The sequence below is a fragment of the Lentzea cavernae genome, assembly GCF_014653695.1.
Taxonomy (GTDB): Bacteria; Actinomycetota; Actinomycetes; order Mycobacteriales; family Pseudonocardiaceae; genus Lentzea; species Lentzea cavernae.
This window is the reverse complement of record NZ_BNAR01000002.1, coordinates 172,120-890,006: the sequence shown is the minus strand read 5'-3', so window position 1 is coordinate 890,006 and position 717,887 is coordinate 172,120. Positions and strand designations below refer to the sequence as shown.

Below are 717,887 nucleotides of genomic sequence, written 5' to 3'. Positions count from 1 at the left end.
CGGCTGCTACCGGCGACCTCGGGTGCGCTGAGTGCGGGCTTCTGCTGAGGCTTGCTCGACACGAATCTGGGTTCGTGAGCGTGCCTCGGCTGCTACCGGCGACCTCGGGTGCGCTGAGTGCGGGCTTCCGCTCAGCCCTGCTCGACACGAATCCGGGCTCGTCAGCGTGCCTCGGCTGCCATCGGCGACCTCGGGTGCGCTGAGTGCGGGCTTCCGCTCAGTCTTGCTCGACACGAATCCGGGTTCGTCAGCGTGCGTCGGCAGTCACCAGCAACCTCAGGTGCGCTCTCAACCACGTCGCCGGGGCCGGGCCGTCCGCGAAGGCCGTCACGTGGGCCGCCGCCGTGCGCAAGCCCGCGTTGTGCAGGTGGGCGCCGACCTCGCGCGTGCGGGCCAGCAGACTGTCCGTCAGGTGGTCCAGGCCGCGGTGCGCGGCCTCGGCCAGGACCGTGAGGCCGCTGTCCACCACCGCGCTCAGCGGGTCGGACGAGGTGGCGCCCGGCGACAGGGGTTGTGGCGCCGTGCCGGTCGCCAGGTCTGGCACCACCACTCCCGCGGAGGTGTGGACGGCCAGCGGGTCCACCAGCAGCGTGCCCCGGTGGCGGCGGATGCTGCCGGTGATGGTCGTCGGGGTCGCGCGCAGTGCCGCTGTCAGAGCGTCGAGGGAGTGTGGGGCGGCGGCTCGGTGCGTTGCCTCCAGGAGGCACGTCGTGCCGTTGGGGGCGTGGAGGGTCGCGGTGAGGCGTTGTGCGGCGGGGTCGTAGGCGAGGTCGGTGACCTCGGTGACTCGGAGCACGCGGACCAGTTCCGCCTCGACCCTCGCCCTGACCTGGCGTGGCGGTAGGGCCGCCAGGTGTGCGGCGGCGGCGTCGTAGTCGTCGACCACCAAGGCCTGCGGCAGGTGGTCCCAGGCCGTGCCGACCGGGGTCAGCGACGTCTTGGCCACCCTGCTCGTCTTCAGCGTCACGGCGCGGCTCGCGCTGCGCGTTGCCGATTCGGACACGACGTTCGACGCGGCGAGGCGCTGGCCGGTGCGCAGGGGAGTGTCGCGTTGCACCAGCACGACGTCGCCCGAGGCGAAGTAGACGTCGACCGCGTTCTCCGCGCGCAGGCGCGCGCCCAGCGCGGTCAGCCTCACCCGCTTCAGGGGTGTTTCCGCGGGTTCGTCCGGGCCGAGGATCTCGGCCCGGGGGCCCGTGGCGGTGGTGCGGGCGTGCAGTTCGGTCAGCAGGGCGGCGAACCGTTCGGCCTCGTAGTCGGCGCTGCGCCTGCGGTACGCGGACAGGTGCGCGAGCAGGTCGGTGATCACGGCGGCGGGCCAGTGCAGGCGTTGCGCGGTCAGGTCGCGGTGCAGGCGTTGCCACGCCACGTCGAGCACCTCGCTCGCGTTCGTGGTGCCGTCCAGCAGGAGTTGGTCGAGGAGGTCGGTGACCGCCGTCAGATCCGTTGCCGTGGTGGGAGATCCGCCGACGTCGACCGTGTCGGTGCCCGCTGTGTCGGCCTCGCGGAACGCCCACACCGCGAGCGCCGTCGCCTCGTCCTTGTTCACCGCGTCCGTGTGGACGTAGGACAGGTCGCCGGGCACGAGGAACGTGACGGTGCAGGTCGGGAGTTCCGCCTGTGCCGTCAGGTCGTCCGCTGTCGGGCGGCGGAGCTTGGCGCGGTAGCCGGCCTGGAACGCCCTGCGGGCGCGGCGCAGCGTGCGTTCGCCCATCAACGCCACCAGGTCGTCGTCCGTCACGGCGCCCGGCGACCACAGGTCGGCGGGCGCGCTCGCCTCCTGGGTGCGCTGGTAGGCGAGGACCAGGGCGATGCGGTGCCGGCAGACGCCCGCCGCGCCGCAACTGCACTGCGCGGCTTCGAGCGTGATGCCGGGCGGCAGCGTGGTCGTGGTGCCGTCCGGGAACTTGCCCTGGACGGCACCGGACGGATCGGTGTCGAGCGCCGGGACGACCCCCGCGTCGAGCTCCTTGACGGCACGTTTCACCAGACCGCGGTTGGCCAGCGCCGCGAGCGCGTCCGGGGTCAGTGCCATCAGGTCGGGTCTGGTCACTTGAGCTTCTCCGCAACGAATTCCGCGAGCTGGCCGGGGGTCATCGCGCCGACGTGGGCGCCGACGTTCGCGAGGCGCTGGCCCAGAGCCCTGTCGTAGTCCGGGTTCGCCTCGTCGTCGAGCGCCGCGAGGCACAGCACGTGGGTGCCCTGCTCGCACAGCCCCTTGACCGTGCGGACCAGGCGCTCCTCGCTGCCGCCCTCGTAGAAGTCGCTGATGATCGCGACGATCGACCGGCGCGGGCTGTCCACGAGCTCGGCCCCGTACACCACGGCCTTGGCGATGTCCGTGCCGCCGCCGAGCTGCACCTTCATCAGCAGCTCGACCGGGTCCGTCACGTCCGAGGTCAGGTCGACCACGTTGGTGTCGAACGCGACGAGGTGCGTCCGCAGCCCTGGCAGCCCCCACAGGCACGCCGCCGTGACGGCCGAGTGGATCACCGAGCTGGTCATCGACCCCGACTGGTCGACCAGCAGGATCACCTGCCACTGCTCCAGGTTCCGCTTGGTGCGCGAGACGAACTTCGGGTGCTCGATCGCGAGCTTGCGCTCCTCCGGCTGGTAGCGCTGGAGGTTCGCCTTGATCGTGGAGCGGAAGTCGAAGTTGCGGGAGTTCTTGTGGATGCTCGGCCGCCGCGACCTCGTGCCGCTGAACGCCGTGCGCACCTCCGTCTTCAGCTTCTCCATCAACTGCCTCACGACCGCTTCGACGATCTTGCGCGCCATCGCGAGCACGGCCGGGTTCATCAGGTGCTTGGTCCGCAGCACCGCGCGCAGCAGCGCCGGGTTCGGCTCGATCCGTTGCAGCACATCGGGATCGGTGACGATGTCGGTGATCTCGTAGCGTTCGACCGCGTCGCGCTCCAGCCGTTCGATCGTCTCCTTCGGGAAGAGGGTGTGGACCTCGTCCAGCCAGTCGACAGTTTGCAGCACCGAGTCCTCGCTGCCGCCCTTGCGCACGCCACGTTCGGCCAGTTCGGGATCACGCCCGTAGAGCCACTCCAGCGCCACGTCCCGGCGGGCCGCGTCGCCCTGCAGGCCTCCCGTGCAGCGCGACGCCGGTTCACCGAGGATCAGCCGCCAGCGTTCCAGGTCCGTCATGCCAGCCCGCCCTTCACCAGCAACGCGTCCACGCGCTTCTCGATCGCCATCGCCTCCGCCACCGCCACCGGGTCGACGGTGAGCCGGGTGACGTTCCTCGTGCTGCCCTCGACACCGCGGTGGGCGAGCACCGTCGCCGCGATGGTCTCCCGCTCCCTGGGCGGGAAGTAGCTGAACGCGAGCCGCAAAGCGGGCAACGCCACCAGGAACTCGTCCTCGTCCATCGCGCTGACCAGCTCGTCCAGCACGCCGACGAGGTCGGGGCTCGCCAGCACCTCCTCCCGCGCCACCGCGAACAACCCGGCGAGCCAGTCGCCGAGCGCCTCGATGGTGCGGACCTTGCGCACGTCCGGCTTGGAGCCCAGCGCCCACGCGAGTCCGAGTGCCGCTCCGCGCAGGTCCGGTGGAGCCTGCACGTCGTTGCTCACGCGCGTCGCGACGCCCGTGACGTCCACGACGTCCAGCGACAGCGCGGACTTCGCGTGCAGCACCGCGTCCCTGGCCGCCGCCATCGCCTTGAGCCGGTTCGGATCGGCCGGCGCCGGTCCGCCGTGCAGGCCCTCGACCAGCCACAGCACGCGCGCGGTGCCGACGTCGATCACGGAGCCGAGCAGCGGGTCCCTCCTGGTGCCGAACAACCTGTCGTGCCGCCACAGCCCGAGCACTCCGCTCAGGACCTTGCCCAGCGCCGCCAGGTCACCTGTGTCCTTCACGCCCTCGTTCAGCGACTGCTTGACCCTGCCGGACAACGTCGAGATCCCGCACAGCACCGCGTCGAACAGGATCCCGGCCAGTTCCTCGAGCTGGGCGTGCCGCGAGCGGCGTTCCAGGACCGCCCCGGCCGCCTCCTCGAGCGTGGCGCCGTTCTCGGCGGCCTCGATCAACGCCGCGAGCCGTTCCTCGACCGGCCGGAGCGTCCACTGCTCGTCCAGGCGCGGCTGGGCCCCCTCGGTCGGGCCGCTCGTGCGCGTGAAGCCGGGGATCCGCAGCACCCGCAGGCGGTGCAGGATCCTGCTGCGCCCCAGCGCTTCCGCGTCCGTGAGGTCGAGAGCGACCTTGCCCTCCTGGTCGAGACCGTGCGTTCGCAACAGCTCCTGCACGGCGTTGACCAGAGGCGGCGCCGGCGTGCCGGGGTGCAGCCTGCCGACCTTGTCGCCGCGCAACGCCCCGAGCATCTCGGCCAACGCCGGGTGCGCGCCGGGCTGCAGCGTGCCGCGCCGCGTCCACGGGGGAGGCTGCGTCAGGTCCTCGGAGATCAACGCGCTGGTCAGCCCGTCGAGCACGTCCGTGCGCGCCAGGTTCTCGTGACCGCGCAACCGGGCCAGCGCACCGGCCTGGGTGTGCGCGGCGATGAGGTCGGCCGTCGACACCGGTTGCTGCCGCTCGCGCAGCCGCGTGGCCACCGACTCGACCAGCCAGTCCGCCGCGCGCTGGGCCCCGTTCTCCCAGACCTGCTGGTAGTAGCCGGGTGACGGCATGCCCGACTGGTAGCCGGTGAACGCGTCCAGCCGTGCGTGCGAATACGGCACGAGATAGCTCGCACCCCTTTCGCGTTCGGGCACCTCCGGCCACTCGGTGCCGCCGTCGAGCTTCGCCTTGAGCGCCGCGGTGTGGAAGCCACCGGTGATCACGACGACCGGCCTGTCGCCGGCGTCGGCCACCGCCGCCCGCACCCAGCGCGCCATGTACTCCTCGCGCGCCGAGTCGCCCTCGTCCGCGTCCGCCGTGCCGCGCAGCAGGTCGAAGTACTCGGCCATGCCGACCGGGTCGGTCTCGCACTCGAAGAGGTGGTCCCACAGCACGTCGACGTTGTCCACGGAGAACTCCACACACAACCGGTCGACGACCTCGGTGTAGCGCAGCTCCGCGTCGGCGTACCGGTTGCTCACGTCGCGGAACGCCTCGTGCCACGCCGGGAGGTCGATGAACCTGACCTCGGCGCCGCACCGGCGTGCCTCGATGATCGCCACCCACTCCGGCGAGTAGTCGCAGAACGGCGACCACGACGCGTGCTGGTCGGAGTAGCTGAACAACGCGACGGGCAGCTCGTGCCCCAGCAGCAGCTCGTCGATGCGCTCGTTGAAGTCGGCGGGACCTTCGACGAGCACGTACGCGGGCTGTTGCTCCTCGATCGTGGCGGCGACCAGCCGGGCACAGGCGGGACTGTGGTGCCGGACGCCGACGAACACGGCCCCCATCAGCCGGGCAGCAGGTGACGGGCGCGGTGCAGCTCCTGCCACTGCGCGCCCTTGCGCCGCGCCGCGTGCTGCTCCAGGTACCGCCGCAGCCGCGCCAGGTCCTCCGCGTTGTCCTTCGCCGCCGTGCCCGCCAGGCACTCCACGACGTCCGCGGCCGAACCGACCTCACCGCGCAGGAACCAGCCCCGCAGCCCGACGGCGTGCGCCACCGACACCGCCTCGGCCGTGCTCATCACGGTCGTGAGCCTGTCGCTGCCCTCGCGCAGGTCGCGGAACGTGCGCACGAGCACCTCCAGCACGTCGCGCCTCGGCGCGAGCTCCACACCGGAGCGCTCCAGCAGCTTCGCCGCCTCCTGCTCGACCAGCGCGAGCTCGGTGTCGAAGTCCGCGATCGGGAAGACCGTCTCGAAGTTGAACCGCCGCTTGAGCGCGGCGCTCATCTCGTTGACACCCCTGTCCCGCGTGTTCGCCGTGGCGATCACGTTGAACCCGTCCTGCGCGAACACCATGCCGTCCGGGCCGTTGAGCTCACCGATCGCCATCACGCGGTCGGACAGCATCGACAGCATGCAGTCCTGGACCTCGAGCGGGCAGCGGGTGATCTCCTCGAACCGCACGATCTTGCCCTCGGCCATGCCGCGCAGCATCGGCGCCGGCACGAGCGAGCGCGGCGACGGGCCCTCCGCGACCAGCAGCGCGTAGTTCCACGAGTACTTGATCTGGTCCTCGGTCGTCGCCGCGCCGCCCTGGATGGTCAGCGTCGACTCACCGCACACCGCCGCCGCGATCAGCTCGGACAGCAGCGACTTCGCCGTGCCCGGCTCACCGACGAGCATCAGGCCGCGGCTCGTCGCGAGCGTCACCAGCGCCCTGTCCACGAGGGACGGATCTCCCACGAACTTCTTGCTGATGCCGCTCTTCTCGTCGCCCACCACGAACTTGCGCGCGGAGGCGAGGCTCAGCGCCCAGCCCGGCGGCTTGGGCGCGGTGTCGGCGTCGCGGAGCCGGGCGAGCTCGTCGGCGTAGCGGACCTCGGCGGGAGGGCGCTGCATCGTCTGGGTGCTGGTCATGACTGCAGGGACTCCAGTTCGGAGAGGAGCTCGGAGACGGTGGTCGGGTCGATGTCGTAGGTGGCGGGCGCGTCCTTCGGCGCGGACCACGTGCCGTGGCCGCTGCGCGAGAACCACACGTCGCTGAAGGCGACCTCGGGGAAGACGTCCATGGCGCCCACCGCGATGCCGGGCTCGAGCGAGGCGACCAGCGCGCCGCCGTCCGGGAACGGCCGGGTGATCCAGCACTCGACGCCCGCGTCCTGCGGCTCGCCGCGCACCCAGCCCTTCTTGGTCAGGCCGAGGATCTTGCCGATCGGGTACGGCGTGGTGCAGAACTTCTTGAGCCGGGGCAGGAGCTCCTCGGCGGAGGCGAGCAGGTGGACCGGGCGGCCCAGCTGCGGGAAGGGCTGGAGGATCTCGTAGTCGGCGAACACCTCGCCCCAGGCCGCCGCCGTGTCCTGCAGGGCGACCGCGTGCGCCACCCGGACCGCGGCGTCGCCGGGCAACGTGAACTCGTCGTCGTTCTCGTCGGCGAGGGTGCGGTCCTCGGCCAGGCGGAAGGACGCGCCGTCGTCGGTGATCCAGACCAGGCGGCGGACCAGGTGCCACAGCAGCGGGTGCGCCGCGAGGACCGTCAGGAACTCCTCGGCGCTCCACGTGCGCTGGTCGACCATGGCGCGTTCCAGCCGCTGGATCTGGTCGGACGCGATCGTGCGGACGTCCTTCTTCAACGCCGTGAACCGCTTGTGCTCCAGCGGGGCCTTGTCCTGGTCGTCTTTCGCGCCGGGCTTCGGGAGGTCCTTGCGGCGCTTGCCGTCGGGGTCGAGCACGAACGGCTTGAGCTGTTCGTCGAAGCCGACGGTGAACTGCCGCTGGCCGTAGTCGATGGTCAGGGTCGCGGCGTCGTCGAGGCCCAGGCGCGGGACCAGCCGGTCCGACAGCTGGTCGCGGGACAGGCCGAGCTCGGCCGCGATCTGGGCGACCTTCTCCTGGGCCTTGGCCTTGAGACCCTTGAACGACACCTTCTCGGCGATGCTGTTGAGGTGCGACAGGGCGACCTCGGTGCCGATGTCGGCGAGGACGTCCAGACCGGACACCGCCCTGGCGTGCTGGCTCTCGCCCGGCCACCTGCGCACCAGAGGGGACAGCGCGCGGACCGTCGAGTCGTTGCCGAACCAGCCCAGCGCGCTGAGCGCCCAGCTCTCCTTCGACGGCGCGCCGGCCTCCTGCCACGCCTCGAAGACCGCCCACGCGAACTCCGCCAGCGACTCCCCGTCGAGTGCCTCGCGGACGATCGGCAACCCGGCGTAGAGCTCGCCCGGCTTGGACAGCGCGGCCGTCATCAGCAGGTGCGCGGCGACCGGGGCGGGCAGGGCGTGCTTGCGGTCGAGCAGCAGGACCTGGGGCAGCAGGCGGGTGTCCGCCCACACACCGATCGCCGGCAGCTTCGCGGGCAGCACGTCGACCGGGTCGACCGACAGCACGAGGTCGATCGCGGCCTCGGCACCGCACTCCCGGGCGAGCGCCGGCACGTCGACGCCGAGGGTGGTGTGCAGGTGCCGCAGCGCCGCCTCGGCGTTGCGGCGGGGAACGCCCGCCTTGCCCGCGGCCGCCGGGATGAGGAGACGGGCGGCCTGTTCGCGGTGCCGCGCGAGCCATTCGAGGCCCCAGCGCCGGGGCTGCTTGGTGCGGGCGAACCAGTCGGCCATCTGCACGGCCACCTCGACAGTGGCGAACGGCAGCAGCACGAGCCCGGCCGTCGCCGGGGCCGACTGGACCTGCCGGACCAGTGCCGGCGCGGCGTCGGTGCCGAACCGGGCCGCGATGTTCTTGCCCCACTCCTCGACGCCGTAGCTGTAGTTCGGCTGCCAGTCCGCGAGCAGGTGCCGCACCTCGTCGTCGGGGGCGAGGAGGAACAGGTCGTTGTCGTAGTAGCCGACGGTGCCGGCCTCGTAGTCCTTGAGGAGCTTGCGCCAGTCGTGGTGGTCCTGCTTCCACCCCTCGCCGGATTCGAGCCATTCCTCGCGCTCACCGGGCTGCCAGTGGACCGCCGGTTCCGGCACCGGGAGATCCGCCAGGACCACGGGCTTCACCGCCTTCTTGCGGTTCAGCCACGGCGGCGAGGCCAGCAACGGCGGCAACTGCTCCGCGCTCGCGTCCGGCAGGATCACCAGGCCGGACTCGGCGAGTACCGCGGCGACCTCGTCGGGCACCGTGATCTCCGGGTTCGAGAGCAGGTGGGCGTGCAGCAGCCGACGCGCGCTCTCGCTCGACGACACCCGCTCGGCCAGCAACCGCGCCGCCCTCCTGGGGAACGCCGTCATCGCGGTCACCGCGGCGGACCGCACGTACTTCTGGTCCAGCCGGTCGAGCAGGATCGTGAACGCCTCGTCGGTCGGCAACGCCGCCAGCACGTTCAACGCCTGCTTGCGACCGCCCGTCCGCTGGTAGTAGCTGTCGGAGTCGAGTTCCACCGCGAGCAGCGGCGCGACCGCCGGACCCAGCGCGTACACCGCCGTGTAGAGCACGAACGCCGAGGTCGTGAGCGATTCGTCGGCCTTCTTGAAGTCCTCGAGGCCGCGGGCGCTGCTCGGCAGCATCCACCACCGGCTGGACGTGTAGGCCTTCTCGCAGACCTCGGTGAACCAGTCCACCCGCTCCGGCACCAGGTAGGACCGGACCTGCTGCTCGTTCTTCTCCCTGCCGAGCTCCTCCAGCACGGCTTCGGCGGCCGCACGCTCCTCCTCGCCCGCGACGGCGATCGCGTACCGGACGACCGTGAGCATCTGGCCCTCCGGATCCCCGATCGCCACCTGGAACCTGCCGTCGGAGGGCTGGAGGCAGACGCCGGTCCACTTGCCGCGCTTCTGGTCCCACTGGTCGGCGAACGAGACGTTCGTGACCTTGACGACCGCCGCGGCGGCGAAGGCGAGGCCGTGGTCGGCGATCCAGGCGTGCACCGCGGGCGCGCCTGGCCTCGTGATGGCCGCGATCGACGCCGCGCCTACGGGGTTCGCCTGGCCGGCCAGGTGGGCGCGGGCCGCCGTCACCAGCTCTGCCTTGGACCACTTGGCCGTGAGGGCGCCTTCGATCTTCTCCGCCTGCTCGGTGATCTGCCGGCGTGCCTGGTCGGCTTTGGCGGGGTCGAGGGTGAACTCGGGTGCCGGGGTGATTCCGCGCTGTCGGACCGCGTCTCGCAGCCAGGCCTTGGGCAGCACCCAGGTGTCCTCGTCGAGGACGGTCGTGGGTGCCGGGGCTGCGGGCGCGGTGGCGGTGCTGGACGGCTGGCCGGTGTCGGGCAGGGCGTTCGCGGGGTGGCCCGTGGTGGCGCCGGGTGAAGCGGTCGTGGGTGCGGAGGCTGCGGGGGCGGTGCCGGGTGGCTGCGCGGCCGCGGGGGCGGTGGTGGTGCCGGGTGGTTGCGCGGTGGCGGTGGCGGGTGGCTGCGCGGCCGCGGGTTGCCCGATGGTGGTGCCGGGTGGCTGCGCGGCCGCGGGTTGCCCGATGGTGGTGCCGGGTGGCTGCGAGGGGGCGGTGCCGGGTGGCTGTGCGGCTGCGGATTGCCCGATGGTGGTGCCCGACAGGGCGTTCGCGGAATGGTCGGTGCCGGGTTGCTGGGTGGCAGGCGTGGCGGACCCGTTGGCCGCTGAGGGGGCGCTGGTGGCTGAGGCCGCGAGGGGCTGGCCAGCGGTGCCTTGTGGGCTGTAGCCCTTCTTCTCCTTCTCCGACACCAGTTTGGTGACGTGTGCGGTGGCCGCCTCGGCGGAGGCCAGCTCCTTGGTTTGGGTCTGGCCGGTGGTGCCCAGCCGTCCGAACCGGACGGTCACCGTCGCGCCGTCCTGCTCGATCTCCCAGAACTTCGCGGAGCCGTCCGCGACGAGTTCCCACCTGCGCACTGCGTTACCTCCTGGGGCCGTACAAAGGAGTTGATGTCCACGGACGTTACTCAGGGGGTCTGACAATTCTTCGCAGTCGGGGCGAAGAGCGGGTCAGCCCCCTGAGTTCCGGTGCTACTGGCGCAGTGACTCCAGTTCGGACAGCACCTCGGAGGCCGTGATCGCGTCGGTGGTGAGAGCGTTCGCCGCGTTGCGCTGGGGGGACCAGTAGCCGTGGCCGTCGGCGGAGAACCAGAGTTCGGTGAACTTGACCTCCGGGAAGACGTCGATGGCGCCCACGGCGATGCCGGGGTCGAGCGAGGCGACGAGGGCGCCGCCGGTCGGCAGGGGGCGGGTGATCCAGCACTCGACGCCGCCGTCCTGGGGTTCGCCGCGGATCCAGCCCTTCTTGGTGAGGCTGAGGATCTTGCCGATCGGGTGGTCGACGCCGCAGTGCTCCTTCAGGTGGGGCAGGAGGTCCTCGCCCCGGGGCACGAGGTGCAGCGGGCGGCCCAGCTGCGGGAACGGCTGGAGGATCTCGTAGTCGGCGAAGACCTCGCCCCAGGCCTCGAGCTCGTCCTGGATGTCGACCGGGTGTGCCACGCGGACCGTGGCGTCGGCGGGGAGGGTGAACTCGTCGTCGCCGGAGTCGGCGAGGGTGCGGTCTTCCGCCAATCGGAAGGAGTCGGCGTCACCGGTGATCCAGACGAGGCGGCGGACGATGTGCCACAGCAGGGGGTGGCCGGCCAGGACCGCGTGGAACTCGTCGGCGGTCCAGGTGCGCTGGTCGACCATGGCGCGTTCGAGGCGGTGGATCTGGTCGGAGGCGACGGTGCGGACGTCCTTCTTCAGGGCCGTGAACCGCTTGTGCTCCAGTGGTGCGAGGTCCTGGTCGTCCTTGGCACCGGGCTTCGGGAGGTCCTTGCGGCGCTTGCCGTCGGGGTCGAGGACGAAGGGCTTGAGCTGTTCGTCGAAGCCGACGGTGAACTGGCGCTGGCCGTAGTCGATGGTCAGGGTCGCGGCGTCGTCGAGACCCAGGCGCGGCACCAGCCTGTCCGCGAGCTGGTCACGGGACAGGCCCAGTTCCTCGGCGATCTGGGCGACCTTCTCCTGCGCCTTGGTCTTGAGGCCCTTGAACTTCACCTTCTCGGCGATGCTGTTGAGGTGCGACAGGGCGACCTCGGTGCCGATGTCGGCGAGCACGTCGAGCCCCGTCACCGCCCTCGCGTGCTGGCTCTCGCCCGGCCAGACCCGGATCAACGGCGACAGCGCCCGGACCGTCGAGTCGTCGCCGAGCCAGCCCAGCGCGTTGAGCGCCCAGCCCTCCTTCGACGGTGCGCCGACCTCCTGCCAGCGTTGGAAGACCGCCCACGCGAACTCCGCCAGCGAGGCCCTGTCGAGTGCCTCGCGGGCGATCGGCAGACCGGCGTAGACGTCGCCCGGCTTGGACAGCGCGACCGTCATCAGCAGGTGACGCGCGGCCTCGGGGGACAGGCCCTGCTTGCGGTCGTGCAGCAGGACCTGCGGCAGCAGGCGGGTGTCCGCCCACTCGCCGATCACCGGCAGCTTGGCGGGCAGCACGTCGACCGGGTCGACGGCCAGGAAGGACTCCAGGGCGGCCGCCGCGGCCGGGCCGGGAGCGACCGCCACCACGTCCACCCCGAGGGCGTGCAGGTGGCGGATCGCCGTCTCGGCGTTGCGGCGTTCGGCACCGGGCTTGCCCAGGGCGGCGGGGATGAGCAGACGTGCCGCGGTCTCGCGGTGCCGGGCGAGCCACGCCAGCGCCGTCTTGCGCACCTGCTTGAGCCGCACGAGCCAGTCGGCCATCAACGCGGCCACCTCGGGCGTGGCGAACGGCAGGACGATCACCGCCGTGGCCGAGGTGCGCTCCACGATGCGCAGCAGCGGGGGCAACGCGTCGAAGCCGAACTTCGCGGCCAGCCGCTTGCCGGCCGACTCGGCGCTCCAGCCCAGGTTGGGCTGCCAGTCCGCCAGCAGGTGCCGCACCTCGTCCGCGGGTGCCCCGACGAGCAGGTCGGCCATGCGGTAGCCGATCCGGCCGGCGTTGTACTCCGCCAGCCAGTGCTCCCAGGTCTTGTGGCGGTGGGTGTCCCAGTGGCCGTCCTTCAGCCACTCCTCCCGCTCGCCCGGCAGCCACACGAGGGACGGGCCGGGCACCGGGAGGTCCGGCACCACGACGGGCTTCACCGGCTTCTTGCGCTGCAACCACGGCGGCGAGGCCAGCACCGTCGGCAACGCCTCCGCTGGCGCCTCCGGCAGTGCCACGGACTCGACCTCGACGAAACCGTCAGGCGCCTCGAGGTGCGGGTAGGTCTTCAGGTGCACGCTGAGCAGCTGGCGCAGTTCGGCGTTGCGACCGGAGCGTTCGCCCAGCAGCCGGGCCGCCCGCGCAGGGAACGCCGCCATCATCGACAGCACGGTCGGACGCACGTACTTCGTCTCGATGCGGTCGAGCGCGATGGTGAACGCCTCGTCGGTGGGCAGCACCGCGAGCACCTTCAGCACCTGCTTGCGACGGTCCGCTTGCTGGTACTTGTGGTCGAGCGCGGCCGCGAGCAACGGCGCGATCGCCGGACCGAGCACGTAGAGCGACGTGTGCAGGATGGCGCTGTTGTTGGACACCGAGGATGACACGGGCCCGAAGTCCTCGAAGCGGGTGGCACTGCAGGGCAGGAGCCACCACCGGCTGTTCGAGTTGGTCTGGCTCGCGTCCTGGAACCAGTCGGCCCGGCCCGGCAGCACGAACGCCCGCACCATCTTCGCGTTGGACTCGTCGAGCTCGCCCATCCTGCTCAGCACGGCTTCCGCGGCTTCGACCTCGGTGTCGTCCGCGACCGCCAGCGCGTACCGGATCGTCCTGAGCATCCTGCCCTCGGCGGTGTCGAGGTTGGTGTGGAAGTAACCGCCGCGGGAGGTCAGGCGTTCGTTGCCGTAGGTGCGCTGCTGCGACAGCCACTCGCGCGCGCAGAGCACCCTGGTGTACTCGACCGCGGCCTCCGTCGCGAACACCACGCCCTGGTCGGCGATCCAGGCGTGCGCGGACTGCTCGGCGCCGTCGATGATCGCCGCGACCGCCGCCGCCCCGACCAGGTTCGGCCGGCCTGCGAGGTGCTCACGTGTGGCCTGGACGAGGTCGGGGTCCGAGGCCGGTTCGGACAGGATCTGTTCGATCCGGGTGTCCCGCTGCGTGTCGACTCGGCTCCTTGCCTCTTCCGCCTGGCCGGGGTCGACGGTGAACTCCGGGGCCGGGGTGAAGCCGCGCTGGCGGACCACGTCGCGCAGCCAGGCCTTCGGCATGACCCAGGTGTCCTCGTCGGCGGGGACGGGCTTCGGGGAGGTGGGCGGCGCGAGGGCGGCGGTGGGAGGCGTCGCAGGTGTGCCGGAGGGGGAGGGGAGTTGGTCGGTAGACGAGGCGGTGGCGGGGGTGGTGTGAGAGCTGGTGGGTGCGGTGGGCGAGGCGGCGGTCTGGTCTGCGGCGAGGGGTGAGCCAGGTGAGCTGGTGGCGGTGGTGTGGGAGGCGGTGGTGGACGCGGCGGTCTGGTCTGCGGCGGTGGGTGAGCCGGGTGAGCTGCCGGCGGCGTCAATGGCTTGGTGGGTGGGGAGGTCCGCAGCCGACGAGGTCGTGGCGGTGGAGCTCGTCGCGCCGGGCGAGGTGGTTGCCGGTGTGGTGGGCGCGGCGGTGGCTGCGGTCAGCGTGGTGGCGCCGGTGAGCGTGGTGGCGCCGGTGAGCGTGGTGGCGCCGGTGAGCGCCGGGTCACTGTTGGGCGCTGAGTCGTCGGTGGGTGCCGGGGCGCTGTCAGGAGCTGGGGCGCCGTTGGGAGTTGAGGGTTGGGCAGCGGCAGCGGCTGGTGTTGCGGTGGCCGGGCGGTAGCCCTTCTTCTCCTTTTCCGACACCAGCTTCGCCACGTGCGCTGCCGCTGCCTCGGGGGTGGCCAGGTCCTTGGTCTGGGTTTGGCCGTGCGTGTCGAGCCGTCCGAAGCGGACGGTGACGGCGGTGCCGTCCTGGTCGATCTCCCAGAACTTCGCCGCGCTGCCCGAGACGAGCTCCCACCTGCGCACTGACTGCTCCCTGCTGTGTGGTCCGAGGCCTTGCCTGTGACGTGCCGAGCCGGTCTGACGTTGGTCGTCGACCAACCGTTCCCGTGTTACGCGTGCAGTGATTCGAGTTCGGAGAGGAGTTCGGAGGCGGTGATGGCGTCCACTTCGAACGTGGTGGGGCTGCCGCCCCTCGGGGCGCCCCAGGCGCCGTGGCCGGTGGGGTCGAACCACAGGTCGCTGAACTTCATCTCCGGCTCCATGTCGATCATTCCCACGACGATGCCGGGGTCCAGCGCGGCGACCAGGGCGCCGCCGGAGGGCAGGGGGCGCGTCATCCACGGCTCGACGCCGTTGTCCTGGGGCTGGCAGCGTGCCCAGCCGTGCTTGGTGAGGCCCAGGACCTTGCCCACCGGGATGGCCCTGTCGAGGTACTTCTCCAGCTGGGGGATGGTGTCGCCCGGCGTGAAGGCGTGGGTGGGGCGGCCCAGCTGCGGGAACGGTTGCAGGATCTCGTAGTCCGCGAACACCTCGCCCCAGGCCGGCAGGGAGTCGATCAGGTCGATCGGGTGTGCCACGCGGACCTTCGCGTCGGCGGGCAGGGTGATCTCGTCGTCGGAGGCGTTCGCCAGGGTGCGGTCCTCGGCCAGGCGGAAGGTCAGGCCGGTGTCGGTGATCCACACCAGGCGGCGGACCAGGTGCCACAGCAGGGGATGGGCGGCCAGGACCGCGTGGAACTCCTCGGTGGTCCAGGTGCGCTGGTCGACCATCGAGCGCTCCAGGCGGTGGATCTGGTCGGAGGCGACGGTGCGGACGTCCTTCTTCAGGCCCGCGAAACGCTTGTGCTCCGCTGGTGCGAGCTCCTGGTCGTCGCGAGCTCCTGGCTTGGGCAGGTCCTTGCGGCGCTTGCCGTCCGGGTCGACGACGTACGGTTTGAGCTGCTCGTCGAAGCCGACGGTGAACTGGCGGGGGCCGTAGTCGATCACGAGGCTCGCGTCCTCGTCGAGGCCGAGCCGGGGCACCAGGCGGTCGGACAGCTGGTCGCGGCTCAGGCCGAGCGCCGCCGCGATGGCGGACACCTTCTCCTGCGCCTTGACCTTGAGGCCCTTGAATTTGACCCGTTCCGCGATGCTGTTCAGGTTCATCAGCGCCGCCTCGGTGCCGATCTCGGCGAGCACGTCGAGGCCCGCCACGGCGCGGGCGTGCTGGCTCTCGCCCGGCCAGGAGCGGATCAACGGGGCCAGGCGGCGCACCGTCTCGTCGTCGCCGAACCAGCCGAGCGCGGGCAGGACCCAGCCGTCCTTCGACGGTGCGCCCGCGTCCTGCCAGCGGCCGAACACGGCCCAGGCGAACTCCGCCAGCGACGCGCGGTCGCACGCCTCGACGGCGAGAGGCAGGCCGGGGTAGACGGCGTCCTGTTTGGACAGCGCGGCCGTCGTCAGGAGGTTCTTCGCGGCACCCGCGGGCAGCGCGCCGGAACCGTCGGCCAGCACCACCTGGGGCAGCACGGTGAGATCGGCCCACGCGCCGATCGCGGGCAGCTTCGCGGGGAGGACGTCGAGCGGGTCGATCTCGATGAGCGCGCGGACGGCCCCGCCCGCCTCGGCGCTGTGCTCGGAGGCGAGAGCGATGACGTCGACGCCGGACTCGAGGTGGAGGTGGCGCAGCGCGGACTCGGCGTTGCGGCGCGCGGGACCCGCCGGGCCGAGCGCGACCGGCAGCAGGAGGCGGGCCGCTGCCTCGCGGTGACGCGACAGCCAGGAGAGAGCGAACGCGCGGGCGGTCTTGAGGCGCACGAACCAGTCCGCCATCAGCGCGGCGACCTCGGGGGAGGCGTACGGGAGCAGCACGACACCGGAGATCTGCGGGTTGCTCGCCGCCAGCCGCAGCATCGCGGGCAGGGCGTCCGCGCCGAACCGGGCCGCGATGCGCTTGCCCCAGCCCTCGCTGCCCCAGGTGTCACCGGGCGTCCAGACGGCGAGCAGCGGGCGGGCGAGATCCTCGGGACCGGACACGAACAGCCTGTGGTCGTGGTGGCGGGAGCCGCCGGAGCGGATCTCGTCGGCCATCGCCGGCCAGTTCCCCGCACCGGCCCTCGACCACCAGCCGGTCAGCTCGGCCCACTCCTCCCGCTCGCCCGGCAGCCACGTGAGGTGGGCGGCGGGCACCGGGACGTCGCCCAGGACCACGGACTTCGGCTGCGGACGGCGGTGCGTCCACGGCGGCTCGGCCAGCACCGGCGGGAGTGCGCTCGCCGGTGCTTCGGGCAGCGACTCGACCAGGGAGGCGAGCCCGTCCGGAACAGCGAGGCCGGGGTGCTTGAGCAGGTGGACGCGCAACAGGTCGCGGACGTCGGCGTCGGTGGCGGCGCGCGGCGCCATCAACCGGACGGCTCGCGCGGGGAACGCCTGCATCGCCGACCACAGCGGCGGACGCACGAACCGCTCCTGCAGGCGGTTGAGCAGCATGAGGAACGCCTCGTCGGTCGGCAGGGCCGCCAGCACCTCGAGCGCCAGCCTCCGGTGCTCCCCGCCCCACTCGGCCTTCGCGCGCAGCTCGGCGTCGAGCACCGGTGCGAGCGCGGGACCGAGCAGGTGCAACGCCGTGTAGACGGCCGTCTGCGACCAGATCAGGTGGCCGTACCTCAGCCGGCCCAGCTGCTCCGCGGTGCTCGCCGAGCTGTGCACCATCCAGTACGCGCTCGACGTCGAGTTCGCCTCCTCGAACCAGTCGTGCCGCGTCGGGGCGAGGAAGGCGCGCGCCACCTGGCCGAACCAGGTCGTGCCGACCTTCTCCAACTCGGTGAGGGCCGCCTCGTAGGTCGCGTCGTCCGCCGCCGCCAGCGCGGTGCGGACGTCGATCAGCGCACGGCCTTCCGCGCTCTCCTGCGAGCTGTGGTGCGGCAGGTACACGACCAGCTTGCCGTAGCTGTGGGCCACTGTCGCGTGGTGCGCGGCGGCCGCGGCGGCGAACGGCAGCCCGAAGTCCTCGATCCACCAGTGCGCGGGCGACGTGCCGTGCTCGAACCCGAGCAGTCTCGCGAGCACGGCGGCGCCGAGCGGGTCGGGCCGGCCCTCGCGGTGGTCGCGCAAAGCCCGCACCAGGCCCTGGTCGTGCTCCGGTGACGTCAGCGCCTCGTCGATCTCCGCGGCCTGCGCGGCGACCTGCTCGCGGAACCTCCGCGCCGACGCCGAGTCGACCACGAACTCCGGCAGGGGCGTGACATCGCGCCTGCGCATAGCCTGCGCCAGCCACTCGGCCGGCATGGTCCAGGTCTCCTCGTCCGGCGCGGGAGCCTCCACCGCCGGCTCGGGTGCCGGGGACGCCACCGGCTCGGGTGCGGCGCTCGCGACGGCACCGGCGTCGACGCTGCGGTAGCCCTTCTTCTCCTTCTCCGCCACCAGCTTGGCGACGTGCGCCTGCGCGGCGGCCTCGGAGGGCAGCTCCTTGTTCTGGGTCTGCCCGGCCGCGCCCACCCGTCCGAATCGGACGGTCACCGCGGCGCCACTGCGGGTGATCTCCCAGAACTTCGCCGAGCTACCGGAGACGAGCTCCCACCTGCCTGCCACGAAACCCCCTGAGTCCGACCTGGAGCTGATGTCCACGGACGGTACCCAGGGGGTCCGACAGTTTTAGTCGATCAAGTGAAATAGCTGGTCAGAGCTTCCACCACACTGCGGTGTCCGGCGGGAGCAGCAGGAGCCCGTCCCGCACCCCGTAGTACGACGACGCCAGCAGCACCGAGCCCGGGTCCGGCAGCTCCACGACCGCCTCGGACAGGTTCACCGCGCAGGCGACCCCGTCCCGCTCGAACCACAGCACACCGGCCGGTCCGTCGATCCACGTGAGACCCGCGCCGGCCGCCGGGTGCTCGCGCCGGACGCGCAAAGCGTTGCGGTAGAAGGACAGCATCGAGTCCTGGTCACCCGTCTGCGTCTCCACGCTGAGCTTCGCCCAGTCCGCGGGCTGCGGCAGCCACGACCCACCCGTGCCGAACCCGAGCGACGGCCCGGAAGCGGCCCACGGCAACGGCACGCGGCACCCGTCGCGGCCGCGTTCGGTGTGGCCCGACCGCTCCCACATCGGGTCCTGCAGCACCTCGTCCGGCAGGTCCAGCACCTCGGGCAGCCCGAGCTCCTCACCCTGGTACAGGTACACCGAGCCCGGCAGCGCGAGCATCAACGCCAGCGCGGCGCGCGCACGGCGCACACCGGTCTCACCGCCGCCGTACCGCGTCACGTGCCGTTGCACGTCATGGTTCGACAGCACCCAAGTAGTAGGCGCCCCAACGGGTTCGACAGCAGCCAGCGACGAGTCGATGACCGACCGCAACGCCTCGAAGTCCCACTCCGCCGTCAGGTAGTGGAAGTTGAACGCCTGGTGCATCTCGTCCGCGCGCAGGTACATCGCCGTGCGCTCGGCAGAAGGCGTCCACGCCTCCGCCACGAGCACGCGCTCGCCGTCGTACGAGTCGACGACCTCACGCCACTCGCGGTGGATCTCGTGCACGCCGTCCTGGTCGAAGAACGGCAACGGGTCCGTGCCCAGCAGCTTGAGCTGGTCCGCGTGCCCGATGTCGGGCAGTCCCGGCGCCTTGACCATCCCGTGCGCCACGTCCACCCGGAACCCGTCGACGCCCAGGTCCAGCCAGAACCGCAGCACGTCGCGGAACTCCGCGCGCACCTCGGGCAGCTCCCAGTTCAGGTCCGGCTGCTCCGGCGCGAACAGGTGCAGGTACCACGACCCGTCGGCCACCCGCGTCCACGCGGGCCCGCCGAAGACCGACTCCCAGTCGTTCGGCGGCTGGTCGCCGACGCCTTCGCGGAAGATGTACCGCTCACGGCCACGTCCGGCCAGCGCCTCCTGGAACCACGCGTGCTGGTCGGAGCTGTGGTTCGGCACGATGTCGACGATCACCCGGATACCGAGCGTGTGTGCGTCGTCCACCAACGCGCGCACGTCGTCCAAGTCGCCGAACTGCGGGTCGACCGCGCGGTAGTCCGCCACGTCGTAGCCGCCGTCGGCCATCGGCGAGGCGTAGAACGGCGTGATCCAGACCGCGTCCACGCCCAGGTCGCGCAGGTGGGGCAGGCGCGAGCGGATGCCGGGCAGGTCGCCGACGCCGTCGCCGTTCGAGTCGGCGAAGCTGCGCACGTAGACCTGGTAGATGACGGCGTGGCGCCACCAGTCCTGGGACATGTCCATGCCTTCCGGGTGGGGTGTGTCAGCGGTCCAGGAAAGACGTTGCAAAAGTTTTCCGCAAGTCCGCTTAAGGATTCTTAAAGAAAGCGAACTATTTCTGCAAACTTTTTCAAGTCAGAATAATGCGTTGCAAGTCCGCCACGCCGTCCGTCAGAGTGGTTCTCAACGAACCGGGGAAGGGAGCCAGCCGTGATGCAACACATGCGCCGTCAGCACGTCTGGTGCTCCTCGGCATGAGCTGACCTCATGTCTCCGGGGAGCCGTCCCGTCGCACCGAGCGACGAGGCGGCTTTTTTGATGCCCGTTGGTCCAATTGGCACGGACACCGCGCTCTGAACGCGGAGATCGAGGTTCGAGTCCTCGACGGGCAGCCGTGACCGAAGCCGAAGCAGTCGAGGCGCCAGGTCGTGGTCCTGGTCGAAGCCGGTGCGAGTCCGGTCGGTCACCCCAGCGCGCGGGATCCGGCGATCACCTGGGCCTCATGAGCCCGGGGTGCCTGGTGCGACACCAGGACGCGCGATGAGCAGGGCGAGGAAGGCGTCGTGCAGGACACCGTTGGTGGCCAGCACGACGTCCTCCTCGACCACCGTCACGCGTCCGCCCGCCTCCTCCACGAGCACCGGCAGGCACGCCAGGTCGAACTCGTCCAGTCCGGCGCCCGCCGCGACCACCGCGTCCACCCGGCCGGTGATCAGGTCCAGCACCGGCGTGGAGCCGTCCACGATCACGCATTGCTCCAGAGCCGGTTTCTTCTTGCCGTGCAAACACACGCGCGCACCTTCGACACTGTCCGTTGAGGACACACGAGCGGTTTCCTCTCGCTCGTCCCGGAAAACGCGGCAGCCCATGCCACGTCCCGCCGCCATCGTGATGCCCAGCGACGGCATGACGGAGACGGCCAGCGCCCCTTCCAGCGCCAGGTCGACCGAGTACGTCGGCCGTCCGGCCACGAAGTCGGCGGTGCCGCTGATCGGGTCGACCAGCCACCGGCGTCCCGAGGTTCCTCTGCGCTCAGGACGTTCCTCGCCCACGACCCCGTCGTCGGGCACCGCCTCCGCGAGCAGCCGGCGCACCAGGTCCTCGACCTCGAGATCGGTCGAGGTGACCTGCCTGCCGTCCTCCTTCAGCCACACGTCGGGAGTGCCTGCGGCGAGCACTCGTTCCGCTGCCCGGCAGGCGATCCGCAACGCCAGCCGCATGTCGGTCCACATGGTCGCGAAGCCTGGCCCAGGCGTCGGCGGGACGTAACTGATGTAGCGTTGTGCTACATGATCGAGTTCCTGCTCGGCGAGTCCGACCTGGTGGACGTGCGGTTCGCCGTCTCGCCGCTCAGCAATCTGACGCTCAGCCTGCGCGTGCTGAAGAACCCGGCCAAATATCCGCTGCACGTGCCGTGGGTGCGCCAGATCCGTGATGTCGACACGGAGGTCTTGCTGGCGCTGTCGACCGACCGCGGCTGGACGCCGGACTTCCTGAGCCCCCGCCCGCTGACGCCGTTCACGCGGATCGAGGACGAGTTCGCGGCGCTGCGGAAGATCTCCACCGCCACGATGCGACGTGACTTCCGTGCGGTGTTCGGCGACGTGCCCGCGGTGCTGCGCGACCGTCGCAGGGTCCTCGACGCGGTGGAGTCGTACTGGCACGCGGCTCTGGCCGGGCACTGGGACCGGATGCGCGCGGTGCTGGAGGCCGACATCGCCCATCGCGGCCGCGCCATGGCCCAGCACGGTCTGGCGGCGATGTTCTCGGGGATCTCCGAACGGATCACCTTTGCCGGCGCCGTCGTTCAGGTGCGCATCGACGGAGCGCGGCCGCGACGCCTGGAGGCCGGGGGACAGGGGCTCACCCTGGTGCCCAGCGTGTTCGCCCGGCGCACGGCCGTGCCGGTCGACCCCGCCGCGGCGCCGTTGCTGATCTACTCCGCCCGTGGCGCCGGCACGGTGTGGGAGGCCGGGCGCTGCCGTGGGCCCGAAGCGCTCGCCGGTGTCCTCGGTCAGGTGCGGGCGGACCTGCTCGCCGAGTTGGCGCAACCTCGGTCGTCCACCGACATCGCGCGACGCACGGGCGTCACGACATCAGCGGTGAACCAGCACCTGAGGGCGTTGCGTGACGCCGGTCTGCTGGCCTCGCAACGACACGGCCGCAGCGTCGTCTACGCGCGCACAGAACTCGGCGACGCCCTCGTTTCCCACTCCGTGGAACGGGGAAGCGACGCCACCGCTCCGTCGTTCGCAAGTACATGAGCTTCGCTGAGGACTGGCAGACCTGGAAGACGGAGCGCGAGACCACCCTGGCCGACCCCTATGGGTGGCTGGCGCTGGTTTCGCTCGATTGGCTCGAGACGTCCCCACGCGCCTATGACGGACTACCGGGCGAGTGGTGGCAAGACGACGACGCGGCCTACTGGCGCAACGACGGGGAGACCAAGCGGTTCGAACTCGTCCAGAGCGGTGGCGGCGAACGCGTCGTGGCAGGTGACGTCGAGATCGAGATCGCCCGGCGCGGCGGGTACCTGATCCGCGTGCACGACCCGAAGGCACCGGTGCTGCGGGACTTCAAGGGCGTGCCAGCGTACGACCCGCAGGAACAGTGGGTGCTGGAGGGCGAGTACGAGCCGTTCGACGCGCCCGTCCCCACGACCGTTGGTGCCGTGGTCGAGGGGCTTAGCCACGTGTACGAGGCTCCGGGCCGTGTGCGGTTCACGCACAACGGCGCCGAGCACACGCTGACGGCGTTCAACGGCCGCAACGGCGGGCTGAGCATCCTGTTCACCGACGAGACCAGCGGCGTCACGACCTACGCGGCCAACCGGCAGATCGCCGCCACCCCGCGCGACGGCAAGGTCGTGCTCGACTTCAACCGCGCGACGAACCTGCCGTGCGCGTTCACCGACTTCGCCACCTGCCCGCTGCCGCCCGCGGGCAACCACCTGGCGTTCGGCGTCGAGGCGGGGGAGAAGACGCCGTACGAGCGCGGCTAGGAGCCGCCGGGCGGGGGGTGGAGCCGTGGGCGCGGTCAGACGCGCCCACGGCTTCCCCGCGCTAGCTCTCGCACCCGACGCCGTCTCCGTTGCTGTCCAGCTTGTAGACGTCGGGGCCGATCACGCGGATCGGGCCTCGGACGTACTCAGGTCCGTTTCCGCTGCCGCCGGCGCAGTCGACGTCCGTGGCGATAGGCACGCACGGGCTGTAGCTCGCGTGGCAGTTCGATTGCGGAGCGGGTTGGGGATTCGGCTGCGGGTTGGGCTGCGGCTGAGGTTGCGGCTTCGGCTGCGCGACCGCCGCAGGCGCGGTGGTCGTTGTTGTCGTGGTGGTGGTGGTGGTGGTCGTCGTGGTCGACGTCGTCGTGCTGGTCGTCGTCGGTGCCACGGTCGTAGTCGTAGTAGTGGGCGCAACGGTGGTCGTCGAGAGCTGCGCCGCCGCGTTGTTCACGTCGGCCGGGCCCTTGACGGCCGCGCCGATGACGCCCATCACGACGAAGAACCCGAACAGGGCGGCCGCGCTGATCGCCACCGGCGCCGCCCACGACCTGCGCGCCGGAATGACGGGCACGACGGCGCCGCGGGGGACCTCGCGCGGCATCCGCAGCGAGATCTGCAGCAGCCCGTTGGCGCCGCGCTGGACGAACGCCGCGCACCCGGTCGCACCACCGCCGGACTCCACGTGCATCAGCACGGGCGCATACCGTTGCGACATCAGGAAAGTCAGCTCACCCACGCGGTAGCCGTCGAGGCGCACCTCGATGCCGCGGTGACCCCGGTACTTGCCGGCGGCGATCGCGCACCACGTCAGGCTCACGGCGACGTTGCGCGTGACGCCGTCCGGGACGGAGTAGCGCGCCAGCACGTCCTGGTGGTGCTGCTCGCCGGTGACGGTCACCGTCACCTCGCCGGGAACCATCACCAGACCGGATGCCGAGTTCTCGATCACTGTCGCAACTCCCTCGGGTGAGTACCTACGCGGTCACCATCGAGAAGTCGCACCGGGTGTTACCGACAGTGCGTGAAGGTTGTGCCGAACGAGTGAAACCTCGGCCTGATCCGTCACGGACGGCCGATGACCACCGATGAAGGTCTTTCAGGCGCTGGAACGCACCACGAGCGAGGTGGGCAACAGCAGCGACGGCGGCAGCCCCGCCTCGCCCGCCAGCTCCGCGAGCAGCCGCCACGTCATCGTGCGCCCGAGCTCCTCGACGTCCTGCCGGATCGTCGTCAGCGGCGGCGTGGCGGTCGAGGCGAACACCGAGTCGTCGAACCCGACGACCGCCACGTCCTCGGGCACGCGCTTGCCCTGCGCGTGCAGCACCTGCAACGCGCCGAGGGCCATGATGTCCGCGGCGACGAACACCGCGTCGAGGTCGGGGGCCTTGCGCAGCAACGATTCCATGGCTCGCGCGCCGCTCTCGGGCGTGAAGTCGCCGTGCGCCACGAGGGTCGCGGGGAGCTTGGCCTCGCTGAGGCCGCGCCGGAAGCCGCTGAGCCTGTCCGCGCCCACGGCCATGTCCTTCGGGCCGGCCACGGTCGCGATCCGCTTGCGCCCCAACGACGCCAGGTGCCGTGCGGCCTCCAGGGCGCCGGTGAAGTTGTCGGCGTCGACGAACGGGACCGTGGCACCGAGCGGCCGGCCGCCGGAGACGACCGGCAGGCCGATCTCGGCGAGCATCGGCACCAGAGGGTCCTCGCCGTGCAGGCTCACCAGCAGCGCGCCGTCGACGTGGCCGCTGCTCAGGTACGTCACGAGGTCGTCGGTGTCGGAGGGCTGGCTCATCATCAGCAACAGCTGCATGTGGCGGCCGGCCAGTTCGGCGTGGACGCCGCGCAGCACGCCCGCGAAGAACGGGTCGGACAGCACGCGGCCGGTGGGCTCCGAGACGACCAGGGCGATGGCGTTGGCGCGGTTGCCGGCCAGTGCGCGGGCGGCCTGGTTGGGGGAGTAGCCCAGCTGTGCGATTGCGGCGTGCACGGCCTCGCGGGCCTTGGCGCTGACGTACTGCTCGTCGTTGATGACGCGCGAGACGGTCGACTTCGACACCCCGGCGACCCGCGCGACCTCTTCGATCCGGGGGCCGGGACGTCGCTTCGCCGTCTCGGTCATGCGGTCATCCTAGGCTGCCTGGCCGGACCATGATCTGCTCAGGGCCATCTTCGTTCCCCCTCTTCACGGCGGCGAGCGTCAAGTTTCCAAGATCGTCCGCACAAATTCCGCACAGCACCCCCGAGTTCTGGCACCATGCCCCCCGAGGAGGGCTAGTGCGGTATCGGCTTCTTGGGCCGCTGCAGATTTGGCGTGGGGGCGTGGAACTGCGGCTGGGCGGGCCCCGGCAAAGGGCACTGCTCGCGGCGTTGGCGGTGCATGCCAACGAGACGGTCAGTTTTGAACACTTGAGCGAAGCGGTGTGGGAATCTCCACCCGCTGCTCCCGAATCGAACATCCGGACTTATGTCGCGGCCTTGCGCAAGCTCGTGCTGGACGACCTCGTCACCGTTCCCGGCGGGTACCGGCTCAAGGTGCCGGGCGGGGACGTCGACGTCGTGGTCTTCGAGGAGCTGTGCGCGGCGGGCGACGACGCGCTGAAACAGGGTGATCACCGGACGGCGGTCGCGAGGTACGAGGAAGCCCTGCAGTTGTGGCGTGGCCCGGCGCTCGACGGCCTCACCGTGGGGCCGCGGCTCGAAGCCGAGCTCACGCTGCTGCAGGAACGGCGGCTCACCGTCGCCGAGCAGCACGCGCGGCTGTCGATCGAGCTGGGCCAGGGCGAGCGGCTGATCGCCGAACTGCGGCGGCTCACCAAGCAGTTCCCGCTCCGGGAACAGCTGTGGCTGCAGCTCATGCACGCGCTGCAGCGGGCGAACCGGCCCGCCGAGGCGTTGCAGGCGTTCGAGGAAGTGCGCGTGCTTTTGGCCGACGAACTGGGCACCGACCCGGGAAGCGACCTGCGGGACATGCACGCGCGGCTGCTGCGCGGGGACGAGCCGCGGCTCGCCCTGAACACGCTGCCCCGCGACGTCGCGGACTTCACCGGCCGCGCCGCCGAGATCGAGAGGCTGACGAGGGCGGTCACCGGCAAGGCCGCCGTCGTGATCTCCGCGATCGACGGCATGCCGGGCGTCGGCAAGACGACGCTCGCCGTGCACCTGGCGCACCGCCTGGAGTATCCGGACGGTCAGCTGTTCATCGACCTGCACGCGCACACCGCGGGCCGTGCGCCCGTGGAACCGACAGACGCGCTCGACGTGCTGTTGCGCGCGCTCGGCCTGGAAGAGATCCCGGTCAGCCTGGACGAACGGGCCGCGATGTGGCGGGCCGAGCTGTCGCGGCGCCGGTTGCTGGTCGTGCTCGACAACGCGGTGAGCGCCGACCAGGTCCGGCCGTTGCTGCCGGGCGTGCCGGGCTCGCTGGTGCTGGTCACCTCACGGGCGCGGCTGGTCGAGCTGGAGGGCACGTCGACGCTCACGCTGGACGTGCTGTCCGAGGCGGAGGCGCTGCAGCTGTTCGCCACGATCGTCGGCGACGACCGCGGCACCGACGAGGCGGCCCGCGAGGTCGTCGCGCTGTGCGGGCGGCTGCCGCTGGCCGTGCGCCTGGCCGCCGGACGGCTCCGCAGCCGTCCCACCTGGACCACCGCCCACCTCGCGACGCGGCTGCGCGAGGGACGATTATCCGAGCTGGACGCGGTCTTCGCGTTGTCGTTCGGCCAGCTCCCCACCGGTCACCAGCGGCTCTTCGGCCTGCTGGGCCTGCACCACGGCACCGACTTCGACGTCGACCAGGCGGCGGCGCTCGGTGAGCTCGACCTGCTGGAGTGCGACGGGATGCTCGAAGACCTCGTCGACGTGCACCTGCTGGAGGCGACGACCCTCGGCCGGTACCGGATGCACGACCTGTTGCGGCAGTACGCGCAGTCCAAGGTGGACAGTTCCCGCGAGCCGCTGACCAGGCTGCTCGACCACTTCCTGGACACGGCGAACCAGGCGACGAGGCTGATGTCGCCCGCCGCGCGCAAGTACGAGGTCGACATCACCTACCGGCCTGCCTCCCGGTTGGTCCTGCGCGACTACGACCACGCGGTCGAGTGGCTGGAGACCGAACGCCAGACGCTCGTCGCCGCCGTGGCGCTGTCACTCGACGGCGACTGGCGCACACACACGTGGCAACTCGCACGCGCGTTGACGTTCTTCTGCATGGTGCGCGGCCACACGCGTGACTGGGCGACCATCAACGAACTGGCGTTGGAGGCGGCGAAGGACGAGCCGGTCGCGCTCGCGATCACCACGAAGAACTACGCGATGGTGTTCTGGCAGACCGCGCAGTACCCGAGGGCCATCCACTACAACGAGCGCGCGATCGAGATGCTCCGCGAACTGGGCGACCTGCAGGGCGTCGCGGGCACGCTGAACAACCTCTCACTGGTCTACCGGACCCTCGGCCGTCACGCCGAGGCCGCTGAACTGCTGGAACAGGCCATCACCGTGGCGCGGCAGCTCGGCGACCGGCACCTCGAGTCGCAGGCGATGAGCAACGTCAGCAACATCTACAGCGCGCTCGGCCGGTACGACGAGGCGCTGCAGGCGTGCACGTCGGCACTGGCGTTGATGCGCGAGATGGGCAGCCGCCGCGACGAGGCGGACACCCAGAGCGCGCTCGGCATGATCCTGCACGCCATGGGCAGGCACGACGAGGCCCTGGAGGCGCTGGAGTCGGCGTTGGCGGCCGTGCGCGCGATCGGTGACGTCACGACGGAGACCGTGGTGCTCAACTACCTCGGTGAGGTGCTGACCGCCGCCGGACGTCCCGCCGACGCCATCGCGCCGTTGCGCGAGGCGTTGGAACTGGCCGAACGGATCGACGACAGGCGTGAGGCGGCGAACGCGCACAAGCACCTCGCCCGCGCCGTCACGGATCCTGCCGAGGCCGCACGCCACCAGAGGGAAGCGGACGAGAGGTTCGCGGCGCTAGGCGCCGACTGAGCGCGGGCCCGGCCTCCCGCCGGGCAGCACCGCGCCGCGCGGAAGCCCGTCCCGCAGCAACGGCAACAGCCGCGGGTGCTTGCTCATGAGCACCGCGGCTGTGCCGTTGCGCTGCTGGGTCCTGCGGCAGAAGTGGGGCGACAACGGCACCCCGAGGTACGCCTCGGCGCGGGGCCCGTAGACGACCGCGCTGCCGAGCCCGCACCACGCCGCCGCGACCGCCTGCCCGTCCGCCCAGACGTAGCCCTCGACGTACACGCCGCCGTTGAGCCGGCTCGCCTCGCTCGAGGCGTCGCTGAACGTCACCTGCGGCTGCAGGCGGGTCAGGTCGTCGGCCGACCACCACCCGCCGAGGTCGAGCACCAGCCCCTCCACGCTCGCGTGCGCCCATTCCGAGTCGTCGACGAGCGTGCGGAACGGCGCCTCGAGCCGCGTCAACGCCTCCGTGAGCTCCTCCACCCGCCCATGGTGCGGTGCCCGGGCCGATCCCGCTGTCCGAAGTGGACTCAGCCCTGGGACTCGACGATGGTGATCGGGATGCTGACCTCCACCGGTCCCGCCACCCCGGTGATGACCCCGTCCCCGGCCTTGTTGCCTGCCTGCAGCCGTGCGCGGAACGTGACCGTCTGACCGGGGGCGAGCGTCTGGCCGCCCTCGCACGTGACGGTGCCCTTGCCGGCGGGGCAGCCGATGAAGCCCACCGAGGTCTTGCCAGCCCCGACCGTCTTGATCTTGTCGGGCATGCTCAGCGTCAGCGTCGGGACGGTGGTGGGCTCGTCGCCGTTGTTGGTGATGCTGATGTTCATCTCGTTCGCCGGGCCGTCGGTGGTCATGGCGATGCCGTCGGGCGCGGAACCGGACAGCTCGGCCTCGCTCGCGGGCACGACGGTGTTGTTCGTGGTCGTCGCCGGCCGGTTGGCGCCGCTCGTGCCCTGTGCGGCCGTGCCCGCCGAGGTGCCCTTGGTCGGTGCGGCGCTCGCGCTCTGCGCGGCGCCGGACTCGGTGGGCGCGGCCTGTTCCGAGACGACCGTGCTGGTCGGCGCGGCGCCGATGACCGTGGTGACGGGTCCGCTGTCCGACGTGACGACGCCCGACGTGACGACCACGACGACCGCCGCGGCCGAGGCGGCGACGCCCATCCACGAGGCCGCGCTGAGGGTGACCACGGCGCCCTTGGTCGCCGTCGCGGCGGCGGCCAGGTATCCGGCGGTGCCCGTGCCGAGCACGATGGGGGCGACGAGACCGCGCAGCGCGCCGTTCACGTCCGAGAGCTCGCTGGCGAGCTTGCGGCATTCGGCGCAGTTGTCCATGTGCTCGTCGATGTGGACGGCGTCGCGACCCTTGAGGCCGCCGCGCGTCCAGGCGCCGAGCTTCGTCACGGTGGGGCGGCAGGTGTCCGCCGGTTCCTGGTTGACGTGCGCCTGCAAGAACGCCTTGCGAAGGCCCTCGCGCGCACGGAACGCCATCGCGGAGACGCCGTTCGGGGTCAGGCCGAGCAGTGGTGCGATCTCGCCCGGTGACTGTCCCTCGATCGCGGTGTGCCACAGCACTGTCTGCCACCGTTCGGGCAGCGTCGCGAACGCCGTCGCCGCCAGCGTCTGGTCCAGGTCCTCGACCGCCTTGTCGCGGAACGGCACGCTGGTCGCCTTGGTGGCGCCGGGAACCTCCTCGATGTCACCGGCCAGTTCGACCCGCTTCTCCTTGCGGGTGCGGTCGTACGCCGCGTGCCGCACCGCCGTCAGCAGGTACGGCCGGAACGACGCGCCCGGACCGCCACCGGCGCGCAGCGCGGCGAGGACCTTGGCGAACGCCTCCGACACCAGGTCGTCGGCGTCCGAGGACGACGAGGACAGCTGCATCGCGAGGATGGTCGCCGAGCGCACGTGACGTTCGTAGAGCTTGCCGTACTCCTCGACCCTGCCGTCTCTGACGGCATCGATGAGGTCGGCATCCGACGGCGGTCGTCCACGCTGCCCGATCAAAGAAAGCCGCCTTAACGTGATGCCCTGTACTGATACGCGGACCCTATCGACATGACTCAACGCGAACAATCCACGCATACGAACCCGATGTATTAAAGGGGTTCAGGGCCCTCGCAAGTCTTGACCAACTCAGGCCAGATGGCCCTAGCGCCCGCTCGTCTTTTCCTGGACGAGCGTCCAAACCTACCTGGTCCCGGCGCGCTCCGCGGCCGCAAAGGAACCAACTTCCGCTGGACCAACGGCACGCACCCCGGTGTGAAGGCAGGACAAACGTGCTGGACAGGCCTTCGGGTGACCCGACGACCTGGCGGATCGGCCGGGGCGTTCGGTCGAATGAACGGTGCCGGGGTCCTGGAGTTCGCGGTACGCCCCGATTTCGCCCAGAAAGTTGTCCAGTTGAAATCTTCGCCGGCGGCACGACGACAGCGATGAACGTCCCACCTGTCGCACTCGGTTCCGCCGATTGGTCGATGGTCTATAAAGGACTGAATTCGGCTGATCCGCCGCACGGCGGAAGTGAGTAGCCGTACTCATGACAGCCGTGGTGTGGCGCAGGACTCTCAAAGCATGACGTCTTCCGCGCCCTCGCACACGCCGACGACCGCTGCCTTCTACGTGCAGGCGGTCCTCTCGTTCGGGCTCTCGCTGACCGCCGTCGGCCTCGGAGTCGTGTTCCTGCCCGTCGACGGGTGGGTGCGCGCGTTCCTGGGGATCGCGATGCTCTACGCGATCACCTCGGCGTTCACCCTCGCCAAGGTGATCAGGGACCGGCAGGAGGACACCTCCATCTCGAGCCGGGTCGACAGAGCCCGGCTCGACAAGCTGCTGACGGACCACGACCCGTTCAAGATCGACGCGGCCTGACCTCAGGGGTGGCCGTGCCACAGCCGCCACGCGCGCGGGCTCGCCGGTTCGTGGTGGCTGTCGGCCTCCCCGAACCGCAATCGCACCCGTGCGCCGCCGAGCCGTCCGCGCTCGAGGTGGATGGTCCCGCCGGTCGCTTCCGCCGCCGCCCGCGCGATGTCGAGCCCCAGCCCGGTCGACCCGGCTCCGCTGCTGCCGCGGTGCAACGCCGAGGACGGGTCGGCGACGCCGGTGCCGCCGTCCTCGACCACCAGGGTGACCCACCCGGCGTGCCGCACCACCGACACCCCGACCGGTGCGGCGGGAGGCGTGTGCCGGAAGACGTTCTCCAGCAACGTGTCCACCACCGCGCCCAGGGCGTCCGGCGCCAGCGGCACCCAGCAGGGCTCACCGACGTCGATCTCGCACAACCGGCCCTGGTCGGCGGCGTGGGCAGACCAGAACGCCATCCGCGACTCCACGACCGCCGTCACGTCGCACGTGCCGGCCGCCTCGCCCTCGGTGGGCTGCAACGACTGGATGATCCGGTCGACGTCGTGGCCCAGCGTGCTGACGGCGCTGCGAATGCGGTCCGCGACGGGCCCGGACCCCACCGCGTCGGCGTCCAGCCGCAGGGCCGCCAGCGGGGTCCGCAACCGGTGCGAGACGTCCGCGATCATCTCCCGTTCCTTCGCGAGCAGCTGCGAGGTCCGCGACGAGGCCTCGTCGATCGACTCCGCCAGCGCCTCCAGCTCGCGCGGCCCGCGCAGCCGCACCCTCCGCCCGACCGACGACGACAGGTCCCGCAGCGCCGCCAGCACCGGTGTGAAGGGCCTGTGCCCCCACCACACCGCCACTCCCAGCGCCACCAGGGCGATCCCGGTCACCAGCAACACCGCGAGGAACGGGAACGGCACCGCCGCGGGCACCACGGAGACCACGGCGCCGCCAGCGGAAGCCACCGGCGTGCCACCGCCGGCGCCGAGCCGGGTGCCGTCCTCGAGCACGACCGACAACCGCCCCTCCGCACCGGCGGCCGTGCGCGCGATCGTCCCGCGGACCGCGTCGGGATCCGAGGACACCGCCAGCACACCGGCGACCACGGCGGCGTCCCGCCGGTCGGCCGCGGCGGCGGTGGACGCCGCGTGCGAGTGGAGCAGAAACCCGGCGGTGGCCACGAAAACCACGGCGACCAGCCCGGCGGCGAGCAGCAGAGCGCGGGTGATGACCGCCCTCATTCGGGCGCCGCCAGCTTGAACCCGACGCCCCGGACCGTGTGCAGGTAACGGGGATGGGCCGCCGTCTCGCCGAGCTTGCGCCGCAACCACGACGCGTGGACGTCGATCGTCTTGTCATCACCGACGTACGGATTGCCCCACACGGCCTGGATGAGCTCACGCCGCGAGATCACCCGCCCCGGCCGTTGCGCGAGATAGGTCAGCATGTCGAACTCCCGCCTGCTCAGCGCGAGAGCGGTGTCGCCGAGCGTGGCCGCCCGCTGGGCGAGGTCGATGCGGAGTTCGCCCAGGGCGACGAGGTCGGCGGAACCGGCCGGGCCGGCGGTGCCGGTGCGGCGCAGCAGCGCGTTGATCCGCGCGGCCAGGTGCTCGGCCGAGAACGGCTTCACGATGTAGTCGTCCGCGCCCGCGTTCAACGTGCTCACGACCGAGCTCTCGGCACCGCGCGCCGTCGCCACGATGACCGGCACGTTGCTCACCCCGCGCAGCATCCGCAGCGCCGCGACGCCGTCCAGGTCCGGCAGCCCGAGGTCGAGGATGATCAGGTCGAGCTCCGAGGTGCCCGCCTCGCGCAACGCGGCCACGGCGGTGCCGACGGCCTGCACGACGTGCCCGAGGTCGGTCAGCGCGTGCACGAGCGCCGCCTGGACCACCGGGTCGTCCTCGACCACCAGCACCTTCGACATGCACGCAGCGTAAGCAGCGAACCCGTCGATTGGGAGAGGTGTCGCGCGCTTATCTCGATCGTGCTTCGTCCTTAAATCTCCCTTAGGACTGACGGCCCTACGGTCTGCAGTCACACCGAACCGGGGAGTGGGCGTGGCAGAAGTCGTTCTGACGGGACTGGGCAAGGCCTACGGTGACGGCACCCGTGCCGTCACCGACCTCAACCTGGAGATCCGCGACGGCGAGTTCCTGGTGCTCGTGGGCCCGTCGGGCTGCGGCAAGACGACGGCGCTGCGCATGATCGCCGGGCTCGAGCAGATCACCGGGGGCACGATCCACATCGGCGAGAAGGTCGTCAACGACGTGCCGTCCCGTGACCGCGACGTGGCGATGGTGTTCCAGTCGTACGCGCTCTACCCGCACCTGAACGTGTTCGACAACATCGCGTTCGGCCTCACGTTGCGCAAGCTCCCGAAGACCGAGATCGACCACCGCGTGCGCGAGGTCGCCGAGGTGCTCGAACTGACCGAGCACCTCGGCCGCTTGCCGCGCAACCTCTCCGGCGGGCAACGCCAGCGCGTCGCCATGGGCCGGGCGATCGTGCGGGCGCCGCAGGCGTTCCTGATGGACGAGCCGCTGTCCAACCTGGACGCCAAGCTGCGCGTGCAGATGCGGGCGCAGATCGCGCGGATCCAGCGCGAGATCGGCGTGACGACCGTGTACGTCACGCACGACCAGACCGAGGCCATGACGCTCGGGGACCGCGTCGCCGTGATGCGCCGCGGTCTGCTGCAGCAGGTCGGTCCGCCGCAGGAGCTCTACGACCGGCCGGTCAACCTGTTCGTCGCGGGCTTCATCGGCTCGCCGGGCATGAACCTCGTGTCCGCGAAGCTCAGCACGGACTCCGACGGCCGGTACTGGGTCTCGCTGGGCTCCGACGCGTTGCTGCTGCCGGAGTCCGTGCTGCACCAACGTCCCCAGCTCCAGCAGTACGTCGGTGGTGACGTCGTGGTCGGCATCCGGCCGGAGGACATGGAGGACACGGCCCTCGCCGACGCCCGCGAGGGCGAGATCCTCCACTCCGTCGCCGACCTGGTCGAAGCCATGGGGTCGGACGTGCTCGTGCACTTCCCGGTCGACGTCCCGCCCGTCGTCACCGACGACACCCGCGAACTGGCGAAGGACGCCGGCACCGACGACCTGCCCGGCGTGAAGGGCAAGGGGACCGTCCTCGTCGGACGGTTCAGCCCGCGCACCCGCATCTACGAAGGACAACCCGTCGCCGCCTGGGTGGACACCTCCCGGCTGCACTTCTTCGACCCGGCCACCGGGTCCTCGATCTGGAAGTAGGAGAGCTTCAATGGGGAAGCAATGGATCGCGCTGCTCGCACTCACCGCCGCCGCGTGTTCCGGTGGTGCGGCCGGAACCGGGACTTCTGAGGACCTGAAGGGCCAGACCGTCGAGGTCGTCGGGCCCTGGACCGGCGACGAGCAGAAGAACTTCGAGCAGGTGCTGAAGGTCTTCACGGACAAGACGGGCGCCGAGGTCAAGTACACACCCGCCGGTGACGAGCTGCCGACGGTGGTGCAGACCAGAATCTCGGGTGGCACACCACCGAACGTCGCGCTCATCGCCCAGCCCGGCCTCGTCGCGCAGTTCGCCAAAGCCGGCGCTTTGAAGCCCGTGAACGCCGACGTCGAGAAGGCCGTCACCGACCACAACGCCGCGGTGTGGAAGCAGCTCGGCAGCGTCGACGGCAAGCTCTACGGCTTCACCTTCAAGACGGCCAACAAGTCCGCGTTCTGGTACAGCGAGAAGGCCTTCCAGCAGGTCGGCGCGACGCCGCCGAAGACGTGGGACGACCTGATCTCCACCAGCAAGGCCATCTCCGAGACCGGGCTCGCGCCGGTGTCGGTCGGCGGCGCGGACGGCTGGACGCTGACCGACTGGTTCGAGAACGTTTACCTGCGCACCGCGGGCCCCGACAACTACGACAAGCTCGCGAAGCACGAGATCCCGTGGACCGACCCGACCGTGCGCAAGGCGCTGGAGGAGCTGGCGAAGCTCTGGGGCGACCCGACCCTGATCGCGGGCGGTGCGCTGCAGACCGAGTTCCCGAAGTCGGTGATCAACGTCTTCGGCGAGCCCTCCACCGCCGCCATGGTGTTCGAGGCGGACTTCGTCGCGAGCATCATCACCACCAACACCAAGGCGAAGGTCGGCCAGGACGCCAAGTTCTTCCCGTTCCCGTCGGTCGCGGGCAGCAAGGACGCCGTCGTCGCCGGTGGTGACATGGCCGTGCAGTTCAAGGACGACAAGGCGACCACCGAGCTGATGAAGTTCCTGGCCTCGCCGGAGTCCGGCAAGGTGTGGGCCGAGCTGGGCGGGTTCCTCTCGCCCAACAAGGACATCCCGGAGACCGCCTACCCCGACGTCGTGACGCAGGACCTCGCCCAGCGGATCGTGGACGCGGGCGACAACGTCCGGTTCGACATGTCCGACCTCGCGCCGGCCGCGTTCGGCGGCACGAAGGGCGCGGGGGAGTGGAAGGACCTGCAGGACTTCCTGGCCGACCCGAAGAACGTCGACGGGATCATGGCTCGGCTGGAGGCCAATGCGGCGAAGGCTTACGGAAAATGAGGCTTCGACCGAGCGTGGACGCCGCGCCGGGGCGCTCGCCCCGGCAGGCGATCCCGTTCCTGCTCCCCGCACTGGTGGTGCTCGCGGCACTGGTGCTGTACCCGCTGGTGTTCTCGCTGATCCGCAGCTTCTTCGACGCCTCGGGTGAGAAGTTCGTCGGCCTGGGCAACTACGTCGAGACGTTCACCGACCCGCGCACGCTGATCGCCTTCCGCAACAACGTGATCTGGGTGGTGGTCGCCCCGGCGGCCGTCACCGGCATCGGCCTGATCCTCGCCGTGCTGACCGAACGCATCAGGTGGGCGACGGCGTTCCGGCTCGTGCTGTTCATGCCCATGGCGATCTCGTTGTTCGCCTCGGGCATCATCTTCCGGCTCGTGTACGAGGAGGCGCCGAACCAGGGCGTCGTGAACGCGGCCCTGGTCGGCGTCCACGACATCTTCAGCCCGGCCTCGCAGTACCCCGGCGCGCGACCGCGTGACGGTTACGCCGCGACGGAAGCGGGCTTCACGGCGATCAGGCCGTCGAGGGCGGGCGACACGATCACGGTGCCGCTCATCGGCCATCCGCCGCAGGACGTGCCCCCGCAAGCGCTTCCGGCCTCCCCGCCGACCGCCGGCGCGGGGGAACTGCGGGGCGTGCTCTGGCTCGACGTGTCCATCGGTGGCAGGGCGGGCGCGGTCGACCCGACCGAACGCGGCCTGCCCGGCGTCGCCGTGGAGGCCGTCCGGGACGGGAAGGTCGTCGCCCGCACCACGACCGGCGACGACGGCAGGTTCACGTTCCCGGACCTCGGTGCGGGCGACGTGACCGTGCGGCTGCCCCCGGAGAACTTCGCGCTGCCGTTCCGCGGGCTGACCTGGCTCGGGCCGTCGTTCATCACCCCGGTGATCATCTCGTCCTGGATCTGGATCATGACCGGGTTCGCGATCACGTTCATCGCCGCGGGCCTCTCCGCGATCCCGCGCGACGCGCTGGAGGCAGCGAGGGTCGACGGCGCGACGGAGTGGCAGGTGTTCAAGCGCGTCACCGTCCCGCTGCTCTCGCCGGTGCTGCTGGTGGTGTTCGTGACACTCGTGATCAACGTGCTGAAGATCTTCGAGCTGGTGTTCGTCATCGCGCCGGGCTCTGTGCAGTCCGAGGCCAACGTGCTGGCCCTGCAGATGTGGCAGGTGTCCTTCGGCACGGGCGGCGACCAGGGGGCGGGCAGCGCGCTAGCGGTGATCCTGTTCCTGCTGGTAGCCCCGGCGATGCTGTTCAACATCCGCCGATTCCGACGGGAGCGGTCGTGACTGCTGTAGCCGACGAGGTCCGCATCGACGTGCCGGTCTCGGGCACACCGAAGCGGGGCGTGCTGACGAGGGCCGTCTCCCGGCTGGGCAACGGTGTCGTGCAGGTGGTGCTCGCCCTGGTGGCGGTGTTCTGGCTGGTGCCGGTGTTCGGCCTGCTGATCGCGTCGTTGCGCGACGAGTCGGCCAACACCGCGAGCGGCTGGTGGACCGTGTTCACCAGACCGGCCGAGCTGACGCTGGAGAACTACGCCGACCTGGTCGCGAACCAGGCGGTGTGGCAGTCGTTCCTCAACACCTTCTACATCGCCGTCCCCGCAACGGTTCTGGTCGTCGTGATGGCGTCGCTGGCCTCGTACGCGCTGGCGTGGATCGAGTTCCCCGGCCGCGAGACGCTGACGGTCGTCGTGGTCGGGCTGCTGGTCATGCCGATCCAGGTGGCGCTGATCCCGGTGGCGAAGCTGTTCGGCGCGCTCGGCCTGTTCGGCACGATCACCGGCGTGGTGCTGTTCCATGTCGCGTTCGGCCTGCCGTTCGCCATCTTCCTGCTGCGCAACTTCTTCACCGGCATCCCGCGCGACCTGATCGAGGCCGCGCGGATGGACGGGGCGACGGAGTGGGTGATCTTCAAGCGGGTGATTCTGCCGGTGGCGAAGCCGGCGATCGCCTCCCTGACGATCTTCCAGTTCCTCTGGGTGTGGAACGACCTGCTGGTGGCGCTGGTGTTCGCGGACCAGGACTCGGCGCCGATCACGGTGGCGCTGCGGGCCCAGCTGCGGCAGTTCGGCACGAACATCGACATGTTGTCGACCGGTGCGTTCCTGTCGATGATCGTGCCGCTGGGTGTGTTCCTGGTGTTCCAGAAGTACTTCGTGCAGGGGGTGCTGGCGGGCTCGACGAAGTGAGGCCGCGGGGTCAGCGACGTCTGCGGTTGATCGCGTTGCGCACGAGCAGCGTCAGCATCAGCAGCCCGAAGCCGATGCTGATGCCGCTCAACGCCACGATGATCGGCGGCTCGTCGAGGCCCGGCGGCGGGGTGACGGTCGTGACCAGTTCCCTGGGGTGCGGCGGTTGGTAACCGGGGGACTCCGCGGGCAGCACGGCGGTCAGCGCGGCCACGGGGTTCACCATGCCGAAGCCGGTCTTGTGGTCCCTGCCGGACACGTTGCCGGGGTGCAGCGCGGTGGCCGTGAGCCGGTTCATCACCTGGCGCGCCTTGAGGTCCGGGAACCGCTCGCGCACCAGTGCGGTGATGCCCGCGACGTACGGGGCGGCGAAACTCGTCCCCTGGATCTTCTGCACGCCCTCGGCCTTCACGTTCGCGTTGGTCAGGCCGGTGCCCTTGGGGTCGACGGAGATGATCTCCTCGCCCGGCGCCGCGATGCTGACCCACGGGCCCCAGACGCTGAAGCCCGACACCGCGCCGGAGCGCGCGATCGACGCCACCGAAAGCACGTCGTCGGCGAACCACGCGGGCGAGGAGACCGAGTTGACGTTCGCCGGGTCGAGGTTGTTGTTCTGCATCGGACAGCCGGCCTTGGCGTCGAGGTTGCCCGCGGCGGTCACGACGACGGAGTTCTTGACGTCGACCGCGTATCGGATCGAGGCCTGCAGTGCCCGGTCGTCCGCGCTGAAGTCCTTGGGGGTGTTGCAGTTCGTCAGCGAGATGTTGATGACGCCCGCGCCCTGGTCCGCGGCACGCACTACGGCCTGCGCCAGCGTCGAGACCTTGCCGGCGGACGCGCGCTTCTCCCTGGTGGCGTCGCCCTTGAACTCGAAGCGGTCGCTGGTCTGGCGGATCGCGAGGATCGTCGCTCCCGGTGCGGCGCCGACGAAGTCGCCCTCGGTCCTGGCCGCCGCCGCGACGCCCGCCACCTCGGTGCCGTGGCCGTCGCAGTCGTCCGCGCCGTTCTTGTTGCCGCTGACGTACTCGCCGGCGGGCACGACCCGGCCGGCGAAGCGCGGGTTGCGCGGGTCGACGCCCGTGTCGATGATCGCGATCTTGACGCCCTTGCCGGTCGCGAACCGGTGCGCCTGCTCCAGGTTCAGGTGCACCTGGCCCCAGGGCATGTGCTCGATCAGCTCGTTCTTGGTGTCGGACCCGACGCAGCCCTTGGCGGTCGGCTCGTACGGGACGTCCGGCGCGCCCGTGTCCCGCGGCGGCGGGGTGCCGGGCGGCAGGGCCGGCGGCACCGAGTTCGGCAGCACCTCCGCGGCGGGCGGCGGTTGCGCGGAAGCGGGTGGAAGCGCTCCCGCGAGGAGCATTGTCGTGATGGCCGCCGTTGCCGAGGCACGGCGGAACCCTCTGGTAACGATCTTCACCTGTGACCCCCCGGTCCACACCCACCGACCCCCGATCGGTGGGGTCAGAGTGGACCACAGGAAGGCTTGAAACCGCAAAGGTTGTTGTGCCTCAACCTGAAGCGGATTTCAGGTGGTCGGCGTCGCGGAGGAACGCGTCGAGCTCGGCGGTCGCCGGCCCGGTGGCCGGACCGGGCCGGGTGACGGCCACGGCCGCGGCCGCGTTGGCTCGCCGTGCCGCCTCGAACGGGGGCAGACCGGCCGCGAGTGCCGAGGCCAGCACCCCGGCGTGCGCGTCACCGGCGCCGTTCGTGTCGACCGCGTGCACCGGGAAACCCGGTACCCGCAGCGGTTGCACGCCGATCGGCTCGCCGGCGAGCCAGCAGCCCACCGCGCCGTCGCGGACCACGACGAAACCACCGGGGCGGACGCGCGGGACGAGGGCGGCCGCGGCGGCGGCCGGGTCCCCGGCGCCGGTCATGATCGCCGCTTCCCGCGCGTTGGCGCTGAGCACGTCGGTGCGCCGCAACGTCGTGCCGAGCACCGCCGGGTCGAGCGAGCCGACCAGCGGCGACGGGTCGGTGATCACCCTGGTGCCGGCGGGCAGGCCGGGCAGCCAGTCCGCGAGCGCCGCCGCGTTGACCGGGTGGGCCAGGCTGTAGCCGGACACGTGGACCAGGTCGTGCCCGGTGACCGGCACGCGGTCGAGGTCCTCGCGGGTGAGCCGGCCTTCCGCGCCGACCGTCGTGACGAACGTGCGTTCGGCGGTCGCGTCGACCAGGGCGACGCAGTAGCCGCTGTCCACTTCGGACAGTCCGCTTTGGATCACGAGTGCGCCGCTCTCGTCCAGTGCCGCGCGCACGATGTCGCCCATCGGCCCGGTGCCGTACTGCCCGGCGAACACCACGGGCAGTCCCGTTCGCTGCGCAGCGACGAGCGTGTTGAGCCCACCGCCCGCGGTCATCCGCGAGGCTGAGGCGATGATGTCGCCGCCGGGTTCGGGGAGCCGGTCCACGGTCATCACGATGTCGACGATCACGTTGCCGGTCGAGATCAGCCGGGCGGAGTCAGTCACGGGCACCGCCCAGGGCGAGGTAGCCGGCCGCAGCGACGACGAACGTGACGATCCAGCCGATCGAGCTGAAACCGTTGGCGAGCAACAGGTAGCCGATGACGAGGGCGACGGCCCAGGCCGAGGTCGCACGCCACTCCACGCCGCCGCGGTACCAGTAGGCGCCGCCGCGGGTCATGTCGAGCAGGCCCGCCGGGTCGTAGTGGCGGCGCTTGATCATGTCGACCAGGAAGACGCCGAGCCAGGCCGTGATCGGGATGGCGAGCAGGGAGATGAAGCTGATGAACGGGCCGTAGAAGTTGTCGGCCACCAGCATGAAGTAGATCGCGCCGAGGAACGTGACGGTCACGTCGAGCGCGACCGCGTACACCCGCGGCACCCGCACGCCCAGGGTGAGCGTCGTCAGCCCGGCCGAGTAGACCGACAGGTGGTTGGACAGCAGCAGCCCGCCGAACGCCGCGATCAGGTACGGCACCGCCATCCACGACGGCAGCAGTTCGCGGATCGCCGCCACCGGGTCCGACGCCGAGGCGAGGGAGTCGTCGCCCGCCGTGAGCAGGGCGCCGAGGCCGATCAGCAGCACCAGCGGGATCCCGGCGCCGGCCGCGCTCGCGCTGATCAGGCGGCCCGCCCGGACGCTCGTCTTCTGGTAGCGGGCCATGTCCGCGCCCGCGTTGGCCCAGCCGATGCCCGTGCCACCCGCGATCACGCCGATTCCCGCCAGCACGGCGGTGAACGGGCCCGCGGGCATCGCCGCGACGGCGCTCCAGTCCACAGTGGCCACGAGCACGGCGCCCACGACCACGTTCAGGGCACCGAAGATCCACGTCGCCCACTTCTGGATGACCAGGATCGCCGCGTGGCCGAGGCCGGAGACCAGCAGCGTGCACAGCTCGAACACCAGGATGGCGACGATCGTGAGCACCGGCACCGACTTGGCGTCCGTCGCCGTGCCGAAGGCGATGGTGAACAGCGACAGCAGCACGAACGCGCCGGTGGTGGTGTTGACCGTCTCCCAGCCGAGCCGCGAGGCCAGCGCGACCAGGGTCGGCCCGGCGTTGCCGCGGGTGCCGAAGACCGCGCGGGACAACGTCATGCTCGGCGCGCCGCCTCGCCGTCCGGCCACCGACACGACACCGACCACCGCGAACGATCCCGCCGCGCCGACCGCGGCGACGACGAGCGCCTGCCAGATGTTGAGGAACTGGAACGCGACCAGGGTGGCGCCCAGCGGCAGGCCGAGGATGGAGATGTTGGCCGCGAACCACACCCAGAACAGCTGCAGGGGGTTGCCGTTGCGGTCGGCGGTGGGCACGGGCTCGATGCCGCGCTGTTCGACGGCGCTCAGAGCGCCGCGGGTGGCTGTGGACATGACGGTCTCCAGACGACGGTGACGGAAACGCTGGGCTTTACGGCCTTCCTCGGAGGGCGAGCAGCTTGGTGACGAGCGGGGCGAGCGCGAGGTCGTTGACCTTCTCGACGGTGGCGATCGCGTCGGTCGGCCAGACCGAACCGCCGTGAGTCGCGCCGAGGACCGCTCCCGCCATGGCGGCGATGGTGTCGGTGTCGCCACCGAGGCCCGCGGCCTGGCAGAGCGCGTCCCACGGGTCGTCGGCCAGCGCCGCCAGCGCCAGCGCGGCGACCACCGACTCCTGTGCGGCCACGGACGTGCCGACGACGTCGATCAGCGCCGTCTCCCGGTCAGCGGGGCGGAGGGACGCGAGGTGGGGGAGCGCCCACCGCAGGCGTGCCGCGATCGACCCGCCCGCCACCCAGTACCCGCGCCGCCCGCCCTCGTCGGCCGCGGCGATGGCGACCTCGACGGCTTCGGGCAGGCTCGCCCCGCCCACACCCGCGCTCACCGCGGCACCGACGGCGGCCGCGGCGGCGATGCCGAGCCCCGTGTTGTGCGTGGGCGCGCTGGTGCGCGCGACGACGTCCACAAAGGACTTCAAGTCCGAGGCGTCGGCGGCTATTCCGACCGGGGTGATGCGCATGGCGGCGCCGTTCGTGGCACCGGTCCTGCCCGCCTCGTCCGCCGGGACGCCGGCCTCCAGCCGGGCCAGCGCCGCTTTCGTGGACGGTCCGAGCAGGTCGAGCGACCCGCGTTCGCGCATCCGGGTCTCCCAGGCCAGCAGCCGCCGAGCCAGCTCGACCGGGTCGACCACGCCGTCGCCCTCGACCAGCAGTTCGGCGAGCAGCACGGCCTGCTCGGTGTCGTCGGTGATCGACCCGGCGGCCATCCCGGCGGCGATGCGCTGCCGCGGCCCGGCGTCGAGGAGCCCGGTGATCGGTCCGTGGTCGGCGAGGATCTCGGCGCGGGACATCGACTGGGTCGGCATGCCCAGCGCGTCACCCAGTGCCAGCCCGCGGAAGGCCGCCAGCGCGCGGTCGGAGGTGCTCATCGGCTCAGCCCCCGAAGCTCACGTGCAGGCGGAACCGGGTGGGGTCGAGCCAGCTCACGACCTTCTCGACGAAGTTGCCGTCCGCGTCGCGCGCGATCCGGGTCGTGTGCAGGAACATCTCGCCCGGCTCGCGCCCGAGCAGGCGTGCGTCGGACTCGCCGAGCGCGGCGACCGCGATCCACTGATCTCCGCGAGCGGGGACCAGCCCGGCGGCCGTCATCGTCTCGGCCAGCGAGTCGTCGGTGAGCCCGTCCTCGGGAACCCGTGCGATCGGGCCGAGCGCGGGCACCCGGCTGCGTTCCAGCGACACCGCGGTGCCGTCGCCGACGAGCCGGCGGATCCGGTCCAGCGCCAGGAACTCCATGGAGCCCGCGCCCACCGTGGCCGCCAGGTCGGGGTCGACCACGCGTTCCATCCGGACGACCTCGGCGCGGGTGTGGATGCCGGTCATCGCGAGAGCGAGGCCCCAGCTCGGCGACTCGTTCAGCTCCCGGCCGTCGAAGGTGACGAACGACCCGACGCCGGTCTGCGTCTCGATCAGGTTGTCCCTGGCGAGGCCCTCCAGCGCGCCGCGGATGGTGCTGCGGCTGACGGAGAACCGCCGCGCCAGCTCGTTCTCGCCCGGCAGCAACGACCCGGCCGGGTGCTCGCCCGATCTGATCGCCTCGCGCAGCCGGTCAGCGACCTCCTGCCGCTTGAGCGACGATCGAGCGCGAGCGGCACCGGCCTCGTTGTCCATACAGCGAACGTACCTGTCTGGTACCTGTACGGTCAATGACTCGATGTGCCCGCCTGCGGTCAGGCACCCGAACGGCGGCTGTACGGTGACTGATTTTCCGCAGATAGTGCATTCTTTGTCGGACTGGACGGCCGAGTCACCTCGAATCCATGGGGGCATCAGGTGTGGCGGGTTCGCACGGTTCCGGTGCGAAGGCGACGAGACCGGTGAACCGCGCGCCCCGTGATCCGTCGCGCACGGTTCGATTGCTCACCAACGTTTTCGCGTGGCTGGGCGGCGCCGCACTGGTCGGCAACCTGCTCCTGGCCGGAGACGGGGTCGTTCGGTCAGCCCTGGCCGCGGTGGTCGTGCTCGTGCTGGGCTCGTGGTGGCTGCGGCCGCGGGGCGACGGCTGGCTGGTCGCGGTCGTCGAAGGGGTCGCCACGGCCGGCGCGGTGATGGTCCTGCCCGCCGCACAGCCCGTGCTCGCGTTCCTGTTCGGCGCGACGACGCGGCGTGCGTTGCACGGCGGTCCCGGGCGGTACCCGGTGAAGTCGCTCGTGGGCCTGGGCGGCTACGTGGTCGGGCTATGCCTGTCGTTGTCCCGGACCGACCAGGTCGACCCGGACGTGGTGATGGCCGCGGTCATGCCGTTGCTGGGCCTGGTGATCGGGACGTTCGCCCTGCACGAGACCGTCCGCGCGGCCGGCGCGGAGCAGGCCGCCCGCCGGACCGTGGGGGCGTTGCTCGAGGCGACCCCGGTGGGCCTGGCCCTGCTCGACGAGCGGGGGACTCCCCGGCTGCACAACCTCCGCGCCCGCGAGATGTTCGGCTGGGACGGCGGCAACGCCGCAGGGAGCACGGTGCCGTGCCCGCACGGCGCCGGGATCACCGGCTGCCGCGACGGGTGCGCGTCCGCGGAGGACCCGGTCGAGGTGGAGCCGCGCAACGGCCTGGTGCTCTCCGTCCACACCGCTCCGGTCGAGCAGGACACCGGGCCCGACCACGTGGTGGTCGCCGCCGTGGACGTCAGCGGACGCCGGCGGTGGGAGGAGGCGTTGCGCGACAGGGCGGAGCGCGACGAGCTGACCGGGCTGGCCAGCCGGGCGCACTTCCTGCACCTCGTGCGGGAGGCCATGGCCGTCGATCCCGTCGTCGGGCTTCTCGTCGTGGACCTGGACAGGTTCAAGGACGTCAACGACGCCGACGGTCACGAAGTGGGCGACCGGTACCTCAAGGCCGCGGCCGCCCGCATGCGTTCCGCGCTGCCCGCCCGTGCGGTCGCGGGACGGCTTGGCGGCGACGAGTTCGCCGTGCTCGCTCCCGGCTTCGGCGTGCGGGACACCGTGCGACTCGCGAAGTCCGTGCTGCGGAGCCTGAACGACACCGCGGAGCCGTTCGCGGCGAGCGTCGGCGCCGCGGTGTCGCAGGCCGGTGTGGACGCCGCCGACCTGCTCAGGGACGCGGACACCGCGATGTACGTCGCGAAGCGGGACGGCGGGAACCAGGTCCGCCAGTTCCGGCAGGAGATGGGGGAGGAGGCGCTCGCCCGGCAACGCGACAGGGCCGACCTGCGCACCGCGATCGAGGACGACCAGCTCGTCGTGCACTACCAGCCGATCGTCGACCTCGCGACGAGCGCGGTGACCGGCGCCGAGGCACTGGTCCGGTGGCAGCGTCCTGGCGAGGGACTGCTGGGACCCGACGCGTTCATCGGCCTGGCCGAGGAGACCGGCCTCATCGTGCCGCTCGGCCAGAAGGTGCTCGAAGCCGCGTGCGGCCAGGCCGTGCGCTGGAAAGCCGAAGGGCGTTCCCTGGGGGTGACGGTGAACGTCTCCACGCGCGAGCTCGCGACCCCGGGCTTCCTGCAGCGGCTGGAGCGGGTCATCACCACCGCGGGGCTGACGCCGAGCCGGTTGACCGTCGAGGTGACCGAGAGCGTGTGGGCCGACGAGCCGGCGATGCGGAGCCTGGTGGCCGTGCGGGAGGCGGGGATCCGCGTGGCGCTGGACGACTTCGGCACCGGCTACTCCTCGCTGAGCTACCTGCAGCGCTACCCGTTCGACGTCGTGAAGATCGACCGCTCGTTCACCGGGGCACTCGGCAGGAACGGCCGCACCGAGGGCGTGATCCGGTGCATCATCGCCCTGGCCGAGGTCCTGGGCGCGAAGACGGTCGCCGAAGGGGTCGAGACGCCGGACCAGGCGGACTGGCTCCGCGACGCCGGGTGCTCGTACGCGCAGGGGTACCTCTTCGGGAAGCCGGCGGACGCGGCCGAGTGGAACGCGCGGTCGTCCACCGGCTGGTGACCCGCGCCGGTCAGATGATCATCTGTCTCCGCTCCTGACCAGCATCGGCTCGATGTCGAGGTCGGTCTGCAGCAGCCCGTAGGTCTTCATCAGGGTGGCGACCCGCTGCAGCCGGGTGGCGTCCAGGGAGGTCGGGAACTGGCCGAGGTTCACGAGCTTGGACGTGTCCCTGTCCACACCGGCGTATTCCGGGAGAAGGGCCTGGACCGTGGCGCGGTCCGAGGCGTCGCGCTGTCCCTTGGCCATCGCGCGCTGGAATGCCGCCACCGTTCTGGGGTTCTGCTCGACGAACTTGCCGGTCGTGCCGTACCCCGCGATGGGGATGCCGCTCGTGGGACCGGAGGCCGCGTCGAGGATCGCGATCTGACCGGAGTTGCGTTGCGCCCTGGTGATGAACGGCTCGCTCATGAACCCGGCGTCGACGACGTTCCGCTCGATCGCCGCCTCCATGTCGGGCATGGGCATCGCCTTGAGCGTGACCTTCTTCGGATCGATGTTGTTGGCTTCCAGCACTGCTTTCGTGGTCAGTTCGGAAATGTTGTTGAGGGTGTTGATCGCGATGGTCTTGCCCACCAGATCCGTCAGTGACCTGATCGATCCGTTCCCCTTGACGAGGATCAGGAACATCCCGGGCTTCGCCTGGTAGGCATCGGAGATCAGCTTGATCCCGCCCACGTCCTTCGCGGTCTCGTCGGACTGCGCGGCGATGAACGAGACCCAGTTGCCGAAGGTGATGTCCAGGCTGCCCTTGATCAGGCCGGGGATCGCGGCGGCGCCACCCTGCACGACGACGGTCTCGACCTCGAGGCCCTCTTTCTCGAAGTAACCGTTCTTCGTCGCGATGTGCAACGGCGCCACGTCGACGACCGGCAGCACGCCCACCTTGATCCTGATCTTCTCGACCTCCGGGGGCGATGAGGTCGCCAGAGGTTGTTCGCCTTCCATGAAACCGCAACCGGAAACCGCCGCGAGCACGGCGGCAGCGGACAGGAGACCTGCGATCCGGCGCCTAGCAGCCATCTGAATTCTCCCGGTGAAATGGAATAGGTGCTCTCAGTGGAGATTCTGGGCGCGTCGAACGGGCGAATGACTTCCGCCATTCGACGTTGTGGTGATCTCTGAATCGAAGATTCATTTCTCGTTTCGCGGCCATCTTTGCACGAGCGTCAAGATGGTTGATCCGAGTGAATTGAATGGCGTTTCTTCCGTTGGGTGGAACCTCTCTTGTCGCGCGATCGGCCGCTCTGGTAGCCGCCCTGAGAGAGCGCTCCCAAGACTTCAGGCCGCGTGCAGCAGTTGTTCAACGTCCAGCCCGGCTGGAATTGGCAGGCTGTCCGCATACCGCAGAGCCGCCAGGGAGCAGGACGACATGGCAGAGAACCCCGCACTGGGCCGCCGCACGCTGTTGCAGGCGGTTTTCGCGGCACCGGCAGCAGCCGCGCTGGCGGGAACGCCTGCCGCCCAGGCATCACCCGAGGCGGCTCCGCCCGCAGACGGCGCGCGGTTCACGATCGCCGTGCTGCCCGACACGCAGTACCTGCTGGACGAGGGCGGCTCTGACCCCGAACCCGTGCGGGAGGCGTTGCGCGCCCTCGCGAAACGGCGCCGTGAAGCGAACATCGTCTTCATGGCGCACCTCGGTGACGTGACGGAGCACGGCACCGAACGCGAGATGCGGCTCGCCGACCAGGTCTTCGGCGCCATCGGCAACCAGGTGCCCTACAGCGTGCTGGCCGGCAACCACGACGTGTCCGGCGACGACCAGCGCGGCCCCACGCCGTACTCGCGCACCTTCGGCCCTGAGCGGTTCGCCGGGATGAAGACGTTCGGCGGCTTCGCGCCCGACGGCTACAACAGCTTCCACGTCATCACCGCGGGCGGCCGTCGGTGGCTGCTGCTGGCGCTGGACTGGCGCGTGTCGGACAAGGGGGTCCAGTGGGCGCAGAAGGTGCTCGACGAGCACCGCGCGCTGCCCACGATCCTCACCACCCACGACCTCGTCGGCGGCTCGCCGCAGGCCGCGTTGTCCGAGCACGGGAAACGCCTGTGGGACAACCTGATCCGGCGCAACGACCAGATCTTCCTCACGCTCAACGGCCACTACTGGCCGTCCGGCCGGGTCACGCTCACCAACGACCACGGCAACCCGGTGCACCTGCACATCACGAACTACCAGGAGCGCTACTACGGCGGCGCGGGCATGGTCCGCTTCTACTCGTTCGACCTGGCCCGCAACGTGATCGACGTCGAGACCTTCTCGCCGTGGCTGCTGAACCGCCGCACCACCCTGCCGGAAGCCGAGACGGCCGAGATCAGCGGCGAGGCCGACAGGTTCACCGTCGAGATCGACTTCCGCGAGCGCTTCGCCGGCTTCGCCCCGCCCGCGGTGCCCGACCCCCGGCCGGCCCGCGCGGTGCTGGTGCGGGGCACGGCCGCGTACTGGCGGTTCGACCAGGAAGGCCTCTCCGCCGCGACGCCCGGTCCCGTGCCGCCCGGCACCGTCGCGCGCGACCTGACCGGCAACGGCAACGACCTCACCGTCCACCACCTGAACGCGAGCGCACCGGACGTCCTGACGTGGTCGCGCGAGCACCACGACGCCCAGCCCGCCCACGCCAGCCTCGACTTCGCCGGTGGCAAGGGACCGGACCGGGGCGCGATCCTGCGCACCTCGCCCAGCGCGCCGCTCAACAGCAAGAAGTTCGAGTCCGGCTACACCATCGAGACGTTCCTCAAGCTCCCGAGCCCGTTCGCCGGCGACCACGCCTTCATGGGCGTGCTGAGCTGGGAGGGCCGCGCGGGCGACGCGGGCAAGCACAGCGGGTGGTCCGACGACGAGCCGACGTGCAGCCTCAACGTCTCCGGCGAGCGCTTCCTCCAGTTCGTCGTCTACCCGGTCCCGGTCGACGCCGACCCCACCTCCTGGAGCCACGCGATCCCGGTCGGCCGCTGGACCCACGTGGCCGTCGTCAACGACGGGCGCCGCACCACGATGTACGTCGACGGCGCGAAGATCGCCCGCAACGCCGCCGAGGACTCGCGCGGCATCACCACGCAGGGCAGGCCGTTCGTCATCGGCGCCACCCAGTTCGCCCTGCGCTATGGCCAGGGCTTCTACGGCGCCATCGGTGACACGCGGATCGTCGGCAGGGCACTGCGTCCGAACGAGTTCCTCACCGCGCTCCGCTGACAGGGGACTATGGTCTCTGCCATACTCCAGACTCAGGTGAGGAGGAGTGGTGGTCGAACAGGGCAGGCGGCGCACCAAGCAGCGCATGCTGGACAGCGCTGTGCTGTTGCTGCGCGAACGCGGCGCGGCCGGTGTCACGGTCGACGCGGTGCTGGCCCACAGCGGCGCCCCGCGCGGCTCCGTCTACCACCACTTCCCCGGCGGCCGGAACGAGATGGTGCTCGGCGCCGTCCGCCAGGCGGGCGACTACATCTCGGCGATGGTCAGCGAGGCGGCGGCCGACGGTGACGTGCGGGTGATGGTCGAACGGCTCGTCGCGTTCTGGAAGCGCTCGCTGACCAGGACCGACTACCGGGCGGGCTGTCCCGCCGCGGCGATGGCGATGGACAGCCGGGACGTTCCCGACGCCGCCGATCTCGTGCGGGACATCTTCGTCCGGTGGCAGTACGGGATCGCGGAGGCGTTGTCCGGCAACGGCTTCGAGTCGTCACGCGCGCAACGGCTGGCGACGGTGGTCGTGTCCGCGATCGAGGGCGCGATCATCCTCTGCCGCGCGCACCGCGACCTCGGGCCGCTCGACGACGTGCTCGCCGAGATCGCACCCCTGCTGGAGCGACGAGACTAGGAGCCGACCGTGTGGAAGCCCAGTGCCTGCATCCTCTGCGAGTGCAACTGCGGGATCGAGGTCCTCGTCGGCGACGACGGCAGGTCGTTCGACAAGATCCGCGGTGACAAGCTCCACCCCGCGTCCGCCGGCTACACCTGCAACAAGGCGTTGCGGCTCGGCCTGCACCAGAACGGCGACACCGGCCGGATCACGCACCCGTTGCGCCGCAAGCAGGACGGCACGTTCGAGGAGATCGGCTGGGACACCGCGATCAGCGAGATCGCGGCCAGGCTGGGCGAGGTCCGCGACGCGTTCGGCGGGGAGACGATCTTCTACTACGGCGGCGGAGGCCAGGGCAACCACCTCGGCGGCGCGTACTCGCCCGCCACCCTCGCCGCCTTCGGCGCGCGGTACCGCTCGTCGGCGCTCGCACAGGAGAAGACCGGCGAGTTCTGGGTGAGCGCCCGCATGCTCGGCAACATGACCCGCGCGGACTTCGAGCATTGCGAGGTCGCGCTGTTCGTCGGCAAGAACCCCTACCAGTCGCACGGTTTCCCGCGCGCCCGGTCGGTGCTGAAGGAGATCGCCAAGGACCCCGCCCGGTCGATGGTCGTGATCGACCCCGTGCGGACGGAGACGGCGGAGCTCGCCGACTTCCACCTGCAGGTCAGGCCCGGCACCGACCTCTACCTGCTGACCGCGCTGGCCGCGGTGCTCGTGCAGGAGGACCTTGTCGCCGCGGACTGGCTCGCCGCGCACGCGGACGGCCTCGACGCCGTCACCGCCGTCCTGCGGCAGGTGCCGGTGGCCGAGTACTGCGCCGTGGCCGACGTGGACGAGACGCTGGTCCGCGCGGTCGCCACCCGGATCGCCGCCGCGGACTCCGTCGCCGTGTTCGAGGACCTGGGCGTCCAGATGAACCGCGACTCCACGCTGGTGAGCTACGTCGAGAAGCTGGTCTGGCTGCTCACCGGCAACTTCGGCAAGCGGGGCGCCCAGTACGTGCCCTCCAGCCTGGTGCCGATCGGCCGCGACCGCGGGCACGCCGGCGACGAGGGCCCGCGCAGCCCCGTCGCCGGCGCACGGATCATCAGCGGCCTCGTGCCGTGCAACGTGATCGCGGAGGAGATCCTCACCGACCACCCGGCCCGCTACCGCGCGATGCTGGTCGAGAGCGCCAATCCGGCGCACTCGCTGGCCGACTCGGCGCGGATGCGGGAAGCGCTCGCGGCACTGGAGCTCGTCGTCGTCATCGACGTCGCCATGACCGAGACCGCGCGCCTGGCCGACTACGTGCTGCCCGCGCCCACGCAGTTCGAGAAGTTCGAGGCCACGTTCTTCAACTTCGACTTCCCGCGCAACGTCTTCCACCTGCGGCACCCGGTCGTGGCGGCACCGGACGGCGTGCTGTCCGAACCGGAGATCCACGCCCGTCTGGTCGAGGCGTCCGGCGCGCTCACCGAGGCCGACTACGCACCGCTGCGCACGGCGGCGGCCACCGGACGCGCCGAGTTCGCCCAGGCGTTCCTCGGCGCGCTCGCGGATCCGGTGAAGCGGCGGCTCGCGCCCGTCCTGCTGTACCGCACGCTCGGCCCGACACTGCCGCACGACGCCTCGGCGGCCGCGGTGCTGTGGATGGCCGCGCACGAGTGCGCCCGCAAGAACCCGGCCGGTGTCGAGAAAGCCGGGTACGGCACCGGTCTCGCGGCGGGGGAGAGGCTCTTCGAGGCCATCGTCGACGGCGCGCACGGCGTGCACATCACCGACGACGAACAGGACGCGTCCTGGCAGCGCGTGCCCAGGGGCCGGATCAACCTGGACGTGCCGGAACTGCTCGCCGCGGTCGCCGCGCTGGGCGCCAGGCCCGTGCCGAGCCAGGACGAGGACTGGCCGTTCGTGCTGTCCGCGGGCGAACGACGGGCCTTCACCGCCAACACGATCATGCGCGACCCCACCTGGCGCCGCCGCGACCAGGAGGGCCGCCTGCGCATCAGCGTCACCGACGCGCTGAAGCTCGGCGTCACCACGGGCGACCAGGTCCGGCTCACCACCCGTCGCGGCAGCGCGGAGGTCACCGTGGACACCACCGAGACCATGCGCTCCGGCCACATCTCGCTGCCCAACGGCTTCGGGCTCACCGTGCGGGAACGCACCGGCGTCGCCCCCAACGAGCTCACCGCCGCCGAGGACCGCGACGAGTGGGCGGGAACCCCGTGGCACAAGCACGTGCCGGCCCGCCTCGAACCGCTCGGATGAGGTCTACCTTGTCGGGATGAGTCGCGCGCCCAGGAGACGGTCGATCGTGGTGGCGAAGCTCGAGGCCGGCCGCGGCGGCAGCGCGCAGGCGGCCATCCTCGCCGAACTGCGGCGGTGCCTGCTGGACGGGGTGCCGCCGGGCAGCGCCATCCCGCTCGACGAGGTGGCCGTGGTGTTCGGCGTGAGCCGGATCCCCGTGCGGGAGGCGCTCAAGACGTTGATCGGCGAAGGTCTCGTCGAGCACCGGCCCAACTTCGGCTACACGGTCGCGAAACTGACCCCCGAGGAGCTGCACGAGTTGTACGTGGTGCGCGGTGTGCTCGAAGCCGCCGCGCTGGGGGCGGCGGTCTCCCGTGCGCGCCCCGAGCACGACGAACAGGCCCGCGCCGCGCACACCGCCCTGGCCGACGCGCAGGCGGCCGGCGACGTGCGGGCGTACCACCGCGAGAGCCGCCGGTTCCACCTCGCCCTGGTCCGGCCGAGCGGCATGAACCGGCTGCTGGACATGTTCGAGTCGGCCTGGAACCTCACCGAACCGTTGCAGCCCATGGCACACGTGCCCGACGAGGAACGCACGGCCCTGCACGCCGACCACGAGGGCATGCTCGCCGCGTTCGTGGCACGCGACCCCGCCGCACTGGTCGACGCCGCCCGGACCCACCACGAGCGGCTGCGCACGTCGCTGGCGGCCGTGCCGAGGGACACCGGCCTGTTCGCGGACGGGGAAGATATACGTTTCCCGTAGCAACCGGGAAACAACTCCTCCCTACGGTGGCGTCACCCCACCAGGCAGGAGTGCGGCGATGACGACGACAGCGACGAACACGGAGACCAAGCCCGCCTACGACCCGAGGCTGACCAACGCCGATCTGGCGCCGTTGGAGAAGCAGACCTGGGGCTCCTACAACATCTTCGCGTTCTGGATGTCGGACGTGCACAGCGTCGGCGGGTACGTCACCGCGGGCAGCCTCTTCCTGCTGGGCCTGAGCGGCTGGCAGGTGCTGGTGGCCCTGCTGGCGGGCATCGGCATCGTGTACTTCTTCTGCAACCTGGTCGCGAAACCCAGCCAGCAGACCGGTGTGCCGTACCCGGTGATCTGCCGCAGCGTGTTCGGGGTGCTCGGGGCGAACGTGCCCGCCATCATCCGCGGGCTGATCGCGGTGGCGTGGTACGGCATCCAGACCTACCTGGCGTCCGCCGCCCTGGACGTGGTGCTGCTCAAGCTCTTCCCGTCGCTGCTGCCGTACGCGGACGTGCAGCAGCACGGTCTCCTGGGACTGTCGGCGCTGGGGTGGGCGTCGTTCACCGTGCTGTGGTTGCTGCAGGCGGCCGTGTTCTGGACCGGAATGGAGACGATCAGGCGGTTCATCGACTTCTGCGGTCCCGCCGTGTACGTGGTGATGTTCCTGCTCGCCGGCTACCTGATCGCCCGCGCGGGCTGGGGCGCGATCGACTTCAACCTCGGCGACGTGAAGCACACGGGCTGGGCGTCGCTGCCGGTGATGTTCGGCGCCATCGCACTGGTGGTGTCGTACTTCTCCGGACCGATGCTCAACTTCGGCGACTTCTCCCGCTACGGCAAGTCGTTCGCGGCGGTCAAGCGCGGCAACCTGCTCGGCCTGCCGGTCAACTTCCTCGTGTTCGCCGTGCTGGTCGTCGTCACCGCGTCCCTCACCGTGCCGGTGTTCGGCGAGCTGCTGACCGATCCTGTCGCGACGGTCGCGCGGATCGACAGCACGTTCGCGATCGTGCTGGGAGCGTTGACGTTCAGCATCGCCACGGTCGGCATCAACATCGTCGCCAACTTCATCTCGCCCGCGTTCGACTTCTCCAACGTCAACCCGCGCCGCATCAGCTGGCGCGCGGGCGGAATGATCGCCGCGGTCGGGTCGGTGCTGATCACGCCGTGGAACCTCTACCACAACCCGGCCGTCATCCACTACACGCTGGAGACGCTGGGCGCGTTCATCGGTCCGCTCTTCGGCGTCTTGATCGCCGGGCACTACGTGGTGGCGCGCCAGCGGGTCGAGGTCGACGACCTGTTCACCATGTCGCCCACCGGGAAGTACTGGTACCGCAAGGGGTACAACCCGAAGGCGATCGTCTCGACGGTGGCGGCCTCGCTCGTGGCGATGGTGCCGGTCCTGGTTCCCGCCCTGTCGGCCGCCGCCCCGTACAGCTGGTTCGTCGGCATGGCACTCGGCTTCGTGCTGTTCTTCCTGCTGTCCCGGGGAGACCGGTGAGGATCCACGTCGTCAACCCCAACACCAGCGAGGCCATGACCGAGACGATCCGCCGCGCCGCCGCGGCGGTCGCCGGACCGGGCGTGGAAGTGCTGACCACCTGCCCGTCGATGGGCCCGGCGTCGATCGAGAGCCACTACGACGAGGCGCTCAGCGTGCCAGGCCTGCTGGCCGAGATCGCGTCGGCGCCCGCGGACGGCCACGTGATCGCCTGCTTCGGCGATCCGGGCCTGGACGCCGCCCGCGAGCTCGCGGACGGCCCCGTGATCGGCATCGCGGAGGCGGCGATGCGCACCGCGGCGTGCCTGGGCCGGGGGTTCAGCGTCGTCACGACACTGGACCGCACCTGCGGCCGGGCCTGGGACCTCGCCCACCGCTACGGCATGGCGGGGTTATGCCGGGGCGTGTCGGCCTGCGACGTGCCGGTGCTGGAGGTGGAGGCCGCGGTGGACGCCGTCGTCGCCGCGTGCCGGACAGCGGTGGTGGCGGACCGCTCGGACGTCGTGGTGCTCGGGTGCGCCGGCATGACCGCACAGCGCGCGGAGATCGAACGGCGGGTCGGTGTTCCCGTGGTGGACGGTGTGCAGGCGGCGGTGCTGCAGGTGGAGTCGTTGGTGCGCATGGGTTTGCGGACGAGCGCGGTGGGGGAGTTCGCCTCGCCGCCGCCGAAGCCCTACGCAGGCGTGCTGGAGGCGTTCGGGGCATCCCCGGTCCGGCATCGTGCCGGCCGGATCCGCTGATCAAGAATCCAGCTGACGGGTGAACGGGTGGTCCGCGCCGAGCACCCAGCGCCTCAGCCAGAACGGGGTGAGCTGCGGCGGGCGTCACCGTGCTGGACAACTGTTTCCGTTGCAGGTGCACGTCGTTCAGTGGAGCGATGCTGCTCGCCAACGGGAAGCCGCAGTTCTTTTGATGATCGTCATCGCCGAGGCCGGTCGTCTTCGCCGATGGTTCCGAGAGCTAGTCTGCTCGCGTGAGCTCTCTCGAGGACGTGGCCGAGCGCGACGGCTGGCGCTGCTGGGTGTGCGACGAACCGGTCGACCCCGGCATGTCGGTGAACGACCCGCGGGGTCCCAGCGTCGACAGCCGGACCGCCGACCGGAAGGCCAAGGTCGCCGAGCGGCTCGCGCACCGCGGGTGCAACACCCGCAAGGGCGCGGTCAAGGTGGTCATCGCCTGGCCGGACCGCCTGCACGTGGCCGAGCCCGCGCCTCTGATCACCGTCGCCGGGCGGCTGGAACGCAAGGGGGGCCGCGAGATGGTGGCCCGCTGCCCGACCCGGCAGGACGCCCAGGAGACGGCGGACTGGCTGCAGGACCGGTTCTCCAGGCTGGTGCCGGGTCTGCCCGTGACCGCGAGCGTCGAGGCGGGCGGCGGTCAGTTCCTCGTCGTCCTGGCCACCGGCCGCCGCTGACCCGGATCACCGGGAGCGCAGCGCCGCCCCCAGTTGCGCCGCCGTGACGCGCACCGCGGGTGTGTCGTAGCGGTCGCACTCGGCCAGTGCCCGCACCCTGAGTTCGCGGGCCTGCGCCGGATCGCCCGCCGCGTCGGCGAGTTCGGCGAGCCGGGCCATGATCTCGACCCGGTGGTCGGACAGCCGGGCCTCGCCCAGGGCCGCCCGCAGTTGCTCGCGCGCCTCGCCGAACCTGCCCGCGTCCATCAGCACCAGGCCGCGGTTGTGCTGCACGCGGGCGGTGCCCGCGGTGTTGGAGTGCTTGCGGAACAACGTCTCCGCCTCGTCGAGGAGGTCCTGGGCGGCGGTCACCTGGCCCGCGGCCGCCAGGGTCGTCGCCAGGCGGATCAGGATCATCGACAGCAGTTCGTCGTCGCCGCCCGCCTCGCGGTGCTGGTCGACACCGCGTTGCTGCACCTCGACGGCCTCGGTGAGATCGCCGGCGGTGTGCAGCATCAGGCCCAGCAGGGAGAGCGCGAGGTTCTCGCCGATCCGGTACCCCGCCCGCTCGAACAGGGCGACCGAACGGCGGCCGAGTTCCACCGCCTTCTGCGCTTCGCCGAGCCGCCGCCGGATCGCTGAGCCGTAGTAGTAGGTCCAGGCCTCGGTGATGGTGTCGTCGATCTGGATCGCCGCGGCCTTTTCGTGCACAGCCAGCGCTTCGTGCGGTCGGCCGCACAACGCGTACAGCGCCCACGAGAGGTAGTTCAACTGCTCGGCGGCGTCCTTGGCGTTGCCCAGTTCACCGGCCGCATCGGCTCCGGCGGAGAACACCTCACGCCACAGTTCGCCGACGCCGTGCATGTCCGAGTACCAGTGCATGGCTTGTGCCAGAACGAGAACGTGCTCGTGCTCGCCGGCCTCGGCCGCCGCTTTCAGAGCCTCGCGCCAGTTCTCGAGCTCCAGCTCCAGCCACCTGGCGGCGGACTCCTTGTCGTGCACCGGACCCAGTCGTTCGGCGGGCACGTCGTGGTCGAAGAAGAGCGCTGCCCTGGTGGCGACGTCGAGGAGCCGGTGCCGCAAACGCGTGCGTGCTTCCTGGACGGCCGCTGGGTCGTCGTCGAGTTCCAGGCGTTCGGCGGCGAAGACGTGCAACAGGTCGTGGCGCGTGTAGCGGCCGGGGATCTCGCTGATGCCGAGCAGGCTCGCGTCGGCCAGCTCCTCCAACGCCTCCTCGGCGTCCGGGGTGAGCACGGCGGCCAGGACCGAGCTGATGCCGGGGCCCGGTACCAGGGCGAGCCTGCGGAACAGGGTGGCGGCGCCGGGACCGAGCTGGTGGTAGGAGATCTCGAACGCCGCCCGCACCTGCAGGTCGCCCGCCCGCAGCACGGACAGGCGGCGCCGCTCGTCCTCCAGCTGCCCGGCGAGGTGGCTGATCGTCCACTGTGGCCTGCTCGTCAGCCGGTTGCCCGCGATGAGCAACGCCAGCGGCATGCCCCCGCACAGCTCGGCGACCCGCAGCGCCGCTTCCGGTTCGGCGTCGATCCGACCAGGACCCGTCACGGCGCGGAGCAGTTCGACGGACCGGCCGAGCGGCAACAACTCCAGCGCGAGGCGGTGGCGGGCGTCGAGGCCGGTCAGGATCCGGCGGCTGGTCAGCAGGACGAGCGTGCCGGGGCTGGAGGCGAGCAGCGGACGCACCTGGGCCTCGTTCGCCGCGTTGTCCAGCACCAGCAACACGGTCCGGTCGCGCAGCTGCGAGCGGTACAGCGACAGCCTGTCGTCCGGGTCGGCGGGGATCTGGCGTTCGTCCACGCCGAACGAGCGCAGCAACCGGTGGGCCGCCCTGTCCGGGGTCAGCGGCTCGGGGTCGGTGCCGCGCAGGTCGAGGAACACGCAGCCGTCGGCGAACCGCGCGCCCAGCCGGTGACCCGCCTCGACGGCGAGGGCGGTCTTGCCGGAGCCGGGCGCGCCGTGGACCACCGCGATCTGCAGCCGCGAGGACGCCGAGGCGTCCGCGGCGAACCCGTCCAGGAGCTGCTTCTCGCCCTCCCTGCCGGTGAGCTCGATCAGCACCGGCGGCAGCGACGAGGACGCGACGGCGAACGGCGCCTCGGGCCGTTGCTGGACCGCGACGACCCGGCTGGCGCGGGCCAGTGCCGTGAACTCCGCGGCCTCGTCGTCCCGCAGGTCCAGGCCGGTGACGAGCAGTTGCACGGTGCGGAACTGCGGGCTGAGCGTGCGGCCGCGTTCCATGTCGCTGATCGCGCGTGTGCTCAGACCGGTGCGCTCGGCGAGTTCTTCCTGCGTCAGCGGAACACGGGACCGGTAGAAGCGGAGGAAGTCCCCGAACGCCGTCGTGCCCACCGCCCGCCCCCCGAAGTCTCAGCGCATTATGCGTTGGGAAGGACGCGTGTGCTTGATCGTCGTTGCGGGCGGGAGCGCGTCTGCAGCGGTACGTCGAGCTGGGACAGGGTGCTCGGTGAACCCGGCGCTCACGTCGTGATGGACACTCTCACCGGCCAGAACCGCAGTCGCAGGAGGAACCGGTGATCGAACAGCGCGTCCTGAGGTTCGCGCCTCTGGTGTTGTGCCTGTCGCTCGCCGCCTACGCCGCGACGGCGAACTGGGGCATGATCGACCTGAAGGTGTACTGGAGCCTCGCCCCGAACGTGCTGACCGACGAGCTCTACTCGATCGACATGCCGTTCACGGCGGACTTCCCGCTGCCGTTCACCTACCCGCCGTTCGCGGCTGCGGTGTTCCTGCCGCTGTCGGCGTTGCCGTGGACCGCCGCGCGGGTCGTCTGGCAGGTGTTGTCGCTGGTCTGCCTGTGGTGGCTGGTGCGCACGGCGCTGAAGGCGCTGGCGGGGGACGTGCGGTACGACGAGCGCCGTGCTCTGCTGTGGACGGCGATCGCGCTGTGGTTCGAACCCGTGCGCAAGACGCTCGACTTCGGGCAGATCAACCTCGTCCTGGTCGCCGGGGTGTTCGCGGCGATGCTCGCGGTCCGGCAGGTGGTGGCGGGCCTCGGTGTCGGCGTCGCCGCCGGGACGAAGCTGACGCCGGCGATCTCCGGGCTGTACTTCCTCGTCACCGGCAGGTGGAAGGCCGCGCTGTGGTCGATCGCGGGCTTCGCGGTCACCGTGGCGCTGGGATTCCTCGTGTCGGCGGGGGACTCGTGGCGCTACTGGTTCGAGCTGCTCGGCGCGGCGGACCGGGTCGGGCCGGTGGGGTCGGTGATCAACCAGTCGTTGCGCGGCGCGTTGTCGCGGTCGCTCGGGTACGACGTCGAGATGTCCTGGCCGTGGCTGCTCGCGGTGGCGGTGTCCGCGGGGCTGACGTGGTTCGCGTTGCGGGCGGCGGTGCGTGCCGGGGACGCGCCGGCCGCCGTGGTCACCGTGCAGTTCTTCGGGTTGCTGGTCTCGCCGATCTCGTGGAGCCACCACTGGCTGTGGGTGATCCCGCTGGTGTTGTGGCTCGTCCACTCGCGGCGCAACCTGGTGCTCGCCGGGGTGTGGGTGGTCGCGGTCTGCTCGGACGTCATCACGGTCCTCATCGACCTGCAGCCGTCCATCTGGGAGATCCCGAGGCCGTGGCCGCTCGCGGTGCTCGGCTGGATCTACCCCGCGCTGGCGCTGGTCACGCTGGGGGTGATCGGGTGGTCGTGCAGGTCGGTCAGGTCCCACTCCGGCAACGGGTCCGCGAACGTCCGCCAGGTGCCCGGCCCCGCCGCGAGCTCGTAGTCGGTGAGCAGCGCGGGATCCAGGCGCCGCGCGGGCTCCGTCACGTCGAGGTCCACCCCGATGAACACCAGTTCCTGGCGGCCGAGAGGCTCGTCGAGCAGCTGACCGGGTTCGATGACCAGGTTCGGGCCCGCCTGCGACCACACGGCCAGCACGTCCGGCCGGGAGGCGATGTGGCAGAAACCCTTGCTGCGCAACACGCCCTCCCAGTCGCTCAACGCCTCCGCGAGCCGGGCCGGGTGGAACGGCCGTGACGCGCGGTAGGTGACGGACCGGATGCCGTACTCCTCGGTCTCCGGGGTGTGCCCGCCGGCCAGCTCCTGGGCCCAGCCCGGCGACTGCGAGGCGGCGACGGGGTCGTAGCGGCCGGTGTCGAGCACGTCCGACAGCTCCACGACCCCCCGGCGCGCGTGCAGCAGACGGGCGGACGGGTTGAGTCGTCGCAGCAGGGCGTCGAGGGCCGCGAGTTCCGGGGCGGTGACGAGGTCGGTCTTGTTCACCACGAGCACGGTCGCGAACTCCACCTGGTCCACGAGCAGGTCCGAGATCGAGCGCTCGTCGCCCTCGGCGGCCTCCAGGTCCCGTGCGTGCAGGCGGTCGCCGGTGGTCAGTTCGCGCAGGAAGCCCGCCGCGTCCACCACGGTCACCATCGTGTCGAGCCGCGCGAGGTCGGACAGGCTCGTGCCGTCGGAGAACGTCCAGTCGAACGTCGCGGCCACCGGCATCGGCTCGGAGATGCCCGTCGACTCGACCAGGATCGTGTCGAACCGGCCCGAGCGCGCCAGTTCGCCGACGCTGTCGAGCAGGTCCTCCCGCAACGTGCAGCAGATGCAGCCGTTGGTGAGCTCGACGAGGCGTTCGGTGGAGCGGTCGACCAGGGCCGCGTCGATGTTGACCTCGCTCATGTCGTTCACGACCACCGCCACCCGGCGGCCGGAGCGGTTGGCGAGCACGTGGTTGAGCAGTGTCGTCTTGCCGGCGCCGAGGAAGCCGGACAGCACGGTCACGGGGGTGCGCATCAGAGTTCCATCTCCTCGTGCCAGTCGGCGAACGGATCGGCGAAGTCGAGCTCGGTGATCAGCCCCAGCTCCTCGTCGGTGACCAGGGCCGAGCGCAGGGCCGCGCTGATCTCCGCCGCGTCGGCGGACGTCGTGATCACCACGACCTCCTGGTCGCGGTCGCCCTCCCACGGCCCGAGGTTGCCCACGCGCAGCCCGCCGCCCGCGGACTCGAGCCACAGCGCCGCGTCGGGCTGGCTCGCCACCCACACCCGGCCGCGCACCCGCACCACGCCGTCGAGCAGCACGTCGATGCAGTCGTGCAGGCGCATGGGGTGGAACGGGCGCCGGTCGGTGAAGTGGACGACGGACACGCCGTGCGCCGGCTCCAGCGACGGCCGCCCGAACAGCAACGACCCGAAACCGTCGTCGATCAGGCCGCGCCGCGAGGTGTCCGGGATCGCCGCGAGCAGGGCGACGACGTCCAGCGCGTCCAGCCGCTGACGGGGCGCGCCGGGGGAGAGGCGGTCCAGCACGGCGGTGAGCACCGGGCCGGCCGGGCCCGTCAGCACCAGCGCGTCAGCGAACTCCGCCTGCCCGACCACGACCTGGGCGACGGTCCGCTCGTCACCCTCGGCCGCGCGCATGCCCCGGTCGGCGAGCGAGTCGGTGCCCGTGGCGTCGTCGAGCCAGGTGGCGCTGTCGACGACCGTGACGACGGCCTCGACCTCCACCGCCGTCTCGCTCAGCGCGAAGCACACGGCCTCCGGTTCGAGCATCGGGTCCAGTTGCACGATCACGCGCCCATCCAGCCCCTCCAGCAACGGGATCAGGTCGAGCCGCAACGTGCACGACACACAGCCGTGCGCGAGCTCCAGCACCGTGAGCCGGCCGTCCGCCCAGCGCCGCACCACCCCGTCGGCCAGGCTGCTCAGATCGTGTCTGACCAGCGACGACTCCGGTGACGCCCGCCAGAGCTCGTCGGCCACGTCGTGGTGGGTGAACCCGGCTACCAATACGACCCGTGCTGCCATGGTCGTGAAGCGTACATGACAACGATTATCGTTTTAGATCGGACGTCCGCCAGGAGGCATGACATGATCGAAGGATGCAGGTCGAGTTCTGGGCTGACGTCATCTGCCCGTGGTGCTACATCGGCAAGGTGCGCTTCGACAAGGCGCTCGCCGGGTTCGAGCACCGCGCCGAGATCACCGTGGTGCACCGCGCGTTCGAGCTGGATCCCACGAGAACAGGCGTCGAGTCCGTGCAGGACATGCTTGCCGCCAAGTTCGGCCCCCGCGCCGCCGAGATGGAAGAGTCCGTCGCCGGGCTCGCGCGCGACGAGGGCCTCGAGTACCGCCTGGACCGCGAGGTCGGCAACACGTTCGACGTGCACCGGCTGCTGCACCTGGCGGGGGAGAAGGGCGTTCAGCACCAGGTCCTCGACGCGGTGTTGCAGGCCAACTTCGGGCAGGCGCGGTCGCTGTTCACGCCCGAGTCGTTGTCCGAGATCACCACCGAGGCGGGGCTCGACGCCGCCGACGTGAAGTCCGTCCTCGAAGACCCGGCCGCGTACGCGGCCGAGGTGCGCGCCGACGAGCAGCGCGCCCGCGACATCGGTGTGTCCGGCGTGCCGTTCGTGGTGCTCGCCGGACGGCTGGCCGTGTCCGGCGCCCAGCCCACCGAGTTGTTCGAGCGAGCGCTGGCGCAGGCCTGGGAGGCGTGAGATGGAAGAGCAGCTGCTGAAGGTCGAGACGGACAAGCGCGACACCGCCGTCGTGCTCCGCGCTGAGGGGGAGGTCGACTCGTACACGGCGGAGCTGCTGCGCGACGAGCTCTCCGAGGCGTTCGGCGAGGGTCTTCCCATCGTGCTGGACGTGAGCGGCGTCGAGTTCTTCGCGTCCGCCGGTCTCTCCGTGCTCGTGGAGTTCCACCTGCGCGGCGAGGAGCGCGGCACGCCGTTCCGGCTCGTGTCGCCCAGGGGCAGCGTGCTGCGGGCCCTGAAGGCCACCACCCTGACCGAGACGCTCGAGCTGTACCTGGACGTGGACGCGGCGCTGGATGCCTGACCTGCCGTCCCGCCCGTTGCCCGACGGCTTCGTGCTGGACCGCACCAAGGTCGTCGCCGCGCTCGCCGCGGGCCTCGTCAGCGGCCTCGCCGTCGCGCTGACCGGCCACGGCGAGTTCGGCCTGCTGGTCGGCTGGGACGTCGCCACGCTCGTGTACCTCGTGCGGGCGTGGCTGGTCATCTGGCCGATGGACGCCGAGGAGACCGCCCGGCACGCCGTGCGCAACGACCCCACCCGCCGCGTCGCCGAGGTCGTGCTGATCGTGGCCGCCTTGGCGAGCCTGGTGTCCGTGGGGTTCGTGCTGGCCCGTGCCGCGCACACCACCGGAGGGTCCGAACTGCTGCGCGTCGGGCTCGGTGTGTTGTCCGTGGTGCTGTCGTGGGCGGTCGTGCACACGATCTTCACGCTGCGGTACGCCCGGTTGTACTACTACGGGGCGGACGGCGGGATCGACTTCAACCAGCCCGAGCCGCCCGACTACGGCGACTTCGCGTACGTGGCGTTCAGCATCGGGATGACGTTCCAGGTGTCCGACACGAGTCTGTCGGGGCGTGAGATGCGCCGGACGGCCTTGAAGCACGCCCTGCTGTCGTACCTGTTCGGCACCGGGGTGCTGGCGACAACGATCAACCTGGTCGCGAGCATCAGCAGTCAGTGACTCGGGTGCCCCGCGATGAGCAGCACCGCGTCGAGCAACCGCCACGGGTCGTGTTCGCCTGCGCAGGCAGGATGTGAGCGCTGATCAGCCGTCTGACGGCGGCAGGCGTCCTGACGAACGACTACCTGGGGGTAGCGGTGTTCGAAGCGTTCAAGATCCGTGATTTCAGGCTGCTCTGGACCGGCCGGACGGTGAGCCTGCTGGGCTCCTGGCTGCTGGTGATCGCCATCCCGGCCCACGTCCACGCGCTCACGGGTTCGTTGCTCGCGACCGGCCTCACGCTCGTGGCCGAGTGCCTGCCACCGCTGCTGCTGGGCCCGATCGCGGGCGTGCTGACCGACCGCTGGGACCGCCGGCGCGTGATGGTCGCCGCGGACCTGTTCCGCGCCACCGCCGTCGCGTTGATGGTGTTCGCCACGGCGGAGCACTCGCTGTGGCTGGTCTACGCGGCGCTGGTCGCGGAGAGCACCGGCGCCGTGTTGTTCCGCCCGGCCGCGCAGGCGCACCTGCCGGTCGTCGTCGGCACGGGCAGTGCTCTGAGCAGCGCGAACTCGCTGAACGCGTTCACCGACGGCACGGTCCGCCTCGTCGCGCCACCGCTCGGGGCGGCCGTTCTGACGTTCGCCGGGTTCCAGGCGCTCATCTGGATCGACGTCGCCAGCTACCTCGTCTCGGCGGCCGCGATCGCGCTGACGACCCGTCGCGGCGGGGTGGTGAAGGGCGAGCGGGCCGACCTCGCCGACGGGTGGAGGGTGTTGCGGGGCCTGCCGATCGCGGTGGTGCTGCTGCCGTTGACCGCGGTGTTCCTGGCGGCCAACGCCTCGCTCAGCGCGTTGCTCGTGCCGTTCGGGATCGAGCGGCTCGGTGGCAGCGAGCAGATCGGGCTCGTGGTGTCGGCACTCGGCGCCGGGTTCCTGCTGGGGGCGGTGCTGATCCGCCGGCTGGTCGACCGGGTGCAGCCGCGGTACCTGCTCGCGGCGAGCCAGTCGGCGGCCGCCGTGGCGTTCTTCGTGCTCTTCAGTTCTACGTCGTTGGTCGTCGCGTTGCCCGCCGGCGTGGCGATCGGTGTGTTCGGTTCGATGACGCTCGTGACGCCGCAAACGGTGCTGCAGCGGGAGGTTCCGAACGAGGCGCTCGGGCGGATCGGCGCGGTGTTCCTGTCGGCGGAGGCGTTGGCGACGTTGATCGGCGCCCTCGCCGGGCCGCTGCTCGCGCAAACGGTGTCGTTGCGCGTCGCCGTCGTGGTCGCCTGTGTCGTCACCGCGGGCGGCGCGCTGGCGGGACTCGTGGTGACGCCCCTGCTGGCGCCGGGCAGAATGGGCGCGTGCCGGACAAGCTGACCGTCGACCTGCACCCGATCTTCCGCAGCGACCAGGACATCGCGCAGGCCGTCCGCGCCACGCTGTTCCGCGCGGCCGGGCAGCGGGTGCCGCTCGTGGAGATCATCACGGGCAAGGGGTCGGGCACGCTCAGGAGCCGGGTGCTCGCGATGTTGAAGCAGCCGCACGTGAAGAAGCTCTACCGGCGCGTGGAAGTCGCTCCCGGCAACGACGGGATGGTGCTCGTGCACCTGCGGTAGGGCTCAGCGCTGGCTGGTGCGCCGCATGACGCGGTCGAGCAGCTCGCTCTCCTCGCGGGTCTCCTCGTCGGACGAGGTGAGGGCGAGCAGGAAGATGATGACCACGCTGACGCCGGCGCCGCCGATGATCAACGACGTGATCAGCTCCTGCGAGTTTCCGACCACAATGGACGCACTGTGGTCGTGCGCCATCGTCATGGCGTACATGCCCGTGTAGTGCATGCCGGTGACGGCGACGCCCATCACGAGCGCGGCGCCGCCGACCGCGAGGGGGCCGGTGACCTTGCGCGTGAACCACAGCGCGACGGTCGAGGCGACCACGGCGATCACGACCGAGAGCGCCACGATGGCGAGGTTGTAGCTGACGTCGGCGTTGATCACGATCGCGGACATGCCGGTGTAGTGCATCGCGGCCACGCCGAGGCCCGTGACGACCCCGCCCGCGGCGAGCAGCCGGAAGCGCGTGTCCCCGTTGACGCCGTAGCGCCGGACGATGAACAGTCCGATCGCGACGACCACGATCGCGACGACCATGCTCAGCAACGTGATCGGGATGTCGTAGGAGACGTTCGACCCCATCCACGTGCCGAGCATCGCGGTGAAGTGCATGCCCCAGATCCCGAGGCCGCCGATCGACACGGCGGCGACGGCGATCCACCAGTTCCGTGTCGTCCTGTTCGCGTTCCGTGCCCGCTCCGCGGCCAGGAGGCCCAAAGTGGAACCGAGAACCGCGACGACGTAGGCCGCGATCGGTGTGGCCGTGCCCATCTCCATGAGCGAGATGAAAACATTTCAAATCTATGTGGCACAAGGCCGTTGGGAATAAAGGGTTTCACTAACACGAACCGCGATCGGGCGAGCACACCCCGTGCGTGGAAGGCACACTCTGCGTCCGTCCACTTGGGATCAAGTTCTGAATCGAGGTCCCGGCTGTCGCGAAGACGGAGTTCGATGCAAGCCCTAGTTCACGGTCTGGACACCTAGACGCGGCCGGGCGAGCATCCGCTGCGCGCGCGGGAAGTCGCGGAGTTGCGCCGAGAGGAGGTCCAGGGTGGGCTCCAGCACCTGTGCCGGCACCCCGCGGGCGTTGAGCACGTCACCGGTCCAGGAGAGGAAGTCCCGGAACAACGAGTCGTCGTCCACGTACAGCGCGGTCGCGAGGTACTCGACGATGTGCGCCAGGTCCTCGGCCGTGTGGTGCCGCTGCTCGTCGCTGTAGGAGTCCATGGCGGGCACCCGGTCCTCGAGACCGCGGTACACCGACCGCACGAGGTCGCGGGCGCTGCGCGTCACCAGGGTGTACTCCTGGTCGGCGAGGTGCGGCAGGTCGTCGACCGGCTGGTGGGGCGGGCTCGGCGCGGGCAGCGTCTGCGACAGCAGCATGTCCGCGGCGGACCGGGCGTCGGCGGCCCACGCGTTCGCGCCGAACCGCCGCGCGTACACGCCGTCCGGGCCGAACGCGGCGCCGCCGACCATCACGGGCACGCCCGTCGCCTGGCACGCCGTCATCGTGGAGTGCGCCGCCGGCAGCCGGGTGGCGATCGAGCTCGACAGCGCCACCACGTCCGGGCCGGTGCGGTGCAGGTACGTGATGAGGTGCGGGGTGGGCACCTGCGCGCCCAGGTAGTCGACGGCGAAACCGCGCAGCGCCAGCACCTCCGCCAGCAACCGCGCGGGCAGCGCGTGCCACTCGCCGTCCACGCACGCCACCGTCACGCGTCCGTGCTCGGCCTTGCGCCGGGGCCGGTCGAGCGACAACGCGGTGACCGCGCGGTCGTTGATCGCGGTGATCGCGTGCTCCTGCGCCACGCTGATCCGGTTCGCGGCCCACTCCCCGCCGACCCGCTTCTGGACCGCGCCGACCACGTCGAGCAGCACGGTCTCGTGGCCGTGCTCGCGGGCGGCGCCGAGCACCACGTCGGTCGCGCGGTGCTCGTCGCCGTCGAGCGCGGCGGCCCACAGGGCGTCGACCACGTCCGCGACCGGGTTCACGAAGGCCTCCTCCGCGGGGCGGCGATCGCGAGCACGGCCATGTCGTCGTGCTCGCCGCCGCCGACCCACTGCGAGGCGAGCATGTGCACGTGTTCGACCAGCGCCTCGGCCGGCATGCCGCCGCAGGCCGCCAGGGCGCGGTGCAGGCGTTCCTCGCCGAACTCCTCGTCGCCCAGCGGGCCGCCGTTGGCCTCGGTGATGCCGTCGGTGTAGAGCAGGCACGAGTCGCCGGGAGCCAGCACGACCTCGTCGGTCGCGGTCTTGATCCGGGGCAGGATGCCGACGAGCGTGCCCTTCGTCCTGGCCACCTCGACCTCGCCGTTGGCCCGGATGATCAACGGAGGCAGGTGCCCGCCCGAGGTCAGCCGCACGTGCAGGCCTTCGTCCACGGGACGGACGGTGCCGACGACCGTGGTGATGAAGCGCGACTCGTCCGTCGTGAGCAGCGCCTGGTTGAGGGCGTGCAGCATCTTCTCGTGGTCGGTCACGACCTGCAGGAGCGCGTGCACGGCCGTGCGGACCTTGCCGGTCTGCGCCGCCGCGTCGAGGCCCTTGCCGCAGACGTCGCCGAGCACGACGAACAGCTGGTCGTCCGGCAGCTCGTGCACGTCGTAGAAGTCGCCGCCGACGCGTTCGGTGTCGCCGGACGCGCGGTAGCGCCCGGCCAGCTCGACGTGCTCGTAGCGGCGCAGGACGGGCGGCAGCAGGTCGCGGGTCAGCCGGTCGGTGATCACGGCCTGCTGGGTGAACAGGCTCGCCGCCGAGATGGCCACGCCCGCACGGGACGCGAACAGCCGCGCGAAGGCCTCCTCGTCCTCGGTGAACTGCTCGTCGCGCCGCATGAGGATCAACGCTCCGGCCGGCACGCCGTGGCCGGGCAGGGGCGTCACGACGATCGACACCACGCCGGCGGCGAGCCACTCGGGCGCCGCGGCCGGGTCGATCCACCGCGACGGCACCGGCGGGAACCCGCGCAGCGCCTCGCTCAGGCCGATGACCTCTTCGACGTCGACGTGCTGCCGTTCGTAGGTCGGCGCCTCACCGCGGCGGCAGCGGGTCATGGGGTGCCCGTCACCGGAGGGCGGCGCGATGACCAGGACCTCGTCGGCGAGGTGCGCGGCGGCCAGTTCGGCCACGACGTTCATGCACCGCTCGGGGTTGAGCGACGTCATCAGGGCGCTCGACATCTGGGCCAGCAGCCCGGCCCGTTCCCGCTCGAGCAGCAGGTCCGTCTCGTCGAGCAGCCACCACGTGACGGAGCCGTCCTCGTTGTCGACCCGGTGGGCTGCGTAGCTGCGGTCTGCGACGTGCACGGACTCGCCGTGCCGCCATTCCGGCGGCAAGGCTTGTTCGGGGAAGAGCGTTTTGGCCGCGTCGTTCATGCCGTGCACCGCACCGACGGCGTCGACGACCAGCGCGGGGCACGGGGAACGCAACCAGCTGGATACCGTGACCACGTTCGAAGTGTGTCATCCGAACCCGATCAAGAACAACGTTTGAACCCCGTGAGCAGTGGGTACGCGCTCCTCAGAGGACGATCAGAGGGTCACCCATCCGGTGATGCCCGCCACTGTGCTCCCGCCGACCCAGATCTCCCCGTCCGCCTGGGAGAGGTGGATTCGCCCTCGTCTGCCGAGCGCGGTGCCCTGGGCCGCGACGTACTGCTCCCGGGCGATTCCGGCGGGGATCAGCCACTGGGCGATCGCGGCGTTGAGGCTGCCCGTCACGGGGTCCTCCTCGTACCGGCTGCCCTCGAACACGAAGGCGCGCACCTCGAAGGCGGCGTCACCGCCTTCCGGGTGCGGCCCGACCGCACCGATTCCGGTGAACTCGCCGAACCGCTGGTAGTCGGGCCGCAGGGCCAGCACGGCCTCGGCGGAACGCAGCAGCACCGCCGCCCAGCCCGGTCCGTTGTCGGCCCACTGCGTGCCCACGATCTCGTCCGGCGCGATCCCCAGCGCCGCCGCCAGGGCCTCCGGGTTCCCGACCGGGCCACCGCGCAGCAGGGGAGGGGCGGCGAACGCGAGCCGCGAGCCGTCCCGGCGCACCTCCACCAGTCCGGCGCCGCACTCCTGGGCCAGCCGGTCCGGGTCGCGCGGGGTGCCTCCGGCGGTCAGCCACGCGTGGGCGGACCCGAGCGTCGGGTGGCCCGCGAACGGAAGCTCGCGGCTGACCGTGAAGATCCGCACCCGGTAGTCGGCGGCGGGGTCGGACGGCGGGAGGAGGAATGTCGTCTCGGCGAGGTTCGTCCAGTTCGCGAACGCCGCCATCTGCTCCGTGGTGAGGCCTTCCGCGTCGTGCACGACCGCGAGCGCGTTGCCCTTCATGAACTCGTCGGTGAAAACGTCGACCTGGCTGAACGTCCGCATGGTGTCAATGGTGCCGTCCGACGTCTGGTCACCGCACGAGATGGCGGCGTCACACGTGGTGCGGGCCATTTACCGGCTTTTACCGTTGATCGCACGTCCTGCCTGCAATGACGGAGGCGAACACATGCGATTGAGGAACGTGCTCCTGGCGCTCGCGGCGGCCAGTGGCCTGGCCGCGGCTTCCCTGTCGATCTCGCTGGCGGCGGTCCCGCCACCGCAGTCTGGCCCGCTCACCAAGTACAACGTCACCGGCACCTACGTCAGCGGGTTGTCGTCCGGTGGCTTCATGGCGAACCAGCTCCACGTCGCGTACTCGGGCCTGTTCCAGGGCGCGGGCATCTTCTCCGCCGGCGCCTACGACTGCGCGCAGAACAACCTGAACACCGCCCTGCTCGCGTGCATGGACACGATCCAGGCCCGCAAGACCCCCGCCGAACTGGAACAGCTGACCCGCACGCGTGCGGCGGCGGGCACCGTCGACCCGCCGGCGAACCTGTCCGGTGACCCGGTGTGGCTCTTCCACGGCACCGCCGACGACACGGTCGACCGCGTGGTCAACGACGACCTCGCCACCTACTACCGCGACTTCGGCGCCAGGGTCGTCTACAACAACAGCAGTGCCGCCGGGCACGCGTGGGTCAGCCCGATCGGCCCAAACGCCTGCGGAGCCACGTCGTCGCCGTACGTCAACAAGTGCGGTACGGCCGACCCGGTGCGCGAGATGCTGGGACACCTGTTCGGTCAGGTGAACCCGGCCGCCTCCACGTTGTCCGGCAAGCTCGTCCAGTTCGACCAGAACACCTACGCGCCCGGCGGCAACGCGACGTCGATCAGCATGGGACGCGAGGGTTTCGCGTACGTGCCCAGGGTGTGCGAGACCGGGCCGTGCAAGCTGATGGTGACGTTGCACGGGTGCTACCAGTACTTCGGCCTGGTCGGCAACGCGTTGATGGACAAGGCCTACCTCAACGAGTACGCCGACACCAACAACATGATCGTGCTCTACCCGCAGGCCACCACGATGACCGGAAACCCGCGCGGCTGCTGGGACTGGTGGGGCTACCAGGCGCCGCAGTACGCGCTCAAGACCGGCCCGCAGATGGCCGCCGTGGTGAACATGGTGAAGGCGCTGAGCAACGGTGGCCCCACGACCACGACCACGACGACGACCACCACGACGACCACGACCACGCCGCCTCCTGCGTGCGTGACCGCCAGCAACTACGCCCACACCGTCGCCGGACGGGCTTACGCCAACCTCGGCCAGACCTACGCGCTGGGCTCCAACCAGGCGCTCGGTCTGTGGAACACCTTCACCACCAGCACCCTCAAGCAGACCGCGCCGAACTACTGGGTGAGGTGCTGAGAGGGCGGGGAACCGAGCTGCAGGACGAGCCGGAGCGCGGGTTCTGCGTGGAAGCCGGGGGTCAGCACCTGCTGCAGCAGCAGCCCCCGGAGCGCGGCGATCGTGACCGTGACGCGCAGAGCCGCCTCCTGCTCGGAAGCGCCATCACGCCGCGCCACCTCCGTCAGCAGCGACCCCAGGTCGTCCAGGGACGCGGTGAAGTCCTCGAACGCCTCCGGCTCCTGAGCCGCGATCCCGGCCACGAGGAAGAAACCCCGCACCCGCGCGATCCGCCCCGGATCCGTGTAGAGCTCCCAGACCCTCTCGACGAGCTCCGCGAAACCGGCGGTGGCGGACTCCCTGGTCAGGGTGTCGTTGTCCTGCGCGCGCTGGGCCACGAGCATCGCCGCCAGCACGCCCTCGTGCGATCCGAAGTGGTAGCGCAGCAACGCGTGACTCGTCCCGGCCCGCGCCGCGATCTCGCGCAGGGACGTGCTCCGGGGCGGCAGCTCCTCGCCGAAGGAGCTCATCAATCGCGCGAGCAATCTGTCGCGAGCTGTTGACTTGAGCATCTCAGTAGTTTTCCATTGGATAAATCGGCCGGGTGGTCGGGTCAGCGCTCGAGGGTAGTCAGCGGGAGTCTCCTTGACGGACGTGTGGTTTGCCGGCGGGCTGGTCGCGGATGGTTCCGGCGGCGAGCCGTCGGCGGTCGACGTCCGCGTGACGGACGACGTCATCACGGCGATCGGCAGCGCTCCGGCGGGCGCGAGGACCGTGGACCTGGACGGCAGGCTCCTGACGCCGGGCCTCATCGACGCCCACGTGCACCTGGGCCTCTCCAGCCCGATCAGGGCCCAGTTCGGCTTCCAGCTGTCGGTGGCCGAGATCGCCGCCGACATCTTCGCGACCGCGGGCCACGCCCTGGACGCGGGCTTCACGACGGTGCGCGACGTGGGCGGCGTCGACGGCGGCGTCGTGGACGTGATCGCGAAGGGCAAGGTCCGCGGGCCCCGCGTGCTGAGCTGCGGCCCCGTCCAGTGCCAGACCGGCGGGCACGGCTACTACGGAGCCGAGTGGGAGCCGACCGAACTGTGGCCCGAGCACCACGTGCCCGGGCTCTGCGCCCTGTCCCTCATGTCCGGCAACGCCGACGAGCTGCGGCGCAACGTCCGCGAGTCGTTCCGCCGGGGCGCGACCTTCCTCAAGCTGTGCGTCACCGGCGGTGTGGTCGGGCGGCACGACAACCTGTCCGACACCCAGTTCACGGTCGAGGAGATCGCCGTCGCCGTGGAGGAAGCAGCGGCGCGCGGCACCTACGTGACGGTGCACGCGCACAACAACGCGGGCATCCGCAACGCCGTGCGGGCCGGAGCCCGGTGCGTGGAGCACGGCACCGACATCGACGAGCCGACCGCGGCCCTGATGCGCGAGCACGACGTCGCGCTGGTGCCCACGTTCGCCGTGGTCGACCAGATCCTGGGCGGCGAGAGCATGGACCTGGACCCGGCGACGAAGGATCGCGTCGCCGGGGTCCGCGACCGGATGGCGTCCGCGCTGAGGACCGCCCGCGCGGCGGGCCTGCGGATCGGCCTGGGCTCGGACCTCATCGGACCCCACCAGCGGCGCAGGGGAGAGGAACTCCGCCTGCGCTCCGAGCTGGAGTCGCCCATGCAGGCCCTGGTGGCCGCGACCCGCGTCAACGCGGACATCCTCGGCCTCGGCGAGACCGTGGGCCAGATCCGGGCCGGCATGCGGGCCGACCTGGTCGCCTGGCAGAGCAACCCCCTGAAGGACGCCAAGGCGTTCGCCGACCCCCAGATGGCCGCCCTCGTGGTCAAGGGCGGTCTTACCGTGAAGGACATTCGATGAGCACCATGTTGCACGGCTGCCTGCCGGACACCGAGTACCTGGAGGTCACGGCGCGGTCCGGGCATCGTTACGGCGTCTGGGTCACCACGCCTCCCGGTTACGCCGAGTCGAGCGAGTCGATGCCGCTGATCTACGTGTTGGACGGCAACTGGACCGTGGGGTTCACGGCGCCGCTCGTCGTGACGCAGGCGGACCCGTACCTGTCCGTCGCGCCGTACGTCCAGGTGAGCGTCGGTTACGCGGGCGCGGAGGCGGCGAACTGGTCAGAGCTGCGCAACCGCGATCTCGTGCCACCGGGGGAACCGGTGAGCGACGAGGTGAAGGCGGCCCTGGCGACGGCCCGCGACGCGGGCACCCTCACCCAGGAGCACATGGACGCCTTCCTCGCGGAGCTCGCGGACAGCCACGCGGACGTGTTCCTCGACTTCCTCACGAACGAGCTGCACCCCTTGCTGCGGGAGCGTTTCCGCGTGAGCGACACGGGTCACGGCCTCTTCGGCTACTCCTACGGCGGTCTGTTCGCCCTCTACGCGTGGCTCCGCGAAACGTCCCTGTTCGCCACGATCGGTGCCGGCAGCCCCGGCGTCACGGGTCCCGCCAGTCAGGTCTTCGAGTTGTTGCGCGCGTTCCCGGAACACGCCGAGGACTCGGCCGCTCCGCTGCTGCACATCACCCTGAACGAAGCCGAGACGCTGGGCGAGATCGCCGTCTACCGCGCACTCGCGCGCAACGTGCTGGCGGTGGTCGAGGAGCTGCACGCCAAGGGGTGGGCGCCGAACGTGTCCCGCGCGATGCTCCAGGGAACGCACGTCACGGGCGTGCAGGCGTCCTTCCTCAGCTACCTCAAGGCCTGCCACACGCGGTGAGTCCTCCTCGGCCGGCACGACGCTCGCGCATCTGACCGCGAACGGCCAGACTTCCTTCGACGCGAAGGGGGTGCGGCGGTGCGGCCTGACCGGGAGCGGCTCGCGCACGACTGGTGGCTCCTGCTGGTGGCACAGGCGATCAGCACCACCGGCACCCAGATCACGGTGGTGCTCCTGCCCGCCGTCGCGATCCTGGCCTTCGGGGCCGGCATCGGCTCGGCGACCCTGCTGCTCGTGGCGGAGTTCCTGCCGGCGGCGCTGCTGGGCCCGTTCGGAGGAGTGCTCATCGACCGCGCGCGGCTGCGTTCCGTGCTCGTGTCCATGGACTTCGTCCGCGCGTGCGCGCTCCTCGCCGCGGCCGCGGCGATCGCGTCGGGTCTGCAGTCGATCTGGGTCCTGTACGTCCTCGCGGCCGTGCTCGGCGTCGCGTCGGCGGTGTTCGACTCCGCCGCGGAGACCGCGATCCCCGCACTGGTGCCCGCGCCGCGCCTCGAGAAGGCCAACGCCACCCGCTCCGGCCTGCTCAACCTGGTCCGCATCGCGGGACCCGGGTTGGGCGGCCTGGTCGTCGCCGTGGTGGCCGCCCCACTCGCGCTCCTGCTCAACGCCGCCGCCTTCGTGGTCTCGGCCGCCGTCATCGCCGCCGCGAAGGCGCCCGCGTTGCGCACCCGCGCACAGGGCGAGGCGGGCAAGCCCGTGCACCACCAGCTCCGCGACGCCCTGCGTTGCCTGCGCGAGGACCTGGTGCTCCGCCGCAGCCTCCTCGGCACCGCGACCCTGAACCTCGCCGGCAGCGGGATCGGCGCACTCTTCTTCGTCTACGCCTACCAGCAACTCCTGCTGCGGCCCGGTCAGGTCGGCGTGACCATGTCCGCGTTCAGCCTCGGCGCCGTGCTCGGCGCCGCGGGATCGGCGTGGGCGGCCCGCAGACTCGGCGCGGGGCTCGCGTGCGCGGTGTGCGCGTCGGTGGCGGCCGGCGCGCTGTTCCTGATCCCCGCCGCCTCGCTGGGCAGACCGTTCGAACTCCTGCTCACGTACCAGTTCGTCTTCGGCGCGGCGGCCACCGCGTGGGCCACGATCCTGCTCTCGTTGCGGCAACGGCGAACCAAGCCCGCGATGCTCGGCAGGGTGAGCGCCCTGGTGAACGCCGTGACGGTGGCGACCGTCCCGCTCGGCGCGGTCGCCGGCACGGTCCTGGCCGAGGTGGCCGGCCTGACACCGGCGATGCTGGTGCTCGCCCTCGTCGCCGCCGTCACGCCGTTGTTCTACTGGACCGGCGGCTTCCGCACCGCCGGGCGCGAGGTGATCGCGTGACGGGCGCCGACTGGCTCGCCTCCCTGGCCGCCGAGGACGTCGTGCTGGGCAGGGTGAGCACGGCGGAACGCGTGGCGGACTTCGTCAGGACGCGCGTCATGGAGGGCGACCTCCTGCCGGGCACCCGCCTGTCGGAGGAAGTGCTCCGCACGGCGCTCGGCGTCTCGCGCAACACTCTGCGGGAGGCGTTCAGACTCCTCACGCGCGAACGGCTTCTGGTGCACGAGCACAGCAGAGGCGTCTTCGTGCGCACACCGGGCGAGGCGGACGTCGTGGACCTCTACGCCGCGCGACGCGTGATCGAGAGCGGCGCCCTGAACGCGTGGCCCACAGCGCCGGAGGACAAACGGCAGAAGGTGCGCGACGCCGTGCGGTTCCAGAAGGAGTCCGCGGAGGCGGAGCGCTGGAACGACGTCGCCACCGGCAACATGAGGTTCCACCAGGCCATCACCGGCCTTGTAGGCAGCGCCCGCCTTGACGAGGAGGTGCAGCGGCTGCTCGCCGAGCTGCGCCTGATGTTCCTGCACATGGGCGACCCGCGCGAGTTCCACGAGAACTACGTGCTGCTCAACCGCGAGATCCTCGCGCTCGCCGACGACGGCGAGGTGGCCGCGGCCGGCGAGGCGCTGCGGAAGTACTTCGACGTGGCCGAACACCACCTGCTGACGCGGATGCGGTCACACGGCTAGCGAGCGCAGTAGCTGCTCCCACGTGCGTTGACCAGCGCGATCGGTTCGCGGAAGAGCAACCTGAACGCTTTCGGCGCGAGTTGACAACTACGGGGTGGAAAGGGAAGCAGAACCCGAGGAGCTCCATGTCGTCAGACGCTGAACTGATCGGCAGATCACTGCGCGGGGACACCGACGCCTTCGTGGAAGTGGTCAGCCGTCACGAGAGCGCGATCGGCGGCTACCTCGCGCGCAGGGTGGGGCGTCAGACCGCCGAGGACGTGCTCGGTGACGTGTGGGTGGCGGCGTACGCCTCCCGTGCGAGCTACGACAGGTCGTACCCCGGGGCCCGGCCCTGGCTGTACGGCGTCGCGCTGAACAGGCTGCGACAGCACTGGCGGTCCGAGCCGGCGGAGGACCCGGCACCGGACGTGGCGCGCATGGCGAGCGGATGGGATCCCTGGCCCGCGGTGGACACCCGCGTGGACGCGCAGGCATCGCTGCGCACGGCACTGGCACGGCTCAGACCGGAGGAGCGGGAGGTGCTGAGCCTGGTCGCCTGGGAGGACCTGACCGTCGCCGAGGCCGGACGGGTGCTCGACATCCCCGCCGGCACGGCCCGCCGCCTGTTGCACCAGGCGCGCAAGTCGCTGCGCGAGGCGCCCGAGGTGGCCGCGCTGCTGCAGGTACCGACAACGTGAAAGAACAACCCATGGATGAGATGGACCTGATGAAGAAGCTGCGTGACGTGCCTTCCCCCGGCCCCGAAGCCTACGACGACGCTCGCGCGGCGCTGCGGACGGCGATGGCGGAGCCGGTGGCCGCGGTCGTGCGCCCGAAGCGCTGGTTCTCCTGGCCGAAGGCCGGCGTCGCCGCACTGGGCGCCGCGGCCGTCGCGACGGCGGTGGTGATGGGCACGACGGGCGGCAGTGTTCCCCCGCCCGCCCCTCCCGCCGCGGCACCGCAGGCGGTCGAGTCCCCGCTCGTGAAGCTGGCCTCCGAGGTCAAGGCGGCGGCGGTGACCGGTGACTCGTCGCTGATCGTCCGCACGAACCTCGCACCGGACAAGTCCCAGTACATCTGGTACACCGTCTACACCGACAAGGGCCAGACCTTCCACGGCGACTCGCCGAAGACCCTCGCGCAGGCGGCCGCCAAGGGTTCCGACCTGTCCACGGACTACGACCGCAGGCTGATGGGGGCCGCCCGCCTCGCCGCGACCGGTGATCTGGAACAGGCCAGGAACGCGATGGTCAACGGCGCGGGCTGTTGCTGGGCGCTCGGGGGGAGCCCGGCCGAACAGGAGAAGTCCTGGGCGGAGGGGCAGGAGAAGAGGGCCGAGGTCTTCCGCATGAAGGGCATGGAGGTGCCTCCCGCCAAGCCGCGCCCGACGGGCAAGGAGCTCGAGGACGGCATCAACAACACCCTGTGGAGCAACACGACCTACGCGCTGTTCATCGGCGCCGCCAACCCCGACATCCGCGCGGGATCGCTGAAGCTGCTGTCGACGATCAAGGACGTGACCATCGACAGGGCCGACTTCGAGGGCAGGCCCGTGATGAAGCTCGCGGCGGGACCCGCGGTGAGCAAGGGCGAGGGGTCGCACGTGGTGACGGTCGACGCCGAGACCGCCCTGCCGATCCGCTCCGAGGTCGTTCCGCTCCAGGGCCCGCAGGACCCGCACTCGGTGGCGAACTACAAGTCGTCCCGCGTGAACCTGGCGGACATCGCGACGGGCAAGATCTGATCAACACTCCTAAGAGGACCCTCCCGGTCCTCTTAGGAGTTCGTGAACTTCTGCGCTCCCACCACGTTCAGCAGTGCGAGGGCCTCCGCGTCACGTGATCCGGGCGGCGCGCTGTAGAGCACGAGGTGCTGGTCGTGGTCCGTGAGCGCGAGCGAGTCGCAGTCGACGGTGATCTCGCCGACGAGCGGGTGCCGGAACGTCTTCGTCAGCGTCGGCGCCGCCTGCACGTCGTGCCGTTCCCAGAGCCGGGCGAAGTCGGCGCTGCCCTCCCGCAGTTCATCGACCAGGCCGGAGATCACCGGGTCGGACGGGTAGCGCGCGAGGGCGGCCCGCAGGTGCATGACGACGTGGTGCCGGAACTCGGCCACGTCCGACACCCCGTACATCGACCCCGCGGGCTCGAGGAACGCGCGGCGCGCGAGGTTGCGGTCCTGCGGGGCGAGTTCGCGGAAGTCCTCCATCAACGCCGCCGCGAGGTCGTTGCACGCCAGCACCTCGAAGGCCGCCGACGTCACGAAACCGGCGGTCTGCGGCAGCCGGTCGAGCAGCACGAGGATGCTCGGCCGGACGTCGCGCCGGTGCCGTCCCGTGCGGCTCGGCGCGGTGCCCGCGAGGACGTGCAGGTGGTCGGACTCGGCGTCGGTGAGCCGCAGCGCGCTCGCGATGCCGGCCAGGACCTCGGCCGACGGCCGCGGCGCCCGGCCCTGCTCGAGGCGGATGTAGTACTCGGTGGAGATGTGCGCGAGGACCGCCACCTCCTCGCGGCGCAGCCCGGACGTCCGGCGGCGCGGACCCGCGGGCAGGCCGACGTCCTCCGGCAGGAGCCGCTCGCGCCGGCTGCGGAGGAACGTGCCCAGCTGCTGCTTGTCCATACCCCGAGTATGCGCGGTGGGCGGCCGCTCATCCTGGTACAGCCTGTGCCTGCCTCAGGTCCGCGGCGAGATCGACGCTGGTGCCATGACGAACAACAACACCGGCCTCCTCGCCGGCAAGGTCGTGCTGGTCACCGGTGCGAGCCGCGGCATCGGCGAGGCCGCGGCCAGGCTCTTCGCCCAGGAGGGCGCGTCGGTCGTGCTCGCCGCCCGCAGCGCCGACGCCCTGGACCGCGTGGTCACCGAGATCCGCTCCGAGGGCGGCACCGCCGATGCCGTCACCGTCGACCTGGCCGACCGCGCCAGCATCCGCGCCGCCGTCGACAGGGTCGAGGAGCTGCACGGACGACTGGACGGCGCCTTCAACAACGGTGCCGTCGTGCAGCAGCCCGGCCCGCTGCACGAGACGAGCGAGGACGAGATCGACGAGCAGTTCCAGGTGAACTTCCGCGGCCACTGGACCGCCATGAACGCCGAAGCCGCTCTCATGCGCCGCGGCGGAGGCGGCGCGATCGTGAACACGTCGAGCATCGGCAGCCGCCGCGCCAACCCGGTGCTCCCCGCGTACGGCGCGATGAAGCGCGCGCTCAACAGCATCACCGAGAGCGCCGCCGTCACGTGGGGCCGGGAAGGCATCCGCGTCAACGGGATCACGCCCGGCGGCACCGCGACGGACATGATCGACCAGTGGGAGGCGGCGACCCCCGGCGTGACCGCGCACATCACCTCGACGAGCCCGTTGGGGCGCATGGCCGAACCGCGCGAGGTCGCGGAGGTGGCGGCCTGGCTGCTCAGCGACAGGGCGTCCATGGTGAACGGCGCGATCGTGCCGGTCGACGGCGGCGCGGGCGCCTGAAACGGCCCGGGCGGGTGCGGGCCGTGGCTACGATCCCGCCATGGTCCGCACCAGTCCGCCGCGTCCGGCCGACGTCGCCCGGCACCTGCCCGGCCTGGCACCGCTGGCCCGCACCGCGGTGCGGCTGCACCCCAGGCCGGGCGCGCCGTCCGCGGCGGACAGCTCGGTCGGGGGTCCGCTGCTGTGGCCCGCGGGGGAGCCGTGGCCGGCCTGCGAGAAGCACTCGGGCCCGTTGACGGGCGCCGGAATGCCGGAAGTGGTGGCGCGGCGGCGGATCCTGACGGAGGCGTGGGCCCGTCCGCGCGCTCAGGGCGTGAACCTCCTGACGCCGGAGGAGAAAGCGGTCGTCGACCGGGTGGACGAGGGCACGCTGATCGAGCACGACGGCCCGCTGCCGATGGTGCCGGTGGCGCAGCTGTACGCGCGGGACGTCCCCGGCCTGCCCTGCCCGGACGGAGCGGACCTGCTGCAGGTGCTGTGGTGCCCCTGGGACCACGAGGACGAGTGCTACGCGCCGAGCACCGTGCTGCGGTGGCGGGTAGCGGCGGAGGTGACCGGTCCGCTGGCCGAACCGCCGTCGCCCGCCGCGGTCGAGGAGCACTACGTGCCGCAGCCGTGCGTGGTGCACCCTGAGGAGGTCACGGAGTACCCGGCTCCGCACTGCCTGCCGGAGGAGCTTGCGGCGCAGGTGCACGAGTGGGAGGAACGGGAAGGGCAGCGGTACCAGTACGACCTGTCCGTGGCGGCCGGCTGGAAGACCGGCGGCCACGGGCCGTGGAGCTTCTCCGACCCGTGGCCCATGTCGTGCCCCGACTGCGGCGCGGACGTCGAACCGCTGCTCACCGTCGCCAGTTCCGAGTGGGACGGCGGCAGGAGCTGGCAGCCGCTCGAGGACGCCGGCGCCGCCGGTCCGCCGTACCCGGCCGCGCACGAGCCGACGATGGTGATGATCGGCCGCGGCTACAACCTCCAGCTCTACACGTGCACGGTGTCTCCCGCGCACCGGCACGTCACGAACATGCAGTGATCTGGCTGATCGACGCGAGGACGACCTGCTGCGCCGCGCGGACCGTGGCGGGCAGCGAGGCCGGGTCTCGGCTGACCCGGTCGATGCCCGCGCGCATCGCGCCCGACAGCAGTTCGACGGTCAGCCGCACGTCCTCCACGTCGCGGAACTCGCCGCGGGTGATGCCGTCGCGGACGACGTTCTCCACCTCGGCCACGAGCGCGGTGAACGGGTTCTCCGGCCCTTCCGGCAGGTCGGCGACCAGCGAACCGGCGTTCGGCAGGAACATGAGCCTCAAGGCGTGGTTCGTGGACGCCGACAGGATCACCTCGACGATCTCCCGCATCCGGTCCGCGGCAGACTCCTGGGAACGCGCGGCGATCGCGCCCACCTGCTCGGCCAGCGGGCGGCTGGCCCGGCGGGCGAGCTCCAGGACCAGCGTGCGCTTGTCCTTGGCGTAGTTGTAGAGCGTGTTGCGCGCGAGTCCTGCCTGCGCCGCGATGTGGCCCATGGTGATCGAGTCGTAGTCGCGTTCGAGGAGCAGGTGCCGCAGCGCCTCGGTGAGGTCGGCCCACACCATCTCGTGGTGCTCCTCGATGGTGGCGGCGCGAATCCGCGGCATCTGGACGGTCTCCTCGGTCCTCGGCACCTACCCCGCGACGACGGCCGGCAGGCGCGGTGCGTTCTCCTGGTGGATCGCGGTCAGCTTGACACGCGTGAGCCGCCAGCCGTGCGGGGTGCGGACCGCCTCGTTGTCGTAGAAGCCGACCACCAGCCAGCACCCGGCGGCGGCCTCGTCCGGCAGCCAGTGCTCGGCGCGCACGTGGGCGTGGATCGTCGCGGTGTCCCCGCTGATGCGGACGACGTGGCCGGTGATGGCGTGGTGCGTCGCCTTGAACGGCCCGAAGCTGGTGCGGAGGACCTCGACGTAGTCGTCCAGCGGAACCGTCATCGGCGGCATGCCCGTCACGGACTCGAAGTCGAGTGTCAGTTCGTCGGTGAAGACCTCGCGCGGCAACGCGTCGAACTCCTTCAAGTCCGCGATGTCGGCGTAGTGGCTCATCAGTTCGACTAGCTCGGCGCGATCGTCCATGGTCGTTCTCCTCCGAGGTTTTACGACAACCTGTCGCAAACGATACGACAGGTTGTCGTGAACGACAACGTCAGAAGTTCGACGTGATCGCCGCCACGAGGTCGTCGGTGATCGTGCTGGGATCCGCGGCCTCGTACGCGCCGCCCGCCGTGGCCTCGGCGATCTTCCTGAGCTCCTCGCGACCCCTGGCGTCCGCGTCGGACCCGAAGCCGTAGGCGATCGTGAACACCCGGACCGGCTCGGCCTGGGCCGTGACCTCGATGCGGGCCAGCAACCGCGTGAGGTCGAGGCCGGTGTCCTTCTGGTTGCTGCCGTCGGAGAGCACGACGACGGCGTTGATGGCCTTCGCGTCCAGCTGCTGCCGCATGGTGGCGACGGCCTGGTCGACGGTGTCGAACAGGCCCGTCCTGCCTCCGGCCGGCAGTTCCCTGATCTTGGCCGCGACCTCCTGGCGCCGGACCTCGTCCAGCGGGCCGACGGCGTGCAGCTCGCAGTGGTCGTCGCGGCAGCCGGGGCCGGTGCCGGCGAAGCCCGCGACGGAGAAGTTCCACAGGCCGAGCCGGTCGGAGCCGGTGAACCCGCTGACGATCTCGTCGCGGTACTTCTTGATCAGCTCGAGCTTGGACGGGCAGTACCGGGTGACGGGGTCCCGCCGCGGCCACTCCGGGTCGCAGATCTGCTTCTCGACCAGCGTGTCGGTCACGCCGTCGGCCATCGAGCCGGACGTGTCGACGACGAGCAGGACGTTCGCGGGCTTGCGCACGGCGCTCCACGCGGTCAGCACCTTGCTCAGCGTCCGCGCGGACGGGGCCTTCACCTCCCTCACCGCGAAGTCCGGTGAGACGCCGTTGTCGTCGGTGGCGAGCGCGCCCGACCTGTGCGAGGGGTCGCGGAAACCCAGTTCCCCGAAGCGCTCCTGCACCTGCGCGGAACGCAGGTGGCGGAAGAAGTCCTCGGTCACGTCCCGCTTCGCCTTCGGCGTGTCCGGCCACAGGAGCTCGGTGTACGGGTGGTCGTGGAAGATCGTCCCTTCCTTCGGGTACATCGCGACCAGCTTGGTGCCGGGCGCGGACTCCCGGGGCCCTTCTGGCGACAGCGCACCGGTCGGGTAACCCTCGTTGTAGGCCAGCATGGAGCTCTCGTCGACGGTGAGCGCGGAAACGTAGGAGAGCGCTTGCCCGTGGCGTTCGGCGGTGCGCAGGTTGCGCAGGAAGTGCAGGGTCGTCTCGCCGTAGTGCACGATCGACTGCTCGATGCGCTGAACGGACTTCTGCGCGCCGACGTCGTCGACGTCGCCGTCGTCGAGCGGCCCGGACGAATCGGTGTCGGCGCGGAACGCGTGAAAGGCGCCGATGGTCGCGTTCAGACCCGAGGTCGAGTAGTTGGGGTTCGTCTTCCCGAGCCGGAAGGCGCCCCAGTCCTTGCCGTAGCGCCCCCACCCCCGCTCGTCGGTCGCGAGGTCCGCGAGCGTCGCCCAGCCGACCTCCCTGGTGCCCGGCCAGCCCAGCGCCTCCGCCATGGGCTTGGGCATGGCGATCACCAGCGGCGTCGTCACGACCGGCCCGCGGGCCTTCTCCGGCAACGCGGCGAGGGCGTTCGAGTTGGGCGCCGCGCGGTGGCGTGCGATGTCCAGCCATTCGCTGGACGCCGGGGACCAGACGTCGGGACGCGGGCCGTCCGACTCGGTCCAGCCGCGCGCCAGCGTGTTCGCGGCGGTGCCGGAGTTCAGCTCGGTGATCTGGACCCCCACGCAGCGCCCGTCGGCGGAACGGGTGCCGTAACCGCGGGCGAACTCCTCGAACAGCTCGCTCTTGTCGGCGGACACTCCCACGTGGACGGTCGTGTCCGGCGTCGTCGAGCACGTCGGCAGCGCCACCGGGGGCACGGTGCCGTCGCGGCTGGGAACGACGATCGGCACCACGGTGAACGCCAGCACCGCGACGACCGCCGCCAGCGCGGTCCACCGCGTCCTGACCTGGCGCCAGAACGGGACCGGGGCCTTCTCCTGCGCGCTCGTCATCGCCGCGCTGAGCTCCGCCGCCCGTTCGCGGACCTCTGCGGGCGCACCGCCGGAGAACGGCGCGCACACCTCGATGATCTCGCTCAGCGACGGGCGTGCTGCCGGGTCCTTGGCGAGACAACGCCGCAGCAGGCCGGTGAGAGCGCTGTCCCACCCCGCCAGCCCGCTCAGGTCCGGGTCCTCCTCCTCGATCCGGCGCGGGGTGCGGGCCGGGTCGTTGCCGAACGGGGGCGTGCCCGTCGCCGCGTGCACCAGCAGCGCCCCCAACGAGAACACGTCACTCGCGGGGGTGACCGCCTCGGTGCCGCGGGCCTGTTCCGGCGACATGAACGCGACGGTCCCGATGGCGCCGTGCCGCGTGAGGTCGGCGTCCTCCCGGTTCTTCGCGATGCCGAGGTCGATGATCCACAGGTCGTCGGCGCCCAGCAGCACGTTGGCGGGCTTGAGATCGCGGTGCACGAGCCCCTTGTCGTGGATCAGCCGGAGCTTCTCCGCGACCGAGACCGCCAGCCACGCCACCGCGGCGGGACGCCACGGACTGCTCCGGGAAACCAGCTCCTGCAGGGGCCTGCTGGGCAGGTACTCGGTCGCGAACCACGGCTGCTCCGCGTCGGTGTCGGAGTCGAGCAGCGTGGGGAACTCCCCGCCCGCCGCCTTGCCGACGTCCTCGACGGACCGGACCTCCCGCCGGAACCTCTCGCGGCTCACCGCGTCCTCGGCGATGTCGGCGCCCATCACCTTGACGACGACGAGCTGGCCGAGCCGTCCGCTCGCACCGAGGAAGACGTTGCCCGTCGCACCGGACCCCACCCTGCCGAGCAGGGTGTACTCGCCGATCGTGCGTGGATCGGAGGCCCGCAACGGGTCCAGCTCCAGCGCGTCGAGCAGCTCCTCCGCCCCGGGAGAGGGCCTCGGCAACACGAACCACAGACTCGTCAGGGCGACCAGGGCGCTGATGACGCTGCCCCACTTGTCGGCGCGCTCGAGTCCTTGCAGGGCGAGGAAGACGACCAGCGACACGGCGGCAACGGCGAACACGGCGCCGGCCACCACCCGGCGCTTCAGCAAGTCGCGCAAGAAGACCATCCCACCTGGGTCCTGGGCGGCGTTGACGCGATCTGCACGACTCCGCTGCGTTCGTTCGGTCCGAGCTGACCAGGGAGTACATCGCGTGGCCGCTTCCGCTGTGTTACAGCGCACACGTGGGGTGGAATGCGTGGTGCAGTCCACTGTGGAGGCGACTTCGGCGTGGCTCTGAGAAGATCGAACGATGAGTCTGCGGTTCGTCCTCGCCATGCCGGGTAGCGACAGCACCTCCGAGTTGTCGGCGGAATGAGCACCGGGACGCGGAGTTCGACCGTGGCCGGGCGGGTCCGGCTGGGCGCGGTGCTGTGGGTGCTGGTCGCGCAGTACTTCCTGATGCTGTTCGTGGTGCAGTCGCGGTGGGAGGTCCCGCACAGCTGGCTGCGCAACGCGATCAGCGACCTGGGCGCGGCCACCTGCTTCCGGTCGGCCGACGTCGACCGCTGGGTGTGCTCACCGTGGCACGTCGCCGCCGGGGTGTCCTGGACGGTCGCGGGGCTGTGCCTGGCGGCGGGCGCCCTGCTGGTCAGACCGTTGTTCCCGGACGTGCGGACGGCACGCGCCGGGCTCGCGCTGCTCGTGGTCACCGGTCTGGCGCTGGTCGTCGTCGGCCTGAACCCCGAGGACACCAGGGCCGCCCTGCACGTCGTGGGCGCGGTCGTCGCCATCCCGGTGGGCGAGGTGGCGATGTTGCTGACAGGCCTCGCGTTGGCGCGCACCGAGCGCTGGCGCCTCCTCGGCTGTGTCGGCGTCGTTGGCGCGGTCGTGGCGGCGGTGGCCCTCGTGCTGATGGTGGCCCAGGTCGGTGGTCCCGGCCTGTTCGGTTTGTGGGAACGCATCGCCGCGTTCCCGGTGCTGCTGTGGGCGGTCGTCTGCGGCCTGGTGTTGCCGGCGGGCAGGCGGCGTCGCCTACGCGAGTCCGGTCGCCTGAGCGCCTGAGGTGTGCACCCGCGCGGGCAGTTGGACGCGCAGCACCCAGCGGTCCAGTTCGGGCCGGGCGGTGAAGGTGCCGTCGACGGCGACCACCCGCTGGCGCAGGCCGGGCAGGCCGATGCCGGTGCTCGGCGCGGCCGGACGCGGGCCGATCGGGTTGTGGACCTCCAGCGTGACGCGGTCGCTGTCGACGGCGATCCGGACGACGGCCTCGCGGGGCTCGGCGTGCTTGGCGACGTTGGTCAGCGCCTCGCGGAGCACGTCCCGCAGGACGATGCGCTGCGTGGCCGACACGTGGCCGACGGCGCCGGTCACGTCGAGGTCGATGCTCATGCCGGCGTCGCGGTAGGTGGCGACGAGCCGGTCGACCTCGTCGTGCCGGAACGGCAGGGGCGCGCCGCCGCCCCGGTACATCAGCGCCAGCGCCTCGCGCAGCGCGTCCATGCCCGCGCGGCCGGTCTCCTCCGCGAGCCGCAGCGCCTCGACCGCCTCACCGGGGGAGGAGGTGAGGTTCATCCTCGCCCCGGAGAGGTGCAGCAGCACGACGGTGAAGCTGTGTCCGACGAGGTCGTGCAGGTCGCGGGCGATGCGCTGCCGTTCCGCCGCGAGCACGCCCTTCGCCAGTTCGGACTGCGTGCGTTCGAGCTGCCTGATCAGCGACTGCTGTTCGCCGACGAGCCTGCCGAGCACCCAGCCGAGCAGCAGGCCCGCCGACCACAGCCAGGCCCCCATGTGCTGGTACCAGGGGTTCGTGCCCAGTGCCCACACGAAGAACGGGGACACCAGGCACAGGACCATCGCGACGGTGTCGGCCCGACCCCGGCCACCGGCCGCGGCGATCGCCAGCGCGAGGATCACCACCATCGTCGCGGTCTGCGTCACGACCAGCGCGTCGCCGACGACGGTCGGGACCGTCACCCACGCGAGCAGCAGCCAGCCCGGCATCGTGCGCCAGAAGATCCGCACGATCAGCGCCGGGGTCATCACCGCCGCGAGGACCCAGCCCCAGCCGTCGGCGTAGGCGAAGTTGAGCACCTCGAACCCGGTCCCGAGTACGGCCGCGCGCAGGACGAAGGAGTCTCGGTCGCGCGGGATCAGGAACATCCGCCGATGCTAATGGCGTGACGGCTCAGCGGTGCTGGTGCCCGGTGACGTGCCCGACCTGTTCGCCCTCGCGCAGCACGACGAACTGGCCCATCATGCCCTCGTCCTCGTGCAGCATCAGGTGGCAGTGGTACATGTACGGCACGTCGGGGTCGGTGAAGTCGCTGAACTTCATGGCCAGCCGGTACTTCCTGTCCGGGTCCAGCTGCACGGTGTCCTTCCAGCCGCCCAGGTGCGGCGGCGGTTGCCGCCCGTCGACGTCGAGGACCTGGAACTGGACGTCGTGCACGTGGAAGTTGTGCATGTAACCGTTGGTGTTCACCACTTCCCAGACCTCGGTGCTGCCGACGCGGACGCCGAAGTCGATGCGGTTCATGTCCATCGTGGCGCCGTTGATGGTGCGGCTGTTCAGCTCGAACGACCGCGTCTGCGCGATCTCGGTGGAGGCCAGGTCCGGTGCGGTGCCCAGGTTCTGCGGGACCTCGGTCTCGTCGCGCAGGTCGCCGCCCGCGCGGAACCGCACGAGGTCGAGCCGGTCGGACGACCCGCCCAGCCGGTCGTTGAAGCCCGATCCCGAGGGGTACGACCGGAGGTCGACGGTCTCGCCCGGCGAGAACGCCACGACGACCTCGGCGCGTTCGCCGGAGGAGAGCTGCAGCCGGGTGGTCTCCCAGGGCTTCGGCAGCAGACCGCCGTCGGTGCCGATCAGCTGGAACGGCCGGTCGTCGGAGAAGCCGAAGTTGTACAGGCGGGCGTTGGAGGCGTTGAGCAGTCGCAACCTGACCAGGCGCGTGCTCACGTCCACGTACGGGCCGCGGGTGCCGTTGACGAGGATCTCGTCGCCGACGACGCCACCGGTGCTCATGAGCGGGACGGCCTCGTCGAACTGGTTGTCCCCGTCGAACGCGCGGTCCTGCACGATCATCGGCAGGTCGTCCACGCCGTACTCGCCGGGCAGGTCCAGGCCCGCGGTGCGCTCGTCGTCGAGCACGACCATGCCGGACACCCCGCGGTACACGTGGTTCGCGGTCTTGCCGTGCAGGTGCGGGTGGTACCACAGGGTCGCGGCCTGCTGGCTGACGGTCCACTTCGGACGCCAGGTCGCGCCGGGCTCCACGGTCTGGTGCGGCCCGCCGTCCATGTCGGCGGGCAGGTGCATGCCGTGCCAGTGCAGCGAGGTCGCCTCGCTCAGGCCGTTGCGGACGTTGAACGCGACCTTCTCGCCCTTCTTCGCACGGATCGTCGGGCCGAGGAACGACCCGTTCACGCCCCACGTCCTCGTGGCCGGGCCGTCGAGGAACCTGGTCTCGCCCGCCTGGATGCCGAGGTCGAACGTGCGGGTGCCGTCGGCGTCCGTTGTGGACGGTGCGAGCGGGGGGACCGCCATCTTCGCGGCGAAGTCGACGTCGCCGGCGGTGTCGAGCCGCGCCAGGTAGTAGAAGACGCCGAACGCGCCCGCGGCGACCAGTACCACCGCGGTGGTGCCGAGCGCGGTCCACCTCGCCCAGCGGCGCTTCGGCCGTTGTGCTGAATCCATGGCTGGAAGCTAGTGATCACGGCCGCCCGAGTCCTCGGAGCGAGGTCCCGTTCCTGGCTCCTACCGCAGGAGGAGACGAAGGCTCTTCTCCTACCGCGGTAGGAGAAACGTGTCGATCGGCGGTGTCGCCTAGACTTCGTGCATGTCTCGTGCCGGACGATCCGCGTGATCCGCGTGCTGCTGGTCGACGACCAGCCGATGGTGCGGGCGGGGCTCGGCCTGGTGCTGCGCAGCCAGCCGGACATCCAGGTCGCGGGCGAACGTGACGACGGCAGCCACATCGTGAGCGCCGTGCAGCAGTGCGAGCCCGACGTGGTGTGCATGGACGTCCGCATGCCCGGCACCGACGGCGTCGAGGCGACGAGGGCGCTGCGCGCGGCGGGCGGCCCGCCGGTGTGCGTCCTCACGACGTTCAGCGACGACGACGTGCTGTGGGCGGCGGTCGACGCCGGGGCGGCGGGCTTCGAGCTGAAGTCGTCGACCCCGGAGAACCTGATCGAGGCCGTGCGCACCGTGGCGTCCGGCGGCACCTGGATCGACGGCACGCTGCTCGGGCCGATCCTCGACTCCTACCGCCGCCTCGCGCGCCCCGGCCACCGTCCCGCCCGGCTCGCGGCCCTCACCGACCGCGAGCTGGAGGTGTTGCGGCTGATGGCCCGCGGCGCCTCCAACCGGGAGATCGCCGCGCACCTCAGCGTCGCGGAGACCACGGTGAAGACGCACGTGGGCACGGTGTTCTCGAAGCTCGGCGCCCGCGATCGCGCCGCGGCCATCGTGTTCGCCTACGACTCGGGGTTCGTGCGGCCCGGCGGCTGAGGTGGCTCGGCTGTTGTTCGTGGTGTCGTCGGCGACGGTGAAGAAGCACGTGGGCACGGTGTTCTCGAAGCACGGCGGCCACCCCGCGGCCATCGTGTACGCCTACGACTCGGGCTTCGTCCGGCCCGGCGGCTGAGCTCACCCGTCCTTCGCGGTCGTCACCTCGACCACGGTGACGCGCACCCCCGCGGCCCGGATCGCCGCCACCGCCGCGGGATCGGCGGACAGGTCGGTGATGACGTCGTGCACGTCGTGGATGTCGGCGATGCGCGCGAGGGTGGCCTTGCCGAGCTTGCTGCCGTCGGCCATCACGATCACGCGCTGGGCGCGGGCCAGCATCGCGCGGTTGGTGCGCGCCTCGTTCTCGTCGTGCGTGGTGATGCCCGCGGAGGCGTCGATGCCGTCGACACCGATGAACGCGGTGCCGATGCTGATCGACGCCAGCACGTGCTCCGCCCACGGCCCCACCAGTTCGTAGGAACGCGGTCTCGCCACGCCGCCGACCACGACGAGTTTGTGCCGCGGGTGCATCGCCATCTCCATCGCGATGTTCAGCGCGTTCGTCACCACGGTCAGGTCGGCTCTGCCGGGCAGTCCCTTCGCGAGCTCCGTCGTGGTGGAACCTCCTGTCAGGGCGATGACGTGCGGCCCTGACGGCAGCAGGCGGACGGCCTCGCGCACGATGGCCCGTTTCGCGTCACGGGAGCGGCCTCCGCGGTACCGCACCGGCACCTCGTCGATGGCGCCGTGCGGTTTGGCTCCTCCGTGGGTCCTGATGAGCAGCCGTTGCTCCTCCAGCTGAGCCAGGTCGCGGCGCAGGGTGGCGGACGAGACGCCGAGGCGCGTGCCGAGTTCACCGACCTGCAGAGAACCGTTTTCCCGGAGCGCCCGGAGTATTTCGGACATGCGCTCGGCCCGCGTGGTGAGCCTTTTCCGCGTGCGGCCCTGGGGTGCGGAGGAATCCGTGGGATCGGCCATGCAGCGGAGCCTACGACAGTTCATCGCGGTGAGCGATTGTTCACCCGGATGATCGTCCTGAACTGGGAGGACACGGCGAAACGCTCACTCCGTTTGTTCATTTGAGCGCCGAACCTTGCCCCTCGCGCAGCGGCGGAAGTACGAATGCACCACTCGGGGAAAGCGCACCGGAATGCGTTTCGAAGTGCGCCGGTAATCGGAAGGCATCACATGACTGTGACTGGGCTCGGCGACAGCTGGACCGCGCGGGAGATCTGGCAGCAACCCACCACCTGGACGGCGGTGGCGGACGTGGTCGGGCACGTCAGGCCGCAGATCGAGGAGCTCCTCAGCGCGGCGTTGTTCGAGGCGAGTCCCCGGATCGTGCTGACCGGCGCCGGCACCTCGGCGTTCATCGGCGAGGTCGTGGCACCCGCTCTCGCACGGCACCTCGGCAGGCAGGTGGAGGCGATCGCCACCACGGAGATCGTCGCCGACCCGCGTGCGGTGGTCGTGGACGGGCGACCGGTGCTGCTGGTCTCGTTCGCGCGCAGCGGCAACAGCCCTGAATCGCTGGCCGCGGCAGAACTCCTGCACCGGCTCACGCCCGTGCGGCACCTCGTGATCACCTGCGACCCGCAGGGGCGGCTGGCCCAGCGGTGGTCCGGCGCCGAGAACGCCGTCGTGGTCGCACTGCCGGACGAGGTGAACGACCGCAGCTTCGCGATGACGTCGTCGTTCACCGGCATGGCACTGGCGGTGTTGCTGGCGTTCGGCCTCCACGTCGACGTGGAAGCGCTGGCGCGGGCGGGAACCGCTGTTCTCGGCGAGGCGGCGGACCGGGCGGCCGCGATCGCCGGTGGCAAGCCGGATCGCCTGGTGTACCTGGGTTCCGGGCCGTTGCGGGGACTGGCCAGGGAGGCCGCGCTCAAGTCCCTCGAGCTGACCCGCGGTCAGGTGGTCGGGATCGCCGAGTCGTCGCTGGGCTTCCGGCACGGCCCGAAGTCGGTGCTGGACGACCGCACGACCGCCGTCGTCTTCCTCTCCCCGGACGCGTATGCGCGCGCCTACGACGTGGACATCGCGCGGGAACTGGTGCTGGCACTCGGTCCTGAACGCGTGGTCGTGGTGGGAGAGGCGGACTCCGCCGAGTGCGGGGGAGCGCAGGTGTGGCCCGTGCCGGCCCTCGGGGATCCGTCCGCGTGGGCGCTGGTCGCCGTGATCGCGGCCCAGACCACGGCACTGGCCTGCTCGCTCGCGCTGGACCTGACGCCGGACAACCCGTTCCCCGGCGGCGAGGTGAACCGGGTGGTGCAGGGCGTGGTCATCCACGAGTTCCCAGAGGGAGTGAGCTGAGATGTTCCTCGGTGTCGACGGCGGGGGTACCAAGACGGCGTTCTGCCTGGTCGATCTCGACGGCGGGGTCGTGGCTGAGGCGCGCACCGCGAGCGTGTACTACCTCAGCGAGGGGATGCAGATCGTGGAACCCCTGCTGCGCCAGGGGATCAGCGAGGTCTGCGGCATCGCGGGCATCGCGGTGCAGGGCATCACCTACTCGTTCTTCGGGCTCCCCGCCTACGGGGAGATCAGCTCCGACGTGCCGGTGCTCGACGCGCTGCCCGCGAAGATCCTCGGCACCGCGGACTACCGGTGCGGCAACGACATGATCTGCGGCTGGGCCGGTTCGCTCGGCGCGGTCGACGGCATCAACGTCGTCGCGGGCACCGGCTCGATCGCCTACGGCGAGAACGCGGGCCGGCAGTGGCGCGGCGGTGGCTGGAGCGAGTTGTTCGGCGACGAGGGCTCGGGTTACTGGGTCGCGATCAACGGCCTCAACGCGTTCAGCCGCATGGTCGACGGACGGCTGCCGGCCGGGCCGCTCGTCGCCGAGATGCGTGCCGCGCTGGGCCTCGCCGCCGACTTCGACGCCATCGACGTCGTGGTGAACCAGTGGCACGGTGACCGCGGCAAGATCGCGAACCTGAGCAAGGTCGTCGTCCGGGCGGCCGACGCGGGGGACGCGGTCGCGGCGAACGTCCTCCGGCGAGCGGGGCAGGAGCTCGCGCTCCTCGTCGACGTCGGCCGCGGGGCACTGGAATTCGAGGCTTCACAACAGGTTCCGGTGTCGTACTCCGGCGGCATGTTCGGCTCGGCGCACGTGCTCACGGCGTTCCGCGAGTCGCTCACCCACGACTTCGACCTGCGCGCACCACTGCTGGAACCGCACGTCGGCGCCGCACTCCACGCGGCACGCCTGCACGGACATCCCCTGCGGGCAGAGCACATCCACACACCCGCAGCGCTCTCCCTCTGAGGAGCCGAAATGACCGGATCCGGCGTGTCCCCCTCCCTCCGCTCGAACAGCTGGATCCCGTACGCGGGACTGCTGGTGCTGTTCTGGGGCGTGTGGGGAGCCTTCTCCGCCCTGCCCACCAAGCTCTACTCCTACCCCGACCCGATGATCTACGTCGTGTGGGCGCTGACGATGATCATCCCCGCATGGGTCTCGTTGCGCGGCAAGAGGTTCGACCGCGGCCGCACCGCCGCCGGGTACGGCCTGCTGATCGGGCTCACCGGAGCAGGCGGCCAGCTGCTGCTGTTCAAGGCGCTCACCATCGGACCCGCGTACGTCATCTTCCCGATCGTCGCGCTGTCCCCGGCGATCACCGTCCTGATGGCCTTCGGCCTGCTGCGCGAACGGCTCGGCGCCCTGTCGTGGACGGGTGTGGTGCTCGCGCTCGTGGCCGTCGTGCTCTTCTCCGTCTCCACCGGGGAGTCCGGTGACAACGGGTGGTTCTACCTGCTGCTCGCGGTGCTGGTGTGCGTGGCCTGGGGCGTGCAGGCGTTCTACATGCGCAAGGCGGCGGTGGCCGGTGTCGACGACGCGTCGACGTTCGGCTGGATGACGATCAGCGGCCTCGTCCTGATCCCGGTGGCGCTGCTGATGATGGGCGGCCTGCCGCTGGACTTCCCGTGGCAGGCTCCCGCCCTCACGGCGGGAACGCAGATCCTGAACGCCGTCGGCGCGCTGTTCCTCGTGATGGCCATGAGCCGAGGCAAGGCCTCGATCGTCGCGCCTGTCACGAACGCGCTGGCGCCCGTGCTCACCATCGTGCTCTCGCTGCTCGTGTTCGGCGCGCAGCCCAGCGTGTTCCAGGTGACGGGCATCGTGCTGGCGCTGGCCGGCTCGACGCTGATGGTCTACCGCGCCGAGAAGAGCAGCGAAGCGGTTCCGACGTGACGGACCGGATCATCACCGTCACGCTCAACCCCGCCATCGACGTGACGTACCGGGTGGACGCCCTGCGCGTCGGCGAGACCGTGCGGGTGCCGGAGGTGCGGTCGCGGTCCGGTGGCAAGGGAGTGAACGTCGCGGCCGTGGTCAACGCGCTGGGAGGCACCAGTCTCGCGCTCGCGCTGACCACGACCGCGGCACCGGACGAGTTCCGCTCCGGCCTCGAGGAGCTGAGGATCACCCACCGGCTCGTGCCCGCGCTCGCCTCGGTGCGGCGGACGGTGGCGGTCGTCGCCGGTGACGGCACCACGACCATGTTGCAGGAGAACGGTTCTCCGGCCTGCGAGGGCGCGGAGGCGGCGATCACCGCCGCGTTGCGCGACGAGCTCGAAAGCGGAGCGGGCGCGGTGGTCGTCTCCGGCAGCGTGCCCCGGGGCCTCGACCCGGCCGTGCCCGCCCGCCTGGCGAGGCTGTGCGCCCGGTTCCGGGTGCCGGTCATCACCGACGTGTCCGGGCCGGCTCTCCGCGCCGCCGCGGACAGCGGAGCGGTGCTGATGCCCAACCAGGACGAGCTGGCGGACCTCACCGGTGGCGGACGGACCGTCAGCGACCTGGTGTCCGGGGGAGCACCCGCCGTCGTGGCGACGGCGGGTGCCGGCGGCGCGACGGCCATGACCGCACACGGCACCTGGCAGGCCCGTCCGGCGGAGGTGGTCACCGGCAACCCGACCGGCGCCGGGGACGCGGCCGCCGCCGCACTGGCACTGCACCTCGCGGCGACGCGGGCCGTCGACTGGTCCGCCGCGCTCGCCGACGTGGTGGCCACGTCCGCGAGCGCGGTGCTGCGGCCGGTGGCGGGCGAGATCGACCTGGCGGCCAGAGCCCGCTGGATTCCACTGACGACGGTGAAGGAGATGCGATGAACTGGACGACGTTGCTCAGCGGCCTGCGGGCGGAACGACGCGCGGTGGGGGCGTTCAACGCGATCCTGATCGAGCACGCGGAGGCCATCGTGGCCGGCGCGGAACGCAGCGGGCTGCCGGTGATCCTGCAGATCTCGCAGAACGCCGTGCGCTACCACGGTTCCCTGGCGCCGTTCGCGCTCGCGTGCCTGCGGCTCGCCGAGGACGCGGCCGTGCCCGTGCTCGTCCACCTCGACCACGTGGAGGACGAGGACCTGATCCGCGAGGGACTCGACCTGGGCATCAGGTCGGTCATGTTCGACGCGGCCAAGCTGAGCTACGCCGAGAACGTCGAGAGGACGCGGGCCGTCGTCGAGCGCTGCCACGCCGGTGGAGCGCTCGTCGAGGCCGAACTCGGTGAGGTCGGCGGCAAGGACGGCGCGCACGCACCCGGTGTGCGCACCGATCCCGCCGAGGCCGCGGCGTTCGTCGCGGCGACCGGTGTCGACTCGCTCGCCGTGGCGGTCGGGTCGTCGCACGCCATGGCGGACCGGAGCGCGGTGCTCGACGAGGCCCTCATCGCGGCGCTCGCGAAGTCGGTTCCCGTGCCGCTGGTGCTGCACGGCTCGTCCGGTGTGCCGGACGACGGACTGCGCGGAGCCGTGGGTGCGGGCATCGTCAAGGTCAACGTCGGCACGCGGCTGAACCAGGTGCTGACCGAGGCGGTCCGCGCGGTGCTCGACGAGCGGGAGCTCCTCACCGACCCGCGCCGCTACCTCGCTCCCGGCCGGGACGCCGTGCGCGACGAGGTGGCCCGGCTGCTCACCGTGCTGGCGAACGCGGACTCACGAAGCGTTGCCGCCCGGCCGTGACAGCGCCGCCGACGCCAGCAACGAGAGCTTGCCGGCGTGCTCCGAGCCCGCCTCGGGGTGGTAGACGACCAGCATGACGCCCTCCGTGCCGGCGACGAGGTACTTCTCCCGGTTGAGCGTGATCTCACCGAGCTGCGGGTGGACGAATCGGACGGTGCCGCTCATCCGCGGGCGGACGTCGTGGCGTGCCCAGAGCTTCTGGAACAACGGGCTCGCCAGCGTGAGCTCACCGACGAGCTCGATGAACCGCGGGTCGTCGGTGCCGGTGCCGACGGCCTGCCGGAATCCCGCGATCAGGTAGGCCGCGGCCGTCTCCCAGTCCTGGAACATCTCCTGCTCCTCCGGGTCGAGGAACACGTCCCGCAGCCGGTTGGCGCCCGCGGTCAGCCGGGGCGAGAGGGCCGTCGCCAACGGGTTCGCGGCGAGCACGTCGAGGTAGCGGCCCTCGACGAACGCCGGGAATGGCAGCATCGCCAGGAGTTTGGCCGTGCCGGCGGGAACGGTCTCCCGTCGCGCGCGACGGCGTCTGCGGGGTTTGTCGGCGGCGAGTCCGAACAGGTACTCGCGCATGTCGTCGTCCAGGTGCAGCACTGCGGCGAGGGATTCGAGGACCTGCAACGAGGGATGGCGGTCGCGCCCGCGTTCGAGCCGCAGGTAGTAGTCGGCGCTGATGCCCGCGAGCATCGCCACCTCCTCGCGGCGCAGCCCGGGAACCCGCCGCACCCCGTGCACGGGGATGCCCGCGTGCTCGGGCGTGACGAGCTCGCGCCGGGCCCGCAGGAACGCGCCGAGCAGGTTCGGATCGTCGGTCATGCCCCCACCGTAGGGCGGCGGGGCGGGCGCTGAGGGGTCCTGTCACTCCCCAGGCTGACGAGGGCTCTGGCTGGTGCGCACGTCCGGGCGAAACATCGTCCTCGTCAGCACCAACCCGCACGTGACGAGGGAAAGTGATCGAGATGCCGAACGTTCTGGTGACCGGGGGCTCGGGCTTCATCGCAGGCCACGTCGTGCTGCAGCTGCTTGCGGAGGGCCACCGGGTCCGGACCACCGTCCGCTCGCTGGACAAGGAGAACACCGTCCGCGCCGTGCTCGCCGACGCGGGCCTCGCCGACGACTCGGCGCTGAGCTTCGTGGCCGCCGACCTGACCGCGGACGAGGGCTGGGCCGAGGCCGTCGCCGGCTGCGAGTACGTGATGCACGTGGCCTCGCCCGTGCACCTGCAGAAGGTCGGGAACGACGACGACGTCATCGTTCCCGCACGGGACGGCACCCTGCGCGTGCTGCGTGCTGCCCGTGACGCGGGTGTGCGGCGGGTGGTGCTCACGTCGGCGTTCCACGCGGTGGGGTTCGGACATCCGCACTCGCACGGGACGTTCACCGAAGAGGACTGGACCGTCCTCGACGGACCGGGTGTCGACGCCTACGGCAAGAGCAAGACCCTGGCCGAACGCGCCGCGTGGGACTTCGTCGCCGCGCGGGGACGCGGGATGGAGCTGGTCGCGATGCTGCCGGTGGCGGTCATGGGCCCGGTGATGGGCGAGGCGGTCTCCGGCTCGAACCACGTGGTGCGGCGCATCCTCGACGGCGACATGCCCGGCTACCCGAACATGTGGATGCCGATCGTGGACGTCCGCGACGTCGCCACCGCGCACGTCCTCGCCATGACCGCGCCCGAGGCGGCCGGCCGGCGCATCCTCGTCGCAAGTGGACAGTCGATCGCGTTGAAGGAGGTCGGCGCGCTGCTGAAGGCGAACCTCGGCGGCGCGGCGAAGCACGTCCCCACGCGGACGTTGCCCGACTTCGTGGTCAGGCTCGCCGCTCGCTTCAACCCCGAGTTCCGTTCCGTGGCCGCCGACCTCGGGTTCGTGAAGGACGTGTCCACGGTGCAGGCGCGCCGCCTGCTGGGCTGGCAGCCCCGCCCGGCGCGGGACGCCGTTGTCGCGGCCGGGCGGAGCATGGTCGAGAAGGCGCTCGTCAAAGGCCTTCGGTGATCAGGCTCGCGGCCCGTTCCGCGATCGCGATCACGGTCGCGTAGGTGTTGGACGACGGGATCCGCGGGATCACCGAGGCGTCCGCGATCCGCAGGCCCTCGACGCCGTGCACGCGGAGATCGTGGTCCACCACCGACATCTCGTCCACGCCCAGCTTGCACGTGCCGACGTAGTGGTAGTACGGCGCCGCCGTCGCCCGGATGTAGGCCTCGCCGCCCGTCTCGGCCTCCTCGCCACGCCACGGCGTGAGGGCGTTCGCCGCGCCGATCTCGCGCACCAGCCGCAGTCCGTTCACCATCGCGGTCATGTCCCGCTCATCGGTGAGATAGCGCGGAGCCAGCGCGACTCCCCCGTCGGACAGGCGGAGTCGTCCGCGGCTGTGCGGGGTCATCAGCGAGAGCACGATGAGGTAGGAGTCTTCGCCCGTCGGGGACAGGGTGGTCTGCAGGTCCGCGGCGTCCAGTCCGGGATCGCTGCGCAGCAGCCCGAGCACCTCGACGTTGTTGTACGAGCTCGCCGGCACCGGTCGTGCGCTGCTGTACATCACGTAGGAGAGGGGGTGGTCGTGCAGGTTCTCGCCGACACCGGGCAGGTCCGCGACGACGGCGACGCCCCTGTCGCGCAGGTGGCCTGCCGGTCCGAGCCCGCTGAGCATCATGAGCTGAGCGGTGCCGACCGTGCCCGCGCACAGCACCACCTCGGGGGCTTCGGCGCGGATCTGTTGCCCGCCAACGGTGTACTCGACGCCGGTGGCCCGGTGTCCGTCGAGCACCACGCGCTGGACCACCGCGTCCGTGACCACGTCGAGGTTGGGCTGTGAGCGCAGGTAGACGTCGGCGGCGCTCTGCCTGGCCCCGGCGACGATGTTCAGGTCGACCCAGCCGGCGCCCTCCTCCAGGCCTCCGCTGATGTCCGTCGCGAGCCGGTGCCCCGCCTCGGCGGCCGCGTCCAGGAACGCCGCCGCCGTCGGGTGCTGCTGCTCGGCAGGGGCGACCTGCAGCGGGCCGCCGACGCCGCGCAGGGCCGGGTCGCGGGCAGGAGCGTGTTCGCTGCGCCGGAAGAACGGCAGCAGGTCGTCGAACTCCCAGCCCTTGCCCCAGTCGTAGCTGCTCCGGTGGCCGCGGGCGAAGATCATCCCGTTGATGCTGGACGAGCCGCCCAGCGCTTTTCCGCGCGGCCAGGCGAGAGTCCTGCCCAGCTCCGGTTCCGGCAGGGTGGTGTCCTGCCAGTCCGCTTCGGAGCCGAGCAGCGACATCCACCTGTTCGGCGCCGTGGTCGGCGGGGACGCGCTGCCCGCCTCCAGCACCAGCACGCGGACGTTCGCGTTCTCGGCCAGGCGCGCGGCGACCACGCACCCCGCGCTGCCACCACCGACCACGATGCAGTCGTACTCGCTCACGTTCAGGAGACCTCTGGGATCAGTAGGTGCCGCAGGTCCGTCGCGTACTTGCGGATGAGGGATCGGGACAGGTGGGGGATGCCGCCCGGGCCGAGGCCGGCTTTCCGGACGGCCTCGCGGAAGCGGTCCGACGGCACGTCCGAACCGGGAACCGCCGGTTCCTGCTCCCGGAAGCCGTGCAGCAGCGGGAGGATCGAATGCTGCCGCCGGGACTCGGGCAGGGAGCGCAGGGCGGCTTCGACGCGGACGAGCCAGTCGCCGTGGTCCGCGACGCGCTCGATGCCGTGGCCGTCCTCGACGAGCCAGTCGACGACCGTGTCGAGCGAGATCCCGTCGTCGTGCGGGTTGACCAGGCTGAAGGTCCGGTACCCGGAGGTGCCCGGCCCCAGCGCGACGACTGACGCCGCGGTGAAGTCGACGGGCAGGCCGTCGTAGTGGGCCCGCTCGCCGCGGTAGAAGGATCGCGGGGCCACGCCCGTCGCGAGGAGGCTGAACACCAAGCGGCTGAACATGTCCTGCGCGTTCAGCTGCCCGGCGAACCTGCTGTGCGCCAGGATCATGGAGGAGCGGAACACCGTCACCGGCAGGCCGCACAACTCGTGCGCCTCCCGCAGCAGCACCTCTCCCGCCCACTTGCTCGTCGTGTAGCCGCTCGCGTACCCGTCGTCGACGGGCTGGACCGGCAGCGCGGTGCGCACGTCGGAGTCCTCGTCGAGGGGCTGCCCCTCGTGCGAACGGGACACCGCCACGCTGGAGATGCAGGTGATCGGCTTCAGGCGGGCGGTCAGGGCGAGGCGGACGACCTCCGCGGTGCCGAGGACGTTGGCGTCGAACAGGTGCCGGTAGGGCAGCACGTGGTTCACCGAGGCCCCGGCGTGGACGATCAGGTCCACCTCGCCGGTCAGCCGTTCCCACGTCGTCTCGTCCAGGCCCAGTCCCGGCTCGGCGATGTCTCCCGCCAGCACCTCCAGGTGCTCCGCGGCCAGCTTCTCGAAGGTGCGCGTCAGGTCGGGGTCTTCGCTGCCGAACGCGTCGGTCAGGCGCTGCCTCGCGGCCTCCAGGTCCTCGCCGCGGACCACGACGATCAGCCTGCCGCCGGCCGGAGCCAGCCGCTGCAACCATTCCAGGGTGAGGAAGCGGCCCAGGTATCCGCTCGCCCCGGTCAGCAGGACGTGGCGGGGCTCCCCGGACGGGAGGGGGAGGTGGCGGGCACCGTCCAGGGTCTGCGCGTCGATGAACCGGTCGAGGGTGAGGTCACCGGCACGCACCTCGGAGGCGTTTTCGCCGTGCACGGAAGCGAAAGCGGGCCGTGCCGTCGTGGCCGAGCGCTTGGCCTCGACGTGGGCGGCCAGCTGCCGCAGGTCGTGCGCGGGGCTGACGATGACGTCGACCGGGACCCGGACGCCGAAGGTGTCGTGCAGCAGGTTCGACAGCGACACCGCGGACAGCGAGTCGCCGCCCAGGTCGCGGAAGTGCGCGGACGGGCTCACCTCGGCCGTCGAGTCCGCCAGCAACGCCCGCACGGCCCGTTGGACGGTCTCCAGCACCGGCTGATCACGGCCGGTGCGGCTCAGGTCGAGCAGCTCCTGGGCCTCGCGGGCCGCGATGTCGGCGTACAACTGCTCGAGGCGTTCGCCGTACCGCTGCACGAGCTTGGGCCACAACAACTTCCGCTGGTCCGACAGCAGGCCGTTGGCCTGGCTGAACGGCTCGGTCTCGACCAGCAGGCCACGGGGGATCTCGTACGACTTCAGGCCCGTGTCCTTCGCGATCTGCCGGAACGACTCGGTCAGCAGATCTCCCAGGCGCTCTTCCCCGTGCCGTTCCAGGGCGTCCTCGGTGGGCACGACGACGGCGAGCAGGTAGGAGCGCTCGCTGTTGCCGTAGACGAAGATCTGCCTCACCAGCGGGCCGGCGGCGAAGATGGACTCCAACCGGGCGACGGCCACGAACTCGCCCTGGGACAGCTTGAGAACGCTCTTGAGGCGGTCGATGACGGCGATGCGGCGCGGACCGAGTTCCGCGACGATGTCGCCGGTCTTGTAGAAACCGTCCTCGTCGAAGAGCGCCGCCGTCAGCTCGGGTTGCTTGTAATAACCGGGAATCCCGCCCGACCTCACCCGCAGCTCGCCGCGCGGGTGCGGGGAATCGGTGCGGAAGTAGCCGAGCTCGGGCACGTCGGCCAGCTTGTAGTCGAGCACGGGCGGGTTCGTCAGGGTGCCGTTGACGGCGATGCCCGGGATCTCCGTGGAGCCGTACAGGTCGTACAGCGGAACGCCGAGCAGCGACTCGACGAACTCGGTGAGCGCGGCCGACAGCGGCGCGGAGCCGCAGGTGGCCCAGGAGACGCGCCCTCCGAGGACGTCCTCGCGCAGACGTGCGAGGACCTCGGCCGGGTCGGCGCCGGACCGGTCGAGTTCGCTCCGGTAGCGCTGGTGGAGCATCTCGCACACGCGCGGCACCAGCGACAGCTCGGTGGGCCGCACGAGAGCGATGTCGTCGAAGAACGTCGAGAGGTCGCTGCTGGCGGTGAAGCAGACGGTGCCACCGCGTGCCAGCGTGTTCGTCAGCGTGAAGTGGCCGGCGATGTGGCTCAGCGGCGTGTAGTGGACGATGACCAGGCCCCCCTCCGGGGTCCTGCTCGCACGGTCCTCCCACGTCACCGCGGCCAGCCGCTCGGTGTAGATCGCGCCCTTGGGCGTCCCGGTGCTCCCCGAGGTGTACACGAGCATCGCCAGCGGATCTTCGTCGTCGGCGGGAACGTGCGGCGGCGCCTCGGGCCGGGTGGAGCCGAGAACCTCCTGCAGCGCAACGACCTCCACGTCCCGCGCGGCCAGAGCGGTGCGGGCGGCGGCGAACCGCTCCGCGTGGTCGTCGGCGCGCGGGTCGTGGTCGAACACCACCAGCCGCCGGACCGAGGGAGCGTGCAGGACCAGTTCGGTCGCCACGTCCAGGCGCTCGGTGCTCGCGGCGACGAGGACCGGCTCGGTCTCCGCCACGATGGACGCCAGCGTCTCGACCGAAGCGCCGCTCTGCAGCGGAACGTTGACGGCGCCCAGCTGGATGCACGCCAACGTCAGCGTCGCGTGGTCCCGGCTCGCGAAGCCGATGAGGGCGACCCGGTCACCCGCGACCACAGGACGCCGCGGGTGGTGGTGCCACTCGCTCGCCACGGCGCGGATGCGGCTCCACAGCTCCCGGTAGGTGGTCGTCTCGTAGCGGGGCGACAGCCGGGCCGACACGCGGCCCGTCCGGGCGTCCCGCACGAACTCCCTCGCGCGCTCGCCGACCGCGGGCCGTTCCCCGTAGCGCTCGAAGACGTCCGCCATCACCTGCGCAAGTCGCAATGTCATCTCCGCGGAAATGGGAACGTCACCGAAATCGCGACACTAGCAGCAGCCGGTCGGGCCGTCACGCGGTCCGGAACGCGATTGGGCTTTTTGATAAGCATCATTGCGGCGACCGGCCGTCCTTGATAGGGATTTCAGGAGGACTCCGGCAATCAAGGACGTATCCATGGACCGCGATTCCGCCCTTTTGGAACTCGACGACGCGTTCGTGCAGGACCCCTACTCGGTGTACGCGAAGCTCAACGCGGAAGGCTCGGCGCACCGGGTGCGGATGCCTCCCGGCGTCCCGCTCGTCGGCGGGCTCCCGGTCTGGGTGATCACCGGGTACGACGCCGTGCGGTCGGCGCTGGCGGACCCCCGGCTGAGCACCGACCTGAACAGGATCGACGGGCTCTTCGCGCAGAAGGAACCGGACCGCGGCAAGCGCGGCGGGTTCTCCTCGATCATCGCCAGCCACATGCTGCACAGGGACCAGCCCGACCACACCAGGTTGCGCAAGCTCGTGAGCAAGGCCTTCACCGGCCGCGCCATCGCGGCGCTCCGGCCGGAGGTCCAGAGGATCACCGACGGCCTGGTCGCCGCCCTCGCCGACCGGGACGACGACGTGGTGGACCTGCTGGACGCCTTCGCGTTCCCCCTGCCGATCCGGGTGATCTGCCTGCTGCTCGGCGTCCCGGTCGAGGAGCAGGAGAACTTCAAGTCCTGGTCCGCGGCACTGGTCTCCGGCAACTCCCCGGAGGAGGCCACCGCCGCCGCGTCCGCCGTGGCGGAGTACCTCTTCGAGCTGATCGAACGCAAGCGCGGCGGGACCGGTGACGACCTGCTCACCGCCCTGGTCGCGGCGCGCGACGTCGACGACCGGCTGACCGAGACCGAACTGGTCTCGACCGCGTACCTGCTGTTCGTCGCCGGGTTCGAGACCACCCTCAACGCCCTGGGCAACGGCACTCTGCACCTGATGGGGAACCTGGAGCAGTGGGAGGCGCTGCGCGAGGACCGCACCCTCCTGCCCGGCGCGGTCGAGGAGTTCCTGCGGCTGGAGAGCCCGCTCAAGCACGCGACCTTCCGCTGCGCGCGGGAGTCGCTGACCGTCGGTGACACCGAGATCCCGGCAGGCGACTTCGTGCTGCTGGCGATCGCCTCCGCCAACCGCGACCCGGAGCGCTTCGCCGAACCGCACGAGCTGGACGTCCGCCGGCCCGCCGCGGGCCACCTGGCCTTCGGGCACGGCATCCACCACTGCCTCGGGGCGCCGCTGGCGCGCGTGGAGGTGCAGATGGCGTTCAACGCCCTGCTCGACGCGTTCCCCGCCATGAGGCTCGCCGCCGATCCCGGGGACCTGCGGTGGCGCAACAGCACGATCATTCGCGGGCTCGATTCACTGCCGGTGCGGCTGAACCACCGTTAGACGATTTCCCCCATCTCCGGAAAAGGTGCGGCTGACCAATGCGCATATGCGGAATCAAGGCATCCCACGACGGCGGCGTCGCCGTCATCGAGGACGGTCGTCTTCTCTTCAGCTACGAGATCGAGAAGCTGGGGAACGGTGAGCGGTACAGCTCTCTCGGAAACCTGGAACGCGTGACCGAGATCCTCGCCGCGGAGGGCCTGACCCCCGCCGACATCGACCAGTTCGTGGTCGACGGCTGGTACACGCGGGACGCCGAGGGCGAGATCGCCGTCGGTGTGCACTCCGGCGGCGAGCCGGTCCAGCTCCGGGTCGCGCCGTACCTCGAGACCCCCGGCGACGACGGCCCGTTGCAGCGCCACACCTTCAGCGGTCACGGCCTCGGCGACTACGCCGGCTACACCCACGTCGCCAACCACCTCATCGGCACGTACTGCTCGAGCCCGTTCGCCGCGCGGGGCGAGGACGCGTTCGTCCTGGTGTGGGACGGCCTCATCACGCCCCGCCTCTACCTGGTGCGGGCCGCGACCCGCGAGGTGACCCTCGTCGAGGACCTGATGCCCGTGTTCGGCGGCAGCTTCGCGGCCTTCTGCGCGCGGTTCGAGCCGTACCTGCGCCCGTACGACGACATGACGTCGGACAAGGCGATCCGCCACCACCTCTCCGTCGCGGGCAAGGCGATGGCCTACGCGGCCAAGGGCAGGGTCGTGACCGCCGCCTTCGCCGTCTTCGACGACCTCATGTCCGAGCTGCGCGACATCACCGTCGACAAGGTGGGCGTGCTGGGGGACAAGGTCGCCGCGAACCGGGACGAGCTGCTGCCGGGCCTGTCCAACGCGGACCTCATCGCGAGCTACCAGGCCTACCTCGGCCTCAACCTGCTGGAGCGGCTCACCTCGGCGGTGCGCAGCCGCTTCCCGGAGGGCGAGCACAACCTGGTGATGGGCGGCGGCTGCGCGCTGAACATCAAGTGGAACACCGCGATCCGCGCCAGCGGGGTGTTCCGGGACGTCTTCATCCCGCCCTTCCCCAACGACGCGGGCGCGGCCATCGGGACGGCGGCCTGTGAGATGTTCCGGCAGGGCCGCATCGCGCTCGACTGGAGCGTCTACAGTGGACCGAAGATCACCGTCGGCACGCTTCCGGACGGGTGGAGCGCGCGACCGTGCGACGAGCGGCAGCTGGCCGCCCTCCTGCACGCCGAGGACGAACCGGTGGTCGTCCTGTCCGGCCGGGCGGAGCTGGGCCCGCGCGCCCTGGGCAACCGCAGCATCATCGCGCCCGCGACCAGCACCCGGATGAAGGACCGGCTCAACGACGTCAAGAACCGGGCGTCGTACCGGCCCGTCGCGCCCATCTGCCTGGAGGAGCGCGCGCAGGAGGTCTTCGACCCCGGCACGCCCGACCCCTACATGATCTTCGAGCACCGCATGCGGCCCGGCTGGGCGGAGCGCGTCCCGGCGGTCGTCCACCTCGACGGCACCGCCAGGCTCCAGACCATCAAGTCCACTCAGGACACCGCCACCGTGCGGATCCTCACCGCCTACGCGGAGATCAGCGGAGTTCCCGTGCTGTGCAACACCAGCGCGAACCTGGAGGGACGCGGCTTCTTCCCCGACGTCGAGTCGGCCGCCAGGTGGGGCGGCACGAAGTACGTCTGGTCGGAGGGCACGCTCTACACGAACCCGGCGTGATCGCCTGCCTGCCCGGTCACCGGAGCAGTTCGGTGACCAGGCAGGCCAGTTCGAGCGCCTGGGTCGCGTTGAGCCGCGGATCGCACGCCGACTCGTAGTGTCGGTGCAGGTCGTCGAGACCCACTCCGCCGCCGACGCACTCGGTCACGTCCTCACCGGTCAGCTCGACGTGCAGGCCGCCGGGGTGGGTGCCGAGCGCCCTGTGCACCTCGACGAAGCCGGTGAGCTCGTCGAAGACGTCGCCGAACCGCCGCGTCTTGTACCCGCTCGGCGCGGTGAAGGTGTTGCCGTGCATGGGATCGCTCACCCAGATCACCGGCGAACCTGACGCGTCGACCTTCTCCACGAGCTCCGGCAGCAGGTCCCGGACGCGCTCGGCCCCCATGCGCACGACGAACGTCAGCCTGCCCGGCCGTCGTTCGGGGTCGAGGCGCTCGATCAGCGCCAGCGCGTGCTCGGGTGTGGTGGACGGGCCCAGCTTCACCGCGACGGGGTTGTCGATGGTCGCGAAGTAGGCGACGTGGGCTCCGTCGAGGTCCCTGGTGCGGTCGCCGATCCACAGCAGGTGCCCGCTGCCCGCGTAACGCCTGCCGGAGCGCCGGTCGGGGCGGGTCAGCGCTTCCTCGTAGTCGAGCAACAGGCCCTCGTGGCTCGTGAACACCTCGGCGCCGCTCGCGCGCAGAACGTCCACCGTGTACCTGGAAGCGTCGTACACGCGCCGCAGCCGGACGGGATCGGGCAGCCGTTCGGTCGGGGTGAAGCCGGTGCCGTTCACCGCGTCGCCCCGGTACACGGGCAGCGTGCGCCCGTCGACGGTCTCGGTCGGCGACGACCTGGGTTTGGCGTACTGGCCCGCGATGCGGCCCACGGTGGTCACCGGGAGTCCCGTGCCGGCCGCGAGGACCACGGACATCTGCCGCAGCAGCCGGAGTGTGCTCCGGATCGCCCGCGCCGAGACCTTGTCGAGGCGTTCCGCGCAGTCACCGCCCTGCAGCAGCAACGCCCGGCCTTGCGCGACCCCGGCGAGGCGGGAGGTGAGCGCGTCGCACTCCCGGGGCGTGACCACCGGGGGACGCCCCGCCAGCTCGGCGACCACCTCGCCGAGACGGGCCCGGTCGGGCCACTGCGGCTGCTGGCGGGCGACGAGCGTGCGCCAGTCGGGGACGAGGCCGACCGCGCCGCTCATGTCCGGACGAGGTCGTGGTCGATGCCGAGGTCGTCCAGCAGCAGCTGCAACGGCCCGGTGTCCCGCTTCGGCACGGGCCGCGCCGCCGCCTGCTCGCGCAGCTGGTCGACGCCGACCTCGAAGCCGCCCTGGGCCGCGACCGCGACCCACGGCTCCAGGTCGGCGGAGCGGAACGCGGTGAGGCCGGAGATGAGCGCCTCGCGGAACATCCGCTGCTGCCCGCTGTCGAGGTTGCGGTACAGCGAGCCGCACAACTCGCGGAACACCACCGCGTGACCGCTCTCGTCGCGCCGGTGCATGTCAGTGGTGATCCGGTTCATCGGCTGGATGTCGTGGGCGGTGGAGAGCGTGGAGAGGAACCCGCTGATCGTCGTCTCGGCCGCCAGGGAGAACGCGATGTCGACGACGTCCCGGTCGAACCCGGACAGCCCGGCGCGTGCCGCCGCCCGTCCCTGGACGACCGACCACACGTCCGGCGCGAACCGCACGTCCGCCATGTCCCGCCGCCGTCGCGTCACGCCGACGGCGTTGTGGCACATGAGGATGTGGTAGTGCTCGTCGATGATCGTCTGGTGCAGCGCGTCGACGGCGACGTCGTCGCGGCGGACGGGGATCCGCTCCTGGAGCATCAACCGGCACGCGGGCAGGATGATCTCGTCCTCGATGGCCGCGGTCTTGGCGTTGTAGGCGATCCAGGCCGCCGACAGGATCCGCCGGCGCGCGTCCCGGTCGAGCTTCTCCGCTCCCGGCAACGACAGCACCGGGACGAGGTGCTCGGGGAAGTCCGGCAGGTCCGCGTCGAAGTGCCCGTCCAGGTCGAGCTCGTCCTTCTTGACCGCGACCCGCCTGCCCCAGCGCCGGGTCAGCTGGACGAGCAGGTCGCGCTCGTACTCCTCACGTGCCGCGGTGCCGGGCATCGGGACGACCTCCTTCAGGTGAACAGGGCGGGGACGACGGGAACGGCGAGCGACTCGAGGCGCTCCTGCCACAGCTCGGCCGTCGCCGCGTCCCGTGCGACGAACCGGCCCAGCCCCTCGGTGACCGGACGGATGCCGTGCAGGGCGTTCACCGTCCACACAGGAGCGTCTGCCAGCTCCGCCGGGGTGGCGAACTCCTCGACGAGCGGCTGCCCGGTCAGTTCGGTGAGCAGGGCACGGGTGACCCCGGGCAGCAGGGTCGGCCCGGCCGGGGGAGCGCACAGCGCGTCGCCGCGCCACCAGACGACGCTCGTCGTGGATCCTTCGCGCACGTGTCCTTCCGGCGAGAGCAGCAGCGCCTCGTCGGCTCCCGCCGCGACCGCGGCGGAGCGCAGGGCGGTCAGGTGGTCGAGGTCGACGCCCTTGACGGCGGGCACACTCCGGCGGTCGAGGCCCGAGTTCCACAACCGGACGGTCCTGGTGCGCGGGGGAGCGGGACGCAGCCACAGCCTCAGCCGCGTCCGGTGCCCGGTCTCCACGAGCTCGACGCGGGGAAACCACCGGCCCCGCGCGGGAAGCGACTCGGCGACGGCGGCCAGAAATCCGTTCGTCCCGGAGCCGGAGAACCGGGAGCAGGCGTCGCCGAAGCGCCGGGCGTGCCGGTCGAGCCCCCGCACCCGTCCCTCGTCGACGAGCCACGAGTCGACGACCCGCACCAGCCCGGTCGTGTCGGACGGCGACCACCCGTCGCCGTCCCACCACAGGCGGATCCCGCTGTCGCTCATCGCGGGGAGCCGCCCGCGTCCGACACCGCGGGAGCACGCCAGGCGCGCAGCGACGCCGCCGCCTTGAGCAGCATCTCCTCGTACTCGTCCTGGGCGTCGGAGTCGAGGACGATCGCCCCGCCGGCACCGATGCTCAACCGGTCGCCGACGCGGACCGCCGTGCGGATCACGATGTTCAGGTCGGTGCCGCCGGACAGCCCGAAGTAGCCGAGGGTGCCGGAGTACACGCCCCTGGCCTCCGTCTCCAGGCCGTCGATGATCTCCATGGTGCGCAGCTTCGGCGCCCCGGTCATCGAGCCGCCGGGGAAGCACTGCCGCACGCAGTCCATCGCGCTGACGCCGTCCTTGAGCCGGCCGTGGACCGTGGAGACCAGCTGGTGCACTGTCTGGTAGCTCTCGACGGCCAGGTACGGGTCGACGTCGATGCTGCCCACCTCGCACACCCGGCCGAGGTCGTTGCGCAGCAGGTCGACGATCATCAGGTTCTCGGCCTGCGTCTTGGCGCTCGACGCGAGGGTGGCGGCGATCTCCGCGTCCCGCACGGGATCGGCGTCGCGCGGGGCGGTGCCCTTGATCGGCTTGCTGGTGACCGTGCGGTCGGGCTCGACGCGCAGGAAGCGTTCCGGCGACGAGCAGAAGACCGAGACGTCGCCCATGCGCACCAGCGCGGCGTACGGCGCCGGGTTGGCCCGGCGCAGCCGCCGGTAGAACGACGTGTCGTCGTCGTGGAAGGGCAGGTGCAGCTTGTTGGTCAGGCAGATCTCGTAGCTCTCGCCCAGTCGCAGCTGCCGCTGGCACTCCGCGATGTCCGCCAGGTACTGCTCCCGGTCGCGGACGAGGAGCTCCTCGGCGTCAGGAGGAGCGCACGGTTCGCCGGGCGGCTCGTCGCCGGACGGGAGCAGTCCGGAGAGGACGGTCGCCGTGCGGTCCACCCACTCCTGGGCGTCGCGCCGGGTCGCGTCGTCGTGCACGGCGACGAGGTAGGTCAGCCCCTCCTGGTGGTCGATCGCGACGATCCGGTCGGCGAACATCCAGGCGGCGTCCGGGGTTTCGGCGCTGTGGCGTGCCGTGGCGCCGCATTCCGCCTTCAGCTCGTACCCGAAGTAGCCGACGTACCCGCCGGTCAGGTTGAACGGCAGGGTCGTCTCCGGGATCCGCCGCTCGCGCAGCCGCCGTTCCAGGAAGTCGAACACGCTGCCGGGGACGTCACGGACACCGCCGGCGTCGCGCACCTCCACCGCGCCGCTGCCGGTGCGGTAGGTGACGACCTCGCTGAGCGGCCCGGACGTGTCGCCCAGGAACGAGAACCTCGACAGCCCCTCCTCGACCCGGCTGCTGTCGAGCCAGAAGCAGTAGGGGTTGTCGTCGAACAGCTCCAGGAAGACGGACTCGGCGTCGGCGGTGGTCGGGACGACGGTGCTGACGAGGCCCAGCTCCCCGGACCCGCGGGCCCGGCGGGTCAGCTCGGCGAAGTTCCGCAGGATCTCCCTGCCGTAGCCGGAGGCGACCGACTCGGGGTGGAACTGCACGCCCCATTGCGGAAGATCCCTGTGCCGCAACGCCATCAGCACGCCGTCGTCCGCCCACGCGATCGGGACGAGCTCGGCCGGCAGGGGTTCCTGCACGCTGAGCGAGTGGTACCGCACCGCGACGAACTCGCGTGGCACCCCGGCGAACAGCGGATCACCGTCGTGGGAGACCTTGGCGAGGTGCCCGTGCCGGGGTTCGGGCGCGGCGGACACGGTCGCGCCCGCCAGGTGCCCGATGATCTGGTGGCCGAGGCAGACTCCCAGCACCGGCAGGGTGGTGCGGCGCAGCAGCTCTCCGACGAGGCCGATGTCGCGGGAGTTCTGCGGCCGGCCGGGACCGGGGGAGACGACGACGTTGTCGAAGTCCTCCAGCCGCAGGTCGAGCAGCGCCGGGTCGTCGTTGACCACGACCGTCGGCTCCTCGCCGTTGATCTCGGCGATCAGCTGGAACAGGTTGAAGGTGTACGAGTCGTAGTTGTCCACCAGGAGTGTGCGCGTCATGGGCCGGCCAAGGTCTTCCGGAGAGTCTGGACGTCACCCGGCTCCAGGGTGATCCCGAAGATCTCCTCGGGAGCCGACAGCACCTCGTCCTCGCCGAGCTCGCGGAACGTCGCGGGCTCGCCCGGCCGGATCTCGGCGAGAACGTTGCCCGCGAGCAGGTGCCGCACCTCGGGCCGCGTGCGCTGCAGGATCATCCGGTGGTTGAACGGTGAGCGCGGGTGCGTGAGGCAGAAGTGGTTGAGGAGCTCGAAGTCCGACGGGTACCGCACGTCCGCGGTGAAGCCGTAGAGCTCCGCAGGGCCCTCCGGCCGCAGGAACCGCAGCACGTGCTCCCCGGTCGGCTCGCGCAGGAGGTCGAACGAGAAGTCGCCGTCCAGCCGCGCGTTCTCCGCGAACAGGATCGGCTCGTGCAGCCCGTGGGCGCCGAAACTCACGTCGTGGAGCCAGCGTTCGCCGTCCAGCTCCACCAGCAGGGCCACGTGCAGCGCCGGCCCGAACTTGTCGCCCGTGCGGATCCGCGTCCGGCCGGCGAAGGCCGTGAACGTGAACCCGATGCGGTCCAGCACGGCCGCCATCAGCACGACCTGTTCCAGGCACCAGCCGCCACGGCCCTGCCGCACGATCTTGTCCTGGACGCTGTCCACGTCCAGCGGCACCGCCGTGCGCCCGAGGAGCGCGTCGAGGTTGTCGAACGCGATCGCGCCGACGTGCGCGGTGTGCAGGCGCCGCAACGTGGAGAGGTCCGGCGCGACCTCGCCCTGGAAGCCCACGCGGGTCAGGTAGGCGTCCAGGTCGACCGCGTCTCCGCGCCACATCGAGCCGCTCATGTGAGCTGCCCGGCGACGACGGCGGCGAGGACGATCCAGCCGTAGTAGGTGTTCGCGACGAACGCGTCCCAGCACGCCTTCGGATCGTCCAGGTCCACCCGGAACAGCAGGTAGGCCAGGTAGAGCGCGGCGAGCACGACGACCACGTAGAACGCCCACCCGATCGGCGTCAGCGAGCCGGCCCACAGCACTCCGGCGGCGCTGAGCACGAGGAAGAGCGACAGCCACGCCTTGGTGGCGTCGCCGAAGAGCAGGGCGGAGGACCGGACACCGATCTTCCGGTCGTACTCCTTGTCCTGGTGGGAGTAGATCGCGTCGTGGATCAGGGTCCAGAACGCGCCTCCGGCGTACAGGCCGTACACCGCGGGCGGGTAGTCGGCGTTCCCGGTCGACGCCGTCCAGCCGACGAACACGTAGGTGCTCATCACCAGCCCGAGGAACGCCGAGGGCCAGACGAAGAAGCGCTTCATGAACGGGTACGCGACGATCAACGGGTAGGTGGCCAGGGCGACCAGGACCGTCTCCAGGTTCGCCACGGCGAGCACCAGCAGTGCCACCAGGGCCTGTGCCGACGCCCACAGGATCGCGTTGCGGACGCTGACCGTCCCCGAGGCGACCGGACGCGACACCGTGCGCGCGACGCGGGCGTCGATCTCCTTGTCGATCACGTCGTTGACCGCGCAGGCGAAACCGCGGATCAGCACGGCGGCGACGGCGACGGCCGCCACCGCGAGCAGGTCCGGCCGTTCGCCGGACGCGAGGACGACCGCCCAGAGCGCCGGGAGCAGGTAGAGGACGTACCCGGTCGGCCTGTCCAGTCGCATCAGCAGCAGGTACGAGCGGATCGAGTCCGGGCTCTTCGTGACGACGCCCGCGGATATCTTGTGCAGCATCAGTTCCCCATCACCAGGTCACCGGGAGTTCGACCAAACCGCCGATCAACGTGTCGTGGCGCAGCCCCAGCTCGTCCACGCCGGCGGCCAGGCGCAGGCCCGGGAACCGCGCGGTGAGCTGGGTGAGCACCACCTGCAGTTGCATCCGCGCCAGCGCCGCGCCCACGCAGTTGTAGGCGCCGTGGCCGAACGCGAGGCTCGCTGAGGTGTCGCGGGTGACGTCCACCCGGCCGGGGTCGGGGAAGACCGTCTCGTCGTGGTTGGCCGCGATGACGTTGAGCATCACGAAGTCGCCGGCCCGGATGGTGACCCCACCGATCTCGAAGTCCGTCACCGCGAACCGGGGCATGCCGCCGTTGTGCGGGTTCGGCATCGACCTGCGCAGGGTCTCCTCGACGGCGCCGGGCACGAGGGCCGGGTCGTCGTGCAACGCCTGCCACTGCCCGGGCTCGTCCAGCAACAGCACCACGCAGGTGCCGATCCGGGCGACCGTGGTCTCGTAGCCACCGAACAGCAACAACGCCGTCAGTCCGAGGACCTCGTCGTCCTCGATCCCCTCGGTCGCGCAGATCCTGGAGATCGCGTCGTCACCGGGGTCGAGCCGCTTGTCCGCCACGAGTTGCTTGCAGTAGCCGAACAACCCGCCCAGCCCCTGCTTGGCGCGCACCGGGTCCGAGGTGGTCGCGGCGGCCTGGATCCACTCGCCGAACCGGCCGGCGTCCTGCTGGGGTACACCCAGCCATTCGCACAGCACCAGCACCGGCAACGCCGTCGCCACCGCCTCGCGCAGGTCCACCGGCGGTCGCCGGGCAGCGAGTTCGTCCAGCAGTTGCGCGGACAGCTTTTCGACGTGGGGCCGCAGCTCCTGCATGCGTTCCGGCGAGAAATGGGGCTCCAGCAACGCGCGCAGCCGCCCGTGGTCGGTGGCGAAGCCGTCCAGCAGGCTCGCGAGCAGTGCCGCGCCGCCGTCCTTCGCCGCCTGCGGATCGGGGTTCGAGCGGCTGAGCCGGTCGTCGTCGAGCAACTGCCGCACCTCGGCGTGCCCCGTGACGAGCCACGCCTCGGCGCCCGCGGGAGTGCGCACCCGGTGGACCGCGCCCTGGGACTGGAGCTCGCGCATCCCTGGCGCGAGGTGCAGCACGTTCTCCTGCTCGAGAGGCAGTTGAACCGGGGTACTCACTGACGACCTCCGGGAGTCACGGGTCATGCCGTGCGGTTGACGATGCGGTCGAACAGGGCGGTCAGTTCCGCTGTCGCGGCGGGGGACAGCCCGGCTCGGCCGAGGTGCTCCAGTGCCGACTCGAGGTGGCCGCGCGACCGCCGCTCGGCCTCGTCGCGTCCGCCGCACTCCTCGACGAGGCCGGCCATCTCCGCCAGGTGCGCGTCCGCGGCGTCGTCGGCGTGCCACAGCTCGCGCAGCCGCTCGCTGACCGGGAACGCCGCCAGCACGGGGAAGGACGGGTTGCGCCGCCCGATGTCGCCCCGGACGGGCTTGCCGGTCACCGCGGGGTCGCCCCAGATGTCCTCGACGTCGTTGGAGATCTGGAAGGCGAGGCCCAGGTGCCTGCCCGCACCGCGCAGTGCTGTCAGGACGTGCTCCGGTTTGCCGGCCCGCAGCGCGGGGGTCACCAGTGCGCACTGCAGCAGCGCGGAGGTCTTCTCCTCCACGATCCGTTCGTACTGCGCGATCCCCGCGTCCGGACCCAGCCGGACGGTGAGTTCGCGGGACTGGCCCGCGAGCACCAGGCGGAGGGCTTCGGTGAACGCGCTGGAGATCTCCGCGCGGCCGGGGCCGGGGTCGTCGACGACCATCTGCACGGCGAGCGCCTGCAACGCGTCCCCGGCCAGGATCGCCAGACCGGCGCCGAACACCTTCCACGCCGCCGGCCGGCCGCGGCGGAGGTCGTCCGCGTCGATGATGTCGTCGTGGATCAGGGTCGAGTTGTGCAGCAGCTCGAGCGCGGCCGCCTGGGTGCGGACGTCCTCCGGCGCCAGGCCTGCTCCCTGCGCCACCGCCGTCATGAGGCCGGCGCGGGTCAGCTTGCCGCTCGCCGCACCGCTCGGGTCACCGTGCTCGTCGGTGAAGCCGAGGTGGTAGGAGCAGATCCGGGCCAGGGTGGGCTCCAGCGCGCAGACCCGCTGCCGCACGACGGGCAGCACGGCCGACCGCACCGCGCCCGGCGACAGCAGTGCGGTGGGCGAGGTGCCGAGTGTGCTCATCGGGATTCTCCTCCGGCGCTCGCGAATCGAATACCGAAATAACGCCACTGGGTCTCGAGTGGTGCTCGGGAATGCGAGCAGCAGTTCGATCAGCATCCTGAACGACCTTCTCCGGCCGTGTCAACGACGCACGAGCGCACTTGTTCGACTTTAGGAAAAACCCCAGTCCCGGCGGCGCAATGCCCGGATTGGACTATTCTGCTGATTGGTGACTGCCGGGCAGCACCACGTGCACGCGCCGTTCACTGGATGCTGGAGAGGTGAAATGGCTGTAACTGCCGATTCCGGGAAATTGCGCGAAGGCAGGCCGTTCGACCCGTACGGCGAACATCGCGACGACCCTTACTCATTCCTGGCCGGCGTCGTGGACGCGGAGCCGGTGTTCTACGCGCCTTTGCTCGACGCGTGGTGCGTCACCCGCCGCGAGGACATGGTCGCCGTGCTGAAGGACGACCGGAGCTTCTCGGCGCGCGACCACAACCCCCGTCCCAAGGTCGCGCTGCCCGAGGACGTGAGCCAGATGTTCCGCACCTGGCGCGGCGCCGGCGCGGTGGCCGTCGGCTCGCTCGACCCGCCCGAGCACTCCCGGATCAGGGACCTGCTCAACGCCGGGTTCACGCCGGCCAGGGTCAGGGCGTTCGAACCCACGATGCGCGCTATCGCCACCGCCCTCGCCGATCGCGTCGCCGTGGCGGAGGAGTTCGACTTCATCGCGGCGTTCGCCGTGCCTTACGCCCTCGAGGTGATGTGCCGGCGCCTCGGCGTCCCCGACGAGTACCTCGAACGCTGCCGCCTGTGGTCCGAGCAGCGCATCGAGCTCATGATGTTGCAGCAGGACACCGATCCCGACCTGCTGCGCGAACACGCCCGCGGGCTGATGGAGTTCGGCGCGTTCGCACGGTCGCTCGCACAGGAGCGGCTGGCCTCACCGCAGGACGACCTGATCAGCGAGCTGCTGCACGACGGCAGGGCCGGCCAGACGCTCACCGCCGCCGAGGTCGCCGTCCAGATCCCCACCCTGATCTTCGCGGGGCACATGACGTGCGCCGAGGCGCTCGGCACGATCGTCTTCCAGCAGCTGCGCTCGTCCGGCGGCTGGGCCGAGGTCGTCGACGGGACGGTCGCCACGCGCGACCTCGTCGAGGAGGGTCTGCGGTTCGACAGCCCGCTGGCCGGCATGTACCGGACCGCGACGCGCGACGTGGTGGTCGGCGGCGTCCACCTGGCCGAGGGCAGCCGGTTGCTCCTGCTGTACGGCGCGGCGGGCCGGGACGACCGCGCCCACGCGTGCCCGGCCGCGTTCAGCCCGGGCAACCGGTCCGCCACGCACCTCGCGTTCGGGCACGGCATCCACTTCTGCCTCGGGGCCGGGTTCGCCCGCGCGGAGCTGGAGGTCGCGGTGCAGGCCCTCGCGACCAGGATGCCCGGTCTGACCCTCGCACCGGGGGAGCCGCCACGTCACCGGCCGGTGTTCCCGCTGCGGGCGCTGACCGAGCTGCGCGTGCGGCGGTGAGAACGACCTCGGCCTGCGCCACGGTGTGGCGCAGGCCGAGGACTTCGTGGCGGCAGCCGTCACCCGCGGACGGCGCTCAGGTAGAGGTAGCCCTGCTCGGGGGTGACCGCGGACAGCCGCATGAAGGCGAGCAGCGAGGTGGCCTGTTCCTCACCGACCAGCGCGACCAGCTCGTCGCGCCTGGTCTCCACCGCGTCGGCCATGACCGCGAGGGTGCGGCAGGAGTTGGCGCTGATGTCGCGGATCTCCACGTCGACGAAACCGTTGGCGGCCAGCGACTCCCGGTATTCGTCGATGGTGCCCAGCGACTTCACCGCGTAGTTCTCGCAGACGTGGTCGAGGACCTTGCGCCCCTCGGGGCTGACCGGGCCGCGCTCGATGACGTCGGCGATGGTGATGCGGCCGCCGGGGCGCACGACGCGGGCGATCTCGGAGAGCACCCGGCCGCGATCCGGCATGTGCCACATCGACTCGAACGCCCAGGCGGCGTCGAACGAGGCGTCGGGGAAGGACATGTCCATCGCGTCCGTGAACTGGAAGGTCGCCTTGTCCGCGAGCCCGGCCCCGGCGGCGAGCTCGTTGGCCTGCGCCACCTGGACGTGGCTGACGGAGATGCCCACCACGTCCACACCGGTGGTGCGGACGAGCCGCAGCGCCGGATGGCCGATGCCGCAGCCGACGTCCAGCACGCGCTGGCCGGCCTCCACGGCGAGACCGGAGATCATCATGTCGGTCAGGCGGTCCGTGGCGACCTCGATGGAGCTGTCGTCGGCGTCGTCCTCCCAGTACCCGTAGTGGTAGTTGGGGCCCCACGCGGCACCGTAGATCTGACCGATCCCGTCGTACACGTCGGCGACGTCGCTGGGAGCGGGGGACTGGTCGAGCGTCATGGAGGAATTCCGTTCTTCGAAGGTGAATAGGCCGGCACATGCGCAGGCGCTCGACTGGGAAATCCCAGCCGAGCGCCTGCGTCATGTCATTTCTTCTCGAAGCGCAGGAAACCCAGCTGCAAGCCGCCCGCCTGCCATTCGAGGCCCTGGGCCTGGTTCGCCAGCAGGGAGATCCTCAACCGCCTGCGCTCCACCGGCGACAGGCCGCTGTCGCCGTCCAGCACCGCTTTCGTCCAGGCGGCGCTCTCCTCCCAGAACGGGAGGGTCTGCGCCGTGGCGTCGACTTCGTCGACCAGCTCGAAACCCGCGGCCTCCGCCGCGTCCGCGTACTCCCGCACCGTGGCCGGTTTCGTGTAGAAGTACTCGGCCCACACGTCGGCCCCGCGAGGACGGGTGATGAACACCTCCTCGACGCACACGCTCGCACCGGGGCGGAGCACGTGGGACAGGCGCTCGAACCACCGAGGGCGGTTGAAGTAGCCGCTGCTCTCGATCGCGACCGCCGCGTCGTAGGGGCCGTCGTCCACGGTGAGGCTGTTCGCGTCGCAGACCAGCGTCCGGACCTTCCCGTCCAGGCCGCACTCCCGCGCGAACCCCTCGACCACCGGCGCGTGTTCGGGCGCGTTGGTGACCGCCGTGACCTCGGCGCCGAATTCCTGCGCCCAGAACAGCGAACCCCCGCCGAGGCCGCAGCCGACGTCCAGGACCTTCCCCGACAGCCGGTGTTCCGCGTCCCAGATCTTGGCCGCGTACCGCAGCAGGCCTTCCTGGTGCAGCCGGATGCTGCCGCGAATGGTGTCGGCGTCGCCGCCGGACGGTGGCGCTTCGGAGGAGGGGTAGTACCCGACGTGGTAGTGAATCCTGGGGCCGGGCCCGTATTTGCGCACCAGCTTCGCTGTTTTGTCGTCGTAGTACTGGCCGACCACCCTTACCTCATCCTGAGGGTCCAGCGCTGCCAGAGGTGAACTTGAAATGTTGGACACGGTCACTTCTCCAGGGCTCGGATGCCGACGAGTGCGGTGAACGGCCTGCTGTGGTCGTCGCGTGTGCCCGTCATGATTTGACTGGGATTCGAAACGCGGCGCCGACTCGAAATCGAGTGGCAGCTTTCGGATTCCATCCTGGAGGGGCGCCCCTGGTCGTGTCAACGACGGGGCGTGAGCACGTTCGACTTTAGGAAAAACCCCAAAGAAGATCGGGTAAAGGCTGGAATGCACTATTCTCCGGATAGGTGGTTGCCGTGTGCACCACCAAAGCCGTGTCGGAGTCCGGCTATCAGGCCGGCACCCCGATGGCGGACGACAACTCCCGAGACCAGGCGTTCCGAAGTGGACGTCGTGGCGCGGAACGGAGTGCGAATGAGTGGCGCAAAGCAGGTCCTGCTCGCCGAGCCGCGGAGTTTGTGCGCCGGTGTGCGCCGGGCGATCGCCATCATCGACCTCGCGCTGGAACAGCACGGCGCGCCGATCTACGTCCGCAAGGAGATCGTGCACAACCACTACGTGGTGCGCGGGTTCCAGGAGCGCGGAGTCGTGTTCGTCGACTCCGAGCAGGAGGTGCCCGAAGGCGCGGTCTGCGTCTTCTCCGCGCACGGCGTCTCCCCGCAGGTGCGGCAGAACGCGGACGCGCGCGGGCTGGACGTGCTCGACGCGACCTGCCCCCTGGTGGCCAAGGTGCACCAGGAGGCCCGCCGGTTCGCCCGGGACGGCCGGACGCTGCTGCTGGTCGGGCACGCCGATCACGAGGAGGTCGAGGGCACCTTCGGGCACGCCCCCGACCAGACGATCATCATCGAGACCGCGGCGGACGTGGAGGCGCTGGACCTGCCGTCCGACGCGCCGGTCGCCTACCTCACCCAGACCACGCTCTCGGTGGACGAGACCGAGGACGTCATCGCCGCGCTCCGGCGCAGGTTCACCGACCTGCGCGGGCCCGCCACCGACGACATCTGCTACGCCAGCCAGAACCGCCAGGACGGCATCAGGGCCGTCGTGGACCGGTGCGACCTGGTGCTGGTGGTCGGTTCGGCCAACTCCAGCAACTCGATCCGGATGGTCGAGGTCGCGCGCAGGCTCGGCGGGAGGGCGGAGCTGGTGCCGGACGTGACCCACCTCGACCCCGCGTGGCTGGACGGCGTGGACACGGTCGGCGTGAGCGCGGGAGCGAGCGCGCCGGAGGTCCTCGTCGACGAACTGGTGGACCGGCTCGCCTCGCTCGGGTACGGGGACGTGGCCGTGCACCGGGTGGCGATCGAGGACGTCGTGTTCTCCCCGCCCGCACGACTCACCGGCGTGCCGGACGCGCCGTCACCGAGCTGACCTGGCGAACCCCGTGAGGAGCACTGTTCGACATGGCGCTGCTGGACACCGTGCGCGACCCGGCGCGGTTGCGTGAGCTGACCGCGGGGGAGCTCCGCGACCTCGCGGGCGAGATCCGCGCGTTCCTGGTCGAACGGGTCTCCGCCGCCGGCGGGCACCTCGGGCCCAACCTCGGCGTGGTGGAGCTGACCATCGCGCTGCACACCGTCTTCGAGTCACCGCGGGACCGGTTGCTGTGGGACACCGGGCACCAGTCCTACGTGCACAAGATCCTCACGGGCCGCCAGACCGGGTTCGACCGGCTGCGCCGCTCCGGCGGGGTGTCCGGGTACCCGAGCCGGGAGGAGTCCGAGCACGACCTGGTGGAGAACTCCCACGCGTCGACCGCACTGTCCTATGCGGACGGTCTGGCGCGGGCGGACGCCCACCTCGGCCGCCGGGACCGGGCGACCGTCGCGGTCATCGGCGACGGCGCGATGACCGGCGGCATGGCCTGGGAGGCGCTCAACAACATCGCGGGCGGGCCGGACCGGCCGCTCGTCATCGTCCTCAACGACAACCGGCGTTCCTACGCGCCCACGGTCGGCGGACTGGCCGAGCACCTGACCGACCTGCGCGACGGGCACGGGCCCGGCGTGTTCGAACAGCTCGGGCTCGGCTACCTCGGCCCCGTCGACGGGCACGACATCGCCGCCGTCCAAGCCTCCCTGCGCGAGGCGGTCGCGCTGGACGGACCGGTCGTGGTGCACGTGATCACGGCCAAGGGCAAGGGGTTCCGGCACACCGAGGCCAACGACCTCGACCTCGGCCACGCCGTCAAACCGATGGACCCGCACACCGGGCAGGCGCTGAAGGCCTCACCGCCGTCGTTCACGTCGGTGTTCGGCGAGAAGCTGGTCGAACTGGCCGAGCAGCGCGACGACCTCGTGGCGATCACGGCCGCGATGACCGAACCGACCGGGCTCCTGCCGCTGCAGCGGCGCTTCCCGCACCGGGTGATCGACGTCGGCATCGCCGAGCAGCACGCGGTGACGATGGCCGCCGGGTTGTCCATGGGCGGGGTGCACCCGGTGGTGGCCATCTACTCCACGTTCGTCAACCGCGCGCTCGACCAGCTGCTCATGGACGTCGCGCTGCACCGCCGCCCGGTCACGTTCGTCCTCGACCGGTCCGGCGTGACCGGCGACGACGGGCCGAGCCACAACGGCATGTGGGACCTGTCGGTGCTGCAGGTGGTGCCGGGGCTGCGGATCGCGGCGCCGCGCGACGGCACCCGGTTGGCCGAGCTGCTCGCCGAGGCCGTGGCGTGGCAGGAGGGTCCGACGCTGCTGCGGTTCCCGAAGGGGCCGGCCGGTGACGACATCCCCGCGACCGCCACGTTCAACGGGATCGACGTGCTGCGCCGCACCGGCTCGATGGACGTGCTGATCGTCGCCGTCGGCGCGCTGGCCGGACTCGCACTCACCGTCGCGGAAGGCGTTCTCGCCCAAGGCATCGGCGTGACGGTGGTGGACCCCAGGTGGGTCACACCGGTCAACCCGGCGCTGGCGGACATGGCCCGCCGCCACCGGCTCGCGATCACGGTCGAGGACAACAGCCGCGCGGGCGGCGCCGGTTCCGCGATCGCGCAGACGTTGCGGGACAACGACGTGCACACGCCGTTGCGCGAGTTCGGCATCCCGCGGCGGTTCCTGCGCCACGGGTCCAGGGCCGAGGTGCTCGCCGCCTGCGGGCTGACCGCGCAGGACATCACCAGGGCCGTGGCGGAACTGCTGACCGGCCTCGACACCGCGCAGCCGGGCATCGACGACCTCGGCCCCTGGCCGGTGCGCACTGGGGAGGAACGATGACGACCGTCGCGCTGGGAATGCCCGTGCCGCGCAAGGAAGAACTCTCGGTGGCCACCCGCAGGAGCTCGCGGAAGATCATGGTCGGCCCGGTGCCGGTCGGCGGTGACGCGCCGGTGTCGGTGCAGTCGATGACCACGACGCTCACCGCGGACGTCGACGCCACCCTGCAGCAGATCGCCGAGCTCACCGCGGCCGGCTGCGAGATCGTGCGGGTCGCCGTGCCCTCGGCGGACGACGCGGCCGCGTTGCCGGTCATCGCCCGCAAGTCGCAGATCCCGGTGATCGCCGACATCCACTTCCAGCCGAAGTACGTCTTCGCCGCGATCGACGCCGGGTGCGCCGCGGTGCGGGTCAACCCCGGCAACATCCGCCAGTTCGACGACCAGGTCGGCGCGATCGCCCGTGCCGCCGGGGACGCGGGCGTGCCGATCAGGATCGGGGTGAACGCCGGGTCGCTCGACAAGCGGTTGCTGGACAAGCACGGCGGCGTCACCCCGGAGGCGCTGGTGGAGTCGGCGTTGTGGGAGTGCTCGCTGTTCGAGGAGCACGGCTACACCGACCTGAAGATCTCGGTGAAGCACCACGACCCGGTGGTGATGATCGAGGCGTACCGCGCGCTCGCCGCCCGGTGCGACTACCCGCTGCACCTCGGAGTGACCGAGGCGGGGCCCCGCTTCCAGGGCACGATCAAGTCCGCGGTGGCGTTCGGCGCGCTGCTGGCGGAGGGCATCGGCGACACCATCAGGGTGTCGCTGTCCGCACCGCCGGTCGAGGAGGTGAAGGTGGGCAACCAGATCCTGGAGTCGCTCGGACTGCGGCCACGGGGGCTCGACATCGTGTCGTGCCCGTCCTGCGGCCGCGCCCAGGTCGACGTGCACACCCTCGCCGAACGGGTCACCGCGGCACTGGAGGGGTTCCCGGTGCCGTTGCGGGTGGCGGTGATGGGCTGCGTCGTCAACGGACCGGGTGAGGCCCGCGAAGCCGACCTCGGTGTCGCCGCCGGCAACGGCAAGGGTCAGATCTTCGTCAGGGGCGAGGTGATCCGCACGGTGCCGGAGTCGCAGATCGTCGAGACGCTCCTGGCCGAGGCGGCTCGCATCGCCGAGGAGATGGGTGTGGACGTTGAGGCGTGACATGCGGTTCGCGCGGGAGAACGCGAACCGCACGCCGCGGACCATCGCGCGTCAATCCACGGTTTCGCACGCGACACGCGGTGGCCACGAATCCTTTCGCAGGATTTCGAGGACGTACGCCCTCGACACCAGCGCGACCCGGTTCGGCGCCTGCAGCTTGTCGGACATGACCCGGACGTGATAATCGATGGTCTTCGAGCTGAGGTACAGCTCTCTCGACAACCGCCCGCTGGAGAAACCGGCCGCGACTCCCTCCAGGATCCTCGCCTGGATGGAACTGAGCATCCAGCAGCCGGCCGTTTCGCATTCGGCGGAGTTCGATCTCGGACGTGTCTGACCGGACAGCACCTGACCGAATCCGTGCTTTCGGGCACAGCCCGGGTGGTGTTCGCACTTCTGCGGGTCGTTCTGCCGGTTGTCCATGACACCCATCCATTCCTGTGAAGCAGGCCAGGTCAGGACCGCAATAGGCTTTACGGGGGAGGAGACTCAGTTTTGTGTCCACAGAGGAACAGTCGCGGGGGACGACGGTGACAACGTTGATGCGTGACGCGGTGGCGGCCGAGGCCGTGATCGAGGCGCTGCACGATGACCTGAGCGGGCTGCCTGCCGGAGCACGGCTGGACGCCGTGCTGTGCCTGCTGGAGGCGGCCCGGCTGATGGTGCGGGGCCTCGACCGGCCGTCCGGCGAGCTCGGCGCCGACGACCTCGACCGCCTCCGCGCGACCATGCGCGCGGCGTCGCTCTCGGTGCGCAGCTACCTGTGGCAGGCCGGTGACCGCGATCCGGCCGCCCGGCGGTGACGGCCTCACGACGCCGCCGGACGTGCGCCTTCTGCCGGCACCCGCACCGCCGTCGCACCGCGCAGGTCGGGCAGGAAGGTCATGGCGATCGCCGCACAGGCCATGAAGCCCGCGCACACCAGCAGACCGCCGCCGAATCCCGTTCCGGTGGCCAGCACGCCCAGGGTGAGCGGCGCGAACGCGGACACGCCGCGCGCGATGTTGTAGCAGAACCCGGCGCCGGTCGTCCGCACCCTGGTCGGGAACAGCTCGCCCAGGTACACGCCGAAGATGCCGGCGTAGGCCGCGAAGAAGGCGAACAGCGGGCCCAGCCACAGCAACGCCGTGCGGTCGGCGGCGACCACGTACAGCGGCAGGGTCAGCGCCACCCCCGCCAGCGACAGCACCAGCGCGTTCTTGTGGCCGATCCGGTCGGCGATCAGGCCGAAGACGTTGTAGCCGAAGAACATCCCGAGGTTGAGCACCGTCAGGAACACCGCGACCGTCGCGGCCGGAACGCCCTTGTCGGCCTGCAGGTAGGTCGGCAGCCACGTGGACGCGCCCCAGGCCCCGAACATCGCGAACCCGGCCACGACCGCGCCGAGCACGGTGCGCCTGCGCAGTTCCGGGGCGAAGATCTCCGACACCTTCACCGGCGTCGTCTTCTGCCGGGCCCACTCGGCCGACTCGCGGAAGAACACCCCGACGATGACCAGCGGGATCACCACGCCCACCCCGCCGAGGAAGAACAGCAGGCGCCAGTTCGGCAGCAGCGCGCCCGACATCAGCGCGGCGACCACCCCGCCGATCGGGAACGAGCTGAGCACGAACGCGACCGCCCGGCCCCGTTGCGCGGCGGGCCAGGTCTCGATGACGTAGGCCGACGCCACGCCCCAGACCCCGCCGAGACCCATGCCCGCGAGGAAGCGCAGCACCACGAACAGCGTGAAGCTCGGCACCACCAGGATCAACGCGGTGAACAGGCCGAACACCGCGAGCGAGAGCATCAGCGCCCGCTTGCGGCCGTAGTTGTCGGCGAGCCAGCCGACGGTCACGCTGCTCACCCCGATGCCGAGCAGGGTCGCGGTGGCGAGCAGACCGCCCTGCGTGGTCGTGAGCCCGAGGTCTGCCCGGATCACGGGCAGGGCGAACGACAGGAGCAGGATCTCCAGCGCGTCGAACATGTAGGCGACGAACGAGCCGAAGAGCACAACCCACCGGTTGGATCCACTCAAGCGAACCAGTCCATTCAGTCGTCGGAGTTCTTCACGGCGATGCGCGCCTATCGGCACAAGTGCGCGATCGAGCAAAAGCCGGTCCGATTTCCGCCCGGTTCGCGGTCGTCGCGAATGCCACCGAGTTCCGCCGCCCAGGGGCCTGACCGTCCAGAAAGGACGAAAAGGCGCCGTTGTCCCTGGAAGATTGACAATTCATGACTGGGCACGACGCTACGAAAGACTTCACGTCCGGGTCAACATCGGACTCCGGATCGTCCTTAAGACTGTGGTCCCGTCACGCGCTGGGCCGGTCGAACTGAGACATCGGTGCCGAATGGTACGGCCCAATTGAGATGTATCGCACGGAAATCTTCGGTGAATGAGCCGGTTCACCCGGGGTCAGACCGGAATTTAAACACACTCACAGCAACTCGGGCACGTTCCGGGCACCGCCGAGTTCAGAACGGATGATTGAGCGCGCCCGCGAGCTCCGAACGGCGCAGGACACCAAGTTTCCTGTAGGAGTTCGTCAGGTGCTTCTCCACGGCCCTGATGCTCACCGAGAGCGCGTGCGCTATGTCCTGGTTCGACCGGCCCGTCACCGCGAGCGCGACCACCTTCCGCTCGGTGCGGGTGAGAGCGGCCCGGCGCACCTCGCCGCGCAGGTGGGTGCCGGCCTGCCGCACCAGCCGCTGGTCGCCGCACTCGGCGGCGATGTCGTGGCACCGCCGCAGGTGCCGGGCGGCGGTCTGCTCGTACTGCTCCCGCAGGCGCAGCCCCAGCGCCAGGTGGGTGCGCGCCAGCTCCAGCCGGTCGGCCGAGGCGGAGAGGACGTCCTCGGCCGCGTGCAACAGGTTCACGCCGCCGACTCCCTCCGTCAGGCCTCCGAGCACGCGCAGGGTCCGGCCGACGCCGGCGGGCGCACCCCATTCGACAGCGCGTTCGTGGTCCTCCTCGGCGAGGATCCTGGCCGCACAGGTGTTCTCGAGCTGCCGGTGCAGCCCGGCCGCCGTGGTGCGCCACGGGAAGAGCACGACGTTCCGCCAGCCCAGCCGGTCGAGCTGATGGCCCGCGTCCGTGAGAAAGCGCAGGCCGTCCCGCACATCGCCGCGGGCGACGGCGTCCGCGCCCCGCAGCACGTCGACCACGGCCGCGGTGCAGGGGTCGTCCGCCTCGGCCGGGAGGCTCGACAGCAGGAGTCCGGACAGCTCCTCGTCCTGTGCCTTGAGCGCCACCACGGCCAGGGCGAGCACCGCGTCCGGGCCGACCGGTGCGCGTTCGTCCGCCAGCGCGGTCTTCGCCAGGAGCCTCGCTTCGGCGACCTCGCCCAGGTGCACGGCCACGAGAGCCCTGCTCACCCGGAGCGACGCCTGGTCTTCCGCCGCCAGCGTCCAGGTGGCGGCTCGCAGTGGAGAATCGGCCGCGCACAAGGTCTTCACGAGCAGTTGTGCCATCTCGTCGGCCTGCCCGGCGCTAGGCGGCACGTGGTCGAGGAGACGATCTGCCAGTGCCGCCACGTCTTTCGCGGACGTGCGCGCCACCAGTGCCGCCGAGTGCGACAACACCGTGAGGAGTTCTCGTTGCGCCGCACCGGTGTTCTCGAGTTCTCCCAGCCGTGTGGTGGCGTCGATGAGCTCGCTGAGGTCCGCGTGCCCGGCGTAGCGCATCCGCGCCTCGATCCGCAGCGCCAGGTCGTGGTCGCCGAGGCGGCGAACCTCCTGCTCGACGTCGCCGAAGACGTCCCGGACCAGCGGCAGGGTCGTGCCCGCCGCCGTGACGGGCAACCGGAGCACGGCTGCGGCACGCTCACGGGGCGTCTCGAGCAGCTGGAGCGCGTAGGAGATGTGGTGCAGGGCCAGCGAACCGTCCGTCGTGCACTCCGCCACGGCGAGTTCGACCAGTGCCGCGGCCCGCCTCGGTCCCGGCTCCGCCACGGCTCTGCGCAGGTAGGTCAGCGCTGCCGGCTGCTGTCCGCGTCGCAGAGCGGTGTCCGCGGCGGTTCGGAGGACCTCGACCGCCCACTCGGGGAGGGCAGATCGGGTCGCCACGAGGTGTTCGGCCACGTGCCCGGCAGGACAGCCCCGATCGTGCAGCAGCACGGCGGCCGCCGCGTGACCGGCGTCGTGTTCGAGCGCCGTCATCGTGGCCAGAACGGCATCCTGCACCACCGGATCGAGGAGATCCTGTTGCGCTGTAACAAGTCCGAGTGCACGAAGGGTCCGGACCGCCGTACCGGCCGTGGCGTCGTCGAGCCCGGTCAGTGCGGTGATGAGGCCGATCTCGGCCTGGTCACCGAGCACGGCCATCGCCTGGGCGACACCCCGCACCGGTCCGGGCTGCCGGCGCAGGCACTCCACGACCCGGCGCTGCGACCACCCCGCCGACGGCAAGCACACGACGGTGCCGGGTGGTGTGATGCCGGAACCCGGCGCGCCGTCCCGGACGGCGGCCACCACCAGGGCGCGTTCGGCGACGTCGGCCAGCCAGCGCACGGACGAGTCGTCCGCCCACTGGAGGTCGTCCACCACGATGACGACGAAGCCGGCCGGGACGGGCCGGAGCTGGTCGGCCACACCGAGGTCCCAGTCCCGTTCGGCGTATGCCCCGCTCGCGCGCAGCACGACCGCCCCGGCGCCGTCCGCCTGGACGGCCAGCGCCCGCAGCAACGCCGACTTCCCCGCGCCCATCGGTCCCCGGACCGTCACGAACGTCCCCGTGCCGGAAGCCGCCGACCGCAGGGCCTGCGTCAGGTGGTCCATTCCGGGGCCGTGCGGCGCTTCGGTCACTCGTCAGCTCCGGCCAGGGGCAGGCCGGGCGAGGAGACGGGGGAACAACCCCGCCGAGAACTCCCCGGCGGCACTGCCCGAAGGCATGGCGCGCACCAGGTCCGCGAGCTTCCGGGTCTCCCGCAGGAAGCCGGGAGCACCCCACCTCACGGCCAGGTCGCAGGTCTCGGCGATCAGGGCGTCGGCCCGCGCGACCTCGCCCGCGGCCCGCCACCCCATCGCCGCGAGGAACCGCCAGGGCAGCACGGACGGGTTGACGATCCCGTGGTCCCGCAGGCACCGGCCGCACTCGACGAACGTCACGGCCGCCGTCGCGGGTTCCGTGACCAGCGCGACCAACCCTCCGGCGAACAGCCGCCAGGCGTACGTCAAGCCCTGTGCGGCGTCGATCGGTTCGCGGACCAGCGCGGCGCGGGCGTCGTCCACCAGCCCGGCCGCGAGCAGCAGCACCACTTCCAGCGCGAGGTGCCGGGCGCTGAACAGGGGAGTCCGGCAGCCGCGCGGCAGTTCCGCCTCCGCGCGGGCCAGGTCCTCCGCCGCCTCGACGACCCGTCCCTGCCGCAACCTCACCGAGCAGCGCAGCAGCATCGCCTCGGCGACGGCGACCCGGGAGCCGCACCGGCGGCCGTCCACCAGAACGGCGTCGACGGCGGCCAGCGCCTTGTCGTGCTCGGCGGCCCAGGACAGCACGTCGGCCGCCGCGAGGCGAGGTGTCAGCGGACCGCGCACGGCGAGAGCAGAGGTCGCCAGCGCCACCGCGTCACCGCTTCCGGCACAGGCCAGACGCCACGCGGCCACTCCCCGGCACACCGGGTCCGCGGGCGGGTCCGGGAGTGACGGCACAACGGGAACACCGAGTTCGCCGGGTTCCCCCGCGACGCTCACGACGTACCAGTAGAGGCCTTTGAGCGCTTCCCGTTCGGACTCGGTCAGGTCCGGGTGCGCGAGCGCGATCTCGATGGCCCGCCGGGACACCCCGGACCGTTCGCGGCAGGCCAGCACGTCCGCCGCACGCAGACGCGGGCCGGACATCGCCGGGCCGGTCGTGTGCAGGACCTCGACCAGGCGCCGGTCCGCGGCTTCCGGTGCGTGGTCGAGTTCGCACTGCGCGAGCTGGATCAGGACGTCCGCGCGCGTCGCCTCGTCCGCGGTTTCGCCGAGCGCCCGGATGAGCAACCGGGCTGCCTCCACGGTTCTTCCCGCGTCGGCCAGCACCCGAGCCTGCCGCTGGAGCACCAGCCGGGCCCACGTCGCGCCGACGGGGGGTGCCTCGGCCAGGATCGTGCTCATCCGCTCGAAACCGAGCGCGGCCTGATGGCCGAGCAGTACCGCTTCGGACCGCAGATCGGCACGCTGGTCCCCGCTCATCGCACCGAGCACGGCACGGGCCACGCCATCGGTCAGCCTCGGCTCATCGGCCGTGACCAGTCCTAGTCCGCGCAACCTCGTCATCGCCCGGTCGGCGTGCACGCCGTCCAGGCCCGCGAGCCCACGCACCAGGGACCGCTCGAACTGCCCGCCGCACACCGCCATCGCACGCAGCAACCTGACGTCCTGCTCGGACATCACGTGCAGCGTTCGCGCGATCCGGTCCTCGTCCGGGGCGGGCGGGGGCAGGGCGACGACGTACCAGGGCGGCGTGGTGACCGAGTCGTCCTCGGCGAGCGCGTCCTCCGCCGCCGTGCCGAGTCCAGTGGTGGCCAGGACCACCGCCACCGGGGCCCGGTGGATCCTGCGCAGCAGGGCGCGAAGCCATCTGATCGAGCTCTCGTCCATCCACTGCGCGTCGTCCAGGACGAGCACCAGGGGAGCGGCGTCCAGGAGAACACGGCACAGCTCCGCCGTCGGACGGTCCGGGTCCGCTCCCAGATCGGCCATCACCTGAGCGAGCACGGTACTGTCCACATCGGACTCGAATGCCGAGGCGCGGACGGCGATCAGGCGCGTTCCGCCGCTCACGTGATCGGCGATCCGCTTCAGCGCCGCGGTGCGGCCGGACTCCGGCGGCCCGGTCACCTCGAACACCGCTCCGCTGTCACGACACAGGCTGCCGGCGAGCTCGGTGACAAGTTGGTGTTCGCTGATCCTCTTGCTCACGCGGAACCACGGGCCTGCGGAAGCCGGTCGGTGGTCACGCCCGCGAGACTATTTGCTCCCATATGAGACGAAACCTGCGCAAATGGGTGGAGTCGTGCCAAATCAGGCCCACGGGCACCGCCCGGTGGCGGACAACGCCCCCGGCAACCCGCTGCGGCCCCGCACGCCGAGCCGGCGGTAGGCGTTGGTCAGGTGCTTCTCCACGACCCGCACACCGACCCGCATGAAGTCCGCGATCTCCTGGTTCGACCGGCCTGCCAACGCGAGTTCCACAACGCGTTGCTGCGCACCCGTCAAACCGGATCCGTGCCCCGCGACCGGTTCCGCCCGTGCGACCAGCGGCCTCTCGCCGCACTCGACGGCCACCACCGAGGACCGCGCCACGTGGTGGCGGTCCGCCGTGCGGACGCCGACCTGCCACAGCGCCCTGGCCAGTGCGAACCGGTTGGCCGACCCCTCGAGAACGCCCACGGCCTCCCGCAACGTCCTGACGCCGGCGTTCCCCTCGGTCATCGACCCCAGGTGGCACAACGCCGTGCCAATGCCGGCCGCCGAACCCCACTCCACCGCGAGCGCGTGTTGGTGCACTGCAAGCTCCTGCGCCGCCGCGACATCCCCCAGACGCCACAGGGTCCGGGCCGCCTCCGCACGCCACGGGTGCAGCACGGGGTTGCGCCAGCCGAGCTCCTCGAGCTGAGCGCCGGCGTCCCTCAGGTGGGCGAGCCCGGCCTGGAGGTCCACGGCCGCCACGCCGCACAGCATCGCGTGCGCGACCGACAGTGCCGGGTCGTGCGCCTGCTCCTTGACCAGCGGGACCAACCGGCCGACGAGGTGGTCGTCGCGGGTCTGCACGGCGATCGAGGCGAGCACCACCAGCACCTCGGAGGCGAGTCCGCGAGTGGCGAGGACGTTCACGGCGATGTCCCGGGCCGCGGTGGTCCGGCCGCGGTGCAGCAGCACCAACGCCTGCTCGGCCTCGATGAAGACCTGCTCCGCAGTGGCGTTCGCGGCAAGCGCCCGCTCCATCGCGTTGTGCAGCCAGGAAGACACGGCGTCCACCGAATCGGCCGCGCACAACGTGCTCACCAGGGTTGCGATCGGCGTGTGGACGTGATCCGGTCGGGGTGGTGCGTGGGCCAGCAACCGCTGCGCGACCGCCGCGACTTCCTCGGCACGCCACGCGGAAGCGGTTGTCGCACAGTGCAACCGGACCGCCAGCAGTTCACGCCCCGCGCTCGTCGCCGGAAAGGTCTCGTCCGGGCGCGCGCCCACCCGGTCGGCACACCTCACCGGCGTCCTGCATTCGGCGTGGTGCGCCCGTGCCTCGACCCGCAGGGCGAGATCACCCAGGACCTCGTCGTGCGGCCGCGCACCCCGCAACTCGTCCTCGACGCTCCGGAGAAGTTCCCGCGCCTCGGCCAGGCCTCCCGGCACGATCCTCGCCGCGATCGCGGCTCGTTCTCCGGTGCTGGTCACCATCCGCGCCGCGTCGGACAGGTGCGCCGCGGCAGCAGCACGATCGACACCCCGTTGCGCGGCGGCCAGTTCGACGAGCAGCGCCGCCCGCCTCGGCCCGGCCTCGGGGTGGTCGAACAACGCGCGGCGGAGGTACTCCACCGCGACCAGCGGCGCCCCGCGCTCGATCGCCGACACGGCCGCCGTGCGCAGGACCTCGACGGCCCACAGCCCCTGGGCGACCGTGATGGCCAGCAGCAGACGGGCCACGACCTCGGCGGGCCTGCCCGCGTCGTGCAGCAGGCGAACGGCCTTGCCCTGCAACCGAACCCGCTCCGCGGGAGACATCGTTTCCTCGACCGCCTCCCGCACGACGCGGTGGACGAACCGCGGGGGTGACCGGTCGACGAGACCGAGCCCGTCCGCCGCTCGCAGCGCGGTCGCGCACCCGACCTCGTCGACCTCCGCGAGCTGGGCGATCACCCCGGCGTCCGAGTCGCCCAGAACCGCCATCGCGTTCAGGACCGCACGCACCCACGGTGGCTGCGCGCGCAGACAGCTGACGAGTTTCCGCCGCGAACCCTCCGCCAGCTGTGGTCGTTGCAACGCAACGACATGGGCGGCCTGGCGAACGACCTGTTCCACGAGCGGCGTACCGGACCCCACGTCGCCATCGCGCACGCAGACCACCATCACCACCGGGATCCGGTCCAGCCGGCCGGCCAAGCGCGCGAGCACGCGCAACGACTCCTCGTCCGCCCACTGCAGGTCGTCGACCGCGACCAAGGCCGGCCCGGCCAACACCTCGTGCAGGCCACCCGTCCGCGCCATGCCGGAGAGCTCCTCGCCGGTCAGCTGACGCTCCACGGCGAACGGGAAGTCCTGCTCCTGCAAGGCCCCGGTGGCCCGCAGCACCCGGAAGCCCAGGCTCTTCGCCACCCGCCTCGCGTCTTTCATCGTGGTCGAGCGGCCACAGCCCAACGGTCCGCGAAGCACGACGAGCGAGCCCGTACCGGACCGTGCGAGGCGGAGTGCCGTCGCGACGACGTCGAGTGCCGTCATGCCGAGGCGGCGCGAAGACCGGTGTCGAGCGTGGCCGGCAGGTCCGTGCGCAGCTCGACACCGAGCTTCCGGTACACATTGGACAGATGGCTCTCGACGGTGCGGACCGTCACGAACAGCTCCTCGGCGATCTCGCGGTTGGTGGCACCGGCCGCCGCGAGCTCCGCGACCCGCCGCTCCCGTCCGCTCAGCGCGTCCGACGGTCGCGCGCCCAGTCTCGGCATGCGCCCACCGGCCAGGACGAGCAGGTTCCTCGCCTCCGCGGCCGCCGCACGATCTCCCAGGCGGATCGCCAGGGTGACCGCCGTCCGCAGGTGTTCGCGGGCCCCTTTGAAGTCACCGTGCGACAACCGCGACTCGCCCAGCAGGCGCACCGCGCGCACGTGCAGCGGCCGTGCGGAGGACTCGGCCAGTTCCGCCACCGCGGTGCCCAGCAACTCCTCCGCGACCGCCCCGGTGGCCGCGACCCCGCCGGCCATGAGGCTGAGCCCCCTCGCTTCGAGGGTGTCCCACCGCCGGGCGCGCTCGGCCCCGAACTCGGCGAGTCCCACGGCCTCCTCGCGCCGGTCCAGGCGCACCAGCAGGCAGACGGCGTCCAGCCACCACGGTGCCCACACGGGGTTGAGCACGCCCGCGGACGTCAGCTGCCGCCCGCAGTCGAGCAGGAGGTCCAGCGCACCGGTGAGATCACCACGAGCCCGGCGGACAGCCGCCTTCATGACCATCACCGGTCCGTACGTCCAGCCGAACCGCGGCTCTCCCACCCGCTCCAGGTGGTCCTCGGCGCCGGCGACGTCACCGCGCTTGAGCAGGATCGACGCCATCGCCACGCGGGGAAGTTCGTCCTCCACCGGCGTCACCGCCCGTTCGGCGACCTCCAACGCGGTCCGGGCGTCGGCATGGGCCTGCGCGAGAGCACCGGCGTGGTCGAGCAGGCCCGCCCTCGTCGCCAGCGCCAGCGCGTGGACGTCGAGCGCGTCGTCCGCGCCGGTCGTGGTGATCAGCCTGTCCAGGGCCGCCATCGCCTCGGCCGGTTCCCCGCACAGCCCCAGCACCGCCGCGGCGGCGAGCGCGGGCCCGGCGTGCACCGCGGGCCCGGGAACGAGACTCCGCCGCGCCAGGTCGACCGCCGACCGGACGCACTCACCGGCGAGCATCTCGGCCTGAGCGGCCACACCGGAGACCAACCGCCCCGCCGCCGTGTCCGGAACCCGGTGGGGCGAGAGCCGATAGCGCGTGAGCAGTTCCGCGGTGCCGGCCCGTTCTCCCAGTCCCACGGCCAGCAGCACCGCGTGCACCTGGGGCATCAGGTCGCTGCCGACCGGTGAGTTCTCACCCTCGTCCAAGATTGCGGCGAGCCGGTCGAACGCGGCCTCCGACCACGTGGCCGCGACCGCCATCAACCCCACGCGGCACAGGATCCGCACCTTCGCGCCGGTGTCCGCCATCTGGTCGACGACCTCGGTCAGCCGGGGCAGCGCCGCGGCGGGCCCCATCACGACCAGCACGTCCGCCAGCTCCAGCAAGGTGGCCGGATCGCCCGGCAACTGGTCGAGAACCCGAGTCAGACACCGTTCGGCCGCCTCGAGGTCTCCTCGCCGGACGGCGGCCGCCGCCGCGTCCCGCAGGACGCGGACCATCCAGGCCTCGGGCAGTGCGGGCAGTCCCATGAGCTGCCCGGCGACCTCCTCGGCCGGGCGTCCCTCGTCGTGGAGCACCGTCGCGGCCCGCCGGCGCAGTTCCGTCAGCTTCGTGGCCGGCACAGCGGACAGGACGACGTCGGCGATGTCCTCGTGCCGGAACGCCAGTTCCTTCGGAGCGAGCACTTCCTCGCGGCGCAACGCTCCCACCGCGGTCGTCACCAACGGCTCGGGCAGCTGGAGAAACCGGCCCACCGTCCGGACGTCGGCGGGACCGAGCACGGCGATCGCCTGCGCCACCTCGTGTCCCGGCTCCTCGAGCGAGCACCCGGCGACCACCTGCCGCCCCAGTTCCCGGACGCGCTGCACGCCGCTCTCGTCCGGACGCACGCCGTGCCCGCGCAACGAGGTCAGCAAGGTGTGCAACCCCAACGGGTTCCCGCCCGTGATCACCCCGCACGCCTCGGCGAACACCGGGTCGGGCCTGCGACCGAGAGCCCGCTCGACCACGGCCGCGACGTCCGGTGCGGGCAGCGGCGTGAGGTCGATCGTCGTCGACGGCCCGATGCCGGCCATGTCCGCGAACAGCAGGTCGGCGTCCTCGGCGACACCGGGCTGCCACGCCAGGACGACCACCAGCGGCAGCTCGGCGGACCTGCGCAGCAGGAAGCCGATCCACCGCAGAGTCCGCGCGTCGCAGGCGTTCGCGTCGTCGAGCACGACGACCAGCGGCCGGTCCGCCATCATCCCCACCGCGACCCGGTACAACTCGCAGAACACGGCGTACTCGTCCGCTCGCCCGGTGGTGTCCACGGCCGCGGCGTGCCCGAACAGCTCGCGCACCGACCCGTACTCCTCGACCCGGGCACGGCCGGTCGCGCAGAGCACCGTCACGTCGCAGGAGCCGAGCTCCCGCCGAACCGCGGCCAGCAGGCCGCTCTTGCCGATTCCCCGCGGACCGCGGACCAGGGCCAGGTGCGCACCCTCGGCACGGCTGGTCGCCGCCAGGCGGACGAGGTTCTCGCACTCCACCTTCCGGCCGGCCAGGTCCGTCACTGTCGCTCCTCGATCACCACGAGCCCGAGCAGGGGAGGGAATCGTCACGATTCGCGTTCGATCGGCAGCCTTCCGTAACCGAGACGGGTGACGCAACCTCGCGCATCTCAACAGCTGGGGTGGCGTTTGGGCGACTGATATGTAATATCCAATATATTAGTTGCTCGAGGGTCACCTCGAGATCGACCCGCTCCGGCCACGCCGGCGCGGCACGTGAAAGGACGAACCTCATGACCGGCGCTGGGCAGGAGATCAAGAACGTCGTGCTGGTGCACGGCGCGTTCGCGGACGGTTCGGGGTGGCGGGGCGTGCACGACGACCTGACGGCACAGGGCTACCGGGTCTCGGTCGTGCAGAACCCGCTCACCTCCCTGGAGGACGACGTCGCGGCGACCACCCGCGTGCTCGACCGGCAGGACGGCCCGGCGATCCTCGTCGGCCACTCGTGGGGCGGCACGGTCATCACCGAGGCCGGGGTGCACCCGAAGGTCGCCGGGCTGGTCTACGTGTCGGCGCTGGCACCCGACGCGGGCGAGACGACCTCGCAGCAGTACGAGGGATTCGCCCCGACACCCGACTTCGTCATCGACGTCGGTGAGGACGGCTACGGCTTCCTCAACGGTGACAAGTTCAAGGCCGGCTTCGCGGCGGACGCCGCCGATGCCGACGCCGCGTTCCTCCGCGACACGCAGTTGCCCATCAACATGGCGGTCTTCGCGACACCGGTGAAGAACGCGGCGTGGCGCGACAAGCCGAGCTGGGCCGTCATCGCGACCGACGACAAGGCTTTCGACCAGGCGATGTTGCAGCACATGGCCGAGCGCATCGGTGCGGAGATCACCACCGTCCCGGCGAGCCACGCCGTGTACGTGACGCAGCCCGCCGTCGTCGCCGGCGTCATCGTCACCGCCGCGAAGAACGCCACCGCCTGACCCGCTCACCCCGGGCCGGTTCGCACGCCGCGAGCCGGCCCCGAGTTCCGGAGTGTGACCGCATGCCCGTCACGCCGTTCCAGGTGGCGCTGTGGATCGAGCTCCTCGCCGCGGGACTGGGCGGCCTGCAGGGCGCCCTGTTCGCGGCGGGGGAGCGGCACCGCCGCATCGACGTGCTCGGCGTCGTCGTCATCGGCCTCGCCGTCTCCCTCGGCGGCAGCCTGTTGCGCGACATCGTGCTCAACCAGCCGCCCGTGGTGCTCTGGAAGAACTCGTACCTGCTCGTGGCCGGCGCCTCGGCCGTGCTCGGCATGGCGCTGCAACCGCTCCTCGCGCGGGCCGGCTGGCTGATCACCGGGCTCGACGCGGTCGTCATGGGGCTGTTCGGCGCCATCGGGGCGTCCAAGGCGCTGTCGCTCGGCGCCGGCGAGGCCGGGGCTGTGGTGGCCGGCGTCATCGGAGCGATCGGCGGCGGCATGCTGCGTGACGTGGTCCTGAGCCTGCCGATCTCCTTCCTGCAGGTCGGCACCCTGTACGCGGTCGCGGCCGGAGCCGGGGCGGGGACGCTCGTCGTGCTCGCCGAGTTCGGCACGCCGATCCCGATCGCGGGTGTCGTCTGCGTGGTCGTGACCACGACCCTGCGGCTGGTCGCGATCCGCTTCGGCTGGACCTTCCCCGAGCAGCGCGCGCTGAGATCCCGCAGGACCTGAAATCGGCACGCCCCATCGCCGGACCTGTTCCGGCGCCGGGGTTCTGCTTCGCCGCCGCCGTTCCGCATGCCAGAACGCAGTGCTTCGCCCGCGCCCGTGCGCAATCACATACTCCGGCCCGGCTGGTCGCTCTTCCCACCCCCCGACCTCGTCGGCGGAGCGCACCCGCTCACCACCAGGAACCGCGGAGGCGGTCGGCACAGAGCGAGGGTCGTCAATGGCACACAGCGCAGAACAGCACGACACACCGTTACCGGAGAAGGTCGTCCCGGCGCGAGGGCGCGTCCCCCTCATCGCAACAACCATCGTGACCGGGTTCACCGCCGCTGCCGTCACGTTCATGCTCTCGCCCCTGCTCCCCGTGCTGCTGCGCGACTTCCAGCTCACGGTCGGGGACGTCGCCTGGGTCTTCACGCTGCTGCTGATCGGCAGTGGCGTCAGCACGATCCTGTTGCCGCGCTTGGCGGACGTGCTGGGCGACCGCGTCGCGACGACGCTCGGCGCCGTGTTCCTCGCGATCGGCACGGCGATCCCGGGAGCCGTCCACACGTACCCGGCGCTGCTGGTCGGCGCGTCGGTGATGGGCGTCGGCGCGGCGACCGGTCAGCTCGGCGTCGGCGTGCTGCGCCGCCACCTCCCCGGCGAGTCGGTCAGGACGGCGGTGGTCGTCACCCAGTTCGCGCAGGCCAGCGGTGCGGGTGTCGGTCTCGTCGCCGGCGGTGTCGCCCTCAGTCACATCTCCATGCAGCAGTTCTTCCTCGCGGCGATGTGCTGCTACCTCGTCGTGGCCGTGCTGGCCTGGACGGTCGTCCCGCCGAGCCCGCGAGACCGCACGGCCGTCTTCGGCGTCGGCAACGTCGTCGGCCTCGTGGCGTGGATGGTGCTCCTGCTCTACGGCATCAACGCGGCCGGGTCGGACGGCCTCACCTCGTTCAAGGCCATCGGTTTCGTCGTCGCGGGCCTCGTCGGCGCGGCCATCTGGGCCACCCGCGAGAAGCGGTCGAAGGCACCGGTGTTCGACCTCGCCCTGCTGCGTTCGGGGACGGTCGCGAGGACCATGCTGGCGGGCTTGACGATCGGCATGGCCATCCAGTCGGTCACCTTCCTCATCCCGTTCTACGTGCAGACACCGCCGGCCGCCGGCTACGGCCTCGGGTACGACGCGCTGCACACCGGTCTGATCCTCCTGCCGTACTCGGTGGTCGGCGCCGTGGCCGGCATCGCGGGCGGGGTGATCGCGGCGCGCACCCGGCCGCTCGTGGTCGCCGGGATCGGCGCGGTCTGCCACGCGGTCGCGGCGCTGTGGCTGATCACGAGCATCCCGAACGCCTCGGCCACCTCGTTCTTCGTGGCGGCCTGCGTCTACGGCGTCGGCAGCGGCATGGTCGGAGTCGGCTTGTTCGCGTCGATGCAGAGCTGCGTCCCGCAGAGCCTGACGGGCATGGGGACGAGCATGGTCGGGATCATCGTCACCATCTCCGGAGCACTGGGACCGGCGATCTACTCGACCATCCTGCAGTCGAAGAGCCTCGCCGGCGCTTCCGGTGTCCCCGCCGAGGACCGCTACCAGATCTGCCTGCTCGTCGCGCTCGCCTGCGACGTCGTCGTGGCGGCCATCTGCCTGACGGCACGCCGCAGGCAGCAGGGCTGACGACTGTCCACAATGGCGGGCCGGGTGCGACAGCGCCCGGCCCGCCCGGATGTTTCGGGCGTGTTCCGCACAACGGCACGGCGCGCTCGTCCGATCCGCCACAGCCGCGCAGAGTTGGCGCATGAACAGAGTTGACCAGGTGACCACCGTCGCGGGCAGGGCGATCGACGCCGCGGTCGCGCGGCTGGCGGACGCCGAGAGGACAAGGGTGCCGTGCGCGCCGGTGCGCGACCTGATCGGTCCGGACGACCTCGATGCCGCCTACCGGGTCCAGGCGGCGATCGGTGCGCGCCGGGTCGGTGACGGCGCACGCGTCGTCGGCCGCAAGATCGGCCTCACCGTCGGGAAACGGCCTTGCTCCGGCGTGCTGTACGACGACATGGCGTTCATCGGCGGCGACACCGTACCCGCCGATCTCGTGCTCCAGCCGAGGGTCGGGGCCGGAATCGCCTTCGTGCTCGGCAAAGACCTCGCCGACGGACCACTCGACCCCGAGCAGGTTCGCGAGGCGATCGCCTACGGGGTCGCCGCCCTCGAGGTGTGCGGCAGTCGCATCGGGGACTGGGACCTCAGCCCGGCCGACGCGGTCGCCGACAACGCGTCCGCGGGCGCCTTCGTCACAGGACCTCGTCGTGTGGCGCTGCGGGACTTCGACCCGGAGCAGGTCGAGATGTCTTTGTACGTCAACGAGATCTCGATCGGCGGCGTGGAGTGTGCGGGCGATCCCCTCGACGCGATCGCCGTACTCGCTCAGACCTCCCGCGAGTACGGCACTCCCTTGCGTGCCGGCGAAGTCGTGCTGGCAGGAGCGGCCGGGCCGATGCGTCCTGTCGCGCCTGGCGACGTCGTCGTCGCACATCTGTCCGGACTGGGCGCGGTCAAGGCGTACATCGGCCGGCGGTCATGACGCCTTCTCGGCGCGGCCCGGCAGCAGCAGCGCGGGGATGACGGCCAGCACGGTCAGCGCGATCGGCAACCATGACAGCGTGGCGAACGCGTCCGCCAACGAGGGCGAGAGCTGGGCACGCGCGGCGTCGTCCAGCTCTGCCAAGGCGTCGACGCCGCGCCCGCCGGTGATCCCGTCGACCTGGTGCTGCAGCAGGACCGCGACGACGGCGGTCCCCAGGGCGCCCGCCACGTACTGGTTGATGCTCATGAGCGTCGAGGCACCGGGGATGTCCGCGCTGCGCAACGTCAGGTAGCTGGCCGTCGTCAGGGGAGTGGAGGCGGCGCCGACACCGACGCCGCGGACGAACCAGCACGCCGCCAGCCACACGTCGCTCGTGTCCGGTCCGATGAACGCCATCGGCAGGACGCCCAGGAACACCATCGCCAGGCCGCACAAGGCAAGCGCGCGTGCGCCGAACCTCTCCATGACACATCCGGCGAACAGCAGCACGAGCATGGCGCCGAACGCCGACGGCGCCACGAGCAGCGCCGACTCCAGCGCGCTGGCACCACGTGCGAACTGGAAGTACAGCTGGATCAGGAAGAGCACGGCGTTGGTGCCGGCCAGGTAGAGGAACAACGACGACCCGGCGGCGCGGAACGCCCGGTTCTTCCACAGCCGCAGGTCGAGCAACGGGTGTTCCGCCCGCAGCGCGTGGAACACGAACCCGCAGAGCAGCGCGACGCCGAGTCCGCTGCCGACGACCACCGGAGCGGTCACCGCGCCCGTGCTGCCGAAGTCCGTGATGCCGTACACCAGCAGCGCGAGACCGGGTGGCAGCAGACACAGGCCGACTACGTCGAGCCGCCGAGACTCACCGGGGCCGCCGCGGTCGAGCACCACCACGGCGAGGGCGAGGGCGATCGCACCGACCGGCAGGTTGACGATGAAGATCCACCGCCACGAGAACGACGACAGGATCAGCCCGCCGAGGATCGGCCCCAGCAGCGGACCGAGCATCGCCGGGATGCCGACGATCGACATGACCCGGCCCAGGCGGGCGGGCCCGGCGTGGCGCGCGAGGATCGACTGACCGGTGGGCAGCAGCATTCCGCCGCCCAGCCCCTGGACGACCCGCGCGGCGATGAGCAGCGGCATCGAGTCGGCGAGCCCGCACAGCAGCGAGCCGACGAGGAACATCGACATCGACGCGATCCACGACCGCTTCAGGCCGAACCGGTCGTTCGCCCACCGCGTCAGCGGCACGACGCCGGCGAGCGCCAGCAGGTACGCGGTGCTCACCCACTGCACGGCCGACAACGACGTGTCGAAGCTGCGGACCAGCGACGGCACCGCGACGTGGACGATGGTCGTGTCGAAGATGACGACCAGCGAGCCGAGGACGGTCACGCACGCGACCAGGCTCATCTGGCGGTCGAACACCCTGGGGCGCGGCTTGGTGGAGGTCGAGCTCACCGGTGGACAACTCCTCCTGGTCGTCGGACGACACCGCCGACAGCGGCAGGGGGAGTCTGCTTCGCGGGGTTCGTCCGGCGCCGCTGAGTCGTTCCGGCAGGCAGAAAGCCGGCGGTGATCTCACACCGGGCGCGCCGCGACCTCAGCGGGGAGCGAGGCCGTCGATCAACAGCTCCATCGTCCTGAGGGCGCCCGCGCGGCGCACGTCAGGCCGGCCCTCGCGGAAGTCCACCGCGAACGTGAGACCGGTGACCAGGGCGACGAGCTCGTCGGCGGTGAGGTCGCCGCGGATCCCGCCCGCTCGTTGCGCCGGCTGCAGGAGACGCGCGACGACCGGCACCACCTGCGCCCGGCCCCACTGCGCGTTGGCGCTCGGATCGGTCTCCTGCAGGCCCTGCGACAACAGGACGGTCAGCACCCGGTGCGACTCGATGCTGAAATCGATGAACTCGTGCAGCCACAGCAGCAGCGCGTCCATCGGCTCGTGCCCCGAGCTCAGTTCGGGCGCACGTTCGAGCACCGTCAGCATCCGCGAGCGGTACACGGTCTCGAACAGGTGCATGCGGCTGGGGAAGTGCCGGTACAGCGTCGCCGGCGCCACCCCGGCGCGCTTGGCGACCTCGTCCAGCGAGACGGCCGGGCCCTGCTCCTCGACCAGGGCGCGCGCGGCCGTGACGATGCGGTCGATGCTGCGACGCGCGTCGGCCCGCAACGGGCGTTCCGGCGCGGCGGTGCGGAGATCGTCCGACAACTCCTCGTTCCTTCCCTCTTGCGCGGTGACCACGGCCAACTTAGTGTAGCCGCCTAAATGAGAGTACGACTCCGACTTAGAGAGCGGCTGTCTGGACAAGGCTCGAACCACCTCCCGGTGCGGGACTGCGGAAAGAAGCGTCAACGTGGACGAACAACGGCAAGGAGTGGTGCCCGGCGGACGCGAGACGTCCGCGGGCAAGGGCGACACGTCCGTCGGCAAGGGACTGTGCGTGCTGGACGCGCTGGCCACGTCACGGGCACCGCTCGGCGTCTCGGAGATCGCCCACCGCACCGGCATGGCCAAATCGACCATCCACCGCCTGCTGGTGACGATGATCTCGCACGGGTACGTGGCGAAGGTCGAGGACAGGTACTCGCTGGCCGACCGCGTGTTCGAGGTCGGCAACCGGGTCCAGGTCGGTGAGGTCGAGAACCTGCGCGAGTCGGCGGCGCCGTACCTCGCGGAGCTGTTCGCCCTGACCCGCCAGACCGTCCACCTGGGAGTCCTGAGCGGATCGGACGTCCTGTACGTGGACAAGGTCGCGGGAACGAACAGCCCGCGCGTGACGACACGCGTCGGCGGGCGTCGTCCGGCGTACGCCACTGGTCTGGGAAAAGCCCTTCTCGCGTTCGCGAGTCCTCCGGTCGTGAAGCAGACACTGGCCGGATCGTTCAAACGCTTCACGGCGTACACCGTCGCCGACGCGCAACGGATGACGCAGTCGCTGGTGCGCGTGCGGGAAACCGGTCTGGCGACGGACTACGAGGAGTCCTTCCTCGGGGTCGCGTGCCTGGCGGCACCGGTCTGGAACGCGGACACGACCCGTGCGGTCGCGTCGATCTCGTTGTCCTGCAGCGTTTCCGGCCGGTCTCCGTCGCGGTACAGGACTGCTCTGAACGACATCGCGCGACAGCTCTCGGGTGCATTCCGCCTCGCGGAACGCAAAGCTTGAGTTCGCGCCACAGCGTTGCAGGATAAGGGAATCACCGCCAGGTGCGCCCGCTCGGGCCGTGCGGGACTCAACTCGAGGAGCATCCAACGTGGGGTACATCAAAGCGCTCGGCTACATCGGGATCGGGGCGGCGGACCTCGACGCGTGGAGCGAGTTCGCCTCCGGCGTTCTCGGCCTGCAGGTCACCCGCGGTCGTGACGACCATGACGTCGAGACCCTCTTCCTGCGCATGGACGAGCGCCACCACCGCATCGCGGTGCGGGCCGGCGACGACGAGCTCACCTACGTGGGCTGGGAGGTGCGCGACGAGGAGGACTTCGTCGCGCAGGTGGCCGACCTGGAACGGCAGGGCGTCGCGGTGAAGGAGGACGCCGACCTGGCCTCGTTGCGCGGTGTCCGCCGGCTCGCGCGCTTCGCCGACCCCGCGGGCTTCCAGCTGGAGCTGTTCTTCGGCGCCGGAGTCCTCTCCAGCCCGTTCGTGTCGCCGACGGGCGTGCGGTTCGTGACCACCGACCCGGCCGGCAACGACCTCGGCGTCGGGCACGTCGTGCTGCAGTCGGCGAACACGGACGAGATGATCGACTTCTACCTCAACGTCCTGGGCTTCAAGGTCAGCGACTACATCACCATGAAGCAGCACGGCATCTCGCTCACCTTCACGCACGTCAACCCGCGCCACCACTCCCTGGCGTTCGGTCCCGCGCGGCCGGGCAGCAAGCCCGAGCTCAACCACTTCATGCTGGAGGTCGACACCCTCGACGGCGTGGGCCGCGCGCTGGACCGCGTGCGGGAGAAGAAGATCTCGCTGACCGCGGCGCTCGGGCGGCACACGAACGACGGGATGCTCTCGTTCTACATGGAGTCGCCGTCCGGCATCGGCGTCGAGTACGGCACCGAGGGCAAGCTCATCAACGACGAGACCTGGACCGTCATCGACTGGGACGCGGCACAGCTCTGGGGCCACGACCGCTCGCACACCCACTGACTTCCGGCTCGACCACAGGAGAACCCCATGACCGACGTCCCCAGGGCAGTGGACCGACTCGACGACCTCGTCTCCCTCGACACCGGCGAGATCGACCGGACCATCTTCAGCGACCAGGAGATCTTCGACCTGGAGATGAAGAACATCTTCGGCCGTGCCTGGCTGTTCCTCTGCCACGACACGCAGATCCCGAAGCGGGGCGACTTCTTCGAGGCGCCGATGGGGTCGGACAACGTGCTCGTCGTGCGCCAGCGCGACGGGAGCATCCGCGCTTTCCTCAACACCTGTTCGCACAGGGGCAACGCGGTCTGCCGCGCCGAGGAGGGCAACGTGCGCAACTTCATGTGCACGTACCACGGCTGGACGTTCGGCCTCGACGGTGAGCTGGTCGGCGTGCCCGGCAAGTCCATCTTCTACAAGGACAAGCTCGACCTGTCGAAGCACCCGCTGCGCAAGGTCGCGCAGCTGGACACCTACCGCGGCTTCGTGTTCGCCACGTTCGACGAGACCGCTCCGCCGCTGGAGGACTACCTGGGCGCCACAGGGCGTCTCGGTCTCGACATGATCGCGGAACGCGGCGACATGGAGGCCGTCCCCGGTGTGCAGAAGTTCACCGTGCACACCAACTGGAAGTTCACCGTCGACAACGTGTTCGACTACTACCACCCGCAGATCACGCACATGTCTGCGTTCTCGGTGGGCCTGATCCCCGCCCCGCCGGACGACTTCGTCGAAGGCGGGGCGAAGTCCGACACGGGCGCCAACCTCGAAGTCCCCTTCCTGCCCACCGACCTGCACAACTTCGTCGTAGTGGGGGAGTACGGGCACGCCATCTCCGGCCCGGACCAGGAGTCCCTCGAGGTGACCGCCGGCACCGAACCGTTCGCGTGGCGCCACAAGCCCGAGGTCGAGGCCCGGCTGGGACGTCACGGCGGCCGCGTGGCTGGCCACCCGCACATCTTCCCCTCCACGTGGGTCACGACGAACGCGCAGCTGAGCCTCCGGGTCCCGCGCAGCCCTGACGTCACCGAGATCTGGTGGTTCTCCTTCAGGGACAGGAACAGCTCAGCGGACGAGCAGGCCGCGTCGCTCGACTCGCAGATCCACTTCTTCGGGCCCGCGGGCATGCTGGAGCAGGAGGACGGCGAGAACTGGGCGCAGTCGACGTTGCAGACCAAGGGCCTCAAGAGCCGGGAGATCCCCCAGCTGCTGAAGATGGGCCTGGGCACGTCGGAGGTCGTCAAGGAGGACGGTCTGGCCTTCATGGACGCGCCGATCAACGAGCACGCCCAGCTGTGGACCTACCACGCGTGGCGCGAATGGCTGCGGAACCCGAGCTGGGAGGAGCTGCGCGAGCGCACGATCCCCAGGGATCGCTACTAGGCCGAGGTGGAACCAATGACGATCGAAGCCACCACGAAGTCCACAGTGGACGCGATGGTCCTGCAGCACGAGGTCGAGCAGTTCCTCTACCACGAGGCAGCCCTGCTCGACAGCCACAGCTATGACGAGTGGGTCGACCTCTTCACGGCCGACGCCCACTACTTCATGCCCCTGCGGCGGACCATGACCCGGCGTCAGCTCCACCTGGAGTTCACGAAACCCGGTGAGATGGCGTACTTCGACGAGGACAAGAACTGGCTGGAGATCCGCGCGAAGAAGTTCGCCACGGGAACCTCCTGGGCCGAGGACCCGCCGTCGAGGACCCGCCACCTGATCACCAACGTCCGGATCGTCGAGGACGACGGCGACGAACTGGCCGTGCACAGCAACTTCCTGCTGTACCGCACGCGGCTGAAGAACGACGTCGACCAGTGGGTCGGCCGCCGCGAGGACCGGCTGCGCCGCGTCGGCACCGGCCTGGCCATTGTCAAGCGGTTCATCTACCTCGACCAGACCGTGCTGCAGTCCGGGAACCTCAGCACGTTCTTCTGACCCGCGCCCGTTTCTAACGAAGGTTTCGGCAACATGTCCTGGATTCGCGCCTGTTCCGCCGACGAGCTCGACGACGGCGATGCGCTTCAGCTTCCGACCGACCCGCCCGTCGCGGTCTTCAAGGCGGACGGGGAGTTCTACGCGCTCGACGACACCTGCACGCACGGCCTGTCGTCGCTGGCGGACGGGTACGTCGACGGCGCCCAGGTCGAATGCGCGTGGCACCTGGCCAAGTTCGACCTCAGGACGGGCGCCGCGCTGTCGCTCCCGGCGACGAAACCGCTGTGCACGTACCGGGTGAGGGTCGACGGCGGCGACGTCTCGGTCGAAGTCCCCGACCGGGTGTGAGGGCGGCCGATGCACAGGTCCAGTTGCGTGATCGTCGGTGCGAGCGCCGCGGGCATCTCCGCGGCCCTGGCACTGCGCCGGCTCGACTACCGGGGCACGATCACCGTCGTCGACGGTGATCCCCACCCGCCCTACGAACGTCCGCCGCTGTCCAAGGCCCTGCTCGACGACACGACCGGCGGACTGGTGCCCATCGTGCCGTGGTCGACCTACGCCGACCTGGAGATCGACCTGCGCCTGGGCGAGCGGGTGACCGCGATCGACCCCGGCGCGCTCAAGGTGCACCTGGGCGGCGGCGAACAGCTCGACGTCGACCGCCTGGTGCTCGCCACCGGTGTCACCGCAAGGCATCTGGCCCTTCCGCACGCCGACGCCGACAACGTGCTGACGTTGCGCGACGCCACCGACGCGGCCCGGCTGAGCGCACAACTCGCCCGGGGTGGCCCGCTCGTCATCATCGGCGCGGGCTTCATCGGCCTGGAACTGGCGGCGGTCGCACGTCAGCGCGGCATCGACGTCACGGTGGTCGAAGCGCAGCCCCGGCCGCTCGCGAACATCGTCGGCCCCGAGGTGGCGAGCCTCGTCGTCGACCTTCACCGCGGACACGGCGTGCGCCTGATCACCGGCGCCACCGTCGAGCGCTTCGCCGCCACCGGCTCGACCGTCGAGCAGGTCGTCCTCTCGACCGGACACCGCCTCGACACCGCGACCGTCGTCGTCGGCATCGGCGTGCAACCCCGCACCGAACTCGGCACGTCGGCCCGCGTGGACGTCGACCACTGGGGCTTCCCGGTGAACGAGTTCGGCCAGACGAGCCGCGCCTGGATCTTCGCGGCCGGCGACGTCGCGAGCCAGGCACACCCCCACCTCGCCACGCGCGGACGCCTCGAACACTGGGACACAGCACAACGCCACGGCGCCGCCGTCGGTTCCACCGTCGCCGGAGAACCCGTCCGCTACAAGGAAGCCCCGTACGCGTGGTCCGACCAGTACGACGCCACGCTGCAGATCATCGGCCGCCCCCGCGGCACCGACCAGGTCGTGATCCGCGAAGGCGCGACACCACAACGCTTCCTGGCCTTCTGGCTGCGCGACGGCCGCCTGGCAGCCGCCGCCGGCATGGACGCGTCCCGCGAGATCGGCATCGCCCGCCGCCTGGTCGCCTCCACCGTGCTCGTGGACAACGCCGTGCTCGCCGACGCCGCCACCGACCTGCGCGCCCTGCTGAAGCCCCACCGCCCCCGTTCGCCCGAACAACTCGCCGGCTGACCCCGGCACACCCGAAAGGCATCCGCAGTGACCACCGCGACCACGGACATCAGCAACGAGTCGACCTACCGCCTGATCGACACCGCCGACTACCGGATCCAGATCAACGAGGCAGGACAGGGACATCCCCTCCTGCTGATCCACGGCACCGGCCCCGGCGCCACCGGCTGGTCGAACTTCGAGCCCAACATCCGCGCCCTGTCCTCGTCGTTCCACTGCATCGCCGTCACGATGCCCGGCTGGGGCGACTCCTGCGAGCAGAGCGTGGCAACCGGCCGCGACCAAGGCCGCGCGACACTGCAGCTGATGGACACGCTCGGCATCGACCGGGCCGCCATCATCGGCAACTCCATGGGCGGCGGCATCGGCACCATCATCGCCACCGAACACCGCGAACGCGTCTCGCACCTCGTGACCATGGGCGCGGGCATCTGGGGCGTCAACGTCATGACCCCCAGCGGCCTCTCCGAAGGCATCCAGCTCATCTTCGACACCTACGAGGACCCGTCACCGGAGAACTTCCAGAAACTCGTGCGCGTCATGTGCTTCGACCCGTCCTTCGCCACCCGCGAACTGGCCGAACAACGCTCCCGCAACGCCCTAGCCACACCAGAACACCTCAAGAACTGGCTCGAGGTCATGCGCTCGGGCCTGGGCGCCACCGGCTTCGCCGAGGCCAGCCAGAAGATGGCCCACTCCGACGTCCCGACGCTGATCATCCACGGCCGCGACGACCGCACCGTCCACTTCGAACTCAGCATGCGCGCCCACGCCGTCATCCCGGACTCCCGCCTGCTGATGTTCAACCGCTGCGGCCACTGGGCCCAGCTGGAACACGCCGACGAGTTCAACACCACGGTCAAGCACTTCCTGGAAACCCGCTGATGCCCCGCCTGGCGGGCCTGTCGGCCCTGGTGACAGGCGGCGGCTCCGGCCTGGGCCGCGCCATCGTGGACCGCTACATAACCGAAGGCGCCACCGTAACGGTCCTCGAACGCTCCTCCGCCAAGCTCGACGACCTCGTCACCACCCACGGCGACCGAGTCCGAGCCGTCCAGGGCGACGTGACGTCCACCAGTGACAACGCTTTGGCAGTCAGCACCGCCGTGAAGGCGTTCGGCGGCCTCGACACCTTCGTCGGCAACGCCGGCCTCTGGGACTTCGGCCGCGAACTGCTCTCCATGACCCCGCCAGAGCTGGACCACGCCTTCGACGAACTCTTCGCCGTCAACGTCAAGGGCTACCTCATCGGCGCACGAGCCGCCGCGGAAGCCGTCACCGCCCGCCGCGGCTCCATGATCTTCACCCTCTCCAACGCCGCCCTCTACCCGCGCGGCGGAGGCGTCCTCTACACCGCCTCGAAGCGAGCCGCGGCCGGTCTGGTGTCCCAGCTCGCCTACGAGCTCGCCCCTCACGTCCGGGTCAACGGTGTCGCCCCCGGAGGCATGGCGACCGATCTGCGCGGCCCTCGGTCCATGGCGCTGGACGACACGGCGATCACCGACGTGCTGGCCGATGCGGATTCCCTGAGCAGGTACTCCGCGCTCGACTTCACCCCGCGGGCGGAGGACTACGTGGACTCGTACGTCCTGCTCGCGGCCCGCAGGGAGTCGAGAACGGTGACGGGCGCGGTCTTCGACATCAGCGCCGTGGGCACGCCACGACGCCCGGACCTCCCGGTCTGAGGGCCGTCAGGCCTGGTCGGCCCACCACTTCTGGCCGGTCTCACCCAACGACGAGATCGGGTCGTAGTAGGGATAACGGCGGTTCAACGCCTCCGGGTCCTCAAGCTCAATCCCGGTCCGATAGTTCTTGGTCCAGTACGAGATCCCAAGCTCCCGGTCATAATCCTCAATCTGATGCACCCACCGCTTCCCGACGTACGGCACATCGCACACGATCCGAGGAGTCGCATACCCGGGCAGATAGCCCATGATCGCGTGCTGCAGCTCCTGCGCCTCCCACACCGACACCCGCCAGTGCTCGGCGTTGGGGATCATGTCGCACATGTAGAAGTAGTACGGCAGGATGTTCGCTTCCCCTTGCAGGGCAAAGCAAAGGTCCAGCAGGTCGTCCGGCGTCGCGTTGACGCCCTTCATCAGCACGCCCTGGTTGCGCACGTCGCGCACGCCGACCTCGAGGGCCGTGCGGGCGGCCTCGGCGACGAGGGGCGTCACGGACTGGGCGTGGTTGACGTGCGTGTGGATCGCGAGGTTGACGCCACGGCGGGAGGCGGTGCGGGCCACGCGCTCGAGGCCCTCGACGACGCGCGGCTGGAGCCAGTGCTGCGGCAGCCCCGCCAAGGCCTTGGTGGCCAGGCGGACGTCGCGGACCGTGTCGATGTCGAGCAGGCGCATGAGGAACGACTCGAGCTGCGGCCACGGCACGTTCGCCACGTCGCCGCCGGACACGACGACGTCGCGGACGCCGGGGGTCTTCTTGAGGTACTCGATCATCTGGTCCTGGCGGTCGACCGGCTTGAGCGAGAGCTTGTGCTTGTCGATCAGCGGGGTGGAGTTGCCGACGAGGTCCATGCGGGTGCAGTGGCCGCAGTACTGCGGGCACGTGGACACCATCTCGGCGAGGACCTTGGTGGGGTAGCGGTGGGTCAGGCCTTCGACGACCCACATCTCGGCCTCGTGCAGCGAGTCGCGCTGGGAGTGCGGGTGCGACGGCCACCGGGGGTCGCGGTCGGAGGAGACCGGCAGCATGTAGCGGCGGACCGGGTCGGCCAGGAAGGCCTCGGTGAAGGCGTCCGGGGTCAGGTCCGCGTCGACCGCCATGGTGTTGAACATCTGCGGCGGGATCAGCATCGACATCGTCGCGAAGGCGTCCATGTCCTTGGCGAGGTCGTCGTAGAACCTGTCGGTCAGCAGGTCGCCCGCGACCTTGCGGAGCTGCTTCACGTTCTTCACGCAGTTGACCCGCTGCCACTGCGCGTCGCGCCACTGCGCCTCGGTCACGTGGGACCAGCCGGGGAAGCGGCGCCAGTCCGGTTCGACCAGCTCCCGGCGGACGTACGTGTACGGCTGGCGGTCCAGCCGCTCCAGCGCCGTGGTGGCGTCGTGCAGCGCGGTCATCCGTACTCCTCAGCGTCGAGGTCGCGTGAAGATATCCTGTCATACCGCTAGGCTGCCGTAAATATTTCAGCTCAAGGCCTGGTCGTGGGGTGGTCGGGAGCAAACGGGCGCCACTGTGCGTTGAACGGGCATGCCCCTTCTCGCGCTGCTGCTGCTCGGCTTCTTCGCCGAGATCGCGGTCCTCATCGCCGTCGGCAACGCCATCGGCGGGCTCTGGGTGATCGCCCTGCTCCTGCTCAGCACCCTCGTCGGGTTGTCACTGGTGCGCCGCCAGGGCGCGCAGACGATGGCCGCGTTCCGCGAGTCGGTGTTCCAGCGTCAGGAACCGCACCAGGAGATGGCGGACGGCGTGCTGATCGCGGCGGCCGGCGCGTTGATCATGGTGCCGGGCTTCCTCAGCGACGCGGCCGCGTTGTTCCTGCTCTTCCCGCCGACGCGCAAGCTCGTGAGCCGCCGCATCGCGCGCAAGGCGGAGGCGGCGGCGCTCAAGTTCGAGCACGAACGCCGCTTCGGTGCCGGTCAGGTCGTCGAGGGGCAGATCATCGACGTCGACACCGACCCGGTCGTCATCACGGAGCGGCGCGAGCTCAGGTGATCCGCGCGTACCGGCCCGCCGACCTGGACGCGTTGTACGACATCTGCCTCGACACGGGCAACGGTGGCCTGGGCGCGCGCCACCTGTTCGAGGACCCGCGGCTGCTCGGCCACGCCTACGTCGGCCCGTACGTGGCGTTCGAGCCCGACCTCGTGTTCGTGGCGGAGGACGACGAAGGCGTCTGCGGCTACGCGCTCGCGACGTCCGACACGGAGGCGTTCGAGGACCGCTGCGACCGCGACTGGTGGCCTGACCTGCGCGCCCGCTACCCGTTGACGCCGAACGCGAACCGGGTCGTGCAGCTGATCCACGCGCCTACTCGCGTCGACTCCATGCTGATCAAGGACTATCCGGCGCACCTGCACGCGAACCTGCTGCCGCGCGCGAAGGGCAAGGGGTTCGGCGGAACGCTCGTGCGCGCCGTGCTCGAACGCCTGGAGAAGGGCGTCCACGTGCACGTGCGGCACCACAACACACACGCGATCGGCTTCTGGGAGCACCTCGGCTTCCGCGTGATCGACTCCGCCGACAAGCTGGTCCTCGGACTGCGCCTCTGACCGATGTCGTTCCGGTTCTGATCGCTGTCCGCATCCCGCCTCAGGCATCCGGGTCGACTCCGGTGATTCCCCACCTCAGTCGCCGCAGCGCTTCTTGGTCATGCACGGACTCCTTGAACTGAACGAGGTTCAGTTGACGCAGCATCACCAGTTCCACAGGTAGCCGATCGGCTCCCGGAAGCAGCACCGGGACCAGCGGAATGCCGTCTGTGGCGCACCGTTCGACGAACGCCCTGATCTCCAGTCGCTGCCACCTGCCGGTCCCGCCCTCGCCCAAGAAGACCACTGCTGTGCGGGTGGAGTGAATTGCCTCCTCGATCGCGTCTTGTACCCAAGTGCCGGGGCGGACGCGTTCGATGTCGATCCACGGTTTGATGCCCTGGTCTCGCAGGGCGGTACACACGGCGAGAACCGCGGGCAGGTCGGCCGAGTTGTACGCGAGGAAGACGTCGAAGGGCTTGTGCTCGTCGGTGGGGGCACTCTCCGGCTTCCGCCTGGGACGTGGAATCTGCGTTGTCTCCATCGGGACTCTCCTGCTCTCGTGGAGGGCTTTCCCAGAGTCAACCAGCCGGTGATGCCTGAGGAGGAGAGCTGACGGAAAGGCCGCATGAGGCCACGCAGCAAACATCTAAAAACCACACGATCCAACACGAATCCTGTCGCATGTCTCGATCGGGAATAATCTTCGGGTTTTCCTGTGGCGCCAGGCAAGTTTCGTCAAGGACAAGTGATGGACAAACTCGTGGGTAACATTTGGTTTTCCCATACGATCCCGTACACGTGCTACGCCGGTTGGTTCAACTGCGAGGAGTGTGTTGAGTGCCGGAGGAGTACCCGCTTGAACTGGATCAAGTATCGACCCCCCAGGACTTCGGCGCGGCCCTGACCAGGTTAAGACATTGGGCCGGTCTTTCCATTCGAGAACTCGCGAAAGAGTCCGGGGTCGCGTCCGGCACCTTGGGCAGCTATTCGTCGGGTCGTCACCTGCCTCGCGATGCGAATGTTCTGCGCGATGTTCTGCGTGCGTGTGGTGTCGAAGATCCTCTGCCGGTCAGGCAATGGGTCGACTGCCTGCTGCGCGTACGGGCCCCACTCGGAAAACCGTCGCGGTCGGGAACACCTCCTTATCGCGGCCTCGACGCGTTCGAGCTCGAGGACCGGGAATGGTTCTTCGGCAGAACCGCGCTCACTGACCGGTTGGTGATGACCACGACCGATCCGGACACGACAGGGCCGGTTGTGGTGGTCGGGCCGTCGGGCTCCGGCAAGTCCTCGCTGATGCGGGCCGGCGTTGCCGGACGGCTCGCGAACTCCGAGCCTGGTTGGCAACTTGCTTTGCTGAAGCCTGGGCCTGATCCGATGGCGGCGCTGGCGGAGCAGGTCGCGTTGCTGAGCGATGAGACCGACCCGCTGACAGAGCGGAGTGATCTTCCTCTGCTCATCGCCGCGGTGCTGGAGCAACGACAAGCCTCTGTGCTCGTACTCGTCGACCAACTGGAGGAACTGTTCACGCACGACATCGACGCGGCCGGGCGAAGCGAGTTCGTGGCAGCCTTGCACTCGATCTCCGCGATCACGTCCGGCAGTCACCGCGTACAGGTGCTGGCGTCGCTGCGGTCGGACTTCTACGACGCCGCGTTGCAGCTTCCGCAACTGCGGGAGTCGTTGCAGGCGCGTCAAGTGCTCGTCGGCGCAATGACTCAGGGCGAGCTGCAGACGGCCATCACGGGACCTGCCGCCAAGGCGGGAGTGACAATCGATGGCGGGCTGGTCCACCTGATCCTGCGCGACCTCGCGCCGTCACACGGCATGTCCGGGCACGGCGCTGGCGCTTTACCGATGCTGTCCTACGCCCTCCTGGCGACCTGGAAGCGCAGCAGCTCCAAGAGGATGACGGTTCAGAACTACGTCGACGCCGGAGGCATCAACGGCGCAATCGCCCACTCAGCCGAAGCCGTCTTCTCCGAACTGATGCACTACGAGCAGGGAATCGCCCGGCAGCAGTTCGTGCGTCTGGTGCACGTGAGCTATGACGCTCCGGACACACGACGACGAGTGCGGCTGAGCGAGTTGGTGGGTGGAGAAGATGAGTCGTTGCACGGGCGTAGAAAGGCCGTCCTACGACGATATGTCGATGCTCGCCTCGTCACGGCGGACTTCGACTTCGTGGAGATCAGTCACGAGGCACTGTTGTCGGCATGGCCGCGACTCCGGAAGTGGATCGACGAGGACCGTGCGGGCCATCGTATTCGTGCTTCTCTGACCACCGATACGACCCGCTGGCATGACGCCGATGAGGACCCCGGAATGCTCTACCGGGGCCAACGACTCGCCACCGCTCTGGAGTGGCGGGACTCGGCCGGTGCCGAACATCGACTGAGTGGGCTGGAACTGCGTTTTCTCGAACACTGCACGGCGGCGGCTGACGCAGAGCGTTTCCGGGAACGGCGAAACAACAGGGTGTTGCGGGTCCTCGTCTCGGTGCTGACCGTGCTGGCACTGGTTGCCGCCGGTGCCGCCACGTGGTCGTTTGTCGAAAGGGCACGCGCGAACCATGCTCGTGAACTGGCTGTGTCACGCCAGATCGCCGGCACTGCGGACAGGTTGCGGGAGACCGACCCGGCGCTCGCCGCACAACTCGCGGTGGCAGCCCTGCGCGTCGCACCGACGGTGGAGGCCAGGTCGGCACTGGTCACCGCAACCACCATCCCGATCGGTACGAGGCTGCCCCGCCCGAGCGGCGGCAAGCAGTCGATGGCGGTGAGTCCGGACGGAACGCTGCTCGCTGCGGCCGGGGCGACGAACATCGACGCGGACCTGCTCCTGTGGGACCTCGGGACCGCAGGCACGAACCGCGCAGCGCCGAACCCGCTGAAAGGACACAGCAGCGGGATCTACGCCGTCACCTTCTCGCCGGACGGGCAGCTCGTGGCGACAGCGTCCGACGACCGCACTGTGCGTTTGTGGGACGTGCGCGACCGGCAGCGACCCGTGCAACTCGGCGTACCACTTGTGGGCCCCTCGGACCGACTTCTCTCGGTCGAGTTCTCTCCCGACGGCCGCATGCTCGCCGCGGGAACGCGCAATGCCGAGCTGTGGATGTGGGACGTGACGGACCGTGAACAGGTGAGTCGACTGGCCGGGCCTGTGCGTGTCGGAGGTGAGGCACTGCAGTCCGTGGCGTTCCACCCGACCTCGCCGCTGCTCGCGGTTGCCGACGCCAAAAGAGCCGTGCACCTGTGGCGGGTCGAGGGGGGCCTGCTCGGCGACCGCCTGCCTTCGATCCCTTTACCCACCAAGGTGAACGTAGTCGCCTTCCGTCCGAGCACAGGCGAGCTGGTCGCGGGTGGCAACGACGCGATACTGCGGTTCTGGGACGTGTCGGCCCCGGAGAGCCCCCGTCCAGCGGCCGAACCACTGGCCGTGGCCGCTGGGTGGATCAACGCGGTGGCTTTTGACGGGGACGTCGTGGCAGTCGCGAGTGCAGATCACAAGGTGCACGCGTGGGATCTCGCGACGCGAACCGAGTTGGTCGTCCTGCCTCACCCCGAACCGATGACGGGGGTGGCGTTGCGCGGCAAGCACACGCTCATCACCAGCGGCGCGGACGGTGTGGCACGGGTCTGGCCCTTTCCGTCCCCTTCGATTCCCGGTTCGGGCAGGAAGACGACTGGTGTCACCTTCGACGGCAAGGGGAGGATGATCGCCGACGCGGGTGTCGACGTGAGGTTCTGGGACCTCGGAGCAGGGAGGACCCCGTCTCGGCTTGCAGGTCCGCTTCCACTTCCACCTGGCGTCACCGCGATGGCGGGGCTGGCCGAGATCGACGATGACAGCACCTTGTTCGCGTCGAGCGCCCGCGACACCTTCGACGTCTGGCTCTGGGACATCCGCGATCCAGCGAAGCCTCGCTTGCAGCCTCAGCCGTTGAGGGCCCACACCGCGTTGGTGGAGGCGGTCGTCTTCAGCCCCACCCGCCGACTGCTGGCAACCGGTGGCGACGACGGCAGGATCGCGCTGTGGGACGTAGCGGACCCCTCGAACCCACGCCGTCATGCCCTGCTCGAGCCCAATGCACGGAACGTCTTCACCATCGTGTTCAGTCCCGATGGCGGCACGATTGCCGCAGCGACCCAGTCTGGCCGCTTGCTGAGGTGGGATGTCAGCAACCCTGACGCACCTCGTGAGCTGGAACCCGTGGTCGTGTCGTCGGACTACCTCTACTCAGTCGACTACACCTCCGATTCGTCGTTGATGGCCGCTGGCACGGCCACGGGGGCCGTCCAGCTCTACTCGGTGGACGGACAGCAACGGATGGCCAAGCTTGGTGAGCCGATCACCGGCCCGGACGGCTACGTGCACAGCGTCGCTTTCAGCCCGGACAACAGGACGCTCGCCGCTGGCACGAGCACCGGCCAGGTGTGGTTGTGGGACATCACAGACCGCACCGCGCCGACGGTGACCGCACTGGTGCAGGGAGCCACGGAGGGCACGTGGAAGGTGACCTTCAGCCCTGACGGCCGGTCGCTCGCCACGGTGCTGGGCAATGTGACCGCTGTGCTCGATCCGGACCCCGACCGAGTGGTGCGGACCATCTGCGAATCGGCCGGTCTGCTGATCACGCGCGAGGAATGGCGCAAGCACGTCCCCGGCGAGGAGTACCGGGCCATTTGCTGATGCGTGTGGGGTTGTGTGGTTATTCGCCACTCGGTCCCGCACGCCCGCTGCTCCCAGTTCACTGTGCTCAGCACACGATCGGCAGTTGAGGAGAACTTGGTGTTCGAATGTGTGAAAGTCGAGGTGGAGACATTGCGCATCGGTGTGTCCGCAGCTCGCGAGGTGAGCGAGACGATCGTCAAAGCAGGCGAGCTGACCGATTTTGGTGATGCCGCCATGCGCGCGCTGGAGGGCTCGACCACGGCCAGGTACGCGGCGGGCTTCGAAGACCTCGTGCACGAACAGCTCACCCAGTGCTCCAAAGACTTCGCCGAGTATCAGGAGAAGTTGTCTGCCACCGCCGACGAGTACGAGCGCGTGGACCAGGACCAGGCCGATGCGCTGCGGCGCGCGGGGAGTGGCAAATGATCACCTTCGCGAAGGTACGAGAGTGGGACGCCAGTGCGCTGGACGAGATGCTAACCCGACTGGACCGGAGCGCCGGCCAGATCATGGCGAAGGCTGACGACTTCCGCCGCGCGCAACCGTTCGACTCCTGGGAGGCCAGGAGTGCGGAACCGGCGGCCGCGAAAGCACGTGAGCTGGTGCGGAGACTCGAAGACGCCGAGGAGGCGATGGTCGAGATCCGCAGGTCGCTGGCGGAAGCGAAGTGCCGCGTTCTGAAACTGCATTGCCAGGTCCGCAACGTGGAGAGCCTGGCCGCCTCGAAGGGACTTCGCATCCTGGACGACGGCAAACCGGTGCCGAAGGGGGATCTTTCGGGCTTCATCGACCTCATCAAGGGAGGGACGTTCTTCGCCTACTGGGAGGTAGAAGGGGAGGTGAACAAGATTCTGGAGGAAGCACTGGACATCGACGCTGATACGAGCAGGCAGTTCGGCCGTGCGGCGGCGGCACTCCGCGGCAACACGTTCGACGAAACGCTGCTCCGCGACTTCCGCGTCTCCGAGGACACCAGGACGCCTGGGTGGCAAGGCGTGCTATGGAATCTCTTGCCAGTGTCCGATCTGAACCATGCCGAGTCGGAACTCTTCTTCGATCTCACCCGCGCGGAGAGGGTCGTTGTCGGGTGGGTCAAGTTCCACTCTGAGCAGGTCGCGATTGACCGGTTCGCCGACGAGGGCGGTGACGGCGAGTACTACGATTACTACGAGGGCGGTGCCGTCCCGGACGACAGGACTGACGCGTTCCGGCACGCTTTCGCGAGTGCGATGTTGACGCAGTACATCGGTCCCGAGTTCGCCGAGAAGTTCACCACGGCGCACGAGCAGAGCGGCGGCAACTCAGCGACCGCGCACGCGATGGACCTGCACAACAACGCGGTGGGGAGGGCGATTGCGGAAAGCGCGCCGACTGCGACGGCCGATCAGCTCGCCAACCTCGTGTCCGAAGCCGTGTGGCGGGGCGACCTCTCGGTCGTCTCGGAGGCCGGTGACCTGGTCCGGTCAGACCATTCGATCTCGAGGCCGGACGCACCTGGAGTGGAACGCCCTCACCAGGTGTGGTGAGCTCAGCCGAGGAGGTCCTTCATCAAGAGGTCGAAGTCGAGGACCTCGCGCCCGGCCGGCACCGCCGCGTAGGTCGAGTCGAGGAACCGCTGCAGCACGGTCGCCGACAGGTGGAACACCGCGTGCGAGTCCTCGGTCAGCAGCTCCAGCACGAGCACGTCGCCGTCGCCCGGCCGCAGCCGCACGTCGCCGAGCCCGGTGGGGGCCAGCAGACCGTCCGCCAGCAGCTCGCGGCCGACGAGCCAGACCGACTCCTGGTCGCGCGCCTGGAACCGCAGGGTGACGGCGTGCGGATCGTCTGATCGGTACTGGAGGTCGACGTTCATGGGCTCGACCGTGCCGTCCGGCCGGATGAACTCAACGACGGTGGCAGTGCCGAGCCTGGTCTCGTTGAACATCGCCGTTCCTCCTCCGCGGTGAGGGTGCTTCCCTCTACACGGCTCCTGGTTCGGAACGGTTCAACGCTTCCCGGGAGAACCTTTTGGGTACCTGGAAGCGCATGACCGTTTACGGCATCCATGCGTCACATGAGCAGATCCATCCGTCCGGTCTGTTGGCCGCCGTGCGCAGGGCCGAGGAGGCCGGGTTCAGCGCCGCGATGAGCTCCGACCACTTCTCACCCTGGAGCGAGCGCCAGGGCCAGTCGGGGTTCGCCTGGTCCTGGCTCGGCGCGGCGCTTCAGGCCACCGAACTGCCGTTCGGCGTGGTCACGGCGCCGGGCCAGCGCTACCACCCGGCGATCACGGCCCAGGCGATCGGCACGCTGGCCTCGATGTACCCCGGCCGGTTCTGGGCCGCGCTCGGCACCGGCGAGGCCAGCAACGAGCACATCACCGGCGACGGCTGGCCGCGCAAGGACGTCCGCACGGCGAGGTTGCGCGAGTGCGTCGACGTGATCCGCGCGCTCCTCAGTGGTGAGGAGGTCAGCCACGACGGCCTCGTCACGGTCGACCGCGCGAAGCTGTGGACGTTGCCGGACGAGGTGCCGCTGCTGATCGGCGCCGCGGTGAGCCCGGCGACCGCGCGGTGGTGTGCCGAGTGGGCCGACGGGCTGATCACCGTCAACGCGCCGCCCGAGCGGTTGCGCGAGGTCGCGGGCGCCTACCGGGACGCGGGCGGCAAGGGCAAGCTGCACCTGCAGATGCACCTGAGCTGGGCCGAGGACGAGGACACGGCCATCGGGATCGCGCACGAGCAGTGGCGCAGCAACGTGTTCCCGCCGCCCGTGTGCTGGGACCTCGAGATGGCCGAGCACTTCGACGTCGTCTCCGAGCACGTCGCACCGGCGGAGGTCGCCAAGGTCGTCGACGTGTCCACCGACCTCAAGTGGTACGCCGAACGGCTGCACGAGTACGCGTCGCTGGGCTTCGAGGAGATCTACCTCCACCACGTCGGCCAGGACCTGAACGCGTTCATCGACGCGTTCGGCGAGCACGTCCTGCCGGAGGTGACCGCGTGATCCGCACGTCCGACGTCTGGTGGAAGAACGCCGTCCTCTACTGCCTGGACGTGGAGACGTTCTCCGAGGAGGGCTTCCGCGGCGCCACAGAACGCCTCGACCACCTCCACGCGTTAGGCGTCACGTGTGTGTGGCTGATGCCGTTCTACCCGACCGCGGAACGCGACGACGGCTACGACATCACCGACTTCTACTCCGTCGACCCGCGTCTGGGATCGGCGGGAGACTTCGTCGAGTTCGTGCGCGCCGCACGAGACCGTGGCATGCGTGTGATCGCCGACCTCGTCGTCAACCACACCTCGGACCAGCACCCGTGGTTCCACGACCCGGAGAAGCGCGACTGGTACGTCTGGGCGGACGAGCCCCAGGAGGACGGACCGCAGGGCATCACGTTCCCGGACAAGGAGAACAGCCTCTGGGAGTACTCGGAGGAGGTCGGCAAGTACTACCTGCACCGCTTCTACAAGCACCAGCCCGACCTCAACGTCACCAACCCCGAGGTGCGCGACGAGATCGCCCGCATCATGGGTTTCTGGATGGAACTGGGCCTGAGCGGCTTCCGCGTGGACGCCGTGCCGTTCCTGCTCGAGCGCAACGACCCGATGGACGCTGCTTCGCTGCCCGACCCGCACGACTACCTCACCGACCTGCGCGCGTTCCTCAACCGCCGCGACGGTGAGGCCGTGCTGCTGGGCGAGGTGAACCTGCCGTACAAGGACACGATGGCCTTCTACGGCCAGGGCGTCGGTGACGAGCTGACCATGTGCTTCGACTTCGTCGGCATGCAGGCCATGTACCTGGCGTTGGCCAGGAAGTCGAGCGGCCCGCTGGCCAAGGCCCTGCAGGAACGCCCGGAGCCGCCGCGCGACGGCCACTGGGCCACGTTCGTCCGCAACCACGACGAGCTGACCCTGGACAAGCTGCCGACCGACGAACGGCAGGAGGTCTTCGACGCCTTTGGGCCCGACCCGGACATGCAGCTCTACGGACGCGGCCTGCGCCGGCGGCTGCCGGGCATGCTCGACGGCGACCAGCGCCGGATCCGCATGGTCTACAGCCTGCTGTTCAGCCTGCCGGGCACACCGGTGCTGTTCTACGGCGAGGAGATCGGCCTGGAGGAGGACCTGTCGCTGGAGGGCAGGCTCGCGGTCCGCGTGCCGATGGACTGGGACGCGGCGGGGGAGCAACGCCACGACCCCGATTCGTTGCTGACGTGGATGCGGCGGCTGGTCGAGTGCTACCGGGAGTGCCCGGAACTGGCCTGGGGCAGCGTCCAGGTGCTCGACGTCGGCGACCCGACAGTCTTCGCCCACCGCGCCGACTGCGACGGTCGCTCGGTGATCGTCGTGCACAACTTCACGGACAAGGAGGTCACGGTGCGGGTCCCCGCCGAAGGGGTGCTCACGGACGTGATGACGGGTCGTGACCTGAAGCCGGCGAAGATCGGCGCCAAGGTGGACCTCGCGCCCTACGACTGCCGGTGGTACCGCCTGAACGCACAGTGATACTTGCGCAGTCTTTACGCTTCACGTGAAGATATCTTCGAGACAGCGTCGTCGACCGAAGGATTTTCGCGTGAGCGCGTACGGACTGCACCGCGTCATCGAGCCCGCCGGCGTCCTGCCGCAGCAGGCCTGGCGGCTCGACGCGGACCCCGTGCCCGCCGCCGACGAGGTGGTCGTCGCGGTCGAGCGGCTCAACCTCGACGCGGCCTCGTTCCGGCAGCTCAGGGAGCAACACGGCAGCGGCGCGGCGGTCCGGCAGGCCGTGCTGGACATCGTCGCCGAGCGCGGCAAGATGCAGAACCCGGTCACCGGCTCAGGCGGCATGCTGCTCGGCACCGTGCTCGAGGTCGGGCCGGAGTCGCCGCTCGGGCTCAAGGCCGGCGACCGGATCGCGACGCTGGTCAGCCTCACGCTCACGCCGTTGAAGATCAACGACGGCCTGCAGGACTGGGACGGCGAGGACGAGCAGGTGCCGTGCCGGGGGACCGCGGTGCTGTTCGGGCGGTCCATCGCGGCCGTGCTGCCGGACGACATGCCGAACGAGCTGGCACTGTCCGTGCTCGACGTGTGTGGCGCACCGGCGCTGACCGACCGTGTGGTGCGCAAGCATCCTGGTGGGTCCGTGCTGGTGCTCGGCGGTGGCGGCAAGTCCGGGTCGCTCTCTCTCGCGGCTGCGCGTCAGGCCGGTGCGTCGCGCCTCGTCGCGTTGGTGCCGACGGAACGTGAGGCCGCGCAGGTCCGTGAAGCGGGTCTCGCGGACGAGGTCGTGATCGCGGACGCACGCAATCCGGTGGCTGTGGCGGAGGCCGTGGGCAAGCAGGTCGACGTCACGGTCGTGTGCGTGGACGTGCCGGGGTGCGAGCACGGCGCCATCCTCGCGACCGCGGACGGCGGCACGGTGATCTTCTTCTCGATGGCCACCTCGTTCAGCGCGGCCGCCCTCGGTGCGGAGGGCCTCGCGGCGGACGTGGAGATGCTCGTCGGCAACGGCTATGTGCCTGGTCACGCCCAGTTCGCGTTGGACCTGGTCCGGACGCGGGCGGGTGTGCGGGCCCTGTTCGAACAACGGCAGACTGCGTGACGTGAGTACGCAACTTTTGGTCGGCGGCCGCATCTACGCACCGGATGCGACGGCGATGGCCGTCACGGACGGTGTCGTCGTGTGGATCGGACAGGACTCGGTCGGGCACGCGCTGCACCCGGACGCCGAGGTCATCACCCTCGACGGCGCGTTCGTCGCGCCCGCGTTCGTCGACGCGCACGTGCACGCCACGTCTGCGGGCCTGCTCCTGACCGGCCTCGACCTGACGAAGACGTCCTCCGCGGAGGCACTGCTGCAGCAAGTCCGCGACGCCGAAGGGCCTCTCGTGTGGGGTCACGGGTGGGACGAGACGCGCTGGGAGGACAACCGCCCGCCGACGCGCGCCGAGATCGACGAGGCCGCGCGGGGCAAGACGGTCTACCTGTCGCGCATCGACGTGCACTCGGCCCTGGTGTCCTCGGACCTGGTCACCGACGAGGCCCACGCCGCCGACGGCTACTCCGAGGACGGTCCTCTCTCGCGTGCCGCACACCACCACGTGCGCGGCACGGCGAAAGCCGCCATCACGCCCGAACAGCGCGAGGCCGCCCAACTGGCGTTCCTGCGCCACGCCGCGTCGATGGGCATCGCGTCCGTCCACGAGTGCGCCGGCCCGGACATCTCCGGCGAGGACGACCTGCGCGAGCTCCTGGCACGAGACGAAGGCCCGGAGGTCGTCGCCTACTGGGGCGCCCACGAGCTGCCGTCGGTTCCGGTGCGCGGACTCGCCGGCGACCACTTCGTCGACGGCGCGATCGGCTCCCGCACGGCCGCGCTGGCCGAGCCCTACGCCGACGCCGAGACGTCCGGCGCTCTCTACCTGGACGGACGGCAGATCGCCGAGCACCTGGTCAAGTGCACCGAACTGGGGGTGCAGGCGGGGTTCCACGTCATCGGCGACGCGGGCATGGCCGCCGTGGTCGAGGGCTTCGAGATCGCGGAGAAGGCGCTCGGCACCCCCGAACTCGCCTCCGCCCGCCACCGCCTCGAACACGTCGAGATGGTGTCGCAGGCGCAGGCGGAGAAACTGGCCGGGTGGGGCGTCATCGCCTCCGTCCAGCCGCTGTTCGACGCCGAGTGGGGCGGCCCGGCCGGCATGTACGTCCAGCGGCTCGGGGCTGAGCGCGGAGTGGGGCTCAACCCCTTTTCGAGGCTGGCCGCCGCGGGCGTGGTGCTCGCGTTCGGCTCGGACACCCCGGTGACCGCCATCGACCCTTGGGCCGCGGTCAAGGCCGCCGTGCACCACAAGACCGACGGCCACGGCGTCTCGCCGCGTGCCGCCTTCACCGCCCACACCCGTGGCGGCTGGCGTGCGGCGGGCGTGGACGACGGCCTGACCGGCACCCTGCAACCCGGCGCGCCCGCGACGTACGCGGTGTGGGAGACCGGCGACCTGGTCGTCGCCGGCAGTGACGCGCGGGTGCAGCGCTGGTCGACCGACCCGCGTTCGGGCGTGCCCGGACTGCCCGACCTCACCGGCCCGGCACCCGTCTGCGTGCGGACCGTCCTGAACGGCCGGACGATTTACGAGAGGAAGTGACAGATGGCGTTGCTCGGCCTCGACCCCAAGGTGGTCGCCACCGCGCGCACGCTCGCGGCGCGGGCGGCCGAACCGGTGGTGTCCCTCGCGAAGGCGCACACCACCGTCGCCGTCGAGCGCGCCACACTCCGGCTCGCGGGCATCACCGGCGCGGACTCCACGCACCGCGCCGGTGACGTGCCGTGGGTCAACCGCGTGATCGACACGGTCCGCGAGCAGTGCGGTCTGGAGCACGGCGTGGTGCTGCCGGCGTTCCACGCGTTGCGCGAGAACGACATCGGCTCCCTCACCGAACTCGCGGAAGCCACGGCTGCGGGCCAGGTCCAGTTCAAGATCCCGACCGGCAAGGACCTGACCGCCGCGCGCAAGGCGTCCACGTCGGCGGTGTCCAAGGGCCTCAGGACCGTCGACCGCAACCGGGTCCAGCGCGACAAGCTCGTCGCCAAGTGGGGCGACCCCGCGCAACGCCCGTGGATCTACCTCATCGTCGCGACCGGCGACATCGACGAGGACGTGGTCCAGGCCCAGAACGCGGCCCGCGCGGGCGCCGACGTCATCGCGGTGATCCGCTCGACCGGCCAGAGCCTCCTGGACTACGTGCCGGAAGGCGCCACGCACCACGGGTTCGCGGGCACGTACGCCACGCAGGAGAACTTCCGGATCATGCGCGCGGCCCTCGACGACGTGTCGAAGGAGGTCGGCCGGTACGTGCGGCTGACCAACTACGCGTCCGGCCTGTGCATGCCGGAGATCGCCGTGCTGGCAGGACTCCAGCGCCTCGACATGATGCTGAACGACTCGATGTACGGGATCCTCTTCCGCGACATCAACCCGATCCGCACGTTCGTCGACCAGCGCTTCTCGCGGCAGGTCCACGCCCGCGCGGGCATCATCATCAACACCGGCGAGGACAACTACCTCACCACCGCGGACGCCGTCGACGCCGCGCACACGGTCACCGTCAGCCAGCTCCTCAACGAGCACTTCGCGCACGAGGCGGGACTGCCCGACCCCCTGCTGGGCCTCGGCCACGCCTTCGAGATCAACCCGAAGGTGCCCGACTCGTTCCGCCTCGAGCTCGCGCACGCCCTGCTGGCCCGCGAACTGTTCCCGGACGCGCCGCTGAAGTGGATGCCGCCGACCAAGCACATGACCGGCGACGTCTTCGACGGCTACCTGCTGGACGGCTTCTTCAACCTCGCGGGTGTCCTCACCGGACAGTCCATCCTGCTCGTCGGCATGATGACCGAGGCCGTCGTGACGCCGTTCCTGTCGGACCGCGACCTGGCTCTCAAGAACGTCCGGTACGTGCTGAACGCCGCGGGCAGCCTCGCCGAGGACTTCCGGCCCGCGCCGGACGGTCTCATCGTCAAGCGCGCGCACCAGGTGCTCGGTGAGGCCGTGGACCTGTTGGAGCGCATCGTCGACGACGGTCTGCTCAACGCGATCGCCGACGGCACGTTCGGTCTGATGAAGCGCCCGGCGGACAAGGGCAAGGGCGCGGACGGGGTGGTCGAGAAGGCACCCGAGTACTTCAACCCGGCTTCGGAGATGCTGGAGGCTGCGCAGTGAGCGACACCAAGAGGTACGTGCGGCCGTACGGCGACACCACGGGCGACGGCATGATCCAGACGTCGTTCACGCTGCCGATTCCCTGCGGCCCCAAGGCGGACGGCGCGGCGCTGCAGCTCGCGAACAAGATGGGCATGGACCCCGCGATGGTGGTCCACTCGAACCCCATCGGCGACGACTTCACGTTCTTCGTCGTCTACGGCTCGGTGAAGCACCTCGTGGACCTCGACGAGGTCAAGGTCGTCGAGCGCGAGTACCCGCTGCTGACCCCGGCCGAGGTCAACACGGCGCTCAAGAAGACGTTGCGGCGCAAGCTGGTCGTGGTCGGCGGGTGCATCGGCACGGACGCGCACACCGTCGGCATCGACGCGATCCTGAACATCAAGGGCTTCGCGGGCGAGAAGGGCCTCGAGTACTACCGGGAGCTGAAGGTCGTGAACCTCGGCGCCCAGGTGAGCGTGCCCGAGCTCGTCCGGTCCGCGCGCACCGAGAAGGCCGACGCGGTGCTGATCTCCCAGGTCGTGACGCAGCGGGACGCGCACATCCTGAACACGCAGGAGATGTCGGCGGCCTTCCGCGAGGCGATGGGGGACCGGCGGCCGTTGCTGGTGGCGGGCGGTCCGCGATTCGATCCGCTGATGGCGGGCGAGTTGGGGGTTGATCGGGTTTTCTCCCGGGGTACCACGCCGGGTGAGGTCGCGAGCTACTTGGTGCACGCGATGCAGGCGAAGAAGGGGGTCGCCGCGTGAGCGGGGCTTTGGTCGAAGGTTTTTCCGTGACGCACCGGCGTTACGTGCCGCATTCGCACGCGCACTACGGCGGCAATCTGGTCGACGGGGCCTACGGGCTCGGCATGTTCGGGGACGTCGCGACCGAGTTGCTGATCCACACGGACTCCGACGAGGGGTTGTTCGCGGGGTACAGCTCCGTCGAGTTCGCGGCGCCGATCCAGGCGGGCGACGTCGTGGAGGCCTCCGCGACGCTGGTGCGCATCGGGAAGCGGTCGCGCGAGATCGAGTTCGAGGCGCGGGTCGTGTGCCGTTCGGCGCCCGAACGCGGACCTTCGGCGGCCGACGTACTGGCTGAGCCGATCGTCGTAACGCGCGCCCGCGGCACGGTCGTCGCGCCGAAAGCCGCTGAATAACCCCAGAATTTAGTCCGAACCGGATGGCGTCCTGCTTCGAATCCCCGCCGTGGGAAGGGAGCAGGACAATGCCAAGTAACAACGAACAGCGATTACGCCGGGGTGCGATCGCCGCGGCCGTGGTCGCGGTGGCCGCGGCGATACCGGCGGCGCAGGCCTCCAGCCACCGCGAGGCGCCGCTCATCGCGGCGGACCCGGCGGTCGACAACACCGACGTGTACGCCTTCACCAGTCCCGACAAGCCCGACACCGTCACGCTCGTCGCGAACTGGTTCGGGCTGCAGGAACCCAACGGTGGCCCCAACTACTACCCCTGGGCGACGGACGCGCGGTACGACCTCAACATCGACTCGGACGGCGACGCGGTGCCGGACAAGACGTTCCGGGTCACGTTCAGCACGGACGACCGGCGGGGCAAGGCGAACACCTTCCTCTACAACAACGGTCCGGTCACGTCGATCAACGACGACAACCTGTTGTTCCGCCAGAACTACACCCTGGAGCTCGTCGAACCGGGCAAGACCACCCAGCTCGTGAAGGGCGGCCGCGCGGCGCCGTCGAACACCGGCCCCGCGTCGTTCCCGGACTTCCGCACCATCCGCGACCAGGCCACGACGAAGATCCCCGGTGGCGGCCAGGTCTACGTCGGACCGTCCGAGGACTCGTTCTTCCTCGACCTGCGCGTGTTCGACCTCCTGTACGGCGGGAACCTGAAGGAGGTCAACCAGGACACCCTGATGGGGTACAACGTCAACACCATCGCCATCCAGGTGCCCAAGACGATGCTCGCGCTCAAGGGCGACCCGAAGCGCAACCCGGTGATCGGCGTCTGGAGCGACACCGAGCGCCGCACGCTGAAGCTCGACCCCGGCAAGGCGACCCCGCAGGGCGGCTTCGTGCAGGTGTCGAGGCTCGGCAACCCGCTGGTCAACGAGGTGGTGTCGTCCGCGCCGCTCAAGGACGCGTTCAACGGCCTCGAACCCGTCGGGGACGCGAAGGTGCAGGCGTTGCTGGACCGGGTGAACGACCCGGAACTGGCCCGGCTGATCCAGACGATCTACGGCATCCCCGCGCCGAAGACACCGCGCGCCGATCTCGTGGAGATCTTCCTGACCGGCATCACCACCAAGGCGGGCGGCCCGATCAAGGCCGATCTCAACTCGCAGCTGAACAACGCCGACGTGAACCCGAAGAGGTTCCAGCCCGCGGAGATGTTGCGGCTCAACATGTCCACGCCGGTGACGCGAGACCCGAACCGGCTCGGCGTGCTCGGCGGTGACCTCCAGGGGTTCCCGAACGGGCGCCGGCTCACCGACGACGTCGTCGACATCGAGATCCAGGCCGTGGTCGGAGCGGCGCTGACCGGCAAGCTCGTGCCGGCGCTCGCCAAGGGCGACCGGGTGAACGGCAACGACGTCCGCTTCGGTGACCGCTTCCCGTACGTCGGACTGCCGAGCAACCAGGCCGTCAACTCCCGCTAGCCAAAGGGTGCCTCCCATGTGGAAAACACTTCCGCTGCTGGCTGCCCTCTTATCGGTCGCCGCCTGTGCCTCCCCGCAGGCGGCGACCCCCGCCGCCACGCAGACCTCCTCCTTGCAGCGCAACGCAGAGTCGTTGCAGGCCAAGCTCCGCCGCACTCCGCAGGACGCCGCCGCCTGGGCCCAGCTCGGGGCGACGCACGTCGAGCTCGCCCGCGTCACGTCCGACCCCCAGCACCACCCCCGTGCAGAGAAGGCGCTGATAGAGTCGTTGCGGCTCAAGCCGGAGGGCAACGGTGAGGCGTTCATCGGCCGTGGAGCGCTCTCGAACGCCCGCCACGACTTCTCCGCCGCCCGTGACTGGGCACAGCGCGCGGTCTCGGTGCTGCCGGACTCCGCCGCCGCCCAGGGCGTGCTGGTCGACGCGCTGACGCAGCTCGGCGATGACGCTGGTGCTTCCGTTGCGTTGCAACGCATGCTGGACCTGCGCCCCGGCGTTGCCTCGTTCACCCGCGCCGCCTACCACTTCGAGCTGCACGGCCGTCTGGACGAGGCCCGCGTGGCCCTGGAACGCGCGCTGGAATCCGCTTCTTCGCCGGACGAGGCCGAGTTCTGCCGCCTGCACCTCGACGAGCTGGCCGGCCGGGAGAGGCCGATCGAGACCTACCGCGAGCTGGTGTCGAAGGTGCCGTCTCCCGAGCACCTCGTGAAGTACGGCAAGGCCCTGGACAAGGCGGGCAAGCCCGCCGAGGCTCGGGCGCAGTACGACCTGGCGTTGCAGCAGCTGCGCGCGCTGGGCGGCGACGACCTCACCGCGGCGTTGATCGCGGCTGATCACGGTGATCCCGCCGAGGCGTTGCGATTCGCGGAAAAGGAATGGGCGAAGCGGCAGAGCGTTTTCACGGCCGATGCTCTCGCCTGGGCCCTGCACGTCAACAAGCGTTCGGCCGAGGCGTTGCCGTACTCGGACAGGGCGGTGGCGCTGGGCTGGCGTGATCCCGAGGTCCTGCGGCACCGCGAGGCGATCCTGGGGAGCCTGCGATGAGAGTCCTCGTGCTGGTGCTGTTCGGAATGCTGCTGATGGGCGGGGTGGCGCAGGCGCACCCCCTGAGCAACCTCAGCGTGAACCACTACGACGGTCTGCGGGTGTTCGCGGACCGGATCGAGCTGCGGTCCGTTGTGGACAGCGCGGAGATCCCGACCCTGCAGGACAGGGAGTTCGTCGACGCGCGCAAGCGCTGCGCGGAACGTGCGAAGTCGTTGAACGCGATGGCCGACGAGCAGGAGATCCGGTTCGAGGTGCGCGACGCCGACGTCGTGCGCCCGCCGGGCGAGGCCGGCCTCCCGACGATGCGCCTGACGTGCGAGTACACCGCGCCGCTGCCGTCACGCGGCGAGGTCGAGGTGACGTTCAGCGACTCGTACCTCAAGGACAAGCCCGGCTGGCGCGAGATCACCGTCGTCGGTGTCGACGTCGCGGTGTCCGGCGCGCCCGCCGAGACGGTGAGCGACGAACTGCGCGCCTACCCGGACGACCTGCTGTCGTCGCCGCTGGACGTCCGGGCGGTGCGGTTCCTGGCACAACCAGGTGAGGGGTCCGCCGTGACCGCCGCACCCGGAGTCCTAGGTGAAGCCACGAAGGCGGCCGTCGGACTGGTGGGTGATCTCACCCCGGTGGTCGGTGTCGGTGCGGTCCTGCTGTCTCTGGTGCTGGGCGCGTCCCACGCGGCGCTGCCCGGCCACGGCAAGACCGTGATGGCCGCCTACCTGGCGGGTTCTCGTGGAACCCGCCGCGACGCATTCCTCGTGGGCGCCACGGTCACCATCACCCACACGGCGGGGGTCTTGGTGCTGGGGCTGCTGCTCAGCGCGTCCAGCGCGATCGCGGGCGAGTCGGTGTTGCGCTGGCTCGGCATCGCGAGCGGTCTGCTGGTGGCGGTGATCGGAGGAGTGCTGCTCCGCTCGGCGGTGCGGTCGCGTGGCCGGAAGCGTGCCCGAGAAGGACACGAGTTCGGCCACGGACATGGTCATGGGCACGGTCATGGACACGGCCACGGACATGGCCATGCGCACCGCCGGGCGGGGCTCGTCGGCATGGGGGTGGCGGGCGGACTGGTGCCGTCCCCCTCCGCCCTGGTGGTGCTGCTCGGCGCCATCGCGCTCGGCCGCACCTGGTTCGGCGTGGTGCTGGTGCTCGCCTACGGCCTCGGCATGGCGGCGACGCTGACCGCCGCCGGCCTGCTGCTCGTCTCGCTGCGGGACCGCTTCGGGCCGCGCCTGGCCCGCTTCCGCAGGTTCACGGACTTCACGCCGCTCGGCACCGCGGCGCTGGTGATGGCAGTCGGAATCGGTCTGGCCACGCGTGCGCTGGCCGGTTGATCAAGGAGAAGGATCATGAAAAAGCTCATCGTGCTGGCTGCCCTGGCCCTGGCCGCGTGCAGCACCGGAGGCACCCCCGCCGCCCAGTTCGACGACGAACGGCAGGCCGACGTCTCCTGCATGAAGCACCAGGAGCAGACCCCGGAGGAGGCGTACTTCGACGAGGGCAACTGGGACACCGTCGTCTCGCTGTCGATCCTGCGCTACTACACCTCGAACGGCACAAAGCCCTACTGCGACGGCAAAACCGCGACCGAGGCCGACCAGGGCTGGCGCAGCCTCTACGTGCGGATGGGAGCCGAGAAGAACAATCTGCGCTGAATCGACCGCAACCTCAGCCCCGTTCTCCCGTTGGTCAATACAGAAGTAGCTACATGTCGGGGAGGACGGGAAGCAGTGAAGATCGACCACCAGGGGGAGACGCCTCCGTACGAGCAGGTGCGCGTGCACTACGCGCACGCCATCTCGAACCGAGAACTGCCCGTGGGAGCGAAGCTGCCCACGGTGCGCGCCCTGGCGAAAGACCTGGGTCTGGCGGTGAACACGGTGGCGCGCGCCTACCGCGAGCTGGAGGAGGCCGGCCTCGTCGAGACCAGAGGCCGGGCCGGCACCGTGGTCAGCGCGAACGGTGACAGCAACCGCGAGCGGGTGCGTGCGGCGGCGGCGCAGTACGCGGCCATGTCCGCGGAGCTGGGCCTCTCGACCCAGGAGGCCATGGAGATCGTCCGCGCGGCCCTGCGACCGTAGTCACCCGGTCGGGTGGAATGCGGTTTCCGGAACCGTGGCGTTCCACTCACCCGGGGTCACCGGGCAGCGGGACCCGCCGGCGGATCGGTTCTGCCGGGCTCGTGCCCGTTCGTGCCGCACCGGGTCTCGCTGCCCGCTCCGGTGCCGGGTGTGCCGCTCCGGCCTGCCGCGACCGTCTCCCGGCGGCCGAACGGGCGTGTCAACCCACCGTTCGGCGATCCCTGGTCAACTCCGCGTGGGCGTCGCGCCACACAGCGCGCACAACCCCGTCGACCAGCGCATTCATCACCCGTTCGCGCTCTTCTCACGCGTCCGCGCGGAGCTAGGCTGCCCCGTGGACCGTGAGTAACTGACTCGTCAGTCAATCTAGGAGTGCGCGATGGGGCGGACCGTCCGCGACGGCCTGCGGCTCACGGCCGAACAGCAGCAGCTCGTCGAGTTGGCGAGGGCGTTCGCCGCCGACGAGATCCGCCCGCGGGCGCGTGCCGTCGACGAGGCCGACACCGAGTCGCCGCTCGACGTGTGGGAGAAGGCGTCCGCGCTCGGGCTGACCTCGTTCATGCTCCCCGAGAAGACCGGCGGCGGGGGAGCAGACCTGCTGACCCAGGCGCTGATCCAGCAGGAGCTGTGCCACGGCGACATCGGCATCGGCAACCTGGTCACGTCCAACGGCTTCTTCAGCGCCCCGGTCGAGCAACTCGGCACCCCCGAGCAGCAGGAGCTGTTCCTCGGCCCGCTGACGACCGTGCGGCCGCCGCTCACCGCCGTCGCCGTGACGGAGCCCGGCAGCGGCTCGGACGCGGCGAGCATCCGGACGTCGGCGCGGCGCGAGGGCGACGAGTACGTCCTCAAAGGACAGAAGACTTGGATCTCCAACGCGCCCTACGCGGAGATGTTCGTGATCTTCGCGACCGTGGACCCACGACTGAGGTCGCGCGGTGTCACGGCTTTCGTCGTGCCGCGGGACACGCCCGGTCTCGTGGTGGGGCCGCCGTTCCGGAAGATGGGCCAGCGCGCGATCGTCAACGCCGAGGTGTTCCTCGACGACGTGCGCGTGCCGGTCGGGAGCCGGCTGGGCGGCGAAGGGCAGGGGTTCGCGGGCCTGATGCGGACGTTCGACGCCTCACGAATCCTCATCGGCGCCGCCACGACCGGGCTCGCGCGCGCCGCCCTGGACTTCGCGACCGAGTACGCGGCCGGCCGCGAGCAGTTCGGCGTGCCGATCAACCGGCACCAGGCCGTGGCGTTCCGGCTCGCCGACATGGCCACCCGCGTCGACACCTCGCACCTGCTGACCGTGCGCGCGGCGACGCTGTACGACGAGGGCCACGCCGTGGCGCAGGAGTCGGCGATGGCGAAGCTCGTCGGGTCCGAGAACGCCATGTGGTGCACGCACGCGGCCGTGCAGACGCTGGGCGGCTACGGCTACTCCCGCGACTACCCCGTCGAACGGTGGATGCGCGACGCCAAGCTCGAGGAGATCGAGGAAGGCACCTCGGACATCCAGCGCCTCGTCATCTCCCGCGGCCTGGGTGCGAGATGATCTTCTCCGACCCCGCGTCCGTCGCCGTGGTGGGCGCCAGCGACGACCCGTCCAAGTGGGGCCACTGGCTCGCTCGCGGCGCTCTCACCGGCGACGGCCGCCGTGCCGTGCACCTGGTGAACCACGGCGGCAAAGCCGTTCTGGGCCGCCCCACCGTGCGCTCGCTGTCCGAACTGGACGAAGCCCCCGAACTGGTCGTGCTCGCCGTGCCCGCCGCCCACGTGCCGGCCGTGGTGGACGAGGCACTCGCCGTCGGCGTGCGCGGCTTCGTCGGCATTACCGCCGGGATCGACGAGCGGGTGATCCGCCGGATTCGCGAGGCGGGCGCGCGCCTGCTCGGCCCGAACTGCCTGGGAGTGTTCGACGCGGCGACGTCGTTGCACCTCGCCTGGGGGAAGTTCCAGGCCGGCTCGCTGGGCGTCGTGTCGCAGAGCGGGCAGGTCGGCCTGGAGATCGCCGGACTCGCGGCCTCCTCGGGCATCGGCGTCTCGCGGTTCGTCTCGGTCGGCAACCAGGCGGACGTGACGGCCGCGGAAGCGTTGCTGGACCTCGTCTCCCACGACCTGACCACCGTCGTCGGCGTCTACCTGGAGAGCTTCGGCCCCGGAACCGTCGCGGCCATGTCCGCACTGCGCGCGGCAGGCAAACCCGTGGTGCTCCTGACCGTCGGCTCGTCCGTCGCCGCCCAGGAGGCGGCCCGCACGCACACAGGCGCTCTGACGTCCTCTTTGGACGTCGTGGACGCGGCCTGCCGACGGGTGGGCGCGGTCAGGGTGCCGACACCCGCCGCGCTGGTCGACCTCGCGGCGGTGCTGAACTCCGGCGTGCCGCGCGGGGCCAGGGTCGGGGTCGTCTCCGACTCGGGCGGCCAGGGCGCGATCGCCGTGGACCTGGCGGTGGCGGCCGGGCTGACGGTACCAAGACTGTCCTCAGTGGACGGTCTTCCCGCAGGTGCCTCGAAGCGCAACCCGATCGACCTCGCCGGCGCGGGGGAACAGGACCTGGCGAACTACGCCCGCGCGGTCGAGGTCCTCGCGAACGGTGGCGAGGTCGACACGGTCGTGCTGTCCGGGTACTTCGGCTGCTACGGCGCCGACACGCCCTCGCTGGAGTCCGCGGAAGTCGCTGTCGCCGACCAGATCTGTTCGCTGGCACGAAGATCCGGGGTCACCGTCGTCGTGCACAGCATGCGAGACGACTCCGCCGCGGTACGTTCTCTACGGGCAGGCGGCGTGCCCGTGCACCTCACGATCGAACGCGCGGTGGCCGCGCTGGGACACGCGAGCCGGCTGGCCAAATCCTCACTCGACGTGGTTCCACGAGCGGCGAAGGCCACGCCGTTCCAGCCCGGTTATCTGGCGGCCCGCGAACTCCTCGACTTCGTCGACTTTCCCAAGGCCCACGCCGTCACCACCGCCGCCGAGGTGGAGAAGACAGCGCTGAAGGGCCCGTTCGCCCTCAAGGCGGACTGGCTGGCCCACAAGAGCGAGCACGGCGCCGTGAAGACGAACGTCACCGACCCCGCGGTGGCGTTCGAGGAGATGCGGGAGCGCCTCGGCCCCGGCACGTACGTCCTCGAAGAGATGGACACCCGCGAGCACACCGTGGAGCTGATCATCGGCGCCAGGCGCGACCACTCGTTCGGCCCGGTCGTCCTCGTCGGCGCGGGCGGTGTCCACGCGGAGCTGTTCCGCGACACCGTCGTCGAACTGGCTCCCGTCACCCCCGACGCGGCCCGCGACATGCTGGCACGGCTCGTCTCCGCGCCGCTCCTGTCGGGCTGGCGCGGCGCTCCCGCGGCCGACGTGACGGCGCTGGTCGAGGTGATCGCCCAGGTCTCCGAGACGCTGGCGGCCAGGCCCGACCTCGCCGAGATCGAGCTCAACCCCGTGCGCGTGGGGCCCGACGGGGTGCTGGCCGTCGACGCGCTGGTGATTCCGGGAATGACAAGCGCGCAGTTGGCGTTGTCTGCTACAGTCCGTTCGTAACCGGCGGTGCGCCCCAGAGCGCACGTAAGTTCCGATCCAGCTGCTGGACCATCCGAGATCCGCAGCGAAGACCCCCAGTTTCCCAGACTGGCGGACTCTGATCAGCGCTCTCCTCCGGCACGGCCACGGCCGAAGCCAGGAGTCGACGAGGCGCATCTCAAGCAACCCTCCCGAAAGGACAGACCCGATGCAGATCGGTGTACTCGACATACGCAACCACAAGGCATTTCTCGTTGACGGGACGCAGGTTCCGCAGGCGCTGGTCCGGCAGCACGACCTCCGGCGCGGCGACCAGATCAGCGGTGAGGCCGAGAACGACAGGCTCGTCAGCGTCGACACGGTCAACGGGCGCAAGCCGCACAACAGGCCGAAGTTCGAAGAACTGACCCCGTTGTACCCCAACGAAAGGCTCCGGCTGGAGCACGACCCGGACGAGTTGACGAGCCGGGCGATAGACCTGGTCATGCCGGTCGGCAAGGGGCAGCGGGCGCTCGTCGTGGCGCCGCCCAAGGCCGGTAAGACCATTGTGCTGCAACAGATCGCGCAGGCGATCGCCAAGAACAACCCCGAGGTCCACCTCATGGTCGCGCTCGTCGGCGAACGGCCGGAGGAGGTGACCGACATGCGCACCACCATTCCCGGCGAGATGTTCACCTCCACGTTCGACGAGCACCCCGGTGAGCACATCCGCGTGGCGGAGCTCGCGGTCGAGAGGGCCAAGCGGCTCGTGGAGGACGGGCAGGACGTGGTGATCCTGCTCGACTCGCTGACGCGGCTGGGGCGGGCCTACAACCTCGCGCAGCCCAACGGCGGGCGCATCCTCAGCGGTGGCATCGACGCCAGGGCGTTGACGCCGCCGAAGCAGTTCCTGGGGGCCGCTCGCAACATCGAGGGCGGTGGCAGTCTCACGATCTTCGCCACGGCGCTCGTGGAGACCGGGTCGCTGGCCGACACGGCGATCTTCGAGGAGCTCAAGAGCACGGGCAACGCCGAGTTGAAGCTCGACCGCAAGGCCGCGCAGCGGCGGATCTACCCCGCGATCGACCTGCAGCAGTCCAGCACCCGCAAGGCGGAACTGCTGGTGTCCCAGCAGGAGATGGTCATCACGGACGCGTTGCGCCGGGCCATGGCCGACCGTGAGATCGACGTGGTGGTCGAAGGGTTGCGCAAGACGCGGAGCAACGCCGAGTTCCTGCTCCAGATGTCGAAGTGATTAACTGATCGATGAGCTTTCTCGAGGTCACGTGGACCGACCCGGCGACGGGGGCGCGTGGTCACCTGGTCATCGATCGCCTGGTGCGCGGGGTCAGCAGCGGGGGACTGCGCATGCGCGCGGGCTGCACGCTCGACGAGGTCCGCGGGCTGGCCGAGGGCATGACGGCCAAAGAGGCACTCAACTACGAGCCCGGAGCGCGGTACGTTCCGCTCGGCGGGGCCAAGGGCGGCATCGACTTCGACCCCTACGACCCGCGGGCGAAGGAAGTCCTCACCGCCTACCTGTACGCCATGTCGCCCTACATCGAACGCTTCTGGACGATGGGCGAGGACCTGGGGCTGCGGCAGGCCACCATCGACGAGGCCATCGAGAAGATCGGTCTCCAGTCGTCCATCCAGGCCGTCTATCCGTTGCTGGACAACGAAGAACATGCGAAGAAACGCCTCGCGGAGGCCTTCAGGACCACTGTCGACGGCGTGAGCCTCGACGAGTTGGTCGGCGGCTACGGAGTCGCCGAGGCCGCGCTCGCGGGAATCGAGCACCTGAAGCTGAGCAACCCCACCGCGTTCGTGCAGGGCTTCGGCTCCATGGGCGGTGCCACGGCCCGTTATCTCGCCCGCGCCGGGGTGAAGGTCGTCGGGCTCGCGGACGTCCACGGCGTGGTCGCCAACCCCGACGGACTGGACGTGGAAACCCTTCTGCTGTCACGGGATTCGCACGGCGCCATCGACCGGACGAGGCTGCGCCCGCAAGACCGGCAACTCGACCGCGACACGTGGCTCGACGTCGAGGCGGACGTCCTGGTTCCGGCCGCGACGAGCTACGCCATCCACGCCGGCAACGCCCACGCCGTCAAGGCGAAGCTGGTCGTCGAGGCCGCCAACATGCCCATCTCGGCCGACGCGAGCATCGCCGCGTTGGTCATCCCGGACGTCATCGCCAACTCCGCCACGAACTCCTGGTGGTGGTGGACCCTGTTCGGCGACGTCGAACCGACGGCCGAGTCGGCGTTCGCGAAGATCAGCACGACCATGCGCCGCCTCGTGGCGAAGGTCGTCGACCAACCCTCACCGCGCAAAGCCGCACAAGAACTCGCCGCAGCGGCACTCGAACAGATCGACGAGCGGTTCTAGAATCGCCGTCATGCCAGGCCTGGAGAACACCAGCACGATCGAGGCCCGTCCCGATCAGGTCTGGGCGGTGGTCGCCGACGTTGAACGCTGGCCGGAGCGAATCCCGACGGTCGACTCGGTGCAACGCCTCGACCCCGGACCGCTGGCCGTCGGCTCGCGGACCAGGCTCAAGCAGCCGAAGCTCTCCGAGGCGGTGTGGACGGTCACCGAGCTCACCGAGGGCGTCTCCTACACGTGGGAGTCGAAGGCGCCCGGTGTCACCGTCGTCGCCACGCACGTCGTGGAACCGCACCCGAGCGGCACGAAGCTCACGCTCTCGCTGACCGTCAGGGGACCGCTCGCCGGCCTCGGCTGGCTGCTCACGCGCAAGATGACCGAGCAGTACGTGGCGACCGAGGCCGCCTCGATCAAGAAGGTCGCGGAGGGTTCCTAGGTGCTGTCCTGCACGTTCGTTCGGTGAGAGGCGCGGGCGAGCGACCCGGAGACGGTGCCGCCGCCACGCCCTCATACCGGGCGTATTCGGGCGTTGCGGCGGCACCGTCTCCGGGGCCCTCGGCCGCCACTGTCGCCCAACGAACGTGCAGGACAGCGCCTAGAGCGGGCCGAGCAACCACGCCCCCGGCCCGTCCGGGTCCTCTGAGAAGTAGTACGCCCGCCACGCGGCCAGCAGGTCCTCGGTGCCGATCAGGCCGTCGCCGTCGTGGTCGAGCCGCGCGTGCACGGCCCGTGCGTCCGCCTCGGTCACGTGCATCAGCGCCTGCGACCACCGCACGTGCTCGTCCACGCCGAGGAAGCCGTCGCCGTCGTGGTCGGCGACGGCCAGCAGCGCGTCGAGGTAGGGCACGTAGACGTCGTCGAACGCCTCGGGGCGGCCGAGCAGGCCGCGCACGAACGCCGACCTGTACTCGCTCAGGCTGATGCGCTCGTCGTCGTTCGTGTCCGTCATGGCGGCGAGGTGACCCCACACGCCGAGCAGCTGCTCGTGCAGCCGCTTGGCGCGCAGGTCGTCGTCGGTGAGGCCGAACGCCGAGGTCAGGCGGGTGCTGGCCAGTTCGAAGTCCGAGCGCTCGACGAACCCGTCCCGGTCGCTGTCGTAGGTCTCGAACCTTCGGGTCAGCCTGCGGTCCAGGAACGCCGTGATCTTCATGCCTCCTGTGTACCCCGTCAGCGCTTCTTGCGACGTGCCGGGGCGCCCACGTAGTCCGCGAGGTGTTCGCCGGTCAGGGTGGAGCGGTCGGCGACGAGGTCGGCGGGCGTGCCCTCGAACACGACCTTGCCGCCGTCGTGACCGGCGCCGGGACCGAGGTCGATGATCCAGTCGGCGTGCGCCATCACGGCCTGGTGGTGCTCGATCACGATCACCGACTTGCCCGAGTCGACCAGCCGGTCGAGCAGGCCGAGGAGCTGTTCGACGTCGGCGAGGTGCAGGCCGGTCGTGGGCTCGTCCAGGACGTAGACGCCGCCCTTGTCCGCCATGTGCGTGGCCAGCTTCAGGCGCTGCCGCTCACCGCCGGACAGGGTCGTCAGCGGCTGGCCCAGCGACAGGTAGCCGAGGCCGACGTCGGCCAGGCGCGCCAGGATCGCGTGCGCGGCGGGGGTCTTCGCGTCACCCGAGCCGAAGAACTCCACGGCCTCGGACACCGGCATCGCGAGGACCTCGGAGATGTCGCGGCCGCCGAACTTGAACTCCAGCACCGCCTGGTCGAACCGCTTGCCCTCGCAGACGTCGCACGGGGACTCGATCGTCGCCATGATGCCGAGGTCGGTGAACACCACGCCGGCGCCGTTGCAGTTCGGGCAGGCGCCCTCGGAGTTCGCGCTGAACAGCGCGGGCTTCACGCCGTTGGCCTTGGCGAACGCCTTGCGGATCGGCTCCAGCAGCCCGGTGTAGGTCGCGGGGTTGGAGCGGCGCGACCCCTTGATCGGCGTCTGGTCGACCACGATCGCGCCCGAGTCGCGCGGCAGCGACCGGTGGATCAGCGACGACTTGCCCGACCCGGCCACACCCGTGACGACGGTCAGCACCCCGAGCGGGATGTCGACGTCGACGTCGCGCAGGTTGTTCGTGGACGCCCCGCGGATCTCGAGGACGCCGGTCCTCTCCCGCACCGACGGCTTGAGCGACGAGCGGTCGTCCAGGTGGCGGCCGGTCACGGTGTCCGACTTGCGCAGCCCCTCGAGGGTCCCCTCGAAGCAGATCGTGCCGCCGTTGCGGCCGGCGCCGGGACCGAGGTCGACGACGTGGTCGGCGATCGCGATCGTCTCGGGCTTGTGTTCGACGACGAGGACCGTGTTCCCCTTGTCCCGCAGGCGGAGCAGCAGGTTGTTCATCCGCTCGATGTCGTGCGGGTGCAGGCCGATCGTCGGCTCGTCGAACACGTAGGTGACGTCGGTCAGCGCCGACCCGAGGTGGCGGATCATCTTGACGCGCTGCGCCTCACCGCCGGACAGCGTGCCCGCGGGCCGGTTCAGCGACAGGTAGCCGAGACCGATCTCCACGAACGAGTCCAGCGTGTGCGCGAGCTTGTCGATCAGCGGCGCGACGGACTTGTCCTTCACCCCGCGGATCCAGTCCGCGAGGTCCGTGATCTGCATGTCGCACAGGTCGGCGATCGAGACGCCCTGGATCTTGGACGACCGCGCCGCCTCGGTCAGCCGGGTGCCGCCGCAGTCCGGGCAGGTGCCGAACGTCGCCGCGCGGTCCACGAACGCGCGGATGTGCGGCTGCAGCGCCTCGCGGTCCTTGGACAGCATGGACTTCTGCAGCTTCGGGATCAGGCCCTCGTAGGTCAGGTTGATGCCGTTGACCTTGATCTTGACCGGGTCCCGGTAGAGGAAGTCGTGCAGTTCCTTCTTGGTGTACTTGCGGATCGGCTTCTCGGGGTCGATGAACCCGGACTGCGTGAACGTCTGCACGGTCCACTGGTTGTCGACGTTGTAACCGGGCACCTTGATCGCGCCCTCGACGATCGACTTCGACTCGTCGTAGACCTCGGTGAGGTCGATGTCGGAGACCTTCCCGCGACCTTCGCACCGGGGGCACATGCCGCCGGTGACGGAGAACTCGCGGCGCTCCTTCACCTTCTGGCCGGCCTTCTCGATCGTCACGGCACCCGCGCCGGAGATCGAGGCCACGTTGAACGAGAACGCCTGCGGGCCGCCGATGTGCGGCGCGCCGAGGCGGCTGAACAGGATGCGCAGCATCGCGTTCACGTCGGTCGCGGTGCCGACGGTCGAACGCGGGTCGGCGCCCATCCGCTGCTGGTCGACCAGGATCGCCGTGGTGATGCCCTCGAGGAGGTACACCTCGGGCCGCGGCAGCGTCGGCATGAAGCCCTGGAGGAACGCGCTGTAGGTCTCGTTGATCAGCCGCTGCGACTCCGCGGCGATCGTGCCGAACACCAGTGAGCTCTTGCCGGACCCGGAGACTCCGGTGAAGACCGTCAGACGGCGCTTCGGGATCTCGACGTCGACGTCGCGCAGGTTGTTCACGCGTGCGCCCTGCACGCGGATCAGATCGTGGGTGTCGGCATCGTGCGCCGCCGCTGTCCTGGTCATGGCGCAAAACTAGCTCGGAGACCGGGCTCCTGCCTTCTTGATTCGTGATTACCTAGCCACGAATTCGGTAGTGGTAGGTGCACACCTCACGGAACCCCGTCCGCTCGTAGAGCCTGAACGCCGTGGTGTTCGCCTTCTCCATCTGCAAGTACATGTGGTTCACCTCGCGCGCGGCCGCCCACGAGGCCAGTGCGGCGAGCACGGTCCGTGCGGCGCCCTGCCCACGTGCGTGCGGGAGTGTCGCCATGCCGAACACGCCCGCCCAGCCCTGCTCGGCCACCGCGCGTCCCACGGCGACGACCTGCCCATCCACCTCGGCGTGCGCGTAGGCGGACGGGTGCTCGACGCGGCTGAGCAGGTCGCGTTCGGCACTGACGTCCCGCGTGGTCACCTCCTGCCAGGCCGCCAGCCACGCGTCGGTGGGCCGGGCCGTCACCTCGCCCGCGTCCGCCTGGGACTGGCGCAGCACCTCGGAGGTCGAGGCGATCTGCAGGGACATGTCGTGACCCCGCGCGTACCCCCTGTCGTCGAGCGCCCGGTCCAGGTCCTCCGCGCACACGCCGGGCGTGATCTGGAACTTCACCCCGGCCCCGCGCTCGGCGCAGAACTCCTCGGCCCTCGCCACCCGGTCCTCGCGGTCGTGCGGCAGCACCGCGCTCACCCACCACGCGTCGCCGGGGGAGTGGCGCAGCCACCAGCCGCCCGCCTCCTCGACGTGCGCGGCGGGCTGGGCCCGTGCCGCGTGCTCCTGCAGCGTCTTCAGCAGCACGTCAGTCCAACGACCCCAGCAGCCAGTTGCCGGCCTCGGCGGGGTCCTCGGAGAAGTAGAACTCCCGGATCGCCGCCAGCAGGGCCTGTGTGGACAGCAGTCCGTCCTCGTCGGACAGCAGGTCGTGGATGCCCCGGGCGTCGCGTTCCGAGAGGCCCATCAACGCGCCGGTCCACTTCGCGTGCTCCTCGACCGTGAGCTTGCCGTCGTCGTCGCCGTCCGCGACCGCCATCACCGCGTCGAGGAACGGCACGTAGCCCTTGTCGAACGACTCCGGCGTCTCCAGCAACCCGTTCGCGAACGCCGTCTTGTACTCCTCGACGCTGATCCGGCCGTCGCCGTCCTGGTCGGTGACCGACACCAGGTGCTCCCACAACCCGATCAGCTGCTCGTGGAACCGGACGGCCTTCGGGTCGTCCGCCGCCAGCCCGAACGCCTTCGTGGTGCGCTCGCCCGCCTGTGTGAAGTCCCGCCGCTCGATGAACCCGTCGCCGTCGGTGTCGTAGGTGCGGAACCGGCGGGCCAGCTTGCGTTCCAGGAAGGCGGTGATTTCCATGAGGCCCTTCTACCTCATTCGGCTGCGAAACAACACGTCCGTTTCCACACAGTGAATGGATCTTCAGGCTCAGCGGCGCCCCAGGCCGGACAACGCGCTGGCGACGACCACCATCCCGATCATCCCGACGATCGCCGCCACCCCGCCGACCGCCGGTTTCGACACCTGCTGGACGTGCGCGACGGGTCGCGGGGGCTCCGGTTGCGCCGGGCTCGGCGCCGGCGGTTCGGGCGCTCCCGGTTCGGGTGCCGGTGGTTCGGGCGGGAGCGGGGCGCTGAAGGACTCGATCCGGACGACCGCGCTCTCGCTGACCGCTCCGGCGGCACCCGCGCCGGACACCGTCAGCCGGGAGTTCTGCGGGGCGGTGACCTCGCAGGTGTAGGTGACTCGCTCGCGGGGCTCGAGCACCGGGAACGTCCTGCGGCACGCGGCGGGCTCGCCCTCGACGCGGACGTCGGTGATCGGCAGGTCCGACGGGTTGCCGACCGTGACCGTGACGGTCACCCGTTCACCGTCCCCAGCGCGGTCCTTCGACCAGACCGCGCTGATCGTCAGTCGCGGGTAGACCACCTTGACCTGCACGGATGCCGACGCCTCGACCTTGCCGCCGAGCTTGTCGGCCGCGCTCACCGTGGAGGTGAGCGCACCGCTCTCGTCGCCGGCGGGGGCGGAGCACCCGACCGCGGCCGTGGCGCCGGGGTCGAGCTGGCCCTGCATGGGGTCGCATCCCCCGGCCGCGCGAGCGGCCAGGCCGAACAGCGGCGTGTCACCGGTGTTCGTGACCGTCGTCGTGAACTTGACGGCCTGGCCGGGGAGCGCGGTCATCTGTTCGGTCGTGGTGGCCGCGCGCAACGCCGGGTGCAGCACGTCGACGGTCGACGCCTTCTGCGTCGCGAGCGGATCGCCCGCGAGACTGGTGCCGCTCACCGCGACGGTGGCGGGGTAGTCGTCGTCGGCCGCCGTGGACGTGCATGTGCGCGTTGCCGTCGCACGGGAAGCGATCGTGCCGACCTGCTGGCCGCACACGGTCACGTCCGCGGCCGGTGCGTCACCGACGTTGGTGACGGTGGCGGTCTGGGTGACGGTGTCCTTGGGGTGTGCGGCGGGGTTTTCCGGCGTGACGGCGAGCGTGAGTTCGGGCAGCGGGAACGACCACGTGATGCTCTGCACCAGGAACGCGTCGTCCGCTCTCTTGAAGCCCAGCTCGGCGCTCTTGGTGCCAGGCTTGAGAACGTCCTCGCCGATGGTCACCGTGCGCGCGTCGACGCTCATGTTGTTGGGATGCGCGGCACCCTGTGCGGAAGACACGAACGCGTTGCGCCCGCCGATCGACGTTCCGTTGACCAGCATCTGGTCGCCGTCCGTGGCCCAGTCGCCCTCGTAGGCGGTGAAGCCCACGCGGACGACCCCGCCGGTGGGGTGCGTCGGTGCGATCGGTGTGCTGAACACCGGCTTCTGCGTGGGGAGGCGGACGTGGCCGCCGTGCACCGCGATGTGGCGCTTCGCGGGCGCCGCCGCGGTGGCGTTCGGGAACTTCCACACGACCGTCAGCGACCAGCCGCCGAAGCAGTCGAACCCTTGCGGCGCCCAGACGTTGGCGACCGTGACGGTGCCGCTCGTGAGCGCGCGAGTCACGTCGGCCTCGGCGCTGTAGAACGCGGTGTCGGTGTGGGAGAGTTCGCCCGGCGCGTCGGCGACGAACTTCCCGGGTTCGACGCGTGTGCCGTTGAAGATGACCGGGTCACGTGGCGTGCCCGGCGGGTTCTCGGCGTCGTGGCAGGTGGCGCTGCCCGCCCAGCCGAGCTTGGCGTAGGCGACGGTGGCGCCGGCCGGGATGGTGAGCTCGGCGCTGGAGGAGGTGAACGTCGCCGGGTCGTCGTCGACGTCGTTCCAGGACATGCGGTGGCCGTTGTTCAGCGCGGACGGGCCGCTGCCCTTGTGGTTCAACGCGTCCACACAGGACTGCGGCGGGTACTTGGGGTGGTGTCCCGCCTGCGCGGGCGTCGGGCAGGTCAGGACGGAGTTGCCGACGACCGTGACGTCCCCGTACACCGCCTCGTCGAACTGCGTGCGCCACACCTCGGCCGCGGCGACGGGTCCGGGGGTGAACAGCGGAACCAGCAGCAGGACGGCGATGAGGATCGGTGCACGCATGCCACGCCTTCCGGTCGGGTCGGCGCACAGGTTGGCACGCTTCGGTGCGCTTGTCACCGCCCGTTGATCACCGCGTCCTCACTCTCCGTCGAGGACTGCGCGAGTCGGTTTCCCTGTTCGTGTCAAGGGGTTGTGCGAGGGAGATCCGATGTGGACTCCCTGTGCGCCGGATTACCCCGCCGTTGGTCTTGACGGGCGCACAAGAGTGCCGGGAAGCGTGGTGTTGGTGGTCAAACGGTGTCGGCTGTGGGGAGATGGAGGCCATGTGGACCGGGCTAGTCATCGTTCTCGCGGCAGTGGTCGTGACCGTCGTCGCCTGCATCCTGTTCGGGCGCTCCCGTGCCCACGAGCAGGCCGACGACAGGGACGCGGACTCGCGCGGCTTCCTCGGTGCGGTGGTCAGCGGCCTGTTCATCGTCGCGCTGGCGTTCTACGTGGTGATCGTCTGGGAGGAGAGCGGCGCGGCCGAGGACAACGCCTCACGCGAGGCCGCCGCCGTCGCCGACGTCTACTGGCAGACCGCGGTCATGCCGCAGCCCCAGCGAGATCATCTCCGCTCGCTGCTGACCGAGTACCCGAAACTGGTGGCGGACAAGGAATGGCCCCGGCTGGCGGTCGGCGAGTCCGACGACGCGACGACCGCGACCCTGAACTCGCTGCACTCGGAGGTCCTGTCGCTGCCCTCGTCCCCGGACCAGGTGAAGAGCGCGCGCGAGCGTTCCCTGGAACGGATGCGCGAGATCACCGACCTGCGGCGCGACCGGCTCGACTCCGCGAGCGGGCTGGACAACACCGGCGAGATCATGCTGATCGGGACGATCGCGGGTGCCGTGGCGATGATCGTGTTCCCGTTGATGATCGGGTTCACGTCGCGGAGGCGGCACCTCCTGCAGATGAGCCTCACCTCGGCCGTGCTGGCTCTCGTGTGCGTGTTGTGCGCGGGGATGACGCAGCCGTTCGACGGGTGGTTCCGGGTGGAGCCGGAATCGTTCACGAGTCTCACGGAGGAGATGGCCGGCATCCCCGTGGACGAGAACCGCTGAAGGATTCGTCCCCTGACGCGGAAACGGCCGCCCACCGGGGAAGTGGGCGGCCGTTCCTGCCACGACTCAGTAGTCGCGGCTGGGCATGATGACCCAAAGAACGATGTAGACGACGAACTGCGGTCCGGGCAGAAGGCAGGACAGCAGGAACAGAAGGCGCACGGTGCCCGCCTTCATCCCCCAGCGCTGGGCGAGCCCCGCGCAGACACCCGCGATCATCCGGTTGGTCCTGGGCCTGCTCAAAGCAACTGTCGTGGTCATGAACCAAGGATGCCCAAAATCGGTCGTTCCTAGCATCGGGACCAACCCTGATATGTCCCGGATGAGCGACGTCACCCGATTCCAGGGGCGTTCATCGCAACAGATGGGGGCTATCCGACGTTGGCGGTCGAGAGCTGGTCGACGAACCGCAGGCAGATGACGCGCATCGTGTCGACCGTCATGGCCTTCGAGCCCGCCAGCACCTGCAAGGCGAGGCCGTCGAGCATGCTGACCATCATGTTCGCGAGCTCGAGCGGGTCGCCGGACGTCGTGATGTCGCCGGAGGCCTGGCCGTCGCGGAAGATGCTCGCCACGATGTCGCGCCACTCGCCGTAGAAGCGCTCGTTGAGCTCCTGCAGTTCGGGGTTGCGGATGGCCTCGACCCAGAGCTCGGCCCAGACCTTCCACGCCTCGACGGTCTCGGCGCCCTCGGGCAGGTACGACTCGACCACCATGCGCAGGCGCGAGAGCGGGGGCTCGTCGGACTCGAGGATCCAGCGGCGGCGCGTCACCGAGACCTGGAAGCAGTGCTCGAAGGCCGCGTCGGTGAGTTCGCGCTTGGTCTCGAAGTAGTAGTGGACCGTACCGCCGGAGACGCCCGCGTCCTTGGCGACGTCGGACACCCGGAGGTGGCGGAAGCCCTCTGCCGCGATGACCTTGCAGGTGGACGCGAGGATCTGCGCCTTGCGTTCGGCTTCCACGCTTGGACGGGGCATCCGTCACCTCCTGATTTGGACCGAACCTTACCGAAAGGGGGAACGAAGACGGCGCTCGTTGACCTTTTCCGGACGTTCCAGTGGAGATGGCCGTCGGAATCGAGATAACGGCTGTCGTCGGTGTGGAACCACCATTCCGCCGTTTCGCTCAATGGCCATTCGCCCCAACAGCCCTCCCGTGCGAACGGGCCGCGCACTTCGACTCGGCGACCACGGCGAGCCGGCACGCGCCCGCGCCGCTGCTCCGAGGCCTCGTACGCTGATCGGGTGGTCGCACCCCCCATCGCGCCGGAATCGCCGGAATCGCCCGCCCGCAGGCGGAAGGTGAGCACTCCGGTGCTGCTGCGCATCGCACTCGCCCTCGCCGGCGGTGTGCTCGTCTACCTGAGCTTCCCGCCGCGTCCGCTGTGGTTCCTGGCGCCGGTCGGGTTCGCGCTGCTCGCGTATGTGATCCATGGCAGGCGTGCGCGCGCCGGCTTCGGGTACGGGCTGCTGTTCGGGCTCGGGTTCATGGTGCCGCTGTTGCGGTGGACCGGTGAGTTCGTCGGGCTGATCGCGTGGCTGCCGCTCGCGCTGGCCTGCGCCCTGATGATCTCGATCGGCACGGCCGCGATGGCGTTCGCGTCGCGCGTGCCGGGCTGGCCGCTGTGGGCGGCGTGCCTGTGGGTCGCGGACGAGGCCCTGCGCGGGGTGTTCCCGTTCGGCGGCTTCACCTGGGGCAAGATCGCGTTCGGGCAGCCGGAGGGCTGGTTCCTGCCGCTCGCGTCGCTGGGCGGGGCGCCGCTGGTGACGTTCGCGGTCGTGCTGACCGGGTTCGGGCTGTTCTGGCTCCTCAAGAACTGGAAGCTCGCCGCGCCGCTGGTCGTCATGCCGCTGGGGGTGGGCCTGGTGGTGCCGGTGGGGGTGGACGCGTCCGCCGGGACCGCCACCGTCGCCGCGATCCAGGGCAACGTGCCGCGCGCGGGCCTCGACTTCAACTCGCAGCGCCGCGCCGTGCTCGACAACCACGTGAAGAGGACGGAGGAACTGGCCGCCGACGTGGCCGCGGGCAAGGTGAAGCAGCCCGACGTCGTGATCTGGCCGGAGAACTCGTCCGACATCGACCCCTTCCGCAACCCCGACGCCGCCGCGCTGATCGACCGGGCCGCGAAAGCGGTCAAGGCGCCGATCGCGGTGGGCGCCGTCGTGGTCGACAAGGGTGACGGGCTGCCGCGCAACCAGGTGGTGCTCTGGGACCCGGAGAAGGGGGCCACGGACACCTACACGAAGCGCAAGCTGCAGCCGTTCGGCGAGACGATGCCGATGCGGTCGTTCTTCCGGCTGTTCGCCTCCGAGGTCGACCGCGCGGGCGTGTTCCAGCCCGGAACCGACCCCGAGGGTTTCGTCATGGGGCCCGCGAAGGTCGCGATTGACACGTGTTACGAAGTGGCGTTCGACTCAGTGGTCCGCGACTCCGTGACGGCCGGGGCGACGCTCATCGCGATCCCGACGAACAACGCCACGTTCGGGTACACGGAGATGACCTACCAGCAGCTTTCCATGTCCCGCGTGAGGGCGGTGGAGCACGGGCGGGCGGTCGTCGTGGCCGCCACGTCCGGGGTGAGCGCGATCGTCGAACCTGACGGTTCCGTCACACAAAAGACTGGGCTTTTCGAGCCAGGTGCCCTGGTCGCGACACTGCCGCTGCGGTCACAGACTACGCTGGCGACTTGGCTAGGAGCCTGGCCCGAGTGGGTGATTGCCGCTGCGGGCCTCGCGGCGTTGGCGCTGGGCTTCACCCGACGACGGAAGGACTCGAATGGCGCAGCAGCCTGACCAGGAACTCGGGCAGGTGCTGGTGGTGATCCCGACCTACAACGAGCGGGACAACATCGGAAAGATCGTCAAGAGGCTGCACACGGCACTGCCGGACGTGCACGTCCTCGTGGTCGACGACGGCAGCCCCGATGGCACCGGCCAGCTCGCCGACGAGATGGCGGCCGCCGACGACCGGGTCCACGTGATGCACCGCACCGAGAAGGCCGGTCTGGGCGCCGCGTACGTCGCGGGCTTCCAGTGGGCGCTGGAGCGCGACTACGGCGTCATCTGCGAGATGGACGCCGACGGCTCGCACGCCCCGGAGCAGCTGCACCGCCTCCTCGACGCGCTGCCGAAGGCCGACCTGGTCCTGGGCTCGCGCTGGGTGCCGGGCGGTGAGGTCGTGAACTGGCCCGCGCAGCGCAAGTTCCTGTCGCTGGGCGGCTCGCTGTACTCGCGGCTCGCGCTGGGCGCGAACGTCCGCGACATGACGGGCGGCTACCGGGCGTTCCGCGCGGACACGCTGCGCAAGCTGAACCTCGCCTCGGTCGCGTCGGCCGGCTACTGCTTCCAGATCGACCTGCTGTGGCGGACGCTCGAGCTGGGCTTCCGGGTCCGCGAGGTGCCGATCACGTTCCTCGAGCGCGAGTTCGGCGAGTCGAAGATGAGCGGCAACATCGTGCGCGAGGCGCTGATCCGCGTGACGAAGTGGGGCCTGCGCCGCCGCGGCAACCAGGTCAAGGCACTGCTCACCGGCAAGAAGAAGTAAGCGCGGTTCGCGTGTCCGGCGGTTGCGAGCGCGACCGCCGGACCGCACTGTTGCACGCATGGGCCTCGCGGACCGGATGATCCGCCTGCTCTGGGCGGTCGGCGGCGAGGACGTGGCGTCCCGCGTCCTGAGTGCGCACTGGCGGCTGTTGCCGTCGGACGACCCGCTGGGGCGGGCGTTGCGATCACGCCTGGTGGAGGCGTTGCGGGCCGAGCTGCCCGGTCACGACGCGCAGATCCGCGAGGCCGTGCTGGTCGACGAGCTCACCCTGCTGAACCCGGCCGACCGGGCCAGGCCCAGCCGGGCGGCGGTGCTCGGGATCGTGCGTGCTTTGCCCGGCTCCCGAACGGGTAACACCCCTGCATGACGCTGGTATCCGAACGGCACCCCGTCCGCGCTCTCGGGCTGTTCGCCGGGGCGGTCCTGGTGACCGCCGTGGTGGGGTCGTTGTTCTCCGTGTCCGCGGGATCGACCTACGCGGCGCTGGAGCAGCCTTCCTGGGCACCGCCCTCCTGGCTGTTCGGGCCGGTGTGGACGACGCTGTACGTGATGATCGCCGTCTCCGGGTGGCTGGCCTGGCGGGCCGGCGCCACGCGGGGTGAGCTGGCGCTGTTCGGCGGGCAGCTCGTGCTGAACGCGGCGTGGACGCCCCTGTTCTTCGGGCTCGGCTGGTTCTGGGTGGCCTTCGCCGAGATCGTCGTCCTCTGGCTGGCCGTCGCCGCCGTGATCGTCGTGTTCTGGCGGCGCAGCGCGGTCGCCGGGGCGCTCCTGCTGCCCTACCTGGCGTGGGTGAGCTTCGCGGGAGCCCTCAACCTGTCGATCGCGCTGCTCAATTGACGGGGGAGTCGCTGCGAGCCCGTTCGACCGCGGTCGTGGCGATGCCGAGCACGATCATCCCGGCGCCGAGACCGAGGTGCAGGAAGTTGTCGGCCGTGTTGACGGGCAGGAAGTTCGCGGCCGTGTGCTCGCCGATCGCCGAGCCGTAGACCCACAGGAACACGTAGATGCCGCCGCCTGCCATCAGGAACGCGCGGGCGGACTGCGGCTTCTTCGCGGCGAGCAGGCCGAGCACGCCGAACAGCAGGTGCACGAGGTTGTGCAGGACCGACACGGCGAAGAGGCCGAACAGGAGAGCGCCCGAGTGGCCGGCGAAGCTCAGCTCGTCGTAGTGCGCGGTGATGCCGGGGATGAAGCCGAGCACACCGACGAGCAGGAACGCCGCGCCGACCGCTGAGGCCGCTGCTTGAACTGGTCGCATGCGGGTGGCTACCCGGCGACGGCCGGAATGAACTCCCGCAGCACCTCCATGCCGGTCATCGCGGGGGCCCCGGCCGGTTCCGGGCCGAGCACGCGGGCCAGGACCGGGCCGAGGACCTCGCGGAAGAAGCGGTCGGCGTGCTCCTTCGAGTCCCACACGGCGATGATCCGGAAGTCGCCGTCGGCCTGGCACGCGTAGCGGGCGCGCAGGCCCTCCGGGGCGGTCGCGCCCATGACCGCGTCGAGCTGGTCGAGGGAGCGGGTGGGCGGGGTCGCGATGGTGAGCCACATGGGGTCCTCCTTCAGGTCGTTGATCTGAAGGTAGGGAGTTCGCGCTGGTCAGCCATCCGCCGGAGTACTCGGTGCGGTACTCATCCACGCCGCGATCTGGCTGCGGGTGCTGAAGCCGAGCTTCGTGAGGATGTGCTGGACGTGGTTCTGGGCGGTCCGCTCGGAGATCACCAGCCGCCGGGCGATCTGCCGGTTGGTCATGCCCTCGGTGACGAGCGAGGCGACCTCGTGCTCGCGGCTGCTCAGCTCGGTCGTGGTGAACGCGGTCATGCCCAGTGCGCGGATGGCGCGGTCGGCGGCGCGCTGCACGGCGTCGGCGTCGCGGCCGAGCGCGCGCAACGCCGCCGCGAGGTGCCAGCGGGCCTCGGCGGCGAACGCGGCCGCGCCGGCGCGGGAGGCCTCGTCGACGGCGGCGGTGAGGTCGGTGACGGCCTGCTCGTGCTCGCCGAGCGCCAGGTGACCGCGGCCCAGCGCGAGGGTCACCGGCCCCATGTACGCGACGCCGTTGCCCGCCGCGTGCTCACCCCGGAACTCCGCGAGCCGGGGCAGGACCGCCCCCAGGTCGTCGGCGAGACCCAGCCCCGACGTCACCAGGACGGCGTCGACCAGGCCGGGCAGCACGAAGAACGCGGGCAGGTCCCACTCCGCTACGGGCCCGCAACGGCGGTAGAACTCCAGCGCCTCGTCGCGGAAACCCGCCCGCAGCAACAGGAACGCCCGCGTCAGCTTCGCCATCAGCCGGAAGCGCGGCGGTGGGTCGTGGAAGTGACGGGCCAGCGCGAGCCCGTCCTCCGTGACGCCGAGATGGCAGGAGAGCCCGCACTGCAGGGCGAAATAGGCGCCCGACGCGGGTTCGCGCTCGATCACCCGCATGCGGTCGTAGGCCCTGCGGCCCACCTCCCGGGCCTCGGCGAACCGGCCCTGCGCCTGCGCGAGGCACGCCGTCACGACGCCGAGGTGCCACAACGGGACCTGGCCCCCGACACGTTCGCAGGCGAGCCGCAACGCGGGCAGTTCCTCCTGCGCGGCAGCGAGTTCACCGCTCTCTACCAACGCGTGGACGCGCCACAACGAACCCCACATCGCACCGCGCGGGCTGTGCGTGCGGTGGGCGAGGTCGATCATCTCGGTGGCGAGCCCGAGGCGTTCGGCACGGCCGGCCGGTCCCGGACACGCCTCCTGCCTGGCGTGCAACGCCTCGGCGAGCGCCCGGTCGTCGCCACGGGCCAGTTCGAGGGCCTCACGGCTGAGCGCGTCGAGCCGGTGCTGTTCGCCGCGGTAGAACGCGAGATGGCTGCGCTGGGCCAGCAGCCGTGCCCGCGTCGCACGGCTGACGTCGAGGAGAAGAGCGTTGTCGCACAACGGGGTCGCGATCGCGTTGACACCCGCGCCGGGAGCGGCTTCGAGCACCAGGGCGGCCTCGGCGCTCTGCTCGGGCGACTCGGCCAGCTCGGCGGCGCGCTGGGCGGCCTGGACGCACCCCGCGAGGTCCCCCGCGAAGTACGCCGCCTTGCCGAGTGCCACCTGGATCTCGTTGCCGTCCCTCGTCTCCGCGGCCGCGCGGTAGAGGCGCACGCCTTCCTCGTAGGCGAGCCCGGCCACCGCGTCCTGGGCCGCCCGGATGGTCCACGTGAGAGCTTCTTCCGTTGCCCCGCAAGCTTTCCAGTGCCGGGCAACGTCGGCGTAGCGCGTGCTGCCCGTCATGGCCTCGGCGATGCGGCGGTGCACCGCACGCCGTTCGGCGGGGGAGAGCGCGGCCTCGACGGCGTCCCTGGTCAGCGCGTGCACGAACCGGTGCCCGGTCGCGTCGATCAACGTCGTGGCCTCGTCCAGCGCGCTGATCGGCACTCCGGACGCACGGGCGGCGAGGTCGAGGTCGAAGTCGCGGCCGATCAGCGCCGCCGTCCTGACGAGCTCGCGTGCGTCGGGGGAGAGCCGGGCGAGGCGTGCGGTGACGATGTCGCGAACGCTGCGCGGCGGCTGGTCGGCACGCCACGTGCCGTCCTCGACCGCGCGGGCGATCTCCGTGACGAACAACGGGTTCCCGCTGGTCAGCTCCGTGATCGTGGCCGCGTGCCCGGCCCCCACCAGCTCCGCGACCTCGTCCGCGGACAACCCGTGCAGGTCGATCCGGTCGGCCGAGCGCATGAGGTCCGCGACCGCCGGGCACGGATCGCGGAAGGTGGCGAACAGCAGCACCGTCCGCAGGTGCGTGGCGAGGTGGGCGAGGACCAGCAACGACGCCTCGTCGGCCCAGTGGACGTCCTCGACGACGATCACCAGCCCCTCGCGGTCCAGCGCCGCCGCGACCGCGTCGAACACCCGGAACCTGTCCTGCGGCACCTCCGCGTCGTGCGCCAGCACGACGTCGGGATCCGTGCCGGCCGCCTTCAGCACCTGCCGCCACGGCCAGAACGCCGGCGCCCCGGCCGTCTCGACGCAGTGCCCCCACACGACCTCCCGGCCGAGCGCGAGCGCGTGCCCGGCCAGCTCCTGGGCCAGCCGCGTCTTGCCGATGCCCGGCTCACCGCCGCAGAGCACCAGCCGCCCGGTCTCCGCCGCCAGCCACGTCCGCACCGCGGCGAGCTCACGGCCGCGCCCCACGACCTTCACGTCCGGGTATCGCTCGGGCGCCCGGCCCCGTTTCTCGTGAATGCCCCGGTAAATGGCTGGCGAGGCCCGGCGGGATGCGGGAAGGTGGGCCCATGCGCAGCTATCCGCCCAGCTCAGGCTCTCCGTCGTGACGCCGTAAGGCCTCGTCGACGCGGAGAGCCGCCCGCCCGTGCACACGGGTCAGGGCGGCTTTTTCGTGCGCTTGAAATGTGTTCGAACAATGGTGGAGAAGGGGCTGTGGAGCCCCGCCCGTCTGTAAAACGGGAGCCCTCGCGCAGAGTCGGTTCGACTCCGACCTCCACCACGTCTTCCAATAGCGCTAACGCGGCTGTGTCGTGCCGCGACGTAGGTGCAGCAGATGTCGAGATCGATCGAATCGAGTGGCGAACATGCCTCGTGACGCTGAGCTGGACCGTCTGAAGGCTGCACTTGACCAGGCAGGGGAGCACAGGGAGTCCGCGCGCCAGGACCAGGACGCCGCCTGGCAACGTCGGGAACAGGCCAAGGAGGCGATGAACCGCATGCACTCCTTGAGAGAAACGGCCAACAAAGCCCAGCAGGAGGCCTGGGATCGACAGGCAGCGCTGCGCGAGGCCATGAACCGGGCGTACGAGGCGATGCAGGTCGCACGGGACGTGCAGCAGGCGGCTTGGGAAAGCTATCAAGGTGTTCGGTCTGGCCACAGCTCGCGCATCGACCACTTGAAGAGCAGGGAGGACGCCGCTCACCAGAACATGCTTGCCGCTTTCGATCGCGCCACGGACGCGCATAACGCGAGGGACGGCGCGTCGGCGAGGAGGTGGGCAGATGAAGGGCACGGGTATAAAGCTGAACGCGAAGCGTGCAAAGCGGAGCGACGCGGGCTTCTCGACGTCAGCAGTGATGCCAAGGCCGGATGGGAACGGACGAGACCGGCATACCAACACGCCAAAGACGAGTTCCAACGAGCGCGCAACCTCTTCGACAATGCCAAGGCCGAGCGCGAGCGGGCGCAGACTCAGCAGCGGAACGCGAAAGACGCCTTCGATCGAGCTAGAGAAGCGTTCCTGGCGGCCAGGAACGAACACGACCGGCTTAGTGTCGGGTACAAGGCGGCCAAACGTTCGTTCATCGTGGCGCACGATCGCTACAAGGACCGCAAGACCGAGCTGAGGGCGATCAAAGAAGATGCTTTGAGCATCGCGGCGATCCCGGTGCAGTATCGCGACACGGCCGTGGTGCGGCACAACCCCGACGGGAGCGTCGACGTGTTCTTCGGCGGGCTGGTGGAGGGCGACGGCCACTTCCACGGTCACTACCACTTCGAGGCGTCGGGTGAGATCACCTATCGCCGGGACCCGTTCCAAGATCATGGACCGCAGAACTTCCGAGGTGAGAAGTACATGCCGGACCAGGACACCTCCGAGCGACGTCAGACTGAGCGCTACAAGGAGTACAAGAGGCGCTTCGACGTCGACTGGTAATCGATCTCCCACCACCGTTGCGCCACCGGGGTGAACCCCGGCAACGCCTCCCTCCCGCCCCGCGACTTACGGGCGGAGGAAGGGGAAGACATGTCCATCGACGTTCAGCAGCCCCGGCCGCAGGGTCTGGTCGGGAGCCACGTCCACATCGCCGGTACCGCCGGCGGCGCGTTCGAGGCGCAGTTCGGCTACCGGGTCCACGAGGGCCACGACGAGGTGACCGGCGGGTTCACCGCCGGTGACGGGGTCGGCGGCCACGGCCAGTTCCAGGTGCGGGTCGACGTGTCGGGTGCCTCGTTCGCGCTCGACCGGCTCTTCGTCGAGGTGTTCTGGGTGTCGCCGGAGGACGGCGCCGAGCTCGACAAGGTGATCGTGCCGGTCGTGTACGGGCCTCGGATCGTGCCCGGCTACCGGGCCTACCAGGAGTACGAGATCAAGTCCGGCGACACGTTGTGGTCGATCGCCACCCAGTTCTACGGCTCCGGCAACCTCTACACGCGGCTGGTGCGGGCGAACCCGCACGTCATCACGAATCCCAACGTGATCACACCGGGGGCCGTGATCAGGGTTCCGCAGTCCTGATCCCCGTGCGCCGGCCGGGGGAGTCCCGGCCGGTCTGTGCCGCCTGGTGACTGCGGAGTTACCGCTCGTTGCCGCCGCTGTGATCGGATGGTCCCGGTGGCAGCGAGCGCGGTGGTGAGTTGGGACACGGACTCAAGTGAAGCTGTGCCGGGGACCTGGCGCCTTGTTGGTTTCATACAAAGCACGCTGCTCAACTCGTTCCGATCTAGCGGTTTTGCTACCGAGTAGTAGACGAGAGTGTGTACATCGATTGGGCGGCGTGTGCCGCTGAGGTCGTCATGTCCGCGAGGAGCCAAGTCGTTGTTCAGTCGTGTAGCGATCGTCAACCGCGGGGAAGCCGCAATGCGGCTGATCCACGCCGTCCGTGAGCTCGCCGCCGAGTCAGGGGAACGGATCGAGACCGTCGCCCTGTACACCGATGTCGACAAGTCGGCGCCCTTCGTGAGAGAGGCCGACCTCGCCTACAACCTCGGCCTGGCGGCTGACCGTCCTTACCTCAACCTCGAGGTGCTGGAGACCGCCCTCGTCGAGACGAAGGCCGACGCCGCGTGGGTCGGGTGGGGCTTCGTCGCCGAGATCCCCGAGTTCGCCGAGCTGTGCGAGAAGGTCGGCGTCACGTTCGTCGGCCCGTCCGCCGAGGCCATGCGCAAGCTCGGTGACAAGATCGGCTCCAAGCTGATCGCCGAGGAGGTCGGCGTCCCCGTCGCGCCGTGGTCGCGCGGCGCCGTCGACAACCTCGAGCACGCCCTGAAGGTGGCCGAGGAGGTCACCTACCCGCTGATGCTCAAGGCGACCGCCGGTGGTGGCGGCCGGGGCATCCGCAAGATCACCTCTCCCGCCGAGATGGAGGAGAACTTCGAGCGCACCAGCCTGGAGGCCGCGCGCGCGTTCGGCTCCGGCGTGATGTTCCTGGAGCGCCTCGTCACCGGCGCCCGGCACGTCGAGGTGCAGGTCATCGCCGACGGCCAGGGCACGGCGTGGGCGCTCGGCGTCCGCGACTGCTCGGTGCAGCGGCGCAACCAGAAGATCATCGAGGAGTCGGCGTCGTGCGTGCTGGAGCCGCACCAGGTCGACGAGCTGAAGTCCTCGGCCGAGCGGCTCGCGAACGCGGTGGGCTACCGCGGCGCGTGCACCGTCGAGTTCCTCTACCACCCCGGTGAGAAGCTCTTCGCGTTCCTCGAGGTCAACACCCGCCTGCAGGTCGAGCACCCGATCACCGAGATCACCACGAGCTTCGACCTGGTCAAGGCGCAGCTGCACGTCGCAGGTGGCGGCAAGCTGGAGGGCTCCAAGCCCGTCGAACAGGGCCACGCCGTCGAGGCCCGCCTGAACGCCGAGGACCCGGACCGCGACTTCGCGCCGTGCCCCGGCACGATCGTCCGTCTGGAGCTCCCCGCCGGTCCCGGCATCCGCGTCGACACCGGTGTGGCCGAGGGCTCGCAGATCCCCGCCGACTTCGACTCGATGATCGCGAAGATCATCGCGTACGGCCGCACCCGCGACGAGGCGCTGGGCAAGCTGCGCCGCGCCATGGCCGAGACGACCGTCATCATCGAGGGCGGCACGACCAACAAGAGCTTCGTGCTCGACCTGCTCGACGAGCCCGCCGTGATCGACGGCTCGTGCGACACCTCGTGGATCGACCGCGTCCGCGCCGAGGGCGGCCTGATCTCGCACCGCCACTCCGCGATCGCGCTGGCCGCGGCCGGCATCGAGGTCTACGAGGACGAGGAACAGCTCAACCGCGCCCAGCTGCTGGTGTCCGCCCGGGGCGGTCAGCCGCGCACGAACCACGAGGGCGCGAGCAAGCTGGAGTTCGTCCTGCGCGGCCAGCCGTACGTGGTGAACGTGGCCCGCACCGGTTCGGCCAAGTACCGCGTGGGCGTCTCCGCGGCTGACTCGGACGTCGTGCTGACCGGTGACGTCGACGTCGAGCGGTTCGACCACCACGTCGGCCAGATCACCGTCAACGGCACGCGGTTCCGCGTCGTCACCGGCACGCACGGCCCGGTCCACCAGGTCGAGGTCGACGGCGTCACCCACCGCGTCACCCGCGACGAGGGCGGCGTCCTGCGCTCGCCGATGCCCGCGCTCGTCGTCGCGACCCCGCTGGCGGTCGGAGCGGAGGTCGAGGCCGGTGCCCCGGGTGCTGCGGGCGCCGTTCCGCGCCCGGCTGCGGGAGCTCAACGTCGTCGTCGGCACGCAGGTGCCCGCCGGCGGTGCGTTGCTGAAGCTGGAGGAGATCGAGGACGCGGAAGGCGCCGTCGAGGAGCAGAAGTCCGAGTCGTCGGTCGAGCTGGAGCTGCCCGAACCGCGCACGGACGTCCGGCCGGAGGAGCTCGCCGCCCGCGGTCTCGACGACCTGCGCGCGTTGCTGCTGGGCTTCGACACCACCGCCGGCGAGACCGCGCGAGTGCTCTCGAACTACATGGGCGCGCGCGAGGAGCTGCAGGAGCGGCCGCTGGTCGCCGAGGCCGAGCTGCTCAGCATCTTCGCCGACGTGTGCGACCTCTCCCGCAACCGTCCCGCCGGTGAGGACACCAAGCCGGAGAACCACATCCACTCGCCGCGCGAGCACTTCCACACCTACCTCAAGACGCTGGACGCGGACCGCGCGGCGCTGCCGGAGGGCTTCCGTGCCCGCCTGCAGAGCGTGATCGGCCACTACGGCATCACCGAGCTCGACCGCACGCCGGAGCTGGAGCAGGCGGTCTTCCGCGTGTTCGTGGCGCTGCGCCGCGGTGTGTTCGACGCGGTCGTCGCGACGACCCTGCTGCGCCAGTGGGTGCAGGAGGCGCCGCCCGTCGAGTCCGAGCGGGTGCGGGTCGGCCTGGTGCTCGAGCACATCGTCGCCGCGACGCAGGTCCGCTACCCGGCGGTCGCCGACCTGGCCCGCAGCGTGGTGTTCGCCTGGTTCGCGCAGCCGCTGGTGCGCCGCAACCGCGCCCGCGTGCACAGCGAGGTCCGCAAGCACCTGATCCACCTCGACACCCAGCCCCAGGCCGCCGACCGCGAGGAGCGCATCGCGGCCATGGTGGCGTCGGCCGAACCGCTGGTGCGCCTGCTCGGCCAGCGCATCGGCAAGCCCGGCGCGGACAACACCCCGCTGCTGGAGGTGCTGGCCCGCCGTTACTACACCAAGAAGGCGCTGGAGAACCCGCGCGTGAACGGCGCGTTCTTCCTCGCGGAGAACGAGCCGGAGCAGACCCGTCTCATCTCGACCGCGGTGGAGTTCCCGTCGCTGGCGGACGCGATCGGCGACGTCGCCGAGCACGGCGGCGGCAGCGCCGTCGTCGCGGACCTCTACGTCAACTGGCCCGACGGTCCGTCCGACCAGGACGAGATGGCAGCCGGCCTCGGTGCTGCCCTGGCCGCGCACCAGCTGCCGCCGACGATCACCCGCATCACCACCACGGTGGCGGGCCGCCGCGGCGAGTCGATGCACCACCACTTCACGTTCCGCCCGTCGTCCGGCGGGTTCGCGGAGGAGAGGCTGGTGCGCGGGCTCCACCCGCGCATCGCCGAACGCATGCAGCTGGAGCGGTTGCGGGAGTTCGACCTCACGCGCCTGCCCTCCGTGGACGAGGACGTGTACCTGTTCCGCGCCGTGGCCAAGGCGAACAAGTCCGACGAGCGCCTGGTCGCGCTGGGCCAGGTCCGCGACCTGACGCCGTTGCGCGACGACGAGGGCCGGATCGCGGCCCTGCCCGCCGCCGAGGACGTGCTCGCCACGTGCCTGGACGGCATCCGCAGGGCCCGCGCCCAGGCCGGTGGCCGCACCCGCCTCGCCACCAACCGCGTGGTGCTCTACGCGTGGCCGCCGACCGAGCTCGGCTCGAAGGACCTGGACGCGATCGGTCAGCGCGTGCTGCCGACGACCGCCGGCCTGGACCTGGAAGAGGTCCTGTTCCTGGCGCGCCGCCGCGACCCGGTCTCCGGTGAGCTCACCGACATCGGCGTGCGGATCGCCCAGGACGCGGGTTCCGGCGTGCGGTTCTCGTTCGTGCAGCCGCCGACCGAGCCGATCCAGCCCCTGGACGACTACCGCCAGAACGTCCTGCGCGCGCAGTCCCGCGGCACGATCTACCCGTACGAGCTGGTCGACATGCTCGTCGGCGACGGCGGTTCCTTCGTGGAGCACGACGTCGTCGAGGGCGCGCTGGTGCCCGTCGACCGCCCGCGCGGCGGCAACAAGGCGGGCATCGTGGTCGGCGTGGTGACCACGCCGACGCCCGCGTACCCCGAGGGCATGAAGCGCGTGGTGCTGCTCGGCGACCCGACCAAGTCGCTGGGCGCGCTGGCCGAGCCCGAGTGCTCGCGGGTGATCCACGCCATCGACCTGGCCGAGTCGCTGTCCGTTCCGCTGGAGTGGTTCTCGCTCTCGTCCGGCGCGAAGATCTCGATGAGCTCCGGTGTCGAGAACATGGACTGGGTCGCGGCCGCGCTGAAGCGGATCGTCGAGTTCACCCAGGACGGCGGCGAGATCAACGTCGTCGTCAACGGCATCAACGTCGGCGCCCAGCCGTACTGGAACGCCGAGGCCACGATGCTCATGCACACCAAGGGCATCCTGGTCATGACGCCGGACTCGGCGATGGTACTGACCGGCAAGCAGGCTCTCGACTTCTCCGGCGGCGTCTCGGCGGAGGACAACTACGGCATCGGCGGCTACGACCGCGTCATGGGCCCGAACGGCCAGGCGCAGTACTGGGCCCCGGACCTGCGGTCGGCGTTCGACGTGCTGCTGGCGCACTACGAGCACAGCTACATCGCGCCGGGCGAGTCCGGTCCGCGCCGGGTGTCCACTTCGGACCCCTCGTCGCGTGACGTGTCGTCGTACCCGCACATCGTCGGCGACAGCCCGTTCACCACGGTCGGCGAGATCTTCTCGGTCGAGTCGAACCCGGACCGCAAGAAGCCGTTCGACATCCGCACCGTCATGCGCGCCCTGTCCGACCAGGACCACGAGGTCCTGGAGCGCTGGGCGGGCATGGCCGACGCCGACACCGCCGTCGTCCAGGACGTGCACCTCGGCGGCATCCCGGTGACGCTGCTGGGCGTCGAGTCGCGCGGCGTCGCCCGCACCGGCTTCCCGCCCACCGACGGCCCGGACACCTACACCGCCGGCACGTTGTTCCCGAAGTCGTCGAAGAAGGCGGCCCGCGCCATCAACGCGGCCTCCGGCAACCGCCCCCTGGTGGTGCTGGCGAACCTGTCCGGCTTCGACGGCTCCCCGGAGTCCATGCGGGAACTGCAACTCGAGTACGGCGCCGAGATCGGCCGCGCGATCGTCAACTTCCGCGGCCCGATCGTCTTCACCGTGATCTCGCGCTACCACGGCGGCGCGTTCGTGGTCTTCTCCAAGGCGCTGAACCCGTCCATGACGGTCCTCGCCGTCGAGGGCTCCTACGCCTCGGTCATCGGCGGCGCGCCCGCCGCGGCCGTGGTGTTCGCCCGCGAGGTCGACGGCCGCACGGCCAACGACCCGCGCGTGAAGAAGCTGGAGTCGGCGGTGGCCGAGGCCTCTGGTGCGGAGCGCGCCGCTCTGACCGCGGAGCTGGCGTCCACCCGTCAGGCGGTGCGGACGGAGAAGCTGAACGAGATGGCCGCCGAGTTCGACCGGGTGCACAGCGTGCAGCGCGCGGTGGAGGTCGGGGCGGTCGACGCGATCATCTCGGCTGCGGAGCTGCGGCCGGCGATCATCAAGGCGATCGAGGCGGGCCTGAAGGAGTAGCGGCCCTTAGGATCAGGCCCGGTCGTCTTCGGACGGCCGGGCCTTTTCTCTCCGGGGGATCTTGATGGGTGACATTTCCGGTCCAGGTGGGACTGTCGTGAACTCGGCACTCGCCGAGCTTCTCGAGCACCGCTCCGACTACGACTACCTCCCGATCCTCGGTGCCGTCGCCGACCACGGGGTCTTCATCCCGTTGGCGGCCAACGGTTCCGTGATGTTCGGCGCGGGACCGCACCTGCCCTGCTTCGCCAGCGAGGAGAGTTGCCGCGAGTGGATGCCGGAGGCGGAGGCCTCCGTGTTCTGCGACGCCCTGGGGCTGATGGACGTCTACGAGCTGACCGACGTCGTGACAATGGGGTTCCCCTCGCCGGAAGGCGTCGGCGGCATACCGGTCCCACTGCTGCACCGCGTGCTGCGGGAACGCGGCTCGGACACGTTGGGCGAGCGGTTGCTGCCTCGCCCGTCCGCGCACGCGCTGGCCGGGGCGCTCCGCGAGGCGGTGGGGCGGCGGATCGAGGAGTTCCCCGCGGTCAAGGTCGTCTGGGTGTCGGACGGACGGTTGGCCGATGCCGGTGAGGTGCACCTGATGGTGCACGTCGCGGTGGACGAGCCGATGCCGTCGCCGTCGGCGGACGCGTTGCTGGACGTGCTGGCCGGGGACGTGGTGCGCCGCGACGGTGATCCTCGGGTCGTGGCGTTCTCGGTGAACACCACGACCGACGCCGACATCGTGACGTGGCTGGAAGGCATGGGGCTGGACTCGGTGCGAGCGCCGGAGCGGCCGGCGAAGCGGTGGTGGCACCGCTCCTGATCATTCGTTCGACACCCCGAACGGGATGTGTACGCACGGCACCGAGTCCACGAGGTGCTGTCGTTGGTCGTCAAAGAAGATGTGAGGTTTGAGCACGTCCAGCACCTTGCGCTTCTCGATGCCACCCAGGAAGAACGCGTCGTCCACCGCCGTGATGCCCCACTCGTTGAGGCTGTTCAACGCACGTTCGTGTGCGGGAGCATTGCGTGCGGTGACGATCGCGACGCGCAGACGAAGTTCGTAGTTGAGATCCGTCATCCGACGCGCCTCCTCGACGGACCGGATCTTGTTGATGTTGAGCATGAAGTTGAGCAGAGGGCCTGGGTGGTGAGGGGTGACCGCGTTCGCGGTCTCGTATTCCTGGAACGCGGGAAGGCCGGCGCTGCCGTAGACCTTCTCGGAGTCGTCGTCGGCAAGCACTCCGTCGAAGTCGAAGGCGATTCGGAGCTCGTCGCCGTCGTCGTCTCTGAAAGCAGACTTGAGCACATGTCCTGCCGGTAGGCCGGCGGCAACGGCGTTGTTCACGTCATTCTTGTCCGCGGACAGGAACAGCGACATGTTGAGCGCCGTCATGTAGTCATACGGCGAGATCCCCTGTTTGAAGATCGCTCTCGAGATCGGGAGCTTGTGGTGGGCGATTGAACGCATGACGCGTATACCGGTGTCGGGTGAGTTGCGGGACAGGACGATGACCTCGACCAGCGGGTTATGGGCATCGCCCAAGTCGTTGAGTGAGAGCAACCTGCGGATGAACGGGAAGGCGACACCAGGCTTCAGAGGCTTGTCGCGTCTCTGTCGTTGGTGTCTTCGGTATGCTTCAAGGCCCTCGTGTTTGAAGACGGTGTCGGACTTCTTGAGGTTGAACAGCGCGCTAGACGCGATGCCGACCACCAATCGATCACTGAGTTCGTAGGCCATGTGGATGTATCGCCTGCGGCCGTTCAGTCGTTTCGGGTTCCATGATCAGCCCGATCGACTTCGTTCGACACCCCGAACGGCACGTGCACACAAGGCACCGTCGAGATCAGGTGCCCGCGCTGGTCGTCGAAGAAGACGTGCGGCTTCAACACGTCCAGAATCGGCCCCTTCTTCAACCCTCCCAAGAAGAACGCGTCGTTCACGGTCAACCCCCAAGCCTTGAGGCTGTTGACAGCGCGCTCGTGCGCGGGCGCGGACCGCGCGGTCACCACCGACACCCGCACGCGATCCTCGGCGTGGCGCTGGATCCGGTTGATCCCGGCGAGGAAGTTCCGCAGCGGCCCGGGATCCAGCGGCGTGACGACGTTCGTGGCCTCGTGCCGCTGGAACTGGTCGAGCCCGCCGCTCTGGTAGATCCGCTCGGACGCGTCGTCGGCCAGCACCCCGTCGAAGTCGAACGCGATCCGCAACGCGGGATCGTCGTCGTCCTGGAACGACGACGTGAGCACCTGGCCCGCGGGCATGCCGGCCAGAGTCGCCTTGCGGACGTCGTCCTCGTTGGCGGACAAGAACAACGACATGTTCAACGCGGGCATGAACTCGTGCGGGGCGCGGCCCTCGGTGAAGATCGCGCGCGTGATCGCGAGGCCGTGGTGCGCGGCGGAGCGGAGGATGCGCAGGCCCGTGTCGGGGGAGTTGCGCGACAGCACGATCACCTCGACCAACGGCCCGAGCGCGTTGAGGCCCAGCAGACGGCGGAGGAACGGGAACGCGACGCCCGGTGCGAACGGGTCGTCCAGGTGGGCTTCCTGGTAGGCGCGGTAGGCCTGTTCGCCCTCGGCGGTGAAGACGGCGTCGGACGCGGACAGGTCGAACAGAGCGCTCGACGCGACACCTACGACCAGCAGGTTCTCCAGGCTGGGGGCCACGACGGTGATCGTAGCCGCCGGTTCTGGTACGGTCGTACCAATGTACTGGGTTGTGCTGGTGGCCTCCGGGGTGCTGGAGGCGGTGTGGGCCACGGCGCTCGCCGCGTCGAACGGGTTCCGGCGGCCGTGGCCGGTGGTGGTGTGGGCCGTGGCGATGACGGTGAGCCTCGTCGGGCTCGCGTGGGCGATGCAGGGGATCGCCGTCGGCACGGCGTATGCGGTGTGGGTCGGCGTGGGAGCCGTGCTCACGGTGCTCGTCGCGGTGCTGCGCGGTGAGGAGAAGCTCGGTGTGGCCAGGGCGTTGCTGCTCGTCGCGTTGATCGGCTGCGTCGCGGGCCTGAAGGTGGTGAGCTGATGTACTGGGCCGTGTTGCTGGGAAGCGCCGTGCTCGAGGCGGTGTGGGCGACGGCGTTGTCCCAGGGGGCCTACGTGGTCTTCCTGATCGCCGCGACGCTGAGCATGGTCGGCCTTTCCTTCGGCATGAAACGCATTCCCGTTGGGACCGCGTACGCCGTGTGGGTCGGCATCGGCGCCGCCCTGACGGTGGCGTGGGCGATGATCACCGGCGAGGAGTCGGTCTCCGCGTGGAAGATCGTGTTCCTCACCGGGATCATCGCCTGCGTCATCGGCCTGAAGTTCTTGAAATCAGGCGTTGATGGTCCACCGCTGGTTGGCGGTTCCGGCGCAGTCCCAGAGCTGGAGCCTGGTGCCGTCGGCGGAACTGTTGCCGGTGGCGTCGAGACAACGTCCTGACGCCGCGTTGCGGAGCTGGCCGTTGGCCTCCGCGGTCCACTGCTGGTTGCCCGAACCCGTGCAGTCCCACAGCTGCGTCACGGCGCCGTTGGCGGTGCCGGACGCGTCGAGGCACTTGCCCAAGGCGCGCAACGTGTTGCCGTTGCGGGTCCACTGCTGTGCGTTGGTGCCGTTGCACGCGTAGAGCTGCACCGCGGAGCCGTTGGCGGAGTTCGCCGCGGCCACGTCGACGCACTTGCCGCCGAAACCGGTGATGGTGCCGCCGGTCGGAGGCTGGGGGTTGCCGTTGCCGGCGGTCTCCCAGATGGCGTTGAGCAGGCTGGTGCTGCCGGTCGTGTCCTGGGAGAGCTCCCAGTTCATGATGCCGCCCGCGTTGGCCAGCGCCCACTGCGTCTTGCGACGGATCGTCGGAAGACCGTTGTAGGAGTTGCCGTTGTAGCTGTCGCGGTTGGCGTTGGCCGGGTCCTGCGCGACGAGGTCGCGGTAGGAGATGTACGTCGGCCGGCTGTAGAACGGCACACCGAGAACGGCCTTGCTGGCCGGCAGTCCGCGGTTCTTCCAGAAGTTGACCGACGCGATCGACCAGTCGTAGTTCGCGTGCGGGCTGCCACCGTCGTAGGCCATGATGTTGAGCCAGTCGACGATGCCGAACACCGCGGGCTGCACGCCGTTCGCCGTGCCGCCCTCGCTCACCACCGCGGCGGTGAGCAGCTTGCCGCGGCTGTGCAGCTGGTCGCCCAGCTGGCGCATCAGCAGCGTGTAGTTGTCGCCCTCGACGCCCGGATCCGGGTACTCCCAGTCCATGTCGACGCCGTCGAGGTTGTACTGGTTGACGAGGTTGATCAGTGCGTTGACGAACGTCGTGCGGCCGTTGGCGCTGGCCGCGAGGATCTCGAAGTTGTCGTCGTTGCCGTCGTTCCAGCCGCCGACCGCGATCGAGACCTTGACGCCGTTCTGGTGGCCGAGGCTCACCAGCTGCTGCAGCTTGCCGGGGTCCGGCAGGCCCTGGAGCGTGCCGTTGGAGTTCGGCAGCACGAACGAGTAGTTGATGTGCGTGAGCTTGTTGTAGGGAAGCGAGCTGACGTTGCCGGCCCAGGACGGCATGTAGCCGACGCTCTTGAACCCGGCGGGGTAGGCGGCCTGCGCGGCAGGCGCCATGACTGTCAATGTCGCCGCGGCGGCGGCCAGCGCTAGGCCGGCGGCACCGAGGCGTGAGCGGAATGAACGCATTGCAGGGGGAGGCCTTCCACTTCGTCGAGCGCCCACGGCGGACGTTAGTGGTCTAGACCGGTTGCGGGAAGATCGACTGGGTACCGGAACTGGTTCCGGTCTACCTGCGGGAACATCACCGCAGGTAGGAGGCCCCGTTCACATCCATGATCGTGCCGCTGGCCCACGTGGCGTGCTCCGAGGCCAGCCAGGCGACCGCCGCGGCGACCTCCTCCGGCTCCGCCACGCGCCCGAACGGGCTCTGCGCCCTGATCGCGCCACCGGCCGGTCCGGCGAGCAGATCGGTGACCATCTCGGTCCGCACGAACCCCGGCGCGACGCCCGCGACGGCGATGCCCTGCGGCGCCAGGGACTGCGCGAGCGACTGGGTCATCGCGTGCAGGCCCGCCTTGGCCGCGCCGTACGCGGGGGCGTCCGGCTCACCCCGGAAGGCGCCCCGCGAGCCGACGTTGACGATGCGGCCGCCCCCGGTCATGTGCCGGACCGCGTGCCAGGCGAGGTCAGCCGGGCCGAACAGGTTGAGCTCGATGGTGCGGCGCCAGGCCTGCTGCCACTCGTCGAACCCGGTCGTGGCGATCGGGTGGTGGAAGTAGATGCCCGCGTTGTTCACCAGGACGTCGAGACCGCCGAGCTTCTCGACGGTCTCGCCGACGACCTGTTCGGCCTGGTTCGCGCCGAGGTCACCCTGGACCGTGACGTGCCCGTCACCGGGGAGGCGTTCCGCCACCTCTCGTGCCTCGTCCGCGCCGGAGCGGTAGTGGACGGCGACCTGGTGGCCGCCCTCCGCGAGGGCGTGGGCGATGGCGGCGCCGATGCCGCGGGAGGCTCCGGTGACGAGTGCGCGTCGAGTCATGCGTCGATCATCCCTGACTGTTGATCAGCCACTTCCCGTTCTGCTGCACGAACGTGAACGTGGGCGTCTCGGTCATGGCGACGTTCGACCCCTGCATGTACTGCAGCGTCACGGTCACGGCGTTGTCGCCCTGCGGCACGAAGTTCGACAGCTGCACCGAGGTGTAACCGCGCCAGAACGTCTGGTAGCCGTCGTAGGTCAGCCCTCGCCCGGCCTTGAACTGGTCGGTGAGCAGGGACCAGCCGGTCTGCAGGTCGCCGGGGATGAGCGCGTAGTAGGCGGTGATCGCCTCCGTCGCGTTCTTCGGACCGGCGGGGGGCTGCGGGGTGTCGCTGGGGGTGCTCGCGGGCGGGTTCGTCTCGGAGTTCACCGGGGGCTGGGTCTGGCTGCTCGCCGGCGCCGACGCGGGCGGCTGGTTCTCGCTCGTCGTCGGCTGGTTCGACGCGGAGCTGGAGCCGGTCTGGCCGCCGGGCGGCGTCTGGGCGTTCTGCTTGTCGCCCTTGGGCCACAACAGGAACGAGCCGACGCCCACGGCGATCACGAGCAGCACGATCGCGATGGGGACCCACGGGAACTTCCGGCGGTTCTCGTCGGGTTCCGCCGGGGGTGCGGGTGGGGTGGCGACAGGGGGTGCAGGAGCCTGCGCGGGAGCCACGACGGTCGGGCGGACGGCGGGTTCGGCCGCCTTCTGCTCGGGAACCGTGGCCGGTGCCGGAGTCTCCTGCTCGGGGACCGCGGGCGGTGCGGCCTCTGGTGCCTTCTGCTCCGGGGCGGGCTCCACGACCGGTTCCGGGGTCGGCTCGGGCGCGGCTTCCGGCTCTGCCACGGGCTTCGCGGGCGGAGCGGTCAGACCGGCCGCCTCCACGGCGGCGGCGCCGGCGACCAGTCCCGCCGCGGCGGCGGCAGCGTCCTTCTTCGCCTTCTCCTCCGGCTGGGCCTCGACCGGGAGCTTCACGGTCGACGGGATGACCACGGTCGCGGCGGCGGCCTGAGGCGTCTCGTTCACGACGGAGGCCAAGAGGTGGACGGCCTCCTCCATGCTCGGACGGCGCTCGGGATCGGTCGCGAGCAGCCGGAACAGCACGGGGGACAGCAGGGGGCCGGCGTTGGCCGGGGGCATGATCGAACCGCCGGCGACGCGGTGCAGCATCGCGAGGTGGTTGTCCGCGGTGCCGAACGGCGGACCGCCCTCGACGGCGTTGTAGAGCGTGGCGCCGAGCGAGAAGACGTCGGAGGGCAGCCCGGCGTCCTCGCCGCGAGCGACCTCGGGGGAGAAGAAGGCGGGCGTGCCGACGGTGCCGGTCGCGGTGGCGGTGCCGTCGTCGGTGGCGCGGGAGATGCCGAAGTCGGTGATCTTGACTTCCTGGTCGCCGATCAGGACGTTGCCGGGCTTCACGTCGCGGTGCTGGATGCCGTGGCGGTGCGCGGCGGCCAGCGCGGCGGCGGTGTAGCACCCGATGCGGGCGACCTCGCGGGGAGGCAGCGTGCCCTGTTCGGTGATCACGGCGGCGAGGCTGCGGGAGGGGAGGTACTCCATGATCAGCCAGGGGCGGCCGTCCTCCTCCACCACGTCGTAGACGCGGATGGCGTTGGGGTGCTCCAGGCGGGCGGCGAGCCGGGCCTCGCGCATGGCCCTCGCCTTCGCGCGGTCCACCCTGGCGTCGTCGAGGCCGTCGAGCGCGAGCAGCTCCTTGGCGGCGACCACGCGGTGCAGCTGCTCGTCGTAGGCCTGCCAGACGACTCCCATCGCCCCTTGGCCGACCTTCTGCTTCAACTGGTAGCGGCTTCCGATCAGCCTGCTGCTCTCCTCCACGCGGGTGCTCCCGTCCCCTCTCGTCACTCACAAGTGTGACGGTTGCCGCGTTCGTCGTTGACTGTAACCCCGCTTGGGGGTACACATGGGGTTATGCCGAAAATCAACGTGTACCTGCCCGACGAGCTCGCGGACTCCGTGAAGGACATGAACATTCCCGTCTCGGCGATCTGCCAGAGAGCGCTCGAAGGCTCGGTCAAACGGATCGCCGCGATCAGGGCGCTCACCGTGCAGGACCTCGAACGCGACAACTTCTCGCAGGTGACCGATCGCGCGTGGAAGGCGCTGCGGATCGCCGCGGAGGTCTCCCATGGCACTGGGCTCGGCACCGCGCACCTGCTGGCCGGGATCGTCGCGGAGGGCGGCAACCTGGCGCTGGACGTGCTGCGCGCGCTCGACGTCGACCCGGGAAAACTGCCTTCGTTCGCCCCGTCCGACGGCGGCAGGCAGTTCGCTGACGACGGGGCCGCCGCGCTGGAGCTCGCCGTCGTGGAGGCCATCGCCCTGGGGCACAACTACGTCGGCTGCGAGCACCTGCTGCTCGGCGTCGTCGCCGAACCGAACGGCGCGGGCGGCGAGACGCTGCGCGAGCTGGGCGTGGAGATCAAGGGCGCGCGCCGCGCGGTCCAGACGGCGCTCGCGGGCATCATCCACCTCCAGAAGCAGCAGGAGGCCGCCCCGGACGCGGCGAAGGTCCTCGAAATGATCATGACTCGGCTGGCGCGGCTGGAGCAGCACGCGGGTATCGGCTGACGAGCTCCGCGCCGATGCGCGCCAGGTGGTCCTGCACCTCCGGCGACTCGACGGTGACGAGGCCGCCCCATCCGGCGACGTTGCGGGCGATGTCGAGCGGCCGCGGCGCCGTCAGCTCCACCCTCGTGTGCTCGCCCTGCTCTCCGACGACGGTGCAGTGGCGTCCGTGCTGGTGCTGGAAGACCTCCAAGAACCTGGTGGGCACGAGCACGGTCGCCGACGTCTCCGACCGCTTCGCCTCGACGGCCGTGACGACCTGGTCCCACGCTCCCGCCAGTTCGAAGTCCGCGGGCCGGGAGGCCGGGGCGCCGGTGAGGGAGACGCCGAGGACGCGGTCCAGCCGGAACGTGCGCTGCCCGTCGGAGGTGCCGGCGATGAAGTACCAGGTGCCGTCCTTGTCCACGAGTCCCCACGGGTCGACCTCGCGGCCTTTCGGCGCCTCGCCGCGCTTCTGGTAGGTCAGCCGGACCCGCACCTGCTCGACCACGGCTCTCTGCAGCTGTGCCACCAGTGCGGGCCTGTCCCTGGTGTCCTCGCCCCACCCGGCCGTGTCGACGATCGTCGCGTCCGCGGCCGCCTCCGCACCGGCGCGGAAGGTCTGCGGCAGCGCCCGCACGAGCTTGCGCAGCGCGGACTTGATCTCCGGTGCGACGGACGCCGCCGGTCCCGCGATCAGGAACAACGCCTGGGCCTCGGCCGAGGTGAGTCCGCTGAGGTCGGTGCGGGCGCCGCCCACGAGCGACCAGCCGCCGCCCCTGCCGGGCTGGGGGTACACGGGCACCCCCGCGGCGGACAGCGCTTCGAGGTCGCGGCGGGCGGTGGCGTTGGAGACCTCGAGCTCCGCGGCCAGTTCTTTCGCGGTCACCCGGCCACGTGCCTGCATCAGCAGCAAGGTGGCGACGAGACGGTCTGCGCGCATGTCTCCAGGTTTCCGCTGAAAGTGCTCACTGGATGAGCACTTTACGGCCGAAGCTGAAACGACACCGACCAAAAAATTTCTGGAGGCAGCCGTGTTGCGAGGAATGTCGACCGTGTCCTACTTCGCCGACGACCTGACCGAGGCCCGTGCCTGGTACGCGCGGTTCCTCGGGGTCGAGGCGTACTTCGAGCGGAGCACCCCGGACGGCGTGCTCGCGTACGTCGAGTTCCGCCTCGGCGACTACCAGGCCGAACTGGGCCTCGTGCAGCGCCGGTTCGAGGTGACGCCGTCCGACGGACCGGCCGGGCAGATCCTGTACTGGGCCGTGGACGACCTCGAGGCGACGCTGGCGAGGCTGCTGGAGCTGGGCGCCAAGACCCACGACGAACCGCGGGTGCGCGGCGAGGGGTTCGTGACGGCGTCGGTGGTCGACCCGTTCGGCAACATCCTCGGCGTCATGACCAACGTCCACTACATGGCCGTCGCGGAGCAGAACCGCCCGCCTATCCTGCCGGGATGACGACGAGGCTCGCCATCACCGGCCACCGCGGGCTCACCGCCGAGGTGGAGGCGGAGGTCGACCGGATGATCCGCGCCGCCGTGTCGGACGGTCGGGCGGCGGACGGTCCCGTGGCGGGGGTGTCGTGCCTGGCCGACGGCGCCGACGCGGTCTTCGCGCAGGCCGTGCTGGACGCGGGAGGGTCGCTCGTCGCGGTGCTGCCGGCCTCCGAGTACCGCGAGACGTTGCCCGAGGACTACCGGCCCGTCTACGACACCCTGCTCGCACGGGCGGGCAGGGTCGTGCGACTGCCGTTCGTCACGCCGGACCCGCACGCCTACATGGAGGCGGGCAAGCGGATGGTCGACGAGTCCGACGCGCTGCTCGCCGTCTGGGACGGGCTGCCCGGGCGCGGACCCGGTGGGACGGCGGACGTCGTGGCATACGCGCGGTCGAGGGGCGTTCCGGTCACGGTGCTGTGGCCCGAGGGCGCCGTCCGCTGAACTCTCTCCGTTGAACACTGCGGGTCGTGCGGGTGTGCGGCGGTCGTAGGCTGATCTTCTGGTCCTGGTTCGAGACGGGAACGTGCCGTCCGCCTGGTTTTGGGGGAGCTTGTGAAGACGATCGAACTGCCCGACGGAGCCGTCGTCACGGGGCGTGGCCTGCGCGACGGCAAGCTCGTGGAACCACAACCCGACTACGGGGTGTACCTGCAGCCCCGGCCGGTTGACGTGCCGTGGCCGCACGACTGGATCGACTGGCCGGACTTCCGGCTGCCGCGTGACCACGACGCAGCGATCGCGCTGATCCGCTCGCTGCACGCCCGAGCGCTGTCCGGCGAGAAGGTGGAGGTGGCGTGCAGCGGTGGCATCGGCCGGACCGGGACCGTGATCTCGTGCCTGGCCGTGCTGGCGGGCGTTCCGGCGGCTGACGCCGTGGCGTGGACGCGCGCGAACTACCACCGCCGCGCCGTCGAGACGCCGTGGCAGAAGCGCTGGGTGCGGAACTTCCCCGGTTAGGAGTCGAGCTCGACCACGGTGCGCTTGTGCACCAAGTCGACGACCTCCGGCGGCACCGAGTCGCCGGCCGCGAGCAACCGGGGCAGCAACGCGGCCTCCGTGGTGACGGCGCGGAAGAAGAGCTCGACCGTGACGTCGTGGGCGGGCCGGTGCACGACGGTGATCTCGTCACCGGGTCCGGCCAGGCCGGCTTCGAGCACGCGGAAGTAGGCGCCCGGCCGGGCCTGCCGCGTGAACCGCTTGACCCAGCCGCGTTGCCCGAGGAACTCGGCGAACGTGCGGCACGGGATGCGCGGCCCGGTGACCTCCAGCAGCGCCGTGCCGATCCGCCAGTGCTCGCCGACGAGGGCGTTCGTGTGGTCGATGCCCTGCGTGGTCAGGTTCTCGCCGAACTGGCCGTTGTGCAGGGGGACGTCCAGCTCGGACTGCCACCAGTCGAGGTCCTCGCGGGCGTAGCCGTACACGGCCTGGTACTCGCCCCCGTGCACGGTCAGGTCGGCGATCGAGTCACCCGCGACCCCGCTGCCCGCCGAACCCTTGGGCCCCACCGGGCTGATCCGCAGCGGCCCGTCCACCGGCCGCTTGTCGATGCCGGTGGAGCCCGCACGGGTGTGGTCGGCGGGGACCGCCCGCTGGGCGACGTTCAGCGAGAGCACGACAGGCATGCGCCCGAGGCTATTGGGCGACGGCGCGGGCGTCGATCGAATTGACGTAGTCCTCGTACATGCTCACCTTGTGCGTGATCAGGTCCATGCACTCCTGCAACTGCGCCATCTGCTGGCGGACGCGTTCCTGGTGCTCCTTCAGGATGTCCAGGCGCTGCGGCTCGTTGCCGTCGCCCTGGCGGACCAGGTCGGTGTAGCGGCGGATCTCCGGCACGGGCATCCCGGACATGCGCAGCATGATGCACATCCGCAGCCAGGCGAGGTCCTGTTCCGTGTACACGCGGCGGCCGCCCGGTCCTCTGTGGACCTGGTGCGCGAGGATGCCCTCCTTCTCGTAGAACCGCAGCGCGTGAACGCTCAGCCCGGTGCGTTCCGCGACCTGTCCGATGCTCAGACCCATGTGCCCGAGCATAGGTGCCCGCTCCCGCCTCGACCTGGATCTCGACCCGATGGCGCAGGTGGGCGTCCTGCAACGCGCACGGCCTCGTCCACCACGCCGTGCGGTTCGGCCGGGGGCTTGTCGCGGCCCTTCTCGTCGTCACGCGGCCGGTGCAGGCGTGGAAACGCGTGTGGTACCAGGCACCCGCGGCGCTGGCGGTGATGACCACGAGGCCGGAGAACGTTCTTGACCTAGAGTCGGCTCTACTTCGTAGGTTCTGCCGCATGAACATGCGCTATCGCGTACTCGGGGGAACCGGCATCGAGGTCAGCCACCACTGCCTCGGCGCCATGATGTTCGGCTCCGTCGCCAACAACGACCACGAAGAGGGCGTGCGGATCATCCACCGCGCCCTGGACGCGGGCATCAACTTCGTCGACACCGCCGACATGTACTCGGCGGGCGACTCGGAGGAGATCGTCGGCAAGGCTTTGAAGGGTCGTCGCGACGACGTCGTGCTGGCCACGAAGGTGCACTTCCCGTTGAGCGAAGGGCGAAACCGCAGCGGCAACTCGCGGCGGTACGTCGTGCGGGCCGTCGAGGACAGCCTGCGGCGGCTCGGCACCGACTGGATCGACGTCTACCAGGTGCACCGGCCGGACTACCGGACCGACGTCGAGGAGACGCTGTCCGTGCTCACGGATCTGGTGCGGGAGGGGAAGATCCGCGCGTTCGGGTGTTCGACGTTCCCGGCGGAGGAGATCGTCGAGGCCTACCACGTGTCGTTGACCCGCGGGCTGATGCGGTTCCGGACCGAGCAGCCGCCGTACTCGTTGCTGGCGCGGGGGATCGAACGGTCGGTGCTGCCCACGGCGCAGCGCCTCGGGATGGGCGTGCTGGTGTGGAGTCCGCTGGCCAGCGGGTTCCTGTCGGGCAAGCACCGGGCGGGGGCCTCGGCCGAGGCGTTCCGGGCGACGCTGACCCCGGACCGGTTCGACGAGTCGTTGCCGGGCAACGCGGCGAAGTTCGAGGCCGTGGAGCAGTTCGCGAAGCTCGCCGACGAGATGGGGGTGTCGCTGCCCGCGCTGGCGATCGCGTTCGCGACGACGCATCCGGCGGTGACCTCGGCGATCACCGGGCCGCGCACGATGGAGCAGCTGGAGTCGTTGCTGGAGGGCGCTTCCCTGGTGTTGACCGACGACGTGCTGGACCGCGTCGACGAGATCGTGCCGCCCGGCACCGACACCTACGACGTGTCCGGTGGCTGGAAGCCCGCGGCGCTGCTGGAGGTCCACCAGCGACGCAGGCCGCTCGACCAGCGTTAGCGGTGTGGCTCAGCCCGGACGGTCGGAGCCACAACGCCACCTCACCACTGCTGCGTGGTCAGGCCGGTGCCGAGGTAGATCTGGTCGAACCCGTTGCCGTCGTTGTCGTCGGTGTAGACGACGGTGACGCGGCCCCACGGGTCGACTCCCACGGCGGGCTCGTCCTGCCTGCCGGTGGCGTTCGAGACCGTGAGCTGCCGTTCGGGACGGCCCGTGGTGGTGCCGTCGGGGTTGTAGGCGCTGGTGTGGACGTCCTGCGCCTCCGCCGTGGTCACCGCGACGCCGAGCTGGTCGTCGATGCCGATCTGCGGGTCGGCGCCGGTCGTCGCCGCCACGGCACCCCGTGAGGTCCCGGCCGCGGTGAACGACTGGACGCGGACGCCCGACTGCTCCCAGGCGATCGCGAAGTCGCCGTTGAAGTTGGCCGCCACGGCGGGGCGTTTTCCCTGCCCCGTCGTGGTCTGCGCCTGCTTCACGCCACCGGCCGGGGTGACGATCTTGCGGGCGACGTTCGCGTCCGCCTCCCACACCACGACCGCGTTGCCCGCCGCGCCCATCGCGACCTGGGGCTTGGCGTGGGTGCCGCCGGCGTTGTTGACCTGCGCCTCGTAGGACTTGGAGCTGATGGACGCGAACATGCTCACCCGCGCGGTGGGCGGGTTGGTGCCCTGCTTGTCCTCCCACGTGACCGCGAAGCCGCCGGAGTCCGGATCCGCCGCCACGCTCGGGAAGTACTGCTGGCCGTCCGAGTTGGCGTTGGCCGTGCCGGAGCCCGACACGGTCCCGGTCGCGCTGACCGCGCGGACCGCGATGTTGTAGTAGCCGTTGCCGTCCGGGTCCTCCGACCACACGACGACGGCGCTGCCGTCCTCCCGCACCGAGACGTCGGGCTGCCAGTGGCGCCAGGTGCCGGTGCCGCCGGTGGACAGCTTCTTCTCGTAGACCGGGGTTCCCTCCTTGTAGAGGCGGATCCAGACGTCGGAGTGGATCGGGTCCTCGGGTGCGGTGGTGTCGCGGTCGTCCTCCCACACGACGGCCGTGTACCCGTTGCGGGAGGCCGAGACGGACGCGTTGTCCTGGTCGCCGGTCGAGTCGCTGTTGACCGTGGACCACGTCATCGGGGCGGGTGCCAGCAGGAGGCTCGCGATCAGCAGTGTCTTCACGGCGCCTGCAATCCGGGGTTCGCGGCCTCGACGACGTAGCTGCCGACGGTCTTGACCGGGTAGTCGCGCACGGTGACCTTGTCGACGGCGCGGAAGTCGACGTTCATCTGCGTTTGCGTCGTGCGGGTCTTCACGTAGCCGCGCAGGTTCTTGAAGTACTTCACGTGCGGGTTCAGCGTCGGGTTGAGGCTGTTGTCGGCCGCGTTGCCGTCACCGCCGGAGGTGATCGACGTGGTGACGAGTTCGGTGCCGATGATCCGGTTCTGCGTTCCGTAGTTCTGCATGAGGTTCGCGCCCCAGCTGCGGTGCACGTCGCCGGTGAGCACCACGGTTCCCTTGTTGCCGTTGGTGTCCCAGGCGTTCTGGATGCGCGTGCGGTTGGCGGTGTAGCCGTCCCACGCGTCCATGCTCTTGGACCCGTCCGCGGCGGCGAGCCGTTGCGCGAAGAACACCTGCTGGCCGAGGAAGTCCCACGTGCCGAGCTTCTGCCGCAGGCCGTCGACCAGCCACGTCTCCTGCGACGTGCCGGTGAGCGTGCGCGCGGGGTCGTCGGCGGCGGGGCAGACCTTGGTGCCGTCACCGCACGCCTGGTCGTTGCGGTACTGGCGGGTGTCGAGCATGTGGAACGTGGCGAGGCTGCCCCAGCGGACCCTGCGGTGCAGCAGCATGTTCTGGGCTGTCGGCGCCTGGGCGCTCCTGAGCGGCATGTGCTCGTAGTAGGCCTTGTAGGCGGCGGCGCGGCGGGCCGTGAAGTCACCGGCCGGGCTGCTGTCGTTGCGGACGAGGTTCGCGTAGTTGTTCTCGACCTCGTGGTCGTCCCAGACGACGAGCCAGGGCGCGACGGCGTGCGCGGCCTGCAGGTCAGGGTCGGCCTTGTACTGGGCGTGGCGGACGCGGTAGTTCGCGAGCGTGCTGATCTCGGTCGCCGGGGCGAACTTGCGGATCTTCGTGGTGGTCGCGGCGCCCTCGTAGATGTAGTCGCCGAGGTGCAGGATCAGGTCGGGGTGCTCGTCGGCCATCCGGCGGTAGGCCGTGAAGTAGCCCTCCTCGTAGTGCGCGCACGAGGCGAAGAGCATGGTGAGCTCGGGCTGGGTGCCGACGGCCGGTGCGGTGAGGGCGCGGCCGACGGGGGAGATGTGACCGCCGGTGCGGAAGCGGTACCAGTACTCGCGTCCCGGCTCCAGGCCGGTGAGCGTGACGTGCACGGAGTGGGCGCTCGCCTGGGTGGCGGTGAACGTGCCGGTGCGGGCGACGTTCGTGAAGCGCTCGTCGGTGGAGACCTGCCATTCGACGGCGGTGCTGGTGTTCGGCATGCCGCCGAGACCGTCGGCGTTGAGGGGGTTGGGGGCGAGGCGGGTCCAGATCACGAACCCGTCGGCTGCTGGTTCGCCGGACGCGACACCCAGGGTGAAGGGGTAGCCGATCGCGTTGGCCAGTGCGGGGAGGAGCACTCCGGCGCTCGCTCCCGCGAGGCCGCCCACGATGAAGGTACGTCTCCGTAACGTGGTCATGAGACGCACAGTTACCGGACGCGGGTAAAGGCCCGCCTAATTGAGTGTGGCTTCAAAGTGGTCTCCCACCAAGCGAAAGCGGCGCGGTCGTCGGTGTGGATGTCGAACGCGTCGGCGAGCAGCTCCGCGGCGCTGAGCGGGAGGCCGGTGTCGCGGACGGCGCGGTAGAGCAGGGCGACGTGGTCGCGGGACCAGGTTTCGAGGCGCAGACCGGGTAATCGCTCGGCCTCGCAGCAGGGCTGGGCGCACACGACGACGTCGAACCACTCGTCGTCGTGGTCGTTGAAAGCGACAGTGACGCCGAACCGGTCGGGCCGCAGCGCGGTGACCCTGCTGCGGCGGGTCTCGTGGTGCAGGTCGTGGGGCAGTGCGGCGAGCCGCCGGGCGGCGTGGCGGTCGGGGCCGGTGATCACGACCGGGTCGTGGTGGGCGCCGTTGTCGAGCACCACGACGTCCCACGTGCTGCGGGTGAGTCTGAGCGCGGTGGCGAGGCCGGAGACGCCGGCTCCCACGACGAGTGCTGTGGCCATGACCAGCCCCTTCCCCTAGGATTGAGGCTAGCGAACGTTCAGAAATTTCTGAAGACAGGGTGACTGTGACGGGCGAGACAGAGCGCAGGGAAGCCGCCGAGCACCTGGCGCTCACGCTGGTCGGCGCCGGGATGCAGCGGATGGGGGCGCGGGCGCTCGCGGCGTTCCTGTTCGCCGAGAAGGACACGCTGACCGCGGGCGATCTTGCCGACGAACTGGGTGTGAGCGCGGGATCGGTGTCCGGCGCGGTCAAGATGGTCGCGCAGATGGGCCTGATCGAGCGGATCCACGTCGCGGGCAGCCGGCGCGAGCACTTCCGGATGCGCGCCAACGCCTGGACGACGCTCTACTCGCGGCAGCACTCCGTGGTCGACGACGTGCTGCGCGCCGTGGAGAAGGGCGTCGACGCGGTCGGGCCCGGCCGTGCACACGACCGGCTCGAGTACATGCGGGACTTCTACACGTTCCTGCTCAACGAGGCGCCGATGCTGGTGGAGCGCTTCGAGCGGCAGCGTCGTGGAGGACCCCGTTCATGATCAGGTCGAGCATCCGCCTGGCCTGATCCGGGTCGCCGTTCTGCGCGACGCCGATCAGCAGTGCCATCAGGTCCATGGGCTCCGTGCGCGCGTTGAGCGGGGTGAGCAGGCTCTGGACGGCCTCGGTCATCTTCGCGCGGCTGTGCTCGAACGGGTTCAGGCCCATCGCGATCACGGCCTGCAACGCGTCCTTGAGGTCGCGTTTCGTGGCGGCGTAGGCGATGAAGCGGTCCATCCACTCCCGCAGCGCCGCCTCGGGCTCGTGGGTCTTCAGCAGTTCGGGCGCCGCGTCGCAGAGCTTCTCCAGCTCCGTGCGGTAGACGGCCTCGATCAACGCCTCGCGGGTGGGGAAGTGGCGGTACAGCGTGCCGATCCCGACGCCCGCCTTCTTGGCGATGGCGCCGAGCGTCACGTCCTTCTCGTGGGTGAACGCGTCGAGCGCCACCTCGATCAGCAGCCCTCGGTTCCGGACCGCGTCTGCACGCACTTCATCACTCCTATGGGGTACGTCACTTGCCAACCGGAGGCTCCTCCGCTTACGGTGGAACCCGAACCGGAGGCACCTCCGTTTCAGTGTACGACAGAGGTTGGGGAAATCAGATGAGCGAGCGCATCACCACCCCGTTCGGGTTCGAGAGCACGGCTCTCGAGGTCGTCGAGGGCGTCGACCTGTCCGGCCGTCGCGCCGTGGTCACCGGTGGGGCGTCGGGCATCGGCGTCGAGACCGTGCGGGCGCTGGCCGCCGCGGGCGCCGAGGTCACCATCGCGGCGCGCGACGTCGAGGCGGGCCGCAGGGTCGCCGCCGAGGTGTCCGCGTCGACCGGCAACGACAGGATCTCGGTCGCTCCGCTGGAGCTGACCTCGCAGGAGTCGGTCAAGGCCTTCACCGCCGCGTGGGACGGGCCGCTGCACCTGCTGATCAACAACGCGGGTGTCATGGCCGCCCCGCTGACGCGCACGGCGGAGGGCTGGGAGCTCCAGTTCGCCACGAACCACTTCGGCCACTTCACGCTGACGCTGGGCCTGTTCGCCGCGCTGCGCGCCGAGGGCGCCCGCGTCGTCAACGTCAGCTCCGCCGGCCACCTGGCGAGCCCCGTGGTGTTCGACGACATCCACTTCGAGCGCCGCGAGTACGACCGCTGGCAGGCGTACGGCCAGTCGAAGACGGCGAACGTACTGTTCGGCGTGGAGGCGGGCCGCCGCTGGTCCGGCGAGGGCGTCACGATGAACGCGCTGATGCCGGGCGGCATCCTGACGGCGCTGCAGCGCCACATCACCCCGGAGGAGCTGGCGGAGCGGCGCCGCCTGCGCAGCGGCTCGAGCCCGTTGCGGCTCAAGACCCCGGAACAGGGCGCGGCCACCACGCTGGTGCTCGCCGTGTCCCCCTTGGTGGAGGGCCGTTCGGGCCTCTACTTCGAAGACTGCGAGGAGGCACTCCCGCACGCCGAGGGCATGTCCAACGGCCTGGCCGCCCACGCGGCCGACCCCGAGGCCGCCGCCCAGCTGTGGAAGGTCTCCGAGGAAACGCTGAAGGTGCAGGCATGATCACCACAGGATTCGGCTTCGACACAACGGCTCTCGACGTGGTCGAGGGCGTCGACCTCAAGGGTCGCCGCGCCGTCGTCACCGGCGGCGCCTCCGGCATCGGCGTCGAGACCGTCCGGGCGCTGGCCGCCGCGGGCGCCGAGGTCACCATCGCGGCCCGCGACATCGACGCCGCCCAGCGCGTGGCGGCATCACTGACCAGGTCCACCGGCAACAAGCGGATCTCGGTGGCCCACCTCGACCTCGCCTCCCAGCCGTCGGTGAGGGCCTTCGCCCGCAACTGGGACGGCCCACTGCACCTGCTGATCAACAACGCGGGCGTCATGGCCACCCCGTTCACCCGCACCCCGGAGGGCTGGGAACTCCAGTTCGCCACGAACCACCTGGGCCACTTCGCCCTCACCCTCGGCCTCTTCAACTCGCTGCGAGCCGAAGGCGCCCGAGTCGTGAACGTCAGCTCCTCCGCACACCTCATGAGCGACGTCGTCTTCGACGACATCCACTACGCCCACCGCGCCTACGACCGCTGGCAGGCCTACGGCCAATCCAAAACAGCCAACATCCTCTTCGGCGTGGAAGCCGGCCGCCGCTGGTCCTCCGAGGGCATCACCATGAACGCCCTCATGCCCGGCAGCATCGCCACCAACCTCCAACGCCACCTGACCACACAAGAACTACAAGACCGCATCCGCCAAAGCGGCGCCACCGCCACCCGCCGCGTGAAAACCCCGGAACAAGGCGCCGCCACCACCCTCCTCCTAGCCACCTCACCGCAGCTGGCCGGCCTCTCCGGCAAGTACTTCGAAGACTGCAACGAGGCACCCCCAGCCCCCGCCGGCACCCACCTCCGCGGCGTAGCCCCCTACGCCCAATCCCCGGAGTCGGCGGCTCACCTGTGGAAGGCCTCCGAGGAAACCCTCTGGTCCCTCAAAGCAGCCTGACCCTCCAGGCCAGGACAGCGGGTCCCGCAGGAAGGCGCCGGCGACGCGCCTTCCGGCGTCGGCGCGGTGGGCTCAACGGACGGTGTGGCCGTGGCGGCAATGCGTGCCCCACGGCCACACCGTCGCGATGCGTTAGTCACCAGCGCACCCGCGACGCGTCCACGCGCCGCGGGTGCGGCGCACGCTTCGCTCGCGATCATTTTCTGACTCGCGTTCCGCGCGTTCGGGCATGCGCCGCAGTTCCGCGCCTCGGACGCGTTCTGCGTCGGCGCCTCCAGCTTCGATCTCGATCTGGGTCCCGACCTGACACGGCTCCAACGTGCCTCCGAACCCAACCCCGGTCCCGGGTTCAACTTCAGTCTCGACCCCAGCCCCGGTCCCAACTGACGCAGCCCTGGCCGGTCTGGCCTTTCGGGCACTCGCTCCTCTTCCCCGCCTTCGCCTCCGCGCCGCATTCCTCGTTCTCGCCTGTCGCCCCACCGCCTAGAGGTCTGGACCATTTCGTGCTTCAATGACTGTGGGTCGCCGCCTGTAAGCGAAAGGTGAGCGAATGTCTGCCCGCACGTTCCCAAGGGCACTGACAGCCCTGCTTCTGCTCCTGAGCACCCTCCTCGTCCCACACACCGCCCAAGCCGCCGACACCTGCGCGCTGAAACCCCGCCCGGCGGGCAAGGTCCTGCACGGGTACTGGGAGAACTGGGACGGCGCGTCGAACGGGGTGCACCCGCCGTTCGGCTGGACGCCGATCACCGACGGCCGCATCAAGCAGCACGGCTACAACGTCATCAACGCGGCGTTTCCCGTGATCCGGTCGGACGGCACGGTGCTGTGGGAGGACGGCATGGATGCCGGGGTGAAGGTCGCGACGCCCGCTGAGATGTGTGCTGCCAAGGCGAACGGGGCCACGATCCTGTTGTCGATCGGGGGTGCGGCGGCGGGGATCGACCTGAGTTCGGCGGCGGTGGCGAACCGGTTCGTCGCGACCGTGGTACCGATCCTGAAGAAGTACAACTTCGACGGGATCGACATCGACATCGAGACCGGGCTGGTGGGGAGTGGAAACATCGCGCAGTTGTCGGCGTCGCAGGCCAATCTGATCCGCATCATCGACGGCGTGCTGGCGGCGATGCCGGCGGGGTTCGGGCTCACGATGGCGCCGGAGACCGCGTACGTGACGGGTGGCAGTGTCGTGTACGGCTCGATCTGGGGTGCGTACTTGCCGATCATCAAGAAGTACGCGGACAACGGTCGGTTGTGGTGGCTGAACATGCAGTACTACAACGGGTCGATGTACGGCTGCGCCGGTGACAGCTACCAGGCCGGGACGGTGCAGGGGTTCGTGGCGCAGACGCAGTGCCTGGACAAGGGGCTGGTCGTGCAGGGCACCACGATCAAGGTGCCCTACGACAAGCAGGTTCCCGGGCTGCCCGCGCAGCCGGGGGCCGGCGGCGGTTACATGAACCCGACCCTCGTGGGGCAGGCGTGGAACAGTTTCGGCGGCCAGCTCAAGGGGTTGATGACCTGGTCGATCAACTGGGACGGCTCGAAGGGCTGGACGTTCGGTGACAAGGTGAAGTCGTTGCAGGGGCGTTAGAGCACGATGGTGTTCTGGCCGGCGGCGATGCGCCAGCCGTCGTCCTCTTTGGACAGGACGTAGAGCGGTGAGCCCTCGTTCTGGTCGGTGATCAAGGTGCCGTCGGGGCGGACCGGGCGCTGGCGGATCTTCACGGCCGCCACGTCGGGCCTGATGAACAGGACGTCGGCCACCTCGTACGTGGCGGTCGCCTCCTTCGCCGCGCCGGGCAGGACCTGGCGGGTGAAGGAGGCGATCTCGTCGCGGCCGGTGAGTCGTTTGCCGTGTGCGGTAGTCCAGATGGCGTCGGCGCGGAACAGTGAGATGAACTCCTCGGCGAGTTCGTTCTGCTGTGAGTGCTGGACGGTGGCGACGAGCTCTTCGATGTCAGCGATGTCGGTCATGTCGAAGATCGTCGTACCTCGACCGAACTGGAGGTCAAGTCACTTGCGGGGTGGGACCCGGGACTCGTAGGAAGCCGGTCGGTACCACGGATTGAAGTAGCAGCCGGTGCCGTACTTCTTGTCGTGGCTGGGGCAGGCCGCCGCGACGAGGAACGGATTGGAGCGCAGGCCCCACTTCTCCCAGGCCTCCAACGACTGCATGGCCGCGGCGTACTCGGAGTCGCTGAACGCGCTGTGCGTGGCCTCGGTCGTGAAGGTCTGCACGAGGTTGTACGCGCGCCCGGCCTTGGTCACGACGTCCCGGTAGGCCGACTCGTGCTCGACGAACGCGGTGGGGTCGCCGATCGCGTGCACCGACAGCACCGGGATGTCGATCTTGCCGGTCAGGTCGCTGTCGTAGGCGAGTTGGGCGCGGGCCTGGGGGTCGGCGGCGAAGCGGGCGACGCCGGCGTTCAAAGCGGCGTCGTCGTGCGAGCCCTTGTACACGACACCGGTGTTGCTGAACGGGTTCTTGTCGCCCAGCCGGTTGTGGACGATGTCCCGGAACGTGAACGTCGCGAAGTTCAGGTGCGAGTTCAGGGTCTCCTCGGGGATCTTCGTGACGGTGAGGATGTCCGTGAGCTTCTGCTGTTGCGAAGGCGTGCGGTTTCCTGCGGTGCCAAGACATTCCTCGATGCGGCCGCGCAGTCCGGCGGTCGTCATGGTGGAGTCGGCGCGCAGGCCCTGCCACAGCGGGTACTGCACCTCGGACGGCCGGGGGTGGTTGCCGCAGTAGTACTGGTAGACCACGCGCAGGTCGACGCGGTAGTCGTAGCCGCGCGAACCGCCCGCCATCACGCCGCTCGTGAGCAGCGCCGCGTCATACCCCTTGTACAGCTCGATGGTCTTGGCCGCGACGTTGCCGCCCCACGACTGGCCGTGGATGAAGACCTTGCGCGGCTTGAGCATCGCGCTGACCATCCTGCGCAGGTTGTCGGTGTCCTCGGCCGCCATCCGCGTGCCGTACCCGCCACGCCGGTAGGAGGTGCCCGCCCACGCATAGCCCTCCTTGACCATGACGGACCACCGGTTCAGGTCGTCGCGCGTGCGCTCCGGCGTGGGGTCGCCGAGGTCGGGCCCGCCGTGCGAGTGCACGACCAGAGTCTTGTTCCACTTCTTCGGCACGGCGATCGTGTAATACGCGCCGTTGGCGTCCCGGCCCTCGTAGCAGGTGGTGCCGGCGGGGACGTTCTCCGGGCACGGCGCGGTCGGGGGCAGGTGCACCGGAGACGTGAGACTCGCGGTGAGTGCGAATGCCAGCAGGACGTTCATGGCGGAATCGTGAGTCCGGCTCGAGAAGTGGTCCAGTTCACTCGCACAAACTTGGGATTTACCTGACGTTACGAGCGCGTCACGCGGCGGAAGCGCGCGCTGTTCAGCACGTGGCGCGCCCACGCGTGGTCGGCTGGGTCGTCGTGCACGCACGTCACGACGAGCATCTCGCCGAACCGCGCGACGTGGCCGTGGAACTCGTGCCGCGTCTCACCGTCCGAACTGGTCGTGAGCCACAACGCGTGCCGCAGCTCAACGCCCTCGCGGACGACGAACTGCTGGTCCGCGGGCACGGTCGGTGCGCCCTCCAGCGCCATCTCGAGGAACTTGTCCGCGGGCGTGCCCATGGCGCGGCGGACGTCCACGAACACCGCGCGGCCGGGGCCGGCGAACCGCAGGCCCTCCTCGAGCACGTACGGGGTGAGGCCCGCGGTGCGTTCGATGCTCCACGTGCCGGGCAGCTTCTGCCGGATCGAGATCGGCAGTTCGATCAGGTACCCGCTGAGCACCTCGTCGCGGTCCCACACCGTGCCGAGCAACGGATGCTCGACGTACTCGGGCAGGCCGTCGGGCTCGCGGACCTCGGCGACGACCTCGGTGCCGCGCAGGCCGTCCCACGGCTTGATGTCGTGCGCGAACGTGCCGGTGAACCGCAGCGAGGCGTAGCCGGGGCCGTCCCACACCTCGGCCGCGTGCCGGGCGGCCTCCGGAGCGACCCGCATCCAGGCGCCGAACCACAGTTCCAGGTCGCAGGTCAGCTCGACGGGCAGCACGCACCGGACGTAGGAGGCGTCGGCGGTCAGCAGGACGTTGCCGCCGGCCTCCAGGACCGGGTTCCGCACTCCGGGAGGTAGTCCCAGGTCGAGGTCGACGGCCCCGGAGTCGTCGATCTCGCCACCGCAGCAGTCGCAGGCCGTCACCCGGTGAACCGGACGCTGTTGAGCACGTGCTGCGCCCACGAGCGGTCCGCCGGGTAGCGGTGCACGCAGCGCACGGAGATCATCGTGCCGGGACGGACGACGTGTCCGTGGAACACCTGCTCCTCGTGGCCGTCGATCACCTCGCTGAGCCAGAACACGTGCCGCAGCTCGGGGCCGTCGTGCGAGACGGAGTGCTCGGCGCTCGCCGGGAAGCCGTCGAGGACCGCGCCCAGGAAGTCGCTCACGCTGCCGCCGGTGAGGTCGGCGTAGACGTCGAGCTCCACCCGGCGGTCGGGGCTCGTGAACCTGACGGTGCGGCCGTCGACCGTGCAGCGCATGCCCTCGGTGCGTTCGACGGACCAGACCTCGCCGAGGGTCTCGCGGACGGGGATCGGCAACGGGTGCCGGATGCGGCACAGCACCTCGTCGCGGTCCCATTCCCGCTCCAGCAACGGGTGCGAGGTGAAGTACGGCAGCTCGTCGGTGTTGAGCACCGTCGCCTCCACGGCCACCCCGAGCACGTCCCACGGCTTGATGACGTTCGCGAACCTGCCGGAGATCCGCAGGTTCGCGTACTGCTCGTCGTTGTCCCACACGGCGTGGGCGTACATGGCGTCGACCTTGGAGATCTGCGTCCACGCGCCGAACACGATCTCGGTTCCGCCGGTCAGCCGAACCGGGAGCAGACAACGGATGTAGGAGTCGCCGTCCGGACCGACGAGCAACCCGCCTGTCGGCGCACCCAGTCTCTCGCCGGGTACGCCGAGCAGTTGCTCCGGTCGGTTCAACCGGTAGTCGATGCGGTCCGTAGACGTGATCTCGGCTCCGCAGCATCCGCATTGGACGGTCATGCGCAGAGATGTTAGAGCTCTCCGTCCTGCAACAGTCGAGAGCGCACCAGAAAGCGCACTCCCAGTGGTGCCTCCAGCGAGAAACCGCTCCCACGACCGGGCACGACGTCGATCGTGAGGTGCGTGTGGCTCCAGTATTCGAACTGAGACGCGGACATCCACACCGGCACGACGAACGAGTCCACGGCCAGGTCGCCCAGGTGCACGTCGGACGCGCCCGTGCGGAACTCTCCGAGGGGGTAGCACATGGGGGCCGAGCCGTCGCAGCAGCCGCCGGACTGGTGGAACATCAGGTCGCCGTGGTCAGCCCTGAGGCCGCGGAGGACGTCCGCGGCCTCGGGGGTCAGTGCGACGCGGGGCATCAGAAGAAGCCCTGGGCGTTCTGCGAGTAGCTGACGAGCAGGTTCTTGGTCTGCTGGTAGTGGTCGAGCATCATGCGGTGGTTCTCGCGGCCGATGCCGGACTGCTTGTAGCCGCCGAACGCCGCGTGCGCCGGGTAGGCGTGGTAGTTGTTCACCCACACGCGGCCCGCCTGGATGTCGCGGCCGGCGCGGTAGGCGACGGAGCCGTCGCGCGACCACACGCCCGCGCCGAGGCCGTACAGGGTGTCGTTGGCGGTCTTCATGGCGTCGTCGTAGTCGTTGAACCGGGCCACGGAGACGACCGGGCCGAAGATCTCCTCCTGGAAGATCCGCATTTTGTTGTCGCCCTCGAACACCGTCGGCGTCACGTAGTAGCCGCCCGACAGCTCGCCGCCGAGGTCCGCGCGCTCGCCGCCGGTCAGGACGCGGGCGCCCTCCTGCTTGCCGATGTCGATGTAGGACAGGATCTTCTCGAGCTGGTCGTTGGACGCCTGCGCGCCGATCATCGTCTCGGTGTCGAGCGGGTGGCCCTGCTTGATGGCGCGGGTCCGTTCGACGGCGTCGGTCATGAACTGGTCGTAGATCTCGCTCTGCACCAGCGCCCGCGACGGGCAGGTGCAGACCTCGCCCTGGTTCAGCGCGAACATCGTGAAGCCCTCGAGAGCCTTGTCGTAGAAGGCGTCCCGCTGCGCGGCCACGTCGTTGAAGAACACGTTCGGCGACTTGCCGCCGAGCTCCAGGGTCACCGGGATGATGTTCTCGCTGGCGTACTGCATGATCAACCGGCCGGTGGTCGTCTCGCCGGTGAACGCCACCTTCGCCACGCGGCGCGAGGACGCGAGGGGCTTGCCCGCCTCGACGCCGAAGCCGTTGACGACGTTCAGCACGCCGGGCGGCAGCAGGTCGGCGATCAGCTCCATGAAGACGTGGATCGACGCCGGGGTCTGCTCGGCGGGCTTGAGCACCACGGCGTTGCCCGCCGCGAGCGCCGGGGCGAGCTTCCACGTGGCCATGAGCAGCGGGAAGTTCCACGGGATGATCTGGCCGACGACGCCCAGCGGCTCCTGGAAGTGGTAGGCGACCAGGTCCTCGTCGATCTGCGAGATGCCGCCCTCCTGGGCGCGGATCACGCCCGCGAAGTAGCGGAAGTGGTCGATCGCGAGCGGCAGGTCGGCGGCGAGCGTCTCGCGGACCGCCTTGCCGTTGTCCCACGTCTCCGCGATCGCGAGCTTCTCGAGGTTCGCCTCCATGCGGTCGGCGATCTTGTTCAGCACGTTCGCGCGCTCGGCGACCGAGGTCTTGCCCCACGCGCGGGCGGCGCCGTGGGCCGCGTCCAGCGCTCGTTCGACGTCCTCGGCGGTGCCGCGGGCGATCTCGGTGAAGTCCTCACCGGTCACCGGGGTCGGGTTGGCGAAGTACTGGCCCTTGGCGGGCGGCACGTACTCGCCTCCGATGAAGTGGTCGTACCGGTCGCGGAACGTGACCACGCTGTCCGGCTGTCCTGGAGCCGCGTACTTCGCCATGGGGCTTGCCTCCCGCGTCGTTGCGAACAGGCGGCGAACGTAGGTCCGGCAACGTTTCACCCACGTTGCATCCGATCGGAGTACTCGCAGGGTTGCCGCTGCGGTGGTGCGGACTGCATCCTGGACCGATGGACCCCGTCGAGCTGGGTGCCGCGCGTCCGGTGATCTTCGAGTCGTGGCGGCGCTCCCTTGCCGCGCGCGTCGACCCGGACAGGCACGAGGCGCCGGTCGTCTACGAGCGCGACGAGGTCGCGGACCTGCGGGACGCCCACCCGCTGGCGGCCACCGTGCCGCTGCTCACGCACACGCTGTCGATGGACGACACGATCATGATCGTCACCGACGCCCGCGGCCACATCCTCTGGTGCGAGGGCGACCGCCAGATCCGGCACAAGGCCGAACGCGTCCACCTCACCGAGGGGTCGCGCTGGAGCGAGGACGTCATCGGCACGAACGCGATGGGCACGGCCCTGGTGACCGGCAGGCCCGTCACCGTCCACTCCCGCGAGCACCTCGTGCGCACCTACCACGGCTGGACGTGCGCGGCGAGCCCGATCCACGACCCCCACACGGGGGTGCTGCTGGGGGTCGTCGACGTCAGCGGGCCGTTGAAGACGATGCACCCGGCGGTCGCGCAGCTCGTGTCCGCCGCCGCCCAGCTCGCCACGCACCACCTGCAGCGGTTCGCGCCGCGGCAGCACGTCCTGACGCTGAACTTCCTCGGCGGACTGCAGGCCGGCCTCGACGGCCGGCCGCTGTCGCTCACGTTGCGCAACGCGGAGGTGCTGACGGCGCTCGCCCTGCACCCCAAGGGTCTGACGGCCGAGCAGCTCGCGTTGTTGCTCTATGGTGAACGCGGGAACCCGACCACGGTCCGCGCGGAGCTGCACAGGCTGCGCGCGCAGCTCGGTGCTGTCCTGTTGACGAGGCCTTACAGGCTGGACGCGGTGGTGCGCGGCGACTTCCTGGACGTGCGCACGGCACTGCGGTCCGGCGACGCGGGCGGGGCCACCCGGCACTACAGCGGTGATCTGCTGCCCCGGTCGGACGCCCCGGTGATCCGCGAGGAGCGGGTCGACCTCGCCGCCGCGGTCCGCAAGGGCGTGCTGGAGCGGGGAGATCTCGACGCGCTGCTGTCGTTCGCGGACAGCGGGGACGACGCCGAGGTGCTCGAACGCCTGCAGGTGCTGCTCCCGGCCGCGGACCCTCGTCACGCTCTCGTCTCCTCGCGCCTGCGAAGGGCGCTGGAATAGGCTTTCCCGCAAGGGGAGGGCAAAAAGTGAAGCAGTGCATCAACTGCATGACCCGGTTGCCGCGCAAGGAGGTCACCGAGGTCGCGTGGTGTGCTTTGTGCTCGGCGTGCCTGCGGGTCGTGGCGGACCAGATGAAGCTGGTGCACGACCGGCCCGGCGGCGCGGACGTGCAGATCCGGCAGTGCGGCTGGTGCGGTGTCGCGCGCTCGTGCGGTGCCGGCATGCGCACGAGGTGCCTGGTGTGCCTGGACGACAGGTCGGTGCCCGACCCGGCGGTGCAGGGCAACGCCCAGCGGCTCGAACTCGACGGGACGTGGCGGGAGAACTCGGAGTTCCTCGCCGCGACGACCGTGAAGCTCCGCCTGGCCAAGTACTTCCGGCCCGGCTGGACCGTGCTCGCGACGGATGTGCACGGGTTGCCGTGGACCGGGTACCGGTGGCTCACGAAGTCGCACGGCACGTGGGGCCGCAACGACGAGACAGGGGAAGTGCAGCGGCTCAAGCGCCTGCGCGGCGAGACGACGCTGCTCTACCTCGTGCGGTACGGCAAGGTGCTCCAGTTCGGGCGGGGCACCGAGGACAGGGTGAGGGCGCACGTCTCGCAGGGCGCGGTGCCGGTCCTCGTGCTGTCCGCGCCGAGCCAGCAGGTCGTGGTCGCGCGGGACAGGCTCAAGCGCGCCCACCGCGGCGAGATGGTGTCGCAGCGGACGCCGGTCGACCTCTTCGAGGCGCTGCCGGACGGTCTCGACGTCACCGATCGGTTTCTGCCGAGTTGATCGGTCCGCCGCCGGGTAGCCCAGCACCGTGGACGACGTCGTGGTGGTGGGGCAGATCGCGCGGGACCTGGTCCTCGTCGTGGACGAGGTGCCGGGCTCCGGCGGCACGGCACCCGTGCGGGAGCGCAGGGAGATGCTCGGCGGCAAGGGCGCGAACATCGCGGTCGGCCTCGCCCAGCTGGGCGCGCCGGTCGCGCTCGTCGGTGTGGTCGGGGACGACGAGGCGGGCGCACGGCTGATCGCGCGGGCCGGAGCGGACGGCATCTCCACCGATGGTGTGGTTTCGCGGCCGGACTGCCGGAGCGGGCTGATCGTGAACGTCGTGGCCGACGGCTGGCGCTACCTCGAGGACCTCCCCGACGGCGTGCTGCTGCGCGAGGACGACCTGCCGATGGACCTCATCGCGCGTGCGGGCGCCGTGGTGGTGCAGCTGCAGCAACGGCCGGAGGTCGCCCTCAAGGCGGCACGGGCCGCGTCCGGGCGTGTGGTGCTCGACGGCGTCCCCGAACGGCTGCGAGACGAACTGCTGGCGTGTGCCGACGTCCTGCGCGCCGACCACCAGGAAGCCGAGCTGCTGATCGGGCGCGAGATCGCGAGCGCGGACGACGCGCTGGAGGCCGCCCGCGAGCTGAAGGACCTCGAGCTCGTCGCGTTCGCCGTGAACGACGTGGGCAACGTGTTCGTCTGGGACGGGGGAGAGCTGGTGGTGCCCCTGGGAGACGCCGAGGTGGTCGACACGACCGGCGGCGGTGACGCGTTCGTCGCGGCCCTGACGTTCGCCCTCACGCGCGGGGACGGCCCCGAGGCGGCGGCCAGGCTCGCCGTCGAGGCCTCCGGGGCCACGGTCACGCGTCCCGGAGGACGACCGAACCTCACTGGACTGTGATCAGGCGAGTTATCGTTGGAGCACGTCCGCTGAGGGGAGGGGTCCGCGTGCGAGTGATCGCCGTCGTGCTGTTGCTGCTGCTCTCAGCCGTGCCCGCGCACGCCGCGACAGGCACGTACCTGCGCTTCGGGCACTTCTCGAAGGACCAGGCACGGGTCGACGCCGTCCTCGACGGCGTCAAGCTCGGCACCCTCGACTACGCCGACCTCGACGACTACCGCCGGGTCGAGCCGGGGGAGCACGTCGTCGAGTTCCGCATGGCCGAGCCGGGGAGCCCGCTGCTGCGGTCGCTGACGGTGCGGGCGGCCTCGGGCAACGCGTACACGGTCGTCGACGTCGCGTCCTCGATGAGGGTGCTGGAGGACGACGTCAGCCTGCCGGCGAACGGCCAGGCAAGGCTGCGGGTGATCAACGGCGGCGACGCCGAGATGGACCTGGTGCGCGGCGGCGTGTCCGTGCACCGCGCCGTGCAGGCGAACTCCACGACCGGCTACATCGCGCTGGCGCCCGGCTCGGACGTGCTGGAGATCCTGCAGCGCGGCAAGGACTCGACGCGGCTCGAGGCCACCGTCGAACCGGGTGCCGTCTACTCGCTGCTGGTCAGCGCGCGGCGGATCGAGCTGCGGACCGACGCGAAGGGCGCCGACGTCGTGCCCGGCGGCGGTCAGGAGACCGGGTTCGGCGGCATGGCGGGCGGCTGGGACTGGCTCACCGCCATGGTGATCATGCTCATCGTGGGCGTCGCCATGTACTCGGTGCGCGGCCGGCTGTTCCGGTTCGGCTGATGGCCAAGGCCAAGCTCCTGATGGGAGCGGCGATCGTCGTCACGCTGATCTACGTGGTCAAGGGGCCCGGCGCGGACGAGGCACCGGAACCGGTGACGGTGCTGATCCCGTCGATCGGCGTCGACACCTCGCTGGAGGCGCTGGAGGTCGACTCCGCCGGGGCGCTGGAGGCGCCGACGCGCGCGGACAGGGCCGGGTGGTTCGCCAAGGGCGTCACGCCCGGCGACGCCGGTCCGGCGATGATCGCGGGGCACGTCGACTCGAAGACCGGGCCGGGGGTGTTCTTCCGGCTGCCCGAGCTGCAGCCGGGTGCCGAGGTGCTGGTCGAGCGCGAGGACGGCAGCAAGCTCACGTTCGTCGTGAGCAGCACGCACACGACCGAGAAGGCCGCGTTCCCGACCGCCGCCGTGTACGGGCCGACGCCGTTGTCGGAGTTGCGCCTGGTGACGTGCGGGGGCGAGTTCGACCGGGTCGCGGGCAGTTACCGGAACAACGTCATCGTGGAAGCGGTGCTGAAAGTCTGACGGTCTCGTCCGCCCACCTCGTGAGCAGCGTGGAATCGTGCGAGATCGCGAGCACGCCCGCGCCGGAGTCGCGCTGGTAGGAGCGGATCACGCCGACCAGGGCGGCCGTCGTGGAGGCGTCCAGCATCGTCGTCATCTCGTCGCAGATCAGGTAGCGCGGGTTCAGCGCGAGCGCGCGGGCGAGGCAGGCGCGTTGCAGCTGGCCGTCGCTGACCTCGTGCGGGCGGCGGCCCAGCAGGTCGTCGGTGAGCATCACGAGCTCCGCGAGCTCGTCGACGCGGTCCTGACCCCCCAGCGGCTCCGCGATGGCCTGGCGGAGGGTGAAGCGCGGGTCGACCGACAGCCTGGGCTGCTGGAAGAGCACGCCGATCTTCGTGCGCTGCGAGGCCTTGAACCGGAACCCGGTGACCGTCTCGCGGTCGATCTCCACGGTCCCGGCGAACGGCTTGTGCAGCAACGCGAGCACGCGGGCCAAAGTGGACTTGCCGGACCCGCTCGGCCCGGCGAGGCCGACCGTCCGTCCTGGCTGGACGGTGAGGCTGACGCCGGTGATCACCGGGGCGCTGTAGCCGGCGGTGACGTCCTTCGCGGTCAGCACGGCAGGTGGCACGCGACGGCGTGCGGGTCGTCGGTCAGCACGGGGCGGTCCTCGCAGATCGCGGTGGCCTGCTCGCAGCGCGGGGCGAACGCGCAGCCCGCGGGCAGGTGGGTGAGCAGGGGCGGCTGGCCGGGGACCGGGAGGAAGTCGCGTTCCGGCAGCGCGTTGGCCAGGCCGCGGGCGTAGGGGTGCTTCGCGTTGTCGAGCACCTGGTGGGCCGGGCCGACCTCGACGATCCGCCCCGCGTACATCACCGCGATCCGATCGGCGACCTTGTGCGCCGCCGCCAGGTCGTGCGTGATCAGCAGGACGGCGTGCCCGTCGTCGACCAGCCTGCGGAACTCGTCCAGCAGCCCGTCGACGAGGTCGCGGTCGAGGCCGGTGGTCGGTTCGTCGGCGATCAGCAGGGGAGGGTTGCCGACGAGCGCCAGCGCGTTCGCGACGCGCTGGGCCATGCCGCCGGACAGCTCGTGCGGGTAGCGGTCCAGGTGCTCGGGCAGCAGACCGGCTCGTTCGGCGGCCTCGCCCGCGTCGCCGCCGAGGACCTTCGCGGCCTCTTCGAGCTGGGAACGCGCGGTGCGGACGGGCGTGAGGTGGCTCGCGGGGCTCTGCGGGATGAGGCCGATCTTGCGGCCGCGGATCGTGGTCGCGAGCTCGTGGTCGGTCGCCGCGAGCAGGTCCACGTCACCGAGCCGCGCGCTGCCCGACGTCTCCGCGTTGCCGGGCAGGAACCCGAGCAACGCCGAAGCCAGCACGGTCTTGCCGCAGCCGCTCTCGCCGACCAGCGCCACGCACTCGCCGGGCCGGATGCGCAGCGACACGTCGTTCACGGCCTCGACGGTCGCGCCCTTGAGCGCGAACCGCACCGACACCCGGTCGATCTCCAGGTTCACCACGTCAACTCCGTGCGCCGCTTGGGGTTCAACCGGTCCCTCCACACGCCGCTGATGCCGGACACCGCGAGCGTCGTGATGACGAGCATCAGCCCGGGCGCCAGCGACATCCACCAGCCGCCGATCAGCAACGAGCGCTGGGCGTCGTTGATCATGTTGCCGATGCTGGCCGCGTGCGGCGGAAGACCGAGGCCCAGGAACGACAACGCCGTCTCGTGCCACACCGCGTGCGGCACCATCAGGGTGGTGGCGAGCAGGACCTGCGGGGCGACGTTCGGCAGCAGGTGCCGGGTCATCACCTGCAGGCGCGAGGCCCCGCCGACGATCGCCGCGTCGATGAACGGCCTGGTGCGCAACGACAGCACCTCCGACCGCACGATCCGGGCGGCGGTGAGCCAGTGCGTCAGGGCGATCGAGATGATCACGGCGGACAGGCTCGGCCGCAGGATCGCGACGATCACGATGCCCAGCAGCAGGTGCGGCACCGAGGCGATCGCGTCGACCACGCGCATCATGATCCGGTCGAACCAGCCGCCGATCGACCCGGCCAGCGCACCGACCGCCGTGCCCGCGACCGCCGAGATCACTGCGGCGACCACACCGACCGTGAGCGACACCCTCAACGCGTAGACGCAGCGCAGCAGCACGTCACGGCCGAGTTCGTCGGTGCCGAACAGGTGCGCGGCGGACGGTGGCTGGTTCGCGATCGCGAGGTCGACGTACTGCTCGTTCAGTTCGACGAACAGCGGCACGACCAGGACGACGAGCGCGACGACGCCGAGGACGACCGCGGACGGCAGGAGCCGCCACTTCGGTGAGCGCGGCGGGCTCGCGGCGGTGAGGCGGCTGCGCGGGGCAGGACGCCAGGTCAGGTCAGCCATCGAGCGCCACCCTCGGGTCGGCCAGCGCGTACAGGACGTCGGCCAGCAGGTTGCCCACCAGCACCACGCCGGTCGCCATCACGGTCAGCGCGCCCAGCAGCGCGAAGTCGACGTTCAGCGCGGCCTCCACGGTCGCCCGCGCGATGCCGGGCCACGAGAACACCGTCTCCACCAGCAACGCGCCGGTGATCAGTTCCGGCAGCCGGGCGCCGAGCAGGGTCAGGAACGGCAGCAGCGAGGTGCGCAGCGCGTGCCCGGACACGACGACGTGGTCCGGCAGCCCGCGGGCCCGCGCGCCGATCACGTGGTCCTGGGTGAACGACTCGAGGAGGTTCTGCCGCACGAACAGCACGAACCACGGCGCCTGCGAGATCGCCAGCACCGCCACGGGCAGCACCATGTGCGCGGCCACCCCGCCCACCGACACCGGGTCGGAGCCCGTGGTCACACCGCCGCCGGGGAGCCATTGCAGCTGCAGCGCGAAGACGTAGAGCACGGCGAGCCCGAGCCAGAAGACCGGCGCGGCCTCCAGCGCGTAGCAGCTGCCGGTGATCGAGCGGTCGAGCCACGACCCCTGCCGCCACGCGGCCAGGGTGCCCAGCAGCAGGCCGAGCACCAGCGCCAGCGTGAAGCCGACCGAGACCAGCAGCACCGTCCACCCGAGACGGTCGCCGATCACCGCGGACACGGGCTGCTGCAACGACAACGAGTCGCCGAGGTCGCCCGTGACCGCGTGCGTCAGCCAGGCCCAGTACTGCGCGACGACGGGTTCGTCGACACCCCAGTTCGCGCGCAGCTGGGCGACGCGTTCCGGCGAGGCGCCGATGATCCGCACGCCGAAGTAGCGTTCCACCGGGTCGAACGGCGATGCCTTGGCCAGCACGAACAGGGCGAAGCTGACCACGAGCAGCACGGGGACCGCGAACGCGAGCCGGCGCAGCGCGAGCCGGCCGATCGCCTTGCCCCGCGTCACGACTTGGGGGTCCAGCGCTCGAGGTTCCACCACACCGCGTGCACGAGGCCGTGGTCGTGCGGCTCGACCTGGGTCTCTTGGCCGTTCCACTTGTCGCGCATGACGTAGGTGTGGTCGAGGAAGACGAGGAACGCCCAGCCGGGATCGGCCGAGTAGGCCTTCTGGAACTCGTCGTAGGCCTTCTTGCGGGCCACCGGGTCGAGGCTGCGGCGCGCGGTGTCGAGCGCGGTGTCCACGGTGGAGTTCTTGTACAGCGTCATGTTCACGTAGCCGTCCTGGCCCGCGTAGCGCGAGTGCAGCAACGTGTAGGCGGCCGTGTCCGGGTCGTACGGGTCGCCGCCGCCCCACACCGCCGCGGCCTCCTTGCGGCGCTGCAGCATGATCTCGAACGTCGTGGCCTCGACCGGCGCGTCGATGCCGAGCTTCGCGATGTCGGAGGCCGTGGCGAGGGCCAGTTCCTTGCGCAGCACGTCCGGCGCGGGGTAGAGCACGGGCAGCTTCGCGGGCTGGCCGTCCTTGGCGCGCTTGCCGTCCGCGCCCTTGCGCCAGCCCGCCTCGTCGAGCAGCTTCTCGGCCTCGGCGACGTCGTGGCGGAACGCGGAACCCTCGTCGTACCAGTCCTTCAGGTACGGCGAGATCGGCGTGGAGGCGGGCTTGCCGGAACCCGCCAGCACGGCGTCGATCATGGCCTGGCGGTTGATGCCGAGGTTGATCGCGCGCCGGACCTGCGGCGTCGAGGTGAACGGCAGTTCGGACGGGATGCCGAGGCCGCGGTAGTCGGCGGACGGGTTCTGCACGATCTTGTAGCCGGACTTGTCCCTGTAGGTCTGCGCGAGCTTGGGCGGCAGCACCGTGCCGTCGAACTCACCGGCGGCCATGCGGGTCGCGCGGGCGTTGTCGTCGGGCACGAAGACCACGGTCACGGACTTGATCGCGGGCGCGCCGCCCCAGTGCTTCTCGTTGGCCTTCAACACCATCCGGTCGCCCTTGCGCCACGTCTCGACCGTGTACGGGCCGGTGCCGACGGGCGCGGTGTTGAACGGCGCGCTGTTGATGTCCGCGTCCTTGAGCTTCGCGGCGGGCACGATGCCGAGCGCGAGCTGCTGCGCGAACGGGGCGTAGGGGTAGGAGAGCGTGAACTCGACGGTGGCCGTGTCCTTCGCCACGACGTCGGTCAGTGCGTCGAACCGGGAGGCGATCGTGGAGTTCACCTTCTTGTCCACCACGGACTTGTAGGTGAACACGACGTCGTCCGCGGTGAGCGGGGTGCCGTCGGAGAACGTGATGTCCTTGCGCAGCTTGGCGGTCCACGTCAGGCCGTCCGCGGACGCCGTCGGCAGCTCGGTGGCCAGCGCGGGCTTGAGCGCCAGGGAGGCGTCCCGCGCGACCAGGCCGTCGAAGATCTTCGCGGCACCGTCGGGCGCGTAACCGAGGACCGGGTTGAGGTTCTCCGGTTCGCTGCCCGCGCCGATGACGATCGACGTCGCCGGTGCGGTGGTGGAGCCGTCGGGTGACGTGCACCCCGCCAGCAGAACGAGGGCCAGCAGAGCAGCGCGCCGCATCCAGTTCCTCCCCAGGTGTCCGTGTTGCCTGGTGCAGCTAACAGCAAGCATCTTGCAATAGGCAAGAGTGTGCATCAGTGCGCACGAGCCGGACTCATGCCAGCATCAAGGGCATGACCAACGGAGTGCACACTCACGAGCACAGCCACGGTGACACGACTCATACGCATGCCCATGGGGAGCATGCGCACGAGCACGTTGAGCACGAACACACCCACACACACGACGGCGAGACGCACTCACACGCGCACGTGCACGACGCGGGCCATGTCGAGGAGCACTCGCACTCGCATTAGTGCGATTCGCGGGTGACGTCGCTACCGCTGGAGCCGACCAGGAAGTCCAGGTCGGCTCCGGTGTCGGCGCCGAGCACGTGGTCGACGTAGAGCCGTTCCCAGCCGCGTTTCGGCGCCGCGAACGCCGCCGTCGTCGCCGCGTTCGGCGTCCGTGACAGGAAGTCCGGCGCCTCCACGTCGATCCGGCGGTTCTCCACGTCGAGCACGACGACGTCGCCCGTGCGGACCAGTCCGAGTGGTCCACCCGCCGCCGCCTCCGGTGCCACGTGCAGCACGACGGTGCCGTACGCGGTGCCGCTCATGCGCCCGTCGCAGATGCGGACCATGTCGCGCACGCCCTGTTCCAGCAGCTTCTTCGGCAACGGCATGTTCGACACCTCCGGCATGCCCGGATAGCCGCGCGGGCCGCAGCCGCGCAGCACCAGCACGGAGTCCGCGTCCACGTCGAGGTCCGGGTCGTCGACGCGGGCGTGGAAGTCCTCGATGCTGTCGAACACCACGGCCCTGCCCCGGTGCTGCAGCAGGTGCGCCGACGCCGCCGCCGGTTTGATCAAAGCTCCTGATGGCGCCAAGTTGCCGCGCAGCACCGCGATCCCGCCCTCGGCGATGATCGGCTCGGTCCGGCTCCTGATCACCTCCGGGTCCCAGATCGGCGCGTCGTCGAGGTGCTCGACCAGCGGCCGGCCCGTGACCGTGATCCCGTCGGGGTCGAGCAGGTCGCGCACCTCCCGCAGCACGGCGAGGAGCCCGCCCGCGCGGTGGAAGTCCTCCATCAGGAACCGGCCCGCCGGTTGGAGGTCCACGAGCAGCGGCACGCCCGAGCCGACGCGGTCGAAGTCGTCGAGGGTGAGGTCGACGCCCAGGCGGCCGGCGATCGCGAGCAGGTGCACCACGGCGTTGGTGGACCCGCCTATCGCCGCCAGCGCCACGATCGCGTTGTGGAAACTGGCCTTGGTGAGGAACGTGCTGGGCCTGCGGTCCTCCTCGACCAGCTCCACGACCAGCCGCCCGGTGCCGTGCGCGGCCTCCAGCAGCCTGCTGTCCGGCGCCGGGGTGCCCGCGACACCGGGCACGACGGTGCCCAGTGCCTCCGCGACCAGCGCCATCGTCGAGGCGGTGCCCATGGTGTTGCAGTGGCCGCGGCTGCGGATCATCGCCGACTCGGAGCGCAGGAACGCCTCCTGCGACAACGTGCCCGCGCGCACCTCCTCGGACAGCCGCCACACGTCGGTCCCGCACCCCAGGGGAACGCCGCGGAACGTGCCGGTCAGCATCGGCCCGCCCGGCACCACGACCGCGGGGACGTCGACGGACGCGGCGGCCATCAGCAACGCCGGGATCGTCTTGTCGCACCCGCCGAGCAGCACCACGCCGTCCACGGGGTTCGCGCGCAGCATCTCCTCCGCGGCCATCGCCGCCATGTTGCGCCACAGCATTGCGGTGGGGCGGACGTTCGTCTCGCCGAGCGACACCACGGGCAGGTTGAGCGGGATGCCGCCCGCCTCGTACACGCCGTTGGAGACCGACTTCGCCACGTCGTCGAGGTGCGCGTTGCACGGCGTGAGGTCGGAGGCGGAGTTCGCGATGGCGATCTGCGGCCTGCGGAAGGCGTCGTCCGGGGTGCCGCGCCGCATCCAGGCGCGGTGGATGTAGGCGTTGCGGTCGTCACCGGCGTACCACTGCGCGCTGCGTAGTCCCACTGAACGCCTCCTCGCGGTCACCCCGACGATAACTACATCGGCAGGTCCGGCGGCAGTTGCAACGCGATGGTGATCAGCGAGTGCACCCGGTTCGCGATCACCGTCAGCAGCCCGTGCATCTCCGGGGACGCGGCGTCGGCGGCCTCCTGGAGCGTGCGCAGGTCCATGTCGATCTGCCCGAGCACCGCCGCGGTGTCGGCGGGACCGGCCGCGAACGCCCGAGCGATGTCCTCCAGGGGAAGACCGTGGACCTCCAGGCGTTGTACGAGGTGGATGCGCTCCACGTCGTCGGCGCGGTAGAGGCGGTAGTTGCTCGCGGTGCGCTGGGCGGGGCTGATCAGGCCCAGCGTCGTGTAGTAGTCGACGGTGCGGATGCTCACGCCGGCGCGGGCGGCGAGCTCGCCGATCTTCAGCAGTGCTTCGGACAAAGCGATGACCTCCCGTCACCGAGAACCATACAGTGCTACGTGCTACTGTTGGAAACATGCCTGAAGAAGCCGATGTAGACGGCTGTAGTACTGGGCCGGGTGCGCCTTGTTGATCGCATCCGGCTTGCTCGCCATCGTGGTGCTGACGGTGGCCACGGGGTATTTCGTCGCGCAGGAGTTCGCCTACATGGCGGTCGACCGCGGCCGCCTGCAGCAGATGGCGGAGGGCGGCTCGAAGGCCGCCGACCGCGCGTACCGCGTGACGCAGAAGCTCTCGTTCATGCTGTCCGGTGCCCAGTTCGGCATCACGGTGACGGCGCTGCTCGTGGGATACGTGGCCGAGCCGCTGCTCGGCGCCGGCCTCGGCATCCCCGGCTCCATGGTGATCGCGCTCGGGTTCGCGACGTTCGTGCAGATGGTGCTCGGTGAGCTGCTGCCGAAGAACCTCGCGATCGCCCGGCCCGAACAGCTGGCGCTGGCGCTGAGCGCGTCCACCCTCGTGTACCTCAAGATCGCGGGTCCGCTGATCCGGTTGTTCGACGCGGCCGCGAACCGGTTGCTGCGCGCGATCGGCATCGAGCCCGTCGAGGAGCTGCCCCAGGGCGCCACGCCCGAGGACTTCCGGCAGATCGTCGAGGAGGCGGGGGAGCAGGGTCACCTGGACCCCGAGCTCACGCGGCTGCTGGAGCACGGCATCGGGTTCCGCGAGCTCGTCGCCGAGCAGGCGATGACGCCCCGCGTGAACGTCCACACCGTGCGGTTCGACGAGCCCGCCTCGCGCGTGGTCTCGTTGCTGGACACCGGGAACTCGCGTTTCCCGGTGGTCGGCGACGACCTCGACGACCTGCGCGGCGTGGTCGGGCTGGCCGAGGTGCTGACCCTGGAACCGGAGCAGCGGTCCTCGACGGAGATCGAGAAGATCGCCTCGCCCGCGCTCGTGGTCCCCGGGACGCTGCCGCTGCCCGCCGTGCTCGAGAGGCTGCGGACCGAACGCCGCCAGCTCGCCTGCGTGGTCGACGAGTTCGGCGGGTTCGCCGGCGTGATCTCGCTGGAGGACCTGGCCGAGGAGCTCGTCGGCGACATCCACGACGAGGACGACCTGGTCGAGGACACGATCGCGCCCCTGGGCGAGCACCGCTGGCAGGTCCCCGGCCGGATGCGCCTCGACGAGGTCGAGGACGTGACCGGTGTCGAGCTGCCCGAGGACGACGCCTACGACACCGTGTCGGGCCTGGTGCTGCACCAGCTCGGCCGCGTGCCGGAGGTCGGCGACGAGGTCGTGCTCGAAGGCGTGACGCTGCTGGTGACGGCGGTGGCGCGCAACGTGCCGGAGTCCGTCGAGATCAACGTGCTGGAGGCGGCCCGATGACGAGCATCCTCATCTCCGTCGTGCTGCTGGCACTGAACGGCTTCTTCGTGGCCGCCGAGTTCGCGTTGATCGCGGCGAAGCGGCACCGCCTGGAGCAGGCCGCCGAGACGTCACGGGCGGCGCGTGCCGCCGTGGCGGGCGTGCGCGAGCTGTCGCTGATGCTCGCGGGTGCCCAGCTCGGCATCACGCTGTGCACGCTCGGCCTGGGCGCGCTGGCCAAGCCGGCCGTCGCGGACCTGCTGTCGCCGGTGCTCGAGTGGACCGGCCTGCCGGAGGCGTTCGCCTACGGCATCGCGTTCACGATCAGCCTGGTGCTGGTGGTGTTCCTGCACATGGTCGTCGGCGAGATGGCGCCCAAGTCGTGGGCCATCGCGCACCCCGAGCGGTCCGCGCTGATCCTCGCGCTGCCGTTCCGCGCGTTCGCCCGCTCGGTCCGCTGGCTCCTCAGCGGACTGAACTCGACGACGAACGGCCTGCTGCGCCTGATGAAGGTCGAGCCGCAGGACGAGCTGGCGCAGGCGCACCGGCCGGACGACCTGCGGATGCTGCTGCGCCAGTCCGCCGAGCACGGCCTCATCCCCGAGGCCCAGCAACGGCTGCTGACGAGGATGCTGCAGGTCCAGCGCACCACCGTGAGCGAGGTGATGGTGCCGATCGCGGAGACGTCGACGGTCACCGACGCCGTCACGGCGCGCGAGGTCGAGCAGCGCAGCCTCCAGTGTGGACGGTCGCGCTTCCCCGTCACCGACTCGCGCGGGCAGTACGTGGGTCTCGTGCACATCCGCGAGGCCATGCGCGCCACCGCCCGCGGCGAGGAACCGACGGCGGGCGAGCTGATGGGCCCGGTGCTGACGCTGCCCGCGTCGATGCCGGTGGCCCAGGCCGTGACGGCGATGCGCGACGAACGCGCGCAGCTGGCCCTCGTCGGAGACGGTGATGTTGTTGGTATCGCGACGCTCGAGGACCTCCTCGAAGAGCTGATCGGCGACTTCGAGGACGAAACAGACACCCGTCCGGTCGGCGTCCGCTGACCGGAGTTTCCCAGGGAGGAAACACACATGTTCAAGCGGATGCTCAGCGCCTTCGGCGTCGGCGGCCCGTCGGTCGACACCGTGCTGGACTCGCCGCACGCCTCGCCCGGCCAGCTCGTCACCGGACAGGTGCGCATCCAGGGCGGCAGCGCGGACGCCGAGATCGGCCAGGTCGTGCTGTCGCTCGTCACCCGCGTCGAGGTCGAGCACGGTGACCACGAGTACGGCGGCGTGTCGGAGTTCCAGCGGGTCGTCGTGCAGCAGGGCGTGCGGGTCGCGGCGGGCCAGTTGCTCGCGATCCCGTTCCAGCTGCCGATCCCGTGGGAGACCCCGCTCACCGCGGTCGGCGGTGGCCAGCTGCCCGGCATGACCGTGGGCGTGCGGACCGAGCTCGTGATCGCGGGCGCGCCGGACAAGGGCGACCTCGACCCCGTGCTGGTCCACCCGCTGCCGTCGCAGGACGCGGTGCTCAACGCCTTCGGGCAGCTCGGTTTCTCGTTCCGCAGCGCGGACGTCGAGGCGGGCCGCCTGCACGGCGTGCCGCAGGAGCTGGGTTTCTACCAGGAGATCGAGTTCTTCCCGCCCGCTCAGTTCGGCGGCCGCATCCAGCAGGTCGAGCTGACGTTCGTGGCCACCCCGCACGAGCTCTTCGTGATCCTCGAGGCAGACAAGCGCGGCGGGATGTTCTCGTCGGGCGGTGACGCGTTCGGCCACTTCCGGCTGTCGCACCAGGAGGCGCAGTCAGCCGACTGGGCGTCGTCCATCAACGGATGGCTGTCCCAGGTGGCGGAGCGCAGCGGTGGCATGTTCGGGCAGCAGGGTCAGTACGGCCAGCACGGGCACTACGACCAGCACGGGCACTACGACCAGCACGGGCACCACAGCGGGCACCACGGCCGTGGCGGCATGGGCATGGGCACGGTCGTCGCGGCCGGTGCCGCCGGTGTCGTCGGCGGCATGGTCGTCGGCGAGATGATGGACGACGCGTTCGAGGACTTCGGCGGCGAGGACGAGTAGGGACTGCCGAGCCCCACGACCTGAGAGGAATCGTTGATGGAGTGGATGACGAGCCCGGAGCTGTGGGTCGCGTTCGCGACGCTGCTCCTGCTCGAGATCGTGCTCGGCATCGACAACGTCGTGTTCATCTCGATCCTGGCCGGGCGCCTGCCGGAGGAACAGCGGCGCCGGGCCCAGGTCGTGGGCCTCTCGCTGGCCCTCGTCACGCGCCTGCTGCTGCTCGCGTCGCTGGCGTGGGTGATCGGGCTGACGGCGCCGTTGTTCACGGTGCTGGGCCAGGAGATATCCGGGCGAGATCTGATCCTGTTGCTGGGCGGTCTCTTCCTGCTCGGCAAGGCGACCTTCGAGATCCACGAACAACTCGAGGGCTCCGACCACGCCAAGGAGCGCAAGGCGGTCTCGTTCGCCAGCGTGATCGCCCAGATCCTGGTGCTGGACATCGTCTTCTCGCTCGACTCGGTGATCACCGCGGTCGGCATGGTCGACGAGCTCGGCATCATGATCTCGGCCGTGGTCGTCGCGATGATCGTGATGCTGGTGTCGGCCAAGGCGATCTCGGAGTTCGTGAACCGCCACCCGACGGTGAAGATGCTCGCGCTGTCGTTCCTGCTGCTGATCGGTGGCAGCCTGATCGCCGAGGGCTTCGACCAGCACATCCCGAAGGGGTACGTGTACGGGCCGATCGCGTTCTCGGTGTTCGTGGAGTTCCTGAACCTGCGGATGCGGGCGAAGCGGACGTCGAAGCCGGTGGCGCTGCACGGCACGTACGTGAAGAACGCCGACTAGCTCGGTCCTGCAAGACGCGAAGACGCGCACGGCCTCGAACTGGCCGTGCGCGTCTTCGCTTTCAGAGCAGCACTTCGGACACGGTGAAGCCGGTGTCGCACTCAGGACAGGTCGCCTGACCGAAGACGTACCGGAACGTGTGCGCCACTTTCTCCTTGCCGTGCGCGGTGGCGGTCTCCCAGACGCGGCGGCCCAACCCCTCCAGTGCCGCGGGATCGGCGGGCCGCAGCGGCCGTTCCCCGCCCTCCTCTGTGCGGCTGACGCCCTCGTCCACGACGACGAACATCGGGGTGTCGCACTCGGGGCACTCGACCTCGTACTCCTGGTCGGTCATGCCCCAGGACAGGACGTCGGCCTGGTCCAGCACGCCTTCGAGCACCAGAACGCTTTCCAGCACGTAGGTGTAGGCGTCCTCGTCGGTATCGGGCAGCACCGCGTTCGCGGTCTTCGACAGCCGGGTGATGGAGGCCGCGTGCTCCGCGCGGACCTCGTCGTCGCCCCCGTCGGCGAGGATGCCGGCCGCGAGCAGGACGGCGTCGACGTTGGCCATGTCCGCGAGGTGGGGGAGCGCCGCGTAGCTGGCGGGGTAGCTGGTTCCCTGGTGGCACAAGGCGCTCCAGAGCTCGGTCCACGCCTCCCGGTCGTTCGCGGCGGCTCGGGCGAGGAGACCGGGGACGTCCTCGGCGGTGCCGTAGGCGTGGTGCAGAACAGACCAGTCCGTCATGCCCGTGATCAGATCACAGGCATGACGGACTGTTGTCGTGGAACGGGATCAGCCGACCGCGACCGGCTCCTGCCTGTCCTTCTTCTCGATGTCGTCGAGCGCGGTGCCCTCGACGTCGAGTTCCGGCAGCCAGCGCAGGAACTTCGGCAGCCACCAGGCGCGCTCGCCGAGCAGGGCGAGTGCGGCGGGCACGAGCACCATGCGGACCACGAACGCGTCCACGAAGATGCCGATGGCCAGGGCGAACGCGATCGACTTCACGGTCGGCTCGCCGGCCGGGACGAAGCCCGCGAACACCGAGAACATGATCAGCGCGGCGGCGATGACGACCGGGGCCGCCTGGCGGAAACCCGTGGTGATGGCCTCGATCGGCTTGGCGCCGCGGTGGTGCGCCTCGTGCATCCGGGACACCAGGAAGATCTGGTAGTCCATGGCGAGTCCGAACAGGATGCCGATCACCAGGATCGGGGTGAGGCTGATCAGCGGGCCGGTGCCGTCGAGGTTGACCGCGTCGGCGAGCCAGCCCCACTGGAACACCGCGACCGTGGCGCCGAGCGACGAGCCGATGGTCAGCAGGAAGCCGAGCACGCCCACGAGCGGCACGAGCAGCGAGCGGAACACCAGGATCAGCAGCACCAGCGCGAGGCCGACGACGACCGCGAGGTAGATCGGCAGGGCCTTGTCGAGCGAGGTGGCCACGTCGACGCTCACCGCGGTGGCACCGGTGACGTAGGCTTCTCCACCCTCCACATCGGACAGTTCGGCGCGCAGGTCGGCGACGAGCTTCTCGGTCTCGACGGTGTCGGGGCCGGACTTCGGGATCACGGTGACGAGAGCGGACTTGCCGTCCTGGCTCGGCTGCGCCGGGGTGACCAGGGCGACGTCGGACAGCTTCGTGATCGGCTCGGAGGCCTTGGTGGCCGTCGCGGCGGCGCCGTCACCCTCGAACAGGACGATGATCGGGCCGTTGAAGCCCTCGCCGAAGCCCTTCGCGAGGATCTGGTCCGCGCGCTCCTGCGTGGAGTTGGCCGGCGGCTTCTGGATGAGCGTGGTGTCCATGGACGCCACCGGGATCGAGACGATGCCGAGCGCCACGACCGAGAGCAGCAGCGCGGCGACGCGGTTGCGGGTGACCGCGCCGGCCCAGCCGCGGACGACACCGCGGTCCTTGGGCTCGGAGGCCTCGGCGGCGCGCTCCTTGCGGGTCAGCACGCGGCGGCCGAGCATGCTCAGCACCGCGGGCACCAGCGTGATGGCGATCAGGACCGCGACGACGATCGTGGCGGCGGCCGAGACGCCCATCTGCGTGAGGAACGGGATGCCCGCGATCGCGAGGCCCACCAGCGCGATCACCACGGTCAGACCCGCGGTGACGACGGCGGAACCGGCGGTGCCGACGGCGGTCGCGACGGCGTGGCCGACGTCCGAGCCGCGGCGCAGCTCTTGCCGGTAGCGGTTGATGATGAACAACGCGTAGTCGATGCCGACCGCGAGTCCCAGCATCGAGGCGAGGATCGGCGTGGTCGACTGCAGGTCCATGAACCCGGTGGCGATCGTGATGCCGAGTGCGCCGATGCCGACGCCGATGGCGGCGCTGAGCAGGTTCATGCCGGCCGTCACGAGCGAGCCGTAGGTCAGCGCGAGCACGACCAGCGCCAGCACGACACCGATGACCTCGGTGATGCCGCCGATGTGCGGGATCTCCTGCATCGCGGTGCCGCTGACCTCGACGGTCAGTCCGGCCGCACGGGCCTTGTCGACGGCCTTGAGCAGGTCCGCGCGCTGCTCGTCGGTGACCTCGCCGGGCTTCACGTCGTAGGTGACGGTGCTGTAGCCGACGTTGAGGTCCTGGTTGACGCTCGGCGCGGCGGGGTCGAGCGGGTTCGTCGCCGACCGCACGCCCTTCAGCCCGGACGCGTCCGCCACCAGGTCGGTGATCGCCTTGACGTTCTGCGGCAGCTTCTGGCCGTCCGGCGCCTGCAGGACGACCCTGGCCGTCGCGGTCTCGCCGGAGCCGAACGTCTTCTGGATGCGCTCCAGGGCGGTGGTCGACTCCTGCCCGGGGATGGACATCGAGTTCGACGTCTCACCGCCGAGGGTGAACGCGCCGGCACCGGCGCCGATCAGCACGAGAAGCCAGATCAGGACGACGGGGAGACGGCGCCGGTGAGCGCCCATTCCCAGTTTGTAGAGCAGTTTCGCCATGATTGTCAGGCCTCCTGGTGCCCGAGTGCGTCGTAACAGGTAGCGAGGATCAAGGGACGCCACAGCGTCTTGTCACCCTGCTGGTTGGCCAGAAGGGTGAGCACGGCCATGGCGCTCAGCGCGCCGACTATCCGGATGGCGCGAGGGAGTTCGGTGGTGGGGTCGATCACGAACATCTCGTTCAGCAACAGCTCGTCCTGCGCCTGCTGCGGGTCCTCTCCCGGCGCGGTCATCGACCGGAACAGCAGTGCGACCATGCCGGGCCGGTCGAGCGCGTAGTCGGTGAGCAGCTCCAGCGACCGCCGCTCTCGTGCGGGGCCCGCCGGGATGTCCTTGACCAGGTCGAGGACGTGCTGGGTGATCACGCGGCTCTGTGCCCACGCCGCTTCGAAGAGAGCGTCCTTGCTCGGGAAGTGGTGCAGGAGACCCGCCTTCGACAGGCCGACGGCGTCCGCGAGGGACTTCAACGAGGTCTGCTCGAAGCCGTGTCGCGCGAAGAGCGCGGCGGCGGCGTCGAGGATGTCCTCGTCGACCGCAGTCCTGGGCTGTCGTGGCATGCAGGCGACTTTACGGCGTTCACCAACCGATTCGGTAGGTTTACCGACCGAAACGGTCGGTGGCGTTCGTCACCACAAAGGGTGAGTGATCAGGTTTGAAGCTGCCGTTGAGGTGACCGGTGGTCACGCAGTGTTGACCGGTGCGATGACCCAAGAGGAGGTCGTCACCGTTGACGAGTTCCGCGTCAGCGCGCCCCTCTGAACGCGCTGCTGTGAGAATGGGCGGATGTTCGTCTTCGACGCGGAGCTGTGGATCTGGGACGCCCGCCGCACCGAGACCTGGACCTTCGTGACGCTCCCCGAGGACGTCTCGGACCAGATCCGCGACATCGCCACGCCCGGCCGGGGTTTCGGCGCGGTGAAGGTCAGGGCGGGCGTCGGTGCCAGCACGTGGTCGACGTCGGTGTTCCCGGACAAGCAGTCCGGTTGTTACGTGCTGCCGGTCAAGGCCGCCGTGCGCAAGAAGAACGACGTGGGGCCGGGCGATGTCGTCGAGGTGACGGTCGAGGTGCTCTAGCGGGTCCAGTCGATGTCGGCGTAGATGGCGGCGTGGTCGCTGGCCGCGTGCACCTCGCCGGTCAGGGTTTCGTAGATGTCCCAGCGGTCGCGGGTCCGCGGGCCGCGCCACACGCCCTTGCGGAAGACGCCGCCGCCGGTGGCCTTCGCGAACAGCGGGGGCGTCAGCAGGACGTAGTCGATCTTGCCCTTCTCGTTGACGCCGCGGTAGGTGCCGAGGCGGTGGTTCCAGTCGAAGTTCTCGTGCTCGCTGATGTCCCGCAGGCCCGTGCGCTGGAAGAGCGGGCGCAGGCACTCGCTGTCCGCGGTGTCGTTGAGGTCGCCGACGACGGCGATGTGCTCGTGGCCCTCGTCGCGCAGCCGGTTCACGATGCGGGAGATGCGGACGGCCTGGCGGAACCGGCGGCGGGCGCCGAGCGGGTCGCCGGGGGAGCCGTAACCCTTGGACTTCAGGTGGTTCACCAGCACGACGAGTTCGGGGCCGGCGGGTGTGCGGACGTGGTACTCGGCGCAGTCGCGGGAGAAGACGACGCCTGAGGTGTCCCGCGCGTACACGTGCGTGCGGATGGTGATGACCTGGTGGGCGTCGCGGGTCAGCAGGCCGACGTTGATGCCGCGCTCGTCGTTGCCGTCGATGAGGTGGACCTCCTCGTACGGGGTCCAGCCGACGTGCTTGAGCATCGAGGCGGAGAACATGTGCAGCAGTTCGCGCGACTCGGCCTCGACGACGCCGAGGACCTGCGCGCCGACGTCGCGCATCACCTGGGCGGTGTGGCGCGTGGCGAGCTCGCTGATGGGTTCGGTGGTGAGCTCGACCCAGCCGACCCAGGACTCTCGACCGCTTGCCACGACTGAGGTTTCGCCGGTGCGGTGGCGCGCGAGGAACCGGCCGCGGATGCGCCGCAGGATCGCGTACCTGCTCCGGTCACTCCTGAGCAACTCGAGCGTCGTCAGGTGTTCCGCGAGTTCTTCCTTGACTTCCGGCGTGTAGGTCTCGGAGGCGATGAGTTCGTTGAAACGGGCGTGGGCGGCCAGGATCGGAGCCGCGTGCTTGGTGGCGTTGCGGCCCATCACTTTGGGGCGCTCGAACATGTTCTCCACGTTGAACGACCCGATTCGGGTGGTGCTCACACCCTCCAGGGTCGCATGTGGAGGAACGTGTCCGCCCTGGTCCGCTCGGGTGATGTTTCACTGGGCCGTTGGGGCACAACCACTTGCGGCCACTAGACCCGGCTGAGCTGCCGGCCGCTCTCGATCAGCTCATCGGTGAACGAGTCGAGCGCCTGGGCGAAGTCGCGCTGGTCCGGCTCGTGCCAGTCCCGCAACTGGTCGAGCAGCCAGCGCCGCCACGCCCGCACGAGCTCGGTGAACACCTCCGCGCCCCGGTCGGTGAACCGGTAGCCGTCGTCGCCGAACGCCAGGTGTCCCGACCGCACGAGGGCCTGCGCGGTCGGTTCGAAGATGCCGCCGGGCACCTTCGTCATCTCCGCGATCTCGGCGAGCGTGGCGACCCCGTCGTCCGTCGACGCGCGGTACACGCGGCCGAGCAGCCAGGCCTGTTCCAACGGCAGGTCGACCCCGGAACGCCGCAGCACGGCCGATCCCGGGTCCTCGGAGGACTTCGCGACCACCGTGGAGACCAGCTTGCGCAGCTCGTCGTAGGAGTTCGACGGCGGCGCGGCGAAGCTCTCGCCCACACCGTTGTTGCCGGCCGCGGCGGCACGGGAGGTGTCCCGCAGCTGGACCTGCGGCAGGAAGAGCGCGACCAGCAACGCGACCAGGCCGATCGGGGCGGCGATCAGGAACATCATCTGCACGGTCTCGGCGTACCCGGCGACGACCGGCGCCCTCAGCGCGTCCGGCAGCGCGTGGACGGCGGCGGGGCTCGCGATGGCGCGCGGGTCGACGCCCGGCGGGACGACGAGGTGCTTCGGCAGCTGGTTCGCGTAGATCGTGCCGAACATCGCGACGCCGAACGAGCTGCCCATCGTGCGCAGGAAGCTGATGCCGGACGTGGCGACACCGAGGTCGGCGTAGTTCGTGGTGCTCTGCACGACGATCACCGGCACCTGCATCACCAGGCCGATGCCCGCGCCCAGCACCACCATGAACGCGCCCATCTCCCAGTAGCTGGTCGAGGCGTCCAGCAGGGACAGCAGGAACAGGCCGGCGGTGAGGCCGACCGAGCCGGCGATGGGGAAGATCCGGTACTTGCCGGTGCGACTGATCGTGTTGCCGGTCAGCAGCGCCGTGGACATCAGCCCGGCGATCAGCGGCAGCATCCACAGCCCGGACGCCGTGGCCGACTCGCCGCGCACGTACTGCAGGTAGATCGGCAGGTACGTGATGCCGCCGAGCATCGCGAACCCGACGACGAAGCTGAGGATGCCCGACACCGTGAACACCCTGCTGCGGAACAACCTCATCGGCAGCATCGGCTCGGCCGCGCGCTGCTCCACGAACACGAACGCGACGAGGAGCACGACCGACCCGGCCGCCATCCACAGGATCGTCGGCGACGTCCACGCGTACTCGGTGCCGCCCCAGCTCGTGACCAGCGTCAGCCCGGTGGCCGCCAGGGCGATCAGCGCGATGCCGGCGTAGTCGATCTTCGGGCGGCCCTCGGTCCTGATCGTGGGCAGCGCCGCGATCGCGACCAGCACCACCGCGATGCCGAGCGGGATGTTCACGTAGAACGCCCACCGCCAGCTCAGGTGGTCGACGAACAGCCCGCCGAGCAACGGCCCCGCGACCGTCGCGACGCCGAACACCGCGCCCGCGAAGCCCTGGAACTTGCCGCGTTCCTTCAACGGCACGACGTCCGCGATGATCGCCGTCGAGGTGACCATCAACCCGCCCGCGCCCAGACCCTGGACCGCGCGGAACGCGATGAGCGTGCCCATCGACTCCGACCAGCCCGCGAAGAACGACCCGACCAGGAACAGCGCGACGCTGACGAGGAACGTCTTCTTGCGCCCGTAGAGGTCGCCGAACTTGCCGATCAGCACCGTCATGATCGTCTCGGCGAGCAGGTACGAGGTCACCACCCACGACAGGTGCGCGCCGCCGCCCAGATCAGCCACCATCGTGGGCAGCGCGGTGGACACGATGGTCTGGTCGAGCGCGGCCAGCAGCATGGCGAGCAGCACGGCCGCGACGACCAGGTTCCGCCTGCGGGTGTCGATCATCTCGGGCACGCTGGGGATGATCGCGCAGGTTGGACGACCTCGCAGGGGGAGGAACTCGATGGGGGCAGGGGCCGCGCTGGTGGTGTTCGGCGACGTGCGGGCGGCGGTCCGCGCGGGCGGCGTGCCGGACCGGTCGGCGGCGGAGGCGGTGATCCGCGCGTTGCGGCCCGGCTGCGCGATCGAGCCGGTCGCGGACGGCTCGCTGGCGGACGACATCCTCCCCGGCGAGGGGTTCGCGTACGTGGCGGTGCTGCCGGAGGCCACGATCGTGTGCGACCGGGAACTGGCGACCGTGCCGGTGGCGGAGCAGGTGCTGGAGCACGCCGGGGATCGTCCGCTGGCCGTGTTCGCCCAGCACCCGGTGGCGGGCGGGCTGGCCTTCGCGCAGTGGGCGGCGGACGGCGCGCTGCTTCGTTCGCACCACGCCGAATCGCCTGAGCAGCACGAACTGGCGGACGCGGTCGCGGTGGAGATGTTCGGGTTCACCGCGCAGAGCCCGCCCGGCCTCGTGGTGCACGGCTTCCGGTGGAGGCGCTCGGAGCAGCCACGGCTTCGTGCCACCACCGCGAGCGCCGAACGGTCGTTGATCCCGCAACCCGACTAGGGTCGGGGACGTTCAGCCGAAGGAGGCCGTCTTGATCTTCATCACCGCCAAGTTCCGCGTCCTGCCCGAGCACGCGCAAGCGTGGCCCGAGATCAGCAGGACCTTCACCGAGGCCACCCGCGCCGAGCCCGGCTGCCTGTGGTTCGACTGGTCGCGCAGCCTCGACGACCCGAACGAGTACGTGCTGGTCGAGGCGTTCCGGGACGGGGACGCGGGCGGGGCGCACGTGCAGTCCGAGCACTTCAAGAACGCCCAGGCGGAACTGCCTCAGTACCTCGCCGAGACACCGCGCATCGTCAGCCAGAACGTGGACCAGGACGACTGGTCGCGGCTCGGCGAGATGGAGGTTGCGCCACGCGGGTGAGCCTTGCCCGGATCGTTTGGCGCACGTGGTTCCTCCGCCAGAGGATGGCCCGATGGACGCCTTCGTGGAGTTGTCCGCCGAGCTGACCGGGTTCTCGGCGGAGGAGCTGACGTCGACCGGACTGGTCGAGCAGTACCGCGCGCTGGCCGACGGCGCGTCCGAGGCCGAGATCATCCAGCTCTGGTACACCGGCGTGTGGCGCGGGGTGATCCCGACCGAGCGCGCCTACGCCGAAGGCCTGGCGTGGAAGGCGATCGGGGTGTCCCCGCCGGGCTCGGCGGCACCGGGCTTCGGCAGCTGGGAGCAGAGACCGCGAAGAAGCGCCCGGTGAGGGCGGTGGTCGTCGGCGCGGGGTTCGCCGGCTCGCTCGTCGCGAAGGTGCTGGGGGACAACGGGTTCCGCGTGCTCGTGCTGGAGGCGGGCGCGGAGCCGAACGAGGACGCGGTCAGCAGGTTCCGCACGGCGCTCGTCAAGTCGCCGCTCAAGCCCTACCGCAGGACCGCCGCCGCGCCGTCGAGCGACTACCTGATCAACACCGGGCCGTACGCGTACTCGAGCCCGTACCTGCGCATGAACGGTGGCACGGGCACCGCCTGGACGGGGATCACGCCCCGGATGCGCCCCGACGACTTCCACGCCGCCGACGTCGGCCGCGGCCGCAACTGGCCGTGGGGCTACGACGTCCTGGAGCCCTACTACCGCGCGGCGGAGTGGGAGATCGGGATCGCGGCCGACGCCGACGAGCAGCGGCAGCACCTGCCCGTCGCGGACGGCTACCGCTATCCCATGCACGCCCTGCCCCGCACGTACCTCGACCACGCCGTGGCGTCCGTTGTGGACGGTGCCCTGGTCGACGGCCACGAGCTGCTCGTCGTCGGCACACCGCAGGCGCGCAACGGGATTCCGGTGCCGGGCTACCGGCTCGACGGGCAGCGGTGCGCCGGCTTCGCGAGCTGCGTGCCGATCTGCCCGGAGAACGCCAAGTACACCCCGCACCGCACGCAGAAGCAGTGGTCCGCCACCGTCGAACTGCGGACCCGCTGCGTGGTGAACCGCGTGCACGCCGACGAGTCCGGACGCGTCACTAAGGTCAGCTACCAGCGCTACGAGGACGACACGTCCGGCAGGCACACGCGGCACTCGGAGGAGGCGGACGTGGTGGTCCTCGCCGCGCACGCCATCGAGAACGCCAAGCTGCTGCTCATGTCCAGGCTCGCGAACAGCAGCGACCAGGTCGGCCGCAACCTGATGGACCACCCCGCGCTGCTGACGTGGGCGCTGATGCCCCAGGCCGTCGGCCCGTTCCGCGGCCCCGGCTCGACCACGGGCATCGAGGCGTTCCGCGGCGGTCCCGACCGTGCCAGGAGGGCGCCGTTCCGCATCGAGATCGGCAACTGGGGCTGGGGCTGGGCGGCCGGCAGCCCCGACTCCGACACGGCGGAGTTCGTCGCGGCTGGCCTGCGCGGGCAGGCGCTGCGGGAAGCGGTCGGGGACAGGGTGAGCAGGCAGTTCGCGCTCCAGTTCGAGATCGAGCAGGAGGCCGACCCGGAGAACCGCGTGACGCTCGCGGCGGACCTCGACCCGCTGGGCAACCCTCGCCCGTCGATCCACTACGGACTGTCCGACTACGTGAAGGACGGCCTGCTGGCCGCGAAACGCGCCTCGGACGGGATCTTCGAACTGCTCGGCGCCGACGACCACACGTCGTACAAGCCGGACGAGGAGCGGTACTTCGAGCACGACGGCGAACCGCTCAGGTACTGGGGCGCCGGGCACAGCGGCGGCACCCACGTCATGGGCACCTCCCCGCGCGACTCGGTCGTCGACCAGTGGCAACGCTGCTGGGACCACCCGAACCTGTACGCGGTGGGGTGCGGCAGCATGCCGTCGCTCGGCACGTCGAATCCGTCGCTGACGATGGCCGCGCTGGCCCTGCGCACCGCCGAGCACCTCGTGTCACGCGCACGCTGAAGGGAGTTCCGCGCAGAATGTCGAAAGCTCCGCGACGTCGATCGACGCAGGGGTGGCGGCGGACGACGCCGCCAGCCGACAACGAGGAGAGAACATGCGTTTCATGCTCATGCACCGCGTCGCGGAGGACGATCCGGCGTCGTGGGAGCCGAACGCCGAGCTCATCGAGCGGATGAACGCGTTCATGGAGAAGCTGAACGCGTCCGGCGTCGTGCTCGGCGCGGAGGGCGTGGTGAAGGAGGGCGCGGTCGTGCGCAGGCGCGGTGCGGCGGTCAAGTCGGTCGACGGGCCGTTCACCGAGGCCAAGGAGATCGTCGGCGGGTTCCTGCTGATCAGCGCGAAGGACCTCGCGGAGGCCACGGCCGTCGCCGAGGAGTACGTCACGTGCTTCGCCGGCGTCGAGGAGATGTCGATCGAGGTGCGGCGGGTCACCGAGTTCGAGGACATCGAGCCCTACCTGACCAAGTAGCGCAGTTCGGCGCATGGTGCACCGGGGCACGTCCACGTCCAGGCGACGAGGACGTGCCCCGGTGCTTCAGCGGGCCAGGCGGTCCAGCAGTTCGCCGAGCAACGCGCTCTCGCCCGGGGTGAGGTCACCGGGGTCGCTGCCGACCAGCGCGCGCAACGTGAGCGCGGCGCTCGCGCGGGTGGCCGGGCCGTTGGCCGTCGGAGTGTGCAGAACACCGGCCAGCGCGGCCTCGCGAACGCGCTCCGACAGCCCGAAGTCCGGCTCCGGCTGGCTGATCAGGGTCAGCGTGATGCCGACGTTGGCGGCGAGAACCTGTTCGGCCGCGTCGCCGGTCGGCACCTTCAGCAGGCCCAGGGCGGCGGCCTCGGTGAACCGCTCGCGCAACGCCGCGTGCGCGGGAGCCGTGACGGCACAGGGCTTTCCCGGCTCGGCGCGACCGTAGAGCAGCCCGTAGAACGACGGGTGCTCCAGTCCGAACCGCACGTGCCTGTCCCAGCCCTCGCGCAGGTCGCCGAGCGGGTCGCCGGAGCTCTCGACCGCCGTGTACTGGGTGAAGCCGTGGTTCGCGACGGCGTCGATCAGGCCCTGCTTGCTGCCGAAGTGGTGGTACAGCGTCGGGGCCTGCACCCCGGCGCGTTCGCACACGGCCCTCGTGGACACCGTGCCGCCGGCCTCCAGCAACTCCGCCGCGGCGAGCAGGAGCCGATCCCGTGCGTTCTGCATGGTTGCTATGTTAGCTCATGTAGCGCTACATTCATCGCTATAGCGCTACAACAGCGACTATAGCGAGAGGAGAAGTCCATGAGGACCTGGTTCATCACCGGTGGGACGCCCGGAGGGTTCGGCCTGGTTTACGCCGAGGCTGCGCTGGAGCAGGGCGATCAGGTGGTGGTGACCGCGCGCCGGCCCGCTGAACTGCGGGAATGGGCCGAACCGCACGGCGACCGCGTGCTGGTCCTCCCGCTCGACGTCACCGATGCCGAACAGGTGCGCGCGGCGGTCAGGACGGCGGAGGAGCGGTTCGGCGGCATCGACGTGCTCGTCAACAACGCGGGCCGCGGGTGGTTCGGCTCGGTCGAGGGGGCCACCTACGAGATGGTCCGCCGCACGTTCGACCTGAACCTGTTCGCGGTGGTCGACGTGATCCGCGCGGTGCTGCCGGGCATGCGGGCGCGCGGCGACGGCTGGATCGTGAACATGTCATCGGTGGCGGGCCTCGTCAGCGCGCAGGGGTTCGGCTACTACTCGGCGGCGAAGTTCGCGCTCGAGGGACTGTCGGAGACGCTGCGGCAGGAGGTGGAGCCGTTCGGCGTGCGCGTGCTCGTCGTGGAGCCGGGAGCGTTCCGCACCAAGGCCTTCGCCAGTTTCCAGGACGAGCCCGTCAACGAGGCAGTCGACGCCTACGTGCCGATGGTCGAGAGCGTCAAGGCGGCGTTCGTGGACCACGACGGCAAGCAGGCGGGTGACCCCGAACGCGGGGTTCAGGCGGTGATCAGCGCGATGAACGCACCTGCTCCGCCGCACCGGATCGTGCTCGGCAACTCCGGCTACGACGTCGTCGTCGCGATGCACGAGAACGCTCTGGTGGAGCTGCGCGAGAACGAGAAGCTCTCGCGCAGCGCGGACTTCTAGCTCGAAGCCCCACCGGCGGCGAGGCGCATCAGGTCGGAGTCGAGGTCGATCGTCAGCTCCGTGCCGCCCGCGCTGCCGTACTCGTGCTGGTAGCTGCCCCACGACTCGTCGCGCACGGTCTTCTCGAAGCCCGAGGTCATGAGCGCCACGAGTTCGAGGGCGGCGCGGTCGATGCGCTTGTTCAGCCCGTTGTCCTGCCAGTCCTCGGTCGAGGCGAAGAGCGCCGTCGGCACCACCACGGTCCGCAGGTAGGCGAACAGCCCGCGCATCTGGTCGTCGACCACGAGCGCGTGCCTCGCGGTGCCTGCGGTGGCCGCGAGCACGACGGGCTTCGCGATCAGCAGGTCGTTGTCGAGGATCTGGAAGAACGACGTGAACAGCCCGCTCGCGCCCGCCTTGTAGACGGGGGTGCTGGCGACGATCGCGTCCGCGTGCTGCAAGGTCGCGATCGCCTTCTGCAGCTTGGGCCCGATGTGGTTGGACACCAACGCGTTCGCGATCTCGGAGGCGAGCTCGCGCAGTTCGATCACGCTCGTGCCGACGGTCTGCGCCCGCTTGCCGGCAAGGGTGGTGACGCGTCCGGCGACGCGGTCGGCGAGCAGCCGGGTGGACGACGGGTCGCTGGTGCCTGCGGACACCACCACCAGCTGGAAGTTCTGGCCCATTACTCCTCGCTCTGGCTGAGCTTGCCGGTGATCGCGGCGAGCTGGTCGAGTTCTTCGGGTGTCAGCACGCTCAAGGCGCGTGTGACGCTGCGTGCGTGCGGACGGCCGATCTGGCGCTGGGTGTCCCGGCCCGCGGGGGTGAGCGACAGGCGCACACCCCTGCGGTCACCGGGATCGGGGCACCGCTCGACGAGGCCTCGGTCGACCAGGCGCTCGACCATGCGGGACAACGCGGGCTGGCTCAGCAGCACGTGGCGGTTCAGCTCAGTCATCCTGAGTGGACCGTCGCACTTGGACAGCTGGTACAGCACGTCGTACTCCCGCATGGTCAGGTCGCCCCAGACGTCCTCCGCGTTGAACTGCTTCATCAACACGGAGTACGCCTTCATGAGTGACTCCCACGCCTCGTTGGCTCCGGTCACCGCACGTCCTGGTAGGGCGAGCCACCCGTGACGTTGTCACCCCGGTTGGCGTTCGGCCTGGGCTGGCGAGCCGGTCCGTCGCCGTACTTGTCCTTGACGCGTCCCGCGTGCGTCGGCGGCTTGGCGGTCTCCGGGTCCTGCCGCGCCTCCATCTCCTTGCGCAGCACCGGGACGACCTCCTCGCCCAGCAGGTCGAGCTGGTTGAGCACCATCTTGAGCGGCAGACCGGCGTGGTCCATCAGGAACATCTGGCGCTGGTAGTCGCCGAAGTGCTCGCGGAAGGTCAGCGTCTTGTCGATGACCTCCTGCGGGCTGCCGACCGACAGCGGCGTCTGCTCCATGAAGTCCTCCATCCGCGGCCCGTGGCCGTAGACGGGGGCCTCGTTGAAGTACGGGCGGAACTCGTTCAGCGCGTCCTGCGACCGCTTCGCGATGTAGGCCTGACCGCCGAGACCGACGATGGCCTGCTTCTCCGTGCCGTGGCCGTAGTGCGCGTACCGCTGGCGGTAGAACTTGATCAGCCGCATGTAGTGCTCTTTCGGCCAGAAGATGTTGTTCGCGAAGAAGCCGTCACCGTAGAAGGCGGCCTGCTCGGCGATCTCCGGCGTGCGGATCGACCCGTGCCACACGAACGGCGGCAGGTCGTCCAGCGGACGCGGGGTGCTGGTGAAGCCCTGCAGCGGCGTGCGGAACTTGCCTTCCCAGTCGACGACGTCCTCGCGCCACAACCGGTGCAGCAGGTTGTAGTTCTCGAGCGCCAGCGGCAGGCTCTGCCGGATGTCGGCGCCGAACCACGGGTAGACCGGCGCGGTGTTGCCGCGGCCCAGCATCAGGTCCATGCGGCCCTTCGACAGGTGCTGCAGCATCGCGTACTCCTCGGCGATGCGCACCGGGTCGTTCGTCGTGATCAGCGTCGTCGCGGTGCTGACGATCAGGTTTTGCGTCTTCGCCGCGATGTGGCTGAGCAGCGTCGACGGCGCGGACGAGAAGAACGGCGGGTTGTGGTGCTCGCCGATCGCGAACACGTCGAGCCCGACCTCTTCGGCCTTCTCCGCGATCCGCACGATCGCGTCGATGCGCTCGGCCTCGCTCGGGGTCTCGCCGCTCACCGGGTCCCTGGTGATGTCGCTCACCGAGAAGATTCCGAACTGCACGGCACCCGCCTCCTTCAAACTTAGTGACTAATGCGTTTGCATCTACTCTAACGCGTGGGGGCCCGGACTATTCCCACTACCCTGATCTCATGTCGCTGGGCGTGGGGGACGCCGGCTTCGGCTACGGCGGAGTCCCCGTTTTCGCAGGTCTGTCGTTCGCCGCCGGTTCCGGTGAGGCCGTCGCCGTCGTGGGCGCGAACGGCGCGGGCAAGTCGACGCTGCTGAAGTGCCTGGTCGGAGCCGAGGTGCTGGACTCCGGCACCGTGCTGTTCGAGGGCGCGCCGCTGGACGAGTCGTCGGGTGCGTTCCGGGCCGCCGTCGCGTCGCTGCTGGACGACGCCGACTACTTCCCCGACGTGTCCGTCGTGGAGCACCTGAGGCTGCTGGCCTGGTTGCACTCGTCCTCCGAGGACGTCGAGGCGGTGCTCGCGGAGGTCGGGCTGACCGCAGTGGCGGACCAGCTGCCCCCGACGCTGTCCTCGGGCCAGCGTCACCGGCTCGGTCTGGCGTTGTGCTTCGTGCGGCCGCGCTCGGTGCTGGTCCTGGACGAGCCCGAGCAGCGCCTCGACGTGGCAGGGCGGTCGTGGCTGCGCGACCGGCTGCTGGCGGAGAAGGCGGCCGGGGTCGCCGTGGTGTTCGCGTCGCACGACCACGAGCTCGTGGAGGCGGTGGCGTGCCGGACCGTCGTGCTGTGACCGCGCTCGCCGTCGCCCGCCGGGTGCGCCCTCCGGTGCCGTGGCGGTTGCGGATCACGCGGCTGTACGCCCCGTTCGTCAACTTCTCGATCGTCGGCCTGGTCGGCTACGGCTGGGTGCACGCCGGACTGACCAGGACCCCTCACGCCGGGGGCGCGTGGACCGCGCTCTGGCTGTCGGTGCTGGGCGCCGCCGTGCTGATGAAGGTGGTGCTGGCGGCCGGACCGGTCTTCGCGGGTCCGGACCGGATGTTCTGGGTGCTGAGCTCACCCGCGCCGCGTGCGGCCCTGTTGCGGCCCCGGTTCCTCGTGCTGCTCGCGGTGGGTGCGGCGGTGGGCGCCTGCTGGCCCGCTGTCGTGTCCGGGATCGTGGGGGCCGTGGTCCCGCCGCTGGTCGCCGTGGGGATCGGGTCCGGCTGCGGGGTGGCCGTGGTCGCCGGCGCCGTGGCGTTGCAACGGGTCCGGGTGGCGCCGCAGGGCTGGTTGAGCGGGCTGGCCGGCCTGGCGGTGGTGGCGCTGCTGGTGCCGCCGGGCTGGTTCGGACCGCAGGTGGACGGCGGACCCGGTGCGGTCGGCGCCGCCTGGGTGCTCGCGATCGGACTTGCGGTCCTCGCGGCTGCCTCGCTGCGGCACCTGCGGCGGTCCGACCTGGCGGCGGGCGGCGCGCTGGCGGGCGTGGCGCGGGTGTCGGTGAGCTGGTTCGACCTCGCCCTGCTCGGCGCGGTCGTGGCCGAACGCCGCGCACGCACCCTCGGACGTGTGAAGTCGGTGCGGTTGAGGGGTTCCCGGCTCGTCGTTCTGGCCTGGACCGACGCGCTCCGGCTGCGCCGCACGCCCAACGCCGCACTCGTCTGGGCCGCGTTGCTCCCCGCCCCGGCCCTGGTGTCGCTGAGCTGGGAGGGCGCTGTCGTTCCCGCCGTGCACCTCGTGGCCGCGTTCCTGGCCACCGACCGGCTCGCCGCAGGCCTGAAGTTCGTCTGCCGCTCGCCCGCGATGCGCCGGGCGCTGGGCCTGCCGGACCGGCAGCTGAGGCTGGCGCACCTCGTGTTCCCCGCGGCGGGCGCCGTCGTGTGGTGCGGTGTCACCGCGGCGTTCACCCCGCATGTGTCCGTGCTCAACGCCCTGATCTCGGCGGTGGGCGCGGTGGCCGTCACATATCGGATCGCCACGCGACCACCGATCGACTACGGTGCCGCGATCATCGACTTCGGCGTGCTGGGGCCGACGCCGCTCGGCCTGATCGCGCAGTTCAGTCGCGGACCGGTGCTGCTCGCGGTGCTCGCCGTGGTGCAGATGTCGCTCTAAACGCTGCGCAGCACCGACACGACGATGCCGAGGATGACGGCCTTGTCGCCGTCGATCACGGGGTAGGCCTCGTTGCGCGGCTCGAGGAACACGTGCCCGCCCTTGCGCTGGTACACCTTGACGGTCGCCTCCTCCTCGATCATCGCGGCGACGATCTGCCCGTTGTACGCCTCGTGCGTCTGCCGCACGACGACCGTGTCGCCGTCGCAGATCGCGGCGTCGATCATCGAGTCGCCGCGCACGCGCAGCGCGAACACGTTGCTGCCGCGGCCGACGAGGCCGCGCGGCAGGTGCAGCACCTCGTCCACGTGCTCGACGGCGGAGATCGGAGCGCCGGCGGCGATGTCGCCGACCACGGGCACCGAGATCGAGTCCGCCGAGGCGTGACCCGGTGCCACGGGGGCGCCGCTGAGGAAGACCCGCACGTCCATCGGACGCGTCACCGAGCCGCCGCGCTTGAGGAAACCCTTGTCCTCCAACGCCGACAGGTGCTTCGACACGCTGGAGGACGACCTCAGGCCGACGGCCTCGCCGATCTCGCGGGTGCTGGGGGAGTAGCCGTGCTCGACGACCCAGTCACGAATGGCGACCAGGATCCTCTGCTGGCGTTCCGGCAGCACGGTCGTGTCGAGTTCGAGATCGTCGTAGGCGGTCATCGGTCGATAGTAGTAATTCCCTTGCCAGACACGATCGGGTGGTCGTTCGATCATGAGATGACCTCTGCCTGGTTAGGAGAACTCGTGCGGCTGCGCGGCGTCGAACCGGAGGACTGGGAGGCCTTCCACCGGTTCGACGAGAACACGGACGACATGCGCCGCATGGACCGGATCCACCCGCCGCGATCCGCTGCCGCCCAACGGGAGTGGGCGCAGAAGACGGCGGTGAAGGAGCAGGACGACAGGCTGCTGCTCGCCGTCGAGTCGCTGGCCGACGGCGCGGTGGCCGGGATGGTGACGACCAGCGAGACCGACCACCGCGCGGGCCGGTTCCTGTACGGGGTCGCGATCGGCACCGCCCACAAAGGACGCGGCTACGCGACGGAGGCGGTGCGGCTGCTGCTGGGCTTCATGTTCGGCGAGCGGCGGTTCCACAAGTGCGAGGCGAGCGTGTGGGGGTTCAACGACGCCTCGATCGCGTTGCACCGCAAGCTCGGCTTCACCGAGGAGGGCAGGCTGCGCGACCACGAGTTCTTCGCCGGACGCCACCACGACGTGGTGCTGTTCGGGATGACGGCCGCGGAGTTCGCGGCCCGGCACCCCTTCCCGCGCGAGATCTGACCGGGTCCCCGACGATGTGGCGGTGAGCACACGGCGGGAACGCTCCCGGTGGCTGCGTCCAGGTAGGTCTGTGCGAACCCAAGCGGCGCCGGTGGCGCTGACACCAGAAGTGGCGGCGGCCGTGCTGGACGAGGCCGCGCTGCTGGAGCTCTACGAGTCGACGGCGGAGCGGCTGCACCGCTACGTCGCGAGGCGGGTCGGTCCCGACACCGCGCAGGACGTGGTCTCCGAGTCGTTCCTCGTGCTGTGGGACCAGCGCGCCGGGCAGCCCTATGACGCCGATTCGGTGCGTGCGTGGCTCTACGGCGTGGCGACGAACCTGCTGCGCGGCCACGTTCGCGCCGAGGAACGCAAGCTGCGGGCGTGGAGCAAGGAACACGCGGCCCGCACCGACGAGGCCGACATCGGCGACCGGGTGAGCGCGGCGACTGACGCCGGTGTGCTCGCCGGACAGCTCACCGCGTGGCTCGCCGAGCTGCGGATCGAGGAACGCGAAGTGCTCCTGCTGCACGCCTGGGCGGACTTCAGCCCGGCGGAGATCGCGACGGCGCTCGACGTGCCCGTCGCCACCGTCCGCACCAGGTTGCACTGCGGCCGCGCCCGGCTGCGCACCCGTCTCGCCGCCACCGCCCACGACTTCACCGAGGACAGCCATGTCTGAGCCGACCCAGCCCGAGACCCTCGACCGAGTGCTCGACGCCGCCCTCTCGCGTGCCGGCGACGAGCCCGTCCGCTTCGACGTCGCCGCCGGCAAGGCCGCCCTGGCCGCGTCGCTGAAGGACCGCGCCGCCCATCCGGTCGCGGTCGGGCACCGGCCGCGCCGCCGCACCCGCTGGCTCGCCGCCGCGGCCGCCGTCGCTGTGCTGACCGGTGCCGCGCTCGCCGCGTCGACCTTCGACGGTGGCGGCTCCTCGGCCACCGCCGCCGAGGAGCTGGTCAAGGCCGCCGACCTCGCCTCCCGCGTGGTCGAACGTCCCGTCGGGCCCGGCCAGTTCCGCTACGTGCGCAGCCGCTACGAGGGCATCTCCGTGGAGCTCGGGTCGGGGGAGGCGTCGAGCACCGACCTGACCCAGGAGGAGTGGATCCCCGCCGACCGCCGAGGAGAGTGGCTGTTCCGGAACAAGATCAACTCGGTGGAGTGGCTGAAGGGGCACGAGGGGTCCGGCCGGCCGGAGCCCGGCACGTCGTTCAAGGACGGCCAGGAGTTCCGCGGCGACTGCGGCAACTACTCCTACTTCGCCGCGGGACAGCCGGACCGGTGCACGGACGCCAAGTTCTCCAACCCCACGCCGGAGTTCATCGCGGCGCTGCCGAAGGACCCGGCGGCCCTGCTGGCGAAGCTCAAGGACGCCGGTCAGTCCGGGGACTCGGGCGCGCTCGTGGAGGCGGGTGCAGCACTGAACTCGGGGCAGTACCCGGCCGAGGTGCGCGCGACCCTCTTCCGCGCCATCGCCCTGCTGCCCGGGCTGGTCGTCACCGACAAGAGGGCCAACCTCGACGGCAAGGAGGGCGTCGCGCTCGGCCTGAAGCACTTCGACGACTTCAAGGAGATCATCATCGACCCGGGCAACGGTGACTACATCGGCAGCCGGGCGACCGTCGCCGAGGACCTGCCCGCGGATCGGGGCGGCCTCGAGAAGGGGACCGTCCGCACCTCGTCGGCGGTGACGACCAAGGTCGTCGACTCGCTGGGCGCCCGGTAGACCTTCTTCCGCCGATTCGGGGCGCGGGAGAGACATGCAACCCTGGGGTTGCGCATCCTCGGGGGGATGTGCAACTCTGGGGTTGCACTTATTGGCGGACCTGGGAGTTGTCGTGAGCGTGGACCGGATCGAACGCGAGACCGTGATCGAAGCACCGCTTCAGCGGGTCTGGCAGCTGGTGACCGAGCCGGGGTTCTGGGTGGCCTCGCAGCCGTCCGGCACCGCGGTCGAGGGGGAGACCACCCTCTGCAGGAACGAGGAGTACGGCGACTTCCCGGTGCGGGTCGAGACCGTGACGCCGCAGACCTACGTGTCCTACCGCTGGGCCAGCGCGTTCGAGGGGCAGGAGCTGGGCGCGGACAACACGACGCTGGTCGAGTTCACCCTCGCGCCCGAGGGGTCCGCGACCCGGCTGAAGGTGGTGGAGAGCGGGTTCTCGCGGCTCGCGGGCTCGGACGAGCTGCGCGCGAAGGCGCACCGCGACAACACGGGCGGCTGGCCCGAGGTGCTCGACGCGTTCGCGAAGAGGGCCGAGAGCTGAGTGGCACCCCGCCGGCGTTCCGCGCCACGCCACTAGGTTGAGCGCGTGCCCAACTCAGCCGACCGCGGCCGCCGCACCCGTGAGCAACTGATCGACGCCGCCGCCGCGCTGGTGGGCGAGGTCGGCTGGGGTGCGGTGACCACGCGGCTGGTCGCGGAACGGGCGGGCGTCAACGCGGCGCTCGTGCACTACCACTTCTCGTCGGTGTCCGACCTGCTGTCGACCGCGGCGTTGCGGTTCGCCGCCCGGATGCTCGCCGAGTCGGCGGAGGCGGTGCGGTCGGTGCCGCCGGCCGAGGGCGTCGAGCGGATCTTCGAGGACCTGTCCCGCTTCACCGGCGCGGCCCCCGAGTCGTTGCTGCTGGCCGAGGCGTTCCTGGCCGCGCACCGGCTGCCGGAGCTGCGCGCCGGGCTGTCGGCGCTGGTCGCGGACTTCCGCGCGCACATCGCCGGGTGGCTGCGGGACTCGGGCGTTCAGGACGCCGACGCGGTGGCGTTGTTGCTGGGCGCGGCCATCGACGGGCTGGTGCTGCACCGCGCGCTGGACCCGTCAGTCGACTTCCGCGCGGTCGCGGGCCCGTTCCGGCGCCTCGTCGCGGGCTGACCAGCGGGGCTCGCCACCGGCCTCGGCGAACGCGGTCAGCGCCTCGACCAGTCCGTGCCGCAGGTGCTCCGGCATGCGCGCGACGATCGTGCTGATCTCCACGCGGCGGCGGGCCATCACCTCCGTCACGACCCGGCTGCCCTCTTCGCTCGCCACGACCACGACCTCGCGTTTCGTGACGGGGTTCGGCGCGCGGTCGACCATGCCGGACGTGATCAGCCGGTCGATCATGCGCTTGGCCGTGGACGGGTTGACCTCCAGGAGGTCGGCGAGCGCGGTGAGGCTCATCGGGCCGCGGCTGTCGAGCAGCACGACCATCCTGAGCTGCGGCAGCGTGAGCGTCTCCTCGACGGCCGCGAGCGACCGCGCCGACACGGCTACCAGCAGGCGGGACGCGGTGAGGACCGCGTCGGTCAGGTCGTCGACATCGCTCACTCCCCAGTTCTACAGGGCCCGCCTTCGGTAACGAAACGATAAACATTGCAGTGTGCAACGGTCGGTGCGTCGGGGTCTGTCCGTACCTCTCGGCATGCGGATACTCCTCGTGGCGATGCTTGCGTTGTTGGCCGGAGCGCCACCCGCGCTCGCGCAACAGGACCTGGGGCCCGACTACGTGCAGACCCAGTTCGGGCCGATGGGTCCGGCGGGACGCGACCTGCTGCAGAAGGTGGCGCTCGCGGGGCTGTGGGAGGGACCTGCCGGGCGGATGGGGCTCGAGAAGTCGTCGAACCCCCTGGTGCAGGAGGCCGGGCGGCACCTCATCGAGGGCCACGCCGACCTGGACCGGCGGACCGTCGAGCTCGCCCGCACGTTCGGCGTGCAGCTGCCCACGCAGCCCAACGAGGCGCAGCAGGGGTGGCTGGACGAGATGCAGGCCGCGCCCGCGCGCAGTCCCGAGTTCGACCGCGTGTTCGCGAACCGGCTGCGGGCGGCGCACGGCGTGGTCTACAAGTTCCTGGCCTCCGTGCGGACCGGGACGCGCAACACCGCGATCCGCGACTACGCCAAGGTCTGCATGGACACCGTGCTCGACCACATGACCGTGCTCGAGGCCACCAAGGTCGTCGACTTCGGCGACACCGAGGCGATTCCGCTGGCCCTCGTCGCGCAGCCGTCCTCGATCGCGCCCACCACTCCTGCCGCTGTGCCGCAGCCGAATGCCCAGTACGCGCAGCCGCGGCAGCAGGAGGAAGGCCTCTCCGACGGAGCCGTCGGGCTGGGCGTGCTCGCCCTGGTCGTGGCCGGTCTGTGGTTCTGGACCAGCGGGCGGAGCAGCAGGAAGATGCACCCGTAGTGCTAGGTTGGGCATATGCCCAAGTCGAATGCCCAACATCGTGCGGTGGTCGTCGGAGCGGGAATCGCCGGACTCGCGTCCGCGTGGTGGCTGGAGCGCGCCGGGTGGGACGTCCTGGTCGTGGAGAAGGCGCCGTCGTTCCGCGAGGGCGGCTACATGATCGACTTCTTCGGGCCGGGCCACGAGGTGGCGCGGCGGATGGGCCTGCTGCCGGCGTTGGAACGGCGGCGGGCGCCGATCTCGTCGGTGACCAGCGTGGACTCGCGTGGCCAGCGGCGCGGTGAGATCTCCACCGCCGCCTACGAAGCGGTCGCGGACGGGGTGATCAGCCTGTTGCGCGGAGACCTGGCTTCCGCGATCCGCGACGACGTGAGGGCGCCGATCCGGTACGGCACCGCGGTGTCCGCTGTCGATGACGGCCTGGTGACGTTCTCGGACGGCTCTTCCGGCGAGTTCGACCTGGTCGTGGGTGCCGACGGCGTGCACTCGCGGGTGCGGGAGCTGGTGTTCGGACCGCCGGAGTCGTTCGTGCGGTACCTGGGGCACCACACGGCGGCGTTCACCGTGCGGGACGCCGCGTTGAGCGCCCGGATCGGGTACCGGTACCAACTGCTGACCGTGCCCGGGCGGATGATCGGCTGCTACGCCGTGCGGGGCGGTTCGACGGCCGCGCTGATGCTCCACCGGTCCGATTCCGCGGAGCTGCCCTCCGACCCGGCGGCCGCCTTGCGCGCACGGTTCGGCGACCTCGGCTGGGTGGCGCCGTCGTTGCTCTCCGTTGTGCCGGAGGACGTCTACTACGACGAGGTGTCCCAAGTGGACATGGTGGTGTGGCATCGCGGCAAGGTGGTCCTCGTCGGTGACGCGTGCGGTGCCGTCTCGCTGTTCGCCGGTCACGGGGCATCGCTCGCGATGACGGGCGCCCACGTGCTGGTGGAGGAGATCTCGGCGGGCTTCGACGGTGCTTTCGCCCGCTACCAGACGCGGATGAAGCCCGCCGTCGAGCACACCCAGGAGTTCGGGCGGCGGTTCATCGGCTGGATGGCGCCTGCGTCGGCGTGGCGGATCTCCTTGCGCGACATGATGTTCCGGCTCTCGGGGCTACCGGTCGTGCGCAACCTGATCCGCTCCTCGGTCGCGCCGGACGTCGACGGGGTGCTCACGAGTCAGCGGGCGTCGTAGGTCTCGCGGTTCACGAGCACCTCGGCGATGTGGTCCTCCGCCCACCGGCACAGCGCGAGCAGCGGCTCGTGCAACGTGAAGCCGAGCTCCGTCAGCTCGTACTCGACCCGCGGCGGCACCTCCGCGAACACGTGCCGCGTGACGAGCCCGTCGCGTTCGAGGTCCCGCAACGTCTCGGTCAGCACCTTGCCGCTGATGCCGTCGAGCCGCGCCCTGAGGTCGCCGAACCGCAGGCGCTCGTTGCCCAGAACCGACACCGCCATGGCCGTCCACTTGTTCGCGATGCGCGCCAGGCTCGTGCGGGACGGGCAGGTGGCGGCGAGCACGCTCCAGTCCGGCATGGTCTGTGACATGGCGCACTTCCGTCCATTGGTTACGTTGAGGTAATTGGTTACTTTTCGTGAGCATAGGTCAACCGCAACAAAAAGGAGAGACCTATGACCACCCCGCTCGCCGTCGTCACCACCTACTTCGACGCCCTGGAGGCCGGTGACCTCGCCACCGTCGCCGACCAGTTCGCGGACGACGTCGTGTGGCACCAGCCGGGGGACAACCAGTTCTCGGGCGTGCACCGCGGCAGCGACGCCGTCGGAGCGATGCTCGGCGGGATGATGGCCGTGTCGGAGGGCACCTTCTCGTTGAAGCGCAACGCCCCGTTGCTGGTGAACGGGGAGCTCGTCGCGGCGTCGGTTCGCTGGACGGCGAAGCGGTCCGGCGCCGAGATGGACGGGACCGGTGTCGACCTCATGCGCGTCGTGGACGGCGAGGTCGTCGAGGTGTGGCTGTTCACGGCCGACCCGGCGCAGGAGGACACGTTCTGGGGGCGGAGCTAACGAAACGGCATGTCTGCCACCCACAGGTAGCGGGTACCGACAGACTGTGGGCGTGGAACGGGATCGCAGGTGGACGGACAAGGGTGAGGCGATCGGGCACGGCGTGAGCTGGCTCGCGCGGTGGAGTCTCCGGACGGCGCTGGCCGTGCTGGGCTTCTGGATGCTCTTCTGGCTGATCGGCAAGCTCTGGGTGGTCGTGATGCCCGTGCTGCTGGGGCTGCTGATCACGACGGTGCTGTGGCCGCCGGCGCGGTGGATGATGTCGAAGGGCATGAACGCGGCGCTGTCGGCGACGATCGTGCTGGTCGTGGGCCTCGGCGTGCTCGGAGGTGTCATCGCGGCGATCTCGTCGTCGATCGCCTCCGGTGTGCCGGAGATCGCGCAGAGCGCGCAGAAGGCCGTCACGCAGCTGCAGGACTGGGCGTCCGGGCCGCCGTTCAACCTGAAGGGCAGTGACCTCGACCGCCTCATCTCGCAGGGCGTCGAGCAGCTCAAGTCGAGCATCGGGTCGATCGCGGGCGGGCTGCTGACCGGGGCGGGCGCGGTGACGTCCGGCCTGGTGACCGGGTTGGTGGCGCTGCTGCTGGCCTTCTTCTTCGTCAAGGACGGCATGCGGTTCACGCCGTGGCTGCGCGGCGTCATCGGTGAGCGCGCCGGCGTGCACGTGACGACGGTGCTGGAGCGGGTCTGGGCCACGCTCGGCAGCTTCATCCGCAGCCAGGCGGTCGTGTCGCTGATCGACGCGATCTTCATCGGCGCCGGTCTGCTCATCCTCGGCGTGCCGCTCGCGATCCCGCTCGCCGCGCTGACGTTCCTCGGCGGCTTCATCCCGATCATCGGCGCGTTCATCGCCGGCGCGCTGGCCGTGCTGGTCGCGCTCGTCAGCAACGGCCTGACCACGGCCATCATCATGCTGATCATCGTGATCGTCGTGCAGCAGGTCGAGGGCAACGTGCTGCAGCCCATCCTGCAGTCGCGCAGCCTGCGCCTGCACGCGGCGGTCGTGCTGCTCGTCGTCACCGCGGGCACCTCGCTCTACGGCATCGCGGGCGCCTTCTTCTCCGTGCCGGTCGCCGCGGCCGTGGCCGTCGTGGTCCGCTACCTGGGCGAAGTCATCGAGGCGAGGTCCGTAATGGATACGTCACATCCTGCCGGGGATGAACCGGCAGAGACCGAGCGTTCTCCTGAGTGAACACCGAGAAGAGGAGCGTCACAGTGACGGAGAAGGCAGTTCTCGCGGGCGGCTGTTTCTGGGGCATGCAGGACCTGTTCCGCCGCCACCCCGGAGTCGTCTCCACCCGCGTCGGCTACACCGGTGACCCCAGCACGCCGAACGCCACCTACCGGCGCCACGGCAACCACGCCGAGGCCATCGAGATCACGTTCGACCCGGAGAAGCTCAGCTACCGGCAGATCCTGGAGTTCTTCTTCCAGATCCACGACCCGTCGACCCGCAACCGCCAGGGCAACGACATCGGCGCCGGCTACCGCTCGGCGATCTTCTACACCGACGACTCCCAGAAGCAGGTCGCGGAGGAGACGATCGCGGCCGTCGACGCCTCGGGCAAGTGGCCGGGCAAGGTCGTCACCGAGGTCACCCAGGAGTCCGACTTCTGGCTGGCCGAGCCGGAGCACCAGGACTACCTGGAGCGCTACCCCAACGGCTACACGTGCCACTACGTGCGGCCGGAGTGGCAGCTCGGCGAGCGTTGATCGAGATCGTCGCGCTGCACGTCTCACCCGTGCACGCCTTCGAGGGCCGTCCGTCGGACGGCCCTCGTCCCGATCCCGGGCCCGTCTCCCGCGACCACGTCGTCGTCCGGGCCGGTCTCGGCATCGTCGGCGACCGCTACTTCAACCACCCCGCGCACCGCAACGCCGCGGTCACGTTCATCGCGGCCGAGTCGCTCGACCCGTGGCCGGTGGACCCTCTGCTGGCACGCCGGAACGTGGTGGTGCGCGGGTTCGACGTGGACGCGCTGACGCGCGGGACCGTGTTCAGCCTGGACAGCGGTGACGGGCCGGTGCGGTTCGAGGTGCACCGGCCGGCGAACCCCTGCGCGTGGATGGACCAGGTGATCGCTCCGGGTGCCTTCAAGGCGTTGCGGGGCAAGGGCGGTGTCCGCTGCGTGCCGCTGGACGACGGGGTGCTGCGCACAGGTGAATCCGCCGCGGCCATGGTGGACGCATGAAGCGGTTGCGCCGCAAGCCAACGATCATCACGGCGGTAGGCCTCACTCTGACACTGGCGGCCGCGCTCTCCCTGTGGAAGGTCAGCAGCGCCCGCACGTTCCAGTTCTTCGGTGACCTGGTCGACCGGGTGGAGACCAACGAGAAGGTCGTCGCCCTGACCTTCGACGACGGTCCCGACCCCGCCGGCGCCCAGCAGGTCCTGGACGTGCTGGCAGCCGAGAACGTCCCGGCCACGTTCTTCCTCATGGGCCGCGACCTCGCGAAGCACCCCGACCTCGGCCGGCAGATCGCGCGGGCCGGGCACGAGATCGGCAACCACACCTACACCCACCAGCGCATGGTCGGCGTCCTGCCGGGCACGGTGGCGAAGGAGATCGAGGACACCGACGCCGAGATCCGCAAGACCGGCTACAGCGGTGACATCCACTTCCGCCCGCCCCACGGCAAGAAGCTCTTCGCCCTGCCGCACTACCTGCGGCAGCACGGCCGCACCACGGTCATGTGGGACGTGGAACCGGACTCCGAGGGCACGCCTGCCGCGCAGGAGATCGCGCAGCAGACCCTGAAGCGGACCAAGCCGGGTTCGATCATCCTGCTCCACCCCATGTACGGGGCGCGGGAGCAGACCCGGCAGGCGCTCGAGCCCGTCATCACCGGGCTCAAGGAGCGCGGTTACCGGTTCCTCACCGTGTCCGCGCTCCTCGACAGGCGCTAGATCAGGTCGGCCAGCTCCACCCGGCGCAGGAACTCGCCGCGCACCCGGTCCGCCACCGCGTTCACGACCTCGGCGCCGTCCTGCGAGGGGTCGACGTGCACGCGGAACGGCGGCTTGGCGGCACCGACCACGTCCACGATCGCGTCCGCCACGGCCCCGGCGTCCGCCCACGACGGCTCCAGCTCGGCGAGGCGCTCACCGACCTGGTCCATCAGACCGGGGTAGAGCTCCTCGTACTCCTGGGCCCGCGAGGTGTCGGCGGGGGTGCCGCTGTGCGCGAAGTGGTTGGTGCCCCTGGTGAACGCGCCCGGCACGACGATCGTGGTCTCGACGCCGAAGCGCAGCAGCTCGGCGCGGTAGGACACGGCGACGGCGTCCATCGCCGCCTTGGCCGCGAAGTACGGGGCGAGGTACGGGGGAGTGCCGCCGCGCGTCGAGCTGGAGCCCACCCACACGACGTGGCCGGAGCGCTGTCCGCGCAGGTGCGGCAGGGCGGCGCGGTTCACGCGCTGGGTGCCCAGCACGTTGACGTCGTACAGGTCCGCGTACTGCTGCGGGGTGAAGGCCTCGGCCGGGCCGGTGACCATGTGGCCCGCGTTGTGGACGACCACGTCCAGCCGGCCCTGCTCCGCGATGATCGACGCGATCGCGGCGTCCGCGGACTCCTGCGACTGCACGTCCAGTTCGACGGCGTGCACGTCGGCGGTGTTCCCGGTGCCGAACGCCTCCAGCTCGGCGACGGCGGAAGCGTTGCGGCCCGTGGTGTTCCGCATGCCGGCGTAGACCGTGTGACCGGCGAGACCCAGCCTGCGCACGGCGAGCGCGCCGAACCCGCTGGACGCTCCGGTGACGACGATGACCCTGCCCATCAGATGATGCCTCCGTTCGCACGAATGGTCTGGCCGTTGATCCAGCGGGCCGGGCCCGCCAGGAAGGAGATGACCTCGGCGATGTCGTCGGTGGCGCCCAGGCGCTCCAGCGGCGGCTGCTTCGCGAGGGTGTCGATCGTCGCCTGGTCCTTGCCGTCGAGGAACAGCTCGGTGGCGGTGGGGCCGGGGGCGACGGTGTTCACGGTGATGTCGCGGCCGCGCAGCTCGCGCGCCAGGATCAGCGTCAGCGCCTCGACGCCGCCCTTCGACATGGCGTAGGCGCCGTACTGGGGGAAGCGCAGGCCCACCACGGACGACGAGACGTTGATGATCGCGCCGCCGTTCCGGACGGTGCGCGCGGCCTGCTGGCTCACGACGAACGTGCCGCGGGCGTTGGTGCGCATGATCTTGTCGAAGACCTCGAGCTCCATGTCCGCGACGGTGCCGAGCGGCATGATGCCGGCGGAGTTCACGACGACGTCGACGCCGCCGAACGTCTCCGCGGCCAGCGCGAACGCGGCCGCGACGGCCTCCTCGTCGCCGACGTCGGCCTGGGTGGCGACCGCCTGGCCACCGTCGGCCTTGATCTTCTCGACGGCCTCGTCGGCAGCGGCCTTGTTGCCGGCGTACACGATGACGACGGCCGTTCCGTCGGCGGCGAGGCGCTCGGCGGCGGCCCGCCCGATGCCCCTGGATCCGCCGGTGACGATCGCAACGCGAGTCATGTCAGTACTCCCCACTGGTGTTTCCGTCGTTACCTCAACGAACGTATCACTGATATCGAATCGACGCTACCTTGGACGTGTTATCGTCGCTACATGGACACGAGGGAGCGTCTGGTGAGGGCCGCGGCCGACCTGCTCGTCGAGGGTGGCAAGGAAGCGGTCTCCACGCGCGCGGTCGCCACGGCCGCAGGGGTGCAGGCGCCGACGCTCTACCGGCTGTTCGGCGACAAGGACGGGCTGCTCGACGCCGTCGCGGCGCACGGCTTCGCCGGCTACCTCGAGTCGAAGCAGGCGATGGGCGCCACCGGCGACCCCGTGGACGACCTGCGGCGCGGGTGGGACCTGCACATCGGCTTCGGCTTGGCGCGGCCCGCGTTCTACCTGCTTATGTACGGCGAGGCGCGCAAGCGCGAGGCGCGGCTGGAGGCGGACGCGATGCTCCGCGGGATCATCGGCCGCATCGCGTCGGCGGGCCGGTTGACGGTCCCGGTGGAGCAGGCGGCGCAGTTCGTGCACGCGGCCGGCCTGGGCGTGGTGCTGGCGCTGATCGCGACGCCGGAGCAGGACCGCGACCTGGGGCTGATCAGCTTCACGCGCGAGAACGTCATCGGGGCGATCACGACGGACGCCTCACCGGAGCAGTCGACGGACATCCCGAGCCGGGCGATCGCGCTGCGGGCCGCACTGGAAGAGGACCCGCCCCAGATGCTCTCGCACGCGGAACGGGTCCTCCTGGCCGAATGGCTCGACCGAGTCGCCCGATAGCTAGGCGCTGTCCTGCAAGTCTCGTCGGGCGACAGCGGCGGACGAGGGCCCCGGAGACGGCACCGCCGCCACGCCCGAATACGCCCGGTATGAGGGCGTGGCGGCGGCACCGCCTCCGGGACTCTCGCCCGCGTCTCTCACCTGACGAACTTGCAGGACAGCCCCTAGGCGTTCGGGTCGAACGCGATCCCGGCGGGCTTCGCGCTGTTCAGGTTGTGGTTGAACGCGCTGTCCTTGATCCCGAGGGACGCGCTGCCGAAGTTGGCGTTCACGAGCTTGTCGCGCACGCCGGCCGGGAACCGGTTCCAGCTGACCAGGTCGGGGTACTGGTAGACCCCGTAGTGGTTCTCCGCCTGCTCGCCCGCGCCCGCCAGCCGGAAGCAGTGCGTGCTGGCGCCGTCCTTGTGGTAGATGATCTTCGGGTGGGTGCCTTCCCACTGCACGTTGGCACGCGGGTGGGTCTTGTACTTGCCGTGCTCCGAGGTCGAGACGTACTGGGCGACGTCGTTCTGCACCCAGACGACCACGTGCTCGATGTCGTGGCGGTGGCCGCAGCAGTCCAGGAACGGGACGGCCTGGTCCTTCTCGAAGTACAGGTCGTACAGGTAGGCGCACCAGCCGTTGTTGCACTTGGAACGGCTGTAGGAGTTGGTGTTGTCCAGGTCCGCCTTGTCGTGGCAGTCGCCCCACAGCTGGCCCGAGTTCTTCAGGCCGGGCGCGATGTCACCGTTCGGCGAGATCGCGGGCGTGGGGTAGCAGCCGTCGCCGTCGTAGTCGAACGCCGGCTGCCACTTGCCGTCGGCCTCCTCGTAGTTGGCGGGGATGGCCTGGGGCGGTGCGGCGAACGCGACACCGGGGACGAGCGCGGTGATCAGCAGGGCACCGGCGAGCGCGGACAGGAGTCTCTTCATCGACTTCAGCCTCCGGGGAGCAGGGGAGCGGAGAGGCCTTGCCAGGCAGAAGGTGGTACATGAACGGCGTTCACGTCTAGGTGCTTCGCCAAATCTTTGCCGTACCGGGAATTTCACAACCCCGGGACGGAATCGATCACGTCCCGGGGTCGCGCCGTCATCAGCCCAGCTCTGACCGCATGCGGGAGGCCGCGGCGACCATGTTCCGCAACGCCGGCTCCACCTCGGCGTAACCGCGAGTTTTGAGCCCGCAGTCGGGGTTGATCCACAAACGTTCACCTGGCACCGCGCGCACCGCCTCGGTGATCAGCGCGACGACGTCGTCCTCGCCCGGCACCAGCGGCGAGTGGATGTCGTAGACGCCGGGACCGATGCCGCGCGGGAACTCCAGCCCCTCGAGGATCTCCATCTTGGACCGCGCCGCCTCGATGGTCGTGACGTCGGCGTCGAGGTCGGAGATCGCGCCGATCACCTCGCCGAACTCCGAGTAGCACAGGTGGGTGTGCACCTGGGTGCCCGTCGTGGCGCCCGCGGTGGCGAGCCGGAACGCGCCGACCGACCACTCCAGGTACGCCGGCTGGTCCTTCCCGCGCAACGGGAGCAGCTCGCGCAACGCCGGTTCGTCGACCTGGATCACGCGGATCCCGGCGGCCTCCAGGTCGCGGATCTCGTCCCGCAGCGCCAGCGCCACCTGGGCCGCGGTGTCGGCCAGCGGCTGGTCGTCGCGCACGAACGACCACGCGAGGATCGTCACCGGACCGGTCAGCATGCCCTTGACCGGCTTGGTCGTCAGCGACTGCGCGTAGGTGCTCCACGGCACCGTCATCGGCTCGGGACGGGAGACGTCGCCGTGAACGACCGGAGGCCGCACGCACCGCGACCCGTACGACTGCACCCACCCGAACTCCGTGCAGGCGAAGCCTTCCAGGTGTTCGGCGAAGTACTGGACCATGTCGTTGCGCTCCGGCTCGCCGTGCACCAGCACGTCCAGGCCGATGTCCTCCTGCAGGTCGATCACGCGCGCGATCTCGTCCCGCATCCGCGCCGCGTACTCGGCCTCGCCGATCTCACCGCGGCGGACCGCCGCCCGAGCCCTGCGGATGTCACCGGTCTGCGGGAACGAGCCGATCGTCGTGGTCGCGAGCGGCGGCAGCCCCAGCCGGGCCTGCTGGGCCGCGGCACGCTCCTCGTAGGGCGCGCGAACCCGGTGCTCCGGCCGCAACGACGCGATGCGCGCCCGCACGTGGTCGTCCCGGCGCGGCCGAGGCGTCTCGTGCCGCGCGTCGCCGGGCAGTTCCCCGTCGCGCAAGGCCTTGCCCAGCACCACGATCTCGCGCACCTTCTGCCGCGCGAACGCCAGCCGCGCCCGCACGTCCGGCTCGAGGTTCTCGGCCTCGAGGTCGTACGGCACGTGCAGCAGCGTGGAGGACGACGACACGACGACCTCGCCCGCCGACCCCAGCAGCGACGCCGCCTTGGCCAGCGCCGCCCGCAGATCGGTGCGCCACACGTTGCGCCCGTCCACCAGGCCGGCGACCAGGACCTTGTCGCGCAACGCGGGGACCGCGACCGACGTGTCCGGCGCGCTGACGAGGTCGATGCCGATGGCCTCGACCGGCGACTCAGCCAGGACCGGCAGCGCCTCGCCCAGGTCGCCGTAGTAACCGGTGACGAGCAGCTTCGGCCGTCCGGGCAGGCCACCCAGCACGCGGTAGGCGCGCCGCAGGGCGCCGAGCTCGGCGGACGTGCGGTCGGCGGTGAACGCGGGTTCGTCGAGCTGCACCCACTCCACACCCTCGGCGTGCAGGCGGCCGAGCAGTGCGGCGTAGGCCTCCAGCAGGCTGTCGAGCAGCGTGATCGGGTCGAACCCCGGGGTGGTGCCCTTGGCCAGCAGCAGGTACGTCACCGGCCCGAGCAGCACGGGCCGCGTCGTGATGCCGAGCTCGCGGGCCTCGCGGTACTCGGCGACCGGCTTGTCACCGGCCAGCCGGAACTCCGTGCCGGGGCCCAGTTCCGGCACCAGGTAGTGGTAGTTCGTGTCGAACCACTTCGTCAGCTCCAGGGCCGCGGCCCCGCCACGCCCGCGCGCCGCCGCGAAGTACGTGTCCAGTTCGGACAGACCCAGGTCGCGGAACCGCTGGGGGATCGCACCGAACAGCGCCGAGGTGTCGAGCACGTGGTCGTAGAACGAGAACGTGTTGGAGGGCACCGAGTCCAGCTCGGACAGCTCGGCCCACGTCCGCGCCCTGAGGTCCCCGGCGGCCTCCCGCAGTGCCGCCTCGTCGATCGTGCCGGCCCAGTACTGCTCGACCGCGCGCTTCAGCTCGCGCTTCGGCCCGATGCGGGGGTAACCGAAAACAGTGCTGCCAATGGTCACAAGCTCTCTCCTCGCGAGCGTGCGGAAGCACCGGAGACACGCGAGCAGGGGGCAGCACGAGGCCCGCCCGTCAGCCCGCCCGAGAGGCTCCGGAGCACCGCGCACCGGATGGCGCGCGCACCTGCGGCAGGTCTTCGGACTCGTGGGCGCCGGCCTCGCTCCTACCGGCCGTCGCTTCCCGGATCTGGATCCAGTGCGTATGACGGCTTTCGTTCCCACTCACCGCTGCGGGGCAGTCCCGGAATCGCACCGGGTTCCCTTTTGCTCCACCTGGGCGAACCCGGGTGAACCGCTGGCGTCGCCGAGCCTAGCAAGGTTCCCGCGACCGCGGTCGGCGTCTCACTCGCGGGCCGAGCCGACCTTCCAGTAGCCGCTGAACATGATCGCCTTGCGGTCCACCCCGCGGTCCTTGGTCAGGTGTCGCCGCACCCCGGTCGCGAGCGCCGACTCGCCGCACGCCCACGCGTAGTCCACAGTGGACAGTACCTTGTCCTGGATGGCCTTCAGCACGGCGGAACCGGGCTCGGCGTCGCCGCGGTACACCCACTCCACGTCGAGGTTGATCCTGTAGGACTCGTCCGGCACCTCGACGAACACGTGCAGCGGCCGCGTCTCCACCTCGAGGATCGCGGCGAGCGCCGGCAGTGCGGTCTCGTCGGCCGCGAGCAGCACCGAACCCTCGGCGGGCGGGCGGTAGGCCGAGCCGCCCGCGCGGAACCCGGCCTTGTCGCCCGCGAGGGCGCGGCGGGCCCAGCGCGTGCCGGGGCCCGCGTCGCCGTGCACCACGAAGTCGACGTCGATCTCGGCCACCTCGGGCCGGTGCGCGCGGATCGTGTACCAGCGCAGGTCCGGCCTCGTGTCCTCGGGCATCTCGCGCAACGACGTGCGCACGTTGATGCGGTCGTCGGGCGGCATGACGAGCTCGCGCCCGGTCGCCACCAGCAGGCCGAAGTACTCGTCGGGCCCGGTCACCTCGAACGAGGCGAACTCCGGCGCGTGGAACGTGATGCGCCGCATGTGCTCGCCGAGCTCCGTCACCGCCGTGACGGTCATGACGAACTGGTCGAAGACCTCGCGGCGGTTCGCGGGGGCCATCATCATCTCGGCGGCCTTCGTGGCGGCCTTGACGGTGAACCTCTCGAAGGCGGAGTAGCGCGACATGCCAGCAAAGTACACCTTTGGTTAGGCTTACCTAAACCCTCGGGCGAAATCGAGATCAGTACCGCAGACTGCGGACATGTTCCCCAGGACCGCGCAACAGCAGTGGTGGTTCGCAGAGCCCGCCGGCAAGAACCGCAGCCAGGCCATCGGCCTGAGGCTCGCCATCGCCTACCACCAACGCGACGCCGAGGCCGTCGAACGACTGCTGCCCGACGCCGAGGACGAGGTCCGGCTGGTCATGGGCGCCCTGGAGAACGGCCTGCTCGCGCTCAACCAGCTCTACCCGCCCGCCCCGCCGGACGAGGTGTGGGAGCGCGTCACCCCGATCATCGACGCCGCCGCGCCCAAGGGCGTCGCACCCCGCACGCGCGCGCTGCTCGCCGCGATGTCGCACGCCGGGCTCGGCGAGGTCGACGAACGCAAGGAGGAGGACCCGTACGTGGGCGCGCACCTGTTCGCCGCCATCACGGCGATGCGTGCGCACGAGCGCGAGGGCGGTGTTCAGCGGATGCGGGAGAAGGCTGACGAGCTCGACCCGGCCTAGCCTGCGGGTGTTCGAGACGCTCCACCTGCGGCGATGCGGTTGAGGCGCAGCTAACACAGACCCGGACGTGCATGCTCATACATTGTCGTGCATAATTCTCAACGTGTCCAAGGTGCTCACTTCACTTCCGGCCGGCGAACGCGTCGGCATCGCCTTCTCCGGTGGTCTCGACACCTCCGTCGCGGTCGCGTGGATGCGTGAGAAGGGCGCTGTGCCCTGCACGTACACCGCGGACATCGGCCAGTACGACGAGCCCGAGATCGACACGGTCCCGAGCCGCGCCGGCACGTACGGTGCCGAGATCGCGCGGCTGGTCGACTGCCGGTCCGCGCTCGTCGAGGAAGGTCTCGCGGCGCTGGCCTGCGGGGCGTTCCACATCCGGTCCGGTGGCCGCGCCTACTTCAACACGACCCCGCTCGGGCGGGCCGTCACGGGCACCATGCTCGTGCGCGCCATGCTCGACGACGACGTGCAGATCTGGGGTGACGGCTCCACCTACAAGGGCAACGACATCGAGCGGTTCTACCGCTACGGGCTGCTCGCGAACCCGTCGCTGCGGATCTACAAGCCGTGGCTCGACGCCGCGTTCGTGACGGAGCTCGGTGGCCGCAAGGAGATGTCCGAGTGGCTGCTCGAGCGTGACCTGCCGTACCGGTCGAGCGTCGAGAAGGCGTACTCGACGGACGCGAACATCTGGGGCGCGACGCACGAGGCGAAGTCGCTCGAGCTGCTCAACGAGGGCATCGAGATCGTCGAGCCGATCATGGGCGTCAAGTTCTGGGACCCGTCGGTCGAGATCGCGACCGAGGACGTCACCATCGGCTTCGACCAGGGCCGTCCGGTCACCATCAACGGCAAGGAGTTCGGCGACGCCGTCGACCTCGTGCTGGAGGCGAACGCCATCGGCGGCCGCCACGGGCTCGGCATGTCGGACCAGATCGAGAACCGCATCATCGAGGCCAAGAGCCGCGGCATCTACGAGGCGCCCGGCATGGCGTTGCTCTTCATCGCCTACGACCGCCTCGTGAACGCGATCCACAACGAGGACACCGTCGCGGCGTACCACAACGAGGGCCGCAAGCTCGGCCGGCTGCTGTACGAGGGCCGCTGGCTCGACCCGCAGTCGCTGATGCTGCGCGAGTCGCTGCAGCGCTGGGTCGGCGCCGCGGTCACCGGCGAGGTCACGCTGCGGCTGCGCAGGGGCGACGACTACTCGATCCTCGACACGTCCGGCCCGGCGTTCAGCTACCACCCGGACAAGCTGTCGATGGAGCGCACCGAGGACTCGGCGTTCGGCCCCGTCGACCGCATCGGCCAGCTGACCATGCGCAACCTCGACATCGCGGACTCGCGCGCCAAGCTGGAGCTCTTCGCGGGCCTCGGCATGGTCGGCAACCGGCAGTCGGCGCTCATCTCGGCGCAGCCGGAGACCACCCAGCTGATCGGCGAGGTGCCGGACGGCGGCGCGGAGGCCATCGCCTCGCGCGGTGAGGTCTCGGAGGCCGACGAGCTGCTCGACGCGGCGGCCATGGAGTTCGGCACGGACTAGTGGTGGCATGACACAGGGCCCGGCGGAGACATCACTCCGCCGGGCCCTGTCGCATCAGCTATCAGTTGTGCCGCATCAGGTCTGTGTACATCAGGTCTGTCGCCTCAGGTTTGGGGCCACATCGAGTAGATGACGTTGTCCTCGTCGGCGCACACGACCTGCGGCATGATCCCCTCGGGGACCTGGTTGCACGACATGGGCCCGATCTCGATCGCGGGCGACCCGGTGTTCGGCTGGGAGCGCTGGGCGTAGTAGTCGAACAGCACGGCACCGGCCTGGTCGCAGTTCAACCTCCCCGACGGGGTCTCCACCACGACGGCCAGCATCGGCTTGCCGAGCGCCCCGGTGAAGGGCTTCTCGCAGTACTGCGAGGGCATGCCCTCGTACTGGTCCGGGGCCACCCCGTTCAGCGCGGTGCTCTTGCTCGCCGCCGTGGTGGTGGTCGGCGCCTGCGTCGTCTCCTGCGTCTGCGACTGCTGCTGCGTCGTCTCGGGCGTGCCCGTCGACGAACCGGACCCGGTGACCGGCGAGGAGCACCCGGCCGCGAGAACGGCGACGAGCACAGGGGTGATCAAGGACCTCATGCCCGCGAGGTCGTCGCCGGACCCGCCGGTGTTACCTCTTTCGAGTGAGAGCGGCCACGCCGGCCAGCACCACGAGCAGAACGCCCGCGAACCACGTCATCACCGCGGTCGGTGCGAGGAACCGCGTCGCCAGTCCGATCGACAGCGACGGCACGCTCAGCCCCAGGTAGGCGATGAAGAACAGGCCCGCCAGCGCCTCGCCGCGCTTCTCCGGCGCCGCCATCGCGCTCACCGCCCCGATCGACGCCTTGAACTGCACGCCCGCGCCGATACCGGCGATCGCGCCGCCGGCGAGGAACACCGGGAAGCTCGTCGCGTGCATCCCGGCGACGACCAGCAGCACGCCGATCGCCTGCCCGCCCAGGCCGATCCCGCGCCGGACGGCCGGGGAGAGCCCGCCCGTCACGGTCTGGGCCAGTGCCGCTCCACCGAAGACGATGAAGACCACGAGCCCGGCCAGCAGCCGCGACGGGTGGTGCAGTTCGCCCGCCACGAAGCCCGGCGAGACGGAGGTGAACACGCCGAACACCGCGAACGAGGCGAACGCTCCGATGGCCGCGGCGAAGTAACCCGCGCGGTCGCCGTGGCCGGCGCTGATCCGCTGCGGACGGTACGGGACCCGGGACCGCACAACGGTTTCCGGCGTCAGCGCGACCGCGGCGATGCTCACCGCGAGCAGGACGGCCAGCACGACGTACGGGGTGCTCAGCGGCGAGGACACGTACTGCGCGAGCACGCCCGCGACCAGCGCGCCGACGCCGAGACCGCCGATGTTCGCGGCGGTCGACACGATCTCGAACCGGCGCGGGGACGCTCCCGGACGGTGCCGGGAGTGCAGGTCGAAGAGGTACGCGGTGGCGGTCGCGGCGATCATGCCGACGCCCAGGCCGTTGACCACGCGGGCGACGACCAGCACCGGCAGCGAGGTGCTGGTCAGGAACAGAAGCGCGGAGACGATCTCCAGTCCCAGCGCGGGGATCAGGACGGCCTTGCGGCCGGCCCAGTCGGAGACGTGGCCGGCCAGGACCAGGCTGACCACCACGCCCACGGCGAAGGCGGCGAACACGACGGTGATCGCGAACGTGGAGAGGCCCTCGCGGGCGACGTAGAGCGGGAAGAGCGGGGCGGGCACGGTCGAGTAGGCCATCGCGATCAGGAACGTCGCGGCCACGGCCCAGAAGCCACGGCCGTGGGACTTGCTGACAGCGGGGCGTTCGGTGACCGGTGAGTCGAGGAGCACGGACATGCCCCCACCTTGCGCGCGCGGATGCATCACGTCCAACGAGAGTTGGAGCTGACGATCATCAGTTTCTGAGATACTCGCTGGTGTGGACCTCCGTCAGCTGGAGTACTTCGTCGCGGTCGCCGAGGAGGGCAGCTTCACGCGTGCCGCCGCCCGCGTGCACGTCGTCCAGTCCGCCGTGTCGGCCGCGATCAAGACCCTCGAACGCGAGCTGGGCGCCACCCTGCTCGACCGCAACTCGAAGCGCGTCCTGCTGACCGACGCGGGGCAGGCGCTGCTGCCCAAGGCACAGGCGGTCCTGGACGCCGCCACCGAGGCGAAGGATGTCGTGGCACAGGTGAAGGGCGGCCTGACGGGCACGGTCCGGGTCGGCACGCTGACCGCCATGACGCTGATCGACCTGCCGGCGCTCCTCGGCGAGTTCCACCGCCGCCACCCCGGCGTGCTGGTGCGCACGAACGCGGCCACCGCGGGCTCGGTCGGGCTCGTCGAACAGCTGCTGGACCGCAGGCTCGACCTCTCGTTCGTCTCGCTGCCGGGCGAGGTGCCGGACGGGATCGTCCTCGACGAGCTCACGCACTCGGTCATGGACCTGGTCGTGCCGCACGACCACCCGCTGGCCGCCAGGACGGAGGTGTCCATCGGAGAGCTCGCCGGCATGGACTTCATCGACTCACCGCTGGGCTACGGCAACCGCGCCGTGGCCGACCGGGCGTTCGCGGCCAATGCCATCCCGCGGCGCGTGACCCTGGAGATGTCCGACATCTTCACCGGCGTCGACTACGTGCGGCACGGCCTCGGCGTCGCGTTGCTCCCGAGCTACGTGCTCCGTGCCACGGAGGACGTGGCCACGCTGCGGGTGACCGGAGCGGACCTGCGGTGGCCGATCGGGCTGGCCCGACCGGCCGACCGCGCTCCGAGCGCCGCGACCAGGGCGTTGATCGCGGTGGTGCACGAGGTGCTCAAGCGGTGACGCAGGTGAAGCTCGACGCGCTGTCCGGATCGCCCGTGCGGTACCGGGGCCACGCCGGGTACTCGCACAGCGGACGTGTGCGGTCGTGTGTCAGATCGGTCACGACCGGCTGCACGGGTGACGGTCCATTCGAGACCCAGCGTTCGAGTGCCGAGAGCGAGTCCCACCCGGCGGCGAACGCGGGGGCGCCGAAGTTGGCGTGGTTGGCGCCCGGCACCAGGTAGTAACGCAGGAAGTCGCGCGTCGCCTGGGGTCCCAGGAGGTCGCGAACGCGTTCGTAGTAGTCGTTCGTCGAACGATGTGAGACCAGCTCGTCCGCGTTGCCGTGCAGCAGGATCAGCTTGCCGCCGGAGCGCGCGAACGGCCTGAGGTCGACGTTGTTGCGGTCCTGGATGGTCGACAGCTGGCTGATCCGGTCGAGCCACCTGCCGGGCCGCCGGGGATCGAGGTCGAGGGAGTTGAAGGCGGGGTCGCGGGTCAGGAAGTGCTTCACCCACTGGTCCCAGTACTGCATGCCGTAGCCGCTCGTCGCCGGCATCGGGTTGGCCGGCGCGGTCGTGCCGAACCCGAGGAACGGGGTCCGCATGTCCGCACCCGACAGGAACGGGAAGCCGGGGTACTGGGTCTCGCCGCTCGCGACCCGGTACGGCCACCGGAACGGCGTCGACATCGCCGTCACGGCCCCGACCTGGGCGTCCGACAGGCAGGTGGGGCCCGTGTCCGCGCCATCGGGGCAGCGCAGGACACGGGGGTCGAAGTGGCAGCCGCGCTGGTTCGAGACCACCCGGTCCGCGACGCCGTCCAGCCCGTCGCACGCGGCGATCACGCTGTCGTACACCAACGTCTGCTTCGCGGGGCCGGGGAACGCGCCGGGACGGGCCAGGACCTGCGTCAGGTGCCCGAGGTGCAGCACCTCGGCGAGGTTGTTCCACGCGGGGTAGCCCGAGATCACGCCGTCGAACGCGTGCGGCCACCGTTGCACGACGATGAGCGCTTCACGGCCGCCCGTCGAACCGCCTGCGAAGAACGTTCCGGCGGGGCGTTTGCCGTAGGCGCGCTGGATGAGGAACAGGCTCGCGTCGTGCGTCTTCTTCAGCGCGTCACCGGCGGCGAAGTTCCGCACCGCTTCGTCGTTCACGCCGAACGAGCCGTCCAGCGACGGAAGGGCCACCGGTCCCTGCTGGTGGCCGGAGTCGCTGGCGAACACCGCGTACCGCCGTGCCAAGGGCGCGAGGGCATCCGCGGCGGCGAACGGCACGTTCCCCGTGAGCGCCGGGATCGTGCCGTTGTAGCCGCCGCCACCGAACATCATCGCCTTGTGGTTCCACCCGTGCGGCAAGGCGATCCGCATCTTGATGGCGGGCGCCGACCGGTCGACCGGGTGCAGGTCGGCGTCGACCTGGCAGTGCTCGATCGTCTGTCCACTCACGACAGTGCTTGTCACGGCGGCCGCCGTGACGCGGCCACCCCGGGTGGGCAGGCTGAGGGCGGTGGCGGGGATCTGCAGCTGGTTCAGGGAGGCGCACGCCGGCACGGTTCTGGGCGGAGTCGTCGCGAGGGCGGGATCGACGCCGAGCAGCAGGACCGAGGTCGCCAGTACGACGAGTGTCTTCACCACGGACTCCTTTCAGCGGTAGAGGTGCGTGCCGGGAACGGCCTGCGGGTCCTGGCGGACCTCGGCCGGGTTCGTCTCGGGCAGGAACCACGCGCTGACGAAGGTGATCAGGCCCATGGCCGTGATGTAGAGGGCGACCGGCCAGGTGCTGCCGGTCTTCGCGATCAGCGCCGTCATGAGGAACGGCGTGCCGCCGCTGATGATGATCGCGGAGAGCTGGTAGGACAGCGACGCGCCGGAGTACCGGACGTTGGGCGCGAACAGCTCACCGAGGAAGCTCGCGATCGGGCCGTAGGTGAGGCACTGGAAGGTGAAGCCCACCACCACGGCGACGAAGATCAGCGGTAGCGACGCGGTGTTCACGAGCCCGAAGTACGGGAAGCCCCACAAGGCGACGCCCAGGCCGCCGACGAGGATCAGCGGCCGGCGTCCGATCCGGTCGGAGACGTGACCGGCCCAGGGCAGCACCGCGAGCATCGCCACGGAACCGAGCAGCACGACGGCGAGCAGCCCGTTGCGGTCGAGCTTCAACGACGTGGTGCCGTAGTTCAGCAGGCCGGCGATGCTGACGTAGAAGAGGCTGTTGGTGGCCGAGAGGATGCCGCAGGCGAGCAGGATCGTGCCCCACCTGGTCCGGATGACGTGGGCGAGCGGGGCCCTGACCACGGCGCGCTCGGGCCGGGCGACCTCGGTCTGCAGCTCGCGGAACTCCGGCGTGTCCTCCACCTTGGACTGGATGTAGAGGACGACGGCGAACATCACGATGCTGACCAGGAACGGGATCCGCCAGCCCCAGCTGAGGAACGCGTCGTTCGGCATCAGGCCGCTGGCGGCCACGAAGATCAGGTTCGAGATGATCACGGCGACGAAGACGCTGGTCTGCCCGAACGTCCCGGCGAACCCGCGCCGCTTCGGGCTCGCGGACTCCGTCAGCAGCAACATGATCCCGCCCCACTGGCCGCCCGCCGCGAGTCCCTGCAGGAACCGCAGCGTCACCAGCAGGATCGGGGCGAGCGCGCCGACCGACGACGCGCTGGGCAGGCAGCCGATCAGGAACGTCGCGGCGCCCATGAGCGCGAGGCACGTGACGACGACCGGCTTGCGCCCGTACTTGTCACCGAAGTGCCCGGCGAGCACCCCGCCGACCGGGCGCGCCACGAAGCCCGCCCAGAACGTGCTGAACGCCAGCAGGGTCCCGGTCAGCGCCGAGGACTGCGGGAAGAAGACCTTCGGGAACACCAGCGCGGCCGCGGTGCCGTAGAGGAAGAAGTCGTACCACTCGATCGAGCTCCCGATCAGCCCCACGGTCAGCAGCTTGCGGAAACCACGGCGCCGGGTCGCCTCCGTTGCGGAGTGCGCGGACTGTTCTTCGGGCTGGGCCAGAGGGGTTGCCATACATGCCGCCTTCGTCGATGAACCGGCAGGTGATGGCGGCCAATGCTAGGGCGGCGACACCGTCTGGTTGAGGTCCGGATCACACACCTCTCGCCTCGGTTCGGTAGGGCATTCCTCCACCGATTGGTGCGCAAGAATGACGCCGTGACCATCGACCCGAGCGAGTCGCACGAACTCGTCCGCCGGCAGCGCGAACTGGCGTCGTTGTACGCCACGGCCAAGTCGCTCACGGCCCTCGGCGAACTGGACGACGTGCTGCAGTCGATCGTGCGCCACGCCCACGACCTGATGGGCACGGACTTCACCTACCTCTCGCTGGTCGCGGACGGCAGGCTCTCGGCCCGCGCGGCGGAGGGGACGATCTCGGCGGCGTTCCTGAGCGCGACCATCCCGGCCGGTGTGGGGCTCGGCGGCAAGGTGCTGGCCACCCGCCGCCCGCAGTGGGTGCGCAACTACGCCGCCTCGACCCTCATCGACCACGACGCCGGCTTCGACCAGCTGGTCGGCACCGAGGACCTGGTCGCGCTGCTCGGTGTGCCGCTGGTGATCCGGGACGAGGTGGTGGGCGCGCTGTTCGCCGCGTACCGCTCCGAGCGGTCGTTCCACGCGGGGGAGATCGCGCTGCTGAGCGCGTTCGCCGACCACGCCGCGGTCGCCCTCGACAACGCGCGCCTCTACGAGGAGAGCCGCACCGCGTTGCAGGACCTGCAGGTCGCGTACCGCAGGATCGAGGAGCACGTGGCCGTCGTGGAACGGGCGCAGGCCATCCACGAGGCGCTGACCGGGGTGGTGCTGGAGGGCGGGACACCGGACGACGTCGCGCAGCTCCTCGCCGAGCAGCTCGGCGGCACGGTCGCGCTGCTCGACGCGGCCGGCCACCGCTCCGGCCGCGTCACGACCTCGGTCGACGACGGGATCGCCCGCAGCGTGGCCCCGATCCGGACCGGCGACAGCCACCTCGGCGCGCTGCAGTGGAGCAGGGAGGCGGTCACCGGCGTCTCGGACGCCATGGACCTGCGCACGCTCGAACGCGCCACGCACATCCTGGGGTTGCTGATCCTCAAGGAGAGGGCCGTCGCCGAGGCCAGCGAACGGCTGAGCGGAGAGCTGCTGACGGAGCTGATGGTCAGCGGGATCGGGCCCGCCCAGCGCACCCGCACCCGAGCCCGCGGCATCGACGCCGACAGGCTGAACCTCGTCCTCGTCGCGGACTGCGCCGCGGTGTCCTCCACCGACCTCGCACGGCACCTGCACGAGATCGCCAGGGACCGCGCAGGGTTGGCCGGCGAACACCTCGGCAAGGCCACGATGATCGTGCACAGCACCGACGACGACCGGACCGTCGAGGAGGTCCACCGGCGGCTCCGGCGCGCGCTGGGCGGCCCTGTCGCCGTCGTGGGGGAGCGGGCGGTCGGCCACGACTGGGCCCGCGCCCACTCGCTGGCGAGCCGCTGCGGCGCGGTCGTGCGGGCTCTGGGGCACACCGACAAGGGCGTGACGACAGGCCGGTACGCCCTGTACGCGATGATCTTCGACACCGAACGGGTCCGCGAGCTCGACCGCTTCCTCGACACCTCCGTGGGGCCGTTGGTCGACTACGACCAGCGACGCGGGACCGATCTCGTCGGCACGTTGAGCGCCTACTACGACCACCGCGCGAACGTCGCGGCGACCGCACGCGCGTTGCACGTGCACGTCAACACGTTGCTCAAGCGGCTCGATCGCGTCAGCGACGTCCTCGGTGCCGACTGGCGCACCGAGAACGACCTGGAGCTGCAGCTCGGACTGCAGCTGTTCCGGTTGCGCGCCTCAGGCTGAGTCGCGCAGGGCGCTCTTGGACAGCTTGCCGGTGCCCGTCTTGGGCAACGCGGTCCTGAAGACGACCTCGTCGGGCAGCCACCACTTCGCGACTGACGGCGTGATGTGCTCCAGGAGCTCGTCGCCGGTGGCCGCGCTGCCGTCGCGCAGCACGACGTAGGCCACGGGGCGTTCGCCCCACTTCGGGTCCGGGCGGGCGATCACGGCGACCTCGACGACGTCGGGGTGCGAGGTGAGGGCGCTCTCCAGCTCGACCGAGGAGATCCACTCGCCGCCGGACTTGATCAGGTCCTTCATCCTGTCGACGAGCCGGATGTAGCCGTCGGCGTCGATCGTGGCGAGGTCGCCGGTCCGCAGCCAGCCGTCGTCGGTGAAGCTCTCGGCCGAGTCCACCTGGAAGTACCCGCCCGCCACCCAGGGGCCCGCGACCTGCAACTCGCCGATCGCCGTGCCGTCGCGGGGCAGTTCCTGACCCGTCTCGACGTCGGCGATGCGCAGGTTCACGAGCGGCAGCGGCTGGCCCTGGGCCGCGCGCACCGCCGTCTGCTCGGCCCCGGTCGCGTCCCGGTGCTGGGTGCGGGTGCCGCCGATCGTCCCGACAGGACTGATCTCCGTCATGCCCCAGGAGTGGGTGATGGGCACGCCGAGCGCGACCCGGTAGGTCTCGGACAGCGCGGGGGCGATCACCGAGCCGCCGCCGAGCAGGAACCGCGTGGCGCCCAGGTCGTGGAAGGAGAGCTGCGGGACCAGGCTCGTCCACACCGTCGGCACGGCACCGGCGACGGTGACCCGTTCGGTCTCCATCAACCGCAGCAGGTGCGTCGGATCCGACGACGGTCCGGGCAGGACCAGCGAGGCGCCCGTCATCATCGCGCCGTAGGGCAGGCCCCAGGCGTTGGCGTGGAACATGGGCACGATCGGCATCACGACGTCGCTCTCGCTCAGGCCGATGAACCCGGCCGCGAGCGTGCCCAGGCAGTGCAGGATCGTCGAGCGGTGGCTGTACACCACGCCCTTGGGCGGCCCGGTCGTGCCGGAGGTGTAGCAGAGCCCGGAGGCCAGGTTCTCGTCCGCGAGCGTGAACGAGTCCTCGAACGAGCCCGCGAACGGGTCGGCCGCCGCGACCAGGTCGTCGTAGTGCAGGACGCGGGGGTCGGCCGGGATCGGCTCGTCGCTGTCGTCGGGCAGCACGACCCAGTGCCGCACCTTCGGCATCCGCTCGGCGCTGGGCCAGATCCGCGGCAGCAGCGCGCGGTCGACGAACACCACGTCGTCCTCGGCGTGGTTGACGATGTACTCGAGGTGCTCCGCCGAGAGCCGGATGTTGATGGAGTGCAGCACCCGCTTCGTGATCGGCACCGCGAGGTAGAGCTCCAGGTGCCGCCGGGTGTTGGTCGCGAACGTGGCGACCCGCGCGCCGGCGGGGACACCGAGCGAGTCGAGCGCTGTGGCGAGGCGCCTGCTCTGCCCGGCCACGTCGGCGTACGTGACCCTCTCGACGCCGGCCGTCACGACCTGCTTGTGCGCGTACAGCCGCTCGGCCCGCTCCAGAACGTGCGCGAGGGTGAGCGGCCGGGGTTGCATCAGCCCGTCCATGGGAAGTGACCCTAAGTGAGCTCCCGGGCGTGGAAGAGGGGTGAAACTTCCACTCATCCTCCTGTCGTGGCAGCGACTTCTCACACCACGCGATAGGCCTCGCAGGCCAGCGTGATCAGGTCGGTCAGGTGCTGCGGCGGCTGGTCCTTCCACCACGCGAGCCACACGGCGATCGGCGGCGCGTCTGCCACGGCCCGGTACGCCACGCCGGGACGGGGGTTCAGGCTCGCCGTCGCCTCCGACGTCATGCCGACGGCCTGCCCGGCGGCGATCAGCGTCAGCCACTCGTCGACGCTGCCGGTGTTGCGGACGACGGCCGGTGCCTTGCCCGGCTGCCAGAGGTCCAAAGTGGTCGTTCCGGTGCGGTCGTCCACCGCCAGCGAGTACCGGGCGAGGTCGGCCAGCTTGAGCGAACGCTTGCGCGCCAGCGGGTTGTCCGTCGCGACCACGCCGTAGCGGCGTTCGGTGCCGAGCAGGGCCGTCTCGAACCGCGAGTCGTCGAGTGCCCTGCGCACGACGGCGACGTCGGCGGTGCCCTCGGCGAGCCCGGCCGTCAGCGAGTTGGACTGGACGAACACCAGCGGCAGGCCGGGATGCGCGGCCGCCCAGGCCTTCTGCACGCGCCGGGTGTGCTTGCCCAGCGCCGCCCAGGCGTAGCCGATGCGCAGCTCCGTCAACGACTGCGAGGCGATCCGGTGCAGGTGCGCGACCTCGTCCAGCACCCGGCGCGCGCCTTCGAGGACCTGCGTCCCGGCGGCGGTGAGCGCCACGTGCCGAGTGGACCGTTGCAGCAACCGCACACCCAGCGCCGCTTCCAGCGCGGCGACCGACCGGGACACCGACGCCTGGGTGAGGCCGAGTTCCCTTGCCGCGTCGGTGAACGTGCCGGCGTCCACCACGGCCACGAACGCCCGCACGTGCCGCAGATCCATGCGTCCAGCGTATAGGTGACGCGGCTGATGCATTTCCCGCATCGATCAGGCGGGCGCAGGCTGGGGGCATGAAGAGCCTCGGTGGATTCGCCACGATGACCGCCAGCGCGGCCAGCAGCCAGTTCGGCGCCGCGGTGGGCGCGCACGCGTTCGCGTCGATCGGCCCCGCCGGGGTCGTGGCCGTCCGCCAGTTCGTCGCCGCCGCGGTGTTGCTGCCGGTCGCCCGCCCGGACCCGCGAAGATTCACCTGGGCGCAGTGGTGGCCGACGATCGCGCTCGGTCTGGTGTTCGCGACCATGAACCTGAGCCTCTACACCGCGGTCGACCGGATCGGGCTGGGTCTCGCGGTCACGCTGGAGGTCCTCGGGCCGCTGTGCGTCGCGCTGGCGGGCTCGCGCACCCGGCTCGACTTCCTGTTCGTGCTGGTCGCGGCCGTCGGCGTGTACGTGCTGGTGCTGCCGGGGCCCTCCAGCGACTGGCTCGGCATCGGCGCCGGTCTCCTCGCGGCGGCGAGCTGGGCCGCGTACATCCTGCTCAACCGCCTGGTCGGGCAACGGCTGCCCGGCCTGCAGGCACCGGCGGCGGCGACGAGCGTGTCCGCGCTGCTCTACGTGCCGGTCGCGGTGTTCCTCGTGGTCAACGGCCAGCTGACCGGAGTCGCGATCCTGTACGCGGTCGCGGCCGGCGTCTTCTGCAGCGTCGTGCCCTACGCGGCGGACGTGATCGCGTTGCGGAAGGTGCCCGCGCGGCTCTTCGGGCTGGTGTGCAGCGTCCACCCGGTGCTCGCCGCCCTGGCCGGTCTGCTCCTGCTGGGGGAGACGCTCGAACTCCACCATTGGGCTGGAATCTTGCTCGTCGTCACCGCCAACGCACTCGCGGTGACTTGCTCTCAGTGGTCTGGATCACCTACCGTCGACCCTGAAATGTGAATCCAATTCACTTAGCGGGGTGTTCATGCGGACGAAAGTCTTGACGGTGGTCGCCGCACTCGTCGGTGCGGCGCTGGTCAGCGGCCCGTTCGCGTGGGCGGAACCCGAGCCGTACCTGGTGGGCCGGGGCATCTCCGACGTCACCGGCCCCGCCGCCGAGAACGGCATGATGGGCTACTCGAAGTTCGACCAGAAGACGACGGGCATCCACCAGCGGCTGCGGTCGCGGGCCTACGTCGTGGTCGACCGCACGACGAACAAGCGCGTCGCGTACGTCAACGCCGACCTCGCCATGATCTTCCGCGCGGTCCAGGAGGGCGTGCTCACCAAGCTGCAGGCCAAGTACGGCAGCACCTACACGCGCGACAACCTGCTGCTGTCCGCCACGCACACCCACAGCGGGCCCGGCGGCCAGTCCCACAACCTCGCCTACAACCTGTCGATCCTCGGCCTGCAGCCGCAGGCGCTCGCGGCCGTGGTCGACGGCATCACCGAGTCGGTCGTCGAGGCGCACGAGGACGTGAAGCCCGGCTCGATCAGCCTCGGCGTCGGCGAACTCACGAACGCGTCGGTCAACCGCTCCCGCGTGGCGTTCGACCGCAACCCGGACAAGGGCTTCTTCCCCGCCGGCATCGACCCGCAGCTCACCGTCCTGAAGTTCCGGCAGTCGGGCGACGACGTCGGCGCGATCAGCTGGTTCGCCACGCACAACACGTCGATCACCAACGCCAACACCCTGATCAGCCCGGACAACAAGGGTTACGCGGCCTACCAGTGGGAGCACGACGACGAGGGCGTGCGGTACCTCGACAACACCGCGGGCTTCGTGGCGGCGTTCCCGAACACCAACGCGGGCGACATGTCGCCGAACCTCAACCTGAAGCCCGGCTCCGGCCCCACGGAGAACGAGTTCGAGAACGCCCGCATCATCGGCGAGCGCCAGAACCGCAAGGCGCAGGAGATCTACAACGGGCCCTTGGCGGCGGTGTCGGGCGGCGTCGACTCGCGCATGCGGTTCGTGGACATGTCGGCCGTGCAGGTCGAGGGCCGCTACACCGACACCGGCCAGCCCGGCACCACCTGCTCCGGTGTCGTCGGCGCGTCGACGATCGCGGGCAGCATCGAGGACGGCCCGGCCATCCCCGGCTTCTCCGAGGGCATGCAGTCGCCGTGGAAGAAGCTCTTCGAGCCGCTGCAGATGGAGGTCCCGCAGTGGTTGCGGGACTGCCAGTTCCCCAAGGCCTCCCTGGTGCCGACGGGCCTGATCGGCGCCACGCCCAACGTCGTGCCGCTGCAGATCGTCCGCATCGGCCAGCTGCACCTCGTCGCGGTGCCCGGCGAGGTCACGATCACCGCGGGCCTGCGCATCCGCAAGGCCGTGGCGGCCGAAGCCGGTGTGCCCGTGCGGAACGTGCTGATCCAGGGCTACGCCAACGACTACAGCCAGTACGTCACCACGCCGGAGGAGTACGACTCCCAGCAGTACGAGGGCGGCTCGACCCTGTTCGGCCGCAACACGACCCCGGCCTACCAGCAGGAGTTCGCCAAGCTCGCGGCGTCGATGAAGGCCGGCACCTCCCTGCCCGCCGGCCCGATCCCGGGCAAGCCGCCGTTCACCGAGATCAACCTGCAGACCGGTGTCGTGCTCGACGACAAGCCCGCCGACAAGAAGTACGGCGACGTCCTGATCGCACCCAAGGCGTCCTACGGCCGCGGCGAGACCGTCACGTCCGTGTTCGTCACCGGCCACCCGAAGAACAACCTGCACCGCAACCACACGTTCCTCGAGGTGCAGCGTCAGGTGAACGGCCAGTGGGTGCGCGTGGCCGACGACGGCGACTGGTCGACGCGCTACAAGTGGGAACGGGTCGGGATCGCGTTCTCCAACGCCACGATCACCTGGCAGATCCCGGCGGACACCCCCGCCGGCACCTACCGGGTCGTGCACCACGGGGACGAGAAGAGCGGCTGGACGGGCAAGATCAGCGGCTTCACCGGTGCGACGGCGGGCTTCACCGTCGGCTAGCGGGTGTGGACGACGGCCCCTGCCCGTTCGGGTGGGGCCGTCGTTATTCCCGGGGGCGGTGAGGTCGTGATTACATTGTGCACGATTTAATCGCGCACTAGCTTTATGGCACCACCCCGGAACGCCAGGAGGAAGCCATGAAGCGCCCCGTACTCGAACCCGCCGCCGCCGAGTTCGCCGCCGCGACCGCCCAGCGGCCGTTCCTGTTCGAGATCGCTCCCGAAGAGGGCCGCAAGGCCGTCGACGAGGTGCAGTCGGGGGAGATCGACAAGCCCGGGGTCGACGAGCAGTGGGTCGAGCTGGACGGCTTCAAGGTCCGCGTGGTCAAGCCCGCCGGCGCCACCGGTGACCTCCCGGTCGTCCTCTACATCCACGGCGCGGGCTGGGTGTTCGGCAACGCCCACACCCACGACCGCCTGGTCCGCGAACTCGCCGTCGGCACCGGTGCGGCCGTCGTCTTCCCCGACTACTCGCTCTCGCCCGAGGCCCGCTACCCGGTCGCGATCGACCAGAACTACGCCACCGCGCGGTGGATCCAGAGCGAAGGCGCCTCCTACGGGCTGGACGCGACGCGCGTCGCGGTGGCGGGTGACTCGGTCGGCGGCAACATGGCGGCGGCGTTGACGTTGCAGGCCAAGGAGCGCGGCGACATCGCGCTCAAGGCCCAGGTGCTCTTCTACCCGGTGACCGACGCGTCCTTCGACACCGACTCGTACCTGCAGTTCGCCGAGGGCTACTTCCTGCGCCGCGACGGCATGCAGTGGTTCTGGGACCAGTACACGACCAACCCGGTCGAGCGCGCCGAGATCACCGCGTCCCCGTTGCGCGCCAGCACGGAACAGCTCGAAGGCCTGCCCCAGGCGCTCGTCATCACCGCCGAGGCGGACGTCCTGCGCGACGAGGGCGAGGCCTACGCCGACAAGCTGCGCGCCGCCGGCGTGCCCGTCACCGCTGTCCGGTACGCGGGTGTGATCCACGACTTCGTGATGCTGAACGCGTTGCGCGGCACGCATGCCGCCGAGGCCGCGATCAACCAGGCCGTGGCGTTCCTCCGCGAGGCCCTGAAGAACTAGCCGCGCTGGGTCCTCGTGACGTGGAACGGCGTGCCCTGCTGGCACGTGGTCATCGCACCGGGATCAGCCCGCCCGCTCACCTCCACCACGGCGCCGGCCACCGCGATCGCGGGGTCGGCGCCGAGCAGCAGGTACTGCTCACCCGGCGTGCTGAGGAGCGTGCACCCGGACTCGACACCGGCGGACACCGTGCCCCGCACCGTCTTCAGGGTCGGGTCGAGCGCACGGGACGGCGTGGGCAAGGTGGGCGGGGGAGCCGACGTCGGCGGCAGTGCCGAAACGCTCGGCGAGACGCTGCTCGGCGGGGGCGTGGCCGTGACGATCGACGACGTTTCGGTGGCCGACGAGCTTGACGCTGGAACCTCCGCGGGCGGAACTTGGCCGCACGAAGCCAGGACCACGCACAGCAGCACGGCCGCTAACCGGCGCATGTCACGTCACCTCCGGTGGACCACGGCGACCGGGCACGGCGCGTGGTGGAGCACAGCGTGGCTTACCGAGCCCAGGATTGCACGCTTCACGGCGCCACGGCCGTGACTTCCCACGGCGACGAGAGCAGCGCCGTCGGCCGCGCGGAGCAGTGCTCGGGCGGGAGCGTCGAAGGCGACCTCGTGGGAGACGTGCACGTCCGGCCACCGGGCGGCGTGCGGGGCGAGCTGTTCGTCGAGCAGCTTCAGCAGGTCCGCGCGCACGTGGTCGACGTCGGGTTCGGGTAGTTCGGCCCAGCCGGCGTCGTTGAACGCGTGGATGGCGAGGAGTTCGCGGCCGTGGCGGGCGGCGAACTCGAAGGCGAACGCGATGGCGTCCGTGGAGGTGTCGGAGCCGTCGACGCCGACGACCACGCGGCCCTCCAGCGGGCCGGAGCGGGTCACGACCACAGGACGTCCGCAGGTCGACACCAGTTCGAGGGCGGTGGAGCCCAGGACCATCTCGGCGATGCCGGTGCGGCCCGACGAGCCGAGCACGAGGACGTCGCCGTCCTCGGCGGCGAGGACGTCCACCGGGCGGCCCAGGCGCACGTGCGTGGTCACGTCGAGGTCCGGCCAGCTCGCCTTGATCTCCGCGGCGAGTCCGGCGAGGTGGTCCTCGGCGGCCTGGGACATCGTCTCCTCGGAGACGAACTCCGGCACCGGGACCGTCATCGGCGTGAACACAGGTTCCGGAAGAGGAGCCCGCACGGCCTGAACGACCTGCAACGACGCACCGGACCGGGAAGCCTCCTCGGCGCCCCAGAGCACCGCGCGCCGCGCCAGGTCGGAACCGTCGAAACCCACCACCACCGTGGACATGAGAAACCACCTCCGACCGGGGCATACCCGATCGGAGGTGGTTTCAAGAGTGATCCAGAACTAGTTGATGACGAACTGCGAACCCGGCTCGACGGTGATGTTGCCGTCCCTCGAGTTGGTGATCGTGACGTTCGTCAGCCGCGCCGACCCGCGGGCCTGGGCCATCGCGAGGATGCCCGAGCCGTTGTTGGACTTGTCGATGCGGACGTTGGTGATCTGCACGTCCGGCATGCCGCTGCCGCCGCCCTTGAACTGGATGCCGTCGTAGGTGGAGTCCAGGATCTCGGTGTCGCGGATGACGACGCCGGGGATGGGCAGGTTCTGCGAGAACAGCGTGATGGCGCCGAACTCCTGCGCCTCACCCCAGAACGCGCCGCCCGTGCGGTGCAGGGCGTTGTTGGCGAGCGTCGTCGTCCCGCCGAACGGCAGCGGGTCGTGGTCGGTCGCCAGCATGATGCCCGGGTAGTTGGCGGTGTCGGAGATGATGTTGTTCTCCGCGCGGTTGTTCGAGCCGCCGTAGATCGCGATCCCGTTGGCGCGCCAGGGGAGTGCGATCGTGTTGTTGAGGAACGCGTTGCCGCTGCCGGTGTCCACGTTCTGGTCCTTCACGTACTTCGACGACCACACGGCCAGCGCGTCGTCGCCCGTGGTGCGGAACGACGAGTTGAACACCGTGGAGTTGCGCGTGCCGTTGGCGAAGTTGATGCCGTCGGCGTAGGTGTTGCGGATGCGCATGCCGCTGAACAGCAGGCCGTCGCCGGGGTTCCAGCGGTCGGGCAGGTTGGTGTAGTCGCGGCCGACCCAGGCACCGACGTTGGCGTGCTCGATCCACACGTTGGTGATCTTGGTGTTCTTGCCGAACCGGCCGGTGAGGCCGACACCGCCCTCGGCGTTGCCGTCACCGCCGCGGATCCGGCCGGAACCGAAGATCGCGAAGTCGGACAGCTGCGTGTTGTCGTCGATGTCGAAGCCGAAGTTGCCCTCGTGCGGGTGGTTGATCGTGCCGGCGTCCTGCGGCTGCGTGAGCGAGAACAGCTGCGAGTGCCACATGCCCGCGCCGCGGACCGTGACGTTGCGGATGCCCACCTGGTTGTACTGACCGGAGTTGAACAGCGTCAGGATCTTCTTCTCCTGGCGGAACCTGCCCTCCGGGATCCAGACGCAGGGGATCTCCCCGTTCTGGTCGGCCGTCACGGCGCGCTGCAACGCGTCCGCGTCGTCGGTCTGGTCGTTCGGCGTGGCGCCGTACTGCGTGATCGAGACGCAGTCCGCCGGCTTCGAGGCCGCCGGGGCGACCTGCTCCAGGTCGACCAGGTCGATGACGTAGAACTGCGCGTTGTCACCGGAGTCGCGCTGCAGCTTGAACTTCGTGCCGGCCGGGTAGCTGTTCGCCAGCAGCTGCGAGGTCTCGTCGAACAGCCTGCGGGCGTCGCCGCCCGGACGGTTCGTGAGGCCCTCGGGGTCGTCGGTGGTGCCGTAGAGCCAGCTGTGGCGCGACGACAGGGTCAGCTTCTGCACGAACTGGTCGTTCGCGTAGAGGCTGATCGTCGCGTCCTGGCCGCCGCCCGCGGCGGCGTCCGGGACCGAGTTGCGCACGACGATCGAGTTCGTGCTGACCGTCGAGGTGATCTCCACGAACTGGCCCTGCGCGTCGAGGCGCACCGACTTGCGGCCCGAGGACTCGGACCCGAAGTTGGTGTGCCCGAACGTGCGCTCCGCGTCGGCCTGCACCAGCGTGCCCTGGTAGCGGCCCGCCTCCGCCTCGTAGGTGGTGAACGGCGTCGAAGCGCCGCGTCCGACCACAATGGACTGGGTCGCGGTGTTGTTGTTCTCGTTGGTCTCCGCCACCACGTTGGTCGCGTCGGCCGTGGCGGTCGCCGTGGCGCCACCGTTCGCGGCGGTCCAGGAACCGACGTTGACGGTGACGGTCTGACCGGCGTTGATCGCACCCGTGCTGGCGTTCAGCGTGCTGCCGCCGACGGACACGCGGGTCACCGAGGCGCCCGCCGCCGACGTGCCGCGGTTGTTGACCTGTACGGCGAACGTCACCTGCTGGCCCGCCGCCGGGGACGACGGGTTCGGCGTGACGCCGGTGATCTGCAGGTCCGGTCCCGGAGCCTGGCCGACGACCAGGGCGGAGCCGGAGGTGAAGGTGTTGTTGCCCTCGTTGGTCTCCGCGACCTGGTTGGCCGGGTCCACGGTGGCCGCGGCCGCGTAGGAACCTGCGCCCCGGCGGCCAGCGTCGACCGTGACGGTGGCGGTGGCGTTGGGAGCGAGCGCGCCCACCTGGGCCGAACCGGCGACGGTGCCGCCGAGCGTGGCGTTCAGGGTCGTCGCGCCGGACGCCACGGTGCCGCCGTTGCGCACGGTGGCGGTGAGCCTGATCGTGTCGGCCTCGCTCGGGTTCTGAGGCGTCCACGTCAGGTTCGTGACGGTCAGGTCGGGAGCGGGGGCGGAGGCGCCGAACACCTGGAACTCGGCGACCTGGCCGCCGGGCGCGCCGGTGTTCGAGTAGAAGTGCAGGCGCACGTCCGACGCGCGGCCGGACACCGGGATCGTGACGGTGTTGCCGGTGGCCGGGTCGAACCGGTAGTCGGCGCGGGCCTTCAGCGTGCCGAACGCGGACGCGCTCGCCTCACGGCCGAGCACCTCGAAGTTCTGCGTGCGCGCGCCCCAGGCGGAGTCCGGGTTGAGCTTCACGACGACGGAGGTGACGTCGGCGTTCGAGCCCAGCTTCGCGGTCAGGTGACCGGGAAGGCCGCTGGACTCCCAGTAGGACGCGGTGTTGCCGTCGACCGCGTTGCCCGGCACGAAGTTGTGCACGTGCCCGGACTCCTCGACCGGCTTGCCGGCGGCGAGGTTGTCACCGGGAGGCGGGTCGACGACGCCGCCGGACTCGCCGTGCACCTCGAACTCGCTGAGCTGGGCCGCGGACCAGCCGGTGTTCGCGGTGACCGTCACCCGCACGTACCGGGTGCTGGTCGCCGTGAAGTCCAGCGTCACCGTGTTGTTCGATCCGGGCGAGAGCACCCGTGCGCTGGAGCCCGCCAGGTCGCTGAACTGCGACCCGTTGGAACTCCCTTGCACGGCAAGCGTTTGCGAGCGCTGCTCCCAGTTCGAGGGCAGGCGCAGCACGACCTTGCTGACGCTCTTCGCGGCGCCGAGGTCGGCCTGCAGCCACTGGGGGAACGAGTTGTTCGTGCTCTCCCAGTAGCTGCCCTGGTTGCCGTCACCGGCGTTGCCGGCGCCGTAGGGACCGTTGCTGCTGGACGCGGTCAGGGTCGCGGACAGCCTGGCGACCGCGGCTCCCGCCGCGGGGGTCAATCCGAACAGTGCGAGTGCGCTGACCAACGCAGCGCTCACCGCACGCCTCATGAGCGTGGATTTCATGTGATCGTCCTTCGCGGCAGGGGTATCAGTTGTTGATGTTGATCTTGAAGGTGGACGTCGTGTTCTTGATGTCCTGGAAGTTGTTGCTGAACCTGAGGCCGTTGAACGTGACCTCGCCGACCGCCGGGCCCTGGTTCGCCTCCGGCATCTCGTTGGCCCACAACCCGAACCCGGACTTGGCGTCGAAGGCGTCGCCGCTCTTGCGCGCACCCGAGATGCTCACGTTGGACAGCACCGTGTCCTGGAAGACGTTCTCGGCCGCACCGTTGTACTTGGTCTGGAACATGATTCCGCTGTACGTCGGATCGATGATCTCGACGTCGCTCACCCGGATCCCGGTGTACTTCTTGGACGCGGAGAACATCCAGATCGCGCCGAACGTCTGCGCGCCCCAGAAGTGGCCGCCGGAGCGCACCAGGGTGAGGCCGCTGAACGTCGTCGGCTCCGGCCCGAAGTCCTCCATCGGGTACCCGAAGTCGAGCGAGCTGATCGTCACGGCGGAGTAGGTGAGCGTGTCCGCCACGTAGATGTTGCGGAACGTGTTGAGCTTGCCGCCGTAGACCGCGAGACCGGCCGCGCGCCACGGGGTCGTCACCGAGAGGTTCTCGAAGACGTTGTTCTGCTGGCCGCTTCCGCCGCCGTCGGTGGCGGCGAACAGCGCGAACGCGTCGTCACCGGTCGAGCGGGCCTCGATGTTCGCGACCCGGTTGCCCGCCGACCCGTTGGTCAGGTTGAGGCCGTCCGCGTACATGTCGCGGATGCGGCTGTCCCTGATGACGTTGTTGTCGACGTTGTTGCCCCAGAACAGGCACATCATGTGCTCGACCCAGATGTTCTCGATGGTCATGTTCTGGACGCCGGCGAAGTCGAACACCTTGCCGGGTCCGTTGATGCGCGCGGTGTAGTTGCCGAACACCGCGAACCCGCTGAACGTCGAGCCGCTCGCGGACGACGGCGCGGAGAAGCCGATGTCGGTGTTCTCCTGCCCGAGCGGGGCCTGGAACCGGGTGAACCAGGGACCCGCGCCGACGACCCGGACCGCCTTGCCGTAGACCTGGAACTTCTGCGCCGTCTGGTAGGTGCCCGCGGGCAGGTAGACGCCGATCAGGGCGCCGGTCGTGTCCATCCGGACGCGGTCGAGCGCGTTCTGCACGTCCTGGTGGGTGAACCCGGCGGGCACGGCGTACTTCGCCGCGTCGGGGTTGCCGGCGGCCGTCACCTGTTCGAAGTTCACGAAGTCGATCGCGTAGTTCGTGGTGTTGGCCGCGTCCTTCTGCAGCTTGATCTTCGTGCCCGCCGGGAACGTCGAGTTGAGCATCACGTTCGCCTCGTCGTAGATGTGGCGCGGCCCGCCCGCTCCCGGCGAGTTGCCCGGCTCGGCCTCGTTGCCGTACTGCCACATGTACTTCGACGTCAGGTCGATGGCCTTGTGGAACTGGCCGTTGACGTAGACGTTGAGGTTCGAGGTGATGCCGCCACCACCGGAGCTGTCCGGGATGGAGAACCGGGTGACGAGGGTGTTGGTGGGGCCCGCCGTGGTGAACTCGACGGACTGGCCGGTGCCGTTCAGCGTGACCGCGCGGCGGCCGGACGCCTCACCGGCGAGGTCGCCGATCGTCCTGTTCGGACTGAGGACCTGCGCGCCGCCGCCGGCGGTCGCGTCCTCGGCTTCGACGTGCTGCCACGGGACGCTGGCGCCGCGGCCGATGAACAGCGACTGCTCGCTGGTGTTGTTGCCCTGCTTGGCGGGGATCTCGTTGCCGTCGTTGGCGATCACCGTGCGCACGGTGTACCGGCCGTTGGCGGCGGGCCACGTGCCGAGGTTGACCGCGGCGGTGGTGGCACCGGCGTTGATCGTGCCGTTGTGGCTGCCGGTCAGCGTCCGGATGGTCTGGCCGCTGCTGTTCAGGATCGTGACGGTGATGCCGTGGGCGCCGGCCGCGCTCGCGATGCTGCCCTGGTTCTTGAGTGCGACGCTGAACGTGGTGCTCTGGCCGTTGCCCGGGTTGCTCGGCGACCAGGACGGCACGGCGACCAGGTCGGAGCTCGGGACCGGCGTCACGACGAGCCGGTCGGGGTGGACGCGGGCGTTGTTGGTCTCGTTCTGCTCCGCCACCTTCTTGGTCTCGTCGACCTTGGCGGTGTACTCGTAGGAACCCTCCGGACGAGCGGAGACCGTCGTGCCCACGTTCGCCTGCGCACCCGCTGCGAGCGCGCCGACCTGTGCCGTGCCGACCGCGGTGGCGCCGAGGAAGAACGTCACGTCGGTGGCTCCCGACGAGGCGCTACCGGCGTTGCGGACGGTGGCGTTCAGCGTGATCTGGTCGGTCTCGACGGGGGCCGACGGCGTGAACGACGTCGCGGTGACGGTGAGGTCGGGGTTCGGGGCAGGGGTGCCGAACACCTGGATCTCCGCCACCTGGGCGCCGGGCGCGCCGGTGTTGGACGTGAACCGGAGCTGCACGTCGGCGACGCGGGCCGAGGCGTTGATCGTGATCGTGTTGCCGCTGGACGGGTCGAAGCGGTAGTCGCGGCCGGCGACGAGGCTCGTGAAGCCGGTGGCGTTCTGCTCGCGGCCGAGGACCTCGACGTTCTGCGTGCGGGCGCCCCAGGCGGGGTCGGGGTTGAGCTTGACCGCCACGGAGGCGACGTCCGCGTTCGATCCCAATTGGACGGTCAGCGTGCCGGGGAACCCGTTCGACTCCCAGTAGCTGGCGAGGTTCCCGTCGTTCGCGTTGGCGGCGACGAAGTTGTGCACGTTGTTGTTCGCCGTGACGGGCTTGCCCTGCGCCAGGTTCGTGCCGGTGGCGCCCTCGCGTGTCACGGTGTTGCTGGCGGGGGACTGGTTGCCGGCCGCGTCCTTCGCGACGACGTGGTAGCTCACGCGCAGGCCGTCGGGCTGGCTGTCGGTGTGGGTCGTGCCGGTGACCGTGGTGCGCAGGGTGCCGTTGGCGTAGACGTCGTAGCCGGTGACGCCGACGTTGTCGGTGCTCGCGTTCCACGTCAGCCGGATCTGCCCGGCCTGCGGCTGGGTGAAGGCCAGGTTGGCGGGCGCGCTCGGGGCCTGCGAGTCACCGCCCGTGGGGCCCTGCACCTCGAACTCGCTGATCTGACCCGCCGGCCAGCCGGTGTTCGCGGTGATCCGCAGCCGGACGTACCGCGTGGTGGCCGCGGTGAAGTCGATGGCGACGGTGCTGCCGCTCGCCGGGTTGAAGTCGTACCCCCTGCTCGCCACGAGGTCCGAGAAGTTCTGCCCGTCCGTGCTGCCCTGGACCGCGAGGGTCTGGGTGCGGGCGCCCCACCCGCCGGTCGGGGTCTTCAGCACGACGCGGTCGGCCTTCAGCGCGGCGCCGAGGTCGGCCTGGATCCATTGCGGGAACGCGTTGTTCGCGCTCTCCCAGTAGGTGCTCTGGTTGCCGTCTCCGGCGTTGCCCGGGCCGTAGTTCTGGCTGACGCTGCTTGCGCTGTAGGTGGCCTGCAGCAGGGCGCTCGCGGCGGCTTCGTGGACCTCGAGCTTGGCCGTGGTCTTCGTGGCGCGGACGTGCCGGACGAGCGTCGGGTCGACCGTGAAGGTGAGCTTGCCGTTCTTGAACTCGTGCGGCTGTTCCGCGACCAGCGTCGACCAGCCTCTGCCGTCGAGGCTCGTCTGCACGGCGAAGGTCTCCGTGCCGTTTCTGGGCGAGGACAACGTGATCCGGTCGATCTTGGTCTGCTCGGACAGGTCGAGGCTGACCGGTGCCGCCTGTGCCGCGGGGGAGATCGTCAGGGTGGCCGCGACGGTGACCAGAGCTGTCAGAGGGGCTAGCAGGGAGCGAGCGCGTGTCGTCGGTGACATGGCGGGCTTGGCCCTTCTCGGTGGGGACGCGAGGGGGGTGTGGCGCGCCTCACCGTAGAAGTGTCCAGCAGATTACCGCAATATCTCGACGTGATTGCGCAAATTTGCGACATAGCGCTCTGAACAGGAAAGACGAGCGCTGCTTGCTGTGTCCGACCAGTGTCTCAGGGTGCACAAGGCCGATCACCAGCAGCTGGACAGACGGGGTTGATGGAGGTTCGGACCCGAACCTGCTCGAAAAATTGATTTGGTGGCGATGCGGGCGCTTGCGCTGACTTGCGACTGCGTTGCGGCCGTTGCGTAAGGTTTGCGCAAGTTTCAGAGCGTCGCGAACAGTTTTCTGGCTCGGTTCAGCAGATCCAGCCTGTGCTCACGCTTCCGCAGCGAGTGCCCCTCGCCGGGGTAGACGACGAGTTCAGAGTGCGGCACTGCGCCGTGCAGGAGTTCGGCTTGCTCCACCGGCACGTTGGTGTCGTCCGCCCCGTGCACGATCAACATCGGCGTGGAGATCCGGTCCGCGTAGGTGAGCGGGCTGTGTTCCGCGCTGTCGCCCAGGGCCGCCTCGAACGCGCCCCACTCGCCGGTGGCGATCAGCCGGGGCCAGTCGGAGATGCCCGCGCCGACCAGCGCCGCCTTGAACCTGCTCGTGCGCGTCGTCGCCCAGGCGGCCATGAACCCGCCGTGGCTCCAGCCGGCGATGCCGAGCCGGTTCTCGTCCGCGACCCCCTGCCCGACGAGCAGGTCGATGCCCGCCTCGACGTCGTGCCACTCCTCCTGGCCCACCCTCTTCGCGACGGCCGCGGCGAACTCGTGGCCGCGGCCCTGCCCGCCCCGGGAGTTGGGCAGGAAGGTCGCGATCCCCTGGTGCGCGAACCATTGCGCCGACGGCACCCAGTGCAGCTGCAGGTCGTCCGTCCAGCGGTCGTAGGGACCGCCGTGGATCAGGGTGACGAGGGGGAACGGCCCGTCCCGTCTCGACCTGCCGACCGGGAGCACCAGCAGGCCGTCGAGCTCCAGGCCGTCGCGGGCCGGGTAGCGCAGGCGTTCCTGCGTGCCCCAGGGGATGCCGTCGAGGTCGCGGTAGCGGGGAGGAAGGTGCGATCCCGTGACACGGCCGAGGAACGTGCCGTCGAGCCTGTGGAACTCCGTGTCGAGGCCTGTCGCGACGACCACGACCGGTGCGTTGCCGTCGTCCTGCACGAGGTCGACCGGGCACGCCGGCATGCCCTCGGTGAGGTTGCGGTGGCGTTGGTCGAAGATCGCGTTGCCGCCCTGCAGGTGCGGCGGTGTCAGCGCCAGGTAGCAGACCTCGCCGCCCCACCACACCGGCGAACCGGCGTCCGCCGGTGTCGCGCCCAGGTCGGTGATTCGGCCGTTCTCGACCACGTGCAGCGCGGGGTTCAGCAGGCCGGGGTCGATCTTCGGCGACGACCAGGTGATCACGGCGAGCCGGCCGTCGGGGTGCCGCGCGACCTCGGCGACGTGACGGCCCGGCACGTCCACTCCGGTGGGCGCGGGTCTGCTCGGCGGTGCGCTGTGGGCGACGACGATCTCATCGGTCAGTTCCCGCACTCGGTCTCCTTCGCTTGATCTCCAGCTAACTACAGGTTTTACGGTCGGGTCCATGACGATTCTCGTGACAGGTGCCACCGGGAACGCCGGGCGCCAGGTGGTCGGCGAACTGCTCGCGCTGGGCCACGACGTCCGCGCCCTCACCAGGAACGCCGCCACGGCGCGGTTCCCGGCCGGGGTGGAGGTCGTCGAGGGCGACCTGACCAGACCGGAGACGGTCCCGTTCGACGGCGTGTCCGGCGTGCACCTGCTGACCAACGCGGGTGACGACTACGCGGAACTGCACACCGGGCCGGAACTGGTGGCGCGGGCGGAGAAGGCCGGTGTCCGCAGGGTCACCTCGCTGTGGAGCGGGTCTCACAGTCCGCTGGAGGACGCGGTCACGGCGAGTTCGCTGGAGTGGACCGTGCTGCGACCGGTGGACTTCATGTCGAACACGCTGAGCTGGGCCGAGTCGGTGCGCCTCAAGGGGGAGGTGCGGGAGCCGTTCGCGTACCCGCGGAGTGCGCTCGTGCACGAAGGCGACATCGGCGCGGTGGCGGCCGCCGTGCTCGCGAGGGGTGGGCACGGCGGCCGCACGTACACGCTGACAGGGCCGGAATCGCTGTCCGTGCCGGAACAGGTGGCCGTGATCGGCGAGGCGATCGGCCGGGAGATCACCTACGTCGAGCAGACCGAGCAGGAGGCGCGGGACGAGATGCTCGCGGCGGGAAGGTCCGCCGAGGTGGCCGACTTCGTCCTCGCGTGGAAGCGGGACATGCCCGCCGCGGGGTACACGGTGGTGCGCGACGTCGAGGACGTGCTGGGAAGGCCCGCGCGCTCGTTCGCCTCGTGGGCTCGCGAGCACGCGGGCGCGTTCGTCAGCGCAGCAGGTACGCGCCGATGATCGTCTGCTCCACCGTCTGACCGCTGCCGGACGCCTTGGCGCGCAAGGACACCGACTTCGCGTCCTTCGGGTGCGCGAGCAGCACGCGGTTGGCCGTGACCGGCGTTCGCTTCCACGTCTTGCCCGCGTCGTAGGACACCTCGACGGACGTGACGCGCACCGAGCCCACCTGCGACTGGGTGGAGATCGGCACGGCCAGCATCTGGCCGGCGCGGGCGAAGCCGTCGTCGTCGAGCTGCGGGGTGAAGCGGACGACCGACAGCGGCAGCGCGGCCCGCTGCGCCGTGGTGTCGCTGCGGAACGTCCATACCCCGGACACCTCGCTGCTCAGGGCCGTGTCGCGGCTCGCGGACGTCTCGACGCGGTAGTTCGCGGCGCCGGGCTGCACGTCGAGCATCGCCCAGCCGGCCTCGGCCGTCTCGACCGCCTTCACGCCGTCGCGGTAGACCGTCGTCTTCGCCTCGGCCACGGGGCCGTAGCCCTCGTTGCCCGCGCTGTCGCCGTACAGCGGCACGGTGACGCGGACGAAGTCGCCGGTGCGGAACGAGTGCGGGACGTCGCGGGCCGGGGGCAGCGCCGGGCCGAACACCGCGCGGTTGAACGGTTCCACGTACGAGCGGCCCGGCTTGTAGTGCCGCAGCGGGGTGACGAGCGCGCCGATGTTGCCGGTCTCGTCGAACAGGTTGAACCGGCGCGACCAGTCGCCGCCCTCGCCGCCGTAGTACTCGGTGCGCGGGCCCGCGGTCAGGTTGTCCAGGGAGCCGTAGGTCCAGTCGGCGCGACCCTCGGGAGACGAGGTGTGGCCGATCGAGGCGCTCTGGCCGGGCTTGAGGGCGGGCATGTCGACCTTGACCGTCGCCAGGTCCTTCTTCGCGACCGTCTTCGTCAGGCCGTTCGGCGCGGAACCCTTCTGGTACCAGGCCAGTCCGTAGAAGTCCGGGCCCGCGTTCCAGAACGTGGCGATCTTGCCGGTGACCTCCTTCGACTCCGGTCCGATGCTCGCGACGCCGAGGTGGTCGATCGAGCCGCCGACGGAGAAGTTGCCGATGGTGTAGCTCGTGCCGTTCACGACGCGTTCGAAACCGGTCTGCAGCAACGAGAGCTGCGCGGTCACCGGCAGCGTCACCTTCACCGGCTTGGCCTGGCGGGCGTCGAGGGTGATCGTCGCCGGTCCCGAGACGGTCAGGTTCGGGTAGTTGATGACGTCGTGGGTGTAGGCGCCGGTGCCGGACGACATGACGCTGCTGGTCAGGATGTAGCGGCCCTTGGCCACTCGGGCGAGGCCCGTGGTGCTGTTCGGCCAGACGCGGGCGCCGGTGTCGACGTTGGTCATGCTCGCGAACGTCGAGGTCGTCGTGGCGCCGGACCGCTCGATCCCGGTGATCGTGACGTCGTAGCTCTCCACCTCCAGGTCGGCCACGACGGCCGTGCGCAGGCCGCTCGCGACGACCGAGCCGCCGAACACGCCCCCGTCGGGCTGCTTGGCCAGGTCCGCGGTGACGACGGCCTTCGCACTGCCGCCCGCCGGGACCGTGAGCGTGGCGGGGGAGACGCTGAACAGCGTGCCGGTGGTCTCCGTCGACAGGTCGAGCGTGACCGGCTCGGAGCCAGCGTTGGAGTAGGTGATCTCCTGCGACAGAGGGGTTTCCCCGGTGTGCGGCCACTGGTGCGTGCCGAAGCTGATGTTCGTGGGGCTGGACGTCACGTTCTGCTTGATCAGCTTGGTGACGTCGACGCGGCCGGAGCCCTGTTCGAACGGGGTCAGGTTCGCGGTGGGCGTCGTGGTGCCGGTGAGCCTGGCCTTGAGGGCGGCGCCGTTCAGGTCCGGGTGCTGCTGGCGCAGGAGCGCCGCCGCGCCCGCGACGTGCGGGGTCGCCATCGAGGTGCCGTCGAGCGAGGTGTAGCCGTCGGCGACGGGCGCGCCGATCCGGCCGTCGGAGTGCAGGGCGGCGACGATGCCGACGCCGGGCGCGGTGAGGTCGGGCTTGAGCGTGCCGGCCTGCGTCGGGCCGCGGCTAGAGAACTCGGCGATCCTGTTGTCGTGGTCCACGGCCCCGACGGTCAGCGCCGCGTCCGCCGAACCGGGCGAACCGACGGTCCGCGCGTTCGGGCCGCTGTTGCCGGCGGCGACGACGAACAGCGCGCCCTTCTCGGCGCTGAGGCGGTTCACGGCCTCTTCGAGGGGCTCGACCGCGGGGGTGTCGTACCCGCCGAGGCTCATGTTGATGATCTGGGCGCCCTGCTCGATCGCCCACTCCATGCCGGCGATGATCCCGCTGTCCTGACCGGAACCGTTGTCGCCCAGCACCTTCACGTCGAGGATCTGCGCGTCCGGCGCGACACCGCGGTACTTGCCGCCGCTCTTCGCCCCGGTGCCCGCGACGATCGACGCGACGTGAGTGCCGTGGCCGTAGTGGTCGCCGTTGTCCGGAGAGGTCGTGAAGTTGCGCTCCCCGACCTCGCGGTCCTTCAGGTCCGGGTGGGTGTTGTCGACGCCCGTGTCGAGGACGGCGACCGTGACGCCCTTGCCGGTGAGACCCGCCGCGTACGCCGCCGGGGCGTTGATCTGCGCGACGCTGCGGTCGAGGTTCGCCTTGCGCCGGGCGTCGAGCCAGATCTTCTTCGCGCCCGAGGCCGACAGCGTGCCGACCAGCGGCGTCTTGGCCGCGTCGAACGCCACACCGTTGATGCTGCGCAGCGGGAGACCGGACTGCCCGCTCAGCGTGCCCTCGGGGTAGGTGGCGATCACCGGCAGGGCGCCGTCGTACGTCGCGAGCTCGGTGACGTCGAAGAGCCGCTCGTCGAGGCGGCCGTCCGCGATCAACGGGATGGCGTCGTGCGGCACCACGTACTCATGGCCCTGCACGGTGTAGGTGGAGAACAGGACGCGCTCACGGCCGGGGGCCGGTTTGACCGCCCGCTGCCCGGTGAGCACCTGGTCACCGGTGATCAGCGTGACGGTGGGCGCCTGCGCGGCCGGTCTCGGGGGAGAGGCATGGGCCTGGCCGGCGGTGAGCAGGGCGCCGGCCAGCACGACGACTCCGAGTAAGCGCACCCGGTCCTCCGTAGGTCTCGTGAGAGCGTTCTCACGGACCGTAGTGAGGTGCTCACGTGGGTGACAAGGTCTACACCAATTTCCGGTACGCTTTACTCTTCGTCCCGTGACGGGCCTGCGTGAACGCAAGAAGGCGGCGACCAGGGAAGCCCTGGGTGACGCCGCCCGGAGTCTGTGCGTGGAGCACGGCCTCGACCGGGTGACGGTGGAGCAGATCGCGCGGGCGGCCGGCGTGTCCCTGCGGACGTTCTTCAACTACTTCTCCTCCAAGGAGGAAGCCGTCGTAGCCGGCGACACGGCCACGGCGCTCGCGTTCGTGGAGGAGTTCGCCGCCCGGCCCTCGGACGAACCGGTGCTGGTCGCGCTGCGCGAGGCGTTGCACTCGATCTACCCGCGCCACGTCGACCTCGACCGGCTCCGCCAGGTGCGCGAGCTGCGCCGCCATCCTGCGCTGCTGCCGCACGTGTTCGCTGCCTACTCCGCTCGTGAGCAGGCGTTGGCGTCGGCCATCGCGGTGCGGTGCGGGGTGGACCCGTTGGACGACCCCTATCCGGCTGTGACGGCGTCGGCGATCCTCGCGTCGATGCGCGCGGTCGTGCAGTGGTGGTTGGACACGCCTCAGGCGGCGGAGAGGTACACGGCTACCGAGCTGGTCGGCCGGATGATCGACCAGCTCGGGGCCGGGTTCACGAGGTAGCCGGGACGTCCTGGGTAGCCGCGCCGCTTCGGGGGTGCTTGCTCGTCGCTCCTGCCGCGCGGGCTCGCGGGACACCAGCCTGGGTCCCGCGAGTCTTGTCTGCGACGGTCGCGGCCGAGAGCCCGGAGTCGGGCACCGCCGCAGCACCCGAACACGCCGTGGCACGAGGCCGCCGCTCTCCCGACCGCGACCCCACCGAACGGACCCGCGCGACAAACCCTGGATCAGGTCACCAGGTCACCGGGAGCGAGTGCACGCCGTAGATGGACATGTCGGTCCGCAACGGCACCTCGTCGGCGGGCACGGCGAGCTTCAACTCCGGCAGGCGGCGCAGCAGTTCAGTGAAGCCGACCGCCATCTCCACGCGCGCCAGTTGCTGGCCGAGGCACTGGTGGATGCCGTGGCCGAACGCCACGTGGTGGCCGCGCGGGCGGTCGACCCTGAGTTCGTGCGGGTCGTCGTACTGGCTGTCGTCGCGGTTGACCGCGGGCACCGACACGACGACCGTCTCGCCGGCGCGGATGGTGGCGTCGCCGATGACGACGTCCTCCTTGGCGTGGCGGGAGACGCCGGAGCTGATGATCGACAGGTAGCGCAGGAGCTCCTCGACCGCGTTGTCGACCAGTGCGGGGTCGTCGCGGAGCTTGGCGAACTGGTCGGGGTGTTCGAGCAGGGCGAACGTGCCGAGGGCCAGCATGTTCGCCGTGGTCTCGTGGCCGGCGATCAGCAGGAGGTTCGCGATGCCGACCAGTTCGTCGACGGTGAGGTCGGTGTCGCGCACCAGGCCGGAGAGCAGGTCGTCGCCGGGTGCCTTCTGCTTGTCTACGACGAGCTTGTGCATGAACCGGCGCAGGTCGGTGCCGTTCTTGATCTGCTCGTCGACGGTGGTGTTGAGGCTGAGCAGTTTGGCCGTGCGCTGCTGGAACTCGTCACGGTCGCCGTAGTCGACGCCGAGCAGTTCGCAGATCACGAGTGACGGCACCGGCAGCGCGAAGTCGTGCACGAGATCGGCCGGCGGTCCCTTCTCGATCATCGCGTCGAGGGCGCTGGTGACGATCTCGTGCACTCGGGGCGTCAGGTCGCGCATCCTGCGCACGGTGAACTGGCCGGTCAGCAGCCTGCGGAAGCGGGTGTGCCGGGGAGCGTCCATGAAGATGAACGACCCGGCCTGCCGCTCCGGCGGGAACATCTCCGCGTGCAGCTCGGGGGAGATCAGGGCCCTGGCGCGCGGGCTGTTGATCCGGTCCGAGCTCATCTCGGGTGCGGCGAGCACCGCCCGGGCCTCGTCGTGGCCGGTGACGAGCCAGACGGTCTCACCCTTGTGCTCGATCCGGTGGATCCGCCCCTGCCCGCTCAGCTCGGTGAGCCCCGCGGCCGGGTCGAACGGGCACCCGGCGCGCTTCTCGATGAGTTCGGCAGGCAGCTGCGGACGGATGAGCTGCGCCGCGTTGCGCTGCCGCTCGGCCGTGGTCATGGCTTCCCCTGTCTGACCCGGTGTGACCGGGTCGTGGCTCGGCGTCACCTCCAAGTTACTCAAACTTGCGCGTTGTGCAAGATTTTTAGGACGTCTTTAGACGGCGAACACCTGGGAGTCGTCCGCGAAGGCCTTGAACTCGAGCGCGTTGCCCGCCGGGTCCAGCAGGAACATCGTCCACTGCTCGCCGGGCTCGCCCTTGAAGCGCACGTACGGCTCGATGACGAACTTCGTGCCGGCGTTCGTCAGCTTCTCCGCGAGGACCTGGAACTCCTCGACGGTCAGGACCAGGCCGAAGTGGGGGACCGGCACGTCGTGGCCGTCGACCGGGTTGCTGACGCGCTCGGTCCTCGCCGGCGCGAGGTGGGTGACGAACTGGTGGCCGTGCAGGTTCCAGTCGACCCAGGTGTCGGAACTGCGGCCCTGCTCGAGGCCGAGCGTCTCGCCGTAGAAGCGGCGGGCGGCGGCGAGGTCGTCGACGGGCATGGCCAGGTGGAAGCGCGGGATGTTCGGCATGTAAGAATGTTAACATTGAGACAAGAGGTCGTCTTGTTAACATTGCTCACATGACACTCGGTCCGGCACGACGGCGAGGCCTGGGCAGCGAGGTCGCCGACCTGGTCCGCGAGGCGATCTTCGACGGCCGCTACCCGCCGGGCAGCGCCCTGCGCGAGGTCGAGCTGTCCGAGGCGCTGCAGGTCTCCCGGGGCCCCGTCCGCGACGCGCTGCGCGTGCTGGAACGCGAGGGCCTGGTCCGCGCCGAATGGCACCGGGGCACCACCGTTGCCGTCCTCTCGTTGCAGGACGTGGCCGAACTGGACAGCCTGCGCGGGGCCCTGGAGGTCCTGGCCGTGGAGCGAGTGGTGGCCACGGGCGCCTCCCTGGACGAGATCTCCGCCGCGGCGGAGGAGATGGAGCGCGCCCGCACACCGCACGAGATGGTGCGCTGCGACATCGCGTTCCACGACGCCGTGTACGCCGCCGCCGGGCACTCGCGTCTCGTCCAGGCGTGGGAGGCGATCAGGTCGCAGGTGCACCTGTTCCTGCTCACTCGGGTGCAGCTGAGCACGGACGGGTACCTGGAGCAGATCCGGGAGGAGCACCGGGACCTGGTGGCGGCGCTGCGCCTGGGGAACGCGGAGGGCGCGCTGAAGCTGTTCGCGGTCCACCGCAGGCACGCGTTCGACGTGCTCAACTCCGGATCCTGAGAGCGCGGCCACAACGGCCTTGCCACCGCACGATCGCGTGGATTCGCTGGGCCGAAGAGGTGAGAGGCACGATCAGTGGCCCGAACGGCCCCATACGCTCGGCCACGTGGACCTGCACACGCTGAAGTACGAGGGCGACCCGCTCGCCGACGCCGTGATCGCGCACCTGGTCGAGACCGGCAGCCTGAACGAGGTCAACCAGGTGCTCGCCGAGTTCCGCGGCAACGACGAGCCCATCCCGGAGAACCTGCCGGAGGCGGTCCGCGACTACCTGGTGGCCACGGACGACCCGCCGGAGTGGATGGACGAGGACCGCGTCGCCCGCGCGCACGAGTTCTTCGTCGACGACGGTGTGCACGTGGCGTCGGTGTTGTCGTTCGGCGCCATGGTCAACTGCTACGCGCAACCCAGGCCCTCCAAGGTCCTCACGCTCACGCACAGGCTCAACCAGCCGCACCGCAGGCTGTCGGAGACGTCGCAGTTCGTGCTGAACATGATGGAGCCCAGCGCTTTCGGCGCGGGAGGCTCGTTCGTGCCGACGATCCAGAAGACCAGGCTGATCCACGCCGCGGTCCGCTACTTCGTCGGCCGCTCACCCGAGTGGGACCACGCCGAGGAAGGCGTTCCCGTGTGCCAGCAGGACCTGCTCGGCGCGATGCTGATCTTCTCCGTGCAGGTGATCGACGGCATGCGCCGCATCGGCGTCTCGGTCACCGACACCGAGGCGGAGGACTACTACCACGTGTGGCGCGTCGCGGGCGCGGTGCTCGGCATCCGCCCGGACGTGATGCCGGAAACGCTGGCAGAGGCCGAAGAGCTCAGCACCACGATGGTGCGGGCGTCCTACGCGCCGTCCGCGGAGGGCGTCGAGCTGACGAGGAACCTCGTCGAGCTGTACGAGAAGTTCGTGCCCGGCAAGGCTTTCGACGGCGTGGTCGCGGCGATGGTGCGCCAGGTCGTCGACGCGGACGTCGCGGACTGGCTGGAGGTGCCGCACTCCCGGGGCTGGACGAGAGCCGTCAACGCCGGCGCGAGGGTCATGCGCGTGTTCGAGAAGAGCGAGGACACCAGCCGGCTGGCCCGCGCCGTGCTGGACAAGGCGGGCGACCTGCTGCTGGGAGCGAGCGTCCGCACCCTCACCAACGGCCAGTCGACCACCCTCACCGTCCCGGCCTGCCTCAAGCGCTAGAGCCAGCCGTGCTCGTGCGCCACCGAGAACGCCTCGGAACGGTGTGCCACACCGAGTTTCGCGACCGCGGCCGCCAGGTGGTTGCGCACGGTCCCGGCGGACAACGAGGTGCGCGAGGCGATCTCGGCGACCGGGGTGCCGAACTCGCTGAGCCGCAACACCTCCAGCTCCCGCTGCGTCAGCGGGCACGGGGGAGCGGCCAGCGCGTCGGCCGCCAGCGCCGGGTCCACCCAGCGCGACCCGGCGTGCACGCGGCGGATCACATCGGCCAGCGTGCCGCCGGGGGATCCCTTGGGCAGGAACCCCTTCGCGCCCGCGTGCAGCGCCTGCTGCAGGTGCGGCGGCCGGCCCCGTCCGGTCAGGACCACGACAGCGCACGACGGCAGCACGCGCGCCAGCTCCAGAGTGACCTCCAGGCCGTCCAGTTCGGGCATCTGCAGGTCCACCACGGCCACGTCCGGGCGGTGCGCCCGCGCGGCCTCGACGGCGGCCCGGCCGTCTCCCGCGCGGGCCACCACCTCGAGGTCCGGCTCCAGGTCGAGCAGCGCCGCGAGCGCGTCGCGGATCAGCTCCTCGTCGTCGGCCAGCAGCACCCTGATCACGCGGGCACCACGACCAGCAGCGTGAACACGTCGCCGGACTTCTCCACGGACACCTGACCCCCCACGGCCGCGAGCCGCTCACGCAGGCCGCGAAGCCCGTTGCCCTCGCTGGAAGGCTTCTCGGCGCCGTCGTTCGTGACGGTCATCCGCACCTCCTCCTCGGCGACGGCGACATCGATCATGCACCACGTCGCGTGGCTGTGCCGCAGCACGTTGGTGCACGCCTCGCGCAACGCCAACGCCAGTTGTGTCGCGCGTTCACCTTCCACCGGCGCCTCGGAGACGGTGCACCGGATGCCTGCTTCCTGCAGCACGTTCTGGACGGCCTCGAGCTGCTCGGGCAGGTTCACGGCGCGATAGCCGTGCACCGCGTCACGCACCTCCTCCAACGCCGAGGAGGCCAGCCGTTGCGCCTCGAACGCCTCCGCGGCCGACCTCTCCGGATCGGAGGAGGCGAGACGCCCGGCCAGCTCGGACTTCAGCGCGATCACCGTCAGCCGGTGCCCCAGCAGGTCGTGCACGTCACGGGCGAACCGCAGCCGTTCCTCGCTCACCGCCAGCTCGGACTGCGCCTCCCGCCCGGCCCGCGCCTGTTCGAGGAGCCCGGCGAACCACATCGGCAGCCCTGCCATCGCGATGATCGTCAGCCCCACCAGGGCCGCGATCACCTGGTAGGTCGTGTAGTAGCCGCCGACGAACTCCCCGACCACACCCGACACCACCACCGCGCCGATGGCGGCGAGCCACCTCCACGGACCCGAGAGCAGCAACGGCGCGAAGCCCGCCGCGGCGCCGCCGATCCACGCCCACGTCGACAGCTCCTCCGGCCCGGCCGGCGCCACCAGCGGCATCGACATCAGGATCGCGACGCCGAGAACCCACAGCGGCCCGCCGCGCAACGTCACCGCGAACGCCACGGCCAGCACGAGCAGGCCCAGCACCCCGAACCAGCGCATCGCGGACGGCTCGCGCAGCACCGACACCAGCGGCACGACGAGGGAGCTCATCCACAGCAGGTGCAGGGCGCCGCGCAACGCGGTGTGCGGGAGGTCGTTCATCGCCATCAGCCTAGAACCACGCGATCAGGATCGTCACGGCGATGACCAGGTCGAACACGCCGCAGAACTCCGACCACCAGCGCGGCACGACGGCGTTGCGCACGTGGTGCACGAGGTCCCAGACGGCGTGCGCGCCCCACCCGAGTGCGATCACCAGCACCCCGGCCGAGGCGGACATCATGATCACGACCACCGCCAGCGCCGCGTACAGGCTGAACACCGCGAGCTGCACCCGCGGCGCCCGCCGGCCCCAGAACAGGTAGACGGCCTGGCACAGCAGCAGCGTCCACACGGGCGGCACGACGTGCGCCTGCCAGAAGTCGAACGTGACCGCCAGCGCGATCACCGCGGGCCAGCGGTCTCCCACGGCCCGGACCACCGGGTGCGTGCTGGGCGTGCCGTGCTCGTGCCGGTAGCGGACCAGCACGAACGCCATCGCGGGCAGCATCAGCAGGTGCCCGCCCATTATGACCGCGTCGGCGTCCAGCACGCCGAGCCAGTGCGGCACCAGCAGCACGGCGTACGGCACGACCATCGCCGCGCACATCTCGAGGATCCGGCCGTGGCCGCGGTAGAGCATCCACAACGCCATCGGCACGGACATCGAGGCCGCCATCCACAGAGCGGCCACCTCGACCCGCTCAGGCGTCCACAGGGGCCCGAACAGGGCCATCCCGACCAGCATCGCCACGAGCATCTCCGCGCCGTGGCGCACCACCGGCCCCACGGCCGGGAAAACCTTCGTCGTCATGCTTCGAGAATCGGAGAATCCCGCCGCAAGACCCATCCGTGCGGTGTCACGAGTCTTCTGTGCGAAACGCCCAGAAGACCTATGCGTCCACCTCGGCCCAGATGGTCTTCCCACCGGTGAACTCGCGTGTGCCCCAGCACCGTGCGAGCTGTGAGATCAGCAACAGCCCGCGGCCCCGCGAGTCACCGAGCCGTGACCGTCCCAGTTGTGGCAGTTCGGCCGGTGTGTGGTCATCGACCTCCACCCGGACGAAGTCCGTGTGTCGTTGGACCCGCACCGCGCGTGGTCCTTCAGCGTGCTCATAGGCGTTGCTGGCGAGTTCCGTGCACACGAGGAGGACGTCGAGCCTGACGTCCTCGGACAGGTCCCTCAACAGGGTCCCGACCCACGCGCGCATCGCGCCGAGGTCCGGTGTGCCCTCCGGCAGGGTGTGCAAGGTCCTCGCGGAGGCGCTCAGCACCTCAGGGGTGTCCATCTCCATCCCACCTCAGTTCGGCTGAAGCCCTCCTGGCTGCTCAAGACGGCCGTCAGGGTGCGAAATACCACCGTGCGTGCTACCCCAAACGTGTGGACGGTTATGGCTTCAACCTCGCGCTGGTCGCGGTACTGGTTTTGCTCAACGCGGCTTTCGCGGGCAGTGAGATGGCGTTCGTGTCGCTACGAGAGGGGCAACTGCGCTCGCTCGAACGAGAAGGGCACCGCCGGCTGGTCCGGCTGGCACGTGATCCCAACAGGTACTTCGCGACGATCCAGATCGGCATCACGCTGTCCGGGTTCCTCGCCTCGGCCACGGCCGCGGTCTCTCTCGCGGAACCGATCGTGCCGTTGCTGAGCTTCCTCGGAGGTGCCGCGAACGGCGTCGCGATCGCACTCGTCACCGTGGTCCTGACCTTCGTGACGCTGGTCTTCGGCGAACTGGCGCCCAAGCGCCTCGCGATGCAGTACGCGGTGCGCTGGGCGAAGATCGTCGCGCGCACGCTCGACCTGCTGTCGACGATCTCCCGCCCCGCGGTGTGGCTGCTCAGCAAGTCGACCGACCTCGTGGTGCGGGTGCTCGGCGGGGACCCGAACGCCGACGACGAGCAGATGTCGGCGGAGGAACTGCGGGATCTCGTTGAGGTGCAACAGCATCTCAACCAGGAACAGCGCACGATCATGACCGGCGCGTTGGAGATCCACGAAAGGCGGCTGCGCGAGGTCCTGGTGCCGCGCCGGCAGGTGACGATCCTCGAATCAGGTTTGGACACCGCCACCGCACGGGAAATCCTGGCGAGGTCAGGACATTCCAGGGCTCCGGTGACCAAGGACGGTCACCTGGACGACGTGGTCGGCGTGGTGCACCTGCGCGACCTGCTCGACGACGCGGTGGCCGTAGCCGACGTGGCACGCGCGCCGATGGTGCTGCCGGACTCGGTGCGCGTGACCGACGCGTTGCGGCGCATGAAGGCCGAGCACGAGCAGATGGCCCTGGTCGTGGACGAGCACGGTGCCGTCGACGGGATCGTGACGCTGGAGGACCTGCTGGAGGAGATCGTCGGTGAGATCTACGACGAGACCGACTCCGACGTGGTCGCGGTGCGCGCGGAGGCGGACGGGTCGATCGAGTTGCTCGGCACGTTCCCGGTCCACGACCTGGTGGACATCGGCGTCGAGCTGCGAGACCCGCCGGCGGGCCAGTACGCGACGGTCGCGGGACTGGTGCTGCTGATCCTCGGCCGCATTCCGGAGGAACCGGGGGACGTGGTGGAGGTCTCCGGCTGGAAGATCGAGGTGCTGGAGGTCGAGCACCACGCCATCACCCAGGTGCGGCTGCGGCGTGAGCAGAAGGATGAGGGCGAGGTCACAGCCGAAACCGCGGAATGACCAGGGCCTCTGAACCGTTACACACCAGTGCAGCCACTTCCGGTTGCCACTCCTGCCAACGGACAAGGGGGATTTGTCATGCCTGCAGATCTGAAGAACCGCGCGTCCGGAACGCAGGACGCGGACTCGGTCGGCCAGTACCTGCGCGACGTCGGGCGCACGCCGCTGCTCACCGCGTCCGAGGAGGTCGACCTGTCCCGGCGCATCGAGGCCGGTGTCTACGCCGCGCACCTGCTCCAGAGCGGTGACACGACGCGGGACGCGCGCCTGTTGCGCCGCGTCGTCGCCCAGGGCGAGCGCGCCAAGGACCACATGATCCGCGCGAACCTGCGCCTGGTCGTGTCGGTCGCGAAGAAGCACTCCTTCCGCGGCCTGCCCTTCGGCGACGTGGTCCAGGAGGGCAACCTCGGCCTGATCCGCGCGGTCGAGAAGTTCGACTACGCCAAGGGGTACAAGTTCTCCACCTACGCGATGTGGTGGATCCGCCAGGCGATCGAACGCGGCCTGGCCGAGCAGACCCGCACCGTGCGCCTGCCCGTGCACGTGGTCGAAGAGGTCAACAAGCTCAAGAAGATCGGCCAGAAGCTCTCCTCGGCGCTCGGCCGGGACGCGACGGTCGAGGAGATCGCCGCCGAGGCCAAGTGTTCGCCGCAGCGCGTGCAGGACCTGCGCGACGCGGCCCGCACGTGCGTGTCGCTGGAGACGCCGGTCGGCGACGAGGGCGACTCGGTGCTGGGCGACCTGATCCAGGACACCGACGGCGTGTCCGCGCCGGATCTCCTGGAGCAGCAGGAGTTCACCGAGGGCGTGCGCTCGCTCCTGGACATCCTGCCCGAACGGCAGGGCCGGATCATGCGCCTGCGCTACGGACTGGAGGACGGGCGCACCCGCACCCTCCAGGAGGTCGCGGAGGAGCTCGGCCTGACGCGCGAGCGGATCCGCCAGCTCGAGAAGCAGTCGCTCGCCCAGCTCAAGCAGTCGGGCGACCGCGACGACCTCTTCGCGCTCGCCGGCTGACGAGGTTTCCGATCGGCGCTGTCCCTCCCCGGAGGGACAGCGCCGCCGTCGTTTCTGGACGATGCCAACTCCGTACGAAAGTCGCTTGTCCTACCTGTTGTCGCAACTAAAGACTCATCACGTCCGATAACGGACTAACGCTGTTTCGCAACCGCGTGTGACCACATCTCGTGGGCCGTCGAGGGCCGGCCCGTGGTCGCACGCGGTTTCCCTGCGAATGAGGAGCAGTGATGAGACAAGGCACCCTGCGCACGCTCGGGGCGGCGGCAGTCGCCGTCGCCGGAACCGTGCTCGCGCTCCCCCAGGCCGTGGCCGCACAGCCCGAGGGTCCGATCGTCGCGGAAAGCGCGCCCAACGCGGTTCCCGACAACTACATCGTCGTCCTGAGGGACAACGGCATCGCGCGCTCGGAGGTCAGCGGCCGCGCTGACGGCCTGGCGTCCCGCTACGGCGCGAAGATCGGCTTCACCTACAGGGCCGCGTTCAAGGGCTTCTCGGCCACGCTGTCGAAGCAGCAGGCCAAGCGCCTCGCCGCCGACCCGGCCGTGGCCTACGTGGAGCAGGACCGGACCGTGCAGGTCCTGACCGACCAGCTCAACCCGCCGTCGTGGGGTCTCGACCGCGTCGACCAGGCGAGCCTGCCGCTGGACAGCAAGTACAGCTACAGCACGGGCGCGGCGAACGTGACGGCGTACGTGATCGACACCGGCATCAACTACGACCACGCCGACTTCGGCGGCCGCGCGTCGTTCGGCTTCGACGCGTTCACCGACGGCCGCAACGGCAAGGACTGCCAGGGCCACGGCACACACGTGTCCGGCACCGTCGGCGGCGCCACCTACGGCGTGGCGAAGAACGTCAAGCTCAAGGCCGTCCGCGTGCTCAACTGCGCCGGTGGCGGTTCCGTCGCGACCGAGGCGGCGGGCGTCGACTGGGTCACCGCGAACGCCGTCCTGCCGGCCATCGCGAACATGAGCCTCTACACCGGCACGGCGAACGAGCCGAGCCGCGTGCTCGACGACGCCGTGCGCGCCTCGATCCGCGGCGGCGTCACCTACGTCGTGGCGTCGGGCAACTTCAACGACGACAGCTGCAAGTACTCGCCGCAGCGCGTCACCGAGACGATCAACGTCATGGCGTCGGCCCGCACCGACGCCCGCGCGTCGTTCTCGTCCTACGGCACGTGCAGCGACCTGTTCGCACCCGGCCAGGACATCGTCTCCGCCTCGTACAGCAACAACACCGGCACGGCCACGATGAGCGGCACGTCGATGGCGTCCCCGCACGTCGCGGGCGCGGCGGCGCTGTACCTCGCGGACAACCCGGCCAAGACCCCGGCCGAGGTCCACGCGGCGATCCTCGCGCAGGCCACCCCGGGCAAGGTCACGAACCCCGGTTCTGGTTCCGCGAACCTGTTGCTGCGCACCAACACCGGCGGCGTTCCCGGCGTTTCGGTGACCAACCCGGGCAACCAGAGCACCGCGCTCAACGGCGCGGTGAACCTGCAGCTGTCCGCGTCCGGTGGCACCTCGCCGTACACGTGGTCCGCGACCGGTCTGCCGACCGGGCTCTCCATCGGTTCCTCGAACGGTCTCGTCACCGGCACGGCCACGGTTCCCGGCACCTACAACGTGATCGTGACGGCCACCGCGTCCGCGGGCGGTTCGGGCAGCACGTCGTTCACCTGGACGGTCGGCTCGGCCACCTGCGCCCCGCAGACCAACGGCACGGACGTCGCGATCCGCGACAACGCGACCGTGACGTCGACCGTGACGTTCAGCGGCTGTGCCGGCACCGCGTCGGCGAGCAGCCAGGTCGAGGTGCACATCAAGCACACCTACAAGGGTGACCTCGTCGTCGACCTGGTCGCGCCGGACGGTTCGGTCTACAACCTGCACAACCGCACGGGTGGCAGCGCCGACAACATCGACCAGACCTACACGGTCAACCTGTCGTCGGAGACCCGCAACGGCACCTGGACGCTCCGGGTCCGTGACGCGGCGACCGCCGACGTCGGCACCATCGACACCTGGACCTTGACGGTCTAGAGGTTTTCGAGCGTTTCCACGAAGTAGTGCATCGTGAGCTCCGCGTCCCGCGACTGTTCGTGCGGGGCGCGGAGCTTCTCGCTGAAGTCCGCGACGTCGTTGACGGCCCAGCGCAGCGAGTAGAAGGCGCTGTCGCCGCCGGCCAGCCAGAGGTCGCGCTCCGGTGGCGCCAGCGCGACCGTCTCCCAGTCGACCAGGCACAACCCCGCCGGTGTGTTGATCACGTTGCCCGCGTGGGGTTCTCCGTGCGTGACCACCCGTTCGCCGGGGAGTTGCTCAGCGAGCCGGTCCAGCTCGGTCAGCCGGGCGCGGACGAGATCGGTGCGGGCGACGAAGATCTCGCGTGCCTGGGCGGAGAACCACTCGCCGGGCTCGTCGAGCAACGCCGTCAGCGCGGCCCTGCCCGGCACGTCGACCGGCGCGACCGGGCAGTCCGCCGGCGGTTCGCAGGCGTGCAGCGCGGCCAGCAACTCGCTCACCCCGGGGTGGACCGGATCACCGAAGGAACCGGACTTCCCCATCACGTAAGGGAAAACGCTCAAGGCGTACCGGTCGTTGAGCAGGACCACGACGTCGCCGTCGTCCGATCGCACCGGCGCGACGACGAACGGCAGGTGCTCGCCCAGGGCCGCGGCCGTCTCCATCGCCCGCCGCTGACCCGCCAGCGGCCTGGTGGTGAGGTCGGTGACCGAGGTGAACCACCGGTCGTAGACGGTCCAGTGGTAGTCGCCGAAGCCGACGGGGGCGTAGACCGGTGGCCCGGTGATGCCGTACCGGGCGAGTCCGGTGCGCAGGTCGTGCTCGGGCAGTCCGGCGGGGAGATCTTCCACGACGCACGAAGCTACCGTCTCGAATGGCACGATGTCCCGCGTGAACGTTTCGGCCGTGTTGCGCACCCTGGCCCGGTTGAGTGCCGCCGAGCAGCCGCAGAAGCTCCAGCTCGACCTCACCAAGGCGGCCGGGCTGCTGTGGCAGGGCGACCACGAACCGTCGTGGCGCGCGATCACGCTCGTGCAGGAGGGTCCGCAGTGGACGCCGGTGCCGTGGAAGGCACCCTGGCAGGTCCGTGCCGAGGTCGAGCACCTCGCCGCGTACGACGCGCTGCACCAGGAGGACAGGGTGCTGCGGCTGGGCTGGGCGTTCCTCGCCGGGCCCGCGCAGATCGGCGGGCAGCGGCGCCGGGTCTGCCTGCCGCTGGTGTCCCGGCCCGTCCGCCTGCACCACGGCGGCGATCTCGACTACGCCTACCACGTCGCCGGTGACGCCGGGGTGTTCCCGCTGGTCGACGACTGGGCGACGAGCGCGGAGCGGGAGGCCGCGCTCGCCCCGACCGAGGAGTGGATCACCGAGACGCTCCGGGCGGCCGGGTTCGAGGACGTGCCGATCGTGCACGCCGACCCGAAGACGCTCATCTCCGGCGACGAGCTCGTCGTGTCGATGGGCGCCGGGCTGCACGCGGGCGAGCCCGTGGTGAAGACGGAGCAGGGCACTGCCCTGTTCGACTGGTCGGTCAAGAAGGGCATCGACGCCACGGCCTTCGCGGCGCTGTACGGGGACGCCGGTGGAACGGGCCGCCACGACGAGCCGATCAGGTCGGCGTTGCCGTTGAGCCACAGCCAGATGCGTGCGGTCGAGCAAGCCCGCCGTGCGCGCGTCACGGTCGTGGGCGGGCCTCCCGGCTCGGGCAAGACCCACACCCTCGCGGCGCTCGCCCTGGACGCCGTGGCGGCGGGGAAGTCCGTCCTGCTCGCCAGCCGCACCCGCAACGCGGCCGACGTGCTCGGTGACGCGCTGCGCAGAGCCGGCGGACCGGTGCCGGTGCTGTTCGGTGACTCCGAGCTGCGGCAGGAGATGGCGCGGGAGCTGAGCGACGGGCTGACCGCGACGAGCAGTTCCGGCCGGCTGGACGAGCTCGACCGGGTCCGGCGTGCGGCCGAGGCGGCCGTGCACCGCGTCGAACGCACGGCCGGTGGCGCGCTCTCCGATGAAGAGCTGGCCGCCGAAGCCAAGAAGCACCAGGCGTTGATGCCCGCACACCGTGCCGTGGCACCGAAAGCGTTCGAGGCGGGCGCGGACTTCGACGCACTGCGCGGACTCCTCAAGCCGCGAACCGGATTCCTCAGTGGACTGCGGACCTCCTGGGCGCTGAAGAAGGCCCACCGCCTCACCGGCGCCCACGACGCCTCGGTGGAGGACCTCGCCGCCGCCGTGGAGGCGGCCGGGCAGACGGCGGCCTCCGTGCGGATCGGCACGAGCGGCGGCACCACGTTCGGTGAGCTGCGGCCGTTGCTGACCGAGCAGGACGTCGCGAGCCGCGAGGCGACGGCCGCGTGGCTCAAGGAGTACTCGGTCAGCCGCAGGGGAGCGGGAGCGCGCCGGGCGGTGGCGGCGCTCGCGAGGGCGTTGCGCTCCGGACGGGCGGCGCGGCGGCGCGGGCTGGCCGAGGTCGACAGCGCGGACCTGGTGGCGGCACTGCCGTTGTGGGTCGGCACGCTGTCCGACGTCGAGGACATCCTGCCGCCGGTGCCGGGCATGTTCGACCTCGTGATCATCGACGAGGCGAGCCACGTCGATCAGCCGCTGGCCGCGCCCGCGTTGCTGCGCGGACGATCGGCGGTGATCGGTGGAGACCCCCGGCAGCTGCGGCACGTGTCGTTCGTGAGCGACGAGGCCGTGCGGGCGGCGGTCGGCGCCGAGGGCACCCAGGACCTGCGCGACCGGCTGGACGTGCCGAAGGTGAGCCTGTTCGACGCGGGCGCGGCGACGGCTGGTGTGCACTGGCTCGACGAGCACCACCGCTGCGCGCCGCACCTGATCGGGTTCGCCGCGGAGAGGTTCTACGACGGCAAGATCGCGCTGCTGACCACGCACCCGTCGATCGCGGACGTCGACTGCATCGACACCGAACGCGTCGACGGGGTCCGCACCGCGAAGGGCGTCAACCAGGCCGAGATCGACGCCGTGCTCGCCCACGTGCGCAAGCGGGTCGCCGCGGGCGTGCGCTCGATCGGTGTCGTGACACCGTTCCGCGCGCAGGCCGACGCGGTGGAGGAGGCGCTGCTCAGCGAACTGACGCTGACCGAGATCACCACCGGCGGCGTGCGCGTGGGCACCGTGCACGGCGTGCAGGGCGGCGAGTTCGACGAGGTCGTGATCAGCCTCGCCGCCGACGCCAGACCGGGCGGGTGGCGGTTCGTGAACGACCGCAACCTGCTCGCCGTGCTGACCACCCGCGCGCGCAGGCAGGTGCACGTCATCACGTCGGCGCCCGAACCGCCCGGCCTGATCGGCGAGTACCTGCGCCACGCCGACGTCGCGCCGACCGAGACCGCCGGCGCCGACCCCGGGGACGCCTGGACCGCGAACCTCGCTCAGGAACTGCGCACCGCCGGTCTCACCGTGCGCACCGGGTATCCGGTGGGGCGGTGGCGGATCGACCTCGTGGTGGGGGAGAAGGAGGACGCCGTCGCGGTCGAGACGCGCCCGCACCCCTCAGGAGTGCGGGCGCACCTCGACCGCTGGCGTGCGCTCACCCACGCGGGGTGGCGCGTGCACGACGCGTTCGGCAGCCGGTTCGGCGACGACCCGGCGAGAGCGGCCGTGGAACTGGTGCAGGAACTACCGGCGGCTGGGCTTGAAGAGCGGCTCGGCTGAGGCCACCGAGGGCAGGAACGGGTTCGGGTTCGCCGGGCACACCGTCCCGACCGGCGGCAACGTGCCGTTGAGCAGGTACGCGTTCGTGTGGTCGGTCGCGCACTGGCTCACCCCGTACGCCGTGTGACCCCAGCCCGCGTAGGCCAGCAGGCGGCTGCCCGCGAGCTGGCGGTTCGCGGCCTGCGCGCCCCGGAAGTCCGTGACACCGTCGAAGTGGTTGCCCACCACCAGGACCGGCGCGTTGGTGCGGGTGCGCCACGGACCGGTGTAGCGGTCGGGGTTGGTCGGCCAGTTCGCGCACGCCGCGTTGCCCCACCACCACGCGGGACCGAACTCGGAACCCGCTGCCGCGTACCGGGAGATGCTCTTGTAGGCGTCGAAGTCGCGCGGGAACTCGATGTCCGCGCAGACGTTGCCGTTGTAGGCGTCGAAACCGTTGGGGTAGTCCGGTTCCGCCACGGCCGAGGTCGTGGACGGCGTGCCGGCCGCCGCGTCGGAGAGCTGGTCGAAGAGCACGGCGGCGTCCGGCCAGTCGCTCGGCGAGTACATCGCGCCGATCGCCGCGTTGATCACGGCGTCGTAGGTGAACGTCTGGTCGCCGAGCTGGATCGGCTTGGCGCGCACCGACTTCAGCAACGCGTCCCAGCGCTTCTCGGAGTTCGGCCCGAACACGCACTGCGCCTCGTCGCAGTTGCGGAGGAACTCGCGGAACTCCTCCTTCGTCGCGATCCGGTCCGACTTGATCTGCCAGCCGCTCGACCACAGCTCGGGGTCGAGCACGCCGTCGATGACGAACGCGCGGATGTTGTCCGGGAACAGGTTCGCGTAGGTCGTGCCGAGGAACGAGCCGTACGAGAAGCCGAGGTAGCTGATCTTGCGGTCGCCCACGGCGCGGCGCAGCAGGTCCATGTCCCGTGCGACGTCGGCGGTGCTCATGTGCTTTGCGATGCGCTGGTCGTCACGGCACTCGGGGCCGAGCGAGCGGTAGCGCTCGAAGAACGGCCGCTCCTGCGAGGCCTGGTACGGGAAGCCGGGGATTCCGTCGAAGAACTCGTCGAGCTCGGCCTCGCTGGAGAAGCAGTGCAGCGGATCGGACTGGCCGATGCCGCGCGGGTCGAACCCGACGATGTCGAAACGGCCCTGCAGGTTCTCCGACAGCCTGGTGCCCGCGCCGAGCGCGAAGTCCACGCCGGAACCACCGGGGCCACCGGGGTTGAGGAACAGAGACCCGATCCGGCGCGCCTTGTCCGTTGCGGGCTTGCGGGCCAGCGCGATGGACGTCGTGGCGCCACGCGGGTCGTCGTAGTCGAGCGGCACCTTCACGGAGGCGCACTCGAAACCGGGGTGTTCGGCGCCGCAGGCAGCCCAGTCGATCTTCGGAACGGCGGGTCCGCCCGACGCCTGCACCGCGGGCGTGCCGGTGATCATGAGCGCGGCCGCGGCGGCCAGCACGGTGAATCGCATCGACAAGCTCCCCTCTTGTCCGCAGAAGCGCTCTTCCTACCTGCTCGCGACGGGCCCCGTCGACCGCCGAAAGTCGTGATCGGCCAACTGGGACGCCGTGCCGAGGAACGGGTTCGGGTTCGCCGGGCACACCGTCCCGGCCGGCGGCAGCGTCCCGTCGAGCAGGTACGAGTGGACGGCGTCGACGGCGCACTGACTGCGCCGGTACGCGATGTGCCCCCAGCCCGCGTAGGCGAGCAGGCGGCTGTTCGGCAGCTGCCTCGCCACGGCCTGCGCGCCGCGGAAGTCCGTGGAGCCGTCGAAGTGGTTGCCCACCACCAGGACCGGCGCGGACGTGCGGGCACGCCACGGTCCGGTGTAGCGGTCGGGGTTCACCGGCCAGTCCGCGCACGCGCTGGTGCTCCACCACCAGTACGGCCCGAACTCGGAGCCCGCCCCGGCGTAGCGGGAGATCGCCCGGTACGCGCCGAACGTGCGCGGGAACTCGGTGTCCGCGCACGTGGTGCCGAGGTTCGCGTCGAAGAAGTTGTCGTAGGCGGGATCCGACCGGGCCACCGCCGTTCCTGCCGAAGCGTCGGACAGCTGGTCCAGCACGGTCGCGATGTCCGTCCAGGCCTCCGAGGCGAACCCGGCGAGGACCGCCTGCTGGACCACCAGGTCGTAGGTCCACACCTCGGTTCCCAGCGTGATCGGCTGCGCGCGCACCGAGGCCAGCAACGCCTGCCACCGCTGCTTCGAGTTCGGCCCGAACACGCACCGGGCCTCGTCGCAGAGCCGGAAGAACTCGTCGAGCACCTCGGCGGTGGCGATCCGGTCGGACTGGATCTGCCGCCCGCTCGACCACAGCTCCGGGTCGAGCACGCCGTCGATCGCGAGCGCGCGGACGTTGCCGGGGAACATGTTCGCGTAGGTCGTGCCGATGTAGGAGCCGTAGGACGTGCCGAAGTAGGTCAGCCGACGGTCGCCGAGGGCGCGGCGCAGCAGGTCCAGGTCCCGCACGACGTCGGCGGTGCTCATGTGCCGGGCGATCGGCTGGTCGCAGCGGGACGCCAGCGAGCGGTAGCGGTCGAAGAACGGCCGTTCCTGCTCCGGTTCGTACGGGAAGACCGGCCCGGCGGTGAGGAACGCGGCCCGCTCCCGCTCGTCCGCGAAGCACCGCAGCGGGTTCGAGCGGCCGATGCCGCGCGGGTCGAACCCGACCACGTCGAACCGGCCCCGGACGCCGGCCGACATCTTCTCGCCCCACGCCCAGACGTAGTCGATCCCCGACGCTCCGGGCCCGCCGGGGTTGAACAGCAACGACCCGATGCGCCCTGCCCGGTCGGTGGCGGGCTTGCGCGTCAACGCCACCGTGGTCGTCGCGCCGCGCGGGTCGTCGTGGTCGAGCGGCACGGTGAAGGTGGCGCACTCGAAACCGGGGCGTGCGGGCGCGCACGCGGCCCAGGCGATCGGCGGTGCCGAGGCGTGGGCGGCCGGGGCGAGCGGGACCACGAGCGCCAGCACGGCGCCGAGCACGGGAAGACGCATGCGGCGTTGATATCCGCCGTCAGTCCGGGCGTCGATGCTTTTGGCGAACTCCGAGGCTGTCGGCGATCTGGTCGTGGATGGGCGTGCCCATCACGATCGGGCTCGCAGGCGGGGGTTGCGTGGCTGTGCCAGGTGCTTCCTGGGTTTCCTGCATGCGAGGAGCGTAGGGATGGTCATTGACCCCTCAAGGACGCTGATCAAGGAATCACACCGTCTCTACCCCAAGAGGTGAATCCGGTTCCCCCGATCTACACCCAGCGTGCAGGCCCTGCCCTGGTATTAGCACCCCTGTGGGTGCCCCCGATGGAGTTAACTCGACATGCTCAGCAACGTGGAATCTCATCGGACGGACACGTTGTTGCGTGATCTCGCGACCATGCTGAACGATCGGGTGCGAGGCCGGACGAGCGTGGAGCGTGACGATGGTCAGCGGCAAGCCGGGCATCGCGAAGCGGCAGCTCATCCTGCTCAGCGGCAGGGCCCACCCGGAGCTCGCGGAGGCCGTGGCCAAGGACCTGGGCGTCGCCATCACCCCGCAGGCCGCCTACGACTTCGCGAACGGCGAGATCTTCGTCCGCTTCGAGGAGTCGGTGCGCGGCGCGGACGCGTTCGTCGTGCAGAGCCACAGCGCGCCCGTCAACGACTGGCTGATGGAACAGCTGCTCATGGTCGACGCGTTGAAACGCGCCTCGGCCAAGCGCATCACGGCCGTCATGCCCTCGTACCCGTACGCGCGCCAGGACCGCAAGTACGCCGGCCGCGAACCGGTGTCGGCCAGGCTGGTCGCGAACATGTTCTCCACCGCGGGAGCCGACCGGATCGTCACGGTCGACCTGCACACCGCGCAGGCGCAGGGCTTCTTCGACGGCCCGGTCGACCACCTGCACGCGATGTGGCTGCTCTGCGAGCACGTCCGCGGCCGCTACCAGGGCGAGGACCTCACGATCGTCTCCCCGGACGCCGGCCGCACCAGGCTCGCCGAGAAGTGGGCCGACCTGCTCGGCGGCTGCCCGATCGCGTTCATCCACAAGACGCGCGACCCGTTGCGCCCCAACGAGGTCCTGGCCAACCGGGTCGTCGGTGACGTCGAGGGCCGCACGTGCGTCGTGGTCGACGACATGATCGACACGGCGATGACGAGCACCACGGCCGCGCGGCAGCTGCTGGAGCAGGGCGCGAAGGACGTCGTCCTCGTGGCCACGCACGGCGTGCTGTCCGGCGAGGCCCACGACCGGCTGATCGCGAGCAAGGCGCGCGAGGTGATCCTCACCGACACCCTGCCGATCCCGCGGGAGAAGCGGTTCCCGGGCCTGACGGTGCTGAGCATCGCGCCGTTGCTGGCGCGGGCGATCCAGGAGGTCTTCGAGGACGGCTCGGTGACGAGCCTGTTCGACGGCAACGCCTGACCCCTTCCGGGAAGCCGTTTCGGGAAGCCTTCCCGCTCGTCCCGTGTTGCCATGGGGCATGGGCGAACTGCGAGTGGAGACCTCGGCGAAGCGGGTCCGTGCGTACTTCGGTGGCGAACTGGTCGCGGACGCGACCGCGCCGCGCCTGGTCTGGGAGATTCCGCACTACCCGGCCTACTACCTGCCTCTGTCGGCGGTCCGCGCCGAGCTGAAGCCGACGGGCGGGACCAGGGGTGACGGCGTGGTCCACGACGTCGTCACGCGCGGGGGAACGGCCCCGGCCGCGGCGCTGACGTTCCCGGACTCGCCGGTGCTGGGGGACCTGGTCCGGTTCGAGTTCTCCGCGATGGACGAGTGGCTCGAGGAGGACGAGCCGATCTACGTCCACCCGCGCGACCCGTACAAGCGGGTCGACGTCCTGAGCAGCTCGCGGCACGTGCGGATCGCGCTGGACGGGGTGACGCTGGCGGCGTCGGCGCAGCCGCGGATCCTGTTCGAGACGAGCCTCCCGCCGCGGTTCTACCTGCCCTTGAGCGACGTCCGGTTCGATCTGCTCAGGCCGTCGGGCACGCGGACGCAGTGCCCGTACAAGGGGACCGCGGACTACTGGTCGGTCGAGGTGAACGGCGTCGTGCACGAGGACCTCGTGTGGATCTACCGCTCGCCGCTGCCGGAAAGCCAGAAAATCGGTGGTCTCGCCTGTTTCTACAGTGAGAAGGTCGACCTCTTCGTCGACGGCGAGCTCCAGGACAAGCCGAAGACCCCCTGGTCGTAGCCATCGACGGGGAGTCGTACTTCACACACTGCAAACTTGCAGTGACTGCAAAAAAGTTCGTACCCTGGGTCTCGTGAACCAGCCGGGGGAAAGCCTGCGCGACCGCAAGAAGCGACGGACGCGTGCCGCGCTCGAGCGGGCGACCGTGCGACTCTCCGCCGAGAGGGGCTACGACCACGTCACCGTCGAGGAGATCGCCGCCGAGGCCGACGTCTCGGTGCGCACGTTCTTCAACTACTTCGCGAGCAAGGACGAGGCGCTGATCGGCGCGGACCCCGAGGCGGGCCCTCGCATGGCCGAGCGCATCCTCGCCTTCCCGGGCACCGTGACGCCGTTCGAGGCGTACCGGCAGTCGGTGCTCGCGGAGATCACCGAAGAGCTGGACAACGCCCGCGACCTGTGGCTGCTGCGCAAAGAGGTCCTGATGCAGCGGCCGGACCTGCTGGTCCGCGCGTTCGCCAACAGCGCGGAGTCCGAGCAGGCGCTCGCGAACGCGGTGGCACACCGGGCGGCGCTGCCCGAGTCCCACCTGTACCCGCGCCTGCTCGTCGCCGCCGGAAGTGCCGCGTTCCGGTGCGCCGTGACGCGCTGGGCCCACGACGACAGCCTCGCGCTGGGCGATCTCGTCACCGAGGCGCTCGACCTGTTCGGCACCGGACTGGCTCACACGCCGCAGCACCACCACGAAGGGGGATCATGAGCACCGCCGAAGCAGAAGTGACACCGGTCCACGACAAACGTGCCGTCGTCCAGGCCATGTGGGGCCTGATGATGGGCATGTTCGTGTCGATCCTGGCCAGCACGATCGTGTCGAACGCGCTGCCGAGGATCGTCGCGGACCTGAAGGGCTCGCAGTCGATCTTCGCGTGGATCGTGACGGCCGAGCTGCTCGCGATGACCGCCACCGTGCCGTTGTGGGGCAAGCTCGCCGACCTCTACAGCCGCAAGCTGCTGATCCAGGCGTCGCTGAGCCTCTTCGTCGCCGGCTCGCTGATCGCGGGCTTCTCGCAGAACGTCGAGATGCTCATCGTCTCCCGCGTCGTGCAGGGCCTCGGCGCCGGCGGCGTCACGGCGCTCGCGACGATCGTGATGGCCGCGATGATCCCGCCGCGCGAGCTCGGCAAGTACTCCGGCATGTTCGGCGCCGTGTTCGGCGTCGGCACCGTCGCGGGCCCGCTCATCGGCGGTCTCCTGGTCGACACGTCGTGGCTCGGCTGGCGCTGGTGCTTCTTCATCGGCATCCCGTTCACCCTCGCCGCGATCTACATGCTGCAGCGCACCCTGAACCTCCCGGTCGTGCGCAAGAAGGAAACGAAGATCGACTACCTGGGCGCGTTCCTGATCGTCTCCGGCGTCTCGACGCTGCTGATCTGGTCCTCGCTCGCCGGCCAGAAGTTCGAGTGGGCCTCGGGCTGGACCGCCGGCCTGGTCTCGCTGGGCGTGCTGCTGCTCGTGGCCGCCGTCCGCGTCGAGGCCACCGCGCACGACCCGATCGTGCCGCTGTCGATCTTCCGCAACCGCACCGTCTCCCTCGCGACCGTCGCCAGCGCCCTGGTCGGCATCGCGATGTTCGGTGGCACGGTGTTCCTCTCGCAGTACTTCCAGCTCTCGCTCGGCAAGACGCCGACCCAGGCCGGCCTGCTGGGCCTGCCGCTGATCTTCGGTCTGCTGATCTCGTCCACAGTGGCCGGTCAGATGATCACGAAGTTCGGCAAGTGGAAGGCGTTCCTCGTCTCCGGCGGCGTCTTCATGATCGGCGGCATGCTGCTGCTGTCCACGATCACCGCGCAGACCACCGTGTTCATGGTGTCCGTGCACATGTTCGTGCTCGGCGTCGGCGTTGGTCTCATGATGCAGAACCTGGTGCTGGCCGCCCAGAACGACGTGCCGGCCAAGGACCTCGGCGCCACCACGTCCACCCTGACGTTCTTCCGCTCGCTGGGCGGCGCGATCGGCGTCTCGGCACTGGGTGCCGTGCTCGCCAACAAGGTCTCGTCCCTGACGGAGGAGAAGTTCGGCGCGATGCCCGGCGGCGAGGCCTCCGGTCACGCCGTGCCGGACCTGTCCGTGCTGCCGCCCGAGATCAAGGCCGTGATCGCCGACATCTACGCGACGGCGACCGCGGAGATCTTCCTGGTGGGCGTGCCGTTCGCGGTGCTCGCGCTGCTGGCGGTGGTGTTCATCAAGGAGAAGCCGCTCAAGGAGACGAGCGGTGACGACCGGCTGGCGGCGGAGATGGCCGCGGGTCACTGATCTGGTTGCTTCTCGGGGCCCTCGACCATCGTGGTCGGGGGCCCCGGTGCGTTCAGAGCCGGGGGAGCCGGTCGTTCGCGCCGGGGTGGTAGCCGCGCTCCAGGCGGAAGACGTAGGCCCGCAGGTCGGTTTCGAGATCACCCGCCAGGTAGGCGAGGAAGTCGCGGGCACCGTCGACGGCCTCGACCTCGTCCGGCTTGGTGGAGGCGGTCCACTCGGCGAGCAGCGCCGTGACGTGCTCCTCCACCTCGGCCCGCTCAGCCCACCAGGCGCGGACGGCGTCCGGTGTCCACCGCTCGTCGCCGTCGTCGGCGTACCCGTCGAACGGGTCCTGCGCGGCGGCGACGTGGATGCTCTCGATCTCCGCCTTCGTCCTGGGCTGGCGGTAGATGAACTCGTTGTAGTACTCACCGCCGTAGAGGATGTGGCGTGGTGCATGAAGCCGGCCGGTCCAGCAGTTGTCGGTCTGGCCCGTGTAGAACGGCCCTGGCACGTTCAGCCAGTGCTTCTCCGTCCACTTCTGGTCGCTCACGCCGCCATGATCCCTGACTTTCGTCAGGGGTCCACCCCGACTTTCAGGTCGGGTCCTCCCGCCCGCTGGTTCCTACGGTGACTCCCATGATCCTCTGGGGTGCAGCGCTCACGCTGCTGGTGTCCACGTACATGGGCGAGGCGTCCCTTCCGGGCGTGGCGGTGGCGATCACCAAGGGGGACCAGGTGATCGCGGTCCAGACCTTCGGCCACGACTCCTCCGGAGCGCCGCTCACCGAGAACTCGAAGATGCCGATCGCCTCCGTCAGCAAGTCCTTCACGGCACTGGCCGTCCGCCGGCTCGCCGACGCGGGCGAGCTCGATCTCGACCGCCCGGTCTTCGGCTCGCGCGTCACCCCGCGCCACCTGCTCGCCCACAAGTCCGGCATCAGCGACAGCACACTGCCCGAGAAGAGCCTGCCGCAGCCCGACACTCCGGCTCAGGCCGTGGAACGGGCCCGGGAAGCCCTTGCCAAGGCCGTCCCCGACGACGAGTTCCGCTACACCAACACCAACTACCACCTGCTGGCACGACTGGTCGAGCTGGCGTCGGGCGAGAACTTCAACGCCTACCTGAAAACCCACGTCTTCGAACCGCTGGGCATGAACGACACCACGGCGATCGACGTGACCCCGAGGGACCTGCCACCCGACTACCGCAAGGGGTACGGCTACGCCTACGGGTTCTCGGTTCCGGTGACCGAGCCGCACCGGTTCGTCACCGGGTCGGACGGGGTGATCACGACCGCCGCCGACATGGCGAAGTGGCTGGCCGCGCAACCCGGGCTCGACCCGCGGGACGGCATGGGCTGGGACGCCGACCAGCAGGGACAGTTGCGGCACAGCGGGATCTGGTTCACGAGCACGGCCGGGCAGCTGCTGACGTCGTCCGGCCACGGGATCGCGGTCATGGCCAACAGCGGCGTCACGCTCGGCAACGAGGGCACCTACCTGCTGGAGAACGGGATCGCCGACCTCCTCGACGGCAAGGAGTCCAAGCCGGAGTCCCACCGGTTGCTGATCGACCTGGTCCTGGCGGCGCTGACCGCCCTCTCCCTCGGACTGAACATCCGTGCGCTGCGCAGGCCGCGCAGGTTCCCCAAGGCGTGGCAGGTGCTGAGGTTGGTTCCGCTCGGCGTGCTGCTGGCACTGCCCACGTTGCTGGGCCTGCTGTACGGCGGTGGGCGCGACATCACGTTCTTCCAGTTGGCGCACTATTCGCTGCCGCTTGTGGTGTGGTTGGCCGTGTCGGGCGGGATGAACCTGAGCGTGGCGGTGGTGCGGTGGAGGCGGTGAGGACGGCCGCGCTCGCGGGGTGCGTGGCGGCGGCGGTCGCGGTGTCGTTCGCCATGGACCAGAACGTTCCGGCGTGGACGGCCGCGGTGTGGGTGCCGTTGTTCGTGGTGTCGTTCCTGCTCGGGCGCCGCACGGCCTCGCACTGGCCAGCCCTGGTGCTGGCGGGCGGTGCGGTGGGAGGGCTGACCGGCCTGGCCCTGGTGGGGGCGGCGGTCGGGCTGCCGTGGTTCCTCGGGCGGGTCGCGCACCAGCAGGCCGCGCTGGCCGCCGCGGCCGTCGAGGCCGTTCACCTGCGCGAACGCACCCGGATCGCGCACGAGGTCCACGACACGCTCGGCCACGAGCTGAGCCTGCTGGCGTTGCGGGCGGGGGCGCTGGAGATGACGCTGCCCGTCGCGCACCAGGCCGCCGCCGCTCAGCTGCGGGAGACGGCGGCTGGCGCCACGGAACGCCTGTCGGAGCTGGTGTTCCTGCTGCGCGACGGTGATCCGCCCTCGGCCACCGACCTCCGGGACCTCGTCGACCGCGCGGTGAGAGCGGGGATGCGCGTCGAGTTCGAGGTGGACGGACCGGTTCCGTCCACAGTGGAACGCACGGTTCACCGCGTGGTGCAGGAGACCTTGACGAACGCCGCCAAGCACGCGCCGAAGTCGTTGCTGGAGCTGAAGGTCACGTCGGCGGACGGGGTGACGGTGGTGGAGGCGGGCAACGAGGCCGGGCGGCGCCGGGGCGCGGGCAGCCGGGTGGGGCTGGTCGCGTTGCGCGAACGGGTGCGGCTCGCCGGCGGTACCCTGCGCGTGAGCCGTGACGGCGGCAGGTTCGAGCTGGTCGCCGTGCTACCGCACTCGGGGGACTCGTGATCCGCGTACTGCTCGCCGACGACGAGACGATGGTCCGCGCCGGGGTGCGGGCGATCCTCGGCGCGGATCCGGGCATCGAGGTCGTGGCGGAGGCGTCGGACGGGCGCGAGGCGATCGACCTGGCGTTGAAGCACCGGCCCGACGTCGTGCTGCTGGACATCAGGATGCCGCGCCTCGACGGGCTGGAAGCGGCGGTAGAACTGGCGCGCCGGGGGTTCGGGGTGGCGATGCTGACGACGTTCAACGACGACGGCTACCTGGAACGGGCGCTGGACGGCGGCGCTCGTGGGTTCCTGCTGAAGTCCGGTGATCCGCGCGAACTGATCGCGGGCGTGCACGCGCTCGCGTCCGGAGGCGCCTACCTGGCGCCCAAGGTGGCGGCGCGGATGATCAGCAGGTTCCGCGGCGGCCGCACCGGACGGGCGCGAGCCCAGGTCGAGTCGCTGACCGCACGCGAACGCGACGTGCTGGCGTTGCTCGGCGAGGGCCTGTCGAACGCGCAGATCGCCCGCCGCCTCGACCTCGTCGAGGGCACGGTGAAGGGGCACGTGAGCGCGATCCTGGGCCGCCTGGGCGCGGAGAACCGCGTCCAGGCGGCGATCGTCGCCCACGAAGCGGGCCTTTAGGGCCTGTGTCGAAGTCTGATCCGCGACAGCCGGGCCCGAGGCGGCCCTGGCGGCACGGCCGGATGGCCCACGTACGACACCGGTACGCGGGCCATCCGGCCGCACCACCAGAAACCACCCCAAGCGCAACTCCCATCGAACCAGACTTCGACACAGGCCCTAGAAGGGGAAGTGGCCGTGCTCGCTCGCGACCGTGACCCAGCGGGTCGCGGAGAACGCCTCGATGCCCCACCGGCCGCCGAACCTGCCGTACCCGCTGGACTTCACGCCGCCGAACGGCGCCTGCGGCTCGTCGTCCACGGTCTGGTTGCCGACGTGCACGATGCCGGTCCGGATGCGTTGGGCGAGACCGAGACCGCGCCGCGAGTCCTCGGTGAGGATGCCCGCGGTGAGGCCGTGCTCGGTGTCGTTCGCGATGGCCACGGCCTCGTCGTCGTCGGCCACGGGCACCACGACGACGGCCGGGCCGAAGATCTCCTCCTGGAAGATGCGCATCGCGGGCGTGACGCCGTCCAGCACGGTCGCGCCGCCGTCGCCGCCCGCCCGCACCGAGGCGCCGTTCCGGACGGCGTCCTCCACCAGCGCCGCCACCCGTGAGGCGGCGCGCGGGTTGATCACCGGGCCGACCACGGTGCCGGGGTCGGCCGGGTCGCCGTGCGGCAGTGACGAGACCTTGGCGGCGAGCTTCGCGGTGAACTCCTCGGCGACCGAGCGGTGCACCAGGACGCGGTCGGTCGACATGCAGATCTGGCCCGCGTTGTGGAAGGCGCCGAACGTCGCCGCGTCGACCGCGTGGTCGAGGTCGGCGTCGTCGAGCACCAGCAACGAGTTCTTGCCGCCGAGCTCCAGCACGGCGGGCTTGAGGTGTTGCGCGGCAAGGGTTCCGACGATCCGGCCGACCTCGGTGGAGCCGGTGAAGTTCACGGCGCGCACGCGGGGGTCGGTGATCAGCGCCTCGGCGACCGCGGCGGCGTCCTCGGGAGCGTTCGTCACGACGTTGAGCACGCCCGCCGGCAGTCCGGCCTCGCGCAGCACGTCGGCGATGAACAGCCCGGCCGCGATCGGCGCGTCCTCGCTGGGCTTGAGCACCACGGTGTTCCCGGCGGCGAGAGGCGCGGCGACGGCCCGCGTGCTCAGGATGACCGGCGCGTTCCACGGCGCGAACGCCGCGACGACCCCGAGCGGCTCCCGGACGGCGAGCGACAGCTGGCCGGGCACCTCCGTGGTCAGCACCTCGCCGACGGGCTGCGTGACCGCGGCGGCCGCCTCGCGCAGGACGTTCGCCGCGAGCATCACGTTGAACCCGGCCCACCCGCCGACACCGCCGACCTCGCCGGCCATCAGCGCGACGACCTCGGGCGTCCTCGCCTCCAGCCCGTCCGCCGCCCGCAGCAGGATCTGGCGCTTCGCGGACGGCGACGTCGCCGCCCACGCGGGGAAGGCCTGCTCGGCGGCGTCGACCGCCCGCGTCACGTCCGCCGGCGACGCGGCGGCGACGACGGCGTGGACCTCCCCGGTGAACGGGTTGAGGTCGTCGGTGGTGCGGCCGTCGAGCGCCGGAACGCTGTCGCCGCCGATGAGGAGCTCACGAGTTTCGCCTGCCACGGTCCGGATTCAAGCGGTAGCGCACCCGCTCATCCAAGACCGGCTTCCGGTGGATGGAAACTCGGCTCCAACATCCGGGCGATGCCCCGGGCCGCCACCTGCAACGCCGCGACCAGTCGCGCCCGCACGTTGCGCAGGTCCGGCACCACGATCCCGAGCGCCGCGACCACGTGCCCCTCCACCTCGACCGGCACCGCCACGCTGCACGCCCCGAGCGTCATCTCCTCGAACGTCTGCGCGTACCCGTCGCGGCGGATCCGGTGCAGCTGCGCCCGCATCCGCCCCGGCTCGGTGACCGTGAACGCCGTGACCCTCGTCAGCCCGTGCGCGAGCACCTCCTCCTGCACCTCCGCGGGCGCGTGCGCGAGCAACACCTTCCCGACGCCGGTCGAGTGCAGCGGCAACCGGCTGCCGGTCGAGCTCACGATCGGCACCGAGGCGTGTCCGGACACCCGGTCGAGGTAGAGCACCTCGGTGCCCTCCCGCACGGCCAGGTGCACCACCGCGCGCGTGGCCGCGTGGATGTCGTGCAGGAACGGCTCCGCGACCCGGCTCAGGTCGACCTCGCCGACGGCCAGCAGTCCGAGCCGCCAGATCCGCCGCCCGATCACGTACTCGCCGGACTCGAGCCGCCGCACCGCGCCCCACTCCGAGAGCTCGGCCAGCAGCCGGTGCGTGGTGCTCACCGGCAGCCCGCAGCGCCGCGCGATGCCGCTCAGGGTCTGGCGGCGGTGCGCGCCGTCGAACGTGCCGAGCAACGACAGCAGCTTGGAGGAGACGGTGGCGGCCACCCCCGGGATTGTGCCCGGTTCACCTACGATCGGGCGGATGGCCGCGACACCGGAGGGAAGGCTGCGGGCCCTGCACAGGGCGCTCGCGGCGCACCCGGACGAGCCCGTGCTGTTCGCCGACCTGATCCGCGAGGTCTGGGGTGACGCCCCGCCGGCGGGCCCGCTGCCCGCGTTGCGCACGCTCGTGAAACGGCTGCGGCGCGCCATCCCGGACGAGATCGTCACGGACGCGTCCGGCTACCGGTTGAGGGTGCGCACGCCCGGTCCGTGCCAGCTGCCCGCCGACCTGCCGGACTTCGTCGGCCGCGAGCACGAGCTGGCCGACCTCGAACGGCGCGAGGGCGCCATCGCGATCACCGGGGCGCCCGGCGTCGGCAAGACCGCGCTGGCCGTGCGGCTCGCGCACCGGTTGCGGGAGCGGTACTTCGACGGCCAGCTGTACATGAACCTGCGTGCGTTCGCCCCGGGACCGCCGGTCACCGCGGAGCAGGCGCTCGGCGGGTTCCTGCGGGCGCTGGGCGTGCCCCAGGCGGCGATCCCGGCGGGCCTCGGCGCCCAGACCGAGCTGTACCGGCAGAAGCTCGACGGCAAGAAGGTGCTCGTCGTCCTCGACAACGCCGTCGAGGACCTGGCCGAACCGCTGCTGCCGGAGGAACCCGGCTGCCTCGCGATCACGACGAGCCGCCACGACCTGCCCGGCCAGCTGCGGCTCGACGTGCTGGGCGACGACGCCGCGCACGAGCTGCTGACGAGCATGCGCGTCGAAGGCTCGCCCGAGGAGCGCACCGAGCTCGTGCGGCTGTGCGCGCACCTGCCGCTCGCGTTGCGCATCGCCGGGGCGAACGTCGCGCACGGCCACATGGAGGACTACCTGCACGACCTGCGCGGCGACCGGCTGGACGTGCTGGAGATCGACGGCGACACCGCCGTGCGCGGCACGTTCGAGCTGTCCTACCGGGCGTTGAGCACCGGGGCCAAGCGCGTGTTCCGGCGGCTCGGCCTGCCGCCCGGCGCGGACATCGGGCTCGCCGCTGTCGAGGCGCTGACCGGCAGGGACCCCGAGCCGCAGCTCGGGGAACTGGTGAAGGCGGGTCTCGTCGACCACATCGGCGTCCGCTACCAGCTGCACGACCTCATCAGGCTGTTCGCCGCCGACGCCGCGGACGACGACGACCAGGCCGGGCTGCTCGCCCTGTACGGGTGGTACCTGAGGACGGCGCACAACGCCGTCCTGCAGATCGTGCCCGAGACCAGCCTCATGACCGAGCCGGACCTGGACGGCCCGGGCCTCGCGTTCACCGGCCGCGACGACGCGGGCGCGTGGTTGGAGCAGGAGCACTCGAACCTGGTGGCGGCCGTGCTGGGCGCGCCCTCGCCACTGGCCCAGCAACTCGCCGACGTGCTGCGGATCCACCTGCTCGTCGGCCGGTTCGAGAGCGAGAAGGCACTGGTGTTCCGCACCGGCCTGCGGGTCGCGCGGGAGGCGGGCGACCTCGACGGGCAGTGCGCCGCGCTGTACGGGCTGGGCATGTCCGCGTGGACCCGCGGCGAGTACGACGACGCGCTCGGCCACCTCGACGAGGCGCGGCGGTACGCCAGGACGCCGTTCGCGCTCGCGTCGATCGGCAACGCCGCCGGGCTCGTGCACCTGGAGAAGGGCGAGACGCAGCAGGCGGAGGAGAATCTCCAGGCGGCACTGGAGATCCGGCGGGAACTCGACGACCAGCGCGGGGTCGGCAGCGCGCTGATGAACCTCGGCATCGTCGCCGGGACGCGGGGCGACCTGCGCACGGCCGCCGGGTACTTCCAGGAGTCCAAGGACATCGGCGAACGGCACGGGCTGCTCAACCAGGTCGCGATCGCGCTCGACAACCTCTCGGTGGCCCACTTCGAGCTGGGCGACCTGGACCGGGCCCTGGCGTCGAGCGTCGAGTCGGTGGAGCTGCACACCGGCCAGGACCAGAAGCGGGCCCTCGCCAACGCGCTGGCGAGCCTCGCCCGCATCCACGCCGAGCGCGGCGAGGTCGCGGAAGGACTGACGGCCGCCCGCAGGTGCTTCGACGTCGCGGAGGAGGCCGAACACCCCAAGGCGCGCATCGACTGCCTGGTCGCGATGGCCGTGCTGGAGCCGGGGAACGCCGAGCGGCACGCGACGGACGCCACCGACCTCGGTCGCAAGATCGGCTACGGGCCCGGCGTGATCACCGCGTCGATCCTGCTCGCCCGCGCCACCGGGTCGGTCGGGCTGATCGACGAGGTGCTCGGCACCATCGAGGAGACCGACAGCCTCATGGACCAGTCCCGCGCGTTGCTCGTCCGCGCGCAGATCACCGGGTCCGTCCACACGGCACAGGAGGCGCTCGCCGCTGCTGAGCGGCGCGGTCAGGGAAAAGTCGCTTCGGACGTGCGGGAGTTGCTGGTAACACTGGGCGCGTGACGTTTCTCGGTGAGGGCTGGGACAGCACGGCCGTCCTGGTCGGCGGGCGCTGGGTGGAGCGGCGGCCGCGCCGTCCGGAGATCGGGCCGCAGCTCGTGCGCGAGTCGGTGGTGATGCCGTGGCTCGCGCCCCTGCTGCCGCTGCCCGTCCCGGTGCCGGTCGTCGTGTCGCACGACCCGGTGGTGGTGCGGCACGAACTGGTGCCGGGGGAGGAACTGACGTCTCCCGGCGCCGTTCAGGGCCGTCAGCTGGGGGAGTTCCTGCGGGCCCTGCACGCCGCACCCGTGAGCGAGGCGGTCGCCAGGGGCGCTGGCCCGAGGCCGTTGCCGGTGGAGCGGTTCCGGGCCGAGGTGGACGTGCCCGGCGGCGAGGAGCTGCTGGCGAAGATCGCCGGACTGCCCGCCGACACGCTCGTCCACGGTGATCTCGGGCCCGATCACGTGCTGGGCCGCGACGGCGTGCTGACCGGCGTGATCGACTTCGGCGACCTGCACGTCGGTGACGCGGCGATCGACCTCGCGTGGGCGCTGCACTGCACCCCGCCGGAGTTCGCCGACGCGGTGGCCGAGACGTACGGGGTGACGGACGAACTGCGCGAGCGGGCGCTGGTGTGGCATCAGCTCGGGCCGTGGCACGAGGTCCTGCACGGCAACGACCTCGGTGATCCGGAGATCGCGAAAATTGGGCTGGCTGGAGTACAGGAGAGGCTCAAAACCTGGGTAACCCCGCGCTAACAGCCACTTGTCAGGAGGATGAGATGCCTTGGGTTCGCGAACACCGTCGTAGCAAGCCTTACAGCTGGTTCGGCTCGACCCGGGTCCGCAGGCACTACCGCAAGCCGCAGGGTGCGATGTGGATCCCGATCGTCCTCGCGATCCTCCTGATCGTCCTGCTCATCGCCATCTTCTGAGGGTAGGGTCGGGGCCATGGGACAGTTGGGTGAGTTGTTCCCGGGCCCCAAGGTCCGCCGCGAGGCGACGGACGCGGGCACCGGCGAGGACTACGAGGAGACCGGACCGCTCGACCTCACGGCGGGCGCGGTGCGCCTGAGGCCTCGGCCGAAGCCCGCGCCGCAACCGGAGAGCGCCGACAGCACCGAGTGATCACCGGCACTATCCTTGCCCGGTGCTCGCCGGTCTGCTGTTCCTGATCCCCGCCACCTTCTTCGTCTACGGGGTGGTGCGCGACCGCCGTCGCCTGAGCAACGCCGTCTGGCTCGGCGTCACCCTGGTGATGCTGCTGCTGTTGTTGCTGGAGGCCGGGCAGGACAACCCGGTGGTCAGCCTGCCGTTGCTGCTCGCCTTCGTGGCGGCGGTATTAGGTCTGCTGCTACTCCCGCTGGCGTTGCTCGCCAACGGCGTGGTGATGGTGCGCCGCGAGGGCCGCTCGCTGGGCAACCTGCTGTCGTTGCTCGCGGGCCTTGCCCTGCTCGGCGAGATGGCCTACTTCGCGTGGGGCATCACCCAGCCCAACGACTGGGTCCGCGGGTCCGCCATCGGCCTGTTCCTGGTGTCGGCGTACATCGCCTTTCTGTTCGTGAGCCTGCTGTTGTACTCGGTGATCTACGGCCGCACGGGCCGCCGTCACGGGTTCGACGGCATCGTGGTGCTCGGCGCCGGCCTGATCGGGGACCGGGTGCCGCGGCTGCTCGCGAACCGCCTCGACCGCGCGATGCGGCTCTACCACCGCGACCGCGAGGCCGGCCGGTCACCCGTGATCGTCGTGTCGGGCGGGAAGGGCGACGACGAGCAGGTGTCCGAGGCGTTCGCGATGCGCCGGTACCTGCTCGAGCGCGGCGTGCCCGACGAGGACGTCGTGATGGAGGACCAGGCGACCACGACGGAGGAGAACCTCCGCTACAGCAAGGCGTTGCTCGCCGAACGGGGTCTCAACGGCCGGGTCGTCGCGGTCACGAACAACTACCACGTGTTCCGCACCGCCGTGCTGTCGCGCAAGCAGGGCCTGCGGTTGCAGGTCATCGGCGCCCCCACGGCCTGGTACTTCGTGCCGAGCGCGTTCCTGCGGGAGTTCGTGGCGCTCCTGGTGCGCAACCCCGTCGTGCACGCCCTGGCGTGCCTCGTGCTGATGGCGGGCGGTCTCGCGCTGACGCAGATCGGTTAGCCCACGGGTCTCGTCCGCGACAGCCGCGGACGAGACCCGCAGGACAGCGGTCAGCCCAGGAGCGCCTTCATCTCGGCGATCTCCCGCTGCTGCCCTTCTAGGACGGCCTGGGCGAGCTTCCGGGTCTTCTCGTCCTCACCCCGCTGGAGCGCGGTCCGCGCCATCTCGACCGCGCCCTCGTGGTGCTCGATCATCATGCGGAGCCAGAGCCGGTCGAACTCCTGGCCGGTGGACTTCTCCAGTTCCGCCATGTCGCCGTGGCTCATCATCCCGGCCGTGTCATGGCCTTCGTGGTCCTCCTGCGCGGCACCCCACTGCTGGAGCCACTCGTTCATCTGAGCGATCTCGGGTCCTTGGGCCTTCTCGATGCGCTGTGCGAGGTCGCGGACCTCGCTGTCGCTGCTGCGGGACGGCACGAGCTTCGCCATGTCCAGCGCCTGCTGGTGGTGGGGGACCATCTCCTGGGCGAACGTGACGTCGGCAGCGTTGTTCGCGGGACTGCCGCAGGCGCTCAACACGAGCATTCCGACGACAGCCCCGATGAGGGACTTCTTCACGGGTTCCTTCTTCTCTCCGCGGTTGTGGACAGTGCTGAGTGGACTGGCGAACTCAGTTCCGCAGCACGCAGAGAGTCGTGAGGAGTCGTCTTCCGCCCGGTGGCGGACGTTGAGGTGCGCTCAGCGGCGTTCGGGTCTGCGCCGCCGGGAGCAGGGGGAGTGCCGTCCGGACCAGGAACCAGCCGACCAGTGCGACGGCCGCGGCGACCAGGACCGCCAGGCACAGGTGCAGAAGATCGTGGTCGTGCGGCTGCTCCTGGTGGTGCGAGACCGCGTGCCCGGCATGCGGGACCTCCGCCGCCGAGACGTGGTGCATACCGGCGACGGCGAACACGAGCGCGCCCAGCAGCACCCACTGGGTGAGCCGGCGCCTCGTCATGCGGCCCACCCTACGACGGCAGGGCTTGATACGGGTACCCCCTAGGGGTATCGTCCGTCGGCATGGACCACCACTCTCCCGCGAGCCTGACCAGGCAGGCGATCTCCGCGACGCTGCACTGCCTCACCGGCTGCGCCATCGGCGAGGTGCTCGGCATGGTCATCGGCACGGCGCTGGGCTGGGGCAACCTCGCCACCGTCGTGCTCGCCGTGGTGCTCGCGTTCGTCTTCGGCTACTCGCTGACGATCCGCCCGGTGCTGCGCTCGGGCCTCGCGTTCAAGGCGGCCCTCGGGGTGGCCCTGGCGGCGGACACCGTGTCGATCGCGGTCATGGAGGTCGTCGACAACGCGGTGATGCTGCTGGTGCCCGGCGCGATGGACGCCGGGCTCGCGAACTGGGTGTTCTGGGCGGCGCTGGTGTTCTCGCTCGCCATCGCGTTCGTGGTGACGGTGCCGGTGAACCGCTGGATGATCTCGCGCGGCAAGGGCCACGCGGTCGTCCACCAGCACCACCACCACTGAGTGGTGTGACTCAGGACGTTGACGGCGTATCCGCGCTCAGCGGTGTGTGGCGCGGCACCGCCCCCACGCCCTCGTGCGTCCAGTACGAGGGCGCGGGGCGGCACCACGACACACCCCTTTGAACACGAATGCACCACCACTGACGCGCCGGCTCAGGCGCGGGTGAAGCGCATGACCCAGTTCTGCTCCCAGGTCTCGCCGCCGTCGTAGGAGAACTGCTGCTGCCAGAGGGGCTCCTCGCCGACGGTCCAGTCGAAGCGCACCTTCACCGCGTGCCCGCCGACCTCGTCGTCGCCGAGGAACACGCCGTGCCCGTCGGTGAAGCGGCCCTCGAGCGGCGGGTCGAGCTTGCCCGGAGCACGGGTGGAGGCCCACCAGATGCGCCAGACGTCGGCGGCCGGGTCGTACTGGCGCAGGGTCATGCCCTCCCAGTCCTCGGCGAAGACGCTGTCGATGATCGCCGCGCCGCCCAGCAGCGGTCTGGCCTCGGCGCTGGTCTCGAACTCGACCCAGTCGGTGCCGCGACCGGCGATGTCGGCGATCTTGCGGTTGGCCACGCGCCACCGGCCGTGGAGGAAGTCGAAATCGTTTGCACTCATGGGACAGGACGCTAAACCGATTCACTGACACCCTTTGTCAGTGATCGAGTATTGACGAAAGGTCTGGACCATTTTACGGTTCCCGGCAGTGGCCGCCGCCCTAGCCAGGAGGTCCTTCCCTTGCGACTGCTCGCCAGAGTGGTTCCGGTGCTAGCCCTGCTAGCCGGGACCGTGATAGCTGTGACCAACGCGCCGACCGCAGCCGCAGCCCACCAGGACTGCCGGCCGGACGGCCTCTACTCCACGCCGGGTGTCGAGGTGCCGTACTGCACCGTCTACGACACGGCCGGCCGCGAGACCATGGGCGACAAGTCCAGACGTGTGATCGGGTACTTCACCAGCTGGAGGACCGGCAAGAACGGTCAGCCCGGGTACCTCGCCAAGGACATCCCCTGGAACAAGGTCACGCACCTGAACTACGCGTTCGCGCACATCGACGGCCAGAACAAGATCTCGGTCGGTGACAACAACGCGAACAACTCGTCCATCGGCATGGAGTGGCCGGGCGTCCCCGGCTCCGAAATGGATCCGTCGCTGCCCTACAAGGGGCACTTCAACCAGCTCACCAAGTTCAAGAAGCAGCACCCGAACGTCAAGACGCTGATCTCGGTCGGCGGCTGGGCGGAGACCGGCGGGTTCTTCAACGCGGACGGCTCGCGCAACGCGTCGGGCGGTTTCTACAAGCTCGGCCAGAACCAGGCGGCGATCGACACGTTCGCCGACAGCACCGTGGAGTTCCTGCGCAAGTACGGCTTCAACGGCGCTGACATCGACTACGAGTACGCGACGTCGAACAACCACGCCGGCAACCCGGACGACTTCTGGATCTCCAACGCCAACCGCGGCACGCTGTGGGCCGGCTACCAGGCGATCATGAAGACGCTGCGCGAGAAGCTCGACCGCGCCGGTGCCGCCGACGGCAAGCACTACATGCTGACCGCCGCCGTGCCCGCCTCGGGCTGGCTGCTGCGCGGCCAGGAGGCGTACCAGGTCACCAAGTACCTCGACTACCTCAACGTCATGAGCTACGACCTGCACGGCTCGTGGAACCAGTTCGTCGGCCCGAACGCCGCTCTCTACGACGACGGCAAGGACGGCGAGCTCTCGGCCGGTGGCGTGTACACGGCTCCGCAGTACGAGGGCATGGGCTACCTCAACACCGACTGGTCCTACCACTACTACCGCGGCGCGATGCAGGCCGGACGCATCAACATCGGCGTGCCGTTCTACTCGCGCGGCTGGCAGGGCGTCACCGGTGGCACGAACGGCCTGTGGGGCAAGGCCCCGCTGCCGAACCAGTCGCAGTGCCCGCCCGGCACCGGCTCGTCGGTCGGCTCGACCACCCCGTGCGGCAACGGCGCGGCCGGCATCGACAACATCTGGCACGACGTCACCGCGGGTGGCGCCGAGGTGCCGTCCGGCGTGAACCCGTTGTGGCACACGAAGAACCTCGAAGCCAAGATCACCGGCTCCTACGGTTCGCAGTACGGCCTCGACCCGGTCAACGACCCGACCGACCGCCTCACCGGCACCTACACGCCGTACTACGACTCGACCCTGAAGTCGCCGTGGCTGTGGAACAACGACAAGAAGGTGTTCCTCTCCACCGAGACCGAGCAGTCGATCGCGGAGAAGGCCAAGTACGTCAAGGACAAGGGCCTCGGCGGCATCATGATCTGGGAGCTCGCCGGCGACTACGGGTTCGACTCCGCGAAGAACGAGTACTTCATCGGCGACACGCTGCTGTCGACCATCAACACCGGCCTCAACGGGTCCGCCCCCTACGGCAACCTGAAGGCCACGACGCAGCAGACCCAGTCGCTGGCGGTCGACGTCGACGTGTACGGCTTCGCGTTGGGCGACAACAACTACCCGATCACGCCGAAGATCAAGTTCACCAACCGGTCGAACGTCACGATCCCCGGCGGCACGAAGATCGCGTTCGACTACGGCACCAGCGCGCCGGGCAGCATGGGCGACCAGTCGGGCTTCGGCCTGAAGGTCGTGTCGAAGGGGCACAGCGGGTCGAACGTCGGTGGTCTGAAGGGCGACTTCCAGAAGGCGGAGCTCACGCTGCCGTCGTGGCAGTCGCTCGCACCGGGCGCGTCGATCGACGTGACGGTCAGCTACCAGCTGCCGATCTCGACGCCGTCGAACTTCGTGTTCACGTTCGGTGGCCAGTCGTACGCGATCTCGGCCGACCACCCGCGCGTCGGGGGCGGCAACCCGCCGACCTCCACGTCCACGTCCACCACCACCTCCACCACGACTACGACGACCACCACCACGACGACCACCACCACCACCACGCCGCAGACCTGTTCGCTGCCCGCCTGGGACCGCGGCAAGGTCTACACCGGCGGCAACGAGGTGTCGCACAAGGGCCGCAAGTGGCGGGCCCAGTGGTGGACGACGGGCGAGGAGCCCGGCACCACCGGCGAGTGGGGCGTCTGGCGTGACCAGGGTGCCTGCTAGTTCTCGCTGAGCCAGCGATCTGCCAGGCGCGGGCCTTAGGCTGTCCGTCGTGACCGCCCAAGACCCGCGCCTGCAGGAACTGCTCCTGCTCCGCAAGGTCCGAGACAGGATCGACCGCGACTACCGGCAACCGCTGGACGTCGCGGCGCTGGCCCGCGGCGTGCACCTGTCCGCGGGCCACCTGTCCCGCGCCTTCCGGGCCGCGTTCGGCGAGTCCCCCTACAGCTACCTCATGACCCGCCGCATCGAGCGCGCCATGACCCTGCTGCGCCGGGGCGACATGTCCGTCACCGACGTCTGCTTCGAGGTCGGCTGCACCTCGCTCGGCACCTTCAGCACCCGCTTCTCCGAACTGGTCGGCATGTCCCCGAGCCAGTACCGCAAGACCGCGGCCACCGACGGCCAGGGCATTCCGAACTGCCTGGCCAAGGCCGTGATGCGGCCGATCAGGAATCGAGAAGCGGGCACCGGCTCCTCCGATTAGGTTGACCGCCATGTCAGTCATCATCGCCGCGGCCTTCCTCCCCGCAGACGACCCCGAGAAGTCACTGGGCTTCTTCCGCGACGCACTCGGCTTCGAGGTCCGCCAGGACGTCGGCCAGGGCACCATGCGCTGGATCACCGTCGGCCCGCCCGGCCAGCCCGAGACGGGCATCGTCCTGCACCCGCCCGCCGCGGACCCCGGTGTGAGCGACGAGGAACGCCGCACCATCGCCGTGCTCATGGCCAAGGGCGTGTACACGGCCCTGTCCCTGGCCACCAAGGACCTGCAGGGCACGTTCGACCGCGCACGGGCGTGGGTCGAGTCCTCCGGGGCGGGCGAGGTGCTGCAGGAGCCGGAGGACCAGCCCTGGGGGGTGCGGGACTGCGCGTTCCGCGATCCGGCCGGGAACCTGGTGCGCGTCAACCAGCTGTGAGGGTGGAGCCGGGCGCGGCGTAGCCGACGGGCCCGCCGTACCGGGCCGAGGCACGGGCGACCGCTTCCCGTGGGGACAGGAAGCGGCCCACGTGCGTGACGACCAGCCGTTCCGCCCCCGCCGCGGAAGCCGTGCCGCCCGCGTCCTCGGGCGTGTGGTGCACCGCGTCCGGAACCTCGGCCGCGCTCTCGGCCTCGCACAGCAGCACGTCGGTACCGCTCGCCAGTGCCGTGAGGTTCGGGCACGGAGCGGTGTCGCCGGAGTAGGTCAGCGATCGCCCCGCCGCCTCGACGCGCACCCCGAAGGCCGGGATGCCGTGCTCGACCGCGGCGGTCGTCAACAGCATCGAGCCGACCACGGCCTCGTGGCCGTCGTGCAGTTCGGTGATCGCGAACGCGTCCTCGACAGGGCTGCGCACCGGACCGTTGGTGAGGAATCCGGCGAGACGAGCGGCGATGCCGGGTGGGCCGTACAAGGGCACGGGTGGGCGTGAGACGTCCGCGAACAGCAGCGCGTAGTAGGCCGTCAGGAGGTCCGCGCTGTGGTCCGCGTGCAGGTGGGAGATCCAGATCGCGTCCAAGTCCTCGAGCCGGGTGTGGCGTTGCAACGGGCCGAGCGTGCCGGTGCCCGCGTCCATCCACACGCGAGTGTCGTTGTGCGACACCAGATAGCCCGAGCAGGGGTTGTCCACGCTCGGGTAGGGCGTCGCGCACCCGAGCACGGTCAGGCTGAGGTCCATCGGTTCACCGTGACAGGTACCTTGACCGCGTGGAAGAGCCCGTGTGGAACGAGTGGCGGCGGCCCGGTCCGACGCACGCCCAGCGGCGGCGCGACATCGGCATCGCCGTGCTCGTGCTGCTGTGCGCGGTCGAGGTCACCGTGCTGGTCAACAGCATGGGCGCCTACGTGTTCCGGGATCCGCCGGGGCTGCTCGCGCAGCTCGCGTGGGTGGTGGCGCTGTCCGCGCCCCTGGTCGTGCGCCGCCGGTACCCGCTGGCCGTGATGCTGGTGGTGTCCGCGCTGTTCATCGCGGCGCAGGTGAACCGGGCGGGCGACACGCTGGTGCCGTCGGCGATCCTCTTCCTCGCGATCTACACGGTCGGCGCGTGGGAGCGGAACCGCCGCCTCGCGCGGTGGTCCCGCATCGCCGTGATCGCCTCGATGTTCCTGTGGCTCGGGTTCAGCCTCGTGCGCGCCCTGCTCGGACCGAAGGGGGAGTTCAAGGACGCCGCCGGGCCGATCGATCCGGTGCTCGCGTCCGTCCTCTACGGACTGGAGTTCAACATCTTCTTCTTCCTCCTCGCCTACGTGGTGGGGGAGATGGCGTGGTCCGGCGCCCGGCGGCGGGCGCAGCTGGAGTTCCAGGCCGAGGAGCTGCGGCGGTCGCAGGAGCAGAACACCCGTGGCGCGATCGCGGCCGAACGGATGCGCATCGCCCGCGACCTGCATGACGTCGTGGCGCACCACGTGTCCGTCATGGGGATCCAGGCCGGTGCCGCGCGGCGGGTCCTCGACTCCGATCCCGTCATGGCCCGTGACGCGCTGCAGACCGTCGAACAGACCGCCCGCACCGCGATCAACGAGCTGCGCGGGTTGCTCGGCGTGCTCCGGGCGGACATGGACACCGACCTCAAGGCCGCGCCCGGGCTGGACGACCTGCCGGAGCTGTTCGAGAACGCACGCTCAGCCGGGCTGGAGGTGTCGCACGGCGTGTATGGCGACGTGCGCGAGGTGCCGTCCGGCGTCGCGTTGTCGGCGTATCGGGTCGTGCAGGAGGCACTCACGAACGTGGTGAAGCACGCCGAGGCGCGGCACGTTGACGTCCGGATGCGATACCTGGACAGCGCGCTGGAACTGGAGATCGCCGACGACGGCCGTGGCCGTGCGGTGTCCACGAGCTCGGGTTTCGGGCTTGTCGGGATGCGGGAGAGGTTGGCCGTGCACGGCGGTTCGCTGGAGGTGGGCCCACGGCGTGACGCGGGCTATCTCGTTCGTGCGTCGCTGCCGACGGCAACGGAGGAGAAGGCATGAGCCTGCGAGTGGTGCTGGCCGACGACCAGGACCTGGTCCGCGCCGGCTTCCGGGTCATCCTCGGCACCGAGCCCGGCATCGAGGTGGTCGGGGAGGCGGGCGACGGCGCCCAGGCCGTCGAACTCGTCGCGGAACTGCGCCCCGACGTCGTGCTGATGGACGTCCAGATGCCGCGCATGGACGGCCTGCAAGCCACCCGCCACATCCTTTCCGCAGGTCACGGCACCCGTGTGGTCATCCTGACGACGTTCGACCGCGAGGACTACCTCTTCGAGGCGCTGCAGGCGGGCGCCAGCGGTTTCCTCCTCAAGAACGCCTCGCCGGAAGACCTCGTGGAGTCCGTGCGCGTCGTCGCGCGCGGGGACGCGTTGCTCTCGCCCGAGGTGACGCGACGGGTGATCGCGCGCTTCAGCACAGCGCCTAGGGAACGCACGAGGCCACCGGAGCTCACGGACCGTGAGTTCGAGGTGCTGGTCGAACTCGCCAAGGGCGCCTCGAACGCGGAGATCGCAGCCGCGCTTCACCTGGGGGAGACCACCGTGAAGACCCACGTGTCACGGGTGCTCACGAAGCTCGGTCTGCGCGACCGCACGCACGCCGTGGTGTTCGCGTACGAGAGAGGGATCGTCACGCCCGGCGGTTGAGTACGCAATCTGACGTACGCGAGATCAGAACGTGAGCGGATGATGCCGCCCCTCGTGGTGACGAGAGTAAGACGCGACACCACAAGAGAGGGAGAGCGATGGCTACCACCCGCAAGCTCAGCGGCCGCGCCCGCAAGGCCGTGCTGCTCGTGCACGTCCTGTCCGCGGCGGCGTGGCTCGGCATCGACCTCGCGCTGGGAATCCTCGTCGTGGTCGCACTGTCCACTGAGGACGCCGGTACCGCGGGCGTCGCGATCCAGGCGGTCGACCTCTTCGCGATCTGGCCGATGTTCGGCGCCAGCGTCGTGTGCATGATCTCCGGCGTGGTGCTCGGCCTCGGCAGCAAGTACGGCCTGGTGCGGTACTGGTGGGTCGCGACCAAGCTCGTGCTGAACGTCGGCATGTCGCTGCTGATCGCGTTCGCACTGCGGCCCGGTGTGGCCGAGGCGGCGCGCATCGGGCAGCGGATGCTCGCGGGCGACCCGGCCGCGGTGATCCCGTCCGGGATCCTGCACCCGGTCGTGGTCGCGCCGTCGTTGTTGCTGTTCGCCTACTTCCTGTCCGTGTTCAAGCCGTGGGGGCGGATCCGCAGGTCAGCGGAACCAGTCGAGCGCCAGCGCGGCGACCTCGTCGGGGCGGTCTAACTGCAGGAAGTGCCCGCCGCCCGCCACCACCTCGACCCGTGAACCGGGAGCGAGGCCCGTGGCGGCGCCGGCGTAGTTGTCCGGCGTGATGCACCCGTCGTCCGCCCCGGCGAGCACCAGCATCGGGATCTCCGCGGGCTTCTCCGCGAGTGGCGCCAGGCCGGCCAGCGCCGGGTCGTGCAGCGACCGGTCGAAGTTCGCGCGGTACAGCTTGAGCGCGTTCGCCCTGATCGCCGGGTCCGCGTACATCTCCGTGACGTGGGCGGGCACCTCCAGCCCAGGCGACCAGGTGCGCCACAGGTAACTGATCAGCTTGTCGTTCAGCAGCTCCTCGGCCACACCGGGCACCTGGAACAGGAACAGGTAGAAGAAGCGTTGCTGCTGCTCGGGTTCGTCGAAGATCCGGCGCAACGTCGCGGGCGGCGGCACCGACATCGTGATCACCCGGCGGACCAGGTCGGGCCGGGTCGCCGCGAGACGCCCCGCCACCCCCGCCCCGATGTCGTGCCCGATCACGTCGAGCGGTTCGCCGGACAGCGCCGCGTTCACGGCGGCGGCGTCCGCGGCCAGCGTCAGCCCGTCACCGAACGGCATGGCGTCCACCGTCGAGGTGTGGTGCCCGCGCAGGAACGGTGCCACCACCCTGCGTCCCGCGGCGACCAGGCGTTCGGCGAGCGGCCCGAACGACGCCGGGTGGTCGGGGAAACCGTGCCAGCACACGACGATCGGCCCGTCACCCGCGGCCAGCGCCGGGACGTCGAGCCGCTCGGTGCGGATGACGATCTCGTCGAACCGCATCAGAAGTCCACCCTCATCACGAAACGCCGCTTGGTCGGGTGCGTCACCTGCACGAACCCGGCCTCCTCGAACACCTGCCGCGCGCCCACGTGCATCTCGCCCCACGTCACGTTCTGCCCCGGCGCGGCGATCATCGGATACGCCTCGACAGCCCGGGCTCCGTGCTTGCGCGCGTGCTCCACGGTCGCCGCCGCCAGCTCGTACGTGAGCCCCTGCCTGCGGAAGCCCTTGCGCACCACGAAACACGTCACGGCCCACACGCCGTCGTCGTCCTTGTCCTCGGAACGACCCTTCCACGGGACGGGCATGCCGAGCAGCTTCGCGTAGCCGCACCGCGGCTCGACCGCCACCCACCCGGCGGGCTGGTCGTCCACGTAGGCCACCAGCCCGCTGCCGCGCGCCGACTGCTCCTCGTGGGCGGCGACGCGCTCGTCGAGCGTCGAGTCGCGCCAGATCCAGCCCCGCACCTTGTAGCGCTGGCAGTGGCACTTGCCGGGCTCGGAGCCGTCGAAGATCGCGTCGACGTCCTCCCACGGCACCTCGTCCGACGGCACGATGCGGATCACGTCGGCCAGACTAGAGCTGTTGCGTAATGTTGACCGGGTTTCCGTCCGGATCGAGGACGTGCGCGACCCGCTGGCCCCACGGCATGTCGTTCGCGGGCCCCAGCACGCGCCCACCGGTCGCCTCGACCAGCGGCAGCAGTGCGTCGACGTCCTCCACGTCGATGCTCAGCGTGATCCGTGCCGGCGCGGAGACGTCCGCGTCCTCGGCCACGAGCCCCAGCTCGGCGTCACCGATCCGCAGCGTCTTGTAGAAGACGGGTCCGTCCTCCGGGTACCGGTGCACCTCGACGGCGCCGAACACGCCTGAGTAGAACCCCTGCACCCGGTCCAGGCCGGGCGTCACGATGATGGGCTGGATCGCCATGGACTTCCTCCAGAAACTAGTCGTCCGAAGAGGTACGGAGCAGCGGCCTGGAACTCATCGGTGACAGCGGGCCGAACAACGGCAGCAGCTCCTCGACGTTCAGGAAGGTCGTGCTCGCGGTGACCAACCCCTCCCGCACGTCGAGGAACACCAGCCCGAACGGCCGGTCCATCCCGGGCCGCATCTGCCAGAACGCCGGCGACCCGTTGGCCCGCACCGGCACCAGCCACGCACCGGCGCAGGAGGCCTGAGGATCGCTCAACGCCACCGAGATAGGCCCGCGCCCGCGCAGCCACCAGCTGAACGGCGGCATCGACATCGTCGCGTCCTCGTGCAGCAACGCCACGAGCGTGTGAACGTCGTGCCGCTCGAACGCCTCGCAGTACCGGCTCAGCAACGACTTCTGCACCGGGTCGTCGACGTCGAGCGGCGTGCCGACGTCCACGACCCGCAGCGTCGCCCGAGCCCGTTGCAACGCGCTGTTCACCGACGCGACCGAAGTGGACAGCAGCGCGGAGACCTCCGAAGCCTGCCACGCCAGCACATCGCGCAGGACCAGCACGGCTCGCTGGCGGGGCGGCAGGTGTTGCAGCGCGGCCACGAACGCCAGGCGGACGGTCTCGCGGCGGATCGCCTGGTCCTCCGGCAGCACCAGGGCGTCCGGCACGGGCTGGACGAAGGCGTTCTCCAGCAGGGGAGCGCCGAGTTCGCCGCCGGACGGGCCCAGGTCGACGGCCAGGGCGCGGCGCTGGGTGCTGCGCTGCATGTCGATGCAGATGTTCGTGGCGATGCGGTAGAGCCACGTCCGCAGCGATGCGCGTGAGGAGTCGTAGGTGTCGAACGCCTTCCATGCGCGCACGAGTGTTTCCTGCACGGCGTCCTCGGCCTCGAAGCCGGAGCCGAGCATGCGGTAGCAGTAGCCGGTCAGCTCGATCCGGAACGGCTCCAGCGCCTCGATCACGCACTGGACCCTACGCGGACCGATGAGTTCCCGTCGGCCGGTCCGTACACCGGCACATGACCGAAGACATCCGCGCCGCGATCGCGGCGGAACGGCGTGACCAGGTGGAGCTCCTCGAGGGCCTCACCGAGGACCAGTGGGACGCGCCGAGCCTGTGTGCGGGCTGGACCACCAGGCACGTCGTCGCGCACACGACGCTGCCGTTCCGCTCCAGCGGGACCAGGGTGGTCCTGGAGATCCTGAAGTCGGGCGGCCGGTTCAACCACGCCTCCGACCGCATGGCCCGCAAGGACGCCCGGCTCCCGGCGAAGGACCTGCTCGACTCCCTGAAGGCCAACATCGACCACCCGTGGACGCCTCCTGGCGGCGGACCGGCCGGCGCGCTGTCCCACGACGTCATCCACGGCCTGGACATCACGGTCGCGCTCGGCCTCGACCGGACGGTGCCGCACGACCGGCTCAAGGTGATCCTCGACGGCATGACACCGGCCAACGTCAAGTACTTCGGCGCCGACCTGGCCGGCAAGCGCCTGGAGGCCACCGACCTGGACTGGACGTTCGGGGAGGGCAGGCCGGTCAGGGGACAGGCCCAGGACCTGTTGCTGCTGGTCTGCGGGCGGACGCTGCCGCCGGGGCGGCTCAGGTGACCGACTCGCGCACCCGCGTGGTCGCCTCGGTCGTCGCCTCCAGGAAGCGCGCGACCACCTGACGGTCCTCCGGGCTCAGCCGCTCCCAGGCCGAGGCGTACTCGCGGGCCAGCGGCTGGAAGAACGTGGAGGCCAGCGCCGTCGCCGCCGAGAGCACCCGCAGCTCGACGCGGCGGCGGTCCTCCGGGTCGCGTTCGCGCGTCACGTGCCCGGCGCGCTCCAGGCGGTCCAGCACGGACGTCGTCGCGGACGCGCTGAGGTTCAGCGCCTTCGCCAGCGTGCCGGGTGTCATCGGGGCCGTCATGATGAGGTTCAGCGCTGTCATGTCCGTGGGATGCAACTGGTGGGCCGCGCTGAAGATCTCGAGGAACCGGTTCGACTCCATCACCAGTGTGCGCAGCATCATGCTCAGCTCGTAGTCGGTTGCATCGCTCACGATCACAGCTTACTGTTTCGACCATCGAAACGTTCGACGATCGAAGGAATATCTGATGCGCGTCCTGGCCTGGGTCCTCCTCGTCGTCTGGCTGGCCCTGGGCGGCTTCACCGGGCCGTACTCGGGCAAGCTGTCGGAGGTCTCGGAGAACGACAGCAGCGCGTTCCTGCCGAACTCGGCCGAGTCCACACAGGTCGCCGAGCTGCAGAAGAAGTTCCAGCGCGAGCAGGCCATCCCGGCGATCGTCGTCATCGAACGGTCCGGCGGGCTGACCGAAGAGGACCGGCGCTACCTCACCGACCAGGCGAAGGGCTTCCAGGCCTCGCCGGTGATCCCCGCGCCGGACGGCAACGAGGCCGCGCAGGTCGTCCTGCTGCTCGACCCGGCGAAGGACGTCAAGGACTCGGTCTTCCAGATCCGCGACAGCACCCGTTCCGCGCCCGAGGGGCTGACGGTGCTGGTCACCGGCCCGGCCGCGCAGGTCGCGGACCTCGTGGAGGCGTTCGGCGGGATCGACGGCCTGCTGCTGCTCGTCGCGGGCGCCGTCGTCGCGCTGATCCTGCTCGTCGTCTACCGCAGTCCGCTGTTGCCCGTGGTGGTGCTGGTGTCGGCGGTGTTCGCGCTCGGCCTGGCCAGTTTCGTGGTGTACCTGCTGGCGAAGAACGACGTGCTGGCGTTGAACGGCCAGAGCCAGGGCATCCTGTCGATCCTGGTGTTCGGCGCCGCGACGGACTACGCGTTGCTCCTCGTGTCGAGGTTCCGCGAGGAACTGCGCGACACCCAGGACAAGGTCGCGGCCATCAAGACCGCCTGGCGCGGCACGATCGAACCGATCGCGGCGTCCGCCGGCACGGTGATCCTCGGCGTGCTGTGCCTGCTGTTCAGCGACCTCGACTCCAACAAGGGCCTCGGGCCGGTCGCGGCCATCGGCATCGGTGCCGCCCTGCTGACCACCATGACGTTCCTGCCGGCGGCGCTCGCGCTGCTCGGTCGCGGCGCCTTCTGGCCGTTCGCCCCGAAGTTCGGCTCCGAGCACCCCGAGACGAGCGGGCTCTGGGGCCGCGTCGCGAACCTGGTGCGCCGCAAGCCGCGCGCCATCTGGATCGTCACGACGCTCGTGCTGCTCGCGGGCGCCGCGTTCCTGCCGCAGCTCAAGGCCTCCGGCACGGCGCAGTCCGACGTGTTCCTGACGCCGGTGGAATCCGTTGCGGGACAAGAGGTGCTGTCCCGGCACTTCCCCGGCGGCACCGGCTCGCCGACCGTGATCATCGCTTCCGAGAGCAAGACCGCCGAGGTCGTGCAGAAGGCCAAGGTGGACGGTGTCGCGGACGTGCGGCCTTCCGGCACGGCCGATGGGCTCGTGCGCATCGAGGCCACGCTGCAGGACGCGCCGGACTCCGACGCCGCGGTCGAGGCCGTGCAACGGCTCCGCGCGGCCGTGGACGGGATCGACGGCACCAAGGTCGGCGGGCCGACCGCGACGCTGCTCGACACCAGGACGACGTCCGAGCACGACCGGATGCTGATCATCCCGATCGTGCTGGTCGTGATCTTCCTGATCCTGGCGTTGCTGCTGCGCTCGTTGCTGGCGCCGTTGCTGCTGATCGCGACCGTGGTGCTGTCGTTCGCGGCCACGATGGGCGTGTCCGCGCTGGTGTTCAACCACGTCTTCGACTTCCCGGGCGCCGATCCGGTGGTGCCGCTATTCGGGTTCGTGTTCCTCGTGGCGCTGGGAATCGACTACAACATCTTCCTGATGACCAGAGTTCGCGAGGAGACGCGGGAACTCGGCACGGTCGACGGCACGATCAGGGGCCTCAGCCTGACCGGCGGCGTGATCACGTCCGCGGGCGTGGTGCTGGCGGCGACGTTCGCGGCGCTGGCCGTGCTGCCGATCCTGTTCCTGACGCAGATCGCGTTCATCGTGGCGTTCGGCGTGCTGCTGGACACGTTGCTGGTGCGGTCGTTGCTCGTGCCGGCGCTGTCGGTGGACATCGGCGGCCGGATCTGGTGGCCGTCGAAGCTCAGGTGAGCCAGGATCTCCGACATGACCTACACGGCACGTCAGCTCAACCGCGCCACGCTCGACCGGCAGATGCTGCTGCGGCGCGAACCCGTTGACCTGGGGACCGCCGTGGACAGGGTCGTGGCGATCCAGGCGCAGGAACCGGCGTCGCCGTACATCGCGCTGTGGAACAGGATCGAGGGCTTCGACCCCTCCGGCCTGGACGAGGCGTTCGCGAACGGGGTGGTCCGCAAGGCATCGCTGATGCGGATCACCCTGCACGCCGTCGCGGCCGCGGACCACGAGGTGTTCCACCACGCGATGCTGCCCGCGCTGCGCGCCTCCCGCCTGTACGACAAGCGGTTCAAGGCCATGGACGTCACGATCGACCAGGTCGACGCGCTGCTGGAGCACCTGCTGGAGTTCGCGGCGACACCGCGGCAGAAGGCGGAGATCGAGGAACTGCTGCACTCGCACGTCGGAGACGTCGGCGAGCCCGGCGTCTGGTGGGCGCTGAGGACCTACGGCGGACTCGTGCACGCGCCCACGGGCGGGCCGTGGTCGTTCGGACTGCGGCCCGCCTACCAGGCCGTGGCGACCGAGCCGCGCGAACGGATGGCGGCCGTCGCCGAGCTGCTGCGCCGCTACCTCACCGGCTTCGGGCCCGCGACCGTGCTCGACATGAACCAGTTCACCATGCTGCCGCGCACCACGATCCGGGAGGCGCTGGCACTGCTGAACCTCACCGAGAGCGGCGGCTTCCACGACGTTCCCGACCGGACGGTTCCGGACGAGGACGTTCCGGCGCCGCCGCGGCTGATGGCCATGTGGGACAGCACGTTACTCGCCTACGCCGACCGGAGCCGGATCATTCCCGAGCCGTACCGCAAGCTCGTCATCCGCAACAACGGCGACACGTTGCCGACGCTCCTCGTCGACGGGCACGTGGCCGGGGTGTGGCGCCCGACCGAGGACGGGGGCGTGGAGGCCAGCGCGTTCCACGCCCTGGACGAGGACCAGTGGGCCGGGCTGGCGGAGGAGGCGGCGTCACTGCGCAAGCTCCTCGGCGATCGGGAACCGCTGGTGTACAAGCGTTATGCGCGGTGGTGGGCCGGGCTTCCGGCTGCGGACGTGCGCGTGCTCTGAGCCGGCGGGGGATTACGGCCCGTCCCCGTGGTCGATCACCAGAGACGCCCGTGCCGCCGGATCGCAGGCCGCCAGGTACAGGCGCTGCCCCTCGACGTACCGGTGGTTGCGCGGGTCGTCCGGATCGGGCGGGCTGCCGTCACGCGCGGCCATCCGCGCCACGGACACCGCGAACTCGACGTGCAGGAACACCGAGAAGTCCCAGTGGGCCACGAGTTCGTCGCGGTGCAGGAAGATGCCGTCGACGAGCAGGAGCGCGGACGGCGGGGCGACCTCGGCCGGCACGTCCACGTGCTCGTCGGTCCCCAGGTCGTGGCTCGCGCGCCGGAACGGCTGCCCGGCGGCGAACGGTGCGAGCAGGTGCGAGACGAACCGCTCGTAGTCGTAGCTGTCGAGGAAGAACCCCTCGGGTGAGGTCCGGCCGCGTTGCCAGCGCACCGCGCGCGGGTGGTGGAAGTCGTCCACGGACGCGCGCACGACCTCGCGGCCTCGTGCGCGCAGCACGACGGCCAGGGCGTCGCAGAACGTCGTCTTGCCCGCCCCGTCCACGCCGTCGACCGCGACCAGGCCTCGGGCGGGGAGCAGGTCCGCCACCTCGTCGAGCGTCATGGCGCTGACGATTTCACACCTCGTGACCGCCGCAGGCCCGAACGGATGAGACCGGGGTCTCCCCGGCCTCAAGAACGCGTAAAAGCCGCCCCCGCTCCCGTAAGGACGCTGTCAGGCACCCCCTGATCAGGCATTTCTTGATGCACGCTTCCGAGCGTCATCAAGAAGACCTCGTTGTTGAAGGGAGCGGCGTCATGGCCGACCTGGCCTACGCGTTGCTGCTGATCGGGAGTTTCGTCGTGCTGGGCCTGACGGTGCGTGGGCTGGAGAAGTTGTGAGCACGGGACTCGTCGCGAACGCCGTTGCCGGCGTGATCGCGCTCGCGCTGATCGTCTACCTGTTCGTCGCACTCGTCAGGCCGGAGAAGTTCTGATGTCACCTCTCGCCGCCGGCCTGGTGCAGGTCGGCATCCTCTTCGCGGCCCTCGCGGTCGTGTACCGGCCCTTGGGCGACTACATGGCTCGCGTGTTCACCGCGAAGAGCCACTTACGCGTCGAACGGGCCATCTACCGGTTCGCCCGGATCAACCCCGACGCCGAGCAGAAGTGGAGCACCTACGCGTACGGCGTGCTGGGCTTCTCGTTCGTCGGCATCGTGTTCCTGTACGTGATCCAGCGCGCGCAGTCGTTGCTGCCGTGGAACTTCGACCGCGGGAACGTGCCGGAAGGCATGGCCTTCAACACGGCGATCAGCTTCGTGGCCAACACGAACTGGCAGTCGTACGTGCCGGAGGCCGTCATGGGCCACGCGGTCCAGATGGCCGGCCTGACGGTGCAGAACTTCGTGTCGGCCGCGGTCGGCCTGGCCGTGGCGATCGCCCTCGTCCGCGGGTTCGTCCGGCACCAGACCGACAGGCTGGGCAACTTCTGGGTCGACCTCGTCCGGGGCACGACCAGGATCCTGCTGCCGATCGCGTTCATCGGCGCGATCGTGCTGATCGCGCTGGGCGTCACGATGTCGCTGAAGTCCGGAGTGGACGTCGACGGCCAGGTCGTGGCGAACGCGCCCGTCGCCAGCCAGGAGGTCATCAAGGAGCTCGGCACCAACGGTGGCGGCGTGCTCAACGCCAACTCCGCGCACCCGTTCGAGAACCCGAACGAGTGGACCAACCTGCTCGAGATCTTCCTGATCCTCGTCGTCCCGGTCGCGCTGACCCGCACGTTCGGGCAGCTCGTCGGCGACAAGAAGCAGGGATACGTCCTGCTCGGCGTCATGGGAGTCATCTGGACTGCGATGCTCGGGGTCATCTGGGCCGCCGAGGCGAACGGCCTCAGGCCGCTCGAGGGCAAGGAACTCCGGTTCGGCATTCCTGGCAGCGCGATCTTCGCCGACGCCACCACCGGCACGTCCACGGGCGCGGTCAACTCGCTGCACGACAGCTACACCGGGCTCGGCGGCGGCGCGACCCTGCTGAACATGCTGTTCGGCGAGATGACTCCGGGCGGTGTCGGCACCGGGCTCTACAGCATCCTCGTGATGGCGATCATCGCGATGTTCCTGGCGGGCCTGATGGTCGGCCGCACCCCCGAGTACCTCGGCAAGAAGCTGGGGCGCAAGGAGGTCACGGCCGCCGCGGTGTCGATCCTCGCCATGCCGACCGTGCTGCTGATCGGCGCGGGCATCGCCGCGATCCTGCCGAGCACGCGGGCCGCGCTGAACAACCCGGGAGAGCACGGCTTGTCGGAGGTCCTGTACGCCTACGCGTCGGCCTCCAACAACAACGGGTCCGCGTTCGCGGGCATCACCGTGACGAGCGACTGGTTCCAGTCGTCGCTCGGCCTGTGCATGCTGTTCGGCCGGTTCATCCCGATCATCGCGGTCCTGGCGCTCGCCGGTTCCCTGGCGGCGCAGAAGAAGGTGCCGGTCACGGCGGGCACGCTGCCCACCACCGGGCCGCTCTTCGCGACGCTGCTCACCGGCGCGATCGTGCTGGTCGCCGCGCTCACCTTCGTTCCCGCTCTCGCTCTCGGTCCCATCGCGGAGGCACTGCTGTGACCACGAAACCCGGTCTCGCGGCCGCTTTCCCCGAGGCCCTCAAGAAGCTCCACCCGCGTCACCAGCTGCGCAGTCCCGTGATGTTCGTCGTCTGGGCCGGCTCGTTGCTGGTCACCGTGTTCGCGGTGGCCGAGCCGAGCGTGTTCACCGTCGCGGTGGCGCTGTGGCTGTGGTTCACCGTGCTGTTCGCGAACCTCGCCGAGGCCGTCGCGGAGGGACGCGGCAAGGCGCAGGCGGAGTCGTTGCGCAGGACCAAGAAGGACGCCGTCGCGCGGATGCTCGACGGCAGGACGGTCGCCGGCACCGAACTCAAGATCGGCGACCTGGTGGTCGTCGAGGCCGGTGAGGTCATCCCCGGTGACGGGGACGTCGTCGAGGGCATCGCGACCGTCGACGAGTCGGCGATCACCGGCGAGTCCGCCCCCGTCATCCGCGAGTCGGGCGGCGACCGGTGCGCCGTCACGGGTGGCACGACGGTGTTGTCCGACCGGATCGTCGTGAGGATCACGACGAAGCCCGGGGAGTCCTTCGTGGACCGGATGATCGCGTTGGTCGAGGGCGCGGAACGGCAGAAGACGCCGAACGAGATCGCGCTGACGATCCTGCTCTCCACGCTCACGATCATCTTCCTGCTCGCGGTGGTGGCGCTGCAGCCGTTCGCGATTTATTCCGGCGGCGAGCAGTCGGTGGTCGTGCTGACCGCGCTGCTGGTCTGCCTGATCCCCACGACGATCGGCGCGCTGCTGTCCGCGATCGGCATCGCGGGCATGGACCGGCTGGTGCAGCGCAACGTCCTCGCGACCTCCGGCAAGGCGGTCGAGGCCGCCGGCGACATCGACACGTTGCTGCTCGACAAGACCGGCACGATCACGTGGGGCAACCGGCGCGCGACCGAGTTCATCCCGGTCGGCCCGACCTCCCACGAGACGCTCGTGGCGGCCGCACGGCTGGCGAGCCTGGCCGACGACACCCCCGAGGGCCGCAGCATCCTCGAGCTCGCGGGCGGCGAACCCGCGAGCGAGCACGAGAAGACCGGCGAGTTCGTGCCGTTCACGGCGCAGACCCGCATGTCCGGCATCGATCTCGGTGACCGCAGCATCCGCAAGGGCGCCGCGTCCGCGTTCGAACTGACGGACACGGCCCGAGAGATCGTCGACGAGATCAGCGCCCACGGCGGCACACCTCTTGTGGTGGCGGAGAACGACAGGGTGCTCGGCGTGATCCGGCTCAGCGACGTCGTGAAGCCCGGCATGAAGGAACGCTTCGCCGAGCTGCGCGCGATGGGCATCCGGACGGTCATGGTCACGGGCGACAACCCGCTGACCGCCAAGGCCATCGCGGCGGAGGCCGGCGTGGACGACTACCTCGCCGAGGCCAAGCCCGAGGACAAGATGGCCCTGATCCGCAAGGAGCAGGAGGGCGGCCGGCTCGTCGCGATGACCGGCGACGGCACGAACGACGCGCCCGCGCTCGCCCAGGCGGACGTGGGCGTCGCGATGAACACCGGCACGTCGGCCGCGAAGGAGGCCGGCAACATGGTCGACCTCGACTCGGACCCGACCAAGCTCATCGAGATCGTGGAGATCGGCAAGCAGTTGCTGATCACCCGCGGTGCGCTGACGACGTTCTCCGTGGCGAACGACCTCGCGAAGTACTTCGCGATCCTGCCCGCCATGTTCGCGGCGATCTACCCGGCGCTGGACAAGCTCAACATCATGAACCTGGCCACGCCGCAGTCCGCGATCCTCTCAGCGGTGATCTTCAACGCCCTGGTGATCGTGGCACTGATCCCGCTGGCGCTGCGCGGTGTGAAGTACCGGCCGTCCAGTGCCAGTGCGCTGCTGCGGCGCAACCTGCTGGTCTACGGACTGGGCGGCGTCGTGACGCCGTTCGCCGGGATCTGGCTGATCGACCTGCTCGTGCGACTCATCCCCGGGATCGGCTGAACCATGAACAACTTCCTCAAGCAGTCGTGGGCGGGACTTCGCATCCTGCTCGCCCTCACGGTGCTCCTCGGTGTGCTCTACCCGTTGTCGGTCTGGGGCATCTCGCGGATCCCCGGCCTGCACGCCAACGCCGAAGCCACGGACACGACTCTGGTGGCGGTCCCGCGCGAAGGGGACCGGTACTTCGCACCGAGGCCATCCGCGGCGACGTTGCCCGCGTCCGGCGGCTCGAACAAGGGCGAGCTGAACGAGGACTACACGAAGGTCGTCGCCGAGCGCCGCACGGCTGTAGCGCAACGCGAAGGCGTGCCCGAGAGCCAGGTCCCGCAGGACGCCGTCACCGCGTCCGGGTCCGGCCTCGACCCGCACATCAGCCCGGAGTACGCGGCGTTGCAGGTGCCCCGCGTGGCCCGCGCGTCCGGGCTGCCGGTGGAGAGGGTGCGGGAACTGGTGTCCGCCAGCACCTCCGGCACCTTCACCACCACCGTCAACGTGACAGCGCTGAACCGTGCCGTCGACAGCGCTGCCCAGAACAATGGGCGTTGACGGTCGCCGGGGTGAGCTGAGGATCTACCTCGGCGCCGCTCCCGGCGTCGGCAAGACCTTCGCCATGCTCGGCGAGGCACACCGGCGCCGGGAGCGCGGCACGGAAGTGGTCGTCGGACTCGTGGAGACCCACGGCCGGGACAAGACCGCCTCCCTGCTGGAGGACCTGGAGGTGCTGCCGCGCAGGGTGACGCGGCACCGCGACCTCGAAGTGTCCGAAATGGACGTGGACGCGATCCTGGCCCGCCGGCCGGAGGTCGCGGTGGTCGACGAGCTCGCGCACACCAACGCGCCGGGCTCGCGCAACGAGAAGCGCTGGCAGGACGTCGAGGAACTGCTCGAAGCGGGCATCGACGTCCTCTCGACCGTGAACGTCCAGCACCTGGAGTCCCTCAACGACGTCGTGGAGCGGATCACCGGTGTGCGGCAGCGGGAGACCGTGCCGGACGAGGTGGTCCGCCGCGCCGAACAGGTCGAGCTGATCGACATCACCCCCGAGGCGCTGCGGCGCAGGCTGGCGCACGGCAACGTGTACCCGGCGCACCGGATCGACGCCGCGCTGGGCAACTACTTCCGGCTCGGCAACCTGACGGCGTTGCGGGAACTGGCGCTGCTGTGGGTCGCCGACCAGGTCGACGTCGCGTTGCAGCGGTACCGCAGCGAGAAGGAGATCACCGACACCTGGGAGACCAGGGAACGGGTCGTCGTGTCGATCACCGGCGGGCCGGAGAGCGAGACGCTGATCCGCCGGGCGCGGAGGATCGCGACACGGGCGGGCGCGGAACTGCTGGTCGTGCACGTGCTGCGCGGCGACGGGCTCTCGGGTGTCACGCCCGAGCACATCGCCCGGTCCCGCAAGATCACCGAGGACGTGGGCGCGACCTTCCACTCGGTCGTCGGCGACGACGTGCCGACGGCGTTGCTCGAGTTCGCCCGCGGGGTCAACGCCACCCAGCTCGTGCTGGGGACCTCGCGCAGATCGAGGGTCGCGCGGGCGTTCGACGAGGGCATCGGCGCGGCCGTGGTGCAGGAGTCCGGCGCGATCGACGTGCACATGGTCACGCACGACGAGTCGCGGCGCGGTCTGCGGTGGAAAGCCAGTGCCGACCCGTTGTCGTTGCGGCGCAGGCTGATCGGCTGGGTGCTCGCGCTGGTGCTGCCCGCCGTCGTCACCGCGCTCGGCATGCTGTGGCGCGACGAGCTGGACTTCTCGACGGACCTGGTCGCGTTCCTGCTGGTCACGTGCGTGGTCGCGATCGCGGGCGGGCTGGGACCCGCGTTGTTCTGCGCGGTCCTGGGCGCCGGGCTGCTGAACTACTACTTCACCGAGCCCTACTACAGCCTCGCCGTCCAGACGCCGGAGAACGTGATCACGCTGGCGGCCATGGTGATCGTCGCGACCGTGGTGGCGCTGACCGTCGACCGGGCGGCGCGGCTGGGGGAGCAGGGCGCGCGGGCGCGGACCGAGGCCGCGCTGCTGGCCTCCTACGCGCGGACCGTGCTCACGTCGCCGTACCCGCTGGCGCGGCTGCTGGAGAAGATCCGGGAGAACTTCGGCCTGGAGTCGGTGGTGCTCGTGGAGCGGCGGGACGGGACCTGGACGCGCGTGGAGTGCGCCGGACGGGATCGCGGTCCCGTGACCGAGGTGACGGTCACCGGCGACGTGCGGCTGCGGCTGAGCGGACGCGTGCTGCCCGCGAGCGACCAGCGGGTGCTGGAGGCCGCGGCGGGCCAGACGTTCGTGGCGCTGCGCCAGCAGCGGATGGCCGCCGACGCCCTGCGGGCGCAACGGAAGGCCGAGACGTCGGAGTTGCGCACGGCACTGCTGTCGGCCGTGGGCCACGACCTCCGCACACCGCTGACGTCGATCAAGGCGGCGATCGGGAGCCTGCGCGACACCACGCTGCCACTGTCCGAAGAGGACGTCGGCGAGCTGATGGAGACCGTGGAGGAGTCCGCGGACCGGTTGGCGGGCCTGGTGGACAACCTCCTGGACTCGTCCCGGCTCGCGACCGGATCGGTCGAACCCGTCCTGCGGCCGGTCGGCTACTACGAGGTCGTGGCCAGGGCGCTCACCGGCATCGGGGGAGACGTGTCGGTGGTGGTGGCCGAGGACCTGCCGCCCGTGCTCGCGGACCTGGGACTGCTGGAACGCGTGATCGCGAACGTGGTCGACAACGCCGTGCGGCACGGCAGCCCGTCGCCGGTGATGATCCGCGCCAGCGCGTACGGGTCCCGCGTCGAGCTGCGGATCGTGGACCACGGCCCCGGCCTGCCGAAGAAGGAGGGGCACAAGGTGTTCGCGCCCTTCCAGCGGCTCGGCGACCGCTCCGCCACACCGGGCGTCGGGCTCGGCCTGAGCGTCGCCAAGGGCTTCACCGCCGCCATGGGCGGTGAGATCAGCGCCGAGGACACACCGGGCGGTGGGCTGACCGTGGTCATCTCGCTGCCCGCCTACCAGGAGGGTTCCGGATGACGTCAGTGCTGGTGGTCGACGACGAACCGCAGATCGTGCGCGCGCTGAGGATCAACCTCAGCGCGCGGGGATACGACGTGATGACGGCCTACGACGGCAAGTCCGCGCTCGGCGTCGCCGTCGAGGGCAAGCCGGACGTGGTCGTGCTCGACCTCGGCCTGCCCGACATCGACGGCGTGGACGTGATCGCCGGCCTGCGCGGGTGGTCCACCATCCCGATCATCGTGCTGTCCGCGCGCACCGACTCGTCGGCCAAGGTCGAGGCCCTCGACGCGGGCGCCGACGACTACGTCACCAAGCCGTTCGGGATGGACGAGCTGCTGGCCCGCCTGCGCGCGGCCGTGCGCCGCGACCTCGCCAGGGAGACGGGCGACCCGGTGGTCACGACCTCGTCGTTCGTGGTGGACCTGGCGGTGAAGAAGGTGCGGCGCGATGGCCGTGAGGTGCACCTGACGCCGACGGAGTGGGGGCTGGTCGAGATCCTCGCGCGCAATCCGGGACGGCTGGTGTCGCAGAAGCAGCTGCTGCAGGAGGTGTGGGGGCCTATGCACGTCAACGAGTCGCAGTACCTGCGGGTGTACTTCGCCCAGTTGCGGCGCAAGCTGGAGGACGACCCCGCGCGGCCGAAGCACCTGATCACCGAGCCGGGGATGGGGTACCGGTTCGAGCTGTGAGGTTGACGTGAAGCCGTGAGAGCGCTTCCGTGGAAGTCCGCTGCCGCACGATCGTGACAGAGAGGTCATCGTCGTGGCTCGAAAACTCACGCGCGCCCTGCTGGGACTGGCCCTGGTCCTCCCACTGAGCGGCATCGCGCAGGCAGCGGTCCCACCCACCCCGCCCGGCTGGTCCCTGGCGTGGTCGGACGACTTCACCGGCGCGAACAACAGCGCCCCGAACGGCACCAACTGGATCGTCGACACCGGCCACGGCTACCCCGGCGGCCCCGGCAACTGGGGCACCGGCGAGATCCAGCGCTACACCAACGACCGCGCGAACCTCGCCCTCGACGGCTCGGGGAACCTGCGCATCACCCCGTTGCGCGCCGCCAACGGCGAGTGGACCTCGGGCCGCATCGAGACCCGCCGCTCGAACTTCAAGGCACCCGCCGGTGGCATCCTGCGCATCGAGGGGCGCATCCAGATGCCCAACATCACCGGTACGCCCGCGCTCGGCTACTGGCCGGCTTTCTGGGCCCTGGGTTCGCCGTACCGCGGCAACTACTGGAACTGGCCGGCCATCGGCGAGTTCGACGTGATGGAGAACGTCAACGGCGTCAACAGCGTCTGGGGCGTGCTGCACTGCGGCGTGAACCCCGGCGGCCCGTGCAACGAGACGAACGGCCTCGGCGCGTCGCGGGCGTGTCCCGGCAGCACGTGCCAGTCGGCGTTCCACACCTACCGCTTCGAGTGGGACCGGTCGGTCAGCCCGAACCAGTTGCGGTGGTACGTCGACGGTCAGCAGTTCCACACCGTCCGGCAGAACCAGATGGACGCCACCTCGTGGAACAACATGACGTCGCACCAGGGCTACTTCATCCTGCTCAACGTGGCGATGGGCGGCGCGTTCCCCAACGGCGTGGCCGGGCGGGCGACGCCGACCGCGCAGACCACGCCGGGCAGGCCGATGCTGGTCGACTACGTGGCGGTGTGGACCCGGCCGTAGAACCCTGGTGCCAGCCCCACTGCTCCACCTCCCCGCGATCGCTACCGTGGACGCAAGGGGAGGTGGGGCCATGGGGGACGTGGCGCGCCGGGACGTGTTGTCCTGGCTGGGGAAGGGTGCACTCGGAGCGGTGGCGCTGGGAGCCGTGGGGCAACCGGCGGACGCCGCGAGCGGGGTGACGGTGCTGCGCGGGGCCACGCTGATCGACGGCACCGGCCGCGCACCGGTCCGCGACGCGACCGTCGTGCTGAGCGGTGACCGGGTCCTGGTCGCCGGCCGGCACCGCGAGATCCCGCGCGGTGTGCGGGTGATCGACCTCGCCGGGAAGTACGTGATCCCCGGCCTGTGGGACATGCACACCCACGCGACGTTCTTCGAGAGCACCGTCGCGCCGTTGCACGTCGTCCAGGGCGTCACGGGCGTCCGCGAGATGTGGGGCCAGCCCGAGACGCACGACACCCGGCACCGCATCGAGTCCGGAGAGATCCTCGGTCCTCGGATGGTGATCGCCAGCGCGATCGTCGACGGTCCCGGCTCGATCTGGCCCGGCTCGGACGTGGTGCGCACCCCGGACGAGGCCCGTGCCGCGGTGCGCCGGGCCAAGGACGGGGGAGCGGACTTCGTCAAGGTCTACTCGTTCCTGTCCCCGCAGTGCCACGCGGCCATCGCGGCCGAGGCGCGCAGGCTCAGGATTCCGTTCGCCGGTCACGTCCCGGCCCGTGTGCCTGTGCAGGACGCGCTGGCCCAGCACACCCACGAACACCTCTACAACCTGTTCACGTCCACTTCGGACGATGCCGACGCCCTCTACGCCGAGCTCCGCGGGCGTCCCGACGACCCGGCGGACCCGGACTGGTGGGGCCGCCACGCGGGCCGGATCGAACGGGCCGCCGTCGCCACGCACTCACCGGCCCGCGCTCGCAGGCTGTTCGCGTCGATGGTCGAACGAGGCACGTGGCAGTCGCCGACGCTCTTCGTCGAACGCAACATGTCCCGCTCACCCGAGGCCATCACGAACGACCCGGTGGCCCTCGAACGGATGCGCTACATCCCGGTCGACCTGCGTGCGCAATGGCAGGCGATCATGTCCGGCCGTCCTCCCCGCACCCCGGAGGAAGTCGCGGAACTGCGGAAGTTCGGTGACGCCCGCATGCGTCTGCTGAAGCAGATGCACGAGGCCGGGGTCGGTGTCGTCGCGGGCACGGACGCGGGGTTCGCCTACGTGTTCCCGGGCTTCTCGCTGCACGACGAACTGGCGTTGCTGGTGCAGGCCGGCCTCACACCGGACCAGGCGCTCCGGTCGGCCACCAGCGAAGCCGCCCGCTGCCTCGGACGGGAGCACGAGACGGGCACGGTCACGCCCGGCAAGCAGGCGGACCTCGTCGTGCTGGACGCGGACCCGTTGCGGGACATCACGAACGTCGGCCGCGTCCACGCCGTCGTCAGCCGGGGCCGCTACCTGGGCCCGGCCGAGCGGGCGCGGATCCTGCACGAGATCGAGGCCGCGGCACAGGAACCCGTCGACGCACCGGCGACACCGATGGGCTGCTGCGCCCACTGAGCTGTGGCCCCCACCACCGCGCTCGTCAGGATCGCGTCAAGGTGGGGGCCACCCGTGTCAGGGTCTCGTCCGGTACCTGGGCAGCGACGCCCGGCAGGCGTGTGCTGGACGCATGACACTCGCGGAGTTGTTGCCCAGCACCGGATGCTCCACCGAACCGGTGCTGGAGGAGGGGCTCTGGCCGGACGGCACGCGCGTCGCCGGCGGGGACCTCGTCATCGGTGGGCTCCCCGCGACGCAGCTCGCGGCCCGCTTCGGCACCCCGTGCCAGGTGCTGGACGAGCGGACGGTCCGCGCGAGGGCGACGGCCTTCCGCACGGCACTCCCGCGGGCCGAGGTCGTGTTCGCGGGCAAGTCGCTGCCCTGCCCCGAGGTCTACCGCTGGATGGCGCAGGAGGGCCTGTCCCTGGACGTGTCGTCCGCGGGAGAGCTCGCGCTGGCCAAGGCCGCGGGCTTCCCGGCACAGCGGATCATCATGCACGGCAACGTGAAGACCGCCGAGGACCTGAAAGCCGCGCTGGCGTACGGGGTCTCCCGGATCGTCGTCGACTCGCTCGACGAGATCGCGCAGCTGGGCGCACTGGCCACGCGCGGCCAGGAAGTCATGATCCGCGTGACGCCCGGCATTGACGCCCGCACTCACGCCAAGATCGCAACCGGTGTCGAGGATCAGAAGTTCGGCTTCTCCCTGGCGTCCGGCGCCGCGCTCGAAGCCGTGCTGCGCGTCGTGGAACAGCCGTCGCTCACGCTCGCGGGCCTGCACTGCCACATCGGTTCCCAGGTCCGGCACGTGGCGAGCTACGAGGAGGCCGTGCGGCGCATGGTGGGCCTGATCGCCTCGTGCGGCACCAGGATCTCCCAGCTCGACCTCGGTGGCGGCTTCTGCGCCCCCTACCTGGCGGGAGAACGGGACTTCGACCTCGCCGGGTTCGCGCACCGGATCACCGGCACCCTCAACTACGAGTGCGGCGTCCACCGCGTACCGCCTCCCCGTCTCCTCATCGAGCCCGGACGGTCGATCGTCGCGAACGCCGGCGTGACGCTGTACCGCGTGTGCGCGGTCAAGCACGGCCTGACGCGCACGTTCGTGGCCGTCGACGGCGGCATGAGCGACAACCCGCGCCCTGCCCTCTACGGCGCCAAGTACGCCGTTCGGCTGGTGGGCAGGGGTGGCAGGCCGAAGCCGGTGACGGTCGTCGGCAGGCACTGCGAGGCCGGGGACGTGCTGGCCGAGGACGTGCCGCTCCCGCACGACGTGCACGCCGGAGACCTGCTCGCCGTGCCCGCGACGGGCGCCTACCACCACGCCCTGGCCTCGAACTACAACCAGGTGTGCCGCCCGCCGGTCGTCGCGGTGAAGGACGGGGTCGCGAGGCCGATCGTGCGCCGCGAGACCGAAGAGGACCTGCTGCGCCGTTACGTTTGACCAATCCGCCTCGCGGTCGAACGCCTGTTCCCTACAGTGGCTCGATGCACTCGTACGCCTACGTGGCCGACTCGCGGCTCGACGAGACGCGACGCGCCCTGGGACTGCAGACCTCCGGCGGCAGGGCGCCGAACCCGAGGTTCTTCACCGGGTTCCTCGGCGACTCGCAGCAGGCCGCCACGGCGTTGCTCGCCATCGCCAAGATCGCGGGCACCCGGTACTTCCAGCCCACGAACGAACGCCTGCGCGACCCGGTCGTCACGTGCAACGGCGACCGGTTGCGCTTCGAGTCGTTCTCCGGCTGCTGCGGTGTTTACGCCCGCCTGGACGTGCTGGGCGACGCGCTCGACGGCGAGGTGCACGACCGCGGCACCACGAACGTCGACGTCAACGAACCGCTGCGGCGCGCACTGGCCCGCGTCACCAAGGGCGACCCGCTGCACCTGACCGTCGGGCCGGACCAGGTCGAGGTCGGCACGCTCGACGGCGCGGTCGTGGAGAAGAAGGTCCCGCTGCCGCCGCGCTGGCTGCGCGGCTTCGCCGAGACCCAGGTCCTCACCTCGAAGTTCGATCTCCGCGCCGAACTGTCCCCGATGGACGCCCAGCGGTTCCTCAAGACCCTGCCCAAGGGCCGCGCGGCGGTGTGGGCGGTGCCGTCGGGGAGGTCCCTGCGGCTCAGCGGAACGGCGGGGGCGAACGCCGTGTGCCTGGCGGGCCCGAACCGCCTCGAGACCCTGATCCCGTTGCTGCGCTTCGCCAAAGCCGTCCGCCTCTACGGCCCGCCCACCACCGGCCTGCCCGTCGCGAGCGGCTGGGAGGTCGACCTCGGCTCGCAACGGCTGACGCTGGTCCTGTCGCCCGAGGTGACGCGCGGCCTGTCCGGTGAGGGCGCCGTCCTCGACGGACTCGCGGCGGGCGACGCCGACACCGACGCCGAACTCGTCGGCGCGCTGCTCGACTTCGAGCCCCGCGTGGACGTCGCCGACCTCGCCGGCCGCTCCGGACTCGCCCCGGCGCGGGTGAAGGACGCGCTCGCCCAGCTCGGCACGGCCGGGCGGGTGGGCTACGACCTGGCCGAGGCGTCGTACTTCCACCGCGAACTGCCCTACGGCGGCATCGACGTCGAGGCCATGAACCCCAGGCTGCGCAACGCGAAGGCGCTCGTCGCGCAGAACGCCGTCAGCTGGGACGGCGACACCGCCGTGGTCGGCTCGTACCGCGTCAACGGCGACGCGTGCACCTGCCAGTGGTGGGCCGAGTACCGGGGCGGCCGCGGCAAGTGCAAGCACGTGCTGGCGGCGGACATGGTGAGGGGCGGAGCGTGACGTTCGACCGGATCCGGGCGCTGATCGAGTCGGACCAGCTGCTCGCGCTCGGCGAGGTGCTGAAGAGCCTCACGCCCGACGAGCGCAAGACGTGCGCGAAGGAGCTTGTCGCGTACGAGAAGGCGCACCGCAAGGGCGACAACCGGTGGGAGCACGGGGAACCGCTCGCGATCGCCGGAGCGGGCCTGCTGCCCAGCGCCTCCACGCTCGCGCCGTGGCTGCTCCGATATCAGATCCTGCTGCACTACCGGACCGAGCAGGACCCCGCCGTCATCACGCTTCTCGACGTGCTGCGGTACCGCGATCTGCCGTGGATGCCCGAGCTGATCGCGAAACTGGCCGCGAAGATGCCGTCGCGCGAACGCTGGCGGCAGGACCTCACGAAGATCATCGTGGAGTTCTGCGGGGACGAGCCGCCTGACACGGATGGTTTCCTGTTGCACCTCATGGACTCCGACGTCCGGGGGAACTGGAGGCCGGCGTACGACGCGCTGGTCCCGCATATGCTGCAGGCGGTCGGTTCCGGCGCGGTGCTCAACGTCGACCGGCGGGGCTGGCCGAAGTACCTGCACCGCTACCAGGACAGGCAGGTCCTGCTGGACGGAAGCCTCGCGCGCCTGCAACAAGGTGGCGCGGTCGGCGAGATGGACGGTTTCCTCAAGCTGCACGAGACCCTGAAGGTCACGCTGGACGAGACCGAGGAGCACGCGCGGGACTACCTCGCCCTGCTCCCGGACTCGCGGTCGACGGTCGCGGGCCTCGCGCAGAGCCGGTTGAAGGCGCTGGACGAGGCCGAACGGCTCGACTTCGACCTGCTGATCGACGCGAGCCGCTGGGTGTTCGGCCGCACCGAGAAGAAGCTGGTGCGCACCCAGCTCACGTGGATCGCCCAGCACGCCAAGGCGAACCCGGACGAGGTCGTGCTCACCGTCGCCGAGCTGTTCGGGCACGAGTCCGACGACCTGCGCGGCCTGGCCGTGAAGCTGATCGTCAAGCACCTCGGCAACACGAGCGACGCCACCCAGGCGGAGATCCGGACGCGGGCCGAGCACCTGCCGGCCGACCTCGCGCAGCAACTCGGCACCACCACGACGCAGGACGATGCGATGGAACTGGCGGCGTTCGTGCCCCGGCCGTTCCCCGCGCCGATCGAGACCCTGGACGAGCTGACCGGCGAACTGATGTCGGTGTTCGGCCGCAACTCGGCCCACCTCGAACCGTCCTCGACGGAACGGATCATCGCCGCGATCGTCCGCTTCGCCTGGCAGGACCGGGAAGCGCTCGGCAACGCCCTCCAGGTGGTCTGCGAGAAACACCCCTGGATCGCCTACCGGTCGGAACACCCGGGCTGGAACACGACGGGCAAGCGCAACCCCTACAACGAGTTCGTCGAGGTCATCATCGCCGCACGCGCGAGACCGGCGCGGCTCAAGAAGCCGGTGAGCGACGGCATCGACTTCGCCCGCGACTGGAAGACCGAGCAGCCGGGTGACGGCGAGGTGGCCGACGAGCTGGCGTGCAGGCTGCACGAGATCGCCAGGGGACTGACCTACCTGCCCAAGCCCGACCTGGTCTCCACGCCCACCGAGATGTCCGGCCTGATCGACCCCGCCGCACTCGCTGAGCGGCTCGCGCGGGCCGAGGCCGAGGGCTGGGAACCGTGGCGGCGAGACCTCGAGCAGGCCTTGCACCGCCTGCCCTGCGACACGGACGCCACCCCGTTCGCGCAGCTCACGAGCAAGGCCGCAGGCCGGCTCCGGGACTGGCTCGCGACCAGGACCGACCCCGTGGTCTCCCTCGTGGAGAGGACTTTCTCCCACTCGGGCTACGAGGTGAAGGACACCGGCCTGTACGCGGTGCTCACGCCGGGCCTCGACGAGCCGGAGAAGCTGCTGCGCCACTGGGACGACCAAGGCCCGATGATCGAGTGCTGGCCGTCGACCCTGCCCGCCCAGCGCGAGATCGTCGCGGCCCACCTCGTTCCGCACCTGCGGGCGCGCACGGCGACCAAGGGCGCTGACGGCCCGCTGCTGCCGATGCTCGCCGAGTGCGACGGTCCGGCGGGCGAGGCCCTGCACCTGGCCCTCGTCTACGGCCTGGGCGCCGAACTGACCCTCAACCGGGCGCACGCGGTCGACGCGGTCCTGGTCCTCGAGGCCAGGGGCCAGCTCGACGGCGGGACGCTCGGCGCCCTCCTCGGTCAGGCGCTGGCCGGTGGTGACGTCGTGCTGAACCGCGTGCTGCCCGGTCTGCGCGACGCGGCCCGTTCCGGTGCAGCACAGCAGATCTGGCACGCGCTGGCCGCGCTGCTGCCGAGCCTCTGGTCGCACAACAGGGTCTCCGACGTGATCGAGCTCGCGGTCGAACTGGCCCAGCGGCTCCAGCCGGGCGGTGAGATCGACGGCCTCGCGGAAGTGGCCGCCCGCAAGGGATCGGGCAAGGCCGTCGTGCAGGCGAGGCGACTTCGGAGCGCTCTCGGAGGAACGGCATGAGCTTCGACGGGATCCGCGCGCTGATCGAGTCGGACCAGGTGCCCCGGCTCGCCGAGGTGCTCAGGAACCTCACCCCCGGCGAACGCAAGACGTGCGCGGCGGAACTGGTGGCGTACGAGAAGAAGCACCGGGCGGGCGACGAGCGGTGGAGGCACCACCCGTCGCTGGCGGTCGCGGGCGCGGGCCTGCTGCCCAGCGCCGCGACGCTCGCGCCGTGGCTGCTGCGCTACCAGGTCTTCGCTCACGTCCGGAACCCCAACAGCGCGCCCGCAGCCGTGATCGGCCTGCTGCGGCACCGCGAACCGCTGTGGCTGCCGGATCTCGTCGCACGGCTCGGCGCCAGGATGCAGTCCCGCGGCCTGATCCGCGACGACCTCATGCGCGTGGTCCTGGAGTTCTGCGGGGAGAACCCGCCGGACTCCGACGGTTTCGTCCTGCGCCTGCTGGAGCACGACCGCGGTGCTCTCCGGCGGCCGGGGTTCGAGGTGCTGTTCCCGCGAGTTCTGGAGGTGCAGGGCGCGGGGGCGTTCCTCGTGGACGCGCGGGAGTTGCGGGAACTGCTCGTCGAGCGGATGGACCGCGCGCTGCTCCTCGACGGCTGCCTGGCCCGCCTGCAGCAGGGCGGATCGGCGGCGGACATGGCCGGGTTCCTCGCGTTGCACCGGACCATCGACGTCACACCGGACGAGGCCGCCGGGCACGTGCGGGACTACCTGGCGATGCTGCCGGACTCGCGGTCCACCGTCGCGACCACGGCGCAGGAGCGGCTGCGGCAGGTCGACGAGGCGGGCGGGCTCGACTTCGCCCTGCTGGCCGAGGCGAGCCGCCGGGTGTTCGGCCGCACCGAGAAGAAGCTGGTGCGCACCCAGCTCACGTGGCTCGGCAAGCACGCCAGGACCCGTCCGGACGAGGTGGCGCTGGCCGCCGCGGACCTGTTCGCGCACGAGTCGGGAGACCTGCGCGGCCAGGCCGTGAAGCTGGTCGCCCAGCACCAGAAGCGCCTCAGCGACGCCACCCGCTCCGAACTGATGGCGTTCGCCGAACACCTCCCCGCCGATCTGGCCGCCCAGCTCGGTGTCGAGGCGGTGGCGGAGGAGACGTTCGCACTCGCCCCGTACGCACCGGCACCGTGGCCGGACCCGATCGGCACGATCGACGAGCTGACCGGCGAGGTGCACGGACTGTTCGGCCGCAACGCGGGACCGGTCGACGTCGTCACCGCCGAACGGGTCCTGGAGGCGGTCGTCCGCTTCGCCTGGCAGGACGGGGAGTCCCTCGTGAAGGCGTTCGCTCCGCTGCACGAGAAGTACCCGTGGATCCTGGGGCCGTCGTCCTACGAGAGCCGTGACTGCTGGTCGGCGTTCATCTCGGTCCTCCGCGCGGTGTCGCGGCCGAAAGCCCCGTCCAGGTCGGTCCTCGACGCCGCCAGGGCGTGGGTGAAACAGTTCAAACGCGCCGAGGCCGGCTCGGTGAGCGAGCACCTCACCCAACGGCTCGGCGAGATCGCCAAGGGTCTCGTCACCTCACCGCGTCCGGCGCTGGTGTCCACCCCGACCTCGACGTCCGGCCTGCTCGACGCCACCACGCTGCTCGAACGCCTGGCCAAGGCGGACGCGGAGAACTGGGAACCGTGGCCGCGCGACCTCCGGCAGGCCTACCACCGCCTGCCCCGCGGCACCCGTCCCGAGGACTTCGCGTCGCTGCGGACCAACTCCGGCAAGCTGCTGCGCGAGTGGCTGGGCGACCTGACCGACCCGGTGGCCGAGATCGTCGAACGCACCCGTGAGGAGCGCCACGGCCAGTACACCAGGCCGACCGTCCACAAACGACTCTTCGCGACGCTGACGCCGGGCCTGCCCGACCCGGAGCGGGACTGGCACGCGGGCAACACCTGGGCGTCCATGCTGGCGTGCTGGCCCGCCGTTCTGCCCGCCCAGCGCGAGGTCGTCGCCGCGTACGCCGTGCCGACGCTCGCGATCGCCAGGGACAGCAGCGACACACTCCCGGTGCTCCCGGCTCTCGCCGAGGCGGACGGCCCGATCGGCCCCGCCACGCACCTCGCGTTCGCCTACGGCCTCGGCGCCTCCCAGACCGTCGCCCGCGCTCAGGCCACCGACGGCCTGCTGATCCTCGCCGCCCGCGACCAGCTGGACGGCAAGGCGCTCGGCGAGGTCGTCGGCCTGTTGCTGGAACGCGGCGAGCTCGCCCTCACTCGCGTCGTCCCGTGCCTGCGCGACGTGGCCCGTTCCGGCGCCGCGCCCCAGATCTGGGACCTGGCGGCCGCCGTCCTGCCGAGGACGTGGTCGCACAACAGGGTCGCGGACCTGGTCGAACTCGCCGTCGACCTGGCGCAGCAGGTCAAGCCGGGCGGCAGCCTCGACGGACTCGCCGAGGTCGCCGCCCGCAAGGGTTCGAGCAGGACGGTGGTGCAGGCTCGGAGGCTGGCGGCCGCGCTCAGCTAGCGAAGACCGGGTAGTGGTCGGAGAAGTCGTCGTAGGTGTACTTGCGCCCCCACGACGTGATCGACCACTCCGGACTCTTCACACGCCGGGTCTCGTTGCGCAGCAGGGGACCCTGGACGGTCAGCACGTAGTCGAGGTGCTCGGAGGCGTCGTCGGGGCTGTACTGGTCGCGGCACACGCTGTTGTCGGCGCAGTCCCACGAGAACGGGTGCCCGCCGATCTCGGGCGTCCGCGCCCCCAGTTCGGCGACCATCCGCGGGAACTCGGCGCTCGCCTCGACCACGTTCAGGTCGCCCGCCACGTACACGGGCTCGGCCGCGGGGATGTTCCGCGCCGTCAGGAACGCCCTGATCTCGGCCCGCTGCCTGGCCCGGTAGCCGCCGGGCGCGCTCGTGCACGTCGAGTCCTCGGCCTGCATGTGCGTGCCCAGCACGTGCATCGGCCCGGACGGAGCCTCGATCCGCACGTAGGCGAAACCCTTGTTGGAGAACCAGTCCGCGCCGCAGCCGTCCCGGTAGACGTGCTGGACCCGCGTGGTGATCGGCCACCGGCTCAGCACCGCGACTCCGCCGTCCTCGGGCGTCGAGTCGCTGTACCTGCCGCTCGTCACGTCCCACCCGGCCCGGCTGCGGCCCAGCACCGGTGTCTGGTGCGGGTAGGTGTCGCGCAGGTTCGCGAGCAGCCGGTCGGAGGCGGCGTTGTCGAACGCCTCCTGCAGCACCACGACGTCCTGGCCGTCCAGCACACCGGTGCTGTCGATCAGGTCCGCGCGGGCGACCTGGCCCCAGTTCGGGTAGAGGTTCCGCGACAGCATGAACACGTTGTAGGTGGCGATCTTCGGCGCGGCGGGGGCCGCGACCGCCGGGGCGGCCGAGATCGTCAGCGCGACGGCGACGGCGAGCGTGATCAGGCGCATGACAGCCGATGCTGACGGACGTGAATACTTTTCACAACCAATCGGGCATGACCCGATGGTGTCGTATCGATCAAGAGCCGATGAACCTCAGCGCAGGCGGTCGAGGTCCGCGCCCGACTTGTCGACCAGCGCCTTCATCGCCTCGTAGGCCGCCTCGGGGTCGCGCGCCGAGATCGCGTCGAGCACCGCGCGGTGCGAGGGGACCGGGTCGTCGTCCACGGTCCCGTGCACGAGCTTGTCCCGCTCGGCCAGCCCGATCGCGATGATCCGCTCGACCTGGGTCAGGAACGCGTTGTGCGTGGCGGCCATCAGCAGCCGGTGGAACTCGAGGTCGGCCCGCACGGTCGCGGCGAGGTCGCGTGCCGCCGCCATCCGGTCGAGGGCGGCTGACAGGGCCTCGATGTCGGCCTCCGACGCGCGTTCGGCGGCCAGGCGGGCGGCGGCCGGTTCGACGATCACGCGCATCTCGGTGAGCTCGTCGAACAGGCTGTGGTCGGTGTTGCTCGCCTGGGTCTGCCAGCGCATGACGTCGGTGTCGAGGAGGTTCCACGACGAGCGCGGCTGCACGAACGTGCCGCGCTTCTGGCGCGCGTCGATCATGCCCTTGGCGGAGAGGACCTTCAGCGCCTCGCGCAGGGCGGTCAGCGACACGTCGAGTTCCTCGCGCAGCGCGGGGAGGTCGAGGGTGTCGCCCTCGCCGATCTCGCCGGCCAGGATCCGGCCCGCCAGCGCCTCGACGGTCTGACCGTGCACGCCGCGCAGCCGCTTCTCGTTCATGAGGCCAGAGCATACGGCAGATCATAAATTATGAATTATTCTTGACTTGATCATGGTCAGCGCGCAGTCTTCTCAGCCATGGACAGGCGTCACTTCCTCCGCGTCACCGCTGCCGCGGGAGCCGGGTTGCTGGTCAGCGGCACGGCATCCTGCGCCACCTCGGCGTCCTCAGGCCCGGTCACCCAGGCCGCGGGCACGGCCACGATCCAGTCGAACCTGTCGGCGCCCGCGGCGAAAGCGGCGATCGACGCACTGGTGAAGGCGTTCAACGACAGGAAGGGCGCGCAGGCGGCGGTCAACACCGTCGCCTCCGAGACCTTCCGCACCCAGCTGCCGAGCTACCTCACCTCGGCCACCCCGCCCGACCTCTTCACCTGGTACCCCGGCGCGTTGCTCAAGGGGTACGAGGAGAAGGGCCTGCTGCTCGACATCAGCGACGTCTGGCAGACCATGGGCGACTACCCCCAGTCGTTCAAGACGTTGAGCGGCAAGGTGTTCGTGCCGACGACGTACTACTGGTGGGGCTTCTTCTACCGCAAGTCCAACTTCGCCAAATGGGGCGTGACCCCGCCGAAGACCTGGACCGAGTTCGTCGACCTGTGCAGGGTCCTGCAGGGCAAGGGCGTGATCCCGCTCGGCATGGGCGCGGGGTCGGACTCGCCGTGGACCGCGTCGAGCTGGTTCGACTACTTCAACATCCGCGTCAACGGCGCGCCGTTCCACCGCGAACTCCTGGCGGGCAAGCAGAAGTTCGACGACCCGAGGGTGAAGGCGATCTTCACGCCGTGGCGCGAGGTCCTGCCCTTCACCGACCCGAACGGCACCGCGATCGGCTTCCAGGAGGCCACGACCGCGATGCTGCAGGGCCGCACCGGAATGCTGCTCACCGGCGCGTTCTTCGCCGACGCGGCACCGAAGGACGCGATCGACGACATCGACTTCTTCCGGTTCCCGATCATCGACCCGAAGGTGCCGCTGGCGGAGGAGGGCCCGACCGACGGGTTCTTCGCGAGCGCCAAGTCACCGCACGTCAAGGAGCTGAAGGAGTTCCTGACCTACGCGGCGACGGCAGAGGGTCAGGAGGCCTACATCAAGGCCTCGTCCGGCACTGTCCTGCCGACGCATCCCAATGCCGAGGATTCCGGCACACCCCTGGTCACCAAGGGCCGGCAACACCTCAAGGAGGCCGCGGAGATCACGCAGTTCTTCAACCGCGACTCCAGCGACGCGTTGCAGCCCACCGCGGACGCAGCACTGATCAAGTTCCTCCAGCAGCCCGACCAGCTGGACACGATCCTCGCGGACTGGCAGAAGGCCGCTCAGCAGGTGTGGTCGAGCTGACATGACCAGGAGCTCCACCAGGGTCCCTCCGATCCTGCTGCTGTTCGTGCTCGTCCCGTTGGCGGTGGAGGGGTTCTGGGTCTTCTGGCCCGCGCTGCAGGGGTTCTGGCTCGCGCTGACGAACTGGGACGGCGTCTCGCCGCCCCGGTTCGTCGGGCTGGACAACTACGCCAGGATGATCGACGACCCGGTCTTCCACACCGCCGTCACCAACACCGCGATCTGGCTCGTGCTCTTCGGCGGCCTGTCGGCGGTGAGCGGGCTCGGCATGGCCGTGCTGCTGCAGAAGGAACGCCGCGGCGTCGGCGTGTACCGGGCCGCGTTGTTCGTGCCGGTCGTGTTCTCGCTCGTCGCCACCTCGCTGATCTGGCAGGTGCTCTACCAGCCGGGCGGGATCTTCGACAGCAGTCCGCTGGCCGACCCGGACACCGCGCTCTACGCGGTGCTGGTTCCCGCGCTGTGGCGGCAGGTCGGGTACGTGATGGTGCTGTACCTGGCCGGGCTCAAGGGCATCGACCCCGGGCTCTACGAAGCGGCCACTTTGGACGGTGCGACCGGTTGGCAGAAGTTCCGGCACATCACCTGGCCGCAGCTCGGTTCGGTCAACTCGGTGGTGCTGTCGGTGATCGTGATCGACTCGCTGCGATCGTTCGACGTGGTGTGGTCGATGACGCGCGGCGGCCCCTACCACTCGTCCGAGCTGCTCAGCACCTACATGTACTCGACTGCTTTCCAGTCTTTGAAACTCGGCTACGCAAGCGCGCTGGCCGTCGTCATCTTCGTGCTGGCGTTCGGCGTGATCGTGACGTACCTCGTCCGCGCGTTCCGGGAGAACTGAGATGTCCAATCGCGTCTTCCACGCCGTGGCGGGCACGATCTCCGTGCTCTGGCTGCTGCCGATCGTCGCCGTGCTCGTCACGGCGGTCCGAAGCTTCGACGACATCGCCGCCAACGGGCTCGCGTCTTTCCCGCAGTCGTTCACGTTCGCCGGGTTCGCCGACGCGTGGACGAACGGCGGCGCGGGCGCGATGTGGAACAGCGTCGTCGTGACCGTCCCGACGGTGTTCCTGTCGCTCGCGCTGGCCTCGGCGGCCGCGTACGCGTTGAGCCGCTTCGCGATTCCCGGCCGGCGCTCGATCATCCTGCTGATGCTCGCGGGCAACCTGCTGCCCCCTCAGATCCTGCTGGTGCCGGTGTCGAAGCTGACCGAGCTGCTCGGCATCTACGACACGCTGTTCGCGCTGGTCGTGGTGCAGGTCGGCTTCGGGCTGGGCTTCTACACGTTCGTGCTGCAGGGGTTCATGCGCGCGATGCCGAACGAGGTGCAGGAGGCCGCCACCATCGACGGCGCCGGTCCCGTGCAGATCCTCTGGCGGATCGTGCTGCCGATGACCAGGCCCGCGCTCGCCGCCCTGGCCGCGCTGGCGTTCACCTGGATCTTCAACGACCTGCTGTGGGCGATCACCGTGCTGCGGTCGTCCTCCGTGATGCCGGTGACGCCCGCGCTGCTGGCGTTGCAGGGTCAGTACGTCTCGAACTGGAACGTGATCGCGGCCGGTTCGGTGATCGCGGCGATCCCGACCGTGGCGGTGTTCCTGCGGTTCCAGCGGCACTTCATCTCCGGACTCGCGGTGGGAGCTGTCAAATGACCTGGACCCTTCGCATGGCCACCACCTCCTACACGGTGGCCGTCGAACCGGGTGGCCGTTGGGCCGAACTCGTGGCATGGGGCCCGCACGGCGTCGAGGAAGGCCCGTCGCCCTTGAAGAACCTCGGCGACGTCCACTTCATCACCGAGGCCGACGCTGCACCGATCGAGTACGCGCCGCGCGGCGAGCGCCCGTTCACGGGGGCCGACCTGGAGATCGACGGCGACTCGTGGTTCACCTTCGAGGGCGCCACCGAGGCGGACGGCGTGCTGCGGCTCGCGTTCGCCGACGAGGTGGCCGGTCTCCGCGTCGTCCTCTGCTACCGGCCGGAACCCGGCGTCGACGTGCTCGCACGCTGGGTCGAGGTGACCAACACGCGCGACGAACCGGTCCGCCTCAGCAGGATCGGGTCGGCGGGAGTGTGCCTGCCCGTCGGGGAACCGCGGCTGTCGTTCCTGCACGGCGAGTGGTCGCGCGAGTTCCAGTTGGACCACGTGACCCTGCCGGCCGGTGGGTTCCGGATCGGCAGCTCCTACGGCGTTCCCGGGCACAACTACGCGCCCTGGCTGTCCGTGGACGACACGTGGGGCGTGTCGCTGGCGTGGTCCGGTTCCTGGGAGATCACGGCCGAGGTCGAGCCGTCCGGGCTCACGCGCGTGCGTGCCGGGATGCTCGGCCCGGTCGTGGTCGGACCGGGGGAGACCTTCACGACCCCGGAACTGGCGCTGGCGTACTCGACGGACGGCCTGGCGCGCGTCTGGCACGCCTACGACCGGTCGCGGTCACGACCCGCGCGCAAGCCGGTGCTCTACAACTCCTGGGAAGCAACAGGTTTCGAGGTCGACCTGGACAAGCAGCGGGAGCTGGCCGAGATCGCCGCCGGCATGGGCGTCGAGCTGTTCGTGGTGGACGACGGCTGGTTCACCGGCCGCCACGACGACACCGGCGGCCTCGGCGACTGGTACCCGGAGTCACCGGACTTCGGCGCGTTCGCCGAGGACGTGCGGGCGATGGGCCTCGAGTTCGGCCTGTGGGTGGAACCGGAGTCCGTCAGCCCGAAGTCGCGGCTCTACGCCGACCACCCGGACTGGGTCTACCGCCTGCCCGGCCGCGAACCCACGCTGATCCGCAACCAGCTGCTGCTCAACCTGGGCCTGGACGAGGTGTACGAGTTCATCGTCTCCACTTTGGACAGACTGCTGACCGATCACCCGATCAGCTACCTGAAGTGGGACATGAACCGCCCCGCCACCGAACGCCCCGGCGAGCTCGACGACGCCCACGTCCGCAACTACTGGCGCGTGCTCGACCACCTGCGGGCCAAGCACCCGCACGTGCTGGTCGAGGGCTGCGCGGGCGGCGGCGGCCGGACGGACCTCGCCACCACAGCGCGCACGGACGTGGTGTGGCCCAGCGACAACACGGCGCCGCTCGACCGACTGAAGATCCAGCACGGCTTCCTGCACATGCACGCACCGCACCTGATGTCGTCATGGGTCACGGACGCGCCCGGCGTGTTCGACGCGCGCCCGCGATCGCTGAAGTTCCGCTTCGTGCTGGCCATGGCGGGCGTGCTCGGCATCGGCGCGGACCTGCGGCACTGGTCCGCCGACGAGCGCGAGGAGGCCGCCGCGCTGATCACCCTGTACAAGGACGTCCGGGACGTCGTGCACGGGGGTGAGGCGCACCTGCTCGGGGAGGACGCGATCCAGTACAACGGCGAGGACCGGGTCGTCGTGCTGGCCTGGAACACGGGCTCGCTGACCGGGGTGCCGACGGTGCCGGGGCAATCGTCACGGGTGAAGCTGCAAGGTCTGACGGGGTCCTATGTGGACGAGGACGGCCGGGTCTACTCGGCGGCGCACCTGGTCCATGTCGGGCTGCCGTTCGCCTGGTCGCAGGCGAACGACGCCGACCTGGTCGTGCTCAGGCCCGTGCGATCAGGGCCCTGATCTCCTCGATCGGCGTGCGGGCGAGGGCCGACCCGACCCCGCACGCCACCGCTCCGGCCTCCAGCCAGGCCGGAACGTCGGCGGGCGCGACACCCCCGGTCGGCACCAGCGGCGCGTGGGGCAGCACGGCGAGAACGTCGCGCACCCACTGAGGCGTGGGCGCGGGAAACACCTTCACCGCGTCCGCCCCTGCCTCCAGCGCCTGCACGACCTCGGACACCGAACCGGCCCCGGGCAGCACCGCCGCCCCGTACCGGTGCCCCGCGCGGATCACCGCGGCGTTCAGGTTGGGCGCCACCAGGAATTGCGCCCCCGCCCGCACGGCCGCGACGGCGGAGGCCTCGTCCAGCACGGATCCGGCACCGATGGTGGCCGTGGGGTGGTCGGTGCGCAGCTGCCGGATCGCCTCCAGCGCGCCGGGGTTCGTCAACGGCAGCTCGAGGGACGTGATGCCGGCGTCCAGCAGCGGGGCAGCGGCCTGAACGGCGGAGGCGGTGTCGGCGGTGCGAATGATCGCGATGATGCCCTGCCGCACGACTGCCTGGGTGATCTCGTAGCGGTAGCTCACGCCCGCCAGCCTACTACACATAAATTACGAATTATTCTTGACACCGCTGACGGGCGGGGGAAGGCTCACGAGCATGTCGGTTCGCAGAGTCGCGTTGGCCATCGCCTTGATGTCCCTGGTGGCGGCACCCGCTCACGCAGGTGACGACCAGGGAGCGCCCACCTACTACGACAGCGGTGTCGCCAAGACCCCGTACATGGGCTGGAACACGTACTACGGACTCGGCGCGCCGAGCGAGAAGGAGATCCGGAGCATCGCGGACTTCCTGGTGAACAGCGGGATGCGCGATGCCGGGTACGAGCTCCTGTGGATCGACGGCGGCTGGACCGCTCCCACCCCGCGGGACGCCAGGGGCGACCTCCAGGAGGACCCGGCGAAGTTCCCGAGCGGTATCAAGAAGCTCGTCAGCGACCTGCACGCCAAGGGGTTCAAGGCGGGCATCTACACCGACGCCGGACCGTCCGACGGCAAGAACTGCGCGGCCGGCAGCGGTGGCCTGTACGAGAAGGACACGAAGCGGTTCGCGGACTGGAAGTTCGACGCGGTCAAGGTCGACTTCCTCTGCGGCATCGCGGCGAACCTGAACCCGGCGCAGGCGTACGCGGACTTCAGCAAGGCGCTGAAGAAGGCCGGCAGGCCCATGATCCTCAACATCTGCAACCCGGTCACCGACGAGTGGGGCGTCCCGCACACGCCCGAGCAGACCGCCGACGTCTCCTACACGTTCGGCCCGCTGCACGGCGACTCGTGGCGCACCAGCACGGACATCGCGTTCGGCACGCCGTACGAGGGCATCTGGCGCGACGTGCTGCGCAACATGGACCGCAACGCCGCGCACCCCGAGGCGAACGGTCCCGGTCGGTACAACGACCCGGACTACCTGATCCCGATGCGCAGGACGCAGCAGGGCACCTACGAGCTCAACGAGGAGGAGTCGACCTCGCAGTTCGTGATGTGGGCGCAGATGTCCTCACCGCTGATCATCGGCTCGGACCCGCGCACGCTGCCGCCGTCGATGGTCGGCACGCTCAAGAACCCGGAGATCCTCGCTGTCAACCAGGACCCCCTCGCCATCCAGGGCGTGCGGGTCGCCTCGACCGGGGACACCGACGTCTACAGCAAGGTGTTGTCCCGCAAAGGCGAGCGCTCGGTCGTGCTCCTCAACCGCCGCGACGTGCCCGCCGAGATGACGGTGGACTTCGCCGCAGCGGGGCTGAAGGGCACTGTCGCGGTGCGTGACCTGCGTGCGCGCGCCGATCGCGGTAGCGCCACGGACAAGTACACCGTCACCGTTCCCCCGCACGGCACCGCGATGCTCAAGCTGCGCGGCACCGACCTCGTTCCCGGCGAGGCGGTCGGCTCCGGCGCCACCGCGTCGCCCGCGATCGCACGGGTCGGCGACGAGGCACTGGTGTTCAGCCGCGGAGCCGGTGGCGAGCTGAAGATGCTCCGCAACGGCAAGTCGTCGGGCCTGGGCAAGGTGATCCAGGGCCAGCCCGCCGTCCGCACGGTCGGCACGGACGTCGAGGTGACGGTCCGCGGCAACGACGACCGCGCGTGGCAGCGGACGCTCCACAACGGACGCTGGGGCTCGTGGAAGTCGCTGGGCGGCAAGCTCACCGACGCACCCGGCGTTGCGCAGGACGGCACCGTCGTCGCCCGGGGGGAGGACGGCCAGGTGTGGCTGTACAAGGGCACCTGGACCTCGCTCGGCGCGCCCGGTGACGCCCCGATCTACGGCAGGCCCAGCGTCGCCGGCGGTCAGGTCGCCGTCCGGACCGCCGCCGACGCCGTGTGGGTGCGTCCCGTGGCAGGCGGGCGGTGGACGTCACTCGGAGGAGTGATCTCCGGCAACCCGACCCTGGTCGAGTTCCAGGACCGGATCTACCTGTTCGCGCGGGCAGGTGACTACACGCTCTGGCAGGTCAACGCCTCCGGTGGCGTCTGGGGCGGCTGGTTTCACCGTCCCGAGTTCCCGAGCGGCTCGCTCGTCGGCGCCGTCGGTGCTACTGCTGGTCCGGACGGTTCCGCGTGGACGGTCGTGCGCGGACCGGACGACAAGATCTACCGGCAGAAGCTCTAGGAGAACGTGCGTGAAGTGCGCGGTGGTGTCGGGTGCGGGTGCCGGAATCGGCGCCGCGACGGCGAAGCACCTGACGGACAACGGGTACCGGGTCGTCGGCGTCGACCTGCGCGGTGACGTGGCCGTGCGGGGAGACGTCAGCGATCCGGAGACCTGGCAGCGGGCGCTCGACCTGTGCGACGGCGGCGTGGACGCGTTGGTGAGCAACGCCTTCACCGTCGCGGTCAAGCCGCTCGGCGAGACGACACCGGCCGAGTGGGAACGCCAGCTCGCGGTCAACCTCGGCGGCGCGTTCCACGGCCTGCGGGCCTGCCTGCCGTCGTTGCGCGAACGCCAGGGCTCGGTCGTGCTCGTGTCGTCCGTGCACGCGCACTTCGGCATCCCCGGCCACGGCGCGTACGCGGCCTCGAAGGGCGCGCTGGTCGCACTGACCCGCCAGCTCGCCGTCGAGTACGCGCCCGACGTCCGGGTGAACGCGGTGCTGCCCGGTCCCGTGCTGACGGCGGCGTGGGACCGGGTCTCGGACGAGGATCGGGAACGCAGTGCCCGAGCCACCCCGGCCGGACGCCTCGGCGACCCGGCAGAGGTGGCCTCGGTGATCGGATTCCTGTTGTCTCCGGCGGCGTCGTTCGTGACGGGTGCGGAGCTTCTGGTCGACGGCGGCTGGTCCGCGGCGAAGGATTCTTCATGAAGGTGACGGCGGTCGAGACGTTCCTGGTCGAGCCCCGCTGGCTGTTCCTCAAGGTGAGCACCGACGAGGGGGTGAGCGGCTGGGGCGAGCCGGTCGTGGAGGGCAGGGCCGAGACGGTCCGCGCGGCGGTGCACGAACTGTCCGAACTGGTCGTCGGCCAGGACCCGCTGCGCGTCGAGGACCTGTGGCAGGTCCTGCGGCGCGGCGGCTTCTACCGCGGCGGCCCGGTGCTGTCGTCGGCGCTCTCGGGCTACGACCACGCTTTCTGGGACATAGCGGGCAAAGCGCGCGGGTTGCCGGTCCACGAACTGCTCGGCGGCCCGGTGCGCGACCGGGTGCGCGCGTACTCGTGGGTGGGTGGCGACCGGCCGGACGGCGTGTTCGACGCGGTGTCACAGCAGGTCGCGGCGGGATTCTCCGCCGTGAAGATGAACGCCACGGCGGAGATGCGCCCGATCGCCTCGCCCGCCGACGCGGACGCGGTGGTCGCCCGGGCCCGTGAGGCACGGGAGGCCCTGGGCCCGCGGGGAGATCTCGCGATCGACTTCCACGGCCGGGTCTCGCCCGCCATGGCCCGGCGGCTCGTGCGGATGCTCGAGGAGGTGCAGCCGATGTTCGTCGAGGAACCGGTGCTGCCCGAACTCCCCGCCGAGGTGCTGGCGTCGGTCGTGCAGGCGTCGGCGGTGCCGATCGCGACGGGGGAGCGGCTGTTCTCTCGCTGGGAGTTCAAACCGGTGCTCGACGCCGGTGTCGCGGTCGTGCAGCCCGACCCGTCGCACGCGGGCGGCATCTCGGAGCTTCGCCGCATCGGGTCGCTGGCCGAGGTGTACGGGGCGTCGATCGCCCCGCACTGCCCACTCGGGCCGATCTCGCTGGCCGCCTCGCTGCAGGTCGCGTTCACCACGCCTAACTTCCTGATCCAGGAGCAGAGCGCGGGCATGCACTACAACGGCTCCGACCCGTCGTACCTGGTGGACATGGCGCCCGTGCGCGTGGTGGACGGCTGGATCGCGCGGCCGACCGGGCCGGGACTGGGCGTCGAGGTCGACGAGGCCGCGGTGCGCCGCGCGGCCGAGACCGGGCACGCGTGGCGCTCGCCGATCTGGCGGCACGACGACGGCGGCTTCGCGGAGTGGTGACAGCGGCTGCCAGCCGCTGTCAGCGAGGTGTGCGGGCAGTGCCAGCGCTCCGGGCGAACCTGGTCGTGCCGTCAGGGAGGCGGCACGATCTCCAGGGGAGCTCTTCATGCACGTCACGATCATCGGCGCCGGTCTCGGCGGTCTCACCCTCGCCCGAGTGCTGCACGTCCACGGCATCCCGTCCACCGTCTACGAGGCGGACGAGTCGCCGACGGCGCGGTCGCAGGGCGGAATGCTCGACATCCACGACTACAACGGACAGATCGCCGTCGAGGACGCGGGCCTGATGACCGAGTTCCGCGCGCTCGTCCTGCCGGGCCGCGAGGCCATGCGGGTGCTGGACTCCGACGGGTCCGTCCTGTTCGAGAAGGAGGACGACGGCACCGGCGGGCGTCCCGAGGTGCAGCGCGCCGACCTGCGCCAGATGCTGATCGACTCGCTGCCGGCCGGCACGGTCCGCTGGGGCTGCAAGGTGACCGGTGCGCAGGGCAGGACCGTCACGTTCGCGGACGGGTCCACTGTGGACGCCGAGTTGCTCGTCGGTGCCGACGGGGCGTGGTCCCGCGTCCGGCCGCTGCTCTCCGACGCGACGCCCGAGTACGCCGGCATGGCGTTCGTCGAGACGTACCTGCACGACGCGGACACCCGCCACCCCGAGGTCGCGAAGGCGGTCGGCGGCGGCTCGATGTTCGCGCCCGGCCAGGGCAAGGGGATCCACGCGCACCGCGAAGCCGGCGGGGTCCTGCACGCCTACGTGGAGTTCAGCCGTCCGATCGAGTGGTTCGGCGACCTGAGCCACGTTCCCGCGGAGTTCGAGGGGTGGGCGCCCGAGCTGACCGCGCTGATCACCGAGTCCGACACGCCGCCGATGTTCCGCCCGCACTTCACCCTGCCGCACGGGCACCGGTGGGAGCGCGTGCCGGGCGTGACGCTCGTCGGCGACGCCGCGCACCTCATGCCGCCCAACGGTGAAGGCGCCAACCTGGCGATGCTCGACGGCGCCGAGCTCGCGAAGGCCCTCGCCTCGCACGACGACGTCGAGACCGCGCTGGCGTCCTATGAGGAGGCGATGTTCGTGCGCGCGGTCAAGACCGCCGAGGACTCGGAGGAGATGCTGCGGAGCCTGTTCGGCGACGAGCCGCCGCAGAAGTTCCTCGACCTGCTCGTCGAGGCCTGACGAACTGCGGCAGGACCGCCGTGCGGTCCTGCCGCAGAGGCATACCATCATGCGCATGACGCAAGAAGATGGCGACCTGGACGGCCTGGTGCGCAAGCGGATCCGCGCGCTGCGGGTGGCGCAGGGCTGGTCGCTCGACGAGCTCGCGACCCGCGCGAAGCTCAGCCCGTCGTCGCTCAGCCGCATCGAGAACGGCCAGCGCCGCCTCGCCCTCGACCAGCTCGTGACCCTCGCGCGCGCTCTGGACACGTCGCTGGACCAGCTGGTCGAGACCGATACCGAGGACGTGATCATCAGCCCGATGCTCGACGGCGCGCACGGCTCGATGCGCTGGCCGATCAAGGCCGAGCCGGGCATGACCGTCATGCGCCAGCGGATGACGGCCCCGCCGCCCGACAACCCGGCGTCCCTTCGCGCGCACTCCGGCCGCGAGTGGCTGGTCGTGCTGTCGGGCACGGCGGTGCTGTTGCTGGGCAGCCGCCGGTTCCGCGTCGAGAAGAACCAGGCCGCCGAGTTCCCGACGATGCTGCCGCACGCCATCGGCACCGCGGGCGGGCCGTGCGAGATCCTCGGGATCTTCGACCGGGAGGCGCGGCGCGGGCACAACGCCGACAAGAAGGCGTGATCTTGCGCCGCTGGCAGCGTGGAGGCCTACTGTCTTGCCGATCGCGCAAGCGGCCGTGCATCTGACGCACGACGGACCTACGTTGAGGTCATGAGCGAACACGGACATGGGCACGGCCACGCACACGACCACGGGCATGGACACGGGCACGGGCACGGATCTGCGACTGACCAGGCGGATCAGGCCGAGGTCCTCGACCTCGACGCCGAACTCCTCGCCACCCACACCGCCGACGTCATCGACCGGCTGCCCATCACCGGACCCCGCCAGATCGTCGACCTGGGCGCCGGCACGGGTGCGGGGACGTTCGCCCTGCTGAGCCGCTTCCCCGAGGCCCACGTCACCGCAGTCGACTCCTCGGTGGAGCACCTCCAGCGACTCCGGGCCAAGGCGGGCGAGCGGGGCGTGGCCGACAGGGTCCACACCGTCCTGGCCGACCTCGACGCCGAGTGGCCGGACCTCGGCACCCCGGACCTGATCTGGGCCTCGGCCTCCCTGCACCACATGACGAACCCGCACCACGTCCTCGAACGGCTGCACAAGACCCTCGCGCCCGGCGGCCTGCTCGCCGTCGTGGAACTGGCGGGCATGCCGCAGTTCTTCCCCGAACAGGCTCCCGACGGCCACGACGAACGCCTGCCCCACCGAGGCGCCGACTGGGGACCGAAGCTGACGGAGGCCGGGTTCACCGTCGAGGACGAACGCACCATCAACGTCCACCTCGAACGGTCCGAGGCCGTGGTGCGGTACGCCCGCATCGTCCTGCGGAGGCTGCTCGACCCCGAAGCCGTCGAACCGGCCCTGCGCCGCGACGACCTCGAACTGCGCACCGAACGCACCGTCTGGGCGGCGCGGAAATGACGGTCACTGCGCCTTGGAGGCCTCGACCAACGCGGCGCGCAACCGGTGCAATGCGTCCGCGCGAGCACCGGTCAGCGACGGCTCCGCCACCGAGGCGACCCTGATCGGCACGGGACGCGGCGACCGCGCGCACTCGGACGTGATCGCGTCGAGCAGTGAAGGCCCCCACGACCCGCCGATCACGACGAACTCGGGATCGGCCAGCGTCACCAGCGCCGTCACGACCCCGCTGATCGCCCGCGCGAGCACCACGGGATCCGCCTCACCCACCCGTGCCACGTCGATCGCGGTCGTCCCCGGCCGGCGCAGCCCGAGTTCGCCGAACACCTCGATGAACGGTGTCGCGCCGGACGGCCCGACCGTGACGAGGTGCGAGATCTCGCCGGCCAGTCCCGAATGCCCGCGCCTCACCTCGCCGTCGGCGACGAGCGCGCATCCGAGGCCCTCGCCCAGGTACAGGTAGGCGAAGTCCGACGTGCCCAGTGCGGTCTGCTCGGCCTGCGCCGCCCAGTTCACGTCGTTGTCGACCACCACCGGCTCACCCACCAACGGCCGCAGCACCTCGACGGGATCCAGTTCGCCGACGAGGAACGGCGAGTCCGGCAGGTGGACGAGCCGTCCGGTGTGCCGGTCGACCGGGTCGGCGGCGCTCACCGTGCTGAGCAGGACGCGTTGTCCCGCAACGGCCTCCGTCACCGTCAGCGGGAGGGTGGCGGCGACCTCGACGGCGTCGGCGATGCGGTTTCGGACATGTGTGACGACATCTCCATACGCGTCAACGCATTCCGCCGTCACCCCGCCGGGCGCGATCGTGACGACCAGCGCGACCCCGATGTCCCCGGCGAGGCCGTAGAACGAGCCGACCCTGCCCTTGCCGCGCCCGCCGGGCGTGCGTTCTCCGGTGTCGGCGACCAGGCCGTTCTCGACCAGGCGGCGCACGCTCTCGCTCACCGTCGGCTTCGACAGGCCCGTCTCGACCGCCAGTTCGGCCCGCGTCAGCTTGCGCCCCGCCATCAACGAGCGCAGCACGTGCTCGTCCGAGATCGAGCGCAGCAACTCCTGGGACGGCCTGGTCACGCGACGGATTCTAGTTAGGGGTCTTGCCCAGAACAGCCCGACACGCCTATGGTTCCAAGTTAGGAGGCCTTACTGGAAGGAGTCACCGTGCTGCCGAACTGGGAGACCACGCCCGCTGACCTGCCGAAAGCGGTCCGCGAGGTGAAGAAGGCGATCCGGGCGAACATCGAGGCGTCCGGCCGCAGCGTCGAAGAGGTGTTCGCGGTCGTCGAGGAGCAGATCCGCCGCGAGGTCGACGACGTCAAGACCGGTCAGGCGTGGCCGGTGATCGACTACGCCGACATCGAGGCCGGCACCGCGTCCCCGGACCTCGTGCGCCGCCGCGGCTGCGTGGTCGTGCGCGGCCACTTCGAACGGGAGCAGGCCCTCGCCTGGGACAGGTCCATCGTGGACTACGTCGAAAGCAACGACTTCTTCGAGAACTACCGCGGCCCCGGCGACGACTTCTTCGGCAGCGTCGGCTCCAAGCCCGAGATCTACCCGATCTACTGGTCACCCGCGCAGACCGAGGCCAGGCGGCACGATCGCATGGCCACCGTCCAGCGCTTCCTCAACGGCCTCTGGCACCACGACGGCTGGTTCGACCCGTCCAGGGACGTCGCCTACCCGGACCGCATCCGCCGCCGCCCGCCCGGCGCGACCTCGAACGGCCTCGGCACCCACCTCGACCCCGGCACGCTCGACCTGTGGATGACCCGCGAGTACCAGCAGGCGTTCCGGCACCTGTTCAACGGCACGCCCGAGCAGTACGACCCGTGGGACGCCGCCCACCGCACCACCGGCCCGCAGTACCCGGGAACCACGATGTGCTCGGTGTTCCGCACCTTCCAGGGCTGGACCGCGCTCTCGGACATGGACCACGACCAGGGCGTCCTGCACACCGTCCCGATCCCCGGCGCCATGGCGTACCTGATGCTCCGCCCGCTGCTCGACGACGTCCCGGACGACGACATGTGCGGCGTCACGGTCAACCAGGTCTTCCCGGTCAGCCCCCGCTACCACTCGCTGCTGCTGGAGGCGTTGAGCGGCATCCCGGACGTCAAGGCCGGCGACTCGGTCTGGTGGCACTGCGACATGATCCACAGCGTCGCGCCCGTGCGGGACCAGCAAGGGTGGGGCAACGTCATGTACATCCCGGCGGCGCCGTGGTGCGCTCGCAACGAGCGCTATGCGGAGGAGATCGGGCACGCGCATGCGACGGGGTCGAGTCCGAGCGACTTCCCCGAGGAGCACTACGAACGCGACTGGTCGAACCGCTCACGCCCCGAATAACACCCGGAACACCGCGCCCTCACCGGGCGCGGTGTCCAGCTCGATCCGCCACCCGTGCGCCGCCACCAGCGCCGCCACGATCGCGAGCCCCAGCCCGGTCCCACCGGGCCCACGCGCGGGATCCGCGCGGTAGAACCGTTCGAACGCCCGCGAAGCCTGCTCAGCCGTCATCCCCGGCCCGTGATCAGCGACCTCGACCATGCCCGCCGTCAGCCTGACCTCGACAGGCGATCCGGCAGGCGTGTGCACGAGAGCGTTGTCCAACAGGTTCGTCAAGACCTGCCGAACCCGCGCCTCATCAGCCCGCACCACCACCGGTCCTGCCGGAAGCACCAGCGAAACGGGCCGCCGCGCCTCGAGAACCGCGTCGGCCACCACCACGACCAGGTCCACATCGGACAGCGCGAGGGGCTGCTCCGAGTCGAGTCGCGCCAGCTGCAGCAGGTCGTCGACCAGAACGCCCATCCGCGCGGCGTGGTCCTCGACGCGCTTCAGCACCTCGGAAGCATCCGAAGCCGCGCCCTGCCGGTAGAGCTCGGCGTAGCCCCGGATCGAGGTCAGCGGTGTCCGCAGCTCGTGCGAGGCGTCGGCCACGAACTGCCGCATCCGGCTCTCCGAGCGGACTCGCGCCGCGAACGAGGCCTCGATCTGGCCGAGCATCGTGTTCAACGCCGACGCCAGCCGCCCGACCTCGGATCCGGGACGCCGCACCGGCACCCGGCGCGACAGGTCGCCGGCCGCGATCTCCCCGGCGACCTGCTCGACCTCCTCCAACCCCCGAGTCGAGGCCCTGACCAACGCGTACCCGGCCATGCCCACGAGGATCAGCGCGCCTAGGCTGATCAGCAGGAACGCCAGTCGCAGGTCGCCGACGGCCCGGTCGACCTCCGACTGGTCGACGGCCGCGATCAGCTCGCGCCCGTCCCACTGCCGCATCACCACCCGCGACGAGCCGACGGTGATGTGCTCGCCGGGGGGCATGGAGCCGAACGCGGGCAGGCCGTCGAGGGGCGTTCCCGCGACGACCCCGTCCTGGGATCGCAGGACCATGTTGTCGCGCAACGGGAGTGAGCGCAGCATCGACACCGCGCGGTCGAGGCGGGCGTCGAGCTGGTGCAGGAGGTAGTTCTCCATCACCTGGGAGCCGATCAGCCACGTGCCGAACAGGCCCGCGGCCACCAGGGCGACGAGCACGACGACCAGCCGCACGCGCAACATCATGGGCGGATCATGTACCCGATGCCGCGCACCGTGCGGATCAGGCGTGGTTCGGTGCCGTCTACCTTGCGCCGCAGGTACGAGATGTACGACTCGACCACGCCGACGTCGCCGTCGAAGTCGTGCGGCCACACCTGGTCGAGGATCTGCGCCTTCGACAGCACGCGCCCGCTGTTGCGCATGAGGCAGTGCAGCAGCCGGAACTCCGTCGGCGACAGCTCGACGGCCCGGGAACCCCGCCGCACGACGTGGCTCTCCACGTCCAGCGACAGGTCGCCGCACGTCAGCAGCTCGGAAGCGCCTGGCCGGGTGCGGCGCAGCACCGCGGTCACGCGGGCGATGACCTCCTCCAGGCTGAACGGTTTGGTGATGTACCCGTCGCCGCCGATCGTGAGGCCGGTGACGCGGTCGTCCGCGCCGTCGCGCGCGGTCAGGTACAGCACGGGCACCCGCACGCCGAGCGACCGCAACCGCCGCACCACCTCGAACCCGTCGCGGTCGGGCAGCATCACGTCGAGCAGGACGAGGTCGGGAGCGCCGGTGCGGGCCGCGTCCAGTGCTTCCGAGCCGGTCGCCGCGCTCGACACGACGAACCCCGCGAACCGCAGGCTGGCGCACAGCAGTTCGCGGATGTCGGGTTCGTCCTCGACGACGAGCAACCGGCCGCGTTCCGTCATCCGGTGGCCGGGCGCTGGGTGATGGTCTGCCCGGTCACGGTGCCGTCGGAACCGGCCTGGCCCTGCACCACGACCTGTTGCCCTGCCTTGAGATCGGCCAGCTTGCCTTCTGAACTGATCTCCACCTTCGTCGAGTCCGAAGTGGACACCTTCACGACCTGGCCGTTCTGCGTCTTCACGTAGACGGTCGTGCCTTCGACGTGGTCGATCGTGCCGACGGTGCCGCGCCCTCCGAAGTTGCCGCCGTTCGGCCGGTTCTGGCCCGAAGGCGGTGTGCCGTTGAACTGACGGCCCGCGGTCTGCCGCGTCGGGGTCTCGGCGGTGCCGAAGGACTTCTGCACGAACACACCGCCGACGAACGCCACGATCGCGAGCACCGCGACCCCGAGGACCACGGTGGTCTTGGCGAAGCCCGTCTTGCGTTCCTTAAGCTCCGCCGAGATGTCGTTCTCGAGCGGCTGGTCGAGTGGGTTGGACACGGTCAAGGACTCCTCATTCATGCCGGAGGGCTTCGATGGGACGGAGCTTCGCGGCACGGGAGGCCGGGTAGCTGCCGAAGAACAGGCCGATCAGCGCCGACACCGCGAACGCCAGCAGCACCGACGACGGCACGAGCACGGGCTGGATGCCCGCGATGGTGAACTGGCTGCCGATCATCCCCGCGGCGATGCCCAGCGCCCCGCCGAACAGGCTCAGCAGCGTCGCCTCGATCAGAAACTGCCCGAGGATCGAGGACCGGGGCGCGCCCACGGCCTTGCGGATGCCGATCTCCCGGATCCGCTCGGTGACGGTGACCAGCATGATGTTCGTGATGCCGATCCCGCCCACCAGCAAGGAGATCGCTGCCACGGACGCGAGCAGCACGGTGAACGTCTCGGTGGTCGCCGTTCGCGCGGTGAGCAGCTGGTCCTGGCTCAGGATCCGGTAGTCGGCGGTGTCCGTGATCTTGTGCCGCCCGTTGAGGATCGTCGTCACCTGGGCCTGCGCGTTCGGCAGCGCGTCGGCCGACCGCGCCTGCACGACGATCTGGGTGAGACTGCCGTATCCGGTCAACGCGTTCTGCGCGGTCGTCAGCGGAGCGACGGCCATGTCGTCCGCGTCCTGCAATCCGCTGGAACCCTTGGCCGCCAGCACTCCGACGACGGTGAACGGGATGTTGTTGACCAGCATGGACTTCCCGACCGGATCGGTGCCGGGGAAGAGCTCCGCGGCGACGGTCGAGCCGATCACGACGACCTTGCGCGCCTGCTGGACGTCGTTGTCGGAGAACAGGTTCCCCTGCGCGACCGAGCTGTTCGTGGTGTCGAAGTACCGCGGGTCCGAGCCGATGAACTGCCCGATGTCGTGTGTGGTGTCGCCGTAGCCGGCGGTGGCCTGGGCGCTGACCACGGGCGAGGCGTACTTGACGTCGGGGGAGTCGGCGCCGACCAGCGCCGTCGCGTCCGCCGTGGTCAGCGGCTTGGCGGTGGTGCCGGGCTGGGCGCGCTGCGGGCTGATCGTCAGGATGTTCGTGCCGAGCCCCGCGATGCTCTGCTGCACCGCGCTCGACGCGCCGTTGCCGACCGCGATCAGCAGGATCACCGACGCGACACCGATCAGGATGCCCAGCGTCGTGAGCCCCGACCGCATCTTGTTCGCGGTCAGGCCCCGCACGGCGAAGGCGGCGATCTCGAAGACCCTCACACCAGCACCCCCGCGACTCTGCCGTCGACGACCCGGACGGTGCGCATGGCGTGCGCGGCGACCTCGTCCTCGTGCGTGATGAGCACGACCGTGCGGCCGCTGGCGTTGAGGCGGTCGAGGATGCCCAGCACCTCACGGCTCGAGTCCGTGTCGAGGTTGCCGGTCGGCTCGTCGGCCAGCACGATCGCGGGCGAGGTGACCAGAGCCCGTGCGATGGCGACGCGTTGCTGCTGCCCGCCCGATAGTTCGTTGGGCCGGTGGTGCGTGCGGTCCGCGAGACCGACGAGGTCCAGCGCCGCCAACGCCCGTTCGCGGCGTTGGGCACGCCGAACTCCCGCGTACACCAGCGGGAGCTCGACGTTCGCGAGTGCCGTCGTGCGGGGCACCAGGTTGAAGGACTGGAAGACGAAACCGATCTTCCTGTTGCGCAGCAACGAGAGCTGCTCCTCGTCGAACTCGCCCGTGTCGATCCCGTCGAGCAGGTACCTGCCGCCCGACGGCACGTCGAGGCACCCGAGGATGTTGAGCAGCGTCGACTTGCCCGACCCCGACGCGCCCATGATCGCGATGTACTCGCCCTTCTCGACGGTCAGGTCGAGGCCCCGCAACGCGTGCACGGCCGTGTCGCCGTTCCCGTACGTCTTGCGGAGGTCGCGGACCTCGATGACCGGGCTCATCGACCGGTCCCGGTGAAGCCGCCGCCGCTGCGGTTGCCGCCACCGGTGCCGGGGAACTGGCCGCCCTGCTGCTGACCGGTGCGGTTCTGGTTCGTCGACGTGGTCACCTGCGGCAGCACGACCTCCTCACCGGCGGACAACCCGGACTTGATCTCCACGTACTGGTCCCCGCGCACGCCGACCTCGACGGTCTTGCGCGTCTCGGCGCCGTTCTCCAGCACCGCCACGGAACTCGCGCCGTTGACCGTCTGCACCGCCGCGGCGGGCACCGCGAGCACCCCGGTGGCCCCGGCGACGGTGATCTCGACGCTCGCCGACTGCCCCGGCCGCAGCCCCGCCGGCGGTTCGGTCAGCGTGAGCGTGACGCCGTACTGCACGACGTTGTTCGCCGTCGTGGGCGTGAGGTCGACCTGCGTGACCTTGGCCTGGACCGGCTGCGCCTGCATCGCGTTGACCGTCACGGTCGCGGCCTGGTCGGCCTTGAGCAAGCTGACGTCGGACTCGGAGACGTTCGCGTGCAGCACCAGGTTCTTCAGGTCCGTCACGACGACGAACCCCGAAGCGGTCGTCGTGGTGGTGGTCGTGGAGGTGGTGCTCGACGAGTTGTTCGAGCTACCGACCTTCTGCCCGACGGCGCCGGTCACCGACGTGATCGTGCCGTCGCCGGGCGCGGTCAGCACGGTGGACGCCAGCGTGTCCTTCGCCTGCTGGAGCGCGAGCTGCGCCTGCCGGTACGCCGTGAGCAACGCGGTCGTGCCCGTTCCCTTGTCCAGAGCGGCGTTCAAGTTGCCCTGCGCGATGTCGACCTGCAGCTGCGCCTGCGTGGGATCGAGCTTCGCAAGCTGCTGGCCCTTGGTGACGACGTCACCGACCTTGACGTTGACCTCGATGACGGTGCCGCTCGCCCCGAACGACGCGGCGGCGCTGAACGAGCTCTGCACCGTCCCCGACGCCGTCACCACCTCGCTCACGTCCCGGTTCGCGGCGGCGGCCGTGCGGGCCGCGGTGGGCTGGGCGCTGCCGGAGGAACCGAAGAACACCAGGTAGCCGGCCACACCGGCCCCGAGGAGCACCACCACCAGCAGTCCGTTGATCACCAAGGATCTGCGACGTCGAGTCATGGACGGGGATCGTCGTCCGCCAAGCTGTGCCGGGGCTGCGAGTTTCCTGGGAGCGAGCTGAAGATCAGGTCGACCGTTTTCACCCGAATGAGCCCCTTGTTGCTCTTCGAGCAAGCCCTACGTTCGAGCCATGGCCACGAGTACTCCGTCCACCGCATACAGCCGCGAACTGGGCGACGAGCTGCGCAAGCTCCGGGAGACCTGCATCAAGTTGACGGGCGCCGCCTTCGCCGTCCGACTGGGCTGGGACCCGAGCAAGGTCTCCACACTGGAGAACGGCAAGTACCGCCCGAGCGAGATCGACCTGTTGCAGTACCTTTCCATGCTAGGCAAGGACATCGACTTCTTCGAGGACTTCAAGCGCCGCTACCGCTGTGCCTTCGAGGAGTACATCGTCCAGGTGCCGGACAACCTGCGCACGCTCGCCATGGCCGAGGCGACAGCGACGGTGATCACGAGCTACGACGTGCAGGCGGTGCCCGGTCTCGCTCAGACGCCGGAGTACGCGGATGCTCTCTACCGGCTCACGGGATTCGTCGCGGAAGAGCGGATCCCGACAGTGGTCCAGTTCCGGATCGATCGGCAGGCGATCCTGAAACGCCACGATCGGCCTGACTGCTTGTTCTACATCCACGAGCACGCGCTGCAGATGCAGGTCGGCAGCCCGGAGATCATGGAGGACCAGTACGCGGCCCTGCTGTTCAACGCACACAGGATCCGCATCGTGCCTGCCGGGGTTTCCGTCGCGTGGACCAGTTGTGTGTTGTGGGAGTACGAGAAGGCAATGCCCATCGCCTTCACCTCGACCGATTTGGCCAAGGTGTTCGTGCAGGATCCCGGCGCTATCGCACGTACCCGGTTGCTGTTCGACCGTTTGGCTGAGGTCGCCTTGGATGAGGAACAATCGCGGAGCAAGCTGGCGGAGTACGTCGACCGACCGCGAGAGGACCTCAATGACGCAGGAACGCGTATGGCGTAAGAGCAGCTACAGCGGTGGCACCGAGGACGACAACTGCGTCGAGGTGTCGCTGTCCGGTGACGCGCTCGTCCGCGACTCCAAGAACCCCTCCGGAGGCGTCCTGACCTTCAGCTTCACCGCCTGGGAAAAATTCCTCGAAGTTCGTTGAACCGTCCTGCGCCTCCCTGCGTGTCACCGGCATGGATGAGAAGACGGTGCTGGTGGGCAGGATTGCCCCGACGGTGATGCTGCCCAAGCAGGGCAGCCGGGTCGTGCCGCTGCGCCAGACCGCCCCGCTGCGGGTGGACGTGGCGGGCGGCGGCCCGGTGGGTCTGGCGTTCGCCTGCACCGTGAAGTCGCTGCTGGGCGACGGGGTCTCCATCCGCGTGCACGACCGTCGTTGGACGCGTCAGGGCAACCGCGTCGTGTGGAAGGGCCAGGCCGAGGGCAACAACCGCCGCGAGCAGGTCGTGACGCTGCAGAGCAACGTCTGGGCGTCGCTGCCGACCGCTGTGCAGGAGCGCCTGTTCACACAGGGCAAGTTCTCGGAGATGTGGCCGCTCGGCCCGGACTCCCCGGCGTCCAAGGGGCGTCCGCGCAACATCAAGATCCGCTGGATCGAGGACTGCCTGCTCGACATGGCGCAGGACGTCTACGGCATCGAGGTCGTCCCCGCCGCCTACACGCCGCCGGCCAGGTTCGACGGCCTGCACGTCCTCGCCATCGCCGACGGCGCCCGTTCCGCGACCCGCGAGGCGTTCTCGGCGCAGTTCGGCACCCCGAGCCGCGAACTGTTCTCAGTGGACGGTTCGCCCCTGGACGAGCGCGTCCTCGGCATCCGCGTCACCGCCAAGTCGCCCGACGAGCACACCGTGCCGCTGACCGTGGCGCAGAACAGGTTCCTCTTCAACTCGCTCGGCGGCGGCTTCATCAACATGCGCCTCACCGCCGAGGAGGCCTCGGAGATCGTCGCCCTCGGCGAGAGCGGTCCCGTCTCGTGCATCGGCAAGTTCGGCTGCAGCATGCGCCCCGCCGGCAACGGCCGCTTCGTGTGCGACCGCCACCGCTCGGTGTTCAAGCCGTCCGTCGACAAGCTCTCCTACCTGTGGCCCCGGATCCTCGACGGCCTGCGCTTCTTCGGCGTGGGCGTCGCGGACGTCGTCGGCATCAACTCGTTCACCCTCGGCATGCAGCAGATGTCGAAGTTCACCGCGCAGCTCGCCCCGTCGACGTTCGGCTTCCTCCTGGGCGACGCCGCCAACTCCCTGCACTTCTGGCCGGGCCGAGGCCTCAACACGGGCCTGAAGAGCGCGCTGTCCCTGGCCGTCAACCTCCAGAAGCGCTGGCGCGGCAACGCCTTCCGCGCCGCCGACTTCGCGCAGCACGAGGGCATCATGCAGCAGCTCCAGTACCGCGAGAAGTCCCGCGCCTGGACCACCATGCTCATGCCCGACTCCGAAGGCACCCCGCGGGGCATCGAGGACCGCATCCGCGAGGGTCTCCAGGGCCCCGCCGACCGCGCCGCGCTGGTCAAGGCGCTGTACGAGCGCGTTCTCGACATCAAGAAGCGCATGGGCGACCGCATGGGCCCGCTGGCCACCGACGAGTGGTACTACGGGCGCGTCAACGCCCTCGACACGCGGACGTTGAAGGTCATGGTGGAGTCCGGGGCGTGGATCACGCGGGAGATCGGCGGCGAGGAGGTCGAGGTCCCCTCGGCCGCGCCGGCCGTCGCGGCCGAGCAGCCTTCGAACCGGGGCCTTTCGCTGGTGTCCTAGATCCGATCGGCTTCCCGGACAGGCGGCTGGCCGCAGGGAGTTCGTTCTCGGTGTTCGCCGGCTCCACGTGAACATTCGCGGTCACGCCTGCAGGTACACCCAGGCCACCTCGCCGGAACCGAGCCTGACCAGGGCGCGGCGGTAGTCGTCCACCTCGTAGACGTCGGCCGCGGCCAGCTCCGCGGTCGTCACCTCCAGCATCGTCCCGGCGACCGCGTCGGCCGCGTCCCCTGTGCGCCGGACGATCGGGTGCCGGTCCGTCCCGCTGACCTCGACCACGGCCGGGTCGGTGATCGTGACCCAGTCCTGCCGGTGGCCGGGCAGCACGTCCTCCTTGCCGACCAGCGTCCGCCCGAAGTGCTCGATCTGCACCGACGGCGCCTGCAGCGTGCCGTACGAGAAGAGGTTCACCACCGCATCGGCGCGGCCGCCGATCCGGCGCAGGACGGGCCGGGCCACGTCCTCGTTGCCCACCACGACCGAAGCCCGCTCCGCCGGTCCGACCTCGTCCAGGTACCGGCGGCTCGCCGCGTGGTAGCGCTGGTCGAACGCGTGCCCGGCCTGCTCCGGCCCGCCCAGCAACTCCGTGTCGCGCCGGGTCCCGCGGTCACGGGCGACGGCGAACGGCGTGTCGACGAAGACGACCTCGTCCCACTCCAGCTCGCGTTGCAGGAAGCTGCCGTCCACCACGAGCACGAGGTCGTCAGGGGCCGGAACAGGAGGCTCGTCGACGGCCACGTCCGACCGCAGGTCGATGATCCGCGAGCGGTACCGGCGGTCCCCACCGGGTCCGAGCGGCTCCAGCACCAGGCGCGAGAACGAGCTGAAGTCGTAGGCGTCCAGGTAGTACCCGTCCGCCGAGTCACGCCCCTGCCGGTGCCGGATGGCGCGGGGGTGGTGGAACCCGTCCATCGACAGGTGCGCGGCGGAACGCCCGCGAGCCGCCACCAACGCGGTCAGCTCACGGGCCAGGGTCGTCTTGCCCGACGCCGTGATGCCGTCCACCGCGACCCGGAGCGGGCGGCCGAGCCCGACGAGGTGGTCGGCGATGCGGCCCAGCACGTGCTCGCGCGGAGTGATCATGGGTCGGACCCTAGTCGTCCTCCACCTCACGCCGGGACAGCCGCACCTCCTCGACGTCCAGCTTGCGCTGCACCGTTCGCAGCACGATGTCGTCGATGGCCTGCTCGTCCCGCAGCCGCACGACGGTCGCCCGCTTGTGCGCGATCAGCTGCAGCCGCAGCGCCGTGTACTCGACCTCGGACTGCGCCACCTCCTCGTCGCCGGCCTCGCGAGCGCGCGTGACCTCGAGGTGGTGTTCGTACTCGGCGAGCACCCTCTTGTAGACGACGTCGGAGACCCCGACCTCGTCTGCGAGCCGGGGGAGGGCCTCGTAGGCCTCCTCGGAGGCCGTCGACTGGGCCAGCCTCAGCTCGTCGTCGAGCGCCGTGTCCTCGGGGAGCTGGGAGAAGCGGATGATCGACGGCAGCAGGACCGCCTGGATGACCAGCGTCAGCACGACGACGCCGGAGGTGATGAGGACGATCTCGTCGCGGAACGGGAACGGGCCGCCGCCGACCACGGTCTCGGGCACGGCCAGCGCGGCGGCCAGGGACACCGCGCCGCGGAACCCGACGGCGGACGAGGCCAGGCGTTGCCGTGCGCCCACGCGGCGGAGCCGTTGCTGCGGGCGGCGGTCGAGGGCCCGGATGACGTACGGGGTGGTGTAGCCCCAGAGCAGGCGCGTGCCCGCCACGGTCAGCGCCACCAGCCCGATGGCGCCGAACGACGCGAGGATCTCCGAGCCGTCCAGCGCGCGGACGGCGCTGTGGGCCTGGAGTCCGATCAGGACGAACAGGGCGCCGTTGAGAACGAACGTGGCGATGCCCCAGAACGCGTAGCTGACCTGGCGGGTGTCGGCGCGCACGATGCGCGGACCGACCTGCGCCAGCACCAGGCCGCACGTCACGACGGCGATCACGCCCGAGCCGTGCACCGTCTCGGCCAGCAGGAACGCGGCGAACGGGGTCAGGATGCTGACCACCGTCTCGTGCAACGGGCTGTCGAGGCGCTTGCGGACCTGCACGGCGAGCCAGGCGATGACGAGACCGGCCACCGCGCCGCCCGCGTACGACAGCAGCAGCTGCAGCCCGACGCGTCCGGTGCTGAACTGCTGCTCGCCGATGGTGATGGACACCGCGATCGCGTAGATCACGAGCGCCGTGCCGTCGTTGATCAGCGATTCGGCGCGCAGGATCGTCGTGGTGCGGCGGGGCATGCCGCGGGCGATCGCCGAGACGGCCGTCGCGTCGGTGGGCGCGAGAGCGGCGCCGAGCACCCACGCCGGACCCCAGTCGAGGCCCAGGGCGTGGGCGACGGACGCCACCGCCCCGGCCGTCGCGAGCACGAGCAGCGTGCTGAGCAGCACGATCGGGCGCAGGTTGCTGCGGATCTCCCGCAACGAGGTGTTGAGGCTCTCCCAGTACAGCAACGCCGGCAGGAAGATCAGCAGCATCGCCTCCGGCGGCAGGCTGACCTCCTGCAGGGCGGGCACGAAGCCGAGCACCGCGCCGGAGACCACCAGCAGGACCGGTGCGGCGACGCGCAGGCGTCCGGACACGACGCTGCTCGCGAGGATGCACACGCCCAGCACCACTACGAGTTCAAGACCGAGCATGCGCTAGAAGATAGGCCGATCAGGCGCGCAGCGCGTCATCCAGTTCGGCCAGCAGACGCGACTTGGGGCGCGCTCCCACGATCTGGCGGATCGGCACGCCGTCGCGGAACAGCAGCATCGTGGGCAGCGACATGACCTGGTGGTCGCGGGCGGTGGCGGTGTTCTCGTCGGCGTTGATCTTGACGACGGTCAGGTCGTCGCGCTCGCGGTCGATCTCCTCCAGCACCGGCGTGAGCATGTGGCACGGTCCGCACCACTGCGCCCAGAACTCGACGAGCACGGTGCCGGTGCTCGTCGTCTCGCTGAAGGTGGCGTCGGTCAGCTGTTGCACGGAATCTCCTCGGGTACGGCGCACGGGTCCTGGAAGGCGAGTCTGGCCAGCAGGAACTCCCGGACGGTGTTGAGCTCGTCCAGGCAGGCGTCCACCTCGGCGAGCCTGCGCCGGTAGACCTCGCGCGAGTCGGGGCAGGAATCGCCGGACTCGTGCCCCGCGCGCAGACAGGCGATGAACGGCCGGGTGTCCTGCAGGGACATCCCGACCGCCTGCAGCGACTGGATCTCGCGAACCAGCCGCAGGTCGTGCTCGTCGTACTCGCGGTAGCCGTTCGGCGTGCGCTGCGCCTCGAGGAGCCCTTCGGACTCGTAGAAGCGCAGCGCACGGGTGGTGGTGCCGGCTTGCTTGGCCAGTTCGCCGATCCTCATGGACCGAACGCTAAACCTTCACGTGCACGTCAAGGCAAGCCTTCGGCTCGGGGCGCCCTGCCAGTCGCCGCGCTGCAGCCGGTGGCGCAGGGTCCACAGGAGGGCGGCGATCCGCGCCTGGACGGTCTGCCAGGTGCCGCGGAGAGGGGAACGATCGGGGGAGCGGGCCTCGAGCCCGCCCGGTGCGCTCACAGCGCGAGGGCGCGCACGCCCTTTCGAGTCGTCATGCGCAAGATCGTGGCACCACCCGGCCGGAGTCCGCAAGCGCGAAAATATTCCCGCTCCGGCCAGAAGTCCCACCCAGTGGCCGCCCCAGCACGAGGCACTCCACCGCGCCCAGAATGCGAGGAAAACGACGAGAGGGGGACCGGTGGGCTCACGACTGCACCTGGCCGCCGCGCTCCACGCGACCGGCGAAGAGGCTTTCACCGCAAGGCATTGGGCCGGGCTCGTGCGCGAGGCCGAGCACGGCACGCTCGACTTCGTCACGTTCGGGGACTCGCTCGACGGGCGGCAGGGGCTGGACGCGGTGCTCACGGCCGCGCGCATCGCCCCGCTGACCACGCACGTCGGGCTGGTGCCGACGGCGGTCGTGACGCACACCGAGCCGTTCCACGTATCCAAGGCGATCGCCACGCTCGACTACGTCAGCAAGGGACGGGCGGGCGTCCAACTGGCCGTCGCGCCGGACCCGGCCGACGCGCGGCACTTCGGGCGCCGGTCGGTCGGGCCGGAGGCCGAGCTGTGGGAGGAGGCCGCCGACTACGCCGAGGTGCTGCGCCGGTTGTGGGACAGCTGGGAGGACGACGCGGAGATCCGCGACGAGGCCACCGGGCGGTTCATCGACCGCGAGAAGCTCCACTACATCGACTTCGAGGGCAGGTGGTTCAAGGTGCGCGGGCCGTCGATCACGCCGCGCCCGCCGCAGGGCCACCCGCTGATCGCCGCGACGGAACCGGTGGGGGACGTCGTGTTCTCCGACGAGGTCTCAGCCTCCGGCAGGCTCGTGTTCCGGGACGTGGACGTGTCCACACCCGTCGACCAGCTGGTCGCCTGGCACTCCGAGGGGTTCGCGGGCTTCCGGGTGCACGGTGACCTGGAGCAGATCACCCGCGAGCTGGTTCCGGAGCTGCGCGGCCGCGGCCTGTTCCGCAGCGAGTACGAGCACACGACGCTGCGCGGCCACCTCGGCCTCGCCCGGCCTGCCAACCAGTTCGCCTAGAAGGAGTGCGGGATGACGAAGCAGATCCACCTCGCCGCGCACTTCCCCGGCGTGAACAACACGACCGTCTGGAGCGATCCGCAGGCGGGCAGCCACATCGAGTTCGACTCGTTCGTCCACTTGGCACAGACGGCCGAACGGGCGAAGTTCGACTTCTTCTTCCTCGCCGAGGGACTGCGGCTGCGCGAGCAGGGCGGCGAGATCTACGACCTCGACGTCGTGGGCCGACCCGACACGTTCACCGTGCTCGCCGCGCTGGCCGCCGTCACCACGAAGCTCGGCCTCGCGGGCACGATCAACTCGACGTTCAACGAACCGTACGAGGTGGCGCGGCAGTTCGCCTCGCTCGACCACCTGTCGGACGGGCGCGCCGCCTGGAACGTAGTGACCTCGTGGGACGCGTTCACCGGGGAGAACTTCCGGCGCGGCGGGTTCCTCGCGAACGAGGACCGCTACACCCGCGCGGAGTCGTTCCTGCGCGCGGCGTGGAAGCTGTTCGACACCGGCGTGGGTTCGTTCGAGCACACCGACCAGCACTTCGACATCAGCGGCACGTTCGGTGTCCCGCGCTCGCCGCAGGGGCGTCCGGTGATCCTGCAGGCGGGTGACTCCGAGGAGGGCAGGGAGTTCGCCGCGGCCACCGCCGACGCGATCTTCTCGCGGCACGGCACCCTGGAGGCGGGCCAGAAGTTCTACGGCGACGTGAAGGGGCGGCTGGCCAAGTACGGCCGCACGCACGACCAGCTCGTGGTGCTGCCCGCGGCCACGTTCATCCTCGGCGACACCGACGCGGACGCCCAGGAGAAGGCCGCGGTGGTGCGGCGCCAGCAGGTCAGCGGGGCGACCGCGATCCGGTTCCTCGAGCAGGTGTGGAACCGGGACCTGAGCGGCTACGACCCGGACGGGCCGCTCCCGGACGTGGAGCCGCTGACCGGGGAGAACACCATCGCGAAGGGCCGCGCGAGCGTGCGGATGTTCAAGGACCCGGCGGCGACGGTGCGGGAGTGGCGGGAGAAGGCCGCCGCGAAGGGCCTGTCCATCCGCGACCTCGTGATCGACGTGAGCGCCCGGCAGACGTTCATCGGGTCGGCGGACAGCGTCGCCACGCAGATCAACGACCTGGTGCAGCAGGACGCGGCCGACGGCTTCATCCTGGTGCCGCACGTGACGCCGGGCGGGCTCGACGAGTTCGCGGACACCGTCGTGCCGTTGCTGCAGGAGCGCGGCGTCTTCCGGTCTGAGTACTCAGGTCCGACGTTGAGGGATCATCTCGGTATCCGATAGTTGTTCAGCACGTGGACGTCCTTGCCCAGGTGGTTCATCGGTACCTAACGTGAGCGTCGCCAGAGTGAGTGCTCTCCTCAAGAGCGCAGGGAAGGGAGGACGGGATGGTCGCCGCCGGATCGATCCTGTCCTCCCGCTGCCACAACGACTGTACGAGCTGACCTCCTCCTCCGCTCGTCTCACGTTCCCCGCCGCAGCAAGGACTCGTCATGACCTCTTCCGGCACGCTGACGCCAGTGTCCACAAAGGACGATGATCTCTCCGCGTTACCGGTCGTGCCGGCCCGCCACCCGTGGCGCTGGGTCGGCGTCGCCTTCGTGCTGGTGCTCGCCGCGCAGTTCGTGCACGGCCTGGTCACGAACCCCGCCTGGGACTGGCCGACGTTCGCGCGGTACTTCACCGCCCAGTCGATCCTGACCGCCGTCGGCACGACCATCTTCCTGACCGTGTTCGGAACGGTCCTGGGGTTCGCGCTCGGCATCGTGGTCGCGGTGCTGCGGATGTCGAAGAGCCCGTTCCTCAGCGCGGTGGGCTGGACCTACATCTGGGCGTTCCGGTCGATCCCGCTGATCGTGCAGCTGCTGTTCTGGTTCAACATCTCCTATCTGTACCAACGGCTTTCGCTCGGCATCCCGTTCGGGCCGGAGTTCGTGAGCTTCGAGACGATCTCGCTGATCAGCCCGATGGGCGCCGCAGTGCTCGGCCTCGCGCTGCACCAGGCGGCCTACGCGGCGGAGATCGTCCGGTCCGGCGTGATCTCGGTCGACCGCGGGCAGCTGGAAGCGGCCGCCGCGCTCGGCATCCCGAGGTTCCGGCAGTTCCGCAGGATCGTTCTGCCGCAGGCGATGCGGTCGATCCTGCCCAACGCCGCCAACGAGGTGATCAGCCTGTTCAAGGGCACCTCGGTCGTCTCGGTGATGGCGATCGGCGAGCTCTTCTACCAGGTGCAGGTCATCTACGGCCGCAACGCGCGGGTCGTGGCACTGCTGATGGTCGCGACCGTCTGGTACATCATCCTGACCACCCTGCTCTCGATCGGCCAGCACTACGTCGAGCGCTACTTCGCGCGAGGAGACCGCCGGTGATCGAGGTTCTGGGCGTGCACAAGAGCTTCGGCTCACTGGAAGTGCTGCGCGGGGTGTCGTTGAACGTCGCGGCCGGCGAGGTCGTCGTGGTGCTCGGGCCGTCCGGCTCCGGCAAGTCGACGCTGCTGCGCACGATCAACCACCTGGAGAAGGTCAACCGCGGGTACATCACCATCGACGGCGAGCTGATCGGCTACCGGCGGCGCGGCGGGAAGCTCCACGAGCTCAAGGAACGCGAGATCCTCAAGCAGCGCAAGGACATCGGGTTCGTCTTCCAGAACTTCAACCTCTTCCCGCACCTGACCGCGCTGGAGAACATCGCCGAGGTCGCCGAGCTGTCCGACGCGCGGCACTTCCTCGAACGCGTCGGGCTGGTGGACAAGGCGTCCGCGTACCCGCGGCAGCTCTCCGGCGGTCAGCAGCAGCGCGTCGCGATCGCACGAGCCCTCGCCACGCGGCCGAAGGTCGTGCTGTTCGACGAACCGACGTCGGCGCTCGACCCCGAGCTGGTCGGTGAGGTGCTCGACGTGCTGCGCGACCTCGCCCGGTCCGGCACGACGATGGTCGTGGTCACGCACGAGATCGGCTTCGCCCGCGAGGTGGCCGACCGGATCGTGTTCATGGACGACGGCGTGATCGTCGAAGAGGGACCGCCGGAGCAGGTGCTCGACCACCCCGTCCACGAGCGCACCCGCGCTTTCCTGTCCAAGGTTCTGTAGAAGGAGTTCGTTGTGCGCAAAGTACTTCTCGCCGTGCTGGCGTTCGGACTGGCCGCCTGTGGCACCGCCGGCGGTGAAGAGCCCACCGAGGTCGCCGGCCTGAGCGTGAACCTGGGCCCGGACCAGAAGCGGGTCACGGCGACCAAGGACGACAAGATCGCCTCGAAGGTGCCGGAGAAGTTCAGAACCAAGGGGGAGCTGACGATCGGCGGATCCGCCGGCACAGCACCACCGCTGCGGTTCTACGCCACCGACGACAAGACCGTGATCGGCGTCGAGACCGACATCGCCACGCTCGTCGCCGACGTGCTGGGCCTCAAGCCCAAGCTCGAGGTGTCGTCGTGGGAGAACCTGTTCGTCGGCCTCGACAGCGGCGCCTACGACCTCGGCCTGTCGAACATCACCGTGACCGAGGCGCGCAAGGAGAAGTACGACTTCGCCACCTACCGCCTGGACACGCTGGCGTTCGAGGCGAAGAAGGGCGGCACCTGGAAGGTGAAGGAGCCCAAGGACGTGGCGGGCAAGGTGATCGCCGTGACGTCGGGCACCAACCAGGAGAAGATCCTCGTCGACTGGAGCACGCAGAACGTCGCCGCGGGCCTGAAGGCCACGGACATCAAGTACTTCCAGAACTCGTCGGACTACTACCTGGCGCTGCAGTCCGGCCGCATCGACGCCTACCTCGGCCCGAACCCCACCTCGGCCTACCACGCGGCGACGTCCGGGCAGACCGAGGTGATCGGCAACTTCTCCGGCGGCGCCTCCGTCCAGGGCAAGATCGCGGTGACCACCAAGAAGGACAGCGGACTCGTGGTCCCGGTCCAGGAGGCGTTGAACCAGCTGATCGCCAACGGCAAGTACGCAGAGGTCCTGAAGCGCTGGGGGCTGTCCGACGAGGCCGTGCCGACGTCGGAGGTCAACCCGCAGGGCCTGCCGAAGACCTGAGGGGTGTGACATGAGGTTCAGCATCACCATCGACACCGAGGACGAGGACACCGCGCTGAGGCTGCTCGGCGCGCTGCAGGACGCGGGCCTGATGCCCGCGGTACAAGCGGAGGTCGAGGACGTGGACGTCCGGATCCTGCCGGACACCCGCCAGGTCCTGCTGCACGACGCCGTCGTCGAGCTGACGCGGCTGGAGTTCGAACTGCTGCTGCACCTGTGCTCCCACACCGACCGGGTGCACCGCAGGCGCGAGCTGCTGGCGACGGTGTGGGGCGTCAACGACGACTACAGCGGCGCCCGCACGGTCGACGTGCACGTCCGGCGCGTCCGGCAGAAGCTCGGCGACGCGGCGGACGTCATCCAGACCGTGCGCGGGGTCGGCTACCTGGTCGCGTCGAGCGGCCGGTTCCGGGTGGAGCGCTCGCCGAACGTGGTGCGGCTGGCGGATCGGCGCGCCGGATGACCGGTACGACGTCGAGGCCCGGGGTGCGGCGGACCGGGGCGAGGTGCGGCACGGCCGTGCGGGCTTCCAGCCCGGTGGGTGTCTCGGGCACGGTGGGTGTCTCGGGCACGGTGGGTGTCTCGGGCACGGTGGGTGTCTCGCGCATGGCGGGTGTCTCGGGCATGGTGGGCGTCTCGCGCATGGCGGGTGCCTCGGGCATGGTGGGCGTCTCGCGCATGGCGGGTATCTCGCGCACGGTGGGTGCCTCGCGCATGGTGGGCGTCTCGGGCATGGCGGGTATCTCGCGCACGGTGGGTATCTCGCGCACGGCGGGCGCCTCGCGCACGGTGGGTATCTCGCGCACGGTGGGCGTCTCGCGCACGGCGGGCATCTCGCGCACGGCGGGCACCTCCCGCACGGCGAGCGCCTCCCGCACGGTGCGGGACACGCGGTTGTGCGGCAGGCCGGTGTCGGTGGCGATGCCGTCGACCCGGCGCAGCCCGAACGTCTCCGTGGCGACGCGGCGGACGAGCACCGGACCGGACCGGCGCGCCGGATGACCGACGCGGTCCACTGGACGCGCCCGGACGCCCCCGAGGTCGCCGGGATGATGGCCGAACTGCTCGACGAGTACGTGAGCAGGTACGGCCCGGCGGCCCGGGAGCGGATGGAACGCTTCCCGGACGCCACGCTGACCCCACCGCACGGACGGCTGATGGTGCTGCTGCGGGACGGCGTGGCCGTGGCCGGTGGGGCGTTCCGGCGGCACGACGGCGAGACCGCGGAGCTGAAGCGGATCTGGACCCACTCGGCGTACCGCCGGCAGGGCCTGGCCCGTCAGGTGCTCCTCGTGTTGGAGGAGGAGGCGTCGCGGCTCGGCTACCGGCGCCTCTACCTGACGACCGGGCCGCGCCAGCCCGAGGCGCGCGGGCTGTACCTGGCGGCGGGCTACACGCCGTTGTTCGACGTGACGGCCACGCCCGCCGGTCCGCTGCCGTTCGAGAAACGAGTTGCCCGAGGTGCGGGGACGGTGGTGCATGCGTAGCTGACCTGGGGGAGTTGATCGATGCTCGACGGCGTGATCGCCACCGACGTGGCCCTGGTGCGCTCGCTGGTCCGCTCGCAGTTCCCGCGCTGGCAGGGGTTGCCGGTCCGGGAGGTCGTGCACGGCGGCACCAGCAACGCGCTCTACCGGCTGGGCGACGAGCTCGCGGTGCGGCTGCCGCGCCGGGAGTGGGCCCACGACGGGGCGGCGAAGGAGGCGTCGATCGTGCCGCGGGTCGCGCCGCACCTGCCGATCGCCGTGCCGGAGCCGGTGGAACTGGGCTCGCCGACCGAAACCTATCCGTACCAGTGGTCCGTGGTGCGGTGGCTGGGCGGCGAGACCGCTCCGGTCGAAGCCGTGGACGAGGACACCCCGCTTCGGCTGGCCGCGTTGATCCGCGCTCTGCACGCGATCGACGCGGACGGGCCGTGGACCGCCGGTCGTGGCCGGGTCAGCGGGATCGGGGACGACTCCGCGGTCCGTTCGTGCATCGCCCAGGTCGGAGGTGACCCGAGGCTCACCGCGATCTGGGAGGAGTCGCTGGCCGCGCCCCGGTGGGAGCAGCCCGGCCGTTGGCTGCACGCCGACCTGCACGAGGGCAACCTGCTGTTCAGCGGTGGCTCGTTGAGCGGGGTGATCGACTGGGGCAGTGCCGGCGTCGGGGATCCGGCCGCCGACCTCATGACGGCCTGGTTGTACCTGGACGAGCGCGGGCGCAAGGCCTTTCAACGTGAGCTCGTCGAGTTCGACGACGCCGCTTGGGCGCGTGCGCGGGGCTGGGCGTTGCACCTCGCCGTGCTCGCGTTGCCGTACTACCGCGACACCAACAAGTTCCTGGCGGGCATCGCGAGCCGCACGCTCGACGGGCTACTCGCGGAACGCCCCCGGTGACGTGCCGGTCTCCCGGGCGAAGAACTTCGTGAAGTTCGTGGCCTCGCTGAACCCCAGCCGGTGCCCGATCGCCGCCGACGACAGATCGGTGTGCACCAGCAGCCGCTTGGCCTCCAGCGTCACGCGGGCGTCGATCAACGCCTTCGCAGACCGCCCGGTCGCGGCCAGGCAGATGCGGTTGAGGCTGCGCGTCGAGTAACCGATGCGAGCCGCGTACTCGGCCGCGTTGCGCGTGACCGCGAACGACCGCTCCAGCTCCTGCTGGAAGCGTTCGAACCGGGGGTCGTGGACGGGACTGTCGCCCGGCAGGCGCGCGACGCGCAGGAGCAGGGCGCCCAGCAGGGTGCGGAGCAGGTCCACCGGTTCGCCGGTCAGCAGGTTGCGGCGGTACTCCTGCCGGAGGTCCGCCATCGCGCGGCTGAAAACCGCCATCTCCGCCTGGGGCACCGAGTACAGGACCGGGCCGAACGGGCTCAGGACCGGGAACGCCGGGGTGAAGAGCACCATGAATGCGTCGAGCGGACCTGTGGGCAGGCGGAGCACGCGGCCCGGGCCCACGTGCAGCAGCGTGCCGGGGGAGCACGGGTGGTCCACGAAATCGACCATGGTGGTGCCGGTGCCCGCGGTGAAGAGGAACAACTGGTGGAAGTCGGTGCGGTGCACCTTGGTCAGCGTGTCCTGACCCAGTCTGCGGCGGAGCACGCCGAGGTCGAGCGCTTCGACGTCCAGCTGCCCCCGGTCGGGGTTGCTGAAGCCGAACTGGGCGACCTGTCCACTTCTGACCATGGTGAGGCGTGATCCTACCTCGATCTCGGCCACGGGAAAGCCCAGAGTATGAGCCATGGACAACAAGGAACTCGTGCTCAAGGCCACCGGCGAACTGTTCGGAGACAAGGACCCGTCCGCTGTGGACAGGTGGGTCGCGCCGCACTACCGGCAGCACAGCTCGCTCGCCGCGGACGGCCCCGAGGCGTTGCGCGGACTCGTCTCGACCCTGCCGGAGGGCTTCCGCTACGAACTCGCCAGGGTGATCGCGGATGGTGATCTCGTTGCGCTGCACGGCGTTTACCACGGGTTCGGGCCGGAGCCGCTCGTCGCGTTCGACCTGTTCCGGGTCGAGGACGGCAAGCTCGCCGAGCACTGGGACGCGCTGACGCCGGTGGTCGAGACCACCGCGAGTGGACGGTCCCAGACGGACGGTGCCGCGCAGCCCGCCGCCGAGGGCACCGAAGGAAGTCGTGCGCTGGTGCTGGAGTTCGCCCAGCGGATCCTGCAGGACGCCGACTACTCGGTGCTGACCGACTACATCTCCACCGAGACCTACCTGCAGCACAACCCCGAGGCCGCCGACGGGCTCGACGGGTTCGGCGCCGCCGCCGCCACGTGGGCGGGGCAGGGCAAGAACCTCGTCTACAAGACCGTGCACCAGGTCGTGGCCGAAGGGGATCTCGTCCTGCTGCAGTCGGAGGGCGAGTTCGGCGAGCCGGTCGCCTACTGGGACCTGTTCCGCGTCGCGGACGGCAAGATCGTCGAGCACTGGGACGTCATCACGCCGATCCCGGCCGCGCTGCCGCACTCCAACGGACTGTTCTGACGTGCTCACCACTCTGCCCGACTACCGGCACGCGGTCGCGCTGGACGAGCCGTTCAGGCCGCTCAGCGCGCCCGCCGGTGACCCCGGCGAACTGGCGGGCCTCGTGCTGGGAATGCTCGGTGCCGGGCGGGCCCTGCCCGGAGGCGTGGACGATCGGAGCCTGCTGCGCGCGGTGCTGACCGTGCGCGGGGCAACGGCGTTCGATCCCGGGCTCATGGCGGCGCTGGACGCGGTGCTCGGCGGTGAACGCCGGGTGGACGCTGACGCGCTCACGTTGCCCGGACCGATGGCGGTGTGGCGCGGCGACATCGTGCGGCTGCGGGCCGACGCGATCGTCAACGCCGCCAACGACGCCATGCTCGGTTGTTTCCAGCCGATGCACGGCTGTGTCGACAACGCGATCCACAACGCCGCCGGGCCGCGGCTGAGGGCCGACTGCTGGCGGATCATGGACCTGCAGGGCACCCCGGAGCCGACCGGCACGGCGAAGATCACCCGCGGCTACCACCTGCCCACACGGTTCGTGCTGCACACGGTCGGGCCGATCGTGCACGGGGAACCCGGACCCGCCCACGCCGCCGCGCTCGCGGACTCCTACCGCGCGTGCCTCGACCTCGCCGCCGAGGTTGCGGCAATCCGCACGGTCGCGTTCTGCGGTATCAGCACGGGGATCTTCGGGTTCCCGAAACGGCCGGCCGCGCGGATCGCGCTCGGCACGGTGCGCGACTGGCTGACCGCGCGTCCCGGCCGGTTCGACCGCGTGGTGTTCGTGGCGTTCACCGCTGAGGACGAGGCTGCCTACGAGGAGTTGCTGTGACGTGGGAACGGTGGCTGGACGAGTCCGATCGCGTCCTGATCGCGGCCGGTGCGGGACTGTCCGCGGCGGCCGGGTACGACTACTCGGACACCGAGCGGTTCGCGGAGCTGTTCCCGGTCCTGCACGCCAAGGGGCTGTGGGCGCGGTACCAGCTGATCGGCCTGCCGCTCCCGCCGAGGTTGCTGTGGGGGTACTGGTCCGTGCACGTCGACGACATCCGGTTCGGTGCGGGGCCGAACCCGGTGTACGCGCGGCTGCGGGAACTGGTCGGTGCGCGAGACCACTTCGTCCTGACGTCCAATGTGGACGGGTTGTTCGAGCGCAACGGGTTCGCGGAGGACAGGGTGTGGACGCCGCAGGGCGACTACGGCCGCTACCAGTGCGAGACGCCGTGCACCCGCGAGACCTGGCCGAGCAGGCCGATCGTCGAGGCGGCGCTCGCCACGTACGACGTGGCGACGGGCGAGGTCACCGCCGTGCCGTCGTGCCCGCGCTGCGGGGGAGAGGTCTTTCTGAACGTGCACAAGGGCCCGGAGTACGTGCCCGACCACTACGCGCCTGCGGGGGAGCGGTTGCGCGAGTGGCTGGGAGACGGCGTGCTCGTGATCGAGATCGGCGCCGGGTACAGCACCCCCGGAGTCATCCGCTCACCGGTCGAGTCCGTGGTGCGCGCCCTGCCAAGCGCTCGGTTGGTCCGGATCAACCGGGATCACGCGGAGGTGCCCGCCGATCTTCGTGAACGGGCGGTGTCTGTCCGGGCGGACGTCCTCGACGTGCTCACCGGCCATAGCACATCGCGCTAGCCGCGAACCGGAGTAAGACGCCCCGCCATCCGGGTCCATTCGTCAGGTTACGTATGTGAGAAAGTTTCATCACCCTCTCGACGGCGCCTCGGGTTTGTGCGTACGGTGAGCGCGTCGTAACTGTACCGGCCAGTAGGAACCCTAGCTGAATTCCTTTCTCCCCACCCCTGCAGGGTGAGGAAGTGAGCGCAGTGAAGATGCTGTCGGATCGTGAACGGGTGCTGTGTCTGAGTCCGTTCAGCACCCCCAACCCGGCCCTCGTGGTCGCGGCCGAACGAGCGGGCGGGCTCGGTGTGCTCGACCTCGGGCCGAGCGCCGCCGCCGACCTCGCCCGCGTCACCTCGCGTCACCCGCGCGCGTTCGGGGTGAGACTGCACGGGCCGTTGGCGGTGCCTCTCCCGGACGCCGTCGACACCGTCGTGGTCGACCTCGCGCGGCATCCGCACGACCTCGCTGAGCTGGGTGAACGCAGAGTTCTCGCGGTGATCACCTCGGTGGCGGAGGCCGTTGCGGCGATCGAGTCCGGTGCCACCGGACTGATCGCGAAGGGTGCCGAATCGGGCGGCCGAGTGGGTGGTTCGCCTGCCTTCGTGTTGCTCCAGCAGGTGCTCGCGCTGACCGATCTGCCCATCTGGGTGGCCGGTTCGATCGGCCCCGACACGGCTGCCGCGGCCATCGCCGGTGGTGCTCGGGGAGTGGTGCTGGAAGGCCAGCTCGCGCTCGTCGCGGAGGCTCGAAAACATATTTCCGGCGAATTTGTCAACGCGATCCGGATGATGGACGGCGCCGACACCGTCGTGAACGACGGGTTACGCGTCCATGTTCGTCAAAACACGCTCGAAATTGGTCAAGAAGGTTCCTTGGCTGATTCTTACCGTACCTCTTTCGGGACCGTCGGAGGCGTGGTAGGCGCGATAACGCGGGGCATTCGGTCCAATCTCACCCTGGCGGGTGAGCACCGCTCGATCCGGCCCGCCGGACCGTTCTGCGACCGCGTCCCGGGCCTGCGGTACCCGATCGCGCAGGGGCCGATGACCCGCGTGAGCGACCAGCCGGCGTTCGCGGCGGCCGTCGCCGAGGGCGGAGCGCTGCCGTTCCTCGCGCTCGCGTTGATGGAGGGGCCCGCGGTCCGCGAGCTGTTGCAGGACACCGCCGCGAAGCTCGGCGAACGGCCGTGGGGCGTCGGACTGCTCGGCTTCGCGCCGCCGGAGTTGCGCGCGCGGCAGATGGAAGCCGTGCTCGCCGTCCGTCCGAAGTACGCGATCGTCGCCGGAGGAACGCCCGCACAGGCGCGGGAACTGGAGGACGCCGGCATCGAGGCGTTCCTGCACGTGCCGTCGCCCGCGCTGCTGCGCCGGTTCCTCGACGAGGGTGCGCGCAAGTTCGTCTTCGAGGGCTCGGAGTGCGGTGGTCACACCGGTCCCCGGACCAGCTTCACGTTGTGGCAGCAGCAGATCGACGTGCTGAGAGGACGGGAGAAGGACGTCGTCGTGTTGTTCGCGGGCGGCATCCACGACGCCCGCTCGGCCGCGATGATCTCCGCCATGACCGCGTCGATCGCGGCGGCGGGTGCGGCCGTGGGCGTGCTCGTCGGCACGGCCTACCTCTTCACCGAGGAGGCCGTGACGCACGGCGCGATCCAGCCGGTGTTCCAGCAGGTCGCGTTGGAGTGCGAGGACACCGCACTGCTGGAGACCTCACCGGGCCACGCCGTCCGGTGCGCGCAGACGTCCTATGTGGACACCTTCGAGCAGGCGCGGGCCGAGCTGATCGGGCTGTCCAAGCAGGAGAGCTGGGAGAAGCTCGAACAGCTCAACCTGGGACGCCTCCGGCTCGCCAGCCGGGGACTCGTGCGCGACGACGGCGGGCTCAAGGCGGTCGGCGAGGACGAGCAGCGCCGCGAAGGCATGTTCATGATCGGCCAGGTCGCGACGCTGCGCTCCGAACGCACGACGATCGCCCGGCTGCACGAGGACATCACCTCCGGGGTGCTCCCCGAGACCGGTGTGGACACCTCCGAGGCGAAGCCGCTGGACGTGGCCATCGTCGGCATGGCCGCGATCATGCCCGGCGCCCGTGACGTCGCCGAGTTCTGGGCGAACGTCCTGGCAGGCACCGACTCCATCACCGAGATCCCGCCGGACCGCTGGTCGCCGGAGCGGTACGGCAGCCCGTTCCGGTGGGGCGGCTTCCTCCCGCGCACGGCGTTCGACCCGCTGGCGTACGGCATCCCGCCCGCCTCGCTGACCTCGATCGAACCCGCTCAGCTGCTGGCGCTCGAGGTGTCGGCGAAGGCGCTGGCCGACGCCGGGTACGCGACGCGGGTGTTCGACCGCGAGCGCACGTCGGTGATCTTCGGTGCCGAGGCCGGCGCCGACCTGGCGAACGCTTACACGGTACGCACCGCGTTGCCCGCACTGGGAATCCGCGGCCTGGACGACCACCTGCCGAAGCTGACGGAGGACTCGTTCCCCGGCGTGCTCGGCAACGTGATCGCCGGCCGGGTCGCGAACCGACTCGACCTCGGCGGCGCGAACTACACGGTCGACGCCGCCTGCGCGTCCAGCCTCGCCGCGCTCGACGTGGCGTGCAAGGAACTCGTCGGCGGCACCAGCGACATGGTCCTGTGCGGCGCGGTCGACCTGCACAACAGCGCGCACGACTACCAGATGTTCGCTTCGGTGAAAGCATTGTCCGCCCAGGGCCGCTGCGCCACGTTCGACTCGGCGGCCGACGGCATCGCGCTCGGTGAGGGCGTGGCCGCGGTCGTGCTGAAGCGGCTCGCCGACGCCGAACGTGACGGCGACCGGGTCTACGCGGTGATCAAGGGCATCGGCGCGTCGAGCGACGGCCGGTCGAGAGGGCTCACCGCGCCCCGCCCGGAAGGCCAGCAACGAGCCTTGCGCCGTGCCTACGCGTCGGCCGGGCTGCCGGTCACCGACGTCGGACTGGTCGAGGCGCACGGCACGGGAACCGTGGTGGGCGACCGGACCGAGCTCGCGTCGCTGACCGAGATGTTCTCGGAGGTCGAACCCGGCACGTGCACGATCGGCTCGGTCAAGTCGCAGATCGGCCACACCAAGTGCGCGGCCGGGCTCGCGGGCCTGATCAAGGCGTCGCTGGCCGTCCACACCGGACTGCGGCCCGGCACGCTGCACGTCAAGCAGCCCAACGCCTTCTGGGACGCCGAGACCAGCCCGTTCGCCTTCGGCCACCGGACCTGGGCGGACAAGAACCGCATCGCGGGCGTGAGCGCGTTCGGGTTCGGCGGCACCAATTTCCACACCGTGATCGCGGGCTACACCGGCGCCGACGAACCACGGCACGGCCTGACCGCGTGGCCCGCCGAGTTGTTCCTGATCCGCGGCGACGACCAGGCTGCCGCGCAACGGGAAGCTGCTCGCCTCTCCGCACTGGTCGACGAGCGGACTCCGTTGCGCTCGCTGGCCGCGGCCTGTGGCAGCGGGACGGTGCAGGCGGCGTTCGTCGTCAGCGACCACTCCGCGCTGCGGAAGGCGTTGGCGGACGTCGAAGCCTGGCGCTCGTCGGACGTGGTGTCGCTCAGGACGGGGGAGCGGCCCCAGGTCGCGTTCCTGTACCCAGGGCAGGGCAGCCAGCGGCCGGGCATGCTGCTCGACCTGGTCACGGCCTTCCCCCGGCTGCAGGACTTCCTCGACGCGCGCTACGAGCGGGTGATGTACCCGCCGGCCGCGCTGACGGCCGAGGACGTGTCCCGCCAGCGCGCGGAGATCACCGACACCCGCAACGCGCAGCCGACGCTCGGCATCGCCGGGCTCATGGTCACGGCGCTGCTCGACTCCGTCGGCGTGCGCCCGGACCTGGCCGGTGGCCACAGCTACGGCGAACTGGTCGCGCTGTCCGCGGCCGGTGCGTTCGGGGCGGCCGACCTGCTGGAACTCAGTGCCGCGCGGGCCGAGGCGATGCTGGAGGCGGTCGGCGAGGACCCCGGCACGATGGCCGCGGTGACCGCCTCGGTGGCCGAGGTCGAGGCGCTGCTGCCGTCCGGCGTCGTGGTGGCGAACCACAACGCGCCCGACCAGGTCGTGATCTCCGGACCGACCGAGGCGGTCCGCGGTGCGGTCGAGACGCTGAAGAGCGCTGGGCTGACCGTCAAGAACATCCCGGTCGCCGCCGCGTTCCACAGCCCGCTGATGGCCGGGGCCCGTGACCGGTTCGCGGCACGGCTCGCGGCCGTTCCGCTCGGTGAGACGCGGTTCCCGGTGTGGTCCAACGTGTCCGCCGAGCCGCACGCCGACGTGCGTGACGGACTGTCCGCGCAGCTCTCGGGCCGCGTGCGGTTCGTGGACCAGATCGAGTCGATGTACGCGGCGGGCGCGCGGATCTTCGTCGAGGCAGGGCCCGGCGGCGTGCTGTCGTCGCTCGTGGGCAAGACCCTCGGCGACCGGTCGCACCAGGCGTTGCGCTGCGACGACCACGTGACGTTCCTGCGCACGCTGGCAGCACTCGCGGTCGCCGGTGTCGAGGTGGACACCGCGCCGCTGTTCGAGGACAGGGCCGAACCCGCCGCGGTCGTGCCACCGCGGCCGGGCTGGTACGTCGATGGAGGTCTCGTGCGGGACGCGAACGGCGACGCACTGCCCGGCGGGCTCCGGCCCGCGACCGAGTTCCCGACCCTGCGGGCCGGAACCGGCCTGGGGAGGGACGAGATCATCGAGAAGTTCCTGGACGGCATGCGGGACGCGGTGAGCGCCCAGCGGGACGTGCTGCTGAGCTACCTCGGCACCGCGCCCGCGGCTCCGGTCCCGGCGCCCCGGCAGGTGATCGAGCAGACGGCGGTCGTCGTGGCGGTGGCCGAGCCGCAGGAGGACGTGGGCGCGGTCGTGCTGCGGACGATCAGCGCCCGCACCGGTTACCCGGTGGAGATGCTGCAACCGGGGCTGGACCTGGAAGCCGACCTGTCCATCGACTCCATCAAGCGGACGGAGATCGTGGGCGAGCTGGTGGCCGAACTGGGCGCCGCCGGGTCGGTGGACGAACTGGCGCAGCTCAAGACCATCGAGGGCATCGTCGGGTGGTTCGGCGCCGCACCGGTGGCAGTTCAGAAGGGCGAGGACGTGCGCGCGGTCGTGCTGCGGACGATCAGCACGCGCACCGGCTACCCGGTCGAGATGTTGTTGCCCGGCCTGGACCTCGAGGCCGACCTGTCGATCGACTCGATCAAGCGCGCCGAGATCGTGGGTGAGCTGGCGTCCGAACTGGGCGCGGCGGGATCGGTCGACGACCTGGCGCAGCTCAAGACGATCGACGGGATCGTCGGCTGGTTCGGGGAGACGCCGAAGGCGATCGAGGCGTCGCCGGGCCGGCTGGTCAGGCTCGTGCCGCAGGTGGTGCCCGCGGAACCCGCCGCTCCCACCGACCTCACCGGCAAGACGGTGCTGATCGTCGACGACAACGGGATCGGCCTCGAACTCGCCGACCTCCTGGAACGCCACACCGCCCGCCCGCGCGTCGAACCGGCGTTCCCGGCGGACCTCACCGGCGTCGACGTCGTCGTGAGGCTCGGCGCACGACTGCCGGAGGCGTTCAGCGAGGTCAAGGCCTGTGTCACGAACGGGGTCGCGCTCGTCGTCGTGACCACGGGCGGAGGCACGTTCGGTTTCGACCACCAGCCCGACGAGCTGCCTGCGGACATCGGCCTGCACGGCCTGGTCCGCACGGCCGCGATCGAGCACCCGGACCTCGTGGTGCGCTCGGTCGACGTCAACCCCAAGGAGAGCCACCGCGACATCGCCACCGCGCTGCTCGCGGAGATCGGGCCCGGCCCGGCGGTCGTCGGCTACCAGGCCGGCAGGCGCCAGGTCATCGAGGCGATCGAGACGGCCCTCGAACCGGCGCCCCTGACCCTCGACGCCGACAGCGTGGTGCTGCTGACCGGTGGCGCCCGAGGCATCACGGCGCTCGCGGCGGCGGAACTCGCCGACCGCACCGGCTGCCACATCGAACTGATCGGCCGCACTCCCGTCGCGGCCGAGGACCACCGCCTCAGCCACGCCACCACCGAACCCGAGCTCGTGAAGGCGTTGTTCGAGCTGGGGGAGAAGGACGACGTGCCGGCCAGGGCGCGCAAGGTCCTCGCCGAGCGCGAGGTCCGGGGCACCCTGGAACGGTTGCGTGCCACGGCGTCCAGCGTGCGCTACCACGAGTGCGACGTCACCGATGCCGAGGCCGTGCGCAAGGTCGTCGACGACGTCAAGGCCCGGTTCGGCCGCCTCGACGGTGTCGTGCACGGCGCGGGCGTGCTGGACGACAAGCTGATCGAGGCCAAGACCCAGGAGTCTTTCGACCGGGTCTGGGCGACGAAGGTCAACGGCGCCAAGGCGTTCGACGACGGGTTCCTCGTGCTGTTCGGCAGCGTCAGCGGGGTGTTCGGCAACCGCGGCCAAGCCGACTACTCGGCCGCCAACGACGCGCTGGACCGCATGGCGAGGTTCTGGGGCGCGGGACGGCGGGTCGTCGCCGTCGACTGGGGTCCCTGGGCCGGCGCGGGCATGGCGGTCGGGCTCGCCGGCGAGTACGCGCGGCGCGGCATTCCGTTGATCGAGCCGCGCCACGGCGTGACCGCGCTGCTGAACGAGATCGCGGGCGGTCAGGACGTGCAGGTGGTCTACCGATGGGAGGCATAGCGATCGTCGGGATCGGCGCCGTCTTCCCCGGTGCCCCCGACGCGGCGACGTTCTGGCGCAACATCGTCAGCGGTGTCGACGCGATCGGTCAGATCCCGCCCGGCCGCTGGGACCCGGCCACCTACTACGACCGGGACAGCAGGACCGGAGACAGGTTCTACTGCCGCAGGGGCGGGTTCGTCGACGACCTGGCCGAGTTCGACCCGACCCGGTTCGGCATCATGCCGTCCACAGTGGATGGAGCGGAGCCCGACCAGCTCCTCGCCCTCGCCACGGCGGCCGAAGCCATCGCGGACGCCGGTGGTGAGGCGGCTCTGCCGTCACGGGATCGCGTCGGCGTCGTCGTCGGACGCGGTGGTTACCTCACGCCGGGTTGTGCGCGGCTGGACCAGAAGGTCCGGCTCGCCGACGAGGTCGTGTCGGTGGTGCGCGACCTCTTCCCCGCACTGGCGGAGACCGAGCTCAGCACGGTGCGCCAGGCCATCCGCGAGCGCTTCGGGCCGGAGCAGCCCGAGTCGTCGATCGGTCTCGTGCCGAACCTGGCGGCGTCGCGCATCGCCAACCGGTTCGACCTCAAGGGCACCGCGTACACCGTGGACGCGGCCTGCGCGTCCGGGCTGGTCGCCGTCGAGCACGCCGTCCGCGAACTCCAGGAGGGTCGCGCGGACGCCATGCTCGCCGGCGCCGTTCACGTCTGCCACCACCCGACGCTGTGGAGCGTCTTCACCCAGCTCAGGGCGTTGAGCCCGACGGAACGCATCCGGCCGTTCGACGCGACGGCCGACGGCACGCTGCTGTCCGAGGGCGTCGGCATGGTCGTGCTGAAGCGGCTGGAGGACGTCGGCGACGAACGCGTCTACGCGGTGATCCGCGGTGTCGGCACGGCGAGCGACGGCCGCTCCACCAGCATGATGACGCCCAACCCGGACGGCCAGCTCCTCGCCGTGCGACGGGCCTGGGCCAACGCCGGCCTCGATCCGCGGGAGAAGGCGCCGGGCCTGATCGAGGCGCACGGCACCGCCACGCCCGCCGGTGACGCCGCCGAGCTCCAGACGATGATCAACGCGTTCGGCGAGCAGGGCGACGAGATCGGCATCGGCACGGTCAAGTCGATGATCGGCCACGCGATGCCCGCCGCCGGCATGGCCGGGCTGATCAAGGCCGCGCTCGCCCTGCACCACAACACGCTCCCGCCGACCCTGCACGTCGACACCCCGCACAGCAGCATGACCGGAACCAGGTTCACGCCCGTGACGAGTGCTCGCGAGTGGACCGGACGGCACCGCGCGGTCGTGAACGCGTTCGGGTTCGGCGGGATCAACGCCCACGCGGTCCTCGACGGCCACACCATCGCCAAGCCGCGCAAGCCGGTCATGACGTTCTCCGCCGACACCGTGGAGGAACTGCGGAAGGCGCTGGAGCAACGCCGCACCTCCAGCGCGGACAGGGCGTTCCGGCTGGCCGTCGGCAACCCGGACGAGCGCAAGCTCAAGCTGGCCGAACGCGTGCTGGCCCAGGGCAAGGCCTGGCCGGGGCGCCACGACATCTGGTTCTCGCCGCAGCCGTTGCTCACCGGCACCGACCAGGTCGCGTTCCTGTTCCCCGGCTTCGAGCGCGAGTTCAGCGGTGAGGTCGTGGACCACGCCGTCGGACTCCTGCAGGACGGCCGGCGCGAAGCCCGCGAGCTCATGGCGCTCGGCATCACGCCGGGAGCGCTCGCCGGGCACAGCATGGGCGAGTGGACCGCGATGGTCGTCGGTGGCATCTACCCGACGATCGACGAGTTCGTCGCGGCGCTCGGGCCCGGCGCGGTCGCCGTGGTCGACATCGCCTACGCCGCACTGGGGTGCTCGGCCGGCAAGGCCGAGAAGCACCTGGTCGACGGCGTGACGATCAGCCACGACAACTGCCCGCACCAGTCGGTGATCTGCGGCCCGATCGACCTCCTCGAACAGGTGCTCACCACGTTGAAGGCCAACGGCGTGATGGCGCAGCTGATGCCGTTCCGCACCGGCTTCCACACCCCGGCGCTCGCCCCGTACCTGGTACGGGCCAGGGAGATGCTCGACGCGCTGCCGGTCCGCGCGTCGGACATCCCGGTGTGGTCGGCGAACTCCCTCGCACCGATGGACGCGGACGGGGTCCGCGAACTGGTGCTGCGCCACCTGGTCGAGCCCGTGCGGTTCCGCCCGCTCCTGGAACGCCTGCACGGCGCGGGTTTCCGCGCGTTCGTCCAGATCGGACAGGGCAGCCTGCCGGGCTTCGTCGGGGACACGCTGAGCGACAAGCCGCACGTGGCCGTGAACGCCGACATCGCGCCGGAGGCCCTGTGGGCGTTCGGGCTCAAGCGCGGCACCGCCCACAAGGTCAAGCTCCGGCTCGGCACGCCCAGGATCGAGGTCGGCCCGATCGGCACCGAACCCGTGCTGGTGGCGGACGACAGCCCGATGTCCGCGGCGGTCAACAAGCTCCTGGCCCACACCAACGCCGTCGCGCGCGAGGTCGCCGGGGCGCTCCGGCCGAACGAGGCGGGGTTCACCCGCGAGTTCTCGCTGCGGACCATGCCCGAACTCGTCGACCACTCGGTGTTCCCGCAGGCGCCGGGCTGGCCGGACCTGGCGGACGGGTTCCCGATCGTGCCCGCGACCGGCCTGCTCGAGGTGTTCGCGGACGCCGCGCGCAGGCTCACCGGCGGCACGGTGCACGGGTTCGCCCAGGTCAGGGCCAAGCGCTGGCTCACGGCCCTGCCCGCGACGACCGTGAAGATCTCCGCGCGCGCCGAGGCCCCGGACCGCGTCACCGTCAAGGTCGGCGACTACGCCGAGGGCGTCGTGCTGATGTCACCGCAGACACCGCAGCCGGTCGGGAAAGAACTCGAAGGCGTGCGCGAGGCCCCGGTGACCGCCGATGAGCTGTACCGGGACAACTGGATGTTCCACGGACCGGCGTTCGCGGGCGTCACGAAGATCGACTGCCTGGCGGACAACGGGATCGCGGGCGTGCTGACGCCGTTGCCCGCGCCGGGAGCGCTGCTCGACAGCGCCGGGCAGCTGATCGGGCACTGGATGCAGGTCTGCCGCACGGTCGACCAGACCGTGCTGCCGACCGGGATCGAGCAGGTGACCTTCCACGGGCCCGTGCCCACCGGAGACGTCCACTGCACCGCGTGGATCCGCGAGGTCACCGACCAGGTGATGATCGCGGACGCCGAGCTGACGGTGGACGGTGCGCTGTGGTGCCGGATCACCGGCTGGACCACCCGGCGCTTCACCACGGACGACCGCATCTGGCAGGTCAAGCTCAGGCCCGGAACGGAGATGCTGTCCACACAGGACGGTGACTCGCTGACGGTCGTCGAGAACTGGTCCGACAGCGCCACGCGCGACCTGATCATGCGCCGCTACCTGAACTCCGCCGAACGACGGCACTACGGCGGCCTGGACGTGCCCGCCCAGCGCGACTGGCTGCTGCGCGTGATCGCGGTGAAGGACGCCGTGCGCGCGTGGCTGTGGGGCCGAGGTGCCGGGCCGGTCTACCCGGCGGAGCTGACGGTGGCCGCGGACGGCCGGGTGCGCGGGGCCTTCGCCGTCCCGCGCGTCGAAGTGACCTCAGAACAAGGGCGAGCCGCGGCCCGCGTGCGAACGGAGATCTGATGGACGAGGTGCTGCAGCAGGTCGCCAAGCTGATCACCGAGGTGGTGGGACCGGACTTCCTGCTGGGCGTGGAGATCACCCGCGACACCACGTTCAGCGACGACCTGGGCCTGGAGTCGATCGAGTTCGTCGCACTGGCCGACAAGCTCAACGCCCACTACGGCGTCGACCTCGTGGCCTTCCTGGCGGACATGGACATCGACGAGATCATGGCGATGTCCGTCGGCCGGCTCGTCGACCACATCACGGCTCGTGTCTGAGGTCCACGCCCGGGGGTTGCGCTTCCACGTGCAGCGGCTCGGGCCGGCAGAAGGACCGACCGTGGTGTTCGTGCACGGCCTGGTGATGGACAACCTGTCCAGCTTCTACTACACGCTCGCGGCACCGCTGGCCCAGGCAGGGTTCGGCACCGTGCTGTTCGACCTGCGAGGGCACGGCCTGTCCGAGCGGCCGCCGTCCGGGTACACGCCGGAGGAGAGCGCCGAGGACCTGGTCGCCGTGCTGGACGGGATCGGCGTGACCGAGCCGGTCTTCCTGCTGGGCAACAGCTACGGCGGTGTCGTCGCGATGCACGCGGCCGTCCAGGCGCCCGAACGGGTCGGCGGCGTCGTGCTCGTCGAGTCGGCGGTCGGGGGAGTGGTCGGTGACGCGTGGTTCGAGGACATCACGAACACGCTCACGGTCGCGGCGCTGGGACTGGAGTTCGACCGGACGCAGGACCAGCTGATGGCGCTGGGCCAGCGCAAGATCGCGAAGCTCGCCGTGAACGCCAACGCGTTGCTCAACGGCACCACGCTGATCGACGACCTCGGCTCCGGCGCGAAGCTCGACCTCACCCAGGTGCGGTGCCCGGTGCTCGGGGTCTACGGCGCCGAGTCCGAACTCATCGGAGCCGCCGCGGAACTGCGCGAGCGCATCCCGTCGTGCCGCCTGCACGTGGTTTCCGGGCTGGGGCACACGGTCCTGCGCGAGGCCACGGCCGAGCTGCTGGACGTGCTGTTCGACTGGTTGCCGTCATGAGCCGGTTCCTGTTCGTGGTGCCGCCCCTGACCGGCCACGTCAACCCGACCGCCTCCGTGGGCGGCGAGTTGCTGGCGCGCGGGCACGACGTCGCGTGGGTCGGCCATCCGGGCACCCTGGAACCCCTGCTGCCGGACGACGCGCGGATCTTCCCTGCGATCGACGACCTCCTGGAGGCCGACATCCGCGCGAAACGGGAGCGCTGGCTCGCGTTGCGCGGGATGGCGGTGCTCAAGTTCTTCTGGGAGGAGTTCCTGATCCCCCTGGGCCACGCGATGGTCCCCGGCGTGTCGGACGCGGTGGCCCGCTTCGGTCCTGACGTGGTCGTCGCCGATCAGCAGGCGCTGGCCGGGCCGGTGGTGGCGCGCGACGCCGGGCTGCCGTGGGCGACCTCGGCGAGCACCTCGGCAGAGCTGGTCAATCCACTGAGGACGATGCCGAAGGTCGACGCCTGGGTGCGGGACCTGTTGCACGACTTCGCAGGCGGGGACATCAGGTTCTCCGACCGGCTGGTGCTGGTGTACAGCTCGGCGGCGCTCGTGGCGGGGGAGTTCGGCGAGGAGGTCGCCTTCGTGGGACCGGCCCTGAGCCACCGCGCCGAGCGGGTGGACTTCCCGTGGGACTGGCTGGTGCAGCGGGACGCGCGGCTCGTCCTGATCTCGCTGGGAACGTTGAACGGACCGGCGGGAGAGCGTTTCCTCAGCCAGGCGCTGGAAGCCGTCGGCGGTCTCGACCTCCGCGCGGTCGTGGTCGGTGAGCCGCGCCCCGCGCCTCCCAACGTCCTCGTCCTGCCATCTGTGCCGCAGCTCGCGCTGATGCCGCACCTGGACGCGGTGATCACACACGGCGGGCACAACACGGTCTGCGAGGCGCTGGCGCACGGGCTGCCGCTGGTCGTGGCCCCGATCCGGGACGACCAGCCGACCGTCGCCGCCCAGGTCGTCGACGCCGGCGCCGGAGTGCGGCTCACCTACTCGCGGGCGCGGGCGGCGGACATCAGAAGCGCACTGGAGTCCGTGCTGGACGAGCCGGAGTACGCGGCCGCCGCCGGACGGGTGCGCGCATCGTTCTTGGCGGCGGGCGGCGCGACAGCCGCGGCCGACCGACTGGAAAAGGTGGTGGCCGGGTGATCCTCAGCGTGTTGGTGGTGCTCGTCGTCGTCCTCGACGTCCTGCGCCTGCGGTCCCGCGCGTCCAAGCTGCGAGTGCTCGCCCGGGGCGCGGGCGGGCACTCGCTCCTCACCGCCACCGGGGTCCACCCGGAGGGCTCGTGGGAGACCGACGCCGACCTCGTCGACCTGGTGCCGCGCGACCTGCCCACGGTGGCGGCGCTCGACCTGCTCGGCGCCGTCGACCCCGGCAAGTACCGCGACGACCAGTGGGCGCGCGGGATCAGCGCGTCGCAGGCCGTTCTCGTGCGGGAGAAGTACGCCGAGGAGGTCGACCCCGACGACCCGACCGAGTTCATCGCGTACGTGCGGCGAGTCAAGGACCACGTGCACGCGCAGGTCGACATCGCCGTCGCACCCGGACTCAAAGCCGGGCCCTACGACCTCGGCTACCGCGCGGCGATCCTGCGCCGGCTCGGGAAGCGGCCGTCGCTGTGGATCGCGGGCTCGGTCATCGGGTACGCGACCGTCGTGGGCGCTCTGGTCACCGACTGGCGGTGGGGACTCGGCGCGCTGGCCGCGTACTGGGCGCACCCGATCCTCGTCTTCGCCGGAACGCCGCTGAAGCCGCGCGATCTGTGGGTGCCGCGCGTCCTGCGCACGCCCTACCTGTGGTTCAAGACCTCCGGCGGCAAGAAGTCCACCGCCGAACGCCGTCAGGCGAAGCACCTCGAGCAGGCCACGCCCTGGTACGAGCAGAACCGCGACCGGAACTTCCACGAGGCGCCGCGCGACAACTGCCCGTCGTGCGGGAGCACGGACCTGCGCCGCTGGGTCACCGCGACGGACCTGGTTCAGCGCAAGCCCGGCACGTTCACGATGGACCGGTGCGTCCGATGTGGACACGTCTGGCAGAACCCGCGCCTGACCGAGGAAGGCCTCGGCTTCTACTACCGCGACTTCTACGACGGCCTCGGTGAGACGTCGGCGGAAGCGGTGTTCTCCGGCAAGACCGACCCGTACTACGGCCGGGCGCGCATGGTCGAGCCGTTCACGACACCCGAGCGCTGGCTCGACGTCGGCTCCGGGCACGCCCACTTCTGCCTGGGGGCCAAGGAGGTCCTGCCGAAGACGACGTTCGACGGGCTCGACCAGGGCGCGGCCATCGAGGACGCGGCACGCCTCGGGCGGATCCAGAACGCCTACCGCGGCAGCTTCAAGGACTTCGCGGGTGAGCTCAAGGGCCGCTACGACGTGATCAGCATGCACCACTACCTGGAACACGTGCGCGACCCGTGGGAGGAGCTCGACATCGCCGCGGACGTGCTGCCCGACGGCGGTTACCTGCTGATCGAGCTGCCGGACCCGGAATGGCGGCTGGGCAGGTTGTTCGGCCAGTACTGGATGCCGTGGTTCCAGCCGCAGCACCAGCACATGATGCCGATCGGCAACCTGGAGCACGCGCTCGCCGACCGCGGGCTGACCACGGTGGCCACTGAACGCAAACAAGCCCACCTCTGCAACGACTTCACGCTCGCGTTGCTGTTGTGGCTGGGGGACAAGGCACCCCGCACGCCCGCGCCGTGGCGTCCGGAGAAGGTGCGGCTGCGCAGGACCCGGAGCTTCCTGGTGTGGTCGCTGGGAATCCCGGCGTTCTTCGTCGCGCTGGCCCTGGACCAGACCGTGAACCGGTTCCTGGCCGCTCGCACCGGCAACGGCAACGCCTACCGGTTGCTGGCGCAGAAGGTGCCGGCGGAGCGGGCATGACCGTCGACATCGCGGATCGGCCCGAGCTCGCGCCGGAGCTCAGGCTGGTGCCGCACGCGTTCCGGCGCACGTTCGGCAGGCCCGCGCAAGGCGTCTGGTACGCGCCGGGGGTGCTGAACCTGCTGGGCGGCGCGGTGAAGGTCCGCGCGAAGTGGGGCGCCATCGTCGCGGGAGACCTGCGCGACGACGGCGTCCTCGAGCTCGTCTCGGTGAACCGCCCCGCCGAACGCGCCGTGCTGCCGTCCGACGACGTTCCGGCCTGGGCACGGGGCGTGCGAGCGAGGGGCGGCGCCACGTTGATGTGCAGCGTGGACCTGCCGCACGGCAGTGGGCTTTCCGCGAGCGAGGCGCTCAACGCGGCCGTCGCACTCGCGCTCGGTGAGACCGAGCCGGATCCCGAACCACTGGACCTGCCCGGACAACGGCTGCTCGTGGTCGACACGCGGATCAGGCGCGACGAACCCCAGCTCACCCGGCCGTTCACCGCCGGAACGGACCTGGGGCCCGCGCTGACGGCCTACCACCGCGCCCAGAACCCGGATCCCGTGCAGGACGCGGTGGTCGAGGCCGCGCTCAGGGCGGGCGCGCGCGGCGCGAGCCTGCTGGTCGACCCGCCGGGCAGGCCCGCTGTCGCACTCGTCGACGCGGACCTGGTCCCGGCGGTGAAGAAGGCGATCACGAAGGCGGTGGAGATCCCTCCCCGCTACCTCACGATCGTGCCCGGTCCCTTCAAGACAGCGGCTTTACGGTGAACTCGGCCCGGCGCAGGTCCTTCGAGCTCGGTCCCACGAGCAGGACGAACTCGCCGGGCTCCACCACGCGCAGCCCGGCGGCGTCGACGATCGTGCACTCCGACACCGGCAGCTCCAGGTCGACCTTCACGGTCTCGCCGGGCTCGACGTCGACCTGCCTGAACGTCTTGAGCTCCTTGTCCGCCCAGCTCACCGACGTGACGGCGTCGCTGACGTAGACCTGCACGGTCTCGCGCGACGGCCGTGAGCCGGTGTTGGTCAGGGTGATCGACGCCTTGACCGTCTCGTCCGGGCGCAGCACCGCCGTCTCCACGTGCAGGTCGCCGTACTCGACCGTCGTGTAGGACAGGCCCTCGCCGAACGCGAACGCCGGCTCCTGCGTCAGGTCGGCGTAGCGCGTGCCGTGCTGACCGCGGATCTGGTTGTAGTACGTCGGCTGCTGACCGGCGTGCGCCGCGAACGAGATCGGCAGGCGGCCGCTGGGCTCGACCAGCCCGTGCAGCACCTCGGCGATGGCCCGGCCGCCCTGCATGCCGGGGTTCGCGACCCACAGCAGCGCGGCGGCGTTGCGCGCGGAGGCGGGCAGGACCAGCGGCTTCGAGGCGAGCAGCACCACGACCAGCGGCGTGCCGGTCTCGGCCAGCGCGTCCAGCAGGGCGATCTGGCCGCCGATGAGGTCGAGCGTGGCGGTGGAGCGTCCCTCGCCGACCAGTTCGATCTGGTCGCCGACGACGGCCACCACGTAGTCGGCGTCCCGCGCGGCCGCGACGGCCTCGGCGATCAGGTCCGCGTCCGGGGCGCAGGCCTTCACGACCGGCGGGCGCGGCTGGCCGTCGGGGAACGTGTCGCCCTCGGGGTCCGGCTCCAGCGTGAGGATGTCTGCGCCGCGGGCGTACGCGACCTCCTGTGACGACAGCTCGCGCAGGCCGTCCAGGACGGTGGTGATCATCTCGCGCGGGTGGCCGTTGGGCAGCCAGTCGGCCTGACCGGACGAGCCCGCCCAGTCGCCGAGCTGGGTCTGGGCGTCGTCCGCGAGCGGGCCGACGACCGCGATCTTGCCCTTGCCCTTCGCGAACGGCAGCACGCCGTCGTTGCGCAGCAGCACCAGCGACCGGCGCGCGACCTGCAGGTTCAGCGCCACGTGGTCGTCGTGGTTGATCATCACGCGCTGGCGCTCGGCGTCGGGCCTGCGCGGGTTCTCGAACAGGCCGAGGTCGAACTTCAGCGTCAGGATGCGGGTGACCGCGCGGTCCAGGTCGGACTCGGCGAGCAGCCCCTCCTCGACGGCCTGCAGCGCGCCGTCGAAGAACTGCGGGGTCGTCATGATCATGTCGTTGCCGGCCTTCACGGCGGCCGCGGCGGCGTGCATGTGGTCGGGCTGCAGCTTCTGCTCCCAGACCATGCGGCCGACGTTGTCCCAGTCCGTGATGAGCGTGCCCTTGTAGCCCCACTCACCGCGCAGGACCTCGTCGAGCAGCCACGAGTTGACCGTGATCGGCACGCCGTCGGTGGACTGGTAGCCGAGCATGAACGTGGCGCAGCCGGCGCGGGCGACCTTCTCGAACGGCGGCAGGAACCACGACCGCAGCTTGCGCCGCGAGAGGTCCGCCTCGCTCGCGTCCCGGCCGCCCTGGGTCTCCGAGTAGCCGGCGAAGTGCTTCGCGGTCGCGAGGATCGCGGTCTCGTCGGCGAGGCCGTCGCCCTGGTACCCGCGGACCATGGCGGCCGCGAGCTCACCGATCAGCACCGGGTCCTCGCCGAACGTCTCGTCGACGCGGCCCCAGCGCAGGTCCCGCGAGATGCACAGCACCGGCGAGAACGTCCAGTGCACGCCGGTCGCGGCGGCCTCGACGGCGGTGACGCGGGCGACCTGCTCGACGAGCTCCGGGTCCCAGCTCGCGGCCATGCCGAGCTGCGTCGGGAAGATCGTGGCGCCCTCGTAGAACGAGTGGCCGTGGATGCAGTCCTCGGCGATCAGCAACGGGACGCGCAGGCGCGTCCGCGTGGTGAGGTCTTGCGCGCGCAGCACTCGTTCGGGCGAGGTGTGCAGGATCGAACCGACGTGCTTGCTCAGCACGTGGTCGTCCAGGTCCTCCCTCGAGTCCAGCTGCATCATCTGGCCGACCTTCTCGGCCAGTGTCATGCGGCCGAGGAGGTCGGCGACCCGCTCTGCGGTGGGCAGCGTGGCGTCGAGGTAGGGCACGTCGTCGCGATCCATGTGGTCTCCGAGAGGGCTCGTGCGGCGGCAGCGTCTATGGGAGCGCTCTCACAGTTGATACCTGAAACCGGTTCCGCGCGAAACCGGTTTCGTGATTTCCGGTACAAACGAATCGTTCGAGTAACCCGAACGCGACAAACCGGCAACCCGTCAAGGGCTGCCGGTTCCAGTGAGTTGCTCGGACGTCACACGGCGCTAGCGCGCGGCCTTCGTGCCCGCCGGCGAGATGGCGAACCACTTGTCGTCCACGCCGTGTCCGGTCGTGTCGCCCGCCTGCTCGTCGTCGACGTACCGGTAGACCGGTTTGTCCGCGAGCGTCACCTGCTCCAGGCCGTCCGGGCGCTTCGTCGTGCCGAGCAGCGCCTGGTCGAGGCCGGGTGCTTCGATCTTGCCGCCCTGGGCGAGCAGCGGCGGCCACACGAGCGTGCACTCGGGTTCGAGGCACGTCGACTTCGACGGGCCGTCCTGCGTGGTGAAGTACAGGGTGTTGTGCTCGCGGTCGGCGACCACCGCGCCGACCGCGGGCGACCGTTCGACCTGCAGCTTCGCGATGTCTCCCGGCAGGATCTGGGTGGGCCCCGCGACCGGACCGGCAGCGGCCTCCAGTTCGGCCGGCGAGGCGGTCTCCTCCTGCGGGGGCGAGGAGCAGGCACCCAGGCACACGAGCAACGCGAGAACGGCGAATCGGCTCACAACGGGTGATACGGACAGGGGTGCCCGGCCGGTTCACCCCCGCGCCCGCCGGACGGACTCCGCCAGCCGGCCTTCGACCTCGTTCCACGGCACGACCTGGGGTGCCGTCCAGCCGCTCGCCACGACCACGCCACCGTCGAACACGTACAGACCGGCGTCCCGGCGGCGGTGCAGCAGCAGCCCGGCGACCAGGACCGGCAACGTGAGGATGACGAGTGGAGCCGCGCTGAGCACCAGCAGCAGAACCACGACAGCTCCCACCGCGAGCACGCCCAGCACCGTCAAGACCGTGACGCGCCGCCTAAGTTGCCGCGTGCACGCCCCGAGACCGCGTTCGGACGCGAGCCGTGCCAGCGCCTCCGGGACCTCGTCCATGCCCGCACCGTACGGCCGTGGGGCCGTCTCGGCTCAGCAACACCCTTATGGGCGGGTGATGGCCGCCAGCACGAGTTCGCGGATCTCCGCGGCGATCTCGTCGACCGCGAGCGGCGGCTCGTGCGCCTGCCACTCCCGCAGCAGGCCGGTGACGGCCCCGACCAGCGCGATCGCCGTCAGTCGGTACGACCGGCGCGGCGCGGCCCCCGCCGTCGCCGCCCGCAGCGCCTCGGACTCGATGAACTCCGCCCACGTGTTCACCCAGCGCACGTGCTGCTGCTCGATCTCGGCGTTCACACCCACGGCCTCGACGTAGTTGAGGCGCGGCGCACGCGGATCGGCCGTGACGCTGCGGACGAAGACGTCCAGCAGCGTCGTGATCCGGGTTGTCAGGTCATCGGTCCCGAGTTCGGTCAGCGCCGTGCGGACCTCGGCGAACGCCGTGGCGTTGATGAGGTCGTGCAGGTCGCGCAGCAGGTCCTCCTTCGAGGCGAACTCCTCGTAGAAGTTGCGCGTCGACACGCCTGCCTCGGTGCAGAGCTCGGAGATCCTGGTGGCCGCGAAGCCGGTGCTCGTGAACAGCCGCAGGCCCGCCTGGAGCAGCTTCGCCCGGCGTTCGGCCCTGCGCTGCTCGGGTGAGATGCCGCCGTAGGCACGCGCCACCGGGATCCCCAATCTGGTAACTGGGCTTGTCAGATTACGTCGGCGCAACCTCGTGCGCACCCCAGGCGTCTAGACCTTTGCGCGGGGGTTCAGCTGCCCGTCGCGCTGGGGATCAGGGCGGGGCACCCTCCGGTGAGATAGCCGGAGCTGTACTCGAAATGCCACTGCTCGTTTTCGTAACGGCGGCACCATCCGAGGGTGCTGCCGTTCTTCTCGACCCATATCGCCGATTCGATCGGCTGGACGTCGACCGCGAATCCGATCACGTGCATGGAACGGTCGGGCGGGTTCAGCACGTACTTCGACGCGAGTTCTTCGGTGCCGAACTTCTCGACCGCCTCGTCGAACTCCGCCTGCTGTTGCTGACGGCTCCGCTTGCCGTCGTTCAGGCACAGCTTGATGCCCTGCTCAGAGGCCTTCTGACGCAGCGTCAGCCACGCCTGCAGAACCTCGGGGCGCAGGCCTCGCGGCTCCTCGTCGAAGTAGCGGGCGTCGATCGGGCACTTCGGCCCGTCCGGCGGTCCCGGCACTTCCTCGATTATCGCGAGCGACTTTCCCGGATGGCGGTCGAACACGAGCGTCAATCTGCCCAGGTAACCCAGCGCGCCGCCGGTGGAAACCACGAGTGTGACGATCAGGAGCACGCCGAACACGACGCGTCTGGAGGTCTTGGACATGATTCGAATAATACGTCGGGGCGCAACCTCGTCTGTCAGCAACCCGTAACAGTCCGTCGGCAGCTGTGTCCCGGTGAACGTGTCGCGCGACACATCCGTTCGGTCCAACCGCACTTTCGGGGAGAGTGCGAATGTGATCGGTGAACAGTTCCTGGCCCCTTTCGCCCGATCGGATCGTGGTGGCAACATCTGCGTCGGCCGAGAACCGGCCCGTTTTTGTGAGGTCTCAGGAGGACCGCTTTCATGTCCGGCCGCATTTGTGTGTTCGTTGCTCTGTTCGTGTCGCTTTTCGCTTTCGGCGGCACCGCGCAGGCCGCTCCCGCCGCAGACGGGGGCACCGCGCTCGTTCTCACCGCCCGGTACTCCGAGTTCGACGGCGGCGCCTTCAAGGCCACCGTTCTGACCTGCGGACGAGGTGACCAGCACCCGCGCAGGGCCCTCGCCTGCGCGACGCTCGCCTCCGCCGGCACCGACCTGCGGACCATGCAGGCCGACGGGCGGGCGTGCACGTTCCACTACGCCCCCGTCGAGGTCGCCATGTTCGGTTTCTGGCGCGGTGAGCCCGTGAACGAGGTCCACACCTACCCGAACTCGTGCGTCGCACTGGCGCACACCGGTGCCCTCTTCGATTTCTGACGATCGATCACGGCACCGAAATAGAAATGTGGAGCGGGGCGCGGCAGGGGCGCTCCGCTCCACATTTCTTGCACCCGAAACGATTGATGCGCCGAATGGCGGAGAGGTCATCTCGTATGCGAGGGTTAGATCATGGCCGCCGCTCCCCGCTTCCCGCTGCTCCACTGGACGACCATCACCCCCGTGCTAGGCATGGTGCTGCTCGCACTGACCTGGGGGCGTGACCTCGGGGGCGTGCTGGTCGCGCTCGTCGCACTGGTCCTCGCCGCGACCGTGCTCGCCGCGGTGCACCACGCCGAGGTCGTCGCGCTGCGGGTGGGGGAGCCGTACGGATCGCTGGTCCTCGCGGTCGCGGTGACGATCATCGAGGTCGCCCTCATCGTCACGCTGATGGTGTCCGGCGGGCCCGAGGCCTCGTCGCTGGCGCGCGACACGGTGTTCGCCGCGGTCATGATCACCACGAACGGCATCGTCGGCATCGCGCTGCTGCTCGGCGCCCTGAAGCACCACACGATCCTGTTCAACGCGGAAGGCAGCGGCGGCGCGCTCGCCACGGTCATGATGCTCGCGACGCTGACCTTGGTGCTGCCGACGTTCACGACCTCCACGCCCGGCCCCGAGTTCTCCGGCCCGCAGCTAGTGTTCGCGGCCATCGCGTCCCTCGGCCTGTACGCGATGTTCGTCTTCACCCAGACCGTCCGGCACCGCGACTTCTTCCTCCCCGTCGACGAGGACGGCGTGATCGAGGCCGACGAGCACGCCGAGGCGCCGTCCGGCAAGGCGGCGCTGATGTCGCTGGGCTTCCTGCTCGTCGCGCTGATCGCGGTGGTCGGCCTCGCGAAGATCGAATCGCCCGCGATCGAGGCGGGCGTGCGCGCCGCCGGCTTCCCCCAGTCGTTCGTCGGTGTCGTCATCGCGTTGCTGGTGCTGCTGCCCGAGACGATCGCCGCCGCCCGCGCCGCGTTGCGCGACAGGATCCAGACCAGCATCAACCTCGGCTACGGCTCGGCGATCGCGAGCATCGGCCTCACGATCCCGACCATCGCGCTGGCGACGATCTGGCTCGACGGACCGCTGATGCTCGGGCTCGGGTCGACGCAGATGATCCTGCTGCTGCTCACGGTGCTGGTCAGCGTCCTGACGGTCGTGCCGGGCCGGGCGACCCGCCTGCAGGGTGGCGTGCACCTGATCCTGCTGGCGGCGTTCCTGTTCCTGGCCGTGAACCCCTAGCCGCTGTCTTGCAAGTTCGTTGGGCGACAGTGGCGGCCGAGGGCCCCGGAGACGGCGCCGCCGCTACGCCCGGTATGAGGCCGTGGCGGCGGCACCGCCTCCGGGTCGCTCGCCCGCGCCTCTCACCGAACGAACTTGCACGACAGCGTCAAGCCGGGATCCGTCCCGGTCGCTTGATCCGTTGTGCCTGCTTTGTCCGGCTCCTACGTTCGTGGAATGGTGAGTCGCAGGGCACTTCTGCACACGGCCGCTCTCGGAGCCGTGTCCGCGCTGGTCGGCAAGTCCACAATGGACGTCCAGCTGATCCGGCCCGGTGACGCCGCCTACTCGGACGCCAAGCTCGGCTACTTCACGCAGTACGACGCCCAGCGTCCCAGCGCGATCGCCCGGGTCGCGTCACCGGCGGACGTCCAGCGCTGCGTCGAGATCGCGCGCGCCGAACGGACCCGGATCACCGCCCGGTGCGGTGGCCACAGCTATCCCGGCTACTCCACGGCGGACGGTGCGCTGGTCGTCGACGTGCGCGGTCTCGACCGGATCGACGTGCGCGCGGACGGCACGGCCGAGGTCGGCGCGGGTGTGCTGCTGATGGACCTCTACGTCGCGCTGGCGAACGCCGGGCGGATGATGCCGGCGGGCACGTGCGCGACCGTCGGGATCTCGGGGCTGACGCTGGGCGGCGGCATCGGTGTGACCGCCCGGCAGTTCGGCCTGACGTGCGACCGGCTGGTCAGCGCTCGGATCGTGACGCCGGACGGCGTGCACCGCATGGTCTCCGCCACCGAACACGCCGACCTGTTCTGGGCGTTGCGCGGCGGTGGTGGCGGCAACTTCGGCATCGTCACGTCGTTCGTCTTCCGCACCGAACCCGCGCGCAACCTCACGACGTTCACCCTCGTGTTCCCCTCGGCGGCCCTCGTCTCGCTGCTCGGGGTGTGGCCGGACTGGCAGGGCAAGGCACCGGACGCGCTCACGTCCACGGTCGGCGTCGGCAGCGGCTCGAACCCGTACGTCGAGGTCGGCGGTTGTTTCGCGGGCACGCCCTCTGGTCTCAAGCCGCTGCTCGACGACCTCGTGCGCCGCGTCGGCGCGCAGCCCACCTCGCGCCGGGAGACCGAGCAGAGCTTCCTCGCCGCGATGGAGCGGTTCGCGTGGTGCAAGGTCGGCGACGGCTCCTGCAAGCCTTCGTGGAACGGGGGCGGCGGCAGGCAGTCGCGCGGCAGCTACGTCGCCACGTCGCGGATGCTGACCAAGCCGATCACCGACCCGCAGAAGCTCGCGGAGGTCTTCAGGAACACCCCGAACTCCTACAACATGATCGACGCGCTGGGCGGCGCCGTCGGTCGTGGCCCGGCCACCGCGTTCCCGCACCGGGGCGCGCTGGCGAGCATCCAGGTCGAGCTGTCGTTGCAGGCGGGGGAGGCGAACGCGCGGCGCGCGATGGGCGTGGCCCGCGACGAGCTCGGGAAGATGTTCGGCGCCAACGGGTACGTCAACTACCTCGACCCGCAGATGCCGGACTGGGCCCAGGCCTATTACGGCTCGTCGCTGACCGGGCTTCGCGAGGTCGCTCGCAAGTACGACCCGGACCGGGTGTTCACCTTCGCCCAGGGGCTCGCCTAGATTCATCCAGCCTTACGGGCTATTGCCCCGTGCGACGTTCGGCCCTAAGTTGCGGTAACGCCGGTTACCACAAAGGGGTCCACCGATGCAGCTCCGAGCCGTGCTCGCCGCCGTCCTCCTGTTGTTCACGCTGGTCACACCCGCTTCCGCGGCCGCGCCGGGTGAGCTGGTCAGCAGCAGGGAGGTGGCGTGGCACCCGGAGCCGCTGAGGCTGCTCCCGGCCCCCGTGAAGGCCTACGACATCCGCTACCGGTCGACGTCCGCGACGGGCGAGGCGAATGTCGTGTCCGGCATGGTGCTCGTGTCGCCGCTGCCGTGGACCGACGGCCCGCGCCCGATCGTGGCGTACGCGATGGGCACGCAGGGCATGGGCGACCAGTGCGCGCCGTCGCGGCAGCTGCAGGGCGGCACCGAGGTCGAGATCGCGTTCCTCGCGCAGGCGATGCTCAAGGGCTGGGCCGTCGCCGTGACCGACTACGAAGGCCTTGGCACGCCAGGGGATCACACGTACGCGGTGGCCCGCTCGGAAGGACGTGCCCTGCTCGACGTGGCACGGGCGGCCGCCGCCGTTCCCGGCCTGTCCGCGGACGCCCCGGTCGGCGTTTTCGGGTACTCGCAAGGCGGTCAGGCCGCCTCCGCAGCCGCCGAGCAGTGGAAGTCCTACGCGCCTTCGGTGAACGTCGTCGGTGTCGCCGCCGGCGGTGTGCCCGCCGACCTCAACGCGGTCGCGAAGTTCAACGACGGCAACGCCGGTTCGGGCCTGGTATTCGCCGCGGCCGCCGGGTACGCCGCGGCCTACCCGGAACTGCCGTTGTCATCGGTGCTCAACGCCCGCGGCCAGCAGGTCATCGACAGGATCCGCTCGGCCTGCGTCGCCGAACTCGCCCTGGTGGCACCGTTCACGCGCCTCAACTCGCTGACGACGGTGCCGAACGTCATCCAGGACCCGTTGTGGCAGACCAGGTTGAAGGAGAACACGCTCGGCTCGGTCAAGCCGGCCGCTCCCGTGTACCTCTACCACGGCACGCTCGACGAGCTGATCCCGTTCGGCGTGGGGCAGAAGCTGCGCTCGCAGTGGTGCGCGCTGGGCGCCGACGTGCAGTGGACGCCGCTGCCGTTGCTCGGGCACGTCACCGCCGTCAGCGCGTGGGGCACGAGCGCGATGAACTGGCTGGGCGACCGCTTCGCCGGCCGGAGCACGCGCCCCAACTGCTGATCACAGCAGGTGCCGGGGTTGCCTGCCGAGATCATCGTGCGGGGTGCTCCGGCACCGGGAAGCGCCGGCGGAACGTGAACCCCTCCGGCGTCGGGCCGTGGGCCTTGACCAGCTCCAGCTTCGCGAGCCCCTCTTCCGTCGTCGGCCGGTGCCCCGCGGGGACCCACCACATGACGTCGAACGCGCTGTCCGGCTCGAACCACTGCTTGCCGCGCTTGACCGCTTCGAGGTGCACGCCGCTGAACGCGTACGCCCACAACGACTCGACCGACTCCCACACGCTGAGGTTGTAGGCCTCGCGCATCGGATCGAGCCCCAGCCGCACCAGGTCTTCCAGCATCCGTTCGGACGTCGGCCGCCACACGAACCCGGGAGCCTCCCGCGCCAGGTCGTTGATCGCCTCGATCCTGCTGACGAACCCGCGCATCCTCCAGTGGTCGAACGCCCACCGCCCGGTCGAGATGTTGGCCTGCGCCAGGTGGAAGGCTCCCATGCGCCTACTCTGACATGATCGGGCCCATGCGGTGTGTGGTGCTGGACGACTACCAGGGCGTGGCGCTCGCCAACGCCGACTGGTCGGGCCTCGACGTGACGGTGCTGCGCGACCACCTCCCCGACCCGGCCGCCGAACTGGCCGAGGCGGAGTGCGTCGTGATCATGCGCGAGCGCACGCCGTTCGACGCGGCCCTGTTCGCGCGGCTGCCCCGGCTGAAGCTGCTGATCACGAGCGGCATGCGCAACGCCGCGATCGACCTGGACGCGGCCCGCGCGCACGGCGTGACGGTCTGCGGCACGGGCAGCGCCAAGACCCCGCCCACCGAGCTGACGTGGGCGTTGATCCTCGGCCTCGCCCGCCACCTCACCGTCGAGAACGCGGCCTTCCACTCCGGCGGACCGTGGCAGAGCACCGTCGGCGTCGACCTGGCCGGCCGCACCCTCGGCCTGCTGGGCTTCGGGCACCTCGGCAAGGCCGTCGCACGGGTGGGCCGGGCGTTCGGCATGGACGTCGTGGCGTGGAGCCAGAACCTCACCGCCGAGCGCGTGGAACCCGAAGGCGTCCGGCTCGCCCCGGGGTTGCACGACCTGTTGGCGCAGAGCGACTTCGCGTCCATCCACCTGGCGCTGAGCGACCGCACCCGCGGCCTGGTGGACGCCGCCGCGCTGGCCTGCCTGAAGCCTTCGGCGTTCCTGGTGAACACCTCGCGCGCGCCGATCGTCGACGCGGCGGCGTTGCTGGAGGTGTTGCGGGAGAGGAGGATCGCGGGTGCCGGGCTCGACGTGTTCGAGGTGGAGCCGCTGCCGCTGACCGACTCGTTGCGCGGCCTGCCGAACGTCCTCGCGACCCCTCACCTGGGGTACGTGACCGAGGGGAACTACCGCACCTACTTCACCGAGGCGGTGGAGGACGTCCACGCGTTCCTCGCGGGTGAACCGATCCGGCAGCTCTAGCGCACGTTACCTACCGGTAGTAAGTTCTGGCTCATGACCCCGGACGCCTCCGCCCACATCGACGTGGCCGCTCCTTCGCAGCGGGTGTTCGAGCTGGTCAGCTCCCTGCGTGGGATGGGGGAGTGCGCCGAGGAGTACGCGAGCGGCACGTGGCTGAACGCCGCCGGTCCGCGGGTCGGCGCCCGGTTCCGCGGCATCAATCGGCGCGGCTGGCGCGTGTGGCCGACGACCTCCACGGTGACCGACTGCTCCGCGACCCGGTTCGCGTTCGAGGTGAAGTCGCTGGGGCTCGCGGTGTCGCGCTGGCAGTACGACATCGAGGAGACCGCGGACGGCTGCCGCGTCACCGAGTCGACGTGGGACCGCAGGCCCGGCTGGTACGTGCCCCTCACGCGGCTCGCGACCGGGGTGGGGAACCGCGCTGTGACGAACCAGCGCAACATCGAGGCGACGCTGCAGCGGCTGAAGCGCGCCGCCGAGTCCGTCTGACAACCGGACAGAACCGCTCACTTTTAAACACACCACCACACGCCGGTGGGCGGATGTCGGGCGGCTGTGAGCTGCAGACATCGGAGGACCGGAACTTGATCCGGTCGCGATGACCCGTTGAAAACGCTGTCATCTGCGTGGGAACGTGTCCGAGCGACGGTTGACATGCTCGTAACGTCAGCGTTCAATCCCCGTCAAATATCCTATAGGATCAAAGGTCCGAGGAGTTGGCGTGGCGAAGGTCGTGCGTGCCGAGGCGTTCCAGGTCGATGTCCCCGTGGAGACCCTGCGCACCGACGCGGTGCAGCAGTTCGTCAAGCAGGAGACCGTGTTCGTCGAGGTCACGACGGACGACGGGCTCACCGGACTCGGGTACGCCTACACGATCGGCACGGGCGGCAGCTCGGTCCTCGCCCTCCTGAAGGACCACCTGCTGCCCCGTCTGGTCGACGCCGACTCGCGGCGCATCGAGCACGTCTGGCGTGACCTGTTCGCCCACACGCGGTCCACCACGGTCGGCGCGATCACCTCGCTCGCGCTGGCCGCCGTGGACACCGCGCTCTGGGACCTGCGCTGCCTGCGAGCACAGGAACCGTTGTGGCGCATGGCAGGCGGCTACAAGCAAGAAGTCCCGCTGTACGACACCGAGGGCGGCTGGCTGCACCTGAGCACCGAGGACCTCGTCGCGGGCGCGAAGGAGACGGCCGCGCAGGGGTGGCAGGGCATCAAGATGAAGGTCGGCAAGCCCGACCTGGCCGAGGACGCCGAACGTCTCGAGGCCGTCCGGGCGGCGGTCGGCGAGCGGTTCGCGATCATGGTCGACGCCAACCAGTCCATGACGGCGGCCGAGGCGATCCGGCGCGCGGACGCGTTCCGCGGCGTCAACCTCACCTGGCTCGAGGAGCCGCTGCCGGCTGACGACCTGAGCGGGCACGAGCGTCTGGCCCGGAGCACCGGCATCCCGATCGCGGTGGGGGAGTCGCTGTACTCCGTGGCCCAGTTCCGCGAGTACCTCGAACGCGGTGCGGCCTCGATCGTCCAGGTCGACGCGGCGCGGATCGGTGGCATCACGCCGTTCCTGAAGGTCGCGCACCTCGCGGAGGCGTTCAACGCGGACGTCTGCCCGCACTTCCTGATGGAGCTGCACGTCAGCCTCGCGGCGGCGTTGCCCAACGGGAGGTTCGTCGAGCACATCCCGCAGCTGCGCGGGATCACCAAGAGCGAGATGGCAGTCCGAAGTGGACACGCTCTCGCCCCGGACGCACCAGGTCTCGGCATCGACTGGGACCGCGACGCGATGGAAGACCTCCGGGTCGCCTGAGAAACACCGCCGCACACATCACAAAGGAGTGGTCTTGAGAGCGTTAGGTGTCGTTGCTGGCCTGCTCGCGTCGCTGATCGCGGTTCCAGCAGCCCAGGCCCAAGCGCCGGTCCAGCAGCAACCGACGGCGGCCAAGGCCGAGAAGCCGTACATGGGCTGGAGCAGCTGGACGTTGCAGGCGACCAACTACCCCGGGGTCAACCCGGACGGTCCCGCGAGCTGGCTGAACGAGAAGAACGTCGTGGCACAGGCCGACGTGCTCGCGGCGAAGTACAAGAAGGCCGGGTACGACCACGTGAACGTCGACGCGGGCTGGCTCGGCTCGTTCGACGAGTACGGGCGCCCGGTGGTGGACGCCAAGAAGTTCCCGCGCGGCTTCAAGTGGCTCGGTGACTACATCCACGGCAAGGGCATGAAGTTCGGCTCGTACCTCGCGGTCGGGCTGGACCTCAAGGCGTACAACGACGGCAAGACGCCGATCCACAACGCGCCCGGCTGCACCACCAAGGACATCGTCTACCCCGACCTGCGCAAGACCAACGGGTGGGACATGGCCTACAAGATGGACTTCGCGAACCCGTGCTCGCAGAAGTACATCGACTCCATCGCGCAGGTGCTCGCGGGCTGGGGCGTCGACTTCCTCAAGCTCGACGGCGTCGGTCCCGGCAGCTTCCGCGGCGGCGAGCGCTACGACAACACCACCGACGTGAAGGCGTGGAACTCCGCGCTCAAGAGCACCGGTCGTCCGATCGAGTTCCTCATCTCGTGGGCGCTGAGCCACCGCTATGCCGACGTGTGGAAGGCCAACACCAACGGCTGGCGCGTCGACACCGACGTCGAGTGCTACTGCGACACGCTCGTCACCTGGAACCAGTCGGTGAAGCAGCGCTGGAACGACGTCGTGCAGTGGATCGACGACGCCGGCCCCGGCCACTGGAACAACCTCGACAGCCTCGCCGTCGGCAACGGCCAGATGGACGGCCTCACCGAGGCCGAGCGGCAGAGCTACATGACGTTGTGGTCGATCTCGGCCTCGCCGCTCTACATCGGCGACGACCTCACGAAGATCGACGACTTCGGCCACGAGCTGTTGACCAACAACGAGGTCATCGCCATCAACCAGGCGGGCATCCCCGCCCGGCCGGTCGACCAGCTCTCCGACCAGCAGGTCTGGTACGCCCGCAACCGCGACGGCAGCTACACCGTGGCGCTGTTCAACCTCGGCTCCAGGCCCGCGCAGGTGACGGCGGACTTCGCACGGCTCGGCATCCAGGGCAACGCCAAGGTCCGCGACGTCTGGGCGAAGAAGGACGTCGGCCAGAAGTCCGGCTCCATCACCGAGGACCTCCCGGTGCACGGCTCGAAGCTGTTCACGATCACGCCGCGCTCCTCGGTCGCGCCCGGTGTCGTGCAGGGCACCGCCGCCACGCCGGACAGCGTGTCGCTGAAGTGGTACGGCAAGACCGGCGTCCGTTACGACGTTTACGCGGGCACCAAGAAGGTCGCCACGACCACCGACACCAAGGTGACCGTCACCGGCCTCACCCCGGCGACCTCCTACGAGTTCACCGTCGTGCAGAACGGTGCCCGCTCGAAGCCCGTCACCTTCGTGACACCGCAGGAAAGCGTGACGTACGAGGCGGAGAAGGGCAGCGTCGGCGGCGGCGCGACCGTCTACGGCTGCGCGTGCTCGGGCGGCAGCAAGGTCGGTTACCTCGGCGGCAGCGGCTCTCTCACGATGCCGGCGGTCACCGTGCCGCGTGAGGGCACCTACCTCGTCGAGCTGGCCTACATCTCCGCCGACGCCAGCAGGACCGGCGTCGTCACGGTGAACGGCACGAGCTTCAAGCTGCCCGTCGCCGGGTCCAACGACGACGACTGGAACACCCCGCAGAAGGTCACCGTGCCCGTCTACCTGTTGAAGGGCGGCAACACGATCCGGATCGGCAACCCGGACGACTCCGTGTTCGACGTCGACAGCATCCGCATCTGAGACCAGGAGGCGTCGTGGTGACGACCGTGCAGGACTCAAGCGCCCAGGTCGTGCGTGGACCCGCCACCACGACGTCTCCGCCCGCACGCCGCCGCAAAGGCCCCGCTTCACGCCGCAACGACACGTGGGTCGCGTGGCTGCTCGTCACCCCCGCACTCCTCGGGTTCGGCGTGTTCTTCGCCTACCCGATGCTGCGCGGGGTCTACCTGAGCTTCACCGAGTTCCACATCCTCACCCCGCCGGTGTGGACGGGGCTCGAGAACGTCCAGGAGCTGATCGGCGACACCCGTTTCTGGCACTCCCTCGGCGTCACGGCCTACTTCGTCGTGCTGTCGGTCGTGCTCGGTGTCGGTGTCTCGCTGCTCACCGCCGTCGTGCTGCACCGCCTGGGTGTCGGCACGACGGTCCGCGGGCTGATGATCCTGCCGTTCCTCATCTCCGGCGTCGTCACGGCGCTGGTGTGGACGTGGATGCTCGACCCGCAGCTCGGCATCGTGAACCAGCTGATCACGTGGATCACCGGCGAGCCGGTCATGTTCTTCGCCTCGGACACCTGGGCGGTGCCGACGCTGGCCGCGCTCAACGTCTGGAAGACCATGGGCTACAACGCGGTCCTCATCTTCGCGGGTCTGCAGACGATCCCCGCGACGATCTACGAGGCCGGGCGGATCGACGGCGCGTCGGAGTTCCAGATGTTCCGCTCGCTGACGTTGCCGTTGCTGCGGCCGATCCTGGTGATGGTCGTGATCCTCAACGTGATCGGCTCCACCCAGATCTTCGACATCGTCCAGGTCAGCACCAAGGGCGGTCCGGCGGACGCGTCGCTGGTGCTGCAGATGTACATCTACGACAAGGCGTTCGGCCAGTTCGACTTCGGTTACGCCGCGACGATGTCGCTCGCCCTGTTCCTGATGCTCGTCGCGGTGACCTTCACGCAGATGCGGATGGCCCGTGCCGGCGAGTCCGACACCAACTGAGGGGGCGCCATGACCGTTCCGATGAGGCTCGGCAGGGGAGTCGCCTGGGGCTACCTGGTCGTCGTGCTGCTGGTCACGATCTTCCCGTTCTACTGGATCGTGCGGACCGCGCTGTCCAACAACTTCGCCATGTCGACGGACCCGTCGTCGTTGCTGCCGGTGGACTTCACGTGGGGTCCGTTCCAGCGCGCTCTCGGGCTGGCTTCTCCCGCTGAAGCAGCCGCGGAGGGTGGTTCGGGAGCCAGCATCGATCTGGCTCTCGCGTTGTGGAACTCCATTGTGTACGCGGGACTTCTGACGCTGTGCACGGTCGTGTTCTCGGCGCTGGCCGCCTACGCGTTCGCCCGCCTGCAATGGAAGGGCCGCGAGCTCGTCTTCGGCGTCCTGCTGACCGCGCTGATGGTGCCGTCGGTGTTCACGCTGCTGCCGAACTTCGTGCTGATGAAGGACCTGGGGCTGCTCAACACGTTCGGCGGCATGATCCTGCCGGGCGCGTTCTTCTCCGCGTTCAACATCTTCTTCCTGCGGCAGTTCATGCTCGGGCTCTCGAACGAGGTCGAGGAGGCCGCGATCATCGACGGCGCCGGGCCGCTGCGCGTGTGCTTCCGGATCGTGCTGCCGATGAGCGTCGCCCCGATGGCGACCCTGACGCTGCTGCAGTTCATCACCACCTGGAACGACTACTTCTGGCCGTTGCTCGTCACCAACGACGAGTCGGTCCGCCCGCTCACCCTCGCGCTCGCGGTGTTCAAGCAGTCCTCACCGCAGGCGTCGCTGGACTGGGCGGGCCTGATGGCGGCGACGCTGGTCGCGGCGCTGCCGATGTTGCTGCTGTTCGTGGTCTTCGGACGGCGGCTCGTCAACTCCATCGGCTTCACGGGGATCAAGTGAGACTGCACTGGCCGTCGGCTGCGGCGGAGTGGACCGAGGCGCTGCCCGTGGGCAACGGCCGTCTCGGCGCGATGGTGTTCGGCGGGGCCGGGCGGTCCCGCGTGCAGGTCAACGACGCGACGGTCTGGTCGGGCACCGCCGACGGGCCTTCCCGCGCGCTGGCGGACGTGCTGGCGGCAGGGGCAGGCCCGCAACGGCTCGCGCAGGTGCGGGAGGCGATCTTCGGCGGTGACCTGGAGCGCGCCACCTCGTTGCTGATGTCGTTCGAGGGCCGCTACAGCCAGACCTTCCTGCCGTACGTGGACCTGTGGATCACGTTGCCCGAAGGGGAGTCGCACGGCCGGACCCTCGACCTGGACACGGGGGTGGTCACCGAGCGGCTGACCATCGGCGGGTCGGACGTGGTGAGGCGGGTGTGGGCGTCGGAGACCGCGCTGTGCGTGGAGATCACCGGGGCGGTGCCGTCCGGGGTGGAGATCACGACGCCGTTGCGCGAGGTCTCGCGTGACGGGCTGAACCTCGTGATCGAGATCCCGGTCGACTCCGCGCCGCGGCACGAACCGCAGATCGACGCACCGGTCTACGGCTCTCGGCCGGAACGCGGCACGGTGACGGTCACGGTGCACGAGGGGGAGCGCTGGCTGCTCACGCTCACGAGTGCGACCACGACCGAGTCCTCGTGGAGCGGCAGGCGCCACGGGAACCACAGGACGTTGATGGACGCGTGCGAGGTGTGGTTCGGCGATGTCCCGGAGGTCGTCGACGTGCCGGACCTGTTGACCGGCGAGGACGAACAGCTGATTGCGTCCGTGCTGTTCGCGTACGGCCGTTACCTGCTCGTCTCGTCGTCACGGCCCGGCGCTCCGCCCGCGAACCTGCAGGGCATCTGGAACGGCGACCTGCGGCCCGCGTGGTCCTCGAACTACACGATCAACATCAACACCCAGATGAACTACTGGGCCGCCGAGGTCACCGGGCTCGCCGAGTGCCACGACCCGTTGCTGGAACTGCTGGAGAAGCTCGCGGTGACCGGCGGCGAGGTGGCGCGGTCGCTGTACGGGGCGCGGGGCTGGGTGGCGCACCACAACACCGACGCTCGGGGCTGGGCGCTGCCCGTCGGCATGGGCCACGGCGCGCCGTCGTGGGCGATCTGGCAGATGGGCGGCGCCTGGCTCGTCCAGCACGCCTGGGACCACTACGACTTCGCGCGCACCTGGTCCACTTTGGAGCGTGCATGGCCGTTGCTGCGGGGCTGCGCCGAGTTCTGCCTGGACTGGTTGGTCGAGGGTCCGGACGGCTACCTCGACACGTGTCCGTCGACGTCTCCGGAGAACTGGTTCCTCGACGACTCCGGCAAGGCGCAAGCGTTGTCGTGGTCCGTGACGATGGACGTGGTGCTGATCCGCGCCGTGTTCGAACGGACGCTGGCGCTGGCACTGGCCTCGGGTCGTGCCGACCCGGTGCTCGCGGAGATCGCGGACGCGCTGCCCCGGCTGCGCCCCGTCCCGGTGTTCGGCGGGCGGCTGGGGGAGTGGGCCGGCGACTTCGCCGAGGAGGACCCGGCGCACCGGCACATGTCGCACCTGGTGTCGGTCCACCCGCTCGGCCAGATCGTCGCCGGCACCCTGCTCGGTGACGCCGCCGTGGCGAGCGTGGACCGGCGCGGCGGCGGTGCGATGGGCTGGTCGTGGGCCTGGAAGATGGCGTTGCGCGCCCGGCTGGGCGACGGCGAGACCGTGCGGGCGCTGCTGTCGGAGGCCTCGCAGGCGTTCACCGGCGACCGGCACCGCGACGCGCCGTTCGACGGCTCGGAGTGGGGCGGCCTGCTGCCGAACCTGTTCAGCACGCACCCGCCGTTCCAGATCGACGGCAACTACGGCTTCACCGCCGCTCTGGCGGAGGTCGTGGTGCAGAGCCACACCGGCGTGATCGACGTGCTGCCCGCCCTGCCACCCGGCTGGTCGCGGGGCTCGGCACGCGGCCTGCGCTGCCGCGGCGGGCTCTCCGTGGACATCACCTGGGACGACGGCGACATCTCGGTGCGGCTGCGGCGGTTGTCGGGTGACGCCACGGAGGTCGTGCCGGTGAGCATCGGCGGAGAGGTCGCGGAGGTCGTGGTGACGGACGTCGTGGAAGTGCGGGGGAGGGTGTCGTGCTGACCGATCTGGGCCTGGACGCGTTGTGGGAGTACCGCAGCGCTCACGTGCGGCCGGACGACTTCGACTCCTTCTGGGACTCGACGCTGGCCGAGGCGCGTTCGTTCGACCTCGACGTCGAGGCGGTGCCGGTGGCCACACCGCTGCAGACGCTCGACGTGCACGACGTGTCGTTCGCGGGCTTCGGCGGCGACCGCGTGCACGCCTGGCTGCGCACTCCTCGTGGAGCGTCCGGCCTGCCCGCTGTCGTGCAGTACCACGGCTACGGCGGCAACCGCGGCAGCGCGGTCGAGAACCTGACCTGGGCCAGTGCCGGGTTCGCGCACCTGCAGGTGCAGGTGCGGGACCAGCGCGGCGGCACCGGGTTCCTGACCCGCGGCATCGCTGATCCTTCGACCTACTTCTACCGGCGCGTCTTCGCGGACGCCGTGCGCGCGGTCGACGCCGTGCGCGCTCTCGGTTCTACAGACGTCGCCGTCATCGGAAACAGCCAGGGCGGCGGAATCGCCTTGGCGGTGGCGGGTCTGGTCCCCGACCTCGCGGCCGTGCACACCCAGGCGCCGTTCCTCTGCGACATCCGCAGGGCGTTGAACGTCTGCGGCCGCCCGCCCTTCACCGAGCTCACCGCCTACATCGCCGAGAACCGGCGTTCCGACGTCTTCCGCACGCTGTCCTACTTCGACGGTGTGGGGTTCGCCGCCAGGGCCACGGCTCCGGCGTGGTTCTCGGTCGGCCTGATGGACGACATCGTGCCGCCGTCCACCGTGTTCGGCGCCTACCACGCCTATGCGGGGCCCAGGGAGATGGCCGTCTGGGAGCACAGCGCCCACGAGGCGGGCGGCTCCGACGACCTCGACATCGCACTCGACGCCTTCCGATCCCGTCTCTTGGAGAAGCCATGAAAATCACCGCCGCTGCCCTGGTAGCAGCAACAGCCCTCGTGGTCGCGGGGTGCGGGAGTTCCGACGCGGGCTCCGGCAACACCGTGAACTGGTGGACCTGGGACGACAAGCAGGCAGTCGCCTACGGCGAGTGCGAGAAGGCGTTCGAGGCCGCCAACCCCGGCACCGACGTGAAGATCACCCGCTACAACGTGGACGACTACTTCACCAAGCTCACCGCCGGTTTCGTGGCGGGCACCGCGCCGGACGCGTTCCAGAACTCCGTGCAGTTCCTCCAGGCCTACGCCTCGCAGCACCAGCTGATGCCGCTGGACGACCTCATCACCAAGTCCTCTGTGGACACGAAGAGGTACTCCGTCGGCCTGGACACGTGGAAGTTCACCGACGGCAAGCAGTACGCGCTGCCGCTCGACTGGGCCGCCTCCGCCCTCTACTACAACGCGGACATGCTGGCCAAGGCCGGCGTGCCCGAGGCCGACGTGCAGAAGCTCTCGTGGAACCCGGACGACGGCGGCACGTTCGACAAGGTCGTGGCCCGGCTCACGATCGACAAGAACGGCAAGCGCGGCGACGAACCGGGTTTCGACAAGACCCAGATCGCCACCTACGGCATCGGTGCGATGGCCGGCCGCAGCTTCATCGGCGAGACCTCGTGGGCCCCGTTCGTGAACACGCTCGGCTGGCGCCTGGGCGACAAGGACCAGTGGCCCACCAAGTTCAACTACACCGACCCTCGCTTCACCAAGACCATGAAGTGGGTGCTGTCGCTGACCGACCGCGGCTTCTCGCCGAAGCTCGGCACCTTCACCACCGGCAGCCAGTCCACGATCTCCGACGTCGACCTGATCGGCTCGGGCAAGGTCGCCATGACCATGGGCGGCTCCTGGTCGGCCCCGGGCTTCGGCAAGATCCCCGGTGTCGAGGTCGGCATCGCCCCCACCGTCCTCGGCCCCGACGGCAAGCGCTCGGTCCTGTCCAACTCGAACGGCAACAACATCTGGGCCGGCACCAAGAACCCGGACCTGACCTGGAAGTGGGTCAGCTACATGGGCGGCGAGGAGTGCCAGACGAAGGCGGGCGCCACCGGTACGTTCTTCCCGTCGATCCCCGCCGCCATGGACAACACCGTGAGCTCCATGAAGTCGCAGGGCGTCGACCTCACCGTGTTCAACCAGTACGTGAAGGACGGTGTCCTGTACCCGTCCTCGGCCTACGCCAACGGCTCGGCCGTCCAGTCGGCGGAGCAGCCCCTCTTCGAGGCCTACTTCGCGGGCCAGCGCTCCGACGACGTGTTCGCCGAGATGGAACGCGTCTCGCAGGAGATACTGGCCAAGAACTAGACGGGAGTCTCAGGAGTGGTGTTGCGGATACCGGCCAGGCGCGTGCTGGCGGACGACGTCTACGAGCAGATCCGCGCCCTGATCATGGGCGACGGCATCGCACCGGGCGCCCGCGTGAACATAGACGAACTGGCACGTCAGCTGGACGTCTCCCCGACACCGGTCAGGGAAGCCCTGGCCCGCCTCGAATCCGAGGAACTGGTCAGCAGGCTCCCGTTGCGCGGCTACAGCGTGACGGACCTGCTCAACCGCAAGCAGGTGGATGACCTCTACTCGTTGCGGCTGCTCCTCGAACCCCCCTCGGCGGCCCTGGCGGCGGCCCGCATGACCCCCGAGTTCGCCGGGCAGATCGAGGAGGAGCTCGCGACCTGCCCGGCGGCCCCCGCCGACGACGCCTACGACGACTACAAGAACCTCACCGCCCACGACCAGCGCCTGCACGAGCTGATCCTGCGGATCGCGGGCAACGAGGCCGTCCTCCAGTCGTTCGCGAAGACGCACTGCCACCTGCACCTGTTCCGGCTGAACTTCCAGCAGCCGTTCGGGGTGCAGACGATCACCGAACACCGGGCGATCGTCGACGCCCTGGTGGCGCGGGACGAGGCGGGGGCGAGTGCGGCGATGACCGCGCACCTGGAGATCGCGCGGGCCCGGCTGCTGGACCGCATGTAGTCGTTGCGTAGCCGCCCGTCTACGTAACGACTACCGACGCGAACGCCCTGTTCACGGCGCCACTCTGTCCATGTGACAACACGAACCGCGCCGACGCGCACGGCCAGGGCGGTGGTCCTGGCCTCCGCCACCCTCACGATCATGGCCGCCGCCGTCATCGCCCCGAGCCTCCCCGCGATGGGCGAGGTGTACGGCGAGGGCGTGCTGGTCAGGCTCGCCCTCACCATCACCGCGCTGGCCATCGCGGTGAGCGCGCCGCTGGCGGGCCTCGTCGCCGACAGGGCCGGCCGCAAGCCGCTCCTGACCGCGAGCCTCGTCGTCTACGCCCTCGCGGGCACGGCGGGCTACTTCGTCACCAGCCTGCCCGTCCTGCTCGTCACCAGAACGGTGCTGGGTCTCGCGGTGGGCGGCGTCATGACCGCCGTCAGCGCCCTGATCACGGACTGGTTCGAGGGCCCCGACCGCACGCGGTTCCTGGGGCTGCAGCAGGCGGCCGCGAGCCTGGGCGGAGTCGTCTTCCTCCCGCTGGCGGGCGTGCTGGCGGGGATCGACTGGCGGCTCCCGTTCTGGCTCTACAGCGTCGCGGCCCTGATGGCGCTGGCGGCGGCGACCGGACTGACCGCCGAACGCCCCGAGACGGGCACACGAGAGCCGGCGAGGTTCCCGCGCAAGGCGTTCGGCACGTACCTGCTGGCCCTGATCGCCACTCTCGTCTTCTACATGGCCCCGACGCAGCTCCCGTTCCTGCTGCGCGACCTCGGCGCGAGCCCGGCGGTCGTCGGGTTCGTGATCGCGGGCAGCACGCTGACCAGCGTTGCGGGAGCCCTTTTGTTCCCCCGGCTCAGGTCCAGCAGGACCACCGCCGTCAGCGTCGTCCTGCTGGGCGTCGGCTGGCTGGTCATCGGCGCGGGGAACGGCCTCGCGCTCATCACCGCGGGACTGCTCGTCGGCGGCTTCGGGGTGGGACTGGTCGTCCCGAACCTCAACACCGCGCTCGCGAACCTCGCGAGTCCCGAGCAACGCGGCCGGGTGCTCAGCGGCCTGGTCGCGGGCATCTTCCTCGGCCAGTTCCTGTCACCGCTGGCCCTCGCACCCCTGATCCACGTCACGGGCATCGCGCAGGCGTTCGTCTGGACCGGCGTCGCCACCACCATCGCAGGGGCGGCACTCGCCCTGGGAAACAAGGAGAACTGACATGATCTACCACGGCAACCGCTTCACCCTGCGCGAGGACGCCTCACCTGAGCAGGTCGAGGAAGCGCTGGAGAGCCTGCGCAACCAGGGACGCGTGATCCCGTCCGTCAAGTCCTTCGTGGTCGGTCGCGACTTCGGCGGCGAGTACGAGTGGGGCGCCACGTTCGTCATCGAGGACCTCGACGGCTACTGGGAGTACCTGACCCACCCGGCGCACCGCAACACCGACCGGGTCGGCCTGCCGCTCGTGGACAAGTTCGCGTCGTTCGACATCACCGACGACGAGGACCCCGGGATCGGCACGAAGATCGCCGCACTGCACCAGAAGCGCTACGACGGCGACCCCGAGCTCACGCAGCTCGTGTCGGACCTCGGCGAGTACACGGGCAGCGCCGCCCCCGGCCAGCACGGGGGCAAGTGATGAGCGTCCTCGTGAAGACCTGGCTCGACTTCTGGAACGGCGACCTGGCCCAGGCCGACGTCATCGTCCACGAGGACTTCGGGTGGCACGTGGCGCCGCTGACCGGCGGGCCGTCGCAGGACCACAGCGGACGTCAGCAGCTCGTGGAGTGGGTGAAGAGCTCCCACGAGAACATGCCAGGGCTCAGGTTCACCATCGACGTCGGGCCGATCGAGCAGGACCCGTTCCACGTGGTCCGCTGGTTCGCCGAGGCCGGGGAGATCTCCTTCCACGGCACGGACATCCTCCGCGTCGAGGACGGCAGGATCATCGAGTACTGGCTCAACGCGGACGGGCTGTGGGCGGCTCAGCAGCTCGGCATCATGCCGAGGAGCTGAACAGGTCCGCCAGCTGACGGCGTGAGTTGATGCCCACCTTGCGGTAGATGTTCCGCAGGTGGGCATCAACCGTGCGGGGACTCAGGAACAGCCGCGCGGCGACCTCCTTGGACGTCGCGCCGGTCGCGACCAGCCGGGCGATGTGCGTCTCCTGCATGGTCAGCTCGTCGGTGGCCCTGGCGGAACGGCTCCGCGCGACCTCACCGGTGGCCTGCAGCTCCAGCGCCGCCCGAGCGGCGAAGGCCTCCATCCCGATGGACGACAACAGGTCGTGCGCGAGACGGAGTTGCACGCGGGCGTCGACGCGGCGGCCGGCTCGCCGCAACCATTCGCCGTACAGCAGATGCGCCCGCGCGAGATAGGGCTTGGCGGAACTGGTCTCCAGCAACTCCACCGCCGTGACGAACGACGACTCCTCGCCCGTGACCAGGGCTTGCGAGCAGGCCGCGACACCGCCGGCCCACGCCGTCCCGCACGGCGAGGTCCGGGAGACCAGGTCCTCCAACGCCTCCGAGGCCGCGGCGGTCTCACCGCAGCGCATCGCCGCCTCGATCAACTCGGGCAGCGCGATCCCGGCGAGGTAGAGGTCGCCCGGCGCGACCGCCTCCCGTGCGGCGGCCAGCGCCACCCGGTAGTCGCCGAGGCCGTTGTGCAGCACCGCGGACGCCCAGTGCGTGTTCGCGACCAGCAGGCCGGCCTCCCGCAGCGAGTGCCCGGTCTCGGCCAGCACCTCCTGCGCCCGACCGCGGAACGCGGCCAGGTGCAGCCGCGAGTAGCGCAGCGGCGGCACCCCCACCGCGTCGGCGACGGCCTCCTCCTCCGCGATCGCGGACATCGCCGTGCCGAACTCGCCGGTGAGCACCGCCTGCGTCGCCACCTGCGCGAGCCCGAGGCGGAGCACGAACGGCGATCCGGACCGCTGGCCGGTCTTCACCAGCCAGCTCGTCACCGACGAGTGCACGCCGATGTCCCACAGCTCGCCCGCGAGCACCGTCGCCAGCGCGGGATGCCTCGTCCACGCCAGGTCGTCGCCGGAGAACACCTGGCGCAGCAGGGGAACGGCCGCCGCGTGCCCCTCGTCGGCGAGGAGCACCAACGCTTCCAGCACGTCCGAGCCGCGGTCGAGCGAACGGGCCTCGCGCACGACGGCCTCCACGACGCCGCTGGGGCGTCCGAAGGCGAGCGCGATCTCCAGCGCGTCCAGCACGCAGTCCCGAGCGGCGGCACCGGTCATCCGGCGAGCGGCCCGCAGCACGAACGACGGCCCCGCGTTGTCCTTGTCGCGGGCGAAGGCGATCCGCCCGCGCAGCAGGTCCGCCTGCGGGTCGTCGGCGGAGAACGTCGTGAGCAGCTCGGCGGCGACGTCGACCGCGCCCGCGTCGAGCTTGGCCCGCGCCGCGGCCAGGGTGCGCCCGGCCCGCAGTCCGGGGTCGACCGACAACGCCGCCGCGCGCTCCAGGAACGCCGCCGCAGCAGCGACTCCGCCCCGTGCGCTGGCGCGTTCGGCAGAGCGCTCCAGCTCGGCCGCCAGGGAGTCGTCCGGCCCGGTGCCGGCCTGCGCGCGGTGCCACACCCGCCGGTCCGGGTCCGTGGAGGGGTCGGTGGCGGCGGCCAGCGCGAGGTGCACGGCCTGGCGTTGTGCGGGAGACGCGGCCAGGTAGACCGCCGACCGGGCGAGGGGGTGGCAGAACCGCACCCGCGTGGAGATGCTGACGAGCCCGGACGCCTCGGCCTCCACCCCGGCGGACGCCACGTCGATGCCGAGCTCCGATGCCGCCGCCCACAGCAGTCCCGGCTCCCCGGTCGGATCGGCGCCGGCCGCGGTCAGCAGCAATCGGGCGTGCGCGGGCAACCGCTCCCAGCGCTCCTGGAAGCTGCGCTCGATCCGGCTCGGCACGGACGTCACGTCCGGCAGAGCGAACCCGCCCGCCTTCGGCAGTTCCAGCAGCGCCAGCGGGTTGCCGCGGGCCTCGGCGAGCAACCGCTCCCGCACCTTGTCGTCCACCACCGCGACCGGCCCGGACGACAGCAGGGCGCGTGCCTCGGCGTCGGCCAGGCCCCGCAGTTCCAGGCCGGGCAGCTCGTCCAGCCGCGACCGCGCCCACGGCTGCCGCGCGGCGAACACGAGCACCACCGGTTCGGAGGCCAGCCGCCGCCCGAGGAACCCGAACACCCGCGCCGACTCCTCGTCGAGCCAGTGGGCGTCGTCCAGCAGGCACAGCACCGGGCCCCGGCCGCCGAGCAGGTCCAGCGCGGCCATGCCGACGCGCAGCACGTCCGGCGTTCCGCCCGCCAGGCCGAACGCGACGTCGAGCGCCTCCCGGTGGTGCCCGGTCAGCGAGCCGAGCAGCGGCAGGCACAGCTGGTGCAGGGCCGCGAAGGGGAGTTCGGTCTCGAACTCGGACCCGGACGCCTCCAGCACGCGGAACCCGGACGCGGACTCCCGCACGTGAGCGAGCAGCGCGCTCTTGCCCATGCCCGCCTCACCGCGCAGCACCAGCGCTCCGCCACGCCCGTCGCGGGCGGCGGTGAGCATCCCGGACAGACACCGGATCTCGTCGTCGCGTCCCAGGAGCGGCGGTGCTGTGAGCGCGTCCATGACCTGAACCGTAGGCGACGGCGGCCCCGGTCTCAGAGTCCCAGTGAGACGGAGGCGGGAGAACTGGCTTCGCGTGCCCTGGCCTCGAGTTCCGCGACCGGCAGCACCGCCTCGGAGGACACGAGCACGACGTGCCCCGGGCCCGTTCCCGCCAGCAGCCCGAGATCGGCGATCACGAGGGGAACCCCGGACCGCTCGGTGATCGCGTCGGCCAGGCGGGTGGTGAGCGCCAGGCCGGGCCGGTCGAGAACGTTCACGACGAGCGTCCGGGACCCGGTCAACGCGTCGGACACGTGCCGGTGGAACTCCGCGCCCGCGAACTCCTCGGGCATGGCGCCGACCGCGGACGCGTCCACGACGACCAGGTCGAGATCACGCGCGGTGCGAACGGTGTCGAGCCCGTTCTCGACGCGCACGGTGATCCCGGTGGGGAAGGGGAGGTGCGCGTGGACCAGGTCGACCATGGCGCCGTCGACGTCGACGAGCAGCTGGTCGGAACCGCGGCGGACGTGCTGGACGTAGCGCGGCAGACTGCCCGCGGCACCACCGATGTGCAGCGCGTTCACCGCGCCCGGCGGCAGCGCGTCGACCACGTCCGCGATCCTGCGCGTCACGCCGAACGGCAGGTTCGCGGGGTCGAGGAGATCCACATAGGACTGCGGTGTGCCGTCGATGCTGATCAGCCGTGCTTCGCGGCGGTCGCGGTCCTGCTCGACGTCGGCCATCCCGAAGCGCACGCGGCGTCGATCGACGGTCTCGAATCGCATGGTGACCATGATGGCCGCCAAGACGCCGGAGCGGTGGGCGAACGGGTGCATCCGCTGGAGCGTTCGGACCGCGCGCGGCAGGACCGCCACCCGCCGTGGTGCCGCGGTGCCGCACGGCTGCTCCGTGCGGGTGTGGCCGGTCACACCGCGTTTCTCCCACACCCCGGCGGGGTATCCGCGCGCCATGAGCATCGAGCCCGGCATCGACTTCGAGATCGACTTCGACGATTCCGCCGCGCGCGAGGTGCGGCACTACGTGAGTGACGTCGTCACAGGCCTGGGGCTGAGGGGTGACAGCTCGATGGTCGAGATGGAACCGCGGGCCGCGGCCTACGTGGCGCTCGACGGGCGGCTGCCCGACTTCCCCGACCACTACGTGGCGCTCGTCTGGAACGAGCTGACCGGGTGGGCGGTGGCCGTCGAGGACCGCCTCGGCGAGCTCGTGGAGATCGCCCGGCTCGCCGGTGACCCGCGGCCCGCTCCTGCCGCCGTGGTCGGCTGGGTGTCGGGGCTGCTGCACGAGGAGCAGGGGCGGGCGAATCGTGACTTCGCCGCGTTCGTGCCGCAGCAGCGCGCCGTCCTCTCCTAGCCGCCGACCAGGTTCTATCGCAACGCCACCGGTTTGCCGGTGGCGTTTTCGTTTGCGGCGGTTTCTCACGGGTAGCTCGGAGTCCAGCACAAGACTACGAGCTGAGGAGTCAGCCGTGACCGAGAATCAGACGGGCGGAATGCGCACGGCGGCCCTAGAAGAGGGCACCGACGTCGCGCAGCACGCCAAGGAAGCGGCGGGGCAGGTCGGGTCCACAGTGAAGGACCAGGCCGCCGCCGTGACGCACGAGACCGCGAACCAGGCCCGCCAGGTCGTCCAGGACGTGCGGCACCGCGTTGCCGGGGAAGCGGAAGAGCAGGCCACGCGGGTGTCGAAGCAGCTCGGCCGCATCGCCGACGAGCTGGGACAGATGGCGGGCAGCGCCGCGCCGGACTCGATGTCGGCGGGAGCGATCCAGAGCGTGGCGGACACGAGCAGGCAGGCCGCCAGGTTCCTCGACGAACGAGGCGCCCAGGGGCTGCTCGACTCGGCGCGGGACTACGCCCGGCGCAAGCCCGGCACGTTCCTGCTGGGCGCCGCCGTGGCGGGGTTCCTGGTGGGCAGGATCGCCAAGGGCGCGTCCGGCGGGAGCCCGGCGCGGAGCGGGCCGCAGAGTTCGCCGCAGGGCGGCGGTTTCGTGCCCGTGGCGGCAGAACGTCCTGATGTCGCACCGGAGTACGGCACCCCGGAATACGGCACCCCGGAGTACGGGACGCCCGAGTACGGCACCCCGGAGTACGGCACGCCGGGTTACGGCACCCCGGGTTACGGCACGCCGGGTTACGTCGCGCCGACGACGCCGACCACGACGCCCGTCGTCCCACCGGCGGGGGTGCCGCATGTCGGTCCCTGAGGTGCCACCGTCGCGAATGGACACTTCGGGTGAGTCGCTCGGCGACCTCGTCAGCGAGCTGACCGGTGACCTGTCGAAGTTGATGAGGCAGGAGCTGGAGCTCGCCAAGGCCGAGATCCGGCAGGAGGCCACGAAGGCGGGCAAGGCCACGGGCATGCTCGCGGCCGCCGGGTTCGCCGGCTACCTCACCACGGTGCTGCTCAGCTTCGCCCTGGTGTTCGCGCTCGGCGCGGTCATGCCGCTGGGCTGGGCGGCCCTGATCGTCGCCGCCCTCTGGGGCATCGCGGGCGCCGTCCTCTACACGAGCGGCAGGTCCAAGCTGCGCACCGTCAACCCGAAACCCGAACTCACCGTCGAAACCTTGAAGGAGGACGCGGAATGGGCGAAACACCCGACCAAATAAGGCGTGAGATCGAAGTGACCCGCGCGGAACTGCGGGCCGACGCCAACCGGCTGGTCGACCACACGAGTCCCAAGGCCATCGCGTCCCGGAAGGTTCGCGGTGTGCGGCAGGGCCTGGTGTCGATGAGGGAGCGAGTGATGGGAACCGCCACGCAGGCCACCTCGTCCGTGCAGGGACAGGCACAGGGCGCCGGGCAGGCCGTCAGTGATCGCGCGCAGCAGGCGGGGCACGCCGTCGCCGAACGGGCGGAGCAGGCCGCGCACGCGGTGCAGGAAGCGCCCCGCCAGGTGGCGCGGCAGACGCAGGGCAGCCCTCTCGCGGCCGGCCTGATCGCGTTCGGCGGCGGCCTGTTGCTGGCGGCCGTCCTTCCCCGCACCGACGCCGAGCAGCAGGCCGTCCAGCAGCTGTCGGACAGCTTCTCCGACGTGCTGGAGCCGGCGAAGGAGGCCGTGACCGAGTCGGCGCAGCACCTCAAGGAGGGCGTGCAGTCCTCGGTGAGCGACGCCGCCGGTGAGGTCAAGCAGGTCGCCACCGAGGCGGCGCAGACCACGGCCGAGCACACGAAGGAGGCGGCGCAGGACGTCGGCGGGCACGCCCGCGAGTCCGGGCAGCGCGTCTCGGGGCAGTGACGGGGTCCCTGCACTTCGTGGGGAACGCCACGACGGTGCTCCGGCTCGGGCCGTTCACGCTGCTGACCGATCCCAACTTCCTCCACAGAGGACAGTGGACGCACATCGGTCAGGGTGTCGTGACGAAACGCCTCACCGATCCGGCGATCGAGATCGCCGATCTGCCCGAGCTGGACGCCGTCGTGCTGTCCCACCTGCACGGCGACCACTTCGACCGGGTGGCGAGCCGTGAACTGGCCCGCGACCTTCCCCTGTTCACCACCCCGCACGCCGCCAGGAGGTTGTCCCGCAAGGGGTTCACCGAGACGGCGCCGTTGCGGACGTGGGAGACCGTCGTGTTGTCGCGCGGTGCGGCGAAGCTGACGATCACCTCGCTGCCGGGCAGGCACGCGCTGGGAGCGCTGGGCCGCCTGCTGCCTCCCGTCATGGGCACCATGCTCGAGTACCGGGAGGCGGCGGGCGTGCCCCCGTTCCGCGTCTACCTCAGCGGCGACACCCTGGTGCACCCGGCGCTGCGGCAGATCCGCGAACGGTTCGACGGCATCGACCTCGCTGTGCTGCACCTCGGCGGCACCAAGGTGCTCGGCGTGCTGCTCACCATGGACGGCAGGCAGGGCACCGACCTGATGGAGCTCCTGGCGCCGCGCACCACCGTCCCCGTGCACTACGAGGAGTACGGGGTCATGAAGTCACCGCTGTCCGACTTCACCGCCGAGGTCTCGCGCCGGGGCGCGGGGCTGGACGTCCAGGTGGTGGCGCGCGGCGGCACGCTGCAGTTCGACCGAGAGAGGAAGGCGCTGTGACCGAGCCGGAGCACGACAAGATCGAACGCGGTGCGGCGGAGGAGAACAGCGGTGCGCCGCTGACGCCGACCGAGGAGGAAGTGTCGAAGCGGCCGAGCGACCCGGACGAGACGGGTGCGGGGCTCGACGGTGGCGGACGTTACGGCGACGGAGGCTGATCGCCGTGCCGATTCCCGTGCAGGACCTCGAGCAGTTGCTCCGGTCCACCAAGCCGGAGGCGGCACTCGTGCTCGTCGAGGGCCGCTACGTCGTGGCCGACCACGACGAGCTCGCCACCGACGCCCTGCGGGGCGCGTTGTCGGTGGTGACCAGGCAGGAGCTGCTGGACCGCGTCGGCGAGCACCCGGCCGGCCGGGAGCTGGAAGAGGCCGCCGCCACGCTCAGTTCCGCGGTGGACAACCGGGGCGGCTGAGGAATTCCGCCCCCGGGTGGTTTGCCGTGCGCGAAGCGCGGGTAGCCCGTCGCGCGTCAAGCAGTCGGCGCGCCACGTCCCCGGCTGTTCAGAAGGCGGCAACCCCATGCTCTCCAGCGCACTCGACCGAGCGATCTGCGACGCCCTCGCACTCCTGCGCGTCACGGCGGGAGGCGACTCCGAGGAGCAGACCGAACAGGCCCGCAAGCGCCTGGCGAAGGCCGTGATGGACGCTCCTGACGCCCCGCAGCGGGCGCTGATGCACATCGCGGCCGCGGACGAGCACCTCGAGTACGGCGAGTTGATGGAGGCGCGCACGCTGCTGACCGCAGCGCGCGCGTTCATCCCCGGCCGGCGGGCGGCGGTGCCCGCCCGCGCGTGACGGTGGTGCGTGGTCGCGCGCGGCGGTGGTGCGCGCCCGCGCGTGACGGTGGTGTCTGGTCGCGCGTGACGGTGGTGCTTGCCCGCGCGTGAGGGCGGTGCCTGCTCGCGCGTGACGGTGGCGCCTGGGCACGCGTGGTGGTACCTGGTCGCGCGTGGTGGTGGTGCGCCTGTGCATGGCGGTGGTGCGTGCTCGTGCGTGAGGGTGGTGCCTGCTTGCGCATGATGGTGGTGCCTGCCCATGCGTGGCAGTGGTGCCTGCTTGCGTGTGAGGGCGGTGTCCGCGCGTGACGGTGGTGACTGCCCGTGCGGCACGGTGGGCCTGCCCGCGCGCACGCTGCTGACCCAGCGCGCACGCTGTTGACCCCAGCGCGCACGCTGTTGACCCCAGCGCGCACGCTGTTGACCCCAGCGCGCACGCTGCTGACCGCAGCGCGCGCGTTCATCCCCGGCCGCCGGGCACCGCCGCCCACCCGCGCGTGACGGCCTACTGGTCCATGCCGCCCTCGTCGTGAGGCTCGGACTCGTCGCGTCCCCGGTGCGGGCCACCGGGGTTCTCGTCGGCGAACGTCGGCCTCGTGTGCTCGCCGCCGATGTCGGCGTCCTCGAGTTCGCTCTCCGCGGTCACGCGGTCGGGCTCCGGTGTCGTCACAGCCATTCCTCCTGCCATGCGTGGTGGGTGTCGTAGGCGCGCGCGAGCAGCCCCAGCAACGCCTCGTCGTCGCTGTTCTCGACCTCGGCGCGCAGCAGGCCGAGCTTCTCGGGGAACGGCACCGGGTCCTGCCCGGACTGGGTCGGACCGGGCAGCAGGAGCAGCCCGGAGCCGTCGTCGGACCGCGTCACGCGCAGCCTGCCGCGGCCCTCTGCCTCGTCGAGCAACGGCAGTTCGCCCGCGGCCGCGCGCTGCTCGTCCTCGGCCAGCCGGTCGAGGACGAAACGGCGGAGTTCGTCGGTGTTCATGGGACAGGGGTATCCGCTCCGCGGCGGGGTACGCCTCGGGCAGCCGCCCTCCGGAAGAAGGAGCTCCCCATGCGCAGCCGTGTTCGTGCCGCGGGTCACGCGATCCACCCGATCCTCATCGTCTTCCCGCTCGGTCTGCTGACCACCTCGGTCGCCTTCGACGTGCTGCACCTGATCACCGACAGGGTGAGCTTCGCGTTCACCGCCGCCCACCTGATCGCCGCGGGACTGCTGATGGGTGTCGTCACCGCGGTCACCGGCTGGCTCGACTGGTGGCTCGTCGTCCCGCAGGGCACGCGCGCCCGGCGGATCGGGCTGCTGCACGGCCTCGCGAACGCGGTGGTGCTGGTGCTGTTCGCGATCAGCTGGGCGATGCGACTGTCCGAACAGGACTGGGTCCCGCAGTGGCCCGCGCTCGTCGCGGCCTGGCTGGGCCTGCTGGTCAGCGGTGCGGGCGGCTGGCTCGGCGGTGAGCTCGTCGAACGGCTCGGCATCAGCGTCGAGGAGGGCGCGCACCCGGACGCCTCCAGCTCACTGAGCGGATCGGGTCTTGCGGGCCGCTAGCCTCCTGCCGTAGCGCTGTGCCAGGCGGACGATCGCGGTCGACGCGGGTGCGACCACCACGTCGAGCACCCGGCTGACGGGAGCGAACGAACCCAGACGCGCGATCTCCCACCATCGCGGCACTGCGACGGTGCGGGACGTCCGCGCGGTCAGGCACTTCTCGACCGCGCGGGCCACCTTCGCGGGGTCCGAGCCGGCCGACAGCGTGCGCGGCGCGGAACGTTCGGACGGCCTGCCGCCGAGATCGCGCGCGAGCCACCCCGTGCGGATCGGACCGGGGCAGACCGCGTGGACCTTCACCCCGCGCGGCACCTCCCGCCGCAACCCGACCGCGAGCCCCAGCACACCCGCCTTCGTGGCCGAGTACAACGACAACGGCGGAATCGGCACCCACGCGCCGATCGACGACATCATCACCACGTGCCCGCCGCGGGGACCGAACTGCTGCAGCACCAGCCGCGACAGCTCCGCGACCGCGGTGAAGTTGACCGCGACGAGACTCCGCACCTGTTCGGCGAGCTTGCCCACCCGGCCCTGGCCCGCGTTGTTCACCAGCGCGTCGATCCGGCCGAACCGCTCGACGACGGCACGCACCAGCAGCAGCCGTTCGATCGGATCCGTTACGTCACAACACGTTCCCCACACACCGGGCATCTCGCGCAACGCGCCGTCGAGCCGCTCGCGGTCACGGCCGCAGATGGCGACCTGGGCGCCGAGCCCGGCGAGCCGCCGGGCGGTGATCCGCCCGATGCCCGCCGTGCCACCGGTCACCAGAACGACGAGACCTTCGACGGATCGCATGATCACCTCGCGCGCAGGAGTGTGACGTACAGGGTCAGTCCGGGGCCGAACGCCATCGCCACCACCGGGTCGCCCGGTCGCAGCGCCGGGCCGCGCAGCAGTTCGTCGAGGACCATCAGCACGGTCGCCGACGAGCAGTTGCCGTTCTCCCGCAACACGTGCCGGGACGGTTCGAGTGCTTCCGCCGGCAGCCCGAGCTCGTGCCCGACGGTGTCGACGATGCGCGGCCCACCGGGGTGCACCGCCCACCCGCGCACGTCCGGCACGGTGAGGTCGTGCTCGGCCAGCAGGCGTTCGACGGCGTGCCGCACGTGTTTGCCGAGCACCTCGGGCACGTGCGGGGACAACGTCATCCGGAACCCGTGGTCGGTCACCGTCCAGGTCATGTGGTCCGCGGTCGACGGGTCGGTGACGGCACTGGTGGCGACGACCTCCAGCCTGCCCTCGTCCGGCTGGACGACGAGCGCGGTGGCGGCATCACCGAACAGCGCGTGCGAGACGATCTGCTGAACGTCCGTTGTGGACGGCTGGACGTGCAAAGACGTGAGCTCCAGGCACAGCAGCACCGCGGGCTTGCGGTGGACCGAGACGTAGTCGGCGACGGTCGCGAGCGCCGGTAGTGCGGCGTAACAGCCCATGTGCCCGATCTGCAACCGCTGCGCGTCAGGAGCCAGTCCCAGCGACGCGGCCAGTTGCACGTCCAGGCCCGGTGCGGTGTACCCGGTGCAGGACACGACGGTGAGCTGCCCGACGTCGGCGGGATGGAGCCCGGCGCGCTCCAGGGCGGTGGTCACGGCCTTGCGCCCCAACGGCTCCGCCGCCGCGTTGTAGAACAGCATCCGCTCGCCGGTGGTGCTCGCCGAGACGTCGAGGTCCAGCGGGCTGACCACGGCGTGCCTGCGCCGCACGCCGGCCGAGGCGAAGATCCGCTCGGCGACCCTGCTGCCGTCCAGCAGCTCGCGGAAGTGCAGGTCCCACAACGTGTTCTGCTCGACGGCGGGCGGCAGCGCGGTGCCGATGGCGGCGATGTGCGCGGTCACCAGCGAGCCATCTCGTCCGGGTTGTCGCCCAAGGCGCCGGCACCGAGCCAGTCGGCGCACACGTCCGAAGTGGCCGGTTGCAGCGCACCACACCGCGCGTCGCGGTAGAGCCGTTCCAGCGGGTGGCCGCGGCGCGTGGCGGACGCACCCGCCGCCTCCAGCACGGAGAACGCGACCTGGGCGGCCGTGTCACCGGCGATGAGCTTCGCCCGCCACACCCAGCGGTTCGTCTCCGGGCTGCCGGGGTCGTCGGTCACCAGCTGTGCCGCCCTCCTCACCACCAGTTCCGCCGCGGCGACCTGGACGTCGGCGCGACCCAGCCGGGCACGGACCATCGGGAGGGTGTGCAGTCCGCGCTCGCGCAGGTGTTCCGCACCGTGCTTCAGCACGGCCTGGGCCACGCCGACGTACACGGCGGCGTAGGAGGCGACGAGCCATTGGGGCATCACCTGGGCCAGCAGCAGAGCGGCGCCCTCGATGCCGCCCACCAGCGCGTCGGGCGTCACCTCCACGTCGAGGTGCACGTCGTGGCTCGCGGTGGCGCGCATGCCGAGCGAGTCCCACGTGGGCCGCACGTCGACGCCCGGTCCGGCCGGCACGAGGAAGTAGGACACCTTCGGTTCCTCGCTGGTGCCGTCCCTGGCGGCGACGAGGTAGGCGTCGGCGTGGCCCGCGCCGGAGACGAACGTCTTGGCGCCGGTGATGCGGTAGCCCGAATCCGTGCGCTCGTAGGAGGTCTTCACCTTCGACAACCGCGACCCCGTCCCGCGTTCGCTCATCGCCACGGCGTACAGCGATCCGCGGGCCGCGTCCGCGAGCACCTGGTCGCGGGAGGCGAAGAAGCTCTCCGGAGCGCCGAACTGCCGCACGAGGTCGTCCGGTGTGTGGGCGAGCGCGCCGGTCACGGAGGCGTGCATGTTGAAGATCAGTGCGGTGGCACCCGCGCCGCTGCCCAGCTTCATCGCCACGTCGGTGTACTCGGCGAACGTGGCCCCCGCGCCACCGAGACGGCGCGGCACCATCAGGCCGAGCAGGCCGTGCTCGCGCAGGTCGGCGAAGTCCTCCTCGGGGAACTCGCCGGACACGTCGTACTTCGGCGCCCGGCCGGACATCCGGCCGGCCAGGGAGTGGAGGTCCAAAGGTCATCCCTTCTTGCGGCCGGCGCCCTGGAAGAGCACCGCCGTGGTCGTGGTCGGCACCATGCGGACGGGACGTCCGCGGTGCGTGGACCACGCGAGCAGGTCGGGCAGTGAGGGGCGGATACCCCGCAGAACGAGGTGCACACCGTGGCGGGCGCACTGGCTCACCAGCGCGTTCCGATCGACGAACAACGCGGGGTCGTGCACCCCGCGCGGAGCCAGCCCCACGCGTTCCGCGAGCACGACCGCCACGAACCGGCACAGCGCGGTGTCGGCCAGCGTGTCCAGCACGAGAAGACCGCCCGGCCGCAGCACACGACATGCCTCGGCGACCGCCCCGGTCAGATCCGGGACGTGCTCGAGGATCTCGCCCGCGACGACGACGTCGGCGCACCCGTCCGGCAACGGCACCGCGAGCACGTCGGCCTCGATCGTGCTCACCCCGCGCTTTCCGGCCTGCCGCAACGCTTCCCGCGAGAGGTCGACACCGATGTGGTGGTAGCCGTGCACGTGCGGGGCCAGCAGTCCCGCGCCGCAGCCGAGGTCGACCAGCACGGCGTCTCCCGGTCCACGCGGGACCAGTCGCGCGCGGGCGGCGGCGAGCCAGTGCAGCATCACGAACGGGCCGCGCGGATCCCACCAGTGCTCCGCCAGCCGTTCGTACAACTCGGGATCGTTCGGTTCAAGATCAACAAGCGGACTCGTCCCCGGCTGGCAGAGTGGAGATCCATGGGTCGCATCGGCGCTCTCGCGCGTTCCTGTCATCCGCTGCCCGCCCTCGCGGTCACCTTCGTCGCCACCGCGCTCGCCGTGACCACGGGCCGGTCGGCCGGTGGGCTGCTCGCCGTGGCCGCGGCGGTGCTGGCCGGGCAGCTCTCCGTGGGCTGGCTCAACGACGTGCTCGACGCGGACCGGGACGCGAGCGTGGGGCGGAAGGACAAGCCCGTCGCCGCCGGTGCGGTGTCGCGCGGTGCCGTGGCAATCGCGACGGTCGTCGCCGCGTTGTCCGCGGTGGGACTGTCGTTGCTGTCCGGAGTGGACGCAACTCTCGTGCACCTGGCGATCCTGTGCTCCGCCTGGGCGTACGACTTCGGGGTCAAGGCCACGGCGTTCTCCGTTGTCCCGTACGCGTTCTCGTTCGGGCTGCTGCCCGCGTTCGTCACGCTGGGAGGGCCGGGCGGGTGGCCGCCCGTGTGGTTGGTGCTGGCGGCCGCATCACTGGGCAGCGCCGCGCACTTCGCCAACGTGATCCCGGACCTCGAGGACGACGCGGCGACCGGCGTGCGCGGACTTCCGCACCGCATCGGCAAAGCCGCCAGCGCGGGGACTGCCGCCGCGCTGGCGGTGATCACCGGTGTGGTCCTGGCGATCGGCCCGCCCGGTCCCGTCACGACGGCGGGACTGGTGGCGGTGCCGTTGTCGGTCGTGGTGCTGGTGATCGGCAGGGTGCGCGGCCGGCGACCGGGGTCGCGGGCGAACTTCAACGCGTTGCTCGCGGTCGCGGTCGTCGACGTCGTGCTGCTGATCGTCACCGGGGGAGTGGAGCTCTAGACCCGGCGACGGGCGTTGGCACCCCGGCCGAGCGCCAAGGCGAGGCCCACCATGCCGACGCCCAGCAGCAGGTGCAGCCAGTTGTCAGCGGTGTTGAGCGGCACGAAGTTCGCGTCGCTGTCGTGGTCGATCAACAGGCCGTACAGCCACAGCAGCAGGTAGACGACACCGCCGCCGAGCAGGTACCAGTAGGCGTTGTAGGCCGTGCGGGACATGAGGAACCCGGCGACGCCGAACGCCAGGTGCACGATGTTGTGCAGGATCGACACCATGAAGACGCCTAACAGCATGGCCTGCGACTCATGGCCGGCGAACTCCATGGTGTCGTAGTTCGTGGTGAGACCGGGGATGAAGCCGGCGACGCCGACGAGCGCGAAGACCGCGCTCACGGCCAGCGCGGCCTTCTGGACGGATGTGCGCACGGCGGTTCCGTTGTGGGTCATGACCACTCCTGGTGAAGTCGGGACTCGCTTCGGTCGTGCCCGGCTACCCTTGGTCCTTCACCGCAAACGGATCATGCGCGGTCAGTCCGGCGGTTCGCTCCCGTCCTCGGTGGTCTCCTGCGTGACCTCGGGTTCTTCGGTCTCGAGGTCGTCCAGACTGGGGGTTCCCGGAGAGTGCGGTGCCTCCGGGTTGATGGGATCGGTCATGCGGCCCGGTTACCCGCACGACACGACCTCATGCAGTGGTTCAGCCGACGGCCGGTGCCCGCCGTCTCCGGGCACCGGCCGTCGCACCTACGCGGGCACGGTCCAGCGCTGGTTCGCCCCGCCCGTGCAGGACCAGATCTGCACCTTCGCCCCGTCCGCGGTGTTGTTGCCGACCACGTCCAGGCACTTGTTGCTGCCGGCGTTCACGAGCGTGCCGCCCGAAGCCGTCCACCGCTGGTTCGGGCCGCCGAAGCAGTCCCACAACTGGACCGCGGACCCGTCCGCCGTCCCGTTCCCGGTCACGTCGAGGCACTTGCCGAGGCCGCGCACCGTGCCGTCGGACTGCAGGGTCCACGTCTGGTTCGGGCCGCCGAAGCACGTCCACAGCTGCGGCAGGTTCCCGTTCGCGGTCGAGCCGTTGGTGACGTCGAGGCACTTGCCGCCCAGGCCCGTGATGGCGCCGGTGCGCCCGCCGGGCTGACCGGGGTCGAGCGTGCCGGGCCAGGTGAACGTCGCCATCGCGCCGGCCGGCAGGGTGTAGCCGAACGTCTGGCCGCCGTAGGAGACGCGGAAGTTCTGCTGGCCACCCGTGTTCAGCGCGACGAGCACGATCCGGCCGTCCGGGTTGCGGAACGCGACGTTCTGCACGCCGCCCTCGCCGAAGCCGGTCGAGTCGATGCGGACGGCGCCGGGCTGAACGAACTTCGACAGGTGACCGAGGACGTAGTACTCGGCGTTGTAGGTGACGTCGTTGCCGTTGGTCCTGACCACGCCCGTGCAGTTGGTGCAGCTGCCGATGACCGGGCCGTTGTTCTGGTCCAGGGCCATGTTCCAGATCGCCACGGTCCGCGCGTGGTTGCGCGTCGCGCCGATCGCGAGGTTCATGCCCTGCCAGCGCAACGTGTCGCGGAACGTCGAGGCGTCGTCGCTCGACCGCGTGCCGGAGCACTCGGTGAAGAAGACGTCCTTGCCGGGCTGGTTGTTCTTCACGATCGACTGGCGGCTCGGGTCGCCGCCGTAGCAGTGCCACGCGGAGCCGATGACGTTGCCGCCCGCGCCGTTGTTGACGGTCTGCGCGTAGTCGACGTTGTCCCAGTTGTGGTCGTAGCCCAGCAGGCGGGCCTGCTCACCGGCGGCGCGCAGCTTCGGCACCAGGGTGTTGATGACGTTCACCTGCTGCTGCGGCGACATGTACATGCCCGGATAGCCCGGCGGTTCGAAGAGCGGCTCGTTCTGCACGCTCAGGTAGTCGATCGGGATGCCCGCGGCCTTGTACGCCTGCGCGAACTTGACCAGGTAGTCGGCGTAGACACCGATCCGGCTGTCGTTGAGCGAACCGCGGATGAGGTTGCTGTTGTTCTTCATCCACGCCGGCGCGCTCCACGGCGTCGCCATCACGGCGAGCTGCGGGTTGATCTGCTTGGCCTGCTGCAACAGCGGCAGGATGTAGGCCCTGTCGTGGTCGATGGAGAACCGCGACAGCGACGGGTCCGCCGCGCCGTCGTTGTAGGTGTAGAAGCTCCGCGAGAAGTCGGTCGCGCCGATGGGCTGGCGGATGAAGCTCATGCCGATCCCGCTGCTCTTGTTGAACAGGTTCGACATGATCTCGTTGCGGCGCGGGGAGTTGAAGATGTTCCACGCCGCCGCGTCGGTGAACGAGGCGCCGAAGCCGACCATGGACTGGTAGGTGGAGTTCGGGTTCACGGTGATCGTCGGCCCGGTGCCGCCCGAGCCGAACGTCACGTCTCCTTGCTGGCGCAGGAGGTTGGAACGGTCGGCCGTGGTGAGCCAGACGTTCGCGTTGGTGGCGGCCGTGGCGACGGGGGAGACCAGGGTGCTCCCCGCCGTCACCACGGCTGCCGCGATCGCGATGCCACGCAGGCGTTGTGTCGTCTTTGACATAAGCGCTCCTTGCAGGGTTGGGCGCCCGACAGCGTTCATTCAGTTGTTTCAGTTGTAGAGGCGGAAATCGGCGATGCTCCACCAGTTGCTCGCGGTTCCGGTGGACGTGATGCGGACGTACCGCGCGCTCGTGCGGCGGACGTCGATGTTCGTCAGCTGGCCGACGCCCTCACCGGACGCAAGCGCTCGCCACGACGTGCCGTCGTTGCTGACGGACAGCTCCCAGTTCCGCGCGTAGTCGCCGAGGTTGCCGCCGGAGTCGACCGCGACGCGGCGGAAGTCCTTGCGGCGTCCCAGATCGACCTGCAGGAACTGGCCGGGTGCCTGGGCGCCGTTGTTGGACCAGCGGGTCGACGCGTCGTCGTCGATCGCGAGCGCGCCGTCGGGGGAGGCGGTGGCGCCGGTCAGCGGCACCGCGTCAAGCCTGCTGCGGAGCTGACCGGTCCACGTGAACGTCGCGAGCGCGCCACCGGGCAGCGTGTACTCGAAGGTGCGGTCGCCGACGTTGACCGCGAACGAGCGCGGGTCGTCGTTCTGGTTGTGCACCACCAGAGCCGTGGAACCGTCCGGGTTGCGGAACGCGGCGTCCATGATCTGGCCGTTCCAGCCCGTGGTGCCGAACGACGTGCTGGCGATGCGGCGCGCGCCGGGCTTCACGAACTTCGAGAGGTGCCCGATGGTGTAGTACTCGGCGTCGGTGACGACCGACCCGTCCGGCTGCACGGTGACGAGGCCGGTGCACGTGCCGCAGCCGCCGAGGTGCGGGCCGCCGGTGCTGTCGAGCGCGATGTTCCAGTTGACCGCGCTGCGCGCCCAGTTGCGGGTGGTCCCGAGGACGACGTTGCGGGCGTGCCAGCGCAGGGTGTCGCTGAAGACCTTGGCGGGCGGGTCGGTGGCGCCCTTGGAACCCGAGCACTCGGTGAACCAGATCCCCTTGTCCGGGAAGGCGTTGTGCAGCGCGGTCTGCGCGCTCGGGTCGCCGTAGTAGCAGTGGTACGCCGTGCCCGCGACCCACTTCGCTGCCTTGCTGCGCAGGATCTGGTACGGGTAGTCGGCTTCGGCGGTGCCGTCGTTCGGGTGGGTGGCCCAGTTGTGGTCGAAGCCCAGGATCTTGGTGCGGGGGCTGGCGAACTTGAGCTTCGGGCCGAGCGCCTCGATCACCTTCACCTGAGCGGCCACCGGCATGTCCGTGCCGGGGTAGGCGTCGGGCTTGCGGTTCTGCGGCTCGTTCTGCACGGACAAGAAGTCGACCGGCACCCCGGCCCTCGCGTACGCATGCACGAACTTCACGAGGTAGCGCGCGTAGGCGTCGTAGATCTTCGGGTCGTCCTTGAGCTTCCCACCGACGAGCGAGTCGTTGTCCTTCATCCACGCCGGCGGGCTCCACGGCGTGGCCATGACCTTGAGGCGCGGGTTGAGCCGCTTCGCCTCGCGCAGCAACGGGAGGATCTTGGCCTCGTCGTGGCGGATGCTGAAGTGCTTGAGCGCGAAGTCGGTCTGGCCGGCCGGCACGTCGTCGTAGGTGTAGTGCTCCTTCGCCGCCGTGAAGTCGGACGAGCCGACGGGCTGGCGCAGGAAGCTGACGCCGATGCCCGCGGCGGGGTCGAACAGCTTGCGCATGGTCTCGGCGCGCACCGCGGGGGCGAGGCCCGCGAGCAGGTCGGCGGAGGAGTCCGTGATGGACGCGCCGAAGCCGTCGACCTCCTGGTAGCGGCGGTCGGGGTCGACCACGATCGTCGGGTGCGCCGACTCGCCCCTGCCGAACGCGACGCGCGGCCGTTCGTGCATCAGCTCGGCGCGGTCCGGGGTGGTGACCCACACCCTCACCTGCGGCGCGCTGGAGGCCTCTGCGGTCGGCACGGCGGTCAGCCCGAGCACCAGGGCGACGATCGCGGTTCGTCTCATGTAACACCCATCCATCACTGTGAAACGTCAGCTTTCAGGATGAAACACCCGGCCGTGTCGGCGGTCAATGGTCTGGAGGATTTCCGGTACATTGACCAGGTGGAACGCAAGATCGAGAACGTGAAACAACGCGCGAGCCTGCGGGACATCGCGGCGGAGACCGGTGTCTCGATCGCGACCGTCTCCCGCGTGCTCAACGACCACGTCAACGTCGCCCAGCGGACCCGCGACCTGGTCCTTCAGGCCGTCGAGCGGCGCAGGCAGGACGTGGCCGCGTCAAGGACGCGCACGGTCTACGTCCGCTGCCCGTACGTCCTCACCGACTACTTCGGCGTGATCGTCTCCTCGATCGCGGAGGCGCTGAAGCTGCACGGCCTGCGCATGCTGCTGGACGCGGGGGAGTCGGGTCAGCACAGCGCCGCCCTGCGCGGTCTGGCGGACCAGGCCGACGTCGACGGGGCGATCCTCATCCTGCCGCCGGAGGAGGGCGGCGAGCTGGTCGCGTTGTCCCAGGCGGGGTATCCGTTCGTCGTGGTCGACCCGCGTGTCCTGCCGTTGCCCGACATCGCCTCCGTGTCCGCCGCGCACTTCGCGGGAGCGCGTGCGGTGGCGGACCACCTGATCGAGCTCGGGCACCGCGACATCGCGGTGATCGCCGGGCCGGAGGAGTGGCTCGCCGGTGACGCCCGCCTGGCCGGCCACCGCGCGTCCCTGGCCCAGGCGGGGGTGCTGCTCACGCCGGATCGCCTGCGCCACGTCGAACCCACCGTCGCGCACGGCGCGCGTGCGGCGGCGGAGCTTCTGTCGTCGGAACCCCGGCCTTCCGCGATCGTGTGCTTCAACGACAAGGTCGCCGTGGGCACCTTGCAGGCGGCGCGGGAACGGGGCCTGCGCGTGCCGGAGGACCTGTCGGTGGCCGGGTTCGACGACATCGACCTGGCGGAGGCGACGAACCCGCGGCTGACGACCGTGCGGCAACCGTTGCAGGAGATGGGGAGCATCGCCGTCACGCAGCTGATGCGGGTGCTGGACGGGCATCGGCCCGAGGCGTTGCACATCGAACTGGCGACGACGTTGGTGGTCAGGGACTCGACGGCCGCGCTTTAGTGCACGACGGCCCACGTGTGCGTTTCGGGGTCGACGAGTACTTCGAGATGCCGTTCGCCGTCGTGGTGACCGCAACGGTGGTGCACCTCGAAACCGCCGCCTGACGGGATCCAGAGCGTCAACACGTGGGTGACGGTCTCGCCGTCGTCCTCCCTGGTGCTGTCGAGAACTTGCGCGACCGCGGCGATCCCCTTGGCGCGCAACGCGGCGGTCTTCTGCTCCTCGCTGCTCACGGAGGACCAGAGCGCCGCGAGGACGAACAGCACCAGCAGGAGCCCCAGCTCCCACAACATGATCGCCCACCACCGCAGGCCGGAGAGCGCGATCGCGACGCCGCCCGCCAGGACCGCGGCGATCGAGATCGCCGACAGGACGCGCTGGACCCGTGCGGCGCTCCGGCTCGTCAGGGTGACTTCGGCGGGGTTCGTGGTCACCAGCCGATCTTAGAACGCCGGTGACCACGAACGGGCCGCGTCACGCCCGCAGTGTCACCGACTGCCCCTTGCGCAACTTGATCCGCTTCTTCCAGCGGCCGAAACGCACCTCGGTCTCCGTGCCGCCGACGCTGCGGACGGTCGCGCTGGTGACCTCGCCGTCCTTCCACGCCAGGTCGACGGTGAACCCGCCGCGGGCGCCGATCCCGGTGACCGAGCCGGTCTTCCACGCCGGGGGCAGCGCGGGCAGCAGCTCGATCACCCCCGGCCGCGCGTACAGCAGCATCTCGAGCATCGCGGCCGGAGCGCCCAGGTTCGCGTCGATCTGGAAGATCGACCGGTCGCCGAAGCTGTACATGTCGAAGAAGTTCGGCGCCGTGCCGTTCGCGTGGTCGATCGACGGCCGGATGACCTTCTGGATCAATTCGTACGACCTGTCGGCGTCCTTCAGCCTCGCCCAGCACGCCGCACGCCACGCGAGGCCCCAGCCGAAGCTCTCCATGCCGCGCGTGATCAGGTGCTGCTTCACACCCTCGACCACTGCGGCGGGGGAGTCGTCGCGGTTGACGCGGTCACCGGGGAAGAAGCCGACGAGCGGCGACAGGTGCCGGTGGGTGGTCTCGCCGAGGTCGTCGGGCGACATCCACTCCTGCAGCATGCCGGTCTTCGGGCTGACGACCGGCAGGTACAGCTTCTCCCGCAGGGCCGACATCTTGCGGCCGTAGGACTGGTCGCGGCGCAGCACGTCCGTCGCGATCCGGTACTTGCCGAACAGGTGGTGCACCAGTTCCTGGTTGTAGGTGTTGCCGCGGGTGTCCTGCGGCCCGTGCTCCGGCGACCAGTCGTGGTCGTCGACCAGGCCCTGAGGCGTCTCGACCAGCCGCGCCTCCCAGAACTCGCAGGCGCCCTTGAGCAACGGGTAGATCTTCGCGAGGTAGTCGCGGTCGAGCGTGTACTCGTAGTGCTCGAAGAGCGACATGCACAGCCACGCGTTGCCGCCGGGGTGCCACCACCAGCCGCTGCCGCCGTAGATGTTGGTGGAGAAGGCGACCGCCCACCCCGCCACCCTGTCGTTCGTGTTGCGGAACCGGTTGCGCGGGTCCTGGTACACCGCCTGCGTCGTGTTCGTCCACGCCGGCAGCTGCGCCACGCAGTAGTTGGCGAGCGCGTCGAACGTGTCCGACAGCGCCGCCCTGTCCGCGAGCCAGTAGTTCATCTGGATGTTGATGTCGGTGTGGTAGTCGCTGTACCAGTCGGGGTTGTTGTTCGACAGCCACAGGCCCTGCAGGTTGATCGGCAGGTTGTCGCGCGAGCCCGTGATGGCGAGGTACCGGCCGAACTGCAGGTAGCTCGCCTCCAGCTCCGGATCGGGCGTCGGGTTGGCGGCCCTCGCCTGGAGGCGGGTCCACGTGTCCATCGCGCGCTGGGCGTCGGTGGATCGGCCGAGGTCGACCTTCTGCCGGTCGTACTTCTTGCGGTAGTCGGCGACGTGCGTGCGCAGCAGGGCGTCCGCCTTGGCACGCACGTTCGCCTTCTGCAGTGCGAGCTTCGCGGGCTCTGCTTCTGGGTTCATGAAGCCTGTCGAAGCGTCCGGGACGTAGTTCGTGCCGCCGGAGAACACGATGACGAGGTCCGAACAGCCGGCGAACTTCACGTTCGCACCGTCCACTTGGACCGTTCCATCCGGACTGAACGCCGTGACGACACCGCTGTACGCCAGCTTGTTCGGCAACGAGCCGGTGAACACGGCCGCGGTGTGCGGCGCGTCGCCCACCGTCGGCTCGCCGTGCGCGCCTGTGAGCGTGATGGTGCCGGACTGGTTCGGGCCGACGAGCCGCACGATCACGACGTCGTCGGGGTGGCTCGAGTAGATCTCCCGGCGGTACTGCTTGCCGCCGTGGGTGTACCTCGTGGTGACCAGGCCGTTGCTCAGGTCGAGCTCGCGGCGGTAGTTCGTCGCGCCCGCGTGGCCCGGCACCTCGACGTAGAGCTTGGCGAGCAGGGAGAACGAGCCGAAGTGCGTCGGGTCGTACGGCAGCTGGCCGTCGCCTTCCAGGGCGTCGTTCAGCTCACCGGTCCAGAGGGTGACGTCGGTCAGGTACAGGAAGTCCTTCTCGACGCCGCCCCCGACGAGCGCGCCGAGGCGGCCGTTGCCGATGGGCAGACCCTGCTCGATGATCTTCGCCTCGTCGGCGGGAGCGGGGTACCAGAGGGTCGTCGGCTTGGGGTTGAGCGGGGTGGACGTGGGTCGCTGGGGTTCGGCGTGCGCGGCGAACGTGGGCAGGACCATGGCGCCCAAGCCTAACGCTCCAGAGGCCTTCAAGAAGGCGCGACGAGTCGTCATCGTGTTGCTCCTACTGGAAATTCGTGTGGTCAGGGGGCCGTCAGGCTGGACACGTGCACGGCGTTGTCCGGCCCGCGCACGGCGACCCAGGTCGAGCCACCGGCACCCGCCGCCCCGCCCACCGCACCGGTGAGCGCGTTGCTGACGAACTGGTCGCGCTTGGTCCACCAGGTGCCCGCGCCGTCGACGAGGTCCTGCTGCCACAGCGTGTAGTCGCTGCCGCGCACGAACACGTTGACCCGGTCGCCGTTGGCGACGGCGGTCGGGCTGCCGCTGATCACGCCGCCCAGCGAGGTCCAGGCGGACCAGCCGTTCGCGGTGCGCTTGCGGTACCAGGCGGAGTCGTCCTGCAGCCGGACCGTGACGAACGTGCCGGACGCGACCGTCGCGGCGGAGGGCCTGCCGTAGATCTGCTGGTTGCCGGGTGAGCCGACGGAGGTCCAGGTGCTGTTGCTCTTGTCGCGCGTCCAGACGCGGCCGTCGGCGCCGCGGCCGAACAGGCTCCAGTCGTCCGGGCCGGTGAACGCCACCGACACGGAGTCGGTCAGCGAGCCGCCGAGCGAGGTCCAGCCGCCCCAGCGGCCGTTGGAGTAGGTCCGTTGGTAGGCCACGTTGTCCGTGCCGCGGACGAAGAGGTCGATGCGGCCGTTCGGGCTCGCGAACGCCGACGGCTGGCCGAGGACCTGGCCACCGCGCGGGCCGCCGAGCACGACCCAGTTGCGCCACTCGCCGCCGACCATCGAGCGCTGGGTGAGGCGGCCGGACTTGTCGCGGGCGAAGGTGGCCATCGTCCTGTCGTCCCAGCGGATCAGGGCCGGGCTGGCCGAGGTCTCGCCACCGAGGTCGGTGCCGGGGACGGCCGTCTCGCCGCGCAGCTTGAGAAACGCGGTGCCGTGCGCGGGAACCGTGACGGTGTGGGAACCGGTGGCGGTGCCGCGGTCGGCGCGGGCGCGCAGGTCGCGGACGGCGATAGTGCCCCTGAGGCCGGTGTCGGCGAGGTTGATCGTGAACTCGGTGGGCACGTCGTTGCGGTTGAGCACGGCGACGGCCCGCTCGCCCTTGCCGGACAACACCTTGCTGTAGACGTCGACGTTGTCCGAGCCGGCGACCCGGACGCCCTGGATGGCGAGCGGGTCCTGGTCGACCGCGATGATCTCGGGGTTCTTCAGAGTCTCGATCATCGACGGCGGCAGCGTGCGCGGGTCCGACCCGATGATCAGCGGGGAGGCCATGACCGACCACATGACGAGCTGCGAGGTCGACTCCTCCTCGTTGAGCTCGTAGGTGCCCTGCTCGGTCTTGCGCATCGGGATCAGGTAGTCCGGGTCGTTGTAGTGACCGGGACCCTGCGCGCCGGGCCGGTAGAGGTTGCGGTCCATGTTGCGCAGCACGTCGCGCCAGATGCCCTCGTACGGCGTGCCGAACGCGACGTCGGTCGAGGTGCGCCACGAGTCGCCGACGCGCGGGCCGTAGGTGTAGGCCACGTACGCGGTCTGGTCCCAGCGGTGCGGCACGCCCCACTCGTCGGTGACCGGGTTGCAGAGGTTGAGGATCATCTTGCGCCCGGCCTTGCGCACCGCCGCGGAGAACTGCGTGAAGGCGACGGCCGGGTCCATGTTCTGCGCGATCCCGCACAGGAAGTCGATCTTGATGGCGTCGAACTGCCACCCGGCGAACTGCTTCGCGTCCGCCTCGTAGTAGCCGCCACCGCTGCCGGCGGCGCAGTTCTTGCCGTCCCACGCGCCCGCGTCGGTGTAGATGCCCGCCCTCAAGCCCTTGGCGTGCAACGTGTTCACGAGCTTCGTGAACCCGGAGGGGAACCGCGCGGGGTCGGGCACGAGCGAGCCCTTGCCGTCGCGCGGCGGGCTCGCGTTCCACCCGCCGTCGATCCACACGATGTCGTAGCCGGCCTTCGCGAGGCCGCTGCTGACGAGGTGGTCGGCGACCCCGAGCACCTTCTCCTCCGACGCCGCGCCCACGGCGAAGTAGGAGTTCCACCCCATGTACGGGGTGCGCGCGATGCCTGAGTCGTAGTAGGTGGGCGCGCCTTGGTCGGCACCCGCGTGTTCCACCGGCGGTGCGGACGGTGCGGCAGCTGCGGCGGTGGGCGCCAGCAAGGTCAAGGCGATGGTGGCCACGGTCAGCAGGGTTCTCGGCATTCCCCGTACCTCTCGTCGTCGAGTGGCTGAAGCATGCTTCGCACACCCGAGCGCGTCAAGAATAAATACTAAATTAAGTTTAGAAATCCTTGCGCCCGGTCGTACCGTAGCAGTGCTCCGACCTATGACAACGAGACAAGTTGAGACGCTCTTGTCCGCGGATGTGAACCTACTGGTAGACGCAGTGATGCCCGCACTCGACGTTCGAGCACGGGCATCATGTGGTCCGAGGTGTGGTGGTCAGGGCACGACGAGCACCGGCCAGCGACCCGTCCTGATGAGCCGGGTCGCCACCGACCCGGCGAACCGGTGGCCCGCCTGCTGCGAGGCCCCGACGACCACCATGTCGGCCTGGCACTGGTCGGCCGAGTCGCGCAGCACCGTCACGGGATCGCCGAACGCCTTCAAGAACGTCACCGGCACGTCGAGCTCCTCCGCGAACGTCCGGACCTGGTCGCTCAGCTCGGCGTACAGGCAGGCCGTCGCCTCGTGCTCGAACACCGACGCCACGGCCGGGCTCAGCGCCGCCAGGGACGAGTGGCACGCCACGAACGTGACGACCAGCCGTGCTCCCTGGCGGCGGGCCAGGCCGAACGCGGAGGCCGCCGCGCGCATCGCGGTGTCGGAGCCGTCGACGCCGACCATGATCGTCCTCGACGACGGACGGGGAGCGGGACCGAAGCTGTCCACCGTGGACTGGAAGGCGTTGTTGAGGCCGGCGCTCATGGTTCCCCCTCGATCTATCGCGCGACCGCTGAGTCTGCTTCCTTCTTCTCGAGATCGATCGTCGTGCGCAACGTGATCGGCTTGAGCAGCAGTGCAGCGATGATGCCGATCACGCCCACGGCGGCCGAGATCAGGAAGATGTGCGCCGTCGCGTCGCCGTAGACGGTGTGCACGATCGTCTGGACCTGGGGCGGCAGGGCCTGCAGGTTCAACGCGCTGGTGCTGCCGGTCGACTGGCCCGCCGGCACGTGCAGCGCGGCGGAGAGGTCGGCCGTGACGCGGTTGGCGAGCACGGCGCCGAGCACCGAGACGCCGATCGTGCCGCCCAGCGAGCGGAAGAACGTGACGGTCGCGCTGGCGGCGCCCAGTTCGCTCAGGGGCACGCTGTTCTGCACGGCGAGCACGAGGTTCTGCATCGTCATGCCGACGCCGACGCCCACGACGGCCATTGCGACGCCGACGATCCACAGCGCGGTGGCGTGGTCGACGAAGCCCAGGCCGAGGAAGCCCGCCACCAGGGTGAACGTGCCCGCGACGATGTACGGCTTGATCTTGCCGCTGCGGCTGATCATGCGGCCCGAGATCGTGGACGACACCAGCACGCCCGCCATCAGCGGGATGGTCAGCAGGCCCGCCTCGGTCGGCGAGTAGCCGCGGCCGATCTGGAAGTACTGGCCGAGGAACACCGCGCCGCCGAACATGGCCATGCCGACCGCGAGGCTCGCGATGATGGCGAGGGCGGGAGTGCGCTGGACGACGATGTGCAGCGGCACGACCGGTTCCTTCACGCGGAGCTCGACGGCGATCGCGGCGCCGAGCAGCACGACACCGGCGCCGACCATTGCCGCGGTCTCCCACGACAGCCAGTCGAACGAGTTGCCGACGAACGAGACCCAGACCAGCAGCACGCTCACGCCGGCGGCGATCAGCGTCGCGCCGAGGTAGTCGATCTTCACGTTCTCGCGGCGCATGGTCTCGAGCTTCAGCGTCGCCTGCAGCACGGCGAACGCCAGCGCGGCGATCGGCACGGCGACCCAGAAGCACCAGCGCCAGCCGAGCCACGACACGTCGACGATGAGGCCGCCGAGCAGCGGGCCGCCGACCGTCGCCACGGCCATGACCGCGCCGAGGTAGCCGTTGTAGCGGCCGCGCTCCCGCGGCGGGATGATCGCGGCGATCACGACCTGCACCAGCGCCTGCAGACCGCCGACGCCGAGGCCCTGGAACGCGCGGGCGGCGATGAGCTGTCCGGTGTCCTGGGCGAAGCCCGCGAGCAGCGAGCCGACCACGAAGATCACGATCGCGACCTGGACCAGCGTCTTCTTGTTGAACAGGTCGGCGAGCTTGCCCCAGATCGGGGTCGTTGCCGTCGCCGTGAGCAGGGTGGCCGTGACCACCCAGGTGTACTGCGTCTGCGTGCCGTTCAGCGAGCCGATGATCCGCGGCAGCGCGGTGGAGACCACCGTGGAGCTGACCATGGCCACGAACAGCGCGAGCAGCAGTCCGGACAGCGATTCCAGCACCTGGCGGTGCCCCATCGCCTGAGTCTCGATCTTCACGTCCCGCCCCTTCGTCACCCTAATTCTTGCGCGTTGTGCAAATTTGCGCAATGAGCAACTTACACCCGCTACGCTGATCCGCATGGAGACCCTCACCACGCTGCGCGAGCAGAAGAAGGCCGTGACCAGGCGGTCGCTCGCCGCAGCGGCGCTGCGGCTCGCCATGGAACACGGGCTCGACGGGGTGACGGTCGAGGACATCGCGGACGAGGCGGGGGTGTCCCGCAGGACGTTCTCCAACTACTTCACGAGCAAGGAGGACGCGGTTCTCGACGCCGACCGCGAGCGGATCAGGGCGCTGGTCTCGCTCGTCGAGGCCCGGCCCGCGGACGAGGAGGCCTGGCCTGCGCTGCGCGCGTCCACCGCCGAGCTGTACCGGGTCCGGCCGCTGCCGGACGTCGAGTGGATGGCCCAGCTGCGGCTGCTGCGCAGGCACCCGTCGCTGCTCGCGCACCAGGCGGGCGCCCAGGTCGCGCTGGAACGTGACCTGACCGCCGTGCTGGTCCTGCGCGAGCCGGACGAGGAGGTCGCCCGCCTGATGGCGGCGACCTTCCTCACCACGATCCGCACCGGCATCGGGCTGTGGCTCGAAGGGGCGGGGGAGCAGCAGCTGCCCGACCTGGTCGACCGACTGCTGAGCCGGGTGCGGGTTCAGGGCACGTAGACCTGCCCGGTCTGCCGCCCCTCGATCGACCGGACGTACGCCCGCGCCACCTCGGCCAGCGGCACGGGCTTCATGCCGGGGAAGTAGTCGCCGTAGGTGTCGAGCGCCTCGGTGAACACGGTCGGGGACACGGCGTTGATGCGCTGTGGTGCGATCTCGATGGCGGCGGCGCGCACGAACGCCTCCACCGCGCCGTTGACCAGGGACGCGGCGGCGCCCGTGACGATCGGTTCGCGCGCCAGCACGCCCGTGATCAGCGTGAACGACTCCGTCACGTGCGTGAGCCCTTCGCGCACCAGGGAGACCTGGGACAGGACCTTCCCGGTCAGTCCGGCCTGGTAGTCGTCGTGGGTCAGGTCGCGCAGCGGCTTGAACGGCACGGGCCCCGCGGCCGACGCGACGGCGTCCACCTGGCCGACGGTCTGGTACAGCTGCGCCACCTGCGCCGGGTCGGTCACGTCGAACTGCAGGTCGCCTCCGGTGCGCGAGACGGTCACGACGTCGTGCTCGCGTTCGGCCAGCGCCTCGTGGACGGCGGTGCCGAGCAGACCGGTGGCTCCTACGAGCAGAATCCTCATGCCGTCGACGCTAGGGACGCTCCGAGCACAAGTGAAATGCCGTTCGTGCAGCACTTATGATCGGTGGTCATGAATGTCGAGCTGCGCCACCTCCGTGCGCTCGCCGCGATCGGCGACCACCGGTCGATCACCGCGGCCGCCCAGGCGCTGCACGTCACGCAGCCCGCGCTCTCCCGCACGCTGGAGCAACTGGAACGGCGTCTGGGCGTCCGACTGGTCGAACGCACGACCCGGCACGTCGCCCTGACCGACCCCGGCCGCCGCCTCTGGGAGCACAGCCACCGCATCCTGACCTCGCTCGACTCGGCCCTGGCCGAGGCGTCCCAGCCGCAGCCGATCCGGCTGACCTTCGCCTGGGCCGCCCTCGGCCGGTTCACCATCCCCTTCCTGCGGGAATGGCGTGCCGAGCACCCGGACGTCCTCGTGCGCATCCGCCAGGCCGACGACCCCGAGGCGGCGTTGTGGCGCGGCGAGGCGGACGTCGCCGTCCTGCGCACCGAGCCCGTGCAGCCCGGCCTGGACCACGTGACGTTGATCGAGGAACCGCGCATCGCGGCGGTCGCCGACGACCACCCTCTCGCCTCCCGCGACGCCCTGGTGCTCGACGACCTCGTGGGCGAGTGCGTCGCGGTGTGCGAGACGGCGGCGACGACCAGCGCCGACCTCTGGCCCGCCGGCGCGCGGCCGCGGACCGTGGACGTGCCCGGCGTGGTCGAGTGGCTGACGTCCATCGCGACCGGGGCGACGGTCGGCGTCACGGCGGCCGGCACCCGCCACCACCACCACCCGCAGCCCGGCATCACCTACCTGCCGCTGACCGACGCCGATCCCGTCGCGGTGCACCTGGCGTGGCCGGCCGCGGCGGCGCACCCGTCGACCGGGGCGTTCATCGCCCTGGCACAGAACCATCTGGCCACTGGAGTCCGCACGATCACAGGCGGGTGACCAGGCGGAGCGGGTCAGCTGCCCAGTAGCGTGAACGGCGCGGCAATGGTGCTTCCATCGGATCGGATGATCCTCAGGCTCATCGATCTGGCTTTCGTCGGTCCGGCGGCGTTGATCTCCTCGCTCTGCGGGGCAGTGATTCCCCAGCTGAACGTTCCACGTAAATCAGAGATGAAGCCGTGTCCTTCGAGGAGAGCATCCTCTCCGTCGAAGACGATGAAGGAGAGGCTCTCGTTTCTGAGGAATCCGATTCCGGTGATCTTCATGGCGCTGCCTTCAGGAACCTCGTCCTTGTCTCCCCGGGGTGTCGAGGAGATCGAGATGGACGGCGGACCCTGCGTCCCGGTCGAAAATACACTTGCGATCCATATGCCCAGGGCTGCTGCGAGCACTATCGCCAAGGCTGTGTACCAGATGCTGCGTTTCGAGTTCCTCCTTGGTGCGGTGGCGAGTTGGTTCTCGGTCAAGGAGATGATCTTGACGTCGCCGAGGTGCTCGCTGATCGGGCCCAGAACGGGTTTGCCGCTGGTGAGGATCTGAAGGGTCAGAACGGCTTTCTTGGGGAGCACGTCCGGGCCGAGATGGATCTGGTTGCCGTTGGCGGAGTGCTTGAACGGGATGCTCGCAGTCCCGCGTGCGTACGACGCCTTGAACACCTCGATTACCGCCGCTCCAAGATTTATGGTTATGGGGCGGTCTTGGTCGTACTGGCCGCTGGTGATCGCATGACTTCCCGAGTTTTCGATCTCGATGGTTGCCAGGTGCGGATTTTCGAGTTCTACCCCATTGCGCGTGACTGCAATTCCTGTCACTCCGCGCGATGCACTCGACAAGATCGAGGCGACAGACCGGAGTTTGAACGTCAGAGCTTTGTTCAAGGGGTGCAGAGCTCGTCGCGCCCAGCGTGCCCCGAATGTTCCTGCGATAAAGCCGAAGAGGGCTACTGCAAGTGATGTTGCATTGAAGATAGATCCTTCGAAAAGACTGACGGCTGTCGTCATCGATATCGCAATCTTCGGTTCGACTGGTCATCGCCATGTCGTTGCCGGTGCGAGGTTCGTTACGGCACAGATCACCGCATCAGCTGAGCTGTTCATCGCCCTGGCACAGAACCATCTGGCCGCCACAACCGCAGCTGCAGCATCGCCGCGAACCGCGCGTTCGGATCGCTGAGGTCGATCTCCCCGACCTCCGAGAGCCGCCGCAGCCGGTACCGGAAGGTGTTGGGGTGCACGAAAACGGCCGTGGACGCGGCAGCGACGTCACCGAAGGCGTCGAGCCACGCGCCGAGCGTCTCGACCAGACAGGCGTTGTGCTTGCGGTCGTACGCGATCAGGCGTGCGACGGGCCCGGTCAGCGTGTCACCGCGCTCGGCGATCAGGTCCGACAGCTCCAGCAACAACCCTTCGCTGTGCACGTCGGACACCCGCGCCACCGGCTTGGACGCCCGCCCGGCCCGCAGCACCCGCAGCACCAGGTCTGCACCGACCCGCGAGCGCGACAGCGTGAGGCCGTCGGAGACCTCGCCGACGCCGACCAGCACTGAGTTGCCGATGCGGCTGCGGAAGTCCGTGGCGATCCGCATCGCCCTGTCCTCGGACTCGGCGGGCAGGATCGCGTAAGCGACGTCCCCGATCAACGCGGCGGCGGCGCGCGGGTGCACGGCCGTGAGGTGCATGGCGAACGCGTCGGCGACCTGCTGGCGTTCGGCCAGCAGGCGGGCGTGTGCGGCCGGGTCGTCGCCGTGCGAGTGGGCCAGCGCCAGCGCCAGCACGACGCACGCCTGGTCGGCCAAACCCAGGCGCCGCACCGCCTCCGCCGCGCCCGCGCCTCCCTCGACGGCGGTCGAGACCAGGTCCGCGCGCAGCCGCCGTTCGACGTCGGCGCCCGCGCGTTGCCGCATCATGTGCAACGCCACCAGCTTGGCCGCGTCGCGGAAGGCGGCGGAGCTGTCCGGGGACAGCGGCGAGCGGACGGCCGCCCAGATCGAGCCCAGGAACTCGTCGCCCGCCCGCACCGCCACGGCGACCCGGGGCACGCGGAACTCCCCGTCGTCGGCGGACAGCGCCTCGATGGCGACGGGCTCGTCGCTGCGGTAGAGCTGCTGGAACACCCCTCGCGCCTCCAGCAGCTGCGAAAAACGCGCCGGGACCTGCCTGCCCAGGATCGTCTCGACGCGCGACGGGTCCGCCTCGTCCTGGCGCCCCGAGAACGCGAGCACGCGCGAGCTGCGGTCCTCGATCGTCACCGGGGCGCTGATCAGCGACGCCACCGCGTTGGCCAGCGCGAACAGGTCGCCGGCCGGCACACCGCCGAGGGTCTCCGACGGGTCTACCTCGCCCTCGGCGAGCAGGGAGCGGAGCATCGCGGCGAGCTGCGTCCACGACGCGCCGGGCGCCAGGCCGAGCAACGCCACGCCGGACCGGTCCACGGCCGCGGCCAGCTTGTCTGTGACCACGACCGGGCCGCGCACGACGAGCGCGACCGCGCCCTCCTTGCCGAGCGCGTCGAGGATCTCCGCCGGGTTCCGCACGCCGACGCCCAGCACGAGGGCGGACGGAGGCAGCACCTGGTCGTCGTCCGGGTCGTGGATCACGACACCGCCGACGTCCGCGGACCGGCCCGGGTCACCACGCACGAGGTCGATCAGCGTGGTGCCCAGGTCGTCCAGCACGCGGGTGAGGCCTGTACGCGGACTCATGCTCCCACCTTGCCAACTGTCTACAGAGGAATCCACCTACAAGGGGATCCACTCCGTCTTCACGGTGACGGAGTCGAGGGCGTCCGGCAACGGCGTCACGCCCAGACCGGGCCCGGTCGGCACCCTCAGATGACCGTCCTCCAGCACGAACGGCTCGGTGACGTCCATCTGGTAGTAGCGGTCGGACGCCGAGGTGTCGCCGGGCAGCGTGCAGCCGGGCAACGCCGCCAGCGCGACGTTCGCCGCCCGCCCGATGCCGGTCTCGAGCATCCCGCCGCACCACACCGCGATGTTGTTCGCCGCGCAGACGTCGTGGATGCGCCGCGCCTCCAGGTACCCGCCGACGCGGCCGGGCTTGATGTTCACGATCTGGCAGGCGCCGAGCCGGATCGCGTCGGCGGCCGAGGACGCCGAGGTGATCGACTCGTCGAGGCAGATCGGCGTCCGCACGACCTTGGCCAGTTCCGCGTGGGCGAGCAGTTCCTCCTCGTCCAGCGGCTGTTCGATCAGCAGCAGGTCGAACGGGTCGAGCCGCGCCAGGTGCCGGGCGTCGCCGAGCGTGTAGGCGGTGTTCGCGTCGACCTGCAGCAGCACGTCGTCGCCGAACCGCTCCCGCACGGCTCGCACGGGGTCGACGTCCCAGCCCGGCTCGATCTTCAGCTTGATCCGGACGTAGCCCTCGTCGATGTAGCCGCCGACCGCGTCGAGCAGTTCGGGGATCGAGTTCATGATCCCGACCGACACCCCGCACGGCACTCGGTCGTGCACGGCGCCCAGCTCACGGCCGAACGACACGCCACGCGCGCGCAGTTCGGCGTCGAGCACGGCCATCTCCAGCGCGGCCTTGGCCATCCGGTGCCCGTAGAACTTCTTCAGGCGCGGTGCCACCGAGATGCCGTCGACCGGTCCGGTCAGCGCGGGCACGAGGAACCGCCGCAGCACGTCGGCGCAGCCCTCCAGGTACTCCGAGGAGTACACCGGTTCGGACATCGCGACGCACTCGCCCCAGCCCTCGCCCTCGTCGGTGACGGCGCGCAGCAGCAGTAGCTGCCGCACGGTCTGGGTGCCGAACGAGGTGCGGAACGGCGACCTCAGCGGCATCTCGACCCAGCGGACCTCGACCCCGTCCAGCTTCACGAACCGCTCCTCTCCACGACGTACCACCCCGACCTGTCGAACCCGGTGACGCGGGCGCCGCCGGCGAGCAGGTCGCCGAGCACCTCCCGCACGGCGTAGCGCCACTCGGTGGCCGCGGCCGGGTTCGTGGCCCGCAGCGTCTCGATGTCGGCGGGGACGGCGACCAGCACCGTGCCGCCCGTGGTCACCCCGCGCACCGGCAGCCCGTCCTCGGAGATCCCGAGCCCGACGACACCCCTCGCGCTGACGGTCCGCGGCTGTCCGGCACACGCGGCGGCGACCTCCGGCGAGGCGATGCGCCAGCGGATCAGCAGCCGGTCGGTCTCGCCGCCGCCGTTGATGTCGTCGTCCATGTGGCCGTAGAAGTCCGGCAGGTACTCGGTCGCGTCGGCGGCGAGCTTGCCCAGGTTGAAGTACGCGTTGCGGCGCACCAGCGGGTCGAACGTCCAGGAGACCTCGGTGAGCCCGCGTTCGAGCGCCCACGTCCGCTGGTCGAGCTTCAGCGCGTAGCCGACGTTGCGGCCGCGCATGCCCGCCGCCACCCCGGCGATGTGGCTGTGCAACGCGCCCATCGCGGGCGGCGAGCAGAACCCGATGCAGGCGCCCACGAGGGCGTCGCCGTCGAACGCGCCGGCGACGTAGCTGCCCGCCTTGGTCATGGCGCGCAGCAGCTCGGCGGTGACCGGGGGAGTGCCGTTGTCCCCGGTCGGCCGCCAGATCGACTCGTACAACCGTTGTGTGGCCAGGAGTTCCGCGTAGTCCGTGAGCTGACGGACCACGACGTTCTGGGCGACCAAGGTCATGTCAGCTCCCTCACGAGCGCGGCGAGCAGCTCGGTGCGCGGAACGAGCTCCGACACCAGCACGTGCTCGCTCTCAGCATGCGCTCCTCCGCCGACGGCGCCGAGCCCGTCGAGCGTCGGAACCCCGGCGCCCGCGGTGAAGTTGCCGTCGGAGGCGCCCCCGACCGCGGCCTGGGTGAGACCGGGGAGCAGTCCCGCCGCCAGCTCGAACAGGGCACCGGACATGGACAGTTCCATCGGCGGCCGGTTCGGGCCGCCCGAGACCTCGACCTTCGACCCGTCGAGCACGGGCCGCAGCGCCTTGAAGTCCTCGTCCACCCGGAGTTGTTCGGCGATGGTCCGCACCCGCACGTCCACCATGAACTTCCCCTGCGCGGGAACGGTGTTCGTCGTCGTGCCGGACGAGAGCACGGTCGGCACGACGGTCGTGCCGGTCGCGGGATCGGCGAGCTGCGCGACCGCCAGGACCTGGTGCGCGGCCTCGATCGTGGCGTTCACCCCGCGCTCGGGTTCGAGACCGGCGTGCGAGGCACGTCCGTGCAACGTCACCTCGTACATCGAGGTGCCCTTGCGCTCGGTCTTCAGCGCGCCACCGTCCGCCGAGGCCTCGCAGACCAGCACGGCCTCGTGCTCCACCGCCTCGATCTCGATCAGCTCGCGCGACGACGGCGAGCCGATCTCCTCGTCGCCGGTGATCAGAACCGTGACGCCGTCGGGAGAACCCAGCGACGCGACGGCGTGGAAGATCATCACGACGCCGGTCTTCATGTCGAAGCAGCCGGGCCCGCGCAGCACGCCGTCCTGGACGCCGAACGGGATCCGCTCCAGCGTCCCGATCGGCCACACCGTGTCGTGGTGGCCGAGCAGCAACACCTTGCGCGGCCCCGAACCCAGCCGCCACCGCAGGTGCGTGCGGCCGTCGAGCACGATCCGCTCCGGGTCCGCGCCCAGCAGCGCGGACCCCACCTCGGCGGTGACCTCGGCGCTGCGGGCGACCGCGGCCAGGTCGGTGGACGGCGACTCGCAGGTCACGAGCCGCTCGATGTCGGTGAGCAGGGTCATCTCAGGAGACCTTCGGTGTGGCGCGGACACCCATGTGCACGTACTGCTCCCCGGTCGGCAGCGCGTAGAACACGAGCGACGACCAGGTCTTGTCCTCGGCCTCCCGGAACAGGAACGACGAGTCGTCGAGCGGCACGAGGTCCACCGTGGGCGGCTTGGGGAACAACCCGGCCAGCGGACCGGTGGGCGTCATGTCGAGCTGCAACCCGTTCTCGCCCTCGCTGACGTCGAGCGTGACGGACGCGCGCTCGTACCTGCCGACGTACCGCGAGACGTCCACGGCCGGTGGCTGCGCCGCTGGCTCCGCCGGGCGCGGCATGGCGACGCCCGCCAGCTCGGCGAAGATCTCCCGGTACAGGTCCAGGTACAGCTCGCGGGCGCCGTCGCCGTTGGTCAGCAACGTGACCGCGAGGTCGTGCTCCGGCAGCAGGCGCAGGAACGCGGACTGCCCGATCGTGTTGCCGTCGTGGCCGATCAGCCGCTGCCCGTCCCAGCCGAACCGGATCCAGCCGACGCCCCACGAGTCGCCGAGCACGTTCTTGTCCGGCACGTCGGTCTGCTTCTCGGTCATCACCGCCGCGGACTGCTCGGACAGCACCCGCGTGCCGTCCTGCGCCAGGCCGCCGGCGAGGTGCATCCGAGCGAACGCCAGCACGTCCTCGGTGGTCGAGAAGATCGTTCCGGCCGGGCCGACCGAGCGCGGGAGTGCCCACACCGGAGCGACTTCCAGCTTCTCGTCCTTCTTGACGTGACCGACGGCGGCGCGGTGCAGCAGCGCCTCCTCCGGCAGCGTGCCGGTGCGGGTGAGCCCGAGCGGGGCGAAGAGCTTCTCGCGCATCGCCTCGTCCCACGACTTGCCGGTGAGCTTCTCGATCACCCGGCCCGCGAGCACGAAACCCGCGTTGCTGTAGGAGAAGGTCGCGCCGAGCGGGTGGTTCTGCGCGGCGTCGGCGAGCAGTTCGGTGTACTTCTCGAGGCAGTCGTCGCCGCGGCCGGTGTCGGTGAAGTTGTCGCCGTCGATGCCGCTGGTGTGGGTGAGGAGGTGCCGCATGGTGACCTTCTGGCCCACCACCGGGTCCGAGAGCTTCAGCTCGGGCAGCACGTCGGTGATCGGCGCGTCGAGGTCGAGCAGGCCCTCGTCGACGAGCGCCATGACGACCGTCGTCGTCCACACCTTGCCGATCGAGCCGATCTGGAAGATCGTGTCGTCGGTGACCTCGACGCCGGTCGACACGTTCAGCACGCCGTGGTGCGCCTGCGCGGTCTCGCCCTTGTAGAGGATCCCGAGCGCCGCACCGGGCACGCCGTGCTTCTTCGCGATCGCGGAAAGCCTGCGCTGCCAGTGCTTCGCGTCGAGCGGCTTGCGGTTCTCCGCGTGCTCGCGCACCCAGTCGACCACGCGGCGGTTGAAGTCCGCGCGGTGCGACGGCTTGCCGTTGAGGATGAACAGGTGCGACTCGTCCGGGTAGAGCACCAGCTCCGCCGGCACGCCGTTCTGGCGCAGCGCGGTGAACCACTGCTCGGCCTGGCCGACCGGGCACCTCTCGTCGGCGGCGCCCTGGTAGACCAGCGTCGGCGTGCGGACGTCGCCGACGCGCGTCAGCGGGGACTGCTCCGCGATGTGGTCGCCGCGGCCGCCCAGTTCGAGCTCGGTCAGGTAGTGGCCGCCGTCGGACGTGCCGCCCATGCTCGTCAGGTCGCTGACCACACCACCGGCGACGGCGGCGGCGAACCTGCCGTCGCGGCTGGTCAGGTAGCAGGTCATGTAGCCGCCGTAGCTGTAACCGGTGACGGCGAGCCTCGCCGGGTCCGCGAGACCCTCGCCGACGAGCTGGTCGAGCGGCTCCAGGAAGTCCTTCGCGTCGGCCTTGCCCCACGCGCCGAGCGCGGCCCGGTAGAACTCCTCGCCGTAGCCGTCGCTGCCGCGCGGGTTGAGCAGCAGGACCGCCCAGCCCTGCCGCGCGAGCACCTGGTGGTAGAGGTGCACCGGGTCGGCGGTGCCGTTCCACGCGTTGTGCGGGCCGCCGTGGACGTCGAGCAGCAACGGCAGCGGGCCGGTGCGCTCGGGGTCGCGGACCAGCCAGCCGTGCACGACCGTGCCGTCGGAGATCGTGAACTCGCGCTCCTCGCGCACGAACGGCTCGACCTCGGTGTGTCCGGTGTGGACGGTCGCCTCGCCGGTCGTCAGGTCGACGGTGGCGACCTCGCCGAACGAGGCAGGACCGCTCAGGACGACGGCCGCGGTGTCCCCGGCGACCGAAAGCCCCGCCACAGCACGGGAGCCCTCGCCCAGGACGAGCCGCGGCTCACCCCCGTCGAGGTCGACGGCGTACAGCTGCGTGCAGCCGCGGTCGCGGGCGCAGAAGTACGCGGTGTTCCCGGACAGCACCGGCAGGCCGCCGGGGTACCCGGCCGCACCGGGCATGACGTTGCGGTCCAGCGGTGCCGACAGGTCGCGCACCTCACCACCGGCGGAGAGGTGCAGCAGGCCGAGGTGCCCGGCGGTCGCGGTGGCCCGCCCGACGACGAGCAGGCCGTCCGGCGCCCAGGTGATCGTCCCGGCCTGTCCCCGCGCGAGCCCGACGAGCACCGGCTCGGAACGCCCGTCCACCTCGACGAGGTGCACCCCGTCCTGGAACGTCAGGTCGGCGTCGTCCTCGCGGCCGGCCGTGAACGCGATCTTCTTGCCGTCCGGTGACCAGGCGAACGCGCCGGCGTGCCAGTCGCCCTCCGTGATCTGCCGGACCTCACGGCTCTCCAGGTCGAGCACGTGCACGTGGGAGCGGAGACTGCGCAGGTAACCGGGTCCGTCCGCCTTGTAGGCCAGGCGGCGGGTGACGATCGGCGCCTTGGCGTCCGCGATGTCGGCGGGAGCGGTGAACGCGAGCTTGGCGCCGTCCTCGCTCCAGACGGGCGCGCCCGCGCCGAGAGGCAGGTCCGTGAGCTGCTCCGGTTCGCCACCACCGGCGGGCAGCAGCCACACCTGCGCCGGGCCGTCCTGGGCGCGCAGGAACGCGATCCGCGTGCCGTCGGGGGACCAGGCGGGGGAGTTGTCGGACTTCCCCCTGGTGAGCTGCCTCGCCTCGCCGCCCTTCGCCACCCGCCACAGCGCCCGCTCGTCGCGGTCGTCCTCGCGGTCGGTGGTGCGCAGGACGTAGACGACCTCGGATCCGTCCGGGGAGAGTGCCGGCTGCTCGGGAAGCTGGTAGCCGTACAGGTCCTCGATGGTGGTCACGATGCGGATCCCCTCAGTTCGGAACGGAACAGGTCGAGCACGTTCTGGCCCAGGACGCGCACGACGTCGTCCTCGGGCCAGCCCCTCTTCTGCAGCGCCTCGGTCACCAGCGGCAGGCCGGACGGTCCCTCGAGCCCCGGCAGGAACCGGTTGATCGGGACCCCTTCGATCTCCTGGACCTCGCAGCACGGCGGCGTGACGTCCGCCAGGACCTCCTTGACGAAGTCCGGGCCGAGGCCGACGTGCCGAATGCCCATGACACCCGCGATGTGCTCGATGTGGTCGACCAGGCGGTCGATCGTGAAGTCGGACTCGTGCAGGAACGGCGCGAAGAAGTTCACGCACACCACGCCGCCGTTGTCCGCGATGCCCTTGAGCTGGGCGTCGGTCAGGTTGCGGTGGTGGTCGCGCAACGCCCGTGCCGACGAGTGGGTCGCCATCACCGGACGGGTCGAGAGCTCCAGCACGTGCTCGACGCCCGCCGCGCCCAGGTGGCTGACGTCGAAGATCATGCCGAGGCGTTCCATCTCGGCGTGCGCGGCGACTCCGGCCCTGGTCAGCCTGCTGCCGGTGCCGTCCTCGCCGCTGCCGTCGGCCAGCGCGGTGCGGCCGAAGTGGGCGAGGGACGCGATCCGCACGCCCAGCCGGTGCAGGGTCTCCAGCAGTTCCACGTCCTCGCCGACGCCCGGCGCGCTCTCCAGCGCGAGCACGAGCGCGATCTGGTCGTTCGCCAGGGCCTCGTCGATGTCCGTTGCGTCGAAGCAGAGCCGGGTCTCGGGACTCGCCGCGGCGATGCGGTGGGCGGCCTCGATCATGCGCAGCGTCTGCCTGAGCGCGCCTTCCGGGCGGAACACGTCGTCGACGAACACCGGCAGGACCTGCAGGTTCACCCCGCCCTGCCGCAGCTGCGGCAGCCACCGGTCGCGGAAGTGCGGCACCCACTGCTCGACCGGGCGGTGCGCGATCGCGTCCAGCAGGTCGTTGTGGGTGTCCGCGACGACGCTGCGCCCGTGCAGATCGTCGATCATGAAACCTCCAGCCTCGTGTGGCGTCTGGGCGCGGCCGCGAGCAGCTCGCGCGTGTACTCGTGCCGTGGATCCGCGAGGACCTGTGCCGCCGGTCCCTCCTCCACGATCCTTCCCGTCTTCATCACCGCGACCCGGTCGCTCACGTACCGCACGACGGCGAGGTTGTGCGAGATGAACAGCATGGACAGGCCGAGCTGTCGTTGCAGGTCCCGCACCAGGTTGAGCACGGCGCCCTGCACGGACACGTCGAGCGCGGACGTGATCTCGTCGGCGATGACGACCCTGGGGTCGCCCGCCAACGCCCTGGCCAGCGCGACGCGCTGCCGCTGGCCGCCGGAGAGCCTCGCCGGCAGGGAGGAGGCCCGGCCGGGGTCGAGGTTCACCAGTTCGAGCAGTCTCGCGACCTCGGCCTTCTTGTTCGTGCCCCGCGGCATCGCCTCGGCGATCGAGTTGCCGATGCTCATCCGCGGGTCGAGCGAGGAGTACGGGTCCTGGAAGACCATCTGGACCTTGCCGTCCGCGCGCACCTCGCCCTCCGTGGGCTTGACCAGCCCGACCGCGGTGGCGGCGAGGGTGGACTTGCCCGACCCGGACTCCCCGACGAGGCCCACGACCTGGCCCGCCGGCACGGTCAGGCTCACGTCGTCGACCGCCGTGTGGTGGCCGAAGCGGACGGTGACGTTCCTGAAGTCGAGCTCGCTCATCGCACACCCGCCAGTTCGCTCTCGGACTTCCAGCACGCCACCCGGTGGTTCTCGCCGAACGTCTCCAGCTCGGGTTCCTGCGTCCGGCACTGGTCGTCGGCGAGCGGGCAGCGCGGCGCGAACGGGCACCCCTGCCGGATCTCACCGGGCTCCGGCGGCCGTCCTGGGATGACCGCGAGCGGCGCGTCCCTGTCCGTGTCGAGGTCCGGAACCGCCTTGAGCAGCGCCGTCGTGTACGGGTGCCGCGCGGCCGTGAACAGCTCGTCCGTCGGCAGCTCCTCGACGATCCGGCCCGCGTACATCACCAGCACGCGGTCGCAGGTCTGCGCGACGACGGTGATGTCGTGGCTGATCAGCAACACCGCCGCGTCGCGGTCCTTCCGGATTCGCGCGAGCAGCTTGAGCACCTCGCGCTGCACGGTGACGTCGAGCGCGGTGGTGGGTTCGTCGGCGATCACCAGCTGCGGCTCGCCCATCAGCCCCATCGCGATCATCGCCCGCTGCCGCATGCCGCCGGAGAACTCGTGCGGGTACTGCTTGGCCCGGCGTTCGGGCTCCGGGATCCGCACGGCCTCCAGGCGGTCGACCGCCTTGCCGAGCGCGGCCCTGCGTCGCAGACCCTGGTGCACCTCGGACACCTCGGCGAGCTGGCCGCCGATGCGCCGGGTGGGGTTGAACGACGTCGTCGGGTCCTGGAACACCATCGCCAGCTGGGTGCCGAGCTCCCGGTCCTGCGTCTTCTGGACGGGCTTGCCGTTGAACTCCAGCCGGTCGGCGGTGACCCGGCCGGGGTGCTCGATGAGACGCGACACGGCCAGCGCGGTCAGGCTCTTGCCCGAGCCCGACTCGCCGACCACGCCGATCATCTCCCCGTTGTGGACGGTGAACGAGACCCCGCGGACGGGCCTGATGCCGCCGGGGAACGTGACGTGCAGGTTCCGCACGGTCAGCAGCCCGCCCTCGGACCGGTCCTCGACGGGCTCGTGCGGTGCCGTCGCCTTGCCCCGCTGCTGGTTGCGGTGCACGGACGCGGCGGCCTCACCGAACAGGTTGAACGCCAGCCCCGCGAGCACCACGGCGACCGCGGGCCCCAACGCGGGCGCGGGCGTGATGTAGATGCGGTTGAGGCCCTCGCCCAGCAGCCTCCCCCAGTCGTAGGAGGGCGCCTGCACACCGATCCCGAGGAACGACAGCCCGGCGAACGCCGTCAGCGCGGACCCCGCCGCGAGCGTGGCGTTGATGACGAGCGGCTCGGCGATGTTGGGCAGGACGTGCCGGGTCAGCAGCCGGAACCGGCCCACCCCGCACACCCGTGCCGCGGCGATGAAGTCCCGTCCGCTCACCGAGGCCGTGAGAGTCTGGGTGAGGCGGGCGAACGACGGCGTGATCGCGAACGCGATGGCCAGCACCGCCCCGATCGTGCCGGTGCCGAAGATGACGGCGAAGAACAGCGCCAGCAACAGCCCGGGGAACGCGACGGCGATGTTCACCGCGGACGTGACGATCCTGGCCGCCCACCTCGGCAGCACGGACGGGATCGAGCCCAGGACCAGGCCCGTGACCACGCCGATGACCGTGGCCAGGAGGGCGAGGCCGATCGTCAGCCTGGTCGCGACCAGGACGCGGTAGAAGATGTCGCGGCCCAGCTGGTCGGTGCCCAGGAGGTGGTCCGCAGACGGGCCCTGCTGCAGGGAGTCGGTGTCGATGGCGGCGGCCCGGTCGCCCCAGAGGATCGGGGCGAAGACCGCGAGCGCGACGAGGACGACGAGCAGGACGGCGGAGGAGGCGCCGACGGGGGAGCGCAGGACGGCCAGCCGGCCCGTGGTCGGGCGCATCACGCCTCCCTGATCGTCGAACGCGGATCGAGCAGCCCCAGCACCACGTCCACCACCAGGTTCACCAGAAGCACCCCGGCCCCGTACACGAGCACGATCCCCTGCACCGCCGGGTAGTCCTTCTGCTGGATCGAGCCGACGATGGTCGACCCCAGCCCCGGCCACGCGAACACGTTCTCCACCAGCACGGTCCCGGCCACCATGGCGGCGAGCATCATGCCGCCCAGCGTCAGGGTCGCGGTGACGGCGTTGGGCAGCGCGTGCCGCAGGTACACGAGCCTGGCCGGCAGGCGCTTGGCCCGTGCGGTGCGCACGAAGTCGTTGCCCAGCACGGCGAGCAGCTCCACCCGCACGATCCGGGCGAGCACCGCGGCCGGGCCGATCGCCAGTGCAAGCACCGGCAGCACCCACGACCCCGGCGCGTCGTTGCCCGCCACCGGGAAGAGGTTCAGCTGCACGGCGAGGAGGCTCACGAGCCCCACCGCGAGCAGGAACTCCGGGATCGCCGCCAGCACCACGCTGGACGAGGTGAACGCCAGCTCGCCGCCACGGCGGCGACCGCCCTTGGTCAGCACCGCCATCAGCACGCCCACCGGCACGGCCACGACGACCACGACGAGGAACGCGAGCACCGCGAGCTGCACGGTCGCGGGCAGCCGGTCGCCGATGAGCGTGGCGACCGGGGTGCCGCTGACGAGCGAGGTGCCGAACTCACCGCGGAACAGGCCGCTCAGGTAGTGCCAGTACTGCACGAGCAGCGGGTCGTCGAGGCCGAGCGCGGCGCGGCGGGCGGCGACGAGGTCCGGTGGCGCGGCCAGGCCGAGCGACTCGCGGACCGGGTCGCCGGGGATCAGGTGGATCATCAGGAACGCCGCGGTCACCAGCACCCACAGCGAGGTCAGGAACCGGACGGCCCGCCGCCGGGCGAAGGGCAGCCACGTGCTGCCCCTCATCCGTTGCAGCGTGGTGGTCGTCATGAGGCGAACATCCGGATCGACGTCGGGTCGAGGCTGTCACTGACCGTGAACTTCGCGCCCTTGACGAACGTCGACACGACCGCGTCGTAGTACGGCACGAAGCTCGCGTCCTTGACCAGCGCGGCCTCCGCCTTGTTCCAGTTGTCGCAGCCCTCGGCGCCGGCCTTGGAGGCCGCCAGCTTCGACTCCGACTCGAACTCGGCGTTGCTGATGTGGCCGAAGTTCACGCCCTGCGGCGGCACCGGGCCGGACGCGAACGACACGAGCTGGCTCGGCAGCGACAGCGTCAGCGGCACCATCGACACGTCCCACGCGCCCGTGCCGAACAGCGACTGGTTGATGCCGGCGGCGTCGACCGGTGCGATCTCGACCTTCACGCCGATGCCCTGCCACGACTGCTGGATCAGCTCGGCGGTCGAGGTGAGCGTGGGACCGGCGACGGTGGGCTGGAGCAGTTTCACCGACAGCGGCTGACCGTCCTTGGCCCGCGTGCCGTCCGCCCCGGCGCGCCAGCCCGCCGCGTCGAGCGCGCTGCTCGCCGCGGCCTTGTCGAACTTCGGGAGGTTGGCGGAGACGTTGTCACCGGTGCAGGGCCGGGGTTCGACCGTCACCAGGGACTTCGACGGCCTGCCCCTGCCGTTGGTGAGCACCTTGCCGACCTGCGCGAGGTCGAGGCCCTGCAGCAGCGCGCGGCGCACCGCCGGGTCCTGACCGGGGTGACCGGCCGACTGGTTGAACGTCAGCGTGCCCAGCGGGCTGGCGGCGTCGACGTGGTCGAGCTTCTGCCCCAGCAGGCGTTCCTGGTCGGGACCCGCGACCGTGGCGGCGGTGAGCTGGCCGGACAGCAGCAGGTTCACGGCCGTGGTCTCGTTCGCGATCACCCGGATCACGACCTTGTCCGGCAGGCCCTGCTGGTCGGTCTTCCAGTCACCCGGCCCCCACGCGAAGTCCTTGCGCCGTTCCAGGGTGTAGTGGTCGTTCGCCGCGATCTCGGTGATCTTGAACATCCCCGTGCCCTGCTCGCCCTTCGCGAGCAGCGAGCGGTCGGCCAGGCCCTTCGCGCACGCGATCGGCAGGGTGCCGACGTTGGTCAGCAGGAACGCGTCCGGCGCGCCGCTCGTCACGGTGACGGTGCGGGTCGCCTCGTCCGCCGTGGCCGTGGTGCCGGGCGGGACCTGGATGCCCGCCAGCGGCGACTTGTTCGCCGGGTCGCCGACGAACGTGATGTTCGCGGCGACGTCCGCGGCGGTCAGCGGGGCACCGTCCGAGCACGTGATGCCCTGGCGCAGCGTGAAGGTGGCGGAAGTGACCGTGGCGTCCCACTTCTCGGCGAGACCGGCGACGATCTGGCCGTCCGAGGTGCGTTCGATCAGCCTGCCGTAGAGGAACCGGCCCACCCCTCTCGCCACCGACAGGACCGTCAGCGCGGGATCGAGCGAGCCGGGATCCGCGGCGACGGACATCGTGAAGGTCCCGCCCTGGGCGAGGTTCTGGTTGCCGGTCGTGCCGGCTGTTCCGCAGCCGGCCAGGACAACGGCCGCGAGCAGGGCCACCGCGCGCTTCATGAGGTCCTCCGGAGGTGGTCGACGGCGAGTCGCCCGGCACGGCCGATCACCGCGTCGGCGGCGGGGTCGCGCAGGGCGAGGGACTGGGAACGGGTGAAGACGGCGACGGCGTACGAGCGGCCGTCGGGGTAGGTGACGACGCCGGCCTCGTTGCGGACGCTCGGCAGCGTGCCGGTCTTGGCGGCGACCTGGACGTCGGCGGGGAAGCCCGAGCTGAGCCGGTGCGGCCAGACCTGCCGGGCCATGATCGACCTGACGCTCGCGCACGCCTCGGGTGCGGCGGCGCGGTCGGTCCAGATGGCGTCGAGGAGGGTCGTGATCTCCCTCGGTGTGGAGGAAGTCGTGCGTTCGGGGTCCACTATGGACAGCTTCTGGACGACGTCCCACGTCGGGTTCTCGAGGACCGCCTCCGGATCGCCGGTGGCGAGCTCCGCGGCCACCGAGGCGAAGAGGTCCTCGCAGCACCCGATGATCCGGGTGCGCTCCAGACCGGCCTTCACGAGCACCGCGTCCACCGCCGCCTGGCCGACGCGGTGGAAGACCACGTCGGTCGCGGCGTTGTCGCTCATGGTCATCATGAACGACGCCAGGTCGCGCCAGCTCATCTCGACGTCGTCGGCACACCCCGCGGTGCCGATGCCGCCGATGCGGTAGCGGGACGTGACGCGCGTGCGCTCGGTCTCGTCGAGCTGTCCCGCCGCGACCTCGGCCGCGTACGCGACGGCGACCGGGATCTTGAACACCGACGCCAGGACCACCTTCTCGTCCGCGCCGTGGGAGAACTCCGGTCCGTCCACCCCGATCTCGCGGGCGTGGACGAACCCCTCCACGCCCGCGTCGGAGAAGGCCTCGGCGATCACGGGGCCACCCGGCGGTCCGCACGGCCGGTGTGCAGGAACAGCGCCCGGCCGTTGCCGTCGTCGCCGACGAACGCGTGCGGCATGTGGATGCCCATGACCGGTTCGGCGGCGACTAGCGTGTCGTCGCGCCATGGCACCAGTTCCGTCTTGCCGGCGGACTCCGGGCTGAGCTCGGCCATGATCCCCTTCGGGATGACCTCCATCCAGATCCGGCCGTCCTCGTCCTGCGTGACCACGCGCTCGCCGACCGCCGACACGTACACGCCGGTGAACCGCTCGCCGTCCAGGCGCGCGGCGTCCGCGGCGGGCTCGGGCATGGCGGGCAGTTCGACGCCGGCCAGCTCGCGCAGCACGTGCCGGAAGATCGCCTGATAGAGGTCGATGGTCTTGCCGCCGTTGGTCAGCAACGCCACGGCGACGCCGTGCTCGGGGACCAGCCGCAGGAAGGCGTTCTGCCCGATCGTGCCGCCGTCGTGCCCGATGACCGTCGCCTGCGGGTGGTGGAACATCTCCCAGCCCAGGCCCCAGGCGTCGCCCATCAGCGCGAGGTCCGGCACCTTCACCTGAACCTGCCGCATGGCCTGGGCGCTGGCGGACGACAACACGCCGGCGCCGTCGTTGAGGTGCATCCGCGCGAACTTCAGCAGGTCGGAGGCGCTCATGGCGAGCATCGAGCCCGCGGGCGCGTTGGACCGCACGAGCGCCCAGATCGGCGCGACCTGCGGTCCGGCCTCCTCGTCGTGTGTGAGGTGCCCGACGGCGGCGCGGTGCATGATCGCCTCGTAGGCGTCCGCGGCGGCGTGGGTCAGGCCGAGCGGGGCGAACAGGTGCTCGCGCAGGCAGTCGTCGTAGGACTTGCCGCGCATGACCTCCACGATCCGGCCCAGCACGCAGTAGCCGGCGTTGTTGTAGCTGAACATCTCGCCGGGCGCGAAGAGCTGGGGCGTGTCGTGCAGCGTGGCGACGTACTTCTCCACGCAGTCGTCGCCGCGGCCGGTGTCGGTGAAGAGGTCGCCCTCGAAGCCCGCCGTGTGGTTCATGAGCTGCCGCACCGTCATCCGCGCGGCGGCGTCTTCGTCGGCGACGCGGAAGTCGGGCAGGTAGTCGCGCACGGGCGCGTCGAGGTCCAGCAGGTCCTCGTCGACGAGCTGCATCGCGAGCGTCGTCGTCCAGACCTTGGTGATCGACCCGATCTGGAACAGCGAGTCGGTGGTCACCTCGACACCGGTGTTCTTGTTGAGCACGCCCGTCGCGGCCTGCGCCACGTCGTCGCCGACGGTCACGGCCACCGCCGCCCCCGGCACCTGGTGCTCGGCGGCCAGTCGCGGCAGGTTCTCCTGCAGCCACTCGTTGATCTGGTTGAGCTTGGACATCCGCGCGCCCCATCCACGTCGACGTGACTCCGGTCACCGGCAAACCTAGGTTCGGCGCCCTCGTGGCCACCTCGTCCCAGCCGACGAATCTGGCCATCCGGATCTGTCGGCGCGGACGAACCCGCCGGGTGGTAGAGCCTGCTCCACCCCGTTCCAGGCAGCCTGCGTGATCGATCCGCGAGCCGCGCGAAATTACGTTCTTGGCCAGAAGCTGTTGCGAGCCAAGGAGAACGTGATGAGGGCAGAGGCGCTGTCGCTGCAGGCGGTGCGGAAGGTGTACGGCTCGGGGGGCGGTGCCGTGACCGCGCTGGACGAGGTCACCGTCGCCATCCGGCGGGGCACGTTCACCGCCGTGATGGGACCGTCCGGCTCGGGCAAGAGCACCTTCCTGCACTGCGCGTCGGGCATGGACAGGCCGACGTCCGGCCGCGTCCTGCTCGGCGACACCGACCTCGGGGGCCTCAAGGAGGCCGCGCTGACGCAGGTGCGGCGCGACCGGATCGGGTTCGTCTTCCAGGCCTACAACCTGCTGCCGTCGCTGACGGTGGAGCAGAACATCACCCTGCCGCTGCGCCTCGCGGGACGCCCTGCGGACCAGGGCTGGCTGCGCGAGGTCGTCGGCAGGGTCGGTCTCGACGGACGGCTCGACCGGCTCCCCGCCGAACTGTCCGGTGGCCAGCAGCAGCGCGTGGCGATCGCCCGCGCGCTGGTGGCGAGGCCCGAGGTGGTGCTGGCCGACGAACCGACCGGCGCTCTCGACTCCCGCACCGCGCAGCAGGTGCTGACGCTGCTGCGGTCCATCGTGGACGACATGGGCCAGACGGTCCTGATGGTCACGCACGACCCGGTGGCCGCCTCGGCCGCGCACAGCGTGCTGTTCCTGGCCGACGGACGGCTGGCGGGCGACCTGGTCGCCCCGACGCCGGAGAAGGTCGCCGAGCGCATGACGCACCTCGGGGAGTGGTGACGGTGCTGAGCCTCGCCTGGCAGACCGTCAAGGCCCGCACCAGCGGGTTCATCGGGGCGTTCGTCGCGATCCTCTGCGGCACCGCGATCGTCGCGGCCTGCGGGATCCTGATGGAGTCCGGTTTCCGCGGCGGCGTGCCGACTCAGCGCTACGCGGCCGCCGACGTGGTCGTCACCGGCGACCGGAGCGTGCGGCCGTCCGACGGCGACGCCTTGGACTTCGAGCACGCCGCCGAACAACCGTCGATCCCCGCCTCGCTGGTCGCCGAGATCGCCGCGGTACCGGGCGCGAAGGCCGTCCCCGAGCAGACGTTCCCGGCTCTCGTGGTCGGTCCTGGCGGACCTCTCGCCGGCAAGCCGTCGTTCGGCCACAACTGGGACTCCGCCGTGCTGGCGCCGTTCACGCTCAAGGAGGGGAACGCGCCGAAGGCCGGCGAGGTGGTGCTGGACTCGGCGCTGGCGGCGCAGGCCGGGGTCCGGGTGGGCGGCGAGGTCCGGGTGGCGGTGCGCTCGGCCCCCGTGACCTACCGGCTGGCCGGAGTCGCCGAAGCCCCCGGGAAGGCGCGGCAGGCCTCGATGTTCTTCAGCGAGGCCGAGGCCACCGAGCTCGCCGGACGTCCCGACCGCGTGAGCGCCATCGGCGTGCTCGGCGCGGACGCGGACGAGGTCGAGGCCGCCCTCGCCGGGGACCACGTCACGGTGTCGGCGGGTGCCGACCGCAGCGCCGCCGAGTTCGACGACGTCAGCCAGACCAAGTCGATCCTCGCGATCCTGGCCGGCTCGTTCGGCGGGTACGCGGTCCTGGTCGCGATCTTCGTCGTGGCCAGCACCCTGGCCCTGGCCGTCGAGCAGCGCCGCCGCGAGTTCGCCCTGCTCAGGGCCGTGGGCGCGACGCCGCGGCAGGTCCGCAGGCTGATCGGCGTCGAGACGACGGTCGTCTCCGTCCTCGCCGGTGTGCTCGGCAGCCTGGCGGGCATCGGCGTCAGCCTGGGGCTGCGCGCCGCGTTCGCGAGGATCGGCGTGGTCCCGGACGACTTCGCGCTCTCGATCAGCCCGATCCCGCTGGCCGCCGCGTTGCTGATCGGTGTGGCCGCGGCGCGGGTGGCGGCGTGGAGCGCGTCCCGCAGGCCGTCGTCGATCAACCCCGTCGAGGCGCTGGGCGAGGCCGCGGTGCAGAAGCGGGACGTCGGCAAGGTCCGGCTGGCCATCGGCTCGGTGCTGATCGTGCTCGGTCTCGGCGCGACCGCGGTGCCGCTGTTCTTCGGCGGCCAGCTCGGCGCGGCCATGTCGGTCATGGCGACGCTCGTGCTGATCATCGGCCTCACGCTCACCGGTCCGAGGGTGGTCGGGGCGGCGGTGCGGGTGATCGCGCCGGTGCTGGCCAGGACGGCCGGTGTGAGCGGCTACCTCGCGTCGGCGAACGTGCTGAAGAACTCGCGGCGGCTCGCGGCGGCGGTGACCCCGCTGATGCTGGCCATCGGGTTCGCGGTGGTGAACTTCTACAGCCAGACGACGTTCACGGCCGCCGTGCAGCAGCAGACCGAGCGGTCCATCACCGCCGACCACGTGATCACCGGCGTCACCGGCGTGCCCGCCGAGGTCGTCGGGCAGATCTCCGGCGGGACGGCCACGTCGCTGGTGCGCACCCAGGTGATCACGGCCACCAGGACCGCGGACAGCGTCGAGGTGCAGAGCCGCCCGGCCAACGGCCTCGACCCCACCGCGAGCGGCATGGTCGACCTCGGCGTCGTCTCCGGCAGCGTCGACGACCTCCGGCCGGGCACCGTCGCGTTGAGCGACGCGCACGCGTCCTGGGAGGACAAGAAGATCGGGGACACGGTCGAGTTCTGGTTCGCGGACGGTCAGGAGGCGAAGCTGCGAGTGGTCGCGACCTACGAGCACGACCTCGCGTTCGGCGACTACGTCCTCTCCGCCGCCGACGCCCGTGCCCACACCAACGCCGGCATGGACAGCGCCGTGCTGGTGAAGTCCGCGGACGTCACCGCTCTCCAGGCCCTGACCAGCCGTTATCCGGGACTCCAGGTGACGGAGCGGGTGGCGGCGCAGGACCGCAGCGCCGAGCGGACCCAGTTCCTGCTCAACCTGGTCGCGGTCGGCGTCATCCTCGGCTACGTCGCGATCTCGGTGTCGAACACGCTGGTGATGTCCACGGCCGCACGGCGCCGCGAGTTCGCCCTGCTGCGCCTGGTCGGCACCGGACGCCGGCAGATCGTGCGGATGATGCGCACCGAGGCGCTGCTCACGGTCGGACTGGCCGCGGTGCTCGGTTCCCTGGTGGCGGCGGTGCCGCTGGGCGTGCTCGCGATCGGCCTGATCGGGACCCCGCTGCCCGCCGGCCCGGTCTGGGTCTACCTGGGCGCTCTCGCCGCAGCCGCGCTGCTCGGCGTGGTGTCGATCGCGGTGTCCACGCGGTTGTCGCTGCGGGCCAGGCCGATCGACGCCATCGGCACCCGCGAGTGACCGTGCGAGAAGGGGCCGCCCCGCCGGGGTGGCCCCTTTCCGCACGTGTCAGAGGACCTGCTGGATCGGACTGGGCTGCACGCCGAGGTGCATGGGCATGGAGTGCAGGCCGTAGACGATCGAGAGCTTGCGGAACGACAGCTCGCTCTGCGGCACCGCGAGCCGCATCTCCGGGAACCTGCGGACGAGCGCCGGGTAGGCGATCCGCAGCTCCATCTTCGCGAGCTCGGCGCCGATGCAGCGGTGCGCGCCGTAGCCGAACGCGAGGTGCTGGCTCGCCGGACGGTCGGCGAGGATCACGTCCGGGGTGTCGTAGACGTCGCGGTCGCGGTTCGCCTGCGACAGCGAACAGGCCACGATGTCGCCCGCCTTGATCTTCGTCCCGGCGATGTCGACGTCGCGCCGGGCGATGCGCAGGAACGCCACCGACACCACGCTGAGGTGCCGCAGCAGCTCGTCGACCAGCCCGTTCACCGTCTTCTCGTCGCCGAGCGCCTTCTCGCGCAGACCGGGGTCGCGCAGCATCGCGAGCGCGCCGAGCGAGATCATGCTCGCCGTCGTCTCGAACCCGCCGGTGAGCAGCCCGTCCGCGAGACCGGCGAGCTCGTCGTCGTCCAGGTCGTCGCCGTGCTTGCGGACGAGCTCGCCGAGCAGTCCGTCGGTCGGGGCCAGGCGCTGGGCGCGCACCAGCTCCCGGAAGTAGACGATCGACTCGGACACGGCCGACAACGACGTCGTGGCCGCCCCGCCGAGGTCGAAGCGCGAGACGCTGCGCCGCTGGAACTCCTCGCGTTCACTCGCGGGCACGCCCAGCAGCTCGCAGATCGTGAGTGCCGGCACCGTCATCGCGAAGTGCTCGACGAGGTCGACCACGCCGTCCTTCATGGACATCAGGTCGAGCTGGTCCGCGACGATCTGCTCGATCCGCGGCACGAGCCGGGAGAGCCGGCGCATGGTGAACTCCGGCGTCAGCACCTTGCGCAGCCGCGTGTGCTCCGGCGGGTCGCTGAACCCGAGCCCGCCCGGTGCCTCGTCGGAGAACAGCCCGAGCTCCCGCAGGTGGCCGAAGTCGTTGCTGAACGCCTCCGAGTCCACGAGCACCTGCTTGGACGCCTCGTAGCCCGTCACCAGGTACACCGTGACCGGCAGCGGCAGGCGGGTGACCGGTCCGTGGGTCTGCATCCGCGCCATCTCCGGCACCGGGTCCAACCCGTTGCGCCGCAGTGGCGCCAGCACGCGCGACGGCACGAACCAGGACGACTCGAGGTCGAACCCGGTCTTGCTGAGGTGCGCGAGGAACCGCTTCCCCATCCATTCGGTCACGCGCGAACGGACGTCGGTCGCTGACTGCAGAACTTCCCACATGACGCGGCTGCCCTTCGGCGGAAAAAGGGGTAAAGAGCTGATGATGTCAATCGGAACGGACAATAACGACGTGGCCGCGCACACGTCGTCATACCTGGGCCTAACGCGCCGTCATACTTTGGTCCTGGTGCCGATCAGGACCGGTGCGGGCGGTGCGGAGGGCGTTCGGTTCGGAACAGAGCGTCAGCCTTGGTTGCCGATGCACGTACTTTCGCGTGTCCTGCACGGACCAGCGCGCCCGGCGTCGTCGCTCCCAAGTAGAGCGAACCGGGGTCGCGCACGTCCAGTTCCAGGTCCGGATCACGGGTCGTTTCCACGCATTCGGCCTTCTCGCCCGCGGGGCACGTGCCCGACCGCGGTGACCAGACCGTGGTCGAGCACCGGGCGCCGCCGCGCTGATCAGTGGCAGTGACCCTGCCGCCCCAGCGTCCCGGCCGCCGTCACACCCGGCCGCGTCCACTGCGGCACGGGCCTGCTGTCCTCACCCCAGCTGGAGCCGCCCTCCGCGTTCGTGCGCCAGAACCACCCGGCCTGCCGCGCCTCCGGCCAGCCCTCCGGATGCTGCTCCCACGCCTCACCCCGCCCGCGCACGGTCATGTCGAGCAACGCGAGCGACCCGTTGAGCGCCTCGCACCCGCGCCCGGTCGTGGAGTAGGTGAGGAACGTGCGGTCACCATCGCGCAGGTAGCCGGCCAGGTACCCCATGTCGCCCCCGGCGGGACCGTCCACACCGCGCACCGAGTACCACGGCTGCCGGTACCCCATGAACTCCACGAACGGCGCCACCTCCTCCCACGCCCCCGTGGTCAGCACCGCGAACGACACCCCGCGCGCGTTGAGGTAGGCGGCGTCGCCGAAGTGCCACGGCACGTGCGTGCACCCCTCGCACTGCCCCTGGTGCGGCGCGCCGTCCCACCACATGTGCTTGTAGACGACGAGCTCCTCCCGCCCCTGGAACACGTCGGCGAACGCCACCGGTCCACCGGCGCCGACCACCTCGACCCCGCCGTCGAACTCGACCATCGGCAGCTTGCGGCGTTCGGCGGCGATCGCGTCGCCCTCGCGGGTGTGGGCCTTCTCGCGGACCAGCAGCTCGTCGCGGGCCTGCTGCCAGGTGGCGAGGTCGGTGACGGGCGGGCGTCCGGTCATGATCAGTCCTCCGTGGGTGCGCGCTCGTCCTTGCACACCTGTGTCGAGGCTGTTGCCGCCGTCTCGACACGCAGCGTCGACCGCGTCGCCCATTGGTCCAGCACGACGCGTTCGGGACGTCTCGGCAGCGGGTCGTCGTCGAGGAACGGCCACCGTCCGCCGGTCGCGGGGATGAACGGCTGCTGACGGGCGTTGGCCAGCCAGCACCACAGCTCGGCGGAGATCGGCACGGCGGTGCCCTGAACCGGCCAGGCCTCGCCGGACTGCGGATGCCGAGGCACCAGCAGGACGTCCGCCTCGGCGGCGAGACCGGGCCCCGCGAGCGCGAGCGTCCTCACCTGCGGGCCGTGCGGCAGCAGTGCGTCGAGGTCGTGCCGGAACACCTCGGCGACGGGCCCGGCCGGCAGGGCCACCGACGCGTCCCCGGCCGCCAGGACGATGCGGGCGAGCGCGACACCGGCCGCGATCCGGACGCGGTCGTGCCACCACAGGTCCGCGCCGTCCAGCAGGGCGTCCTCCCAGTCGAACGCCTCCCAGCCCGCCGCCGGCTCCTGCTCACCCACCGGCCGCACGGCGCCGGTCTCGAGCTCGACCACCTGCCACAGCGAGCAGTCGTCGACGCGCGTCGCGACCAGCCGCCCGCACTCGCACCGCAGGTTGGGGAGTTCGCCGCCGGAGATCCCGCAGCAGGAGGTCTTGTCGAACAGCCCGGGGTCCCAGACCATGCCGCGCGCGTCGCCGGGTGAGAGCAGGACCGCGCGCTGACCGGTCGCGTAGGTGCCAGGCGCCATGAGTGCGGGCATGTCCATGACACCGTTCCCGACCTGACGGCCCGCGTGGTCCGGCATGTCGACCTGTCTCAACGGAATCGTCAGCGCCGCACCGCACGCCACGCACTCGAACACCACCACCGGAACACCCCCGGACCCATCATCCGGGGGTCGTCCACCGACTTCTCACAACCCGATTCCGGTTCCCCTCCACCGGTTCCGCAGCCACCGGTCATGACTCGCCACCACGATCGCCCCGGGCCCCGGCCCCAACGCGTCCTCCAACTCGTCGCACAACGTCGGCGACAGGTGGTTGGTCGGCTCGTCGAGCAGCAGCAGGTGCGGCGGGTTCGCGACGAGCAACGCCAGGGCCAGGCGGCGCCGCTGCCCCACGGACAACGTGCCGACCGCCTTGCCGAGGTCCCACCTGTGCAGCAGCCCCAACGACTCCAGTGGCACCTCGGCGATCCGTTCGGAGCCGAGGGCACGGCCGTAGGTGGCCCGCGCGGTGAGGCGCGGGTTGGCGAACGACGTGTCCTGGTCGAGCAACCCGACGCGCACGCCGGGATGCCGCCGCACGCCCGCCGCCTCCAACCGGCCCGCCAGCACCAGCAGCAGAGTGGACTTGCCCGCGCCGTTCGGGCCGGTCACGAGCAGGCGGTCGCCGTCGCGGACGTCGAGGTGGCCGAGGGTGAGCCGTCCGGGGATCCGGACGTCCCGCAGGGACACCAGGTCCTCGCCCGGCGAGGCCACCGCGTCCGGGGAGAAGCGCAGCGGGCGCGGGGGAGCGGGGACGGCGGTGCGTTCCAGCTCCTCGAGGCGGCGGGTGGCGTTGCGGACGCGGCGGGAGATCTGGCTCTGCACGCGGTTCGCCCGCACGCCGTAGCCCATCTTGTCGCTGTCGCGCATGGTGCGGTTCGGGGCGACGCGGCCCGCGATCAGGCCGAGGGAGTCGCGGACCTCGTTCAGTTCCTCCTGCTCCTCGAGGTGGCGGCGTTCCCAGCGCTCGCGGTCGGCGCGTCGCTGGTGCAGGTACTCGCTGTAGGTGCCACCGAACCGGACCGGCCCGTCCGGGTCGAGGTCGACCAGGTCCGTGCACACCGCGTCGAGGAACGCCCTGTCGTGGCTCGCCAGCACGACGATGCCCGGCAGCGAGCGCAGCTGCTCCTGCAGGAACGCGGCCGCGTCGTCGTCGAGGTGGTTCGTCGGCTCGTCCAGCAGCAACGCCGTCGGCCGCCGGATCACCAGCGCGGCCAGGTGCAGGCGACGGCGCTGGCCGCCGGACAACGAGCCGAGGACGCGATCGCGGCCGACATCTCCGAGCCCGAGTCCACTGAGGACGACGTCCGCCCTGCGGTCCGCGTCCCAGGCTTCGTGGCGCTGCGCCAGTTCCAGGCGTTCGGCGTACTCCGCCTCGACGTCTTCGGACGCGAGCAGCGCGCCCAGCCGTTCCAGCTCGGCCAAGTCCTCCCGCGCCTCGGCCAGCGCGTCGTCCAGCACGGCGGCGACGGTGGCGGAGTCGGGGAAGGGCATCTCCTGCTGCAGGAAACCCAGGTCCGGCGGCCGCTGCACGACGCCGCTCTCCGGCTGGTCGACGCCCGCGAGCAGGCTCAGCAGCGTCGACTTGCCCGCGCCGTTCTCGCCGATCAGCCCGACGCGACGACCGGGTGCCGCGGTGAGCGACACCCCGTCGAGCACGCGCCTGCCCTCGAACCCGCGCACCAGTTCGGTGGCGACCAGTGCCTCAGCCACGCGCGGCCTCCAGCAGCTTGCCGCCGTCGAGGTGCAGCCAGCGGTCGATCCTCACCTCGCTCAGGAACCGCTCGTCGTGGCTCACGACGACGAACGCGCCCCGGTACGCGTTGAGCGCGCTCTCCAGCTGCCCGGCGCTGACCAGGTCGAGGTTGTTCGTCGGTTCGTCCAGCAACAGCAGTTGCGGCGCGGGCTCGGCGAACAGGACGCACGCCAGCGTCGCCCGCAGCCGTTCCCCGCCGGACAGCACCCCGACCGGCAGGTGCGCGCGGGCGCCGCGGAACAGGAAGCGCGCCAACAGGTTCATCCGCTCGGCGGGCGGCATGGCCGGCGCGGCCGCGGCCAGGTTCTCCGCCACCGTGCGGGAGTCGTCGAGCAGGTCGAGCCGCTGCGACAGGTACGCGATCCGGCCGTCGGCGCGCTTCACCTCACCGCTGTCCGGCTCCAGCGACCCGTCGACCACGCGCAGCAACGTCGACTTGCCGGCCCCGTTCGGCGCGGACAGGGCGATCCGTTCCGGCCCCCTGATCGCGAAGTCCAGGCCGGAGAACAACTCCCGCACCCGGATGTCCGACCCGAGGAACAACGTGCGCCCGGCAGGGACCGCGGTCTGCGGCAGCTCCAGGCTGATCTTCTGCTCGTCCTTCAACGCCCGCTCGGCCTGGTCCAGCTTGGACTTCGCGGCACCGAGCCGCGCCGCGTGCGTGCCGTCCGCCTTGGCCGCGGACACCTCCGCGTTGCGCTTCATGTTGCCCGCGAAGATCCTCGGCAGCCCGGCGTTGCCGAGGTTGCGCTGCGCGTTGGACGCACGGCGCGCGGCACGTTCGCGCGCCTGCTGCATCTCCCGCTTCTCGCGCTTGACCTCCTGCTCGGCGCTGCGGATGTTCTTCTCCGCCACCTCGCGCTCGGCGGACACCGCCTCCTCGTAGGCGCTGAAGTTCCCGCCGTAGAACCGCACCTCGCCGCCGTCGAGCTCCGCGATCCGGTCCATCCGGTCGAGCAACGCCCGGTCGTGGCTCACCACCAGCAGGCACCCGCGCCAGTCGTCCAGCACGTCGTGGAGCCGGTGCCGTGCGTCGGCGTCGAGGTTGTTGGTCGGCTCGTCCAGCAGCAGCACGTCGGGCTGCTTCAGCAACTGCGCCGCGAGCCCCAGCGAGATGACCTGCCCGCCGCTCAGCGTGCCGAGCACCCGGTCCAGGGCAAGATCACCGAGCCCGAGCCGGTCGAGCTGCGCGCGCGTGCGCTCCTCGAGGTCCCAGTCGGTGCCGATGGTGGTGAAGTGCTCCTCGCCGACGTCACCGGACTCGACGGCCGCGATGGCGCGCAGCACGTCCGCGACCCCGAGCACCTGGGCCACGGTCAGCCCGGCGGTGAGCGGCAGGTCCTGGGGCAGGTAGCCGAGGACGCCCTCGACGGACACGCTGCCGTCCGAGGGTTCGAGAGCGCCCGCGATCAGCTTGAGCAGCGTCGACTTCCCGGCGCCGTTGGGGGCGACGAGACCGGTGCGCCCGCCGGGCACCGAGACGGACAGGCCGTCGAACACGGGGGTGTCGTCCGGCCAGGAGAAGGACAGGGACGACACGACGATGAATGCGTCGGACATGGGTGTGAGACCTCGGGATGTGCCGCGCGCGGAACTGCTCCGCACGTGTGGAAAAAGGGGACGACGAAACGGCCATCGCGAGAGATGGCCTGTCACATCCAGGGCTCACCCTGAGATGTCGTCTTCACCCACCAGCACGCCGGGCTCCTCGATTGAGCGGATTGATCTCGCTCTCCACGGTAGCAGCGGCCCGCGGAGTTCGCAGTCGAGATCCCTCACCAAGGCGCCTGTGGTGCTGGCAACATCTGATCGTCTTCAAGGGGAGTGGAGCGTGGGATCGATGACTGCTGAACCCGTTTACATCGGGCACGACGACCCGGTGGGCCGGTGCGAACGGAGCGGTGCGGTGCTCGTGGACCTGGCGCCGTTCGGAGAGCCGGGGTTCTTCGAGCAACTGGTGGTCGCTCCTGTCGAAGGGCTGGAGGTGTTCGAGGTCCGGTGCGTCCCGCTCAGGGCGTATGGCTTCTCGTTCGGCGACGAGGTGGGACTCGGCATGACGATGATGGTCGAGCGCGTCGTGCGCAGGAAGGGCAACAGGACCCTGCGCGTCTTGCTGGCGCCGTCGGCGGAGCACGACGGGACGGCCGCGACGTTCCGCGAGGAGGTCGACGGCAGGGCGTCCGCACTCGGCCTGCTCTTCGAGTGGAACGGGTGGGGCAACGTCGCGATCAACGTGACCACGGAGCAGATCGCCCCGGTGATCGAGTGCATCGGCGGGTACGTCGACCGCGGGCTCGCCTTCTGGGAGTGGTCGGAGACCGTGCCGTTCAAGCCGCCGACCAGCCCCTGGCCCCATGTCTGGCCCGAGGCGCCGCCGGAGTGATGGATCCGGGTAGAACGGTGGTACCCGCCGGCGGATCTGTAGGAGCAGACGTGACCGTTCTCGAGTTGCTGCGCGAACGCAGGCAACGGCACAGCGTTCCAGGGCAACGGGACGACGACGCCCGCCTGGTGTTGCTGGTCGAAGGCGGCAGCTCGCGCGGCGTCTACTCCAGCGGCATGACCGTCGCGATCGAACGGCTGGGCCTGCTGCCGCTCTTCGACGCCGTCTACGGCAGCTCGGCGGGGTCGTTGAACGCGGCCTGGCTGCTGTGCGGCCGCGCCGACCACAGCAAGCACGCCTGGTGGGACCCCGCGGTCATGCGCACCACGATCAACCCGCGGCGCGCGTTCACCCGCCGCCCGGTCGTGGACACCCACCACCTCGTGCACACGATCTACACCCAGGTGCACCCGATGGGGTTCCAGGAGGTCGTGGACAACCCCGTGGAGTTCCACCCGATGGCCACGGACGGGCTGACCGGCGAGGCGGCCGACCTGCACGGGTACGTGCGCGACACGTTGAGCCTGCAGACCGCGCTGCGGGCGTCGGCCGCCATGCCGTTCCTCGCGGGCGATCCGGTGGTGATCGACGGCCGCCCGTACGTCGACGCGGGGCTGAGCGAGACGATCCCGATCCGCACGGCGCTGGAGCAGAAGGCGACGCACGTCGTGGCGTTGCGGACGCGGCGCGAGGACGAGTTCCTGGGGGTGCCGCCGTCGCGCGGGGAGCGGATGGTGCTGTCGCGCTGGTTCGCCCGGCACGCGCCGGGGGTCGTGGCGAACTGGCTGGGCCGGGAGGCGATCCGGGCGCAGGACGAGGAGCTGCTCGCGTCGCACCCCGCGTGCCTGCAGATCCGGCCGCCCATCGGGAGCGCGGTGATCGGGCGGACCGAACGGCGGCCGCGGGTGATGCAGGACGCGCTGGACGTGGGGGTGGAGGCGGCGATGCGCGACTTCGCGGGCGTCGCCGAGGTGAGCCGCTGACCCTTGTGGACGCGCGATCGGCCGCCTACGGTATCGCTACAACTTGTTGCGAATTGGAGGGCTGCCGGTGGCGGGGCGTCCGCGGGATCCCGATCTCGAACAGCGGTTGCTGGCGACGGCGTGGTCGCTGCTGACCTCGAACGGCTACGACGCGCTCACGTTGACGCAGGTCGCGGCCCAGGCCGGTGCGCACAGGACCGACGTCTACCGGCGGTGGCGCAGCAAGGTGCGGCTGGTGGCGGACGTGCTCGACACCTACCTGCCGCCGGTGCCCGACCCCGACACAGGCACGCTGCACGGCGATCTCAGGGCGTTCGCGCAGGACCTGGCCGGGGCCTGGAACGAGCCGTGGAACGACGGCCTGGTCGGTTTCCTGGCCGACCTGCGCGGGGACGGCGAGGCCGGGCGGACGTTCCGCGCGCTGGTCTCGCGCCGGTCGCAGCCGCTGGTCGACGCGATCGCGCGGGCGGTGCGGCGTGGTGAGATCGCCGAGGTGCCGGAGCTGCCGTTCGTCGGCAACCTGCTCGAAGGCCCGCTGATGCACCGGCGGATGTTCGGGGGCGGGCCGCTGACCCCGGAGGAGCTCGACGTGGTGACGTGGTCGGTGCACCGGCTGCTCACCGGAACGTCCGTGAAACCGTGAACCCGCACGAACTCACGGCGGCCCAGCAGTTGGAAGCGTTGCAAGCCAAGGAGATCAGTTCGCGGGAGCTGACCGAGCACTACCTGGCGCGCATCGAACGGCACGCCGCGCTCGGCGCGTTCGTGACGGTGAACGAGAACGCGCTCGACGAGGCGGCGAAAGCCGACGAACGACTGGCCGCAGGCGACCGGGAACCGTTGCTGGGACTGCCCCTGGGCATCAAGGACCTCGCGGCCACTGCGGGGATCCGCACGACGTTCGGGTCGGCGGCGATGGCGGAGTTCGTGCCGTCCGAGGACTCCTGGACGGTCGGGCTGCTGAGGCGGGCGGGCGCGGTCGTGCTGGGCAAGACGAACGCGTCGGAGTTCGGCGCCACCTGCTACACCGAGAACGACGTCACCCCGGCACCGGCCGTGACCCCGTACGCCCCGGCGAGGTACTCGAGCGGGTCCAGCGGAGGCGCGGCCACGGCGGTGGCGGCGGGCCTGCTGCCGGTGGCCCACGCCAGCGACGGCGCGGGGTCGATCCGCACGCCCGCGGCGACCTGCCACCTCGTCGGGATGAAGCCCAGCCGCGGCCTGGTGAGCCCGGCGCCCGCCACGTCGTTCCTCTCCGCGAGCACCGAGGGCCCGATCGCGAGAACCGTGAGGGACGCGGCACTGCTGCTGGACGTGATGGCGTCACCCGCGCCCGGCGACCTGTACGGCTGGCGTCCCGGCGGCCCCTTCAGCACCGCGCTGCACCTGGACCGGCCGCTCAGGATCGCGCTGTGGACCGACACCGGCACCGAGGAGCACGCCGACCCGCAGGCGGAACTGGTCGTGCGGCGCACCGCGGACGTGCTGACCCGGCTGGGCCACGAGGTGTGCGAGATCCCTTTGCCCGCCCGCTACGACGAGCCCGTGAGCCGCGCGATCCTGACCTGGTTCGCCTACCAGGTGGGCGCCGTGGTGCGGATGATGGTGCCGCCGGAACGAACCCACCTGCTGCGGCCTTACTCACGGCACCTGCTCGACGTCAACGAGACGTTGTCCGCCAACGACGTCGTGACGGCGCAAGCACTGCTCGCCCGCTACGCCAGCACGTTCCTGAGCGAGGTCGACGACTACGACGCCGTGCTCACTCCCACGACCAACGGCGCCCCGGTCCCGATCGGCCACTACGACGGTGACGAAGCCGATCTGATGCTGAAGTGGTCGTGCCACACGCCGTGGGCCAACCTGGCCGGAGTGCCCGCGATCTCCCTCCCGTCCCATGTGGACTGCGAAGGGCTGCCGCACGGAGTGCACCTCGTGGGCCGCCACCGCGGCGACGCCGAACTCCTCGCCCTCGCCGCACAGCTGGAAAGCGCGGCGCTGTGGAACGAGCTCCACCCGCCGAGCTGGCACCACTGAAGGGCGCGCCGATGCAGGAGAAGAGCGTCACCCTGCCGGACGGGCGGGCGATCCGCGCCGTCACCGCGGGCGCCGGGCCCGGGCCGCTGGTCGTCTTCGAGGCCGGGATGAGCGCGCCCGGCTCGTCCTGGATCCACACCCAGCGCGAGGTGAGCGCCCGCTACCGCACGCTGTCCTACGACCGCGCGGGCTACGGCGGCAGCGACGTCGACCCGCACGACCGCACGCTCGACCGGATCGCCGACGACCTGACGGCGTTGCTCGACGCGCTCGGCGAGACCGGACCGGTGGTGCTCGTCGGGCACAGCTGGGGCGGGCCGATCATCCGCGTCTTCGCCGACCGGCACCCGCGGCGCGTGGCCGGAATGGTGTTCGTGGACGCCACCCTCGCCGAGATCATGTCCACGCGGAACGCCAAGGTGGCCGCGAGGTTCTTCACCCTCATGGCGTTGGTGGCACGTCTGGGCGGCAAGGGGCTGATCAGGCGGCAGACGTTCCGCAACGGCGTCTCCCCGGAGATCTCCGCGGCCGACGTCGAGGTCATGACGGCCGACCACACCACCGCGCGGGCCATGAAGGCGGGCAGCCGGGAGGCGCTGCAGATCGAGGCGGCCCTGCCCGTGCTGCGCCGGTTGCAGGAGAAGGGCACGCCGGACGTGCCGACGGTCTGCCTGCAGGCGGGGCTGGTCGAGCGCGGGATGGCCCGGTGGCGCCCGAGGTTCAACCAGTGGGCGGCGGACCTGATGGACGCCGTCCCGCAGGGGAAGATGATCGTCGTCGAGGGCGCGGGCCACCTCATCCCGCAGGAATCGCCGGCGATCGTGCGCGACACCGTCTTCGAGGTGACCGAGCGGCTAGTTTGAGCGCGTGGACTTCGACGAGTACCGGAAGTACGACGCCACCGGGCTGGCCCGGCTCGTCGCGGACAGGCAGGTGTCCGCGGCCGAACTCCTCGAGACGGCACGACAGCGCGCCGCCGAGGTGAACCCCCGCCTGAACGCGATCGTCAGGGACGTCCCCGCCGAGCCGGGCGACGACCTCACCGGTCCGTTCGCGGGCGTGCCGTTCCTGATCAAGGACCTCGGCCAGGACTACGCGGGCCTGCCGACCTCGAACGGCTCGCGGTCGCTCAAGGCGCACAAGGTCGCCGCGCACTCCACCGTCGTGCAGCGCTGGATCGACGCGGGCCTGGTGATCTTCGGCAAGACCAACCTGCCGGAGTTCGGCGCGAAGGCGATCAGCGAGTCCACCACCTGGGGTCCCGCGCGCAACCCGTGGGACCTGACGCGCACACCCGGTGGCTCGTCGGGCGGGTCGGCCGCCGCGGTTGCCGCCGGGATCGTGCCGTGCGCGGGAGCCAACGACGGCGGCGGCTCGACCCGGATCCCGGCCGCCTGCTGCGGGCTGGTCGGGCTGAAGCCGGGGCGGGGGCTCACGCCGTTCGGCCCGGAGACCGCCGAGATGATGCACGGCGCGGCGGTGCAGGGAGTCGTGTCGCGCACGGTCCGCGACACGGCCGCGATGCTCGACGTCATCTGCGGCGGTGAGCCCGCCGGGCCCTACTCGCCCGCGCTGCCCGCGGAGCCGTTCGCCTCCTTCGTCGGGCAGGCGCCGGGCAGGCTGCGGATAGGCGTGCGGGTGCCGTCGGCGATCAACCCGAACCCGCACCCCGAGGCGGTCGCGGCCGTCGCGTCCGCCGTCCGCGTGCTCACCGAACTCGGCCACCACGTCGAGGAACTGCCGCAGGCGCCGTTCGACGACGCCGCGCTGGCCAAGGACTTCCTGCTGACGTGGTTCGTGAACCTCGCGTGGAAGGTCGCCGACGCCAAGCGCCTCACCGGGGCGCCGGACATCGCGTTCGAACGCGACACGCTGCTCATGGCCGCCCTGGGGCGGGCCACGAGCAGCGTCGACTACGTGGACGCGGTGCAGCGGCGGCACGAGCACACCCGCCGGCTGAGCACCTGCTTCGAGTCGTACGACCTGCTGCTGACGCCGTCGCTGGCGACCCCGCCGCCGAAGGTCGGCCAGTTCGACCTGCCGGTGTCGCTGCAGCGGGCCACCGACGCGTTGCTCAGGACCGGCACGGCCCGGTTCCTCAAGCACACGAAGATCGTCGACGACATGATCAACGACAACCTCGGCTGGGTGCCGTACACGCAGCTCGCGAACATCACCGGCCGGCCCGCGCTGTCCCTGCCGCTGCACTGGACGGCGGACGGGTTGCCGCTCGGCGTCCAGTTCGTCGCGCCGCTCGCGGGGGAGGCGTTGCTGATCAAGCTCGCGGCGCAGCTGGAGGAGGCGCTGCCGTGGTCCGACCGGTTCCCGGTCATGAACTGAGGAACCTCAGCAGCTCCGCGGCGACGAACTCCGGGTTCTCCTCGACGAGCCAGTGCCCTGCCTTCGGGACGTCGAGCGCGCCCACGACGTTCGTCGCCCGCGGGGCCACCGTGCCCTTGATCGCCTCGGCCTGACCCTCCGCGGCCATGACCAGGGTCGGCGCCTGCACCGGCCGTGCCGCTTCGGTGTCGCGGACGTCCTGGTCCAGGGCGCGGTACAGCTCGAAGCCGTTCTTCAGAGTCTTGCCGTAGGTGCGGGCGTACTCGTCGATCTCGTCGTCCGCGAACGGGGACTTCGTGGACGTGCCGCCGAAAGCGCTGCCCTGGTAGGAGACCTGGGGGTAGAAGAGCTCCAGGTAGTCGCGGACGTCGTTCTGCACCACCGCCTCGGGTACCCGGGGCTGCGAGTGGAACGCGATGTGCCAGCTCAGGCCGCGGTAGGTGCGCGCGTCGATCGCCGGGCCCGGCAGTGGCAGGTCGAGGTAGCCCAGGCGTGCGGTGTCCTGCGGGAACTGGCTGGCGTACTGGAACGCGACCGCGGCGCCGAGGTCGTGGCCGACGATCGACGCGTTCTGGAGGCCCAGCTCGCTGGTCAGCGCGTGGACGTGCCGTGCGAGCGCGGCCTTGTCGTAGCTCTTCGGCGTGCCGGTGCTGTCGCCGAGGCCGGGCAGGTCGAGTGCGTAGACGGTGTGGCGTTCGGCGAGCGCGGGCATGATCGGCCACCAGCCGTACCAGGTCTGCGGCCAGCCGTGGACCAGCACGACCGGGCTGCCGCTGCCGCCCTTCACGTAGTGCATCCGCAGGCCGTCGACGTCGGCGAACTCGTGGCGGAACGTCTTCTGGAAGACCGGGTCGTTCTGGGTGATCGCGGTGTGGGGCTCCGTCTCCGCCGGCGGCGGCGTGGAACAAGCCGTGATCATGAGCAGCAGGGCGATCATGAGGCGTTTCATGGTCGCCAGCGTGGGCTCTGGTTGCTGGATCTGGCACGAAAACTTGCCGGTGTGGCAAGGTCGGCCTGGTGAACCGTGAAACCGAAGAGGTCCTCGACGGGGTGGGCGCGCGGCTGCGGACGTTGCGACGGCACCGCGGCATCACCCTCGCCGACCTCGCGACGACCACCGGAATCTCCGAGAGCACGTTGTCGCGGCTGGAGAGCGGGCAGCGCCGGGCGACCCTGGAACTGCTGCTGCCGTTGTCACGCGTCTACGACGTGCCGCTGGACGACCTCGTCGGCGCCCCGCGGACCGGCGACCCGCGCATCCACCTCAAGCCGATCCACAAGTACGGCATGACGTTCGTGCCGTTGTCGCGGCGGCCGGGCGGGGTGCAGTCGTTCAAGATGCTCATCCCGGCGGTGCCGGAACCGCTGGAGCCCGCTCTGAAGACGCACGACGGGTTCGAGTGGCTCTACGTCCTGAACGGACGGTTGCGACTGGTGCTCGACGACCTCGACCTGACGCTGCCGCCCGGTGAGGCCGCCGAGTTCGACACCGCGAAACCCCACTGGCTGGGCAGCGCGGACGGCGGCGCGGTCGAACTGCTGATCCTGTTCGACCCCCAGGGGGTGCGCACGCACGTCCACGCCGACAAGATCACTTCCGGTTGAGCCGCACCGTCGCGATGACGCCGACGAGCGCCACGATCGCGTTGAAGAGACCGAAACCGACCGCCGTGGCCGTCGCGCCGGCGATGCCGATGAACACCCCGGCGACGATCGCCGACGTCCCCATCGCGAGGTAGCCGACGAAGAAGATCGCGGTGAACAGCCCGGCGCGTTCGTGCGGCGAGACCTCGGGCACGAGCCCGCGCGTGGTCCCGGCGAACGAGGCGCCGATCCCGGTCCCGCCCACCACCGCGGCCGCCCAGAGCAGGGGCAGCGAGGTCGCGCCGATGCTGCCGACGAACAGGACCCCGCCGGCGACCATCGCGCTCATTCCGGCGAACCGGAGCGTCGGAGCCTTGATCCCGCTGGAGAACGCGGAGGCCACAGTGGACGCTCCCAGTGCCACGAAAGCCAGCAGTGACCCGACGATCGGGCTCCGCACGCCGAACACCGCGACCAGCAGCGCGGGCACGAGTCCCATGAACAACGTCATCGTCGAGAACCCGCCGACGATGCCGGGAACCGTCGTCCAGTAGAGCCTGCGCACCTGTACGGGCAACGAGATGCGCGGGTTCAGCGACTTGACCGCACCCGGCTTGCGGGTGGCGGTCTCCGGCGTGAAGACCGCGAACACCGTCCCGGCCGCCATCACCAGGGCGAGCACGAACCACACCTCGAAGGCCGCGTTCGTCGCGAACTCGGCCAGCAACCCCGCGAACAACGCGCCGATCGCCAGCCCGCCCAGCGGCGCCATGCTGGTCATCTGCGCCCCGAGCTTCTTGAACCGCTCCGGCGCGAGCTCGACCACCGCCGCGCTGAGCGCGGCCGACGCGGCCCCGGTCGCCACACCCTGCACGACCCGTGCGGCGATGACCCACCCGACGTTCGGCGCGTACAGGAACATCAGCATCGCGACGAGGTCGACGCCCAGCGCGCCGATCATGAGCGGCCGCCGTCCCACGTAGTCGGACAACGACCCGACCACCAGGATCGAGACCAGCAGCGAGAAGGCGTAGATGCCGAACGCGAGCGTCAGCACCCACGGCGCGAACCCCCACTGGTGCTGGTAGATCGGCAGCAGCGGCGTCGGCGCTCCGGCCGCCACGAGGATCGCGACCATCGCGGCGGAGATGCCCGCGAAGCCAACGCCGCGTGACACGTACGGCCGGCGCACGGCCGCATCGGTGCGTTCGAGCAGTGCGGTCATCGCACTTCCTTCAAGTTCGGGGGAGTGGGTGCGACGACGGTAAGCCCGTTCGCTTGTTTTTTGCAAGTGAACTTTCTGTTGGCCAGCTAGCTACTGTCTGGCAAGCTTGCTACTCTGCGGGTTGTGAAGCGTCGTGATTTCGGCCAGTACTGCGGGCTCGCCCGAGCGCTCGAGCTCGTGGGCGAGCGGTGGGCGCTGCTGATCGTCCGCAACCTCATCGTGCGGCCGCGTCGCTACACCGAACTGCAGACCAGCCTCGCGGGAATCCCGACGAACGTGCTGGCCACCAGGCTCAAGGAGCTGGAACAGGCAGGCATCGTCGAACGCCAGGTGGCCCCCGCCCCGGCACGAGGCGTCGTCTACACCCTGACGGAGGTCGGCCGCTCCCTCGAGCCCGCCCTGCTCTCGCTGGCCCGCTGGGGCGCCACCCAACTCGGCGAACCGCAACGAGGCGACGTAGTCACACCCGAAGGCCTGGTGCTGAACCTCCGAGCCGTCTTCCAGCCCGACCAGGCGGCAGGCCTGACCGCGTCGTGGGAGATCCACGGCCCCGACGTCACCGTGCACGCCGTACTGGTGGACGGCCACCTCGCGACGGGCGTGGGCCCCGCCCCCGTCCCGCCGGACCTGACCATCACCGCCACCTTCGCCGACGACGAACTGGCGTCCTACCGCGCGATCATGACCCTGGCCCGCGACGGCGCGGTCGAACTGACGGGCCGCCGCGAGCTGCTCGGGACGTTCCTGCGCCTCTTCACCGTGCCGCGGGCTGCCTGAGGGCCACCGAGCCCGCCAGGAGCAGTCCGGCGGCGACCAGCAGGGCGTGCGGGATCAGCAGACCGGCCAGGACGAGGGCTGCGGCGAGGGCGTGCCAGGGCCAGGTTCGGGTGGGGGTGCGGCGGGTGGGCGTGGGAGTCATCGGGCGCCTCCTGGGGGTTGAGGGCGTCTTGCTCCATGGTCCGCCGGTTTTGCCCGGTTCCGCGATCCGTCTTGGCACTCAACCTGGGGGTGCGGTGGGTGGGTGATCCGGGGTCGGCGTGGGTGTTGGCCCTCGTGCCGCGGTCCGCAGCCTTTCGCTCCTGCCTGGATTGACTCGCGACGCGATCCGGTTGACTTGGGCCGCGTGCGGTCCGCGCCACCCCGCTTGGTTGCACACCACGCCTCACGCACGCTCGCTCACTCGCCGCGCGCACGACCTCGCACCGCGCGCACGACGCCGCACCGCGCGCACACGCCGCACCGCGCACGCCACGCACCACACCACGGACACTCGTTCACTCGCCGCGCGCACCACGCCGCACCGCGCGCACGACCTCGCACCGCGCGCACGACCTCGCACCGCGCGCACGACGCCGCACCGCGCACGCCACGCACCACACCACGGACACCCGTTCACTCGCCGCGCGCACCACGCCGCACCGCGCGCACGACCTCGCACCGCGCGCACGACGCCGCACCGCGCACGCCACGCACCACACCACGCCGCTTGGTTGCACGCCACGCACACCCGCTCACTCGCCGCGCGCACGACGCTGCCTCGCGCGCACGACACCGCACCGCACACGCCACGCCGCACCGCGCACGTCTCCCAGCCGCGCCCTGCACCTCGCCGCGTCGCCTGGCACCACCCACCCAGCAGCCGCACACCCCACCACCGCCGCGCCCCACGTCACTCCGCACCCCACCACCGCCGCGACCCACGTCACTCCGCGCACCGTGACCATCCCCACCCCGGGCCCCGCCCCACCCGCCCGACCGGCACACCTGCCACCACCCCGCCAACATGGGTGTTGCCACGGATGGACACGTGGCGCCCTCGCCCGTCAGCCTCGCAGGCGTGGCGGGAAGTGATCACGGAGAGGCGGCGCGTGTGTCGTTGTTCGGGCGCATCTTCCTGCTGAACGCCCTGGTGCTGGTGGTGGCGGCGGCGTTGCTCGTGTTCGGGCCGGCGACGGTGTCGACTCCGGCGTTGCTGCGCGAGGTGCTGGTGCTGGCGGTGGGGCTGGTGGTGATGCTGATCGCCAACGCCGTGCTGATCCGGGTGGGGCTGGCGCCGCTGGGGCGGCTCACGCGGGCGATGACGACGATCGACCTGCTCAAGCCCGGGCCGCGGTTGCCGGCGAAGGGGCACGGGGAGATCGCCGAGCTGATCGTCACGTTCAACAGCATGATCGACCGGCTCGAGGCGGAGCGGGGGTACAGCTCGGCCATCGCGTTGTCGGCGCAGGAGGCGGAGCGGCGCAGGGTGGCGCAGGAGCTGCACGACGAGGTCGGGCAGTCGTTGACGGCGGTGTTGCTGAGTCTCAAGCGGGTGGCCGACCAGTCGCCGCAGGAGACGCGCGAGGAGTTGTTGCAGGTGCAGGAGACCACGCGCAGCACCCTCGACGAGATCCGCCGCATCGCCCGGCGCCTCAGGCCCGGCGTGCTGGAGGAGCTGGGGCTGGTGAGTGCGCTCAAGGCCCTCACGAACGAGATCTCCGAGCCGACGGGGCTGACGATCAGGCGGAAGTTCGACAAGAACCTGCCCGCGCTCGACGCCGAGACCGAGCTGGTGGTCTACCGGGTCGCGCAGGAAGGTCTCACGAACACCGTGCGGCACGCGAACGCCGGCGAGGCGGAGCTGAGCCTGAAAGCGCGGACGTCCCACATCGAGCTCCGGATCCGGGACAACGGCCGGGGGATCGGGAACAGCCAGGAGGGCGCGGGCATCCGGGGCATGCGGGAACGCGCGCTGCTCGTGGGCGCGGACCTGAAGGTCGGTGGTGCGTCCGACGGGGGTACCGAGGTCCGGCTGGTCGTCAAGGCGAAGGGGGAGAGCGAATGACGGTGCGCATCCTGCTCGCGGACGACCACGCGCTCGTGCGCCGCGGCGTCCGGATGATCCTCGACAACGAGCCCGACCTCGAGGTCATCGGTGAGGCGGGTGACGGGGCCGAGGCGATCAGCAAGGCCAAGCAGGACAGGCCGGACCTCGCGATCCTCGACATCGCCATGCCGCGGCTGACCGGGTTGCAGGCCGCGCGCGAGCTGTCGCGCCTGCAGCCGGACCTGCGGATCCTGATCCTCACGATGTACGACAACGAGCAGTACTTCTTCGAGGCGTTGAAGGCGGGCGCGTCGGGGTACGTGCTCAAGTCCGTCGCCGACCGCGACCTGGTGGAGGCGTGCCGCAGTGCCATGCGCGGCGAGCCGTTCCTCTACCCCGGCGCGGTGAACTCGCTGATCCGCAACTACCTCGACCGCGCCAAGGAGGGCGGCGGCTTCCCGGCCAAGGCGATCACCGATCGCGAGGAGGAGATCCTCAAGCTGGTCGCGGAGGGCCACTCCTCCAAGGAGATCGCGGACATGCTCGTGATCAGCGTCAAGACCGTCGAGCGGCACCGGGCCAACCTGCTGCAGAAACTCGGGCTCAAGGACCGCCTCGAACTCACCCGGTACGCGATCCGCGCCGGGCTCATCGAACCCTAGGACACTCGAGTGAACGTCGAAGTGACGCCCCTGCCCGGCATAGGGATCAGGCAGGACTTCTCCCTCCGCTCCGGCCGCCGGGTCGGCGTGATCTCCTACCGCGACGGCAAGTTCGAGCTCATCCTGTCCAAACAGGACGATCCCGACACCACCGCCGCGTCGATCCCGCTGACGCCGGAGGAGGCGGGCACGCTCGCCGGGCTGCTCGGGGCGCCGCAGCTCGTCACGAAGCTCGAGAGGCAGAACGCCGACATCGCCGGGATCACGACCCGCCAGCTGCCGGTCGCGGCGTTCTCCAGCCGCACGCTCGGCGACACAGCGCTGCGCACCCGCACCGGCGCCTCCATCGTCGCGGTCGTGCGTGCGGGCAACGCGCATCCGTCGCCCGGCCCCGACTTCCTGTTCGAGAACGGCGACCTCGCGGTCGTCGTCGGCACCGCGGACGGTCTCGATGCCGCCGCGGACATCCTGACGGGCGGCTGAACCAGTGCACGACACCACGATCGCGCTGATCCAACTGGGTGCGGTCTTCTTCGGACTGGGCCTGCTCGGTCGCCTCGCCTGGAGATTCGGCATCTCGCCGATCCCGCTCTACCTCGTCGGCGGCCTCGCGTTCGGCTCCGGCGGGCTGATCCCGTTGCACGGCATCGAGAACTTCACCCACCTAGCCAGCGAGATCGGCGTGGTGCTGCTGCTCCTCCTGCTGGGGCTCGAGTACTCGGCCTCGGAACTGACCACAGGTCTCAAGAAGTCGTGGATGGCCGGCCTTCTCGACATCGTGCTCAACGCCGCACCCGGCGCGATCGTCGCGCTGATGCTCGGCTGGGGCCCGGTCGGGGCGCTCGCGATGGCGGGCGTCACGTACATCTCGTCGTCCGGCATCATCGCCAAGGTCCTCGGCGACCTCGGCCGGCTCGGCAACCGCGAGACACCGGTGATCCTGTCGGTGCTCGTGTTCGAGGACCTGGCGATGGCCGTCTACCTGCCGGTGCTCACCGCCGTGCTGGCCGGCGTCAGCTTCGTCGGCGGACTCACCTCGGTCGGCATCTCGCTGCTCGCGATCACCATCGTCCTGGTGGTGGCGCTGAAGTACGGCCGCGTCATCTCGGCCATCGTCGACAGCCCCGACCACGAGGTGTTCCTGCTCAAGCTCCTCGGCTCCGCGCTGCTCGTCGCGGGCATCGCCTCGGAACTGCAGGTGTCCGCCGCGGTCGGCGCGTTCCTCCTGGGCATCGCGATCTCCGGCTCCACCGCCGAGAACGCCACCCGCCTGCTCGAACCGCTGCGCGACCTGTTCGCCGCGATGTTCTTCGTCGTGTTCGGCCTCAACACCGACCCGCGCACGATTCCGCCGGTGCTCGGCATGGCCGTGCTGCTGGCCGTGATCACCACGCTGACGAAGGTCGCGACGGGCTGGTGGGCGGCCCGGCGCCAGGGCATCGGGCCGATGGGCCGCGCCCGCACCGGCGCCGCGCTGGTCGCGAGAGGCGAGTTCTCCATCGTCATCGCCGGCCTGGCGGTCGCGTCCGGGCACGTGAACGAGCAACTCGCGGCGCTCGCCACCGCGTACGTGCTGCTGATGGCGATCATCGGCCCGATCGCGGCGAGGTTCGTGGAACCGGTCGGCGAGTTCTTCCTCCGCAGGCGGGCAGCGGCTCGGTGAGGTGGCCGGCACTCCTGCTGGCCCTGCTGCTGGCGTTCGTCGGCACGAGCACCCGCGACACCACGGCCGACCAGCCGGGATCGGGGCTGAACGCCCCGGTCTCGGCCGTCCACGTGCAGACGACGGCGTCACCGGACGCGTGCTGGGCGCTGCCCGGCGCGGCGACCGGCCCGTGCCCGCCGCGGGGAAGGGCCGCGGTCGTCGTGGCCGCCGCCCAGGGCGTGGAGGGAATCACCTCAGGTCACCGGTCGAGCCGGGCGCCGCCGCACGCGGCCGCTCCCGCCTCCACACACCCCTGACCCTTGAGGACCTTCACATGTCGTACGTCGTTTTGCTGCTGCTCATCGCGTCCGTCGCCTTCGGCATCGCCGCCCTGGGCGCGATGGTGCAGAAGAAGGAACCGTTCTACGGCGTGGTCGGACTCGTGACGATCTGCGTCCCGAGCTCGCTCCTGGCGTTCCTCTACATCGCCGTCGCCTGATCGGCGGACCGGCCGAGCTGGGCGATTCCCCGTGCCACGCCCAGCTCGACCAGGTCCTGCGGCCGCAACCGCAGTTCGTCGGCCGTCTGCCGCGCCCGCGCGGGTTCCCGCTTGAGGATCGCCGCCGCCAGCTCCGGCGAGATCACCGCGAGGTAGCTGTCCGGCGTCACCCACATCCGATCCGGTGCGGCGAACGCGAGTGCGCCACCGGACCCGCCCTCACCGATCAGCAGCGTGGTCACCGGCACGCTCGCCTCGGCGACCGCGGTGAACATGTCGGCGATCGCCGCTCCCACCCCGGCCTGTTCGGCGGCCGCGTCGTTGGCCGCGCCCGGTGTGTCGACGAGCGTCAGCACCGGGATCCCCAGCCTGTTCGCCGTCCTGAGCAGCCGCGCCGCCGTCCGGAACCCGGCGGGACGCGTGGCCGTGCCGCGCTGGGCGGCGTAGGCGACCGTCCGGCCGTCCCGATGCCCGAACCCGCACAGCACCCCGGGATCGACGCCACCGGCGCGGTCACCGCTGATCGGCTCGTACCAGTCGAAGTAGGCCGCGAGGTAATCCCCGGCCCGCGGGCGGCTCCGCGCGCGGGCTCGCAGCACCGCGTCCCACCCGGTCTCCGGCAAGGTCCCGGCTCCCAGCGCCTGGGGCACGGGAGCGCGGTCACCGGGCGTGGTGAGCAGTCGCAACCAGCGCTCCAGCGCGCCGCGCAGCTCACCGGACGGCAGGAGCTGGTCGACCAGCCCCGCCGCGAACTGCTGCGTCACCGAGTACCCCGGCGGCCGCACCCGCGACCCGGCGAACCCGACCTGGGCGCCGTGCAGTCCCAGCACGACGTCGGCACCGGCGCCGAGCGTGGCCCAGCCACCACCGGTGGTGGGATCGCGGAGAACGGCGACGTGGGGCAGCCCGGCGGCGCGGGTCAGCGTGATCTGGCGCGCGATCCTGGGCAGCTGCATCAACGCGGGCGTGCCCTCCTGCATGCGGCTGCCGCCCGTCGCGACCAGGGACACGACCGGCAGGCGGTGCTCGCGGGCGTGGGTGAAGGCCTGTTCGACGCGGGTGCCCGTGCGGGTGCCGAGCGAGCCGCCGAGGAAACCGAACTCGAACGCGACCACCACGGCCCGCACACCGCCGATCTCCGCGACGCCGCAGACGACGGACTCGTGTTCGCCGGTCAGCTCCGTCGCGCGGGACAGCTGGGCACCGTAACCACTCCAGCCGAGTGGTCCGTCCACTCCGGACAGAACCGAGCCGTCCGGCAGCTCGGCGAACGACGACGCCACCCGGCCGATCAGCGCGCGGGCCGGCTCACGTCCCGAGGGCACGCTTCATCACCTTGCCCATGTCGTTGCGCGGCAAGGACTCCACGAAGTGCACCACCCGCGGCCGCTTGTGCGGGGTGAGCAGGCGGGCGACGTGGTCGGCGAGGTCGCCGGGGGAGGGTTCGGCGCCGGAGGGCACCACCCAGGCGACGATCCGCTCGCCCAGGTCGTCGTCGGGCTCGCCGGTCACCGCCACCTCCTTCACGGCGGGGTGTTCCAGCAGCGCGTTCTCGATCTCGCCCGCGCCGATCTTGTAGCCGCCGCTCTTGATGATGTCCGTGGCCTTGCGCCCGACGATGCGGTAGTAGCCGTCGGCGTCGCGCGTGCCGACGTCACCGGTGCGGAACCAGCCGTCCGCGAACGCCTCCGCGGTCGCGTCGGGCCGGTTCAGGTACTCGGTGAACAGGTTCGGCCCGCGCACCTGGATCTCGCCGATCGCGCCGACCTCGTCCAGGGCCTGTCCGGCGTCGTCGACGAGCCGCACCTCGACGCCCGGCAGCGGCAGGCCGACGGCCCCCGGCCTGCGGTCGCCGTCCGCGCGCACGCTCGTGTTCATCAGCGTCTCGGTCATGCCGTACCGCTCGACCACGCGCTGCCCGGTCGCCGCCGCGATCCGCTCGTGGTCGCGCACGGGCAGGGCGGCCGAGCCGGACACGAGCAGCCGCGCCCCGCCCAGAGCGGCGGCGAGCGCGGGGGCGGAGCCGACCTCCTCGGCGATCCGGTGGTACATCGTCGGAACGCCGAACATCATCGTGCCCTCCCCGTTCAGCGCCTCCACCACCTGCGCGGTGGAGAACTTGCCGAGGTGGTGCAGCGTGCCGCCGCGCCGCAACGGCCCGAGCACACCGAGGATCAGCCCGTGCACGTGGAACAACGGCAACGCGTGCACCAGCACGTCGTCGGCCGTCCACCCCCACGCCTCCGCCACCGCGTCCAAAGTGGACACGATCGAACGGCGCGGCAGCACGACGCCCTTGGGGGAGCCGGTGGTGCCCGAGGTGTAGACGATCAAAGCGGGAGCCTCGTCGCCGGGATCCGCGAACACCTTCTCGGCCGAGCCGTCGAGCGTGACCTCGAGACGTGGCACCGAATCCAAGCCCGCGGGCAGCTCCACCCCCGGCGCGGCGAGCACCCCGGCCGGCGCGCTGTCCGCCACGATGTGCGCGAGCTCGCGTTCGCCGACCTTCGGGTTGAGCGGCACGGCCGGCACCCCGGCCAGCAGCGCCGCGACCACCGCCACGCAGGTCTCGAGGGTCGGCGTGGCCCAGATCGCCACGCGGGGGAGCCCGGACAACCGCTGTGCCAGGGCTCCGGCACATCCCGCGAGTTCGGCGTGGGTGAGGGCGCGGTCGCCGAAGCGGAGGGCGACGCGGTCCGACTGCAAGGCAAACATCAACTCACCAGATTCCCGGGACGACGAGGGCGAGCCACACCAGCGGCGGCGCCGCCGCGACCATGATCCCGCCGTAGACCATCAACTGCTTGAAGAACTTGTCGCGGTCGACGTTCTCCGCACCCGCCAGCACCAGGGCTCCGTTGGTGGAGAACGGACTCACGTCGACCACGGTCGCCGACACCGCCAGCGCCGCGATCAGCCCGACCGCGCTGACCTCGCCCTGCAGCAGGAACGGCACGGCCAGCGGGATCAACGCGCCCATGATGCCGACCGACGAGGCGAACGCCGACACGATCGCGCCGATGTAGCAGATCAGGAGAGCGGCGAGCAGGGGAGCGCCGACGCCCGCGACCGAGTCGCCGGCCCACTTGATCGTGCCCATCGTCTGCAGCACGGCGACGTAGGTGAGGATGCCGCAGATCAGCAGCACGGTCGGCCAGGTGATCTGGGTGATCGCCGTCTTGGAGGTCTCCGGCCACACGATGCTGAGCAGCACGGCCACCGTGATCGCGGCGAGGCCGACGTCGAGGTCGAAGACGAGGGCGGCGACGACCAGCGCGGCCAGGCCGAGGAGGGTGGCGATGCGGGGCGCGGTCAGGGCGATCCGCTCGTCGGTCTCAACGACTCCGCCGCCGGTGCCGCCCGAAGGGGTTCCGCTTGCCCGGCTGCCGGCCGTGGCGCTGCCGGTAGGCCCGCCGTCGCCGTCGGCCGCGTCACCACCGGCAGTCCGACCGTCGCTGCCGGCCGCACCGCCACCGCCGGTCGCCGACCCGGCCGCCGCGACCCCGGCCGCGCCGACACCACCGGTGCCGACCAGCGCGGGCGTGTCCAGCGGCTGCCGGGCGAGCTTCATCCCGCCGCACACCACGAACACCACGACCGCGATCAGCAGGTTCACCACGAGGCTGGCGAGGAACAGCACGACCTCGTTGCCCGGCAGGCCCTCCTTGTCGACGATGCCGTTCACGATCGTGCCGTAGATGCTGATGGGGGAGAACCCGCCCGCCTGCGCGCCGTGCACGACCATCACGCCCATCAGGAGCGGGCTGATCTTGTACTTGGCCGCGAACCCCATGGCGATCGGCGCCACGATCGCGACCGCCGCCGGGCTCACCGCGCCGATCGCCGTCAGCACGCCGGTGATCGCGAACATCACCCACGGCATCAACGCGATCCGCCCGCCGACCAGCCGGATCGCCATGTGCACCAGCCAGTCCGTGGTGCCGTTGGCGCGGGCGATGGCGAACAGGAACGTCACCCCGACCAGCACGACGAACAACGAGCCGGGGAAGCCCTTGAAGATGTCGTCGGTCTTCATGTCCGCGACCAGCGTGCCGACCCCGAAGGCGGCGGCGAACGCCAGCGCTCCCATGTTGATCGACCGCGTCGTGGCGATGACGAACACCACGACCAGCACGAGTATCGAGATCAGTTCGGCGGACATGCAGGGGCTCCCGTCGTTGGGGCTGTCCGGCTGGCTCAATGGCCGAGTGGATGAGCCACTTTCCGCCCACGGTCCGGTGGCTGTCAAGAGGTGGCATAGTGGCTGAGCCACTTGACCGGTTATCCTGGGACGATGTCCGAGGCATTGCGGCCGATGGTGAAGTCCCGCCTGTACGAGCAGGTGCTCGAACGGCTGCGCGCGCACGTCACCGAGGCCGGTCTGAGCGCGGGAGACAGGCTGCCCGCCGAACGCGACCTGGCCGCGAGCCTCGGCGTGAGCCGCGCGTCGGTCAAGCAGGCGATCGTGGTCCTGGAGGTCCAGGGCCTGGTCGAGGCACGGCACGGCGGCGGCACGTACCTCGTGCGCGACACCCTCGACGTCGAGCCGGTCGAGCAGCTCGTCGAACGCCGCAAGCGCCTCCCGGAGGTGCTGGAGGCCCGCGAGGCCCTGGAGACCAAGCTCGCCGAACTCGCCGCCGAACGCCGCACCGACGCCGAGCTCGAGACGATCCGCGAGGCGCTCGACTTCATGCGCGACGAGATCGCCGAAGGCGCGAACGGCGTGGAAGGGGATCGCCGCTTCCACGCCGCCGTCACCGCCGCCGCCCACAGCTCGCTGCTGGCCGACTTCATGAAGACCATCGCCCAGCAGATCACCGAGAGCCGCACGGAGTCGCTGCGCCAGCCGGGGCGCCCGTCCCGGTCACTGGCGCAGCACACCGCTATCTACGAGGCCATCGCCGCGGGCGACGCGAAGAAGGCCGCCGCGGCGATGCGCAAGCACGTCCGGACCGTCGCGAAGGTCCGGCTGCTCACCTGGGTGCCCGAAGACTGATCACCGGCAGCCCCTTGCTCTGCACGGTCCGGGTCGAGCCGTCGAGTTCGTGCACCACCACCGTCCACTTCCGCTTCGAGAACAACGTGGGCGACTGCACGGTCAGGAAGTCACCGGACTGCTTGATCCGGGTGCGCTTCCCCTTGTCCTCGTAGAGGGTGAACTCGCCCTTCGCGCCGGCCGTCACGTGCACGGTCAGCTCGTTCGCCGGGTTCTTGGCGTCGTTGGCGACGTCCTTCGTGCGCTCCACCAGGATTCCGCCCGAGCGCAGGAACACCGGCATGGTGTCCCAGCCCGCGCTGACCGTGGCCCACGTGCCGCCCTGGTGCACCTGGCCGGTGAAGTAGTCGGTCCACTGGCTGCCGGGCGGGAACCAGACCCGCGTGGAACCCACGTCACCCGGCGTGGTGATCGGCGCGACCAACATGTCCGGCCCGAGCAGGAACTGGCTGTCCACAGTGGAGTACGCCTCCGCGCTGCCGGGGTACTCGACCCAGGCCGGACGCACCATCGGCACACCGGTGCGGTTGGCCTGCTCCGCCAGCGTGTAGATGTACGGCACGAGCCGTTCCCGCAGGTTCAGGAACTTCGTCGCCGACGCCTGCGCGGCCGGTCCGTACTGCCAGGGCAACCGGTCGCTGTGGTTGCTGTGCAGGCGCGTGATCGGCTGGAACGCGCCGAGCTGCACCCACCGCGCGTACATGTCGTCTGGCATCTTGGTCGTGTAGCGGACCTGGCCGTTGTCGAGGTACTGCTCCGACCCGCGCAGCCCGGTCGTGTCGTTGTGGCCGCCGATGTCGTGACTGATGTTCGACATGCCCGTCGCCACGCCCTCGGCCGAGGTGTAGCCGATGGTGCCCTTCAGCACGCCCCACGTCGACGAGGTGTCACCGGTGAAGTGCAGGGTGGAGCGCTTCTCCGCCCACGGACCGGTCGGCAGCGGCCCGGCGCCGCTGTACCCACCGGCCTGCAACGACCCGAACCCGCGCGAGAACGCGAACGAGCCCATCTTCGAGTACTGCTCGTTGATCCACGTGTCCGGCGTGACGCCCCGCAACGACGAACCCGAGCCGTCGCAGCACCAGTCGAGCCACCAGAAGTCGGTCGGCATCTTGCGGTGCAGCTCGACGTAGGCCCGCAGCTGGTCGGGGTCGCCCCAGTCGAACACGTAGCAGTTGGTGCAGGAACCCTTGGCCAGCTTGCCCTTCGCGGTGGCCTGCGCCTGCGCGAAGTCCGGGTCGTCGCCCTGGATGCTCGGGTGGATGTTGAGCGTGCTTGCCAGGCCCTCGCTGTGCGCCCAGTCCAGGAACCCCTGCGGGTCCGGGAACTTCTGCTGGTCCATCCGCCAGCCGTTCCACAGGTTGTGCCCCTTGAAGTCGGTGTCGACCACGAGGACGTCCAGCGGCACGCCGTGCTGGCGGAACGCGGGCAGGATGCGGTCGCGGAAGTCGGCCGCCGTCCTGTCGATGTACTCGGAGTACCAGACCCCGTAAGCCCAGCGCGGCAACAACTTCGACCCGCCGGTCAGCGTTGCCAGGTCACCCAGCGCCGCCTTGTAGTCCTGGCCGTAGCCGAAGACGTAACCGTCCTGGTAGGGCTGCGCGCCCCGGTCCGCGCGCGGGGTCCCGTTGCGCAGAGCGGACGGCGTGTCGTCCAGCGTGTACCAGCCGTCGCGGTACATCAGGCCGGGGTACAGCTTCGGGTCACCGCTGTTGCCCGTGTAGCCGTCGAGCGAACGCCGGTACCCGCCGAGCGCGACGTGCTGCGCCGAACTGGTGAGCCCGATGGTGTCCAGGTTGACGTGGCAGCCGTTGTCCGGGCACGTGACCGCGAGGTCGGAAGTGCCCGCGGGCAACGGTATCTGCGCCGTGACCGTGGCCCACGTGGCCCAGTTCGCCGTGGTGGGCAACGTGACCGCCTGGCCGTTGACGAACACGGTCCGCGGCTCGTGCTTGCCGTCGCCACCGACGCCGTTGGCGTAGCGCAGCACCACGGGGTACGTGCCCGCGGCCGGAACGCTGCTCACGCGCTGGGTCAGCCGCGTGCCGCCGACCAGTTCGGCGACGAACCCGGTGCCCGCGAACCCGGCGTGCTCGTCGGCGATCTTGGCCGCGCCGCCGATGACGCCGTTCTCGGCCTCGCAGCTGGTGCCGAACCGGCAGTCGTCGACCGCTCGGGCCGTGGGGTAGGGCTGACCCGCCGTGAGCAGGGCGAGGCTGTCAACGTTGACATTGCCCGAGTCGCCCGCGCCCCGGGTCAGGGAGACGCGGTGCTCACCGGCCGAGAGGTCGACCTCCGTGGCGACCTGCTGCCAGTCGTCCCAGTTCGCCGTGCGCGGCAACATGATCTGCCGCGGCGCCTGGCCGTCGACGCTCAGGCCGAGCGTGCGGTTCTCGTGCTTGCCGTCGCCGCCCTGCCCGTTGGCGTACTTCACGACGACCCGGTGCCTGCCCGCACTGGTCGCGCGCACGGTGGCCGTGACGCCGTTGTTGGCGAAGGAGAACCCGGCGACGAAGCCCCAGCCGGTGTGACCGGCGTGGTCCGCCGCGACGAGCATGCCCTCGCGGTGCTGGTCCTCCGCCTCGCAGAGCTGTCCGGTCGCACAGACCACCCGCCGCCACGGGGACGCGGTCGTGCCGGCCGTCTTGAGCTCGATGTTGTCCGCGCGGAACGGGCCGGAGCCCACGCGGTAGCGCAGGGTCATCGCCGAGGTGGTGATGACCAGCCAGCCGTTCTCGGTCCGCGAGCTGTAGGAGGTGCGGGGGAACATGCGATTTATAACGTTGTAAGTCGCCTGGTTCTCGAAGGCGCGGTCCCCGGCGAACTCGGACCGGATCAGGGTGGGGGAGAGGATCTGGAACCGGGCCTGCCCCGAGGTGACCGTGCCGTTCGGCTGGGCGGTCGCGGGTGCGGGCAGGACCAGGCTCAGGAGTGCTAGCAGAGGGACGATCGTCGTGCGTTTCCGCATTCGTGCTCCTCGTCTGACGCCGTCGGCTTCCGAGGTGTTCAGGTAGCTGAACCTTCCTCACCTTGGCGTGACGAGGTTGAGCGATCAAGAGGCCACTTGGCCCACCGTCTCAACTGGCGAACGGGTCACGTGGGGCTCACCTGATGACGCGGTAGGTCACGTGCGTGAAAGACGCCTTGGCCCGTGACTCGACCTGGTCCAGCCGCAGCCCGGGAACGCCGTCGAACAACCGCGTGCCGGCGCCGAGCGTGATCGGCACGATCCGCAGCCGCAGCTCGTCGACGAGACCCGCGGTTAGGTACTGGTTGACGGTGGAAGCGCCGCCGTGGATGGAGATGTTGCCGTTCCCAGCCGCTTCCCTGGCGAGTCCGAAGGCCGCCGCGATGCCCTCGGTCACGAAGTGGAACGTGGTGCCGCCCTCCATCGGCTGCGGTGCGCGCGGGTGGTGGGTGAGCACGAAAACCGGTGCGTGATAAGGAGGGTTGTCGCCCCACCACCCGTTCCACACGCGGTCCCACGAGCCGCGGACAGGCCCGAACATGTTGCGGCCCATGATGAACGCCTTCGTCTCAGCCAGGCGGTCCAGCTGCCACCGCTGCTCTTCGGGGTCTTCCATCCACGCGTGCAGCTCGCTGCCCCAGCCGTCGCCGCCGTCGTCCCCGAACGGCCGGTCCTCGGCCTGACCGAGCCCCGCCGCGTAGCCGTCGAGGGAGATCGAGAGATCACAGGTCACCTTCGTCATGAACCCAAGCCTGAACCGCACGACCCATGACGTCCAATGCCAAAAACCTGCCGCTTTCATTGATAACGTTGATGAATGCTCAGCCTGGTGCACCTCGAGGTGCTGGCGGCGGTGGCCCGGCACGGATCGGTGACCGAGGCCGCCAAGGAGCTGCACTACTCGCAGCCGTCGGTGAGCCATCACCTGTCGAGGCTGGAAGCGGCCACGGGCGTGAAGCTCGTGCAACGGGTCGGAAGAGGGATCCGCCTGACGCCGGAAGGCCTGCTGCTGGCCGGTCGTGCGGCCGAGATCGTCGGCCGGGTCGATGCCGCCACCACCGAACTGGCGGCGCACGCGGGGCTGAGGTCGGGGCGGGTCAGGGTGGCCGCCAACGCCTCCGCGGCCGCCACGATCGTTCCGGAGGTGGCCGCGGCCCTGGCGGAGAGGCATCCCGGGCTGGAGCTGAGCTTGTTCGAACGGCACCCGGTCGAAGCGCTCGAGATGGTGCGGCACGGCGAGGTCGAGATCGCCGTCGTCTTCCGGCACGCCGGCGCCCCAGCCGAGGAGGGCTTCCGGTTCGTGCACCTCGGTGACGACCCGATCCACCTGATCAGCCGGCAGCAGGACGACGGCCTCGCGAACCACCGCCACTCGGCGTGGATCGGCGGGTGCGACGCGTGCCGCGAAGAGCTGGAGGTGGTCTGCCGGAGCGAGGGCTTCGCGCCGCGGATCTCCTCGCACAGCGACGACATGGTGGTGGTCCAGGCCCTCGTCGCCGCCGGTGCGGGCGTCGCGGTCCTGCCGGGACTCGGCCTGAGGGCCCACCGCAGGCCGGACGTCCACGCGACGGAGCTGAAGGGCTTCCACCGCGAGATCCACGCGGCCACGTACGGCGACCCGCCCGACCCTCCGGGCGTGGCCGCCGTACTGGCCTTGCTGAGGCGAGTGCTCAGCGCTTGAGCGTGAAGGTGAAGTCGCCGGAGACCTTGCCGGTCAACCTGATGGCGGACACGACCTTCCCGTCGGCGATCAGCCGTTCGACCTCACCGCGCGTCAGACCGCACGCGTCCGCGATGAGCCGCACCGGCCGCACGGGGATCCGCGCCGCGAACCGCACCTCCACGTCGGCCACCTCCAGGTCCAGGTGGCCGGACCCGCCTGTGTCGAGCCGCCACGCCCCCTCCCAGTCGAGGGAGACGTGGTTGCGCTTCTGCAGAACGGAGTCCTGCAGAAGCTCGGGCACGAGCGCGGGATCGTTGGCGTGCAACCGGTCCAGCAGCGCGGGCCGGACGGAACGCACGTGGGTCCGCTCGAAGATCGTGAGCTTGACCGTGTCCCCGCACCCGGTGCAGAGCAGCAGGAGCCACGCGTCGAGGACCTTGTGGTTGGCGTTGACGCGGAACTTGCCGCTCGCCCGGAAGCGGTCGGCGGCGCACACGTGGCAACGACGGCGGACGAGAGGAAGGCAGGTGGGCACGACGGCCCAGGTGATGAGCACAGGAGTACACCGTTCGGTGAGAAATCCGCAGCAAAGGGAGCGCGGCGCTCAGAGAAGGAGCGGCGCGCCACGAAGACCAGCGCTTGGGAGAACTCAAACGGTGTACAACGGCAGGTCCCAGCCTCGACGACTCAGTCGGGCAGCACCGTAACGGCCCTGGGTTGCGGCCCTCCACTCAATTTCGGCAGCGTCGCGGTCCCGAGCACGCCCTCCAGTTGCTCCCACCGCGTCACGAGGTCGGAGAGCATCAGCATCATCACGTCGGGGAAGGCGTACAGGAAGCTCTGGTAGCGGTAGTGGTCCAGGTAGAACACCACGACGTCGTCGGTCAGCGCCGTCACGGAGGTGGTGCGGGCGTTGAAGAACATGTCGTAGTGGCCGAGCAGCCCGCCGCGGCCGAGGATCGCGCGTTCGTAGATGCCGCCGAAGTCGATCTCGACCTGGCCGGAGGCGACCAGGAACACGCCGTGCGCCTCGTCGTCCTCGTGGAAGAGCGTGTCGCCCGCGGTGTAGGGGATCTCGTCGAACATCGACGCGAGGGTCTCCAGTTCGGAGTCCGCCAGGGCCGCGAACAACCGCACCCCGTGCGGGTCGACGCTCTCCCGCAGGCACGCGACCCGTTCGGTGAGCTCGCGCTCGGTGATGTGGTTCATCCGCATCCGCACGAACCGCAGCATCCTGTCGGTGTTGCGGGACTGGGCACGGGATTTCCCGGCGCTGGGCGGCGTGTAGAGCCCGGAGTCGCCGCTGATCCGCGCCGCCTCGCGCCGCCCGGTCTCGTAGGCGCTGTGCACGCAGCCCCAGTGGTACGGGTTCGTGCCCTCGCCGGCGAAGAACAGCCCGTCGCCGACCGGTTCGGCGAGCGTCGCGATGTCCTTCGACGACGAGCCGACACCGATGCACGTGTAGGAACCCAGCGCGTACGGATCTGAGGACCACGTGGTGCGCGAGACGCTCGCGGGCGCCGGTGCTTCCTCGCCGAACAGGTCCTGGACGACGGAGGTGGCGTACGCCGAGACCTCCTCCGGGGACCACGTCTCCATCTCACGGCCGAGCGAGGCGCCGAGCAGCATCACCAGGATCGGCTTGCCGTGCGACTTCCACATGCTGATGACGACGGTGGGGTAGCGGTCGGTGTCCCGGCACAGGTAACCGAAGACGTACTGTTCCGTGGGCCAGAACGGTTCGGCGTAGTGCAGCGCGATCTTGTTGAGCGTGCCGTAGCCGAGCCGGGCGATCGCCGACCGCTTGGCCTCGGGCAGGGGCGGCACGAACTCGACCGTCCCGGCCTTGAGCACTCCCAGCGGCAGCGTGACGAGCACCTTGTCCGCCTCGAACACGCCCTGGTCCGTCGTCACGCGCCCTTCCTCCACGCGCGTGACCACGTGCCCGAGCCGGATGTCGAGATCGCCGGCCATGGCGTCCACAACGGACTGGTAGCCCTCGTGCAACGTGCTGTCGCCGTAACCGTAGACGAGATAACCCTCTTCCCAGTGCTTCAACGAGAGCTTGTCCGGGTCCTCCGCCGCGTCCTCGCGCAGGATCACGTTCAGGTGGTACCGCACGGCCTGTTCGTCCTCTGAGGACAGCCGGTGCTCGGCGAGGACCTGCCGCATCGCCTCGCCCAGCGGCACGTCCGGGTGGTCCTCCCTGCGCGCCACCGCGGCGCGGCGTTCCAGCTCGTGCAGCACCTCGTCGGCCAGTTCGAGGGTGCGGCTCTTGTAGCGGTGGTTCACCGCCCGCAGGTCCGCCCCGAACAGGTCGAGGCTGTCGAACCCGCCGGTGTAGGCGCTGTCCCCGCCCACGTAGCTGTACGGGATCCCCAGGTCCTCGACCAGTTCGGTGATCGGGTTGCCGTCGGTGCCGTGGATCCAGTGCGCGCCCAGGTCGACCCCGTGCTCGTCGGTCCAGATCCGGCCGCCGACGCGGTCACGGGCCTCCAGGACGGTGACGGCGTGGCCCCGTTTGCGCAGCGCGCGCGCCGCCGCCAGGCCGGACATCCCCGCACCCACCACCAGGACGCTCGCTCTCGCGTCCTCACCACCAGATACCTCGGGCATCGCTCGATTGTCGGGCGACCATGCGTGTCCGAACATTCCCGGATCGTGTGGTCGTGCTGGGCCGTCCGGGTTGTCCGCGCGGGCCGCGAATCTCCGTGCCAAGACCCCTGCCTGCGCTGGGCTCCCCGAGCGAACCGGGACTACCAGGTAGTGACTTGATCTACAAGCGCCGGTATAACTTGTTCTCATGCGCCCACAGTGAGGAAGATCACATGACCCACACAATGACGTGTGACAACGGTTTCGAGGGTCCTTCACGACGTTCGTTCATTGCTGGAACAGGTTCTATTCTTGGGGCCGTGGCCCTCGGTGGCGTCGCTCCGGTGGCACGGGCGGCGACGTCGATCGCGGACGCGGCGGTCGTTCCGGCCCTGGTGATCGGCACCGGGTACGGCGGTTCCGTGACGGCTCTGCGTCTCGCCCAGGCCGGTGTCGACGTCCACATGGTCGAGATGGGCATGGCGTGGGACACCCCCGGTGCGGACGGGAAGATCTTCGCCAACACCACCACACCGGACCAGCGGTCGTTCTGGCTGCGCACCAAGACCAAGCAGCCGCTGAGCAACTTCCTGGGCTTCCCGATCGACAAGGCGATCCCGAAGTACACCGGCATCCTCGACGCCGAGGAGTTCGCCGGCATCACCGTCTACCAGGGACGCGGTGTCGGTGGCGGTTCACTCGTGAACGGCGGCATGGCCGTGACGCCGAAACGGGAGAACTTCGCCGAGGTCCTGCCGACGGTGAATCCCGACGAGATGTACAACACCTACTACCCGCGCGCCAACGCCGAGCTCGGCGCGAGCCTGATCAGGTCGGCCTGGTTCGAGAGCACCCCGGCCTACCAGTACGCGAGGGTCGGCCGGAAGCACGCCCAGCGGTCGAACTTCCCGTACGTCTTCGTGCCCACCGTGTACGACTGGAACTACATGGAGCAGGAGGCGGCGGGCACGGCCACGAAGTCGGCGCTCGCGGGGGAGATCCTCTACGGCAACAACTTCGGCAAGAAGTCGCTGCAGAAGACCTACCTCCCCAAGATCAGGGCCACCGGCCGCGTCACCATCTCGCCGCTGCACCGGGTCGTCGACGTCAGGCCGGCCACGGGCGGCTACAAGGTCACCATCGAGCAGCTCAACACCACCGGTGACCCGATCGCCGTCAAGGAGGTGACCGCGGCGAAGGTGTTCTTCGCGGCGGGCAGCGTCGGCACCAGCAAACTGCTGGTCAAGCTGAAGGCCACGGGCGCGCTGCCGAACCTGAACGGTGAGGTCGGCAAGGGCTGGGGCGACAACGGCAACGTCATGTGCGGCCGCGCCAACCACCTGTGGGACCCCACGGGCCAGCTGCAGTCGTCGATCCCGACCCTGGGCATCGACAACTGGGCGGCCGGCGGCGCCTTCGCCGAGGTGGCGCCGCTCCCGACCGGGATCGAGACGTACGCGTCGTTCTACCTGTCGATCACGAAGACCCCCAACCGCGCCCAGTTCACCTGGAACGCCGCCGCGGGCAAGGTCGACCTGAACTGGCAGACCGCGTGGAAGAACGTCTCCATCAACGCCGCGAAGACCATCTTCGACAAGATCAACTCGAAGGAGGGGACGATCTACCGGACCGATCTGTTCGGCGTGTACAAGATCTGGGGCGACCACCTGACCTACCACCCGCTGGGCGGCGCCGTGCTGAACAGGGCGACCGACAACTACGGGCGGTTGCAGGGACATCCGGGTCTGTACGTCGTGGACGGTTCGCTGATCCCCGGCTGCACCGTGGTGAACCCGTTCGTCACGATCACGGCGCTGGCCGAGAGGAACATCGAGAAGATCATCGCGACCGACTTCTGACGGCCGGGACCCCTCAGAACTTCGGCAGCACGCAGATGGCGTCGAGGCCGAACACCCGGTTCAGCCTGCCGAACACGAGCCACGCCCCGACGCTCATCGTGAGTTCCACGATCTCGACCTGGCTGTAGTGCGCGGTCATGCGGGACCAGAACTCGTCGTCCAGACCGTGGTGATCCAGTGCGTACCGCTCGGCGTACTCCGCGGCCAGCCTCGCCCGGTCGTCGAAGGCGTCGGTGGTGCGCCACTGGGTCACCGCGTCGATGAAGTCGTCCTCGACCTTCTCGCCGTCGCGTTCGGTCCGCCACTCCAGGCAGAACATGCAGCCGTTGATCTGCGCGATCCGCAGCCGCGCCGCCTCGAACTCGCGCAACCCCAGCGTCGTGTGCTGGTACACGGCCAGCGAGAGGTTCGCGGCGGCCATGCCGATGCCCGGAACGAGCTCGCCCCACACGTATCCGATGGGGTCCTTGCCCTCGGGGATGTCGATGTTCACGGCCTGCTCCTTCCGAGCTTGCCCGCGACGGGGCGCAACGGGACGTCGAGCGCGTCGTAGAGGCCGGGTTCCGCGCCGGCCAGCCAGTCGATGGCGTTGACGATGCGGCCGACCGCCGTGGCGTTGCCGCCCGCGGACCGGTTCTCGCCCTCGTCGACGGCCTCGACCGACACCTCGATGCGCGGCCGGCCCTCGATGATCACCTTGTGCGCGCCGTCCCCGGACGGCGGCATGGGCCAGTCCGTGGCGCACGAGGCGTGGATGCGCGTGACGTGCTCGATGACGATCAGCGGTTCGCCGTCAACGATGCCCTGCACCTCGAACCGGATCGCGCCCTGGGTGCCCTTCTCGAACTCGCCCATGGTCCGCGTCGTCACCGTCTCGTCGAGCGCGCGCCGGTCGACGGTCTCGCGGATCTCGTCGATCTCGACGCCCAGCGCCCTGGCCATGAGCCGGACCTGCCCGCCCCAGATCATGGTCGGCACGGTCGCCATGATCATCGGCGCCTCGTAGTCGAGCGGCTGCCCGAACCCGATCAGCCATCGCACCGCGTCGGGCTGGTCGTAGGTCGAGTAGTCGAAGATCTCCTGGCAGCGCACGGCGTCGATCCGGCTGCCGAGGCCGCTGATCATCAGCGGCAGCACGTCGTTGCCCCAGCCGGGGTCGACGCCGGAGACGAACAACGACCCGCCGCCCTCCTCGATCGCGGCTAGAACCGGTTCTCGCAACTCGGGCGGCGCGCTGCGGTGGTCGTACAGCGCGTACAGAGACGGCGTGACGACGACCGCGCCCGCCCTGATCGCCCTCGTGATGTCGGCGAGGGCGTCGTCCGGCCTGATGTCGCCCGACGCCGCGTACACGACGGCGCGCGGACTTGCGGCCAGCACCGCCTCGATGTCGGTGGTGGCCGCCACTCCCAGCTCGTGATCCAGTCCGGCGAGGTCACCGGCGTCCCGGCCCGCCTTCTCCGGGTTGTGGACGACCACGGCCGTCAGCTTCAGTGCCGGATGGGCCTCGACGGCACGAATCGCGGCACGGCCTACGTTTCCGGTGCCCCACACCACTGTGGCGATCATGCGGGTAGATTAACTAGAACACGTTTCAGTTTACAAGGGTCCATCAGGTGTAAAGCCGGACGGCTGGACCCAGGCTCGTCGCGGTTCAGTCCGGCAGCAGAGGCACGGAGATGCCGGGATCGCGGCCGAGCAGCGCCGCTCGCGTGACCGACCTGGACCCGAAGCGGTCGCGGACGTGGTCGAGCGCGGCGTCCAGGGCGGCCGGCTTCTGCTCCTCGAACGGCAGCGCCATCTGCATCGGCGCGTCGTCCTGGAGGTTGGTGAGGGAGACGCCCAGCAGCGTGATGCCCCGGCCGGTGATCAGGGGCATCACGCCGCCGAGCAGGTCCCTCGCCGCGGCCAGCAGCACCTCGGTCTCCGTCGTCGGAGTCCCGATCGTGTGGGAGCGGGTGGCGCGGGAGAAGTCGGCGAACCGCAGGCGCAGCACCACGGTCCGGCACGCGCGGTGGGCCGTGCGGAGCCGGCGCGCGATGCCGTCGACCAGTGAGGCGAGGACGGCGTCCAGGTCGTCGCGCGTGCGTTCGCGGCGGCCCAGCGCGCGTTGCGAACCGATCGAGCGGCGCCGGCGTCCGGTCTGGACCGGCCGCGGGTCGTGGTTGTGCGCCAGTGCGTGCAGGTGCCGGCCCGCCGCCCTGCCGATCATCGAGACCAGTGCCGCCTCACCGAGCGCGGCGACCTCGCCGACCGTCCGCAGGCCCAGGCCGTGCAGCTTGGCCGCCGTCACCTCGCCGACGCCCCAGAGCCGTTCGACGGGCAGGGGGTGCAGGAACTCCAGCTCGTGACCGGCGGGCACGACCAGCAGCCCGTCGGGCTTCGCGACCCCGCTCGCGACCTTGGCCAGGAACTTCGTCCGCGCCACCCCGACCGTGATCGGCAGCCCGACCCGCTCCAGCACAGCCGCCCGCAGCCGTGCGGCGATCACCTCGGGTGGCCCGGCGATCCGGTGCAGGCCGCCGACGTCGAGGAACGCCTCGTCGATCGACAGGCCTTCGACCAGCGGCGTCGTGTCGCGGAAGACCTCGAACACCGCCTTGCTCGCCGCCGAGTAGGCCGCCATGCGCGGCGGCACCACGACCGCGTGCGGGCACAACCGCCGGGCCGCCGCGCCGCCCATCGCGGTGCGGACGCCGAACGCCTTGGCCTCGTAGCTCGCGGCCAGCACCACGCCGCCACCGACGATCACCGGGCGGCCGCGCAGGCTCGGGTCGTCCCGCTGCTCGACCGACGCGTAGAACGCGTCGAGGTCGGCGTGGAGGATCGGGGTGGCGCTCACGAACACATGTTCGCATCCATCACCCGTTCAGAACAGTCACATGAGCGCACGAGCCATCGGCCACGCGCCGGGGGAGGTGTTCGACAGGACCGTGGTGGTGGTGCCGGTGTGCGGGTCGTGAGTGGACTTGAACGACGCTCCGGCGTCGTACCCGGCGAGGATCACGGTGTCGTCGGTCTCGTGCAGCCAGAACCCGAGCCCGTAGCGCAGCGACTCCTCGGGAACGTGGTGGCGCGGCTTCGTCGCGACCTCGGCGTCCTCGCCGGCGAACAGGGCGCGCCAGAACTTCGTCATGTCACCCGCGGTGGTGTGGATGCCGCCGTCACCGTTCGCCAGCACGGGCAGGTGGAAGACGTTGGACCGGTCCCCGCCCTCCAGGTAGCCCACGGCCGCGTCGCCCGGCAGTTCGTCCGACCGCAGGAAATCGGTCCTGGTCAGGCCCGCCGGGCCGAGCACCCTGGAGCGGACGAGGTCGTGGTAGCCCTGCCTGCTGGCCCGTTCCGCCAGCAGCGAGAGCACCACGTAACCGCCGTTGCAGTAGCCGAACCGCTCACCGGCCTTGAACTTCGGGGGATGTCCGTCCAGCAACGGCAGGAAAGCCTCGGTCGTGGTCAGCACGTGCGCCGCGCCGATCACGTAGTCGTCGGCCTCCCAGTCGCCTTCCTCGTCGAGGTAGTCGCCGATGCCGGACGTGTGGGTGAGCAGGTGCTCGACCGTCACGTCGTCGGCGATCAGCGGGAGGTCGTCGCCGAGCAGCGACCGGGCGGTGGTGTCGAGCGCCAGCTTCCCCTCGCGGATCAGGGAGAGCACGGTCAGCGCCGTGAACCCCTTGCCACCGCTGGCGATGCCGAACCTGGTGTCGACGGTGTTGGGCACGCCGTACGCGCGGTTCGCGAGCCCGTAGGCCTTCGCGAACTCGACCTGTCCGGCGCGGTCGACCTGGACCACGCCGGAGAAACCCGTCTCAGAAGCGATCTTGTCCATGTCTCCCAACGGCATCCGGGCAGGCTAGCCCCGCACGGCCGCCTCGCTGAAGCGAATTTTCCGCTGCAACACCAGCGGTGCCAGCACCACGGCCGCCGCCAGCAGGAAGCCGAGCTGGAACGAGACCCCTGCCGTGAGCAACGCGGCCGCGACCTGAACTCCCAGTGCCGCACCGATCGCGCGCGCGATCCCGCACGTCGCCGCCGCAACCCCGGTGTCCTGCTCGCCGACCGAGGCGATCACGGCCGTGTAGGTGGCGGTGGACGCGGTTCCGACACCGAGTCCGAGCGTCACCAGCATTCCTGCCGCGATCTGCCACGGCACGTCGTGCCAGCCGGCCAGGAACAACGTTCCCGAGGCCGTGAGTGCCAGACCCACCACCATCGCGACCCGAACCCCGGCGCGTCGCACGAACAAGCCGGACAACGGCCCGACCACGACGGCGACCGCCACGGTGGGGAAGAGGTGCAGGCTGATCTCGGTGGCGGTGGCACCGAACCCGGAGAGCAGTTGCGGCACCAGGAAGTACGTTGCCGAGTAGCTCGCCCCGAGCGCCCCTGCCGTGATGCTCGCCGTCCACACCCCGCGCGCACGCAGGACGCCGAGGTCGATCAGCGGATGTTCGGCGCGGCGTTCGACCGCGACCCAACCCGCGCCGGACGCGAGTGCCACCACGAGCAGTGCGGCGGCAGCGAGAAGTCCCTGCGGTGCAAGGAAGAGGGCCAGCATGAGCGAGGCGAGCGCCAACGCCAGCAACAGGCCGCCGAGCCAGTCCAGCCGCGCTCGCCGCACGTTTCGTGCGCCGGGCAACGCGAACGGCGCGACGAGCGCCACCGCGGCCACGACCAGGGCCGGCAGCAGGAACATCCACTGGCGCGACAGGGCGTCCGCGAGCGGCCCGGCGACGAGCACGCCCAGACCGGTGCCGACGGTGAACAGACCGGTGAGCACGCCGACCGCGACCGGTGTGGACTCGCTGAACGGTTGCCGTGCCACGACGAACGACACCGGCAGCACGCCGCCGCCGAGTCCTTGCAGGAACTGCCCGAGCAGGATCGCGGGGAACGTCGTCGCGAACGCCGACAGCACGGCCCCGGCGACGATGCACCAGGTCAGCACCAGCAACGTCCGACGCCCGCCGCGGTCGTCGGCGATCTTCGCGACGATCGGCATGGTGATGGCCGACGTGATGATCAGCGTCGTGGACAGCAGCCCGGCCTGGGCCGGGTCGAGGCCGAGTTCGCGTTGCAGCAACGGGAGCGCGGGGAACGGGATGCTCTCGAGCGCGCCGATCGTGACGGCCAGCGCCGCCAGGACTGCCATCGAGCGGGTGGATCCGGTCACGGCTGGTCTCCCTCGTCCGGGGGCCAGTAAAGCTACAACCTGTAGTTGAAATGCGGTAGGGGATTCCACGACGACTTGTAGCGAAATGTGCAGGCAACCTGTTCGGCGGGCATCCCGTTTCAGGACAGTGTCGGGTTCGTCCACCCACCTGAGAGGACCGAGCGGTCTTGTCGCTCGTCACGATCCAGCGCCCCGCCGTGGTGCCCCTGCCGACCGTGCAGGTGAGCGCACCCCGGCGGTGGCTGTTCGTGCTGGTGGCGGCGGTGCTCCTGACCCAGATGGCAATCGCCATGATCACCACGGCCGTCCGGCAGACGCCGACCGTCGACGAGCCCGTCTACATCGGCGCCGCCGTCGTGCAGCTGGAGCAGCACAGCCTGCGCTACAACCCGGAGCACCCCCCGCTCGGCAAGCTGATCATGGCGACCGGTCTCGCGTTCGCGGACGTGCGGTTCGACCCGGACTTCCGGGGCGACCAGACCGAGTTCGGCCGGCACGTGCTCTACGAGTCGGGCAACGACCCCGGCGCGCTGCTCCTGGCGGCCAGGCTTCCGATGATCGTGCTCACGCTGCTGTTCGGGCTGGTCGTTCTCCTGTTCGCCACGGACGTCTCGAACCGGTCCGGCGGCCTCGTCGCGCTGGCGCTGTACGGGTTCTCGCCCGACCTCATCGCGCACGGATCGCTGGCCACGCTGGACGTTGCGGCAGCCGGGTTCGTGCTCACCTCCGCCTGGCTGTCGTGGCGAGCGCGGACCGACCCGGCCCTGTACCTGCCGTTCGCCGGGCTGGCGCTCGGCGCGGCCCTCGCGACGAAGACGAACACCCTCGCCGCCGTGCCGGTCGTCCTGGCCCTGGTGGCATGGCAGGCCGGATATCGGGCCGCGGTCGGTGTGCTGCTGGCGGCGACCACCGTCGTCTGGATCTCCTACGTCTCGGTGGACTCCTCCGCGGCGTTCCCCCAGGCCTACCTGGACGGGATCCACCTCCAGCTGGGACTGGAGAACCGCGTCTGGGGCGGGTACCTCTTCGGCACGCACTACGAGGGCTCGCGCTGGTACTACCTGCCAGCCGCGTTGCTGGTGAAGACACCGCTGGGCGCACTGCTGCTCTGGGCTGCCGGAGCCGCCGCGATGATCGGGCGCCCGGCGGCCGCGTACGTCCTCGCTCCCACCGCCGTGCTGCTGGCCGTCGCCATGACCGGCAGCCGCGACCTCGGCGTCCGGTACGCGATCTTCGTACCGATGTTCCTCGCCGTCGCCGCCGCCGTGGTCGCGCACCGGCGCTACGCCGCGATCGCGGTGGCGCTGGTCGCCGCCAGTTCACTGTGGACGTTCCCGTACTACCTGCCGTACTCCAACGAGGTGTTCGGCGGCCCGTCCAAGACCCACCTGCACCTGCACGACTCGAACGTCGACTGGGGACAGGACCTCGGCAGGCTCGCCGAGCGGCTCAAGCGGTACCCGGGCGAGCGGACGTGGCTCGTCTACAAGGGCGCCGGAGTGCCCGAGCACCACGGGATCCACGCCTCTGACCCGCGCGAGGCGCCGCGGGACGAGGTGAAGGGGCTGCTCGTCGTGTCCAACACGGCGATCGCCAAGGCCGACGACCTGCTGCGGGCACTGGTCGACACGAGCACTCCGATCGACGTCGTCGGCCACTCCATCACGATCTTCCGCCGACCGTAGGTCTTGTCCGGTGGGTCCGCCCGCGATGGTCGCGGCCGAGGGCCTCGGAGGCGGCGGACAAGACCGTAGGTGGTGAAAGTTCCGTACCCCTACGGATGCGGACCCTGATTGTTCCGCACGTGCCCTGCTCCGACAGTGATCGCAGCGAACGGCCGCCATCCCTGCCCTGAGGTGGGCGTTCCTGAGATCCGGAGAGGAACCAACGTGACGAGAACACGGTCATGGGGCCTGGTGGCCCTGGTCGCGGCCTCGGTGCTGACGCCCGTCGGCACCGCGAACGCCGCACCGCCGAACGCCCCTGCGGCGAACTACCTGGGGGACACCGTCCCCGCGAACCTCGGTGACGCCTCGCCCCTGTTCGCCGGCGGGCAGAACGCCACCGTGAGCGAGTTCCCCGGCATCGTCGCCGGGATCCGCGCCGGTGGCACCCGGCCGGAGGGACAGACCTGCAGCGGCACGGTCGTGGCGCCGCGCAAGATCCTGATCGCGGCGCACTGCGCGGACGCCCAGGGCGAGAAGAGGTTCGTCTACGGTCTCGACGACCTCAAGGACTTCAACGGCGGCAACGGATCCGGGTTCGCCGTCAACGTCGTCAGCTACAAGAAGCACCCGAAGTACGTCAACTTCGACCAGGGCTTCGACGTCGCCGTCGTGACCGTGGACCGCGACATCGCGCTCAAGGGCGGTGCCGCGTACCCGAAGTTCGCGACGAGTGCCGACTCCGGCGGTGCGGCGCCCGGCAAGACCGGTGTCGGGTACGGCTACGGCAAGAAGGACTTCAACGACACCTCGGCGGATGTCACCCTCGACAAGGCGAGTCTGCCGGTCGTCAACGGGGACAGCGTCTGCCAGGGCGTCGGCGCGGGCTTCAAGTCGGCGACCATGATCTGCGCCGGGTACTCCGACGGCCGGACCACGATCCTGCCCGGTGACAGCGGCGGCCCGCTGGTCGTCGACGGCAAGATCTACGGCGTCGCGTCGTGGAGCCGGTCGGACTTCAAGTGGTACTCGATCTACGGCCGCCTCGACAACGAGATGGGCGACTGGGTCAGGACCGAGGTCGGCCAGCAGCCGCCGGTCGGCGACTTCGGCCTGACCGTCGCGCCGGGCAGCGGGTCGGTCGCGGCGGGCAAGACGCTGTCCGCGGGCATCACCACCACGGCCGGTTCCGGCGGCGCGGAGAACGCCACGTTGTCAGCGTCCGGGCTGCCCAGCGGGGTGAAGGCGGTCTTCCAGCCGACGTCGGTCACCACCGGCAACTCGGCCAAGGTCACGTTCGAGGCGACCACCTCGGCCGCGAACGGCACCTACGAGATCACCGTCACCGGCACCACGTCGAGCGGCAAGACCGCGTCCGGCAAGTACTCGCTGACCGTCACCGGCGGTGGGGATCCGCAGCCGGGCGACTTCACATTGGGAGCCTCGCCGAGCAGTGTGAAGGCGGCCAAGGGCAAGTACGTCTCCACGACCATCTCGTCCGGCGGTGACGGCCAGACGATCACCCTCACGGCGTCGGGTGTGCCCACCGGCGTGAAGGCGGCGTTCCAGCCGGCCTCGATCGGCGCGGGTTCGTCGGCCAAGCTGACGCTCGACGTGTCGTCCACGGCGACCGCCGGAACCTCGTCGATCACGGTCACCGGCACCGACGCGAACGGCAAGACGGCCACCACCGCGGTGTCGCTCACGGTCGAGGGCTCCCAGGAGCCGCCGACCGGTGAGGTCACCGTGACCGCGACGCCGTCGTCCGCGAGCGTCAAGCAGGGCCTGCTGGCCCAGACGTCGGTGAAGGCCAGTGGTGGCACCGGGAACCTGACGCTGACCGCGTCCGGTGTCCCCGCCGGTGCGCAGTTCTCGTTCAACCCGGCCACGATCGGCCAGAACGGCACCAGCAACGTCTGGATCTTCACCAACTTCTCCACCCCGCCCGGCACCTACCCGATCACCGTCAAGGCCACCTCGGCCGACGGGAAGACCGGCACGACGACGTTCACGCTGACCGTCACCCGCTAGACCCCCTTCGGGGACAGGGGAAGAGCCCCGGAGCCTGCTGGCTCCGGGGCTCTTCGCGTGGTGGGATCAGACCGTCAGGGTCCAGGTGTCGATGTTGCCGGTGTCGTAGGTGTAGACGTCCTTCACCTGCAGCTTCCAGGTGCCGTTGCGCGCTTCGGAGGACAAGTCGACGGTGTAGGTCTCGTGGACCCCCGCCGAGGACGAGGCGCCGCCCGCCTTCTTCAGCACGTACGTCTTGCCGGACGGGCTGACGAGGTCGATCGCCAGGTCGCCGGTGTAGGTGTGGTTGACGTCGACCTTGACGGTTGCCGAGGCCGTGGAGTTGCCGGTGCAGCCCGAGATCGTGACCGACGACGAGACCGCGGTGCCGGTGTCCGGAATGGACACGTCGTCGCCGTTCGTGCCGGGACCGCACTGCGGGTCGGGACCGCCGCCGATGAAACCGCTGTACAGCAGTTTGTTCGGCGAACCGGAGCCCGGGTTGGTGACCTTGCCGGAGGTGGCGCCGTTCACCAGCGCGTCGCGCAGGGCCTGCGGGCTCGCGGACGGGTTGGCCGACAGGTACAGGGCCGCGACCCCCGCGACGTGCGGGGTGGCCATGGACGTGCCGGACATGTTCGTGCTGCCGCCGTTCAGCCCCAGCGAGGTGATGTTGTCACCCGGCGCGAAGATGTCCGTGCAGGTGCCGTAGTTCGAGAACGAGGCACGTGCGTCGTTGGACGAGGTGGCGTTCACCGTGATCAGCGACGAGATCTTCGCGGGACCGGTGGAGCAGGCGTCGGTCGAGCTGTTGCCCGACGCGACCGCCATCTGCACGCCGGAGGCGACCATGCCGGCGATGGCGTCGTTGCCGATGTCGGCGGTGTCGAAGGTCCAGGAGGCGTTGACCACGGCGGGCTTCTGCGCGTTCGCCGTGATCCACTCGATGGCCTTGACGCCGGCCGAGTCCGGTCCGTTGCCCGTGCAGTTCGTGCCGAGCATGCGGACCGAGACGAGCTTGGCCTTCTTGGCCACGCCCCAGGTCTTCGAGCCGACCGTGCCGGCCACGTGGGTGCCGTGGCCGGAGCAGTCCTGACCGTTCTGGCCGTCCTCGATGAAGTCGGCGCCCACGGACGCCCGTCCCTCGAAGTCGGCGATGTTCGTCTTCACACCCGTGTCGGTGATGTAGACCGTCACGTTCGACGCGCCGCCGCTGGGGTAGGTGAACTTCTTGTCCAGCGGCAGGTTCGCCTGGTCCACGCGGTCCAGGCCCCACGTCGGGTTGGTCTGCACGTCCGACGCCCGAGCGGTGCCGTCCTGGTAGACGGCCTTGACGGCGGGGTCGGCCGCCAGCTTCCGCGCGGCGGCCTCGGTCAGGTTCTTGACCTGGAAGCCGCGCATGGCACGGGAGAACACGGCGTCCAGGGTGCCGCCATACTTCTGGGTGAGGGCGCTCGACGCCGACTGGATGGCGGCGCCGGGCTTGAGCGAGACGATGAAGCTGCCGCCGGCCGCGGGTTTCTCGGCCTTGACGAAGTCCGCCTCAGCCGCTTGTGCCGGGGTCACCAGCAAAGCGGTGGCGGTCACGACGATGGCGAGCCCGCAGGTGGTGCGGTGCATGGGAATCCTTCCGGTGCTCGTCAGAACGTCAGGGTCCAGGTGTCGATGTTCCCGGCGTCGTAGGTCCAGACGTCGGTCACCTGCAACTTCCACGTGCCGTTGCGGTTCTCCGCGGAGGCGTCGACCGTGAAGGTCTCGTGCACACCGGCGGACGAGGTCGCGCCCTTGGCCTTCTTGAGGCTGTAGGTCGCGCCGGACGGACCGACGAGGTCGATCGCGAGGTCGGCGGTGTAGGGGTGGTTGATGTCCACCTTGACCTTGGTGGCGGTCGAAGCCTTGCCGGTGCAGCCGGTCACGCTGACGGAGGAGGACACGGCGGTGTTGGTGTCCGGAATGGACACGTCGTCACCGTTGGTGGCCGCGGCGCACGGCTCGGGGTCCGGGCCACCGCCGCCGATGAAGCTGATGTTGAGCAGCTTGTTCGGCGAGCCCCGCAGATCGGTGATCTTGCCGGTCGTGGCGTTGTTCACCAGCGCGTCGCGAACCTGGGCAGGGGTTGCGGACGGGTTCGCGGACACGTACAGCGCGGCGGCGCCGACGACGTGCGGGGTGGCCATCGAGGTGCCGCCCATGGAGGTGGTGCCGCCGCCGTTCTTGGTGGAGGTGATGTTCGAGCCGGGCCCGAAGAGGTCGACGCAGGAGCCCCAGTTCGACGCCTGACCGCCGGTGTAGATCGACCGCTTGTCCGCCGAGTCGCTGGCGGCCACGGTGATGGCCTCCGGCACGCGGGCGGGGGAGGTCTGGCAGGCGTCGCCGTTGTTGTTGCCCGCCGCCAGGCCGAACGTGACGCCCGCCGCGATCGCGCGCTTCACCGCGTTGTCCACAGTGGAGTCCGCACCGCCGCCGAGGCTCATGTTCGCCACGGCCGGCTTCTTCGCGTTCTGCGCGACCCAGTCGATGCCCTTGATGATCTGCGAGTACTGCCCGTTGCCCGAGCAGTCGAGCACGCGCACGCCGACCAGGTTGACCTTCTTCGCCACGCCGTACGTCTTCGATCCCACGGTGCCGGCGACGTGCGTGCCGTGGCCCTGGCAGTCGGAGGCGTCCGGGTCGTTGTCGATGAAGTCGTAGCCGTCCTTGGCGCGGCCCTCGAACTCGCTGTGCGCCTTGTAGATCCCGGTGTCGAGGATGTACGCGGTCACGGTCGGCGCGGTGTTCGGGTAGGTGTACTTCGCGTCGACGGGCAGGTTCGCCTGGTCGATCCGATCGAGGCCCCACGTCGGGTTCGTCTGGGTGTCGGACATCCGCGCCCAGCCGTCCTGCTGCACGTAGGCCACCGACGGGTCGGCCGCCAGGCGCTTCGCCGCCGCCTCGTCCAGCTTCACCGCGAACCCGCGCACCGACGCCACGTAGGTGTTGCTGACCTTGCCGCCGTGCTTGCGGGCCAGGTCGAGCGCCTTCGCGTTGGTGGTGGGAGCGTCGCTGGCACCGTCCTTGAACACGACGATGTAGCTGCCCGCGACGGGCTGGGCGGTCTTCTGGATCGCCCCCGCTTGGGCGTGGACAGGGCTGCTCACCGCCGCCACGACGGCCAGGCCGAGCCCGGTCGCCGCGAGCACGCGTGTCGTGCGATCAAGTCGCATCTCTGGTTCTCCGTTCTCCGGCCGCCTCGGCAGGGGTGGGCGACCACGTGCCGATCACCATCGGGCGACCCGGAACGACGAACAATCCGGATATCTCTACGTAGGGATACGCGTCTTTCACCTAACATCGGTGCGGATGAGCCGGACACCGAAGTCCAGGGCGCGACGCTGCGACCCCGGCGGACTGATGCGCACCAGCTCGCCGGTGCTGGTGGGGCGAGGTGACCAGCTCGGCGCGCTGCGGGCCGCCGTGCCGAGCCAGCCCGCGGTCGTCATGATCGAGGGCGAGGCGGGCGTCGGTAAGTCCCGTCTCGTGCGGGAGTTGCTGGACGCCGACCTGGGCCCGATCTCCGTCCTCATGGGCCACTGCCAGCCGGTGGGGGAGCCGTTCCCGTACGGCGCGGTGCTGGAGGCGCTGCGCGACTGCACGGATCGCCTGGCGCGCAACCACTCGCGGTTGAGCCCGGTGTCCGGTGTGCTCGGTGCGCTGCTGCCGGAACTCGCCGCCTACCTGCCGCAGCCGCCCGCGCCGACCGGCGACCCGCGAGCCGAACGGCACCGGCTGTTCCGGGCCCTGCGCGAACTGCTCGGCGTGCTCGGACCGGTGCTGCTGGTCGTCGAGGACCTGCACTGGGCCGACGACGGCTCGCGGCAGCTGCTGCGGTTCCTGATGGGCGATCCGCCCGCGAACCTCTCCATCGTCGTCACCTACCGGCGCGAGGACGTGCCCGGCGGTGTTCCCCTGGGCTCGGCGTACCGGCCTCCCACGGGGATCACCAGTGCGTTGCTCGAGCTCGAACCGCTCGACGTGGCCGAGGTGCGGGCGCTGACGTCCGCGATCCTCGACGGCGAGCCCGTGTCGGCGGAGTTCGCGGCCAAGCTGCACGAGCGCACGGCCGGCATCCCGTTCGTGGTCGAGGAGACCCTGCGGGCGTTGCGCAATCCCGCGGGCGCCGTGCACGCGGACGGCGCCACGGCCCGCCGGCTGCTCGACAACGTCGACGTGCCGGTGCTGCTGCGCGACGCCATCGCCGAACGCCTGGCCGCGCTGCCCGCCGAGGCCACCAGGCTGGTCCAGGCCGCCGCCGTGCTGGGCGCGCCCGCGTCCGCCGAACTGCTCGGCGAGGTGGCCGAGATCAGCGGAAGCCGGGAAGCGCTGACGCACGCGCTGACGGGCCACGTTCTGCACGAGGTCGACGCACGGCGGTACGGCTTCCGGCACGCACTGGCCCAGCAGGCCGTCTACGACACGTTGAGCGGACCGGACCGCCAAGCACTGCACCACCGCGCCGTCGAGGTGCTCGACCTGGTCGAACCCCGTCCGCTGGTCCAGCTCGCCGAGCACAGCGAACGCGCCGGGCGCACGTCCGCGTGGCTGCGCTACGGCGAGGCCGCCGCGGACAGGGCCGTCGACAACGGCGACGCCGGCACCGCCACGGCCCTGCTGCAACGGCTGCTGCTCGACCCGGCCGTGCCCGCCGCCGACGTCGACAGGCTCGCGATCAAGCTCGGCCAGATCGCCCACCAGGGCCTGGACCAGCTCGACCCGACCGAGGCGCTCGAACGCCTGCTGTCGGACCGGCGCCTGTCCACCGCGGCACGCGGCCAGGTCCGCCACTACCGGGGTGTGCTGCTGATCCGTCAGGCGGGCGGCATCGAGGAGGCCCGCTCCGAGCTCGAACGAGCCGTCGCCGACCTGACCGAGCGCCCCGGCCTCGCCGCACGGGGTGAGGCAGTGCTGGGCCTGTCGTACCTCGGCACGACCCCGATGAGCGAGGTCCAGCCGTGGCTCGACCGCGTGGCACGCGCCCGTGCCGTCTCCGACGACCCCGAACTCAAGATGTCGTTGTACGCCAACGAGATCGGCTCGCGCATGCACACCGGCGACCCGGCCGTGCTGGCGGAGCTCGACTTCCTGCCCGCCTCCACCCCGGGCGAACTGCGCCAGGTCGCCCGCGCCCACTGCAACCTCGCCGACGCGCTCACCACGACCGGCCACCTCGACCTCTGCGCCGACCTGCTGCGCAACGGCCTGCGGTACGCCTCCGAGTGCGGCGCCCCGTTCGTCGCCAGCACCGCGCACGCGACAAGGGCCCGCCTCGACTGGCTCAGAGGCGACTGGGAGGGCCTCGCCGAGCGGGCGCTCGGCCTGCTCGACGAGTACCGCGACCTGTTCCCGCTGGCCAGCGAGCTGTGCCTGATCCTGGGCTCCCTCGCGACCGCGCGGGGCGAGTGGGCGGAGGCGACCAGCTACCTCACCGAGACCGGCGCGTTCGCCCCGGAGGAGTCCATCACCCCGGTCGCCATCGCGGGCTGTGCGGCCCTGGCCCGCACGATGCTGGCCCAGGACGAGGTCACCCGCGCCTGCGTGGACGTGGACCGCGGCCTCGCGATCGTGCGGGGCAAGGGCGTGTGGGTGTGGGCGACCGAACTGGGCCCCGTCGCGGTGGCCACCTTCCTCGCGGCCGGCCGCGAGACCGACGCCGAGTCGCTGATCGACGAGATCGCGGCGGGCATCGAGGGCAGGGACGCCCCGATGGCGTTCGCCGCCCTGGCCTGGTGCCGGGCCCTCCTCCTGGAGGCACGCGGCCGTCTCGACGCCGCCGTGCCGCTCTTCCGCGAGGCGGCCGACCGCTACTCGGCGCTGCCCGCGCCCTACCTCACCGCGCTGGTCGCCGAACGCGAGGCGGCCTGCCTGGTGCCGTCCGACCACGAGAAGGCGGCCGAGGTCCTGTCGGCACTGGTCGACACGTTCGACGGCCTGGGCGCCACCCGCGACGCGGCCCGGTGCCGCCACCAGCTGCGCAGCATCGGCGGCGGCAAACCGTCGCGGCGGGGGCGGCGCGGGTACGGCGACGAGCTCTCGCCTCGTGAGCAGGAGGTCGCCCGGCTGCTGGTCGCGGGGCACACCAACCGCAAGATCGCGGACGTGCTGTTCCTGTCGCCCCGGACGGTCGAGCAGCACGCGGCGCGGGTGCTGCGCAAGCTCGGGGTGTCGTCGCGGGCCGAGTTGCAGGCCGAGGACCTGGCCTGAGCGCCGGGTGAGCCCTCCGAGGCGCCGATCTGGGTGCTACCGGGGTAGCACGGTCTTCATCGGGAACTGCGAGTTCGTGCGCGCCACACCCGGCAACCGCGTCAGCGCCGACATGTAGAGCTGCTCGTACGCGGCGAGGTCGGCGACCGCGATCCACAGGTGGTAGTCGGGCTGCCCGAACATCCGCACGCACGACTCGACCGCGTCGATCTCCGCGATCTTCTCCTCGAACGCCTCGATGGTGGCGAGGTCCTGCGCGTTGAGGTCGATGTGCACGAGGACGCGGAAGCCGCGGCCGAGTGCGCCGGGGTCGACCGCCGCGTGGTACCCGGTGATCACCCCGGCCTCCTCCAGCGCCCGCACCCGGCGCAGGCACGGCGACGGCGTCAGGCCCACCTTGTCGGCCAGTTCGGTGTTGGTGAGCCGCCCGTCCTCCTGGAGGTGGCGGATGATTGCGCGGTCGATGCGGTCCACTGGCAGATTGTGCCACGACGAAGCCCGCATGAGGTCGAAGTGGCAATCGCGTGCCAGCCTGAGAAGCCTAATCTGCTTGGCGTGAACGAACTTCTGCTGACCGGCGACGAACGGGACAGGGCCGGCGCGAGGCTGCTGGCGCTGCTCGACTCCTACGAGCGCGGCCTGCCCAAGGCCGAGATCCTGCCGGAGCCCGATCGGGACGTGCTGGCGTCGTTGCTCGCCGCGCCGATGCCGGAACGGGGCGTCGGCGTGGACGCGCTGTTCGACCGGTGGGAGGACACGATCCTGCCCAACTCGACGGCGGTGGCGCACCCGAGGTTCCTCGCGTACGTCCTCGGCCCACCGAACGGCATCGCTCCGTACGCCGAGGCGGTGGCGGCCGCGCTGAACCAGAACTGCAACTTCTGGCAGCTGTCACCCGCGGCGAGCGTGGTCGAGCGCTCGGTGCTGGAGTGGCTGGCCTCGGTCGTGGGTTTTCCCGCCCAAGCCAAAGGAATCCTGACCGGTGGCGGGTCGCTCGCGACGCTGCAGGCGCTGGCCACGGCGTTGAACGACCGCGTGCCGGACTTCCACGCCAACGGGTTGCAACGCGCGTCAGCACCGCTCGTCGTCTACACCTCCGTCGAGGCGCACCGCAGCGTGGACAAGGCCGCCGCGATCCTCGGCATCGGCCTGGACAACGTGCGCCACATCGCGACGGATTCGGTGCACCGCATGGATGTCGGCGCGCTGCGGGCGGCGATCGAGGAGGATCGTGCCGACGGGTTGCGGCCGTGGTGCGTGGTCGCCACGTGCGGCACGGTGTCGACCGGTTCGGTGGATCCGTTGGACGACATCGCGGATCTGTGCGCCGCGGAGGACCTGTGGTTGCACGTCGACGGTGCGTACGGCGCGCTTTTCCTGCTGTCGGAGGAGATGCGTGGGCTGATGGGCGGTTGTGCGCGGGCCGACTCGATCACGCTCGACCCGCACAAGCTGCTGTACGCATCGCTGGAGGCAGGGTGCCTGCTCGTGCGCGACGGTGCGAAGCTGCGAGACGCGCATGCGTTCGACTCCTCGTACCTGACGGTCGCCGAGGACCCGTTGATGACCGACTACATGGACTACGGGCCGCAGCTCTCCCGCAACTTCAAGGCTTTCAAGGTGTGGAGTGCGTTGCAGGCGTTCGGTGTGTCGGCGTTCCGCGAGGCGAACGTCCGCACGCTCGGGCTGGCGCGGCGGCTGGGCGAGGGGATCGAAGCCACTCCGGGGCTCACCCTGCTGGCTCCGGTGACGCTGACCGCGGTGTGCTTCGCGGTGGACGGTGCCTCCGACGACGACCACACGGCGTTGCTCGAGAGGCTGGCCGCGGAGAACGTCGCGCTGCTCGGACCCGTTGTGGTGGCGGGCAGGCGCGGCATCCGTGCCTGCGTCACCAACCACCGCACGTCGGAGGCAGACATCGATCTGGTGCTCGAATGGCTTCAGTCGCGCCTCACGGGACGGCGGTGAGCCGGCGGCGCAGACGGCCGAAGAGCTTGGCGTTGTTCATGGCGAGCAGGCCGATCGGCCTGCCGGCGCGGCGGAACTCGGCGATGAACCTGCGGTCGTCCGGCGAGCCGTCGATCACCGCCACCTCGTCCGCGCCGCCGGTCTCGCCCGCGAGTTGCAGGCGGACGCCGTACTGGTCGGACCACACGTAACCGGACGGGCGGAAGGTCTCGGCCGTCGTGCCGGCCAGGAGGTTGCGGACGGCCACGACGGGCTGTTCGGACGCGTTCGTCCAGTGCTCGTGGCGAACGTGACCGCGGGAGGACCGGTACCGCGCCACGTCGCCGACGGCCACGACGGACGGGAGGGAGGTGACGCAGCCGTGGTCGCACAGCACGCCGTTGTCCAGCGCGAGACCGGAACCGGCGAGCCAGTCGACGGCGGGTTCCACGCCGATCCCGGCCACCACGACGTCGGCGGGCAGGTGCGTGCCGTCGTGCAGGACGACGCCGGTGACCCGCGACCCGTTGTGCGCGAACGACTCCACGCCGACGCCCAGGCGCAGGTCGACGCCGTGGTCGGCGTGCAGGTCGGCGCAGAGCGAGCCGAGGACGGGGCCGAGCGCGCGTTCCATCGGGATCGCGGCGGCCTCGACGACCGTCACGTCCAGGCCGAGCGAGCGGCACGTGGAGGCGACCTCGGCGCCGATCCAGCCCGCGCCGACGACCACGACGCGGGCGCCGGGCAGCAGTTCCGCCCGCAGTGCGACGGCGTCGTCGAGCGTGCGGAGTGCGTGGACACCCCGCAACGAGGCGGTCCCCGGCAACGTGCGGGGCCGGCCGCCGGTCGCGATCACGACGCCGTCCGCGCGCACGACCTCGCCCGTGGAGAGGAAGACCGAGCCGGACGACGGGTCGAGCCGGGACGCGCGGACACCCAGCCGCCACTCGGCGCCGAAGTCGTCGTCGGAGAGCGCGAGGTCGGCGGCGGGCAGAGCGCCCGACAGGAACGCCTTGGACAGCGGCGGCCGGTCGTAGGGCGCGTGCGGCTCCTCGCCGATCACGACGATCCGCCCGTCGAAGCCCTGTGACCGGAGCTCCTGCACGGAACGCAGCCCGGCGAGCGACGCGCCGACGACCGCGACCGTTCTCATGCCACGGCCTCGTGGCGGCCCGTGTCCACGTAGATCATCCCGTCCTGCACCACGACCGGGTACGTGCGCACCGCCTTCTTGGCCGGCAGGCAGTTCGGGATCCCGGTGCGGAGGTCGAAGCTCGCCGCGTGCAGCGGGCACTCCACGAAGCACCCCTCCAGCCAGCCCTCGGACAGCGAGGCGTCCTGGTGGGTGCAGGTGTCGTCGATCGCGTAGAACTCGCCGTCCGCGTTGAAGACGGCGATCGCCACCTCGCCGGACACGACTACGGACTCGCCCACCGGCAGGTCGTCCACGGCGCATGCGGTGATCATCAGAAACCCTCCGTTGCGTATTACGGAACAGGGTGTGCGATACGCAACAGCAGAATGGCTCAGGATCATGGAGGTCGTCAAGAACCCGAGCGGGTTGCGGTAGTCGGATACTGTTGCGTCATGAGCAACAACGGGGATGCTCGCGACACGTCGCTGGTGCAATCGGTCGTTCGTGCGGTCGCGGTGCTGGAAATGCTGGCCCGCAACGGGGAAGCGGGGATCACCGAGATCGCCGCCGAGCTCGGCGTGCACAAGTCCTCCGCGTCCAGACTCGTGTACACGCTCCAGGCCCGTGAGCTCGTGGAGCAGGACGGCGAACGCGGCCCCTTCCGCATCGGCATCGGCATGCTCCGGTTCGCGGGCGCGGTGACCGGGCAGCTCGACTACGTCCGGGTCGGCGGTCCCGTGTGCTCGGATCTCGCCGACCGGCTCGGCGAGACCGTCAACATCGCGGTCCTCGACGGCGACGTCGCGCTCAACGTCAGCCAGGCGCGGGGGAGTTCCGCGGTCGCCGCGCAGAACTGGGTCGGGCAGCGCACGCCGTTGCACGCCACGTCGAGCGGCAAGGTGCTGCTCGCCGCCGCGCCGGCCGACGAGCAGGAACGGCTGCTGGCGGGCGAACTGGAGTCCTGCGCCCCGCGCACGATCACCGATCCCGCGAAGCTGCGCGGCGCTCTGCGGCGCACGGCCGAGGACGGGTTCGCCACCTGCATGGAGGAGCTCGAAGCCGGTCTGCACGCCGTCGCGGTGCCGGTGTTCGGCTCCCAGGGCGACGTCGTGGCGGCGATCAGCGCCGCCGGTCCGGCCTACCGGCTCTCGCAGAAGCGCATGCCCGAAATCGTCGAGGAGCTGCGCGTGGCGTCGCGCGACCTCTCCGTCCGCATGGGGCATCCCGTGCTGTGAAAGGTGTTCACGAACGACGAGCCCCCGGCCACCGCCGGGGGTTCGTCGCCGTTTCGGATGCCTCCGTCCGTGCGACAAGGCCTTGACAACGGCTCCGACGAGTCTCACCGTGATGCGCGCTGCAGTTGCATAATGCGAACTTGGTTGCGTATTACGGAACTCGCTCGGAAGGGTTGGCCCGTTGTCACTCTCCGTTCCCACCACCACCGTCCTGGACCAGGACCTCGACGAGCTCGATCCCGAGGTCGCCGCCGAGATCCGCGCCGAGCTGCACCGCCAGCAGTCGACGCTCGAGATGATCGCCTCCGAGAACTTCGCGCCGGTCAGCGTGCTGCAGGCGCAGGGGTCGGTGCTGACCAACAAGTACGCCGAGGGCTATCCGGGCCGCCGCTACTACGGCGGGTGCGAGCACGTCGACGTCATCGAGGCGCTCGCGATCGAGCGCGTGAAGGCGTTGTTCGGCGCCGAGCACGCGAACGTCCAGCCGCACTCGGGCGCGCAGGCCAACGCCGCGGCGATGGCGGCGGTGCTCCAGCCGGGTGACACGATCATGGGCCTCGACCTCGCGCACGGCGGTCACCTGACGCACGGCATGCGGATCAACTTCTCCGGCCGCCTCTACGACGTCGTGGCCTACCACGTGGACCGCGAGTCCGGCCGGGTCGACATGGCCGAGGTCGAACGGCTGGCGGTCGAGTCGCGGCCGAAGCTGATCATCGCAGGCTGGTCGGCCCACTCCCGGCAGCTCGACTTCGCCGAGTTCCGCCGCATCGCGGATCTCGTGGACGCCAGGCTCATGGTGGACATGGCGCACTTCGCCGGGCTCGTCGCGGCGGGCCTGCACCCGAGCCCCGTGCCGTTCGCCGACCTCGTCACGACCACCACCCACAAGACCCTCGGCGGTCCGCGCGGTGGCGTGATCCTCTCGACCCGGGAACTGGCCAAGAAGGTCGACTCCGCGGTGTTCCCCGGCCAGCAGGGCGGGCCGCTGCAGCACGTCGTCGCGGCCAAGGCGGTCGCGTTCAAGATCGCGGCGGGAGCGGAGTTCCGCGAACGCCAGCAGCGCGTGCTCGAAGGGGCGGCGATCCTGGCCGGACGCCTCGCCCGGCCCGACTGCGCCGAAGCCGGCGTGAAGGTCGTGTCCGGCGGCACCGACGTGCACCTCGTGCTGGTGGACCTCGTCGAGTCCTCTTTGGACGGCAAGCAGGCGGAGGACCGGTTGCACCGCGTCGGCATCACGGTCAACCGCAACGCCGTCCCTTTCGACCCGCGGCCGCCCATGGTCACCTCCGGCCTGCGGATCGGCACGCCCGCGCTCGCGACCCGCGGCTTCACCGCCGGCGACTTCGCGGAGGTCGCGGACGTCATCGCCGCCGCTCTCAAGCCGTCCTTCGACGAGGACGACCTGTCCGCTCGCGTCGCGCGCCTGGCCGCGAAGCACCCCCTCTACCCCCATCTCTGACAGGAGCGACTCCAGTGGCACAAGCGGTGAACGGTGTCGTGGCGGCGGGGCGCGGCGCCAAGGTGTCCGTCGAGACGATCCTCGTGCCGGACCCCGGTCCGGGCGAGGCGGTGGTGAAGGTGCAGGCGTGCGGTGTGTGCCACACGGACCTGCACTACCGGGAGGGCGGGATCAACGACGAGTTCCCGTTCCTGCTCGGGCACGAGGCGGCGGGCGTCGTGGAGGCAGTCGGTGACGGTGTCACCGACCTGGAACCCGGTGACTTCGTGGTCCTGAACTGGCGTGCGGTGTGCGGTTCGTGCCGCGCGTGCCTGCGCGGCCGGCCGCAGTACTGCTTCAACACGCACAACGCGTCGCAGCCGATGACGTTGCAGGACGGGACGCCGTTGTCGCCCGCGCTGGGCATCGGCGCGTTCGCGGAGAAGACGTTGGTCCACTCCGGACAGTGCACGAAGGTGAACCCGGAGGCACCTGCGGAGGTCGCGGGGCTGCTCGGCTGCGGTGTGATGGCGGGTATCGGCGCCGCGATCAACACCGGCGGCGTGACCCGCGGCGACAGCGTGGCCGTGCTCGGGTGCGGCGGTGTCGGTGACGCGGCCATCGCGGGTGCCCGGCTGGCCGGGGCGCACACGATCATCGCCGTCGACCTCGACCCGGCGAAGCTCGAGTGGGCCCGGCGGTTCGGCGCCACCCACACGGTCAACGCGCGCGAGCAGGACGTTGTTGAGACGATCCGCGAGCTGACCGGGGGCAACGGCGCTGACGTCGTGATCGACGCGGTCGGCCGCCCGGAGACCTTCCAGCAGGCGTTCTACGCCCGTGACCTCGCCGGCACAGCCGTGCTCGTCGGCGTGCCGACACCGGACATGGAACTGGAACTGCCGCTGATCGACGTGTTCTCCCGCGGCGGCGCGGTGAAGTCGTCCTGGTACGGCGACTGCCTGCCCAGCCGCGACTTCCCGGTGCTGATCGACCTGTACCTGCAGGGCCGCCTCGACCTGGGAGCGTTCGTGACCGAGACGATCGGGCTGGAGGACGTCGAGAAGGCGTTCGACGACATGCACCACGGCCGCGTCCTGCGCTCGGTGGTGGTCCTGTGACCCAGCCGAGAGTCGTGCTGATCGGCGCGGGCATCGTCGGGTGCGCGCTGGCCGACGAACTGACCGCGCGCGGGTGGACCAACGTCACCGTGCTCGAACAGGGACCGCTGTTCGCCACCGGCGGGTCGAGCTCGCACGCGCCGGGCCTCGTCTTCCAGACCACCGGCTGCAAGACGATGACGTCGTTCGCGAAGTACACCGTCGAGAAGTACACGGCGCTGACGATGGACGACAAGTGGTGCTTCCAGCAGCTCGGCGGGCTGGAGGTCGCCACCACCCCGGAACGCTGGACCGACATCAAGCGCCGGCACGGCTGGGCCACCGCGTGGGGCGTTGAGAGCTTCCTGCGCGACCCGGAGGAATGCGCGCGACTGCACCCGTTGCTCGACCCGTCCAAGGTCCTCGGCGGCTTCCACATCCCGAGCGACGGCATCGCGAAACCCCTCAGGGCGGCCGAGGCCCAGGCCCGCCGGGCGATGGAACGCGGCGCGAAGTTCCTGTCCCACCACAAGGTCACCGGAATCGAACGCACCGGGCGCCGGGTGAAGGCCGTCATCACCGAGCACGACACCTTCCCGGCCGACATTGTGGTGTCGTGCGTCGGCATGTGGGGGCCGCGGATCGGCAGGATGGTCGACCTCGACATCCCGCTCGTCCCGATGGCGCACCAGTACGCGAAGACGGCACCTCTGGCGGCCCTGAAGGGCGTCAACACCGAGCTGTCGGAGATGTCGAAGCCGTTGCTGCGCCACCAGGACGCGGACTTGTATTTCCGCGAGCACGTCGACCGCGTCGGCATCGGCGCGTACGGGCACCGGCCCATGCCCATCTCGGCGGACGACATCCTCGACTTCGACGTGGCGCCGACCATGCCCTCCGAGGTCGCGTTCACCCCGGAGGACTTCGAGACCTCCTGGGACGCGGCCGTCGACCTGCTGCCGGTGCTCGCCGACTCGAAGGTCGAGGAGGGGATCAACGGCCTGTTCTCCTTCACCCCGGACGGCAACCCGCTGCTCGGCGAACACCCAGGCCTGCAGGGGTTCTGGGTGGCGGAGGCCGTGTGGATTACGCACTCCGCCGGTGTCGCCAAGGCGATGGCGGAGTGGCTCGTCGACGGTCAGCCCGGCATCGACCTGCACGGCTGCGACCTCAACCGGTTCGAGGACGTCCAGCGCGCGCCCGGTTACGTGCACGAGCGCAGCTGCCGGGCGTTCGTCGAGGTCTACGACGTCCTGCACCCCCTGCAGCCCGCCGAGAACCCGCGGCCGTTGCGCACCAGCCCGTTCTACGAGCGGCAGAAGGAACTCGGCGCGGTGTTCCTGGAGGCGTCGGGCTGGGAGCGGCCGCACTGGTACGAGGCCAACGCCTCGCTGCCCGAGGTCGCCGAGATCCCGGAACGCAACGAGTGGGCGTCGCGGTTCTGGTCGCCGATCGCCGGCGCCGAGGCGCTCGTGGCGCGCAAGCGGGTCGCGATGTTCGACATGACCGCGTTGAAGCGCCTGGAGGTCAGCGGCCCGGAGGCGTTGACGTTCCTGCAGACCATGACCACCAACCAGCTCGACCGCAAGCCGGGCGCGGTCGTCTACACGTTGCTGCTCAACGAGGACGGGGGAGTGCGCAGCGACCTGACGATCGCCCGGCTCGGCGAGGACCGGTTCCAGGTCGGGGCCAACGGGCCGCTCGACCTCGACTGGCTGCGCCGCCGCACGCCACCCAACGGTGGCGTGCACATCACCGACATCACGCCGGGCACCTGCTGCATCGGCCTGTGGGGACCGGAAGCGCGGAACCTGTTGCAGCCGTTGACGAAGACGGACTTCTCGCACGAGGCCATGGGCTACTTCAAGGCCCAGCGGGCGTTCATCGGCGAGGTGCCGGTCACCGCGATGCGGCTGTCGTACGTCGGTGAACTCGGCTGGGAGCTCTACACGACCGCGGACATGGGCCGGAGGTTGTGGGACACGCTCTGGGAGGCCGGGCAGCAGCACGGCGTCATCGCCGCCGGCCGCAGCGCGTTCACCAGCATGCGGCTGGAGAAGGGCTACCGCTCGTGGGGCGCGGACGTCACCACCGAGCACGACCCGTACGAGGCGGGGCTGGGCTTCGCCGTCCGGATGAACAAGGGCTACTTCCACGGCCGCAAGGCGCTGGAGGGCAGGTCGGAGGAGACGGCCGCCCGCAGGCTCACCTGCCTGGTCATCGACGACGACCACCAGGTCGTCATGGGGTCGGAACCGGTGTTCGCCGCAGGCGTGCCGGTCGGGTACGTCACCAGTGCGGCCCGTGGTTACTCGATCGGCAAGAACATCGCCTACGCGTGGCTGCCCGCCTCCGCGGCCGCCCCGGGAACGCAGGTCGAGATCGAGTACTTCGGTGAACGCGTCCCAGCGGTCGTGGCGGTGGAACCGCTGTTCGACCCCGAGATGAAGCGGATCCGCTCATGACCCAGACCGAACTGCCGGCAAGCCTCATCCCCACCCTGCCGGGCAGCGCCTACGTCGACCCGGCGATCTTCGAGCTCGAGCAGCAGAACATCTTCGAGCGGATGTGGTTCTGCGCGGTCCGCAGCGCCGACCTCCCGGACGCGGGCGACTTCCGGACCGTCCAGATCGGACGCGAGAGCGTGCTCGTGACCCGGTCGCGCGACGGCTCGCTGCGCGCGTTCCTCAACATCTGCCGGCACCGCGGCGCGAAGCTCTGCGTCGAGGAGACCGGCACGGTCAAGCGCAACTTCCAGTGCCCGTACCACGCCTGGACCTACGGCCTCGACGGGAAACTCGTCGCCGCACCGAACCTGACGTCGATGCCGGACGTCGACCGCGTCGAGTACGGGCTGAAGAAGGTCCACCTGCGCGAGTGGCTCGGCTACGCGTGGCTGTCGCTGGCCGACGAGCCGGCGTCGTTCGAGCAGACCGTGCAGCAGGACGTCCGCGAGCGGCTGGGCAACCTCGACGCGATCGGCAACTACCAGGTCAGCGAGCTGGAGCTGGGCCGCCGGATCACCTACGACGTGAAGGCCAACTGGAAGCTCATCATCGAGAACTTCATGGAGTGCTACCACTGCGCGACCATCCACCCGGAGCTCACGGAGGTCCTGCCGGAGTTCGCGGACGGGTACGCGGCGCAGTACTACGTCGGCCACGGGGCGGTGTTCGGCGAGGAGATCAAGGGCTTCACGATCGACGGCGGCGAGGGCTTCGAGAACCTGTCCGGGGTGGACTCGGAGCAGGACCGCCGGTACTACGCGATCACCGTGCGGCCGCAGGTGTTCATCAACCTGGTGCCGGACCACGTGATCATCCACCGGATGTTCCCGATGGCCGCCGACCGCACGATCGTCGAGTGCGACTGGCTCTACGCCAAGGACGTGGTCGCCACGGGCAAGGACGTCTCGCGGTCCGTCGAGCTGTTCCACCGCGTGAACGAGCAGGACTTCGAAGCATGTGAACGGTGCCAGCCCGCGATGTCTTCGCGGGCGTACGCGCAAGGGGGAGTGCTGGTCCCCTCCGAGCACCACATCGGGGAGTTCCACCGCTGGGTCCAGGAAGCCACGTCAACGAAGAGGTGGTAGAAGGCCATGCCCGAACAGAAGTTCCTACCCACCACGAGAACACACACCGACAAAGTCGTGTTCGTCGTCTCCGCCGCGATCGCCTCGGCGTTCCTCGCGTGGGGGATCATCGGCACGGACAGCCTGAGCAGCGTCTCGTCCGCGGTGCTCGGCTGGGTCATCCGCTACACCGGCTGGGCGTTCCTGACCGCGGCGACCGGGTTCGTGATCTTCGCGCTGTGGCTCGCGTTCAGCCGCTACGGCCGGATCCCGCTCGGGCACGACGGCGAGCGGCCGGAGTTCCGGACGATCTCGTGGGTCGCGATGATGTTCAGCGCGGGCATGGGCATCGGGTTGATGTTCTACGGCGTCGCGGAACCGTTGTCGCACTTCGTGAAGCCACCGCCCGGCACGGTCGAGGGCGGCACGGACGCGGCGGTCGAGACCGCGATGGCGACGTCGCTGTTCCACTGGGCGATCCACCCGTGGTCGATCTACGCCGTCGTCGGCCTGGCCATCGCCTACGGCACGTTCCGGCGCGGGCGCAAGCAGCTGATCAGCGCCGCGTTCGCCCCGCTGTTCGGTGACCGGGTGTCCGAGAAGCCGCTGGGCCGGTTGATCGACGTGCTGGCGATCTTCGCGACCCTGTTCGGGTCGGCGGCGTCGCTGGGCCTCGGCGCGTTGCAGATCGGCAGCGGCCTGAAGGCCGGCGGGTTCGTGTCCGACAACCCCGGTGTCGGCGTGCTGATCGGCATCATCGCCGTGCTGACGGTGGCGTTCGTGGCGTCCGCCGTCTCCGGTGTCGCCAAGGGCATCCAGTGGCTGTCGAACATCAACATGGTGCTGGCGACCGTGCTGGCGGTGTTCGTGTTCGTCGTCGGGCCGACGATCCTGATCCTGAACCTGCTGCCCGCGGCGATCGGCGACTACTTCCGCGAGATGGGCGAGATGGTCTCCCGTTCCGGCGCCTCCGGCGGTGAGGCGATGGAGACCTGGCTGTCCGGCTGGACGATCTTCTACTGGGCCTGGTGGATCTCGTGGACCCCGTTCGTCGGGATGTTCATCGCGCGGATCAGCCGCGGCCGCACGATCAAGCAGTTCGTCAGCGGCGTGATCCTCGTGCCGTCGGTGGTCAGCCTGATCTGGTTCACGATCATGGGCGGCACCGCGATCACGGTGCAGCGCGGCGGGACCGACCTGGCCGGCGCGGCGAACCCGGAGTCGCAGCTGTTCGGCGTGCTCGGCCAGTTCCCGCTGGCGGCCGTCGCCGGTGTCGTCGTGATGGTCCTGGTGGCGATCTTCTTCGTCTCCGGCGCCGACGCGGCCTCGCTGGTGATGGGCACGCTGTCGCAGCGCGGCGCCATCGAACCGCACCGGCGGCTGGTGGTGTTCTGGGGCGTGGCGACCGGCGGTGTGGCCGCGGTGATGCTGCTCGTCGGCGGCGGCGGTGCGACCGCGCTGACCGGCCTGCAGAACCTCACGATCATCGCGGCGGCGCCGTTCGCGCTCGTCATGGTGGTGCTGTGCGTGGCGCTCGCGAAGGACCTGCGCAGCGATCCGATGGTGTTGCGGGAGAAGCACTGCGCGGAGATCGTCGAGGAGGCCGTGGCGACCGGCAAGGAGCAGTACGACGGCGACTTCCGCCTGCAGGTGGAGGCCACACCCGTCAAGGCCGAGGGCGGCGGAGAGGTCAGATCAACGCCCGAATCGCCTGTTCAAACCCGATGACGTGCTGGGAGGCGAGTTCGCCCGCCTTCTTCGCGTCGCCCTCGACGACCGCGGTCAGCAGCGGCACGTGCTCGTCGACGTGACCGGCCATTCCGGACAGTCGTGGCAGGAAGACGCACCAGATCCGGGTGGCCAGGTTGTCGTAGGAGATCAGGGTGTCCTCGAGGAACGGGTTGTGCACGCACCGGTAGATGGCGCGGTGCACGCCGACGTCGTCGCGGAGCAGGCCGGTGTTGTCACCCGGCCGCGCGGCGGTCTCCAGCTGGGACCGCAGCGCGGTCAGGGCGGCCCTGTCGGCCTCCGTGGCGCGCTCGGCCGCGGCCGCCGCCGCCAGTGGCTCCAGCGTCCTGCGCACCTCGGAGATGTGGGAGAGGTCGGAGATGTTCACGTCGGTGGCGAACGTGCCGCGGCGCGGGAAGGCGACGACGAGCCGTTCCTGCTCCAGCCTCTTCAACGCCTCGCGGATCGGGGTGCGCCCGACGCCGAGCTCGGTGCGCAGCCTCTCCTCGTTGATGGGCTCACCGGGCTTGATCTCCAGCATGACCAGGCGATCTCGCAGGACCGCGTACGCCTGCTCGGTGAGTGAGACGGAGGCGGGCTCGTCGTTGACCCGTGCGTTCATGTGACCTACTGTAACGCACAGACTGATATATCAGGAGTCGACCAGATGATTTCGCTGGAGGCGTCGGAATGACCAGCCCGCCCGGAGCACATCTGCCCGAGCACCCGGACTTCCTCTGGGACAACCCGGAACCGAAGTCCTCCTACGACGTCGTGATCGTCGGCGGCGGAGGGCACGGCATCGCGACCGCGTACTACCTCGCGAAGGTCCACGGCATCACGAACGTCGCCGTGCTCGAGAAGGGCTGGCTCGCGGGCGGCAACATGGCCCGCAACACCACGATCATCCGGTCGAACTACCTGTGGGACGAGAGCTCCGGCATTTACGAGCACTCGCTCAAGCTGTGGGAGGGCCTGGAGGAGGACCTCGGCTACCCGATCCTGTTCGACCAGCGCGGGGTGCTGAACCTGGCGCACAGCCTGCAAGATGTGCGCGACAGCGTGCGGCGGGTCAACGCCAACCGGCTCAACGGCATCGACGCGGAGTGGGTGGATCCGGCCGGGGTCAAGGAGATCTGCCCGATCGTCAACACCTCGCCGGACGTCCGCTACCCGGTGCTGGGCGCGACCTACCAACCGCGCGCAGGTATCGCGAAGCACGACTACGTGGCGTGGGGCTACGCGCGGGCCGCGCACGCCATGGGCGTCGACCTCATCCAGAACTGCGAGGTCACCGGGATGGAGACCTCGGGAGGCCGGATCACCGCCGTCGAGACGTCCCGCGGCCGGATCGCCGCAGGCAAGGTCGCGTTGTGCGCGGCCGGGCACAGTTCCGTGCTCGCCGAGATGGTCGGGCTGCGACTCCCGCTCGCCTCACATCCCTTGCAGGCCCTGGTGTCGGAACTCTTGGAGCCCGTGCACCCGACCGTAGTCATGTCGAACGCCGTGCACGTCTACGTCTCCCAGGCGCACAAGGGAGAACTGGTGATGGGCGCCGGCATCGACAGCTACAACGGGTACGGGCAAAGGGGGTCGTTCCACATCATCGAGCAGCAGATGTCGGCGGCGCTGGAGCTGTTCCCGGTCTTCGCACGGGCGCACCTGCTGCGGACGTGGGCGGGCATCGTCGACGTCAGCCCGGACGCGTCCCCGATCGTCGGCCTCACGCCCGTCGGCGGGCTGTACCTGAACTGCGGCTGGGGCACCGGTGGTTTCAAGGCCACGCCCGGTGTCGGTGACTGCTTCGCGCACACCATCGCCCACGACAAGCCGCACCCGTTCAACGAGCCGTTCACCCTCGAGCGCTTCACCACGGGCGCTCTCGTCGACGAGCACGGCGCCGCCGCCGTGGCCCACTAGGAGCTGACGATGCAACTCATCCCGTGTCCGTGGTGCGGGCCGCGCGAGGAGGCCGAGTTCCACTACGGCGGCCAGGCCCACGTCGCGTACCCCGAGGACCCGTCGGCGCTCACCGACGAGGAGTGGGCGCGGTACGTGTTCTTCCGCGACAACCCGAGCGGGCCGTTCGCCGAGCGCTGGAGCCACAACGCCGGGTGCCGGCGGTGGTTCAACGCCGTCCGCGACACCCGCACCCACGACCTGCTGGCCGTCTACCGCGTGGGCGAGCCCATGCCCGAGGTGACCGCATGAACCTCCGCACCGGCACCGGTGGCTCGATCGACCGGAACACCCTGCTGCACTTCACCTTCGACGGCCGGGCGTACACCGGTCACCCCGGCGACACGCTCGCGTCGGCGTTGCTGGCGAACGGCGTGCACGAGATCGGCAGCAGCGTGAAGCTCGGCCGTCCGCGCGGCGTCGTCGCGGCGGGTTCCGAGGACTCGACGTCGCTGGTGCAGGTCGAGGCGCCGTTCTCCGAGCCGATGCTGCTGGCCACGACCGTCGAGCTCCACGACGGGCTGCGGGCGCGCGGGCTGGCCGGGCAGGGGCGGCTGGCGGCCGAGCCGGACCCGGCGCGCTACGACGCGAAGCACGAGCACTGCGACGTTCTCGTCGTCGGCGCGGGGCCCGCCGGCCTGGTGGCGGCGCTGACGGCCGCTCGCAGCGGCGCGCGGGTGGTGCTGGTCGACGAGCAGAACCAGGCCGGCGGGGCGTTGCTGGGCGTGGACGAGTACCTCGACGACCGGCCGTCGGCCGAGTGGGTCGCGGACGTCGTCGCGGAGCTGAAGAGCACGCCCGGTGTGCTGGTGCTGGAGCGCACCACGGCGTTCGGCATGTACCAGGACGGGTTCGTGCTGGCGCTGCAGAAGCGCACCGACCACCTCGGGTTCGCGGCTCCGGCCGGTGTTGCGCGGCAGCGGGTGTGGCGGATCAGGACGCGGCAGACCGTGCTCGCCACGGGTGCGCACGAACGTCCTGTGGTGTTCCCGGACAACGACCGGCCCGGGATCATGCTTGCCTCGTCCGCGCGCACGTTCCTGCACCGCTACGGCGTGCTGCCCGGGTCACGGGCGGTCGTGTTCACCACCAACGACAGCGCCTACTGCGCGGCGATCGACCTCGCGGAGTCCGGTGTGGACATCGCCTTGGTCGTCGACGCACGCCCGGAGGCCCCCGCCCGGCTCGCGGCGGAGTGCGCGGCTCGGGGGATCGAGGTGCGTGCCGGGCAGGTGGTGACCGGCACCGAGGGTTCAGGCCGGGTGAGCGCGGTGCACGTCGGTGACACGCGGATCGCCTGCGACGCGCTGTTGGTGTCGGGTGGGTGGAACCCCGTCGTCAGCCTCTTCAGCCAGGCGCGCGGGAAGCTGCGCTACGACGCCGAACTCGGCGCTTTCGTGCCGGGCGGGGAACTGTCCACCGTGCGCGTTGCGGGCTCCGCGACCGGCGAGCTGGACCTGACCGCATGCGCATGTCAGGGCCGCGACGCCGGTCTCCTGGCCGCCGCGGCCGCCGGGTTCACCTCCGGCGGCCAGGTCCCGCTGCCCGCCTCGGACTCGCGCTGCACGGCGCGGTCCGGCCTGGTGCTGTGGCGGGTGCCGGGCGACGACGACGCGAGCTTCGTCGACCTGCAGAGGGACTCGACCGTCGCGGACGTGCTGCGGGCGACCGGGGCGGGCCTGCGGTCGCTGGAGCACGTCAAGCGCTACACGACCATCGGCACCGCGCACGACCAGGGCAAGACGTCCGGCATGATCGCGGCGGGCATCGTCGCCGAGGCGCTCGGCGTGGAACTGGCCGAACAGCGGCCCACGACGTTCCGCCCGCCCTACACCTCGGTGTCCTTCGCCGCGCTGGCCGGCCGCGACCGCGGCGACCTGCACGACCCGGTGCGCGTCACGGCGATCCACCCGTGGCACGTGGCGCACGGGGCGCTGTTCGAGGACGTCGGCCAGTGGAAGCGGCCCTGGTACTACCCGCGGGCCGGTGAGGACCTGCACACGGCTGTGTTGCGAGAGTGCAGGGCCACGCGCGAGAGCGTCGGCATGATGGACGGCTCGACGCTCGGCAAGATCGACGTGCAGGGCCGGGACGCGGGCAAGTTCCTCGACATGCTCTACACGAACATGATGAGCACGCTGAAGGTCGGCCGGATCCGCTACGGCGTGATGTGCGGCGTCGACGGCATGGTGATCGACGACGGCACGGTGATCCGGGTCGGCGAGGAGCGCTACCTCGTCACCACGACCACCGGCAACGCGGCGAAGATCCTCGACTGGATGGAGGAGTGGCTGCAGACGGAGTGGCCGCACCTCGACGTGCACTGCACGTCGGTCACCGAGCACTGGGCCACGATCCCGCTGGTGGGCCCCAGGTCCCGTGACGTGCTCGCCGCGGTGGCGCCCGGCCTCGACGTGTCCAACGAGGCGTTCGAGTTCATGACGTGGCACGACACGGAGGTCGCCGGCGTCCCGGCTCGGGTGTGCCGCATCAGCTTCTCCGGCGAACTCGCCTACGAGATCAACGTGACCGCCTGGCACGGCGTCGCGGTGTGGGAGGCGCTGATGGCGGCGGGGGAGCCGTACGGGATCACGCCGTACGGCACGGAGACCATGCACGTGCTCCGCGCGGAGAAGGGCTACCCGATCATCGGGCAGGAGACCGACGCGACCGTCACGCCGCAGGACCTGGGCATGTCGTGGGCGGTGTCGAAGAAGAAGCCGGACTTCATCGGCAAGCGCTCGTTCGCCCGTGCCGAGAACAACCGCACGGACCGCAAGCAGCTCGTGGGCCTGCTGCCCGCCGATCCGGGAGTGCTGCTGCCGGAGGGGTCGCAGATCGTGGAGACCGACCGGCTGCCCGAACCGCCGGTCCGGATGCTCGGCCACGTCACGTCGAGCTACCCGAGCGCCGCCCTGGGGCGGACGTTCGCGCTGGCGTTGGTGCGCTCGGGCCACGAACGCATCGGCGAGACGCTCTACGTGCCCGTCGAGGACTCGCTGGTGCCGGTCACCGTCACCGAATCCGTGCTGTACGACAAGGAAGGAGCCCGTCGTGACGGTTAGTCCCCTGCACGCCTGGACGGACCGGCTGGCGGCGCTCGCCCCGGTGCTGGGCGCCGCCGAGGTGCCGTTCCGTTCGCAGCTCACGGTGCGCGTGTCCGACCCGGACGCCATCGCGGCCACGGGAGCCACGCTCGGTATCGGTTTCCCTTCTGCTGCTTGCACTTTCACCTCCGGCACCGGACGATTCGGGGACGTCGAGGTGCTCTGGCTCGGACCGGACGAGTTCCTGGTCACGGCCTCGCCCGGCCTGCAGGTCACGATCGAGGAGGTGTTGCGTGGCTCGCTCGGGACTGCCAGAGGGTCCGTCGTGGACACTTCGGCTCAACGCACGACCGTGGTTCTTCAAGGGCCGCGGAGCAGAGAAGTGCTGGCTCACGGATGTTCCGTGGACCTGCACCCGTCTGCGGCTCCCGTCGGCACTTGCGTGCAAACACTCCTCGCCAGGACCGGGATCGTCCTGCAGGTGACCGGCGACGACACCGTCACGATCCTGGTGCGCTCGTCGTTCGCCGAGTACTTCGCGGCCTGGCTGACCGACGCGTGCGTCGAGTACCTGGCGGTGCCGTGATGCCCCAGTTCACCCTGACCCTCAGCTGCCCGGAGCGCGCGGGCATCGTCCACGCCGTGACGTCGTTCCTCGTCGACCACGGCTGCGACATCGTGCAGCACCAGCAGTTCGACGACGACGTGCGCGGGAAGCTGTTCCTGCGCACCGCGTTCTCGTGCGCCGACGCCGGAGTGGATGACCTGGCACGCGAGTTCGCCACCGTGGCGACGGAGTTCGCGATGGAGTTCGAGCTGCACGACGAACGCAAGCCGCGCGTCCTCGTGATGGTGTCGAAGGCCGGCCACTGCCTCAACGACCTGCTCTTCCGCTGGCGCGCGGGCAGCCTCGGCGGGGAGATCGCCGCCGTGGTCTCGAACCACGAGGACCTGCGCCCGATGGCGGAGGCGGCCGGGCTCGACTTCGTGCACGTGCCGAACACCGCCGAGACCAAGCACGCCGCCGAGCAGCGCCTGGTCGAGCTCGTCGAGGAGTACCAGGCCGACCTGGTGGTGCTGGCGCGGTACATGCAGGTGCTGTCCAACGACCTGTGCTCGAAGCTCGCCGGACGGGTGATCAACATCCACCACTCGTTCCTGCCGGGATTCAAGGGCGCCAAGCCGTACCACCAGGCCTACGACCGGGGTGTGAAGTACGTGGGCGCGACGGCCCACTACGTGACGCCGGACCTGGACGAGGGCCCGATCATCGAGCAGGAGGTGCTGCGGGTCGACCACTCCTTCGACCCGCGCGCGCTGACGGCCGCCGGTCGTGACGCGGAGGCCCTCGCCCTGTCCCGTGCCGTCCGCTGGCACTGCGAGCACCGCGTGCTGCTCAACGGCAACGGGACGGTGGTGTTCCGCTAGTCCTTGCGCACCAGCAGTTGCGCCTGCAGGAAGCGCTCGCCTTCCACCGGCTCGCGGACCAACCGGCCGACCTCGGCGAAACCGGCCTGACGCAACAGATCCATCAGGCGGGAGGGCGACCAGCGGTAGGCGGGCGTCACCTTGTGGTCGAACTCCTGGGGCTCGGGACCGTCCCCGGCGTAGAACCCGAGCAGCAGGTGGCCGCCAGGTGCCAGGACCCGGGAGAACTCGGCGAGCACGGCGGGAACCTCGGCCGGCGCCATGTGGATGGTCGAGTAGAACGCCAGAATTCCTCCCAATGACCCGTTTTCGAGGTCCAGCGCGGTCATCGAGCCCTGCTCGAACCTGAGGTCCGGATGGGCCTCGCGGGCCAAGGCGATCATCGCGGGGGAGAGGTCGAGACCGAAGACGTCCAGCCCGAGTGAGCGCAGGTGCGCGGTGAGGTGCCCGGGGCCGCAGCCGAGGTCCGCGACCGGGCCGTCGGTGAGTTCCGCGAACGCGGCGAGCATCCCGCGTTCGAGCGGGCGGGTGTCGAGCACATTGCTGAACATCTCGGCGTAGAGGGGTGCGACGGAGTCGTAGGGAGTCACGGCAAAACCCTACAGCGGACTATTGTGAGAATGTGGCTGTTGCCAGTGATCTGCTGTTGCACCGTCGACGCAAACCTATTCGTGTGCCTATAGTTCCGCCGTGATTTCCGTTCTGCGCGATCCGGCCTACCGGAATCTGTTCGGCGCCCAGGTCGTCGCGCTGACGGGAACGGGACTCGCCACCGTCGCGCTCGGTCTGCTGGCGTACGACCTGGCCGGAGCGGAGGCGGGCGCGGTGCTCGGCACCGCGCTGGCGATCAAGATGATCGCTTACGTGACGGTGGCGCCGATCGCCACGGCGGTGCTCGGCGCGTTGCCCCGCCGTGCGGTGCTGGTGGCGCTGGACCTCGTGCGGGTGGCGGTGGCGGCGGTGCTGCCGTGGGTCAGCGAGGTGTGGCAGGTCTACGTCCTGATCTTCCTGCTGCAGGCCGCGTCCGCCGCGTTCACACCGTTGTTCCAGGCGACCGTTCCGGACGTGCTGCCCGACGAACGCGACTACACCCGAGCGATCACTTTGTCGCGCATGGCCTACGACCTGGAAAGCCTCCTCAGTCCCGCGCTCGCCGCCGCGGCGCTTGCCGTCGTGAGTTTTCATCAGCTGTTCCTCGGCACCGCGCTCGGCTTCGCGGCCTCCGCGCTTCTCGTGCTGTCGGTCGTCCTGCCGCACCCGAAACCGTTGCCGCGCAGGGAAGACTGGTACGACGCCACGACCCGGGGCGTCCGCATCTACCTGGCCACCCCGCGGCTGCGCGGGCTGCTCGCCGTGCACCTCGCGGCCGCCGCGGCGGGGTCGATGGTGTTCGTGAACACCGTGGCGCACGTGCGGGACGGGCTCGGCCACGACTCGTCTGACGTCGCCATCGCGTTGGCCGCCAACGGCTTGGGATCGTTGGGAGCCGCGCTGGTGCTGCCGGGCCTGCTCCACCGGTTCGCCGATCGTGTCGTGGTGCTGCGCGCGGCGGTCACGCTCGTGGCGGTGCTGTTCGCCGGGACGTTCGTCGCCGGGCACTGGCCGACGCTGCTGGTGCTGTGGGCGTTGATCGGTGCCGGGTGCTCGCTCGCCCTGACGCCCGGCGCCCGGCTGCTGCGCCGCTCCGCCGACCCGGACGACAGGCCCGCGTTGTTCGCCGCGGACTTCGCGCTGTCGCACGCCTGCTGGCTGCTCTGCTACCCGCTCGCGGGGTGGGTGGCCACGACCGCGGGCATCACGACGGCCTTCGTCGTGCTCGGAGTGATCACCGCGATCGGTGCGGTGGTCGCGGTGAGGTTCTGGCCCACGCACGACCCGGAAGTGGTCGAGCACGAGCATTGTGACGCCGCGGGCGTTGTGTGGACGCACGCCCACGAGTTTCGCATCAATGACGATCACGTGCGCTGGCCGCACTGACTGAACAGTTAAACAATGCGCCTTCGAGGCGGGTCGGAATACCGTTTCCCCACCCTGCCTTTGAAGGAGTTCCACTCATGCGAATGCGCAGCAAAATCATCGCTGCCGCGTGCGGATCGGTCATGGCGATCGGTGCGTTCACGGCCGTTCAGAGCGCGGCCGCCGCCCAGCCGGACGCCGGGGCACAGCAGCAGAAGGAAGCGCATCAGCGTTTCGAGGGCCTGTCGCAGGACCTGCGCGGCAAGCTCGCCGGCCACTGGTTCGACGCGGCGGCCGGCAAGCTCACCGTCGCGGTCCAGACCGAGAACGCCGCACGGCAGGCACGCGCCGAGGGCGCCAACGCCGTTGTGGTGCAACGCAGTGCCGCAGACCTCGAGAACCTGTTGGGCGACGTCAAGGAGTTGATCGGCGACGGCGTGCCCGGCGTGTTCAGCTGGGGTGTCGACGTGCGCGACAACCAGGTCGACGTCACCGTCAACACCTCACGCAAAACCGAGGCCACCGAACGGTTCCTGACCCGCGTGCGCGCGCTCGGCGGCGTCAACGTCGTGGAGACCAAGTCCCAGCAACGCCAGCAGGCCGGCACCGTGCAGGCCGGCAGCCCGTGGTGGCCGGGGTCGGAGACGTACTGCTCGGTCGGCTTCGCCGCGACGGACGCCAACGGCGGCAAGCACTTCCTCACCGCCGGCCACTGCACGAACGACGCCAACCAGGCCGCCTACGGCCAGACCGGCCAGCAGAACCGCCTCGGCACGTCGAACGTCGGCGGCACCCGCAGCGTCAACGCCCGCGAGGGCGACATGGGCGTCGTCGCGGTCACCGAGTCCGGCTGGACCCTGTCCCCGGCCGTCAACACCTGGGGCCAGCCCGCGATCACCGTGACGGGCTCCGCCGAGGCGATGGTGGGCGACCGCGTCTGCCACTCCGGCAACACCTCGAAGTGGCAGTGCGGCGAGGTCAAGTACACGAACAAGGCCGTGGACTACGGTGGCGGTCTCGTGATCGAGGGCCTCACCTGGACCACCGCGTGCTCGAAGGGCGGCGACTCCGGTGGCGCGTGGCTGCTGGGGGACAAGGCGGTCGGCCTGCACGACGGCGGCCCGTCCCAGTGCGTCCAGAACCCGACCGACGACGGCGACCTGTCGATCTTCCAGCCGGTCAACGAGGCGCTGCGCAAGTGGAACCTCACCCTGGTCACCGGCGGCGGCGACACGACCGCCCCGAGCGCACCCGGCAACCCGCGGGCCGTGAGCACCACCGCGTCCAGCGTCTCGCTCGCCTGGAACGCCTCGACGGACAACGTCGCGGTCACGGCCTACGACGTCTACAACGGCAGCACTCTCGCCACGACGGTCACCGGCACCACCGCGACCGTCAACGGCCTGAAGGCGGACAACGACTACACGTTCACCATCAAGGCCAAGGACGCCGCCGGCAACACCTCCACCGCCAGCGCCGCGGTCACCGCCCGGACCCAGCCGGGCAGCGCCGACGAGGAACCGCCTTCCGCGCCGGGCAACCTCCGCTCCACCGGCGTCACGGCGTCGAGCGTCTCGCTGGCGTGGGACGCCTCGACGGACAACGTCGGCGTGACGGGCTACGAGGTGCTCAACGGCACCACGGTCGCCACCACGGCGACAGGCACCACCGCGACCGTGACCGGACTGACCGCGGACACCGCGTACACGTTCACCGTCCGTGCGGTCGACGCGGCGGGCAATCAGTCGAAGCAGTCGGCGGCGGTCAACGCGCGCACGTCCTCCGGCAACACCGGCGGCCGCACGTTCACCAACGACACGGACCACCAGATCCGCGACTACCAGGTGGCGGTCAGCGCGGTGCGATCCACCGCCACCGGCCAGGCCAGGAACCCGATCACGGTCAGGGTCGACGCCACCCACCCCTGTCAGGAAGACCTGAACGTCACGCTCGTCGCGCCCAGCGGCCGCACGTACCCGCTGATGCGCACGCCCGGCGGCGGCTACAGCTGCCACCCGTTCCCGGCGGGCAGGACGTTCTCCGCGGTTCCCGGTGCAGGGGAGGCCGCGAGCGGCACATGGACGCTGCGCATCGGGGACAACGGTCCCGGTGACACGGGCGTCCTGAGCAGTTGGTCGCTCACGGTCTGAGAAAAGGGTGGACGTGGTGAGCGGCGCTCACCACGTCCACTCGAACCCGTAACACCCCGGCCCGAACTTCAGGGCGACACCGAGCACCGAACCACCCTCGTCGAGCCTCACCCCGGACGTCCGCCGCGTCCCGTCCGCGTCCTGGACCACCCGGCGGCACGTGCGGGGCAGCGCGTCGAACGTCACCTCCAGGACGTACTCGTGCACCGGCCGCCGGAACTTGCGGGAGTAGTTGGTGGCAGGCGGATACGGCGCGTGGTTGACCAGCTCGTGCTCGGTGATCACCGTCTGCCCCCGCCGCAACGGGGAGCGGAACAGCAGCTCCGCCACCAGGAGCCCGTCCGCGGGCCGCGTCACGACCCGGCCGAGCCGGCAGTTGTGCAACGGCCTGATCAACGGCAGCGGCCGGTCGTGCTCGTCGAGGTGCATGATCACCACCCAGCGGTCAGGCCCGTCCTCCTCCGCCCGCAGCACCTGCCGCGACACGTACGACCGCTCACCCCGCTCCGGGCCGACGGCCACGCGGTCGTGCTGGCTGATCCTGGTCAGCCGCGAGTCCCAGCGGGTGTCGACGCCGCCGACGACGTCGTCGATCACCGCCGGCACCGGCCAGAACGCGCTGATGCCGGTCTGGAGACGACTTCCGCGCTGCGCGGGGCCCAGCAACGAGGACAACGCGCCGGGTTCCAGCGCGAGGACCTCCTCGAGGTGTGCGACGGCCGCCACCGAGGCCCGGCGCTCCGGGCGGCTGCGGCCCGTCTGCCAGTAGCTCAGCGTCGCGAGGCTCACCGACACGCCGCGGCGGGCCAGGTGGTCGCGGATGCGGTCCAGGGAGAGTCCGCGCGCGGCCACGGCGCCGCGCAACGTCGAGGCGAAGTCGGGGAGCGACATCGTTGTCTCCTTCCGGCGGGTGAGCCGACGCTATCCCTCTTATGGCGCAACGGATGCCGGGACTTAAAAGTGAAAACGGACAGTCGCACGCCGATCGTGGCCACAACCATCCGAACGACCGGATGTCCGCCGCGATTTCGGCGGCTACGGTCGCCTGACCCTGCATCCGCGTGAAGGAGCCCGACAGTGCGAAGAAGAAGATCCCTGCTCGCCACGGCGTTGGTGGCGGTGACCACGGCGGCGCTGGCCCTGCCCTCAGCCCCCGCCCTGGCCGCCGGGTGCTCCGGCACCAACGACTCCGACGTCGCGATCGGTGACAACACGACCGTCGAGTCGCCGATCGCCATCAGCGAGTGCGCGTCGGCTCCGTCGGCCACCGCCACCGTGCCGGTGAAGATCGTGCACACCTACATCGGTGACGTCCAGGTCAGCCTGATCGCCCCGGACGGCTCCGCCTACGTCCTGCACAACCGCTCCGGCGGGTCCGCGGACAACATCGACCAGACCTACACCGTCGACCTGTCCGGCGAGACGTCGAACGGCACGTGGAAGCTGCGGGTCAACGACAACGCGAACAACGACACCGGCCGGATCGACACCTGGTCGCTGAACCTCGGCGGCTCGACCCCGGCGAACGACTTCTCCGTCGCCGTGTCGCCCGCGTCCGGTTCGGTGGCGGCCGGTTCCACCGCCTCGGCCACCGTGCAGACCCAGACCACGGCCGGTCAGGCGCAGACCGTCGCGCTGACCGCCACCGGTCTGCCCTCCGGCGCCACGGCGTCGTTCAGCCCCTCGTCGGTCACGTCGGGCTCGAACTCCACGTTGTCGATCAGCACGACGGCGTCGATCTCGTCCGGCACCTACCCGATCACCGTGCGGGCCGCGGGCACGACGACCAAGACCGCGACCTACACGCTGACCGTCACCGGTGGCACCGGGCCGCAGATCCCGGACATCGACATCACCGCGGTCAAGGCGCACCTGACCGCGTTCGGCACGATCGCCTCGCAGAACGGCGGCAACCGCCGGTCCACCTCGGCCGGTTACCGCGCCTCGGTGACGTACGTGAAGGACAAGCTCACCGCGGCCGGGTACTCGGTCACCGAGCAGCCCTGCACGTCCGGCTGCACGAGCGGCGCCGGTCCGAACGTCATCGCGGAGTGGCCCGGCGGCAACGCGAACAACGTCTACATGTTCGGCGCCCACCTCGACGGCGTGTCCGCGGGTCCCGGCATCAACGACAACGGCTCGGGCTCGGCGGCGTTGCTGGAGACCGCGCTCGTGCTCGCCCAGCGCAACCCGTCGATGGTGAACAAGGTCCGCTTCGGCTGGTGGACCGACGAGGAGCAGGGCCTCAACGGCTCGCGCTTCTACGTCTCGCAGCTCCCGTCCGCCGAGCGCACGAAGATCAAGACCTACCACAACTTCGACATGGTCGGCTCGACCAACGGCGGCTACTTCATCAACAACATCACCTCGGCGCAGTCCACGCACATGAAGGCGTACTGGGACTCCCTGGGCCTGCAGCCGGAGGAGAACACCGAGGGCCGCAACCGTTCCGACGACGCGTCCTTCACCAACGCGGGCATCCCGGCGTCCGGGTACGCCATGGGCGCGAGCGCCCGCAAGACCGCGGCCCAGGCGACGAAGTGGGGCGGTACCTCGGGTTCCGCGTTCGACCCCTGCTACCACGCGTCCTGCGACACCACCGCGAACATCAGCGACACCCACCTCAACCGCGCGGTCGACGGCATCGCCTACACCCTGTGGAAGTCGGCCGTCGGCACCGGGACGCCCGGTGCGGACTTCTCCGTGTCGGTGTCGCCCACGTCCGGTTCGGTGGCGGCGGGCTCGTCCGTCTCGGCCACGGTCGGCACCGCCACGGTGAGCGGTGACCCGCAGACCGTGCAGCTGTCCGCGTCCGGACTTCCCTCCGGCGCAACGGCCTCGTTCAGCCCGGCGTCCGTCCAAACCGGATCGAGCTCGACCCTGACGATCAGCACGACCGCGTCGGTCGCCGCGGGCACCTACCCGGTGACGATCACCGCCGCCGGGTCGAGTTCCAGGACCGCCACCTACTCGCTGACCGTCACGGGCGGCGGTGGTGGCAGCTGCACCGGCACGAACCCCAACGACGTCGCCGTTCCGGACGCGGGCGCCGCGGTCGACAGCGACGTCGTGATCTCCGGGTGCTCCTCGACGCCGTCGGCGAGTTCGGTGGTGACGGTGCGGATCGTCCACCCGTACGTCGGTGACCTGACGGTGTCCCTGATCGCACCGGACGGCTCCGCGTACACGCTGCACAACCGCACCGGCGGCAGCGCGGACAACATCGACCGCACCTTCACGGTCAACGTGGCGGGCGAGGGCGCCAACGGCACGTGGAAGCTCCGCGTGCGCGACCTCGCGGCGTCCGACGTGGGCACGATCGACACGTGGGGCATCAACCTCGCTCCGTAGCACCGGACAAGTGGCCTCTTGGTTTATCCCTGCAATGGGTATTCTGAGAGGCCACTTGCTCGGCGAACATCATCAGCGTGACCACTCAGCACACCATCGCGATCGCGGAACTGGACGGCGCGGACACGGCCCTGGCGTTCGACGCGATGCGGGAGCTCCGCCCGCACCTCACCGACGTCGACGAGTTCGTCGAGCTCGTGCGCGCCCAACGGCGGGAGGGCTACCGGATCGCCGCCTCGTTCGACGCGGACGGCCGTGTCGTCGCCGTCGCGGGGTTCCGGCACGTGACGAACCTCTACGCGGGCCCGCACCTCTACGTCGACGACCTCAGCACGCTCCCGTCCGCTCGCAGGCAGGGCCACGGCGCCGCCCTGCTGCGGTGGGTCGACGAGGAGGCCCGGCGGCAGGGGTGCGCGGGCGTGCACCTCGACTCCGGCACGCCGAGGCACGACGCGCACCGCCTCTACCTGGCGTCCGGCTTCGTCATCCCCGCGTTCCACTTCGCCAAGAGCCTCTGAAACGGCGTCGCGCCCACCCCGTGCAGCGCGACGCTGCCGAGCACGCAGACCACCGTGATCGTCAGGATCGTGTCGGCGGCGGGCCCCTCCGGCAGCCGGTTGAACGCGAGCAGCCCGAACACGATCGTCGTCGTGCCGCGCGGGCCCAGCGCGCCGACGAGCAGGCGTTCCCGCCGGAGCATCCGCGACCCGGTGAGGGCGAGGAACACGGGCCCGATCCGGACCACGGTGAGCACGGCCGCGCAGAAGAGCAGCACCTGCCACGACACCCCCAGGTAGAACGTGAGCACGGCGGCGATGCCGACCACGAACCACATGGTCATCGTCAGCAGCCCGGTCACGTCCTCCAGCAGGTGCAGGTCGGTGTTCAACGCGTCCGTGCGCGCGTCGGCCCGTCCCGTGCGGACGTGGCGGGCCTTGAGCAGCCGGTGCACGTAGCGGAACGCGATGCCGCAGACGAACGAGGCGACGAAGCCGTTGCCGTCGATCGCGACCGTCGCGGTGTAGGTCAGCAACGGCGCGAGCAGCACCGCGACGCGGGCCGACTGGTCGCTCACCCAGCCGGCCTGGTGGGCGCGGTCCATCAGCCAGCCGAGCAGCGCGCCGATCACCACGCCGGCCAGCAGCGCCTTCACCGCGAACGGCAGCACCGTGGCCAGCGCCTCCAGCGGCGTGCGCTCCTGCGTGTCGTCGCCCGCCAGGACCAGAGCGAACAGGAACAGCGGCGTCACGATGCCGTCGTTGTAGCCGCTCTCGACGTTCACCGTGCCGCGCACCCGCACCGACAGCGCGCGGTCGCGCACCACCCGTTCGGCGGCGGCGAAGTCGATCGGCACCGTCACGCACGCGACCAGCAGCAACACCGCCCACGGCAGGCTGGGGAACAGCAGCCAGCCCAACAGGGCGGCCACGGCGATGCTCACCGGCATCGCCACCAGCAGCACCCTCGCCACGAGGCCCGGGTAGGCGCCCCACAACCGGCCCGCGCGCACCTCCGTCGCGTCGACGAACAGCAGCACCGCGAGGATGATCTCGGCCGCGTGCTGCACCGACTCGGTGTTGAGGCCGTCCGCGATGGCGTTCGGCTCGAACAGCCCGACCGCGACCCCTGCCAGCACCATGACCAGCGGCGCGCCGAGCAGCCACCGGTCCAGGCGGTTCGCCGCCAGTGACCTGACGACCATCGCGAACGCGGCGGCGAGCAGCAGCGAGTTCATGGACCTCATCCTGGACGACTCCGTCCTAAGAGGACCGGCGAACCGCCGGTGCGGGAGCGCGATCACGTCCGGTTGAACCCGCGTGGGCGCTCCGTACGTACAACCAGGCAGAGCGGACATCGCTGCTCGACCGGTCGCCGACATCCACGGGAGGGCACTGCATGGGCAGGCACCACGACGACAACCGCCGGGTGAAGGTGATCGCGGGCGCGATCGGGCTCGTGGCCGTGGCGATCACCGCCGCGACGTTCACGGCCAGCCAGGCGGCGCCGGAGCGGCGCACGGCTCCGTCGCAGGCGACCGAGACGCTGCGGCAGAAGGCCTCCGTGCCGGGCACCGCGTGGGCCGTCAACCCGGACACCAACGAGGTCCTCGTCACCGCCGACAGCACCGTGACCGGCGCGAAGTGGGACAACCTCGTGTCCACAGTGGACGCCATGGGCAAGGGCGTGAAGCTGGAGCGCACGTCCGGGGAGTTCCGGCTGTTCGCCGAGGGCGGCGACGGGATCTTCGCCGGCGGCAGCCGCTGCTCGCTGGGCTTCAACGTCGTCACCGGCGACGGCAGGCCCGGCATCCTCACCGCGGGCCACTGCACGGCCGCGGGCAGGCAGTTCTCCCTGGCACCGAACGGGAGGGCGGCCGCCACCGTGGTGGAGTCCACGTTCCCCGGCAACGGCGACTTCGCACTGCTCACCTACAACAACCGCAACGCCGACGCGCCCAGCGAGGTCGACACCGGCAACGGCCGCAAGGTGCAGATCGAGCGCGCCGCCGAAGCGCGCGTGGGCCGGCAGGTGCAGCGCATGGGCAGCACGACAGGCTTGCGTTCCGGCCGTGTGACCGGCCTCAACGCCACGGTCAACTACCCGGAGGGCCGTGTCACCGGTCTCATCCAGACCACCGTGTGCGCCGAGGGCGGCGACAGCGGCGGACCGCTCTTCTCCGGCAACGACGCCATCGGCCTGACCTCCGGCGGCAGCGGTGACTGCCGCAGCGGAGGCGTGACGTTCTTCCAGCCCGTCACCAGGGCGCTGGCCGAAGTGGGCGCGCGCATCGAGTGAGCTCCCGCCGGTCCGTCTCCCGACGTCACCGGGAGACGGACTGCGCGAACTCGAACACGTGGTCCGGGTCGTACTTGGCGGCGACCTCCTGCAGCCGGGCGAGGTTGCCGCCGTAGTACGCCTGCGCCCACTGGGGCATCTGCGGGTCGATGTAGTTGACGTACCCGGTGTCACCGACCAGCGCGCCGAGCCCGTCGCGGATCGCGGCGAGGTTCGTGCGCGCCTGCTCGGCCGCCTCGGGCGGTGTCTTGAGGTAGATCTGGACGTTCGCGAGTGCCTTGCGGTGCGGGAACGCGGTGGCGTCCGGCGCGACGTCGGCGACCGCTCCCCGCAGGCCGTCGAAGATCAGGTAGGTCTCGTCGGACTGGCCGGCCAGCAGCGCCACGGCCTGAGCCGGGTCGCCGATGGGCTCCTGCACGACGCGCGAGGACGCCACGGCCGACTCGCGGGCGATCGGGCCTCCCGCGAAGTACCGGGTGGCCTCGGCGTAGGTCTGCGGCTGGAGGAACCGCTCGGCGGGCGCGGGCAGCTGGTTCACGAGCGCGGCGAGACCGCCGACGGAGCCGACGAAGCAGCCGCCGATCGTGCAGCTCGGCTGCGGGCCTCCGCGCACGACGACGTTCGACCACAGCTCGTTCGGCGCCTGCGCGATCCACCTCTGCCACGCGCCGAGCGCGTCCGCCGCGGCACCGGCCGGGTAGGACAGCGAGAAGACCGCGACCTCCGGGGCGGGCACGGTGGCGAACACGAACTCGGTGACGATCCCGAAGTTGCCGCCACCACCGCCGCGCAACGCCCAGAACAGGTCGGGCTCCTTCTCGGCGGACGCGGTGAGCAGCCGCCCGTCGGCCGTCACCACCGTCGCCGACACGAGGTGGTCGCACGTCAGCCCGTACTTGCGGGACAGGACGCCGATGCCGCCGCCGAGCGTGAGACCGGCGACGCCGACGGACGGGCACGTGCCGGTCGGCAGGCAGAGCCCCGACGCCGCCAGCGCCTTCGACACGTCACCGAGCGCGGCGCCGGAGCCGATGCGGACCTGGCCACCGGGCAGCACCTCGACCTCGGCCAGCCCGCGCACGTCGACCTGCAGACCACCGGGCGGCGACGAGTACCCGGCGTAGCTGTGGCCACCGCTGCGCGCGGCGACGGCCACGCGGCCCCGTGCGGCCTCGACGCAGGCCTGCACGTCCGCCGCCGAGGTGACCTTGGCGACGGCGGCGGGTTTCTGGCCGTCCCACACGGGGTTGAAGCCCTGGTACGCGAACGAGTCGTCGCCGGCGAGCACGAGCTGGCCGGACATCTTCGACCGCAGACCGGTCCAGTCGGGCGGTCCACTCGGAACGGACGAACTGGACGGTGGTGCAACCGGGGCGGGGGGAGCGGGTGAGGTGCAGGCCGCGAGCGCGGCACCGGCACCGGCGAGCCCGGCGACCTTCAGAAACCTGCGTCGATCCACCCGGCCGATCCTGGCACGCCATGATCACCCCCGCATCTCACGCAGAGGACTACGTGATCAGCACGACCCGTCCACGGGAGTTGCGGTGCCACGCGTCGGTGACGCCGTCCAGCGGCACCACCTCGTGGTCGACGGTGAGCGCTCCCTCGGCCGCGTGGCGGGCGACCACCGCGATGGCGTCGGCCCGCTGCTGCACGGTCAGCTCGTTGTTCGTGTAGCCGGACAACCGCAACGACCTGCTGCGCAACGTGGACGACGTGATCGGGCACGTCTCGCCGGCAGACCCGCCGAGGTTCACCCACCGGCCACCGGGCCGCAGCGCCCCGGCGGCTGCGGCGGCCGGAGGCCCGAACAACGGGTCCAGCAGCAGGTCGGCGCCCTGCGCGGCCTCGGCCACGTCCTCCAGCGCGACCACGACGTCCGCCCCGGCCCGCACAGCGCGGTCGCGGGCCTGCACCGACCGCGCCGCCGCCACCACCCGTCCGGCACCGACGAGGCGAGCGAGCTGGATCGCGGCCTGGCCGACAGCACCACAGCCGAGCACGACCACGGTCTCCCCGGCCACCAGCTCACCACGCCACGTCAGCGCCATGTGCGCGGCGACGGCCGACAACCCGAGCGCGGCCATCACGACCGGGTCGACGTCCGGCAGGAACACCAGGTCTTCCCGCCGTGCCACCGCTCTTGCGGCCATGCTCCCGTCACCAGGAGCCATCCCGGCGCCGGTGGGGAACCACACCGTCCGCCCGTCGACCGTCCCGACCCCTTGCACCCCCGGCACATAAGGCGTTTCGGGCACGCCGAAGTAGGACTCGCCACCGGCGCACAGCAGGTCGAGCGGTGTGACGGGCGCGGCGAGGACGTCGACGACGACCTCACGGCAGCGGGGGAGGGCTCGCCCCGGTCAGCGAGCGACGGCGGCTGACCGGGACGAACGACTACCGCGGCGCGCACGGTTGCAGGACGAAGTCGAACTCGGCGAGCACCCAGGGGACCTCGGAGAGGTTGCCGTCCGGGGTGACGCCGGGCTCGCGCGGCACGAACCGGACCACGAGCTCCTGCTTGGTGCCGAACACGACGTCGCTGTCGAGGTAGTCGGCGCCCTCCTCGAACAGGTGCGTGATCAGCGGCTCGAAGCCCTCGGCGGTGAGCAGGAAGTGCACGTGCGCGGGGCGGAAGTAGCTGATCTCGGTCTGCTCGATCAACGCGCCGACGGGCCCGTCCATCGGGATCGCGTACCCCTTGGGCGTGATGGTGCGGACGCAGTAGGTGCCGTCCGGTTCGGAGCGGTACTTCGCGCGCAGCCGGGCCTCGTCGACCTCGAGCTGGGCCTCGTACGCGCCCTCGGCGTCGGCCTGCCAGACGTCGAGCAGGGCGCCGGCGATCGGAGTCCCGTCCAGGGAACGCACGGTTCCGGTGAGGTAGAGCGGGGTTCCGTCGACGTCGTCGGACATGTCACCGCCGAACCCCAGTTCGGGCGAGCCGTCGATGTGGAACGGTCCGAGCACGGTGGCCGGTGTCGCGCCCGCGTCGAACCGGTGGTTCATCTGCACGACCAGCATGCTCAGGCCGAGCACGTCCGAGGCGAGGATGAACTCCTCGCGCTTCTCGTCGCTGATCTGCCCCGTGGCGGTCAGCCACTGCACGGCCGCCATCCACTCGGCCTCGGTGAGCCGCACCTCGCGGGCGAAGTCGTGCAGGTGCCTGATGAGCGCGGTCATCAGCTGCGCTGTCCGCGGGTCCTTCGCGGTGCCCCAGCGCTGCTCGGCGAGCGCGGTGATGTTGTCCTCGGTCACGAGCTGCATTGCTCACTCCTCGACAGGTGCCACGGACCTGGTGTTCGTGTCCACAGAAAGGAAGATCTGGTTGGCGACCGGGTTGCGCAGCTCCTCGGCGAGCTGCCCGATCAGGCCGGCGGTGCGGGCCAGCAACGCGAAGCCCCGCAACAGCTCGAGCGGCAGGCCGAGGTCGGCGAGCACCGCGCCGCACGTGCCGGCGCCGTTGAGCGGCAACGTCTTGCCGAGCACCTGCGGGTGCACGCGGCCGATCGCGGCGAACAGGGAGAGGTGCGGCCCGACCAGGCCCTCCTCCTCGGCGATCTCGAACAGGCGCGGGGTCCGGGGATCGCCGTTCTTGTGCACGTGGTGACCGAGTCCGGGAACGCGCGCTTTGCCCTGCGCCTCAAGCGTTTCCAACGCCAGGGCGTCCCAGTCCGTCGAGTCGGTGGCGCTCACGACGGCGTGCAGGAACCGGCCCGCGTCCTCGGTGACGCCGAGGAACCGCGAACCGCCGCCGAGCAGTCCCGCCGCGAGCGCGCCCTGCACGGAGTCGGGCGCGGACAGGAGGGTGAGGCGGCTGACGATGGCCGTGGGGGTGAACCCGTGGTCGGCCAGCGCGGCCAGCACCGCTTCGAACAACCGCGTCTCGCCGGGGCTCGGCCTGCGCTGGGTGGCGAGCCAGAACGCCAGCTCGCCGAACCCGACGGTGCCCATCACGTCACGGGCGAGATCCTTGCCCAGCAACGTGATCGTGTCGGTGGTCGACGCGCCGAGTGCCGTTTCATAGACCGTCACGGTCCTCCTTCAGCCATGCGCGCAGCTCTTCGCCGTGCTCGTCCAGCGATGGTGGCGGCAGTTCGTAGACGGCCGGTGTCTCCGAGAAGCGGATCGGGTGCCGAGTGGTCGGCACGTCCCCGACCACCACGACCGGGTCGAGCCCGAACCGCTCGGCCATCGCGAACCCGCCGTCGATGGTGTTGATCGGCCCGCACGGCACCCCGGCCGCCACGAGCAGGTCGAACCACTCGTCGGCGCCGCGGGTCCGCAGCCGTTCCTCCAGCAACGGCCGCAGCTCCTCGCGGTTGCGCGTGCGGTCTGCGTTGCGGGCGAACCGCGGGTCGTCCGGCACCTCGGACAACCCGAGGACCTCGCACAGCTTGCGGAACTGGCCGTCGTTGGCCGCCGCGACGATCAGGTCGTTGTCGGCGGTCGGCAGCGGTTCGTAGGGGAACACGCTGGGGTGCGCGTTGCCCATCCGGAACGGCACGGTCCCGCCGGCCGTGTACGCCGAGCTGTGGTTCACCAGCCCCGTCAGCGCGGACGACAGCAGGTTCACCTCGACGAGCTGGCCCTGCCCGGTGGCGTCGCGGTGCCTCAGCGCCGCGAGGATGCCGATCACCGCGTGGTTGCCCGCCATCACGTCGAACACCGAGATGCCCGCGCGGTACGGCGGCCCCTCCGGGTCGCCGGTGAGGCTCATCAGCCCGGAGATCGCCTGCACCATCAGGTCGTAGCCGGGGACGTGCTTCCCTTCGCCGGAACCGAACCCGGTGATCGACGCGTAGATCACCCGCGGGTTCAGCGCGCTGACCGAGGCGTGGTCGAGCCCGTACTTGGCGAGGCCGCCGGGCTTGAAGTTCTCGATCACCACGTCCGCGCGCCGGGCGAGTTCCCGCCCCAGCGCGGCGTCCTGCTCCGTGCGCAGGTCCAGCGCGATCGACCGCTTGCCCCGGTTGACGCCGAGGTAGTAGGTCGACACGTCGTCGCGCACCGGCGGCATCCAGGTGCGCGTCTCGTCACCGGCGGGGCCCTCGACCTTGACGACCCGGGCTCCCATGTCGGCCAGCAGCATGGTCGCGTACGGGCCCGCAAGCACGCGCGAGAAGTCGGCGATCAGCAGGCCTTCGAGTGGTCCACCCATCAGACGGACGTCCGGGTGTCGCCGCGGTACTCGGTGTAGGTGTACGGGTTGTCCAGCACCTTGGACTCCGGGACGTCGGGGTTCATGCCCTTGGTCCACGCCTCTTCACCGAGCTGGGACCGCAGGTGGTCGACGGTGTTCGAGACCTGGGAACGGATCGCGCCGAGGTCAACGCCGACGAGCCGGTGGTCGCGCTTCACGATCCTCCCGTCCACCAGCACGGTGTCCACATCGGACCGCTGTGCCTGGAAGGCCACGTGCCCGTACGGGTTGAGAATCGGGAACATGACGGGGGAGTTCTCGTTGCGCAGCAACACGATGTCAGCCTTCTTGCCGACCTCGAGGCTGCCGAGGTCCGAGGCGCGTCCCAACGCCCGCGCGCCGCCCATCGTCGCCCACTCCACGACCTGCTCGGCCCGCAGCGCCGCGTGCGTGACGGTGTCGTTCTTCGCGTGTGCCGCCATGTGCTCCCGTGCCCGGTCGGCGCCGAGCGTCGAGCGCATGGCGGAGAACAGGTCGCCGCTCCACCACACCGACGTGTCCATCGACAGCGACACCGGGATGCCGTGCTCGCGGATCGCCCAGGTGGGCGGGTAGCCCTGGCCCGCGCTCTGCTCGCTCTCGGTCGACACGGAGATCGACCCGCCGGTCGCCGCGATGCGGTGGTAGGAGTCGGCGGACAGCGTCGCCGCGTGCACGTAGATCGACTCCGGCGTCATGAACCCGTTGTCGTGCATCAGCCTGATGCCGTCGTCGTTCGTCGCGCCCCACACGCCCGCGTGCGTCGTGACGGGCACGCCGAGCTCACGGGCGACCTCGAAGGCCGGCTTCTCGGGGAACGACGGGTCGCCGGTCACGTCGAACGCGAGCTGGAAGCCCAGCATGTCGCCGCCGGTCATGCGGCGGGAGACGAAGTCGCGGAACTCGGGCGTGGCCGTCCAGGCCGCGGGGCTGTCCTGGATGTTGCCGTACGCCAGCACGAACCGGCCCGGCACCGCCTGCAGCGCGTCGACGGCGGCGTCGGCGTGGTCGGTGGTCTGCAGGCCGTGCGACCAGTCGACGGTCGTGGTGACACCGGCGTCGAGGGCCTCGGCCGCTCCGAGGAGGTTGCCGGCGTGGATGTCCTGCGGCCGGAAGACCTTGCCCCATTCCAGGTAGTACCAGACGAAGTACTGCGTGAGCGTCCAGTCGGCGCCGTAGCCGCGCATCGCGGTCTGCCACATGTGGCGATGCGTGTCGATCATGCCCGGCATGACGATGCCGCCGGTGGCGTCGACCTCCTCGGTCCCCTCCGGCACCTCCAGCCGGGGGCCGATCGCGGCGATCCGGTCACCGGTGACCAGGACGTCGTGGTCGACGAGGGGTTGACGGCCGTCCATGGTCAGGACGGTGCCGTTTCTGAGGACGACGGAACTCATGGGGGAACTCCTTGACCGTCTGGCGGACAGGTGTCCGTTGAATCGTCAACCTTCGACGGCCTCCGGTCAACCCTCAGGACGCGAAAACCTCGTGCGGCACCGTGCCGAGCCGGGCGAAGTCGGCGCTGATGTCGGCCGCGACCTGCAGCAGGAGCGGCAGGTGGTGCTCGACCATCCGGTCGACCGACGTCTCCGACGCGTGGCAGTTGACGTTGATCCCGGCGACGACCGCGCCGCTCCCGTCCCGCAACGGCGCGGCGACCGACCGGATCCCGAGCGCGAGCTGCTCGTCGGTCATCGCCCACCCGCGCGCACGGACGTCCCGCAGCTCCGCGTCGCGTTCCGCCGCGTCCGGCTGCCACCGCGACGTCAGCCCGGACCGCGTCGGCTGCGCGAGCACGGCCTCCAGCTCGGCCGGCGGCAGGGCTGCGAGCTGCACCTTTCCCAGCGAGGTCGGCAGGGCCGGGAACCGCGTGCCGATCTGCACGGACAGCGTGACGATCTTCGGCACGGCGACCCGCGCGACGTAGATGATGTCCGACCCGTCGAGCTGGGCGATCGACACGGACTCGTCGGTGAGCGCGCACAGCCGTTCCATGTGCGGGCGGGCCACGTCCCACAGGCCCATCGACCGCACGTACGCGACGCCGAGGTCCAGCACCCTCGGCGTGAGCGCGAAGCCGTTCTCGCCCTGCCGCACGTACCCGAGCTCGACCAGCGTGAGCAGGATCCGGCGCGTGGTCGGCCGCGCGAGGTCCGTGGCCGCGGCGACCTCGCTCAGCGTCATCACCGGACGCAACGGCTGGAACGCGCGGATCACGTCCAGGCCGCGGGCGAGCGCCTCGATGAAGTCGGGGCCGGTGTCAGGGCGAGCAGGCATGCACCCACGATAACGGACAGTTGTCCGTTATCGTGCGAGGTGAGCGCCCAGGTACCGGCCGGTGACGCTCTGCGGAGATCTGGCGAGGTGCTCCGGGGTGCCGGCGGCGACGATCGTGCCGCCCGCCGAGCCGCCGCCCGGACCCATGTCGATGACGTGGTCGGCGTTGGCGATCATGTCGAGGTCGTGCTCGATGACGACGACGGTGGCGCCCCTGTCCGTGAGGCGCTCGACCACCGACAGCAGCGTGCGCACGTCGAGCGGGTGCAGCCCGACGCTCGGCTCGTCGAGCACGAACAGCGCGTCCGCCTGGTCGCGGTCCAGTTCGGACGCGAGCTTGAGTCGCTGGGCCTCGCCGCCGGACAACGCGGTCGTGGCCTCGCCGAGGGTGAGGTAGCCGAGGCCCAGGTCCATCAGTGCCCGCAACCGCGTCCGGACGCGCCGCATGTCCTGGACGTGCTCCACGGCCTGCCGGACGGTCAGCGCGAGCAGGTCCGGCAGCGTGATCCCGCCGCGGCGGAACTCGCTCGCGGCGGGGGAGTAGCGGGTGCCGCCGCAGTCGGGGCAGGCGATGTCGACGTCGGGGAGGAACTGGACGTCGAGCGAGATCTCGCCGGTGCCCTCGCAGCGGGGACACCGCAACGAGCCGGTGTTGTAGGAGAAGTCGCTCGCGGTGAGGCCTTCCGCGCCGGCCGCGTACGCACGGCGGAGATCGTCCAGGACACCGCTGTAGGTGGCGACGGTCGAGCGGACGTTGACGCCGATCGGGGTCGCGTCGACCACGTTCACCCGCGTGATCGCCCCGGCGTCGACCTCCGCGACCCAGGTGGGCGGCCTCTCGCCGGAGTTCTTGGCCCGCAGCGCCGGCACGAGGCTGTCGAGGACCAGCGTGGTCTTCCCCGAACCCGACACGCCGGTCACGGCGATCAGGCGGCCCTGCGGGAGGTCGAGGTCGAGGGCGTGGACCGTGTGCAACGGGCGCGTGGCGAGGTGGACGCGCCCGTGCTCGAACATCTCCGCCTCCCCGGCCCGCTCCCGCACGACGACCGGTTCGCGTCCGACGAGGAAGCCGCCGAGCAGCGAGTCCGGGTGACCAGCGAGCTCCGGGACCGTTCCGGTCGTGAGGACGCGGCCGCCCTCCGCGCCGGAACCGGGACCGATCTCGATCAGCCAGTCGGCCTCGCGCAGCACCTGGACGTCGTGGTCCACCAGCACCACGGAGTTGCCGTCGCGCAACAGGTCCCGCACCACGCCGAGCAGTCCGTCCACGTTGGACGGGTGCAGGCCGATGGACGGTTCGTCCAGGACGTAGAGCACGCCGGTGGTCTCGTTGCGCACGGCCCGCGCGAGCTGGACGCGCTGCCGTTCGCCGGTGGAGAGCGTGGACGAGGCCCGGTCGAGGCTCAGGTAGCCCAGTCCCAGCTCGACCAGCCGCCGCGCCGTCTCCAGCAGCTGGCTCACGATGCTGCGGGCCATCTCGCGCATGTCGCGCGGCAACCCGGCTTCGACGCCCGGAACCCACGCGACGAGGTCGTCGAGGGTCTTCGCGGTCGCCTCGGCCAGGGTGATCCCCTCGACCAGGGGGGCCAGCGCCCGCGGGCTGAGCCGGGTGCCGTGGCAGGTGGGGCAGGTCTGGGTGGTGATGAACTTGCCCACCCGGTTGAGGCCGCGTTCGGTGGTGGCGTTGTCGAGCGCCTCCCGGACGGCCGTGCGGGCGTTGCGGTAGGTGAAGTTCAGGTCGAACAGCCTGCCGTTCTTGGACGGCACGCGGATCTTCCGCTTCTCCGCCGGGCCGTTCAGGACGATCTCGCGTTCCTCGTCGGTCAGGTCCTCGTACGGCACGTCGGTGCGCACGCCGAACTCGCCGACGACCTCGGGCATCACGGCCAGCCCGAACATGCCCCACGGCGCGACGGCCCCCTGGGCGATCGTGAGCGACGGATCGGGGACGAGCCGGTCCTCGTCGATCTCCCGGACGACGCCGGTGCCCGTGCAGTGCGGGCACGCGCCGTCGGAGTTGAACGCGAGCGCCTCCGCTCCCGGCGGGCTGAACGTGACGGCGCAGACCGGGCAGGTCAGGTCGAGGCCCTGGGCCACGTCGATCGTGGGGTCCTGCCGGTGGCCGTTCGGGCACAGGTGCGAGGAGAGCCGGGAGTACAGCAGCCGCAGCACGTTGAGCAGCTCGGTCGAGGTGCCGAACGTGCTGCGGACCCCCGGCACGCCCGGTCGCTGCCGCAGGGCGAGCGCGGCGGGGACGTGCCGCACGCTGTCGACCGCCGCGCGCGGGGCCTGGGACATCCGGCGGCGCGTGTACGTCGACAGGGCCTCGACGTAGCGCCGCGACCCCTCCGCGTAGAGCACGCCCATCGCGAGCGACGACTTGCCCGAACCGGACACGCCGGCGATCGCGACGAGCTTGCGCAGCGGCACCGTGACGTCGACGTCGCGCAGGTTGTGGACCCGCGCGCCGCGCACCTCGATGGCCAGGGGCTGTTCCTGCATCCACCGAACCTAAGGCCTGCGGACCGCGACCGCGCGCAGGCGGTCAGCCGACGCCCGCGTGTTCCTTGCGGCGGGAGCGCAGGCTGGTCAGGGTGACGACGCCCAGCACGCCGATGATGACGGCCAGCGAGACCGGCGTCGGGATCGTCGGCACGGCGGGCCACACGCCGTGCGCCCAGTGCAGCACCAGCTTCAGCCCGATGAACGCGAGGATGATCGCGAGACCGTGGTTGAGGTGCACCAGCTTGGCCAGCACGGACTGGAGCACGAAGTACAGCGCGCGCAGGCCGAGCAGCGCGAACGCGTTGGTGGTGAACACGAGGTACGGGTCCTCGGTGATGCCGTACACCGCGGGCACCGAGTCGATCGCGAACACGACGTCGGTCGCGAAGATCGCCACCACCACGATCGCGAGCGGCGTGAGAGCCCGCCGGCCGTTCTCGCGGACGAGCATCTTCGTGCCGCGGTAGTCGTCGGTGACGGGCATCAGCTTCCGCATCAGCCGCACGGACCGCATCTTCGAGGTGTCCTTCTCGGCGGGCTCCCCGGCCAGGGCCGTCTGCAGGATCTTCACCGCCGAGACCAGCAGGACGAGCCCGAACACGAGGAACGCCCAGGTGCCGGCCGACAGCATGGCGGCGCCGGCCGCGATGAAGACGCCGCGCAGCACCAGCGCGCCGACGATGCCGTAGAGCAGCACGCGCTGCTGGATCTCCGCCGGCACGCTGAACGCGGCCAGCAGGAGCATGAAGACGAACAGGTTGTCGACCGAGAGGGACTTCTCCACCACGAAACCGGTGACGAACTCCAGCGACTGACCGCTGCCGAACTCGAACCACAGCCAGAGCCCGAACACCAGCGGCAGCGTCAGGTAGAAGACCGACCACCCCGCGGCTTCCTTGATCGACACCTCGTGCGGGCGCCTGGTCACCAGGAAGTCGAGCACCAGCAGGGCCAGCAGCACCGCGATGCTCACGAACCACAGTCCGGGCGTGGCCACGGATTCGACGGACAAGGGTCCTCCTCGAACAAGGTCGTTCGAGGTCTCCTTCACCCGAGGCGGGTGGCCTCCCGAGGACAACTTCCGGATGTCCGTACTGACCGGGCAGACGCTTGGGAAGTACTCCCCTCGCCGGACAGCATAGGTAAAGGAATGGTAATGCTCAAGTAAGCCCATTTGTGGGTTGCATCTCAAGCGGCTTGAGGTTCGATGGTAGGCGTCATGGACGACAACAGGCTGTACGCGATCGGCGAGGTGGCGCGCCGCACCGGGCTGAGCGTCAGCGCCATCCGGTTCTACTCCGACGAAGGCGTCGTCGCGCCCGCCCGCGTCACCGACGCCGGCCACCGGCACTACGACGTGCACGCCATCGCCCGATTGGAGTTCGTCAGCACGCTGCGCGAACTGGACGCGGGTCTCGAGGACATCCGGCGGCTGCTCGACGGCAGCGTGACGCTGACCGACCTGGCCACCGCGCACCTGTCCCGGCTGGACGATCAGGCGCGGCGCATCCGGTCCAGGAGGGCCGTGCTGCGCACGATCGCCAAACAGCACACCGAGGCGGAACAGGTGGTGCTGCTGCACAAGCTGGCGGGGATGTCCGACGAGGACCGCGACCGCCTGATGGACGACTTCTGGGCCGAGATCAGCGAAGATCTCCAAATCAGCTCCGACTTCCTCGACATCATGCGCAACGGGCCGTTGGTGCTGCCGGACGAGCCGTCCACCGAGCAGCTGGAGGCGTGGATCGAGCTGGCCGACCTCCTGCGGGACCCCGGCTTCCGCCGCGAGGTGCGCGAGGCGCTGCACGCCACCTTCTCCACACCCGACGCCGCGGTGATGACCTCGACGAAGATGGTGGACGCGTTCAAGCGGGGAGGCGAGATCCTGGGGCGCGCCAACGACGCGCAGCAGGCCGGTGCGCCCGCGGACTCGCCGCTGGGGCGCGAGATCGCGGCGGAGTACACGGCACACCTCGGGGAGATCGCCGAGACCCCGGACAGTCCCAGGTTCCGGCGGAAGCTGGCGGCCGACGTGCTCAACATCGAGCGGTGGCACCTCGAGGCGCTCGAGGAGGAAGAGGCCTCCGGCGATCCGTACGCCCGGTACCAGTCGCTGGTGGCGATCATCGACGGGTCGGCGCAGCAGGCCGCCGAGTTCAAGCCGTTCGCCTGGTTGTCCGCGGCGCTGACGGCGTCGGCGGACCACACCTTGTCCCCCGGGCGAGCTACACGGGAATGTCCACCGAGCGGGGACGTCGCGGAAGCCTGAGATCCCTACCTTTCCGTTCATGCGATTTCTGAAGCAGTTGGTCGTCGTGGCGGTCGTGTCGTGGGCCGGGGGAACCGGTGTGCAGGCACTGGGCTGGAACTGGCCGCTCACCCTGGTCGCCGGGTTCGTCGCGGCGGCGCTGGCACTGGCCGCGTACGCCTGGGTCGTGCGCAAGACCGAGCACCGCGAACCCACCGAGGTCTCGCTGAGGACCGCTCCGGGCGCGCTCGGTCGCGGTGTCCTCATCGGACTCGCGATGTTCGGCGCGGTGATCCTCAACATCGCGTTCCTCGGCGGGTACGAGGTGCGCGGCATCGGGTCCGTGACCGGCATGATCGCGATCTTCGGGTTCATGGTGGCCGTCGCGGTCACGGAGGAGCTGTTGTTCCGGGGCGTGCTGTTCCGGATCGTCGAGGAGAAGCTCGGCACCTGGCTCGCGCTGGTGCTCAGCGGGCTGGTGTTCGGGTTCGCGCACCTGCCCAACCCCGGCGCCACCGTGTGGAGCTCGCTCGCCATCGCGATCGAGGCGGGTCTGATGCTCGGCGCCGCGTACGTGGCCACGCGCAACCTGTGGGTGCCGATCGGCGTGCACTTCGCGTGGAACTTCGCCCAGGGCGGCGTCTTCAGCACCAGCGTCTCCGGCCAGAACGCTCCGCAGGGGCTGCTCGACGGCGTCACGTCCGGTCCGGCGATCCTCACCGGCGGCGACTTCGGGCCCGAGGCGAGCGTCTACTCGGTGGTGGCGGGCGTGGTCGTCACGACGGCGTTCCTGTGGCTGGCCAAGCGCCGGGGCACCCTCGTACCGCGCCGGGGGCGTGCCGCGTCGGCCGCTACGCTCGACGCGTGATCAGCCTCCAGCGGTGGCGCGGCTGGGACGTCCGCGTCCAGGACGCGCCGTTCGCGCTGCTGCTCGTGCTGGCGACGCTGGTACCCGCGTTGCACGACAAGGGAACCCAGCTCGGCGGGCTGCCGAACCGGCCGTTCGACGCGCTCGCGCTCGTGGTGATCGCGCTCGAGTGCCTGCCGCTGGTCGTGCGCCGCAAGTGGCCCCTGGTCTGCGTCGCGCTGGTGTCGGCCGGGTTCGCCGTGGACCAGTTGCGCGGCTACCACACCGTCGCCGGGACGGCCCTCGCGATCGCGTTGATCAGCACCGGACTGCACCTCTCGCACCACCGGCGGGCAACCGTGGCCGCGCTCTCCGCCGGGTACGCGGTGCTGGCCGTCGCGCTGGACCTGAACGGCGCCACCGAGGGCGTGGCCGGGTTCGTCACCTTCTACCTGGCGCTGGCCGCCGCGTGGGGGATCGGGGCGTGGCTGCGGCTCTCCCGCGAGGCGGAGGCCGAACGGCGCCGGCACGTCGCCGCGGCCACCCGTGTCGCGGAACGGACCTCGATCGCCCGCGAACTGCACGACGTGGTCACGCACCACGTGACGGCGATGGTGGTGCAGGCGGAGGCCGCGCGGTACCTGACCGCCGCACCCGAGCGGCTGGACCAGACGTTGCAGGCGATCACGGACACCGGACGCCGTTCGCTGACCGACCTGCGGCACCTGCTCGACCTGCTGAACCCCGACCACAGCCCGGAAGCGGTCGGGGACGTGCGCGCGCTGGTCGAGCAGACCCGGCTGGCGGGGCAGCCGGTCGAGTTCGCCGAGGAGGGCGAGGCGACGCGGGACGCGGGCAGCGCCGAGGCCGTCGCGTACCGGGTCGTGCAGGAAGCGTTGACGAACGCGTTGAAGTACGCGCACGGCAACGCGACGAACGTGTACGTGCGTTACGGCGAAAGGGAGATCACGGTGGAGGTCGGCACCGAGGGCGCCCGGTCGTCCACAGCGGTCGGCGGCAGCGGGCGTGGTCTCGCCGGGCTGCGCGAGCGGGTGGACGTGCTGGGCGGCGAGTTCTCGGCGGGGCAGCGGGACGGCGGGTTCGTGGTCAGGGCGCGCATCCCCGCGGGGAACCCGGCGTGACCGCTCCCGTCCGCGTGCTGGTGTGCGACGACCAGGCGCTCATCCGCACCGGGTTCGCCACGATCATCGACGCCCAGCCGGACCTCGAGGTCGTGGGGGAGTGCGGGGACGGGCGCGCGGCGGTCGACCTGGCCGGGCGGCTGAACCCGGACGTCGTCGTGATGGACGTGCGGATGCCGGTCCTCGACGGCATCGGGGCGACCCGGTTGCTGGCGGGCGCCGGCGTTCCCGACCCGGTCAAGGTCCTCGTGGTCACCACGTTCAACCTGGACGAGTACGTCTACGAGGCGCTTCGGGCCGGTGCCAGCGGGTTCCTGCTCAAGGACGCGCCGCCGTCGCAGCTGTTGCAGGGCATCAGGACGGTCGCGAGCGGTGCCGCGCTGCTCGCGCCGGAGGTGACCCGGCAGCTGGTCGGCAGGTTCGCGGCCCGCATCCGGCCGGTGGAGGAGGTGCCGGAGACCCAGCTGGCACCGCGTGAGCTCGAAGTGCTCCGGCTCATCGCGGAAGGCCTGTCCAACAGCGAGATCGCCGCCGCCCTGGTGATCAGCCAGGAGACCGTGAAGACGTACGTGTCGCGCATCCTCACCAAGCTCGACCTGCGCGACCGGGTGCAGGCCGTCGTTTACGCCTATCGCCGGGGCTTGGTGACCTGACCTCTTGCCGGAGGATCACAAGACGTGACGTGATCGTCACGAAGCGGTAAGAACCAGGGATATGAGAATCCCTGCGATCGTGTCGACCGTTCTCGCCGTGGGCGCGCTCCTGAGCCCGGCGGCCTCAGCCGAGCGTCCCGTCTGGTTCACCTCCTGGGCCCAGTCGCAGCAGAACCTGGCGCCCGTCACGCTGCACGACCAGTCGATGCGGATGATCACGCACCTCAGCCAGGGCGGCAGCGCGGTCCGGATCCGGGTGCAGAACACGTTCGGCACCCGGCCGTTGACGGTCGGCCGCACCACCGTCGCCCTGAGCACCGGCGGCGCGGCGGTGGACGTCACGCGCGACGTGACGTTCGGCGGCCGCGGGACGGTCACCATCCCCGCGGGCGGCGAGGTGTGGAGCGACCGGACGGCCCTGAACACCGGTCCCGGCACCGATCTCGCGGTCAGCATGCACGTCGCGGGGGACGTCGTGCCCGGCCGGCACGAGGGCGCGTTCCGCGAGAACTACCTGACCCCGGCCGGTTCCGGCGAGCACACCACCGACAAGGGCGCCGCGTACACGCAGACGGTCCAGTCGACCTACCTGGTCAGCGCCGTCGACGTGGTCAACCCGCGGCTGAGGGGGACGGTCGTGCCGTTCGGCAGCTCGGTGGTCGACGGCGTGGGCAGCACCAACTGCGGACCCGGCTGCACCGAGCTCGGCACCAACAAGCGCTGGACCGACGTCCTGGCCCGCCGCATCGTCACCTCCCCGGGCCCCCAGCTCGCCGTGGCCAACGCCGGGATCAGCGGCACCACGAGCGCCGTCTGCCCGAACACCCCGGCGCCGGCCGTCGGCCTCGATGCGTTGTCACGACTGGAAAGGGATGTCCTGGCGCTGCACGGCGTCACCGACGTCATCTACTACTACGGCACCAACGACCTCGCGAACGGGTGCAGCGCCACGGACATCATCACCAGCTACCGCACGGTCTTCGACAGGCTGCGCAAGGCCGGGATCGCGGTGCACGTCACCCCGATCACGCCCCGGCCCGGCTACAGCGACCAGAACAACCTCGACCGCCACGCCGTCAACGAGTTCGTGAGGCGCGGCGGCGACTGTTCGAACACCTGCGCGTCCGTGCAGGACTTCGACCAGGTGCTCAAGGACCCGGTCAGGCCGAACAGCATCAACCCGCGCTACGACACCGGTGACGGCGTGCACACCAACATCGTGGGACAGCAGGCGATCGCGGACTACATCGCGCTGGAGGACCTCGCGTAGCTCAGCGACGTCCGCCTCGTGCGGTGTAGGCGGCGATCCCGCTCACGAACAGCACCCCGGCCGTCCACGTCGTCAGCGCGTCGTCCGGGGAACCGAGCGGCCACGTGACGATCCGGCTCGTGGCCGACTCACCGGGAGGCATGATCGCCGCCACCGCCCACCACAGCACCGGGGCGACGGGGGCGAACCGGGCTCCGGCCACCGCCGCCGCGAGCCCGGCCAGCCCGATCATCCCCGCCGTGTCGCGCACGACGAACGCGGCGGGGAATGGCTCGTCACCGAACTCCTGCACCAGCAGCACCGAGGCCGTGGCCAGCGCGGCGGCGAGCAGCAGGTGCCCGAACCTCCACAGCGGCCAGGGGAAGGCGGTCGACCTGTCGAGTTCCGGGTCCTGGCCCGTGAGCCCGACCGTGGTCACCAGCACGGCGGCCAGCGACGTCAGCGACGCGCTCAACGGCGTCCACGGCGAGTGCAGCGCCGACCACACGACGAGCACCACGACGGGCAGGACCACCAGGGCCGCGGGCACCGCGCGCGACCGGGCGTACAGCGCGAGCGGCCTCATCAGGCCGCCTTCAGCACGCCGAGGACGCGTTCGGAGTCCTCGCACGCCAGCAACATCCGGCGCACCTGCGCGACGCGGTTCAGCTGCTCCTGGGCCGAGTGACCGCGGAACTGCCGCCAGGCCTCGTCGATCTCGCCCCGCAGCCGGCTGTTGTTCCACATGAGGGGTTCGGACGCCAGCTCGGCCAGTTCGCCGTGGAAGTAGCCGGCGGTCACGTAGCGGACGACGCCCCCGTAGGTGTCGAAGGTGTTCGGGCCCTCGCAGCTCGCGACGCCCGCGCCCGCGAGCAGTTCGAGCCGCAGCTGGTCCTCGGTCATGGTCATCGGCCGGGGAATGCCGAGCGACGGCACGTAGACGATCCGCTGATCACGTTGCGGCGCCGTGAGATGAGCCATCGCCGCCGTGTCCTCGCGGACCTCCTTCGGCGCGTCGGGCAGGACCGCGAGCTCGGCCAGCGCCGCCCGTCCCGCCGCGGTCACCGCCGGGAGCCTGTCCTCGTGCGCCTTGCTGACGCACACCTCGCCGTCGCACACGAGCCTGCTCGCGATCGAGTCCGCGACCAGCACGTCGGAGTACTTGACCGGCATGATCGCCAGTGCCGCCGCGATGGCCAGCCCGGCCGGGGCGAGTGCCGCCAGACGGCCGAGGTGGGTGCGTGAGACGAACAGGAGGAACCCCGTCACGCCCAGGCCGGTGAACCACACGATCTGGCCCAGGTCCACGGACGTCGACATCGTGACGAGGTCGGTGCTGGGCGGGGCGAGCACGGGGGTGAGCAACGCGAACCGGGAGATCTCGTCGCCGGGTGACCGGGCTTCGAGCGCGCGCCCGGCCGTGGACGCCACCATGAACGTCGCCACCAGCGCCACCGGCACCGTCAGCGGGTGCGGCAGGAGCCGGCCGACCGCGAGTCCCAAGAGGACACTGGACGCCAGTGCGAGCACCACCGTCACCATGAGCGGGACGAACCCGGCGGACACGAACCCGCCGCCGAGCGCGACCTTGGCCACCAGCCCGGCGCACAACAGCGCCGTGGCCACCGCGACGGCACCCGCCACCGCGGCGGCGAGCGTGCCCAGCCGCACCCAGCCGGGGCGGGAGGTGGCGGTGAACAGCTCGGTCACCCGTGCGCGGCTGTCCCGCATGCCCTGGAGGACGGCCAGTCCGACCACGAGCGCCCACACGTAGGCCAGCGGCAGCCGGAGTTCGAGGACCGCCGACGTCGAGTTGCCGGTCCACCGGGCGCTCTCCGACGTGATCAGCCACAGCATCCCGGTGCCGGACACCAGCACGAGCAGTCCCGCCCAGAGCGCGGTGGAGCGCCGCAGTTCGATGCGCAGTCCGGTCACCAGGCACCTCCGGCGGAGTTCGCGCTGATCAGCGCCGAGTAGCCGCGTTCGATCGGGCTGTCGCCGACGTGCTGGGCGGTGCCGGCGGTCGCCAGATCGGCCGGAGTTCCCTGGAACATCAGCGATCCCTCGTTCACGAGGACCACGTCCGTGCAGGCCGCGGCGACGTCCTCGACCAGGTGCGTCGAGATCAGCACGCACGAGTCGCGGCCCAGTTCGGCGACGAGTTCGCGGAACCGCAGGCGTTGCGCGGGATCCAGGCCCACCGTCGGTTCGTCCAGCAGGAGCACCTCGGGGTCGTTGACGATCGCCTGCGCGATGCCCACCCTGCGGACCATGCCGCCGGACAACGACTTCATGCGGTCCTCGGCGCGGTCGGTCAGCCCGACCCGTTCGAGCGCCGTGTGCACGGCGCCCGGGATCCGCGCGGACGGCATCTCCTTGAGCCACGCGAGGTACTCGACGAACTCCCGCACCTTGAAACGCTTGTAGTAGCCGAAGTGCTGGGGCAGGTAGCCGAGCTTGCGCCGCACGGCCTTGAGCCTGCCGTTCGCCGGTGTGCCGAGCAACGACAGCGTTCCGGCCGTCGGGGACTGCACCGTCGCCAGCGTGCGGATCAACGTCGTCTTGCCCGCGCCGTTGGGGCCCAGCAGCCCGTGCACGCCGTGGCCGAGCCGGAGGCTCAGACCGTTCACCGCGTTGCGCTTTCCCAGCCGCACCACCAGGCTGTCGGCTTCGATCGCCTGCATCCGTTCTCCTCCCAGTGTTTCCGCTTCACCCGGCAAGACGGCGGCGCGGGCCGCGCGGTTCTCGCAGCGGTGTGATCTGGGACTCACCAGGTCCCGGGGCGGTGGGGGAGGCCGAGCAGGGCGCTGTAGCCGCGTTCGATCGGGCTGTCTCCCGCGTGCCCTGCGGTGCCCTTCGCCGCGAGCTGCTCCGGGGTGCCCTGGAAGACGAGTTTTCCCTGCGACAGCAGGACGACGTCCGTGCACGCGGCGGCGACGTCCTCCACCAGGTGCGTCGAGACGACCACGCACGTGTCGGTGCCGATCTCGGCGAGCAGCTCGCGGAACCTCAGGCGCTGTGCGGGATCGAGGCCCGCGGTGGGTTCGTCCAGGAGCAGGATCTCGGGGTCGTTGACGATGGCCTGCGCGATGCCCACCCGGCGGATCATGCCGCCCGACAACGTCTTCATCCTGTCGTCGGCCCGGTCGGCGAGCCCGACCCGTTCGACGGCGCGCTGCACGGCCGCCGGGATGTCGCGCATCTCCTTGAGCCACGCCACGTACGCGACGAACTCCCTGACCGTGAACCGCCGGTGGTGCCCGAACTCCTGCGGCAGATAACCGATCCGGCGGCGGAGCTCGCGGAAGTCCATGCCTCCCAACAGGGACAGCTCACCTGTCGCCGGCTTCAACACGGTCGCGAGTGCCCGGATGAGCGTCGTCTTGCCGGCGCCGTTCGGCCCGAGCAGCCCGTGCACACCCCGGCCCATGGTGAGCGTGACACCGTCGACGGCCATCCGCCGCCCTGCCCTGACCCGCAGGTCGCGGGCCTCGATCTCCCAGGCGTAGGTCGTGGGAGCGGTCACCGGTTCACCTCCAGCCGCGCGAACGCCATCCGCCTCGCGGCGAGCACCGCGAGACCCGCGACGAGCAGCCCCGCCCACACCGGCGCGGCGGCCGGGTCCAGCGCCACAGCCATGCGGCTGAACGCGATCGTCGGCGCCACGATCACCAAGGCCCACGCCGCGATGAGCACGACCGCCGCCCGCGTGACGCCGATGAGCGTCCCCAGGGCGAGCGTCCCGACGGTGAACGCCAGACAGGGCAACAACCACCGCACGAACCCGACACCGGTCAGCACCCCCGCCGCCGCGAGCCCCGGCACCACCACGGCCAGCACCGCCACCGTCCGCCGCAACACCAGCGGCAACCCCGCCCGAGGCGTCGCCGCCGTCACCTCGTGGGCCGGATCCAGCGACCGCCCCCACGACGCCGCCACCCCGAGCACCGGCAGCGCCGGCGCGATCAGCACCACCAGCGACACCCGCTCACCCACCACGAACCCGACCCGGTCGAGCGCCACCGCCGCCGCCGTGACCAGCAGGATCATCGCGAGCCACGGCCCGGCCGCCGGCGACACCCACCCGTGCACCCGCCACCGCGCCCGCGCCCGCGACATCTGAGGCGTGCGGTCGAGTAGCGGTTCGAGATTCGTCCACACCGCTTGGGCGGTCGGGTCGGGGGCGAGCCGGCCACGGCACGGCGCACACGACTCCAGGTGCGACTCGACACCCCACAGCTGGTCGGCGGGGATGTCGTCGTCGCCGCGGGAGTAGCGGTGCAGCAGTTGTTCGCTGGGGTGGTGTGCGGTCATGCCTGGGCCTCCTTCGTCGCTCCGGGGTGCTGGCGGGTGGTGCGGGCGTTCGCCGAGGCTGGTGTTGCGTGGGGTGCCGGACGCCTGGCCTTCTTTGTTGCTCCGGGGTGCCGTCGGGCGGTGCGAGCGTTCACCGCGCAGGGTGGCGCAAGCGTTGCGTGAGGTCTCGGCCGCCCGCTCATGCCAGGGCCTCCCTCATCGCGATCCGAGCCCGCCGCGCACGGGTCTTGACGGTCCCCTCGGGCACCCCGAGCAGCACCGACGTCTCCCGCACCGACAACCCGTCGAGCACCATCGCCTGCAACACCGCCCGCAACTCGGGCGCCAGCAACCGCAACGCGTCCCCGACCTCGTCCCCGACCACCCCGGCCAGCACCGCCTCCTCGGCAGGCGCGACGTGCGCCGGCGCCGCGGCGGCAGGGGGCGCCGCGTGGTGCGCCCGCCGGCGGAACGCGTCGATGAGCCGGCGAGCCGCGATGGTCCACAACCACCCGACCGCGCTCCCGCCCGCGGCCGCCCCGGCGAACGCGTCCGCGGCCCGCCACACCGCCAGGTAGGTCTCCTGCAGCACCTCGGCCACGATCTGCTCGTCCGCACACCGCCTGCGCAACCGCACGGCCAGCCACGGCGACGTGCGCCGGTACAGCTCCTCGAACGCGCGCCGGTCACCCCGTGCGACACGGCGCACGAGCTGTTCCTCGTCGAGGTCGGCCGGCTCACCCCGGATGGCTCTCACACTCCGCAAGACGTCGAGATCGCTGATCAGGTTCTCGTGCGGCTGTGGCCTGCGTCACGGCGGCGCGCCGGGTAACGGCGGTGGGTGTGGCGCGATGCAGGCGGTATGCCGATGACCGGACCTCTCGACGTTGCCCCTGCCCAACTGGGACGCGGCTCCCGTCAAGCCTGTCGACGAACAGCCGGTCAACATCAAAGCCGACTGGTGGCGTGACGAGATCCGCGCGCGTGGCCTGCCCGGCACGCCACCGGCGGGGAACCGGCTCACCAGGGCGGACGTCTGGGCACCGGCGGACGACGTGTTCACCCTGCTGTGGCGGACGCTGGCGTGGGGCTCCGGCCCGCGCAACAGGTTGAACAGGTCGAGGCTCGCCGCCATCGCCGCGGACGTCCCGCGCTGCGAGGACCTGCTGACCAAGGCCGCCGACCTCTCACGCCGCGACCCGGCTGCCGCGTTCGCGCTGTTCAGGCCGGGTGACACCAACGAGATCCGGTACCTGGGGCCGTCGTTCTTCACGAAGTTCCTGTACTTCGCCGGCGGGGGAGCGCCCGGTCACCCGTGCCTCATCCTCGACCGCCGCGTGGCGACCGCCCTGCGTGATCGGTACGGCTGGACCTCGCTGCACCGCAGGGGCCCCTGGCCCGCGGAGACCTACGAGCGCTACTGCGACCTCCTGGCGAGGTGGGCGCGGGAGGCCGGGTGCGCGGCCGACCAGATCGAACTCTGGCTGTTCAATAACTTCAGTGCTAACCGAAACTAACCCTCCGTCGAAGGCAGCCCGACCGCCAGCGTCAACTCCAGAACCCGCTGCGGAGACCCCAGATCGGGAAACAGGTCCCGAAGCTGCCCCATGCGGTACCGGACGGTCTGCGGGTGCACGAACAACGCCGCAGCCACCTCCTCCCGCCGCCCGTGATGCAACAACCACGCCCGCAGCGTCTCCTCGAGCCGCCGCGCAGACGTGGCAGGCAACTCGAGCAGCGGAGCCAGAACCCGAGCCCGCAGATCGGCGTACGCGTCAGGATCAGCACTCAACACCAGAGCAGCGAGATGCTCCTCGGTGTCGCGGATCTCAGGCGAGAGTGAGCGCGCGCGTACAGCCCGCTCGTAGGACGCAGACGCACGCATCCACGGGCGTGAAGGCCCGACGACGGCGTTACGGCCGATGAGCTGACGCAAGAGATGCGGCCGGTCGCCGTCGGGAACGAGGAGCACGCCGGTGGAGTCCGGCAGGTCGTCCAGCACGAGGGTGCTGGGGTCGAGCAGTCGGTAGGCGGGCCGGGCCTGGAACGCGGGCAGCAGGACGACCGTCATCGTGGACGGGGGTTGCCAGTTCGCGCGGCCGGCGGACGTCAGCAAGACTTCACCACTCGCGCCAGCCAGGAGGTCGCGGGCCAGTTGTTCGAGGTGGCGCTCGTGGGCGAGGCCCCGGGCGGCCAGTTCATCGGCGTGGCCGGCGGCGCTGGCGGCGGAGAGCTCGTCGATGTAGGCGAAGGTCAGTTCGGCGAACTTCGCGACCTCCGCGGCGGCCAGGCCTGCTGGTACGGCGCCTGCGGCGAGGCCGCGCCAGGCGACGCGGGCGCCTACCCGGTACGCGCTGAGCAGGGCGTCCATGGAGCGGCCGTCGCGGACCTCGCCCCGGCCCAGTTCGTAGGCGGCGTCGCTGGCGTCAGCGCCCCCGCCGGTGCCTCCGGCGAGGTCCAAGTAGTGTCCTAGCGCCGTGCGAACGGCACGGCGGATAGTGCCACCCATGCGCCCGGAAAGTGCGTTGGCGTAGCTGGGCACTTCGGTGATGATGGCGCGGACGACCTCGTCGGCGGTCGTCTTCAGCACGGCCCGGATGGCGGCCACGGTCTTCTCGTCGAGGGCCAGTTCGGTGGCTCTCCTCATTGCGTTGCTCATGATTTGTTCCCTGCGAACAATCCAGCGGTTCAAATTCACGTCCTACGGACAGGACTTTACGCCCTGAGGCGCATCAAGCTGGAGTCATGACGAGTACCGCCCTCCGCAGCAGGGCGTGGAAGATCCTTGAGATGGTCACGACGCCGCTGCTGCCGTCCGACTACCTCGACCTGGTCAGCCCGCTCAGGTCGGGCGCTGACCTGCGCGGTCGCATCGAAGCGGTGCACCGCGAGACAGACGACGCCGCGACCGTCGTGATCAGGCCCGGCAAGGGCTGGCGCGGTCACGTGGCCGGGCAGTACGTCCGGATCGGGATCGACGTCGACGGCGTGCGCCTGTGGCGCGCGTACTCGGTGACGTCGCCGACGAGCCGCGCGGACGGTCGCTTCACGATCACCGTCAAGGCCATCCCCGACGGCAAGGTGAGCAACCACCTGGTCCGCAGGGCGAAGCCGGGCACGGTCATCCAGCTCGACCAGGCCACCGGCGAGTTCGTGCTGCCCGCGGCCAAGCCCGCCAAGGTCCTCTACCTGACGGCCGGCAGCGGCATCACGCCCGCGATGGGCATGCTGCGCGACGCCCGGCTCACCGACGTCGTGATGGTGCACTCCGCGCCGCGCAAGGAAGACGTGATCTTCCGCAACGACCTGCACGACCTGGTCGCGGACAAGGCCCTCACGCTCAAAGAGCTGCACACCGACGCCGACGGCATGCTCGACGTCACGAAGTTGCACGAGCTGGTCCCCGACTGGGCCGAGCGCGAGACCTGGGCCTGCGGCCCCGCCGGTCTGCTCGACGCCGCCGAGGCGCACTGGGCCGGGCACGGCATCGCCGACAAGCTCCACACCGAGCGGTTCCGCCCCACCGTCGTCGTGGCGGGCGAGGGTGGCGAGGTCACCTTCGGCAAGACGGGCAAGACCGTCGAGGCCGACGGCGCGACGCCGTTGCTGAACGTCGGCGAGGAGGCCGGCGTGCTGATGCCGTCGGGCTGCCGCATGGGCATCTGCTTCGGCTGCGTGACGCCGCTGAGGTCCGGCGCGGTGCGAGACCTGCGCACCGGCGAGATCACCCAGGCCGAGGACAGCCCCACGGCCCACGTGCTGGTGCAGACCTGCGTGTCCGCCGCCGCGGGCCCCTGCGAACTCGAACGCTAGCCCTCCACCACAGACCTTCCTCCCCCCGCGAAGTGGCCCACCCCCAGCCACTGCTCCCCGGAAAGCGAGCTCCATGACCGCCATCGACCCCACCGCGCACCTCACCGACGAGCAGATCGAGGAACTCGGCCGCGAACTCGACGCGATCCGCGACGAGGTCATCGCGAGCCGCGGTGAGAAGGACGCGGCCTACATCCGCAAGGTCATCTCGGCGCAGCGCAAGCTGGAGCTGACGAGCCGCGGCATCCTGCTGTTCTCGTTCTTCCCGCCGGCGTGGATCATCGGCACCGCCGGCCTGTCCGTGGCGAAGATCATGGACAACATGGAGATCGGGCACAACATCCTGCACGGCCAGTGGGACTGGATGCGCGACCCGAAGATCCACTCCACGACCTGGGAGTGGGACCACGTCTCGCCCGCCGAGCAGTGGAAGCACTCGCACAACGAGCTGCACCACACGTACACGAACGTGATCGGCAAGGACAACGACCTCGGCTACGGCATCATGCGCGTGGACGAGGACCAGAAGTGGCACCCGATGCACCTCGGTCAGCCGGTGTGGAACTTCATCAACGCCTGCTTCTTCGAGTACGGCATCGCCGCGTACGACCTGGAGCTCGGCAAGAACCTGCACAAGCGCCGCCGCAACCGCCCGGAGTTCCGCGCGCGGGCCGCGGCCGTGGGCCGCAAGATCCGCAAGCAGGTGCTCAAGGACTACGTGATCCACCCGCTGCTGTCGGGCCCGTCGTTCCTGACCACGCTCGCCGCGACGTTCACCGCGAACCTGATCCGCAACCTGTGGTCGCACTCGGTGATCATGTGCGGTCACTTCCCCGAGGGCGTGCAGACCTTCGAGCGCCGCTCGATCAAGGGCGAGACGCGCGGCCAGTGGTACCTGCGCCAGATGATGGGTTCCGCGAACATCAGCGGCAGCAAGGCCATGCACTTCATGACGGGCAACCTGTCGCACCAGATCGAGCACCACCTGTTCCCGGACCTGCCGAGCAACCGGTACGCCGAGGTCTCGGTGAAGGTGAAGGCGCTGTTCGAGAAGTACGAGCTGGCCTACGTGACCGGTCCGCTGCCCAAGCAGGTCTTCTCGGCTTGGCACAAGGTGTTCCGCCTGTCGCTGCCGAACAAGAAGCCGAAGGTCAAGAAGACGTCGAGCCGCGACAAGGAACTCGTCGCCGCCTGAGACAAGCAATGGTTTAGATCTTTCGGCCGTACCGGCGACACCGCCGAGTTCGGTGAGATTCCTTCGTAGGGCCCGAGCACCACCCCTGCTGCTTCATCGGGCCCTCCGACGGAGGAACTCATGCGAAGGGTCTACCTCGTCGCGGCCACCCTGCTCACGGCCGCGACGATCCACACGCCTGCCACGAACGCGGCCCCCGCGGCCGCGGCGATCACCGAGACCGTCTACGTCGAGTCCACGATCGACAGCGACGCCGACGGCAAGCTCGACCGGATCGCCGCCGACGTCATGCGGCCGGACACCGCCGAGCGCGTGCCGATCGTGATGGAGGCCAGTCCCTACTACGGGCTGGGCGCGTCGGCGGCGTCCGCGACGAACGTGCCGCGCGGCTTCGGCCGTTGGTACGACGAGTACTTCGTGCCGCGCGGGTACGCCGTGGTCGAGATGGAGATGCAAGGCACCTCCCGCTCGACCGGCTGCCCGACGACCGGAGGCCCCGAGGACACGGCGAGCGTGCGCGCGGTCGTGGACTGGCTCAACGGCCGTGCGAAGGCGTTCTACGCGGACGGCCGTGCGGCGGTCGCGAGCTGGAGCACGGGCAACGTCGGCATGCTGGGCGTGTCCTACAACGGAACGCTGCCCAACGCGGCGGCCGCGGCGAACATCCCCGGTGTCAAGACGATCGTGCCGATCGCGGCGATCTCGAGCTGGTACGAGTACGCGCGTGACCAGGGCATCGGGTACAAGGGCTGGGAGTCCAACTACCCGACCTACCTCGCCAACTACGTCGTGAGCGCGGCGCAGAAGGCGAAGTGCAAGCCGGTGTTCGACAAGCTGACGGCGCAGGACGGCGACGAGTCCTGGGACTACACGTCGTTCTGGAAGGCCCGCGACTACCGGGTGAGCGCGCCGACCGTGACCGCGTCGGTGTTCGCCGTGCACGGCCAGGCGGACTGGAACGTCAAGCCGTCGCAGTTCGGCCGCTGGTGGAAGGAACTGGCGGACCGGAACGTGCCGCGCAAGATCTGGCTGCACCGCGGTGGTCACCTCGACCCGATCTCGTTCCGCCAGGCCGAGTGGCAGCGCGTCATGGGCCTGTGGATGGACCACTGGCTCAAGGGCGCGGACAACGGGATCATGGACGAGCCCATGGCCGACGTGCAGAAGCCCGACGGCAGCTGGGAGCAGGCCGCGTCCTGGCCGCGCCCGGACACGAAGAACACCACGCTGTACTTCGGTCCCGCCGCGAACGGCACGTCCGGTTCGCTTACCGCCACGCCGGTCACGAGCGGCACGCAGCGTCTCGCGGCCAACGCGAACATCAGCGAGACGGCCATGATGGCGAATCCGGAGACCGCCGCCACCAACCGGCTCGCCTACGTGACGGCGCCGCTCACGAAGGACGCACGGCTGTCCGGTGAGGTCAGCGTGACCGCCAGGATCGCCTCGAACCGGGCGTCGACGCCGTTGACGGCGTTGCTGGTGGACTACGGCCCGAGCAGCCAGGCCGTGCTGTCCGAACGCAGCCCGTTGCAGCTCTCCATGGAGCGGTGCGGCAAGAACGACCTGCGGGACAGGACCGGGTGCGCCCGGCCGCCGGAGGTGTCCGTCCAGGCCGTGAGCGCGACGATGCTGACCAAGGGCGCCATCGACGCCAAGAACCGGTCGTCGCTGGAGACCGCGACCGCGTTGCCCACCAACGGGACCGCCGTCGAGGTGACGTGGAAGCTGCACGCGCGGGACGCGCTGATCCCCGCCGGGCACCGGATCGGCATCGTGCTCGTCACCAACCACAACGCCTACATCGCGGCGGACACGGCGTCGAGCGGTGTCTCGCTGACCGTCTCGCTGGGCGTCAGCAAGGTTGTGCTGCCGATCGTCGGTGGATCGGTGAGCTGATGAACCGGGGCCTGCGGACTTCACAGTGCGCAGGCCCCGTCGTCGTTAGTGTGGCGCGATGCTGCTGGCAGCCATTCCCAGCCCTGCTCAGGGCGTCTGGCACCTCGGTCCGGTTCCGATCCGGGCGTACGCGTTCTGCATCATCGCCGGTGTCCTCGTCGCCGCCTGGCTGACCGAACGCCGCTACGTGGCGCGCGGTGGCCGGCCCGGTGTCGTCGGCCAGATCGCGACCTGGGGCGTTCCGTTCGGTGTCGTCGGCGCCCGGCTCTACCACGTCGCCACGTCCTGGCAGCCGTACTTCGGTCCCGGCGGGGATCCCGTGAAGGCCCTGTACATCTGGGAAGGAGGGATGGGCGTCTGGGGCGCGATCGCGTTCGGCGCGCTCGGAGCGTGGATCGGTGCGAAGCGGGCCGGTGCCGCACTGCCGCCGCTGGCCGACGCGGCGGCGCCGGGAATCCTGCTGGCGCAGGGGATCGGCCGCCTCGGCAACTGGTTCAACAACGAGGTGTACGGCGGTCCGACCGATCTGCCGTGGGCGCTGACGATCCACGAGTGGGACCAGGCCGCCGGTCGTGCCGTCGCCGGTGCGGACGGTCAGCCCGTGGTGCTGGGGACGTTCCACCCGGCGTTCCTCTACGAACTGCTGTGGACCTTCGCCGCGGCGGCCGTGCTGATCTGGGCCGATCGGCGGTTCGAGCTCGGGCACGGCCGGGCGTTCGGGTTGTACGTCGTGCTCTACACGCTGGGCCGGGTGTGGATCGAGGCGTTGAGGGTCGACCCGGCGAACACGATCCTCGGACTGCGCCTCAACATCTGGACCTCGCTGGTCCTGGGGCTGGGCGCCGCCGCGCTGACCGTGTGGTCGGCACGGCGGCACCCAGGCCGGGAGGACCTCAGGTCAGCTTCGGCGCCGAGTTGTACGCCTCCGCCAGCAGACGCGGAGAGCGCACCGAACGCTGCGGATCGATCGTGACCGTCCGGACCTCGCCCGGCAGCAACCAGAAGTAGTTGTCGCTGTACAGGGTCGGCAGCACGCGGTCGGTGCCGTTGCGCTCCCGCAGCGACAACCGGACCATCGCGGCCACCGTCCTGCCGGTGTTGCGGATGATCGCGGTGTAGCCGTTCTTGTTCGTGCTCAACGTGGTCTGCAGCTGCGTGTGGGCAAGCTGGTTGAGGGCGTGCATCGACTCGGGCGTGCGGTAGCGCCAGTAGGTGTTCTCGGAGAGCTGCTTGCCCTGGGCGTCGGTCAGCGTGAGGCGCAGCAGGTGGAACGCCGGCAGCGCGTCGTCGAACGGCACCGTGAACAGGGCGCTGGACGTGGTCGCGGCGACGTCGAGCCTCTGCTGCCGCGGCTGACCGATCGCCTTGCCGTCGAGACCGTGCAGCTGCGCCTTGACGGTGACGCCGGTCAGCGCGGACGCAGTGTGGTTGACGGCCCTGACCTGCCAGGTGGTCGGGTCTGCCTGCACGTGCCGCTGCTCGCAGCCCTTGCGGGAGCCGTAGTAGCTGCCGTTGACGTCCATGTCGTAGTCGTAGGTCTGCCACACCGTGCTGTGCCAAGCGGGGTGCGACATCCACAGCAGCACACCGGTGGCGTCGTTCCACAGCCGGGAGTTCCAGGCCTCGAAGATCGCGCGCATGTTCTCGTAGTTGACGAACTGCGCCTTGCGGCAGAACTCCTCCAGGCTGCTCGACGGCGCGAGGCGGGCGTCGATCGCGGCCTGGTAGCCCTTGGGCTGCTGGTTGCTGTTCTCCGACCAGTCGTGGTGGTACCAGGCCTCACCGATGGGCCAGCCCGCGTTGCCCTCGCCCACCAGGTTGCGCATGCTCTCGACCACCGACACCGTCGGCAGGCCGATCTCGCTCCAGAAACCGAACTTCCCGCCCGTGGCCTCACCGGTGCCGTACGAGCGCGGGTCCACCCACCGGTACGTGCCGTCGCCGGTGATCACGCCACTGGCCGAGTTCGGCTGGTACATCAGGTCGGTGTGGGTGTGGACGATCTCCTTCAGCACGCTGTCCACCGAGGACGGCGGGCTGCCCTCGTTGCAGCCGAACCACACCACGCAACACGGGTGCGAGCGGTAGCGCAGCACGGTGTCCCTGGCCTGGGCGAAGAACTGCTCGTGGTTCGCGGGGTCGGAGGACCAGCCGAGCCAGAACTCGTTCCACAGCAGGATGCCGTACTTGTCGCACGCCTCGAACAGCTCTTCGCGGTACGACGAGCCGACCCAGTTGCGGATCATCGTGAAGTTCATGTCCTTGTGCAGCGCGACCGCCGCGTCCGCGCGCGAACCCGGCATGCGGCGCAGCAGCTCGTCCCAGCCCCAGCTGCCGCCGCGGGCGAAGATCTTGACGCCGTTGACCAAGATGATCAGCGGCTTGGGGGAGTTGTCCTTGGCCGCGACCTCGGTCCAGGTCTCCCCGTCCTGCGAGACCTGGATCTTGTAGGTCGCCGCGTAGGCCGTCTCCCAGCGCAGGACCACGCGGTCGAACGTGGCCGTGGCCCCGAGATCGACCTGAACGTGCTCGTTGTCGTTGTAGTTCGAGGTCCACCGGGACCTCGGGTCGCCGTCGGTGACGGCGCCGGGCGAGGTCCAGTCGGCGGCGGAGGACGCGGTCGCGGTTTTGCCGCGCGCCAGGTCGGTCTCCGGGTTCTTGCCGTCCACGACGGACATGGTGAAGACGGAGAAGCCCCAGCTGGTGGCGCGCTTCAGGCCCTGCATCCGGACGTACCGCGCCTGCTGGTAGGGGAACTCGACGGTCTGCTCGGCGGCGCCGTCGACGATCGTGATCGGCAGGTCGTACTGGTAAGTGACCTGGCGGATGCCGAACTTGCGCTTCTTGCGGTCGCTGACCGCGTTGCCGACGGTGGCCGTCAGCGTCAGGTCGTGCAGCGTGGGGTCGCCGTAGCCGTTGGGCCACCACAGCTTCGGGTTCTTGATGCGCAGCTGGGAGTGCGTGGACGGCGCGAACACGACGCCGGACTCGGAGTTCGGCGGCACGGTGACGGTCTTGCTGACCTTCACGCCGTCGAATTCGGCGGTGACGGTGACGGACTTCGCCGCGGCCTCGACGTTGCGGACCGGCACGGTGAACGTGACCTCGGCGGTCGTGGCGTCGGGCAGCACGGTGTCGATGCGCGGGTCGCCGACCACCACGGCGCCGGTCGAGCGCAGGCGGACGTGGTTCCAGATGCCGGAGGCGCGGTCGCGGACGGCGGGCATCCAGTCCCAGCCCGACACCGCGAGGTAGGTGGGGGAGTTCTTGAACATCGTGCTGTTCGCGCCGACCCACGCCTCACCGCGCGGTCCTTTGTCGCCGGGGCTGCCGGGGAACGGCATCGGCGCGATCCGCACGGCCAGGTTCTGGTCGGCGCCCTTGCGCAGCGCGGAGGTGACGTCCAGCGCGGCCCGGCCGAACGGGTTGCTCACCGCGCCGATCTTGGCTCCGTTGAGCCAGATCTCGGCCTCGTGGTTGATGCCGTCGAACTCCAGCCACACGTGCCGGCCCGCGCCCGTGTCGAGGCCGCGCGGCAGGCCGAACGTCCGCCGGTACCACCACACGTGCCGGGACAACGCCTCCGGGATCTGCAGGTTGTTCATCCCGTGGACCGGGTCCGGCAGGTGGCCCTGCTCGACCAGCGACGCGAGCACCGTGCCCGGGACCGTTGCCGGCACCCAGCCGCGGGTGTCGACCGACGGCCCGGACAACGCGGCACCGTCCTGGGCGGGCGCGAAGTCCTGCATGGTGAGCACCCAGCCCGACTCGAGCGGCACCGAGCCGTCCGCGGCCACGCTCAGCGCGGGGCTCTCGTGGTTCCGCACGGGCCAGTTCGTCCACCCCCGGACGGCGGGCCGGTTGTCCCTGCTCGTGCCGTAGACCTGGAGACCGTTGAGCCCCAACGGGTTGGTCGTCGATCTGCGCGTGGCGGAGAACCGCACCCAGCGCGCCTTCACCACCGGCGCCAGCGCGACGGTGACGACGCCACCCGTGCCGGACTCCGTGTGGTGGACCGTCTTCCAGGTCCGCCCGTCGTCGGAGACGTCGAGGTCGAACGCCACCGCGTAGCTCGACAGGACCTCCGTGCCGATCGTCTCGGCGCGCGACGCGTTCGCGTCGAACGCGGGATCACCGGGCCTGGCCTCGAACGTCAGCACCACCGACCCGATCTCGCAGCGGCCCTGCAGGTCGACGATCAGCCACTGCCCGTCACCTTGCCCGGCACGCCAGCCGGACCCCTTCACCCCGACCTGAGCCAGACCGTCCACGGCGAACTGCCCCGGCGTGGCCGCGTAGTCCGTCGACGACACCGACACGGGCCGGAACAGGGCGAGGTCCACGGCTTTCTGTTGCGCCTTCTGCTCCGGCGCGGCCACCGCGGCGCCCGGAAGGAGTGCGCTCATGCCGAAACCGGCGAGCAGCCCGCCTCCCACGGTCAACGCCTGACGCCGCGATACGCCGCTGCCGAAGTCCTGCGCCATTGCGAGCTCCGATCGTGTCCTGACAACGTTGCCAGGAAGCTTCGGTCTCGGTTGGTGGCTGGTCAACAAGACAAGCGAGACAGGAATTTCGGGACAAGACATCGATGTCATGAGCCTGTTGTGGCTCGGGCGCGGTGGCCAGGGAGAACGGTGCCGCCGGTGGTCTTTCCCGGTCGCGGCCGTGCGAAAGACCGGTACAACAGGTGGACCGGTTTCCGGTGGAGCCCTGGTGTCCATCGGTGACCCACGCGCTGTTCCCGGGGGAGCCACAACGCGGACTCCCCGAACCTCGTCGTCCTTCAGGACCGAGCGATCACCGCGGTGACGGTGATGTCCACGTACCGTCCGATCAGGAACCCCGGCGCGCGGATGCCCAGCGTCCTGCGGTCCAGCCGGGCGGTCGCGGTCAGCACCGCCTCCGCCCCGTCCACCGACGACAGCTCGGCAGTCCCCTCGATCTCGGCCGAGACACCTCGGGCCGTCAACGTGCCAACCACGTGCCACCCGGAACCGACGACCTGGGCGGACGTCGCGGTGAACGTCATCGTGGGGTGCCGGTCGAGGTCCAGCAGGCCCGGTTTGCGCAGGTCCAGGTCGCGCTTGGCGACACCGGTGTCGATCGAGTCCAGGTCGAGGGTGCCGTGCACGGCCAGCAGCGCGCCGTCCGCGCCGATCTCGGCGGTGCCTGCGGTGACGGGCACGGTGCCGCGGGTCTTGCGGCCGAGGTTGCCCACCTGGAACGAGGCGGTGCTGCGGCTGGTGTCCGCCTGCCAGACGCCGGCTGTGAGCGTGCGCGTGGCGGTCATGACCGTGCGCCGGGGTGGTCGACGACCGTCAGGACGGGGTAGACGTCGACCCGGTCCGGTCCCGGCAGCAGCGCCGGGTCCTCGCCGGGCAGCAGCTCGGTGCTCATGATCGCCTTCTGGGCGTCGAGGAGTGCCTGTTCGGTCTCGGCGATGGTGAGCACGACCTCCGAGCCGTCGGTCTTGCGCAACACGTAGGTCCTGATGGTGCCCGGCACGGACAGGGCGGCGGGCTCGATGCGTTGCTTGGCCGCGAAGTCCGCGGCGGCGAGCAGTTCGGGGCCTCGGGGGCCGTCGAAGTAGATGAGCTGCGCGTACATGGTCGCCTCCTTGGGTGGTGAACCGAGTCTCGGCTCGGCGGAGGCGACGCGGATCCGTGCCAGTACGGAGTTCGGTGCTCGACGGTCACCGGTGCCCGGTCCTCGTCGAGGGTTGCGCACGAGGACCGAGATCGCCGCGGGGGGAGCTCACGCGCCGGGCGTGACCAGACCTGTCTCGTAGGCGAGGACGACGGCCTGCGCCCGGTCCCGCAGCTCCAGCTTCGCGAAGATCCGGGCCACGTGGGTCTTGACCGTCGCCTCGCTCAGGGTGAGGTGGGCGGCGATCTCGGAGTTCGACCGTCCACTCCCGACCAGTGCGAGCACCTCGCGTTCGCGCGGCGTCAACGCGGTCAGGTCCCGGTGCACCGCGGGCGCGGAGGCGGGCGCGCCGGAGGCGAACCGTTCCACGAGCCGGCGGGTGATCGAGGGAGCGAGCAGCGCGTCACCGGTCTCGATCAGCTGCACGGCCGCGACCAGGTGCTCCGGGGTGACGTCCTTGAGCAGGAAGCCGCTCGCCCCCGCCGCGAGGGCCTCGTACACGTACCGGTCCAGGTCGAACGTCGTGAGCATCAGCACCCGGCAAGCACCCGGTTCCCGCACGATCCGCCGGCACGCCTCCAGCCCGTCCATGCCGGGCATGCGGATGTCCATCAGCACGACGTCCGGCTGAAGATCACGCACGGCCGTCACCGCCCCGGCCCCGTCCGCCGCCTCACCGACGACGTCGATCCCGCCGGACTTCAGGATCATCCGGAACCCGATGCGCACGAACGCCTGGTCGTCCGCGATCACCACGCGCGGCCCGCTCACGGCTGCTCGACCGGGATCTTGGCGCGCACGCGGAACCCGCCGCCGAGCCGCCGCCGCGCGTCCAGGTCGCCGCCGAGCACCGCCACGCGTTCCCGCAGGCCGAGCAGCCCCCGCCCCTGTCCGTCCTGAAAGGACACCGCCTCGCCGGACAACGCGCTGGGCCCGGAGTTGAGCACCTCGACCCGCAGGTAGTTGTCCGCGTACCGCACCGTCACCTCCGCCTGCCGCCCGTCGCCGTGCTTCAACGCGTTGGTCAGCGCCTCCTGCACGATCCGGTACGCCGTCAGGTCCACACCGGACGGCAACGGCCGCGGCTCACCGGAGACGCGCACCTCCACCCGCAACCCGGCGAAGCACATCCGGTCCACCAGGGAGCTCAGCCGGCTCAGACCCGGTTGCGGCGCCAGCAGGTCGTCGCTGTCGGCCGACGGCGCGAGCAGGCCGAGCATGTGCCGCAGCTCGGTCATCGTGTCGCGGCCCGCGTTCTCCACGGCCAGCAAGGCGTCCGTGGCATCGGAGACCTCGGTGGTGAGGACCCGGCGAGCCGCCCCGGCCTGCACCACCATCACGCTGACGTTGTGGCTCACGATGTCGTGCAGCTCCCGCGCGATCCGCGCGCGTTCGGCGTCGACGGCGCTGCGGGCGGCGGTCTCCCGTTCCCGCTCCAGCAGCCAGCCGCGTTCCTCCACCGCGCGGGTGTACGCGCGTCGCGCCGCCGCCAGCCGCACCGCGAAGTACGCGGCGGCCAGGCAGGCGACGACCGCCACCACCAGCTCCCACACCTCGTCACTGTCCCAGAACGGAGGTCAGCCGCGCGTCACACCCCGGATGCAGTCACTACACCTCCGGGATGACCCGGCCCGCTGAGTTACCTCCGCGGACTGACGCCTCCGCCGCCACGGCTGAGCAGGATGACCGCCATGCAGAACGCAGACGCTGTCGTCGAACTGACGAACGTGCGCAAGGAGTACAGCGACTCGGTCGCGCTGGACGGGGTGTCGCTCACCGTGCACGCCGGGGAGGCCGTGGCGGTGATGGGACCGTCCGGCAGCGGGAAGTCCACGCTGCTCAACATGATCGCGGGCCTCGACCGCCCCACCTCGGGCGAGGTCGTCGTGCACGGCACCGGCCTGGGGAAGCTGAGCGAGACCGGTCTGGCGCTGTTCCGCCGCCGGGGCATCGGCATGATCTTCCAGTTCTTCAACCTGCTGGACGACCTCTCGGCGCTCGACAACGTCGCCCTCGCCGCCCAGCTCACCGGCACCACCGCGGGGCAGGCCCGCAAGCGCGCCCTCGAGCTGTTCGGCGAGCTCGGCATCTCCAGCCGCAAGAACGTCTACCCGGCTCAGCTCAGCGGTGGTGAACGGCAGCGCGTCGCGGTGGCGCGGGCGTTGATGAACCGCCCCGCCCTGCTGCTCGCCGACGAACCGACTGGCGCGCTCGACAGCAGGTCCGGCGAGCAGGTCATGGACCTGTTGCTCGACCTCAACCAGATCGGCCAGACGCTGCTGCTCGTCACCCACGACGAACGCCTCGCGACCCGCTGCGCCACCCGGTTGATCGAGGTCGTCGACGGCCGGATCGCCCGCGAGAACAGCCTGGAGCGGGCATGACCGCGGTGTGGTCGGCGTCCTGGGCCGCGGTGCGGCGCCGGAAGCTGCAGACGATCGTCATCGGCCTCGTGGTCTGCGCGGCCAGCGCGACGCTCGTGATGGCGCTGGGCCTGCTGGACGCGGCGGCCGCGCCGTTCGACCGGGCCTTCGCCGCGCAACAGGGCGCGCACCTGTCCGCCGAGTTCGACCCGGAGAAGCCGACCGGCTTCACGACCCCGGCGGCACGGGCCACCGCGGGACCGTTCCGGCAGGCCGGCGTGGACACCTCGGCCGCGAACGTCTTCCTGGGCGCGCTCACCGTCGCCGGGCGGGCCGACCCCGGTGGCGAGGTCGATCGCCTGGCGGTCTGGAAGGGCAGGTGGGCCACCGGTCCCGGCGAGGTCGTGCTGAACCGGGCACCGGGTTCGGGCGGCATGATCGACCTCGGCTTCCGGCTGGAGGTCCCCGGACTTCCCGCGCTGGAGGTCGTCGGCTTCGCCCGTTCGATCACGGGGACCGCCGACGCCTGGGTCACGCCCGAGCAGGTGACCGCGCTGAAACCGAACGCGGTTCAGATGCTCTACCGGTTCGACGACTCCGCCACCGCCGCCGGGGTGGCGGCCTTCACCGCGACCCTGCCGCAGGACGCGCTGCTCGGCACGCTGTCGCACCTCACCGTCATGGACAAGGCCACGTCCGAACTCGGCGTGTTCATCCCGTTCCTCATGATCTTCGGCGTCCTCGGCCTGGCCGTCGCGGTCCTGATCGTCGCCAACGTCGTGAGCGGCGCGGTCGTCGCCGGGCTGCGGCACATCGGGATGCTCAAGGCGATCGGCTTCACCCCGAACCAGGTCATGGCCGTGTACCTGGTGATGGTCTCGATCCCGGCGGTGCTGGGCTGTGCGCTCGGCACGCTCGTCGGCAACCTCTTCACCAAACCGGTCGTGCAGGACGCCGTCGAGGGCTTCGGCGTCGACGAACTGAGCTTCGCGCCCTGGGTGAACCTCGTCGCGGCCGTGGGCATGCCGCTGCTGGTGGCGTCGGCCGCACTCGTCCCCGCCCTGCGCGCCCGCGGGCTGCCTGCGGCACGCGCGATCAGCGCCGGCACCACCACGCACACCGGGCGGGCGCTCAAGGTCCAGCGCCGGCTCAGCGCCACCAGGTTGCCGCGGTCGGTCAGCCTCGGTCTCGGGATGCCGTTCGCCCGCGTCGGTCGCAGCGCGCTGACCCTGGCCTCGGTCGTGCTCGGCGTCATGACCGTGACGCTCGCCGTCGGCGTGACGATGTCGATGACGGCCTACAACGACGCCGTCAGGCCGAGCCACCAGGACCGCGTCGAACTGATGGCGGGTCCACCGCCGGGCGGCCCCCAGGTCGGGATACCGGGCCTGGGGCGACCGGAGGCGAAGCTGACCGACGCGCAGGACGAGTCGATGCTGCGCGCGTTGCCCGGAACCAGGGCTCTGCTCGCCATCACGCGGCTCGACACCGAGGTCGCCGGCGGCACCCAGGAGGCCGCGATCCTGTTCTACCGCGGGGACACCGCCGCACTCGGGCCGCGCGTGCTGTCCGGGCACTGGCCGGACGGGCCGGGCCAGGTCGTGGTGCCGTCGAGGTTCCTCAATCAGCGCGGGCTCGCGGTCGGCGACACGATCACCGTGCAGGCCAAGGGAAACCGGGCTCCGCTGAAGATCGTCGGCGTCGTGCTGACCAACAACGCCGACGAGATCTTCGCCGACTGGTCCGCCGCGGAGGCTCTCGCGCCGGGCGGTCGTGCCGAGTCGTACCTCGTGCGGACGGACGCAGACCACGGCACGTTCACCAACGCTGTGAGGTCCGCCGATCCGGGACTGCTCGTCCTGCCGCCGCGCGACGGCTCGTCGTCGACCGCTGTGATCATCATCAGCGCCGCGATCACGCTGACGCTGGTGCTGGGCGCGGTGGCGGCGCTCGGCGTGTTCAACACCGTCGTCCTCAACGCCCGCGAACGCCGCCGCGACCTCGGCATGCTCAAGTCGATCGGCATGACACCGCGCCAGGTCACCGTGCTGCTGCTGACGTCCATGGGCGCCTTGGGCGTGCTGGGCGGGCTCATCGGTGTGCCCATCGGGATCGCCGTGCACCAACTCGTCGTGCCCGCCATGGCGGCGGCCGGTCAGGCCGATGCCGTCGACATCCTCATGAACGTCTACCACGCGCCGTTGCTCGCACTGCTGGCCCTGACCGGCGTCGTGATCGCCGTGCTGGGTGCCGTCGTGCCGGCCAGGGGAGCGGCGCGCCTCTCCATCGCCTCCGTGCTGCACAACGAATAGGGGGATTCTCATGCGTCGATTAATCGCGTTGTCGCTTGTGGTCGCAGGAGTTCTGTCGGTGAGCCCACCCGCTGTCGCCGGTGGCGGCACGGTGATCAGACGGACTTCGTACGGCATTCCGCACGTGCTGGCCGATGACTACCGCGGAGTGGGGCAAGGGCTCGGCTACGCGTTCGCCGAGGACAACGCCTGTGTCATGGCGGAGATCGTCGTGACCCTTGCCGCGGAGCGGTCGCGGTGGTTCGGGCCGGACGGTGTGGCCGGCGACCTGCACTACCAGCGGCTCAACCAGTCCGGTGTGGTCGAACGGAATCTCGCCGGAGTGTCGAGGCAGGCACGGGATCTCGTGCGCGGGTACGTGGCCGGGTTCAACCGGTACCTCGCGGAGAACGGGCTGCCCGAGGCCTGCGAGCGGTGGGCGCGGCCCATCACCGAGATCGACGTGTGGAGGCGCGTGCACCAGGTCGCCGGCCTGACCGGCGGCGAAGGCTTCCAGGAGCAGCTCGTCTCCGCCCAACCGCCCGGCGCACCGATCACGGCTCCCGCGCGTGGGGAGGCGGAACGACCGGGCAGCAACGGAATCGCGCTCGGCCGGCAGTCGACCGCGGCCGGCACCGGGATGGTGCTGGGCAACCCGCACTTCGACTGGGACGACACCTGGCGCTTCTACCAGCACCACCTCACGATCCCCGGTGAGCTGAACGTCAGCGGCGCGGGCCTGTACGGCCTGCCCCTGGTCAACATCGGCCACAACGACCGGCTCGGCTGGACCCACACCGCGTCCGAGGCGCAGACGGTGACGCTGTCGAAGCTCACGCTCGTCCCCGGTGACCCGACCAGCTACGTGGTGGACGGCAAGGCGCACCGCATGATCGCCGAACAGGTCACCGCCGGCGGCACCACGCGGACCCTCTACCGCACACCGGACGGCCCGGTGGTCGAGGACGACCTCGCTCTGCAGTGGACGGACACCACGGCGTTCGTGCTGCGCGACGCCAACCACGGCAACCTGCGGGTCGTCGACCAGTGGCTCGCCATCGCCCGCGCCCGCAGCGTTCCCGAGCTGCACAACGCACTCGTGCGCCACCAGGCGCTGCCGTGGGTCAACACGCTCGCCTCGGACTCCACCGGCACCGCCTACTACGGTGACGTCCAGGTCGTCCCGCACGTCACCGACGACCAGCGGGCCCGCTGCGCCGCCGACGTGCCGATCGGCCTGGTGGTCCTCGACGGCAGCCGGTCGGACTGCGGCTGGGGCGCCGACCCCGACGCCGTCACACCGGGCAGGCTCGGCCCGAGCCGGTTGCCCGCGCTGATCCGGCGCGACCACGTCAGCAACTTCAACGACAGCCCGTGGCTCGCGAACCCGGCCGCCCCGCTGACCGGCTACCCGTCGATCGTCGGCGACGTCGGCACCGAGCGCTCGCCGCGCACCCGCGTGGGCCTGGACATGATCGGCACCAACGACTTCTCACTGTCCACTCTGGAATCGGCGATGCTCCGCAACCGCAACCTCACGGCCGAACAGGGCCGTGCCGCGGTGGTGGAGATGTGCCGGGCCAACCCGACCCTGCCCGCGGGCGACGGCCGGCCCGTCGACGTCCGCGCGGCCTGCTCGGCCCTGGCCGCCTGGCCCGGCACCGGGGACACCGGGGAAACCAGCCGGGGCGCGTACTTCTGGCGTTCGTTCATCACCCTGACCGGCCGTCCCGGCACGAAGCTGTGGCAGGTGCCGTTCGACCCGGCCGACCCCGTCCACACCCCGCGCGGCGTCAACGCGGCCGACCCCGGCGTCCAGCGGGCGTTCGCCGACACCGTCCAGGCGTTCGCGGCGGCCGGGGTCGCGGTGGACGTGCCCCTCGACGCCGTGCAGCGGTACGAGGGCGTCCCGATCCACGGGTGCCGCGGTCCGGAGGGCTGCTTCAACGTGATCTCGGTGCCCGGCCCGCCGCGGCCGGGTGAGACGCAGGAGATCCCGCACGGCACCAGCTTCGTGATGGCGGTGGAACTGACGAGGAACGGGCCGCGGATGAGCTCGCTGCTGGTCTACGGGCAGTCCGCGGACCCGGCCTCCCCGCACCACACCGACCAGGCGCGGCTGTACGCGAAGAAGCAGTGGGTGAAGGGGGAGTTCACCGAACGGGAGATCTCCCGCAACGCCGACCTCAGCGTTCACCGCCTGCGCTGAACCTCCCGTGCCGACCGGCGCCGTCAGCGAACCTGGCGGCGCCGGCCACCCCTTCCCGCGCCACGACCGGCACCCCCGCCGCCCCTTCCGCCCGCAACGCCTCCGCCGTCCCCAGGTCCAGCCCGGCGTACGTGGAAGCCCGGTTCACCAGCACGCACTCGAACGGGAACGCCGCGATCTGCTCCGCCAGCTCCACCGCCGCGGCCACCGCCCGACCGGGCTCCACCACCCGGTTCGCCAGCCCGATCGCCAGCGCCTCGTCGGCGAGCACCGGCCGCCCGGTGAGGATCAGGTCCAAGGCACGCCCCAGCCCCACGATCCGGGGCAGCCGCACGGTGCCGCCGTCGATCAACGGCACGCCCCACCGCCGGCAGAACACCCCGAACACCGCGTCGCTCTCCACCACCCGCAGGTCGGCCAGCAACGCGAGCTCCAGCCCGCCCGCCACCGCGTACCCGCTGACCGCCGCGATCAGGGGCTTGCTCAACCGCAACCGGGTCGGCCCCATCGGACCCGCGCCGCCACCGGACGGATCGAGCTCGTTGCGGCGAGCGGGGTCTCCGACGGACGTGAGGTCCGCGCCCGCGCAGAACGTCCCGCCCTCGCCCGCGAGGACCGCCACCCGTTGCGAGGGGTCCGCCTCGAACGCCAGGAAGGCGTCCAGCAACGCGGCCGCCATCGGACCGTCGACCGCGTTGCGCCGGTCCGGGCGGTTCATCCGGATCAGCGTCGTCGTGCCGGTGACCTCGACCGTGACGTCCATGTGACCTCCGTGATCATCAGTGGCGCTCGGGCCGCCGCTGTCGTCTACTGACACGATGCCAATCGTCTCTCCCGGTTTCACCGGGCGACGCCAGTCACCGGACGTGCAGCTGCCGCCCGGTCAGTACCTGGCAGAGGACTTCCCGGTCCTCACGGCGGGCCCGACGCCGCGCGTGACGACCGACCGGTGGCAGTTCACGGTCAACACCGAGGCCGGTCAGCGCTACGACTGGTCGTGGCAGCAGCTGATCGAGCTGCCCGCGGAGAAGATCACGACGGACATCCACTGCGTCACCAAGTGGTCGAAGCTCGGCACCCGCTGGAAGGGCGTCTCGCTCGACGTCCTGCTGGAGGACGTCGAGACGGCCGCCGACTACGCGCTCGTGCAGTCCTACGGCGGCTACACCACGAACCTGCCGCTCGAGGACCTGATCGACGGCCAGGCGTGGATCGCCTACCGCTACGACGGCGAGGAGCTCACGCCCGAGCACGGCGGCCCGGCGCGACTGCTGGTGCCGCACCTGTACTTCTGGAAGTCGGCCAAGTGGGTCCGCGGGATCCAGTTGCTGCTCGAGGACGAACCCGGCTTCTGGGAAAGCGCGGGCTACCACGACTACGGAGACCCATGGCGCGAGCAGCGGTATCAGGGCGACTGACCTGGCGGGTCGCCGAACTGGCCGAGGTCACCGACATCACCGGCAGCGCGCGGAGCCTCGTGTTCGACGTGCCCGGCTGGCCCGGCCACCTACCGGGACAGCACGTCGACGTCCGCCTCACCGCCGAGGACGGCTACTCGGTGCAGCGCAGCTACTCGATCTCCTCCGCACCGGACGGGGAGCGGTTCGAGCTGAGCGTGCAACGGGTCGCCGACGGCGAGGTGTCGCCGTACCTGTGCGACGTGCTGTCCCCGGGCGACCAGGTCGAGCTGCGAGGCCCCGTCGGCGGCTGGTTCGTCTGGCGCGCCACCGACCAGGCACCGGTGACCCTCGTGGCCGGCGGCTCGGGCATCGCGCCGCTGATGGCGATGATCCGCACACGGGCCGCCGAGGGCAGCCGGGTGCCGTTCCGCCTGATCTACTCGGTGCGCACTCCCGAGGACGTCTACTACGCCGACGAGCTGCGCCGCCGCGCCCGCGAGGACAACGGCCTCGACGTGCACCTCGTCCACACCCGCCGGTCCCCGGAGGGCGCACCGCCGCCGGGCCGCCTGGGCCTCGCCACCCTCAACACCCACGCGTGGCCCGCCGACTTCGCCCCGAACGTCTTCGTCTGCGGACCGACCGGGTTCGTCGAGACGGTGTCCGACATCTTCGTGGCGCTCGGCCACGACCCCCGCCGCGTCCGCACGGAACGCTTCGGCTGACAGGAGAGCACCGATGAACCATGTGGACGGCAACGCGCTGGCCGGCGACCTGCGCGAGATCTTCGCCGTGGACCTGACCGCCGCGACGGGCCAGTGCTCCGGCTGCGGCTACAAGGGCTCGGTCGCGAGCCTGCGCGTCTACCAGAACGCTCCGGGCGTCGTCGCGCGCTGCCCGCACTGCGAGGAGGTCGTCCTGCGACTCGTGCGCGGACGCGACCGCGCGTGGCTCGACCTGCGCGGCACGGTCAGCCTGGAGATCCCGCTGCCTTGAGGAGAACGATGAACCTGGCCTGCCAGGCGGTGCTGTTCGACATGGACGGCGTGCTGACCGACTCGACGGTCTCCGCCGAACACGCGTGGACGCAGTGGGCGCACGAGTACGGCGTCGACCCCGAGGAGGTGCTGCGCGGTTTGCACGGCCGTCGTGCCACGGACACGGTCCGCATGTACGTGGCTGATTCCGTGCACGCCGAGGCGTTGGCGCGGATCAACGAGATCGAGGTCGCCGACGCCGGCTCGACCAGTGAGATCCCTGGGGCTCGTGAGCTGGCGGAGTCGTTGCCGGGGAACTGGGCCCTGGTCACGTCCGCTCCGCCCGAGTTGCTCGTGGTCCGGCTGGCTGCCGTGGGGATTTCGCTGCCGTCGGTGGTCATCAACGGTGATGACGTGACGCGTGGCAAGCCTGATCCCGAGGGGTATCTGAGGGCTGCTGAGAAGCTGGGCGTGCCTGTCGGGGAGTGCGTGGTGTTCGAGGACAGCGGCAACGGGGTGGCGGCGGGGCTTGCCGCTGGAGCGGGGACCGTGGTCGGTGTCGGCGAGGCCGCTCTGGAGACGCCCGCGCCGGTTGTCGTGAGGAACTTGCGGTCGGTTCGGTGGAGTGGCGGCGCCGTCGAGGTGTCCGACGCGCTCAGAGCTGTTTGATCCCGTCAGTTCTGGACCGCCTCCACTTCTCCCGACCCCAGAACGTCATTTCCCGGAAACTTGTCCGGTTTGACATGGCCGATACCTCCGAACGGCCGTAGCCCGGTTGTTGAATCGTGTGCGTTGATGTGAGGGAGCGCACTTACAACGTTGTAAAAACGAAGGGGATCTTCGCCGATGAAGAAAACCGCCCCCGTACTCGTCGCGTTGCTGCTGGCGCTGGGGATAGCGCCCAGCACGCAGGCCGCTGCCGCCGCCGAGCCCGTGCACGGCCTGAAGGGCGAGTACTTCAGCATGTCGGCACCGGGAGCGCGGGACTTCGCGACCCTGGGCGGCACCGTGCTCGACGCCGACGTGAACCAGGGTGACCTGACGGGTGTGTTCGGGTTCCTGAACGGCCGCACCGAGCACACGACCGCGCGGTGGACCGGGCAGATCGCGGTCCCGCAGACCGGCGACTACACGTTCCACGCCATCGGCGACAACGGGTTCCGCCTGCTGATCGACGACAAGTCCGTGATCGACCACTGGGTGCCGGACTGGGACCGCGAGCAGACCAGCGCGCCGGTCACGCTCACCGCCGGCAAGCAGTACGCCTTCAAGCTGGAGATGTTCCAGGACGTCGGCGGCGCCAACATGTTCCTGCGCTGGTCGAGCGCGAACACGCCCAAGCAACTCGTCCCGAGCTCGGCGTTCACGCCGCCGGCGGACTTCAAGGTCGTGCCGCGCACGGCGGAGGTCTCCAAGGACGGGCGCACGCTCTCCGCGGACTTCGGTGGCCGCGTCACGGGCACGAACGACCTCAAGGAACACCTGCGCGTCGAGGTCGACGCCACCCCGTTCCCGATCTCGCTCATCACCACGAACCGCAACCGGGCGACGATCCGGCTGGGCGAGAGGGTGCTGAAGGGCCAGCGGGTCCGGATCTACTACGACGGCGCGGGCGCGCTCGCGGTCGACGGTGAGAAGATCGGGAAGACCGCTCGCACGACCGGCAACGTCTCGACCGAACGGCTTCGCACGCCGTGGGGCGAGAAGGTCGACACGCGCAACCCGCTGCCGGAGTACCCGAGGCCGCAGCTGGAACGCGACAAGTGGCTCAACCTCAACGGTCCGTGGGAGTTCGCGGCGGCCAAGGCCGGCGAGCAGCCCGCGTTCGGCAAGAAGCTGCGCGAGAAGGTCGTCGTCCCGTACCCGATCGAGTCGCAGCTCTCCGGGCTCGAACGGCACGAGGACCACATGTTCTACCGCAAGACGGTGTCCGTGCCGCACGACTGGCGCATCGGCAACGGCCAGCGGTTGAAGCTCAACTTCGGTGCGGTCGACTACGAGGCCAAGGTCTGGGTGAACGGCAAGCTCGTCGCCGAGCACACCGGCGGTTACACGGCGTTCAGCGCGGACATCACCGACGTGCTCAAGCGCGGTGAGCAGGAGATCGTCGTCGGCGTCACCGACACGACCGGCCCGAACCAGCCCAAGGGCAAGCAGTCGCCCAACCCCAGCGGCATCTTCTACACGCCGTCGTCGGGCATCTGGCAGACCGTGTGGATGGAGCCGGTCGCGGACAAGGGCATCGACGAGATCAAGACGACCCCCGACCTCGCCTCCAGCTCGCTGACGGTGAACGTCAAGTCCGCCGGCAACGCCACCGTCACCGCGGTCGCGCGCGACGCCAAGGGCAAGCAGGTCGGCACGGTCACCGGAGCCGCGAACTCGAACCTCAAGCTCTCGGTGCCGAACCCGCACCTGTGGACGCCGGACGACCCGTACCTCTACAAGCTCGACATCACGCTCGGCAAGGACAAGGTCAAGAGCTACTTCGGCATGCGCTCCACCGGCATCGCGAACGTCGGCGGCACGCCCAAGCTGACGCTCAACGGCCAGCCGATCTTCAACCTGATGCAGCTCGACCAGGGCTTCTACCCGGACGGCCTGAACACGGCGCCGAGCGACGAGGCGCTGGTCTTCGACCTGAAGGCGCAGAAGGACCTCGGCTTCAACGCGGTCCGCAAGCACATCAAGGCCGAACCCGCCCGCTGGTACTACCACGCCGACCGGCTCGGACTGCTGGTGTGGCAGGACTTCGTGGCCCTCGAGGACGGCAACAACCCGCTCTCGCAGGAGCGGTTCGTCAAGGAGGGCAAGGAGCTGATGCACCAGCTCCAGAACTACCCGTCGATCTACGCCTGGATCGTGTTCAACGAGGGCTGGGGCGAGTGGGACCGCACCGTGACCGGTCAGATCACCGACGAGGTCAAGGCGCTCGACCCGAGCCGCGTCGTCAGCGCCCACAGCGGCGTGAACTGCTGCGCCTCCAAGGGTGACAGCGGCAAGGGCGACGTCATCGACCACCACGACTACAACAACACCGACCCGGCCCGCCCGGACGGCAAGCGCGTCGTGATGGACGGCGAGCACGGCGGCTTCACGCTGCGCACGCCGGGTCACCAGTGGCCGGGTGCGCCGATCGCGATCTACAGCGGTGTGGCGGACAAGGCGGCGCTGACGGCGAAGTACGTCGACAACACCCGCACGTTCTACCTCGGCCAGGCCCGCGCGGAGATGTCCGCGTCGGTCTACACGCAGGTCACCGACCTCGAGGGCGAGCTCAACGGGCTCTGGACCTACGACCGCAAGCGCATCAAGGTCGACCCGGGTCCGGTCCGCGAGATCAACCGGCGCGTCATCGAGGCCGGTGCGAACGCGGGCAAGCCGTACCCGTACGCGGGCAGCGGCGAGTGGAAGCTGAACGAGACCAAGGGAGCCACGGCCAAGGACTCGACCGGCAAGAACTCGCTGACGCTCAGCCCGGCCGGCGCCACCTGGAAGGACGGGGCGCTGGAGCTCAAGAACGGCTCGGCGGAGACCTACGGCCCGGTCGTCGACACGACCAAGGACTACACGGTGTCGGCGAAGGTCCGGCTCAACGAGGTGCCCGCCAACTACGCCTCCGCGGTGAGCCAGGACGGCAGGGAGCGGGAGAACCCCTTCTACCTGCAGTACGGCCAGGGCGCGTTCGCGTTCAGCACGCCGGGTGGCAACCGCGCCCGGTTCGAGGTCACGCCGGAGATCGGCCGCTGGTACGAGCTCAAGGGTGAGCGCAAGGGCAACGAGATCCGGCTCTACGTGGACGGGGCGCTGGTCGCCACGACCACGGCGGGACCGGCGATCGAGAGCACCGGCGCGCTCGCGGTCGGGCGCGCCAAGTACAACGGCCAGAACGTCGACTTCTGGCCCGGTGCGATCAAGGACGTGCGCGTCACCTCCTGATCACGGGAGAACGCTCTCCGGCGTGGTACAACCGTGGCATGAGCAAGGTTGCGCCCACGCTGGAGGACGTCGCGCGAGTCGCGGGAGTGTCTCGCGCGACGGTCTCCCGTGTCGTCAACGGCACGCGGAACGTCGATCCCGACATCCAGGAGACGGTGCGCAACGCGATCGAGCAGACCGGGTACACGCCGAACAGGGCGGCCCGGTCTCTCGTCACCCGGCGCACCGGCACGGTCGCCCTGGTGATCTCAGGCACGAGCGGGGGGTCGGACGTCTTCACCGACCCGTTCTTCGGCCGCGTGACGGCGGGCGTGGTCGACTTCCTGCGGGGCCACAGCGTCCACCCCGTGCTCATGCTCGCCGACTCCGACCCGGCGCGGACCGAGGTCGTCGAGTTCCTCAGACAGGGCAGCGCCGACGGCGCGCTGCTGGTCTCCACCCACCCCGACGACCCGCTGCCCGCCAGGCTGGTGGACGCGGGAGTGCCCTCGGTGCTCTACGCGCGGCCCGGCAGGCCGATGCCGATCAGCTACGTCGACATGGACCACCGCGCGGGCGGCAGGATGGCCGCCGACCACCTCGTGGCGTCCGGGCGCTACAACATCACCACGATCTCCGGCCCGATGGACGTCCTGGCGAGCCAGGACCGGCACGCCGGGTTCCGCGACGCCATGGCCCGCCACGGGTTCCCGTACGTGCCCACCGCCGAGGGCGGTTTCACGGCGGAGAGCGGCGCGGCCGCGATGCACCAGCTGCTCACCGAGTGCCCCGACCTCGACGCCGTGTTCGCCGCCAACGACCTGATGGCGCAGGCGGCCGTGGACGTGCTGCTGGAGCACGGACTGCGCGTCCCCGACGCCGTGGCCGTGATCGGGTTCGACGACAGCGCGCCGGCGCTGGCCTGCCGCCCGCAGCTCACCACGATCCGGCAGCCCGTCGAGAAGATGGCCGCCCAGATGGCCGACCTGCTGCTCGCCGACCTGGAAAAACCGGGACAACGGCCGAGATCCGCCATCTTCGAACCGGAACTCGTCATCAGGGCCTCTGCCTGATTGACCTGCCCGACACCCGGCGTTAACGTCCCTTGGGAGAGCGCTCTCACGCCCCTGTCCAAGGCTTTCAGCCCTTCCCCCGTCAGGCAGGACCATGGGCTCAACCCTGTCCAGGGCCGCCGCGTTCGCCGCTGCCGCTCTGTGTTTGGTGACCACCGTCAGCGCTACCTCCCAAGCCGGTGCCGCCGCGTGCGGTACCACCAACGTCGCTCTCAACCGCCCTGCCACCGCGTCGTCGACGGAGAACGGCGGGACCCCTGCTTCCGCTGCCGTGGACGGCAACGCCGGCAGCCGCTGGTCGTCGCAGTTCTCGGATCCGCAGTGGTTGCAGGTGGATCTGGGTTCCACGCAACAGGTCTGCCGCGTCTCCCTCGCTTGGGAAGGCGCGTACGGCAAGGCTTTCCAGGTCCAGGTGTCGGACACGGCCGCCGCGAACTCGTGGCGGGACGTCTACTCGACCACCACGAGCACGAGCGGCACGCAGTCGCTCGACGTCAGCGGTTCCGGCCGGTACGTGCGGGTGTACGGCACCCAGCGCGGCACCGGCTACGGCTACTCGTTGTGGGAGCTGGGTGTCTACGCGACCACGCCCGACACTCCGGGTGTCACCCCGACCGATCCGCGTAACCCGGACTTCGGGCCGAACGTGTACGTCTACGGTCCGGGGTCGTCGCAGTCGGAGATACAGTCGCGCCTGGATTCGATCTCGGCGCAGATGAAGACGAACCAGTTCGGGCCGCAGCGCCACGCCGTGCTGTTCAAGCCGGGCAGCTACAACGCGGACGTGAACCTGCGGTTCTACACCCAGATCGTCGGTCTCGGGTTGATGCCGGACGACGTGAACATCAACGGGCACATCCGCGTTGAGGCGGATTGGTTGCAGCAGGGCAACGACCCGAACAACCTGGGCAATGCGACGCAGAACTTCTGGCGTGGTGCGGAGAACTTGTCGGTGACGTTGCCGGCGAACCAGATCGAGCGGTGGGCGGTGTCGCAGGCGACGGCGTACCGGCGGATGCACCTGCGTGGTCAGGCGCATCTGTGGAACGGCTACGACGGCTGGGCCAGTGGCGGGTTGATCGTCGACAGCAAGATCGACGGCGTGACCGTGTCGGGTTCGCAGCAGCAGTTCCTGACCCGCAACAGCAACCTGGCGGGCGGCTGGTCGGGCTCGGTGTGGAACATGGTGTTCGCCGGCACCCAGGGTGCGCCGGCCAACAACTTCCCGAACCCGTCGCACACGACCGTCGACACGTCGCCGGTGACGCGGGAGAAGCCGTACCTGTACTTCGACAACTCCGGTGAGTACCGGGTGTTCGTCCCGGCTCTGCGCCAGAACTCGCGGGGTACCAGCTGGGAGAACGGCAACCCCGGTTCGTCGGTGTCTTTGGCGGACTTCTTCATCGTGAAGCCGGGTACCCCGGCGGCAACGATCAACGCGGCGCTGACGCAGGGCAAGCACCTGCTGCTCACGCCCGGTATCCACCAGCTCGACGACACGATCCGCGTGACCCGCCCGAACACGATCGTGCTGGGTCTCGGTCTGGCGACGTTGACGCCGACCACAGGTAAAGCCGCGTTGACGACGTCCGATGTGGACGGTGTGAAGCTGGCCGGGTTCCTGGTCGACGCGGGTGTGCAGAACTCGCCGGTGCTGCTGGAGATCGGTGACTCGACCACGAACTCGCACGCCTCCAACCCCACGTCGTTGCACGACGTGTACCTGCGGGTGGGTGGGTCGCAGGCGGGCAAGGCGACGATGAGCATGCGGGTGAACAGCCGCAACACGATCATCGACCACACCTGGGTGTGGCGCGCCGATCACGGTGAAGGTGTGAGCTGGACGGCCAACCCGGGCCAGAACGGTGTCGTCGTGAACGGTGACGACGTGATCGCGTACGGGTTGTTCGTCGAGCACTACCAGCAGCACAACCTGATCTGGAACGGCAACGGCGGCCGCGTGTACCTCTACCAGAACGAACTGCCGTACGACCCGCCCAACCAGGCCGCGTGGATGAACGGCTCCAAGCGCGGCTGGGCGGGGTACAAGGTCGCCGACACCGTGACGACACATCAGGCGTTCGGCGTCGGGGTCTACGCCTTCAACCAGGCCGACCCGAGCATCGTCACCGACAACGGCTTCGAGGCGCCCAACCGGTCGGGTGTCCGGTTCACGCACCTCGTGGCGGTGTCGCTCGGCGGGGTGGGCACGATCGCGAACGTCATCAACGGCATCGGCGGTCAGGCGGACCTGGCGAACCAGGTCCGGTACGTCGTGAACTACCCCTGACCCAGCCTGGTGAGCTGATCCCTGCGTGACGACTCGACGGACGCCGCGAACTCCTTGGTCGCGGCGTCCGTCCCGTTCTCCAGCTCGCTGCGGGCGAGCTTCGCGGTCTGGTCGAGGTGCTCGTGGAGCTTCTTCTCCAGCGCCGAGGGATCCGTGCGGATGGCCAGCAGGTCGGCCTCGGAGACCAGGCCCGGCATCTGGTGGCCCGCGTGGAGGTTCGTGTCCGGCAGCCCTGCCCGGTCACGCAGTTGCTTCAGGTGGACCAGTTCGCTCTCGTGCGACGCCTTCAGTTCGGTGGCGAACCCGGCGAGTGCGGGCGGGGCGACGTCCAGCGCGGGCAGCAACTGCTCGTTCATCGGGATCATCAGCTGGACCCACGCCGCGTCGGTGGCGTTGAACGGCGAGACCTGCGGTGGCGGGGGAGCGGGCGCGGCGCAGCCCGCCAGCAGCAACGCGGAAACACCCCAGGGCACGCGCCGCCCTGGGGTGCATGAGGAGGACAACCTCACCGCGGCAACCGGTAGTCCGGTCCGAGTGCTGCGCCTCGATGCGGCTTGTACAGGTCGTACCCGCGCGGGTCGCACTGCAGCCCGCCGTTGACGCAGTGCCTCACGAGCGCGGCCTGGGTGGGTGCGTCCCAGGCGTTCATGAAGTCGTAGTGCCAGGTGTAGCCGCGTCCGCTGGAGAGCCGTACGCGGGACATGTCACCGGACACCGGGAACGCCATCTTGAACTCGATCATCGGCACCGCCACGGGGTGCGACGGCGGGCAGACCAGCGTCGCGCGGTCCGGGTAGGCCATGTGCGACTTGTGGTCCGCCGAGTCGAGGTCACGGCCGTTCCAACAGCTCGGCGCCTGGTAGCGGACGTTGAGCTGGCTGCCCGGCGTGCAGTACGCAGGGATGTCCCAGTTGTGGAAGCTGTCGCCGCACTCCCAGCCCTCGACCGCGCCCGGCGCGGTGCGGAACTGCTCCTGCGTCGCCGTGGGACTGCCGACCACGAACCGCATGCCCGGCGGGAACGGCACGACGTCCTGGTACCGCAGGATGCCGGACTTGTAGTAGATGACCTGCGGGAAGTTCGGCGGCACGATCTGGTCGCCGTTGTAGACCGACGGGAACCAGTACGCCGACTTGTCGTCCGGCGTCTTGCAGTTCGACTGGGCCGTCTTGAGCGAGTCGTTCGTGCTGCGGGCGTTGGTGGACGGGTTGCCGAGGAACGTGTGCATGTGCGAGGCGCCCGGCAATCCCGGGAAGACGATGGGGTCGTCCGGGAGGTGGGTGGTGACCGAGCAGTTCGCCTGGAACTCGTGGTGCGTGACGAGGTCGTCGGCCTGCGCCGACTGCGTCGCCACCACGACCACGGCTGCCACCAGGGCAGCCGTCATCGTCAGTGCGCTGAGTTTTCTGGACACCTGTGTCCTCCTGCCGACGTGGGGAAACCGGCTTGGAGAGCGCTCTCCCAAACAGCGTCCCGCCCGGTCGTGGCAGGTGTCAAGACCGGGCTTTTGACAGCGCGGACGTCTGGTCGTACCGTTCGGCGGCAGGTTTGTGAGAGCGCTCTCCGCATCTCCACAAGCTCGATCCACGCCGTCGGAACCCCCGGCGGTGGTGGTGCTCAGCAGATCAGCGTCATGAACACCCCGTCGCCGCTCTCGTCACGTGGGCGGCGACGGGCTGTCGTCCGTTCAGCGACCGGGCAGCCGGATCGTCACGCGCAGGCCACCCCCGGGACGGGCCGCGATGTCGAGGGCGCCCTCGTGCGCCCGGACGATGCTGTGCACGATCGCCAGCCCGAGTCCGACGCCCGCGTGGTCGTCGGAGCGGAAGCGTTCGGTGCCGCGCTGGAACGGCTCGGTGAGCGTCGGCACCAGGTCCGATGGCAGCTCACGGCCGGTGTTCTCGACCCTCACCACGCACGCCTTGTGCTGCGGTTCGGTGTGGATGGTGACCGTGCCGCCGGACGCCAGGTTGTGCACGATCGCGTTCTGCACGAGGTTCGTCACGAGCCGCAGCAGCAGTTCCGGTGAGCCGGTCGTGGTCGCGCGCTCGCCGGTGACGTCGAGGGTGACGCCGCGCCTCTCCGCCGAAGGCAGCAGGGTCTCGGCGGCTTCCTCGGCGATCAGCGAGAGGTCCACGGGCTCACGGGTGAACGTGCCGCGCTCGCCCCGGCTGAGCAGCAGCAGGGCCTCGGTGAGGTCGATCGCGCGGCGGCTCGCGGTGTGCAGGCGGTCGACCAGCTCGCGGTTGATCTTCGACGGGTCCTGGCGGGCCACGTCGAGCAGCGACTGCAAGATCGCGAGCGGGGTGCGGAGTTCGTGCGAGGCGTTCGCGGCGAACCTGCGCTGCTCGGCGACGTGGGACTCGAGCTTCTCCAGCATCGTGTCGAAGACGTCGGACAGCTCGCGGAACTCGTCGGTCTTGCCGGGCAACCGGATCCGGTGCGACAGCGAGCCCTGGGCGGCCAGCCGCGCCGCGTCCGCGATCTTGTCGAGCGGGGAGAGCATCCGGCCCGCGAGCAGCCATCCGCCGACGAGGCCGAACGCGATCAGGCCCACCATGGCGAGGGCCGCCGCGCGGCCGAAGATGCGGGAGAGCAGGTAGCGGTTGGGACTCGTGAAGAGCAGGCCCTGGTCGTTGTCGGGGAGGTAGCGCAGCAGGTACCACCACGACACGGCCAGCAGGACCGCGCCGGCCACGACGACGATGCCCGCGTAGCTGAGGGTGAGCTTCAGGCGGGCGCTCAGTCCCGGCGTCCTAGGCATCCGCGTCGATGCGGTAGCCGACCCCCGGCACCGTCGCGATGAGCCACGGCTCGCCGAGCCGCTTGCGCAGCGCCGAGACGGTGATGCGGACGGCGTTGGTGAACGGGTCGGCGTTCTCGTCCCACGCCCGTTCCAGCAGCTCCTCGGCGCTGACCACTCCGCCCTGCGCGCCGACCAGCACCTCGAGCACCGCGAACTGCTTGCGCGTCAACGCCACGTACTGCCCGTCGCGGAACACCTCGCGCCGGAACGGGTCGAGCCGCAGGCCGCCGATCTCGCTGACGGGCGGCCGCGCGTAGGCGCGCCGGCGGGCGAGCGCCCTGAGCCGCAGCACCAGCTCCCGCAGTTCGAACGGCTTGGTGAGGTAGTCGTCGGCGCCGAGCCCGAAGCCGGACGCCTTGTCGTCGATCCGGTCGGCGGCGGTGAGCATCAGGATCGGCATGCCGCTGCCGGACGCGACGATCCGCCGCGCCACCTCGTCCCCGGACGGGCCGGGGATGTCGCGGTCGAGCACCGCGATGTCGTAGGAGTTGACGCCCAGCAGCTCCAGCGCCGTGTCGCCGTCCCCGGCGATGTCCGCGGCGATCGCCTCCAGCCGCAGCCCGTCCCGGACGGCCTCCGCCAGGTGCGGCTCGTCCTCCACGATCAGCACGCGCATGCCGTCACCTTAAGCAGCACGTCAGACGGCGACCAGTCGCCGGTCGGCCACCACCGCGGGCTTGGCACGCCACCACCACCAGGACAGCATCGAGGCCATGGCCGCGCCGACGGCGTTGAGCAGCACGTCGTCCACAGAGGACACCCGGTGCAGCGCGGTGAACTGCGCGATCTCGATCAACGTCGAGCAGGCTCCCGCGACCACCAGCACCCGCCACACCGACCGCAGCGCCTCGAACCGCAGCGGGCCGAAGAACCCGAGCGCCGCGAAGACCAGCAGGTTCCCGACGATCTGGCCGACGTCGCGGTGGGCGACGAGGTCGATGATGTCCGCGAACGGAACCAGGCTCAGCTCGGCCGACGAGCCCGGCAGCAACAGGAGCCAGACCCACGGCAGCGTCCCGTAGAAAAGGCCGACGTCGACCATCGCCGTCCGCCACGGACTCGGGCGCTCGCGGAGCTTGCGGTGGAGTCCCAGCAGGAGCATCACGAGCACGGCCGCCGGTAACCCGAGCACCGCCCCGAGGACGACCCCGGTCTCCGTTCCGACCCACTCCTGCCAGGTGTTGAGCACGGGTCCACTCAAGACGAGCGGGCGTTGCGAGGGTGTACGCGTTTTTCGATACGCGGACGATATGTGCAGAATGCAACTGTGCTGGAGGCGAGACTGCTTGCGACGGTGTCCCGTCTCGCGGGTCCCGTCCGCGGCGCCTGCGTCGTCCTGGTCAGCCTCTTCGGCGCCTTCTCGCTCAACTCGGCGCTGGGCTGGGCGTTGTTCGCGATCGTCGCCGTGAGCACGGTCGCCGACTTCTGGTTGCCGGAGGTCGCGCTGCCGGTGGCGTTCCTCCGGGTCGTGGTGCTGTCGCTGCTGCTGGGCGCCGATGCCGACCAGTGGGTGCTGACCGTCCTCACGACGACGCTGATCACCTGGCAGTGGCAGTGGCCGCTGAAGGTCACCGTGCCCGCGACGGCCGCGTTGCTCGCCGTGCAGGTGGTGACGACCGGGCCCGGTGTGCTCGTGCGGGCGGTGCTGGAGTCGGTGCTCGCACGGCTGGCCTACGAGCTGTTGCGCAGGTCGAGCCGCCGGGTGGACCGGCTGAGGGAACGGGCCGCCGAGCAGAGCCGGGCTGCGGCGGTCGCCCTGGACCAGGGCAGGAGAGAGCGGGAGTACCTGGCGCTGCTGCACGACACGGCCGCCGCGACGTTCCTGATGGCCGCGCACGGCGGTGATCCGGACGAGGTGGCCGCGCAGGCGCGCAGGGACCTGGTGGTGCTGGCCGAGCGGGGCGACGCGGAGGGGACCGTCGACCTGGGGGCCGCGCTCACGGCCGTGGCGCGGGCCAGTTCCGTGGACGTGCGGGTGCAGGCCGAGGTCGTCAGGGTGCCGGCCGGGGTCGCCCTGCAGTTCGTGCGCGCGGCCCGTGAGCTGCTCACCAACGTCGAGCGCCACTCGGGCACGTCCAGCGCCCGGCTGACGGTGACGCCGGGAGTGGTGCTCGTCGAGGACGACGGCAGGGGATTCGTGCCCGGCGAGGTGCCGGAGCACCGGCGTGGCCTCACGGGATCAGTGGTCGGACGCCTGGAGGCCGTGGGCGGCACCGCGGTGGTCGAGTCGGCACCGGGACGTGGCACCACCGCGCGGTTGACGTGGCCCGCCGATGACTGACCACGCCGTCTCCGTCATGACCCGCCAGGTGCTGCTGGTCGTGGTCTTCGCCATCCAGCTCGTCCTCACGCTGCCCTCGCTCGTCGCGCACTCGCAGGGCCCCGCCGCCTGGCTCGCGTACGGCCTGCTCGCCGCTGTGCTGGCGATCCTGGCGGCACACGTGGCAACGGGCACGAGGACGCCCGCCTACCTCGCCGTCGCACCCCTCGCCGCGTCGGTGCTGGCGACGGCGGCCCTGCCCGCGGGAGCGTCGTTCGGCCCGGCGGACTGGGCGTTCGGGCTCGTCGGCTGGTACCTGCTGCTGGTGCTGGTCGAACGCCCGGCAGCGCTGGTCGTGGCGCTGAGCGCGCACATCTGCTTCAGCATCGCGTGGTTCGTGCACGCCGGGAACGGTGACGTGGGCACGGCCGGAGTCGTGATCCTGAGCGGCACGAGCTTCCAGGTCGGCGTCCTGGTGATCACGCGCGTGCTGCACCGGGACGCGCGGCTCGCCGCCGAGGCCGCCGCGGAGCACGACGCCGCCCGCGCGCGGGAAGAGCTGGCCCGCCAACGGGAACAGGACCTGAAGGCCGGGTTCGAGGGCCAGCTCGGCGCGTTGCTGCCGCTGCTCGCCGACCTGGCCGACGAGCAGGTGAGCGTCGCCGACCAGGCGACCCGGCTGCGGTGCTCGGTCGCGGCGGTGCAGCTGCGCAGGCTGTTCGCGGAGAACGACGACGTGCCGGACCCGTTGCTGCACGAGCTGACCGCGTGCGTGGACGTCGCCGAACGGCGCGGTGTGGTCGTGTCGCTCGCGGTCAGCGGCACGGCCACGTCGGTCCCGACGGAGGTGCGCCGGGAGCTGGTCGCCCCGATGGCCCAGGCACTCGCCGCCGCGAACGGGCGTGCGAAGGTGAGCCTGTTGCGCACGGCCGACGAGGTGCGCGTGGCGGTGGTGGCCGACGCTCCGGAAACCCTTCCGCCACCGGGCAGACCGGTGGCGGTCACGGTCGAAACGAGTGTCCACAGCGGACTGGTGAGGAGCGAGGCGAGATGGCGCACGGCGTGACGGCGGTCCTGGTCGACGACCATCCCGTGGTGCGCGCGGGAGTCGCGCACTGGCTGTCCACGGCGGACGTCGAACTGGTGGCGAGCGGCGAGGAACCCGAGGTCGCCTGGACCGGTCCCGGTGCCACCGCGGACGTCGTCGTGCTCGACCTGCACCTCGCCGGGGGCACGCCCGCCACGGCCGAGCTCCGCAGGCTCGTGGAGGACGGCCGCAGGGTGATCGTCTACTCGATGCGCTCGGACGACGAGATCGCCCTGCTGTGCCTCGAGATCGGCGCGCTGAGCTACCTGACCAAGGCCGAGGGCGCCGACCACCTCGTGCAAGCCGTGAAAGCGGCGGCGCGGGGCCAGTCGTACACTCCGCCGGCACTGGCGGGCGCTCTGGCGGGTGACAGGTCGGAGACGAGGCCCGCGCTGTCGCCGCGCGAGACCGAGGTCCTGGTCGAGTGGTTCCAGTCCGAGTCGAAGGAGTTCGTCGCGCAACGCCTGAACATCACGCTCAGCACGGTGAACTCCCACCTGGAGCGGATCAGGGTCAAGTACGCGGCGATCGGCAGGCAGGCCCCGACGAAGGCCGCGCTCGTGGCCAGGGCGATCCAGGACGGGCTGATCGGTCTCGACGACCTCTGAACCCGCGTGTGGTGCGAACGACCGATACCGCGGCTCCTGCATCCGGCCTAGCGTCCAGGGCAACCCAGGTTCCGCCGTCCGAGGAGTTCCGCAGTGACGCACGCCCGTGGCCCCCTGTTCATCGCCGCCGTCGCGACGGCGGGCCTGCTGCTGTCGGCGTGCGGCTCCGAGACCGGTGGCACGGCGACGCCCGCCACGGACACGACGACGTCCACCAGCACCGCCACGACCACCAAGGAGACCTCCGCGTCCAAGGAGGCTCCCGCGGTCCCGGCCGGCGGGGACGTCACCGCTCCCGGCACCAAGCTCAAGGTCGGCACCCGCGCGGTCATCCCCGTCACCGTCGGCGACAAGACCGGCATCGTCGCCGTCACCGTCACGGCCATCGAGGCGGGCGCGAAGGAGGACCTGGCGAAGTTCGGCGACAAGGCCAAGAACATCACGCCGTTCTACCTGCGGGCCAAGGTCGAGAACCTCAGCGGCACCGACCTCAGCTTCACCTCGATCGGCCTGCGCGGCCTCGGTGAGGACGGCAAGGGCACCGGCGTGATCATCTCCGGCGACACCCCGAAGTGCGACTCCACCAACGCGCCCAGGACGTTCAAGGCCGCAGGTGAGACGTACGAGACCTGTGTGCTCAGCGCCGCCCAGGACGGGTCGAAGGTCGCGGCGGCCGAGTACAACCGCGGCGACGACTACGTGAAGTCGCCGGTCGTCTGGCAGAGCTGAGCCGCTGAACCGCGGAGTTGCACGAGGGGTCTCCGCGGCTCAGCCGGTCCAGCCCCACGACCGGCGGCTTCACCGCTCGGCCCAGGGGCCCTAGTGTGGTCGTCCGTGATCACCACCATCGCCTTCCTGAAGGCTCGTGCGGGCATGAGCAGGGACGAGTTCGTGGACCACTACGAGAACCACCACGTCCCGCTGGTCCTGAGCATCGCCTCCGGCCCGTTCTACTACGCGCGCAACTACCTGCCGCCCACCGACGAGCGCGGCTTCCCCGCGGAGTTCGACGCGATCACGCAGATGAGGTTCGCCGACGCGGCGACCCGCCGGACCTGGCTCTCGCTCGTCCTCGCGCCCGGTTCCGGGATCGCCGAGGACGAGGAGCGCTTCCTCGACCGCTCCCGGACCCGGTCCTGGATCGTCGACGAACGGCTCAGCGGCGAGGCTGCACCAGGCCGTTGATGTGCGCGTACGCCACGGCGTGCACCCGGTCGCGCAGCCCCAGCTTCGACAGCACCCGCGAGACGTGCGTCTTCACCGTCTCGTCGCCGACGTGCAGCCGCGCGGCGATCTCGGCGTTGCTGAAGGCCGCCGCGACCAGCTGCAGCACCTCGCGTTCGCGCGCGGTGAGCAGCGCGAGCTCCGGCGGCGTCGGGGGAGGGGCGAGGCTGACGGCGAACCGCGCGATCAGCCGTTGCGTCACCGACGGGTCGATCAACGCGTCCCCGCGCGCCGCCACCCGCACCGCGGAGATCAGCTCCTCCGGCGGCAGCGACTTCAGCAGGAACCCGCTCGCCCCCGCCTTGAGCGCCCGGTAGACGTACTCGTCGCTGTCGTAGGTGGTGAGCAGCAGGACCTTCGTGCGGTTCGCCGGGTCGGCGAGGATCATCTCCGTCGCGCCGAGCCCGTCGAGCTTGGGCATGCGGATGTCGAGCACGGCCACGTCCGGCCGCAGCCGCGCGACCTCGGTCACCGCCGCCCTGCCGTCCGCGACCTCCGCGACGCAGCGGAGGTCGTCCTGCGTGTCGAAGATCGCGCGCATGCCGGAGCGCAGCATCGCGTGGTCGTCGGCGAGCAGCACCGACAACGTCATGACGCCTCCAGGGGGAACGTGACGGTGGTCCGCCAGGTGCGGCCGTCCGCGTCGAGTCCGGACCGGGTCCTGCCGCCGAACATGCCGGCGCGGTTGCGGATGCCGACCAGGCCCCGGCGCACCGAACCGGAGTCGTCGCCCGGACCCGCGGTGTTCTCCGACGCGATGGCCAGCGAGTCCGGCGCGTAGTCCAGCGTCACCGTCACACCGGACGCGTCGCCGTGCCGCAGGGCGTTGGTCAGCATCTCCTGGATGATCCGGTAGACGGTGACGTCCAACGACTCCGGCACGTCGCGGCACTGCCCGCGCACCTCCAGCCGGGCGGGAATGCCCGCGGTGCGCACGCCGTCGAGGAGCTCGTCGAGGTTGCCGAGCCCCGGCTGCCGCGCGCCCTCCGCCTTGTCGCCGTGCAGCAGGTCGAGCAGGTGCCGCAGGTCCACCATGGCCGCGCGGCTGGACGTCTCGACCGCGCGCAACGAGTTCGCCAGCTTCGGGTTGCCGTTCTGCGTGCCGAGGCGGGCGGCGCCGGCGTGCAGGTTGATGGCGCTCACGTGGTGGATGATCACGTCGTGCAGGTCGCGGGCTATCGCGCCGCGTTCCTCGGTGATCGCCTTGGTGACCGCCGCCTTGGCGTCCTTCTCCGCCATCGCCGACTGCTTCTCGAGCTCGGCGAGGTACGCGCGCCGCGCCGTGGTGTAGCGGCCGACGAGCCACGGCAGCAGCGCGCCCTTGCCCGCCACCAGCGCGGCGTAGAGCAGGTTGTAGTCGTAGAACAGCATGCAGGCCACGAGGCTGACCGAGAGCATCCCGAGCGCCGAGTACGCCGGCACGCCGCGCAGCCACGCCCCCGCCCGGTAGCCGGCTATCAGCAGACCCGCGTCGTTGGAGTCGATCCCGTTCCCGACCGTCACGATGACGATCAGCGGGACGGCCGCCTGCGCCGCCGCCACCCACAGCGACAGCCGGGCGGGACCGGCCAGCATCGCGTCCACGGCCAAGGTCAGGAACAGCACGAAAGCGGTCTGCGGGAACGGTTCGCGGTCGAGCAGCACGAAACCGCCGTCGACGACCATGCACACGACGGCCACCAGCGCCGACTGGTGCTTGAGGGGGAACTTGACCGAATCCATCGAGCTGAATCTTGCCGCACGGCGGCCCTGAGATCCTCCCGCTCCACAGGGGGTGCGGATCCCCCGCGCGGGGGATGGGGTTTCCGTCTCCGCAGTGACGCGGCGGGCCCGCCATGATCGCTACCTTCGGTCGCGATGAAACGACGTGGTGTGATCTTGCTGCTCGCGCTGGGGGCGGTCCTGGGGATCGGGGCCCCCGCGCTGGCCGACGGCGTCCAGTCCGGCGCCGACGTCCACGTGGCGCAGAGCCTGGGCGACCGCGACCTGACGGTGATCATCCGGCGGGTCGCGGAGGTGCCGGGGCCCGTGCACGTCGACGTGGTGACGCACGCCGGGAGTCCGGCGGGCGAGGTGGCGCTGACGTTGCGCGCGGCCGGTGCGCCGAGCAGCACGACCAGGGTGGAACTCGGTGCCGCACCGGGGTTCCACTCCGGGCTGCTGCACGTCGACCGGCCCGGTCCGTGGGAGCTCGCGGTCGACGAGGCGACGATCCCGTTCGTCGTGCCGGCGCTCGTGCCGTCGCCGTGGGAGAACGCGACCTACGGCGGGTTCATCGCGGCCGGCGTGCTGTTGCTGGCGGCGTTGCTGCTCGCGGTGTCCGGCAGGCCCGGTCTCGCGCTGGTGCCCTCGGCGGGCGTGGTCGCGGCGGTGGCTGTCGGGGTGACGGCGGCGTTGCTGGCACCGAGCATCCCGCCGGTCGCGGCGCCCGGCACCGAGCTCGACCCGACGTTCGACAACGTCATGAACCCGTACGAGCGAACGTCCATCACGGACTTCTCGCGGCCGCCGGTGAACATGGTGCCGCGCATGGAGGACAAGGACCTGGTGCTGAGCCTGACGGACGGCTCGTCCGGACGTCCGGTGGACGACCTGATGGTGCACGACAGCGCGTTCATCCACCTCGTCGTGGTGTCGCCGTCCGGTCACCTCCGCCACCTGCACCCCGTCCGCACGGCGCCCGGCGAGTACCGCGCCCGGCTGCGTGATCCCGAACGGGGAGTGCACGCGGTCGCCGCCGAGATCGCCCGGCGCGGCGGGGGAGTGCAGCTCCTGCGGTCCGGTGTGGACGTCGCCGGATCCGCCGTCGCTCCCGTGCACGACGGGAAGGCCGAGACGGCGATGGAGATCCGGGAGGCGGGCAGGCCGAGCACGATCACCGCGAAGTTCGGTGAACGCGACCTGCAGCCGTGGCTGGGCATGCTCGGGCACATGATCGTCGTCGGCCCGATGACCGGCGGTGCGGCCGAGGCGCCGATCTGGGCGCACGTGCACTCGATGATCCCGCCGGTGCCGGGCATGCCCGGCAAGCCGGACGAGAGCGTCGCCGCGTACGGGCCGGACGTGCCGTTCACCTACTCGTTCCCGTTGCCCGGCAGGTACCTCGTGTGGATCCAGGTCGAACGCGACTACTCGATCGTCACCGTGCCGAAGGTCGTCGACGTTCCGGCCGCGAAGGGAGTGGCTTCGAAGTGAGGCGTTCAGCCGTGGCCGTCGTCGCCGGGGTGCTCGCGGTCGTGGCAGCGCTGGTGGTGCTGTGGCCGCGCGGCGTCGAGACCCAGCCGCACCTCGCCGAGACCGGTCAGCTGAGGTTCGAGCTCACACCCGTCAGCACGCGCTCCGGCAGCAACACGTTCGACCTGCGGATCACCGACCGGTCCGGCAACGCCGCCGACGGCGACGTGACGGTCGAACCGGCGATGCCGCAGATGGGCCACGCGCTCGCCCCGATCACGGCGGCGCCGCAGGCCCCCGGCCGGTACCGGGTGGCGGGCGTCGACCTGTTCATGGCAGGCCAGTGGGAAATCACCGTGTCACTGCGCGGCGAGCGGGTCGTGATCCCGCTGCTGCTCACCTAGAAGGGGGAGGAATGACTGTGAACATCACGGCGGCGTCGGCGACGTCGTCGGCGAGGACGGTCCCGAGAGGGCTGGTCCCGGCGAGCGTCGTGCTCGGCGGCACCCTCATCTCGTTGATCGGCCTGACCTGGGACATCCAGTGGCACAGCGACGTCGGTCCGGACACGTTCTTCACCTTGCCGCACCTGTTCCTGTACGCGGGCAGTGCGATCTCCGGCCTGGCGAGCCTCGCCGTCGTGCTGATGACGACGGCGAACGCCAAGCGCGACAAGGCGATCGACCCGATGGTCGGCGGCCGCGCGGTCGGCGTCTTCGGCCGCACGTTCTCCGCACCCGTCGGCTACCTGGTCTCCGGCATCGGCGCCGCGCTGTTCCTCGTCTACGGACTCTGGGACCAGTGGTGGCACGGCCTGTACGGCTTCGACGCCGTGATCGACTCGCCGCCGCACATCGGGCTGCTGCTGTCGATCTCGATCACGATGGTCGGCGCGGTCATGGTCTTCGCGGTCGCCCGTGACGACAGCTGGGGCACCTACGGCATCGCCGCGGCCGCGGGCACGTTGCTGGCGTTCAGCATGGTGACCGTGCTCGGCCTGAGCGCCCTGCCCGGCGGACCCGTCAACACGGTCAACGCGGGCAGCGCGTTCTTCTCGGTGATGATCCTGTTCATGGGCGCGTACGTGCTGAACCGCCGCGGCGGCGCCTTCGCCGTCGGAGTCGTCGTCGCCCTGCTGCAGGCCGTGTTCTGGTGGTTCTCGCCGTGGGCGACCGAGGTCTACGCGGACGCCACCGGCCTTCCGCTGCGCGACTACGCCGATGGCATTCCGGGCCTGCCCAACATGATCCCGATGAGCCTGATCCTCGTCGCGGTCGCCGTGGAACTGCTGCGCGGACTGCCCGCCTGGGTCGCGGGCCTGGCCGGCGGCGTGATCATCACGGCCTGCGCGCCCCTGCAGCGGATGCTGACCTACGGCAGCAACTTCCCCGCCCTCGAGCGCTACCTCCCCACCGTCGTGGCGGGCGCGGTGCTCGGCGCCCTCGCCGGGATGCTCGGCCGGCGGTTCGGCCACATGCTCCGCCACCTCGCACCAGCAAAGGAAGACCGCCATGCGTAGGACGCTGCTGGGACTCGCGGGCACCGTCGCGCTGCTGTTCGGACTGGCCGCACCCGCACTGGCCTTCGAACCGGTGAACGTCGTGCACACCGAGAAGGTGCAGGCCGGACCGTACGACCTGACCATCGGCTTCAGCACGTGGCCGGTGAAGGCCATGCAGTCGCTCGACTTCACCTTCGCGCCGGAGAACGGGATCGAGGGCAAGAAGGGCACGCTCACCCTGTTCCGCGAGGGCGTGGAGGCCGACGACAGCCCGCTGGCGCGCCACCCCCGCAAGCGCGAGGTGTGGGGTCTCGACATCTTCGCCCTGCCCGAGCAGGGGACGTGGACGATGAAGTTCGACGTCGAGGGACCGGCGGGCGCCGGGTCGGGTGAGCTGAAGAGCCTGCAGGTGATGGAGCAGCCGGGACCACCGATGGGCCTGTCCTGGGCCATCAGCACGATCCCGCTGTTCGGTCTGATCGCATTGATCGTCGTCGCCTGGCGCCGCACGCGCGCCACGGTGGACTAGCGCCTGCACCGGACTCTGAAGTCGCCAGTGCGGTGACCACCAACCCTTGCCGGGTTGTGGTCACCGCACTAGCACAGCCGGACCGAACTCCACCCGGCCACCTGACCGGGTGAAGTTCGGTCCGAAAGGCTGAAGCGGTTGGATTTCCGGTTGCGAAGTCCGGTACCCCTGCGCCGTGCGTTTGCCTCACGCGGTTTGGATTGGCGGGCTCTTGGTGCCCGCGTTGCTCGCCGCCACCGGCGTGGTCGTCTACAGCGGTGGCATCGAACGGACGCTGCACGCCGACGTGCGGACAGCGCTCGGCAAGGCCGGCTACCACGGCGTCGTCGCGGTCGACGGGCGGACGGTCGTGGTCAGGGAGGTCGCGCCGCGCTCGGTCGACGCGGTGCGCGCCGTGGTGTCCGACGTGTCCGGCGTCGGTGCCGCCGACGTGCGCGCGGCCGAGCCCGAGCAGTTGCTCGTGGCCGTGCGCGGCGCCGAGATCCTGGTGTCCGGCGCGGTTGCCGACGACGCCGAACGCCGTGCGCTCCTCGAAGCCGTGCAGACCGACGGCCACCGCGTCACGGCCGCGCTCCGGCTCGGCGGCCTGTTGCCGATCCCGCCGGTCGTGATCGGGCGCGTGGTCTCCGCCGCCCTGTCCGCCAAGGTGTCGGACGTGACCACGACAGTCCACAACGGACAGGTCGTGGTGGCCGCCCGCGTGCCGGACGAGGCCAGGGCGACCGCGGTCCGCGACGCCGTCCGGCAGGCCGCGAACGGTCTGCAGGTCTCCGACCGCATCGAGGTCGGCCCCTCCACGACGGCCGGTGACCTCAACGTCGAGGCGCTGCACGACTCGATCTCCCGGCTGGTCAACGGCAACGGGGCGATCCGGTTCGTGCAGGGCACCACCGCCTACGAGGGGCACGGCACGGTGCTCATCGAGCGCGTCGGCCGCATGCTGCTGGTCGCGCCGCGCGCCTCGATCACGTTGGTCGCCCACGGCACCGACCAGGCGGTGGCGACGACGCGCGGGCAGATGGTCCGCGACGTCCTCGTCGGCCAGGGCGTGGCGCCCGCGCTGATCGCCATCGAGACCCGTCCCGCCCCCGGCGGCGAGTACGACCCGGGCACACGCCAGGTCGACGTCGTAGTCCGTTAGGAGTTCGCTGTGCTCTGGTTGTTCTCGCAGATGTTCCTGCTGTGCCTGGCGTCGTTCGCCGTCGGCGTCCTGGTGACGTGGCTGTCGGTGCGCGGCCGCCTGCAGCCCGAACGCCCGAAGACCCGCCTGGCCCTGCCCGCGCCCCGCCCGGCGGCGGAGCAGGTGGTGATCGCCGAGCAGCCGGTCGCCGCGCCGAAGCCGGTGAAGCAGCCGTTGCCGGTCAAGGGCAACTCGAAGACGATGGTCTTCCACACGCCGGATTCGCCGTACTACCGGCGGATGAAGGGCGACATGACGTTCGGGTCGGAGGCGGAGGCCGTGTCGGCGGGCTACCGGCGGTGGACGACCAAGGGCCGCGTCAAGGCCTGAGGCCGAGCGGCCGGTGGTGCGGTGCGACCTCGGCGAGCATCGGCGCGTGCGCGGCCAGCCGTTGCTGGAAGTCCGGCCAGGACCGCCGCACCGACCACGCCGACTCGGCCAGCGCGCACAACCGCGGGAACGCCAGGTACTCGGCGTGTTCCGGAGTCCGCACGAACTCGGTCCAGAGCTGGGCCTGCGTGCCGAGCACCCGAGCGGCGCACTCGGCGTCCCACCCGGACGGCAGCGGATCGTTGCGGTAGACGTCCTCCAGCGACACCACGGCTGCGGGCTGGCCGGGAGGCTCACCCGAGGCGCTCTGCGGGTAGTCGAGGTACGTGCTGCGAAACGGCGCCATGACCAGCTGGTGGCCTCGGCGGACGGCTTCCAGGCCGTGCTCGGGGTCGCGCCAGATCATCACCGCGGCCTCGCGGGGCAGACCGTGCGGGTTCTCGCCGTCGTCCCAGCAGATCGGGTGCCTGCCCCGCGACACGAGGTACGAGCTGACGCGGCCCAGGAACCAGCCGTGCACCGAGGCCGGTCCCGGCAGGCCCTCGGCCGCGATGCGGGCGGCGGCCAGCGGACTGGTCTCCCACTCCGCGGCGGGGCACTCGTCGCCGCCGATGTGGACGTGCGGGGACGGGAAGACCTCGAGCACCTCGTCCAGCACCTCGCGCAGGAACGCGAAGGTCTGCTCCTGCACGCCGAACAGCGCGTCGGACACGCCCCAGCCGGTCCAGACGGGCAACGAGCGCGCGGGGAAGTTGCCCAGCTCCGGGTACGCGGCCAGGGCGGCGCGGGCGTGACCCGGCATCTCGATCTCGGGGACGACGGTGACGCCGCGGGCGGCCGCGTGGAAGACGAGTGACCGCAGCTCTTCCTTCGTGTAGGCACCGCCGTGCGGTGTGCCGTCGTAGGTGGTGCCGCCGGCCGGGCCGATCATGCTCTCGGCGCGGTGTCCGCCCACCTCGGTGAGGGCCGGGTGGCGGTCCACCGGCATCCGCCAGCCCTGGTCGTCGGTGAGGTGCAGGTGCAGCACGTTGAGCTTGTACGACGCGATCTGGTCGACGAGCCGCCGCAGGTAGGAGACCGGCTGGAAGTGCCGGGCCACGTCGATCATGGCTCCGCGCCAGGCGAAGCGCGGTTCGTCGCGCACCTCGACGAGCGGGACCTCGCCGCCGGACGTGAGCTGCCGCAGGGACTGCACGGCGTGCCGCAGGCCCGCGACCGAGCCGCGCAGCCGGATTCCGGACGCCGTCACGGACAACGAGTAGGCCTCGCCCTCGCCGTCCACCTCCAGCACCACGTCGCCGTCCGGGCGCAGCGGCAGGTCCACGTAGGACTGCAGGAGTCGCGCGACCGGAACGGCCTCGCCGGAGGCGGCGATGGCGGTCGGGCGGAAGGTCCCGGGGGAGCGGACGAGGTGGACGGGCTTGGGGATGATCACGTGGTGGCCTTCGCGACGGCGTCGAGCAGGTGGACGGGGCGCAGCAGGTCGTCGTGGCTGATGGGAGGCTCGCCGGTCGCGGCCATGGCGAGGAACGCCTCCAGGCCGGGTACGAAGTAGTGCTCGTCGAGCACCAGTTCCCGCGGGGACGTGCCGGCGGAGGCGGTGAACGGCGCCTCGCCCAGCACCAGGTCGATCTCGACCTCGGTGTCGCCCACCTCGGCGTGGACGGTGATGCGGCCGGCGTGCCGGGTGACGCCGACCGAGTGGATCGGGCCGGGCGCGAGCCGCAACGCCACGTCGACGGGATGGATGCCGTAGAAGAAGATGCCGCCGTACGGGCTCGCGGGGTCGACCGGCCCCGACGCCGTCACCCGGCGAGCAGGGCCCAGGGCGGCGAGCGCATCGGTGTCGGGGAGCCAGCGCAACGCGGAGAACGACGTCAGCGGCGCGTTGTGCTTCTGAGCTTCCGCGATGATCGCCGACGCGTCCTCCACCGTGCAGGCCAGCGGTTTGTCGATGAAGACCGGTAAGCCCGCACGCAGGAACGGCGTGGCGTGTGCGCGGTGCAGGTCTCCGTGCCGGTCGGCGACGACCACCGCGTCGACCAGGCCGAGCAGGTCCTCCGGTGCGTCCACGACCGTCAGGGAACCCTTGAGCCGCAACGACTCGTTGCGCTCCGACGGACCGCCGCTGATCGCCACCACACGCGGCCCGGTTCCCGCTTCGAGGTGGTCGATGATGTGGTCGGCGTGGCTGTTCTCGGTGCCGATGATGCCGATGCGCACTACCGTTCTCCGTTCGGGGTGACGGGTTCGCCGGTGCGGGCGGATTCGTAGACGGCCAGCACGACGGCGAGAGCACGGCGTGCGTCCGCGGTGCCGACGAGAGGCGGCCGGCCCTCTTCCACCGCATCGAGGAAGTCCGCGTACTGGGCGAGGTGTGCGTCGTCGACCGAGCCGCTCTCGCCGATCACGACGCTGCCGCGGTCGCCGTGCACCGCGACCCGCACCGGCAGGCCGGGATTGGCCGCCGTGGTCGCGGTGATCGTGCCCAGCGCGCCGCTCGCGAACGTCACGACCGCCGCGACCGTGTCCTCGACCTCGATGCGGTCGTGGGCCAGGCGGGCACTGCGGGCCAGCACCTCCACGGGCTCGCCCATCAGCCACAGCAGCAGGTCGACGGCGTGCACGCCCTGGTTCATCAACGCGCCACCGCCGTCGAGCGCCCAGGTGCCGCGCCACGGCTTGGAGTCGTAGTACTCCTGCGGGCGCCAGAACGTCGACTCGGCGATGCCCGAGGTGATCCGGCCCAGCCTGCCCCCGGCCACAGCACGACGTGCGGCGGCGGCCTCGGGCTGGAACCGCCGCTGGCTGATCACCGCCACGGTGCGGCCGGACTCGCGTTCGGCGGCGATGATCCGGTCCGCCGCACCCAGGGTGACGTCGATCGGCTTCTCCACGACCACGTGCTTGCCCGCCCGCAACGCGAGCACGGCGGCGTCCGCGTGCGCGCCGCTCGGCAGGCACACGCTCACCGCGTCGACGTGCTCGAACGCGTCGGCGAGCGACGTCATCGGAGTGCCACCGAACCGGGAGGCGACCTGCCGGGCGCGGTCGCGGCTGTTGTCCACCACGACGGCGAGTTCCGCCGAGGCCGCGATCAACCGCGCGTGCACCTCACCGATCGCACCCGCGCCCACCAGCGCGAACCTCATGCCGCCCATCGGTGCACCACACCTCCGCTGTCGGCGCTGTCCTGGGCCAGCAGGGCGATCCGCGTGGCGAGGAGGCTCGTCGCCGTACCGATCTCGGGCTCTTCTCCGGCCACGAACGCGTCGAGCGCGGCTGCGGCCGGACGCCGGCGTTCCGGCAGTTCGACACTCCACAACGGACGATCGTGCGTGACGGCGGTCAGCTCTTCCCTCGCCCACAACAGCTCTGCTGTTCCGGCGCTTCCGGTGAGGCGCATGCGGTAGTCGCCGTGCCACGGCGCCGCGTCCGGGGTGAGCCAGCTGACCTCGATCGTCGCGGCCACCTCACCCGCGCGCAGCAGGACCGCGCCGTGCAACGGACCGCCGACGGCGCTGACAGTGCCCTCGGTGGCACCGGACAGCCACAGCACGAGGTCGATGTCGTGCACGGCCAGGTCGCCGAGGACACCGCCGTAGGTGGACCGGTCGAGGAACCACGAGGGCCGCGCCGCCCGGTTGAGCTTGTGCGGACCGGAGGCCGCCACCAGCGACAACGACCCGAGCGCGCCGGAGTCGAGCAGCGACCGCGCGGCCAGCGTCTCCGGGTAGCCGCGCTTCTCCAGCAGCAACGACACGGATCGGCCCGACTCCCGAGCCGCCGCCGCGATCAGGTCCACATCGGACAGACTGGTGCACAGCGGTTTGTCCGCGAGCACGTGGGCGCCGGCCCGCAACGCGTCCACCACGACGGCGCCGCGTTCGGAGTAGATGCCCGCCACCACGACGACATCAGGTCGTTCGGCGTCGAGCAACGAGCGGTGGTCTGGGTAGGCGGGCACACCGCACCGGCGGGCGAGAGAAGGGTCCGGGTCACTGATGCCCACCAACGAGACATCAGTGCGAAGAGGGAGTTCGTCGAGGACGTAGGCGACGTGCGGATGCGCTGCTCCGGCGACTGCGAGCCGGAGAACGGGATCGGGCATGCGAACCATTCAAATGCGTGGCGGATTGCCGAGTCAACGGTATGAATCCCGGCTCGAAGGAATGAATCCTCACGCACGGCAAGCCTCGTACCTGGGGGAATGAGCGGACCGTAGTCATTCTTCAGCTGTTCGTGTGACCTGCGAAGAATCATTGACGTGCAGGAGGTCACACATAATGATGTGCCGAACCAGGGCAAGACACGCCGTATTCATTCCCTTTTCGGGGAAGGAATCTCCGAAAGCAGGTGCCGCGATGAGCGAGACCGACGACTGGCTCGCCGTGCTGCTGCGACAGCCGGGGGCCGACGTCGCCGACCTCGACCCGCTCACGACGGACGAGGCCGCCCGCCGGCTCGCGCTGCTCGGCGTTCCGGACGTCGACCACGCCGGCGTGCTGGCGAGCATGCCCGGTCCGAACAGGACACCGGAGCTGTGGCAGGCGCTCGAGAGGTGCCACCAGGTCCTCTACGCGGCCGACCCGATCCCCAGTCGCGAGGTCGTCTGGCCGGACGCGCCCGCCGGGCTCGGCGCGGCCGGACGCTACTTCTACGTCCACCTCTACCTGCTCGCGCTGCCGTCGTTGCTGAACCTGCACCGCGTGCTCGGGGTCCCGTTCGACGTCACCGAGGCGACGGTGCGGGACCTGGGCGCCAAGGTCGTCAGCTACCGCAAGTACTACGACCGGGGCGGTTTCGACCGGCAGGGCTGGCTGGTGCGGCACTTCCGCGGCACGCTCTTCCGCCTCGGCAGGCTGCAGTTCGACCGCGCCACCCTCACGGTCGACGAGTACCGGGCCGAGTCCGAGGGCGGCCCGAAGGACGGCACCCCCGTCCTGGAGGTCCACATCCCCGGCGACGGCCCCATGACGCCCGAGGCGTGCGACGAGTCGTTCCGCCGCGCCCGGCCGTTCTTCCAGACGCACTTCCCGGACGAGCTCCACGAGTACGGCACCTGCCGCTCGTGGCTCCTCGACCCGCAGCTCGCGGACTTCCTGCCCGAGACCTCGAACATCGTGCGGTTCCAACGCCGCTGGACGAGTTTCGGACCGGCCCCGGACTGCGACAGCGACGTGCTCGAGTTCGTGCACCACCTCCCTCCCGGCACCGGCGACCTCGCCGCCCTGCCGCGGGACACCACGTTGCAACGCGCGATCGTCAGCCACCTGGAGTCCGGCGGCCACTGGCGCCAGGGCTGCGGCTGGCTCGCCCTTCCCTGATCCCACGACAAGAACGGACCCGCCATGTCCTCCCACGAGATCTCGCGGCGCAGCATGCTCAGAGCCGCCGCGGTGCTGGGCTTGACCGTGCCCGGCCTGGCCGCCTGCGTCACCGCCGGCGGCAACAGCGGACCCCAGTCGTCCGGTGGCGACAAGAGCGCCACGAACCCGTTCGGCGTCAAGGCCGACGCCCCGCTGGAGGTCGTCGTCTTCAAGGGCGCCTACGGCGACGACTACGTGCTCGCCGCGGAAGCCGTGTACAAGAAGCAGTTCGGTGGCGCGGCCATCGACCACAAGGGCATCCAGAAGGTCGGCGACACGCTGCGGCCGAGGTTCGTCGCGGGCAACCCGCCGGACGTCGTCAACAACACCGGCGCCGGTCGTCTCGACATCGCCGCGCTCAACCAGTCGCGGCAACTGGAGAACCTCGACAAGCTGCTCGACGCGCCGTCGTGGGACGACCCGAACGTCAAGGTGCGCGACACCCTGCTGCCCGGCGTGGTCGAGGACGGGATCTACGACGGTTCGTTCGTGCGCTTCAACTACGCCTACACCGCGTGGGGCCTGTGGTACTCCAAGCCGCTGTTCGAGAAGAACGGCTGGATGTGGCCGAAGATCTGGCAGGAGATGCTGGAGCTCTGCGAGGACATCAAGAAGACCGGTGTCGCGCCCTGGACCTACCAGGGCAAGTTCCCCGAGTACGTCACCGACCCGCTGCTGGTCATGGCCGTGCGCGGCGGTGGCATGGACCTGCTCAGGTCCATCGACAACCTGGAGCCGAACGCCTGGCGGCACGAGTCCGTGAAGGCCGCGGCGGAGGCGATCACCGAGCTGTCCGCCAAGGGGTACCTCATGGCGGGCTCGGAGGCGTTGTCGCACACCGAGGCGCAGGCCGCCTGGTGCCAGGGCAAGGCCGCGATCATCCCGAGCGGCTCGTGGCTCGAAGCCGAGCAGAAGTCCGTCACGCCCGCCGGGTTCGACATGGTGATGGGCGCCGTGCCGTCGCTGGACTCCAACAGCAAGCTCAAGACGAACGCCATCCACGCGGCCAGCAGCGAGGCCTACCTCGTGCCGAGCCAAGGCAAGAACGTCCAGGGTGGACTGGAGTTCCTGCGGATGCTGTTCTCCCGCAACGCCATGAAGGACTTCGCCAAGTCCGTCGGCACCCTGCCGGCGGTCAAGGGCGTCACCGAGGGCCTCACGATGTCCCCGGCGCTGAGCTCGGTCGCGGAGGCGGTGAAGAACGCCGGTGACGACACGATCAACTACCGGCACCGCATCTGGTACCCGACGCTGACCAAGGCCGTCGACGACAGCGTGGCCGAGCTCATCACCCGGCGGATCACGCCCGCCGAGTGGGTCGACCGCGTGCAGAAGGCCGCGGACGACCTGGCGAAGGACACCAGCATCAAGAAGTACGAGCGGAAGTGAGCGTTCTGGCCAGGCCGGTGGAGCGGGCAGCGGCGCCCGCTCCACCCGCGCCGCGCAAGCGCCGCAGGCTCAACCGCGGGTACGGGTTCGTCATCGGCGCCCTCGCACCCGCGCTCGTGCTGCACCTCGTCTTCGTCGTGTCGCCCTACGCGCAGGCGTTCTACCTGTCGCTGACGGACTGGAACGGCGTCGCGGGCAAGGCGGACTTCGTCGGGTTCGACAACTTCACCCGGCTCGCGGGCGACTCGCTGTTCCTCGACGCCATCGGGAACAACCTGCTGCTGTTGCTGCTGATGCCTGCGGCGACGATCGGCATCGGTCTGTTCCTGGCGACGATGATCCAGCGCGGCGGCAAGGACGGCCGCACCGGCGTGCGGGGATCGCGGTTCTACGAGATCGTGTTCTTCTTCCCCCAGATGCTGTCGGTCGCGATCGTCGCCGTGCTGTGGGGCTTCGCCTACAACCCGAACAACGGCCTGATCAACGGTGTGCTGCGCGCCATCGGCCTGGACGGCCTCGCCCGGAGCTGGCTCGCCGAACCGGGTCTCGCGCTGTTCGCCGTGATGGCGGTGATGATCTGGTCGGGCGTCGGCTTCTACATGGTGCTGTTCAGCGCCGCGATCGACGGCATCCCCAAGGAGATCTTCGAGGCCGCGCTGATCGACGGCTCGTCGGGCTGGACCACGTTCCGGCGCATCACGCTGCCGTTGCTGCGCGACAACGTCCAGGTGGCGTTCGTCTACCTCGGCATGGTCGCGCTCGACGCGTTCGCGCTGGTCCAGATCATGACGGTCGGTCCGGGCGGTCCGGACGGCTCCACCGAGGTGATGGGCCTGTCGCTGTACCGGACGGCGTTCGAGTACGGCAAGTTCGGCTACGCCAGCGCGATGGGCGTCGCGTTGTTCTTCGGCACCCTCGTGTTCGCGCTCGTGGCGTTGCGCGGCAACAAGAACCGGACGGAGCTGGCATGAAACGGTTCCCGCTGCACATCGCGCTCGGCTTCTGGGCGATCGTCACGGCGTTCCCGCTGCTGTGGGCGGTGACGAGCTCGTTCAAGTCCGACGCGGAGATCCTGACGAGTCCGTGGACGGTGCCTTCCGAGGTGCGCTGGGAGAACTTCTCCCGTGCCTGGAACGAGGCGTCGATCGGGCAGTACTTCCTGAACTCGGTGATCGTCGTCGGCGGCGCGTTGTTCCTGACCATGCTGGTCGGCGGCCTCGCGGCCTACACGCTCGCGCGTTATCGGTTCCCGGGCAACAGGTTCGTCTACTACCTGTTCGTGACGTCCCAGTTCTTCCCGACGTTCCTGGCTCTGGTGCCGTTGTTCTTCACGGTCGAGCAGATGGGCCTGCTGGGCACGAAGCTCGGGCTGATCCTGGTGTACGCGACGTTCGCGACGCCGTTCACCATCTTCTTCCTGCACGCGTTCTTCCGCACGCTGCCGTCCGCGATCGCCGAGGCGGCGTTCATCGACGGCTGCACGCACTGGGGCGTGTTCTTCCGGGTGATGCTGCCGATGGCGCGGCCGGGCCTGGTGTCGGTCGCGATCTTCAACTTCCTCGGCCTGTGGAACCAGTACCTGCTGCCGCTGGTGCTCAACCCGGATCCGGAGAACTACGTGCTGGCGCAGGGACTCGCGGCGCTCTCGACGTCGCAGGGCTACCAGAGCGACTGGAGCGGCCTGTTCGCCGGCCTCACCATCGCGATGCTGCCGGTGCTGCTCGCGTACGTGTGCTTCCAGCGCTACATCCAGGCCGGTGCCACGGCCGGGGCGGTCAAGTGAGTCAGGTCCGCGGCGGTGACGGTTCCGCCGGCTGACAGCAGCCGGCGGAACTGCTCGACCGCGTTGAGGAGCCCTGCTGGAGTGGCCGCACGCAGCATCACCGCGTGCGAACTCACCAGCAGGGCATAGCCTTCTTCACCGAGTCCGCGCATCGCCGGCTCGTGCGTCACCATGACCACGCCTTCCGGTGAGTTGCCGAGGACGATGCCGGTGGCGTCGCGGACGTGCCTGCGCAACAGCTTCGCCGCCTCCTCCGCGTTCCCGATCACGCGGATGTCCATGTCCCCGCGCAGCACGAAGTGACCTGTGCGGCGGCGGGGTTCCTTGCCTTGCCTGCGAATCGCCACGACGTTCCTCCTGGGACGAATTGATTCCGTTGACACGCAAAGGATCTGCGGGCCAGGGTGAGGTGCGGGCATCCGTGGGCGGACGCGATGCCCGCACCTGTTCTCACTTCAGGTGGTCCGCGTAGGCGTCCTGCACGCGGGTCAGTTCCTCCGCCTGGCCGGGGGAGAGGGTCTCGTGCGGGTCGAGGCACCAGATGCCGCGCAGGACTCCCTCGCGCCGCAACACCTCGTGCACGCCGGCGATCACCCCCGCGAACCCGTTGCGCACGTCGAACACGGCGGCGTTGGCGTCCACGCACATGGCGTTGAGCCCCTCGACGCGAGTTCGTGCCTCCGCGTCACCGTTCGCGGCGGCGTGGGCGTCCTCGAGGATCCGCACGGCCGACCGCGTCCAGACCGCCCAGTGCCCGAGCAACCCGCCGACGAACCTCCGCACGCCACCGCGGACGTGGAACGGGGTGAGCAGGTCGCTGATGATGTTGTCGTCGTTGCCGGTGTAGAGGGCGACCTCGCCGCCCCGGTCGGAGTCGGCGACGCCCTGGACCAGTTCGAGCGTGCGGTAGCGGTCGAAGGGCGCGGCCTTGACCGCCACCGTGGACGGCTGGTCGGCGAGGCGGCGCCAGTAGGAGCGGGGCAGGTAGCGGCCGCCGACGGCCTCCTGCAGGTAGAACCCGATGGTGGGCAGGACCTCGCCGATCGCGGCGGCGCGGTCCAGCAGGTCGTCGGGGGAGTGGTCCGGGAGGCCGCCGGGGGAGACCAGGACGGCATCGTACCCGAGTTCGCGGGCGGTCTCGGCCTCGGCGACCGCCTGACCGGTGGGACCGGCGACGCCCGCGACCCGCACGAACGGTGTCCTGGCGCCGATCTCGTCCGCCGCCAGTTCCAGCACCGGCCGGTAGAGCCCGTGCTCCCGGATCTCGAACTGCGTGGTGTGCACCCCGACCGCGAGCCCACCGGCGCCCGCCTCCAGGTAGTGGCGGGTCAGCGCCCGTTGCCGTTCCTCGTCCAGCCGGCGGGAGGAGTCCAGCGCCAGCGGGTGCGCGGGGATCACCGTGCCGCGGTGCAGCAGGGCAGTCGTCGCGAAGTCCATCAGAACCGCCCGTCCCGTCGCTCGAACTTCGTCGGCTTCGACCACAGCGGCCCGCCGTCGCGCAGCCACGAGGTCTGCAGGTCGATCAGCTGCCCGAGCGTGCGGTCCGGGTAGCCGAAGAGCTCGTGGCACGTCGTCGCGTCACTGAGCAGCGAGGTCTCCGGCAGGTAGCCGGTGAAGGTGGCCTCCACGCCGAGCCGTGCGGCCAGGCGCGTGGCGATCGACCGCACGGACGCGGTCTCCGGCCCCGTCAGGTTCAGCACGAACGGCGAGTCCGACGCGTGCCCGGCGCTGCGCAGCACGACCTCGTTGGCGTACCGCTGCCACACCACGTTCACGGCACCGGTCGTGAGGTCGATCGGTTTGCTGTCCACGAGCGTGCGCGCGAGATCGGCGATCACGCCGTAACGGGGTTCGCAGGCGTAGTTGAGCCTGATCAACGCGACGGGCGTGCCGCGAGTCCGCGCGGCGTGCGTGAACACCTGCTCACGGCCGCGGCACGTGATCGCGTAGTCGCCGTCGGGCCGCGGCTCGTCGGACTCCACGCTGCCCCCGGTGACCGGCGCGGTCATGCCGTAGACGTTGCCCGTGGACAGCGCGACGATCCGCGCTTTCGGGTAGCGGTCGGCGACGTACGCGGGCAGCACGGTGTTGGTCATCCACGCCTGTTCCGGCGCGCCCGCGGTGCCGAACTTGGCGCCCACCAGGAAGATCACCGTGTCGGCGTCCGGCAGCCCGGCGACCGCCGAGGGATCTCCCAGGTCGGCCGTCACGACCTCGACGCCCTGGGCCTCGACACGGGCTCGACCGTCCTCGTCGGACCAGCGCGAGACCGCCCGCACCCGTGCGTCGGCGCCCGCCGCGGACAGGGCGCGCCGGGCCATGCCGGCGATGCCCGATCCCGTCTTGCCGCCCGCCCCGAGCACGACGACGTCACCCCAGCCCGCGGCCTCCGCGACCAGTGCGGGAGAGGGCCTGCCGAGTTCTTCTTCGAGCTCTTCCTCATTCATGAGGGCACACTCCCAGCGTCGAACGAATTCATTCTCTGAAAGGAATGAATTTTTGGCCTGATGTGGTCTCGGCAAACAAAATCACAGGTCACCTCTTGCGGCAAGCAGCATCATCAGTCATTCTTCCCGGCATGACATCAGCTGAATCGGAGGATTCATTCCTTCATTCCTCCGCTCGCCCGAAATGGCAGTGGGCGGCTGACCGTCTGCGCAAGGACATCGCCGACGGGGTGTACGGGCCCGGCGACCAGCTGCCCGTCGAGCGCGAGCTCGCGACCACGCTGTCGGTCAGCATCAACACGATCCGGCGTGCCGTCGGCCAGCTCGTGCACGAGCAGATCGTGCTGCGCAGGCAGGGCGCGGGGACGTTCGTGCGCTCCGAGACCACGCCGATCGGGTCGGGACGGCCGCTTGTCGGCGTGCTCGTCCCGTCGACGACCTACTACTACCCGCGCGTGATCGACGGACTGCAACGCGTGCTGCGCGGAGCGGGCGTCGGAGTCGTGCTGGTGTGTTCGAAGTACGACCTCGACGTCGAACGCGACGAGCTGCGCACCATGCTCGAGACCGGGGTGCAGGGCCTGCTCCTGGTGCCGAGCCTGCACCTCATGGACGACCCGCAGTCCTACGTGGACGGCCTGCGCGACCTCCCGGTCCCGTACGTGCTGGCCGAACGGCGCCCGCCGTCACCCGAGCCCGACGACCCGACCACGTTCGTCGGCACGGACCACGCCGGCGGTGTCTGCAAGGCCGTCCGGCACCTGAAGTCACTGGGACACCACAGGATCGGCTTCCTGGGCCGCGTCAGCACCGGCACGTCCGAACAGGTCGCGGCCGGGTTCGAGCAGGCAGTCGAGCTGTTGAAGGTCGAGGCGGCCGCCACCTCGTGCAGGCTGCTCTGGCAGGCCCAGGACATCTCCGCGTACGCACGTCGTTGCGTCGAAACCGGTGTCACGGCGGTGTTCTGCCACGGTGACCGCGACGCCGCCGCGCTGATCGTCGCCGCCCGCAGGCTCGGCCTGTCGGTGCCGGGCGACCTCGCCGTGGTCGCCTACGACGACGAGGTGGCGGAGGTCGGCGACGTCCCGCTGACCGCCGTGTCGCCTCCCAAGACCGAGGTGGGCGCGCTCGCCGCCCAGCTGCTGCTCCACCGCATCGACGGTGGCCGCCACGTCCCCTCCCAACAGGTGCTGATCCAGCCGCGGCTCGTCGTCAGGGCGTCGTGCGGTTCGGCAGAGCTGAAGCTTCCCGAGAAAGCAGGAACATGACGTCATTCCGGATCGGACTCCTGGGCGCCGGCGCGGTCGGCGCACATCACGTCCGTGCGGCGGCCGGAGCCGACGCCTACGCGATCTCGGCGATCTGCGACGTGCGGCGCGAGGCCGCCGAGGCGCTCGCGGCACCGGGTGTCGAGGTGTACGAGGACCACCGGACGATGATCACCGAGGCGAACCTCGACGCCGTCATCATCACGACCCCGCACGCGCTGCACGCCCAGCAGGTCGTGGACGCCGCCGAGGCCGGGTTGCACGTGCTGGTGGAGAAGCCGATGGCCACGACCGTCGAGGACTGCTCGCGGATGATCGAGGTCTGCCGGGACGCGGGCGTGCTGCTCGCGGTCGCGCACGTCATCCACTTCGACCCGGTGGCGCGGGAGACCCGCGCGCTGATCGCGTCCGGTGAGTTCGGTTCGCCGTTGCTGATCGCGCACCGCCGTTCCGCGCACTACGAGCCGGACTCGCGGCCCGCGTGGTTCTTCGACCCCGTGCTGGCCGGCGGCGGCATCGTGCTGAACGTCGGCACGCACGGCCTCGACCGCATCCAGTGGTTCGGCGGCGGCACCGTGCGGAGGGTCAGCAGCGTGGTGCGCGGCCGTGACGGGATCGACGTCGAGACCGACTCGCTGGCGTTGATCGAACTCGCCAACGGCGTCACCGCCAGCGTCGTGCTGACGAGCAGGGGAACGCCGTACTACGACGAGACCGACGTCGTCATGCCCGAGGTGACGTTGCGGGTGAGCGCGAGCGACGGCCTGTTGCTGCTGCGGGACGGCACCATCACGACGCTGGTCGAGGCGAGCCCCGGCCACCTGCGTTCGGCGTTCCGCACCCAGCTCGACGGGTTCGTGTCCGCTGCCCGGGGTGAGGGCGGCGAGTACGTCGACGGCGACTACGGGCGATCCGTCGTCTCCGCAGCCCTGGCCGTCTACCGGGCCGCCGACCGCGGCAACCCCGTGGACGTGGCGAGTCCGGCGGTTCGTCCGTGATCAGCCGGCGCGGCCTGCTCGCTGCCACCGGTCTGACCTTGCTCGCGGGATGCTCGTCCACAATGGACCCGAACGGTCCGTTGCTGTTCTGGTCGTCGTTGCGCGGCACGAACACCGTCGTGGACGCCTGGAACTCCGCGAACCCCCGCGAGCCCGTGGTGCTGGAGACCGTGACCTCGGGGTTCGCCGGTGGCAACGCGAAGCTGTCCAACGCCGCCCGCGCGGGCAACGCGCCGGACGTGGTGTCGATGGCCGACGCCGACCTGCCGATGTTCGCGCTCGACGGTGTCGCCGCCGACGTCACGGACCTGGTCAGCGCGCGGTCGCGGGCGGAACTCGGCGAGGTGGCGTGGTCCGGTGCGACGTTCGGCGGGAAGGTCTACGGCGTTCCGCTGGACCTGCCGCCGTTGCTGATGCTCTACCGCGAGGACCTCCTGCGCGACCACGGCGTCGAGGTGCCGACCACGTGGGACGAGTTCCGCGACGCGGCTCGGGTGCTGAAGGCGCGCGGCATCCACCTGACCGCCTTCCACCCCAACGGCTACAACCTGCTCGCCGCCCACGTCATGCAGGCCGGTGGCCGCTGGTTCGACGTCGACCGCGACTCGTGGGTCGTGAACTTCACCGACCAGGGGTCGTTGCGGGCGGCGGAGTACTGGCAGGGGCTGCTCGACGAGGACCTGCTGTTCCTCGCGCCCGGCAGCAGCCAGGAGTGGCTGGCGGCGCTGGCCGGGGGACGCGTCGCCGCCCACCTCGTCAGCGTCTGGGGCGTCGCCGCGCTCGCGTCGTCGGTGCCGGGCGGCGCGGGGAAGTGGCGGATCGCCCCCGTCCCGCAGTGGGACCCGGCCCGGCCGTCGATCGGCCGTGACGGCGCCTCGCTGCACGTGATCACCGCCGAGAGCACCAAGAAGGACCGCGCGATGCGGTTCGTCGAGTGGATGTCGACCTCTCCCGAGGCGATCACCGCACGGCTGTCCAGCGGTCGGTCCAGCCTCTTCCCGGCCTCGCCGAAGCTGTGGGGACCGGCGTCCACGCAGTTCAAGACCACGTTCTACGGCGGCCAGGACCTCTACGGCCTCGCCGCGCGGCAGTACGAGCTGCAGCACGGCGACTGGACGTGGGGGCCGCGCATGCAGTCCACCGCCACGTCGATCCACCACGGCCTGGCCCGCATCCCGTACGGCACCACGATCGCGCGGGCCCTGCGCGACGCCGAGGCGGAGACGCTGCCGGACATGCGCAGCCTCGGCCTGGCGGTGAGGCGTTCGTGATCCGGCAACGCTCCGCCGTCGGCCTTCTGCTCGGCCCGTTCGTCGCCCTGCTGCTCGTGGTGTTCCTCGCTCCCACGCTGTACGCGGTCTACCTCAGCTTCTTCGCCCGCTCGCACACCGGACTCGGCTTCGGCAACGGCCGGACGGCGTTCGTCGGCCTGCGCAACTACGGCGTCGTGCTGACCGACCCCAGCTTCCTGCAGGGCGTCGGTGTGACGTTGCTGTACTCGGCCGTGTTCATCCCGCTGGTGATTGTCGGCGCACTGTTGCTCGCGCTGCTGTTCGACTCGGGTGTTGTGCGGCTGCGCCAGATCAGCCAGACGATCCTGTTCGTGCCGCACGCGGTGCCCGGCATCATCGCCACCGTCCTGTGGCTCTACCTCTACACCCCGGGCATCTCGCCGGTGATCGACCTGATGAGGGGCCTCGACCTGGAGGTCGACTTCCTCGGGCTCGAGATGGTCGTGCCGTCGCTGGTGAACATCGCGCTGTGGAGCGGACTCGGCTACACGACGGTGATCTTCTTCGCCGCGCTGCGAGCCGTGCCGCGGGAGGTGCTCGAGGCCGCCGCCATCGACGGCGCCGGCCCGCTGCGCGCGGCCGTGACGATCAAGGTGCCGCTGATCAGGGGCACGGTCGTGACCGTGCTGATCTTCACCGTGATCGCCGCGCTGCAGCTGTTCACCGAGCCCATGCTGCTCAGCAAGGTCACCCCGCTGATCGGCCCCCGCTTCACACCGAACATGTACGTCTACGACGCGGCGTTCGCCCGCAACAACCACAGCCTCGCCTCGGCGGCCTCGGTGCTGCTCCTGGTCGTGTGCTGCCTGCTGTCCTTCGCCGTCACCCGCGGCGCCTCCCGGGGAGGCCGCGCATGACCGGACGGATCACCGCGAACGTCGTGATCGGCGTCGGCGCCCTGTACGCGTTGCTGCCGCTGGTCTGGCTGCTGCTCGCCTCCACAGTGGACACCGAGACGCTGTTCGCCTCCGACTTCTTCTCGCTGGAGAACTTCGCCCTCGCCGACAACGTCCAGGCGTTGTTCACCCAGGAGAAGGGCATCTATGGCCACCGGTACCTCAACAGCGTCCTGTACGCGGCCGGCGGCGCGGCGGTCGGCTCGTTGATCAGCACGGCCGCCGGGTACGTGTTCGACAAGTTCTCGTTCACCGGCAAGAACTCCCTGTTCGCCCTGGTGCTCGTGTCGGTGATGGTGCCGGCCGCCGTGCTGGCGCTGCCGCTGTACCTGATGGCGTCCGCGGCCGGTGTGGCGAACACGGTCTGGTCGGTGATAATCCCGGTGCTGTTCAACCCGTTCGGCGTGTACCTGGCTCGGGTGTTCTCCGCCGCCTACGTGCCGAACGAGGTGCTGGAAGCGGCACGGGTGGACGGCGCGACGGAGATCCGCAGCTTCGTGTCCGTGGGGCTGCGGATGCTCGCGCCGGGCTACGTGACGATCTTCCTGTTCCAGCTCACGTCGATCTGGAACAACTTCTTCCTGCCCCTGGTGATGCTGTCCGACCAGCGGCTCTACCCCCTGAGCCTCGGCCTGTACAGCTGGAACTCGCTGGCGAACATCGACCCGGACTACTACCCGCTGATGGTCGTCGGGTCGATGTTCGCCTTGGTGCCGTTGGTGCTGGCATTCCTGTTGCTTCAGCGGTACTGGAGGTCGGGGCTCACGGCGGGGAGCGTCAAATGACGCAAGCGGTGCGGCTCGGAACGGTGCCGTGCGGATCCGCGGTCCGACGGGTGCATCGTGGTGCCGCCCCCACGCCCCCGTACTGGTTGTACGGGGGCGTGGGGGCGGTGCCGCGAGGTGCCCCGCTGAGCGTGGATCAGCCGCCACCGTTCCGAGCCGCACCGCTAGATCGGGCTGGTGTTCACCCGCAGGTCGTCGTACCAGATGTACCCCGTCCTGGTCGGTGCGAACGACGCGTCACCGCCACCGGCGAACGACGACAGGTACGCCCGGTCGATCAGGTCGCCGTTGCGCACGAACTTCAGCCCGGTGATCAGCGCGGCCTGGCGGCCGTTGAACCACACCTGGATCTCGCCGTCGGGGTTGGCGTTGCCGTTGGTCACGGTGTTCACCTTGACCCGCTGCACGATCTCCACCCACTGGCCCGGTGGGTAGTAGACGGGCTTGCCGTCGAGCATGAGGTCCCGGTGGTCGCCGTACTGGCTGGCGCGGTCCATGCTGTAGTAGTAGATCGCGGCCTTGCCGCCGCTGCGCCAGATGAACCGCGACGTGAAGCCGTTGTAGCCGTTGCAGGCCTGGCCGCCGGAGCAGGACGCGCCCGCGCCGAGTCCCACGCCGACCTTGCCGGCGAAGTTCGTGTTGCCCCAGCTGAAGTCCGGGCTGAAGCGCACCCACTGCGCCACGTAGTACTGCTGTGCGCGGGGGATGGTGAACGGGGCCTGCGCGCCGGACGGGCCCGGTCCGTACTGGCCCGCCGGGTAGGTGACCCGCAACGACTTGCTGCCGCTGCGCTTCACGCTGGAGTCGATGTAGCTGCGGGTGTCGAGTCCCTGGTGCCAGGGCGCGTTCCAGCCGTCCGCCGCCCATTTCGCGAGCGTGTAGGGCGAACCGGCGGCGGGGGTCTCGAAGTAGTTGTTCAGCGCGGCCGCCATCGCCGGTGGGGCGGCGATGGTCGAGGCGAGTATCGCCGCGCAGCTGGAGAACACGAGCAACGTCTTTGTTCGCATGCACTTCCTCCGCTTGGTCGGACCCGTGGGCGGACGGGAGGATGAATGGTCTGCACCACTTACGTGACGCAGTATTGCCACGTCAGCCGGGCGGGTCAACGGTTCCTGAAATCATTCCGCAAACATTCCGGTGTGGACTGCCGTAAGAAAACCGGGCATTGACTGGACATCTGTGATGTCGCAGGATTCCGGCAACGTGCGGGGGCCGTTCAATTCCTTCCCTTAGGCGGAATGAATTCTTATCTGGAGGAAACCCGATGAGAAGAACTGTCGCGGTTTTGCAGGCGTTCGTCGTCGTGGCGGCCATGGCCGTCGCCACGAGCGCGACCGCCTCGGCCGCACCCGGACCACCGGCGCCGGACACACCGGTGGCGCACGAGCTGGTGCGCAACGGAGGTTTCGAGAACGGCATCACGTCCTGGACGCTCTCCAACGGCGCCAAGCGCGAGAACGGTGCTCTCACGGTCACGTCCGCCACGGGCGCGGCCTGGGAAGGCGCCACCTCGGCGTCGTTCGGGATCGACGTCCGGCGGATCAGCTCGGTCAAGGTGTCCGCACGAACACAACTCGAGAACGTCGTGCAGGGCGCGACCGCCGACAACGCCGCGAAGATCAGCATCGCGTTCGTCGACGCCGCCGGCAAGCGCACCTGGAAGGGCGTCAACCTCACCGGCTCGCAGGACTGGGCCGAACGCTCCGACGTGCACGCGGTTCCGGCGGGCACGGTCTCGGCGTTCCTGTCGATCGCGCTGGACCGCGCGAAGGGCACCGTGCGGTTCGACGATCTCGAGGTTCGAGCCGAGTCCTGGGTGAACCTGGTCAACAACCCCAGCTTCGAGCTCACCTCACCGTCCACAGAGGCCTGTCCGGCACCCGCCTGGTGCACGCCGTACCTCAGCGCCACCTACAAGGTCGACGCCACGAACGCGTCGCACGGCACGCGGTCGTTGCGCATCGACGCCTCGCCGACGCAGAAGATCGGCGGCTTCGTCACCGTGCCCGTCGACCAGAAGACCTGGTCCGTCGTGCACGTCTCGGCGAAGGTCAAGCTCGACGCGGTCGAGACGGCCGACTACACCGACTTCCCCGGTGGCCTGCGGGTCACCGTCGGGTTCCTGTACACCGACGCGAACGGCCAGAGCGTGTACGCGCCGTCCGGTCTGCTCAACGGCGTGCTGACCGGCTCCCGCGACTGGACGACGATCTCCGGCACGTTCCGGGTGCCGCCGCTGATGACCAGGCTGCAGATCATCCCGGCGATCCAGAACGCCACCGGCACCGCGTGGGTCGACGACGTCCGCGTGACGCCCGAGTCGCCGTGGATCTCCCCGGACGCGCAGACCAAGAGCGCCGCCGCGGGCGAGCAGGCGAAGTTCCTGACCACGGTCACGAACCGCCGTGCCGCCGCCGACTCCCTGCAGTTGGCCCTCGACGGTTCCGGCACCGTCACTCCCGTCACGACCCCGGTGCTGCAGCCGGGCGAGTCCGCGATCGTCTCGGTGTCGGTGCCCGCAGGGGCCTCGACCGTGCTGACCGCGACACCCGCGGGTGACCAGAACCTGGTGCAGCAGGCCAGTTTCAAGGCTGAACAGGCGACCTCGCCCGGTGGTGCGCCACGGGTCTACAGCACGCCCGCCCAGCTCGACGCGCTGAAGCAGCGGATCGCCGGGCAGGACTGGGCGCGCAAGGCGTTCGACTCGGTCGTGAAGGCGGAGGCGGACGCGTGGCTCGCCAGGCCGCTCGACCAGCCGGTGAACCACGGCGGCTGGAGCGGCAACTTCAAGTGCCCCGGCACCAACACCTCGCTGGAGTTCGACTACAACTCGCCGAAGCTGCACCGGTGCCCGGTCGACGGCAAGTCCTACACCGGCGACCTGCTCGACGCCGCGTGGATCGAGATCTGGCACAACAACGCCGCCCAGGCCGCGGCCGACCTCGGGCTCGCCTTCCGCGTGACCGGTGATCAGCGCTACGCGGCCAAGGCGCGGGACGTCCTGGCCTACTACGCCGAACGATTCCTGTCCGTGCCGATGAACGTGATCTACGGGCGGGTGCACTACCAGTCGCTGGACGAGGCCGTGGCCGCGATCGGGCTGATCGACGGCTACGACCTGATCCGCGACACGCTGCCCGAGTCCGACCGCGTCGACATCTCGCTGAACCTGTTGAAGCCGCTGGCCGAACTGGTGCGGGCGTATCCGACGGTGACGTCGAACTTCCAGGCGTGGACGGTCGCGGCGGTGCACGGCGCAGGGTCCGCGATCGGCGACGAGGGCCTGCGGAAGTGGGCGCTGGACGACCCGCAGATGGGCGCCGAGTTCCTGCTGGACAAGGCCAGGCTGTCCGACGGCTGGTGGTGGGAGGGTGCCGCTAGCTACCACGTGTACGCGCTGCAGGCGCTCACCTCGCTCGCGGTCTCCGCGCGCAACCTCGGCGAACGCGACTACACCGTCGACGAACGCTTCCGCTCGATGCACACGACGCTGCTGCCGTACCTGCACCCGGACCTGACGATCCCGGCGGCCGGTGACGGCGGCACGTGGGGCAGGCGCTTCGGACCGAGCTTCACGGCGATGGCCGAGTGGGCCTACGCGGAGTACGGCTCCCGCGACTTCGCGACCGGGTTGTCCTACGCCTACACCAACCTCGGGCGTCCGCGTTCGGACCGGTGGGCGTTGCGCTTCGGCGTCGACTCCCTGCCGAGCCTGAGCGGGCCGCGTCAGCCCAGCGCCACGTTCGGCGGGCTCGGCGAGACGGTGCTGCGGTCGTCGGACGCGCGGAACCTCGTGCCGAACCCCGGTTTCGAGGAGGCGTCGCTCGCCGGCGAGGCCAAGCCCGCGTTCTGGCAGCTCGACGGCGGGACGTGGAAGGACCGCAGGCTCACCGGTGCGGCCTCGCAGAAGTTCCCGCTCGACGGCACACGGCTCTCGCACCTGACGTTGCAGGCGATGGCGAAGGGCAGGGGCAGCATCGAGGCGGTGTTCCTGAACGACCGCTGGGAGGTCGGGCGGGGAACGCTGAAGATCGACGGCTCCTCCTGGTCGGCCCGTGAGACAGGCCTGGACGTGCCGCCGCTGGCCCGTGCGGTGAAGCTGTCCGTGAAGGGTGACGTGACCGTGGACGACCTCGGCCTCTTCGCCGACGACCTGCTGGGCACCGGCGGGTTCGAGGACTCGGCGCGCGGCTGGACCAAGCAGGGCGCGGCGGAACTGTCGCCGCTGCCGTACCGCGGCTCGTCGTCGGCGAAGATCACCGGCGGGCTCAACCGCGGCGCGTGGACGACCGACGTGCCGGTGACCGGCGGGAACGTGACGTCGGTGAAGCTCGACGCGCGGACGTTCTCGCCGGTGCTCCCGTTGCGGGACAACGGCGGCGCGTCGCTGGAGCTGTCGTTCGTGACGCCGGCGGGGGTGTCCGCGCCGGTCGTGACGAGGTTCCACGACCTGCTGGGCTGGCGTTCCCGCACGCTGAGCGCCGACGTGCCGAAGGACGCCATCGCGGCCAGGATCTCGCTGGTGGTGGAGAACGCGGCGGGCGTGGCGTTGTTCGACGACGTGCGGCTGGGCTTCTCGGGAGCGGTGGACCCGTTCCAGGCCAACGCCCTGCGGCTCGACCACGGCGTCGCGGGCGGCACCCACGGCCACGCGGACAAGCTGCACCTCGACGTCGTGGGCGGGGGAGCGCTGCAGTCGACCGACCTCGGCCAGATCTACGGCGCCGACAACGCCGACCTGACCAACAACTGGTACCGGGAGTCGGTGGCGCACAACACCGTCGTGGTCGACGGCAAGAGCCAGGACCGCAACATCCGCGGCGCGCTGGAGTTCTTCGGCACCACACCGCGGTTCCAGGTGGTCGACGCCAGGGCGGACAAGCCCTACGCGGCGATGCCGGACGTGTCGCTGCGGCGGGCCGCGCTGATGACCGACGAGTACGCGGTGGACGTCTTCGACGCCCGAGGTTCGTCGGCGCACCGGTTCGACCAGTCGTGGCACGGCGTCGGCGACCTGGCGTTGTCCGGCCCTGCGATGACCCCGCCCGCCTGCGGCACCTGCGTGCTCGACCCGAACGACAAGGACTTCGGCTACGACGAACTGCGCTCCGTCGCTGAGGGAACCGCGTCCGCTGGTGCCTGGCAGGCGGAGTGGAAGACGCCGCAGTCGGTGTTGTCGATGCGGGCGCTAGCACCGTCGTCCACCCACGTGCTGCAGACGACCGGACCGGGGCTCGCGACGGACGGCAGGCAGATCCCGTTCGTGCTGGCCCGTCGTGACGGCACGGGCACCCGGTTCACCACGCTGCTGGAGACCAGGTCGGCGGCCGCACCGAGTGCGATCGTGTCGGCGCACCAGGTGCGCGACGGGCACGTCCGCGTGCAGCTGACCGGTGATCGGCGCGACGACGTGCTGTTCGGCGGCGGGTACGCGTTGGTGCGCAGGGCGGGGGAGAAGCCGTTGAGCATCGACGTGCTCGGCAGGCAGTCGGTCGAGGTCGACGGCCGCACGTGGCTGACGGCGTCGAAGAAGCTGGAGAACGCGTCCGCGGTGTTCGACGGGAGCACTCTCAGGCTCGCGGCCGGGCGCACGGCGGACCGGGGCCAGGTGACGATCACCGTGCACGCCCCCGGTGTCCGCACCGTCGAGCTGAACAACCAGCCGGTCAGCTCGGTCACCCGGCACGGCGATCTGCTGGCGGTGACGTTCACGGTCGGATAGCGGCTCGAAGGCCGGGGCGGCGAACGCCCCGGCCTTCGGGTGATCAGCGCTTGAGCAGGTCGCGGATCGCCGCCGCGACGACGTCCGGCGCCTCCTCGGCCATGAAGTGTCCACACGAGACGGTGCGGTGGTCGAGATCGGGAGCCCAGGCCTCCCAGAGGCTCCGCGCGTCGAAGCCGAGCGCCGCGCCCCAGTCCTGCTGCAGCACGGTGACCGGCATCTCCAGCTGGGTGCCCGCGTTCTTGTCCGCCGTGTCGTGCTCGACGTCGATCGTCGCCGACGCCCGGTAGTCCGCGACGATCGACGTGACGGCCTCCCGTGAGGCGCGCAGGTACTCGGCGCGGACGTCCCCGGGGAACGGTTTCTGGCTCCAGATGTCGAGGAAGTGGCCGAAGAAGGCGTCCGGGGTCGCGCCGATCATCTGCTCGGCGAGGCCCGGCGGCTGGGCCATCAGGAACAGGTGGAAGCCGACCGCGGCGGACGTCCCGCGCATCACGTCCCACATGTCGAGCGTCGGCAGGACGTCGAGCGACGCGAGGTGCGTGACGTGCCGGGGGTGGTCGAGACCGGTGCGGAACGCCACGAGCGCACCCCGGTCGTGGCCCGCCAGGGCGAACGTGTCGTGCCCGAGCGCGCGGGCGACCTCGACGACGTCGGCGGCCATCGTGCGCTTGGCGTAGGTGAGGCCGGTGTCGGCGGGCTTGTCGCTGTCGCCGTAGCCGCGCAGGTCGGGCATGATCACGGTGTGGTCGTTGGCCAGGTCGGCGGCGACGTGCCGCCACATGAGATGGGTCTGCGGGAAGCCGTGCAGCAGCACCACGGGGCTGCCGTGACCGGTCGTGGCCACGTTCAGCTCGATGCCCTCGGAGACCTGAACGCGCTGGTGGTCGAATGCGGAGTGGTTCACGAGGCCACTGTGCGGGTGCCCGATCAGCAACGGATCAGCGCCGGGGTCAGCGGGTGGTGACGTTCGGGGTGCTGGGCCCCCTGACCGCCGGTTCCGCCCGTCTCGGCGGGCCCAGGCAACGCGCCGTGCTGGCTCGCCTGCTGGTCGCCCGGCGCCGGGTCGTCCCGGTGCGCACGCTCGTCGCCGACCTGTGGGAGGACCCGCCGGACGGCGCACTCGGCACGGTGCAGACGTTCGTCGGCGCGCTGCGCAAGGCCCTCGAACCCGATCGCCCACCCAGGACCCCTTCCTCGCTGCTGGTGACCGAGGGCACGGGGTACGCGCTGCTCGCGGAGGACGTGGACGCCTGGCGGTTCGAGGAGGTGCTCGGCGGCGACCTGTCCGTGCTGGACGGTGCGCTGGCGTTGTGGCGCGGACCCGCCTACGCCGAGTTCGCCGACGAGCACTGGGCGCGGGCGGAGATCGACCGCCTGGAGGAGTTGCGGCTGGTGGCGGTCGAACGCAGGGCGGAGGCCGCACTGGCGCTCGGACGTGCGGCCGAAGTCGTCGCCGACCTGCGGGCCCACCTGGCCGACCACCCGTGGCGGGAGAAGGCGTGGAGCCTGCTCGCGCTGGCGTTGTACCGCGAAGGCCGGCAGGGCGACGCGCTGGAGGCGGTGCGCGCCGCACGGAACGCGCTCGTCGAGGACCTCGGTGTGGATCCAGGTCCGGAACTCCGCGCGCTGGAGTCCGACATCCTCGCCCAGTCGCCCCGCCTCACACCCGCGCCGGAGTCGTCGCTGGTGGGAAGGTCCGTGGAGCTGGCCGCCCTGGACACCGCCGTGCCGGCCGCCGGACTGGGCATCGCTCTGGTGACCGGCGAGGCGGGCATCGGCAAGACCGCGCTGGCCGAGGCGTTCACCGCCGTGCTCGGCGCGAAGGGGTGGAGGACGGTCTGGGCGCGCTGCCCGGAGGACGCGCCGGTGGCGTGGCCGTGGCAGCAGGTCGTGGAGGCGCTGAGGGAGGAGCTGACCACCACCGACCGGTTCCACCTGCGCCGCGCGGTGGTGGCCGCCGTGGAGTCGGCGGCACCGGTGCTGGTGGTGCTGGACGACCTGCACCAGGCCGATGAGGAGACCTTGGCCGTGCTGGCCGCCTTCACCACGGCCAGGCTCTCGGGCCGCGTGCTGATCGTGGCCACCTCGCGCACCGCCGTGCCGCTGGAGGCGTTGGCGCGCGCGGAACCTGTTCGCGTCGCACTCGCCGGCCTGGACGAGGAAGCCGTCGCCGCACTCGTCGGCGCAGCCGACGCGCGGGCGATCCACGAGCGCAGCGGCGGCAACCCGTTCTACGTCAAGGAACTCGCGCGGTTGCTGGCGGCGGAGGGGTCGCTGGGCGTCCCGGCCGGGGTGCGGGACGTGCTCCGGCACCGCCTCGCGCGGTTGCCGGCCGAGGCGCGGACCGTGCTGCACCAGGCGTCCGTGCTGGGCAGGGACGTCGACGTGGACCTGCTGGCCGCACTGGCGGGTCACGACGTTCTCGACGCGCTGGACCTCGCGATCGAGGCGGGGTTCGTGGTGGAGGTGGCGCCCGGACACGCCCGGTTCACGCACGCGTTGGTGCGCGACACGCTTTACGAGGACGTGTCGTTGACCAGACGCGCTCGCTGGCACGCGGCGGTGGCGGAGGCGCTGCCCCCCGGTGACGTTCAGACGCTCGCGCACCACCACGCGCTGGCGGGAACGCGGAGTGCCGCGGCGGTGCGGGCACTGGCCGAGGCGGCGGCGCAGACGCGGTCGCCACGAGAGGCCGTGCGCCTGTGGAGGGCCGCGATCGCGGCCGGTTCGGAGCGGCTCGACCTGATGACCGGACTGGTCAGGGCTCTGGCGGTGAGCGGGGACCTGGAGGCGGCGCGCGAACGGAGGTCGGCGGCGTTGCGGCTCGCCGGTGGTCCGCACGAGGTGGCCGAGGTGATCGGGTCGTTCGACGTTCCCGGCATCTGGACGACGAACGACGACCCGGCCCACTCCGCCGAACTGGTGCGGGCCGCCGAACACGCGCTGGCCGCCTTCCCCGGTCCCACCGCCACCAGGGCCCGTCTGCTCGCCACGATCGCGATGGAGGACCGCGGCACCGGCGCCCGCCTCGCGCAGGCACGGGAGGCCGAGGCTGTCGCGAACGACCTCGGCGACCCCGAACTGCGGGCGTTCGCGCTGAACGCCCGCTTCATGCACACCTTCCACCGCACCGGACTGGCCCCGGAACGCGCCGCGATCGGCCGGGAGCTCCTCGAGGTCGCGACCGGCCGTCTCGTGACCCACGAGGTGCTGGGGCACCTGATCCTCGTCCAGGCCTGCTCCGCGCTGGCCGACTTCGACACGGCGGACCGGCACGCGGCCGCCGCCGACGCGGTGGCCCGGCGCCACGACCTGCCGCTGGTCAGCGTCTTCACCGACTGGTACGCGGCGCTGAAGCTCGCGGCCTCCGGCCAGGTCGCCGAGGCCGACCGCGCCTACCGGGCGGCGGCCGAGCGCGTCAAGGGCACCGGCATGTGGGGCATGGAACGCGGACTGCTCCCGTTGGCCCTGCTGAGCCTGCACGGTCCGTCCACAGTGGACCTGAACGACGACTGGGGCCCGCACCTGCAGTGGGTTCGCCCGCTGGCGTTGCCGCACGACGAGGCGCTGGCCGCCGCGCGGGCTCTGCCGCCGGGACCCGCCGACCTCCTCGCGGAGGTCAGGGCGTGCCTGCTGGCGATGGCGGCCGAGCGCCTGCAGGACGACGAACTGCGGGAGCGCGCCCGCGGGTTGTTGTTGCCCGCCAGGGACGAGCTCGTCGCCGGCACCGGGTTGTTCACGTTCGGCCCGGTGAGCGACTACCTAGGCCGCTAGCGCCGGACCGAGCAGCAGACCGCCGTCCAGCACGAACTCCGCCCCGGTCGCGAACGCGCCGTCGTCGGAGGCCAGGTGCAGGACCAGCGCGGTGACCTCCTCCGGCGTGCCCAGCCGCGGCACGGCGAACGGGGCGGGGGAGTAGAGGTCGCCGATCGCGGGCTGGCCGTCGGCCACCGGCTCGGTGATCAGCGGCGTCGCCACGACACCGGGGTGGACCGAGTTCACACGGATGCCGTCGCGGCCGAGTTCCAGCGCGGCGGTCCTGGTGAGCCCGCGCAACGCCCACTTGCTCGCCACGTAAGGCGCGTAATAGGCCTGGCCGACGTTGCCCATGGTCGAGGCGATGTTCACGATCGACCCGCCGCCGGCCTGCCGCAACGACGGAGCGGCGTGCTTGATGCCGAGGAACTGCCCGGTCAGGTTCACCGCCAGCGTCCGTTCCCAGACCTGCAGCGCGGTGTCCTCGATCAACGCGGCGGGGTGCTGGGCGCCCGCGTTGTTGACCAGCACCGAGATCGGTCCGGCCGCCTCCAGTGCCGCGATCCAGTCCGTCTCGGACGTCACGTCGAGCCGCACGGCGGACGCCCGCGAGCCCAGTTCCGCCGCGAACGCGGTGCCCGCCTCCAGGTTCCGCGCGGCGATCACGACCTGTGCTCCCTCGGCGTGGAAGCCGCGCACGTGGCTCGCGCCCATCCCGCTCGTCGCGCCAGTGACCAGCACCGTTCGTCCGTCGAAGCGTCCCATCGTGTCCTCCAGTGGTGAGTTGAGTGACTCACCTCGGAACAGTAGGCACGAGGTAGATGGTGAGTCAAGTAACTCACCTCATGGCATACTGGGGGCGTGCCGACCTACCACGAGCGCATGGCGGAGCAGAAGCGGACGGCGATCGTCGACGCCGCCACCGGGCTGTTCCTGGAGTCCGGGTACGACAAGACGTCGCTCGCGCGCATCGCCGACGCGGCCGGGGTGTCGAAGGCGACGCTGTTCAAGCAGTTCCCGACGAAGGCGGAGCTGTTCGACGCGATCGTCACGGACTACTGGCGCACGGAGGAGGGCGCGCTCACGCCGCAGCCCGGTGATCCGGCGAAGGGGCTGACGGCGCTCGGCAACCGGTACGTGGCGCTGCTGACGCGGCCGGGCATGGTCGCGTTGTTCCGCATCGTCATCGCCGAGGCGCCGCGCTTCCCCGAGCTCGGCCAGACGCAGTTCAGGCTGGGCAAGCAGCCGTTCTTCGACTCCGTCCGCGACTACCTCGCCACCGAGCACGCCGCCGGCACGCTGCGCGTGGACGACCCGGTCCTCACCGCCACGCAGTTCCTCGGCATGATCTCGAACTTCGCGTTCTGGCCCCGGATGCTGCTGGTGAACTGGGCGCCCACCGAGAAGGCCCTGGCCCACTCGGTGGACGAGGCGGTCCAGACGGTCCTGGCCCGCCACGCGGTCACAACGGCAACCGGCGCAGCGCGGGCTTGAGGACCTTCCCCGAGCCCGTGCGAGGCAGTTCGGCGACCACCTCGACGTGCACGGGGATCTTGTACTTCGCCAGGCGTGGCACCAGGAACTCCCGCAACCCGGCCGCGTCGACCGCGGCACCGTCGCGCGGCCGCACGAACGCCCGGCCGACCTCGCCCCAGCGCTGGTCCGGCACCCCGACGACGGCCACCTCGGCCACGTCCGGGTGCGAGGTGATCGCGTTCTCCACCTCGGCCGGGTAGACGTTCTCGCCGCCGGAGATGTACATGTCCTTCAGGCGGTCGAGGACGTACAGGTGCCCGTCGTCGAGCCGCCCGATGTCGCCGGTGCGGAACCACCCGTCCTCGGTGAACGCGGCCGCGGTGGCGACCGGGTCGTTCCAGTAGCCCGGGGTGACGTTCGGGCCCTGCACCTCGACCTCGCCGGTGTCGGCGAGCCTCAGGTCGCCGAAGAACACGCACGGCCCGGCCGAACCCGCCCTGCTCACGCTGTCGGCGGCTTCGAGGAACGTGGCGCCCGGCGCGGTCTCGGTGAGGCCGTAACCCTGGCAGAACACCAGGCCCCGGTCCTGGTAGGCGCGGATCACCGCGTCCGGCACCGCCGCGCCACCGCACAGCAGCACGCGCAACGACGACAGGTCCGCGGTGTGCCACTGCGAGGACGAGGCCAGGTCGGCGAACATCGTGGACACGCCGAACATCCACGTCACGCGGTGCGTCTCGATCAACGACACGCACGTGGTGACGTCCCAGCCCGGGGTGATCACGCTGTGCCCGCCCTTGATGAAGGTGGGCAGCAGCGTCTGGGCGAGCGCGGCGACGTGGAACAGCGGCGCCGAGATCAGGGCGACCTCGTCGGACGCGATGTCGACGCCGATCAGCAGGTTGAAGGTGTTCCACAGCAGGTTGGCGTGGCTCAGGACCGCGCCCTTGGGCCTGCCGGTGGTGCCGGAGGTGTAGAGGATCAGGGCGGGGTCCTCAAGGGCGACCGGCTCGTCCAACGGCTCGTCGGACGCGTCGAGGAGCCACTCCTCGTAGGTCGAGAGCGACACCGCCCGCGGGTGTTCGACGGCGTGCGAAGGCGCGTGCACCAGCACGTGCGCGCCGGAGTCCGCCAGCTGGTAGTTGATCTCCGCCGGGGTGAGCCGGAAGTTCAGCGGCACGAAGACCGCGCCCAGCTGGTGGGCGGCGAACATGGTCTCGGCGAACGACGGGTGGTTCTGGCCGAGGTACGCGACCCGGTCACCGCGCCGCACGCCGAGCTCGCGCAACCGCCACGCGAGCCGGGTCGTGCGGACGGCCAGCTCGCCGTACGTCGTGGAGATTCCGTTGCAGGTGAACGCTTTACGCGTCGGCGCCATGCGTGCGCGGCGATGCGGCCAGCTGCCCAGCCCCGAGTTCCGCATTCCTGTCTCCTGTCAGGCTGGTCCGGCTGGTCTCCCGGAGGATCACCGTGCACACGACGGTGAGCAGGCAGAAGGCCGCGAGGATGAACGGGATCGCGCCCGTGCCGGCCGACCTCTGCACCTGCGCGAAGAGCAACGGCGCGAGGCCCGCGCCCAGGCCCGCGAGCTGGTAGCCGAGGGAGGCGCCGGTGTAGCGGCTGCCGGTGTTGAACAGCTCGCTGTAGAGGGCGGCGAGCGGCCCGTACATCATCGGGTGGATGACGGCCTGGCCGAGGATCAGGGCGATGACCACATAGCCGTTGTCCACCAACGGGAACAGCGTGAAGCCGAAGATCGCCATGAGCACGGCTCCGACGAGCACGACGGGCCTGCGCCCGAACCGGTCCGAGGCCGCCGACCAGCCGAGGATGCCGAGCACGGCGAGCGCCGACGACAGGGTCAGCGCGTTGAGGATCATCTGCCTGCTCTCGCCCGCCTGCACGCCGTACGCCAGCACGAACGTCGTCAGGGTCGACTGCGCGACGAACGCCGAGAGGCCGACACCGATGCCCAGCGCGAGCGTGCGCGGGTGGTTGCGCAGCACGTCGAGCAACGGCATGGAGCCCGGCTTGCGCTCGGCCTTGAAGACCGGCGTCTCCTCGACCTTCATCCGCACGAACAGGCCGATGCCGAGCAGCACCACGCTGAGCAGGAACGGCACCCGCCAGCCCCAGTCGAGGAACGCCTGCTCGCCGACCAGCGCGGCCGTGCCGGTCAGGGCGGCGGTCGACAGCACCATGCCGCACGGCGCGCCCGCGTTGGTGAAGCTCGCCCACAACCCGCGCCGGGAGGTGGCGTGCTCGGCCGACATCAGCACGGCGCCGCCCCACTCGCCGCCGACCGAGATGCCCTGCACCACCCGCAGCAGGACCAGTCCGGCAGGGGCGAGCCAGCCGATCTGGGCGTAGGTGGGCAGCAGGCCGATCAGGAAGCTCGCCACGCCCATGAGAGTCATGGTCAGGACGAGCATCTTCTTGCGCCCCAGCAGGTCGCCGAAGTGTCCGAAGAGGATTCCGCCGATCGGCCGGGCGAGGTAGCCGGTGGCGAACGTGCCGAAGCTCGCGAGGGTGCCGACCAGCGGGTCCAGCGAGGAGAAGAAGACCTTGTTGAACACGATGGCGGAAGCGGTGGCGTAGAGCAGGAAGTCGTAGTACTCGATCACACTGCCGAGGAAGCTGGACGTAACGGCACGGCGTAACTGCGTTGTTGTCGCCATGACTTCACCTCATGTGTAGTGGCGGTAGACGGCACGTGCGACGCAAGCGGGCTTCGCGGAGCCCTCGATCTCGACGGTGAAGTCGACGGTGAGCTGGACGCCGTCACCCGGCACGTCCTCGACGGACGCGACCGAACCGAGCAGCCGGATCTTGGCCCCGACCGGCACGGGGGCGGGGAACCGCACCTTGTCCAGCCCGTAGTTGAGGCTCATCCGCACCCCGGAGACCTCGAGCAGCTCGGTCATCAGGGGGATGAGCAGCGCCAGCGTGAGGTAGCCGTGGGCGATCGTGCCGCCGAACGGTCCGGACGCGGCGCGTTCCGGGTCGACGTGGATCCACTGGTGGTCGTCGGTGGCGGAGGCGAACGTGTCGACGCGGTCCTGGTCGATCTGCAGCCAGTCCGTGTGCCCGAGGCTCCTGCCCGCCAGGGCTTTCAGCTCTGCGATTCCGTTGACGGTGGTGGTCACGCGTCCTCCTTCACGAGTCCGAGCAGACGGGCGGCGTTGTGCTTGAGGATCTTGGGGCGGACCTCGTCGGAGATGTCGAGCTTCGCGAAGTCCGCGAGCCAGCGGTCCGGGGTGATCACCGGGTGGTCCGAGCCGAACAGGACCTTGTCCTGCAGCAGCGTGTTGGCGTAGCGGACGAGCTGCGGCGGGAAGTACTTCGGCGACCAGCCGGACAGGTCGATGTGCACGAACGGTTTGTGCGTGGCCACCGCGAGCGCCTCGTCCTGCCACGGGAACGACGGGTGCGCGAGCACGATCCTGAGGTGCGGGAAGTCGACGGCCACGTCGTCGACGAGCATCGGGTTGGAGTGCTTGAGCCTGATGCCACCGCCGCCCGGCACACCCGCGCCGATGCCGGTCTGTCCACTGTGGAAGAGCGCGGGGACGCCGAGCTCCTCGATCACCTCGTAGAGCATGTAGGCCATCCGGTCGTTCGGTGAGAAGTCCTGCAGACTGGGGTGGAACTTGAAGCCCCGCACGCCGTGCTCCTCGACCAGCCTGCGCGCCTCGCGCACCGCCGAGCGGCCCTTCCACGGGTCGACGCTCGCGAACGGGATCAGCACGTCGGCGTGTTCGGCGCAGGACGCGGCGATCTCCTCGTTGGAGATGCGCGGGTGGCCCGTGGCGTGCTCCGCGTCGACCGTGAAGATCACCGCGGCCATCTTCCGCTCGCGGTAGATCCGCGCGGTCTCGGCGATCGTCGGCTGGCGGTGGGCGGCCTTGAAGTACTTGGCGGACGCCTCGATCAACGCCGGGCTCAGGGAACTGTGGCCGTCGCTGGAGATCTCCGCGTGGGTGTGCACGTCGATGGCGACCAACTCGTCAATGTTCACGGCGCCACCGGCTGAGGAATCCCGTAGCTCTCGGGTTCGAACTCGCCGAACCGCTCGGCGATCGCGTCCGCGCTCCAGCCGCCGTCGGCGAACAGGGCCTGCTTCTCGGCGGGGTGCGCCCAGAGCGCGAGCCGGTCGCCGCCGATGCCGATCGCCTGCCCCGTCACGCCCTTCGCCGCGTCCGAGGCCAGGTACACGATCAGGCCGGCGACGTCCTCGACGGTGCCGAGGCCCTCGTCGCGCCGCACCCACTGCGGCAACGGCGCCCCGGTCCGTTCCGACTCCTCGATCAGCGGGGCGAACGCGGGGATCGTCCGCGTCATCTCGGTGGCGGCGACCGGGACGACGGCGTTGACGGCGATGTCGGACCGGGCGAGCTCCAGGGCCCAGGTCCGTGCCATGGCGGCGATCCCGGCCTTGGCGGCGGAGTAGTTGGTCTGCCCGAAGTTGCCGCGCTGCCCGGCGGGCGAGGAGACCAGCACGAGACGGCCGCCGGTGCCCTGCTCCCGCATCCGCACCGCCGCCGCGCGGGCGCAGGTGAACGTGCCGCGCAGGTGCACGTCGATCACGGTGTCGAAGTCGTCGTCGCTCATCTTCCACAGCACGCGGTCGCGCAGGACGCCCGCGTTGGTGACCATCACGTCGAGCCGCCCGAACTCCTCGACCGCGGCCGCGACGAGCAGGTCGGCGGTCTCGGTGGAGCCGACCGGTGCGATCACCGCCCGGCCGCCGATGCTCGCGGCGACCTCTTCGGCGACGCCGTCCACGTCGTTGACCACGACCTGGGCCCCGTTGCGCGCCAAGGCTTCCGCGTAGGCCCTGCCCAGTCCGCGGCCGGCGCCGGTGACGATCGCGACCTTTCCCGACAGCTCCATCAGGCGAGTCCTCTCGGTGGGGAACGAGATTCAAAGTAGGGCATTCTCATGACGCTCGTCTAGATGCTGCCCAACATGTATCGTGAGACCGGTGACGCCCCAGTCCTTGATGCTCAACTTCCTGGGCCTGTACGTGTTCGACCGCGGCATCGCGGTCTACTCGGGCAGCGTGATCGACGTGTTCGCGCGCGTCGACGTCTCGGAGGAGGCGGTGCGCTCGACGCTGACCCGCATGACGTCGCGGGGCCTGCTCGCCAAGCACCGCAACGGCCGCAAGGTCTACTTCGGACTCACCCCGCGCGCGACGGACGTCCTGCGCGACGGTGAACGCCGCATCTGGCAGCGCGGCGCCGTGAACAGGGACTGGGACGGCACCTGGACCCTGGTCGGCTTCTCGCTGCCGGAGGGCCGCCGCGGTGAACGCCACGACCTGCGCACGCAGCTGCAGTGGGCTGGTTTCGGGCCGGTGCAGAACGGTCTGTGGATCGCGCCCGGCACTCACGACGTCACCGAGGTGGTCGAGGGTCTCGGTCTCGCCGGCAACGTCACCGTCTTCACCGCGCAGCACGCGAAACCGACCGAGGCGGCCGATCTGGCCCGCCGCGCGTTCGACACGACCGCCATCGCCGCCCGCTACCAGGACTTCCTGACGCGCTGGCGCGAACCGGACGACTCGTTGCCCGACGACCTGGCCCGTCAGCTGCTGCTGCACGCCGACTGGCTCGACCTCGTGCGGCAGGACCCGCACCTGCCGGCCGAGCTGCTGGCGGCGGACTGGCCCGCGATCGAGGCGGAGGAGCTGTTCCAGGCCCTGGCGACCCGGTACGTGGAGACCGCGACCCCGATCGCGGCCGCCGCGATCGAGTCCGTTGACGTTGGTGCTGTCTAGGTCACAGAACTATGTGGTCCACAGTGCGGCGCATCGCTCTTCAGGGGTGTGTCGAGGAGAGAACGGACTTCCACGGTCCGCGGGGGAGCTGGGCGGGCAGCGGGCGGCTCCGGTCGGTGCGCAGGATGGTGCAGAGCGAGCGGATCTCGGCCAGTCGTTGCGCCGCGGTCACCGACGGGCCCGCCGGGGTCCAGGATTCGCGCGCGTGACCGAGGATGAGCTCGGCGAAGCTGTGAGCGATGCCGGCGTGCCCGTGCGTGCCGGGGTGGACGCGGTCGATGGACCACATCCGTGGCGCGTGGGTGCGTTCGTCGTGCCACAGGTCGTGCATGATCGCGTTGTGCTCCACCGCGATCGTGCGCACGTGGTCGTTGACGAGCTCGAACCGTGAGCGTGTCGCCTGGTGCAGGCGTGCGGGTCCCGGCCAGCGCCGGGTGATGTCCGGCAGGGTGGCCATGACCACCCGTGTGCCGGTGTCGCACAGGGCCGCCACCGTCCGCCGCAGCACGCGGCCCACTGCGGCGCCGTCGAAGCCGTGGCGGTCGAACGCGTCGTTGGCGCCGGCCATGACGCTCGCCAGGTCGGGTTTGAGCCGCAGCGCCTGCTCGAGCTGGTGCTGCAGGACGTGCTCGGCGTGCCATCCGCGCACGGCGAGGTTGTCGTAGCGCAGTCCGGGCCACGCGTGGTCGAGCTCGCCGGCCAGGACGTCGGCCCAGCCGCGCAGCGTGCCGTCGAGCCGGGGGTCGCCGACCCCCTCGGTGAGGCTGTCGCCGAGCGCCACGAACCGCCGCACCGGCTGAGTACCGTGAACCATACCCAGAACGGTAGCGGACCCTTCCGGCACGCCGCACGACAGCGGCTCTCGTGGACGTCAGGTGCGGGGGCATGTGACACAGTGCGCGCATGCAGCAGCCCCGCGCTCAGGAACCGACCGAGGCCGCGGACCCGGCGTGGAACCGCGAAGCGTGGCTCCTGGAACCGGACTCCGTGCAGCGAGCACTCGACGTGCTCGTGCCGCGCAGCGCCGGGCAGGTCGTGCGGGAGGCGTTCTACGGCACCCGGCGCTTCGACGACTTCCGCCGCCACACCGGCCTCACCCCCGGCGTGCTGTCCGCACGCCTGCGCGACCTGACCGGCCAGGGCATCCTGACCAAGGTCGCCTACCACGACACCGGATCACGCGGCCGCCACGAGTACCGCCTCACCGACAAGGGACGGGACCTGGCCGCCGCGATCATCAGCCTGCTGAACTGGGCGGACCGCTGGCTTCCCACACCCGGCGGACCCACCGTCGTGCTCACCCACCACGGTTGCGGGGCGGCGATCCGCACCGAGATCCGCTGCGCGCACGACCATCCCGTGGACAGCCTGGGTGACATTCAGGCCGCCCCCGGTCCCGGCGCCAGCCTGCGGGATTGACCGTGCCGCTTCAACGTCAAGGTCAGGCGGTCAGCTGGCGGCGGACCTCGGCGGAGTCGTGCAGGTTGGTCATCTGGACGAACCTGCCGTCGCGAACTTCGTAGATGGCGTATTCGATGACCTCGAACGAGGCTCCGGTCGCGGGGACGCCGAGCCATTCCTCCACCGGGGTGCCGGTGTTCTTCACGCGTGCGGCGATGCGGTCGCGGTCGACGAGCAGTTCCTGGACCTCCCAGTGGAAGTCGGGGACGGCGTCGATGATGCTCCGCATGTCGGCCGTCACGGCGTCCCGGGAGCCCGGCTCACCGTTGAGGAGCACCTCGTCGGCGACGAACTCGTCCATGCGGTCGATCTCGTGGGCGTCGAGCGCGGAGATGTAGCGCAGGTACCACTCGCGCAGGTCGGTGTGCGTCATGGGAATCGCCTTCTCCGGTCGGGGCTCAGTAGTCGAGGCGGCCGTGGCGGTTGTGGAACTCGCCGGTGGGACCGTCGGAGTCGAGCTGCGCCAAGGCGACGGTGGCGTCGGTGCCCTGGGTGACGGTCTGGTGCCCTTGGTGGGCGTTGAGGTCGGTGGCGGTGTAGCCGGGATCGGAGGCGTTGATCCGCATCTGCGGCAGGTTCTTGGCGTACTGGACGGTCAGCGCGATCACCGCGGCCTTGGAACTGGCGTAGGGGACCATCAGCCCGTGGAAGGAGTCGTCGTCCGGGTCGAGCAGGGCTCGGGGAAAGCCGAGGCCGGAGGCGACGTTGACGATCACCGGGTTGGCCGAGTGCCGCAACAGGGGCAGGACGGCCTGGGTGAGGCGGACGATGCCGAAGACGTTGGTTTCGAACGCGATGCGCATCGCCTCGACGTCGAGGTCGTCGAGGCCCCAGGACGGGCCGACGACGGCCGCGTTGTTGATCAGCACGTCGAGCTCGGGCAGGGACGCGACCGCCTTGGCGACGCTCTCGTCGTCGGTGACGTCGAGCTGCACCGGGATCGCGCCCAGCTCCCGGGCGGGACCCCCGCCGGCCAGATCACGCATGCCGGCGTGGACGGTGTGACCCGCGGCGATCAACCGGCGGGTGGTCTCCAGACCGAGACCCTTGTTGGCTCCGGTCACCAAAGTCGTTGTCATGCCACCACCGTGCGCCCGCACGGGGCCGGTCACCAGGCACCCTTGGGCGGTAGGACTGCCAGTACCACCCGCTGAGGCCTGTTCCGGGGCATCATGGGCGCATGGGTGAGTTCGCGCAGATCCTCAGGGCGTGGAGGGACCGGGTCCGCCCGGAGGACGTCGGACTGCCCTCCGGCCTGGACAGGCGTGCGCCTGGTCTGCGCCGCGAGGAGCTCGCCCTGCTCACCGGGGTCAGCGTCGACTACATCGTCCGCCTGGAACAGGGCCGAGCCCGCAACCCCTCCTCACAGCTGCTGACCGCACTTGCCAGGGCGCTGCGGTTGAACGAGGCCGAACGCGACCACCTCTTCCGGGTCGCCGGGCTGGCCGCGCCCTCGTCGAGGCACGTGCCGAGGCACGTCACGCCCACGGCGCAGCGCATGGTCGACCGGTTCCGCAACGCACCGGTGGCCGTGGCCGTCCACACCGCGATCTACGAACTGGTGCTGTGGAACCCGTTGTGGGCGGCCATGTTCGGCGACCCGTCCAGTCAGACCCGGCTGCAGCGCAACGTCGCGTGGCGGTACTTCACCGACCCGACGCTGCGGATCACCCACACGCCTGACGACGACGAGGCCTACGCCCGTGACCTCGTCGGCCACATCCGCACCGCCGCAGGCCGCTACCCCGACGACCCCGACATCCCGCGCCTCGTCGAACGCCTGCTCGAGGCCTCGCCCGACTTCGCTCGGCGCTGGGAGGCCGGAACGGTCGGAGAACTGCGCACCAGCCGCAAGACCGTCCACACCGAACAGGTCGGCGACGTCGTCGTGGACTGCGACACGTTCACCGGCGGCCCCGGTGACCAGACGATCGTGATGATGACCGCGGCCCCCGGCTCCGAAGACGAGCAGAAGCTCGACCTGCTGCGCGTCATCGGACTCCAGCAGTTGCAGGGCTGACCTGGGGGAGCACGGACGTCAGCCGCGGGAAAGTACTTGCCTGAGTGGAAAGTGCGCAGTTTCCACTCAGGCAGGTGGAGGTCGTGCTCAGCCGCTGACGGAGGCCGAGAAGTTGTCGACCGCCAGGCCGACGCCGCCGTTCCACGGCTCGAACCCGGCCTGGATGCTCGTCAGGTACCAGGAGTTCGTGATCGCGCCGCGGTTGCGCACGTCGTTGACGAAGTCGAGCACGTTGAACGACCACGAGCTGATCGGCGACTGCGCGACGTACGAGATGACGTTGTTGGAGCCGTTGCTGCCGCGCCACACCTGCCAGCTGCGCCCGCCGAGGGTGGTCGTGCCGACCGCGCTGCCGATCGGCTGGATCGACCCCTGGCGGTTGAACCAGATCATGATCTCCATCTGGTTCACCCCGTTGGTCTTCGGCGTGGGGTCGAGCCAGATGTCGTACGAGGCGTTGTAGGTGCCGCCGGAATAGCGGTAGTTGATCGCCGACGTGGCACTGCGGATCCGGCTCACCTGCATCGGCAGGGCAGAGCCTGGGGAACAGTTGCCGTAGTGGCAGCCGAGGAACGCCGAGGGGTAGGACACGGGCGCCCCGTTGGTCGGCGCCGAGCCGTCCTGGCGGGTGATCTGGAAACCGGACGACGTGACGTTGATGCACTGCTGGGCCGACGTGCCCCACCGGTTGTTCTGGACCGCGTACCGGCCCTGGATCGTGGTCGATCCGTACTGGTCGCAGATGGTCACGTCGGCTTGGGCGGGACCCGCCGTCGCGACGAAGGTGCTCGCGACGAGCAGTCCGGCGGCAACGGCCGCACGAAAGGTCTTTCGCATGACGACTCCTGGGGCAGGATTATGGGAGCGCTCCCAAATTAGCGGGCCGTCAAATGCTCCGCAGATTTCCCGCGGCTTGATCGTCGAATTCACGTCGAATCGACCGCGGGGTCCGCAAAATGAACTCCCGTCCGGCGCGCCGCCTTCTTCCTCCGGACGAAAACGGGATCAGTGCCGCTTTTGGGCCGTCACGGCAGCAGATGCCGGACCGGGACGCCGAGCCGCTCGGCGACCAACGAGCGGTGGCACGCCCCGGGGTCGCGTTCGACGCAGAGCAACGCCGCGCCCCTCGGCAGCGCCGACCTGATGGGAGCCAGGTCGGCACTGCCGAGGATCTCGCCGGTGTAGCGGCGGACGTACTCGGCGGCGAGCGCGCGGCGGCTGCGCTTGCCCACGCCCTGCCGGGCGTCCTCCGCGTACTGCACCTGCCGCAGCTCGGTCGTCGGCGCGAGTTCGGGGTGGTGCTCGTAGGCGATCCCGGCCCGGGCGAGCGCCGCCTGCAACCGGAGCGAGTTCGCCCAGGCGTACTCGGGCCCGCGGACACCGCGCCGCTGCCGCACGTCGAGCAGCAGCCCGACTTCCGCCTCCCGCAGTGCTCGCAGGAACGACTTCTTGTCGAAGCCGTACACGCCGATCGTCACCACCCCGTGCGTCACGCCACGGCCGTCCCCTCGAGCTCGACCATCAGGTCGGGGAGCGCCAGCCTGCTGACACCGAGCATCGTCGTGGGCGGAGCCGCCTGCGCCGCGCCGAGACGCGCTGCCAGCACTCCGTAGTGCTGGAACAGCAGGTCGACGTCGGTGGTGTACACGGTGAGCCGCACCAGGTTCGCCGGCGTCATCCCCGCCCCGGCCAGCACGGCCTCCAGGTTGTCGAGGCTCAGCGCCAGCTGCGCCGCCATGTCGCCGGCGTGCTCGGGCCCGCCCTCACCGTTCATCGAGGCCTGCCCGGCGCAGTACAGCGTCCGGGTCTGGCCCGTGACGACCTCGCCCTGGTGGTAGCCCAGCCCCGCCGACCACGTCCACGGGTCGACCGGCGTTCGTTCCACTGCGACTACAGCTCCAATCTCCGGATTGTCGCTGGTCAGCCTCGCAAGCAATACACGACATCCTCTGTCGTGTATTCCCGTACGGTTTCCGCATGCGCGCCGACCGGTTGGTCTCGCTCGTCCTGCTGCTGCGGCGGCACGGGCGGCTCTCGGCCACCTCCCTCGCCCGCGAGCTCGAGGTGTCCACCCGGACCGTGCTGCGCGACATCGAGGCGCTGTCCGCGGCCGGTGTCCCGGTCTACGCCGAACGCGGCCGGCACGGCGGGTTCGCGCTGCTGCCCGGTTTCCAGACCGAACTGACCGGCCTGAACCACGACGAGGCGCTCGCCCTGCTCGTCGCCGGCTCGCGCCGCGGCGCCCAGGTGTTCGGCCTCGGCTCGGCGCTCGCCTCGGCCATGCTCAAGGTGGTCGACGCGCTGCCGGAGAGCTACCGGCAGACGGCGGCCGGTGCGGCGGAACGCCTGCTCATCGACCCGGAGACCGATCTCCTGGCACGCCGCGCGGTCGAGGAGGAGCTGCCCGACGCGGTGGTGGCGGAGGTCCGGCGCGCGGTGTTCGCGGGGCACCGGTTGCGGATCCACTACGAGGCCCCCGGCAGCGCGGCCGAGTGGCGCACGGTCGAGCCGATCGGCCTGGTCACCGTGCGGGAGCAGGGTTATCTGCTGGCTCAGCGGTCTGGGGAGGACCGCACCTACCGGTTGTCGCGGATCCTGGCCGCCGAGGAGCTGGACGAGCCCGCGCGGCGGCCCGACCGGGTGGACCTGGGGCGGGCCTGGCAGGAACGCGGCACGCGGTTCCGCGCCGGCGGAGACCAGGTGTCGGTGCGGCTGCGGGTGCGTCCGGCGCGGCGGGAGGAGCTGGTGCGCACCGCACTGGCCGTTCTCACCGAGGAGACCGAGGACGGCTGGCTGCTGATGGAGGTCGCGTTCCAGGACGCGCGGCACGCGGAGTGGGCGTTGTGGCAGCTGTCGACGAGCGCGGAAGCCTTGGAACCGCAGTGGTTGCGCGTCGCACTGCGGGACCGGGCGGTGGCGGTCACCACGCTGTACGGCGAGGGGGAGAAGTGAGTGACTTCAGCAGGTACCTGAACGCACGGGTGCTGTCGGTGACCGGCGCCGTGGTGTCGGCGGTGGCCCTGCCCGTCCTCGTCTACCAGCTGACCGGGTCCGCCGGCTGGACGTCGGCCGTCACGGCGGCGGAAGCGTTGCCGTACCTGGTGTTCGGACTGCTGGCCGGTGCGCTGGCGGACCGGCTGGACCGCCGGATGATGATGGTGGCGATGGACTTCGCGGTCGCCGCCGTGCTGCTGAGCGTGCCGCTGGCGTGGCTGGCCGGCGGTCTGACCGCGCCGCACGTCGTGGTGGTGGCGTTCACGACGCAGACGGCGTTCGTGTTCTTCGACGCGGCGAACTTCGGCGCGCTGCCGACGTTGGTGGGCAAGGAGAAGCTCACCGCGGCCTACTCGACGCTCTACGGCCGCACGACCGTGGTGGAACTCGTGGTGCCCGGTCTGACAGGTCTGCTCGTGGCGATCGTGGCCCCTGCCGCACTGCTGGCGGTGAACGCTCTGACGGCGGTGGGGTCGGCATTGTTGTTGCGCGCGATCACCAGCAGCATGGCCGATCCACGGCCGGTGCGCGGTGCGGGCGAACTGGCCAACGACGTGCGCGAGGGGTTGCGGTTCCTCTGGCGCGAACCAGTCATCCGGATCCTCACCCTCGTGGGCGCCACGCACTCGGTCGCGAGCGGCGCGTGGATGGCGGTGCTCGTGCCGTTCGCCGACAAGGTCCTGGGCGTCGCGCCGAAAGGGGACACCCGGCTCGCCGTGCTGTTCACGTGCTGGGGTGTGGGCGCGGTCATCGCCTCACGGCTGCTGCCGAGGGTGACTGCACGGTGGGGCAACGCGAGGGTGGCGCTGACGGCGTTGCCGCTGTCCGTGCTCTGCGGCGTCCTCGTTCTCGTCAGCGGACATTGGCTCGTGCTCTGCGTGACGGCGACCTGCTGGGGCGTCAGCGGTGCGATCGTGGTGATCAACGGGATCACCTACCGGCAGCAGGTGTGCCCGCAGGAGCTCCAGTCGCGGGTGAACACCACGGCGCGGATGGTCGCCTGGGGTCTCGGCCAGCCCCTGGGAGCGGGGCTGGCCGGTGTCCTGTCGGTCGCGACCGGTGATCCGCGGGCCGGCCTCGGCGCCGGGCTCGCCGTGCTGCTGACCGGTGTCGTGGCGGCCTGGGTGTCGCCGGTGCTGCGCGGTCAGAAGTACCGCAGCCAGACGTAGACCCACGCCATGACCGTGCTGATCAGCGTCACGACGATGCCGTAGCGGGTGAACTGCCAGAAGCTGATCCGGTGCCCCGCGCGGGCGGCGATGCCGAGCGCGACGACGTTGGCGCTGGCGGCGACCGCGGTGCCGTTGCCGCCGAAGTCCGCGCCGAGGGCGAACGCCCACCACAGCGACTGACCCGTCGCGGCGTCGGGGATCTCGGCCACCATGCCCTCGACCACAGGGGTCATCGTGGCGACGTACGGGATGTTGTCGAAGAACGCGCCGAGCACGCTGGAACCGAACAACAACGCGGTGGCGGCGGCGAAGTAGTTGTCGCCGAACGCCGAGACCGCCCAGGTGCCCACGGTCTCGATGACCCCGGTGTGCACGAGTCCCGCGACCATCACGAAAAGTCCCATGAAGAACGTCAGCGTCGGCCACTCCACCTCGGCCAGCACGTCGTTCACGTCGGCGCGGGTCACCAGCAGCATCACGCCCGCGCCGACGAGGGCGACGATCGCGGGGTCGAGGTGCAGCACGGCGTGCAGGCCGAACCCGATCACCACACCGGTGAAGACGATCAGGCAGCGGCGCAGCATCGCGGGGTCGGTGATCGCCCGCTTCTCCTGCAACGCCATCACGGCTTCGACGTGCTCGGCGTTGTACTGGAACGACTTGCGGAACAGGACTTTGGTGAGCAGCACGAAGACCACGAACACGACGGCGACGATCGGTGCCATGTGGACGAGGAAGTCGGTGAACGTGAGCCCGGCCCGGCTGCCGATGATGATGTTCGGCGGGTCGCCGATCAACGTCGCCGCGCCACCGATGTTGGACGCGAGCACCTCGGCGATCAGGTACGGCTGGGCCGCGATCCGCAGCCGGTTGCACACCACGATGGTGACCGGCGCGACGAGCATGATCGTGGTGACGTTGTCCAGGAACGGCGACGCGATGGCGGTGATGACCATCAGCATCACCATCAGCCGGTAGGGGCGGCCGCGGGCCTTCTTGGCGGCCCAGATGGCGAGGTAGTCGAACACGCCGGTCTGCTTGACGATCCCGACGATGATCATCATGCCGAACAGCAGGAAGATGACGTTCCAGTCGATGCCCGAGTGTTCGGAGAAGAACACCTCGGAACCGGGGACCAGGCCGAACACGGCCATGAGCCCGGCGGCCACGAGAACGACCTTGACCTTGTTCGCCTTCTCGGTGGCGATGAAGAAGAACGCGACCAGGAAGATCGCGAGGGCGAGGACTGCGCTCACGGGGCTCCCAAAAAGGGGACGGGTGTCACCGCCGGCGCGAGTTCAGCTCGCCGGCGGTGACGGGGACAGGTGGCCCGGGGTTCAGTCCTCGCCGGTGTAGACGGCGAGCGAGGTGATGAGTCGGTCGAGCGTGATCGCGCCGACCAGCGCGCCGTCGTCGTCGATCACGGCGACGAGCGGGCTGTGCTGGCGGGCCATCAGCGCGGCGACCTCCAGCAGTGTCGCGTCGGCGCGGACGGTCGCGGGTTTGGCACGGTGGTTCGGTGCCACGTCGCCGACGGTGCGGTCGGCCAGTTCCATCCAGAACAGGTCGGCGTGCCCCTCGTCGACGACGCGGGCGAGCGCCGGATCCTCTTGGTAGGACTGGGGAACCGCGAGCCGCAGCACCTGCGTGCCCGGCAGCACCGTCCACGGCCGGGCGCGGTCGTCGACCACGATGAGTCCCGGCAGCCTGTTGACCGCCATCACCCGCACCGCCTTGGTGATCGGGTCGTCGACCGTCACGGTCGGAACGTTGATGGCGATGTCGCGTGCCTGCATGGCATCAGCCCGTTCGGTGCGTCCGGCCAGTTGTCCCGCTGTGGACATGGTCGCCTCCTGTCTCCAGCCAGGTCGTGGTGGAAGTCTGTGCGGGAAGGCCGTCCGGAACCATCGGGTGCAACACCCATTTCAGACTTTCCAGACATGTAGTCACTGCGTGCGGTTGAGGCCGATCAGGCCCGCCAGGATCAGTCCGGCGGCGATGAGCAGTGCGTGTGGCGCGGTGATTCCGGCGATCAGCAGGGCCAGTGCGGCCCCGAGCAGAACCCAGGTCAGCGGCCGTCGTGTGAGGGCGGGTCGGTCTGTGTGGACCATGGCGCCTCCCGTGGCGGTCGGAGGGGGTTGTGCCTTCCACGATGCCCGGCCGAGGCCGTTCCGGCGATCGGTCCGGCCACTCAACTCCCGGCCGCGGGGGGACACCATGCAGGCCGAAGTTGGGTGTTGCCACGGATTTACCCCAGGGCCGCGAGACGTCAGCCTCGCAGGCGTGTCGGGTAGTGATCACAGTGCGGCAGTGCGCGCGCCATCTCCGGAACGTACTTATCGTGCGGAACTGCAGGGCCTGCGCGCGGTGGCCGCACTGCTCGTGGTGGTCTACCACGTGTGGCTCGGCCGGGTGTCCGGCGGTGTCGACGTCTTCTTCCTGATCTCCGGTTTCCTGGTGACGGGACAGCTCGTGCGGGCCACCGGGCGCGGGCGGCTCGACCTGCGCGCGACGTGGAGCAGGATGGCGAAACGGTTGCTGCCCGCCGCGTTCGTCGTGCTCGGCGCGACGCTGGTCGCCGGTGCCTTGGTGCTGCCGGAGAACCGCTGGGCGCAGACGGTGCGCGAGGTGATCGCCTCCGCGCTGTTCCTCGAGAACTGGCAGCTGGCGTCGGATTCGGCGGACTACTACGCACAACACGAGCACGCCAGTGTCGTGCAGCACTTCTGGTCGTTGTCGATCCAGGGCCAGTTCTACCTCCTCTGGCCCTTGCTGGTCCTGGTGGTCACGGTGCTGCGGGGCTCGCTCCTGCGCGTGCTGCTCGCGGTTTTCGCGCTCTCACTCGGTTTCTCGGTGTGGCTCACGGCCGTCGACCAGCCGCTGGCCTACTTCCACACGGCCACACGGATCTGGGAGTTCGCCTTCGGCGGCCTGCTGGCGCTGGTGGTGTCGCGCGTCGACCTCTCCGGTCCTGTGAGGACGGTGCTGGGCTGGGCGGGTCTGCTGGGACTGCTGGTCTGCGGGGTGGTGCTGGACGTCGGCGCCGCGTTCCCCGGCCACCTGGCGTTGTGGCCGACGACGTGCGCCGCCGCGGTGATCGTCGCCGGGACCACCGGAAGCCGGTTCGGCGCGGACCGCCTGCTGGCCGGCGAACCGTTGCGGTACCTGGGAGATCTCAGCTACTCCCTCTACCTCTGGCACTGGCCCGTGCTGGTGGGGTGGCTCGTGATCGGCGGTCGCGGCGAGGTCGGCCTGCTCGGCGGACTGGTGATCATCGGCGCGTCGCTCGTGCTCGCGGCCGCCACGCACCACCTGGTCGAGGAACCGGTGCGGAAATCCCGTTGGAAGGCCCGCACGCTCATCGCGCTGCTGCTCGTCCCGTTGCTGGCGGCTACCGTCGTCCTGCAACCGACGGGTCCTCGTGAGGTGGCAGCGCAGGTCGCGGCCACGGACTTCGCGGCACTGGACGACCAGCACTGCGCGAAGTCCGCCCACGACGACGAACTCGACGTCTGCCACGGCCCGGCCGACGGCACACCGGCCAAACGCGTCGTGCTCGTCGGCGACTCGCACGTGCAGCAGTACCTCGCCGCCCTCGCCCCGATCGCGCAGCGCCGGAACTGGCAGCTGATCACCATGCTCAGGGGCGCCTGCCCGTTCTCCACGCGGTCGGAGAAGAACCCGGACGACCAGTCGTGCGTGCGGTGGAACGACAGTGCCGCGGGCGAGATCATCGGCCTGCGTCCCGACTTCGTCTTCACCCTCGCCACCCGCAACGTCCAGGTGGGACTGACCGAGCAGACGCCTCCCGGCTTCGTGGAGCGCTGGCGCCAGCTCGACGCCGAGGGAATCCCGGTGGTCGCGGTGCGCGACAACCCCCGCTACGGCTTCTCGGTGCTCGACTGCGTGCAGGTGCACGGCCCCGCGCCCCGGTGCGGCGCGCCGAGGTCCGACCTGCTCGCGCCCGTGCCGCCCTACGCCCAGCTCGACGTCCCGGGCAACGTGTCGTTCCTCGACTTCAGCGACCAGCTCTGCACCGAGGACCAGTGCCCGCCGGTCAGGGGCGACCTGCTCGTCAACTTCGACGACAACCACGTGAGCGCCACCTTCATGCGCTCGTTGTCCGAGGTGGTCGAGGAGGCGCTCGACGCCGTCACCGAGGCTTGAGCAACCTGGCGACGCCGAACTCGAACCGCTCGTCGAACGACTCCTCGGCGAGGAAGGGCAGTATCCGCCGCAGCGAGGGCCGCTCGCCCACGTCGAGACCGTCGGAGCCGTGGGGCAGCGCCTGCTCCTCCTGGGTCAGGCCGAGCACGAGGTAGATGAGGCTCCAACACGTCCACGCGGCGTCCCTGGGCGACGAACCACCGTCCAGCAGCGCGGTGACGAGTGCTTCCGCTGTGTCCAAAGTGGCCGGTTCGGCGGCGTAGGTGCCCGCCACCACCACGGCGCCGTCGCGGTGGGCCAGCAACGCCCTCCGGTAGCGGCGGACGATCTCGGCAGCCCGGTCGTGCCAGTGCTCCGGCAGGCCGTCGAGCGAGACGCTGGCGACGATCGCGTCCGCCATCAGCTCCTCCAGCCGCGCCTTGGTCTTGACGTGCCACAGGACGGTGTTCATCCGCACGTCGAGCTTCTGCGCGATGGCCCGCATCGACACCGCCTCGGCGCCGCGCTCGTCGAGGATCTCCAGCGCCGCCCGCACGACGTCCGCTTGACTCTTGGTCACTGACCTAGTCTACTCGACGCCATGGTGTTGGTCAGTGACCAAGGAGGAATCGTGTACGACGTGGTGATCGTGGGAGCCGGGCCGACCGGGCTCTGGCTGGCAGGGGAGCTGCGGCTCGGCGGGGCCTCGGTGGTGGTGCTGGAGACGCGGCGGGAACGGGACGCCAACTCCAAGGCGCTCACGATCCACCCCCGCACGATCGAGGTCCTCGACTGCCGCGGCGTCGCGGAGCCGTTCCTGGCGGAGGGCGTCCGGATCCCGAACGGCCACTTCGGCGGGCTGCCCGACCGCATGGACTTCTCGGTGCTGGACACGCCGTACCCGTTCACGCTGGCGTTGCCGCAAGCCCGCACCGAAGAGCTGCTCGAAGAGCGCGCTCTGGCACTGGGCGCTGTGGTGCGCAGGGGATGTCAGGTGACCGGTCTGACCGGTTCGGGAGTGCGACTGGCCGACGAGGTCGTGGCCGCGCGGTACGTGGTCGGCTGCGATGGCACGCGCAGCACCGTGCGGGAGGCCGCGGGCATCGACTTCCCGGGCACCGACGCCACGACGTGGGGCTGGCTCGGCGACGTGGTGCTGGACGACCCGCCCGGGTTCGCGAACATCACCGGCCCCGAGGGCGGCCTGATGGTCGTACCGCTGCCCGGCGGCCTGCACCGGATCGTCGGCGGCGCCCCCACCACCGGCAGGGGTGAGCTGACCCTCGACGAGCTGCGCGTCACCGTCAGGGCCATCGCCGGCACCGACTTCGGGATGCGCGACCCGAAGTGGTTGTCGCGCTTCGGCAACGCCACCCGCCAGGCCTCCACCTACCGGTCGGGGAACGTCCTGCTGGCGGGCGACGCCGCGCACATGCACTTCCCGGCGGGCGGGGTCGGCATGAACGTCGGCATCCAGGACGCGCACAACCTCGGCTGGAAACTCGCCGCCGTCGTCACCGGACGCGCCGACGAGGCGTTGCTCGACACCTACCACGCGGAACGCCACCCGGTGGGCGCGGACCTGTTGCGGCACACCAGGGCCCAGACGGCGCTGATGACGGCGTACTCGCCGGAGGGGCAGGCGTTGCGCGCGGTGGTGAGCGGGCTGATCGCGTCCGCGCCGGACATGTCGAAGGTGCTCGCCGAACGGCTTTCCGGTCTCGACGTCGCCTATGCGACCGGTCGTCGTGTGCCCGACCAGCGGCTGTCTGGCGGGGACACGCTGTTCACGCGGCTGCGCGGCGGCGGTCACGTGGAGACCGGGGCGGGACTCGTGCGGCCGGACGGACACCTCGCCTGAGTGCCTGTCCGGCCGTCGAGAAGTCGTCACCTGAGGTGGTGCACCTCCTGCATGCCGTAGACCGGCGTAGCGAGGCCCTCGAACCGCGCTTTCAGCTGCAGCGCCAGAAAGAGCGAGTAGTAGCGCGACTGGTGCAGGTTGCCGCCGTGGAACCACAACCCCGGCTGCCGGGTCGGCTTCCACATGTTGCGCTGCTCGCCCTCCCACGGCCCGGGGTCCTTGGTCGTGCCGGACCCGAGGCCCCAGCACTTGCCGACCCGGTCGGCCATCTCCTGCCCGGCGAGGTCCGCGACCCAGCCGTTCATCGAGCCGTAGCCGGTGGCGTGGACGACGAGGTCGGCCTCCAGCTCGGTGCCGTCGGAGAGCACGACGGCGTTCTTGGTGAGGTGGTCGACCTGGCCGCGGACCAGCTTGATCTTGCCGTCCGCCACCAGTTCCGAAGCGCCCACGTCGATGTAGTAACCGGAGCCGCGGCGCAGGTACTTCAGGAACAGCCCGGACTCGTCGTCGCCCCAGTCGAGGGCGAAGCCCGCCTTCTCCAGACGCGCGTAGAAATCCGCGTCGCGTTCCTTGATCCGCTGGTACACCGGGATCTGGAACCGCGGCAGGATCCGGTAGGGCAGCGAGGCGAAGATCGTGTCGGCCTTGTCGGTGGTGATGCCGGCGGCGACGGCCCGTTCCGAGTACAGGTCGCCCAGGGCTATGTCCATCAACGAGTCCGAGCGCACGATGTGGGTCGACGAGCGCTGGACCATCGTCACGTCGGCGCCGTGTTCCCACAGTGCCGCGCAGATGTCGTGAGCGGAGTTGTTGGAGCCGATGACGACGGCCCTGCGTCCGGCGTAGGCCTCGGGGCCTGGGTGCCGCGAGGAGTGGTGCTGGTCGCCCTCGAACTCGTCCGCGCCGGGGAACTGCGGCACGTTCGCCTTGCCGGACATGCCCGTGGCGAACACGAGCTGCTTCGGGTGCAGCGTCACGGTCTGGCCGTCGCGGTCGACCGTGACCGTCCACTGTTCACCGTCGTACGTCGCTTCCCTGACCTCCGAACGGGTCCAGTACGGCACCTCCATCACGCGCGTGTACATCTCGAGCCAGTCCGCGATCTTGTCCTTGGGTGCGAACACCGGCCAGTTGTCCGGGAACGGCAGGTAGGGCAGGTGGTCGTACCAGACCGGGTCGTGCAGGCAGAGGCTCTTGTACCGCTTGCGCCACGAGTCGCCGGGCCGGTCGTTGCGCTCGAGCACGAGCGCGGGCACACCGAGCTGCCGCAGCCGTGCGCCGAGCGCGATGCCGCCCTGACCGCCTCCGATGACCACGACGTACGGCTGCTCCGCGTACCCGAGCTCGGCCTGCTCGCGGTCGCGTTCCTCGGCCCACGACCGCCGGTCCTCGATCACGCCGTGCCGCACGCCCTTGGGCCGCGTCTCCTTCTTGCGCTCCTCGAACCCCTTGAGCTCGTGCAGGCTCGTGAGCAACGTCCACGCGCCCTCGTCGTTGAGCCGCAGGTGCCCGCGGCACCGCCCGGCCGCCGTCTCGAACTCGAGCCACGCCTCCACGACCCCGTCGGCCTCGGTCGGCGCTTCGGTGGTGCGGAAGTGCTCCGGACCCGTGCCGTCGAGGCACGCGCTGAGCAGGTCCGCGACGCCCTCACGTCCCTCGACGGTCTTGATGTTCCAGGTGAAGGCGACGAGATCGCGCCAGTAGCTGTCGGTGGCGAACATCCCGGCGGCCGCGTCGGCGTCGCGTGCCCTGAGCGCGGCCTCGAACCCGGCGAGCCAGTCGTCCACCCGAGCCTGTGCCGTGCGATCCATGGTCTGTGTCATCGCGGCTCCTCGCAGTTCGTCGTGCCTCGATTGACCTCCTTCCCGCGCTCCGGTGAAACCGTTGCACCGGATTGCACGCCTGGGTCATGCTCGACCGGTGAGCGTGCCCAGGGCAGTGCCGCCCGGTCAGCACCTGCCCACGTATGCCCGCGAACTCGTGCGCATGCACGACGCGGTCATCGCCGGCAGCCGCTCCGCCCTGCGCCCGCGAGCCCTCGTCTCCCGCTCCTGGAACCGCGTCCTCGACCTCGGCCTGCGCGCCGACGACGTCAACACCCGCGACTGGCTGGGCCCCGCCGAACTGGGCCGCCGCCAGGAAGCCTCACCGCTGCGCTCCGTGGTCCCGGACCTGCGCGCCGTCGTGGGCTCGCTCGCCGACGCGTCCCAGCTCCTGCTGGTGGTGACCGACCACGAGGGCGTCATCCTCTGGCGCTCCGGCACCCCTCTGGTCCGCCGCCGGGCCGACGCCCTGGGGTTCTTCGAGGGCGCCGACTGGACCGAGCGCCGCGTCGGCACCAACGCCATCGGCACCGCCCTGGCCGAGGCCGCACCCGTGGAACTGCTCGCGGGCGAGCACTTCGAGCAGGGCCAGCACCCCTGGTACTGCACCGCGACCCCGGTCCACGACCCGCGCACCGGCTCGCTGCTGGGCGTCATCGACGTGAGCGGGCCCGCCCTGACCCTGCACCCGGCGATCGGCGCGCTGGTCGAGACGGGCCGCCTGCTGGCCGAGTCCCGCCTGTGGCGCTACCACCAGGAACGCCTCGAACGGCTGCGGTCCGCCCGTCTGCTGACGGGACCTTCGTTGATCGTGGACGACCACGGCTGGGTGGCCGCGTCCCACGGCGTGGCGGTGGGCTCGCGCATCGCGGCCCCGGTGGCAGGGCTTCCCCTCGCGGTGCCCGGCCTCGGAGCCTGCACCCCGGAACGTCTCGCCGGCGGCTGGCTGATCCGCCCGTCCTCCGTGGACCGGACGGTGGCGCTGGAACTGGACCTCACCCGGACCCCGCAGGTGCGGCTCTCCGGTGGTGACGCGGACTGGCGCCGCACGGTCACCCGGCGGCACGCGGAGATCCTGGTGCTGCTGCACCGGGCCGGTCGGGCGGGGTTGTCCGCGGAGGCGTTGAGCACCGCGCTGTACGGGGACGCCGAGCACGTGGTGACGGTGCGGGCGGAGGTGTCGCGGTTGCGGCGGTTGCTCGGGGCGTTGGTGGAGACGCGGCCCTATCGGTTGTCGGGCGACGTGCGGATGACCGTCCTCGACTGAGCTGGATCGGGTCGCGGCGCCCCGCGCTCGGGTTGGCGCCGCGACCCGTGCTCAACGGATCAGGAGTGCGGGCACGTGTCCCGGTACTCCTCGATTAGCGTGCTGCGCCCCGGCGCCGGGCAGAGGAACTGCTCGTAGCGGGTGTCGTTGTCGATGAACCGCTTGAGCCACGAGATGCTGTACTTCGCGATCGTCGTGTTGCTCGAGTTCGGGGCGAAGTGCGAGGCGTTGTTGAGCTCGAGGTACGCCTTGTCCAAAGTGGACGGCAGTGAGTTGTAGAACGGCTCCGAGTGCGAGGAGACCGGGGCGATGGAGTCGCTCTCGGCGCCGACGACCAGGGTCGGGACGCGGACGGACGACCAGTTCTTGGTGGTGTGCCAGCCGGTGAGCGGGATCGCCGCCTGCAGGGCCGGGCGCTGGCTGGCGGCGCGGAGGGTGCCGCCGCCGCCCATCGAGTGGCCCATCACGCCGAGGCGCGACGAGTCGATCCGCGACCGCACGCTGCTCTGGCCGGTGAGGTAGTCGAGCGCCGCGAGGAGCTGGGAGGCGCGGCTGTCGGGCTGGTCGTAGATCGTGTTCGTGTCGATGGTGAAGATCACGAAGCCCTGCGAGGCGAGGCGGGGGCCGAGCCACGAGATGCTGGACTGCGTGCCGGTGTAGCCGGGGGAGATGACCACCGCGCCGAACGTGCCGGCGGAGGTGCTCGTCGGGTAGTAGATCGTGCCGCCGCCGAAGCCGCCGACGAGCGACGACACCGAGGTCTCGGACACGGCGAACGAGCCGCGCAGGGCCTCGATGCTCGAGTTGGAGGGGGCGGGGCCGCGCTCGTAGGGGTTGGCGGCGGCCTGGGCGACGGTGCCGCCCAGGAGAACCATGGACAGCGCTACGGGGAGCAGAGTGCGGAGTTGCACGGCGTTGTACACCTCATTCGGCAGGGGGAACGGGGGAACGTCCTCGACCCTGCAACCACGGTCGTGCGGTCCGCATCGGTGCAACCACCGGTGTCGGTGAACAACTTCGATGGAAAAACTAACGGTGGTAGGTGAATTTGGGCTTTACCTCTTCCGGTGGAGCGGTTACCGCCGTAAGACTGGGCCGATGCTGCGTGGCCGAGAGCGGCAACGCGTCGCCGTCGACGCGTTGGTGGACCGTGCGCGCGTTGGGCGCGGCGGGGTGCTCGTGCTGTGCGGAGAGGCCGGCTCGGGCAAGACTTCGCTGCTCAACGCCGTCGAGCACGCCTACGACGCGTTGTTGTGCGTGGACGTGCCCGAGATCGACGACGACCTCATAGGGCTCGCGCAGGACGTCATCAGCACGAGGGCAGCGCTGCTCATCGCCACCGAGGGCGAGCCGCGCGGACTGCCGTGCGTCACCCTCGACCCGTTGGACGCGGCGACGAGCGTCCGGGTGTTGCACGACCTGGTGCCCGGCCTGCCCGCCACCCTCGCCGCGGACCTGGCCGACCTCGCCTGCGGGAACCCGCTGGCGCTGGTCGAGCTCGCGGGCTCGCTCACCTCCGCGCAGCTCGGCGGCATCGCGCCGGCGCCGGAGGTGCTGCCGGAGAACAGCTCGCTGCGGCAGCGGTGGCGGGCGAGGTTCGGTTCGCTGTCGCCCGAGGCGCGGCACGTCGTGGCGCTGGCCGCGGTCGACGAGGAGGTCGACGCCGAGACGCTCGACCTCGACGCCGTGGTCGAGGCGGGGCCGTTGTTCGACACGCGCAGGCTGGTCCGGTCCGCCCTGCAGGCCGACGTGCCGCTCCCGCAGAGGCGCCTGGCGCACGCCGAGCTCGCGGAGACCCTGCCGCCGGGCGCCCGGCGCACGTGGCACCAGGCGGTCCTGACCAGGGACGCCGGGCTCGCGGACGTTCTGACTGCCCACGCGGAGCACGCACGCCTGTGCGGTGACTTCGCGACGGCCGCCCGCGACCACGACCGCGCGGCCAGCCTCACGACCGACCCCGAGCAGAAGGCGCACCACCTGCTCAAGGCCGCCGCCGACCACTGGGCGCACGGCGCGCCGCACCGGTCGCGGGCCGTCCTGCGCACGGCCACGAAGATGACCGCGACCCCTGAGCTCAGGGCGTTGATGGACCTCGTCGTCGGCGGCATCGACCTCGGGGAGAGCCTCCCGGACGTGGCCGCGGACCGCCTGATCCGCGCCGCGAAAGGCCTGGTCGGCACCCGTCGCGCGCTCGCGGTGGCGGCACTGGGGTTCGCGGGCGAGGCGGCGAGCATCGCCGGGGACCACCGCCGCTTCACGGCGGTCGCCGAGTTCGCGAGGGAGATCCGCACCCACGACGAACCGCCCGCCACCCGGCTCACGCTCGACCACCTCACCGGGATGCTCGCGACGTTCGACGGCAGGCACGACGAGGCGTTGCCCGCGCTGCGCACCGTGGTCGACCTCGCCGGCCAGGTGCCGGGACCGCAGGCGCGGATCTGGGCGAGCCAGGCCGCCTACGTGCTCGGGGACGCCACCCGGTCGTTCGAGATGGCGACCAGCGCGGTGACGGCGGCGCGGGAGAGCGGGTTCACCGCCCTCGTGCCGTGGGCGCTGGTGTACCGGGCGCTGTCGGCGTTGTTGCTGGACCAGCACGCGGCGGCGCTCACGGCGGCGACCGAGGGCGTGCACGCGGCGACGGCGATCGGCCAGCACAACGCCGTCGTCGACCACCTGACCATCCTCGCGCTGCTGGCGGCGCTGCGCGGTGACGCGGAGACCGCGCTGGACCGCATCGACGCCGCCACCGAGCACATCACCCGGCGCGGGCTCACGCGTCCGGGCACGTTCGGCGCCTGGGCGTTCGCGTGCGTCGACCTGGCGCGCGACCGGCCCGCCGACGCGCTGGACCGGCTCCGGCTCAACCCCGGGCACGCGGGCATCAAGGTGATGGCCGCGCCGCACGTCGTGGAGGCCGCCGTCGCGTGCGGCCGGCCGTCCACGGGGGACCGGGCGCTGGAACCGTTCGAGAAGTGGGCCGGTACGACGGGCAGCACCGCGCGGCTCGCCCTGTCGCACCGCTGTCACGGCCTGCTCGAGAGCGGCACGGCCGACGAGCACTTCGAGGAGGCGATCCGGCTGCACCGGGCCAGCGGCACCGCCCTCGAGCTCGCGAAGACCGAGCTCCTGTACGGCAACCGGCTCCGGCGCGGCCGCAAACCCAAGGCGGCGCGGGAACACCTGCGGGACGCCGTGCGGATCTTCCAGTCCTACCAGGCAGATCACTGGGTCGACCGGGCCCGCGCCGAGCTGCGCGCGGCCGGTGACTCCACCAGCGAACCGAAGGACCACCCCGGTCTGACGCCGCAGCAGGCGCAGATCGCGCGGCTGGTCGCGGAGGGCGCCACGAACCGCGAGGTCGCCGCGCGGTTGTTCCTGAGCCACCGCACCGTCGAGCACCACCTGCGCAACATCTTCGCGCGGCTCGGCGTGCGGTCGAGGGTCGAGCTCACCAGGAGACTCGACTGACGATGTCCGATCGAGGCAGGGATGGGTCTTTGCGCGAGAACTACCGGCACTGGCAGCGGATTCCGACCCGGTGGGCGGACAACGACGTCTACGGGCACGTGAACAACGTCGTCCATTACGCGTTCATGGACACCGTGATCAACACGTGGCTGATCGACGCCGGGCTGGACATCCAGGCAGGGCAGGAGATCGGGCTGTGCGTGGAGTCGCACTGCAACTACCGCGCCTCCATCTCGTTCCCGGAGGCGGTGGACGCGGGGCTGCGCGTCGGGCACCTCGGCCGGTCGAGCGTGCGCTACGAGGTCGGGTTCTTCTTCGAGGGACGCGAGGACGTCGTGGCGGAGGGCCACTTCGTGCACGTGTTCGTGGACCGCACGACCCGCAAACCGGTGGAGATCCCCGCGGGTCTGCGCACGGCGATGGAAGGCCTGGTGGTGGCGTGAAGACGCGAGGCGCGGTGCTGACCGGGGTCGGTGCGCCCCTGGAGGTCGTCGACCTGGAGCTCGACCCGCCCGGTCCCGGCGAGGTGCTGGTGCGCGTGCACGCCACCGGCCTGTGCCACTCCGACCTGTCCGTGATCAACGGCTCGCGCATCCGGCCGTTGCCCATGGTGCTCGGCCACGAGGCGGCGGGCGAGGTGGTCGAGGCCGGCCCGAACGCCGAGTTCAAGGCCGGTGACCACGTCGTGCTGTCGTTCGTGCCCGCGTGCGGCGCGTGCCGCCGGTGCGCGTCGGGCCGGCAGGCGTTGTGCGAACCGGGAGCCGCGGCGAATCGGGACGGCACGCTGCTCGGCGGCGAACGCCGGTGGACGCTCCCGGACGGCACGCGGCCGCACCACCACCTGGGCGTGTCCGGGTTCGCCGAGTACACGGTGATCTCCGACAGGTCGGCCACCCTCGTCCCGCCGGACCTGCCGCTCGACATCGCCGCGCTGTTCGGTTGCGCGGTGCTGACCGGTGCGGGAGCGGCGTTCTACAGCGCCCAGGTCGTGCCCGGTGAGAAGGTCGCGGTCTTCGGGCTCGGCGGTGTCGGACTGGCCGCGGTGCTCGCGGCCGTGACGGCGGGCGCCACCCAGGTCGTCGCGGTCGACGTGGTCGAGCACAAGCGCCGGCTGGCCCTCACCCTCGGCGCGACGCACGAGGCCGCGGGCGGCCCGGACGTCGTGGCGCAGGTCCGGGACCTGACGGGCGGCGGTGCGGACAAGGTCATCGACACCACCGGGGTCGCGGCGGTGCTCGAACAGGCTTACGCCGCAACGGCTGTCGGCGGCACGACCGTCACCGTCGGCCTGCCGCACCCCGACCGGACCGTCAGCCTGCCCGCGCTGAACCTGGTCGCCGAGGAACGCACGCTCAAGGGCAGCTACCTGGGCTCGTGCGTGCCACGCCGGGACGTGCCGCGGTTCGTCGACCTCTACCGCGCGGGACGGCTGCCGGTCGAGGGCCTGCTGTCCGGGCGGCTGCGGCTCGACGAGATCAACGACGGGTTCGCGAAGCTCGCCTCCGGGGAGGCGGTCCGGCAGGTCGTCGTGATGCAGTGATGCCCGGTTCGGCCCGTTCGGGCATTTGTCGGGCAGGACAGTTCCGGTAACAGGTGTTGACCACTGCTGTTCTGCTGCTGCACGGTGAGAGCGCTCTCATGTTCGTCGTTTCCGCAACGGGGCGGAAGCGATCCCTGCACGGACAAGGAGAAGAGCATGCGCTTCACCATGCCCAGAATCGTGCCCGCGCTGGCCCTCGTGCTGGTCGGGACCACCTTCACCGCTCCGGCCCAGGCGTCGGAGAAGGAGATGTCACCCGGCCTGCTCACCGCGATGAGCTCGGCGTTCGGGCTGACCGAGACGCAGGCGCGCCTGCGTCTGGAGAAGGAACAGCGCGCGTCGGAGATCGCGCCGCGCGCCGAAGGCGAGGCCGGTGCCGCACTCGCCGGCAGCTGGTTCGACGAGGCGAGGAACAGCCTGGTCGTGGCCGTGACCGACAAGGCCGCCGCCCGCAAGGTCGAGGCCACCGGCGCCGAGGCCGTCGTCGTCGGGCGTTCGGCGAACTCCATGGCGGCCCACAAGAACCGCCTCGACGCCCTGTCCGCGACCGGCTCCGTGCCGTCCGCGGTCGCGAGCTGGGCCCCCGACGCGCGCACCGGAACCGTCGTGGTGAACGTGGAGGCGGGCAAGCAGACCGCCGAGGTGGCCTCGTTCCTGGACAAGGCACGTCAGTTCGGTGCCATCACCGTGCGCACCGAAGGCGTGCAGCAGCCGCAGACGTTCGCGGCGGGCACGGTCGGCGGCGACCCGTACTACACCGGCAACGTCCGCTGCTCCATCGGCTTCTCGGTGCACGGCGGCTACGTCACGGCGGGCCACTGCGGCGGCAACGGCCAGGCCGTCTACGGCTGGGACCGCTCGTTCCAGGGCAACTTCGCCGGTTCCTCGTTCCCCGGCAACGACTACGCGTGGGTGCGCACCGGCGGCGGCTGGTGGACCGTGCCCGTCGTGCTCGGCTGGGGCACCGTGGCCGACTCGCTCGTGCGCGGCTCGTGGGAGGCGCCGGTCGGCACCTCCGTGTGCCGCTCCGGTTCGACGACGCGCTGGCACTGCGGCGTGATCCAGGGCCGCAACGAGACCGTGAACTACGCACAGGGCGCGGTCTACCAGATGGTCGGCACCTCGGTGTGCGCCGAGGGCGGCGACTCCGGTGGTTCGTTCATCACCGGTGACCAGGCCCAGGGCGTCACGTCCGGCGGCTACGGCAACTGCTCCAGCGGCGGTCGCACGTGGTTCCAGCCGATCAACGAGATCTTGAACGTGTACGGCCTGCGGCTGCACACGGCCTGATTGAACTCCCGGCTGTCCACCGCTTCTCGCGGTGGACAGCCGGTGATTTCTCAGCGGGCGTTCACGTGCAGGGCGAGGGCGGTGCCCGCGCCGAGCGTCGTCGTGAACCGGCCCTGCGAGTCGACGGTCACGCGGACGCAACCGTTCTCCTGCACGTTGCAGTAACTCCCGGCCGGCAACGCCGTCTGGAACGTGCGGCTCACCGCGAACGTCTCGCGGTTGATCGCGACGAAACCCTTGTTGCCGCGACCGAACGCGATCATGTCGTACCCGTTGTCCTGCCAGTTGTTCACGTCCGTGCCCGCCACGGTGTTGCGGAACCCGACCATGTTCGCGATCTGCGTCCACGCGTGCTGGCACTTCCAGCCGCCGTTGTAGCAGACGGAGCCACCGGGCGGACCGGCGTCCTTGTCGCTGAACTCGTAGCCCGAATACACCTGCGGCGCACCGTAGTTCCATGCCAGCATGAACACGTTCGCGAGCGTGTACGTCGAACCGTCCTTGTACGTCAACGTGGACCCGTTGCGCTCGGTGTCCCAGTTGTCGACGAACGGCCGGGCCTGACCACTGGGCAGGAAGCCCCACGCCTGCCCGAAGTTCCGCAGGTAGGCCAGGTTCTCGTTCTGGAAGACCCGCTTCACGTCGTAGGCGTAGCGGAACTCGTCCACGTCACCCGACCCCGTGTACTCACCGGGCTGCACGGCCTCACCCGAGCCGTAGATGACCTCGTGCACCCAGAACACGTTGGGATTGCTCAACCTGCCCTTGATCGCGGCGAGGTCGCCCGCCGCCATGTGCTTGGCGGCATCGACGCGGAACCCGTCGACACCCATCGAGATCAGCCGGTTCAGGTACCCGGCGATCGCACCGCGCACGTAGTCGCTACCGGTGTCCAGATCGGACAGACCGACCAGCTCGCAGTTCTGGACGTTGTACCGGTCCTGGTAGTTGTTGATGTGCGAGCGACACGAGTGGAAGTCCCAGTCGCTGTACACGCCGGGGTAGTTGTACTTGGAGTAGTTCGTGCCACCGGTGCCCGTGCCCGACCCGGCGCTCATGTGGTTGATCACCGCGTCCGCGATGACCTTCACACCCGCGCTGTGACAGGCGTTGACCATGTTCCGGAAGGCGTTCTCGTCACCGAGCCGCCCGGCGATCCGGTAACTGACGGGCTGGTAGCTGGTCCACCACTGCGGACCCTGGACGTGCTCGGTCGCAGGGGAGACCTCGACGTAGCCGTAGCCCTTGGGGCCCAGCACGTTCGTGCACTCCGACGCCACGCGGGCGAGCGGCCATTGGAACAGGGTGACGGTGACGTCCTTGGCGCCCGGTGGCGCCGCAAGACTTTGCACCGGTGTGGACAGACCGACGATCAGCAGCACCGCTAGAAGGGTGCGCGAAGCCGAGGAAACCACGTTGTCTCCTTGCTGCAGGGGTTCACCCATGGTGGTAGCACCCTCACGCACACCAGGCAAAGCGTTGCAAGAACTTTCCGGAGTAATTCGGCCTAGTGCGCGCGACGCGCCCGGAAGTACGCCCAGCCGACCAGTGCCGCCGCCATCGCCGTCAGCGCGAGCCCGCCGACCGTGACCGCCTGCTCGAACTGCGCGGTCTGCGTCGCGCTCCACCCCGGCTGCGCGATGCCACCGGCGAACAGCACGGCCAGCACCGTGCCGCTGACCGCCACGCCCGCCGCCGACGTCACCTGGGACGCGGTGTCGACCAGCGCGGCCCCGATCGACGTCCGGTTCTCCGGCAGACCTTTCAGGACGTTGACCCCCGCGACCGCACCGACCACGCGGATGCCGACGGCGACCAGCACCAGGGAAACGGCCACGGGCACGTACCCGAGACGGCCGAACAGCGCGTACACCGCCAGCCCGGCCACGACGGCGAGGGCGCCGACCAGCACACCCCGGTCGAGACCAGCCCACCCCACGAACCGGTTCACCACCGGACCGGCGGCGATGAGCACCGCGACCTGCGGCAGCATCCCGGCGGCGGCCAGCGCGGGGGACCAGCCCCAGTCGAGCTGCAACTGGAGCGTCACGAGGTAGGTGAGCCCGGCGGCCGCCAGTCCGGTGGCGGCCTTGTAGGCGAGACCGCTGGAGACCAACGGGTGAGCGACGAGCCTGAGGTCGAGCAACGGATGGCTGGCCGTGCGCGCACGGACGACGTACAGGACGGCGGCTACAACGGTCAGCACGGCGACAACCCACGCCAGCCAGGAGCCCTCGGCGAAGAGGGACGGGACGACGAGGGCGAGCACGATGGTCGCGGTGCCGAGCACGCCGCCGAGGTAGTCGGCGGGGCCGCGGTGCAGGTCGGTGTCGCGCTGGACGCCGCGACCGATTCCGGCGAACGCGAGCACGGCGATCGGGACGTTGATCAGCAGCAGGGCCTGCCAGGGGGCGACGGCGAGCAGGAACCCGCCGAGCGGCGGGCCGATCGCGAGGCCGACGAGGCCGACCGTCGAGATGAGCGTCATCGCGCGGACGCGCAGGTCGTCGGTCCGGAACAGGCGGAACGCCAGTGCGATCGAGCCGGGTGTGGTCATGGCGGCGGCGACGCCCATCAGCGAGCGCACGGCGATCAGGCCGCTCACGGACGTGACGAACGGGGTGGCGAGGCTCGCGACGGCGAGGAGGGCGAGGCCGGCGAGCATCACGCGGCGGCGGCCGAAGCGGTCCGCGACGGCGCCGAACACCAGCATCAGGCCGCCGAACACGACGGCGTAGGAGTTCGAGACCCACTGCAGGGCGGTGGTCGAGGCGTGGAGGTCGCGGCCGATCGTGGGCAGGGCGACGTTGAGGATGGAGTTGTCGAGCATCTCGAACAGGAACACCGCGGACAGGCCGGCGAGGGCGATCCACGCCTCTCGCAGCGACCGCGGTGGTACGACGTAGGTGGTCACGAACACTGTTCTACTCACGAACACTGTTCGGGTCAACTGGTAGGGTGGGTGACATGAACCGGAAGGCCTCGTCACGCGAGGAGTGGGCGACCCAGATCGCCGCGCTGGAGCAGCAGACCCCGGCGCGCAAGGAACCCATCACCGTCGGCCGCATCGTCGGCACGGCGCTGGCGCTGGTGGAGGCCGAGGGGTTCGACGCGCTGACCATGCGCCGCGTCGCCGCCGCGCTGCGGACCGGGCCGGCCTCGCTCTACGCGCACGTGCGCAACAAGGCCGAGCTCGACGACCTGCTCATCGGCGCGCTCAGCAAGAACGTGTCGCTGCCGGTGCCCGACGCTGCTCGCTGGCGTGAGCAGGTTCTTGACGTGTGCTGTCAGCTGCGCGACCAGTTCCTGCGGTATCCGGGGATCGCGCGGGCCGCGTTGTCCGCTCCGCCGGCGAACCTCGACACGCTCCGGCTCACCGAGGGCATGCTCGCGCTCTTCCTGGCGGGCGGGGTGCCGGCGCGATCGGCGGCGTGGACGATCGACGCCGTGCTGCTGTACGTGAGCGCGTACACGGTCGAGTCGTCGTTGCGCGGGGGGATGGACCGGGGTGAGGTGCTCGAGCGGTTGCGGATGCTGCCGGCGAGCCACTTCCCGCACGTCGTCGAGCACGTGGACGAGCTGAACTCCGGTGAGGGACACGAGCGGTTCGAGTTCGCGCTGCGGTTGATGCTCACCGGCGGCTGACGACGAGGTAGCGCTCGTCCTCGATCCGCCGGCCCCACAGGTCCTCGGCCGTGAGCGGGGTGACCTCGGCTTCCCCGCGCACCCCGAGGACGAGCTCCCTGGTCTGCGCTGCGGTCAGTCCCGCTCCGGTCGACCACCGGCCCTCGACCAGCAGGAGAACGCCGTGCGGCCGGAGCAGCGACACCCATTTCTCGAGCGCTGCCGCCGGGTCCGGCAAGGCCCACAGCACGTGCCGTGCCAGCACGACGTCGAACGAGCCCTTCGGGTCGGAGGCGTCGCCGACGGCGAAGTCGATGGTCAGGTTCGCCGCGGCCGCCTTGGCGCGTGCGGCGGTCACCATCTGCTCGGACAGGTCCAGGCCGTGCACCTCGTGGCCCGCCTCGGCCAGCAGCACGGACAGGCTGCCGGTGCCGCACCCGAGGTCCATCACGGACGACCCGGCGGGCACCAGGGGCTGGAGGAGCCGGGCCCAGGCGGCGCGCACGAGCGGGTCGCGCAGGCCGTGGTCCGGCTCGTCGTCGAACGTCGCGGCGTGCCGGTTCCAGAATTCTCGCGTCGTCACTCTTTCCATTTTCGCTTAAGGGACCATCAAGCCTTTCCCAAATGGGAAGTGTTACCCGACTGAAACTCATCGGCGGGTCAGTGCGTACGTGCCGGTCAGGTGGCTTGTCGACGTACTTTTCGCCGAGGTGCCCTTACTGATTGGGAGCAATCTGGGAGCGCGGGTGCTGAACACATTCGTGAAGTAGTAGGTATCTACTAGGCTTCGTCAGATTCTTCCATACTCCATGACCAGCCGCCGTCGATTTCCCATCGGCGCTGGAGCTGTTCGAGCATCCTACCGATCATCGCCTCGGTTACGTGCGAATACCGGTCATCGGTGGAACTGCGCTTGTGTCCCAACCGCTCCAGCCTCAGCACACGTGGCACGTCGTCCTCGATGAGCCACGTCTCCTGCGTGTGCCGGAGATCGTGGAAAACCATGCCCTCCTTCAGCGGCGCCCAGCCGAGCGCTTCGTTGCCAGAGATGGCCGGCAACCAAGCGCGTGTGCGGAAGTTGCATCGACGTTGAGATAGGCCTCGTCTCGTGAGGAACACGAATCGCGAGTCGGGATTGCGTTCGCGATGTGCGAGTAGCTCGTTCACGAGGAACGGCGGCAGGTGCACGTGGCGGACGCTGGCCGGTGTCTTTGGTGGCCCAAGAGTCGGCTTGTGTCCCCGAGCCTCGTGCAGCGCGCCGAATTCGGGATCCACGGTGATGCGAGGTCTCGTGTCCAGGTGGGTGTTGATCCACTGCAGTCCGGCCAACTCGCCCCAGCGCAGCCCGGTGTAGGCAGCGGTGATCACCATCAAGCCGTCATCGGGGTGCATCCGTGCTGCGAGCGCGTCCACTTCGTCCGTGGTGGCGTGGGGTCGCTCTGGTGAACTGGCGAAGACGATCCGCAGCTTCCGGCATGGGCTTGAACCGATCAGCTTCTCGTCGACCGCCTCGCCGATGATCTGCGAGAAGAGCTTGAGAACGTCCTGGGCGCTCGGGTCGGTGAGCTTCGACCGCAGTGTCTTGTTCACCCAGCCCTTGACCGCGATCCGCTCAATGTCGCCGAGCGCGGTGCCGGACCAGAACGGCAGGATGTGGTTTCGCAGGTGCGAGTCGTACTTCGACCACGTGGCCACCCTCACGCTGTGCGCGTCAGACCACTTCCGAACCCACTCGTCGATAGTGGTCCTCTCGATACGCGGATCGACGAACTGTTTCCTTCGTTGATCGGACTCCACATCCAGTGCACGGTCTTCTGCCGCTGTCTTCGTGATGTATCCGTTCTCGGTGTAGATCGTGCCGTCGCCCAGGCGATAGCGAACACGCCACACAGAGCCCCGCCTCTCTATCCAAGCCATTGCCTCTCCTTTGGGTCGTGCTCATCGAATGTGCCAACTGGCCACATGTAGATGGACGCTCATTTCCAGCGGAAGGGCAACCTATATGTGTTCATTTCGTACCGGGCGCCTACGCGCTGCGCTGCGACTTGTACGAGATTTATTGGTAGCCGCGTTCGGAGGTTGTGCCGCTGCAGTCACAATCTGCTTTATGTCGTCCTGAGAGAAACGCAGGTGCTTCCCCAGGAAGGTGCACGGCACTGCTCGACGGGCGGCTCGTCTGCGCAGCCAGGACTCCCGTACCTGGAGCTGCGCTGCTGCTTGTGCGGGTGTGAACAGGATCTGTACCACTGCCGCCGCCAGCTGGGTCGTTGCCGTGTGATCTTCGGTGGTGGTGGCCTGCCCGGCCATTGGCATGGGGTCGGGCGACGTTGGTGATCCTGAAGATGACCATGGGACTGGCGGAGTCATCGGGCACGCCCCTCCTGGCAGGGCGCTCTTGGCTGAAATGAAGAGCGCCGTTGGCAACCCTTAACTCCAGAAAGGAAGTCTCTTCGGGACAACTGGTTCGAGAGTCTTACGGTTTGCGTCAGGGCTGGATTTGTAAGCTGGTCAGGGCGCTTCCCCGCGAGGATTGCTGCGCGACGATGCCGAGGGCCGGTCGGCGGGGGGCAAGCGACTGCCGAAACTTCAGCCGCGACTCGTGCGACGAAGTCGTTCTCAGACACCAACTTCGACCGGTCGAAGCCGGATAGCCAGTCGAGCAGTCGGTCGCAGCCCTCGGAGTGGGAAACTCGGCGTCGCCGAGAACCTGGTCGTGGTGTTCGAGGACGCGGCATGGTGGGCGTCGGTGTGGGTGTCAACCCCGCCGAATACCGTGACGTGGGGTGCGGTCGTGCAGATGGGGCGTTCTAAGACCTGTCGTCCGTGTTCGCTGAGACCTGGCCGGGAGGCGCGCATCGGGCCGGGCGAGGTGGAAAGAACAGAGATGGGTCCTGTGGCGACTGGCTCCTATCAGGTATCTCCGCCCGCCTGGTGACGTGTACGTGAGAGCACCCAGGCCGGATGGCAGCTCCGGCGAAGGACACCACGGTCAGTTGATTTGGGGGCAGGCCAGCCCGAGTGATTCCACTACGACATCCTCTCTGTTGATTTGTCTTGGTTTTCGCAGGTGGGAACGTGTGTCCCGACCCGCGACAGTGTTGTCCCTGCCGTGCGCGGCGTGACTGGTGACAACGCCCGAGATCGAGCGATAAGTGTTTTCTTGCAACTAAATTGGTCGCGACCGCTAGTCGTGATCCACACTACGCCGGTGGTTCTCTTTCGGCTGATTCGCGCGGCGATCACTGCGTTAGCGGGCAGCGTAGTCACTCTCGCACAACTGAACCTGCCCAGCAGGAGCCTGTGGGAGTCGCACGTCGTTTTGCAATACGTGAGCGTGATCGTGATCGCCATGTTCGTCTGCTACGACGCAGTCCGATCGTTCGACCAGGCGATCCAGAACAGCAAGATCCGGGCCTACGACCGCAGGCTCCGCGCCGCGTTGAGCGCCACCGTCGCGTCAATCGTGGACGAGTTCGGCACGCCATGGGACGAGATCGCGGTCTACCACTATCAAGTCACCTCCTTCTGGCCATGGCGGCGACTGAGCAAGGTTGACGGGGTTCGGGCCGGTGCATCGACCGCGAACGTCCAGCCGTACTACAAGATCGGCAAAGGTCTGGCCGGGACCGCGGTCAGCGAGCAGGTACTACTCGCGGAGGAGTGGCGCGACTTCGTCCAACGGGCGATCCCGCTGAAACCGGACGGGTGGATCCAGCTCGACGAGCGGAAGAGGTACGGCTTGAGCTGGGGAGAACTGATGGGCTCTGAACGGCCCTTGGGGATGGTGGCGAACCCGGTGTTCGGCCCGCAGGGCGCACCGAGCGGGTGCCTCGTGGTGACAGGACCGATGAAGCTCAACGAGTTGTCCGGGAACGAGATGCGCCAGATCCTGTCCGACGCAGCGACGGAGATCCAGCTCATGGGCCCGGCGCCCCGAGGGTGGTGGAGTTTCAATGCCCGATGATCAGATTTCTGGTGGCGTGCGGGCGAAGCCGGCGCGTGCCGACGGCATCTCCGGCAGGTTCGCCACCTTGATGGAGAAATACGGGGCCGGTCCGGAAGCGGTGAGGACGGCGCGTGACCACGTGATCGATCGCCCGTTCGAGGTCTGGCGGGTGGAAGTCGCACGTCCCACGTCGTTTCGCGGAACTCCTTCATCGAACACAGGTCACCAGCCTCGGCGGTGGAGTCTGTCCGCCCTCGCCGGCGCGGATCCCACGCTGCTGCTCGACCTTCCCGGTACCCGGCTCCGATACACCACGCTCGGTGCTTCCATGCTGGTCAGTGCGCTGGTCGCGGGGGCATCGGTCTGGCTGGCGCTGAGCCAGCTCGGGTTCGGCATGGTCGTAGGGTCGCTCGGAGGGGTGGCCTTCGGCGCTCTCGCCCTCGTCCTGGAGCGGGTGACGGTCGTGTCGCTTGTCGGCCACGGCGGGAGGAGGGTAACCGGCGCGAAGAGAGTGCTGAGCGTGCTTCCCCAGGTCGTGTTCGGGTTCATCACGGCCATCGTCATCTCCGTGCCGTTGGTCTTGGCCGTCTTCCGGCCTGAGATCGAAAAGCAGCTCGTCGTGTCCCAGCTGGAGCGGACCGTGCAGATCCAGGAAAAGGTGGACGCAGAGAGGAGAGCGAGGCGGCTCCCGCTGGAAGAAGACCTTGCCACGACGACGGATCCAGCGGTGCGCGACAACATACGCCGTCGACTCGACCAGATCGACATGTCGGCTGCACAAACCATGGATCTTTCCATCGCCGATGTCAGGGACTCGTCGGACGGTTTGCTCGCCCGTCTTGAGGCGCTATCCGAGTTGCGGGCGTCGAACGCCACGCTGGACACGGCCGTGTGGACGCTGGTGGGCATGTTCGCGCTGATCTCGTTCCTGCCAACGCTGCTGGCGAGCATGCAGCGGATCCAGCCCGCGAACGCGTACCACCTTCTGATCCACGTCCGGGAGCAGTACGTTCCTCGAGAGAGGGAACTGGATGAGCTCCGCAAACAAATCCGCGTGGTCTCCGACGTCGCCGACAGAGAGGACGTCGACCTACCCGTCGTCGAAATTCTCAACGCTCGCCTCGAATCACTCACTGAGACAGTGAACAGGGACAAGCAGGAAGTGCTCGGCCAGGTCATCGACCTTGATGCGCGCCGGATCCGCAATGTGGGATAGACCGCTCGCCTCGGCGCCAATCAGTTCATTGGGCCCAATGGGAGGTTGCTGGTCGGCTCGACGACATGCCGTGATTAGCTCAACTACGGCGAGCTAGTGTTCGCCCAGCCGCTCGCCGATCGGCATGAGTGTGTAGTCGGAAAGATCAGGTTCGGGCCGCAGAGGTGCCGACGACCGGGCCGCGCTGGAAGACATTCTTCACGGGGTGCGTCCGAGCATTGGCTGGAACTGGACGCCGGTCGCCTTGTCCGGTGCCTCGAGCTCGGTGTGCTGACGGCGGTTGACCGAGTGGTGGGCTTGCTGGATCTTCCCGTTGGCTGATGCGGATGTTCGGGCGACTGCAAATAGCCCAGATGGAGCAAGTCGAAACTGCTAACGCCAGCGTCTGCGCTCCGACATACGTCTCACAGCCTCGGGTCGCGGAGGTGTAACGCATGTGCAGAGACGATGAAGGTGGCGCCAGACGGGTTCTTGCTTGGTTGGGCACTGCCGTGGTTGCGGTGGGTGCGCCACTGACGGTGAGCACCGGTCTGCGCGAGCTGCCGAACGTGCTTGACCAGTTGACTGGACAAGCAGCCCTTCTCGCCGCCTATCTGGCATTGACGATCGCGGCCCTCGGAACGATGTGGGGGGTTACCGCAAAGGCTGCGCGCTGGCAGGCGGCGCTGCGGCAGGCGCTACGACCGCCGTCGGAGTCGAGAGAAGACGAGACGGTGGTGGAGACGGCCGCACGATTCATCCGTAAGTCCGAAGCGGCATACCGGAAAGAGGCGTCCGAGCCCGCTCGAATGCAGGTCTCGGAGCTGTATCAGGGGACAGACGTTCGAAGAAGCGCGGCAATGATCGTTGTTGGAGCGATCGCGCTACTTGGGGCGTTGACAATGCTCTGGTTACTGCCGGAGCGAACATCGAGTACTGCCTCCACCCCGGCAGCGGTACCGGCCGGACAGTCAGAGGGCCCCTTCGACGGTCCACCCAGCGTGGTGAGGGTGATGTTCCTCGGCGATACGCCGGACATCGCCTCTTCGCCGGAAGGCTGCACTCCCGCACTGATTGACTACGCGCTCATGATCGGTGGCACCTTGGAACGTCCGGTGCTTCGCTTCATCAACGGTGACGCAGGACCGGTGCCACCCAACGCTGATACGCCGATTCCGAAACGCAGTGGACCGTGCAAGGCCCCTGAGTGGCAATGGACTGTCGGTGAGCCGGAACTCGTACGTGTCGAGAAGGTGAGCCAACGATGACCGACGAAAAGTACGCACGGCTGACCGCAGACCAGCGCGATGCCGTGAAATGGGTCGGTTCCATCGTTCTGGGCGTGGCGACCGCGGCTGCAGGAGCTACGACGATCACGAGGCTTGGAAACGTGGCGGAGGACTGGCGCTGGGTACTGCCCACCGGCCTGCTCTTGTTGGCAGTAGCGGGCATCGTTCTCACCGCCACCTCCATCGGCTGGGCGCTGGCGGTTCCCGAACCAAGTCTCGTGGCTCTGATCAGCAAGGCCGACCGCGAAAGAAGTCCACGCCGAGGTAGGTGGTGGCGCCCGCAGGATCGCAGCATTCACGACGCTGTGAAGGAAGCGGGTGCTGAGATCGAGTTGCGCGAGGGCGGATTGCCCGCTGTCACCGAGCGGGTAACGCTTTTGGAGGAGGCGCGTTCGAGAACACTCCGCGCTATCAGTACAGGCGTGGCGGATGACACGCATGTCGAACGGTACAAAGACGCGGAGGACAAGCTCGGCGTCCTCTACTCGGAGTTGCGAGCCGTGACTTCGGCAGTTCGCTACGTGTGGGTCCGTGATCGGGTGCGCTGGGCGTTGTCTGCCATCGGTGTGAGCGCGGCGATCACTGTTGCCGTGATCGTCGGCGTGGTGTTGCTGACCGTGCCCAAACCTACGAACGCGAACGGAACGGCCGTAAGGGTCTACTTCACAGGCGACACGAGCCTTGCCAAGTCGCCAGACGGCTGTGTTCCCGCCGCGGTTGACGCTGGCTGGATGACTGGGGGCACCTGGGAAGCTCCTGTGCTTGTGTTCGAGCCAGGAAAGGTAGCGGTGACCGGCTCACAGGCGACGAGTGCAAGAGCCGGCAACTGCGACACGGGAAAGCCCGCATGGGTCTGGCGTGCGACCTCCGGGCAGGTAGTACTCACACCGATGACACCTTGACCTGTGGCAAAGTCTGGACTGCGGTTCGGGTGCTGCTCCTCACAACCACCTTTCAAAGCCCTATCGAGGATATTGCAGCCCCTGCAACGAGATCGGACGTTCCCTCCAGTAAAAGCTGCGACGAATACTCATGTCGTTCCACACGAACGAGGCAGCAGCTGCGTAGGGTTGGCTCATGCCGGAGATGGTGCTCGCGACGAGCGATGACCTAGTCGCTCGACTGGCTCACGAAGGTGATCCAGTTCGTGCGGTGGTGGAACTCGTCTGGAACGCTATCGACGCTGAGGGTACGCAGATCTTCGTGTCGCTGGAGCGCAGCGCGACGGACGCGATCGCTGCGGTGAGGGTTGTCGACAATGGCCACGGCGTCGCAGCCGAGGAGGTCGAACATACCTTCGGGCGTATCGGCAACTCCTGGAAGAAGGCCGCTCAGCGATCGAAGAACAACAAGCGCCAGCTGCACGGCAAGCTTGGGGAGGGAAGGCTCCGGGCGTTCGCTCTGGGCTCGCACGTTGTGTGGGAGAGCTGTGCCGCCAACACAGCAGGCGTCGTGCAGCTCGTGACAATCTCCGGTGACCGCAAGGATCGGCACCGTGTCCGTTGGGATGTCGCTCCGGCTCCCGGCGACGAGTCCGGAACCACGGTCACGGTCTTCAACGAGCAGCAGCGGAGCCTGGGTGCCCTGGAAAATGACGTTGCCACGACGACCTTGAGGTCGCACTTCGCGCCGGTGCTGTTGAACGAACAGGATCTAGTCATCAAATACGAGGGCGATGCCCTCGAACCACAGAAGGAGATCCTGCGCGACACGCCGATTCCGGTCGAGTTCAGTGACGGATCGGCGACGCACCACTGTCAGGTTCGGATCATCGAGTGGCGTTCAGGAAAGCACCGCGCTCTCTACTTCGGCCCCGACGAGCACCGCTTCGTGTACGAGGAGCCGGGCAGCGACGTCGAAGCACAGTTCCCCTACTCCGCCTACATCACTTGGGAGGGGCTCACTTCCGAACACCTGGAGGTGATCGGCCTCGGGGACATGGCGGGCTCGCCGGTGTCCGACCTGTGGAAAGCAGCTCGGCAGGCGATCCGCGAACACTTCAACACCAGGCGGCGGGAACGCCGGCGCGAGCAGGTGGACCAGTGGAAGTCCACAGGTGTCTATCCGTACAAAGGAACTCCGAAGACCGAACCCGAGCGGATTGAGCGAGTGGTGTTCGACGTCGTTTCCGGCACCCTTGTCCCGCACATCTCTAAACGCAAGGACAACGCGCGCCTCACCCTTGCTCTGCTGAGGGACGCGCTCCGGCACGATCCTGACAAGTTGACGACGATCATCCACGAGCTCGTCGCGCTCAAACCCGAGGACCGCGACGCGCTCACCGGCCTGCTGAGCGAGACGACCATGTCTGCGATCATCAGATCTGCCAACTTGGTGACGAACCGCCACAAGTTCCTGGCCGGACTCGAACATCTGCTGTTTGATCCCCAGGACTCGTCGGAGGTCGGGGAGCGCGACCATCTCCACAAGATCCTGGAGCGGGAGCTCTGGATCTTCGGCGAGGGTTACCACCTCATGAGCAGTGAACGTGGCTTGACGGAACTCGTGCGCACACACCTGCGGCTCGAGGGCCTGCCTGTCAGGGGAGTCGAACCGGTGAGGCGTTGGAGCGGCAAAACCGGACGTGTTGACCTGCACCTCGCCACCAGGTATCGCGAACACGACCGCGTCCGCCACCTCGTGGTCGAGCTGAAAGCGCCGGATGTGATGATCAGGCGCGGTGAACTCGACCAGGTCGAGGACTACGCCAACACCGTCCTCGCCAATCCGGCATTCGCCACCGAGAAGGCGGAGTGGGACTTCGTCCTGGTCGGCACCGATCTCCACGAACTCGTGGAGAACCGGCTCAAGCCGGGTGACATGGGTTGTTTCCTCGACCCAGAACAGAAGCCGGGACGCCCAAAGGTGCGGGCGTACGTCCGGCGCTGGCGGGACCTCATCGACGAGAACAACCGGCGCCTGGAGTTCGTGACGAAGGCGCTCGAGCATGATCCGTCGATCTCCGAAGGCTTCGATCACGTCAAGCGCGAGTATGCGGACCTTCTTCCCTCGTCGTTCGCACAGGATGGAGATGCGAACGCCGGGTAGGTGGCTCGTGGCGGGGCGACGTGTCCTCACCCCAAACGCGCGATTTGTGCCTTCGGCAGGACATTGGAGAATCCTGCGGAAGAGGATGAGGGCGCCGCGCTCTCTGAAACTACGAATCGAGCCTCGTCTCTTCGTCCGCCAACGTCGTACAGATTGCCCTGAGATCAGCTGCACAGCCGCAGGACGTGAAACGGTACGAGCTGGTCGACCAGATGCACCCTCTGAGGGCGGCCGGCGGCGTTGCTCGTGCCGAGAAGTGCGTCCGTACTATGGGCGCTTCTGGAGTTTGTCAGGTGGTCGCCGAAAGCGGCCGTAATCGCGAGCGCCGAGGTGCCGTGGTTAGCTCGACAAACACGGCAGCAGCATCAGCCCGAATATGGTTTGCGGGCGCGGTGATGAGGGGGAGCGCGACGGCTGCGACACCGGCGACCGCGCTGGACAGATACTTAGCAGGTCCGGGGTATTCACAGGCAGGCGAGGAAGGTTGCCCGATGGTGGCGCGAAGGACTCATGGAGTTGTCGACCGACGACGTCGTGCCACCGCTCGCGAAACCAGGCCGGAGCAACGCACCGTGTGGCTGCCAACCTTGATTGCGGCTCTTGCTGCCCTCGGCGGGGCGGCAATAGGCGGGTGGTTCACCGGGTACAGCGCCGATCGGTCGGCAGCCGCTCAACAGCTGGTGATGCAAGCCCAAATCAATGAGGATAAGCAAAGAGCGCAGCGAGAGATTCGGAAGGAGGTCTACATTCGGTATCAGAGAGCTGCTACCGCGTACGCCGACCGTCCAGAGTTCCGGCGGTGCGCTGACGTGTCGCCTGAGCGGCTGGCCGAGCTTCCTGAGTGCAGGGCGATGGCAGGATCGGGGGACGAGAAATACCTTGCACTGATTTCTGCTCAAGATCAGGTCTTCACGCACGGCAGTCAAGAAGCGTTGGACGTGGCATTAAAATTCGATCAGCTTGTCGTTCCTATGCGGCGCTATCTGGAGCTTGAAGTGCTGGCATATGCGGAATGTTCGGGTGCGACGGGTAAAGGCCTGACGGGAGTGCCAGGAATGGGTCCCGAATGTGCCATGTTGAGGCGGCAGGCTGACGAAGCTCGACTGAAAGCGACTTTGGTTAACGCCGAAACCGTTGCAAAGGAGTCGCTCGGCGAGTTTCGGATGGTGATGTGCCGGGAGCTCAACAGCATTCCACGCGAAAGTTGCAAGCGTTGACGACGATCCACGCCGGCCACGAGCGACGAAGAGCGCACCTGTTCGATTGACCAATGGTTGTGTTCAGGCGGACCTGATCGGTGCGTAGAGTGCTGGCGCCGCAGGAGGTACAGCGTCGCCTCAACGCAAGCTGGTTGGCTATCTGTAGGTGTAACAGGCTGATGGCCAACGTGAGTCAGCCGCCGTGCGGGCAGACGATGATGCTCTCTTGCGCGGCGAGTTGATGCGCGGCACTGGTCTGAGCATCGTCGGCTTATAAAGGCGGATGCCCTTCGTCGGGAACTGGAGATCGGAGCTGATCGAGCTCGTAGATATCGTCCGGAGCGAAGTTGTGCTAAGGTGTGCGCAGCGATGTAGTGAAGCATGTCCGTATCGCAGGTTCTGATGTGTTTTCTGGCTGAGCGAGATGCACGCGTTCGACACCTAAAACGCTGTAATCACCTTCAAAGTTTGCTTCAGGGGAAGGTGCTCAAGCGCAACTGTCATTCTAAAATTGCGACCCTCTCTGGGAAATTCTAGCATGATATTAAAGAAGGATTGCCCGCATCCCGTGTGATACCGAAGATTGTATATGTAGTTAGATCCCATCTTGCCGGATATTTGAGTGCGAACCTCGTTGATGGATAGCTCTGTAAGGCCAGCGCGGTCGAGAGATGCAGTCTTCTCCTTCCAGGCCGCCGGAAAGCAGGGCAAGCTCGAAGCGATGTACAAGCGCATGTACGAGACCCAGGCGAACTGGGGCGACCAGCGGGTCCCGCACCGGGAGACGTTCTTCGGCTTCGCCCGCGACCTCGGCCTGGACATGGCGAAGTTCGAAGCCGACGTGAACGACCCGGCCACCCTGGAACGCGTGCTCAAGGACCGCAAGGACGGAACCACCGTCGGAGTCCAGGGCACGCCCACGTTCTTCATCAACGGCACCAAGTTCCAGGGCCCTCCGAGCTACAGCGCGCTCAAGACCACGATCGACCGGGAACTCGCCAAGTGACCGAGACGCGGTTCGTGACCAGGCTGCATCCGCAGCTGCTCAAGTATTCCGGCTATGTCCCGACGTGCAGGTCTGGATGCTGCGACATTTGTCGATCCCGCGCTACAGCCACTTGTTCCGCTTGAGCAGCCGGTAGAGGACCACACAAGCGATCAGCACGACGGACAGCACGAGCGGGCGCCCGTAGGTCCAGTGCAGTTCGGGCATGTGGTCGAAGTTCATGCCGTACACCCCCACGACCATGGTCGGTACGGAGATGATCGCCACCCAAGAGGAGATCTTGCGCATGTCGCCGTTCAGTTGGAGCGTCACCTTGGCGACGGTGGCGCTCAGCAGCGAAGTCAGGAGTTCGTCGAAGCGGGCGATTCGTTCGGAGACCGTGGTCAGGTGGTCCTCGACGTCGCGGAGGTAGGACCGCACTTCGTCGGGGACCAACGGCGTGGCGCCTTCAACGAGGCGATGCAGTGGCACGGCGAGCGGTGCGACGGCCCGGCGGAGTTCGAGGATCTCGCGGCGCATCAGGTACATCTGTTCCGCGCCGACCTGGCTGCGCGCAGCGAACACGAGCGACTCCATCAGGTCGATGTCGGTCTCGCACGCGTCGGTGACGGACAGGTACTCGTCGACGACGCGGTCCGCGATCGCGTGCAGCACGGTGGCGGGGCCGGCTTGGAGCCGTTCTGGTTCGGCTTCGAGTTCGGTGCGCAAGCCGTGCAGGCCGGAGTGTTGGCCGTGTCGGACGGTGACGATGAAATCCTTGCCCAGGAACGCCATGATCTCGCCGGTCAGGACGATCTCGTTGGCCGTCTCGGGTGACTCGTTCTCGACGTGGCACACGGTCTTCATCGCCATGAACAACGTGTCGCCGCGGTGGTCCAGGGTGGGGCGACGGTGTCTGCGGATCGCGTCGTCGGCCGCCTGGTCGCGTAAACCGCACGTGCGGGCGAGCCCGTGGAACTGTTGTCTCTCCGGTTCGAAGAGGCCGATCCAGACGAACCCCTCGCCGCGGCCCCGGACCTCGGTGAGCGCGGCGGTGTACGTCCACTCGCCGGGGAGTCGTTTGCCGGCGACGTAAACGGCGCAGTCCACCACGGTCGCGGGCTCGAACACATGGTCAGCTTCACCCGCCGTGCGAGCGCTGAGGAAGGGTTCACCCCAATGCGCAGCAAATTTTTACGCGTTCTTGATGCCGTGCCCTCCTGCCTTTACATGGGCCGGACTTCACGCGAAGTTGACTCGCTCCCAAATGACTGGACACCATCTCGGGGGCAAGGCATGACCGACACGTCGCAGCAACACGCGATACCTGAACGCGTGGACAGCCCGGTGCGTCCGGCCGCACCCGCGACGGGGCTGGGGCGCTGGATGCTGGAGCACCGGGTGCAGCCGGTGATCGGGCCGGAGAGCGGGGAGGCGCACGCCGAGCCGCAGTCGTGGTGGAAGGTGATGTGCCTGACCGGCGTGGACTACTTCTCCACCCTGTCGTACCTGCCGGCCATCGCAGCGCTCGCGGCCGGAGCGGTCTCGCCGTTGGCGACGTTGCTGATCGTGGCGTTGACCCTGCTGGGCATGCTGCCGATGTACCGGCGCGTGGCCAAGGAGAGCCCGCACGGGCAGGGGTCCGTCGCGATGCTGGAGAACCTGCTGCCGTTCTGGCGCGGCAAACTGTTCGTGCTGGTGTTGCTGGGGTTCGTGGCCACCTCGTGGATCATCACGATCACGCTGTCCTCCGCGGACGCGACCGTGCACCTGCTGGAGAACCCCTACGCGCCGGGCTTCCTGCACGGTCACGAGGTCGCGGTTACCGTCGTGTTGCTGCTGGTGCTGGGCGGGGTGTTCCTGCTCGGGTTCAGCGAGGCCGTCGGGGTAGCCATCCCGTTGGTAGCGGTCTTCCTGGTGCTGAACGCCGTGATCGTCGTGGCGGGTGTCGTCGAGGTGCTGGCAGAGCCGGCCGCGCTCGACCGGTGGCTGGACGCGCTGACGTCCACGAGTGGTGGTGTCGTTGGCCCGGCGATCCTGGCGTTTCCGTTGCTGGTACTGGGGTTGTCGGGCTTCGAGACCGGCGTGAGCATGATGCCGCTGGTGGCCTCGAAGGGGAAGACCGCGGAAGAGCGGCTGAAGGACCGCGTGCGCAACACGCGCAAGCTGCTCACCGCTGCCGCACTGATCATGTCGGTGTACTTGATCGCCACCAGCTTCGTGACCACGGTGCTGATCCCGGCCGAGAAGTTCCAGCCCGGTGGCGAGGCCAACGGACGAGCGCTCGCCTATCTCGCGCACGGCTTGCTCGGTGACGCGTTCGGCACGGCCTACGACATCAGCAGCATCCTGATCCTGTGGTTCGCAGGTGCCTCGGCGATGGCGGGCCTGATCAACATCGTGCCTCGCTACCTGCCTTCGTACGGCATGGCGCCGGAGTGGTCACGAGCGGTGCGGCCGGTGGTGATCGTCTACACGGTGGTCTGCATCCTCGTCACGATCATCTTCAACGCAGACGTCAACGCCCAGGCGGGCGCGTACGCGACCGGGATCCTGGCGATGATGGTGTCCGCCTCGGTCGCCGTCGTGATCTCGGCGGCGCGACGCCGGCAGAAACCGGCGGCGATCGCGTTCACCGTTCTCTCGCTGATCCTGCTCTACGCGCTGGTCGAGAACGTGATCGAGAAGCCGGACGGCCTGACCATTTCGTTGTTCTTCATCCTCGGCATCATCGCGATCTCGCTGGTCTCCCGCGTTACCCGCACGACCGAGCTGCGAGTGGAGCACATCGAGTTCGATGAGACCGCACGCCGGTTCGTCGCCGACACGCTGGCGTTCGACGGTGCGGTGACCATCATCGCCAACCGCCGCCAAGCGGGCGACGCGGCGGAGTACGCGGAGAAGGAGGCCGAGCAACGGGGCATCAACCCCGTACCGGGGACCGCGGACGTGATGTTCCTGGAGATTGACGTGGTCGACCCGTCGGACTTCAGCGAGGTGCTGCAGGTGCGGGGAGTGGAGATCGACGGACACCGGATCCTCCGAGCCGACAGTCCGGCCGCGCCCAACGCCATCGCGGCGATCCTGCTCGCTCTGCGCGACTGCACCGGCGTGCGGCCGCACTGCCACTTCGCCTGGAGCGAGGGCAACCCGCTCGGTCACCTCTTCCGCTACCTGCTGCTGGGCAGGGGTGACACCGCACCGGTCGTGCGGGAGATCATCCGGGCGAGTGAACCCGATCCCGAGCGCCGGCCGGGCATCCACGTCGGAGGCTGACCAGAATGGTGGACATGGACGACTTGACGGAACTGCGTCGCCGCGCGGACGACGGTGATCAGGACGCGGTGGACCAACTGGTGGAGCTCGCCGGCGAACGTGGCGATTTCGACGAGCTGCGCAGGCTCGCGGACGCGGGCAGCTCCGACGCGGCCGATCAGCTCGTCGAGCTGGCGGGCGAGCGCGGCGACCTGGATGAGCTGCGCAGGCTGGCCGCACTGGGCAACACCGACGCGGAGGACGTGCTGGCCGAGTTGGAGGAGTAGGCGGTGGAGATCCGGCGGGCGACCGAGACCGCGTGATCGGCGAACCGCTCGTAGTAGCGGCTCAGCAGCGCGGCCTCGACGCCTGCGGTGACGCCGTGCCGCCACTCGGCGCAGCTGAGCACGGCGAACAGCGACCGGTGGAGGTCGTTCACCTCGTGGTCGAGCGTGTCGAGTTCTCGGCACAGCACCGGGTTCGAACCGCGGACCGCCCAGCCCGCGGTGACGGCCGACCGGGTGGCGATCGTGGCCATCTGCTCGAAGCGGGCACGCAACGGCGCGGGAAGCACGGGGTCGGGATGGCTGCGGCGCACGGCCAGCGCCACGTGCTCGGCCAGGTCTCCCATCCGTTCGACGCGCTCGACGGACAGCGCGACGGCCAGGATCGTGCGCAGGTCGCCGCAGACCGGTGACTGAAGCGCGAGCAGCAACTGGACGTCGTGTTCGACGCGGTCACGCGCCTCGTCGAGCACGTGGTCGTCGGCGATCACCTGCTCGGCGAGCTGGAGGTCGTTGTCGAGCAACGCGTCTGTGGCCTTGCGGATCGCGATCGCGGTCAGGTCGCACATGTGGGCGAGCTGCAGGACGAGCACGTCCAGCTGGCGGTGGAACAGATCGCGCATCAGGGTGTCCTTTCCAGACGGTGGGCGGGAGGGACTAGTCGGTGTCGCGACGTTGCGCCGGCACGGCTCTGATCCCGCTGTGGTGCCACAGCACTCGTGGAGTCGATGACCTGCCCATCGACTCCACGAGTTCTTTGGTCAGCAGGACCGGTGCGAGGTCGTGCACCTGGACGGCGAGCTCGCTGCCGTTCTCGGTGATGGTGCAACCGTCGGTGCCGATGACCGTGGCGGCGTTGACGATCAGGTCGAGCACCGGGTGTCCGGCGGCGATCTGCCTGGCCAGCATGACGATCTCGTCGAGGTGGGCGAAGTCGGCGGCGACGGGGTGCAGACGTGCCGGATCGGCACCGCACTCGACAAGGCGTTGCGCGGCCTCCCAGCTCTGCTCGGCTTTAGGGGCGTGCAGCACCACCGCGTGACCGTCGGCGAGGAGGGCACTGGCGATCTTGTAGCCCGTGCCGTTGCTCCCGCCGGTCACCAGTGCGGTCGGAAACGAGGACCGGATCATGCTTCCATGCAACGGGAAGCGAGCTCAGACCGGCAAGTGGCTTTACGGAATCTCTGCGTCAGGACGACGCAAGGGTTGCGGCGAAAGCAAACTCGTCGTGCGGACGCTGCTACAGCCGGAGGAGTGCGGTTGAGCCTGGAACACAGGGGGTAAGCACGCCGGACAAGGCCCGCCCGAAACAGGTGAAACAACATCCTTGAACGACACCTCAGCGATGGCCTGGATGACGTTAAGTGACATTGCGAGCTTCTTTGGAGTGAGACCTGGATCTCCGCGCGTAAAGAACGCGTCAAGGAAGCCACCGCCGGTGTCAAGGTGTTGTCAGGCCACGCTGACCAGCGTCTTTCGTGGTGCACGCTTCCCGGCGTCAGGGTCACATCGTCTGTCGTCGGAAGGGAGCGCGTCATGGCCGACCTGGCCTACGCGTTGCTGCTGATCGTGAGTTTCCTCGTGCTGGGCCTCACCGTGCGCGGACTGGAGAAGCTGTGAGCGGCACCGGTCTGACCGCGAACGTCATCGCGGGCGTCATCGCCTTGGCGCTGATCGTCTACCTGTTCATCGCACTCGTCCGGCCGGAGAAGTTCTGATGTCACCCCTCGCGGCCGGCCTCCTTCAGGTCGGCATCCTGATCGGGGCCCTGGCGGTCGTCTACCGGCCCCTCGGCGACTACATGGCGCGGGTCTTCCGCGTCCAGGAAGTGGAACCGCGCCAGAAGCACTCGAAGGTGGAGCTGGCGATCTACCGCTTCGCCCGCATCGACCCCGACGCCGAGCAGAAGTGGAGCACCTACGCCTACGGCGTGCTGGGTTTCTCGTTCGTCGGCATCGTGTTCCTCTACCTGATCCAGCGGATCCAGTCCGTGCTGCCGTTCAACTTCGACCGCGGCAACGTGCCGGAGGGCATGTCGTTCAACACCGCGATCAGCTTCGTGACCAACACGAACTGGCAGTCCTATGTGCCGGAAGCCGTCATGGGCCACACGGTGCAGATGATCGGCTTGACCGTGCAGAACTTCGTCTCTGCCGCCGTCGGTCTCGCCGTCGCGGTGGCGTTGATCCGCGGATTCGTGCGGCACCAGACCGACCGGTTGGGCAACTTCTGGGTCGACCTCACCCGTGGCACGCTCCGGATCCTGCTGCCGCTGGCGTTCGTCTTCGCGATCGTGTTGATCGCACTGGGCGTCACGATGAGCCTCAAGTCCGGCGTGGACGTTGACGGTCAGACTGTCGCCAACGCCCCGGTCGCGTCACAAGAAGTCATCAAGGAGCTCGGCACCAACGGTGGCGGCGTCCTGAACGCCAACTCGGCGCACCCGTTCGAGAACCCGAACGAGTGGACGAACCTGATCGAGATCTTCCTGCTGCTGGTGATCCCGGTGGCGCTGACCCGCACGTTCGGCCGCATGGTCGGCCAGACCAAGCAGGGCTACGTCCTGCTCGGCGTGATGGGCACGATCTGGACCGCGATGCTCGCCGTCATCTGGGGTGCGGAAGCATCGGGTCTCAGGCCGTTGGAGGGCAAGGAGCTGCGCTTCGACCTAGCCGGCAGCGCGATCTTCGCGAACTCCACGACCGGTACGTCGACCGGCGCGGTCAACTCGTGGCACGACAGCTTCACGGGTCTCGGCGGTGGCGGAACCCTGCTGAACATGCTGTTCGGCGAGATGACGCCGGGCGGTGTCGGCACGGGTCTCTACAGCATCCTGGTGATGGCGATCATCGCGATGTTCCTGGCGGGCCTGATGGTCGGCCGCACGCCTGAGTACCTCGGCAAGAAGCTCGGCCGCAGGGAGGTAACGGCAGCAGCGGTGTCGATCCTCGCGATGCCGACGGTCGTGCTGATCGGCGCCGGCATCGCGGCGATCCTCCCGAGTACGCAAGGGGTTCTGAACAACCCGGGCGAGCACGGACTGTCAGAGATCCTGTACGCGTACGCGTCGGCGTCGAACAACAACGGGTCCGCGTTCGGCGGCATCACGGTGACCAGCGACTGGTTCCAGTCCTCGCTCGGCCTGTGCATGCTGTTCGGCCGGTTCATCCCGATCATCGCGGTGCTCGCACTCGCCGGATCGTTGGCAGCGCAGAAGAAGGTGCCGGTCACGGCGGGCACGCTGCCCACCACCGGCCCGCTGTTCGCCACCCTGCTCGGAGCCAGCATCGTGCTGGTGGCCGCGCTCACGTTCGTTCCCGCTCTCGCTCTCGGTCCCATCGCGGAGGCACTGCTGTGACCAGCACGATTCAGCGGACTCCAGAAGAGGTCCGCGACCGGCACGCCGAGAACCTGGGCCACCAGGTCGGCACCGGCATCTTCGACCCGAAGCAGCTGCTCAAGTCCCTTCCGGACGCACTGCGCAAGTTCGATCCGCGCCACCAGCTGCGCAACCCGGTCATGTTCGTCGTCTGGGTCGGTTCGCTGCTGGTCACGTTCTTCGCGATCGCCGAACCCAGTGTGTTCAGCATCGCGGTCACGCTGTGGCTGTGGTTCACGGTCCTGTTCGCGAACCTAGCCGAGGCCGTCGCGGAAGGCCGCGGCAAGGCGCAGGCCGAGTCGTTGCGCAGGACCAAGAAGGACGCGGTCGCGCGTCGGCTGACCGAGGACGGCTCCGAGGAACGCGTTCCCGGCACCGAACTCCGGCTCGGCGACCTCGTCCTCGTGGAGGCGGGGGAGACCATCCCCGGTGACGGTGACGTCGTCGAAGGCATCGCGACCGTGGACGAGTCGGCCATCACCGGTGAGTCCGCGCCCGTGATCCGGGAGTCCGGCGGGGACCGCAGCGCGGTCACGGGCGGTACGACCGTCCTGTCGGACCGGATCGTCGTCGAGATCACCGCGAAGCCCGGTGAGACGTTCGTCGACCGGATGATCGCCCTCGTCGAAGGCGCGGAACGGCA

General features: G+C 70.3%; 642 protein-coding genes, 2 tRNA genes, 3 pseudogenes and 1 riboswitch (1 of these 648 running past the window's edge). Of the genes and pseudogenes, 355 read left to right on the top strand and 292 right to left on the bottom strand.

Annotation, left to right across the window (positions count from 1 at the left end; translation table 11 throughout):
• Window positions 1-247 precede the first annotated feature (247 nt).
• The 8 genes from IE307_RS10000 to IE307_RS09965 all read right to left on the bottom strand — a co-directional run bounded on the left by IE307_RS10000 (window position 248) and on the right by IE307_RS09965 (window position 19,530).
• Complete coding sequence (locus IE307_RS10000; RefSeq protein ID WP_191297554.1) at window positions 248-2,053, bottom strand: YehQ family protein; 1,806 nt, start codon at window positions 2,051-2,053, stop codon at window positions 248-250.
• On the bottom strand, window positions 2,050-3,153 hold the full coding sequence (locus IE307_RS09995) for a VWA domain-containing protein (RefSeq protein WP_191297553.1): 1,104 nt from the start codon (window positions 3,151-3,153) through the stop codon (window positions 2,050-2,052). Before IE307_RS09995 ends, IE307_RS10000 begins: the two co-directional genes overlap by 4 nt.
• Window positions 3,150-5,351, bottom strand: a complete 2,202-nt coding sequence (locus IE307_RS09990; RefSeq protein WP_191297552.1) for a DUF5682 family protein — start codon at window positions 5,349-5,351, stop codon at window positions 3,150-3,152. Before IE307_RS09990 ends, IE307_RS09995 begins: the two co-directional genes overlap by 4 nt.
• Window positions 5,351-6,421 (bottom strand): ATP-binding protein, encoded by a 1,071-nt coding sequence (locus IE307_RS47260; protein WP_268250351.1) that lies wholly within the window; start codon window positions 6,419-6,421, stop codon window positions 5,351-5,353. Before IE307_RS47260 ends, IE307_RS09990 begins: the two co-directional genes overlap by 1 nt.
• Entirely contained in the window at window positions 6,418-10,296 is a 3,879-nt protein-coding gene (locus IE307_RS09980) for a DUF4132 domain-containing protein (RefSeq protein ID WP_191297551.1), read from the bottom strand. Before IE307_RS09980 ends, IE307_RS47260 begins: the two co-directional genes overlap by 4 nt.
• Before the next feature lie 114 nt (window positions 10,297-10,410).
• On the bottom strand, window positions 10,411-14,355 hold the full coding sequence (locus IE307_RS47255; protein ID WP_191297550.1) for a DUF4132 domain-containing protein: 3,945 nt from the start codon (window positions 14,353-14,355) through the stop codon (window positions 10,411-10,413).
• Window positions 14,356-14,441: 86 nt separating this feature from the next.
• Window positions 14,442-17,900 carry a DUF4132 domain-containing protein gene (locus IE307_RS09970; protein WP_191297549.1) on the bottom strand — a complete coding sequence of 1,153 codons (3,459 nt, stop codon included), beginning with the start codon at window positions 17,898-17,900 and terminating at the stop codon, window positions 14,442-14,444.
• A gap of 88 nt (window positions 17,901-17,988) precedes the next feature.
• Window positions 17,989-19,530 carry a glycoside hydrolase family 13 protein gene (locus IE307_RS09965; RefSeq protein ID WP_191297548.1) on the bottom strand — a complete coding sequence of 514 codons (1,542 nt, stop codon included), beginning with the start codon at window positions 19,528-19,530 and terminating at the stop codon, window positions 17,989-17,991.
• A 301-nt stretch (window positions 19,531-19,831) separates the two neighbouring features.
• Between IE307_RS09965 and IE307_RS09960 the strand changes: the two genes are divergently transcribed.
• Window positions 19,832-19,904, top strand: a tRNA-Gln gene (locus IE307_RS09960).
• Between the two features lie 108 nt (window positions 19,905-20,012).
• Here the strand turns inward: IE307_RS09960 and IE307_RS09955 are convergent.
• A complete protein-coding gene (locus IE307_RS09955) occupies window positions 20,013-20,744 on the bottom strand; it encodes an inositol monophosphatase family protein (RefSeq protein WP_191297547.1) in 732 nt (243 codons plus the stop codon).
• Between the two features lie 57 nt (window positions 20,745-20,801).
• On the opposite strand from IE307_RS09955, the gene IE307_RS09950 reads away from it, so the two are divergent.
• Together IE307_RS09950 and IE307_RS09945 are read left to right on the top strand one after the other, a co-directional pair.
• Window positions 20,802-21,776: an ArsR/SmtB family transcription factor gene (locus tag IE307_RS09950; RefSeq protein ID WP_191297546.1), complete on the top strand. Its 975-nt coding sequence runs from the start codon at window positions 20,802-20,804 to the stop codon at window positions 21,774-21,776.
• Entirely contained in the window at window positions 21,773-22,513 is a 741-nt protein-coding gene (locus IE307_RS09945) for a DUF1684 domain-containing protein (protein ID WP_191297545.1), read from the top strand. The genes IE307_RS09950 and IE307_RS09945 overlap by 4 nt, the downstream gene beginning before the upstream one ends.
• A gap of 61 nt (window positions 22,514-22,574) precedes the next feature.
• On the opposite strand, the gene IE307_RS09940 is transcribed toward IE307_RS09945, so the two are convergent.
• Together IE307_RS09940 and IE307_RS09935 are read right to left on the bottom strand one after the other, a co-directional pair.
• Window positions 22,575-23,462, bottom strand: coding sequence for a hypothetical protein (locus tag IE307_RS09940; RefSeq protein WP_191297641.1), 888 nt, complete (start codon window positions 23,460-23,462; stop codon window positions 22,575-22,577).
• Between the two features lie 147 nt (window positions 23,463-23,609).
• Entirely contained in the window at window positions 23,610-24,626 is a 1,017-nt protein-coding gene (locus IE307_RS09935; RefSeq protein ID WP_191297544.1) for a LacI family DNA-binding transcriptional regulator, read from the bottom strand.
• Window positions 24,627-24,655: 29 nt separating this feature from the next.
• On the opposite strand from IE307_RS09935, the gene IE307_RS09930 reads away from it, so the two are divergent.
• Window positions 24,656-27,499 carry an AfsR/SARP family transcriptional regulator gene (locus tag IE307_RS09930; RefSeq protein ID WP_268250350.1) on the top strand — a complete coding sequence of 948 codons (2,844 nt, stop codon included), beginning with the start codon at window positions 24,656-24,658 and terminating at the stop codon, window positions 27,497-27,499.
• On the opposite strand, the gene IE307_RS09925 is transcribed toward IE307_RS09930, so the two are convergent.
• Window positions 27,485-27,958, bottom strand: coding sequence for a hypothetical protein (locus tag IE307_RS09925; protein ID WP_191297542.1), 474 nt, complete (start codon window positions 27,956-27,958; stop codon window positions 27,485-27,487). The two genes, IE307_RS09930 and IE307_RS09925, sit on opposite strands and share 15 nt — an antisense overlap.
• A gap of 47 nt (window positions 27,959-28,005) precedes the next feature.
• Window positions 28,006-29,481 carry a sigma-70 family RNA polymerase sigma factor gene (locus IE307_RS09920; RefSeq protein WP_191297541.1) on the bottom strand — a complete coding sequence of 492 codons (1,476 nt, stop codon included), beginning with the start codon at window positions 29,479-29,481 and terminating at the stop codon, window positions 28,006-28,008.
• A gap of 567 nt (window positions 29,482-30,048) precedes the next feature.
• Between IE307_RS09920 and IE307_RS09915 the strand changes: the two genes are divergently transcribed.
• The gene (locus IE307_RS09915; RefSeq protein ID WP_191297540.1) at window positions 30,049-30,345 is read left to right on the top strand and encodes a YiaA/YiaB family inner membrane protein; all 297 of its coding nucleotides are present in this window, start codon (window positions 30,049-30,051) and stop codon (window positions 30,343-30,345) included.
• Between the two features lie 2 nt (window positions 30,346-30,347).
• Here the strand turns inward: IE307_RS09915 and IE307_RS09910 are convergent, their stop codons facing one another.
• Together IE307_RS09910 and IE307_RS09905 are read right to left on the bottom strand one after the other, a co-directional pair.
• Entirely contained in the window at window positions 30,348-31,562 is a 1,215-nt protein-coding gene (locus tag IE307_RS09910; protein WP_191297539.1) for a sensor histidine kinase, read from the bottom strand.
• Entirely contained in the window at window positions 31,559-32,248 is a 690-nt protein-coding gene (locus IE307_RS09905) for a response regulator transcription factor (RefSeq protein WP_191297538.1), read from the bottom strand. The genes IE307_RS09910 and IE307_RS09905 overlap by 4 nt, the downstream gene beginning before the upstream one ends.
• A gap of 133 nt (window positions 32,249-32,381) precedes the next feature.
• Between IE307_RS09905 and IE307_RS09900 the strand changes: the two genes are divergently transcribed.
• From IE307_RS09900 to IE307_RS09885, 4 genes are read left to right on the top strand one after another with little or no spacing between them, the layout of a single operon-like run.
• Window positions 32,382-33,578 carry an ABC transporter ATP-binding protein gene (locus IE307_RS09900; protein WP_191297537.1) on the top strand — a complete coding sequence of 399 codons (1,197 nt, stop codon included), beginning with the start codon at window positions 32,382-32,384 and terminating at the stop codon, window positions 33,576-33,578.
• 10 nt (window positions 33,579-33,588) lie between these two features.
• Window positions 33,589-34,869, top strand: a complete 1,281-nt coding sequence (locus IE307_RS09895) for an ABC transporter substrate-binding protein (protein WP_191297536.1) — start codon at window positions 33,589-33,591, stop codon at window positions 34,867-34,869.
• Window positions 34,866-36,161, top strand: a complete 1,296-nt coding sequence (locus tag IE307_RS09890; RefSeq protein WP_191297535.1) for an ABC transporter permease subunit — start codon at window positions 34,866-34,868, stop codon at window positions 36,159-36,161. The genes IE307_RS09895 and IE307_RS09890 overlap by 4 nt, the downstream gene beginning before the upstream one ends.
• Window positions 36,158-37,063, top strand: a complete 906-nt coding sequence (locus tag IE307_RS09885; RefSeq protein WP_191297534.1) for a carbohydrate ABC transporter permease — start codon at window positions 36,158-36,160, stop codon at window positions 37,061-37,063. The genes IE307_RS09890 and IE307_RS09885 overlap by 4 nt, the downstream gene beginning before the upstream one ends.
• A 10-nt stretch (window positions 37,064-37,073) precedes the next feature.
• On the opposite strand, the gene mycP is transcribed toward IE307_RS09885, so the two are convergent.
• From mycP to IE307_RS09860, 5 genes are all read right to left on the bottom strand, one after another.
• Window positions 37,074-38,480 (bottom strand): type VII secretion-associated serine protease mycosin, encoded by a 1,407-nt coding sequence (mycP, locus tag IE307_RS09880; RefSeq protein WP_191297533.1) that lies wholly within the window; start codon window positions 38,478-38,480, stop codon window positions 37,074-37,076.
• 91 nt (window positions 38,481-38,571) lie between these two features.
• The gene (locus tag IE307_RS09875; protein WP_268250349.1) at window positions 38,572-39,534 is read right to left on the bottom strand and encodes a PfkB family carbohydrate kinase; all 963 of its coding nucleotides are present in this window, start codon (window positions 39,532-39,534) and stop codon (window positions 38,572-38,574) included.
• A complete protein-coding gene (locus IE307_RS09870) occupies window positions 39,527-40,903 on the bottom strand; it encodes a purine-cytosine permease family protein (protein ID WP_191297532.1) in 1,377 nt (458 codons plus the stop codon). The genes IE307_RS09875 and IE307_RS09870 overlap by 8 nt, the downstream gene beginning before the upstream one ends.
• A 37-nt stretch (window positions 40,904-40,940) precedes the next feature.
• Window positions 40,941-41,936 (bottom strand): ADP-ribosylglycohydrolase family protein, encoded by a 996-nt coding sequence (locus IE307_RS09865; RefSeq protein ID WP_191297531.1) that lies wholly within the window; start codon window positions 41,934-41,936, stop codon window positions 40,941-40,943.
• Window positions 41,937-41,940: 4 nt separating this feature from the next.
• Window positions 41,941-42,675, bottom strand: a complete 735-nt coding sequence (locus tag IE307_RS09860; RefSeq protein WP_191297530.1) for a GntR family transcriptional regulator — start codon at window positions 42,673-42,675, stop codon at window positions 41,941-41,943.
• Window positions 42,676-42,824: 149 nt separating this feature from the next.
• Here IE307_RS09860 and IE307_RS09855 point away from each other — a divergent pair, with 149 nt between their 5' ends.
• Entirely contained in the window at window positions 42,825-44,963 is a 2,139-nt protein-coding gene (locus IE307_RS09855) for a putative bifunctional diguanylate cyclase/phosphodiesterase (RefSeq protein ID WP_191297529.1), read from the top strand.
• Between the two features lie 18 nt (window positions 44,964-44,981).
• Here the strand turns inward: IE307_RS09855 and IE307_RS09850 are convergent, their stop codons facing one another.
• Window positions 44,982-45,983: an ABC transporter substrate-binding protein gene (locus IE307_RS09850; protein ID WP_191297528.1), complete on the bottom strand. Its 1,002-nt coding sequence runs from the start codon at window positions 45,981-45,983 to the stop codon at window positions 44,982-44,984.
• A gap of 349 nt (window positions 45,984-46,332) precedes the next feature.
• On the opposite strand from IE307_RS09850, the gene IE307_RS09845 reads away from it, so the two are divergent.
• The 7 genes from IE307_RS09845 to IE307_RS09815 all read left to right on the top strand — a co-directional run bounded on the left by IE307_RS09845 (window position 46,333) and on the right by IE307_RS09815 (window position 54,673).
• Window positions 46,333-48,153: a laminin G domain-containing metallophosphoesterase family protein gene (locus IE307_RS09845; protein ID WP_191297527.1), complete on the top strand. Its 1,821-nt coding sequence runs from the start codon at window positions 46,333-46,335 to the stop codon at window positions 48,151-48,153.
• A gap of 46 nt (window positions 48,154-48,199) precedes the next feature.
• The gene (locus IE307_RS09840) at window positions 48,200-48,778 is read left to right on the top strand and encodes a TetR/AcrR family transcriptional regulator (protein WP_229904561.1); all 579 of its coding nucleotides are present in this window, start codon (window positions 48,200-48,202) and stop codon (window positions 48,776-48,778) included.
• 9 nt (window positions 48,779-48,787) lie between these two features.
• A complete protein-coding gene (locus tag IE307_RS09835) occupies window positions 48,788-51,016 on the top strand; it encodes a molybdopterin-dependent oxidoreductase (protein WP_191297526.1) in 2,229 nt (742 codons plus the stop codon).
• 16 nt (window positions 51,017-51,032) lie between these two features.
• Window positions 51,033-51,761 (top strand): GntR family transcriptional regulator, encoded by a 729-nt coding sequence (locus IE307_RS09830; protein ID WP_191297525.1) that lies wholly within the window; start codon window positions 51,033-51,035, stop codon window positions 51,759-51,761.
• A 58-nt stretch (window positions 51,762-51,819) separates the two neighbouring features.
• Window positions 51,820-53,259, top strand: coding sequence for an NCS1 family nucleobase:cation symporter-1 (locus IE307_RS09825; RefSeq protein ID WP_191297524.1), 1,440 nt, complete (start codon window positions 51,820-51,822; stop codon window positions 53,257-53,259).
• On the top strand, window positions 53,256-53,999 hold the full coding sequence (locus tag IE307_RS09820) for an aspartate/glutamate racemase family protein (RefSeq protein WP_191297523.1): 744 nt from the start codon (window positions 53,256-53,258) through the stop codon (window positions 53,997-53,999). The genes IE307_RS09825 and IE307_RS09820 overlap by 4 nt, the downstream gene beginning before the upstream one ends.
• Window positions 54,000-54,232: 233 nt before the next feature.
• Complete coding sequence (locus IE307_RS09815) at window positions 54,233-54,673, top strand: hypothetical protein (RefSeq protein WP_191297522.1); 441 nt, start codon at window positions 54,233-54,235, stop codon at window positions 54,671-54,673.
• A gap of 6 nt (window positions 54,674-54,679) precedes the next feature.
• Here the strand turns inward: IE307_RS09815 and IE307_RS09810 are convergent, their stop codons facing one another.
• The gene (locus tag IE307_RS09810; protein ID WP_191297521.1) at window positions 54,680-57,019 is read right to left on the bottom strand and encodes an ATP-binding protein; all 2,340 of its coding nucleotides are present in this window, start codon (window positions 57,017-57,019) and stop codon (window positions 54,680-54,682) included.
• A gap of 182 nt (window positions 57,020-57,201) precedes the next feature.
• Here IE307_RS09810 and IE307_RS09805 point away from each other — a divergent pair.
• Window positions 57,202-58,281 (top strand): annotated as a pseudogene (locus tag IE307_RS09805) (glycosyltransferase 87 family protein); the annotation flags it as partial.
• Here IE307_RS09805 and IE307_RS09800 read toward each other — a convergent pair.
• Window positions 58,275-59,417, bottom strand: coding sequence for a GTP-binding protein (locus tag IE307_RS09800; protein WP_308436344.1), 1,143 nt, complete (start codon window positions 59,415-59,417; stop codon window positions 58,275-58,277). The pseudogene IE307_RS09805 and the gene IE307_RS09800 sit on opposite strands and share 7 nt — an antisense overlap.
• On the bottom strand, window positions 59,417-60,430 hold the full coding sequence (locus IE307_RS09795; RefSeq protein WP_191297519.1) for a GTP-binding protein: 1,014 nt from the start codon (window positions 60,428-60,430) through the stop codon (window positions 59,417-59,419). Before IE307_RS09795 ends, IE307_RS09800 begins: the two co-directional genes overlap by 1 nt.
• Before the next feature lie 74 nt (window positions 60,431-60,504).
• Between IE307_RS09795 and IE307_RS09790 the strand changes: the two genes are divergently transcribed.
• The 5 genes from IE307_RS09790 (at window position 60,505) to IE307_RS09770 (ending at window position 63,702) form a co-directional block, all read left to right on the top strand.
• Window positions 60,505-61,122, top strand: a complete 618-nt coding sequence (locus tag IE307_RS09790) for a DsbA family oxidoreductase (protein WP_191297518.1) — start codon at window positions 60,505-60,507, stop codon at window positions 61,120-61,122.
• 1 nt (window position 61,123) lies between these two features.
• The gene (locus tag IE307_RS09785) at window positions 61,124-61,465 is read left to right on the top strand and encodes an STAS domain-containing protein (protein WP_191297517.1); all 342 of its coding nucleotides are present in this window, start codon (window positions 61,124-61,126) and stop codon (window positions 61,463-61,465) included.
• The gene (locus tag IE307_RS09780; protein ID WP_191297516.1) at window positions 61,458-62,123 is read left to right on the top strand and encodes a DUF1345 domain-containing protein; all 666 of its coding nucleotides are present in this window, start codon (window positions 61,458-61,460) and stop codon (window positions 62,121-62,123) included. Before IE307_RS09785 ends, IE307_RS09780 begins: the two co-directional genes overlap by 8 nt.
• A gap of 137 nt (window positions 62,124-62,260) precedes the next feature.
• A complete protein-coding gene (locus tag IE307_RS09775; RefSeq protein ID WP_191297515.1) occupies window positions 62,261-63,463 on the top strand; it encodes an MFS transporter in 1,203 nt (400 codons plus the stop codon).
• Entirely contained in the window at window positions 63,448-63,702 is a 255-nt protein-coding gene (locus tag IE307_RS09770; RefSeq protein ID WP_191297514.1) for a Smr/MutS family protein, read from the top strand. Before IE307_RS09775 ends, IE307_RS09770 begins: the two co-directional genes overlap by 16 nt.
• Before the next feature lie 3 nt (window positions 63,703-63,705).
• On the opposite strand, the gene IE307_RS09765 is transcribed toward IE307_RS09770, so the two are convergent.
• The 4 genes from IE307_RS09765 to IE307_RS09750 all read right to left on the bottom strand — a co-directional run bounded on the left by IE307_RS09765 (window position 63,706) and on the right by IE307_RS09750 (window position 68,132).
• Window positions 63,706-64,476, bottom strand: coding sequence for an MHYT domain-containing protein (locus IE307_RS09765; RefSeq protein WP_191297513.1), 771 nt, complete (start codon window positions 64,474-64,476; stop codon window positions 63,706-63,708).
• Between the two features lie 186 nt (window positions 64,477-64,662).
• Window positions 64,663-65,694: a cobalamin B12-binding domain-containing protein gene (locus IE307_RS09760; RefSeq protein ID WP_191297512.1), complete on the bottom strand. Its 1,032-nt coding sequence runs from the start codon at window positions 65,692-65,694 to the stop codon at window positions 64,663-64,665.
• A complete protein-coding gene (locus tag IE307_RS09755; RefSeq protein WP_229904560.1) occupies window positions 65,691-67,151 on the bottom strand; it encodes a PP2C family protein-serine/threonine phosphatase in 1,461 nt (486 codons plus the stop codon). Before IE307_RS09755 ends, IE307_RS09760 begins: the two co-directional genes overlap by 4 nt.
• Before the next feature lie 81 nt (window positions 67,152-67,232).
• On the bottom strand, window positions 67,233-68,132 hold the full coding sequence (locus IE307_RS09750) for a PhzF family phenazine biosynthesis protein (protein WP_308436343.1): 900 nt from the start codon (window positions 68,130-68,132) through the stop codon (window positions 67,233-67,235).
• A 55-nt stretch (window positions 68,133-68,187) separates the two neighbouring features.
• On the opposite strand from IE307_RS09750, the gene IE307_RS09745 reads away from it, so the two are divergent.
• The gene (locus tag IE307_RS09745) at window positions 68,188-69,429 is read left to right on the top strand and encodes an extracellular catalytic domain type 2 short-chain-length polyhydroxyalkanoate depolymerase (protein WP_191297511.1); all 1,242 of its coding nucleotides are present in this window, start codon (window positions 68,188-68,190) and stop codon (window positions 69,427-69,429) included.
• On the opposite strand, the gene IE307_RS09740 is transcribed toward IE307_RS09745, so the two are convergent.
• Entirely contained in the window at window positions 69,411-69,938 is a 528-nt protein-coding gene (locus IE307_RS09740; RefSeq protein WP_229904559.1) for a TetR/AcrR family transcriptional regulator, read from the bottom strand. The genes IE307_RS09745 and IE307_RS09740 overlap by 19 nt on opposite strands.
• Before the next feature lie 124 nt (window positions 69,939-70,062).
• On the opposite strand from IE307_RS09740, the gene IE307_RS09735 reads away from it, so the two are divergent.
• The 6 genes from IE307_RS09735 (at window position 70,063) to IE307_RS09710 (ending at window position 75,872) form a co-directional block, all read left to right on the top strand.
• Window positions 70,063-71,277: an amidohydrolase family protein gene (locus IE307_RS09735; protein WP_229904577.1), complete on the top strand. Its 1,215-nt coding sequence runs from the start codon at window positions 70,063-70,065 to the stop codon at window positions 71,275-71,277.
• Entirely contained in the window at window positions 71,274-72,143 is an 870-nt protein-coding gene (locus IE307_RS09730; RefSeq protein ID WP_191297508.1) for an alpha/beta hydrolase, read from the top strand. The genes IE307_RS09735 and IE307_RS09730 overlap by 4 nt, the downstream gene beginning before the upstream one ends.
• A 78-nt stretch (window positions 72,144-72,221) precedes the next feature.
• The gene (locus IE307_RS09725; protein ID WP_191297507.1) at window positions 72,222-73,457 is read left to right on the top strand and encodes an MFS transporter; all 1,236 of its coding nucleotides are present in this window, start codon (window positions 72,222-72,224) and stop codon (window positions 73,455-73,457) included.
• Window positions 73,454-74,146 carry a GntR family transcriptional regulator gene (locus IE307_RS09720; RefSeq protein WP_191297506.1) on the top strand — a complete coding sequence of 231 codons (693 nt, stop codon included), beginning with the start codon at window positions 73,454-73,456 and terminating at the stop codon, window positions 74,144-74,146. The genes IE307_RS09725 and IE307_RS09720 overlap by 4 nt, the downstream gene beginning before the upstream one ends.
• Before the next feature lie 125 nt (window positions 74,147-74,271).
• Window positions 74,272-74,826, top strand: a complete 555-nt coding sequence (locus IE307_RS09715) for an RNA polymerase sigma factor (protein WP_191297505.1) — start codon at window positions 74,272-74,274, stop codon at window positions 74,824-74,826.
• A gap of 11 nt (window positions 74,827-74,837) precedes the next feature.
• Window positions 74,838-75,872: a hypothetical protein gene (locus tag IE307_RS09710; RefSeq protein ID WP_229904558.1), complete on the top strand. Its 1,035-nt coding sequence runs from the start codon at window positions 74,838-74,840 to the stop codon at window positions 75,870-75,872.
• Window positions 75,873-75,904: 32 nt separating this feature from the next.
• Here IE307_RS09710 and IE307_RS09705 read toward each other — a convergent pair whose 3' ends face one another.
• On the bottom strand, window positions 75,905-76,744 hold the full coding sequence (locus IE307_RS09705; RefSeq protein WP_191297504.1) for a helix-turn-helix transcriptional regulator: 840 nt from the start codon (window positions 76,742-76,744) through the stop codon (window positions 75,905-75,907).
• An 85-nt stretch (window positions 76,745-76,829) separates the two neighbouring features.
• On the opposite strand from IE307_RS09705, the gene IE307_RS09700 reads away from it, so the two are divergent.
• A complete protein-coding gene (locus tag IE307_RS09700; protein ID WP_191297503.1) occupies window positions 76,830-77,600 on the top strand; it encodes an SDR family NAD(P)-dependent oxidoreductase in 771 nt (256 codons plus the stop codon).
• Between the two features lie 40 nt (window positions 77,601-77,640).
• Window positions 77,641-78,627, top strand: a complete 987-nt coding sequence (locus IE307_RS09695; protein WP_191297502.1) for a hypothetical protein — start codon at window positions 77,641-77,643, stop codon at window positions 78,625-78,627.
• Here the strand turns inward: IE307_RS09695 and IE307_RS09690 are convergent.
• From IE307_RS09690 to IE307_RS09680, 3 genes are all read right to left on the bottom strand, one after another.
• Window positions 78,611-79,228 (bottom strand): TetR/AcrR family transcriptional regulator, encoded by a 618-nt coding sequence (locus IE307_RS09690; protein ID WP_191297501.1) that lies wholly within the window; start codon window positions 79,226-79,228, stop codon window positions 78,611-78,613. The two genes, IE307_RS09695 and IE307_RS09690, sit on opposite strands and share 17 nt — an antisense overlap.
• Window positions 79,229-79,255: 27 nt before the next feature.
• Complete coding sequence (locus tag IE307_RS09685) at window positions 79,256-79,699, bottom strand: nuclear transport factor 2 family protein (RefSeq protein WP_191297500.1); 444 nt, start codon at window positions 79,697-79,699, stop codon at window positions 79,256-79,258.
• Between the two features lie 70 nt (window positions 79,700-79,769).
• Entirely contained in the window at window positions 79,770-82,796 is a 3,027-nt protein-coding gene (locus IE307_RS09680) for a protein kinase domain-containing protein (RefSeq protein ID WP_191297499.1), read from the bottom strand.
• Between the two features lie 255 nt (window positions 82,797-83,051).
• On the opposite strand from IE307_RS09680, the gene IE307_RS09675 reads away from it, so the two are divergent.
• Window positions 83,052-83,741 carry a DUF998 domain-containing protein gene (locus tag IE307_RS09675; protein WP_191297498.1) on the top strand — a complete coding sequence of 230 codons (690 nt, stop codon included), beginning with the start codon at window positions 83,052-83,054 and terminating at the stop codon, window positions 83,739-83,741.
• Here IE307_RS09675 and IE307_RS09670 read toward each other — a convergent pair.
• Together IE307_RS09670 and IE307_RS09665 are read right to left on the bottom strand one after the other, a co-directional pair.
• Window positions 83,712-84,839, bottom strand: coding sequence for a sensor histidine kinase (locus IE307_RS09670; protein WP_191297497.1), 1,128 nt, complete (start codon window positions 84,837-84,839; stop codon window positions 83,712-83,714). The two genes, IE307_RS09675 and IE307_RS09670, sit on opposite strands and share 30 nt — an antisense overlap.
• Window positions 84,840-84,864: 25 nt before the next feature.
• Window positions 84,865-86,376, bottom strand: coding sequence for a multicopper oxidase family protein (locus IE307_RS09665; protein ID WP_191297496.1), 1,512 nt, complete (start codon window positions 86,374-86,376; stop codon window positions 84,865-84,867).
• Between the two features lie 138 nt (window positions 86,377-86,514).
• On the opposite strand from IE307_RS09665, the gene IE307_RS09660 reads away from it, so the two are divergent.
• Both IE307_RS09660 and IE307_RS47250 read left to right on the top strand, forming a co-directional pair.
• Window positions 86,515-87,192, top strand: coding sequence for a response regulator (locus IE307_RS09660; protein ID WP_268250348.1), 678 nt, complete (start codon window positions 86,515-86,517; stop codon window positions 87,190-87,192).
• 1 nt (window position 87,193) lies between these two features.
• Complete coding sequence (locus tag IE307_RS47250) at window positions 87,194-87,328, top strand: helix-turn-helix domain-containing protein (RefSeq protein WP_268250347.1); 135 nt, start codon at window positions 87,194-87,196, stop codon at window positions 87,326-87,328.
• 2 nt (window positions 87,329-87,330) lie between these two features.
• Here IE307_RS47250 and IE307_RS09655 read toward each other — a convergent pair whose 3' ends face one another.
• Window positions 87,331-88,170: a DeoR/GlpR family DNA-binding transcription regulator gene (locus IE307_RS09655; protein WP_191297495.1), complete on the bottom strand. Its 840-nt coding sequence runs from the start codon at window positions 88,168-88,170 to the stop codon at window positions 87,331-87,333.
• 210 nt (window positions 88,171-88,380) lie between these two features.
• Between IE307_RS09655 and IE307_RS09650 the strand changes: the two genes are divergently transcribed.
• The 5 genes from IE307_RS09650 to IE307_RS09630 are packed head-to-tail and all read left to right on the top strand — an operon-like array spanning window position 88,381 to window position 93,158.
• Window positions 88,381-89,505 carry an SIS domain-containing protein gene (locus tag IE307_RS09650; RefSeq protein WP_191297494.1) on the top strand — a complete coding sequence of 375 codons (1,125 nt, stop codon included), beginning with the start codon at window positions 88,381-88,383 and terminating at the stop codon, window positions 89,503-89,505.
• A gap of 1 nt (window position 89,506) precedes the next feature.
• Window positions 89,507-90,463 carry an N-acetylglucosamine kinase gene (locus tag IE307_RS09645; protein ID WP_191297493.1) on the top strand — a complete coding sequence of 319 codons (957 nt, stop codon included), beginning with the start codon at window positions 89,507-89,509 and terminating at the stop codon, window positions 90,461-90,463.
• 9 nt (window positions 90,464-90,472) lie between these two features.
• Window positions 90,473-91,390, top strand: a complete 918-nt coding sequence (locus tag IE307_RS09640; RefSeq protein WP_191297492.1) for a DMT family transporter — start codon at window positions 90,473-90,475, stop codon at window positions 91,388-91,390.
• Window positions 91,387-92,307 (top strand): 1-phosphofructokinase family hexose kinase, encoded by a 921-nt coding sequence (locus tag IE307_RS09635; RefSeq protein WP_191297491.1) that lies wholly within the window; start codon window positions 91,387-91,389, stop codon window positions 92,305-92,307. The genes IE307_RS09640 and IE307_RS09635 overlap by 4 nt, the downstream gene beginning before the upstream one ends.
• On the top strand, window positions 92,304-93,158 hold the full coding sequence (locus IE307_RS09630) for a class II fructose-bisphosphate aldolase (RefSeq protein ID WP_191297490.1): 855 nt from the start codon (window positions 92,304-92,306) through the stop codon (window positions 93,156-93,158). Before IE307_RS09635 ends, IE307_RS09630 begins: the two co-directional genes overlap by 4 nt.
• On the opposite strand, the gene IE307_RS09625 is transcribed toward IE307_RS09630, so the two are convergent.
• Window positions 93,132-93,971, bottom strand: coding sequence for a helix-turn-helix transcriptional regulator (locus IE307_RS09625; RefSeq protein ID WP_191297489.1), 840 nt, complete (start codon window positions 93,969-93,971; stop codon window positions 93,132-93,134). The two genes, IE307_RS09630 and IE307_RS09625, sit on opposite strands and share 27 nt — an antisense overlap.
• A 143-nt stretch (window positions 93,972-94,114) precedes the next feature.
• Between IE307_RS09625 and IE307_RS09620 the strand changes: the two genes are divergently transcribed.
• The gene (locus IE307_RS09620) at window positions 94,115-95,149 is read left to right on the top strand and encodes an SDR family oxidoreductase (protein ID WP_191297488.1); all 1,035 of its coding nucleotides are present in this window, start codon (window positions 94,115-94,117) and stop codon (window positions 95,147-95,149) included.
• Here IE307_RS09620 and IE307_RS09615 read toward each other — a convergent pair.
• Together IE307_RS09615 and car are read right to left on the bottom strand one after the other, a co-directional pair.
• Complete coding sequence (locus IE307_RS09615; RefSeq protein ID WP_191297487.1) at window positions 95,133-96,548, bottom strand: GMC family oxidoreductase; 1,416 nt, start codon at window positions 96,546-96,548, stop codon at window positions 95,133-95,135. The genes IE307_RS09620 and IE307_RS09615 overlap by 17 nt on opposite strands.
• A 2-nt stretch (window positions 96,549-96,550) precedes the next feature.
• Window positions 96,551-99,901 (bottom strand): carboxylic acid reductase, encoded by a 3,351-nt coding sequence (car, locus tag IE307_RS09610; RefSeq protein ID WP_229904557.1) that lies wholly within the window; start codon window positions 99,899-99,901, stop codon window positions 96,551-96,553.
• Window positions 99,902-100,064: 163 nt separating this feature from the next.
• Between car and IE307_RS09605 the strand changes: the two genes are divergently transcribed.
• Both IE307_RS09605 and IE307_RS09600 read left to right on the top strand, forming a co-directional pair.
• Complete coding sequence (locus tag IE307_RS09605; protein ID WP_191297486.1) at window positions 100,065-101,306, top strand: cytochrome P450 family protein; 1,242 nt, start codon at window positions 100,065-100,067, stop codon at window positions 101,304-101,306.
• 38 nt (window positions 101,307-101,344) lie between these two features.
• Window positions 101,345-103,000: a carbamoyltransferase N-terminal domain-containing protein gene (locus IE307_RS09600; protein WP_191297485.1), complete on the top strand. Its 1,656-nt coding sequence runs from the start codon at window positions 101,345-101,347 to the stop codon at window positions 102,998-103,000.
• A 16-nt stretch (window positions 103,001-103,016) separates the two neighbouring features.
• Here IE307_RS09600 and IE307_RS09595 read toward each other — a convergent pair whose 3' ends face one another.
• Genes IE307_RS09595 through IE307_RS09560 form a run of 8 tightly spaced genes read right to left on the bottom strand, consistent with a single transcriptional unit; the run spans window position 103,017 to window position 111,858 of the window.
• Entirely contained in the window at window positions 103,017-104,186 is a 1,170-nt protein-coding gene (locus tag IE307_RS09595; RefSeq protein ID WP_191297484.1) for a 3-deoxy-7-phosphoheptulonate synthase class II, read from the bottom strand.
• Window positions 104,183-105,103 (bottom strand): diiron oxygenase, encoded by a 921-nt coding sequence (locus IE307_RS09590; protein ID WP_191297483.1) that lies wholly within the window; start codon window positions 105,101-105,103, stop codon window positions 104,183-104,185. Before IE307_RS09590 ends, IE307_RS09595 begins: the two co-directional genes overlap by 4 nt.
• A 14-nt stretch (window positions 105,104-105,117) precedes the next feature.
• Window positions 105,118-105,888, bottom strand: coding sequence for an aminotransferase class IV (locus tag IE307_RS09585; protein ID WP_229904556.1), 771 nt, complete (start codon window positions 105,886-105,888; stop codon window positions 105,118-105,120).
• A complete protein-coding gene (gene pabB, locus IE307_RS09580) occupies window positions 105,885-107,918 on the bottom strand; it encodes an aminodeoxychorismate synthase component I (protein WP_191297482.1) in 2,034 nt (677 codons plus the stop codon). The genes IE307_RS09585 and pabB overlap by 4 nt, the downstream gene beginning before the upstream one ends.
• Window positions 107,915-108,745 (bottom strand): arylamine N-acetyltransferase family protein, encoded by an 831-nt coding sequence (locus tag IE307_RS09575; RefSeq protein ID WP_191297481.1) that lies wholly within the window; start codon window positions 108,743-108,745, stop codon window positions 107,915-107,917. The genes pabB and IE307_RS09575 overlap by 4 nt, the downstream gene beginning before the upstream one ends.
• Window positions 108,742-109,638, bottom strand: a complete 897-nt coding sequence (locus IE307_RS09570; protein WP_191297480.1) for a 4-hydroxybenzoate octaprenyltransferase — start codon at window positions 109,636-109,638, stop codon at window positions 108,742-108,744. Before IE307_RS09570 ends, IE307_RS09575 begins: the two co-directional genes overlap by 4 nt.
• 10 nt (window positions 109,639-109,648) lie before the next feature.
• The gene (locus IE307_RS09565) at window positions 109,649-110,818 is read right to left on the bottom strand and encodes a cytochrome P450 (protein ID WP_191297479.1); all 1,170 of its coding nucleotides are present in this window, start codon (window positions 110,816-110,818) and stop codon (window positions 109,649-109,651) included.
• Between the two features lie 23 nt (window positions 110,819-110,841).
• A complete protein-coding gene (locus IE307_RS09560) occupies window positions 110,842-111,858 on the bottom strand; it encodes a polyprenyl synthetase family protein (RefSeq protein WP_229904555.1) in 1,017 nt (338 codons plus the stop codon).
• A 265-nt stretch (window positions 111,859-112,123) separates the two neighbouring features.
• Between IE307_RS09560 and IE307_RS09555 the strand changes: the two genes are divergently transcribed.
• Complete coding sequence (locus tag IE307_RS09555; RefSeq protein WP_191297478.1) at window positions 112,124-113,371, top strand: cytochrome P450; 1,248 nt, start codon at window positions 112,124-112,126, stop codon at window positions 113,369-113,371.
• A gap of 59 nt (window positions 113,372-113,430) precedes the next feature.
• Here IE307_RS09555 and IE307_RS09550 read toward each other — a convergent pair whose 3' ends face one another.
• Both IE307_RS09550 and IE307_RS09545 read right to left on the bottom strand, forming a co-directional pair.
• Window positions 113,431-114,261 (bottom strand): methyltransferase domain-containing protein, encoded by an 831-nt coding sequence (locus IE307_RS09550; RefSeq protein ID WP_191297477.1) that lies wholly within the window; start codon window positions 114,259-114,261, stop codon window positions 113,431-113,433.
• Between the two features lie 86 nt (window positions 114,262-114,347).
• Window positions 114,348-115,187, bottom strand: coding sequence for an SAM-dependent methyltransferase (locus IE307_RS09545; RefSeq protein ID WP_229904554.1), 840 nt, complete (start codon window positions 115,185-115,187; stop codon window positions 114,348-114,350).
• 432 nt (window positions 115,188-115,619) lie between these two features.
• Between IE307_RS09545 and ispH the strand changes: the two genes are divergently transcribed.
• Genes ispH through ispG form a run of 3 tightly spaced genes read left to right on the top strand, consistent with a single transcriptional unit; the run spans window position 115,620 to window position 119,562 of the window.
• Complete coding sequence (gene ispH, locus IE307_RS09540) at window positions 115,620-116,579, top strand: 4-hydroxy-3-methylbut-2-enyl diphosphate reductase (protein WP_191297476.1); 960 nt, start codon at window positions 115,620-115,622, stop codon at window positions 116,577-116,579.
• 32 nt (window positions 116,580-116,611) lie between these two features.
• Window positions 116,612-118,429 carry a 1-deoxy-D-xylulose-5-phosphate synthase gene (locus IE307_RS09535; protein ID WP_191297475.1) on the top strand — a complete coding sequence of 606 codons (1,818 nt, stop codon included), beginning with the start codon at window positions 116,612-116,614 and terminating at the stop codon, window positions 118,427-118,429.
• On the top strand, window positions 118,426-119,562 hold the full coding sequence (gene ispG, locus IE307_RS09530) for a flavodoxin-dependent (E)-4-hydroxy-3-methylbut-2-enyl-diphosphate synthase (RefSeq protein WP_191297474.1): 1,137 nt from the start codon (window positions 118,426-118,428) through the stop codon (window positions 119,560-119,562). The genes IE307_RS09535 and ispG overlap by 4 nt, the downstream gene beginning before the upstream one ends.
• 51 nt (window positions 119,563-119,613) lie before the next feature.
• Here ispG and IE307_RS09525 read toward each other — a convergent pair whose 3' ends face one another.
• The gene (locus IE307_RS09525) at window positions 119,614-119,985 is read right to left on the bottom strand and encodes a response regulator transcription factor (protein WP_229904553.1); all 372 of its coding nucleotides are present in this window, start codon (window positions 119,983-119,985) and stop codon (window positions 119,614-119,616) included.
• 119 nt (window positions 119,986-120,104) lie between these two features.
• On the opposite strand from IE307_RS09525, the gene IE307_RS09520 reads away from it, so the two are divergent.
• On the top strand, window positions 120,105-120,365 hold the full coding sequence (locus tag IE307_RS09520; RefSeq protein WP_191297472.1) for a hypothetical protein: 261 nt from the start codon (window positions 120,105-120,107) through the stop codon (window positions 120,363-120,365).
• A 5-nt stretch (window positions 120,366-120,370) separates the two neighbouring features.
• Here IE307_RS09520 and IE307_RS09515 read toward each other — a convergent pair whose 3' ends face one another.
• From IE307_RS09515 to IE307_RS09495, 5 genes are all read right to left on the bottom strand, one after another.
• Window positions 120,371-121,579, bottom strand: coding sequence for an MFS transporter (locus tag IE307_RS09515; protein WP_191297471.1), 1,209 nt, complete (start codon window positions 121,577-121,579; stop codon window positions 120,371-120,373).
• A gap of 440 nt (window positions 121,580-122,019) precedes the next feature.
• The gene (locus IE307_RS09510) at window positions 122,020-124,347 is read right to left on the bottom strand and encodes a helix-turn-helix transcriptional regulator (RefSeq protein WP_191297470.1); all 2,328 of its coding nucleotides are present in this window, start codon (window positions 124,345-124,347) and stop codon (window positions 122,020-122,022) included.
• 3 nt (window positions 124,348-124,350) lie between these two features.
• Complete coding sequence (locus tag IE307_RS09505; RefSeq protein ID WP_191297469.1) at window positions 124,351-126,444, bottom strand: ATP-binding protein; 2,094 nt, start codon at window positions 126,442-126,444, stop codon at window positions 124,351-124,353.
• Between the two features lie 102 nt (window positions 126,445-126,546).
• Window positions 126,547-128,961, bottom strand: coding sequence for an ATP-binding protein (locus tag IE307_RS09500; RefSeq protein WP_191297468.1), 2,415 nt, complete (start codon window positions 128,959-128,961; stop codon window positions 126,547-126,549).
• A complete protein-coding gene (locus tag IE307_RS09495) occupies window positions 128,958-131,657 on the bottom strand; it encodes a helix-turn-helix transcriptional regulator (RefSeq protein ID WP_191297467.1) in 2,700 nt (899 codons plus the stop codon). The genes IE307_RS09500 and IE307_RS09495 overlap by 4 nt, the downstream gene beginning before the upstream one ends.
• 230 nt (window positions 131,658-131,887) lie before the next feature.
• Between IE307_RS09495 and IE307_RS09490 the strand changes: the two genes are divergently transcribed.
• The 4 genes from IE307_RS09490 (at window position 131,888) to IE307_RS09475 (ending at window position 135,857) form a co-directional block, all read left to right on the top strand.
• The gene (locus IE307_RS09490) at window positions 131,888-132,589 is read left to right on the top strand and encodes an alpha/beta fold hydrolase (RefSeq protein ID WP_191297466.1); all 702 of its coding nucleotides are present in this window, start codon (window positions 131,888-131,890) and stop codon (window positions 132,587-132,589) included.
• A gap of 62 nt (window positions 132,590-132,651) precedes the next feature.
• Complete coding sequence (locus IE307_RS09485) at window positions 132,652-133,299, top strand: trimeric intracellular cation channel family protein (RefSeq protein WP_191297465.1); 648 nt, start codon at window positions 132,652-132,654, stop codon at window positions 133,297-133,299.
• A gap of 307 nt (window positions 133,300-133,606) precedes the next feature.
• Window positions 133,607-134,950, top strand: coding sequence for an MFS transporter (locus IE307_RS09480; protein ID WP_191297464.1), 1,344 nt, complete (start codon window positions 133,607-133,609; stop codon window positions 134,948-134,950).
• A gap of 121 nt (window positions 134,951-135,071) precedes the next feature.
• Window positions 135,072-135,857, top strand: a complete 786-nt coding sequence (locus IE307_RS09475; RefSeq protein WP_191297463.1) for a 2-keto-4-pentenoate hydratase — start codon at window positions 135,072-135,074, stop codon at window positions 135,855-135,857.
• On the opposite strand, the gene IE307_RS09470 is transcribed toward IE307_RS09475, so the two are convergent.
• Window positions 135,852-137,315 (bottom strand): MDR family MFS transporter, encoded by a 1,464-nt coding sequence (locus IE307_RS09470; protein WP_191297462.1) that lies wholly within the window; start codon window positions 137,313-137,315, stop codon window positions 135,852-135,854. The two genes, IE307_RS09475 and IE307_RS09470, sit on opposite strands and share 6 nt — an antisense overlap.
• Window positions 137,316-137,457: 142 nt before the next feature.
• Window positions 137,458-138,066 (bottom strand): TetR/AcrR family transcriptional regulator, encoded by a 609-nt coding sequence (locus IE307_RS09465; protein WP_191297461.1) that lies wholly within the window; start codon window positions 138,064-138,066, stop codon window positions 137,458-137,460.
• A 145-nt stretch (window positions 138,067-138,211) separates the two neighbouring features.
• On the opposite strand from IE307_RS09465, the gene IE307_RS09460 reads away from it, so the two are divergent.
• The 8 genes from IE307_RS09460 to hcaB all read left to right on the top strand — a co-directional run bounded on the left by IE307_RS09460 (window position 138,212) and on the right by hcaB (window position 145,243).
• Window positions 138,212-139,021, top strand: a complete 810-nt coding sequence (locus tag IE307_RS09460) for an IclR family transcriptional regulator (protein WP_191297460.1) — start codon at window positions 138,212-138,214, stop codon at window positions 139,019-139,021.
• 88 nt (window positions 139,022-139,109) lie between these two features.
• The gene (locus IE307_RS09455; RefSeq protein ID WP_191297459.1) at window positions 139,110-140,006 is read left to right on the top strand and encodes a VOC family protein; all 897 of its coding nucleotides are present in this window, start codon (window positions 139,110-139,112) and stop codon (window positions 140,004-140,006) included.
• Window positions 140,007-140,033: 27 nt separating this feature from the next.
• On the top strand, window positions 140,034-141,389 hold the full coding sequence (locus IE307_RS09450) for an aromatic ring-hydroxylating oxygenase subunit alpha (protein ID WP_191297458.1): 1,356 nt from the start codon (window positions 140,034-140,036) through the stop codon (window positions 141,387-141,389).
• 15 nt (window positions 141,390-141,404) lie between these two features.
• Complete coding sequence (locus IE307_RS09445) at window positions 141,405-141,941, top strand: 3-phenylpropionate/cinnamic acid dioxygenase subunit beta (protein ID WP_191297457.1); 537 nt, start codon at window positions 141,405-141,407, stop codon at window positions 141,939-141,941.
• A gap of 33 nt (window positions 141,942-141,974) precedes the next feature.
• Window positions 141,975-142,289, top strand: a complete 315-nt coding sequence (locus IE307_RS09440) for a bifunctional 3-phenylpropionate/cinnamic acid dioxygenase ferredoxin subunit (protein ID WP_191297456.1) — start codon at window positions 141,975-141,977, stop codon at window positions 142,287-142,289.
• A 9-nt stretch (window positions 142,290-142,298) separates the two neighbouring features.
• The gene (locus tag IE307_RS09435; RefSeq protein ID WP_191297455.1) at window positions 142,299-143,558 is read left to right on the top strand and encodes an NAD(P)/FAD-dependent oxidoreductase; all 1,260 of its coding nucleotides are present in this window, start codon (window positions 142,299-142,301) and stop codon (window positions 143,556-143,558) included.
• Between the two features lie 27 nt (window positions 143,559-143,585).
• Window positions 143,586-144,443 carry an alpha/beta fold hydrolase gene (locus IE307_RS09430; protein WP_229904552.1) on the top strand — a complete coding sequence of 286 codons (858 nt, stop codon included), beginning with the start codon at window positions 143,586-143,588 and terminating at the stop codon, window positions 144,441-144,443.
• Window positions 144,443-145,243, top strand: a complete 801-nt coding sequence (gene hcaB, locus IE307_RS09425; RefSeq protein ID WP_191297454.1) for a 3-(cis-5,6-dihydroxycyclohexa-1,3-dien-1-yl)propanoate dehydrogenase — start codon at window positions 144,443-144,445, stop codon at window positions 145,241-145,243. The genes IE307_RS09430 and hcaB overlap by 1 nt, the downstream gene beginning before the upstream one ends.
• Window positions 145,244-145,249: 6 nt before the next feature.
• Here hcaB and IE307_RS09420 read toward each other — a convergent pair whose 3' ends face one another.
• Window positions 145,250-146,638 (bottom strand): KamA family radical SAM protein, encoded by a 1,389-nt coding sequence (locus IE307_RS09420; protein ID WP_191297453.1) that lies wholly within the window; start codon window positions 146,636-146,638, stop codon window positions 145,250-145,252.
• Window positions 146,639-146,768: 130 nt separating this feature from the next.
• Here IE307_RS09420 and IE307_RS09415 point away from each other — a divergent pair, with 130 nt between their 5' ends.
• A complete protein-coding gene (locus IE307_RS09415) occupies window positions 146,769-147,233 on the top strand; it encodes an FxsA family protein (RefSeq protein ID WP_191297452.1) in 465 nt (154 codons plus the stop codon).
• Window positions 147,230-147,790 (top strand): GNAT family N-acetyltransferase, encoded by a 561-nt coding sequence (locus IE307_RS09410; RefSeq protein ID WP_191297451.1) that lies wholly within the window; start codon window positions 147,230-147,232, stop codon window positions 147,788-147,790. Before IE307_RS09415 ends, IE307_RS09410 begins: the two co-directional genes overlap by 4 nt.
• Before the next feature lie 40 nt (window positions 147,791-147,830).
• Here IE307_RS09410 and IE307_RS09405 read toward each other — a convergent pair whose 3' ends face one another.
• Complete coding sequence (locus tag IE307_RS09405; RefSeq protein ID WP_191297450.1) at window positions 147,831-148,418, bottom strand: toll/interleukin-1 receptor domain-containing protein; 588 nt, start codon at window positions 148,416-148,418, stop codon at window positions 147,831-147,833.
• A gap of 191 nt (window positions 148,419-148,609) precedes the next feature.
• Here IE307_RS09405 and IE307_RS09400 point away from each other — a divergent pair, with 191 nt between their 5' ends.
• The 3 genes from IE307_RS09400 (at window position 148,610) to IE307_RS09390 (ending at window position 153,975) form a co-directional block, all read left to right on the top strand.
• Entirely contained in the window at window positions 148,610-152,467 is a 3,858-nt protein-coding gene (locus tag IE307_RS09400) for an nSTAND1 domain-containing NTPase (RefSeq protein WP_191297449.1), read from the top strand.
• A gap of 99 nt (window positions 152,468-152,566) precedes the next feature.
• Complete coding sequence (locus IE307_RS09395) at window positions 152,567-152,875, top strand: type VII secretion target (RefSeq protein WP_191297448.1); 309 nt, start codon at window positions 152,567-152,569, stop codon at window positions 152,873-152,875.
• Window positions 152,872-153,975: a DUF6973 domain-containing protein gene (locus tag IE307_RS09390; RefSeq protein ID WP_191297447.1), complete on the top strand. Its 1,104-nt coding sequence runs from the start codon at window positions 152,872-152,874 to the stop codon at window positions 153,973-153,975. The genes IE307_RS09395 and IE307_RS09390 overlap by 4 nt, the downstream gene beginning before the upstream one ends.
• 2 nt (window positions 153,976-153,977) lie before the next feature.
• On the opposite strand, the gene IE307_RS09385 is transcribed toward IE307_RS09390, so the two are convergent.
• Entirely contained in the window at window positions 153,978-154,373 is a 396-nt protein-coding gene (locus IE307_RS09385) for an SsgA family sporulation/cell division regulator (protein ID WP_191297446.1), read from the bottom strand.
• A 101-nt stretch (window positions 154,374-154,474) separates the two neighbouring features.
• Between IE307_RS09385 and IE307_RS09380 the strand changes: the two genes are divergently transcribed.
• The 17 genes from IE307_RS09380 (at window position 154,475) to IE307_RS09300 (ending at window position 173,193) form a co-directional block, all read left to right on the top strand.
• Window positions 154,475-155,434, top strand: a complete 960-nt coding sequence (locus IE307_RS09380; protein ID WP_191297445.1) for a TIGR03885 family FMN-dependent LLM class oxidoreductase — start codon at window positions 154,475-154,477, stop codon at window positions 155,432-155,434.
• Window positions 155,431-156,939 carry an alpha-amylase family protein gene (locus IE307_RS09375; protein ID WP_191297444.1) on the top strand — a complete coding sequence of 503 codons (1,509 nt, stop codon included), beginning with the start codon at window positions 155,431-155,433 and terminating at the stop codon, window positions 156,937-156,939. The genes IE307_RS09380 and IE307_RS09375 overlap by 4 nt, the downstream gene beginning before the upstream one ends.
• Window positions 156,940-157,009: 70 nt before the next feature.
• Window positions 157,010-158,020 carry an L-erythro-3,5-diaminohexanoate dehydrogenase gene (gene kdd, locus IE307_RS09370; protein ID WP_191297443.1) on the top strand — a complete coding sequence of 337 codons (1,011 nt, stop codon included), beginning with the start codon at window positions 157,010-157,012 and terminating at the stop codon, window positions 158,018-158,020.
• Window positions 158,013-159,560, top strand: coding sequence for an amidohydrolase (locus tag IE307_RS09365; protein ID WP_191297628.1), 1,548 nt, complete (start codon window positions 158,013-158,015; stop codon window positions 159,558-159,560). The genes kdd and IE307_RS09365 overlap by 8 nt, the downstream gene beginning before the upstream one ends.
• Before the next feature lie 3 nt (window positions 159,561-159,563).
• Window positions 159,564-161,132: a lysine 5,6-aminomutase subunit alpha gene (gene kamD / locus IE307_RS09360; RefSeq protein WP_191297442.1), complete on the top strand. Its 1,569-nt coding sequence runs from the start codon at window positions 159,564-159,566 to the stop codon at window positions 161,130-161,132.
• Window positions 161,129-161,881 carry a lysine 5,6-aminomutase subunit beta gene (kamE, locus tag IE307_RS09355; RefSeq protein ID WP_191297441.1) on the top strand — a complete coding sequence of 251 codons (753 nt, stop codon included), beginning with the start codon at window positions 161,129-161,131 and terminating at the stop codon, window positions 161,879-161,881. Before kamD ends, kamE begins: the two co-directional genes overlap by 4 nt.
• Window positions 161,882-161,907: 26 nt before the next feature.
• A complete protein-coding gene (kal, locus tag IE307_RS09350) occupies window positions 161,908-162,276 on the top strand; it encodes a 3-aminobutyryl-CoA ammonia lyase (protein WP_229904551.1) in 369 nt (122 codons plus the stop codon).
• 68 nt (window positions 162,277-162,344) lie between these two features.
• A complete protein-coding gene (locus IE307_RS09345) occupies window positions 162,345-163,757 on the top strand; it encodes a DUF4331 domain-containing protein (RefSeq protein ID WP_191297439.1) in 1,413 nt (470 codons plus the stop codon).
• A gap of 112 nt (window positions 163,758-163,869) precedes the next feature.
• On the top strand, window positions 163,870-164,799 hold the full coding sequence (locus IE307_RS09340; protein WP_191297438.1) for a tetratricopeptide repeat protein: 930 nt from the start codon (window positions 163,870-163,872) through the stop codon (window positions 164,797-164,799).
• Window positions 164,796-166,133, top strand: coding sequence for a nickel/cobalt transporter (locus IE307_RS09335; RefSeq protein ID WP_229904550.1), 1,338 nt, complete (start codon window positions 164,796-164,798; stop codon window positions 166,131-166,133). Before IE307_RS09340 ends, IE307_RS09335 begins: the two co-directional genes overlap by 4 nt.
• Before the next feature lie 15 nt (window positions 166,134-166,148).
• On the top strand, window positions 166,149-166,454 hold the full coding sequence (locus IE307_RS09330) for a hypothetical protein (protein ID WP_191297437.1): 306 nt from the start codon (window positions 166,149-166,151) through the stop codon (window positions 166,452-166,454).
• Between the two features lie 75 nt (window positions 166,455-166,529).
• On the top strand, window positions 166,530-166,880 hold the full coding sequence (locus IE307_RS09325; RefSeq protein ID WP_191297436.1) for a GntR family transcriptional regulator: 351 nt from the start codon (window positions 166,530-166,532) through the stop codon (window positions 166,878-166,880).
• A gap of 379 nt (window positions 166,881-167,259) precedes the next feature.
• Complete coding sequence (locus IE307_RS09320) at window positions 167,260-168,423, top strand: acyl-CoA dehydrogenase family protein (RefSeq protein ID WP_191297435.1); 1,164 nt, start codon at window positions 167,260-167,262, stop codon at window positions 168,421-168,423.
• Window positions 168,420-170,411, top strand: coding sequence for an acetate--CoA ligase family protein (locus IE307_RS09315; protein ID WP_191297434.1), 1,992 nt, complete (start codon window positions 168,420-168,422; stop codon window positions 170,409-170,411). Before IE307_RS09320 ends, IE307_RS09315 begins: the two co-directional genes overlap by 4 nt.
• A 187-nt stretch (window positions 170,412-170,598) precedes the next feature.
• The gene (rho, locus tag IE307_RS09310) at window positions 170,599-171,624 is read left to right on the top strand and encodes a transcription termination factor Rho (protein WP_191297433.1); all 1,026 of its coding nucleotides are present in this window, start codon (window positions 170,599-170,601) and stop codon (window positions 171,622-171,624) included.
• A gap of 11 nt (window positions 171,625-171,635) precedes the next feature.
• Window positions 171,636-172,760, top strand: coding sequence for a Glu/Leu/Phe/Val dehydrogenase dimerization domain-containing protein (locus IE307_RS09305; protein WP_191297432.1), 1,125 nt, complete (start codon window positions 171,636-171,638; stop codon window positions 172,758-172,760).
• 10 nt (window positions 172,761-172,770) lie between these two features.
• Window positions 172,771-173,193: an SRPBCC family protein gene (locus IE307_RS09300; RefSeq protein WP_191297431.1), complete on the top strand. Its 423-nt coding sequence runs from the start codon at window positions 172,771-172,773 to the stop codon at window positions 173,191-173,193.
• Window positions 173,194-173,352: 159 nt separating this feature from the next.
• On the opposite strand, the gene IE307_RS09295 is transcribed toward IE307_RS09300, so the two are convergent.
• The 5 genes from IE307_RS09295 to IE307_RS09275 form a co-directional block, all read right to left on the bottom strand.
• A complete protein-coding gene (locus IE307_RS09295) occupies window positions 173,353-173,907 on the bottom strand; it encodes an EF-hand domain-containing protein (protein ID WP_191297430.1) in 555 nt (184 codons plus the stop codon).
• A 17-nt stretch (window positions 173,908-173,924) separates the two neighbouring features.
• Window positions 173,925-176,318, bottom strand: coding sequence for an ATP-binding cassette domain-containing protein (locus tag IE307_RS09290; RefSeq protein ID WP_191297429.1), 2,394 nt, complete (start codon window positions 176,316-176,318; stop codon window positions 173,925-173,927).
• Window positions 176,319-176,370: 52 nt separating this feature from the next.
• The gene (locus IE307_RS09285) at window positions 176,371-177,087 is read right to left on the bottom strand and encodes a GNAT family N-acetyltransferase (RefSeq protein WP_191297428.1); all 717 of its coding nucleotides are present in this window, start codon (window positions 177,085-177,087) and stop codon (window positions 176,371-176,373) included.
• A gap of 1 nt (window position 177,088) precedes the next feature.
• Window positions 177,089-177,643: an EF-hand domain-containing protein gene (locus tag IE307_RS09280; protein ID WP_191297427.1), complete on the bottom strand. Its 555-nt coding sequence runs from the start codon at window positions 177,641-177,643 to the stop codon at window positions 177,089-177,091.
• A gap of 69 nt (window positions 177,644-177,712) precedes the next feature.
• Complete coding sequence (locus IE307_RS09275; RefSeq protein WP_191297426.1) at window positions 177,713-179,797, bottom strand: hypothetical protein; 2,085 nt, start codon at window positions 179,795-179,797, stop codon at window positions 177,713-177,715.
• Window positions 179,798-180,060: 263 nt separating this feature from the next.
• On the opposite strand from IE307_RS09275, the gene IE307_RS09270 reads away from it, so the two are divergent.
• A complete protein-coding gene (locus IE307_RS09270) occupies window positions 180,061-180,840 on the top strand; it encodes a bestrophin-like domain (RefSeq protein WP_191297425.1) in 780 nt (259 codons plus the stop codon).
• 66 nt (window positions 180,841-180,906) lie between these two features.
• Here IE307_RS09270 and IE307_RS09265 read toward each other — a convergent pair whose 3' ends face one another.
• Both IE307_RS09265 and IE307_RS09260 read right to left on the bottom strand, forming a co-directional pair.
• Window positions 180,907-181,101 carry a PspC domain-containing protein gene (locus IE307_RS09265; RefSeq protein WP_191297424.1) on the bottom strand — a complete coding sequence of 65 codons (195 nt, stop codon included), beginning with the start codon at window positions 181,099-181,101 and terminating at the stop codon, window positions 180,907-180,909.
• A 110-nt stretch (window positions 181,102-181,211) separates the two neighbouring features.
• The gene (locus tag IE307_RS09260; RefSeq protein WP_191297423.1) at window positions 181,212-181,817 is read right to left on the bottom strand and encodes a TetR/AcrR family transcriptional regulator; all 606 of its coding nucleotides are present in this window, start codon (window positions 181,815-181,817) and stop codon (window positions 181,212-181,214) included.
• 267 nt (window positions 181,818-182,084) lie between these two features.
• Here IE307_RS09260 and lnt point away from each other — a divergent pair, with 267 nt between their 5' ends.
• From lnt to IE307_RS09240, 4 genes are read left to right on the top strand one after another with little or no spacing between them, the layout of a single operon-like run.
• Complete coding sequence (gene lnt / locus IE307_RS09255) at window positions 182,085-183,632, top strand: apolipoprotein N-acyltransferase (protein WP_191297422.1); 1,548 nt, start codon at window positions 182,085-182,087, stop codon at window positions 183,630-183,632.
• Window positions 183,616-184,383 carry a polyprenol monophosphomannose synthase gene (locus IE307_RS09250; protein WP_191297421.1) on the top strand — a complete coding sequence of 256 codons (768 nt, stop codon included), beginning with the start codon at window positions 183,616-183,618 and terminating at the stop codon, window positions 184,381-184,383. Before lnt ends, IE307_RS09250 begins: the two co-directional genes overlap by 17 nt.
• Before the next feature lie 58 nt (window positions 184,384-184,441).
• Window positions 184,442-184,750, top strand: a complete 309-nt coding sequence (locus IE307_RS09245; RefSeq protein ID WP_191297420.1) for a hypothetical protein — start codon at window positions 184,442-184,444, stop codon at window positions 184,748-184,750.
• Window positions 184,747-185,220 (top strand): TspO/MBR family protein, encoded by a 474-nt coding sequence (locus IE307_RS09240; protein WP_191297419.1) that lies wholly within the window; start codon window positions 184,747-184,749, stop codon window positions 185,218-185,220. Before IE307_RS09245 ends, IE307_RS09240 begins: the two co-directional genes overlap by 4 nt.
• On the opposite strand, the gene IE307_RS09235 is transcribed toward IE307_RS09240, so the two are convergent.
• Genes IE307_RS09235 through IE307_RS47245 form a run of 3 tightly spaced genes read right to left on the bottom strand, consistent with a single transcriptional unit; the run spans window position 185,213 to window position 188,544 of the window.
• Window positions 185,213-185,641, bottom strand: coding sequence for a DUF4383 domain-containing protein (locus IE307_RS09235; protein ID WP_191297418.1), 429 nt, complete (start codon window positions 185,639-185,641; stop codon window positions 185,213-185,215). The two genes, IE307_RS09240 and IE307_RS09235, sit on opposite strands and share 8 nt — an antisense overlap.
• A gap of 8 nt (window positions 185,642-185,649) precedes the next feature.
• Window positions 185,650-185,931 (bottom strand): hypothetical protein, encoded by a 282-nt coding sequence (locus IE307_RS09230; RefSeq protein WP_191297417.1) that lies wholly within the window; start codon window positions 185,929-185,931, stop codon window positions 185,650-185,652.
• 48 nt (window positions 185,932-185,979) lie between these two features.
• Entirely contained in the window at window positions 185,980-188,544 is a 2,565-nt protein-coding gene (locus IE307_RS47245; protein ID WP_268250346.1) for an ATP-binding protein, read from the bottom strand.
• A 222-nt stretch (window positions 188,545-188,766) separates the two neighbouring features.
• Here IE307_RS47245 and IE307_RS09220 point away from each other — a divergent pair.
• The 5 genes and pseudogenes from IE307_RS09220 to IE307_RS09200 all read left to right on the top strand — a co-directional run bounded on the left by IE307_RS09220 (window position 188,767) and on the right by IE307_RS09200 (window position 197,134).
• A tRNA-Tyr gene (locus tag IE307_RS09220) sits at window positions 188,767-188,848 on the top strand.
• A gap of 85 nt (window positions 188,849-188,933) precedes the next feature.
• Window positions 188,934-190,007, top strand: a complete 1,074-nt coding sequence (locus IE307_RS09215; protein ID WP_191297416.1) for a coiled-coil domain-containing protein — start codon at window positions 188,934-188,936, stop codon at window positions 190,005-190,007.
• 90 nt (window positions 190,008-190,097) lie between these two features.
• Window positions 190,098-190,589 carry a Gmad2 immunoglobulin-like domain-containing protein gene (locus IE307_RS09210; protein ID WP_191297415.1) on the top strand — a complete coding sequence of 164 codons (492 nt, stop codon included), beginning with the start codon at window positions 190,098-190,100 and terminating at the stop codon, window positions 190,587-190,589.
• A 300-nt stretch (window positions 190,590-190,889) separates the two neighbouring features.
• Window positions 190,890-196,323, top strand: a pseudogene (locus IE307_RS09205) (ATP-binding protein).
• 97 nt (window positions 196,324-196,420) lie between these two features.
• Entirely contained in the window at window positions 196,421-197,134 is a 714-nt protein-coding gene (locus tag IE307_RS09200; RefSeq protein WP_191297414.1) for a hypothetical protein, read from the top strand.
• Here IE307_RS09200 and IE307_RS09195 read toward each other — a convergent pair whose 3' ends face one another.
• Window positions 197,135-198,052 carry a 5'-nucleotidase gene (locus IE307_RS09195; protein WP_191297413.1) on the bottom strand — a complete coding sequence of 306 codons (918 nt, stop codon included), beginning with the start codon at window positions 198,050-198,052 and terminating at the stop codon, window positions 197,135-197,137.
• Window positions 198,053-198,075: 23 nt separating this feature from the next.
• Window positions 198,076-198,981: a 5'-nucleotidase gene (locus IE307_RS09190; protein WP_191297412.1), complete on the bottom strand. Its 906-nt coding sequence runs from the start codon at window positions 198,979-198,981 to the stop codon at window positions 198,076-198,078.
• Window positions 198,982-199,021: 40 nt separating this feature from the next.
• Between IE307_RS09190 and IE307_RS09185 the strand changes: the two genes are divergently transcribed.
• Both IE307_RS09185 and IE307_RS09180 read left to right on the top strand, forming a co-directional pair.
• Window positions 199,022-199,336 carry a DMT family transporter gene (locus IE307_RS09185; RefSeq protein WP_191297411.1) on the top strand — a complete coding sequence of 105 codons (315 nt, stop codon included), beginning with the start codon at window positions 199,022-199,024 and terminating at the stop codon, window positions 199,334-199,336.
• Window positions 199,336-199,734 carry a DMT family transporter gene (locus tag IE307_RS09180; protein WP_191297410.1) on the top strand — a complete coding sequence of 133 codons (399 nt, stop codon included), beginning with the start codon at window positions 199,336-199,338 and terminating at the stop codon, window positions 199,732-199,734. Before IE307_RS09185 ends, IE307_RS09180 begins: the two co-directional genes overlap by 1 nt.
• Here the strand turns inward: IE307_RS09180 and IE307_RS09175 are convergent.
• The 3 genes from IE307_RS09175 to IE307_RS09165 all read right to left on the bottom strand — a co-directional run bounded on the left by IE307_RS09175 (window position 199,627) and on the right by IE307_RS09165 (window position 203,630).
• Window positions 199,627-200,892: a glycosyl hydrolase family 18 protein gene (locus tag IE307_RS09175; protein WP_229904549.1), complete on the bottom strand. Its 1,266-nt coding sequence runs from the start codon at window positions 200,890-200,892 to the stop codon at window positions 199,627-199,629. The genes IE307_RS09180 and IE307_RS09175 overlap by 108 nt on opposite strands.
• A gap of 187 nt (window positions 200,893-201,079) precedes the next feature.
• Window positions 201,080-201,817, bottom strand: a complete 738-nt coding sequence (locus IE307_RS09170) for an SDR family NAD(P)-dependent oxidoreductase (RefSeq protein ID WP_191297408.1) — start codon at window positions 201,815-201,817, stop codon at window positions 201,080-201,082.
• A 7-nt stretch (window positions 201,818-201,824) separates the two neighbouring features.
• The gene (locus IE307_RS09165; RefSeq protein WP_229904548.1) at window positions 201,825-203,630 is read right to left on the bottom strand and encodes a serine/threonine protein kinase; all 1,806 of its coding nucleotides are present in this window, start codon (window positions 203,628-203,630) and stop codon (window positions 201,825-201,827) included.
• Window positions 203,631-203,723: 93 nt separating this feature from the next.
• Between IE307_RS09165 and IE307_RS09160 the strand changes: the two genes are divergently transcribed.
• Window positions 203,724-204,383, top strand: a complete 660-nt coding sequence (locus tag IE307_RS09160; protein ID WP_191297407.1) for a Clp protease N-terminal domain-containing protein — start codon at window positions 203,724-203,726, stop codon at window positions 204,381-204,383.
• On the opposite strand, the gene IE307_RS09155 is transcribed toward IE307_RS09160, so the two are convergent.
• Entirely contained in the window at window positions 204,337-205,302 is a 966-nt protein-coding gene (locus IE307_RS09155; protein ID WP_191297406.1) for a helix-turn-helix transcriptional regulator, read from the bottom strand. The genes IE307_RS09160 and IE307_RS09155 overlap by 47 nt on opposite strands.
• Before the next feature lie 103 nt (window positions 205,303-205,405).
• Here IE307_RS09155 and IE307_RS09150 point away from each other — a divergent pair, with 103 nt between their 5' ends.
• From IE307_RS09150 to IE307_RS09140, 3 genes are all read left to right on the top strand, one after another.
• Window positions 205,406-205,822, top strand: coding sequence for a VOC family protein (locus IE307_RS09150; RefSeq protein ID WP_191297624.1), 417 nt, complete (start codon window positions 205,406-205,408; stop codon window positions 205,820-205,822).
• Entirely contained in the window at window positions 205,819-206,304 is a 486-nt protein-coding gene (locus IE307_RS09145; RefSeq protein WP_191297405.1) for a hypothetical protein, read from the top strand. The genes IE307_RS09150 and IE307_RS09145 overlap by 4 nt, the downstream gene beginning before the upstream one ends.
• A 111-nt stretch (window positions 206,305-206,415) precedes the next feature.
• A complete protein-coding gene (locus IE307_RS09140; RefSeq protein ID WP_229904547.1) occupies window positions 206,416-206,820 on the top strand; it encodes a protein-tyrosine phosphatase family protein in 405 nt (134 codons plus the stop codon).
• Here IE307_RS09140 and IE307_RS09135 read toward each other — a convergent pair.
• Together IE307_RS09135 and IE307_RS09130 are read right to left on the bottom strand one after the other, a co-directional pair.
• On the bottom strand, window positions 206,817-207,485 hold the full coding sequence (locus tag IE307_RS09135; RefSeq protein ID WP_191297404.1) for an MOSC domain-containing protein: 669 nt from the start codon (window positions 207,483-207,485) through the stop codon (window positions 206,817-206,819). The two genes, IE307_RS09140 and IE307_RS09135, sit on opposite strands and share 4 nt — an antisense overlap.
• 10 nt (window positions 207,486-207,495) lie before the next feature.
• A complete protein-coding gene (locus IE307_RS09130; RefSeq protein WP_191297403.1) occupies window positions 207,496-207,885 on the bottom strand; it encodes a MerR family transcriptional regulator in 390 nt (129 codons plus the stop codon).
• 269 nt (window positions 207,886-208,154) lie between these two features.
• Between IE307_RS09130 and IE307_RS09125 the strand changes: the two genes are divergently transcribed.
• A complete protein-coding gene (locus tag IE307_RS09125) occupies window positions 208,155-209,189 on the top strand; it encodes an aldo/keto reductase (RefSeq protein WP_191297622.1) in 1,035 nt (344 codons plus the stop codon).
• A gap of 41 nt (window positions 209,190-209,230) precedes the next feature.
• Here IE307_RS09125 and IE307_RS09120 read toward each other — a convergent pair whose 3' ends face one another.
• Genes IE307_RS09120 through IE307_RS09110 form a run of 3 tightly spaced genes read right to left on the bottom strand, consistent with a single transcriptional unit; the run spans window position 209,231 to window position 212,393 of the window.
• Window positions 209,231-210,352, bottom strand: a complete 1,122-nt coding sequence (locus IE307_RS09120; protein WP_229904546.1) for a hypothetical protein — start codon at window positions 210,350-210,352, stop codon at window positions 209,231-209,233.
• Window positions 210,349-211,863 (bottom strand): alkaline phosphatase D family protein, encoded by a 1,515-nt coding sequence (locus IE307_RS09115; protein WP_191297402.1) that lies wholly within the window; start codon window positions 211,861-211,863, stop codon window positions 210,349-210,351. Before IE307_RS09115 ends, IE307_RS09120 begins: the two co-directional genes overlap by 4 nt.
• Before the next feature lie 11 nt (window positions 211,864-211,874).
• The gene (locus tag IE307_RS09110; protein WP_191297401.1) at window positions 211,875-212,393 is read right to left on the bottom strand and encodes an NAD(P)-binding protein; all 519 of its coding nucleotides are present in this window, start codon (window positions 212,391-212,393) and stop codon (window positions 211,875-211,877) included.
• A 65-nt stretch (window positions 212,394-212,458) separates the two neighbouring features.
• Between IE307_RS09110 and IE307_RS09105 the strand changes: the two genes are divergently transcribed.
• On the top strand, window positions 212,459-212,929 hold the full coding sequence (locus tag IE307_RS09105; protein ID WP_229904545.1) for a GbsR/MarR family transcriptional regulator: 471 nt from the start codon (window positions 212,459-212,461) through the stop codon (window positions 212,927-212,929).
• On the opposite strand, the gene IE307_RS09100 is transcribed toward IE307_RS09105, so the two are convergent.
• Window positions 212,865-213,416 (bottom strand): TetR/AcrR family transcriptional regulator, encoded by a 552-nt coding sequence (locus tag IE307_RS09100; protein WP_229904544.1) that lies wholly within the window; start codon window positions 213,414-213,416, stop codon window positions 212,865-212,867. The two genes, IE307_RS09105 and IE307_RS09100, sit on opposite strands and share 65 nt — an antisense overlap.
• Before the next feature lie 113 nt (window positions 213,417-213,529).
• On the opposite strand from IE307_RS09100, the gene IE307_RS09095 reads away from it, so the two are divergent.
• The 3 genes from IE307_RS09095 to IE307_RS09085 all read left to right on the top strand — a co-directional run bounded on the left by IE307_RS09095 (window position 213,530) and on the right by IE307_RS09085 (window position 217,009).
• Entirely contained in the window at window positions 213,530-214,474 is a 945-nt protein-coding gene (locus tag IE307_RS09095) for an SDR family NAD(P)-dependent oxidoreductase (protein WP_191297399.1), read from the top strand.
• Window positions 214,471-215,415, top strand: coding sequence for an SDR family NAD(P)-dependent oxidoreductase (locus IE307_RS09090; protein ID WP_191297398.1), 945 nt, complete (start codon window positions 214,471-214,473; stop codon window positions 215,413-215,415). Before IE307_RS09095 ends, IE307_RS09090 begins: the two co-directional genes overlap by 4 nt.
• A gap of 550 nt (window positions 215,416-215,965) precedes the next feature.
• Window positions 215,966-217,009 carry a chitinase gene (locus IE307_RS09085; RefSeq protein WP_191297397.1) on the top strand — a complete coding sequence of 348 codons (1,044 nt, stop codon included), beginning with the start codon at window positions 215,966-215,968 and terminating at the stop codon, window positions 217,007-217,009.
• Here IE307_RS09085 and IE307_RS09080 read toward each other — a convergent pair.
• The 6 genes from IE307_RS09080 to adh all read right to left on the bottom strand — a co-directional run bounded on the left by IE307_RS09080 (window position 217,006) and on the right by adh (window position 222,359).
• Window positions 217,006-217,392: an SgcJ/EcaC family oxidoreductase gene (locus IE307_RS09080; protein ID WP_191297396.1), complete on the bottom strand. Its 387-nt coding sequence runs from the start codon at window positions 217,390-217,392 to the stop codon at window positions 217,006-217,008. The two genes, IE307_RS09085 and IE307_RS09080, sit on opposite strands and share 4 nt — an antisense overlap.
• Window positions 217,393-217,431: 39 nt before the next feature.
• Window positions 217,432-218,703, bottom strand: coding sequence for an alpha/beta hydrolase family protein (locus IE307_RS09075; RefSeq protein ID WP_191297395.1), 1,272 nt, complete (start codon window positions 218,701-218,703; stop codon window positions 217,432-217,434).
• A 68-nt stretch (window positions 218,704-218,771) separates the two neighbouring features.
• Entirely contained in the window at window positions 218,772-219,623 is an 852-nt protein-coding gene (locus IE307_RS09070) for a hypothetical protein (RefSeq protein ID WP_191297394.1), read from the bottom strand.
• On the bottom strand, window positions 219,620-220,474 hold the full coding sequence (locus IE307_RS09065; RefSeq protein ID WP_191297393.1) for a hypothetical protein: 855 nt from the start codon (window positions 220,472-220,474) through the stop codon (window positions 219,620-219,622). Before IE307_RS09065 ends, IE307_RS09070 begins: the two co-directional genes overlap by 4 nt.
• 11 nt (window positions 220,475-220,485) lie before the next feature.
• The gene (locus IE307_RS09060) at window positions 220,486-220,836 is read right to left on the bottom strand and encodes a DUF779 domain-containing protein (protein ID WP_191297392.1); all 351 of its coding nucleotides are present in this window, start codon (window positions 220,834-220,836) and stop codon (window positions 220,486-220,488) included.
• The gene (gene adh / locus IE307_RS09055) at window positions 220,836-222,359 is read right to left on the bottom strand and encodes an aldehyde dehydrogenase (protein ID WP_191297391.1); all 1,524 of its coding nucleotides are present in this window, start codon (window positions 222,357-222,359) and stop codon (window positions 220,836-220,838) included. Before adh ends, IE307_RS09060 begins: the two co-directional genes overlap by 1 nt.
• A gap of 128 nt (window positions 222,360-222,487) precedes the next feature.
• Between adh and IE307_RS09050 the strand changes: the two genes are divergently transcribed.
• The 5 genes from IE307_RS09050 to IE307_RS09030 are packed head-to-tail and all read left to right on the top strand — an operon-like array spanning window position 222,488 to window position 226,583.
• The gene (locus IE307_RS09050) at window positions 222,488-223,612 is read left to right on the top strand and encodes a GAF domain-containing protein (RefSeq protein WP_191297390.1); all 1,125 of its coding nucleotides are present in this window, start codon (window positions 222,488-222,490) and stop codon (window positions 223,610-223,612) included.
• Window positions 223,613-223,638: 26 nt separating this feature from the next.
• Window positions 223,639-224,388: a hypothetical protein gene (locus IE307_RS09045; RefSeq protein WP_191297389.1), complete on the top strand. Its 750-nt coding sequence runs from the start codon at window positions 223,639-223,641 to the stop codon at window positions 224,386-224,388.
• Between the two features lie 28 nt (window positions 224,389-224,416).
• Entirely contained in the window at window positions 224,417-225,274 is an 858-nt protein-coding gene (locus IE307_RS09040; RefSeq protein ID WP_191297388.1) for a PfkB family carbohydrate kinase, read from the top strand.
• Window positions 225,275-225,321: 47 nt separating this feature from the next.
• Window positions 225,322-226,059 carry a DUF4397 domain-containing protein gene (locus tag IE307_RS09035; RefSeq protein ID WP_191297387.1) on the top strand — a complete coding sequence of 246 codons (738 nt, stop codon included), beginning with the start codon at window positions 225,322-225,324 and terminating at the stop codon, window positions 226,057-226,059.
• Window positions 226,059-226,583 carry a class F sortase gene (locus IE307_RS09030; protein WP_229904543.1) on the top strand — a complete coding sequence of 175 codons (525 nt, stop codon included), beginning with the start codon at window positions 226,059-226,061 and terminating at the stop codon, window positions 226,581-226,583. Before IE307_RS09035 ends, IE307_RS09030 begins: the two co-directional genes overlap by 1 nt.
• Here the strand turns inward: IE307_RS09030 and IE307_RS09025 are convergent.
• The 7 genes from IE307_RS09025 to IE307_RS08995 form a co-directional block, all read right to left on the bottom strand.
• The gene (locus IE307_RS09025) at window positions 226,555-227,181 is read right to left on the bottom strand and encodes an ABC transporter ATP-binding protein (RefSeq protein WP_191297386.1); all 627 of its coding nucleotides are present in this window, start codon (window positions 227,179-227,181) and stop codon (window positions 226,555-226,557) included. The two genes, IE307_RS09030 and IE307_RS09025, sit on opposite strands and share 29 nt — an antisense overlap.
• Complete coding sequence (locus tag IE307_RS09020) at window positions 227,175-228,077, bottom strand: ABC transporter ATP-binding protein (RefSeq protein ID WP_229904542.1); 903 nt, start codon at window positions 228,075-228,077, stop codon at window positions 227,175-227,177. The genes IE307_RS09025 and IE307_RS09020 overlap by 7 nt, the downstream gene beginning before the upstream one ends.
• Entirely contained in the window at window positions 228,071-228,955 is an 885-nt protein-coding gene (locus IE307_RS09015) for an ABC transporter permease (RefSeq protein ID WP_191297384.1), read from the bottom strand. The genes IE307_RS09020 and IE307_RS09015 overlap by 7 nt, the downstream gene beginning before the upstream one ends.
• A complete protein-coding gene (locus IE307_RS09010; RefSeq protein WP_229904541.1) occupies window positions 228,948-229,928 on the bottom strand; it encodes an ABC transporter permease in 981 nt (326 codons plus the stop codon). Before IE307_RS09010 ends, IE307_RS09015 begins: the two co-directional genes overlap by 8 nt.
• A complete protein-coding gene (locus IE307_RS09005) occupies window positions 229,925-231,490 on the bottom strand; it encodes an ABC transporter substrate-binding protein (protein ID WP_191297383.1) in 1,566 nt (521 codons plus the stop codon). The genes IE307_RS09010 and IE307_RS09005 overlap by 4 nt, the downstream gene beginning before the upstream one ends.
• A 292-nt stretch (window positions 231,491-231,782) precedes the next feature.
• A complete protein-coding gene (locus tag IE307_RS09000; protein WP_191297382.1) occupies window positions 231,783-233,486 on the bottom strand; it encodes a dihydroxy-acid dehydratase in 1,704 nt (567 codons plus the stop codon).
• Window positions 233,487-233,518: 32 nt separating this feature from the next.
• Entirely contained in the window at window positions 233,519-233,914 is a 396-nt protein-coding gene (locus IE307_RS08995) for a MerR family transcriptional regulator (RefSeq protein ID WP_191297381.1), read from the bottom strand.
• Between the two features lie 109 nt (window positions 233,915-234,023).
• Between IE307_RS08995 and IE307_RS08990 the strand changes: the two genes are divergently transcribed.
• From IE307_RS08990 to IE307_RS08975, 4 genes are read left to right on the top strand one after another with little or no spacing between them, the layout of a single operon-like run.
• Window positions 234,024-235,283: a hemolysin family protein gene (locus IE307_RS08990; protein ID WP_229904540.1), complete on the top strand. Its 1,260-nt coding sequence runs from the start codon at window positions 234,024-234,026 to the stop codon at window positions 235,281-235,283.
• Window positions 235,280-236,314 (top strand): hemolysin family protein, encoded by a 1,035-nt coding sequence (locus IE307_RS08985; protein WP_191297379.1) that lies wholly within the window; start codon window positions 235,280-235,282, stop codon window positions 236,312-236,314. Before IE307_RS08990 ends, IE307_RS08985 begins: the two co-directional genes overlap by 4 nt.
• Window positions 236,315-236,341: 27 nt before the next feature.
• A complete protein-coding gene (locus IE307_RS08980) occupies window positions 236,342-237,331 on the top strand; it encodes a sporulation protein (protein WP_191297378.1) in 990 nt (329 codons plus the stop codon).
• A gap of 36 nt (window positions 237,332-237,367) precedes the next feature.
• Window positions 237,368-238,117 (top strand): TerC family protein, encoded by a 750-nt coding sequence (locus tag IE307_RS08975; RefSeq protein ID WP_191297377.1) that lies wholly within the window; start codon window positions 237,368-237,370, stop codon window positions 238,115-238,117.
• A 61-nt stretch (window positions 238,118-238,178) separates the two neighbouring features.
• Here IE307_RS08975 and IE307_RS08970 read toward each other — a convergent pair whose 3' ends face one another.
• The 3 genes from IE307_RS08970 to IE307_RS08960 are packed head-to-tail and all read right to left on the bottom strand — an operon-like array spanning window position 238,179 to window position 241,603.
• A complete protein-coding gene (locus tag IE307_RS08970; RefSeq protein WP_191297376.1) occupies window positions 238,179-238,841 on the bottom strand; it encodes a hypothetical protein in 663 nt (220 codons plus the stop codon).
• Between the two features lie 48 nt (window positions 238,842-238,889).
• Window positions 238,890-241,046, bottom strand: coding sequence for an MMPL family transporter (locus IE307_RS08965; protein ID WP_191297375.1), 2,157 nt, complete (start codon window positions 241,044-241,046; stop codon window positions 238,890-238,892).
• A 5-nt stretch (window positions 241,047-241,051) separates the two neighbouring features.
• Window positions 241,052-241,603: a TetR/AcrR family transcriptional regulator gene (locus IE307_RS08960; RefSeq protein WP_191297374.1), complete on the bottom strand. Its 552-nt coding sequence runs from the start codon at window positions 241,601-241,603 to the stop codon at window positions 241,052-241,054.
• Between the two features lie 226 nt (window positions 241,604-241,829).
• On the opposite strand from IE307_RS08960, the gene IE307_RS08955 reads away from it, so the two are divergent.
• The gene (locus IE307_RS08955; RefSeq protein ID WP_191297373.1) at window positions 241,830-242,120 is read left to right on the top strand and encodes a DUF1905 domain-containing protein; all 291 of its coding nucleotides are present in this window, start codon (window positions 241,830-241,832) and stop codon (window positions 242,118-242,120) included.
• On the opposite strand, the gene IE307_RS08950 is transcribed toward IE307_RS08955, so the two are convergent.
• Together IE307_RS08950 and IE307_RS08945 are read right to left on the bottom strand one after the other, a co-directional pair.
• A complete protein-coding gene (locus IE307_RS08950; RefSeq protein WP_229904539.1) occupies window positions 242,117-243,250 on the bottom strand; it encodes an endonuclease/exonuclease/phosphatase family protein in 1,134 nt (377 codons plus the stop codon). The genes IE307_RS08955 and IE307_RS08950 overlap by 4 nt on opposite strands.
• Window positions 243,251-243,342: 92 nt before the next feature.
• Complete coding sequence (locus IE307_RS08945) at window positions 243,343-245,307, bottom strand: MDR family MFS transporter (protein ID WP_191297616.1); 1,965 nt, start codon at window positions 245,305-245,307, stop codon at window positions 243,343-243,345.
• Window positions 245,308-245,365: 58 nt separating this feature from the next.
• Between IE307_RS08945 and IE307_RS08940 the strand changes: the two genes are divergently transcribed.
• The 5 genes from IE307_RS08940 (at window position 245,366) to IE307_RS08920 (ending at window position 248,715) form a co-directional block, all read left to right on the top strand.
• Window positions 245,366-245,911: a DUF6928 family protein gene (locus IE307_RS08940; protein ID WP_191297372.1), complete on the top strand. Its 546-nt coding sequence runs from the start codon at window positions 245,366-245,368 to the stop codon at window positions 245,909-245,911.
• A gap of 31 nt (window positions 245,912-245,942) precedes the next feature.
• Window positions 245,943-246,275: a putative quinol monooxygenase gene (locus IE307_RS08935; protein WP_191297371.1), complete on the top strand. Its 333-nt coding sequence runs from the start codon at window positions 245,943-245,945 to the stop codon at window positions 246,273-246,275.
• Between the two features lie 52 nt (window positions 246,276-246,327).
• Complete coding sequence (locus IE307_RS08930) at window positions 246,328-246,606, top strand: hypothetical protein (protein WP_191297370.1); 279 nt, start codon at window positions 246,328-246,330, stop codon at window positions 246,604-246,606.
• Window positions 246,603-248,246, top strand: a complete 1,644-nt coding sequence (locus IE307_RS08925) for a GMC family oxidoreductase (RefSeq protein ID WP_191297369.1) — start codon at window positions 246,603-246,605, stop codon at window positions 248,244-248,246. Before IE307_RS08930 ends, IE307_RS08925 begins: the two co-directional genes overlap by 4 nt.
• Before the next feature lie 94 nt (window positions 248,247-248,340).
• Window positions 248,341-248,715: a YciI family protein gene (locus IE307_RS08920; RefSeq protein ID WP_191297368.1), complete on the top strand. Its 375-nt coding sequence runs from the start codon at window positions 248,341-248,343 to the stop codon at window positions 248,713-248,715.
• Window positions 248,716-248,781: 66 nt separating this feature from the next.
• On the opposite strand, the gene IE307_RS08915 is transcribed toward IE307_RS08920, so the two are convergent.
• Window positions 248,782-249,438, bottom strand: a complete 657-nt coding sequence (locus tag IE307_RS08915) for a TetR/AcrR family transcriptional regulator (RefSeq protein ID WP_191297367.1) — start codon at window positions 249,436-249,438, stop codon at window positions 248,782-248,784.
• Between the two features lie 78 nt (window positions 249,439-249,516).
• Between IE307_RS08915 and IE307_RS08910 the strand changes: the two genes are divergently transcribed.
• Window positions 249,517-250,347, top strand: a complete 831-nt coding sequence (locus tag IE307_RS08910) for an SDR family NAD(P)-dependent oxidoreductase (protein ID WP_191297366.1) — start codon at window positions 249,517-249,519, stop codon at window positions 250,345-250,347.
• Here IE307_RS08910 and IE307_RS08905 read toward each other — a convergent pair.
• Genes IE307_RS08905 through IE307_RS08895 form a run of 3 tightly spaced genes read right to left on the bottom strand, consistent with a single transcriptional unit; the run spans window position 250,344 to window position 252,588 of the window.
• A complete protein-coding gene (locus tag IE307_RS08905; RefSeq protein WP_191297365.1) occupies window positions 250,344-251,012 on the bottom strand; it encodes a CE1759 family FMN reductase in 669 nt (222 codons plus the stop codon). The genes IE307_RS08910 and IE307_RS08905 overlap by 4 nt on opposite strands.
• Window positions 251,012-251,434, bottom strand: coding sequence for a MarR family winged helix-turn-helix transcriptional regulator (locus tag IE307_RS08900; RefSeq protein WP_229904538.1), 423 nt, complete (start codon window positions 251,432-251,434; stop codon window positions 251,012-251,014). The genes IE307_RS08905 and IE307_RS08900 overlap by 1 nt, the downstream gene beginning before the upstream one ends.
• Window positions 251,431-252,588 (bottom strand): LLM class flavin-dependent oxidoreductase, encoded by a 1,158-nt coding sequence (locus IE307_RS08895; protein WP_191297364.1) that lies wholly within the window; start codon window positions 252,586-252,588, stop codon window positions 251,431-251,433. The genes IE307_RS08900 and IE307_RS08895 overlap by 4 nt, the downstream gene beginning before the upstream one ends.
• A gap of 89 nt (window positions 252,589-252,677) precedes the next feature.
• Between IE307_RS08895 and IE307_RS08890 the strand changes: the two genes are divergently transcribed.
• Together IE307_RS08890 and IE307_RS08885 are read left to right on the top strand one after the other, a co-directional pair.
• Window positions 252,678-253,283 (top strand): ABC transporter ATP-binding protein, encoded by a 606-nt coding sequence (locus IE307_RS08890; protein WP_191297363.1) that lies wholly within the window; start codon window positions 252,678-252,680, stop codon window positions 253,281-253,283.
• Window positions 253,280-254,587, top strand: coding sequence for a DUF6297 family protein (locus tag IE307_RS08885; protein ID WP_191297362.1), 1,308 nt, complete (start codon window positions 253,280-253,282; stop codon window positions 254,585-254,587). Before IE307_RS08890 ends, IE307_RS08885 begins: the two co-directional genes overlap by 4 nt.
• Here the strand turns inward: IE307_RS08885 and lexA are convergent.
• A complete protein-coding gene (gene lexA / locus IE307_RS08880; RefSeq protein ID WP_191297361.1) occupies window positions 254,584-255,243 on the bottom strand; it encodes a transcriptional repressor LexA in 660 nt (219 codons plus the stop codon). The genes IE307_RS08885 and lexA overlap by 4 nt on opposite strands.
• Window positions 255,244-255,300: 57 nt before the next feature.
• Between lexA and IE307_RS08875 the strand changes: the two genes are divergently transcribed.
• From IE307_RS08875 to IE307_RS08855, 5 genes are all read left to right on the top strand, one after another.
• Window positions 255,301-255,864 carry a GNAT family N-acetyltransferase gene (locus IE307_RS08875; RefSeq protein ID WP_191297360.1) on the top strand — a complete coding sequence of 188 codons (564 nt, stop codon included), beginning with the start codon at window positions 255,301-255,303 and terminating at the stop codon, window positions 255,862-255,864.
• Window positions 255,865-255,934: 70 nt separating this feature from the next.
• Window positions 255,935-256,525 carry an RNA polymerase sigma factor gene (locus IE307_RS08870; protein WP_191297359.1) on the top strand — a complete coding sequence of 197 codons (591 nt, stop codon included), beginning with the start codon at window positions 255,935-255,937 and terminating at the stop codon, window positions 256,523-256,525.
• The gene (locus IE307_RS08865) at window positions 256,518-257,567 is read left to right on the top strand and encodes a CU044_5270 family protein (RefSeq protein WP_191297358.1); all 1,050 of its coding nucleotides are present in this window, start codon (window positions 256,518-256,520) and stop codon (window positions 257,565-257,567) included. Before IE307_RS08870 ends, IE307_RS08865 begins: the two co-directional genes overlap by 8 nt.
• Window positions 257,568-257,679: 112 nt before the next feature.
• A complete protein-coding gene (locus tag IE307_RS08860) occupies window positions 257,680-258,108 on the top strand; it encodes an SRPBCC domain-containing protein (RefSeq protein ID WP_191297357.1) in 429 nt (142 codons plus the stop codon).
• Between the two features lie 45 nt (window positions 258,109-258,153).
• Window positions 258,154-258,711, top strand: coding sequence for a TetR/AcrR family transcriptional regulator (locus IE307_RS08855; RefSeq protein ID WP_191297356.1), 558 nt, complete (start codon window positions 258,154-258,156; stop codon window positions 258,709-258,711).
• On the opposite strand, the gene IE307_RS08850 is transcribed toward IE307_RS08855, so the two are convergent.
• On the bottom strand, window positions 258,658-259,146 hold the full coding sequence (locus IE307_RS08850; RefSeq protein WP_191297355.1) for a MarR family winged helix-turn-helix transcriptional regulator: 489 nt from the start codon (window positions 259,144-259,146) through the stop codon (window positions 258,658-258,660). The two genes, IE307_RS08855 and IE307_RS08850, sit on opposite strands and share 54 nt — an antisense overlap.
• Before the next feature lie 94 nt (window positions 259,147-259,240).
• Here IE307_RS08850 and IE307_RS08845 point away from each other — a divergent pair, with 94 nt between their 5' ends.
• Both IE307_RS08845 and IE307_RS08840 read left to right on the top strand, forming a co-directional pair.
• Window positions 259,241-260,005: a DUF4142 domain-containing protein gene (locus IE307_RS08845; protein WP_191297354.1), complete on the top strand. Its 765-nt coding sequence runs from the start codon at window positions 259,241-259,243 to the stop codon at window positions 260,003-260,005.
• A 15-nt stretch (window positions 260,006-260,020) separates the two neighbouring features.
• On the top strand, window positions 260,021-261,187 hold the full coding sequence (locus tag IE307_RS08840; protein WP_191297353.1) for an FAD-dependent oxidoreductase: 1,167 nt from the start codon (window positions 260,021-260,023) through the stop codon (window positions 261,185-261,187).
• Here the strand turns inward: IE307_RS08840 and IE307_RS08835 are convergent.
• Complete coding sequence (locus IE307_RS08835) at window positions 261,172-261,540, bottom strand: winged helix-turn-helix transcriptional regulator (RefSeq protein ID WP_191297352.1); 369 nt, start codon at window positions 261,538-261,540, stop codon at window positions 261,172-261,174. The genes IE307_RS08840 and IE307_RS08835 overlap by 16 nt on opposite strands.
• 84 nt (window positions 261,541-261,624) lie before the next feature.
• On the opposite strand from IE307_RS08835, the gene IE307_RS08830 reads away from it, so the two are divergent.
• Genes IE307_RS08830 through IE307_RS08810 form a run of 5 tightly spaced genes read left to right on the top strand, consistent with a single transcriptional unit; the run spans window position 261,625 to window position 264,928 of the window.
• Window positions 261,625-262,020 carry a nuclear transport factor 2 family protein gene (locus tag IE307_RS08830; protein ID WP_191297351.1) on the top strand — a complete coding sequence of 132 codons (396 nt, stop codon included), beginning with the start codon at window positions 261,625-261,627 and terminating at the stop codon, window positions 262,018-262,020.
• Window positions 262,021-262,072: 52 nt separating this feature from the next.
• Entirely contained in the window at window positions 262,073-263,212 is a 1,140-nt protein-coding gene (locus IE307_RS08825; RefSeq protein WP_191297350.1) for an AI-2E family transporter, read from the top strand.
• Between the two features lie 23 nt (window positions 263,213-263,235).
• Window positions 263,236-263,733 carry a peptide-methionine (S)-S-oxide reductase MsrA gene (msrA, locus tag IE307_RS08820; RefSeq protein WP_191297349.1) on the top strand — a complete coding sequence of 166 codons (498 nt, stop codon included), beginning with the start codon at window positions 263,236-263,238 and terminating at the stop codon, window positions 263,731-263,733.
• Window positions 263,712-264,212 carry an MOSC domain-containing protein gene (locus IE307_RS08815; RefSeq protein ID WP_191297348.1) on the top strand — a complete coding sequence of 167 codons (501 nt, stop codon included), beginning with the start codon at window positions 263,712-263,714 and terminating at the stop codon, window positions 264,210-264,212. The genes msrA and IE307_RS08815 overlap by 22 nt, the downstream gene beginning before the upstream one ends.
• On the top strand, window positions 264,209-264,928 hold the full coding sequence (locus IE307_RS08810; protein WP_191297347.1) for a polysaccharide deacetylase family protein: 720 nt from the start codon (window positions 264,209-264,211) through the stop codon (window positions 264,926-264,928). Before IE307_RS08815 ends, IE307_RS08810 begins: the two co-directional genes overlap by 4 nt.
• Here the strand turns inward: IE307_RS08810 and IE307_RS08805 are convergent.
• Both IE307_RS08805 and IE307_RS08800 read right to left on the bottom strand, forming a co-directional pair.
• On the bottom strand, window positions 264,925-265,797 hold the full coding sequence (locus tag IE307_RS08805; protein WP_229904537.1) for an SDR family NAD(P)-dependent oxidoreductase: 873 nt from the start codon (window positions 265,795-265,797) through the stop codon (window positions 264,925-264,927). The two genes, IE307_RS08810 and IE307_RS08805, sit on opposite strands and share 4 nt — an antisense overlap.
• Complete coding sequence (locus IE307_RS08800; protein ID WP_191297346.1) at window positions 265,797-266,522, bottom strand: SDR family oxidoreductase; 726 nt, start codon at window positions 266,520-266,522, stop codon at window positions 265,797-265,799. Before IE307_RS08800 ends, IE307_RS08805 begins: the two co-directional genes overlap by 1 nt.
• A gap of 93 nt (window positions 266,523-266,615) precedes the next feature.
• Between IE307_RS08800 and IE307_RS08795 the strand changes: the two genes are divergently transcribed.
• Window positions 266,616-267,287 carry a TetR/AcrR family transcriptional regulator gene (locus IE307_RS08795; RefSeq protein WP_191297345.1) on the top strand — a complete coding sequence of 224 codons (672 nt, stop codon included), beginning with the start codon at window positions 266,616-266,618 and terminating at the stop codon, window positions 267,285-267,287.
• Between the two features lie 164 nt (window positions 267,288-267,451).
• Here the strand turns inward: IE307_RS08795 and IE307_RS08790 are convergent, their stop codons facing one another.
• From IE307_RS08790 to IE307_RS08780, 3 genes are all read right to left on the bottom strand, one after another.
• Window positions 267,452-268,198: an NPP1 family protein gene (locus IE307_RS08790; RefSeq protein ID WP_191297344.1), complete on the bottom strand. Its 747-nt coding sequence runs from the start codon at window positions 268,196-268,198 to the stop codon at window positions 267,452-267,454.
• Between the two features lie 160 nt (window positions 268,199-268,358).
• A complete protein-coding gene (gene metE / locus IE307_RS08785; RefSeq protein ID WP_191297343.1) occupies window positions 268,359-270,575 on the bottom strand; it encodes a 5-methyltetrahydropteroyltriglutamate--homocysteine S-methyltransferase in 2,217 nt (738 codons plus the stop codon).
• A 108-nt stretch (window positions 270,576-270,683) separates the two neighbouring features.
• Window positions 270,684-270,885: riboswitch (cobalamin riboswitch) on the bottom strand.
• 29 nt (window positions 270,886-270,914) lie between these two features.
• Complete coding sequence (locus tag IE307_RS08780) at window positions 270,915-271,736, bottom strand: siderophore-interacting protein (protein ID WP_229904536.1); 822 nt, start codon at window positions 271,734-271,736, stop codon at window positions 270,915-270,917.
• Between the two features lie 76 nt (window positions 271,737-271,812).
• Between IE307_RS08780 and IE307_RS08775 the strand changes: the two genes are divergently transcribed.
• Both IE307_RS08775 and argG read left to right on the top strand, forming a co-directional pair.
• Entirely contained in the window at window positions 271,813-272,280 is a 468-nt protein-coding gene (locus IE307_RS08775) for a hypothetical protein (protein WP_191297342.1), read from the top strand.
• A 103-nt stretch (window positions 272,281-272,383) separates the two neighbouring features.
• Window positions 272,384-273,829 carry an argininosuccinate synthase gene (gene argG / locus IE307_RS08770; RefSeq protein ID WP_191297341.1) on the top strand — a complete coding sequence of 482 codons (1,446 nt, stop codon included), beginning with the start codon at window positions 272,384-272,386 and terminating at the stop codon, window positions 273,827-273,829.
• Between the two features lie 104 nt (window positions 273,830-273,933).
• Here argG and IE307_RS08765 read toward each other — a convergent pair whose 3' ends face one another.
• Together IE307_RS08765 and IE307_RS08760 are read right to left on the bottom strand one after the other, a co-directional pair.
• On the bottom strand, window positions 273,934-274,413 hold the full coding sequence (locus tag IE307_RS08765) for a hypothetical protein (RefSeq protein ID WP_191297340.1): 480 nt from the start codon (window positions 274,411-274,413) through the stop codon (window positions 273,934-273,936).
• Window positions 274,414-274,444: 31 nt separating this feature from the next.
• Window positions 274,445-275,659 (bottom strand): MFS transporter, encoded by a 1,215-nt coding sequence (locus tag IE307_RS08760; protein WP_191297339.1) that lies wholly within the window; start codon window positions 275,657-275,659, stop codon window positions 274,445-274,447.
• Between the two features lie 82 nt (window positions 275,660-275,741).
• On the opposite strand from IE307_RS08760, the gene IE307_RS08755 reads away from it, so the two are divergent.
• Window positions 275,742-276,629 carry a LysR family transcriptional regulator gene (locus IE307_RS08755; RefSeq protein ID WP_191297338.1) on the top strand — a complete coding sequence of 296 codons (888 nt, stop codon included), beginning with the start codon at window positions 275,742-275,744 and terminating at the stop codon, window positions 276,627-276,629.
• On the opposite strand, the gene IE307_RS08750 is transcribed toward IE307_RS08755, so the two are convergent.
• Entirely contained in the window at window positions 276,619-278,244 is a 1,626-nt protein-coding gene (locus IE307_RS08750) for a tannase/feruloyl esterase family alpha/beta hydrolase (RefSeq protein WP_229904535.1), read from the bottom strand. The genes IE307_RS08755 and IE307_RS08750 overlap by 11 nt on opposite strands.
• Window positions 278,245-278,256: 12 nt before the next feature.
• A complete protein-coding gene (locus IE307_RS08745; protein WP_191297336.1) occupies window positions 278,257-279,639 on the bottom strand; it encodes an MFS transporter in 1,383 nt (460 codons plus the stop codon).
• Between the two features lie 144 nt (window positions 279,640-279,783).
• Here IE307_RS08745 and IE307_RS08740 point away from each other — a divergent pair, with 144 nt between their 5' ends.
• Window positions 279,784-281,457 (top strand): helix-turn-helix domain-containing protein, encoded by a 1,674-nt coding sequence (locus IE307_RS08740; RefSeq protein ID WP_229904534.1) that lies wholly within the window; start codon window positions 279,784-279,786, stop codon window positions 281,455-281,457.
• Here IE307_RS08740 and IE307_RS08735 read toward each other — a convergent pair.
• Both IE307_RS08735 and IE307_RS08730 read right to left on the bottom strand, forming a co-directional pair.
• Entirely contained in the window at window positions 281,449-283,053 is a 1,605-nt protein-coding gene (locus IE307_RS08735; protein ID WP_191297334.1) for a long-chain fatty acid--CoA ligase, read from the bottom strand. The genes IE307_RS08740 and IE307_RS08735 overlap by 9 nt on opposite strands.
• Before the next feature lie 80 nt (window positions 283,054-283,133).
• A complete protein-coding gene (locus tag IE307_RS08730) occupies window positions 283,134-283,985 on the bottom strand; it encodes a LysR family transcriptional regulator (protein ID WP_191297333.1) in 852 nt (283 codons plus the stop codon).
• Between the two features lie 68 nt (window positions 283,986-284,053).
• Between IE307_RS08730 and IE307_RS08725 the strand changes: the two genes are divergently transcribed.
• The 3 genes from IE307_RS08725 (at window position 284,054) to IE307_RS08715 (ending at window position 288,013) form a co-directional block, all read left to right on the top strand.
• Window positions 284,054-284,914, top strand: a complete 861-nt coding sequence (locus IE307_RS08725) for an EamA family transporter (protein WP_229904533.1) — start codon at window positions 284,054-284,056, stop codon at window positions 284,912-284,914.
• A gap of 25 nt (window positions 284,915-284,939) precedes the next feature.
• Window positions 284,940-286,940 carry a neutral/alkaline ceramidase gene (locus tag IE307_RS08720; protein WP_191297332.1) on the top strand — a complete coding sequence of 667 codons (2,001 nt, stop codon included), beginning with the start codon at window positions 284,940-284,942 and terminating at the stop codon, window positions 286,938-286,940.
• 137 nt (window positions 286,941-287,077) lie between these two features.
• Window positions 287,078-288,013 carry an alpha/beta hydrolase gene (locus tag IE307_RS08715; RefSeq protein WP_191297331.1) on the top strand — a complete coding sequence of 312 codons (936 nt, stop codon included), beginning with the start codon at window positions 287,078-287,080 and terminating at the stop codon, window positions 288,011-288,013.
• Here IE307_RS08715 and IE307_RS08710 read toward each other — a convergent pair.
• The 5 genes from IE307_RS08710 to IE307_RS08690 form a co-directional block, all read right to left on the bottom strand.
• Window positions 288,010-288,444, bottom strand: a complete 435-nt coding sequence (locus IE307_RS08710; RefSeq protein ID WP_191297330.1) for a hypothetical protein — start codon at window positions 288,442-288,444, stop codon at window positions 288,010-288,012. The two genes, IE307_RS08715 and IE307_RS08710, sit on opposite strands and share 4 nt — an antisense overlap.
• A gap of 6 nt (window positions 288,445-288,450) precedes the next feature.
• A complete protein-coding gene (locus tag IE307_RS08705) occupies window positions 288,451-289,302 on the bottom strand; it encodes a universal stress protein (RefSeq protein WP_191297329.1) in 852 nt (283 codons plus the stop codon).
• Window positions 289,303-289,362: 60 nt separating this feature from the next.
• Window positions 289,363-292,692, bottom strand: a complete 3,330-nt coding sequence (locus IE307_RS08700; RefSeq protein WP_191297328.1) for a CARDB domain-containing protein — start codon at window positions 292,690-292,692, stop codon at window positions 289,363-289,365.
• A 25-nt stretch (window positions 292,693-292,717) separates the two neighbouring features.
• A complete protein-coding gene (locus tag IE307_RS08695) occupies window positions 292,718-296,527 on the bottom strand; it encodes a discoidin domain-containing protein (RefSeq protein ID WP_191297327.1) in 3,810 nt (1,269 codons plus the stop codon).
• A gap of 318 nt (window positions 296,528-296,845) precedes the next feature.
• On the bottom strand, window positions 296,846-298,099 hold the full coding sequence (locus IE307_RS08690) for an alpha/beta hydrolase family protein (RefSeq protein WP_229904532.1): 1,254 nt from the start codon (window positions 298,097-298,099) through the stop codon (window positions 296,846-296,848).
• 52 nt (window positions 298,100-298,151) lie between these two features.
• On the opposite strand from IE307_RS08690, the gene IE307_RS08685 reads away from it, so the two are divergent.
• Window positions 298,152-298,985, top strand: coding sequence for an NmrA family NAD(P)-binding protein (locus IE307_RS08685; protein ID WP_191297325.1), 834 nt, complete (start codon window positions 298,152-298,154; stop codon window positions 298,983-298,985).
• On the opposite strand, the gene IE307_RS08680 is transcribed toward IE307_RS08685, so the two are convergent.
• A complete protein-coding gene (locus IE307_RS08680) occupies window positions 298,960-302,040 on the bottom strand; it encodes a S8 family peptidase (RefSeq protein WP_191297324.1) in 3,081 nt (1,026 codons plus the stop codon). The genes IE307_RS08685 and IE307_RS08680 overlap by 26 nt on opposite strands.
• Window positions 302,041-302,146: 106 nt before the next feature.
• On the opposite strand from IE307_RS08680, the gene IE307_RS08675 reads away from it, so the two are divergent.
• Window positions 302,147-302,737, top strand: a complete 591-nt coding sequence (locus IE307_RS08675) for a TetR/AcrR family transcriptional regulator (protein WP_191297323.1) — start codon at window positions 302,147-302,149, stop codon at window positions 302,735-302,737.
• A 229-nt stretch (window positions 302,738-302,966) separates the two neighbouring features.
• Here the strand turns inward: IE307_RS08675 and IE307_RS08670 are convergent, their stop codons facing one another.
• Both IE307_RS08670 and IE307_RS08665 read right to left on the bottom strand, forming a co-directional pair.
• On the bottom strand, window positions 302,967-304,211 hold the full coding sequence (locus tag IE307_RS08670; RefSeq protein ID WP_191297322.1) for a cytochrome P450: 1,245 nt from the start codon (window positions 304,209-304,211) through the stop codon (window positions 302,967-302,969).
• 96 nt (window positions 304,212-304,307) lie between these two features.
• Window positions 304,308-304,727: a VOC family protein gene (locus IE307_RS08665; protein WP_191297321.1), complete on the bottom strand. Its 420-nt coding sequence runs from the start codon at window positions 304,725-304,727 to the stop codon at window positions 304,308-304,310.
• Between the two features lie 50 nt (window positions 304,728-304,777).
• Here IE307_RS08665 and IE307_RS08660 point away from each other — a divergent pair, with 50 nt between their 5' ends.
• Window positions 304,778-305,419, top strand: coding sequence for a GntR family transcriptional regulator (locus IE307_RS08660; RefSeq protein WP_191297320.1), 642 nt, complete (start codon window positions 304,778-304,780; stop codon window positions 305,417-305,419).
• 106 nt (window positions 305,420-305,525) lie between these two features.
• The gene (locus IE307_RS08655; protein WP_191297319.1) at window positions 305,526-306,608 is read left to right on the top strand and encodes an oxygenase MpaB family protein; all 1,083 of its coding nucleotides are present in this window, start codon (window positions 305,526-305,528) and stop codon (window positions 306,606-306,608) included.
• Here the strand turns inward: IE307_RS08655 and IE307_RS08650 are convergent.
• The 4 genes from IE307_RS08650 to IE307_RS08635 all read right to left on the bottom strand — a co-directional run bounded on the left by IE307_RS08650 (window position 306,605) and on the right by IE307_RS08635 (window position 309,494).
• The gene (locus tag IE307_RS08650) at window positions 306,605-307,210 is read right to left on the bottom strand and encodes a response regulator transcription factor (protein WP_191297318.1); all 606 of its coding nucleotides are present in this window, start codon (window positions 307,208-307,210) and stop codon (window positions 306,605-306,607) included. The genes IE307_RS08655 and IE307_RS08650 overlap by 4 nt on opposite strands.
• Window positions 307,207-308,268 (bottom strand): sensor histidine kinase, encoded by a 1,062-nt coding sequence (locus tag IE307_RS08645; protein ID WP_229904531.1) that lies wholly within the window; start codon window positions 308,266-308,268, stop codon window positions 307,207-307,209. Before IE307_RS08645 ends, IE307_RS08650 begins: the two co-directional genes overlap by 4 nt.
• Before the next feature lie 10 nt (window positions 308,269-308,278).
• Window positions 308,279-309,019 (bottom strand): hypothetical protein, encoded by a 741-nt coding sequence (locus IE307_RS08640; protein WP_191297317.1) that lies wholly within the window; start codon window positions 309,017-309,019, stop codon window positions 308,279-308,281.
• A 79-nt stretch (window positions 309,020-309,098) separates the two neighbouring features.
• Complete coding sequence (locus IE307_RS08635) at window positions 309,099-309,494, bottom strand: ATP-binding protein (protein ID WP_191297316.1); 396 nt, start codon at window positions 309,492-309,494, stop codon at window positions 309,099-309,101.
• Window positions 309,495-309,586: 92 nt separating this feature from the next.
• Here IE307_RS08635 and IE307_RS08630 point away from each other — a divergent pair, with 92 nt between their 5' ends.
• From IE307_RS08630 to IE307_RS08620, 3 genes are all read left to right on the top strand, one after another.
• Window positions 309,587-310,882, top strand: a complete 1,296-nt coding sequence (locus IE307_RS08630; protein WP_191297315.1) for a hemolysin family protein — start codon at window positions 309,587-309,589, stop codon at window positions 310,880-310,882.
• Between the two features lie 78 nt (window positions 310,883-310,960).
• Window positions 310,961-311,899: a sigma-70 family RNA polymerase sigma factor gene (locus tag IE307_RS08625; RefSeq protein WP_191297314.1), complete on the top strand. Its 939-nt coding sequence runs from the start codon at window positions 310,961-310,963 to the stop codon at window positions 311,897-311,899.
• Window positions 311,900-312,129: 230 nt separating this feature from the next.
• Window positions 312,130-313,947 carry a S8 family peptidase gene (locus tag IE307_RS08620; protein ID WP_191297313.1) on the top strand — a complete coding sequence of 606 codons (1,818 nt, stop codon included), beginning with the start codon at window positions 312,130-312,132 and terminating at the stop codon, window positions 313,945-313,947.
• Here IE307_RS08620 and IE307_RS08615 read toward each other — a convergent pair.
• The gene (locus IE307_RS08615; RefSeq protein WP_229904530.1) at window positions 313,944-314,777 is read right to left on the bottom strand and encodes a phosphotransferase; all 834 of its coding nucleotides are present in this window, start codon (window positions 314,775-314,777) and stop codon (window positions 313,944-313,946) included. The two genes, IE307_RS08620 and IE307_RS08615, sit on opposite strands and share 4 nt — an antisense overlap.
• Window positions 314,778-314,817: 40 nt before the next feature.
• On the opposite strand from IE307_RS08615, the gene IE307_RS08610 reads away from it, so the two are divergent.
• Entirely contained in the window at window positions 314,818-317,601 is a 2,784-nt protein-coding gene (locus tag IE307_RS08610; protein WP_191297312.1) for an AAA domain-containing protein, read from the top strand.
• Here the strand turns inward: IE307_RS08610 and IE307_RS08605 are convergent.
• Window positions 317,566-319,065 carry an alpha/beta hydrolase gene (locus IE307_RS08605; protein WP_191297311.1) on the bottom strand — a complete coding sequence of 500 codons (1,500 nt, stop codon included), beginning with the start codon at window positions 319,063-319,065 and terminating at the stop codon, window positions 317,566-317,568. The two genes, IE307_RS08610 and IE307_RS08605, sit on opposite strands and share 36 nt — an antisense overlap.
• Before the next feature lie 36 nt (window positions 319,066-319,101).
• Window positions 319,102-320,592 carry an alpha/beta hydrolase gene (locus IE307_RS08600; protein ID WP_191297310.1) on the bottom strand — a complete coding sequence of 497 codons (1,491 nt, stop codon included), beginning with the start codon at window positions 320,590-320,592 and terminating at the stop codon, window positions 319,102-319,104.
• A 422-nt stretch (window positions 320,593-321,014) separates the two neighbouring features.
• Here IE307_RS08600 and IE307_RS08595 point away from each other — a divergent pair, with 422 nt between their 5' ends.
• The 4 genes from IE307_RS08595 to IE307_RS08580 all read left to right on the top strand — a co-directional run bounded on the left by IE307_RS08595 (window position 321,015) and on the right by IE307_RS08580 (window position 325,026).
• Window positions 321,015-321,998 (top strand): ribose-phosphate diphosphokinase, encoded by a 984-nt coding sequence (locus tag IE307_RS08595; protein ID WP_191297609.1) that lies wholly within the window; start codon window positions 321,015-321,017, stop codon window positions 321,996-321,998.
• Between the two features lie 58 nt (window positions 321,999-322,056).
• Window positions 322,057-322,773 (top strand): DUF427 domain-containing protein, encoded by a 717-nt coding sequence (locus IE307_RS08590; protein ID WP_191297309.1) that lies wholly within the window; start codon window positions 322,057-322,059, stop codon window positions 322,771-322,773.
• A gap of 73 nt (window positions 322,774-322,846) precedes the next feature.
• Window positions 322,847-323,473: a TetR/AcrR family transcriptional regulator gene (locus IE307_RS08585; protein ID WP_191297308.1), complete on the top strand. Its 627-nt coding sequence runs from the start codon at window positions 322,847-322,849 to the stop codon at window positions 323,471-323,473.
• A complete protein-coding gene (locus tag IE307_RS08580; protein WP_191297307.1) occupies window positions 323,470-325,026 on the top strand; it encodes an MDR family MFS transporter in 1,557 nt (518 codons plus the stop codon). Before IE307_RS08585 ends, IE307_RS08580 begins: the two co-directional genes overlap by 4 nt.
• 52 nt (window positions 325,027-325,078) lie before the next feature.
• Here IE307_RS08580 and IE307_RS08575 read toward each other — a convergent pair whose 3' ends face one another.
• Complete coding sequence (locus IE307_RS08575; RefSeq protein WP_229904529.1) at window positions 325,079-325,558, bottom strand: hypothetical protein; 480 nt, start codon at window positions 325,556-325,558, stop codon at window positions 325,079-325,081.
• A gap of 86 nt (window positions 325,559-325,644) precedes the next feature.
• On the opposite strand from IE307_RS08575, the gene IE307_RS08570 reads away from it, so the two are divergent.
• Genes IE307_RS08570 through IE307_RS08560 form a run of 3 tightly spaced genes read left to right on the top strand, consistent with a single transcriptional unit; the run spans window position 325,645 to window position 328,339 of the window.
• Window positions 325,645-326,853, top strand: coding sequence for a serine hydrolase domain-containing protein (locus IE307_RS08570; RefSeq protein WP_191297306.1), 1,209 nt, complete (start codon window positions 325,645-325,647; stop codon window positions 326,851-326,853).
• Window positions 326,841-327,713: a sensor histidine kinase gene (locus IE307_RS08565; protein WP_191297305.1), complete on the top strand. Its 873-nt coding sequence runs from the start codon at window positions 326,841-326,843 to the stop codon at window positions 327,711-327,713. Before IE307_RS08570 ends, IE307_RS08565 begins: the two co-directional genes overlap by 13 nt.
• Entirely contained in the window at window positions 327,710-328,339 is a 630-nt protein-coding gene (locus IE307_RS08560) for a response regulator (protein ID WP_191297304.1), read from the top strand. Before IE307_RS08565 ends, IE307_RS08560 begins: the two co-directional genes overlap by 4 nt.
• Window positions 328,340-328,498: 159 nt before the next feature.
• On the opposite strand, the gene IE307_RS08555 is transcribed toward IE307_RS08560, so the two are convergent.
• Together IE307_RS08555 and IE307_RS08550 are read right to left on the bottom strand one after the other, a co-directional pair.
• On the bottom strand, window positions 328,499-329,944 hold the full coding sequence (locus IE307_RS08555; RefSeq protein WP_191297303.1) for an aldehyde dehydrogenase family protein: 1,446 nt from the start codon (window positions 329,942-329,944) through the stop codon (window positions 328,499-328,501).
• A 29-nt stretch (window positions 329,945-329,973) separates the two neighbouring features.
• Window positions 329,974-330,735, bottom strand: a complete 762-nt coding sequence (locus IE307_RS08550) for an IclR family transcriptional regulator (protein ID WP_229904528.1) — start codon at window positions 330,733-330,735, stop codon at window positions 329,974-329,976.
• 37 nt (window positions 330,736-330,772) lie between these two features.
• On the opposite strand from IE307_RS08550, the gene IE307_RS08545 reads away from it, so the two are divergent.
• Genes IE307_RS08545 through IE307_RS08525 form a run of 5 tightly spaced genes read left to right on the top strand, consistent with a single transcriptional unit; the run spans window position 330,773 to window position 335,293 of the window.
• Window positions 330,773-333,172 carry a tetratricopeptide repeat protein gene (locus IE307_RS08545; RefSeq protein ID WP_229904527.1) on the top strand — a complete coding sequence of 800 codons (2,400 nt, stop codon included), beginning with the start codon at window positions 330,773-330,775 and terminating at the stop codon, window positions 333,170-333,172.
• Window positions 333,169-333,906 (top strand): phosphotransferase, encoded by a 738-nt coding sequence (locus IE307_RS08540; RefSeq protein WP_191297301.1) that lies wholly within the window; start codon window positions 333,169-333,171, stop codon window positions 333,904-333,906. The genes IE307_RS08545 and IE307_RS08540 overlap by 4 nt, the downstream gene beginning before the upstream one ends.
• A 23-nt stretch (window positions 333,907-333,929) precedes the next feature.
• Complete coding sequence (locus IE307_RS08535; protein WP_191297300.1) at window positions 333,930-334,082, top strand: hypothetical protein; 153 nt, start codon at window positions 333,930-333,932, stop codon at window positions 334,080-334,082.
• A 16-nt stretch (window positions 334,083-334,098) separates the two neighbouring features.
• Window positions 334,099-334,275, top strand: coding sequence for a hypothetical protein (locus IE307_RS08530; RefSeq protein WP_191297299.1), 177 nt, complete (start codon window positions 334,099-334,101; stop codon window positions 334,273-334,275).
• Between the two features lie 22 nt (window positions 334,276-334,297).
• Window positions 334,298-335,293 (top strand): YdcF family protein, encoded by a 996-nt coding sequence (locus tag IE307_RS08525; protein WP_191297298.1) that lies wholly within the window; start codon window positions 334,298-334,300, stop codon window positions 335,291-335,293.
• 50 nt (window positions 335,294-335,343) lie between these two features.
• Here the strand turns inward: IE307_RS08525 and IE307_RS08520 are convergent, their stop codons facing one another.
• Together IE307_RS08520 and IE307_RS08515 are read right to left on the bottom strand one after the other, a co-directional pair.
• Complete coding sequence (locus IE307_RS08520) at window positions 335,344-335,850, bottom strand: DUF305 domain-containing protein (protein WP_229904526.1); 507 nt, start codon at window positions 335,848-335,850, stop codon at window positions 335,344-335,346.
• A gap of 52 nt (window positions 335,851-335,902) precedes the next feature.
• Window positions 335,903-336,229, bottom strand: coding sequence for a hypothetical protein (locus IE307_RS08515; protein ID WP_229904525.1), 327 nt, complete (start codon window positions 336,227-336,229; stop codon window positions 335,903-335,905).
• A gap of 62 nt (window positions 336,230-336,291) precedes the next feature.
• On the opposite strand from IE307_RS08515, the gene IE307_RS08510 reads away from it, so the two are divergent.
• A complete protein-coding gene (locus IE307_RS08510; RefSeq protein WP_191297297.1) occupies window positions 336,292-336,750 on the top strand; it encodes a DUF4396 domain-containing protein in 459 nt (152 codons plus the stop codon).
• Between the two features lie 152 nt (window positions 336,751-336,902).
• On the opposite strand, the gene IE307_RS08505 is transcribed toward IE307_RS08510, so the two are convergent.
• Complete coding sequence (locus IE307_RS08505; protein WP_191297296.1) at window positions 336,903-337,349, bottom strand: hypothetical protein; 447 nt, start codon at window positions 337,347-337,349, stop codon at window positions 336,903-336,905.
• 180 nt (window positions 337,350-337,529) lie between these two features.
• Between IE307_RS08505 and IE307_RS08500 the strand changes: the two genes are divergently transcribed.
• Genes IE307_RS08500 through IE307_RS08490 form a run of 3 tightly spaced genes read left to right on the top strand, consistent with a single transcriptional unit; the run spans window position 337,530 to window position 340,741 of the window.
• Window positions 337,530-339,824, top strand: coding sequence for a glycosyl hydrolase family 18 protein (locus tag IE307_RS08500; RefSeq protein WP_229904524.1), 2,295 nt, complete (start codon window positions 337,530-337,532; stop codon window positions 339,822-339,824).
• Window positions 339,825-339,873: 49 nt separating this feature from the next.
• The gene (locus tag IE307_RS08495; RefSeq protein ID WP_191297295.1) at window positions 339,874-340,308 is read left to right on the top strand and encodes a helix-turn-helix transcriptional regulator; all 435 of its coding nucleotides are present in this window, start codon (window positions 339,874-339,876) and stop codon (window positions 340,306-340,308) included.
• 10 nt (window positions 340,309-340,318) lie between these two features.
• Entirely contained in the window at window positions 340,319-340,741 is a 423-nt protein-coding gene (locus tag IE307_RS08490) for a VOC family protein (protein ID WP_191297294.1), read from the top strand.
• Here IE307_RS08490 and IE307_RS08485 read toward each other — a convergent pair.
• The gene (locus IE307_RS08485; protein WP_191297293.1) at window positions 340,728-341,480 is read right to left on the bottom strand and encodes an MBL fold metallo-hydrolase; all 753 of its coding nucleotides are present in this window, start codon (window positions 341,478-341,480) and stop codon (window positions 340,728-340,730) included. The two genes, IE307_RS08490 and IE307_RS08485, sit on opposite strands and share 14 nt — an antisense overlap.
• A 29-nt stretch (window positions 341,481-341,509) precedes the next feature.
• Between IE307_RS08485 and IE307_RS08480 the strand changes: the two genes are divergently transcribed.
• The 3 genes from IE307_RS08480 to IE307_RS08470 all read left to right on the top strand — a co-directional run bounded on the left by IE307_RS08480 (window position 341,510) and on the right by IE307_RS08470 (window position 344,060).
• The gene (locus IE307_RS08480; RefSeq protein ID WP_229904523.1) at window positions 341,510-342,772 is read left to right on the top strand and encodes a sensor histidine kinase; all 1,263 of its coding nucleotides are present in this window, start codon (window positions 341,510-341,512) and stop codon (window positions 342,770-342,772) included.
• Window positions 342,769-343,416, top strand: a complete 648-nt coding sequence (locus IE307_RS08475) for a response regulator (protein ID WP_191297292.1) — start codon at window positions 342,769-342,771, stop codon at window positions 343,414-343,416. Before IE307_RS08480 ends, IE307_RS08475 begins: the two co-directional genes overlap by 4 nt.
• A 98-nt stretch (window positions 343,417-343,514) precedes the next feature.
• The gene (locus IE307_RS08470; protein WP_191297291.1) at window positions 343,515-344,060 is read left to right on the top strand and encodes a hypothetical protein; all 546 of its coding nucleotides are present in this window, start codon (window positions 343,515-343,517) and stop codon (window positions 344,058-344,060) included.
• Here the strand turns inward: IE307_RS08470 and IE307_RS08465 are convergent.
• The 4 genes from IE307_RS08465 to IE307_RS08450 are packed head-to-tail and all read right to left on the bottom strand — an operon-like array spanning window position 344,010 to window position 346,749.
• Window positions 344,010-344,858, bottom strand: a complete 849-nt coding sequence (locus IE307_RS08465) for an alpha/beta fold hydrolase (protein ID WP_191297290.1) — start codon at window positions 344,856-344,858, stop codon at window positions 344,010-344,012. The genes IE307_RS08470 and IE307_RS08465 overlap by 51 nt on opposite strands.
• Entirely contained in the window at window positions 344,858-345,424 is a 567-nt protein-coding gene (locus IE307_RS08460; protein WP_191297289.1) for a GNAT family N-acetyltransferase, read from the bottom strand. Before IE307_RS08460 ends, IE307_RS08465 begins: the two co-directional genes overlap by 1 nt.
• 10 nt (window positions 345,425-345,434) lie before the next feature.
• On the bottom strand, window positions 345,435-345,788 hold the full coding sequence (locus tag IE307_RS08455) for a VOC family protein (protein ID WP_191297288.1): 354 nt from the start codon (window positions 345,786-345,788) through the stop codon (window positions 345,435-345,437).
• Between the two features lie 16 nt (window positions 345,789-345,804).
• A complete protein-coding gene (locus IE307_RS08450; protein WP_191297287.1) occupies window positions 345,805-346,749 on the bottom strand; it encodes an RNA polymerase subunit sigma-70 in 945 nt (314 codons plus the stop codon).
• Between the two features lie 56 nt (window positions 346,750-346,805).
• Here IE307_RS08450 and IE307_RS08445 point away from each other — a divergent pair, with 56 nt between their 5' ends.
• Window positions 346,806-347,396, top strand: coding sequence for a maleylpyruvate isomerase family mycothiol-dependent enzyme (locus IE307_RS08445; protein WP_191297286.1), 591 nt, complete (start codon window positions 346,806-346,808; stop codon window positions 347,394-347,396).
• Here IE307_RS08445 and IE307_RS08440 read toward each other — a convergent pair.
• On the bottom strand, window positions 347,389-347,832 hold the full coding sequence (locus IE307_RS08440) for a MarR family winged helix-turn-helix transcriptional regulator (protein ID WP_308436341.1): 444 nt from the start codon (window positions 347,830-347,832) through the stop codon (window positions 347,389-347,391). The two genes, IE307_RS08445 and IE307_RS08440, sit on opposite strands and share 8 nt — an antisense overlap.
• A 55-nt stretch (window positions 347,833-347,887) precedes the next feature.
• Here IE307_RS08440 and IE307_RS08435 point away from each other — a divergent pair, with 55 nt between their 5' ends.
• Both IE307_RS08435 and IE307_RS08430 read left to right on the top strand, forming a co-directional pair.
• The gene (locus IE307_RS08435) at window positions 347,888-349,864 is read left to right on the top strand and encodes an MMPL family transporter (RefSeq protein WP_191297285.1); all 1,977 of its coding nucleotides are present in this window, start codon (window positions 347,888-347,890) and stop codon (window positions 349,862-349,864) included.
• A 15-nt stretch (window positions 349,865-349,879) separates the two neighbouring features.
• Entirely contained in the window at window positions 349,880-350,983 is a 1,104-nt protein-coding gene (locus IE307_RS08430; RefSeq protein ID WP_191297284.1) for a winged helix DNA-binding domain-containing protein, read from the top strand.
• 12 nt (window positions 350,984-350,995) lie between these two features.
• Here IE307_RS08430 and IE307_RS08425 read toward each other — a convergent pair whose 3' ends face one another.
• Window positions 350,996-351,592 (bottom strand): nucleoside/nucleotide kinase family protein, encoded by a 597-nt coding sequence (locus IE307_RS08425; RefSeq protein WP_191297283.1) that lies wholly within the window; start codon window positions 351,590-351,592, stop codon window positions 350,996-350,998.
• Between the two features lie 140 nt (window positions 351,593-351,732).
• Between IE307_RS08425 and IE307_RS08420 the strand changes: the two genes are divergently transcribed.
• From IE307_RS08420 to IE307_RS08360, 13 genes are all read left to right on the top strand, one after another.
• Window positions 351,733-351,870: a hypothetical protein gene (locus IE307_RS08420; RefSeq protein ID WP_191297282.1), complete on the top strand. Its 138-nt coding sequence runs from the start codon at window positions 351,733-351,735 to the stop codon at window positions 351,868-351,870.
• On the top strand, window positions 351,867-351,965 hold the full coding sequence (gene kdpF, locus IE307_RS08415; protein ID WP_089911006.1) for a K(+)-transporting ATPase subunit F: 99 nt from the start codon (window positions 351,867-351,869) through the stop codon (window positions 351,963-351,965). Before IE307_RS08420 ends, kdpF (IE307_RS08415) begins: the two co-directional genes overlap by 4 nt.
• Window positions 351,965-353,587, top strand: coding sequence for a potassium-transporting ATPase subunit KdpA (gene kdpA / locus IE307_RS08410; RefSeq protein WP_191297281.1), 1,623 nt, complete (start codon window positions 351,965-351,967; stop codon window positions 353,585-353,587). Before kdpF (IE307_RS08415) ends, kdpA (IE307_RS08410) begins: the two co-directional genes overlap by 1 nt.
• Window positions 353,584-355,533, top strand: a complete 1,950-nt coding sequence (gene kdpB, locus IE307_RS08405; RefSeq protein ID WP_191297280.1) for a potassium-transporting ATPase subunit KdpB — start codon at window positions 353,584-353,586, stop codon at window positions 355,531-355,533. The genes kdpA (IE307_RS08410) and kdpB (IE307_RS08405) overlap by 4 nt, the downstream gene beginning before the upstream one ends.
• Window positions 355,534-355,536: 3 nt before the next feature.
• Window positions 355,537-356,079, top strand: coding sequence for a potassium-transporting ATPase subunit C (locus tag IE307_RS08400; RefSeq protein WP_191297279.1), 543 nt, complete (start codon window positions 355,537-355,539; stop codon window positions 356,077-356,079).
• Window positions 356,069-358,555 (top strand): DUF4118 domain-containing protein, encoded by a 2,487-nt coding sequence (locus tag IE307_RS08395; protein WP_191297278.1) that lies wholly within the window; start codon window positions 356,069-356,071, stop codon window positions 358,553-358,555. Before IE307_RS08400 ends, IE307_RS08395 begins: the two co-directional genes overlap by 11 nt.
• Entirely contained in the window at window positions 358,552-359,229 is a 678-nt protein-coding gene (locus IE307_RS08390) for a response regulator (RefSeq protein WP_191297277.1), read from the top strand. The genes IE307_RS08395 and IE307_RS08390 overlap by 4 nt, the downstream gene beginning before the upstream one ends.
• A gap of 73 nt (window positions 359,230-359,302) precedes the next feature.
• Entirely contained in the window at window positions 359,303-360,217 is a 915-nt protein-coding gene (locus IE307_RS08385) for a glycoside hydrolase family 16 protein (protein WP_229904522.1), read from the top strand.
• Between the two features lie 70 nt (window positions 360,218-360,287).
• On the top strand, window positions 360,288-361,778 hold the full coding sequence (locus IE307_RS08380; RefSeq protein ID WP_191297276.1) for an amidohydrolase family protein: 1,491 nt from the start codon (window positions 360,288-360,290) through the stop codon (window positions 361,776-361,778).
• 112 nt (window positions 361,779-361,890) lie between these two features.
• A complete protein-coding gene (lysA, locus tag IE307_RS08375; RefSeq protein WP_191297275.1) occupies window positions 361,891-363,204 on the top strand; it encodes a diaminopimelate decarboxylase in 1,314 nt (437 codons plus the stop codon).
• 44 nt (window positions 363,205-363,248) lie between these two features.
• Window positions 363,249-364,529 (top strand): SWIM zinc finger family protein, encoded by a 1,281-nt coding sequence (locus IE307_RS08370; RefSeq protein WP_191297274.1) that lies wholly within the window; start codon window positions 363,249-363,251, stop codon window positions 364,527-364,529.
• Window positions 364,526-367,021, top strand: a complete 2,496-nt coding sequence (locus tag IE307_RS08365) for a DUF6493 family protein (protein ID WP_191297273.1) — start codon at window positions 364,526-364,528, stop codon at window positions 367,019-367,021. The genes IE307_RS08370 and IE307_RS08365 overlap by 4 nt, the downstream gene beginning before the upstream one ends.
• On the top strand, window positions 367,018-369,483 hold the full coding sequence (locus IE307_RS08360; RefSeq protein WP_191297272.1) for a DUF6493 family protein: 2,466 nt from the start codon (window positions 367,018-367,020) through the stop codon (window positions 369,481-369,483). Before IE307_RS08365 ends, IE307_RS08360 begins: the two co-directional genes overlap by 4 nt.
• Here the strand turns inward: IE307_RS08360 and sph are convergent.
• Window positions 369,476-370,399 (bottom strand): sphingomyelin phosphodiesterase, encoded by a 924-nt coding sequence (gene sph / locus IE307_RS08355; RefSeq protein ID WP_191297271.1) that lies wholly within the window; start codon window positions 370,397-370,399, stop codon window positions 369,476-369,478. The two genes, IE307_RS08360 and sph, sit on opposite strands and share 8 nt — an antisense overlap.
• An 87-nt stretch (window positions 370,400-370,486) precedes the next feature.
• Window positions 370,487-371,176, bottom strand: a complete 690-nt coding sequence (locus tag IE307_RS08350) for a FadR/GntR family transcriptional regulator (protein WP_191297270.1) — start codon at window positions 371,174-371,176, stop codon at window positions 370,487-370,489.
• Between the two features lie 78 nt (window positions 371,177-371,254).
• On the opposite strand from IE307_RS08350, the gene IE307_RS08345 reads away from it, so the two are divergent.
• The 4 genes from IE307_RS08345 to IE307_RS08330 are packed head-to-tail and all read left to right on the top strand — an operon-like array spanning window position 371,255 to window position 376,118.
• Window positions 371,255-372,517, top strand: a complete 1,263-nt coding sequence (locus tag IE307_RS08345; RefSeq protein WP_191297269.1) for an ABC transporter substrate-binding protein — start codon at window positions 371,255-371,257, stop codon at window positions 372,515-372,517.
• Window position 372,518: 1 nt separating this feature from the next.
• Window positions 372,519-373,355 (top strand): carbohydrate ABC transporter permease, encoded by an 837-nt coding sequence (locus tag IE307_RS08340; protein WP_191297268.1) that lies wholly within the window; start codon window positions 372,519-372,521, stop codon window positions 373,353-373,355.
• A gap of 1 nt (window position 373,356) precedes the next feature.
• On the top strand, window positions 373,357-374,166 hold the full coding sequence (locus IE307_RS08335) for a carbohydrate ABC transporter permease (RefSeq protein ID WP_191297267.1): 810 nt from the start codon (window positions 373,357-373,359) through the stop codon (window positions 374,164-374,166).
• Entirely contained in the window at window positions 374,163-376,118 is a 1,956-nt protein-coding gene (locus IE307_RS08330; protein ID WP_191297266.1) for an alpha-galactosidase, read from the top strand. Before IE307_RS08335 ends, IE307_RS08330 begins: the two co-directional genes overlap by 4 nt.
• On the opposite strand, the gene IE307_RS08325 is transcribed toward IE307_RS08330, so the two are convergent.
• Window positions 376,093-376,686 carry a bifunctional 4-hydroxy-2-oxoglutarate aldolase/2-dehydro-3-deoxy-phosphogluconate aldolase gene (locus tag IE307_RS08325; RefSeq protein WP_191297265.1) on the bottom strand — a complete coding sequence of 198 codons (594 nt, stop codon included), beginning with the start codon at window positions 376,684-376,686 and terminating at the stop codon, window positions 376,093-376,095. The two genes, IE307_RS08330 and IE307_RS08325, sit on opposite strands and share 26 nt — an antisense overlap.
• A gap of 73 nt (window positions 376,687-376,759) precedes the next feature.
• Between IE307_RS08325 and IE307_RS08320 the strand changes: the two genes are divergently transcribed.
• From IE307_RS08320 to IE307_RS08295, 6 genes are all read left to right on the top strand, one after another.
• Window positions 376,760-378,769 (top strand): DUF8189 domain-containing protein, encoded by a 2,010-nt coding sequence (locus IE307_RS08320; RefSeq protein WP_191297264.1) that lies wholly within the window; start codon window positions 376,760-376,762, stop codon window positions 378,767-378,769.
• A 10-nt stretch (window positions 378,770-378,779) separates the two neighbouring features.
• Window positions 378,780-379,460, top strand: a complete 681-nt coding sequence (locus tag IE307_RS08315; RefSeq protein WP_191297263.1) for an SDR family NAD(P)-dependent oxidoreductase — start codon at window positions 378,780-378,782, stop codon at window positions 379,458-379,460.
• Entirely contained in the window at window positions 379,457-380,599 is a 1,143-nt protein-coding gene (gene dgoD / locus IE307_RS08310) for a galactonate dehydratase (RefSeq protein ID WP_191297262.1), read from the top strand. Before IE307_RS08315 ends, dgoD begins: the two co-directional genes overlap by 4 nt.
• A gap of 106 nt (window positions 380,600-380,705) precedes the next feature.
• Window positions 380,706-381,776 (top strand): FAD-dependent oxidoreductase, encoded by a 1,071-nt coding sequence (locus IE307_RS08305; RefSeq protein ID WP_191297261.1) that lies wholly within the window; start codon window positions 380,706-380,708, stop codon window positions 381,774-381,776.
• Between the two features lie 55 nt (window positions 381,777-381,831).
• Window positions 381,832-382,401 (top strand): XRE family transcriptional regulator, encoded by a 570-nt coding sequence (locus IE307_RS08300; RefSeq protein WP_191297260.1) that lies wholly within the window; start codon window positions 381,832-381,834, stop codon window positions 382,399-382,401.
• A 90-nt stretch (window positions 382,402-382,491) separates the two neighbouring features.
• A complete protein-coding gene (locus IE307_RS08295; RefSeq protein WP_191297259.1) occupies window positions 382,492-383,262 on the top strand; it encodes a class I SAM-dependent methyltransferase in 771 nt (256 codons plus the stop codon).
• Window positions 383,263-383,265: 3 nt separating this feature from the next.
• On the opposite strand, the gene IE307_RS08290 is transcribed toward IE307_RS08295, so the two are convergent.
• Window positions 383,266-384,339 (bottom strand): ROK family transcriptional regulator, encoded by a 1,074-nt coding sequence (locus tag IE307_RS08290; RefSeq protein WP_229904521.1) that lies wholly within the window; start codon window positions 384,337-384,339, stop codon window positions 383,266-383,268.
• Window positions 384,340-384,426: 87 nt separating this feature from the next.
• On the opposite strand from IE307_RS08290, the gene IE307_RS08285 reads away from it, so the two are divergent.
• Complete coding sequence (locus IE307_RS08285; RefSeq protein ID WP_229904520.1) at window positions 384,427-385,611, top strand: YbiU family protein; 1,185 nt, start codon at window positions 384,427-384,429, stop codon at window positions 385,609-385,611.
• Here the strand turns inward: IE307_RS08285 and IE307_RS08280 are convergent.
• From IE307_RS08280 to IE307_RS08255, 6 genes are read right to left on the bottom strand one after another with little or no spacing between them, the layout of a single operon-like run.
• Window positions 385,597-386,832 (bottom strand): sensor histidine kinase, encoded by a 1,236-nt coding sequence (locus IE307_RS08280; RefSeq protein ID WP_191297258.1) that lies wholly within the window; start codon window positions 386,830-386,832, stop codon window positions 385,597-385,599. The two genes, IE307_RS08285 and IE307_RS08280, sit on opposite strands and share 15 nt — an antisense overlap.
• Window positions 386,829-387,506 carry a response regulator transcription factor gene (locus IE307_RS08275; protein ID WP_191297257.1) on the bottom strand — a complete coding sequence of 226 codons (678 nt, stop codon included), beginning with the start codon at window positions 387,504-387,506 and terminating at the stop codon, window positions 386,829-386,831. Before IE307_RS08275 ends, IE307_RS08280 begins: the two co-directional genes overlap by 4 nt.
• Window positions 387,503-387,985, bottom strand: a complete 483-nt coding sequence (locus IE307_RS08270; protein ID WP_229904519.1) for a hypothetical protein — start codon at window positions 387,983-387,985, stop codon at window positions 387,503-387,505. The genes IE307_RS08275 and IE307_RS08270 overlap by 4 nt, the downstream gene beginning before the upstream one ends.
• 13 nt (window positions 387,986-387,998) lie before the next feature.
• Window positions 387,999-389,189, bottom strand: a complete 1,191-nt coding sequence (locus IE307_RS08265) for an ABC transporter permease (RefSeq protein WP_191297255.1) — start codon at window positions 389,187-389,189, stop codon at window positions 387,999-388,001.
• Complete coding sequence (locus IE307_RS08260; RefSeq protein ID WP_191297254.1) at window positions 389,186-389,866, bottom strand: ABC transporter ATP-binding protein; 681 nt, start codon at window positions 389,864-389,866, stop codon at window positions 389,186-389,188. Before IE307_RS08260 ends, IE307_RS08265 begins: the two co-directional genes overlap by 4 nt.
• Window positions 389,863-390,987: an efflux RND transporter periplasmic adaptor subunit gene (locus tag IE307_RS08255; RefSeq protein WP_191297253.1), complete on the bottom strand. Its 1,125-nt coding sequence runs from the start codon at window positions 390,985-390,987 to the stop codon at window positions 389,863-389,865. Before IE307_RS08255 ends, IE307_RS08260 begins: the two co-directional genes overlap by 4 nt.
• Window positions 390,988-391,117: 130 nt before the next feature.
• On the opposite strand from IE307_RS08255, the gene IE307_RS08250 reads away from it, so the two are divergent.
• Genes IE307_RS08250 through IE307_RS08240 form a run of 3 tightly spaced genes read left to right on the top strand, consistent with a single transcriptional unit; the run spans window position 391,118 to window position 393,723 of the window.
• Entirely contained in the window at window positions 391,118-391,966 is an 849-nt protein-coding gene (locus IE307_RS08250; RefSeq protein ID WP_191297252.1) for a helix-turn-helix domain-containing protein, read from the top strand.
• On the top strand, window positions 391,941-392,114 hold the full coding sequence (locus IE307_RS08245; RefSeq protein ID WP_191297251.1) for a DUF397 domain-containing protein: 174 nt from the start codon (window positions 391,941-391,943) through the stop codon (window positions 392,112-392,114). The genes IE307_RS08250 and IE307_RS08245 overlap by 26 nt, the downstream gene beginning before the upstream one ends.
• A 31-nt stretch (window positions 392,115-392,145) precedes the next feature.
• Window positions 392,146-393,723 (top strand): FHA domain-containing protein, encoded by a 1,578-nt coding sequence (locus tag IE307_RS08240; protein ID WP_191297250.1) that lies wholly within the window; start codon window positions 392,146-392,148, stop codon window positions 393,721-393,723.
• 81 nt (window positions 393,724-393,804) lie between these two features.
• Here the strand turns inward: IE307_RS08240 and IE307_RS08235 are convergent, their stop codons facing one another.
• From IE307_RS08235 to IE307_RS08220, 4 genes are read right to left on the bottom strand one after another with little or no spacing between them, the layout of a single operon-like run.
• Window positions 393,805-394,806 (bottom strand): gamma-glutamylcyclotransferase, encoded by a 1,002-nt coding sequence (locus tag IE307_RS08235; protein ID WP_191297249.1) that lies wholly within the window; start codon window positions 394,804-394,806, stop codon window positions 393,805-393,807.
• A gap of 10 nt (window positions 394,807-394,816) precedes the next feature.
• Window positions 394,817-396,400, bottom strand: coding sequence for a Na+/H+ antiporter (locus IE307_RS08230; RefSeq protein WP_191297248.1), 1,584 nt, complete (start codon window positions 396,398-396,400; stop codon window positions 394,817-394,819).
• 19 nt (window positions 396,401-396,419) lie between these two features.
• Window positions 396,420-396,731, bottom strand: a complete 312-nt coding sequence (gene trxA / locus IE307_RS08225; protein WP_191297247.1) for a thioredoxin — start codon at window positions 396,729-396,731, stop codon at window positions 396,420-396,422.
• Window positions 396,719-397,102 (bottom strand): MerR family transcriptional regulator, encoded by a 384-nt coding sequence (locus IE307_RS08220; protein ID WP_191297246.1) that lies wholly within the window; start codon window positions 397,100-397,102, stop codon window positions 396,719-396,721. The genes trxA and IE307_RS08220 overlap by 13 nt, the downstream gene beginning before the upstream one ends.
• A 370-nt stretch (window positions 397,103-397,472) precedes the next feature.
• Here IE307_RS08220 and IE307_RS08215 point away from each other — a divergent pair, with 370 nt between their 5' ends.
• The 9 genes from IE307_RS08215 (at window position 397,473) to IE307_RS08175 (ending at window position 404,735) form a co-directional block, all read left to right on the top strand.
• On the top strand, window positions 397,473-398,324 hold the full coding sequence (locus tag IE307_RS08215) for an LLM class flavin-dependent oxidoreductase (RefSeq protein ID WP_229904518.1): 852 nt from the start codon (window positions 397,473-397,475) through the stop codon (window positions 398,322-398,324).
• 12 nt (window positions 398,325-398,336) lie between these two features.
• A complete protein-coding gene (locus tag IE307_RS08210) occupies window positions 398,337-399,608 on the top strand; it encodes an LLM class flavin-dependent oxidoreductase (protein ID WP_191297245.1) in 1,272 nt (423 codons plus the stop codon).
• Between the two features lie 236 nt (window positions 399,609-399,844).
• The gene (locus IE307_RS08205) at window positions 399,845-400,693 is read left to right on the top strand and encodes an amino acid ABC transporter permease (protein WP_229904517.1); all 849 of its coding nucleotides are present in this window, start codon (window positions 399,845-399,847) and stop codon (window positions 400,691-400,693) included.
• The gene (locus IE307_RS08200; protein ID WP_191297243.1) at window positions 400,690-401,412 is read left to right on the top strand and encodes an amino acid ABC transporter ATP-binding protein; all 723 of its coding nucleotides are present in this window, start codon (window positions 400,690-400,692) and stop codon (window positions 401,410-401,412) included. The genes IE307_RS08205 and IE307_RS08200 overlap by 4 nt, the downstream gene beginning before the upstream one ends.
• Window positions 401,413-401,424: 12 nt before the next feature.
• The gene (locus IE307_RS08195; protein WP_191297242.1) at window positions 401,425-402,357 is read left to right on the top strand and encodes an ABC transporter substrate-binding protein; all 933 of its coding nucleotides are present in this window, start codon (window positions 401,425-401,427) and stop codon (window positions 402,355-402,357) included.
• Window positions 402,358-402,367: 10 nt separating this feature from the next.
• A complete protein-coding gene (locus IE307_RS08190) occupies window positions 402,368-402,820 on the top strand; it encodes a winged helix-turn-helix domain-containing protein (protein WP_191297240.1) in 453 nt (150 codons plus the stop codon).
• Between the two features lie 56 nt (window positions 402,821-402,876).
• Complete coding sequence (locus tag IE307_RS08185; RefSeq protein WP_191297238.1) at window positions 402,877-403,359, top strand: hypothetical protein; 483 nt, start codon at window positions 402,877-402,879, stop codon at window positions 403,357-403,359.
• Window positions 403,356-403,844, top strand: a complete 489-nt coding sequence (locus IE307_RS08180; protein WP_191297236.1) for a GNAT family N-acetyltransferase — start codon at window positions 403,356-403,358, stop codon at window positions 403,842-403,844. The genes IE307_RS08185 and IE307_RS08180 overlap by 4 nt, the downstream gene beginning before the upstream one ends.
• A 21-nt stretch (window positions 403,845-403,865) precedes the next feature.
• Complete coding sequence (locus tag IE307_RS08175) at window positions 403,866-404,735, top strand: aminoglycoside phosphotransferase family protein (RefSeq protein WP_191297235.1); 870 nt, start codon at window positions 403,866-403,868, stop codon at window positions 404,733-404,735.
• Here IE307_RS08175 and IE307_RS08170 read toward each other — a convergent pair.
• The gene (locus IE307_RS08170) at window positions 404,712-405,578 is read right to left on the bottom strand and encodes an AraC family transcriptional regulator (RefSeq protein WP_229904516.1); all 867 of its coding nucleotides are present in this window, start codon (window positions 405,576-405,578) and stop codon (window positions 404,712-404,714) included. The two genes, IE307_RS08175 and IE307_RS08170, sit on opposite strands and share 24 nt — an antisense overlap.
• On the opposite strand from IE307_RS08170, the gene IE307_RS08165 reads away from it, so the two are divergent.
• From IE307_RS08165 to IE307_RS08120, 10 genes are all read left to right on the top strand, one after another.
• Complete coding sequence (locus IE307_RS08165; RefSeq protein ID WP_191297233.1) at window positions 405,577-406,329, top strand: nuclear transport factor 2 family protein; 753 nt, start codon at window positions 405,577-405,579, stop codon at window positions 406,327-406,329. The two genes, IE307_RS08170 and IE307_RS08165, sit on opposite strands and share 2 nt — an antisense overlap.
• A gap of 1 nt (window position 406,330) precedes the next feature.
• The gene (locus IE307_RS08160) at window positions 406,331-407,146 is read left to right on the top strand and encodes a macro domain-containing protein (RefSeq protein WP_229904515.1); all 816 of its coding nucleotides are present in this window, start codon (window positions 406,331-406,333) and stop codon (window positions 407,144-407,146) included.
• On the top strand, window positions 407,143-407,949 hold the full coding sequence (locus IE307_RS08155; protein WP_191297231.1) for an SIR2 family NAD-dependent protein deacylase: 807 nt from the start codon (window positions 407,143-407,145) through the stop codon (window positions 407,947-407,949). Before IE307_RS08160 ends, IE307_RS08155 begins: the two co-directional genes overlap by 4 nt.
• Window positions 407,950-408,131: 182 nt before the next feature.
• Window positions 408,132-414,614, top strand: coding sequence for a type I polyketide synthase (locus IE307_RS08150; protein ID WP_229904514.1), 6,483 nt, complete (start codon window positions 408,132-408,134; stop codon window positions 414,612-414,614).
• The gene (locus IE307_RS08145; RefSeq protein WP_191297229.1) at window positions 414,602-418,267 is read left to right on the top strand and encodes a beta-ketoacyl synthase N-terminal-like domain-containing protein; all 3,666 of its coding nucleotides are present in this window, start codon (window positions 414,602-414,604) and stop codon (window positions 418,265-418,267) included. The genes IE307_RS08150 and IE307_RS08145 overlap by 13 nt, the downstream gene beginning before the upstream one ends.
• Window positions 418,267-418,527: an acyl carrier protein gene (locus IE307_RS08140; protein WP_036014077.1), complete on the top strand. Its 261-nt coding sequence runs from the start codon at window positions 418,267-418,269 to the stop codon at window positions 418,525-418,527. Before IE307_RS08145 ends, IE307_RS08140 begins: the two co-directional genes overlap by 1 nt.
• Window positions 418,520-419,287: an alpha/beta fold hydrolase gene (locus IE307_RS08135; protein WP_191297227.1), complete on the top strand. Its 768-nt coding sequence runs from the start codon at window positions 418,520-418,522 to the stop codon at window positions 419,285-419,287. The genes IE307_RS08140 and IE307_RS08135 overlap by 8 nt, the downstream gene beginning before the upstream one ends.
• A complete protein-coding gene (locus tag IE307_RS08130) occupies window positions 419,284-420,417 on the top strand; it encodes a glycosyltransferase (protein WP_191297225.1) in 1,134 nt (377 codons plus the stop codon). Before IE307_RS08135 ends, IE307_RS08130 begins: the two co-directional genes overlap by 4 nt.
• Window positions 420,414-422,162, top strand: a complete 1,749-nt coding sequence (locus IE307_RS08125) for a class I SAM-dependent methyltransferase (RefSeq protein ID WP_191297223.1) — start codon at window positions 420,414-420,416, stop codon at window positions 422,160-422,162. Before IE307_RS08130 ends, IE307_RS08125 begins: the two co-directional genes overlap by 4 nt.
• Window positions 422,159-422,914: a galactokinase gene (locus tag IE307_RS08120; RefSeq protein WP_191297221.1), complete on the top strand. Its 756-nt coding sequence runs from the start codon at window positions 422,159-422,161 to the stop codon at window positions 422,912-422,914. The genes IE307_RS08125 and IE307_RS08120 overlap by 4 nt, the downstream gene beginning before the upstream one ends.
• On the opposite strand, the gene IE307_RS08115 is transcribed toward IE307_RS08120, so the two are convergent.
• The 5 genes from IE307_RS08115 to IE307_RS08095 form a co-directional block, all read right to left on the bottom strand.
• Window positions 422,892-425,132: an exo-beta-d-1,3/1,6-glucosidase gene (locus IE307_RS08115; RefSeq protein WP_191297220.1), complete on the bottom strand. Its 2,241-nt coding sequence runs from the start codon at window positions 425,130-425,132 to the stop codon at window positions 422,892-422,894. The genes IE307_RS08120 and IE307_RS08115 overlap by 23 nt on opposite strands.
• A 195-nt stretch (window positions 425,133-425,327) precedes the next feature.
• Window positions 425,328-425,825: a COG4315 family predicted lipoprotein gene (locus tag IE307_RS08110; RefSeq protein WP_191297218.1), complete on the bottom strand. Its 498-nt coding sequence runs from the start codon at window positions 425,823-425,825 to the stop codon at window positions 425,328-425,330.
• 33 nt (window positions 425,826-425,858) lie between these two features.
• Window positions 425,859-426,200, bottom strand: coding sequence for a hypothetical protein (locus IE307_RS08105; protein ID WP_191297216.1), 342 nt, complete (start codon window positions 426,198-426,200; stop codon window positions 425,859-425,861).
• A gap of 45 nt (window positions 426,201-426,245) precedes the next feature.
• Entirely contained in the window at window positions 426,246-426,863 is a 618-nt protein-coding gene (locus IE307_RS08100; RefSeq protein WP_191297214.1) for a TetR/AcrR family transcriptional regulator, read from the bottom strand.
• Between the two features lie 89 nt (window positions 426,864-426,952).
• Window positions 426,953-427,540, bottom strand: coding sequence for a D-alanyl-D-alanine carboxypeptidase family protein (locus IE307_RS08095; protein ID WP_191297594.1), 588 nt, complete (start codon window positions 427,538-427,540; stop codon window positions 426,953-426,955).
• A 279-nt stretch (window positions 427,541-427,819) separates the two neighbouring features.
• Between IE307_RS08095 and IE307_RS08090 the strand changes: the two genes are divergently transcribed.
• The 4 genes from IE307_RS08090 to IE307_RS08075 all read left to right on the top strand — a co-directional run bounded on the left by IE307_RS08090 (window position 427,820) and on the right by IE307_RS08075 (window position 432,245).
• The gene (locus tag IE307_RS08090; RefSeq protein ID WP_191297212.1) at window positions 427,820-428,176 is read left to right on the top strand and encodes an SSI family serine proteinase inhibitor; all 357 of its coding nucleotides are present in this window, start codon (window positions 427,820-427,822) and stop codon (window positions 428,174-428,176) included.
• Between the two features lie 132 nt (window positions 428,177-428,308).
• The gene (locus IE307_RS08085) at window positions 428,309-429,406 is read left to right on the top strand and encodes a calcium:cation antiporter (protein WP_191297210.1); all 1,098 of its coding nucleotides are present in this window, start codon (window positions 428,309-428,311) and stop codon (window positions 429,404-429,406) included.
• A gap of 216 nt (window positions 429,407-429,622) precedes the next feature.
• Window positions 429,623-431,029, top strand: coding sequence for an FAD-binding oxidoreductase (locus IE307_RS08080; RefSeq protein WP_191297208.1), 1,407 nt, complete (start codon window positions 429,623-429,625; stop codon window positions 431,027-431,029).
• A gap of 85 nt (window positions 431,030-431,114) precedes the next feature.
• Window positions 431,115-432,245, top strand: coding sequence for a lipase family protein (locus IE307_RS08075; protein WP_191297206.1), 1,131 nt, complete (start codon window positions 431,115-431,117; stop codon window positions 432,243-432,245).
• Window positions 432,246-432,276: 31 nt separating this feature from the next.
• Here IE307_RS08075 and IE307_RS08070 read toward each other — a convergent pair whose 3' ends face one another.
• Complete coding sequence (locus IE307_RS08070; protein ID WP_191297204.1) at window positions 432,277-432,738, bottom strand: DUF3291 domain-containing protein; 462 nt, start codon at window positions 432,736-432,738, stop codon at window positions 432,277-432,279.
• 26 nt (window positions 432,739-432,764) lie between these two features.
• On the opposite strand from IE307_RS08070, the gene IE307_RS08065 reads away from it, so the two are divergent.
• The 13 genes from IE307_RS08065 (at window position 432,765) to IE307_RS08005 (ending at window position 446,427) form a co-directional block, all read left to right on the top strand.
• A complete protein-coding gene (locus IE307_RS08065) occupies window positions 432,765-433,694 on the top strand; it encodes a D-2-hydroxyacid dehydrogenase family protein (protein WP_229904513.1) in 930 nt (309 codons plus the stop codon).
• Window positions 433,695-433,727: 33 nt separating this feature from the next.
• Complete coding sequence (locus tag IE307_RS08060; protein WP_191297200.1) at window positions 433,728-434,183, top strand: SRPBCC family protein; 456 nt, start codon at window positions 433,728-433,730, stop codon at window positions 434,181-434,183.
• A 232-nt stretch (window positions 434,184-434,415) separates the two neighbouring features.
• Window positions 434,416-435,504 (top strand): mandelate racemase/muconate lactonizing enzyme family protein, encoded by a 1,089-nt coding sequence (locus IE307_RS08055; protein WP_191297198.1) that lies wholly within the window; start codon window positions 434,416-434,418, stop codon window positions 435,502-435,504.
• A 34-nt stretch (window positions 435,505-435,538) separates the two neighbouring features.
• Complete coding sequence (locus tag IE307_RS08050; RefSeq protein ID WP_229904512.1) at window positions 435,539-437,497, top strand: alpha-galactosidase D; 1,959 nt, start codon at window positions 435,539-435,541, stop codon at window positions 437,495-437,497.
• A gap of 14 nt (window positions 437,498-437,511) precedes the next feature.
• Window positions 437,512-438,474, top strand: coding sequence for a carbohydrate ABC transporter permease (locus IE307_RS08045; RefSeq protein ID WP_229904511.1), 963 nt, complete (start codon window positions 437,512-437,514; stop codon window positions 438,472-438,474).
• A gap of 9 nt (window positions 438,475-438,483) precedes the next feature.
• Window positions 438,484-439,365, top strand: coding sequence for a carbohydrate ABC transporter permease (locus IE307_RS08040; RefSeq protein ID WP_191297196.1), 882 nt, complete (start codon window positions 438,484-438,486; stop codon window positions 439,363-439,365).
• On the top strand, window positions 439,362-441,524 hold the full coding sequence (locus tag IE307_RS08035) for a glycosyl hydrolase family 95 catalytic domain-containing protein (RefSeq protein ID WP_191297194.1): 2,163 nt from the start codon (window positions 439,362-439,364) through the stop codon (window positions 441,522-441,524). The genes IE307_RS08040 and IE307_RS08035 overlap by 4 nt, the downstream gene beginning before the upstream one ends.
• Window positions 441,518-442,423 (top strand): acetylxylan esterase, encoded by a 906-nt coding sequence (locus tag IE307_RS08030; protein WP_191297193.1) that lies wholly within the window; start codon window positions 441,518-441,520, stop codon window positions 442,421-442,423. Before IE307_RS08035 ends, IE307_RS08030 begins: the two co-directional genes overlap by 7 nt.
• Window positions 442,420-443,763: an ABC transporter substrate-binding protein gene (locus tag IE307_RS08025; protein ID WP_191297191.1), complete on the top strand. Its 1,344-nt coding sequence runs from the start codon at window positions 442,420-442,422 to the stop codon at window positions 443,761-443,763. The genes IE307_RS08030 and IE307_RS08025 overlap by 4 nt, the downstream gene beginning before the upstream one ends.
• A 21-nt stretch (window positions 443,764-443,784) precedes the next feature.
• The gene (locus IE307_RS08020) at window positions 443,785-444,435 is read left to right on the top strand and encodes a GntR family transcriptional regulator (RefSeq protein WP_191297189.1); all 651 of its coding nucleotides are present in this window, start codon (window positions 443,785-443,787) and stop codon (window positions 444,433-444,435) included.
• Window positions 444,436-444,507: 72 nt separating this feature from the next.
• Window positions 444,508-445,629, top strand: coding sequence for an MFS transporter (locus tag IE307_RS08015; RefSeq protein ID WP_191297187.1), 1,122 nt, complete (start codon window positions 444,508-444,510; stop codon window positions 445,627-445,629).
• Window position 445,630: 1 nt separating this feature from the next.
• Window positions 445,631-446,050 (top strand): Dabb family protein, encoded by a 420-nt coding sequence (locus tag IE307_RS08010; protein WP_191297185.1) that lies wholly within the window; start codon window positions 445,631-445,633, stop codon window positions 446,048-446,050.
• Window positions 446,050-446,427: an ester cyclase gene (locus IE307_RS08005; RefSeq protein WP_191297183.1), complete on the top strand. Its 378-nt coding sequence runs from the start codon at window positions 446,050-446,052 to the stop codon at window positions 446,425-446,427. Before IE307_RS08010 ends, IE307_RS08005 begins: the two co-directional genes overlap by 1 nt.
• On the opposite strand, the gene IE307_RS08000 is transcribed toward IE307_RS08005, so the two are convergent.
• Entirely contained in the window at window positions 446,411-449,026 is a 2,616-nt protein-coding gene (locus tag IE307_RS08000) for an AAA family ATPase (protein ID WP_191297182.1), read from the bottom strand. The genes IE307_RS08005 and IE307_RS08000 overlap by 17 nt on opposite strands.
• Before the next feature lie 32 nt (window positions 449,027-449,058).
• Entirely contained in the window at window positions 449,059-449,793 is a 735-nt protein-coding gene (locus IE307_RS07995) for a spermidine synthase (RefSeq protein WP_191297180.1), read from the bottom strand.
• Between the two features lie 10 nt (window positions 449,794-449,803).
• Here IE307_RS07995 and IE307_RS07990 point away from each other — a divergent pair, with 10 nt between their 5' ends.
• The 8 genes from IE307_RS07990 to IE307_RS07955 all read left to right on the top strand — a co-directional run bounded on the left by IE307_RS07990 (window position 449,804) and on the right by IE307_RS07955 (window position 453,864).
• On the top strand, window positions 449,804-450,382 hold the full coding sequence (locus IE307_RS07990; protein WP_191297178.1) for a DUF6292 family protein: 579 nt from the start codon (window positions 449,804-449,806) through the stop codon (window positions 450,380-450,382).
• A gap of 115 nt (window positions 450,383-450,497) precedes the next feature.
• On the top strand, window positions 450,498-451,235 hold the full coding sequence (locus IE307_RS07985; RefSeq protein WP_191297176.1) for a hypothetical protein: 738 nt from the start codon (window positions 450,498-450,500) through the stop codon (window positions 451,233-451,235).
• A 16-nt stretch (window positions 451,236-451,251) separates the two neighbouring features.
• Window positions 451,252-451,638: a phage holin family protein gene (locus IE307_RS07980; RefSeq protein WP_229904510.1), complete on the top strand. Its 387-nt coding sequence runs from the start codon at window positions 451,252-451,254 to the stop codon at window positions 451,636-451,638.
• On the top strand, window positions 451,614-452,267 hold the full coding sequence (locus IE307_RS07975) for a DUF3618 domain-containing protein (protein ID WP_191297172.1): 654 nt from the start codon (window positions 451,614-451,616) through the stop codon (window positions 452,265-452,267). The genes IE307_RS07980 and IE307_RS07975 overlap by 25 nt, the downstream gene beginning before the upstream one ends.
• 17 nt (window positions 452,268-452,284) lie before the next feature.
• Window positions 452,285-453,070: an MBL fold metallo-hydrolase gene (locus IE307_RS07970; protein ID WP_229904509.1), complete on the top strand. Its 786-nt coding sequence runs from the start codon at window positions 452,285-452,287 to the stop codon at window positions 453,068-453,070.
• The gene (locus IE307_RS07965; RefSeq protein ID WP_191297168.1) at window positions 453,067-453,228 is read left to right on the top strand and encodes a hypothetical protein; all 162 of its coding nucleotides are present in this window, start codon (window positions 453,067-453,069) and stop codon (window positions 453,226-453,228) included. The genes IE307_RS07970 and IE307_RS07965 overlap by 4 nt, the downstream gene beginning before the upstream one ends.
• Before the next feature lie 5 nt (window positions 453,229-453,233).
• Complete coding sequence (locus IE307_RS07960; protein WP_229904508.1) at window positions 453,234-453,482, top strand: hypothetical protein; 249 nt, start codon at window positions 453,234-453,236, stop codon at window positions 453,480-453,482.
• A gap of 106 nt (window positions 453,483-453,588) precedes the next feature.
• Window positions 453,589-453,864, top strand: coding sequence for a hypothetical protein (locus IE307_RS07955; protein WP_191297166.1), 276 nt, complete (start codon window positions 453,589-453,591; stop codon window positions 453,862-453,864).
• 486 nt (window positions 453,865-454,350) lie between these two features.
• Here the strand turns inward: IE307_RS07955 and IE307_RS07950 are convergent, their stop codons facing one another.
• Both IE307_RS07950 and IE307_RS07945 read right to left on the bottom strand, forming a co-directional pair.
• The gene (locus IE307_RS07950; protein ID WP_191297164.1) at window positions 454,351-454,515 is read right to left on the bottom strand and encodes a hypothetical protein; all 165 of its coding nucleotides are present in this window, start codon (window positions 454,513-454,515) and stop codon (window positions 454,351-454,353) included.
• Window positions 454,512-454,823 carry a hypothetical protein gene (locus IE307_RS07945; RefSeq protein ID WP_191297162.1) on the bottom strand — a complete coding sequence of 104 codons (312 nt, stop codon included), beginning with the start codon at window positions 454,821-454,823 and terminating at the stop codon, window positions 454,512-454,514. The genes IE307_RS07950 and IE307_RS07945 overlap by 4 nt, the downstream gene beginning before the upstream one ends.
• A 69-nt stretch (window positions 454,824-454,892) precedes the next feature.
• Here IE307_RS07945 and IE307_RS07940 point away from each other — a divergent pair, with 69 nt between their 5' ends.
• Window positions 454,893-455,387: a DUF2231 domain-containing protein gene (locus tag IE307_RS07940; protein ID WP_191297160.1), complete on the top strand. Its 495-nt coding sequence runs from the start codon at window positions 454,893-454,895 to the stop codon at window positions 455,385-455,387.
• Here the strand turns inward: IE307_RS07940 and IE307_RS07935 are convergent.
• Genes IE307_RS07935 through IE307_RS07920 form a run of 4 tightly spaced genes read right to left on the bottom strand, consistent with a single transcriptional unit; the run spans window position 455,355 to window position 459,033 of the window.
• On the bottom strand, window positions 455,355-456,188 hold the full coding sequence (locus IE307_RS07935; RefSeq protein ID WP_191297158.1) for an SDR family NAD(P)-dependent oxidoreductase: 834 nt from the start codon (window positions 456,186-456,188) through the stop codon (window positions 455,355-455,357). The genes IE307_RS07940 and IE307_RS07935 overlap by 33 nt on opposite strands.
• Window positions 456,189-456,190: 2 nt before the next feature.
• The gene (locus tag IE307_RS07930; RefSeq protein ID WP_191297156.1) at window positions 456,191-457,228 is read right to left on the bottom strand and encodes a type III polyketide synthase; all 1,038 of its coding nucleotides are present in this window, start codon (window positions 457,226-457,228) and stop codon (window positions 456,191-456,193) included.
• Window positions 457,225-458,367, bottom strand: coding sequence for an acyl-CoA dehydrogenase family protein (locus IE307_RS07925; RefSeq protein WP_229904507.1), 1,143 nt, complete (start codon window positions 458,365-458,367; stop codon window positions 457,225-457,227). The genes IE307_RS07930 and IE307_RS07925 overlap by 4 nt, the downstream gene beginning before the upstream one ends.
• A 3-nt stretch (window positions 458,368-458,370) precedes the next feature.
• Complete coding sequence (locus IE307_RS07920) at window positions 458,371-459,033, bottom strand: methyltransferase domain-containing protein (RefSeq protein ID WP_229904506.1); 663 nt, start codon at window positions 459,031-459,033, stop codon at window positions 458,371-458,373.
• Window positions 459,034-459,096: 63 nt separating this feature from the next.
• On the opposite strand from IE307_RS07920, the gene IE307_RS07915 reads away from it, so the two are divergent.
• The gene (locus IE307_RS07915; protein ID WP_191297153.1) at window positions 459,097-459,918 is read left to right on the top strand and encodes a UbiA family prenyltransferase; all 822 of its coding nucleotides are present in this window, start codon (window positions 459,097-459,099) and stop codon (window positions 459,916-459,918) included.
• Here the strand turns inward: IE307_RS07915 and IE307_RS07910 are convergent.
• The 4 genes from IE307_RS07910 to IE307_RS07900 form a co-directional block, all read right to left on the bottom strand.
• Window positions 459,915-460,361, bottom strand: a complete 447-nt coding sequence (locus tag IE307_RS07910; RefSeq protein ID WP_191297151.1) for a DUF4383 domain-containing protein — start codon at window positions 460,359-460,361, stop codon at window positions 459,915-459,917. The genes IE307_RS07915 and IE307_RS07910 overlap by 4 nt on opposite strands.
• Window positions 460,362-460,442: 81 nt before the next feature.
• Window positions 460,443-460,568 carry a hypothetical protein gene (locus tag IE307_RS47240; protein WP_268250345.1) on the bottom strand — a complete coding sequence of 42 codons (126 nt, stop codon included), beginning with the start codon at window positions 460,566-460,568 and terminating at the stop codon, window positions 460,443-460,445.
• Between the two features lie 87 nt (window positions 460,569-460,655).
• The gene (locus IE307_RS07905; protein WP_191297149.1) at window positions 460,656-462,470 is read right to left on the bottom strand and encodes a ricin-type beta-trefoil lectin domain protein; all 1,815 of its coding nucleotides are present in this window, start codon (window positions 462,468-462,470) and stop codon (window positions 460,656-460,658) included.
• Window positions 462,471-462,518: 48 nt separating this feature from the next.
• Window positions 462,519-464,375 (bottom strand): discoidin domain-containing protein, encoded by a 1,857-nt coding sequence (locus IE307_RS07900; RefSeq protein ID WP_191297147.1) that lies wholly within the window; start codon window positions 464,373-464,375, stop codon window positions 462,519-462,521.
• A 99-nt stretch (window positions 464,376-464,474) separates the two neighbouring features.
• Between IE307_RS07900 and IE307_RS07895 the strand changes: the two genes are divergently transcribed.
• Window positions 464,475-465,482 carry a LacI family DNA-binding transcriptional regulator gene (locus IE307_RS07895; RefSeq protein ID WP_229904505.1) on the top strand — a complete coding sequence of 336 codons (1,008 nt, stop codon included), beginning with the start codon at window positions 464,475-464,477 and terminating at the stop codon, window positions 465,480-465,482.
• Here IE307_RS07895 and IE307_RS07890 read toward each other — a convergent pair.
• The 5 genes from IE307_RS07890 to IE307_RS07870 all read right to left on the bottom strand — a co-directional run bounded on the left by IE307_RS07890 (window position 465,479) and on the right by IE307_RS07870 (window position 472,683).
• The gene (locus IE307_RS07890) at window positions 465,479-465,916 is read right to left on the bottom strand and encodes a hypothetical protein (protein WP_191297143.1); all 438 of its coding nucleotides are present in this window, start codon (window positions 465,914-465,916) and stop codon (window positions 465,479-465,481) included. The genes IE307_RS07895 and IE307_RS07890 overlap by 4 nt on opposite strands.
• 40 nt (window positions 465,917-465,956) lie before the next feature.
• Window positions 465,957-468,206 (bottom strand): glycoside hydrolase family 95 protein, encoded by a 2,250-nt coding sequence (locus IE307_RS07885; RefSeq protein WP_229904504.1) that lies wholly within the window; start codon window positions 468,204-468,206, stop codon window positions 465,957-465,959.
• 83 nt (window positions 468,207-468,289) lie between these two features.
• A complete protein-coding gene (locus IE307_RS07880; protein ID WP_191297139.1) occupies window positions 468,290-470,419 on the bottom strand; it encodes a DUF8189 domain-containing protein in 2,130 nt (709 codons plus the stop codon).
• Between the two features lie 240 nt (window positions 470,420-470,659).
• Window positions 470,660-471,145 carry a universal stress protein gene (locus IE307_RS07875; protein ID WP_191297137.1) on the bottom strand — a complete coding sequence of 162 codons (486 nt, stop codon included), beginning with the start codon at window positions 471,143-471,145 and terminating at the stop codon, window positions 470,660-470,662.
• Window positions 471,146-471,159: 14 nt separating this feature from the next.
• On the bottom strand, window positions 471,160-472,683 hold the full coding sequence (locus tag IE307_RS07870) for an MFS transporter (protein ID WP_191297589.1): 1,524 nt from the start codon (window positions 472,681-472,683) through the stop codon (window positions 471,160-471,162).
• 103 nt (window positions 472,684-472,786) lie between these two features.
• On the opposite strand from IE307_RS07870, the gene IE307_RS07865 reads away from it, so the two are divergent.
• Window positions 472,787-473,368, top strand: a complete 582-nt coding sequence (locus IE307_RS07865; RefSeq protein WP_191297135.1) for a TetR/AcrR family transcriptional regulator — start codon at window positions 472,787-472,789, stop codon at window positions 473,366-473,368.
• Here the strand turns inward: IE307_RS07865 and IE307_RS07860 are convergent.
• Window positions 473,356-473,946 (bottom strand): short chain dehydrogenase, encoded by a 591-nt coding sequence (locus IE307_RS07860; RefSeq protein ID WP_191297133.1) that lies wholly within the window; start codon window positions 473,944-473,946, stop codon window positions 473,356-473,358. The two genes, IE307_RS07865 and IE307_RS07860, sit on opposite strands and share 13 nt — an antisense overlap.
• A gap of 69 nt (window positions 473,947-474,015) precedes the next feature.
• Here IE307_RS07860 and IE307_RS07855 point away from each other — a divergent pair, with 69 nt between their 5' ends.
• Window positions 474,016-474,891, top strand: a complete 876-nt coding sequence (locus IE307_RS07855) for a LysR family transcriptional regulator (protein WP_191297131.1) — start codon at window positions 474,016-474,018, stop codon at window positions 474,889-474,891.
• Window positions 474,892-474,905: 14 nt separating this feature from the next.
• Here IE307_RS07855 and IE307_RS07850 read toward each other — a convergent pair whose 3' ends face one another.
• The 13 genes and pseudogenes from IE307_RS07850 to IE307_RS07790 all read right to left on the bottom strand — a co-directional run bounded on the left by IE307_RS07850 (window position 474,906) and on the right by IE307_RS07790 (window position 492,170).
• Window positions 474,906-475,892, bottom strand: a complete 987-nt coding sequence (locus tag IE307_RS07850; RefSeq protein WP_191297129.1) for a hypothetical protein — start codon at window positions 475,890-475,892, stop codon at window positions 474,906-474,908.
• A 92-nt stretch (window positions 475,893-475,984) separates the two neighbouring features.
• Window positions 475,985-477,592: a PucR family transcriptional regulator gene (locus tag IE307_RS07845; protein ID WP_191297127.1), complete on the bottom strand. Its 1,608-nt coding sequence runs from the start codon at window positions 477,590-477,592 to the stop codon at window positions 475,985-475,987.
• Window positions 477,593-477,628: 36 nt separating this feature from the next.
• Window positions 477,629-478,729 (bottom strand): o-succinylbenzoate synthase, encoded by a 1,101-nt coding sequence (gene menC / locus IE307_RS07840; RefSeq protein WP_191297125.1) that lies wholly within the window; start codon window positions 478,727-478,729, stop codon window positions 477,629-477,631.
• Window positions 478,726-479,532, bottom strand: a complete 807-nt coding sequence (locus tag IE307_RS07835) for a GNAT family N-acetyltransferase (RefSeq protein ID WP_191297124.1) — start codon at window positions 479,530-479,532, stop codon at window positions 478,726-478,728. Before IE307_RS07835 ends, menC begins: the two co-directional genes overlap by 4 nt.
• Window positions 479,529-480,593, bottom strand: coding sequence for a M20 family metallopeptidase (locus IE307_RS07830; protein ID WP_191297122.1), 1,065 nt, complete (start codon window positions 480,591-480,593; stop codon window positions 479,529-479,531). Before IE307_RS07830 ends, IE307_RS07835 begins: the two co-directional genes overlap by 4 nt.
• A gap of 1 nt (window position 480,594) precedes the next feature.
• A complete protein-coding gene (locus IE307_RS07825; RefSeq protein ID WP_229904503.1) occupies window positions 480,595-483,828 on the bottom strand; it encodes an LpqB family beta-propeller domain-containing protein in 3,234 nt (1,077 codons plus the stop codon).
• Window positions 483,825-484,856 carry a dipeptidase gene (locus IE307_RS07820; RefSeq protein WP_191297120.1) on the bottom strand — a complete coding sequence of 344 codons (1,032 nt, stop codon included), beginning with the start codon at window positions 484,854-484,856 and terminating at the stop codon, window positions 483,825-483,827. The genes IE307_RS07825 and IE307_RS07820 overlap by 4 nt, the downstream gene beginning before the upstream one ends.
• An 8-nt stretch (window positions 484,857-484,864) precedes the next feature.
• A pseudogene (locus tag IE307_RS07815) lies at window positions 484,865-485,560 on the bottom strand (ABC transporter ATP-binding protein); the annotation flags it as partial.
• Window positions 485,557-487,395 (bottom strand): dipeptide/oligopeptide/nickel ABC transporter permease/ATP-binding protein, encoded by a 1,839-nt coding sequence (locus IE307_RS07810; protein ID WP_191297116.1) that lies wholly within the window; start codon window positions 487,393-487,395, stop codon window positions 485,557-485,559. The pseudogene IE307_RS07815 and the gene IE307_RS07810, both read right to left, overlap by 4 nt.
• Entirely contained in the window at window positions 487,395-488,372 is a 978-nt protein-coding gene (locus tag IE307_RS07805) for an ABC transporter permease (RefSeq protein WP_191297115.1), read from the bottom strand. The genes IE307_RS07810 and IE307_RS07805 overlap by 1 nt, the downstream gene beginning before the upstream one ends.
• Window positions 488,369-489,937, bottom strand: coding sequence for an ABC transporter substrate-binding protein (locus IE307_RS07800; protein ID WP_191297113.1), 1,569 nt, complete (start codon window positions 489,935-489,937; stop codon window positions 488,369-488,371). The genes IE307_RS07805 and IE307_RS07800 overlap by 4 nt, the downstream gene beginning before the upstream one ends.
• Window positions 489,934-490,797, bottom strand: coding sequence for a serine hydrolase (locus IE307_RS07795; protein WP_191297111.1), 864 nt, complete (start codon window positions 490,795-490,797; stop codon window positions 489,934-489,936). The genes IE307_RS07800 and IE307_RS07795 overlap by 4 nt, the downstream gene beginning before the upstream one ends.
• Entirely contained in the window at window positions 490,794-492,170 is a 1,377-nt protein-coding gene (locus IE307_RS07790) for a serine hydrolase domain-containing protein (protein WP_191297110.1), read from the bottom strand. Before IE307_RS07790 ends, IE307_RS07795 begins: the two co-directional genes overlap by 4 nt.
• A 235-nt stretch (window positions 492,171-492,405) precedes the next feature.
• On the opposite strand from IE307_RS07790, the gene IE307_RS07785 reads away from it, so the two are divergent.
• A complete protein-coding gene (locus IE307_RS07785) occupies window positions 492,406-493,137 on the top strand; it encodes an ABC transporter ATP-binding protein (RefSeq protein ID WP_191297108.1) in 732 nt (243 codons plus the stop codon).
• A complete protein-coding gene (locus IE307_RS07780) occupies window positions 493,134-495,617 on the top strand; it encodes an FtsX-like permease family protein (RefSeq protein ID WP_308436340.1) in 2,484 nt (827 codons plus the stop codon). The genes IE307_RS07785 and IE307_RS07780 overlap by 4 nt, the downstream gene beginning before the upstream one ends.
• A gap of 48 nt (window positions 495,618-495,665) precedes the next feature.
• Here IE307_RS07780 and IE307_RS07775 read toward each other — a convergent pair whose 3' ends face one another.
• The 6 genes from IE307_RS07775 to IE307_RS07750 form a co-directional block, all read right to left on the bottom strand.
• Entirely contained in the window at window positions 495,666-496,940 is a 1,275-nt protein-coding gene (locus IE307_RS07775) for a cytochrome P450 (protein ID WP_229904502.1), read from the bottom strand.
• A gap of 176 nt (window positions 496,941-497,116) precedes the next feature.
• A complete protein-coding gene (locus tag IE307_RS07770; RefSeq protein WP_191297104.1) occupies window positions 497,117-497,299 on the bottom strand; it encodes a sterol carrier protein domain-containing protein in 183 nt (60 codons plus the stop codon).
• An 82-nt stretch (window positions 497,300-497,381) separates the two neighbouring features.
• Window positions 497,382-498,131 carry a DUF899 family protein gene (locus IE307_RS07765; RefSeq protein ID WP_191297102.1) on the bottom strand — a complete coding sequence of 250 codons (750 nt, stop codon included), beginning with the start codon at window positions 498,129-498,131 and terminating at the stop codon, window positions 497,382-497,384.
• 2 nt (window positions 498,132-498,133) lie between these two features.
• On the bottom strand, window positions 498,134-499,042 hold the full coding sequence (locus tag IE307_RS07760; RefSeq protein WP_191297100.1) for a hypothetical protein: 909 nt from the start codon (window positions 499,040-499,042) through the stop codon (window positions 498,134-498,136).
• Window positions 499,043-499,087: 45 nt separating this feature from the next.
• Window positions 499,088-500,653 (bottom strand): ABC-F family ATP-binding cassette domain-containing protein, encoded by a 1,566-nt coding sequence (locus IE307_RS07755; RefSeq protein ID WP_191297098.1) that lies wholly within the window; start codon window positions 500,651-500,653, stop codon window positions 499,088-499,090.
• The gene (locus IE307_RS07750; protein WP_191297096.1) at window positions 500,646-502,256 is read right to left on the bottom strand and encodes an ABC-F family ATP-binding cassette domain-containing protein; all 1,611 of its coding nucleotides are present in this window, start codon (window positions 502,254-502,256) and stop codon (window positions 500,646-500,648) included. The genes IE307_RS07755 and IE307_RS07750 overlap by 8 nt, the downstream gene beginning before the upstream one ends.
• Window positions 502,257-502,536: 280 nt before the next feature.
• Here IE307_RS07750 and IE307_RS07745 point away from each other — a divergent pair, with 280 nt between their 5' ends.
• From IE307_RS07745 to IE307_RS07720, 6 genes are read left to right on the top strand one after another with little or no spacing between them, the layout of a single operon-like run.
• Window positions 502,537-503,079 (top strand): DUF4265 domain-containing protein, encoded by a 543-nt coding sequence (locus tag IE307_RS07745; protein WP_191297094.1) that lies wholly within the window; start codon window positions 502,537-502,539, stop codon window positions 503,077-503,079.
• Window positions 503,080-503,129: 50 nt separating this feature from the next.
• Window positions 503,130-504,062 carry a patatin-like phospholipase family protein gene (locus IE307_RS07740; protein WP_229904501.1) on the top strand — a complete coding sequence of 311 codons (933 nt, stop codon included), beginning with the start codon at window positions 503,130-503,132 and terminating at the stop codon, window positions 504,060-504,062.
• A 43-nt stretch (window positions 504,063-504,105) separates the two neighbouring features.
• The gene (locus IE307_RS07735; protein WP_191297090.1) at window positions 504,106-504,705 is read left to right on the top strand and encodes a TetR/AcrR family transcriptional regulator; all 600 of its coding nucleotides are present in this window, start codon (window positions 504,106-504,108) and stop codon (window positions 504,703-504,705) included.
• Window positions 504,702-506,099, top strand: a complete 1,398-nt coding sequence (locus IE307_RS07730) for an amidase (protein ID WP_191297088.1) — start codon at window positions 504,702-504,704, stop codon at window positions 506,097-506,099. The genes IE307_RS07735 and IE307_RS07730 overlap by 4 nt, the downstream gene beginning before the upstream one ends.
• Window positions 506,100-506,110: 11 nt before the next feature.
• On the top strand, window positions 506,111-506,962 hold the full coding sequence (locus tag IE307_RS07725; protein ID WP_191297086.1) for an alpha/beta fold hydrolase: 852 nt from the start codon (window positions 506,111-506,113) through the stop codon (window positions 506,960-506,962).
• A gap of 4 nt (window positions 506,963-506,966) precedes the next feature.
• On the top strand, window positions 506,967-508,439 hold the full coding sequence (locus IE307_RS07720) for an amidase (RefSeq protein ID WP_191297085.1): 1,473 nt from the start codon (window positions 506,967-506,969) through the stop codon (window positions 508,437-508,439).
• Here the strand turns inward: IE307_RS07720 and IE307_RS07715 are convergent.
• A complete protein-coding gene (locus IE307_RS07715) occupies window positions 508,429-509,388 on the bottom strand; it encodes an alpha/beta fold hydrolase (protein ID WP_191297083.1) in 960 nt (319 codons plus the stop codon). The two genes, IE307_RS07720 and IE307_RS07715, sit on opposite strands and share 11 nt — an antisense overlap.
• Window positions 509,389-509,456: 68 nt before the next feature.
• On the opposite strand from IE307_RS07715, the gene IE307_RS07710 reads away from it, so the two are divergent.
• Window positions 509,457-510,044, top strand: a complete 588-nt coding sequence (locus IE307_RS07710; RefSeq protein WP_191297081.1) for a helix-turn-helix domain-containing protein — start codon at window positions 509,457-509,459, stop codon at window positions 510,042-510,044.
• Here the strand turns inward: IE307_RS07710 and IE307_RS07705 are convergent.
• On the bottom strand, window positions 510,031-511,248 hold the full coding sequence (locus IE307_RS07705) for an MFS transporter (RefSeq protein ID WP_191297080.1): 1,218 nt from the start codon (window positions 511,246-511,248) through the stop codon (window positions 510,031-510,033). The genes IE307_RS07710 and IE307_RS07705 overlap by 14 nt on opposite strands.
• Window positions 511,249-511,371: 123 nt before the next feature.
• Here IE307_RS07705 and IE307_RS07700 point away from each other — a divergent pair, with 123 nt between their 5' ends.
• Window positions 511,372-512,025, top strand: coding sequence for a winged helix-turn-helix transcriptional regulator (locus IE307_RS07700; protein ID WP_191297078.1), 654 nt, complete (start codon window positions 511,372-511,374; stop codon window positions 512,023-512,025).
• Here the strand turns inward: IE307_RS07700 and IE307_RS07695 are convergent.
• A complete protein-coding gene (locus IE307_RS07695) occupies window positions 512,003-512,167 on the bottom strand; it encodes a hypothetical protein (RefSeq protein WP_191297076.1) in 165 nt (54 codons plus the stop codon). The genes IE307_RS07700 and IE307_RS07695 overlap by 23 nt on opposite strands.
• A gap of 355 nt (window positions 512,168-512,522) precedes the next feature.
• On the bottom strand, window positions 512,523-512,744 hold the full coding sequence (locus IE307_RS07690; RefSeq protein ID WP_191297074.1) for a hypothetical protein: 222 nt from the start codon (window positions 512,742-512,744) through the stop codon (window positions 512,523-512,525).
• 341 nt (window positions 512,745-513,085) lie between these two features.
• Between IE307_RS07690 and IE307_RS07685 the strand changes: the two genes are divergently transcribed.
• The 6 genes from IE307_RS07685 to IE307_RS07660 are packed head-to-tail and all read left to right on the top strand — an operon-like array spanning window position 513,086 to window position 516,860.
• Entirely contained in the window at window positions 513,086-514,072 is a 987-nt protein-coding gene (locus IE307_RS07685) for a HAMP domain-containing sensor histidine kinase (protein WP_229904500.1), read from the top strand.
• Window positions 514,069-514,716, top strand: a complete 648-nt coding sequence (locus IE307_RS07680; protein ID WP_191297072.1) for a response regulator — start codon at window positions 514,069-514,071, stop codon at window positions 514,714-514,716. Before IE307_RS07685 ends, IE307_RS07680 begins: the two co-directional genes overlap by 4 nt.
• Before the next feature lie 9 nt (window positions 514,717-514,725).
• Entirely contained in the window at window positions 514,726-515,199 is a 474-nt protein-coding gene (locus IE307_RS07675) for a cation:proton antiporter regulatory subunit (RefSeq protein ID WP_191297071.1), read from the top strand.
• Between the two features lie 4 nt (window positions 515,200-515,203).
• Window positions 515,204-516,379, top strand: a complete 1,176-nt coding sequence (locus tag IE307_RS07670) for a cation:proton antiporter (protein WP_191297069.1) — start codon at window positions 515,204-515,206, stop codon at window positions 516,377-516,379.
• Entirely contained in the window at window positions 516,376-516,678 is a 303-nt protein-coding gene (locus IE307_RS07665; RefSeq protein ID WP_191297067.1) for a hypothetical protein, read from the top strand. Before IE307_RS07670 ends, IE307_RS07665 begins: the two co-directional genes overlap by 4 nt.
• Before the next feature lie 17 nt (window positions 516,679-516,695).
• Entirely contained in the window at window positions 516,696-516,860 is a 165-nt protein-coding gene (locus IE307_RS07660; protein ID WP_191297065.1) for a hypothetical protein, read from the top strand.
• Here IE307_RS07660 and IE307_RS07655 read toward each other — a convergent pair.
• The 3 genes from IE307_RS07655 to IE307_RS07645 are packed head-to-tail and all read right to left on the bottom strand — an operon-like array spanning window position 516,842 to window position 521,022.
• Window positions 516,842-518,185, bottom strand: coding sequence for a carboxyl transferase domain-containing protein (locus IE307_RS07655; protein WP_191297063.1), 1,344 nt, complete (start codon window positions 518,183-518,185; stop codon window positions 516,842-516,844). The genes IE307_RS07660 and IE307_RS07655 overlap by 19 nt on opposite strands.
• Complete coding sequence (locus IE307_RS07650; protein WP_191297062.1) at window positions 518,169-519,575, bottom strand: acyl-CoA synthetase; 1,407 nt, start codon at window positions 519,573-519,575, stop codon at window positions 518,169-518,171. The genes IE307_RS07655 and IE307_RS07650 overlap by 17 nt, the downstream gene beginning before the upstream one ends.
• A 4-nt stretch (window positions 519,576-519,579) precedes the next feature.
• Window positions 519,580-521,022, bottom strand: coding sequence for an SLC13 family permease (locus IE307_RS07645; protein WP_191297060.1), 1,443 nt, complete (start codon window positions 521,020-521,022; stop codon window positions 519,580-519,582).
• A 132-nt stretch (window positions 521,023-521,154) separates the two neighbouring features.
• Between IE307_RS07645 and IE307_RS07640 the strand changes: the two genes are divergently transcribed.
• The gene (locus IE307_RS07640; protein WP_191297058.1) at window positions 521,155-521,856 is read left to right on the top strand and encodes a FadR/GntR family transcriptional regulator; all 702 of its coding nucleotides are present in this window, start codon (window positions 521,155-521,157) and stop codon (window positions 521,854-521,856) included.
• On the opposite strand, the gene IE307_RS07635 is transcribed toward IE307_RS07640, so the two are convergent.
• Window positions 521,834-524,824, bottom strand: coding sequence for a TIM-barrel domain-containing protein (locus tag IE307_RS07635; protein ID WP_191297056.1), 2,991 nt, complete (start codon window positions 524,822-524,824; stop codon window positions 521,834-521,836). The genes IE307_RS07640 and IE307_RS07635 overlap by 23 nt on opposite strands.
• Window positions 524,825-524,960: 136 nt before the next feature.
• Window positions 524,961-525,566 carry a dihydrofolate reductase family protein gene (locus IE307_RS07630; RefSeq protein ID WP_191297054.1) on the bottom strand — a complete coding sequence of 202 codons (606 nt, stop codon included), beginning with the start codon at window positions 525,564-525,566 and terminating at the stop codon, window positions 524,961-524,963.
• Window positions 525,567-525,641: 75 nt separating this feature from the next.
• Here IE307_RS07630 and IE307_RS07625 point away from each other — a divergent pair, with 75 nt between their 5' ends.
• Window positions 525,642-526,505, top strand: coding sequence for a LysR family transcriptional regulator (locus tag IE307_RS07625; RefSeq protein ID WP_191297052.1), 864 nt, complete (start codon window positions 525,642-525,644; stop codon window positions 526,503-526,505).
• Here IE307_RS07625 and IE307_RS07620 read toward each other — a convergent pair.
• Both IE307_RS07620 and IE307_RS07615 read right to left on the bottom strand, forming a co-directional pair.
• The gene (locus tag IE307_RS07620) at window positions 526,495-527,043 is read right to left on the bottom strand and encodes a DUF1062 domain-containing protein (RefSeq protein ID WP_191297050.1); all 549 of its coding nucleotides are present in this window, start codon (window positions 527,041-527,043) and stop codon (window positions 526,495-526,497) included. The genes IE307_RS07625 and IE307_RS07620 overlap by 11 nt on opposite strands.
• 131 nt (window positions 527,044-527,174) lie before the next feature.
• On the bottom strand, window positions 527,175-529,103 hold the full coding sequence (locus tag IE307_RS07615) for an FAD-dependent oxidoreductase (protein ID WP_191297048.1): 1,929 nt from the start codon (window positions 529,101-529,103) through the stop codon (window positions 527,175-527,177).
• 299 nt (window positions 529,104-529,402) lie between these two features.
• Here IE307_RS07615 and IE307_RS07610 point away from each other — a divergent pair, with 299 nt between their 5' ends.
• Window positions 529,403-530,941: a GMC oxidoreductase gene (locus tag IE307_RS07610; RefSeq protein ID WP_505744277.1), complete on the top strand. Its 1,539-nt coding sequence runs from the start codon at window positions 529,403-529,405 to the stop codon at window positions 530,939-530,941.
• Between the two features lie 13 nt (window positions 530,942-530,954).
• Here IE307_RS07610 and IE307_RS07605 read toward each other — a convergent pair whose 3' ends face one another.
• From IE307_RS07605 to IE307_RS07585, 5 genes are all read right to left on the bottom strand, one after another.
• Window positions 530,955-531,434 carry a carboxymuconolactone decarboxylase family protein gene (locus tag IE307_RS07605; RefSeq protein WP_030479802.1) on the bottom strand — a complete coding sequence of 160 codons (480 nt, stop codon included), beginning with the start codon at window positions 531,432-531,434 and terminating at the stop codon, window positions 530,955-530,957.
• A complete protein-coding gene (locus IE307_RS07600) occupies window positions 531,431-532,510 on the bottom strand; it encodes an NAD(P)H-dependent amine dehydrogenase family protein (RefSeq protein ID WP_191297044.1) in 1,080 nt (359 codons plus the stop codon). Before IE307_RS07600 ends, IE307_RS07605 begins: the two co-directional genes overlap by 4 nt.
• Before the next feature lie 85 nt (window positions 532,511-532,595).
• Window positions 532,596-533,789, bottom strand: coding sequence for a DNA polymerase IV (gene dinB, locus IE307_RS07595; RefSeq protein WP_191297042.1), 1,194 nt, complete (start codon window positions 533,787-533,789; stop codon window positions 532,596-532,598).
• Window positions 533,790-533,819: 30 nt separating this feature from the next.
• Window positions 533,820-534,782 (bottom strand): serine hydrolase domain-containing protein, encoded by a 963-nt coding sequence (locus tag IE307_RS07590; protein ID WP_191297034.1) that lies wholly within the window; start codon window positions 534,780-534,782, stop codon window positions 533,820-533,822.
• Between the two features lie 9 nt (window positions 534,783-534,791).
• Complete coding sequence (locus IE307_RS07585; RefSeq protein ID WP_191297032.1) at window positions 534,792-536,111, bottom strand: MFS transporter; 1,320 nt, start codon at window positions 536,109-536,111, stop codon at window positions 534,792-534,794.
• A gap of 167 nt (window positions 536,112-536,278) precedes the next feature.
• On the opposite strand from IE307_RS07585, the gene IE307_RS07580 reads away from it, so the two are divergent.
• Complete coding sequence (locus tag IE307_RS07580; protein WP_229904499.1) at window positions 536,279-537,796, top strand: phospholipid carrier-dependent glycosyltransferase; 1,518 nt, start codon at window positions 536,279-536,281, stop codon at window positions 537,794-537,796.
• Window positions 537,797-538,000: 204 nt separating this feature from the next.
• Window positions 538,001-539,806, top strand: coding sequence for a trypsin-like serine protease (locus tag IE307_RS07575; protein WP_191297030.1), 1,806 nt, complete (start codon window positions 538,001-538,003; stop codon window positions 539,804-539,806).
• 66 nt (window positions 539,807-539,872) lie between these two features.
• Here the strand turns inward: IE307_RS07575 and IE307_RS07570 are convergent, their stop codons facing one another.
• Complete coding sequence (locus tag IE307_RS07570) at window positions 539,873-541,405, bottom strand: S8 family serine peptidase (protein ID WP_191297028.1); 1,533 nt, start codon at window positions 541,403-541,405, stop codon at window positions 539,873-539,875.
• A 20-nt stretch (window positions 541,406-541,425) separates the two neighbouring features.
• Window positions 541,426-542,988, bottom strand: coding sequence for a S8 family peptidase (locus tag IE307_RS07565; protein ID WP_191297026.1), 1,563 nt, complete (start codon window positions 542,986-542,988; stop codon window positions 541,426-541,428).
• Window positions 542,989-543,124: 136 nt separating this feature from the next.
• On the opposite strand from IE307_RS07565, the gene IE307_RS07560 reads away from it, so the two are divergent.
• Window positions 543,125-546,022 (top strand): ATP-binding protein, encoded by a 2,898-nt coding sequence (locus tag IE307_RS07560; protein WP_229904498.1) that lies wholly within the window; start codon window positions 543,125-543,127, stop codon window positions 546,020-546,022.
• Between the two features lie 36 nt (window positions 546,023-546,058).
• Here IE307_RS07560 and IE307_RS07555 read toward each other — a convergent pair whose 3' ends face one another.
• Window positions 546,059-546,496: an Lrp/AsnC family transcriptional regulator gene (locus IE307_RS07555; protein WP_191297025.1), complete on the bottom strand. Its 438-nt coding sequence runs from the start codon at window positions 546,494-546,496 to the stop codon at window positions 546,059-546,061.
• Between the two features lie 81 nt (window positions 546,497-546,577).
• Between IE307_RS07555 and IE307_RS07550 the strand changes: the two genes are divergently transcribed.
• On the top strand, window positions 546,578-547,990 hold the full coding sequence (locus IE307_RS07550) for a pyridoxal phosphate-dependent decarboxylase family protein (protein ID WP_191297024.1): 1,413 nt from the start codon (window positions 546,578-546,580) through the stop codon (window positions 547,988-547,990).
• On the opposite strand, the gene IE307_RS07545 is transcribed toward IE307_RS07550, so the two are convergent.
• Both IE307_RS07545 and IE307_RS07540 read right to left on the bottom strand, forming a co-directional pair.
• Window positions 547,974-549,122 (bottom strand): NAD(P)/FAD-dependent oxidoreductase, encoded by a 1,149-nt coding sequence (locus IE307_RS07545; protein ID WP_191297022.1) that lies wholly within the window; start codon window positions 549,120-549,122, stop codon window positions 547,974-547,976. The genes IE307_RS07550 and IE307_RS07545 overlap by 17 nt on opposite strands.
• The gene (locus IE307_RS07540) at window positions 549,119-549,436 is read right to left on the bottom strand and encodes a bifunctional 3-phenylpropionate/cinnamic acid dioxygenase ferredoxin subunit (protein WP_191297020.1); all 318 of its coding nucleotides are present in this window, start codon (window positions 549,434-549,436) and stop codon (window positions 549,119-549,121) included. Before IE307_RS07540 ends, IE307_RS07545 begins: the two co-directional genes overlap by 4 nt.
• A 120-nt stretch (window positions 549,437-549,556) precedes the next feature.
• Between IE307_RS07540 and IE307_RS07535 the strand changes: the two genes are divergently transcribed.
• From IE307_RS07535 to IE307_RS07510, 6 genes are all read left to right on the top strand, one after another.
• Window positions 549,557-550,339 carry an IclR family transcriptional regulator gene (locus IE307_RS07535; RefSeq protein ID WP_191297018.1) on the top strand — a complete coding sequence of 261 codons (783 nt, stop codon included), beginning with the start codon at window positions 549,557-549,559 and terminating at the stop codon, window positions 550,337-550,339.
• A 181-nt stretch (window positions 550,340-550,520) separates the two neighbouring features.
• Window positions 550,521-551,801 carry a serine hydroxymethyltransferase gene (gene glyA / locus IE307_RS07530; RefSeq protein ID WP_308436339.1) on the top strand — a complete coding sequence of 427 codons (1,281 nt, stop codon included), beginning with the start codon at window positions 550,521-550,523 and terminating at the stop codon, window positions 551,799-551,801.
• A gap of 14 nt (window positions 551,802-551,815) precedes the next feature.
• Window positions 551,816-552,901, top strand: a complete 1,086-nt coding sequence (locus tag IE307_RS07525; protein ID WP_191297016.1) for an S-(hydroxymethyl)mycothiol dehydrogenase — start codon at window positions 551,816-551,818, stop codon at window positions 552,899-552,901.
• Window positions 552,898-555,345 carry a GcvT family protein gene (locus tag IE307_RS07520; protein WP_229904497.1) on the top strand — a complete coding sequence of 816 codons (2,448 nt, stop codon included), beginning with the start codon at window positions 552,898-552,900 and terminating at the stop codon, window positions 555,343-555,345. The genes IE307_RS07525 and IE307_RS07520 overlap by 4 nt, the downstream gene beginning before the upstream one ends.
• Window positions 555,342-556,472, top strand: a complete 1,131-nt coding sequence (locus tag IE307_RS07515; RefSeq protein WP_191297014.1) for an aromatic ring-hydroxylating oxygenase subunit alpha — start codon at window positions 555,342-555,344, stop codon at window positions 556,470-556,472. The genes IE307_RS07520 and IE307_RS07515 overlap by 4 nt, the downstream gene beginning before the upstream one ends.
• A gap of 6 nt (window positions 556,473-556,478) precedes the next feature.
• On the top strand, window positions 556,479-558,179 hold the full coding sequence (locus tag IE307_RS07510) for a BCCT family transporter (protein ID WP_191297012.1): 1,701 nt from the start codon (window positions 556,479-556,481) through the stop codon (window positions 558,177-558,179).
• Here the strand turns inward: IE307_RS07510 and IE307_RS07505 are convergent.
• Window positions 558,142-558,801: a GntR family transcriptional regulator gene (locus IE307_RS07505; protein ID WP_191297010.1), complete on the bottom strand. Its 660-nt coding sequence runs from the start codon at window positions 558,799-558,801 to the stop codon at window positions 558,142-558,144. The genes IE307_RS07510 and IE307_RS07505 overlap by 38 nt on opposite strands.
• A 68-nt stretch (window positions 558,802-558,869) precedes the next feature.
• Between IE307_RS07505 and IE307_RS07500 the strand changes: the two genes are divergently transcribed.
• The 5 genes from IE307_RS07500 to purU are packed head-to-tail and all read left to right on the top strand — an operon-like array spanning window position 558,870 to window position 564,613.
• Window positions 558,870-560,099 (top strand): sarcosine oxidase subunit beta family protein, encoded by a 1,230-nt coding sequence (locus IE307_RS07500; RefSeq protein WP_191297008.1) that lies wholly within the window; start codon window positions 558,870-558,872, stop codon window positions 560,097-560,099.
• Window positions 560,100-560,108: 9 nt separating this feature from the next.
• Window positions 560,109-560,390 carry a sarcosine oxidase subunit delta gene (locus tag IE307_RS07495; protein WP_191297005.1) on the top strand — a complete coding sequence of 94 codons (282 nt, stop codon included), beginning with the start codon at window positions 560,109-560,111 and terminating at the stop codon, window positions 560,388-560,390.
• Window positions 560,387-563,203, top strand: coding sequence for a 2Fe-2S iron-sulfur cluster-binding protein (locus IE307_RS07490; protein ID WP_191297004.1), 2,817 nt, complete (start codon window positions 560,387-560,389; stop codon window positions 563,201-563,203). The genes IE307_RS07495 and IE307_RS07490 overlap by 4 nt, the downstream gene beginning before the upstream one ends.
• Complete coding sequence (locus IE307_RS07485) at window positions 563,193-563,771, top strand: sarcosine oxidase subunit gamma (RefSeq protein WP_191297002.1); 579 nt, start codon at window positions 563,193-563,195, stop codon at window positions 563,769-563,771. The genes IE307_RS07490 and IE307_RS07485 overlap by 11 nt, the downstream gene beginning before the upstream one ends.
• Complete coding sequence (gene purU / locus IE307_RS07480; protein ID WP_191297001.1) at window positions 563,771-564,613, top strand: formyltetrahydrofolate deformylase; 843 nt, start codon at window positions 563,771-563,773, stop codon at window positions 564,611-564,613. Before IE307_RS07485 ends, purU begins: the two co-directional genes overlap by 1 nt.
• Here purU and IE307_RS07475 read toward each other — a convergent pair.
• Window positions 564,610-565,164, bottom strand: a complete 555-nt coding sequence (locus tag IE307_RS07475; RefSeq protein WP_191297581.1) for a class I SAM-dependent DNA methyltransferase — start codon at window positions 565,162-565,164, stop codon at window positions 564,610-564,612. The two genes, purU and IE307_RS07475, sit on opposite strands and share 4 nt — an antisense overlap.
• Before the next feature lie 139 nt (window positions 565,165-565,303).
• On the opposite strand from IE307_RS07475, the gene IE307_RS07470 reads away from it, so the two are divergent.
• On the top strand, window positions 565,304-566,590 hold the full coding sequence (locus IE307_RS07470; protein WP_191296998.1) for an MFS transporter: 1,287 nt from the start codon (window positions 565,304-565,306) through the stop codon (window positions 566,588-566,590).
• A gap of 83 nt (window positions 566,591-566,673) precedes the next feature.
• Window positions 566,674-568,719, top strand: coding sequence for a fibronectin type III domain-containing protein (locus tag IE307_RS07465; RefSeq protein WP_191296996.1), 2,046 nt, complete (start codon window positions 566,674-566,676; stop codon window positions 568,717-568,719).
• A 27-nt stretch (window positions 568,720-568,746) separates the two neighbouring features.
• Here the strand turns inward: IE307_RS07465 and IE307_RS07460 are convergent, their stop codons facing one another.
• Window positions 568,747-569,610 (bottom strand): XRE family transcriptional regulator, encoded by an 864-nt coding sequence (locus IE307_RS07460; RefSeq protein ID WP_191296994.1) that lies wholly within the window; start codon window positions 569,608-569,610, stop codon window positions 568,747-568,749.
• A 186-nt stretch (window positions 569,611-569,796) separates the two neighbouring features.
• Here IE307_RS07460 and IE307_RS07455 point away from each other — a divergent pair, with 186 nt between their 5' ends.
• Window positions 569,797-572,070, top strand: coding sequence for a M28 family peptidase (locus tag IE307_RS07455; protein WP_191296992.1), 2,274 nt, complete (start codon window positions 569,797-569,799; stop codon window positions 572,068-572,070).
• Window positions 572,071-572,147: 77 nt separating this feature from the next.
• Window positions 572,148-572,588: a GNAT family N-acetyltransferase gene (locus tag IE307_RS07450; protein WP_229904496.1), complete on the top strand. Its 441-nt coding sequence runs from the start codon at window positions 572,148-572,150 to the stop codon at window positions 572,586-572,588.
• Here IE307_RS07450 and IE307_RS07445 read toward each other — a convergent pair.
• Window positions 572,534-573,805: a cation:proton antiporter gene (locus IE307_RS07445; protein WP_191296990.1), complete on the bottom strand. Its 1,272-nt coding sequence runs from the start codon at window positions 573,803-573,805 to the stop codon at window positions 572,534-572,536. The two genes, IE307_RS07450 and IE307_RS07445, sit on opposite strands and share 55 nt — an antisense overlap.
• 161 nt (window positions 573,806-573,966) lie before the next feature.
• Here IE307_RS07445 and IE307_RS07440 point away from each other — a divergent pair, with 161 nt between their 5' ends.
• Window positions 573,967-574,866: a S1 family peptidase gene (locus tag IE307_RS07440; RefSeq protein ID WP_191296988.1), complete on the top strand. Its 900-nt coding sequence runs from the start codon at window positions 573,967-573,969 to the stop codon at window positions 574,864-574,866.
• A 25-nt stretch (window positions 574,867-574,891) separates the two neighbouring features.
• On the opposite strand, the gene IE307_RS07435 is transcribed toward IE307_RS07440, so the two are convergent.
• The 9 genes from IE307_RS07435 to IE307_RS07395 all read right to left on the bottom strand — a co-directional run bounded on the left by IE307_RS07435 (window position 574,892) and on the right by IE307_RS07395 (window position 585,839).
• Window positions 574,892-576,325, bottom strand: coding sequence for an FAD-binding oxidoreductase (locus IE307_RS07435; protein WP_229904495.1), 1,434 nt, complete (start codon window positions 576,323-576,325; stop codon window positions 574,892-574,894).
• Between the two features lie 49 nt (window positions 576,326-576,374).
• Window positions 576,375-577,019, bottom strand: coding sequence for a zinc-binding dehydrogenase (locus IE307_RS07430; RefSeq protein WP_229904494.1), 645 nt, complete (start codon window positions 577,017-577,019; stop codon window positions 576,375-576,377).
• A 244-nt stretch (window positions 577,020-577,263) separates the two neighbouring features.
• Window positions 577,264-578,130: a dioxygenase family protein gene (locus tag IE307_RS07425; protein WP_191296987.1), complete on the bottom strand. Its 867-nt coding sequence runs from the start codon at window positions 578,128-578,130 to the stop codon at window positions 577,264-577,266.
• Window positions 578,131-578,133: 3 nt separating this feature from the next.
• Window positions 578,134-578,898, bottom strand: a complete 765-nt coding sequence (locus IE307_RS07420) for a citryl-CoA lyase (RefSeq protein WP_191296986.1) — start codon at window positions 578,896-578,898, stop codon at window positions 578,134-578,136.
• Complete coding sequence (locus tag IE307_RS07415; RefSeq protein WP_191296984.1) at window positions 578,885-580,024, bottom strand: CaiB/BaiF CoA transferase family protein; 1,140 nt, start codon at window positions 580,022-580,024, stop codon at window positions 578,885-578,887. The genes IE307_RS07420 and IE307_RS07415 overlap by 14 nt, the downstream gene beginning before the upstream one ends.
• Entirely contained in the window at window positions 580,024-581,442 is a 1,419-nt protein-coding gene (locus IE307_RS07410) for an amidohydrolase family protein (RefSeq protein ID WP_191296982.1), read from the bottom strand. The genes IE307_RS07415 and IE307_RS07410 overlap by 1 nt, the downstream gene beginning before the upstream one ends.
• Before the next feature lie 73 nt (window positions 581,443-581,515).
• On the bottom strand, window positions 581,516-582,322 hold the full coding sequence (locus tag IE307_RS07405; protein WP_191296980.1) for an IclR family transcriptional regulator domain-containing protein: 807 nt from the start codon (window positions 582,320-582,322) through the stop codon (window positions 581,516-581,518).
• Between the two features lie 27 nt (window positions 582,323-582,349).
• Window positions 582,350-584,824, bottom strand: a complete 2,475-nt coding sequence (locus tag IE307_RS07400; RefSeq protein ID WP_191296978.1) for an excinuclease ABC subunit UvrA — start codon at window positions 584,822-584,824, stop codon at window positions 582,350-582,352.
• A gap of 43 nt (window positions 584,825-584,867) precedes the next feature.
• The gene (locus IE307_RS07395) at window positions 584,868-585,839 is read right to left on the bottom strand and encodes a TerC/Alx family metal homeostasis membrane protein (RefSeq protein WP_229904493.1); all 972 of its coding nucleotides are present in this window, start codon (window positions 585,837-585,839) and stop codon (window positions 584,868-584,870) included.
• 207 nt (window positions 585,840-586,046) lie between these two features.
• Here IE307_RS07395 and IE307_RS07390 point away from each other — a divergent pair, with 207 nt between their 5' ends.
• The 5 genes from IE307_RS07390 (at window position 586,047) to IE307_RS07370 (ending at window position 590,987) form a co-directional block, all read left to right on the top strand.
• On the top strand, window positions 586,047-587,096 hold the full coding sequence (locus IE307_RS07390) for a MerR family transcriptional regulator (RefSeq protein WP_191296974.1): 1,050 nt from the start codon (window positions 586,047-586,049) through the stop codon (window positions 587,094-587,096).
• Between the two features lie 19 nt (window positions 587,097-587,115).
• Window positions 587,116-587,943 carry a CPBP family intramembrane glutamic endopeptidase gene (locus IE307_RS07385; RefSeq protein WP_191296973.1) on the top strand — a complete coding sequence of 276 codons (828 nt, stop codon included), beginning with the start codon at window positions 587,116-587,118 and terminating at the stop codon, window positions 587,941-587,943.
• The gene (locus tag IE307_RS07380) at window positions 587,940-589,064 is read left to right on the top strand and encodes a sensor histidine kinase (protein WP_191296971.1); all 1,125 of its coding nucleotides are present in this window, start codon (window positions 587,940-587,942) and stop codon (window positions 589,062-589,064) included. Before IE307_RS07385 ends, IE307_RS07380 begins: the two co-directional genes overlap by 4 nt.
• Window positions 589,061-589,717, top strand: a complete 657-nt coding sequence (locus tag IE307_RS07375) for a response regulator (RefSeq protein ID WP_191296969.1) — start codon at window positions 589,061-589,063, stop codon at window positions 589,715-589,717. Before IE307_RS07380 ends, IE307_RS07375 begins: the two co-directional genes overlap by 4 nt.
• 61 nt (window positions 589,718-589,778) lie before the next feature.
• Window positions 589,779-590,987 (top strand): GDSL-type esterase/lipase family protein, encoded by a 1,209-nt coding sequence (locus IE307_RS07370; protein WP_191296967.1) that lies wholly within the window; start codon window positions 589,779-589,781, stop codon window positions 590,985-590,987.
• A gap of 1 nt (window position 590,988) precedes the next feature.
• Here the strand turns inward: IE307_RS07370 and IE307_RS07365 are convergent, their stop codons facing one another.
• The 6 genes from IE307_RS07365 to IE307_RS07340 all read right to left on the bottom strand — a co-directional run bounded on the left by IE307_RS07365 (window position 590,989) and on the right by IE307_RS07340 (window position 596,007).
• The gene (locus IE307_RS07365; protein ID WP_191296966.1) at window positions 590,989-591,552 is read right to left on the bottom strand and encodes a hypothetical protein; all 564 of its coding nucleotides are present in this window, start codon (window positions 591,550-591,552) and stop codon (window positions 590,989-590,991) included.
• The gene (locus IE307_RS07360) at window positions 591,552-592,901 is read right to left on the bottom strand and encodes a hypothetical protein (RefSeq protein WP_191296964.1); all 1,350 of its coding nucleotides are present in this window, start codon (window positions 592,899-592,901) and stop codon (window positions 591,552-591,554) included. The genes IE307_RS07365 and IE307_RS07360 overlap by 1 nt, the downstream gene beginning before the upstream one ends.
• Window positions 592,898-593,650, bottom strand: coding sequence for an ABC transporter ATP-binding protein (locus tag IE307_RS07355; protein ID WP_191296963.1), 753 nt, complete (start codon window positions 593,648-593,650; stop codon window positions 592,898-592,900). Before IE307_RS07355 ends, IE307_RS07360 begins: the two co-directional genes overlap by 4 nt.
• An 83-nt stretch (window positions 593,651-593,733) precedes the next feature.
• The gene (locus IE307_RS07350; RefSeq protein WP_229904492.1) at window positions 593,734-594,492 is read right to left on the bottom strand and encodes an ABC transporter ATP-binding protein; all 759 of its coding nucleotides are present in this window, start codon (window positions 594,490-594,492) and stop codon (window positions 593,734-593,736) included.
• Window positions 594,489-595,280: a cupin domain-containing protein gene (locus tag IE307_RS07345; RefSeq protein ID WP_191296959.1), complete on the bottom strand. Its 792-nt coding sequence runs from the start codon at window positions 595,278-595,280 to the stop codon at window positions 594,489-594,491. The genes IE307_RS07350 and IE307_RS07345 overlap by 4 nt, the downstream gene beginning before the upstream one ends.
• Window positions 595,281-595,458: 178 nt before the next feature.
• The gene (locus IE307_RS07340; protein WP_191297577.1) at window positions 595,459-596,007 is read right to left on the bottom strand and encodes an RNA polymerase sigma factor; all 549 of its coding nucleotides are present in this window, start codon (window positions 596,005-596,007) and stop codon (window positions 595,459-595,461) included.
• Between the two features lie 139 nt (window positions 596,008-596,146).
• Here IE307_RS07340 and IE307_RS07335 point away from each other — a divergent pair, with 139 nt between their 5' ends.
• The gene (locus IE307_RS07335) at window positions 596,147-596,776 is read left to right on the top strand and encodes an 8-oxoguanine DNA glycosylase OGG fold protein (RefSeq protein WP_191296957.1); all 630 of its coding nucleotides are present in this window, start codon (window positions 596,147-596,149) and stop codon (window positions 596,774-596,776) included.
• Here the strand turns inward: IE307_RS07335 and IE307_RS07330 are convergent.
• On the bottom strand, window positions 596,773-597,918 hold the full coding sequence (locus IE307_RS07330; RefSeq protein WP_191296955.1) for a PucR family transcriptional regulator: 1,146 nt from the start codon (window positions 597,916-597,918) through the stop codon (window positions 596,773-596,775). The two genes, IE307_RS07335 and IE307_RS07330, sit on opposite strands and share 4 nt — an antisense overlap.
• A gap of 86 nt (window positions 597,919-598,004) precedes the next feature.
• Here IE307_RS07330 and IE307_RS07325 point away from each other — a divergent pair, with 86 nt between their 5' ends.
• The 4 genes from IE307_RS07325 to lgt all read left to right on the top strand — a co-directional run bounded on the left by IE307_RS07325 (window position 598,005) and on the right by lgt (window position 603,139).
• Window positions 598,005-599,072: a ferredoxin reductase gene (locus tag IE307_RS07325; RefSeq protein ID WP_191296953.1), complete on the top strand. Its 1,068-nt coding sequence runs from the start codon at window positions 598,005-598,007 to the stop codon at window positions 599,070-599,072.
• Between the two features lie 73 nt (window positions 599,073-599,145).
• Entirely contained in the window at window positions 599,146-600,267 is a 1,122-nt protein-coding gene (locus IE307_RS07320) for a fatty acid desaturase family protein (RefSeq protein WP_191296951.1), read from the top strand.
• Window positions 600,268-600,387: 120 nt separating this feature from the next.
• Window positions 600,388-602,166: a CocE/NonD family hydrolase gene (locus IE307_RS07315; protein WP_191296949.1), complete on the top strand. Its 1,779-nt coding sequence runs from the start codon at window positions 600,388-600,390 to the stop codon at window positions 602,164-602,166.
• A gap of 58 nt (window positions 602,167-602,224) precedes the next feature.
• Window positions 602,225-603,139 carry a prolipoprotein diacylglyceryl transferase gene (gene lgt, locus IE307_RS07310; RefSeq protein ID WP_191296947.1) on the top strand — a complete coding sequence of 305 codons (915 nt, stop codon included), beginning with the start codon at window positions 602,225-602,227 and terminating at the stop codon, window positions 603,137-603,139.
• On the opposite strand, the gene IE307_RS07305 is transcribed toward lgt, so the two are convergent.
• The 5 genes from IE307_RS07305 to IE307_RS07285 form a co-directional block, all read right to left on the bottom strand.
• Window positions 603,060-606,650 (bottom strand): discoidin domain-containing protein, encoded by a 3,591-nt coding sequence (locus IE307_RS07305; RefSeq protein ID WP_191296945.1) that lies wholly within the window; start codon window positions 606,648-606,650, stop codon window positions 603,060-603,062. The two genes, lgt and IE307_RS07305, sit on opposite strands and share 80 nt — an antisense overlap.
• A 299-nt stretch (window positions 606,651-606,949) precedes the next feature.
• Entirely contained in the window at window positions 606,950-607,456 is a 507-nt protein-coding gene (locus IE307_RS07300; protein WP_191296942.1) for a YceI family protein, read from the bottom strand.
• Window positions 607,453-607,773: a hypothetical protein gene (locus IE307_RS07295; protein ID WP_191296941.1), complete on the bottom strand. Its 321-nt coding sequence runs from the start codon at window positions 607,771-607,773 to the stop codon at window positions 607,453-607,455. The genes IE307_RS07300 and IE307_RS07295 overlap by 4 nt, the downstream gene beginning before the upstream one ends.
• Window positions 607,774-607,920: 147 nt before the next feature.
• Window positions 607,921-608,583, bottom strand: a complete 663-nt coding sequence (locus IE307_RS07290; protein ID WP_191296939.1) for a response regulator transcription factor — start codon at window positions 608,581-608,583, stop codon at window positions 607,921-607,923.
• Window positions 608,580-609,365, bottom strand: a complete 786-nt coding sequence (locus IE307_RS07285; RefSeq protein ID WP_191296937.1) for a sensor histidine kinase — start codon at window positions 609,363-609,365, stop codon at window positions 608,580-608,582. Before IE307_RS07285 ends, IE307_RS07290 begins: the two co-directional genes overlap by 4 nt.
• Before the next feature lie 138 nt (window positions 609,366-609,503).
• Between IE307_RS07285 and IE307_RS07280 the strand changes: the two genes are divergently transcribed.
• Genes IE307_RS07280 through IE307_RS07270 form a run of 3 tightly spaced genes read left to right on the top strand, consistent with a single transcriptional unit; the run spans window position 609,504 to window position 614,675 of the window.
• Window positions 609,504-610,196 (top strand): ABC transporter ATP-binding protein, encoded by a 693-nt coding sequence (locus IE307_RS07280; RefSeq protein WP_191296935.1) that lies wholly within the window; start codon window positions 609,504-609,506, stop codon window positions 610,194-610,196.
• Window positions 610,193-612,487 (top strand): ABC transporter permease, encoded by a 2,295-nt coding sequence (locus IE307_RS07275; protein WP_191296933.1) that lies wholly within the window; start codon window positions 610,193-610,195, stop codon window positions 612,485-612,487. The genes IE307_RS07280 and IE307_RS07275 overlap by 4 nt, the downstream gene beginning before the upstream one ends.
• A 58-nt stretch (window positions 612,488-612,545) precedes the next feature.
• Window positions 612,546-614,675 (top strand): penicillin acylase family protein, encoded by a 2,130-nt coding sequence (locus IE307_RS07270; RefSeq protein ID WP_191296931.1) that lies wholly within the window; start codon window positions 612,546-612,548, stop codon window positions 614,673-614,675.
• Here the strand turns inward: IE307_RS07270 and IE307_RS07265 are convergent.
• The gene (locus IE307_RS07265; protein ID WP_191296929.1) at window positions 614,653-615,438 is read right to left on the bottom strand and encodes a crotonase/enoyl-CoA hydratase family protein; all 786 of its coding nucleotides are present in this window, start codon (window positions 615,436-615,438) and stop codon (window positions 614,653-614,655) included. The two genes, IE307_RS07270 and IE307_RS07265, sit on opposite strands and share 23 nt — an antisense overlap.
• Before the next feature lie 55 nt (window positions 615,439-615,493).
• Between IE307_RS07265 and IE307_RS07260 the strand changes: the two genes are divergently transcribed.
• The 7 genes from IE307_RS07260 (at window position 615,494) to IE307_RS07230 (ending at window position 624,333) form a co-directional block, all read left to right on the top strand.
• Window positions 615,494-616,093 (top strand): sulfite oxidase-like oxidoreductase, encoded by a 600-nt coding sequence (locus IE307_RS07260; RefSeq protein ID WP_191296927.1) that lies wholly within the window; start codon window positions 615,494-615,496, stop codon window positions 616,091-616,093.
• Window positions 616,063-616,800, top strand: coding sequence for a ferredoxin reductase (locus IE307_RS07255; protein WP_191296925.1), 738 nt, complete (start codon window positions 616,063-616,065; stop codon window positions 616,798-616,800). Before IE307_RS07260 ends, IE307_RS07255 begins: the two co-directional genes overlap by 31 nt.
• A gap of 13 nt (window positions 616,801-616,813) precedes the next feature.
• Window positions 616,814-617,071 (top strand): DUF6510 family protein, encoded by a 258-nt coding sequence (locus IE307_RS07250; protein ID WP_191296923.1) that lies wholly within the window; start codon window positions 616,814-616,816, stop codon window positions 617,069-617,071.
• An 8-nt stretch (window positions 617,072-617,079) separates the two neighbouring features.
• The gene (locus tag IE307_RS07245; protein WP_191296921.1) at window positions 617,080-617,721 is read left to right on the top strand and encodes an HAD-IA family hydrolase; all 642 of its coding nucleotides are present in this window, start codon (window positions 617,080-617,082) and stop codon (window positions 617,719-617,721) included.
• 177 nt (window positions 617,722-617,898) lie between these two features.
• The gene (locus IE307_RS07240) at window positions 617,899-620,991 is read left to right on the top strand and encodes a PA14 domain-containing protein (protein WP_191296919.1); all 3,093 of its coding nucleotides are present in this window, start codon (window positions 617,899-617,901) and stop codon (window positions 620,989-620,991) included.
• Between the two features lie 38 nt (window positions 620,992-621,029).
• Window positions 621,030-622,043, top strand: coding sequence for a LacI family DNA-binding transcriptional regulator (locus tag IE307_RS07235; RefSeq protein WP_191296917.1), 1,014 nt, complete (start codon window positions 621,030-621,032; stop codon window positions 622,041-622,043).
• A 94-nt stretch (window positions 622,044-622,137) separates the two neighbouring features.
• Complete coding sequence (locus IE307_RS07230; RefSeq protein ID WP_191296916.1) at window positions 622,138-624,333, top strand: discoidin domain-containing protein; 2,196 nt, start codon at window positions 622,138-622,140, stop codon at window positions 624,331-624,333.
• Here the strand turns inward: IE307_RS07230 and IE307_RS07225 are convergent.
• From IE307_RS07225 to IE307_RS07205, 5 genes are all read right to left on the bottom strand, one after another.
• Window positions 624,324-624,806, bottom strand: coding sequence for a DUF305 domain-containing protein (locus tag IE307_RS07225; protein ID WP_191296914.1), 483 nt, complete (start codon window positions 624,804-624,806; stop codon window positions 624,324-624,326). The two genes, IE307_RS07230 and IE307_RS07225, sit on opposite strands and share 10 nt — an antisense overlap.
• 32 nt (window positions 624,807-624,838) lie before the next feature.
• A complete protein-coding gene (locus tag IE307_RS07220; RefSeq protein WP_229904491.1) occupies window positions 624,839-625,747 on the bottom strand; it encodes a DUF1996 domain-containing protein in 909 nt (302 codons plus the stop codon).
• 273 nt (window positions 625,748-626,020) lie between these two features.
• A complete protein-coding gene (locus IE307_RS07215; protein ID WP_191296912.1) occupies window positions 626,021-627,097 on the bottom strand; it encodes a sensor histidine kinase in 1,077 nt (358 codons plus the stop codon).
• Entirely contained in the window at window positions 627,090-627,755 is a 666-nt protein-coding gene (locus IE307_RS07210; protein ID WP_191296910.1) for a response regulator transcription factor, read from the bottom strand. The genes IE307_RS07215 and IE307_RS07210 overlap by 8 nt, the downstream gene beginning before the upstream one ends.
• A gap of 21 nt (window positions 627,756-627,776) precedes the next feature.
• On the bottom strand, window positions 627,777-628,328 hold the full coding sequence (locus tag IE307_RS07205) for a VanZ family protein (RefSeq protein ID WP_229904490.1): 552 nt from the start codon (window positions 628,326-628,328) through the stop codon (window positions 627,777-627,779).
• A 78-nt stretch (window positions 628,329-628,406) separates the two neighbouring features.
• Between IE307_RS07205 and IE307_RS07200 the strand changes: the two genes are divergently transcribed.
• The 5 genes from IE307_RS07200 to IE307_RS07180 all read left to right on the top strand — a co-directional run bounded on the left by IE307_RS07200 (window position 628,407) and on the right by IE307_RS07180 (window position 632,279).
• Window positions 628,407-629,420 (top strand): sensor histidine kinase, encoded by a 1,014-nt coding sequence (locus IE307_RS07200; protein WP_191296908.1) that lies wholly within the window; start codon window positions 628,407-628,409, stop codon window positions 629,418-629,420.
• Window positions 629,413-630,465: a hypothetical protein gene (locus tag IE307_RS07195; protein ID WP_191296907.1), complete on the top strand. Its 1,053-nt coding sequence runs from the start codon at window positions 629,413-629,415 to the stop codon at window positions 630,463-630,465. Before IE307_RS07200 ends, IE307_RS07195 begins: the two co-directional genes overlap by 8 nt.
• Window positions 630,450-631,094 carry a response regulator gene (locus tag IE307_RS07190; RefSeq protein WP_191296905.1) on the top strand — a complete coding sequence of 215 codons (645 nt, stop codon included), beginning with the start codon at window positions 630,450-630,452 and terminating at the stop codon, window positions 631,092-631,094. Before IE307_RS07195 ends, IE307_RS07190 begins: the two co-directional genes overlap by 16 nt.
• Before the next feature lie 93 nt (window positions 631,095-631,187).
• Window positions 631,188-631,823 (top strand): hypothetical protein, encoded by a 636-nt coding sequence (locus IE307_RS07185; protein ID WP_191296903.1) that lies wholly within the window; start codon window positions 631,188-631,190, stop codon window positions 631,821-631,823.
• Between the two features lie 105 nt (window positions 631,824-631,928).
• Complete coding sequence (locus tag IE307_RS07180) at window positions 631,929-632,279, top strand: EthD domain-containing protein (RefSeq protein WP_191296902.1); 351 nt, start codon at window positions 631,929-631,931, stop codon at window positions 632,277-632,279.
• Here the strand turns inward: IE307_RS07180 and IE307_RS07175 are convergent.
• Both IE307_RS07175 and IE307_RS07170 read right to left on the bottom strand, forming a co-directional pair.
• Window positions 632,251-632,910 carry a response regulator gene (locus IE307_RS07175; RefSeq protein WP_191296901.1) on the bottom strand — a complete coding sequence of 220 codons (660 nt, stop codon included), beginning with the start codon at window positions 632,908-632,910 and terminating at the stop codon, window positions 632,251-632,253. The two genes, IE307_RS07180 and IE307_RS07175, sit on opposite strands and share 29 nt — an antisense overlap.
• Window positions 632,907-634,040, bottom strand: a complete 1,134-nt coding sequence (locus tag IE307_RS07170; RefSeq protein ID WP_191296900.1) for a sensor histidine kinase — start codon at window positions 634,038-634,040, stop codon at window positions 632,907-632,909. Before IE307_RS07170 ends, IE307_RS07175 begins: the two co-directional genes overlap by 4 nt.
• 135 nt (window positions 634,041-634,175) lie before the next feature.
• Here IE307_RS07170 and IE307_RS07165 point away from each other — a divergent pair, with 135 nt between their 5' ends.
• From IE307_RS07165 to IE307_RS07140, 6 genes are all read left to right on the top strand, one after another.
• Window positions 634,176-635,513: a DUF8832 domain-containing protein gene (locus tag IE307_RS07165; protein ID WP_191296899.1), complete on the top strand. Its 1,338-nt coding sequence runs from the start codon at window positions 634,176-634,178 to the stop codon at window positions 635,511-635,513.
• The gene (locus IE307_RS07160) at window positions 635,510-635,896 is read left to right on the top strand and encodes a FixH family protein (protein WP_191296898.1); all 387 of its coding nucleotides are present in this window, start codon (window positions 635,510-635,512) and stop codon (window positions 635,894-635,896) included. The genes IE307_RS07165 and IE307_RS07160 overlap by 4 nt, the downstream gene beginning before the upstream one ends.
• Before the next feature lie 11 nt (window positions 635,897-635,907).
• Window positions 635,908-637,011 carry a hypothetical protein gene (locus IE307_RS07155; RefSeq protein ID WP_191296897.1) on the top strand — a complete coding sequence of 368 codons (1,104 nt, stop codon included), beginning with the start codon at window positions 635,908-635,910 and terminating at the stop codon, window positions 637,009-637,011.
• Window positions 637,004-637,522, top strand: coding sequence for a hypothetical protein (locus IE307_RS07150; RefSeq protein WP_191296896.1), 519 nt, complete (start codon window positions 637,004-637,006; stop codon window positions 637,520-637,522). The genes IE307_RS07155 and IE307_RS07150 overlap by 8 nt, the downstream gene beginning before the upstream one ends.
• A 214-nt stretch (window positions 637,523-637,736) precedes the next feature.
• On the top strand, window positions 637,737-638,663 hold the full coding sequence (locus IE307_RS07145; protein ID WP_191296894.1) for a hypothetical protein: 927 nt from the start codon (window positions 637,737-637,739) through the stop codon (window positions 638,661-638,663).
• 9 nt (window positions 638,664-638,672) lie between these two features.
• The gene (locus tag IE307_RS07140; RefSeq protein ID WP_191296892.1) at window positions 638,673-639,032 is read left to right on the top strand and encodes a sunset domain-containing protein; all 360 of its coding nucleotides are present in this window, start codon (window positions 638,673-638,675) and stop codon (window positions 639,030-639,032) included.
• On the opposite strand, the gene IE307_RS07135 is transcribed toward IE307_RS07140, so the two are convergent.
• From IE307_RS07135 to IE307_RS07120, 4 genes are read right to left on the bottom strand one after another with little or no spacing between them, the layout of a single operon-like run.
• Window positions 639,022-640,467: a beta-N-acetylhexosaminidase gene (locus tag IE307_RS07135; RefSeq protein ID WP_191296890.1), complete on the bottom strand. Its 1,446-nt coding sequence runs from the start codon at window positions 640,465-640,467 to the stop codon at window positions 639,022-639,024. The genes IE307_RS07140 and IE307_RS07135 overlap by 11 nt on opposite strands.
• Entirely contained in the window at window positions 640,464-641,255 is a 792-nt protein-coding gene (locus IE307_RS07130; RefSeq protein WP_191296888.1) for a Gfo/Idh/MocA family protein, read from the bottom strand. The genes IE307_RS07135 and IE307_RS07130 overlap by 4 nt, the downstream gene beginning before the upstream one ends.
• Window positions 641,255-642,193: a Gfo/Idh/MocA family protein gene (locus IE307_RS07125; protein ID WP_191296886.1), complete on the bottom strand. Its 939-nt coding sequence runs from the start codon at window positions 642,191-642,193 to the stop codon at window positions 641,255-641,257. Before IE307_RS07125 ends, IE307_RS07130 begins: the two co-directional genes overlap by 1 nt.
• Entirely contained in the window at window positions 642,181-643,143 is a 963-nt protein-coding gene (locus tag IE307_RS07120; protein WP_191296884.1) for a Gfo/Idh/MocA family protein, read from the bottom strand. Before IE307_RS07120 ends, IE307_RS07125 begins: the two co-directional genes overlap by 13 nt.
• 253 nt (window positions 643,144-643,396) lie before the next feature.
• Here IE307_RS07120 and IE307_RS07115 point away from each other — a divergent pair, with 253 nt between their 5' ends.
• The 4 genes from IE307_RS07115 to IE307_RS07100 are packed head-to-tail and all read left to right on the top strand — an operon-like array spanning window position 643,397 to window position 647,573.
• Window positions 643,397-644,359 carry an acyltransferase domain-containing protein gene (locus IE307_RS07115; protein WP_191296882.1) on the top strand — a complete coding sequence of 321 codons (963 nt, stop codon included), beginning with the start codon at window positions 643,397-643,399 and terminating at the stop codon, window positions 644,357-644,359.
• A 24-nt stretch (window positions 644,360-644,383) separates the two neighbouring features.
• Window positions 644,384-645,790 carry an N-acetylglucosamine/diacetylchitobiose ABC transporter substrate-binding protein gene (gene ngcE, locus IE307_RS07110; RefSeq protein WP_191296880.1) on the top strand — a complete coding sequence of 469 codons (1,407 nt, stop codon included), beginning with the start codon at window positions 644,384-644,386 and terminating at the stop codon, window positions 645,788-645,790.
• A complete protein-coding gene (locus tag IE307_RS07105) occupies window positions 645,787-646,761 on the top strand; it encodes a carbohydrate ABC transporter permease (protein ID WP_229904489.1) in 975 nt (324 codons plus the stop codon). Before ngcE ends, IE307_RS07105 begins: the two co-directional genes overlap by 4 nt.
• The gene (locus IE307_RS07100; protein WP_191296878.1) at window positions 646,758-647,573 is read left to right on the top strand and encodes a carbohydrate ABC transporter permease; all 816 of its coding nucleotides are present in this window, start codon (window positions 646,758-646,760) and stop codon (window positions 647,571-647,573) included. The genes IE307_RS07105 and IE307_RS07100 overlap by 4 nt, the downstream gene beginning before the upstream one ends.
• Here IE307_RS07100 and IE307_RS07095 read toward each other — a convergent pair.
• The 3 genes from IE307_RS07095 to IE307_RS07085 form a co-directional block, all read right to left on the bottom strand.
• Complete coding sequence (locus IE307_RS07095) at window positions 647,534-647,920, bottom strand: glycoside hydrolase family 20 zincin-like fold domain-containing protein (RefSeq protein WP_191296877.1); 387 nt, start codon at window positions 647,918-647,920, stop codon at window positions 647,534-647,536. The two genes, IE307_RS07100 and IE307_RS07095, sit on opposite strands and share 40 nt — an antisense overlap.
• Window positions 647,921-648,023: 103 nt before the next feature.
• Entirely contained in the window at window positions 648,024-649,010 is a 987-nt protein-coding gene (locus tag IE307_RS07090) for a dihydrodipicolinate synthase family protein (protein WP_191296875.1), read from the bottom strand.
• Window positions 649,010-650,020: an NAD-dependent epimerase/dehydratase family protein gene (locus IE307_RS07085; protein WP_191296873.1), complete on the bottom strand. Its 1,011-nt coding sequence runs from the start codon at window positions 650,018-650,020 to the stop codon at window positions 649,010-649,012. Before IE307_RS07085 ends, IE307_RS07090 begins: the two co-directional genes overlap by 1 nt.
• A gap of 131 nt (window positions 650,021-650,151) precedes the next feature.
• Between IE307_RS07085 and IE307_RS07080 the strand changes: the two genes are divergently transcribed.
• From IE307_RS07080 to IE307_RS07060, 5 genes are read left to right on the top strand one after another with little or no spacing between them, the layout of a single operon-like run.
• Window positions 650,152-651,288 (top strand): GntR family transcriptional regulator, encoded by a 1,137-nt coding sequence (locus IE307_RS07080; protein ID WP_191296871.1) that lies wholly within the window; start codon window positions 650,152-650,154, stop codon window positions 651,286-651,288.
• Window positions 651,285-652,286, top strand: coding sequence for a Gfo/Idh/MocA family protein (locus tag IE307_RS07075; protein WP_191296868.1), 1,002 nt, complete (start codon window positions 651,285-651,287; stop codon window positions 652,284-652,286). Before IE307_RS07080 ends, IE307_RS07075 begins: the two co-directional genes overlap by 4 nt.
• The gene (locus IE307_RS07070; RefSeq protein WP_229904488.1) at window positions 652,283-653,557 is read left to right on the top strand and encodes an ABC transporter substrate-binding protein; all 1,275 of its coding nucleotides are present in this window, start codon (window positions 652,283-652,285) and stop codon (window positions 653,555-653,557) included. Before IE307_RS07075 ends, IE307_RS07070 begins: the two co-directional genes overlap by 4 nt.
• Complete coding sequence (locus IE307_RS07065; protein WP_191296867.1) at window positions 653,554-654,435, top strand: carbohydrate ABC transporter permease; 882 nt, start codon at window positions 653,554-653,556, stop codon at window positions 654,433-654,435. Before IE307_RS07070 ends, IE307_RS07065 begins: the two co-directional genes overlap by 4 nt.
• Window positions 654,432-655,259: a carbohydrate ABC transporter permease gene (locus IE307_RS07060; protein ID WP_191296865.1), complete on the top strand. Its 828-nt coding sequence runs from the start codon at window positions 654,432-654,434 to the stop codon at window positions 655,257-655,259. Before IE307_RS07065 ends, IE307_RS07060 begins: the two co-directional genes overlap by 4 nt.
• Window positions 655,260-655,423: 164 nt before the next feature.
• On the opposite strand, the gene IE307_RS07055 is transcribed toward IE307_RS07060, so the two are convergent.
• The gene (locus tag IE307_RS07055) at window positions 655,424-656,266 is read right to left on the bottom strand and encodes a polysaccharide lyase (RefSeq protein ID WP_191296863.1); all 843 of its coding nucleotides are present in this window, start codon (window positions 656,264-656,266) and stop codon (window positions 655,424-655,426) included.
• A 257-nt stretch (window positions 656,267-656,523) separates the two neighbouring features.
• On the opposite strand from IE307_RS07055, the gene IE307_RS07050 reads away from it, so the two are divergent.
• On the top strand, window positions 656,524-660,981 hold the full coding sequence (locus IE307_RS07050) for an alginate lyase family protein (RefSeq protein WP_191296861.1): 4,458 nt from the start codon (window positions 656,524-656,526) through the stop codon (window positions 660,979-660,981).
• A gap of 43 nt (window positions 660,982-661,024) precedes the next feature.
• Here the strand turns inward: IE307_RS07050 and IE307_RS07045 are convergent, their stop codons facing one another.
• Window positions 661,025-661,888: an alpha/beta fold hydrolase gene (locus IE307_RS07045; RefSeq protein WP_191296858.1), complete on the bottom strand. Its 864-nt coding sequence runs from the start codon at window positions 661,886-661,888 to the stop codon at window positions 661,025-661,027.
• A gap of 53 nt (window positions 661,889-661,941) precedes the next feature.
• Between IE307_RS07045 and IE307_RS07040 the strand changes: the two genes are divergently transcribed.
• Complete coding sequence (locus IE307_RS07040) at window positions 661,942-664,758, top strand: ATP-binding protein (protein WP_229904487.1); 2,817 nt, start codon at window positions 661,942-661,944, stop codon at window positions 664,756-664,758.
• Here the strand turns inward: IE307_RS07040 and IE307_RS07035 are convergent.
• Window positions 664,747-665,505: an SDR family NAD(P)-dependent oxidoreductase gene (locus tag IE307_RS07035; RefSeq protein WP_191296854.1), complete on the bottom strand. Its 759-nt coding sequence runs from the start codon at window positions 665,503-665,505 to the stop codon at window positions 664,747-664,749. The genes IE307_RS07040 and IE307_RS07035 overlap by 12 nt on opposite strands.
• A gap of 96 nt (window positions 665,506-665,601) precedes the next feature.
• Here IE307_RS07035 and IE307_RS07030 point away from each other — a divergent pair, with 96 nt between their 5' ends.
• Complete coding sequence (locus IE307_RS07030; RefSeq protein ID WP_229904486.1) at window positions 665,602-666,234, top strand: TetR/AcrR family transcriptional regulator; 633 nt, start codon at window positions 665,602-665,604, stop codon at window positions 666,232-666,234.
• Here the strand turns inward: IE307_RS07030 and IE307_RS07025 are convergent.
• Genes IE307_RS07025 through IE307_RS07005 form a run of 5 tightly spaced genes read right to left on the bottom strand, consistent with a single transcriptional unit; the run spans window position 666,203 to window position 671,109 of the window.
• On the bottom strand, window positions 666,203-667,639 hold the full coding sequence (locus tag IE307_RS07025; RefSeq protein WP_191296852.1) for an acyl-CoA synthetase: 1,437 nt from the start codon (window positions 667,637-667,639) through the stop codon (window positions 666,203-666,205). The genes IE307_RS07030 and IE307_RS07025 overlap by 32 nt on opposite strands.
• On the bottom strand, window positions 667,578-668,894 hold the full coding sequence (locus IE307_RS07020) for an MFS transporter (RefSeq protein WP_191296850.1): 1,317 nt from the start codon (window positions 668,892-668,894) through the stop codon (window positions 667,578-667,580). The genes IE307_RS07025 and IE307_RS07020 overlap by 62 nt, the downstream gene beginning before the upstream one ends.
• A 9-nt stretch (window positions 668,895-668,903) precedes the next feature.
• A complete protein-coding gene (locus IE307_RS07015; RefSeq protein ID WP_191296848.1) occupies window positions 668,904-669,362 on the bottom strand; it encodes a MaoC family dehydratase in 459 nt (152 codons plus the stop codon).
• Window positions 669,359-670,234, bottom strand: coding sequence for an amidohydrolase family protein (locus tag IE307_RS07010; RefSeq protein WP_191296846.1), 876 nt, complete (start codon window positions 670,232-670,234; stop codon window positions 669,359-669,361). The genes IE307_RS07015 and IE307_RS07010 overlap by 4 nt, the downstream gene beginning before the upstream one ends.
• Window positions 670,231-671,109 carry an SDR family NAD(P)-dependent oxidoreductase gene (locus IE307_RS07005; protein ID WP_191296845.1) on the bottom strand — a complete coding sequence of 293 codons (879 nt, stop codon included), beginning with the start codon at window positions 671,107-671,109 and terminating at the stop codon, window positions 670,231-670,233. The genes IE307_RS07010 and IE307_RS07005 overlap by 4 nt, the downstream gene beginning before the upstream one ends.
• 91 nt (window positions 671,110-671,200) lie before the next feature.
• Between IE307_RS07005 and IE307_RS07000 the strand changes: the two genes are divergently transcribed.
• Window positions 671,201-671,998: a PaaX family transcriptional regulator gene (locus tag IE307_RS07000; RefSeq protein WP_229904485.1), complete on the top strand. Its 798-nt coding sequence runs from the start codon at window positions 671,201-671,203 to the stop codon at window positions 671,996-671,998.
• A gap of 40 nt (window positions 671,999-672,038) precedes the next feature.
• Here IE307_RS07000 and IE307_RS06995 read toward each other — a convergent pair whose 3' ends face one another.
• Complete coding sequence (locus tag IE307_RS06995) at window positions 672,039-672,812, bottom strand: SGNH/GDSL hydrolase family protein (protein ID WP_191296843.1); 774 nt, start codon at window positions 672,810-672,812, stop codon at window positions 672,039-672,041.
• Window positions 672,813-672,901: 89 nt separating this feature from the next.
• On the opposite strand from IE307_RS06995, the gene IE307_RS06990 reads away from it, so the two are divergent.
• A complete protein-coding gene (locus IE307_RS06990) occupies window positions 672,902-673,417 on the top strand; it encodes a winged helix-turn-helix transcriptional regulator (RefSeq protein ID WP_191296840.1) in 516 nt (171 codons plus the stop codon).
• A gap of 22 nt (window positions 673,418-673,439) precedes the next feature.
• Here IE307_RS06990 and IE307_RS06985 read toward each other — a convergent pair whose 3' ends face one another.
• On the bottom strand, window positions 673,440-673,832 hold the full coding sequence (locus IE307_RS06985) for an ester cyclase (protein WP_191296837.1): 393 nt from the start codon (window positions 673,830-673,832) through the stop codon (window positions 673,440-673,442).
• Between the two features lie 25 nt (window positions 673,833-673,857).
• The gene (locus IE307_RS06980; RefSeq protein WP_191296834.1) at window positions 673,858-674,538 is read right to left on the bottom strand and encodes an SDR family NAD(P)-dependent oxidoreductase; all 681 of its coding nucleotides are present in this window, start codon (window positions 674,536-674,538) and stop codon (window positions 673,858-673,860) included.
• Between the two features lie 101 nt (window positions 674,539-674,639).
• Here IE307_RS06980 and IE307_RS06975 point away from each other — a divergent pair, with 101 nt between their 5' ends.
• A complete protein-coding gene (locus IE307_RS06975; protein WP_191296831.1) occupies window positions 674,640-675,479 on the top strand; it encodes a helix-turn-helix domain-containing protein in 840 nt (279 codons plus the stop codon).
• 87 nt (window positions 675,480-675,566) lie between these two features.
• On the opposite strand, the gene IE307_RS06970 is transcribed toward IE307_RS06975, so the two are convergent.
• The 3 genes from IE307_RS06970 to IE307_RS06960 form a co-directional block, all read right to left on the bottom strand.
• Window positions 675,567-676,316, bottom strand: coding sequence for a GH12 family glycosyl hydrolase domain-containing protein (locus tag IE307_RS06970; protein ID WP_191296828.1), 750 nt, complete (start codon window positions 676,314-676,316; stop codon window positions 675,567-675,569).
• A gap of 188 nt (window positions 676,317-676,504) precedes the next feature.
• On the bottom strand, window positions 676,505-676,972 hold the full coding sequence (locus IE307_RS06965) for a DUF488 domain-containing protein (protein WP_229904484.1): 468 nt from the start codon (window positions 676,970-676,972) through the stop codon (window positions 676,505-676,507).
• Window positions 676,969-677,364, bottom strand: a complete 396-nt coding sequence (locus IE307_RS06960; RefSeq protein WP_191296826.1) for a RidA family protein — start codon at window positions 677,362-677,364, stop codon at window positions 676,969-676,971. Before IE307_RS06960 ends, IE307_RS06965 begins: the two co-directional genes overlap by 4 nt.
• Before the next feature lie 92 nt (window positions 677,365-677,456).
• Between IE307_RS06960 and IE307_RS06955 the strand changes: the two genes are divergently transcribed.
• The gene (locus IE307_RS06955; protein ID WP_191296824.1) at window positions 677,457-678,431 is read left to right on the top strand and encodes a helix-turn-helix transcriptional regulator; all 975 of its coding nucleotides are present in this window, start codon (window positions 677,457-677,459) and stop codon (window positions 678,429-678,431) included.
• Window positions 678,428-679,642 (top strand): MFS transporter, encoded by a 1,215-nt coding sequence (locus tag IE307_RS06950; RefSeq protein WP_191296822.1) that lies wholly within the window; start codon window positions 678,428-678,430, stop codon window positions 679,640-679,642. Before IE307_RS06955 ends, IE307_RS06950 begins: the two co-directional genes overlap by 4 nt.
• Here the strand turns inward: IE307_RS06950 and IE307_RS06945 are convergent.
• From IE307_RS06945 to IE307_RS06935, 3 genes are all read right to left on the bottom strand, one after another.
• On the bottom strand, window positions 679,618-680,901 hold the full coding sequence (locus IE307_RS06945) for an ArsB/NhaD family transporter (protein ID WP_191296820.1): 1,284 nt from the start codon (window positions 680,899-680,901) through the stop codon (window positions 679,618-679,620). The two genes, IE307_RS06950 and IE307_RS06945, sit on opposite strands and share 25 nt — an antisense overlap.
• 81 nt (window positions 680,902-680,982) lie before the next feature.
• Complete coding sequence (locus tag IE307_RS06940) at window positions 680,983-681,489, bottom strand: CBS domain-containing protein (protein ID WP_229904483.1); 507 nt, start codon at window positions 681,487-681,489, stop codon at window positions 680,983-680,985.
• Window positions 681,490-681,591: 102 nt separating this feature from the next.
• Window positions 681,592-681,756 carry a hypothetical protein gene (locus IE307_RS06935; protein WP_191296819.1) on the bottom strand — a complete coding sequence of 55 codons (165 nt, stop codon included), beginning with the start codon at window positions 681,754-681,756 and terminating at the stop codon, window positions 681,592-681,594.
• Window positions 681,757-681,955: 199 nt separating this feature from the next.
• On the opposite strand from IE307_RS06935, the gene IE307_RS06930 reads away from it, so the two are divergent.
• Complete coding sequence (locus IE307_RS06930; RefSeq protein ID WP_229904482.1) at window positions 681,956-683,812, top strand: acyltransferase family protein; 1,857 nt, start codon at window positions 681,956-681,958, stop codon at window positions 683,810-683,812.
• Here IE307_RS06930 and IE307_RS06925 read toward each other — a convergent pair.
• A complete protein-coding gene (locus IE307_RS06925) occupies window positions 683,799-684,371 on the bottom strand; it encodes a TetR/AcrR family transcriptional regulator C-terminal domain-containing protein (protein ID WP_229904481.1) in 573 nt (190 codons plus the stop codon). The genes IE307_RS06930 and IE307_RS06925 overlap by 14 nt on opposite strands.
• 51 nt (window positions 684,372-684,422) lie before the next feature.
• Here IE307_RS06925 and IE307_RS06920 point away from each other — a divergent pair, with 51 nt between their 5' ends.
• Window positions 684,423-685,652: an FAD-dependent monooxygenase gene (locus IE307_RS06920; protein WP_229904480.1), complete on the top strand. Its 1,230-nt coding sequence runs from the start codon at window positions 684,423-684,425 to the stop codon at window positions 685,650-685,652.
• A gap of 26 nt (window positions 685,653-685,678) precedes the next feature.
• Here IE307_RS06920 and IE307_RS06915 read toward each other — a convergent pair whose 3' ends face one another.
• On the bottom strand, window positions 685,679-687,475 hold the full coding sequence (locus IE307_RS06915) for a flavin-containing monooxygenase (protein WP_191296803.1): 1,797 nt from the start codon (window positions 687,473-687,475) through the stop codon (window positions 685,679-685,681).
• Window positions 687,476-687,572: 97 nt separating this feature from the next.
• Between IE307_RS06915 and IE307_RS06910 the strand changes: the two genes are divergently transcribed.
• Window positions 687,573-688,742 carry a helix-turn-helix domain-containing protein gene (locus IE307_RS06910; RefSeq protein ID WP_191296800.1) on the top strand — a complete coding sequence of 390 codons (1,170 nt, stop codon included), beginning with the start codon at window positions 687,573-687,575 and terminating at the stop codon, window positions 688,740-688,742.
• 59 nt (window positions 688,743-688,801) lie between these two features.
• Here IE307_RS06910 and bdeA read toward each other — a convergent pair whose 3' ends face one another.
• Window positions 688,802-689,617, bottom strand: coding sequence for a bis(hydroxyethyl) terephthalate hydrolase (gene bdeA / locus IE307_RS06905; RefSeq protein WP_191297568.1), 816 nt, complete (start codon window positions 689,615-689,617; stop codon window positions 688,802-688,804).
• 223 nt (window positions 689,618-689,840) lie between these two features.
• Here bdeA and IE307_RS06900 point away from each other — a divergent pair, with 223 nt between their 5' ends.
• The 4 genes from IE307_RS06900 (at window position 689,841) to IE307_RS06885 (ending at window position 695,040) form a co-directional block, all read left to right on the top strand.
• Window positions 689,841-692,210 carry a helix-turn-helix transcriptional regulator gene (locus IE307_RS06900; RefSeq protein ID WP_191296798.1) on the top strand — a complete coding sequence of 790 codons (2,370 nt, stop codon included), beginning with the start codon at window positions 689,841-689,843 and terminating at the stop codon, window positions 692,208-692,210.
• Window positions 692,211-692,239: 29 nt separating this feature from the next.
• On the top strand, window positions 692,240-692,653 hold the full coding sequence (locus IE307_RS06895; protein WP_229904479.1) for an acyl-CoA thioesterase: 414 nt from the start codon (window positions 692,240-692,242) through the stop codon (window positions 692,651-692,653).
• Window positions 692,650-693,750 (top strand): zinc-binding dehydrogenase, encoded by a 1,101-nt coding sequence (locus IE307_RS06890; RefSeq protein ID WP_191296794.1) that lies wholly within the window; start codon window positions 692,650-692,652, stop codon window positions 693,748-693,750. Before IE307_RS06895 ends, IE307_RS06890 begins: the two co-directional genes overlap by 4 nt.
• 156 nt (window positions 693,751-693,906) lie before the next feature.
• Window positions 693,907-695,040 (top strand): S1 family peptidase, encoded by a 1,134-nt coding sequence (locus IE307_RS06885; protein WP_191296792.1) that lies wholly within the window; start codon window positions 693,907-693,909, stop codon window positions 695,038-695,040.
• 50 nt (window positions 695,041-695,090) lie between these two features.
• Here the strand turns inward: IE307_RS06885 and IE307_RS06880 are convergent, their stop codons facing one another.
• Window positions 695,091-696,455: an alpha-amylase gene (locus IE307_RS06880; RefSeq protein WP_229904478.1), complete on the bottom strand. Its 1,365-nt coding sequence runs from the start codon at window positions 696,453-696,455 to the stop codon at window positions 695,091-695,093.
• 92 nt (window positions 696,456-696,547) lie between these two features.
• A complete protein-coding gene (locus IE307_RS06875; protein ID WP_268250343.1) occupies window positions 696,548-697,954 on the bottom strand; it encodes an MFS transporter in 1,407 nt (468 codons plus the stop codon).
• Between the two features lie 53 nt (window positions 697,955-698,007).
• Between IE307_RS06875 and IE307_RS06870 the strand changes: the two genes are divergently transcribed.
• On the top strand, window positions 698,008-698,685 hold the full coding sequence (locus tag IE307_RS06870; RefSeq protein ID WP_191296788.1) for a TetR/AcrR family transcriptional regulator: 678 nt from the start codon (window positions 698,008-698,010) through the stop codon (window positions 698,683-698,685).
• On the opposite strand, the gene IE307_RS06865 is transcribed toward IE307_RS06870, so the two are convergent.
• Window positions 698,672-699,256, bottom strand: a complete 585-nt coding sequence (locus IE307_RS06865) for a class I SAM-dependent methyltransferase (RefSeq protein WP_191296786.1) — start codon at window positions 699,254-699,256, stop codon at window positions 698,672-698,674. The genes IE307_RS06870 and IE307_RS06865 overlap by 14 nt on opposite strands.
• 188 nt (window positions 699,257-699,444) lie before the next feature.
• Window positions 699,445-700,581 (bottom strand): tyrosine-type recombinase/integrase, encoded by a 1,137-nt coding sequence (locus tag IE307_RS06860; protein ID WP_191296784.1) that lies wholly within the window; start codon window positions 700,579-700,581, stop codon window positions 699,445-699,447.
• A 1,291-nt stretch (window positions 700,582-701,872) separates the two neighbouring features.
• On the opposite strand from IE307_RS06860, the gene IE307_RS06855 reads away from it, so the two are divergent.
• The 7 genes from IE307_RS06855 (at window position 701,873) to IE307_RS06825 (ending at window position 710,347) form a co-directional block, all read left to right on the top strand.
• Complete coding sequence (locus IE307_RS06855) at window positions 701,873-702,628, top strand: IclR family transcriptional regulator (protein WP_191296782.1); 756 nt, start codon at window positions 701,873-701,875, stop codon at window positions 702,626-702,628.
• Window positions 702,618-703,826 (top strand): DUF4407 domain-containing protein, encoded by a 1,209-nt coding sequence (locus tag IE307_RS06850; protein ID WP_191296780.1) that lies wholly within the window; start codon window positions 702,618-702,620, stop codon window positions 703,824-703,826. The genes IE307_RS06855 and IE307_RS06850 overlap by 11 nt, the downstream gene beginning before the upstream one ends.
• Before the next feature lie 518 nt (window positions 703,827-704,344).
• Window positions 704,345-705,073 (top strand): hypothetical protein, encoded by a 729-nt coding sequence (locus IE307_RS06845; protein WP_191296778.1) that lies wholly within the window; start codon window positions 704,345-704,347, stop codon window positions 705,071-705,073.
• The gene (locus IE307_RS06840) at window positions 705,070-705,996 is read left to right on the top strand and encodes a hypothetical protein (RefSeq protein ID WP_191296776.1); all 927 of its coding nucleotides are present in this window, start codon (window positions 705,070-705,072) and stop codon (window positions 705,994-705,996) included. Before IE307_RS06845 ends, IE307_RS06840 begins: the two co-directional genes overlap by 4 nt.
• Window positions 705,997-706,171: 175 nt before the next feature.
• Window positions 706,172-708,142, top strand: a complete 1,971-nt coding sequence (locus IE307_RS06835; protein ID WP_191296774.1) for an ATP-binding protein — start codon at window positions 706,172-706,174, stop codon at window positions 708,140-708,142.
• Between the two features lie 809 nt (window positions 708,143-708,951).
• The gene (locus tag IE307_RS46630; RefSeq protein ID WP_229904477.1) at window positions 708,952-709,359 is read left to right on the top strand and encodes a DUF4407 domain-containing protein; all 408 of its coding nucleotides are present in this window, start codon (window positions 708,952-708,954) and stop codon (window positions 709,357-709,359) included.
• 619 nt (window positions 709,360-709,978) lie between these two features.
• Window positions 709,979-710,347 (top strand): DsbA family protein, encoded by a 369-nt coding sequence (locus tag IE307_RS06825; protein WP_191296770.1) that lies wholly within the window; start codon window positions 709,979-709,981, stop codon window positions 710,345-710,347.
• A gap of 102 nt (window positions 710,348-710,449) precedes the next feature.
• Here the strand turns inward: IE307_RS06825 and IE307_RS06820 are convergent, their stop codons facing one another.
• A complete protein-coding gene (locus tag IE307_RS06820; RefSeq protein ID WP_191296768.1) occupies window positions 710,450-711,457 on the bottom strand; it encodes a magnesium and cobalt transport protein CorA in 1,008 nt (335 codons plus the stop codon).
• 165 nt (window positions 711,458-711,622) lie between these two features.
• On the opposite strand from IE307_RS06820, the gene IE307_RS06815 reads away from it, so the two are divergent.
• Complete coding sequence (locus IE307_RS06815; RefSeq protein WP_191296766.1) at window positions 711,623-713,602, top strand: APC family permease; 1,980 nt, start codon at window positions 711,623-711,625, stop codon at window positions 713,600-713,602.
• 14 nt (window positions 713,603-713,616) lie between these two features.
• The gene (locus IE307_RS06810; protein ID WP_229904476.1) at window positions 713,617-713,868 is read left to right on the top strand and encodes a hypothetical protein; all 252 of its coding nucleotides are present in this window, start codon (window positions 713,617-713,619) and stop codon (window positions 713,866-713,868) included.
• Here the strand turns inward: IE307_RS06810 and IE307_RS06805 are convergent.
• Together IE307_RS06805 and IE307_RS06800 are read right to left on the bottom strand one after the other, a co-directional pair.
• Window positions 713,760-714,488, bottom strand: coding sequence for a phosphate signaling complex PhoU family protein (locus IE307_RS06805; protein WP_191296764.1), 729 nt, complete (start codon window positions 714,486-714,488; stop codon window positions 713,760-713,762). The genes IE307_RS06810 and IE307_RS06805 overlap by 109 nt on opposite strands.
• A gap of 34 nt (window positions 714,489-714,522) precedes the next feature.
• Window positions 714,523-714,996, bottom strand: a complete 474-nt coding sequence (locus tag IE307_RS06800) for an SDR family NAD(P)-dependent oxidoreductase (RefSeq protein WP_191296762.1) — start codon at window positions 714,994-714,996, stop codon at window positions 714,523-714,525.
• Window positions 714,997-715,314: 318 nt separating this feature from the next.
• Between IE307_RS06800 and IE307_RS06795 the strand changes: the two genes are divergently transcribed.
• The 4 genes in view from IE307_RS06795 to kdpB (IE307_RS06780) are tightly spaced (each overlapping or abutting the next) and all read left to right on the top strand, a layout consistent with a single transcriptional unit that may run on beyond the window.
• Window positions 715,315-715,485 (top strand): hypothetical protein, encoded by a 171-nt coding sequence (locus tag IE307_RS06795; protein WP_191296760.1) that lies wholly within the window; start codon window positions 715,315-715,317, stop codon window positions 715,483-715,485.
• Window positions 715,482-715,583 carry a K(+)-transporting ATPase subunit F gene (kdpF, locus tag IE307_RS06790; protein ID WP_191296758.1) on the top strand — a complete coding sequence of 34 codons (102 nt, stop codon included), beginning with the start codon at window positions 715,482-715,484 and terminating at the stop codon, window positions 715,581-715,583. The genes IE307_RS06795 and kdpF (IE307_RS06790) overlap by 4 nt, the downstream gene beginning before the upstream one ends.
• Window positions 715,583-717,223 carry a potassium-transporting ATPase subunit KdpA gene (gene kdpA, locus IE307_RS06785; RefSeq protein WP_191296756.1) on the top strand — a complete coding sequence of 547 codons (1,641 nt, stop codon included), beginning with the start codon at window positions 715,583-715,585 and terminating at the stop codon, window positions 717,221-717,223. The genes kdpF (IE307_RS06790) and kdpA (IE307_RS06785) overlap by 1 nt, the downstream gene beginning before the upstream one ends.
• A protein-coding gene (gene kdpB, locus IE307_RS06780; RefSeq protein WP_191296754.1) for a potassium-transporting ATPase subunit KdpB crosses the window boundary here: on the top strand, window positions 717,220-717,887 show its start. The gene runs 1,390 nt beyond the window's last position; only the first 668 of its 2,058 coding nucleotides appear in the window; it begins with the start codon at window positions 717,220-717,222; the stop codon falls past the right edge of the window. Before kdpA (IE307_RS06785) ends, kdpB (IE307_RS06780) begins: the two co-directional genes overlap by 4 nt.

Coding starts and splice junctions, on each gene's coding strand:
- IE307_RS09995 (WP_191297553.1), bottom strand. CDS start 3,153: ATGACGGACCTGGAACGCTGGCGGCTGATCCTCGGTGAACCGGCGTCG.
- IE307_RS09990 (WP_191297552.1), bottom strand. CDS start 5,351: ATGGGGGCCGTGTTCGTCGGCGTCCGGCACCACAGTCCCGCCTGTGCC.
- IE307_RS47260 (WP_268250351.1), bottom strand. CDS start 6,421: ATGACCAGCACCCAGACGATGCAGCGCCCTCCCGCCGAGGTCCGCTAC.
- IE307_RS09965 (WP_191297548.1), bottom strand. CDS start 19,530: ATGTCCCAGGACTGGTGGCGCCACGCCGTCATCTACCAGGTCTACGTG.
- IE307_RS09955 (WP_191297547.1), bottom strand. CDS start 20,744: ATGTGGACCGACATGCGGCTGGCGTTGCGGATCGCCTGCCGGGCAGCG.
- IE307_RS09950 (WP_191297546.1), top strand. CDS start 20,802: ATGATCGAGTTCCTGCTCGGCGAGTCCGACCTGGTGGACGTGCGGTTC.
- IE307_RS09945 (WP_191297545.1), top strand. CDS start 21,773: ATGAGCTTCGCTGAGGACTGGCAGACCTGGAAGACGGAGCGCGAGACC.
- IE307_RS09935 (WP_191297544.1), bottom strand. CDS start 24,626: ATGACCGAGACGGCGAAGCGACGTCCCGGCCCCCGGATCGAAGAGGTC.
- IE307_RS09930 (WP_268250350.1), top strand. CDS start 24,656: ATGATCTGCTCAGGGCCATCTTCGTTCCCCCTCTTCACGGCGGCGAGC.
- IE307_RS09915 (WP_191297540.1), top strand. CDS start 30,049: ATGACGTCTTCCGCGCCCTCGCACACGCCGACGACCGCTGCCTTCTAC.
- IE307_RS09910 (WP_191297539.1), bottom strand. CDS start 31,562: ATGAGGGCGGTCATCACCCGCGCTCTGCTGCTCGCCGCCGGGCTGGTC.
- IE307_RS09905 (WP_191297538.1), bottom strand. CDS start 32,248: ATGTCGAAGGTGCTGGTGGTCGAGGACGACCCGGTGGTCCAGGCGGCG.
- IE307_RS09895 (WP_191297536.1), top strand. CDS start 33,589: ATGGGGAAGCAATGGATCGCGCTGCTCGCACTCACCGCCGCCGCGTGT.
- IE307_RS09890 (WP_191297535.1), top strand. CDS start 34,866: ATGAGGCTTCGACCGAGCGTGGACGCCGCGCCGGGGCGCTCGCCCCGG.
- IE307_RS09870 (WP_191297532.1), bottom strand. CDS start 40,903: ATGTCCACAGCCACCCGCGGCGCTCTGAGCGCCGTCGAACAGCGCGGC.
- IE307_RS09865 (WP_191297531.1), bottom strand. CDS start 41,936: ATGAGCACCTCCGACCGCGCGCTGGCGGCCTTCCGCGGGCTGGCACTG.
- IE307_RS09860 (WP_191297530.1), bottom strand. CDS start 42,675: ATGGACAACGAGGCCGGTGCCGCTCGCGCTCGATCGTCGCTCAAGCGG.
- IE307_RS09855 (WP_191297529.1), top strand. CDS start 42,825: ATGGGGGCATCAGGTGTGGCGGGTTCGCACGGTTCCGGTGCGAAGGCG.
- IE307_RS09850 (WP_191297528.1), bottom strand. CDS start 45,983: ATGGCTGCTAGGCGCCGGATCGCAGGTCTCCTGTCCGCTGCCGCCGTG.
- IE307_RS09845 (WP_191297527.1), top strand. CDS start 46,333: ATGGCAGAGAACCCCGCACTGGGCCGCCGCACGCTGTTGCAGGCGGTT.
- IE307_RS09830 (WP_191297525.1), top strand. CDS start 51,033: ATGAGTCGCGCGCCCAGGAGACGGTCGATCGTGGTGGCGAAGCTCGAG.
- IE307_RS09825 (WP_191297524.1), top strand. CDS start 51,820: ATGACGACGACAGCGACGAACACGGAGACCAAGCCCGCCTACGACCCG.
- IE307_RS09800 (WP_308436344.1), bottom strand. CDS start 59,417: ATGCGCACCCCCGTGACCGTGCTGTCCGGCTTCCTCGGCGCCGGCAAG.
- IE307_RS09795 (WP_191297519.1), bottom strand. CDS start 60,430: ATGGCAGCACGGGTCGTATTGGTAGCCGGGTTCACCCACCACGACGTG.
- IE307_RS09790 (WP_191297518.1), top strand. CDS start 60,505: ATGCAGGTCGAGTTCTGGGCTGACGTCATCTGCCCGTGGTGCTACATC.
- IE307_RS09785 (WP_191297517.1), top strand. CDS start 61,124: ATGGAAGAGCAGCTGCTGAAGGTCGAGACGGACAAGCGCGACACCGCC.
- IE307_RS09780 (WP_191297516.1), top strand. CDS start 61,458: ATGCCTGACCTGCCGTCCCGCCCGTTGCCCGACGGCTTCGTGCTGGAC.
- IE307_RS09765 (WP_191297513.1), bottom strand. CDS start 64,476: ATGGAGATGGGCACGGCCACACCGATCGCGGCCTACGTCGTCGCGGTT.
- IE307_RS09750 (WP_308436343.1), bottom strand. CDS start 68,132: ATGGCCCGCACCACGTGTGACGCCGCCATCTCGTGCGGTGACCAGACG.
- IE307_RS09745 (WP_191297511.1), top strand. CDS start 68,188: ATGCGATTGAGGAACGTGCTCCTGGCGCTCGCGGCGGCCAGTGGCCTG.
- IE307_RS09740 (WP_229904559.1), bottom strand. CDS start 69,938: ATGAGCTCCTTCGGCGAGGAGCTGCCGCCCCGGAGCACGTCCCTGCGC.
- IE307_RS09730 (WP_191297508.1), top strand. CDS start 71,274: ATGAGCACCATGTTGCACGGCTGCCTGCCGGACACCGAGTACCTGGAG.
- IE307_RS09715 (WP_191297505.1), top strand. CDS start 74,272: ATGTCGTCAGACGCTGAACTGATCGGCAGATCACTGCGCGGGGACACC.
- IE307_RS09710 (WP_229904558.1), top strand. CDS start 74,838: ATGGATGAGATGGACCTGATGAAGAAGCTGCGTGACGTGCCTTCCCCC.
- IE307_RS09705 (WP_191297504.1), bottom strand. CDS start 76,744: ATGGACAAGCAGCAGCTGGGCACGTTCCTCCGCAGCCGGCGCGAGCGG.
- IE307_RS09700 (WP_191297503.1), top strand. CDS start 76,830: ATGACGAACAACAACACCGGCCTCCTCGCCGGCAAGGTCGTGCTGGTC.
- IE307_RS09695 (WP_191297502.1), top strand. CDS start 77,641: ATGGTCCGCACCAGTCCGCCGCGTCCGGCCGACGTCGCCCGGCACCTG.
- IE307_RS09690 (WP_191297501.1), bottom strand. CDS start 79,228: ATGCCGCGGATTCGCGCCGCCACCATCGAGGAGCACCACGAGATGGTG.
- IE307_RS09685 (WP_191297500.1), bottom strand. CDS start 79,699: ATGGACGATCGCGCCGAGCTAGTCGAACTGATGAGCCACTACGCCGAC.
- IE307_RS09675 (WP_191297498.1), top strand. CDS start 83,052: ATGAGCACCGGGACGCGGAGTTCGACCGTGGCCGGGCGGGTCCGGCTG.
- IE307_RS09670 (WP_191297497.1), bottom strand. CDS start 84,839: ATGTTCCTGATCCCGCGCGACCGAGACTCCTTCGTCCTGCGCGCGGCC.
- IE307_RS09665 (WP_191297496.1), bottom strand. CDS start 86,376: ATGGATTCAGCACAACGGCCGAAGCGCCGCTGGGCGAGGTGGACCGCG.
- IE307_RS09655 (WP_191297495.1), bottom strand. CDS start 88,170: ATGGCCGATCCCACGGATTCCTCCGCACCCCAGGGCCGCACGCGGAAA.
- IE307_RS09650 (WP_191297494.1), top strand. CDS start 88,381: ATGACTGTGACTGGGCTCGGCGACAGCTGGACCGCGCGGGAGATCTGG.
- IE307_RS09645 (WP_191297493.1), top strand. CDS start 89,507: ATGTTCCTCGGTGTCGACGGCGGGGGTACCAAGACGGCGTTCTGCCTG.
- IE307_RS09640 (WP_191297492.1), top strand. CDS start 90,473: ATGACCGGATCCGGCGTGTCCCCCTCCCTCCGCTCGAACAGCTGGATC.
- IE307_RS09630 (WP_191297490.1), top strand. CDS start 92,304: ATGAACTGGACGACGTTGCTCAGCGGCCTGCGGGCGGAACGACGCGCG.
- IE307_RS09625 (WP_191297489.1), bottom strand. CDS start 93,971: ATGACCGACGATCCGAACCTGCTCGGCGCGTTCCTGCGGGCCCGGCGC.
- IE307_RS09620 (WP_191297488.1), top strand. CDS start 94,115: ATGCCGAACGTTCTGGTGACCGGGGGCTCGGGCTTCATCGCAGGCCAC.
- car (WP_229904557.1), bottom strand. CDS start 99,901: ATGACATTGCGACTTGCGCAGGTGATGGCGGACGTCTTCGAGCGCTAC.
- IE307_RS09605 (WP_191297486.1), top strand. CDS start 100,065: ATGGACCGCGATTCCGCCCTTTTGGAACTCGACGACGCGTTCGTGCAG.
- IE307_RS09600 (WP_191297485.1), top strand. CDS start 101,345: ATGCGCATATGCGGAATCAAGGCATCCCACGACGGCGGCGTCGCCGTC.
- IE307_RS09595 (WP_191297484.1), bottom strand. CDS start 104,186: ATGAGCGGCGCGGTCGGCCTCGTCCCCGACTGGCGCACGCTCGTCGCC.
- IE307_RS09590 (WP_191297483.1), bottom strand. CDS start 105,103: ATGCCCGGCACCGCGGCACGTGAGGAGTACGAGCGCGACCTGCTCGTC.
- IE307_RS09585 (WP_229904556.1), bottom strand. CDS start 105,888: ATGAGCGACAGCGGGATCCGCCTGTGGTGGGACGGCGACGGGTGGTCG.
- pabB (WP_191297482.1), bottom strand. CDS start 107,918: ATGACGCGCACACTCCTGGTGGACAACTACGACTCGTACACCTTCAAC.
- IE307_RS09575 (WP_191297481.1), bottom strand. CDS start 108,745: ATGAGCGGCTCGATGTGGCGCGGAGACGCGGTCGACCTGGACGCCTAC.
- IE307_RS09570 (WP_191297480.1), bottom strand. CDS start 109,638: ATGCTGCACAAGATATCCGCGGGCGTCGTCACGAAGAGCCCGGACTCG.
- IE307_RS09560 (WP_229904555.1), bottom strand. CDS start 111,858: ATGAGCACACTCGGCACCTCGCCCACCGCACTGCTGTCGCCGGGCGCG.
- IE307_RS09555 (WP_191297478.1), top strand. CDS start 112,124: ATGGCTGTAACTGCCGATTCCGGGAAATTGCGCGAAGGCAGGCCGTTC.
- IE307_RS09550 (WP_191297477.1), bottom strand. CDS start 114,261: ATGACGCTCGACCAGTCCCCCGCTCCCAGCGACGTCGCCGACGTGTAC.
- ispH (WP_191297476.1), top strand. CDS start 115,620: ATGAGTGGCGCAAAGCAGGTCCTGCTCGCCGAGCCGCGGAGTTTGTGC.
- IE307_RS09535 (WP_191297475.1), top strand. CDS start 116,612: ATGGCGCTGCTGGACACCGTGCGCGACCCGGCGCGGTTGCGTGAGCTG.
- ispG (WP_191297474.1), top strand. CDS start 118,426: ATGACGACCGTCGCGCTGGGAATGCCCGTGCCGCGCAAGGAAGAACTC.
- IE307_RS09525 (WP_229904553.1), bottom strand. CDS start 119,985: ATGGACAACCGGCAGAACGACCCGCAGAAGTGCGAACACCACCCGGGC.
- IE307_RS09520 (WP_191297472.1), top strand. CDS start 120,105: ATGCGTGACGCGGTGGCGGCCGAGGCCGTGATCGAGGCGCTGCACGAT.
- IE307_RS09500 (WP_191297468.1), bottom strand. CDS start 128,961: ATGACGGCACTCGACGTCGTCGCGACGGCACTCCGCCTCGCACGGTCC.
- IE307_RS09490 (WP_191297466.1), top strand. CDS start 131,888: ATGACCGGCGCTGGGCAGGAGATCAAGAACGTCGTGCTGGTGCACGGC.
- IE307_RS09485 (WP_191297465.1), top strand. CDS start 132,652: ATGCCCGTCACGCCGTTCCAGGTGGCGCTGTGGATCGAGCTCCTCGCC.
- IE307_RS09475 (WP_191297463.1), top strand. CDS start 135,072: ATGAACAGAGTTGACCAGGTGACCACCGTCGCGGGCAGGGCGATCGAC.
- IE307_RS09450 (WP_191297458.1), top strand. CDS start 140,034: ATGACCGACGTCCCCAGGGCAGTGGACCGACTCGACGACCTCGTCTCC.
- IE307_RS09445 (WP_191297457.1), top strand. CDS start 141,405: ATGACGATCGAAGCCACCACGAAGTCCACAGTGGACGCGATGGTCCTG.
- IE307_RS09440 (WP_191297456.1), top strand. CDS start 141,975: ATGTCCTGGATTCGCGCCTGTTCCGCCGACGAGCTCGACGACGGCGAT.
- IE307_RS09435 (WP_191297455.1), top strand. CDS start 142,299: ATGCACAGGTCCAGTTGCGTGATCGTCGGTGCGAGCGCCGCGGGCATC.
- hcaB (WP_191297454.1), top strand. CDS start 144,443: ATGCCCCGCCTGGCGGGCCTGTCGGCCCTGGTGACAGGCGGCGGCTCC.
- IE307_RS09420 (WP_191297453.1), bottom strand. CDS start 146,638: ATGACCGCGCTGCACGACGCCACCACGGCGCTGGAGCGGCTGGACCGC.
- IE307_RS09415 (WP_191297452.1), top strand. CDS start 146,769: ATGCCCCTTCTCGCGCTGCTGCTGCTCGGCTTCTTCGCCGAGATCGCG.
- IE307_RS09405 (WP_191297450.1), bottom strand. CDS start 148,418: ATGTTTGCTGCGTGGCCTCATGCGGCCTTTCCGTCAGCTCTCCTCCTC.
- IE307_RS09390 (WP_191297447.1), top strand. CDS start 152,872: ATGATCACCTTCGCGAAGGTACGAGAGTGGGACGCCAGTGCGCTGGAC.
- IE307_RS09385 (WP_191297446.1), bottom strand. CDS start 154,373: ATGTTCAACGAGACCAGGCTCGGCACTGCCACCGTCGTTGAGTTCATC.
- IE307_RS09380 (WP_191297445.1), top strand. CDS start 154,475: ATGACCGTTTACGGCATCCATGCGTCACATGAGCAGATCCATCCGTCC.
- kamD (WP_191297442.1), top strand. CDS start 159,564: ATGGCGTTGCTCGGCCTCGACCCCAAGGTGGTCGCCACCGCGCGCACG.
- IE307_RS09345 (WP_191297439.1), top strand. CDS start 162,345: ATGCCAAGTAACAACGAACAGCGATTACGCCGGGGTGCGATCGCCGCG.
- IE307_RS09335 (WP_229904550.1), top strand. CDS start 164,796: ATGAGAGTCCTCGTGCTGGTGCTGTTCGGAATGCTGCTGATGGGCGGG.
- IE307_RS09330 (WP_191297437.1), top strand. CDS start 166,149: ATGAAAAAGCTCATCGTGCTGGCTGCCCTGGCCCTGGCCGCGTGCAGC.
- IE307_RS09320 (WP_191297435.1), top strand. CDS start 167,260: ATGGGGCGGACCGTCCGCGACGGCCTGCGGCTCACGGCCGAACAGCAG.
- IE307_RS09315 (WP_191297434.1), top strand. CDS start 168,420: ATGATCTTCTCCGACCCCGCGTCCGTCGCCGTGGTGGGCGCCAGCGAC.
- rho (WP_191297433.1), top strand. CDS start 170,599: ATGCAGATCGGTGTACTCGACATACGCAACCACAAGGCATTTCTCGTT.
- IE307_RS09305 (WP_191297432.1), top strand. CDS start 171,636: ATGAGCTTTCTCGAGGTCACGTGGACCGACCCGGCGACGGGGGCGCGT.
- IE307_RS09300 (WP_191297431.1), top strand. CDS start 172,771: ATGCCAGGCCTGGAGAACACCAGCACGATCGAGGCCCGTCCCGATCAG.
- IE307_RS09295 (WP_191297430.1), bottom strand. CDS start 173,907: ATGAAGATCACGGCGTTCCTGGACCGCAGGCTGACCCGAAGGTTCGAG.
- IE307_RS09290 (WP_191297429.1), bottom strand. CDS start 176,318: ATGACCAGGACAGCGGCGGCGCACGATGCCGACACCCACGATCTGATC.
- IE307_RS09280 (WP_191297427.1), bottom strand. CDS start 177,643: ATGGAAATCACCGCCTTCCTGGAACGCAAGCTGGCCCGCCGGTTCCGC.
- IE307_RS09275 (WP_191297426.1), bottom strand. CDS start 179,797: ATGCGTGCACCGATCCTCATCGCCGTCCTGCTGCTGGTTCCGCTGTTC.
- IE307_RS09270 (WP_191297425.1), top strand. CDS start 180,061: ATGTGGACCGGGCTAGTCATCGTTCTCGCGGCAGTGGTCGTGACCGTC.
- IE307_RS09265 (WP_191297424.1), bottom strand. CDS start 181,101: ATGACCACGACAGTTGCTTTGAGCAGGCCCAGGACCAACCGGATGATC.
- IE307_RS09260 (WP_191297423.1), bottom strand. CDS start 181,817: ATGCCCCGTCCAAGCGTGGAAGCCGAACGCAAGGCGCAGATCCTCGCG.
- IE307_RS09250 (WP_191297421.1), top strand. CDS start 183,616: ATGGCGCAGCAGCCTGACCAGGAACTCGGGCAGGTGCTGGTGGTGATC.
- IE307_RS09245 (WP_191297420.1), top strand. CDS start 184,442: ATGGGCCTCGCGGACCGGATGATCCGCCTGCTCTGGGCGGTCGGCGGC.
- IE307_RS09240 (WP_191297419.1), top strand. CDS start 184,747: ATGACGCTGGTATCCGAACGGCACCCCGTCCGCGCTCTCGGGCTGTTC.
- IE307_RS09235 (WP_191297418.1), bottom strand. CDS start 185,641: ATGCGACCAGTTCAAGCAGCGGCCTCAGCGGTCGGCGCGGCGTTCCTG.
- IE307_RS09230 (WP_191297417.1), bottom strand. CDS start 185,931: ATGTGGCTCACCATCGCGACCCCGCCCACCCGCTCCCTCGACCAGCTC.
- IE307_RS09215 (WP_191297416.1), top strand. CDS start 188,934: ATGCCTCGTGACGCTGAGCTGGACCGTCTGAAGGCTGCACTTGACCAG.
- IE307_RS09210 (WP_191297415.1), top strand. CDS start 190,098: ATGTCCATCGACGTTCAGCAGCCCCGGCCGCAGGGTCTGGTCGGGAGC.
- IE307_RS09195 (WP_191297413.1), bottom strand. CDS start 198,052: ATGGCCTACGAACTCAGTGATCGATTGGTGGTCGGCATCGCGTCTAGC.
- IE307_RS09185 (WP_191297411.1), top strand. CDS start 199,022: ATGTACTGGGTTGTGCTGGTGGCCTCCGGGGTGCTGGAGGCGGTGTGG.
- IE307_RS09180 (WP_191297410.1), top strand. CDS start 199,336: ATGTACTGGGCCGTGTTGCTGGGAAGCGCCGTGCTCGAGGCGGTGTGG.
- IE307_RS09175 (WP_229904549.1), bottom strand. CDS start 200,892: ATGGCGCCTGCCGCGCAGGCCGCCTACCCCGCCGGGTTCAAGAGCGTC.
- IE307_RS09170 (WP_191297408.1), bottom strand. CDS start 201,817: ATGACTCGACGCGCACTCGTCACCGGAGCCTCCCGCGGCATCGGCGCC.
- IE307_RS09160 (WP_191297407.1), top strand. CDS start 203,724: ATGCCGAAAATCAACGTGTACCTGCCCGACGAGCTCGCGGACTCCGTG.
- IE307_RS09155 (WP_191297406.1), bottom strand. CDS start 205,302: ATGCGCGCAGACCGTCTCGTCGCCACCTTGCTGCTGATGCAGGCACGT.
- IE307_RS09150 (WP_191297624.1), top strand. CDS start 205,406: ATGTCGACCGTGTCCTACTTCGCCGACGACCTGACCGAGGCCCGTGCC.
- IE307_RS09145 (WP_191297405.1), top strand. CDS start 205,819: ATGACGACGAGGCTCGCCATCACCGGCCACCGCGGGCTCACCGCCGAG.
- IE307_RS09135 (WP_191297404.1), bottom strand. CDS start 207,485: ATGCCTGTCGTGCTCTCGCTGAACGTCGCCCAGCGGGCGGTCCCCGCC.
- IE307_RS09130 (WP_191297403.1), bottom strand. CDS start 207,885: ATGGGTCTGAGCATCGGACAGGTCGCGGAACGCACCGGGCTGAGCGTT.
- IE307_RS09125 (WP_191297622.1), top strand. CDS start 208,155: ATGCGCTATCGCGTACTCGGGGGAACCGGCATCGAGGTCAGCCACCAC.
- IE307_RS09115 (WP_191297402.1), bottom strand. CDS start 211,863: ATGACCACGTTACGGAGACGTACCTTCATCGTGGGCGGCCTCGCGGGA.
- IE307_RS09110 (WP_191297401.1), bottom strand. CDS start 212,393: ATGGCCACAGCACTCGTCGTGGGAGCCGGCGTCTCCGGCCTCGCCACC.
- IE307_RS09095 (WP_191297399.1), top strand. CDS start 213,530: ATGAGCGAGCGCATCACCACCCCGTTCGGGTTCGAGAGCACGGCTCTC.
- IE307_RS09090 (WP_191297398.1), top strand. CDS start 214,471: ATGATCACCACAGGATTCGGCTTCGACACAACGGCTCTCGACGTGGTC.
- IE307_RS09085 (WP_191297397.1), top strand. CDS start 215,966: ATGTCTGCCCGCACGTTCCCAAGGGCACTGACAGCCCTGCTTCTGCTC.
- IE307_RS09080 (WP_191297396.1), bottom strand. CDS start 217,392: ATGACCGACATCGCTGACATCGAAGAGCTCGTCGCCACCGTCCAGCAC.
- IE307_RS09075 (WP_191297395.1), bottom strand. CDS start 218,703: ATGAACGTCCTGCTGGCATTCGCACTCACCGCGAGTCTCACGTCTCCG.
- IE307_RS09065 (WP_191297393.1), bottom strand. CDS start 220,474: ATGACCGTCCAATGCGGATGCTGCGGAGCCGAGATCACGTCTACGGAC.
- IE307_RS09060 (WP_191297392.1), bottom strand. CDS start 220,836: ATGCCCCGCGTCGCACTGACCCCCGAGGCCGCGGACGTCCTCCGCGGC.
- adh (WP_191297391.1), bottom strand. CDS start 222,359: ATGGCGAAGTACGCGGCTCCAGGACAGCCGGACAGCGTGGTCACGTTC.
- IE307_RS09050 (WP_191297390.1), top strand. CDS start 222,488: ATGGACCCCGTCGAGCTGGGTGCCGCGCGTCCGGTGATCTTCGAGTCG.
- IE307_RS09030 (WP_229904543.1), top strand. CDS start 226,059: ATGGCCAAGGCCAAGCTCCTGATGGGAGCGGCGATCGTCGTCACGCTG.
- IE307_RS09015 (WP_191297384.1), bottom strand. CDS start 228,955: ATGGCTGACCTGACCTGGCGTCCTGCCCCGCGCAGCCGCCTCACCGCC.
- IE307_RS09005 (WP_191297383.1), bottom strand. CDS start 231,490: ATGCGGCGCGCTGCTCTGCTGGCCCTCGTTCTGCTGGCGGGGTGCACG.
- IE307_RS08985 (WP_191297379.1), top strand. CDS start 235,280: ATGACGAGCATCCTCATCTCCGTCGTGCTGCTGGCACTGAACGGCTTC.
- IE307_RS08980 (WP_191297378.1), top strand. CDS start 236,342: ATGTTCAAGCGGATGCTCAGCGCCTTCGGCGTCGGCGGCCCGTCGGTC.
- IE307_RS08975 (WP_191297377.1), top strand. CDS start 237,368: ATGGAGTGGATGACGAGCCCGGAGCTGTGGGTCGCGTTCGCGACGCTG.
- IE307_RS08970 (WP_191297376.1), bottom strand. CDS start 238,841: ATGACGGACTGGTCTGTTCTGCACCACGCCTACGGCACCGCCGAGGAC.
- IE307_RS08965 (WP_191297375.1), bottom strand. CDS start 241,046: ATGGCGAAACTGCTCTACAAACTGGGAATGGGCGCTCACCGGCGCCGT.
- IE307_RS08960 (WP_191297374.1), bottom strand. CDS start 241,603: ATGCCACGACAGCCCAGGACTGCGGTCGACGAGGACATCCTCGACGCC.
- IE307_RS08955 (WP_191297373.1), top strand. CDS start 241,830: ATGTTCGTCTTCGACGCGGAGCTGTGGATCTGGGACGCCCGCCGCACC.
- IE307_RS08945 (WP_191297616.1), bottom strand. CDS start 245,307: ATGATCGACACCCGCAGGCGGAACCTGGTCGTCGCGGCCGTGCTGCTC.
- IE307_RS08940 (WP_191297372.1), top strand. CDS start 245,366: ATGGGGGCAGGGGCCGCGCTGGTGGTGTTCGGCGACGTGCGGGCGGCG.
- IE307_RS08930 (WP_191297370.1), top strand. CDS start 246,328: ATGGACGCCTTCGTGGAGTTGTCCGCCGAGCTGACCGGGTTCTCGGCG.
- IE307_RS08920 (WP_191297368.1), top strand. CDS start 248,341: ATGCGTTTCATGCTCATGCACCGCGTCGCGGAGGACGATCCGGCGTCG.
- IE307_RS08915 (WP_191297367.1), bottom strand. CDS start 249,438: ATGCAGAACGCACGGGATCGGCTCCTGCTCGCCGCGGCGGAGTTGCTG.
- IE307_RS08910 (WP_191297366.1), top strand. CDS start 249,517: ATGAGGACCTGGTTCATCACCGGTGGGACGCCCGGAGGGTTCGGCCTG.
- IE307_RS08905 (WP_191297365.1), bottom strand. CDS start 251,012: ATGGGCCAGAACTTCCAGCTGGTGGTGGTGTCCGCAGGCACCAGCGAC.
- IE307_RS08890 (WP_191297363.1), top strand. CDS start 252,678: ATGTCGCTGGGCGTGGGGGACGCCGGCTTCGGCTACGGCGGAGTCCCC.
- lexA (WP_191297361.1), bottom strand. CDS start 255,243: ATGACCGCCTACGACGATCTCGAACTCGACACGACCGTGCTGCCGGAA.
- IE307_RS08875 (WP_191297360.1), top strand. CDS start 255,301: ATGACCTCTGCCTGGTTAGGAGAACTCGTGCGGCTGCGCGGCGTCGAA.
- IE307_RS08865 (WP_191297358.1), top strand. CDS start 256,518: ATGTCTGAGCCGACCCAGCCCGAGACCCTCGACCGAGTGCTCGACGCC.
- IE307_RS08845 (WP_191297354.1), top strand. CDS start 259,241: ATGCGGATACTCCTCGTGGCGATGCTTGCGTTGTTGGCCGGAGCGCCA.
- IE307_RS08840 (WP_191297353.1), top strand. CDS start 260,021: ATGCCCAAGTCGAATGCCCAACATCGTGCGGTGGTCGTCGGAGCGGGA.
- IE307_RS08835 (WP_191297352.1), bottom strand. CDS start 261,540: ATGTCACAGACCATGCCGGACTGGAGCGTGCTCGCCGCCACCTGCCCG.
- IE307_RS08830 (WP_191297351.1), top strand. CDS start 261,625: ATGACCACCCCGCTCGCCGTCGTCACCACCTACTTCGACGCCCTGGAG.
- IE307_RS08810 (WP_191297347.1), top strand. CDS start 264,209: ATGAAGCGGTTGCGCCGCAAGCCAACGATCATCACGGCGGTAGGCCTC.
- IE307_RS08805 (WP_229904537.1), bottom strand. CDS start 265,797: ATGGGCAGGGTCATCGTCGTCACCGGAGCGTCCAGCGGGTTCGGCGCG.
- IE307_RS08800 (WP_191297346.1), bottom strand. CDS start 266,522: ATGACTCGCGTTGCGATCGTCACCGGCGGATCCAGGGGCATCGGGCGG.
- IE307_RS08795 (WP_191297345.1), top strand. CDS start 266,616: ATGGACACGAGGGAGCGTCTGGTGAGGGCCGCGGCCGACCTGCTCGTC.
- IE307_RS08790 (WP_191297344.1), bottom strand. CDS start 268,198: ATGAAGAGACTCCTGTCCGCGCTCGCCGGTGCCCTGCTGATCACCGCG.
- IE307_RS08780 (WP_229904536.1), bottom strand. CDS start 271,736: ATGTCGCGCTACTCCGCCTTCGAGAGGTTCACCGTCAAGGCCGCCACG.
- IE307_RS08775 (WP_191297342.1), top strand. CDS start 271,813: ATGTTCCCCAGGACCGCGCAACAGCAGTGGTGGTTCGCAGAGCCCGCC.
- IE307_RS08765 (WP_191297340.1), bottom strand. CDS start 274,413: ATGAGGTCCTTGATCACCCCTGTGCTCGTCGCCGTTCTCGCGGCCGGG.
- IE307_RS08760 (WP_191297339.1), bottom strand. CDS start 275,659: ATGTCCGTGCTCCTCGACTCACCGGTCACCGAACGCCCCGCTGTCAGC.
- IE307_RS08745 (WP_191297336.1), bottom strand. CDS start 279,639: ATGGCAACCCCTCTGGCCCAGCCCGAAGAACAGTCCGCGCACTCCGCA.
- IE307_RS08735 (WP_191297334.1), bottom strand. CDS start 283,053: ATGGACGGGCTGATGCAACCCCGGCCGCTCACCCTCGCGCACGTTCTG.
- IE307_RS08730 (WP_191297333.1), bottom strand. CDS start 283,985: ATGGATCTGCGGCACGTGCGGGCGTTCGTGGCCGTGGTGGACGCCGGC.
- IE307_RS08725 (WP_229904533.1), top strand. CDS start 284,054: ATGAAGAGCCTCGGTGGATTCGCCACGATGACCGCCAGCGCGGCCAGC.
- IE307_RS08720 (WP_191297332.1), top strand. CDS start 284,940: ATGCGGACGAAAGTCTTGACGGTGGTCGCCGCACTCGTCGGTGCGGCG.
- IE307_RS08715 (WP_191297331.1), top strand. CDS start 287,078: ATGAAGCGCCCCGTACTCGAACCCGCCGCCGCCGAGTTCGCCGCCGCG.
- IE307_RS08710 (WP_191297330.1), bottom strand. CDS start 288,444: ATGCGCCGGTTAGCGGCCGTGCTGCTGTGCGTGGTCCTGGCTTCGTGC.
- IE307_RS08705 (WP_191297329.1), bottom strand. CDS start 289,302: ATGTCCACGGTGGTGGTGGGTTTCGACGGTTCCGACCTGGCGCGGCGC.
- IE307_RS08700 (WP_191297328.1), bottom strand. CDS start 292,692: ATGAAATCCACGCTCATGAGGCGTGCGGTGAGCGCTGCGTTGGTCAGC.
- IE307_RS08695 (WP_191297327.1), bottom strand. CDS start 296,527: ATGTCACCGACGACACGCGCTCGCTCCCTGCTAGCCCCTCTGACAGCT.
- IE307_RS08685 (WP_191297325.1), top strand. CDS start 298,152: ATGACGATTCTCGTGACAGGTGCCACCGGGAACGCCGGGCGCCAGGTG.
- IE307_RS08670 (WP_191297322.1), bottom strand. CDS start 304,211: ATGACCACGGCCGAGCGGCAGCGCAACGCGGCGCAGCTCATCCGTCCG.
- IE307_RS08665 (WP_191297321.1), bottom strand. CDS start 304,727: ATGCCGAACATCCCGCGCTTCCACCTGGCCATGCCCGTCGACGACCTC.
- IE307_RS08660 (WP_191297320.1), top strand. CDS start 304,778: ATGACACTCGGTCCGGCACGACGGCGAGGCCTGGGCAGCGAGGTCGCC.
- IE307_RS08645 (WP_229904531.1), bottom strand. CDS start 308,268: ATGAACGACCTCCCGCACACCGCGTTGCGCGGCGCCCTGCACCTGCTG.
- IE307_RS08640 (WP_191297317.1), bottom strand. CDS start 309,019: ATGACGACGAAGGTTTTCCCGGCCGTGGGGCCGGTGGTGCGCCACGGC.
- IE307_RS08635 (WP_191297316.1), bottom strand. CDS start 309,494: ATGGACACCCCTGAGGTGCTGAGCGCCTCCGCGAGGACCTTGCACACC.
- IE307_RS08625 (WP_191297314.1), top strand. CDS start 310,961: ATGCCTGCAGATCTGAAGAACCGCGCGTCCGGAACGCAGGACGCGGAC.
- IE307_RS08620 (WP_191297313.1), top strand. CDS start 312,130: ATGAGACAAGGCACCCTGCGCACGCTCGGGGCGGCGGCAGTCGCCGTC.
- IE307_RS08605 (WP_191297311.1), bottom strand. CDS start 319,065: ATGCGATTCACCGTGCTGGCCGCCGCGGCCGCGCTCATGATCACCGGC.
- IE307_RS08600 (WP_191297310.1), bottom strand. CDS start 320,592: ATGCGTCTTCCCGTGCTCGGCGCCGTGCTGGCGCTCGTGGTCCCGCTC.
- IE307_RS08595 (WP_191297609.1), top strand. CDS start 321,015: ATGGTCAGCGGCAAGCCGGGCATCGCGAAGCGGCAGCTCATCCTGCTC.
- IE307_RS08590 (WP_191297309.1), top strand. CDS start 322,057: ATGGGCGAACTGCGAGTGGAGACCTCGGCGAAGCGGGTCCGTGCGTAC.
- IE307_RS08580 (WP_191297307.1), top strand. CDS start 323,470: ATGAGCACCGCCGAAGCAGAAGTGACACCGGTCCACGACAAACGTGCC.
- IE307_RS08570 (WP_191297306.1), top strand. CDS start 325,645: ATGATCCTCTGGGGTGCAGCGCTCACGCTGCTGGTGTCCACGTACATG.
- IE307_RS08545 (WP_229904527.1), top strand. CDS start 330,773: ATGGCCGCGACACCGGAGGGAAGGCTGCGGGCCCTGCACAGGGCGCTC.
- IE307_RS08535 (WP_191297300.1), top strand. CDS start 333,930: ATGCCTTGGGTTCGCGAACACCGTCGTAGCAAGCCTTACAGCTGGTTC.
- IE307_RS08530 (WP_191297299.1), top strand. CDS start 334,099: ATGGGACAGTTGGGTGAGTTGTTCCCGGGCCCCAAGGTCCGCCGCGAG.
- IE307_RS08515 (WP_229904525.1), bottom strand. CDS start 336,229: ATGACGAGGCGCCGGCTCACCCAGTGGGTGCTGCTGGGCGCGCTCGTG.
- IE307_RS08510 (WP_191297297.1), top strand. CDS start 336,292: ATGGACCACCACTCTCCCGCGAGCCTGACCAGGCAGGCGATCTCCGCG.
- IE307_RS08505 (WP_191297296.1), bottom strand. CDS start 337,349: ATGAGTGCAAACGATTTCGACTTCCTCCACGGCCGGTGGCGCGTGGCC.
- IE307_RS08490 (WP_191297294.1), top strand. CDS start 340,319: ATGTCAGTCATCATCGCCGCGGCCTTCCTCCCCGCAGACGACCCCGAG.
- IE307_RS08485 (WP_191297293.1), bottom strand. CDS start 341,480: ATGGACCTCAGCCTGACCGTGCTCGGGTGCGCGACGCCCTACCCGAGC.
- IE307_RS08475 (WP_191297292.1), top strand. CDS start 342,769: ATGAGCCTGCGAGTGGTGCTGGCCGACGACCAGGACCTGGTCCGCGCC.
- IE307_RS08470 (WP_191297291.1), top strand. CDS start 343,515: ATGGCTACCACCCGCAAGCTCAGCGGCCGCGCCCGCAAGGCCGTGCTG.
- IE307_RS08465 (WP_191297290.1), bottom strand. CDS start 344,858: ATGCGGTTCGACGAGATCGTCATCCGCACCGAGCGGCTCGACGTCCCG.
- IE307_RS08455 (WP_191297288.1), bottom strand. CDS start 345,788: ATGGCGATCCAGCCCATCATCGTGACGCCCGGCCTGGACCGGGTGCAG.
- IE307_RS08445 (WP_191297286.1), top strand. CDS start 346,806: ATGACCGAAGACATCCGCGCCGCGATCGCGGCGGAACGGCGTGACCAG.
- IE307_RS08435 (WP_191297285.1), top strand. CDS start 347,888: ATGCGCGTCCTGGCCTGGGTCCTCCTCGTCGTCTGGCTGGCCCTGGGC.
- IE307_RS08430 (WP_191297284.1), top strand. CDS start 349,880: ATGACCTACACGGCACGTCAGCTCAACCGCGCCACGCTCGACCGGCAG.
- IE307_RS08425 (WP_191297283.1), bottom strand. CDS start 351,592: ATGACGCTCGACGAGGTGGCGGACCTGCTCCCCGCCCGAGGCCTGGTC.
- IE307_RS08420 (WP_191297282.1), top strand. CDS start 351,733: ATGCACGCTTCCGAGCGTCATCAAGAAGACCTCGTTGTTGAAGGGAGC.
- kdpA (WP_191297281.1), top strand. CDS start 351,965: ATGTCACCTCTCGCCGCCGGCCTGGTGCAGGTCGGCATCCTCTTCGCG.
- IE307_RS08400 (WP_191297279.1), top strand. CDS start 355,537: ATGAACAACTTCCTCAAGCAGTCGTGGGCGGGACTTCGCATCCTGCTC.
- IE307_RS08395 (WP_191297278.1), top strand. CDS start 356,069: ATGGGCGTTGACGGTCGCCGGGGTGAGCTGAGGATCTACCTCGGCGCC.
- IE307_RS08390 (WP_191297277.1), top strand. CDS start 358,552: ATGACGTCAGTGCTGGTGGTCGACGACGAACCGCAGATCGTGCGCGCG.
- IE307_RS08380 (WP_191297276.1), top strand. CDS start 360,288: ATGGGGGACGTGGCGCGCCGGGACGTGTTGTCCTGGCTGGGGAAGGGT.
- lysA (WP_191297275.1), top strand. CDS start 361,891: ATGACACTCGCGGAGTTGTTGCCCAGCACCGGATGCTCCACCGAACCG.
- IE307_RS08370 (WP_191297274.1), top strand. CDS start 363,249: ATGCACTCGTACGCCTACGTGGCCGACTCGCGGCTCGACGAGACGCGA.
- IE307_RS08360 (WP_191297272.1), top strand. CDS start 367,018: ATGAGCTTCGACGGGATCCGCGCGCTGATCGAGTCGGACCAGGTGCCC.
- sph (WP_191297271.1), bottom strand. CDS start 370,399: ATGCGCCTGATCACGCTCGCCGTCGCCGTCGCGCTGACGATCTCGGCC.
- IE307_RS08350 (WP_191297270.1), bottom strand. CDS start 371,176: ATGAACGAGAAGCGGCTGCGCGGCGTGCACGGTCAGACCGTCGAGGCG.
- IE307_RS08345 (WP_191297269.1), top strand. CDS start 371,255: ATGGACAGGCGTCACTTCCTCCGCGTCACCGCTGCCGCGGGAGCCGGG.
- IE307_RS08340 (WP_191297268.1), top strand. CDS start 372,519: ATGACCAGGAGCTCCACCAGGGTCCCTCCGATCCTGCTGCTGTTCGTG.
- IE307_RS08335 (WP_191297267.1), top strand. CDS start 373,357: ATGTCCAATCGCGTCTTCCACGCCGTGGCGGGCACGATCTCCGTGCTC.
- IE307_RS08330 (WP_191297266.1), top strand. CDS start 374,163: ATGACCTGGACCCTTCGCATGGCCACCACCTCCTACACGGTGGCCGTC.
- IE307_RS08320 (WP_191297264.1), top strand. CDS start 376,760: ATGTCGGTTCGCAGAGTCGCGTTGGCCATCGCCTTGATGTCCCTGGTG.
- dgoD (WP_191297262.1), top strand. CDS start 379,457: ATGAAGGTGACGGCGGTCGAGACGTTCCTGGTCGAGCCCCGCTGGCTG.
- IE307_RS08305 (WP_191297261.1), top strand. CDS start 380,706: ATGCACGTCACGATCATCGGCGCCGGTCTCGGCGGTCTCACCCTCGCC.
- IE307_RS08300 (WP_191297260.1), top strand. CDS start 381,832: ATGACGCAAGAAGATGGCGACCTGGACGGCCTGGTGCGCAAGCGGATC.
- IE307_RS08295 (WP_191297259.1), top strand. CDS start 382,492: ATGAGCGAACACGGACATGGGCACGGCCACGCACACGACCACGGGCAT.
- IE307_RS08280 (WP_191297258.1), bottom strand. CDS start 386,832: ATGATGTTGCGCGTGCGGCTGGTCGTCGTGCTCGTCGCCCTGGTGGCC.
- IE307_RS08275 (WP_191297257.1), bottom strand. CDS start 387,506: ATGACGGAACGCGGCCGGTTGCTCGTCGTCGAGGACGAACCCGACATC.
- IE307_RS08260 (WP_191297254.1), bottom strand. CDS start 389,866: ATGAGCCCGGTCATCGAGGTCCGCGACCTCCGCAAGACGTACGGGAAC.
- IE307_RS08255 (WP_191297253.1), bottom strand. CDS start 390,987: ATGACTCGACGTCGCAGATCCTTGGTGATCAACGGACTGCTGGTGGTG.
- IE307_RS08250 (WP_191297252.1), top strand. CDS start 391,118: ATGGCCACGAGTACTCCGTCCACCGCATACAGCCGCGAACTGGGCGAC.
- IE307_RS08245 (WP_191297251.1), top strand. CDS start 391,941: ATGACGCAGGAACGCGTATGGCGTAAGAGCAGCTACAGCGGTGGCACC.
- IE307_RS08240 (WP_191297250.1), top strand. CDS start 392,146: ATGGATGAGAAGACGGTGCTGGTGGGCAGGATTGCCCCGACGGTGATG.
- IE307_RS08235 (WP_191297249.1), bottom strand. CDS start 394,806: ATGATCACTCCGCGCGAGCACGTGCTGGGCCGCATCGCCGACCACCTC.
- IE307_RS08230 (WP_191297248.1), bottom strand. CDS start 396,400: ATGCTCGGTCTTGAACTCGTAGTGGTGCTGGGCGTGTGCATCCTCGCG.
- IE307_RS08220 (WP_191297246.1), bottom strand. CDS start 397,102: ATGAGGATCGGCGAACTGGCCAAGCAAGCCGGCACCACCACCCGTGCG.
- IE307_RS08210 (WP_191297245.1), top strand. CDS start 398,337: ATGACGAAGCAGATCCACCTCGCCGCGCACTTCCCCGGCGTGAACAAC.
- IE307_RS08190 (WP_191297240.1), top strand. CDS start 402,368: ATGAGGTTCAGCATCACCATCGACACCGAGGACGAGGACACCGCGCTG.
- IE307_RS08180 (WP_191297236.1), top strand. CDS start 403,356: ATGACCGACGCGGTCCACTGGACGCGCCCGGACGCCCCCGAGGTCGCC.
- IE307_RS08175 (WP_191297235.1), top strand. CDS start 403,866: ATGCTCGACGGCGTGATCGCCACCGACGTGGCCCTGGTGCGCTCGCTG.
- IE307_RS08165 (WP_191297233.1), top strand. CDS start 405,577: ATGGACAACAAGGAACTCGTGCTCAAGGCCACCGGCGAACTGTTCGGA.
- IE307_RS08170 (WP_229904516.1), bottom strand. CDS start 405,578: ATGGCTCATACTCTGGGCTTTCCCGTGGCCGAGATCGAGGTAGGATCA.
- IE307_RS08145 (WP_191297229.1), top strand. CDS start 414,602: ATGGGAGGCATAGCGATCGTCGGGATCGGCGCCGTCTTCCCCGGTGCC.
- IE307_RS08140 (WP_036014077.1), top strand. CDS start 418,267: ATGGACGAGGTGCTGCAGCAGGTCGCCAAGCTGATCACCGAGGTGGTG.
- IE307_RS08130 (WP_191297225.1), top strand. CDS start 419,284: ATGAGCCGGTTCCTGTTCGTGGTGCCGCCCCTGACCGGCCACGTCAAC.
- IE307_RS08120 (WP_191297221.1), top strand. CDS start 422,159: ATGACCGTCGACATCGCGGATCGGCCCGAGCTCGCGCCGGAGCTCAGG.
- IE307_RS08115 (WP_191297220.1), bottom strand. CDS start 425,132: ATGGATCGCGACGACGTGCCCTACCTCGACGCCACGCTGCCCACCGCA.
- IE307_RS08105 (WP_191297216.1), bottom strand. CDS start 426,200: ATGGACGAGGTCCCGGAGGCGCTGGCACGGCTCGCGTCCGAACGCGGT.
- IE307_RS08095 (WP_191297594.1), bottom strand. CDS start 427,540: ATGTCCAAGACCTCCAGACGCGTCGTGTTCGGCGTGCTCCTGATCGTC.
- IE307_RS08085 (WP_191297210.1), top strand. CDS start 428,309: ATGGCCGCCGCTCCCCGCTTCCCGCTGCTCCACTGGACGACCATCACC.
- IE307_RS08080 (WP_191297208.1), top strand. CDS start 429,623: ATGGTGAGTCGCAGGGCACTTCTGCACACGGCCGCTCTCGGAGCCGTG.
- IE307_RS08075 (WP_191297206.1), top strand. CDS start 431,115: ATGCAGCTCCGAGCCGTGCTCGCCGCCGTCCTCCTGTTGTTCACGCTG.
- IE307_RS08070 (WP_191297204.1), bottom strand. CDS start 432,738: ATGGGAGCCTTCCACCTGGCGCAGGCCAACATCTCGACCGGGCGGTGG.
- IE307_RS08065 (WP_229904513.1), top strand. CDS start 432,765: ATGCGGTGTGTGGTGCTGGACGACTACCAGGGCGTGGCGCTCGCCAAC.
- IE307_RS08060 (WP_191297200.1), top strand. CDS start 433,728: ATGACCCCGGACGCCTCCGCCCACATCGACGTGGCCGCTCCTTCGCAG.
- IE307_RS08040 (WP_191297196.1), top strand. CDS start 438,484: ATGACCGTTCCGATGAGGCTCGGCAGGGGAGTCGCCTGGGGCTACCTG.
- IE307_RS08025 (WP_191297191.1), top strand. CDS start 442,420: ATGAAAATCACCGCCGCTGCCCTGGTAGCAGCAACAGCCCTCGTGGTC.
- IE307_RS08010 (WP_191297185.1), top strand. CDS start 445,631: ATGATCTACCACGGCAACCGCTTCACCCTGCGCGAGGACGCCTCACCT.
- IE307_RS08005 (WP_191297183.1), top strand. CDS start 446,050: ATGAGCGTCCTCGTGAAGACCTGGCTCGACTTCTGGAACGGCGACCTG.
- IE307_RS08000 (WP_191297182.1), bottom strand. CDS start 449,026: ATGGACGCGCTCACAGCACCGCCGCTCCTGGGACGCGACGACGAGATC.
- IE307_RS07995 (WP_191297180.1), bottom strand. CDS start 449,793: ATGCGATTCGAGACCGTCGATCGACGCCGCGTGCGCTTCGGGATGGCC.
- IE307_RS07990 (WP_191297178.1), top strand. CDS start 449,804: ATGGCCGCCAAGACGCCGGAGCGGTGGGCGAACGGGTGCATCCGCTGG.
- IE307_RS07980 (WP_229904510.1), top strand. CDS start 451,252: ATGGACACTTCGGGTGAGTCGCTCGGCGACCTCGTCAGCGAGCTGACC.
- IE307_RS07975 (WP_191297172.1), top strand. CDS start 451,614: ATGGGCGAAACACCCGACCAAATAAGGCGTGAGATCGAAGTGACCCGC.
- IE307_RS07955 (WP_191297166.1), top strand. CDS start 453,589: ATGCTCTCCAGCGCACTCGACCGAGCGATCTGCGACGCCCTCGCACTC.
- IE307_RS07945 (WP_191297162.1), bottom strand. CDS start 454,823: ATGAACACCGACGAACTCCGCCGTTTCGTCCTCGACCGGCTGGCCGAG.
- IE307_RS07940 (WP_191297160.1), top strand. CDS start 454,893: ATGCGCAGCCGTGTTCGTGCCGCGGGTCACGCGATCCACCCGATCCTC.
- IE307_RS07935 (WP_191297158.1), bottom strand. CDS start 456,188: ATGCGATCCGTCGAAGGTCTCGTCGTTCTGGTGACCGGTGGCACGGCG.
- IE307_RS07915 (WP_191297153.1), top strand. CDS start 459,097: ATGGGTCGCATCGGCGCTCTCGCGCGTTCCTGTCATCCGCTGCCCGCC.
- IE307_RS07910 (WP_191297151.1), bottom strand. CDS start 460,361: ATGACCCACAACGGAACCGCCGTGCGCACATCCGTCCAGAAGGCCGCG.
- IE307_RS47240 (WP_268250345.1), bottom strand. CDS start 460,568: ATGACCGATCCCATCAACCCGGAGGCACCGCACTCTCCGGGAACCCCC.
- IE307_RS07905 (WP_191297149.1), bottom strand. CDS start 462,470: ATGTCAAAGACGACACAACGCCTGCGTGGCATCGCGATCGCGGCAGCC.
- IE307_RS07900 (WP_191297147.1), bottom strand. CDS start 464,375: ATGAGACGAACCGCGATCGTCGCCCTGGTGCTCGGGCTGACCGCCGTG.
- IE307_RS07885 (WP_229904504.1), bottom strand. CDS start 468,206: ATGGTCCTGCCCACGTTCGCCGCGCACGCCGAACCCCAGCGACCCACG.
- IE307_RS07880 (WP_191297139.1), bottom strand. CDS start 470,419: ATGCCGAGAACCCTGCTGACCGTGGCCACCATCGCCTTGACCTTGCTG.
- IE307_RS07875 (WP_191297137.1), bottom strand. CDS start 471,145: ATGAGCGCCGGCCTCAACAACGCCTTCCAGTCCACGGTGGACAGCTTC.
- IE307_RS07870 (WP_191297589.1), bottom strand. CDS start 472,683: ATGGGGCACCGCCAGGTGCTGGAATCGCTGTCCGGACTGCTGCTCGCG.
- IE307_RS07865 (WP_191297135.1), top strand. CDS start 472,787: ATGGAGACCCTCACCACGCTGCGCGAGCAGAAGAAGGCCGTGACCAGG.
- IE307_RS07860 (WP_191297133.1), bottom strand. CDS start 473,946: ATGAGGATTCTGCTCGTAGGAGCCACCGGTCTGCTCGGCACCGCCGTC.
- IE307_RS07855 (WP_191297131.1), top strand. CDS start 474,016: ATGAATGTCGAGCTGCGCCACCTCCGTGCGCTCGCCGCGATCGGCGAC.
- IE307_RS07850 (WP_191297129.1), bottom strand. CDS start 475,892: ATGACGACAGCCGTCAGTCTTTTCGAAGGATCTATCTTCAATGCAACA.
- IE307_RS07845 (WP_191297127.1), bottom strand. CDS start 477,592: ATGAGTCCGCGTACAGGCCTCACCCGCGTGCTGGACGACCTGGGCACC.
- IE307_RS07835 (WP_191297124.1), bottom strand. CDS start 479,532: ATGACCTTGGTCGCCCAGAACGTCGTGGTCCGTCAGCTCACGGACTAC.
- IE307_RS07830 (WP_191297122.1), bottom strand. CDS start 480,593: ATGACCCTGCTCACCGACATCGAGCGGCTCGTGACCTGCGAGTCGCCG.
- IE307_RS07820 (WP_191297120.1), bottom strand. CDS start 484,856: ATGATCGACGATCTGCACGGGCGCAGCGTCGTCGCGGACACCCACAAC.
- IE307_RS07810 (WP_191297116.1), bottom strand. CDS start 487,395: ATGCGCCCGACCACGGGCCGGCTGGCCGTCCTGCGCTCCCCCGTCGGC.
- IE307_RS07805 (WP_191297115.1), bottom strand. CDS start 488,372: ATGACGACCACCACGCTGCAACGGATGAGGGGCAGCACGTGGCTGCCC.
- IE307_RS07800 (WP_191297113.1), bottom strand. CDS start 489,937: ATGAAGCGCGCGGTGGCCCTGCTCGCGGCCGTTGTCCTGGCCGGCTGC.
- IE307_RS07790 (WP_191297110.1), bottom strand. CDS start 492,170: ATGTCCAAGCTCAACCAGATCAACGAGTGGCTGCAGGAGAACCTGCCG.
- IE307_RS07785 (WP_191297108.1), top strand. CDS start 492,406: ATGAGGGCAGAGGCGCTGTCGCTGCAGGCGGTGCGGAAGGTGTACGGC.
- IE307_RS07765 (WP_191297102.1), bottom strand. CDS start 498,131: ATGACCGGACGCCCGCCCGTCACCGACCTCGCCACCTGGCAGCAGGCC.
- IE307_RS07750 (WP_191297096.1), bottom strand. CDS start 502,256: ATGTCCGACGCATTCATCGTCGTGTCGTCCCTGTCCTTCTCCTGGCCG.
- IE307_RS07745 (WP_191297094.1), top strand. CDS start 502,537: ATGACTGCTGAACCCGTTTACATCGGGCACGACGACCCGGTGGGCCGG.
- IE307_RS07725 (WP_191297086.1), top strand. CDS start 506,111: ATGCAGGAGAAGAGCGTCACCCTGCCGGACGGGCGGGCGATCCGCGCC.
- IE307_RS07715 (WP_191297083.1), bottom strand. CDS start 509,388: ATGAAACGCCTCATGATCGCCCTGCTGCTCATGATCACGGCTTGTTCC.
- IE307_RS07705 (WP_191297080.1), bottom strand. CDS start 511,248: ATGACCGCACTGCTCGAACGCACCGATGCGGCCGTGCGCCGGCCGTAC.
- IE307_RS07695 (WP_191297076.1), bottom strand. CDS start 512,167: ATGACTCCCACGCCCACCCGCCGCACCCCCACCCGAACCTGGCCCTGG.
- IE307_RS07680 (WP_191297072.1), top strand. CDS start 514,069: ATGACGGTGCGCATCCTGCTCGCGGACGACCACGCGCTCGTGCGCCGC.
- IE307_RS07660 (WP_191297065.1), top strand. CDS start 516,696: ATGTCGTACGTCGTTTTGCTGCTGCTCATCGCGTCCGTCGCCTTCGGC.
- IE307_RS07650 (WP_191297062.1), bottom strand. CDS start 519,575: ATGTTTGCCTTGCAGTCGGACCGCGTCGCCCTCCGCTTCGGCGACCGC.
- IE307_RS07645 (WP_191297060.1), bottom strand. CDS start 521,022: ATGTCCGCCGAACTGATCTCGATACTCGTGCTGGTCGTGGTGTTCGTC.
- IE307_RS07640 (WP_191297058.1), top strand. CDS start 521,155: ATGTCCGAGGCATTGCGGCCGATGGTGAAGTCCCGCCTGTACGAGCAG.
- IE307_RS07635 (WP_191297056.1), bottom strand. CDS start 524,824: ATGCGGAAACGCACGACGATCGTCCCTCTGCTAGCACTCCTGAGCCTG.
- IE307_RS07630 (WP_191297054.1), bottom strand. CDS start 525,566: ATGACGAAGGTGACCTGTGATCTCTCGATCTCCCTCGACGGCTACGCG.
- IE307_RS07625 (WP_191297052.1), top strand. CDS start 525,642: ATGCTCAGCCTGGTGCACCTCGAGGTGCTGGCGGCGGTGGCCCGGCAC.
- IE307_RS07615 (WP_191297048.1), bottom strand. CDS start 529,103: ATGCCCGAGGTATCTGGTGGTGAGGACGCGAGAGCGAGCGTCCTGGTG.
- IE307_RS07600 (WP_191297044.1), bottom strand. CDS start 532,510: ATGATCGCCACAGTGGTGTGGGGCACCGGAAACGTAGGCCGTGCCGCG.
- IE307_RS07590 (WP_191297034.1), bottom strand. CDS start 534,782: ATGCCGTTGGGAGACATGGACAAGATCGCTTCTGAGACGGGTTTCTCC.
- IE307_RS07570 (WP_191297028.1), bottom strand. CDS start 541,405: ATGCACCGCACCACCTGCGGGCTCGCCATCGTCGTGACCGCCACCGCT.
- IE307_RS07565 (WP_191297026.1), bottom strand. CDS start 542,988: ATGCGACTTGATCGCACGACACGCGTGCTCGCGGCGACCGGGCTCGGC.
- IE307_RS07560 (WP_229904498.1), top strand. CDS start 543,125: ATGAGCCGGACACCGAAGTCCAGGGCGCGACGCTGCGACCCCGGCGGA.
- IE307_RS07545 (WP_191297022.1), bottom strand. CDS start 549,122: ATGAGAACGGTCGCGGTCGTCGGCGCGTCGCTCGCCGGGCTGCGTTCC.
- IE307_RS07540 (WP_191297020.1), bottom strand. CDS start 549,436: ATGATCACCGCATGCGCCGTGGACGACCTGCCGGTGGGCGAGTCCGTA.
- IE307_RS07535 (WP_191297018.1), top strand. CDS start 549,557: ATGAGCAACAACGGGGATGCTCGCGACACGTCGCTGGTGCAATCGGTC.
- IE307_RS07515 (WP_191297014.1), top strand. CDS start 555,342: ATGACCCAGACCGAACTGCCGGCAAGCCTCATCCCCACCCTGCCGGGC.
- IE307_RS07510 (WP_191297012.1), top strand. CDS start 556,479: ATGCCCGAACAGAAGTTCCTACCCACCACGAGAACACACACCGACAAA.
- IE307_RS07505 (WP_191297010.1), bottom strand. CDS start 558,801: ATGAACGCACGGGTCAACGACGAGCCCGCCTCCGTCTCACTCACCGAG.
- IE307_RS07500 (WP_191297008.1), top strand. CDS start 558,870: ATGACCAGCCCGCCCGGAGCACATCTGCCCGAGCACCCGGACTTCCTC.
- IE307_RS07495 (WP_191297005.1), top strand. CDS start 560,109: ATGCAACTCATCCCGTGTCCGTGGTGCGGGCCGCGCGAGGAGGCCGAG.
- IE307_RS07490 (WP_191297004.1), top strand. CDS start 560,387: ATGAACCTCCGCACCGGCACCGGTGGCTCGATCGACCGGAACACCCTG.
- purU (WP_191297001.1), top strand. CDS start 563,771: ATGCCCCAGTTCACCCTGACCCTCAGCTGCCCGGAGCGCGCGGGCATC.
- IE307_RS07475 (WP_191297581.1), bottom strand. CDS start 565,164: ATGTTCAGCAATGTGCTCGACACCCGCCCGCTCGAACGCGGGATGCTC.
- IE307_RS07465 (WP_191296996.1), top strand. CDS start 566,674: ATGCGCAGCAAAATCATCGCTGCCGCGTGCGGATCGGTCATGGCGATC.
- IE307_RS07460 (WP_191296994.1), bottom strand. CDS start 569,610: ATGTCGCTCCCCGACTTCGCCTCGACGTTGCGCGGCGCCGTGGCCGCG.
- IE307_RS07445 (WP_191296990.1), bottom strand. CDS start 573,805: ATGAACTCGCTGCTGCTCGCCGCCGCGTTCGCGATGGTCGTCAGGTCA.
- IE307_RS07440 (WP_191296988.1), top strand. CDS start 573,967: ATGGGCAGGCACCACGACGACAACCGCCGGGTGAAGGTGATCGCGGGC.
- IE307_RS07430 (WP_229904494.1), bottom strand. CDS start 577,019: ATGGCCGCAAGAGCGGTGGCACGGCGGGAAGACCTGGTGTTCCTGCCG.
- IE307_RS07425 (WP_191296987.1), bottom strand. CDS start 578,130: ATGCAGCTCGTGACCGAGGACAACATCACCGCGCTCGCCGAGCAGCGC.
- IE307_RS07415 (WP_191296984.1), bottom strand. CDS start 580,024: ATGGGTGGACCACTCGAAGGCCTGCTGATCGCCGACTTCTCGCGCGTG.
- IE307_RS07410 (WP_191296982.1), bottom strand. CDS start 581,442: ATGAGTTCCGTCGTCCTCAGAAACGGCACCGTCCTGACCATGGACGGC.
- IE307_RS07405 (WP_191296980.1), bottom strand. CDS start 582,322: ATGCCTGCTCGCCCTGACACCGGCCCCGACTTCATCGAGGCGCTCGCC.
- IE307_RS07400 (WP_191296978.1), bottom strand. CDS start 584,824: ATGCAGGAACAGCCCCTGGCCATCGAGGTGCGCGGCGCGCGGGTCCAC.
- IE307_RS07390 (WP_191296974.1), top strand. CDS start 586,047: ATGGACGACAACAGGCTGTACGCGATCGGCGAGGTGGCGCGCCGCACC.
- IE307_RS07385 (WP_191296973.1), top strand. CDS start 587,116: ATGCGATTTCTGAAGCAGTTGGTCGTCGTGGCGGTCGTGTCGTGGGCC.
- IE307_RS07370 (WP_191296967.1), top strand. CDS start 589,779: ATGAGAATCCCTGCGATCGTGTCGACCGTTCTCGCCGTGGGCGCGCTC.
- IE307_RS07365 (WP_191296966.1), bottom strand. CDS start 591,552: ATGAGGCCGCTCGCGCTGTACGCCCGGTCGCGCGCGGTGCCCGCGGCC.
- IE307_RS07355 (WP_191296963.1), bottom strand. CDS start 593,650: ATGCAGGCGATCGAAGCCGACAGCCTGGTGGTGCGGCTGGGAAAGCGC.
- IE307_RS07345 (WP_191296959.1), bottom strand. CDS start 595,280: ATGACCGCACACCACCCCAGCGAACAACTGCTGCACCGCTACTCCCGC.
- IE307_RS07330 (WP_191296955.1), bottom strand. CDS start 597,918: ATGAGCAACGCAATGAGGAGAGCCACCGAACTGGCCCTCGACGAGAAG.
- IE307_RS07325 (WP_191296953.1), top strand. CDS start 598,005: ATGACGAGTACCGCCCTCCGCAGCAGGGCGTGGAAGATCCTTGAGATG.
- IE307_RS07320 (WP_191296951.1), top strand. CDS start 599,146: ATGACCGCCATCGACCCCACCGCGCACCTCACCGACGAGCAGATCGAG.
- IE307_RS07315 (WP_191296949.1), top strand. CDS start 600,388: ATGCGAAGGGTCTACCTCGTCGCGGCCACCCTGCTCACGGCCGCGACG.
- lgt (WP_191296947.1), top strand. CDS start 602,225: ATGCTGCTGGCAGCCATTCCCAGCCCTGCTCAGGGCGTCTGGCACCTC.
- IE307_RS07305 (WP_191296945.1), bottom strand. CDS start 606,650: ATGGCGCAGGACTTCGGCAGCGGCGTATCGCGGCGTCAGGCGTTGACC.
- IE307_RS07300 (WP_191296942.1), bottom strand. CDS start 607,456: ATGACCGCCACGCGCACGCTCACAGCCGGCGTCTGGCAGGCGGACACC.
- IE307_RS07295 (WP_191296941.1), bottom strand. CDS start 607,773: ATGTACGCGCAGCTCATCTACTTCGACGGCCCCCGAGGCCCCGAACTG.
- IE307_RS07280 (WP_191296935.1), top strand. CDS start 609,504: ATGCAGAACGCAGACGCTGTCGTCGAACTGACGAACGTGCGCAAGGAG.
- IE307_RS07275 (WP_191296933.1), top strand. CDS start 610,193: ATGACCGCGGTGTGGTCGGCGTCCTGGGCCGCGGTGCGGCGCCGGAAG.
- IE307_RS07265 (WP_191296929.1), bottom strand. CDS start 615,438: ATGGACGTCACGGTCGAGGTCACCGGCACGACGACGCTGATCCGGATG.
- IE307_RS07260 (WP_191296927.1), top strand. CDS start 615,494: ATGCCAATCGTCTCTCCCGGTTTCACCGGGCGACGCCAGTCACCGGAC.
- IE307_RS07255 (WP_191296925.1), top strand. CDS start 616,063: ATGGCGCGAGCAGCGGTATCAGGGCGACTGACCTGGCGGGTCGCCGAA.
- IE307_RS07250 (WP_191296923.1), top strand. CDS start 616,814: ATGAACCATGTGGACGGCAACGCGCTGGCCGGCGACCTGCGCGAGATC.
- IE307_RS07245 (WP_191296921.1), top strand. CDS start 617,080: ATGAACCTGGCCTGCCAGGCGGTGCTGTTCGACATGGACGGCGTGCTG.
- IE307_RS07240 (WP_191296919.1), top strand. CDS start 617,899: ATGAAGAAAACCGCCCCCGTACTCGTCGCGTTGCTGCTGGCGCTGGGG.
- IE307_RS07235 (WP_191296917.1), top strand. CDS start 621,030: ATGAGCAAGGTTGCGCCCACGCTGGAGGACGTCGCGCGAGTCGCGGGA.
- IE307_RS07230 (WP_191296916.1), top strand. CDS start 622,138: ATGGGCTCAACCCTGTCCAGGGCCGCCGCGTTCGCCGCTGCCGCTCTG.
- IE307_RS07215 (WP_191296912.1), bottom strand. CDS start 627,097: ATGCCTAGGACGCCGGGACTGAGCGCCCGCCTGAAGCTCACCCTCAGC.
- IE307_RS07210 (WP_191296910.1), bottom strand. CDS start 627,755: ATGCGCGTGCTGATCGTGGAGGACGAGCCGCACCTGGCGGAGGCCGTC.
- IE307_RS07195 (WP_191296907.1), top strand. CDS start 629,413: ATGACTGACCACGCCGTCTCCGTCATGACCCGCCAGGTGCTGCTGGTC.
- IE307_RS07190 (WP_191296905.1), top strand. CDS start 630,450: ATGGCGCACGGCGTGACGGCGGTCCTGGTCGACGACCATCCCGTGGTG.
- IE307_RS07175 (WP_191296901.1), bottom strand. CDS start 632,910: ATGACGTTGTCGGTGCTGCTCGCCGACGACCACGCGATGCTGCGCTCC.
- IE307_RS07170 (WP_191296900.1), bottom strand. CDS start 634,040: ATGGATTCGGTCAAGTTCCCCCTCAAGCACCAGTCGGCGCTGGTGGCC.
- IE307_RS07165 (WP_191296899.1), top strand. CDS start 634,176: ATGAAACGACGTGGTGTGATCTTGCTGCTCGCGCTGGGGGCGGTCCTG.
- IE307_RS07155 (WP_191296897.1), top strand. CDS start 635,908: ATGACTGTGAACATCACGGCGGCGTCGGCGACGTCGTCGGCGAGGACG.
- IE307_RS07150 (WP_191296896.1), top strand. CDS start 637,004: ATGCGTAGGACGCTGCTGGGACTCGCGGGCACCGTCGCGCTGCTGTTC.
- IE307_RS07125 (WP_191296886.1), bottom strand. CDS start 642,193: ATGGGCGGCATGAGGTTCGCGCTGGTGGGCGCGGGTGCGATCGGTGAG.
- IE307_RS07120 (WP_191296884.1), bottom strand. CDS start 643,143: ATGCCCGATCCCGTTCTCCGGCTCGCAGTCGCCGGAGCAGCGCATCCG.
- IE307_RS07115 (WP_191296882.1), top strand. CDS start 643,397: ATGAGCGAGACCGACGACTGGCTCGCCGTGCTGCTGCGACAGCCGGGG.
- ngcE (WP_191296880.1), top strand. CDS start 644,384: ATGTCCTCCCACGAGATCTCGCGGCGCAGCATGCTCAGAGCCGCCGCG.
- IE307_RS07100 (WP_191296878.1), top strand. CDS start 646,758: ATGAAACGGTTCCCGCTGCACATCGCGCTCGGCTTCTGGGCGATCGTC.
- IE307_RS07090 (WP_191296875.1), bottom strand. CDS start 649,010: ATGGACTTCGCGACGACTGCCCTGCTGCACCGCGGCACGGTGATCCCC.
- IE307_RS07085 (WP_191296873.1), bottom strand. CDS start 650,020: ATGAATGAGGAAGAGCTCGAAGAAGAACTCGGCAGGCCCTCTCCCGCA.
- IE307_RS07080 (WP_191296871.1), top strand. CDS start 650,152: ATGACATCAGCTGAATCGGAGGATTCATTCCTTCATTCCTCCGCTCGC.
- IE307_RS07075 (WP_191296868.1), top strand. CDS start 651,285: ATGACGTCATTCCGGATCGGACTCCTGGGCGCCGGCGCGGTCGGCGCA.
- IE307_RS07060 (WP_191296865.1), top strand. CDS start 654,432: ATGACCGGACGGATCACCGCGAACGTCGTGATCGGCGTCGGCGCCCTG.
- IE307_RS07055 (WP_191296863.1), bottom strand. CDS start 656,266: ATGCGAACAAAGACGTTGCTCGTGTTCTCCAGCTGCGCGGCGATACTC.
- IE307_RS07050 (WP_191296861.1), top strand. CDS start 656,524: ATGAGAAGAACTGTCGCGGTTTTGCAGGCGTTCGTCGTCGTGGCGGCC.
- IE307_RS07035 (WP_191296854.1), bottom strand. CDS start 665,505: ATGGGACGCTTCGACGGACGAACGGTGCTGGTCACTGGCGCGACGAGC.
- IE307_RS07025 (WP_191296852.1), bottom strand. CDS start 667,639: ATGCGGAACTCGGGGCTGGGCAGCTGGCCGCATCGCCGCGCACGCATG.
- IE307_RS07020 (WP_191296850.1), bottom strand. CDS start 668,894: ATGGCGACAACAACGCAGTTACGCCGTGCCGTTACGTCCAGCTTCCTC.
- IE307_RS07005 (WP_191296845.1), bottom strand. CDS start 671,109: ATGGAGCTGTCGGGAAAGGTCGCGATCGTCACCGGCGCCGGCCGCGGA.
- IE307_RS06995 (WP_191296843.1), bottom strand. CDS start 672,812: ATGGTTCACGGTACTCAGCCGGTGCGGCGGTTCGTGGCGCTCGGCGAC.
- IE307_RS06990 (WP_191296840.1), top strand. CDS start 672,902: ATGCAGCAGCCCCGCGCTCAGGAACCGACCGAGGCCGCGGACCCGGCG.
- IE307_RS06985 (WP_191296837.1), bottom strand. CDS start 673,832: ATGACGCACACCGACCTGCGCGAGTGGTACCTGCGCTACATCTCCGCG.
- IE307_RS06980 (WP_191296834.1), bottom strand. CDS start 674,538: ATGACAACGACTTTGGTGACCGGAGCCAACAAGGGTCTCGGTCTGGAG.
- IE307_RS06975 (WP_191296831.1), top strand. CDS start 674,640: ATGGGTGAGTTCGCGCAGATCCTCAGGGCGTGGAGGGACCGGGTCCGC.
- IE307_RS06970 (WP_191296828.1), bottom strand. CDS start 676,316: ATGCGAAAGACCTTTCGTGCGGCCGTTGCCGCCGGACTGCTCGTCGCG.
- IE307_RS06955 (WP_191296824.1), top strand. CDS start 677,457: ATGCGCGCCGACCGGTTGGTCTCGCTCGTCCTGCTGCTGCGGCGGCAC.
- IE307_RS06940 (WP_229904483.1), bottom strand. CDS start 681,489: ATGTCCACAGCGGGACAACTGGCCGGACGCACCGAACGGGCTGATGCC.
- IE307_RS06935 (WP_191296819.1), bottom strand. CDS start 681,756: ATGGTCCACACAGACCGACCCGCCCTCACACGACGGCCGCTGACCTGG.
- IE307_RS06915 (WP_191296803.1), bottom strand. CDS start 687,475: ATGACACAGACCATGGATCGCACGGCACAGGCTCGGGTGGACGACTGG.
- bdeA (WP_191297568.1), bottom strand. CDS start 689,617: ATGGTTCTCCTGGGCGGCACCGTCGCCCAGGCCGCCGCCAACCCCTAC.
- IE307_RS06900 (WP_191296798.1), top strand. CDS start 689,841: ATGCTGCGTGGCCGAGAGCGGCAACGCGTCGCCGTCGACGCGTTGGTG.
- IE307_RS06885 (WP_191296792.1), top strand. CDS start 693,907: ATGCGCTTCACCATGCCCAGAATCGTGCCCGCGCTGGCCCTCGTGCTG.
- IE307_RS06870 (WP_191296788.1), top strand. CDS start 698,008: ATGAACCGGAAGGCCTCGTCACGCGAGGAGTGGGCGACCCAGATCGCC.
- IE307_RS06865 (WP_191296786.1), bottom strand. CDS start 699,256: ATGGAAAGAGTGACGACGCGAGAATTCTGGAACCGGCACGCCGCGACG.
- IE307_RS06860 (WP_191296784.1), bottom strand. CDS start 700,581: ATGGCTTGGATAGAGAGGCGGGGCTCTGTGTGGCGTGTTCGCTATCGC.
- IE307_RS06850 (WP_191296780.1), top strand. CDS start 702,618: ATGCCCGATGATCAGATTTCTGGTGGCGTGCGGGCGAAGCCGGCGCGT.
- IE307_RS06840 (WP_191296776.1), top strand. CDS start 705,070: ATGACCGACGAAAAGTACGCACGGCTGACCGCAGACCAGCGCGATGCC.
- IE307_RS06835 (WP_191296774.1), top strand. CDS start 706,172: ATGCCGGAGATGGTGCTCGCGACGAGCGATGACCTAGTCGCTCGACTG.
- IE307_RS06825 (WP_191296770.1), top strand. CDS start 709,979: ATGGATAGCTCTGTAAGGCCAGCGCGGTCGAGAGATGCAGTCTTCTCC.
- IE307_RS06815 (WP_191296766.1), top strand. CDS start 711,623: ATGACCGACACGTCGCAGCAACACGCGATACCTGAACGCGTGGACAGC.
- IE307_RS06810 (WP_229904476.1), top strand. CDS start 713,617: ATGGACGACTTGACGGAACTGCGTCGCCGCGCGGACGACGGTGATCAG.
- IE307_RS06805 (WP_191296764.1), bottom strand. CDS start 714,488: ATGCGCGATCTGTTCCACCGCCAGCTGGACGTGCTCGTCCTGCAGCTC.
- IE307_RS06800 (WP_191296762.1), bottom strand. CDS start 714,996: ATGATCCGGTCCTCGTTTCCGACCGCACTGGTGACCGGCGGGAGCAAC.
- kdpA (WP_191296756.1), top strand. CDS start 715,583: ATGTCACCCCTCGCGGCCGGCCTCCTTCAGGTCGGCATCCTGATCGGG.